Below are 922,746 nucleotides of genomic sequence, written 5' to 3'. Positions count from 1 at the left end.
TGCGAAGGCCTGTAGGTCCGGGTGACAAGGAGTACGGCATGATCCGCACCTATTTTGATGAAATGTACGATGCCGGCGGCCAGGTTCGCCCGCATTACCGGGAGTTCGCCCGCTGGCTTGCCGAAACGCCTGACGAGTTGCTGGCGCAACGGCGGCGCGAGGCCGACCTGCTGTTCCACCGGGCCGGGATCACCTTCACGCTCTATGGCGACGAGCAAGGCACCGAGCGCCTGATTCCGTTCGACACCATTCCGCGCAGCATTCCCGCCAGCGAGTGGCGGATCGTCGAGCGCGGCTGTATCCAGCGGGTCAAGGCGCTGAACATGTTCCTCGCCGACCTCTATCACGAGCAGCGCATCATCAAGGCCGGGATCATTCCCGCCGAACAGGTGCTGGCCAACGAGCAGTACCAGTTGGCGATGCAGGGCCTGGACCTGCACCGCGATATCTATTCGCATATTTCCGGCGTTGATCTGGTGCGCGACGGCGACGGCACCTACTACGTGCTCGAAGACAACCTGCGTACCCCGAGCGGCGTCAGCTACATGCTTGAAGACCGCAAGATGATGATGCGCCTGTTTCCGGAGCTGTTCGCCGCACAGCGCATCGCGCCCATCGATCACTACCCGAACCTGTTGCTCGACACCCTGAAAAGCTCCAGCCCGATCGACGACCCGAGCGTGGTGGTACTGACGCCGGGGCGCTTCAACAGTGCGTTCTTCGAACACGCCTTTCTGGCACGGGAAATGGGCGTCGAGCTGGTGGAGGGCGCGGATCTGTTCGTGCGTGACGACAAGGTCTTCATGCGCACCACCGACGGGCCGAAAGCGGTGGACGTGATTTACCGGCGTCTCGACGACGCTTTCCTCGACCCGCTGGCGTTCCGCCCGGACTCAATGCTCGGCGTACCGGGACTGCTGTCCTCCTATCGCTCGGGCAACGTGGTGCTGGCCAACGCTATAGGCACCGGCGTGGCGGACGACAAGTCGGTGTACCCGTTTGTCACCGACATGATCCGCTTTTACCTCGACGAAGAGCCGATCCTGAAGAACGTGCCGACCTGGCAGTGCCGCAATCCCTCGGAACTTTCCCATGTACTGGCCAATCTGCCGGATCTGGTGGTCAAGGAAACCCAAGGCTCCGGCGGTTACGGAATGCTGGTGGGGCCGGCGGCGACGGCGGCGGAAATCGATGCATTCCGCGAGCGGATCAAAGCCAAACCCCACGCGTACATCGCGCAGCCGACGTTGTCACTGTCGACCTGTCCGACCTTTGTCGAAAACGGCATTGCGCCGCGCCATATCGACCTGCGTCCGTTTGTACTGTCTGGCCGCGAAACCCGGGTCGTGCCCGGCGGTTTGACCCGTGTCGCCCTGCGTGAAGGCTCCCTGGTGGTGAATTCCTCCCAGGGTGGCGGAACCAAGGACACCTGGGTGGTCGAGGATTGAAGGAAGCTTGCCATGTTAAGTAGAACTGCCTCGGATCTGTACTGGATGTCGCGTTACCTGGAGCGGGCGGAAAACCTCGCGCGGATGCTCGATGTCAGTTATTCACTGTCGCTGATGCCGCAGGACGGTCGCGGCGACGGTCTGCACGAGCTGGCCATGCCGCTGCTGATTACCGGCACCCTCGACGATTACCTGGAGCGTCACGGCGAACTGCATGCCGAACGCCTGCTGCACTTTTTTGCCCTCGATGCGGCCAACCCGGCGAGCATCTACAGCTGTCTCGGCGCGGCGCGGGCCAGTGCGCACGCGGTGCGTGGACGAATCACCGCAGACATGTGGGAGAACATCAACGCCACTTGGCTGGAGATTCGCGGCATTGCCGAGCAGGGCCTCAGCCGTTACGGCATGAGCCGTTTCTGCGAGTGGATCAAGGAGCGCTCGCACCTGTTCCGGGGCGCGTCCTACGGCACGATCATGCGCAACGATGCGTTCCGCTTCATTCGCCTGGGCACCTTCATCGAGCGTGCAGACAACACGCTGCGCCTGCTCGATGCGCGCTACGAAATGGCTGGCGATCAGGCCGAGGCCGTCAGTGACGGCACCGCCCACGCTTACTATCAATGGAGTGCGCTGCTGCGGGCGCTGTCGTCTTTCGAGGCCTACACCGAGATCTACCGCGACGCCCCAGGCGCCCGGCATGTCGCCGAGTTGCTGCTGTTGCGCGCCGATGTCCCGCGTTCGTTGCGTGCCTGCACCGAGGAAATCGACCAGATTCTCGCCCAGTTGCCAGGGGCCAACGGCCGTCCGGCGCAACGTCTGGCCGCTGAGATGGACGCGCGTCTGCGCTACACCGGCATCAACGAAATCCTTGCCGAAGGCCTGCACGCCTGGCTCACCGAATTCATCCCGCTGGTGCGCCAGTTGGGCAACGCGATTCACAGTTCATACCTGGAGGCTGCATGAGACTTTCCATTAGCCACGAGACCACCTATCACTATGAAGATCAGGTGCGGGCGAGCATCCAGTATCTGCGCCTGACCCCGCACGACAGCGAGCGTCAGCACGTATTGAGCTGGCAGCTTGACCTGCCGCGACCGGTGCGCGCCCAACTCGATCCGTTCGGCAACATTCTGCATGTGCTGACCATGGATGAACCGCACGAAGCGATCATCATCGGCGCCCGCGGCCAGGTAGATATCGACGAGTTGCGCGAGGCCGAGCATGAGAGTCAGTCGGCGCTGCCGTTCCTGCGCTTCACTCGCCTGACCGAGGCGGACGAAGCGTTGCGTACGTTTGCCGAAAAATCCTGCAAGCAGCGACGTGACCGCACCGCCCTGATCGATCTGATGCACGGCTTGAATCAGCACATGACCTACACGCCGGGCTCCACCGAAGTCGACACCAGTGCCGCCGAAGCCTTCGCTGGGCGCGCCGGGGTTTGCCAGGACCACACTCATGCCTTTCTCGCCTGTGCACGCAGCCTGGGGATCCCGTCACGCTACGTTTCCGGCTATCTGTACAGCGAGGACGCCGAGCACCTGGCCAGCCATGCCTGGGCCGAAGCATGGCTGGATGACGCCTGGTACAGCTTTGACGTAACCAACCAATTGGCCCGCCCGGAGCGGCACCTGAAACTGGCGGTGGGCCTGGATTATCTGGATGCCTGCCCGGTGCGCGGCATGCGCCGGGGAGGGGGGAGCGAGCAGATGCATGCGAAGGTGTTGGTGTCGCCGACGCCAGTCATTTCCGTGCAGCAACAGTAGATCCGGGATACCGCTATCGCTGGCAAGCCAGCTCCCACAGGTTTTGCGCTGACTCTGAATCCGCGGTAATCCTGTGGGAGCTGGCTTGCCAGCGAAGAGGCCGGTGATATCACCGCAACGCTTATGGCTTGATCTTCCGCCCAGCCATGTGCTGCAAATAGCCGATCAGTAACTGCAAATCCCCCTCCGGCAACACCTGCGCCGAAAACCCCGGCATCTTCGCCTGTGGCCACTGGCGCAAACTCTGTGGATCACGAATGTAGCGCTTGAGGAAGTCCGCGCCGAAATACTCGGTCGGGTTGTACGGAATGTTCAGGTCCGGCCCGAACTGCGCATCGCCCGCACCGTTCAAGCGGTGGCAGGCCAGGCAGTTCTTCTGGAACAGCGCAAAACCCTGATTCACCGGGTCATTCGCTTTCAGCGCGGGATCCGGCAACAGGGCAGGGAAACGTTCGGCCACTGGCGCCATGCGCTTGATGCTTGCCACCTGGAACGGCCATTGTTCCGGGCTGATATTGCCGGCCTGCGGGTCGGTCCATACCAGATAGAACGGCCCTGCGCTGTGCTTGCCTTCGGACAGCGGCGGCCACGGCTGCGCCGGGTCTTCGATCGCCAGCCAGGCCCGTGCGCCTTTGGTATTGAGCAACGGTGCAGCGCTCAGCTCGGCGGCAAAGCCGTCCAGCGCCACCGCTTGCAGATGATCGTCCGGTTTGATGCCCGTGAGCAGTGCCGCGACCGGGACGGCGCGATAAGTCATGTCCTTCTTGTAAGACACATCATTTTTGATGGTCAGGGTTTGTACCTGAGGGTGCTTGAGCAATTCCTCGGTCTGCCAGGTGTGATGGGTTGCGCCCAGCTGCAGATCCAGCTGTGCGGCAGACAAGGGCATGCTCAGCAGCAAGGCCCAGAACATAATGAGCGTTTTCAAATGATCGCCGTCCATGTCGTAGGAGTGCGCAAAGGTTGGCACAGCCACGCTGGCCCGGGAAGCGGGCCAGTCACATTGTTGATGGCAATGAAATGCACCCGGCCGGCGAGTCAGCCGATGATCTTGGTCAGGTTCGGCAAAATCAGCAACAGCGTGGTGGCGAAAAGAATGAGCCCGGCTTGACGAACTTTCGGTTGTTTGAACATGGCTTGACCGCCTTTATTGTTATTTCCTGATGTTTGCCTGCATATCCATGACGGCAAACGCTGCACTTCCTGTAGAAGAACGTCGGCCCCGGCAAAACCCGACGACCCTGACGTACATGTACTACCTTAGAGCCCGCGTCACGCGCGGCTTAGATCCATTTCGTATGTATTTGCTGCTGCTGGCAATAAAAAAGACATGAGGCGTATTGCCAGCTTCTGTGCCGACCGCTTGCTAGACAACTCGCCGACCTGAACCGGTTCACCTGAGGGTGGATGACCGTCCGTCTGAGCGTGCGCGTCAACATCATTGAGCGCTGTGGTCATTGAATCCTCGACGGCGCGGGACAACAGTGAGACCACGAAATTCACTCACCGCACAGGTTCGAGGACGTCATGACCCAAGCTTTGATTTTCGATGCGCTACGTACGCCCCGTGGCAAAGGCAAGGCCGATGGCGCGCTGCACAGCGTCAAACCGGTGAATCTGGTCGCGGGGCTGTTGACCGCGCTGCAGAGCCGTACCGCGCTGGACACCAGCCAGGTCGATGACGTGGTACTCGGTTGCGTCACGCCGATTGGCGATCAAGGTTCCGATATCGCCAAAACCTCGGTGCAGGTGGCGGATTGGGACGTCAGCGTCGCCGGTGTGCAGATCAACCGCTTCTGCGCCTCCGGTCTGGAAGCGGTGAATCTCGGCGCGATGAAAGTCCGCTCCGGTTTCGAAGACCTGGTGGTGGTCGGTGGCGTCGAGTCGATGTCGCGGGTGCCGATGGGCAGCGACGGCGGCGCCTGGGCGCTGGATCCGCAGACCAACCTGCACAGCCACTTCACCCCGCAGGGCGTTGGCGCGGATCTGATCGCCACCCTTGAGGGCTTCAGCCGTGAGGATGTCGATGCCTATGCGTTGCACTCGCAGCAAAAAGCTGCACGTGCCCGGGCCGACGGTTCGTTCAACAAGTCGTTGGTGCCGGTGCAGGACCAGAACGGCATTATCCTGCTCGACCACGACGAATTCATTCGCGCCGAATCGACGATGGAAGGCCTGGGCAAACTCAAGCCAAGTTTCGAAATGATCGGCCAGATGGGCTTCGATGCCACCGCGCTGCGGGTTTACAGCCACGTCGAGCGAATCAACCACGTACACACGCCGGGCAACAGCTCCGGGATCGTCGACGGTGCGGCGCTGATGTTGATCGGTTCCGAAGCCAAGGGCCGTGCGCTGGGTTTGCAGCCTCGGGCGCGTATCGTCGCCACGGCGGTGACCAGTACTGACCCGACGATCATGCTCACCGGCCCGGCGCCGGCCACCCGCAAGGCACTGGCCAAGGCCGGTTTGCGCGTGGAAGACATCGACCTGTTCGAGGTCAACGAAGCGTTTGCCTCGGTGGTGCTCAAGTTCATCAAGGACATGGCGGTCGACCCGGACAAGGTCAACGTCAACGGCGGCTCGATCGCCATGGGCCATCCGCTGGGCGCAACCGGTTGCGCGATCCTCGGCACCTTGCTCGATGAGCTGGAAACCCGGGGTCTGCGTTACGGCCTGGCGACGCTGTGCGTCGGCGGCGGCATGGGCATTGCCACCATCATCGAACGCCTTTGAGCCCCGAATTCAAGGAATCTTGTTATGAGCGAAGCCATTCGTTACGAAAAAGGTCAGGACGCCATCGTCGTGCTGACCATCGACATGCCGGGCCAGAGCGCCAACACCATGAACGCCGTATACCGCCAGGCCATGGGCGCCTGCGTCGCGCGGCTGGTGGCGGAAAAGGACAGCATTGCCGGGGTCATCATCACCTCGGCGAAGAAAACCTTCTTTGCCGGCGGCGACCTCAATGAGCTGATCAAAGTCGGTAAACCCGAGGCCAAAGCGTTCTATGACATGGTGCTGAGCCTCAAGGGGCAATTGCGCACCCTGGAAACCCTCGGCAAACCGGTGGTCGCAGCGATCAACGGTGCCGCACTCGGCGGAGGCTGGGAAATCTGCCTGGCGTGCCATCACCGGGTGGCGCTGGACGATGCGGCGGTGCAACTCGGTCTGCCGGAAGTGACCCTCGGACTGTTGCCGGGCGGCGGCGGGGTGGTGCGTATGGTGCGTATGCTGGGGATCGAAAAGGCGCTGCCGTATCTGCTCGAAGGCAAGAAGATCCGCCCACAGCAGGCGTTGCAGGCCGGTCTGATCGATGAGCTGGCGGCGGATCGTGGCGAGTTGCTGGCCAAGGCGCGCGCCTGGATTGTCGCCAACCCGAGTGTGGTGCAGCGCTGGGATGTGAAGGGCTACCAGATTCCCGGCGGCACGCCGTCGAATCCGAAGGTCGCGCAGATGCTGGCGATAGCGCCGTCAATCCTGCGCAGCAAGACTCAGGGCACGCTGCCCGCGCCGGAGAAAATCCTCTGCGCGGCAGTGGAGGGCGCGCAGGTCGATTTCGACACCGCGCACCTGATCGAAACGCGTTACTTCACCGAACTGACCACCGGGCAGATTTCGAAAAACCTGATCGGCACCTTCTGGTTTCAGCTCAACGAAATCAATGCTGGCGGTTCGCGGCCGCAGGGCTTTGAGCCCTATGTCACGCGCAAGGTCGGTGTACTCGGTGCGGGCATGATGGGCGCCGGGATCGCCTTCGTCAGTGCCTCGGCTGGTATCGATGTGGTGCTCAAGGACATCAACCTGGCGGCGGCCGAGAAGGGCAAGGCCCACTCGGCGGCATTGCTGGACAAGAAAGTCGCCCGTGGGCAGATGACGGCTGAAAAACGCGAGGCGGTGCTGGCGCGGATCCAGGCCAGCGAGAGCGATGCCGATCTGGCGGGTTGTGATCTGATCATCGAGGCGGTGTTCGAAGACCGTGAACTGAAGGCCAACGTCTCCTCTGCAGCGCAAAAGATTGTCGGTCCTGACGCGGTGATTGCCTCCAACACGTCAACGTTGCCGATCACCGGGCTGGCGACGGCGGTACCCGATCAGAGCAAGTTCATCGGTCTGCATTTCTTCAGCCCGGTGGACAAAATGCCGCTGGTGGAAATCATCAAGGGTGCGCAGACCAGTGCTGAAACCCTGGCGCGCGGTTTCGACTTCGTCCTGCAGATCAAGAAAACCCCGATCGTGGTCAATGACAGTCGTGGCTTCTTTACCTCGCGGGTGTTTGGCACCTTCACCAACGAAGGCATCGCCATGCTCGGCGAGGGTGTGAGTGCGCCGATGATCGAGACCGAAGCGCGCAAGGCCGGGATGCCGGTCGGGCCGCTGGCGATCTCCGACGAAGTTTCCCTCAGCCTGATGAGCCATATCCGTCAGCAAACGGCCAAGGACCTGCAAGCGGAAGGGAAACCGCTGACAGAGCATCCGGCGTTCGCTGTGATTGACTTGCTGCTTAACGAATACAAGCGCCCGGGCAAAGCCGCCGGCGGGGGCTTCTACGATTACCCGGCGGGTGGTCAGAAGCATCTGTGGCCGCAGCTGAAGACGCGTTTCGAGAAGGCTGACGGGCAGATTTCGCCGAAGGATGTGCGTGATCGTCTGCTGTTCGTGCAGGCTCTGGAAACCGTGCGCTGCGTGGAGGAGGGTGTACTGACTTCGACGGCAGATGCCAACGTCGGCTCGATCTTCGGCATTGGATTTGCCCCGTGGACCGGCGGCGCATTGCAATTTATCAATCAGTACGGCGTGCAGGACTTCGTCGCACGCGCGCAGTATCTGGCCGAGCAGTACGGCGAGCGCTTTGCGCCACCGGCGTTGTTGCTGGAAAAAGCCGCGAAAGGCGAGTTGTTTTAAGTGATCGGCTGAGCGCTGCGGGGCTTGCCTTGCCGGGGTGTTTCAAGGCAGGCTCTGGGTGTTCATTATTCCCATCACGTGTCAGGTATTTTTTATGTCGCTACGCATCTGCATTCTGGAAACCGACATCCTGCGTCCGGAACTGGTCGATCAATATCAGGGTTACGGGCAGATGTTCCAGCGCCTGTTCTCGCAGCAACCGATTGCCGCCGAGTTCACCGTGTACAACGTGATGCAGGGTGAATACCCAAGCGACGACCTGACCTTTGACGCGTACCTGATCACTGGCAGCAAGGCCGATTCGTTCGGCACCGATCCGTGGATCCAGACTCTCAAGCAATACCTGCTGACTCGCTACGAGCGTGGCGACAAGCTGCTCGGCGTGTGCTTCGGCCATCAACTGCTGGCGCTGTTGCTCGGTGGCAAGAGTGAGCGCGCCACTCAGGGCTGGGGTGTCGGCACCCACAACTACAAACTGGCGGCCAAGGCGCCGTGGATGAGCCCGGTGCGGGAAGAGTTGACGTTGCTGATCAGCCACCAGGATCAGGTCACGGCGTTGCCGGAAAACGCCACGGTCATTGCCTCCAGCGATTTCTGCCCGTTTGCCGCGTATCACATCAACGATCAGGTGCTGTGCTTCCAGGGCCATCCGGAATTTATCCACGACTATTCGCGGGCGCTGCTGGATCTGCGCCAGGACGCGCTGGGGTCACAGATCTATTCCAAAGGCGTGGCTAGCCTGGAGCAGGAGCACCATGGCACCACGGTGGCGGAATGGATGATGCGGTTTGTGGCGCACAAGCCAGAAGCTGCTTGATAGCAGATCAAAAGATCGCAGCCTGCGGCAGCTCCTACAGGGTGTACACCATCCCAATGTAGGAGCTGCCGCAGGCTGCGATCTTTTGCTTTTGCTTTTGCTTCCCTACAACCACCCAGACCTCTTGAAACTCGCCCACAAACTCACACACCCCACGGTGATAAACCCCAGCACGGCGAAATAACCGTAATGCCAGCTCAGCTCCGGCATGTTCTGGAAGTTCATCCCGTAAATTCCCGCCACCGCCGTCGGGAACGCCAGAATCGCCGCCCACGCAGCAAATTTGCGTTGCACCACACTTTGCCGTGACGCCTCCAGCAACACGCCGATCTCGATGGTCTGGCTGGCAATGTCCGCCAGCGTCGTCAGGTCTTCCATCTGCCGCGTGACGTGAATCTGCACATCGCGGAAGTACGGGCGCATGTTCTTGTCGATGAACGGGAAACTCAGTTTCTGCAGCTCCTCGCCAATCTCCACCATCGGCGCTGCATAACGGCGCAGGCGCAACACATCGCGGCGCAGGCCGTGAAGTTTCTGGATGTCATGCTCGTTCAACGCACTGCACAGCACGTTGCGCTCCAGTTCATCTATCTCGGCATGAATTGCTTCGCCGACTGGCTGGTAGTTTTCGATCACGAAATCCAGCAGTGCATAGAGGACGAAATCTTCGCCGTGCTCGAGCAACAGCGGCCGCGCCTCACAGCGCTGGCGGACATGCGCATAGGACGCCGAGTGGCCGTTGCGGGCGGTGATGATGTAGCCCTTGCCGGCGAAGATATGCGTTTCGATGAACTGCAAAATCCCATGCTCGCGGATCGGCGAGTAGGTGACGATAAACAAGGCGTCACCAAAGGTTTCCAGCTTTGGCCGGCTGTGTTTTTCCAGGGCATCTTCGATGGCCAGTTCGTGCAGGTTGAACTGGCGTTGCAGATTGGCCAGCTCCTGAGCGTCCGGCTCTTCCAGGCCGATCCAGACAAAATGCCCGGTTTTTGCGGCCCAGGCGGCGCCTTCGTCAAGCGTGATATTGGTGACTTTCTTACCGGCGCTGTAAACCGCAGCAGCAACAACTCGACCCATGGTGGTGGTTCACTTCTTCTTGGCAGATGGCAGGGAATACAAGGCTTCAGCTTAGCCGTGTCGCTGCTTGAGAGTCAGTGAAATCTGCACAGTTCACCCGGCAAAAGAAAACCCGCACGAGGCGGGTTGGTTTTTCACGCAGCTTGCAGCTGCTGATCCATCGCGGCGATGCACTCGCGCATCTGTTCGCGGCATTGGGACATGAGCATGGGCATGTCATCCATGGTCAGCCCGGCTGTAGGAATCGCCGGCAGCGAGCGTATGAGAATTTTCCCGCTGCGCCAGCGGTTCAGGCGCATGTGCTTGATGTAGCTGCTGACGCACACCGGCACAATCGGCACACCGGCGGCGATCGCCATCTGGAACGCGCCTTTCTTGAATGGCAGCAGTTCTTCACCGAGGTTGCGCGTGCCTTCCGGGAACACCCAGATCGACGTGTCTTCGTGTTGCAAGGTGTGGGTGGTGGTGAGCATCGACTTGCGCGCCTTGTGCGCGTTCCCACGATCAATCAACACGTTGCCTGCCAGCCAGAACAGTTGCCCGAACAGCGGCACCCATTTCAGGCTTTTCTTGCCGATGCACACAGTCCGGCGGGGTACCACGTTGCCGAACACGAACAGGTCGTAGTTGGACTGATGGTTGGCCACGATCACGCAGCTGTCGGGCTTGTTCATCAACGGGCCGACTTCAGCCTTCACACGCAAACGCAAAATAAACATGGCCGGTAGCGCGTAGAGGCGGGCGCACAGTCGGCTGTTGTCCGGGTTGAACGGACGGCACAGCCCGAGGATCACGCCCAGCACGCCGGCCAGAATAAAGTGCAGGCCCATCAATAACATACGAAACACAAACAGCATTTTCAGGCCCCACCGGGACAAAAGGTGGCGCAGTGTACGGATGTGCACTGTTTTCGGCAATTGCTGCTATAGAGTGCGGAGATAGGCGATGTTTAAGCGCATGTTTCCGAGTTGATTGTCAGACCCGTGCTAGAGCAGTCGACGCTCGATCAACCGAACGCGCAAGAAAAAGCCCGACACGACGGTCGGGCTTTTCTTCGGCTCGGGAAGCGTGGGTTTAACCCAGATGCTCCTGATCCTGGATGATCGCGTTGTCGAGGGTTTCGAGCAGTGCCTTGCGCACTTTGAGCTTGGTGTTCTTGTGCGCGTTCATGTTGATCTTCTTCAACTGACGCGCTGCTGCCAGGGCTGCGCCTTGCAGCTCTTCGGCAGCCACCACCTTGTCGAGGAAACCGGCATCCACCGCGCTTTTCGGATCAAACATCTCACCGTTGATCACTGAACGGTGGAACGCCGAGCGACGCAGGCGATCACGGGCCAGCTCAATGCCGGCGTGGTGCATGGTCATGCCGATCTGCACTTCGTTCAGGCCGATGCTGAACGGGCCATCGACGCCGATGCGGTAATCGGCAGACAACAGCAGGAACGCGCCTTTGGCCACAGCGTGACCAGGGCAGGCGACAATCACCGGGAACGGATGAGAGAGCAGGCGACGGGCGAGTGTCGAACCCGCAGTCACCAGCGCCACGGCTTCTTTAGGCCCCGCGGTCATCACCTTCAAGTCGTAGCCGCCCGACAGAATTCCCGGCTGACCGGTAATGATCACGATGGCACGATCAGTTTTCGCCTGATCCAGCGCCGCGTTGAACGCCGCAATCAAGTCCGGGGAAATGGCATTGACCTTGCCGTTGTTCAAGGTCAGGGTCGCGATACCGTCTTCGAGGTGGTAGGCAATCAACTCACTCATGACGCTATTCCTTGTAAGAAAGATGGGCAGACGTTACCCACCGCCGCAGGCCAGGTAAAGCGCCGTGACTGACCCGCCAGTCACCGTTTCCGGCCGCGCTCGGCGTAGCACACCGTTCTGCTTCTATATAAAAGGGTGGCCGTCACCAGAGATTGTCCGGTTTGCCATCGTCCAGGGTGGGTCGAAACGCCTTTATGCCTTAAGCGCATGAAAATTCTGAAAAAAAGTTTGCCATCAGAAAAGCTTTCGACTACATTAGCGCGCCTCGACAGACAGAACATGTTTGAAGAGATACGGTGAAGTGTCCGAGTGGCTTAAGGAGCACGCCTGGAAAGTGTGTATACAGGAAACTGTATCGAGAGTTCGAATCTCTCCTTCACCGCCAAATTATGAAAACGCAAACCCCTGATTTTCCTAGAGAAAGTCGGGGGTTTGTGGTTTTTGGCATCTGAAAAAAGGCCATATGGGACTGATATGGGACTGGCGCACTGTTCTGGTGCGAGAAATAGTATGCGGCGAACGCTGCGTTTGTGATGATCCGACGGCCCTGGACTACGCTCTCCAGAACCCCCTCGCTCAAGGACGATCCCATGCCTAACCGTTCTGAATCCAACGTCGCCACCGCAGATGCTCTGACATTGCTCCTGCACAACCAACATGCTTTGGCTGCAGCAATCGAGGAGGTCACGAAATGGCTTTCAAACAATGGCGCGGGGGTTGTTGCAGAAAACGCTGTCGGGGCCATGGAAACCATAGACAGAAATGCTAACGCAATCACCGATGCGATTATGAGGTTACGTCAGGCGTAGAAAATAGCTGCCGAATCACTCGGAGCAAAAACTCTATTCTTTAACAGCGCCGCGACGTGTATCGCACGATTATTCTTTTGACTTAATTGTAGCGCAGCGCTGTACCAATCATTATTCTTTTACTTCTACATTGCTCGAGAAAACTCCCTGTCGTAGTAATCGAATGCCTCACTCGTTAGATAGGAGGCGGGATCATTTGCAAAAGTGCTAAGAGCAATGTTGACCAAAATTTGATTGTTTTTTAGCGTTGTTGAAGTTGACTTTGCGTACACGTGAGAAATCAGTAGAAGTGAAGCGTGTTCCCATAGGTGCCCCTGAATCACATTTTTAGGGGGGAGCCTTTTCGTCGTTTCGTAGACTTGGATCATTACATTGCAAACTGGGTTGACCAGAAATTTCCTTGATAGTCTGCTAAATTCATTCTTTGAGACTGGGAAATATCGCGACGGATCTATATTTATACCTTTTGAGTTTCCCTTGGACTCAAATAGACTCTTTCCGTTGCAGTGCGCTGCAGCATTTATGGAACTCAGTTTCGCCAAGCGCACACCCATTCGATTTAGTTTCTCTGAGTTGCGTTCGTCTCGATTTACGGCGGTAGCCGTCTCAAGTGTTTTTTGAATTAGTTCCTCTGTCCAGAAATCATTTTCCCAGCTATAGCCATGGGTTAGGATGAGGCATGGTGCTTGTTGTCTATAGAATAAAACGCCGTCATAGTCACGATCAACTATCACTAAAGAGTTTGGTATGTTCTGAGCTAATATTCTTTCATGGTAACCAAGCGCGTTCTTCTTGTTTCCAGTAAGTTTTATTTTTATTTTTTTTCCTTTAAGGAAGACAGAGCATAATGCAGAGTAGAATTTCGAGTCGGCTCGGCTCGGATCTTCTACTGACTCTTCACACTCGACTCTCCCTTCTACATAGATAGTGAGATTGGCACCAAAGAAACGGCCGAAATTTTTTAATCCGCTTGGTGTTCTAGTAAATATCATGCTAGCAAGCTTTCCATGTCTATTATTTTATCTGCATGTCCGCCAACAATATCCGGAGAGTGCGTGGCAAAGATAATTTGTGCATTTCTATTCAACTGGGAAATGGCTTTTGTAAGCTCTTCTTGCCAATAGACATGCAATGAAAGCTCCGGCTCGTCTGCAATGTAAACGCAAGCTTCAGTTTGCTGTAAAAGAGCCTCGCCAAGAATAATTAAAAGCTGTTTTTCACCTGAGGATAATTCCTCTAGCATAATGTTCTTTTTCTTTATTTCTTTTGATGAATTGAATCTTAGCTCAGTAGTAAATGTTATTTCGTTTTTTTCTGAGATGGAAATCTGTTTTTTTCCCTCGAATAAATTGTTTAGGATGTGGAGGAAAGAATCTCTGGGTTTAAATATTCTTGCTCTTTCCGCCTGCAATTCTTCATAGTCTGCAACAAGTGCGTGAACTTTCCACGCTCCATATAAAGTTGTGTAGTCATCCGCTCTTACAGGTTGGTCGTTGCTGCGTGCGAGGTCAATTGCTTTTGTTAGTTTGTCAAAGTGATTTTTTAATTTCTGATTGTAATGTTTCGAGTCGACGCCAAGTACTTGGAAAATTTCAGCCAATGTATTCTTTTCTTGGTCGAGATCCAGTTCCCTAGCAAAGCTAAATATCGATTCTTGTTTCTCTGGAGTTAGTACGGATAAGAAAATTTTTCTTTGAAATTCGAAAGTTTGATCAGAATATTCTTTGGATAGGCTGGAAAAATAACGTACTAAGTTATTGTTGAGATCTTTTAGTTTTTGATCAATTGCAGGGATAAACTTTCGCTCTTCAGGAGTTCTTCCCTCTTCAGTATGCCTATGCACAGACAGCCAGGACGTGTGCACCACCGATGAGAGTGTTTCTCTCAGGTCCGCAAATCTTTCTTTATACATCCGATCCCTAATAAGTCGAGAAGGAACGCCTCTGTAAAAACGTTCTTGCTCCAATGCATCCAGATCGAAGATAGTTGGTTTGTCTCGGGCGGAATCGCGAAAGACGTAATTAATATCAAAATAAGGGAGCCCGTCTTTTTGTTTTTTGTTTACTTCGATAGATGGGTTTTTCTTGCGTCGCCCTGCCTCCTTGAAAACAACGGTGACTTTTTCGAAATCGATCCGATCTAAGCGTTCAAAGTCGGCTGTAAGTACCGCCGCTAGTAAGTTTATTACGGTTGTTTTTCCCGTTCCGTTACGACCAATCAGAAAGTTAAATTGTTCATCAAGGTTTACGTGAATTATTGGGGCGGTTCCCCAAAGCTTTTCGATTGTAAAAGATTTAACGATATGCACGTGATAATCCTTCCCTGCGTTCGATGCAAAACGTAGTGATGCTATATTAATAGCACGACTCTCCGCTATAGGCCGTTTACGATCGCCCTACCAAGTGCCGTTTATGTTCAGAGGCCCCCGCATCTGTGCCAACTGCGGGGTTTTGAAGAACGTAGACATCAATTGATTCAGTGTAGGGCCGTGACCGGTGACAGCTTCAAGGCCATTTGCAGCATCCCTACCACGTCGGGTCCGTCTTCATTGATCCACGTCCCGTAGTGTTGACGGATCATGTTCCCGTTGGTGTGGCCCATCTGTTCGGCGATCCAGTCGATCGACGCCACACCTGTGGTCAGCAGCTGACTGGCGTACGTATGCCGGCACTGCCCTGGTCCACGATACCGCACCCCGGCCGCGAGCAAGTGCGCCTTGAAGAAGCGGTCGCGGACCACGAAGTCGTTGGCGTGCGGCAGACCGCTTTTGCTGTTCAGGAACACGAAATGCAGTTTGTGTTGGCGCACTGTCTTGTTGTCCCGCTCGACGACCTCCACGGTTTCCGCCCGGCGTCGGCGAGTCAGCGCATCAATCTTCTGCAGCGCTTCCCATGCCGGTGCCAGCAGGCGCACGCGGCGCATTGATCGGCGGGTTTTGGTCACGCGGTAGGCGCCGCGCACCTTGGATCGGCGAAAGGTCACGGTGCCTTGCGCCAGGTCGACATCCTCCCAAGCCAGGGCGATTGTCTCCGACACCCGAGGGCCGGCCCATAACATGAACTGCACCATCAATAGCTCGTGCGTACGGCTGGTCGGAGTGTCGAGGATCTGTTTGATCTCGGCCCGGGTGAATGGGTCCGGGGCCTCCGGATCGGGCAGGCGCACCATCAAGCCCTCGGTTGGGTCGTGCGCGACTTTCATACGCGTGCGGTACAGGCGAAACACTTGGCGCACGTTGCTGATGATGTCGCGGATGGTCTTGTTTTTCAGGGTTTTCGACAGCGTGCCCTGAATCCACTCTTGCAGGTCCAGGTGATCAATCTGGTTGATCTGTACCTTGCCCCAGCGCGGCCGCACATGCACCTCGGCCTTGTTGGCATAACCCCGGTAGCTGGAGGCGGCAACGCTGTTTGCTTTGATCTTTAGCCATAGGTCCAAGTAATGACCAAAGGTGTTTTCGACCAACCTTGAGGAGTTGGGAAAATGCCGGGCGTATTCAAAGGTGCCGGTCTGGATCTCATAATCGATGATGTCGATCAGGCGCCTGGCCTGGGCCACGGTGGCCGGTGTATTGCCCCCCGGGATGGCTTCGCGGCATTTCTCCCCGTTGTATTGAAAATAGATTCTCACGGAATTGCCGCGAGCTTCGACGCCACTCATGTAAACCCCTAACGCTGTACTCGTGTATCGACAGTCTGACGATCGGAAACAAAAAGGCCCGTTTCCGGGCCAAGTATCTGCAAGCGCATCTTCTAGTGGACGCGGTTATCGCTTGGGCGGGTGGTGGCGCCGGTGAGCATTGAGCAACTGGCGCTGGCGGCTGCATTTGGCGTGGTTGCCTTGAACCCGCCACTTGCCGCACAGGTCGCACACACTGGTGTGCGCCATGTTCCAGGGAAAGCGCCGTGTCGAGAATGCTGGGTCGTTAGACATGGCGTGAGTCTCCCCGTGTTGCGGGTGTTGCGAGCAGCCGAGTGACTACCGCCGCATCCGTTGCGCTCAACTCGCCTAGGGTGCGGGCCATCTGACTGAGGCTTTCCAGGCGCGTGCGTGATTCCGGGGTTTTGTGCACCAAGTAGCCGATGACGGCCGCGCCGATCAGCGCGGTGGCCACCAGGTGGCGCGCTGGTGTGGTAGCCTGCGTGCCGCTGCTGCTTAGGTTCTGTACTTGCATGTTTGAGTCCTCTGTAGTGGTCGGGTGTCGAGGAGCTGCAACTCCTCGACACTGTTTTTCAAAGGTCAGTCCTTGCGGGCCAGGTGAACCACCAAACCGTCAAAATCCGGCAGGTGTTCGACACAGGACTGCCATTCCAGAACCTTCAAAATCTGTTGCCGGCTGCAGTCGTCGACCAGGATTTCGCGCTGGCCACCGGCGGCGCGGACTTCCAGGATCTGCAGCAAACCTTCTTCGCCATAGGCACCGGCCTGGATGATCGGCGCGCTTTCGCCGACAAACTCCAGTCGATCCTGAACGGCCTGCAGTTTGTTGGTTTTGCCGTCGCCGGCATTGCCCATAAACACTTGAACTTGCATCGGTGTAGCCTCCTTTTACGCTTTGAAGATCCAGCACTTGACCGTCGTCGGACGGCCCGGCGCCAGTGGGGTTTTGGCGTTCAGCGCCGCACGTACCGCGCTGTGCACGGCCTTGTTGGCGTCCAGAAATTTGTGCGAGCGGGATTCTTTGAGCAGGTCGCGCAGGGTCGCCACGTCGGCCAGCTTCTGTTTATGTTCGGCGGCGCGTTCGCTGAATTCGTTGAGGTTGATCGCGATGACGTTCGGGTCGCTGCTGTGGTCGACCACCGGGTCTTCGCTGAGCGATTGCAGGTAGTCGTACACCTCCCAAAACTCGGCCACCGCCGGATGGTCGGAGCTGATCGAAGCCTGGCGCTCGATGGCCATGCGCACGATCTGGCGCTGAGTGGCGGCAACCTGGGGTTCGTCCAGTTTCAGGACCAGGCGCAGGGCATCGAGCAGCGACAGCAGCTGCGCATGGTTCTTGCTGATCCGCTCGACGCGGATGTACCCACGCAAGTCGTATCCACAGCTGCTGCAGTTGCCTTGTTCGTTGGGATACTCCGTACCGCAGGCAAAGCAGTGGGTGTGCAGGCGGCGCAGCCTGGCTTCGTGTTCGGGCATGCGTTGGGCGAACAGCTCGAGCACAGCTGATTCCTTACCGACGGCCCGAATCAGGAAGTGGCTCAGCGTGCCGCCGTCCAGGGCGTTCAGCTTGTCCGCTGCAGCGCGGCTTTGCGGCGTCACTGTCGGCCGGATGAAATGCAGCTTGACGATCCGGGTCATGATCGCCTCATGAGCGACCACGGCCGCGTTCTGGCTGATGGCGATCGTGCCGCGAAATGGTGGCTCGTAGGTTTCGTTGCCGGCGGTCTTCACGCCTTTGGTGGCCAGCGTGCCGCCGCCGTAGAAGTCTTTCAGCTCGTCCCATTCGAAGGTCTTGGCGTGCGATCGATCATCGCCATGCCGATCGGCTTCAAGGAACACCACCGGCATGCCCGACACCTGGCCCATCAACCGCGAGCGACCAGCTTTCGTCGACTTCATTGGGTCGAAGCCTTCGTAGCCTTCACGACCGAGCAGTTTCCACAGCAGATTGAGGAGGGTGGTCTTGCCGGCGCCAGCCTCGCCCGTGGCCTCCAGAAAGGGAAACGACTGGTAGCGGCTGCGGATCTGCTCACAGAAGAGCGAGCCGAAAAAGAACACCAGTGCCACCAGGCCCTGGGCACCGAAGCAGGTCCACAGCAGCGGCAGCCAGGCTTCATTGAAGTCCTTGCCATCTCGCTGTAGTTTGATTGGGACGCCTTTTTGCAGCGTCTTCAGACGCAGCTTGCCGAACTCGAAATAGTCCTCGCTGTTGACCTTGTAGGTCGTGCCGTCCTTGATCGCCAGGTCGCCGTAGACGTAGCAGCCGTATTCCTTGCTGTAGCCCACGTAGTCGATCGTCGACACGGTTTTGATGCCGAACAGTTGGTCCTTCATCAGCTTGTCCAACTGCTGACCGCTGCCGGTATACATGGCGCCGGCTGCCATCCCGAGCAGGCGTTTTTTGAATTCACTGGCCGCTGACAACTGCCCGCTGGTGAAGGTGTTCTTCACGCTTTCGGAGTCGTGCGGGAAATCGACGCGCAGGTAATACCAGGACTCGTCCGTCACTTCATTGCGCTGGAAATACAGGGCTTGCGGGTAGCAGTTGGCAATCTCGACCACGCTGCCCGATTGCTGCAGCGCTTTCTCGCGTTGTTGTGCTTGGTTGAGCAACTGGTCGTCGTGGTTCTCGCTGTCCTCGATGTCCTGCATCGCCCGGTTGAATTTCTCCATGTCCAACTTGAACCAGTACAGGCGACTGCCGAAGCCCAAGTGGAATTCACCACGCTTGTTCCAGTCGTACATCAGCAACGCTTTTTCGGCCGCGCTTTCGGCAAGCAGCAGGGCGCCCAGGTGACGCGCCTGTTTCAGATCAGCCGCGATCTGGTCGGCGCGTTGGCTCTCGTCTTCGATGAAACTCCAGCGCTGATGCAGATCGTTCCAGTCGGTCTTGCGGCCGTCACGCAGAGGGATCTGCGAGGCCTCACAGACGAACCCCAGCGCTCGCGCCTGCTTCGCCCAGCGTTTGGTGTAGGCGTGGGCGCCCGACTCGTTGTCGAGCGCCCAGACCAGCTTGGGCAACTTGCCGTCGCGGTCACGGGCGAGGGCTCGAAGTGATTCTTCAGGGAAGGCATTCGAGGACATGGCCGACACCGCGACAATGTCGTTGTGCACCAGGGCGATCGCGTCAAAGATGCCCTCGACAATCCAGACTTCTTTCGCTTCCAACAGGTCCACGCACGGCGGGCACCACCAGACGCCGCGATAGCTGTCCTTGGATTTGAACCGAGCTTTCATCTTGCCGAAGCGGTGCGGCCGATCGATCAGGCGTTCCCACCAGCCGCCTTTCGCCAGTGCAAAGCGCACGGTGGCGCTGCCGGCGTTGTGGTCCGGGGAGTAAAAGCTTTCCTGGGTGAACCAGCCCTGGATCAGCTCGATGCGAAAGCCTCGGGCGAATTCTAGGTAGGCACGAGCTGTTGCGTTGGGGTGTTGGTCAGTGGCCGGTGCGCGCTTGCTCCAGTCTTCGAATAGGTCTTCGTACAGCTCTTTCACGTGCAGAGTGTGCGCGCATTTTTCCGGTCTACCGCAGATCACCAACCACGGAGCATCGAAACGGGTGTACAGCGTTTTCTGGCGGCACTTGGGGCAGGTGCCGCCGCGCATGTAGTCAGAATTTGCCCGTTGCTTGAGCCCGTAATCGGTTTTCAGGCGTTCGATCACGTCGCTGCGCAGTTGCTCTTTCATGGTTACTTCGCTTTCTTGAGGCAGTAGGAGAGGGCGCCGATCAGGTGTTTCTGAGCAGCCATCACGGGGCAGTTGGCGAGAATTGACCCGTGGCGCAGACCATCGGGAATCAGGCGGAACTGATCTGCGTACCAGAGTTCGTTGAAGCTGAGACGGTACTGCTCGCGCAGGTTGGCCAAGAGCGCTTGAGCCTCTACAGGCGTCAGTTTTGCGTTGATGTTCAGGGCGTTTTCCATCGTCAAACCTCAATTTCGGGCGCAGCTCACCCAAACCCACGGCAATGGGGATCGGGGATTTGTTGGTTAGGTGTTAGGACGCGGTGATGCGAAAGCGCCCGTTATCGGGAGCAATGAGGATGCGTTCGTAGATCAGGCTTACCGGGATTGCCCAGGCGTTGCCGGTAGCTGTATCGAAAATCACGGTGTGCGTTGATGTGCTGTTGATGACATCCAGTCGCTGCCGATCGCTGACCGCTGACATTTCACTGTTAGCCAAATGCACCAGCCGTTCGGCGTGCTGCGGCGTGGCGTTGTAATCCGTCACAAGGTGCTGAACAGCCCGTTTGAACAGTTGCTGATCGTCGACCAGGTGTTCGCACTGATGACGTTCAAGAAACGCAAAAGCCGCGGTTTTGAGCATGTCCCGATATTCCTGTACGGCCGGCTGATTGTTCATTGGCTTTTCCCCGGTTTGGCACGGTACAGGTCGATAGCGGCCAGCACTTCGGCGTGCCGTGCGGCCATGTGGAGGTTGTGTGCGGCAAGGATGTGTTCGGCTTCTTCCACGCTGATAGAGCCGTCTTCCAGTGCTTGGGCTATCGCCTGGTCAACGCAACCGCGCTTTGCCGATACCTGCACCGATCGAGCATACAGTTCGACGTTGTCCAGTTTCTCCGGGTCGGCGACGGCTACAAACAAGCCGCCATACATCTGCGCCACGTAGTTCGGAAAGTGGTGGGTGCCGCTGGCTTGCTCCAGCATGTAAATCTGCAAATCCGTCAATGGACTGCAGCCGGCATTCTCGTAGGCGTGGTTGTCGAATTTTTTGACTTTCATTCCCAAGCGAGCTGCTGCGCCTTCGCGTCCCTCGGGAAAGCTGCGAATGATCTCGCGCATCGCTTCCTTGCGTGTCTCTAGAACAAGGCTTTTCATCTTCTACTGTTCCCTGTTGGTCCGTACCGTTACTGTTCGATTACGCCGTCTTTGATACCAAGTAATACGGCGGCGCGATGTGCCTCCCCCCGGCGACCTTTGATCCTTCCGTTCAAAAGGTCGCTGACTAAATTTTTGTTCAAGTCATGCTTGCGGCTGAATTCCGCGATGCTCATTCCTTTTCGATCCAACGCCTCTCGGGCTTGCTCGGGTGTAACGGTGGCGGGCATAGTGCGCACTCTGTTCAGTTGTGTTTACTTGTGTTTGTCTGTGGTGATTCTTGGTCAAAAAAATGATCAAGTCAATGGTGGTGAATAAAAAAATGATCATTGCTGATCGAGTAGGTGAACGCCTGCGGGAAGAGCGCGAGCGCCTAGGGCTAAATCAAACAGAGTTTGGAGTTCGTTTAGGCGTCAGTCGGGGGACGCAAAAAAACTATGAATTGGGAGCGAGTTCACTAGACCTTCGATACGTAAGCGCGCTTGAAGAGCAGGGAGCTGACGCGGCTTACATTTTGACTGGGCGGCGGTCGACGCCGATCGGTCAAATGTTGTCAGCGGCAGAAGAAGAATTGATTACCCAGTACAGAAGCATCACGTCATTTGACCAGGAAGCGATACGTCGTTTTCTTCAGGCGATGGCCGATGACGCTGCCCGTCAGAAGAATTAACTCGCAACAAAAGCTTGTACGACATTGGTCGCCCCTACGTTCTAAAGTCGGTCCTCATCCCGTCAATGCCGATTCAGCCATGCACTTTATGGAGTAGTCAGCATGTTGGATCGCATCAAAAAAGAACCTCTTTGCTTGGGATTTGCCGAGTTCGAATGGCACAACTTGAGCAAAGCGGAACGCCGCCTCATTGGCCTATACCGGTCATTGAGTGAAAAGGAGCAAGGTCAGCTTCGTCGGCTATCTGAAATTCTTGCCATCAATCCTGAAGAGTCAGCCAACAGCTGATGTCTTGATCGCCGACGTTTCGGTGTCGGCGATTGACCTGTCACGCAACTGCCTGCGCCCCGAGCTGCTCGAACAACTCCCGCTGTTTCGCCCTAGGCATTTCCCGAAGACGATCAAATAGCAATCGGTCGAAGGTTTGCGCTGATGGACTCAGCGTGTGGGAAAACGTCAAATGGGCCACCCATGTATGCCCGCACTGGACGTCCAGGCACTGGCAATAGAGCGTCACGAAATCTGGCGATTGCGGCTTGCTATCCCGGATTAATCCCTTGTTTCCACACTTGCATGTCACTCGCATATGTCCCTCCCCAGGGGCAGCTGATCGCCACCATATTGCCACATTTTGTAGTGGCATCCGCTATGGTTACTATTTTATGCAGTGACATCCACTGCTTCTGGGGCAGGTTTCCAGCCAAACCGCCTGTCATCGCGCAGCCGGTCGTTCAACTGATCGAACAACTGACAGATCGGTCGAATCTCGTTGCTGGTGTACACGCGGTCGATCTTTTCGATGTCGCCGAAACCACCGGTATTTTCCGGGATAATGCCGGCCAGTGCGGGGTTCATCCGCCAGGCCGCGATGACATCGTTTCGTGTGATGTTCTTCACTTTCTCCAGCTCGTCTTTCGCCTGGAAGTCACCCACCGGAATGATCTGAATTGCGTTCTCTTTGCCGTTGGGGATGTTGACGAACATCGATCGGAAGTTGCCCACGCCCTTGCTCGCGCTGATCTGGGCGCGCAGCTCGTCTTCGTCCTCTTCGGTCAGGTCGGGATCGTTTGTGTAGAAGATGTAGCCAGCGTGTGCGCCGTTGCTGTAGTAGCGCCGGCGGAAGAGGGTGGCGGCCTCATTCAGCAGCAACGCTTGCAGGCCGCCCAGGTAGTCCGGAATCCCGTAAATGTTCTGTTCCACGTCGTAGTCCAGGACGTGGGAGATTTCGTGCGCCTCGAACTCCATTTCCTTGTTGTCGGGCAGCAGCATCACGAAGCCTCCGTCGACCTTCACGCGCATGTTGATCGCCGGCAGGTGCTGCAGCTCCAGCACCTGGCCGAACGCGTTGGTGTCGTTGTAGAAGTACGCTTCGCCGAACACCATGTAGTCCAGCCCGGCACGGCCCATCGTCTCCGTACTGCAGCCGGCCGAGGCGATGAACTCACGCAGCAACAGGTTGCGCTTGAACTTCGGAATGGCGCCGTGGTGCGCGTTGGCGCGCAACAGCTTGGCCAGGCCTGCCCGAGACACCGGCGGTTTGTAGATCTTGCCGTCGTCGCTGGGAAACACACCCACGTACTCGCCGATGTTGCCGGACAGCACCTGCTCCGGCTCCCCGAACGTAAACGTGCGCATTGGCTGTTGCTGTGGTTGGGCTACGTGGTGCTTTCTGCGTTTGCGGTTGGCCATGGCTGCTCTGGGTACTCGTGACGTAGCGGCTACGGCGCCGCTTGTTGGTGTTCAAAGGTTCGTTGGATAGGGCGTGCATCACCGCCCAGGCAATGTCGGCGTGACCGGTGGCTTCGGTACGGGATGCGCTGTAGGTGATCTGGCCGCTGTTGGTGGCGCCGCGCTTGATGGTCAGGAATGCCTGGGCGATATCCGTCCAGCCGGCGTCCCACTCGATGCGACTTCCTTGGATCGTGTCCTGGGCTTTCAGTACCAAGGCGTTTTTCGCTTCCAGGCTGTAGTGAATCGGGGTCGCCTTGGCGTAAAAGTCGCGCACCAGGTCGAACACGCCGTAGCCCACGCCGGTGACATCGATGCCGATGTGCTGCACGTTGAAGCGCTCGGTCAGCTTCTTGACCTGCGCGGCCTGGTAGGTGAACGAATGGCCCCGCCAGCTGTGCTTCTCCAGGATCCGGAACTTCGCCCCGGGTTCGAGCGGCGGCGCGATGACCACACAGGTGGCGTCGTCGCGGGTGCGACTCGGGTCGTATCCCAGCCAGACCGGGCTGTTGCCGAACGGGCGATCCAGATCCGGGTTGTAGTCCTCCCACAACGACAGATCCGAGTAGCAGCGCTCCAGATCCTTGAGACTGAACGCGCTTTGGGTGCTGTCGATGAACTTGCAGTAGAACAACTGCTGAAACTTGTCCTCGTCGTACTCCAGCTGCAGCTGCTCCAGGTCGAACAAATCGCAGCCGCCGGCGATCGCATCGTCCAGGGTGATCGTTTTGCGCCACTGGCCGTCCGGACACAGCGCGCCCTGTGTGTAGGCCGTTTCGCTCGGCCACACACCGCCGGCCTTCTTGCCGCGCTTGCTGTTGCGGAACTCTTCGCCCGACCAGAACGGATACGCCTGGTGCGACACGGCGCTGGGTGTCGAGAAATAGGTTTTGCGCCACTTCTTGTGGGTGCCCATGGCGCTGGCCACGGTGCTGAGTTTTTCGAAGTCGCGAATCCAGAAATATTCGTCCACGTAGACGTGGCCGTGGTAGCCCTGGGCGGTGCTACTGTTGGTGCTGAGAAAGCGCAGCTCGGCGCCGTTGCTCAGGGTGATCGGGTTACCGGTCAGCTCAATATCAAACCATTGCTTGGCGAACTGGATGATGTAGCTGCGGAAGATCTCGGATTGCGATCGGCTGGCTGACAGAAACACCTGGTTGTCACCGCTCAACACGGCGTCCATGAACGCTTCGCCGGCGAAGTAGTAGGTCAGGCCGACTTGACGGCTTTTGAGGATGTTCCGGACGCGGCGGGTCAGCGGGTTCTGTTTCGCCTCGAACAGCTCTTTCTGGTAGCCGTACATTTTCGAGATGAACTTATCCAGGAAGTCCACTTCGGTCAGGCCGCTGATGTCGTTCTTTGTCTTCCTTTCGCGTTTCTTGCCGCCACCCTCGCCACGCTCGCGACGTTGACCTGGCTGACGTTCGCGAGGCTCTTCCGGATTATCTGACGGCGCTGCCGGCGCAGGTTTGGCCGCGAGCTTTTTCAGACGCTCAAGCAGACTCGTCAGCCGCTCCAGTTCGTCCAGTTCGGCTTTCGTCAGGGGATCGATCTTCTCCAGAATCAGGGTGATTCGTCGGTTGACGGCGCTCAACGGTTCTTCGTCCGTCAGCATCTCGTCCCAGCCGCCTTGGCGAATCCAGTAGTAGACGATGCGGATGTTAGGCAGCTTCAAATGCGCCTGGATTTCCTTCACCGAACAGCGGCGTAGGTAGAGGCGTTTTGCGGCTTCTTTGACTTCGGTCGGGTAGTTCATGGGCCGCAGTCTATGCGGCGAAAACGCCGGAAACGCGGGCTGAAATGCGGCGTTGTTCGTAGAGTTTTCTTCTACGAATCGGGCCGAAGCAAAGCGTTTGTTTGGGGGATTTCGGCTCCCTATCGTGGCGGCTCATTCAACGATTGAGCGCAGTCACCACTCATGCCCCGTTCCCTTGTCTCCTACTGGAAACGTGTTGCCACCAGCGGCCCGACCGTCGATGGCCGCGAGATCCTGCCCCAGGAACTGCGCGACATCGCCGAGACCTACACGCCGACCCTGTACACCGCCGTTATCTGGTGTGAACACGAACGGTGGTTCGGTTCATTCGGCACCGTGTTCGCTGTGCGTCTCGTCGAGGACGCGGAAGACCTGGAGCCTGGCCAAGTTGCCCTTGAGGCGCAATTGAAGCCCAACGACAAGTTGCTGCGCCTGAACGACGCTGGCGAAAAGCTGTTCACCAGCATTGAGATCAGGCCGAATTTCCGGGGCCGTGGCAAAGCCTACATGACCGGCATCGCGGTCACTGACGAACCCGCCAGTGTCGGAACCCAAGAGCTCTACTTTTCCAGCCGCACCAGCCGCGATTCGTACTACGCCGCTTCCCACGAGCTGGGCTCTTTGAGCGAAACCGAGCCGCAGGGCGAGTTTGGGCGCCTGGCCGCCATGTTTACCCGCCTGTTCAAGCGCTTCGGCATTGAAGACACGCCCACCGAAACCACTCCGCAAACCCCAACCGAGAGCAAACCCCCAATGGATGAAGCTACCGCAACGGCTTTGAAAGCCCTGCTGGCCCAACTGCTGGTCGTCGCTGCCGGCATTCAGGCCGTGATCGAGCCTGCCGCCGAAGACGCACCAGAACCCGATCAGACCCCGATCGATGACGTCAGCGCTGCAGTAGAAGAGATCGTCACGACTGCCGAGGAAGAGCGCGAATTCAAGCGCAACGGCGGCGGTAACAAGGCAGTGCTGGCGGCGCTTGGCAACCTGCAGAAGCAATTCTCCGCACTGCAGAACACCAGCACTGGACGTCAGTTGCCGCGCACCACTGGCGCAACTGACAAAACCAAAGCGCGGGTACTCTGACCATGGCCCGTTCCCTGAGCGCTTATGGCGCCAAGATGTACGCTGAAATGCAGCTGGCGATCGCCGAGACCTACGGTGTCGAGCTGGCCAGCAAGATGTTTTCCGTTGAGCCTTCGATTGCCCAGGAGCTGAACGACGCCATTACCGCCAAAGCGGACTTCCTGCAGCGCATCAACGTCATTCCGGTGACCGAGATCAAGGGCGAGAAGGTGTTTATTGGCGTGTCCGGCCCGGTGACTGGCCGCACCAACACCAAGACCACCGATCGCGTGGCGAAAGATGCTTCGGCACTGGAAAACAGCACCTACGAGCTTTCCTCGACCGAATCGGACGTGGGCCTGCCTTACGCGAAAATCGATGCCTGGGCCAAGTTCCCGGACTTCCATCAACGCTACTCGGCTGCGGTGCAGAAACAGATCGCGCTGGATCGCATCATGGTCGGTTTCCATGGTGTGAAAGCGGCTGCGCAGACCGACATCGAAGCCTATCCGATGCTGCAGGACGTGAACAAAGGCTGGCTGCAGCAGCTGCGTGAACAGGCGCCGCAGCAGGTACTCAAGGAAGGAAAAACACCCGGCAAGGTCACCATGGGGCCGGGCGGTGACTACGAGAACCTCGATGGCCTGGTGCATGACACCAAGCAAATGGTGGACGAGCGTCTGCGCGACGGCGGCGACCTGGTGGCGATCATCGGCACCGACCTGCTGGCTGCTGACAAGGCGAAGCTGTACGCCAAACAGGGCGACACCCCGACCGAAAAAGAGCGCATCGAGGACGCCCAGGTGATCGCGACCTACGGTGGTCTGCCGAGCTTTAGCGTGCCGTTCTTCCCGGTCAACGGCGTCCTGGTCACCAGTTGGGACAACCTGTCGATTTACTTCCAGGACTCCAGCTGGCGCAAGCAAACCGTGGATAACCCGAAGCGTTCCCGCGTTGAGGACTACAACAGCCGCAACGAGGGTTACGTGATCGAGCAGCTGGAAAAGATCGCGCTGACCGAGAACGTGGAGCTGGTGAAGTGAGCCTGGCTCTCGCACATAAGCGCCGCACCCTGGCTATGGGAACCGCTGCAGTGATCGCTGCTGCAGCGGCACCGCTGGCGTATTCGCCAGCGGAAGCCCTGAGCAGTCCGGCCAACGCGAAAAAGCACCTGCTGCTGATGGAAGCCTCGCTGGATGAAGACCTGAAGCGCTTGAGCGATTTGAAGAACTTGGCGAGCAAACAAACGCTTAAGCGAGCTGAGTTGCTGCCCAAGTACCAGGACTTCATCCAGCGCTACATGGATTCGGGCCTGGTGATGCCGAACCGCGTATTGGTGCAGGTAATGATCTGGCTGTTCGACACCGAGCAATTCGAAGACGGCCTGGAACTGGCGGACTTCGCGATCGAGCAGGGCCAGGAGATGCCGGAGCGCTTCAAGCGCGACGTGCAGACCTTTGTCGCGGATGCAGTGGTCGACTGGGCCTACGCCGAATACAACGCCCAGCGCAGCCCGGAACCTTACCTGTCCGATCTGCTGCCGCGTGTTGACGGTGAGTGGAATCTGCCCGAGCAGATTCCGAGCAAGTACCACAAGTTGATTGGCATGCGCGCCATGGAAGCCGAGCAGTGGGAAACCGCGCTCAAGCACCTGGAACGCTCCACCGCGCTTTACGCGAAAGCCGGCAACGAAACGCGCATTGCGAAGTGCCGAAAGGCGATCGCCAAACAACCACCCGCCGTCACCGGCGCCCAATAACTGACTACCCCCCCAGCGGGGAACTGTGGACGTGTGTCTGCCATTTATGGCCAGCCTCACGAAAAACAGTCTCCCCGCCCTAATTCGAGCGGTCAGCAATGAGCTTTTCCGGGAAACCCACCACCTTTGTGGAACAGATCATCGAGAACGACGGCTTCTGGCCGGATCTCTCCGTGTCCGAATTCCAGAAGGGTTACCGCCTGCCGGCGGAATTCCTGGGCGATCTGCTGACCGACGCGCTGAGCATCGCCATGGCCGAGGTCAACAGCGACTTGGCCAAGCTCAAATCCAGCTGGCTGGCGGCGGGCATTACCACCGTAGAAAAAGCCGATCCGATGTCGCTGCCGGAACGTGCCTGGAAAGCGAAGTTGTACAAGCGCGCCGTGTATTGCCGCGCCAAGGCCAGCGCCCTGCAGCAGTTCGCCACCGTGACCCGCCGTGAGAGCGCCGAGAACACCGGCAAGGAAGCGCCGGAGCGTGAAGACACGTTTCTGGCATTCAGTCAGCAGGCTGTGCGCGCCTTGCAGGGCCGTGGCCGCATCACGGCGAAGTTGCTATGACCAAGCTTCAGGCACTGACTGCCTACCTACTCGAACGCCGCGTGGTCGAGCCTGAACAGCTCGACAGCTGGACGGAGCAGGTCAAGCTTTCGCTGATCTGGAAACCCGACGTCGACGGCATGCACTTTGCTGACATGCACTATCGCGCCGTGATTGTCATGGAGCGCTTCGCCGATCATCCGGCCCGCATGATGGCCTTGGTCGGCAGTTGGCTGGAGAACCACGACGCTGATCGCGACCGCCACGAGCTGCCGGCGCCGGAATTCGCCGTGGAGCCGGTCGACGCCGATCTGTTCGACGTGGAAGTCACGCTGGAATTCGTCGAGCCGCAGTACCTCTCCGAAGATCCGGACGGCGAAGTCGAGGCCTTCGGCAAGACCTGGGCGTTCATCCCGTTTGACCTGTGGGTCGCTGAGCATGGCGAGGTGGCCACCAATGGCGGGGCGTAGCACGTTCGAACTCGACGTACTGGGTCGCCTGGGCGTGCGCGAGCAACTGGCATTGCTGGCCATGCCGCCCCAATTGCGCCGCCGGTTGTTGAACCAGGTCACCAAGCGCGTGCGGACGATGAGCCGCAAACGTCAGCGGGCCCAGCAGAACCTTGACGGCTCGGCGTTCGCTCCGCGCCAGGGCGACGGCAAGGGCAAAAAGAAGATGGAAGCCGGCCTGGCCAAGCTGATGGTGGTCACTCGACTGACCGCTGATGAAGCGGAACTGGGCTGGAAAAACGCCCTGACCCGATGGGTCGCCGCCCAGCAACACAACGGCGTCAGTGAACGCCGCACCGCTGCACAGATGCGCCGCTGGAACAAGACCCCGCCGGGACTTGCGGCCACCGAAAAGCAAGCCAAGCGCCTGCGTCGGCTGGGTTTTCGCGTGCGCCAGGCTGGCAAAAAGAGCCTGACCAGGCCGTCGGTGGCGTGGATTCAGGAGCATGTGAACTACGCCAAGGCGGGCTTGCTGATCCGCATCCTGGACGACCAGCGCAGCGAGTCTTCGGGCGCGCAGAGCTGGGAAATCACCCTGCCGAAGCGCCAGTTCATCGGCGTTAACTCCGATCGCGACACCAATCTGCTGATTAATCAGGTGTTGCAACAAATCCTTAATTCACCCCGCTAACGAGGCACTGCATGGCACTCGGTCAAGTCACCGTCGACAATCTCAATCTGGGCCAGGGGCCAGTGAGCGAGATTGAGCGTTACTTTCTATTCATCGGCCCTGCCGGCAAGAACGTCGGCCAGTTTCTGCCCCTGAACAACGACAGCGATCTGGACGCCGCCCTGGGCATTGCGGCCAGCGACCTGAAAACCCAAATCACCGCTGCTCGTCTCAACGGTGGCCAGCGCTGGGCATGCGTGGCCGCTCCGATCGGCGCCGAGGGCAATTGGACTGATGCGTTGGAGCAATCCCAGCAACTGGGCTACTCCGTCGAGGCTGTGGTCATCACCAAACCGGTGACCGCACCGGCAGAACTTTCGGCCATGAATGACGCTGCTATTTCGCTGAGCAATACCTATGGGCGTCGAATCTTCGTGATGGCGTGCACTGCCGGCATTACTGCCGACCAGACCTGGGCGAAGTACGTGGCCGAGCGAAAAACGCTGTTGGCCAACCTTGCAGCGCCGCGTGTGCTGGTTGTCCCGCAGTTGCACGGCAATGACTTGGGCGTGCTGGCTGGCCGCTTGGCCAACGCTTCCGTAAGCATCGCCGACAGTCCGATGCGCGTGGCCACCGGTGCTGTGCTGGGCCTCGGCCCGGTGCCGATTGATGGCGAAAAAATCTCTCTGCCCTCGGCTGTGCGCTCCGAACTGGATCGGGCGCGGTACTCGGTGTCGCAAACCTATCCGGACTATCCGGGCGTGTATTGGGGGGACGGCAACCTGCTGGATACCCCGGGCAGCGACTTCCAGGTCGTCGAATACCTGCGCATCACCGACAAAGCCGCTCGCCTGATTCGGGCGCTGCTGATCCGTCGCGTGGCCGATCGCCGCTTGAACAACACCCCAAACAGCATGGCCGTCAACACCAACCAGTTGATGGCTCCACTGCGAGCCATGGCCAAGTCCGTCACGTTCGCGGGCCAAGTCTTTCCCGGCGACATCGAGCCGCCGAAGGACGGCGACCTGGTGCTGACCTGGTTGAGCAAAACCAAGGTGGTCGCCTACTTCAAGCTCAAACCCCTCAACTGCCCGAAAGACCTGGCGGCGAACATCGCCTTGGATCTTTCCACCGATAAAACGGAGTAACGCGCCATGGCGAAGATTGGCGGCAAGAACTTTGACGTGAACCTGGGCGACATCGCGCTGCACGTCGAGAGCTGCACCCTGGACATTACCGACAACTCGGCGGTGGCCCAAACCCGTGGCGTTCCGGACGGCTACGTGGACGGCGATGTTGCCGCCGCCGGCGAACTGGAACTGGACAGTACCAATTTCAACCTGCTGGTGGACGCCGCCCGCTCGGCAGGCAGTTTTCGCGAGCTGAAACCCTTTGACTCGGTGTTCTTCGCCAAGGCCGGCGAGGACGAGGAAATGCGTGTGGAGGCATTCGGTTGCCGGTTGAAGGTGTCCAGCCTGCTGTCGATCGATCCCAAGGGCGGCGAAAAGAGCAAATACAAGGTGCCGTTTGACGTTACTAGCCCGGACTTTATCCGTATCAACGGCGTTCCCTACCTGGCCGCAGCTGAAACCGAGGGGCTGCGCTAATGGTGGACTGGTTCGACCGTGCCCAGGAGCTGGAGCAACGCCAACGTGACCAGGCGATCAAGGCGCAGCTGCAGACGCCTATGCCGGTCGGGCCAAGCCTGACCCATTGCCAGGACTGTGACAAAGAGATCCCGCCGGCACGCCAGGCGCTGGGCGGTATGACGCGGTGCGTTCCGTGCCAGACGGACGTCGAGAAGAGTAAACGCCGATGACTACTGAAACTTCGCGTCTGGGAACGCTGGAGCGGCAACTTGCCGTGATCGAGCACCGCATGAACGAGTTTGAAGGCCGTCACGAAACCGTGCCGACTCGTGTGACCAAGCTTGAGCAGCAATTCGAAAACATGACTGGCCAGCTCAAGGAACTGAACAAAGGACAGCAGGCGTTGACCCTTGCGGTAAACGTGATCGGCTCCAAAGTCGGGCGTTTGCTGACCATCCTGACGCTGGTTGGCGCTGTGCTGCAGATGGTCGTGCCGGCGCTGTTGCGTGTGTGGTTCCCATGAGCCTGCGCGGGCGGATAGCCGCCGGTTTGATCGCGCTGGCCAGCACGCCGCTGGTGATCTTCTTGGGCACCTGGGAAGGCAACGGCCAGAACACCGTTTACGCGGACAAATTGGCCGGCGGGCTGCCTACGGTGTGCAAAGGCATCACCCGGTTCACCAGCCCGTACCCGGTCGTGGTCGGCGACTACTGGTCGCCTGCCAAGTGCGCCGAGGTGGAGCAACTGGTGATCCGCAACACGCAGCTGCAGCTGGCCGAGTGCATCACCAACCCGAACGTGAACCAGAACACGTTCGACGCACTGACCAGTCACGGCCACAACTTCGGCGCGGCCAGCACTTGCGCCAGTCGAGCGGTCGCGCTGATTAACGCCGGTCACATTGCCGAAGGCTGCAAAGCCCTGGCTTGGGCGCCGGACGGCAAGACGCCGGTATGGGCCTTTGTGACGGACGCCAAGGGCCAGAAACGCTTTGTTCCCGGGCTGCATAACCGCCGGCTGGCCGAGGTGGGAGTCTGCCTGAAATGACCATTTCACCTTTCAAGGCCGCACTGTTCGGGATGCTCATTGCCACCCTGGTGCCCCTGTATTGGTTTATCCGGCTGGTGGATCAACGCGACGACGCACTGGAAGACCTGCGAGGCCTGAAGACTGAGGTGGTCGGCCTGCGCCAAGCGGTACGCATCAGCGGTGAAATGCTCGCCGAGCGGGATGCGATCGACCAACGAAACACCAAGGAATTGACCGATGCACGCACTGAAAACGAACGCCTGCGCCGTGCTGTCGGCGATGGCACTGGCCGGCTGTACGTCAGCGCTACCTACCCCGCCTCCGGATCTGTGTCCGCCACCACCGGCACCGCCCGCGTGGCTGATGCAGGACGCGCCGAACTCGCTGCAGACGCTCGACAGGATTATTTCACCCTCCGAGATCAACTCGCCCAAAGCCGGCAAATGATCGTCGGGCTGCAGCAATACGCCTTGGACGTTTGCCGGCGATCGTCGGCGCACCTGGGCAACCCCTTACCCAACCTCAATAAGTGAGTCATCCAATGAACGAACAGAACAAAGAAATCATCCTGGAAGTCGGCGAAAACGAATTCACCTTCAATCTGACGCCGGCGGACGTGACCAAGTATTTCAACGCTCTGACCCAAACCAACAAGGTCGCCCCGGGCAACAACCTGTTGATGAACACCGTCAAGCAGGAAGAAAAAGCCACGCTGAAATCGATACTGGCCAACCCGGTGATGGTGATGCAAATCGCCGGCGCGCTGCTGGAGGAATACGCACCCAATGTTGAGGTGATCGTAAAAAAGCGCTCGAGCACGCTGAGCGCCTGAGCGAAAACGGCCTGGGCCAGTTGATGGCCCTGACGCACCGCTGGCTACCTGGTGCCGAACCCACGCCCGAGGCGATGGGGATGGCCAAGTGGCTGGAGGACGAACACTGGAGACGCATGGAATTTGCCGTAGCTAACGGCATTGCCATTGCGCTGAACGGGTAACGACATTGGCAGACCGTAGCGCCAGCCTGGCTTTCATTCTCAGCTTGCAGGACAAGGTCACCGCGCCCCTGGGCAAGGTGAAAACGGGTTTTGCCGAGCTTTCCGATCAAAGCGAAAAGCACATAAAGACGATCGGCCTGGGCTTGGGCGGACTGACGGCGGGCGTGGTCGCCATTCGCGAATCCATGGAACCGGCGCTGGAGGTCAACCGCGCCCTGGGCGACGTGCGATCGCTCGGCGTGGCTGAGGATGCTCTGTCCGCGCTGAACAGCAAGTCGCTGGAGTTCGCGGTGAACTACGGCGAGAACGCCAAGGACTTTGTAGCGTCCGCGTACCTCATCGAGGGCGCCATCAAAGGCTTGGCCGGCAACCAGTTGGCCACCTTCACCAACACCAGCAACCTGCTGGCCAAGGCCACTAAAACCGACGCCGAAACCATGGGCGAATACGTCGGCACGCTTTACAACCTGCAGAAGTCCCAAGCCGATGTGATGGGGAAGGGCGCGTGGGTGGAAAAACTCGGCGGCCAAACGGCGCTGGCGGTTCAGCTGTTCCGCACCAGTGGCGCCGCCATGAAAGACGCGTTCAAGGAGGCCGGGGCGATCGCGACGACCTCTGGCGTCGACCTGGCTGAACAGATGGCAGTGATCGGCACGCTGAGCAGCACCATGGAAGGCGGCGACGCCGGCGGACGCTACAAGGCGTTTTTTGAAAACATCGGCGCCGCCTCGGAAAAACTGGGGATGAAGTTCACCGACCAGCAGGGAAAAATGCTGCCGATGATGACCATCCTGGACAAGCTCCAGGGCAAGTTCGGCGACCTGACCAGCGCGTCCGCCGGGGCCAAGCTGCTGGAGGCTTTCGGCGGCGAAGGTGCCCAGGTGATCGGCGCGCTGGCCAAGGACACCGATCGGCTGCGCAACGGCATCGAGCAGCTGGGCAAGGTGCGCGGGTTGGAGAACGCCGAGCAGATGGCGCGGGCGATGGTCGATCCCTGGCAGCAATGGGCGTCGCTGGTCGAGGTCATGCGAACCATGTTCGGCCAGGTGCTGATCCCGGTGCTGTCGCCGTTCATGACCAAGATGGTCGACATCGGCAAAACTCTGGTGCGCTGGTCGCAGCTGTTCCCGAACATCACCCGGGTTATCGGCATCACCGCGTTGTCGATCATGGGCATTGTTGCGGCCATGTCAGCGCTGACCATGGCGGTGGGCATCATGCGCATGACCTGGCTGGGCATGCTCACCGTGTGGAAAGTGTTCCAACTGATGGGGCTGCGCACCGTCGCAGTGTTCATTCTGCAGAAGGTTGTAATGCTGGCTTACGTGGCCGTGATCTACACGCTGAGCGCCGGCCTGGCCGTCATTCGCGGCAGCATGATGTTGTGGCAAGGCGCGATCTGGCTGGTCAACGCGGCGCTGTTGGCCAACCCGGTGGCGTGGATCGTGGTCGGGATCGTTGCCCTGGTCGCCGCGATCGCTGCAGCCGTCTACTACTGGGACGAATGGACGACGGCCCTGATGAATACTGCCGCGTTCCAGGCGGTGGCCGAGACGTTCCAGAATTTGTCCGACTGGTTCAATTCCATGGGCGGCTGGTCAGGCATGGCCAAGGCCGCGTGGGACAGCATCGTCGGCATTTTCACCAAGGCCGTTAACGGCGTGATCGAGCTGCTTAACAGCATCCCCGGCGTAAACATCGAAGCGCGCTTCGGCGGTATGCCCGAGGTGCCAGGCGTCGACGCCGCTGCCAGCGCTTCCGACACCGCCAACGCCGCGCAGAAAGCCCAACAGACCATCAATGCGGCCATTCCAAGCCTGTCACCGGTGCGTCCGTCTGCAGTGCCGCCGGGCGGGCTGCTGACCAGCATTCAGAACAACAACAGCAGCCAGAACAAGGGCACGCATGTGGAGAACGTGAACATTCACACCGGCAAGCAGATGACGCCGCTGGAAATGGAAAACATGGTCGCGATGGCGGTGGGGGGATGAGTGAGTACGTGGATCTGCTGATCGTCGGCAACGACCTGGCACTTGATCCGTCGCACCAGCCGCTGCTGGTCGACGACCGCGCCTGCATCGCCCAGGACATCGCGCACATGATCCGCGACAGCGGGCTGCTGGTGACGCTGGTGGCTGAGCGCGACCGCCTGCGTCAACGCGATTGCGTCCAGCAGATGGAATTGCTGGTGGAGGACGACGTGCGCCTGGTGCCCGGGACGGCACGCATCACCGAGCAGGCGCCTGGCGTGTACCTGGTCACCGCCAAAACCATCAAATTCGGATCGATTGAGGTCAGCCTGTGAGCATCGATTTTAAAAAGGTGATCGCCGATGCCGGCATCCCGACCACTGAGGCGGCATTGAAGGCCGAGTGGGAAAAGGAAGTTGAAGCCCAAGGCGCGAAAGTGGCCAACACCAGCAGCTATTCGCCTTTCTGGCGGGTGATGACCGCGCTGGTGACCAAACCCGTGCTGTGGCTGCTGGATTTTCTGTGCATGACCGTGCTGCCCAACTTCTTCGTGAAAACAGCGGTCGACGCTTGGCTGGACACACTGGCATGGGCGGTAAACGTCGAGCGTAAAGGCGCGACCAAGGCCCAGGGAAAACTGTTGTTTACCCGCGCCGTTCCGGACGGCGTGCTGCAGCTGGAAAAGGGCATTGTGGTGCAGTCTGCCGCGATCAACGGCAACGTCTATCAATTGGTGACCACGGCACCGGCGACGTTCCAGCAGGGCCAGCTCCAGCTGGACGTCCCGGTCGAGGCGATCGAGGCGGGCAGCGGTTTTAATCTGGCCCCGGGTTACTACGCGATCCTGCCGGTGCCGATCCCCGGCATTGTCCAGGTGGTGAACAAAGACGGTTGGCTGGCTTCGCCAGGTGCAGATCCGGAACCCAACGACCAGTTGCGTCTGCGCGTGCGTAACCAGTTCTCGGCGGTCAACCAGTGGCACACCGACGCGGTGTATCGCGCCATGATTTCCGCCTTCCCCGGCGTGCGTCCGGATGGCGTGTACTTCGAACACGGCGCGCCCCGTGGCCCGGGCAGCGCAAATGCCTACATTCTGTTTGATGCCGGTGTGCCGGCGGACACCTACCTGCAGCAAATCAACGCGCATATCCGCGACCAGGGCAACCACGGCCATGGCGACGATCTGCTGGCCATGGTTATGCCCGAAGTCCCGGCGACCGTGACGCTGTGGCTGTGGCCCAAGCCCAACTTGAGCGCCGAGCGAATCAGCGCCCTGGTGAAAGAGGTCGAGCTGTTCGTGCGGGCGGCGTTTCGCGAAAGCACCGCGACCGACTACCAGCCGACGCTGACTTATCCACAGTCGCGATTCAGCTATAGCCGCCTGAGTGAAGAACTCCACCAGCAGTTCGCCGATATCGCTTCCCTGCGCTTTCTACCGGGCCAGGACATCATCAGCGGGCTGAACATTCCGCGCCTGGGCCAGTTGAAGGTGACGGCGCAATGATCAAGTTGAAATTGCCTTTCTGGCTGGGCGGCACCGAGCTGGCGAAGTTGTTGGCCGCTGCACAGTCCTGGTGGGAAACCGTCTCCGGCTGGCTGCGCTGGCCCTATTCGCAGATCGATCCCGACACCTGCCACTTGAGCATCCTTGAGTTGTGGGCTTGGCAGCGTGACGTAACACGCTTCGCCGGCGAGCCGGAAAGTCTGTTCCGGTTGCGCGTGAAATACGCCTTCGTCAACTCGGTTGATGCCGGCAGCACCGCCGGCATGAAACGCATTTTTGAGCGCCTGGGCGTCGGCTACGTGGAGATCGAGGAGCGTCAGCCCGACCGGGATTGGGACGTCGTGCTGTTGAAGTTCAGCAACGCGCAACTGTCGCTGAACCCGGAGCTGCTGCGCGTGCTGATCCAGCAATACGGTCGGACGTGCCGGCGCTATGACTTCGTGACCATCACCCCCGTGGGCCTGCAAGTGGGCCTGATCGACTTCAACGACGACCAGCAGACGCTGGTCGCCAGCCTGTAGGAGCGCAAAGTGAGCGCCAGTATTACGTTGGCCGGCGAAGGCCAAATCGCCCTGAAACAAAGCCAGAAAAAGTCCCTGGTTATCACGAAATTCATTTTCGCCAACGTGCCCGGGCTGGCTACCGAAGCGCCGGTGGATCGTGCTGCCGGCAAGCCGCCGGCGGGCCAGATCGTGCACACCTACGAGATTCCCGAGGGAAACAGCGGTTTTGTGAACCCCAACCAGATCGTCTACAGCGCGCAGCTGGGGTCGGACATCGGCGATTGGGACTTCAACTGGGTCGGCCTCGAGGACGCGGACGGTTTGCTGTTCGCCGTGTCCTACGTGCCGCTGCAGCAGAAGCGCAGGAACATCCCGCCACTGCAGATCGGCAACAACGTCACCCGTAACTTTCTGGTGGCGTTCGACGGTGCCCAGGCGCTGACCGGCGTAAAAATCGATGCCAGCACCTGGCAGCATGACTTCACTGTGCGCCTGGCGGGCATTGATGAACGTCAGCGGCAGATCAATGGTGATGTCTATGGCCGAGCGTGCTTCTTTGGCGCCGGCTTCAAAATTGACTGGGTGAACGATTCGTTCCAGATGAACCCAGGTGGCGCCTATATCGCGGGGATTCGTGTCGTGCGATCGACCCCGTTGAAGATTGAGCCGCCGAGCTACCCCACAGTGGCCTGGCTTGATGTCGCCCTGAAGCGTGAACTCAACGATGTTGTGGCCAGCTACACGATCGTGTTCGGAGCCGATCGTACCGACTACACCGACAGCGCCGGCGTTGGCCACTACTGCGTTCCCCTCGCCGAGATCCCCAACGCTTCCATTGCGCTGGATAGGCGAGTGGTCGAGCCAATCGACGCTTCGCTGATTACCTACCTTGCGGCCAGGAACGGCGACTACCCGCGCTTGCGTGCTCGAGGGACAAAGAAAGAAGACGTCGGGCTGAGCAATGTTCCCAACGCAATCAGCGACGATCCGGGCACCAACAGCAGCCAGATCATTGCTTCGACCGCCGCGCTGAACAAGCTGCAGCAACAGGTCGGAGACTCGATGACCGGGATGGTTGCCGCATTCGATATGACCAGCGCGCCGCCTGGATGGTTGAAGTGCAACGGTGCCGCCATTTCGCGAACCACCTACGCCAAGCTGTTCGCGGTGATCGGCACCCGGTACGGCGCCGGCGATGGCGTGAATACCTTCAACTTACGTGACATGCGCGGCAAGTTCATTCGGGCCTGGAGCGACGGCGGCACTTTGGATGCCGGCCGGGCGCTGGGCAGTGACCAGGCTAACCAAAACCGCGCGCACGCTCACGCCGCGTCAACTGCCGGAGCAGGTGCCCACGGTCACGGCGGACATATCGACGCCGCCGGCTGGCATGGTCACTCGGCCTGGACAGCAGGCGCTGGTGAAGGAAACACCCAAATTCTGATGGGCAACCAAGGCATCAACGTCGGCGGCAACCTCGCCGGGTCGGTGATGGGTTCCAGCTCCGGCGGAGCCTTCTGGCGAGAGTTCGGAAGCGCCCACGCTGCACACACCCACGCCGTCGGCATCAATGGTGACGGTGTACACACCCACGGCCTGAACATCTACGCCGACGGCCACCACGTTCACGGTGTCACGGTTGCCGCAGACGGGGGCAATGAGTCCCGTCCGGACAACGTGGCATTTCTCGTCTGCATCAAATACTGAGCGCCTGTATGAACCGAAAAATCGTCTATCAAACCAATTCCTTCGGACGCTACGTCGGCACGACTGAGGCGGAGGCTTGCCAGCTGGAACCCGACGTCTTTCTGATTCCCGCAGGCTGCGTCGAAATCCCGCCTCCGGAAGAACCTGAACACAAGGCTGCGTGCTGGATTGATGGAAAGTGGCAACTGCTGGACTTTTTCCAGGGCGTAACCGCGTACAACATCAAGACCGGTGAGCCGCTGACGCTCGACGGCTTCGCGCCGATGCCCAGCGGCTACACGCTCATGCAGCCAGAGCCGCTTCAAGTCTGGAAAAACGACCACTGGGTTGACGACACCGCTGCGATTCTGGCTTCGCTAAATGAGCAGAAAAAGCAGGAAATCAACCAGGCGTGCACCAAGTACACCGAATCCGGGTTCGTTTCCCAGGCGCTGGGCTGGCCATTTCATTACGACAGTGAACTGGTCGATCAAATCAATTTGACCGGTTCCATCCTCTCGGGCCTGGCCGCCGATATCGCGTGTACCGACATGGAGCAGCACAAGGCCTTCAGAACCCACACCGCCGAACAATTGCGCGATGTTGGCCAAGATCTTTTCCGTTTCAAGCAGGCGGCGCAATTGCACGCCGAAAACCTGCGCCAAGCGCTGGCCAAGGCGTTCAACGAACAAGACAGCAAAGCGATGGACGCCATCAAATGGACGCCGCCAGCATGACCTGGTCACCGGTGACGATGCGCTGGCCAGAACAGGCCACGCAATGGATGGGGGGGCTGTCTGCCGCCAAGGATCTGGCCACCGGTGAGCTGGCCAGCACAGCCCAGCGGCTGGCTGGTCTGGAAGGTTTGGCCAGCACCAATCCGGGGCCGGTCGGTGATGCGGCGAAAAACGCCGTTGAAGCCGGACGTACCGCATTGGCCCAGCAGCTGGGCCAGGTGCCGTCGTGCCTGGTGGTGACGCCGTTTCAAAGCGGCATCGGCCAGGGCAAAGGCTATCAGCGCTACCTGTCGGCGCCGAATGTGCTGGAACACTTGGCCAAAAAACTGGAGGACGCCACCGATGCGGGCCGTCCGGTTGGGCCTCAATATGCCCTGTCGATTCTGTTCTTAGGCACACGCCTGGAACAGTTGGCCAGCGGTCTGTCGCGCTTCAATGCGTTGCTGCCGATCGGCGACCTGGTGCGAACCGAGCGGCGCGCCCAGCACCTGCTGAAACTTGAGAGCGACAAGTGGGAGATCCCCGGCGCCGGCCCGTTGCCGCGCTGGCAAGGACTGCCCCTGGAGCGATGCACGGTGGTCAAGGCTGCCAAGCAATCGATGGCCGGCCAATTGGCCGTGCTGGAAGGCTACGCCGCCGACAGTTCGCCGCTGGGCGATCTGGCTGCGCTGGCCGCTCGAAAAGCCGCCCAGCAACAGGGGCGCGATCAGCAATTGGCTGACCTGAAAAACCTGCTGGCTGGCGGGAACCCTGACGTCAGCATACGGGCGCGCCTGATTGGCCCGGGTAATCCCAGCGAGCTGCGCCAGGAACTGCTGAGCGGCGATGTCCCTGGGCATGAGTGGGTGCAATGCGCCGGCCTGCTGCTGGTGGGCACGCAAGAGGGGTTGAGTTTCGTACGGGAGCTGGTGGGCCTATGACGCTGTTGCTCGATGGGCAAAAAGTCCAGGGGAAGAACCTCAAGGTCACCGGCAATCTACGCATCGAAAGCGGCGACATGTCGGGGCAGACCAGCAACACCGACAAGGCGCACAAGGGCTTCAAGCCCAAAACGTTGGCCGTCTCGCTGATGATCCCCTTCGTTGATCGGGTGCAGCTGACTGACTTGATGCGTCTGGCCGAAGCCACGGCGAGCGGCGGGGAGTTGCATCTGTATCGCGTCGTGAACGACACCGCCGAAGCGTTCGGCGTGCGTCAGGTCGAATTCTCCGAAGGCGTCAGTGCCCGTGAGGCCGACAGCCTGAAAGCCTGGCTGGTGCAGTTCACACTGAGCGAGCGCGAATCGAACCCGGAAAAGGTCGAGGGGCGGCGTGCCGGCAACAAGGTCGACGCCCAGGGCGCCCCGGGCAGCACGGTCGGCGAAGGTGGTAGCAGTTCCGGTTCGGGGGACAACCCGGAACTGAGCGGCTTTGAAAAGGTGCTGGGCCGTGTGGATAAGTGGCTGGGCGGGAGTGAGCAGAAGTGAAGCTGCACAAGGTTCTGGCCATCAATGGCGCGCCTGTTCCCCTGGTCAAGGAAGACGTTCGGCTGGACGCCACCAGTCCCGGGCGGGCGAATTTCACCGTGCAGTCTGCCGAGCCGCTGAAAGGGTTGGTAACGCTGGACATCGGCTACAACGACCGCACGCTGCAGCGCCACTTCATCGGCTACGTCGAGCGTTGCACCGCCGCCAACGCCAAGGAGCAGGTGCTGTTCTGCCGTGAGCTGGCTGCCGTGCTGGCCAACCCGTTGCCGCTGAACCTGCGTCACGTCGATCTGCGCGCCGTGCTGGCTGCCATCAGCGAGCAGACGGGGCTGCGCTTTCGCGTTCCTGATCGGCCTTACGCCGGCGTGAAGGCACCTTACTTCTACAGCCTTGCCGCCGGATACCAGGCGATGGACAGCCTGGCCCGGGTGTTCAGTATTCCGGATTTCACCTGGCACCAGCTGAGCAACGGCGAAGTGTTCGCCGGCAGCTGGGCCGACGGCTTTTTTGGCGCCCGAGCGGCGCTGCAGATTCCCACGGAGCTGTTCGACGGCTACCAGGGAAACCAGAGCGCGATGGTCGCGGCCCTTCCTGGGCTGCGACCGGGTGCAACGATCAACGCCGGCGAGCGTGTCACCAGTGTGACGCTCGCCAATGACCAGATGGCCATCCGATGGAAGACGCAATCCGCCGCGCTGTAGAGCGCCAATTTCCAGAACTCACCGGTGGTTACCACCTACCGCGATTCGCTCAGGTCACCGCCGTGGCCGATGCGCCGGCGGACGCTGGATTGTGCGACGACTTCCGCCCGCGCTACGCCGTGGACATAGTCGTCCTCGGCCCCGACGACGCCCCAGATCCGGCCATGCCACCATTAACTGGCGTGCCGCTGCCACTGCCTACGGGTGGCGAGGAAATGGGCATTTACGCCTTTCCGGAGGAAGGCACGCGGGTGGTGGTGTGCTTCGCCTACGGCCTGCCGAACAAGCCTTACATTCAGTCGATCCTGCCGCACGGCCTGAGCATGCCCAAGGTGCCGAAGGGTGACCAGGTGTGGCAGCACAGCGGTACCGCCCAGCAGCGGGTCGACGCGGACGGCAACTGGTTACGCCAGACCGATGGCAAGATCCGGGATCAAGCGATCGAGCGCGAGATTGAAGCCCTGGACAATCGCGAGCAGTTCCAGAGCCACACGCGAGCGGTCGACGACCATTCAACCGAGACGGTGGGTGGTGTGAAAAAGATCGAGGCGCTGGGTGCCCTGAAATTGCTGTCGGGCGGATCTGCGAGTTTGGCGGCGGTGGACGATCTGCACCAGGCTACCGGGCGGGATCTGAACTTGGTTGTGGGTCAGAAGCATAACGCCGCGGTGGGTGGTGACATGCAGGAGCGGATCGAGGGTTTGCGCAAGAGTGTCGCCGGCGCAAGTCAGCAACTGCAGGCACCGAAAAGCTGGATCGGCTCCGGAAGCGTGAACCTCTTTCAAATCGTTTGCGAAACTCTCTCATTGCTGCAAGAGCTGAACACACAGCTTTCAACGCACACTCATTTACCTGGCCCAGCGCCGAGTCCGAGTGATGCAACGATCTTCATCGAGAGGGCTAAAAAAATCGCAGCGCTAAACTTAAAGTTGACCCCAATTACTCTATAAAAAGAGTAACGCCGCTGTTATCACTCATTATTTAGAGTGAAAACCAAGCAAGAATCCTTGCATGGCTCTGTGGATGAACGTGCCCGGGCAGAGCAACTATCGCCCGGGTATGAAGTATACTTCATACTCGCCTCGACCGTTCGTCGGGTCGTTGTACGCCTCTAGCGTAATACAACTCACATATTGACAGAGTCGGCTGTATTACATCGCATCTACAAACGCATTGCCGCCGGCCAGCGCAAACCCGCTAACTGTCGAGGTTTGGCCAATCTGTTATCACGCGCCCGGGCGAAAAGCGCCACTGCCCGGGCTGAGAATGCAGAAAGGCCGGGCGTGCGCCCGGCCTTTCTACGATAGCGACAAGTGGTTTCCAAGCCCCAATCCTGTGATAGATTGATCCCAGCACTCGACGCCCTACAGCTTTTGAAACTCGCAACTCGAAAGGTTAGGGCGTACCAATGTGGCAGTCAACCATACGGTTCATGATTTACCGTTAAAACTTGCGCTTAAAGGTCTATTAATTATAGTTAGAAGTTAATTAACTGTCCTTCGGTGTAATCGGTTACTGCATCGCTGAGTGCTAACAAAGCTGCTTTCTCGTGCTGAGAAAGTTTGAGATTGTACTTTCGAGGTTTATAAATATGCATCGATTGCTTGCTCGCTTCATTCCAGAAGAGTTAATCCGGATTCTGCAAACGGCTTATTGGTCAATCCGCTTGTATCGAATCTATCAACAGCTTGAATAATCATCGATTCGGCAGGGGCTTCGGCCCCTGTTTTGCTGTTGATTCTTCGGATTCACAGTGCTGATATTCATCCTTCACGGCACCACCAGGATTGCGCATAAGCGCATCCGTCGATTATCTCGATGCCAGAGATAACGAAACCCGTAACCGACATTCCTGCCAGCGAAGCGTCAACCAATGGTGGGAGCGGGTCGGGGTCTAGCGGCATGCCCATCTCGGCGCTTGCATGGTTAGACGCTCTGCCCATTACGTCACACATCGTTGAATTAACCATGACGTTGCACCTGATCGCGGGATACTGACGGCGCTCTTTCGGTGTGAGCGGTACACCGCGCAAACGCAACGGCGTGACCAGCATATGCATGTGGTGACCCCTATTCGTCTGTCTTGATGTCGTGCAGTGATTCGATGGCGAAGGCCAGCGCGGCGTCTGCTAGCTCCAGGAAGTCGCATAACTCGCCATCGTCTATGACCTGTTGCTGGTGCAACTGGTGGGCCTGCCTGAGCAGCGCCTTGTGATGCGTGCCCGGCTTACTCAGCAGTGCTTCTTTATCCAGCAACAGTCCATGCCAGTTGCCCATGAGCGATACCCGATCGGCAATGCCGCCCGCAAAATCTCGATTCATCGCACAACCCGTGCTTATTGGAACACTGTATGTGTATACAGCTTATCAAGCGAAGGTCTCTGCTGCAGCAGCTCGCGACTGACGGTCAGCAATTCAGCCCCGTCGGCCTCAGGTAGGTGGGGTTTGTTGGTGTGGGCGCAGCCCTGGAAAAACTTCTGGCACGAAGAAAAAATCTCGCGAGAAATCACTTATCCCCCTCCCGCCGGCGGGCTTTGTATCAATTATTTTTGCAAACCGGCGCGGGGTGTAACCCTCCTCCAGACAAGCGAACATGGCCGCTGCCCCCGTGAATCTGCGATTGCAAAGAGTGCAAGGTTTTGCAAGGAAATGAAGGTAATACGCATCGATGGAATGCTGTCATGAAAGCAGACGTGTTCCGGAAACCCCAGCCCCGCTGGGACAAAAAACGACAAACCTCGAATTTGCACCGTTTTTTTATTTTCTTTAGCGGCGCGAGCGTGCTTAGGGGGAGCGCTGTCACACAAGCGTTATCGACTGGAAGGCCCTTTTAGTAAGGGCTACAGCCGGATTGGGACAATCTACGTATTTCACTAGCGCACAGCGATCCAAGGTGATGGATAGCTTCGCGTGAAGAAGGGCGAGAAAGGGTGTCAGAGCTCTGATTAAGCTAGGGATCTGAAACCTTGAATCAACGTCGCAGTAGAGAGAACTAGACGCAATGGATTGTTTGATGACGGTAGGAACCCGAGTGCGTCCCTATAGAAATCCGCCACGGTGGAGTCTTTCGCATCAACGACAATGAAGGCTACGCCGGACTGTTTAGATATCTCGTACACGCGGCGAAAAAAATCACCCATCAGTCGTAGGCCAAGCCCTTGTCCCTGGACCATTTTGTCGACAGCCAACCGGCTTAGGAGAACTGCTGGCATAGGATAACGAGGCATCTTCTTTCTTTGCTCATCACTGAGTTCGCTCAATGCCAAAGAGGTATTCGCCAAGGTGTAGTACCCCAGCAATAATCCGTCTTCCACATATAAAAACGTGCGTGAGAGATTGCGCTTTTGGTCTTGCCCAGCGTGCTCAAAAATGTAGGTATTTAAAGCAGGATGCTTACCACAATCAAAAGCCGAGCGGTCAATCGACTTATCAAAATCGATGGTTATAAAATCCATTTAATGCCCTTAGCGGAGGGTAAGCAGACTGCGTAGTGCCTCGGTAGGCTCGGGCGGATTGTCAAGCAACTGATAAGCTTTCTCAGCTTTTAAGACTGTCATTTCTTCAGCATCAAAAGCTGTGGCATTGTCTTCATGCACGACAGATCGAACCGCAAGCGCAGCCACTACCTTCTTAAGCTCCGCCATATCACGCTCAAGATCTGACAGATGAGGCGCACGCATCAACCGCGCTCTAGCACCCGTTTTTTGACCGAGAATACTGCTAGAGAGGCTCTTGGTTGCATGCTTCTCCACGACACCGTCCGCGTGTACCAAAAGCGCCTTGACGCTGCCATCGCCGCTGTGAACCAGAACCGTTTCCATGTTACCTAATACGATCCGGGTATGTTTTTTCTGCTGAGCTACTTTTTCCACGTTAACCCCCTTTGTGCCTTTCCATACTACCTCATTTGTTCTTGACATCTAAGTGTCAGCCGTCTAGAGACATTCAAAGTCATGCTTCGTCCTGATGGACACTGGAGCGAGGTCAATCAATCAACCTATAGGCCTGAATCGGCACTATCAGCGAATTTTCCGTCCAATGGCCGTGCGATGCAGGGGAATTTCATCGCTGCGTATGTATACAGAACACCTTCCCAGCCCTTGGGATGCTCGCTGGCATACATCGAATACGTCACGCATCGAGCTTCCGGGTAAAGCGTCTTCTCTTGGCATTGGTACTGCTCCATTTTAAAGAAACCAGAATAGCAGCGAGAGTGCACCAGATTGGACCCGAAAGCGGTTGCTTGGGATTTGCCCTATGCATATTTTCAAACGTGGGGTGGGAAAAAGGTAATTTTGGTAAGCGAAGGGGTGAAAGTGGACTACAGCCCTTATGGTGCTTGGCTTTCATTCATTACCTCAAAGGGTAATTTTAGGTAATGGTGAGGGTAATATTTTCTGAAGTGCCTGATTTTACTGGGTTTTAGGGGTGTCAGCGATTACCCATGGGAAAGGTAATTTTCTAACCTCATACTTACTAAATTATTACCTCTGCGGAATTCTCTCAAGGCCGCGATTTTCAAGGCTTCCAAAGGTCGCCTCCTGCTGCATTACCAAAATTACCTTATTCCCATGGGTCAACATGAAGCGTCGAAATGGCCTTCTCGACCCTGTTCTGCAACCTGGTACGCAAAACCCATGGGACTGGCATGGGACTGAGATTCAAAATCTCGCTCCTCTGCAGCCCTTATAAACCGGGGGGGTACGCTCAGAAAACCGCAAACGGGTAGTTTCGAATCTCTCCTTCACCGCCAAATTCAATATACAAAACCCCTGATTTCGAAAGAGATCAGGGGTTTTGTGGTTTCTGGCGTCTGGATTTTAATCCGCCGCGCAAGTTGCGCTGGCAGTGCTCGGCCAGGATGGCCATAGCACATTACAATCGCCACTTTATCCGCTGAAAAAGGACGGTTCCCATGATCATCTCCACCACCCACGCCATCGAAGGCCGCCAGATCACCGCGTACCTGGACATTGTCAGCGCGGAGTCGGTGCAGGGCGTCAATGTGATTCGTGATCTGTTTGCCGGCATGCGCGACTTTTTCGGTGGGCGCTCGCAGACGCTGGAGCGTGCGTTGAAAGAGGCGCGGGTTCAGGCGACTGACGAGATCAAGGAGCGGGCTCGAGCGTTGCAGGCGGATGCGGTGGTCGGGCTGGATTTCGAGATCAGTATGCCGGCGGGCAAGGGCGGCATGGTCGTGGTGTTCGCGACCGGCACAGCGGTCAAGTTGCGTTGAGGTTTTGCAGGTCAGCGCCATGGCTTGGATCCCACAAGCTTCAGGGCGTCTTCGGGTAATGGGATGTTGAAGAGGTGTAGGCCATTCGTCGGGCATTGGTCGAACTGAACCGCAAGTCCAGTAATGACCGGCTAGTCTCAAAAGCCTTGGAGGTCGATATTTTTTCGGGCAAAAGGGCTTTGCCGGTGTCGATCTATTGCAAAGGGGAGAGGCTATGACTGATCCGTATATCGAAGACGATGGAGCCGAGTTTTCATTCAATAACTGTGTCCGTTGCGGCCAGACGGAGTATCAATCGGGCTTTGGCGAGGACCCGGTGCAGACCGGCAAGATCAAGTCCACCACGCCCAAGGGGCCGAAAGCCAAATTCCTTCCGAAGGTTTCGGCCCGGTCAAGAAAGTAAGGTGAGACCAAACAACCCCGTCTATGAACGGGGTTTTTTATGCCTGATGTTTATGAAAGGAAATCTCCTACAAGCGATCGGGCAGATTCGGTTTTTTTTCACAAACTTTTCACGTCCACGGACGTAGGGTGAAGCCATCCGTTAGAAAGCAAGTCTCCAGCCCGTCTCCCCAGCGGGCTTTTTTTTGCCTGCGATAAAACCTTTTGCCAAATCGCTGTCCAATCGGCGCCAAGTGCTCGGCGGCAGCTGATTTTTCTGGACTTCAGCGCGTCGGCAGCTTTCAATCTCGGCCCCTTTTGATCTCCCTATTTTTGAGGTTTTTGTCATGCGTCTAACATTGCCCGCTCTGGTTCTGGGGCTTCTGGTTGCTCAAGGTGCGGTGGCTGGTGAAGGCACTGCGGCACTCGGCGGCGGTCTGGGTGGTGCGCTGGGTAATGTGGTCGGCCAGAAAATGGGCGGCAGCACCGGCGCGGCGATTGGTGCCGGTGTTGCAGGCGCGGCCGGCAGTGCGATGGCCGCCGGCAAAGGCAGCCGCACCAAGGCGGCTATCGGCGGTGGTGTTGGCGCGGCCGGTGGTTCGGTAATCGGCAACAGCCTGGGCGGCCGAAATGGCGCGACCATTGGCGCCGGCCTGGGTGGCGCTGCCGGTGGTGCCGTCGGCGCCAACCTGTCCAAAGGTCACAAGCGTCACTGATTGCGAACGTTTGTCAGAAATAGCCCGGCTCGACGCCGGGCTTTTTCATGGCTGAACGTTTTTCCGAAAAATGTCTCCAATCTGACATAGGCCCTGTGGGCATTCCGTCCCGATTCGGGAACTGTGAGGTTCAAATGCGTTTGTCATTATCTGCACTGTTTTTCGGATTACTGGTCGCCCAAGGTGCGATGGCCGCCGGCGATGGTAGCGCCGCCGTCGGTGGCGGACTGGGCGGTGTGCTCGGTAACGTGGTCGGTGGCCAGCTCGGCGGCAGCACCGGTGCCGCAGTTGGCGCAGGCGTCGGTGGCGCGGCGGGCAGCGCGGTCGGAGCGAATAAACACAATCGCACCGAAGCCGCCATCGGCGGTGGTCTCGGCGCTGCCGGCGGCTCGGTGGTTGGTAATAGCCTGGGCGGCTCCACCGGCTCCGCCATCGGTGCCGGTTTAGGCGGCGCAGCGGGTGGTGCGGTGGGCAACAACCTGGGTGACGACGGCGGAAGCGGGCATTCCGGCGGGGGTCACAAGCACAACAAGTACAAACATAAAAACCGCCATCATTGATTGAATATTCGAAAGCAAACCCGGCCTGGTGCCGGGTTTTTCGTGTCTGGCGGTCGGACACTGGAACGATTGGCTGTAGGGCTTTTCGAACGTTATACAACCCACCAGACGTAGAGGTTTGCCATGACGCCCGAAACCGAAGGCAAGGAAGAAAAAGGCCCGAGCGGTCTGCCGTTTATCAATGATCCTGGGAACGAGGATCCGGGGTCGCTGATGGATGATGCGACGGTGCCGTTGAATGATGCGGATGAGGCTTTGGATGATTATGAAGAGGAGGAGGACGAGCAGTGATTGCTTGTCTGTCCGAAGCCCGGCTTCTCAGTCGCGCACTCAAAAAAAGTGCGCGGACTTTGCGGGGATCACGAGGTAAAAAAATCGGGAAATCAGGCGTTATCTGTAGGGCTTTTCGCTAAACATCAGCGAGTCATTCCACGGCTCGTAAACATTGCCCGTTGCTCAATCTCTGCTGGCCTCGCTATGCTGCTGAACCCATTAATCAGATCCAAGCAGCGGCGCCAGCTGGGCCGCCCGGGATGTTTTTGATAACGGATCCGATGATGAATGCACCGATAAAGACGTTTGGCCCGATCAAGGCCGTGATTTTCGACATGGACGGTTTGCTGCTGGACACCGAAGGCATCTACACCGAGGTCACCTCGCTCATTGCCGAGCGCTATGGGCGGACCTTCGACTGGAGCGTTAAACAGAACATCATCGGTCGCGGCGCCAATGACTTGGCGAACTACGTGGTGCAGGCGCTCGATCTGCCGATCAGCGCTGAAGAGTTTCTGGTGATCCGCGAGCCGCTGATGCGTGAACGCTTTCCCAAGGCCCAGGCGATGCCGGGCGCGGAGGAGCTGATTCGCCACCTCAAGGCACACAACATTCCGATCGCCGTGGGCACCAGTTCGTCGCGGCAGTCGTTCGGCCAGAAAACCACCTTGCACCGCGACTGGTTTGCGCTGTTCGACTTCATTGTCACGGCGGACGACCCGGAAGTCGGCGCAGCCAAGCCGGCGCCGGACATCTTCCTCACTGCGGCCCGGCGTCTGGGTGTCGCGCCTGAGGATTGCCTGGTGTTCGAGGATTCACCATTTGGCGTTACCGCGGCGAAAGCGGCGGGGATGACGGCCATCGCGATTCCCGACGCGGCCATGGCTGATGAAAAATACGCTCACGCCGACGGGATTCTGCGTACGCTCAAGGCGTTCACTCCGAGTGCCTGCGGTTTGCCAGCGCTGGAGTGGGCTTGATCTGCCAGTGAAGCGCTCATTAAAAACGCCGCTCTCTGTAACGAGGTGCGGCGTTTTTTGTACCCGGGATTCAGCGCAATCAGGCGCCAAAACCACCGTCGATGGTCAGGCTGGCACCGGTGATGTAACCGGCTTCCGGGCCCACCAGATAGGCGACGAAACCGGCGATTTCATCGGCAGTGCCGTAACGGCCCACCGCCATCAGCGGGATCAGGCTTTCAGCGAAATCACCGTGCGCGGGGTTCATGTCGGTGTCGACCGGGCCGGGCTGCACATTGTTGATGGTGATGCCGCGCGGGCCGAGATCACGGGCCAGGCCTTTGGTCAGGCCGACCAGCGCCGATTTGCTCATCGCGTACACCCCGCCACCGCCGAAGGGCATGCGGTCGGCGTTGGTGCTGCCGATGTTGACGATGCGTGAGCCTTCGCCCATGTGCTTGGCGGCTTCCTGAGACGCGATGAACACGCTGCGCACGTTGATCGCCAGGGTCTGGTCGAAGTCTTCCAGTTTGAAGTCTTCCAGCGGTGCGATGGCCAAGACGCCGGCGTTGTTCACCAGAATATCCAGGCGGCCAAAGGCTTCGACGGTGGCGCTGACAGCATTGCGGATTGCGGCTTCATCGGCGCTGTCGGCCTTGATCGCCAAGGCTTTGCCGCCGCTGGCGGTGATGCTGTTCTGCAACTCTTCGGCCTTGGCGGTGGAGCTGACGTAGGTGAAGGCGACAGCGGCGCCTTCGGCGGCCAGACGTTTGACGATGGCGGCGCCGATACCACGGGAACCGCCTTGAATCAGAGCGACTTTGCCGCTGAGGTGTTGAGTGGTCATGTTCGATCTCCAGAAAATTCAAGGCGGGGTGCCTTGTTGTTGGAGCCGAGTATCGGCCTCGCATCGACAACCGTGTAGACCATGATTGCTATAGTCTGTGTAAACCAGAAGTTTATAGTGGCGATCATGGAAACTTTCAGCAGTATCGAATGCTTCGTGCGCAGCGCCGAAGTCGGCAGCTTTGCCGAGGCCGCCCGGCGCTTGAGCCTGACCCCGGCCGCCGTCGGCAAGAGTGTGGCGAAGCTCGAGGTGCGGCTCGGTGTACGGCTGTTCCAGCGTAGTACACGCAGCCTGACCCTGACCGAGGCCGGCAAGCTGTTTTTGAGTCAGGTCAGTGGCAGTCTGACGACGATTCAGAATGCGGTGGCCAATCTGTCGAGTGTGGAAGGACTGCCGGCGGGGACGTTGAAAGTCAGCATGGGCACGGTATTCGGGCGTTTGTACATCGTGCCGTTGCTGCAAGAGTTTTTACGTCGGTTTCCGGCGATCAACCCTGACTGGCATTTTGATAACCGTCAGGTCGACTTGATCGGGCAGGGTTTCGATGCGGCGATTGGCGGGGGCTTTGAATTGCCCCAAGGCGTGGTCGCACGCAAGCTGGCACCTGCGCATCGTGTGTTGGTGGCGTCTGCAGACTACCTGCAAAACCACGAGGTGATTGCCGAGCCGGACGACCTGCAACGTCACGATGGCATCCTGATTCGTTCGCCGCAAACCGGTCGTGTGCGCTCCTGGCAGTTGATCAGTAGCGGCAGTCAGCTCTGTCAGCCCTTGACCCTGAAGACGCGAATGACCATGAGCGACTCCGAAGCCGCCTGCGCTACGGCAGCACAAGGGCTGGGCATCGCGCTGGTCAGCATGCCGTTTGCCGTGGGTTACCTCGAGGCGGGCACGTTGCAACGGGTGCTACCGGACTGGTACATCGATGACGGCAACATTTCGATCTACTACGCCGAGCACAAATTGTTGCCAGGCAAGACTCGGGCGTTTGTCGATTTTGTGATTGAGCAGTTTGCTCAGAAGGGGTTGGCGCTGCGGTTCAGTGCTGTCTGAGCAGGACTTTGGGACCGAGGTGTGGCCATCGCGGGCAAGCCACGCTCCCACAGGTTCTTCGTCGTTCACATGATGGTGATACAACGCGAAACCTGTGGGAGCGAGGCTTGCCCGCGAAGAACGATAACGCGGTCTACCGGGCAAACCGCTCCGCCCAGCCAATGATCTGTTTCGGCCGGGGTGTCGCATAGGTCCGCACCTTGGACGTCGACAACCCCAGTCGCACCAGCGATTCAGCAATGGTCACCGCCGCCGTCACGCCATCCACCACCGGCACCCCGGTACGGCGGCGGATCTGTTCGTCCAGCCCGGCCATGCCGCCGCAACCCAGGCAAATCACTTCGGCCTTGTCCTGGGTGACTGCCAGTTCCGCCTGTTGCACGATGGCTTCCAGCGCCCGTTGTGGCTCGTGCTCCAGTTCCAGAACCGCCAGACCGCTGGCCCGCACCGATGCACAGCGATCCCACAAGCCGGACAGTTTCAGCCGATCCTCGATCAGCGGCACAGTGCGATCCAGCGTCGTGACCACCGAATAGGCGTGGCCGAGAAACATCGCAGTGCTGGCGGCGGCGTCGGTGATGTCTACCACCGGCACGTTGAGCAGTTCCTGCAAACCTTCGCGACCGTGTTCGCCGTAACCCGCTTGAATCACCGCGTCGAAAGGCTGGTCGTAGGACATCACCCGATCCATCACGGCGATGGCCGCCAGATAACTTTCGAAATTGCCTTCCACCGAGTCGGCGCCGAAGAACGGCGTCAAGCCGATGATTTCCGTGCCGGGAGACGCGACCGTCTGCGCCGAGCGGGCGATGGCTTGGGTGATGGATTCGGTGGTGTTGACGTTGACCACAAGAATACGCATGAGAAGTCCTTATTGCGGGCAGTTCAGCGGCCCGAAGTCCGGGCCGCGAGGAAATTAATGGCTGACGTTATCGACGGCGATGGATTCGCCGCTGACGTCGGCGTAGTGCGGCTGACGCTTGGCGATGATCAGGTAGAGCAGGGCGGCGATGCCGGCACCCACCAGCCAGGAGAACGGCGAAATGCTGTGGAAACCCGGGACCAGCGCCAGGACGATGGCAATCAGCGCCGCAGGAATGAACGCCGCCACCGCGCGGAAATTCACCCCGCGGCTGTAGTAATAGGCACCGTCGGGATCTTCGCTGTACAACTGCGGGACGTGGATCCGGCCTTTGCGGATCAGCCAGTAGTCGACCATGATCACTCCGTACAACGGGCCGAGCAGGGCGCCGAGACCTGAGAGGAAATACACGATCACCAGCGGGCTGTTGTAGAGGTTCCACGGCAGGATCAGCACGGCGATGGTCGCGCTGATCAGCCCGGCGCGACGGAAGGTCAGGTATTTCGGCGCCAGGTTGCTCAGTACGAACGCCGGGGCGACGAAGTTGGCCATGATGTTCACCGCGACGGTGACGATCAGGAACGCCAGGCAACCGAGGACCAGAAAGAACGTGTTGGGGATCGAAGCGATGATTTCGGTCGGGCTTTCGATGATCCGCCCGTTGATCTGAAATTGCGCACCGCAGAGCAGGACGGTGATGGCAGCGAACACCAGAATATTCACCGGCAGGCCCCAGAAATTGCCGACCTTGATGGTCTTGCGGCATGGCGAGGAGCGGGCGAAGTCGCAGAAATTGAGGATCAGCGTGCCGTAGATCGCCAGCCACAGGGCGCCGCCGGCAAAGATATTGCGCCACATCTCGCCACCGGTCAGCGGGTCGCGGATCGACCAGGCAATGGTCGCGTTGGCCTGGGTGTACATCCACGCAGCGAGCGCCGCAACGGTCAGCAGAATCACCGGCCCGGCAAAGGCTTCGTAACGGCGGACCATTTCCATGCCATAGGCGAGGATCGCCAGTTGCACGAACCAGATCACCACGAAGCACACCCAGCCCAGCGTTGACAGGCCGAGGAACGAATTGTGGTCGTAGTCGGCGAAACCGGGGTGAATCGCCGTCAGCAGCACGCGAAATACCACCGACGCCAAATACGTCTGAATACCGAACCAGGCGATGGCGATCACCGCGCGAATCAACGCCGGAATCTGCGCGCCGTGGATGCCGAAACTGATCCGGCTGATCACCGGAAACGGCACCCCGGTTTTCTGCCCCATGTAGCCGGACAGGTTCATGAAGAAGTACACCAGCGCCGCACCGATCCCCAGCGACAGCAGAATCTGCCAGCCGCCCAGGCCCAACGCATACAGGCCGATGGCGAACGAGTAGTTGGCGATGTTGTGCACATCGTTGGTCCACAGGGCGAAGATGCTGTACTTGCCCCAACGCCGCCCTTCGGCCCGGGTCGGTGCGAGGTCGCTGTTGTGCAGGCGTGGGCTCAGTTGTAGCGGGGCGGCCAGACCCGCGTCGGGCGATGGTTGGTCGAGTGCAGAGGCAGGCAGATTCAACGCGATGTTGTTGGAGAGACTTGTACGCATTCCGGCAGGCTCCTGATGGGCGGGGCCGCGATGACTGTGCATGAGCTCAGGGCTCGACAAATCTTCGTCGCGGCCAGCAGACATCACTGGTTACGGGGCATCTGCAGCCTGTACGGGATAGGGCGCTTCAGGCTTGCGGATCGAAAGTGTGGATAGATGTTTTGCAGTTTTGTATACAAAACATGTATGCACCAAAGCCAGATCTGTGCCAGTTAGCGATCTATGGAGCGCTGCGCTCATTTCGAAAAGTTATCGATGAGCGCTAAGTGGTTGAAAATATTTGGTTATAAATTGACCGATTGAACAGCTATTTATTTTTTACGGGGGATTGTGCGGAGGTGGCAAGACAGAGGCGCTTTGCCAAGGGATGTAACTTTTCAGGGCGTGAAAACAAAAAGTGCACACATAAATGGCACCGATGGTGACATTCGTGTGTACACATTTTTTCATGGCACCACGAAGCAAATGTGGGAGCGAGCTTGCTCGCGAAGGCGTCTTTCCAGTCAACAAATCCGGTGACTGTCAGAACGCTTTCGCGAGCAAGCTCGCTCCCACAGGGGGCATCATTGAGGCAGAGATTTACGCCTTGCTGATGATATTCCCCGCATGCAGCCCGCACTCTTTCTGCGTGGCTTCTTCCCACCACCAGCGGCCTTCGCGTTCGTGCTGGTTCGGCAGGACCGGGCGGGTGCAGGGTTCGCAGCCGATGCTGATGAAGCCACGCTCATGCAGGCTGTTGTAGGGCAGCTCAAGCATGCGGATGTAGCCCCAGATCTCTTCGCTGGTCATTTGCGCCAGCGGGTTGAATTTGTACAGGGTGCGTTCCGGAGTGGAGAACGCGGTGTCGATTTCCAGCACCGCCACGGCGCTGCGGGTGCCCGGGCTCTGGTCGCGGCGCTGGCCGGTGGCCCAGGCTTTGACGCCAGACAGTTTGCGGCGCAGCGGCTCGATCTTGCGGATGCCGCAGCATTCGCCATGACCGTCCTTGTAGAAGCTGAACAGGCCTTTTTCCTTCACGAAAGGTTCGAGTTTGGTGTAGTCCGGCGACACCAGTTCGATGTCGATCTTGTAGTGCTCGCGCACCTGATCGATGAAGCGATAGGTTTCCGGATGCAGGCGGCCGGTGTCGAGGCTGAACACCTTGACGTTCTTGTTCAGCTTCCAGGCCATGTCCACCAGCACCACATCCTCGGCGCCGCTGAAAGAGATCCACAGTTCATCACCGAACTCGGCGAACGCGAGTTTCAGGATGTCCTGGGCGGATTTGTTGGCATAGGTCGTGGCGAGTTCCACGACATCGAACGTTGGGCTCATCAGGGCGGCTTCCTACAGGTCGGTGGCGCTGGGCGCTCTATATGGCGGCGATGTTAACAAAAAGCGGCGGAGTAGGGTGTGCCTGCTGCGTTGCGCGGTCGCGGGGGAGTCGCTAGAGTTCGGGCTCGCTCGACTCAATAATCACTACAAACGGGAGTGTCTTGTGGAAATTGCTTGCCTGGATCTTGAAGGGGTACTGGTACCGGAAATCTGGATCGCCTTCGCCGAAAAAACCGGAATCGAATCCCTCAAGGCCACGACCCGGGACATTCCCGATTACGACGTGCTGATGAAGCAGCGTCTGCGCATCCTCGACGAGCACGGCCTGAAACTCTCGGACATTCAGGAAGTGATCGCCACCCTCAAGCCGCTGGATGGCGCGGTGGAGTTCGTTGACTGGCTGCGCGAGCGCTTTCAGGTGGTGATTCTCTCGGACACCTTTTACGAGTTCTCCCAGCCGCTGATGCGCCAACTGGGCTTCCCGACCTTGCTCTGCCACCGCCTGATCACTGATGACAGTGGGCGGGTGACCAGCTATCAACTGCGTCAGAAAGACCCCAAGCGTCAGTCGGTGCTGGCATTCAAGAGCCTGTACTACCGAGTGATTGCGGCGGGCGATTCGTATAACGACACGAGCATGCTCGGCGAGGCGGACGCGGGGATTCTGTTCCATGCGCCGGACAACGTGATTCGCGAGTTCCCGCAGTTCCCGGCGGTGCATACGTTTGCCGAGTTGAAGCAGGAGTTCCTCAAGGCTTCGAACCGCGACCTGTCCCTGTAAACCAAATCCCTGTAGGAGCTGCCGCAGGCTGCGATCTTTTGATCCTGTTTTTTAAGATCAAGATCAAAAGATCGCAGCCTGCGGCAGCTCCTACAGGGTTTGCGTCATTCAGAGGTTTTGCAGGGTTTCGAGGAGGATTCGGACCTTGGTAATCGACTCCTGATACTCCGCCTGCCAATCCGAATCAGCCACGATCCCGCCACCCCCCCAGCAACATACCTGCCCATCCTTGACCAACAGACTGCGAATCGCGATGGAGCTGTCCATCTCGCCGCGTACGTCCAGGTACAGCAGCGAGCCGCAATACAACCCGCGTCGAGTCGGTTCCAGTTCGTCGATGATTTGCATCGCGCGGATCTTCGGTGCGCCGGTGATCGAGCCACCGGGGAAACTGCCGGCGATCAGGTCGAGTGCGTCGCGGTCATCCGCCAGTTCCCCGGTCACGCTGCTGACCAGGTGATGCACGTTGGGGTAGCTTTCCAGGCTGAACAGCTCCGGTACCCGCACCGAGCCGATGCGGCAGGTGCGGCCGAGATCATTGCGCAGCAGGTCGACGATCATCAGGTTTTCCGCGCGATCCTTGGGGCTGGCCAGCAGTTCGGCGGCGTTGGCCGCGTCTTCGGCAGGCGTCAGACCGCGCGGGCGAGTGCCTTTGATCGGGCGGGTTTCCACTTGGCGCTGGCTGACTTTGACGAAGCGCTCTGGCGACAGACTCAACACCGCGTCGCCGTCCGGCAGGCTCTGGAAACCGGAAAACGGTGTCGGGCAAGCCTCGCGCAACGCGCAGTAGGCCAGCCATGGATCGCCTTGGCAGGTTGCGCGGAAACGCTGGGCGAAGTTGACCTGATAGCAGTCGCCGGCCTGGATGTATTGATGAATGCGCTCCAGCGCCTGGCGATAGTCGTCCGGCGAAAGATCGGCAGTCATCGGCGTGTGCAACTTGAACGGCGTCAGCGGCGCTGAGGTCGGTTGGCTGAACAGCGCGATCAGCCGTTGCCGCTCGCTGTCGGCCAGTGACGGGTGAAACACCAATTGACTGGTGGCGGTCTGGTGATCGCTGATCAGCGCCCAGTCATACAGGCCGAACCGCGCGTCGGGCAGTTGCAGATCGTCCCGGGCCAGGCTCGGCAGATTCTCCAGATGTCGGCCGAAGTCGTAGCTCAGATAGCCGATCAGGCCACCGGCGAAAGGCAGGTCATATTCGGCAGGCAGTTGCGCTTCGCCCAGGCGAGTCAGATTATCCCGCAGGCGTTGCAGGAAAACGCCGCCGCTCTCATCGGGCAACACCGCCAGTTGTGCCAGCGGCCAGGCGCTGAGCAGGTCATAACGGCCACGGTCGGCACTCGGCCGGCCGCTGTCGAGCAGCACCGCACCGGGCGCATGGCGGATGGCCGCGAAGTAATCGGCGGGGTTGGCACGGTAGGGCAGCGGGTGTACGGAACAGGTCAACATGGGCGGGGCAGATCGGCCATCGAGGCGGGGTGGGGATTGTAGTCCTCTGCGGGAATTGCTCCTAGAGGGGATGTCGGGGATTGGCAGATCCGCAGCGGCTGACGAGCAACCTGTGGCGAGGGAGCTTGCTCCCGTTGGAGTGCGAAGCGCTCCCCAAAAATCTTACGACTGCTGCGCAGCCGAGCGGGAGCGAGCTCCCTCGCCACGGGGATCAGCCCTCGACCGCCGGAATATGCCCAAACATCTCCTGAGTAAACGCCACCCGCTCTTCAACCGACTCGGTCACACCACGCGCCTTCAGCTCCTCCAGGTGTGCCTCGACCGCATGCGTACGCTGAGTCAGCCCGCAGTCGTTGGCAATCTGGATATTCAGCCCCGGCCGCGCATTCAGTTCGAGAATCAGCGGGCCTTTCTCCTGGTCAAGCACCATGTCCACACCGATGTAGCCCAGGCCGCACAGTTCATAACAGCCGGCGGCGAGTTTCATGAAACCGTCCCAGTAGGGCAGTTGCACGCCATCCACCGCGTTGGTGGTGTCGGGGTGTTTGTTGATGATGTTGTTCAGCCAGGTACCGCGCAGGGTCAGGCCCGTGGCGAGATCGACACCGACGCCGATGGCGCCCTGGTGCAGGTTGGCCTTGCCGCCGGACTGACGGGTTGGCAGGCGCAGCATGGCCATCACTGGATAGCCCATCAACACGATGATGCGGATGTCCGGCACGCCTTCGTAGCTGATGCTCTTGAAGATCTGATCCGGGGTCACCCGGTATTCGATCAGTGCGCGGTCGCGGTGACCGCCCAGCGAATACAGGCCGGTGAGAATGCTCGAGATGTGGTGCTCGAGCTCTTCGTGGGCAAGGATCTTGCCCGAGACCGTGCGATAGCGGCCTTCGAAGCGGTCGGCGATGACGATGATGCCGTCACCGCCCGCACCTTGAGCCGGTTTGATCACGAAATCGTTGCGCCCGCCGATGATCGCGTCGAGCTTGTCGATTTCCTTCTCCGTGGAGATCACGCCATACAGCTCCGGCACATGAATGCCGGCCTCGATCGCGCGCTCCTTGGTGATGATTTTGTCATCGACGATCGGATACAGGCTGCGCTTGTTGTACTTGAGCACGTAGTCGGCGTTACGCCGATTGATGCCCATGATGCCCCGCGCCTCCAGCGCCTTCCAGGTCTTCCAGAAACCGAACATCAGGCGTCAGCCTTCTTCAGGAAAGCCTTGAAGCGCACCAGTTCGGTCAGGCGGTAACCGCGATAGCGACCCATCGCCAGCATGAAACCGACCAGAATCAGCAGGATCGCCGGGAAGGTAAACACGAAGTACACCAGCTCCGGCACGGTCATGATCAGGTGGGCCAGCGAGGCGGCGAACAGGGTGCCGATCGCCACTTTCATGGCATGGCTGGCGCCGCGTTCTTCCCAGGTGATCGACAGGCGTTCGATGGTCATGGTCAGAATCACCATCGGGAACAGCGCCACCGACAGGCCACGCTCCAGCCCCAGCTTGTGGCTGAACAGGCTGATGGCGGCAATCAGCACCACCACGAAGGTCAACACCACCGACAGGCGCGGCAGCATCTGCAGCTTCAAATGTTCCAGATACGAGCGTAAGGACAGGCCCAGCGCGGTGATCACGGTAAACAGCAGGATGCCGAAGCCCAGTTGCGTTTCGCGGAAGGCCAGGGCGATCAGCACCGGGGTAAAGGTGCCGAGGGTCTGCAGGCCGATCAGGTTGCGCAGGATCAGGATCACCAGCACGCCGATCGGGATCATCACCATGATCATGAACGTCTGCTGGGTCTGCAGCGGCAGGCCGTAGAGCGAGTATTCGAGGAAGTTGGCATCGGTGTTTTCGTCGGTCAGCTTGGCCAGACGAATCGCGTTCATCTCGCTGTTGTTCAGGCTGAAGGTCACGTTGGCTTTCTTCGCGCCGTCGACGGTGATCAGGTTTTCATCACCGGTCCACCACAGCAGACGGTCGGTCGGCAGGCCTTGCTCACCGGTTTCCGGATTGAAGTACAGCCAGTCGTTGCCATTGAAGCTGCGCAGCCACAGCTCCGGGGTTTGCGGTTGATCGGCAACGAGGCGGATGGTGTGGACTTTTTCTACCGGTACGTGGGCGATCGACAACAGCAGTTCGACGATCTTCGCCTTGTGCGGCGTCGACGGATCGCCGGCCAGCAGCAGTTTGACGTTGTCGTCGTTGACGTTGTTGACGCGTTTGATCGCTTCGCCGATGAAGGTCTCGACGTCGGCCGAGTGCTGGCGGATCGGTGCGAGCAGGGCTTCGGCGGCGATTTTTTCCGGGCCTTCGATGGCGATGCTGTCGCGGAAGGTCGGGCCTTTGATCTTGGATTTTTCTGCGGTATAGCGTTTGGTCAGCACCAGACGGTAATAAAGCGTCTGGTTGCCCTTGGCCCGGCGCGCGGACCAGGTGACCTTGCGGTTGCCGTCGACGCGGTTGACCGCCACGCCGTAATTATTGGAGATAAAGCTTTCGTTGAGGCTGACGTAATCGCGGCTCAGCGGCGGCACGAACATCTGGACTTTCACCGGATCCTTGGTGCTGGCGACGAACTCGACTTTGGCGTCGATGTTCCACAGGTCGTCGGTAGCGTCTTCGGTCACCGGGATGCCGAGCACGAAAATCTGATAGGCCGTAACCGAAACGCCCAGGAGCACCAGAATGGTGATCAGGATTTTCAGGTGGAAGGTTAGAGAACGCATGGAAATTACTCGGCGGTATGAGCGGCGATGGTGCAGGCGGGTTTGCCGGCAGCGTATTTAAGACTGGGGTCGACCAGCGCGTCGAAGCGTTTCAGCGCTTCGGAGCCGATCAAAAGCGGGTATTGGAACGCACTACGGTCGGTCAGGTTCACTTCGATGCTGCGCAGCGCCGTGCCCATGCAGATGTCCAGCTCGATCACCGGACGCGCGGTGTACTTCTTGCCTTCTTCCGGGTCGTAGTCGCCGGCACGGCGCTTGATCTTGCTGACCCGGGCCAGCGGCCGTTCGATCGGATGCGAATGCGCAGCGTCGATCGCCAGGTAGAAACGCACCCAGGACTCGCCGTTGCGTTTGAAGCGTTTGATGTCGCGGGCACTCAGTGAGGCGGTTTTGGCGCCGGTGTCGAGTTTGGCCGCGACTTGCAGATTGATGCCGTCAAGCGATGCATATTCGTTGAGGCCGTACACGGTTTTTTCCCCCGCCGCGGCGAGGCCGGGCAGGCAAAACAGCGCAAAAAATGTGGGGAAGGGCTTGAGTCTCATAAATCCTGGTGCGCAGCGTTCCGTTTTCGGTTCAGGTTCCTGGCAAAACTTGCGCAAGCGCCTGCGTGTGCCTATCAGCTTTTTATGACAAGCCGTACAAATGGCCAGCAAATGCGGGCGGCATTCTAGCACGGTGGTTTTATGGCGCCAGCGCTCGCGCCGGTCTATAAAAGATCAAAAGATCGCAGCCTGCGGCAGCTCCTACAAAGGATTCGCGTACATCCTGTAGGAGCTGCCGAAGGCTGCGATCTTTTCGGTTTATTAGACGATTGTCGACAATATCCATTTATCCTTTGACTGATGCCGGCTAATTGGCTAGTTTTTGCCGCATTGGATTTGAAGGTGTCGACAATCATGCTGGATCAACTCGATCCCCCGGTCATCAGCGGCGACGATTCCGAGACGCTCTCGGAAAACGTCTTCCGGCGCATCCAGGCGGCTATCGTCAAAGGTGAGATCGCCCCCGGCAGCAAGATCTCCGAGCCGGAGCTGGCGCGCACCTACGGCATCAGTCGCGGGCCGCTGCGCGAGGCCATTCATCGGCTCGAAGGCCAACGCCTGCTGGTGCGCGTACCGCATGTCGGCGCGCGGGTGGTGTCGCTCAGCCACGCCGAATTGCTCGAACTCTACGAAATCCGCGAATCCCTCGAAGGCATGGCCTGCCGTCTGGCGGCCGAGCGCATGAGCGTCGAAGACATCGACGAACTGCGCCGGGTGCTGGAAACCCACGAGCGCGACGCGGCGTTTCAGGCCGGCGTCGGCTATTACCAGCAGGAAGGCGATTTCGACTTCCACTATCGAATCATTCAGGGCAGCGGCAATCGCACCCTGACCCAGATGCTCTGCGGCGAGCTGTATCAACTGGTGCGCATGTACCGCATCCAGTTTTCCACCACGCCCAATCGGCCACGTCAGGCCTTTGCCGAACACCACCGGATTCTCGATGCCATCGCCGACCGTGACGGCGAACTCGCGGAATTGTTGATGCGCCGCCACATCGGCGCCTCGAAACGCAACATCGCCCGTCATTACCAGGACGGCGCCGACAATAAGACAGCCACTGAACGAGGTGAGTCATGAGTTCCAAGCAGAACACTCCAGGCCAGCGTTTCCGCGATGCGGTCGCCAGCGAGCATCCATTGCAGGTGGTCGGCGCGATCAACGCCAACCACGCGCTGCTGGCCAAGCGTGCCGGTTTCAAGGCGATCTACCTGTCCGGTGGCGGGGTGGCCGCAGGCTCGCTCGGCGTGCCGGACCTGGGCATCACCGGCCTGGATGACGTGCTGACCGACGTGCGGCGCATTACCGACGTCTGCGACTTGCCGCTGCTGGTGGACGTCGACACCGGTTTCGGCGCCTCGGCGTTCAACGTGGCGCGCACCGTGAAGTCGATGATCAAGTTCGGCGCGGCGGCGATTCACATCGAAGACCAGGTCGGCGCCAAACGCTGCGGTCACCGTCCGAACAAGGAAATCGTCACCCAGCAGGAAATGGTCGACCGCATCAAGGCAGCGGTCGATGCCCGTACCGATGACAGCTTCGTGATCATGGCCCGCACTGACGCGCTGGCGGTTGAAGGTCTGGAGTCGGCACTGGATCGCGCCGCCGCGTGCATCGAGGCCGGCGCTGACATGATCTTCCCGGAAGCCATCACCGAACTTGAGATGTACAAGCTGTTCGCCAACCGGGTGAAGGCACCGATCCTCGCCAACATCACCGAGTTTGGCTCGACACCGCTGTACACCACCGAGCAACTGGCTGGCGCCGATGTGTCGCTGGTGCTGTACCCGCTGTCGGCGTTCCGCGCGATGAACAAGGCAGCGGAAAACGTCTACACCGCGATCCGCCGCGACGGCACCCAGCAGAATGTCATCGACACCATGCAAACACGCATGGAGCTTTACGATCGCATCGACTACCACACCTTCGAGCAGAAGCTCGATGCGTTGTTTGCCGCTAAAAAATAAAGGCGAAGATCAAAAGATCGCAGCCTCGTTTCACTCGACAGCTCCTACAGGAACGCGGTCGATGTAGGAGCTGCCGAAGGCTGCGATCTTTTGCCAACAACACCGTAATTGCAGATTCCCTAACAAATTCAAGATTGGAGACAGCAATGGCCGAAGCAAAAGTACTCAGTGGCGCCGGGCTCCGGGGCCAGGTTGCCGGGCAAACCGCACTGTCCACCGTGGGCCAGGCCGGTGCCGGGCTGACCTATCGCGGCTACGACGTGCGTGATCTGGCAGCCGACGCGCAGTTCGAAGAAGTGGCGTACCTGCTGCTGTACGGCGAACTGCCGACCCGCGCACAACTCGACGCTTACCAGCAAAAGCTGAGCAAGCTGCGCGACCTGCCGCCAGCACTGAAAGAAGTGCTCGAACGCATCCCTGCCGACGCCCACCCGATGGACGTCATGCGCACCGGTTGCTCGTTCCTCGGCAACCTCGAACCGGAGAAAGACTTCTCCGAGCAGCGCGACAAGACCGACCGTCTGCTCGCCGCGTTCCCGGCGATCATGTGCTACTGGTATCGCTTCAGTCACGACGGCAAACGCATCAACTGCGTCAGTGATGAGCCATCGATTGGCGGCCACTTCCTGCACCTGTTGCACGACAAGAAACCGAGCGAACTGCACGTCAAAGTGATGAACGTGTCGCTGATTCTGTACGCCGAACACGAATTCAACGCCTCGACGTTTACCGCTCGCGTTTGCGCATCGACCCTGTCCGACCTGTATTCCTGCGTCACTGCGGCTATCGGTTCGTTGCGCGGCCCGCTGCACGGTGGCGCCAACGAAGCGGCGATGGAAATGATCGAGCGCTTCTCGTCGCCGGAAGAGGCGATCAAGGGCACCCTCGGCATGCTCGAGCGCAAGGACAAGATCATGGGCTTCGGCCATGCAATCTATAAGGACAGCGATCCGCGCAACGAGGTGATCAAGGGCTGGTCGAAAAAACTCGCTGACGAAGTCGGTGACAAGGTGTTGTTCGCGGTTTCCGAAGCCATCGACAAGACCATGTGGGAGCAGAAAAAACTATTCCCCAATGCCGACTTCTACCATGCCTCGGCGTACCACTTCATGGGCATCCCGACCAAGCTGTTCACGCCGATTTTCGTCTGCTCGCGCCTGACCGGCTGGGCCGCGCACGTGTTCGAACAGCGCGCCAACAACCGCATCATCCGTCCAAGCGCCGAGTACATCGGCGTCGAACAGCGCAAGTTCGTGCCAATCGAACGTCGCTGAATGGTGAGGACTGAACACTGATCCAGAGGTTTACCGAGGACCCTGTGGGAGCTGGCTTGCCAGCGATGACTGAGTCACATCCAACCTTGATGTCGACTGACCCACCGCTATCGCTGGCAAGCCAGCTCCCACAGGGTTTGGTGTGAACTTCAAGATCAGTGTCCAGCTCACCCTTTGAAACCACCGTGACCCGAGCCCTGACCCGATGAACACAGCATTCCGCAAAAACCTGCCCGGCAGTTCCCTGGATTATTTCGACGTCCGTGCGGCGGTCGAGGCGATTCAGCCCGGCAGTTACGACACCCTGCCGTACACCTCCCGCGTGCTGGCGGAAAACCTTGTGCGTCGCTGCGACCCGGCCACGCTCACCGATTCGCTGAAACAACTGATCGAACGCAAACGCGACCTCGACTTCCCGTGGTTCCCGGCGCGCGTGGTCTGCCACGACATTCTCGGCCAGACCGCGCTCGTGGACCTCGCCGGCCTGCGTGACGCGATTGCCCAGCAGGGTGGCGACCCGGCGCAGGTCAACCCGGTGGTGCCGACGCAACTGATCGTCGACCACTCGCTAGCGGTGGAGGCCGGCGGTTTCGACAAGCAGGCGTTCGAGAAGAACCGCGCCATCGAAGACCGGCGCAACGAAGACCGTTTTCACTTCATCAACTGGACCAAAAAGGCCTTCAAGAACGTCGACGTGATCCCGCCGGGCAACGGCATCATGCACCAGATCAACCTGGAGAAAATGTCTCCGGTGATTCAGGTGCGTGACGGCGTGGCGTTCCCCGACACCTGCGTCGGCACCGACAGCCACACCCCGCACGTCGATGCGCTGGGCGTGATCGCCATCGGCGTCGGTGGCCTCGAAGCCGAGAGCGTGATGCTCGGCCGCGCGTCGTGGATGCGCCTGCCGGAGAGCGTCGGCGTCGAACTGACCGGCAAGCTGCAACCGGGCATCACCGCCACCGACATGGTGCTGGCCCTGACCGAGTACCTTCGCAAACAGAAAGTCGTCGGCGCCTGGCTGGAGTTCTTCGGCGAAGGCGCGTCGGCACTGACCCTCGGCGACCGCGCGACCATCTCCAACATGGCCCCGGAGTACGGCGCCACCGCCGCGATGTTCTACATCGACCAGCAAACCATCGACTACCTGAAACTCACCGGTCGCGAAGACCAGCAAGTGCAGCTCGTCGAGCAGTACGCCAGACTCAACGGCTTGTGGGCCGACAGCCTGAAAGGCGCGCAATACGAGCGTGGCCTGAGTTTCGATCTGTCGTCGGTGGTGCGCAACATGGCCGGCCCGAGCAACCCGCACGCCCGTGTGGCGGTAGCGGATCTGGCGGCCAAAGGCATTTCCGGGCAGTGGGATGACGTGCCGGGGCAAATGCCCGATGGCGCGGTGATCATCGCGGCCATCACCAGCTGCACCAACACCAGCAACCCGCGCAACGTGATCGCCGCCGGCCTGCTGGCGCGCAACGCCAACAAGCTCGGCCTGACCCGCAAGCCGTGGGTCAAATCCTCGCTGGCGCCGGGTTCGAAAACCGTCGCGCTGTATCTCGATGAAGCGGGGCTGACCACGGAGCTGGAACAACTCGGTTTCGGCGTCGTCGCGTTTGCCTGCACCACCTGCAACGGCATGTCCGGCGCCCTCGATCCGGTGATCCAGCAAGAGATCATCGACCGCGATCTGTATGCGACGGCCGTGCTCTCCGGCAACCGCAACTTCGACGGTCGCATTCACCCGTACGCCAAGCAGGCATTCCTCGCGTCGCCGCCGCTGGTGGTGGCCTACGCGATTGCCGGCACCATCCGTTTCGACATCGAAAAAGACGTGCTCGGTGTGGTCGACGGCAAGGAAATCCGCCTGAAGGACATCTGGCCGAGCGACGAAGAAATCGACGCCGTGGTGAAGTCGTCGGTCAAGCCGGAGCAATTCCGTCAGGTCTACATCCCGATGTTCGCCATCCACGAAGACACCGGCCCGAAGGTCGCGCCGCTGTACGACTGGCGCGAGATGAGCACCTACATCCGTCGGCCGCCGTACTGGGAAGGCGCGCTGGCCGGGGCGCGTCCGCTGAAGGGCATGCGCCCGCTGGCGGTGCTGCCGGACAACATCACCACCGATCACCTGTCGCCCTCGAACGCGATCATGCTCGACAGCGCCGCCGGCGAATACCTGGCGAAAATGGGCCTGCCGGAAGAGGACTTCAACTCCTACGCCACGCACCGTGGCGACCACTTGACCGCGCAGCGTGCAACCTTCGCCAACCCGAAACTGTTCAACGAAATGGTTCAGGAAAATGGCAAGGTCAAGCAAGGCTCGCTGGCCCGCGTTGAGCCGGAAGGCAAGGTGATGCGCATGTGGGAAGCCATCGAAACCTACATGGAGCGCAAGCAGCCGTTGATCATCATTGCCGGCGCCGACTACGGCCAGGGCTCGTCCCGCGACTGGGCGGCGAAAGGCGTGCGTCTGGCAGGCGTGGAAGCGATCGTCGCCGAAGGCTTCGAGCGTATCCACCGCACCAACCTGGTGGGTATGGGCGTGTTGCCGCTGGAGTTCAAACCGGGCACCGACCGTCACACGCTGGCCATCGACGGCAGCGAAACCTACGACGTGATCGGCGCCCGCACCCCGCGTGCCGACCTGACGCTGGTGATCCATCGCAAGTCCGGCGAGCGCGTTGAAGTGCCGGTGACCTGCCGTCTGGATACCGCTGAAGAAGTGTCGATCTACGAGGCCGGCGGCGTGCTGCAGCGCTTCGCCCAGGACTTCCTCGAAGAGTCGGCGGTTGCCGTTTAAATCACGTAGTGCGAGCGCGGGTCGGTTGACCCGCGTTTGCGGATAAGGAGCACCATGGCTCACGCAGCTAAGTTCGCACCGCAGATCAAAATACCCGCCACCTACATGCGCGGCGGCACCAGCAAAGGCGTGTTTTTCAGCCTCAAGGATCTTCCCGAAGCCGCGCAGATTCCCGGCCCGGCCCGCGATGCCTTGCTGCTGCGGGTGATCGGCAGCCCCGACCCGTACGACAAGCAGATCGACGGCATGGGCGGCGCCACCTCGAGCACCAGCAAAACCGTGATCCTGTCGAAAAGCATCAAGGCTGATCACGACGTCGATTACCTGTTCGGTCAGGTCTCCATCGACAAACCGTTCGTGGACTGGAGCGGCAACTGCGGCAACCTCTCGGCAGCGGTCGGTTCGTTCGCCATCAGCAATGGTTTGGTGGAGGCCAGCCGCATTCCGCACAACGGCGTCGCGGTGGTGCGCGTGTGGCAGGCCAACATCGGCAAGACCATCATCGCCCATGTGCCGATCACCAACGGCGAAGTGCAGGAGACCGGTGATTTCGAACTCGACGGCGTGACCTTTCCGGCGGCCGAAGTGCAGGTCGAATTCATGGATCCGGCGGCGGAAGAAGAGGGCGGCGGCGGTTCGATGTTCCCCACCGGCAACCTGATCGATCAGCTGGAGGTGCCGGGTGTCGGTACGTTCCAGGCGACCATGATCAACGCCGGGATCCCGACGATTTTCGTCAACGCCGCAGACATCGGCTACACCGGCACCGAGCTGCAAGGCGCGATCAACAGCGACCCGAAAGCGCTGCAGATGTTCGAGACCATCCGCGCCTACGGTGCGTTGCGCATGGGCCTGATTTCGAGTCTGGATGAGGCGGCCAAGCGGCAGCACACGCCGAAAGTCGCGTTTGTCGCCAAGCCTGCGGATTACGTCGCGTCCAGCGGCAAATCGATTGCTGCCGCTGATGTCGATCTGCTGGTGCGTGCGTTGTCGATGGGCAAACTGCACCACGCGATGATGGGCACGGCAGCGGTGGCGATCGGGACGGCGGCGGCGATTTCCGGGACGCTGGTGAATCTCGCGGCGGGCGGTGTCGAGCGCAACGCTGTGCGCTTCGGCCATCCTTCCGGCACCCTGCGCGTGGGTGCCGAGGCCAGCCTGGAAAACGGTGAGTGGGTGGTAAAAAAGGCCATCATGAGCCGCAGTGCGCGGGTGCTGATGGAAGGCTTCGTCCGCATCCCCGGCGACTCCTTCTGAATCCAGCACCGAACAGAACTGTAGGAGCTGCCGCAGGCTGCGATCTTTTGATTTTGCTTTTCAAGATCAAAAGATCGCAGCCTGCGGCAGCTCCTACAGAGATTGCTTTTCAAAAATAAAAATCCATCGCCTGAACCGAGGTCCCATCAACGAACCACTGCAAGAGTGAATCGAACATGAGCGCCAACGTCGACCTGAACAACCGCCCCGACTACGACCGTGTCCTGCAGGACATCGCCGATTACGTCCTCACCTTCAACATCGAATCTGCCGAAGCCCTCGACACCGCCCGCAACTGCCTGATGGACACGTTGGGCTGTGGCCTGCTGGCGCTGCGGTTCCCTGAATGCACGAAACACCTCGGCCCCATTGTCGAGGGCACTGTCGTGCCATTCGGGGCGCGCGTGCCTGGCACTCCCTATCGCCTGGACCCGGTGAAAGCCGCGTGGGACATCGGCTGCATCGTGCGCTGGCTCGACTACAACGACACCTGGCTCGCGGCTGAATGGGGGCATCCGTCGGACAACCTCGGCGGGATTCTCGCGGTGGCTGATCACCTGTCGCAAAAACGTATCGCCAACGGCGAAGCGCCACTGACCGTGCGCGACGTGCTTGAAGCGATGATCATGGCCCACGAGATTCAAGGCGTGATCGCTCTGGAAAACTCGTTCAACCGCGTCGGCCTCGACCACGTTCTACTGGTGAAAGTCGCTTCGACCGCCGTCACCGCCAAACTGATGGGCGCCCGTCGCGAACAACTGCTGTCGGCGTTGTCCCATGCGTTTGCCGACGGTCAGGCGCTGCGCACTTATCGTCATGCGCCGAACGCCGGGTCGCGCAAGTCCTGGGCGGCGGGGGATGCGACCAGCCGCGGCGTGCGTCTGGCCGACATCGCGCTACGCGGCGAGATGGGCATTCCCGGGGTGTTGACGGCCAAACAGTGGGGCTTCTACGACGTATCGTTCAGCCACACCAACAACGATCTGGCGCTCAAGCAGGAAGGCAAACGCATCTTCAGCTTCTCGCGGCCCTACGGCAGTTACGTCATGGAAAACGTGCTGTTCAAGATCAGCTTCCCCGCCGAGTTCCATGCGCAAACGGCCTGCGAAGCGGCGGTGACCTTGCATCCGTTGGTGCGCAACCGCTTGCATGAAATCGACCGCATCGTCATCACCACCCATGAGTCAGCGATTCGCATCATCTCCAAGGTCGGGCCGCTGGCCAACGCCGCCGACCGCGATCACTGCCTGCAGTACATGACCGCCGTGCCGCTGGCGTTCGGCAATCTGCTGGCCGAACAGTACGAGGACGACTTCCACGCCGCGCACCCGATCATCGATGTACTGCGCGAGAAGATGGTCATCGTCGAAGATCCGCGTTTCACCCGCGAATACCTGGAGGCTGACAAGCGCTCGATTGCCAACGCGGTGCAGGTGTTTTTCAAGGACGGGACGAGCACCGAAAACGTGGTGGTCGAATACCCGATCGGTCACCGTCGCCGCCGCGCCGATGGCATCCCGTTGCTGGAGGACAAGTTCAAGGCCAACCTGGCGACGCGTTTCACCGCGCAGCGCAGCAACGAGATCTTCACCCTGTGCAAGGATCAGCAAGCGCTCGAAGCCACACCGGTCAATCGCTTCGTCGATCTGTTCGTGATCTAGACGCAGTGCCCGAGATGACGAGGGCTACAGGCTGCCCTCGACATCCTCCAGGCTGAAGGTTTCGGTGTGGTCGTCGTAGGAGAAAATTTCTGCGTAACGGCCCCAGGCGATCACCACTTCCAGGGTTTTCTCGACGAACGCTTCGGTCAGCGAATCCTGCAGTTCCTGCTCGAAACGCACCCGTGGCGCGCGGTGACCGTTGCGCTCCAGCAGTACCTGGCGGATGCGCGCGGCCAGCGGCACATGGCGGATCAGATGTTCGGCGAACAGGGTTTTGCGCTCTTGGGTGCCGTAGTCAGCGAACAGTTTGCCGGCCTCGGTCAGGGTGATGTCGGCGCCCTTGAGTTCGGCAAAACCGAGGTGTTCGATCATTTCGGCCACCGGAAACAGGTCATCGACCTCCAGCAAGCGCCGCTCGGCCACGGTGGGCAGGCCGGCATGGCCGTTGTAGGGTTCGGCGGCGATCGTTTCGATCAGGCCGGCCATCAGGTTGGTCGAGACCTCCGGCAGCGGGCTGCTCATTTTCAGCTCGGGCTTGCCGGCGCTGGCGTCGGCGCTGCGGCGGTCGGTCATCTGCGCGTAAATGTCATCGACCATCTGCCGGAAAGTCGGATCGAGACGATTGCGTGGGTGGGCGAACGGTACCTTGATTTCCGCCACTACACGTCCGGGGTTGGACGACAGCACCAGAATGCGGTCGCACATCAGCACCGCCTCCTCGATGTTGTGGGTGACGATCAGGATCGATTTGATTGGCAATTGCTTGCCGCTCCACAAGTCCAGCAGATCGGTCCTCAAGGTTTCGGCGGTCAGAACGTCCAGCGCCGAGAACGGTTCGTCCATCAGTAACAAAGTCGGGTTGACCACCAGGGCGCGGGCGAATCCGACGCGCTGGCGCATGCCACCGGACAGCTCGCGAGGGTAGGCGTTTTCGAAACCGTCGAGGCCGATCAGGTCGATGGCGGCCAGCGCGCGCTTGCGCGCAGCTTTGCGTTCGACCTGCAAGGCTTGCAGGCCGGCCTCGACGTTTTCCAGTACGGTCAGCCACGGGAACAATGCAAAAGTCTGGAACACCATGGCCACGCCTTCGGCCGGGCCGTGCAGCGGCTGGCCGTTGTACAGGACTGTGCCTGACGACGGTTCGATCAGTCCGGCAATAATCCGCAGCAACGTCGACTTGCCGGAGCCGGAGCGGCCGAGCATGCCGACGATCTCGCCTTCGCGCAGGGTCAGATCGACCCCGCTGAGCACTTGCAGTTCTTCCTTGCCCTTGCCAAACACCCGGTTCACGTCGTTGAGCGCATAGATTTCCGGGCTGGCGGCGGTTGGTTCGGTGTAGGTATTCATCGCAGCGAATCCCGTTAATTCAGTCGGAGTTTGTTTTCGGCGACGGCGTACATCGGTCGCCAGACCAAGCGATTGAAGGCCACGACGAAGATCGCCATCACCACCACGCCCAGAGTGATTTTCGGAAAGTCGCCGGCGGCGGTGGTCTGGGCGATGTAGGCGCCCAGACCGTGGGCGACGACCTTGTCCTGCCCCCAGGAAACGAATTCGGAAACGATGCTGGCGTTCCACGCACCGCCCGAAGCGGTGATGGCGCCGGTCACGTAGTACGGGAAGATCCCCGGCAGCATCACCTTGCGCCACCACAGCCAGCCGCGAATGCGGAAGTTGGTTGCGGCCTCCTTGTAATCATTGGGGAAGGCGCTGGCCCCGGCGATCACGTTGAACAGGATGTACCACTGAGTGCCGAGCACGATCAGCGGGCTGAGCCAGATGTCCGGGTTCAACTGGTAGCGCAGGATGACGATGACGAACACCGGAAACAGCAAGTTGGCCGGGAACGCGGCGAGAAACTGCGCCAGCGGCTGGATCTTCTCCGCCAGCGCCGGGCGCAGGCCGATCATCACGCCAAGTGGCACCCAGATCAGCGAGGCGATGAAAATCAGCCCCGCCACCCGAAGCAGGGTGAAGAACCCCAGCAGCAACACGTGACCGACTTCGGCGATCGTCACCTCGGTGCCGACATACAGCACGATGTGGTACAGCGCATAAGCGGTCAGCAGCGCGATCAGCGCGCCCCAGATCCAGTCGATTCTCCTGGATGTCGCCGGGTTGTCAGAGGTCATCGCCTGACGCGCCGCGCGTGGCAGGTTCAAGCGCATGTTGCCCAGCCGGCTGATGGCGCGGCTGAACGGGCGCAGCAGGCGTTGGATCAAGCGGGTGCGCTGGATCAGGTTCAGCACCCAGGACTCCGGTGCGGCGGTCTGTGAGGCGGTGTTCTCCATGCGGAACTTGTCGGCCCAGGACACCAGCGGGCGGAACAGGAACTGGTCGTAGATCAGGATCACTACGATCATCGTCAGGATCACGCAGCCCACCGCGTGCAGGTCTTTCTGCGCGATCGCCAACGCCAGATACGAGCCGATGCCTGGCAGGGTGATGGTCTGGTCACCGACGGTGATCGCTTCCGACGCCACCACGAAGAACCAGCCGCCGGACATGCTCATCATCATGTTCCAGATCAATCCGGGCATGGCGAACGGCACGTCGAGTTTCCAGAATCGCTGCCAGCCTGACAGTTGCAGGTTGGTCGACACCTCCACCAGATCCCGCGGCAGCATGCGCAGCGACTGGTAGAAGCTGAAGGTCATGTTCCATGCCTGGCTGGTGAAAATCGCAAAGATCGCGGCGAACTCTGCGCCGAGCACCCGGCCGGGAAACAACAGCAGAAAGAAGGTCACGGTGAACGAGATGTAGCCCAGCACCGGCACCGATTGCAGGATATCCAGCACCGGCACCAGCAGCTTTTCCGCGCGGCGGCTTTTCGCGGCCAAGGTGCCGTAAAGCAGGGTGAACACCAATGCCGCGACCATCGCCGCAAGCATGCGCAGGGTAGTGCGCATGGCGTATTCCGGCAGGTTGCCCGGGTCGAGGGAAATCACCTCGCTCTGCAAAGTGCCGATGGGCGCCCAGGTTTCCCGGGCGGTGATCGAGAAAAACAGCAGGAAACCGATCACCAGCGGCATGGCGATCAGGTCCCAGCGATTGGGCAGCAAGCGCCGGGCCGTGGCCGGGATGTAGTGACGGAACACTTTCTTCATACGCAGTGATTCCAGCAGTTTCCAAAGGGCGCGGCAGTCTGAGCGTAGCTTCTGTCTGCACGACCCACCGAGAATGAGCGGATGCTCGTTCTTCAGGTTCAAGTGGGAAGTGGATGTTGCGGACCTGGCGCATTCGACAGGCCGGAAGGGCAGGCATAGAGGGGTTTTCAGCCCGGATGCGCTGCTTGCGCGGATTGTATGTTTTGCGATGTTACAAAGACGTAAAGAACCTGTCGGTTTTGGGTGAAGAAATTTTCACGTGCAGGGTGCCGCGTCGCGAGCCGCCGGACCGGCAGCGGCTTGATCGAGTGGAATGCTGACCAGTGTGGGAGCGAGCGTGCTCGCGAAGGCGCCAGAGCAGGCACCGCAACGCTATTTGAAACGCCGCTCGACGCCTTTCTCCACCAGAATCTTCGCCGAAATCTCTTCCACCGAAAAATGCGTGGAGTTGATGTGCGGGATGTTCTCGCGGCGGAACAGGTTTTCCACTTCGCGCACTTCGAATTCGCATTGGGCGTAGCTCGAATAGCGGCTGTTGGGCTTGCGTTCGTTGCGAATCGCGGTGAGGCGGTCCGGGTCGATGGTCAGGCCGAACAGTTTGTGCTGATGGGCGCGCAGGGCGGTTGGCAGGGTCAGACGCTCCATGTCGTCTTCGGTCAACGGGTAGTTGGCCGCGCGGATGCCGAATTGCATCGCCATGTACAGGCACGTCGGCGTCTTACCACATCGCGACACGCCCACTAGTATCAGGTCGGCCTTGTCGTAATAGTGGGTGCGTGCGCCGTCATCGTTGTCGAGGGCGAAGTTCACCGCCTCGATACGCTCCATGTAATTGGAGTTGTGGCCGATCGAATGCGACTTGCCGACGGTGTAGGAGGAATGCTCGGTCAGCTCCTGTTCGAGCGGGGCGAGGAAGGTCGAGAAGATGTCGATCATGAAACCATTGGACGTTGCGAGAATCTCACGGATGTCCTGATTGACGATGGTGTCGAAGATGATCGGGCGGAAGCCGTCGGTTTCAGCGGCTTTGTTGATTTGTTGTACCATGGCCCGCGCTTTGTCCGCGTTGTCGATATACGGCCGCGTGAGCTTGGTGAAGGTAATGTTTTCGAACTGCGCCAGAAGGCTTTGACCCAGGGTTTCGGCGGTAATGCCGGTGCCATCGGAGATAAAGAAAGCAGATCGTTTCATTTGCACCTTGGGCCTTAAGCTAATGAGCATTCTTGGATATGATAGGCGCGATTTGCCGGCCGCCATTGGCCCGCATTCTCACTTATTTTCCAGGTCCAGGCCATACAGCCGGCCAACGCTCCCCCGAGCTGCCGGTTTCTGAGCTTTTCCAACACAGTTAGTGGAGAGATCACCTTGGTAGAGTACGTAGTTTCCCTCGATAAGCTCGGCAAACACGATGTTGAGCATGTGGGGGGCAAGAACGCATCCCTGGGCGAGATGATCAGCAACCTGGCGGGTGCCGGTGTGTCGGTCCCCGGCGGCTTTGCCACCACCGCGCAGGCCTATCGCGACTTTCTCGAACTGAGCGGCCTCAACGACCAGATCCACAAGGCTCTCGACGCCCTGGACGTCGATGACGTCAACGCGCTGGCCAAGACCGGTGCACAGATCCGTCAATGGATCATGGAAGCCGAATTCCCCGAAAAACTGAATACCGAGATCCGCACCGCGTTCGCTGTGCTGTCGGCCGGTAACCCTGACGTGGCCGTGGCCGTGCGCTCTTCCGCCACCGCCGAAGACTTGCCGGACGCCTCGTTCGCCGGTCAGCAGGAAACCTTCCTGAACATCCGTGGCGTGGAAAACGTTATCCGCGCCGCCAAAGAGGTGTTCGCTTCGCTGTTCAACGACCGCGCCATCTCCTACCGCGTGCACCAGGGCTTCGACCACAAACTGGTCGCCCTGTCGGCTGGCGTGCAGCGCATGGTGCGTTCGGAAACCGGCACCGCCGGTGTGATGTTCACCCTCGATACCGAATCCGGTTTCCGTGACGTGGTGTTCATCACCGGCGCCTACGGTCTGGGCGAAACCGTCGTCCAAGGCGCGGTCAACCCGGATGAGTTCTACGTGCACAAAGGCACGCTGGAGGCGGGTCGCCCGGCGATCCTGCGGCGCAACCTGGGCAGCAAAGCCATCAAGATGATCTATGGCGACGAGGCCAAGGCCGGTCGTTCGGTGAAGACCGTCGATGTCGACAAGGCTGAACGCGCACGTTTCTGCCTGACCGACGCTGAAGTCAGCGAGCTGGCCAAGCAGGCGATGATCATCGAGAAGCACTACGGCTGCCCGATGGACATCGAGTGGGCCAAGGACGGTGACGACGGCAAGCTGTACATCGTGCAGGCCCGTCCGGAAACCGTGAAGAGCCGCACCCAGGCCAACGTCATGGAACGTTACCTGCTGAAAGAAACCGGCACCGTGCTGGTTGAGGGGCGTGCCATTGGCCAGCGCATCGGCGCCGGCAAAGTGCGGATCATCAAGGACGTCTCGGAAATGGACAAAGTCCAGGCCGGCGACGTGCTGGTCTCCGACATGACCGACCCGGACTGGGAGCCGGTGATGAAACGCGCCAGCGCCATCGTCACCAACCGTGGCGGCCGTACCTGTCACGCGGCGATCATCGCCCGTGAACTGGGGATTCCGGCGGTGGTGGGTTGCGGCAACGCCACCCAACTGCTGAAGGATGGCCAGGGCGTGACCGTGTCCTGCGCCGAAGGCGACACCGGTTACATCTTCGAAGGCGAACTGGGCTTCGACGTCAAGAAGAACTCCGTGGACGCGATGCCGGAGCTGCCGTTCAAGATCATGATGAACGTCGGCAATCCGGACCGCGCCTTCGACTTCGCGCAGTTGCCGAACGCCGGTGTCGGCCTGGCCCGTCTGGAGTTCATCATCAATCGAATGATCGGTGTGCACCCGAAAGCGCTGTTGAATTACGACGGCCTGCCGCAGGAAATCAAGGACAGCGTCGACAAGCGCATCGCGGGTTACCACGATCCGGTCGGTTTCTACGTCGAAAAACTGGTGGAAGGCATCAGCACCCTCGCGGCCGCGTTCTGGCCGAAGAAGGTCATCGTGCGTCTGTCGGACTTCAAGTCCAACGAGTACGCCAACCTGATCGGCGGCAAGCTGTACGAGCCGGAAGAAGAAAACCCGATGCTCGGCTTCCGTGGTGCTTCGCGTTACATCAGCGAATCGTTCCGTGACTGCTTCGAACTCGAATGCCGCGCGCTGAAGCGTGTGCGCAATGAGATGGGCCTGACCAACGTCGAAATCATGGTGCCGTTCGTCCGTACCCTCGGCGAAGCCAGCCAGGTGGTCGATCTGCTCGCCGAAAACGGCTTGGCCCGTGGCGACAACGGCCTGCGCGTGATCATGATGTGCGAACTGCCATCCAACGCGATTCTCGCTGAAGAGTTCCTCGAATTCTTTGACGGTTTCTCCATCGGTTCCAACGACCTGACCCAGCTGACCCTGGGCCTGGACCGTGACTCCGGGATCATCGCGCACCTGTTTGACGAGCGTAATCCGGCGGTCAAGAAGCTGCTGGCCAACGCGATTGCCGCGTGCAACAAGGCCGGCAAGTACATCGGCATTTGCGGTCAGGGCCCTTCGGATCACCCGGACCTGGCCAAATGGCTGATGGAGCAGGGCATCGAAAGCGTGTCGCTGAACCCGGACTCCGTACTGGAAACCTGGTTCTTCCTCGCCGAAGGCCAAGCGCAGGCGTAATCAGGTGTGAACGGCCCGTTCCCCTTGTGGGAGCGAGCCTGCTCCGGGCGGCGTTCCGACGAAGACGTAGCAACATTCATCAGTGATGTTGGCTGACACTCCGCTTTCGCGAGCAGGCTGGCTCCCACGGGAGGCGGGTTTGAGATTTGAGTAGGGCGGGCTCCTGTAGATGCCGCCCTTTTTTGTGCAAGAGCATTATGCAAAGCAGCAGCAACCTGTTTCCTGTCGCCCTGATCAGCGCCGAACGTCGCGGTGATCTGAGCGAAGATGTCTATCGACTCAAACCCGGCAACAGTCCCGACTGGTCCGTGGAAATCGCCGTGACCCGCTTGGGCATGGCGGATGACACGGCGCCGCGCGGCGTGCCGGTGATTTTGCTGCATGGCAGTTTTTCCAACCGGCGCTTCTGGTTTTCCCCCAAAGGCCTGGGCCTGGGCGCTTACCTGACGCGTCTGGGCTTCGACGTGTGGATCCCGGAGATGCGCGGCCACGGCCTGTCGCAGCGCAACGAGGACTACCGGCGCAACCGCGTGGCTGACTACGCCCGTTACGATCTGCCGGCGATTGCCGCGTTCGTCCGTGAGCAAAGCGGGCAGGTCCCGCACTGGATCGGCCATTCGCTGGGTGGCATTACCCTGGCGGCGGCGCTCGGTGGCGAATACCTCGGCGAGCCGGCGGTGGCCTCGGCGGCGTTTTTCGGCACGCAGGTCAGCCGCACTTATTGGCCGTTGAAGATTCCGCCGGTGGAGTGGAGCGGGCGCTTCATTCTCAAGCGTTTCGCGCAATTGTCCGGCTCCCGGCTCAAGCGCGGCCCGGAAGACGAACCCATCGGTCTGGCGCTGGAAAGCATGCGCTGGTACGGCCTGTTCGGCCGTTTTGGCGACAAGGACAAGGATTGGTGGGCAGGGCTTGCCGAGGTTCAGGTGCCAGTGTTGGCCGTGACGGCAGCGGGGGATCACCAGGATCCGGCGTGGGCCTGTCGCAAACTGTTCGAGCAGATCGGCTCCGAGCACAAACAATTCGTCAATCTGGGGCGCGAGCAGGGCTTCAGCGACAACTTCGGGCATGTTGAGATGCTGGTGAGCAAAGCGGCGCAGGTCGAGGTCTGGCCACTGGTGGCGCGTTGGTTGAGCGATCAGCAGACGCCGTTGCTCGGCGACAAGCCGGATCTTGCTGCTGCGGTCTGAGCCGGGTGCTCTGAAAAGGGCATTTCGTTCAGGTTGGCTTGCGGCTAAGATATGACGCATTGTGCGGTTCTGGTCATATTTGGTGGCTGTTTAGCTATTACGTTTCAGCGTTTGTTCAGGTTCGTTCAGCGACCATTGCATGAACTAAGGTAAACAGCGACCGCCGGGACTCGTTTCAACAGAGTGCGACATCCTAGATCGTCTTCCTTTTTACAGGAGTTTTTCGATGAACCATTACCTTACGCCTGACCTGTGCGACGCCTATCCGGAGCTGGTGCAGGTGCTGGAACCGATGTTCAGCAATTTCGGCGGCCGTGATTCCTTCGGCGGCGAAATCGTGACCATCAAATGTTTCGAAGACAACTCGCTGGTCAAGGAACAGGCCGAACTCAAGGGCAACGGCAAGGTGCTGGTGGTCGATGGCGGCGGTTCGCTGCGCCGCGCGCTGCTGGGCGACATGATCGCCGAGAAAGCTGCGAAAAACGGCTGGGAAGGGATGGTCATCTACGGTTGCATCCGTGATGTCGATGTTATTGCCCAGACCGATCTCGGCGTTCAGGCGTTGGCCAGCCATCCGATGAAGACCGAAAAACGTGGCATCGGTGATCTCAATGTAGCGGTGACTTTCGCTGGCGTGACGTTCCATCCGGGCCATTACATCTATGCGGACAACAACGGCGTGATCGTTTCGCCGAGCCCGCTGCAGATGCCTGAATAAGTTTTTCGACAAAGGGATGCGGATGTTCGAGGAAGAAAACGCGCAGTGGGGGCTGGTGCACGCCCTGGTGCTGGACGGTAAAGGCGGTGCGCGTTCGATTGCCCGGACTGAACTCGACGATCTGCAGCTGCAGGCCCATGAGAGCCTGTGGCTGCATTGGGATCGCAGTCATCCGCAAACCCAGACCTGGCTGCGCAAATCCAGCGGCCTGAATGAATTCGCCTGCGACCTGCTGCTGGAAGAGAACACTCGGCCGCGCCTCCTGCCGTTGCCGGATGCCGAGTTGCTGCTGTTTCTGCGCGGGGTCAACCTCAACCCGGGGGCCGAGCCGGAAGACATGGTCTCGGTGCGGATTTTCGCCTCCGCCCAGCGCGTCATCTCGCTGCGTCTGCGCCCGTTGCGTGCCACCGATGAACTGCTGGCGCTGCTGAGCGAAGGCAAAGGCCCGAAAACCTCCTCTGAGCTGATCCTGTATCTGGCGCAATTCCTCACCCACAAGGTGCAGGATCTGGTCACGTGCCTGTCGGAACTGGTCGATGAAGAGGAAGAAAAGCTGGATGCCGACGAACGGTATACGCCCGAACATGGCTCGATTTTGCACATCCGGCGCAGGGCGGCCGGACTGAAGCGTTTTCTGGCGCCGCAGCGGGATATTTTCGGACAACTGACGCGGATAAAACTGCCGTGGTTTGTCGATGATGATGCTGACTACTGGAACGAATTGAACAACAGCCTGACCCGCTATCTCGAAGAGTTGGAACTGACCCGAGAGCGCATGGGGCTTGTGCTGGAGGCCGAAGACCGGCGTTTGAACGTGCGCATGAATCGCACGATGTACCGCTTCGGCATCATCACCTGCATCTTTTTGCCGATGAGTTTTCTCACCGGTCTATTGGGTATCAACGTGGGCGGCATTCCGTTCTCGAGCAGCCCTTATGGTTTCCTGATTGCCTGTCTGACAGTGCTGGCGATGGCCATCGGTCAATGGTGGTTATTCCGCCGTTTGCGCTGGGTGTGAATATGCAACATGTGACCCGACCAAATTTGCCCGCGTCTTTCACAGACATCACGAGAGGTGCGTATGCACGATCCGTTTGAACAGTCTTTGCGCGACATGCTCAACGCCTCGCCGTCCAGCCGCGACGACGATGCCTGCCTGGGTCGCGTACTCAAAACCGCCAACCGCCAGGTGGGCGCCGGTGATCTGTTCAGCCTGCTGGGCCGCTGGTTGCCCGCGCTGATGATCGCCCTGAATAACGGATCGGCCCACGTTTCGCCGGTTTCCCGTCTTCGTAAAACTACTGCACGCACTGCTGATAAGGCTGATTGAATATGGAACTTGATCTCTGGACTCAGAGCCTCGTCACTGCAATGACTGCGTTGTGGACCAAAGTCGCCAATTTCATCCCGAACCTGTTCGGCGCACTGGTGGTGCTGCTGTTGGGTTTCGTGGTGGCCAAGTTGCTCGATACCCTGCTGTCCAAGCTGCTGGCCAAGCTGGGCCTTGATCGCCTGATGGGCGGCACCGGTCTGACCAAATTGATGTCGCGAGCCGGCCTGCAAGTGCCGATCTCGACTTTGATTGGCAAGATCGTTTACTGGTTCGTTCTGCTGATTTTCCTGGTTTCTGCAGCAGAGTCCCTTGGACTTGAGCGAGTTTCAGCTACGCTGGACATGCTGGCGTTGTATTTGCCGAAAGTTTTCGGCGCCGCGCTGGTGTTGCTGGTGGGTGTTTTGCTCGCGCAATTGGCCAACGGCCTCGTGCGCGGGGCGGCAGAAGGTGTAGGGCTGGACTACGCTTCGGGTTTGGGCCGCATTGCCCAGGGGCTGGTGATCATCATCAGCATCTCGGTCGCGATCAGTCAGCTTGAGGTCAAGACCGACCTGCTGAACCATGTAATCGTCATCGTATTGATTACCGTTGGTCTGGCCGTAGCGCTGGCCATGGGGTTGGGAAGCCGGGAAATTGCCGGTCAGATTCTTGCGGGAATCTATGTGCGTGAGTTGTACCAGGTTGGGCAACAAGTGCGTGTTGGTGAGGTCGAAGGCCAGATCGAAGAGATCGGCACGGTTAAAACCACATTGCTGACCGATGAGGGTGAGCTAGTCTCACTTTCCAATCGGATCCTGCTGGAACAGCATGTGAGTAGCCGCTAACCCGGCAAACCCTGCTAATGTATGCCGCCGCAAAATGCCCTGAGAGGGGTGCGGCGGACATTGACCTGACTGTCGGCACGACTTGTTTTGAATAAAGCCCAAACGCTATCCACGCGCTATGACCCCCGTGAGCTCTCTGATGAGGAGCTGGTCGCGCGCTCGCATACCGAGCTGTTTCACGTGACGCGCGCCTATGAAGAGCTGATGCGGCGTTACCAGAGAACATTATTTAACGTTTGTGCGAGATATCTTGGGAACGATCGCGACGCAGACGATGTCTGTCAGGAAGTGATGCTTAAGGTGCTGTATGGCCTGAAGAACTTCGAGGGGAAATCGAAGTTCAAAACCTGGCTCTACAGCATTACGTATAACGAATGCATCACGCAGTATCGGAAGGAACGGCGAAAGCGTCGCTTGATGGACGCCTTGAGTCTGGACCCGCTGGAAGAAGCGTCGGAAGAAAAGGCGCCGAAACCCGAGGAGAAGGGCGGACTCGATCGCTGGCTGGTGTATGTGAACCCGATTGACCGTGAAATTCTGGTGCTACGATTTGTCGCAGAGCTGGAGTTTCAGGAGATCGCAGACATCATGCACATGGGTTTGAGTGCGACAAAAATGCGGTACAAACGTGCTCTAGACAAATTGCGTGAGAAATTTGCAGGCATTGCTGAAACTTAGTTCAGCGCAAATATCTCTTACGTGTAGGCAAGTTCTGATAGACTTGCCGCCGAGTTGTCCCCCGGTTTGCGGGACTGCTTCACAATCACCAGATGGGGATTTAACGGATGAAACTGAAAAACACCTTGGGCTTGGCCATTGGTTCTCTTATTGCCGCTACTTCGTTCGGCGCACTGGCACAAGGCCAAGGCGCAGTTGAAGGCGAGATCAACTACAAGAAGCAGTACAACGACAGCATTGATCATGTCGAAGACGGCTTCAACCCAGGCGCCAAAATCGGTTACTTCCTGACCGATGACGTCTCGATCAACTTCGGCTGGGATCGTAACAACCACACCCGTTCGAACGACGGTACCGGCAGCCAGAAACTGCGTGGTGACAACTTCGGTCTGACCGCTCAATACCACTTCAACAACGCTGGCGACGCTCTGCGTCCATACGTTGAAGGTGGCGTTAAGCACGGCAACCTGACCAACGTAGCTGCTGACGGCCACACCGGTCGCGACCAGTCGACTTTCCTGACTGCTGGCGCTGGCGTTAAGTACTACTTCGCCGAAAACTTCTTCGCCCGTGCTGGCGTAGAAGCTGACTACAAACTGGACAACGGCCGTTGGGACTACGCTCCATCGGTTGGTCTGGGTGTGAACTTCGGTGGCGGCGGCAAGCCAGCTGCTGCTCCAGTTCCAGCTCCGGCTGAAGTCTGCTCCGACAGCGACAACGACGGCGTTTGCGACAACGTTGACAAGTGCCCGGACACCCCAGCCAACGTAACTGTTGACGCTGATGGCTGCCCAGCAGTTGCTGAAGTTGTTCGTGTAGAGCTGGACGTGAAATTCGACTTCGACAAGTCGGTCGTCAAGCCAAACAGCTACGCTGACATCAAGAACCTGGCTGACTTCATGAAGCAGTACCCAGCCACTCACACCACTGTTGAAGGTCACACTGACTCCGTCGGTCCTGACGCTTACAACCAGAAACTGTCCGAGCGTCGTGCAAACGCCGTTAAGCAGGTTCTGACCCAGCAGTACGGTGTTGAGTCGTCCCGCGTTCAGTCGATCGGCTACGGCGAATCCCGCCCAGTTGCTGACAACAAAACTGAAGCTGGCCGTGCTGTTAACCGTCGCGTAGAAGCGCAGGTTGAAGCTCAAGCTAAGTAATTAGCTGCCGCTACGAGAAAAGCCCGGCTCAGGCCGGGCTTTTCTTTGCCTGCGATTTGGCTTTGAAGCTATAAAGATCGCAGCCTGCGGCAGCTCCTACACGGTATCCGCACACATCCTGTAGGAGCTGCCGAAGGCTGCGATCCTTTGATCTTCTGCAAAGGCAGCCACTGCACCAATGACCAGAATGGCCGGGCTCTTCAGTCCAAACCTGCAAGCGTCGTCACCCATGCTCATCAGATCACTGCGGCACTCGCGCTGCTCTGGCAGAGAGGCATTCTCGATCATCGCCACTGGCATATCCGCCGCCATCCCGCCCGCCAACAACTGATCGCGGATCTCGTCCAGTTTGGCCACCCCCATGTAGATCACCAGTGTCGTACCGCCTTGCGCCAGTGCCTGCCAGTTCAATTGGCTATCGTCCTGGGTATGCGCGGTGACCAGCGTCACCCCGCGCGCCACACCGCGCAACGTCAGCGGAATATCACACTGTGTCGCGCCAGCAAGGCCGGCGGTAATGCCGTTGACCAGCCCGACCTCAACCCCACGTTCGCGCAACCACTGCGCCTCCTCACCACCACGGCCGAAAATGCACGGGTCACCGCCCTTGAGCCGCACCACGCATAGGCCTTGGCGGGCATAACGCAGCATCAGCCGATGGATGAAGGCCTGCGGCGTCGAGCGACAGCCACCGCGCTTGCCCACGGCAATGATTCGCGCCGTAGGGCAATGCTCCAGCACGGCGTCATTGACCAGATCGTCAATCAATACCACCTTTGCTTCGCGCAACGCGCGTACCGCTTTGAGCGTCAGCAACTCGGGATCACCGGGGCCTGCGCCCACCAGCCAGACTTTTGCATTCATGGTGTTTTCCTTCAGATGACCGATACCGGCTGCAGATCAGCGGCCAGCAAACGCTTGATTTCAGGGACACACGAGCCGCATTGCGTGCCGCACCCCAGTTGTTGTTTGAGACCTTGCAGATCCAGGCCTTGGCGAATTCCGGCACACACCGCGCTGTGACTGACGTTTTTGCAGTTGCACAGGGTTTTGCCCGGATTGGCCTGAATGCCGGCATTGCCGGGTGGTGCACTCATCGGCGCCAGAAGCCAGCGGCGCAGTTGTTCATCGGCGCGACCCTCCAGCCACAAGCCTTGCAGCCAGTGCTGAGCCAGGGTTTCGCCCGCGAGGCGGATTGCGGTGATTCGGCCGTTTTCGATGCGTACCCGTTTGCCAATAGCGCGGCGCGGGTCGTCGTAGGCCAGCACTGGACCGTCGAGCAGCGCCAGGCACTGGTCGATATCGCGCAGCCGTTGCGGCTCTGGCGGCGTGACGCTGGCAGCGCGTATCAGCAGCGCGGGCCGCTCACGTCCGACAAGGCTGAGGCTTACGTAGGAAAACACCTCGCAGAGGGGGCGTAGCGTCTCGAAATGCCGTTGAACATCGCCCTCGATCAGGGCGAACAAGTGCCATGGCAGATTTACCGCTTCCAGACGCACGCCGCTGTGTTTGAGTTCGGGCTGCTTCGACAGAGGATCGAAGGCCGGCAAGGTCAGACTGTTGACCCCGCCCTTGAGAAACCGGTCGCCCCAATGCATCGGCAGAAATGCCTGACCGGGGCGCACGCCGTCATCGCTGTCGACCGCGACGATCACGGCACCGCGCCGACTCTTCAGGTTGACCAGATCCCCCGGCTGCAAGCGCTGCCGGCGTAACTCGTCCGGGTGCAGGCTTAACACGGCTTCGCTGACATGCCCGAACAATTGCGCTGCCGTGCCGGTGCGGCTCATGCCGTGCCATTGATCGCGCAGGCGGCCGGTGATCAGCGTCAGTGGGAACCGTGCATCGCGTTGTTCTTTGGCGGCGCGATAAGGATCGGCGACGAACTGCGCACGACCGTTAGCCGTGGGAAAAATTCCGTCGCCATACAAGCGTGCCGTGCCTTGCCGGGCGCCGGCCGGAAAGGGCCATTGCTGCGGTCCCAGTTCATCAATCAATTGATGGCTGAGGCCCGACAAGTCCAGATCCCGTCCACGGGTCAGTTGTTTGTATTCGTCGAACAACTGCGCCGGCTTCTCGAAAGCAAACAGGCTCGGCTGAAGTGGGCGCAGACGTTTCTCCAGCCGCTGTGCGAAATCCACGGTGATCGCCCAGTCCGGCCGTGCTTCGCCCGGTGGGAGAATGGCCTGCCGTACGTGGGAAATGCGCCGTTCGGAGTTGGTCACTGAGCCTTGCTTCTCGCCCCAACTGGCTGCGGGTACCAACAGGTCGGCGAAGGCGGCGGTCTCGGTGGTGCGGAAGGCTTCCTGCAACACCACGAACGGGCAGGCCTGCAGCGCCTCGCGCACCGCCTGTTGATCAGGCATGGACTGTGCGGGATTGGTGCAGGCAATCCACAGCGCCTTGATCTGCCCGCTGCGCATCCGCTCGAACAGCTCGATAGCGCTGAGGCCGCTGGTTTGAGGCAACTGATCGACACCCCAACAGGTTGCCACTTCGGCACGGTGTTCGGGGTTGGCTGCCTCCCGGTGGCCGGGCAGCAAATTCGACAGGCTGCCGGTTTCCCGCCCGCCCATGGCATTCGGCTGACCGGTCAGCGAGAAAGGTCCTGCACCCGGGCGGCCGATTTGCCCGGTGGCCAGGTGCAGATTGATCAGTGCGCTGTTTTTTGCGCTGCCAGCGGTGGACTGATTCAGGCCCATGCACCACAGCGACAGGAAACTTGGCGCGGTGCCCACCCATTCGGCGCACTGCTGCAATTGCTCGACACTGATCCCGCACAGTTGCGCAACCATTTGCGGGGTGTAGTCGCGCACCAGATTTTTCAGCTCAGGCAAACCGTCGGTGTGCGCCTTGATGAAGTCGCGGTCGATCCAGTCTTCCCACAGCAGCAGATGCAAAATCCCATGGAACAGCGCGACGTCGGTGCCGGGCAGAATCGCCAGATGCAAGTCGGCCAACTCACAGGTGTCGGTGCGCCGGGGATCAATGACAATGACTTTCATCTGCGGCCGGCGCGATTTTGCCTCTTCCAGGCGTCGGAAAAGAACTGGGTGGGCGTAGGCCATGTTACTGCCGGCGATCATCACGCAATCGCTCAGCTCCAGATCCTCGTAACTGCATGGCGGCGCATCGGCGCCGAGGCTGCGCTTGTAACCGACCACCGCCGACGACATGCACAGCCGGGAATTACTGTCGATGTTGTTGGTGCCGACCAGTGCTCGTGCCAATTTGTTGAAGGCGTAATAGTCCTCGGTCAGCAACTGCCCGGAGATGTAAAACGCCACGCTGTCCGGGCCGTGTTCGGCGATGGTTTGGGCAAAGACCTGAGTTGCGTGATCCAGCGCCGTGTCCCAGTCGCAACGGCTGCGCGCCAGGCCTTTGCCCAGGCGCAGCTCCGGGTACAGCGCCCGGGCAGCCAGATCGCCGGTCACGTGCAGGGACGAGCCTTTGCTGCACAGTTTGCCGAAGTTGGCCGGGTGCGCCGGATCGCCGCTGACGCCGAGGATGCGCTCGCCGTCATGCTCGATCAGCACGCCGCAGCCGACGCCGCAGTAGCAGCAGGTCGAGGCGGTCGTCTGGCGGTTCATCAGACCGCTTCCCGCAGGGCCAATTGCACGCGGCCGTTTTCGACCCGGGCCGGATGATGGTGCGCGCAGCCGATGTCCGGAGCCTGGGCCTCGCCGGTTTGCAGGTCGATCTGCCAGTTGTGCAGCGGGCAGGCCACGCGTTTGCCGTAGATCAAACCTTGTGACAGCGGCCCACCCTTGTGCGGGCAGCGGTCGTCAAGGGCGAAAACTTCGTCGTCGCTCGTCCGAAAAATTGCGATGTCACCTTTCGGCCCGGCAATGATTCGCGAACCGAGGGCATTGATCTCTTCCAGGGCACAGATATCGAGCCAGTTCATGCCGGCACCTCCAGGTTTTTCACGGGGATCACCTCGAATTCTTTCTTCAGTTGCGGCTGCGCGAGGCGCTCTTTCCACGGGTCTTGTTCGAACGACAGGGAGAACTGCAGGCGCTCATTCAGGGCCTTGCGGCGCTCGGGGTCTTCCAGCACGGCTTTCTTGATGTGCTCCATGCCGACCCGTTGCAGGTAGTGCACGGTGCGTTCGAGGTAGAAGGCTTCTTCGCGATAGAGCTGCAGAAACGCGCCGTTGTACTCGCGGACTTCCTCGGCGGTTTTTAGCTTGACGAAAAACTCGGCGACCTCAGTCTTGATCCCGCCGTTGCCGCCGATGTACATCTCCCAGCCGGAGTCGACGCCGATGATTCCTACGTCCTTGATCCCCGCTTCCGAGCAGTTGCGTGGGCATCCGGAGACAGCGAGTTTCACTTTGTGTGGCGACCACATGTTGAACAGGTCGTGCTCAAGCTCAATGCCCAACTGCGTGGAATTTTGCGTGCCGAAGCGGCAGAACTCGCTGCCGACGCAGGTTTTCACGGTACGGATGGATTTGCCGTAGGCGTGGCCGGAGGGCATGTCGAGGTCTTTCCAGACGCCCGGCAAGTCCTGTTTCTTGATCCCCAGCAGGTCAATGCGCTGACCGCCGGTGACCTTGACCATGGGTACGTTGTACTTGTCGGCCACGTCGGCGATGCGCCGCAATTCCGCAGGGTTGGTCACGCCGCCCCACATCCGTGGCACCACCGAATAGGTGCCGTCCTTCTGAATGTTGGCGTGGGCGCGTTCGTTGATCAGGCGCGATTGCGGATCGTCCTTGGCTTCGCCGGGCCAGGTGGAAATCAGGTAGTAGTTCAGCGCAGGACGGCAGGTGGCGCAGCCATTCGGGGTGCGCCAGTTGAGGTAGCTCATGGTGCCGGCGATGCTCAGCAGATGCTGTTCGCGGATCGCCTGGCGGATCTGCCCGTGGTTGAGGTCGCTGCAACCGCAGATGGCTTTTTCGCTTTTCGGTTTGACGTCCGCCGCGCCACCGACGGTGTTGATCAGGATTTGCTCGACCAGCCCGGCGCAGGAGCCGCAAGAGCTTGCAGCTTTGGTGTGCTTCTTGACGTCATCGACGCTGAACAGGCCGTGTTCCTGAATCGCCTTGACGATGGTGCCCTTGCTCACGCCGTTGCAGCCGCAGACTTCGGCGGTGTCGGCCATGGCCATGGCTTTGTCCTGGCCCTGATGTCCTACGTCGCCGATAGAATTTTCACCGAACATCAGGTGATCGCGGATCTCGCCGATGGCGTGATTCTCACGAATCTGTCGGAAATACCAACCGCCATCTGCCGTATCGCCGTACAGACAGGCGCCGACCAGCACGTCATCCTTGATCACCAGTTTTTTGTACACGCCGCCGATCGGGTCGGAGAGGGTGATGGTTTCGGTGCCTTCGCCGCCCATGAAATCGCCGGCGGAAAACAGGTCGATGCCGGTGACTTTCAATTTGGTCGAGGTCACCGAACCCTGATACCGGGCGAAACCCAGTTGCGCGAGGTGGTTGGCGCACACCTTGGCCTGTTCGAACAGCGGCGCCACCAGGCCATACGCGATGCCGCGATGGCTGGCGCACTCGCCAATGGCATAGATGCGCGGATCGTAGGTCTGCAGGGTGTCATTGACCAGAATCCCGCGATTGCACGGGATGCCGGCGCGCTCCGCGAGTTCGGTGTTGGGGCGGATGCCGGCAGCCATCACCACCAGATCGGCAGGGATGATCTCGCCGTTCTTGAACTGCACCGAGCCGACCCGGCCATTGCCCGCGTCGTGCAGGGCTTGGGTCTGCTCGCACAAGCGAAAGTGCAGGCCACGGGCTTCGAGGGCGCTTTGCAGCAGTTGCCCGCTGGTCTTGTCCAGTTGCCGCTCCAGCAGCCATTCGCCGATGTGCACCACCGTGACGTGCATGCCGCGCAGCATCAGGCCGTTGGCGGCTTCGAGGCCGAGCAGGCCGCCGCCGATGACCACCGCGTGCTTGTGGGTTCGGGCGGTGTCGATCATGGCCTGGGTGTCGGCGATGTCGCGGTAACCGATCACCCCCTGCAAGTCATTGCCGGGGATCGGCAGGATGAACGGTGTCGAACCGGTGGCGATCAGCAGGCGATCATATTCGGCCTCGGTGCCGTCTTCGGCAATCACCCGGCGTTTGACCCGGTCGATCTGTACCACCTTGCGGTTGAGCAGCAATTTGATTTGGTTTTCCAGGTACCAGTCGAGGTCGTTGAGGACGATCTCTTCGAAGGTCTGCTCACCGGCCAGCACCGGCGACAGCAGGATGCGGTTGTAGTTGGTGTGCGGTTCGGCACCGAAGACCGTGATGTCGTACAGCTCGTTGCTCAGCTTGAGCAGTTCTTCCAGGGTGCGAACCCCGGCCATGCCATTGCCGATCATCACCAGTTTGAGTTTTTTCATCAGGTTCTCCGGGGAGCGGTAGCTGGCCTCTTGTGGGCAGTCAGGCCGTGCTCGACAAAAGTTGCGCAAACAAAAAAAGGCGTCCCGCTAGTTGCCTAGCGAGGACGCCTTTGTCCTGGTCCCGTTCTCTCGGGAAGCGCAACCTTCGTCGTTGAAGGTTAGGCTTTATGTATGGTGAAACGGGTAATGCAGTGGTTGTGCCAAGTGGCAGGATGGCCGTCATTGCTGGGTTTTTTGACTGAATGGAGATGTCTCGCTGCACTTTCTGGAGGCGTGTTGCGCTTTTTTGGAGCGCCGGATCAAAAGATCGCAGCCTTCGGCAGCTCCTGCAGGTGAACGCAATTCCAGTAGGAGCTGCCGAAGGCTGCGATCTTTCAAGGGTGATGAAACAAAACCACCAGCAACACAAGATTTCCCAACAGCGCCAGCAATGCCACCGTCCGCCAGACCTTCAACGGCTCACGCTCCAGCAAAGGCCTGGGCCGCACACTCAAACTGCGTCGCTCGCCTTGCTCCAGCACCAGCAACCATTCTTCAGCCGTTTCAAAGCGCTGTTGCGGATCGGCAGCCACGCCTCGCTCCAGACTCTGCGCAAGCCATTCCGGCACGTCCGGGCGGTAGCGACCGGCACTCACCGGCACACCGAAGCGCGGCCGTTGAAAGGCTTCGATTTCGCCATAGGGAAAATGCCCAGTGAGCAGGAAATACAAGGTCACGCCCGCCGCGTACAGATCCTGTTGCGCACTCGGTGGCTCGCCGCGAAACGCTTCCGGGGCGATATAACTCGGGGTTCCCGGCAGCGTTGACGGTGCGTCTTCGGACAGACCGGGGCAATACGCCAGACCGAAATCCAGCAGGCGCAACTCGCCATCGTCGCCCAGGTGCAGATTCTCCGGTTTGATGTCGCGGTGCAGAATCTGCCGCCGATGCAGCAGACCCACCGCCCGCAGCAGACGCTCGGCGATGTCCTGCCACTGTGCCAACGGTAACGGGCTGCTGTGTTGAAACAGCCGCGCCAGGGTCATCCCGGAATATTCGCGCATCACATAGTACAAATGCTGACGCTGGGTACCGCTGTGGATTTCAGGAAAATGCCGCCCGGCGACACGCCTGAGGAACCATTCTTCCGACAACAGGGCTTGCCCGGCCTGAGGATCATCGGCCAGCCGTGGCGGCAGGGTTTTCAACAACCAGCTCCGACCTTGCCCGTCCAGCACGCGATACAGCAGCGATTGCTGGCTCTGAGCGACAACGTTCTGCACCTGCCAGCCTTCGAACATTTGCGCGGTTTTCAACGCTGGTGGCAGTGGCCATTGCTGCAAATGGATCAGCGCGTCGCCAATGCTCGCCTCGCCCAGCGCATCGACCCGCACCAGCAGTGCACTGGCGTTGTCCTGACTGCCGGCCAGATGCGCGGCGTTGACCAGCGTGTGTGCGGCGCTGTCGAGATTCGGTTGATCGCGCAGGATCGCTGCAATCGCGGTATCGCCCACAGTCGACCACACGCCGTCGCTGAGCAGCACGAAACATTCACCCTCGCGCAACTCGCCGTCGAGAAAATCCAGCACCAGATGCTGATCCAGCCCCAGCGCACGCTTGAGCACGTGCTGCATCCCCGGCTGCTCCCAGACATGATCCTGCGAAATCCGCTGCAAAGCGTCGGCGTGCCAGCGATAGACCCGGCAATCGCCGACGTGGGCCAGGGTGAAACGCTGGCCGCGCAGGATGAGCGCGCTGACGGTGGTGAGCAGTGGCTGTCCGCCGCCGTTGGCCTGTAACCAGCGGTTTTGTGCGAGCAGCAGGCGATCCAGTGCCTGGGCCACGCTCCAGGTTTGCGGCGTGGCGTAGTAGTCCAGCGCCAGTGCTTGCAGGGTCGAGCGTGCGGCCAGGCCGCCGTCGGCGCACTGGCTGACCCCATCGGCAATGGCGACCAGATAGCCTTTGCTCGCGGCCAGCGCCGGGGCGGGTGTCACCAGGCGCAGGGCGTCTTGGTTTTCCGCGCGCGGGCCGGTGGCGCTGGCCTGGGCGAAGCTCAGTTGCAGGGGCATTGCCGCCTCACACGCGCGCAGCAGTGACCGCCGCCGAACCCCAGGTGGTTCTCCAGCGCCGCTTGACCCCGTGCAGGCCGAACCACGCCAGCACGCCGAGGCTGGCGAACAACCACAGCGCCAGTTGATAGCTGCCGGTGCTTTGCTTGATCGCACCCATGCCGGCCGCCAGGGCAAAACCGCCGATGCCGCCGGCCATGCCGATCAGCCCGGTCATCACGCCGATCTCCAGACGGAAGCGTTGTGGCACCAACTGGAACACCGCGCCATTGCCGGCGCCGAGCCCGAGCATGGTGCAGACGAACAGCGCCAGGGCGGCGTAGGAACTGGGCAGGTTGAAACCGACGGCGGCGATGCAGATCGCCGCCACGGTGTACATCGCCAGCAAGGTGCGGATGCCGCCGAAACGATCCGCCAGCGCACCACCCAGCGGGCGCATCAGGCTGCCACCGAACACGCAGGCAGCGGTGTAGTAACCGGCGGTCACCGGGCTCAGCCCGTACTGATCGTTAAAGTAGCCGGGCAGGGCGCTGGCCAGGCCGATGAAGCCGCCGAAGGTGACGCTGTAGAAAAACATGAACCACCAACTGTCGCGGTCGCCGAGGGCCTTGAAGTAGTCGGCCATGGCTTTGGCCTTGGGCCGCTGCGGCGCGTTTTTCGCCAGCCAGGCGAACAGCACCAGCGTCAGGATCAACGGAATCAGGGCGAAACCGAACACGTTGCTCCAGCCGAACGACGCGGCCAGCACCGGGGCGATCAGCGCGGCGAACACGGTGCCGGAGTTACCGGCGCCAGCGATGCCCATCGCCTTGCCTTGATGTTGTGGCGGATACCATTGCGAGGCCAGCGGCAGGGCCACAGCAAACGAGGCACCGGCCATGCCGAGGAACAGCCCCAGCAGCAGCGCCTGTTCATAACTGTGGATGCCGAGTTTCCACGCGCCGAACAACGCGCAGATCACTATCACCTGACCGATCAGGCCAGCGGTTTTCGGCGACAGACGATCGGCCAGCATGCCCATCACAAATCGCAGCACCGCACCGGCGAGTATCGGCGTCGCCACCACCAGCCCGCGTTGTTGGGTGCTCAGGTGCAGGTCGGCGGCGATCTGCACCGCCAATGGGCCGAGCAGGTACCAGACCATGAAGCTCAGGTCGAAATACAGGAACGCTGCGAACAGGGTCGGGGTGTGGCCGGATTTCCAAAAGCTTGAATTCATCGCGCACCTCAGCTGAAAAGAGTCTCGAAAGGAGTCACAGCAGGTGGCGCGCCGCCACGGCCGCACCACCGGCCCCGGGCTGTGGGGCCAAAACGCAAAAACGCCGCTACCTGGTTCGCCGATGGGGCGAGCGGGGTGAGCGACGTCTTTGTCGTGGGTGGGGCAACCGCCGTTGGTTACCTGTGCTGAATGCTTAGCCAGATTTGTGCCAAGGATCAAAAGATCGCAGCCTTCGGCAGCTCCTACAGGAAATTGCGTGCCTTTGTAGGAGCTGCCGAAGGCTGCGATCTTTTGCTCTTCAATCAGCCGAGCAACTCACTCATGGCAATGATCTGCTCCGCCACCTGAATCAGTTTCTGCTGGCGACTCATGGCCTGGCGGCGCATCAGGGTGTAGGCCTCTTCTTCGTTGCAGTCCTTCATTTTCATCAGCAGCCCTTTGGCCAGCTCGATGCGTTTGCGCTCGGCCAGTTGCTGGTCGCGGGCCAGCAGTTGCGCGCGCAAGGCCTGATCGCTTTCAAAGCGGGCCATGGCCACATCGAGAATCGGCTGCAGGCGCTGGGCGTGGATGCCTTCGACGATGTAGGCGCTGACCCCGGACTTGATCGCCTGACGCATCACCCCCGGGTCGTGTTCGTCGGTGAACATCACGATCGGTCGGGGCTGGTCACGGCTGACCAGCACCACTTGCTCCATCACATCGCGGCCCGGTGACTCGGTATCGATCAGGATCACGTCCGGGCGCACCGTTTCGACGCGGGCCGGCAGGTCGATGATCAGGCCGGACTCATCGATGACCTCGAAACCCGCCTCGATCAGCGCGGCTTTCAGGCGCCCGACTTTTTTCGCGGTGTCGTTGATCAGCAGAATTCGCAGCATATTGGCGGTCTCCTGTCAGCGGCGGGCGAGCAGAGGAGCGGCGTCGCTCAGGGCGTGCAGCTTGAAACTGCGGGCGTATGCGGCCGGATCGCTGCCGTCCCAGACTTTGCCATCGAGCAACTGGCTGCTGCGCATCTCTTTGCCCCACGCGGCGACACCGACGGCGGTGGCGGCTTCGCGGTAGATGTCCAGTTGCTGAACCTGGCGGGCCACCGCGAGGTAGTCGGGATCCTCGCGCAACAGGCCCCAGCGACGGAATTGGGTCATGAACCACATGCCGTCGGACAGATACGGCAAATTCACCTCGCCGTTGCCGTGAAAACGCAAGGCGTGCGGGTCCTGCCAGCGGTTGCCGAGGCCATCGGCGTAATCCCCGAGAAAACGCGGTTCGATGCAGGACAGCGGGGCGTCGAGATATTCCGGGGCGCTCAGCAACTGCGCGGTGCTGCGGCGGTTTTCCGCGCTTTGTTCAATGAAGCGGCTGGCCTCGAGAATCGCCATTACCAGCGCCCGGGCGCTGTTGGGGTATTGTTCGACGAACGCGCGGGTGCAGCCGAGGACTTTCTCCGGATGATCGGGCCAGATGCTCTGGCTGGTCGCCAGGGTGAACCCCAGATCCTGCTGCACGGCGGCTGCCGCCCACGGCTCACCGACGCAGAAACCATCGATGCGCCCGGCTTGCAGGTGCGCGACCATTTGCGGCGGCGGCACCACCACGCTGTCGACGTCCTGCAACGGATGAATGCCCTGACTCGCCAGCCAGTAATACAGCCACATCGCGTGGGTACCGGTGGGAAAAGTCTGGGCGAAGGTCAGTTTTGCGCGGGTTTGGTGCGCGTGCCGATCCAGCGCTTCAGGACTGGTCACGCCCAGTTGCTGCAAACCGTGGGACAGGTTGAGGCTCTGGCCATTCTGGTTCAGCCCCATCAGCACCGCCATGTCACTCGGCACCACGCCGCCGATGCCCAGATGCACCGCGTAAATCAGCCCGTACAGGCTGTGGGCGACATCCAGTTCACCGCTGACCAGTTTGTCGCGCAACGTCGCCCAGGACGCCTGACGCTTGAGGTTGATTGTCAGGCCGTAGGGCTGGGCAAAGCCTTGCGTGGCGGCCACGACCACCGAGGCGCAGTCGCTCAAGGCCATGAAACCGAGATTGATCACGCTTTTTTCCGGGGCATCACTGCCGTTGACCCAGGCCAGTGGCCCGACGGACGAATCACTCATATAAAGCCACCCTCAAAAAAAACGCCGTCCCAGGTTTTGCTCAGGCAAAACCTGGGAACGACGCCATTGTCCGTGCCCGCACGCCGTCATTGGCCTGGGGGCTGATAACCCTGAAAGTGCAAGGCATATGCCAGTCAGGCTGATTTGCCTGTGCGCCTCGCGCCGGGGGGCGATGCCCGGCTATAATCGCCGCCTCTTTTCGCCGCCCGAGTCATCGCCGCCCATGTACACCCTGGCCCGTCAGCTGTTGTTCAAACTTTCCCCGGAAACCTCCCACGATCTGTCGCTGGATCTGATCGGCGCGGGTGGGCGTTTGGGCCTCAACGGCATGCTGTGCAAGAAGCCGGCGAATGTGCCGGTGACGGTCATGGGCCTGGACTTCCCGAACCCGGTGGGGCTGGCGGCCGGTCTGGACAAGAACGGCGCGGCCATCGACGGTTTCTCGCAACTGGGTTTCGGTTTTGTCGAAATCGGCACCGTGACCCCGCGTCCGCAGCCGGGCAACCCGAAACCACGGATCTTCCGCCTGCCGGAGGCCGAGGCGATCATCAATCGCATGGGCTTCAACAACCTCGGTGTGGATAACCTGCTGGCGCGGGTCGCTGCAGCCAAATACAAGGGCGTGCTGGGGATCAACATCGGCAAGAACTTCGACACTCCGGTCGAACGCGCCGTGGATGACTACCTGATTTGCCTGGACAAGGTGTATGCCCACGCCAGCTATGTCACGGTCAACGTCAGTTCGCCCAACACCCCGGGCCTGCGCAGCCTGCAGTTCGGTGATTCGCTCAAGCAGTTGCTGGCGGACTTGGCCACGCGCCGTGCCGAACTGGCCCTGCGTCACGGCAAACATGTACCGCTGGCGATCAAGATCGCTCCGGACATGACCGACGAAGAAACCGCGCAAGTGGCTCAGGCGCTGATCGAAACCGGAATGGACGCAGTGATCGCCACCAACACCACCCTGAGTCGCGTCGGTGTCGAAGGCATGGAGCACGGTGACGAGGCGGGCGGTTTGTCCGGCGCCCCGGTGCGCGACAAGAGCACGCATACCGTGAAGGTGTTGGCTGAGGAGCTGGGTGGTCGGTTGCCGATCATTGCGGCGGGTGGCATCACTGAAGGCAAGCATGCGGCCGAGAAAATCATGGCGGGTGCGAGCCTGGTGCAGATTTACTCGGGCTTCATCTACAAAGGCCCGGCCTTGATTCGTGAATCGGTCGACGCGATTGCCGCGCTGCGCTGAGGCTGTTGAGGACTCGTGATGAGGGGCTTTTGTGGCGAGGGGATTTATCCCCGATCGACTGCGCAGCAGTCGTAAAATTTGCATCCGCCGTTCGCCTGGCACACTCGGGTGGATGGATTCGGGGCCGCTTTGCAGCCCATCGGGGATGAATCCCCTCGCCACAGGGATCTGTATCGTCCGGGGCAAGCATAAAAAAGGGCTCCTCGAAGGAGCCCCTGGGCCGTAGCCCGCCGTCCGGGAAGGACGTGCATGGTAAGTCGCTAGAAATTCAGATTGTCGTGTTGCAATAAGTGCCCTGTGTCAGCCGACGGCGTGAAGTTCGTTGAGTCTGTGGATCCCCGCAGTGCCGGTCATACCGTCCCAGTTGTCGCCGCGTCCTTCTCGCCAGCCGTTGATCCAGGCTTGACGTACCGACGGTAGAGTAAATGGGCAAAGCTCGCGGGATTTGCCACCAACGCCATATTGATATCCGCGCAAAAATGCTCTTTCCAACGGATCACGCTTAAGTCTTCTCATAGGGTGTTTCCCTCACTTGTTGACTGTTTTCGTCGCGTTGACCTCAATCGAGGTCTGGCAGAAAAAACTCTGCCGTTGGGCGGCTCGCTGCCGGCGTGGCGAGCCAAGGTGTTGACGCCGTTGCGACGTCAACCTGTGGTCAGTTCTAACCAATGAGTCACACCGAGGGAATGATCGTTTTGTCATAAGGACGTAACGAAAGTAGTGCTACAGCCATAAGTAACGACGGGTTTCATGAAGGTTTCTGCAGCAAACCCCGGTATGATCAGCCGCGCGCTGGATGATGGGGTTAATCCTTTAGTGAGAATGACCCACGTTTACGCTTGGGTAATATGCGACGAAGGGTCACTTTAAGACTTTTTGTTTCATCAACTTTTTTATCTGTCCCGGCATCTAAGCTCTTTTAACCCGAGCAGCGGGGATGGAACGGCACACCTTCGTGCCACGCGGGCGTTCTTGTGGAAAAGCGCCTGATTGAAAACCGGATCGGCAATGCGTTGCCGGTTCACTAGCCAAAGGCTCTGGAAATACCATGTCCGATCGTTTCGAACTCTTCCTCACTTGCCCCAAAGGCCTTGAAGGCCTGCTCATCGAGGAAGCCGTCGGGCTTGGCCTTGAAGAGGCCCGCGAGCACACCTCCGCCGTGCGTGGCATGGCGACCATGGAAACCGCTTATCGCCTGTGCCTGTGGTCGCGTCTGGCCAACCGGGTGCTGCTGGTGCTCAAACGCTTCCCGATGAAAGACGCTGAAGACCTGTACCACGGCGTGCTTGACGTCGAGTGGCAGGATCACATGCTCGCCGACGGCACTCTGGCTGTTGAATTCAGCGGTCACGGCTCGGGCATCGACAACACCCACTTCGGCGCGCTGAAAGTCAAAGACGCCATCGTCGACAAACTGCGTACCCCGCAAGGCGACCGTCCGTCGATCGACAAGCTCAACCCGGATCTGCGCATTCACCTGCGCCTGGATCGCGGCGAAGCGATTCTGTCCCTCGACCTGTCCGGTCACAGCCTGCACCAGCGCGGCTACCGCCTGCAGCAGGGCGCGGCGCCGTTGAAGGAAAACCTCGCGGCAGCGATCCTGATCCGTTCCGGCTGGCCGCGCATTGCGGCCGAAGGCGGCGCGCTGGCTGACCCGATGTGCGGTGTCGGTACGTTCCTCGTCGAAGCCGGGATGATCGCCGCCGACATGGCGCCGAACCTGCGCCGTGAGCAGTGGGGCTTTACCGCCTGGCTGGGCCACGTTCCGGCGCTGTGGAAAAAACTCCATGAAGAAGCCGTCGAGCGTGCCGCTGCCGGTCTGGCCAAGCCGCCGCTGTGGATTCGCGGTTACGAAGCCGACCCGCGCCTGATTCAACCGGGTCGCAACAACGTCGAGCGTGCCGGTCTGAGCGAGTGGATCAAGATCTATCAGGGCGAAGTCGCGACCTTCGAGCCGCGTCCGGACCAGAACCAGAAAGGTCTGGTGATCTGCAACCCGCCGTACGGCGAGCGTCTGGGCGACGAAGCCAGCCTGCTTTACCTCTATCAGAACCTTGGCGAGCGCCTGCGTCAGGCCTGCCTGAACTGGGAAGCGGCGGTGTTCACCGGCGCGCCGGATCTGGGCAAGCGCATGGGCATTCGCAGCCACAAACAGTATTCGTTCTGGAACGGCGCGTTGCCGTGCAAACTGCTGTTGATCAAAGTGCTGCCGGATCAGTTCGTCACCGGCGAGCGGCGGACCCCGGAACAGCGTCAGGCCGAGCGTGAGCAAGCCGCTTACGATCAAACCCCGAACGAGCCGCAAGAGCGCAAGTTCAACAAGAACGGCAACCCGATCAAACCGACGCCAGCCCCGGCCCCGGTGATCGAGCAGCCGCGCCTGAGCGAAGGCGGGCAGATGTTTGCCAACCGCCTGCAGAAAAACCTCAAGGCGATGAGCAAGTGGGTCAAGCGCGAAGGCATCGACTGCTACCGCGTCTACGATGCCGACATGCCGGAATACGCCATGGCCATCGACCTGTATCACGACTGGGTGCACGTACAGGAATACGCCGCGCCGAAGTCGATCGATCCGGAAAAGGCCTCGGCACGCATGTTCGACGCCCTGGCCGCGATCCCGCAGGCGCTGAACGTCGACAAGAGCCGCGTGGTGGTCAAACGCCGCGAGCGCCAGAGCGGCACCAAGCAATACGAACGTCAGGCGGCGCAGGGCAAGTTCAATGAGGTCAGCGAAGGCGGCGTCAAGCTGCTGGTGAACCTCACTGACTACCTCGACACCGGGCTGTTCCTCGACCACCGGCCGATGCGCATGCGCATTCAGAAAGAGGCTGCCGGCAAGCGCTTCCTCAATCTGTTCTGCTACACCGCGACGGCCAGTGTGCACGCGGCCAAGGGCGGTGCGCGCAGCACCACCAGCGTCGACCTGTCGAAGACTTATCTGGACTGGGCGCGGCGCAACCTGTCGCTGAACGGCTTCTCCGACAAGAACCGTCTGGAGCAGGGCGACGTGATGGCGTGGCTGGAAAGCAGCCGCGACGAGTACGACCTGATCTTCATCGACCCGCCGACCTTCTCCAACTCCAAGCGCATGGAAGGCATCTTCGACGTGCAGCGTGACCAGGTGCAGTTGATCGACCTGGCCATGGCACGTCTGGCTCCGGGTGGCGTGCTGTACTTCTCCAACAACTTCCGCAAGTTCCAACTGGAGGATAACCTCGCCGAGCGTTACGCAGTCGAGGAAATCAGCGCGCAGACCATTGATCCGGATTTCGCCCGCAATACCAAGATTCACCGCGCCTGGAAAATCACGGCGCGTTGACACTTGCCGTGGTTGGATCCACAGAGCCTTGATTTTTAAAGGCTCTTGGATCCGATCAGCGCTAGCCAAATTAATGGCTAATAGCTATAACTCAACGCATGGCCAATGGGGTTTTCCCCCGAAACAATGGCGTCGTGAGTTGCCCCTATGTCGTTGCACCCCGTGCGCCCAAAGATTCTGGGTTTTATCAGTGAAGACGTCTCGGCCTGGCTGGTCGCGATACTGGTATTGCTCGCCGGCGGGATTCTCACGGGGCTGCTCGCCTGGGCCACCCTCAATCAGTTTCACCATCAACTGCGCCAACGCTTTCAGCTGCTGGCCAATGAGCGTTACAGCCGCATCGAAGAACGTTTCCAGGATCAGGAACAGCGTCTCGACGGCCTGCGCCGTTTCTTCGCCAACTCCGATTCGGTCTCACGCAGCGAATTCGACGGCTATGCCAAACCGCTTCTGTTACGCACCCAGGCCTATTCCTATGCGCCGCGGGTCAGCCGTGCCGAACGCCCGGCGGTCGAACAAGCGGTGCGTAGCGAAGGGTTCAGCACCTTCACCTTTCGCGAGCTGAATGCTGACGGCCAGTTGCAGACCGCCGGTGATCGTCCCGAATACGTTCCGGTGATTTACACCCAGAGCCAGAGCCGCTTGCCCACCCCGCTGGGCTATGACCTGTTGGCGCAGCCATTGCGCCGGGCGACGCTGGAGCGCGCCGACCGCAGCGGGCACATGGCGGTGTCGCAGCCGTTGCATCTGGTGGGGATTGATCCGGCCTATGCCCGGGGCGTCTTGCTGCTGGCGCCGGTCACTGAGGAGGGCGCGGCGAAAGGTTCTGCGCAAGGGTACGTGATGGCGGTGATCAGCATGCAGCAGTTGCTGGCCGACGGACTGCCGGAGGAAACCCAGGATTTCCTCACGGTGCGTATTCTCGACCTGTCCACCGACGATCAGCATGAAGTGCTCTACGAGTCCGCCAATAAGGCCGGGGCCAGCGACCTGTCCGCCACACGTTTGGTTCGCATGGCCGACCATGATTATCAAGTGGACATTCAGCCCAGCGAGGCATTTTTACAGGCCAACCATTCTTCCATCAGCAGCCTGGTGGTGCTGGGCGCGCTGCTGAGCCTGTTGCTCAGCGCGTTGCTGTATGTGCTGGTCAGTCAACGCCAGCGCGCCCTGCGCATGGTCCAACTGCGCACCCAGGAACTGCACGCCCGCGAACAGGAGTTGCGCGGCACCCACGGTCAGTTGCGCGGCGTGCTGAATGCCGCGACCCAGGTGGCGATCATTGCCACGGATCTGCGCGGGGTGATCAACACCTTCAACCCCGGCGCGGAACAGATGCTCGGCTACAGCAGCACCGATGTGGTCGGCCACATGACCCTGGAAAACCTGCATCTGCCGCGAGAGCTGGCCGCGCGTTCCGCGGAGTTGAGTGTGCGTTACGGCAAGAGCATTCCGACCTGCCACGCGATGTTGGTCGAGGGCGGTGAAGTGGGCGGTCACGAGGCGCGCGAGTGGACGCTGGTGCGCAGCGACGGCAGTTATCTGCCGGTGAACATGCTCGCCACCCCGGTACTGGATGAGCAGGGATTGTGGGTCGGACATCTCGCGATCTGCATCGACATCACCGAGCGCAAGCGCGTGCACGAAGCACTGGCGGCGCGCGATGTATTGCTGAAAAAACTCAGTGCTCATGTGCCCGGCGGCATCTACCAGTTCAAGATGGAGTTCGACGGGCGTTTCAGCGTGATTTATGCCAGCGACGGCATCCGCGAGATCTACGAGCTGGAGCCCGACGTGCTGCTGCTCAATGCCGAGGCGATTTTCACCCGCATTCATCCGCAGGACGTCTCGCGAGTGCGTAGCTCGATCCGCGCTTCGGCGGACAGCCTCAGCCCATGGCGCGAGGAATACCGCGTGCAGTTGCCCGAGCGTGGCCTGCGCTGGGTGCGCGGCGAGGCGACGCCGGAGGAACTGCCGGGCGGCGGCGTGCTGTGGCACGGCTACATCTCGGACATTTCCGACTTGAAACGGGTGGAAGAGGAACTGCGGGCGCTGTCGGTCACCGACTCGCTGACCGGCATCCACAACCGCCGCTACTTCCAGGAACGCCTGACCACCGAAATGGCCCGGGTCGAGCGCGGCGGCGGTGAGCTGTCGGTGATCATGCTCGACATCGACCACTTCAAACGCATCAATGACCAGTACGGTCATGCCGTCGGCGATCGGGTGCTGCAGGCGGTGTGCGAGCGCATCGGCCATCGCTTGCGGCGGACCGACGTGTTCTGTCGTCTCGGTGGCGAGGAATTCATGGTGCTGTGCCCGGACATCGACGGCGAACATGCGTACAAGCTGGCGGTGGAGTTGTGGCAAGGCCTGCGCAGCGCGCCGGTGGACGTGGTCGGGGTGGTGACGGCCAGTTTCGGCATCGCCAGCTGGCGTCCGGGGGAAGGCGCGGATGCGCTGCTGCTGCGGGCGGATTCCGGGGTGTATGCGGCGAAGCAGGGTGGGCGCGATCGGGTGGAGCAGATGAGCTGAGATTCAATACACCACAATCCTGTGGGAGCTGGCTTGCCAGCGATAGGGGCGTTTCAGTCAGCATCTTCGGTGGCTGACATTCCGCTATCGCTGGCAAGCCAGCTCCCACAGGGTTTGGTGGTGTTCGCAGTATCGTATTACAGCGCCGAAGCGGTCTGCGGCAAACGTGGCTGCTTGTACAGGTCCAGCAGCACCTGATCCAGCACCGACGACGCGCCGAACGGGGCTTTGTCGTTGAGGATCGCCACCACCGCCCAGGTATTGCCGTTGACGTCGCGACTGAAGCCGGCGATGGCGCGCACGGTGTTCAGGGTGCCGGTCTTGACGTGGGCCTCGCCGCGCATCGCGGTGGTCTTCAGGCGTTTGCGCATGGTGCCGTCGGTGCCGGCAATCGGCAGCGAGCTGATGTATTCGGCGGCGTACGGGCTGTGCCAGGCGGCTTGCAGCATGCTGGCCATCTCGCGGGCACTGACGCGTTCGGCGCGCGACAGCCCGGAGCCGTTTTCCATCACCAGGTGCGGCGCGGTGATGCCTTTTTTCGCCAGCCACTGGCGGACTACGCGCTGTGCGGCCTTGGCGTCGTCACCGTCGGCTTCGTTGCGGTACTTCTGACCGAGGCTCAGGAACAACTGCTGGGCCATGGTGTTGTTACTGTATTTGTTGATGTCGCGGATGATTTCCGCCAGATCCGGCGAGTAGGCGCGGGCCAGCAGCTTGGCGCTGCTCGGGGTCGCGGCGAGGCGATCCTTGCCCTGGATGCTGCCGCCCAGTTCTTTCCAGATCGCGCGCACGGCACCAGCGGTGTAGGTCGCGTGGTCGAGCAGCGACAGGTAAGTCTGCGAGCTGCAGCCATCGCCCAACTGGCCGGCGACGGTCACGGTCACGCTGCCATCAGGCTGGGTCACCGGGTTGTAGCGCACGCCACCGGTGCACTGCTTGGAGTTGAGCGCCTTGACCGTGTTTTCGATGCGCACGCTGGCAATCGGCGGTTCCACCGAGATCAGCACCCGGCCACCGTCATTGCGCGCGACGAAGCGCAGGGCCTTGAGGTTGACCAGCAGCGAGTCGGGTTTGACCAGGAACGGTTTGTTCTCGTCGTTGCCGTCGTCGTTGAATTCCGGCAGTTGTGGCTGGATGAAGAAGCTGCGGTCGAGGATCAGGTCGCCGGTGACCTGGGTCACGCCGTTGGCGCGCAGGTCGCGCATCAGCAGCCAGAGTTTTTCCATGTTCAGCTTCGGATCGCCGCCACCCTTGAGGTACAGGTTGCCGTTGAGAATGCCGCCGCTCAGATCGCCATCGGTGTAGAACTCGGTTTTCCATTGATGGTTAGGGCCGAGCATTTCCAGCGAGGCGTAAGTGGTGACCAGTTTCATGGTCGAGGCCGGGTTGACCGAGACGTCGGCGTTGTACACGGTCGGATTGCCCGGGCCGTCGAGCGGGATCATCACCAGCGACAGCGCGGTCGGCTGCAGTTTGCTGGCCTTTAGGGCTTTCTCGACGTTGGGGGTGAGGGCGGTATTGATAGTGGCAGCGGCAACCGGCAGGGCCAGGGGCAGAAGAAGGCCGGCAAGAAACAGAGGACGCAACGATTTGATCATATGAAATAAAACCCTGCAAAAGAGGGGAAAAATAACGAGGGCATGGATGAAAAAGCCCTCAGTGGTCATGAAAGTGTCGGCATTATGCCCCAAGGTGTAACAGCTTGTGCCTTGCCCGGGGCGGCCATTTCGTTATTTTTTTACAGGCGGTCGGCCATAGCGCCCAGAGAGTCGGGCAATTGACGGCTTAAACTGGTAAAGTGCCGGCCGTTATTACTTAAGAGGATTGTTCCAATGGCGACTAACCGTTCCCAGCGTCTGCGCAAAAAACTGTGCGTTGATGAATTTCAAGAGCTGGGTTTCGAACTGAACCTGGACTTCAAAGAAGACTTGTCCGAAGAAGCCATTGACGCTTTCCTCGAAGCATTCATCAAAGAAGCCATGGAAGCCAACGGTCTGGGTTATGTCGGCGGCGATGACTTCGGTCTGGTGTGCCTGCAGAAGCGTGGCTCGGTCAACGAAGAGCAGCGCGCTGCCGTTGAAGCCTGGCTGAAAAACCGTAGCGAACTGACCGGCATGACCGTCAGCCCGCTGCTGGACGTCTGGTATCCGGAAAAGCCGATCAACGCGGCCAAGTGATACTGAAAAAACGGCGACCTGAGGGTCGCCGTTTTTTTGCAAGATCAAAAGATCGCAGCCTTCGGCAGTTCCTGCACCGATCTCTGTAGGAGCTGCCGAAGGCTGCGATCTTTTGCTTTAAGCTTTACGCCAGTTGAGTATCAGCAAGGTCAGCACCCCCGCCACAATCCCCCAGAACGCCGAACCGATGGAAAACAGCGTCAACCCCGACGCCGTGACCATGAACGTGATCAGCGCCGCCTCGCGTTCTTTCACCTCGGTCATGGCAATGCTCAAACCGTTGATGATCGAACCGAACAGCGCCAATGCGGCAATCGACAGCACCAGTTCTTTCGGCAGCGCGGCAAACAACGCCGCCAACGTTGCGCCGAACACCCCGGCAATCCCGTAGAAAATCCCGCACCAGACCGCGGCGGTGTAGCGTTTGTTGCGATCTTCATGGGCGTGCGGCCCGGTGCAGATGGCTGCGCTGATCGCCGCGAGGTTGATGCCGTGGGAGCCGAACGGCGCCAGCAACAGCGAGGCGATGCCGGTGGTGGTGATCAGTGGCGAGGCCGGGACGTTGTAGCCGTCGGCGCGCAGCACGGCGATGCCGGGCATGTTCTGCGAGGTCATCGCCACCACGAACAGCGGAATGCCGATGCTGATGGTCGCGGCCAGCGAAAAGTGCGGCGTGGTCCAGACTGGCGTCGCCACTTCCAGATGAAAGCCGCTGAAATCCAGCAGCCCCATGAAGCCCGACAGCGCGGTGCCGATCAGCAATGCAGCGAGCACCGCGTAACGCGGCGACAGGCGCTTGACCAGCAGATAGGTGAAAAACATCCCCAGCACCAGCCCGGTACGGTGTTGTGCGGCGACGAAGATTTCGCTACCGATCTTGAACAGAATCCCCGCCAGCAACGCCGCCGCCAGCGATGCCGGGATTTTTTTCACCAAGCGTTCGAAGCTGCCGGTCAACCCGCAAATGGTCACCAGAGCTGCGCAAGTGATGTAGGCGCCGATGGCCTCACCGTAGCTGACGCCGCCCAGGCTGGTGATCAGCAGGGCTGCACCGGGGGTCGACCAGGCGATGGTGATCGGTGTGCGATAGCGCAGCGACAAGCCGATCGAGCACACCGCCATGCCGATCGAGATCGCCCAGATCCACGAGGAAATCTGTCCGCTGCTCAGGCCCGCCGCTTGCCCGGCCTGGAACATCAGCACCAGCGAACTGGTGTAGCCGGTCATCATCGCAATGAACCCGGCAACGATCGCTGAGGGCGAAGTGTCGGCGAGGGGGCGCAGGCGGGTGTAGGTGGCGTCGTTCATGACGGCGGTGTTCCTTATACAGATGAAGATCCCCGCAATTACGCTGAACCCTGTGTAGGAGCTGCCGAAGGCTGCGATCTTTTGATTTTGATTTTCAGAAGCAAGATCAAAAGATCGCAGCCTTCGGCAGCTCCTACATTAAGAGCCGTTGTGCGCAAAGGCGGATTCTGCGATCAAGCCTAAACTCAATCGTAACGGATCGTTGCAATACAGCCGTGGTCACAAACAGCCATACAGTCGTGTTGCCACCATCCATTGTGTACAATCGCGCTGTTTTTTACGCGATACTTGCCAGCGACCTACTGTGCCGTATTACAGTCACGGTCTATTCGCCGCAGTTCTCCCGACTCGAGTGCCCATGAACGAACAGTTGCAACCCCTCAAGAAACAACCGCGAGCAGGCAAAGCCGGCCGCAGCGGAACCCAGGACGATATTGTCTACGCGCACATTTTCGAGGCGATCCTCGAACAGCGTCTGGCGCCCGGTACAAAATTGAGCGAAGAAGCGCTGGGGGAAATCTTCGGGGTCAGCCGCACCATCATTCGCCGCGCGCTGTCGCGTCTGGCCCATGAAGGCGTGGTGCTGTTGCGGCCGAACCGTGGCGCCGTCGTCGCCAGCCCGAGCGTAGAAGAAGCGCGCCAGGTGTTCATGGCCCGCCGTCTGGTGGAGCGCGCGATCACCGAATTGGCCGTGCAGCACGCCACCGCCGAGCAGATCGCCGAACTGCGTCAGATGGTCAACGACGAGCGTGACAGCTTCTCCCGTGGCGATCGCGGCGCCGGTATCCGTCTGTCGGGCGAATTTCACCTGAAACTCGCCGAAGCGGCGAAAAATGCGCCATTGATCAGCTTCCAGCGCAGCCTGGTCTCGCAGACTTCGCTGATTATCGCCCAGTACGAAAGCGGCAACCGCTCGCATTGCTCCTACGACGAGCACACCCAGTTGATCGACGCCATCGAAGCGCGCAACGGTGAGCTGGCGGTGGACCTGATGATGCACCACATGGACCACATCGACAGCAAGCTCAACCTCGATGAGGAAAGTGCGTCGGATGATCTGCATGCGGTGTTCTCGCATCTGTTGCAGACCAAGAAGCCTGGGCGCCCGGCGGCCAAGCTTTGAGCTGACACCGAGTCGCCCCAATCGCTGGCAAGCCAGCTCCCACAGGGATTTGTGGTGTTCACCGAATCTGCGATACACCGGAAAACCTGTGGGAGCTGGCTTGCCAGCGATAGCAATCTGACAGGCAACAAAAATCCCCCAGGCTGAAAAGCGCTGGGGGATTTTTTATGCCTTGAAAAAACTCAGCGCTGATGCACCAAAGCTCCCGCCGCATACGTCTGCTGCACCGTGCGGTCATCCCCGAGCGTCATCAGCACAAACAACGTCTCGGCAATGTTGTTGGCCTGTTTCAGGCGATAGCTCAGCAGCGGCGTGGCGTTGTAGTCGAGTACCAGGAAGTCCGCATCAGAACCCGGTTGCAGGTTGCCGATCTTGTCTTCCAGGCGCAGTGCCCGCGCACCGCCCAGGGTCGCCAGGTACAGCGACTTGAACGGACTCAACCGCGCACCCTGCAATTGCATGACTTTGTAGGCTTCGTTCAGGGTTTGCAGCAGCGAGAAACTGGTACCGCCGCCGACGTCAGTGCCCAGACCGACGTTCAGTTTGTGCTTCTCGGCCATCGGCAGGTTGAACAGGCCGCTGCCGAGGAAGAAGTTCGAAGTCGGGCAGAACGAGATCGCCGAGCCGGTTTCCGCCAGCCGCGCGCATTCGTCGTCGCACAGGTGCACGCCGTGGGCGAATACCGAGCGCTCGCCGAGCAGCTGGTAGTGATCGTAGACGTCCAGATAGCCCTTGCGCTCCGGGAACAGTTCCTTGACCCACTCGATTTCCTTGAGGTTCTCGCTGATGTGGGTCTGCATGTACAGATCCGGGTATTCGGTCAGCAGTTGGCCGGCGAGGGTCAGTTGTTCCGGGGTGCTGGTCGGGGCGAAGCGCGGGGTAACCGCGTAATGCAGGCGGCCCTTGCCGTGCCAGCGCTCGATCAGCGCCTTGCTCTCGACGTAGCTCGATTCGGCGGTGTCGGTCAGATAGTCCGGCGCGTTGCGGTCCATCATCACCTTGCCGGCGATCATCCGCAGGTCGAGCTTCTCGGCGGCCTCGAAAAACGAATTCACCGACTGCGGATGCACGCTGCCGAACACCAGCGCAGTGGTGGTGCCGTTGCGCAGCAGCTCCTTGATGAAGATATCGGCCACGTCGTCGGCGTGGGCCTTGTCACCGAACTGGCTTTCGCACGGGAAGGTGTAAGTGTTGAGCCAGTCCAGCAGTTGTTCGCCGTAGGCCCCGACCATGCCGGTTTGCGGCAGGTGGATGTGGGTGTCGATGAAGCCCGGGGTAATCAGCGCGTCCTGATAGTGGGTGATCTCGATGTCCGCCGGCAGGGTCGGCAGCAGTTCGCTGGCGTGGCCGAGGGCGCTGATCTTGCCGCCATCGACCACCAGCAGGCCGTCCTCGAAATATTCGTAGGAGGCTTCGATCCCGACCTCGGCGGGGTCGGCGATGCTGTGCAAGATGGCGGCGCGGTAGGCTTTGCGAGTCAGAGGCATGAGGGTTCTCTAATCAGTTTGAGGCTTTGAGTGTGGCGGCCTGACTGCGCCGGGAAACCGGCAGCAGTTTGGCAATCGGTTCGGCGCTGGCGCTGTGCTGGCCGAAATTGGCGTTATAGGTGGCGATGATTTCGCCGGCGATGGAGATGGCGATTTCCACAGGCAGTTTGCCTTTGACTTCGCCGATGCCCATCGGGCAGCGCATGCGTTGCACGACGCCACTGTCGAAACCGCGATCACGCAGGCGATGTTCGAATTTGACGCGTTTGGTCTTCGAACCGATCAGGCCGAAGTAAGCGAAATCGTTGCGCTTGAGGATCGCGGCAGTGAGTTCCAGGTCGAGCTGATGGTTGTGGGTCATGACGATGCAATAGCTGCCGGCGGGCAAATCGTCGATTTCATCCACAGGCTCTTCGGCGACGATTTTACGCACGCCGTGGGGGATCTGTTCGGGGAATTCCTCATCCCGCGAATCGATCCAGCGTACCCGGCACGGCAGGCTGGCGAGTAACGGCACCAACGCGCGGCCAACATGCCCGGCGCCGAACACCGCGATCTGCGCCTGCACCTGGCCCATCGGTTCGAACAGCAACACGGTGGCGCCGCCGCAGCACTGGCCGAGGCTGGCACCAAGGCTGAAACGCTCCAGATGGGTGTCCTGCTTGCCGCTGGCGAGCATCTCGCGGGCGATCTGCATGGCTTTGTATTCCAGGTGCCCGCCACCGATGGTGTCGAAGGTCTGTTTCGCGCTGACGACCATTTTCGAGCCGGCATTGCGCGGGGTCGAGCCGAGTTCTTCGATGATCGTCACCAGAACACAGGGTTCGCCCTGGTTCTGCAGGTCGGCGAGGGCGTCGATCCAGTTGTACATATGTCACCCCTACAACATCGTTGTCTGTTCAGGCCTCATCGCTGGCAAGCCAGCTCCCACAGGTTTGTGGTGTACCGCAAATCCTGAAATCACCACAGATCACTGTGGGAGCTGGCTTGCCAGCGATTGGCCGCGCCTCGGTCTAGAGCGGAGCCAACTCGGTTTCAGCTTCGACCGCTTTCACAGTCTTGAGCTGGCGCATCTGCTCACAGCCCCACAAGACCCGCTCCGGGGTCGCCGGTGCGTCGATCTGCGGCTGATGCTTGTAATCACCGAGGCTCGCCACCGCGTCCTTGATCGCGCACCACGCGGCAATCCCGAGCATGAACGGCGGCTCACCCACAGCCTTGGAATGGAACACCGTGTCTTCCGGGTTCTTGCGGTTTTCCACCAGTTTCACCCGCAGGTCCAGCGGCATGTCCGCCACGGCCGGGATCTTGTAGCTGGCCGGGCCGTTGGTCATCAGCTTGCCCTTGTTGTTCCAGACCAGCTCTTCCATGGTCAGCCAGCCCATGCCCTGGATGAAACCGCCCTCGACCTGACCGATGTCGATGGCCGGGTTCAGCGAGGCGCCGACGTCGTGGAGGATGTCGGTACGCAGCATCTTGTACTCGCCGGTCAGGGTGTCGACGATCACTTCGCAGCACGCCGCGCCGAAGGCGAAGTAGTAGAACGGCCGGCCCCGGGCCTGGCTGCGGTCGTAGTAGATTTTCGGGGTCTTGTAGAAGCCGGTGCTCGACAGCGAGACCTGATTGAAATACGCCAGTTGAATCAGCGCCTCGAAGGTCATGATGTGGTCACGCACGCGCACATGGCCGTTGTGGAATTCCACGTCTTCTTCGCTGACCTTGTAGTGCCGTGCGGCGAATTCCACCAGCCGCTGCTTGATGATCTCGGCGGCATTCTGCGCGGCCTTGCCGTTGAGGTCGGCGCCGCTGGAGGCAGCGGTCGGCGAGGTGTTTGGCACTTTGTCGGTGTTGGTCGCGGTGATCTGCACCCGATCCATTTCCACCTGGAACACTTCGGCCACCACCTGCGCGACTTTGGTGTTGAGGCCCTGGCCCATTTCCGTGCCGCCGTGGTTCAGGTGGATGCTGCCGTCGGTGTAGACGTGGATCAGCGCACCGGCCTGGTTGAGGAAACTGGCGGTGAAGGAAATGCCGAATTTCACCGGGGTCAGCGCCAGGCCTTTTTTCAGGATCGGGCTGTTGGCGTTGTAGCGACGGATCGCTTCGCGGCGCTCGGCGTACTGGCTGCTTTCTTCCAGTTCGGCGGTCATCTCTTCGAGCATGTTGTGCTCGACGGTCTGGTAGTAGTGGGTGACGTTGCGCTCGGTCTTTCCGTAGTAGTTGGCCTTGCGCACCGCCAGCGGATCGAGGTTGAGATGGCGGGCAATCGCGTCCATCACTTCTTCGATGGCGACCATCCCTTGCGGGCCGCCGAAACCACGGTAAGCAGTGTTCGACGCGGTGTTGGTCTTGCAGCGGTGACCGTTGATGGTGGCGTCACCGAGGTAGTACGAGTTGTCCGAGTGGAACATTGCCCGGTCGACAATCGACGCCGACAGGTCCGGTGAGCAGCCGCAGTTGCCGGCCAGGTCCATGTTGATCCCGTGCAGACGTCCCGTGCTGTCGAAGCCGACGTCGTACTCGACGTAGAACGGGTGGCGCTTGCCGGTCATCAGCATGTCTTCGACCCGTGGCAGACGCATCTTGGTCGGCTGGCCGGTGAGGTGCGCGACCACCGCGCACAGGCACGCCGGGCTCGCAGCCTGGGTTTCCTTGCCGCCGAAACCACCACCCATGCGGCGCATGTCGACGACGATTTTGTTCATCGACACGTCGAGCACTTCGGCCACCAGCTTCTGCACTTCGGTGGGGTTCTGCGTCGAGCAGTAGACGATCATGCCGCCGTCTTCGGTGGGCATGACCGAGGAGATCTGCGTCTCCAGATAAAAGTGTTCCTGGCCGCCGATGTGCAGCGTGCCTTGAATGCGGTGTTCAGCGGTGGCCAATGCCGAAGCCGAATCGCCACGCTGATGGGTGTGGCTGTCGAGCACGAAGTGGCGTTTGCGCAGGGCCTCGACCACGTCCAGCACCGGCTCCAGATCTTCGTACTCGATGATCGCCGCCATGGCCGCTTTGCGTGCGGTTTCCAGGTCTTTCGCGGCCACGGCCAGTACCGGTTGCCCGACGAACTGCACGTCGTCAATCGCCAGCAGTGGATCGCCCGGCAGCAGCGGGCCGATGTCTTTCAGGCCCGGCACGTCTTCGTGGGTGATCGCAATGCGCACGCCTTCGAAGGCGTAGCAGGGCTTGGTGTCGATGCTGATGATTTTCGCGTGGGCGCGGTCCGACATCCGTGCATAAACATGCAACTGATTGGGAAATTCCAGGCGATCATCGATGTACTGCGCTTCACCGGACACGTGCTTGGGCGCGCTGTCGTGCTTGACGCTGCGGCCGACACCGGTGGTCAGGTCTCTGGCGAACAGTTCAGCCAGTTCAGCTTGAGTTTTCTCTACGCCGTGATGGTTAGACATAAGCGGTCACCCGAGTCTCGATGTGCGGTGTTTGCAGTTCGATGAAGTATTTGCGCAGCAGGTTCTGCGCGCTGAGCAGGCGATATTCCTTGCTGGCGCGGAAGTCCGAGAGCGGCGTGAAATCTTCGGCCAGAGCGGCGCAGGCGCGTTCGACCACGGCGCTGTTGAATGGCTGGCCGAGCAGCACGGCTTCGCAGTGAGCGGCGCGTTTCGGGATCGCGGCCATGCCGCCGAACGCCATGCGCGCGTCGGTGATTACGCCGTTTTCCACACGCAGGTTGAATGCGGCGCAGACGGCGGAGATGTCATCGTCCAGACGCTTGGAGACCTTGTAGGCGCGGAAGCGCTGCTCGGCCGTGGCGCGTGGGACGATGATTTTTTCGATGAATTCGCTTTCCTGACGGGCGGTGACCTTGTAGTCGATGAAGTAATCTTCCAGGTTCAGCGTGCGCCGGGTTTCACCTTTGCACAGCACCACCTGCGCGCCGAGGGCGATCAGCAGCGGTGGCGAATCACCAATCGGCGAGGCGTTGCCGATGTTGCCGCCGAGGGTGCCCTGGTTGCGGATCTGCAGCGAGGCGAAGCGGTGCAGCAGTTCGCCGAAGTCCGGGTATTCGGCAGTCAGCGCTTCGTAGCAGTCGGAGAGCGCGGTGGCGGCGCCGATTTCGAGGCGGTCATCGAAGCTTTCGATGCGCTTCATTTCGGCGACGTTGCCGACGTAGATCATCACCGGCAGGGTGCGGTGAAACTGGGTGACTTCCAGCGCCAGATCGGTGCCGCCGGCCAGCAGTCGCGCTTGTGGGTAAGCGTCATACAGATCGGCCAGATCGGCGACGGTCAGCGGCACCAGGCAGCGCTTGTCGCCACTGTTGAGTTCACCGATATCGGTCGGGGCGATGGCTTTGAGGCGGGCGATGGTCTCGGCTTCGCGGGCGTCGAACTGGTCCGGTTGCTTGCCACAGCACGATTGCTCGGCGGCGGCGAGAATCGGCCGGTAGCCGGTGCAGCGGCAGAGATTGCCGGCCAGCGCTTCGTGCGCCTTGGCCTGATCCGGTGCATCGCTGTTCTTTTGCAGGGCGAACAGCGACATGACGAAACCGGGGGTGCAGAAGCCGCACTGCGAGCCGTGGCACTCGACCATGGCTTTCTGCACGCTGTGCAGTTCGCCCTGGTGCTTGAGGTCTTCGACGCTGATCAGTTGTTTGCCATGCAGCGACGACACAAAGGTCAGGCACGAGTTGAGGCTGCGATAGCGAATGTATTCGCGGCCGGCGTCATCGGTTTGCAACTCGCCGACCACCACCGTGCAGGCGCCGCAGTCGCCGCTGGCGCAGCCTTCTTTGGTGCCGGATTTACCTACATGCTCACGCAGGTAATTGAGCACGGTCAGATTCGGGTCCAGGGCGTGCTCGCTACGGAGTTCCTGGTTAAGTAAAAACTGGATCACGGAAGGCCTCGCAGACTCATTATTGTTGTTAACCGACGTGAGCCGAATTTAGCAGGTCTGACTTTTCGGTCAATGGTTTTCTGACTTAAAGGTCAGGAAAATCGGTTTTGTCGATTAACGCGTGCTCTATTGAGTATTGACCCTGAGCGGAACCACTGCTTTTTTGCTTGAATCGTGCCAAAAAGCGCCGTGCGGGCACTCCGCCATGCACGTGCATTTGCGCTACACTGCGCCGCTTGTGCAGATCGAAGAGTTTGAAGGACAACCATGACGTTCAAGGCGCCGGACAGCCTCGCCGAGCAAATCGCTCACCACCTCGCCGAACGCATCATTCGCGGCGAAATGAAGCCGGGAGAGCGCATTCAGGAACAGAAGGTCACGCTGGCGCTGAACGTCAGCCGCGGATCGGTCCGCGAAGCCTTGCTGATCCTCGAACGCCGTCACCTGATCGCGATCCTGCCGCGACGTGGCGCCCATGTCACCGAACTCACCGCGCACAAGGTGCAGAGCCTGTGCACGCTGATGAGCGAGCTTTACATCCTGCTCGGCAATGCGGTTGCCAACGGCTGGCAGACCCAGGCCGACATGGCGCCGTTCGTGCAGATTCAGCAGCGCCTCACCGCCAGCTACGAGCGTCAGGACATCCGCACCTTCGTCGATGACAGCTTCGCCGTGATGCGCGCGGCGTACCCGTTTGCCAACAACCCGTACCTGCAAGAGACCGTCGAGAACCTGCAGCCGGCCATGAGCCGTGCGTATTTCCTCGCCCTCGAACAGCGCAAGGCCGAAATGAGCGAGTTCCTCGAACTGTTCGAACGCCTGCTGGCCGCTGTGCTCGCCCGTGATTTGCCGCAGATTCGCATCGTGCTGACGGCTTATGCCCAGCGCAGCAGCGATCTGGTGGTCTCCGCCCTGACGGTTGCCTGAGCGTGCGGCTAAAGTGCATCAAACTGGCGGGGTTCAAGTCCTTCGTCGACCCGACCACGGTGAACTTCCCCAGTAACATGGCGGCAGTCGTCGGGCCGAACGGTTGCGGCAAGTCGAACATCATCGACGCCGTACGCTGGGTGATGGGCGAGAGTTCGGCGAAGAACCTGCGTGGCGAGTCGATGACCGACGTCATCTTCAATGGCTCGACCAGCCGCAAACCGGTGAGTCAGGCGAGCATCGAACTGGTGTTCGACAACTCCGACGGCACCCTGGTCGGCGAATACGCGGCGTACGCCGAGATTTCCATTCGCCGCAAGGTCACCCGCGACAGCCAGAACAGCTATTTCCTCAACGGCGCCAAGTGCCGCCGTCGCGACATCACCGACATCTTCCTCGGCACCGGCCTCGGCCCGCGCAGCTACTCGATCATCGAGCAGGGGATGATCTCCAAGCTGATCGAAGCCAAGCCGGAAGACCTGCGTAACTTCATCGAAGAAGCGGCGGGCATCTCCAAGTACAAGGAGCGTCGGCGCGAAACCGAAAACCGCATCCGCCGCACCCACGAAAACCTGGCGCGTCTGACCGACCTGCGTGAAGAGCTGGAGCGCCAGCTCGAACGCCTGCACCGCCAGGCCGAGTCCGCCAAGAAGTATCAGGAATACAAAGCCGAAGAGCGCCAGCTCAAGGCGCAACTGTCGGCCCTGCGCTGGCAGGACCTGAACGATCAGGTCGGCCAGCGCGAATCGATCATCGGCAACCAGGAAGTCAGTTTCGAAGCGCTGGTCGCCGAGCAGCGCAATGCCGATGCCGCCATTGAGCGCCTGCGCGACGGGCACCATGAACTGTCCGAACGCTTCAATCTGGTGCAGGGACGCTTCTATTCGGTCGGCGGCGACATCGCCCGCGTCGAGCAGAGTATCCAGCACGGCCAGCAACGCTTGCGTCAGTTGCAGGACGACCTTAAGGAAGCCGAGCGCGCGCGTCTGGAAACCGAATCGCACCTGGGCCACGACCGCACGTTGCTGCTGACCCTCGGCGAAGAGCTGGACATGCTCATCCCCGAGCAGGAAGTCACCAGCGCCGCCGCCGAAGAAGCCGCCGCTGCGCTGGAAGATTCCGAAAGCGTCATGCACGGCTGGCAGGAACAGTGGGACACTTTCAACCTGACCGCTGCCGAACCCCGGCGCCAGGCCGAAGTGCAGCAGTCGCGGATCCAGCAGCTGGAAACCAGCATGGAGCGGCTGGCCGATCGGCAAAAGCGTCTCGCCGAAGAGCGCGATCTGCTTTCCGCCGATCCCGAAGACGCGGCGATCATGGCGCTCAACGAGCAGCTCGCCGAATCCGAAGCGACCCTCGAAGATTTGCAGACCAGCGAAGAAGCGCAGGTCGAAAAGCTTGAACAACTGCGTCAGGAATTGCAGCAGGCACTGACTGCGCAACAACAGGCGCAGGGCGATCTGCAGCGGCTCAACGGGCGACTGGCGTCGCTGGAAGCCTTGCAGCAAGCTGCGCTCGATCCGGGCACCGGCACCGCCGAATGGTTGAAGGAACACAACCTCGCCGAGCGCCCGCGTCTGGCCGAAGGCCTCAAGGTCGAGGCCGGTTGGGAGCTGGCGGTGGAAACCGTGCTCGGCGCCGACCTGCAAGCAGTGCTGGTGGATGACTTCAGCGGTTTCGATCTGTCCGGTTTCACCCAGGGCGATCTGCGCCTGCTCAGCCCCGCCAGCGATGGTGTGCGCGTGGCGGGCAGTCTGCTGGACAAGGTCGAGACGCAGATCGATCTGTCGCCATGGCTCGGCCAGGTCAAACCGGTCGACAGCCTTGAGCAAGCGCTGGCTTTGCGCGGCCAGTTGAGCGCCGGGCAGAGCCTGATCAGCCGCGACGGTTACTGGGTCGGTCGACACTTTTTGCGGGTGCGTCGTGCCAGTGAAGCCGAGAGCGGCATGCTCGCCCGGGGCCAGGAAATCGAAACGCTGCACGCCGAGCGCGAAGAGCGTGAAGCCACGGTCGAGGCCATGGAAACTCGCTTGCAGACTTTGCGTGCGCAACAGCGTCAGCAGGAAAACGGCCGCGAACATTTGCGTCGCTTGTTGCAGGACGAAGCGCGCCAGCAAGGTGAATTGAAAGCCCAGTTGTCCGCCGGCAAAGCCAAGGCCGAACAGCTGACATTGCGCCGCACGCGTCTCGATGAAGAACTGGTCGAACTCGGCGAACAGCGCGAGCTGGAGCACGAACAGGTCGGCGAAGCGCGCATGCAATTGCAGGAAGCGCTCGACGCCATGGCGCTGGACACCGAGCAGCGCGAATTGCTGCTGGCCCAGCGCGACAGCCTGCGCGAACGCCTCGATCGCGTCCGTCAGGAAGCGCGCCAGCACAAGGATCACGCTCACCAATTGGCGGTGCGTCTTGGTTCGCTGCGTGCGCAGCACGATTCCACGCGTCAGGCGCTGGAGCGTCTGGAGATGCAGGCCGAGCGCCTGACCGAAAAACGCGAACAGTTGAGTCTGAATCTGGAGGAGGGCGAGGCGCCGCTGGAAGAGCTGCGCCTGAAACTCGAAGAGCTGCTCGACAAACGCATGACCGTCGACGAAGAACTCAAGACCGCGCAGATTGCGCTGGAAGACGCCGACCGCGAACTGCGCGAGGCGGAAAAGCGCCGGACCCAGGCCGAGCAGCAATCGCAACTGATCCGTGGCCAGCTCGAACAGCAACGCATGGAGTGGCAAGCGCTGACCGTGCGGCGCAAGGCGTTGCAGGATCAACTGCTTGAAGACGGCTACGATCTCAATGGCGTGCTCGCGACATTGACGCCCGAAGCCAGTGAACGCGCCGCCGAAGAAGAACTCGAACGAATCAACGCGCGGATTCAGCGCCTGGGCGCGATCAACCTCGCGGCCATCGATGAATACACGCAACAATCGGAGCGTAAACGTTATCTGGACGCGCAGGACGCCGATCTGGTGGAAGCACTGGAGACTCTGGAAAACGTCATTCGCAAGATCGACAAGGAAACCCGTAACCGCTTCAAAGATACCTTTGATCAGATCAATGGCGGTTTACAGGCACTTTTCCCGAAAGTTTTCGGTGGTGGCAGCGCGTATTTGGAACTGACGGGCGAAGATCTACTCGATACAGGGGTGACGATCATGGCGCGGCCGCCAGGAAAGAAGAACAGCACCATCCATTTGCTCTCCGGCGGGGAAAAGGCCCTGACTGCGCTGGCATTGGTTTTTGCCATCTTCAAACTGAATCCGGCGCCGTTCTGCATGCTCGATGAAGTTGACGCGCCACTGGATGACGCTAACGTTGGACGCTACGCCCGCTTGGTCAAAGAGATGTCGCAGACCGTGCAGTTCATCTATATCACCCACAACAAGATCGCCATGGAAATGGCCGATCAACTGATGGGGGTGACGATGCACGAGCCGGGTTGCTCGCGACTGGTAGCCGTGGATGTCGAGGAGGCGATGGCGATGGTGGACGCCTGAGTCAGCGTGGTGTCGGAAGGGTATAAGTAGTCTGTAGGACTTTTTTACCGACTTCGACTTGCTGGCCAATCGACATATTCGCGCAAGCCAACGTGACAGACGGTGTAAAGTTGTCTTTGGTCGTGCTAGTTTAATGTCAATTTTTCGTATACGTGGGCAAAACGCCTGTCAGAACATAGAGTTGGCGCCACGTTTTAAAGCGGTTTGCACAATGTAAACCCCTTATTTTTCAGCATTTTTTATAGAGGCACGGGATTACATGGAAATCGGTCTGCGCGAGTGGCTGATCGTCATCGGCATCATTGTGATAGCCGGTATTCTTTTCGATGGCTGGCGCCGTATGCGCGGCGGCAAGGGAAAACTGAAATTCCGTCTTGACCGAAGTCTGTCCAACCTGCCGGACGAGGACACCAGCGCTGAGCTGTTGGGCCCGGCCCGCGTGCTGGATACGCATAAAGAGCCGCAACTGGACGAACACGACCTGCCGTCGGTGAGCATGCCGGCCCGCGAAGCACGCGAGCCTCGCGAATCCGGCTCCAAGCGTGGCAAGCGCGGCAGCAATGGTCCGGCCCAGGGCGACCTGAACCTCGACCTGGATCTGGACGGCGGCCCGAGCTTCAGCAGCCGTGATGATGACTTCGTCGAAGACAGCAAGCCGGCGCCGGCTGTGGCCGACAAGGATCAGCCGCAAGCCGAAGAAGTCCTGGTGATCAGCGTGATCTGCCGCGACGCCGCCGGCTTCAAAGGCCCGGCCCTGCTGCAGAACATTCTCGAAAGCGGTCTGCGTTTTGGCGAGATGGATATTTTCCACCGCCACGAAAGCATGGCCGGCAACGGTGAAGTGCTGTTCTCCATGGCCAACGCGGTCAAGCCGGGGATCTTTGATCTGGACGACATCGACCATTTCAGCACCCCGGCGGTGAGTTTCTTCCTCGGTCTGCCAGGCCCGCGTCATCCGAAGCAGGCCTTCGACGTGATGGTGGCGGCAGCGCGCAAGCTGTCCCAGGAGCTGAACGGCGAGCTGAAAGACGACCAGCGTAGCGTACTGACCGCGCAGACTATCGAGCACTACCGTCAGCGCATCGTCGAATTCGAACGCCGCGCCCTGACCCAGAAGCGCTAAGGCCGAGATCAAAAGATCGCAGCCTTCGGCAGCTCCTACAGAGGAACGCGATCCCTGTAGGAGCTGTCGAGTGCAACGAGGCTGCGATCTTTGAATGATGAAACTGGAGCAGCCTCGGCTGCTCTTTTGCTTTATGAGAGAACACCCATGACCGCCGCCAAAAACCGCATTCTAGAGCTGCGCGCTGAACTCGATCAGCACAACTACCGGTACCACGTCCTTGACGAGCCGAGCATTCCGGATGCCGAGTACGACCGGTTGTTCCACGAGCTCAAGGCGCTGGAGGCGGCCAATCCCGAACTGATCACCAGCGACTCGCCGACCCAGCGTGTCGGCAGCGTGGCGTTGACTGCCTTCACCCAGGTGCGTCACGAAGTGCCGATGCTCAGCCTCGGCAACGCCTTCGAAGAAACCGACATGCGCGAGTTCGACCGCCGGGTGACCGAAGGTCTGGATCTGCCGGCCGGTGATCTGTTCGGTGGCGGTGCGGCGGTGGAATACAGCTGCGAGCCGAAACTCGATGGCCTGGCGGTCAGCCTGCTGTATCAGGACGGTGTGCTGGTACGCGGCGCTACCCGTGGCGATGGCACCACCGGTGAAGACATCAGCGTCAACGTGCGCACGGTGCGCAACATTCCATTGAAGCTGCATGGCGAAGGCTGGCCGGCGACCCTCGAAGTGCGTGGTGAAGTATTTATGTCCAAGGCCGGTTTCGAGCGCCTCAACGCCTCGCAACTGGAAGTCGGCGGCAAGACCTTCGCCAACCCGCGCAACGCCGCGGCCGGCAGCCTGCGCCAGCTGGATTCGAAGATCACCGCCAACCGCCCGCTGGAATTCTGCTGCTACGGCATCGGTCAGGTCTCCCACGATATCTCCGATACCCACATCGGCAACCTCAAGCAGTTGCAGAAGTGGGGCCTGCCGATCAGCCACGAGCTGAAACTGGCCAAAGGCATCGGCGAGTGCCTGGATTACTACCGCGACATCGGCGAACGGCGTAACGCGCTGGCCTACGAAATCGACGGTGTGGTGTTCAAGGTCAACAGCATCGCCGATCAGCGCGAGCTGGGTTTCCGTGCCCGCGAGCCGCGCTGGGCGATTGCGCACAAGTTCCCGGCCATGGAAGAACTTACCGAACTGCTCGACGTGGAATTTCAGGTCGGCCGTACCGGCGCGGTCACCCCGGTGGCGCGGCTGAAACCGGTCAAGGTGGCGGGCGTCACCGTGGCCAACGCCACCTTGCACAACATGGATGAAGTGGCGCGCCTGGGCCTGATGATCGGCGACACCGTGATCATCCGCCGCGCCGGAGACGTCATCCCGCAGGTGGTGCAAGTGGTCACCGAACGTCGCCCCGAGAATGCGCGTCCTGTAGCGATTCCAGAGAGCTGCCCGGTCTGTGGCTCCCATGTCGAACGCACGCAATTGGTCAAACGCAGCAAGGGCAAGGAAACCATCAGCGAAGGCGCGGTGTACCGTTGCGTTGGCCGTCTGGCCTGTGGTGCGCAACTGAAGCAGGCGATCATTCACTTTGTCTCGCGTCGGGCGATGGACATCGAAGGCCTTGGCGACAAGAGCGTCGAGCAACTGGTCGACGAAGGTCTGGTCAATTCGCCGGCCGATCTGTATGCGCTGAAGTTCGACGACATTGTTGATCTGGAAGGCTTCGCTGAAGTCTCCAGCAACAAGCTGCTGGCGGCGATTGAAGACAGCAAGCAGCCGGGGCTGGCGCGTTTCATCTACGCCCTTGGCATTCCCGATGTCGGCGAAGAGACGGCCAAAGTCCTGGCGCGCTCGCTGGGTTCGCTGGAGCGCGTGCAACAGGCGCTGCCACAGGTGCTGACCTACCTGCCGGACATCGGTCTGGAAGTGGCGTACGAGATTCACAGCTTCTTTGAAGATGCGCACAACCAGCAGGTGATCACCGAGTTGCTGGGGCATGGCCTGCAAATTCAGGATCAGGGCGATCTGGGCGCCGAATTTGCCGCCAGCACCACCCTCGGCGGTCTGCTCGACAAGCTGCACATTCCCTTTGTCGGCCCGGGCGGCGCGCAGAAACTGGCAGACAAGTTCGGTTCGCTGGACGCGGTGATGAATGCCGACTGGCTGGACATGCGTCAGGCGCTGCCGGAGAAGCAGGCCAATTCGGTGCGCGAGTTTTTTGCTGTGCCCGAGCATCGGCAGATCGCCGAGGCCGCCGAGAAACAGCTGCGGGATTTCGGCATGCACTGGCTGAGCGAGAAGAAAGTCGTCGAAGGCTTGCCGCTGTCCGGCGAAACCTGGGTGTTGACCGGCAAGGTCGAGCTGATGAGCCGCGATGTGGCCAAGGAACATCTTGAAAGCCTTGGCGCCAAGGTCGCCGGCTCGGTATCGGCGAAAACTCATTGCGTGGTCGCAGGGCCCGGTGCCGGCTCGAAACTGACCAGGGCCAATGAGCTGGGCGTGAAGGTGATGGACGAAGAGGCGTTTATCGCTTTCCTGAAGGGACACGGCCTGTCCGTTTAAGAACAAAAGATCGCAGCCTGCGGCAGCTCCTACAGAATTAGTGTCTTGCCACATTGACCCCCTGTAGGAGCTGCCGAAGGCTGCGATCTTTTGCTTTTCCCCACACAAAGCGTGGGAACGATCAGCGCACGAGGATGATCTAGTCTTGGCAAGCCCCAGGGAGAGATCGCCATGTACCGCTTTTTCGAGCAGCTCAGTTCTCGCATCGTCGCGCCGTTCATGGGCGAATCTTCACGCAACAGCAAAATCTGGCCGTGCCGCTGCGGCCAGTCGCTGTTCTTTCGCAACAGCCAGTGCCTGGCTTGCAGCGCCATGCTCGGCTATCAGCCTGAAGCAAGTCGCCTGACCTCGCTGCAGCCCGGGCCGCAGGACGGTAGCTGGACACTCGATGCCGATCCCGACGCCGGATTGTTTCGTCGCTGCGCCAATCTCGACACCCCCGCCGCCTGCAATTGGCTGCTGCCGGATAACGGCCGCGACAGCCTGTGCGTCGCCTGCAGCCTCAATCGCACCATCCCCGACCTCTCGGTGCCGGAAAACCCTGAGCGCTGGCGCAAAGTCGAAATCGCTAAACGCCGGCTGGTGGCGCAACTGATCACCCTCGGGCTGCCGGTCATCCCGAAAACCGTGGATGAAGAGCGCGGCCTGGCCTTTGATTTCATCGGCGTCGACCTCGAAGGCAACGCGCCAATGACCGGCCACGCCAACGGCCTGATCACCCTCGACATCAAAGAAGCCGACGACGCCCACCGCGAGCAGGTGCGGGCGGCGATGCATGAACCTTATCGCACGCTGCTCGGGCATTTCCGGCATGAGGTCGGACATTATTACTGGGATCGTCTGATCGCCAACGGCCCGTGGCTCGAAGCCTTCCGCAACCTGTTCGGCGACGAGCGCGCCAGTTACGCCGAAGCGCTCGACCGTCACTACCAGCAAGGTGCACCGCTGGACTGGCCGCAACATTACGTCAGCGCCTACGCGACCATGCACCCGTGGGAAGACTGGGCCGAGACCTGGGCGCATTACCTGCACATGATGGACGCGGTGGACACTGCACTGGGTTTCGGCATGAGTGCGCGGGAAATGGACTTCGACTATCAGCCGTTTCCACCGAGCACGCTGTATGACCCGGAGCATCCCGGCGGCGCGGCGTTCCTGTCGTTCGTCAACGCCTGGATCGAGCTGGCGGGCATGCTCAACGAACTGTCGCGCAGCATGGGGCAGCCGGATTTCTACCCGTTCGTGCTGCCGGCGGCGGCGATTGCCAAGCTGCACTTCATCCATCTGGTGATCCAGCAGGCGGGCGGCAAGGCGGATGAGGTGCTGACCCTGTAGGAGCTGCCGCAGGCTGCGATCTTTTCAGGCTCAGCGCATGTCCTTGAACACGTTCATATTTTTTATCTGAAACCAACGGTTGTAACTTCATCTCAGATAGGTACAATGGCGCGGCTCGCCGACAGGTGAGTGTCGTTATGGTGACCCCATCGGTCCCCCCGCAACGATTACCCGTGAACCTGGTCAGATCCGGAAGGAAGCAGCCACAGCGGGAACATTGTGTGCCGGGGTGTGGCTGGTGGGGTTACCACCTTAACGAACAAAGAACGCTTCAACAGAACTGCAATGGGTTTCGCCCACTGCGGTTTTTTTATGCCTGCGATTTGAGCTATCACGCCAGCCCCCTGTAGGAGCGAGCCTGCTCGCGAAGGCAGCCGCCCCGATGCCTGTTCAGCCACCAAGGTTGAACAGTGGCATACTCCACCGTCTTGCTGCGCGCGTCGTTGACAAGTTCGCGCCCTGGCTACGAGGTTGTATGCACCCGGAACATTACGATTTATCCACCGCCGTTTATTTGCCCGTGACGGACGAGACCTGCGCGAACCTCTTGCGGCCCGATGGCGTGACAATCCTCGACACGCTGACAGATGCGCAGCTGGCCGCCGTGCTGGTCATCCATAATCTGGCCCAGGCCGCCAAGAAGGATCTCACTGCCGCTGCGGCGGAGAAGGTGCTGGCGCGACTGATTGCGTGGGCGGTCGATGGCCGGACAGGGCTGCTGTCCGAGGCGCAACGCCTGTTCGATCCGCGTCAGCTGTATTTCGGCCTGAACGCCATCAGGGGATTGAATCTGCGTTTGCTGTTGGCTGACGAGGTGTCGGCGCAGGATTACCTGCTGCCCGATGGCAAGTGGGATGATGAGTTCAAGACGCGCCACCACGCGGCCAACAATCCGTTCAGTCAGCAGATGATCAGCCCGGCACACCGCGAGCGCTGGCTCAGCGCCGCACAAGACAAACTGGTCAGAACCTTCCGCGCCAACCTCGATGAAGACCTGCACGTGCAAGGCTATGCCGGGATCGGCAAGAGCCACTTGGTCGGTGCCTTGACCGAGTGCCTGGACCCCGGGAAAACCCTGTTGCTGGCACGCACCCCGGAAAAACTTGCGACCCTGTGCCAGCGCATGGGCGTTACCGGTGATCGTAAACCCGGTATCACCTTTGAAGCGTTCGCGCGCGGGCTGATTTATGGGCGCAAGCCACAGCCGGCAAGCGCCGCTGGCCGAGTCGCGAGCAAACAGAGTCTGGCGCAGGCGCTGAACATCCTCGGCTTTCGCGAGCATGACGCGCAACGCACCCTGAACGTCTGCCTGGAAACCCTCGAGCGCTATTGCCATTCCCGGGACTACAGCCTGTCGGCGCATCATCTGCCGCATTTCAAGCTGTCGCTGTCCAGCCTTGAGTCCAAGGTGTTGCTGGAGTATTCGAGCCGCGTCTGGACTTACCTTGAGGCCAACCCGGCGTGGGGCCGGCAGAGCGGCTTCGAAGCCTTGTTGCTGATCAAGCGGGCAAGCCTCGCGGGTTGCGTGGTGCCGCCGCGGTATACCCACGTGCTGATCGACGAGAGCCAGGACATTCCTGCGTCGCTGCTGCAGATTATCGAGCGCGGCCGGCAGGTACTGATCACGCTGGGCGATGAGTATCAGCACGCCGAGCGTGATCTGGTGAAAAGAAAGCGTGAAGTGCGCCAGAGCGATATCACCTACTCGGTGCGTTCGGGGCGCAACGTCGAGCGTCTGGTCAATCCGCTGATTTCCCGGCACTCGGAAAAGAGCAAGGTGCCGTTCGAAGGCGCGCGTGAAGCTGACGTCGGCATCGAGTTTTATCCGCAGGGCTTTGTCCCGCCCGAAGGTTGCGTGGTGCTGACGGCGTCCCCTTGGGACACCATGAAGTGGGCGATGCAGCTGCACGATGCCAATTGCCCGTTCAGCTTTGCCGACATGAAAGCGCAGCGCGACCTCGAACACTTCATGACCAGCGCCATCGAGTTGTTCAAGGTCGATTACTACAGTTCCACGCACAGCGAGAAGGGCCCGCATCGCTATTTCAGCGACGTGCCGAAGTGGCAGCAGGTGCGCGAGGCCAACCAGTACGACGAGGCGTTTCTGTGGGTCGAGGCCGAGCTGGAGAAGGGCTTCAAGGTGGCTGACCTGACCCGGCTCAACCGAATGATCGGCAGCCCCGGCAAAAGCTGCCTGTTGATGCAGGCCCAGGAGGCGGGCGGCATGGAGTTCGACCGCGTTCTGCTGACGCCCGAGCTGCTGACCAACGTGCAGTTCAAGGACGCCTACGCGTTCGATCAGCGGATCTGCGCCGTGTACATCGCCATCTCCCGCGCCCGGCAGCAGCTTTATCTGCCGTACGATGTGGTCGAGTGGATCGAATTTCACGACTACCAGAAATTCCGCGAGTCGCACGGTTACTGAATAATTCTCTGTGGGAAATGTCCCCCCAAAAAAAGGAGTTACGGGGTGGTTTCCGAGGATCCGGTATACAACCGGATGATGTCATCAATTTCCCCCGACATTTTCATCCGCAGCAACGTGCGCAGGATCCGCTGCACCGGCACCTGCGGGTCATTCCTCACATAGCAGCCGACATGCTGTTCCTGCAGCACCGCCACCCCCTGCAGTTGCTGCGTGGGCAGCAGGCGCTGATTGAACCAGTCCAGTGTCCATTGATTGCTCACCGCATAGCGATAACGCCCGGCCAGGAGTTTTTCCAGCACTTGTTCCTGATTGCGCGCGTCGTCGCGTTGCAGGTGGTCGGCGTCGAACAGCGGCTGCAGAGTCGGGTAGGTGTAGCCGAGCACGGTGCCGATCGATTGCCGGGGAAGGCGGGCGGGATCGACGTGGAGCGGTTGATTGTCGCGGCTGATCAGCAGATCGCGCTGAAACAGCAGCGGGAGGCTCCAGATGTAGTCTCCGGACTGATTCGGCAACCATGATTGTGCGGCATAGCAGCGCACGTCGACTTCACCGTGTTCCATGGCGTTCTGCACCCGGGCGCGCGGCAGCACATGGAATTCGGCGGGTACGCCGACCTGTGTCGCCAGGCTGAGCATGATGTCGTGGAGGATGCCCTGGGTCGGGCGGCCATGGTCGATCTGCACCATGGGCATCGCCCAGCTGTCGGCCACGACGAAGCGCAGCGGCGGTTCGGCGGCGTTCACGCTCAGACTGATCCCCAACAAAGCTCCCAAGGCCCAACGCATAAATGCTCCGATGAGTCCCGACCACGAGCGAAATTTCCTCGCCAACAGCAGCTTAGCCAGATTAGACGAGCACACCGGATGCAATTTTGCCCTTGCTCCGCTAGCATTAGCTGCTTCAGCTTCCTTCGTTGCGACGGTTTTCGATGAGTTATCAGGTTCTTGCACGTAAATGGCGTCCGCGCTCGTTCCGCGAAATGGTCGGCCAGACCCATGTGCTCAAGGCTCTGATCAATGCCTTGGACAGCCAGCGGCTGCACCACGCGTACCTGTTCACCGGTACCCGCGGGGTCGGCAAGACCACCATTGCGCGGATCATTGCCAAATGCCTGAACTGTGAGACAGGTATCACTTCCAGCCCCTGCGGCGAGTGTTCGGTGTGCCGCGAGATCGATGAAGGGCGCTTCGTCGACCTGATCGAGATCGACGCCGCGAGCCGGACCAAGGTCGAGGACACCCGCGAGCTGCTCGATAATGTGCAGTACGCGCCGAGCCGTGGGCGCTTCAAGGTCTACCTGATCGACGAAGTGCACATGCTCTCCAGCCATTCCTTCAATGCGCTGCTGAAAACCCTTGAAGAGCCGCCGCCGTACGTCAAGTTCATCCTCGCGACCACGGACCCGCAGAAACTTCCGGCAACGATTTTGTCGCGTTGCCTGCAGTTCTCGCTGAAGAACATGACGCCCGAGCGCGTGGTCGAGCATCTGACCCACGTCCTGGGCGCCGAAAACGTGCCGTTCGAAGACGACGCGCTGTGGCTGCTGGGCCGCGCCGCTGACGGCTCGATGCGTGACGCCATGAGCCTGACCGACCAGGCCATCGCCTTCGGTGAAGGCAAGGTATTGGCCGCCGATGTGCGGGCGATGCTCGGCACGCTGGATCACGGTCAGGTCTTCGACGTGCTGCACGCACTGATCGAAGGCGACGCCAAGGCGTTGCTCGAAGCCGTGCGCCACCTGGCCGAGCAAGGCCCGGACTGGAATGGCGTGCTCTCGGAAATTCTCAACGTGCTGCACCGTGTCGCCATCGCCCAGGCCTTGCCTGAAGGTGTCGACAACGGCCATGGCGACCGTGACCGCGTATTGGCTTTGGCTCAAGCGCTGCCGGCAGAAGACGTGCAGTTCTATTACCAGATGGGCCTGATCGGCCGCCGCGACTTGCCACTGGCGCCGGATCCCCGTGGTGGCTTTGAAATGGTCCTGCTGCGGATGCTGGCCTTCCGGCCGGCGGATACGGCGGATGCCCCGAGGCAACCGCTAAAGCCAGTGGGGATCAGCCAGGCCACAGTTGATTCCACAAACTCCGTGGCTGCCGCGCCCAAGCCTGCGCCGGTAGTCGCTGCGGCCGTTGCGCCAACGCCAGCGGCGGTTGCTGCGCCGGTTCCGGAGGCAGCGCCTGTGGTGACCGCCGCGCCGGCACCTGCGCCGGAAGCAGAACCAGAGCCAGAGCCAGTCGCCGAAGCGGTGGTCGATCTGCCGTGGAACGATCCTGTCGAACCTGAGCCGGAACCCGCACCTGTGCAGCAACCGGCCGTCGAGCCGGTACTGGAAACCGCCAGCGAGCAGCCCGAATTGCCGCCGATGCCGCTGCCGACCCCGGACAGCGTGGTGCCGGACGCGCCGGAGTGGGCCGCTGCGCCGATTCCCGAACCGTCGGTCGCCGACGTCGATGCCGCCACGCCGGGCATGGACCTCGACGATGAGCCGCCGCTGGACGAAGACTACATCGAGCCGGACATGGATTCGGCCTACAGCTACCTCGACGACCTGGCCAGCGAGCACACCGCCGAGCCAGCCCCGGAACCCGAGCCGGAGCCTGCCGCCGCGCCAGCCACCGGTCTGGCGTTGCAATGGCTGGAGCTGTTCCCGCAACTGCCGATCTCCGGCATGACCGGCAGCATCGCCGCCAACTGCACGTTGATCGCGGTCGATGGCGACCATTGGCTGATGCACCTGGACCCGGCGCACAGCGCACTGTTCAACGCCACGCAACAGCGGCGCCTGAACGATGCGCTGAACCAATTCCACGGTCGCACGCTGACCCTGACCATCGAGCTGATCAAGCCCGAGCAGGAAACCCCGGCGCAGGCCGCGTCCCGTCGCCGGGCCAACCGTCAGCGCGAGGCGGAGGAATCGATCCACGGTGATCCGTTCATCCAGCAGATGGTCCAGCAGTTCGGTGCGGTCGTGCGACACGATACTATTGAACCTGTCGATGCCTTGGTCGCCCAAGGCTAATAACTGAGGGCGTTCGGCGTTAAGCGCCGGGCGCTGTTTTGATCCAAGTACTTTTGAGGTGATTCCCATGATGAAAGGTGGCATGGCCGGCCTGATGAAGCAGGCGCAGCAGATGCAGGAAAAAATGGCCAAGATGCAGGAAGAACTGGCCAACGCCGAAGTCACCGGCAAGGCCGGTGGCGATATGGTCACCGTGGTCATGACCGGTCGTCACGACGTGAAAAGTGTCAGCATCGACCCAAGCCTGGTTGAAGGCCTGAGCGAAGACGACAAGGAAATGCTCGAAGCCGTGGTCGCCGCCGCCGTCAACGACGCCGTGCGCAAGATCGAAGCCAACAGCCAGGAAAAAATGGGCAGCATGACCGCCGGCATGAACCTGCCAGCAGGTATGAAACTGCCATTCTGATTCGCCATCGCGATTTGGATGAGCTACACAAAATGCCAGGCATCGCGCCTGGCATTTTTGTTTCCGTTTCTGGGGCGTTCGGTATTCGTTTGTGGCGAGGGAGCTTGCTCCCGCTCGGCGACGAAGTCGTCGTAAACCCTGAAAACCCGGTATACCTGAAAGAAAGCAGGGGGAGCGCTTCGCACTCCAGCGGGAGCAAGCTCCCTCGCCACAGGCGTCTAGTAGAAACATCGAACGCTGTGATGCCACCAAGGTCTGCTCCCTATACCCTCGAATTCATCATTCACAGGAGACGCTGACATGTCCGACCCTCTGACTCTCAATCAACGCTTTGTCCTCGCCTCGCGCCCGGTCGGTGCGCCAACCCCGGAAAACTTCCGTCTGGAGCGCGAAGCGTTGCCGGATCTCGAAGACGGCCAGGTGCTGCTGAAAACCCTGTACCTGTCGCTGGACCCCTACATGCGCGGACGCATGAGTGACGCACCGTCCTACGCCGCGCCGGTACAAATCGGTGAAGTGATGACCGGTGGTGCTGTCAGCCGAGTCGAGGATTCGCGTCATCCGAAATTCCACCAAGGCGATCTGGTGGTCGGCCTCACCGGCTGGCAGAGCCACAGCATCAGCGATGGCCGCAATATCATGCCGATCCCGTCCGGCCTGCCGAGTCCGTCGATGGCGCTTGGCGTGTTGGGCATGCCGGGTATGACTGCGTACATGGGGCTGATCGACATCGGTCAGCCGAAAGAAGGTGAAACGCTTGTCGTGGCTGCTGCGTCCGGCGCCGTCGGCTCGGTGGTGGGTCAAGTGGCAAAGATCAAAGGCCTGCGCGCCGTGGGTGTGGCCGGTGGTGCCGACAAATGCAAATACGTGGTCGAGGAACTGGGTTTCGATGCCTGCATCGATCACAAGGTGCCGGACTTTGCCGAGCAACTGGCCAAAGCCTGCCCGAACGGCATCGATATCTATTATGAAAACGTGGGCGGGCATGTGTTCGATGCGGTGGTGCCGCTGCTCAATCCCAAGGCGCGCATTCCACTGTGCGGGCTGATTGCCGGTTACAACGCCACTGAAGCGCCGCAGGGCCCGGATCGTCTGCCAATGCTGCAGCGTACGTTGCTGACCAAGCGTGTGCGGATTCAGGGCTTCATCGTGTTTGATGACTATGGCGACCGTCAGCCGGAGTTCATCAGCCACATGGTGCCGTGGGTGCGCGACGGCAAGGTGAAATTCCGCGAAGACGTGGTGGAAGGTCTGGAGCAGGCACCCGAGGCGTTTATCGGTCTGCTGGAGGGGCGCAACTTCGGCAAACTGGTGGTAAAGGTCGCCCAGGACTGAACATTTGACGCTGGCCAGAGGCGCGGGTATAAACCGCGTCTCGTTGTTTTGTCGGACTTTTTACCCATGAGCTTCAGCCCTTTGATTCGCCAACTGATCGACGCCCTGCGCACCTTGCCCGGCGTGGGTCAGAAAACCGCCCAGCGCATGGCGTTGCAGTTGCTCGAACGTGACCGCAGCGGCGGCACGCGCCTGGCCCAGGCCTTGAGCCAGGCCATGGAAGGGGTGGGTCACTGCCGTCAGTGCCGCACGCTGACTGAAGACGATCTGTGCCCGCAATGCGCCGACACGCGCCGCGACGACACGCTGCTGTGCGTGGTGGAAGGGCCGATGGACGTGTATGCGGTGGAGCAGACCGGTTTCCGTGGACGCTACTTCGTGCTCAAGGGCCACCTGTCGCCGCTCGACGGTCTGGGGCCGGAAGCCATCGGTATTCCGCAGTTGATGGCGCGCATTGAAGAGGCCGGCACCTTTACCGAAGTCATCCTCGCCACCAACCCGACGGTGGAAGGTGAGGCGACCGCGCATTACATCGCCCAGCTTCTGGCCAACAAAGGGCTGATCGCCTCGCGGATTGCCCACGGTGTGCCGCTGGGTGGTGAGCTGGAGTTGGTGGATGGCGGGACGCTGGCGCATTCGTTTGCCGGGCGTAAACCGATTTCCCTCTGACAGGTGTATCGCCTGATCTGGCCCCATCGCTGGCAAGCCAGCTCCCACAGTGATTTCGGTCGTTCACAAATGTTGTGCACACTAAAGAAACCTGTGGGAGCTGGCTTGCCAGCGATGGGCGCACCTCGATTTGGCTGATTCACACAATTGTGTTGAAAACCAAGCAAGCGCTCGGTTAACGTCGGCCAACCCTTCGATGGAGTTCGCCGATGCCTGCTTTCCAGGATTACTTCGACCCCAGCCACCAAATGGTCCGCGACAGCGTCAGACGTTTCGTCGAGCGCGAGATCCTGCCGGACATCGACGCGTGGGAAGAAGCCGAAAGTTTTCCCCGTGAGCTGTACCTGAAGGCCGGGGCGGCGGGGATTCTTGGCATCGGTTATCCCGAAGCGCTGGGGGGCAGCCACGAAGGTGATCTGTTCGCCAAGGTCGCCGCCAGCGAAGAACTGATGCGCTGCGGTTCCGGTGGTCTGGTCGCCGGCCTCGGTTCGCTGGATATCGGCCTGCCACCGATCGTCAAATGGGCCCGGCCCGAGGTGCGCGAGCGCGTCGTGCCGCAAGTGCTCAGCGGCGAGAAAATCAGTGCGTTGGCGATTACCGAACCCGGCGGTGGTTCCGACGTCGCCAACCTGCAAACCCGCGCCGTGCGTGACGGCGACGTCTACCGGGTCAGCGGCAGCAAGACCTTCATTACCAGTGGCGTACGCGCCGACTTCTATACCGTCGCCGTGCGCACCGGAGCGCCGGGTTTCGGCGGCATCAGCCTGCTGTTGATCGAGAAGGACACCCCAGGCTTCACCGTAGGTCGCCAACTGAAGAAGATGGGCTGGTGGGCCTCGGACACCGCTGAGCTGTTCTTCGACGATTGCAGGGTGCCTGTGGGCAATCTGATCGGCGCCGAGAACATGGGTTTTGCCTGCATCATGGGCAATTTCCAGAGCGAACGGCTGGCGCTGGCGCTGATGGCCAACATGACCTCGCAGCTCGCCCTCGAAGAAGCGCTGAAATGGGCGCGCGAGCGTGAAGCATTCGGCAAGCCGATCGGCAAGTTTCAGGTGATCAAACATCGGTTGGCCGACATGGCCACGGCGCTGGAAGTATCGCGCGAGTTCACCTATCGGCAAGCGGCGAAAATGGCGGCGGGGCAGAGCGTGATCAAGGAGGTTTCCATGGCCAAGAACGTCGCCACGGACACCTCGGACCGGATCACCCGCGAAGCGGTGCAGATCCTCGGTGGCCTGGGTTACATGCGCGAGAGTCTGGTAGAGCGGTTGTATCGGGATAATCGCATTCTGTCGATCGGCGGCGGGACGCGGGAGGTGATGAACGAAATCATTAGCAAGCAGATGGGGCTTTAAAAGCAAAAGATCGCAGCCTTCGGCAGCTCCTACAGGGAAACGCACATCCCTTGTAGGAGCTGCCGAAGGCTGCGATCTTTTGATCTTTACTATTTATCGGTCAAAGCAAACTGCGTCAGGCAGAAGGTAGGGATGCCCATATCTTCCAGACGCTGCGAACCGCCCAGCTCCGGCAGATCGATAATCGCCGCTGCCTCATGCACCCGCGCACCCATGCGGCGGATCAGGTTGGCCGCTGCGATCAGCGTGCCACCGGTGGCAATCAGGTCATCGAACATCACCACCGAATCACCTTCGCACAGGCTGTCGGCGTGGACTTCGAGGAACGCTTCGCCGTATTCGGTCGCGTAACCTTCGGCCAACACGTCCGCCGGCAGTTTGCCCTGCTTGCGGAACAGCACCAGCGGTTTGTTCAACTGATAGGCCAGCACCGAACCGATCAGGAAGCCGCGCGCATCCATCGCGCCGATGTGGGTGAAGTCGGCTTCCACATAGCGGTGGGCGAAGCTGTCCATCACCAGGCGCAGGGCCTTGGGCGACTGGAACAGCGGAGTGATGTCGCGAAAGATCACACCCGGTTTCGGGAAGTCGATCACGGGGCGGATCAGGAATTTGATGTCGAAGGAGTCGAAGACCATCGTCGAGGTGTCCTGGCAGGGCTGCAAACGGCGCAGTATACCCGCGGCTGAAACGCTTCGCTCAACCGCGGATCGAGATCAGCCTTCGAGCGAGCCGCCGGCCAGGGCGCAGAGCTGGATCGGGTCGAGGATGTGGATCTCCTTGCCCTCGGCGGCGATCAGTTCGTTCTGCTGGAAGCGCGTGAACACCCGCGACACGGTTTCCACCGCCAGGCCCAGGTAATTGCCGATTTCGTTGCGCGACATGCTCAGGCGGAACTGGTTGGCCGAGAAACCCCGAGCGCGGAAGCGGGCCGACAGGTTGACCAGGAACGTGGCGATGCGCTCGTCGGCGGTTTTCTTCGACAGCAACAGCATCATTTGCTGGTCGTCACGGATCTCGCGGCTCATCACCCGCATCAGTTGCCGGCGCAGCTGCGGCAGTTGCAGGGCCAGTTCGTCGAGGCGTTCGAAAGGGATTTCACAGACCGAGGTGGTTTCCAGGGCCTGGGCCGACACCGGATGTTTCTCGGTGTCCATGCCGGACAGGCCGACCAGTTCGCTCGGCAGGTGGAAACCGGTGAGCTGTTCTTCGCCGGTGTCGCTCAGGCTGAAGGTCTTCAGGGCGCCGGAGCGTACTGCATAAACGGAATCGAAGGTGTCACCCTGGCGGAACAGGAACTCACCCTTTTTCAACGGGCGACCACGTTTAACGATTTCGTCCAGCGCATCCATGTCTTCCAGATTCAGAGAAAGTGGCAGGCAGAGAGGGGCCAGGCTGCAATCCTTGCAATGGGCCTGGTTGTGAGCGCGCAGTTTGACTGGCTCGGACATTTCTTAAATCCTTGTGGGAAAACACACATAAGCCGTAAGGGTAACCCACGGGAGGACATTCAGGCCAGTCTGGGGCGAGATTGCCCTGCGGGCATAAGGCCGCAGGGCAAACAAAGACACGGGGCATTCGCGATACATCGGTTTCATGAGCAGGACGTTTCAGATCACCCGCGAGAAGCGCTGGCGGTTCTGTTGTTCCAGGTACGCGTCGAACACCATGCACACCGAACGCACCAGCAGGCGTCCGGCCGGCAGCACTTCGATGCGCTCGCGTTCCAGCTTGATCAGCCCGTCGTTGGCCATGCCTTGCAGTTGCGGCCACAGCGCGCCGAAATAACCCTGAAAATCAATGTTGAACGCTTGCTCGATTTCGGCGAATTCCAGGCTGAAATTGCAGATCAGTTGCTGGATCACCGCGCGGCGCAGGCGATCGTCGGCATTGCACACCAAGCCCCGGCTGGTCGCCAGTTGCGCGGCGGCGAGGGTGTTCTGGTACTGGTTCAGATCGCTGTTGTTCTGGCAGTAGAGATCGCCGATCTGACTGATCGCCGACACCCCCAGACCAATCAAGTCGCAATGGCCGTGAGTGGTGTAGCCCTGGAAGTTGCGCTGCAGGGTCTGTTCTTCCTGGGCAATCGCCAACTCATCGTCGGGCAGGGCGAAGTGATCCATGCCGATGTAGCGATAACCGGCGGCGGTCAGTTGTTCGATGGTGCGCTGGAGCATTTGCAGTTTTTGCGCAGGGCTTGGCAGCTCCTGGCTGTTGATCCGCCGCTGTGGCATGAAGCGCTCCGGCAGGTGCGCATAGTTGAATACCGAGAGCCGGTCCGGTTGCAGGCTGATGACTTCCTCGACGGTACGCGCGAAATTCTCCGGAGTCTGCTTCGGCAGGCCGTAGATCAGGTCGATGTTGATCGAGCGAAATTGCAGGGTGCGCGCCGCGTCGATCACTGCACGGGTTTCTTCCAGGCTCTGCAGGCGATTGACCGCCCGTTGCACCGCCGGATCGAGGTCTTGCAGGCCGATGCTGACCCGGTTGAAACCCAGTTCACGCAGCAGGCCCATGGTCGACCAGTCGGCCTCGCGCGGGTCGATCTCGATGCCGTAGTCGCCGGAGTCATCATCCAGCAGATTGAAGTGTTTGCGCAGGTGCGCCATCAACTGCCGCAGCTCGTCATGGCTGAGGAAGGTCGGGGTGCCGCCGCCGAAGTGCAACTGCTCGACTTTCTGCGCCGGTTCCAGGTGACAGGCAATCAACTGGATTTCCTGTTCCAGGCGTTGCAGATACGGCTGTGCCCGCCCGCGATCCTTGGTGATGACCTTGTTGCAGGCGCAGTAGTAGCAAATATTCGCGCAGAACGGCACATGCACATACAGCGACAATGGGCGCAGCGCCTTGCGACTTTCGCGCAGGGCGTGAAACAGGTCGAAGGTGCCGACCTGGCTGTTGAATTGCACGGCGGTCGGATACGAGGTGTAGCGCGGCCCCGCCAGGTCGTAGCGGCGGATCAGATCAGTGTCCCAACGAATGGCGTCGAGCATGCGGGCATTCCCCCGGATAGGCTGGCAGTGTGGCGAGTCTATCGGGGTGCGGCGACGGGGCTCTTGATTTGCATCAACGGCGGATTGGTAGTGATTGCTTTGTGGTGAGGGGATTTATCCCCGATCGACTGCGAAGCAGTCGTAAACCTGTTTGCAATGTATGAATGGAAGAATGCAGGGGCGCTTCGCACACCATCGGGGATAAATCCCCTCACCACAATGGATCTTCTCAGGGCTTTGATCGGATCAGTGACCCATCAGCCAATGTTGGTGGGGGCCAGGAAGGGTCCAGATCCCGAACAGAATCACCAGCAAGCCACCGGCCACGCGCACACTGCGTTTACGCAGCAACGCCGTCACCCGCTCGGCAGCCAGTCCGGTGGCGAGCAGCACCGGCCATGTGCCCAGCCCGAACGCCAGCATCAACAGCCCACTGTCCAGCGCATTGCCCTGGCTCGCCGACCACAGCAGCGTGCTGTAAACCAGTCCGCACGGCAGCCAGCCCCACAGTGCGCCGAGCAGCAGGGCGCGGGGCAAACTCGACACCGGCAGCAAGCGGTTGGCCACCGGCTGAATGTAACGCCACAAGCCACGGCCGAGGCTTTCGATACGGGTCAGGCCGCTCCACCAGCCGGCCAGATACAGGCCCATGGCAATCAGCAGCAACCCGGCGAGAATACGCATGAACATCGCCGCCGGACTGTTCGCCACCGCCCAGCCAGCCAGCCCGATCAGCAAACCGGCCGTCGCGTAACTGAGGATCCGTCCGAGGTTGTACGCCAGCAGCAGACGAAAGCGTCGGCTGCGTTGTTCCTTGGGAATCGCCAGGGTCAGCGCGCCCATCAGGCCGCCGCACATGCCCAGGCAATGCCCGCCACCGAGCAGGCCAAGGATCAGCGCGGAAACCAGGAGAGGCGCCAGCTCAAGCATGGGGTGGCGCCTTGTCCTGCGGCTGGTCGGATTTGGCTTCGTCGACGGCGGCGGTGTGGTTCGGGTCCTGATCATCGAACAGGATGCTGTGGGCCGGGCCATCAAGGTCGTCGTACTGACCGCTGTCCACCGCCCAGAAGAAGATGTACACAGCGATGGCCACGATCAGCAGGGCGGCGGGGATCATCACGTAAAGAGCTGGCATCGGTACTCCAGGCCCGCACGGCTCAAGCCGGCAACGGGCGGGTTTCTGAACGGGTGCCGACAACCGGCGCGCTCGGCAGGCGAGTCAGGCGCAGGGCGTTGAGCACCACGGTCAACGAACTGATCGACATGCCGACGGCGGCCCACACCGGGGTGATCCAGCCGAGGGCGGCGAACGGCAACATGAGGCCATTGTACAGCGCCGCCCACAGCAGGTTCTCGATGATTACCCGACGGGTTCTGCGCGCTAACGTGAAGGCGTGCACCAGCGCATCGAGGCGGTTGGACAGCAGCACCGCGTCGGCACTGGTTTTCGCCAGATCGGTGGCCGAACCCATGGCCACGCTGATGTCGGCAGCGGCCAGCACCGGCACGTCGTTGACCCCGTCACCGAGCATCAACACCTTGCGTCCTTGTTGATGCAGCTGTTGCAGCACATGCAGTTTGTCATCCGGGCGTAGACCGCCACGGGCCTCGTCGATACCCAATTCGGTGGCAACGCTGGCGACCATCGGCGAGCTGTCGCCGGACAGCAGCAATGTGCGCCAGCCACGCGCCTTGCAGGCGGCGAGCAGGGCGGGCGCATCGTCGCGCAGGCGATCGTCGAGGACGAACCACGCCAGCGCTGCCGAGTCATCACCGAGCAGCAGCCACTGACCCGGCTCATCCGGCATCGCCGGCAGTGGCGAACCGCTGAGGGCGCAGACAAACTCCGCCTGACCAATGCGCAAGCGCTGTGTACCTACCCGTCCTTCGAGACCGAGTCCCGGCGTGCTGTGCACATCTTCAGCGGCCAGTGGCGCACGACCGAAGGCGCGGGCAATCGGGTGTTCCGAACGGTTTTCCAGGGCGGCGGCAAGGCTCAGGCACTGGTCGCTGCTGAGTGTGCCCAGCGGGCGAATCGAGCGCAGGACCAGGCGGCCTTCGGTGAGTGTGCCGGTCTTGTCGAAGATCACCGTGTCGATCTGGTTCAGGCCTTCCAGCACATGCCCGCGCGTCAGCAACAGGCCGAGTTTGTGCAGGGTGCCGGTGGCGGCGGTCAACGCCGTCGGGGTTGCCAGCGACAGCGCGCAAGGGCAGGTCGCGACCAGCATCGCCAGGACGATCCAGAACGCCCGCGACGCATCCAGTTCCCACCACAACAGGCCGATGGCCGCCGCCGCAATCAGCGACAACAGCAGGAACCACTGCGCCGCTCGGTCGGCGATTTCCGCCAGGCGCGGTTTTTCCGCCTGGGCGCGATCGAGCAGGCGGACGATGGCCGACAGGCGTGTGTCCTGACCCAGTGCCAGTACTTCGACGGTGAGCGCGCCTTCGACATTCAGCGTGCCCGCGGTGACCGCATCGCCCAGCGTGCGCGGTTGCGGCAGGTATTCGCCGGTCAGCAGCGATTCGTCGATGCTTGACTGGCCATCGAGAATCCTGCCATCCGCCGGCAGGATCGAACCCGGTTGCACCAGCACCCGGTCACCCAGGCGCAGTTCGCTGAGCAGGATGCGTTCGCTCTGGCCGTCGGTGTCGAGACGCAGACACGAGGCCGGCAGCAGGTTTACAAGCTGCGCAGTGGCAGCGGCGGTGCGTTCGCGGGCACGGCGTTCCAGATAACGCCCGGCGAGCAGGAACAGCGCAAACATCCCGACCGCATCGAAATACAGCTCACCGACGCCGGTGATCGAGGTCCAGATCCCGGCGATGTAGGCGCTACCGATGGCCAGCGACACCGAGACGTCCATGGTCAGGTGGCGGGTCCGCAGATCGCGCATCGCGCCCTTGAAGAACGGCGCGCAGCTGTAGAACACGATCGGTGTTGTGAGAAATAGCGCTACCCAGCGCAGGATCGTGTGCAATTCGGGGCTGAGGTCGATGTTGAATTCCGGCCAGGTGGCCATGGTCGCCATCATTGCCTGAAACCACAGCAATCCGGCGACGCCGAGCTGGCGCAACGCGAGGCGATTTTCGCTGGCCAGTTGCTCGCTGGCGCGGTCAGCCTGATACGGGTGGGCGACGTAACCGATGTGGCGCAGCTCGGCGAGGATCTGGCTCAGCGGCAATTGCGCGTCGGCCCATTGCACATGCAGGCGATGGTTGGACAGATTCAGTCGTGCCTCGGCCACTGCCGGCAGGCTGCGCAGCTGTTTCTCGATCAGCCAGCCGCAGGCGGCGCAACTGATGCCTTCCATCAACAGCGTGGTTTCGGCGAGTTCGCCTGTGTGACGGACGAAGGGTTTTTGCACGTCGGCGCGGTCGTACAGCGCCAGTTCATCGGTCAATTGCACCGGCAAGGCTTCGGGGTTGGCCGAGGCTTCGCTGCGATGCTGGTAATAGCTTTCGAGACCACCGGCGACGATGGCTTCGGCCACGGCCTGACAGCCGGGGCAGCAGAACTCGCGGGACTCCCCGAGCACGACGGCGGTGAAGCGACTGCCCGACGGAACGGGCAGGGCGCAGTGGTAGCAGGGGAGTGGGGTGGTCATCGAATATTCGCTAATACTGCTGAATCAACACCATCCTTGTAGGAGCTGCCGCAGGCTGCGATCTTTTGATTTTGTTTTTGAAAGCAAGATCAAAAGATCGCAGCCTGCGGCAGCTCCTACAGGGTTCGGTTTACTTCTTCTGGTCTTCAGCGCCCTGCAGCGGTTCGTCACCGAGCAGCAGATCCTTGTCATGGCTGACCTGTTCTTCTTCGAACATGCGCCACACGTGGTCGTCCTGAGTGCCCAGCAATTCGACAAAACGCCGACCTTCGACCTTGTCGCCCAACTGGCCGATGTAACGGCCGGCTTCGGTTTCGCTGCGGGTCAGGACAATCTTGCGATCCTTCTCCGGCTGGGTCGGCGAGATCAGGTTCAGTTCCAGGGTTTTCGGCTGGCTGTCACCGCTCAGGCGCAGGTCAACTTCGCCGGTGAGTTCATCCAGATGGACGTTGGCGCGCATCTTCAACTCCTGCGCCAACAGTTCACGGTCCAGCGAGCGGTTGATGCCTTTGCCGGCCTCGTAGTAGTTGTCGTTGACCAGGTTGTCCGGGTTGTTCACCGCAATGGTCACCATTGACAGGGTCAACGTCACCGAGCAGGCCAGGATACCGATGATGATCCATGGCCAGAGGTGCTTGTACCAAGGGCTTGCGGCGTTTGCGGCGGGCATGTTCAGTTCTCTCAACGGGTTTGTGGGCCGATGAATCGGCTCTTGGCTTCAACGTGGACGCTGTCGTCGTCGGCGTCCTTGAGGATGAATTTCACCTCGTTGGTGCTCGACGGCAATTGTTCCGGTGCGCTCGACAACTCCACCGGCATGCTGAAGATTTCGCCGGCCGGGACCTTGATCTCGCGTTTGCCTTGCAGGCGCAGATCCGGCAGGCCGACGGCCTCCAGCACGTAGGTGTGGTCGCGCTGATCCTTGTTCATGATCTTCAGGCTGTAGACGTTTTCGATCCGGCCTTCGGCGTTCTCGCGGTACAGCACGCGGTCCTTGCTGACGTCGAAACCGACCAGCGAGCGCATGAAGAATGCGGTCACCAGCAGGCTGATCATCGCCAGCAGCACCACCGCATAGCCGATCAGGCGTGGCCGCAGTTTATGGGTTTTCTGGCCCGAGAGGTTGTGTTCGGTGGTGTAACTGATGAGGCCGCGCGGGTAGTCCATCTTGTCCATGATCGCGTCGCAGGCGTCGATGCACGCGGCGCAACCGATGCACTCGATCTGCAGGCCGTCACGGATGTCGATACCGGTCGGGCACACCTGAACACACATGGTGCAATCGATGCAGTCGCCCAGGCCCATAGCCTTGTAGTCGACACCTTTCTTGCGCGGGCCACGGCTTTCGCCGCGACGCGGGTCGTAGGAAACGATCAGGGTGTCCTTGTCGAACATCACGCTCTGGAAACGTGCATAGGGGCACATGTAGATGCACACCTGCTCGCGCAGCCAGCCGGCGTTGCCGTAGGTGGCGAGGGTGAAGAAACCGACCCAGAAATACGACCAGCCATCGGCCTGGCCGGTGAAGAACTCGATCACCAGTTCGCGGATTGGCGAGAAGTAGCCGACGAAGGTCATGCCGGTGACGAAGCCGATCAGCAGCCACAATGAATGCTTGGCGAGCTTGCGCAGGAACTTGTTGCCGCTCATCGGCGCTTTATCGAGCTTGATCCGCTGGTTGCGGTCGCCTTCGGTGACTTTCTCGCACCACATGAAAATCCACGTCCACACGCTTTGCGGACAGGTGTAGCCGCACCAGACGCGGCCGGCGTAAACGGTGATGAAGAACAGACCGAACGCGGCAATGATCAGCAGGCCAGACAGCAGGATGAAGTCCTGCGGCCAGAAGGTCGCACCAAAGATGAAGAACTTGCGTTCCGGCAGGTTCCACCACACCGCCTGATGCCCGCCCCAGTTCAGCCACACCGTACCGAAATACAACAGAAACAGCGCAGCGCCGCCCATCATCCGCAGATTGCGGAACAGGCCAGTGAAAGCACGGGTGTAGATTTTTTCTCGAGAGGCGTAAAGGTCGACGCTGTTGTTCGCGTTTTTGCTCGGCGGTGTGACGTCGTGTACCGGAATCTGGTTGCTCATCATTGCATCCCACGGCAGTGGACAAATGCCTCGGTCGATACGTGCCGACCGCGGTCAGAAAGGGGTGTTGCAGTGGCGCAATGATACGCCTGTCGCTCTAATTCAAGGGTGCGACCTTTGGTCGCGTTGGGAAAAAAGCATTATTGGTGTAGCGAATGCAGCAAAGCCTGATGCAGATCAATTGACTTGTTGAGTATGGACGGTTTTGCAGTGGCAGCTAATTCATTGCTCCCATGGGTTGATCAGGGCGACGCCGCTCGAGCGGAAATCATCGACATTGCGCGTGACCACCGTGAGTCCATGCACCAGGGCCGTGGCAGCGATCAATGCATCGCTTTCATTGGCCTGGTCGGGCACATGCAGGCTGGCACAACGCAGCGCTACTGCAGCATCAACCGGCAGGATTCGGGCTTCGAATGCGGGCATGACGTGACGCGTCAGCCAACTGCGCAACAGCTTTCCTTGAGCAGGATCACGCCGTTCCATTCGCAGGACTCCGGTTTCCAGTTCTTTCAGAGTAATGGCGGAAATGTACAGACGCGGGGCGATGACGCCTTTGGCCCAACTGACCACATTGGCATCGGCTTGCGGCTTGCGAAGTTCGGAAATCACATTGGTGTCGAGTAAATACATCAGGACAGGTCCACGGGACGATGAATGATGACTGCGCGCTCGGTTTCGAAATCGATGTCGGCAGCCTCCGGCATGACCAACCAATCGACAATGCTTGTGTTTGCGCCGCTCAGTTTCTGATATTCCTCAATGCTCAAAAGGACATGAGAGGCCTTGCCACGGTCGGTGATGATCACTGGACCCAGACGCGCAGCCTTTTTGGCGCTGTTGGTGTCCTGATTGAATTCACGGCTGGAGATGGTGGTGATTGCCATCATGGTTGACCTCTCGCAATACAGATGTAGCAACGTTACTACTTCGCCTTGGGGGCGGCAATCGAGGAAGACAGGACTCAGCCGTCCGTTGGTCGGTCCGTGGCTGGCATTAGTCGAGCCAGCCCCGCACAAGGCGCAGGCCGGCTCTGGTTGATTCAGGCGTGGCTTCAAGAATCAGGGCAGCCTGCCGCCGCCCAGGCTATCGAGACTGCCGGTATTTCGATGGCGTTTTGTGGTGCTTTTGGAATCGGGTTGTGACGGACTGTCGAATGTCGCGGTAATGGTTTCCACGGTTTTTTCCGATGATTCGGTTGGAAGATCAGATTCAGTAAGAGGCTGATCAACCATGAGACAGGTTTTGTCGTCATTCAACATAGCGGCTTCATCCTTGAAGTGGCTCCGATGCGGGTCACCGGGCCTTTGGCAGACCCTACAGAGCAAGCTGAAACGAGTCCATCAGGCATGTGTCTCAAAGTATTAATTTCAACGGCTATGCCCATGCTGTAGAAATATAATTAGTTAATTGAAGACTTTTAATTTTTTATTGATTTCGAATAGCTTGGTGTCTGTTCTGCAGCATGCTAGTTGCATGTTCGTGTTTTGAAAGTTAATGGAATAATGGAGTGTTATGAAAATCAAGGAAGTTAAAAAGCTTTTCGCTTGTCTGTGCCTGTTATCGCTGAGTTCTCTTGCCAGTGCCAATGAAGGTGTTCCGCTGCACATGGTATTTGCCTCGGACCCGCAATACCCGTGGACGGAAAAATCGGACAGTGGTGAAGATGAGCCGAGCGCGGACTTTGAAAAACGCTCGAAATGGCTGGTCGAGAGCCAGTTTGCGAGTATTGCGCAGTTTCGCAACGAAATGGGCGGCCAGGCCGCCGTGCCGTTGATGATCAACGGCGACATCACTGCGTTCGGCCATGGCTGGCAGCGCTCCTTCATGAAGACGATGCTGAACAAACACTTTGGCGATCAATTTCTCTATGGGCTGGGTAATCATGATTACCAGAACAACGTGAATGACTGTTTCAGTGAGAGTTGCACGGCGGGCAGTATTGTCGATTATCGTGATCATCACGTGGATAAGGTCGATCAGTTCGATCTTGAAGTGAGTGGCAGCTTTTTGAATAAGCACTATCTCGGCAGTCTGGCGTATTCAAAGAATATCGGTGAAGTACATCTGGTGCAGTTGAACAATGAGCCGACTTACCAGGTGAAGATTTCCCATGCGCTGAATCCGACCTCGTTCGATATCAAACAGTCGCTGGACTGGCTGGAAAGTGATTTGCGAATAGCGCGAGCGCAGGGCTACGCGATCATTATCAATATGCACAAACCCTATGACTGGACAGGCAGTTGGGAGCAACAGAAGCGCTTTCGCGAAATGCTTGAAAAGTATCAGGTGACGGCGATATTTGCTGGTCATTACCATGGCGAGGGTGGCAGCCAGACCTACATGGGCAGTGTGCCGATGTTCCTCAGCGGTGCGGCCTCTCAACAGACGTACCTGACGGCCAGCTTTTCCAAAGACCGCAAACAACTTGAGGTGAGTCTGGTCGAGGGTAATCAGTGGCGCCATCGTCAACCGGTGGCCACAGTACCGGTGAAATCGATCTGGGCCAGTCGCCCATAAAAAAGCCCCCGCCAGAGCACTGGTGGGGGCTTTATTTTGCGTCAGCCGTTGGCCTTATTGGGCCTCGGCTTCAGCGGGTTTGTCACCGTGAGACAGGCTGTAAACATACGCTGCCAGCAAGTGCACCTTATCGTTGCCTTGCAGTTGTTCCTGCGCAGGCATCTGGCCCTGACGGCCGTAACGGATGGTCTGCTGCAGTTGGGCGAAGCTCGAACCGTAGATGAACGCGGCCGGGTGGGTCAGGTTCGGTGCGCCCATCGCCGGAGTGCCTTTGCCTTCCGGTCCGTGGCAGGCCACGCAGTTGGCGGCGAACAGTTTCTGGCCGTTGGCCGGGTCAGCCTTGGTGCCTTCCGGCAGTTTGCGGCCATCAAGTTGAGTGACCACGAAGGCTGCGACGTCGGCGACGCCTTGCTCGCCAATGACGTCGGCCCAGGCCGGCATCACCGCGTGACGACCGCCCATGATGGTGGTCTTGATGGTTTCCGGCTCGCCGCCCCAGCGCCAGTCGGCGTCGGTCAGGTTCGGGAAACCATAGGCGCCTTTGGCGTCGGAACCGTGGCACACCGAGCAGTTGGAGGCGAACAGACGGCCGCCCATCTTCAGTGCTTGTGGATCCTTGGCGACTTCCTCGATTGGCATCGCCGCGAACTTGGCGAAGATCGGACCGAACTTGGCGTCCGAGCGGGCCATTTCCTTTTCCCACTCGTGCACGCCGGTCCAGCCGGTCTGGCCGTTGGCGAACGCGGTCTGCTTGTCGTTATCGAGGTAGTTGTAGCCCGGCAACAAGCCTTTCCAGTTGCCCAGACCCGGGTACAGCACCAGATAACCGAGAGCGAACACGATGGTGCCCACGAACAGCATGAACCACCATTTCGGCAGTGGGTTGTCGTACTCCTCGATCCCGTCGAAAGAGTGGCCCACGGTCTCTTCCGTCTGCTCGCTGCGCTGGCCCTTGCGGGTCGACAGCAGCAGCCAGGTCAGGGAAAAGATCGTACCGAGACTGAGGACTGTGACGTACAGACTCCAGAATGTAGTCATTCTTTGTTACTCCTAGAAGCTTGCTCGACGTGCTTGATGGCTTCGGGATCATCCGCAAAAGGCAGCAAGGTTGCGTCTTCAAACTCCGACTTGCGCTTGGGGCTGAATACCCACAACGCCAAACCGATGAAGGCCACCATCACGACAACGGTGCCCAGGCCACGAATCATCCCGATATCCATGAAGAATCACCGTTTGCTTTTGATGATGGTGCCCAGGCCCTGAAGGTAGGCCACCAGCGCGTCCATTTCGGTTTTGCCCTTCACGGCCTCTTTTGCACCGGCGATGTCTTCGTCGGTGTAAGGGACGCCGAGTGTGCGCAACACTTCCATTTTCTTGGCCGTGTCTTTGCCGTCGAGCTTGTTTTCCACGAGGAACGGGTAAGCCGGCATTTTCGACTCAGGCACTACGTTGCGCGGGTTGTACAGGTGCGCACGCTGCCAGTCATCGGAGTAACGACCGCCGACACGGGCCAGATCCGGACCGGTACGTTTGGAACCCCACAGGAACGGGTGGTCCCAGACGCTTTCACCAGCGACCGAGTAGTGGCCGTAGCGTTCGGTTTCAGCGCGGAACGGACGGATCATCTGCGAGTGGCAGCCGACACAACCGTTGGCGATATAGACGTCGCGGCCTTCCAGTTCCAGTGCCGAGCGCGGCTTCATGCCTTCGACCGGCTTGTTGGTGACGTCCTGGAAGAACAGCGGAACGATCTGGGTCAGGCCGCCAATGCTGACGGCGATAACCATGAAGAAGGCCAGCAGGCCAATATTCTTCTCGACAGCTTCATGCTTCATCAGTGAGCTCCAACGACAGCGATCTGGGCGGCGGCTTCGGCTTCAACCGGGTTCGAGGCGCGCACGGTGCGCCAGACGTTGTAAGCCATCAGGAACATGCCGCTGGCGAAGAATGCACCGCCCAGGGCACGGACGATGTAGCCCGGGTGGCTGGCCTGCAGCGCTTCGACGAACGAGTAGGTGAGGGTGCCGTCATCGTTGATTGCACGCCACATCAGACCCTGAGTGATGCCGTTGACCCACATCGAGGCGATGTACAGCACGGTACCGATGGTCGCGAGCCAGAAGTGTGCGTTGATCAGGCCGACGCTGTGCATCTGCGCGCGGCCGAACAGTTTCGGGATCATGTGGTAGATCGCGCCGATCGAAATCATCGCCACCCAGCCCAGAGCGCCGGCGTGTACGTGGCCGATGGTCCAGTCGGTGTAGTGCGAGAGCGAGTTGACGGTTTTGATCGCCATCATCGGACCTTCGAAGGTCGACATGCCATAGAACGCCAGCGACACCACAAGGAAGCGCAGGATCGGGTCGGTGCGCAGCTTATGCCAGGCACCCGACAGGGTCATCATGCCGTTGATCATGCCGCCCCAGCTTGGCGCCAGCAGAATGATCGACATCGCCATGCCCAGCGATTGTGCCCAGTCCGGCAGTGCGGTGTAGTGCAGGTGGTGCGGGCCGGCCCAGATATACAGGGTGATCAGGGCCCAGAAGTGCACGATCGACAGGCGATAGGAGTAGATCGGGCGTTCGGCCTGTTTCGGCACGAAGTAGTACATCATCCCGAGGAAGCCGGTGGTCAGGAAGAAACCCACGGCGTTGTGGCCGTACCACCACTGGATCATCGCGTCGGTCGCGCCCGAGTAGGCGGAGTAGGACTTGAAGAAGCTGACCGGCAGGGAAGCGTGGTTGACGATGTGCAGCATCGCGGTCACGACGATGAACGCGCCGTAGAACCAGTTACCGACATAGATGTGCTTGGTCTTGCGCTTGGTGATGGTGCCGAAGAACACCAGCCCGTAGGAGACCCAGACAATGGCCAGCAGAATGGCGAGCGGCCATTCCAGTTCGGCGTATTCCTTGGTGGTGGTGTAGCCCAGCGGCAAGGTAATGATTGCGCCGACGATAACTGCCTGCCAGCCCCAGAAGGTGAAGGCGGCGAGGCTGTCGGAGATCAGTCGCGTCTGGCAGGTTCGCTGCACGACATAGTAGGAAGTGGCAAACAGTGCACAACCACCGAAGGCGAAAATCACCAGGTTTGTGTGCAACGGGCGCAGGCGTCCAAAGCTCGTCCACGGCAGACCGAAGTTCAACTCCGGCCAGACCAGTTGCGAGGCGATGAAGACACCAAGCCCCATGCCAAGGATCCCCCAGACCACCGTCATGATGGCGAACTGGCGGACTACCTTATAGTTATAAGCAGTCGGACTGATTGCTGTGCTCATTCTAAGGTTCCACGGTTTGGGTGTTTTATTAGGATTAAAATCGGCCGCAAGTATGCAGAGAGCAGGGGGTCATTGCAACGCGCCATGACCTGGGTCAATGCTTTCCAACGCTGATTCTGCGGCCTTTCCATACGCCGCGTAAGGACAAAATCGGCCTCGGACAAAATGTCGCAGCGGACGAAAAAAGCGAGGGGTTCAGGTCAGATGTAACGAGGTGTGTTCGAACGCAGTGATCGGGTGACGGACGGTCATCGACGCGACAGCCGGTATCTACCGGGCTTTGCGCCCTGTCAGTCAGGCGATTTGTCGAACACATCGCTCAAGGTCGACCTGGAACCGGCACGGGCCAGTCCGCATCGAGCAAGCGTAGACCCGAATCGGAGGATTCGAAAGGAGAGGGTGTGACGGGGTGCGACAATGCGTCGCAAAGGGGCGGGATGCTGCCGCATCGAGAACGATGCGGCAGAGGTGTGCGCAATATTTATTGCTTGTTGTCTTCGGTAATCAGTTTTTCTGTATTCAATCCGTGTGAAAGACTGTACACATAAGCGGCCAGCAATTGCACTTTATCGTTGCCCAGCAATTCGTTCTGCGCTGGCATATGGCCTTGGCGACCATGGCGAATGGTCTGCTCAAGCTGCGTCAGGCTGGTGCCGTAGATAAATCCGGCCGGGTGCGTCAGGTTCGGCGCACCCATGGCTTCAGTGCCTTGGCCGGTTGCCCCATGACAGGCTACGCAGGTGGTGCTGAACGCTTGCTGTCCGGCCTGCAGGTCAGCCTTGCTGTCGGCCGGCAGCGGCAGGCCGGCCAGTTCGTGACGCACATACGCCGCGACGTTCTTTACACCTGTCTCGCCGAGCACTTCGCCCCAGGCCGGCATCGCCGCCATCCGCCCACCCATGATGGTGGTCTTGATGGTCTCGGCACTGCCGCCCCAGCGCCAGTCCTTGTCCGCCAGGTTGGGGAAACCGAACGCGCCCTTGGCGTCGGAACCGTGGCACACCGAGCAGTTGGAGGCGAACAGTCGGCCACCCATTTTCAGCGCCTGCGGATCCTTCGCCACTTCTTCCACCGGCATGGCGGCGAACTTGGCGAAGATCGGCCCGAATTTGGCGTCGGCCTTGCTCATTTCCTTTTCCCATTCGTGGACGCCGGTCCAGCCGTCCTCGTAGCCGGGCAGAATGCCTTTCCAGTTGCCCAGGCCCGGATACAGGATCAGATAGCCCACGGAAAACACCAGCGTGCCGGCGAACAGCATGAACCACCACTGCGGCAGCGGGTTGTCGTACTCCTCGATGCCGTCGAAGCTGTGGCCCATGGTCTGGTCGACGCTGCCCTTGGTCTCGCCCCGGCGCGTGCCGATCAGCAGCCAGGTCAGGCCGATCAGGCTGCCGATGGTCAGTACGCAGATCCACGTACTCCAGAAGGTGGTCATGGCCGGGTACTCCTTGTTTCAGATGCGGGGGTAGTGTCGGGTTGCGGCTCGTCGGCGAACGGCAGCAGACGTGCTTCGGCAAACTCCGGGGTGCGCTTGCGATTGAATACCCACAAGGTCAGACCGACGAAGGCGACGAACACCACGACCGTGCCGAGACCACGTATGAGGCCTGTGCTCATTTCAATGACCATGGCTCACCTCTTGCTCTTGATCGCAGTGCCAAGCACTTGCAGGTAGGAGACGAGGGCGTCCATCTCGGTCTTGCCCTTGAGGCTGGCGACCGCGCCGCTGATATCGTCGTCGGTGTACGGCACGCCGAGGGTGCGCATGGTCTTGAGCTTGGTTTCGGTGTGGCTGCTGTCGACCGCTTGCGTGACCAGCCACGGGTAGGCAGGCATTTTCGACTCGGGTACCACGTTGCGCGGGTTGTACAAGTGCGCGCGGTGCCAGTCATCCGAGTAACGCGCGCCGACGCGGGCCAGGTCCGGCCCGGTACGTTTCGAACCCCACAGGAACGGGTGATCCCACACGCTTTCGCCGGCCACCGAGTAGTGCCCGTAGCGTTCGGTTTCAGCGCGGAACGGGCGGATCATCTGCGAGTGGCAACCGACGCAGCCTTCGCGGATGTAGATGTCGCGGCCTTCCAGTTGCAGCGCGGTGTAGGGCTTCATGCCTTCCACCGGTTTGTTGGTGACGTCCTGGAAGAACAGCGGGACGATCTGGGTCAGGCCGCCGATGCTCACGGCAAACACCATCAGCAGCATCAGCAGGCCGACGTTCTTTTCAATCGTTTCGTGTTTCATGGCGGACTCCTCAGGCCATCTGCGCGGCAGCAACGACGTCAGCAGGCTGCGAGGCCCGCACGGTGCGCCAGGTGTTGTAAGCCATCAGGAACATGCCGCTGAGGAAGATCGCCCCACCCACCAGACGCACGATGAAGCCTGGGTGGCTGGCCACCAGGGTTTCGACGAAGGAGTAGGTCAGCGTGCCGTCCTCGTTGACTGCGCGCCACATCAGGCCCTGGGCGATGCCGTTGACCCACATCGAAGCGATGTAGAGCACGGTGCCGATGGTCGCGAGCCAGAAGTGCGCGTTGATCAGGCCGATGCTGTGCATCTGCTCTTTGCCGAAGACTTTCGGGATCATGTGGTACAGCGCGCCGATGGAAATCATCGCTACCCAGCCGAGCGCGCCGGCGTGAACGTGGCCGATGGTCCAGTCGGTGTAGTGGGAGAGGGCGTTTACAGTCTTGATCGCCATCATCGGACCTTCGAAGGTCGACATGCCGTAGAACGCCAGCGACACCACGAGGAAGCGCAGGATCGGGTCGCTGCGCAACTTATGCCACGCGCCCGAGAGGGTCATCATGCCGTTGATCATGCCGCCCCAGCTCGGTGCCAGCAGAATCAGCGACATCACCATGCCCAGCGACTGCGCCCAGTCCGGCAGCGCGGTGTAGTGCAGATGGTGCGGGCCGGCCCAGATGTACAGGGTGATCAGCGCCCAGAAGTGCACGATCGACAGGCGATACGAATACACCGGACGTTCGGCCTGTTTCGGCACGAAGTAGTACATCATCCCGAGGAAACCGGCGGTGAGGAAAAAGCCTACGGCGTTGTGGCCGTACCACCATTGCACCATCGCGTCGGTCGCACCGGCGTACACCGAGTAGGACTTGGTGAAGCTCACCGGCAACTCGAGGTTGTTGACGATGTGCAGGATCGCCACGGTGATGATGAACGCGCCGAAGAACCAGTTGCCCACATAAATGTGCTTGGTCTTGCGCTGCATGATCGTGCCGAAGAACACGATGGCGTAGGCGACCCAGACGATGGTGATCAGGATGTCGATCGGCCATTCCAGCTCGGCGTATTCCTTGGAGCTGGTATAACCCAGCGGCAGGCTGATCGCCGCCAGCAGGATCACCAGTTGCCAGCCCCAGAAGCAGAACGCGGCGATTTTCGGCGCGAACAATTGCGTCTGGCAGGTGCGCTGCACCGAGTAGAACGAACTGGCGAACAGCGCACAGCCACCGAAGGCGAAGATCACCGCGTTGGTGTGCAGCGGGCGCAGACGGCCGAAACTGGTCCAGGGCAAATTGAAGTTGAGTTCCGGCCAGACCAATTGGGCCGCGAGAAAAACCCCGAGCCCCATGCCGACGATGCCCCACACCACCGTCATAATGGCGAATTGGCGGACCACCTTGTAGTTGTAGGCGGTACTGATAGAAGTGTTCATGGTTCCCCATCCACGGTTCAGCCGAAGTGAGCGCGCGCAGAAAACGCCGCGAATCCTTCGCCTGGAGTTATAGGCAGACTAAAAGCGAGGCAAGCATGGACAAACAGCACAAGGCCAGTATTGACGGGGATCAATGGGCGCAGTGCGTGCGGGATCATGGGTGGCTTTGGGATGCTGCGTCGGGCAAGGCTTCGGCAACATTGATCCTGGCCCATGGTGCGGGTGCGCCGATGGACAGTGACTGGATGACGGATATGGCTGGGCGCCTTGCTGGATTGGGCGTGAACGTGTTGCGGTTTGAGTTTCCTTATATGGCGCAGCGGCGGATTGATGGCAGTAAACGTCCACCGAATCCGGCGCCGAAACTGCTTGAGTGCTGGCGCGAAGTGTTCGCTGAAGTGCGACGTCATGTCGCTGGGGTTTTGGCGGTTGGCGGGAAGTCGATGGGGGGGCGAATGGCCAGTCTCTTGGCCGATGAGTTGGGGGCTGATGCGTTGGTTTGTCTGGGTTACCCGTTTTATGCGGTTGGGAAACCGGAGAAACCTCGGGTTGAGCATTTGGCTGCTTTGCGGACTCGGACGTTGATTGTTCAGGGCGAGCGGGATGCGCTAGGCAATCGGGACGCTGTCGAGGCTTACGATCTATCGCCGAGTATTGAGGTGTTTTGGTTGGCCTCTGGGGATCATGATTTGAAGCCGCTCAAGGTTTCCGGGTTTACGCATGAGCAGCATTTGGCTTCGGCTGCGGAGACGGTTGCCGGGTTTCTTCGGTGAGGCTTTGTTTGGGGGGCATATCCGTTGCTGCGGTCACGGCGGCTTAGGGTTTCGCCCTTACGGCGACTCACTTTTTTTACAAACGCCTAAAAAAAGTAAGCAAAAAAACGCTTGCTCCTACGTCCGGCCCGCTCGCTAAAGCTCGGGGTTCCTTCGCTGCGGGATCGATCCGGGGAGCAGCGCCTACGGTTTGCTTCGCTGCACCTCCTCTCGCTGTGTTTGGCTTCGCCAAACGGTCGCTGCGCTCCCACCCCCGGATCAATCCCTCCACTCAGCCTTCCGATGTCGCCCGTGGATCAAGATCAAAAGCGGTACTTGAGCTAACGCTCATCGTGTTGAGTGGTGAGGAGCAAGAGCGGTGCGGGTTCTGCTCTTGCTCTTGTGTGGGAGCTGGCTTGCCAGCGATGGCGGCCTGACAGCCGACCAGTTTCTAAACTGATGGCACCCGATTCCACTGTGGGAGCTGGCTTGCCAGCGATGGCGACCTGACAGCCGACCGATTTCTAAACTGATGGCACCCGATTCCACTGTGGGAGCTGGCTTGCCAGCGATGGCGGCCTGACAGCCGATCAATTTCTAACTGATGGCACCCGATTCCACTGTGGGAGCTGGCTTGCCAGCGATGGCGGCCTGACAGCCGACCGATTTCTAAACTGATGGCACCCGATTCCACTGTGGGAGCTGGCTTGCCAGCGATGGCGGCCTGACAGCCGACCAGTTTCTAAACTGATGGCACCCGATTCCACTGTGGGAGCTGGCTTGCCAGCGATGGCGACCTGACAGCCGACCGATTTCTAAACTGATGGCACCCGATTCCACTGTGGGAGCTGGCTTGCCAGCGATGGCGGCCTGACAGTCGACCAATCTCTAACTGATGAGACCTGATCCCACTGTGGGAGCATGCTTGCTCGCGAAAGCGGTCTGCCAGGCACCATGAGTTTCAGGCTGGCAATAAAAAGCCCGGACGCTTTCGCCATTCGGGCTTTAAAAGCCAAAAGATCGCAGCGTGTGGCAGCGCTTGCACGAAGTTATTCTTTCAAGGGACTTTGAGGTGGGCTTGCCCGGAATTGCAGTGAGCCGGCTTCAGTCGGTCTCACCCGGGTCATGGTGAAAGTCCCCTTGGGCTTCAGACGATAGCGATTACTTTTGAACAAGGCCTCGAATGATCCCGTAGCGATGTCCGTTTCAGGGTCATATTTGATGCTGAGGGTCGCCGAGTCGGCGTCTACCGTAGCCATTCCGATGAATCCCGGTGGCGCAGGGATCCAATGGCTGTGTACACATGTCAGCCCTTGGTCGAGGTGATAAACACCTGTGAGAGTCTTATCGGATTGGTAGGGCAGAGTCATGGAGAAAGCAAAATAGTTTTCATCGTCGAAATTCCCTGTTCCACCGCTTATGGCCCAATACAACTCCCCCAAAAACTCGCCTTGATAGAAGGAGCTGAATTCCGCTGTTTTCCGTTTGTCGCCCAATCTCCATTGAAACGTGTCATTGCGCACCGGTGGCGTTTTCGGGAGAAACATAACGTGAGTGGTCATTGTTAAACCTGCCTTTTCGAGTAAGAGGAGGTGTTACAACCGACTGCAATTACGGTTTCTCCTGATACTCGCTCGAACAGGTGGGCGTCTACTGTCAGATCTCACAGCTAGGCGGCCAGCCTTATATGTGCTGGTCAGCTAATAACGTTGCCGAGACTGGGGTGAATATCCGCTGCTGCGGTATCGGCCACTTAAGGTTTCGCCCTTGCGACGACTCACTTTTTTGACAAGCGCCTCAAAAAAGTCAGCAAAAAACGCTTGCTCCTGCGTTCGACCCGCTCGCTGGGGCTCGGGGTGCCTCCGCTCCGGGATCGGTCCGGGGGGCAGCGTCTACGGCTTGCTTCGCTGCGCCTCTTCTCGATCGTCGAGGCTTGCGAATCGCTGTCGTCGGCCAAAGCCAGGGCTGGCAATATCGCCAACTCAATCGGCGGCCCGGAGGGCAATCCGCTGCTGGCGCTGCAACAGCTGATCATGTTGAACGAGCTGTTGGTTAATCGATTGCTGGACAAACTGCGGTTGCCTCAATAATTCCGCTGGCCGTTATGGCCTCTTCGCGAGCAAGCTCGCTCCCACATTGGTTCTGCGTACAGAGGACTAAATGTGGGAGCGAGCCTGCTCGCGAATGCGGTCTGCCAGACATCACCAGTTTCAGACTGGCAACAAAAAGCCCGGACGCTTTCGCTGTCCGGGCTTTTAAGATTAAAAGATCGCAGCCTGCGGCAGCTCCTACAGGTGTTCGGTGTAGGAGCTGCCGCAGGCTGCGATCTTTTGCTTTTAGCGGTTAAACCGCTCCACCAACGAATACTGCGTGTTGGCAGTCTTGGTCAGCTCTTCACTCAGCAGCGCCGAGTTATGCGCCTGTTCCGAGGTCTGGTCCGCCAACTCCGAAATGTTGCTGATGTTGCGGCTGATTTCTTCAGCCACGGCACTTTGCTCTTCGGTCGCGGCGGCGATCTGGGTGGTCATGTCGGTGATGTTGGCCACTGCTTCGCTGATGCCGACCAGGGCCTGATCTGCTTCCAGTACCCGCGCCACACCTTCTTCCGCCTGGCGATGGCCGGCTTCCATGGTTTGTACGGCGCTGGAGGCGGTCTGTTGCAGCTTGGCGATCAGGGCGTGGATCTGGCCGGTGGATTCGCTGGTGCGTTGTGCCAGTTGGCGGACTTCGTCGGCGACCACGGCAAAACCACGGCCCATCTCGCCGGCACGTGCGGCTTCAATCGCAGCGTTGAGCGCGAGCAGGTTGGTCTGGTCGGCGATGCCTTTGATCACGTCGACCACGCCGCCGATTTCGTCGCTGTCCTTGGCCAGTTGCGTGACGGTCAGGCCGGTTTCCCCGACGACGACCGACAGGCGCTGGATGGCTTCGCGGGTTTCCCCGGCGATGTCGCGACCGCGACCGGTCAGGCGGTTGGCTTCTTGTGTCGCGTCAGCAGTGCGCTGTACGTGGCTGGCCACTTCCTGGGTGGTGGCGGCCATCTGGTTGACGGCGGTGGCGACCTGTTCGGTTTCCACGCGCTGACGTTCCAGACCGCTGGAGCTGTTGTGCGCCAGGGCGTCGGACTGTTTGGCCTGATCGGTCAGGTGCTCGGCGGTGTCCTGCAGACGGGTCAGGCAGGTTTTCAGGCGCGCTTCCTGGCTGAGGATCGACATTTCCAGACGCGCCTGCGCGCCACGGCTGTCGGTGTACATCTGCGCGATCAGCGGGTCGGAGGTGGTCTGTTCGGCCAGGCGCAGCAGGCGCTTGAGTCCGCGTTGCTGCCATTGCAGGCCCATCAGGCCCAGTGGTACCGACAAACCGGCCGCGAGGGCAAAGCCCCAGTGCGAGTTCAGCGTCGCGCCGATCACGAAGCTCAGCTGGCTGACCAGAATGAACGGCAACCAGTCCTGCAGCACCGGCAGCCATTTGTCGCTGGAAGGGATCGCCGACTTGCCCTGGTTGATGCGTTGGTAGAGCGCTTCGGCACGGCGGATCTGTTCGGCGGTGGGTTTGATTCGCACCGACTCGTAACCGACCACCTGATTGCCGTCGAACACCGGTGTCACGTAGGCGTTCACCCAGTAGTGGTCACCGGATTTGCAGCGGTTCTTGACAATGCCCATCCATGGCAAACCTTGTTTCAGTGTGCCCCACATGTGCGAAAACACCGCTGCCGGCACGTCAGGATGACGGACCAGGTTGTGCGGCGCACGGATCAGTTCTTCACGCGAAAACCCGCTGATTTCGACGAAAGCGTCGTTGCAGTAGGTGATCACGCCCTTGGCGTCGGTTGTGGAAATCAACCGCTGCTGAGCCGGGAAAGTCCGTTCGCGTTGTGTAATGGGCTGGTTGTTACGCATGGTTTTTCAATCCGCAAGGCTTTGAAAGGTTGTCGGCGCTGTCAGGAAATTATTGAAGTTTTTTTTCAGATATCAGCACGGCGTCGCAAAACCGCGCTTGCTTCAACCGGCCAGCATCGGATAGGTGAACAGCGCAAAATGCAGCAGGTTCAGCCAGAAATGCGTGGCGATCGCCGCCGCCAGCCCGCCGAAACGGTAGGCCAGACCATAGCCGACACCCGCCAGACCCGCCAGCAGCACCCAGTGCCAGCCGGCACCCACATGCGCCAGGGCAAAGATCAGCGACGCCAGCAGCAGAGCGAGGTTGTCGCCATGGGGCAGGTGCTTGAACAGCCGGCTCAAACCGCCCTGTATATAGCCACGAAACAGTGCTTCCTCGACCAGCGTCACCAATAGCAGATTGTTCAGCAGCCACATCCACGCCTGATCAGGCCACTTCGGTGCCCAGGCAATCATCCCGAATAACAGTGCGCCACCCAGGGCCAGGGTTGCGCTCAACATCAGGCCGAGGACGCTGGCGAATACCGTCAGACGCAGCGAGCGGGCGGCGACGATCCACGGGCAGGCCAAAAGCAGCCAGAAGCCGATCAGCGGTTTGTCCAGATTCAGGTACATCGCGAACGGCACGGCGTCATCGGTGAAACGCATCTTCGCGATGGCCCGACCGTTGTCGAACCCCGGCAACCAGTGCAGCGCCAGTGACAGGGCGAGGAAAACAAACACAGCGTGGCCCAGCAACCGCGCCACCGGCACCAGCTGTTGGCGCACGGCGAAACCGGCCACCAGCAACAGTCCGAAGGAGATCAGCGCAAGCCAGCCGAGTTGGCCAAAGCTCAATGCCAGTCCATAACCGAGGCTGAGAAGTGCCAGATAGGGCCATGGCAACGCCTTCATCGAAAGTCCTTGTGCAGAATGGGATGGAAGGGCTTTCTACACGGGTGAGGGCGTGGGGACAAGTAAAGGTGTGGCGGGAAACGGTGACACGCCGCAATCCGACCTGTAGGAGCTGCCGCAGGCTGCGATCTTTTGATCTTGAAAAGCCAAAGTCAAAAGATCGCAGCCTGCGGCAGCTCCTACAGGGTTTTGTGTGTGGCTGAGGATCAGCGCAGGTTGAGTTTCGCGGCGGCGCGTTCGGTGATCTCCGAGCGCAATTTCAGCGACGGCGTAGCCCGCAGGCGAGCCTCATCGACGATCGCGCTCGGTGCCGTATCAGGACTGCCCGAATTGAACGGCGGCGCCGGCGCATATTCCAGTTGCAACTGAATCAACTGCGCCGCCTCGGCCCCCACCAGTTCGGCGGCCAGCACCAGCGCAAAGTCGATGCCTGCGGTAATGCCGCCACCGGTAAACAGATTGCCGTCGCGCACCACCCGGTCCTGCACCGCAATCGCGCCGAGTTTCGGCAGCAGTTCGTGATAGGCCCAGTGGGTGGTCGCACGTTTGCCTTTCAGCAGTCCCGCCGCGCCCAGCACCAGCGAACCGGTGCACACCGACGTTACATACCTGGCCTGCGCCGCCTGACGCCTGATGAACTCCAACGTCTGCTCATCTTCCATCAGCGGCCCGACCCCGGCGCCGCCGGGTATGCAGATCACATCCAGATTCGGGCAGTCCTCGAAGGTGGTGGTCGGTTTCAACAGCAGGCCGGTGCTGGCGGTGATCGGCACCAGATCTTTCCAGATCAGATGCACCTGCACGTCCGGCAGCGAGGCCAGTACGTCATAGGGACCGGTCAGGTCGAGTTGCTGCACCTGCGGAAACAACAGAAAACCGATCTGCAACGTCATGGGGTTTTTCTCCATTTGAGGGGTGGACGGCTTCACTGTAGGCGCGTAGGTTCTGGCGCATACGCCAGTAAGCCCACGAATTACGCCAAATGCCCAAAGTCATCCACGTACTCGCGTTTGCCAACATGCAGATTCTCGATGTCACCGGCCCTCTGCAAGTATTCGCCTCGGCCAACGACATCGCCCGCCAACGCGGCTTGCCGGTGCCGTATGCGCCGTCGGTGATTGCTCGCGAGGGCGGAGCGGTGATGTCCTCGGCGGGGCTGGCGGTGCTCGCCGAACCGTTGCCGCAAGACGCCAGCGACACGCTGATTATCGCGGGTGGTTGGGGGATCTATCCGGCATCCGAAGATGAGTCGCTGGTGGATTGGGTACGCGAGCACGCAGCGAAATGTCGACGCGTCGCCTCGGTGTGTACGGGGGCATTTCTACTGGCGGCGAGCGGCTGGCTCGACGGGCGTCGCGTGGTCACCCACTGGACCCGTTGCGAACAACTGGCGCAGCAGCACCCGAAGTTGCAGGTCGAAGCCAACCCGATTTTCATCAACGATGGCCCGGTCTGGACCTCGGCCGGCGTTACCGCCGGCATCGATCTGGCGTTGGCGATGGTCGAGGAAGATCTGGGCCGCGACCTCGCCCTCGACGTCGCCCGGCATCTGGTGGTGTTCCTCAAACGCCCCGGCGGGCAATCGCAATTCAGCGTGACCCTGGCCCTGCAGAATCAGGGCAATCGCTTTGATGAGCTGCACGCCTGGATCGCCGAAAACCTCACCTGCGACCTCGGCGTCCCGACCCTGGCCGAACAGGCCGGCATGAGCGAACGCAGTTTCGTCCGCCACTACCGCGCCGACACCGGCCAGACCCCGGCCCGCGCCATCGAACTGATCCGCGTCGAAACCGCCCGGCGCCTGCTCAGCGACACCGGGCTGCCGGTGAAACGGGTGGCGGCCAACTGCGGGTTTGGCAGTGAGGAGACGTTGCGCCGCAGTTTCCTGCGGGCGATCGGGGTGACGCCGCAGGCGTATCGGGAGCGGTTTTCGGTCAGCGTTGCAATCGGATGAACGATGGTGGCATTTTGTTGGCGCGGCCATATCAATCGTTCACCCAGGAGCTTTTATGACTTTAGGGATCTCTTACGCGCTCAATCGGCGATTAGTGGTTATGGGCGACTTGCTGCTGTCGGGTGATGAGACTGAGCACGACGTCTCTATTCCTTCCGTGGGCAAAGTCACTGAAGTCTTTCCCAAGGGATCGGGGTATTCCATCGTCGGGCTGACCCAAAAGGTCATTGTCATCTGTGATGACATGGCCATCGCATGGGCAGGCCATGAAGTGGCGGCAAGATTGGTGATTCAAGAACTGCGAGCCATGGCGGGATCCGGGCTGACCCCGGCTGCCCTTCGAGCGTATCTGAAGCAACTGCCGGACGATCTGAATGGCTTGGATCTGCAACTGACGGGATATTTCGTCTATGAGAATGCGGCCTATCAAATCAACTTCGACGCCAGGACTTTCGACACTCCGAGCTGTACCGATCTGCACTTGATCGGCACAGGCGCGCCAGTGTTTGAAAGTCTGCTCGGACAATACCAGTGGGAGACCGGCACCGCCCTCGGTGTCGAAGCTGATCGTGCGACCTACCTGAGCACTACGATGGCATTTGCCGGCATGCTTCTGGAACTCGAATTGAAAAGCAAGGCGACTTCGCTGCACTGCTACTTCGGGGGAGGTTACGAAATAGTGTTCGGCGAGGATGGGGCTTTCCGAAAACTCGATGATGTGACGCATGTGTACTGGAACATTCACGTTAGCGGGAAAGAGGTTGGCATCAGCAAACCTTTCCATATTCAGAAGCAGTTTTATCGCAATGGTCACCTGATGATCATGCCTATTCGGTTTTCAGCTGCGGACGCCGAAGAACAAGGGGTCACCGCCACTGAGCTTCATGTGGTTGCAGAACCGGGAATCACAGTCAGTGCGAACGAACTCGGGATGGACGATTTACCATCCTTAAACTCTCGAAACACCTTGCACTATTTCATCCAAGGCGAGACGGAACAGGTATTTACCCGCTTTCAGTACCGCCCGAACCCGAAGGACAATGATCTGACCATTGTCGAAACCGAGACAGGACTGCAACTGAAAATCCGCAAGGAATTCTTCAAACACATAGCCGAGAAAGTCCGCAACGATCCGCGATGGCAGCCATAGGGTTGAGCGTCAGTCGGTTCGCAACAGATCTAGCAATGCCTTGATCGTTTCCTGCGGTGCTTCCTCGGGAATGTTGTGGCCCACGCCAGCGAGCAACCGCCGCTCATAGAATCCGCTGAAGTGTTCGGCGTCCTTATCCTCTTCCGGTGCGGGGCCAACCCCGTCATCGGCGCCGCACAGGGAAATGCTCGGCACGCTGATTGCCGGCTGCTTCGTCAGCGCATCTTCCATCCACTCGAGCGCGGGATCACCGGGCGCATACATGAAACGATGGCGATAGGAATGAATCACCACCTCGACGAAGTCCGGGTTATCGAACGTCGGCGCGCTCAGTGGGTATCGCTCGGCGTTGCGCGACCACGTAGGGGACCACAATTGCCACAGCAACTCACAGAACTCTCGCCGGTTTTGCCTCAGTCCCTCAACACCTCGCGGCGTGTGGAAATAGTACTGATACCAGAGCCGATGCTCCGTCTCGGGATCCAGCGGCGTGACTGAGTTGGCAATGTCCTGCAAGTTATAGCCATCGCCAGTGACCAACCCACGCACTCGCTCGGGGTACAACGCCGCAATAATGCACGCCGCGCGCCCACCCCAGTCGTACCCGCACAGCGTGGCTTGTCCGATACCCAGCCCATCCATCAGGTCGAGCAGATCCTGGGCGAGGGCAGCTTGTTGGCCTGAGCGCAACGTTTCGGCACTGTTGAACCGAGTCGGCCCGTAACCACGCAGGTACGGAACAATGACCCGATAGCCTTCGGCAGCCAGAGCTGGGGCGATTTCGTCGTAAGCACGGGGTGAGTAGGGGAAACCGTGGAGCAGAATGACTGAGGCTCCTGTATCCGGGCCGTGGTGTTCGTAGGCAATTTCGAGAGTAGCGGTTTTTGCTTGTTGTATTGGATAGCAGAGCATGGCAGTTCCAGAATGCGTTCGCATTCTGGAACACTAGACTATGACTAGTCTGATTTTGGATCACCCTTGCTTTTCATCTCTTCCTTTTTCTCGTTTCGGGCTGGCGAATCAACATCAAATGACTCGTACGAGATCAGTTTTATATCTTTTTTGTCAATTTGATACTTAATGTTTTTGATCATGATTAGAACGGTATCTTCTCCTTTCCAAAGTATCCACGATTTGGTCAGGGAGCAGGTTTTTGAAGTTAATGGTCTGACGTTTTTTTCATCATTTTTTTTGAAATAGTCACATAGCTCGTTCTTCAGAACTATTTCTTCGGCACGGAAACTCCCAAGGCCAAGTATATGCATCACTCCTTTGGGGATGGTGGCGAGACTTTGCGTAGCAATAAAAATCAAAAACAATAGCCCTAAGGCGCTCAATACGGTTTCAGTAATGCCTGTTTTCTTGAAAGATGCAAGGAATACATTGATAAAGAGGATTAGCATTAAGCTGAAGAAAACATACATGCGCGCAGTTGTTTCTTTCAATTCAGCGTCGACAATGCTTTCAACTCCGTGCAGAGCGATGTTAATGACCATCAATGCACAGAGACTCATAACAAGTGTGTTGAGTGCAAGTGCAATGGCGTTTTTTGGCAGTTCTTCCCCTTTCGCGAGCATGATCACGAACCACAGTAATCCACTGGCCAAAAAACCCATGAAACAATATTCGCGGTAGTCGCTGTATAGCATTGCACCAAGTGCCAAGTTTATGAGCAAAAATAATGCTATTCCCTGTCGGAGGAAGATATATTTGAAACGTTTTGGTTGTTCATCTGGCAGGTTCTTCTCCAGCAGATCTTTCCAAGCCAACGAAGGAAGTATAAAAAGCCCGGCAATTACCAATGAAAATCCAACGCCGATTATGAGTGCGGAAAACAGTAGAAGGATCGAGTCAGTTAGTGATATTCGTGGTGTGTAATTTATGTGAGAAAAGTATATGAAGAAAATCAATAGTCCGGTAAGGGTGCTTATTGCGTAATACGCCTTGCGTTTTTCTTCAGAGAATAGCGATTTCATGAATTCGCGCACGTGCTGTTTGACTGCGTCGAGTGAGTCCGCCGGTCTATCGTTATGATCCGGTGTCAATGCATTCATGGTCTAACTTCCTTGTATGGATTATTTGGGATTTATTTTGCTTTTCAATTCAATTTTTTGAGTGACCAAAAGATAAGGGAGCCGCCGTACTTCTTTCAGGTTTCAGCTTCCGCCACCTGATTGAAATACTTCGTCCGATCCGGGGTAAACGTCACCCGCATCTTCGTCCGCGAGCAGGTCATCGAGCGTTCTTCACTCAGATCAATATCCAGGTCTTCGCCACGCAATCCTTGCCACTGCGCCAGGTATTTCAGCGAGCCGTATTTTTCGTTTTTCTTCAGGCTGCGGCTGACGCCACCTTTCCAGCCGAGTACTGGCAGTTCACCGGCGAGGCATTGTTGCGCGAGGTCGGGGAAGCGGCTGGCGCGCTGGCGGCCGATTTCCCAGCATTTGATCAGGCCTTTGTCGGCGGCTTCCCACAGTTGGGTGCGGGTCAGGCCGGTGCGCAGGGGCGTGGCGATGGGACGGTGGACGTGCTGGGTCATTCTGGTTCCTTGAATTCGGGTTTTATTGGACAGCTCCGCTGTGCCCGTTGCGGTGGATGGTAGGGGGGGATGTAACAGCTGGCAACAGGGTATTTCAGGGTGTAAGTGCAGGTTGCGGGGGAGGGATTTGCTTGGGTTTTGTTTAGAAGAAGCAGGAACAAACTACCCAAACTGTGGCGAGGGGATTTATCCCCGATCGACTGCGCAGCAGTCGCAAAGCCATGCAATGCGGCACTGTTGAACAAATAAGCAGGCAAAGAGCGGGGCCGCTGCGCAGCCCATCGGGGATAAATCCCCTCACCCCAGGAGATCTGATTCTGTTTATTTCTGTGTAGGGGTTAGCCCAGCGAAGCGTGCTGATGCGGCATATTTCCTACAGATACTGGCGAAATTACGGCTGCCACTCACCCTTCTCCCCACTCAAACGCCGATCGAGAAAACTCGCCGCACTGATCAATGCCAGATGCGTCAGCGCCTGCGGGGTGTTGCCCAGGTGCCGGCCATGGCTGTCGAACTCTTCGGCGTATAACCCTAGCGGGTTCGCATAACGCAGCAATTGCTCGAATTCCAGATGGGCCTTTTCCACCTGACCGGCCCGGGCCAGGCATTCGACGTACCAGAACGAGCAGGCGGCAAATGCGCCTTCGGTGCCGGTCAAACCGTCGATGTTGGCGTCATCGTTGCGATAGCGATAAACCATGCCGTCGCGCACCAGCGTCTTTTCGATCGCTTCAAGGGTCGACAGCCAGCGCGGGTCCTTGGCGCTGACGAAGCGCACCAGCGGCATAAGCAGCATCGAACCGTCGAGCGCGGTGCCGCCCTTGTACTGGACGAAATGCCCGCGCTCCTCGTTCCAGAAGTTGTCCCAGATGTCGGCGTAGATCGCCTGGCGGGTCTGGTCCCACTGGGCGAACGGCGCCGGCAGCGAGCGTTTCGAAGCGAGCCGTATCGCCCGGTCCAGGGCCACCCAGCACATCAGTCGCGAGTGCAAGAAGTGATGCTGCTCACCGCGCATTTCCCAAATGCCTACATCCGTGGTCTGCCAGGTCTCACACACCTGATCAACCACTTCGCGCACGTGTTTCCAGCCTTGGTGGGAAATCGCGTCACCGTATTTATTGACCAGGTACACCGCGTCCATCAGTTCGCCAAAGATATCGAGCTGAATCTGATCGTACGCGCCATTGCCGATGCGCACCGGTTGCGCGTCGCCATGGCCGCAGAGATGCGAGAGTTCGGTTTCCGGCAGTTGCTGGCGACCGTCGATGGCATAGAGGATGTTGAGTTTGGTTGAATGCCCTTGGCAATCGCTGACCCGCCCGCGCAGCCAGCCCATGTAGGCGTTGGCCTCATCGACAAAGCCCAGACGCATGAACGCGTAGACGGTGAACGAGGCGTCGCGGATCCAGGTGTAGCGGTAGTCCCAGTTGCGCTCGCCGCCGGGGGTTTCCGGCAAGCCGAACGTGGCGGCGGCGAGAATCGCGCCGTGCTTGCGCGAGGTCAGCAGCTTCAGCGCCAGAGCCGAACGATTGACCATCTCCCGCCAGCGCCCACGGTAGTTGGACTGGCCGATCCAGTCACGCCAGAACTTCAGCGTGCGCTCCAGGCACATTTTCGCGCCGTCATCCTTGAAGCGCGGATCGTCGGCGCCACCGAGGACGAACTCGGCGTGTTGATTCTGTTGCAAACTGAAGGAAGCAACGGCCGATTCGCCTTCAATGCGCAACGCCTGATCCGCCACCAGCCGCAACGACGGCTGACCCTCGGCGCTGAAAATCACCGATTGTTGATCCATCTGCGCCCGGGTGTTGGCGCGCGCGTAGTCATGGCGCACCGCGCAGTGCATGTGAAAGGTCGCTTCACCGCTGACCACCCGCACCCGACGCATCAGCAGCGGCAGGTCATCGACACTGTCGCCGATCGGCAGCAGGTCGGTGATTTCCACCACCGCATACTCGCTGAGCCAGCGCGTCTGCAGCACGTTGGTGTCGGGCAGGTAGATCTGCTCGCGCCGGGCATCGGGCAAGTCCGGGGCGAGCTGGAAAATCCCTGCCTCGGGCGTGTCGAGCAGCGAACAGAAGATCGACGGGCTGTCGAATTCCGGCCAGCAGAAAAAATCCACGCTGCCCCTGTCGTTGACCAGCGCGGCACTGCGCAGGTCGCCGATGATGCCGTGGGCGTCAATCGGGCTTTGTCGTTCAGGATGATGCTCAGCCATTGCCGCGAAACTCCGGATAAAGACTCATGCCGCCGTCGATGAACAGGGTGGTGCCGACGATGTAGTCGGCGGCGTCGGAAGCGAGAAACACCACCGCGTTGGCGATGTCCTCGACGTCGCCGATGCGCCCGTACGGAATCAGCTCCAGCAGTTTTTCACCGGCAGCGCCTTCGGTGGCGTCCTGGTTGATCGCCGTGCGAATCGCTCCCGGCGCGATGCCGTTGATGCGAATGCGCTGCTGGCTGACTTCCTGGGCGAGGGTTTGCATCAACTGATCGACGCCGCCCTTGGACGCCGCATAGTTGACGTGCCCGGCCCACGGGATGCGCTGATGCACCGAACTCATGTGAATGATCTTGCCGGCGGCGCGGGACACGCCTTCACGCACGCCTTGGCGGTTGAAAATCCGCAGCGCGGCGCGGGCGCAGAGAAACTGGCCGGTGAGGTTGACGCCGATCACCGTGTTCCAGTCTTCCAGAGTCATGTCCACCGCCGCGGCATCCTTTTGCAGACCGGAATTAGCCACCAGAATGTCCAGCGCACCAAAGGCTTCGAGGGTCTCGGCGAACAGCCGTTCGACTTGGTCTTCCTTGGAGATATCGGCGCCGATGGTCAGTGCCTGACCGCCGTCGGCAATGATTTGCTGCGCCAGCGCTTCAGCAGGTTCGGCCTGACGGTGGTAATTGATGACGACGGCGGCGCCGGCAGCGGCCAGCGCTTTGGCGGCGGCATGGCCGATGCCGGAACTGGCGCCGGTGACCAGTGCTACTTGGCGGGCGAGGGAAATCTGCATGCTCGAAATGCCTGGGTTAAGGGCTCAGTCAGCTGACCCATGGCGAGCTGCGAGAGTTCATCCGCATGCATGAAAAGATCGACACGTTCAGACGTGATAGCGGCCACTGTGCCGGTGCCATTCAAGACTGCCGGAGACCCAGCTTTTTATGCCGGTCAGAAAACGCTGCAGCAGCGGCGATGCATCCGGCAGCACGGCTTGTTCCGCCGCTTCATACAGGTGCACGATTTCGTCATGAACGTGCGCGCACTTGATCATCGCTTGTCGGGGCGTGCAATTGTGTTCGCGAGCCAGTAACAGCGGCAGATTGAAATCGCCGATTGCGGCCTGATTTTCCTTGTGTGCGGAATACAGATCGTTGGCGACGATCGTGGCGCTGGCGGCCAGCGTGGTCACGCGCCGCACGGCAGGGGCGCTGTAGATGTGTGCTGGCAGTTCGTATCCGCCGATCACGTCGATCAATGACATGCAGGGTAAAAAACTGTTGGTCTGGCGTTGAGCGAGGTATTCCCAGATGGGTGGGGTCAATCCTTCCAGACGCCAGGCCGCTTCGGCAGTCATGGTGACAAACATGGCGATGATTTCGTGGCGTACCCTGGCCACTTGTACGGAAGATGCGAATGCCTGAACGCGGTCCATATAGGCGCGAAGCGCAACCAGTACCGGGTCACTGTTCAGTGCCTGATCAAGACCGCAATGAAAGCGAGAGGGCAGGTGCGCCGGCTCCAGTGCGGCCAGCGCCAGCGAAAGTCGGGGCCCTACCAGGCGCGGTTCGGAGCCGGTTCGCTCGTCATCACAGTAGTAATCATCCACGGCAAACAGGGCGGCGATGCACTGTGCCGAAAGCAGCAGGCGATCGGGATCGTGAGTGTCGGTATGGCAAAGCATGGCGAAGCGACCGAACCCCATGGCGCGGACCTTTTCGAGTTGTCCGGCAAATATGCCGACCTCCTTGATCCATGGCATGAGCCGATCCTCGACAGCCTCGGCCAGCGCCGTATCAACCCGAAACGGCGCCGGACAATACAACGGTGGGACGGCCCAGGGTGATCTTGCCTTCTTCCCAAAAGCATCAGGCATTGATCGTGCCGCTGACGCATCGCGGGCGGCCTCGAACCATTGCCTTACACCCCCTGTCCCGAACTGCTCGAACATCCGGCGAAACCAGATCGTGAACTGCTCGGGTGCCTGTTCGATCCGTTCGGTGATCTCCTCCAGCGACAGCCACTCCCAACTTTCGACTTCCTCGGGATTGGCTACCGGATCGAGCTGGCTGAGGCCGGCAAACACATGGTCAAATTCATGCTCGATCAGTTGATTGGACATTTGCTCGTAATAGAGCATCGAAGCGACTTTCTGCAGTTTGCACGTCGTGCCCATTTCCTCCTGCAGTCGACGCAGGGCAGCAGCGGCCGTGCGTTCGCCGGGGCGAGGATGCCCGCAGCACGTGTTGGTCCATAATCCGCCGGAATGATATTTGCCCAACGCGCGTTGCTGCATCAGCATCCGACCTTGTGAGTCAAAGAGCAGAATCGAAAATGCGCGATGGCGCAGTCCCTGGTGATGCACCTTCATCTTTGAGGCTACACCGGTCTGGCGATCCTTGGGCGATACCAGAATAAGCTGTTCTTCCATGGCAAGGCTCCTTGGCGCGTGCGCTATGGGATAGTGCTCAAGAGCAGTTGCCCGTTCATTCAGGAGCGGTACGCCATTGAGTCAAAGCCTCATGAGAACTGCAATCGCATGAAAAGGCACCTGTAAAACCTGACAGGTGTGCGCGATTTTCGACTATTGGTTATGTGATTCCAGACGTCGGCGGCAATGCCATTGGTCTTGGGAAGAGATCCTGGGAGAGTGCCTGGAATCGCAAGGTGTTGAGTTTCGCGCCTTCACATTCCACCAACAATTCCCCGCTTCCACGCTCATCAACCTTTATGGCAACTTGGCGGCCCCTGATGAGGCTGTACCCATGGCAAACCCCTACCGCGAATTATTCACCGCCCCCGGCGCCCGGGCTTTTGTTCTGGCCGGGATGATCGCGCGCATGCCGATTTCCATGACCGGCATCGGCGTGATCACCATGCTCTCGCAGCTCAAGGGCGGGTACGCGCTGGCCGGTGCGGTGGCGGCGACGTTTGCCCTGGCCACGGCGTTTTGTGCACCGCAGGTCTCGCGGCTGGTGGATCGTTACGGCCAGGGCAACGTGCTGCCGTTGTCGGCGTTGATCGGTGGCGGGGCGCTGTTGATGTTGCTGTTGTGCACGCGTTTGCAGGCGCCGACCTGGACGCTGTTCATCTTCGCCGCGCTGGCCGGGTGCATGCCGAGCATGTCAGCGATGGTGCGTGCGCGCTGGACCGAGATCTATCGTGGCCAGCCGCAATTGCAGACCGCCTATGCGCTGGAATCGGTGCTTGATGAAGTCTGTTTCATCGTCGGCCCGCCGCTGTCGGTGGGTTTGTGCGTGGTGGCGTTTCCCGAGGCCGGGCCGTTGGCCGCGCTGTTGGCGCTGGCGATCGGGGTGACGGCGTTTGTCGCCCAGCGCAGCACCGAGCCGGCGGTGCACCCGCAGGAATCACAACATCAGGGTTCGATCATTCGCTCGACCGACGTGCAATGGCTGCTGGCGTTGATGCTCGCCATGGGCGTCATCGTCGGTGTGGTCGATGTGGTCAGCGTCGCCTTCGCCCAGCAGCAGGGTCAGCCGGCGGCGGCGAGCATCGTGTTGTCGGTGTACGCCATCGGTTCGTGTCTGGCCGGTATCGCCTTCGGCGCGATGCGTTCGAAACTGCCGTTGCCGCGTCTGTTCCTGTATGGCGGCGTGGCGACGGCGGTGACCACGCTGCCGTTGTTGCTGGCGAGCAATATTGTCAGCTTGTCGCTGGCGGTGTTTGTCGCGGGATTGTTCTTCTCGCCGACGCTGATTGTGGCGATGGCGTTGATCGAGCGCATCGTGCCGCCGGCCAAGCTGACTGAAGGCCTGACCTGGCTGGTGACCGGATTGAGCATCGGCGTGGCGATTGGTGCCGCCGGCTCCGGCGCGCTGGTCGATGCCTTTGGCGCACGCAGCGGATTCTGGCTGGCGATTGCGGCGGGGGCGGTGGTATTGGCGTCGGCATTTCAGAGTTATCGGCACCTGAAATAACCCGGCATTGACGAGCGGTTGGGGTGAGGGGATTTATCCCCGATGGGCCGCGAAGCAGCCCCAAATCCAGCCAGCCCTTTCCTTCAGAAGTACCTTGCCGGGAGTTTGCGACCGCTGCGCAGTCGATCGGGGATAAATCCCCTCGCCACAGAGTTATCCACACCGACAGCGAATGGGTCACCAACCCCGGCCCGAATTCACCCAGAAATTCACCGACAGTGACGTCGACACCGACTCCACCTGATGGAACCAGCCCTCCGGCAAAAACAGCAGATCCCCGGCTTCCAGCGTCACGCGCAGGAACGTCACATCGCGTGCTGCAGGAAAGCGCTGGTAGTCCGGCGCGTCGGGGTTGAAGTCGCAGCCGTCCAGGCCACCCTTAGGCGCGGTCGACCAGGTACCCAGTGCTTCGCGGTGATGCGGGGCGGCGAGGGTGAACTGCTTCTGGCCCCAGACCTGCGCGAACAAATTATCGGTGTCGTCGCGGTGCAGCGGCGTCAGCGTGCCTTTGGGGCCGATCCAGATGCGTGGCGGGATGAACAGCGAGGCATCGAAGTAGGGCGGGTACTTGATCTGCTGCAGCAATTGCGCCGGCAGGATGTTGTTGCCCATGTAGGCCGGTGGTTCGCCGTCAGCCCTTTTGACTGCCGGTTGATCCAGCGAGGCAATGAACTCGGCCATCGACGTCGAGCGGAAATCACGTTCGGTGGAAAAGGTCTTCTTCACGTAATCTCCGTGGCGGGTGATGCCCTGCAGTTCGGCGAAATGCACCAGTGATTCCTCGCGACTGAGCTTGAACAGCGGCCAGTCCTGCAGGGCATTGCTGATCACCACCGGGATGCCGTTGGGCAAATACTTGCTTTTGAACTCGCTGACCGACAATTCATCGCGCGCATGGCGCTCGACGCGGGTCTGGACCGGCAGTCCGGCGGTGAGTCGTTCACTGAAGCGCGGCGGGGTCGGATAGCGCTTGTTCATGTCGACTTTTTGCGCCACGGCGCCACCGTGCATCGCGTGCTCGATGATCTGCGGCAGCAGCGTCGCCAGGCCCATGTTGCCGCCGATTTTCAGGCGACCGCTGGCGAACAGTTCTTCGACATTGACCCGGCCGCCCATGATCCCGAGAAAATCACCCTCGGCGACTTCAATGGTCACGTCGGGGCTGGGGTGGCGTCCGGGTGCGGTGCGACTGCTGGCCTTGACCTCCGACCAGTAGGCCTGCTGCGGGCCAAACACGAATTGGAAAACGCCTTCGATGCCGACGGCACCGGCGTTGGCGAACAACTTGCCCAGGATGCTCTGCAGGTCCACGGTGAATCCTCGTTATTGGTTTTGGCCTGAACAGTTAACGAGCGCCTGTTGATGCAATTTACCGGCGCGCGACTAATTTGCCGGGGGCGTAATCCGTTTATCTCTACAGACAAATTTTTTGAGGAAAGCCGGGTGAACAAGCTGACCCTGCTGTGCCTGCCGTACTCCGGCGCCAGCGCCATGGTCTATAGCCGCTGGCGGCCAAAACTGCCGCAATGGCTGCAACTGCAACCGGTGGAACTGCCGGGGCGCGGTGCACGTTTCGACGAGCCGCTGCACACGGATATGCGTGCGCTGGCGATGCAACTGGCCAAGGAATTGCGGCCGAATCTCAAAGCGCCGTATGCGGTGTTCGGCCATAGCCTGGGCGCGCTGCTGGCCTGCGAAATCGCTCACGCGCTGCGCGCATTGGGCTGTCCGGAACCGGTGGCGCTGTTTGCCTCGGGCACGGCGGCGCCGACGATGCGCGCCGATTACGATCGCGGTTTTGCCGAGCCGAAAACCGACGCCGAGCTGATCGATCAACTACGCACACTCAACGGCACCAGCGAAGAAGTGCTGGCCAATGCCGAACTGATGAGCCTGACGCTGCCGATCCTGCGCGCGGACTTTCTGCTTTGCGGCAAATTCGAGCCGTTGCAGCGGCCGTTGCTTAACTGCCCGGTGCACGTGCTGGGCGGCAAGGCGGATCGCGCGACCACCGAACAACTGATCGGCTGGAGCAAGGAAACCCGCGGCAGCTTTTCGGTGGACATGCTCGCCGGCGGGCACTTTTTCATTCATGAGCATGAGGCCAAAGTGCTCAAGGTGATCAAGGATCAGCTGGAGGGCCATCATCGTCGGCACAACCTGGCCATCACCGCCTGATCCGCTCCCTGTAGGGGCTGCGGCACGCTGCGATCTTTTGATCCTGATCTTTAAAATCAAAAGATCGCAGCGTGCCGCAGCTCCTACAGGATTGTGCGATACGACTGAAATTCCCCGCTCTACCTCCCGCCTGACAGTTGTTCTCATTCGCTAATTTTTCCGGTCTGCATTCGTTTTATAGGGACGACGTGCCTTTGTGCTTCCTGCCTACTGATCCGGATGCTGAGAAATGAATGCTGAAGACTCCTTGAAACTTGCTCGCCGGTTTATCGGGTTGCCCCTGGAAAAGCGCCAGATGTTCCTCGCGGCCCTGCACAAGGAGGGCGTGGATTTCGCGCGGTTCCCGATACCCGCCGGCATCGCAGCCGAGGATCGTCAGGCGCTGTCTTACGCGCAGCGACGCATGTGGTTCCTGTGGCAACTCGATCCGCAGAGCGGAGCCTACAACCTGCCCGGTGCAGTGCGACTCAATGGTCGACTGAACCAGTCGGCGCTGGAGCAAGCCTTCGCCAGTCTGGTGGAGCGTCACGAAACCCTGCGCACAGTGTTCCAGCGCCAGGCCGATGACAGCCTGCTGCAAGTGCCGGCCACCGCGCCGCTGCTGATTAACCGGGAAGACTTCAGCGCTCTGTCGGCCAGTGGGCGTGAACAGGCGGTGATCGATGCCGCCGAACAGCAGTCGCTGCTGCCATTCGATCTGGCGGTCGGCCCGTTGCTGCGGGTGACCTTGCTCAAGCTGGCCGAGCAGGAACACGTGCTGCTGCTGACCCTGCACCACATCGTGTCCGATGGCTGGTCGATGAACGTGTTGATCGACGAGTTCATCCGTTGCTACGACGCGTTCGACGCGGGTCAGACGCCGCAATTGCCGCCACTGCCGATCCAGTACAGCGACTATGCGCTGTGGCAACGCCGCTGGCTGGAGGCCGGTGAGCAGGCGCGCCAACTCGACTATTGGCAGGCACAACTGGGCGACGAACACCCGGTGCTGGAGTTGCCATTGGATCATTCGCGCCCGGCGATGCCGAGCTATCGCGGCACTCGTTACGAGTTTACGGTCGACGGCCAACTCGCCGAGCAGCTGCGCAGCACGGCGCAACAGCATCAGGTCACCGTGTTCATGTTACTGCTCGGCGCCTTCAATGCGCTGCTACACCGATACACCGGGCAGACCGACCTGCGTGTCGGCGTGCCGATCGCCAACCGCAATCGCGGCGAGATCGAAGGCCTGATCGGCTTCTTCGTCAACACCCAGGTGCTGCGCACGCAACTCGACGGCCAGACCCGGGTCGACGAGTTGCTGCGGGCGGTCAAGGAAACCGCGCTGGGTGCGCAGGCGCATCAGGATCTGCCGTTCGAGCAACTGGTCGAAGCGCTGAAGCTGGAACGCAGCCTCAGCCACACGCCGCTGTTCCAGGTGATGTACAACCACCAGCCGCACGTGGCCGATATCGCCACACTCCGCACCGCATCCGGCCTGCAACTCGACAGCCTCGACTGGCAGAGCCGCACCACCCAGTTCGACCTGACGCTGGACACCTGGGAGCAGGGCGGCAAGCTGCACGCCGCGCTGACCTACGCCAGCGACCTGTTCGATGCACCGACCATCGAACGCATGGCGCGGCACTGGCTGCACTTGCTGACGGCGATGGTCGCCGATCCGTCGCAGCGTATCGGTGAGTTGCCGCTGCTGGAGGCAGACGAGCAGCGCACGCTGGTGCACGACTGGAACAACGTCCACGCGCAGTACCCGAGCGACACGCCGATTCACCAACTGATCGAAGCGCAGGTCGCGCGTACGCCGCAGGCCCCGGCACTGCTGTTCGGCGAACAGACGCTGAGCTACGCCGAGCTGGATGCGCGGGCCAATCGTCTGGCGCATCTGCTGCGCGAACAGGGCGTGCAGGCGGACAGTCTGGTTGGCGTCTGCGCCCTGCGTTCGGTGGAAATGGTCGTCGCGCTGCTGGCGATTCTCAAGGCCGGCGGCGCTTACGTGCCGCTGGATCCGGAATACCCGCAGGAGCGTCTGGCCTACATGATCGAGGACAGCGGCATTACTTTGCTGCTGACGCAACAGGCGCTGCTGGCAGCGCTGCCGACTGACGGCGTAAACGTCATCACCCTGGATCAGCCGGGGCTGCTCGACCGTTACAGCGATAGCCGTCCGGAGGTCAGCGTCGATCCGCTGAACCTGGCGTACGTGATTTACACCTCGGGTTCCACCGGTAAACCGAAGGGCGCTGGCAACAGTCACGCGGCGCTGGTCAACCGTTTGTGCTGGATGCAGGAAGCCTATGCGCTGGATGCCAGTGATTCGGTGCTGCAGAAAACCCCGTTCAGTTTCGACGTGTCGGTGTGGGAGTTTTTCTGGCCGCTGCTGACCGGCGCGCGGCTGGTGGTAGCCGCGCCGGGTGCGCACCGTGATCCGCTGCAACTGATCGATAGCATCAACCGTCACGGCATCAGCACGCTGCACTTTGTGCCGTCGATGTTGCAGGCGTTCATCCACGAGGCGGGCGTGGAAAGCTGCAGCGGTCTCAAGCGGATTGTCTGCAGCGGTGAAGCGTTGCCGCTGGATGCGCAACTGCAAGTCTTCGCCAAACTGCCGAACGCGAGCCTCTACAACTTGTACGGCCCGACCGAAGCGGCCATCGACGTCACCCACTGGACCTGTGTCGATGAAGGCGCGGACAGCGTGCCGATCGGCCGGCCGATCGCCAACCTGCGCACCCATGTCCTCGATGCCGAATTGCTGCCGGTGCCGAGCGGTGTCGCCGGTGAACTGTATCTGGGTGGCGCCGGGCTGGCGCGCAGTTATCACCAGCGCCCGGCGCTGACGGCCGAACGTTTTGTGCCGTGCCCGTTCCATGACGGCGCGCGCCTGTACCGCACCGGCGACCGTGTGCGGCAGCGTGCCGACGGCGTGATCGAATACCTCGGGCGTCTCGACCACCAGGTAAAGTTGCGCGGTTTGCGCATTGAGTTGGGTGAAATCGAGACCCGCCTGATGCAGCACTCGCTGGTGCGTGAGGCGGTGGTGCTGGTGCAGGGCGGCAAGCATCTGGTGGCTTATCTGGTGCTGGAAAACCCGCAGGCAGACGAGCAATGGCAGCAAGAGGTCAAGGCGTGGCTGCTCGGCAGTCTGCCGGAGTTCATGGTGCCGACCTACCTGATCACCCTCGACAAATTGCCGGTCACCGCCAACGGCAAACTCGACCGCAAGGCCTTGCCGCAACCGGATGCCGCACCGCAACAGGCGTTCGTGGCGCCACAGGACGCCATGCAAAAAGCCCTCGCGGCGATCTGGGAGGCTGTGCTCGGCCTCGAACGCGTCGGCCTCGAAGACAATTTCTTCGAGCTAGGCGGCGATTCGATCATCTCGATTCAAGTGGTCAGCCGTGCGCGGCAGGCCGGGATCCGTATCAGCCCGCGTGACCTGTTCCAGTACCAGACCGTGCGCAGTCTGGCGCTGGTCGCGAGCCACGATCATCTGTCCTCGGTGGATCAGGGGCCGGTGACCGGCGACGCCGTGCTCGGGCCGATCCAGCAGGATTTCTTCAGCCGGGCGATGCCGGTGCGCGAGCACTGGAACCAGTCGTTGCTGCTGACCCCGCGTGAGGCATTGAACGCGCAATGGCTCGATGCGGCGCTGACCCACCTGATCAATCACCACGACGCCTTGCGCCTGCGTTTTGTTGAAGGCAGCGAAGGCTGGCAGCAAAGCCACGGCCCGCTGCTGAGCAGCGCTGAGCTGTGGCAACGCGATGCCGAATCTGCCGAACAGTTGCAGGTGTTGTGCAACGAAGCGCAGCGCAGCCTCGACCTGCAAAACGGCCCGTTGCTGCGGGCGTTGCTGGTGACCATGGCCGACGGCTCGCAACGACTGGCACTGATCATTCATCACCTCGCAGTCGATGGCGTTTCCTGGCGGGTGCTGCTGGAAGATCTGCAGCAGGCCTACGAGCAGCTCGCGGCGGGCGGCGGCATTCAGTTACCGGCGAAGACCAGCGCGTTCCAGAGTTGGACCGCGCGTCTGGCGCAGGGCGCATCGCGCTTCGATGACCAATTGAGCTATTGGAAAGCCCAGCATCAGGGTGCCAGGGATCTGCCTTGCGACCGCCCGGATGGCAGCCTGCACAATTTGCACGGCGAGAAAATCGAATGGCGCCTCGACGCCGAGCGCACCCGCCAGTTGCTGCAACAGGCGCCCGCCGCCTATCGCACCCAGGTCAACGATCTGTTGCTCACCGCACTGGCGCGCACCATCAGCCGCTGGAGGCAGCAGCCGGGCACGTTGATCGAACTGGAAGGGCATGGCCGCGAAGACCTGTTCGATGACATTGACCTGACCCGCACCGTGGGCTGGTTCACCAGCCTGTTCGCGGTCAACCTGACTGCGAGCGAGGATCTCGACGGTTCGATCAAGGCGATCAAGGAGCAACTGCGCGCGGTGCCGGACAAAGGTCTGGGTTACGGCGTGCTACGGCATCTGGCCGCGCCGTCGGTGCGTGCTGAATTGGCCGGGTTGCCGCAACCGCGCATCACCTTCAATTACCTGGGCCAGTTCGACCGTCAGTTCGACGAGGCGGCGCTGTTCGTGCCGTCGGTTGAAACCAGCGGCGTGGCGCAGGATCCGTCGGCGCCGCTGGGCAACTGGCTGACCGTGGAAGGTCAGGTGTATGGCGGCGAACTGTCGATGAGCTGGGGCTTCAGCCGCGAGATGTTCGACAGCGCCACGGTGCAGCACCTGGTCGATCAATACGCCAGCGAATTGCAGGCGCTGATCGAACACTGCTGCACACTGCCCACCGCGCAAGCGACGCCGTCGGACTTCCCGCTGGCTCGGGTGACCCAAGCGCAACTGGATGCGCTGCCGGTGCCGGCCGTTCAGCTCGATGATGTCTATCCGCTGTCGCCGATGCAGCAGGGTTTGCTGTTCCATACCCTTTACGAGCAAGCGGCGGGTGAGTACATCAACCAATTGCGCGTTGACGTGCAGGGCCTTGACCCTGAGCGTTTCCGCGCCGCGTGGCAGGCCACCGTCGCTGCGCAGGACATTCTGCGCAGCGGTTTCGTCTGGCAGGGCGAACTGGCGCAACCGCTACAGATCGTCCATAAGCAGGTGCAGTTGCCATTCAGCATCCTCGACTGGCGCCAGCGCGACGATCAGCCGGCAGCCCTCGTGGCGCTGGCCGATGCCGAGCGTCAGCAAGGATTCGATTTGAGCCATGCACCGTTGCTGCGTCTGGTGCTGGTGCAGACCGCTGCCGAGCAATGGCACCTGATCTACACCCATCACCACATCCTGATGGACGGCTGGAGCAACTCGCAGTTGCTCGGCGAAGTGTTGCAGCGCTACAGCGGTCGCACCCCGGCCCATGGCGGCGGACGGTATCGCGATTACATCGCCTGGCTGCAGCGTCAGGACGCGCAGCTGAGCCAGGACTTCTGGAGCGGCCAATTGGCCGCGCTGCAAGAGCCGACCCGACTGGCCCGCGCCACTACCGGCGGCGAGCGCGCCAGCGGCCACGGCGACCATTACCTGACGCTGGACGTGCCGCGCACCCAGGCGCTGGAAGCGTTTGCCCGGCAGCAGAAAGTCACCGTCAACACCCTCGTGCAAGCTGCGTGGCTGCTGTTGTTGCAGCGCTACACCGGTCATGAGGCGGTGGCGTTCGGTGCGACCGTGGCCGGGCGCCCGGCGGATTTGCCGGGCATCGAGCAGCAGGTCGGCCTGTTCATCAACACTCTGCCGGTGATCGGCGCGCCGCGTCCGGACCAAAACGTTGGCCAATGGCTGCAAGCGGTGCAGGCGCAAAACCTCAGCCTGCGCGACTTCGAACACACGCCGCTGGCGGACATCCAGCGCTGGGCCGGGCAGGGCGGTGAAGCGCTGTTCGACAACATTCTGGTGTTCGAAAACTACCCGGTCGCCCAGGCGCTGAGCCAGGCCGGGCAGGGCCTGACATTCGGTGATGTCGGTAACCTTGAACAGACCCACTACGCCCTGAGCGTGGCGGTCACTCTCGGTCAGCAACTGACGCTGCACTACAGTTTCGACCGCAGCCAGTTTGCCGGTGAAGTGATCGAAGGCATCAGTGCCCATCTGCTGCAATTGCTTGAACAGTTTGCGCTGTCGGCCGAGCGCAACCTTGGCGAAATCGCTCTGGCCAGCGCGCAAGAGCATGCCCGCCAGCAAGCCGAAAACCGGCCGCAGCCGTACCCGCTGGACATCGCTGTGCATCAGCGCATTGCTGTGCTGGCGGCCGAGCGTCCGCAGCGCACCGCGGTGATCTTCAACGGTCAGCACTTCAGTTATGGCGAGATCGAGCAGCGTGCCAATCAACTGGCTCACGCGCTGATCGCCCGTGGTGTCGGCGCCGAGACCCGGGTCGGCGTGGCCCTGCCACGCAGCGAGGCGGTGATCGTCGCGCTGCTGGCGGTGCTCAAGGCCGGCGGTGCCTATGTGCCGCTGGACACCAGTTACCCGCGTGAACGCCTGGCCTATCTGATCGAGGATTCAGGGCTGGCGCTGTTGCTCAGCGATTCGTCGGTGTCGGCGCAATTGCCGGTCGACGAGTCGGTGCCGTTGCTGGAACTGGATCGTCTCGACCTGCGCGAGTTGCCGAGCACGGCGCCTCAGGTGGCAGTCGATCCGCATAACCTCGCATACGTGATCTACACCTCCGGTTCCACCGGCAATCCGAAAGGCGTCAGCGTTGCCCACGGCCCACTGGCGATGCATTGCCAGGCCATCGGTCAGCGCTACGAAATGCGTGACAGCGACTGCGAATTCCACTTCATGTCGTTCGCCTTCGACGGCGCCCACGAACGCTGGCTGACCAGCCTGACCCACGGGGCTTCGCTGCTGATTCGCGACGACACGCTGTGGACGCCGGAGCAGACCTACAACGCGATGATCGAACACGGCGTGAGCGTGGTCGCGTTCCCGCCGGTGTACCTGCAACAACTGGCCGAACACGCCGAGCGTGTCGGCAACCCGCCGAAGGTGCGGATCTATTGCTTCGGCGGCGATGCGGTGCCAAACGCCAGTTTCGAGCGGGTCAAACGCGCCCTCGATCCGGACTACATCATCAACGGCTACGGCCCGACCGAAACCGTGGTCACGCCGTTGATCTGGAAGGCTGGCCGTGAAGAGCCATGCGGTGCCGCTTACGCGCCGATCGGCAGCCGGATCGGCGACCGCAGCGCCTACGTGCTCGACGCCGATCTGAACCTGCTGCCACAAGGCATGGCCGGTGAGCTGTACCTCGGTGGTACCGGGTTGGCGCGGGGTTATCTGAACCGTCCGGGGCTGACCGCCGAGCGTTTTGTCGCCGACCCGTTCAGCGCCCATGGCGGCTTGCTGTATCGCACCGGTGACTTGGTGCGCCAGCGCGTCGACGGCACGTTCGACTATCTGGATCGCATCGACAATCAGGTGAAGATTCGTGGGTTCCGTATCGAACTGGGCGAAGTCGAAGCGGCGCTGCAAGCCCTCGACGGCGTGCGCGAAGCAGTGGTCGTGGCGCAGGAAGGCAGCGCCGGCAGTGGCAAGCGTCTGGTGGCCTACGTGATCGGTGATTCGGCCCGTGCCGAGTTCACCGAAGACCTGCGCGCGCAGCTCAAGGCCAGCCTGCCGGCGCACATGGTGCCGGCGTATGTCCTGCGTCTTGAACGCATGCCGCTGACGCCGAACGGCAAGCTTGATCGCAAGAACCTGCCAAAACCGGACGTCAGCCAACTGCAACAGGCCTACCTCGCGCCACAGACGGCGCTGGAACAGCAACTGGCGGCGATCTGGCAAGACGTGCTCAAGCTTGAGCAAGTCGGTGTCAGCGACAACTTCTTCGAACTGGGCGGCGACTCGATCATCTCGATTCAGGTGGTCAGCCGGGCGCGGCAGGCCGGGATCCGCTTCAGTCCCAAAGACCTGTTCCAGCACCAGACCATTCAGGCCCTCGCTACAGTCGCGCAGACCGGCGAGGCGGTGCAGCCTATCGATCAGCATGCGCAAACCGGTGAAACCGCGCTGTTGCCGATTCATCAGGCATTCTTTGCCGAGGCGATTCCCGACCGTCACCACTGGAACCAGTCGGTGATGCTCAAGCCGACGCAGGCGTTGGATGCTCAGGTTCTGGAGCAGGCGCTGGATGCGTTGGTCGTTCAGCACGACAGTTTGCGTCTGGACTTTGTCGAGCAGGCCGCGGGCTGGTCGGCGCATTACCGTGACGTTGCCACGCAAGCGGGGGAAACCATCCTCTGGCAGGTTGAGGTCGCTGATCTCGCCGCCCTTGAGGCACTGGGCAACAAGGCCCAGCGCAGTCTGCAACTGAGCGGCGGTTCGCTGATCCGCGCGGTGCTGGCGAACCTGGCTGATGGCAGTCAGCGCCTGCTGCTGATCGTCCATCACCTGGTGGTCGATGGCGTGTCGTGGCGGATTCTGTTTGAAGACCTGCAAAACGCTTATCGCCAGCTCCTCGCAGGTAAGCCTGTGCAATTGCCGGCCAAGACCAGTGCAGTCAAAGCCTGGGCGGCAGCGTTGCAGGACTACGCCACAACGCCTGCGTTGCAGGCCGAACTGGGCTTCTGGCAGCAGCAGTTGCACGGCGCTTCGGCGGCTTTGCCTTACGACCGTCCGCAGGGTGGTCAGCAACACGATCAGGCGCTGACCCTGCGCCGCAAACTCGATCAGACCCTGACCCGTCAGTTGTTGCAGGAAGCCCCGGCGGCCTATCGCACCCAGGTCAACGACCTGTTGCTGACCGCGTTGGCGCGGGTGCTGGTGCGCTGGACCGGGGACGACAATGCCCTGGTATTGCTTGAGGGTCATGGTCGCGAAGACCTGTTCGAACACATTGATCTGACCCGCACCGTGGGCTGGTTCACCAGCGTATTCCCGGCACGCCTGGCACCGGCCGCCGAGCTCGGCGCGTCGCTCAAGCAGATCAAGGAACAACTGCGGGCGATCCCCTACAAGGGCATTGGCTTCGGCGCACTCGCACACCTCGGTGATGAGCCGACACGTACCGCCCTGCAAGCCTTGCCGGCGCCGCGCCTGACCTTCAACTATCTTGGCCAGTTCGATGGCAGCTTCGATGCCGCCAGCGATGCTCTGTTCGTGCCGACCAGCGAGTCCGGCGGCGCAGAGGTCAACCTGCAAGGGCCGCTGGGCAATCCGCTGGCGCTCAACAGCAAGGTGTTCGGCGGTGAGTTGGACCTGAGCTGGACTTACAGCGGCGCGATGTTCGACACCGCCGTCATTCAGCGTCTGGCCGACGACTATGTGCAGGAACTGACCGCGCTGATCGGCCACTGCTGCGACACTGCCAACCGTGGCGTGACGCCGTCGGACTTCCCGCTGGCGCAACTGTCGCAAGCGCAACTGGATGCGCTGGTGCTGGAGCCGCAAGGCATCGACGACATCTATCCGCTGTCGCCGATGCAGCAGGGCATGCTGTTCCACACCTTGCTCGAACACGGCAATGGCGACTACATCAACCAGATGCGCCTGGACGTCGACGGCGTCGATCCGCAACGCTTCCGCGCAGCGTGGCAGTCGGCGGTGGATGCGCATGACATCTTGCGCAGCGGTTTCTTCTGGCAAGGCGATCTGCCGCAACCGGTGCAAGTGGTGCAGCGTCAGGTCGAGGTGCCGTTCAGCGTGCTCGACTGGCACGACAGAACTGATCTGGAGGCAGCGCTGCAAACCCTCGCCGATGAGGAGCGCGCACTGGGTCTGGATCTGAGTTGCGCACCGCTGATGCGTCTGGTGCTGGTGCGCACTGCAGCCGAGCGTTATCACTTGATCTACACCAACCATCACATCCTGATGGACGGCTGGAGCAGCGCGCAGTTGCTCGGCGAAGTGTTGCAGCACTACAGCGGCGAAGCGGTCGCCCGTGGCGCAGGTCGCTACCGCGATTACATCGCCTGGCTGCAACGTCAGGATGGCGCGGCGGCGCAAGCCTACTGGCGGGCGACGCTGGGCAATCTGCAGGAACCGACGCGCCTGGCCAATGCCATCGCACGGCCGCACGCCGGTTTGCCGAGCGTGGGTTATGGCGATCATTACCAGGTGCTCGACGCTGAGCTGAGCCAGCGCCTGGGCGAGTTTGCCCGGGCCGCGAAAGTCACCGTCAACACCGTGGTGCAAGCGGCGTGGCTGCTGCTGTTGCAGCGCTACACCGGCAAGGATTGCGTGGCGTTCGGCGCCACCGTCGCCGGGCGCCCGGCGGACCTGCCGGGTGCCGAAGCGCAGATCGGCCTGTTCATCAACACGCTGCCGGTGATCGCTGCGCCGTCCGCGCAGCAGAGCGTGATCGCCTGGCTGCAAGCGGTGCAGGCGCAGAACCTCGCCTCGCGCGAGTTCGAACACACGCCGCTGGCGGATATTCAGCGCTGGGCCGGGCAGGGCGGTGACGCGCTGTTCGACAGCCTGATGGTGTTCGAGAACTACCCGATCGGCGAAGCGCTGGAACGCGGTGCGCCGCAGGGTCTGCGCTTCGGCGCGGTGGCCAATCAGGAGCAGACCAACTATCCGCTGACCCTGCTGGTGAACATGGGCGCGCAACTGTCGGTGCATTTCAGTTACCAGCGCGACAGCTTCGCGGCGGCCAGCGTGGCGCAGTTGGGCGCGCATCTGCAGCGTCTGCTGAGCCAGATGGCGGATGCTGGTGAGCGCACGCTCAGCGAGCTGAACCTGATCGAACACCGCCCGCCGGTGAACAGCGATTTCGTCACCGAGCAGTGCATCCATCAAGCCATCGCCCATCGAGTGGCGGCGACCCCGGATGCCTTGGCGGTGACCTTCGCCCATAAGCAACTGAGCTACGCCGAACTGGATGCCCAGGCCAATCGGCTGGCGCACAAACTGCTTGAGTTGGGCGTCGGCCCGGAAGTGCGCGTGGGCGTGGCCATGCCGCGTTCCGAGCAGTTGCTGATTGCCTTGCTGGCGGTGCTCAAGGCTGGCGGTGCGTATGTCCCGCTGGACCCGGACTACCCGGCCGATCGCGTGGCTTACATGCTCGAAGACAGTCGGGCGCGGGTGTTGCTCACCGAGCAGGCCGTTGCCGCGACTCTGAGTGTGCCGGTCGATACCCAAGTGCTGCTGTTGGATCAGTTGTCGCTGAGCGGCTATTCGACGGTTGCACCACAGACGGCGGTGCAGCCGGATAACCTCGCCTACGTGATCTACACCTCCGGTTCCACCGGCAAACCGAAAGGCGTGGCGATTGCCCATCGCAACGTCATGGCGCTGATCGACTGGTCGGCCAAGGTCTACAGCCGTAACGACATTCAAGGCGTACTGGCCTCGACTTCGGTGTGCTTCGACCTGTCGGTGTGGGAGCTGTTCGTCACGTTGGCCAACGGCGGCTCGCTGATCATCGCGCGTAATGCCTTGGAGCTGCCGCAACTGCCGGCCCGTGATCAGGTGCGCCTGATCAACACCGTGCCGTCGGCGATTGCTGCGCTACAGCGTGCCGGGCAGATTCCGCCAAGCGTGCGCATCATCAATCTGGCGGGTGAACCGCTGAAACAAGCGCTGGTGGAGGCGTTGTATCAGCAGTCGACGGTCGAGCACGTCTACGACCTGTACGGCCCGTCGGAAGACACCACCTATTCGACCTGGACCCGCCGCAGCGCTGGCGGTCAGGCGCGGATTGGGCGTGCGCTCGATTACAGCGCCAGTCATCTGCTGGATGCCGATCTGCACCCGGTGCCGCAGGGCGTTTCGGCGGAGCTGTACCTGTCCGGCGCCGGCATCACGCGCGGTTATCTGGGGCGAGCGGCAATGACCGCCGAGCGCTTCGTGCCGAATCCTTTCGGCGGCAACGGCGAGCGCCTGTACCGCACCGGCGACCTGATTCGTCAGCGCGAGGAGGGCGAGCTGGAGTACATGGGCCGGATCGACCATCAGGTGAAAATTCGTGGATTCCGCATCGAACTGGGGGAGATCGAGGCGCAATTGCTCGCCCAGCCGACGGTCAGCGAAGCGGCGATGCTGGCCGTCGACAGCGACAGCGGTGCGCAACTGGTGGCGTATGTGGTTGCCCCGCAATTGAACATGCACGACGGCGACGCGCAGCGGCAACTGCGCGAGGGACTAAAGACTGGCCTCAAGTCTTCGTTACCTGACTACATGATTCCCGCGCACCTGCTGTTCCTTGAGCAGTTGCCACTGACCCCCAACGGCAAACTCGACCGCAAGGCCCTGCCGGCGGTCGATGCCAGCCAGATGCAGGCCGCGTATGTCGCGCCGCACAGTGAGCTTGAGCAACAGGTCGCGGCGATCTGGCAGCAAGTGCTCGAAGTGCAACGCATCGGTCTGAACGATCACTTCTTCGAACTCGGCGGGCACTCGCTGCTGGCGGTCAACGTGGTATCGCGCATGGCCCTGGAACTGGGCCTGACGCTGACCCCGCAACTGTTATTCCAGCACCCCGTCCTGAGCGATTTTGTCGCTCGACTCGATACAGGAGGCGGGGCAATCAACGAACAGAAACTGAGCAAGCTGGAAGCCCTGCTTGACGATATGGAGGAAGTCTGATGGACAAGAGTGTTGCTTTGAGGGTAGCCAAGCGCTTTATCACTCTGCCGCTGGACAAACGTAAGCTGTACCTGGAAAAGATGCTCGAAGAGGGCGTCTCTCCGGCCAACCTGCCGATCCCGGAAACACGTTCCGGGTTTGCGGCGATTCCTCTGTCGTACGCTCAGGAACGTCAACTGTTCCTCTGGCAAATGGACCCGCACAGCACCGCGTATCACATCCCCAGCGCCCTGCGCCTCAAGGGCCGGCTGGATGTGGCAGCGCTGGAGCGCAGCTTCAACGCGGTGGCGGCGCGTCACGAAAGCTTGCGTACCACTTTCGCCGAACAGGGTGAAAGCTTTTGCCAGGTGATTCACCCGCAGCTGCCGCTGAGCATCAGCCTGACGCCATTGCCGGAGGGCCTCGACGCCGCCGGGGAAGACGCCGCGATCAAGGCCTTCGTCGAGAGCGAAACCGCACGCCCGTTCAATTTGCAGCAGGGCCCGCTGCTGCGGGTGGCGCTGCTGAAAGTGGCCGAAGACGACCATGTGCTGGTGCTGATCCAGCACCACATCATCGCCGATGGCTGGTCGATCAAAGTCCTGGTCAACGAGCTGATCGAGCATTACGCCGCCGACACCGCCGGGCAGCCGCTGAGCCTGCCGGAACTGGAAATACAGTACGCCGACTACGCGATCTGGCAGCGCCACTGGCTGGAAGCGGGCGAGCGTGAGCGCCAGTTGGCCTACTGGGTCAAGACCCTGGGCGGCGAGCAGCCGGTGCTGGAACTGCCGATCGATTTCCCGCGACCGGCCGTGCAAAGCCTGCGCGGTGCGCGGTTGGAACTGAACCTGCCGGCAGACCTCGGCGACGCCCTCAAACAGCTGGCGCAGCGCGAAGGTGCGAGCCTGTTCATGCTGCTGCTGGCGTCGTTCCAGGCGTTGCTGCATCGCTACAGCGGTCAGGCGCAGATTCGCGTCGGGGTGCCGACCGCCAACCGTAACCGGGTCGAGACTGAAGGCCTGATCGGCTTCTTCGTCAACACGCAGGTGCTGAATGCCGAAGTCAGCGGGCAATTGCCGTTCAACCAGTTGCTGGCTCAGGTCAAGCAGGCGGCGATGGATGCGCAGGCCCATCAGGATCTGCCGTTCGAGCAACTGATCGAAGCGCTGCAACCGGAGCGCAGCCTGAGCCACAGTCCGGTGTTCCAGGTGATGTTCAACCACCAGACCAGTCGCGATCAGGGCCGCAGCGCCGCGCAGTTACCGCAACTGAGTGTCGAGGACGTGCAGTGGGAAGGGCGCACCGCGCAGTTCGACCTGACGCTGAATACCTACGAGTCCAGCGACGGCTTTGCCGCCGAGCTGACCTACGCCACCGATCTGTTCAAAGCTGAAACCGTCGAGCGTCTGGCGCGTCACTGGCAGAACCTGCTGCGTGGCATCGTCGCCTCGCCGAGCCAGCGCGTCGGCGAATTGCCGTTGCTGGAAAGCGCCGAACACGGCGTGCTGTTGCAGGACTGGTTGCGCAGCGCCGACCGCACTGCGCTAGCCGAATGCGTGCAGCAGGATTTCTCCCGGCGTGCCCAGCAAACGCCGCAGGCCACTGCCCTGATCATCGGCGAACACGTGCTGAGCTACGCCGAGCTGGATGCCCGCTCCAATCAACTGGCGCACAAGCTGATCGAGGCCGGTGTCGGCCCGGATCAACTGGTCGGTATCGCCGTCGAGCGCAGCGTGGAAATGATTGTCGGCCTGCTGGCGATCCTCAAGGCCGGCGGCGCTTATGTGCCGCTGGACCCGGCGTATCCACAGGATCGCCTGGCCTACATGATTGAGGACAGCGGCCTGCAATTGCTGCTGACCCAAAGCCATTTGCAGACGCAGCTGCCGATCCCGCCGGGTGTGCAAACGCTGCTGCTGGATCAACCTCGCGAGTGGCTGGCGGCTTATCCACAGAGCGCGCCGGACGTTGCAGTCAATGGCGAGCATCTGGCCTACACGATCTACACCTCCGGTTCCACCGGCAAACCGAAAGGCGTGATGGTGCGCCACGCGGCGCTGAGCAACTTTGTCGCGAGCATGATCAAGCAGCCGGGCCTCTGTGCCGCCGATCGCATGCTGTCGCTGACCACCTTCTCGTTCGATATTTTCGGCCTGGAAATCTACGGCCCATTGCTGGCCGGCGCTTGTGTGGTGCTGACTGGCAAGGATGTGCATCAAGACCCGCAAGCGGTGCTCGAACTGATCGAGCGTCATGCCGTGACGGCGCTGCAAGCCACGCCTTCGACCTGGCGCATGCTGCTGGACAACGAACAGGCGCCCATCCTTTCGGGCCGCACGTTCCTCTGTGGCGGTGAGGCGCTGCCGCAGGAACTGGCGCAACGCATGCTGGCACTGACGCCGAGGGTGTGGAACCTCTACGGCCCGACCGAAACCACTATCTGGTCGGCGCAGCACGCCTTGAGTGCGGACAACAGCCGTCCATTCCTCGGCACGCCGATCGACAACACCGCGTTGTACATCCTCGGCAGCGACCTGGAGCTCAATCCGCTCGGCGCCCCGGGGGAATTGCTGATCGGCGGCGACGGCCTCGCTCGTGGTTACTTCCAGCGCCCGAGCCTGACTGCCGAACGCTTTGTCCCGGATCCCTTTTCGACAACCGGCGCGCGTCTGTACCGCACCGGCGACCTGACCCGTTACCGCGCCGAAGGCGTGATCGAGTACATCGGGCGGATCGACCATCAGGTGAAAATCCGTGGTTTCCGGATTGAACTCGGCGAGATCGAAGCGCGTTTGCTCGCCCTCGATAGCGTGCGCGAAACCGTCGTAGTCGCTCAGGACGGCCCGACCGGACCGCAACTGGTCGGCTATGTGGTGCCGACCGCCGACGCTTTTGATGAAGGCGGACTGCGCGCCGCATTGAAAGCCAGCCTCAAGGCCGAGCTGCCGGAATACATGGTGCCGGCGCATCTGTTGTTCCTCGCGCAACTGCCACTGACGCCGAACGGTAAAGTCGACCGCAAAGCCTTGCCGACACCCGACGCCAGCCAGCTGCAATCGACTTACATCGCCCCGCAAACCGCCACTCAGCACAGCGTTGCCGAAATCTGGCAGGCGGTGCTCAAGCTTGATCGCGTTGGCCTGAGTGACAACTTCTTCGAACTGGGCGGCCACTCGTTGCTGGTCACGCAAGTGGTCTCGCGCGTACGTCAGGCGCTGAACGTGCAGGTGCCGCTGCGCACGTTGTTCGAACACAGCACGCTGGAAGACTTCGTCGCCGCGCTGGGTGTCGATCAGGCGCATCGGGAGCCACCGATTGTTGCCTTGCCACGCCAGCAACCGCTGGCGCTGTCCTATGCCCAGGAGCGTCAATGGTTCCTCTGGCAACTGGAACCGACCAGCACCGCTTATCACGTGCCGGCGGCGTTGCGTCTGCGCGGTGAGCTGGATCTGCCGGCGTTGCAGCGCAGCTTCGACGCGTTGATCGAGCGCCACGAATCGCTGCGCACCTGCTTCGTCGAACAGCAGGGTCAGACCCTGCAAGTGATCCAGGCTCACGGCACGCTCGATCTGCAGGTGCAGGACGTGGCGGCGGAGCTCGACGAGGCGGCGCTGCAAGCGCTGGTCGCCGCCGAAACCCTGCACCTGTTCAATCTGCAGCAAGGCCCGTTGCTGCGGGTCAAACTGCTGCGGCTGGCCGCCGATGACCACGCGCTGGTCATCACCCTGCATCACATCGTCTCCGACGGCTGGTCGATGAATGTCATGGTCGATGAGCTGGTGGCGTTGTATGCCGCCTACAGCCAAGGCCAGAACGTGCAATTGCCGGCGCTGCCGGTGCAATACGCCGACTACGCCGCGTGGCAGAAACAGTGGATGGACGCCGGTGAACGCGAGCGGCAATTGAGCTACTGGACCGCACAACTCGGCGATGGCGATCAACCGCTGCTGGAGCTGCCGACCGACCGTCCGCGTCCAGCCGAGCAGAGCTATCGTGGCGCCCGTCGCGAGATCCCGCTGAGCCTCGAACTGGCCACCGCGCTCAAGCACCTGGCGCAGCGCGAGAACGTCACGCTGTTTGCGCTGTTGCTGGCGTCGTTCCAGACCTTGCTGCATCGCTACAGCGGTCAGGCCGATATCCGCGTCGGGGTGCCGGTGGCCAACCGCAACCGGGTCGAGACCGAAGGCCTGATCGGTTTCTTCGTCAACACCCAGGTACTCAAGGCCGAGTTCGACAGTCAGCAGACGTTCCGCAGCCTGCTGCAGCAAGTGAAAAACACCGTACTCGGCGCGCAGGCGCATCAGGATCTGCCGTTCGAGCAATTGGTCGACGCGCTGCAACCGGAGCGCAGCCTCAGCCACAGCCCGCTGTTCCAGGTGATGCACAACCACCAGAGCCAGGTGCGTCAGGCGCAGGGCGCCACGCGGCTGCCAAAACTGGCGATTGAAGGCTTGCCTTGGGCGTCCAGTACTGCGCAGTTCGACTTGACCCTGAACACTTTTGAATCGAGCGACAACGTCTGGGCCGAGCTGACCTATGCCACCGACCTGTTCGACGTCGAGACCATCGAGCGCCTGGCGCAACACTGGACCCGTCTGCTGCAAGGCATCGTCGCCGACAGCACTCAGCGCATCGCCGAACTGCCGCTGCATGACGCCGCCGAACGTGCGGCGACCTTGCAGCAGTGGAACCCGGCCATCCGCGATTTCCCGAGCGAGCAGTGCCTGCATCAACGGATCGAACAACAAGCCGCCCGCGCCCCGCAAGCGATTGCCGTGAGCTGTGCCGGGCAGTCCCTGAGCTACGGCGAGCTCAACAGTCGCGCCAACCAGTTGGCCCACAAGCTGATTGCCAGCGGTGTCGGCCCGGATGTGCGCGTCGGTCTGGCGGTGGAGCGCAGCCTCGACATGCTGGTCGGCCTGCTGGCGATTCTCAAGGCCGGCGGCGCCTATGTGCCGCTGGACCCGACGTATCCGGAAGAACGCCTGAGCTACATGATCGGCGACAGCGGCATCGCCTTGCTGCTGACCCAGAGTCATCTGCTGGGTCGTCTGCCGGTGCCGGATTCGCTGCGCAGCCTGATGCTCGATCAGGAACGTGACGGTCTGGAAGGCTACAGCGACAGCAATCCGCAGGTGCGCATGAGCCCGGACAACCTGGCTTACGTGATCTACACCTCCGGTTCTACCGGTCAGCCGAAGGGTACGTTGCTGGCCCATCGCAACGTGTTGCGCCTGTTCGAGGCCACTGTTGCGTGGTTCGATTTCGGTGCCGCGGATGTCTGGAGCCTGTTCCATTCCTACGCCTTCGATTTCTCGGTGTGGGAGATTTTCGGGGCACTGCTGTACGGCGGCAGACTGCTGGTGGTGCCTTACGAGGTCAGCCGCTCGCCGGAAGATTTCTTCGCCCTGCTTTGCCGCGAAGGCGTCACCGTGCTCAACCAAACGCCGTCGGCGTTCAAGCAATTGATGCAAGTGGCGTGCGCCCCGCAGCACGCGGCGCAAGCACTGGCGCTGCGTTACGTGGTGTTCGGCGGCGAGGCGCTGGAGGTCAAGAGCCTGCGTCCGTGGTTCGAGCGTTTCGGCGATCAGGCACCGCAACTGATCAACATGTACGGCATCACCGAAACCACCGTGCACGTGACCTACCGGCCGATTACGCTGGCCGACTTGCAGCGTGACGCCAGCAGCCCGATCGGCGAGCCGATCCCGGACCTGTCCTGGTACTTGCTCGACGGTGATCTGAATCCGGTCGCCAAAGGTTGTATCGGTGAGCTGTACGTCGGTCGCGCCGGCCTGGCTCGCGGTTACCTGAACCGCGCGGACCTGACCAGCCTGCGCTTCATTCCCGACCCGTTCGCCGCCGATGGCGGGCGTCTGTACCGTACCGGTGACCTGGCGCGCTACCGCGCCGACGGCGTGATCGAGTACATCGGGCGGATCGACCATCAGGTGAAAATCCGCGGTTTCCGTATCGAACTTGGCGAGATCGAAGCGCAGCTGCTGGAACAGGCTGCCGTGCGCCAGGCCGTGGTACTGGCGCAGCCGGGCCTCAGTGGTCAGCAACTGGTGGCGTATCTGGTGCCAGGCGACGCCGCGCTGCTCGACGCAAGCCCGGCCGAACAGGCGCTGTGGCGCGACAGCGTGCGCGCCGAACTCAAGGCCAATCTGCCTGATCACATGGTCCCGGCGCACCTGTTGCTGCTGGCGCAATTGCCGTTGACCGCCAACGGCAAACTCAACCGCAACGCCTTGCCGTCACCGGACGCCAGCCAGGCGCAGCAGACCTATCAGGCGCCGCAAAGCGCGATGGAGCAGGGGCTGGCGGCGATCTGGCAGGACGTGCTGAAGCTGCCGCAAGTCGGCATCCACGATAACTTCTTCGAATTGGGCGGCGACTCGATCATCTCGATCCAGGTGGTCAGCCGTGCCCGTCAGGCCGGCATTCGCCTCAATCCCAAAGACCTGTTCCAGCACCAGACCGTACAGCGTCTGGCGTTGGTCGCGCAGTGGGGTGGCGACGAATCGACCATTGATCAGCAAGCCGCGAGCGGTGCAGCGGTGCTGCTGCCGATCCAGCAGCAATTCTTCGCCGACGAGATTCCGCAGCGTCATCACTGGAACCAGTCGGTGCTGCTGCAACCGCGGCAGGCGCTGGACGCTGAAAAAGTCGAGCAAGTGTTGCGCGCACTGGTGGCTCATCACGATGCCTTACGCCTGAGCTTCACCCAGCGCGATGGCGTGTGGCAGGCCGAGCACCGCGCGGTCGAAGCGCTGCCGCAGAACCTGCTCTGGCAGGAGGACGTGGCCGATGCCGCCGCTCTTGAAACCTTGGGTAATCGCGCCCAGCGCAGCCTCGATCTGCAACACGGGCCGCTGCTGCGTGCGGTGCTGGCAACTCTGGCCGATGGCACGCAGCGTCTGCAGTTGGTGATTCATCACCTGGCGGTGGACGGCGTGTCGTGGCGGATTCTGCTGGAAGACCTGCAAAACGCTTATCAGCAATTGCTGAATGATCAGCCGTTGAGCCTGCCGTCCCGGACCAGCGCCTTCAAGGACTGGGGCGAGCATTTGCAACGTTACGCCAACAGCCCGGCGTTGCAGGCAGAGCTGGCTTGGTGGCAGGCCTGCCTGAGCGATGTGAGTACCGATCTGCCGTGCAAACGCGTTGACGCCAGCGAGGACAATCGTCTGGCCCAGACCGTACAAACCCGCCTCGGCGCCGAGCTGACACGGCAACTGCTGCAAGAGGCCCCGGCGGCATACCGCACTCAGGTCAACGACCTGTTGCTGACGGCGCTGGCGCGAGTCATTGGACGCTGGAGCGGGCAGGCGTCGACGCTGATCCAGCTCGAAGGCCACGGCCGCGAAGCACTGTTCGACGGTGTCGATCTGACCCGCACGGTGGGCTGGTTCACCAGCCTGTTCCCGGTGCGCCTGACGCCGGTAGAGACGCTTGGCGAGTCGATCAAGCAGATCAAGGAACAACTGCGCTCGATCCCCAACAAGGGCATCGGTTTCGGCGCCTTGCGTTACCTTGGTGATGCGCAGGCGCAGCAGAGCCTGCAGGCCTTGCCGAGCCCGCGCATCACCTTCAACTACCTTGGGCAGTTCGACGGCAGTTTCGCCGGCGACGAGGCTGCGCTGTTCGTGCCGTCGCCGGACAACGCCGGCCTCGATCAGAGCCCGGAGGCGCCGCTGGGCAACTGGTTGACCCTCAACGGTCAGGTGTATGGCGGCGAGCTGCGGGTGGGCTGGACGTTCAGTAGTGAGCGCTTCGACAGCGCGGTGATCGAAGCCCTGGCCGCAGATTACGCCGCAGAACTCGCGGCATTGATCGGCCATTGCCTGACCCCGGGCGTCGAAGGCCTGACCCCGTCGGACTTCCCGTTGGCCGGCCTGACGCAGGCGCAGCTTGATCAGTTCCCGCTGGCACCGCGCCAGGTCGCCGATGTGTATCCGCTGTCGGCGATGCAGCAGGGCATGTTGTTCCACAGCCTCTACGAGCAGGCCACCGACGATTACATCAACCAGGTCCGGCTCGATGTCGAAGGCCTCGATCCGCAACGCTTCCAGCAAGCCTGGCAAGCGGCGGTGGACAACCACGACATCCTGCGCAGCAGCTTTGTCTGGCAGGGTGAACTGGCGCGTCCGGTGCAGGTGGTGCACAAGCAACTGGACATGCCGTTCCGCGTCCTCGACTGGCGTGATCGTGACGATTGTCAGAGCGATCTGAATGCGCTGGCCGCAGCCGAACAGGCACAAGGTTTCGACCTGAGCCAAGGGCCGCTGTTGCGCATGGTCGTGGTGCGGCTGGACGAGCAGCGTTGCCATTTGATCTACACCAACCACCACATCCTGATGGACGGCTGGAGCAACTCGCAGTTGCTCGGCGAAGTCCTGCAACGCTACAGCGGGGTTGCCCAACCGCCACTGGCCGGGCGTTATCGCGATTACATCGAATGGCTGCAGCGCCAGGACGTGCAGGCCAGCGAACGTTACTGGACCGCGCAACTGGCTGACCTGCAAGCGCCGACCTTGCTCGCGCAAGCGTTGCAGGCGCAGCGCGGCGATGCACCGCGCGACGGCCATGGTGAACATTTCTGCGTACTCGACGCTGAGCAGACGCGGCGTCTGGGCGAGTTTGCGCGCCAGCAGAAAGTCACCCTCAACACGCTGATTCAAGCGGCATGGCTGCTGCTGTTGCAGCGCCTGACCGGCCAGCCGTGTGTGGCGTTCGGCGCCACGGTGGCGGGGCGTCCGGCCGAGCTCAAAGGGGTCGAGCAGCAGATCGGTCTGTTCATCAACACCTTGCCGGTCATCGCCAGTCCGCATTCGCCATCGAGCGTTGGCGAATGGTTGCAGAGCGTGCAGGCGCAGAACCTGGCCTTGCGCGAGCATGAGCACACCCCGCTGTTCGACATTCAGCGCTGGGCCGAGCGCAACGGTGAGGCGCTGTTCGACAACATTCTGGTGTTCGAGAACTACCCGGTGTCCGAGGCGCTGGCGCAGGGCGCACCGCAAGAATTGCGCTTCGGTGAAATCCACAATCATGAGCAGACCAACTATCCGCTGACGCTGCTGGTGCACTTGAGCGACGAGTTGTCGATGCACTTCAGCTACCAGTGCGAAAGCTTTGCCGCGCACAGCGTGGTGCAACTGGCCGGGTATCTGCAGCGCTTGCTCGGGCAGATGAGCGAGTCGGGGCAGCGTTCGCTCAGTGAGCTGAACCTGATCGAGCACAGCCCGCAGGCGAACACCGACTTCTCCACCGATCTATGCATCCATCAAGCCATCGCCCGTCAGGTGGCGGCGACCCCGGATGCCTTGGCGGTGACCTTCGCCCATACGCAACTGACCTACGCCGCACTGGACGCGCAGGCCAACCGTCTGGCGCACAAACTGCTTGAGTTGGGTGTTGGTCCGGAAGTGCGGGTGGGCGTGGCCATGCCGCGTTCCGAGCAGTTGCTGATTGCCTTGCTCGCGGTGCTCAAGGCCGGTGGCGCCTATGTGCCGCTGGACCCGGATTACCCGGCGGATCGCGTGGCTTACATGCTCGAAGACAGCCGCGCGCGGGTGTTGCTCACCGAGCAGGCCGTTGCCGCGACTCTGAGTGTGCCGGGCGATACGCAAGTGCTGCTGATGGATCAGCTTTCGTTGAGCGCTTTTCCGAGCAGCGCGCCGCAAACATCGGTCGCTCCGGACAACCTCGCCTACGTGATCTACACCTCCGGTTCCACCGGCAAACCAAAAGGCGTGGCGATTGCCCATCGCAACGTCATGGCGCTGATCGACTGGTCGGCCAAGGTCTATAGCCGCGAGGACATTCAAGGCGTGTTGGCTTCCACTTCGGTGTGCTTCGACCTGTCGGTGTGGGAACTGTTTGTCACCCTGGCCAACGGCGGCTCGCTGATCATCGCCCGTAATGCCTTGGAGCTGCCGCAACTGCCGGCCCGCGATCAGGTGCGCCTGATCAACACCGTGCCATCGGCGATCGCCGCGCTGCAGCGTTCCGGGCAGATTCCGTCGAGCGTGCGCATCATCAATCTGGCGGGTGAACCGCTGAAGCAAGCGCTGGTGGAGGCGCTGTATCAGCAGCCGACGGTCGAGCATGTTTACGACCTGTATGGCCCGTCGGAAGACACCACCTACTCGACCTGGACCCGCCGCAGTGCCGGTGGTCAGGCGCGGATCGGGCGTGCGCTCGAGCACAGCGCCAGCCATCTGCTGGATGCCGATCTGCACGCGGTGCCGCAGGGCGTTTCGGCGGAGCTGTACCTGTCCGGCGCCGGCATCACGCGCGGTTATCTGGGACGTGCGGCGATGACCGCCGAGCGCTTCGTGCCGAATCCTTTCGTCGACAACGGCGAGCGCATGTACCGCACCGGCGACCTGATTCGAGAGCGCGAGGAGGGCGAACTGGAGTACATGGGCCGGATCGACCATCAGGTGAAAATTCGCGGCTTGCGTATCGAGCTGGGCGAAATTGAAGCGCGTCTGCTGGCGCATGCCGCCGTGCGTGAAGCGGTGGTCGTCGCCAGCGAAGTGTCGGGCAGTCAGCAACTGATTGCCTATCTGGTGCCGAGCGATCCGGCGATCATCGACGCCAGCGCCGAGCAACAGGCCGCACTGCAGCAAACCCTCGGCAACTGGCTGGGCGCGACCCTGCCGGATTACATGGTGCCGAACCATCGCCTGTGGCTGGCGCAGCTGCCGCTGACCCCCAACGGCAAGATCGATCGCAAGCGCCTGCCGGCACTGGAGCTGAGTTCCGCGCAGTTGCATGTCGAACCGGCGAATGCCACCGAGCAGGCGCTGGTGGAGATCTGGAAGGAGGTATTGGGCCTTGAGCAGGTCAGCACCCATGACAGTTTCTTTGCCTTGGGCGGCGATTCGATCATCTCGATTCAGGTGGTCAGTCGCGCCCGTCAGCAAGGGCTGGAGCTGAGCCCGAAAGACCTGTTCCAGCAACCGACCATTCAGCAACTGGCCCTGTGCGTGCAAGCTGCCGAAGGGCGTGTGGCGCCGGAGCCGGCGCTGATCGACCTGCCGCTGCACGGCTTGAGCGAGGCGCAAGTGGCGCAACTGCCACTGCCGGCGGGGCAACTCGACGGGCTCTATCGCTTGTCGCCGATGCAGCAGGGCATGCTGTTCCTCGGCCTGAATTCGCCGGAATCGGACCTGTACGTCAACCAGTTGAGCGTTCCGGTGCAGGGCCTTGAGCCGCTGCGTCTGCAAGCTGCGTGGGAAAGCGTCAGCCGTCGCCACGACATTCTGCGCACCGGCTTCCTCTGGCAGGACATGGCCGAGCCGCTGCAATTCGTCCTCGCCGATCCGCAGTTGCCGTTCAGTCTGCTTGACTGGCGTGAGCAGGATCATTCGGCCGAGGCCTTGCAAGGCCTGGCGGATGCCGAGCGGGCCAAGGGCTTCGACCTTGACCGGCCACCGCTGCAACGGCTGACGCTGGTGCAAGTCAGCGAGCACAGCTATCAGCTGATCTGGACCTACCATCACATTCTGATCGACGGCTGGAGCAGTTCGCAGTTGATCGGTGAGGTGCTGAGCCAGTATTCCGGACGACCACTGGCCGACGCGGTGCCGTATCGCGGTTACATCAACTGGCTGCAACAGCAGGACGCGAACGCCAGCGAAGGTTTCTGGCGTCAGCACCTGAGCCGGCTCGACGAACCGACCTATCTGGCGGACGCAGTGACGCGTACCGGCAGCGGTCGCGGTCACCAGGCGCTGTACAGCCGTCTGGGCGAGGCCCGCACCGAACAGTTGAAAGCCTTTGCCCAGTCGCAGCAGGTCACCCTCAACACCTTGGTGCAGGGCGCGTGGCTGGTGCTGCTCAGCCGTTACAGTGGCCAGCGTTGCGTGGCGTTCGGCGCCACGGTGGCGGGGCGTCCGGCGAGTCTGCCGGCGTCGGAATCGATCCTCGGCCTGTTCATCAACACCTTGCCGGTGATCAAGGACGTGCCGGCCGAGCAGGCCGTGGGCGCCTGGTTGCGCGAGTTGCAGGACTTCAACCTGGAACTGCGCGAGCGCGAGTACACCCCGCTGACCGACGTCCAGCGTTGGGGCGGGCGTGCCGGGCAGTCGCTGTTCGACAGCATCATCGTGTTCGAGAACCACCCGATCGATCAGGCGCTGCGCGAGTGGCGCGATGATTCGCTGAAGTTTGGCGAGATCAATAACTCGGGCCTGACCAATTTCCCGATGGACCTGATGGTCACCCTCGAAGACGGGTTGGTGATCGAGTACATGTTCCTGCGCGAACATTTTGATCTGGCGACTGTGGAAGGCATCCGCAGCAACATGGAAGGCCTGCTCACGGCACTGGTTCAGGACGCCGGGCAGGCGCTGGGACGCATCGGTCTGCCGACCGGGCAAGTCGCGCCCGCACCGGACGTTGTCGCGCAAGCGCAGACTACGCTGGTGCACCAGCGCATTGCCGGTTGGGCCGCACAGCGTGCCGAACAAACCGCCGTGATCTTCAATGAGCAAGCCTTCAGCTACGGGCAGATCGACGCGCGGGCCAATCGTCTGGCACATGCGCTGATCGCCGAAGGTGTCGGTCCGGAAGTGCGGGTCGGTGTGGCCCTGCCACGCAGCGAAAACATGATCGTCGCGCTGTTGGCGGTGCTCAAGGCCGGGGGTGCCTACGTGCCGCTGGACGCAACCTATCCGCGCGAGCGCTTGAGTTATCTGATGCACGATTCGGGCATCGCCTTGCTGCTCAGCGATTCGAGTCTGCGTCAGGTGCTGCCGACCCAGGCCAACCTGCAGGTGCTGGAACTCGATCAGCTGGATCTGCGCGCTCGGCCGGATTCGGCGCCGCAGGTCGCGGTGCAGCCGGGCAACCTGGCCTACGTGATCTACACCTCCGGCTCCACTGGTCAGCCGAAAGGTGTCGGCGTGGCGCACGGACCGCTGGCGATGCACTGCCAGGCAATCGGCCAGCGTTACGAAATGAGCGCGGCCGATTGCGAATTGCACTTCATGTCGTTCGCCTTCGACGGCGCGCATGAGCGCTGGCTGACCACCCTGACTCACGGCGCGCGTTTGCTGATCCGTGACGACAGCCTGTGGACGGCCGAACAGACCTACGACGCCCTGCAACAGCATGGCGTGACCGTGGCCGCGTTCCCGCCGGTGTACCTGCAGCAACTGGCCGAACACGCCGAACAGCACGGCAATCCGCCGCCGGTACGAATCTACTGTTTCGGCGGGGATGCGGTGCCGGTGGCGAGTTTCGAACTGGCCAAACGCGCACTGCAACCGCAGTACATCATCAACGGCTATGGCCCGACTGAAACGGTGGTCACGCCGTTGATCTGGAAGGCCGCGGTCGACGATCAATGCGGCGCGGCCTATGCGCCAATCGGCAGCGTGGTCGGCGAGCGCAGCGGTTATGTGCTCGACAGCGACCTGAACCCGCTGCCGGCCGGCATTGCCGGTGAGTTGTACCTGGGTGGTGCGTTGGCGCGCGGTTATCTGGGGCGTGCCGGTGGCACCGCCGAACGTTTCGTTGCCAACCCGTTCAGCGCCGACGGCAGTCGCCTGTACCGCACCGGCGACCTGGTGCGCCAACGTGCCGACGGCACTGTCGACTATCTCGGGCGGATCGACCATCAGGTGAAAATCCGTGGTTTCCGCATCGAGCTGGGTGAAATCGAAGCGCGCCTCAAGCAGCAGCCGGGCGTGCGTGACGCTGCCGTGGTGGCCCGCGAGGGCGTCAGCGGCAAGCAACTGCTCGGCTATGTACTGGCCGCTGCCGAGACGCCAGCCGACGGCTTGGGCGAACGTCTGCGCGAGCAACTCAAGGCCAGCCTGCCGGATTACATGGTGCCGGCACACCTGATGGTGCTTGAGCGCATGCCGCTGACGCCGAACGGCAAACTCGACCGCAAGGCCCTGCCGAATCCGGACGCCGAACAGCGGCTGGCCTACGTCGAGCCGCGCACCGAGCTGGAAAAAGCCCTGGCGAAGATCTGGCAGGAAGTGCTGAAAATCGAACGGGTCGGGCTCACCGACAACTTCTTCGAACTGGGTGGCGACTCGATCCTCAGCCTGCAAGTGGTGGCCCGCAGCCGTGTGCTCAAGGCTCAGGGCCTGAGCCTGAAACTGCGCGATCTGATGCAGAAACCGAGCATCGGCGAACTGGTAGCGAGCGTTCAGGGCACGGCGGAAAAAGCCTCCGGGTTGCTGGCGATGAACGCCGAGGTCAGGGGCGTGGCGCCGCTGTTCTGCCTGCATGCCGGTTTCGGCACGGTGTTCGATTACGAGCCGCTGGCGCGGCGCTTGAGCGGTCAACGCCAGGTGTTGGCGATTCAGTCGCGGATGCTGCTGGATCCGGCGTTCAACGACACCTCGCTGCAGGAAATGGCCAGTGATTACCTGGCGCAGATTCGCCAGAAACAGCCGCAGGGGCCGTATCACCTGCTCGGCTGGTCGCTGGGCGGAACGCTGGCGATGTTGATTGCCGCGCAACTGGAACAGGCCGGGCAACAGGTCAAGTTTGTCGGGCTGGTCGACAGCTTCGTGCCGTCGGCGGCGGTTGACGCCGGGGCGGTCGATGACTGGCAAGCCGACCTGCGCGACTTCCTGCAGGTGACGCTGCCGGACGCCGCACCGGGCTTGTCCATCGACGGTGAAGAAACGCCGCACAATCTGCGTGCGCTGTTCCAGCGTGCGATGAGCGCCGAGCGCGGGGCGTCGACTTATGTGGCACTGGGTGCCGAAGAACTGGCGCAGGTGTTCAGCGTGGCGCGCCGGCTCAAGCAGTTGTCGCTCAAGCTTGAGCGTTGTGCGCCGTTGACCGTCAACCCGACGTGCTGGTGGACCTTGGGTCGCGAAGCCGAGGCATTGGAGCTGGCAGCGCAACTGGGACAGCCGGGCATGGGCGGCGAATGGCTGGATTGCGGGCACTTCCAGATCCCGCGCGATGAAACTTTCCTGTCCGAGGCTGAAGAAATGCTCGGCCAGATCGTTGAATCAGTAGTCATGTCCTGAACCCAGCTGTGAAACCCAAGTAAAACCGATCGGGCGCTGATGGCACCCGATCGCTTTGGAGATTTGAATGTCATTGAATCCTGATATCGCCGCATTTCTGCAACTGGTCGGCAACGGCCGGGCCAGTGGTAAACGCGTCGGCATGCATGAGCTGACCCCGAGCGAGGCCCGTGAACAGTTCGATCAGTCATCGTTGCTGATGGACGCCGGCGGTGAAGAACTGGCCGTGGTGGATGAGCTGCAATTGCCGGTGCGTGACGGCGCACTGTTGCACGCGCGGATCTACAGCAACCATCCGTTGCAGGCGGGCGCCGGTCGTCCGGCACTGCTGTATTTCCATGGCGGCGGCTATGTGGTCGGCAGCCTCGATTCGCATGATTCGCTGTGCCGCGCGCTGGCCTCGCTGGCTGATTGCGTGGTGCTGTCGGTGGCGTACCGACTGGCGCCGGAACATCGCTTTCCGACGGCGACCGATGATGCCCGCGATGCCTGGGACTGGCTGCTGGCGAGTGCGGCTGATCTGGGCATCGACACGGCGCGGCTGGCGATTGCCGGCGACAGCGTCGGTGGCAGCCTGGCCACGGTACTGGCTGCGCAACTGACGGATGCCGCTGTGCAGCCGCGCTTGCAGGTGCTGATTTATCCGGTCACCGATGCCAGTCGCAGCACGCCGTCGATCGAGCGTTTTGCCGAAGGTTATCTGCTGGAGAAGGCTTCGCTGCAGTGGTTCTACGCGCACTATCAGCGTGATGCCAGCGATCGTTTCGATCCGCGTTTCTCGCCGTTGCTCGGTGAAGTTCCGGCCGATGTCGCGCCGGTGTTGATGGTGTTGGCCGAGTGTGATCCGTTGCATGATGAGGGGGTGGCGTATGCCCGGCATTTGCAGGCGGCGGGGGTTGCTGTGGATTTGCAGGTTTACGCCGGCATGACCCATGACTTCATGCGGATGGGGGCGATTGTTGATGAGGCTGAAGAGGCGCTGGGGTTGATTGCTGGGCGGTTGGTAGAGGTGTTTGCTTTGGCTTGACCGGGGTGGGGGGGAATATCCGTTGCTGCGGTAACGGCCACCTAGGGTTCCGCCCTGACGGCGGGTCACTTTGGCAAACGCCCCAAAGTAACCAAAGGGCTTTACCCTGACGTTCGGCCCTCGCTCAGGCTCGGGTTCCTTCGCTGCGGGATTCATCCGGGGGGCAGCGCCTACGGTTTGCTTCGCTGCACCTCCTCTCGCTGTGTTTGGCTGCGCCAAACGGTCGCTGCGCTCCCACCCCCGGATAAATCCCTCCACTCAGCCTGCCGACGGGCCCTCAGATCAAAAGCGGTACTCGAGCTAACGCTCATCGTGTTGAGTGGGGCGGCTTCGCCGCATGGGGTGTGCACGAATAAAATTCTGGGAGCTGGCTTGCCAGCGATGGCGGCCTGACAGCCGACCAATTTCTAACTGAAAACACCCGATCCCACTGTGGGAGCTGGCTTGCCAGCGATGGCGGCCTGACAGCCGACCAATTTCTAACTGAAAACACTCAATCCCATGTAGGAACTGCCGAAGGCTGTGATCTTTTGATCTGGCTCTGGCTCTGGCTCTGGCTCTGGCTCTGGCTCTTGATCTGGCTTTTGATTTTTTGCCCCTTCGGCAGGCCGAGCGGAGGTGTCCATCCGGGGGTAGGCGCGCAGCGCTGTGCGGCGAAGCCGCATACATCGAGAGGAGGTGCAGCGAAGCAAACCGTAGGCGATGCCCCCGGATGGGCACCGTAGCGAGGGAACACTGAGCCTAAGCGAAGTGCCGTACGCCGGGGCAAAGCCTTTTGGGTTACCTTTCCGGCGTCTGGAAAAGGTGACTCGCTGTAAGAGCGAAACCGCCAGCAGCAACACCCGCAGCAACGGATATTCACCCAAATCCCCAAGAACCTGGTCGGCCCAAAGGCCGCCAAGCCCCAATCAGCCCGCAAAAAAAACGCCAGCAAATGCCGGCGTTTCAGTGAGCGCTAAACGTATTACCAGTTGTAGGTCACGTCAGCAGTCATGGTCCGGCCTTCGCCGTAGTAGCAATCGAGGGTACCGTTGCACGCGGCCACGTATTTCTCGTCGGTGAGGTTTTGCAGGTTGGCTTGCAGCTTCACGCCTTTGACGTGCAGCGGCGATTTCTCCAGGTCGTAAGAGACCATGGCGTCATACACGGTGTAGGACGGAATCTGGAACGAGTCCGACTCGTAATCCGAACCGTAGCTGCTGCGCACGTAGCGGGCGCCCAGGCCCATGCCGAAACCGGCGAGGGCGGTGGAGATGTCGAAGTCGTAGTTGACCCACGCGGAGGCGGTCAGTGGTGGACGCATGGCCAGGGTGCGACCTTCGCGACCGTCGTTGTCTTTCTCCCACTTGGTCTGGTTACGCGACACTGCCGCCAGCACGCGCAGGTTGCGGGTGACGTTGACCTTGCCTTCCAGCTCGATACCGCGCGAACGCACGGAGCCGCTCTGGGTGCTGAAGCCCGGGTTGTTGAGGTCGGTGGTGAGCATATTGTCCTGGTCGATCTGGTACGCCGACAGCTGAATGAAGCCGTCGATCGACTTCGGCTCGTACTTGACGCCGACTTCGTACTGCTTGCCGGTGGTCGGTTCGAAGGCGCTGCCGCTCATGTCGGTACCGGTTTGCGGCAGGAACGATTCGGCGTAGCTGACGTACGGTGTGATGCCGTTGTCGAACTCGTAGCCGAGGCCGGCACGACCGGTGAACTTCTCGTCCTTCTGGTTGCTGTGGCCGCCGCTCAGCGGTTGCTTGTTGTCGGTTTCGGCGAAGTCATAACGACCGCCGAGGGTCAGGAACCACTGGTTCCAGCGCAGTTGATCCTGAGCGTACAGGCCGGTCTGGGTGATGGTGTTGTCCCACTTGTACGGCTGGCGGAAATTGATCTGGCTGCCATACACCGGGTTGTACAGATCCAGACCCGGAGCGGTGCGGTCGTACAGGCCGAGGAATTTCGAATTGTAGTGGTAGTAGTCCACGCCCAGCAGCACGGTGTGCTCGACATCGGCGGTGTTGAACTTGGCCTGAGCGATGTTATCGATGCCGTAGACCTTGTTGTGCTGCGACCAGTCCACCGCATAACGGCTCTGGTAGCTGCCGTCGTTGAGGCCGGTGACCGGGTTGGTCGGGAACGAATAACCGTGCAGCGGCGCCACGTACTGGTCATTGATGTCGGCGTAACGCGCGTTCTGCTTCAGGGTCCAGACGTCGTTGAGTTCGTGGGCAATCTCGTAACCGACCACGAACTGCTCGCGGTGGTACTTGTTCACGTCCGGCTCGCCGAGGAACAGGCTGCGGCTGATGCGCCCGGCCTGGCTGCGATGCACGGTGCCGTTGGCCGGCAGGCCCTGGGCTTCCGGTACATCGTGGTCTTTCTGGTACTGACCGAACACAGTGATGGTGGTCTGATCGTTAGGCAGCCAGGTCAGGCTAGGCGCCAGCAGCATGCGGTTCTGGCTGGCGTAGTCGATGGCCGAGCCGCTGTCGTTGACCACGCCGGTCAGGCGATAGAGGAATTCGCCTTGATCGTCGATCGGGCCGCCGAGGTCGAAGGCGCCGTACTTGCGGTCATAGCTGCCGCCACCGATCTTCACTTCGTGCAGCGGGGTCGCGGTCGGACGCTTGCTGACCATGTTGACGATACCGCCAGGCTGGTTCTGGCCGTACAGCACCGAGGCCGGACCCTTGAGCACTTCGACGCGCTCCAGGGTGTACGGGTCGATCTGCAGCGAACCACCGGTGCTGCCGCCGCCGTAAGGCATGTGCAGGCCGTCGAGGTACAGCGGAGTAGGGGAGAAGCCACGGGACGTCGGTTCGTCGAAGATCTTCACCCGGTCCGAGAAACCGCCGCCGGTCATGCCTGGCGTGTATTGCAGGGCTTCGGTGACGGTCTTCGAGCCGCGCATCTTGATTTCGTCTTGAGTGACGACGTTGATGGTCTGCGGGATTTCCTTGAGCGACGAATCGGTCTTCGAACCGGTGGCGCTGCGCTTGGCGACGATCCCGTCGACCGGGCCCCAGGCCGATTCGGCGGTGGCGGAAATGCTGGTCGGGGCCAGATCGAGGCTGGCGCCACCGCTGCTGCGCGAACGCAGGGCGACGTTGTTGCCCTCGACACTGTAGGCGATGTTGGTGCCTTGCAGCAGTTGCGCGATGGCGGCGGTCGGTTCCAGGTTGCCACTGACGGCGCTGCTGCGCAGACCGCTGACTTCATCCGGGCTGTAAAGCACTTGGAGGTTGGTCTGGCGACCGAATTCCTGCAGGGCGCTCCCCAGCGACTGTGCAGGAATATTGATCGCCACGGCGGCGGCCTGGGCCTGGCCGGCCATCGGCACGGTCAGGGCCATGGCGCAGAACGCGGGCAAGGTGCAACGGAAGGAGCGGCGGATCAGCAGGGCCTTGGCGAGCGGGTGGAGTCCGTGCGGTGCGGGCATTGTTCTTCTACTCTTCAAAGTGTTGACTGAGAACTATTTCTATTAACTGTTAGTAAGACGTTGAGCCTTCCGAAAACCGGAAAGCTCAACGCCATTTTTTTTACAAAATTTTCACAGTCAGGCGAGTTGCAGCTCAGTGACCACTTTGCCGGCGCTCATGCGCACCAGTTGGTCGGCGACATCGAAGTAACGATCGTCGTGGGAAATGACGATGATGGTCTTGCCCAGACGCTTCAGGTCCGGCAGCAGCTCGGTGTAGAAAATCCGCCGGAAGGTCGGGTCCTGATCGGCGGCCCACTCGTCGAACACCAGCACCGGACGCTCCTCCAGCCAGGCGTTGATCAGGGCCAGACGCTTGCGCTGGCCGGTGGACAGGTCGGTGGTGGTGAATGAGCCGTCACGCACGCTGACCTTGTGTGCAATTTCCAGGCGCTCCAGGTATCGGTTGGCGTCTTCCGGGATATGCGTATCGCCCTGAACCACGTCGTCGAACAGGTAATAGTCGGCGAAGATCGTGGTGAACAACTGGCGGTAATCGTCGCGGTTGCTGGCGTCGACGAGCTGCTGATTGAGGCGGATTTCGCCTTGCTGTGGCGCGTACAGGCCCAGCAGCAACTTGATCAGCGTGGTCTTGCCGCAGCCGTTTTCGCCGACGATGAAAATGATCTCGCCCTGTTCGATTTTCAGGTTCACCGGCCCCAGCCGGAACGGCTTGGCGCCTTCTACCGTCGGGAAACTGTACGAGACATCGGTCAGTTCCAGGCTGTGCACCGGGGTCTTTTGGTGGCCCTGATCGCTGAGCAACAGGTGCGGTTCGGGCGAGGAAAACTGCTCGGAGAGATCGGCAATCCGGCGGAACGCAATCTGCGCGCGACTGACGATCGGCAAAGTGCCGATGATGTGTTCCAGCGGCCCTTTCATGTACAGCAGCACCAGCACGAAGCCGCTCATCACCGCTTTGTCGGCGCTCGGCCACAGCGATTGCAGGCCCAGCGCCAGGCCGATCACCACGAAGAACAGCATCGACCCCAAGGTCTTGGCGACCACGAAAATGTTCACCGAACGCACCTGCGTGTCGCAGATCTTGTCGGCCGTGCCTTCGATGCCCGAGACGAACATGCGATGCCGGCGCGGGCGGTGGATGCGCAGTTCCTTGGCGCCCTCGGCGACAGCGTGGTAGTGCTTCTGCAACTCGTCTTCGTAGTCGCGGGCCTTGAGGAAACCCTGCATGCCGCGCCCGCGTGCGATGTACTGAATGACCGTGCCGATCAGGATCGCCACCGCCATCATCAGGAACATCGGCCACGACAGCATCGCCAGGTAGCCCATGCAACCGAGGGTCACGGTCAGGGAAATCGCCAGCGGCGCAAAGGCGAAGGCGAAGTCGCTGATGGTGTCGACGTCGTGGGTCAGTACCGGAATCAGCCGATGGCTGCGATAGCGCTCGATCTGCTCGATCGGCGCCGAGAGGACTTTCTCGCCGAGCTCTTTGCGCAATGTTGCGATGATGTGCTGGCCGACGAAATTGGTGCCGATGTCGGAAAAGATCGAGCTGGTCAGCGCCAGCAGGCACAGGCCGGCGAACACCGCGACCATGGTGCTGGTCAGTGCGCCCTCGGTGTGCAGCACATTGTTGATGGTCGCCAGCAACGCGGTGACGCTCAGGCCACCGACCATGCCGAGCAGGATCGACACGCTGACGATCAGTCGAAAGGGTTTGAGCAGGGCGAACAATTCATTGATCACCCCGCGTGTTGGTTTGCTCATGGAGGTTCCCTGCTTGAAGGAGCGGCGAACACCGGCACTGCGCGTGGGGTTCGCCTGGATGACATAGAGGGCGGTGGGCGCACCATGGAGATCGCGCCCAGTTGTAGAACGACTGGCGGGATGGCTAATTTAGCCGGGCGATGGCCTTACAGATCGCGGGCGACCCGGAAGCCGATCCAGTCGCCACGGGTGTCGGTGTAGGTGGCGTTGCGGTTGCCCGAGCGCGAAAACACCGGTGCCTCGCCCCAGTCGTTGCCACGGATGCGCCGCACTTCGCACTTGCCGCTCAACCAGGCGCTGCCATCGCTAGGCGCGCCGACGTAGTTCTCGTTGTAGCAATCGGCGGTCCACTCATAAATATTGCCGTGCATGTCGTAGACGCCGAAGGCGTTGGCCGGGAAGCTGCCGGCCGGCGCGGTGAAGTTGTAGCCATCAGCGGCGCCGTAGGTGTTGGCGTGTTTGGCGATGCTGTATTCCTTGCCTTCGTCGAACGGGAAGGGGAAGGGCCCCGTGCTGCCGGCGCGGGCGGCGTATTCACGCAGCGATTCGCTGACCAGTCGATAGGGCTGGCCGGTCTTCTTCGACAGCCAGGCCACGTACGCTTCGGCCTCCGGGAAATCCATGCACACCGCCGGGTGCTTGTCGGTGTACTGCTTGCGCGGGTCGCTGCCCTGATAATCCGGGATCCCGGCCTTGCACGCGCGACCGGGGCGCGTGTCGCCGTCGGGCATCTTGTAGCCGCTGTCCTTGAGGTAGGCGTCCCACTCGCCGCGCAGAATCTGGAAACGGCTGATCGCCAGCGGTTTGGCAAACGTCACCGGGTGCATCGGCCCTTCATCCGGCTCGCGGCCGACCTCATCCTCCGGCGTGCCCATGGTAAACGTGCCGGTGGGCAGCACGACCATTTCCGGGCAGTCCTTGCAGTCCTTGAACACCTTGCCCGGCGCAGGCGGGGTGGCGGCCTGCGCGGCGCCCGGCAGCAGGCCGGCGGCGAGGGCGGTGAGCATCAGCGCCGGCAGCGCCTTCAAGGAAAATCGACGCAGTTCACTGTTCATTGTGAGTCTCGCTAAAAGGAAAAAGGGAGCGTCCGGGTCAAATGGCCTGATCGAGCACGGCCAGCAAGCGGTCGATTTGCTCTTCGTCGTTGAGCAGCCCCGGCGCGGTGCGAATCACCGGGCCGACGTCGCGGTGCACGGCATCGGCCACTACGCGGTTGGCCATCAGGTGCGCGGCGATCTTGTCGCTGTCCTTGCCCTTGACCCGGAAGAAGGTGAAACCGGCGGACAGCTCAGGGCTCAGCGGCGTGACCAGTTCGATCTGCGGACGTTGCTGCAGGCGTTGTTTCAGGTAGCTGTTGAGCGCGTGAATGCGCGCCTCGACCTCGGCCTTGCCCAGCTCAAGATGCAATTTGAACGCTTCGTCCAGCGCCCAGCGGTGTTCGAACGAGTGATAGCCGCCGGGCGTCATGGTGGTGGAAAACGCCGTGGCTTCGGAGAACGTCGGAATGATCGGGGTCACGTACCTGACTTCGGCGAAGCGGCTGCAGACGATGCCGGTGCCGCGCGGGCCGAACATCCACTTGTGGGTGCCGGCGATGAAGAAGTCGCAGTTCATTTGCGCGAAGTTCAGGTTGTCCACGCCGAAGCCATGCACCCCGTCAACCACGTAAACGATGCGGTCGGCGTCGCTGCGACCACGGTTGTGCCGGTCGACGATGGCGCCGATTTCACCAATGGGCAGTTTCATGCCGCTACCCGAATGCACCCAACACATGCCCAGCACCCGGGTTTCGGGGCGGATAGCGCCGTCGATGGCAGCAAGGATTTCTGCTTTGCTCGCGTTGTACGAATCCTTGAACAGGCGAATCTTGCGCACCCGGGTGCCGTCGCGTTCGGTGCGCAGGGCGAGGATGGTGTGGGTCGCGTAGTGCTCGTGTTCGGTGGTGAGGATTTCCTGATCGGGGCGCACGTGTACGCCGCCGTAGATCGTCGCCAGACCTTCGGTGGTGCTGCCGGTCAGGGCGATCTGTTTCGCATCGGCTTGCAGATAGCGACCGGCCCAGACCCGCACGTTCTCTTCGCGCTGTTCGATCACGCCGAGGTCCCAATCCATGGCCAGGCCGGGATTTTTGTCGAGGGCGGCGCGGTGCCGCTCAATCGCCTCGCGCACCGGTTTCGGGTGCGAGGTAATCAGGAAATTGGAGAAGTGCAGATACGCCGGATCCTGATCGAACAGCTGCTGCAACCGCGTCCACTTGTTGCCGGTCGCGGGCGCGGCGTTCGCGGCGCCGGCGACATTCGGCAGGCTCGCGCCCAGTGGCAACGCCGCCGCGAGAATCCCCGCCTGCTTCAAGAACTCACGACGATTGCTCATGGCTTGGCAGTTCCCGGCGCAGCGGCCAGTGCCGGTTTCGCGGCTTTCTCGACCTGATCCCAGACCCGCAGGAAGTTGCCGCCCCAGAGCTTGGCGATGTCCGCCTCGGAGTAACCGCGCGAGATCAGCTCGGCGGTGACGTTACGGATCTCGCCGACGTTCTCGAAACCTTTGACGCCACCACCTTCGTTGAAGTCGGAGCTGATGCCGACATGGTCGATGCCGATCTTGCGCACCGCGTAATCGATGGCATCGCCCAGATCCTTGAGGCTGGCTTTCGGTTCCTCTTCGAGGATCGCGTACAGGCGACTGGCGTACTGGCCGAACTTCTGCTCCGACCACGCGGCAATGATCGGGTCGCCCGGCATCAACGCCATCGCCAGGTTCGGCAGCGGCGGCAGGTCGAAGTCCTTGCGCATCGCGTTGAGCTTGTCCTGGGTTTGCTGGGTGAGCGGACGCAGGTACTGCGAAAACGCAACGATCTGCACCACGCCGCCGCTGTTTTTGATCAGCTGCATTTCCTTGTCGCTGAGGTTGCGCGGAATATCGACCATCGCACGCGGCGCCGAATGCGAGGCCACCAAAGGTGTGCGGCTCAGTTGCGCAACTTGTTCGAGGGCCTTGGTCGACATTTGCGAGACGTCGATGATCACGCCCAGATCGTTGAGGCGCTTGACCGCTTGCTTGCCCAGATCCGAGAGACCGTCGAGGGCGTCCGGCGAATCATTGAGAAATGGCAGCGGCCGCGACGAATCCGCCCAGTCGTTGTTGCCGATGTAGCTGAAACCGAACATGCGCATGCCACGCGCCGTCCAAAGGTCCAGCAGGTTGAGGTCGTGGCCCAGCGGATAGGCGTTGAGCATGCTGATGAAAATCGCGAACTTGCCTTCGCCGTGCAAGCGCCGGAAGTCGTCGGGGGTGTAGGCGATGGCGACCTGATTGGGGTAGTCGCGAACCATCCCGGAGATGATCTTGAAGCGGATTTCCTGCTGGTTGCGCGCCTCGTCGACGAAGCCGGGGGTCGGCTTGTGCGGAGCGTTCGGGCCGTTCCACATTTCCGGCCAGCCGAAGATGGTCAGCGCGGCGCCGGACAGGCGCCCACGGCTGGCCTTGGCGAGGTCGAACTGGCCGTCGCCGTCCTTGTCGGCCTCGTGGCCGTCGGTGCCGAAATTTTGCGTCAGGCTGACATGGCTGTCGAAAGACAGCATGCGTTCGTGCAGCTCATCGGCCTGCTTCATGACTTTGGCCGGGTAGCCGAGGTCGTCCTTGAACCAGTGATGCCACACGGCAAAGCCTGCGCCGGCACTGATCGCCAGGGCCAACGGCAGGCCGATGAATAGAGCCTTTTTCGAACGTGGTTTTGTCATTGCCATCTCAGTCAGGTTCGCCATCGAGGTGCAGGCGCGGAGGCCTTCGCTATCTGGGAAGAACGAGTGGTTGGCCGTGGAATTTAGGTTGCCAGGTTAAAAGATCGCAGCCTGCGGCAGCTCCTACATTGGAAAGCGATCACTGTAGGAGCTGCCGAAGGCTGCGATCTTTTCAGGTACCCCCATAAATTTGTGCATGGAGCAAACGTTCTAGCTTGGATAAAGCCTGCTTCATGGCTGACACAGGTAGGGCAATGAAGATTTCTCGACGATGGTTCATGGCGGGCCTGGCGCTGACCGGCGCTGCCGTGCCTGCGGCGTATTTCGGGCATCGTGAATGGACGAAGCCGGACCCGACGATCACCCCGGGCGAAGCGTCTTTCGATGTCGCGGACAGGGCCGGGCAGCGCCTGGCGAATGCGTTGCGCGGGGTGTGGGATATCCGTTTCGAAGGTGCCGATGCCGGCCTCGAAGGCTTGCCGCTCAAGGGCCTGCAAGTGTTTCTCGACATCGGCCAGAAGGGCCGTGGCGTGTGCGGTTTTCTCGACACGCCCGAGCGCCTGCGCTCCGCTGAAACACCGCGTTATCGAATTCTGGGCGACCTCGCGAAAGCCGATGCGGCGAAACTGAGCTGGCGCCTGATCGGCGCTGATAGCCAGATCAGCTATGAGCTGGAGATGATCCTCGATGAGGTGTGGGCCGACTTCGGCAATGCCGGCAGTGGCACCCTCAGCGGCAAGGCTATGCGCCTGGATCGAGCGCTGGCCTTGCCGGCGCAGGACAATCGCTTTGTCGCCGTCAAGCGGCTGTTTCCCGAAGCGCGCGAGCGCACGCCGCTCAACCCGACATTGCTGGCGTGGCTGATCTCGCCCGAGCATCGCCTGTTTCACCAGTTGTGGCATGCGACCCGGGACAAGTGGCACAAGCTGCCTGAGGACAAACGCGAAGCCTTGCGCGGCATCGGCTGGCAGCCCGGCCCGCGTGACAAGGAGCGCGATGCCCGTGGCCCGCGCAAGGACCGCAATGGCTCGGGCGTGGACTTTTTCTTCATGCACCGGCACATGCTCGGGACGGCGCGCTCGATGCAGGATCTGCCGTCGTGGGCGTTTTTCCCGCTGCCGCAGCCGGAGCTGATCCGCGACCGTGTCGGCTTCGCCCGCTATTTCGACAACCACGACGGCTCAGCCTTGCCGCCCACCTGGACGGCGGCGGGCGATGACGAATTCAGTCAGTGGGTCAGCGACATCAAGACCGCCGAGACCTACGAAAGCAACTTCCAGGTCTGGGAGTCGCAATACCGCGATCCGGCGTATCTGGCCCGGCTCACCCTCGGCCAGTTTGGCTCCGAAGTCGAACTGGGTCTGCATGACTGGCTGCACATGCGCTGGGCTTCTGTGCCGCGTGACCCGTCCAACGGTCAGCCGGTGCCGTTTGCCCGCGATCCGGCGGACTTCGCGGCCCGCTGGTACAACGCCGAAAACGACTTCCTCGGCGATCCGTTTTCTTCCCACGTCAACCCGACGTTCTGGCATTTCCATGGCTGGATCGATGATCGCATCGAGGACTGGTTCCGCGCTCACGAGCGTTTCCACCCGGGCGAAGTCGCGCGGCTGCAGGTCAATGGCGTGCCATGGTTTGCCCCGGGGCGCTGGGTGGAAGTCGATGATCCGTGGCTCGGACCGATCACCCATGGTTGCAGTACCACGCCGGGATTGCAGGTGGGCAAGTCGGTGGAGATGGATCCGGAAACCATGAAGCTGGCGCTGCGCATCACCTTTATCAGCGACGAGGAAAAACTCGCCGGTCTGTTCCGCCGCGTGCCGCAACGGCCATGGTATGCGCGCAATCTGAAGGCTAAAACCAGCCCGACTTGAGGGCTGCGTCATCGATCATTCGCGAGCAGGCTCGCTCCCACAGGTTCAGGTGTCAGGCCGAGAGAGCGGCAACATCGTCAATCAATGTGGGAGCTGGCTTGCCAGCGATAGCATCGGGTCAGGCAACGTTGATGTTGGGAGTGCTGGCCTCATCGCTGGCAAGCCAGCTCCCACAGGGTTGTTGTGTTGATTCGATTACAGCGTCTGCCACCCGCCACCAAGTGCCTTGTACAGCGCAATGCTCGCCTGCACTCGTGACAGCCGTAGTTGTGCATGCTGATCCTGGGCCGCGTACAGCGTGCGCTGGGTTTCCAACACGGTCAGCAAGTCTTCAGCGCCGGCCTGGTAACGGCTCTGCGCGATGTCGAATGCGGTCTGCGCCTGATTCAGTTCTTCGTTCTGCCACAACCGCTGCTCATCCAGGCGACGAATGCTATTGAGCGCTTTTTCCACATCGGCAAACCCGTTGATGATCGCCCCACGGTAGGTTTCCAGCAGCTCTTGCTGGCGCGCCATGGCCTTGTCGCGTTCAGCGCCGAGGCGACCGTTATTGAAAATCGGTGCGACCAGTCCGGCGGTCAGGTTGTAGAAAGGGCTGCGAATCAAATCGTCGAACTGATTGGCGCCTGAGCCGAGTTGGGCGGTCAGGGTCAGTGCCGGCAACATGGCCGCGCGAGCGACTTTGACGTCAGCTTCGGCGGCGGCCAGTTGGGCTTCGGCGCGTGCGATGTCCGGACGCTGGGTGAGCAACTCGCTGGGCACGCCAGCGGCGATGTCTGGCCATTGCAGGTGATCGAAGGGCTCTGTCGCCGACAGTTGCTGCACCGGTCGGCCGAGCAGGGCGGCGAGGCTGATCAGCGCGTCCTGGGCTTGCTGTTGCACGCGCGGCAGTTGCCATTGCTGGGCGGCGACCAGGCTCTTCTGCTGGGCCAGCTCCAGCGCGGTGGCGGAGCCTGAATCAAACCGCGTCTGCACCAGTTTCAGCACGCTTTGTGCGTTGGCCAGATTGAGTTCGGCGATGCGGCTCTGCTCGCGCAGCGACAAGGTTTGCGCATACGTGCTGGCAACGCCGCTGAGCACTGTCAGCTCGACCGTCGCCCGGTCGAATTCGCTGGCCCGCAGGGCGAACTGGGCACTGTCGCGCGACGCGCGCTTGCCGCCCCAGAAATCGATTTCGTAGGTGGCGCTCAGGTTGGTATCGAAATAGTCCACCGCCTTGTTGCTGCTGTTGGCATCGAGTTGGCTGTAGCCATTGCCGCGCAGCAGTTTCTGCCGATTGGCATTCAGTCCTGCCTTGACCTCCGGCAACTGAGAGCCGCCAGCGATGACGGTGCCTGCCTGCGCCTGACGCACGCGAGCAACGGCGGCCGCGAGGTCGAAACTGCCGACGCGAGCCTGTTCGATCAGGCGGTCCAGTTCCGGGCTGCCAAATTGCGTCCACCATTGCGGGTTGTTGCGGGCAACGCTGGCGCTATGGGGCGACTGCCAGGCAGCTGGCGTTTGCACGCCACTGTCCGGGCGCTGGACGGGACTGCCGCAGGCGCTGAGCAACAGGCACACGGTCAACAGGCTGAGACGCGGTTTCATAGATCGATCATTCACTGGTAAGGGCCGTGACCGGGTCGAGCCGGGCAGCTTTGCGGGCAGGCATGAAGCCGAAGACAACACCGGTGACCAGGGCGCAGCCGAACGCGCCGAGTACCGCCATCAAGGAAAAGGCCACGGCCACTTCGCTGAGAATCAGCACGCCGCCGACGATCAAGGCCAGGGCGATGCCGGCAATGCCGCCGACCACCGAGAGCATCACCGCTTCGGTGAGAAACTGGCGGAGGATGTCGCGCTGGCGGGCGCCGGTGGCCATGCGAATACCGATCTCGCGAGTCCGCTCACGCACGGTCATGAGCATGATGTTCATCACGCCGATGCCGCCGACCAGCAGCGAAATCGCGGCAATCGAGCCGAGCATCAGCGACAGGGTGTTCTGGGTGCGCGCCTCGGCCTGAATCATCGCGGCGTTGTTGGTCAGTTCGAAATCCTTCTTGCCGTTGTGCAGGCGCAGCATCAGTTGCTCGATGGCCTGCTCGGTGTCCTTGACCTTGCGCGCGTCGGCGGCGGCGATGGCCACGTATTCCGGATTGCGCGTGCCGAACAACCGGACGCTGGCCGCCGAATAAGGGATGGCGATGCGATTGTCGCTGTCGGAGTCGCCGGAGCTGGCGCCTTTTTCCGCGAGCACGCCGACCACCTGGAACGGCACATTCTCGATCAGGATGAATTGGCCGATCGGGTTCGGCACATCCTTGAGCAGTTTGCTGCGGACTTTGTGGCCGATCACCGCGACGGCTGCAGCGTTCTGCTCATCGGCCTCGGTGAAGTAATTGCCTTGCACCACCGGCCAGTTGAAGATCGCCGGGAAGTTGGTGTCGTTGCCGCCGACGTAACTCAGGTGGTCGGCGTTGCCGTACCGCACGCCGGCCTCGGCGCCGTTGACCGGCATGATCCGCTGCACTTGCGGCAGGCTGGCCAGCGCGTGCACCTCGTCGAGGGTGATGATCCCCGGCGGCGTGCGCGGGTTGGGCGCCGAGCCGCTCAGGTAAATGATGTTCGACCCGAAGGCGCCCATCTGCGCCATCACCTGGCGTTTGCTGCCTTCGCCGACCGCCAGCATCACCACCACCGACGCCACGCCGATGATGATCCCGAGCAGGGTCAGCGCGGTGCGAAAGCGGTTGATCCACATCACTCGCCACGCCGCGTGCAGGGCATCAACCAGTTCACCTTTCCAGGCGCCGGTGGCGTCCGCGCCCACGGCCAGACGCTGGCGCAGATCCACCGCTTGCAGGGCGCCGGGGTTGGCGCTGGTCTGGGCGTGGGGATTGTCGCGGGCGCTGTCGCTGATGATCAGGCCGTCGCGTATTTCGATGATGCGTTTGGCCCGGGCCGCAACTTCGCGGTCGTGGGTGATGAGGATCACCACGTGGCCTTGGCTCGCCAGCTCATCGAGCAGCGTCATCACTTCTTTGCCGCTGTGACTGTCGAGGGCGCCGGTGGGTTCGTCGGCGAGGATGATGTGGCCGCCGTTCATCAACGCCCGGGCAATCGACACCCGTTGCTGCTGACCACCGGACAACTGATGCGGACGGTTGCTGGTGCGTGAGGCCAGACCGAGTCGGTCGAGCAGGGCAGCGGCGCGGGCGTGACGCTCGGCGGCCGGGGTGCCGGCATAGATCGCCGGCATCTCGACGTTTTCCTGGGCCGAGCCGGACGGAATCAGGTGATAGCCCTGGAACACAAATCCAAAGGCTTCGCGGCGCAGCCAGGCCAGCTCGTCGCTGTCGAGGCCGGCGACGTTTTCTCCGGCGAAGCGGTACTCGCCGGAGGTCGGCCGGTCGAGGCAACCAAGGATATTCATCAGGGTCGATTTGCCGGAGCCGGATGCGCCGACAATCGCCACGAATTCACCGGCGTGAATCGACAGGTCGATGCCGCGCAACACGTGAACTTCAGGCGCGTCACCGCCGCCGTAGGATTTGCGAATGTCCTGCAGGTCGATCAGAGGCGTTTGCATTCAGCCTCCGCTGCCGTCGACCGGGCCGATCAACAGGTGATCACCTTCGTTGAGGCCGTCGACAATCTGCACCTTGAGCCGGTCGCTGATGCCGGTGCGTACCTCGCGTTGCTGAATGTCGCCGTTGGCCGCCACCACCTGCGCGGTTTGCAGGTTGGCCGTGGTGCTGCCCTGCAACGCGGCGACCGGCGCGGTGAGCACGCCTTTGGCCTGATTGGCGACGAAAAACACTTGGGTGGTCATCTCGGCCATCAACGCGTTGTCGGCGTTATCAACGTCAAGCAAAACCGTGTACAGCACAACGCGGGCGCTGCCGCTTTTGCTGGTGCTGGCCGGGCTGCCGCCGCCCTGGCTGGTCTGATCCAGCGGCTTGGGCGGCACCGGCAGAATCTGCCGCACGGTGCTGCTCCAGCGCCGCTGGCCGCCGCTTAGGGTGGTGAAGTAGGCGGTCATGCCCGGTTTGACGTGGCCGATGTCAGCCTCGGAAACCTCGGCCCACACGGTCATCGGTGACAGTTTGGCGATGCGCAGGATCAGCGGTGTCTGCTGTTGTGCGTTGAGGGTCTGGCCCTCGCGGGCGTCGAGGGCGACCACGGTGCCGGCCATCGGCGCGTAGATCCGCGTGTAGCCGAGTTCAGCCTGATCGCTGCGCAGGCTCGCTTCAGCCTGGCGGATCTGTGCCTGAAACATGTCGACGCGGGCCTGAGTGGCTTTCAGTTCGGCGCGGGCGGTCTGCACGTCTTCTTCACGGGTGGCGCCGCCGGCCGCGAGATGCTGCTGCCGCTGATACTTCTGCCGCGCCAGCTCATGCTGGGCGAGTTGCTCCTGCAATTGCGCCTTGAGGTTTTCGATCGAGAAGCGCCCGGCGTCGAGTTTGGCCTTCTGCGTGGACGGATCGATTTCCACCAGCAGTTGACCCTCCTTGACCACGTCACCGACTTCGACGTGGATTTTCTGGATCTGTCCGGAGGCTTGCGCGCCAACATCGACATAACGGCGCGGTTGCAGAGTGCCCAGCGCGGTGACGCTGCTTTCGATGTCGCCGCGGCTGACTTGCACGGTGGCGAAGCGCTCGCGGCCCGGCGGCATGATTTGCCACGCGGCGAAGGCAACAACGGGAATCAGACAGAGGGTTGCGAGCAGGGCGCGTCGGGCGGGGCGGGGACGTTTCATGCAGGGTTCCGGCCAGTGGAATTCGGCCCGTCGTCCGGCTGCGCGGCACAGCGCGCAGCCGCTGAACGCTGTCGCAGGGCACGACAGACACGGGGAGCTGTCCTGTAAACGATGAGTGCGGGGGGGAATTTAAGCGAAGACACAGGATGTTACAGGTATAGAACGGCACTATTTGGCGGGCAACGACAAACGCCACTTTAAATCTATATGAGAATTACTATAAATTACGCACCTCAAGTTGCCACTATCTTGCTACCCGTGTTTGCGGGGCCGTCGATCAGTGTGCTCAAGGATCGAATCCGCATCGAAGCGGCCGGGAGTCATGTTGGAAAACTACTATCGCGAGCTGGTGTGTTTCCTGAACGCCAAGCTCGGCAACCGTCAGGTCGCCGAAGATGTGGTGCATGACGCTTATGTGCGGGTTCTGGAACGCTCCAGCGATACGCCCATCGAGCAGCCCCGGGCCTTTCTCTATCGCACTGCACTGAATCTGGTGATCGACGATCATCGGCGCAACGCCTTGCGTCAGGTCGAGCCGCTGGAAGTGCTCGACAGCGAAGAGCGCTATTTCACCCCGTCGCCCCATGGCACCCTTGATCACGGCCAGCGTCTGGAGATGCTCCAGCGCGCCCTGGCAGAATTGCCGCCGCTGTGCCGCGACAGTTTTCTGCTGCGCAAGATCGAAGGCCTGTCGCACCCGCAGATCGCCGAACACCTGGGCATTTCCAAGGCACTGGTGGAAAAACACATTGTCAATGCGATGAAGCATTGCCGCCTGCGCATCAAGCAATGGGATGCCCATTGAGCCGCCGTCGCTAAATTTTATTTCCCTGTCCTCGTTCCTACTCAACAGACGACCTGCTGTCCTGCTCAAGGCCAGTCGGGTCACTTAGGCTCTCCTTTCCCCTTGTTGAGGGGTTCATCCAGAGGACACTGGAAATGACTCAGGCAATTGCATCGCCCATCGTTCACGACCTGATCGGCGTCGGTTTCGGCCCTTCGAACCTGGCGCTGGCCATCGCTCTGCAAGAGCGCGGCCCGACCCACGGCGAGCTGGATGTGCTGTTCCTCGACAAGCAGGCCAACTACAGCTGGCACGGCAACACCCTGTCGACCCAAAGCGAATTGCAGATTTCCTTCCTCAAGGATCTGGTGACCCTGCGCAACCCGACCAGCCCGTACTCGTTCGTCAATTACCTGAAGGCTCACGGCCGCCTGGTGGACTTCATCAACCTCGGCACCTTCTACCCGTGCCGCATGGAGTACAACGACTACCTGCGCTGGGTCGCCGGGCAGTTCACCGAGCAGAGCCGCTACGGCGAAGAAGTGCTGACCATCGAACCGGTGCTGCACAACCACCAGGTTGAAGCGTTGCGCGTGATCTCCCGCGACAGCGAAGGCCAGCAGTTCGTGCGCACCGCGCGTTCGGTGGTGGTCAGTGCCGGTGGCACGCCGCGTATTCCGGAGGCGTTCAAGGCGCTGAAGGGTGACAGCCGTGTCTTCCATCACTCGCAGTATCTGTCGCAGATGGCCAAGCAGCCTTGTGTGAACAATCAACCGATGAGCATCGCGATCATCGGCGGCGGGCAGAGCGCGGCGGAAGCCTTCATCGATCTGAACGATTCGTTCCCGTCGGTGCAGGTCGACATGATCCTGCGCGGCTCGGCGCTCAAGCCTGCGGACGACAGCCCGTTCGTCAACGAAGTGTTCTCGCCGGAGTTCACCGATCTGGTGTTCCAGCAAAACAGCGCCGAGCGTGAGCGGCTGGTCAACGAGTACCACAACACCAACTATTCGGTGGTGGACATCGACCTGATCGAACGCATCTACGGCATCTTCTATCGGCAGAAAGTCTCGGGCATCGCCCGTCATGCGTTCCGCACCCTGACCACTGTGGAAAGCGCCACCGCCACCGAGCGCGGCATCGAACTGGCGGTGCGCAACAACGCCACCGGTGAAGTCACCGTGCGCCTCTATGACGCCGTGGTCCTGGCCACCGGTTACGAGCGGCAGATGCACCGCAAATTACTGGCGCCACTGGAAGAGTACCTCGGTGATTTCGAGGTCGATCGCAACTACAAACTGATCACCGACGAACGCTGCAAGGCCGGCCTGTACATGCAGGGCTTCTGCCAGGCCAGCCATGGTCTGAGCGACACCTTGCTGTCGGTGTTGCCGGTGCGTGCCGACGAGATTGCCGGGTCGTTGTATGAGCATGGCAAGAACCGTGGGCATCGTTCGATGGCGGATCTGTTGTTGGCGACTGCCAGCTGAATCTGCTTTGCCTGATCCACCGCAATCGCTGGCAAGCCAGCTCCCACAGGATCTGTGTCGGATGCAAAACTTGTATTCACTGGAGATTCTTGTGGGAGCGGGCTTGCCCGCGATAGGGCCCTGGAGGCCAGCGAAAAATCTGAATCCTGAACCCTTCCTGAACACCCGCCACATTCCCCGACACACTTCCTTTTGCGGGTTTACTCTCCAATCATCGAGGCGTAAGCTTCGCGCGTTTTCATCAATAGCGGAGACCCACAGTGGGTACTTGTTCGAGTGACAGTTGTCGGCCGGTCTCGGTAACCGGCAGATTCTCGGCAAGATAACGCGCAGCCTTTCTCTGCCGTTGTCTCGCCGTAAAGCGAGCAGCGGCATCCCGATCATGGTCAGTTGAGACCATGTCCCGACGTCCTTCTCATCGACACTGAAAGTATGTGATTTCGACCGTGTGGTCGTGATCGCAAACCTATCGACACGCCTGTCTTTTCTGACCGGCGCGCCAAGCCTTGCCGTGCCGGATTTTCCGGTGAACGAGGCGTGGTCGTACCTGCTCGACGGTTTCCCGGCTGACCATAGGGGCAACAGCCATGAAACTTACGCTCAAGGAATTTTTCGCAGGCTTCCTGCGCACACGCCACATCGCCCGGCACTTCCGCCGTCTGGCGCTGCTGGAATCGATCAACGACACCACGGTCAGCCGTGAAGTCCCGCCCACGCTGGCCAACACCCTGGTCGATGCGGCCCATCGCGACAGCGGTGAACTGCTCTCGTCGCTGGGCACTCACACCGACGGCCTGACCGATTTTGAAGTCGACGCACTGCGCGCGCAGTACGGCCTCAACGAAGTCGAACACGAGCAGCCGCTGCCATGGTGGACTCACCTGTGGCACTGCTATAAAAACCCGTTCAACCTGCTGCTGACCCTGTTGGCGGTGATCTCCTGGCTGACCGAAGACCTGAAAGCCGCCACGGTGATTTTCTCCATGGTGGTGCTGTCGACGCTGCTGCGCTTCTGGCAGGAAAGCAAATCCAACCGGGCCGCCGACTCGCTCAAGGCGATGGTCAGCAACACCGCCACGGTGATGCGCCGCGACGAGCCACGCATCGAGCTGCCGATCAAGCAACTGGTCCCGGGCGACCTGATCGTGCTGTCGGCCGGCGACATGATTCCCGCTGACTGCCGGGTGCTCAGCGCCAAGGACCTGTTCGTCAGCCAGGCGGCGATGACCGGCGAATCGATGCCGGTGGAAAAGTTTGCCCGTCAGGCCGACCGCGACACGCGCAATCCGCTGGAGCTGGAGAACATTCTGTTCATGGGCACCAACGTGGTGTCCGGCACGGCGGTGGCGGTGATTCTCACCACGGGCAACAGCACCTATTTCGGCGCGTTGGCACAGCGTGTGGGCGCAACTGACCGCGCGGTGACCTCGTTCCAGCTGGGCGTGAACAAAGTCAGCTGGCTGCTGATCCGCTTCATGTTCGTCATGGCGCCGCTGGTGCTGTTCATCAACGGTTTCACCAAGGGCGACTGGACCGAAGCGCTGCTGTTCGCGCTGTCGATTGCCGTGGGCCTGACCCCGGAAATGCTGCCAATGATCGTCACCTCGACCCTGGCCAAAGGCGCGGTGTTCCTGTCGCGCAAGAAGGTCATCGTCAAGCGGCTGGATGCGATCCAGAACTTCGGCGCGATGGACGTGCTGTGCACCGACAAGACCGGCACCCTGACCCAGGACAAGATCTTTCTCGCGCGCAATGTCGACGTCTGGGGTGAAGACTCCGACGATGTGCTCGAAATGGCTTACCTCAACAGTTACTACCAGACCGGGCTGAAAAACCTGCTCGATGTGGCGGTGCTGGAGCACGTGGAAATCCATCGCGAATTGAAGGTTGGCACGGCGTTTCGCAAGGTCGACGAGATTCCGTTCGACTTCAATCGCCGGCGCATGTCGGTGGTGGTCGAAGGGCGTGGTCAGCCACATCAACTGATCTGCAAAGGTGCGGTGGAAGAAGTGTTGGCGGTGTGCACCCGTGTGCAGCACGGCGAAGTCGAAGAAGCCTTGAGCGATGAATTGCTGACCCGGATTCGTCAGGTCACCGCAGCATTCAACGCTGAAGGCTTGCGCGTGGTGGCGGTGGCTGCCCGTTCGATGCCGGAAGGTCGCGACACTTACAGCCTGGCGGATGAACAGGAACTGACGCTGATCGGTTACGTGGCGTTCCTTGATCCACCGAAGGAAAGCACTGCGCCAGCGCTCAAGGCGCTGGCCGAGCACGGCGTGGCGGTCAAAGTGCTGACCGGTGACAACGAACTGGTGACCGCGAAGATTTGCCGCGAAGTCGGCCTCGCGCAACAGGGCTTGCTGATGGGCAACGACATCGAGCGCATGAGCGATGCCGAACTGGCCGTGGCGGTAGAGAAAACCAACGTCTTCGCCAAGCTCACGCCGTCGCACAAGGAGCGCATCGTGCGCATCCTCAAAGGCAACGGCCATGTGGTCGGTTTCATGGGCGATGGCATCAACGATGCGCCGGCGCTGCGTACCGCCGACATCGGTATTTCGGTGGACAGTGCGGTGGACATCGCCAAGGAGGCCGCCGACATCATCCTCCTGGAAAAGAGCCTGATGGTGCTGGAGGAGGGCGTGCTCGAAGGGCGTCGGACCTTCGCCAACATGCTCAAGTACATCAAGATGACCGCCAGCTCCAACTTCGGCAACGTGTTCTCGGTGCTGGTCGCCAGTGCGTTCATTCCGTTCCTGCCGATGCTGCCGATGCACCTGCTGGTACAGAACCTGCTCTACGACATTTCGCAGATCGCCATTCCGTTCGACAACGTCGATGACGAGATGCTGAAAAAGCCACAGCGCTGGCAGCCGGCGGATGTCGGTCGCTTCATGCTGTTCTTCGGGCCGATCAGTTCGATCTTTGACATCACTACGTTCGCCTTGATGTGGTACGTGTTCGATGCCAACACCCCGGATCACCAGACGCTGTTCCAGTCCGGCTGGTTCGTGGTGGGCTTGCTGACCCAGACGCTGATCGTGCACATGATCCGCACGCCGAAGATTCCGTTCCTGCAAAGCCGTGCAGCCATGCCGCTGCTGGTGATGACCGGGATCATCATGGCGGTCGGGATCTTCCTGCCGATGGGGCCGCTGGCCAACTACTTCAAATTGCAGGCACTGCCGTCGCTGTACTTCGTGTTCCTGCCGATGATCCTGCTGGCATACATGGCGCTGACCCAGGCGGTGAAAGGTTTCTACATCCGCCGATTCGGCTGGCAATAACAGCAGGCTGCAATCTTCACCTGCCACCCTGTAGGAGCTGTCGCAGGCTGCGATCTGTCGATTGTGTTTTTAAAAGACAAGATCAACAGATCGCAGCCTGCGGCAGCTCCTACAGGGAACGGGTAGTTCAAGTGAATTGGCAGCAAGCCCAACAAAGGGACTGTGGACTATTCAAGGAGCTTCATCATGCAAGCCATCAACAACCTCAACCTCACCTCGCTGCTCGACACCCTCGTCAGCCTCAGCGCGGCGTTCATCCTCGGTGGCCTGATCGGTTTCGAGCGCCAGTACCGGCAACGCACCGCCGGCCTGCGCACCAACGTGCTGGTGGCGGTCGGTGCGGCGATTTTCGTCGACATGGCCAACCGTCTCGGCGGCGCTGAAGGCGCAGTGCGGGTAGTCGCGTACGTGGTTTCCGGCATTGGCTTTCTCGGCGCGGGCGTGATCATGCGCGAGGAAGGTCACGTCCGTGGCCTCAACACCGCCGCGACCTTGTGGACTTCCGCCGCCGTCGGCGCTTGCGCCGGGGCCGACCTGTTGGCCGAGGCGGTGCTCGGCACGCTGTTCATCCTCGCCGCCAACACCTTGCTGCGACCGATCGTCAACAACATCAACCGCCAGCCACTGGACGTGGTCTCGGCGGAAGTCACCAACATCGTTTACGTGATCGCCAGGCGCTCGCAGCAGAAAGCCGTGTTCGCCCTGCTCGAAGCCGAGCTGGAACGCAGCAATTACCCGGCCAGCGACGTCGATGTACACGCCTTCGGTGCCGACGAAATCGAGATCGAAGCCACGCTGGCGACCACCTCGGTCGACGGTGATGAACTCGATGCGCTGGTGGCGCGGATCTCGACGTCGGCGCTGGTGGTGCAGGCGTTCTGGAGTCCCAGCACCACCGAATAAGGCAACCACATTGCACCGCCATTGGGCGTGGCTCTCAGCGTTCACAGTCGCTGGTGCTGTCATGAACATCGCCGCATCGGCCAATGCCTGTGCGGCATCTTGTCGGCTTTCAAGAGATTTCCAGCTGTTTTCAGGACGTTTCCTACAGCGTTTCTGGTGAGTTCTGGATAGCGTGCTCAACACATTTTCTTACGCCGTCAAACTCTAAGTCCTACACGCTCTGCGATCCGGAATCGCCAGGGCCCTGGCACCGTGCTGGAACATCTCGATGGTTAAGCGACCACAGACGCTCCCTCGCGAGCTCCATTCTCATCCGTGCGTCACCCACAGCGATCCGACCCTCATGCCCAACCTGCCGCTTCGTATCCTGGTGCTTGAAGACCACGCTTTTCAGCGCTCCGTGGCGGTGAACCTCCTGCAAGGGCTGGGTTGTCAGCAGGTGCTGGAGGCCAGCGATGGTGCGCAGGCGCTGGCGTTGCTCGATGAAGTCGGCGCGGTGGACATCGCCCTGTGCGACTTGCAGATGGAGGGCATGGACGGGCTGGCGTTTCTGCAACGGGTCGGCGCCTCGGGGCAGGTCAGGTCGGTGATCATCTGCAGTGCGCTGTCGGCGGACCTGCGGCGGGCGGTGCGTCAGATGGTTGCACTGCTTGGGCTGGACCTGCTCGGTGATGTCGGCAAACCGCTGCACGTTGAGGGACTGGCCGAGTTACTCGACACATTCGTCAACCGGCAGATCAGCCCGCCGCAGCCGCTGCGCGCGATGACGCTGGCCAGTGAAACGACGGTCCGCCATGCGCTGGCCGAGGGCCAATTGCAGGCCTGGTATCAACCCAAGTTCGACCTGCAGAACGGCGAGGTCCGTGGTGTCGAAGTGCTGTGCCGCTGGCAGCACCCGACACGCGGGATGATTACGCCAGCGCTGTTCTTGCCGGTGCTCGAGCGTTGCGGGCTGCTCGACGAGATGCTGTTGGCGCAGATCGACGAGGCCTTGCAGATGCAGCGCAGCGCCCGGGCGCAAGGCTTTGTCCTGAACCTGGCGTTCAACCTGCAAACCGTGCAACTGGCCAATGCGCAACTGACGTCGACGTTGAAAAGCCTGTTGGCCGAACATACAAGCAGCGGCTCGAGCCTGACCTTCGAGCTGACCGAAAGCGGCCTGCTCGAGGCACCCGCCACCAGCCTGGAGACACTGGTGCGGTTGCGGATGATGGGCTGTCGCTTGTCGATCGATGACTTCGGCGCCGGATTCTCTTCGTTGCAACGCCTGTGTCAGTTGCCCTTCAACGAGATCAAGCTCGACGCCGATTTCATTCGCAACCTTGCGCATGAACCCCGTTGCCGCGCGGCCATCAGCAGCACCCTGGCGTTGGGCGAAGCCTTGGGCATGAGCGTGGTCATCGAAGGCATCGAAACCGCCGCGCAACGTCGTGAACTGCTGGCGCTGGGCTGCACGCAAGGGCAGGGCTACTGGTACGCACGGCCGATGGCCGGGGCCGATCTGTTGAACTGGCTACAACGGCGCAACCACGGCAAAGGAACAGACGAATGAGCGGATTTTTAGGAAAGGTCCTACAGAGCTGTTCCGGCGAGATGCGTAATCTCGGCGCGCCATCTCCGAACTTCGGGATATCGAGCATGATCAATAAAACCCTGCGCATCCTGATTGCCGATCCGCAGCATTTTCACCGAATGAAAATCGAGCGGCTGTTCAACCATCTCGAATACTTCCGCGTCGCTCCGGTGCAGAGTCTGCTGGAGTTGCTGACGCTGGTGGAATACGGCTGCGAACCCTTCGATGCCGTAGTCATCAATGCCGAACTGACGGCCGGGTCGCTGGACCTGTCGGACTTTTTCCTGAACAACCCGCATGTCCGTCATGTTCTGATCTACAACGAACCTTCGGCCCCGGTGCAGACCCCGGCAGGTTTTGCTCAGGAGAACATGCAGATCAGCCATGTCGCACTGCCCGACCTGGCAGCGATCAAGCACCTGATGGATCGGGTTGAGGGCCCGCCGCAGTGCGCAGCGAATGCCCGGAACCCGGCATCGGCCCTGCAGCGCCGGGCTTGAGCACGGTTTGGCGTTTGCTGCAACTGTCAGATCTGACAGGTAGATCCCGCAGGGTTCCCGTGTAACAGTCTTTGCACAGCGACGGCGTCCGCAGCATCCGACGTCGTGGCACCTTTGTCATGTGGTTGCACGGGGAGCCGTCATGAAGTCAGCGCTGATCGTCGACGATCATCCGGTGGTGCGCGCAGCCGTGAGACTCGTACTCCAGACCGAGCGATTCAAGGAGATTCACGAGGCCGCGAGCGCCAGCGAGGCCCTGGCCCTGAATCGTGAGCACAAACCCAAGCTGGTGATACTCGACCTCAAGTTACCGGGGATCGGTGGCCTGGAGGTGCTGGAACGGCTGAAGGCCATCGACCCCAAATGCAAGGTGCTGATCTTCACCTCTCAGGACCCGCAGTATTATCAGGACCGCTGCCTGCGTGCCGGTGCCTTGGGCTTCGTGGCCAAAACCAACCAGTTGCTGCAATTGCACAAGGCAATTCAGGCGTTGATGTCAGGCTATTCCTACTTTGCGGCGCCGTCTGACAAGGACTATACGTCGACCCCTTTGCACCGCAGCGAAAAGCAGATGATCGACGACCTGTCCAATCGTGAGCTGAATATCCTTGAGCAATTGGCCCAGGGCAAAGCTAACAAACTGATTGCCGAAGACATGCACCTGAGCCATAAAACCGTCAGCACCTACAAAACCCGTTTGATGAAAAAACTCGGAATCAACTCGACGGTGCACTTGCGCGAATTCGCCAAACGCAATCATTTGCTCTGAGTGACCTGATGAATCGGCAAGGCTGGTGCTGTGTCCTGTGGTTGAGCATCACGGCCACCTCTTGGGCCAGTGACCCGGCGCAGCACCTGCAACTGTTGCCCCAAGCCGAACTGGACAATGTCCATGTTGCGCTCGATGGGCGTGACCGTCAGTGGTTACGCCAGCATCCGGTCTTGCGCATGGGCATTTCCGGTGCGGACTATCCGCCGTTCGAAATCACCCGCAATCAACAAGAGCTGGAAGGGCTCACCGCCGATTACGCCGAGCTGCTGGCGCAACTGCTCGGGGTGCGCATCGATGTGCAGCGTTTCGCCAATCGCGAGCAAGTCATGGCTGCGCTGAAACATGGTGAACTCGACCTGCTCGGCACCTCCAACAGCTTTGAACTCGCCGACCCTGATTTCGTCCTGTCGCGACCCTACGCCGACGATCAGCCGATGCTGGTGACCCGGTTTGACGAAACGTTGTCGGTGGATCTGGCAGGCAAACGCATCGCCATGGTCGAGGATTATCTGCCGCTGGCCAGTGTGCAGGCGTTCTATCCCGAGGCGCAGGTGCTGCGCTATCCCTCGGCGATGGACGCACTGGGGGCGGTGGCTTTCGGTGTCGATGATGGCTATCTCGGCGATCTGATCAGCGCCAATTACCTGATCAACACCAATTATCGCAATGACCTGCAATTGGCCGGGCCGTCCGGGCTGGATGCCAACGCCTTCGGTTTCGCCCTGCGGCGCAGTGAAGTACGCCTCAAACGCATCATCGACAAGGCACTGGTGGCGATTCCCATGGAGCGTCGTCAGCTTATCGAGCAACGCTGGAGCGCAGGACGCGCGCAGATGGCCGCACAGTCGCGGGTACACCTGAGTGCCAGCGAGCAGGACTGGTTGGCGCAGCACCCGGTGGTGCGGGTGGGGGTGATCGAGGACTTCGCGCCACTGAGTTTTTTTGATGCCGAGGGCCGTTTCAGTGGTCTGTCGGCACAGCTGCTCAACCTGATCAGCCAGCGCACCGGTTTGCAATTCGACGTGGTTCGGGGGCGTTCGCTGGACCGCCAGATCGAACAGCTCAAGGCCGGTGAACTCGACGTGTTGCCGGTGGTGACGCCCAGCAGCGAGCGTGAAGCCGAGCTGCAGTTCACCCGCGCCTATCTGAACAACCCGTTTGTGCTGATCAGTGCGACAACGGCCGGCAGCCCGCGCAGCCTCGACGATTTACAGGACAAGCGCCTGGCGATTTATCGCGGGCATCCGTTGCGCGACTACCTGGTGCGGCGCGTGCCACGAGTCCGACTGGTGGAGGTGCGCAGTCCCGCCGAGGGCATGGAACTGATCGTCAAGGACCAGGCCGATGCGACCGTCAGTTCACTGCTGGTGGCGCGCTTTCTGCTTGCCCGCCAGTACCGCGAGCGTTTGCGCATCACCAACACCGTCGGCGATCAACCGGCACGCATTGCATTGGCGACTGCACCGCAAGCCACGGCGCTGCACACAATGCTGAACAAGGCACTGCTGAGCATCGCGCCGCAGCAGATGGACGAGTTGGTCGAGCGCTGGAGCCATGATGTGGTGGTGGAGGAGAGCTATTGGGTGCGCCACCGCCGCGAGATTGTCCTCGGGTTTGCCGCCGCGGCGGGGTTGCTGGTGCTGGCGCTGGCCTGGATCGGTTTTCAGCGCTGGCAGTTACGTCAGCGTCAGCAATGGTTGCATCAGTTGCAGCAGGCCAAGGAGGCGGCTGACGATGCCAACCGCGCCAAGACGACTTTCCTGGCGACCATGAGCCATGAAATCCGCACGCCGATGAACGCGTTGATCGGCATGCTCGAACTGGCGCTCAAGCGTGCCGAGGAGGGTGTCACTGACCGGTTGGCGATTCAGGTTGCGTCGGGCGCCGGTCAGCAACTGCTCGCGCTGATTGGCGATATTCTCGATATCGCGCGCATCGAATCCGGGCAGTTGTCCCTCGCGCCGCAGCGGGCCAACCTGCGTGAACTGGTGGCTTCGGTGTGCCGGGTATTCGAAGGGCTGGCGCGACAAAAGTGCCTGTCCTGGCACATCGAGCTGGGGGCGGGCAGTGACGTTGATGTGTTGATTGATCCGGTGCGCTTCAAGCAAGTGCTGTCGAACCTGTTGAGCAACGCGATCAAGTTCACCGAGCAAGGCGAGGTCAGCTTGCGGCTATCAGTGCACGCGATGCCGCTCGCAAGCGTGGGCGTGACGGTGGTGATCGAAGACAGTGGCATCGGCATCAGCGAGCATGACCGCCAGCGCCTGTTCAGCCCGTTTGTCCAGGCCGGCAACCCCGGGCAGTCCGCGCGCAGCGGCTCGGGGCTGGGGTTGGTGATCAGCCGTGAGCTCTGCGAAATGATGGGCGGTACGCTGCGCCTTGACAGCGAGCCGGGGCATGGAACAGAGGTCGAGGTCAGTCTGCAATTGCAATCGTTGGCCGCGCTTGCCACCGAGGCTGCAAGCACCGCGGTGGCCGACACGCCGGCGCGCTCACTGAGCGTGCTGGTGGTGGATGACCATCCGGTCAACCGGCTGCTGCTCTGTTGGCAGTTGAGTGAACTCGGCCACCGCACCGTTGATATGGAGGACGGGGAACAGGGGCTGCAACGCTGGCGGGCGCAAGCGTTTGACGTGCTGATCACCGACTGCAACATGCCCCGGCGCAACGGCTACGAACTCGCGCGGGCGATCCGTGGCGAAGAGGCGGCGAGCGGCCGGGCACGGTGTCTGATTCTCGGCTTTACCGCCAATGCGCAGATCGAGGAAAAGGCACGGTGTCTTGAGGCCGGTATGGATGATTGCCTGTTCAAACCGATCCGCCTGGCTGATCTGGCGCTGGCATTGCAGGGCGCCAGGCACAGCGAAAATGCGGGCGAGCCGAAGCAGCCACGGCCCTTGACCGAACTCGACCTGAGTGCGCTGGAGCAAATGGCCGGTGACGATCATGCGCTGATACAACGTTTGCGAGAGCAAATCTTGTGCAGTCTGCAGGACGACCTGCAACGGCTGGACGTCGCACGCCAGCCTCCCAATCCGAGTGAATTGTGCACGCTGGCGCATCACATCAAGGGCGGCGCGCAGATGGTCGGTGCCGCGCGAGTGGTGGCAGCCTGTGCGGATCTTGAGCAGGCCTGCCGAGACGCCGAAATCCAAGTGGTCGAGCGCTCGGTCGAGGTGCTGCGCCAGGCCATGCTCAGTCTCGCGCAGCGCCTTCAGAGCTGAACGATCAGTCCCACAGCGGAGCAATGCCTTCCGGGCTGGTCAGGCGCTGGCCACGTTCCAGTGTGGCGATCAACGCCATGTCGGCGTCGCTCAGGGTCAGCGCCGTAGCACCGAGGTTGCTCTGCAGATTGGCGCGTCGGGTCGACGATGGAATCACCGCGTAGCCCTGTTGCATTGCCCAGGCCAGAGTGACTTGCGCCGGGGTCGCTTGCAGGCGTGCGGCAATCTGCTGGATCAGCGGGTCCTTGAGCACTTCGCCATAGGCGAGGGTCATGTACGAGGTGATCTGGATGCCTTGGCTTTGCGCGAACTCGACCACTTTGCGGTTTTGCAGGTACGGGTGCAGTTCGATCTGGTTGGTGGCGATGTTTTCTGCGCCGACCGCTGCAATCGCCTGTTGCATCAGCTCGATGGTGAAGTTGGAAACGCCGATCTGCCGAGTCAGGCCCAGACGTTTGGCTTCGAGCAGCGCGCCCATGAACTCGGCGACGGGCACTTGATCTTCCGGCGATGGCCAGTGGATCAGCGTCAGGTCGAGGTAGTCGGTTTGCAGCTTGCGCAGGCTTTCCTTGAGGCTGTCGATCAAGCGATCCTTGGCGAAATTGGCGATCCAGATCTTGCTGGTGATGAACAGCTCTTGGCGAGCAATGCCGCTGGCGGCGATGGCTTGACCGACCTCGGCTTCGTTCTCGTAGATCTGCGCGGTGTCGATGACGCGGTAACCGAGATCCAGCGCATTACGCACCGAATCGATCACCACCTGGCCTTGCAGGCGAAACGTACCCAGACCAAAAGCGGGAACAGACATTGATGACTCCAGGGTTGCAGTGAGAATGGGCGGGAGTATCCGCGTCTGCGTTCTTGAGAAAAACCGCTGGTGGGGCAAAGCACTGTTGAGCAGAAGTCACGAATCTTGTAGGCGCTGCGGCACGCTGCGATCTTTTGATTTTAAACAACAAGATCAAAAGATCGCAGCGTGCCGCAGCTCCTACAGGGGGTTGTGAATTGCTCGCGAAAAGTGCACTACTGTCCTGCAGATGGAACACTTAAGCTGATTTTTGCCGTCTAGTCCTCCGGCCGTCATGGATTTAAGCTTAATCCATTGCGTCACCCACTTTTCTGGAGGCAACCATGAAAAACATCATCGGTATCTACACCAGCCCTCGCGGCCATTGGGTCGGCGATGGCTTCCCGGTTCGCACTCTGTTTTCCTACGACAATCTGGGCAAGCACATCAGCCCGTTCCTGCTGCTCGATCACGCAGGACCTGCGCAATTCACCCCGACCACCGAGCGCCGCGGTGTTGGCCAGCATCCGCATCGTGGTTTTGAAACCGTGACCATCGTCTACGACGGTGAGGTGCAGCACCGTGACTCCACCGGCAGCGGCGGCACCATCGGCCCGGGCGACGTGCAGTGGATGACGGCTGCGTCCGGGATCCTGCATGAAGAGTTTCATTCGGATGATTTCGCCAGAACCGGCGGCAAGCTCGAAATGGTGCAGCTGTGGGTCAACCTGCCGGCCAAGGACAAAATGGCCGCGCCCGGCTACCAGACCATACTCGACGGCGATATTCCGAATATCGCGCTGAAGGACGACGCCGGCAGCCTGCGGCTGATTGCCGGTGAGTTCGATGGGTACACAGGCCCATCGCGCACGTTCACGCCGATCGACGTCTGGGACCTGCGGCTCAATGCCGGCAAGTTGCTGAGCCTGGATCTGCACGAAGGGCGCAACACTGCGCTGGTGCTGTTGAAAGGGTCGGTCAAGATAAACGGTGTGGAAACTGCGGGTGCCGGGCAATTGGTGCTGTTCGAGCGCGACGGTCGTCAGTTGACCCTTGAGGCCGGTGAAGACGCGGTGGTGCTGTTGCTCAGCGGCGAGCCGATCGACGAACCGATTGTCGGCCATGGTCCGTTCGTGATGAACACCGAGCAGGAAATTCATCAGGCATTCGCCGACTTCCAGTCCGGGCGTTTTGGCCAGATGCACGGGTAAATTTCACCCCTGTGGGAGCGGGCTTGCTCGCGATAGCGGACTTACAGTCGATGCGTGTTTGACTGAGCCACCGCTTTCGCGAGCAAGCCCGCTTCTAATTTGGTTTCTGGTGTTTTTGCGCGGGCGTTCTGCCTCTGAAATCAATTGCTCCTACACTGAGCGAATCTGTGCGATCTTCTCGCGATTGGCCCGTATCGGAGTGGTTTGATGCTGTCTTTCTTGACCGAACATCCGTTGTTTTGCGCGTTGATCCTGATCCTGCTCGATCTGGGCCTGTGGCGCCTGATCAGTTCCCGTGGCAGCGCGTGGAAGCTGTTGGTGCGGGTGCTGATTTTCAGCCTGTTCAGCGCGGTGCTGTTCAACGAAGGCCTCAACCCGATGGAGCCTGCGCCGTGGGCGGACAACGTGCCGTTGCATCTGGCGGCGACCGGGTTGCAGATCGGTTGGTGGCTGTTTGGCGCACGCACCCTGACCGTGCTGATCGGCGCGGTGATGATGCAGCGCGTCGGGCACACCGGGCGGCTGTTGCAGGATCTGCTCGGTGCGGTGATTTTCCTGATCGCCATTATCGCCGCACTGGCCTACGTGCTGGACTTGCCGGTCAAAGGCGTGCTGGCAACATCCGGGGCCTTGGCGATCATTGTCGGTCTGGCGTTGCAGAGCACCCTCAGTGATGTGTTTTCCGGGATCGTGCTCAACACCACCAAGCCGTATCAGATCGATGACTGGATCTCCATCGACGGCACCGAAGGCCGGGTCATCGACATCGATTGGCGCGCTACGCGTCTGCAGACCAGCCAGGGCAGCATGGCGGTGATTCCCAACTCGCTGGCGGCCAAGGCCAAGATCATCAACTTCAGCCGGCCGAGCAACATGTTCGGCCTGGCCGTCAGTGTCCAGGTCAGCCCGCATGCCCGGCCCAATACGGTGATCGATGCGCTGGAACGGGCGATGCAGGGCTGCCGTCCGCTGCTGGACAATCCCGCGCCGAGCGTCGCACTGAAAAGCGCCAGCAGCACCGGTGTCGAATACGAAATCAGCGGCTTTGTGTCGTCGATGGACCAGAAACGTCCGGTGCGCAATCAGCTGTTCGATCTGGCTTACCGGCATCTGCAGGCGTCCGGGGTCAATCTGTTGTCGAGTGTCGAACCGATCGTCACCGGCAACCTTTCGCGGCCGCGGGCGCTGCTCGACAGCTCACCGATTTTCTCCACCCTGCGCCAGGAAGAGAAAGACACCTTCAGCCAGAACATGACCCTGCAAACCTTTCGTGCCGGCGAGACGATCCTCGAAGCCGGCGAGGTCAGCGACCATTTGTTCATCATCGAATCCGGCGTGGTCAGCGTGACGTTGACCCGCCATGGCAGCCCGTTCGAATCCGGGCGCATGGGGCCGGGCGAAGTGATTGGCGAGGCCGGGATTCTGTCTGATTCGTCGGTGCCGGCGACCTTCGCAGCAAAAACCTTTTGCGCGCTGTATCGCATCGAGAAGACCTACCTGAAGCCGTGCCTGGATGCCCGCCACGACATCAACGAGGCGATGAAAGCCTTGCTCGATTATCGCCTGCACAAGGCCCAGACCCTGACCCAGGACGTGCCGACCGTGGTGGCGAAAACCGGGTTCCTGCACTGGTTGCGTCAGCGCGTGTGACGCGGTGGTCTACTCGTCTTCCGGGAGATTGGCTATTTGTCCGGGGCAGTGGCGGGACTACCTTAGTCACACATTCACTGGCCCCCGGAAACTCCACCATGAAAGCTCGTACCGATTTCTACACCGCCTCCCCAGACGCCCTGAAAGCGATGATGGCCCTGGAAACCGCGGTCTCGAAACTGCCGCTGGAAAAGACCCTGATCGAACTGGTCAAGCTGCGCGCTTCGCAGATCAACGGCTGCGCATTCTGCATCGACATGCACACCGCTGACGCTATCAAGGGCGGTGAGACCCCGCGCCGGCTGTTCGCGGTGACCGCGTGGCGTGAGGCGCCATTCTTCACCGAGCGCGAACGTGCGGCGCTGCTGTGGACCGAGTCGCTGACTCAACTGAGCCTGACTCACGCGCCGGACGAAGACTATGACATCGTCGCTGCGCAATTCACGCCCAAGGAAATGGTCGACCTGAGCGTGGCGATCAGCACCATCAACAGCTGGAACCGTCTGGCCGTAGGCTTCCGCAAAACCCCGCAGCTCTAAGCCCTAACCCCTAACCCCTAACCCCTGTAGGAGCTGCCGCAGGCTGCGATCTTTTGACTTTGATTTTAAAAACAAGATCAAAAGATCGCAGCCTGCGGCAGCTCCTACAGGGGGAGGGGCGTTTCGGAAAGGGTGATCAATGCGCATCCGCACTCGGCGCAGATGGTGGTTGTACCTTGCGCATCAAGGGCACCATCGCCGTGGCGATGATGAAGCACAGCATGATCATCAAAAAGGTATCGCCGTAGGTCTGGGTCTGCGCCTCGCGGTAAGTCAGCAACCACAGTTGACGCAGGCCGGCGGTGGTCCCGACATCACCGCTCTGGCCCAATGTCGCCAGGTTGCCACCGACCTGCGACAACCACTGATTCAGCGCCTCGTTGCTGCTGTTCAAATGCTCGGCCAGGCGGGTGAAGTGCAGGTTGGTGCGGTCATTGAGAATGGTCGCGCAGGCGGCAATGCCGATGGCCCCGCCCAGATTGCGCATCAGGTTGAACAGCCCCGAAGCGTGCTTCAAGCGTGCCGGTGCCAAGCCTCCCAAGGTCAGCGTCACTGCCGGCGGTACCGCCAGTTGCTGGGCGATCCCGCGCAGCGCTTGCGGCAACATCAATTGGCCGGCGCCCCAGTCGTGGGTGATTGGACTGAACTCCCACATCGATACGGCAAACAAGCCCAACCCAAGCATCATGATCCAGCGCAAATCCATGCGATTGGCGAGAAAGGCGTACAACGGAATCGCCATGATCTGGAACACCCCGGTGGAAAAAACCGCCAGACCAATGTCCAGCGCGCTGTAGCCTCGCACCCGGCCGAGAAACAGCGGCGTCAGGTAAATCGTCGCGAACAGACCAATCCCGGTGACAAAGGAAAAGAAGCAGCCCAAGGCAAAGTTGCGATCCTTGAGTGCGCGCAGATCGACGATCGGATTGGCCACGTGCAAGGTGCGCCCGATAAAGGCCAGACCCGCCAGACCGCTGATCCACGCCGTGGTCAGAATCGTTTGATCGCTGAACCAGTTCCAGCGCGGGCCTTCTTCGAGGGTGTATTCCAGGCAACCGAGAAACAGCGCGAGAAACACCATGCTCAGGTAGTCCGCGCCCTTGAGCAGCGCCAGTTCCGGCTGGTCGATCTTTACCAGCATCGGCACGGCCACGGCCACGAAAATCCCCGGCACCAGGTTGATGTAGAACAGCCAGTGCCATGAGGAAATGTCGGTAATCCAGCCGCCGATTACCGGACCCAGGGTCGGCGCCAGTGACGCCACGGCGCCGATGGTTGCGGCGGCGATCACCCGTTGTTTGCCGGTGAAGAAAAAGAACGCGGTGGTGAACACCAGCGGAATCATCGAGCCGCCGAGAAAGCCCTGCAGCGCCCGAAAGGCGATCATGCTCTGGATGTTCCACGCCACACCGCAAAGCAAACTGGCCAGGGTGAAACCGACCGCCGAAGCACAGAACAGCCAGCGGGTGGAGAACACCCGCGACAGCCAGCCCGACAGCGGGATCACGATGATTTCGGCGATCAGGTAACTGGTCTGCACCCACGCGGTTTCGTCGGTGCCGGCCGAGAGTCCGCCGCCGATGTCGCGCAGCGAGGCCGAGACGATCTGGATGTCCAGCAGCGCAATGAACATGCCGATGCACATCGTGGCGAAGGCGAACACTTTGGTTGCGGTGGCCATGTCGGCGGCGTTGAACGGTTGCGCCGGGGCGGTGAGGGTGGTGCTCATGGTGCGACGGCCACGGCGCTGGATTCAGCGGGCGCGCGGGTGTCGACTTCAGCGGTGACCGACAAGCCTGGCCGCAGGTGCCCGAGCACGCCGTCGGCCGGATCGAGCAGAATTCGCACCGGCACCCGCTGGACGATTTTGGTGAAGTTGCCGGTGGCGTTCTCTGGCGGCAGCACGCTGAATTGCGAGCCGGTGGCGGGGGCGAGGCTGTCGAGGCGGCCGTGGAATTCCTGGCCGGAAAGCACGTCGGCGCGGATGCTCACCCGTTGCCCGGGTTTCATCCGCGCCAGTTGGTCCTCCTTGAAGTTGGCATCCACCCACAGACCGCTGGCCGGCACCACCGACAACTGTTGCGACCCCGCCTGGGCATAGGCGCCAACCCGTGCGCGGCGATTGCCGATCACGCCATCAACCGGCGCGCGCAGTTCGGTGTAGCCGAGGTTCAACTGCGCCAGATCACGCTCGGCCCGGGCTTGTTGCAGGGCGGCGCGGGCCTGTTGTTTCTGGGTGTCGATCACCGCCAGTTGGCGCTGAGCGGCGAGCAGTTCGGCCTGGGCACGGGCACTCAGGGCCTGGGCGGTCTTGAAGCTGGCGTCGGCGCGTTGGGCGCTTTCCACCGACACGGCATTGCTGCTGACCAGGCGTTTGTAGCGCGCGTTGTCGTCCCGCGAGCGGGCGGTTTCGGCGCCGGCGGCATCGATGCCGGCGCGGGCCTGGCCGATCACCGCTTGCTGCAGTTGTTCAGTGGCATCGAGGTTGGCCAGCAGCGCCTCTTCGGCGGCTACTGCGCCTTCGGCTTTGGCGAGGTTGGCGCGATAGTCGCGCGCGTCGAGGCGGATCAGCACCTCGCCGGCCTTCACCGATTGGTTGTCGCTGACCAGCACTTCTTCGATGTAGCCGGCAACCTTCGGCCCGATCACCGTGACGTCGCCACCGATGTAAGCATCGTCAGTCTCCTCGAGAAAACGCCCGGTGCTCCACCAATGACTGGCGTACACGCCGACCACGACCAGCGCGATCAGGCCGGCGCCGGTCAGCAGCAGGCGCTTGCGCAATGGCGGTTTGGCGGGAGTAACCGGGGATGACAGGCCGGGCTCGAGGGTGGACATGGCGGTCATGGCGTAATACCTGCGGGAACGAGTAGTTATTACAGTCGTAATATGACGCAAGTAATATTTTGTGGCAATTATGTTTTTGTGCCGGTCGTCAGTTGCTTACCCGGCCTCGGGGTTTGGAGCGGTTTCGATGAATGACAGCCCTGGTAATGCGGGGCAGGTCTTCGAGTACTCGATGAAAGCCCTCGGGGAAACCCTGATGGCCTAGCGTTGAACGCAGCAAAATCAAATGTTTAAGAAATGTAAGCGCTGTAGGAAGCGTCTTGCATTTGTGTAGGAAGGCTCTGACTATCACTCGCATTGATGAAGTGGCATTACGCCATTTCATGCTTGCAAGGATGTTGCGTGCCGTATTTGCTTCGCGCTGTTTCTCGTCGTCGCTTCACGCTTTGCCCGCTGTTGTCGGCCTTTGTGTTGAGTGTGTGTGCCTCCTCGATTCAAGCGGCTGACCCTGTTGCGCCGGGCCAGGAAGTGCTGCGCCAGCAGCAACAGCAACAGCGCGATCTGCAACAACTGCAGCTCGAGCAGCGCAAGCGCCAACTGGAGCGCGGTGCGTTCGGTCCGGCACCGGCCACGCCGGCCATCCCGCAAACCGTCACCCCCGATGAACGCTGCTGGCCACTGAGCGGCACGCGCATCGGCGGCGTTACGCTACTCGACAGCAACAAGCTCAACACGCGGATCAAACCGCTGCTGGCGCCGTGCATGGGCGTCGGCCAGATCAATCGTTTGCTGGCGACCATCACCGCGATCTATGTCGAGCAGGGCTACATCGCCAGCCGCCCGTACCTGTTGAGCGCGCCGGCGGCGGGGCAGTCGCTGGACATCATGGTGGACGAGGGCTACATCGAGTCCATCGAACTGGCCGATCAAAGCCTGCCCGTTTCGCTGGGCGGCGCGTTCCCGCACATGCTCGGCCAGCCGCTGAACCTGCGCGATCTGGAGCAAGGCCTCGATCAGTTGAACCGCCTGCGTTCGCTTGACCTGACCGCCGACATCGCCCCCGGCAGCCAGCCCGGCGCGTCGCGAATCATCCTGCGTTCGCGCACGGCCGGGCCGTCGCGCTGGGCGTTGGGGCTGGGCATGGACAACCTCGGCAGCGCCAGCACCGGGCGGGATCGCAACAGCGTCAGCCTGAGCGTCGACAGCCCGTTGCAACTTAACGACCTGCTGAGCCTCAGCGCCAGCGACACGTTGAATCAGGGCGACCGCTACAGTCGCAACGCCAGCCTGTATTACGCGATTCCCTACGGCTATTGGACCTACAGCGCATTCGCCAGCCATGCCGAATATCGCGCGCCGTTCAAACTGCCCAGCGCGACTTTGTACAGCACCGGCATCACCGATCAACTGAGCCTGCGCGCCGACCGCGTGTTGTGGCGCGACCAGAGCCGCCAGCTCAGCGCCAACCTGCAACTGGCACACAAGGACGTCGACAGCTATCTGGAAAATGTCCGTCTGGGCATTCAAAGCCCGACCCTGACCGTGGCCGAAGCCGGACTCAATCTGTTCTGGCTCGACCGTGCGGTGTGGAACCTCGACTTCACCTACTCGCAAGGCCTGCGCTGGCTGGGCGCCGATGACGACGCCAATCACGCGGTCAACAACCTGCCCAAAGCGCAATTTCACAAGTACCGCGCCGGCCTCAGCCAGTGGCGTAACGGCCAGTTCGGCGCGCAAGCGTGGCAGTGGCAAAGCCAGCTCAATTTGCAATACAGCCCCGACCCGTTGCCAGCCATCGAACAGTTGCTTGGCACCGACGATTCGGCAGTGCGCGGCTATCGGGTCAACAGCGCATCCGCTGCCAGCGGCGCGATCTGGCGCAACACCCTGCGTCTGCCCCTGCGCAACGACTGGCCGGTGCAGATCACCCCCCGCGTGGCGCTGGACAACGGCTGGCTCAAGGCCGACCACGGTGCCCAGAGCCAACGCCTGAGCGGCGCCAGCGTCGGGCTGAATCTGGGCTGGAAGAATCTGCAAGTGGACGTCGACTACCAGCGCGCCCTCAACACCCCCAACGGATTGCAGCACGAGCCAGAGACCTGGCTGATGCGCGTGGGGTTGCAGATATGAGCACCACCGAGACTTATCAAGCAGTGAACAAACAGCCGTCGGATCTGAGCGCGACAGCCACGGCCAATACTCAATCGCGCGCCGTGATGCCGTACTTACATGGAGACGTTTTTATGCCAGCACACACCTTTGCATTTCATCTTTCTCCTCGGGGCAAACTGCGCTGGGCGATCGCCAGCCTGTTCTTCGCCGTGCACCTGCCGACCGCTCTCGCCGGCGGTGTAGTGGTCGCACCCGGCCCCGGCGGCACCGCGCAATTGCAGACCCAGGGCGGCGTGCCCATCGTCAATATCGTCGCGCCCAACGGCTCGGGCCTGTCGCACAACCAGTTCCTCGACTACAACGTCGACCGTCAGGGGCTGGTGCTGAATAACGCCTTGCAGGCCGGGCAATCGCAGCTCGCCGGGCAACTGGCGGCCAACCCGCAACTTCAGGGGCAGGCGGCGAGCGTGATCCTCAACGAGGTGATCAGCCGTAACCCTTCGGCGATCAATGGCGCCCAGGAAATCTTCGGCCGCGCCGCCGATTACGTGCTGGCCAACCCCAACGGCATCTCGGTGAACGGCGGCAGTTTCATCAACACGCCGAACGCCAGTCTGCTGGTCGGTCGTCCTGAATTGAACGACGGCAAACTGCAAGCACTGAACACCCGCGACGCCAGCGGTCAGTTGCAGATTCAGAGTGGCGGCCTGCGTAATGCCGAGGGTTCGGTCAACCTGATCGCCCCGCGTATCGACAGCCAGGGCCGCATCGACGCCCGCGATCAACTGAACCTCACGGTCGGACGCAATCAGGTGGATTACGCCAGCGGTCAGGTAAAAACCGTGGACCCGGCGGGCAACACCACCGATCAACGCATCGACGCCAGCCTGTTCGGCGCGATGCAGGCCGGGCGCATCAACATCGTCAGCACCGCCGAAGGCGCGGGCGTGCGTGTGGGGGCGGTGCAAGTGGCCGGGCGTGACGGCGTGCAGATCCGTTCGGCTGGCGACCTGAGTGTCAGCGGTGAAACCGTCCCCAACAGCCTCGACGTGACCCGTGCCGGCATTCGCAGCAGTCAGGGCGATGTCGGCCTGCACAGCGGCAACGACCTGACATTGGCCGCCACCGATGTCAGTGCTCGCGACGTCAGCGTCAATGCCAAGCGCAACCTGACACTGAGCACCGTAGAAAGCCGCAAGCTTCAGGAAAAACGCGAGAACTGGAGCAACAGCACCATCGGCATCACTTGGGAAACCTACGACCGCACCCAGACCGACAGTGAAACTCGCCAGCACGGCAGCCAGATCGTCGCCAGCCGCGACGCCAGGCTGACCTCCGGCAAAGACACCGAACTCAAAGCTGCGAAAGTTGAAGCGGCGAAAAATCTCGATGTGCAGAGTGGCGGCGATCTGCGCCTGACTGCGGCCACCGAAAGCCACACTCAGACCGATCAGGGCAACCATCGCAAGCATTTGTGGAAGGCTGACTGGAACAACAGCAGCGAAGAGCAGCGCAGCATCAGCAGCCAGTTGAAGGGCGGCAATATCGCGCTGCAGACCGCCGCGTTGTTGCGCGCCGAAGGCGCCGAACTGAACAGCGCCGGCGATGTGAAACTGGCGGGCAAGCAAGTGGACGTCACCACCGCCACGCGCACCAGTCGCAGCAACAACAACAGTTACTCCGGCGACCTGGTGGGTGGCGGTTTCTTCGGCAAGACCGGTGACGCTGACAAGGGCCAGACCCGGCATCAGGGCAGCAAAATCAATGCGGCGGGCAAACTGATCGTCAAGGCTGACGACGTGCGCATCAGCGGCAGCCAGGTCCGTGGCGGCACCGAGGCCAGCGTGATCAGCGATCAGGGTTCGCTGCTGATCGACGGTGTGCAGGACACTTCGCACAGCAACAACCACGACAAGGACAGCAAATTCTTCGGCATCACCAAGGACGAGTCGCGGCAGAATTCCAGGGACAGCACCACGGTGCGCAGCGAGCTGGTTTCCGACAGCAACCTAAAGCTCAAAAGCGCCAAGGACATCGAAGTGGCCGGTTCCACGGTCAAGGCTGGCGGCGCGCTGACGGCGGACGCTGCCGGTGATGTGAACGTGCATTCCACGCAGAACAGCCACGACAGCAGTTCGACCACCGAGACCCGTGGCTTCGATGCCTACGCCAAAGAGCAAACGCCGGAGCAATACCGCGCCGGGGTGCACTACGAAGACAAGCAGCAGACCGTCACCCGCAACGACGTCAACCAGCAAGGTTCGAGCCTCAGCGGCGGCAGCGTGCAAGTGAAGGCCGGCGGCGATCTGACGATCAAGGGCGGTGAAGTCAAATCCACCGCTGGCGACACCACGCTGGGCGGCAAAAATGTGTCGTTGCTGGCCGAACAGGACAGCCACAAAACTTCGACCGACACCTCCAGCACCGGCGGCGGTTTCTACTACACCGGCGGCCTCGACCGTGCCGGCAGTGGCGTCGATTTTGCCCACAGCACCACGCAAGACAGCAGCAGCAAAACCACCGCGCAAACCACCAACGTGCAGAGCAGCGGCGGCTTGACCCTCAACGCCGACAAGCTGGTGACCGAAGGCGCGCAGGTCAAGGCTGGCAACAGTCTGAACGTCGCGGCCAACGAGATCGACAACCGCGCGGCAAGCAACACCGAAAACAGCAGCCATAACCAGAGCACCTGGTCGGCGGACATCGGCGCCAATGTCGAGTACAAGGACATCGCCCGCCCGATTGCCGGTGCGGTCAAGGATGTGCTCAACGGCAAGGTGCCGGACAAGGAAGGCCTGAGCAATCTTGGCCAGCCGAACGTCGGCCTCGACGTGGCGATCGGTCACGGCAGCGCCGACAAGACCGAGCAGAGCAGCAACGCGGTAGTCAGTCGTTTCGATGGCGGCAGTGTCGACGTGAAAAGCGCCGGCACCCTGCGTGACCAGGGCACTCAGTACAGCGCGAGCAACGGCAAGGTCAACATCAGCGCTGACACACTGGTTGCCGATGCCGCGAGCAACACTCACAGCAGCACCGATAACTCAGTGGACGCCAAGGTCGACGTGCGCGTCTACACCAAGACCGGCGAAGACGTAAACGTCGCCGGCAGCGGCGCGGGCGGCAACCGCTACAGCAGCAAGGACAGCAGCACGGCGGTGGTCGGCGGGTATGCCGGCAATCAGGGTGTGAACATCAACGTTGGCGGTGACGCGCAGTTCGCTGGCAGCCGTTTCGACGGCGCGCAGGGCGGTGTGAACATCAAGACTGGCGGCGATCTGGCGCTGAATCAGGCCAATGATCGCCAGAGCAGCAGCGACTCCAGCCTGCGCGGCAACGGCTCGCTGACGGTCGGCACCATGCCGGGCACCGACGGCACCAACGTCGACCTCGGCGCGGGCTTTCAGCTCGATCATACCGGCAAGCAGACCACTGACACTCAGGCTCATGTGGCGAGCATCAGCGGCAACGGCTCGGTGCAACTGAGCAGCGGCGGCAATCAGGTTCAGCAAGGCACGAAGATCGACAGCGCCGGCGCTATCGATCTGCACGCTGACGGCAAGCTTGATCTGCAAGCGGCCGTTGATACCCACACCGCGACCGGCAGCAATCTCGGCGGCGGTTTGAAGGGCGGCGGCAGCAAATCCAGCAGCGAGAAGAGTCGCGATCAGGGCGCTAATCTGAGCGGCAACTTCAACATCGGTCGGGTCAACGAACACTCGAAAACCCTGACCGGTGGTCAGCTCAGCAGCCAGAGTAACGTGGTGTTGAGCGGTGACGCGGTGCACCTGCAAGGCACGCAGGTAGGCGCGCCGAACGTCAGCATCGATGCGCAGAAGGGTGGCTTCGTTCAGGAGTCGGCGCAATCCACCGAGAGCCGCAACAACTGGAACGTCGCGCTGAATGCCGGCGGCAACCTGAGCAGCAAGACCCCGACCGCCGCCGATGAACAGGCCAGCAGCGACCACGGCTTCAACGCCGGGGCCAAGGTCGGCGTCGATTACCTGCAAGGCACCACCCAGCAGAACAGCCAGATCAAGGCTGACAGCGTGGTCCTCAACAGCGCAGGCGATGCACAACTGTCGGGCGCACGGATCGACGCGAACACTGTCAGTGGCAAGGTTGCCGGTGACCTGACCGCCGACAGCCGTCAGGACTCGAAGACGCAAGCCAGGGTCGATGTCGATCTGGGCCTTGCCGCGAAGAAGAACCCGCCGAGCGACAAGGAAAAACTCGCCGGCACCGACTACAAACCAACGCTGAAAGCGCAGGGCGAATACGCGCACAAGGACAGCGTGGCGCAGGCGTCCGGCATCGGTGGCAATCAGGGTGTGAACCTTGCGGTGGGCGGTGCGACACAGTTGACCGGCGCGCGGATTTCGGCGACTGAAGGCAAGGTGGACCTGGGCGGTTCGAAGGTCGGTAGCAGCGACTTGGTCAATCTTGAATACGGCGTGAAAGCCGGACTGGACCTGCCGCAGAAAACCGAGGAGAACGCACCGAAGGTGTCGTTCGATAACGACAATCTGAAAGTCGGTCCGGTGACCCTGAGCGGCCACCTGGACAGCCAGACCCTGCAGGCCGGAATCGACGAAAAAGGCTGAGTAGCACCGCTGTAAAAACTGTGGGAGCGGGCTTGCTCGCGAAGGCGTCAGTTCAGTCAGCGAGGCTGTTGACTGAACCAGCGCCTTCGCGAGCAAGCTCGCTCGTTTTGATCTGTGGTCATTGCCGCGCCGATAGTCGCTGCTAAACCGTTGCTGGCACACCGCAGGTTCAATATATATCGGCTATCTATCAAAGTTATAGCTAGGCGTTCTAAAAAACTGTCATTTCTAACAGTTGTGACGATGAACTTGAAAACTGAAGATCAGGTTCCGGTACTTCAAACCAGATTGGTTTTATCCCGGCCTTTATCAAGTCATTTCAAGGAGCTGCAAAAATGAGCGATATCACATTTCCGGATGCAAAAGACGGCGTCATCAATTGCCGTTCGAATCCAATGGGCGGTGTAAGGGTTAAAGTGAGGCTGTTGCCAGACACGCAGATCGGGGCCGTATTGAAACTGAACTGGCAGGGATATACCGATCAAGCGGGCAAGCAACCCATTGTCGGTACCGAGACTTCGCTCAAGCACGCTATCACTTCGGAGGACATCTCCGAGGGTGTTGTAATAACAGTTGGTGATTGGTCAACGCATATCAAGCCTATTAAAGATGGATCGGCCCGTGCTACCTATGCAATCAACGGTGGCGAGGTGGGGGATGCACTGGTCCAGGTAAGATTGTTAAATGCTGCAGGGCAGTCATGCGACGAAGTTTGAGGTGCAAAAAGGCTGATTTGCACAGTGGGCGGGATCTGTTGCGGGCGCAACGTCTTGAGGTCACTGAAGGATCCAGAGCCGTTGGGTCGCAACAGCTCCAGATCGCATAGCTCGGCCGCAATCGCCACAGTCCCAGTCAACGCGAGTTGACCGGGACTGCTTGCCGCAGAGGGTCAGTTCGACGCCTTCGCCTTACCCGCATTCATCAGCACGACCACCGCCAGCAGCGCCGACAGGATCGAACCCAGCAACACGCCGACCTTCACCGAATCGACCAGATGCGGCGCGCCCGGGAAGGCCAGTGCGCCAATGAACAGGCTCATGGTGAAGCCGATCCCGCAGAGCAGGGCGACGCCATACAGTTGCAGCCAGCTCGCGCCCTGCGGCAGTTGCGCCAGACCGCTGCGAATCGCCAAGGCGCCGAGGCCGAGGATGCCGATCTGCTTGCCGAACAACAGCCCCAGCGCCACGCCCAACGGCACCGGCTCAAGCAGGTTGCTCGGAGAAATGCCGGTCAGCGACACGCCCGCGTTGGCGAAGCCGAAAATCGGCACCACGGCGAACGCCACCCACGGATGCATTTTTTCTTCGAGGTAGAGCAGCGGCGAGTTGTGCTCGTCTTCCGGGTTACCCAGCGGAATGCACAGGGCCAGAATCACCCCGGCGAGGGTCGCGTGGATCCCCGATTGCAGCATGAAGAACCACAGCAGGGCGCCAGCGATCAGGTACGGCCACAGCTTTCTGACCCCGCAGCGGTTGAGGATCACCAGCAGTGCAATCACCGCCAGCGACGCCAGCAGCATGCTTATCGACAGGCCGCTGGTGTAGAAAATCGCGATGATCACCACCGCGCCCAGGTCATCGAGGATGGCCAGCGCCGAGAGGAAGATTTTCAACGAGACGGGCACCCGTTTGCCCAGCAGCGACAGCACGCCCAGGGCAAAAGCAATGTCGGTGGCAGCGGGGATCGCCCAACCGCTCAGGGTCTGTGGATTGCCCCAATTGATCGCAACGTAGATCAAGGCCGGGACCAGCATCCCGCCCAGTGCGGCAAAGCCCGGCAGCGCGCGCTGCCCCCAGGTCGACAACTGACCGGCGAGCATTTCGCGCTTGATCTCCAGGCCCACCAGCATGAAGAAGATCGCCATCAGGCCATCGTTCACCCAATGCTCGATCGACAGACCAGCGACTTTGATGTGCAGGGTCGAGAAGTAGGTGGCTGCCCAAGGCGAGTTGGCGACCAGCAGCGCGGCGAGGGCGGCGGCCATCAGGATCAGGCCACCGGCGGACTCGGCAGCGAAGAATCGGGTGAGAAAGGCCAAAGCAGACGGCGACTGCTGACGGGCAGCCTGCAGGCGTGACGGATCGTGGCTCATAGGCACGGGAACTCCGCGCGGCGGCCCGACCTGCGCTGAATTAAACCTGCCCTGCCGCGTTGTTGCGGTGGCACCCGGGCGGCATTTTACACAATAGGTGGGGGAAGGCGCGGTTTTACTGACGATTACCCTTGAAACGAGCGTTTCCAAGGAATGAATTGCCGGGCTTAATAGGAAGCATTACTATTCACGCCTCTTTCCCCCAGCACGCTGTCATGAACCCCATGCTGCCCCGCAGACCCGGCTTTTTCGAGCATTACGAAGAGTTGATCGGCACCTGGACCCGGCGCCTGCGCAATCGCGCGCAGGCCGAGGATCTGGCGCACGACACCTTTGTGCGGGTGCTCGAATCCGATTCGGCAGCGGTGCAGCAGCCACGGGCGTATCTGCACCAGACCGCACGCAACATCGCGGTCGACGGTTATCGGCGTGAGGATCGGCGGGAAGCCATGGAGTCGCAGGCGATCGATCACAGTGTGTCGTCCACCGGCGACCCGGAGCATTACATGCAGGCGATCCAGTTGGCCGACTCCATCGAACGGGCGCTGCAGGAACTGCCGCTCAATTGCCGGAGGATTTTCGTCTGGCAGAAGATCGAAGGGCTGACCCAGGCAGAGATCGCCGAACGCCTGGGACTGTCCAGGAACATGGTCGAAAAATATATGATTCGCACCCTGCGGCATCTGCGCGACCGTCTCGATGGCATGCAGTCATGAGCGGCCGCCGCTTTTCATCCCCAGCCCGACAGGACATTCCATGATGGATACCCGTGATTGCGCGTGCGGGCAAACAACGGTGCGCGATGAGGCGGCACGCTGGTTTGTGCGTTTGCAGGAACCGCTGATCAGTGCCGACGAACAGCAGCGCTTCGACGCCTGGCTGAACCAGCATCCGCAGCACCGTGATGAATTCCAGTTGCTGCAAGGTCTGTGGACCGCCGCCGATCTGTTACCGGCGCCACGCCTCAAAGCGCTTATTGAAACACCGTCAACCCGCCGCGAGCGACGTCCTTTACTGCGTTATGCCGTGGCCGCCAGCGTGTTGGCGGTGGCGCTCGGGCTCGGTCTGTTCAGTGGTTTGAATCATCCGGGCGGCTATCACGCCGAGTTCGCCACGGCGCTGGGCGAACGCAAGCACGTGGCGTTGCCGGACGGTTCAGTGATTGATCTGAACAGCCGCAGCCGTCTGCAGGTGCGTTTTGAGCAGGATCGACGACTGATCGAATTGAGTGAAGGCGAAGCGATGTTCAGCGTTCAGCACGACACCTCGCGCCCGTTCGTGGTTGAGGCTGGCAGCGGCAAGGTCACGGTCACCGGCACGCGTTTCGATGTGCGCCGCGATGCCACGCAAACCCGGGTTGCGGTGGAGCAGGGCACGGTCAAGGTGCAGGGGCGCAATGCACCGGACAATGCTTTCATCAACCTCACCGCAGGCCTCGGCACCCATGTCGACGCCGAGGGCAAAGTCGCTGCGGCCTATGCGGTCAACCCCGTCGAACTGACGGCCTGGCGCAGCGGCAAACTGGTGTTCAACAACGCCAGCCTCAGCGAAGTGGTGGCGGAGGTTTCGCGCTATCGCGACAAACCGCTGAAGGTCGCCAACGCGACGGTGGCCAACCTGCGCTTGACCAGTGTGTTCAAATCCGACAACACCGACGCCTTGCTCAAGGCCCTGCCAAACATCCTGCCGGTGGCCGTGCGCACCTTGGCCGACGGCAGTCAGGAAATAATTTCAAAATAGCATTCAGGTTTTTTTCGAGTTCATCGTCTTCCTGTTCAACTGCAACTGGTTTGCATTAACAGACGCACACTCTTGCGATCCACAGGACTACGTTCGACGTGAAAAACACCTCAGCCCACAACAAAAAATCCCCTTGGCTGCCGCTGGCTCTCGCGCTGGCGGTCAATGCCGCCGTGCCGCTGGCCTTCGCCGCTGAAGCCGTTCACATCCGCGCCCAGCCGCTGGGCCAGGCCCTGAGCGAACTCGGCCAGCAAACTTCGCTGCAGGTTTTCTTCAGCCCGGATCTGGTTGCTGGCAAACAGGCACCGGCGGTCGACGGCAACCTTTCCCCCGAGCAGGCGCTGCGTCAGTTGTTGCAGGGCAGCGGCCTGGAGTATCAGATCAACGAAGGCTCGGTGACCCTCGCACCGGCCGCGACCGCTGCCAACAATGGCCCGCTGGAACTGGGCGTGACCGACATCAAAGTGGTCGGCGACTGGCTCGGTGACGCTGATGCCGCGGTGGTGCAGAACCACCCGGGTGCGCGTACGGTTATCCGCCGCGAAGCCATGGTCGAGCAGGGCGCGATGAACGTCAGTGATGTGCTAAAGCGCGTGCCCGGCGTGCAGGTGCAGGACTCCAACGGCACCGGCGGCAGCGACATCGCGCTGAACGTTGGCGTGCGTGGCCTGACTTCACGACTGTCGCCACGCTCCACGGTGTTGATCGACGGCGTGCCGGCCGCGTTCGCACCGTACGGCCAGCCGCAACTGTCGATGGCGCCGATCTCTTCCGGCAACCTCGACAGCATCGATGTGGTGCGTGGCGCCGGTTCCGTGCGTTATGGGCCGCAGAACGTCGGCGGCGTGATCAACTTCGTCACCCGCGCCATCCCGGAAAAAGCCACCGGGGAAATCGGCACTACCCTGGAAACCTCCCGTTACGGCGGCTGGAAACACATCGACACGGCATTCCTCGGCGGCACCGCCGACAACGGCATGGGCGTGGCGTTGTTGTATTCCGGGGTCAACGGCAACGGTTACCGCGAGCGCAACAACGGTAACGACATCGACGATGTGCTGCTCAAGACGCACTGGGCGCCGACCGATCAGGACGATTTCAGCCTCAACTTCCATTACTACGACGCCAGCGCCGACATGCCGGGCGGTCTGACGCAGAAGCAGTACGACGACAAGCCGTACGACTCGGTGCGCGACTACGACAACTTCAGCGGTCGGCGCAAAGACGTGTCGTTCAAGTGGATTCGCCAGATCGACGAGCGCACTCAGGCAGAAATCCTCACCTACTACACCGACAGTTTTCGCGGCAGCACCATCGCCGCCCGCGACCAGAGAAGCCTCAGCTCGTACCCGCGTTCCTACTACACCCTCGGTGTCGAACCGCGGGTGTCGCGGGTGTTTGACGTCGGCCCGACCACGCAGGAAGTCAGCGTCGGTTATCGCTACCTGAAAGAGGCGATGCACGAACAGTCGAGCCGTCTGGCGCTGGTCAATAATCAGCCGGTGGTCACGCCGACGTCCGACGGCCATGTGTTCCAGGACCGCACCGGCGGCACCGAGGCTAACTCGGTGTATGTCGACAACAAGATCGACGTCGGCAACTGGACCATCACCCCGGGCATTCGCTTCGAACACATCAGCACCGACTGGCATGACCGCGCCGTGCTCGATACTTCGGGCAAACGCGTGCCGGAGAAAAACCGCAGCATCGAGAGCAATGAACCGCTGCCGGCGCTGAGCGTGATGTATCACCTGTCGGATGCATGGAAACTGTTCGCCAACTACGAAACCTCGTTCGGCAGCCTGCAGTATTTCCAGCTCGGCCAGGGCGGCTCGGGTGACCAGACCGCCAACGGCCTGGAGCCGGAAAAAGCCAAGACTTACGAGATCGGCACACGCTACAACGATGATGTGTGGGGCGGGGAAGTGACGCTGTTCTACATCGACTTCGATGACGAGCTGCAATACATCAGCAACGATGTCGGCTGGACCAACCTCGGCGCGACCAAGCATCAGGGCATCGAAGCGTCGGTGCATTACGACATGGCCGCGCTCGATCCACGCCTTGACGGGCTGACCGCCAACGCCGGTTTCACTTACACCCGCGCCACCTACGAAGGCGAAATCCCGGGCTTCAAGGGCCGTGATCTACCGTTCTATTCGCGGCAGGTGGCGACCGTAGGCTTGCGTTACGACGTCAATCGCTGGACCTACAACATCGATGGTTTCGCCCAATCGAAACAACGCTCGCCGGGCACCGGGGTCAACGCCGATGGCAGCTTCAACGGCAATTACATCACCGAAGGCACGGCCGATGGGCAGTACGGTGACATCCCGGGTTACGTGACCTGGAACGTACGCGGCGGGTATGACTTCGGGCCGCAGGTGTCGAACCTGAAGCTCGGCGCCGGGGTGAAAAACGTCTTCGACAAGCAGTACTTCACCCGCTCCAGCGACAACAATTCGGGGATGTATGTCGGCGCGCCGCGTACGTTCTTTGTGCAGGCCAGTGTAGGTTTCTAAGGCGCTATTGTGGCTGAACCGGTTTCACACGGTTCAGCCACAAAAAGCCTGGAGCTATTGAGGGATCAGAAACTCGATGGTCGGTCCGGGATTCCCGGCCAGGTCTGCGCCTTTGAGGCAGACGTTCTGTCGGCCATTGGCAATGGAAACATGGAACACGCCTGTGGAGGGTGATACGCGTTGAAATCCCTGCCCGTCATTGCAATTGATGCTTCCGGGCTGGCCGTACTTGTATTGAAATCGGGCGGGATCCAGATCCGGTGAAACCGGAAATACTCTGATGTCATATTCGTCGCCACCTACCCCTTCGATCTTATAGGCAGGCTTCAGCGGTGCGGGCGCTTCCATCAACCAGCGCCAGTAGACGCTGGGTGTCCTTCCGGCCCATTGCTTGGGCACGTCCGTAGGCCGCTGTTGGCCAATCAGGCAGAGAAAGTACAAGCCTGAGCCGTCTTTAAGTTCATGACTCAATTGATTATTGGCGTCCGGTGCAGCCGTTCGCACTTGGCTATAGCCATCAAGGTTCTGACATTCGTCCAGAGTGCGCGTAAAGCGATAGCGGTAGTAAGGCGCGGTTGTGGTGAACGTTTGCAGCCATCGCCAAGGCACGACTTGTCCATGTTCGTCGCGCTCGAGCTTGATGTAATCGCTGTTTTGCGACGAACCAGGAAACGACCAGTTCTCGCCCAGCGAACAACCGCCCAGACGTGGATTGAAATGTCCCTTGGCGAAACAGGCGTCCAGCCCATCGGTTGTGGAGGCGTAATTGGTATTGCTGCGTTTGTTGACCTGTCCCGCCACGACTTCGCAGGGCGCGCCCTTGTCGCAGCGATTGCGGTCACTCCCGCGAGTGGTGGTGCCGAGCACACCCACAATTTCATTGGTGTAACGCGCAAGCAGTGGCGAGCCTGACAGCCCGCTGACAACATCGAGACAACGGTTGCTCAGTTGTCCGACCCAACGCCATGGGCCTTCAATAATCGCCGCCGAGTGTTCTTGTTTGCAGGCCATGCGCTGAATGAAACCGTTCATGGGCGCGCCGGTGATCAGAATGTCGTCTTCGCTGTCCAACGGGGCCCGCGCCAGTTTCAACGGCTGGATACCGTCTCTGATCAACTGTTCCAGAGGCTGTTCAAGCTCAATGATAGAGAGGTCTTGACCGCGTAGCGTGCTCCAGCCGACGCGACTGACCGCGTAGGAACGGCTTTGCGGTTGTGTGTCGAAAAAATAATTGAACGTCACCCGACCCTTTGCAGGTTGATTGACGATGATCTCGTTATTGCCTATCTCCGGATGTGTGCAGTGTCCGGAGGTCAGCACATAGGCGGGTTGCGATACTGCTCCGGGTTCTCGAGTGTCAATCAGCGTGCCGGAGCAGGTCATGCCGCTTTCAACTTCAACACGGCCAATGGCTTGCCAATGCGCATAGTTTCCGCCGGCATTGGCCAGGCGCTCAGCGGGCGCAAAATTGGCAGTGCCTTCACCCCAGTCGTATCGATTGACGGAGGCACATCCCTGGAGAAGCGTGATTAGCGCGATAACCGATCCGGTTCCAATGTTCATGACAGATTTCCATTTCCGCTGAGCTGGAAATCAACATGATGCCTGGGGGCAATTCTTGTCTACTGTCAAAGCTGACAGGTATCGCACCCGTGTTCAGACTTTCAAGGTCTTGCCGCCGATAGCCACCGCCACCAGTAACACCGCCATCAAGCCAAAGGCAAAACTCAAACTGCTGGCATGTGCCACAAAGCCAATCACCGCCGGACCGGCCAGAATCCCTGCGTAACCGAGCGTGGTGATTGCCGGTACCGCGATGCTCTCCGGCATCACCGTCTGCTTGCCCACCGCCGTGTACAGCACAGGCACGATGTTCGAACAACCCGCACCCACCAGTGCGTAACCGACCAATGCCGCTTCCCAGCTCGGCGCGAATGTCGCCAGAAACAGACCAGCAGCTGCCAACAGACCACCAAACAGAATGATCCGCGTTGCACCGACAATCCGCACGATCCGGTCACCCATCAAACGTCCGGCCGTCATGGTCAATGCAAACGCCGCATAACCCAATCCCGCGTACGCCGTGTCGATCCCGCGCTCCTGCGCAAGAAACACCGCACTCCAGTCCAGCGCCGCGCCTTCGGTGAGGAACACGATGAAGCACATGCCGCCGATGAACAGCACAATGCCGTGGGGAATGGCGAAGGCGGGTCCCGAGCTTTCACTGCCGTACGGCAACATGTGCGGTACACACTTGAACAGCGCGCCGGCCAACACCGCCACCACTACCAGCATCGCTGCCAGCGGCGTCAGGCCGAGGCCGAGCAGGGCACTGACCCCCGCTGCACCGACAATCCCGCCTAGGCTGAACAGGCCATGAAAGCCCGACATCATGTGCTTGCCGCTGGCCCGTTCGACGATCACCGCTTGCAGGTTGACGGTCGAATCCACCGTGCCCAGACCGGCACCGAACATGAACAGCGTGGCGATCAGCGCCGGAATCGACGATACCGTCGCCAGCAACGGCAGCGCCGCGCAGATCAGCAGGGTGCCGCCGGTGGCGACTTTGCGGCAGCCGAATCGCGTGGCGAGAATCCCCGCCAGCGGCATTGCGAGAATCGAGCCGACGCCGAGGCACAACAGCAGGAGGCCCAACGTGCCTTCGTCGAGCCCGGCGCGAGCCTTGGCGTATGGCACCAATGGCGCCCACGCGGCAATGCCCAGGCCGGCGATGAAGAAAGCGATGCGCGTCGACATCTGCTGCAGGCGTCCGGGGACGAAGGTGTCTTGGGGGTTGAGGCTGGTCATATCGATCCTTGGCAAAAAACGTCGCGTCCCCCGAATGACAGTCATCGCGCGGCGAGGTTCGATCGCAGGTCTCGGGGCGGGGCAGCCGACATCCTAACCTGTGGGAGCGAGCTTGCTCGCGAATGCGGTATATCAGCCAATGAATATGGCGACTGATACGCAGCCTTCGCGAGCAAGCTCGCTCCCACATTGGATGACCGGTGTTCACAATTGCCCGTTCTGTGCAGAACCCTGTGGGAGCGGGCTTGCCCGCGATTGCGGTGGTTCAGGCAATGAATATGGCCGCTGACAAACCGCTTTCGCGAGCAGGCTCACTCCTACAAGGGATCGCGGTTTACAGTGATGGCTTCGACAAGGTGAGAGAGATCGGTGATGACGCAGTTCTACGATGCGCGAGGCAATATTTACGGGGTGATTTCGCCGCAGGCACTTCGTGAGGCGGGGATCGATTTGCCGATCGGTGCCGCGCAGTGTGCGGTGTCGAGACCGTCCTGGAGTCAGGCGGCCATTGCCCTGTGCTGCGACTGGCCCGAGGGCCAGCGTCCGGCGGGGAGCAAGGCGCATCGCAGTGACGGGCTGCTGATCGGTCCGTTCCAGTCAGCGCCGCCGTTCGACGTGCTGATCGTCAACACCGACGGCACCTTGGCCGAGCGCAGTGGCAATGGCTTGACGATTTTTTCCCAGTCGTTGCTGGAGCAAGGGCTGATGCCGGCGCAAGGGGCGTCGCTGCGAGTGCATCACGACAAGGGTGATGCCGTGGAAACCTCGGTGAAACCGGCCGTAGTCGAAGGCGTGAACGGTTTCTGGCTGGACCTTGGTCAACCGGGCTTCGGGCCTTCAGCGGTGGGTGCGCAGCAGGTTGAACAGCGCGGGTTCAATGGTCATGAGGTGAGCCACGTAGCGCCGTTGGCACAACTCGATTCCGCGTGGCAGCACAGTCAATTCGTGCGTATCGGCAATCCGCATTGCGTAACGTTGTTGACCGACATCGCCGAGTTGCCGAGCAACTCACAAATGCGCCAGTCGCCATGGGCCGAAGGCCTGACCCGAATCGCCTACGCGATGCCGACGGGCGCCGGCCAGCCATGCCCGGCGGGCGTCAATCTGCAATGGGCCGCGCTTGAGTCAGCGCAGCGCATCGTCGCTCGAGTGTTCGAGCGTGGTGAAGGACCGACGGCGTCTTCCGGTACCAGCGCCAGTGCAGTGGCCTGTGCCGCATGGGCGGTGGGTTGGGTGGCGAGTGGGGAGGTTCACGTCGTCATGCCGGGCGGGACGGCGCCGGTGTTGCTTGAAGAAGAGCGGGGCGAATTGATGCGGGTCAGGTTGTTTGGTACGGCTCGCTTGATCGGTTGAAGTGGTGATTGCCTTCGCTGGCAAGCCAGCTCCCACAGGGAAATGCATACCCATGCAGGATCGCGAGCATTCTGTAGGAGCTGCCGCAGGCTGCGATCTTTTGATCTTGTTTTTAGAATCAAAAACAAAGATCGCAGCCTGCGGCAGCTCCTACAGGAAATGGCGGTCAGTTAAGAGGGCTGCTGAACTCCACCACCGGCATCTGCCGCTTCATCAGCACCTTGCCGCCGCGAATCGAATACAGCGGCAGACCCTGGCTGCGGATCACTTCGTAATCGCTGTCCGCCGACAGAATCAGCAGGTTGGCCGGACGCCCCTGTTCCAGGCCGTAACGCTCGCCCAGGTGCATGGCCTTGGCGCTGTTGTCGGTGACCAGATCCAGCGCGTTCTGCAGGTTGCGATAGCCGAGCATATGGCAAATGTGCAACCCGGCCTCAAGCACGCGCAGGATGTTGCCGTTGCCCAGCGGGTACCACGGATCAACGATTGAATCCTGGCCAAAACACACGTTCATCCCGGCCTCCAGCAGCTCGTTGACCCGGGTCACGCCCCGACGTTTCGGGAAGTTATCGAAACGTCCCTGCAAGTGAATGCTTTCGGTCGGGCACGAGACGAAACTGATCCCGGAATGACCGAGCAAACGGAACAATTTCGCGCAGTAAGCGTTGTCGTAAGAGCCCATCGCCGTGGTGTGGCTGGCCGTGACCCGCGCGCCCATGTCGCGGCTGCGTGCCTCTTCGGCGAGTACCTCAAGAAAGCGCGAATGGGGGTCATCGGTTTCGTCGCAATGCACATCGACCAGGCAACCGGTGCGTTCGGCCAGGTCCATCAGAAACTTCACCGAACTGACGCCCTGATCGCGGGTGTATTCGAAATGCGGAATGCCGCCCACCACATCGGCGCCCATGCGAATCGCTTCTTCCATCAGCTCGCGACCGTTGCGGAACGACTCGATGCCTTCCTGTGGGAACGCGACGATTTGCAGGTCGATCAGATGGCGGGTTTCTTCGCGGACTTCGAGCATCGCCTTCAGCGCGGTGAGCTGCGGGTCGGTGACGTCGACGTGGGTGCGCACGTGCTGAATGCCGTGAGCGGCCAAGGCTTGAATGGTCTTCCTGGCGCGGGTTTTGGTGTCTTCTTCGGTGATGGTGACCTTGCGTTCGCCCCAGCACTCGATGCCCTCGAACAGCGTGCCGCTCATGTTCCAGCGCGGTTCGCCAGCAGTCAGCGTGGCGTCGAGGTGGATGTGCGGCTCGACGAAGGGCGGCACCACCAGATTGCCGCCGGCGTCGAGGTCGCCGGGGTTGAGGGTCGGGGCTTCGGTCTGGCGGCCGATGCTGCGGATCAGGCCGTCTTCCAGGTGCAATTCGTGCAAACCTTCCTGGTTGCGCAGTCGGGCGTTGATGATGTGCATCAGGCGAATCCTTCTTATAGGTCTGGTAGTGGCGCACTGGCGCGACGGGCGCCGAGCAGGCCGGTAACGATGACATACGTTAGCGCGGCGGCGGCAATCCCTACCAGCGGTGCGACCCACGGCGAGTGGAACGCGGCGAGCGTACCGACCGCGTAAGCCCCCAGCCCCGGCCAGTTGAACGCCGGCAGCCGTGTGTCGGCCAGACGCGGATAGCGCCCGCGCCAACGGAAGAAAAAGTCGGCCATGATCACCCCGCCAATCGGCGGAATCACCGTGCCCAGCAGAATCAGGTACGGCACCAGCATGTCGTACATGCCCAGCAGCGCGAGCAGGGTGCCGATTACCGCGCCGGCCAGGGTCACGGTTTTGCGTCGGCCGGTGCGCAGCAGGTTGCAGCCGGCGACGGCGAAGTTGTAGATGGTGTTGTCCTGGGTGCTCCAGATATTCAGCAACAGCATGGCCATCGCGGCCATGGCGAAGCCTTGCAGCAACAACACTTCAACCACGTCGGGCTGCTGATAAACGATTGCGCCGTAGGCACCGATCAGCACCATCAGGCCATTGCCGATGAAAAAACCGATCAGGCTCGCCAGCACGGCAACCCTTGCCGAGCGCGAGAAACGTGTCCAGTTGGTGGCCTGCGTCGCGCCGCTGACGAAGGTGCCGAACACCAGCGTGATCGCGGTCGACCAGTCCAGCGAACCGCTCGGCACCACCGCCAGCAAACCATCGAGGCCACCGACTTTTACGGTCGCAACCCACATCGACAGCATCAGCAGCAGCATCATCGCTGGCACCGCGATGTACGAGAGGATCTCCAGGCCGCGATAACCGACATACGCCGTGGCGCAGAACACCAGGCCGAACAGCACCATCAGGCCCAGCACCGTGCCTTGCTCCAGCGCGAAGTATTTGCCAATCACCACCGCGGCGGTTGCAGTGCCCCAGGCGTACCAGCCGATCTGGGTAAATCCCAGGATCAGGTCACTGAGTTTGCTGCCAACCTCACCAAAACAGAAACGCCCCATCAGCACCGAATTAAGCCCGCTCTTGAAGGCGATATAACCCAGCCCCGCCGCATACAGCCCGAGCAGCAGGTTACCGACGACGATCACCGCCATCATCTCGCCAAAACTGAAGGCCACGCCGAGCTTGCCGCCGGCAAACATGGTTGCGGTGAAAAATGTGAATCCCAGTAACACCATGGCGGTCGAGGCCAGGCCTTTTCGCGCATGCATCGGGACTTCGCTGAGGGGGTAGTCGTTGCCGGGATCGTTCTGCGTCATGGGGCGTTCCTTGCTGAAGAGGGGGGACGCGAAGCAGGTTGCAGTGGTCGTGCCAAATCCGGTTGGCGCGGGTTATGTATAGACGAGACACATGGATTGGCGCGAAAGCGGTGCAACCGAATGCACCCGAGCCCAAAGTGGGAGCGAGCCTGCTCGCGAAGGCGGCGAGTCAGGCGACATCTGCAATGGCTGATATTCCGCTTTCGCGAGCAGGCTCGCTCCCACCAGGAATGGGTGTTGGGTCAGAGGAATCTGAGCAGGGCGGCGACGATCGCTTCCGGGGCGTCCTCTTGGACGAGGTGTCCTCTTGGCGGGTTTGAGCCAAAAAGCATAGGCATAAAAAAACAGCCGTGAAGGCTGTTCTCTATTTCCCTGACAACACACCCTTCCCTGTAGGAGCTGCCGCAGGCTGCGATCTTTTGATCTTGTTTTTAAAGATCAAGGTCAAAAGATTGCAGCCTGCGGCAGCTCCTACAGGGGGATTGGTGTTCAATCACTCACCGCGATAAATGCAACCGCTGGTGCAGGTCTCGTGAATGCGGATCGCGCTGAGTTCCGGCAGCAGTGGCTTCATTTCATTCCAGATGAATTTGGCCAGCACTTCGCTGGTCGGGTTTTCCAGGCCGGGAATGTCGTTCAGGTAGTTGTGGTCCAGACGCTCGTACAACGGCTTGAAAATCGCCTTGATCTCGGAGAAATCACGGATCCAGCCGGTGTGCGGATCGAGGTCGCCGCTCAGGTGCAGCGCCACCTTGAACGAGTGACCGTGCAGGCGTCCGCACTTGTGGCCGTCCGGTACGTGCGGCAGGCGGTGGGCGGATTCGAAAGTAAATTCCTTGAAGATTTCCACAGTATTTTCGGCTCTGTTCAGGTGGCGTTCGCCGCAGCGATTCGGGCAGGCGGCGAGTTTACCAGCTTGTGTTTGGCGATGCGGGAAAACACTGACTAAAGGGTCAGCAAGCGCTCGGCGAGGCGACCGTTGGCGGTCAGTTCGAGAAACTCGTCGCCGAGACGGCGGCTTTCGTCCATCGCCGCGTGCCAGTATTTCTGCCGACTCGGCGCATCGCCCATGAAGCGCTTGAAGTCGTTACGGTCGGGCAGTTTGCCGTAGGGCAGGCGCGCCAGATATTCCTTCGATGGTGCGAGCAACAGCACGTCCTGCAAGCGCTCGACCGAGGCGCGGCGCCACGGCAGGGTCTTGTCGAACCAGCCGGGGATCACCCGATCGGTGAAGTGCGGATAGAGCACGATGCCGTCGCCGCTGTAGGGCAGGTCGAGGTGATAGTCGAGCAGGCCGCCGTCGCGGAACGTGCCGGCACCGGCGCCCGGCAGGTCGCGCACGCCTTCCATGACCATCGGGATCGAACCGGAGGCCAACAAAGCCTGGCGCAGGTTTCCCGCATTGAGGGCGACGAAGCGCGACGGGAAGTCATTCAGCGCATTCACCGGCGGGGCGAGGCGCGGGTCGTGAATGATCAGCCGTTCGAAGTGCCGCGACAGGCGCGCGCGACCGCGCAGGTTATCGGCGATTACCGAACCCAGCGCCAGACCGAGGCGGCCGCGATGGTCCTCGGCCAGGCGTCCGTGGCTTTTCACCACCATGATGTTCAGGCGGTAGTCGGCGTTGTTGAGGATGCTGGCGTCGCGGCCGTCGAGCAGGTCATTGAGCATGCGCTGCGAGCTCGCGCTGATCTCGGCCATGGTCACGCCTTTGTTGAAATTCTGCTCGGCGTACAACTGGCCGAGGCGGCGAATGCCTTCGGCAGCGTCCGGCAGGCAAGCGCTGGCGAAGCGCCAGGAACCGACCGAGGCACCGATCAGCGAGCGCTCACGCGGCGCGCTCGGCAGCCATTCGCCAAACAACGCCAGGTCCAGCCCCTGAATCCCCAACGCCTTCGGCCCTCCGGCCGCACCGGGCAGGGTGCCGACGTCGGCGGCGTTCAGGCCTTCGGCACGAATGCGCGCCATGGCCCGAGGGCCGGCCTTGAGGGTGAGGGCGGTAAACTTGATGTGGATGGCAGTCATACCGGTCTCGATCGTTAGCAAGCGAACAATTATAAGCACATGTTGCAAAACACTGTAGGAGCTGCCGCAGGCTGCGATCTTTTGATTTTTAAAGGCAAGATCAAAAGATCGCAGCCTGCGGCAGCTCCTACAGGGGCAATGATGGCAATTCAGTTTCAGTTAAGTTGATCCCGCTAAGGTGCCCACCGTAGCTGCACATAAAAATACGGAGACATCCATGAAAACCCTGACTGCCCTGTCCATTGCCGCGATCATCGGCCTGACCGCCAGCCTCGCCCATGCCCGCGATCTTGGCCCCGACGAAGCCCTGCGCCTGCGCGACGCTGGTACTATCGTCTCCTTCGAGAAGCTCAACGCCACGGCGCTGACCAGACATCCGGGGTCGACCATCACCGATACCGAGCTGGAAGAGCAGTACGGCAAGTACGTCTACCAGGTCGAAATGCGTGATCCGCAAGGGCTGGAGTGGGATCTGGAATTAGACGCGGTGACTGGGCAGGTTCTCAAGGATCATCAGGATACGTAATGAAGGTTAATGTTCGCGCCACCAGCCGCACGGCGTTGGCGCTTGTGATTGTTTGCTCGGCGGCGATGGCTCGCGATCTCGATCAGGACGAGGCGCTGCGGCTGCGGCAGCAGGGGGTGATCCTGCCGCTGGAGCAAGTGCTGCAACAGGCGCTGGATCGCTACCCCGGCGCGAAACTGCTGGAAGTCGAGCTGGAGGAAAAGCACGACGTCTACGTGTATGAAGTCGAGCTGCTGACCGTCGAAGGTGTCGCCCGGGAGCTGCACCTGAAGGCCGATACTGGCGAATTAGTTAAAGACAAGGAAGATTGACCGATGCGTTTGCTTCTGGTGGAAGACCACGTGCCGCTGGCTGACGAATTGATCGCCGGCCTGCAGCGCCAAGGCTACGCGGTGGACTGGCTGGCGGACGGACGCGATGCGGTGTATCAGGGCAGCAGCGAGCCGTATGACCTGATCATTCTCGACCTTGGTCTGCCTGGCGTTCCCGGGCTGGAGGTGCTGGCGCAATGGCGCGCCGGTGGCCTGTCGACGCCGGTGTTGATCCTTACCGCCCGCGATTCCTGGGCCGAGCGCATCGAAGGCCTGAAGGCCGGCGCCGACGATTACCTGACCAAACCGTTCCATCCTGAAGAGCTGCACCTGCGGGTGCAGTCGTTGCTGCGCCGCTCCAAGGGCCAGGCCAACCAGCCGACGCTCAAGGCCGCCGGCCTGCATCTGGACGAAGGTCGCCAGTGCGTGATTCGTGACGGCAGCGAGATTCAGCTGACCGCCGCCGAATTCCGCTTGCTGCGTTATTTCATGCTGCACCCGGAACAGATCCTGTCGAAAACCCACCTCGCCGAGCACCTCTATGACGGCGAGACCGAGCGTGACTCCAACGTCCTCGAAGTTCACGTCAACCACCTGCGGCGCAAGCTGGGTAAAGCGGTGATCGAAACCCGTCGCGGCCAGGGTTACCTGTTCGGCGGGCAAGCTTCGTGAGGTCGATCCAGCGCCGCTTGAGCCTGGGGTTGATCAGCGTGATGGTGATCGTCGGCCTGGTGTTGGCGCAAACCAGCCTGTGGTTGTTCGAAGTCGGGTTGCAGCGTTATCTCGAGGCCGGTCTGCGCAACGACAGCGAAAGTCTGCTGGTCGCGCTGGTGCGTGGCCCGCAAGGTTTGCAACTGGATGAGCGGCACCTGTCGCCGGCCTATCAGCGACCGTTTTCCGGGCATTACTTTCGCATCGATTTTGCCGACAGCCACTGGCGCTCGCGTTCGCTGTGGGATCAGGACTTGCCGCTGCTTGACCATCCTGGCCTGCACAGCAACCTGCAACTGGGCCCGGACGGTCAGCAGTTGCTGGTGTTGCGTTCGGATTATCGGCGTTTGGGGCAGTCAATCTCCATCAGCGTCGCCCAGGATTACACCCCGGTGCGCGAGAGTTTCCAGCGCATGCGCCAGATCGGCCTCGGTCTGGGCCTTGCCGGCTTGCTGCTGATTCTGCTGCTGCAACGGTTGACGGTACGTCGCGCGTTGAAGCCGCTGGAACGGGCGCGCGAGCAGATCGCCCAGTTGCAGCAGGGCCAGCGCTCGCAACTGGACGATCAGGTGCCGGTCGAGCTCGAGCCGCTGGTGGCGCAGATCAACCATCTGCTGGCGCACACCGAAGACAGCCTCAAGCGCTCGCGCAATGCGCTGGGCAATCTGGGACATGCGCTGAAGACGCCGTTGGCGGTGCTTTTGAGTCTTGCGTCGAGCGAAAAACTCGATGCCCATCCGGAGCTGCGCAAGATCCTCAAGGAGCAACTGGAGCAAGTGCAGCAGCGGCTCAATCGTGAACTCAATCGCGCGCGTTTATCCGGTGATGCACTGCCCGGCGCACTGTTTGATTGTGATGCGGAACTGCCGGGGCTGCTGGCGACGCTGAACATGATCCACGGCGAGCATCTGGCGTTGAGCTACATCGCGCCGCCGGGGCTGCAATTGCCGTGGGATCGCGAGGACTTGCTGGAGCTGCTCGGCAACCTGTTGGACAACGCCTGCAAATGGGCGGATGCCGAGGTGCGGCTGAGCGTGATCGAACGAACGGACGGCTTCGCCCTGAGCGTTGAAGATGACGGGCCGGGGATTCCCGAAGAGCAGCGCAGTCAGGTGTTCAGTCGCGGCGCGCGGCTGGATGAGCAGACCCACGGGCATGGCCTGGGGCTGGGGATTGTGCGCGATATCGTCGAGACGTGGGGCGGAGTGCTGGTGCTGGGCGAGAGTGAGTGGGGCGGGCTGAAGGTGGTGATCGAGTTGCCTAAACGCTGATCTCCCAAACACCACCAATCCCGTGTAGGAGCTGCCGCAGGCTGCGATCTTTTGATCTTGTTTTTAAAGATCAAGGTCAAAAGATCGCAGCCTGCGGCAGCTCCTACAGGCGAGGGTGATACAGTCAGACCCGGAACTGATCCATCAGGCTCTGCTGTTGATTCGCCAGGCTGTTCAGCGACTGGCTCACCCGCGCCGACTCATTGGCTTGTCCGGACAGCGATTCGGTGACGTCGCGAATGGTCGCCACGTTGTTGTTGATCTCCTCGGCCACCGCGCTCTGTTCTTCCGCCGCGCTGGCGATCTGCAGGTTCATGTCGCTGATCACTGTCACCGCATCGCCGATCTGGCGCAGTGCGGTCACCGCTTGCCCGACCTGTTCGACACTGCCCTGAGCCTGGCGATGGCTGTTGCCCATCGAACCGACCACGTCCTGGGTACCGGTCTGCAATTGCTCGATGACCTGACGGGTTTCTTCCACCGACTCTTGCGTGCGGCGGGCGAGGTTGCGCACTTCGTCGGCGACCACGGCGAAGCCGCGCCCGGCTTCGCCGGCACGCGCCGCTTCGATTGCCGCGTTGAGCGCCAGCAGGTTGGTCTGTTCGGCGATGGCGCGGATGGTTTCCAGCACCGTGCCGATCTTCTCGCTGTTGGCCGCCAGCCCTTCGACCTGAACCATCGCCGCGCTCATGTCGGCGGCCAGGGTGTCGATGCTCGCGGTGGTGCGGTCGATCACAGTCAGGCCCTGACGGGTGGCGCGGTCGGCGTCTTTGGCCGCTTCGGCGGCTTGCGCAGCACTGCGCGCAACATCCTGCGCGGTGGCGCTCATTTCGTGGGACGCGGTGGCGACCTGATCGACCTGGCGGTATTGCTGCTCCATGCCGGCGCTGGTCTGAGTCGCGATGGCCGAGGACTGGTCGGCGGTGTTGCGCGCGTCCTGCACCGAGCGTTTCACTTCGGCGATGATCGGTTGCAACTTGTCGAGGAACTTGTTGAACCAGCCGGCCAATTGGCCGAGTTCATCTTTCTTGTCGTAGGCCAGACGGCGGGTCAGATCGCCTTCGCCACTGGCGATGTCCTCGAGCATATTGGCCACGCCGAGGATCGGTTTGGTCACGCTGCGCGCCATCAGCCACACCAACAGCAGGCCGATCAGTGCCGCCAGCACGCCAAGGCTCAGTTCGATCAGGGTGCCGGATTGGTTGCTCGCATCCAGTTGCTGCTTGAGTGCTTCGGCGCGGCTGACCAGCACCTTTTCCGGCACATCGAGCAACACGCCCCACGCCGGGCCGCCGGGGATCGGCTGGAACGGCGACAGCACTTTCAACTGGCCGTTGCTGTGCAGGCTGCTGACGCTGCTGCTGGCGCCGAGTTGACGCAGCAGTTCGGCGCCGCTGACGGTGTCCACGGCATCCAGACGTTTGCTCAGCTTGCTGGCGTCCGGGCTGTAACCGGCGAGCAGGCCGGTGGGGCTGATGATGCTCACGGCGGTCTGGCCGTCGTAGAGTTTTTTGCTCGCGGCCTGGCTGATCGCCTGCAGGCTGTTGAGATTGATGTCCACCGACAGCGAGGCGATGACTTTGCCGTTGACCATCAGCGGAAAGACGATGCTGGTCATCAGCACGTTCTGGCCGTCGATCACATAAAAGTACGGTTCGATCACGCAGGGTTTGAGCGTGGTGCGCGGGCAGGTGAACCAGGCATTGGCCGCCTGACCGCTGGGGCCTGTGCTGGTGTCGGTCATGTCGCTTTCCGGCAGGGCCATCGAGGTGACTTTGCCCGGCGTCGGCTGCGACCAGTACAGGGCGAAGCGGCCCTTGTCATTGCTGCCCAGCTCGGCCTGACCGGCGAACAGTTCATCCTTGCCATCCAAGGCGTTGGCTTCGAACACCAGCGACAGACCGAGCAGCTCCGGGTTGGCCTGCAGCGCGGACTTGACCTGACGGGTCATGTCTTCGCGCAGGTCAAAAGCATCGAGGAAGCGCTTCTCGGCCTGCTCGCGCAGGAACAGCACCTGCCGCGAAAAACCGTGGCCGTATTGATAGGCGTCCATGAACTGCTGGCGAATCCCGGCAGCCTGCACTTCGCCTTGCGATTCAATGCGCGCCTGGGCCGACTCGGTCAGCATCTCCATGCTCGAAGCCTTCACCAGCTCGGAGCTGTGCTCCATGCGGTACAGCGAAAGACCCACCAGCAGGGTCACGATGCCCGCCAGGCACAGGCCGGCGAGCAGGGTGATTTTCCATTGAATGGAAAGTTGTCTGAGCGACATGGAGACGTCCTTATTCGATAAATATCTGAGACTTTGCACTGTAACGGCCGCGTTTCGGCTTTCTTTATTGTTCAAGCGCAATATGACCGATTGCCGCATGCAACCAATCCCCTGTAGGAGCTGCCGAAGGCTGCGATCTTTTGATTTTGATTTTTTAAAAACAAGATCAAAAGATCGCAGCCTTCGGCAGCTCCTACAGGGTGGTTCATCGGTTGTTACATTCGGTTGCTTTGACACCATCGCCACTCTGCGGCACAGTGCGCGCCCTTCTAATAAGACCCTCTTTGCCAATCCGCCGGTTAACCGTTGGCGGACTCATCCTGTCTGGCGGTGATATTTCATCGCAGTGTTTTTGAGGTAGTGAAATGAATGCAGTGATTGCTGCGGTCGGCATCATGCTGATCCTCAGCCTGTCCCGTGTGCACGTGGTGATCGCCCTGATCGTCGGTGCGCTGGTCGGTGGCCTGACCGGTGGTTTGGGCATCGACGCCACGCTCAAGGCGTTCAACAGCGGTCTGGGCGGCGGCGCAACCGTGGCCTTGTCCTACGCATTGCTGGGCGCGTTCGCCGTGGCGATTGCCAAGTCCGGCCTGGCCCATGCGCTGGCCGACAAGGCGCTGGCGATGGTCGATCGGCAGCACGCGACCGGGGGCGGCAGCGTCAAATGGCTGCTGATCGGCCTGCTCTGGGTGGTGGCGATTGCCTCGCAGAACATTCTGCCGATCCACATTGCGTTCATTCCGCTGCTGGTGCCGCCACTGTTATATGTGTTGACCAAGCTGCAACTCGATCGCCGGTTGATCGCCTGCGTCATGACGTTTGGCCTGATCACTCCGTACATGTTCCTGCCGGTGGGCTTCGGCAACATCTTCCTCAATGAAATCCTGCTGGCCAACGTCGCGCGCAGCGGCGTCGACATCAGTGGCATCAACGTCACCCACGCCATGGGCATTCCGGCGCTGGGCATGCTGTTCGGCCTGGCCATGGCGTTCATCAGCTACCGCAAGAAGCGCGTCTATGATCTGCAGAAAATCGAACAGGTCGAGCAAGTGGCCGTGCAGTACAACCCGCTGAGCCTGATGATCGCCGGTGTGGCGATTGCGGCGGCGTTCATTGTGCAACTGCTGTTGGACTCGATGATTATCGGGGCGCTGGTCGGTTTCCTGATCTTCTCGGTGTCCGGCATCGTCAAGTGGCGTGAGACCGATGACCTGTTCACCGAAGGCATGAAGATGATGGCGATGATCGGTTTCATCATGATTGCCGCGTCCGGATTCGCCGAAGTGATGAAGGCCACCGGGCAGGTGCAGACCCTGGTCGAATCGTCGGCCTCGTGGATCAATCACAGCAAGGGCATCGGCGCGCTGTTGATGTTGCTGGTGGGGCTGCTGGTGACCATGGGCATCGGTTCGTCGTTCTCCACCGTGCCGATTCTGGCGGCGATTTTCGTGCCGCTGTGCGTGCAACTGGGTTTCAGTCCGCTGGCGATCGTCTGCATCGTTGGCACTGCCGGAGCCCTGGGGGACGCCGGTTCGCCCGCTTCGGACTCGACGCTGGGCCCGACTTCCGGCCTGAACATCGACGGCCAGCATCACCACATCTGGGACACCGTGGTCCCGACCTTCCTGCACTACAACCTGCCGCTGCTGGCGTTTGGCTGGGTGGCGGCGATGGTCCTCTGATTAAAAGCTGAAGATCAAAAGATCGCAGCCTTCGGCAGCTCCTACAGAGATGGGTGTAGGAGCTGCCGAAGGCTGCGATCTTTTTTTGGGTTCAACTTTTGCTCGCGCGTGCCGTTAACGCCTTTAACCACGCCAATAAAACCAAAAGAGTGAGCCCCCCAATGCGCTTGAGTCTCAAGGCCAAAGTCCTGTCCCTTGCCGTCCTGCCGGTGCTGCTCTTTGCGCTGGTCATCAGCCTGACCACGCTGTTCATCCTCCAGCAGCAGGCGCACACCGAGGTCGAGCAGACCCGCGAACGCCTGCTCGCCGACGCCAAGGCCACGCTGCAAAGTTACGTCGCCGTGGCGATGACCACGATCAAACCGCTGTACGACGCGGCCGCCCCCGGTGATAACGCGGCGCGGGCGCAGGCGATCAAGCTGTTGTCGGGCATCCGCTACGGCAAGGACGGCTACTTCTTCGGCTACGACTCCGAGACCGTGCGCCTGTTCAAGGCCAACGACCCCGAAGGCGTGGGCAAAAGCTTCAAGGACAACCGCGATCCGAATGGCGTCTACGTCAACCTCGGCCTGGTGAAAGTAGCGAAGGACGGCACTCACTATCTGCAATACAGCTCGCCACTGCCGGGCAATGCCAACGTGCTGGTGCCGAAACTCGGCTACACCGAATACCTGGCGAAGTGGGACATGGCGGTGGGCACGTCGGTCAACCTCGACGGCATCGAGGCGCAAGTGGCGGTGGTCGAGGCGCAAGTGCAGGAGCGTATGCAAGGCGTGATCCTCAGCATCGTCGGCGTGGCCGTGCTGGTGCTGCTGGTGATCGCCGCAGCGGGCATGCTGTTGGCCAACACCATTTTGCGGCCGCTGAACCTGATGAAAGCCAACCTCGACGACATCGCCGCAGGCGAGGGCGATCTGACCCGCCGGCTGAACATCAGCAGCCAGGATGAGCTCGGCGAACTGGCCGGCTCGTTCAACCGCTTCGTCGACAAGATCCACGGCCTGGTGCGACAGATCACCGAGATGACCACGCAACTGACCGGCCTGGTGACCCAAGTGTCGGATCAGGCCCAGCGTTCCGATCAGGCGATGGAGCGTCAGCGCCATGAGACCGATCAGGTCGCCACGGCGATCAACGAAATGTCCGCCGCCGCCCAGGAAGTCGCCAAAAGCGCGCAGAACGCCGCGGTGGCCGCGCAGCAGACCGACGAGGAAGGCCAGAGCGCCAAGCGCGTGGTGGCCGGCAGCATCAAACAGATTCATGCGCTGGTGGATGACATTCGCAGCAGCGGCGTATCGCTCGACAGCCTGCAGCAGGACGTGTCGTCGATTGTCGGCGTGCTCGGAGTGATCCGCTCGATTGCCGAACAGACCAACCTGCTGGCGCTGAACGCGGCGATTGAAGCGGCGCGGGCCGGGGAGGCGGGGCGTGGCTTTGCGGTGGTGGCGGACGAAGTACGGGCGCTGGCCAGCCGCACGCAGATCAGCACCCAGGAAATTCAGGGCATGATCGATCGTTTGCAGGCGGGCACGCAGTCGGCGGTCGAGGCGATGCGCCGCTCCAGCGAGGCGGGCGATGGCACTTCGGCGCAGGCCAATCAGGCTGGCGCGTCGCTGGATGCGATGGCCGAGCTGATTGCGACCATCAATTCGATGAACGCGCAGATCGCCAGTGCGGCGGAAGAGCAGACGGCGGTGGCCGAAGAGATCAACCGCAGCGTGCATCAGATCGCCGTGGCGGTGGACAGCGTGGCGGATGAGACCCAATTGGGCGCGCAGACTTCGCGCAGTCTGGCGGAGCTGGGGCAGCGGTTGGGCAAGCTGGTGGGCCAGTTCCGAATTTAACGTTTACACAAACCTATGTAGGAGCTGCCGAAGGCTGCGATCTTTTGATCTTGCTTTAAAAGATCAAAGTCAAAAGATCGCAGCCTTCGGCAGCTCCTACACGGGGGGCGGTGTAAGGCTCAGGGTCTGTCCCAGTAGGGGACTTCGCCGAAACATTCGATGAAGAAGTCGATCACCGTACGCACCTTCACCGACAGTCGCCGGCTACCCGGCCACAGCACCGCAATCTGCTGCGGCTCCAGACTGTTGGACACCTGATACTCGCGCAACACCGGCACCAGCGTGCCTTCACGCACCGCTTCACCAATCAGCCACGACGGAAACATCACCAGCCCCAGGCCTTGTTCGGCGGCCTGGGTGAGGGTGTCGGCGTGGTTGCCAGTGATCGGGCCTTTGACCGAGTAAGGCGTCCAGTCGCCCTGACCTTGACGAAAGAACCAGCGCTGCTGACCGGTTGCGCCTTTGTAGGCCAGGCACTGGTGCTGCGCGAGATCTTCGGGGTGTTGCGGGATGCCGTGGCGCTGCAGATAGGTCGGGCTGGCGGCGACCTGAAAACTGTGCGGTGCCAGAATCCGCGCCTGCATGCTTGAATCGTGCAGCGGGCCGATGCGAAACAGCAGGTCGGCACCTTCCTGCAGCGGGTCGACGTAATGGTCGGTCTGCTGGATGTCGAGTTGCAGCTTCGGATAGCGCGCGCACAATTTTCCCAGCCACGGCGTCAGGTGACGCTGGCCGAACACCACCGGCGCATTGATGCGCACCAGCCCGGTGGGTTCGCTTTGCTGCTCCTGCAGCGCCTGTTCGGCTTCTTCCAGTTGCACCAGCACCAGCCGCGCATGGTGGCCGAGCATGCGCCCGGCCTCGGTCGGCGTCACGGCACGGGTGTGGCGGTAGAGCAATTGCTGGTTCAGCGCCTGCTCCATCAACTGGATCTGCCGCGAGATTGAAGAGGGCGCCACGCCCTCGCGACGGGCGACTTCAGAGAAACTGCCGTGGTCGAGTACCGCCACAAACAGCCTCAACGTCTTGAACCCCAGTTCGTTTAGCCCGTGCATGAATCTATCCTGTTGTGCGAGTTGCGCAAAAGTGTTGTCTGGATGCTCCCATTTATCGCACAGCGGCGCCAGCCGATAATCCGCACCATCGTTTACTTGCATGGGAATTTGAATATGCAAACGCTGGATGAAGTAAGTGGGGCGGCACCGGCTACCCGGTCGGGGCTGCGCTTGTTGTTATTGCCGTTGGTCATTCTGGCCGGCATGGGCCTGTCGGTGGAGGCCGGATTGCTTGGGCCATTGGGTGAGCAAGTCGGGCATCTGTGGGCGACCTTGAGCATCTTCGGCGTGGGTTCGGCGATTCTGTTTTTGCTGCTGTTGTTCGCCGGCCCCCAGAAAGGCCCAGCGCTGACCGAGCTGCCGCGCTGGCAGTTGATCGGAGGATTTCTGGGGCCGATGTACGTGGTGGTGTTGACCCTGGCGACGCCGCATATCGGGATTGCGATGACGATGATCGCGATTCTCTCGGGGCAGGTCGGCAAGAGTGTACTGATCGACCATTTCGGCTGGTTCGGCGCGACGCGCAAGAAGGTCAATGCCGAGCGCTGGCTGGCGTTGGTGTTGATTGTGGTGGCATTGATTCTGATTGCGCGAGGTTGAAGAGATGAGTCTGGTTATTTTGTTGGCAGTGGTGGTGTTGGCTGGCGCGGTGTTGAGTGTGCAGGCGGCGATCAATGGACGCCTGGGTGAAACGGTCGGGGTGTTGCGCAGTAGTCTGCTGACGTTTGTCGTGGGGGCTGTGACCACCGGATTGTTGATTCTGTTCTTTGAGCCGGCGCAGGCGGTCAGCCTCTTGGACGTGCCGAAGTGGCAGCTCACCGGGGCGCTGTTTGGTGTGGTTTACATGATGGTCATGGTCGGTGCTGTGCCTGTCGTGGGTACGGCGGTGGCGACTGTGGCGGTGATCGTCGGGCAACTGGGGATGGGGATGTTGATCGATAATTTTGGCTGGCTGGGGAATCCGGCGATCGAGCTTTCGTCTTCTCGGGTGTTGGCGATGGTTTGTCTGGGGTTGGCTTTGGTCTTTATGTATCGCAGCAGTGTTCGTCGTTCTGGTTGAGATTTGGGTGAATATCCGTTGGTGCGGTAACGGCCACCTAGGGTTCCGCCCTGACGGCGGGTCACTTTGGCAAACGCCCCAAAGTAACCAAAGGGCTTTACCCTGACGTTCGGCCCTCGCTTGGGCTCGGGTTCCTTCGCTACGGGATTCATCCGGGGGCAGCGCCTACGGTTTGCTTCGCTGCACCTCCTCTCGCTGTGTTTGGCTGCACCAAACGGTCGCTGCGCTCCCACCCCCGGATAAACCCCTCCACTCAGCCTGCCGACGGGCCCTCAGATCAAAAGCGGTACTCGAGCTAACGCTCATCGTGTTGAGTGGGGCGGCTTCGCCGCATGGGGTGTGCACGAATAAAATTGTGGGAGCTGGCTTGCCAGCGATGGCGGCCTGACAGCCGACCAATCTCTGACTGAAAACACCCAATCCCACTGTGGGAGCTGGCTTGCCAGTGATGGCGGCCTGACAGCCGACCAATCTCTAACTGATGACACCCGATCCCAGTGTGGGAGCTGGCTTGCCAGCGATGGCGGCCTGACAGCCGACCAATCTCTGACTGAAAACACCCAATCCCACTGTGGGAGCTGGCTTGCCAGTGATGGCGGCCTGACAGCCGACCAATCTCTAACTGAAAACACCCGATCCCACTGTGGGAGCTGGCTTGCCAGCGAAGGCGGCCTGACAGCCGACCAATTTCTAACTGAAAACACTCAATCCCATGTAGGAACTGCCGAAGGCTGTGATCGTTTGATCTGGCTTTGGCTTTGGCTTTGGCTCTTGATCTGGCTTTTGATCTTCAGCCCCTTCGGCAGGCCGAGCGGAGGTGTCCATCCGGGGGTAGGCGCGCAGCGCCATGCGGCGAAGCCGCATACATCGAGAGGAGGTGCAGCGAAGCAAACCGTAGGCGATGCCCCCGGATGGGCACCGTAGCGAGGGAACACTGAGCCTAAGCGAAGTGCCGTACGCAGGGGCAAAGCCTTTTGGGTTACCTTTTCGGCGTTTGGAAAAGGTGACTCGCTGTAAGAGCGAAACCGCCAGCGGCAGCACCCGAAGAAACGGATATTCACCCAATATCGCCAGCACGAACAGATATACACCCAATATCGCCAGCACGAACAGATATACACCCAATCCCGCAAAAAACACCAGATCAAAAGATCGCAGCCTTCGGCAGCTCCTACACTGCTATTTACGGCTTATCCCACAAGCCCAGACAACCACCCAAAAAGGAGTCTGCCCCCATGCCCGATAGAAAATGCGACTGCCCCAACTGCAAATGCACCATCAAGGAAGGCGAACACGCCTACGCCGTGCACGGCAAACACTATTGCTGCGAGGCTTGCGCGCACCACCACAAGGGCGGTGAAGAGTGTTCAAGCAAAGGCTGCCATTGCGCCCACCCCAAATAACCGCGCGCAAAAAAAGTGGAGCCTAATCAGGCTCCACTTGCAGTTTCAGGCTTTCATCATCCAGCCGTTCGGTATGGCGGACCGTGCCTTGCAGACGCCGACCGTCGACCCTGACCACCACGGTTTTCGCCTGGTCGAGGTCCTCCGGTAACGGCGCCGGTACGCGCAGGGCGAAACGATAGGGGTCGTCTTCGACAGCCTCAAGACCCACCTGACAGTCCACACTTCTGGTGATACGTCCGAAAAGGGTGTCCAGGCCATAATCCAGATGCGCCGGGCTGAAGATGCTGGTCATTGTGTACGCCCCCAAAGAGTCCCCATTGCTTGGCGAGAGTCTAGCTCGCCGGTCGCCATGTGACGTTTTCCACGCCGAATTTCTCCGCCATCGGTTTGCTGGTCTTTTGCACTTTTTCCCGGCCGAAACGCGGGATGCGACCCACGCCGGCATCACAGCTTGCCCAGTGCCACGCCTCGGCGTTGTCCATTTTGTCCGAGCGGATAATGAACGACTTGGGCGTGCCGTGAAGGGTGTAATCGATGACAAACAGTTTTGCGTTGTTCATAAAGCCCGTAATCCTCCCTGTGGTATTAGAAGGATCGCGGCGCGTCGCGAAAATTCATTCGGATTGTCCGACGGTATCTATCGTTGGCGGCGCTGTGACCGACTGGTTACCATGCGCCTTCCGCCAACCCCAATGAATACTCGCCATGGCCCTCGCCGCCCCCCCCGATCTCACGGATACCGATGTGCCGGTGCAACCGCTGGCGCGCACTTATCCGCGCGGGTTGTTCATCGAGCCGCACGAGCATGTCTGGGGGCAGTTGCTGTATGCGATGAGCGGGGTGATGTGGGTCGAGACCCCGCATGAGGCGCTGGTGGTGCCGCCGCAGCGGGCGGTGTGGTTGCCGCCTGGAGTGCCCCACGGGATTCGCGTGATGTCGGACTTGCAGATGCGCAATATCTACCTGCGCCCGGTGCTGGCGGCAACGCTGGATGCGACGGTACAGGTGATTGAGGTCGGTGGGCTGCTGCGTGAGTTGATCGTCGGTTTGGTGGAGCAGGGTCACAGCGGCGAGCCGGCTTATTACGACGCCTTGGTCGGGCTGGCGTTGCTGGAACTCAAGCGTGCCCGGCGTTCGCCATTGAAGATCCCGCTGCCAGACGATTCCGACCGGCGCCTGATGAATTTGTGCCAGGCGGTGATGGCGGCGCCGTCGCTGGACATTCCATTCGAGCAGCACGCGGAAAACGCCGGAGCCAGCGTGCGCACGCTGGCGCGGCTGTTCAAGGACAGCCTCGGCATGGGCTTCGCCGAATGGCGGCGGCAGGTGCAACTGGCGACGGCGGTGGCCGAATTGATTCAGGGCGTGCCGGTGAATGCGATCGCTCGGGAGTTGGGGTATTCACCGAGCAGTTTCAGTGACATGTTCCGGCGTGAACTGGGGGTGGCGCCTTCGCAATTCTCCACGGCCTGAACGCGACCCTGTAGGAGCTGCCGCAGGCTGCGATCTTTTGATCTTGTTTTCAAAATCAAAGTCAAAAGATCGCAGCCTGCGGTAGCTCCTACAGGGGGATGTCGGTCTTTTGGCCGAAATTCAGAAGTCCTTGGCCGACACCTCTGCCGATCCTTCCCTAGACTTTGCCCATTCCTTTCACGCGGCGGAGTTTTCCATGAACTACCTGATTTCGCTGGCCATCGGTCTGGGCGTCGGCCTGCTCTATGGCGCGCTGGATTTCCGTTCCCCGGCGCCACCGGCCATCGCGCTGGTGGGGCTGTTGGGCATGCTCGCGGGTGAGCAGCTGTGGCCAATGGGACGGCAACTGGTCGCCGGTTGGTTGTCCTGAATGTCCTTTTTTCCTTTGGTGGATGTCCTCATGAAAGCACTGCAATTCGATAAAACCGGCGATCTGTCCTCCCTGCGTTTCGTCGACGTACCGACCCCGGTGCCCGGCGCTGATGACGTGCTGGTCGAAATCAAGGCCGCCGGTCTGAACCCCAGCGATGTGAAGAACGTACTCGGGCGGTTTCCCTACACCACGTTGCCGCGAATTCCCGGGCGCGATTTTGCCGGCGTCGTGGTCGAAGGACCGCCGGCGTTGCTCGGTCAGGAAGTCTGGGGCACCGGGCGCGAACTGGGCTTTTTTGCCGATGGTTCGCACGCGCAATTCGTCAAATTGCCGGCCAATGGCGTGGCGCATAAACCGTCGCACTTGAGCTTCGCCCAGGCAGCCAGCCTCGGCGTGCCTTACACCACCGCTTGGGATGCACTGGAACGCAGCCTGGTGAGTGCTGAAACCCGTTTGCTGGTGATCGGCGGTGGTGCGGTGGCGACCGCGGCGTTGGCATTGGCCAAGGTGCGCGGCGCGCAGATCCTCGCGGCCGCGCGGCGGCCGGAGCAGGTCAAGGCGTTGCAGGCACAGGGCTATCCGACGATTCAGCTGGATAAGCCCGAAGACCTCGGCACGCAGGTCTGCGCGGTGTACAGCGGCGGCGCTGACGTGGTCTTCGATACCACCGGTTTCTGGCTGCCCGCCTCGGTGGCGGCACTGGCAGCGTTTGGCCGCATCGCGATCATCGCCGCGCCGGTCGACGGCCACGTGCAATTGCCGGCGCTGGCGTTGTACCGCAAGGGCGGTTCGGTGGTCGGGATCAACTCGCTGCTGTACGGCGTGCAAGCCTGTGCGGCGATGCTCGAGCAGTTCGGGCGGTTCTTCGATGAGGGGCTGTTACCGTTGCCGCAGGAGTGGGTGGAAGTGCCTCTGGCGGAGGGGTTGGACAGCTACGCGCAGGTGAATCAGGGCAGTGGCGACAAGATCATCCTGATTCCCTGATCTTCCAGACACCGCATAACCTGTGGGAGCTGGCAAGCCAACTCCCACAGGGTTCGTTTTGTGCTCAGGATTGCGGAACGCCGTTTTCCCACGCCGACCAGTTTTTCAGAATGTCCTGCACCAGCGGATTACCCGCGCGATAGAGGTTTTCCAGCGCCGGCACGAACCCGCCCTGATCGGCGTACTTCAGCAGATTGTCCACCTCGCTACCGCCCGGCGCCGGGCGGTCGAAGTCGGAACCGGCGCGCACCACCGCCAGACGCTGCACATCCACCAGACCTTCGCGACTGGCGCGCAACAAGGCTTCATAAGTGGAGTTGTCTTCCTGTTGCGTGGTGCAGTACTCGCCCTTGTTGTCGGTCAACAATTGGGTCCAGACCTCGGCGCGTTCGCTCAGGCGCGTACCGGAGAACCAGGTGTTGCCAGCCAGCGTGTCGCAGCGCGTAACCACTGGCGGCTGATTGGCCGGGGCCGAGGGGTATTTCAGGCGCCAGGCCGCCGATTCCTTGCTTTCACTCAGCTCGACCTTGTGGCTCAGGGCGAAGGCTTTGGCCTGCAGCTTCGGGTTGAGTTCGAAGACTTCGGTCTTGTAGTCCAGCGGCGGTTTTTCGTTGGGGCCCTTGGTGTTGATGCCCAGGTAGCCGGTCGGCCAGCTCGCCGGCGCATCGCGCGAATCCAGCTCCCATTGCGTACCGAACTCCACCAGGTAATGCGCCCACGCAGCGGTGCCGATGGTCCCGTGTTTCGGGCTGATGCCGGCGATCCCGGCGATCAGGAACCAGCTTTTGCGCAGGTCGAATTTCGGCGACAAGGCCAGTGCCAGGGTTGAAGCAGCGGCGTTGGTCTGACCCATGCCGGTGGTCAGCAGGCACACCTGTTGTGCGTTGCAGCGGATGGTCGGGTACTCGGCGGACAGGCCCGGCACGCGGATTTCCTGCTTGAGATCGAGGCGCTCGATCCAGTGCTGCGCCTCGGGGGCGAACATGGTGATCAACACCACTTTCGGCTGGATCGGCGCTTCAGCCGCCCAAGTGGTGGAAGAGAGCAGGGCCGCAGCGGCCAGGGTCAGACGCGTCATTGCTTGCATGAGAATCTCCTGATTTCAGAACTGATAGCCGATGCCGGCGTAGTAACCCCAACCGTTGGAGCGTGCGCGGAAATTGCCGTCGCCGAAGTTCAGCTCGCTGCCGTCCTCCCAGTTGCCGCCGTTGTGGAAATAACGGCCGACCAGGGTGAAGCGCAAGTGGGTGAACGAGTACAGCAACACGTTGGTCGCCACCGTGGCATTGGCGGTGCGCGCCGGGTTGTCCTTGTGGATGTCGGAGCCGAAATCGAAGTTGGTGAAGCCGATGTAGGTCAGCGACGCGCCATTGCTGAATTTGTCGATGGGCACGATGTACTTGAGTTGCGCGCGGTAGCCGTCCCACGAATATTCATTGCTCGCACCGTAGTTTTCCCACTGGTAGCGGCCGTACAGGTTGGCCGACAGATTGACCCGCGAGTGAGTATCGATGTCGGTGCCAAAGCCGCTGTACAGGGTGTTGGCGCGGTTCTCCTTGCGGCTGCCGTGATCGTAGATCCAGTCGAACGCCACGTACCATTCCTTGAACGGGCCGATGGCCAGGCTGCGGCCGGCGAGGTAGTCGATGGAGATGCGCGGTTCGTGTTCCATGAACACCGGCGAGCCGTGATCCCACACGCCTTTGTCGTGGCTGTTGCCGATGTTGAAGATTTTCGGAATGTCGACGTAGCCGTACAGCTCGAACGGCCCCTTGCGCCCGAAGTACTCGTATTCCAGATAAATGTCGTCGGCCGGTTGCGGGCCGAAGCTGATGTCCTTGCTGCCGATCAGCGTCAGGTCCTGGTTGTACCAGTCTGACAGATACGCGCCTTTTTTCGGCGGGGCAGCTTCCGGGCTGAGGGCTTCGCCCTGGGCCGATTCGTCGGGCAGCGCCGGTTGTGCCAACGCGCTGTGGCTGAGAACTCCGGTAACGCCGGTCAGTAGCAGGGAAACGGCAAACGTGCGCGCCAATGGGGCGCGGAGAGAGGAAGTAGCGAGCATTCAAAGTCCTTTTTTGCGGATCAAGGCCCGGATTCTGCGGGCCTGCACGGTTTTGTTACGAAAAAGCCGTTATAGGCAGGTCGCAAACGTTTGCACAACACGTACCAAGTCGCACTGTTCGCCCTTGCAGGCGCTGCGGCACGCTGCGATCTTTTGATTTTTTTTTTAAGGATCAAGATCAAAAGATCGCAGCGTGCCGCAGCGCCTACAGGGGGATGTCGTTTAGGCAGAGTCCAGTGTTTAGGGGCCGAAACCCGCGGTTTAGACGGCCCTAGTATTAAAGTATTAACACCATTTAATCAGTGCCCCATCGCGGGGCGTCTACTAGCTTGTCACCCATAACGCGGTTTTGTGATGACCGTCGCAGTCTTGATTCGCGTGTGGAATAAGCCCGACTTGCACGCCTTCAAGGAAGAATTTGGCCACGACAAGGAGTAGCCCGTGGAAGCAAGGTTTGGTGTCGCCCTCGTTTCGCGTTTTTCCCCTCTTTCCCTTGCCGTGCACTTGAGCGTTGCCGGACTTTTGTTCGGTGGAGTCAGCGAGCAGGCGCTCGCGACCTGCTCGGCGGCAGGTTCGACGATTACTTGTTCGGGCGTCCCGACGCTGCCGCTGTTTCTCAATGACTACAGCAGTGCCTCCAGTGGCCTGACGGTCAATGTCAGCTCCGGAGCGCAGATGAACGCGACGCTGGGCGGCAAGGTGATCAACCTGACCGGGGCCAATATCAACCTGAACAACTCCGGCACCCTCGACCCGGCGTTGCTGGGCCTGGTCTCGATCCTCAGTGGCGGTGCGTTCATCGGTACCGGCGCGACCAGCACGGTGAGCATTGTCAACAACACCACCGGGCTCATTCGCGGCACCGGCATGCTGCTCGGCCTTAACTTGACCAGCATCGACGGGCTGGGGATTGCGGTGAACAACTCGGTGTCGGGCACCACGACCATCACCAACGACGGCACCATCACTTCCACCGGGCTGTCGGTCGGCGGGATCACCCTGGCCGATACCCCGGTGGTCGGGGTGTATGGCGGTTCGCAAGTCAACATGACCAACAGCGCCAGCGGCACGATCAACGGCCGGGTGGCGTTCGAGACGTCAGTAGCAGGCAACACCTTCACCAACGCCGGCAACATCACCGGCGGTGTGTCGATGGGGGCGGGCAGCACCAACACCTTCTACGCGATCACCGGTTCCAGCGTGAACGTCGGCGACGGTGTACAAGTCTCCGTCGGCCTCGGGGGCCTGATCGGCATCAACCTGACCTTCGCCCCGACTGGCACGATCGATGGCGGCGCAGCGGGCACCAACACGCTGATCCTGCAAAACCCGATCGGCCTCGGCGGCGGCACCACCGGGACCGGCACGGCGTCCAGTGCGACCTACGTCAACTTCAACAACCTGACCCTCAACAGCGGCACCTGGACCTTGCAGGGGCCGTTGGTCAGCGGTGCGACCACGCTCAATGGCGGTGTCGCGCAGTTCAACGACAACGCGGCGTTCGGCAGCGGCGTGCTGACGTCCAACGGCGGGATCCTGCAGGCCAGCAATGCCGGTTTGACGCTGGCCAACCAGATCAACCTGGGCGCGAGCGGCTTGACCCTGCAGGGCATCAACGGCATGACCCTCAACGGGGTGATTTCCGGCACGGGCGGCCTGACCAAGATTGGCAGCGGCCAGATCAACCTCAACGGTATCAACACCTACTCCGGCAATACCGTGCTCAACGGCGGTGTGGTGCTGGTAGGCAACAATCAGGCGTTCAGTAACGGCGGCATCACCGTCGGCGGCTCTTCGAGCATTTCGGCGACGACGCCGATTTCGCTGGCGAACGCGATCACGCTCAACAGCACCCTGACCGCGACCGGCACCGGTGCGCTGACCTTGGGCGGGGTGATCAGCGGTGCCGCCAACCTGACCAAAACCGGCAGCGGCAGCCTGACCCTCAACGGCAGCAACACCTACACCGGGATCACCAGCCTCAGCGCCGGGACCCTACGCGTGGGCAACAACAACGCCTTGGGCACCGGGGTGCTCAACACCAGCAACGGCACCAGCCTCGACAGCACCGGCAACGTGACCCTGGCCAACAACGTAGGCATCACCGGCGCGTTGAACGTGCTCGGCAGCAATGCCCTGACCCTGGGCGGTATTGTGTCCGGCACCGGCGCGATCACCAAAAGCGGCAGTGCCAGCCTGACCCTGACCGGCAACAACACCAACAGCGGCACCACCGCGCTCAACGGCGGCAGCTTGCTCGTTGGCAGCAACACCGCCCTCGGCACGGGCGCCTTGAACGCGGCGGCGGGCACCACGCTGGATGCGACCACCGCGGTGACCCTGGCCAACGCTGTCGCGCTGGCGGCGGATCTGACCCTCGGCGGCACCCAGGCGCTGGGCCTGAGCGGCGTCATCAGCGGTGCCGGCAACCTGATCAAGAATGGCACCGCGAACCTGACCCTCAGCGGCAACAACACCTTCTCCGGCGGCACGGCGCTCAATGCCGGGACGCTGATCGTCGGCTCCAACACCGCACTGGGCACTGGCGCATTGACCACGGCGGCGGGCACTACCCTCGACGCCAGCACCACCGTGGCGCTGAGCAACGCGGTCGCCCTTGGCGGTAACCTGAACATCGCCGGTAACGCCAACCTGACCCTCGGTGGTGTGGTCAGTGGCAGCGGCGGGCTGACCAAGAACGGCGCGGCCAACCTGATTCTCAACGGCGCCAATACTTTCCTCGGTGCTGTTGCGTTGAACGCAGGCACCATCACGGCGGGTGCCAACGCTGCGCTCGGCAGCGGCGATATCACCGTCGGCGGCGCTGCGACCCTCGACAGCAATACAGCGGTGACGCTGAACAACAACGTCATTCTCAACAACAATCTGGGGATCGGCGGCAGCAACGGGCTGACCCTCGGTGGCGTGATCAGTGGCGCCAGCCAGTTGACCAAGAACGGCACCGCCAACCTGACCCTCAACGGCGCCAACACCTTCACCGGTGGCACCGCGCTCAACGCCGGCAGCCTGACCGTTGGCAACGGCGCGGCACTCGGCACCGGTACGCTGACCGTGGGCGGCGCGGGCGCAACGCTCAACAGCAGCACCAACGTGACGCTGAACAACGCGATTGCCCTGAACGCCAACCTGACTGCCGGCGGCGCCAACCCGCTGACCCTCGGCGGCGTGATCAGTGGTGGCAGCAACCTGATCAAGACCGGTTCTTCGACCCTGACCCTGACCGGCAACAACACCTACACCGGCGCTACGTCGCTGAACGCCGGGACACTGATCGTCGGTTCCAACACCGCCCTCGGCACCGGCGTGCTCAACGCCGGCAACAACACCACGCTGGATGCCAGCACCGCGACGAGCCTGGCCAACAACGTCAACCTCGGTGGCAACGTGACCGTCGGCGGCAGCAACGCGCTGACCCTCGCGGGCGTGGTTTCCGGCGTCGGTGGGTTGACCAAAAGCGGCCCCGCCGACCTGATTCTCAACGGCGCCAACACCTACTTCGGCAACACCGCACTCAACGTCGGCAAGCTGATTGTCGGCAGCAACACCGCGCTGGGCAGCGGCGCATTGAACGCAGCGGCGGGCACCACGCTGGACACCAACACCGCCGTCACCCTGGGCAATCAGGTCAACCTGGCCGGGGCGCTCAATGTGGGCGGCAGCGCGGATCTGACCCTCATCGGAACCGTCGCCGGGGCTGGCAGCCTGGTGAAAAACGGCGCGGCCAATCTGAGCCTCAACGGCACCAACACCTACGTCGGCGGCACCACACTGAATGCCGGTACGGTGACCGTCGGCAATAGCTCGGCCCTCGGCACCGGTGCCTTGACCGTCGGTGGCGCAGCAACCCTCGACAGCAGTTCGCCGCTGGCCAGCCTGGCCAACGCGGTCGTGCTCAATGCGGCCCTGAGCGTCGGCGGCACCCAGGACCTGACCCTCGGCGGCGTTACCAGCGGCACCGGCCAGTTGATCAAGAACGGCGCGGCCAACCTGACCCTCAACGGCACCAACACCTTCAGCGGCGGCACCACCCTCAATGCGGGTACGCTGACACTGGGCTCGGCCGCTGCATTGGGCAGTGGCGGCCTGACCGTCGGTGGCGCTTCTACGCTGGACACCAGCGCCGGCATGAGCATCGGCAACAACATCACCCTCAATGCCGGCCTGACCCTGGCCGGCAGCAACACCCTGAACCTGAGCGGCGTGATCGATGGCGCCGGCAGCCTGACCAAGGACGGCTTCGGCGACCTGACGCTCAGCGGCAACAACACCTTCACCGGTGCGCTGAACATCGCCTCCGGCAGCGTCACCACCGTGAGCAGCGGGGCGCTGGGCAACACTTCCGGCGCCAACATCAGCGCCGGTGCCAATCTCTATCTCAACAGCAGCGCCAGCCTCAACGGGCTGAGCGGCAGCGGCAGCGTGCAGGTCGCCGGCGGCAACACGCTGACCGTGGGCGGCGTGAGCAGCACCAGCACCTTCGACGGCGACCTCGGTGGCAGCGGTACCCTGACCAAAGTCGGTACCGGGACGCTGAACCTCACGGGCAGCAACGGCATCACCGGCAACACCGACGTCAACGGCGGCACGCTGAACCTTACCGGTTCGCTGGCCAGTACCCAGCTCAACGTCAACAACGGTGCGACCCTCACGGGGACCGGTTCGGCGCTTGGCGTCATCACTGTCAACAGCGGCGGTCATCTGGCGTTGTCCTCGGGCAATACCTTGTCGACCTCGTCGCTGATCCTCACGGCCAACAGCAATGTCGACGCGAGCCTCGCTACGCCCTCGACCTCCTCGCTGATGAACATCGGCGGCAACCTGACCCTCGACGGTAACCTCAACGTCACTGATGCCGGCGGCTTCGGCGTCGGTGTCTATCGCTTGTTCAACTACATTGGTGCACTGACCGACAACGGCCTGACCGTGGCCGGTGTGCCGGTGGGTTATGGCCTCGGCGACATCCTTGTGCAGACCCTTGGCAATCAGGTGAATCTGGTGGTGTCGGCGCCCAACACCAACCTGCGCTTCTGGGACGGCAGCCAGACCATCCCGAACGGTAATGTGGACGGCGGCAGCGGCACATGGACTGCCGGCGGCACCAACTGGACCAATTCCAACGGTACGCTGAACCAGACCTGGGCCGGCGACTTTGCGGTGTTTCAGGGCACGGCCGGTACGGTGTCGGTCAACGGCACGCAACTGTTCACCGGAATGCAATTCCTCACCGATGGCTACAACGTGGTCAACGGCACGTCGGGGCTACTGACTGCCGTCAATGGCAGCGGTGGCACCACCGCGATGCGGGTTGATCCGGGCGTGACTGCCACGGTCGGCGTGAACATCGACGGCAGCGGCATCCTCAACAAACTCGACGCCGGCACCCTGGTGCTCAACGGCGCCAACAGCTACACCGGCGGCACACAACTGGATGGCGGCACCCTGGTGGTCGGCAGCAACACCGCGCTGGGCAGCGGCGCGTTGATCGCCAACGCCGGCACGCAACTCGACAGCAATACCGCCGTGACCCTGGCCAACGCGGCCACCCTCAACGGCAACCTCACTGTGCTCGGCAGCAATGCGCTGACCCTCAACGGTGTCATTTCCGGCACCGGCGGCTTGATCAAGAACGGTTCGGCCAGCCTGACCCTCGGTGGCAACAACGCTTTCCTCGGGCCGGTGGCGCTGAATGCGGGAGGTTTGATTCTGGCGTCGAACAGCGCGCTGGGCTCGGCGACCCTGAACGCGGCGAACGGCACCACCCTGGATGCCGACGGCGCCTTCACGGCGGGTAACGCGATCAATCTGGCGGGCAACCTTGGTGTCGTCGGTAGCAACGACCTGACGCTGAGCGGCGCGATCAACGGCGCTGGCAGCCTGACCAAGAACGGCGCGGCCAACCTGATCCTGAGCGGGGCCAACAACTTCCTCGGCGGCGTCACCCTCAACGCCGGCACCCTGACCGCCGGCAGCAACGGCGCCCTCGGTCTGGGCAACCTGACCGTGGCCGGTGCCTCGGCGTTAGACAGTAACACCTCGGTGTCGTTGGGCAACAACGTGGTGCTCAACGCCAATCTGACCAACACCGGCAACAGCGACGTAGCGCTCAGCGGCGTGGTCAGCGGTACCGGCGGTCTGATCAAGAACGGCGCGTCCAACCTGACCCTCAACGGCATTAACACCTACAGCGGCGGCACCACACTGAACGCCGGCACCGTGACCCTCGGCACCTCGGCGGGCCTGGGCTCCGGCGCGGTGACCGTGGCGGGTGCGTCGACCCTCGACACCACGGCGCCGCTGGTACTGGCGAACAACGTCAACGTCAATGCCAACCTGAGCGTGGCCGGCAACAACAATCTGACCCTCGGCGGTGTGATCGCCGGGGCGGGCACCTTGACCAAAAATGGCCTGGCCGACCTGACGCTGTCGGGCAACAACACTTTCAGCGGCACCTTTGATGTGCAGTCCGGCAGCTTGACCACGCTGGGCAATTCGGCGCTGGGCAGTAACGTCGGAGTCAATCTCGGCGCTGCGGCGACGCTGAATCTCGGCGGCTCCGGCAGCCTCGCCAGCCTGACCGGCAGTGGCACCGCACTGATCGGCGGCGGCAACACCTTGAGCATCGGCGGCAACAACGCCAGCAGCCTTTTTACCGGTGTACTCACCGGTACTGGCGAATTGAACAAACTTGGCAGCGGAACGCTGACCCTGACCGGCCTCAACAGCCTGACCGGCAACACCACGGTCAACGCCGGTACCTTGAACGTCAGCGGCTCGCTGGACAGCGCCAGTGTGCTGGTCAACAGCGGCGGTACCCTGACTGGCGGCGGCTCACTGGGCGGTGCCGTGACCGTGGCCGATGGCGGTCACCTGGCCGGCGCCACCGGCAGCACCCTGTCGGTGAACTCGCTGGTGCTCAACGCCAATTCCAACTTCGATGTCGGCCTCGGTGTGCCGGTTTCCGGTGGCGGCAATGCGCTGGTCAACGTCGGTGGCAACCTGACCCTCGACGGCACCCTCAACGTCAGCGACATCGGCGGTTTTGGCAGCGGCGTGTACCGGTTGATCAACTACACCGGCGGCCTGACCGACAACGGCATGTTGATCGGCACGGTGCCGGGCAGCGTCACCCCGGGGGATCTGACCCTGCAAACCGCGCTGGCCAACCAGATCAATTTGCTGGTCACCGCACCGGGCGTCACCGTGCAGTTCTGGGACGGCAACCAACTCGTCGCCAACGGTTCGGTCGATGGCGGCAGCGGCACCTGGGGCACTGGCACCACCAACTGGACCGATGTCAACGGCACCACCAATCAGGCCTGGACCAATAATTTCGCAGTGTTCCAGGGCACAGCCGGCACGGTCACCGTCAACGGCGCACAAACCATCACCGGCCTGCAATTCGTCACCGATGGCTACACCCTGCAGAACGGCACGGCCGGTGCGCTGAACCTGGTCAACGGTTCGCTGGGTAACGCCACGGTGCGAGTCGATCCGAACGCCACCGCGACCGTTGGCGTAGCGCTCAACGGCAGCGGCACCCTCGGCAAATACGACAGCGGTACGCTGGTGCTCAATGCCGCCAACGGCTACACCGGTGGTACCGCGCTCAACGGCGGCAAGATTGTCGTCGGTAATAACGCGGCGCTGGGCACTGGCGTCTTGACTGCCGCGGACGGCACCGCACTGGACAGCAACGCGGCCGTCACGCTGGGCAACGATGTGGTGGTGAACGGTGGCCTGAGCGTCGCTGGCAGCAACGCCTTGACCCTCGACGGTGTGGTCAGCGGTGCAGGCAGCCTGATCAAGTCCGGCGCTTCGAGCCTGACCCTCAATGGCAGCAACACCTACAGCGGCGGCACGCAACTCGCTGGCGGCACGCTGGTGCTGGGCAACAACAGCGCCATCAGCAGCGGTTCATTGAGCGTGACCGGCAACGGCAGCCTCGACAGCACCTCGGCGCTGCAACTGGCCAATGCCGTCAACCTTGGTGGGCAACTGACCCTGGCCGGCAACCAGAACACCACGTTGCTCGGCGCCATCACCGGCACTGGCAGTCTGGTGAAAAACGGCAGCGGTGATCTCGTGCTCAGTGGTGCCAATACCTACAGCGGCGGCACCACGCTGAACGCTGGCACGACCACTGGCGACACCAGCAGCCTGCAAGGCGCCATCGTCAACAACGCGGCGCTGACTTTCGCGCAAAACGCCGACGGCAGCTACACCGGCAACCTCACCGGCAGCGGCACGCTGAACAAAACCGGTATCGGCCAGTTGCTCCTGACCGGCAACAACACCTTCACCGGCAACACCTCGGTGCAGGCCGGCGACCTGATCGTCAACGGCGTGCTCAACAGCGCCAACGTCAACGTCGCCAGCGGTGCGCAAATCGGTGGCAGCGGGCAACTGGGTGGCAACGTGCAACTGGCCAGCGGTGCAACGCTGAGCGGTGGCGGCTCGGCCACGCCGTTGTCGGTCGGTGCGCTGGCGCTGTCCTCGGGGACCAACCTGGACTTCAGCCTCGGCTCGGCCGCCAGTTCAACCACGGTGGTCAACGTCGCCGGCAACCTGACCCTCGACGGTACGCTGAATATCAGCAACGCCGGCGGCTTCGGCACCGGGGTCTATCAACTGTTCCGCTACGGTGGCAGCTTGACCGACAACGGTCTGGTCTACGGCAGCCTGCCGGTGTCGGCGGCCAACCTGACCCTGCAAACCGCGATCGCCAATCAGGTCAACCTGCTTGTGCAGGGCACTCCGGGTGAAGTGCAGTTCTGGAACGGCGGCACCACCAATCCTGACGGCAGCATCGGCGGCGGCAGTGGCGTGTGGGGCCCGGGCACCAACTGGACCGATCCGAGCGGCACGCAGGCGCTGGCGGCCAATGGTCAGTTCGCGGTGTTTGGCGGTCAGCCAGGTGTGGTCACCGTGCAGGGCAATCAGAATTTCACCGGCCTGCAATTCCTCGTCGGTGGCTACAGCCTGGTGCCGGATGCCGGTGACACGCTGACCCCGGTCAATGGCCCTGGCGGCACGCCCGCACCGATCCGCGTGAATGCCGGCGCCAGCGCCCAAATCGATGTGCCGCTGATCGGCACCGGCGGGATCGAAAAACTCGATTCCGGCACGCTGGTGCTGACCGGTGCCAATACTTACAGCGGCGGCACCACCGTCAGTGGCGGTACGCTGATCGGTAACACCACGAGTCTGCAAGGCAGCATCACCGACAACGCATCATTGGTGTTCCAGCAGAACACCAATGGCCAATTCAACGGCATCCTCAGCGGACTCGGGGCGATGGCCAAACGCGGCACCGGCACGTTGCTGCTGACCGGCAATCAACCGTTCAGTGGCACCGTCTCGGTCGATCAAGGCGTGCTGCAAGTCGGCAGTCGTGCGGCCCGGGCCTCGTTGGGTGGGCAGGTCACTGTCGCCAACGGCGCAGGCCTGAGCGGTAACGGCAGCGTCGGTTCGGTGGTCAACCACGGGATGGTGGCTTCCGGTGGCGCTGAAGGTACCTTGAGCGTGGCCGGCAACCTGACCAACGCCAGTGACGGTGTGTTGGCGCTGACGGTCAGTTCGCCAACCGCCACGCCGTTGGTGGTGGGGGGCACGGCAGCCCTGGGTGGTGGCCTGGTGGTCAACAGCCTCGCGCCGTTCACCGGTAATACCACTTACTCGCTGATCACTGCGGGCGGTGGTGTGAGCGGCACCTTCAGTGCCGCTGATCTGCCGCAGTACGCGTTCCTCAGCAGCTCGCTGGTCTACGGTGCAGATTCGGTCACCCTGGCCGTCAGCCGCAACGGCAACTCGTTCGCTGACGTCGCCGCCACGGGTAACCAGCGCGACACCGCCACGGCACTGTCCAATAACGGTGCGGCCGGCGCGGCGTTGCAGAACCAGATCGTCAACCTCAGCGTGGCCGGTGCGCGCAATGCATTCGACAGCCTCTCCGGCGAAATCCACGCCAGCACCGCCAGCGCCATGCTTGAAGACTCGCGCTTCATTCGCGAGGCGGTCAACGACCGCATGCGCCAGCCATCGTGCAGCGCTGCGGATGATCCGCGTCGTACCCTGGCACCGAGCGACACGCAACTGAGCAGTAACGGTTGCCACGGTGAAATGGTCGGCTGGATCCGGGCCATCGGTGCCTGGGGCGACATGGGTGGCGACAGCAACACAGCCAAAGTCGATCGCAACCTCGGCGGTTTCATGCTCGGCACCGACAAGGCGCTGGATGACAGCTGGCGTGCCGGGATGGCCGCCGGCTACACCCGCAGCAACATCAACGCGCATGATCGCAACTCGGACGCCAAGGTCGACAGCTACCACTTGGCCGGTTATCTGAACTCGCAATTCGATGCACTGGCGGTGCGCCTCGGCGCGGCTTACAGCTGGCACAGCATCGAGACCAAACGCGACGTCAGCGTCGGCAGCTACAACGATCGCCTGAAGGCCGATTACGACGCACGCAGTGCGCAGGTGTTCGGTGAAGTGGGTTACGCAATCAACGCGGCAGGCGTCGCCATCGAACCGTTTGCCGGGCTGGCCTACGTTAACTACGACAGCGACACCGGCAAGGAAAAAGGGGGAGTGGGGCGCCTGAAGGCCGACGCCGATCAGGACATCACCTACTCGACCCTCGGCGTGCGCGTCGGCAAGTTGGTGACCCTGGCCAACGGCAGCCAGCTGACACCACGCGCGGCCATCGGATGGCGGCACGCTTACGGCGACACCAAACCTGACGCCGACCTGACCTTCATCGACGGCGGCGCCTCGTTCAGCACCCAGGGCGTACCGATTGCCAAGGACAGCGCACTGCTCGAAGCCGGCATCGACTTCCAGGTCACCCCGACCGGCAAGCTGGGCATCGGCTACTCGGGCCAGGTGTCGAGCGACAACAACGACAGCGCGTTCAACATCAGCTTCAGTCAAAGCTTCTGAATCATGGTCGAAGTACTTTAGCCGCCCGAAAGGGCGGTTTTTTTTGCACAATCACAAGCCTTTGTGGCAAGTGAATTAGTCAATGAGGTAGGAACGAGATGGATCTGTCGAAGCATTTGCTAGATCTGGAAGACCGCCTGCTGTCGTGCGCTGTCCGCGGGGACCCTGCTGAACTGGCAAGACTGATCGCGGATGACTTTGTCGAATTCGGCGCCAGCGGCGGCATCTGGAATAAATCCGCTGTGCTGGAAGCGCTGCCGCAGCAAGCGTTTGCACGACGTACCATCAGTCAGTTCACGCTCAAGCCGTTGTCGGAAGATTCGGCGCTGGTGACATATCACTGCCATACCGTTGCTGGCGGCCAGCGGGTGCCGGCGGACAGTCTGCGCAGTTCGGTGTGGCGGCGGCAGGGTGAGCAGTGGCAGATGGTTTTTCATCAGGGCACCTTTTGTGCCCGGCCGTGAAACCGTGGAGACCCATCGATAGCTTTCGCGAGCAAGCTCGCTCCCACACGGATCTTCAGTGAACACAGGATTTGTGGATGACAGCGATCCACTGTGGGAGCGAGCTTGCTCGCGAAGGGGGCCGAACTTTCAGCGCAAAAATCTGCCGGCCCGCGCTCTGCTAGAATCGCCCCCATCAACTGCCAGAGACTCTCCCATGAGCGAGCCGATTCGCCTGACCCAATACAGCCACGGTGCCGGTTGTGGCTGCAAGATTTCCCCGCAGGTGCTGGAAGTGATTCTGGCCGGCAGCGGAGCGCAGAACCTTGACCCGAAACTGTGGGTCGGCAATGCCTCGCGTGATGACGCGGCGGTGTACGAGATTGATGCCGAGCGCGGGGTAGTATCGACCACTGACTTCTTCATGCCGATTGTCGACGACCCGTTCGACTTCGGCCGTATCGCCGCGACCAATGCGATCAGCGACATCTATGCCATGGGCGGCGATCCGCTGATGGCGATTGCGATCCTTGGCTGGCCGGTGAATGTGCTGGCGCCGGAGGTGGCGCGGGAAGTGATTCGCGGCGGGCGTGCGGTGTGCGACGCCGCCGGCATTCCGCTGGCCGGCGGGCATTCGATCGATGCGCCGGAGCCGATCTTCGGCCTGGCGGTGACCGGTCTGGTGGAAAAGCGCCACATGAAGCGCAACGACACCGCCACCGCCGGTTGCCTGCTGTATCTGACCAAGCCGCTGGGCATCGGCATCCTCACCACCGCCGAGAAAAAGGGCAAATTGCGCCCCGGCGACATTGGTGTGGCCCGTGACTGGATGTGCACCCTGAACAAGCCGGGCAGCCGCTTCGGCAAACTGGCCGGCGTCACCGCAATGACCGACGTCACCGGTTTCGGCCTGCTCGGGCACCTGGTGGAAATGGCCGATGGCAGCCACCTGACCGCTCGCATCCGCTACAACCACGTGCCGCGTCTGGACAGCATCGAGTACTACCTCGAACAAGGCTGCGTGCCCGGTGGCACCCTGCGTAACTTCGACAGCTATTCGAGCAAGCTCGGCCGTCTGCAGGAGTTGCACAAGCGCGTGCTGTGCGACCCGCAGACCAGCGGTGGTCTGTTGATTGCGGTGACCCCTGAAGGTAACGATGAGTTTCTCGCCGTGGCCGCCGAACTGGGCCTGGACCTGGCGCCGATTGGCGAGCTGGTTGAGCGACAGAGCCACGCAGTCGAGGTGATCTGATGTACCGCGACTGCACCGATTACCGCGACATTTTCCTCAACGACCGGCCGATGATGGACGCCCGCGCGCCGGTCGAGTTTGCCCACGGCGCATTTCCCGGCGTGGTCAACCTGCCGCTGATGAACGACCGCGAGCGCGAGCAAGTGGGCACGTGCTACAAGCAGCACGGACAACAAGCCGCCATCGCCCTGGGCGAGCGGCTGGTGTCTGCCGAGGTCCGTGAGCAGCGCATTCAGGGCTGGGTCGAGTTTGCCCGGGCACACCCCGACGGCTACCTGTATTGCTTTCGCGGCGGCTTGCGTTCGCAGATCGTCCAGCAATGGATCAAGGAGGAGGGAGGGATCGATTACCCGCGGGTCGGCGGTGGCTACAAGGCCATGCGCACGTTCCTGCTGGAGACGATCGATCAGGCCGTGGCCGAGTGCGATCTGGTGCTGCTGGGCGGCATGACCGGCACCGGCAAGACCGAACTGCTGGTGCAGTTGCGCAATGGTCTGGATCTGGAAGGCCACGCCAATCATCGGGGATCGAGTTTCGGCAAGCGCGCCACTGGGCAGCCGACCAATATCGATTTCGAAAACCGTCTGGCCGTTGATGTGTTGAAAAAACGCGCCGGCGGCGTCCAGCAGTTTGTGCTGGAAGACGAGAGCCGGGTAGTCGGCAGTTGTGCCTTGCCACTGCCGTTGTACCGAGGCATGCAAGTGGCGCCGATGGTCTGGCTGGAAGACAGCCTGGAACAGCGGGTCGAGCGGATTCTGCAGGACTATGTGATCAACCTGCACGCCGAGTTCGTCGCCGTGCACGGCGAGCAGGGCTTTGCGCTGTATGCCGAGCGGTTGATTGCTAGCTTGAACAATATCCAGCGCCGGCTGGGCGGCGAGCGCCATCAGCGGATGTTCCTGCAGATGGAAGAGGCCTTGGCCGAGCAGGCGCGCAGCGGATCGGTCGAGCAGTTCCGTGACTGGATCAGCGTGTTGCTGCGCGAATATTACGACCCGATGTATGCGTTCCAGCGGGAGAAGAAGGGCGGGCGGATCGAGTTTGCCGGGGAGCGCGGGGCGGTGCTGGAGTATCTGCGTGAGCGGCTGAATCAGCGGGTTTGAGGGTGGCCTTGCTGGCCCAATCGCTGGCAAGCCAGCTCCCACAGTGTTTTGTGAAAACCGTAAATATGGGCTTCACACAAACCCTGTGGGAGCTGGCTTGCCAGCGATGAGGAACCAACAGACAGCCAATCACTCAAGTCGGGCAAGTCACCTTGCCGTTATCCAGCCCCTGCTTGTAGCTGTGGCTCTGCAAACTGGCCTTGCCGTTGTGCCAGGTCAGGGTCAGCACGTACAGCGAATCGAAATCGCCCGCCGCCCAGTCGTCGGTGATGGTCTGCTTTTCGCCGACCGCGTTGCCCGCGACCTTGTTGATCAGCTCCGGCAGATAACCGTGGGACCACGCGGTATAGATCGTCGCGTTGTGGTACTTGTCTTCGGTCAGTTCCCGCGCCAGGTCACTGGTATCGTTGGCGGAGAACTCGATGTTCACCGGCAGGCCGAGCTTGATCGCGGCGGGGCTGATAGTCATCAGCGGGCGGATGTAGCTGTAGGAGTTGTCCCGTTCGCCTTCCTCGACATTGCGTGTCGGGTCGGCGGCGAACACGTAATCGGCCTTGCCGAATTTTTCCGGCAGCAGGGTCGACAGCTCGATCGCCCGGTTCAGGCCCTGGCAGTTGAGCTGGCCGAGACCGCCGGCGGGCTTTTCCGCGTGGCGCAGGAAAACCAGGGTCTGGGTGCCGTCCACTGGCTGGGCGCGAATCTGGCTCGATTCGAGCGACAAGGTCAGCGCACTGACCGCCAGCAGGGAGGGCAGGGCCACGCAGGCGCGATGTTTGAAGCGTTTGGCGAAACTCATGAGGTTCGTCATTGAATATAGGATTCTTCAGCAAATTCAGTGGGGGCTGACCAACCCTTGCACCACGGGCTCCCGGCACCGGGTGTTGTCCATGTCGTGTGTCGCGCTTCCGTTACGAAGGGCATAGCTCAGAGTCCTCTGAGGCCGGTTTGGTTCATGCACATTAGCCGCAGGATGTTACGGTTCGTGTAGCTCCTACATTATGATCAGTGCTTTCCATGTGACTGGATGTTTCCCATGACCGATCTGTCCGCGTTCCCGATCACCCAGAAATGGCCGGCGCAGTACCCCGACTGGATTCAGCTCTATTCCCTGCCGACCCCCAACGGCGTCAAGGTCTCGATCATGCTCGAAGAGATCGGCCTGCCGTACGAGCCGCACCGCGTTGGCTTCGACACCCAGGATCAGATGTCACCGGAATTCCTCTCGCTGAACCCCAACAACAAGATCCCGGCGATCCTCGACCCTCACGGCCCCGAGGACCAACCACTGGCGCTTTTCGAGTCCGGCGCGATCCTGATCTACCTCGCCGACAAGAGCGGCCAGTTGCTGGCCCAGGAAGGCGCGCTGCGTTACGAGACGATTCAGTGGCTGATGTTCCAGATGGGCGGTATCGGCCCGATGTTCGGCCAGCTCGGGTTCTTCAACAAATTCGCCGGCAAGGACTACGAGGACAAGCGTCCGCGTGACCGCTATGTCGAGGAGAGCAGACGCCTGCTCAACGTGCTCGACAAACGTCTGCAAGGGCGCGACTGGATCATGGGCGAGCGCTACACCATCGCCGACATCGCAACGTTCCCGTGGGTGCGTAACCTGATCGGTTTCTATGAGGCCGGGGATCTGGTGGGAATCAGCAATTTCCCGAATGTGACCCGGGTGCTGGAGCGTTTTCTGGCGCGGCCGGCGGTTGTTCGAGGCCTGACCATTCCCTCGTAATCAACACCAATCCCTGTAGGAGCTGCCGCAGGCTGCGATCTGTTGATCTGGTTTTCTAAAAACAAAGTCAAAAGATCGCAGCCTGCGGCAGCTCCTACAGGGGAATGTGGGTTGTCTGACGGATTATTGCACCCCCGGTAATGCTGTCTTGATTGATCCAGGTTTGTACCTGCGCCCAGCGAAGGCATAAGCTTCGCCCCCTACGACTTTCGTCTCATCTTCCGATTTCAGGAAAGCCCCATGTCCAGCCAGTTCCCCGAAGCACGTCCCCGCCGTCTGCGCCGCAATGCGAGCCTGCGCAGCCTGTTCCAGGAAACCGAGTTCAGCCTGAATGATCTGGTGCTGCCGATTTTCGTCGAAGAAGAGATCGACGACTTCGTGCCGATCAAGAGCATGCCGGGGGTTATGCGCATTCCCGAGCGCAAGCTGGCCAGTGAAATCGAGCGTTATGCCCGTGCCGGGATCAAGTCGGTGATGACCTTTGGCGTGTCCCATCACCTGGACGCCAACGGCAGCGACACCTGGCGCGAAGAGGGACTGGTTTCGCGCATGTCGCGGATTGCCAAGGACGCGGTGCCGGAAATGATCGTGATGTCCGACACCTGCTTCTGCGAATACACCGATCACGGCCACTGTGGCGTGATGCACAACCACGAAGTCGACAATGACCAGACCCTGATCAACCTCGGCAAGCAAGCCGTGGCCGCGGCGCGTGCCGGCGCTGACGTGATTGCTCCGTCGGCGGCGATGGACGGCCAGGTGCGGGCGATTCGCCAGGCGCTGGACGCCGCCGGTTTCACCCAGATTCCGATCATGGCCTACTCGACCAAATTCGCCTCAGCGCTGTACGGCCCGTTCCGTGAAGCCGGCGGCAGTGCGCTGAAGGGCGACCGCAAAAGCTATCAGATGAACCCGATGAACCGCCGCGAAGCCCTGCGCGAATCGCTGCTCGACGAGCAGGAAGGCGCCGATGCGCTGATGGTCAAACCGGCCGGTGCGTACCTCGACATCATCCGCGACATCCGTGAAGCCTCGAACCTGCCGCTGTCGGCGTATCAGGTCAGCGGCGAATACGCGATGATCAAGTTCGGCGCGCAGGCCGGTGCAATCGACGAGGACCGCGTGGTGCGCGAGAGCCTGGGCGCGATCAAGCGCGCAGGTGCGGACCTGATCTTCACCTACTTTGCGATGGATCTGGCGCTGGCCGGGATCTGACGAATACCGCAGAACCCTTGTGGGAGCTGGCTTGCCAGCGATTGCGTCGGCACAGTCAAAATCAATGTTGGCTGATCCATCGCTATCGCTGGCAAGCCAGCTCCCACAGGTATTCAGGGTGTTCTTGGGTCAGGGGCTGTTGAAGAACGGCCTTATCCCGTGATCGCGGAAATACCGCTCAATCACCTTCGGATCCGCGCTGTTATCGGCAATCGCCACATAAGTATCCGGGCGCAGCAGATAAAACCCGTTACGCCCCAACCCCGCCGTGTCAAACGCCGGCCGCCAGTCGAACACGTGCAGCGACAGATGGTGTTCATTGCACCAGGCGATCATCTCGTCGCTGGTGTCGCCATACACGTGCACCTGCCAGCAAGGCTGGCGCAGCGGCTCGAAATTATCCCCCTCACCATCATGCGCCCACGGCAAGCGGTCGCCGCCGTGGACGTGGCCGGCCGTGCCCTGGCTCAGCGGCATGCCGCGATAGTTGAGGGTGACTTGCGAAACGGTGCGAAAAAGGAATTCGCGGCTGGCCTCGAACGTGGCCATTTTCGGGATCAGAAACGGTGCCAGGCGCGTGCGCAGCAGATCGGCGATGCGCCCCTCGGCGGTGACGAAAGTGAACACCTTGTCGGTGGTCGACACCAGCCGCCGGGCGAAGGCGATGCGCTCGGTTTCGTAAGTGTCGAGCAGCTTCGCCGTGGCGCTGCCGTTGAGCACGGCGGCGAGTTTCCACGCCAGGTTGATTGCATCGCCAATCCCAGTGTTCATGCCCTGGCCGCCGGCGGGGCTGTGCACATGCGCGGCGTCGCCGAGGAGAAACGCCCGACCGCTGCGAAAGTGCTCGGCCACGCGGTGATGCACGCGGTAGGTGGAGAACCAGTTGACCTCGTCGATGTGTACGTTCAGGTGTTCGATGGCGCGGCGGCTGACGTCGGCGAATTGCAGGGTTTCGGCGCGATCGGCACGTTCATCGCGCACCGTGCCGATCAATCGCGCACGGCCTTCGCCGGCCAACGGGAAGACGGCGAGAAAATCCGCTTCGTCCAGATCCAGGTGCAAATCACCGTTAAGCGCCGGGCCGCTGGCCTGCACATCCGCGACGTAAAAAATCTGCTGATAGGTACCGCCCGGGAAACCGGTGTCGAGGGTTTTGCGCACCACCGAACGCGCGCCATCGCAGCCCGCGAGAAAGCACGCCTGACAAATTTCCTGTTGCCCGTCGGGCAAGCGCAGATGCGCGGTGAGGCCGTCGCCGAGTTCTTCAAAACTTTCGAGTTCGGTGTTGCGCTCAACCACCACGTCATAGTCTTCGAGGCGTTCGAGCAGCAGCCGTTCGTGCTGGTCCTGGGGAAAGATTTCGATGAACGAGTAGGGCGTCAGGCCTTCGCCGATGCGTTGCAGCGGCAACTGCGCAACCGGTTTGCCCTTGACCCAGAAATGCGCCGCCGCGACCTTGTGCCCGTTGCGCACCACGGTATCGGCCAGATCCAGTTGGCGATACAACTCCAGCGTGCGCGCCTGCACCGCCAGCGCCCGCGAGGTGGTGCCGGGCGCGGACGTCTTGTCGATGATGCGCACGCGCACGCCCAGTTTGCTCAGCCACAGAGCCAGCACCAGACCGGTCGGGCCGGCGCCGATGATCAGTACGTCGCTGCGGTGCATGAGCCTGTCCTCCGTTGGCTGTGCAGCAAGTATGGATCAGATGGAAAGGCTAGCCAGTGCCGGCCTCTTCGCGAGCAGGCTCGCTCCCACAGTAGAACGCATTCCGATGTGGGAGCGAGCCTGCTCGCGAAAAGGCCTTTTCAGGCACCCAAAAACCAAAAAGGCCCCACAGCGCTGAAGCTGCGGGGCCTTTTCAATTTGGCAGCGTTTTAGAAATCGATTGTCCCCGACAACTTCGCCACCCGCGGCTCTCCTTGAGTCAGATAACCACCCTGCGCCGATTCCCAATACTTCTTGTTGGCCAGGTTCTCGACGCCCAGGCGCAGGGTCACGTCTTTCTGCGCGACCTTGAAGGCGTAACGCGCACCGGCATCGAAGCGGTTCCAGGTTGGCAGGCTGAGGTTGTTGGCCGCATCGGCATATTGGCCGCCGGTGCGCAGCATCCGCGCATTCAGCGCCACGCCTTGCAGGCCCGGTACATCCCAGTCGGCGCCGGCGTTGAACTGGAAGCTCGGCACGCCAATGGCGCGGTTGCCGTCGTTGGCGCCGTTCTGGGTGTTGCGCAGTTCGGTGTCCATCAGGGTCAGGCCGCTGATCAGACGCAGGCCGTTGATCGGCTCGCCGAACACGTTCATCTCTACGCCTTTATTGATCTGCTCGCCTTCACGCACGTAGGTGCAGGTGGTGGCGCTGTTGATTTCACAGTAGCCATCGCTCGGCTGCTCGATGCGGTACACGCCCAGGCTCGCGCCGTAAGTGCCCATGTCGACCTTGACCCCGGCCTCGGTCTGTTTGGAACGCGCCGGTGCGTAGACTTCGTTGCCGTTGGTCACGCGCAAGCCGCCGGTGCTGGTCGGCGAAGTCGGGCCTTGCGCCAGACCTTCGATGTGGTTGGCGTAGAACGACACGTGCTCCCATGGTTTGAAGACGATGCCGTAGACCGGTGTGGTGATCGATTCGTCGTAGCTCGACTTGCGGCTGCCGCTGCCGTAACTGGCGTAGTTGTAGCCTTGCACCACCAGTTGCTGACGACGCAGGCCAGCGGTGATCAGCAGGCGATCGTCGAAGAAACCGAGGGTGTCGGAGAGCGCCAGGCTGCGGTTGAAGGTCTTGCCGACGATGCCCGGATCGCTGAGGTCGCCGCCGGAAAAGTTGCCGACCGGCGACGGGGTTTCCACCGGGTGGTAGATATTGTTGGCGTACTGGGTCAGGTCGAAATCGTAGGCGCTGCGCTGTTCGGCCCACAGACCGCTGAGGCCGAAATTGAGCTTGTGGCTGACCGCGCCGGTGTTGAACTTGCCGTTGAGACCGGCCATCAGGCTGGTGTTGTCCTCATCGTGGGGGATGAACGAGCCGGTGGTGTAGGAGGCGCCGTTGTTGCCCACCAGCGTGGTCGAGTTGTAGCGGCCGACTTCGCGGGTGTGCTTGGCGCCGCCGGCGACGTACGCGGTCCAGTTGTCGTTCAGGTCGTATTCGGCGCGGAGCATGCCGAAAGTGTCTTCGATGTCGGTGTAGCCCCACTTTGGCGCGTAGTTGGTGTCGGCCGACGGCGCGTCCGGAATGTGCGTGGCGGTGCCGAGGTTGACCGAGTTGCGGCCACCGTTGACGCGTTCTTTCTGGTAGGCGAAGTCACCGGAAATACGCAGCGCGTCACCGCGATAATCGAGGCCGATGGCGAACAGTTTCGAGCGCTGGTTTTCGTGATCGATGCCGGTGTCGCCTTCGCGCTGGGACAGGTTGACCCGCGCGCCAAAGCGGTTGTCTTCGCCGAAACGCTGGCCGATATCGAGGTGCTGACCGATCCGGCCTTCACTGTTGATGTCGGTGGTGTAGCGGCGCAGCGGCTCGTCGCCGGCACGCTTGGGCTGCAGGTTGACGCCACCGCCGATGCCGGAGCCGGTCGGGGTCACGCCATTGATGAAGGCGTTCGGCCCTTTGAACACTTCCACGCGCTCCAGGGCGTCGCTGGAAATGATCTGCCGGGGCAGCACGCCGTACAGGCCGTTATAGGAAATGTCGTCGCCGTTTAGCGGCAAGCCGCGAATCATGAACACCTGCGCCTGGTTGGAGAAGCCCGAGGCCTGACGCACCGAGGCATCGTTGAGCAGGACGTCGGCAACGTTTTCCGCTTGCTGGTCCTGAATCAGTTGCTCGGTGTACGACGCGGCGCTGAACGGCACGTCCATCATGTCCTGATTGCCGAGCACGCCGAGTTGACCACCACGGGCGACCTGACCGCCGGAGTAGACCGGGGGCAGGGCGTTGGGCGTCGGTGCCTGGGCGTTGACGTTGACATTGTCGAGCACCAGCGCCTTGCCGTTTTCATCGGCAGCGTGAGCGGTGACAGTCAGGGAGCACAGCAGGGCGAGAAGCGTCGGGCGGAACGGGACAGCGAGGCGAACTGAAGCGGGCATGTATTCGTACCTGGAGGCGCAGGGCCGGTAAGAAAATAGGGCGGCGCGGGGAACTCCTTGCGCAAATACGACTCCAGGTGCAAATGATAGGAGTTCGCAGTAACGTTTTGCAATCAGTTTGTCATCACCCCTGAAAACACATTCACCTGTAGGAGCTGCCGCAGGCTGCGATCTGTTGACTTGGTTTTAAAAGACAAATCAAAAGATCGCAGCCTGCGGCAGCTCCTACACGGATTGTGTATGGTGTTCGGGCTTATTGGACTGGATGGAGCAACATGCGATTACTCATTACCCTCGCTGCGCTGCTGGCGCTTGCCGGTTGCGCCGGCCAGCGCAGTCAGGAGCCGGCGCCGCGTGCGCCGGCTGAAGTGAAGGCTGAAATCGTCCGGCTGATGCCAGCCAAAGTGCCCGACCGTGAGGGCTGGGCCACCGACATCTACGCCGCGTTCGCCGCTCAGCACATCAGCCCGACCACACAAAATCTCTGTTCAGTGCTGGCCGTGGCCGAGCAGGAATCGACCTATCAGGTCGACCCGACGGTGCCGGGGCTGGGCAAGATCGCTCGCGACGAAATCGACCGTCGTGCCGCCAAAGTCCATATCCCGGGCCTGTTGGTCAGCGGTGCGCTGCAAGTGCGCTCCACCAACGGCAAGACCTACAGCGAACGCCTGAGCGCGGCGCGCAGTGAAAAAGAACTCAGCGCCATTTTTGACGACTTCATCGGCAGAGTGCCGATGGGCCGCACCTTGTTCGGCGGCTTCAACCCGGTGCACACCGCCGGACCGATGCAGGTCAGCATCGAATTCGCCGAGCAGCACGCCAAGGACTATCCATACCCGGTAGACGGCACAATCCGCCACGAAGTGTTCACCCGCCGAGGCGGCATGTACTTCGGCATCGCGCATTTGCTTGGCTACCCGGTGAGTTACCGCGAGCCGCTGTATCGCTTCGCCGACTTCAACGCCGGTTGGTACGCCAGCCGCAATGCCGCGTTCCAGAACGCCGTCAGCCGAGCCTCGGGCGTACCACTGGCGCTGGATGGCGACTTGATTCGCTACGACTCGATCATGCCCGGCAGCACCGAACTGGCGGTGCGCACCCTCGGCAAAGCGCTGGGCCTGCGCAACCCGACGATTCGCGATCAACTGGAAAAGGGCAAAACCCTGGAGTTCGAAGAGACCAGACTCTATCAGCGGGTGTTCGAACTGGCCGAGAAGGCTGAAGGCAAGACCTTGCCACGTGCCGTGTTGCCCGGGATCGTCCTGCAGAGCCCGAAAATCACCCGCAAACTGACCACAGCGTGGTTCGCCAAACGCGTGGATGAGCGCTACAAGCGCTGCATGGCCAAGGCCGGTTGACGCCGGTTCAAAGCACTTTGACGGCTCGGCCAATGGCTTGAATCGGCCCGGTCGGTTTACCGATCGGCGAGCCATTGGCGCCTTCCAGCGTCAGCTCGAACAGCTGATTCGGTTGCAGCGGCGGCAATTTATCCAGCGGCACCGAGAGCGTCTGCCCCGGTTTGACCAGCCCCAGCGACACCGGCCCTTGCCAGCCGTCAGCCTTGGTCCAGAACTCCAGCGCCTTGTCCGCCGGCACTTCGACCACGCCCAGCGGGATTAACTGAATTTCCCGTGGATTACTGGCCTGAATCACCCAGCCTGGCGCCTTGTCCTGCGGCGCGACCAGCACCACCAGATAATTCGGTTTCGGCGGGGTCTGGGTCAGCAGAATTGAACCCAGGACCAACGTCGCAGCCAGTCCGGCGGCGCTCAGCCCGCGCCACAGCGGCAGCAGATTCCACCACGAGGTGGTGGGCGTTTTATGCGTCAGTCGCTCGACGCTGCGCTCAATTCGCGGCCACAGGAGCGCCGACGGTTGCTGCGCTTCGGCATAGTCCGTCAGCTCCAGCAGCCGCCGTTCCCAGGCGTCCACCGCCGCGCGCAGATCCGGTTCATTCGGCAGACGTTTCTGCACCTCGATCCGTTGTTCAGCAGAGAGTGTACCGAGCACGTATTCGCCGGCCAGCTCATCACGTTCCTGCGCCGATTCAGTGGTCATCCCATGCACTCCCGCAAAGCGTTGAGGCTGCGTTTGATCCAGGCTTTGACCGTGCCCAGCGGCGTGTCCAGGCGCGCGGAAATCTGTGCATGACTATAGCCGTCGACATAGGCGTGGAGAATGCAGCTTCGCCGCTGCGGGTCGAGTTGTTCCAGACAACGATGGATCCGCGCCGAATGGCCCTGCACATCGAAGGCGTCCTCGTCAGGCTCGGCATCGTGTTCTTCGTTGAACGGCGTCTCCCGGCTTTGATCACGCAGCTGGTTCAACGCCAGATGTCGGGTCACGCTGAACATCCAGCCGCGCGCTGAACCGCGCGCCGGATCAAATTGCGCCGCACCGTTCCAGATCTTGATGAACGCCTCATGCACGATGTCTTCGGCCAGCGCCGTGTCACGTACCAGTCGCTTGGCCACGCCGAGCAGGCGCGGGCCTTCCTGCACGTACAAATCGCGCAGGGCCGACTGCTCGCCGCGGGCACAGGCAGCGAGACGGGCGTCGTAATCGAATTCAGATTCGGGTAAGGACATCTGGTGCAATCTAGTTCACATTCCGCAAACATCCAGAGAGTGCATTAGCTGTGTGGGAGCGAGCCTGCTCGCGAAGGCGTCGTATCAGTCAACTTATCCTTCATTGATATACCGCCTTCGCGAGCAGGCTCGCTCCCACCTTTGATTTCAGTGATCCAAAGATCAGTTCGCCGCCCAGAAAATGTAGTCGGCCTGATACTTCACCACTTCCTGCTTGCCCTTGTTCGCCGCCGTGCATTCGCTGCCTGGCGCCACGCCGCCCTTGAGCGCGACACGCTGGATATAACTCACGCCGCTCATCGCGCCTTTGCCTTCAGCCGGGTTGGCCTTGACCAGTTGATAGGGCAGGTTGCCCGGGCTCGACGGGGCGACGGCCAATTGCGTGCCGGTGACTTTCGAACCATCCTTGGCCTGCCAGGTGGCTGGCGGGCCGAAGTAGGTGCCGACCTGCTTGCCGCTGCGATCATTGAGCACCGCTTTCGGGCCGACGAAGGTCCATTCGGTCTGCCCGGCGGCATTGGGCTTGTCGCGGCATTCGTAAGTGATCTCGCCGACCCCGGTGGTTTCCATCGCGATCTTGTGGCCTTCCGGGACTTTGATTGCGTCGGGATAGTTGCTTTGGGCGAAGGTTGTCGAGGACAGGGCGAGCAAACCGGTGAGGCCAATCAGTTGAGTGATGTTCATCAGTGTTATCTCCGAAAGGGGTAGACCGCTGACAGCCGAAGAGGGCTGTTACAGGGACTACCCGTGGCGGAGGCGTTTGGATGCAGTGCCCGAAAAATATTCTCCAGGCCCCACCAATCCCCTGTAGGAGCTGCCGCAGGCTGCGATCTTTTGCTCTTGAAAAACAACATCAAAAGATCGCAGCCTGCTGCAGCTCCTACACAAGCTCGGCAGTTTTACGCGGGACGCTCAGGCCGGAGGCTTTCAGCAGTTCCTGGGTGTAGGGGTGGGTTGGCGCGGCAAAAATCTCCCGCGACGAACCCTGTTCCACCACCTGGCCATCCTTGATCACCAGCAAGTCATGAGCCAGCGCCTGCACCACCGCCAGGTCATGGCTGATGAACAGATAGGTCAGCCCATGCTTGATCTGCAGTTGCCGCAACAGCTCCACCACTTGTTTCTGCACCGTGCGATCCAGCGCCGAGGTCGGTTCGTCGAGCAGGATCAGCGCCGGCTCCAGCACCAATGCGCGGGCGATGGAGATGCGCTGGCGCTGGCCGCCGGAAAATTCGTGGGGGTAGCGATGGCGACTCTTCGGGTCGAGGCCGACTTCCTCCAGTACGCGAATCACCGCCGCCTCGCGCTCGGCCTCGGTGCCGATGCCGTGAGTCAGCAAGCCTTCGGCAATGATCTGCTGCACCGACATGCGCGGGCTCAGGCTGCCGAACGGGTCCTGGAACACCACCTGAATCTGCCGCCGCAACGGGCGCATCAAGCGCTGATTGAGCAGGCTCAGTTGCTTGTTGCCGAAGCGGATCTCGCCCTCGGATTCCACCAGCCGCAGGATCGCCTGGCCCAGCGTGGATTTGCCCGAACCGGATTCGCCGACAATCCCCAACGTTTTGCCGCGTTGCAGGCGGAAGCTGACGCCGTCCACCGCTTTGATGTACGCCTGCGAACGACTGAACAGCGCCTTGGGCAGTGGAAACCAGACCTTCAGATCATCGACCTCCAGCAGATTGTGTTGATACGCACTCGGCACCGGTACACCACTGGGTTCCGCTTCGATCAACAAGCGGCTGTAAGGATGTTGCGGGGTGCGAAACAGCGTCTCGCAGTCGGCCTGTTCGACGATTTCACCGTGACGCATCACGCACACCCGTTGCGCGATGCGCCGCACCAGATTCAGATCGTGACTGATCAGCAACAGTGACATGCCCAGGCGTTGTTGCAGTTCGATCAACAGCTCAAGAATCTTCTGCTGCACGGTCACGTCCAGCGCGGTGGTCGGTTCATCGGCGATCAGCAGTTCCGGCTCATTGGCCAGCGCCATGGCGATCATCACCCGTTGCCGTTGTCCGCCCGACAGCTGATGCGGATAGGCATTCAAACGCTGCAAAGGCTGGCGAATACCGACCAGTTCCAGCAGTTCCAGCGTCCGCTCACGTGCCGCGCGACCCTTCAGGCCTTTATGAATCTCCAGCACTTCACTGACTTGCTTTTCCACCGTGTGCAACGGGTTCAGCGAGGTCATCGGCTCCTGGAAAATCATCGCAATCCGGTTGCCGCGTAAACCGCGCAGGTGTTGCTCGCTGGCCTGCAGCAAGTTCACTCCGCTGTAAGTAATCGAACCGCTGCTGCTGACGCTTTTACCTGGCAATAAACGCAGGATCGAATGCGCCGTGACCGACTTGCCCGAGCCGGACTCGCCGACCAGCGCCAGACATTCACCACGGCGAATGTCGAGGTTCAAACCGTGCACCACGGCCTGCTCGCCAAAGGCCACGCGCAGGTCGCGAATCTCGATCAAATGGTTTTGCATGTCAGCTCCTCGGATCAAACGCGTCTCGGCAAGCCTCACCGATGAACACCAACAAAGACAGAATCAGCGCCAAGGCAAAAAACGCCGTCAGGCCCAGCCACGGCGCTTGCAGATTGCGCTTGGCCTGGCCAATCAGTTCGCCCAGTGAGGCGGTGCCCGCCGGCATGCCGAAGCCAAGAAAATCCAGCGCGGTGAGGGTGGCGATGGCGCCGGTCAGAATGAACGGCAAGTAGGTCAGGGTGGAGGTCATCGCGTTGGGCAGGATGTGCCGGCACATCAGCTCACTGTCGGTCAGCCCCAGCGCACGCGCGGCTTTGACGTATTCCAGATTGCGTCCACGCAGGAACTCGGCGCGCACCACATCCACCAGCGCCAGCCAGGAGAACAGCGCCATGATCCCCAGCAGCCACCAGAAACTCGGCGAGACGAACCCGGACAAAATGATCAGCAGATACAGCACCGGCAGCCCCGACCAGATCTCCAGCAGCCGTTGCCCGAGCAAATCCACCCAACCGCCGTAATAACCCTGCAACGCGCCGGCAACGATACCGACCAACGCACTGATGCCGGTGAGGATCAGCGCAAACAGAATCGAAATCCGTGTACCGAAAATCACCCGCGCCAATACGTCCCGCGCCTGATCGTCGGTGCCCAGCCAGTTGCTCGCCGAGGGTGGGCTGGGTGCCGGTTCAGTCAGGTCATAATTGACCGTGTCGTAGCTGAACGGAATCGGCGGAAACAGCATCCAGCCGCCCTGATCCTCGATCAGCGAGTGCACGTAAGCGCTGGCGTAATCCGGCTGGAACGGCAGCTCGCCGCCGAAATCGGTTTCCAGGTAATCGCTGAGGATCGGGAAGTACAAAGCGCCGTGGTAGCGGATCACCAAGGGTTTGTCGTTGGCAATCAGTTCGCCGCCAAGGCAGATCAGGCACAGGCCAATGAACAGCCACAGCGACCAGCGCCCACGGCGGTTGGCCTTGAACTGCGCGACCCGGCGCTGACCCAGAGGAGAGAGTGTGAACATCAGGCAGTCCTCGCCGAGAAGTCGATGCGCGGGTCGAGCAGGGTGTAGCAGAGGTCGCCGATCAGCTTGATCAACAGGCCGAACAGTGTGAACAGGAACAACGCGCCGAACACCACCGGATAGTCCCGCGACACCGCCGCTTCGTAACTCATGCGCCCGAGGCCATCGAGGTTGAAAAGGGTTTCGATCAGCAAGGAACCAGCGAAAAACACTTCGATCAGCGCCGACGGCACACCGGCCACCACCAGCAGCATGGCGTTGCGAAACACGTGGCCGTAAAGCACGCGGCGTTCGGTCAGACCCTTGGCCCGTGCGGTAATCACGTACTGGCGGCTGATCTCGTTGAGGAAGCTGTTTTTGGTGAGGATGGTCAGGGTGGCGAAGCCACCGATGACCAGCGCCGTGACCGGCAACACCAGGTGCCAGAGGTAGTCGCCGACCTTGCCCAACGTGCTGAGGTTGTCGAAGTTATCCGACACCAGCCCCTGCACCGGGAACCAGTTGACGTAGCTGCCGCCGGCGAACACCACGATCAGCAGAATCGCAAACAGAAACGCCGGCATCGCGTAGCCGATAATGATCGCGGTGCTGCTCCAGACATCGAATGCGCTGCCGTTGCTGATCGCTTTGCGGATGCCCAACGGGATCGAAATCAGGTAGGTGATCAGCGTCGCCCACAAGCCGAGCGACAACGACACCGGCAGTTTCTGCAGGATCAGATCGGTGACCTTGGCACCGCGAAAGAAACTGCTGCCCAGATCCAGCTGCGCGTAATTTTTCAGCATCAGCCACAGGCGTTCGTGCATCGACTTGTCGAAACCGTAGTGGTGTTTGATTTCCTCGATCAGCGCCGGGTCGAGGCCACGGCTGCTGCGCCCGGCACCGCCCGTCGCAGCGACTTCGCCACCACCGCCCATGCTGTGCCCGCCGAAACCTTGCAGACGCGCGATGGCTTGTTCCACCGGGCCGCCCGGCGCGGCCTGCACGATGAGGAAATTGACCACCAGGATGCACAGCAGCGTGGGGATGATCAGCAGCAAACGTCGACTCAGATAACGCAGCATGTCACTGGCCCCCCGCAAGCTGGGTGTGCATCTGTTGCGTGGTCAACGGCTTGGCCGAGACCTCCCACCAGGTGTTGAGGCCTTCGTCGTAAGCCGGTTGCACCGGCGGCATGCCGAAGCGGTTCTGATACACCGTCGGCGTGCCTTTGGAGTAGTAGTTGGGAATCATGTAGTAACCCCATTGCAGCACCCGGTCGAGGGCGCGGGCGTAATGCACCATGGCATCGCGGGTGTCGGCCTTGACCAGCCCGTCGATCAGTTGATCGACCGCCGGGTTGGCCAGCACCATCGAGTTCGAACTGCCGACTTGCGTGGCACTTTGCGAGGCGTACAGGCTGTACAGTTCGCGGCCGGGGGAGACGATCGGATCGCCACTGCGCGGGAAACTGGTGACGATCATGTCGTAGTCGCGGGCGTTGAGCCGATTGACGTATTGCGCCGAATCGATCCGGCGCAAATTCAGGGTGATGCCGATCTGCGCGAGGGTGCGTTTGAATGGCAACAGCATGCGGTCGAAGCCGCCCTGACCGTCGAGGAAGGTGAACGCCAGCGGCTCGCCATCGGCGTTGACCAGTCGGCTGTGTTGCGGCGTCCAGCCTGCCTCGGCGAGCAGTTTCAGCGCCTGCAACTGCTTGTCGCGTATATAGCCGCTGCCGTCGGTTTTCGGCGCCTGATAGACCTCGGTGAACACCTCGTCCGGGATCTGCCCGCGCAACGGTTCGAGGATCTTCAATTCCTCGGCGTCGGGCAGGGCGGTGGCGGCCATTTCACTCTTGGGCCAGAAGCTGTTCTGACGCACGTAGAAGCCGCGCATCATCTGCTTGTTGGTCCACTCGAAATCCCACAGCAGACTGATCGCCTGACGCACGCGGCGATCCTGAAAAATCGGGTTTTGCAGGTTGAACACGAAGCCTTGCGCCGCCGTGGGTTTTTCCGGGGCGAGAATCGCCTGTTGCAAACGCCCGTCACGCAATGCCGGGCTGTCGTAGCCGACCACGTAACCGGACGAAGAAAACTCGCGGTTGTAATCGAACGCACCGGCCTGCAGCAGTTGGCGAGCGACGTCGGTGTCGCCGTAGAAATTCACCGTGAGCGTGTCGAAGTTGTACATCCCGCGACTGACCGGCAGGTCCTTGCCCCACCAGTCCGGATCGCGCTGGAAACTGATGCTGCGCCCGGCGTCGACCTTGCTCACGCGATACGGACCGCTGCCCAGCGGCGGTTCGAAGCCGCCGCCGTTGGCGAAGTCGCGCGTCTTCCACCAGTGTTCGGGCACCACGCGCAGCGTCGCCAGGTCCAGCGCCAGGGTGCGGTTGAGGTTGTTCTTGAAGGTGAAGCGCACCTGCCGTGGGCCTTCGATCAGCACGTCCTGCACGTCGGCGTACTGCTGGCGATAACTGAGGCTGCCCTTGGTCATCAGCAGGTTGAAGGTGTAGCGCACGTCCTCGGCTGTGATCGGCGTGCCATCGGCGAAGCGGGCCTTGGGGTTGAGGGTGAAGCGCACCCAGAGCCCCTCGGGATCGCGTTCCATTTGTTGCGCGACCAGTGCGTAAACGGTGTAGGGCTCGTCGAGAGAACGGAACGCCAGTGGCGCATACACCCAGTCGTTGACCTGCACCACGGAAATGCCCTGATCGGTATACGGGGTGATGTAGTTGTACTGGCCGATTTCCATCGACGCGCGGCTGAGTGATCCACCCTTGGGCGCGTCGGGATTGACGAAATCGAAATGCTGGAAACCCGCCGGATACTTCGGCGCTTCGCCGTACACCGTCAGTGCATAGCTGGCGGCGGCCAGTGCCGGCACGGCAGCGCAGAGTAAAGCTCCGCCGAGCAGCAGGCCTGCCATGTTGCGCATGAATCTCATGAAGTTTTTCCTCTAAGCCCGAAAACTCACTGGCAACGCTGAAAACTGTGGGAGTGCCCTGTGGTGAGGGGATTTATCCCTGACCGGCTGCGAAGCAGTCGCAAACCCATTGCATGCGGTGATTCTGGTCATCCGCAGTTCAGGTTTTGGGGGCGCTTCGCACCCCATCGGGGATGAATCCCCTCACCACAAAAGCTCAGTCACACAAAGGATGTGTCCAGCCCTGGGGTCAGAAGTGATACGTCATGCGCGCAAACAGCGTGCGGCCCAGCGGGTCGGTGTAGCGCGGGTCATAGCCGCTCTGGAAGTTGTAGGCCTGGTTGGAGAACGGTGGGTTGCGGTCGAACATGTTCTTCATCCCGGCATCGACATCCAGCACCTTGTTGAAGGTGTAGCCGGCCGACAGGTCCCACACCGAATACGACGCCACGCGCGCATGGGTATCGCGGTCGTAGTCGTTGTAACCGGTGGTGAAACGGTTGGTCAGCGACGCCCTTGCGGCGCCGAAGGTCCAGCTGCCGGTGAGGTTGTGTTTCCAGCGCGCGATCACGCCGTCCCCTTCGAAATCGCCGACCTTGTCGGTGAACGGGCCTTTGATGGTGCTCTGGAAGTCGTAACTGTCGACGTAGGTGCCTTGCAGCCCCAGACCGAACTGACCGTACGGGGTGTTCGGGAAGCGGTAATCCAGCGACACATCGACACCGTTGGTTTCGACGATGCCGAGGTTGGCGTTGCCGGTGACGATGTAGTTGAGCGTGCCGTCGGCGTTGCGCACGAAGCGATCCGGGTAGCTGCCGGCCTGATCGAACACGGTGGATTCGGGGAACGGCTGGATCTGGTTGGAGATGTGAATCCACCAGAAATCCAGACCCACCGACAGGTTGCTGACCGGCTGATAGACGAAGCCCAGCGTCACGTTGCGCGCCTTCTCCGGAGCCAGATCTTCATTGCCGCCGATCTGATTGAGGAACTGCTGACCGCAATCGCGCCCGCCGTTGCCACCCGGTTGCACCACGCCGCCGGTGCACAGCACCGGATCGTTGTAGTAGCCCTGGGTGTAGGTGATGCTGCGCGGCGAGTACAGCTCGTACAGCGATGGCGCCCGGAACCCTTCGCTGTACGCGCCGCGCACCACCAGCTCTTTGAGCGGCTGATAACGGAACGAGTATTTCGGGTTGGTAGTGCTTCCGAAGTCGCTGTATTTGTCGTGACGCACAGCGGCGGACAGTTCGAGGCTGTCGAGCACCGGCACGTTGATTTCGGCGTACGCGGCTTTCACGCTGCGGTCGCCCTCGACGCTGCCGGCCGGGTCGATGCCGAGGCTCTGGATGTCACCGGCAAACTGTTCGAAGTCCTGGTGGAATTTCTCTTTGCGGTACTCGCCACCCAGCGCCAGACCGGCCGGCCCGGCACCGAACCAGTCACCGATCTCGCGACTGACCCGTCCGTCAAAACCGGCCACGCGGCCAACGGCGGTGGAGTAGGCGCCGTGGTACATCGCGGCGTCGATGTACTGCTGACCGGCGGCCGATTGCGGGCCGAACGGGTTGAGCAGGCCACTGGCCAGACCGTTGATCATCGCCTGATCGCTGACATAGCCGCTGGTGACGCTGGAGACGATTTTGTTCTGGTTGTACGAGGCGCCGACGTTGTAATCCCAGCCGCCGACCAGACCGTCGAAGCTCAGCAGAAAGCGCTGGCTGGTGTTTTGGTCTTTCGATTCGCGCGGGCCGGCGGCGGTTTCGCGCCAGTTGACGTCGACCGGTTGCGTCGGGTCGAGGGCGAAACCGGTCGGGCCGGGGGTGATGCCGTTGCCGGGGTAGTACGGCGACGAGGAATCCAGGCTCAGGCCGGTGAGCGGGGCCGGGCCGACCGCCGTGGCGTTGTTGTTGCGTGACCAGAAGTATTCGAGGTTGACGTTGTGATCGTCGCCGAGTTTGCCGGTGGTCTTGCCGAAGAACGAGGTCTTTTCGGTTTGCGGAATCAGGTCGATGTATTCGCGGGTGCTGAAGCGGCACAGGCCATCGCGCGCGACCAGGTTCGGCCCGTTGCAATTGCTGTTGGCCAACGGGTTGGTGGCGTTGCCGTTCTGGCTGTAGTTACCGGGGAACGCGGTGCCGGAGGTCTGATCGAGGCCACGACCAGGATCGTAGTCGCGGGCGAAGGAGCGGTCGTTGGCGTCGAGGTTCTGCTGCTTGTTGTAGTTGAACACGCCGAGCACGTTGAAGCGGTCCTCTTCCAGATCGCCATAGCCCCAACTGGCGCTCATGTCTTTGGTGGCACCGCCGCCGCTGTGGGTCGGGGTTTCGCCGCCAAGGGTGAGCTGGCCGTCGGTCAGGGATTTTTTGGTGATGAAGTTGATCACGCCGCCGATGGCGTCGGTGCCGTACAGGGCTGATGCGCCGTCGCGCAGAACCTCCACGCGCTCGATGGCGGCAAACGGGATCATGTTCAGATCCACCGCGCCACCGGCCGAGTTGGTGCCGGACAAGGCATTGTTGGCCAGGCGTCGACCGTTGAGCAGCACCAGGGTCTTGTTCGCGCCGATACCACGCATGTCGGCAAACGAAGCGCCACCGGTGGCGGCGCCGACCGAGCCTGCGCTGTTGTTGATCGACTGGCTGCCGGTGATCCGCTGCACCAGTTCGGCGGTGGTGGTCACGCCCTGTTTGCGCAGCTCATCGGCTTTCAGAATGGTGATCGGCACCGCCGTTTCCGCATCGACCCGGCGAATCGCCGAGCCGGTCACTTCCACCCGTTGCAGTTGCGTGGTCGGTGCCACCACTGCGGCTGCAGCGGGGACGGCGGCGTTGTCGTCCTCGGCGGCTTGCACGGTCCCGGCGCCCATCCCCATGGCCACCAGGTACAACGGAACAAAACGGTGACGAGAAATCGTTGCCACCAAAGGTTTGAGCGTGAAGCGTGGAGTGTTCATCAGCATGGTTGTTTCCGACTTGATCAGACGTTATCGAATTGGCCTTGTGAGCCCCTCATTGCTCCGCTTTCGGTGATACCGCATGCGGAAAGCCACTTTCTTCAAGCAAGCCGATCCCCTCCGAAGACGTCTGGCGTTTTTCGGTCGGCTGATTGCGACGGGAAGCGGTTCGCGGTGTCGGGCGCGTTTCTCAACGCGCGCCCGACACCGCACTCAGTGGGTGGTCATCACCGAAATCTTGCTGATGCCCGAGCGTTCGATGGACGCCATGGCCTTGGCCACCTGGCCGTAATTGACGTTGGCGTCGGCCTGCAGCTGCACGCGCACCTCGGCGTCCCTGGCCTTGACCTCCTTGAGGCTGGCCTCCAGAGATTCCGGTGCCAGTTCGGTTTTCGCCAGGTAGAACTTGCCGTCCTGATCGACGCTGACCACCACCGGGTCTTTCTTCTCGGCGGGGGCGACGGCGTCGGTTTTCGGCAGGTTGACCTTGATCGCGTTGGTCATCAGCGGTGCGGTGACGATAAACACCACCAGCAGCACGAGCATCACGTCCACCAGCGGCGTGACGTTCATTTCGCTGAGCACTTCATCGCTGTCTTGAGTGGAAAAGGACATCAGCTGGCCTCCCGCACGGCGGCAGTGGTTTTGCTGGCGATGGCCTGGCGGCTGATGGAAAACGCGCTGCGCGAGGCGAGGGCGTCGAAGTCGTGGGCGAAGTCATCCATGTCTGCCGAGGCCAGTTTCAGGCGACGCAGAAAGAAGTTGTAAATCAGCACCGCAGGGACCGCGACGGCGATCCCGACGCCGGTGGCGATCAGCGCGTGACCGATCGGCCCGGCGACCGCTTCAAGGCTCGCCGAACCGGTTTCGCCAATGCTTTGCAGGGCTTCCATGATCCCCCACACGGTGCCGAACAGACCAATGAACGGCGCGGTGCTGCCGATACTGGCGAGGATCGCCTGGCCGTTTTCCAGCGAGCGGCGTTCTTTCTGGATCTGCTGGCGCAGGTTGCGTTCCAGGCGATCGGAACGGTTGATGGTGTGCGCCAGTTGTTGCGTGGTCCGCGGCGATTCTTCCACCAGCAAGGCTTCGAAACCGCTGCTGGCGATGCGCGCCAGCGAGCCCGGATACTGGCTGGCATGTTCGGCGGCGGTCAGCAGATCCGGCGCGCCCCAGAAGGCTTTGCTGAATTGTTTGTTCTGGGCTTTCTGGCGCAGGTATTGCGCCGACTTGACCAGCAGGATCGCCCAGCTGACCACGGAAAACAGCACCAGGCCCCAGAGCACCCCGGGGACAATCATCGAAGACAGTGAATTGTTCATCGCTACACCTCGCTTGCATTAAGTCGGTTGTGAGTTCGTTGGGTTGTGCCGTTATTGCGGCAATTTGAAATCGATGGTCTGGGTGGCGAAGCCGTCAATCGGCGTGTCACCGCGTTTGGCCGGAATGAACTTCCAGTTCTTTACCGCCGCGACGGCGGCGTCATCCAGTTGCGGCTTGCCGCTGGACTTGGTCACTGTCACCGAGCCGGCGCGACCGTTGGCCAACACCTGAATGCGCAGCACCACGCTGCCTTCCCAGTTGCGCCGCAGCGCCAGTGACGGGTACTCCGGCGGCGGGTTGCCAAGGCTGGCAAGGCCGGAAATCGCGGCCGATTCCTTGACCGGGCCCGGCGCGGCGGCTGGGGCCGGTGGCGCACTCGGCGTGGTTGGCGCTGCCGGGGCGGCGGGTTGTGCCGGGGCAGGCGGAGCTTTTGGCGGCTCGACTTTCTTCACCGGTTTGGGCTTCTCGATCGGTTTCGGTTTTTCGATCGGCTTGGGTTTCTCCACCGGTTTGGGCGGTGGCTTGCCCGCGTCTTCGTCCTCCACCGGTTGTTCCGGCTCCGGAGGTGGAGGGGGCGGCGGTGGCGGTGGTGGTTCCGGTGTGGGCGGTGCCGGTGGCGTCGGGCTGGTCAGCTCGACGGTCATTTCCGGAATCTGCGGCGGCGTCGGCAGGGGCTCAGGCCGGGTCTGCTGGAAAAACCACCAGGCACCGCCGTGTATCAGTGCCGACACCGCCACCAGCAACAGCATCTGCTGCTTATTCAACCCGCCGGGCTGCGAAGTGTTGGCCGTGAAGGCCGGTCTGCCCGGTGGTGGCGGGACTGGCGCGTCCCGTAACGGCCCCGGCAGGGCTCTGTGCTTTACCGCATCGTTCATTAAAGCTCCCTCGGGTTGATGAAGGGCAATAAGGTGCCGTGCGAACATTTCGATGATGTTCGAGTGGGTGGGTGTAACTTTCTTTTGGGTGTACGCAAGCCGATAGTTGAACTATCTATTGAATAGGCTTGTGCAGGCTTACTGGTTTAACGCCAATGACTTCGTTTGTTCATTCGCCATTCCCTGGTGTTGTTCTGTATCGGTATGGATTGTTTCAATGGTCGTGATTCATTTTGCAACCGCTGTGCCAAATATTGCTGAAATGTAGAGCGGTTATTTCATGGCTGTTACCCATGTCGCATTTATATAAGTTTTACAGAATGTCCCGGTTTTCTTTAGTGCATGACTGTCCGCGGCCCCGAACGCCGGGGCTTTTTTGCAGGCGAGTCAGAACGGGCGCTGTATCGGCCGGATTAGCCAGATAGAGCCGCTGAGCTCGAGTCCTCCAGGGCGCTTGATGGTGCGCGACGGACTGATTTGGTGCGGGTCAATGTTTTAGCGGGTCACGGCGCATGTTCCTTGTTTTTGTTTAAATGAAATCAGTATTTCGGATCTGCGTTAGTTGCGTGCGCAGGAACGCTTTTGGTGCAATTAAAAAACCAGTTGAAGTTATTGTTCGACAATTTGGCAATCGCTGATGAACTCAGTGCTGGCTCAATAACTTCATGGGTCTTATTTAAAAAATAAATACCACGCTGTCGTGGGCGCATTATTCAGCGCCAGCAGAGTGGTCGGTTGTCAGGTTCAGGTAATGACGTAAATGCGCGGATGGCCGGTGCTGTTCAGGTGAACTCGACATTGCGCGGATGGATATAAACAGGCCGTGAAACGGCAGAACGATTGAAGATTCACGCAGTGACCTCCTTGTTGCCAGTTCGGATACGCGAACTTTTGGTCCGGTATCGCACCTTACAAGAACGCGGATAGCGTTCGATGATTGCTCTTGGTGCGGGATGGGCACCGCCAGCGCGGTTTTGCGGGGTTTGAATTCGCAAGTCGCGAATGCATGGGAAAAACGTGCCAAAGCCGATACACCCGCTATAAATAGGGCTACACAGATCCGTCGAGGTCGAGGAGGGGGCATGTATCAACTGTACGGACATCGCAATTCGGGTGCTGCAGCCATCGAAGCAGCGCTGGAGTTATGCCAGATCGCCTATCGCTTCATCGATATCGAAGCTTCGAGCGAGGCGGCCGAAGCCCTGGCGCGCCTCAATCCACTGAAACAGGTGCCGACCCTGCAGTTGCCCGATGGCAGTGCGATCACCGAGAGTGTGGCGATTCTGATTCACCTGGGCCTGCGCTTTCCCGGATTCGGCCTGTTGCCGGCCGAGGCCACTGATCGCGATCAGGCGATTCGCGGCATGGTCTACATCGCGAGCAATTGCTATGCGGCCATCGGCGTCATCGATTACCCCGAACGCTGGCTGGTGATGCCGGACGAAGCCTCACGACAGAATCTGATGGCCGGTGCCCGCGAGCGCTTGCACTGGAGTTGGGAAGTGTTTGCCGACCAGTTTTCCGCCGAGTTGTACCTGGACGACGAGACGCCCGGCGCCCTGGACGTGCTGGCAGCGGTGGTGACGCGCTGGTCGGGGAGTCGCGAGCACCTGCGTCAGACCCGCCCCGGGTTCTACGCGTGGTTGCAGCGCATTGACCGGCACCCGGTGCTGGCGCCGGTGTTTGCCCGGCATTGGCCGGTTTGACCACCACAAGATCCTGTAGTGAGGGGATTTATCCCCGATGTGGCACGAAGCACCCCCAAAAAAGCTGGCACCGCTACGCAGTCCATCGGGGATAAATCCCCTCACCACAGGGCTCACTCCTAAAGGAGGGAGGGACTTATTCCCCGCGAATGTACTGCTCCAGCTGCTTGATCAGCTCAGCCTGTTCGGCAATCGCCTCTTTCACCAGGTCGCCGATCGACAGCAAGCCGATCAGTTTGCCGTTCTCCACCACCGGCAAGTGGCGCAGGCGTCTGTCGGACATGATGCCCAGGCAGGTGTCGACGGTCTGATGGGTGTCCACGGTGATGACATCCTTGACCATGATGTCGCGCACCGGTGTACCGACCGAAGAGCGCCCGTGCAGTACCAGTTTGCGCGCGTAATCACGCTCACTGATGATGCCGACCACTTTTTCGTCCTCCACCACCAGCAAGGCCCCGACGTTTTTTTCGGCCATTTTCATCAGCGCTTCGAGCACCATGTGATCGGGTTTGATCTGATGCACTTCCTGATTTTTCTGATCTTTGAGCTTGAGCAGTTGGGCGACGGTCTTCATGGTGGTTACTCAGGTGTTGTCGTTGTTCTCCAAGCATCGTAGACGCTGGCGTGCAGGGCAAGGTGGCAAAGCGGCAGATAGCACGCAAAAAACGTCATTTGCCGAAAATACCTACCCCTGAGCCTGCGCGAAGGGAAACCTTGTGGTGAGGGGATTTAGCGAAACGTCGCACCGCCCCGATGGGCTGCGAAGTAGCCCCAAACTCATGAAGCCGGATTTTTCTGACATATATCACTGGATGGCTCTGGGCCCGCTACGCAGGCCATCGGGGCGGTGCGACGTTTCGCTAAATCCCCTCCCCACAGGAATGGGGTTATCCCGTGAATGGCAGCGTAGAATGCCCCTCTGATTCAATTCCTGAGGTTGCAGTGGTGGATTTACAGCAGGGCTTCGTCCTGACCCGGCATTGGCGCGACACCCCGGCCGGCACCGAAGTCGAGTTCTGGCTGGCGACCGACGCCGGACCGCGCCGTGTGCGTCTGGCGCCGCAGACGTCAGTGGCGTTTATCCCCGCTGCACAACGCGAAGCGGCCGAACGTCTGCTGCACGATGAAAAGAATGTCGAGCTGCGCCCGCTGGCCCTGCAGGATTTCGAGCATCGCCCGGTGCTGGGCCTGTATTGCCAGCAACACGGCCAGTTGATGCGCCTGGAAACTGCGCTCAACCGCGCCGGGGTCGACGTCTTTGAGGCCGACGTGCGTCCGCCGGAACGCTACCTGATGGAGCGCTTCATCACCGCGCCGGTGCTGTTCAGTGGCAGTGCCGATGACGACGGCGTCTTGCTCAATGCCCAACTGAAACCCGACCCCAACTACCGACCGCAACTGCGGCTGGTCTCGCTGGACATCGAAACCACCGAAACCGGCGAGCTGTATTCCATTGCCCTGGAAGGCTGCGGCCAGCGTCAGGTGTACATGCTCGGCGCACCGAACGGTGATGCGAGCATTGTCGACTTCGATCTCGAATACTGCGATTCGCGCACCGTTCTTCTCAAAAAGCTCAACGACTGGTTCGCCCGGCATGACCCCGACGCGATCATCGGCTGGAACGTCGTGCAGTTCGACCTGCGCGTCCTCCACGAACACGCGCGGCGCCTCGGAGTGCCGCTGAAAATCGGCCGTGGCGGTGAAGAGATGCAGTGGCGCGAACACGGCAGTCGCACGCACTACTTTGCCTCGGCAGCGGGGCGCTTGATCATCGATGGCATCGAATCGCTGCGTTCGGCGACCTGGAGTTTCCCTTCGTTCAGCCTGGAAAACGTCGCCCAGACCCTGCTTGGCGAGGGCAAGGCGATCGACAACCCGTACCAGCGCATGGACGAAATCAACCGCATGTTCGCCGAGGACAAACCGGCGCTGGCCAAGTACAACCTCAAGGACTGCGAACTGGTCACGCGGATTTTCGCCAAAACCGAACTGCTGACGTTTTTGCTCGAACGCGCCAGCGTCACTGGCCTGCCGGCAGACCGCAGCGGCGGTTCGGTGGCGGCGTTCACCCACTTGTATATGCCGCTGATGCATCGCCAGGGTTTCGTAGCGCCGAACCTGGGCACCAACCCGCCGCAGGCCAGCCCGGGCGGCTTCGTCATGGATTCACAGCCGGGGCTGTACGAGTCGGTGCTGGTGCTCGATTACAAGAGCCTGTACCCGTCGATCATCCGCACCTTTCTGATCGACCCGGTGGGCCTGATCGAGGGCCTGCAACACCCGGACGATGCCGATTCGGTGCCGGGGTTTCGCGGCGCCCGATTCTCGCGCACCCGGCATTGCCTGCCGTCGATTGTCGCGCGGGTCGCCGAGGGCCGCGAGACCGCCAAGCGCGAGCACAACGCGCCGTTGTCGCAAGCGCTGAAGATCATCATGAACGCCTTCTACGGCGTGCTCGGCTCCAGTGGTTGCCGATTTTTCGATACGCGCCTGGCATCGTCGATTACCTTGCGCGGCCACGAGATCATGCTGCGCACCCGTCAACTGATCGAAGCGCAGGGCCACGCGGTGATCTACGGCGACACCGACTCAACTTTCGTCTGGCTGCGTCGCGCGCACGGTCAGGAGGAGGCGGCGCAGATCGGCCAAGCGCTGGTCAAGCACGTCAACGACTGGTGGCGCGAGCACGTGCGGGAAGAATACGGCCTGCAAAGCGCCCTCGAATTGCAGTACGAAACCCACTACAAACGCTTTCTGATGCCGACCATTCGCGGCGCCGAGGAGGGCAGCAAGAAACGCTACGCCGGACTGGTGAGCCGCGCCGATGGCAGCGAAGACATGGTCTACAAGGGTCTGGAAACCGTGCGCACCGACTGGTCGCTGCTGGCCCGGCAATTTCAGCAGGAGCTTTACGAACGGATCTTCCAGCGCAAGCCGTATCAGGATTACGTGCGCGATTACGTGCGCAAGACTCTGGCCGGCGAGTTCGATGAACGACTGGTCTACCGCAAGCGCCTGCGCCGCACCCTTGATGACTACGAACGTAACGTGCCGCCGCATGTGCGGGCGGCGCGACTGGCCGATGATTACAACGCGCAGCACGGGCGCCCACGGCAGTACCAGAATGGCGGCTGGATCAGTTACGTCATCACCCTGGCCGGGCCGGAACCGCTGGAAGTGCGTCGCGCCGCGATCGACTACGACCATTACATCACCCGCCAGCTGCAGCCGGTGGCGGACGCGATTCTGCCGTTCGTCGATGACGATTTTTCAACCCTGATCGGGGGGCAACTGGGCCTGTTTTGAGTCCAGTAGCTGCAACGTCCATTCGTCGAGGATGCCGTGGAAGTAGCGCTCCAGTGCCTGAGCGAACGGGCAGTCGTCGGCGCTGAACTGCGCAAACAGGGTCATCGAGGAGTGGAATTTCAGGTCGTCGGGGTGGCCGAAAATCTCGGCTATCGAGCGCTGACGGATGTTCAGCACCAGTTGCGTGCAGGTGCGCAGCCGTGCGCCAAGCAGGTCGTGAGCCAGATAGGCCTGCGCCTCTTCGGCGGATTGAATGGCGTAACGCCGGGACATCTCGCTGCCACCCAGCCCGGCGAACTGCGGGAACACAAACCACATCCAGTGACTGCGTTTGCGCCCCTCATCGAGTTCGCGCTGAACCCGTTCGAACACTGGGTCCTGCGCCTGGACGAAACGCTGAAGATTGAACGGATCGTACTGATCAGTGCTTCTCATGACGAAGCCCTCGCCAACGGCCAGCGACTCAGACCATCGCCAGCCGTTGCTTGCGTTGTGGCGCTTTGAATACCTGATCCAGCGCCGCCAGATCCCCGGCATCCAGTTGCAACTGCGCCGCTTGTGCATTGAGTTGCACGTGTTCCGGTCGCACAGCCTTGGGAATCGCAATCACACCATCCTGACGCAGAATCCACGTCAGCGAAACCTGTGCCGGGGTCACGTTGTGACGGGCGGCAATCCTGTTCAGTACCGGTTCGGCCAACATCGCGCCGCCCTGACCGATCGGGCAGTACGCCATTAACGGCATACGCTGTTGTTGGCACCATGGCAGCAAGTCGAATTCGACGCCGCGCTCTTCCAGGTTGTACAGCACCTGATTGGTCGCGCAGGCCGGGTTGCCCAGTTCTTCGAGGTCATCGACGTCGAAATTCGACACGCCCCAACGGCCGATCTTGCCGTCCGAACGCAGGCGTTCGAAGGCTTCGACGGTTTCTTCCAGCGGATACTGGCCGCGCCAGTGCAGCAGATAGAGGTCGATGTAGTCGGTGTCGAGCCGGCGCAAACTGCGTTCGCAGGCTTGCGGAATGCCTGTGCGGCTGGCGTTGTGCGGGTAGACCTTGCTCACCAGAAACACTTGGTCGCGCAGGCCCGCGATGGCTTCGCCGACGACAGCTTCGGCGCCACCTTCGGCGTACATTTCTGCAGTGTCGATCAGAGTCATGCCGAGTTCGATGCCTTGGCGCAGCGCGGACACTTCACGCGAGTGCGCCGAGCGCTCTTCGCCCATGCGCCAGGTGCCCTGGCCGATCACTGGAACCTGCACGCCTGCCAGTTCGAGGGTACGCATTCAAACCTCCTGTGCTGATGGTCATACCTTAGTGGGCAGCAGGATAGCGCAGGGGTTCCAATGGAGGGCGATGAACCTGTGGCGAGGGGATTTATCCCCGATGGGCGCGTAGCGCCCCCAAGAAGCAGGGTTGCTGCGCAACCCATCGGGGATAAATCCCCTCACCACAAGGCCGGTGCTATTTAGCGGAGAACTTCAACACCACACTGTGGTTGTAAGTCTGCCCCGGATCGAGACGCGTACTTGGGAAGTCCGGCTGATTCGGCGCATCCGGATAGTGCTGCGTTTCCAGGGTAAACGCGCCCCAGTGCGGATAGACCTTGCCGCCCTTGCCTTTGACCGTGCCGTCGAGGAAGTTGCTGGTGTAGAACTGCACGCCCGGCTCGCTGGTGAACAGCTGCAGATGCCGTCCGGATTGCGGATCACTGACCTCGGCGGCAACTTTGCTCACATCACCTTTTGTGTCCAGCACCCAGTTGAAATCAAAGCCGCCCTGTTTCGGTTCGGCGAATTTCAGCTGCGGGTGATCAGCCTTGATGTGGGTGCCGATGGCAGTGGGCTGGGTGAAATCCATCGGCGTGCCGGCCACGGGCGCCAGTTCGCCGGTCGGGATCAGTTTGCCGGTGACCGGGGTGTAATGGCTGGCGTGCAAGGTGGCCACCTGCTTGAGGATGTCGCCATTGCCGGCACCGGCGAGGTTGAAGTAGCTGTGGTTGGTCAGGTTCAGCACCGTCGGTTTATCGGTGCTGGCCTTGTAGTCGATGCGCAACTCGTTGTTGTCGGTCAGGCGATAGGTCACTTCGGTGGTGAGATTGCCGGGGAAGCCCATTTCGCCGTCCGCCGACAGATAGGTGAGGGTCACGCCGACTGAATCCTTGTCCTTGGTTTCCTGCGCTTTCCAGACTTTCTTGTCGAAACCCTGGGTGCCACCATGCAGGGCGTTGGACTTGTCGTTCTGCGGCACTTGATAGCGCTTGCCGTCGAGTTCGAATGCACCCTCGGCCAGGCGATTGCCGAAACGGCCGATGGTTGCGCCGAAATACGCCGTGCCTTTCTGGTAACCCTGCACGTCGTCGAAACCGAGCACCACGTCAGCGGCTTTGCCGTGCTTGTCCGGTACTAGCAGCGATTGCAAGGTGGCGCCGTAGGTGATGACGGTCGCCTGCATGCCGTGGCTGTTGCGCAGGATGTATTGCTCGACGGGTGTGCCGTCATTGGTTTTGCCAAAGGCTTTGTGTTCGGCGGTCAGGCCGGCTGCGTTGGCGGAGAGGGTGGCGATCATCAGGGACAGTCCGAGGCCGGAGAGCAGGTGTCGGGATTGAAGCATGGTTGACCTTCCTTTTTGTTGTTGTTTTGAAAACACCACAATTCCCCTGTAGGAGCTGCCGCAGGCTCGGGCCGCGTTCGGACGATCTTTTGACTTTTGTTTTTCAGGATCAAGATCAAAAGATCGCAGCCTTCGGCAGCTCCTACACGGAATTAGTCAATCTATTTGCGCGTGTGGAAAAGATTTATAGCTGATTAATCGTGTATTTCAACAAAAAAGACTGACTAATTAGCTTGGCGCTCATTCGCCGCCAATCAACCGGGCAGATCCGCCACTGCACTTTTTTGCAATTGCCGGCTCTATCCTTGGCCAGGATGCGGCGACGCCCGCCGCGCAGGAATGTGCCTGTTCGAGAATTCATGCCGAGAGCTTTTCACCCGATCATCCGATTTGTTCGCCGCCCGTGTCTGCTGCTGGCCTGTCTGGCATCGCTGTTTGTCAGCGGTTGCACGCACCAGACCGGCAATGGATTCTTCGCCCAGATGCGTGACGGTCAACCGCAGGAATTCCTGCAGACCAGCGTCGACCGCATGGCCACATTAGCGATGCGCGACAACCTCAACAGTCTTTATCGGTTGATGGGCAAGCTGTATTTGCGCAACCCGGAAGAACTGCGCAAATCGGGGTTCCTCGACATCAACACCGCGGTGAAACAGGTGCGCCTGGCTGTCGAGCAGCAGCAACCGTTGCCGGTGCTGGGCGGGCGCAAGGATCTGGCGGCGCTCAGCTATGCGATGAGTCCGGAGTTTCTCGGGGATCGGGTCGGCGCCTTCATCTATGCCATCGGTAGCATGCTGGTCACCGCTCATGGCAACCGCGTCGAGTTCTACATGACCGATGCAATTAACCCGACCTTCGTCCACAACGCCGCGCGTAATATCGAGAAAGCCACGTGGATCCTGGCCCAGCGCCAGAACAAGGAAGGCCAGCCGCTGCTGTTCTCCAATGAAATCTCGGAGGAGGGCAGCAACCTGAGCTTCGCCACCGAATTCGGCAAGATCGTCGCGCGGCTCGACTTGCTGACGCAGATGCTCGACGAGCGTTACCGGCGTATTGGCCTGAATTACGCGCAGAGCCTGCTGTTCCTGAATTTCCTCCCGGTGCAGTGAACCCTGTAGGAGCTGCCGCAGGCTGCGATCTTTTGACCTGGATCTAAAAAAACAAAGTCAAAAGATCGCAGCCTGCGGCAGCTCCTACAGGGGTTGGTGGTGTAAGTTGTATACAGTTTCAAATAAAAATTAGCTCAAAAGGGAGCTGCACCTGTCATGACCGACTCCGCAAGCACCGACTTCAACCGCATCGACCGCGTCGCCCGTACAGAAAAACTGCCGTACGCCGCGTTACTGGCGTTCGCCATGACCGGCTTCATCGCCATCCTCACCGAAACTCTGCCGGCCGGGCTGCTGCCGCAGATCGGCGCCGGGCTCGGCGTCAGTGAAGTGCTCGCCGGGCAACTGGTGACGCTGTATGCGCTGGGTTCGATTGTCGCGGCGATTCCGTTGACCGTGGCCACCCGGGGCTGGCCACGGCGCCGGGTGCTGCTGATGACGGTCGGCGGTTTCCTGCTGTTCAACACCGTCACCACGTTCTCCAGCCATTTCGGCCTGACCCTCGCGTCGCGGTTTCTCGCCGGGATGGCCGCAGGACTGTCGTGGGGCATCATGGCCGGTTACGCCCGCGGGATCGTGCCGGTGCACCAGCAGGGGCGGGCGCTGGCAATCGCGATGCTGGGTACCCCGGTGGCGCTGTCGCTGGGTACCCCGGCGGGGACGTGGCTGGGTACCCTGATCGGCTGGCGCGCGTCGTTCGGGATCATGTCGGCGCTGGCATTGGTGCTGGCGGCGTGGATTGTGCTGGCGGTGCCGGATCGTCCGGGTCAGGCCAGCGCCGAACGCCTGCCGTTGCTGCAGTCATTGCGCCTGCCGGGCGTGCGGCCGGTGCTGTTCGTGGTGCTGACCTGGATGCTCGGGCACAACATTCTTTACACCTACATTGCGCCTTTCCTGATGCAGGCCGGGCTGGCCGAGCGTGTCGATCTGGTGCTGCTGGTGTTTGGTCTGTGTTCGCTGGTCGGAATCTGGATCATCGGCGTGCTGGTGGATCGCTGGCTGCGCTGGCTGACCCTGATCAGCCTCGCGGTGTTTGCCTTGACTGCACTGGTGCTGGCGTTGATGTCTGCGTCGCCGTGGCTGATCTACACCTGCATGGCGGTGTGGGGCCTGTCATTCGGCGGCTCGGCAACGTTGCTGCTGACGGCTGCGGCGGATTCGGCCGGCGAGCATGTGGACGTGGTACAGGCAATGCTCACCACGTCCTGGAACGTGGCAATTGCCGGCGGCGGCCTGTTTGGCGGGTTGCTGCTGGATCAAGCGGGGGCAATGTCGTTTCCGTGGGCGCTGTTGATCCTGTCGCTGATTGCGTTGGCGACGGTGTGGATCAACCGGCATCACAGTTTCAAACCGGGCCGGCGCCAGCACTGAACTACACCTCCACTGTAGGAGCTGCCGGAGGCTGCGATCTTTTGATTTTGTCTTTTAATCAAGATCAAAAGATCGCAGCCTCCGGCAGCTCCTACAGTGTTAGATGTAGGAATCGGGCATAACGATAGACCGCATCGATATATGTGGTTATATGAAAAATCGCTATGCTGCGGGCCAGATTTTTCCTGTCGTTTTTCTGGACGTCTTAATGGAATTGGCAAATTTCGGCCTGGTCATCGCCGGGCTGGTGGTGGGTTTTATTGTCGGCATGACCGGTGTCGGCGGCGGTTCGTTGATGACGCCGATCCTGCTGTGGTTCGGTATCAACCCGGCAACCGCGGTGGGCACTGACCTGTTGTACGCGGCCATCACCAAATCCAGTGGCGTGCTGGTTCACAAGAAGAACAACAACATCGATTGGGCGATCACCGGTTGGCTGACCCTTGGCAGCGTGCCGGCAGTCGCCCTGACCTTGTGGTTTCTCAGCAGTCTGCACACCGCGCCCGAGGCGATGAACGCGATCATCAAGCAAGCCTTGGGCTGGGTATTGTTCGCCACCGCGCTGGCGATTCTGTTCAAGAAGCGCCTGCTCGAATTCGCCCATAACCGTGCGGGCGGCAACTACAACCCGAGCGGCGCGCGCCTGAACGTAATGACGGTGATCACCGGTCTGATCCTCGGCACCATGGTCGCCCTGACCTCGATCGGCGCCGGCGCCCTCGGCACGGTCGCGTTGTTCATTCTCTATCCACTGCTGCCGACCCGGCGTCTGGTCGGCACCGAAATCGCCCACGCCGTGCCGCTGACCCTGGTTGCAGGTCTGGGCCATGCGAGCATGGGCAACATGGATTGGGGCGTGCTGGGTTTCCTGCTGATGGGTTCGCTGCCGGGCATCTGGCTGGGCAGCCACCTGACCGGGCGCATTTCCGATGAATTGCTGCGCCCGTGTCTGGCGACCATGTTGCTGTTGATCGGCTATAAACTGGCGTTCTGATGTAGGAGCTGCCGAAGGCTGCGATCTTTTGATCTTCGTTTTTACGATCAAGATCAAAAGATCGCAGCCTGCGGCAGCTCCTACGCTGCGGTATGAAGGATGTGGAATTTCATGACGGTCACCGGCAAATCCTCGTAGACCAGATCCTCGACCACCTCCCAACCCAACCCCGCATACAGCGATTGCGCAGCGTCGGTGTACAGATACAACTCAGTCACTCCCAGCGTCGCCGCCTCGGCGACGATCCTGTTGACCAGTTGCGAAGCAATTCCGCGTCCGCGATCTTCAGCCTTCACATAAACCCCCGCCAGCCAAGGCGTCAGCTCGGGACGGATCTTCATGTCGCTGTCGATCAGCAGCGCGCCACCGAGCAATCTTTCGTCTTCAATGGCCACCACCACGCTGGGAACCACACCCTTGCCGCAGGCGGCGCGCATCCGCTCGGTACGAGCCTCAAGGGTATCGCCGTCACGGAATTCGCCCCATTCGTTGAAATTGAGTTCGGCCAGTTCCTCAATCAAATGCGGGTGATCACACAGGTAGTCGATGTGCATGGGCTGAACTCCTTTTCATGGGCGGAACAGCCAGCCTAATGCGCTCATAAAAGGTAATCAAATCCGCGTCACGATTACGCCGATGCGGTTGCGCAATGACGCGGCTGACCTAAGCTTCTGACAAGGCGAAACATATTTGCCGGGCACGACCCCGGAACAATCGCCGCGATGCGCAATCATTAGAGCGTGGATATCAAAAGGAGATGCGCATGCTCATCAGGTCTCTGACCCTGACACTCTTGCTGGCGATTGCCGGTCCCTTGTTCGCCGCTGACAACGATTCGCCCATAGCCGGGGATATGGGACGGGCCCGACCGTTGATCGTGATCGCACAAAGCACCGTCGACCCCGTGTGGGTGGGGTTGAAAAAGTCGCTGGAAGATCCGGCGAACAAGAAAGGTGTGACTGACCGCAACATCAAGGTCTACACCATCCTCAATATGGCCGGTCAGCTCGACGGCAAGGACCTTGGCCAGCAGGACACCATGGCCCTGTTGCGCTCGCTGAAGCTGGGCGCCGGGGCGTACCCGAAAGTGTTCCTGTTGGGCAAGGACGGCGAGACCAAACTCTCGGCCTCGGGCGATGAAGCGAAATCGGTGGACCTGAAGAAAATCTTCGACACCGTTGATGCGCTGCCGGCCAGCGAAAAGGAAATCAGCGCACCGACGGTCGCTGAAACCAAGGCCACGGCCGCCGAACCGGCAGCCAAGAAAGGCGAGAAGGGCGCCAAGGCGAGCAAACCGGCGAAACCGAGCAAACCACCGGAAATGCCGGATGATTGATGGCATGGCCTGAATCAAAAAATGGGCGACCTCTACAGGTCGCCCATTTTTATTGCCCGTTTGTGGAGAGGGGATAAATCCCCTCTCCACCGTTTCAATGTCAGTCAGTCAGGGCGCTGAATATTTCGTGGGCAATCTTCACCCGTTCCGCGTTCGGGTAATTCTTGTTCGCCAGAATCACGATGCCGAGATCCTTCGACGGTACAAACGCCACATAGGCGCCGAAGCCTCCGGTCGCGCCGGTTTTGTTGTAAAGCACGTTGGCCGGTTCAGGCTGTGGCGAGGCCAGCCATTTGACCTTGTGCGCTTCCATGGCCATCGGCGTCGAGTTGCCGTTCTGCAATTTATCGAGGCTGATCGGGTAGGCATAACGCTCCCAGCCCAAGCCTTGGGTCATGTCGCCAACGGTGTAGTAACCGTTGTGGGTCGCAGCGATAGCTTTTTGCAGCGGCGCTTCAAGGCTGGCCGGTTTCAGGTTAGCCTCGACATACCGCAGCAGATCCGCAGCACTGGTTTTAATACCGTAGGCTTCGGAATCCAGTGCGCCTGGACTGACCCGTACCGGTTTGTCTTTCTTGTCATAACCTTGGGCGTAAAGCTTGGCTTCGGACGCGGGCACCTGGATGAAGGTGTGCTTGAGGCCGAGTTTCGGCAGCAGGGTTTCGCTCATCACCTGATCATATGGCTGACCGAGGGTCTTGGCGGCCAGATAACCGAACAGGCCCAGGCTGGGGTTGGAATACAGACGCTGGCTGCCAGCCGGGAAGCTCGGTTTCCATTGTTGGTAGTAGCCGAGCATCTTGTCCGACGAATCCCACGGGTCAGGGAATTGCAGCGGCAGGCCGCCGGCGCTGTAGGTGCCCAGTTGCAGTACGCTGATGTTGTCGAAAGCGCTGCCTTTCAGTTCCGGCCAGAGCTGGCTGGCCTTGGTCGACAGGTCCAGTTTGCCGGTCGCCTGCGCATAACCGGCCAGGGTCGCGGCGAAGGTTTTACTCACCGAACCGATTTCGAACAGGGTGTTTTCGCTGACTTTCTGTCCGGTGTCCTTGGCGGCGACGCCGTAATTAAAGTAATGCGGCTGGCCGTGGACGGTGACAGCCACGGCCAGGCCCGGAATCTGTTGCTGCTGCATCACCGGGGCGACGGCTTTATTTACCAGGGCTTGCAATTGCTCGTCGCTGGGTGTGGCGGCCATGCACGTGGTAGCAGCGAAAATAACACCAAATGCGCTGCAGATATTGACTTTGCTCGGGTTGATGAAGGACATGTGTGACCCACTCTCCATGAGTGTTGAGGGTGATATCCCGCTACACTGCGGGCGATCTTCTTGATGGGCGACTGATCAGCGCCGTCAATTTAGGCAGTCCGGCGATGATCGACAAACGATGAAATCTCGCATGAGCCATTAGAAAAATTTGGGAATGGGCATGATTCGACCTCAACTGCCGCTCAATGCATTGCGCGCGTTCGAAGCCTCGGCGCGGCATTTGAACTTCACCCGCGCCGCCGTGGAGTTATGCGTGACCCAGGCGGCGGTGAGCCATCAGGTCAAAAGCCTCGAAGCGCAACTCAGCGTCACCCTGTTCAAACGCCTGCCCCGCGGGCTGATGCTGACCAGTGAAGGGGAGACCCTGTTGCCGGTTCTGAGCACTTCGTTCGATCACATCGCGCAGATGCTTGAGCGGCTGGCCGGCGGTCAGTATCGGGAAATGCTGACCGTGGGTGCCGTCGGAACCTTTGCGGTCGGTTGGCTGCTGCCACGGCTGGCAGACTTCCAGGCGAAACATCCGCTCATAGATTTGCGACTATCGACTCACAACAACCGGGTCGATGTCGCCGCCGAAGGACTGGATTACGCGATTCGTTTCGGTGCCGGGGCGTGGCATGGCATCGAGGCCACGCGCTTGCTCGATGCGCCACTGTCGGTGTTGTGCGTGCCGGAAATTGCCCGGCAGTTGCAATCCCCGGGTGACCTGTTGCAGCAGCGTTTGCTGCGCTCGTATCGCACCGATGAATGGCCGCAGTGGTTTCACGCCGCCGGCCTGGCGACCCACGCCGCGCCGCCGCAGAGCATCGTGTTCGACTCGTCGCTGGCGATGATGGAGGCCGCGCTGCAGGGCAGCGGCGTAGCGCTGGCACCGCCGCTGATGTTCGCCCGGCAATTGGCGGCGGATGTGATTCGTCAGCCGTTTGCGATTGAAATCACCACCGGCAGTTATTGGCTGACGCGTTTGCAGTCACGGCCGGAGACGGCGGCGATGACGGCGTTCAAAAACTGGCTGCTGCAAATCACTGCCTGACACAAAACCCTTGTAGGAGCTGCCGCAGGCTGCGATCTTTTGACTTTGATTTTTGAAGATCAAGATCAAAAGATCGCAGCCTGCGGCAGCTCCTACAGGGGGAAGGCATCAGCGCACCAGGCACGGCCGCTTGTTATCGAACGTCCACCCCGGAAGCAAAAACTGCATCGCCACGCTGTCATCTCGCGCACCGAGGCCCATGCCTTTATACAGCTCATGAGCCTTGGCCACTTGGTCCATGTCCAGCTCCACGCCCAGCCCCGGTTTCTGCGGCACTTGCACGCAACCGTCGACAATTTGCAGCGGCGCCTTGGTCAGGCGCTGGCCGTCCTGCCAGATCCAGTGCGTGTCGATGGCGGTGATGTCGCCCGGTGCCGCGGCCGCGACATGGGTGAACATCGCCAAAGAGATATCGAAGTGGTTGTTGGAGTGTGAGCCCCAGGTCAGGCCCCACTCATGGCACAGCTGCGCGACACGTACCGAGCCTTGCATGGTCCAGAAGTGCGGGTCGGCCAGCGGGATGTCCACCGACTGCAGCTGAATGGCGTGGCCCATCTCGCGCCAGTCGGTGGCGATCATGTTGGTCGCCGTCTTCAGCCCGGTGGCGCGGCGAAATTCGGCCATGACTTCACGCCCGGAGTAACCGTTTTCCGCACCGCAAGGGTCTTCGGCATAAGCCAGCACGTGATGCTGATCGCGGCACAGGCGGATCGCTTCCTTCAGTGACCAGGCACCGTTCGGATCGAGGGTGATACGCGCCTCGGGAAAGCGTTCGGCCAGTGCCGTCACGGCTTCGATTTCCGCATCACCGCTGAGCACGCCGCCCTTGAGTTTGAAATCCTGGAAACCGTATTTGGCCTGGGCCGCTTCGGCCAGACGCACCACCGCTTCGGCGCTCATGGCCTTCTCGTGACGGACGCGGAACCAGTCGTTATCGGCGTCCGGTTCGCTGCGGTAGGCGAGGCTGGTTTCGCGCTGGTCACCGACGTAAAACAGATAACCGAGCATCTTCACTTGGTCGCGCTGCTGGCCTTCGCCGAGCAGCGCCGCGACCGGCACGTCGAGGTGTTGCCCGAGCAAGTCGAGCAGGGCGGCTTCGAGTCCGGTCACTGCGTGAATGGTGATGCGCAGGTCGAACGTCTGCAGGCCACGGCCGCCGGCGTCACGCTCGGCGAAGGTCTGGCGCACCTGATTGAGGATTTTCTGATAGTTGCCGATCGGGTTGCCGAGCACCAGGCTGCGAGCGTCCTCCAGCGTCTGGCGGATGCGCTCGCCACCGGGGACTTCACCGACGCCGGTGTGCCCGGCGTTGTCCTTGAGAATAACGATATTGCGGGTGAAAAACGGCCCGTGGGCGCCGCTCAGGTTGAGCAGCATGCCGTCGTGGCCGGCCACTGGAATCACCTGCATGTCGGTGATGATCGGCGCTTTGGCGGTGTCGTGTGCAGTCATGGTTTTGATCCTAATCAGACAGAATTCAGGCGTGCTTCGGCGCGGCTTCGGCCACGGCAAGGTGAGCAGCGGGTTTCGGTGTGGTGCGGGCCGCGAAGACGATGATCGCGGCGATGATCGAGGTCGCGGCCAGACCGTAGAGGCCGCCCTGAATCGAGCCGGTGTGTTGTTCCAGCAGGCCGAAGGTGGTGGGCGCGACGAAGCCGCCGAGGTTGCCCACCGAGTTGATCAGCGCAATCACCGCTGCGGCGATTCGCGCATCCAGATACGCCTGCGGAATCGGCCAGAACAACGAGGAGGCGGACTTGAAGCCGAGCGCGGCAAAACAGATCGCGACAAAGGCAAAAATCGGCCCGCCGGTGGTGGACATGAACATCCCCGCCGCGGCGATCAACAACGCGGTGGCGACCCAGGCCTGCTGATGCTTCCACTTGGCCGAGAAGGCAGCGAAGGCGTACATGCCGATGATCGACAGCAGCCACGGAATCGAGTTGAACAGCCCGACCTGGAAATCGCTCATCTCGCCCATTTTCTTGATGATGCTTGGCAACCAGAACGTCGCGGCGTAGATGGTCAGCTGAATGAAAAAGTAGATCAGGCAGAACAGGATGATTTGCCGGTCCTTGAGCAGTTTGCCCATCGATGGGCGGATCGGCGTCGCGGCTTCGCGGGCCTTCTGTTCATCATCGATGGCGTTGACCAGTGCGTCCTGTTCGGCGCGGGTCAGCCATTTCGCGTCGTGGGGTTTCGCGTCGAGCCAGAACCAGACGAACACGCACAGCCCGACCGAGAACATCCCCTCGATGAAATACATCCATTGCCAGCCGTGCATGCCCAGGCCGTTGATCTGCAACAGCAGGCCGGACAATGGGCCGGAGATCAACGAGGCCACCGCCGAACCACTGAGGAAAATCGCGATGGCCTTGCCGCGTTCGGCGCCGGGTAGCCAGCGAGTGAAGTAGTAGATCACCCCGGGAAAGAATCCGGCCTCGGCCACGCCAAGCAGAAAGCGCAGGATGTAAAAGTGCGTTTCGTTCTGGATGAATGCCATGCCGGCGGCGACCAGGCCCCAGGTGAGCATGATGCGGGTCAGCCAGATACGCGCGCCGACTTTTTGCAGGAGCATGTTGGACGGCACTTCGAACAGCGCGTAACCGATGAAAAACAGACCGGCGCCGAAGCCGTAGGCGGCCGCCCCGATGCCCAGGTCATGTTCCATGTGAGTGCGGACGAAACCGATGTTCACCCGGTCAATGTAATTGACGATGAACATGATCACGAAGAGCGGCAGGACGTGGCGTTTCACTTTCGAGATGGCGGACGCGAGTGTCGAATCGACGCCCTCGTTGATCCCGGAGACGGAGGTTTTCACTTGGTTTTCTCCCACTGATTATTTTTATGCGGGGTAGGGCTGGGTGCTGCGCTGTTGATAGACATCATACAACTTGATTTTTTTGTCCTACAAGTGGGGTGTGGCGATTAATTTTTTCTGGCAGGCAGGTTTTTTATTGCTTTTTTGTCAGTTGGTCCATGTTTGTTGGGGTTGTATGGAGGCATGGCTGGTTGTCAGTGTTAAGGAAACTGCTATCCGCCTTTGTTCCTGTGTCTGTCGGAAATCCCATATTTCCTGTTTTCTTGAGTGTTGTCATACAAGTAGGTGGCTGTTCCAGGACTAAAATCAATCTCGTCAGCCACCGCGCAGTGCTACGATCCGCAAGCCCCGATGACCGGAATTGATCATGCAAGAAGACCTTGACGCACCCGCGCCCAAACGTGCGCACAACCTCGCCCATGATCTGGTGGAGAAACTCACCCAGAGCATCCTGCTCGGCCAGTTGTCGCCCGGCGACAAGCTGCCGTCGGAGAACGCCATCGTTCAGGAGCACGGCGTCAGTCGCACGGTGGTGCGCGAAGCGATTTCCAAGTTGCAGGCGTCAGGGCTGGTGGAGACGCGGCACGGCATCGGCACTTTCGTCATCGAACGCGCTGCCGAGCAGGGCTTGCGCCTGAATGTCGACACTGCGCTCGGCGTGCGCAGCATTCTTGAATTGCGCATGGGCCTGGAAACTCAGGCCGCCGCATTGGCTGCGCAACGGCGCAGCGAACAGCAATTGCTGCACATGCGCCAGGCGCTGGATGACTATCAGCGTCTGCTGGACAGCAACGACAGTTGCGTCGAGGCGGATCGACGTTTTCATCTGCTGATCGCCGAAGCCACCGGCAACGTCTGCTTCAGCGAAATCATGCAGCATCTGGGCAGCGCGATGATTCCGCGTCAGCGGCTCAACGCGGCCGAGCGTGGGGCGGCGGATCTGAGCAAGCTGGGGCAGTTGGCGCATCTGGAGCACGAAGCGATCCTGAATGCGATCAAGCGCCAGGACCCGGACGCAGCGCGCGCGGCGATGTGGCTGCACCTGACCAACAGCCGCGACCGTTTCAGTGCGCAGGGCTGATTGCCGTTGGTCTGCTCGATGGCACGGCCTGCGCAGGCCTGCTTCCAAGCGGTATGGCCCGGGTTTTCCGGACCTCCTTGGTGAGGTGTGTCATGGCTAATGATTTGCTGTTTCAAGGTGGTGTGCTGCCGACCGATCCGACCCGTCCGGTGCCCGGTACGGATGAGCCGACACTGGCCGATCACGATGCGCCACCGGGCATGAGTCCCGGGCGCGATCCGTTGCGTGATGCCGATCGGCCGGAAGACTGGAAGGACCCGGCGGCAGACGATGATGTGCCGCCGGCGGATGAGCCGACGCCGTTGTCGGATGATCGCCGGTAGTGAAAAACCCGGCTCTGGTGCCGGGTTTTTTTTGGTCGTCAGTGGCGAGGTGTTTTGTTCATGCCGGCCTCTTCGCGGGCAAGCCCGCTCCCATAGTAGTTGTTGATGACATGGGATTTTGTGTTCAACACAACCCCTGTGGGAGCTGGCTTGCCAGCGATGGCGGCCGCAATGTCGCTGAAGATCAGTGACGCCTACAAGGTGTTGCGTGTCCTCATGCCGGATTGGCAGCTACATCCCGCATCAGCAGACCAAAGCGCAAATCCACCGCATCCGGAATCGGCAGGTACACCGTGTGCCCATCCCCCGGTGCCACCTCGATCGCTTCACCCTTGGCACTCTGCAACTGGTGCAGATCAAAGTGGAAATTGCCCTTGGGCGTCATCAGTTCCAGGTGGTCGCCCAGTGCAAACCGGTTTTTCACCTTGACCTCGGCCAACCGGTCACGGCGCTCACCGGTGAGTTCGCCGACGAATTGCTGACGTTCCGACACCGAGCTGCCGTTCTGATAATTCTGGTATTCGTCATGCACATGCCGGCGCAGGAAACCTTCGGTGTAGCCGCGCTGGGCCAGTGATTCGAGGTCGGTCATCAGGCTGCGATCGAACTCGCGCCCGGCTACGGCATCGTCGATTGCCCGGCGATAGACCTGGGTGGTGCGCGCGCAATAGAAGTGCGACTTGGTGCGACCCTCGATCTTCAGCGAATGCACGCCCATGCGCGTCAAGCGTTCGACGTGCTGCACCGCGCGCAGATCCTTGGCGTTCATGATGTAGGTGCCGTGCTCGTCTTCAAACGCCGGCATCAACTCATCGGGACGATTGGCTTCCTGCAGCAGGAACACCTGATCGGTCGGCGCGCCAATGCCCAGGGTCGGCTCGGGCTGGAAGGTCTGCACGATCTCGCCGAGCTGGTTTTCCGTGGCTTCCTGCGCAGAATATTTCCAGCGGCAGGCGTTGGTGCAGGTGCCTTGGTTGGCGTCGCGCTTGTTCATGTAGCCCGACAACAGGCAGCGCCCGGAGTAAGCCATGCACAGGGCGCCGTGGACGAACACTTCCAGTTCCATGCCCGGCACCTGTTCGCGGATTTCAGCGATTTCCTCCAGCGACAATTCCCGCGACAGGATGATCCGGCTCAGACCTCGTTGCTGCCAGAATTCGACGCTCGCCCAGTTCACCGTGTTGGCCTGCACCGAAAGGTGGATCGGCATCTGCGGAAAATGCCGGCGCACCAGCATGATCAGGCCCGGGTCGGACATGATCAGGGCATCCGGCGCCATCTCGATCACCGGCGCCAGGTCCTTGAGGAAGGTTTTCAGCTTGGCATTGTGCGGGGCGATGTTGACCACCACGTAGAAGCGCTTGCCCTGGGCCTGCGCTTCGCGAATGCCGAGGGCGAGGTTGGCGTGGTCGAACTCGTTGTTGCGCACCCGCAGGCTGTAACGCGGCTGGCCGGCGTAGACCGCATCGGCGCCGTAGGCGAAGGCATAACGCATGTTCTTCAGGGTGCCGGCGGGAGCCAGCAGCTCCGGGGCGGCGAGGGGGAGGTCAAGGATCATGGCGGCGTCGGTCGCAAAAGCGCGGCAGGGTAGTGCAGCGGCAAGTGCGGTTTATTGATCTGGATCTATCTTTGCGCGGGTGCCGCTGATCTGTGCCGCGCCGGCACCATGACAAGGTCCCGCTGCATCAGGTGCAGCGAGCTGCTTCTACCAGGCGATCTATGCTCCATGAACAAAGATGGCACTCGTGCGCGCCCCGGTGGACTAAGGTTCGAGGCGTGCGTGACGCCTGACTGACATGGATCGGACATGAACGAAAAAACGCTGCAATTCAAATCCCTCACCGTGCTGTTGCTGTTGGTGACGGTCGCCTTCATCTGGATTCTGCTGCCGTTCTACGGTGCGGTGTTCTGGGCGGTGATTCTCGGCATTCTGTTTGCGCCGATGCAGCGCAAGTTACAGCTCAAATTCGGCTGGCAGCGCAACCTGACCGCGCTTTGCACGCTGGGCATTTGTCTGGTGATCGCGATTCTTCCGGTGATCATTCTCAGCATCCTGTTGGTTCAGGAAGGCGCGACGGTGTACAACAACATCGAAAGCGGTCAACTGGACATCGGTGCCTACCTGGCACAGTTCAAACACAGCTTGCCCCCTTACTTTCAGCATTTGCTCGATCGCTTCGGCATGGGCGAACTCAACGGTCTGCGCGAGAAAATCGTCAAGGCGTCGATGCAGGGCAGTCAGGTGCTGGCCAGTCAGGCCTTCAGTTTCGGACAGGGCACATTCGAGTTTGTGGTCAGCTTCGGCATCATGCTGTACCTGCTGTTTTTCTTTCTGCGCGATGGCGCCGAACTGGTACGCAAGGTACGCACCGCAGTGCCGCTGGAAGAGACCCACAAACGCCGTTTGCAGTTGAAGTTCAACCGTGTGGTACGTGCGACGGTGAAGGGCAACCTGGTGGTGGCGGTCACTCAGGGCGCATTGGGCGGGGCGATTTTCTGGTTTCTCGACATCCCCAGCGCGTTGCTCTGGGCGGTGCTGATGGGCTTTCTGTCGCTGTTGCCGGCGGTGGGCGCGGGAATCGTCTGGGCGCCAGTGGCGGTGTACTTCCTGCTCAGCGGGATGATCTGGCAGGGCGTGGTATTGGGGCTGTTCGGGGTATTTGTGATCGGTCTGGTGGACAACGTGCTGCGCCCGATTCTGGTCGGCAAAGACACGCGCATGCCCGACTACATGATCCTGATCTCAACCCTCGGCGGCCTCGCAGTGTTCGGTCTCAACGGTTTCGTGATCGGGCCACTGATCGCGGCGCTCTTCATGTCGAGCTGGGCGCTGTTTATCGAGACCAAACCGAAAGTCCAGTTGCCTTAAGCGTGGAACGGCGCGCTGACGATTTTCTGCGACAGTGCCTGCGCTGCCGGGAGCGAAGTCAGCGGGCCGCTGATGGGCTCACCGTCGCGCACCAGATACCAGCAGGCGAGCAATCCCGACGCTCTGAGCGATGCGGGAACAGCGCTGCCGATGACCGACATGATTTGAACCTGAGCCATGACCAGTACCTCCATCTATCTGTGGAGCTACCTTAAGGATTCGCTGTGCTCAGGGACAATCAACGCTTTCGATAGTGGTCATTGATAACAGTGAGGACGGGTTCAGTCGACAACCTGGTCGAGCATGTGCACCACTTCGCGCTCGTTGAGCAGGCCCTTGTGCACCAGGTTCTCCGCCAGCAGCGAAAGGAACTTGGCGCAGCGGTGGCCTTCCAGGTGTTTGAGTTCGGTCAGCGCGCTGTACACCTTGCTTGAAGTGCACAGGCCGACGATGCGGTGCGGATTTTGAGTAGGCATGGTTCGTCCTTGTTGTTATCAACCTGTTGTTTACGGACGGATTCAGATTGCGGTTCCGTCATGACAAATCGATGACCGTTCTGTGTTTTGCCCCCAGCGGTCAAGTCCATCATGCCGACTTTAGCCGCTGGAACTGTCCTCACAGCGACCTTGGCAAGATTTTTTCAGACGTTGCCCGACCGACGGTCATAAAAAAGCCCCGCTATAAAGCAGGGCTGTTTGTTGGCGATTACCAGCGTGGGCCACCGTAGTAGCCATGTGGCCGGCCGTAATAGCCGCGTGGTGGGCCGTAGTAGACCGGGCCAGGCACGTAGATCGGTTGTTGCACATAGACCGGCGCCGGCTGGTAGTAGACCGGTGGCGGCGGTTGTTGCACATAAACCGGTGCCGGTTGAGCGTAAACAGGCTGTTGCACGTAGACCGGCCGATCCTGGTTGATCAGTGCCGAGCCGATGATGGCCGAGCCGACGATCGCACCAAACACGGCCGGACCCTGCCAGCCACCGCCGTGGGCTTCTGCCTGACCTGTGATCGCGAATGCACCAATCAACAAGGCCACGATGGGGAGTTTACGAATCATGATAATTCCTCGGTTCTTCGACCCGGCGTCCGGGCCTGCACCAGGCCCAAAGTTGTCGCGGGGATACTTCTATGACAGCGAAATTCTGAAAATCAGCACAGCCGCTGGGTAAATTTTGTGTAAGGTCTGTACCGGCTTCTTTACCGGTGGGTCAAAGGGGCACGCGGTCCGTTGCAGACAGGCGCTTATGATCGTCCAGAACCCGATGGAATGGCTAACTCCGTCCATCCGAAAGTCCGTTTTGAAGGAGAAGTTTCATGCAGATGAATCCCAACAAAGACACCCAGCTGTGCATGTCCCTGTCGGGGCGCCCGGGGAATTTCGGTCTGCGGTTTCATAACCATTTGTACGAGCAGTTGGGCCTGAACTTCTATTACAAGGCGTTCAGCAGTCAGGATTTGCCGGGGGCGGTCGGCGGCATTCGTGCCTTGGGGATTCGCGGTTGCGGCGTGTCGATGCCGTTCAAGGAAGCGTGCATCGCACTGGTCGATGAGCTGGATGCGTCGGCGGCGGCGATCCAGTCGATCAACACCATCGTCAACACCCACGGTCACCTCAAGGCCTATAACACTGATTACATCGCCATCGCGCAATTGCTGGAAACCCACGCAGTGCCGAAAGATTCGACGTTCGCCCTGCGTGGCAGCGGCGGCATGGCCAAAGCCGTGGCCAGCGCCCTGCGTGATGGTGGCTACAAGAATGGACTGATCGTTGCGCGTAACGAGCGCGCCGGGCAGGCATTGGCGGATTCGCTGGGTTACCGCTGGCGGGCCGAGTTGGGTGAAGAGCGTCCGCAGATGCTGATCAACGTCACCCCGGTGGGCATGGACGGCGGGCCCGAGGCGGGGCAACTGGCGTTTGAGCCTGAAGTAATCCAGGCAGCCGGGATCGTGTTCGATGTCGTGGCGATTCCGTCGGAAACGCCGCTGATCGTGCGCGGCCGGGCCGAGGGCAAGAAAGTGATTACCGGACTGGAGGTGATTGCGATCCAGGCGCTGGAGCAGTTTGTGCTGTACACGGGGGTGCGGCCGAGTGAAGAGCAGTTTGCGGCGGCGGTGAATTTCGCCCGCAGCTGATGTTCAGGATTATGTGTTGAATGAGTTGGCCCCATCGCTGGCAAGCCAGCTCCCACAGGTATCAGGTTGCAACACAACCAGGTGAGCAACCACAAATCTTGTGGGAGCCGGCTTGCCAGCGATGAATTCAACTCGGTTTATCAGGTTGCCTATACTGCGGCCTCAGCAAGCCAAGACTTGCCCCTCATAAAAACCTGATCGAGGCACCCCATGCATCCGCCCATCCTCAACCTGCACCAGGTCGAACTCGAACCCCTGCCTGAAGCCCTTGCCCCGGAAGGCGAAACCGCGGGTCGCTATCAGCAAAGCATGGCGCGCATCGGCCAGCAGCTCGGTGCGCAGAAACTCGGCTATCGGTTGTACGCCTTGCCGCCAGGCATGCGCGGCAGTCCGTTTCACAGCCACCGGGTCAATGAAGAGATGTTCTATGTGGTGGTCGGGGAGGGCGAGGTGCGCTTGGGGGCCGAACGCTTTCCGATTCGCGCGGGCGACGTGATCGCCTGCCCGCCGGGCGGCCCGGAGACGGCGCATCAAATCATCAATACCAGCGAAGCGGAACTGCGTTACCTGGCGGTCAGCACCCAGCAGCAACCGGATATCTGCGAATACCCGGACTCCAACAAATACGCAGTGATGGACAACTTCAAGGTTGATACCGAGGGCAATGCATCAGGTTTTGTCGCCGTGGCGCGGCAGGCGGATGGGGTGGATTATTGGGATGGTGAGTAAATAGAGACCTTCGGCTTGGTGCAGTCCCTGTGGGAGCGAGCTTGCTCGCGAATGCAATGTGTCATACATATCATTGCTAAATGACACGCCGTATTCGCGAGCAAGCTCGCTCCCACAGTAGGATTTTGCGGGTTATTCGAGGCGCGCCAGGCGCTCTTCCAGTGCGGCAATCCGTGCTTCCAGCTCTTCGATGCGCTCGACCGAAACGCCGCTGGTCGCGCGCTCCCCAGGATTCTGCCGCGCCGCCAGGATCGCCTCGATGTCCGCCGGATCGCCCAGTGCATGGGTGTAGCGGTCTTCGCGTTGCCCGGCCTGACGCGGGATCAACACCGCCAGCCCACGGGCGATCAGGCGTTCAAGTTGATGCACAACCTGCTCGGCATCTTCGAAATCGTGCATGCGCCCGCTGCGGGTCAGCAGTTCGTTGACGGTCTGCGGGCCACGCAAGAACATCAAACCGGTGAGAATCACCTGGGCCGGCACCAGTTCCAGCGCCTTGTCGAGCTTATGCTCCCAGCGATCAGCGCGACTGCCCATGACCAGTTTGGTGTAACCGTGGCTTTCCAGCGCCCGCAGACTTTGGCCGACCTGGCCCTGAGTCAGGTTCATCACCGGCTCGCGGCTGGTCTTCTGATTGCAGGCCAGCACCAATGCATTGAGGGTCAACGGATAGGTTTCCGGGCTGGTGGCCTGTTTTTCGATCAACGAACCCAGAATGCGGATTTCCGTGGCGTTGAGCCGTGGTTCGTTGGTGGTGGTTGCAAGTTCGGTGGTCATCGCGCGTTCCCTCAGCAGTCGAAGGCGCCTAGCCTAATCCTTGGCTAACAAAAGGCAAGCCGTGTGGTCATCAAGCATGGCTATAATCGCCTCCACGTTCCACCCAGCCACCACACGAGACTGCCATGACCATTTCCCTTTACGCCGCATCCGTCCCGGTTTTTCAACAAATGCTCAACGCCCTGAGCGATGTCCTGAAAAAGGCTGAAGCCCACGCCACCGAGAAAAACATCGACCCGAACGCATTCCTGCAAGCGCGCCTGTACCCGGACATGTTCCCGCTGGTGCGTCAGGTGCAGATCGCCGTCGACTTCGCCAAGGGCGTTTCCTCGCGTCTGGCCGAAGTCGAAATCCCGAAGTATGACGACACTGAAACCACGTTCGCCGAACTGCAGGCGCTGATCGCCAAGGTGCTGGCCTACATCGGCGAGATCAAGCCGGAGCAGATCAACGGCAAGGAAGGCATCGAGATCGTGACCCGTCCGGGCACGCCGAAAGAGAAGCGCTTCAGCGGTCAGGCTTACCTGCTGAGCTACGGTCTGCCGCAGTTCTTCTTCCACGTCACCACTGCCTATGCGCTGCTGCGCCACAACGGTGTTGAAGTGGGTAAACGCGATTACATGGGCGCGTACTAAAACACCCCGTAACAAAAAAGCCCGCCAAGGTTCACGCCTTGGCGGGCTCTTTATTGGATAAAGCAAAAGATCGCAGCCTGCGGCAGCTCCTACAGGGAAACGCATTCCTAATGTAGGAGCTGCCGCAGGCTGCGATCTTTTGATCTTTTGATCTTTTGATCTTTAGACTGAGCGCTGAACTTTCGCCTCTTCACCCAAGCAAGCCGCGGCAGTAAACAGCACATCAGTGGACGAATTCAGCGCAGTCTCCGCCGAGTCCTGCAGCACACCAATGATGAAACCCACCGCCACCACCTGCATGGCAATCTCGCTGGGAATGCCGAACAGGCTGCACGCCAGCGGAATCAGCAGCAGCGAGCCACCGGCCACGCCCGAGGCGCCACAGGCACAGATCGCCGCGACGACGCTGAGCAGGATCGCGGTCGGAATGTCCACGGCAATCCCCAGCGTGTGCACGGCAGCCAGGGTCAGCACGGTGATGGTGATCGCTGCGCCAGCCATGTTGATGGTCGCACCCAGCGGGATCGATACCGAGTAAGTGTCTTCATGCAGGCCCAGGCGCTTGCTCAGTTCCAGGTTGACCGGAATGTTCGCTGCCGAACTGCGGGTGAAGAAGGCGGTGATGCCGCTTTCGCGCAGGCACTTGAGGGTCAGCGGGTACGGGTTGCGGCGCAGCTTCCAGAACACAATCAGCGGGTTCATCACCAGTGCGACAAACAGCATGCAGCCCAGCAGCACGGCCAGCAGGTGCGCATAACCGATCAACGCGCCGAAGCCCGAGGTGGCGAGGGTAGACGCCACCAGACCGAAAATGCCCAGTGGGGCGAAACGAATCACTACGCGCACGATCACGGTCACGCCGTTGGACAGGTCGCCCAGCACCTCGCGTGTGGTGTCGCCGGCATGGCGAATCGCGACGCCCATGCCGATCGCCCAGGCCAGAATGCCGATGAAGTTGGCATTCATCAGCGCGCTGACCGGGTTGTCGACCACGCTCAACAGCAGGCTTTGCAGCACTTCGGCAATGCCGCCCGGCGCGGTGACTGACACATTGTCGGTGGACAGCACCAGATGCGAGGGAAACGCCATGCTGGCCACCACCGCGACCACGGCTGCGGCGAAAGTGCCGAGCAGATACAGGAACAGGATGGGTCTGATGTGGGTTTCCTGACCGTGCTTGTGGTTGGCGATCGACGCCATCACCAGCACGAACACCAGAATCGGCGCCACGGCTTTGAGCGCCGAGACAAATACTTTGCCGATGAACGCCGAGCCTTTTGCCGCTTCCGGGGCGAACAACGCCAGAGCGATACCGGCGATCAGGCCGATCAGGATCTGCGTGACCAGACTGAGGTTTTTCAGGCGTTGCATTAGAGAAGGGGATGAAGCGGTCATAACGGCATCTCTGATTTTTTATAGGGTGCAAGGTTGCGTGAAACCGGTGGTACATCAAGGGGGCAGGTCACCGGCACGAACCGAAAGGGCTGACGCGCGATCAACGCTGTTAAACGGGGCGCTGAACAGGGTGTACGTTTTTCAGGGCGCGGACTTTATCACAGCGTAGGCGTTATCCTTCAGGCCTGTGACGATCTGCCACCGGATTGATCGGCAAGTCGGCAGGTTTATGCAAGTCACTGCTGAAACTCTCTGTTAAGATTCGCCATCCTCATTTTAATCGTTGCCAGCGGGCCTTCCGGCCTTCGCTGGTGTCGTCGTTTTGCTGGAGTTGCTCATGCTGTTGCCCATTCTTCTGTTGTCCGCTGCCGGATTCACGGTGCTGACCACGGAATTCGTCATCGTCGGCCTGTTGCCGGCCATTGCCCGAGACCTGGCGGTAACCATTCCGCAGGCGGGTCTGCTGGTGACTCTATTCGCTTTCACGGTGGCGATGTTCGGCCCGTTTTTGACCGCCTATTTCGCCCGCTTCGAGCGGCGCAAGTTGTTCATCACCATCCTGATCATGTTCGGCCTGGCCAACACCGTTGCCGCGCTGGCGCCGAACATCTGGGTCATGGCCATTGCGCGCTTGATCCCGGCCCTCGGCCTGCCGGTGTTCTGGGCCTTGGCCAGCGAGACAGCGGTGGACATCGTCGGCCCGGATTACGCCGGCCGTGCGATTGCCAAGATCGGCTTCGGCATCGTCTGCGCCACGGTATTCGGCATCCCGGTGGGCACGTTGATTTCCGATGCGTTCGGCTGGCGCAGTGCATTCGCGATTCTGGCGGTGATCGCTTTTGCCAAGGCCTTGCTGCTGTTTGTTTACCTGCCGAAAACCAGTCTGCATCAGCACCAGGTCAGCTTCAGCTCGCAGTTCAAGATCCTGCGCAGCCCGCTGATGCTCGGCCATGTGCTGTTGTCGATCCTGGTATTCAGCGGCATGTTCACCGCCTACACCTATCTGGCCGACATCCTCGAGCGTCTGGCGGGTTTTAACGGCACCGTGGTTGGCTGGTGCCTGATGGGCTTCGGTGCGGTCGGGCTGATCGGCAACTCGCTGGGCGGGCGTGCAGTGGATCGTCATCCGTTGGGTGCGTCCGTGCTGTTCTGCGCGTTCATGATTGCCGGCATGGTCTCGCTGGTGCCGAATATCCACTCGACCATGGGCCTGGCGGTGGCCATGGGCATCTGGGGAATCACCCAGGCGGCGCTGTTTCTGGTCAGCCATGTGCGCCTGATGAAGGCCGCGCCGCAAGCGCCTGCGTTTGCCGCCTCGCTGAACATCGCCGGGGCCAACCTTGGGATTGGTCTGGGTGCGATGATCGGCGGTCGGGTGATCGACAGCGCTGGCCTGGGCTTTCTTGGCTTCGCCGCTGCCGGATTCATTCTGTTGTCGGTATTCCTCGCCATGGTCTTGATGACGCTCAAGCCGCGCGAAGAGTGCGCCCAGGCGTCATAACGCGGTAAACAGCTCGCGTCGGGCACCTTCGGTAATCGCCACGATGCCGGGGTGCTTGACCTTGCGTTCCACGGAAATGGCATAGAACGACTCGGTCACCGCGTCGGTCTGGCCAATCACCTCGACGCCGTACTGGCGTTTGACTTCATCGGCAATCACGCTCGGACCGATGAAAATCCCGCTGCCCGATTGGCCGAAGGCCTGCATCAGGGCGCTGTCATCGAATTCCCCAACGATTTGTGGCTGGATCTGCTGCTCGGCAAACCAGCGCTGCAGACGGCTGCGCACCACGGTTTCTGCGCCGGGAATCAGCAGCGGTGCGCCGTTGAGGCTGCGCGGAAAGTCTTGCCCGTATTGCGCCGCCAATTGCGCGGTGGCGAAAAAACTGATCCCGCATTCGCCGAGTTTCTGGCTGTAGCCCTTGATGTCGAGGTGCGACGGCATCGGGCTGTCGGAAATCACCAGGTCCAGACGCTGGATGGCCAGGTCCGCCAGCAGGCGTTCGAGTTTGTCTTCGCGGCAGGTGATGCGCAGCGGTTCGTGCAACTCCATGGTCGGCGCGATCAGTCGATAGACGATGGACTTGGGCACCACGTCGGCCACGCCGACGCGAAACAGGATCTGCTGTTCGTTGGGCTGGGCGCGCAGCATCAACTCCAGTTCGCCGCCTAACTGGAACATCTGCTCAGCGTAGGGCAGGGCCTGGCGTCCGGCCTCGGTCAGTTCCAGCTGGCGGCCGACCCGCTGAAACAGTTCGATGCCGTAGGTTTGTTCGAGCAGCGAAATCTGCCCGCTGATGGTTTGCGGTGTGAGGTTGAGTTGCTCGCAGGCACGCACGATGCTGCCGGTCTTGGCGACCACCCAGAAGTAATGCAGTTGTCGGTAATTGAGCACTCTAAGGTTCCCCCCCCCTGTAGGAGCTGCCGCAGGCTGCGATCTTTTGATCTTGCTTTAAAAAATCAAAAGATCGCAGCCTTCGGCAGCTCCTGCACTGATGGTCATAGTTCGTTAAAGCCGAAGTATAGCCGCTAAAAATACGAATTTTCCTGAAGTGTTTGTCTCCCTAGAATGCCCAGCCATCGACGGGTGGTCTGTGACCCTGTCTGTTCATTCGAAGGAAGTCTCATGAAATACACAATCCCTGCATTGATGTTTACGTCTTTACTGCTCATGGCCGGTTGCGATCAGGCCGAGAAAAGCGCCCAGCAGTTGATGGGCAAGGCTGCCGAAAGCGCCAAACAGGCGATCGACGATACGCACAAAGCTGCTGAACAAGCGCTCAGCGACGCCACCGGCGGCTTGATCGAGAAAAAAGAAGCGCCGGAAAAAGATGCGGAAAAATCCGAATCTTCCTCCAAGACCATCTAAACCGTCATACAAGAGTCAGGACTGACCCATGGAATATCTGTTAGAACTCGCCGCCAGCCCCGCCGCCTGGGTTGCTTTGGCCACACTGGTGGTGATGGAAATCGTGCTCGGCATCGATAACCTGATCTTTATTTCGATCCTGACCAACAAGTTGCCTGTGCAGCATCGGCAGAAGGCGCGCCGCATCGGTATCGGCATGGCGCTGATCCTGCGTCTGGCCCTGTTGAGCACCATCGCTTTCATCGTGCAGTTGACCGAACCTGTAATCGAAATCATGGGCCAGGCGTTCTCCTGGAAAGACATGATCCTGATTGCCGGTGGTCTGTTCCTGGTGTGGAAAGCCACGACCGAGATCCATCACAGCATGGACCCGGCCCCGGAAGATCCGAAAACTGCGACTTCGACCGTGACCCTGGGCTTCGCTGCCGCAATCGGTCAGATCCTGATGCTGGACATGGTGTTCTCCATCGACAGCATCATTACTGCGGTGGGCATGACTGAACACTTGCCGATCATGGTGATCGCGGTAGTGGTGTCGGTGATGGTGATGCTGTTCGCAGCTGAGCCGCTGGCCAAGTTCATCAACGACAACCCGACAGTGGTGATGCTGGCCCTGGGCTTCCTGATCATGATCGGCATGACGCTGATCGCCGAAGGCTTCGGTGCCCATGTACCGAAAGGTTATGTGTACGCGGCCATGGCCTTCTCGGCAGCGATTGAAGTGCTGAACATGATGTCGCGCCGGGCGAAGCAGAAGAAGCTGGCTCAGCAGGCTTAATCTGCAGCAAACCAAAAGGCCGGCTGGACTCGTCGAGTTCAGCCGGCCTTTTTGCTTGTGCCTCATGCCGTACGGCTTGTGCCTTATGCAGGAGCTGTCGAAGGCTGCGATCTTTTGATTTTTGAGAGCAAGATCAAAAAATAGCAGCCTTCGGCAGCTCCTGCAGAGGTTTTATATCAACTGACCTGTCAGTGCGCAGTCGCGTGGCGGTGCTTTTCTGGCTTGTGATTCGCAGTCGAATCGACCGGATGATGATGGCGTCGCGCAATGCGCAGCACGCCCCACAGCATGGCGCTGGCAACGGCCAGCCAGCCGGCTATCAACATTACGATGGTCATGGTCAGGCTCATCGGTGCCTCCTCTTTGCCCTGCGTCGGGCACACACTTTTTCAATTCGCTCTGTTTCAGTGACAGTCTAGACAATGGGGTGTTTCAGACTATTGACCAAAGATCGGTGATGACCAATCAGTTCGCTCTATGCAATCGATCGGTCTGCGGTTTAAGGCTATACCGCAGCCGTGCGTCGCCCTATGATCGCAGGCGTTGCCGGAACACGATGACCGGCGTCTGATCAGAGAGTGACAATGGTGCAGGTATTGACTCGATTGCGAGGGGCGTTGCTGGTGGCCGGTTGCGCGGCTGTATTGGCGGGTTGTGCGGGCACTGTCGCGCCGCAGGTCAAGCGCCTGCCGGAGCGGGTCGAACTCAGCGGTACGTTCTATCGCGGTGAAGCCAATCAGAGTGGTCCGCAAGTGCTGGCCAGCCTGTTGTCGCAGCAGGGCATCATGATCACGCCGGGGCTGCTGGAAAAACCGTTGCAGCTGCCGGGTGCACAGGATCAGTTGCAGCAGAATCTGCAAAACCTGGCCCGCGATTACGGCATGGTGGTCTATCCGCTGGACAAGAACCTGCCAGCCTTGCTCACCCAGGTCGCGGCCGGATATCCGGTGATGGTGCGCTTTAGCGAAGGCTCGGCGTTCTGGGCTGAACCGCGTTACGCCATTCTTTCCGGTTACGACCGCTTGAAACAGAAAGTGCTGTTGCGCGCCGGAATGAATCGCCGCGAACTGATGAGTTTCAGTTCCTTCGAGTCGGCGTTCGAAAAGTCGGGCGGTTGGGCCGTGCTGATCCAAAAGCCCTCGCAGATCCCCGCCGAGGTTGATCGTCAGCGCTGGCTAAAGGCGGCGGATGAGTTGGCGCAGGCCGGGCAGGAACGTGAAGCGGAGCAAGCCAAAAAGGCTCTGGCTGCACATTAAACCTCCGTTCGTCATTTGCCGGGCACCCTCACGCCCGGCACGCCTCTTAACGATAGAGCCCGAATGTGCGGGTGAATCAGGAGGCGAGCATGGCAGATTCCCCATCCCCGAAAGGCCCACACTCAAGCGAGCATTCGTCCGGTCATGATCTGGGTTTCGATCCGGACTCACCGGATCTCGACGATCCGCAGGTTGATCCGGTCGGCCCTGCCAAGGCGCCGAAGGACGTGGAGACCGGCGAAGACAGCAAGCGTCCGGCCAAGCCTTACGATCCGTTGGCTGACCTGAAACCCTGAGGGAGGTGCGTATGAGTACCGATTCCAGCTTTGACGATAAAAAACCGGACAGCGTGCCGACCACGCCTGAGGATGACGTGGATCCCGTGCTGGATCCGGACAGCCCGCTGCGTGATCCATTGGCCCGGCCTAATGTGCTGACCCCGGAGCATCATCGCGACCCGAGTGCCGGTGACGGCATTCCCGATGACGAACAGATGCCGCTGCCCAATGACTGAGACGCAGGCATTAAAAAGCCCCGAGATGTCGGGGCTTTTTATTGTTTCGCGAACTACTTGGAGGCTTCGACCACGCCGCTCTGGCGCGCCTTGAGGTTTTTCTCGGCCTTGTATTGTTGGGCCACTGCCGGAACGTTGGTGCTGCGACCGGTTTCCATCCAGCTGCGGATACGGCTGGCATCGGCGAAGTGTGTGTACTTGCCGAACGCATCGAGAATCACCAGGGCAACCGGGCGGTTGCTCATCCGCGTCACCAGCACCAGGCAATGACCCGCCGGGTTGGTGAAGCCGGTTTTAGTGATTTTGATGTCCCAGTCGGCCTTGTTCACCAAGTGATCGGTGTTGCGGAAACCCAGGGTGTAGTTGGGTTTGCGGAATGACACCGTTTTTTCCTTGGTGGTCGTCAGTTCAGTGAGGATCGGGTGCTTGCTCGCGGCCACCAACAGTTTGCTCAGATCGCGAGCGGTGGAAACGTTACGTTCCGACAAGCCGGTCGGTTCGACATAGTGGGTGTTGGTCATGCCCAGTGCCTTGGCCTTGGCATTCATCGCCGCGATGAAGGCTGCATAACCGCCCGGGTAGTGATGCGCAAGGCTGGCGGCTGCACGGTTTTCCGAGGACATCAGGGCAATCAGCAACATTTCCCGGCGCGGCAGTTCGCTCTTCAGCTTGACTCGGGAGAACACGCCTTTCATTTCCGGCGTGTGGCTGATGTCGACGTCGATCCATTCGTCCATGTTCTGGTGCGCTTCAACGACTACCAGCCCGGTCATCAGCTTACTGACCGAAGCGATGGGTACGATCACATCCGGGTTGCTCGAATAGATGACTTTATTGGTCTGCAAGTCCATGAGCAGGGCGCTGCCGGAGGCGATCTTCAGTTGCGAAGCATCGCGTGGCGCAGCAGTGGTTTCAGCGGCGTTGACAGTTGGCGTGACGAATGTGCCTGAAAAAGCAAAAACCAGGCTCAGGATCGAAAGACGAATTTTCACGCGGGCGAACTCATAAAGGTTGGATATTCCGTTAGTTTGTAACGGGTTATTTCTTCAAAGCGTCGCATTCTAGGAGTATGGCTGAAGATCTGTCGATGGTTGTTTGGATGACCTGAAAATCTCGTGAAAAGCCCTGTAAAAATAGAGGTTTCCGGCGAACGGTTAGTGTTTTTTCTCAGATACAAAAAACCCCGCACAAGGCGGGGTTCTTTTATTGCGAAAAAACCTCTCAGGCGTGCAGGGTTTCTGCCGCGTAGAGGGTGTTTTCCAGCAGGCAGGCGCGGGTCATCGGGCCAACACCGCCCGGCACCGGAGTGATCCAGCCGGCGCGGGGCAGAGCGGTTTCGTACACCACGTCACCGACCAGCTTGCCATCGTCCTGACGGTTGATGCCGACGTCGATCACGATCGCGCCTTCCTTGATCCACTCGCCCTTGACCAGGCCCGGCTTGCCGGCGGCGACCACCACCAGATCGGCGCGACCGACGTGGCCGGCCAGATCCTTGGTAAAGCGGTGGGTGACGGTCACGGTGCAACCGGCCAGCAGCAGTTCCATTGCCATCGGGCGGCCGACGATGTTCGACGCACCCACCACCACCGCATCCAGACCATAAAGGTCAACGCCGGTGCTTTCCAGCAAGGTCATGATGCCCTTTGGTGTGCACGGACGCAGCAGCGGAATGCGCTGGGCCAGGCGGCCGACGTTATAAGGATGAAAGCCATCGACGTCTTTGTCCGGGCGGATGCGCTCCAGCAATTTGGACGCGTCCAGATGCTCGGGCAGGGGCAGTTGCAGCAGCACGCCGTCAATGGCCGGGTCGTCGTTGAGGCGATCGATCAGATCGGTCAGCGCTTCTTGAGTGGTGTCGGAGGGCAGGTCGTAGGCTTGAGAGAGGAAGCCTACCTCTTCACAGTCTTTACGCTTGTGCGAGACATAAACCTGAGAGGCAGGATCGCTGCCGACCAGGATCACCGCGAGGCCGGGAGTGCGCAGGCCTTGCTGGCGACGCTCGGCAACTCGTTGGGCGATCTGCTGGCGCAGGCTGGCGGCGATCGATTTGCCGTCGATTAGTTGTGCAGTCATTGCGCGTGATTAACCATCGAGAGGGGAAAAAAAGAGAACGCATTCTCGCATGTCAGACGGTGAGGGCAAAGGCGCTTGGTCAGCAAATTCCCCTAACTCCTTTAATTAAATGAATTTTTTTCAAAAAGGATTTGACGACCTTGGGAGCGCTCTATACTATTCGTCGCACTTGTCGGGCACAGCCTAGCACTGGTTAAGAAGGTTGAGCGGAATTAGCGTTCTGCGAGGCTGGAAAGCATTTAGTTTGTAGTCCTCCAAGAGTACAGATTAATAAGGCGCCCGTAGCTCAGCTGGATAGAGCATCCGCCTTCTAAGCGGATGGTCGCAGGTTCGAGTCCTGCCGGGTGCGCCATTAGGCAGCTTTGGCACAAGTAGCGCGATATGGTGGGCGTAGCTCAGTTGGTAGAGCACGGGATTGTGACTCCCGTTGTCGTGGGTTCGATCCCCATCGTCCACCCCATATTTCGAAAGGCGCCAGATGTAACAGTCTGGCGCCTTTGCTTTAAAAGCTTCATCTGCGGATGTGGTGGAATTGGTAGACACACTGGATTTAGGTTCCAGCGCCGCGAGGCGTAAGAGTTCGAGTCTCTTCATCCGCACCAATTAAAGCTTCATTCTTGCCGCAGGCCTGGTGAAGTTCAGCAAAGAAGTTGAATGGCTTTTTTGTGACGCAATATGGTGGGCGTAGCTCAGTTGGTAGAGCACGGGATTGTGACTCCCGTTGTCGTGGGTTCGATCCCCATCGTCCACCCCATATTTCGAAAGGCGCCAGATTTAACAGTCTGGCGCCTTTTTTGTTTTACGGTTTGTGGTTTGTTGTGCTGGGTTTCAGGTCGAAGGGCAGGGCGTTTCGTCGTGTTTACGGGCTTGCAGCCTGCGTGTCGACCACCGGCCATGTTCGCTGGATCGGCCGTCAGGGAGATGGCTCGCAGTCTCTTCTATATATAGAAGCGGTTGAAGCAGAGCCCTGGCGTGATGGTCTTTATTCGTCTTCGGGGTGGAATGCATTGCTGCATTCACACCTATAAATGGCCTGCTGTTTTTTTACCCGTTTTCAGTAGGGTGACTTCTTGAGTTTGACCCACTAGAATGCATGCCCTTGATTCTGGGGTCGGAAACGGCCGGCTAACGTCTGTGCAACGAGGAATATCCATGCAAGTTTCTGTTGAAAATACTACTGCTCTTGAGCGCCGCATGAGCGTCACCGTGCCGGCTGAGCGCATTGAGAGCCAGGTCAACAAGCGTCTGCAGCAGACTGCCCAAAAGGCCAAGATTGCTGGCTTCCGTCCAGGCAAAGTGCCAATGAGCGAAATCAAGCGCCGTTTCGGTGCTGACGCTCGTCAGGAAGCTGTTGGTGATGTCATCCAGTCCTCCTTCTATGAAGCCGTGGTTGAGCAGAAGCTGAACCCTGCCGGTTCGCCTTCGATCGAGCCGAAGTCGCTGGAAGCTGGCAAGGACCTGGAATACGTTGCCGTATTCGAAGTGTTCCCTGAGTTCACTGTTGCCGGTTTCGACGGCATCACTGTCGAGCGCCTGAGCGCTGACGTGGCTGACGCTGATCTGGACAAGATGCTGGACATCCTGCGCAAGCAGAACACCCGTTTTGAAGTGGCCGACCGCGCTGCCCAGAACGAAGACCAGCTGAACATCGATTTCGTCGGCAAGGTTGACGGCGAAGCATTCGCCGGCGGCTCCGCCAAAGGTACTCAGCTGGTGCTGGGTTCCGGTCGCATGATTCCGGGCTTTGAAGAAGGCCTGGTTGGCGCCAAGGCAGGCGAAGAGCGCGTTCTGAACCTGACCTTCCCTGAGGACTATCAGAACCTGGACCTGGCTGGTAAAACCGCCGAGTTCACCGTGACCGTCAACACCGTTTCCGAGCCGAAACTGCCAGAGCTGAACGAAGAATTCTTCGCTCAATTCGGCATCAAGGAAACCGGTCTGGAAGGCTTCCGCACCGAAGTTCGCAAGAACATGGAGCGTGAGCTGCGTCAGGCCATCAAGTCCAAGGTGAAAAATCAGGTCATGGACGGTCTGCTGGCCACCAACCCGATCGAAGTGCCAAAGGCTCTGCTGTCCAACGAAGTTGACCGTCTGCGCGTGCAGGCTGTTCAGCAGTTCGGCGGCAACATCAAGCCTGATCAACTGCCGGCCGAGCTGTTCGAAGAGCAAGCCAAGCGCCGTGTAGTGCTGGGTCTGATCGTCGCTGAAGTGGTCAAGCAATTCGACCTGAAGCCTGACGAAGCCCGCGTTCGTGAAATGATTCAGGAAATGGCTTCGGCTTACCAGGAACCTGAGCAGGTCGTGTCTTGGTACTACAAGAACGAGCAGCAACTGAACGAAGTCCGTTCGGTTGTGCTGGAAGAACAAGTTGTGGATACTGTTCTGCAGAAAGCTAGCGTGACCGACAAATCGGTCTCTTACGAAGAAGCGGTCAAGCCGGTAGAAGCTCCAAAAGCCGACTGATTGTTTTTGCGTTAAGAAGTACACACATAAGCCAGCCTTCGAGCTGGCTTATGCGTATTCAAGACATAACTATTTGGGAGTGACTGCAGAGCATGTTCCGTAATTCGTATATTCAGCAGAACTCTGATATCCAGGCCGCCGGCGGCCTGGTCCCGATGGTTGTCGAGCAATCTGCTCGTGGCGAGCGCGCCTATGACATCTACTCGCGCCTTCTGAAGGAGCGCGTAATCTTTCTGGTGGGTCCTGTAGAGGACTACATGGCCAACCTGATCTGTGCGCAATTGCTGTTCCTTGAAGCGGAAAACCCGGACAAGGACATCCATCTCTATATCAACTCCCCGGGCGGTTCGGTGACAGCGGGCATGTCGATCTACGACACCATGCAGTTCATCAAGCCAAACGTATCGACGACGTGCATTGGTCAGGCGTGCAGCATGGGTGCATTCCTGCTGACGGCCGGTGCTCCAGGCAAGCGTTTCTGCCTGCCGAACTCGCGTGTGATGATTCACCAGCCGCTGGGCGGTTTCCAGGGCCAGGCCTCGGATATCGAAATCCATGCCAAGGAAATCCTCTTCATCCGCGAGCGTCTGAACACGCTGATGGCCAAGCACAGCGGTCGTACGCTTGAAGAAATCGAGCGTGATACCAACCGCGACAACTTCATGAGTGCAGAAGCTGCGAAGGAATACGGTCTGATCGACGAAGTCATCAACCAGCGTCCTGCGTAAAATAAGCAGCTCAAAATAAGGTGGGTCGGCAGGTCCGACCACCAGCGGGCTTGAAAAAGCCCGCAATAGCCTTCATCTTGTGTTGCAAGCCTATCGGATTTGGATCGAACGAATGACTGACACCCGCAACGGCGAGGACAACGGCAAGCTGCTCTATTGCTCCTTCTGTGGCAAAAGCCAGCATGAAGTACGCAAATTGATTGCCGGCCCCTCGGTCTTTATCTGCGACGAGTGCGTCGACTTGTGCAATGACATCATCCGCGAGGAGGTGCAGGAAGCACAGGCCGAAAGCAGCGCGCATAAATTGCCTTCGCCTAAAGAAATCAGCGGCATCCTTGACCAGTATGTAATCGGTCAGGAGCGTGCGAAAAAGGTTCTGGCCGTAGCGGTATACAACCACTACAAGCGTCTGAACCAGCGTGACAAGAAGGCTGACGACGTCGAACTCGGCAAGAGCAACATCCTGCTGATCGGCCCGACAGGCTCCGGTAAAACCCTGCTGGCCGAAACACTGGCCCGCCTGCTGAACGTTCCGTTCACCATCGCCGACGCCACCACCCTCACCGAGGCCGGTTACGTAGGTGAAGATGTCGAGAACATCATTCAGAAACTGCTGCAAAAGTGCGATTACGACGTGGAAAAGGCCCAGATGGGCATTGTCTACATCGACGAAATCGACAAGATTTCCCGCAAGTCCGACAACCCGTCGATCACCCGCGATGTTTCCGGTGAGGGCGTGCAACAGGCCTTGCTCAAGTTGATCGAAGGCACGGTCGCTTCCGTCCCGCCGCAAGGTGGCCGCAAGCATCCGCAGCAGGAGTTCCTGCAGGTCGACACCCGTAACATCCTGTTCATCTGCGGTGGTGCGTTCTCGGGTCTGGAAAAGGTTATTCAAAACCGTTCCACCAAGGGCGGCATCGGGTTCAACGCAGAAGTGCGCAGCAAGGAAGAGGGCAAAAAAGTCGGTGAATCCCTGCGTGAAGTCGAGCCTGACGATCTGGTCAAGTTCGGTCTGATCCCGGAATTCGTCGGTCGTTTGCCGGTTCTGGCGACGCTGGACGAGCTCGACGAGGCTGCGCTGATGCAGATCCTCACCGAGCCGAAAAATGCGCTGACCAAGCAGTATGCCAAGCTGTTCGAGATGGAAGGCGTGGATCTGGAATTCCGGACCGACGCACTGAAATCGGTTGCCAAGCGAGCTCTGGAGCGTAAAACCGGTGCCCGTGGCCTGCGGTCGATTCTTGAAGGTGTGCTGCTCGACACGATGTACGAAATCCCTTCGCAGTCTGAAGTGAGCAAGGTCGTCATCGATGAAAGTGTGATTGAAGGCAAGTCCAAGCCACTGTATATCTACGAAAACAGTGAGCCGACGGCCAAGGCAGCGCCGGACGCGTAAGTGTCCACACTGCCGGAACAAAGAAGGGGCCTTCGGGCCTCTTTTTTTTTATGTCGTTTTTTACATCCGCTTTGCGCTTGTTTTTTTTCAAGGCAGCCCCCATCTTGGTTTCAAGCTTAATTCCATCTGATTACGGCCATATGGCCGCCGTAGAGGCGAAATCATGAAGACAACCATCGAATTGCCTCTCCTGCCATTGCGTGATGTCGTGGTTTATCCGCACATGGTTATCCCGCTGTTCGTGGGGCGCGAGAAATCCATCGAAGCCCTCGAGGCCGCGATGACGGGCGACAAGCAGATCCTGCTGCTGGCCCAGAGAAACCCGGCTGACGATGATCCCGGTGAAGACGCTCTCTATCGCGTAGGTACGATTGCGACGGTGCTGCAACTGCTGAAGCTGCCGGACGGCACCGTCAAGGTTCTGGTCGAAGGTGAGCAGCGCGGCGCTGTAGAGCGCTTCAGCGAAGTCGACGGGCATTGCCGCGCCGAAGTCTCGCTGATCGACGAAGTCGATGCTGCCGAGCGCGAATCGGAAGTTTTCGTGCGCAGCCTGCTGTCGCAGTTCGAACAATATGTGCAGTTGGGCAAGAAAGTCCCGGCTGAAGTCCTGTCGTCGCTCAACAGCATTGATGAGCCTGGCCGCCTGGTTGACACCATGGCCGCGCACATGGCGCTGAAAATCGAGCAGAAGCAGGAAATCCTCGAAATCATCGATCTGTCGGCCCGCGTCGAGCACGTGCTCGCCTTGCTGGATGCCGAGATCGATCTGCTGCAAGTCGAAAAACGCATTCGCGGCCGCGTCAAAAAACAAATGGAACGCAGTCAGCGCGAGTACTACCTGAATGAGCAGATGAAGGCCATTCAGAAAGAGCTGGGTGACGGTGACGAAGGTCACAACGAAATCGAAGAGCTGAAAAAGCGCATCGATGCGGCCGGCCTGCCGAAAGATGCCCTGGCCAAGGCCACCGCCGAGCTGAACAAGCTCAAGCAAATGTCGCCGATGTCCGCTGAAGCCACCGTGGTGCGCTCCTACATCGACTGGCTGGTGCAGGTGCCGTGGAAGGCGCAGAGCAAGGTACGTCTGGACCTGGCGCGTGCGGAAGACATTCTCGATGCTGATCATTACGGCCTTGAAGAGGTCAAGGAACGCATCCTTGAATACCTCGCCGTGCAAAAACGTGTGAAGAAGATCCGTGGTCCGGTGTTGTGCCTGGTCGGTCCGCCTGGCGTGGGTAAAACTTCGCTGGCGGAGTCGATTGCTCACGCCACCAACCGCAAATTCGTGCGCATGGCCTTGGGTGGCGTGCGTGACGAGGCGGAAATTCGTGGTCACCGCCGGACTTACATCGGTTCGATGCCAGGAAGATTGATTCAAAAGATGACAAAAGTGGGCGTGCGCAACCCGCTGTTCCTGCTCGATGAAATCGACAAAATGGGCAGCGACATGCGTGGCGACCCGGCGTCGGCGTTGCTGGAAGTGCTCGATCCGGAGCAGAACCACAACTTCAACGATCACTATCTGGAAGTCGATTACGACCTGTCCGATGTGATGTTCCTGTGCACCTCGAACTCGATGAACATCCCGCCGGCATTGCTGGACCGGATGGAAGTCATTCGTCTGCCGGGCTACACCGAAGACGAAAAGATCAACATCGCCGTCAAGTACCTGTCGCCCAAGCAGATTGCCGCTAATGGTCTGAAGAAGGGCGAGCTGGAATTCGACGAGGAAGCGATCCGCGACATCATCCGTTACTACACCCGTGAAGCCGGTGTGCGTGGCCTCGAACGTCAGATCGCCAAGGTCTGCCGCAAGGCTGTGAAAGAACATGCGCTGGAAAAACGCTTCTCGGTAAAAGTGACAGCTGACCTGCTCGAACACTTCCTCGGTGTGCGTAAATTCCGCTACGGTCTGGCTGAGCAGCAGGATCAGATCGGTCAGGTGACTGGCCTGGCGTGGACGCAGGTGGGTGGCGAATTGCTGACCATCGAAGCGGCTGTGGTACCGGGCAAAGGTCAACTGATCAAGACCGGTTCGTTGGGCGATGTAATGGTCGAATCGATCACTGCAGCCCTGACCGTTGTGCGCAGCCGTGCCAAGAGCCTGGGCATTCCGCTGGACTTCCACGAGAAGCGCGACACCCACATTCACATGCCGGAAGGCGCGACGCCGAAAGACGGTCCAAGCGCCGGTGTAGGCATGTGCACGGCATTGGTATCGGCATTGACCGGGATTCCGGTGCGCGCCGATGTCGCCATGACGGGTGAAATCACCTTGCGTGGTCAAGTGCTGGCAATCGGTGGTCTGAAGGAAAAACTGCTCGCCGCCCACCGCGGTGGAATCAAGATTGTGATTATTCCGGAAGAGAACGTGCGCGATCTGAAGGAGATTCCTGACAATATCAAGCAGGATCTGCAGATTAAACCGGTTAAATGGATTGACGAGGTCCTGCAAATTGCGCTGCAATACGCGCCGGAGCCCTTGCCGGATGTGGCTCCGGAGATAGTTTCCAAGGACGAAAAACGTGAGTCTGATTCAAAGGAAAGAATTAGCACGCATTAATACGTTTTTGCCTGGGGGGCTTCCTTGACAGCTTTTTAGAGCCCTTGTTATAAAGCGGCTCTTAAGTGTCTGTAGGCCATTCAGCACTCGTTTTTGCTTTCACCAAAAAACTTAGAATCATCTCAAAATAGATATAAGGGGACTTAGAGTGAACAAGTCGGAACTGATTGATGCTATCGCTGCATCCGCTGATATCCCGAAAGCTGCTGCTGGCCGTGCGCTGGACGCTGTTATCGAATCCGTCACTGGCGCTCTGAAGGCCGGCGACTCTGTTGTTCTGGTTGGTTTCGGCACTTTCTCCGTGACTGATCGTCCAGCTCGCGTTGGTCGTAACCCACAGACCGGCAAGACGCTGCAAATCGCAGCTGCTAAAAAGCCAGGTTTCAAAGCCGGTAAAGCACTGAAAGAAGCTGTCAACTAAGTTAGTTTGTTTCAGGTTTTTACCCATCCGGGTCGGGGTCATGCCTGACTTGGCAGCGGAGCGGTAGAGCAGGTCGCTGGAACAGCTGCCTGTAACGCCGGGATCGAGGGTTCGAGCCCTGTCCGCTCCGCCAGTTACGAGAAGGCGCATCCTCGGATGCGCCTTTCTTCTATCCGGATTCTACCCACGCTCCACGGTTGCCAAATTTTTGAAGTTCAACCGTTTCTGGGGGACGCATGCTGCAGAATATCAGGGACAATTCACAAGGCTGGATTGCCAAGACCATTATCGGGGTCATCGTTGCACTGATGGCTCTGACCGGTTTCGACGCTATTTTCAAGGCCACGACGCACACCAACGATGCGGCCAAGGTCAATGGTGAAGAAATCAGCCAGAACGAGCTGAGCCAGGCCGTTGACATGCAACGCCGTCAGCTGATGCAACAGCTGGGCAAGGATTTCGATGCTTCCTTGCTTGACGAAAAAATGCTCCGCGAATCGGCCCTCAAGGGTCTGATCGATCGCAAGCTGCTGCTGCAAGGCGCAGAACAATCGAAATTCGCTTTCTCCGAAGGTGCATTGGATCAGGTGATCCTGCAGACCCCTGAATTCCAGGTGGACGGCAAGTTCAGTTCCGAGCGCTTTGATCAGGTGATTCGTCAACTGGGCTACACCCGCATGCAATTCCGCCAGATGCTGGCTCAGGAAATGCTGATCGGTCAGTTGCGCGCCGGTGTTGCCGGCAGCGGTTTCGTCACCGACGCTGAAGTGCTGGCATTCGCCCGTCTGGAAAAACAGACCCGCGATTTCGCTTCGCTGAACGTCAAGGCCGACCCGGCCGCGGTCAAGCTGACCGACGATGAGGTCAAGGCTTACTACGACGAGCACGCCAAGGAGTTCATGACCCCTGAGCAGGTGGTTGTCGATTACGTCGAGCTGAAGAAGTCTTCATTCTTCGACCAGGTTGCGGTCAAGGACGAAGACCTGCAGGCGGCGTATCAGAAAGAGATCGCCAACCTGTCGGAACAGCGCCGCGCCGCGCATATCCTGATCGAAGTCAACGACAAGACCACCGACGCTCAGGCCAAGGCCAAGATCGAAGAAGTCCAGGCGCGTCTGGCCAAGGGCGAGAAATTCGAAGCGCTGGCCAAGGAGTTCTCGCAGGATCCGGGCTCGGCCAACAATGGCGGTGACCTCGGTTTTGCCGGTCCTGGCGTCTATGATCCAGCTTTCGAAAAAGCCCTGTACTCGCTGAACAAGGACCAGGTGTCCGAGCCGGTGCGTACCGACTTCGGTTACCACCTGATCAAGCTGCTGGGTGTTGAAGCGCCGGAAGTTCCGACCCTTGCCAGCCTGAAAGACAAGCTGACCCGCGAGCTGAAGACTCAACAGGTCGAGCAGCGTTTTGTCGAGGCGACCAAGCAACTGGAAGACTCGGCGTTCGAAGCGTCTGACCTGGCCCAGCCAGCGGCAGATCTGAAACTGACTGTGCACACCTCCAAGCCGTTCGGCCGTGAAGGTGGTGAAGGCATTGCGGCCAACCGTGCTGTGGTGAGCGCTGCATTCAGCCAGGAAGTGCTGGAGGAAAATGCCAACAGCACCGGCATCGAACTGGACCCGGAAACCGTGGTCGTGCTGCGTGCCAAGGAACACCTGAAGCCTGAGCAGTTGCCTCTGGAAGCCGTCAACACGGCGATTCGCGCGCAGTTGACCAAGGAGCATGCCAGTGCTGCGGCCAAGACCAAGGCTGACCAGCTGATCGCCAGTCTGCGCGATGGCAAGACTCCGCTGGACAAGGCTGTCGAGGGTCAGAACTGGAAGGTTGTCACAGCGGCCACTCGCGCTCAGGAAGGGGTTGATCCGACTGTGCTGCAGGCGTTGTTCCGTATGCCGAAACCGGCGGCCAAGGGCAAGCCGACGTTCAGCAGCGTGACCTTGCAGGACGGTAGCCTGATGATCGTGCGCCTGGACGGTGTGAATGAAGCAGTAGCGCCGACTGATGAAGAGAAGGCGCAGTACCGTCGCTTCCTTGCTTCGCGTGAAGGTCAGCAGGATTTCGCGGCGTTCCGCAAGCAGTTGGAAAGTCAGGCGGATATCAAGCGCTATTGATGTTTGACTGAGCGGTAACAGCAAAGCCCCGATCTGATGGTCGGGGCTTTTTTATGCTTGGGATTTGGCTGTTTCCGTTGTTTTGGGTGTGGCGGCTGGCCGTTTCGCCCGTGCGGCGAGTGGCTGCGACTTTTTCCGGCAAACCATGGTCAATAGGGTTGTAACGGCTTTAAGACACAATCCATGCGCCGCAGGGCCAAGTTCTGTTGCACAATACGCCCCGGACTGTTTTCCCTCAGGATGTTCAATGTTGATTTCAACTCCCATGCGTGTCGTTGGGTTGGCGCTGTTGTTGACCGCTGTTGCTGGCTGCTCGAAGGACAAGCCGATCTATGAGCATGAGAACTTCGACGATTCCGGCACGTTCTCGCGCAATTATCCGGTGGCCGACACCGCGAGTTGCGAGGCGGCCCGTCGTGCGTTGCTTAGCCAGGGCTACATCATCACCAGCAGTGACCCGAAACTGATCAGTGGCCACAAAAGCTTCCAGCAAACCGGTGAAACCCACATGGAGATCAGCTTCAACGTGGTGTGTACCGAAGACGGCAGTTCCAAACACCATGCCACGGTGTTCGCCAATGCCTTGCAGGATCGCTACGCGTTGAAGAAGACCAACAACTCTGCCAGCCTCGGGGTCGGCGTGTTGGGTTCGGTGTCGATGCCGATCGGCTCGTCCGATGATTCGATGGTCAAGGTGGCCAGTGAGACCGTGACGTCGCAGAAGTTCTATGAGCGTTTCTTCACCCTGGTTGAGCTGTTCCTGCCAGCCGATGCGAAGAAAGCCGCGCACATCGAAGAAAAACCCAAGACTGATCTGGGGGTCCCGGAGCCGAAGCCTGCGGCTGTAGCGCCGACAACACCTGCCCCGGCAGTCGAGACAGCGCCAGCGCCACCGCCGGCCGGCATTGTCGAGCCAGCCCAGACCATGACGCCGGCCACTCCGGCGGTGACGCCTGCGCCGGCCACGGTTGCACCGACGCCAGCGGGTTCCGAACCCGTGGTGCCGCCTGCGGAATCCGCGCCGATCACCCCGGCACCGAGTGCAGATCCTGCACCGGCTGCCGAAACGATCACGCCGCCGCCCAACCCGACCAATATCCCGCCGCCATCGGAGCCGATTCCGGCGATGCAGTGAGCCGCGCGGGCTCTGCTGTGGGAGCGGGGGTGCTCGCTCCCACATTTGTTTTGTGGCGCACTCAAATCCCGTTACATTCCCCGGACAAAACTCCAGCGATAAATTCCTGACCACCTGCTACGTTTTATTCATGAAGGCGGGATGTCACGTTCCCTTCATACGGGCACGATAAGCTCGAGGCACTGGTCACTTGACCGGGCTGTATTTTCAACGGGCAGTAGGGGGATGAAACGATGGACGATTATCAAGAAGAACTGCTCGAATACCACGCGTATGAACTCGATCAGCCAGAACCGGCCGAAGACGCCACCGAGTTGTAAGGCGTCAGGCGGTTTTGCGGTGACTGCGGCGAAACTCGCCGGGGGTCTGGCCGCTCCAGCGTTTGAAGGCGCGTTGAAACGCCTCGGCTGAAGCAAAGCCCAGCAGATAGGCGATCTCGCCGAACGCCAGTTCGGTATCGCGGATGTAGGTCATTGCCAGGTCGCGGCGGGTGTCGTTGAGTATGGCGCGAAACTGTGTGCCTTCCTCGGCCAGTTTGCGCCGCAAGGTCCAGGTCGGCAGCTTCAGACGCGCCGCCACTTCTTCCAGGTCGGGTTCCCGGCCACCATTGAGCAACGGCCCCAACAACTGTGTGATGCGTTCGCGCAGGCTGCGGGTGCGGGTCAACTGCTCCAGTTCCCGTTCACACAACGCAAGCAAGTGTTTCCAGGTGCTCGGGCAGTGTTCCGGGTTGCGCAGAGCGAGGCTGGCAAGGCTCAAGCGCAGTTGATTGCGTTCGGCGCTGAACTGGATAGGGCAATCGCCCAGCACGCTATAGGCGTCGCGATAGTCCGGCGTGTCAAATTCGATGTCGATGCGCTCGGCGCGCAAAGGCTCGCGGCTGACGCTGGACAGCTGATGCAGCCAGCCGGCGATGATGGAATCCACCACAAAACGGTTATAGGCGTTGTACGGGCTGATCGAATAAAAGCGCAGCCACGCGCCATGGGCATCCTCGTGAAAGCTCGACTGCCCGCGATAGTTGGAACCGTACAGCGGCTCGAAACGGATCAGGCAGCGGGCCGCTTCGCGCACGGTCGGTGCCTGTGCAGCGGTGACCCCGGCGAGCCCGGCCTGACTCAAGCGGCTGAGTTGGCCCATGCTCAGGCCCAGCGCCGGATCGCCGGTCAACTGGATCGCGCTGTGCCCCAGCCGCATGTAACGCGGGATCGACAGTCGCGCGCCGGCTTCGGCCAATCGCGCGGCATCCAGTCCATATTGTTCGAGCAGCGGTTGCGGCTCGACGCCGTGGCTGCGCACGGCATCAGCCAGGCTGTGCACGAAGCCTACCGACAGATCCCCAAGGCGCATCGGCAGCGGTTTCATGGCTTACAACCAGATGTTCAGCAGACGCGCGCCACGGGCTTCGCCATCGGCGAATTGCTGGCCGTTGCTGCTGAGGAAGCTTTGCCCCGAGCCGGGCTTGTCCCAGAACTGGCCGCGCAGGAACACGCTCATGCCGGCGATCGCACGGCTGCTCGGCGGCTGTGCGGTGAGCGTCAGGCGATGCCAGGCCTGACCTTCACTGATTTCCCCGGGCTTGAGGCTGACCGAACCCGGTGTACTTGAGCCCTTATAACCGGCCCACGGCTGATTCCACGCACCGTGACCCACGACGAAGGCCGGCACCGCTACCAGTTGCGCGCCTTGCTCGTCGAGTTGGCGATAGTTGTCCGGGTACCAACTGTCGCTGCCGATCAGCACGCCCAGGCGTCCGGCCGGCGTGTCGACCACGTTGATCGCGTGGGCGTCTTCGCCCTCGATCACATCGCGCTGTTCGAAGATCGGGTGCATTTGCCGCTGGGGCTGGCCCAGCGGTACACCATCACGGCCAAACACCACGCTGCTGTTGAACAGCGCGCCGCTACCGGGCTTGAGCTGGCCATCACGAATGCTGGGTTCGGGCAGGACGATGGAGCCGGCCACCAGCGTCACGTGGAATTCCTTGGCCAGCCCACCAAACAGTGCCTGGTAATCCTTGGCCATGGCTTTGGACTTCATCCGCAGGTGGGCATCGTCGAGGCGATTGTCGCCCTTGGCAGTAAGCCAGGCGCGGGCGAACAGCAACGGATTGCTCGCCGCCAGCCAATTCATCGCTTCGACCAGGGTCGGCGCCTGGTACAGCTCGTCTTTCTCGCCGCTGATCATCAGCCAGGTACCGACATGCTCGGGCAGCACCACCACGGTTTTTTCATTCAGCAGCCCCTGATCCTGCGCTTGCTGCAGATAGGCCGCGAGTTTGCGGTGCAGGCGCTCCGGGCTTTGGTAGTCGGTGGGGAACAGTTCCGGCTGGATACCCAGCAAGTTGCCACGGTCGCCGGGCGTGCCCTGATCGACCGCCAGTTTGATGCGCAGGTCCGACAGGTAATGTCCCGCCGGCCGGTCCGCCGCCCACATGGCGTAGGTGGTCAGGGTGGCAACGATGGCCATGGAGAAAAACAGGTACAGAAGTTTGCGCATGAAAACCAACAACAACCGGGTACAGGGTGTGGCGACTAGGGTAGGGCGCATGCCTGCGCTTGCCAAGGGGCGCTGCGCATTTGGATCAATAACTTGTCAGTTTCGGTCATTGAGTGACAGCAGTGCGACTCTTAGTCTGTCGAACATGACTGACGGGGGACGCAGAGCTCCCGCAATTTCCGTGATCGCACGTTGTGGAGTTACCGATGACCGCCGCTCATTACCCGCACCTGTTGGCTCCGCTGGACCTGGGATTCACCACACTGCGCAACCGCACCCTGATGGGCTCGATGCACACTGGCCTTGAAGAGAAACCGGGTGGCTTCGAACGCATGGCGGCGTACTTCGCCGAACGTGCTCGTGGCGGCGTCGGCCTGATGGTCACCGGCGGTATCGGACCGAACGACGAGGGTGGCGTGTACTCCGGCGCGGCCAAGCTGACCACCGAGGAAGAAGCGCTCAAGCACCGCATCGTCACCCGCGCGGTGCACGAGGCGGGCGGCAAGATCTGCATGCAGATCCTTCACGCCGGGCGTTATGCCTACAGTCCGAAACAGGTGGCGCCGAGTGCGATCCAGGCGCCGATCAACCCGTTCAAGCCCAAAGAGCTGGACGAGGAAGGCATCGAGAAACAGATCAGCGATTTCGTCACCTGCTCGGTACTGGCGCAGACGGCCGAGTACGATGGCGTGGAAATCATGGGCTCGGAAGGTTACTTCATTAACCAGTTCCTCGCCGCCCACACCAACCACCGTACCGACCGCTGGGGCGGCAGCTACGAAAACCGTATGCGCCTGCCGGTGGAAATCGTCCGTCGAGTGCGTGAAGCGGTCGGCCCGAACTTCATCATCATTTTCCGTTTGTCGATGCTCGATCTGGTCGAGGGCGGCAGCAGTTGGGAAGAGATCGTGACCCTGGCCAAAGCCATCGAGCAGGCCGGTGCGACCCTCATCAACACCGGCATCGGCTGGCACGAAGCGCGGATCCCGACCATCGCCACCAAGGTGCCGCGCGCGGCGTTCAGCAAGGTCACTGCCAAGCTGCGCGGGTCGGTGAACATTCCGCTGATTACCACCAATCGCATCAACACCCCGGAAATCGCCGAGCAGATTCTCGCTGAAGGCGATGCCGACATGGTCTCGATGGCGCGGCCGTTCCTCGCCGATCCGGACTTCGTCAACAAGGCTGCAGAAGGCCGCGCCGACGAAATCAACACCTGCATCGGTTGCAACCAGGCGTGCCTCGATCACACCTTTGGCGGCAAGCTCACCAGTTGCCTGGTCAACCCGCGTGCCTGCCATGAAACCGAGCTCAACTATCTGCCGGTGCAGCAGATCAAGAAGATCGCTGTGGTCGGTGCTGGCCCTGCCGGCCTGTCCGCCGCGACCGTGGCCGCCGAGCGCGGACATCAGGTGACGTTGTTCGATTCGGCCAGCGAAATCGGCGGCCAGTTCAACATCGCCAAGCGGGTGCCGGGCAAGGAAGAGTTCTTCGAAACCCTGCGTTACTTCAAGCGCAAGTTGCAGACGACGAATGTCGAGGTGTGCCTGAACACCCGCGTCGACGTGGCGAAACTGGTTGAAGGCGGTTACGACGACATCATCCTCGCCACCGGCATCGCGCCGCGTGTGCCGGCAATTCCTGGCGTCGACAACGCCAAGGTGCTGAGTTACCTGGACGTGATCCTTGAGCGCAAGCCGGTGGGCAAGCGCGTGGCGGTGATCGGCGCGGGCGGCATCGGTTTCGATGTCTCGGAATTCCTTGTGCACCAAGGCGTGGCCACCAGTCTGGATCGCACCGCGTTCTGGAAGGAGTGGGGCATCGACACCCATCTGGAAGCGCGTGGTGGCGTGGCCGGGATCAAAGCTGCGCCGCACGCGCCGGCTCGCGAAGTGTTCCTGTTGCAGCGCAAGAAAACCAAGGTCGGTGATGGTCTGGGCAAGACCACCGGCTGGATTCACCGCACCGGTCTGAAGAACAAGCAGGTGCAGATGCTCAACAGCGTCGAATACTTGAAAATCGACGACGAAGGCTTGCACATCCGTATCGGCGAAACCGGCGAGCCGCAAGTGCTGGCGGTGGACAATATCGTGATTTGCGCCGGCCAGGATCCACTGCGGGACCTTCAGGAAGGTCTGGTCGCAGCGGGGCAGAACGTGCACCTGATCGGTGGTGCCGATGTGGCAGCGGAGCTGGATGCCAAGCGCGCGATCAATCAGGGGTCGCGTCTGGCCGCTGAGCTCTAAGCTACGCCGCTTAACCTGTGGGAGCGAGCTTGCTCGCGAAGGCGTGGTGTCAGTCGACATATATATTGGCTGACACTCCGCTTTCGCGAGCAAGCTCGCTCCCACAGTGTTTGTGTTGTTCACTGATTCGGTGAACAACATCGAACCAATGCAGGCGTGAGCCTGCTCGCGATGGCTGCTTATGAGCGACTAGAATGCCGGCTCTACTCAGAATGATCAGTCGCCCATGCTTCTTCCTCCCGCCCACTGGTTGCCCCAAGCTCCCCTCCAAATGCTCGAACTCGACTGGCTCACCCGCGCCGGAATCGAGGTCGCGATCCTGCGTCTGGACCAGATCGACCCGCTGATCAGCGGCAACAAATGGTTCAAACTCGTCGAGCATCTCAAGGCCGCCGACCGCGCTGGCGCGCAGGGCGTCATCAGCCTCGGTGGTGCGCATTCCAATCATCTGCATGCGCTCGCGGCGGCGGGCAAGCGTCTTGGCTTCGAAACGGTTGGCCTGTTGCGCGGCCATCCACAGCAAACGCCGACGGTCAGCGATCTGCAAGCCTTCGGCATGCAACTGCACTGGCTTGGTTACGGCGGCTATCGGGCGCGGCATGAACCGGGGTTCTGGGAGCCGTGGCGGGCGCAGTATCCAGATTTTCATGCGGTGCCGGAGGGCGGTGGCGGATTGGCGGGCGCATTGGGCTGCAAGGTGTTGAAGGAGCAGGTGATCGCGCAACTGGGCAACCTGGGCTGGAGCAATTATCACGGCTGGTGGCTGGCCTGCGGCACCGGGACGACGCTGGCAGGGCTGGTGCTCGCCGAGGCAGGTGCGCATCCGGTGTATGGCGCACTGGCGGTGCCCGAGGATCATGGGGTGGCGCCGCAGGTGGCGGCGATTATGCAGGAGGCAGGTGTCGCTGCTGCCGACTACGAGCTGCTCGACGCCAGTCGCGGTGGCTTCGCCAAGGTTGATGAGCAGTTGCTTGAATTCATCGAGATTACTGAACGCAGGAGCGGCATTGCGCTGGAGCCGCTGTACACCGGCAAGGCGTTGCTGGCGCTCAAGGAGCGGATCGAGGCGGGCGGATTCGAGTCAGGCACCCGGTTGATCTTCGTGCACACGGGTGGATTGCAAGGGCGACGAGGATTCACCACAGGATGAATGAGTAACCCTGTGGTGAGGGGATTTACCCCCGATGGGCTGCGCAGCGGCCCCTCATTGATCAGCTATTGAGTCTGATCCACTGCATGCACAGGTTTTGGGGCCGCTTCGCAGCCCATCGGGGATGAATCCCCTCGCTACAATGGTCAAAACCGGGCCTCAGCGTGGCGCGCGCTTGGGCATCATCCGCAACAAGGTGTTATCACCCACCACATAATGGTGATACAGCCCCGCCAGCGCATGCAGGCCGATCAGCCAATAGCCGATGTTGCCGATCAGTACGTGCCAGTGCTCCACCTGTTTGGCCAATGCCTTGTCTTCGTGGACCAGCAACGGCAGATCGAAGCCGTAGAACATCACCTGGTGCCCCTCGGCGCTGGTGATCAGCCAGCCGAGGATCGGCATGCTGATCATGAACAGGTACAACAGCCAGTGCATCACCCGCGCCAGCAGGGTTTGCCACTGCGGCGAGGCCGGGAAGATTTTCGGTGCCGGGCCGATGCTGCGGGCCACCAGGCGAAACCACACCAGCACGAACACGGTCAGGCCAAGCATGTAATGCACTTCGCGAATCAGCGAGCGGCCGCCGCTGCCCTTGGGAAAGATCCCGCGCAACTCCATGCTGGCATAGACCAGGATCAACAGGATCAGCATCAGCCAGTGCAGCAGCACGGACACGGTGCTGTAGCGCGATTCGGAACTTGTCCACGGCATACGGTGTTTCCTCACAGATCAGGTCGCCACATGCCGTTCTTGTGCGACGGCATGCTTTAACTGTAATCCGCTTTGGCGGATTTGCCTGAGGCTGATCGGAGTTTCAATGCGCTGACTCAAGGCTTCAGCCATAAAAAAAACGCCAGCGTCGCGAAGACCCTGGCGTTTTTGTTGTTTTGACAAAAGAAGCAATCAGCTCGATTGCGGCATTTCACCGTTGGCCAGACGCTTGTTGATGTCGGCAATCACTTCCGGCAGGTCGCTGATGGTGTCGATCATGTAGTGCGGACGGGAACCTGCGAACAATGCGTGGATGCGTTTGCGTTCGCTGGCCAGTTCGTCGCTGCCCAGCGCCCGGTAGCCGGCGTAATCCAGGCCCAGTGCGTTGCCCGAGCAGATCAGCGCCACGGTCCACATCCCGGCGCGACGGCCCTCGAGGATGCCCGGCACGGTGTCGTCGATCTTCACGCAGGCCGCGACATCATCGATGCCCAACGCAATCACGTTGGCCAGGGCCTGAGCCGGCCACGGGCGACCGTTCGGCACTTCGTCGGTGGCGACCACGTGGTCGGCAACGTAGCCGTTGGTGGCAGCCAGCGCCACGACCTTGTCCATCACCTGTTTCGGGTAGCCGGAGCAGGAACCGATCTTGATCCCTTGCTGACGCAGGTTGGCAATGGTTTCCAGCGCGCCGGGAATCAGCGCCGAGTGCTCGGCGATCTTCTCGATCTGCAGCGGCATGAAGCGGTTGTAGATCGCGGTCACGTCATCGTCGGTCGGGGTGCGGCCGAATGCTTTGCGATAGCGCTCGGCCACTTGCGGCTGATCGCACAGGGTGCGGATGTGGTCCCATTTGCCCATGCCCATCGGGCCACGGGCTTCGTCGATGGACACCTGAACGTCGAACTCGGCGAAGGCTTCGACGAAGATCTGCGTTGGCGCGAACGAGCCGAAATCGACCACGGTGCCGGCCCAGTCGAGGATCGCGGCTTGCAGCTTGCTTGGGTTTACGTAGTTCATGGCAATAAGAATCCTGTGTTGGCAATGCAATTCAAAAGGTTCGGCGATCCTGTGGGAGCGGGCTTGCCCGCGATGGGGCCCTTTCAGTCGATATCTATGCTGATGGTCAGACCGCTATCGCGGGCAAGCCCGCTCCCACAGGTATCGTGGTGATTCAGATCTCCAGCACTTCCATTTCGCGCAGCACTTCGCCCACTGCCGTCACGGCCTGGCGCATTTCATCCGGGCTGACGTGGCCGATGCAGCCGACGCGGAAGGTTTCCACCTGGGTCAGTTTGCCGGGGTAGAGGATGTAGCCCTTGGCCTTGACCCGTTCGTAGAAGTCCTTGAACTGGTAGCGCGGGTCTTGCGGGGCATGGAAGGTGGCGATGATCGGGGCCTGGATCGCCGCCGGCAGGAAGCTGCGCAGGCCGAGTTTGCCCATCTCGTCCATCAGTGCCTGACAGTTGGCGGCGTAGCGCGCATGGCGAGCGGGCAGGCCACCTTCTTCGTTGTATTGCAGCAACGCTTCGTGCAGCGCCGCGACCACGTGGGTCGGCGGGGTGAAGCGCCATTGACCGGTCTTCTGCATATAGGTGTGCTGGTCATACAGGTCCATCGCCAGCGAGTGCGAGTTGCCAGCGGCTGCGGCCAGCGATTCCTTGCGAGCGAAGACAAAACCCATCCCCGGCACGCCTTCCAGGCACTTGCCCGAGGCGGCGATCAGCGCATCGAACGGGACTTTTTGCGCATCCACCGGCAGCGCACCGAACGAGCTCATGGCGTCGATGATCAGGCGCTTGCCGTGCTGCTGCACGACGTCAGCGATTTCCGGCAGCGGGTTGAGGATGCCGGTGCTGGTTTCGCAGTGGATCAGCGCGACATGGGTGATGTCGCCATCGGCGCGCAGCAGGCGGTCGACGTCGGCGGCGGTGGTCGGTTCGTCTTCGGCGGTTTCGAAGGTGCTGAACGAGCGGCCGAGCACTTCGCAGATTTTCGCCAGACGCTTGCCGTAGGCGCCGTTGATCAGCACCAGTACCTTGCCGTCACGTGGCACCAGTGTGCCGATGGCGGCTTCGACGGCAAAGGTGCCGCTGCCCTGCAACGGCACGCAATGGTGAGTGGCGGCGCCGTTGAGGATCGCCAGCAATTGCTCGCAGAGGCTGGCGGTCAGTTGATTGAAGCGATCATCCCATGACCCCCAATCGACCAGCATTGCCTGGCGGGTGCGGGCCGAGGTGGTCAACGGGCCGGGAGTGAGCAGGATGGGTGCGGCAGTACTCATTCGTGTGTCCTCGCGATAGCGCTGTGGGATGAAGCTACGGGGCATACGTTGCAATTCGCCGAGTCATCAATCAAATTGTTTGTTGTTATGCCAGCCATCAGTGAGGGTTATCCATGAATCTGTTCCAGCTGCGCGCCTTCGACGCCGTGGCCCGGGAAGGCAGCTTCACACGCGCCGCCGCGCGCCTGTTCATCAGTCAGCCGGCGGTCACCGGACACATCAAGGCGCTGGAGGAGCACTACCAGATCACCCTGTTACGGCGCACCGCGCGTCGGGTCGAACTGACCGAGGAGGGCACCAAACTGGCGGCGATCACCCGCGCCATGTTCGGCCTGGCCGAAGAAGCGCAGACTCTGCTCGAAGCCAACCGCCAGTTGCTTACTGGGCGCCTCGAAGTGGCGGCGGACGGTCCGCACATGGTCATGCCGATGCTTGCCAGCCTGCGCGCGCGGTATCCGGGGATCACGGTGAATCTGCGTCTGGGCAATGCCCAGGAAACCCTCGCCGCGCTGTTATCGGAACACGCGGACGTGGCGGTGCTGACCGAGGTCGAACCGCGCAAGGGCCTGCATCTGCAAGCCTTGAGCGAATCGCGGATCTGCGCGCTGGTGCCCGCCGGGCATGCGTGGGCGCAGCGTAGCGGCGAGGTGCGGCTCAAGGAGCTGGATCAGGTGATCATGGTGTTGCGCGAGCCGAGTTCGATCACCCGCCGTACCTTTGATCAGGCGTGTGCGCAGGCGGCGGTCAATCCACGGGTGTTGCTGGAACTGGACAGTCGCGAAGCGGTGACCGAGGCGGTGGCGGCGGAACTGGGGGTGGGCGTGGTGTCATCGGTGGAAGTCAGCCATGACCCGCGGGTGGTGGCGCTGCCGATTGTCGGGGACGGGCTGGTGAACCGGCACATGATCGGCTGCATGGAGCGGCGGCGGGAGTTGCGCTTGATTCAGGCGTTCTTCGCTCTGGCGACAGCCTGATACATCGTAGACAAGTATTGCGCCATGCCCATATCCCCCTGTAGGAGCTGCCGCAGGCTGCGATCTTTTGATCTTGTTTTTTAAAAGCAAAATCAAAAGATCGCAGCCTGCGGCAGCTCCTACAGGTGGTGGGTCAGATCAGACTCTCGCGCACCATATCGAGAAACGTTGCCACCACCCGCCGCGAACTCTGCTCGCGCAAGCACACCAGGGTCTCGGTCAAACGCCGGGTGCAATCGGTAATCGGCAACGCACACACCCGCGAATCCGCGCCGAACTCCGCCGCCGAAACAACCCCCACACCAATTCCCACCACCACCGCCTCGCGCGCCGCTTCCCGGCCTTCGACCTGAATCGCCGGACGGATGCGAAACCCGGCGCCGGCCATTTCTTCTTCCAGGGTCTGCCGGGTCACCGAGCCGTGCTCGCGCAGCACCAGCGGCGTGTCATCCAGATCCGCCAGGCAGATCGACTCACGCTCGGCCCACGGATGATGGCGCGAAACGAACGCCACCATCGGGTCATTGCGCAGCGGCACGCACAGCAAACGTTCATCGCTGACATCACGCCCGAGCAGCGCCAGATCGGCCTGATAGTTGAACAGGCGAAACAGCGATTCATCGGTGTTGCCGGTCTCGATCTTCACGCTGATCCCCGGGTAGCGCTCGCAGAACCGCGCAATCAGCGGCAGCACGTGTACCGGGGCATCCACCGCCAGAATCAGGCTGCCGGTCTGCAGCGCCTGGGATTCCTGTAGCAGTTCCTGGGCTTCAGCCTCAATCACAAACAGCCGCTGGGTGATCGCCAGCAGGCGCTCGCCCAGATCGGTCAGGCGCACCGAACGCTTGTTGCGATGAAACAGCAACACACCGAAGCGCTCCTCCAGTTTGCGCACTTGGTCGGAAATCGCCGGTTGCGTGAGAAAAAGCCGTTCGGCCGCTTTAGTGAAGCTTCCGTGTACAGCCACGGCGTGAAAGGCTTTGAGCTGGGCGTGGGACACCGACATGTAGCCTCCATCAACAAGCTGAGCTTATGTGTGAAATACGATAAATCGATTTTATTTATTAAACAGTAATTGCTTTGATCCGCTCACGCCATCGCTGACTGCCCGCTCGGGCAGCAACGCTGGCGATGAGCCTGTGCGTGCAATAACAGGACTCATCTGACCGCTATCGCCATAGGGACGGGGCGCTGGCGCAGTGCTCAACAATAAAAAATACAGGCGTTTACTTAACGATTCTGCCGGCACACTCACACCCTGAGGTCAGAACCACAATGAACAAGCACATCGGCACCCTTGCGCGTTGGCGCATGCAGATTTTCGCTATCACCTGGCTCGCGTACGCCGCTTTCTACTTCACCCGCAAAGCGTTTTCCGTGGCCAAACTGGGCATCGCGGAAGACCCGACCTTCATGCTCGACAAGATGGCCATGGCCAACCTCGATGCGATCTATCTGGCGGCCTACGCCATCGGCCAATTCACCTGGGGCATGCTCGCCGACCGCTTCGGCCCAAGGGTCGTGGTGCTCGGCGGGCTGTTGATTTCCGCCGCAGCGGCGTTAGTGATGGGCAGTTTTGCCACGCTACCGATCTTCGCCACTTGCATGCTGATTCAGGGCCTGGCGCAGTCCACCGGCTGGTCGGGATTGTGCAAGAACCTCGGCAGTTTCTTCCCGGCGCAGCAGCGCGGGCGGGTGCTCGGATTGTGGAGCTCCTGCTATGCGTTCGGCGGTCTGGTAGCCTCGCCGTTCGCCGGCTGGTGGGCGTATACGCTGATCGGCACCTGGCACGCAGCGTTCATATCCAGCGCCGCGGTGGTCGCGGCGGTGGCGCTGTTGTTCTTCATTTTTCAGCGCAACAAACCGGAAGACGTCGGCCTGCCGGCCGTGGAGCCGGAGCCGGAACTCAGTGCAGAAGAAACCGAGGCCAACAGTAAGCTCAGCGTCTGGGAGCCGTTGAAGGAAATCCTGCGCAACCGCACGGTGCTGGTCTTGGGCCTGGCGTATTTCATGTTGAAACCGGCGCGTTACGCGATTCTGTTGTGGGGCCCGGTGATCGTCTTCGAGCAGATGCCGAGTGTCGGCAAGGTCGGCGCGGCAATCATTCCCACCTCGTTTGAACTGGCCGGTCTGCTCGGGCCGATCATGATCGGTCTGGCCTCGGACAAACTGTTCGGCGCCCGGCGCATGCCGGCCTGCGTCCTCAGCCTGCTGGCGCTGACCGTGACCCTGGCGCTGTTCATGGGCGCGTTGCACACCGGCAGCGTGATGCTGGTGGTGGCGCTGCTGTTCGTCATGGGCCTGACCCTGTACGGGCCGGATTCGATGATCAGCGGCGCGGCCGCCATTGACTTCGGCAAGGCCAAGGCCGGTGCCACGGCAGCCGGTTTCGTCAACGGTTGCGGCTCGGTCGGCGCGGTGCTCGGCGGATTGCTGCCGGGTTACTTCGATTCAGTGACGGTGTTCATCGTCTTCGCCGGCTGCGCATTGTTCTCGGCGCTGGTGCTGATTCCGCACTGGAACAGCCGCCCGGTCGGGGTGATGGAACCGCGTGCGGCCATTCCCAATTGCCCGCTGACCATCAAACCCCTGCGTAACTGAAAACCCTTGCCCTGCGGCCTGCTGCGGCACTCGCGGCAGGCTGTGTCGTGGCCATCTGACTGGAGAATCCCATGCGACCGTTTTGGCTAGAGCAAGCCTTGCAGGCCGACCCATCCGCGATGTGCTCGTCGCTGCAAGGCGAAGTACGCACCGACGTGTGCATCGTCGGCGGCGGCTACACCGGGTTGTGGACGGCGATCATGCTCAAGCAGCAGAACCCTGAGCTCGACGTGCTGATGATCGAAGCGGACATCTGCGGCGCTGGTGCCAGTGGGCGCAACGGTGGTTGCGCGTTGTCGTGGTCGGCCAAGTATTTCACCCTCGAGCGGCTGTTCGGCGTCGAGGAGGCGGTGCGCCTGGTCAAGGAATCCGAGCGCAGCATCCACGCCATCGGCGAGTTCTGCGAACAGTACGGCGTCGATGCCGATTACCGCCTCGACGGCACGCTGTACACCGCCACCAACAAGGCGCAGGTCGGTTCGACCGACGCCGTGATCGCGGCGCTGGAGCGTAACGGCATCAACTCGTTCACCCAGCGGCCGGTGGCCGACGTACAGCGTATGGCCGGTTCCAGCCAACATCTGGAAGGCTGGTTCTCGCCGGCAGCCGCCAGTGTGCAACCGGGCAAACTGGTGCGCGGCTTGCGCCGGGTGGCGTTGCAACTGGGCGTGAAGATCCACGAAAACACCGCGATGACCGGTCTGGAAGAGGGCCGCCCGGCGCGAATCCACACCGCCCATGGTTGCGTGATTGCCGACCGCGTGGTGCTGGCGATGAATGCGTGGATGGCCCGCGCGTTTCCGCAGTTCGAACGCAGCGTGGCGATTGTCTCCAGCGACATGCTGATCACCGAACCGCGCCCGGATCTGTTGCAGGAAATCGGTTTGACCAGTGGCGTTACTGTGCTCGACTCGCGGATTTTCGTGCACTACTACCACAACACCCCGGATGGCCGGATCATGCTTGGCAAGGGTGGCAACACGTTTGCGTTTGGCGGGCGGATTCTGCCGGTGTTCGATCAGCCATCGCCCTATGCGAATTTGCTCAAGCGCAGCCTTGGGGCGTTTTTTCCGGCGTTTGCCGAGGTCAAGGTGGATGCGACCTGGAATGGGCCGTCGGATCGTTCGGTGACCGGGTTGCCGTTTTTTGGGCAGATGAGTGCCAGTGGCAATGTGTTTTATGGCTTTGGTTATTCCGGCAGTGGCGTCGGGCCGTGTCACATGGGCGGGCAGATTCTTGCCTCGTTGGTGCAGGGGCTCGATAACCTCTGGACCCGTTCGCCCTTGGTGAACGGGCCGTTGGGGTATTTTCCGCCGGAGCCGATTCGGTATCTGGGGTCGTTGATGGTGCGTAATGCGATTCGGCGCAAAGAGCGGGCTGAGGATCATGGGCGGCGACCGCGGCATCTGGATGTGCGGTTGGCGAAGTTTGCGGCGGCGGCGGGGAAGGCTGACAAGGGGTGATTGGTGGCTTTGATTTATGGGGGCATATCCGTTGCTGCGGTAACGGCTGCTTAGGGTTCCGCCCTTACGGCGGGTCACTTTGGCAAACGCCGGAGTGCCGGCCCAGCCCAAAGTAACCAAAGGTCTTGGCCCCGGCGTACGGCCCTCGCCGTGGCTCGGGTTCCTTCGTTGCGGGGTTCATCCGGGGGCATCGCCTACGGTTTGCTTCGCTGCACCTCCTCTCGATGTGTTTGGCTGCGCCAAACGGTCGCTGCGCTCCCACCCCCGGATAAACCCCTCCACTCAGCCTGCCGATGGGGCCGGCACGGCAAGATCAAGAGCTGCAGCCGAGCTAACGCTCATCCTGTTGAGTGGTGAAAAGCATGCGGTCTGCATGGACTGCTTTGCTTTTTTGTGGGAGCGAGCTTGCTCGCGAAGGCAGCCTATGGGCCGACCAATTTCCAACAGACCGCACCCAATCCACCTGTGGGAGCTGGCTTGCCAGCGATGGCGGCCTGACAGCCGACCAATTTCCAACTGAACACACCCAATCCACCTGTGGGAGCGAGCCTGCTCGCGAAGGCGGCCTGACAGCCGACCTATCTCTAACTGAACCCACCCAATCCACCTGTGGGAGCTGGCTTGCCAGCGAAGGCGGCCTGACAGCCGACCAATCTCCAACAGACCGCGCCCATCCCCACTGTGGGAGCTGGCTTGCCAGCGATGGCGGCCTGACAGCCGACCTATCTCCAACTGAACCCACCCAATCCATCTGTGGGAGCTGGCTTGCCAGCGAAGGCGGCCTGACAGCCGACCTATCTCTAACTGAACACACCCAATCCACCTGTGGGAGCTGGCTTGCCAGCGTAGGCGGCCTGACAGCCGACCTATCTCCAACTGAACCCACCCAATCCATCTGTGGGAGCTGGCTTGCCAGCGAAGGCGGCCTGACAGCCGACCAATCTCCAACTGAACCCACCCAATCCACCTGTGGGAGCTGGCTTGCCAGCGATGGCGGCCTGACAGCCGACCAATCTCCCACTGCCCACACCCAATCCAACTGCAGGAGTTAGCCTGCTCGTGATAGCAACCTCCCGGCCAACCACTTTCCGGCAGCTGTACTCAATTCCAATGTCTGCGGTGCTTACGGATCGGCCCCGTGGAGCAGCCAGTCGAGCAACAGGCTGCCGTCGTGCGGCGGTGGCGTTTCGTTCGGTGGCGCCGGGGGTGGATGGGCGAGGCAGAGGATCGGTCGATCCGGGTCGCTGTCGAGGAAGCTCACCCACACCTCACTGCCGGCGCGGGGCAGTTGGTGGATGGCGAGCCGGCCGGCGCCGGTCAGCGCGATCGGCAACCACAGGCACGCAGGCTCAGGTGTCTGCGTCGGCCAGAGGCTGACGCCGATGCGCCCGCGATCATCCAGTGGCGCTGGCTGGCCAGGCGATCCCAGCACTCGTGCCAGGTGATAGCCGCCGATGTTCGGGCGCGGCTGCGCCAGGGGCGGGCGAAAGTCGCTCGACCAGGGCAGGGCGCTGAAGTCGTTTCGGTAATCATGCACCTCGGTTGTCGGATCAAGGATCGAAGGGTGCCGGCCTTGATGGTGCAGTTCGGTGATCAGCCATTGCTCGTTGAACGCATTGATCGGGTGTTCGCTGATCTGCAGCAGATGCCCGCTGCGCAACGCGCTGCAATCGCCGGATCCGCGAATCGTGCGCGACTGGCAGCGCTGGCGCTGCAGATGGCGTCGGCTGCGTTGTTCGGCGTGACGCTGCGCGCTCGACAGGTTCCGCGGTGTGAGCGCCGGCACAGGGTGGTTGGCCGCGTCGGCGCTGATGACTGCCTGGCCCCGATTGCGAATGCCGGGCGCGGCCATGACCGGTGTCGCGTCATGGCGCTGTAACAGCGTGCTGATGCGCGGTGAGGGCGTGTCGTCGGTCACGGCAAACGGCACTGCCAGCGGTTCCTGCGGCAGGCTCAGGTTGTCGTCGGCAAATACCACCACATGCCCGTCCGGGCGATGTTCGAAGTGATAGTGAATGCCTTCCTCCTCACACAGACGGTGAAGGAAGGCCAGGTCGCTTTCCTCGTATTGCAGGCAAAATTCCCGTGGTGGGTAATGGCCGACGCTCATTTCGATCCGGTAACTGTTGGCTGGCAGCTCATGCTCTTCGAGCAGTTGCGCAAGGATCGCCGGCACGCTCGCTTGCACGAAGACCCGACGCTGTGGCGACTGCGCCAGACGTTGCAGGTGCGGCACCAGCGTCAGTCGGTAGCCAATGCGGTGGCTGGCGCGATGCTCACAACTGACACTGTGGATCAGGCCGTGAATGCCGTGAGCGTCGCCCAGGCGCAGGAACGCCGGTTGTCGCAGTAGGCTGCCCGGCGCCAAGGCCGGGGCCAGGGCGATCACTTCAATCTCGAAAAAAAACGGCTGATTGAGTGCTTCCTTGCCACTGAAACGCAGGACCGGCAGGCACAGTGGGCCGTCGGTCAGGGTCAGGGTGAACGGGCTTTGCTGGTCATTGAGCATTCATACGGGCTCTGTGGGGCAATACGGACGGCAGAGGGTACGAAAACGCGAGCATTAATGGTCGTGGCTGGTGGGCTTTTCAGAATCGCCCTACAAGTCGTGGTGAAGATGTCGATTCAACAATGAATTTTTTTGGTCGATTGCCGACTTTAGGCCGTATAAACTTGGCGCCACGCGTCGGCCAATAGATGTCTCGGCGCCACAGATCAAGAGAGTGAGTAATGGGCGCACAGTGGAAGGTTAAACACAAAGAAGCGGCAGCCAACGCCAAGGGCAAGATCTTCGGCAAACTGGTGAAAGAAATCACCATCGCTGCCCGCAACGGTGCCGATACCGCCACCAACGCACACCTGCGTCTGGTGGTCGAACAGGCCAAGAAAGCCTCGATGCCCAAGGAAACCCTGGACCGCGCCATCAAGAAAGGCGCTGGCTTGCTGGGCGAAACCGTGCAATACCACCGTGTGACGTACGAAGGTTTCGCGCCGCACCAGGTTCCGTTGATCGTCGAGTGTGTGACCGACAACATCAACCGCACCGTCGCGGAAATCCGCGTGGCGTTCCGCAAGGGCCAACTGGGTGCATCCGGTTCGGTGGCCTGGGACTTCAACCACGTCGGCATGATCGAAGCCTCGCCGGACACCCCGGACGCCGACCCGGAAATGGCCGCGATCGAGGCCGGTGCCCAGGACTTCGAGCCGGGTGAAGAGGGTGCGACCCTGTTCCTGACCGATCCGACTGACCTCGATGCCGTTCAAAAAGCCCTGCCTGAGCAAGGTTTCACGGTGTTGTCGGCGAAACTCGGCTATCAGCCGAAGAACCCGGTCAGCGGCCTGAGTGCCGAGCAGATGGCTGAAGTTGAAGCGTTCCTGGAAGGCCTCGACAACCACGATGACGTGCAGGACATGTTTGTCGGCCTGGCGGGCTAAGATCAAAAGATCGCAGCCTGCGGCAGCTCCTACAGGTGTACACATAACCCTGTAGGAGCTGCCGCAGGCTGCGATCTTTTTGTCATTGTGTGTGCAATACCTGAATCACTTCGCCAAACCCCGGCCGCGCCAGCACATCCGGCTGACAGCAACGCTGTTCCAGCGCTTGCAGCACTTCGCGCCGCTCGGCACTCAGCCCTGAGTCGATGCGCGCCAGCAATTCCCCCAGCAGAACCCCGAACGCCCGCACTTCGATGCGTTGCAGCGCCCGGGTTTCCAGATTGTCAGTGGTGGCATGGAACGATGCCGCGCCAAAATCCCCCAGCAAGCAATCGCCCTGATCGTTCAACAGAATGTTGTGGCCGTAGAGGTCGCCGTGGGTGATGCCGTGTTGATGCAAGTGTTCGGCTGCCGAAGCGATGCCCTTGGCAATGTTCAGCGCCACTTCGGCACTGAAGCGGCAATCGTCGGCATACACATCCCGCGAGCAACTCGCCAGGCTCGGCAACGCCGCCAGATTGCGAAAGCTCGGGTCGATCAGTTGCATCACCAACCCGTGTTGCCCGTCAGGATGACCGTGAATACGGCCTTCCACGCGGATCAGGTTCGGGTGCAGGCCGGCGGTGATGCAGGCGTTCATTTCGTGCAGCGGCGAACCGTCGCTGGTCATCTCGCCTTTGTACAGCTTCACCGCGACCGGCACCGACGAGTCTGCGCTACGTTGCCACTGTGCCCGGGAAATCACCCCGGAAGCGCCTTCGCCCAAACGCTGTTGCAGACGCAGCGTCGACCAGTCGATCAGCGGCGTGGCCTCCAGCGCGGCGGCGTCGGCTTCGGTTTCCAGCGGATTGCCGGCATATGCCAGCCAGGTCAGGCTCGGCAGGGTCAGCAGCCACTGCGGCAGTTCACGCAACTGGTTGGCCGCGATGCGGATCAGCTCCAGACGGTGGCACTGGCTCATCGACGCCGGCAGCGCCTGCAGGCGATTGCCGGCCAGCAGCAGTTTTTGCAGGTACGGGCGCTCGCCCAGTTCGCTGGGCAGGGTGTCGATGCAGTTGTCGGTCAGGATCAACCAGCGCAGCAGCGGCGGCAATGCAGCGCCCGGCACGTGGCGGATGCGGTTGGCCTTGAAGCCGATCATCGTCAGCGCTGCACACTGGCCGACGCACTCCGGCACCTCGGTGAAGTGGTTGTCCGAGCAGAACAGAATGCGCATGCGGGTCAGCCGATGCAGGTCGTCCGGCAGGCTGCTCAAGGCGTTGCCGCTGAGGTTGAGCACCTCCAACGTATCGGCCAGATCGAAAATTTCCCGGGGGAACTCGGTCAGGCCGCAGGACAGGTCCAGCCGGGTAATGCCCGACAACTCGCCGGCGCGCAATTGAGCAAGGGTGTGCATGGGGATGTTCACTATCAAAGGAAAGAAGCGCCGGGCGCTCGGAATGGGCGACATGATAACGGCAAAGCCGGGATTTGCACTGAAGAACACTCTGATCCACTGTGGGAGCGAGCTTGCTCGCGAAGGCGTCCTGTCAGTCAGTGATTCGTCACTGACACTCCGCTTTCGCGAGCAAGCTCGCTCCCACAGTGGTAATCGGTGGTGATTAATGGGATCAGTGGATTTCCTGCAACTGCCCCAGACGGCTGCGGGTGCGGGCCAGATCGATGGCGTTGCCGCTCAGGGTCTCGCGCAGCGGCAAGCGGCTGAGCAGGGTCAGGTGTTTGTCCTGGTCGTAGAGCACGTCGATCAGGTTGATGAAGCGCTGTTGCGCGGCGATCGAGCGTTCGTCCAGTTCCGGCAGGTCGTCGATGATCCACAGGTCGAAACGCCGACACAGTTCCAGGTAATCCATCACCGCCGTCGGTTGCTCGCACAAATCGTTGAAGCTGAAAGCCACCCGGCGACCCTCGCACAGGCGCGCCTGAATGTGGCGGCTGCCCACCGGCAGAGCCATGGCTGGCGCACCCTCGGGCGGCAGATTCAGCGCCTGGCGCTGGGTCGCTGCGGCCGGCCACACATAATGACCTTGAGTGAAGACCTGGTGCGCATGATTGCTCGCCTGACTGCGGTAATCGTGGGGGCCGCCGACCTCCATCACGTGCATGCGTGCGTTGATCAAGTCGATCACCGGTTTGAAACGCGCGTGATAGAGCGGGTTAGGCAGCAAGCCCTCCGGCGGATAATTGGAGGTCACCAGCAACACAATGCCGCGCTGAAACAAGGCCTTGAACAGCCGGGTAATGAGCATGGCATCGCCGATGTCATGCACATGAAATTCGTCGAAACACAGCACCCGGCAGTCGTGTAACAGTTCATCGAGGGTGACGCCGAGGGCATCGTTCTGTTCGCGATGCTCGAACATGCCCTGATGCAATCGGGCGAAGAATTCATGGAAATGCACGCGCTGTTTCTGCGCGGTGGGCAGGGCCTGAAAAAAGCCTTCGAGCAGCCAGCTCTTGCCGCGTCCGACCGCACCATGCAGGTACAGACTCGGCGGCGTTTGCGGCCTGGCACCGAACAACAGGCTGGCCTGTTGTGCCATGCAATCGATCACCCGCTGCTGGCTGTGGCTGAGGGTGTAACCCTGGCTGTGAGCCTTGAGCCGGAAGTATTCCTGGATCGAGCGGGCAGTGGCGTCATGCCCGGCACTGGCTGGCCGGCCCTTGGCGAACCAGCGGCGCAGCGCCGACCAGCGTTGGGTCAGTGGCGATCGTTTGGGCGCTCGAGAGGGCACAGTGCAGTCACTCCGTAGTCATCAGGCCGGCGCCCGGGAGCGCGGCGCCGTAGTGTAACCAGAGGCGGCGTCAGGCTTCCATCGCGGCTCGTCGACTGTGGGCGATCACTGAACAGATTTGTGCGGGACGTACAGCTATTTTCAGCGATGTAATTCGTCGTGTTGCCAAACTTTCGAAACATATCCCGGCAGATCCATGGATCCAATCGACTGGCGGATTCGTCGTCCGTTGCTACCCTGAAACACAGTAACGTCATCCAGGATGTTCCCTCACAAGGAATGGGACAGTGATTGTACGTGTGGTGATGGGCCTGCTCGGGGTGCTTGGGGCCTCGGTGCATGCGGCGGATCTTCAGGTCGAAGTTCGCGTTGACGTGCAGCGTGGTTGCCAGTTGATCGGCCAGCAGCGCGAGGCAGGTATTGAACAGCTGGGCGTGCTGGATTTCGGCAGTGCTGCGCGTCTCGATGATCCGGCCGGGCCACTGGGTGCGGCGCTGACCAATCAGCGTCTGCCGCGCCTGGAGTGCAACCCCGACACGCCGTATCAACTGCGGGTCGACGGTGGCCTGCATGGCGGAGTTGGTGAGGTTCGCTACATGGCGGGGGCGGCGGGGAGCCAGCCGATTCCATATCGGCTGTATCAGGACGCGGCGCGCCGGGTGCCGCTGGTGGTGAACGTGCCAGTCAGCGGCCGGGTGCCGGACACCGGCACGGTGGAGTTGCCGCTTTACGCGCGGATCGAGCGTCTGGCGCAGGTGCCGCAGGTCAGCCGCTATTCGGATCTGGTGAAAGTCACCGTGACCTGGTGAGTGCAGGATTTCAGGCAATTCGCTGGAGGCGGGTCGCGCAGGGAAGGGGCGTTCAATGCTGAACGCAAGGTACGCAGGCATCCTGAAGGAGTAGGGACGGACGCAATGACAGGCAAGCACTGGATGGTCATCGCCACGGGTACGCTGCTGTTGCTCGCTGACGACGCACAGGCGGCGATCAGCGGGCAGATCAACGCGCGACTGATCCTGATCGCCGGGTGCGAAGTCACCAACAGCGCCACCCCGGCGATTCCGGTGAGCAATCTGGGCACCCTTGATTTCGGTCAGCAGGGGCCGACCTGGACTTCGCCCATCAAGGCCAGTCTCGACGGCGACAGCAGCGGCAAGCTGAATGTCGCCTGCAATCCCTCGGTCACCGGTTTCACGGTCACCATCGACGGCGGCACCCACGGCGACGGTACCACCCGCCGCCTGAGCAACGGACGCCAGACCCTGCCTTATCAACTGTTCCTGGATGCCTCCGGCAGCCAACGCTACAGCATCGGCCAACAACACAATTTCGCTGTCACCAGCGGTGCGCAGATACCGATTCCGGTCTTTGGCACGGTGGTGGCGAATACCCGCGCGGTACCGGCAGGTGTCTATACCGACACGCTGACGGTGACGCTCGACTGGTAACCCGTAGAGGACGGACACCATGCGCACGTTTGCATCAAGGATAGGTTTGTCGTTGCTCGGCCTGACGCTGGTTTCCAGTGCCCACGCCGCCACCACGGTCACCGGCCAGATCACCGCCAGCCTGACCCTGATCAGCAGTTGTCAGGTCAATGGCGCCGGCGGCTCCACCGGGCTGAACTTCGGTGCGCTGAACTTCGGCACTGCCAACAGCCTGTTTACCACCGCCAGCGGGCAAGTGTTGGGCGGTGGTGGCGGGGCGCTGTCGATTCTTTGCTCGAGCGGCACCACGCCGGTGGTCAAGGTGCGCGCCGGCGCCCACGACGGTCAATCGCCGGGCGGTGCACGTGCGTTGTACGACGGTGTCGCCAACTACGTGCCTTACGATTTCTACACCGATGCCGGGCATTCGCAGCTGCTGCCGATTGACGGCACGATCAACCTGGCGACCAGCACCGGCGTGGCACAGACGGTGAACATCTACGGTCAGGCGGTGGGCAAGGCCGGTTTGCCGGCGGGCACGTACACCGACACCGTCGCTGTCGAACTGACGTTCTGATGCCATGCGCCGTCAGGGCTGTGCCGCGCTGCTCCTGCTCTGTGCGGGCAGTGTGCCGCTGCCGCTGGGGGCCGCCACCAGCCAGAGCTTTCAGGTCAGCGCCACCATCACCCCGGGGTGCCTGGTGGTGGGCGGTGTCTCGAATTACGGTGGGCTGAATTTCGGTACCAGTTCGGCTCTGGGTACCGGCACGGTGCAAGTGGCGCTGACCGGTGGCGTGCAGTTGCAATGCACACCGGGCGTGACGCTGAACATGAGCGTCGATGGCGGCCAGTACAACAGCAGTGGTCGGCATATGCAGCTCAACAGCGGCAGTGCGCGGGTGGCGTACGCGCTGTTTCGCGATGCGGCTTACAGCCAGAGTCTGGGCATCAGTCAGAGCGTGGCGGTGGCTTACAGCGATGCGAACAACATCAGCCTGCCGATTTATGGGCAGGTGCAGTTGCCGGGCAATCAGCCTGGGGGGACGTACATCGACGTGTTGCAGGTGCAACTGTCGTGGTGAGGCGACGTTTGAATGGCCGACAAGGAGCAGGTTCATGGGGGCAGTGACTTCACGGCATTCGGTTGCGCAGCGCGTGATGCTGGCGCTGATGATGCTTGGGGCTGGCAATGCGCAGGCCGCCAGTTCGGTGCTGATCTGGCCGATCGATCCGGTGCTGGAGGCCGATCAACAGGCCAGTGCGTTGTGGCTGGAGAACCGCGGCACGGAAACCGCCAACCTGCAGATCCGAGTGTTCGGCTGGAGCCAGAGCGGCTTTGAAGAGCAATACCAGAACCAGCGTGACGTGATCGGGAGCCCGCCGGTGGCGAAGATCGAACCGGGCCAGAAACAACTGGTGCGCCTGACCCGAACCAAGGATGTGCCGCCGGGACAGGAACTGGCTTACCGGATCATCATCGACGAAATCCCTGGCGCTCAGCCACCGGCTGCCGAGGGCGGCAAAACGGCGGCGGCGATTCGCTTCCAGATGCGTTATTCAGTGCCGTTGTTTGCCTACGGCGCGGGGCTGTGGAGCAAAGAGGACAGCACGCGGCCGCGCGATCCCAAAGGCGTGGGGCTGCCGCAATTGAGCTGGCGCACGGTGGCGGTGGATGGCCGGCCGTATGTCGAAGTGCGCAATCAGGGCGCGGTGCATGCGCGGCTGACTGACGTGGCGATCAAACAAGGCGGGCAAAGCAAGCCGTTGGCCGAGGGCCTGTTGGGTTACGTGCTGCCGGGGGCGGTGATGCGCTGGCCGGCACCGGGCCCCTTGGCGAGCGAGTCGGCGCTGCAGGTGCGGGTCAATGGCGGGGCGCAGGTGCAGAGCATTGCGCCAGCGAAGTAATGGCCGGGCTGAGCAGTCCTGGTTAAGTGATTCTTTGGCGAGAGGGTTTTGCCTCCGTCCAACTGTGTAGCAGTTGTCGATATACGCCACTCAGACGCATGGGTAAAAGTGAGGGACGCTGCGCGCCCCATCGGGGATAAATCCCCTCACCACAATGAGTAGCAACCTGTCATTGAGGGCGGTGGCATCAGGAGGATTCAGTCCATTGACGGACGTAAAGCGTGTATGAGCTCAGGATGGGCTCGTCGTATTCAGCGTCCGTTGTGGCTAATGACTGGCGCGTGGTGCCTGATGGTCGTGCAACCCACCGGGGCCGGCGAATTGCCGCCGCCTCCCAGCGGCATGGAGGCCGTCAGTGATGCACAGTTGTTTCTGGAGTTGGTGGTCAATCAGATGAACACCGGGCGGGTAGTGGCGGTACAGCAGCGTGACGGGCATCTGTTTCTGCCGGCCAGCGCATTACGCGAAACCGGGATGAAACTGCCTGACGGTAGTGCTGACGAAGTCGATCTTGACGGCCTGCCGGGACTGCACAGCGAGTACGACAGTGTCGGTCAGCGCCTGCTGCTGGATGTTCCGCCGCAGTGGCTGCCGGACCAGTTCATCGGCAATCGCGAGAACTATCCGCGCACTCCGGCGCTGAGCAGCTTCGGTGCGCTGTTCAATTATGACCTGTACCTCAACGACACCGACGACGCCGGCACCTATCTGGCGGCCTGGAACGAGCTGCGGCTGTTCGACGGCTGGGGCACCCTGTCCAACACCGGTCAGTACCGGCGCACCTTGTCCGGCGATTCGCTCAGTACGCTGGACAACGGCTATCTGCGCTACGACACCACCTGGCGTTACTCGGATGACGAGCGAATGCTCACCTACGAAGGCGGCGACGTGATCAGCGGCGCCTTGCCCTGGAGCAACTCGGTGCGTCTGGGCGGTGTGCAGTTCTCGCGGGACTTTGCCGTGCGTCCGGATCTGGTGACCTATCCCTTGCCGCAGTTCGCCGGGGAAGCGGCGGTGCCGTCCTCGGTAGATCTGTTTATCAATGGCTACAAGTCCAGCAGCACCGACCTGCAACCGGGGCCGTATACCCTGACCAACATTCCGTTCATCAACGGCGCCGGGGAGGCGGTGGTGGTGACCACCGATGCGCTGGGGCGGCAAGTGTCGACGACGGTGCCGTTCTATGTCACCAGCAGTTTGCTGCAAAAAGGCCTGAGCGATTTTTCCGTGGCTGCCGGTACGTTGCGCCGCGATTACGGTTTGAAGGACTTCAGCTACGGCACCGGAGTCACCTCCGGCAGCCTGCGCTACGGCGTCAGTGACAGCTTTACTCTGGAAAGCCATGCCGAAGCGGCGGATTCGCTGACCCTCGGCGGCATCGGCGGCAACCTGCGTCTGGGCAATTTCGGCGTGCTCAACAGCGCCATCAGTCAGAGCCGTTTCGAAGGCGAGGGGGGCAACCAGTTCAGCCTCGGTTATCAGTACAGCAGCCAGCGCTACAGTTTTTCCTGGCAACGCTTGCAACGCCGCGACCAATACGCCGACCTGAGTGTGATCGACACGCCTTACATCAGCCTCAGCCGGCGCAGCGAGCAGGCGACCCTGAGTGTCAACCTCGACCGTTGGGGCAGCCTCGGTGCCGGTTATTTCGACGTGCGCGCGGCGGACGATTCGCGCACGCGTCTGCTCAACCTGAGCTGGAGCAAACCGCTGTGGCGCAACAGCAGCTTCTATCTGTCGGCCAACCGCGAGATCGGCGACAGCCACTGGGCAGTGCAGGCGCAACTGGTGATCCCGTTCGATCTGCGCGGCAGTCTGGCGATCAGCAGCGAGCGCAGCAAGACCGGGCAGAGTCAGCAGCGGGTCAATTACAGTCGTTCGGTGCCGACCGAGGGCGGGGTCGGTTTCAATCTGGGCTACGCCGAGGGTGATGGCCCCGATTATCGTCAGGCCGACCTGACCTGGCGTCTGCAATCGGTGCAATTGCAGGCCGGGGTCTACGGCACTTCAGACGCCGAAACCCGTTGGGCTGATGCCAGTGGCTCGCTGGTGTGGATGGATCGCCAGGTATTCGCGGCCAATCGTATCGACGATGCATTTGTGGTGGTCAGTACCGATGGCTTTGCCGACATTCCAGTGCGCTACGAAAACCAGCAGGTCGGTCAAACCGACAAGAACGGCCATCTGCTGGTGCCTTGGAGCAGCGCCTATTACCGTGGCAAATATGAAATCGATCCGCTGAACCTGCCGGCCAACGTGCGCAGCCCCAACGTCGAGCAGCGCATCGCCGTGCGCCGGGGCAGCGGTTATTTGCTGGAGTTTCCACTGAGTCGGGTGATCGCTGCGAGTATCGTGCTGGTGGACGCGCAGCAACGTGAACTGCCGTTGGGCGCGGGCGTGTTGCACGAGCAAAGCGGGGCGCGCACGGTGGTTGGCTGGGATGGCCTGGTCTACCTGGAAAACCTGCAGGCACAGAACTCGTTGTTGGTGACGCTGGCGGACGGCAAGACCTGCAAGTCGCAGTTCAATGTGGATATGCAACAAAGCCAGGTGCCGCTGATCGGCCCGTTGGTGTGTCAATGAGCGCGGCGCGGATTTGCCTGTGTCTGGCGCTGCTGCTGCCTGGGGCGGCACAGGCCTTGTGTTCGGTGGTCAGTACCACTGCGGCGGCGTTCGGTTCGATCAGTTCGATTGCCGTGCGCACCACGACGCAGCCCAGTTCCACGCTCAACGCCGGGTTGAGTTGTACGGGTTCGCTGCTGACCCTGCTGACCAGCAATGATCACTTTTACGCCACCATCACCTCGACCCAGAGCGGCTTGCTCGGGCCGACCGGCGATGTCATCGGCTACACGATCTACGCCAACAACAGCACCAGCTACCCGGTGACCCGTGGCACCGCCTTCGACTTCGCCCGCAATGGCATCATCGACGCTTTGGGGCTGCTCAACGGCACCACCCCGAAAACCGTGCCGCTGTACCTGAGTACGACCATTGGCAGCAACGTTGCCGCCGGGGTCTACACAGAAACCCTGAGTATTTTCTGGAACTGGAATTACTGCTCCGGGATCGGTGCCGGCAGTATTTGCCTGGGGCGCGACATCAACAGCGGTACGGCGACGTTGACAGTGAACCTGACCGTGTCCAACGACTGCACGATTACCGCGCCAAACATTGCCTTTGGCAGCGCGCCGGTGATCAGCGCCTTTATGCCGGTGACCGGGCAGACGATCAATCTGGCCTGCACCAAGGGCAGCGCCTACACCGTCGGTTTGAGCGATGGGCAGAACCCGGTCAGTGTCGGCGGTCGGCGGCGGATGATTTCCGGGAGCAATTATCTGGCCTACGACATCTTCAAAAGCGCCGGGACTACTCGTTGGGGCAGTGTCGGCAGTGCGCGCCGGTCGAGCACTGACGCCGAGGTCAATCCAGGAAATGGTCTGGGCACCGGGAGCCAGATCTTCAATTACAACGCGAAAATCTACACCGATCAGACCACGCCGCCGGCGGGGACTTACCTGGACAATGTGGTGCTGGACGTGGGTTTCTGACCCAACACAGTCCCCTGTAGGAGCTGCGGCACGCTGCGATCTTTTGATTTTTAACATCAAGGTCAAAAGATCGCAGCGTGCCGCAGCTCCTACAGTGGGGCTTTCAGAATTGCATTGATTGCTTCAACTGCTGCGCCGCCGGCGAGTCTGTTGGGCTGACCATCGCATAGTTGTACCCGCCGCCGGACCAGTAATCGGCCTGCAGATCGCCGTCGCTGCGGCTGCCGCGTGGCAGAAAGGTGTTTTTCGGCCCCGGTGGCCGCACGTAGAAACTGACCTTGTGACCGCTGCGATCCTCATACATCACCATCGCCGCCGGACCTTCGTCGGTGCTGAGCAGACGGCCACTGACCGGTTCGAAGCCGGCGGATTTCAGATCCGGCAGACGACTGGCCTGAGTGAAATACCGGTCGAGCCAATGCTGCATGTCGCCGTCACTGTCGACTTTATAGTCCGCCGGCAATATTCCCTGCTGTGCAATCAGTCGATAGGCCTGCAAGGCATCGGTCATTGGCAGCACAGAGGCGCGCGCGAGGGTCATTTCCCGCGCCTGCCAGCCACTGAAACCACCGAGGCCGACCGCGATCAGCAAAACTGCCGCGCTGGCCAGATGACGCCGTGATTGACGCTTGAGACGCTGGCGAATCTGCGCCGGATCCAACTGCGGATTCGTCGGTTGTTGCAACGCACCGCCCAGCGCAGCGCGCAATTGTTGGGCATCCTGCTGCCAGGCGCGAACCTGTGCGGCGGTGTCCGGATGATTGGCCAGCCAGGCGTCGAGGACGCGCCGATCGGCCTCGCTGAGTTGGTGGTCGACGTACGCGTGCAGGTCGCGTTCGCTGGGGGGCATGCTGATCATTTGAGTATCCGCAAGGAAGGGCTGCTGATTTCGCCGTCGCTGAGCTGGCGCAAGGCCTGACGAGCGCGGGACAGACGCGACATCACCGTGCCGCTGGGGACGTTAAGGATTTGCGCGACTTCCTTGTAGCTCAAGCCTTCCACCGAAACCATCAACAGCAGGGCTCGCTGTTCAGCAGGCAGGCGATCGAAGGCTTGCAGGGTCGATTGGGCGATCACCGTGCGCTCGGTCGAGGGCTCGGCGTCATCGCGACCGGTGAAGAATTCGAGCATCCGCGCATAACGACGGGAGCGCCGATGGGCGTCGAGAAACTGCCGATAGAGGATTGCGAACAGCCATGCACGCACGTCACCCTCGGCGCGTTTGCCGCTCCAGCCGGACAAGGCCCGTTCAAGGCTGGCCTGCACCAGATCGTCGGCGCTGGCGCCATTGTGCGTCAGAGACAGGGCGAAGCGCCTCAGACGGGGAATCAACTCACGCAGGTGTTCGTCGAGTGTGTTCATGGAAAGGGGCATGCCTGGGGTAGAAACGGCGGTATTGATTAGCAAGACGCCGCTTGATGCAGGTTATTCCATGAATCTGCGTGAAAGTTTTTTTTCTTAACTGGGTAGGAAAGTTCGTCGCGTTTTGTAGTCAGCGTAATAATGTTGCATGTCCCGGCTCAACGGGTTCGACATGCGCAGGCAGGCAACCTCGCCGAATGCGCTTTGTCGCCCGATGAGATCAAGGGGGACCTTTTTTATGCAAGCTTTCGCAATTTCCAACCAGCCGCAATCCCGTGCGGGAATTGATAGTTCATGGCAACGTTTTGGGTGTGGCCCGAAAGCCACACCGGCATTTTCTCTGATTCACCACGCCATTGAGGCGCAAGCGGTGCGCATGCCCGAGGGCATCGCGGCTCACTGTCGGGGCGAGACAATCACCTATGGCGAATTGAACCGGCAGGCCAATCGCCTCGCTAGGCATCTGCTTGAGCAAGGGGTGGCCGCTGGCGATCATGTCGCGCTGTTTGTCGAGCGCTCGATTCCTATGCTGGTGGGGATGCTGGCAACACTGAAAATCGGCGCTGCCTACATTCCTCAGCATGTGGGGATCACACCGACGCACCAGTTGCAGCACATCATGAAGGTCGCTCGCACGCGCATCGTACTGACGCTCTCGGAGCTGGCGTGCGCAATCCCGCTGACGACACTGCAGCACTGCATACACCTCGATACCTTTATCAAGACGCCGTCATCGCAAGCTGATGAGCGCAACCCCGCCGGTCAACAGATTTCGGCCGATTCGCTGTGCTTCGTGCTGTTCACCTCGGGCACGACCGGCGTACCCAATGGCGTACGTGTCACGCAACGTAATGTCTGCAATATTCTGCTGACCGCCCCGGGCAACCTCGGTATGCAGCCGGGATGCAAGGTCGGACAAATCCTCAACATTGCCTTCGACATGGCGGCTTGGGAGATTTTCGGGTGTCTGGCCCATGGCGCAACGTTGCTGATTCGCGGCAAGAACATCGCCGCGACAGCCGAGCAGTGTGATGTGCTGATCGCCACGCCGTCGATTCTTGCCACGCTGGAGCCGGAACGTTGCACCCGTGTGAGGGTGGTGGCGCTGGCGGGTGAGCCTTGTCCGCAACCCCTGGCAGATCGCTGGGCATCGTTTTGCCAGTTCTATAACGCCTGCGGGCCGACCGAAACCACCATCGTCAACACCATGCAGCGCTACCGGCAACCAGGCGCCTTGACCATTGGCAAGCCGACGCCGAACAACACCGTGTATGTGCTGGATGAGGCAGGGCAGTTATGCGCGCCCGGTGAGCCGGGCGAAATGTGGGCGGGCGGGGATTGTGTGACGGCAGGTTATCTGTGCAATCCGCAATTGACCGCTGAACGCTATCGCGCTGACCCCTTTCTCGGTGAGGGCCGCATGATGTTCCGCACCCGAGACCTGGGCCGCTGGACGCAGGACGGTGAGTTGGAGCACCTGGGACGGGTCGATGACCAGGTCAAGATTCGCGGTTTCCGTGTGGAACTTGACTCGGTTTCCACTGCGCTTGAGGCATCCCCGAGCTGCGAGCGGGCGGTTACGTTGAAACTCGACAATCGCAACCTGGTGGCGTTTGTCTATCCGCGCACCACGGACATCGTCGCTGCCCGCCATTGCTGCGAACAGCGCTTGGCCTATTACTGCGTGCCGACTCTCATTCTGGCGGTGGACAGCATTCCGCTCACTTCCCGAGGCAAAGTCGACAAGCGTCTGTTACTCGAATGGGCCATGGCGCATCAACGGCAGCAGAGCAACGCTCAGGAGACGGGGCAATGAGTCGGCTGGATGCGGGCCTGGTCTTGCCCCCCCGGCGGGCACTTTGGCGGCGGTTGGGCTCGCTGCCGGTGTTTTCCCACTACAACCGTTTGTTTGCGCTGGTGCTGATCGTCAATGTCGCAGCGTTGGGCCATGGTCTGACCGCTGGGCAATGGTGGACAGGCGACAGTCTCGCATTGCCGACGCTGTCTGGCTGGGTCACGGCGAATCTGTCATTGGCGATTCTGGTTCGCCAGCAGTACCTGATCAATCTGCTGTTCTGGCTCGCAACCCGCGTCCCCACTAGCTGGCCGCTGGCAATTCGGCGCTCGCTGGCCAAGGTTTATCATTTTGGTGGTCTGCACAGCGGTGGTGCGGTTGCCGCGATCGTCTGGTTTGCGCTGTTGTTGGCGGTGATGCTCCAGGATCGATTCGCGGGGCCGGGTACCGTCTCGATGACGCTGTTGGCTGTCAGTGGCAGCCTGCTCGGCGTGCTGTTGTTGATGGCGATCATGGCACTGCCGCGCATTCGCTCGACGTTCCATAACGCGTTTGAACGAACCCATCGTTTTGGCGGCTGGACGGCACTCGGGCTGTTTTGGGTGATGACACTGATCGCCGCCCGTGATCAGAACCCGAAGGCGAGCCTGCTGCAGATGCTTGGCGACTCGACCTCGTTCTGGATGCTGCTATTACTGACGTTCAGCATCGTCCTGCCGTGGCTGCGCCTGCGCAGGGTGCCGGTGACACAGGTAAAGCCGTCGTCGCATGTGCTGATTGCAGGGTTCGAGCATCTGACGCCGTTTGCCGGATCGTCCACGGCCATCAGCCTCAATCCGCTGTGGGAATGGCATTCATTTGCCAATATTCCTGCGCCGGGCCAGCCTGGTTTTCGCTTGATCATTTCCCGCGCGGGCGATTGGACGGGGCGCTTGATTGATCAGCCATCGACTCATGTCTGGGTCAAGGGCATCACTACCGCAGGTGTTGCCCACATTGAAACGCTGTTCAAGTCGGTGGTGTATGTCGCGACCGGCAGTGGCATCGGTCCGGTGTTGCCGCACCTGCTGGCACAACAAGTGCCGATCCACCTGATCTGGTCAACCCGCAGCCCGCGCAAGACCTATGGCGATGAACTGGTGGACGAAATTCTTCGGGCTCAACCCGGTGCGCATATCTGGGATACCGACCTATCGGGTAAGCCGGATCTGGTGGCGTTGGCCTACGCGGCCGTCCAGGCAACCGGTGCCGAGGCGGTGATCTGCATTTCCAATCAAACACTGACTGAACGTGTTGTCGAGGAAATGGAGGCGCGAGGCATTGCGGCCTACGGCGCCCTCTGGGACTCCTGACGACCGCGCCTGTGACTTACTGAAATTTTCCCTTGTTTGAAGAGATTGTCATGAACCTGTTGATTGAACGACATGGGCGGGTTGCCCTGATTCGACTGAACCGCCCCCAAGCCCGAAATGCGCTGAGCACGTCACTGATGCAAGAGTTGCTGGCGACGTTGCAGTCGCTGGACAGCGATCCGCAGGTGGGCTGTTTCGTCATCGCCGGGACGAAGGACTACTTCGCTGCGGGCGCGGATATTCGTGAAATGTACGACAAGAGTTGTGCTGACATGATCCGCGAAGACTATTTCGCCGGTTGGGAGGCCTTTTCGCGGCTACGCACACCGAAAGTCGCAGCGGTGAGCGGCTACGCATTCGGCGGTGGCTGCGAGCTTGCCATGATGTGTGATGTGATCATTGCGGCGGACACCGCGCAGTTCGGGTTGCCGGAAATCAGGCTTGGGGTCATGCCTGGAATGGGCGGCACCCAGCGTTTGACCCGCTTGATTGGTCGTGCCAAAGCCATGGACATGATTCTGACCGGACGCTCGCTTTGCGCCGCGCAAGCCGAGCAGGCCGGTCTGGTATCGCGGGTGACCGATTCCGCCGAGGTTTTGCCGCAAGCATTGGCCGTCGCGCAACAGATCAGTGGTTTTCCGCGCACGGCGGTGCGTGCGGCGCGGGAGGCCGTAGACCGCGTTGATGAATCGGGCTTGCGCGAGGGCATTGTGTTCGAGCGCCGTTCCTTCCATGGCTTGTTCGCGACGCCGGGGCAACGGGAAGGCATGCGGGCATTCCTGGAGAAGCGTGCGCCTCGATTTGAGCTGGACCGCTAGTGGTTTGAATACGTCGCTCGCGATCAGATGAAAGAAACTACAGTTCAAAGGGAATAACCCTGCGAGACGAACGTCTCATAGCACCTTTCCCTATGGCCGATGGCCCTGGAGTCTTTCATGGTTGATCGCACCTCACCCCCGGGCGGGCCGCAGCGTCCGCCCTTGAGTGGCGCAAGCCTGGTGCTGCGTCTTGGCGGCATCGCGATAGTTGTCGCGGCTGTCGCCGGGGCGTTTGCCTACGTCCACGGTAACCTTGACCCACAACGTCTGACGCCCAAGGCGCTGGTCGATGTGCTGGAGAAAAACAACGGCGTGCATCCCGGGTTCCGTCGCAACCACGCCAAAGGCGTGTGCGTGATCGGGCATTTTGAGAGCAGCGGCGAGGCGCGGGCGTTTTCTGTCGCGCAGGTGTTCAACGAGGCGCGGACTCCGGTGGTCGGGCGCTTCGCATTGCCGGCGGGCAATCCCTACGCCCCGGACAGCAGCGTACCGATTCGCAGTCTGGCGCTGCGTTTCAGTCAGGCCAACGGTCAGCAATGGCGCACCGGGATGAACAGCATGCCGGTGTTCCCGGTCGGCACGCCCGAAGCGTTCTATCAATTGCAGCAGGCGCAGTCGCCGGATCCGGTCACGGGCAAACCGGACCCGTCGAAGGTGCCGGCATTCTTCGCCGCGCACCCGGAAGCCGTGCCGTTCCTGACGTGGGTGAAGACCGCCAAACCCTCGGCCAGCTATGCCACCGAAACCTACAACAGCGTGAATGCGTTCTATCTGGTCAGCGCCAGTGGGCAGAAGCAGGCGGTGCGCTGGAGCGTCACGCCACTGGCGCGCGATGCCGCCGGAGCAACAGCGCCGGAGGGCGCGGATTTTCTGGAAAAGGATTTGGTGCAGCGACTGGCCGAAGGGCCGTTGCGCTGGCAGTTGAACATCACCTTGGCCAACCCCGGTGACCCGGTAAACGATGCAAGCAAAACCTGGCCCGACGGCCGCAAGGTGATCAACGCCGGCACGCTGGTACTGGAGAAGACCCAGCCGCAGCTCAGCGGTGAATGCCGAGACATCAATTACGATCCGCTGGTGCTGCCCGCCGGTATCGAAGGCTCCGACGACCCGTTGCTCGCTGCGCGTTCCGCCGGTTACGCCGATTCCTACCTGCGGCGTACCAGTGAAGTCAGCCAACTGCCCGCCGCCAGACAGGAGGCTCGCCCATGAGCACGCAACCGACTCATTTCGCGCTGTTGGCGCGGCTCCTGCACTGGCTGATGGCGGTCATGATCATCGCCATGTTGTTCATTGGCGCCGGCATGGTCACTTCGGTCTCACAGCGGCATGAATGGCTGATTCACCTGCATAAACCGCTGGGGATTGCGATTTTGCTGCTGGTGGTCGTGCGCCTGTTGGTACGGTTTTCTACCCGACAGCCGCCGCTACCGGCCGATCTGCCGGGCTGGCAGGTGATGGCGGCCAAGGCTTCGCATGTGTTGTTGTACGCATTGATGTTGGTGCTGCCGCTGCTCGGTTGGGCGATGATCAGTGCGTCGGGGGAGCCGGTGATGCTCAGTAATACCCTGCAATTGCCGTCGATCCTGCCGGCCGATGCGCAGGTGTTTGCCATGTTGCGCAAGGCGCACGGTTATCTGGCGTACCTGTTGTTTCTGACCGTGCTGTTACACCTGGCGGCGGCGCTGTTCCACGGTTGGGTGCGCCGCGACGAGGTGCTCGACAGCATGTTGCGCGGTCGCCAGCGCAATTAACCGGCCTGTGTGGCGCACCGCTGCGGTGCGCCACTTTTCAGGGTCAGCCACCAGTAACCCAGCGCCAGCGCATTGATAGCGGCGCCAAGCAGGCACACGCCGCTCCAGCCGGCCCACGCGTATGTCGCCGTGGAAAGGATTGAACCCACGGCGCTGCCAATCGAGTAGAACAGCATGTAGCCGGCAGTGAGGCGGCTTTGCGCTTCGGGGCGCACGCTGTAGATCATGCTCTGGCTGGTGACGTGTACGGCCTGCAGGCCCAGATCCAGAGTGATCACCCCCAGCAACAGCGCCCACAACGAGGATTGGGTGAGGGCGATTGGCAGCCACGAGGCGAGCATCAGCAGCAGCGACACACCACTGACCCATTGGCCCAGACCGCGATCGGCGAGATGTCCGGCGCGTGCTGCAGCCAGTGCCCCGGCGGCGCCGGCCAGTCCGAACAGGCCGATTTCGCTGTGCGACAACGACAGCGGCGGGGCGGCCAGCGGCAGTACCATCGGCGTCCACAGGACCATAGCGCTGGCGAAGGTCAGCAACGCGAGAATTGCCCGTTGGCGCAGCACCGGCTCTTGTTTGAACAGGCGGAACACCGAGACGATCAGCGCGCCGTAAGCGCTGGACCGTTGCGCGGACTCACGCCTGGGCAGGACGCGCAACAGTAGAAAGGCCATCAGCAGCGTCAGCCCCGCCGACAACAGATAAATCGCCCGCCAGCCGGCCAGATCAGCCATGGCACCGGCCACGGTACGGGCGAGCAGAATACCGACGACGATTCCGCTGGTGACCACGCCGACCACTCGACCGCGTTGCGCCGGGATGGCCAATGTCGCGGCGTAGGCCACCAGCACTTGCGTCACCACCGCGAGCAAACCGGTCAACGACATGCCGAGCAGCAGCCACAGACTGTTGGGTGCCAGCGCAATCATCAGCAGGGCGACTGCCGAGAGCAGGGTCTGGGTGACGATCAGTCGGCGTCGGTTGAGCAGATCGCCGAGGGGCACCAGCAATACCAGACCGATGCCGTAACCGATCTGCGTCAAGGTCATGACGATACCGATGCTTGCCGGTGACATGGCGAATGCGTCGGCCATGGCGTCCAGTAGCGGCTGCGCGTAATACACGTTGCCCACGGCCAGACCGCAGGCAATGGCGAACAGCAGCACCACGCTGCTTTTGAGTGGTTGAGGTTGCATGCCCTGATTCCTTTTTGGGTTTCAAATTAAAACCAGAATCAAAGTAAGCATTCTGGTTTTAATTTGCAACCTTGTCGGTCATGGCATTTGATCGCGCAAAAAAAAGATCGCAGACCATGCTGCGATCTTCGGGTGGAGCGGGGGGAGGAATCAGCGCAGGGTGTCGACCATGTCGGCGATGGTGGTCAGCACGTCTTTGCCCAACTGTTTCGAGCGTTTGCCCGACCAGCCCGTTTCTTTGTTCGGATGATCGTCGTGATCCTTGAACGGCATTTCCAGGGTCAGCGACAGGCAGTCGTATGTCTGACCGACCGCGTTGCAGGCCAGCGTCATGTTGGCCTGGCCCGGTTCGTCGCGGGTGTAGCCGAACTGGGTCTGGAAGTCCTTGGTGGTGTGCTTGAGGTGCGTGCGGAAATGCTCTTCGAGCTTCTCGATGCGCGGCGTGTAACCCGGATTGCCTTCACAACCGGCGGTGAACACGTGGGGGATTTCCTCGTCACCGTGTACGTCCAGGAACAGATCGACGCCATACTTTTCCATCTGCTGTTGTACGAAAAGTACCTCGGGGCTGACGTCCTGACTGGCGCTCTGCCAGGCGCGATTCAAATCCTGGCCCATGGCGTTGGTGCGCAGGTGACCGTGGAAGGCGCCGTCCGGGTTCATGTTCGGCACCAGATACAAATCGGCGCTGGCCAGCAGTCTGTTCAGCACCGGATCGTCGTGGCGTTCCAGGCGCTCGATCACGCCTTCCATGAACCATTCGGCCATGTGCTCGCCCGGGTGCTGTTGCGCGATGATCCAGATTTTGCGCTGGCTCTCGACACCGCTGCCCTTGCGCAGTAACTGAATGTCACGCCCTTCGACGCTCTTGCCGGTGGCCAGCAGTTCGGTGCCGGCCTTGGTCAGCGCCTGCTCGATCAACCAGTCATGACGACCGCGGCTGTAGGGTTCGAAGTAGGCGAACCAGGCGTGGGTTTGCTCGGCTTCAAGGCAAAAGCGCAGGCTGTCACCTTCGAAACTGGTGGGAATGCGGAACCAGTTGACGTGGTCGTAGGAAGCGACAGCCTGATAGCCGGTCCAGGCCTTGTTGTAGGAGGATTGACTGGCGTTGACCAGGCGGAACCAGTGTTCCTGATGAACATGCAGGCCGCTGGCCTTGAAGTGGAACCACTGAAAATGCGCGCTGCGGGTATCCGGGCGGATGGCCAGAACCGGGTTGAGCGGATTGGAGATGTCGATGACTTGGATGTTGCCGCTGTCGAAGTTGGCGCTGATGTCGAACGAAGATTTGGCCACGGTCATAATCGGTTCCTGAATATGATTTTTATGGCGGCTACTTTACACGCAAGACTGAGGTGAAACCGAGGGAAATTGCGGCTTGCGGTAGGGGGCGTCTTCCGTGACGCGCAAGCAGCTTAGAGACTGTGCGATTGATTCTCAAGTGCTAATTGTCATTGGTTTGCCCCAATCTGGCCGGGCCAAGCTTGCCAAGCGATATTCTTTTGATATTATCCGCGCCATCGAATTTGCAGCACCCACAGACTTCATTAGCCTGAAGCCATAAGCCCGAAAAACGGGCAAAAAAAGACCCGGCAAAAAGCCGGGTCAAAAACCGTGATTAGCCTGATGAGGAGATAGTCCAGAAGACCGACCTGAGGTCTCTGGTCCATCGACTGATCTCGCGATCAGCTGCTTGCAATAATAATCATTATCATTTGCAAGTCAAACGTTTTTATCTGCGCGATTGGAAAATTCTTTCCTGTCCGCTCACTTCCCGTGTTCGTCAGAGCTGCTCGCCATCAATCGAATGGTCGACCATCGCTCGCGCCATATCCACCATATGCACCACCGAAAAGGCCAGGTCACGGCTTGCGCCCTGCAGGTTTTCGGCTGCCTTGAAGGCGGTGGCCGCTGCGCAACGCAGCAGATCTGACGCATGCACCAGCGCTTCCTCGCCGCTCAGATGGCGTTTCACATCAAAAAAACGCTCATCGACCTCGGGTTCTGACACAGCTGGTTTCAAGTAATAGTCCAGCGCTCGCTGCGCTGCCGCGTTGCCTTGAGGGGAGGTAAACGTGGTGTCCATTTGCAGATCGGGCAAGTCTTTGCTGCTGATATTCATGGTGAAGGGTCACTCCTTGTTCGATTGGAAGTCCGTGCTTTCAGGATAGTACGATGCGTAGTTGTGACCAGAATTTAAATACTACAATATGTGTTTTGCCGGCCGAAGGCGGGGCAAGTAAGGTGCCGCACATGGATAAATGGATTGAGTTGGTCAAGGCCAAGATGAGTGAACTCAAAATCACTCAAACAGAGCTCGGAGAGCGCGTCGGCATGTCCCAGGGCGGCATCGGCCATTGGCTGAACAAACGCCGCGAACCGGGCATCACCCAAATGAACCGCGTGTTGCAGGCGCTGGGCATGGACTTCCTCGAAGTGGTGCTGGTGATCCGTGAACCGCAGGAAGCGGCGGATGACGAAATGCCATTGGCACAGAAGTACAACCCGTACTTCCGCTACCCGGTCAGTGACTGGTCCACCTCGTGCGAAATCCGCGAGAGTGCAGCCACAACCTATGCTCCGACGCAGGACAAGCAGCGCTTCGAACTGACGGATTATCACGCCCGTGGTGCGGCGTTCTGGCTGACGGTGGCGGGGGATTCCATGACCGCACCGACCGGCCAGAGCATTGCCGAGGGCATGCTGATTCTGGTTGACCCTGAGGTGGAAGCACTGCCCGGCAAACTGGTGATCGCCCAGTGGCAAGGCTGCGATGAAGCGATCTTTCGCAAGCTGGACGAAGAGGGCGGCCAGCGTTATCTGGTACCGCTCAATCCGACCTGGCCCAAAGCCTTGTTCACCGATGAGTGTCGAATCATTGGCGTAGTGGTTCAGGCCACAGCGCGTTTCTAGCCAGATCGATCCTCGTTCGGCTCAGGATCGATCCTCTGGCTACAAGGCTTCCAGTTCAACCAAAGCGCTGCCTTCGCTGACCATTTCGCCTTCCTGGCAATACAGCGCTTTGATCACTCCCGCATGGGGCGCGCGAATGCTGTGCTCCATCTTCATCGCCTCCAGCACCACCAGTTGCGCACCGGCCTCGACCGATTGCCCGGCCTCCACCAACACCCGCACGATGCTGCCGTTCATGGGCGCAGTCAGACCGCCCTGATGGCTGTGGCTGGCGTCGACGGCGCTGATCGGGTCGTAGGTCTGAATACGCCGTAACTCGCCGTCCCATTGCAGGTGCAGCGAATCGCCCTGGCGAATGGCGCGCAAGGTGCGGCGCACGCCGTCGCGCTCGACCACCAGCGTTTCACCGCAAAGTCGGGCGTGGCTGGTGATGCCCAGCGTCAACGCCCGGTCCTGGCCCTCGCAGCTCAAGTGCAGAGTGATTTCCGCCGGCAGGCCCGCGCGCAAACCTCGGTTCAAGGCCCACGGCGATCCCGGATCATCTTCCCGAACAGCGCTAGGCAAACCCTGTGCAAAAGCCTGTGCTGCGGTTTGCCAGAACTCATCGCTCAACTCCCTCGGAGCAGGCAGCAGCGTTTCCTGATAACGCGGAATGAACCCGGTATCCAGCTCCGCGGCGGCAAACGCTGGATGCGCGATGATCCGCCGCAGGAAGTTGATGTTGGTCTTCAAACCGCCGATCGCGAACTCATCGAGCATGCTCAACAGCCGCAGCCGCGCCTGCTCGCGATCCTCGCCCCAGGCGATCAGCTTGCCGAGCATCGGGTCGTAGAACGGCGAAATTTCATCACCTTGCTCAACACCGCTATCGACCCGACGCCCTGGTCCCGCAGCCGATTCACGATACAAATCCAGGCGGCCGGTAGCCGGCAGGAAATCATTCGACGGATCTTCGGCATACAGGCGCACTTCAATCGCATGGCCATTGAGCGGCACCTGATCCTGGGTGATCGGCAACGCTTCGCCGCGCGCCACACGAATCTGCCACGCCACCAGATCGAGTCCGGTGATCGCTTCGGTGACCGGGTGTTCGACCTGCAAGCGCGTGTTCATCTCCATGAAGAAGAATTCGCCGCGCGCATCCAGCAGGAACTCCACGGTCCCCGCGCCGACGTAACCAATCGCCTGCGCCGAACGCACAGCCGCTTCGCCCATGGCCCGGCGCAGCTCCGGAGTCAGGCCCGGGGCCGGGGCTTCTTCGACGACTTTCTGGTGCCGGCGCTGAATCGAACAATCACGCTCGTTGAGGTACAGGCAGTTGCCATGCTGATCGGCGAACACCTGAATTTCCACATGGCGTGGTTTGAGCAGGTATTTCTCCACCAGCATCCGCGAATCGCCGAATGACGACTGCGCCTCACGCTGCGCCGAGGCCAGGGCTTCGGCCAATTGGCTGACGTCCTCAACAACTTTCATGCCTTTGCCGCCGCCACCGGCCGTGGCCTTGAGCAGCACCGGATAGCCAATGCGTGCGCAGGCATCGCGGAAGGTATCGAGATCCTGCGCCTCGCCGTGATAGCCCGGCACCAGCGGCACGCCGGCGGTTTCCATCAACGCCTTGGCCGCCGATTTGCTGCCCATCGCGTCGATGGCCGAGGCGGGTGGACCAAGGAAAATCAGCCCGGCTTGTTCAATGGCGCGGGCGAAGCCGGCATTTTCCGACAGAAAGCCATAACCCGGATGAATCGCCTGCGCGCCGCTGGCCTTGGCCGCCGCGATCAGTTTGTCGATTTGCAAATAGCTGTCAGCGGCTTTGCTGCCACCGAGATCAACGCGGACATCCGCTTCCCGGCTGTGCCGCGCTTCGCGGTCGGTCGCGCTGTGCACGGCGACGGTGGTCAGGCCCAGCGCCTTGGCGGTACGCATGACCCGGCAAGCGATTTCGCCACGGTTGGCCACCAGCAGGGTGGTGAGGACAGGTGCGCTCATCAACGCGGCTCCTTGGGGGTGGTTGCAGCCTGCCAGCTTGGCGGACGTTTTTGCAGAAAGGCGCGCAAGCCTTCCTGACCTTCAGGGCTGACGCGGATGCGTGCGATGGCGTTTTCGGTGTAACGGCGCAGCGCCGGGGTCAGCGCGCCGTTACCGACTTCGCGCAGCAGATCCTTGCTGGCGCGCATCGCGGCGGGACTGTTGAGCAGCAGGTTGTCGATCCATTGTTCGACCGCTTGATCAAGCTCGGCGGCCGGGTAGCTCTCGGACAACAAACCGATTTCCCGCGCACGCTGCCCGCCGAAACGTTCAGCGGTCAGGGCGTAGCGACGCGCAGCCCGTTCGCCGATGGCCTGCACCACGAACGGACTGATCACCGCAGGTGCCAGGCCGATGCGCACTTCCGACAGACAGAACTGCGCGTCATCGCTGCCAATCGCCATGTCGCAGCAACTGATCAGCCCCAGCGCGCCGCCGAACGCCGCGCCCTGCACCACGGCCACGGTCGGGACTTTCAGCTTGGCGAGGTTGTACATCAGCTCCGCCAGTTCCCGGGCGTCGTCGAGGTTGGTGTGGTAATCGAGCTCGGCCGATTGCTGCATCCACGCCAGATCGGCGCCGGCGCTGAAGTGTTTGCCGCGTCCGCGCACCAGCAGGAAACGCAGGCTGGCATCGCTGGCCACCTTGTCCAGCGCCAGAATCAGTTCGCGGATCATTTCGGCGTTGAACGCGTTGTTCTTTTCTTCGCGGCTCAGCCACAGGGTCGCGAAACCCCGTGGATCGCTCTGCAATTCGAGGGTGTTGAAGTCGCTCATAGGGTTCTCCCGATCACATCCGGAACACGCCGAAGCGGCTCGGTTCGATAGGCGCGTTCAGCGACGCGGACAAGGCCAGAGCCAGCACGTCACGAGTCTGCGCCGGGTCGATGACGCCGTCGTCCCACAGTCGTGCGCTGGAATAGTAAGGGTGACCCTGCTCTTCGTATTGGTCGAGGATCGGTTGCTTGATCTCGGCTTCCTGCGCGGCGCTGAAGGCCTGCCCGCTGCGTTCGGCCTGCTCGCGCTTGACCTGCACCAACACGCCCGCAGCCTGCTCGGCGCCCATCACGCCGATGCGCGCATTCGGCCACATCCACAGGAAGCGCGGATCGTAAGCGCGCCCGCACATGCCGTAGTTACCGGCGCCGAAGCTGCCGCCGATGATCACGGTGAATTTCGGCACCTTGGCACAGGCCACCGCCGTCACCAGCTTCGCGCCGTGCTTGGCGATGCCGCCGGCCTCGTATTTCTGCCCGACCATGAAGCCGGTGATGTTCTGCAGGAACAGCAGCGGAATGCCGCGCTGGCAGGCCAGTTCGATGAAGTGCGCGCCTTTTTGCGCGGCTTCGGCAAAGAGGATGCCGTTGTTGGCGAGGATCGCGATCGGGTAACCGTGCAGGTGCGCAAAACCGCAGACCAGCGTGGTGCCGAACAGCGCCTTGAATTCATCGAACACCGAGCCGTCGACCAGCCGCGCAATCACTTCGCGCACGTCGAACGGCTGTTTGGCGTCGGCGGAAACCACACCGTACAACTCATCGCTGGCGTACAGCGGCGCAATCGGCGTGCGTTGTTGCACTTCACCGAGCTTGCGCCAGTTGAGGTTGGCAACGCTGCGGCGGGCGAGGGCGAGGGCGTGTTCGTCGCTCTCGGCGTAATGGTCGGCGACCCCGGAAATCTTGCAGTGCACATCGGCACCGCCGAGGTCTTCAGCGCTGACCACTTCTCCGGTCGCGGCTTTCACCAGCGGCGGGCCGGCGAGGAAGATGGTTGCCTGGTTGCGCACCATGATCGCTTCGTCCGCCATCGCCGGCACATAGGCGCCGCCAGCGGTGCACGAGCCCATGACCACGGCGATCTGCGGAATGCCCATCGCGCTCATGTTGGCCTGGTTGAAGAAGATCCGGCCGAAGTGTTCGCGATCCGGGAACACCTCGTCCTGACGCGGCAGGTTGGCGCCGCCCGAGTCCACCAGATAGATGCACGGCAATCGGTTCTGCTGGGCGATGGTCTGCGCGCGCAGGTGTTTTTTCACGGTCAGCGGGTAGTACGAGCCACCTTTCACCGTCGCGTCGTTGGCGACGATCATGCACTCGACGCCTTCGACCCGGCCGATCCCGGCAATCACGCCGGCGGCGGGAACGTCTTCGCCATACACCGCGTGCGCGGCGAGCTGGCTGATTTCCAGAAACGGCGAGCCCGGGTCCAGCAGGCGATTGATCCGCTCACGCGGCAGCAATTTACCGCGCGAGGTGTGCCTTTCCTGGGCTTTCGCGCCGCCACCTTGCGCCACGTGGGCGAGCAGGGTGTGCAGGGCGTCGACCTGTTCGAGCATCGCCGCGCTGTTGGCGGCGAACTCCGCTGAACGGGGGTTGAGCTGGGTATGCAGGATAGCCATGGACAGCTCCGTTTTAGCGGGTTTCGTTGAACAGTTCGCGGCCGATCAGCATGCGCCGGATCTCGCTGGTGCCGGCGCCGATTTCGTAGAGCTTGGCGTCACGCAGCAGGCGGCCGGCCGGGAATTCGTTGATGTAGCCGTTACCGCCGAGAATCTGGATCGCGTCGAGGGCCATTTGCGTCGCGCGTTCGGCGGTGTAGAGGATCACCCCGGCGGCGTCCTTGCGCGTGGTTTCGCCGCGCTCGCAGGCCTGGGCCACTGCATACAGGTAGGCGCGGCTGGCGTTGAGCTGGGTGTACATGTCGGCGACTTTGCCCTGGATCAGCTGGAACTCGCCGATGCTCTGGCCGAACTGCTTGCGGTCATGGATGTACGGCACGATCAGGTCCATGCACGACTGCATGATCCCGGTCGGGCCGCCGGACAGCACGACGCGCTCGTAATCGAGGCCACTCATCAGCACTTTGACGCCGCCGTTGAGCACGCCGAGGATGTTTTCTTCCGGCACTTCGACGTCATCGAAAAACAGCTCGCAAGTGTTGGAGCCGCGCATGCCGAGCTTGTCGAACTTGTTGCTGCGGCTGAAGCCTTTCCAGTCGCGTTCGACGATGAATGCAGTGATACCGTGCGGGCCTTTTTCCAGGTCGGTCTTGGCGTAAATCACGTAGGTGTTGGCGTCAGGGCCGTTGGTGATCCAGGTCTTGCTGCCGTTGAGCACGAAACGGTCGCCGCGCTTGTCGGCGCGCAATTTCATCGAGACCACGTCGGAACCGGCGTTTGGCTCGCTCATGGCGAGGGCGCCGACATGTTCGCCGCTGATCAGCTTGGGCAGGTATTTGCTTTTTTGTTTGTGGTTGCCGTTGCGGTTGATCTGGTTGACGCAAAGGTTGGAATGCGCGCCGTAGGACAGCGCCACCGAGGCCGAACCGCGGCTGATTTCTTCCATCGCCACCACGTGCGCCAGGTAACCCAGACCCGCACCGCCGTACTCTTCCGGCACGGTGATACCCAGCAGGCCCATGTCGCCGAACTTGCGCCACATATCGGCCGGAAACAGGTTGTCGTGGTCGATCTGCGCGGCGCGTGGGGCGATCTGATCGGCGACGAAGGACTGAACCTGATCGCGCAGCATGTCGATGGTTTCACCGAGGGCGAAGTTCAGGGATGGGTAGCTCATGGGTCACCTTTTGGCTTTTTTGTAGGGTGGGGAGGGCAGTCGAACGGCTCTCACCTTTACGTTAACGTAAGCCTGCGCTGGTTGGCTGTCAATCACCCTTTACGTTAACGTCAACATAGGCGAGAGTAGGACCAGTTCAGGATTGAAGCGGAGTGCTTTTGGTGGGGGCGGGCTTGTGTGGCGAGGGGATTCATCCCCGATGGTTGGCGAAGCCGACCCAAAACCTGTGAATGCGGTTCAGCAGGAAAAACTGAGGTGCGCTTCGCACACCATCGGGGATGAATCCCCTCACCACAAGGCCACCCGCAAAAAAGTGAGCTCCGGTAAACCCACTAATAAAGACAATAGGGGTCATCATGGATCAACCCAGTGCAAACCCGCAGCGCAGCTACACCCGTGGTTCCCAGAGCAAAGCCTTGCTGGCGATGACCATCGGGCAGAAGTTCGACGAGACCGTCGCGCAGTACCCGGACGGCGAGGCGCTGGTGGTGCGCCACCAGCAGCTGCGTTACACCTGGCAGCAACTGGCCGACGCGGTGAACGTGCATGCCAGAGCGCTGCTGGCGCTGGGTTTGCAGGCCGGTGACCGGCTCGGCATCTGGGCGCCGAACTGCGCGCAGTGGTGCATCACGCAAATCGCCACGGCGAAGATCGGCGTAATCCTGGTCAACATCAACCCGGCCTACCGCAGCTCCGAACTGGAATACGTGCTCAAGCAGTCCAGTTGCCAGTGGCTGGTGTGCGCCGGCGCTTTCAAGTCCTCCAACTACCACGCCATGCTGCAAGGGCTGGTACCGGAACTCGCAGAGCAATCCATCGGCCATTTGTGCAGCGAACGTCTGGCGGATTTGCGCGGGTTGATCAGCCTTGATGCACAGCCGCCTTCGGGTTTTCTCCCGTGGTCGCAACTGGCAGATCTGGCCGCCAGTGTCTCTGCCGAACAATTGCGTGAACGCAGCGACAGTCTGCACTTCGATCAACCGGTGAATATCCAGTACACCTCCGGCACCACCGGTTTCCCCAAGGGCGCGACCCTCAGTCACTACAACATCCTCAACAACGGTTACATGGTCGGCGAAAGCATCGGCCTGACCCCGAGCGACCGCCTGGTGATCCCCGTGCCGCTGTATCACTGCTTCGGCATGGTCATGGGCAACCTCGGCTGCATCACCCACGCCAGTACGATGATTTACCCCAATGACGCGTTCGATCCGCTACTGACCCTGCAAACCGTCGCTGAAGAGCAAGCCACCGGGTTGTACGGCGTGCCAACCATGTTCATCGCCATGCTCGATCAGCCGCAGCGGGCCGAGTTCGATCTGTCGAGCCTGCGCACCGGGATCATGGCCGGTGCCACCTGCCCGATCGAAGTGATGCGGCGGGTCATCAGTGAGATGCACATGAGCGAAGTGCAGATTGCCTACGGCATGACCGAAACCAGCCCGGTGTCACTGCAGACCGGGCCAAACGATGAGCTGGAGCTGCGCGTGACCACTGTCGGCCGAACTCAGCCACAGCTGGAAAGCAAGATCATCGACGAGGCCGGTAACCTGGTTCCGCGCGGCACCATCGGCGAACTCTGCACCCGTGGTTACAGCGTGATGCTTGGTTACTGGAGCAACCCGCAAGCCACCGCCGAAGCTATCGATGAGGCGGGCTGGATGCATACCGGCGACTTGGCGAGCATGAACGATGAGGGCTATGTGAATATCGCGGGGCGTAACAAGGACATGATCATTCGCGGCGGCGAGAACATTTACCCGCGTGAGCTGGAAGAGTTTTTCTTCACTCACCCGGCGGTGGCGGACGTACAGGTGATCGGCATTCCGTGCTCGCGTTACGGTGAGGAGATCGTCGCCTGGATCAAGTTCCACCCCGGCCACAATGCCACCGAACAAGAGCTGCAAGCGTGGTGCAAGGAACGCATCGCCCACTTCAAGACGCCGCGTCATTTCAAGTTCGTCGAGGAGTTTCCAATGACGGTGACGGGCAAGATCCAGAAATTCCGGATGCGCGAGATCAGTATCGAGGAGCTGAGGACAGTCGAGCGGTAAGCACAATCCCTGTGGGAGTGAGCTTGCTCGCGAATGCGGAGTGTCAGGCGACAAATTTGTATTTGATACACCGCCTTCGCGAGCAAGCTCGCTCCCACAGGGGATTTGTGGTGTTTCAGGAATCAGAGAAAGCACAAAGGGGAGCCGAAGCTCCCCTTTAATTTTGTCGTCGCGTGCTCTTTTTTATTATTGAGGGGCGGTCTGTTGTTGTTTTTGGCAACCGTGGCCCTTTACCGCTGTTTTTGGCGACCCCCATCCGGGGTCAAGAGCAAACGTATTTTTTTGAGCGCTGATCTGCTTTCTCGTCTAGCGATCCAACCGATTCGGGAGCTACCTGAAGGTAGTTTTATTGTTCTCTGCCCGGTTGCGGGTCACTCCTGAGAGCACCCTGAAAAGCACACCTTCTCCAAAAAAATCTGTTAGCTGCGTCTCTGCCGTGTTGTTTTTGTTATGTCAGAGTCGGTACGTCTTATTTTTATTGGTTTGCTGCTTTTTATTCTTGTTATGCCATAGAGATAGCAGAAGCCGTGCCAACTTTTTAAAACTCTTTTAAATCAATAGCTTGAGATTTTTGAAGGTTTTTTCCTTCAGGCAAAACCAGACAATTTGTTTCCGTGTTACTCGACTACGCCCACGTTTCAGACACCGCGGTAACACCTTCGCCCTCACTGGGCGTTACGGGCCTTGGCCACACGCGAACCACTCGGGCGACCGAGCACCGCACTGATCTGCTGACCCGCGGCGATCAAGGCGTCAAGATCGATACCTGTCTTGATACCCAGACCGTTGAGCAGGTACACCACGTCTTCGGTGGCGACGTTACCGCTCGCGCCTTTGGCATACGGGCAGCCGCCGAGACCGGCAATAGAGCTGTCGAACACCGCAATGCCTTCCAGCAGACTGGCATAGATGTTGGCCATCGCCTGGCCGTAGGTGTCGTGGAAGTGCCCCGCAAGCTTTTCCCGTGGGACTTGCGCCGACACCACTTCGAACAGCCGCCGCGTGGCGCCGGCAGTGCCGGTGCCAATGGTGTCGCCGAGGGACACTTCGTAGCAGCCCATCGCGTACAGTTCACGCGCAACCATCGCCACTTGTTCCGGCGCGACCTCGCCTTCATAAGGGCAACCCAGCACGCAGGAGACGTAACCGCGGACTGTAACGCCGTGCTGTTTCGCGGCTTCCATGATCGGTGCGAAGCGCGCCAGGCTTTCGCTGATCGAGCAATTGATGTTGCGCTGCGAGAACGCTTCGGACGCAGCGGCAAACACAGCGACTTCCTTGACCCCCGCAGCCAGTGCGTCTTCAAAGCCGCGCAGGTTCGGCGCCAGTGCGCCGTAGGTCACGCCGGGTTTGCGCTGGATCTGCGCGAACACTTCGGCGGAACCGGCCATCTGTGGCACCCATTTCGGTGAGACAAAACTGCCGACTTCGATGTAGCCAAGACCGGCGGCGCTCAGGGCGTCGACCAGTTGTACCTTGTCAGCCACGCTGATCGGTTGGGCTTCGTTCTGCAGACCATCGCGCGGGCCGACTTCGATCAGGCGTACTTGGGAGGGGAGGGACATGGGATTGACCTGTAGTTATCTAAAGACTGCGGATGCCCCCTTGTGGGAGCGAGCTTGCTCGCGAAAGCGGTGGATCAGTCGACGAAAGATTTGAGTCGGACCGTATTCGCGAGCGAGCTCGCTCCCACAGGGGATAGGTTTTTCCGTTAAATAGCCTGCTGACCCTTGAGCGTCTGTTCCAACGCCTGCACGCAGCGTTCTTCCGCGGTGTCGAGCTCCAGCTTCATCTGTTCGATGTCGAGCAGCTGCTGCTCGAGCTGTTCGCGGCGTTCGCTGATTTTCGCCAGCATGCTGTTGAGCTGTTTGGTGTTACCGCTGGACGGGTCGTAAAGTTCGATCAACTCGCGGCATTCGGCGAGCGAGAAACCAATGCGCTTGCCGCGCAGGATCAGCTTCAGGCTGACCTTGTCGCGGGGTGAATAGATGCGTTCCTGGCCACGGCGCTCAGGGCTGAGCAGGCCTTGCTCTTCATAAAAGCGGATCGCCCGGGTGGTGATGTCCAGCTCGCGGGCGAGGTCGGAAATGCTGTAGGTCTGGCTGCTCATGAAAGCGCTCGAAAAAAGGTCTTGGCGCTAAGCTAATGGCGAGTTGACGTTTACGTCAAGCAGGAAGGATCGTTGCTGTCAGTGCCGGCCTCTTCGCGAGCAAGCTCGCTCCCACAGGATCAGTGGCGTGCACAAGACCATGTGGGAGCGAGCTTGCTCGCGAAGAACGATAACGCGGTAGCCAGCCTTACACCTTATCGAGCTTCTTCTCCTGCGCCGCCACCTGCTGGCACAACTCGATGATCTGCTCGCGCATCCAGCGGTTGGCTGGGTCCTGGTCGGTGCTTTCATGCCAGTAAAGGTGAGTCTCCACCGGCGGCACGTCGTTGACTGGAAGGTTGAACGCATGCAAATCGTTGCGCCGGGCAAAACGCTCGGGCACGGTCATGACCATGTCGGTCTGCTGCATGACCTGGGACGCCATCAAGTAATGCTGCGAGCGCAGGGCGATCTTGCGCTGAATGCCCATTTTCCCCAGGGACAGATCGACATAGCCCAGACCGCTGCGGCGGCTGGAGATGTGGATATGCGTCAGCGACAGGTAATCGTCGAGGCTGAGTTTTTCCTTGCCCGCCAGCGGATGGCCCTTGCGCATCGCACAGACGTAACGGTCTTCCATCAGCTTGACGTGACGCACTTGCGGATCGGTATTGAGCGGCGCATCGACGGCGAAATCCAGACGTCCGGCCGCCAGTTCCTTGGTGGTTTCACGGCGTTTGGACAGAAAGCTTTCAATGATCACGGTGGGCGCCAGACGCCGCAAACGCTGGAACAGCGGCGGCAGAATCACCGCCTCCGTCAGGTCGGTCATGCTGATGCGGTAAGTCTTCACCGCCTGCGCCGGGTTGAAAATCCGGCTCTCTTGGACCGACACCCGCAGTAGCGACAGCGCGTTGCGCACCGGGCCGATGATGTTCTGCGCCATCGGCGTCGGCACCATGCCCTGAGCGGTGCGCACGAACAGCGGATCGTTGAAGGTCTCGCGCAACCGCGCCAGCGCGTTGGACACCGCCGGCTGGGTAATCCCGACAATCTGCCCGGCGCGGGTCAGGTTGGCTTCGGTGTAGATCGCGTCGAAGACGATGAAAAGGTTGAGGTCGACCTTACTCAGATTCATTACGCGGCTTCTCTTGTTCTAGGGGCTGACGATCAGCGGATCATATATCGGTGATGAATGTTTATACACGCCGAGAATAGGCTAGGTAAATTATCAGCGCTGTTCTAGCATCGATTGCATGATCTGAACAACCTCTGCCCATAGAAGGTAATTGCTCATGGATTTCGCTTATTCGCCCAAGGTGCAAGAACTGCGTGAGCGCGTGACCGCGTTCATGGACACTTACGTTTACCCGGCCGAAGCCGTGTTCGAACGCCAGGTTGCCGAGGGCGATCGCTGGCAGCCGACCGCGATCATGGAAGAACTCAAAGCCAAGGCCAAGGCTGAAGGTCTGTGGAACCTGTTCCTGCCGGAGTCGGAACTCGGCGCCGGGCTGACCAACCTGGAATATGCACCGCTGGCTGAGATCATGGGCCGTTCGCTGCTCGGGCCGGAGCCGTTCAACTGCTCGGCGCCGGACACCGGCAACATGGAAGTGCTGGTGCGCTACGCCAACGAAGAACAGAAACAGCGCTGGCTCGAACCGCTGCTGCGCGGCGAGATCCGCTCGGCGTTCGCCATGACCGAACCGGACGTGGCCTCGTCTGACGCCACCAACATGGCCGCCCGTGCCGTGCGTGATGGCGACGAGTGGGTGATCAACGGCAAGAAGTGGTGGACCTCCGGCGCTTGCGATCCGCGTTGCAAGATCCTGATCTTCATGGGCCTGAGCAACCCCGACGCACCGCGCCATGCCCAGCACTCGATGATCCTCGTACCGGTCGACACCCCCGGGGTAAAAATCGTCCGTCCGCTGCCGGTGTTCGGTTACGACGATGCACCGCACGGCCACGCCGAAGTGCTGTTCGACAACGTGCGCGTGCCGTACGAAAACGTGCTGCTCGGTGAGGGAAGAGGCTTCGAAATCGCTCAGGGTCGCCTTGGCCCGGGCCGCATTCACCACTGCATGCGTTCGATCGGCATGGCCGAGCGCGCACTGGAATTGATGTGCAAACGTTCGGTGAGCCGCACCGCGTTCGGCAAACCATTGGCGCGTCTGGGCGGCAACGTCGACAAGATCGCCGACTCGCGGATGGAAATCGACATGGCGCGCCTGCTGACCCTGAAAGCCGCGTACATGATGGACACCGTGGGCAACAAAGTGGCGAAGAGCGAGATCGCGCAGATCAAGGTCGTCGCGCCGAACGTCGCCCTGCGGGTGATCGACCGGGCGATCCAGATTCACGGCGGAGCCGGGGTCTCGAATGATTTCCCGCTGGCCTATATGTACGCCATGCAGCGCACCCTGCGCCTGGCCGACGGCCCTGACGAAGTGCACCGCGCGGCGATTGGCAAGTTCGAGATCGGCAAGTATGTGCCGAAGGAGATGCTGCGCACGGGTGGTTAATGAAATTGCGCCAGTACAGGGATGTAACTGGCGCAATGTTCTTGAGAGTCAAAAAAGCGCTGTCAGCGCTGTATGCCGTAGAGCACCGAGTTCGAAGGTGTTGAGGATTGCCCTGCGATGATGAAGCGCTCAGGTTGCATCACGATGTCGTAGGGAATTCCGGTAAGTCCCCTGGACCAGCCGTTATTGCCAAAACGGGTATCGAACGAACCGTCTTCATTCAGTCTTCCCCAAAACATTTGCAGCGGAGAACTTACGTCCCAACCCGCAGCAATGATTTTTCCGTCTTCAGGTTGTACGGCCACTGCGGATAACGTCCCATTGTAAGACGCGACTTCAATCAGAACTTCCTTGCCGCCATTAAATGTCGGGTCGGGACGACCGTCCGTTTCAAAACGCATTATCAATGCTTGGTAATTTCCGATGCGTCCTGCACACAGCAGTTTGCCGTCCGGGAGGGCGATAAGCTTTTTAAGGTCGTACGAACCGCCTTCAGGTCCTAGAGATACAAGTCCGTCATCACCGAAAGTCTTGTCCAGTTTGCCATTGCTCAAGTAACGCGTCAGGACGATACGTGAGCCCGCTGGCAGTTTCACGTAGTTGGCACCCACAACGATCTTGTCATCCGGTTGAATGGCGATACTCACCATGCGGTTGATGTCGTTTCCCCAGTTGATATTGATGTGGCCTTGGTCGCCAAAGCTTGTGTCGAGGCTGCCGTCTGCATGAAAACAGGTCAACTGACCCTTGTCGTGCATCAGGTTGTCCTTGGTTCGCTGGCTGAGGATCAGGATCCGTCCATCTTCAAGCACACCTCCATCGCTGGGGTCGCCGTTGGAGGATATGGCCGGGCGAGGTACCAGAACAGGTTGGAACACCAGATCCGGACTTCCGTTCTCGTTTAGCCGCTTGGCGGCAGGTGTTCCCTCGGCGCCTGTCAGTGCATCGCCGAAGATCGTTATTTTTTTGTCGCGCGCCACCAGACGAACGGGTTCGGAATTTTGATTCTCTTTGAACTGCCCGATGACCATGCCTTCGTTGCCGAAGGAGGTATCGGGCTGTCCGTCTGGGAATATTCGGTGGATGTGATAAGAATTCTGAGTGTGTACTGCGTAGACCAGATTTCCGTCGAGTTGATCGACTACGCAGTAGGTGACTGCGTTTGTCGGGCCAAAAATGATCCCGTTTGTACCGAAGCCTGTGTCCAGATCGCCAGGTTTTTTTGGCCTCGAGCTTTCAGTGTTCATGACTTATCCTTGAATATCACCCTTGGCACTGACGGCACCTGCTTGGCGGGTTTTAACAGGTCAGTAAGTGATGCCGATTTTAGGCACGAAGCAATCGCTCACACACCTGTCAACTCTGACAGTATGCGGGGGCCGTTGGACAGGTCTGAGGCCGTCAATAAACCCAAACCTCAACCCGCCGATTCTTGATCCTGCCTTCATCCGCACTGTTCGCCGCCACCGGCATCAGCGCGCCAAACCCACGCACCTCGCGTATCACCACGCCGTTCTTCACCAGTTCGCGACGCACCGCCATCGCCCGCAGTTTCGACAGCAGGTCGGCCCGTGCCGGGTCGTCTTTCTCGTCGCCAAACCCCACCAGCGTCACCGCGCGCTCGGTCTTGGCGTGGCGCTTTATATAGTCGAGCACCCGCGCCAGATCCTGCTGCGCCTTGTTGTCGAGGCTGGCGCTGCCTTCCTCGAAACGGAAATTCACCGTCAGACGCTGGGCATGGCGGCTGAGGGATTGATAACCCTCGGGCATCAGCGCATTCGGGGTGACGGTCATCGCGTGCACGGTCTGGCTGATGAAACCGTTGGCCGCGACAATCTTCTGGCCCTGTGGGCTTTGCGCAAACGCCACCAGCGCCGATGCCCACGGATTCTGGTTGCTGGGCGGCAAATAAAAGAACAGGCGCCGCGACAGCGGATAGTCCTCGGTGGCAATCAGGCTGTTGAGCGGCAACATCGACTGCGATGCGCCGTCAGCGATGGCCACGGCTTTGGCCTGGCGCACATACGGCAGGCCGATGAAACCGATGCCTTGCGGATCGTTGCTCACCGCATCGGACAATTGCTCGCTGGATTCGAAGCGTTTCGCAGTGGAACTCAGGTGTTTCCCACGACGAACCAGCACCAGTTCCTTGAACGTGTCGTAGGTACCGGACTGATCATCCCGCGCATATAAATGAATCGATCCGCCGTGCCCGCCGACGTCTTCCCAGGTTTTCACCTCACCGCTGAAGATCCGCGCCAGTTGCTCGGTGTCCAGTTGCTGCAGGGGGTTGCCGGGGTGAAGGATGATCGCCAAGCCGTCGATGGCGATCACTTGCTCGGCCTCAGCGCTTTTCAGGTCGCCGAGCGCTTCCAGGTTGAGCAGTTCGCTGTCCTTGATTGGGCGTGAGGAGGCGGCGAGGTCGGCGCTGGCGGTTTTCAGTGCGGTGAACCCGGTGCTGGAACCGTGGGCGGCGACGTCAATCACCACCCGTTGGCCTTGCGCAGTCTGAGCCACGATGTGTTGTTCGTTGGCGTTGTCGGGGTTTTCGCGGTGAATCTTCAGCAGACCCTGCTCTTGCAGAAAACCTTCGACCAGCGCCGGGCCGAGATCGGCGCCGATGGTGTTGGAACCCTGAATGCGCAATGCCGGGCCGTTTTCGGGGACGGGCAGGGTGGCGGCACTGACCGTCAGCCATGCACTCGACAGAAAAGCGAACAGAACACGCAGGGTCATGCCGGCACCGAATCAGGCCAAGGGGATTGCCGGGGAGATTAAGTCAGGTGCATGACCAAAACATGACAGATCAAAAGATCGCAGCCTGCGGCAGCTCCTACAGGAAAACGCGTTCCAATGTAGGAGCTGCCGCAGGCTGCGATCTTTTGATCTTGACCAATATCAGCTCAACTCAAGCCAGATTGGCGCATGATCCGACGGTTTTTCCATGCCGCGCAGTTCATAGTCCACGCCCGCATCCTTGACCCGTGGCAGCAAGCCATGGGAGGCGAGGATCACGTCGATGCGCAGCCCGCGCTTCGGTTCGTCTTCAAAACCACGGCTGCGATAGTCGAACCAGCTGAACATGTCGGTCACGTCCGGGTTCAGGTGCCGATAGCTGTCGGTCAGGCCCCAGTTTTTCAGGCGGGCCATCCATTCACGTTCTTCCGGCAGGAAGCTGCATTTGCCGGTTTTCAGCCAGCGCTTCATGTTGTCCGGGCCGATGCCGATGTCGCAGTCTTCCGGGGAAATGTTCACATCGCCCATCACCACCAGCGGCTGTTCGTTATGGAACTGGCTTTCCAGCAGGGTTTGCAGGTCGCTGTAGAAGCGCTGCTTGGCCGGGAACTTGGTTGGATGGTCGCGGCTTTCGCCCTGCGGGAAGTAGCCGTTCATGATGGTCACCGGCACGCCATTGGCGTCGGCGAAGGTGCCCCAGATGAAGCGCCGCTGGGCGTCTTCTTCATCGCTGGCGAAGCCTTTGTGAATCGCGATCGGCTCACTGCGCGAAAGCAGGGCAACGCCGTAATGGCCTTTCTGACCGTGGAAATAAACGTGATAACCCAGCGCACGCACTTCTTCCAACGGGAATTGGTCGTCGTGGACCTTGGTTTCCTGCAGGCCGATCACGTCCGGCTGATGCTTTTCGATCAGCGCTGCCAGCTGATGCGGACGGGCGCGCAGTCCGTTGATGTTGAAGGAAACAATCTTCATGGTCGGCAGTCCTGGCAAAAGGGCGATGCTAGCTGACATGTGGGATGGGGGCCAGTGTGGGGTAAGCAGATTCCCTGTGTTCTGTCAGATGAGTGTTGCCGGTATAGGCCTCATCGCTGGCAAGCCAGCTCCCACAGTGTCCATGTCGGACACATAATTCATGTACACCGGAAAAACCTGTGGGAGCTGGCTTGCCAGCGAAGAGGCCCGCCCGGTCGATGAAGCTCCCGGCTTGGTCTATACCTGTGGGGAACTGCGCCGCCCGCAAAAGGTTCGTAGCAACAAGAGCGCAGTCATTTGCGCTGCGCCCCGGGGGAGAATCACCGTCATGCCTGAAACCCAGACTGCCATCGCCGACATCCACATGCTCGACCGCGGTTACTCGCGCGAAGCCCGATCGTTGCTGTATCAGGCGTATCGCCACGAGCCGACCTTCGGTTACTTGTTCGAGGCCGAGCGGCCGGGCTACGAGCAGCGCGTACGGGCCACGGTGCGTGAGCTGGTCAAGCAGCATTTCCTGCAGGACCTGCCGGCCATCGGTCTGCTGGTCAACGACCGCCTGATCGGGATTGCCCTGATCGCACCGCCGCAACGGCGTCTGGGGATCACCGAGAGCTGGGCGTGGCGCCTGCGCATGGTGCTCAGCACCGGTTTCCGGTGCACCCGGCGTTATCTGGCCTATCACGATGCGGTGGCGGCGTGCGTGCCCAGCGACTCGGTGCACATGTTGCCGCTGCTGGGAATCCACCCGCAGTTTCAGGGCAAACACTTCGGTGAGCAGTTGCTGACGGCGGTGCACAACTGGTGCGCGGTGGACGAAACCTCGCAAGGCGTAGTGCTCGACACCGGCAACCCGCGTTACCTGGAATTCTATAAACGCCAGGGCTACGAAGAGATTGGCGAAGTGGCCGTCGGCCCGGTGCGCGAACATGTATTTTTCCACGCCAATCCGCAGGTGTTACAAACTGCAACAGCATAGCAATCGAACTTCTTCGGAAATTTCCTGTTCTATCACGCTCCCAAGCCCGTGATAGCATCCGCGCCTATGAAGTTTCCAGGAAGATTTACCAGTGGCGTGCTCCTGCTGTTAACCAGCTGCGCGGCGCTGGCGCAAAGTGAATTGGACGTGCGGATCAAACCGTCCAACGACGAACTCAAGGCCAATATAGAAGGCTATATCGGCAGCCTCGGCGATCGTGACGAACAAGCCTTGCTGCGCTTCAGTCGCGGGGCCGAGGAGCAGGCGCGCAAAGCCGCGCAGGCCTTGGGTTATTACCAGCCGCAGATCGACAGTGACGTGAAGGGCGGTGAAAAACCGCGCCTGGTGCTGAACATCGATCCCGGCGAGCCGATTCGTCTGCGCAACGTGACTATCCGCGTCGACGGGCCCGCGGCCTCCCTCAAATCCTTTCGTGTGCCGAGCAGTGACACGCTCAAGTCCGGCGCCGTGCTCAACCATGGGCGTTATGAAGACGCCAAACGCCTGATTCAGAACCAGGCCTCGCGTTTCGGCTTCTTCAGCGGCCATTTCACCAGCCAGAAACTCCTGGTCGACCCGCGTGCCGGGGTGGCCGACGTTGAATTGATCTACGACAGCGGCTCGCGTTATGCGCTGGGCAGCGTCAGTTTCGAGGGCGACACGCCGTTCGACGAAGACCTGCTGCAGCGCATGGTGCCGTTCAAGGCCGGCGACCCGTATGACTCCGAGCTGATCGCCGAACTCAATCGCGACCTGCAATCGAGCGGCTATTTCGAAGGCGTACGTGTCGATGCCGCACCGACGGCGGCGAAAAACGACGTGATCCCGGTCGACGTCAAACTCGACACACGCAAGCCGCGCACCATGGGCCTGGGCCTCGGTTATTCCACCGACGTCGGCCCTCGGATCAAGGCCAACTGGACGCGCCACTGGGTCAACCCGCAGGGCGACAGCTACGGTTGGGAGGCCGAACTGTCGGCGCCACGGCAAAACGTCGGGCTGTTCTACGACATCCCGCTCGACCCGCCGTTGACCGATAAATTGCGCTGGGCCGGTGGTTATCAATACGAAGACATCGACGGCTCCGACACCCTGAGCAAGCTGCTGACCTTCGGCCCGGAATGGCACAGCAAGTTGCCCAGCGGCTGGCAGCGGGTGATCTCGCTGAAATGGCAGCGCGAGGAATATCAGCTCGGCGACGACTCCGGCCTGAGCACCTTGTTGATGCCTGGCATCAGCTATTCGTACCTGAAAAGTGACAACCGCATCGACCCGCACAACGGCTATCGCCTGACCTTTGAAAGCAAAGTGGCGAAGGAAGGCCTCGGCTCCGACAACAACCTTTTATATGGCACGGCGTTGATCAAAGGCCTGACCACAGTGTTCGACAACCACCGCTTCCTCGGCCGGGTGCAGGTCGGTGGCAGCGCCACCAACGGTTATAACTCGGTACCGCCGTCGCTGCGTTTCTTCGCCGGTGGCGATCAGAGCGTGCGCGGTTACGACTACCAGAGCCTGTCCCCGGAAAACGCCAAGGGTGACCGCATCGGCGGGCGTTACATGGTCGCCGGCAGCGTCGAGTATCAATATTCGATTGCCGAGAAATGGCGGGTCGCGACCTTCGTCGACCAGGGCAACTCTTTCAACAAACTCGAACTGCCGAACCTCAAGACCGGGGTCGGTATCGGTGTGCGCTGGGTCTCGCCGGTGGGGCCGATCCGCCTCGACCTGGCCCACGCGCTGGACGACGATGGCGGCATCCGGCTGCACTTTTCCATGGGGCCTGAGCTGTGAAGCGTGGTTTGAAAATATCGGCACTGGCGCTGTTGTCGCTGGTGCTGTTGGTTGTAATGAGCATCAGCACGGTACTCGGGACGCAGGCCGGCAGCCGTTGGGCGCTGAGCCTGGTGCCGGGTTTGAGCGTGGAGAATTTCCAGGGCCGTCTCGGTGGCCAATGGAGCGCCGATCATCTGCTGTGGCAGCAGGACAGCAGTCGCGTCGAGCTGAACAAGGCAATCTTCGCCTGGTCGCCGCTGTGCCTGACGCGCATGACCCTGTGCATCGAACAGCTCAAGGCCGATCAGGTAATTCTGCAATTCCCGCCGAGTGAAGAAACCACTGAAAGCGGCCCGATCAAACTGCCGGATCTGCAACTGCCGGTGGCAATCGAACTCGGCGACGTACAAGTCGGCAGCCTGCTGTTCAACGGCAGCGAGCAGCTCAAGGGCCTGCAACTGGCGGCGCACTGGACCGCCCAGGGCCTGCAGATCGACAGCGTGAAATTGCAGCGCGACGACCTCAGCCTGAACCTTTCAGGCCTGCTGCAACCGACCGGCAACTGGCCGCTGAACATTGTTGGCGACTTGACCCTGCCGTCACCGGGCACCGGCCCCTGGACGCTGGCGCTGAAGGTTGACGGCGATCTGCTGAAAACCCTCAACCTGCACGCCGACAGCCACGGTTACCTCGACGGCCAGTTGAGCGGCGAACTGCAGCCGCTGGCGGAAAATCTGCCGGCCAAGGTGCGGATCACCAGCGATGCGTTCAAACCGAGCGCTGACCTGCCGGACACCCTGCAATTGAATCAACTGCTCTTGACCGGCGAAGGTGATCTGAAAAACGGTTACCAGCTCAATGGCAACGCCACGCTGCCCGCCGACAAGGGGCCGGTGGCGCTGCTGCTCAAAGGCAAAGTCGACGCCAGTGGCGCGCAGATTGCCGGCCTCGACCTGACGGCCAACGACAAACAAAGCCTCAAACTCACCGGCAGCGTTGACTGGAGCAAAGGCCTCAGCGCCCAAGCCAACATCAACTGGCAGGACTTTCCGTGGCATCGGCTCTATAACGAAATCGATGAACCCCAAGTCGCCTTGCGCACCTTCACTGGCGAAGTCTCCTACACCGACGGTCAGTACATCGGTAACTTCGCCGCCGCACTGGACGGTCCGGCGGGCGCATTCAGCCTCAGCAGTCCGTTCAGTGGCAGCCTGAAACAGATCGCCTTGCCACAATTGAAAATGGAAGCCGGGCAGGGCAAGGCTGAAGGCCATGTGAACGTGCAGTTTGCCGATGGCATCGCCTGGGACACCGCGCTGGATCTGTCAGCGCTGAACCCGGCGTACTGGGTTGCGGAGTTGCCGGGCACGTTGGCCGGGCCATTGCGCAGCAAAGGCGAAATGAAGAACGAACGCCTGAGCCTCTCCGCCGACCTCGACCTCAAAGGCAAATTGCGCGGGCAACCGGCGATCCTCCAGGCCAAGGCGGACGGTGCCGGTGAGCAATGGAACCTCAACGCCCTGCAAATCCGCCTCGGCGACAACAGCATCAGCGGCAAGGGCAGCCTGCAACAGAAGCTCACCGGGCAGATCGACATCAAGCTGACGCGCCTGGCCCAGCTCTGGCCGCAGTTGCGCGGGCAGGTCACGGGGCTGGTCAATGTCGCCGGTACGCTGAAGGCACCGCAAGGCAAGCTCGGCTTGCAAGGTTCGCAACTGGCGTTTCAGGACAATCGTCTGCAAAGCCTCAATCTCGATGCCACGCTCGACAGTGCGCAACGGGCAAAGATCGACCTCAAGGGCAGCGGCATTCAGGCCGGTGACACCAACCTCGGTGTGTTGACGGCCAGCGCCCAAGGCGACATCAAGCAGCAGAAACTCGACCTCGACCTGCTCGGGCCGAAGCTGAAACTGGCCCTCGGTCTGGACGGCAATCTGGATCAGGGCAACTGGCGCGGACGTTTGGCCAGTGGCGACATTCAGGCCGGCGGCCAGGATTGGAAACTGCAGAACCCGGCCAGACTCGAACGCCTCGCTGACGGCAAGATCAACTTCGGCGCGCATTGCTGGATGTCCGGCAATGCCAGCCTGTGCGGCGAAGATCAGCGCCTGCTGCCGGAGCCGAAACTGCGTTACCACCTCAAGCAGTTCCCGATCGAAAGCCTCGCGCAATGGTTGCCGAAAGACTTTGCCTGGCAGGGCAAGCTCAACGCCGATCTGCAACTGGACCTGCCAGCCAGCGGCCCGAACGGCGTGGTCAGCATCGACGCCAGCGGCGGCACCTTGCGCATGAAAGAAAAGGATCAGTGGCTGGACTTCCCGTACCAGACCCTGAAGCTCACCAGCAAACTCACACCCAAGCGCGTGGACACCGAACTCAACTTCGTCGGCGGCAAACTCGGCGAGTTGATGGTGCAGGCGCAGCTCAATCCGCTGCCGAAAAACAAACCGTTGAGCGGCTCTTTCCGCCTGAGCGGACTGGACCTGTCGGTGGCGCGGCCGTTTGTGCCGATGGTCGAAAAACTCACCGGGCGCCTGAACGGCAGCGGCACGATTTCCGGCGGGCTGCTGGCGCCGCTGGTCAACGGCACCGTCAAACTCAGTGACGGTGAAGTATCTGGCGCCGAGTTGCCGATGGAGTTGCAGAATCTGCAACTCACCGCGGTGATTGCCGGCGAATCGGTGCGCCTCGACGGTGGCTGGAAAAGCGGCAAGAGCGGGCAGGGCAGCCTGAACGGTAACGTCGCCTGGGGCCAGGCGCTGGTGGTGGATCTGGCGCTCAAGGGCACGCAATTGCCGGTCACCGTCGAGCCGTACGCCAAGCTGGAAGTGGCGCCGGACCTGAAGATTTCCATGGCCGGCGATGAGCTGAAAATTGCCGGCAAGGTTCAGGTGCCCCGAGGCGAAATCACCGTGCGTGAACTGCCGCCGTCAACGGTGAAGGTGTCCGACGACACGATCATCGTCGGGGCACAGACCGAAGAGGGCAAACCGCCGCTGGCGATGAAGATGGACATCGACGTGGTGGTCGGCGAAGACAAACTGAGCTTCGCCGGGTTCGGCCTGACCGCCAACCTGCAAGGTCACGTGCACATCGGCGACAACATGGACACCCGTGGCGAGCTGTGGCTCAACGACGGCCGTTACCGCGCCTACGGCCAGCGCCTGAACGTGCGTCGTGCGCGTCTGTTGTTTGCCGGCCCGATCGATCAGCCGTATCTGGACATCGAAGCGATCCGCCAGACCGACGACGTGATCGCCGGTATTCGCCTGAGCGGCAGTGCCGAGCAACCGACCACGCAGATCTTCTCCGAACCGGCCATGAGCCAGGAACAGGCGTTGTCCTACCTGGTACTGGGACGTCCGCTGAGCACCAACGGCGAAGACAACAACATGCTCGCGCAAGCGGCATTGGGTCTGGGCTTGATGGGCAGTTCCGGGGTCACCAGCAGTCTGGCCAAGGACCTGGGGATTCAGGACTTCCAGCTCGATACCCAAGGCAGCGGCAACACTACCAGCGTGGTCGCCAGCGGCAACATCTCCGAGAAACTCAGCCTGCGTTATGGCGTCGGCGTGTTCGAGCCAGCCAACACCATCGCGCTGCGTTACAAGCTGAGCAAGAAGGTATATGTCGAAGCCGCCAGCGGTGTCGCCAGTTCGCTGGATATCTTCTACAAGCGCGATTTCTGAGAACGTGGCCAATAGCCGGGTCGTGACGCTGCGATCCGGTTTTTCCAGGATGTATTAGACTCACCGAACCCTCAAAACCTTGCCGGTTCCGCCTATGGTCCGCTTGAGTATGGTCTTGCTCGGTAATGACTTTGTCCGCAAGCGTTGGTCAGCACTGGCGCTGACCGGCATTGTCTGGGGCGCGGCCGGGTGGCGATCTTCATCGATGCGCTGGATGGCGTTTTGTATTTCCCGCTGCATCTCTTCGGCTATCTGTTGTTGCTCGAAGCGCTGATCCTGCTGCTGGTGCCTGCACCGCAGACCGGGACCGCTGCGGCCCTGCGTAAAGCGCGAGGTCTGGCGTTTCTCTTGCTGGGGCTGCTGATCGTTGACCGGCAACATGCTGCCGGGCTGATTCTGGCGGTGCTGTTTGGCGGGGCTTTCATCGTTGATGGGGTCTTCAGGTTGGCGGCTGCGGTGGTGGTGCGCTTTGTCGGCTGGCAAGTGTCGCTGCTGGCGGGGTTGTTCGAACTCGGCTTTGGCGTGTTTATCCTTGAGCCGTATCCGACGCTGTACAAGGGCACGGTGCCGTTCTGCATCGGCATGAGCCTGCTTCTGTCGGGCTGCGCGTTGTTGCGCCAAGCCGTGCGCTTCAGGCACCTGCCGCCGCTGACTAACCCTGTTGCGCTCAGTGCGCCGGCCAGCAGCGACGCATTGGTCATTCATGTCTGGACCCCCAGCGGCACCGTCGATGACATTCTGGTGCGCAACCGTCTGCTCAACCGCTATATCGCCGCGGTCGACATCAACGGCGTGATCTCGGCTGGCCACGCGGCACTGGAATGTGGCCCGGAGATTTACATCAGCCATTACCCGCTGGACGACATCGATCGTTCGGCGGGGGATTTCGTGCGCTTGCTGCGGGCGACGCCGAACAACGATGTCGCCGGGCGGTTTCTGCCGGACTATGCGGGGGAGGTGGCGGACTGGTGCCCGTCTTCGGTTCAGGTCAGTTTTGCTCACTACGACGCCCGGCGGTTGCAGGCGTTCTGGAGCGAATATCGGCAGAACAGCACATACAACCTCACCAGCCGCAACTGCTCGAGTGCCGTCGCCCACAGCCTCGAAGCAGCCCTTGAAGGGGCGATGAATCGCGGGCATTCGAGCATGCTCGATTTCGCCAGAGTGATACTCAGCCCCGAGTTCAGGGTGGCGGCGCAGGTGCGTAAACGCGCCGAAGTGATGGCCTGGACGCCCGGTTTGCTGCTTGATTACGCCCGGGCGCTGCATGCCGCGATCGAGCCGGCACCGCCGGGCTGGCACAGCATGTATGCGGTGATCAAACGCGCTTGCGGTTATGCGCTGACGGCCTTGCGCGGGCGCGAAGTGCATCCCCTCCAGCCGCCGGCGGCTGCCCGTCCTTCCGATGAAGTCTGATCGGCTTTAAACCGGGTTGTCCCAATCGCTGGCAAGCCAGCTCCCACAGGGTCAGTGGTGAACTCAAAATTCACATACACCATAGAAACCTGTGGGAGCTGGCTTGCCAGCGATAGCGTCCGCCCGCCAAACACAAAACCCACTCCACTGGTCAACTAATTACAAAGCAACCTAACTATTACGTTGACATTCGCTGCCTAGGCAGTAACATCTCGACATACATTCACTGCCTAGGCAGTTATTAGGTGAGCACATGAAGCATTTCACCCCGGACGAATTCAAACATTGCCATCTCGGCCTGTTGCTGGGCCGTGCCGCGCTGCTCAAGGACCGGATCATCGACACCCACATGGAACCCCACGGCATCACCGCCGCGCAATTCAAGGTGTTGATCATCATGGCCCAGTTCGGCGTCGACACCCCGGCCGAGCTGTGCCGGCATTTGTCGCTGGACAGCGGTTCGATGACGCGCATGCTCGATCGTCTGGAGCAGAAAGGTTTCCTGGTTCGCCAACGCAGCGAAGGCGATCGCCGTCAGGTGCAGCTCAAGCTCACCGAGCAGGGCCAGCAACTGGCCGATCGCCTGCCCTGCATCGGCGCCGATGCGATGAATGAACTGGCCGGCGCCATCTCTCGTGAAGAGCTGAAAACCCTGGAATACATCCTCAAGAAAATCCTGCTGGCAGCCGGTGACCCGATCACGATCCAGCGCTTAGGTGAACATAATGAGCGGTAAAACCTTGCGCAGCAGCCTGACCCTGCTGCTGTCGGCGATGATCCTCGCCGGTTGCGCCAACTACAGCGGCCTCGACACTCAAGGCCAAAACCTCGATGCGAAAAGCCTCAACGCCAGCCAATCCCTCAGCGGCGTGACCCTGTCGCCGGCCGCCTGGCCGAAAAGCGACTGGTGGACCAGCCTCGGCGATCCGCAACTCGACGGGCTGATCCGCGAAGCGCTGCACGACAGCCCGGACATGCAGATCGCTGCAGCCCGCGCCCATCAGGCCAGCGCCGCCGCGTATGCCGCCGATGCCGAACGTTATCCGACCCTCGACGCCAGCGCCGGCATCAGCCGTTCGCGCCTGGCCAAGGATCAGGACCCGCGCGGGCAGGGCGATGCCTACGCCACCGTGCGTAACGTCAGCGCCGGCTTCAACTACAACTTCGACCTGTGGGGCGGCCAGCGTGATGCCTGGGAAGCTGCACTTGGTCAGGCTCGCGCTGCTGAAGTCGATCGTCAGGCCGCGCAATTGACCCTCGCCGCCGACGTGGCCCGCGCCTACAGCGATCTGGGGCAGGCGCACATCGTTTATGACCTGGCCAACGAAGACCTCAAACGCACCAAACAGATGCTCGATCTGAGCCAGCGCCGCTTGAGTGCCGGGATCGACAGCCAGTACCAGTTCCAGCAAACCCAAAGCCTTGAGGCCAGTTCCGAAGCCAGCCTGATCGACGCTGAAAAACGTCTGAACAGCGCGAAAATCGCTCTGGCCGTGCTGCTCGGCAAAGGCCCGGATCGCGGCAACGAAATTGCTCGACCGAAAGTTCTGCAAGCCAGCGCCGTGGCGGTGCCGTCGGTGTTGCCGGCAGAGCTGCTCGGTCGGCGTCCGGATCTGGTCGCTGCGCGCTGGCGCGTAGAGGCAGCGAGCAAAGACATCGACTCGGCGAAAACCCGCTTCTATCCCAACTTGAACCTCACGGCTTCGGCCGGTGCCGAATCCTTGTTGGGTGACGCGATGTTCGGGTCGGCCAGTCGCTTCTTCAGCATCGCCCCGACCATTTCGGTGCCGATCTTCGACGGCGGGCGCCTGCGCGCCAACCTCGATGCGCGTGACGCCGATTACGATCTGGCGGTGGCGCAGTACAACAAAAGCCTGGTGAAAGCCCTCGGTGATGTCAGCGACACGATCAACCAGTTGCGTGACATCGGCCGGCAGATCGGCGCGCAGCAACACGCCACCGAGATTGCTCAGGATTCTTACAACACCGTCGTCCAGCGTTACGGTTCCGGCATCGGCAACTACCTGGACGTGCTCAGCATCGAGCAGCAATTGCTGCAGGCCCAGCGTCAGCTGGCCAACCTCAATGCCGAGCAGATCGACCTGTCGATTCAACTGATGCAAGCGCTGGGCGGCGGCTTTCAGGGCGAAACCCTGACCGCAGCCAACGCCACCCCAGCCACGTCGCACAACTAATTCAGGTATTTGTCATGGCCACTGCCGAAAACACCCAAACTCAAGCCAACACTCCCGACACTGGCAATCCACGCAAGCGCAAATTCATGCTGCTGGTGCTGGCCGTCTTGGTCCTGCTCGCCGGGGCTGGCGTGTGGGCGTATCACGAATTCATCGGGCGCTTCAACGAAAGCACCGACGACGCCTACGTCAACGGCAACGTCGTCGAGATCACGCCGCTGGTCACTGGCACCGTGGTCAGCATTGGCGCTGACGATGGTGATCTGGTTCACGAAGGTCAGGTGCTGGTCAACTTCGACCCGAACGACGCCGAAGTCGGCCTGCAAAGTGCCCAGGCGAAACTGGCGCGCACCGTGCGTCAGGTGCGCGGCCTGTACAGCAACGTTGACGGCATGAAAGCCCAGGTCAACGCGCAACAGGCTGAAGTGCAGAAGGCTCAGGACAACTACAACCGGCGGAAAAACCTCGCTGCTGGCGGGGCGATTTCCCAGGAAGAACTGTCCCACGCCCGCGACGATCTGACCTCGGCGCAAAACGCCCTGGCCAACGCCAGGCAACAACTGAAAACTACCAGCGCGCTGGTCGATGACACCGTGGTTTCGTCGCACCCGGACGTGATGTCGGCCGCTGCCGATCTGCGTCAGGCGTACCTGACCAACGCCCGCAGCACCCTGATCGCGCCGGTTACCGGTTACGTCGCCAAGCGCACTGTGCAGCTCGGTCAGCGCGTACAGCCAGGCACCGCGCTGATGGCGGTGATTCCGCTGGATCAACTGTGGATCGACGCCAACTTCAAGGAAACCCAGCTGCGTGACATGCGCATTGGCCAACCGGTGGACATCGAGTCCGACATCTACGGCAGCAGCGTGAAGTACAGCGGCACCGTCGACAGCCTCGGCGCCGGTACCGGCAGCGCGTTCGCTCTGTTGCCAGCGCAGAACGCCACCGGCAACTGGATCAAGATCGTGCAGCGTGTGCCGGTGCGGATTCACATCAACGCCGAAGAACTGGCCAAGCATCCGTTGCGGGTCGGTCTGTCGACCAACGTTGAAGTGAACCTGCACGACCAGAGCGGCCCGGTGCTGGCCCAGCAACCGCCGCAAAAGGCCTCGTTCAGCACCAACGTCTACGACCGCCAACTGGCTGAAGCCGACGCGATGATTGCGCAGCTGATCCACGACAACAGCGCTGCGGTGAGCAAGACCGCGCAACGCTGATACGTTCCCTGTGGGAACAGGTTCTCAAGGTGATGAGATTTACTGTGGTGAGGGGATTTATCCCCGATGGACTGCGCAGCAGGCCCGGCTTTTCTGAATCAAAGGAGGGGCCGCTTCGCGGCCTATCGGGGATAAATCCCCTCGCCACAGTGTTTCCTTGCAACATTGATTTTTCCCCACAAGGGCTGCTGTGTCTGTAACAGACAGGGCGTCAACCTGGTTTCATAGGATTCACAATGAGCAATAACGCCTCTTTCACGCCGCCCAGCCTGTTGCTCAGCACCATCGGCCTGTCGCTGGCGACGTTCATGCAAGTGCTCGACACCACCATCGCCAACGTGGCGCTGCCGACGATCTCCGGCAACCTCGGGGTGAGTTCGGAGCAGGGCACCTGGGTGATCACCTCGTTTGCCGTAAGCAACGCCATCGCGCTGCCGCTGACCGGCTGGCTCAGTCGGCGTTTTGGCGAGGTGAAGCTGTTTTTGTGGGCCACCATTCTGTTCGTGCTGGCCTCGTTTCTCTGCGGTATCTCGACGTCGATGCCGGAACTGATCGGCTTTCGCGTGCTGCAAGGCCTGGTGGCCGGGCCGCTATACCCGATGACGCAGACGTTGTTGATTGCCGTGTATCCGCCCGCGAGGCGCGGCATGGCTCTGGCATTGCTGGCGATGGTCACGGTGGTCGCGCCGATTGCCGGGCCTATTCTCGGTGGCTGGATCACGGACAGCTACAGCTGGCCGTGGATCTTCTTCATCAACGTACCGATCGGCATCTTTGCGGTGATGGTGGTGCGCTCGCAACTGGCCAAGCGCCCGGTGGAGACCAGTCGGCAGCCGATGGACTACGTCGGTCTGATCACGCTGATCATCGGCGTCGGCGCGTTGCAGGTGATCCTCGACAAGGGCAATGACCTGGACTGGTTCGAGTCGAACTTCATCATCATCGGCGCGGCGATTTCGGTGATCGCCCTGGCGGTGTTCGTCATCTGGGAAATGACCGACCAGCACCCGGTGGTCAACCTGCGCCTGTTCGCCCATCGCAACTTCCGCATCGGTACGCTGGTGCTGGTGCTGGGTTACGCCGGGTTCTTCGGCATCAACCTGATCCTGCCGCAGTGGCTGCAAACCCAGATGGGTTACACCGCGACCTGGGCCGGTCTGGCGGTGGCGCCGATCGGGATTCTGCCGGTGCTGTTGTCGCCGTTTGTCGGCAAGTACGCGAACAAGTTCGACCTGCGCCTGCTGGCCGGTCTGGCGTTCCTCGCGATTGGCCTGAGCTGCTTCATGCGCGCCGAGTTCACCAACGAGGTGGACTTCCAGCACATCGCCCTGGTGCAGCTGTTCATGGGGATTGGCGTGGCGCTGTTCTTCATGCCGACCCTGAGCATCCTGATGTCCGACCTGCCACCTAGCCAGATCGCCGACGGCGCCGGTCTGGCGACTTTCCTGCGCACCTTGGGCGGCAGCTTTGCGGCATCGTTGACCACGTGGATCTGGATCCGCCGCGCCGATCAGCATCATGCGTACATGAGCGAAAGCATCAGTACTTTCGAGCCGGCGACCCGCGAGACGTTGAATCATTTAGGTGGCGCGAGCCAATCGGCGTACGCGCAGATGGATCAGATCCTCACCAGCCAGGCGTACATGCTCTCCACCGTGGATTACTTCACGTTGCTGGGCTGGGGGTTCATGGGGCTGATTCTGATTGTGTGGCTGGCGAAGCCACCGTTTGCGGCGAAGGCCGGGCCGGCTGCTTCCGGTCATTGATTGTGCGGTGATCGCTAAAAGATCGCAGCCTGCGGCAGCTCCTACATTGGAATGCGTTTCCTTGTAGGAGCTGCCGCAGGCTGCGATCTTTTGATCTTGGCTTTTAGATTGCGGGAGCGGGCAGGGCCGGCGGCGGGGCAAAGTCGAACGGCGCCAGGGCAAACCCGTTCTCATCCACCTGCAGCGCCCAACCCTGACGATCCCAATCCCCCAGCACAATCCGCTTCGCCGCCTGCTCGCCGAGCTGCAGCTTGTGGATCGCCGGGCGATGGGTATGGCCGTGAATCAGGGTTTTCACCCCGTATTGCTGCATGATCCGCGGAATTTCCTCCGGGGTGACATCGACAATGTCGTTGGCCTTCATCCGCGTCTGCGCACGGCTTTCGCTGCGCAGCTTGCGCGCCAGTTTGTGGCGGGTGCTCAGTGGCAGGTGGCGCAGGATGAACAGGGTGATCGGGTTACGCAGGTAGCGCCGTAGCTTCATGTAGGCTTCGTCGCGGGTGCACAGGCTGTCGCCGTGCATCAGCAGCACCGGCTCGCCGTAAAACTGCACGACACTCGGGTCCTTCAACAGCGTACAGCCGGCTGCTTTGCAGAAGGCCTTGCCGAGCAGGAAGTCGCGATTGCCGTGCATCAGAAAGATTGCCGTGCCGCTGTCGCTCAATTGGCGCAGGGCCTGGCAGATGGAACGCTGGAAGGGCGTCATGGCGTCGTCGCCAATCCACGCTTCGAAGAAGTCGCCGAGGATGTACAACGCACTCGCCGAGCGGGCGCGTCCGGCGAGCAAATCCAGAAACGCCCGGGTGATGTCCGGGCGCTCCTCTTCCAGATGCAAATCTGAAATCAGCAATATCACGCTTCGATGATCTCGGCTTTCTCGATGATCACGTCGTCTTTCGGCACGTCCTGGTGACCGGCCTTGGAAGTGGTGGCAACGCCTTCGATCTTGTCGACGACGTCGGTACCGGCAACCACTTTACCGAACACGGCATAACCCCAGCCCTGAGCGGTCTTGGCGGTGTGGTTGAGGAAGCTGTTGTTGGTGGCGTTGATGAAGAACTGCGCCGAGGCCGAATGCGGGTCCATGGTGCGGGCCATGGCAACGGTGTACTTCTCGTTCTTCAGACCGTTGTCAGCTTCGTTCTGAATGCTTGGGCTCTTGTCTTTCTTTTCCTGCATGCCAGGTTCGAAACCGCCGCCCTGGATCATGAAGCCCTTGATCACGCGGTGGAACACCACGTTCTCGTAGTGACCTTTCTTAACGTATTCGATGAAGTTGGCAGCGGTGATCGGCGCTTTTTCCGCGTCCAGTTCGATGACGATGTCGCCGTAGTTGGTGGTCAGTTTGACTTGAGTCATGATCGCTACTCTTTATAAGGAATTCGTGGTTCTGGGACATTCAGCCCCGCAACCGGTTCAGCCTGCATCGGCCAAGGTGCGCAGTTTAGCGTGACAGGCGCGAATTTCGAGGCTGTTTTTCCAAAACCCGTCGATTAAATGCACGCCTTTATAGGCCGCGCTCTGTCAGCCCCTTGACAGCATCGGCTATGATAGCGGCTTTGTTTTGTCTGGCCCCCTTTGCGGCCGCGCACATGTAAGTCAAGGATCCTATGAGCAAGCCCACTGTCGACCCTACCTCGAATGCCAAGTCCGGCCCTGCCGTGCCGGTCAATTTCCTGCGGCCGATCATCCAGGCAGACCTGGACTCGGGCAAGCACACCCAGATCGTCACCCGTTTTCCGCCTGAGCCCAACGGCTACCTGCACATCGGCCACGCCAAGTCGATCTGTGTGAACTTCGGCCTGGCCCAGGAGTTCGGCGGCGTCACGCACCTGCGTTTCGACGATACCAACCCGGCCAAGGAAGACCAGGAATACATCGACGCGATCGAATCCGACGTCAAGTGGCTGGGCTTTGAGTGGTCCGGCGAAGTGCGCTACGCCTCGCAGTATTTCGACCAGTTGCACGACTGGGCGGTCGAGCTGATCAAGGCCGGCAAGGCCTACGTCGACGACCTGACGCCGGAGCAGGCCAAGGAATACCGTGGCAGCCTGACCGAGCCGGGCAAGAACAGCCCGTTCCGCGACCGTTCGGTGGAAGAGAACCTCGACTGGTTTGCGCGCATGCGCGCCGGTGAGTTCCCGGACGGTGCCCGCGTGCTGCGCGCCAAGATCGACATGGCCTCGCCGAACATGAACCTGCGCGACCCGATCATGTACCGCATCCGCCACGCCCATCACCATCAGACCGGTGACAAGTGGTGCATCTACCCGAACTACGACTTCACCCACGGTCAGTCGGACGCCATCGAAGGCATCACCCACTCGATCTGCACCCTGGAATTCGAAAGCCATCGTCCGCTGTACGAGTGGTTCCTGGAAAACCTGCCGGTGCCGGCCAACCCGCGCCAGTACGAATTCAGCCGTCTGAACCTGAACTACACCATCACCAGCAAGCGCAAGCTCAAGCAACTGGTCGATGAAAAGCACGTCAATGGCTGGGACGACCCGCGCATGTCGACGCTGTCGGGCTTCCGTCGCCGTGGCTACACGCCGGCGTCGATCCGTAACTTCTGCGACATGATCGGCACCAACCGTTCCGATGGCGTGGTCGACTTCGGCATGCTCGAGTTCAGCATCCGTCAGGACCTGGACGCGAACGCGCCGCGTGCCATGTGCGTGCTGCGTCCGTTGAAAGTCGTGATCACCAACTACCCGGAAGGTCAGGTCGAAAACCTCGAACTGCCGCGTCATCCGCAGAAAGAAGAACTCGGCGTGCGCCAGCTGCCGTTCGCCCGTGAAATCTACATCGACCGCGATGATTTCATGGAAGAACCGCCAAAGGGCTACAAGCGCCTGGAGCCGAACGGCGAAGTGCGTCTGCGCGGCAGCTACGTGATCCGTGCCGACGAAGCGATCAAGGACGCCGACGGCAACATCGTCGAGCTGCGTTGCTCGTACGACCCGGACACCCTCGGCAAGAACCCTGAAGGCCGCAAGGTCAAAGGCGTGATCCACTGGGTGCCGGCCGCTGCCAGCATCGAGTGCGAAGTGCGCCTGTACGATCGCCTGTTCCGTTCCCCGAACCCGGAGAAGGCCGAAGACAGCGCGAGTTTCCTCGACAACATCAACCCTGACTCACTGCAAGTGCTGACCGGTTGTCGTGCTGAGCCATCGCTTGGCAATGCACAGCCGGAAGACCGTTTCCAGTTCGAGCGCGAAGGCTACTTCGTCGCCGACATCAAGGACTCGAAACCAGGTCAGCCGGTATTCAACCGTACCGTGACCCTGCGTGATTCGTGGGGCCAGTGATTTAGCGTCAAGGAAATATAAAGTGCTGACGATCTACAACACGCTCACCAAGAGCAAAGAAGTCTTCAAGCCGCTGGATGGCAACAAGGTGCGCATGTACGTGTGCGGCATGACCGTGTACGACTACTGCCACCTCGGCCACGGCCGCAGCATGGTCGCGTTCGACCTGGTGACCCGCTGGTTGCGGTTCAGCGGTTACGACCTGACCTACGTGCGCAACATCACCGACATCGACGACAAGATCATCAATCGTGCCCGCGAGAACGGTGAGTCGTTCGAAGCGCTGACCGAACGCATGATCGCCGCGATGCACGAAGACGAAGCGCGCCTGAACATCAAGAAGCCGGACATGGAGCCGCGCGCCACGGATCACATTCCGGGCATGCACGCGATGATCCAGACCCTGATCGACAAGGGCTTCGCTTATGCTCCGGGCAATGGCGACGTGTACTACCGCGTTGCCAAATTCATGGGCTACGGCAAGCTGTCGCGCAAGAAGATCGAAGACTTGCGCATCGGCGCGCGCATCGAAGTCGACGAGTCGAAAGAAGACCCGCTGGACTTCGTGCTGTGGAAGGCCGCCAAGCCGGGCGAGCCGAGCTGGGAATCGCCGTGGGGCGCCGGGCGTCCGGGCTGGCACATCGAGTGCTCGGTGATGTCCACCTGCTGCCTGGGTGAAACGTTCGACATTCATGGCGGCGGCAGCGACCTGGAGTTCCCGCACCACGAAAACGAAATCGCCCAGAGCGAAGCGGCCACCGGCAAGACCTACGCCAACGCGTGGATGCATTGCGGCATGATCCGTATCAATGGCGAGAAGATGTCCAAGTCCTTGAACAACTTCTTCACCATTCGCGACGTGCTCGACAAGTACCACCCGGAAGTCGTGCGTTACCTGCTGGTGTCGAGCCACTACCGCAGCGCGATCAACTACTCGGAAGACAACCTCAAGGACGCCAAGGGCGCACTCGAGCGTTTCTACCACGCGTTGAAAGGCTTGCCGAGCGTTGCTCCGGCTGGCGGCGAAGCCTTCGTCGAGCGTTTCACCACGGTGATGAACGACGACTTCGGCACGCCGGAAGCCTGCGCCGTGCTGTTCGAGATGGTGCGTGAGATCAACCGTCTGCGCGAGAACGATCTCGACGCAGCGGCCGGTCTGGCGGCACGTCTGAAAGAACTGGCGAGCGTGCTGGGTGTGTTGCAGCTGGAAGCCGATGATTTCCTGCAAGCGGGCGCCGAAGGGCGTGTCGATGCGGCTGAAGTCGACGCGCTGATTGCTGCACGTCTGGCGGCACGCGCCGGCAAGGACTGGGCCGAATCCGACCGCATCCGCGACCAGCTCACCGCCATGGGCGTGGTGCTGGAAGACGGCAAGGGCGGCACGACCTGGCGTCTGGCTGACTGATTGCCTGATCCGCGTTAAAACAAAACCCGCCTTGTGCGGGTTTTGTTTTTTGGGCTTTGGGTCTTGTGTTGACGCCATCGCTGGCAAGCCAGCTCCCACAAGTTGTTTGTTGTTCACGAGTGTTGCGTATAACCCGAAACCCTGTGGGAGCTGGCTTGCCAGCGATGGGGTCCGCCCAGGCAACCAGTCATTCGGCCTGCCGCAAACGCTTGTAGAGCGTATTTCGGCTCACCCCAAGCCTGCGCGCCAGATGCGAAATATTGCCCCCGGCGGCTTTCAACTCGCGGTTCAACGCCTCCACATCATTCAGATCCAGCCCCAGCGGCTGCACGCTCTCCACCGGCTCCATCTCCAGATCGACAAAAAAGTCATCCGGCAGATGCTCCGGCCGTACCGGTTGTTCCTCGGCCATGGCCAGCGCCACCTGCATCACGCTGCTGACCTGGCGCAGATTGCCTGGCCATGGATGACGACTGAACAACTCCAGCACTTCGCGGCTGAGCCCGGCCCATTGTGTCGGTTCACGATGCTGCTCCCACAGGCGTTTGAACAGCGCCTCCTTGTCACTGCGCTCTCTGAGCGGCGGCAGTTCCAGTGTCAAACCGCCAATTCGGTAGTACAAGTCCTCACGAAATCGGCCCAATTGCACTTGCTCGCGTAAAGAGCGGTTGGTCGCCGAGATGATCCGCAAGTCCACCGCGAACAACTCGCTGCTGCCCACCGGTTGCACGCAGCGCTCCTGCAACACCCGCAACAACCGCGCCTGAGTCGGCAACGGCATGTCGCCGATTTCGTCGAGGAAAAGGGTGCCTTTGTCGGCTTTGCGGATCAGGCCGATGCTGCCTTTCTGGTTGGCGCCGGTGAACGCGCCTTTTTCATAGCCGAACAGTTCTGATTCCACCAGTTCGGCGGGGATCGCCGCGCAGTTGACGGCGATGAATGCCTGTTTGCTGCGCGAACTGGCTTGGTGCAGCGCTTTGACGAAGACTTCCTTGCCGACCCCGGTTTCGCCGTGGATCAACAGTGGAATGTCTTTCTCCAGCAGGCGTTCGGCCTGGCGCACGGCTTTTTCTACGCGGCTGTCACCAAAATGCAGAGAGTTGAGGCTGATCACGCCCGGCGCTTTGATCGGCGCCGTTTTCGCTTCGGCAAATACCCGAGGCTGAATCGGCGCCTGTTGCGGTCGCTTCAACAGGCACTGGAAACGGTTGCGCCCTGAGGTCTGCAAGGCAAACGGCAAGCCGTCCGGCTGATTCAGCAGCTCCAGCAGCGACACGTTGAACAGGCTCTCGACACTGACCCGCGACAGGCGCACGCCAAGCAGATTGTCCGCGCGGCGATTTGCCGACAGCACTTGACCGCTCTCATCGAAAATCAGCAAACCGGCCCATTGACTGTCGAGGTTGTTCAACCCGGTGTTGAAGGTTAGCTGAAAGTGCTGACCGTGGAACAGGTTGAGGATCAGCCGGTTCTCCACGGTCTGGCTCATCATCTTGACCATGCCCAAGGTGTGCGAGGGCGGCAGGTAGCTGTCGCTGGACACGTCGAGCACGGCGATGACCTTGCGCTCGGCATCGAAAATCGGCGCGGCGGAACCGGTCATGAAACGGTTGGCTTTCAGAAAGTGTTCATCGTGCTCGATGTGCACCGCTTGCTCGCAGGCCAGCGCGGTGCCGATGGCATTGGTGCCGCTGCAGCGTTCCATCCAGCTCGCCCCGGCGCGAAAACCCCGGGCCAGGTTCGGCTCGATAAAGCGCTGGGTGCCCCAGGATGTCAGCACCTGGCCGTGGTGGTCAGCGAGCATGATCAGGCAATTGGAGTTGCTCAGAATGTTCTCGTAGTACGGCAGCACTTCCTGATGCGTGGTTTGCACCAGTGAGTGGTGACGGTCGAGCAATTGCGCAATGCCGGCGGCAGGCAGTTGGTCGAAGGCCGGGGCACTTTGATGGTCGAGGCCGAAGGCGCGGCAACGTTGCCAGGAGGTCTGGACAATCGCGTCGTGGGACAGCGGCGGAGCAGGTGCGGCCATGGTGGTGGGCCTCTGATGCAGCATTCTTATTATTTTTATGCGATCCCCTGTAGGAGCTGCCGAAGGCTGCGATCTTTTGACTTTGACTTTAAAAAACAAGATCAAAAGATCGCAGCCTTCGGCAGCTCCTACAGGAAGGTGAGCAGCCCGTAGAGTGTTGTTCACTATTGTTCATTGTCAATCGCCCAACTGTTCAAATGTGTTCAGCAATGAACGCCAGATCCCCGCGTTTTCAGCCCTTTTCACGACAAATCAACCACTTGCCATTTCTGGCACGAATGTCGCTCTGCTGCACAGGTCGCTTGACTCCAAATAATAAAAAAGGCCGAGCCATGTCACTCACCCTGGAGCACGTCAGCCGCACCGTCGAGGGCCAGACCTGGATCGACGATGCCTGCCTGACCTTCGAACCCGGATCCTTCAACGTTCTGCTCGGCCGCACGCTGTCCGGCAAGACCAGCCTGATGCGTTTGATGGCCGGCCTGGACAAGCCCGACAGCGGCCGCGTCCTGATGAACGGCGTCGACGTCACTCAGCGCCCAGTGCGCCTGCGCAACGTGTCGATGGTCTATCAGCAGTTCATCAATTACCCGACCATGACCGTGTTCGAGAACATCGCCTCGCCGCTGCGTCAGGCCGGTGTCGCCAAGGACATCATCCACAGCAAGGTGCAGGAAACCGCACGGATGCTGCGCATCGAGAAGTTTCTGCAGCGCTATCCGCTGGAGCTGTCCGGCGGTCAGCAGCAGCGCACGGCGATGGCCCGGGCGCTGGTCAAGGATGCCGAACTGATCCTGTTCGACGAGCCGCTGGTCAACCTCGACTACAAGCTGCGCGAAGAACTGCGCCAAGAGATGCGCGAGCTGTTCAAGGCCCGCCACACCATCGCGATCTACGCCACCACCGAGCCCAACGAAGCGTTGGCCTTGGGCGGCACCACGACCATTCTTCACGAAGGCCGGGTGATCCAGAGCGGCCCGTCGACTTCGGTGTATCACCAGCCGCAAACCGTGTTGGCGGCGGAGTTGTTCTCCGAGCCGCCGATCAACCTGATGCCCGGGCGCATTGCCGGCAACGAAGTCAGCTTTGCCAACTTCGTGCACTTCCCGTTGAACGTCGATCTACGGCCGGTGGGCGAGGGCGAATTCCGCTTCGGCGTGCGCCCCAGCCACATTTCGCTGGTGCCGAGCAACGATGACGATCTGGAACTGGCGGTCACCGTCGAGGTGGCCGAGATCAGCGGTTCGGAAACCTTCCTGCACGTGCGCAACGAACATTTCCTGCTGGTGCTGCACCTGCCCGGGGTTCACGAATACGACGTTGATGCACCGATCCGCATTTACATCCCGACCCACAAACTGTTCGTGTTCGATGCGCAGGGCCGTCTGGTGCAGGCACCGGGCCGGCGTGTCGCGAGGGTTGCCTGATGGCCGAAATTCGTTTGCAGCACCTGGCCCACAGCTACAGCAAGCAGCCGAGCGGGCCTGACGATTACGCGATCCGCGAAATGGACCATATTTGGGAGCAGGGCGGCGCCTATGCCTTGCTCGGCCCTTCGGGTTGCGGCAAGTCGACGTTGCTCAACATCATTTCCGGCCTGCTCAGCCCCTCGCAGGGGCATGTGCTGTTCGATGGCAAAGCGGTCAATGACCTGACCCCGGAGAAGCGCAACATCGCCCAGGTGTTCCAGTTCCCGGTGGTCTACGACACCATGACCGTGTTCGACAACCTGGCTTTTCCCCTGAGAAATCAGGGCATGGCCGAGGCGAAAGTGCACAGCAAAGTGCAGGAAATCGCCGAAGTCCTCGACCTGCAAAACCTGCTGAGCAAGAAGGCCCGCAACCTCACCGCTGACGAAAAGCAGAAAGTCTCCATGGGCCGTGGCCTGGTGCGTGACGATGTCTCGGCAATCCTCTTCGACGAACCGCTGACGGTGATCGACCCGCACCTGAAGTGGAAGCTGCGACGCAAGCTCAAGCAGATCCACGAGCAGTTCAACATCACCATGGTCTACGTCACCCACGATCAACTGGAGGCCTCGACCTTCGCCGACAAGATCGCGGTGATGTACGGCGGCCAGATCGTGCAGTTCGGCACCCCGCGGGAATTGTTCGAGCGGCCGAGCCACACCTTTGTCGGCTACTTCATCGGCAGCCCGGGGATGAACCTGATCGAGGTGCAGCCGCAGCCGGGCGGGGTCGGTTTCGCTTCGACGCACCTGCCACTGTCCGACGCCTTGCAGCGGCATATCGAACATGGTCAGTGGAAAAATCTGAAGGTCGGCATCCGCCCGGAGTTCATCCATGTCTGGGACGAGCCGTTTGACGAAGCGATGCAGGCGCGGGTGGTTCACGTCGAAGACCTGGGCACCTACAAGATCCTCACCCTCGACCTCGACGGCGCGCCGTTGAAGGTGCGTCTGGCCGAAGACAAACCGGTGCCGCAAGGCACCGCGTACATCAGCTTTCCGGCGCAGTGGCTGATGGTCTACGCCGACGAATTTCTTCTTGAAGACACCGACTCTACCGAGGTGCAGCCATGAACAAGGTGCAGAACAACAAGGCCTGGTGGCTGGTGTTGCCGGTGTTTCTGCTGGTGGCGTTCAGTGCGGTGATCCCGATGATGACCGTGGTCAACTATTCGGTGCAGGACATTTTCGACCAGTCCAGCCGCTACTTCGTCGGTGCCGACTGGTACAAGCAGGTGCTGCTCGATCCGCGTCTGCATGACTCGTTGCTGCGCCAGTTCATCTACTCGGCCTGCGTGCTGTTGATTGAAATTCCGCTGGGTATCGCCGTCGCCCTGACCATGCCGACCAAGGGGCGCTGGTCGTCAGTGGTGCTGATCATCCTGGCGATTCCGCTGCTGATCCCGTGGAACGTGGTCGGCACCATCTGGCAGATCTTCGGCCGCGCCGACATCGGTCTGCTCGGGTCGAGCCTGAATGCGCTGGGCATCAGCTACAACTACGCGGCCAACACCATGGACGCCTGGGTCACGGTGCTGGTGATGGACGTCTGGCACTGGACTTCGCTAGTGGCGCTGCTGTGTTTCTCCGGGTTGCGGGCGATTCCTGACGTGTATTACCAGGCGGCGCGCATCGACCGCGCCTCGGCCTGGGCGGTGTTCCGCCATATTCAGTTGCCCAAGCTGAAGAGCGTGCTGCTGATCGCGGTGATGCTGCGCTTCATGGACAGTTTCATGATTTACACCGAGCCGTTCGTGCTCACCGGTGGCGGGCCGGGTAATGCCACGACCTTCCTCAGTCAGACCTTGACGCAGATGGCGGTCGGCCAATTCGATCTGGGCCCGGCAGCGGCGTTTTCGCTGGTGTATTTCCTGATCATCCTGCTGGTCTCGTGGCTGTTCTACACCGCCATGACCCATTCCGACGCCAATCGCTGAGGGCCCGGCCATGCACAAAAGAAAGCTGATTCCGTTGCTGGTGTACATCCTGTTCCTGCTCGTGCCGATCTACTGGCTGCTGAACATGTCGTTCAAGAGCAACACCGAAATCCTCGGCGGGTTGACCCTGTTTCCGCAGGATTTCACCTGGCACAACTACAAGGTGATTTTCACCGACCCGAGCTGGTACACCGGTTATCTCAATTCGCTGTATTACGTCAGCCTCAACACGGTGATCTCGCTGAGTGTGGCGTTGCCGGCGGCGTACGCGTTTTCGCGCTATCGCTTCCTCGGCGACAAGCACTTGTTCTTTTGGTTGCTGACCAACCGCATGGCGCCGCCGGCGGTGTTTCTGTTGCCGTTCTTTCAGTTGTATTCGTCGATCGGGCTGTTCGATACGCACATCGCCGTGGCACTCGCGCACTGCCTGTTCAACGTGCCGCTGGCGGTTTGGATTCTTGAGGGGTTCATGTCCGGGGTGCCCAAGGAAATCGACGAAACCGCGTACATCGACGGCTACAGCTTCCCCAAGTTCTTCGTGAAGATTTTCATCCCGCTGATCGGCTCCGGGATCGGCGTCACGGCGTTCTTCTGCTTCATGTTTTCCTGGGTCGAACTGCTGCTGGCGCGCACGCTGACCTCGGTGAATGCCAAGCCGATTGCCGCGGTGATGACCCGCACCGTGTCGGCCTCGGGCATCGACTGGGGCGTGCTGGCCGCGGCGGGGGTGCTGACCATCCTGCCGGGCATGCTGGTGATCTGGTTTGTTCGCAACCACGTGGCCAAGGGCTTTGCCCTCGGTCGGGTCTGAGGAACGCATGATGGAATGGATGAGCTGGACCACCCCCACGGCGGGGTTCTTTATTGCCATCGGCCTGTTGCTGGTGGGCATGACCACCTGGGAACTGCGCTCGCCGAGCATCCTGCGACGCGGTTTTCTGCCGATTGCCACCACCCGTGGCGATCGCTTGTTCATCGGTCTTCTCGGCAGCGCCTACCTGCATCTGCTGGTAATCGGCGTCACCGACTGGAGCATCTGGGTGGCGTCCGCGCTGTCTCTGGTGTGGCTGTTGGTTGTGATGCGCTGGGGCTAGTCGAGTCGCTCGGCAATCGTGCTCCGAAACTCTAACTGGAGGTCTCTATGTTCGATAAAAACAATAAGCTGCGACATAGCATTTCATTGGCAGCCATGCTCGCACTCAGCGGTTTGAGCGCTTCGGCCTGGGCCGATGCCTACGAAGACGCTGCGAAAAAATGGATTGGCAGCGAGTTCAAGCCGTCGACCCTGACGGCCGATCAGCAGCTCGAAGAACTGAAGTGGTTCATCAAGGCCGCCGAGCCGTTTCGCGGCATGGAAATCAAAGTGGTTTCCGAGACCCTGACCACCCACGAATACGAGTCCAAGGTGCTGGCCAAGGCCTTCACCGAAATCACCGGGATCAAGCTCACCCACGACCTGCTGCAAGAAGGCGACGTGGTGGAAAAAATGCAGACGGTGATGCAGTCGGACAAGAACATCTACGACGGTTGGGTCAACGACTCGGATTTGATCGGTACGCACTTTCGCTACGGCAAGACCGAGTCGATCACTGACCTGATGGCCAACGAAGGCAAGAACTTCACTTCGCCGACCCTCGACATCAAGGATTTCATCGGCATCTCGTTCACCACCGCGCCGGACGGCAAGGTTTATCAACTGCCCGACCAGCAGTTCGCCAACCTGTACTGGTTCCGCGCCGACTGGTTCGAACGCGCCGACCTGAAAGCCAAGTTCAAGGAAAAGTACGGCTACGAACTCGGCGTGCCGGTGAACTGGTCGGCCTATGAAGACATCGCCAAATTCTTCAGCGAAGACGTCAAGGAAATCGACGGCAAACGCGTCTACGGCCACATGGACTACGGCAAGAAAGACCCGTCGCTGGGCTGGCGCTTCACCGATGCCTGGTTCTCCATGGCCGGTGGCGGCGACAAGGGCTTGCCCAACGGTCTGCCGGTGGACGAGTGGGGGATTCGCGTCGAGGACTGCCATCCGGTCGGTTCCAGCGTGACCCGTGGCGGCGACACCAACGGACCTGCGGCGGTGTTCGCCACGCAGAAATATGTCGATTGGCTCAAGGCTTACGCGCCACCGGAAGCGGCGGGCATGACCTTCTCCGAGTCCGGCCCGGTGCCATCGCAAGGCAACATCGCCCAGCAGATCTTCTGGTACACCGCGTTCACCGCCGACATGACCAAACCGGGCCTGCCGGTGGTCAACGCCGACGGCACGCCGAAATGGCGGATGGCGCCGTCGCCGCGCGGGCCGTATTGGGAAGAGGGCATGAAGCTCGGCTATCAGGACGTGGGTTCGTGGACGTTCATGAAGTCCACGCCTGAGAAACAGAAACTCGCGGCGTGGCTGTACGCGCAATTCGTCACCTCGAAAACCGTATCGCTGAAGAAAACCATCGTCGGCCTGACGCCGATCCGCGAGTCGGACATCAACTCGCAGGCGATGACCGATCTGGCGCCGAAGCTCGGTGGCCTGGTCGAGTTCTACCGCAGCCCGGCCCGCGTGCAATGGACCCCGACCGGGACCAACGTGCCGGACTATCCGCGTCTGGCGCAATTGTGGTGGAGCCACATCGCCGAAGCGGCCAGCGGCGAGAAGACTCCGCAGCAGGCGCTGGATGGCCTGGCCAAGGATCAGGACGCGATCATGACGCGTCTGGAACGCTCCAAGGCGCAAGCCACGTGCGCCCCGAAAATGAACCCGGAACGTGACGCGCAATACTGGTTCGACCAACCGGGCGCACCGAAACCGAAACTGGCCAACGAGAAGCCGAAGGGCGAGACCGTGAGCTACAACGAACTGCTGAAATCGTGGGCGGATGCGCGTAAGTGATGGTTGATGTGTGAAAGGCTAACGGCACCGTAAGGTGCCGTTTTTTTTGTTGCCTGATCTACCGTAATCGCTTGCAGGCAAGCTCCCACAGGTTTCAGTGGTGTCCACAACCCCCAAAAACACCCCGACACTCTGTAGGAGCTGCCGCAGGCTGCGATCTTTTGCTCCTGATCTTCAAAGGCCAAGGCAAAAGATCGCAGCCTGCGGCAGCTCCTACAGGACATCGGTCAATGCCAGCTTCATGCTGAATTTCTTCAAAGGTATCAAGCGTGGCGTCAGGCCCGGGTACACCGCGATTCACTGTGGGAGCTGGCTTGCCAGCGATAGCGGTGTGTCAAAAAAATAAGGATGTGACTGACCCGCCGTCATCGCTGGCAAGCCAGCTCCCACAAGTTTGCGTGTCGTCCAAAAAACTCAAAAACACCCCGATCCCTGTAGGAGCTGCCGCAGGCTGCGATCTTTTGATTCTGATCTTCAAAGGCTAAGGCAAAAGATCGCAGCCTGCGGCAGCTCCTACAGGACACCGGTCAATGCCAGCTTCATGCTTGGTATCGAGCATGGCGTCAGGCCCGGGTACACCGCAGATCACTGTGGGAGCTTGCCTGCAAGCGATGAGGCCATGTGTGTCGCCGCAGGAAAACCGAGGCGGAATACGGTCATGACGCCGGGCAAGCTCTTCACCTCCGCCACCCCCTGATGCAGGCTCATGATCGAGCGCACGATTGCCAGGCCCAGCCCGGTGCTGCCCTGCGAGCGCGAGCGGGCACTGTCGACGCGATAGAAGCGGTCGAACAGGTGCGGCAGGTGTTGCGCCTCGATGCCGACGCCGGGATTGCTCACCAGCAGTGAAGCCTGCGTTGCGCCTTGCTCGATCAGCAAGGTGATGGTTTTGCCGTTCGGGCAATGGCGCAGCGCGTTGGACAGCAGATTGGAAATCGCCCGCTGAATCATCAGTCGATCGCCCAACACCGAGGCGCTGCCGACAACATTCAAGTGAATCTGCTTGTCCTGCGCCGCCAGCGAAAACATCTCCGCGACCTTCGCCGCTTCTGCCTCCAGCGCCACCGCTTCAAATGGCGCCAGTGCCGACGGATGACTGACCTGCGCCAAAAACAGCATGTCCGAGACAATCCGCGCCACGCGCTCCAGCTCCTCGGTGCAGGACACCAGCACGTCCTTGTACTCCTCGGTCGTACGCTCGCGGGACAGCGTCACCTGGGCCTTGCCCATCAGGTTGTTGATCGGCGTGCGCAGCTCATGCGCCAGGTCATCGGAGAACTGTGACAACTGCTGCACCCCGGCATCGAGGCGATGCAGCATGAAGTTGATGCCCTGCGCCAGTTCGCTCAACTCCTGCGGCATGTTCACCACCGACAGCCGATGCTCCAGATCCTGCGTCGAGACCATCGCCGCCACTTTGCGAAACTCGCGCAGCGGCGCCAGTCCGCGCTGCACCGCGCCCCAGGCTGTGAGGCCGATGAACATCAACAGCAACGGCAACGCGATCAGCGTCGAGCGCAGATAAGCACTGAGCAGCGCTTGATCATGCGCGTTGTCCATCGACAGCAGCACCGGCACGCTGCTGCCGTCCTTGAGGCGAATCAGCTTCGATGCGGTGAGGAACCGCGCGCCTTCGGCATCGCTGCTGTCGCTGTAGGTCAGTTGATCGGTGGTCCCGCGAACCGCTCTGAGCTCCACCCGTGGGTCGGTGAGTCCCGAGCCGGATTTGAGCAGCGGCGAACGCAGGTTCGAATGGTCATAAATCGTCAGCGTCAGGTTGTCATGGCCCATGACCTGATCGAGCAGAATGTGCGGTTTGCCGCTGACTTCATTGGCGTCGACGTACAGCGACAGGCTGTGCTCCACCTGCGCCATCTTCTTTTGCAGGCTGTCGCGCGACAGCGCATTCAGCTCATGAGTCAGGGCGAAATAGGCAAGGATCGCCAGAAACACCACCAGCAGCGCGCCGAGAATACTCACCGTCAAACCGAGGCGCATCGACAGGCTGGCCGGCTTCATTCCCGCGCCTCCAGCACGTAGCCGACACCGCGCAGGGTGTGGATCAGCTTGTTGGCGAACGGGTCGTCGATCTTCGCCCGCAAACGGCGGATCGACACTTCGACCACGTTGGTGTCGCAGTCGAAATTCATGTCCCACACCAGCGAGATGATTTGCGTACGGGTCAGCACCTCGCCGGACTGGCGCATCAACAAGTGCAGCAGGGCGAATTCCTTGGTGGTCAGGTCGATGCGCTGCGCCCCCCGAAACGCCCGATGCCGGCCCGGATCCAGTTCCAGATCAGCGACTTTCAACACCTGCGGCACTGGTATGTTTTCGCTGCGGCGCATCAGGGTGCGCACCCGCGCCAGCAGTTCGGGAAACTCGAACGGCTTGACCAGATAGTCGTCGGCGCCCAGATCCAGACCGCGAATCTTGTCCGCCAGCCGCCCGCGCGCGGTGAGCATCATCACCCGTGTGGAGTGGGTGCGGCGCAGTTGTTCCAGGACGCCCCAGCCGTCCAGTTCCGGCAAGTTCACGTCGAGAATGATCAGGTCGTACGTCTGCTGTTGCGCCAGATGCAAGCCATCGGCACCGGTGGCGGCGTGGTCAACGATATAACCACTTTCGGTCAAACCCTGATGCAAGTATTCGGCAGCTTTAAGCTCGTCCTCGACGACAAGGATTCGCATGATCTTTCACCACTTTCATTTAATGGATGTTTAATTAAGGCGGTCGGGAAAGTTGTTGTTTTTGTAGGGCCTTGCGCACGTTTCAATAACTTGATGCCAAGCACGGTAAAGGCTGAAGTGGCTACAGGGTCAACGAGCGGAGCCTTTAAAACGGCGTTGCGCGACACCCTGTCGCAGTTTAAAAAGCAAATTTCCGCGACTTCGATTTCGGCAAGTGCTGTTTGGCAGATAACCCGTGCGTATGTGTTTCGATGTATTACGACAACGCCTTTTGCACTTCGCATCCTAGAACAAAACAACTTTGCTGAACCGTGGATAACGGATTTGTAATGTTCCAGTCACCTTGTCGATAAGTTCAAAACCCTAACGTGGCGGCATCGAAAAATCCTGAATTAAAGGAAGCCCTCCATTGCCCGGTTTAATTGAACTGACGGCGCGATCACGCCTGAACAAAACCGCCAGCGGCCTCTTGTTGCTGGCGTGCAGCAGCCTGACCAGCGCATCGGCCCTGACGCTGGATCAGGCGCTGCAAAGTGCCTTCGCCGGCAACCCCGATCTCGCCGCCGCGCAGTGGGAAATCGGCATTGCCGAGGGCGATCGGCAACAGGCCGGGCTGATCCCCAATCCCGAGGTGTCGTGGGAGGCCGAAGACACCCGACGCGGCTCGCGCACCACCACGGTGATGCTCAGTCAGCCGATTGAACTGGGCGGCAAACGCGGCGCGCGCATCGATGTCGCCAGCCGTGCGCAGGATGCCGCCGGTATCGAACTGGAGCGCAAGCGCAATGCCTTGCGCGCCGATGTGATCCAGGCGTTCAACAGCGCGCAAACCGCGCAGCAACGCTTGCAGCTGTCGCGTCAGTCACTGCAACTGGCCGAGCACGGTGTGCGCGTTGCTCAGGGGCGGATCGAGGCCGGCAAATCGTCGCCGGTCGAGGGCACGCGAGCACAGGTGCAGCTCTCGGAAGTGCGCCTGGAAGTGAGCCGCGCCGAGCGCGATCAGGCCAACGCCTATCAGCAACTGGCGCAAGTCATGGGCGCACCGTTGCCGACCTCGACCAATGTGCAAGCCGCGACGCAAAACCTCCCCACGCTGCCACCGCCCAGTCGTTTGCTCGAGCGTCTGAACCAGACTGCCGAGCTGCGTCTGGCGAAGCTGCAGATCGATCAGCGCGATGCATCGCTGGGCCTGGAAAAGTCCCAGCGCATTCCCGACCTGACCGTGAGCATCGGCAGCCAGTACAGCGAAACCGAGCGTGAGCGGGTCAACGTGGTCGGGCTGTCGATGCCGATTCCGCTGTTCAACCGCAATCAGGGCAACGTGCTCGCCGCCGCACGGCGCAGCGATCAGGCGCGGGATCTGCGCAACGCCACCGAGCTGCGTTTGCGCACCGAAGTCCAGACCAGCCTTGAGCAATGGCAGACCGCTAACGGCGAAGTCAAAGCCTTCAACCAGACCATCCTGCCCGCCGCGCAAAGTGCGGTGGACAGCGCCACCCGCGGTTTTGAAATGGGCAAGTTCGGCTTCCTCGACGTACTCGACGCCCAGCGCACCCTGATTGCCGCGCGCAGCCAATACATCCAGGCCGTCAGCGAGGCGACCGACGCCCGCGTGCGCCTCGAACGGATCTTCGGCGACCTGAGCGTCAGCCCTTGAATTTCACTTTTCAGACAACTGCGCGATGGCACGGCGCAGAGGAGTTTCCATGGATAAAAAACTGATGGTGGTCGCGGTCGCGACCTTGGCGTTGGGTATTGGCCTTGGTTCGATGTGGCCGGCCAATTCAACTATCGACGCGCATGCCGATGAGGCTTCCGAACATGCCGATCACGCCGAGGAGGGCGCTGCCGCCGAGGGCGAACATGCCGAAGAAGGCCACATCGAATTGAGCGCCGAGCAGATCGCCGCCGCAGGCATTCAACTGGCCGAGGCGCGGGCGCAAAGCATCAGTCTCGGCTTGTCGTTTCCCGGCGAAGTGCGCTTCGACGAGGACCGCACGGCGCACGTGGTGCCGCGCGTGCCGGGGGTGGTCGAATCGGTGGCGGTCAACCTCGGGCAAGCGGTGAAGAAGGGCCAGTTGCTGGCGGTGATCGCCAGTCAGCAGATTTCCGATCAGCGCAGTGAACAGGCCGCCGCACAACGGCGTCTGGCCTTGGCGCGCACCACTTACGAGCGCGAGAAGAAGCTCTGGCAGGACAAGATTTCCGCCGAACAGGATTTCCTCCAGGCAAAGCAGGCGTTGGAAGAGGCGGAAATCGCCATGAACAACGCCCGGCAAAAAATCAGCGTGCTCAGCGGCAGCGTGGTCGCCACCGGCGGCAATCGCTACGAACTGCGCGCGCCGTTCGACGGCGTGGTGGTGGAAAAACATCTGACGCCGGGGGAGGTGGTCGATGAGACCACCGCGGCTTTCACTCTCTCGGATCTGTCGCGGGTGTGGGTCACGTTCGGTGTCTCGCCCAAGGATCTGACGAAAGTGCAGGTCGGCAAAGCGGTCACCGTCAGCGCGCCGGAATTGAAAGCCGAAGTGACTGGCAGTGTGGCTTATGTCGGCAGTCTGCTCGGCGAACAGACCCGCACTGCGACCGTGCGCGTGACCCTGGAAAACCCGCAAGGCTCGTGGCGACCGGGGCTGTTCGTCAGCGCACGGGTCGCCACTGACAGCCGCGAAGCGAAAGTGGCCGTGCCGGAAACCGCGATCCAGACCGTCGAGGACAAACCCACGGTGTTCGTGCGTACCGACGACGGCTTCAAGGCGCAGGCGGTGGAACTGGGCAGCCGCGCCGCCGGCCACGTGGAAGTCACCCAAGGGCTGGTACCGGGCGTGCAAGTCGCCAGCGCCGGCAGCTTCGTCCTCAAGTCGGAGCTGGGCAAAGCCTCGGCCGAGCACAGTCATTAATTCTGGAAGGTCCCCATGTTCGAACGCCTGATCCAGTTTGCCATCGAGCAGCGCATCATCGTGCTGCTCGCCGTTCTGCTCATGGCCGGCCTCGGCATCGCCAGTTATCAGAAACTGCCGATCGACGCCGTGCCCGACATCACCAACGTCCAGGTGCAGATCAACACCGGCGCCGCCGGGTTCTCGCCGCTGGAAACCGAGCAGCGCATCACTTTCCCGATTGAAACCGCGATGGCCGGTTTGCCGGCGCTGGAGCAGACCCGTTCGCTGTCGCGCTCCGGGCTGTCGCAGGTCACGGTGATCTTCAAGGACGGCACCGACCTGTTCTTCGCCCGCCAACTGGTCAATGAGCGCCTGCAGATCGCCAGGGAGCAATTGCCCGAAGGCGCGGAAGCGCTGATGGGGCCGATTTCCACCGGCCTCGGCGAGATCTTTCTGTGGACGGTGGAGGCGAAGGAAGGCGCGTTGAAGGACGACGGCACAGCCTACACGCCGACCGATCTGCGGGTGATTCAGGACTGGATCATCAAACCGCAATTGCGCAACGTACCGGGGGTGGCGGAGATCAACACCATCGGTGGTTTTGCCAAGGAATACCAGATCGCGCCGGATCCGAAACGCCTTGCTGCGTACAAGCTCACCCTCACCGATCTGATCACCGCGCTGGAGCGCAACAATGCCAACGTTGGCGCCGGTTACATCGAGCGCAGCGGCGAGCAGTTGCTGATCCGCGCACCGGGGCAAGTGGCGAGCACCGAGGACATCGCCAACATCGTCATGGCCAATGTCGATGGCACGCCGATCCGGGTGAAGAACGTCGCCAGCGTGGAAATCGGCCGCGAACTGCGCAGCGGCGCAGCCACGGAAAACGGTCGTGAAGTGGTGCTCGGCACGGTGTTCATGTTGATCGGCGAGAACAGCCGCACCGTCTCGCAAGCGGTGGCCAGCAAGCTCGAACAGATCAATAAATCCCTGCCGCAAGGCGTGATTGCGGTGCCGGTGTACGACCGCACGCACCTGGTCGACAAAGCCATCGCCACGGTGAAAAAAAACCTGATCGAAGGCGCGATTCTGGTGATCGCGATTCTGTTCCTGTTCCTCGGCAACATTCGCGCTGCGCTGATTACCGCGATGGTGATTCCGCTGTCGATGCTGTTCACCTTCACCGGCATGTTCAGCAATAAGGTCAGCGCCAACCTGATGAGCCTCGGCGCGCTGGACTTCGGGATCATCGTCGATGGCGCGGTGGTGATCGTCGAAAATACCCTGCGCCGGTTGGCGCATGCGCAGCAACATCACGGGCGTTTGTTGAGCCGTCCCGAGCGTTTCAAGGAAGTGTTCGCCGCCGCGAAAGAGGCGCGGCGCCCACTGATTTTCGGTCAGTTGATCATCATGGTGGTGTACCTGCCGATCTTCGCCCTGAGTGGCGTCGAAGGGAAAATGTTCCACCCGATGGCGCTCACCGTGGTCATCGCTTTGCTCGGTGCCATGCTGCTGTCGGTGACCTTCGTCCCGGCGGCGATTGCGCTGTTCGTCACCGGCAAGGTCAAGGAAGAAGAGGGCGCGGTCATGCGCGGCGCACGTCGGGTGTATGCGCCGGCGCTGGCCTGGGTCATGGCCCATCGCACGGTTGCGGTGGGCGCGGCGTTGGGCGTGATCGTGCTCAGCGGCGTGCTCACCAGCCGCATGGGCAGCGAGTTTGTACCGAGTCTCAGTGAAGGCGATTTCGCTCTGCAAGCACTGCGCGTGCCGGGTACCAGCCTGACGCAATCGGTGGACATGCAGCAGCGCCTGGAAACCTTGATCCTGGCCAAAGTGCCGGAGGTTGAACGGGTGTTCGCCCGCACCGGCACGGCGGAAATCGCTTCCGACCCGATGCCGCCGAACATCTCTGACAGCTACGTGATGCTCAAACCGAAGGAGCAATGGCCAGACCCGAACAAGTCCCGCGACACCCTGATGGCCGAACTGCAAGCTGCAGCCGCGACACTGCCGGGCAGTAACTATGAACTGTCGCAGCCGATCCAGTTGCGCTTCAACGAACTGATTTCCGGCGTGCGCAGCGATGTCGCGGTCAAGGTGTTCGGCGATGACATGGACGTGCTCAACGCCACGGCAGCGAAGATCGCGGCGGCGATGCAGAAGGTCAATGGCGCGTCTGAAGTGAAGGTCGAGCAGACCACCGGGTTGCCGGTGCTGACTATCAACATTGACCGCGACAAGGCGGCGCGTTACGGGCTCAACGTCGGCGATGTGCAGGACACCATCGCCGTGGCCGTCGGCGGGCGTCAGGCCGGCACCTTGTATGAGGGCGATCGGCGCTTCGACATGGTGGTGCGCTTGTCCGATGCCATGCGCAAGGACATCGAGGGTTTGTCGGCGTTGCTGATTCCGGTGCCGGCACTGAGCGGTGCGGCGAACCAGATTGGTTTTATCGCGCTGAAAGACGTCGCCAGCCTCGACCTGGTGCTCGGGCCGAACCAGGTCAGCCGCGAAAACGGCAAGCGTCTGGTGATCGTCAGCGCCAACGTGCGCGGGCGCGATATCGGCTCGTTCGTCAGCGAAGCGAGTGCGGTGATCGAGCGCGAGGTGCAGGTCCCGGCCGGTTACTGGACCCGTTGGGGCGGGCAGTTCGAGCAACTGCAATCGGCAGCCAAGCGCTTGCAGATTGTGGTGCCGGTGGCGCTGCTGCTGGTGTTCGGCTTGTTGTTCATGATGTTCAACAACCTCAAGGACGGCTTGCTGGTGTTTACCGGGATTCCGTTTGCGTTGACCGGTGGGGTGATGGCGCTGTGGCTGCGGGATATTCCGTTGTCGATTTCGGCAGGCGTCGGGTTTATTGCGCTGTCCGGAGTGGCAGTGCTCAACGGGTTGGTGATGATCGCGTTCATTCGCAATTTGCGCGAGGAAGGGCGGTCGCTGGCCGAGGCGATCAATGTCGGTGCGCTCACGCGGTTGCGGCCGGTATTGATGACGGCGCTGGTGGCGTCGTTGGGTTTCATTCCGATGGCGCTGGCAACCGGCACCGGCGCTGAGGTGCAGCGGCCGCTGGCGACGGTGGTGATTGGCGGGATTCTGTCCTCGACCATTCTCACGCTGCTGATATTGCCGGCGCTGTACCAGATCGCCCATCGCCGGGATGAGGACGTAGTGCCCATCCGGTAGAACAGCACTACCTTTGTGGCGAGGGGATTTATCCCCGATGGGGCTGCGCAGCAAGCCCGCTTTTTTGGATAAAGAGCGGGGCCGCTGCGCGGCCCATCGGGGATAAATCCCCTCGCCACAAGGTATTTCTCAGGCCTGAGATTTTCTGTGTGGCTGCCGTACTTGCCACATTACGAATCTGTAATTCCCCCGCCACCGTCACGAAAGGTACGCCTTGTTACCTTGATCCCGTCAGTTACTTAAACGAGGAATCAAAAATGAAAATCGTACCAATGGGTGCTTTTGTGGTGGCGTTGGCGATGTCTTCCCTGGTCATGGCTGAAGGTGGCGGCGACCGCACGTTCGATCGGATGATGACCAACAATGATCGTTCCATGGAGCTGTTTGTGGCCAAGGAAAAAGCCGCCGGCAACCCGGTGGTGGTCAATGAAAAAGCCGTCGACAACAGCAAGAGCCTGTAAGCGACAGCACTTGATCAAGCCCGTCATCGCGCATCGATGCTGGGCTTTTTTATGCCTGGATGGGAAGGAAATGGATATGAAAATACGCAAGTTGATCGCGTTCGCCAGCGTCATGGCGATGTCTTCTCTGGTCATGGCCGAAGGCGGCGGTGACCGCACTTTCGAGCGTGCCTTCAGCGCCAACGCCAAAGCCATGGAGCAATACGCCGCCGAGCAGGGCAAAGCGCCGCCGGTGGTCAAGGAATACGAATACGGGATGAAGCTGGACGTGGTGAAAATCGTCAGCGTGGTGAAGCCGCAGCCGGCTTGCTCGGTAGTACCCACAGCCATGACCTACGAAGACTCGCAAGGGCAACTCAACACCCTCAAGTACAGCGTGGCCGGCGTGTGCCGCAACAGCGGTGGCTAATTAATCCCTATCCCTGTAGGAGCTGCCGCAGGCTGCGATCTTTTGATCTTGATCTTAAAATCAAAGTCAAAAGATCGCAGCCTGCGGCAGCTTCTGCACGGGGCACATTTTCAGTATCACGATCGGTATTTCAATTCGGGATGTTTAAGGTTGTGTGGGCAAAGCAGAACCTTCCCACAATGTTTTCAGGTTGTCGCTCGGACGTTCGCTCTCTAGCCTGTATGGGTCGCTGCCAAATCAGCGATCGGGATTGGAACCCCTCGGCTTAACTGAAGCAAATCGCACCGTTCATGACGTATGCTTGTGCACTTTCATGTGTGCACTCCGTTATGGCGGCTGTGCGCGGGAGACTTCGAGTCTGTCGGGTTTTGCTCAGTTGCCCGGGTTCCAACCTGCGTACAGCTGCCACCCTTTCGCGTGGAACCGAAAGGGTCAGCTCCACCGTCAAGCTGAGTAAAACATTATGAAAAAGCCAACACCGAATCCGCCCGAAACAGACACGCCTGCAGACCCCGATCCAACATCCCCCTACGCCGCCATCAATACCCACAAACTCCACGAAGCCGCCGACCGCGCCCTCGACTACTACCTCAAGCCCGCAGCGCCCATCATGGCCACGCCTTACACCGCCAACGCGCTGTTCCTGGTCAACCCCAATGCCGACACCGAATCCCTGCTGGCCAACGCTTGCGAATCCCTGGCCTCGGCCACGGTGATGCTCGGTAATTTCGCCGCGTTGCTGGAGGGCACGCATCGCAAGACGCTGCTCGGCATCGCGCAGGTGGTCATGCTTGGCGAATTGGCGGTGAACAAAGCGCTGGATAACGTCGAACCCATCGCCTGACCAATGTCTTCTGTAGGCGCTGCCGAAGGCTGCGATCTTTTGATCTTGATCTAAAAAACCAAAATCAAGGGATCGCAGCCTGCGGCAGCTCCTACAGGAGTGTGTTTCGGACGGGATAAAAAAGGCGCCCCGAAGGGCGCCAAAAAATTCACCTCTGACCAAAGGAGCAAGGAGCTTCTAAAGGTGAATGGTATTGCTCGGGGAAACTCAGAGAATCGCCAGCGGGTATTCGACGATCACGCGCACTTCGTCCAGGTCCGACTCGAAAGCCGTGGCGCGGGTAGTGGCCTGGCGCAGGCGCAGCGACAGGTCTTTCATCGAACCGCTCTGCACCACATATTTGACTTCCACATCACGCTCCCAGCGTTTCTGGTCGGTCAGCGGATTGCCGTCGGCATCGCGGCGCATGTACACGGCGTTGGCGTTGGAATAGTCGGCATCGGTGCCGCGCGCGTAACGGGTCATGAACGACAGACCGGGTATGCCGTAAGCGGTCATGTCGAGGTCGTAGCGCACCATCCACGAACGTTCTTTCGGCGAGTTGAAGTCGCTGTACTGGATCGAGTTGTCGAGGAAGATCGAGTCGGACTGGCGCAGGTAATCGAAGTCGTCGTTGCCGTTGTTGCGCTGGTGGGAGAGGGCGACGGAGTGCGCACCGAGTTTCACCCCGACGCGGCCGCTCCAGATGTTGTTGTCGAACTCGCCGAGCAGTTGCTTGCCTTCGTCGACCGCCTTGTAATAGTTCAGGCCGCCGAACAGCGACAGGTCGTCCGCCAGCGGATAGGTCCAGGCGGTGCCGGCGTAATACTGGTTCCAGGCGTCCTTGAGGCGGCTGGAGTACAGGCTGAAGCTGAGGTTCTTGTTCAGCACATAATCACCACCGCCGTAAGCGATCCACGGCGAGTTGACCGGACCGGCGTAAAACGTGGCGAAATTTTCGCGCATGTCGCTGGACACCGGCTGGCTCATCGCATGCAGCCGTCCGCCCTGAATCGACAGACCGTCGATGCTGGTGTTGGTCGCCGTCACCCCGCGAAAGCTTTCCGGCAGCAAGCGTGAGTCACCGGCCGCCACCACCGGGTTGGCCGGGAACACATCACCGACCTTGACCACGGTATCGAATGCCCGCACTTTGGCGGCGCCACCGATCTTGGTGTACTCATCCCGCGCCTGGCCGTCACGGTTGACCGGCAATACATCGAACGAACTGCGCCCGCCGTTGCGGCCATCACCGGTGTCGAGTTTCAAACCGATCATGGCAAACGCATCCACCCCGACCCCGACGGTCCCTTGGGTGAAACCGGATTCGAACTTGCTGATCACGGCATGCGACCAGGCTTCGGAATAACCGTTGCCGGTGGGGCTGGACTGGCCATTGCGATGATCACGATTGAAGTAGAAGTTGCGGTTGAGCACGGTCAGGCGGCTGCCTTCAACAAAGCCCTCGGGCTTGTCTTCTGCAAACACCATGGACGGCCCTGAGCCGACCACCACCGCTAAAGCGGCCATCGATATTTTTGTAGGGTTAACCATCAAACACTCCTTGGGTTCGGCAGAACGGGAACGTGCGTCGGCGTGGTTTTATTGTTCGGCGGGGCAGGGCCCGCCGGCATTGGTCGCCGGGTCACATCGTTGCAGGCTGCGGATAACGCCAAGGTGATGGGGGAATTACAATTTCGTCATGTGGTTATATGGATTGAGTGAACGCCACATAAACCTGTGGGAGCGAGCCTGCTCGCGAAAGCGGAGTGTCAGGCACTGAAGATGGGGATGTGCCGACGCCTTCGTCGGAACGCCGCCCGGATCAGGCTCGCTCCCACAGTGGGTTGAGTGAGTCTGATAGATCACATGAGAGCAGATGTGGCTTTTTATCGTTCGAAGGTATCCAGCAAACCGTGTGATAGAGAGGCATCAGTTTCGGCGGGAAGTATGAGTTTGCCCTTCGTGTCGCCGATCCGTTTTACACGCGTCTTCTTCAAGGTAATTTTGCCTTGGCTTTCTTCGGCTATCGCATCAAGGCCATCCATCAACTCTGAAAAAATATCCCGCTTCATGGTTCGTGGATCTCCACTTGATAGTTGATCCTCAAATTTAACCGCAATTACCTTCTGCAGAATGTCAGCCATTGCTCACCACTTTGCAGGCAAATTCCTAGAAAGGGGAGAGCGTTATAAGTCAAAAGATCGCAGCCTTCGGCAGCTCCTACAGACCGCATACCATCCCAATGTAGGAGCTGCCGAAGGCTGCGATCTTTTGATGTTGAATCCCACAAAAACAAAAACGGCACCCGAAGGTGCCGTTTCCGTTTCCAGCCAGCCGAATATCAGCCCGCCAGACCCGCCTGCTGAACCAGGGTCAGCAATGGCTGCGGGTACACACCCAGGAAGAATGCAACCACGGCGATGGCCAGCAGCATCACGCCGCCTGCCTTCTGTTCCCAGTGCAGCTGGGCGTCGTGGCGACGCAGGTTCGGTTCGATCAGGTACAGGGTGACCATCACACGCAGGTAGTAGAACACGCCGATGGCGCTGCCCAGTACCAGTGAGCCGACCAGCCACCATTGGTGCGACTCGACACCGGTGGCGATGATGTAGAACTTGCCGATGAAGCCCGCGGTCAGCGGAATACCGGCCAGGGACAGCATCATCACGGTCAGAACGGCGGTCAGGTACGGACGGCGCCAGAACAGGCCGCGGTACTCGTACAGCGCATCGGCGTCACGGCCGTTGTACGGCGAGGACATCAGGGTGATCACGCCGAACGCGCCGAGGCTGGTGATCACATAAGTCACCAGATACACGCCGATGGCTTCCACCGCCAGACCCTTGCTCGCCACCAGCGCGATCAGCAGGTAGCCGAAGTGTGCGATGGACGAGTAACCGAGCAGACGCTTGAGGTTGCTTTGGGTCAGGGCCAGCAGGTTACCGAACAGGATCGAGGCGATGGCGATGACGGTCAGTACGTCGCTCAGCACGCCACTGCTCGCGGCAGGGGAGATCTGGAACAGACGCACCATCACCGCGAACACGGCAACCTTCGACGCCGTGGCGAGGAACGCGGCGACCGGCGCCGGAGCACCTTCGTACACGTCCGGCGTCCACAGGTGGAACGGTACCAGCGACAGCTTGAACGCCAGACCGATCAGCATCATGCCCAGACCCAACTGAGCCAGCGAGCTCGGCAGGTTGGTGGTAGCCAGTGCCTGACCGATACCGTTGAAGCTCAGGGTGCCGGCATCAGCGTAGAGCAGGGCCATACCGAACAACAGGAACGCGGAACCCGCGGCCGACAGCACCATGTACTTGATGCCGGCTTCCAGCGAACGCTTGTTGAAGAAGGCGTAAGCCACCAGACCGTAGACCGGCACCGACAGCAGTTCCAGACCGATGAACAACCCGGCCAGATGCTGCGCGCTGACCAGAACCAGACCACCGGCGGCGGCCATCAGGATCAGCAGGTACAGTTCTTCACGGTTGCCCGGGTAACCCGAGCCGCCATCGCCGAGGTAGGCATGGGCGAGGGTTACACAGGCGAGGGTGGCGACCAGGATCAGCGCCATGTACAGACAGGCGAAGGTGTCGACTTGCAGCAATGGCGTCACGGCCAGAGGCGCGACTTTCAGGGCTGGCAGGATCGACAGCAAGGCCAGGTTCAGACCGGCGACCGAGATCAGGAAGGTCTGCGAGTGGTTGCGGCGCCAGGCGATTGCCAGCATCACCACGATAATGGTGAGGCTGGTGATCAACAGTGGCGCTAGCGCAATAAAGTGTTGAATCGTGAATTCCATAGCGCTCTTACCGGGCCGAAGCGAGTTGAGTGAAGGCGGTGCCGAGCCACTGCTGCACGCCATGCATCGTGGCGGCGGAAGTGTCGAGGAACGGTTGCGGGTAGACGCCGAGGTAAATCAGCAGCGCCGCAAGGCCCAGCACCATGGTCAGTTCGCGACCGTCCATGCCGTGCAGGATCGAATCCGATTTCGACGGACCGAAGTAGGCACGGTGGATCATGATCAGCGAGTAGACCGAACCGAACACCAGACCGGAGGTGGCAATCGCAGTGATCCATGGTGCACTGGCGAACGTACCGATCAGGATCAGGAACTCGCCGACGAAGTTACCGGTACCCGGCAGACCCAGAGAGGCGGCGGCGAAGAACAGGCTGATCGCCGGCAGGTAAGCGATACGCGACCACAGACCGCCCATCTCACGCATGTCACGAGTGTGCAGACGCTCGTACAGTTGACCGCTGAGGATAAACAGTGCTGCCGCCGACAGACCGTGCGCCAGCATCTGGATCACTGCGCCTTGCAGCGCCAGTTGGCTGCCGGAGTAGATGCCGATCAGCACGAAGCCCATGTGGGAAACGGACGAGAAGGCGATCAGACGCTTGATGTCGGTTTGCGCGAAAGCGAGGAATGCACCGTAGAAGATCCCGATCAGGCCGAGGGTCATGGCGATCGGCGCGAACTCGGCCGAGGCGTTCGGGAACAGCGGCAGGGCGAAACGCAGCAGGCCGTAGGCCGCGGTTTTCAGCAGGATACCGGCGAGGTCGACGGAACCGGCAGTCGGCGCCTGGGCGTGCGCATCAGGCAGCCAGGAGTGGAACGGTACGACTGGCAGCTTGACCGCGAAGGCGATGAAGAAGCCGAGCATCAGGATGTACTCGGTGGTCATCGACATCTTGGTCTTCAACAGGTCGGCGTAGTTGAAGGTAATCACGCCAGTGTTGTTGAAGTTGACCAGCACCAGACCGAGGATCGCCACCAGCATGATCAGGCCGGAAGCCTGAGTGAAGATGAAGAACTTGGTCGCGGCGTAGATCCGGGTTTTCTTGCCGTCCGAAGAACTGTGACCCCAGAGCGCGATGAGGAAGTACATCGGCACCAGCATCATTTCCCAGAAGAAGAAGAACATGAACAGGTCGAGGGCGAGGAACACGCCGACAACGCCGCCCAGGATCCACATCAGGTTCAGGTGGAAGAAGCCAACGTGACGTTGAATCTCTTTCCACGAGCAGAGTACCGAGAGGATACCCAGCAGACCGGTCAGCAGGATCATCAACAGCGACAGGCCGTCGAGGGCCAGGTGCACGTTGATGCCGAAGCGCTGGATCCAGACGTGCTTGAACTCAAGCGCCCAGGTCGGATCGGCGCCAGGCGCCGGTGCAAATGAGTAGTCACCGTGGGCCCACAGCCAGAGGCCGAGGGCGAGTTCCAGGGTCATGGTCAACAGCGCAATCCAGCGGGGGAGGGTAGCGCCGAAGCGCTCACCCATCCAGCACAGCAGGCCGCCGATGAAGGGGATCAGGATTAGCCAAGGCAGAATCATGACGGGCTCGTTTCCTTTCGCAAATTCGCAAGGTTCATATCAGACCGCTACCAGCACGATGGCGCCGATCACCAGCACGGCACCAGCAGCCATCGAGGCGGCATACCAACGCAGTTGACCGGTCTCGGTGCGGCTCAGGGCGGTGTGACCGCCTTTGGCCATACGCGGGATCAGACCGATAGTCTGGTCGAGCGGGTCTCTGCGCAGTACATGGCTGATCGCAAGGTACGGCTTGACGAACAGTTTGTCGTAGATCCAGTCGAAGCCCCAGGCAGCGAACCACCAGGCCGAAAGGAAACGGCCGATGCCGCTGTTGGCGATCGCGGTCACGAAGCGACGCTTGCCGAGGAACAGCAGGGCCGCCAGCAGGATACCGGCCAGAGCGATGGCGCCCGAGGCGATTTCCAGACTGTGCTTGGCTTCGCCACCGGCATGGCCGACGCTTTCAGGCAGTACGCCGTGCAGCGGCGGTACGATCATCGCGCCGACGAAAGTCGACAGCACGATCAGCACCGACAGCGGCAGCCAGTGAGCGATGCCGTGACCGGCGTGGGCTTCGGTCTTGGCTTCACCGTGGAACGTGATGAAGATCAGGCGGAAGGTGTACAGAGAGGTCATGAACGCGCCGACCAGACCGGCGTAAAGCAGACCGTGGTTACCGCTGGCGAACGCTTCCCAAAGGATTTCGTCCTTGGAGTAGAAGCCTGCGGTGACCAGTGGCAGGGCGGCCAGTGCAGCGCCACCGACGATGAAGCTGGCGTAGGCCAGTGGCAGTTTTTTCCACAGACCGCCCATCTTGAAGATGTTCTGCTCGTGGTGGCAGGCAACGATCACCGCACCGGAAGCAAGGAACAGCAGGGCCTTGAAGAAGGCGTGGGTCATCAGGTGGAAAATCGCGCCATCCCAGGCACCCACGCCCAGCGCCAGGAACATGTAGCCGATCTGGCTCATGGTCGAGTAGGCGAGGATACGTTTGATGTCGGTCTGTACCAGGGCGGCGAAGCCTGCGAGAACCAGGGTCACACCACCGACGATGCCAACCAGGTGCAGGATTTCCGGCGCCAGGGTGAACAGACCGTGGGTACGGGCGATCAGGTAGACACCGGCGGTCACCATGGTTGCAGCGTGGATCAGTGCCGATACCGGGGTCGGACCGGCCATCGCGTCCGCGAGCCAGGTTTGCAGCGGCAGTTGCGCCGATTTACCGACCGCACCACCCAGCAGCATCAGGGTCGCCAGGGTGATCCAGAAGTCGCCGGCCTGGAATTTCTGCGGTGCCAGCACCAGCAGTTCCTGGATGTTCAGCGTGCCCACTTGCTGGAACAGGATGAACAGGCCGATGGCCATGAACACGTCGCCGATCCGGGTCACGATGAAGGCCTTGAGTGCGGCGTTACCGTTGTTGCGGTTGCTGTAGTAGAAACCGATCAACAGGTACGAGCACAGGCCCACGCCTTCCCAGCCGAAGTACAGGAACAGCAGGTTATCGCCGAGGACCAGGAACAGCATGCTGGCGATAAACAGGTTGGTGTACGAGAAGAAGCGCGAGTAACCCGCTTCGCCGCGCATGTACCAGGACGCGAACAGGTGGATCAGGAAACCCACGCCCACCACCACGCCGAGCATGGTGATCGACAGGCCGTCGATGTAGAGGGCGAAGTCAGGCTTGAAGCCTTCGACCGCCATCCACTTCCACAGCACCAGCGTGTAGTGACCGCCCTCGGGGGGCGCGACGTTGAATTGCCAGATGACGTAGGCGGCGACAATCGCCGACAAGCCAATGGAACCCACGCCGATCAGCGCCGAGAGGTTTTCCGACCAGCGTCCACGGGAGAACGACAGCAGCAGGAAACCGATCAGAGGGAATACAAAAGTCAGAAAGATTAGGTTCATCCGCGCATCTCACTGGCAGCGTCGATATCGAGCGTGTGGAAGCGGCGATACAGTTGCAGCAGAATCGCCAGGCCAATACTGGCTTCGGCGGCTGCCAGGCTGATCACCAGGATGAACATGATCTGTCCATCCGGTTGCGCCCAGCGGGCGCCGGCGACGATGAAGGCCAGGGCAGAGGCGTTCATCATCACTTCCAGACTCATCAACACGAACAAAATGTTGCGGCGGACCATCAGGCCGACCAGACCAAGGCAGAACAGGATGCCGGCAACGGCCAATCCATGCTCGAGAGGGATAGCAGGCATGTCTTACTCCTTCGCCTCGTTACGGCCCAAATGGAACGCCGTGACGGCTGCGGCGAGCAGCAGCATCGAGGCGAGTTCGACCACCAGCAGATACGGGCCGAACAGGCTGACGCCCACGGCTTTTGCATCGACGGTGGTGTGGCCGATGGCCTGACCGCTCTGGTGAGCGAACAGCACATACAGCAGTTCGGCCAGCAGCAGGGCGGCGAGAATCACCGGGCCTGCCCAGATGCCGGGCTTGAGCCAGCTGCGTTCCTGCTGAACCGAGGCGGGACCCAGGTTCAGCATCATCACCACGAACACGAACAGCACCATGATGGCGCCGGCGTAGGCGATCACTTCCAGCACGCCGGCGAACGGTGCGCCGAGTGCGAAGAAGGTCATGGCCACGGCGATCAACGAGATGATCAGGTAGAGCAGGGCGTGCACAGGGTTGGTGTTGGTGACCACACGTAGCGTGGACACAACCGCGATACCCGATGCGAAATAGAAAGCGAATTCCATCGTTCTTCCTTAAGGCAGCAAGCTCTTCACGTTGATCGGTTCGGCTTCGTTCTGCGCGGAGCCTTTCGGCTTGCCAGCGATTGCCATACCTGCAACACGATAGAAGTTGTAATCAGGGTTTTTGCCGGGGCCGGAGATCAAAAGATCTTCTTTCTCGTACACCAGGTCCTGACGTTTGAACTCGGCCATCTCGAAATCCGGGGTCAACTGGATTGCGGTGGTCGGACAGGCTTCCTCGCAGAGACCGCAGAAAATGCAGCGCGAGAAGTTGATACGGAAGAAGTCCGGGTACCAGCGACCGTCTTCGGTTTCAGCTTTCTGCAGCGAGATGCAACCTACCGGGCAAGCCACGGCGCACAGGTTGCAGGCTACGCAACGTTCTTCGCCATCGGGGTCACGGGTCAGGACGATGCGACCACGGTAGCGTGGTGGCAGGTAGACCGGCTCTTCCGGGTATTGCAGAGTGTCGCGCTTGCGAAAGCCATGGCCGAAGACCATGACCAGGCTGCGCAACTGGGTACCGGTACCCTTAACGATGTCGCCAATATATTTGAACATGGGTCAAATCCTCACTGAACCGCAACCGCAGGTGTGTTCCACAACACAACCGCAGCGGTTATCAGCAAATTGATCAGGGTCAGTGGCAGGCAGAATTTCCAGCTGAAATCCATCACCTGGTCATAACGCGGACGCGGGATGGAAGCGCGCAGCAGGATGAACAGCATGATGAAGAACGCGGTCTTCAGTGCGAACCAGACGAAGGACAGTTGCGGCAGGATGCCGAACGGACCGTGCCAGCCACCGAAGAACAGGGTGACCAGCAGCGCCGAGATCAGGATGATGCCGATGTATTCACCGACGAAGAACATGCCCCATTTCATACCGGCGTATTCAATGTGGTAACCGTCGGCCAGTTCCTGTTCCGCTTCCGGCTGGTCGAACGGGTGACGGTGAGTCACGGCGACGCCAGCGATGAAGAAAGTACAGAAGCCGAAGAACTGCGGAATGATGAACCACAGGTTCTGCGCCTGGTACTCGACGATGTCGCGCATGTTGAACGAGCCGACCTGCACCACGATGCCCATCAGGGCCAGGCCCATGAACACTTCGTAGGACACGGTCTGCGCCGAGGCACGCAAGCTGCCGAGCAGGGCGAACTTGTTGTTGCTCGACCAGCCGGCGAACAGCACCGCGTAGACCGACAGACCGGCCATGGCGAAGAAGAACAGCAGGCCGATGTTCAGATCCGCCACGCCCCAGGTCGGGGTGATCGGGATGATCGCGAACGCGATCAGCAGGGCGGACATGGCCACCACCGGTGCCAGGGTGAAGATCACCTTGTCGGCAAACGGCGGGGTCCAGTCTTCCTTGAAGAACATCTTCAGCATGTCGGCGGCGATCTGGAACATGCCGAACGGGCCAACGCGGTTCGGACCGTAACGGTCCTGCCACCAGCCCAGCAGGCGACGTTCGACAAAGCTGAGCAACGCGCCTGCGACCACAACGGCCAGCAGAATCACGATGGCTTTGATGACCGTCAGGATCACATCGATCACTTCAGGGGTGAACCAGGTCATTGCGCTGCCTCCTGCAGACCGTCGACGGACAGGCCGGCGAATGCCGGTGGAATGCCGGCGATGCCCGCAGGCAAGGCCACCAGACCAGCGCCCAGTTCTTCATTGATGCGCAGCGGCAGACGCAGGGTCTGGCCGGCCACGTTCAGGCTCAGCAGAGCACCGTCGTTGACGCCCAGGCGATCCGCTTCGGATTTGGCCAGCGCCACGTACGGAGCCGGGATGCGTTCTTGTACCGGCGCGGCTTTCGACGAGTTTTCGTCACTGCCGAACAGGTGGTAGAACGGCACGGCTTGCCAGGTGCCCGGCGCCGGGTTGAATGCGCGCGGAGCAGCCGCGAACCAGTTCAGCGAATCACCGGTGCTTTCGATCAGGCGGGTGCCCGGGTCGCCAGCACGCAGGTGACCACCGACTTCGTCCTGGAACTTGTTCCAGGCTTGCGGCGAGTTCCAGCCAGGCGACCAGGCGAATGGCACCTGCTGACGCGGTTCGGCCGAGCCCGAGTAACCTTCCATGGAGAAGGCGAACGCGGTGTCTTTGTCTTGCGGGGTGCGCGGTTCGTGAACGCTGATGTCGGCGCGCATCGCGGTGCGACCGGAATAACGCAGCGGCTCACGCGCCAGTTTCAGACCCTTGATGCGGAACGCGGCAGACGGCGCGGCGTCGACGATACGCGCCAGTTGCTCGGTGCTCGACGCCACGGCAGCGGTGACGTGGTCGAGTTGCGTCCAGTCGATCGGCTGGTTCAGCAGGGTCGAGCGCAGGGCGTGCAGCCAGCGCCAGCCTTCGTGAACCAGGATGCTCGCATCCATGTATTGCGGATCGAAAACCTGGAAGAAGCGCTGGGCGCGGCCTTCCTGGCTGACCAGCGTACCGTCGCCTTCAGCGAAGCTCGCCGCTGGCAGCACCAGTTGCGCGCGCTCGGTGGTGGCGGTTTTCTGGTGGTCGGCAACGATCACCACTTTCGCAGCGTTCAGCGCGGCATCGACCTTGGCTTTCGAGGTGCGGGTGTACAGATCGTTTTCCAGCACGACGATGGCGTCGGCCTTGCCATCGATCACGGCTTGCAGCGCCGCGTCGACCGATTCGCCACCGAGCATGGCCAGGCCGAGGCTGTTGGCTTCCGGCACGATCAGGCTGATCGAACCGTTCTTCTCGCGCAGCTTCAGGGCTTTGGCGATGTTCGCCGCGGCTTCGATCAAGGCTTTGGAACCCAGCGAAGTACCGGCGATGATCAGCGGACGCTTGGCCGCGAGCAGGGCGTCGGCGATGCGCTTGGCCAGTTCAAGGGCTTCGGCGTCCAGACCTTCAACGGCAGGGGCGCTGGCGTCCAGCGCGTGGGCCACGGCGAAACCGAGGCGTGCCAGGTCATCCGGAGCAGCGTGAACGCATTCTTCGGCGATGTCGTCGAGCTTGGTTTCCGCCAGGCTGGCGATGAACAACGGGTTCAGTGCGTGCTGACCGATGTTCTTCACCGCAGCGTCGAGCCACGGCTGCACGCGCATGGCTTCGGCCATGTCTTCGGCCTTGCCCTTGACCGACTGACGCAAGGCCAGCGCCATACGGGCGGCGGTCTGGGTCAGGTCTTCACCAAGGACGAACACAGCGTCGTGGTCTTCGATGTCGCGCATGTTCGGCACGGGCAGCGGGCTGTCTTTGAGCACTTGCAGGACCAGACGGATGCGCTCCAGCTCGGAGGCTTCGATACCGGAGTAGAAGTGCTCGGCGCCCACAAGTTCGCGCAACGCGTAGTTGCTTTCGAGGCTGGCGCGTGGCGAACCGATACCGACGATGTTGCGCCCGCGCAGCAGGTCAGCGGCTTTATCCAGCGCAGCGTCGACGCTCAGTTTGGTGCCGTCGGCCAGCAGCGGCTGACGTGGACGGTCGGTGCGGTTGACGTAGCCATAACCGAAACGGCCACGGTCGCACAGGAAGTACTGGTTCACCGAACCGTTGAAGCGGTTTTCGATGCGACGCAGTTCGCCGTAACGCTCGCCCGGGGAGATGTTGCAACCGCTGGAGCAGCCATGGCAGATGCTCGGCGAGAACTGCATGTCCCATTTGCGGTTGTAGCGCTCGGAGTGCGTCTTGTCGGTGAACACACCGGTCGGGCAAACCTCGGTGAGGTTGCCGGAGAACTCGCTTTCCAGCGTGCCGTCTTCAACGCGACCGAAGTACACGTTGTCGTGGGCGCCGAACACACCGAGGTCGGTGCCGCCGGCGTAGTCCTTGTAGAAACGCACGCAGCGGTAGCAAGCGATGCAGCGGTTCATTTCGTGGGAAATGAACGGGCCCAGTTGCTGGTTCTGGTGGGTGCGTTTGGTGAAGCGATAACGGCGCTCGTTGTGGCCGGTCATCACCGTCATGTCTTGCAGGTGGCAGTGACCGCCTTCCTCGCACACAGGGCAGTCGTGCGGGTGGTTGGTCATCAGCCATTCGACAACGCTGGCGCGGAACGCCTTGGATTCTTCATCGTCGATGGAGATCCAGGTGTTGTCGGTGGCAGGCGTCATGCAGGACATGACGATGCGACCACGGGTGTCGTTCTCGTCGGTGTACTGCTTGACTGCGCACTGGCGGCAGGCCCCGACGCTACCAAGCGCGGGGTGCCAGCAGAAATAAGGGATGTCGAGGCCCAGCGACAGACATGCCTGTAACAGGTTGTCTGCCCCGTCGACTTCGAGCGCTTTGCCGTCTACGTGGATAGTGGCCATGGTTCAAAGGTCTTCGTTGGCCCGGTGTCAGCGGGCGTGGCTAATGGAATCTTGTTATCCGTCCGAATCCAGTCAGCCCCGAAAGGCGTCATCGGACGAAAGGCGAAGGGCACGGACCCTTCGCCTTTTTAAGCGTTTACGCGCCGATTACGATCGGCCTTGCCAGAGGCGGGACGGTGGCGCTTGCAGGCGCGATACCGGCTTCGAACTCTGGACGGAAGTATTTGATGGCACTGCCCAGCGGCTCCACGGCACCCGGTGCGTGAGCACAGAAGGTCTTGCCTGGGCCGAGGAAACCGACCAGACCCAACAGGGTCTCGATGTCGCCCGGCTGACCACGGCCTTCTTCGATGGCCATCAAGAGCTTGACGCTCCATGGCAGGCCATCACGGCACGGGGTGCAGAAGCCGCAGGATTCACGGGCGAAGAACTGCTCCATGTTGCGCAGCAGGGAAACCATGTTGACGCTGTCGTCCACCGCCATCGCCAGGCCGGTACCCATCCGGGTGCCCACTTTGGCGATGCCGCCGGCGTACATTTGTGCGTCGAGGTGTTCTGGCAACAGGAAACCGGTACCGGCGCCACCTGGCTGCCAGGCCTTGAGCTTGTAACCGTCGCGCATGCCGCCGGCGTAGTCTTCGAACAGCTCGCGGCCGGTAACGCCGAACGGCAGTTCCCACAGGCCAGGGTTCTTGACCTTGCCGGAGAAGCCCATGAGCTTGGTGCCCATGTCTTCACTGCCTTCGCGGGCCAACGATTTGTACCAGTCAACGCCGTCGGCAATGATCGCCGGCACGTTGCACAGGGTTTCGACGTTGTTCACGCAGGTCGGCTTGCCCCACACGCCGACAGCGGCAGGGAAGGGCGGCTTGGAGCGCGGGTTGGCACGGCGGCCTTCGAGGGAGTTGATCAGTGCGGTTTCTTCACCGCAGATATAACGCCCGGCGCCGGTGTGGACGAACAGTTCGAAATCGAAGCCGCTGCCCAGAATGTTCTTGCCCAGCAGGCCTGCAGCCTTGGCTTCTTCCACAGCACGGTTGAGGTGCTTGGCGGCGGTGGTGTACTCGCCACGCAGGAAGATGTAGCCACGGTAGGTTTTCAGTGCGCGGGCACTGATCAGCATGCCTTCGATCAGCAGATGGGGCAGTTGCTCCATCAGCATGCGGTCTTTCCAGGTGTTCGGCTCCATCTCGTCCGCGTTGCACAGCAGGTAGCGGATGTTGATGGATTCGTCCTTGGGCATCAGGCCCCACTTCACGCCAGTGGGGAAACCTGCACCGCCGCGACCTTTGAGGCCGGCGTCTTTCACGGTCTGGACGATGTCGTCCTGGGCCATGTCGGCGAAGGCTTTGCGCGCAGCGGCGTAGCCGTTCTTGGCCTGGTATTCGTCGAGCCACACGGCCTCGCCGTCATCACGCAGGCGCCAGGTCAGCGGGTGAGTCTCGGCCGAACGCTTGATGCGGTTGGCAGGACCGAAAGATGTCAGGGTCATACGTAGCCCTCGAGCAGTTTGGCCACGCCGGCAGGCTGCACGTCGCCAAAGGTGTCGTCGTCGATCATCAGCGCCGGAGCCTTGTCGCAGTTGCCGAGGCAGCAGACCGGCAGCAGGGTGAAACGACCGTCGGCGGTGGTCTGCCCCAGGCCGATGCCCAGATTGTTCTGGATCTCGCTGACCACCGACTCGTGGCCGCCGATGTAGCAGACCATGCTGTCGCAGACGCGAATGATGTGGCGGCCGACCGGCTGACGGAAGATCTGGCTGTAGAACGTCGCCACGCCTTCAACGTCGCTGGCCGGGATGCCGAGGATCTCGCCGATCGCGTACAGGGCGCCATCCGGCACCCAGCCGCGTTCCTTCTGAACGATCTTCAGGGCTTCGATCGACGCCGCGCGCGGGTCTTCGTAGTGATGCAGCTCGTGCTCGATGGCCGAGCGCTCGGTTTCACTCAAGGTGAAACGGTCTGTCTGGATAAGCGTGCTGTTCATGCTTAGCGGTCCACGTCGGCCATAACGAAGTCGATACTACCCAGGTACGCAATCAAGTCCGCGACCATGCTGCCTTTGATCACCGAAGGGATCTGTTGCAGATGCGCGAAGCTCGGAGTACGGATCCGGGTACGGTAGCTCATGGTGCCGCCGTCGCTCGTCAGGTAATAACTGTTGATGCCCTTGGTCGCTTCGATCATCTGGAAGGATTCGTTGGCCGGCATGACCGGGCCCCACGAAACCTGCAGGAAGTGCGTGATCAGGGTTTCGATGTGCTGCAGCGTGCGCTCTTTCGGCGGCGGCGTGGTCAGCGGGTGATCCGCCTTGTACGGGCCTTCCGGCATGTTGCGCAGGCACTGATCGATGATCTTGACGCTCTGACGCATCTCTTCGACGCGAACCATGCAGCGGTCGTAGGCATCGCCGTTGGCAGCCAGCGGCACTTCGAACTCGAAGTTCTCGTAGCCGGAGTATGGACGTGCTTTACGCAGGTCGAAGTCGCAACCGGTGGAACGCAGGCCGGCACCGGTGACGCCCCATTCCAGCGCCTCTTTGGTGTTGTACTGGGCAACGCCGATGGTACGACCCTTGAGAATGCTGTTCTGCAGGGCGGCCTTGGTGTATTCGTCGAGGCGCTTTGGCAGCCATTCAACGAAGTCTTTCACCAGTTTTTCCCAGCCGCGTGGCAGGTCGTGGGCGACGCCGCCGATGCGGTACCAGGCCGGGTGCAGACGGAAACCGGTGATGGCTTCGATCACCGTGTACGCCTTCTGGCGGTCGGTGAAGGTGAAGAACACCGGAGTCATCGCGCCGACGTCCTGGATGTAGGTACCGAGGAACAGCAGGTGGCTGGTGATCCGGAAGAACTCGGCCATCATGATGCGGATGACGTCGACCTTCTCTGGCACCTTGATGCCGGCCAGCTTCTCGACCGAGAGCACGTACGGCAGGTTGTTCATCACGCCGCCGAGGTAGTCGATACGGTCGGTGTACGGGATGAAACTGTGCCAGGACTGACGCTCGGCCATCTTCTCGGCGCCACGGTGGTGGTAACCGATGTCCGGCACGCAGTCGACGATCTCTTCACCGTCCAACTGCAGAATGATGCGGAACGCACCGTGCGCCGAAGGGTGGTTCGGACCCAGGTTGAGGAACATGTAGTCCTCGTTGGCCCCGGAACGCTTCATGCCCCAGTCTTCAGGACGGAAGCGCGCGGCTTCTTCCTCAAGCTGTTGCTTGGCGAGGTTGAGGCTGAACGGATCGAATTCGGTGGCGCGCGCCGGGAAGTCCTTGCGCAGCGGGTGACCTTCCCAGGTTGGCGGCATCATGATGCGCGACAGGTGCGGGTGGCCTTTGAAGTCGATGCCGTACATGTCCCAGACTTCACGCTCGTACCAGTTGGCGTTCGGCCAGATGCTGGTGACGGTCGGCAAGCTCAGGTCGCTTTCGGACAAGGCGACTTTGATCATCACGTCACTATTACGCTCAAGCGACATGAGGTGATAGAACACGGTGAAGTCGGCGCCCGATGGCAGCCCTTGACGCTTGGTGCGCAGACGCTCGTCCACGCCGTGCAGGTCATAGAGCATGACGTACGGCTTGGGCAGGTTGCGCAGGAAGGTCAGGACTTCGACGAGTCTGGCGCGCGCCACCCACAGCACCGGCATGCCGGTGCGGGTCGACTGAGCGGTGAACGCTTCGGCGCCAAAACGGTTGTTCAATTCGACGACCACATCCTGGTCGTCTGCCTTATAAGGCGGGATGTACAGAGCGCTGCCTGTAGTCATGGTTATTTTTTCGCTTTCGGTCAACGTAAAGAATGAAGCCAGCTTCTCGTTTCTTTGAAACAGACTGGATCAGACTTCGTCAGGGCTGCGCAGGTTGGTGACTGCGATTCGCTGTTCGCGGCGCTGTTCCTTTTGCGAAGGCATGTCGGCGCGATAAACGCCTTGGTCGCCAACGACCCAGGAAAGCGGACGACGCTCCTGTCCAATCGATTCCTGCAACAGCATCAAGCCTTGAAGGAATGCTTCTGGACGAGGCGGGCAGCCAGGTACGTAGACGTCCACGGGCAGGAACTTGTCCACCCCTTGAACCACGGAGTAGATGTCGTACATGCCACCGGAGTTGGCGCACGAACCCATGGAGATCACCCACTTCGGTTCGAGCATCTGCTCGTAGAGACGCTGAATGATCGGCGCCATCTTGATGAAGCAGGTACCGGCGATAACCATGAAGTCGGCCTGACGCGGTGATGCCCGGATAACTTCGGCGCCAAAGCGCGCGATGTCGTGGGGCGCCGTGAAGGCGGTGGTCATTTCCACGTAGCAGCACGAAAGGCCGAAGTTGTACGGCCACAGGGAGTTTTTACGCCCCCAGTTGACCGCGCCACTCAGCACGTCTTCGAGCTTGCCCATGAAAATGTTTTTGTGGACTTGATCCTCTAACGGATCGGAAACGGTTTCCCGTTCGCCAATCGGATACTGCTCGTTAGGAGCATCGGGGTCGATTCTGGTGAGATTGTATTGCATTGCCAAAGCCTCATTGTTTCAGCTTCGCCTGCCGCTTGCGACGAGCTTCCGGAGCCCAGTCAAGGGCGCCCACTCGGAACAGGTAGACAAGACCTGCCAACAGAATTGCTATGAAAACGAGAGCTTCGACGAATCCGGTCCAGCCGCTTTCGCGGACGGACACAGACCATGCAAAGAGAAAGAGGGCTTCGATATCGAAGATCACGAACAGCATCGCGACCAGATAGAATTTGGCTGAGAGCCGCAAGCGGGCGCCACCTGTAGGTAGCATGCCGGACTCGAACGGTTCGTTTTTGCTGCGGCCCCAGGCTTTTGACCCGAGGAGGCTGGAGACGCCAAGCATGAAGGCACACAGGCCGACGACACCCAGAAGGAAAATGGCAAAGCCCCAGTTGTGGGCCATGAGTCCTGTCGCTTCGGGCATGCTGGTAATCCTTAACAGAGAGCAAAGGTCTCTGAGCTTGATAAAGAAATAGGCAGTGACGATATGTCGCAGCAATCAATCGCGCTGATTTTATGGCTAAACACCCGGCAAGTAAAATTCCTATAGCGAAATTATTTATTGGAATAAGGACATAGCGTACCTCCAATGCCCTGCAGCCCGTGCGTTGCGGGCATTAGCCGGGATTCTGCCAATTATGTTTTGTAGGAAATGTAACGAACATAGTTGTCGCTAAATGATAATTAATATCGTTTGGGGTGGTTTTGTAACTGTTTAACGGGGCGCTAGTTGGGAAGTTGTCTTATATGCCCGTTACTGCAAGTAGCGGAGGCGCCAGTTTTACCCGTTTTTTCTGCCATTCGTACCGGTCTGGATCAATGTTTTGTCCCGTAGCTTTCCACCGGTCCTACAGGGGTTTTGTGGTGTTTGGGGGATCGGCGGGCAAAAAAAACGCCCCGAACCAGTCGGGGCGTCAGTCTTGCGGCTTTGCGGTTAGCTTTTTATACGATCCGCAAAGGCCGTTTGCTCAGCGAAGTCGAATCAGTGGAACTGTTCTTCTTCGGTCGAACCGGTCAGCGCGGTGACCGAGGACGTGCCGCCCTGGATTACGGTGGTCATGTCGTCGAAGTAGCCGGTGCCCACTTCCTGCTGGTGAGCCACGAAGGTGTAACCCTTGGCGGCGTCAGCGAATTCCTGCTCCTGCAGCTTCACGTAGGCAGTCATGTCGTTGCGGGCGTAGTCGTGCGCCAGGTTGAACATGCTGTGCCACATGTTGTGAATGCCGGCCAAGGTGATGAACTGGTGCTTGTAACCCATGGCGGACAGTTCGCGCTGGAACTTGGCGATGGTCGCGTCGTCCAGGTTTTTCTTCCAGTTGAAGGAAGGCGAGCAGTTGTACGACAGGATCTGGTCCGGGTATTCCTTTTTGATCGCTTCGGCGAAGCGACGGGCTTCTTCCAGGTCCGGCTTGGCGGTTTCGCACCAGATCAGGTCGGCGTACGGTGCGTAGGCCAGGCCACGGGCGATTGCCTGGTCCAGACCGGCGCGAACCTTATAGAAACCTTCCTGGGTACGGGTGCCAGTCACGAACGGCTGGTCGTACGGGTCGCAGTCCGAAGTCAGCAGGTCAGCGGCGTTGGCGTCGGTACGGGCCAGGATGATGGTCGGTACACCGGCAACGTCGGCAGCCAGACGAGCAGCGGTCAGCTTCTGTACGGCTTCCTGGGTTGGAACCAGCACCTTGCCGCCCATGTGGCCGCATTTTTTCACGGAAGCCAGCTGGTCTTCGAAGTGAACGCCGGCGGCGCCTGCTTCGATCATGCTCTTCATCAGCTCGTAGGCGTTCAGTACGCCGCCGAAACCGGCTTCAGCGTCAGCCACGATTGGCGCGAAGTAGTCGATGTAGCCTTCATCACCCGGGTTCTTGCCGGCTTTCCACTGGATCTGGTCGGCACGACGGAACGAGTTGTTGATGCGCTTGACCACGGTCGGCACCGAGTCCACCGGGTACAGCGACTGGTCCGGGTACATCGATTCTGCGGAGTTGTTGTCTGCAGCCACCTGCCAGCCCGACAGGTAGATCGCCTGGATACCGGCCTTGACCTGCTGAACAGCCTGGCCGCCGGTGAGAGCGCCCATGCAGTTGACGAAATCTTTCTCTGGGCGGAAGGACGGCTTGGCACCCTGGGTCACCAGGTTCCACAGCTTCTCGGCGCCCATTTTCGCAAAGGTGTGCTCAGGTTGAACCGAGCCACGCAGACGGACGACGTCAGCAGCGGAGTAAGTGCGAGTCACGCCTTTCCAGCGCGGGTTTTCAGCCCAGTCTTTTTCAAGGGCTGCAATTTGCTGTTCGCGTGTCAGTGCCATGGAGATAAACCTCGTCGCGTCTTTATGAAAAGTTGTTCTGCGGTGGAAAATTCCTGCGCTCGCTGACCAGAAGCTTAGGCGGTCAGGTCGGGTTCGGCGGGGTAGGCGACGGGATGAACGATGAGCTCGAGGGGAAGTGAGCAGGTAGTGGCGGACTGCGGGCGCATTCGGGCGTCGTGGGCCTTTATACGTTCTACAGCGTGAAGCCGGGTTACCTAATTACGCTTCCGTCCCTCGGGACAACTTCGTTCCAGTCGGCAACCTCGTCAAACACACCTTGTGGGCGGTACAGACACGAAGCGGTTCGCGGGGTAGGTGCGAACGTCGCTTCGAAGGCCCTTGCCAGGGCCTCTGATTAGCGGGAGCGAGGCCATCATGCCTTCGCTTTTTTGGCTCGTCAAACGTTTTGTAGTGCTTTTTTTCAAGCACTACATCTTTCGTCTAATACGACTAATCAGTCAGTTTTCGGTGCTTTAGTCCAGGGCGTCGACTTTGACCCGCAAGGTCATGTCATCCCGGCCTTGAGTCGAGTAGCTGCGGGTCAGCCCCTGTTTGTCGGCCTGAGTCTGGCGATTCACCCCGGCGAGAGTGATCCATTCGCCCAGGCGTCCGCTGACTGTTGTGTCGGTACTTTGCACGTTCACTACATCGGGACGTTCCTGGCTCATGCGGTCACGGTTAGTACTGATTGCCAGGTGAACGATGTCGCCGGTGACGCTCGCCGTCACGTAGAAACCCTGGGTGACGTTGCGGTATTGCGTCTGGCTGCTGTAATCGCCGTAGGAGTTGGTCTGGCTGCTGGTGATCGGCACACTTTGACCGACTTGAATCAGCGCCGGCATGCCGTCGGTGGCTTGCACCTGCTGCACGCCGCCATCACGGCTGGCGGTGCTGCGGCTGATGATGCGGGTCTGGTTCGGTTGGGCGCCGTTGACCGAGTAGCCTTCATCGCCACGGTCGTTGTTTTCATTGGTATCGACCGTGATCAGCAGGCGTTTGGGCGCAGTGTCGAGTTGACTGATCAGCGCCTTGAGTTCCTGGATCTTGTCCGGCTCGGCCTTGATGATCAGTTGATTGCCATAGGCGCTGACCTGACCGTCCTTGCCGATGAAGTCCTGCGCCATCGGCAGCATATCGGCACTGGTGCGGTAATTGAGGGGCACGATTTCTGTGGCTGCCATCACCGAAAAACTGCAGCCGAGCAGCAGGGTGGTGAGCAGTGTGCGTAGGGACATGTCCGTTATCTCCGCTTTCGAAAGGCTTGATATTGCCAGTTTGTCGGCCCGGGGTGGGGCAAGTTGAATCGTAGACAGCAAAACGCCCCGGCATCCGAAAATGGCGGGGCGTTTTGAGAGGGCGCTCAAGAGCCTTTGTAGTGAGGGGATTTATCCCCGATGGGGCGCGGAGCGGCCCCAAAAAACCTTGGGCCTGCTTCGCGGTCCATCGGGGATAAATCCCCTCACTACAGGATCTCCAAAGATCACAAGATTTCTGCCGCTCAGGCCGAATGGCGAACCATATCGACATGCGGAATCCCGGCTTCAAGGAATTCCTCACTGACCAGGCTGAAGCCCAGGCGCTCATAGAACGCCGTGGCCTGTACCTGGGCGCTGAGCATCTGCTGCTGCAGGCCGCGGGCTTCGGCTTCGGCGATGACTGCTTGCATCAGTGCATCGCCCACCTTCATCCCGCGCCAGTCCTTCAGTACCGACACCCGGCCAATGTGCCCGTCGGGCAGCAGGCGCGCGGTGCCGATCGGAAAGTCACCTTCGAACGCCAGAAAATGCACGGCGGTCGCGTCATCGGCGTCCCATTCAAGCTCGGGTGGCACCGATTGTTCGGCGATGAACACCGTTTCACGAATGCGCCGGATCTCGGCGTTGTCCTTTTGCCAGTCTGCGACACGTACGCGAATCTTATTCATCGGCAAATCCCAGGCTGCCCTGTTTGACCAGCTCACACAGCAGGCCGCGACCGTCTTCGTCGTTCAGCCACTCGCCGAGGTTGTCGACGTGCAGCGCATCGGCGGCGCAGATCATCTTCAACAGCTCGCGCAGCTTGCCCGGCAGGTAACGGCTCTGACCGCTGGCGAACAGCAGCAGATCGTCATCGACTTCCGACCAGGCCAGGCGCGCGCTCGGGTTGCGGATCAGCACCGCACCGTCTTGCAGGGCGTTGAGGAAGTCATCTTCTTCAACGTCTTCCGGGCCGACCACCAGTTCCGGGTAGCGCGGTTCGGTCATGTACTGGCCGAACCAGGTCAGCAGCAGGCGTTCGTCACTCATGTGTTCGGCGAGCAGGCTTTTCAGGCGGCCGAGTGCGTCGTGCTGGATCTGATGCGGATCATCGCTGACCGGTTTCGCATCGGCGTCGGTGTAGCGTTCTTCGTCAGTCAGGAACTGGCTGAGGAAGTCAGTGAAATGGGTCAGCACTTCAGAAGCGCTCGGCGCGCGGAAGCCGACTGAGTAGGTCATGCAGTTGTCCACGGCGACACCGCAGTGGGCCAGGCGCGGTGGCAGGTAGAGCATGTCGCCCGGTTCCAGCACCCACTCTTCGGTTTCGTGGAATTCGGCGAGGATGCGCAGATCCGCATGTTGCAGCAGCGGGCTTTCGGAGTCGCACATCTGGCCGATCTTCCAGTTGCGCTTGCCGTGGCCTTGCAGCAGGAACACGTCGTAGTTGTCGAAGTGCGGACCGACGCTGCCACCCGGGGCGGCGAAGCTGATCATCACGTCATCGACGCGCCAGCTCGGCAGGAAGCGGAAGTTTTCCAGCAGTTCGCTGACTTCCGGGACGAATTGATCAACGGCCTGAACGAGCAAAGTCCACTCTTTTTCCGGCAGCTTGCTGAATTCGTCTTCGGCGAACGGGCCGCGACGCAGCTCCCACGGGCGCTCGCCGTGCTCGATCACCAGGCGCGACTCGACCTCTTCTTCCAGGGCCAGGCCGGCCAGCTCGTCGGCGTCGATCGGGCTTTCGAAGTCAGGGATGGCCTGACGGATCAGCAGCGGCTTTTTCTGCCAGTAATCGCGCATGAATTCGCGCGCCGTAAGACCGCCCAGAAGTTGAAGAGGAGTATCAGGATTCATGTGTAACCTATTGAAAAAAAGCATTTTTCAGACGGGAATAAAAACGCCCGGCGCGGCCGGGCGTCTCAAACGGGTCAAGCGGTGAATCAGATGCGTCTGGCTTGCGCTGCAGCGTTACCGATGTAGTTGGCCGGGGTCAGCTGTTTCAGCTCGGCTTTCGCTTCGGCTGGCATGTCCAGGCCGTCGATGAAAGTCTGCAGCGCTTCCGGGCTGATGCCTTTGCCGCGGGTCAGTTCTTTCAGCTTCTCGTACGGGTTTTCGATGTTGTAGCGGCGCATCACGGTCTGGATCGGCTCGGCCAATACTTCCCAGCAAGCGTCCAGATCGGCAGCGATCTTGTCAGCGTTCAGCTCAAGCTTGCTGATGCCTTTGAGGCTGGCTTCGTAGGCGATCACGCTGTGAGCGAAGCCCACACCGAGGTTGCGCAGTACGGTGGAGTCGGTCAGGTCGCGCTGCCAGCGGGAGATTGGCAGTTTGCTCGCCAGGTGTTGGAACAGCGCGTTGGCGATGCCCAGGTTGCCTTCGGAGTTTTCGAAGTCGATCGGGTTGACCTTGTGCGGCATGGTCGACGAACCGATTTCACCAGCGATGGTGCGCTGCTTGAAGTAACCCAGGGAGATGTAGCCCCAGATGTCACGGTCAAAGTCGATCAGGATGGTGTTGAAGCGCGCAATGGCGTCGAACAGTTCGGCGATGTAGTCGTGCGGTTCGATCTGTGTGGTGTACGGGTTGAAGCCCAGACCCAGCTCGTCTTCGATGAAGGCGCGGGCGTTGGCTTCCCAGTCGATCTGCGGGTAGGCCGACAGGTGCGCGTTGTAGTTGCCTACGGCGCCGTTGATCTTGCCCAGCAGTGGCACGGCAGCGACTTGAGCGATCTGACGCTCGAGGCGGTAAACCACGTTCGCCAGCTCTTTGCCCAGAGTAGTCGGGGAGGCCGGTTGACCGTGGGTGCGCGACAGCATCGGCACGTCGGCGAAACGGATTGCCAGTTCGCGGATGGCGTTGGCAGTCTGGCGCATCAGCGGCAGCATCACGTCGTCACGGCCTTCGCGCAGCATCAGGGCGTGGGACAGGTTGTTGATGTCTTCACTGGTGCAGGCAAAGTGAATGAACTCGCTGACCTTGGCCAGCTCCGGCAGTTTGGCCGCCTGCTCCTTGAGCAGGTATTCGATCGCCTTGACGTCGTGGTTGGTGGTGCGCTCGATCTCTTTGACGCGCTCGGCGTGCTCCAGCGAGAAGTTTTCAGCCAGTTCATTGAGAACGGCGTTGGCCTCGGCGGAGAAGGCTGGCACTTCCGGGATACCGGCGTGGGCGGCCAGGCGCTGGAGCCAGCGCACTTCAACCAGGACGCGGGCACGGATCAGGCCGTACTCGCTGAAAATCGGGCGCAGGGCCTGGGTTTTGCCGGCGTAGCGGCCGTCAACAGGGGAAACCGCAGTGAGCGAAGAGAGCTGCATGGGGTGTTCTCGGACAGTCGGGCAACGAAATGGGGCGCGTATCATACATGAAAAAATCCGCCGGTCCGTTGCCAACTGACCGGCGTATTACGCGCTACAGACTACAAACCTTTTATCGCGCGACGATTTACTCGCTGCGCATCAACGGATACAGCTCTTTGAGCAGCTTGCGCCGGCTGATCACCAACTGCCAGCGATGGCCGCCGAGCTGGCGCCACAGGCGTGCCGAGCGAATGCCGGCCAGCAGCAGGGCGCGGATCTTCGAGGCGTTGCTCGGTTGCTGCAGGTTGCGCATGTCGCCGTGTACCTGAATCCGCTGGCGCAGGGTGCTCAGGGTGTCTTGATACAGCGCACCGCAAGCGGCGATCACGTTTTCGTGGGCCGGGCCGAAATGTTCGACCTGTGACTGGATCTGCGGCAAGCGCTTGCCGATGGTGTCGAGCATGTCGTCTCGTTTGGCCAATTGCCGCTCAAGGCCGAGCATCGACAGGGCGTAGCGCAGCGGCTCGCGCTGCAGGGTGCTCGGGTCGCGCTCGAGGGCGCCGATCAATGCCCGATAACCCTCGCGCAGATTGATATCGTCGCCGCCGTACACGTCCAGTGTGTCTTTCGGGTCGCGTACCAGCAGGCTGCCGAGCATGCAGCTCAGGCCGGCTTCGCTGGTCTGGCCGGTCTTGGCGATCCGGTCGACCAGCACTGCGGCGAGAAACACCCCGCCCAGCGCCGTCAGTTGCTCCTGAGTCGGGCTCATGCCTGGCCGCTCCACGGCTCGGCGACTTCGATCACGCCGCCCCCGAGGCAGATTTCACCGTCGTAGAACACCACGGACTGGCCCGGGGTGACAGCGCGTTGCGGTTCGTCGAACACAGCGCGGTAGCCGTTTTCGGTTTTTTCCAGGGTGCAAGCCTGATCGCTCTGGCGATAACGCACTTTGGCGGTGAGGCGCAGCGGCTGGCTCAGGTCGATCGGATTGACCCAGTAGATTTCCGAAGCGAGCAGGGCGCTGGAGAACAGCCACGGATGGTTGTTGCCTTGGCCGACGATCAGCTCGTTGGTGTCCAGATCCTTGCGCAGCACGTACCACGGTTCGTCGCCGGCATCTTTCAGGCCGCCGATACCCAGGCCCTGACGCTGACCGATGGTGTGGTACATCAAGCCGTGGTGACGGCCGATGACCTCGCCTTCGGTGGTCTTGATCTCGCCCGGTTGCGCCGGCAGGTATTGCTTGAGGAAATCGCTGAAGCGTCGTTCACCGATGAAGCAGATTCCGGTGGAATCCTTCTTCTTGGCGGTCGCCAGCTCGTATTTCTCGGCAATGGCGCGCACTTCGGGCTTTTCCAGTTCACCGACCGGGAACAGGGTCTTGGCGATCTGTTCGCCGCCGACGGCGTGCAGGAAATAGCTCTGATCCTTGTTCGGATCGAGGCCCTTGAGCAGTTCGGTGCGGCCATCGATGTCACGACGGCGCACGTAGTGGCCGGTGGCAATCAGGTCGGCACCAAGCATCATGGCGTAGTCGAGGAACGCCTTGAACTTGATCTCGCGGTTGCACAGGATGTCCGGGTTCGGCGTGCGGCCGGCCTTGTATTCGGCGAGGAAGTGCTCGAACACGTTGTCCCAGTACTCGGCGGCGAAGTTGGCGGTGTGCAGCTTTATGCCGATCTTGTCGCACACGGCCTGGGCATCCGCCAGGTCGTCCATGGCGGTGCAGTATTCCGTTCCGTCGTCTTCTTCCCAGTTCTTCATGAACAGGCCTTCCACTTCATAGCCCTGCTCGATCAGCAGGAGAGCGGAAACGGAAGAGTCCACGCCGCCGGACATGCCGACAATGACGCGCTTCTTGGATGTGTCAGAAGGGGCTGGATCACGCATAGGGATTCAATGAGTGTCTTGAAAAAGGACGCGATTCTAGCAGGCTCACGGCCTCAAGGCTAAAGAGAAGGGCGGATCAGTTCGAGACTGAAGTGATGGCCGGCCAGATAGTCGTCGATGCAGCGGATGATCAGCTCGCTGCGCCAGTTGTCGCGTTGAGCGATTAATTCGCTACGGGTCAACCACTTGGCGCCGACGATGCCGTCGTCGAGTTGATAGTCCGGGTGGTGTTTCACCGCTTTGGCGCTGAAGCACACGCGCTGGTAAGTCACGCCGTTGCTCGGTGCGGTGTACAGGTAAATCCCGATCACGCCAGTGGGTTCGACGTCCCAGCCGGTTTCCTCGAGGGTTTCGCGGATGGCGGCGTCGATCAGGGTTTCGTCCGGGTCGAGATGGCCGGCGGGCTGGTTGAGCACGTTACGCCCGGCCTTGTGCTCTTCGACCATCAGGAAGCGGCCATTGTCTTCGACGATGGTGGCGACGGTGATGTGGGGGAGCCATTCCATAAATCTTCCTCAAAATCCAGGTTAAACCGATTCACTGTGGGAGCTGGCTTGCCAGCGATGGCGGCTTATCATTCACCATTGAAGGTGCCTGATCCACCGCTATCGCTGGCAAGCCAGCTCCCACAGGGTTTCGTGTTGTGTTTGGAAACACAAACCCCGGCACAGGGCCGGGGTTTGTGATGTTCCCTCTACAACCTTAAACCAGCGCAGCAATCGCCGCGTTGAAGGTTGCGCTTGGGCGCATGGCCTTGCTGATCAGCTCGGCGTCGGCGTGGTAGTAACCACCGATGTCCACTGGCTTGCCCTGCACGGCGTTGAGCTCGGCAACGATGGTCGCCTCGTTCTCGGTCAGGGTTTTGGCCAGGGTCGCGAACTGCGCTTGCAGTGCAGCGTCTTCGGTCTGGGCGGCCAGGGCCTGAGCCCAGTACAGCGCCAGGTAGAAGTGGCTGCCGCGGTTGTCAATGTTGCCGACCTTGCGCGATGGCGACTTGTTGTTGTCGAGGAACTGGCCAGTGGCCTGATCCAGGGTCTTGGACAGAACCAGTGCTTTCGGGTTGTTGTAGTTCACACCCAAATGCTCGAGGGACGCTGCCAGCGCCAGGAATTCGCCCAGCGAATCCCAACGCAGGAAGTTCTCTTCGACCAGTTGCTGCACGTGCTTCGGCGCCGAACCGCCGGCGCCGGTTTCGAACAGGCCACCGCCGTTCATCAGCGGCACGATCGACAGCATCTTGGCGCTGGTGCCCAGTTCCATGATCGGGAACAGGTCGGTCAGGTAGTCGCGCAGTACGTTGCCGGTCACCGAAATGGTGTCCTTGCCTTCGCGGGTGCGCTGCAGGGTGTACTTCATGGCATCGACCGGCGCCATGATCTGGATGTCCAGACCGCTGGTGTCGTGATCCTTCAGGTACGCCTGAACCTTCTCGATAACCACGCCGTCGTGGGCGCGCATCGGGTCCAGCCAGAAGATCGCCGGGGTGCTGCTGGCGCGAGCGCGGTTGACGGCCAGTTTGACCCAGTCCTGAATCGGCGCGTCTTTGGTCTGGCACATGCGGAAGATGTCGCCGGCTTCAACAGCCTGTTCCATCAGCAGGTTGCCCTTGCTGTCGGTGACGCGAACCGCGCCGTCAGCCTTGATCTGGAACGTCTTGTCGTGCGAGCCGTACTCTTCGGCTTTCTTCGCCATCAGGCCAACGTTTGGCACGCTGCCCATGGTGGTCGGATCGAACGCACCGTTGGCTTTGCAATCTTCGATCACGGCCTGGTAAATGGTGGCGTAGCAACGATCCGGGATCACTGCCTTGGTGTCGTGCAGTTGACCGTCGGTGCCCCACATCTTGCCGGAGTCACGGATCATCGCCGGCATCGAGGCGTCGACGATAACGTCGCTCGGCACGTGCAGGTTGGTGATGCCCTTGTCGGAATTGACCATCGCCAGCGACGGACGCGCGGCGTAGACCGCTGCGATGTCCGCTTCGATCTGCGCTTGCTGCTCGGCCGGCAGAGCCTTGATGCGCGCGTACAGATCGCCAATGCCGTTGTTCAGGTTGAAGCCGATCTGGGCCAGCACGTCAGCGTGCTTGGTCAGGGCGTCTTTATAGAACTCGGCAACAATCTGGCCGAACATGATCGGGTCAGAGACCTTCATCATGGTCGCTTTCAGGTGCACCGAGAGCAGTACGCCTTGCGCCTTGGCGCTGTCGATTTCAGCAGCGATGAACGCACGCAGGGCGTTTTTGCTCATCACGGCGCAGTCGAGGATCTCGCCGGCCTGAACGCTGGTTTTCTCTTTCAGGACGGTCGCGGTGCCATCTTTGGCGATCAGTTCGATCTTCACAGCGTCAGCGGCGTCGATCAGGGCAGCTTTTTCGCTGCCGTAGAAATCGCCGGTGCTCATGTGAGCCACGTGGGACTTGGAGTCTTTGGCCCAGGCGCCCATTTTGTGCGGGTGCTTGCGCGCATAGTTCTTGACCGACAGCGGAGCGCGGCGGTCGGAGTTGCCTTCACGCAGAACCGGGTTCACGGCGCTGCCCTTGACCTTGTCGTAACGCGCCTTGGCTTCTTTTTCGGCGTCGTTGGTCACGGTTTCCGGGTAGTCCGGCAGGTTGTAGCCCTGGGCTTGCAGCTCTTTGATTGCCGCTTGCAGCTGAGGTACCGAAGCGCTGATGTTCGGCAGCTTGATGATGTTGGCTTCAGGCGTAACGGCCAGGGCGCCCAGTTCGGCGAGGTGGTCGGCTACGGCTTTGTCGCCCAGTTGCTCGGGGAAGCTGGCCAGGATGCGTGCTGCAAGAGAGATATCGCGGGTTTCCACGGCGATATCGGCCGAGGCGGTGTAAGCCTCGATGATCGGCAGCAGGGAATAGGTGGCGAGGGCTGGAGCTTCGTCGGTGAAGGTATAGATGATCTTCGAGCGGGTGGGCATATTCGGATTAACTCTCTCTTCTTTGCTAAAGCGTGCGCAGAAACTCGAGGGGCGCCGGGTAAGCGCGTTCGTTCAAAGTCATCCATGAACCGAATGTCGAGAATCTTCGCGGTGATGTTGGGTGCATCGTTGAGCGTCAAGCAGTCAGGCTGCGGTAACAACCCGACCAATCAGGCGGAAAGTCTCGTGCTAGAGAGGCCAGCCGTCGTGACCCTTTGGTCAGCGGGCGGCATTATACATAGGTAGCTGGCAATCTGCCGATGGTTCATATGCAACCGGTCTCGTCCATTGGTCTAAAGGTCGCAGGGCGGGGTGGGGCGTAGAGTCGCCGGGAATGCTTGAGTTTGGCGCTTTTCCCTTTGCTTTCAGGCTTGTACGAAACCAGATGTGCCCGCGTCGTGAACAGAGGGTTTGCGTGTTGATTTAACTGGGTTACGCTCGAACCAAGCCAGATGTTCAATCCAAACAATGGAGTTCAGCATGGGTTACAAGAAGATTCAGGTTCCAGCCGTCGGCGACAAAATCACCGTCAATGCAGACCATTCTCTCAATGTTCCTGATAACCCGATCATCCCCTTCATTGAAGGTGACGGCATTGGCGTCGACGTCAGCCCGGTGATGATCAAAGTGGTTGATGCTGCCGTGGCCAAGGCCTATGGGGGCAAGCGCAAGATTTCCTGGATGGAGGTTTATGCTGGCGAAAAAGCGACCCAGGTCTACGACCAGGACACCTGGCTGCCCCAGGAAACCCTGGACGCCGTCAAGGATTACGTGGTCTCCATCAAGGGCCCGCTGACCACCCCGGTCGGTGGTGGCATCCGCTCCCTCAACGTAGCCCTGCGCCAGCAACTCGATCTGTATGTGTGCCTGCGTCCCGTGGTGTGGTTCGAAGGTGTGCCAAGCCCGGTGAAAAAGCCTGGCGACGTCGACATGGTGATCTTCCGCGAGAACTCCGAAGACATTTATGCCGGTATCGAATGGAAGGCCGGCTCGCCTGAGGCCACCAAGGTCATCAAGTTTCTGAAAGAAGAAATGGGCGTCACCAAGATCCGTTTCGACCAGGATTGCGGTATCGGCATCAAGCCTGTTTCCAAGGAAGGCACCAAACGTCTGGTGCGCAAGGCCCTGCAATACGTGGTGGACAACGACCGCAAGTCGCTGACCATCGTGCACAAGGGCAACATCATGAAATTCACCGAAGGTGCCTTCAAGGACTGGGGCTACGAGGTGGCGAAGGAAGAATTCGGCGCCGAGCTGCTCGATGGCGGCCCATGGATGAAATTCAAGAACCCGAAAACCGGCCGCGAAGTTATCGTCAAGGATGCCATCGCCGACGCCATGCTTCAGCAGATCCTGCTGCGTCCGGCCGAATACGATGTGATCGCCACGCTGAACCTCAACGGTGACTACCTCTCCGATGCCCTGGCGGCTGAAGTGGGCGGTATCGGTATCGCGCCGGGCGCCAACCTGTCCGACACCGTGGCCATGTTCGAGGCGACCCACGGTACCGCGCCGAAGTACGCCGGCAAGGACCAGGTCAACCCGGGCTCGGTGATTCTGTCGGCGGAGATGATGTTGCGTCATCTGGGCTGGACCGAAGCGGCTGACCTGATCATCAAGGGCACCAATGGCGCCATCAAGGCCAAGACCGTGACTTACGACTTCGAACGTTTGATGGAAGGCGCCACGCTGGTGTCTTCTTCGGGCTTCGGTGAGGCGATCGTCAAGCACATGTAAGAACGGCGGTCGCAACAAAACCGCCCGGCTCGAGTGATCGAGCCGGGCGGTGTGTTTTCTGGCAGGTGTCCGGGTGGCTTCAGCTGGTCACTGATTGTTGTTGAGCGACAGCCGCAGCCGAGGCGGCATCTTTCGCGACCTCGACATTCTGAATATTTGTGGCGTGCAGGCCTTTGGGCCCTTGCACGATCTCGAATTTGACGGTTTGCCCGGCTTTGAGGGTTTTGTACCCGTCCATCTTGATGGCGGAGTAGTGGGCAAAGAAATCGATGTCCTTGCCGTCCTCGTCCTTCCCCTCGCGGGAGTCGGTGTTAATGAAACCGAACCCCTTGGCATTGTTGAACCATTTCACCTTGCCGACAGCCATGCTCAAATCCCTCTGCAACAGTCTCCATCGCTGGAGTATCATCCAATTCATCCGCAATCGAATCCGTTAAAAAGATTGACTCCGCGGATCTTTTTTACCCACTGTGGGCTCTATTGGTTGTAACACCGTTTTCCCGATAGTCAAGGTGACCGGGCAGTCGGAGTTGAAAAGGTGTACAGCCGCCCCCACCACTGTATTTGCACAACTGACGAACCTTTCTTTCCATGCATGCAATCAGCCAGATTCGACTAACATTCAATCAGGATCGCCCGCTTCTCCAAAAGGATCTTCCACAGGAGCACGACGACGATTCGGCAGGCGTTGCTGTTCAGGAAGCAAAGCCTGCGTTACAGGCGCCGCCGATGTACAAGGTGGTTTTGTTCAACGATGACTACACACCGATGGATTTCGTCGTCGAAGTGCTCGAGGTGTTTTTTAACCTGAATCGCGAGCTGGCGACCAAGGTCATGCTGGCCGTTCACACAGAAGGACGGGCAGTATGTGGAGTGTTTACCCGCGACATCGCCGAGACAAAGGCCATGCAGGTCAACCAGTACGCCAGGGAAAGCCAGCATCCGCTACTCTGTGAAATCGAGAAGGACGGTTAATCGCCGACCACTTGGGTATGAGGTGAAGCTATGTTAAACCGCGAGCTCGAAGTCACCCTCAATCTTGCCTTCAAGGAGGCTCGTTCGAAGCGTCATGAATTCATGACCGTCGAACACCTGCTGCTGGCCCTATTGGACAATGAGGCTGCCGCCACCGTATTGCGTGCCTGCGGCGCAAACCTCGACAAACTCAAGCACGACCTGCAGGAGTTCATCGACTCAACCACGCCATTGATCCCCGTCCATGACGAAGATCGCGAAACCCAGCCAACCCTGGGCTTCCAGCGTGTACTGCAACGTGCTGTTTTTCATGTACAGAGCTCGGGCAAACGCGAAGTGACTGGCGCCAACGTGCTGGTTGCAATCTTCAGTGAGCAAGAGAGTCAGGCCGTGTTCCTGCTGAAACAGCAGAGCGTTGCGCGCATTGATGTCGTCAACTATATCGCCCATGGCATCTCCAAGGTGCCGGGGCATGGCGATCACTCTGAAGGTGAACAAGATATGCAGGACGACGAGGGCGGTGAGTCTTCTTCTTCAGGCAATCCGCTGGATGCTTATGCCAGCAATCTCAACGAACTTGCGCGCCAGGGTCGAATCGATCCGCTGGTCGGTCGCGAAACGGAAGTCGAGCGTGTCGCGCAGATCCTCGCGCGTCGACGCAAGAACAATCCGCTGCTGGTCGGCGAGGCGGGCGTGGGTAAAACCGCGATTGCCGAAGGCCTGGCCAAGCGCATTGTCGACAACCAGGTGCCGGATCTGCTGGCCAACAGTGTCGTCTATTCGCTCGACCTCGGCGCTCTGCTTGCAGGCACCAAGTATCGCGGTGATTTCGAGAAGCGCTTCAAGGCGCTGCTCAATGAACTGAAAAAACGTCCGCAGGCGATCCTGTTCATCGACGAGATTCACACCATCATCGGTGCGGGCGCTGCGTCCGGTGGCGTAATGGATGCCTCGAACCTGCTCAAGCCGCTGCTGTCGTCTGGCGACATTCGCTGCATCGGCTCGACCACGTTCCAGGAATTTCGCGGCATCTTCGAGAAGGATCGTGCGCTGGCACGACGCTTCCAGAAAGTCGATGTCGTCGAGCCGTCGGTGGAAGACACCATCGGTATCCTGCGCGGCCTGAAGGGGCGTTTCGAGCAACACCACAACATCGAATACAGCGATGAGTCGTTGCGCGCCGCTGCTGAACTGGCATCGCGTTACATCAATGACCGGCACATGCCGGACAAGGCCATCGACGTGATCGACGAAGCGGGCGCCTACCAGCGTCTGCAGCCGGCCGACAAGCGCGTGAAGCGCATTGACGTGCCGCAGGTTGAAGACATCGTGGCGAAAATCGCGCGGATTCCGCCGAAACATGTCACCAGCTCCGACAAGGAACTGCTGCGCAATCTGGAGCGTGACCTGAAGCTGACGGTATTTGGTCAGGACGCGGCGATCGATTCGCTGTCGACCGCGATCAAGCTGTCCCGCGCCGGCCTCAAGTCGCCGGACAAGCCAGTGGGTTCGTTCCTGTTTGCCGGTCCAACCGGTGTCGGTAAAACCGAGGCTGCGCGGCAACTGGCCAAGGCGTTGGGGATCGAACTGGTGCGCTTCGACATGTCCGAGTACATGGAGCGCCACACCGTATCGCGTCTGATCGGTGCGCCTCCAGGCTATGTCGGCTTTGATCAGGGCGGTCTGTTGACCGAAGCGATCACCAAGCAGCCGCACTGCGTGTTGCTGCTCGATGAAATCGAGAAGGCGCATCCGGAAGTCTTCAACCTGCTGTTGCAGGTGATGGACCACGGTACGCTCACCGACAACAACGGGCGCAAGGCGGACTTCCGCAACGTGATCATCATCATGACCACCAACGCCGGCGCCGAGACGGCAGCGCGGGCTTCGATCGGCTTCACTCATCAGGACCACTCGTCCGATGCGATGGAAGTGATCAAGAAGAGCTTCACGCCGGAGTTCCGTAACCGTCTGGACACCATTATCCAGTTTGGTCGCCTCAGCCATGAGGTCATCAAAAGTGTGGTGGACAAGTTCCTTACCGAACTGCAGGCGCAGTTGGAAGACAAGCGTGTGTTGCTGGAGGTTACCGATGCGGCGCGCAGTTGGCTGGCGGCCGGTGGTTACGACTCGGCGATGGGCGCACGTCCGATGGCGCGTCTGATCCAGGACAAGATCAAGCGTCCGCTGGCGGAGGAGATTCTGTTTGGCGAGCTGGCCGAGCATGGCGGTGTGGTGCACATCGACATCAAGGATGGTGAGTTGACGTTTGACTTCGAGACTACGGCTGAGATGGCCTGACGGTTGTTGGTCTGTTGTAAAGCGAAAGGCGCCTTCGGGCGCCTTTTTGTTATTTGTCGTTTGGTTTTTTTGGGTGAATATCCGTTGCTGCGGTAACGGCTGCTTAGGGTTCCGCCCTTACGGCGGGTCACTTTGGCAAACGCCCCAAAGTAACCAAAGGGCTTTACCCTGACGTTCGGCCCTCGCTTAGGCTCGGGTTCCTTCGCTCCGGGATTCATCCGGGGGGCAGCGCCTACGGTTTGCTTCGCTGCACCTCCTCTCGCTGTGTTTGGCTGCGCCAAACGGTCGCTGCGCTCCCACCCCCGGGTAAATCCCTCCACTCAGCCTGCCGACGGGCCCTCAGATCAAAAGCGGTACTCGAGCTAACGCTCATCGTGTTGAGTGGGGCGGCTTCGCCGCATGGGGTGTGCACGAATAAAGTTGTGGGAGCTGGCTTGCCAGCGAAGGCGGCCTGATAGCCGACCAAACTCCAACTGAAAACACCCGATCCCACTGTGGGAGCTGGCTTGCCAGCGAAGGCGGCCTGATAGCCGACCAAACTCCAACTGAAAACATCCGATCCCACTGTGGGAGCTGGCTTGCCAGCGAAGGCGGCCTGATAGCCGACCAAACTCCAACTGAAAACATCCGATCCCACTGTGGGAGCTGGCTTGCCAGCGAAGGCGGCCTGACAGCCGACCAATCACCAACTGAAAACACCCAATCCCATGTAGGAGCTGCCGAAGGCTGCGATCTTTTGATCTGGCTCTTGCTCTTGATGTGGCTTTTGATCTTCAGCCCCTTCGGCAGGCCGAGCGGAGGTGTCCATCCGGGGGTAGGCGCGCAGCGCCGTGCGGCGAAGCCGCATACATCGAGAGGAGGTGCAGCGAAGCAAACCGTAGGCGACGCCCCCGGATGGACACCGTAGCGAGGGAACACTGAGCCTCAGCGAAGTGCCGTACGCCGGGGCAATGAAGGGATCAACCACATAGGTAACAGAAGAGTTCAGGCACATAGGTAACACCCGATCACTAATTTTTGATTGTCTTGAGCGTCAGATAACCATCCTTAGCGTCTCGTTCATCAACACGGCCCAGTAGAACAGGTCCAAAGATGATGTCCCAAACACCCTCGCTGATTCCCGCCAATCCGACCATCTGATGCTTCAGGACATAGCCGACATAGATTCTGAGTCGTCCCTTGTTCACCACCCCGTTTGAGTCCGTTCGGTACGTCTCAACATGGCTTGGATATTTCATCTCCGGTAGTTTTCCCGGAAAGGCCCGTGACGAGCTTGTGTAGCAAGAGCCCGGCGTTTTCTGCCCCAAAGCCTCATGAAGGCGCTCATGATTATAGTGCTGCATGAACAGATCAAAATGCTTCTGCTGGGCTCCCCATTCAATTTCCGGCGGTCTTGGCAGCGTGCTTTTAAGCGTGCGGTGCATGCGTTCATGGCGTCCGTTTTGCTCAGGTCGCCCAGGCTCAATCCTCTCATGAATGATGCCCAGGTGAGCCCACCAGATCGACAACTGCGACAGCCCAGCACACCCACCGCTGGCAAATGGGACACCGTTGTCAGTACGAATCCGCTCGGGCATTCCGTACATCTTGAATAGCCGCTCAAAGGTAGCTTTGGCATCTTTGAACGTCGTGCTCGGCATGCTTTCACAAGCCAATAGAAAGCGACTGGCGTGATCCATCACCGTCAAGGGGTAACACCAGACACCATCTCCTGTCAGGTACTGGCCTTTGTAATCGGCACTCCAGAGCTGATTGGGAAGCTCGGCTTTCTGAAGTGGCTTGGGATAGAGGGCGACACGTTGGCGCAAGCGCCGAGGCTCGACGAGCCCCGCCTTTTTAAGCACGTTATAGATCGTGGTTTTGGACGGCGGTGGCTGATCTGGAAATCGTCGACTCAGGGCTGTCTGAATCTTTTTCGGGCCCGGTATGGTTTGCCCCTGTTGGCGTAACTCAAGAATGGCCTCTTTGACCGCAAACGGTACAGCCTGAGCTTGAGAGTGCCGCTTGCGACTGCACTCAGCCAAACCATTAATGCTGTCCGCGTTGTAGCGGGCCACCCACTTGTATCCAGTCTTGCGACTGATGCTGTGAGCTGCACAGAGTTGACTGAAATTGAGACGACCAGACAGGTAGTCAGCAATGAACATCACTTTCAGGTCCATAGGTTTCAGCTCTTGCCACGGCATGGTCAGATCCTCGGAATCGACCCGTGCCAGTTAAAAACTGTTACCTATGTGCTTGAGCTGGTTTGTTACCTATGTGGGTGAGTCATACCGCAAAGCCTTTTGGGTTGCCTTTTCGGCGTTTGGAAAAGGTGACTCGCTGTAAGAGCGAAACCATAGGAGGCCGTTACCGCAGCAACGGATATACACACAAAACCAACAAATCCCAGACAAACAAAAACGCCCGGTATAAACCGGGCGTCTTGTATTGACTTGATTAGCGAGCGCGGTAAGTAATGCGCCCTTTGCTCAAGTCATAGGGCGTCAGCTCGACGCGCACTTTGTCACCGGTAAGAATACGAATGTAGTTCTTGCGCATCTTGCCGGAGATATGCGCGGTTACGACGTGCCCATTTTCCAACTCCACACGAAACATGGTGTTGGGCAGGGTGTCGACGACAGTGCCTTCCATTTCGAAGCTGTCTTCTTTCGACATGCAGTAAAGCCCTCGGTGTCCAATGAATGGCCCGGTGCAACTGCGCCAGGCAAAAGCGGCGTGCATTGTGCCCGAAAAAGGGGGTTCAAGCCAAGGGGTTTAGGGTTCGCGATTAGTTCAGGATTACCCAGCGCTGATTGATCAGCAATTCGATGGGGCGATATTGGGTCTTGTAGTTCATCTTTTTGCAGTTCTTGATCCAGTATCCGAGATACACCGCTTCCAGCCCCAGACGCTGGCTTTCGGCGATTTGCCACAGGATCGCGAAGCGTCCCAGGCTGCGGCGTTCCTCGTCAGGTTCGTAAAAGGTATAGACCGCCGACAAGCCGTTGGGCAACAGATCGGTTACAGCAACAGCGAGTAACCGTCCGTCGAGTCGAAATTCATAGAAGCGTGAGAAGGGCAGGTCGCGCACCAGAAAGGTCGAGAATTGGTCACGACTTGGCGGGTACATGTCGCCGTCGGCATGGCGCTGCTCGATGTAACGCTGGTACAGATCGAAATATTCTTCGCTGAAGTGCGGTTTTACCGGGCGTACCTGCAGATCGGCATTGCGTTTGAAAATGCGTTTCTGCTGGCGGTTGGGCAGGAACTGCGCCACCGGGATGCGTGCAGGCACGCACGCATTGCAATTCTGGCAATGGGGCCGATACAGATGATCGCCGCTGCGGCGAAACCCCATTTCCGACAGGTCTGCGTAGACGTGCACATCCATGGGCTGACTCGGGTCGAGAAACAGCGTCGTCGCCTGCTCCTCGGGCAGATAACTGCAGGAATGAGGCTGAGTGGCATAGAACTTCAAGCGCGCCAACTCGGTCATGATCAACCCTCGGGATAAGCTGGTGAATTAAGTGTAAGCCACGCGCGCAAAAGTCGCTCAGCAAACCCAAGTGGCACGACTGGGTTGATCCAGGTGGCGAGCCAGATAGTTGGCGAATTCGTGGCGGGGGATCGCCCGGGCGCCGAGGCTGTGCAGATGATCGGTCGGCATCTGGCAATCAATCAGAACGAATCCCGCTTCTTTCAGATGCTGCACCAGCGTGGCAAAGCCATATTTGGAGGCGTTGTCGGCGCGGCTGAACATCGATTCACCAAAAAACAGCTGACCCATCGCCAGGCCATACAGGCCGCCGACCAGTTGGCCCTGATCCCAGACCTCGACCGAGTGGGCGAAGCCGCGGCGGTGCAGTTCGAGGTAGGCGTCCTGCATCGCTTCGGTAATCCAGGTGCCATCGGCGTAGTCCCGAGGCGCGGCGCAGGCGCGAATCACGGCTGCGAAATCCCGATCGAAGGTCACCTGGTAGCGTTGCTTGCGCAGCAGCTTGCCGAGGCTGCGCGAGACATGCAGTTCGTCGGGAAACAGAACGGTGCGCGGATCCGGCGACCACCAGAGGATTGGCTGGCCCTCGGAAAACCATGGAAAACAGCCGTGCCGGTAAGCCTGCACCAGGCGATCGGCGGACAGGTCGCCACCGGCAGCCAGCAATCCATTGGGATCGCGCATGGCCTTTTCCAGGGGCGGGAAAGTCAGGGAATTGCGTTGTAACCAAGTCAGCATGGCGTCCAGGCTTGCAGAAGGGGAGGGCGGTGCGGGCGCGAGGCCCGCGATAAAGTGTGCCGTTAAATGACAGGAATGTCGTCCAGATACTTCTCCGCGTCCAGTGCCGCCATGCAACCGGCACCGGCCGAGGTCACGGCTTGACGGTAGACATGGTCGGCCACATCGCCAGCGGCGAAGACGCCGGGGATCTCGGTGGAGGTGGCGTCGCCGTCGCTGCCGCCCTTGACCAGCAGATAGCCGTCGCGCATTTGCAGCTGGCCCTGAAACAGGTCGGTGTTGGGTTTGTGGCCGATGGCGATGAACACGCCGGCCAGGGCCAGTTCGCGGGTCTGCCCGGTGTGGCTGTCACGCAGGCGCGCGCCGGTCACACCGCTGGCATCGCCCAGCACTTCGTCCAGATTCTGGTTCCAGTGCAGGTGAACGTTGCCGTTGGCGGCTTTTTCGAACAGTTTGTCCTGGAGAATTTTCTCCGAGCGCAACTTGTCGCGGCGATGGATCAAGTGCACCTCTCTGGCAATGTTCGACAGGTACAGGGCTTCCTCGACGGCAGTGTTGCCGCCGCCCACCACGGCGACCACCTGATTGCGATAGAAAAAGCCATCGCAGGTCGCGCAGGCAGAGACGCCTTTGCCGGCGAAGGCTTCTTCCGAGGGCAGTCCCAGATACTGCGCTGAAGCGCCGGTGGCGATGATCAGGGCGTCGCAGGTATAAGTGCCGCTGTCGCCGATGAGCTCAAAAGGGCGCTGCTGCAACTTGGCAGTGTGGATGTGGTCGTAAACGATCTCGGTGGCAAAGCGTTCGGCGTGTCTCTGCATGCGCTCCATCAGTACCGGGCCGGTGAGGCCTTCGACGTCGCCGGGCCAATTGTCGACTTCGACGGTGGTGGTGAGCTGGCCACCGGCCTGCAACCCGGTAATCACCACCGGTTTGAGGTTGGCGCGGGCGGCGTATACGGCGGCGCTGTAGCCGGCAGGACCGGAGCCAAGAATGATCAGGCGTGAATGCTTCGCTGCGTTCATCAAATACACCTCATAAGCCTTTGTCACAAAAGACAATGCATGCTCAAATTGAACCGCAGGATTTGTGCGGTTGGCTATGCTCAGCTAAGGGGTTTGAAGCATGGCATCAGCCGCGCAAACCCGTACAATGCCGGGCTGTTACAGAATATTTGTAGAGCGCTGTGTTTATAGCTGTGTTTATAAAAGCTGCGGCACAGTGTTAAAAGTAGTCTCAGATGCGCCGGTTCACTTTTTTACCTGCCTGGATTGGGCAGTTTTTTATCGTCATTCAATAGATGGACGCGCCTTGGGCGCAGGAAAAGAAGCGTTTTGAAGAAATCCACCGCAGCACCAAAAACAGTCGTTCCGCTCTGGCGCCAGCAATTGCACTACCGGCTCAAGGAAGGTGCATTGATCGCCATCGGTGCCTTGTGCCTGTTCCTGATGATGGCCCTGCTGACCTACGGCAAGGACGATCCGGGCTGGAGCCACAACAGCAAGATCGACGACGTGCAGAACTTCGGCGGCCCCGCCGGTTCCTACAGCGCTGACATCCTGTTCATGGTGCTGGGTTATTTCGCGTACATTTTCCCGTTGCTGCTGGCGATCAAGGCGTATCAAATCTTCCGTCAACGCCACGAACCCTGGCAGTGGAGTGGCTGGCTGTTCTCCTGGCGCCTGATCGGTCTGGTGTTTCTGGTGCTGTCCGGCGCTGCGCTGGCGCATATCCATTTTCATGCCGCCACCGGTCTGCCGGCGGGTGCGGGCGGGGCGCTGGGCGAAAGTCTCGGTGACCTGGCGCGCAACGCCCTGAATATCCAGGGCAGCACGCTGCTGTTCATCGCGTTGTTCCTGTTTGGCCTGACGGTGTTCACCGACCTGTCGTGGTTCAAAGTGATGGACGTCACCGGCAAGATCACCCTCGACCTGTTCGAACTGTTTCAGGGCGCGATCAACCGCTGGTGGTCGGCCCGTACCGAGCGCAAGCAACTGGTCGCGCAGTTGCGTGAGGTCGATGACCGCGTCCACGACGTGGTGGCGCCGACCGTTACCGACAAGCGTGAACAGGCCAAGGTCAAGGAGCGCCTGATCGAGCGCGAGCAGGCCTTGAGCAAGCACATGTCGGACCGCGAGAAGCAGGTGCCGCCGGTCATCGCCCCGGCCCCGGTCAAAGCTCCGGAACCAAGCAAGCGCGTGCAGAAAGAGAAACAGGTGCCGTTGTTCGTCGACAGCGCCGTGGAAGGTACTTTGCCACCGATCTCGATTCTCGATCCGGCGGAAAAGAAACAACTCAATTATTCGCCGGAATCTCTGGCTGCCGTTGGCCACTTGCTGGAGATCAAGCTCAAGGAGTTCGGCGTCGAAGTCACCGTGGATTCGATCCATCCGGGCCCGGTGATTACCCGTTACGAAATTCAGCCTGCAGCCGGCGTCAAAGTCAGCCGCATCGCCAACCTGGCGAAAGACCTTGCACGTTCGCTGGCCGTGACCAGCGTGCGCGTGGTCGAGGTGATTCCGGGCAAGACCACGGTCGGTATCGAAATTCCCAACGAAGACCGGCAGATCGTGCGTTTCTCCGAAGTGCTGTCGACCCCCGAGTACGACAACTTCAAGTCGCCGGTCACCTTGGCCCTGGGCCACGACATTGGCGGCAAACCGGTCATCACCGACCTGGCCAAGATGCCACACCTGCTGGTGGCCGGTACCACCGGTTCCGGTAAGTCGGTGGGCGTGAACGCGATGATCCTGTCGATCCTGTTCAAGTCCGGCCCGGATGACGCCAAACTGATCATGATCGACCCGAAAATGCTCGAGCTGTCGATCTACGAAGGCATTCCGCACCTGCTGTGCCCGGTAGTGACCGATATGAAGGACGCCGCCAACGCCCTGCGCTGGAGCGTTGCCGAAATGGAACGCCGCTACAAGCTGATGGCGAAGATGGGCGTGCGTAACCTGTCCGGCTTCAACGCCAAGGTCAAGGAAGCCCAGGACGCCGGCGAACCGTTGAGCGACCCGCTGTACAAGCGCGAAAGCATTCACGACGAAGCGCCGTTGCTGCAGAAGCTGCCGACCATCGTTGTGGTGGTCGACGAATTCGCCGACATGATGATGATCGTCGGCAAGAAGGTCGAAGAACTGATCGCCCGTATCGCGCAGAAGGCACGTGCCGCCGGTATCCACTTGATCCTCGCGACCCAGCGTCCTTCTGTGGACGTGATCACCGGTCTGATCAAAGCCAACATTCCGACCCGTATGGCGTTCCAGGTGTCGAGCAAGATCGACTCGCGGACCATCATCGATCAGGGCGGCGCCGAGCAACTGCTCGGTCACGGTGACATGCTCTACATGCCGCCGGGCACCAGCCTGCCGATCCGGGTACACGGCGCGTTCGTTTCCGATGATGAAGTTCACCGCGTGGTGGAAGCGTGGAAACTGCGTGGCGCACCGGAATACAACGATGACATCCTCAACGGTGTCGAAGAGGCGGGCAGCGGCTTTGAAGGCAGCAGCGGTGGTGGCGACGGTGATGATGCCGAGACCGACGCGCTGTACGACGAAGCCGTGCAGTTCGTGCTGGAAAGCCGCCGGGCGTCGATTTCTGCGGTACAGCGCAAGCTTAAGATCGGTTATAACCGCGCTGCGCGCATGATCGAAGCCATGGAAATGGCGGGGGTCGTGACCTCAATGAACACCAACGGTTCGCGTGAAGTTCTGGCCCCCGGCCCGGTTCGCGACTGATTGCCAAGCAAGAGGCGGGACAATGATGTGCCGCCGCTCTCCCAACGAGTATTCAAGAGGACTCCCATGCGTCTTATCCGCATGCTGTTGCCAGTACTGGCGCTGACCACGCTCACGGCCCACGCCGATGACAAGGACGTGGCGCGTCTGACTCAATTGCTGGAAACATCGAAAACCCTGACCGCGAACTTCTCCCAGCTGACCCTCGATGGTAGCGGCACCCAGTTGCAGGAAACTCGCGGTGATATGGTCCTGCAGCGTCCGGGCCTGTTCTACTGGCACACCGAAGCGCCAAACGAGCAGACCATGGTTTCCGACGGCAAGAAGGTCACCCTGTGGGATCCGGATCTGGAGCAGGCGACCATCAAGAAGCTCGACGAGCGCCTGACTCAAACCCCGGCGCTGCTGCTCTCCGGTGACGTGTCGAAGATCAGCCAGAGCTTTGAGATCAGTGCCAAAGAGGCGGGCGGCGTAATCGACTTCACCCTCAAGCCGAAGACCAAGGACACCCTGTTCGACAGTCTGCGTCTGTCGTTCCGCAACGGCCTGGTCAATGACATGCAACTGATCGACAGCGTCGGCCAGCGCACCAACATTCTGTTCACCGGGGTCAAGGCCAACGAAGCGGTGCCGGCGTCGAAGTTCAAGTTCGACATCCCGAAGGGTGCTGACGTTATCCAGGAATAAACCCCGGACCCCGGGTCGGGTTCTTGTGGCTTGGAGCTTTTGTGGCGAGGGGATTTATCCCCGATGGGCTGCAAAGCAGCCCCCAAAAAGGTGACTGCTGCGTAGTCCATCGGGGATAAATCCCCTCACCACAGGGTCACCAACAGGTGTCCACAGGTGTTCCAACAGGCTTAAGACAATCAGAGGTTTCAACGCTACGTGATGGATCTGTTTCGCAGTGCACCGATTGCCCAGCCGCTGGCCGCGCGTTTGCGCGCGACCAATCTGGATGAGTACGTCGGTCAGGAGCACGTGCTCGCTCGCGGCAAGCCTCTGCGTGAGGCGCTGGAGCAGGGTGCCCTGCATTCGATGATCTTCTGGGGACCGCCGGGTGTGGGCAAGACCACCTTGGCGCGCTTGCTCGCGGAAGTCTCGGACGCGCATTTCGAAACGGTCTCGGCAGTGCTCGCCGGGGTCAAGGAAATCCGTCAGGCGGTGGAAATCGCCAAGCAGCAGGCCGGCCAGTACGGCAAGCGCACGATTCTGTTCGTCGATGAAGTGCACCGCTTCAACAAATCGCAGCAGGATGCGTTCCTGCCCTACGTTGAAGACGGCACGCTGATTTTTATCGGCGCTACCACTGAAAACCCTTCGTTTGAATTGAACAACGCGCTGTTGTCGCGGGCCCGCGTCTATGTGCTGAAAAGCCTCGACGAGACGGCACTGCGCAAACTGGTGCACCGCGCGCTCACTGAAGAGCGTGGCCTGGGCAAGCGTAACCTGACCCTCAGCGATGAAGGCTTTCAGATGCTGTTGTCGGCGGCCGATGGCGATGGTCGGCGCCTGCTCAATCTGCTGGAGAACGCCTCGGACCTGGCCGAAGACAACAGCGAAATGGGCACCGAGCTGCTGCAAAGCCTGCTCGGCGACACTCGACGGCGCTTCGACAAGGGCGGCGAAGCGTTCTACGACCAGATCTCCGCGCTGCATAAATCGGTACGCGGTTCCAACCCTGATGGCGCGCTGTACTGGTTCGCGCGGATGATCGATGGCGGTTGCGATCCGTTGTACCTGGCGCGACGCGTGGTGCGCATGGCCAGCGAAGACATCGGTAACGCCGACCCGCGCGCTTTAAGTCTGTGCCTGGCAGCGTGGGAGGTGCAGGAGCGCCTTGGCAGCCCGGAAGGCGAACTGGCGGTGGCCCAGGCCATCACCTATCTGGCCTGTGCACCGAAAAGCAACGCGGTGTACATGGGCTTCAAGACCGCGCTGCGCGCGGCTGCCGAGTACGGTTCGCTGGAAGTGCCGCTGCACTTGCGCAATGCGCCGACCAAACTGATGAAGCAATTGGGCTATGGCGACGAATACCGCTACGCCCACGACGAACCGGACGCGTATGCCGCCGGCGAAGATTATTTCCCGGAAGAGCTCGAGCCCATTCCGTTCTATCAACCGGTGCCCCGTGGCCTGGAGTTGAAGATCGGCGAGAAGCTCAACCACCTCGCCCAACTCGACCGTTTAAGCCCAAGACAGCGGAGAAAATAGTGCTTCCATTGATTGTTGCGGTCTCCGTCGGCGGAATCGCCGGCACGCTGTTGCGCTTCGCCACCGCTAATTGGGTCAACGCCAATTGGCCGCGGCACTTCTATACCGCGACGCTGGCCGTTAATATCGTGGGCTGTCTGCTGATTGGCGTGCTGTACGGCCTGTTTTTGATACGCCCGGAGGTGCCGATCGAGGTGCGTGCCGGGTTGATGGTCGGCTTCCTCGGGGGGCTGACGACTTTTTCATCCTTTTCACTGGATACGGTGCGCCTGCTGGAAAGCGGGCAAGTGCCGCTGGCCCTGGGCTATGCGGCGATCAGCGTATTCGGCGGGCTGCTCGCGACGTGGGCCGGCCTGTCCCTGACCAAACTTTGATAACGAGAAACCGACATGCTCGATTCCAAACTGTTACGTAGCAACCTTCAGGACGTAGCGGACCGCCTGGCTTCCCGTGGCTTTGCCCTGGATACCGCGCGCATCGAAGCGCTGGAAGAACAGCGCAAGACCGTCCAGACCCGCACCGAAGCACTGCAGGCTGAGCGTAACGCGCGTTCCAAATCCATCGGTCAGGCCAAGCAGCGCGGCGAAGACATCGCGCCGCTGATGGCAGACGTCGAGCGCATGGCGGGCGAGCTGAGTGCCGGTAAAGTCGAGCTGGACGCGATCCAGACCGAGCTGGACTCGATTCTGCTGGGTATCCCCAACCTGCCGCACGAATCGGTACCGGTCGGTAAAGATGAAGACGACAACGTCGAAGTGCGTCGCTGGGGCACGCCGACCCAGTTCGATTTCGAGGTCAAGGACCACGTCGCGCTGGGTGAGAAGTTCGGCTGGCTGGACTTTGAAACCGCCGCCAAGCTCTCTGGCGCCCGTTTCGCCTTGCTGCGTGGCCCGATTGCTCGCCTGCATCGCGCTCTGGCGCAGTTCATGATCAACCTGCACGTCAACGAGCATGGCTACGAAGAGGCCTACACGCCTTATCTGGTTCAGGCCCCGGCGCTGCAAGGCACCGGTCAACTGCCGAAGTTCGAAGAAGACCTGTTCAAGATCGCTCGCGAAGGCGAAGCCGATCTGTACCTGATCCCGACTGCCGAAGTGTCGCTGACCAACATCGTGGCCGGTGAAATCGTCGATTCGAAACTGCTGCCGATCAAGTTCGTGGCGCACACCCCGTGCTTCCGCAGCGAAGCCGGCGCATCGGGTCGTGACACTCGCGGGATGATCCGTCAGCACCAGTTCGACAAAGTCGAGATGGTCCAGATCGTCGAGCCGTCGACCTCGATGGAAGCGCTGGAAGGCCTGACCGCCAACGCCGAAAAAGTCCTGCAACTGCTGGGTCTGCCTTATCGCACCCTGGCGCTGTGCACCGGCGACATGGGCTTCAGCGCCGTGAAGACCTACGACCTGGAAGTGTGGATTCCAAGCCAGGACAAGTACCGCGAAATTTCGTCGTGCTCCAACTGCGGCGACTTCCAGGCCCGCCGCATGCAAGCGCGTTTCCGCAACCCGGAAACCGGCAAGCCTGAGCTGGTACACACCCTGAATGGTTCCGGCCTGGCGGTCGGTCGTACGTTGGTGGCGGTGCTGGAAAACTACCAGCAGGCCGACGGTTCGATCCGCGTGCCGGACGTACTGAAACCGTACATGGGTGGCCTTGAGGTCATCGGCTAAATGAAATATCTGCCGCTGTTTCACAACCTGCGCGGCAGTCGTGTGTTGGTGGTCGGTGGGGGGGAAATTGCCTTGCGCAAATCCCGCCTGCTGGCCGATGCCGGTGCGCTGCTGCGGGTGGTCGCACCTGAAATCGAAGCGCAACTGCGCGAACTGGTCACTGCCAGCGGTGGTGAATGCCTGTTGCGTGGTTATGTGGAAGCGGATCTGGACGGTTGCGGGCTGATCATTGCCGCCACCGACGATGAAACGCTGAATGCGCAGGTCTCCAGCGATGCCCATCGGCGTTGCGTGCCGGTCAACGTGGTTGACGCGCCGCAGTTGTGCAGCGTGATCTTCCCGGCGATTGTCGATCGCTCGCCGCTGATCATCGCGGTGTCCAGCGGCGGCGATGCGCCAGTGCTGGCGCGGCTGATTCGCGCCAAGATCGAAACCTGGATTCCGTCGACTTACGGCCAGTTGGCCGGTCTTGCCGCACGTTTTCGCAATCAGGTGAAAAACCTGTTTCCCGATGTGCAGCAGCGTCGCGGGTTCTGGGAAGACGTGTTTCAAGGCCCGATTGCCGACCGGCAACTGGCCGGGCAGGGCGCCGAGGCCGAGCGTCTGTTGCAGGCCAAGATTGATGGCGAGGCGGACATCACCACCGGTGAGGTGTATCTGGTGGGCGCCGGGCCGGGTGATCCGGACCTGCTGACCTTCCGCGCCTTGCGTTTGATGCAGCAAGCCGACGTGGTGCTGTACGACCGCTTGGTCGCGCCGGCGATTCTTGAGCTGTGCCGTCGCGATGCCGAGCGTGTCTACGTCGGCAAGCGTCGCTCCGACCATGCGGTACCGCAGGACCAGATCAACCAGCAACTGGTGGACCTGGCCAAGGCCGGTAAGCGGGTGGTGCGCTTGAAGGGCGGTGACCCGTTCATCTTCGGTCGCGGCGGTGAAGAGATCGAAGAGCTGGCGGCCCACGGCATTCCGTTCCAGGTGGTGCCGGGGATCACGGCGGCCAGCGGTTGCGCGGCGTATGCCGGGATTCCGTTGACCCATCGCGATTACGCGCAGTCGGTGCGTTTCGTCACCGGTCACCTGAAGGACGGTTCCACCGATCTGCCGTGGGCCGACCTGGTTGCCCCGGCGCAGACGCTGGTGTTCTACATGGGCCTGGTGGGCTTGCCGGTGATTTGCGAGCAGTTGATCAAACACGGTCGCCGCGCGGACACCCCGGCAGCGTTGATCCAGCAGGGCACGACGGTCAATCAGCGAGTCTTCACCGGCACGCTGGCCGACCTGCCACGCCTGGTGGCGGAGCATGAAGTGCATGCGCCGACGCTGGTGATTGTGGGTGAAGTGGTGCAGCTGCGCGAGAAATTGGCGTGGTTTGAAGGGGCTCAGGCGCAAGTTTGAGTCAAAGTAAAAAGATCGCAGCCTGCGGCAGCTCCTACATGAGAATGCGTTCCCTGTAGGAGCTGCCGCAGGCTGCGATCTTTTGCTTTTGCTGTTAGCCCTTTAACCAAACCCCTTTCGCATTCAGGCGCTCCCGGTCATGCGCCACACTGAAATCCTGCTCTGGCCCCTTCGGCACAATCCCCGTGGGATTGATGGTCTTGTGGCTGCCGTAGTAGTGATTCTTGATGTGCTGAAAATCCACCGTCTCGCCAATCCCCGGCCACTGATACAGTTCACGCAGCCAGTTCGACAGGTTCGGGTAATCGGCAATCCGCCGCAGATTGCACTTGAAGTGCCCGTGGTACACCGCATCGAAGCGAATCAGCGTGGTGAACAGTCGCACATCGGCCTCGGTCAGGTATTCACCCGTCAGATAGCGATTGGCGCCCAGCACCCGTTCCAAGTGATCCAGCTCGGCAAACACCTCATCGAACGCCTCTTCATAAGCCTGTTGCGAGGTGGCGAACCCAGCGCGATACACGCCGTTGTTCACCGCCGGATAAATCCGCTCGTTCAGTGCATCGATCTCGCCACGTAACGGTGCCGGGTAGAAGTCCAGCCCGTTACCGGTCAGGCCATCGAAGGCGCTGTTGAACATGCGGATGATTTCCGCCGACTCATTGCTGACAATGCGCTTGAGTTTCTTGTCCCACAACACCGGCACCGTGACGCGCCCGGTGTAATCCGGGGTGTCGGCGGTGTAGCGCTGGTGCATGAAGGCGAAATTATCAAGTTTGTCGCCGGTCGAGCCCAAGGCCTTGTCGAAGGTCCAGCCGTTTTCCAGCATCAGCCAACTGACCACGGACACGTCGATCAGGCTTTCCAGACCTTTGAGCTTGCGCAGGATCAACGTGCGGTGCGCCCACGGGCAGGCGAGCGATACATAGAGGTGATAGCGCCCGGCTTCGGCGGCGAAACCGCCTTCACCGCTCGGCCCGGGCTGGCCGTCAGCGGTGACCCAGTGGCGACGTTGCGCCTGTTCGCGCTGGAACGCGCCGTCCTTGCTGCTTTCATACCACTTGTCCTGCCAGTGGCCATCGACGAGTAAACCCATGATCAAGACTCCTGAATCCAATAAGCGTTGGAGCCGAGTCTATTCCGATGAGTTCGAACAAAAAGCGCAAAGATCGGGCGTCTATGATCGGTTAAATCGATTTGTTGCGCGCCGCCCAGTATTGCTCGGCGGTTTCGAACGCTTGCTCGCGACTTTGACCGAGACCGCGCAGGGCCAAGGCCATGGTCGAGATCAGGGCCATTTGCGGATAGCTGTCGACCACCTCGCCACGCCACACCGCTTTCAGATGTTCAACGTCCAGCGTGGCCGGTTTGACGTGGCGCTGGCTCGACAGCTGCGGCCATTCCTCGTCCCAGCTCTCGCCGCCCTTCGTGCCGTACAGATGACTGTCGGCATCCGGATTGATCTCGATTTCGCCGCCGTCGCCCTTGACCACGATCGCCGTGTCGCCGAGCAGACCGCTGGCCTCGCGATGCACCGCTTGATAGCCCGGATGAAAAATACTTTGCAGGCCACAACGGGCGCGCAGCGGGTTGAGAATCCGTGCCAGTGAATGGATCGGCGAGCGCAGGCCCATGGTGTTGCGCAGGTCGATCATCTTCTGCAACTGCGGCGCCCAGTCCATCAGCGGCATGAATGCCAGGCCGCCGTTGTCCAGCGCGTTGCCGACCTGCTGCCACGTGCGGCACAGCGGGAGGTCCAGCTCGCCAAGCAGTTGTTCGGTGTACAGACGCCCGGCGGTATGCGCGCCGCCGCCGTGCATGAAAATCCGCACGCCGTTCTGCGCCAGGCACTTGGCCGCCAGCAGGTACCACGGCAGATGACGTTTCTTGCCGGCATAGGTCGGCCAGTCCAGATCGACGTGCAACGCTGGAGCCTGCAAGCGTTCACGCAAGGCTTCGGTGAAACCGGCCATTTCTTCGGCGCTTTCTTCCTTGTGCCGTAGCAGCATCAGAAAGGCCCCGAGCTGGGTGTCTTCGACTTTGTCGTCGAGCACCATGCCCATGGCTTCCCGGGCCTCTTCACGGGTCAGGTCGCGTGCGCCGCGTTTGCCCTTGCCGAGGATCCGTACGAACTGCGCGAACGGGTGCTCGGCGGGCGTTTCGAGGGTCAGCGCTGGAAAGTCGGTCATAGGCAATTCGTCGGTTTGGGCAGGCCCGCCAGTTTCGCGGCGAGTTTGGCAGGGGTGCCTTTGAACAGTCGGTTCAGGTGCAGGCTGTTGCCTTTGTCCGGGCCGAGTTTGAGTGCGGTGTATTTGATCAATGGACGGGTGGCCGGCGACAGCTGAAATTCCGCGTAGAAGCTGCGCAGCAGTTCGAGGACTTCCCAGTGTTCGGCAGTCAGTTCGATGTCCTCGGCAGCGGCAAGGGCGCTGGCGACGTCATGGGACCAGTCGTCGAGGTCGACCAGAAAACCGTCCTTGTCCAGTTCGATGGCGCGGGCGCCGACAGTCATCGAGTTCATAGCCAGCTGTTGACCTTGTCGTGGCGGATCGACAGTTCGACGAATGCCGGGTAATCGATGGCCTCTGCCCAGTCGGGAGCAACGATGGCGCGGGCCTGCAGGTCTTCAGCGAGGGCGAACAGCTTGACCCGGCGCTCGTTCAGCGTGGCGAATGGCGCGGTGCCGGGTTGCAGGGCATATACCGCGTCACCGGATAACAGCAGGGCGTCGGCAGCGCCGATCACGCGCAGGCAACTGTTCAGGCGCTCGTCGCCGAACGGGGAATGAGACAACACATGCAAAGTCGACATCAGAGGGTGATCACCTGGTCGTAACGGTCAATAAGGGCGCTGATTTCGCTGGCGCCGAGCGGCTGCGCTTCGTCCAGCGACAGCGTGCTCAGGCCACGGGCGCTGGCGCTGTCGGTGCAGTAGAACAGTTCTTCAACGCCGAACATCGGCAGCGCCTGCAGGTTGGCGCTCAGGTCTTTCTGTTGCAGGGCCTTGGCGTTCTGTCCGGCGGCCAATTGCAGTACGCCGTCATCGAGAAACAGCAGGCCGATCGGCAGATCGAACGCGCCGCCGGCCAGCACGATGTCCAGCGCCTCGCGGGCGCCGGGGCCGGACCATGGCGACTGGCGGCTGATGATCAACAGGGATTTGGCCATCTCACGCACCTCCGAAACAGATCAGTCGATCAGCGTCCTGCACCGCATCGTGCAACTGGCCGAGGCCGGACAACTCCCACGGTGCGCTGACCGCAACGGCATCACGCTGATAACGCCTGGCCTCTTCGTCATTCAGTACGCCACGACGCAGGGCGGCGGCGATGCATACCACGCCGTCCAGTTGTTGCTCGGTGATGAACGCACGCCACTGTTTGGGCAGGTCCAGTTCGTCCTGCGGGGTGACCACCGCGTCGGAGGCGTTGTAGACGCCGTCCTGATAAAAAAACAGCCGGACAATCTCATGCCCGCCGGCCAGCGCGGCCTGCGCAAACAGCAGGGCACGGCGCGAGGAGGGCGCATGGGCGGCGGAAAACAGCGCAATGGCGAACTTCATGACGGACTCGATCAGCAAAACTGCGGCCATGATAAAGCTTTATGAAGGCAGCCGCGAAACCCAAGTTGCACACACCGATTGCGCGGGAATAACTGTCCGCCTGCTGCTATCGGTCATAGTGCGAATCCATGTAGGAGCTGCGGCACGCTGCGATCTCTTGATCTTACAAGCAAGATCAAGAGATCGCAGCCTCGTTTCACTCGACAGCTCTTACAGGGGGGGGAGTGAGGTTTCGATCAGCGGGGCATATAGCCCAGTTGCCAACGCCGCGGAATGCTCAGCGACAGCACACCGAGCGCCGCCGCCAGCAAGCCGCTGGCGAACAGCGCCCGAAGCCCGAAATGATGTTCCAGTACCGCGCCGAGAATTGCGCCGATGAACATCCCGCTCCATGGCACCAGTTGCACCCGCCAGCCGTTACGGCGTTCGCCGAGCATCCAGCGGCCGAGTCCACGGCCGAAGCGCGATAGCGCGCCGGTCACGTAAGTCAGACCGACCGGCAGACCATTCACTTCCTCGACCGCCGCGTTAAGCATGCCCATCGCGATGATCGCCGCCAGCAGCGCCGGCAGTTGCGTGTCATACGGCCACGCGGCCGCGAAGCACAGCAGGGTGGCGATGCACAGCAGCAAGGGCAGTGTGCGCCGACCACTGAGGCGACCGATCACGATGCCCAAGGCATTACCGATCACGAACGTGACGACGAGGATGACCAGGCGCAGCGTCAGTCCGAGGTCGCCGTCACTGATCGCCACCGCCAGCCGCGTGGTGTTGCCGCTCATAAAGGACACGAAATCGCCACTGGCCATGAAGCCGATAGCATCGGTCATGCCTGCCAGCACGGACAGACTGGCCACCAGTGCCAGGCCGATACGGCCACGCCATTTCTGCCGATGCAAATGCCCGGACGTGGCGCGGTGAGTCGAAGTGGAGGGCAGCATCGGTGACGATATCCTTGAGCGGCGGTTAAGGTTCCAACCCGTACAGATCGCAGTAATCGGCCCAGCTCATGTGGGCCATTTCCGCCACTTCGCGGTGCACCTCCATGCGCTGAGCCTGGTACTCCTCGGGCGTTTGCGCCGTGAGCTGCAAGGTCAGTTCCCAAGCGAACAGGCCTTGATTCTCCGCCTCAGCCTCGAAGGCTTCGTGCAGGCGCTCCTCACGATACTGCGCCGGGGTTTCGCCCTTGGCCTGGGCCAGCAGCGGGTTGAGGTGATCGAGGGTTTCGCGCAATTCGGGGCGTGCGTCGAGAAACAGTTTCAGGGCTTGCTCATGTCGCTGGTCGGTGGGCGCCATGTGTATTCCTTGTCAGGCTGATGACCCTAGGGTGCCGGAGCGGCCGGCGCGTGTCGCGCTATAAATGCAGTAAAGCAGAACGATTTTGCCTGTTGCGATGATACAGTCCGCTTTTTTCTGAATGAGCGAATGCAATGCGAATTCTGATGGTAGCGCTGGCCGCGACCGTGCTGGCGGGCTGCGCGGGTTCGGTGATGGACGATTCTCGCACCAAAGCCCCTTACAAGGTTCTGACCTCGGACAAGCCAGAGAAAGTCGTGGCCCAGTGCGTGCAATTCGCCTGGCAGGACGAGGCGGTGTTTGGCGTGGACGCCGGCGCGTATCTGCAACCGGGCAAGAAGGGCGGCTCGACGGTGTATACCCGTTCGGCAGAGTCGTTTGTCGACGTGACCAGCGATGCGTCGGGGACGGTGCTCAATTACTACGTGCAGAAGGATGATTTTGTCGCCAAGCGGCGTTTGGCGGGGTTGGCGACCTGTCTTTGATATTGCGCTGAGCGGCTGCAGGCTTGCTCCCACTGTTTGAAATGCATTCCATTGTGGGAGCGAGCCTGCTCGCGAAGGGCTCTTGAGATTCAACCCTTCAGGCGCTTCTGGAAATAGTGCCTGCTATGCCCCGGCGGATAGTCGACGATCTCGCCAAACTGGCTGAATCCCAACTTCTTGTAAAACTCCGGCGCCTGAAAATCGAAGGTATCCAGCCAGATGCCCAGGCAGCGCTTCTCGTTGGCCAGCTCTTCGGCCATGGTCATCAGTCTCGAGCCAATACCCTGGCCGCGCCCCTGTTCCGGCACCGAAAGCAACTCGATGTACATCCACTGGAAAATCACCCGGCCATACAAGCCGCCGAGTATCGCGTCGTGTTCATCACGTACCAGCAGGGCGAACGGTTCCGACGTGGAGCCCCCGGTCTGGGCGTCGTTGTAGGCAATCAACGGCTCGAGGATAGCCTTGCGCTGTTCTTCCGTGGGGTTCTGTGACAGCTCGATTCGCAACGTCATACGCAACTTCCTTGTGAGGTGAACGCGCAGCCTATCCTGCCCGGCGGGCGCTTTCCAAGTCCTTGCTCATCCCTTTGGAACCGCCGCTGTTGCGTCGGGGTCTAGCTTCTACAGCGTCATTTCGAACGCGGTTGATGAGGACCCCCCATGAATATTTTCGAAGCCCTTCGCGAAAGCCACGACCGTCAGCGCAATTACGCCAAAGCACTGGTCGAAACCAGCGGCGACACCCCGGAGCGGGTCGAAGCCTACAAACAGCTCAAGGCCGAACTGCAGGCTCATGAGACCGCCGAAGAACGCCACTTCTACATTCCGCTGATGGAGTTCGACAACGGCGTCGATCTCAGTCGTCACGCGATCTCGGAACACCATGAAATGGACGAGATGATGGAAGAACTGGATGAGACCGAGATGTCCAGCCCGGCGTGGCTGGCTACCGCAAAAAAACTTTCCGACAAGGTTCATCACCATCTCAAGGAGGAAGAGCAGAAATTCTTCCAGATGGCCGGCAAGTTGCTCGACGACAAGCAAAAGGAACAGCTCGCCGGGCAATACGAGAAGGAATATCAGGCACAGTTGGAGTGAGTGATGAATGCGGGTTTTTGCTGTGTCGGCGTGTAGGCCTTTAGCCATGCGTCAGGTGGGCGTTGTCGCAATTGACTGTATATGCATCCAGTGTTTGCGGCGTTTTCCACTAGAGACGCCGATTACCTGCGACAAAACCGCCGATGGACAAAAAAACCACCTCCGTTAGCTTGAAGGCCTCTCCTCGGACAGGAGAGTTCTTAAATCAACGGAGTGAAAAACATGAATCAACCACAAGCTCAAACCCAACTGCGACACGGTCGCGTTACCTCTCCAGCCAGCCGCGGTGCGGTAGCCATCGAGCAAGGATTGCTCGGTGCCTGGCAGGTCAACGAAATGGAAGGCGGCAAGAACTTCCCCGCGCTGACGGCAGGACCTTTTCCTGCGCCCTATGGCAGTGACAGCGACAGCGTCACACCACCCGCCGACGGTTACATTCTCAGCGGTGGCAAGACCGATGCCCGTGACTGTGTGAACTTCACCGACGAGGAAATGAGCAAAAAGCTCAACCGTCCGTTCAACTGGCCGCTGCTCAGCGTCACCCCGGGCCAGACGCTGGAAGTGAAGTGGGAATACACCGCGCCACACACCACCCGTGGTTATCGCTGGCTGATCACCAAGGATGGCTGGGATCCGAAACAGCGTATTTCCCGTGCACAACTCGAAGCGCAGCCTTTCGCCGAAGACTTCTACACTCAGGTGCCGTATTACAGCTATCCGGGGGAATTGAAGGCCAAGGTCAATCATTCGGTGAAGTTGCCGGCCAGCAAAAAGGGTCGTCACGTCATCGTGTTGATGTGGATCGTCGCCAATACCGGTAACGCGTTCTATCAGGCGTTCGACGTCGACTTCAAATAACGGCGTAACGCTCAACCCACAGGTTCTGAAGGATTAGAACATGTCAAATATCGACTTTTCGTTAATGCACAGTCAGGCCGCCGACGCTGCCTCGCTGATGCCAAGCATCGCCGGCAAGAAAATTCTCATGGGTTTCTGGCACAACTGGCCGGCCGGTCCGAGTGACGGCTACCGCCAGGGCCGCTTTGCCGAGATCGCTCTGGAGGCGGTGCCCAAGGAGTACAACGTGGTTGCGGTGGCGTTCATGAAGGGCAGCGGGATTCCGACCTTCAAACCGTACAACGTCTCCGATGCCGAGTTCCGGCGCCAGGTCGGCGTGCTCAACAGCCAGGGGCGGGCGGTACTGGTCTCCCTGGGCGGCGCCGATGCGCACATCGAATTGCGTGCCGGTCAGGAACAGCCTCTAGCCAATGAAATCATCCGTCTGGTGGAAACCTATGGCTTTGACGGGCTGGACATCGATCTTGAACAGAGCGCGATTGATTTCGCTGCCAACAAGACCGTGTTGCCGGCCGCGCTGAAGCTGGTCAAGGATCACTACGCAGGCCAGGGCAAGCATTTCATCATCAGCATGGCCCCGGAGTTTCCGTACCTGACCACCAACGGCAAATACGTCGGTTACCTGCAGGCGCTGGAAGGCTATTACGACTTCATCGCACCGCAGTTCTACAACCAGGGCGGCGACGGGGTCTGGGTACCGGAAGCCAATAATGGCAATGGCGCGTGGATCGCGCAGAACAACGACGCGCTGAAAGAGGATTTCCTCTATTACCTGACCGAAAGTCTGGTGACCGGTACCCGGGGCTTCACCAGAATCCCGGCGGACAAATTCGTCATCGGCCTGCCGGCCAACGTCGATGCCGCTGCCACCGGTTATGTGATCGACAGCACCGTCGTGGGCAATGCGCTCAAGCGTCTGGCGATCAAGGGGCTGCCGATCAAGGGCCTGATGACCTGGTCGGTGAACTGGGACAACGGCGTCAGCAAGGATCGCCTGCCGTACAACTGGGAGTTCAGCCGGCGTTATGGACCGCTGATTCACAGCGCTCGAACAGCGGCGCAGGAAACGGATGATGCGTTGTCGCGCATCGCCCGTTAATCGCAAGTAAAGAAGCCCGGTAGCGCTGCCGGGCTTTTTTTGTGGGCGCGATTAATCGACTATGGGCGTTTTCCGATGACAAAGGATCAGGCGTCATGATCAAGACAGCCGAGCGGGTCAACATCGTCGACACTCAGGTGTTGTCCCACGACTGGTACCTGTTGAAGAAGATTACCTTTGACTACCTGCGCAACAACGGCGACTGGCAGCGGCAGACGCGCGAGGTCTACGACCGGGGCAATGGTGCGGCGATCCTGTTGTTCAACCGCGAACAGCGCACCGTGGTGCTGACACGCCAATTCCGTTTGCCGGTATTCGTCAACGGCCACGACGGCTTGTTGATCGAAGTGGCGGCAGGTCTGCTGGAAGGTGCGGCACCGGAGCAGCGGATCCGTCACGAAGCCGAAGAGGAAACCGGTTACCGCGTTCACGACGTGAAGAAGGTGTTCGAGGCTTACATGAGCCCCGGTTCGGTGACCGAGAAACTGCACTTTTTCATTGCCGAGTACGACGCGAAATCGAAGGTCAGTGAGGGCGGCGGCCTGGAAGAAGAAACCGAAGAGCTGGAAGTGCTCGAATGGGGCTTCGATGAAGCACTGGCTGCATTTCACCGTGGCGAGATCTGCGATGCCAAGACCATCATGCTGTTGCAGTATGCGGCGATGAATAACCTGTTTGTCCGATAAAGCAAAGATCGCAGCCTGCGGCAGCTCCTACAGGGAACGCATTCTCATGTAGGAGCTGCCGCAGGCTGCGATCTTTTGATCTTCTAAAACAAATCCCCAGTCCTGCCCACCGCCGACCAGTTACCACCCTCCAACACCAGCAACCGCTCTTTGGCCTCAAGCCCACCCGCAAATCCGGTCAACTTTCCCGATGCGCCAATCACCCGATGGCACGGCGCCACAATCGAAATCGGATTGCGCCCGTTCGCCGCTCCGACCGCACGCACGGCTGTCGGGTGACCGATCTGCTCGGCGATCTGGCTGTAGGTTCGGGTTTCGCCAAACGGAATGGTCAGCAACGCTGCCCAGACCTTTTTCTGAAAATCGGTGCCGACAAAATCCAGCGCCAGGTCGAAGCGATCACGCTTGCCGGCGAAGTATTCTTCAAGCTGCTGTGCGGTTCGTTGCAGCAGCGGATTGTCCGGTGCTGCGCTCATCGGACCAAGGCGTACCCGGCCCGGTTTGTCGTTTTCCCAGAGGATGGCCGCCAGTCGTGCGCCGTTCGCAACCAGCTTCAGTTCGCCGACCGGTGAGGGCAGGGTAATGAACGTGTAGGGCATGGGCAGAACTCCGGATCAGCGTGGCGAAGGCGTCCAGCATACTGGCTGATCGGGGAGGCGCAAATCGCAATAGCGACCATACTGCTTGGTGCTTTTGCAGCGTTCCCTTCTGCTCTGCACAGAACCCAAAAACAAAAAAGAGATCGACTCATGAAGTACGAACCTTTGGCCAAAACGCTGATCGCGACTTCACTGGCACTGAGCTGCCTGATGGCCCACGCCGCTTCCGTGGCCCCGGTTGCCGCCGAGAACGGCATGGTGGTCACCGCTCAACATCTGGCCTCCCATGTCGGCGTCGATGTGTTGAAAAGCGGCGGTAATGCGGTGGATGCGGCAGTCGCTGTGGGCTATGCGCTGGCGGTGGTGTATCCCGCGGCAGGCAACCTCGGCGGTGGCGGTTTCATGACCATTCAACTGGCGGACGGGCGCAAGACCTTCCTCGACTTCCGCGAAAAAGCCCCGCTGGCGGCGACCGCCAACATGTACCTGGACAAGGACGGCAACGTCGTCCCGGACCTGAGCACCCGCGGTCACCTCGCCGTGGCGGTGCCCGGCACCGTGTCGGGCATGGAGCTGGCGCTGAGCAAGTACGGGACCAAGCCGCGCAAGGACATGATCGCCCCGGCGATCAAACTGGCGGAAGACGGTTTCGAACTGGAGCAGGGCGACGTCGATTTGCTGGACTACGCCACCGATGTATTCAAGAAGGACATGCGTGATTCCGGCTCGATCTTCCTGCACAACGGCGAGCCAATGCAGGTCGGGCAGAAACTGGTGCAGAAGGATCTGGCGAAAACCCTGCGCACCATCTCGGAAAAAGGCGCTGACGGTTTCTATAAGGGCTGGGTAGCCGACGCCATTGTCACCTCCAGTCAGGCCAACAAGGGCATCATCACCCAGGCCGACCTCGACAAATACAAGACCCGCGAACTGGCCCCGGTGGAGTGCGATTACCGCGGCTACCACGTGGTTTCGGCGCCACCGCCAAGCTCCGGCGGGGTGGTGATCTGCGAGATCATGAACATTCTCGAAGGCTATCCGATGAAGGACCTGGGCTTCCATTCGGCCCAGGGCATGCACTACCAGATCGAAGCGATGCGCCATGCCTATGTTGATCGCAACAGCTATCTGGGCGACCCGGATTTTGTGAAGAACCCGATCGAGCATCTGCTGGACAAGAACTACGCGACCAAGCTACGCAACGCTATCCAGCCGCAGAAGGCCGGGATCTCCGCCGAACTGAAACCCGGCGTCGCGCCCCATGAAGGCAACAACACCACGCACTATTCGATCGTCGACAAGTGGGGCAACGCAGTGTCAGTGACCTACACCCTCAACGACTGGTTCGGCGCCGGGGTGATGGCGAGCAAGACCGGGGTGATCCTTAACGACGAAATGGACGACTTCACCTCCAAGGTCGGCGTGCCGAACATGTACGGTCTGGTGCAGGGCGAGGCCAATGCCATCGCTCCGGGCAAAACTCCGCTGTCGTCGATGAGCCCGACCATCGTCACCAAGGACGGCAAAGTGGTGATGGTGGTCGGTACGCCGGGTGGCAGCCGCATCATCACTGCGACCTTGCTGACCATGCTCAACGTCATCGACTATGGCATGGGCCTGCAGGAAGCGGTTGACGCGCCGCGTTTCCACCAGCAATGGATGCCTGAGGAAACCAACCTCGAAGACTTCGCGGCCAGCCCCGATACGAAGAAGCTCCTCGAGAGCTGGGGCCACAAGTTCGCCGGGCCGCAGGACGCCAACCACATCGCCGCGATCCTGGTCGGCGCGCCATCGCTGGGCGGTAAGCCAGTGGGCAAAAACCGCTTCTACGGGGCCAACGATCCACGACGCAATACCGGATTGTCACTAGGCTACTGACAGGGGTAAAAAGGGGGCGGGCGCTGCTCCGCCCCGGTTTCAACGTTCGATCAAGGAAGGCCCATCATGTCTAGCGCATTGCTGATCATCGACGTCCAACAGGCTCTCTGCTCGGGCCAATATCAGTGCTTCGACATTCGCCGCGTTATCGATGCCATCAACCAGCTCAGCACTCGCGCGCGCAAGGCCGGCGTGCCGGTGGTGCTGATTCAGCATGAAGAAAAGGACGGCTCGCAGGCCCATGGAGCCGAAGGCTGGCAACTCGCCGATGGCCTGCTGACGGCAGATCAAGACCTGCGCATACGCAAAACCACCCCGGATTCGTTCTACCAGACCGAGCTGGGCAAACTGCTGCCCGGCGAAGACTTCGAGCGCCTGATCATCTGCGGCCTGCAAACCGACTATTGCGTCAACGCCACCGTGCGCCAGGCCCATCAGTTGGGTTACGACGTCGTCCTCGTGGCAGACGCTCATTCCACTCTCGACAACGGCAACATGAGCGCCGAAGACATCATCGCCGAACACAACAAGGATCTGGCGCACCTGACGGGGGCTACTGGACGCATTGACGTCAAACCCGCAATCGAGGTCATTTTCTGAAGCCCGAAAATAGCTCTGTTGTTCCTACTGGCCTCATCGCTGGCAAGCCAGCTCCCATAGGGTTTGGCATGGATCACGAAGTCTTTGAACAACACAGATCATTTTGGGAGCTGGCTTGCCAGCGATGGCGATGGATCTGTTAATGAAGATGCAAGCTGTACCCACCCAATCGCCAGCAGGCTGGCTCCCACAGTGATTGATGGTGTTCACAGATTCCATGTACAGCAAAAAATCCCTGTGGGAGCGGGCGTGCTCGCGAAGACGGCAGTACTGACCACACTTCACAGGCATAATCCCGCGCCCCGAAGAATGGAATCTGTCGATGTTGTCTTTCAAACCTCGCCACGCCTTGCTGCTGACATCCCTGGTATTTTCCACTACCGCGCATGCCACCAGTTTCGATTGCACCGGCGCCACCAGCCCGGCTGAAAAAACCATTTGTTCTGATCCCTACATCTCCAACCTTGATGAAAAACTGAGCTCTCTGTGGCGTGTCACGTTGCCGAAAGTTGCGGATTCGAAAGCCTTGAAGGCCGATCAGCGAGGCTGGCTAAAGCAACGCAATCAATGTGCTGCGGATGTGGCCTGTTTGCGCCGGGAATACCTGATGCGCCTCAAAGCACTGGAATTCATGGCCAAACCCTTCAATTGGGATGCGACCTGGCAACTCATTCCATGGGGCGTATCATCGTCGGTCGAGGTTAAAACCAAGCGTATCGATGCCACTCATATCGCCTTTGATATTTCAGGCATGGCTGGCGCCAACTCCGGCGATATGGATGGCGTCGCCAACATTGTGGGCAGCGAAGCACACTATGCCCAAGATGACTGTTCGTTGAAGTTCAGCGCATTCAACGGTCTGTTGGACATTGACCAGGATGGTGCAGACCCTACCTGCGGCGGTGGAATGGGGGTTTACTACGGCGGTCGCTACGTGGCATCGGAACAGCCATTGGCGATTGATTACGACTTGCTTAGTCTGGGGGTGGCGCGGACTGAGCAGGAAAACGAGCTATTACACACTCTGCTCAAGGGCGATTATCAGACGTTGTTGCAAAACAGTGGATCGATGGTGACGGCTGATGCTTCCCGCGATGTGCCGGATGCTCAGGTCGATGAGTTCTGGTTGCGTGGGCTGGCCAACACCAATGCAGGCATTCTGATGCGCGCGCCGGACGCTCGGGTATGGCTGGTTTTATTGGTGTTCGATGAGCAGCGTAATTTGCGTGCCCGCTATTACACCAACGCGCTGCAATGGAAAAAACGTGTGCCCGAAGCATTGCTTGCCTGGCACAAGCGAATAGAGAACGGTGAGACGTTGCCGCTGGATTTCATGCCCTGATTCTCTGCGGCGAGGTTTTGGCGAAATGTCGACGGGGCTGACCAACAGCCCCGCTGCATTCAAGTCGCAAACAACCAGCCACGCGCACTTGCGACCGGTTCCGACACCACCCCCTCCAGCACCATCCGCGTAATCGTCTCCGCCGCCGTCCGATAATCCTCATCCTGCGGCACTGCGCGCCCGGTGATGCAGCCCATTTGCCAGCCAATGTTGGTGTAGGTGCGGGTCGCCGACCAGATGAACAGCATCAGATGCTCCGGGTCTACCGGGGCCAGCAGGCCGCGTTCGATCCAGCTGCGCAGGCAGTCGACGTTGCGCCGGGCTTCGGCGTGCAGCAGGTCGCGGCATTCGGTCGGTAGCTGGCGGCCCCCCAGCAGCAGCTCGCCGCTGAAAACCCTGGCAATCGCCGGGTGTTCACGGGCGATGCGGATGCGCGCGGCGACGTAGGCGCGCAGGCCGATCATCGGATCGTCGCTTTCACGTAACGCCGCCGAGGCTTCCAGCAGCGGTTCGACGAACCCCAGCAGAACCTTGGAGTAAAGGTTTTCTTTGGTCTGGAAGTAGTAATACAGATTGGCCTTGGGCACGCCGGCACGGGCGGCGATGTCGCGGGTCTGAGTGGCGTCGAAACCGTTGGCGGCAAATTCTTCGCTGGCGGCGGCGAGGATCAGTTGCTCGTTGCGTACGCGGATGGCGCTCATGGGAATGCGGTGTGTATGAATGGCATGGACGAATACTGGCAAATTTGGCTTCGTAATATACAAAACTATATAGCGATGAGGCCAGCTCACTCGTTTGAGAGCGCTATGCTGATTCGATCATCAAAAAGTCGGGGGAGGGAACATGGCCATCAACGTACTGCGCGCTACGGCGACTCATTTGGAGGCTGTGGCAAAACTGTTCGACGCCTATCGTGGCTTTTATCAGCAACCTTCGAACCTGACGCAATCGCGCGCCTTCATCGCTGAGCGCATGGCTGGCGAAGAGTCGGCGATTTTCCTCGCGCAGGATGAACAGGGCGATGCGCTCGGCTTTGTGCAGTTATACCCGACGTTTTCCTCGATCGACGCTCACCGCACCTGGTTGCTCAGTGATTTGTTCACCACGCCCGCAGCCCGTGGTCACGGTGTCGGGCGATTGCTGATGAACACGGCCCGCGACTTTGCCTTGCAGACCGGCGCCAAAGGTCTGGTGCTGGAAACCGCCACCGACAACTTGATGGCGCAGGGTTTGTACGAGTCGCTGGGTTATGTGCGTGATACCGGCTATTACACTTATATGCTCGATCTGCGTCAAGGTTGATCGAGTTCAACACTGCCGCGCCAGCAACCGCTCGATCTGCGCCAGCTCCCAGGTACTCAGCAGGTCGACTGGATTGGTGCCGTAACGCTGCCACGTTGCCAATGTCCCCTCGCGGCCATCCGGGGCGCGGGCCTGTTCACAGTGGTGCAAGCGTCCGCCTTCAAAGTCCAGCAGCAACTGCCAGCCTTCGATATCGACCGCAACCAGTCCGGCATCACCGGGTCTCTCGGATGTGTTGAACACCAGTACACCCAGCGCAGCCTCGCGCAAGCGCTGGCAAACGTCGCGGGCGGTCAGCCATGCAGTCATGGTCATACTCGGAGGAGGCACAAGCGCGTCAGGATAAATCGCACGGCTAACGGTGTCAGCGATCGCTGGCCCGATTCCGAACTATTCCGTAACATCCGCACCCCTCATTTTCGTGAACATCAGCGGCCGCGCTCGTCGGCCGCCAGTCGGGTAAGCCATGAAACCACAACGTCTGCGCGCCGATGTCCTGGCCGGACTCACCACCTCGTTTGCCTTGTTGCCCGAATGCATTGCGTTCGCGCTGGTGGCGCATCTCAATCCACTGATGGGCTTGTACGGCGCCTTTATCATTTGCACGTTGACCGCATTGTTCGGCGGCCGGCCGGGAATGGTCTCCGGTGCGGCGGGTTCGATGGCGGTGGTGATCGTCGCGCTGGTGGTGCAGCACGGCGTGCAATTCCTGCTGGCGACCGTGTTGCTCGGTGGCCTGATCATGATGGCGTTCGGCTTGTTGCGCCTGGGCAAACTGGTGCGCATGGTGCCGCATCCGGTGATGCTCGGTTTCGTCAATGGCCTGGCGATCATCATTGCCCTGGCGCAACTGGAGCATTTCAAGAGCGGTGAACACTGGCTCAGCGGCACGCCGCTGTACCTGATGACCGGGCTGGTGCTGCTGACCATGGCCATCGTCTACATTCTGCCGCGCCTGACCCGCGCGGTGCCGCCGGCATTGGTGGCGATCCTCGGTGTGGGCCTGCTGGTCTACCTGTTCGGCCTGCCGACGCGCACCCTCGGCGACATGGCGCACATCGCCGGCGGTCTGCCAACATTCGCCTTGCCGGACATCCCATGGAGCCTGGAGACCCTGCGCATCATTGCTCCGTACGCGATTCTGATGGCACTGGTCGGTCTGCTGGAAACCCTGCTGACCCTCAACCTCACTGACGAAATCACCGAAAGCCGAGGCTATCCGGATCGCGAGTGTGTAGCGCTGGGGGCGGCGAATATGGTCTCGGGCGCGTTCGGTGGCATGGGCGGTTGCGCGATGATCGGCCAGACCGTGATCAACCTCAGCTCCGGCGGCCGTGGGCGTTTGTCCGGGGTGGTCGCGGGTGTGTTGATTCTGCTGTTCATCCTGTTTCTGTCGCCGCTGATCGAGCGTATTCCGCTGGCGGCGCTGGTGGGCGTGATGTTCGTAGTGTCACAGCAGACTTTCGCCTGGGCCTCGTTGCGGGTGTTGAACAAAGTGCCGCTCAACGATGTGCTGGTGATCATCGCCGTGACCAGCATCACCGTGTTCACCGACCTGGCCACTGCCGTGCTCTGCGGGATCATCATCGCCGCGCTGAATTTTGCCTGGCAGCAGGCCCGCGAGCTGTACGCCGATGAACATCTGGAAGCCGACGGCAGCAAACTTTATCGCCTGCACGGCACACTGTTTTTCGCCTCGACCACGCCGTTTCTCAACCAGTTCGACCCGGCCAATGACCCGGCCCGGGTGACGCTGGATTGCCGGCATTTGAGCTTCGTTGACTATTCGGCGATTGCCGCACTGAAGACCTTGCGCGAGCGTTACGCCAAGGCCGGGAAGGAGTTGCAGGTGTTTCATCTGTCCGAGCGCTGCAAGAAACTGCTGAAACGCGCGGGCGTCGAACAGCACTGATCCCCCCTGCGGCAGCTCCTACAGAGGCGGTCGGGTTATCTGGCGAATTTCTTTGCGCCGGCTACGCAGAGGATGACGCCCAGCGTCACCGCCAGCATACCGACGCTGACCTGCTCATGCAGTAACGTCGCCGCCAGCGCCAGACCGAAAAACGGCTGCAGCAATTGCAGTTGACCGACCGCTGCGATCCCGCCCTGGGCCAGGCCGCGATACCAGAACACAAAGCCGATCAGCATGCTGAACAGCGCCACATAGGCCAGGCACAGCCAGGCCGACAGGCTGATGTGGCTGAACGAGGCGGGCGCCAGCCACAGGCTGAGCAAGGCCATCACCGGCAGCGACAACACCAGCGCCCAGCAGATCACCTGCCAGCCGCCGAGGACTCGCGAAAGTTTCGCGCCTTCGGCATAACCCAGACCGCAGGCCAGAATCGCCGCGAGCATCAGCAGATCACCGGTGGGCGAGGCGGTCAGCCCCTGTGACAGGGCGAAGCCGACGACCAACGCGCTGCCGAGAATCGAAAACACCCAGAACACCGGTCGCGGGTGCTCGCCGCCACGTAGCACGGCAAAAATCGCCGTCGCCAGGGGGAGCAGTCCTACAAACACAATCGAATGCGCCGACGTCACATGTTGCAGCGCCAATGCCGTCAGCAGTGGAAAACCCAGCACCACGCCCAAGGCCACAATCAATAACGACCACCACTGATCGCGTGTCGGGCGTCGTTCGTGAAACAGCCTCAACAGAATGACCGCCAACACGCCGGCAATGGCTGCGCGCGCGACGGTGAGGAACACCGGATCGAATTCCAGCACCGCCAGACGCGTGGCGGGTAGCGATCCGCTGAAGATCACCACGCCGATAAAGCCATTGATCCAGCCGCTGGTTTTTTCCAGGGCGGGATTAACCAGGTTCGAAGTCCGTTCCATACAGGTCACGCTCAAAAGGTGGGTTGCTTTCGAGCCATGCTGAGGCTGAGAATCAGCACAATCAAATAATTGTCATGGATACATCCAGCATGCCGCGTTCGCGCTACAAGACGCTCGTTGACGCCTACGCCGCAGACATTCGCGCGGGGCGTCTGGCGCCCGGAACCCGACTGCCCACCCACCGGGAACTGGCAGCGAGTGCGGGGTTGGCGCTGGTCACCGCGTCGCGGGTGTACGCCGAGCTTGAGGCGATGGGACTGGTCAGCGGCGAAACCGGGCGCGGGACGTTCGTGCGCGAAACCTCGTTGTCGCCGGGGCAGGGCATCGATCAGAAAGACGTGGCAGTCGGCATGATCGACTTGAATTTCAACTATCCGTCGCTGCCCGGCCAGGCCGATCTGTTGCGCACGGCGTTACGCCAACTGGCGCTGTCCGGTGATCTGGAAGCCTTGCTGCGTTATCAACCCCACGCCGGGCGCCAGCATGAGCGCGCTTCGGTTGCGCAGCATTTGCAGGCTCGCGGAGTGCAGGTCGATGCCGGGCAGGTGTTGATCGTCAACGGTGCCCAGCAAGGGTTGGCCGTGACACTGATGGCCTTGCTCAAACCCGGCGATGTGATTGCGGCCGATGCGCTGACCTATTCCGGTTTCAAGGTACTGGCCGAAGCGCTGCATCTGGAAGTGGTGGCGATTCCGCCCGGTGATCACGGGCCGGATCTGGCGGCGCTCGACAAGCTCTGTCGCAGCCGTTCGGTGCGGGCGATTTACAGCATGCCGACCTTGCACAATCCCTTGGGTTGGGTGACGCCGATCGAACAGCGCGAGCAATTGGTCGCGCTCGCCCGCCGCCATGATCTGACGATCATCGAAGACGCGGCCTACGCTTTTCTGGTGGAAAACCCACCGCGCACCCTGGTCGATCTGGCACCGGAACGCACGGTGTACGTGTCGGGGCTGTCGAAAAATATCGCCACCGGCCTGCGCGTCGGCTTCATTGCCGCGCCGCTGCACTCGGTGCCGGCGCTGGAGCGGATCATTCGCGCCACCACTTGGAACACCCCCGGCGTGATGACTGCAATGGCTTGCGGCTGGCTCGACGATGGCACCGTCACCCTGCTGGAACAACAAAAACGCGACGACGCCAAGGGCCGGCAAATGCTCGCCACTGAGTTACTGCAAGGGCTGACGTGCATCGGACATCCAGCTTCATACTTCTTGTGGCTGCCGCTGCCAGAAGACGTGCGCGCGGATCAGATTGTGGTGGAGTTGATGCACGAGCAGATTTCGGTGACGACTGCCGAGCCGTTCGCGGTGTCGGCGCATGTGCCGCATGCGATTCGGCTGGCGTTGGGGTCGGTGCCGATGGACGTCTTGCGCCAGGCATTGATCACCGTCAGAAAGGTCATCGGCGCTTATCTGTAAAAATACTGACTGTGAAATACATCTGTGGCGAGGGAGCTTGCTCCCGCTGGCCTGCAGCGCAGGCCCATATTGGGGTCGCTACGCAACCCAGCGGGAGCAAGTGCCCTCGCCACAAAATGTTAGCCTTGCCTCGACTGCATCACACCGTTCTGGATTGCTCGATGAAAAACACCGCTTCATTTCTTCTTGCCCTGGCCGCAACCGCCGTGCTGTTCAGCTCAACCGCCCGCGCCGGAGGCGATCCGGCAGCCGGCGAAAAGATCTTTCCACGTCTGTGCGGCGGCTGCCATCAGGTTGGCCCGGACGCGCGCCCCGGCTTCGGCCCGCAACTCAACGGCATCATTGGCCGACCGGCCGGGACGTCGGCCAATTACGTGTATTCCGAGGCGATGAAAAACTCCGGCAAGACCTGGGATCGCGACACGCTGACCGCGTATCTGAAAGATCCAAAAGGCGTGGTGCCGGGCACGCGAATGATTTTCTGGGGGCTGAGTGACGAGGAGAAGATCGATAATTTGCTGGCGTATCTGCAGCAGTTCGCCAACTAAAGAGTTTTCTCGACCTGCGCGGCAAACCACTGCATGACCACCGCGCACGCCGCATGCGAAGCCGCCGCCGGTTGCAGGCGTAACGCGTAAATTCCGCCCCTCTTCAGCAGAGGTCCGAACGGCACCACCAACACGCCCGATGCCAGCTCATCGAGGTTGTGTTCACCGTGGAGGAGCGGCCGTCGGCGATTGCGCGGTTGTTGACCAAGTTGAAGACCAATACCTGAGTTCGCTCGTTTGATCCGGATCAGGCACGCAAGCCTGACTCTCCAGCTCATACGGATTCAAGAAATGCAGGCGGCGGGCGATACGACTGTCACCCATGTTCTGGATCCTGCCTGATATGAAGAAGATTCTCGGTATTGTTTGTGCGCTGGCATTGCTCTCTGGTTGCGTGACCAAAAACCTCAGCACTGAAGACCGCCAGCAAATCAAGACCCTGAAGGTGTTGCCGGTGTTTGTTGCGGTCGACAATTTCCAGTACACCAGCATGACTCAGGCATGGGGTGCAGGCCTGGGCGCGGGTGCCGGCGCAGCAACCGGCATGGTGGCCGGTGCATCCTCTGCCGGTACAGCAGCACTGACCGGGGCAGGCTCCGTGGCCGGGACTAAAACGGGCGATGTGCTGACTGGCGATATTTCCCGAGCGATCCAGAACAATATGAAAGCCAACGGTATCGACCTGAGTCAGTTGATCCGCCAGAGTTTCGTCAAACGCATCCAGCAGGAACGAGTCTTCACTGTCGTGGGTGAGGGCGAGCAGGCTGACGCCGAAGTGGAAATCCTCGTGATGCAGTGGGGACTTTCCCTGAAGAACTACAGCACCGTGCTGTACCCGGTTATCGGCGCCAATGCGTCCATCAAGCGCAATGGCTCTGCGGTATGGCGTAACTTCGAAACCATTTCAGTGTTCAACGACGCCAACACCATCGCCTATACACCGGAGCAATATGCGACTGACCCCGAGGCATTGCGCACGGCGTTCACCCATGTTTCCGATCTGGTGATGAAAAAGCTTGTCGATGACTTGAAACCTTGATTTTTCGGCGAGGACAACTCGACTCCTTACACCTCGCTGATCAAACCACCTGATTACGGCCCGCCGCTTTCGCCTGATACAGCTGCTGATCGGCACGTTTGATCAGCATCGTGTGACTGTTGTCCGCCGGATCGGCCAGCGCGACGCCAATGCTTACCGTGACCTGTCCGATGTTGGGAAAGTGCGCCTGTGCCACGGCAACACGGATCTTTTCGGCTACCACCTCTGGCGTATCAGGCTGGGCAACTTCCGGCAGCAGTACGGCGAACTCCTCGCCGCCGTAACGGGCAACGAAATCGGTGGCGCGCACGCTGACCTGAATGAGTTGCGCCAATTGCTGCAGCACGTCGTCGCCAATCGCATGGCCGTAGGTGTCGTTGATGCGCTTGAAGTGGTCGGCATCAATCAGCAGCAGGGCAAACGGTCGCCCGGTGCGGCGGAAGAGCAGGCTGTACTCGCTGAGTTTTTCGTCGAAGCGACGGCGGTTGTAGACGCCGGTCAGGGCATCGTGGGTCGCCAGGTTCAACAGTTCGGCATTGGCCTGCATGAGTGCGGCGGTGCGCTGGGCGACGGTGGCTTCCAGGGAGGCGTTGGCTTCCTGCAGTTCGCGTTCCTTGGCCAGCAGCGACTGGGTCATGGCGTCAATCGACTGCCCCAGCTGGGCGATTTCCCGCACCGGGTGTTGCAGCGGGAAGTGTGCGCCGGGCTGCTGGTTCTGCACCTGTTTGGCCGAATGCGCGAGTTGCTCGATGGGCCGGCTCAGGTACTGCGCCAGGTAATACGCCACCAGCCCGAACGCGACGGCGGCGGCCACCCCCAGCAGCAGCAATTTATAGAGCAGCAGGCGTGCCGGTTCCAGCGCGGTGTCCAGTGGCTGGCGCACGGCAATCGACCATGACAGCGCGGTACTCGAAGGCGTCGGTACGGTGACCATGCTGGTCAGGTAACCGTTGCCGACCGACCAGCCCGGCGACTTCGAATCATTCACCGCCAGTTGCTGGCCCATCAGCGCTTCCGGGTACAGCACCTTGCCATCGTGATCAATGATCAGCGCTTCGATATCCGGCGAGGCATTTTTATGCGAGAACGCTGCCGATTCGACGATGCGCGTCACCCAGCTCCAGTGCGCGTGCGCGCCCAGTACGCCAATCACCTGGCCATCGGCGTTGCGGATCGGGGCGGCGAAATCGATGAAGCGCAGCGGTTCGCCGTTGGGTGTTCCCGGTAGCAGTTTGGCCAGCAACACCGCTTCGTGCGGGTCACCGGTGTACTCGCCCCGCAGACCCGCCTGAAACCATGGGCGTTGCTGCACCGATTGCCCGACCAGCAAATTATTGACCGCTTGATGCACATGGCCCTCGGCATCGGTCACGCCCATCCACGCATACTCGGCACGGGCCTGGGTGCGCAGTTGCATTGACTTGAGAATCGCCGGGTTGTCGAGATCGCCACGTTCCAGATGCGGCGCACGGCTGAGCAGGTAAACCTCCAGCTGGCGTTCGCGCAACTGGTCACCGAGCAGCGTCGCCGCCGAACGCGCGGTATTGAGCAGGGCACTGCCGCTGGCCTGTTTCATCTGTTCGGTGGCGATATGGCCGACATAGAAGCCGACGCTCACCAGGGTCAGTAAGGACAAACCGGCGAACCAGAGGGTCAGGTGGCTTCGCAGACTGGCTTTGAGCATGGGCAGGCAAATTCTGTTTGGACGTTGTGGCCGCATGGTATGCGCATTAAGCGTCGGGCTGCCAGTCGGTCGCTCCGGATAAGAGCCGTCGGAAGTTTCGCCGATGCTCTACAGGGCAAGATCCGTTCTGACGCTGATTGTTGAAAAGAACCACGCCTGCATACGACAAAATGAAAAAGCCCGGCTGATCAGGCCGGGCTTTCCTTGACTGCTTTAGAACTGGTGTTTCAGGCGTTACGGCTTTCGATCAGACGATCCGAACCACCTTCAGCCACGCGGCGTTCCAGCAGACGATCCGAACCACCTTCAGCCACACGGCGTTCCTGCAGACGATCCGAACCACCTTCGGCTACACGGCGCTCCAGCAGACGATCCGAACCACCTTCAGCCACACGGCGTTCCTGCAGACGATCCGAGCCACCCTCAGCCACGCGGCGTTCCTGCAGACGATCCGAACCACCTTCGGCTACACGGCGCTCCAGCAGACGATCCGAGCCACCTTCGGCTACACGGCGTTCCAGCAGACGATCAGAACCACCTTCAGCCAAACGGCTTTCAATCAACTTGTCCGAGCCGCCTTCAGCGACCAGGGTGTGAGCGGGTGTTGCTGCAAAAGCGTTAACTGCAAGAACCGAGAAAGCGATGCCGAGGATGGTTTGGCGTTTCATGATCGTGTGCTCCGGGGTGTATTGGGTTGGTATGGAGCTGATGTTACGCCGCGGATTTTTTATGAGAACTTCATTGACGTGATGGTGACTATCGACGCCAGCGATGTATGCCGGAACCCCTGATTTAAAGCTCCGGCGCCCGAATGCACAGCTCTCCGGTGGCACGGGTCAGGGCCAGATCATGCAGTGCGTCGTGGGTCAGACCCTGCCGAGCCTTGGCCAGCAACGCCTGGCAATTCGGCTCGCGGCGGTGCGGCGCGAAGTCGGCGTACTGGCGCAGCAGGCGGGTTTGCAACTCGTCCAGACGCGGACGAATCTGCTTCGCCAGATCCGGTCGCGGGGTGTCCGGCGCCGCCCCGGCCGCTTGCCATCGCGCGAGTAATCCGTACTGCACCAGTTTGTTCGCCTCCATCTGCGCGGCGATCAACTGAGCCACGTCTTCGGGGTCGAGCTGATGTTCGGTCGCCAGTGTGCGGGCATTGGCAATGACCTGCGCTTCGCGCGGGCTGTCCTGAATCGGCTTGCCGCTGTCCCATTTGGTCAGTGCCACCAGATCGCCGATGTTCAGGCGTTCGTTCAAGGTTGCCAGCAAGGGACGCAACGATTCGGTGGGAGCAGTGGCTTCGGCGGCGCCAGCCATGTGGCTGAAAACAACCAGCAGGGAACAGGTCAGGGCATTTCGCAACGGGGTCATGGGCGGGTGCGTTCCACGGAAAATAGTGCCGACATTTAAGCCTTGCGCAGAGGCGATGTCGACCGACTTTAACCTGCGCATCTAGCGTAATATCCATCGCATCTCCCACCCCGAGACGGACCCTCAATGCAAACCCCTGGCACCCGCAAACCACTCTGGCAAACCTACCTGTTGTTCCTCGCGCCGATGGTGCTGTCCAATTTTCTGCAATCGATGTCGGGCACGGTCAACAGCATTTACATCGGGCAAATGCTCGGGACTCAGGCGTTGGCAGCGGTGTCGGGGATGTTTCCGGTGATCTTTTTCTTCATTGCGCTGGTGATCGGTCTGGGCGCGGGTGCCGGGGTCTTGATCGGTCAGGCGTGGGGCGCGCGCGAGGCGCACATGGTCAAGGCGATCACCGGGGCGACGCTGCTGTTGGGGGTGTTGATCGGCTTGCTCGCCGCGGTACTGGGCAGTGTGTTTGCGCGGCAGGCGTTGCAGGGGCTGGGGACGCCGGCGGATGTGCTGGACGACGCGGTGGCGTATGCGCACGTGATGATGTGGATTCTGCCGTCGATGCTGGTGTTTGTGCTGTTCACGCAATTGCTGCGCGGGGTCAGCGACACCGTATCGCCATTGTTGGCGCTGATGGTATCGACCTCGGTCGGGCTGGCGCTGACCCCGGCGCTGATTCGTGGCTGGTTCGGTTTGCCCCAGTTGGGCATCCAGAGCGCGGCCTTCGCCGGTCTGGCTGGCAACCTGTCGGCCATGGCATGGCTGGCCTGGCGGTTGATTCGCAACAACCATCCGCTGGCGCCGGACCGTGAGTTCTTCGCGGCACTGCGGCTGGACAGGGCGATTCTGGGCAAAGTGCTGCGCATTGGCCTGCCGACCGGGGTGCAGATGATCGTGTTGTCGCTGTCGGAGCTGGTGATTCTGGCGCTGGTCAACCAGCACGGCTCGCAGGCGACGGCGGCGTATGGCGCGGTGACGCAGATCGTCAACTACGTGCAGTTTCCGGCGCTGTCGATTGCCATCACTGCCTCGATCCTTGGCGCCCAGGCCATCGGTGCCGGGCAACTGCAGCGCCTGGCCGCGATCCTGCGCACCGGGCTGTTGATCAACGTGTGCCTGACCGGTGGCTTGATCGTGCTCGGTTACCTGTTATCGCACTGGTTGCTGGGACTGTTCCTGACCGAAGAATCGACCCGGGCGATGGCTGAGCACTTGCTGCACATCATGTTGTGGAGCCTGCTGGTGTTTGGTTTCCAGGCGATCATCGGCGGCATCATGCGCGCCAGTGGCACGGTGCTGGTGCCGGTGGCAATCGCCATTGTCTGCGTGGTCGGCGTGCAGCTGCCGGCGGCTTACTGGCTGGACGGGCAGTACGGTTTGCAAGGCGTTTGGATGGCGTTTCCGGTGGCGTATCTGGGCATGCTGGTGTTGCAGACGCTGTATTACAAACTGGTCTGGCAGCATCAGAAGATCGAGCGGCTGGTCTGACGGGATTGAGAGAGGGCCATCCTTTGAGGGCGGCCCTTTTTTGTCTCGCTGGCATTGTCGATCAAAGCGTCGTAGCTTACCCGCCATAACGATAAGGACGCTTGAGGGTATCGATGGGAGCTTTTCGTCTGTTGCTGGCCGTTCTGGTCGCCGTTTCTCATATGGGCAAAACAGTTGCAGGGTTCAACCCGGGAGTGGTCGCGGTCATCTCCTTTTTGATCATCAGCGGTTTTGTCATGACCTCGCTGATCGAGCGCAACTATAGTGTCCCCGGGAAAATCGGCCTGTTCTACATGGACAGGGCCTTGCGGTTGTACCCGCAGTTCCTGTTCTACTTCGTCCTCTCTTGCACGGTGATCCATTTCCTTCTGCCCGGTACCCCTCAGGCGGCGGAACTGACGCTCAAGACGATCGTCAGCAGCGTGCTCATGCTGCCGCTCGGCTTCTACATGTTCGGGGTGGCGGGAACCGAAATCGTCCCCCCGGCCTGGTCGCTCGGCCTGGAGATGTGCTTCTACCTGGTGATCCCGTTTCTGCTGATTTTCAAGCTGCGGGGCGCTGCATTTGTACTTTCGGTCGGCATTTTCATGCTGGCGTGTCTGGGTTACCTCAACACCGATATCTACGGTTACCGGTTGCTGCCCGGTGTACTTTTTATCTTCCTGTGCGGCAGTTACCTGTACCGGCCTCAGGCCAAAGGCCTGGTGATCGCCGCCGGTACGGCGGTGCTGGCAGGGTTGCTCTTTGTCGCGATCATGGCAGGGCTGATCGAACGTCGTCCGTTCAACGCGGAGGTGAGCCTGGGTATCGCGTTGGGCATCCCTGCGGTGTATCTGCTGACCCGATTCAAATATCACCGGGTTGACGAGCTCCTCGGCAACATCAGTTACGGGGTGTTCCTCAATCACTTTGTGGTGATGTACTTCTTGCGCGGTTTCTGGCCGGTTGCCTACGACGCCCAGATCGTGGTGGCGGTGCTGGTGCTGGCCTTTGCGCTGAGCGGGGTTTCCTACTACTGCGTCGAACGCCCGGCTCTGAAGCTGCGCCATCGCCTGCGTCGCGGGCAGCGGCAGTGCGTTCAAACCCAGCGCGCCGAGACGACTGCCTGAGCCAATTCGGCGGACAGATGACATGGCACAACTGCCGGTTGTTTGCTTAAGTCAATCGAGGCCTCGAAGGTTTGCCCTGTCCGGAGAATCCCATGCGTGCCCGATTCACCGCTGCGGCACTGTTTACCGGCCTGTGCGTCATGACCTGCGTGCAGGCCGCTGAATACAATCGCGTCAACACCACCGCCAGCAAGATCAGCTTCATTTACAAGCAATTCGGCGACCAGGTTTATGGCACCTTCGGCAAGTTCGACGCGACGCTGCAGTTCGACAGCGACAACCTCGCCAACGCCCACACTACGTTGCACATCGACCTGGCCAGCATCGATGCCGGCAGCGACGACGCCAATACCGAGCTGGTGAAACCGGCGTGGTTCGATACCCAGCGCTTTCCTGAGGCGGTGTTCGTATCCAGCCGTTTTACCCGCGTGGCGAACAACCGCTATCTGGTCGCCGGTCTGCTCACCGTCAAAGGCATTACACGCGAGGTGCAGGTGCCGGTTGAGCTGAAGCCGGACAGCGCGATCGGCATTTTCGACGGCGAGCTGGTGCTCAAGCGCAGCGAATTCGGGCTCGGAGCGGGGGAGTTGGCGGATACCGTGGTGTCCAACGACATTGCGATCACTTTCAAGGTGGTGGCGCCACAGCAGTGACGCCAGCCGTTGCGGTCAGTAGGCGCGCCAGTGTCCCGGCACCCAGCGCCATTCATGGCCGCCCCAACGGTAATGCCCGGCGACCCAGTGATAGCCCGGCGCAGGCATCACCGGCACCACTTCCACTGGCGGCGGTGGCCGGTGCGGACGGACCGGTTCGACGACGCAACCGGATAGGGTGATAGCCACCAGTGCGGCGGCGAGCAAGGCTTTAATGCTTCTGGACATGGGTTGTTCCTTATAGAAGAGGTGTGCAGGTCGACGGCCAATCAGCGCACCCAACGCCCTTCAACCCAGAACCAGTTCGGCCCGCGTGCCTGCCAGTGCCCCGGTCGCCAGTGCGCACCGTGACGCACCGGTTGCCAATGGCCGGGCATCCACACGTAACCGCGTCCTTCCCAGCGCCAGTGGCCCTGATCCCAGATATACCCGGGACGCGCGCCGGGCATCACTTCCATGCGCATCGGCGGTGGGGCTTGCTGGACGATCACCACCTGCTGGGCAAACGCTGGCGCACTGGCCAGCGCCGCCAGCGTCATCGGCACCAGCAGCAGGGTTTTTCGCCATTTGAACAGTGAACGCAAAACGCTCATGACAACTCCTCAAGGCCTGCGTGAAAAAGTGAACGCAGCTGAAGAATTGGACGCCAAATCGGCGAAAAATCCGCTTCACGGAGGATGAAATTTTCTTCAGGTCAACCGCGAGCTTCCCTGTAGGAGCTGCCGCAGGCTGCGATCTTTTGATCTTGCTTCTATAAAGCCAAAAGATCGCAGCCTTCGGCAGCTCCTACACAGAGCAGGCGTCGGGACAGGGTATGATGGCGCGGTTTTTCGCCGGAGTTCACCCGTCATGTCACGTATCACCCACTACAAATCCCCATGCCCCGAGAGCGTCAACAGCCAGATTCTGCAACTGGTGGTCGATTACCTCACCGACATCAGCGCGGTCGGTCTCGGCCCGAGCAATCTGCTGTACAACGTCTATCAGTACGCGATCGGCTATGAGGTGCATCTGTATCTGGAGGCGCTGAACGGCGAGAAGGGCACCGAGGTGGAATTGCTGGTGGCGACCGCCGAGGACGATCCGGAGCAGGTCACCGGTTTCCTCTTGTACTTGCCGGTGCAGGGCGACTGGGAAGCGTGCAGCGTCGCCTACATGGCGGTGCGTGAAGGCTATCGGCGCCAGGGCGTGGCGCGGGCGATGATCGGCGAGATGGTCAGCCGTTACCCGCATGCCGAACTGACCTGCAGTGTCGGCAAGGTGCCGTATTTCGAAGCGCTGGGGTTCGAGGTGATCGGCGCTCGCGAAACCCAGGTGCTGATGAGCACCCGGCATTACCGCAGCAACGGCTTGCGCGGTTTTATCGACACCACACCGATCTACCGCTCGCTGGAAGTGCAGCAGATCCACACCTACCTGCTGCAGAAGAACGGCAAGCGCGCGATGCTCGATGCCGAGAAGCAGCGCGACCGGCATCTCGATCAGGTCACCCGGCACACTGAAGCGTTCGTGCGCCAGCGTTTGACGCTGCACTGAGTCAGCGGCAAAAAGCGGACAAAAAAAGAGCCTCAAGGCTCTTTGATGGGGAGAAGTAGAGCCCATGAGGCTCAAGCTGCGCATGAAACAGGGAACGGGCTTGATTTGGGGTTCAGAACACCCGATCCCTACACAGGCGCTCAGGAGTGAAGCGCCTGCGTACCTTCATCATGGGAACGCGCAGAGGCTGACTCAAGTACCGCTAGTCGCACGGGCGGCGGCCCGTTCCACCATCGCGATGATGGTGGCGAACAATTCGTCTTTCGCTTGCCCGGCACTGATTTCAGCACTGGCGGCAGCATTCGACAACGCCTCGGCGGCACCGAGCATCGCGCGCAAACCGGCCTGGGTGATTTCCCCGCCAGCAGCCAGCGGTTGCAGCACACTGCGGCACTTTTCGAGGAAGATCGTCTCGTAGTCACGCTTGATCTTTTCCAGCTCCGGCGTGCTGCCCAGCGCGGCAATCACTCCCGGAATTTCATTGCCCTGCAATAACACGCAATCGACGTATGCCGTGGCGATTACCGTCGCGGTGTCGATCAGCGTTGGCGGGCAATGGTCGATCGCTGCATCCATCACCGCAGTCTGGCGAGTATCGAAGTCGCGATACAGCGCCGCGAGCAAGCCCGAGCGAGTGGTGAAGTGGTCGTAGACCACCGGTTTGGTCACCCCGGCCTTGTCCGCCAGATAACCCAGGGTCAGCGCATCGGTGCCCTCGGCGCGAATGATCTGCCAAGCGACGTCGAGCAACTGGCGGTTGCGATCTTCGCGCGACAGGCGACGGCGCGGTTGGGCAGGGGAATCGGCTTCGGTGATTTCTGTGGTTGACATCGGTTATATACCAAACGTAACTTACTGTTCGTAACTTACCAAGAGTACATAGCCCTTGGTCAGCGCAAACTTACAGGAGAATGACCATGCACGCATTGATTGTTGTGGCGCATCACGAGCCGCGTTCGCTGACCTGCAGTGTGGCGACGCAGATTGCCGAGGGCCTGAACCGCGCCAACCCCGCCAATACCTGGGAAATCGCTGATCTGTACGCCGAGGGGTTTCAGCCGGTGTTCGGCGCAGCGGATTTCGCCGTGCATCACCGTGAGGCGCTGCCGCCATCCGACGTACTGGCGGAACAGGCACGGATTGACCGGGCCGACGCTCTGGTGCTGGTATTCCCGGTGTACTGGTGGTCGATGCCGGCGTTGCTCAAGGGTTGGATTGATCGGGTGTTCAGCAACGGCTGGGCGTTCGATTTCGCTGGCGACCTCAAGCACGTGAAGAAGCTGCAGCGCCTGCGCGTGCATCTGGTCGGCCTTGCAGGGGCCGATGAGCGCGCCTACGAACGCCACGGTTATGGCCCGGCGATGAAGGCGCAGATCGAACACGGGATTTTCGATTACAGCGGGGCGACAGTGGTCAGTTCGACGCTGATGGTGGAGTCGGAGGTGCGTGATCCGCAGGAGCATCTGCAGACGGCACGGCACATCGGCGCCCAGATGTTCACCTGATTCCCACCTCATGCGGGAGCTGCCGAAGGCTGCGATCTTTTGATTTTTTTAAAGCAAGATCAAAAGATCGCAGCGTGCCGCAGCTCCTACAGGTCAGCGGGCGCCGGGCCAGCCAGCCTTGGCGAGGGCGGCGAGCAGCGTTTCTGAGTCCAGCCCTTGCACCGCATGTCCATTGCCCTCAGTGCTCTCGCTGGCGAGCAGGGCGTTGATGATCGCTTCTTCGACCGCTTCGGTGGCGGCGAGGAACAGCTCGCTGATGTGGTCGTTGTTGACCATGCGCAAGCCGTCGCAGGTCGGCGCGCCTTTGCCCTCGTAGGCAGCAGGCGGCACCTGTTCGTTGCCGGTGGCGAAGGCGATGAAGATGTCGCCGCTGTGGTCTTCGTTGCCGCCGCCGCTGCGCGCCAGACCAAGGCTGGCGCGCTGTGCCAGACGCGTGCATTGATGCGGCAGCAGCGGTGCGTCGGTCGCCAGGCAGACCACGATCGAACCCATGCCCGGATGCGGCAGCGAGGCACGCAGGAACGGCGAATCCACTTGTTCCATATAACGGCCCACCGGATAACCGTCGACCCGCAACTCGCTGCGAATGCCGTGGTTGGCCTGCACGATCGCACCCACCGTCCAGCCGCCCTGAGCGCTGCTCAAACGCCGTGAGGCGCTGCCAATCCCACCCTTGAATTCATGGCAGATCATGCCGCTGCCGCCACCGACGGCGCCTTCTTCAACGGCACCGGCATGCGCGCAATTCAGTGCCTCGGCGACATGCTCGGGCTTGACGTGAAAACCGTTGATGTCGTTGAGCAAGCCATCGAAGGTTTCCAGCACCACCGGCATGTTCCAGTAGAGCCGACCGTCGTCCGGTTGCTGTTGGCGGTCCAGCGCAATCAGTGCATCGCGCACCACGCCGAGGCTATGGGTGTTGGTGAAGGCGATGGGACTGGTCAACAGCCCGGCCTCGCGAATCCACTCAAGGCCGGTGGCATCGCCGTTGCCGTTGAGCACATGCACCCCGGCAAAACAAGGTTGCTGGTTGCTTGAGCCACGGCGCGGTTCGATCACGGTGACGCCGGTGCAGATGTCGCGTCCGCTGTCGCTGCGGCCACGCACATTACTGTGGCCGACGCGCACGCCGGGGACATCGGTGATGGCGTTGAGCGGGCCGGGTTGCAGTTGGCCGATGCGGATGTTGAGGTCACGGGCACGAGGTTTCATGGGTTGTCTCTCTATAACAAGGCAGAAATGAATGAGTGGGGCTGAGCACAAAACCCTGTGGGAGCGTGGCTTGCCCGCGAAGGCGTCCGTCCAGCCAATGCATGTGTCGCCTGACACTCCGTCATCGCGGGCAAGCCACGCTCCCACAGGTTTTGTGTGGTTTGCAGGTGGGGTTACTGGCCGTTCTTGACCTTGCTCCACACCCGCGTGCGCACGCGTTCGGTGGCTTTGGGCAGTGGCTCCAGGGTGTACAACGTGGCCATCGCCGCCGCCGACGGATACACCGCCGGGTTATCCCGCGTGGCTGCGGCCACCAGCGGGGTCGCGGCGCGGTTGCCGTTGGGGTACGACAGGTGATCACTGACCGGCGCGATCACTTCCGGGCGCAGCAGGTAGTCGATGAACGCCAGGCCCTGAGCGCGGTTCGGCGCATCCTTGAGCAGCACCAGCGTGTCGAACCACACCGGCGCGCCTTCCTTGGGCAGGCTGTAGGCGATCTTCACACCGTTGTTGGCCTGCTCGGCGTTGGTTTTGGCTTCGAGCATCGCGCCGGACCAACCAACGGCCACGCAGATGTTGCCGTTGGACAGGTCACTGATGAATTTCGACGAGTTGAAGTAGGCAATGTGCGGGCGCAACTTGAGCAGCAGCGCTTCGGCTTTCTGATAGTCCTCGGGATTGGTGCTGTTGGGCGGCAAGCCCAAGTAGTGAAGGGCCACCGGGAGCATTTCCGACGGCGAATCGAGCATCGCCACCCCGCACTGGCCAAGCTTGGCGAGGTTCTCTTCCTTGAACACCAGGTCCCAGGAATCCAGCGGCGCCTTGTCGCCGAGGGCTGCGCGCACCTTGTCGACGTTGTAGCCGATGCCGTTGGTGCCCCACAGATAAGGCACGGCGTATTGATTGCCGGGATCGTTGTTGGCCAGTTTGCTCAGCAGATCGCTGTCCAGATTCTTCCAGCCCGGCAGTTGATCGCGCGGCAGCGGGGCGAGGGCGCCGGCCTTGATCAGCGTCGGCAGGCTGAAGTTGCTCGCCACCACCACGTCGTAACCGCTGCGGCTGGTCAGCAGTTTGCCTTCGAGCACTTCGGCGCTGTCGAAGGTGTCGTAAACCGGTTGAATGCCGCTGTCGCGCTTGAAATCAGCCAAGGTCGTGGGGCCGATGTAGTCGTACCAGTTGTAGACGTGCACGCTCGGTGCGTCGGCGGCACTGGCAGCGAATGTGGCGCCCAGACAGGCGAGCAGGCCAAGGTTGATGCCCCGGTTGATATAGCCACGACGACAACGCATGATGCGGCACTCCTGGCCTGCGGCAGGCCGGTAATTGACAGGAGTGCTCAGCCTATCGGGGCGGGCGCGCCTGACCCATTCCCATCATGGGTTACACAAAAGGGGTAGTGCGTGGACGCGTTGTTGCAGGAGTTGCCGGTGCATCAGAGTCTGGCGCGGGTGTTTGCCGCCGTCGGCCACGACGGGTTCTGGCGTTCGCTGGTCGACACGCTGCGGCTGCTGGTGCCGCTGGACAACGCATTGGTGGCGCTGATGAAGGCGGGGCAGGCGCCGCAGTTGCTGATCGACTTCGACAGCAAGGGCCGCGCCGACGAGCAGGAAGAGCTGGCCAGCTACAGCGCCGGGATGTACCTGCTTGATCCGTTTTATCAAACCGCCTCGACCGGCATCGCCGACGGCCTGCACAGCCTGGCCTCGGTGGCGCCCGACCAGTTTCTGCACAGCGAGTATTACCAGAGCTACTTTCGCTCGGTGGTCGGTGAGGACGAGTTGCAGTTCATGATCAACATCGACGGCGGTGTACTGGGCCTGTCGCTGGGGCGCTCGACGGCTTTCGATCTGGTCGAGCAGGGCTGTCTGTTGTGCGTGCGCGACTGGGTGCTGGCGGCGATGCGCCGTCACGTGCAGCTATTGCCGCCGCAAGGGACCGGCACCGAGCCGGTGGCGGGGGATCTGGCGACGCTGCTCGATCGCTTCGACGCGCGTCTGACACTGCGCGAAGTCGACACCGCGCGGCTGATTCTGCAAGGGTTTTCCAGCAAGGCCATCGCCCAGCAGATGGGGATTTCGCCGGAGACGGTGAAGGTCCATCGGCGCAATCTCTATCACAAGCTCAACGTGAACGGGCATGGTGAACTGTTTGCGCTGGTGTTGCGTCCACCCACTTCCTGACCCACCAAACCCCTGTGGGAGCTGGCTTGCCAGCGATGAGGGCGGCACAGCTGACATCCTCGTTACCAGAAACACCGCCATCGCTGGCAAGCCAGCTCCCACAGGGATCAGCGGTGTTGGCGGGGTGTCAGGTCAGTCGAAACGTTTGAACACCAGCGCCTTCAGGCCGCTCTCGGGATCGACATCCGGAAACTCCGGCGGATTCTCCAGCCGCTGCTCAAAGCGCAGACTCGGCGCCTCTTGAGTCACGCCATCAATCAAAAAGCCCGAACCCAACGACGGATCATTCATGCACGCCAGCACCGTGCCGTCTGCCGTGAGCAATTCCGGCAAACGACGCAGCACCCGCTGGTAATCCTTGGTCAGCAGGAAACTGCCTTTCTGGAATGATGGCGGGTCGATGATCACCAGGTCGTACGGGCCGCTGTTGATCACCTTGCCCCAGGACTTGAACAGGTCGTGGCCAAGGAAACTCACCTTGCTCAAGTCATGCCCGTTCAAGCGATGATTGTCGCGACCACGGCTCAGGGCCGCGCGGGACATGTCGAGGTTGACCACGTGGCGGGCGCCGCCTTCGATGGCCGCCACGGAAAACCCGCAGGTGTAGGCGAACAGGTTCAGCACGCGCTTGCCCTCGGCGTGCTCACGCACCCAGTCGCGTCCGTAGCGCATGTCGAGAAACAGCCCGGCGTTCTGCTTGCGGCCCAGATCGACGCGGTATTGCAAGCCGCCCTCGACGATGCTCATCTCGTCGATTGCATCCCCCAGCAACCATTCGGCGGTGCTTTGCGGCAAATAGCGATGTTGCAGCAGCAGGGTGTGGGCGCCGGACTGCTGCCACTCGGCCGAGGCGCTGAGGTCGAGCAGCACGTGCTTGAGCGCTTCGAGCTGTTCCGGTGCCGGTTCCTTGAACAGCGAGACCAGCACCACGCCTTGCAGCCAGTCCACCGTCAGTTGCTCCAGCCCCGGCCAGCAACGCCCGCGGCCATGGAACAGGCGACGGGTTTCGCTCGGTGCGGCCGCCAGTGCTGGTAACAAGTGGGCGCGGAGGGTGGTGAGGGCTTCAGGGTTCATCAGTCACGGTCGGCAAGCAAAAGGGCCGGCATTTTAACCACAAAAACCGCCTGACGAACGCCCGAAAGCCAAGACCACTGACCACTGTTAAGAAAAGACCTGTATCAAAAATGAATTTATGCAGGGCGCGCTGCTCATACCTGATAAGCAGCGGATTTGAGCCGCTAAGTCGTTAATGCAATTCAGGGAGTGCCAGTTCATGAGTCCAACACCGACGCCGAGCGCGCACCTTCCTGGCGGGTTGATTCTGGTGGTTGAGGACGACCCGTTGATTCTGGAATTTCTCTGCGAAATTCTTCAGGAGGAAGGTTTCAAGGTCGAGCCGCAAACCAGTGCGGATGCCGCCAAGCTGTATCTGGAGGCGCACGCGCCGGAAGTCGCGCTGCTGCTGACCGACATCACCATGCCCGGTGAAATCAACGGCGCGGGGCTGGCCAATCTGGTCGGCGAGCGCTGGCCGGACAAACCGGTGATGGTCATGTCCGGTTATGAAACGCCGGAGACTTCCGGAGTCAAGCATCCGGTGGCGTTCATCAAAAAGCCCTGGGCCATCGGCCAGTTGCTCGATTGTGTCGACAGCGCGTTCAAATCCAAGGCCGCGCGTCTGCACTGAGTCTTCGGGTCGAATTGCCGGGCAAAAATGCTACATTGCCCGGCCAATCCGCCCAGTTCTGTCAAAGGATGCGACCTTTTGTCTGCTCACGATAACGTCTTCGATCGCGCGTTCGGCGCGTTCCTGTTCGACATGGACGGCACCGTCCTCAATTCCATTGCTGCTGCCGAGCGCGTCTGGGCGGCGTGGGCCGAGCGCCACGGCGTGGATGTCGAAACGTTTCTGCCGACCATTCACGGTGCCCGCGCCATCGACACCATTCGCCGGCTGAACCTGCCGGGGGTTGATGCCGAGGCGCAAGCGGCGTTCATCGCGCAGGCGGAAATCGATGATGTCGAAGGGATTGTGCAGATTCCCGGGGCCGCGGCGTTTCTCGACAGCCTGCCTGCGCAGCGTTGGGCCATGGTGACGTCGGCGCCTCGGGATCTGGCGTTGCGCCGCATGGCGGCAGCGGGGATTGCCGAGCCAGCGGTGATGATTACGGCTGAGGATGTGACGGCCGGCAAGCCTGATCCGGCGGGTTATCGTCTGGCCGCGCAGCGTCTGGGGCTTGATCCCGCCGATTGCCTGATTTTCGAAGACGCCACCGTCGGCATCCAGGCTGCTGAAGCAGCCGGAGCGGCGCTGATGATCATCACCACAACCCACCAGCATCCGCTCGACACCCGCCACGCGACGATCGACAGTTATGAGTCGCTGAGCGTCACCGCCAACAGCCAAGGCCAACTGCACCTGCAAAAGACCTGACACAACACAATCTCTGTAGGAGCTGCCGAAGGCTGCGATCTTTTGCCTTTGATTTTCAAAAGCAAGGTCAAAAGATCGCAGCCTTCGGCAGCTCCTACAGGGTCAGTAGACGCCCGGTAACAAGCGCCAGCTACGTGCGCAATAGGCCTCGTACTCCGCACCAAACTGCCCGCGCAGCAACGCTTCTTCCGAGTGGATACGCGCGATCAACGGAATCAATGTCAGCGCCGCCAGAATCAACCCGACACTGGAACGAAACGCCAGCGCCCAGCCCACGGCATTGACCACCAAGCCCAGGTAGCTCGGGTTGCGCAGGCGCGTGTAAATGCCGTCGGTGACCAACCGATGCCCCGGCTGAATCGCCACCAACCCGCTGAACCGTCGGCCCAGCACAAACACCGGCCACAGTCGCAGCGCGCCACCAACGATAAACAGCAGCGCGCCGAGCCAGCGCACACCTTCAGCGCCGAAGGTCCAGAAGTCGATGCGATCGCAGTACGCCGGCAGAAAACCGCTGAGCAGACCGATGACGCCGAACGCCGGAATCACCCAGCGATTGGCCCGGTCCTCGCGCTCGCCCGAGCTCATGTTCACATCGGTGAACAGCGACGCCAGCACCATCAATACCGTGGCCAGCGCCACCAACACCAGCGCCCGATGCGAGAAGAACACCGCCGGCCCGCCGATGCCCCACACCGCCAGCCCCAGATAGGCAAGGGTGGCCAGCACCGCGACCACGGTCATTTGCGCAGACATTTTCATGGTGTTCTCTAAAAAGCAGCTGACCCTTTCAGTGTAGAACGCCGCTCAACCCGCGAAGGCGTCGGATCGTTCGCGACCGGTCTTTGGTCGGCCACGTCTTCATACGGCCGACATCGCGTCTACGCTGATCCATTCCTTCTATTCGTCCGTGTATTGCCTATCGAAGAGGTGAACCCATGAAAATCGACTTGAGTGGAAAACTGGCCATCGTCAGCGGCAGCACGGGTGGCATTGGTCTGGGCATCAGTCAGTCGCTGGCCGAAGCCGGCGCCACGGTGGTGGTCATCGGGCGTGAAGCGGCCAAGGTCGAGCAAGCGCTGGCGAGCATTCGGCAGCAGGTGCCGGGTGCGCAATTGCGGGGTCTGACGGCGGATCTGGGCACCGCCGAAGGCGCGGAAAAACTCTTCGCCGCTGAACCGCGTACAGACATTCTGGTGAACAACCTGGGGATCTTCGACGCCGTGGATTTCTTCGACACCCCGGACAGCGAGTGGACGCGCTTCTATGAGGTCAACGTGATTTCCGGCGTGCGCCTGTCGCGCCATTACGCGCCGGCGATGGTCGAGCAGGGTTGGGGGCGGATCATTTTCCTGTCTTCGGAATCCGGCGTGGCCATCCCGGCCGACATGCTCAACTATGGCGTGACCAAAAGCGCCAACCTCGCGGTATCCCATGGCTTGGCCAAGCGTCTGGCCGGCACTGGCGTGACGGTCAATGCGATCCTGCCGGGGCCGACCTTTACCGGCGGCGTGGAGCACATGCTCAAGGACGCCGCGGCCGAGTCCGGTCGCAACCTGCGCGACGAAGCCGACGCTTTCGTCCGCCGGGCGCGGCCGACCTCGATCATCCAGCGGGTGGCCGACGTTGCCGAGGTGGCGCATCTGGTCACGTATATCGCCTCGCCGTTTTCCTCCGCCACCACGGGCGCGGCCTTGCGCGTAGATGGCGGTGTAGTCGACAGTATGGCGATCTGAGTTCAACGGCCTCTATCAGGGTGGCCTTGAGGCGCTGCGGGCCAATTACCCGGCCTGATCATCCAACACAAAAAACGGTGGGAGCTGGCTTGCCAGCGATGGCGGTGTTTCAGTCGAATAGATATTGACTGGACCGCCGCCATCGCTGGCAAGCCAGCTCCCACAGGGGATGTATCAGTTTGAAAGATCGGGCGAATTCAGGACTGCGAAATCAAACTCTGCCGGCAATCCAGCACCAGTTTCGCGCCCCCCAATTCACTGCTGCCCACCTCAAGATTGAAGCCATGCAGGCTGACAATCGCCGCGACAATCGACAGGCCCAGGCCAAAGCCGCTTTGCGGTTGCCCGCCTTCGGCCCGATAGAAGCGCTGGAACACCGCCTCACGCTCGGCTTCGGGAATCCCCGGCCCGGAATCGTGGACTTCGATCCGCGTATGCCCGCCGTCATTCACACCACGCAAAATCACCGTGCCCCCCGCCGGAGTGAACTTGATCGAGTTGCTCAACAGATTGGCCAGCGCCTCGAACAACAACGCGCGGTCGCCATTGAGGGGCGGCAGGGTTTCCGGCATGTTCAGCACGAACAGCAGTTCGCCTTCTTCGGCCAGTGGCAGGTAAAACTCATGCAATTCTTCCAGCAATTGCACTGGATCGAGCTCGACAAATCCTGAGCGCCGTTGACGATCTTCCAGTTCGGAAATCCGCAGCAAGCCGCGAAACCGCGCCATCAGCGTATCGGCCTCGGCCAGCACCAGATCCAGTTGCGCCGCAGCTGGCGAACCTTCGCCGGCCTGTTGCTGCATGCGATACAACTGCGCGCGCAGGCGCGTCAGTGGCGTGCGCAAGTCATGGGCGATGTTGTCGCACACGCCTTTGACTTCGTGCATCAGCCGTTCGATGCGATCGAGCATGGCGTTGACGATGGCGGCGAGCATGTCCAGTTCGTCGCGGCGGTTGGACAGCGGCAAACGGTGAGTCAGGTCGCCGGCGACAATGGCCTGGGCGCTGTCCTGAATCGCGCGGATGCGCCGCAGCGGCCGACGGCGCAACAAATGCCAGCCGGCAATCCCCGGCAGGATCGTCAGTGACACACCCCAGAACAAGGCATGCAGAATGATCCGCGTCACGGCGAACAACGAACCGTTATCGCGCAGCAACACCAGCCAGCGGCCATCGCGGGTCTGAGTCGCCACCGCATCGCAGCTGTCGGCGGGCAGGGTCGGGTCGTCGGAATCGGCGCAGTCATCCAGGGTGTGGATCTTGCCATCCAGCGGCAGGCCTTCGGGCAGTTGCTGCAAGGCGCCACCGAGGTACACGCCCTGGGCGTCGAACAGGCCGTAAGCGTCGATGCCGCGGATGTCGAAGGTCATGCTGGCGGCGAGCGCTTCTTCCAGTTGTTCACCGCGAAAGTGCGAAAACAGATGCTGACGTTGCATCAGCGAATGCTTGGCAAGGTTATCGAGGTAGCTGGAGACTTCGAAGTACATGACCCCCATGAGGATCGCGCTCCAGGCCACGAACAGCGAACTGTACAGCGCCAGCAGACGACTGCTGGAGGAGCGCCAGCCGTCAGACGGGTTCGGCAATGACATAACCCGAGCCCCGTACCGTGCGAATCAGCGGAACATTGCCCGCCGCGTCGATCTTCTTGCGCAGACGACCGATGTGCACGTCGATCAGGTTGGTGCCCGGGTCGAAGTGATAACCCCAGACTTCTTCGAAAATCATCATCCGCGACAGGATCTGGCCGCTGTTGCGCATGAGGAATTCCAGCAACTTGTATTCGGTCGGCAGCAGCGTCAGCACCTGCTCGGCGCGGCGTGCTTCGTGGCTGATCAGATCCAGTTCGAGGTCGGCCACCTGCAATGTGGTGGCCTGGGTGGCGACGCTGTTCTGGCGGCGCAGCAGCACTTCCACGCGCGCGGCCATTTCGTCGGTGGCGAACGGCTTGGTCAGGTAATCATCGCCGCCAGCCCGCAAGCCGCGCACACGCTCGTCGACATCGGAGAGCGCGCTGATCATCAGAATCGGCGTGGCCACGCCCATGGTGCGCAGGGTGGTGACGATGGCCAGGCCATCGAGTTCCGGCAACATGCGGTCGAGGGTTATCAGGTCGTAGTTACCGCTGACGGCACGGTCCAGACCTTCGCGGCCATTGTCGACCCAATCCACTTCCAGGCCGTGGCTGCTGAGTTCGGCAACGATTTCACGGGCAGTCACGGCGTCGTCTTCGATGGTCAAAATACGAGTCATAGAGCAGGCCTTGATCGGTTCAAACGGGATGGCAGCATTTTGCCAAGTATTTTCCGTCGCGCTTTAAATTAACTTTCATGTATAGCCTGTCACAAACGCAGATTCGGGTGTCCGGCTGTTTTGCCGTCAATGCAGAAAACCCGCTGCTTTGCGTGCATTGTTGCAAATTGCAATGAATAGAGAAGTTCAGTCTTTTTAACTCGTTGAAAAATAAAGGTTTATTTAAAGTTGTCGACTGGCACGGTCGCTGCAATTCATCTGCTGACGAGTTGTAACACCATTTTTCATGCCTGGAGCACTACAACAATGAATAGATCCTCTGATGGGTTTTATCCGGCCTTCGAAGGAGAGTCGAGCAACGTGTCAGGCGTGTCCTGGGGCGCGATCTTCGCGGGCGCGGCGGCGGCTGCAGCACTGTCGATGATTCTGGTGCTGCTTGGCTTCGGTCTGGGATTCTCTGCCGTTTCACCTTGGGCCGGGGAGGGCGTCAGCGCCAAAAGCCTGGGGATTTCCACGATTGTCTGGCTGGCGGTGACGCAGATTATCGCCTCCGGCCTGGGTGGCTACATCGCCGGTCGCCTGCGGGTGAAGTGGGCCAACATGCACGGAGATGAAGTGTATTTCCGTGATACCGCCCATGGCTTCCTCGCCTGGTGTGTGGCGACGCTGGTCACCGCCGTGCTGGTCGTCGGCTCGGTGAGCAGTGTCATCAGTGGCGGCGTGCAGGCCGGTGCCAGTGTCGCCGGTGGCGCAGCCGCTGCCGCGACTCAGGCGGCCGGTACCGCTGCAGCAAACACCAGCAGCGATCAATACGGTTACTTCGTCGACAGCCTGTTTCGCGATGACCGTCCTGCGTCCGTCAGCGATGACGCCGCGCATGGTGCGGTGACCCGGATCTTCGCCCAGAGCCTGGCCAACGGCCAACTCAGTCCTGAAGACCGCACCTACCTCGCGCAACTGGTCGCACAGCGGACCAACCTGAGTCAGGCCGATGCCGAGAAACGTGTCGACGAGGTTTATGCGCGCACTCAAAAAGCCATTGCCGATGCCAAGGTCAAAGCCCAACAGGCGGCTGACACCGCTGCCAAAGTTGCTGCCTGGACGTCGCTGTGGATGTTCATTGCGCTGTTGGCCGGTGCGTTCTTCGCCAGCCTGGCAGCCACCTTCGGCGGCCGTCGTCGGGATGCAGTCGAGTACGTTGAAGTCGAGACTTACACCGCCACCACCACGCTGCCTCCAGTCCGTTAACAAGGAGAATCACCATGCGCTCTCTACTACTGTTTTTCCTCGGTGTGCCAATCCCGATCATTATCCTGATCGCCCTGTTCGTGCACTGATCCTGTTGCTCTATTGAGGCCTTTGCCTCAGCCGCTTTCACTTCACGGTGTAAGCGGCTTTTTGCTTTCTGCGACCACGCACGTTCCCGCAGGACTCATCGTTGTCGCTGAAACTCGGGGTTGAATAATATATGGATATCCGTATATTCGGTTTTCCATATGTTCGAGTCCGCCCCATGCTCACTCCCACCGAACTGTTCAAAAGCCTGGCCGACGAAACCCGCGTGCGCGCCACCTTGCTGATTGCCGAGCAGGGTGAGCTGTGCGTTTGCGAGCTGATGTGCGCCCTCGACGACAGCCAGCCGAAAATCAGCCGCCACCTCGCGCAATTGCGCAGCAATGGGGTGTTGCTTGATCGGCGTCAGGGCCAATGGGTCTATTACCGGCTCAACCCGGATCTGCCGGATTGGGTTCGGCAGATCCTCAAGGTCACGGCCATGGCCAACACCGATTGGCTCAAGGACAACGCCTGTCGCCTGCACAACATGGATGGCCGTCCTGCCCGCGAAACCGCGTGCTGCTGAACTTCAAATATCCCCGGGAGCTACCCATGCGTGTCCTGTTCATGTGCACGGCCAACAGTTGCCGCAGCATCCTTTCCGAAGCCATGTTCAATCATCTGGCGCGGGAGGGCTTCGAGGCGGTGAGTGCCGGCAGTTTTCCCAAGGGCCAGGTGCTGCCGCGCAGCCTGACGACGCTGCAACAGGCCGGTATCGCTATCGACGGTTTGTACAGCAAGGGCAACGACGCCTTTGAAGGCAACCCGCCGGACATCGTCATCACCGTTTGCGACAAGGCGGCGGGCGAAACCTGCCCGGTGTACTTCGGCCCGGCAATCAAGTGCCATTGGGGGCTGGAGGATCCCTCCGAGGTGACCGGTGATGAGGCGGCCGTGGACGCGGCGTTCCGTGCCACGCTGGCGATCATCGAGCGCCGTTGCGCAACCTTCCTCGGTCTTCCTTTCCAAACACTCAGCCGCGTTGAGCTTCAGCGTGAACTGGATCGCATCGGCTCCCTTTGAGCCGGAGGACATATGTCAAAGCACCTGCCCAATCTTGATCACACCCTGTTCGAAGGCCGCAACACGCCACCTTTGCACGGGCCCAAACCGCGCATCCTGCTGCTCTACGGCTCGACCCGCGAGCGCTCCTTCAGCCGTCTGCTGGTGGAGGAGGCCGCACGTTTGCTGGAGCATTTCGGCGCCGAAACGCGTGTCTTCAATCCGTCCGGTTTGCCGTTGCCGGACGATGCTCCGGTCGATCATCCCAAAGTGCAGGAACTGCGCGAACTGGTGCTGTGGTCGGAAGGCCAGGTGTGGTGTTCGCCGGAACGCCACGGCGCGATGTCGGCGGTGTTCAAGGCGCAGATCGACTGGATCCCGCTGGAGCTTGGCGCGGTGCGTCCGACCCAGGGCAAAACCCTCGCGGTGATGCAGGTCTGCGGCGGTTCGCAGTCGTTCAACGTGGTCAATCAGCTGCGTGTGCTGGGGCGCTGGATTCGTATGTTCACCATCCCCAATCAGTCTTCGGTGCCCAAGGCTTTTACCGAATTCGACGAGGCGGGGCGGATGAAACCTTCGCCGTTCTATGATCGCGTGGTCGATGTGATGGAGGAGTTGGTGAAGTTCACCGTGCTGCTGCGCGAGCGCCAGGATTTTCTGGTGGATCGCTATTCCGAACGCAAGGAAAGCGCCGAGCAACTGATGGCCCGGGTCAATCAGCGCTCGATCTGAAGCGCCGCGACACGCCTTCATCGGTCGGGCAGTGCACAAACGTTCTAGCCGTTCCGGGGCAATTGTGGATTACTGGCGCCAGCCCATTAGCGTATTCAAGCCATGAGTAACTGGATCGACCTTGCCCACGACCGGGAAACCGGCATCGAAACCCTGCACGCGCATTTCGCCGGGCATGCGCATGCCTACGATCCGCACTGGCATGAGACCTACCTGATCGGCTTCACCGAGCAAGGCGTGCAGCGCTTCAACAGTCGTCGGGCGCGGCACGACAGTACCCCGGGCAAAGTCTTCATGCTCGAACCCGGGGACATTCATGATGGCGACGCGCCGAGCCCGGACGGCTTCACTTATCGCATGCTGTACCTGCAACCGGCATGGCTGGAACAGGCGCTGGACGGTTTGCATCTGGGCAGTTATGGCAGCGGCTTGCCGGGCATCGGCAGTGTGCTCAACGATGATCCCGAGCTGGCCCGCGCCACCTTGTTTGCGTTCAATGCGCTGCATCAACAGGACGTGCGCATGGTGCGCGAGGTGGCGCTGGACGCGTTGCTCGAACGACTGGCGATTCATCTGTACCGGCGACCGCAACCGACCGCTGCCAATCGCGCGCCTTTGATCGCCCGTCAGGCGCGCGATTATCTGGTGGCCTTTCACGAACAGGACATCAGCCTGCAAACCCTGGCCGAGGTCTGCGGCACCGACCGCTTTCGCCTGACTCGAGCCTTCAAGGCAGCCTATGGGCTCGCGCCGCACGCGTGGCTGATCCAGTTGCGCCTCAGCCGGGGCCGGCAGATGCTCGCTGCCGGCATACAGCCTGTGGACGTCGCCAGTCGCCTCGGATTCGCCGACCAAAGCCATCTGGGCCGCTGGTTCGTACGCGCTTATGGCATCACGCCGGGCGCCTATCAGCAACGCGCCATCGGCGCCTCTCGACGCTGAACAAACGTTCAAGACCGCAGCCCTGCGCAGCCGTCAGAGTAGGCCCTGACTTTCTACAGGGCCGTGCCATGCTTGCGTTCATCCTCTTTGCCTTCGTGGCTTCGGTTACTCCGGGGCCGACCAATCTGATCGTGCTCAGCACCAGCGCCCGGCGCGGCTGGCGGCCGTGCCTGCCGATCATCCTCGGCGCGGGAGCGGGCGCTGCGTCGCTGGTGTGGGTGGCCGGTGCGGGTGCCAGCACCTTGATGCTGCCCGGCGTGCGCCCGGTGATCAGTGCGCTGGGAATGGGCTGGATGCTCTGGCTGGCGTGGCAGATCTTCAGCGCGCCGGCCACCGCCATCGACCCCGCCACCGGCGAAGAGAAACCCGAACTGGGGCTGGTTGGCGCCGCGTTGTTGCAATGGGTCAACCCCAAGTCGTGGATGATGGCGATTGCGGTGATCAGCGTGTTCACCGCGCAGGGGCAGGGGCTGAATGCGTTGTGCCTGGCGTTCTTTCTGGTGTCGTTGCCGTGTCTGGCGCTGTGGGCGTTGCTCGGTCGGGGCGCGGCGCGCTGGCTGAGCAATCCGGCGCAGTTGCAGTGGCTGAACCGGATCCTCGCGGTGCTGCTGGTCGTTTCATCCGCCGCGGCGTTGCTGCACACCTGAGCTGATCGGCACTGACAACGTTGCGCACAAGCCGCCCTCGGCCCGGTTGACTAACGTAATCCGTCCGCCCAGGCGCAACGCGATGGTGTTGACGATGGTCAGCCCCAGGCCTGCACCGTTGGCGTTGCCGCGACTGTAAAAGCGTTCGAACAACCGTGCCCGATCGGCCTCGTCGATGCCCGGGCCCTGATCTTCGACGCTCAAAAGGCACCAGCCATCGGCCTCGCTCAGCTTGACGGTGATCACCCCGTTCTCCGGGGAGAAGTTGGCGGCGTTGGTGATCAGGTTGCTCAGGGCGATGTCGATGGCGGCGGTGCTGGCCATGACGTGCAGCGCTTGTGCGCTGTCTTCGAAGGCCAGTTCGAGATGCTTGCTCAGCAGCCACGGCGTGAGTTGCACCAGGCTGTTGCGCACGGTTTCGCTGAGGTCGATGCGTTGCAGCGGCGGCGGGTTGGATTTCGGTTCCAGGCGCGCCATGGTCAGCAATTGATTGACCAGGCGACTGGCGCGATCAACCCCGGAAATCAGGAACTGCAACGACTCGCGGCGCTCCTGTTCGGTGCCGGCCTCCAGCAGGTTTTGCGCATGCACCCGCAGCACCGCCAGCGGCGTACGCATCTCGTGAGCGGCATCGGCGATGAAGCGCCGTTCACGGCCAAGCACTTCCTGGATCTGCGCGAGCATGCGGTTGAGCGCCGCCTGCATCGGTTCCAGTTCGCTGGGCAGGGGCGTCAGTTGCAACGGTTCCAGCGAGCCGCTGTGGCGGGCGCGCAGGGTCGCGGCCATGTTCGCCAGCGGCTTGAGGCCCCAGCCAATGGCCAGCCAGACCATCGCCGCGAGGATCAGACTGCCCAGCACGTTCGGCCACAGCGTATGGCGCACGATGCGGTCGACCAGATCGGCCCGCACATCGTCGCGTTCGCCAACCCAGATGCGCAGCCCGTTTTGCGGGTCTTCGAGCATGAAGGCGCGCCAGTGGCGACCGTTCAAGTCCACCACATCGCTGAAGCCCGGTTGCGTCGGCGGCGCGGTGAACGACGGGGCACTGGCGGTGTGCACCAGCACCTCGTTTTTCGGGTTCCACACCTGGAAGGCGATCTTGCTTTCGTAAGGGTGCCCGTCGACGCGTGGCTTGGCTTCGCTGAGCGCCTGATTGAACGCCTGATACAACTGCGAGTGATCCTGGCTCGCCAGCGGCATGCGCATCACGCCTTGCAGCAGGCGAGCGTTTTGCGCCAGTTGCGCGTCGTAGACTTCGGCGATTTCGTGGTTGCTGTCGTGCAGGTTGAACACGCTGAGCACCGCAAGACCCGCGAGCAACAGCCCGATGATCAGCGTCAGCGTGCGGCGACGAATCGAGGTCATCGACGCTCCTCCACCAGATACCCCACACCGCGAATGGTGCGGATCAGGTCAGTGGAGAATTTTTTGCGCAGGTGATGGATGTGCACTTCGAGGGTGTTGCTTTCCGCTTCCTCATTCCAGCCGTAAAGCAGCTGGATCAATTGATCGCGGGTCATCACCCGGCCGGGCGGCGAGAGCAATTCATGCAGCAACTGATACTCCTTGGGCGTCAGCGCCACGGGTTGGCCCTGATAGCTGACCTGCTGGGTGCCGGGGTTGAGGCTGATGCCGGCGTGCTCGATCAGCGCCTGAGCGCGGCCCGCACTGCGCCGCAACAGAGCGCGCAGGCGTGCCTTGAGTTCGGCGAGGTCGAACGGTTTGACCAGATAGTCGTCGGCGCCGGCATCCAGCCCGGCGATGCGGTCTTCGGTGGCATCGCGGGCGGTGAGAATCAGCACCGGCAGGTTCGAACCGCTGTTGCGCAGGCGCTGCAGCACTTCGAGGCCGTCCATGCGCGGCAGGCCCAGATCGAGCACCGCCACGTCAAAGGTTTCACTGAGCAGCGCATGCAACGCGCTGCTGCCATCCTTCAACCAATCGACGGTGTAGCCCTCACGGCCCAATGCCCGATGAATGCCTTCACCGAGGGCCACGTCATCCTCAATCAGTAATAAACGCACGCGGACTCCTGTCAGTCGAGTGTCGGGTTGCTGTCGGCCCGCAGGCGACGATCGTTTCAGCGCACGGGTCTGACTTCAGCGTAGCGCCTCTGACGGTAGAGGCGTTGCGCTCAGAAGTACAGGCTGTCCGGGTACGCAAAGAACAGTCTTTTCAGGGTTTTGGCGGCTCGCGATCAGGTTTTTCACTGAGGCGGCGGATCAGCGGCAACTGCTTGCGCAAACCGCGATCCACCAGGTGCGGCAGCAGGTTGTTCAGACGTACGAAGAAGCGCTCCGGCCAGCCCAGATACAAGTCGCGGCGGTCGCCGGCAATCGCGTAGATCACCGCCGAGGCGACGGTTTGCGGGTCATCGACGCTGGACTTGAGGGCATCGTTCAAGGCTTGCGCCGCCGCACTGTTCATCGACGTGCGCGTGGCGCGGGGCGCGACATACAGCACGTTGACCCGAGTGTCGGCCAGCTCGCGGCGCAGCGCTTCGGAAAATCCGCGCAGGGCGAACTTGGTCGCGCAATAACTGGCGTAGCCCGGGTAGCCGATCGAGCCGTAAGTGGAACCGACATTGACCACCATCGCGCTGTCGGCCTGTTTGAGCAGCGGCAGCAGCAATTTGGTCAGGCACATCGGCGCGCTGATGTTTACCGCGAGCATCGCGTTGATGTCGCTGTCGTCGAGCTGTTCGAGCATGGCGAAGTGATTGACCCCGGCCGCATTGATCAGCAGGTTGATGCCGCCGATGGCTTCGGCAGCGGCCAGCACTTTGCGCCGGTCACTGAGGAAGGTCAGGTCGGCGGCGACCCAGCACAGCGAATCTGGATAGCGCTCAAGCAACGGCGTCAGCGCCTGCTCATGCCGCGCCACCGCCAACACCTGGGCGCCGGCGGCGCACAAGGCCTCGGTAATCGCCAGGCCGATGCCGCCACTGGCACCGGTCAACACCACCCGCGCGTCACGCAGCTGCATGTTGAGTCTCCGCGTCGCGCGGCAGGCCACGGAACATGTCGGTGTACAGGCGATAGACGACTTTCGAGGCGTGAATTACGGCCGCTTGGTCTTCGGGATCTTCCAGTTGATTCATCAAGCGGCGATAGGTCTGCATGTGCTCGATGTCCAGCGAACCGTGCGAGCTGAGGTAGCTGAACGCGGTGTCCGGCAGCGCCAGACGCTCGCGAATGCTCCCCGCCGCATGCGTGGCCAGCGCAATGCTGGTGCCTTCGAGCACATTGACCATGCCGAACAGACCCACCGGATTGCCTCGGGCGATCAAGTCGTAGAGAAAACTCACCATCAGCTCGATCGGCAGCGAGGGCTGGCCGTCGCGGACCGCATCGCGGTCACCGCCACACGCGGCGATGTCGTTGAGGACCCAGTGTTCATGGCCGTATTCGTCTTCGATGTACTCGGCCACCGCTTTGCGCAGCCATTCCAGGCGTGTCGGCAGACGCGCGCCGCAGGCCATCATCAACGGCACGGTGTGACGCACGTGGTAGTACGCCTGGGCGAGAAACGCCCGATAGCTTTCCAGGCTGACCTTGCCTTGCAGGGCGTCGAGGATGATCGGCAGATTGAACAGCTCGTGGCGTTCCTGATGCGTGGCTTCTTGCAGGGTGTCGAAAAAACTCATGATGCGGACTCCTCGGAAACAGCGGATTCAGTCAATTGGGCGCGGTACAGCGCGGCAATCGCCTCGCGGCGTGGCCGACCATTGGCCGTGAGCAAGCCATTGGCGGCGGTGAACGGTTGCGGCAGGCGCGTCCAGCCATGCACCTGGGCGTAATCGGGCAAGGCTTCGTTGGCTTCGGCGACCGCGGCGGCCAGCTCCGCGTCGCTGCAATCGGCACGGTGCGGCCAGAGCAGGGCGTGGTTGCGCGGCAAGGCCTCGCCATAGACGAAGGCCTGGGCGATGTGGCGGCGCTGGGTCAGTTCCGACTCGACCCATTCCGGGTTGACGTTGCGCCCGAAACTGGTGACGAACTGGTGCTTCTTGCGACCCTTGAGGTAGAGAAAACCTTCGGGGTCGAACTCGCCCAGATCGCCACTGGGCCACCACTCATCGGCGTACGGCGCGTCCCCCAGATAACCGAGCAGGGTCGAGCCCTTGATCAGCACTTCGCCGTCTTCGGCCAGGCGCACTTCAACGTGCGGCAGCGGCTGGCCGACACTGCCCGGACGCCGCGCGCCGGGGCGATTGAGGCACACCACCGAGGCGCATTCGGACAAGCCGTAGCCCTCGAACACCGGCAGGCCGACACGCTGCGCGCGGTGCAGCAGATCCTCCGAGACCCGCGCACCGCCGACGGCGGCGAAGCGCAGTTTTTGTGGGTCGAAGGCTTTCTGCTCGGCAGCGCTGACCAACATCAGCAACAGTTGCGGCACCAGAATCAGACTCTCCGGCGCACGCCCGGCCAGGTAGCCCAGCAGGTAAGGTACATCGACGCCGCTGGCGCCCTGAATGCCCAGGGTTTTCTGGCTCGGCAGACTCAGCGTCGCACCGGCGTACAGGGCGGCGTAGCAGCCGAGGTTTTCCAGCAGAATCGCCAGTGGCAGCAACGCCAGATGATGCTGTGGATCGGTGGGTTTGCTCGCGTGATCCAGCTCCCGCGCCACACGCAGCAAGCTGTCGGCGCTCAGGCACACGCCTTTCGGTGTGCCGGTGGTGCCGGAGGTGAAGGTCAGTTTGGCGGTGCCGGCCGGCATCCGGCTCGGGCCGCTGAAGGTGCGGCACCAGAACTCGCCGCGCTGTTCATAGCCGGCGGCGAGCAGCTCGGCCGCCAGCTCAGGTTCGGCAATCACCCGTTCGGCCTGGCTCTGTTCCAGGCAATGCGCCCGTTGCGCAGGGCTGAAAAACGGCGGCAGCGTCACGCAGGTCAAGCCCTCGAACAGCACGGCCAGATCCCACAGCATCGCATCGACGCCGTTATCCAGTGCCAAGGCTATCACCTGCGCCTGTTCATCGCGCAGGCGTTCCTGGCGATACAGCACCTCGGCATACACCGTGGCGTAATCGAGTTTCAGCGTATCGCCCCACAGCGCGGTGGCGTTGTCATTGCGCCGGGCATGGTCGCGCAGGGTCTCTTGGAAGCGTTGCAGTTCAAGCGACATGGCAGGCTCCTTCAATCGAAGTCGGCAGGCCCAATCGAGTGAACAGGCCGATATTGCGCAAATGGACGAAGCCGGCGCGGATGTTGCCGACATGCACCCACGGCTTGCTTTCGTAATAACTGCCCCAGTGTTGACGCTCGTCACCCAGGCGCTCCGGGTCGGCGGCGCATAATGTCACTGGCTTCAGACCGAGCCGATGGAAGCTGTTGACCAGCCCGATGTTGCCGGTGAAGGTCACCCATTCCAGACCGCCCATGGCCAACAGATAGGTGATGGCGATGATGCTCAAGCGTGCGCTGCCGGTGTCGCTGGCAGCGAGGTTGCCGACTTCGACGATGGCGCTACGCTCAACCGGACGATCCGCCGCCGCACTGATCAAGGGTTCGATCGGTTCATCCAGATAGCGCTCGAGAAACAGCGGCTCTTGATGGGCACGACGCACCCCGGCCACCGCGCACAGTTCACCGTCGCCGTTGTGCATGCCGAACAGCTCGGGCATAAAGTGTCGAATGTCGGCGCCGTGGGCCTTGCGAAAACGCTGCTGGATGAAGGCTTCGAAAGTCTCTCGCAGCGCGTCGTCGGGCAGGGCGCCGGTCAACGTCATCTGCGGCGTTTCGGCCTGGCCGAAACGTAGAGGAAGGGGAATGTTCCAGTGGTAATCGGGCATGGGCAAAGCGCCTCCCTCAATGGTTTGAGCGCAGTATCGGAGGCATTTCTTAACGAAGTCTGAAGGTGAAAAAAGGTTAATCAACGGGCAATCTTCAGATTGTCTTAAGACTGCAAGGGCAGGGTGGCACCGTCGGTTCGCCCTGCAACCGGATCGAGACTGTCGAACGAATCGACCGTCGCTCACGACAATCACGAGGCGCATCTTATGACCCGCGACACCGCCGTCACCCGTTATGGAAAACTGTCAATTACGTTGCACTGGCTGATGCTGGCGCTGTTCGTCGGCGTCTATGCCTGCGTCGAAATCAAAGGCTTCATGCCCAAGGGCAGCGAAGCGCGCGGCCTGCTGATGGGCTTCCACGGCCTGTTCGGCACGAGCATCTTCATCCTCGTCTGGGTGCGCCTGCTCGGCCGCCTGACCCCACGCCCGCCCATCACCCCCAAGCCGCCAGCGTGGCAGACCGGCATCTCGCACCTGATGCACCTGGCGCTGTACGTGCTGATGATCGCCACGCCGATCTTCGCCTGGCTGATGCTCGCCGCCGCCGACAAACCGTTCCCGTACTTCGGCTTCCACGTCCCGGCACCGGTCGCCATCGACCCGGACTTCGCCAAACAACTCAAGTACTGGCATGAAACGCTGGGCAGCGCCGGCTACTGGCTGATCGGCTTGCACGCGGCGGCGGGGCTGTTTCACCACTACTGGGTGCGGGATAACACCCTGGTGCGGATGTTGCCGGGCCGCACCGAATAACCCCGACCTCCTTCAACCCCAATCCCTGTGGGAGCGAGCTTGCTCGCGAAGGCGTCGTGTCAGCCGGGATCATCGCTGACTGACACACTGCCTTCGCGAGCAAGCTCGCTCCCACAGGTTTTTGTGGCGTCTTGAAGAGCGCAGCAGTTGCCCGAATAACACTTCGCGTCCACGCTATGGCATGCCAACGCGCCGGGCGCGCATCACCTTGGCAACACCGACAATAAGTGGCAGGGCAGCCATGAACTTTACCCACCGGCCAGTGACGGCCGACGACGTCAAAACCCTGTGCGGCTTTCCGCAGGGCGTCCAAGAGTTGTACTTCATGTTCCCGAAAGCGCAGTACCCGCTGACGGAAGAGCAGATGCACACCGCGATCAGCCAGCGCTTCGACTCCACGGCGTTCTTGGCCAACGGCGAGTTCGTCGGTTTCGCCAATTTCTACCGTGCCGAACACGACGGCGTCTGCTGCATCGGCAACGTCATCGTCGCGCCTTACGCCCGTGGCCAGGGTGTCGCTCGCTACATTGTCGAAACCATGACCGCGGTCGGCTTCGAAAAGTATCAGGCCAGGGAAGTGCAGCTGTCCTGCTTCAATGAAAACACCGCAGGGTTGCTGCTCTACCCGAAACTCGGCTTCGTGCCGTTCTCCATCGAAGAGCGTGCTGCGCCGGGCGGCAGACGCGCAGCCCTGATCAACATGACCCGCCACCGACTATAGCCATCCCCCAATCCCTGTGGGAGCCGGGCTTGCCCGCGATGGGGTCCGCCCGGCCAAACGCCCTCCCGAGCCTTGCGCAGAACCTGTGGGAGCTAGCCTGCTAGCGAAGACGCCAGCCCAAACGACACCGTACTGCATCCATAAACACGATCATCCAGGCAACCAATGACTCAAACCTCCTCACCCCTGAGCTGAAGACTCATCAGATCGCAACTCGCCGACCACGACGTCAACCATGCAGGCATCTCCGGCGACTGCTCAGGCAACCCCAACGCCCTGACAAACTCACCCGGCGCCATCGTGCCTCTCGCCGACCGAAACAGCCCACGCATGACCACCACGCCGATCACCCGTCCCTTGCTCACGAAGCGATGCTCCATGAAGCTCCATTTGTCGTCCCAGCCAAGCATCCGGCTGTGAATTTCAAACGCTTCAAACAGCTTCAGCTCACGCCGAAATTTGCCCCAGGTATCGCCAACAATCGGCAACGCTTTAGCGCGCAACGCCACCCGAAACGCGCCACTGCGCAACACAAAATCCATGCGCCCGACGTCAGCCATAGTGAAGTAGCGACCATTGGTGACATGCCGATTCAAATCGAGATCCAGCGGCCACACGCGCATGCGGATCACGGTGGATTCCAGCGCATTGACCGGCTTGCGCCACGGTCGGCGAAAAAGCATGCAGAGCAGTCGAAACCACAGATTCATCAGTACGTCAGCCAGTTGAAAAGAGCGCTGCACTCTAGCGAGCCGAGTGATGGCGAGGTAGGTGCGTAAATGACTGTTTTGGGCTGAACAGTGCATTCCGATCATTGCCGGGTGGGTGCTGGATCGGTAGCCCGTTCAATCAACGGATAAACAGGAAATGATCATGGTGTTTACATGAAGCCTGCCGTTACCACCTACGCCCTACAACGCCTTGCGCCATCGCCTACGAGTACGCCAGAATCCGCCGGCTTGTGCGTCTGGCGCGCCCTCCGTACCTTGATTCCTGTCACTGCTCATCAGTGATCGGGTCTGCAAGCCCGCCGGAAAACCAGTCGCATAGCTACGCCAAATGGACGCTCGTTTGTGTCCACAAAATGGCAGCTTTGTGCGGGAGACCTTCGGGTCTGCCGGGTTCCTGGTTTCCCGGTCTTGCAGACCCGCGCACAGCTGCCACCCATCATCTGCAAGTGATGCTGGTAGCTCCTAATGAACAATCAGGAGTTTCACCATGATCAAACCAACACCCAATCCGCCAGAAACCGACCTCGCATCCCCCTACGAATCCCTCGATTCCAAAAAGCTCCACGAAGCCGCCGAACGCGCCCTCGACCACTATCTGTCCCCGGCCACCCAAATCATGGCCAGCCCGCACAAACCCGAACCCATGTACCTCGCCAACCCGAAGTGCGACACCGAATCCCTGCTCGCCAACGCCAGCGAAACCCTCGGCTCCGCCAGCGAAATGCTCAACAACTTCGCCGCCACACTCGACACCTCCCACCGCAAAACCGCACTGGGCATCGCCCAGGTCGTCATGCTCGGCGAACTCGCCGTAAACCAGGCCCTCGACAACGTCGAAATCGCCCACTGACCACCCCGGTGCGACGAGCCCAAACCCTCGTCGCACCCAGCAATTTCAATCGAGCTGGCACAGAGCCACGCCTTGCGCCCCCAAGCCTCGGCTGTCACCCTTCGGCCCGTTCTTCAAGGATCAGAACAAGGAATCAAGGATTGAGTGGCTACGTTCCCAACCCCCCGAAAAACTACCGCTACGAAGAAGCCAAACCCGTCGATATTCATGCCCAGCGTTGGGCAGAGTATGAGAAGCACGGGAAAGAGCCTGCGCGCGAGCCTGAAAAAATCGGCATTGCGTTGAGGATTGGGGTTTTCTTTGATGGTACTGGTAACAATGCGAATAACACGGCGGCAGGGTTGCTGTGTGGTGCGCAGCATCCGATTGCGCCGCAGGATATTCCTGCTAGCTGTCAGCCCTATATGAGGGATCCGGACAGTAGCTATGGTGCTGGCGCGACCAATATAAAAAAACTTGCCGACCTGTATTACGAAGCTCCGATTGCAGAAGGAGAGGGTTCGATAAAACAGGTCTCACGACCCGTTTATATTGAAGGCATTGGTACACGATCCAGCGAGAAGGACAGCGTCGTCAGCCAAGGCACTGGGCGGGGAGAGACGGGAGTCGTGGGGCGTGTTCAGACTTCGTTTACTTTCATCAAGCAAATCATCGAGGATGCCCTTCAGGAAAATCCGAACAGTGAAATTGCGTCAATCACCTTTGACACTTTCGGTTTCAGTCGAGGTGCAGCCGCCGCTCGGCATTTTGCAAATGAAATTGTAAGAGGCAAGCAGGGGCCGTTAAGGGATTCATTGACGACTTACGCCAACAACTTCAGTCGTACGTTCGTTGATCAGTACGGTAGTAGCATCAACATGGGGTTTATCGGCCTGTTCGATACGGTAGCGTCAATCGCTGGCTTCACGAACTTGGGCAGGGTGTCGAGCCCAATCGCTCCTGGCGTAAAACTGTACCTTGATCGACGTTTCTTCAAAGACGTCGTTCATTTGGTGGCCCGTGACGAATGTCGGGCTAACTTCGCACTCAGCAGAGTCAAACCTGACTATCCCGAATACACATGTCCTGGCGTCCACTCGGACATCGGAGGCAGCTACCTCGATGAGGTCGAAGAATGTGTTTTGATCAGCCCCATGCAAACACTTGATGTATGGAGCAACACGGACGTCAAAACGACTTCGATCTACCAAGATGCCGTTCAAGTAAAAAGTCAGTGGATAGCCAAGGGCTGGCCTGCACACATGCTGGAGGTCGTAACGCCAGCGGCGCTCGCATTGCCGCCCGACCCACAAGATCGGTTCGGACCCAAACAAAAACGCGTGTACGCGGGATTGCAACTCAAACGCCCGGTCAGCGGTAAACTTTCCACGGTTTATTTGAGAGTGATGTATCAGTTGGCGAAGGAGAAAGGCGTTCCCTTCACCGATATACCTGGGCGTACGGAGTATGCCGTTCCCCAAGAGCTGCAATCGATCTGTGACAGATTCGTCGCCGGCGACTACACCACCTCTCCCGATGACGAGCAATTGCTGAAACTGAAATACATCCACACCTCTGCCAACTGGAACCACCCCCAAGGCAGGCGGGACGGCAGCGGTTTGCGAGCTGTTTACATCAACGCACCCACGGAGGATGGCATTCGCGTGCAGCATCCTCACGTAGCTGATTGGAAGCTTTGGTAATGAGAATACTCGTAGCTCTGTTGAGCATTTTGGCCTTCACCGGATGTAACGCAACAAGCTCCAACTCCGGAGAAAACGATCCTAAGTACCCTTGGTGGGAACTGGCATTTATCAAACCCAACTTCATGAACGTGTGGGTTGAAGACAGCTCCGTGGAGGACATCGACGGTAAAACTTTCCTACGTGCCGGGGGAGGGAACGCGAGCGGTGCAGAACCGAATAATGACAAGGAGTCTGCACGCGGTTGGATTGGTGTCGGAGGTACAGGCAAACCGGTTATCGGGGCAGGGTTACCCAAGCGCATCTTCGTCCGCTGGCAATCGATACCGGAACAAAAAACCTACCGGGCTTGGGTAGATATTCCTGAGGAGGCCAGACAGGTGATGGTGACGTCTACCCATCAGCGTTGCCCGGAGACTCCCGAGAAAACGGCACGCTTCATGGCCTCGGTCTATTTGGGACTCGCACCGGGTGGGGTGGTGCAAGTGTGGGTAAGAGATCTTTGCCGACGCCCAGTTAAAGTCGCTCGCGCTCAGGCTGAGTTGGAGCCGCTGGGGCCTGAGTTGGGCAAGAACGGCGGTCAATATGCTTATCCTGTGAGCGAAAAGGCTAAGCGGTATATCGATAAGTACGGCATTCCGTACGGGAGTTGGTAACCGTCGTCCGATGAAAAGATTTCCAACGATACTTTTTGCCCTGTTGATTAGCGGCTGTGATTCGAGTGATCCGCTATCAGCCAAAAACGACCCCAAATCTCCTTGGTGGGAACTAGGCTTTACCGAGCCCAACTACATGAAAGTCTGGGTTGAGGACACTTCGGTCGAAGACATTAAAGGCAGAGTATTCCTGCGTACAGGAGGTGGATCCGCCTCCGGCGGGCAGCCAGAGGATGGAACAGCATCTGCTCAAGGTTGGCACGGCGTGGGAAGCAACGGAAAAGCTGTTGTAGGTGCTGATCTTCCCAAAAGGATCTATGTCCGTTGGCAGTCCATTGTTGAACCGCAAACGTACAAGGCCTGGGTAGATATCCCAGAGGAAGCCAGACAACTCATGCTTGAGTCCGTCAATCAGCGCTGCGCTAAAACACCTGAACAAAAGGGGCGCTATAACGCGTCTCTCTACTTGGGCCTGGCGCCCGGTGGTGTCGTGCAAGTCTGGGTTCGAGACTCATGCCACCATCCTGTCAAAGTCGCCGGAGCACAAGCAGAGGTTGAGCCACTAGGCCCTAGTCAAGGTAAGAACCAAGGGCGCTATGCGTATCCCGTCAGCGAAAAGTCCAAGCGGTATATCGAGAAATTCGGCATACCGTACGGGAGTTGGTAACCCGTCCACGAATGAAGCAATTTATATTAGTTTTGAGCGTTCTACTGGTAGCTGGATGCCAGACTACGGATCCACTTTCAGCCGAGAACGATCCGAGATCCGATTGGTGGGGGCTGGCTTTCACTGAACCTGATTACATGAAGGTCTGGGTAGAAGACAGCTCAGTCCTGGACATCAATAACAGGACTTTTTTCAAGGCAGGCGGAAGCACCGCCGCCGGAGGTGAACCAGAAGATGGCACGGAGTCAGCCCGTGGTTGGGGGACGGTCAGTGGTTCCGGTATTCCGGTAACCGGTGCCGATCTTCCAAAGCTCATCTTCGTTCGTTGGCAATCCATATCAGAGCAGAAAATCTACAAGGGTTTCATTGAAATTCCAGAGTCAGCGAGGCAATTGATGGTGGATTCAACGCACCAGCGTTGCCCGGAAACTCCTGAAAGGACCGCTCGATACATGGCTTCGCTTTACGTGGGGTTGGCCCCGGGTGGAGTACTTCAAGCATGGGTCAGAGATTCATGCCACCGACCGATCCGAGTCGCTCATGCCCAGGGCGAACTTGAACCGCTAGGCCCGGAGCAGGGGAAGCATGGCGGGCGCTATGCCTATCCGGTGAGTGAGAAGGCCAAGCGCTACATCGACAAGTACGGCATTCCGTACGGAAGTTGGTAGGAGGCAGCAAGAAGGCACCTCTTCTGCCTGTTCTTTTGTCGAGTCAATGCAGCCTACAAAGGACCGCTTTCGGCCAAAAGCAGCTAGTCATCTTTATCAATGACATCAAGGGAATATTCGATACAAAACAATGCTTTAGACGAGATAGTAATTAACAGGCACCAAGAAAAGGGAGAAAGGTAGTCTCAACCTTAGTGTGTACGGCTTGCACCGCTCCTACGCGGCTAGCGCCTCATCTACCCATGAGGTGATGAAAAATTCGCTACGTAGGTATGGAACGCGCCTTTGAGGGGCTACGTGGAGGTATATTGACTAACCTTTCAATCTGTAGGCTAGCACAGACGAAAATTAGAGAAAAGTCCTTGCTAACTCCAACTAGTACACCTGCCTCAGTTCTTTGCGCTCTAGAGCATTCAAGAGATCGACTTCTCTCCAGTTAATGAACCAATACTCGGAAGCATAACCAGAAATAAAATCACTTAGGTCTTGTTGATTGGGCTTTCTAATTTGCAGCGTTGTGCATAGTCTATTTATATATTTGACTTTTCTTTTTCTGTCGATATAAGGGCAAGTTAGGCTATCTAAAAATAGGCATGCTTGCTCTGTATTGGAAAGAATTTTTGACATATCTTGAAGCTTGATATCTAGATTTTTTAGCGTCTTCTCTTTTATTGTGGAGTAAAGACTATGATCTTTGATGTAAAAAAGACATGAAACAATATTAAAATATGAGCTATCCCCACCAAAAACCTTGTCTACGACATGTGGGGGAAGTAGGTAAGCGGCCCCAAAATCGCTTAAAGAAAGAATTACATTTAAAACCTCAAGTGATATGAAATTATCTACATCTGCTCGTTTGTGGAAAGTATCGCTATCCAGCAAGGATAGAGATAGATCAAATGCACGCTGTTTAATTGTGTGCCCATAATGCCCTAGATGTTGGTCAGCGAAACGACAAATCAGAATCAACGATGCGCAAAATTTATATGATGAGCTAACGGATGGAGCAACTGAATAAAAGAAGTGCATCACCTCTAAAAACACGATACAAGCGTCTTTATAATCATTAACTCCTGTCTCCCGACTGAAACCCTTGGGGACATTAATTAGCAACTTTGTTCTTTCGAACAAGGAAGATATTATGTACGAGGATACTTCGTCGTATTCCATACGTTCAGCAGAGCAAGTTGACTTGATAGCATCAATGAAGCTGCGGACAAGCCGATCTATTTTGAATATCTTTTTTGGCTTTAGTGACGTTCCTTCATCGACCTCCTCTAAAAATCTCTCGATAAATTCGTTTACGTAAAGATTTACCTCTCTTATAACCTTTGATTTTGGCGTAAAAAACGGGCGTTGATATATTTGGCTTTTAGAGGAGTTCACGTGAAGCTTATAACTCAATAGGCTGTCGGCATAAATCTCATAAATCTTGTTCGCCATCTCTGTTGATCTTGCAAATATAAATACATCATCAACATAGCGCTTTATTGAGTAGTCAACACCCAAAACCCAATTGAATTTCTCTGAGGCTAGCTTGGCTTCAACTTTGCAATCCACGTCCTGAAATATAATCTCCGAAAAAATTCGACTAACTTCAGGACCGATTACAATGCCATTTGTTTCGTTGTGATTCGCCATACGAATAACATCGTCGAAATTATTCCCAAAAATCGAAGCGGAATATCTACCATCTTTTACAAAACCTTTATCCTTAGTTGCCCAAGCAATCGAATGGGTATAAATACTATCGAAGCACTTAGAAACATCCAGCGTCTTTAGAATGGTAAAGTCTTTTTCAAGATCAAGAAAGGCTTTGGAATTAAACATCTTGTAAAGCCTTGTGTAACCTTTATACGAGTAAAAGGATGAACTGTGTTTAAGTCTTGTCTCTGAAGACGCATCATCAACCGTACCTCGCTTATATTGCCCGATATTTTCCCAAGAACTCTTATAGTAAAAGATGCTGGCAGTTTTGAATGGAGTGCGGATTGAGTAGTGGCCTAGAGTGCAGTAGTGGCAGATAAGGTGCTCATAACGCTCGTAAAATAACTTAATTTGCCACTGTGATAGAGGATGCAGAATCGAAAGACATCTAAAATCTGTGGTACTTTTCTTTATTTTATACTGGTAAGGAACAGTGCTCCACTTTCCATTTTTGCTTGCTATGAACAAGTTTGCAATTACATGGGCGAAACCTGTATTGGTCGTGAGGTTTTTTGCAATATTGTAGAATCCATCATTTGAAAATATAAGCGGGGTTTCATAAGGAGCTGTTTCGGTTACTAGAACTCTGCAAAAATCGCTCTTTACGATTCGCTCGGCTTTTTTATCGTCAGGCATATTCCCAGCACTCCCTGATAGCTTTGAGCTGTGAACGATTAAAGTGAAAATAACTACGCTCCAGGAAGCCGCGTTTAAAACTGAAAGTCAGTAGCCTGCGCCGCTGCGCAACAGTAGTGCTACAAAAAAATCGATCGAACACTTTGCCAAAACCACTCATGGTGGCCAGACGTAAGTACTCATCCAGAGCATCCAGTGCTACAGATCTATCTTTATCTATCCTATGATAGTTGTGATAGATTCCGGCAAGCCTATAACCGCCCCTATTAATATCTAAAACGCTAAAGTTTGAAGTGAGAAATTTCATGCGTATTTCAAGAAGCCCAAAATCCCTATTCTTGCAGTAATCGAGATAGGCTTTTGTCAATCTCGTTTTTATTTTTTTTACTTTAGAGTCAGCTATATCCAATATCACTTCTCGAGTGCCATTTTTTTCTGGTGGTTCGTAAACAGAGAAGCTATATCCCAAGTACTCAAACGAGAATAGTAGTGGCATTTCAGGCTGCTGACTTTTTTTGTACCCAGAAGAATCAGGAGCAGAACAAAGCTCTTGCTTTTTCCGATTTAACTGGAGCCCATACGGTAAAAGCTTGCTCACTTTCGAAATGAACTGTTTTGAGTGTTCTTGGCCGCTAGTTATAATGATAATGTCATCGACATATCGACTGTAAAAATAAACCCCCTGCATTGACTTTATAATGGAATCAAAGGAACTCATTACAATCTCCGACAATGTAGCACTTAGCGCCATACCTCTCGGAATTCCCACCCCACCGGCAGATGCGAAGTGCTCAATAATTTCCTTTATGTGGTTCTTTGTATGCGGACTTAGCCCTTTGATATTGTAGATAGTGCTCAGAACCAGAGAAGGTGTGAATGACTCATAAAAACTCTTTATATCTAGTCGATAAATTTTAAACTGTGCGCTTTCCGCTATTAAAACCCGGAGATTAGCAATTATTGTATCTCGAGAAGGAGTGAATATGGGTTTCGCTTTCCTCAAGTTTTTATCTATTTTTCGTAACAATAGCTCATGACTGAATGCGAGGACTCTATAAACGTTTTTTCCGCGAACACTCGAGCTATCTAGAAATGAATAAGATTCGAACCCACTGTCTGAGCGCTCCACCGCTGCTTCAATTTCAGCGTCCTTTGATAATGGATTTCTTAGCCACGGCTTAAGGTAGAAATCATTTTTCCTAAGAACTTTAGAGATTGAAATAAAATTAAATGACTGGTCGTACATACGGCATCCTTTGCAAGAAAAATGTTTTAGCAGGTTCTGCATCGCAGTCCAAGGAGCGAATCGGTAAGCCAGTAAAACCTGGATTGAGGTCGACCATCTCTACAAACACTTCCTGGAAACCTGACTTCACAAAAGAGTGGGCACACAAATGGAGGTTTCCCACGACCTAGGAGGGTTCCAGCATGACACAAGCTGTCAATTCACTCCGCCCCAGTTCGAGTTTCGGAAGGACCATTGTCTCGGTGTGGTACGTTCCTAGGAGGCGAATGAAACCACTCGATACGGCTGCAAGCCGTTGCACGATTGTGCAGCCTACTGGTGGATTAGGTAGGCAAATGGCGAGCGTTCGTCTCCCCTGGGCCAAAGCCATGCTCAACAAAAAAGCATCGGTATCGTATGTCTCGTATTCGTTTGAAAGCGACATTGCGGCTCATTCCCTGAATCGATGGGTAAATTGACCAGCATACTCGCGGGCGCGGCGTTATCTACACAACCAAGTAAATCCAGAGAAGGTCTAAGTGCACGCTGCTCGCCGGGTGCTACCTGCCACGAAGGGCTGACATCGACCCAAATCGGTCGGTCACGGGGCAAGGATAGATCATCCAGAGAGTCTTGAAAGGGAAGGCAGCAGCGCGTGGAATAGGCATGATCGACATGGAGAGAATGAGTAACAACATTAATTTTTCGCTAGGATTTGATAACCTCGATGACCCGGAAGCACTATGACCCCTCGTGCAACTAAATGAAATCGTTCTAACTTTGGCGCTACAATCTGAACAACAGCCACCTCGTCGTCAACTATCACTCTCCTGTAAAAATCTGCTCCTTTTGTTTTGAATCGACTGATAATTTTTTTGATTTTCGAATCTAGGGTGGTGGAGTCGTCGCTGACCGCCGTAAAATCAATTAATTTTGTTCCTCCTCTATATTGAAAAACTCCGCCCTCCAAATAAGCAGAAATATATTTTATTCCAGTAACAATCGAAGGTTTTCGGCGTCTCGGCGCGGGCCTGCCGATATGCCTGGAAATATGAAGATACTGCAAAGACTCCAGTATGGATCTTTCAATCGCATATTCTGAGCTAGTGGATGTTCCAGATCCGAAAAATCTTTCTCCGGTGGAGACTGCTTCGATGAAGGACATAAAAGATGGCACGCTGTCGTCAGTGGCTATATCGAAGATCTCAATTTTGACATTTTCTTGTCTGCTAATAGTATGTAGTATCCGTTGAATGCTTTCCGGCAGAGTCCATAGTCGAACTAATTTAACCGGCTCAGGGGGAGATTTGAAGATTGACTTAAGCAACGCTACGCCAATAGCGTCTCGCTCTATCAACTCTAGAATTCCATGCAGCGTCGCCTCGTTGATGTTCACGCCCGCAGCAGATCCGGAGTTTGAGCTGTACCTCATCAAACTGTAATTATTGATAGAAGCCAGCTCTTCAGCATGAGTTGCTTTATAACGAGGATGGATGAGGAATGCGGGGTAATCTATTTTTTCAAGATTTGAAATGTTCACAAATGGGAGTCTGGAGAAATACAACTCATCGTTTCTAACAATTTTTTCTAAGTATGGCGCCCCCTCGGATAGATATTTATCTGTTCCGTTTAGATCTACAATTTTAGGACTGCGGTCGTCCTCTTCATTGTAGGATAGGGTGTATGCATGCTCCAGAGCTTCAAAAATGGCCGAAGCCATGGATTGCCTGAAGATTCCTTTTCCACACCCATTCGTGCGATAACCATCCTTGCTCAATATTTCTAGGTGAGTTGTCGCAATGCCGTCGCCAAGACTTATTGAGTTAATTGAAAATCCTTTTTTTTCAAGGAATGATTTTGCTTTTACAATTGCTGACTCTACATCAATACATCTCTCAACGTCATGATGTGAATATAGCATTTTAATCTTTTCCTAGCTCCAAGATTGATATCAATTCGTCTACTTCCTTAATGTTGAAATTTAGTGTTATTTCCTTGCTTCCTGTAATAACGATCTTTATGTCTACAGGAGTGTTGTCTGATTTTCCTGCCTCGACAAACGCCTCATGTAATTGCCCAAGCATCGCCTCAGCCGAAAGTGCTTGCCCTTTCCCTCTGGTTTCAAAAAATAATTTGCCCATTTTCATCTCCGTCGCAAATATGCGGTGTAAAAAATTGTATTTTGGATTCAGTATGAATCCGCATTTTTTTGCAGATCTGAGTTTGTATCACTTTAGCCAATATAAGAATTCCTGCTTGCTTGCGCTTAGAAAATATTGCGATATAGCGTCTTCTATATTAGTGAGCGACCTGTTCGGTGCCGGAATCTGATGTGATGACAACAGCAAATTTACAACTGATTTTTACCAGGCCTGGAATGGCTCCTACTGGCTTTCATGCCATTTTCCAAGGGCGGCTCTTGGCCGAAAGCAGCCCCATCCGTAATTCCCTATCAGTCCGAGTCCCGCCAGATCAACGGAATCTATTTATCGGTATCAATCAGCAACGATGTCAAACGCAGCACTCCCCAAAACCTCCCCATTCACCAAAACCCTAACCCCATGCCGCCCCAAAAAATGCTTCCGCGTCGTAAAATCCCGAATCACCTGCCGCCTCCCCACAACCACCTCCCCAAACCCCGCCAACACCACCGTCTTCAACTTGAAAACCTTCCCCGAAACCCCGCCATTCGCCTTCACATAGTCAATCGCATAATCAATCACCAACCGCTGCTCACGCGCCACCGTCGACTTCACCGTAAACGACAACGTAATCGCCTCACCCAACCGAACCACCGCCGGCTCAACCCGCACATCCAGCAACTCCACCTCAGCCTTGGCCCCCGCACCAATCACCGTCAGCGCACGCAGATCTCCCTGTTTGATCAAACTGCGCAACGCATGCTTGGCAATCCACGCCGTGTGTTTGTTCTCCAGTGGCCAGCCTTCAATCGTGTCCAGCACCCATTCCGGATGCTCTTTGGTCACGTCGTTCAGATGGTTCGCCACGGACTTGCGTACGTACAAACTCTCATCGGCTTTCAACCGATCGAGGATGCCGGCGGTCAGTTGCGGGTTGGCTTGCACAGCTTCCAGGCGGAATGACCAGGGCAGGCGAGGGCGGGTGCCTTCGCTGGCGAGGCGGCGGATGTGGTGGTTTTGGTCTTGGGTCCAGTCGTGCATGAGTTCCAGCGAGCGTTCGAGGTCGCTGCGCAGGAAGTGGCGGATGGCGAATTCGGAGGAGCCGAAGGTGGTGAAGTATTTGAGTGCTTGCATGGAGGTATCGAAGGCGTGGCCGCCGTAGCTGGCGACGTAGTGCGGCAGGCACATGCTGACGAATCCGCTGTTGAGGCGGGGGGCGAGTTCGCGCAGGACTTCGAGGGAATCTTCGTAGTCCAGTGGCAGCACGGCGTGCAGGCTTTCGCTGACGCGGGCCATGCGTTGCATCACCGACAATTCCGCCAGCCCTTGGTTGGCGTGTTTGAGAAACGCCTTGGCCTTGAACGCCGGGTACACGGCGCTCATTTCGCTGGCGATGTGTTGCAGGCGTTCGGCGTTGAAGATTTCCTTTAACGCCGGGGCGGCGGTGTCGGTGGTGCTCATGGTCAGGTCATCGGGGTGCTGACGAACGCTTCGAGGGTTTCGGCGTACGCGGTGTATTGGGCGATGTGCGGGTAGCGGCGAGCGTCGATCTGGTCGGGGACGACGAGGTCGGTGAAGCTCCAGGCGACGGCGAGGCTGATGCCGGCCTGGGTCAGGGTGCCGTCGGTGGGCAGGCCGGTTTTTTCCAGTTCCTGTTCGAGGGCGGTGAAGGCGGCGGCGAGTTGGCCTTCGACGCGTTCGACCCACGGCTGGTATTGAATGTCGGCCGGGCGCAGGTTGCGTTCGTAGTAGAGCTGCACGGCTTTTTCGCAGGCGGCGAGGCTGAGGCTGATCAGGCGCAGGGCGTGGGCGCGTTGTTTGAGGTCGCTCGGCAACAGGCTTTTGCCGCTGGCGGCTTCGAGGTAGTCGAGAATGAGGGTGGAGTCCATCAGCACCACGCCGTCATCGAGGATCAGTGTGGGTGCCTTGACCACCGGGTTGATCTGCTGGAATTGCTCGAAGTGGCGGAACACCGAGACCGATTCATGTTCGAGGTCGATGCCGAGGCGTTTGGCGGAGATCGCCACGCGGCGCACGTAAGGGGAGTCCAGCATGCCGATCAGTTTCATGACGCGTTCCTTCAAGTCGAACCGGTGGGAAGGCATAACCTAGCCGAGCCTGAGGCAAATGTCAGTCGTCAAAACCAGCCTGCTCGTGAATCTCATCCACATTCAATTCCAGCCGATACGCCACCGCCACAAATAACGCCTGACACAAACACAACGTCGCACTCAGCGAACGGAACGCCAGTGCGCTGCCCTCATTGATCAGCAGCAGGCTGTTGGCGTTTTTGGCCAAGGGCGAGAGGTGGCTGTCGGTGAGGATCAGGGTGTTGGCCTGTTGTTGGCGGGCGTAGCGCAGGCAGTGCTGGGTTTCCTTGGCGTAGGGGGTGAAGCTGATGGCGATGACCAAATCACCGCTACGCACGCTGCGCATCTGTTCGCGATAGCTGCCGCCCAGCCCCGAAACCAGGTGAATGCGCTTGTGAGTGTGTTGCAAGTTGTAAACGAGGTAGTCGGCGACGGCGAAGGAGCGGCGCACGCCGACGACATAGATGTTGTCGGCGTTGACGATCAGGTCGACGGCTTTTTCAAACGCGACGTCGTCGAGTTCGCGGCCCAGGCGTTCGATGCCGGAGCGGGTGGCGTCGATGCATTCGCGGGCGAGGTCGCCGTCGCTGGCCTGCTGCGACTGGTTGGCGATCATGCTGCGGATGCGTTGCTGGTAGTTGTGCACCGGCGAGGCTTTGTGGGTGTAGGCGGTGCGGAACAGTGCCTGCATTTCGCTGAAGCCGCTGAAACCGAAGCGCTGCGAGAAGCGCACGATGGCGGACGGATGCACCTCGCATTCGCGGGCGATGTCGCTGATGCGATCGACCATGATCCGCTCGCTTTGCTGGCTCATGTAGCTGGCGATGCGTTTGAGTTGGCGTGGCAGGGTGTCGTATTCGTCGCTGATCAGTTGCAGCAGACGCTCGGCATTGATCGGGGGGCTGGCGAGGGGGCGCTCGTCGTTGGCCGGCAGATCGGGGCGGGGCATAAGTCTTCCTTCAGGCTGATCAAATCACTTTGTGGCTGATGGTAGGAGGGCTTTTGGGGTTCTGCCTGGCTGAAACGATGCACCGGGAGAAGAAAAATGCGCGATGCGGCGCCAGCGGTTAGCCGTTTGTCTTCTATATACAGCCGTTGGACTGAATTTCTTGCTATAAACGCACTCCGATGACCGCCATGACGCCTGTGTCAGAGCTGTTTACGGGGCTTGTCGGACAAATTCCCGGTATTTACAGTTGCTGAGGCCTCAAACGGGCCTTAGACTGCCGCCCCTTCGTAAATTGAGTGCCGGGTGGCGTTTGCAATAAACGATGCCTTTTCGTCGACCGGACACGGTTCGCCGGAACGCTCCCTATTTCGCCTTAATGCACGTTTTTTTTATAGAGATATCAATGACAAAGGACAAGTTGCTGGCCATGCCGGCAGATGACTACATGAATGCCGAGCAACACGCTTTCTTCACTGAGCTGTTGCAGAACATGAAAGTCGAAACCCATGAGCGCATTGAGCAAAACCGTATCGCCATCGAAAGCCTGGACACTCCGGCCGACCCGGCGGACGCGGCTTCGGTTGAAGAAGAGCGCACCTGGCTGGTGAACGCGATCGATCGCGACCAGCGCATGCTGCCGCAACTGGAACAAGCCCTTGAGCGCATCAAGGAAGACAGTTTTGGCTGGTGCGACGACAGCGGCGAGGCCATCGGCCTGAAACGCCTGCTGATCAGCCCGACCACCAAATACTGCATCGAAGCTCAAGAGCGTCACGAGCAGATCGACAAGCACCAGCGTCAGGCCTGATTCCATGGTTGCCCCCTGAATCGGGGGCGCCTGCAAAAGATCGCAGCCTTCGGCAGCTCCTACACGAGCTGACGGGGCTGCGATCTTTGCTTTTGCTCGTCTGCGATATCTCGCGCACCGTTCCATTGACCTGCTGCAGACTCCACGACTAACGGACCATGGATAATGGCGTTCTAGTGGCGTTTAATGCAGTCACAACAATGAGAACACGCGTGGGGTGTTGAAATGACGAGAGATGGATCTCTGGTTGGGGCTTTGCCCGCACCAGTGCTGTTGCCGAAAAACCGCTGGATCGCTCCGACCCTGCAAAGCATCGCCCTGATGCTGTTGCTTGCCGGCATGACGCTGGGTGGAGGGTCGCTGTACATCGGCCTGCCGCTGGCGGTGCTGATTGTCTGGCTGCCGCGCCTGCGCTCGCGTGCCATCCCCGATGTTGCCCCTGTCGATGCCGGCAGCGCGATTTCCGAACTCACTCGCGACCTTTCCTACACCACCAGTCATAACGCGCTGTCAGCCGCCGGTGTGGCGTTTTCCGTCAAGCAACTGGCGAGCAAACTGGAATCGCAACTCGACGCGGCGGCGCAGATTGTCAGCAACGCCGAAGTGATGATCGCCACCGAACACGCCACCTCGCAGCTCAGCCGTGAAGCGCTGGACGCCGCCAGTGAAGCGCATCACAGCAGCGCGGCGGGGCGCACCGAGCTGGTGGATTCGATTGCGCGCATGCATCAACTCAGTCAACGCGCCAACGCCAGCCGTGAGTTGATCGAAGCCTTGAGCCTGCGCAGCGACGACATTCAACGGGTGACGCTGGTGATTCAGTCCATCGCCAGCCAGACCAATCTGCTGGCGCTGAATGCGGCGATTGAAGCGGCGCGGGCCGGCGAGCATGGCCGGGGTTTTGCGGTGGTGGCGGATGAGGTGCGCGGTCTGGCAGCGCGGACTGCCTCGGCGACCGGCGAAGTCGGCGAGATGGTCGCCGACATTCAGCAGCGTACGGCGCAAGTGGTGGAGCAGATCCGCGAGCTGTCCAGTGATCTGCAGACCGGCGTCGAGCAGGTCGAGAACACCGGTCAGCATCTGGAAAACATCGCCCGGTTGGCCGCCGGGGTGGAAGGTCAGGTCGGCGAAATCGCCCGGGGTGCGGAAACCAATCGCGAGCAGCTCGACAGCCTGTTCAAGGCCATCGAACAGATGCGCAGCGATCTGGCGATCAGCGATCAACAGACCCGGCGCCTGGCCGAGGCCGCCGTGCAGATGGAAGGCCAGGCGGAAACCATCAGCGAGCGCCTGGCCGAAGTCGGTCTGGATGACTATCACCAGCGCGTCTATGACCTTGCGCGTGAGGGCGCGAGTCAGATTGCGGCGCGGTTCGAGGCGGATGTCGAGCAGGGGCGGATCAGCCTTGAGGATTTGTTCGACCGTCAATATCAGCCGATTCCCGGAACGCAACCGCCGAAGTTTCAGACCCGTTTCGACCGCTACACCGATCAGGTATTGCCGGCGATTCAGGAGCCGTTGCTGCCGCGTCATGAGGGGGTGGTGTTCGCCATCGCCTGCACGCAACAGGGCTATGTGCCGACGCACAACCTGGCGTTCAGTCAGCCGTTGACCGGTGACGCGCAGGTCGACGCGGTGGGCAACCGCACCAAGCGCAAGTTCGCTGACCGCACCGGGATTCGCTGCGGCAGTCATCAGCAAGCGGTGCTACTGCAGACGTACACCCGCGATACCGGCGAGCTGATGCATGACCTGTCGGTGCCGATCATGGTCAAGGGCCGGCATTGGGGTGGTCTGCGCCTGGGCTATAAACCGGAGAGTCCGCGCTGATCGATTGTTACCGCTCGCGCAATGAATCTGTGCACGGGCGTTGCTGTTTCCTCTGCGACGATGTCATTAACATGGCTATTAGTTAGGTAGCTAATGAAATCGAGAGGTCAATATGTGCAGAGTCGATGTCGCGGTGATGATTGGCAGTGGTGTGCCCGCCGGATTGCGCGCGATGGGCCAGAGTGTCTGCTGGGTGGTGCTGCTCAACGGTGAGCGGCGCGGCACTGCGTTCGCCAGTCGCGACGAGGCGGAGGAGTGCAAGGCTGCCTGGCTCGCGCAACTGATGGCCGAGCCTGGCGACAGCCTGCACTGACATTTATTAACGTCCGTCGTGCAGGCGTACGTTCAACTCATCGACCATCACCGCTTCTTCGCCGTCGGCGCGCAACCATTCTTTCAGAAGTTGCGCCTGTTGCGGTGTCCAGAACTCGGCATCAATCAACTTGGTGTTGGCGTCCAGCGGATGCGCTTCGATGAAATCGTCGATTGCCTCGTTTTCCGAAGGCAGGCCCAGTTGGTCGAACAGGGTTTTCAGATCATAGGCTGGCAGTTCCATCGTTTTACTCCTTTTGCGTTGGCCGGAATGGCGCTGTCGCTCGCTCTTTATCTGAGGCGGCCGTTGGACAAGAGTTCGATTCGTGATTCAAGCGAGCGGGCAAGGGCGCATGCTTCGTTATGATCTTCGCGGAAACCTCTTACACGACCGGTGGATGATTCTTTGATATGAAAGAACGCGTTGCCCGCCGGAACTACCTGAAATCGAGGTCTGTGATTGCCTGGTCCGTGCTCCGCCAGTTCAGCCAAATCGGTGCCTTGCAGTACGAATGGCGAGTCAATGCCAAGGTTGGAAGGCTGGGCAAAGTGAGTCAGAGTGCACATATGAAGTCCTTTTCATGAGATAGCCGACGGTTACAGGTCGGTTCGGGTAGTCGGAAGGAGCATTGCTGCTCTAGAATCGCCAGTGTCTGTTGGCGACAGGTGCCTATCTAAAGCAATTTTTTACCGGCGATATGTCGGAAAAGGGCTTTTTTTCGTCAGCTTTTTCCCTAAGGTTTGTAGTCCGTCTTCGTTGCGCTTCAATGAAGATTTTTCCTTCAAAGCCTGGCGAACGTCGAGGCAAGTTTCTCGCCTGACTTTCCAGTAGTCTTGCGAACTTGTGATGTATGGGCGCTCCGCTTGTTTCAGGTGTACTGAAGTCAATCGGTAACAGCATCGGCCTGGCCGTTTTTTTGCCGTGCGCGTTTTGCGCAGGTACTTTTCAGATGTGGGGATGTTTCCTTGGCAGTCAGTAATCTCGATATGCATGCTTTGTTCGTGTTGGGTGATTTGCGTGCAAAGCTGGTCAAGCTGTTTCAATCGCGTTTTGTTTACATCACCGAACAGAACGCCGAAGGTATTTACGTGGCCGAGATCGACACCGAAAGTGCATTGGTGGTCGATGACAAACCGGGGCTCAAGCTCAAGGTCGGCGATCATTTCAGCGCGGCGGTGCTGCCCAGCCGTGAAGGCGGCAAGATGGACATCCGCTTTCGCGAAATCAAACTGACGGTGTACGGCCTGGGCGATTATGCCTTTGTCGATACAGCGGAGGGTCACGCGATCCTGTTCAAGGAAGGCCACAGCGTGGTGACGGTGTTTGCCGCGCATCAGCAATTGCAGGAAGGCCTGACCAAAACCCTGAAAGCGGTCACCGGCAAAGCCGCGAAGTGGCGCAAGGGCGAGCTGGTCACGTTCAAGGCCAGTGAGTGACTGGCGATTTGAGTCGCGCTGACTTCCATTCCCGGCACCTCGACCGAGCACGTGAAGAGGCTTTGCGGCTGTTCAACGCCAAAGCCGGAATGCAAGGCGCGTGGCTGAACTGGGTGGCTGCGCAGATCTACACCTTGCGGCCTGCGGAATACGCCAGCATGGTCAGACGCGAGCTGCAAAGCTTGCAGGAAAAGTCTGAAACGTAACCTCGTCGGGGTAGGGTCCCGGAAAAAGCAGGAACCTCGGCTACAGTCAGTTGACTGAGTATTCAGAGGCTTGCGGTCTTCTGCCAGGCCATCCTGCTATTGCTGTGAACAGCACGAGGTGCAAAAGCATGAAAGGATTTCGACGGCTACTGGCCGCCAGCATGGTCACGTTTGGTGTGCTGACATCGGCACAACCGGTGACGGCGGCGCAAACGCCCATCCATTTTGCCGACCTGAATTGGGAAAGCGGCAGCCTGATCACCGATGTCCTGCGGATCATCGTCGAGAAAGGTTACGGCTTGCCGACGGATACGCTGCCGGGCACCACCATCACCCTGGAAACGGCGCTGGCCAACAATGACATTCAGGTCATTGGCGAGGAGTGGGCCGGACGCAGTCCGGTGTGGGTCAAGGCCGAGGCGGAGGGCAAGGTCGCCAGTCTCGGTGATACGGTCAAGGGCGCTACGGAAGGCTGGTGGGTCCCGGAGTACGTGATCAAGGGTGACCCGGCCAAGGGTATCAAGCCGCTGGCGCCAAATCTGCGCAGCGTCAGTGACCTGAAGCAATACAAGGACGTGTTCAAGGACCCGGAAAACCCGAGCAAGGGCCGTTTTCTCAACAGCCCGATTGGCTGGACCTCGGAAGTGGTGAACAAGCAGAAGCTGACCGCTTATGGCCTGCAGGATGACTACACCAACTTCCGCAGCGGGTCGGGTGCGGCGCTGGATGCCGAGATCAGTTCTTCGATCCGTCGGGGCAAACCGGTGCTGTTCTATTACTGGTCGCCGACGCCATTGCTGGGCAAATTCAAACTGGTGCAGCTGGAAGAGCCACCGTTCGATGCCGAGGCGTGGAAGACCCTGACCGATGCCGATAACCCCAATCCGAAACCGACCCGTTCGCTGGCATCGAAGCTGTCGATTGGCGTGTCTACGCCGTTCCAGAAGCAGTATCCGCAGATCGCGGCGTTCTTCAGCAAGGTGGATTTCCCGATCGACCCATTGAACAAGGCGTTGGCCGAGATGAGCGAGAAGCACACTGCGCCGCGCCAGGCGGCAGAAGCGTTCATGAAGGCGCATCCGGAGGTGTGGCAGGCGTGGGTGCCGAAGGATGTGGCGGAGAAGGTCTCCGCCAGTTTGTAATCGCTCTCTGTAGGAGCTGCCGCAGGCTGCGATCTTTTGATCTTGATCTTAAAATCAAAGTCAAAAGATCGTCCGATCGCGGCCCGAGCCTGCGGCAGCTCCTACAAGGCATCGGGTTAAGTTCAGAACCTGGTCTGCACCGCCAATTCAAAGGTGCGCGGCGTACCCAGATAGTAAGCCGGTGATACATGCGCAAACTCGGCGTACACCTCGTTGGTCAGGTTACGCACTCGCCCGGTAACGGTGGTGTGCGAGTCGACCTTGTAGCTGAGGAAGCTGCCGAACAGCGTGTACGACGGCACGGTCATGGTGTTCGCCGTGTCCGCATACACCGACGCCACATACCGCGCATCGATTCCTCCTTGCCAGTGCGGCGAAAAATCATAAGTCAGCCACAGATTGCCGACCCGGTCCGGGACGTTGGTTGGTGTGTTGCCCTTGCGCGACACCACCACACCGGCGGCATTCTTTTCGGTGAAGTCGTCGTACTGCGCATCGACCCAGGCGAAGTTACCTTCGGCCAACAGCTTGTCGGTGATCCGCAGGGAGCTGGCGATCTCGATGCCCTTCGAGGTTTGCTGACCGACCGGGATGCTGCTGGTCGGGTCCAGCGGGTCAGTTACAGCGAAGTCCTTGCGTTCGATGGTGTACGCGGCAACCGTCGCCGCGCCACGGCCATTCAGGTAGTCGAACTTGCTGCCGATTTCCCATTGTTTGCCGGTTGAAACATCGAAGTCCTGCGTGCCGTTCGGTTGTTCGGCGGCGGTGCTGTATTGCACGTAGACGTTGGCCGACGGGATGAACTGGTAGGTCAGGCCGACGCGCCCGGTGACCGGCTCCCAACTGCGTTTGAGGTGCTTGGGATTGGTGGCCGTCACCGTGCGATGGTTGGTCACGTCGAGGTCTATGTCGTCGTAGCGCAGGCCGGTGAGCAGCGCCAGTTTGTCGGTCAGGGCCAGACGGTTTTCCGCGAATAGCGCTTTGGTCGTGACTTCGTTGGTCTTGTCGCTGATCAGCGCCGGGTTGGTGCCGGGAATATCGTAGAAATGCCCCGGGCGGTAGTTGTTCGGATCGACGGAGCTCGCGCCTTTGATATTCAGCGGCGAGTTGGTGGTCTGGTTGACCTTGTACTCGAAACCACCGGACCACGTCGTGTCGAGACCGAAAAACCTGTTGTCGTGGCGCAGTTCGAACTGGTTGCCGTTCTGCTCACCCTGATGCCGCACTTGATACGCGGTGGAGCGGTTCACCGCCGTGTTGTCAGCGTTGTACTGATAGGTCTCGAGGTTGCGGTAGTCGCGCTGGCTGTCGAGGTGATACAGCGTGTTGCGCAGGGTGGTGCTGTCGTTGATCCGGTAATCGATGATCGAGCGCACCCAGATCGTGCGCTGTTCGTAGCGTCCGTCCTCGACGTTGTAGTTGTTGAAGCGGTTGTGTTTGTCGATCTTCAACTCGCCAGCCTTGGGGTTGAGCACCGGCGTGCCCCAGTACGGGCTGTCTTCGTGTTCGTCTTGATATTCCAGGGCCAGCGTGTGCGACAGATCCGGCGTAAGGTCGCTGAGCAACGAAAACGCCACGCTCCAGGCATCGCGTTCCTGGCGATCAATGTAGCCGTTGCTGGTGTTGTGGCTGACATCGAGGCGCGCGTAGTGCTGCACGTCGGCGTTCGGTTCGGTCAGCGCATGGTTGAGGCCGAACGCGGTTTCGGTGGTGTCGTAGCTGCCGTAACTGACGCGGCCTTCGACCGCTTGTTCTTCGCGGGTTGCCAGTTTGGTCACGTAGTTCAACGAGCCGCCGACCGAGCCTGCACCGTTGATCAGCGACGACGGGCCGCCCACCAGTTCGACTCGGTCATAGATCCATGAATCCACCGGTCGGGCGAGGCCGCCGGAGACGTTGATGCCATTGAACATCTGGGTGATTTGGCTGCTGGTGAAACCGCGGTAGGAGACGAATCCGCCAAAGCCAGGCGGCGCGCTGGCATTGACTCCGGGCAGGGTGTTGGCGGCGTCCTGGAAGTTCTGTGCGCCGTGGCGTTCGATGTCGTTGCGGTTGGCGACGGCCACTGACGCAGGTGTGTCGCGCACGCTCAAGCCGAGACGCGAAGCCATGCCGCTGGATTGATCGAGGCTCAGGCCCGGTTCGCTGGTGGATTCGCCGTCGATGGTGATCGGCGCCAGATCCACGGTGGATTGCGCCCAGGCGTTAAGGGACAGGCAGCCGCACAGGCTCGCCAGTAGAGGAATATGTTTCATCGTTGAATCCTGAATGCTTGTCTAGGAGTCAGCGCACAGGCAAACGCCGCGCGTTGGCGCAGTGGGCTGAACAATCAAAAAGGCAAAGACACTCAGGCGAGCGGCGGGGCGCGAGGGTTGGCCGAAGGCCAGGTGAAGCGGGCAGGGAGGTCGGCGCTGACAATGGGCGCCAGCGGCGGGCTGTGGTGCTCGGGCAGCACCGCGAGGGTCAGGCTGGAGTTGAACGCCGGGCCCATGCCGCCGCCGACCGAGCACAGCGGGCAGCCGAACGCCTTGGACAGGGTCGGCAGTTGTTCTTCGCTGGGATTGCTCGTCAGCGGCGCTTGAGTGGCCGGGTCGACCGTACAGAACTGCCCGCCGATGCCGTTGAGCTGCATCCCGACCATTTGTCCGTGACCGATGCTGCAGGCGAACACGTTGAACAGGACGCAGCAATAAAGCATCCAGGCCAGCAGTGAGCGATCGGAACGGGTGAATTTCATGGGGCGGCACTTTACCGTACCGCCGATCGGTCGTGCACTTCAAAAAATGCCGACTAGGATGTTTTGTTCAAATCCCCAGAAAGGATTCTCGACCATGACCTTTGTGTTGGCTCAATGGCTGGTGACGATATTTGCGGCAATCGCCCTGGTACACGTGTACTGGGCGCTGGGTGGGCAATGGGCGGCGGTGGCGGCGGTACCGCAAGTGCCGGTGCGAGGGCTGGTGGCGACGGTGCGACCGGCCTTCAAACCGTCTGGCTGGATCACGCTGTTGGTGGCGGCAGCGTTATTGGTGATCGCCGCGCTGGTGTGCATGCGGGTTGGCTGGGGCATGCCGCCGGTGCATCACAAGGCGCTGCAATGGGTGATCAGTGCGATTGCGTTATTGATGTTTGCCCGGGCGATCGGCGATTCGAATCTGGTGGGGTTTTTCAAGGAAGTGAAGGGGTCGCGATTTGCGCGGCTGGATACCTGGGTGTATTCACCGCTGTGCCTGTTGTTGGGGGCGGGGTTGCTGGCGGTGGCTTGGGTCTGACCCGGTTCATGTGTTGGCAGTACCGGCCTCTTCGCGGGCAAGCCCGCTCCCACAGGGTTTTGGATGGAATCCATTACTTGTGAACACCCACAATCACTGTGGGAGCGGGCTTGCCCGCGAAGAGGCCTGCCCAGACACCGCCGAATTAACTACCACTCTCGGTCCTGCGGCTGCTCACCTCAGCCGGCACATCATCCCCGGCCATGCGCTTGCGGAACAACGCCGCCCGCGCCAGCAGCAACGTGGTCACCGGCACAGTAATCGCCAGCAGAATCGGAATCAGCCAGGCATGCATCACCGGCCCGGACTTGAGTGCCGAAAAGCAGATGATCGACGCCAGCGCCACGCACCATGCGCCCAGCGTAGAGGCCAGCGCCGGTGGATGCATGCGCTGGAAGTAATCCTTCATACGCAGCAAGCCGGCCGCGCCAAGCAGCGCAAACACTCCGCTGAGCACCAGTAGAATGGCCACTGGAATCTCGACCCACAACGACAATTGCGCAGTCATTCGATCACCTCGCCACGCAGCAGGAATTTCGCCAGGGCAAATGAACCGACGAAGCCGAACAGCGCGATCAGCAGCGCTGCCTCGAAGTAAGTGTCACTGGAATAACGAATGCCCAGCGTCAGCATCATCAGCATGGCGACGATGTACAGGTAATCCAGCGCGAGTACCCGATCCTGTGCCGACGGCCCCTTGAACAGGCGAATCAAGGTCAGAACCATTGCCAGCGAGAACAGGAACAGCGTCAGCAGAATCGCGTTCGACAGCAGCGGGCTCATTCGAAAATCTCCATCAACGGCTGCTCGTAGGCAGTCTTGAAGTGGTGGATGAAGTGCGCCTCGTCATCCAGATCCCAGACGTGCAGCAGCAGAATGCTGCGATCCAGCGCCAGCTCCGACCACACGGTGCCCGGCACCACGGTGCAGATCATCGCCAGCGCGGCCAGACCGTTGGCGTCGCGCAGGTCCAGCGGCACTTTGACGAAGCGCGAGCGTGGCAGTCGGCGACCCGCGTTGAGCACGCCCCAGGCGACGATCAGGTTGGAGAGGATCACGTCACGACCGACCATCACGAACAGGCGCAAAATTGTCAGCGGGCGGCGAATGCGCACCTGTTTCGGGCGCAGCTTGCGCATCATCAACGGTGCGGCGAACCCGAGTATCGCGCCGAGCAGCAGGTTGCCCGGGCTGACGGAGAGGTTGAGTGTCAGCCACAAAACCCATAATGCCAGTGACAGCAGCGGAGCCGGGAACACGCGCTTCATGGCTGCACCTCCAGCATCGCGGCTTTGGCTTCAGGGCTGGGAACGGCGCGGGTGCCGAGCACGGCCATCACGTATTGCTGCGGGTTGTTCAGCGCGTCGGCGGTGGCCTGGGTATAGCGCAGCAGCGGTTCGGCCTTGAAGGTCAGCGCGATGCTCAGCCCCAGCAACAGGAAAACCGGCACACATTCGAGTTTGCGCAGCAGCGGTGAAGGGCGCTCTTCCGGCGTCCAGAAACGCTGGACACCCATGCGCGCGAACGCCATCAGAGAGGCCAGCCCGGAGAGGATCAGCAGCGCCAGCAACGCCCAGGACGCATTGGAAATCGGCGCTTCATCGCCCAGCCCCAGTGGATTGAGCAGCGCACCGATCAGACTGAGTTTGCCGATGAACCCGGACAGCGGCGGCATGCCGATGATCAGTAGTGCGCAGGCAATGAAGCTCAGGCCGAGAAACGCCATGGTCCACGGAATGACCTGGCCGACCACCGCTTTCTGCTCGTCATCGAGGTTGATGCCCTTGGGCGGTTGCAGGGATTCCTGCGGACGCGGCAGCAGTTCGCTTTCATCCTCCAGCGGGATTTCGTTGGCCGAACGCGACCGCTCGATCAACTCCGCCAGCAGGAACAGCGCACTCAGGGCCAGCGTCGAGCTGACCAGATAGAACAGCGCCGCGCCGATCAGGTTCGGCTGGGCGAAACCCACCGCCGACAGCAGAATCCCCGCTGACACCAGAATGCTCAGGCTGGCCATGCGCTCCAGGCGTTGCGCAGCCAGAATCGCCAGCGCGGCGCAGGCGATGGTCGCCATGCCACCGTAGATCAGCCAGTCACCACCGAAGAACGCCGATGCCCCGGCCTGGCCGGAGAACAGCAGCGTCCACAGGCGCAGCAGGGTGTAGACGCCGACCTTGGTCATGATCGCGAACATCGCCGCGACCGGTGCGCTGGCCGAGGAGTAGGCCGGCACCAGCCAGAAGTTCAGGGGCCACATGCCGGCCTTGGCCAGAAACGCCACCGCAAGAATCCCCGCGCCAGCATGCAGCAAGCCACGGTCGGCTTCCGGCACCAGCGGGATCTTCAGCGCCAGATCGGCCATGTTCAGGGTGCCGGTGACGCCGTAGATCAGCGCCGCGCCGATCAGAAACAGCGACGAGGCCAGGAGGTTGATCGAGATGTAATGCAGGCCCGACGATACCCGCGCCCGGCCCGAGCCGTGCAGCAACAGGCCATAAGAGGCCGCGAGCAGCACTTCGAAGAACACGAACAGGTTGAACAGGTCGGCGGTGAGGAACGCGCCGTACAGGCCCATCAGCTGAATCTGGAACAACGCGTGGAAGCTCGAGCCCGCGCCATCCCAGCGCGCCATGGCGAACAGCAGGGCGCTGACGCCGATGATCCCGGTCAGTACCAGCATCAATGCCGACAGGCGATCGACCACCAGCACGATGCCGAACGGCGCCTGCCAGTTGCCCGGCAGGTACACGCCAATGGAGCCGGGCACGCCGGTGGTTTGCGTCCATTGCAGCAGCATCACCGAAATGAACAGGCCGACGAGGCTGGAGAACAGGTTGATTTTCGCCTTTAGCGGCCGGTGTTTCTCGCCCAGCATCAACATCACGGCGGCGGTCAGCAGCGGCAGCAGGATCGGTGCGGCGATCAGGTGAGTCATCGCCATCATTCCTTGGGCTCCCGGCCGTCGACGTGGTCAGTGCCGGTCAGGCCCCGCGATGCCAGCAACACCACCAGGAACAGGGCGGTCATGGCAAAGCTGATGACGATTGCAGTCAGCACCAGTGCCTGTGGCAGCGGATCGGTGTAGTGCAGCAGGTCCTGGGTCACGCCGTCCTTGATCACCGGCTCTTTACCGATGAACAGGCTGCCCATGCTGAAGATGAACAGGTTGACCGCGTAGGACAACAGGCACAGGCCCATGACCACCTGGAACGTCCGTGGCCGTAGCACCAGCCACACGCCGGACGCGGCGAGGACGCCGATGGCGATTGCGATGACTTCTTCCATCAGACGGCTCCTTTGCTGGCGACGGACTTGGGCAGCGACGCGGTTTTGTGACCACGCACCGATTGGTGGGCGAGAGCGGTGAGGATCAGCAGCGTCGAGCCCACGACCACGGCGTACACGCCGATGTCAAAGAACAGCGCGCTGGCGATATGGATGTCGCCCAGCAGTGGCAAGGCGAAATGCCAGGTATGGGTGGTCAGGAACGGATAACCGACCGCCATCGCCCCGAGACCGGTGGCGGTTGCGAACAGCAGCCCGGTGCCCATCCAGCGCAATGGTCGCAGGCTCATTTGCGCCTCGACCCACTGCGTCCCGGCGACCATGTATTGCAGGATGAACGCCACCGACATCACCAGCCCGGCAACGAAACCGCCGCCCGGTTGGTTGTGGCCGCGCATGAACAGATAGCACGACACCACCAGCGCAATCGGCAGCAACAGGCGCACCAGCACCGCCGGCACCATCATGAAGCCGAGCGCGGTATCGCTGGCGCTGCGCGGGTTGACCAGATCGGTGACCACGTCCGGCGCGAGCAGGCGTTGCTGGGCCGGCAGTTGCAGGCTCTCTTTCGGCGGGCGGAAACGCCGGAGCAGGGCGAACACGGTCAGCGCCACGGCCACCAGCACGGTGATTTCACCCAGGGTATCGAAGCCACGGAAGTCCACCAGCATCACGTTGACCACGTTGCTGCCACCGCCCTCGGGCATGGCCCGGCTGAGGTAGAACGAGGAAATGTCGTTGGGCGTCTGCCGCGTCAGCATCGCGTAGGACAGCAGCGCCATGCCGGCGCCGACCGCAATCGACAACAGCAAGTCGCGCAGGCGCCGCACCCGGGCCTTGCGCAGGCTCGACGGCAGTGGCGAGACTTCTTCGATGCGTCGCGGCAACCAGCGCAGGCCGAGCAGGATCAGCACCGTGGTCACCACTTCCACCGCCAGTTGTGTCAGGGCCAGATCCGGCGCCGAGAACCAGACGAAGGTCACACAGGTCATCAGCCCGCAGACGCTGACCATGGTCAGGGCGGCGAGACGGTGATACTTGGCTTGCCATGCGGCGCCGAGGGCGCAGGCGATTGCCAGCAGCCACAGGGTCACGAACACGATGGAGCCCGGAATCTTCGGCCGGTCGCCCCAGCTCAGCTGGCTGTGCAGCATCGGGATCAGGCCGGCGAGCACTGCCGCCAATACCATCAGGAACAGTTGCATCTGCAGGCGGCGGGTGCCGAGTCGACGTTCTACCCGGCGGGCCATGCGCATCATCAGCACCAGACTGCGCTCGAACAGCCGCTTGCCGTTGAAGCGACCTACCAGCGGCGGATATTTGAAGCGGCCACGCTTGAGCTGATTGCGCAGCAACAGATAAACCACGATGCCACCGGACATGGCGATCAGGCTCATGATCATCGGCGCATTCAGACCGTGCCAGATGGCCAGGCTGTACTCGGGCAGCGTTCCACCCACTACCGGCAGAGCGGCAGCCGCGAGCAGCGGACCGACCACTTGCGCCGGGAAAATCCCGACGATCAGGCAGGTGAACACCAGCAGCTCGACCGGCGCACGCATCCAGCGCGGCGGTTCGTGCGGGGTGTGCGGCAGGTCGGTGGCGGTCGGGCCGAAGAATACGTCGACGGTAAAGCGCAGCGAGTAGGCGACGCTGAAGGTGCCGGCTATGGTTGCGACAATCGGCAGCGCCGCTTCGACCCACGCGGTGGCATTGATGAATACGGTTTCGGCGAAGAACATTTCTTTCGACAGGAAGCCGTTGAGCAGCGGTACGCCGGCCATCGACGCGCTGGCAACCATCGCCAGGGTCGCGGTGAACGGAATCAGTTTGATCAGGCCGCTGAGCTTGCGGATGTCTCGGGTGCCGCTCTCGTGGTCGATGATCCCGGCGGCCATGAACAGCGAGGCCTTGAAGGTCGCGTGGTTGAGAATGTGGAACACCGCCGCGACCGCCGCCAGCGGGCTGTTCAGGCCCAGCAGCAAGGTGATCAGGCCCAGATGGCTGATGGTCGAATAGGCCAGCAGACCCTTGAGGTCGTTCTGGAACATCGCGCAATACGCGCCGAGCAACAGCGTACACGCGCCGGCGCCGCTGACGATGTAGAACCATTCTTCACTGCCGGACAGCGACGGCCACAGGCGTGCGAGCAGGAACACCCCGGCCTTGACCATGGTCGCCGAGTGCAGATAAGCCGAAACCGGGGTGGGCGCCGCCATGGCGTGCGGCAGCCAGAAGTGGAAAGGGAACTGAGCGCTTTTGCTGAGGGCGCCGATAAGGATGAGGGGAAGCAGGATGGGGTAGAGGGCATGTGCGCGAATCTGATCGCCGGCGGCCAGGACCTTGTCCAGGTCATAGCTGCCGACGACATGGCCGAGGATCATGACCCCCGCCAGCAGGCACAGTCCCCCGGCGCCGGTGACCATCAGCGCCATATAGGCGCCACGCCGGGCATCGGAGCGGTGGTGCCAGTAGCCGATCAACAGGAATGAGAAGAGGCTGGTCAGCTCCCAGAAGAACACGATCTGGATCAGGTTGCCGGAAATCACCAGGCCGAGCATGGCGCCCATGAACGCCAGGAAGAAGGCGAAGAAACGTGGCACCGGGTCGTCCGGCGACATGTAATAACGCGCATATAAAGAGACGAGGGCGCCGATGCCCAGCACCAGCAGCGAGAACAACCAGGCGAAACCGTCCATGCGCAGGACGAAGTTCAAACCGAGGCTGGGCAGCCACATGAATTCTTCACGGATCACGCCGCCGTGGGCGATTTGCGGGTACAACAGCGCGACCTGCACGGTGCCGATCAGAGCGACCAGACCTGCCAACAGGGATTCGGTATTACGCGCATTGTGTGGCAGCACCGCTGCCAGACAGCTGCCAATGAATGGCAGAAGCAGTAGAACTATCAGGGACATAGGCTTCTAATCTGCGGAAGTTTGTGAAGCATCATACGTGCCAGCTCCCTGATTACCAAACGCCAGGATGTCTCAGAATCCTACAAAGTAGTCTGAAAAAATTGGTTTGGCTTTGTTTCAAGGGGAAAAAGATCGCAGCCTGCGGCAGCTCCTACAGGGATATGCATTCCGTGTAGGAGCTGCCGCAGGCTGCGATCTTTTGATCTTCGCTTTCAATTACCGCTGTCGTTCTCCAAGGCACCTTCAACTGCTTCGTCAACCTTACCCTTGGTCTTCAACTCACTGACAATCACCGCCGCGACAATCAACCCTGCACCCACCAAGGCAATCGCCGGCAAGCGCTCCCCGGCGATCCGCCCGACGATCCCGGCCCACACCGGCTCACCGGCATAGATCAACGTTGCCCGGGTCGGCGAAACGCTTTTCTGCGCCCAGTTCATCGCCACCTGAATCGCCGCACTCGCCGCGCCGAGTCCCAGTGCGGTCACCAGCAGCGTCCAGGAAAAATCCGGAAGTGCCTCACCGGTCGGCACCACCAGCAGGAATGACAGCACCGAGGTCGCTGCCAGTTGCACCACGGTCACCCGGCGTACATCGACCTGGCCGGCATAGGTGCTGATCAGAATGATCTCGGCGGCAATGGCAATGGCGCTGATCAGCGTGGCGATTTCGCCGGGGCTGAAATTCAGCGCAGCCCCGGACGGCCCGGACAACAGCATCAGACCGGTAAACGCCAGCATGATGCCAATGCTCGGCATTAGCCCCGGCCGACGGCCCAGCACCAGCCATTGCAGCAACGGCACGAAGGGCACGTACAACGCGGTGATGAATGCCGACTGGCTGCTCGGGATCGTTTGCAGGCCAACGGTTTGCAGGCCGTAACCGAGCATGATCGCCACGCCGATGAAGGTCCCGGCCTTGAGTTCGAACAGGGTCAGGTTGCGCAAGTGGCGCCAGGAAAACAGCGCGACAATGGCGGCCGCAGCGGCAAAGCGCAGGCCGACGAAGAACATCGGGCCGCTGACGGTCATGGCGTGTTGCACCAGCAGGAACGTACCGCCCCAGACCATGGTGATCAGCACCAGCACGCACTCGGCCTTGCTGAAGCGGGAGAAGCGAAGAGGGGTGGGGGAGCTGTTCACTGACGTCATGACCTTGCGCACTATAAAAGGCAGGACGCACAATGCGCCCAACGTTGCGCAGTATACTGCCCAACCCCACCGAGTGAGCAATATAGTGCACAAAGATTCCAGCCAACGGGCGTCCGTCCTGCAACACGTCAGCCACAACGTTCGGCGCCTGCGCCACGCCGCTGACATGAGCCAGACCGCGCTGGCCGAAAAGTCCGGGGTCAGTCGGCGCATGCTGGTGGCGATCGAGGCCGGGGAAAAGAATGTCAGCCTGACCACCCTCGACCGCGTCGCCGAAGCGCTCGATGTGGCCTTCAGCGACCTGATCCAGGCCCCCGACGCGCGCGATACCAGTCGCATCAACGAAGTGGCGTGGGCCGGGGTGATTCCCGGGAGCAAAGCGGTGCTGCTGTCCAAGGCCACCGCCACCCGTGAAGTCGAACAGTGGGAATGGTGCCTGCAACCGGGCGAGGTTTACCCGTCGCAACCCGACGCCGATGGCTGGAGTGAACAGATCTATGTGTTCGAAGGTTGCCTGACGTTAACGGTGGGTGAAGTAACCAATACCATTGCGACTGGCGAGTTTTTCATGTTCGCCAGCAACCAGCCGCACGGCTATCGCAACGACGGATCCGTCGCGGTGCGCTTTGTGCGCAATGTGGTGATTTGAATGGCCCGGAGCGCAGACATCCTGATCATCGGCGGTGGCCTCAGCGGCACGATGCTGGCCGTGCAATTGTTGCGACTGCCCGGCCAGCGGCGGATCCTGATCATCGAGTCGCGCGCCGAACTCGGCCGTGGCGAAGCCTACAGCGCCGTCGAACTGGGCCACACGCTCAACGGCAATGCGGCGCGCATGAGTGTCGACCCGGACAACCCTGATGACTTGACCCAATGGCTGACTGCGCACATTGCCGCTGGTGGCTGGCCGGAGTCTGCCGAGCAGAACGTACCGATCAGTGAACTGTTCCCGCCGCGCGGGCTGTTTGGCGTGTATGTGCAGCAGCGCCTGGCCGAGGCGCGAGTCGTTGGTGCGCGACACGGTTCGACCGTCGAGCACGTTCGCGCCGAAGTCGTCGATCTGCAAACCGATGCTGATTCGGTGCAACTGACCTTGAACGATGGGCAGCACCTGAACGGCGCCTGTGCCGTGCTCGCCACGGGCATGTTCCCCGCCGCGCGCACGCCACAGAAGGATTCCAGCGGCCTGAATGCCGCTGCGCTTGATCCGTGGGACGTCGCGGCCATGCGCCAGCTCGATCCGCAGTCAACCGTGCTGATCATCGGCTCCGGGCTGACCATGGTCGATGCCGTGGTTTCGCTGGAGCAGGCCGGGCATCGCGGGCCGATCGACGTGTTTTCCCGCCATGGACTATTGCCCCATGTGCGTCGACAACCGCCGGCGTGGGTGGATTTCCTTGCGCAAGATCCGGGCATTCGCACGCCGCGACAGTTGCTGCACGAACTGCGCAGGCATTGCCGTGACGCCATTGCCCAAGGCATCGACTGGCAGGCGCCGCTGGACACCGTGCGAGCGAATATCGGCCGGCTCTGGAGTCAGGCGACTGACGTGCAGCGAAGACAATTCGTACGCCATGTGCGGCCATGGTGGGAGAGTCATCACCACCGTTCGCCACCGTTGAGTGCGGCGTTGGTTGAGCGCTTGCACAACGAGGGACGGTTGCGGATTCAGGCAGCGTCGTTCAAGGGGCTTGAACCGAGTACGCAAAATGGTGTCAGCATTCGCATTCGGCCACGCGGTGAGTCTGAGACTCGCGTGGTACACGGCGCAGCGCTGATCAATTCCAGTGGCATCGAGTATGACTGGCGGCGCGTGGCGCGACCGTTGCCGCAGCAGTTGCTGGCGCGTGGGCTGGTGCGTCCGGGGCCGTTGGCGTTGGGGATTACGGCAGCGGTGGACGGCGCGGTGCTGGACGCTGAAGGGCAAGTCGCCAGCCGTCTGTTCGCCATGGGCCCACCGCTACGCGGAATGTGGTGGGAAAGTACGGCAGTGACGGATGTGGCGTTGCAGGCCAGGGCATTGGCGGCGCGGCTGGTGGATTGATGTTGTTCTTGCTGGCCCATCGCTGGCAAGCCAGCTCCCACAGGGTTTTGCATGGATCACAAATCTGTGAGCAACACAGAAAACTGGGGTAGCTGGCAAGCCAGCCCCAATAGGGTTTTGCATGGATCACAAAGTCTGTGAACAACACAAACCACTGTGGGAGCTGGCTTGCCAGCGATGGGGCCAGTTCAGCCAATGATTATCTCGGCAGTGCATTCATCAGCCAGCGCTGGCGGATCTGCTCCAGGCGCCCGTCGGCGCGCAAGATTTCCAGCGCCTGTTGCCAGCGTTTGACCTGACCCGGATCGGTCTGCAGCGAAAAGGCGATGTAGGTGTCCTGTTTCATCAGCGACATCTGATACCGCAAGCGTCCCGGCTCCATGCCCTGGGTGCGGGCCAGCGCGGCGGTGGACAGGGTGTCGGAGACCACGAAATCGGTCCGGCCCAAGCTGAACAGACGCATCATCTGTTCCGGGGTTTCGACACCGTCGAGGTTCTTCAGATTTTGCTGCTGAAGGTAGCTGTAGACCAGCCATTTGCGCGGCACGCTGATGTGCCCGGCCTGATCCGCCTGCTGCAGGGTTTTCACCGGCGGCTGGTTGTTGGCACGGGCGTAGAGCGCGGTTTCGACTTCGATCAGCGGCCCGACCCATTGATATCGATCATCGCGCTCGTCGGTACGCAGGACGGTGAATACGCCAGTGTTGGCTGTTTCGCTGGCCGTGCGCAAGGCTCGTAGCAAGGGGACTTGTTGCAGGGCGATCCGGTCACCGGTTTGCTCTGCCAGCGCGCGCACCACGTCGACGCCGTAACCCTCCAGGTGATCGCCTTGCTGAAAGTGCAGGGGGCGATGGTTGTCGGTGAGCAGTTGCAGATCTGCTGCATCGGCTGCCAGGGCCAGGAGTGACAGCAGACACGCGGCAATCCGTTTCATGAATCGTCCCTGAAAAATTGAGCGCGAAGCTTAGTACGGGCCGGGGGTGGCTGTCGTGCGGAATGTACGGGGCTTTTGCGTCAGAAACCAAGGCTGATTGGCAGAGCCGGCGCACGCAATGGCTGGCACACAACCTGTGGGAGCGAGCCTGCTCGCGAAAACGGTGGATCAGTCAACATCTGAAGTGGCTGACCTGGCCTATTCGCGAGCAGGCTCGCTCCCACTTTGGTTTTTGTTGTGCCTGCATGGGAGCGGGATGCGGTGGCCGGAAGAGTTACGCCACCACGCGATAGCACGGCACATACGCCGCGCCGCCCGGCAGTTTCATCCGGTGCTGGGCGACGAAGGCTTTGAGCAGCGCATCGAGCGGTTGCATGATCGCTGCGTCACCACGGATCTGGTACGGCCCGTGTTCCTCGATCAAGCGGATGCCCTTGTCCTTGACGTTGCCGGCGACGATCCCGGAGAACGCGCGGCGCAGGTTGGCGGCCAGTTCGTGGGGCGGCTGGTCGCGGTGCAGCTTGAGGTTGGCCATGTTCTCGTGGGTCGGATCGAACGGACGCTGGAAGCTTTCGTCGATCTTCAGCAGCCAGTTGAAGTGGAACGCGTCGTTGCGCTCGCGGCGGAACTGCTTCACCGCTTTGAGGCCAGCCGTCATCTGCCGGGCGACTTCGGCCGGGTCGTCGATGATGATCTCATAGTGCTGTTTGGCCGCATCGCCGAGGGTGGCGGTGACGAACGCATCGAGTTGCTCCAGATACGGCGCGGCATGTTTCGGCCCGGTCAGGATCACCGGGAACGGCAGGCCGGCGTTGTCCGGGTGCATCAGAATACCCAGCAGGTACAGGAACTCTTCGGCGGTGCCGGCGCCGCCCGGGAAGATGATGATGCCGTGGCCGACACGCACGAACGCTTCCAGACGTTTTTCGATGTCCGGCAGGATCACCAGCTCATTGACGATCGGGTTCGGCGCTTCAGCGGCGATGATGCCCGGCTCGGTCAGGCCAAGGTAACGCCCACCGTGGATGCGCTGCTTGGCGTGGGCGATGGTCGCGCCCTTCATCGGGCCTTTCATCACGCCGGGGCCGCAACCGGTGCAGATGTCGAGGCTGCGCAGGCCCAGTTCGTGGCCGACTTTCTTGGTGTATTTGTATTCTTCGGTGTTGATCGAGTGACCGCCCCAGCACACGACGATTTTCGGCTCGACACCCGGGCGCAAGGTGCGCGCGTTGCGCAGCAGGTGGAACACGTAGTCGCTGATGCCTTGCGAGGTGCTGAGGTCGATGCGTTGGCTGTCGAGTTCGTTTTCGGTGTAGACGATGTCACGCAGGGCGCTGAACAGCATCTCGCGGGTGCTGGCAATCATTTCGCCGTCGACGAACGCGTCTGCCGGGGCGTTCAGCAGTTCGAGGCGCACGCCGCGATCCTGCTGGTGAATGCGGATTTCGAAGTCCTTGTAGGCTTCGAGGATAGTCTTGGCGTTGTCGACATGCGCGCCGGTATTGAGGATAGCCAGGGCGCACTGGCGGAAGAGGGTGTAGGTGCTGCCGGATCCGGCTTCGCTCAGTTGCTGCACTTCACGTTGAGAAAGGGTTTCCAGGCTGCCTTTCGGGCTGACCGAGGCGTTGATTACGTGTCGTTGGGTCATGCAATGATCCTTAAAACGATGTCATTCCAATGGCAGGCAAATGGCATCCGAATAGTGTGTATCCATGAATGAAGATGGCACGATCTGCGCTGTACCGCCATGTCCCCGTTGGACGCTGAAAAGATGAAAAGGGCCCCCAGCATAGCTAAATCGTGCACAGAGGCGATAATGCGCAACGAGTTTTTTCCGTTGCCCTTTTTATCGTTCAAGGAAGTCATGCCTGATGTTCGAGATCCAGCCGATGGACCCAGCAACGTTTCGCCAGCAGACCCGTCGCAGCACGCTGATCATTGCCGTGCTGTTCCTGGTGTTGGCGATGGCGCTTTCGACGGCGGCGGTGGCGCTGTTCGGTGAACCCGGCGGCGATAATCTGCGTTTCAATGTCGGCGGAGTATTCGTCGCGTTTCTGCTGACGGCGGCGCTGATGCGCGGGCAGTTCTGGCAGCAGCCGTGGATGGCCCCGGCGGTCTATAGCTGGCGGCTCAAGCGCAGTCTGATGAGTGTGACCAACGTGATGCATCAGGTGACAGAGGCCGTTGAGCACAATGATCCGACGGCGATGAAGGTGCTGCGTTTCTATCATCTGGGTTTGACCCAGATGCACGAACTGGACGGTAACTCCAGCGATCACGCGCAGTTGCAGCGGGAGGTCGCAGCGCACCAGGAGCGGATGCAGGCGCTGGGTCTGGAGGTCGACCAGAAGCGCCTGGATCCGGCCTGGCTGCAAGCCTTGAAACCCGCCGCTCGTTAAAACGGAATACGGCTGGCGCGGCGCAGTTTCCACGCACGGGCCAGACGCCCGTAGACCAGCAGGTTGATCACCAGCACCACGCTGCCCAGTGCCAACTGGATCTGTGGCGTCAGACCTGCGGGGTAGATGATCGGCCACACGTAGTGCTCGATGAAGCCGCCGGCGTATTCGGTCTGCCCGGCGGCGTGGCGCATCAGGTTTTCCCAGTAGGTCAGCGGACAGGTCAGGTGCAACACCTCGACCGCCACGCCCCATGCAGCCGCCGGCAGATGCAGCCACATCAGGCGTGGCCACTTGAGCACCAGCAGCCCGCCGAACAGCACGAACAGAATGAATGACAGATGGAACAGCACCAGCCCGTCGGCTGCGATTCGGTACAGCATGTCGTCTCCCTGACACGGTTGTGAAGGCCTCCATGGTACGCCGACAGAGGCGCCGGGGCGCGGCGATTCAGCGCAAGTGCGCAAGATTGTTCAAGCCACGAAGGGGCATTTGCTGGCAGAGTCTGCGACCGTTTCCTCGGTTGAAGAGCGTTATGTCTGACTCACTTATGCCGCGCCGTGCGTTTCTTCGCGGCGCTGCGGCGATCATGCCGTTATCGTTGGCGACGGCGCCGTGGGGGCTGCTGGCCGGCTCCATGGCGATCGAAGCCAATCTCACACCGCTGCAGGGGCAGGGCCTGTCGAGCATTGTGTTCGCGGGCGCCGCGCAACTGGTGGCGATCGGCATGCTCAAGGGCGGTGCCGGGATTTTCTCGATTCTGCTGACCACACTGCTGCTGACCTCACAGCACCTGTTGTACGGAATGAGCATGCGCTCGGTGATCTCGCCGCTGCCCGGGCGCTGGCGCATCGGTCTGGGCTTTTTGCTCACCGATGAACTGTTTGCCCTGACCAGCCAGCATGACCGTCAGCAGTTCAATCGCTGGTATGCCTTGGGCGTCGGTCTGACGTTCTACATCGCGTGGAACCTGTTCACCCTGGCCGGCATCGTCCTGGGCAGCAGTATTCCGGGGCTTGAGCATCTGGGCCTGGACTTCTCGATTGCCGCCACTTTCATCGCATTGATCACCCCGGTGGTGCGTAACGTGCCGACCGTGGTTTGCGTGGCGGTGTCGCTGTTCTGCTCGGTGCTGTTCAGCTATTGGCAATGGGGCTCGGCGCTGGTGCTGTCGGGGCTGGCCGGGATGACCGCAGGATTTGTCTGCAACAAGCTGTATCGGGGGCGCACATGATGGTCTGGGCAGTGATTGTCGGTATGGGGATTCTGGTGTTCCTCAACCGCTACGTGTTTCTCGAACCGCGCCTGCCATTGCGTTTGAGCAGCAACGCGCGGCAGTTTCTCGGGTTTGCCGTACCGGGAATGTTGACGGCGATCTGCGGGCCAATCGTGTTCATGCCGGACAAACAGTTGAATGTGCAGTGGGATAATCCGTATTTGCTGAGTTCGCTGGTTGCGATCGGCTTGGTGCTGTACACCCGCAATACGTTGCTCAGCATGCTTTTAAGCATGGCGTTTTTCTTTTTGTTGCGCTGGTGGTTGTAAGTTGACGGGGAAAAACTGTTCTACGCTTATTGGATGATTATTGTCGACGAGGCGAAGTTCACATGACGACCGAGCAGAAGCGTCCGGATGAAAACCAGGCAGTAGACGACGAAGTGGACGAACCGAGCGAAGAGGAAATCGAGCGTGAGAAACGCAAGGAACAGACGTGGAAGCACGACGATGACAAGGAACTCACCGGGCCCGACGTGAAATTCTGACAGCCCCATGCAAAAAGCCCCGCAGCAGCGGGGCTTTTTGTTGTTTCACAGGTCTTCCAGGTGCGGGAAGTCCGGATGTGACGCCCGATAGCCCAAAGTCTTGTCGATCCACGCATTGAGCTCATTGACCATCACCGGTGGGTGGCCGGGATAGCCCTCGAGCGTGGTGCGCAGAATACGTTCGATGTCCGGCACTGAACGCAGGTTTCGGGTCTTGATGTAGTGGCCGATAAAACAGTCGAGTTGAAAGCGTTCTGTCATGGACAGATAGATACACTCCAGGCCGTTGGCCTGTTTGATTGCAAAATCGTCGCGCAACTTAGTTCTCTGCAAGGCTTGGTAAAAGTTGTAGGGGATTCCTGGTTTGTTGACTCTTTGGTCAACTGGTATGCCAATTGGAAATGCGGCGCGCATGCTATCCGTAGTGCATCTAAATGTATGTATGACGGTTGAAATGTCAGACAAGCGGTTAAGTCGCTCAAACGACTGTTTTTTTGAGGCTGTTTCAGCGATGAAACACCAGCTGTAAAGATCGAGTGTCACCTGTAATCACCTGTAGGAGCTGCCGCAGGCTGCGATCTTTTGATCTTGCTTTTAAAAAATTAAAAATCAAAAGATCGCAGCCTGCGGCAGCTCCTACAGGGTAAACGCGTGAGATCACGGATCTTTAAGCCACTTCTTCAATCAGCCCGGCGCCCTGATTGCGCGAATTGCCGACGGCTTTGCCAACCTTGTGCCAGGCAAATGCCTCGCTGGCTTCACCTTCGAACAGCAGCATCTGTTCGGCACGTTCCGCCGGTGTTGCCGGGTCGAGCCACTCGGCAGCCAGCTCCGGGCGAAAAACCACCGGTCGGCGATCGTGGATATCGAGCAGGCCGCCGACACTGTCGGCGGTGATGATCACGAAACCATCGTCGTCCCGGGCTTCGCCGCCGGGTGTCGGAAACTGGCCGATGGCCGCACAGAACACCGGCCCGTGATCGGCACGCCGGATCAGCCACGGCTGTCGGGTGTTATCCGGGCCGTCGACCCATTCGAACCAGTTGTCGACCGGCACGATCAACCGATGACGCCAGATCGCCCGGAAGAAGGGGCCATGGGCGACTTTTTCCACACGGGCGTTGATCGGCGCCGCGCGGTCCCTGGCCCAGTGCGGACGCCAGCCCCAGCGCAGATTGTCGGCATACAGGCGTTGATCATATTGATGAAGAATGGCGAGAGACGTGGTCGGCGCCGCGTTGTAGTGTTCCAGCGCGGCGTCGCCGACGTGATTGATCAGCGCATCGGGAATGCTCAGCACCGCGACAAAGTCGTGAATGCCACGGTACTGCGAGAGTCTTCCGCACATGCGCTGAATCTCCGGTTGCACGCTTTCAGCTTAGTTGGCTCTGGCCAATCAATCTTGCGCCGCCTGACCGGTGAACGTGTCGCGCCAGATCAGCCAGCGGCGTTCCAGCACTGCGAGCAAACCGTCGCTGAGTTTGCCGAGCACGGCGAGCACGATGATCGCTGCCAGCACGATGTCCGGTCGCGAGGTTTCGCGGCCGTCGCTGAGCAGATAACCCAGGCCTTTGGTCGCGGCGATCAGCTCGGCGGCCACCAGAAACATCCACGCCAGACTCATGCCGCTGCGCAGACCGGTGAACAGGCCGGGCAGGGCGGCCGGCAACAGAATCCGCCGTACCAGTTGCAGGCGGCTGAAGCCATAAATGCGCCCGACCTCGACCAGTTTGCGATCGATGTTGCGAATCGCCGCGACCACGTTGACGTACACCGGAAAGAACGCGCCGATGGCGATCAACACGATTTTCGAGGTTTCATCGATGCCCAGCCACAGCAGCAACAGCGGCACCCAGGCCAGACTCGGAATCGAACGCAGCGCGGCGAACATCGGTTCCAGATACGCCTCGGCCTCACGACTGAGGCCGACCCAGGCGGCGAACACCAGCGCCAGGCTGGCGCCAATTGCAAACCCGAGCAACACGCGGATCAGGCTGGCGCCGATGTGTTTCCACAGCGCGCCTTCGGCGAGGTCGGTGAGGGTCAGGGCGATCTCGCTGGGGGCCGGCATTTGGTAGGACGGCAGCCAGCCGAGACGCACGATGAACTCCAGGACGACTACGATCAGCAGCGGCAGGGCCAGACCTTTGAAGCGCCGTCGCCATGTCGGGTTGAGGGATGACGCTCGCGGCCTCGACAAGCGCCGAGGAGGTGCGGGCAGTTCGTTACTGCGAGTGGTCATACATGGGCTCCGCTCACAGCGAATCCGCAGCGGACGCGGATGGACTGTGAGTCTGGTCGGTTACTGGCGGGCGACGGCTTGCTGCACACCACTGTCGAGCAACTGATCGATGACTTGATCGACATTCACCCCACGCCGCACCAATTCCTCGGACACCAGAATCGGTGCCGCCGCCTTGGACGCCTGCACGTCGTTGGCGGTCAGTTGCGGGCTGCTCAAGTCGGTGCGCGACAACTGCAGTTTGGCCACGTCCAGCGGCAGGCCGGATTCCTTGGCGAGCAGGGCGGCGAACTCGTCCGGATTTTGCAGCGCCCATTGTCGCGCCTGCTCGTAGGCTTTGATCACCGTGTCGATGGTGTGCGGATGCTCCTTGGCGTACTGCTCGGTGACGCTGACCACGCCATAACTGTTGAACGCCGGGTTGCGGTACAGCAGACGCGAACCGGCCTGCACCTGACTGGCGGCCATGTGCGGATCGAGTCCGGCCCAGGCGTCCACATCACCTTTTTCCAGCGCGGTGCGACCATCCGGATGTTGCAGGTGCACCAGCTCAACGTCGTCTTTCTTCAGCCCGGCCTGTTGCAGGCTGCGCAGGGTGAACAGGTAAGGATCGGTACCTTTGGTGGCGGCGATTTTCTTGCCTTTGAGGTCGGCGACGCTCTGGTACGGCGAATCCTTGCGCACCACCAGCGCAGTCCATTCGGCGCGGCTGTAAACATAGACCGATTTGATCGGGCTGCCGTTGGCGCGGCTCAGCACTGCAGCAAGGCTGGCGCTGGAGGCGAAATCGACGCCGCCGCTGTTCAGATATTCCAGCGAACGGTTACTGCCCTGGCTGAGCACCCAACTGACTTTGGTCTGCGGCAGGGCTTTTTCGAGGAAGCCGAAATGCTTGAGCACCAGGCTGACCGGTGAGTAGTAGGCGTAGTCCAGATGAACTTCGGCGGGCGCCGTTTCGGTGGCGTGAGCCAGCGGCTGCAGGCTTAGCGCCATGGCGCTGGCAACCAGCAGCGTTTTGAGGCGAAAAAACGGGAAGAAGGATGTCATGGCGGCGCTCCGGCAAAGGCACTGTTTTTATGTCCAAAAATATCTTTTAAATGGCTGCTTCCTGCATGAATGGAATATTGCAGGCTCTGTGCCATGTGTGTATCAGCCAATGTTTACGGGGTTTTCGCCGGGTTTGACGGCTTTCAACTGTTGCTGGGGCAACACGCTGGTATCGCATTGTTGCGCAGCGAACAGTGAGCATTCGGTGTGCTGAGCTTATGCATTAATCGAATTTAAAAAGCGCCAATCAAGAGCGTTATCGTCTATGCAAATCCCATTGCAGGACCCGCCATGAAGCTCTCCAAATTCTTGCGTATCACACTGACTGCTGGACTGTTCAGCGCACCGCTTGCCTACTCCGCCGAGTCGTTGGTCCTGCACGTCGGTGATCAGAACTACTACAACATCCGTGCCTCGGTCGAAGCCTCCGGCGTGTTGAAAGACGCGCCTTACAGCGTCGACTGGAAGCACTTCCAGGCCGCCGCGCCACTGGCCGAGGCGTTGCAGACCGGCTCGCTGGATCTGGGCTTTCTCGGCGATTCGGGTTTTCTGTTTCTCGCCGCCAAACAGGCGCCGGTGAAGCTGATCGGGGTATCGCGGCAGAACCCGGACACCATCGCCTTGCTGGTGCCGAAAGATTCGCCGGTGAAAACCATCGCTGATCTGAAGGGTAAAAAAGTCGCCTACTGGCCTGGCGCGTGGAGCCAGCAACTGACCTTGCGCGCCCTGGAGCAGGGCGGTCTGCCGGAAAACTACGTCGACTTCGTCAAGCTGATGCCGATTGACGCCGCGGCGGCATTGCCACAGGGCAGCATCGACGCGTTCCCGGTGTGGGAACCGTACATCTCCCAGCAAATCGTATTCTCCGGTGCGCGGCCGATTCTCACGGCGAAAAACCTGATGCCGGGCCTCAGCGCGATTGCCGCGTCGGCGCCGTCGATCGACAGCAAGCGTGCGGCGATTGCCGATTTTCTCGGGCGTTTGAAACGGGCGCGGGCCTGGGTCGACAGCCACACCGATGAATATGCGGATCTGTGGGCGAAGAAGGCCAATCTCGATCAGCAGGTGTCGCGGCACTGGTTGCGCCAGGCGCACATGAGCGTCGGGCCGGTGGATCGACAGGCCGCCGCCGACCTGCAAAGCACCGCCGACTTCCTGTTCAAGGTCAAGGCCTTGCCGGCGCCGCTGGCCACTGCCGGCATCATCGACACCTCGTTTCAACAGGCATTGGCGGACTGAGCGAGCGCCGGAACCAAAGCCTGTGTACCCTATCCAACGCTGGCTCGAATAGCCGGGCGCAGGGATGGATCAGGGCGAGGGAGTTTTGCCGGACGACAACAGGACCGCAACGGTCAGGCGCAAGGCAAAACATGAAATACGCGTTCAATCTTCTCTGTGCAGCGGCCATCGCGTTCGGGCTGGCCGGCTGCATTGCCGCGCCGATCGAAATGACCGCGCAGACCGAAACCCGGCTCAAGGCCCAGGCGCCGGTACGGTTTCTGCTGACGTTCGATGACGGCCCCAGCGCTTCGAGCTTGTGGAACCCGTCGGCGACGGTGCTCGACAGCCTCAAGGACAACCCGGTGCAACCGGACATCAAAGCGGTGTTTTTCGTGCAGACCCGCGCGCCCCGCGCCGGCAACAGTGAGATTGGCCGCGGCATCATGCGACGCGAATACGCCGAAGGGCACATCCTCGGATTTCACACCGCCACCCATTGGCACACCAACCATCGCTCGCTCGACCCGCAAGAGCTGGAGCAGTCGCTGAGCAACGGCACGGCGGATATCGCCGCGATCACCGGCGCTGCGCCGATCCTGCTGCGTCCGCCCTTCTGGAATTACGACAAGCGCACCTTCGCCGCCTATCAGCAACACGGTCTGCATGTGTTGCTGACCGATTTGAGCGCCAATGACGGCAAGATCTGGGGCTTCAACGCCAGCCCCCGACGTCGGGCGAATATGCTGCGCCAGCTATCGGAAGTCCGCGAGCGCATTGCCCGCGGCGAATTACCAACCGTGGACGGCGTCATTCCGGTGGTGGTGACCTTTCATGACCTCAACCGTTACACCGCACGACATACTCGCGAATACCTGCAGATCCTCCTCGACAGCGCCGCCGCCACGGACGTGAGGCTGGCGGACAAAGCGTTCTACGATGATCACGCGGCACTGCAGAAAGCGGCGCTGGCGCGCACGGTTCAGCAGAGTTCGCAGCCGGTGCAGTTGCCGGGCATCTGGAACTGGATCTGGGATCACGACGCGCACTGAGGCGGGGTCAAATATGTGAGCGGGTTGGCAATTGCCGGGGCGGCAGGTTGCTGATGGCTCATCTATGCTCAACGGGTCGACCGACTCAACGCCTGCGAGGCGTGTACCCATGCTAGCCATTGCCGACATCTGCCGGATTGTCGAGTCCGGCTTTCCGTCGCTTGAATGCGAATGCACACAAGTGGAGCAGGGACTGCTGCGGATCAAGGTTTATGAGCCTGACTCCGGGCGAGTCGAGTTGTTGCTCAATGGGGTTTCGCCGGAGCATCTGGTGACGATCCGCGATCTTTCCAACTTCATCGGCGAATTGCGCACGGAAATCAGCGCCGGGCGCCGGGCGTTTGCCGGTTGAAACCTCACAAGCGTCGTTGAAATGCCTGCACGATGCGCAAGGTCGCGTCACTGGTGGGCAGATTCTGCACCGCGTCCAGCGGATGCCAGATGCATTCGATGATCTCGTTTTGCGGGCGCAACTGCTCAAGGTCGAGCACCGAAGCCTCGTAGACATGATGCTGGGTGCTGCCGCTGTGCAGTTCCATCAGATACAACATTTGCTCGGCATCCAGTGCCGTTTCTTCCTGCAGCTCGCGCGTCGCCGCCCCGGCTCTGGTTTCCCCAGGCTCGACTTTGCCGCCGGGCAATGTCCAGCGACAGCGGGGTTTGCGGACCAGGAGAACGTGTCGATCCTGCTCGCAAATGACGGTTGCGCGTACTTTCATCTGTTACCTGTTTGTTGCGTGTCACATAAATGAAATAAAACTGCAATATTCGAGCCGGGCCCGGATTCAAAGGTTCCGTCAAGGTTTGAGCGGGTGGCGAGGCGGAAAGTGCCAGACCTTTGGCACATGACTGTCGCGACACCCGGTCGGCACATCTGCGACAACAGGGTGTAAGGTAAAAAAGCTCAGCTGAAACCACCGTCAGCAAAAAGGAGGTACCCATGAGCATTCCTGTTCTGAACAAAATGCACATGAACGGCTACGACGTACTCAGCGTGAATAACGGCCCTTGGCGGGTTTGTACCCAAGGCGACCGGCTGGCATCGTTTGGTAGCAGAGAGGAAGCGCTGGCCTACGCCGCTGCGTTGCCGGGTTACAGACAACGCTCGGCGCGAGCGCGAAGTCACACTGCAAATTGAAGCAGATGTAACGAAAGAGCCCCGGTGATGACCGGGGCTTTTGTCGAGGGCAGGGGGATCAGTGAACCTTGATCCGGCTGATGGAGCGCGTCTTCACTTCCTTGGCATAGGACTGCAAGCGTTCTTCATCACTTTGCAGCACCTCACAAGACCTCAGAACCGCTTGGGCATCCGCTTCGTTGCCGCTCTTGCGAAGCTGTTCGGCGATGCGCTTGAGGTCGACCGCCGACCATCTCAGATCCGATGCAACGGCTTGCAGGTCGCGTTGAAGTTCGTGTTCGTATTCATTGAGCCGCATGATCACCTCCGGAACATTCTCGGTAAAACAGAGTAGCCGCATTTTTCAGCGATGATGCGCAGCTCGTCTGCCATCGGGCTGGATGCATGTAAATATTTGTCCAATCCCCCTTGTGGGCGAGGCGTCGCGCTGGATGTACATCCGGTTACACGTTACATTCGCTTTTTTTCAAAACAGGGAAACACCATGCGGATATGGATCGGGAGTTTGGCGTTGGCATTGCTGGCGGGTTGCTCATTGCCAGCATCGCTGGTTCCGGGCGAGCCGAATCTCAGCAAGACCACCACCAAGGCGCCTAAAGACTATGCCGCGTGCTTGTTGCCGTTGTGGCAGCAGGACATTCCGAAGACCACGCAGACCGCGATTTCCAATGGTTACCGGATCACGGCACCGAGCATTGTTACCGCCGACGAGATTCTTGACATCATCAAGTACAAGGACGGCAGCCGGGTTTCCCTGTATCAGGGGCCGCCTTGGGCCAAGTCCGGGTCGTTGCGCAAATCGGTGCGTGACTGCCTGTAAAGCACAGCCTCAGCTGCAGAACCCGCCGCCAGAAAAGCAGAAACCGGAGCAATGGTTTCTGCTTTTTTGCTTTGTGAATTTGCGAAATGCGTTGTGACAGATCGGCACGAGGCGTTTTCCAGTGTGCGCTAGGCTTTTGAGTGCTGCCCGGTAACCAGTGGGGCATGCCTTTCAAGGAGCCACGGATCATGGATGATCTGGTCAAAGAAGTTATTCCGTTGTTGCAGTATCTGATTCCCGGATTTGTCTCGACCTGGATTTTCTACACGCTCACTTCATTCAAGCGACCTGATACGTTTGGGCAGATTGTGCAGGCGTTGATTTTTACGTTTGTGATTCATGGGGTGGTAACAAGTATTGGCGAGATCCTTTTGTGGATGGGGATGAAGGGGGTTTCCGTAGGAATATGGGATGGCAAGGCGCAGACGTCTTGGGCATTCTTTTGTTCGCTGGTACTTGGATTGCTGTCCTGTTGTCTGGCGACCAATGACAAGCTACATGGTTGGTTGCGTAGCAGAAACGTAACGAAACAATCTTCTTACCCAAGCGAATGGTTCTGCGCATTCGCCCAACTTGATCGACTCATTACCCTGCATTTGCATGACGAAAGGCGCGTACTTGGTTGGCCGGCCGAGTGGCCGCCGGAATCAGCCAACGGTCAGTTCGTGATCCATAAGCCGCGTTGGCTGCATGAAGATGGCAATGTGGCGCCTTTTGGCGCCGAATATTTGTTGATAGATTCCGCGAAGGTTAAATGGGTTGAATTCAGCCCGGCATCAGAGGATTGATTATGAGCGCCCGCGCACCACAACCAATGCCAAAGAAATATGAACACCTGTTCTTTGGGCCAGACGGAAAACCGTTGGATAGTCCACTGTTGAAGGGGCCGAGTGCGCCTCCACCTTTAAAAAAGCACTGCTGCTGTTCACAGCGTATCCACCAACCAGTCTCTGAACGCTTTCAATGACGGTAACGCCTCATTGCGCGGCGGATACACCAGGTAATAGCTGCGCCGGCTGGTGATCGGCTCCCCCAGTTGCAGCAGTTCGCCGTTGAGCAATTCATCCTCCACCAGAATCCGCGGCACCAGCCCGACGCCAATATTCGCCCGCACCGCCTGAATCAGGTGTGAGGTCATTTCAAAGCTCGGGCCGATGCGCATGCTGCGGTGTGGCAAACCATGATGGGTGAACCATTCCGCCCACGCCTGGGCATTGCTGCTGACATTGAGCAGCAACTGCCCGGCGATGTGCTGTTCGGCGTCGTCGCGTTCGGCCGTCGACAACTGAGCGCTGGCGATCACCACCAGTTCCTCAGTGTGCAGCGGCAGGGCACTGAGGCCCGGCCATTCACCGCCGCCGACACAGATCGCGGCGTCGATTTCGCTGGTGTCGAAGTCGATTGCTTCAATGCGCGAATGCAAGTGCACGGTCATGCCCGGGTGCGCGGTGTAGAAGTCCTTGAGCCGTGGCAGCAGCCATTTCGAGCCGAAGGTCGGCAGCGTCGCCAGACGCAAACTGTGAATGCCCGAACCGAACGCCATGGCCTGCAACGTCGCGCTGCGGATCTGCCCGAGGGCTTCGGCCAGTTCGCGCTGATACATGCGCCCGACATCGGTCAAAACCACTTGCCGGCCTTCGCGGCTGAACAGGCGCATGCCGAGCATCTTTTCCAGAATCTGCACCTGCCGGCTGACCGCGCTTTGCGTCAGCGACAGTTCGTGGGCGGCGCGGGTGTAGCTTTCATGGCGTGCAGCGGCCTCGAAGGCCAGCAATAACGACATGGAAGGGGTGAGGGTTCGCGGATTCATTCGTTTTAGTCATGGATTGCGGGTCGATTTTACGTTTGTCCCGACGGCGCCAAGCAATGAACATAAGCACCATGAGATGGCGGGAGCGTGACGCAATCATTCATTGCGCACAACTGTTCACCGCCACACGGCCCGATTTTGACCGAGATTTCCTCACCGATGATTGCCCAGCTGTCGCCCGCCACCGCATTGACCACTGATTACCAACAGTTCCTCAAAGCCCTGAAAGCCAGTGGCTTTCGTGGTGAGATCAGTGCCGATTACGCCAGCCGAGTAGTGCTCGCCACCGACAATTCGATCTATCAGCGCCTGCCGCAAGCGGCGGTGTTTCCGATGGATGCCGAGGATGTGATGCGGGTCGCTCGGCTGATCGCCGAACCGGCTTATCAGCAAGTGGTGATCACTCCGCGCGGCGGTGGCACGGGCACCAACGGTCAGTCGCTGACCGATGGCATCGTCGTCGACCTGTCGCGGCACATGAACCGCATCTTGGAAATCAACGTCGAGCAGCGCTGGGTGCGGGTGCAGGCCGGGGTGGTCAAGGATCAGCTCAACGCCGCACTGAAATCTGCCGGGCTGTTTTTCGCCCCGGAACTGTCGACCTCCAACCGCGCCACCGTCGGCGGCATGATCAACACCGACGCCAGCGGCCAGGGCAGTTGCACCTACGGCAAGACCCGCGACCACGTGCTGGAACTCGACATGATTCTGCGCGGCGGTGAACGCCTGCACGGTGCAGCGCTGGCGGAGGACGACCTGACAGCGTTGTGTGCCCGTGAAGACCGGGTCGGTGAAGTCTATCGCTGTGCGCGGCAGATCATTGATGAGCAGGGCGAGCTGATCAAGCAACGCTTCCCTGATCTCAACCGCTGCCTGACCGGCTACGACTTGGCGCACCTGCGTGAGGCCGACAATCGTTTCAACCTCAACAGCGTGCTGTGCGGCGCCGAAGGCTCGCTGGGGTTTGTGGTCGAGGCGAAGCTCAACGTTCTGCCGATCCCCAAACACACGATGCTGGTGAACATTCGCTACGCCGGTTTCATGGATGCGTTGCGCGATGCCCGGGCGCTGATGGCGCTCAAGCCGCTGTCGATTGAAACCGTGGATTCCAAGGTGTTGCTGCTGGCGATGCAGGACATCGTCTGGCATGGCGTCGCCGAATATTTCCCGGAAAGCGCCGAGCGGCCGACACTGGGGATCAACCTGGTGGAATTCTGCGGCGACGACCCCGAGGATCTGCAACGCCGGGTCGAGGCCTTTCTCGAACACTTGAGCAGCGACACCACCGTCGAACGCCTCGGCCATACCCTGGCGGTCGGCCAAGCGGCGGTGAACAAGGTCTATGGCATGCGCAAGCGCGCCGTCGGCCTGCTCGGCAACGTTGCCGGCGAAGCGCGGCCGCAGCCGTTTGTCGAGGACACCGCAGTGCCACCGCAGCACTTGGCCGAATACATCGCTGAACTGCGCGAACTGCTCGACAGCCACGGTTTGCAGTACGGCATGTTTGGCCATGTCGATGCCGGCGTGCTGCATGTGCGGCCGATTCTCGACATGAAGGATCCACAGCAAGCGGCGTTGGTGCGTCCGGTGTCCGACGGTGTCGCTGCGCTGACCCAGCGCTACGGCGGCCTGTTGTGGGGTGAACATGGCAAGGGCCTGCGCTCGGAATACGCGCCGGCATTTTTCGGTGAGCTGTACCCGGCGTTGCAGGCACTCAAAGCCGCGTTCGACCCGTTCAATCAGTTCAACCCGGGAAAGATCGCCACGCCGGCCAACACGCACGCGCAGCTGTTGAAGATCGACGAAGTGACCCTGCGCGGCGAACTCGACCGGCAGATCGACGAAAAGGTCTGGCAAAGCTACGGCGCGGCCCTGCATTGCAACGGCAATGGCGCCTGCTACAACTTCGATCCCGACGACGCCATGTGCCCGTCGTGGAAGGCTACCCGTGAGCGTGCGCAATCGCCCAAGGGCCGCGCATCGCTGATCCGCGAATGGCTGCGCTTGCAGGGCGAGGCGGGGGTGGATGTGCTGTCCGATGCGATTCGTCGTCCGGCGTTTTTCCGCAACCTGTGGACCCGTTGGCGCAACAGCCGTGGGCAGAGTGCAGACTTTTCCCATGAAGTGTATGACGCCATGGCCGGCTGCCTGGCGTGCAAATCCTGCGCGGGGCAGTGCCCGGTCAAGGTCAATGTGCCGGAATTCCGTTCGCGGTTTCTGGAGCTGTATCACAGCCGTTATCTGCGCCCGGCGCGGGATTATCTGATTGCTTCGCTGGAGTACAGCATTCCGTACATGGCGCGGATTCCGGCGCTGTACAACGGTTTGATGGGCGCTGCGTTCGTGCGCCAACAGTTGGAGCGCCTTGGTGGCATGGTCGATGTGCCGTTGCTCAGCCGCTTTGATTTTCACGCTGCGCTGCGTCGCTGGAAGGTGCAGCCAGCGACGGTCTCGACACTGTCGGCGCTGACCCCGGCTCAGCGCGAGCGCTGTGTGGTGTTGGTGCAGGATGCCTTCACTCGTTACTTCGAGGCGCCGCTGCTGGCGGATCTGCTGGAGCTGATTTCGCGGCTGGGCTATCAGGTGTATCTGGCGCCGTTCAGTGCCAACGGCAAGCCGCTGCATGTGCAGGGCTTCCTGTCGGCGTTCAACCGTGCAGCATTGCGCAATGCCCGACAACTGCGTGAGCTGGCCGATATCGGCGTGCCGTTGTTGGGGCTGGATCCGGCCATGACGCTGGTCTATCGCCAGGAATACCAGAAAGTGCCCGGCATGCTGGAGTGCCCGGAAGTTGCACTGGTGCAGGAATGGTTGCTCAAGGTGATGCCGGAGCAGCCTGGTGCCGACGCGCCGCAGTCATTCCGGCTGCTGGCGCACTGCACCGAGAAAACCAACGCGCCAGCCGCCACTCGCCAGTGGGAGCAAGTGTTCGAACGGGCCGGGTTGAAACTGGCGACGCAGGCCACCGGTTGCTGCGGCATGTCCGGCACCTATGGCCATGAAGCGCGCAACCGTGAAACCTCGGCGGTGATCTATGAGCAATCGTGGGCGCGACAGGTCGAGGCACCGGCGGAGCAGGGCGAGGCACTGGCCACCGGTTATTCCTGCCGCAGTCAGGTCAAGCGCCAGTCGGATCAGGCGCTGCGCCATCCGTTGCAGGTACTGCTGGAGGTGGTACGTCGCTGAGCGGTTCGTCGTCCGGGGCGTTGTCCCAGATGAGCCGTGGGTCGAAACTCATCGCAGAGAGCATGGTGAACACCACCACCATGCCGAAAAACAGGATGCCCGGGCGTGGTTCGATATCGCCCAGCGCCTGGAACTTCACCAGCGCCGCGACCAGTGCGACCACCAGCACGTCGAGCATCGACCAGTAGCCGATCAGCTCGACGAAACGGTACAGCTTCGAACGTTCACGGCGCGCCCAGTCGCTGCCCCGCTGCACGGTGATCAGCAGCAGCGACAGGGCGACGAATTTGATCCCCGGCACCGCGATGCTGGCGATAAAAATGATCAGCGCGATGTCCCATGCGCCGCCCTCCCAGAACTCCAGCACGCCGCTCATGATCGTGCTGTCGGCGCCGTTGCCGAGCATCACCGTGTTCATCACCGGCAGCAGATTGGCCGGCACGTAAAACGCCAGCGCGGCAAACAGATAGGCCCAGGTGCGCGTCAGGGAATTGGTCTTGCGCCGATGCAGCGGTGCATCGCAGCGCGGGCATTCGTGCGGTTCGTCGGTCATGTCGCAGGCCAGCCCGCAGCTGTGGCACAGGCACAGATTCAATTCGCTGGCGGTCGCGGGTCGCTTCATAAAATGTCCCACAGATCACGAATGTCGCGGCCGGCAATGCGGATCATCATCAGGCTCAGCACCGCCAAGGCGAACAGGCCGATACCCGGCAACACGTCCAGCAGCCCGGCGAGTTTGAACACCGCCACCATCGCCCCCAGCAGACACACTTCGAGCATGCTCCACGGGCGCAGGGTTTCCAGCCAGCGCATGCACAGCTTGAAGCCCGGTGCCCGCCGTGAAGACAGTGCGTAACTCAACACCCAGATCAACAGCACCAGTTGAAAGGCCGGGGCGATGATGATCGAAATCGCCGCGACCATCGCCATGAACGTGATCGGTCCCTGACTCAAGGCCAGCACCGAATCCCACAGCGTCGCGCTGTTCTTCAGGCCTTTCATGCTGATGCTCATCACCGGGTAGAAATTGGCGAACAGCCACAGCATGGCGGCGGTGAACGTCAAGGCCAGCCGCTGTTCGACGGTCAAGCCGTTATAACGCTGCAGCACACCGCCACAGCGCACGCAGAGGGTTTTCTGGTGTTTGCCGAGCACGACTTTTTCATACACGCAATCGCAATGCTCGCAGATGATCAGGTGTTCGGTTGAGGTCATGGGCAACGCTCGACAGCTGGCGCAAAGGGCAGGGGGCGCCTGATCACTATAGAAGCCTGACGTGATTGGGCAAATGTCGATTGGCTTGGGAATCGACTTTTTATGTTATAGAGTAACGCAAATTTTTGCTGAGGCTCGCCGTTGCGACCCCTGATTCATTGACTCGATGGCGAAATGTCCATGACGATTACCTGTGCTCGTTCCAACCCGCCGCCGACCGGTCGCTTGCTGTCCATTGATGCCTTGAGAGGTCTGGTGATCCTGTTCATGTTGCTGGATCACGTGCGTGAGACGTTCCTGTTGCACCGTCAGGTGTCCGATCCGATGGACATCGCCAACACCGAGCCGGCGTTGTTTTTCAGTCGCACCCTGGCGCATCTGTGCGCACCGGTGTTCGTGTTGCTGACCGGGCTGTCTGCGTGGTTGTTCAGCGAAAAGTACGCGGGCAAGGCCGATGTCAGCGCCTTCCTGTTCAAGCGGGGGCTGTTTCTGGTGCTGCTGGAATTCACCTGGGTGAACTTCGCGTGGACGTTTCAGTTGCCGCCGAGCGTGATCTATCTGCAGGTGATCTGGGCGATTGGCCTGAGCATGATCGCGCTGTCGCTGCTGGTCTGGTTGCCGCGCTGGCTGTTGCTGACGCTGAGTCTGGCGATCATTGCCGGGCATAACCTGCTGGATGGGCTGCATTTTTCGCCGGAGTCGGCACTGCATGTGCCATGGGCGATTCTGCATGACCGGGGCTGGATCGAGGTCGGTGACAATCTGCGCTTGCGCACTTCGTACCCGCTGTTGCCGTGGATCGGCGTGATCGGTCTGGGTTATGCGCTGGGCCCGTGGTTCGCTCGCGGGGCTGATGCCTGGAGCCGTCAACAGGCTCTGTTGCTGGGCGGTATCGCCGGTCTGCTGGGCTTCGTCGGGCTGCGGCTGATCAACGCTTATGGCGAAAAGCCTTGGGCGGTTGAAGACACGACCGTGCAAACGCTGATGGCGTTTTTCAACATCACCAAGTACCCGCCATCGCTGCTGTTCATCACCCTGACGGTGAGCATCGGATTGCTGTTATTGGGGGTATTCGAACGGCGGCAGACGCGCCGCTGGATTCGCTGGCTGACGGTCTTCGGTTCGGCGCCGATGTTCTTCTATCTGCTGCACCTGTACGTGCTGAAGGTGCTTTACCTGATGGCGCTGGCGCTGTTCGGACTGAATCAGGGCAGCCATTTCGGATTCGACTCGGTGCCGGCAATCTGGCTGGTGTCGGTGCTGTTGGCGGTGGCACTGTACCCCGCGGTGCGTTGGTTTTCCGCGTTGAAGTCGCGGCGCCGCGACATCGCCTGGCTGAAATATCTGTAAGCCCTGGGGTCATTGCGCTCGCGCAATCAACGCACGACGTAAAACCCTGTAGGAGCTGTCGAGTGAAACGAGGCTGCGATCTTTTGATCTTGATCTGGAAAATCAAAATCAAGAGATCGCAGCGTGTCGCAGCTCCTACAGGGGGCGGTGTTATTTGCGATCCAGCCACACCGTCTGCGCGTTGCAGAACTCACGCACGCCGAAGTGCGACAGCTCGCGACCGAAACCGCTTTTCTTCACGCCGCCGAAGGTCACGCGTGGGTCGCTGGCGGAGTAGCCGTTGATGAACACGCCACCGGTATCCAGTTCGCTGGTCAGTTGCTGGGCCAGTTGCACGTTGGCGGTGTAGATCGTTGCGGTCAGGCCGAAGTCGCTGTCGTTGGCCAGGGCCACGGCGTGGGCGCAATCGCGGGCGGTGATGATCGACGCGACCGGGCCGAACAGCTCCTGTTTGAACGAGGTCATGCGGTCGGTGACATCGGCCAGCACGGTCGGCTCGTAGTAGTTGCCCGGGCCTTGGGCCTTGCCGCCGCCGAGCAGCAGGGTCGCGCCCTCTTCGAGGGTGTCGCGCACTTGCTGGTCGAGTTCATCACGCAGATCGAAACGCGCCATCGGCCCGATGTAGGTGTCGGCGGACAGCGGATCGCCGACTTTCAATTGACGCGTGGCCTCGACGAATTTGCGGGTGAACTCTTCGACCACGCCTTCTTCGATGATCAGGCGCTTGGCCGCGGCGCAGACCTGGCCGGAGTTCTGATAGCGCCCGATGACGGCAGCCTGCACGGCTTCATCAAGATCCGCATCATTGAGCACGATGAACGGGTCGGAACCACCCAGTTCCAGCACGCACTTCTTCAGCGCGGCACCGGCCTGAGCACCGATGGCCATGCCGGCGCGCACGCTGCCGGTCAGGGTTACAGCAGCGATACGCGGGTCGGCGATGGCGGTGGAAACGCCTTCCGGGGTGACGTTGATCACTTCAAATACGCCATCGGCGAAACCGGCGCGCTTGAACGCGTCGCGCAGCAGGTAGGCGCTGCCCATCACGTTCGGCGCATGCTTGAGCACGTAGGTGTTGCCGGCGATAAGCGCCGGAACGGCACCGCGCAACACTTGCCAGATCGGGAAGTTCCACGGCATCACCGCGAGGATCGGGCCCAGCGGACGGTACTCGATGCGCGCCTTGCCGCCTTCAACCTGAGTCGGTTCGGCGTCGAGCATGGCCGGACCGTTTTCGGCGTACCACTCACAGAGCTTGGCGCATTTTTCAATTTCGCCACGGGCCTGGGCGATCGGCTTGCCCATTTCCAGGGTGATCATGGTCGCCATGGCTTCGGCGCTGTCACGCAGGGCGCCGGCGAGGGCGGTCAGGGCGCGGGAGCGATCCTGCAGCGGCTTGCGTTTCCACTTCGAGAAACCGAATGCGGCGCGGGTCAGCGCAGCGTCGAGGGCCTCAGCGGATTCAAAGGCGTAGTGACCGATCTGTTCGCCGGTGGCGGGGTTGATCGAGATGGCGTGGGTCTGGCTGGAAATCTGGCTCATGGCTGGCTCCTGCGAGTTCAGTGGATGGGCCTAGAGTAGGGTGGCGTTTGTTTTCTGGAAACTGAATAATAAAGATCAATTCTTTCACGATTGGAGAATGACTGTGGATCTGGTGCAACTGGAAATCTTCAAAGCCGTTGCCGAGCACGGCAGCATCAGTGCGGCGGCGGCGCAGATACATCGCGTGCCGTCGAACCTGACCACGCGGATCAAACAGCTGGAGCAGGACCTGGGCGTCGACCTGTTCATTCGCGAGAAAAGCCGTCTGCGCCTGTCGCCGGCTGGCTGGAGTTTCCTCGAATACGCCCGGCGCATTCTCGATCTGGTGCAGGAGGCGCGGGCCACGGTCGCCGGTGAAGAGCCGCAGGGCGCATTTCCCCTCGGTTCGCTGGAAAGCACCGCCGCAGTGCGCATCCCCGAACTGCTCGCGGCGTACAACCAGTTGCATCCCAAGGTTGATCTGGACCTGTCCACCGGCCCGTCCGGAACGATGATCGATGGCGTGCTGGCCGGGCGCTTGGCGGCGGCGTTCGTCGATGGCCCGGTGCTGCACCCGGCGCTGGAAGGCGTGCCGGCGTTCGAAGAGGAAATGGTCATCATCGCACCGCTCAATCACGCCCCGGTGCAGCGTGCGGCGGACGTGAATGGCGAAAACATTTACGCGTTCCGCTCCAACTGTTCCTATCGTCACCACTTCGAAAAATGGTTCAGCACCGACGCCGCTGTGCCGGGCAAGATTTTCGAGATGGAGTCGTATCACGGCATGCTCGCCTGCGTCAGCGCCGGGGCCGGGCTGGCGCTGATGCCGCGCAAAATGCTGCAGAGCATGCCCGGCAGTGCGACGGTCAGCGTCTGGCCGCTGGCGGCAGATTTTCGCTACTTGACCACGTGGCTGGTGTGGCGCCGGGGTTCGGTGTCGCGCAGTTTGGGTATGTTCGTGCGTTTGCTGGAAGAGCGCGGTGTGGTGCGTGCAGAAGAGTAGCTGCGTCGACGACGTCACTCATGCCTCGACGCCGCAACGGTCATGCTTCACGGCGTACCGTTTCTGCCGTACAGGCGAAAGCCTTCGCGTTGACTCAGACGCTCGTAATACGCCCTGACGGCGACATAATCCGGATGCGCGAGCGGCGTTTCGAACCAGCGATTGACCGACAGCCCGATGGGGATATCGGCGAGGGAAAACTGCTCGCCACTGACGTACGCGCCAGTCTTCTGCAACTGCTGATCAAGGATGCCCATGGTCTTCGACCATTGATCGACGCCGTTGAGCAACGCGGCGCTGTCCTGATGATCCGGTGACTGACGCACCAGAGACATGAACGCATACGACCACGACCGGTTCAGCTCCGACGCCTGCCAGTCGATCCACTGATCGACCCGCACGCGGGTTCGCGGCTCGGTGGGGTAAAGGTCTGCGCCGCCATGGTCGCCCGCCAGATAACGAATGATCGTGTTCGATTCCCACAGCGTGAAATCGCCGTCCTGAATCACCGGCACCATGGCGCAGGGGTTGAGGGCGAGAAACTCCGGGGTGTCGGAGGGTTTGAAGCCCGAGCCCCAATCCTCACGCTCGAACGGGATCTGCAGTTCAGCGCAGGTCCACAGCACTTTGCGCACGTTGATCGATGACGCCTTGCCCAGAATTCGCAGCATGAGTTTTCCCTGTCTCGTGGGTGCCTGTCGGGGCATCAAGAAATACCACACCACAACGCAGAAGGCCCGCGCATGGCGGGCCTTCTTTTTACATCGAATCAATCTCAGTGACTGCCCACCAGTTTGCCGCCGGTCATCCGCCGCCGATAGGCGCTGTCACGACTGGCCAGCCAGAAGTACAGCGGCGAGGTCACCAGCAGCCCCACCAGCCATGACAGGTCGGCGCCGTTGATATGCGCCGACACCGGGCCGACGTACAGCGGGGTGTTCATGAACGGGATCTGCACCGCAATGCCGATTGCGTAGGCCAGCAGCGCTTGCGGGTTGTAGCGTCCGTAGATGCCGCCGTCGACCTGAAAGATCGACTGGATGTCGTACTTGCCCTTGTGGATGGCGTAGAAGTCGATCAGGTTGATCGCGGTCCACGGCACCAGGACCACCAGCAGCACCAGCACCATGTCGACGAAGTGACCGATGAAGTCCTTCGAGGCGCCGACGGCGGCGAAGCAGCAGGCCAGCAGCACGATGATCGAGATTACCGCACGGCTCTTGGCGGTCGGAATCCAGCGGTAGGCGAAAGTCTGCACCAGGGTAATCAGCGACAGCACCGCGCCGTACAGATTGAGGGCGTTGTGGCTGATCACGCTGAGCAGGAACAGCACCAGCATCAGCGGCCCGATCGAGCCGGTGGCAAGTTTGACCGCATCCATGGTGTCCATGCCCACGGGCGTTGCCAGCACGGCAACGGCACCGAAGATGAACGCCAGACTTGAACCGAGCGCCGAACCCAGATAGGTGGTCCAGAATGTCGACGAGACTTTCACGTCCGCCGGCAAGTAACGCGAATAGTCGGACACGTACGGGGCAAACGCGATCTGCCACAGCGCGGCGAGCGACACGGTGGCGAGCCAGCCGGAGAGGTTGAAGCTGCCGCGGGTGAGGAAGTCATCGGTTTGAATATGGGTGAAGATGTAGCCGAAACCGACGACGATGCCGATCCCCAGCACCCAGGTACCGATGCGGTTGAGCACGTGGATGAAGCGGTAACCGATGATGCCGATGATCCCCGAACCGAGGGCGCCGATGACGATGCCGACCGGCACCGGCACGCTGTCGACCACGCCGTGCAACGACTTGCCGGCCAGTACGATGTTGGAGGCGAAGAAGCCGATGTACATGACGCCGGCAATCAGCACCACCAGCAGCGCGCCGAGCGAGCCGAACTGCGCGCGGCTCTGGATCATCTGCGGAATGCCCATCTGCGGGCCTTGCGCCGAGTGCAGTGCCATCAGCACGCCGCCGACCAGGTGACCGACCAGAATCGCGACAATGCCCCAGACCAGATTCAAGTGGAACAACTGCACGCCCAGCGCGCCGGTGACGATGGGCAACGGCGCAATATTGCCGCCGAACCACAGCGTGAACAGATCCCTGACCTTTCCGTGGCGATCTTCGGGGGGCACGTATCCTATCGTGTGTTTTTCAATGAGCGGGGCGGACGTTGTTGCAGAGGTGGACATGACGAACTCCAAGGCAAGGATGAGTACGTGGACGTACTTCGGTAAGCGCCGACACGGACGGCGCATTTCTTGTTGAAGCGATCATGTGCAAAGGCCCGGGATAGATAAATTAGTAAGTTTGTTGCTTCAGACCTTAAAAAATATATGCCGCGTGTAATGCGTAGCTCCGGTATGTTCAGGCTTCACTCTGTTCTGGATTTACACAGTTTTGTGGTGAGGGGATTTATCCCCGATGGGCTGCGAAGCGGCCCCTCTTTTGACTTTAGAAACAGGGGCCGCTTCGCGCCCCATCGGGGATAAATCCCCTCACCACAGAACCCCCAAACCACAGATAAATGTCCTGACAACAGATAAATCCCCTCACCACAAAAGCGTCGTCTCACTTGCAGAGGTTTTATATGGCCGCCTACAACCTGCGCCAGCTCAAATACTTCGTCACCACCGCCGATTGCGGCAGCGTGGCCGAAGCCTCGCGCAAGCTCTATATCGCCCAGCCGTCGGTCTCCACGGCGATCAAGCATCTGGAAGAAAGCTTCGGCGTGCAGCTGTTCATCCGCCATCACGCCCAAGGCGTGTCGCTGACGCCCAGTGGCTCGCGGTTTTATCGCAAGGCGCTGGAGTTGCTGCGGGTGGCGCATGAGTTCGAGCAGAACGCGCTGGCGGACAACGACGTGGTCTCCGGGCAGATCGATATCGGCTGTTTCGAAACCGTCGCGCCGTTGTACCTGCCGCGCCTGATCGCCGGGTTCAAGCAGCGCTGGCCGGGGGTGGAAATCCGTATTCGCGACGGCGAACAGCAGGAACTGGTGCAGGCACTGACCGCCGGCAGCATCGATGTCGCGATGCTGTTCGAGCACGACCTCGACAGCACCATCGAAACCACCTCGCTGATGCCCCCGCAGCAGCCTTACGCCTTGCTGCCGGCCGACCACCGCTTTGCGCAACAGGCGAAAGTTTCGCTGCACGATCTGGTGCTGGAGCCGATGATCCTGCTCGACGTGGTGCCGAGCCGTACCTATTTCGTGAGCATCTTCGAAGAGCGCGGACTGGCCCCGCACATCGTTTTCAGCTCACCGTCGATCGAGATGGTGCGCGGCATGGTCGGGCGCGGTTTCGGCTTTTCGATTCTGGTAACCCGGCCGTTCGGCGAGTACACCTACGACGGACAGAAAGTGGTGTGCGTGCCGCTGGTGGAAACCGTGACCGGCTCGGGCCTGTCGGCGGCCTGGCTGCGCCGGGTGCAACTGACCAAACCGGTGCAGTTGTTCGTCGATCACTGTCGGGAGGAATTGGCTCGACTGTACGCCTGAACGTACGTCGAGCCGTGTTTCAAGCGTGGATAAAAGCCAGCAGCCGTTGCAGCATCGCATCACAGGCATCGAGTTGCGCGCGACTGACAAACTCGTCCGGTTTGTGCCCCTGATCCATGCTGCCGGGACCACAGACCACGGTGGGAATGCCCGCCGCATCGAACAGCCCGCCCTCGGTGCCGAACGCCACGGTGCCGAATTCCCGTGAACCGCAGAACGCGGCGATCAGCTCCGCCGCCTGACTTTGCGCATCGGTGGCCAGGCCGGGATAAGCCGACAGTTCACTGAAACGAATCGCGCTGTGTTCGCTGACCGCCCGCATGCGTGGCAGCACGTGCTGCTCGGCGTAGGCCTGCAACTGCTGCGCGACCTGGGTCGGATCCTGTGAGGGCAGGGCGCGGATTTCGAAGTCGAAACGGCAATCGGCGGGGACGATGTTCAAGGCCTTGCCGCCGCTGATCACTCCGGTCTGCACCGTGCTGTAGGGCGGATCGAAACGGCTGTCGTGCTGCTCGGGCGCCTTCAGTTGTTGGCCGATGCGTCCCAGTTCGCCGATCAGCTCGGCGGCGTACTCGATGGCGTTGACCCCCAGCGGCGCGTAGGCCGAATGGCACGGATGCCCGTGTACGTCGCAGCGCATCGCCAGTTTGCCTTTGTGGCCGAGCACCGGTTTCAGTTCGGTGGGTTCACCGATGATGCACAGCAAAGGTTTGACTGGACGTTGTTCCAGCTCGGCGAGCAACGAGCGCACGCCGAGGCAACCGACTTCTTCGTCGTAAGACAGGGCAATGTGCACCGGCCTGCGCAGCTCTGCAGCGACCAGCGACGGCACCAGCGCCAGCACGCAGGCGATGTAGCCCTTCATGTCGGCAGTGCCTCGCCCGAACAGCTTGCCGTCGTGTTCGCTGAGTTCGAACGGCGCTACTGTCCAGGGTTGACCATCGACCGGCACCACATCGGTGTGCCCCGAGAGCACGATGCCCGGGTGCTCGGCCGGGCCAATGGTCGCGAACAGATTGGCCTTGCTGCGCTCGGCGTTGTAGATCAGCTCGCACGGCACATCGAAGCCTGCGAGGTAATTACGCACGAACTCGATCAGCTGCAGGTTGGATTCGCGGCTGGTGGTGTCGAACCCCACCAGCGTCTTGAGCAACGCGACGCTGCTGCTCATCGATCGTCTCCGGCAACGCCATAGCCCGGTGCCTTGGCCGGGTCGAGCGCGCGATCGATGTAGTCCTGCAGCTGCGGCTGATAGGCGTCCCAGAGTGTTTGCAACTCGCCGATCGGATTTTCGTCGGCCCAGTCGACCCGTAGATTGACGATCGGCCAGGTCTGTTCGCCGACCACCACCACCGCTGCCGAATGCACTGGCCCGGCTTCGCCACCGAGGGCCTGGGCGGCGTGCAGGGCCTTGAGCAAACGGTCGGCCAATTGGCCTTCGCCGTCTTCAAAGGCGCTGACCATTGCTTCGATCACCGCGCGCCCGGCGAGCATGTTGCCGGCGGCCACGCATTGTTCGCCGCACACGGCGTTGTGCACGCCGAGGGTTTGTGCACCGCTGAAATGCGCGGTCTGGCCGAGGTGGTTGATCGCGGTGATCTGCCGGTACTGGCTATAGCCGTTGCGGGTCAGCACCTGGTCCAGCGCCGCATCGGGCGCGTGACCTTGTTCCATCAGCGCGAGGACTTCCGGGCCAAGGGACGGCAGGGTGATGTTCTGGCTCGACACCGCGCCAACCCCCGGCAGCAACCACGGGCAACGCGCACCGACGGCGATGCTGGAGGAACTGATGGCGACACCGAACTGGCCGGTTTCGGGGCAACGGGCTGCGATTGAAAAGGTCATGGTCTAACTCCTTTCGAGGAATTTGTTGTCCTTGCGGGCCTCATCGCTGGCAAGCCAGCTCCCACAGTTATTGGGTTGGTCACAAAATCTGTAAGCACCTCAAACCTGTGGGAGCTGGCTTGCCAGCGATGGCCGCGACGCGGTGCGTCTGATTACTCGGGAATCACCGCCACCACATCAATCTCCATCAGCCACTGCGGCTGCCCGAGTGCCGACACCACCAGCCCGGTGGAAATCGGGAACACACCTTTGAGCCACTTGCCGACTTCCTGGTACACCGGCTCGCGGTAGCGCGGGTCGATCAGGTAAGTCGTGGTCTTGACGATGTGGCTCATGTCGCTGCCGGCTTCTTCCAGCAGTTGCTTGACGTTGCGCATGGCCTGTTCGGCCTGCGCGCGCGGATCACCGAGGCCCACCAGATTGCCGTCGAAATCAGTGCCGACCTGACCCCGGACATACACGGTGTTGCCGGCACGCACGGCCTGGCAAAGGTCGTTGTCCAGGGTCTGGTTTGGGTAAGTGTCCTTGGTGTTGAACATACGGATGCGGGTGTGAGTTGGCTTGCTCATGTACAGCTCCAGACTGGGTATTCAGCGGCGCAGAAGCACCGCCGCGAAAGTAGGCAATCAAGCGTCGACGGTGTCGGCGGCTTTTGTGTGAGCGGTCGAATGCAGGGCGGCTTCACGCTGCTCGGCATCTTTGTAATCAAGGTATTTGCGCTGGGTGGCGATGTGGTCGGCCACGTGTTTGGCGTCATGCCAGACGCCCCAGATAAACGACGAACCGCGTCGCGACTGCCATGGCAAGCCGAGGAAATACACCCCCGGCTCGCTGGACACGCCGCGCTGGTGCTGCGGTTTGCCCTTGTCATCAAATGCCGCGACTTGCAGCCAGGAATAATCCACGGCGAAGCCGGTGGCCCAGATGATCGAGGTGATCCCGGCTTCGGCCAGATTCAGATCGAGCAGCGGATTTTTCACGCACTCCGGATCTGGATAGGTCTCTCGCGCTTCAGGTTCTAGTGGCAGGTCGAGGCCGTTGCGCTCGATGTAGGCATCGGCGGCATCCAGCAAGGCGAGGTAGTTGTCATCGCCACGTTTGAGGTTGTCGACCAGGTCCTGCTTGAAGGTCACCACGCCGTTATTGAACGACTCGGTCACGCCGACCAGGGTCATGCCGCGATGGGCCAGACTCCGGAAATCGATGGTGCGTCCGCCATGCGCGCCGCTGACCGCAATGGTCACGTGCTCACGGCCGGGTTTCATCGCCGCCTGATCCCACTCGCCGAGTACCCCCAGCCACCAGCAGAAATCACGGTTGCGATAGGCACGCGGCGGACGGTCGTGAGCGCCGACCGAAAGGTAAACCTGCTTGCCGGAACGCTGCAGCTCATCAGCGATCTGTACGCCGGACGAACCGGCACCCACCACCAGCACCGCGCCGTCGGGCAGTTGCTGCGGATTGCGATAGTCGGCGGAGTGGATCTGCAACAGACGTGGGTCGTGCGGTGCAATCGGCGGGATCACCGGGCGCTGGAAAGGACCGGTCGCCGCGACCACCCGGCTGGCCTCGATCACGCCCTCGGAGGTCTCGACGGTGAAGCCCGGACGCCCGACATTGCGCACCACGCTTTTGACCTCGACGCCGGTGCGGATCGGCGCGTTGAATTTCTTCGCGTAGGCTTCGAAGTAGTCCGCCACACGCTCCTTGGGGGCGAAACCATCGGGGTCGACATCATCGAATTCCAGCCCCGGAAAGCGGTCGTGCCACGCCGGACCGTTGGCCACCAACGAGTCCCAGCGCCCGCTGCGCCAGCGTTCGGCAATGCGGCTGCGCTCCAGCACCAGATGCGGCACACCGAGTTTGCTCAGGTGCTCGCTCATCGCCACACCCGCCTGTCCGGCGCCCACGACAAGCGTGTCTGTTTTTATTGTTTCAGTGCTCATTTGTACATCCTTCCTGGCAAGGCAAGTGGATTCGGATCGCTTCAGGCTTGTCCGTTTTGCTTGCGGTCAGACTAGGCAGGAGGGGGGTATCGGTAAAATATTATTAAGCTGGGATGTGAAGATAAAATTCTGATGCAACGCTCTGAGAGCCCCGTGGTTAAAGGGCTTCGGATCATCTGAGGTATTCAGAAGGTCAGTCTTGGGCCCAGGTAGGCGTTGGCGTTTTCGATATCATCTTCGCCCAGTGCGCCAACGTCGGCAGCGAGTCGCAGCCTGGCCAGCAAGTAGCGCAGCTTGGCTTCAAACAGGTCTCGGCGAGCAGTGAAGATCTGCTCCTGAGCATTGAGGATATCGATGTTGGTGCTACTGCCGGCGAGAAAGCCTTTCTTCGACGACATCAGCGAGCGTTCGCTGGACATGACGGCTTTTTCCAGCGCGTGGATTCGCGCTTCTCCACTTTGCACACTGCGAAATTCCCGGGTGGTGCCGGAGATGATTTCCTCGCGGGTTGCATTCAGATCCTCTTCTGCCTGATCCCGTGTGGCGATGCTCTGCCGGGCCCGGGCGCTGACATAACCGCCGCTGTACAACGGAATGTTCAACTCCACTCCAGCCGAGGTGTAGCGGTTGCGTTGATTCTGGGTGGACAGGGTTTCACTGTCGGCGGCGGTGTAACCCAGTACCAGATCGAGGGTCGGCCAGTGACCGGCCTTGGCCTTGGCGACTTCTTCATCAGCAGTATTAACGTTCAAGCGTCGGGCACGGATCGAAGGGTTGTCCGTTCCCGCGCGGATGATCCACTCCTGCAGAGTGTTGGGCTGCAGGGGTGGGGTGGGAAAGGTTTCCTGCAGTGTGGCGACCTGCTCGGGTGCTTCGCCAATGTATTCCTGCAGTTGACGTCTGGCGACGACGAGGCTGTCCTGAGCTTCGATCAGCTCAGCCTGAGCCAGGTCGCGCCTGGCCACGGCCTCATCGACATCGGTCACGGTACCGTCACCCAGCTCGCGGCGGCGTTGAGTGGACGCCACCTGCTCATGCAGCGCGTTGAGCTTGGCCGCCGCCAGCTTGGCGGTTTCATGAGCCAGCAGCACGTCGAAGTAGCGCCCGGCCAGGCGCACTGCCGAGTCCTGAGCCTTGCCATCGAACACTGCGTTACCGTATTCGGCCTGGTACTGGCCCTGGCGGTACTCGGCCATTTTCTGTTTGTTGAATAATGGCTGGCGCAATTGCAGCGTGGCACCGCGAGAGGCGTAGTTCAGATCGTTGGTGTGGTTGTTGCCGTAGAAATCAGGCTGCTTCTGCGTGCCATTGATGTGATTGTCGAACGCGGTGATACCGATTTTCGGCAGTAGTCCCGCCTTGCCGATCGCGCGGTTTTCCAGGGCCGCCTCTCTTTCGTGACCGGCGGAAAGGTAGGTCGGGCCCTGAAACTGCATCAGATTCCAGGACTCGCGAAGATCCAGTGCCAGCACTGGCTGCGCCAGGACCAACAGCACTGTCACGCCGATGATCCGCTGCACCTCATTGCTCCTTGAACGCGCTGTTGACGCGGTCGAGCAATGGTTTCAACAGATAGCTCAGCATGTTGCGCTCACCGGTCTTGATGGTCACTGAGGCGGGCATGCCCGCGCGTATGTGATTGCTGCCAAGCATCGTCATCCCGTCCTGGGTAACTTCAATCTGCGCCAGGTAATAGGGTTGTTTGTTGTCCTCACTCATCAGGCGGTCAGCCGAGATGGTCAGCACCTTCCCCGGGATGTTCGGCGTTTGCACATGGTTGAATGCGGGAAATGAAATGGTCACCGGCAGCCCCGGGTTCATGCGGTCGATCGCTTGCACCGGAATCATTGCGTCGATTTGCAGCGGCTCATGGGCGGGAACGATTTCCATGATTTTGAAACCGGGTGCAATCACGCCGCCGACAGTCGACACACCCAGCCCTTGCACCATGCCGTCGATGGGCGAACGGATTACGGTGTGTCGAACCTGATAGTCCAAGGCTTGCAAGCGATCGGTGAGGGTACTGTTTTCTTTCTGCACATCAGCCAACAGCGACTGCACTTCCTTGCGGTAGTCGTACTCGCGCTGAATGATCCGTAACTTGATGTCGGCGGCCTGGCCCCGGGCGCGGGCGATGTTGTTCAGATTGTCGGCCTGGGACGCGTTCAGATCGGATCCGCTACGCTCCAGCTCCAGCATCCGATTGCGCGGCACGTAGCCTTCGGCGGCGAGTTGGCGCACCCCAACCAGTTCCTGATTGAGAAAACCGATCTGTGAGGCGCGTGCGTTGTAGACGCGTTGCAGTCCCTTGATCTGCGCATCGGCGGAGTTAAGCGATTCACGCAGGATGTCGAGTTCGCCGGCCAGACTGGCGCGCCGCGTTTCGAACAGATGACGCTGCAAGCGGATGGCCTCCGCCAGGTGTTCGTTGGCGGCATAGCGCTTGAGCATGAGCGGATCGAATACGACGTCTGGCAAACCGTCGCGTTCAGCTTGCAGACGGTTCTCCATGGTTTTGGTAGCGATGAACTGGGCATTCACCACGCCTTGTTCCGAGAGCGCCTGAGTGGCGTCCAGCCGTACCAGTTCCTGATCCTTGCTGACGTTATCGCCTTCGCGCACCAGAATGGCTTCAATGGTGCCGCCAGTCTGGTGCTGAATGGCCTTGCGGTTACTGGTGACCTTGACCGTTGCGCTGGCAACGATCCCGGCGTCCAGCGGCGCCAGCCACGACCAGAGCAGGAAACTGCCAAAACCGACGATCACCAGCAGTACACCCCAGCGCGCCGGGCGCCGATCATCGACATCGATGTCGGCCATGGCGCGCATCAGCTCGCGGCCATGCGCATCCACACTCAACGTGCCCATTTATTCTCTCCCGCGCACGGCAGACAGGGTTGGCGAACCCACCGTTGGCAGCACGCTGGTCTGGCGCAGCGCGGCGAACACTTCTTCACGAGGGCCGAACAATTGAGTGCTGCCTTCACGCAACATCAGAACTTTATCGACGGTACCGAGAATGCTTGGTCGGTGGCTGATCAGCACAGTGGTGCAGCGCCGTTGTTTGAGATCCTCAAGTACTTCGATCAGGGCCTTTTCCCCGGCGTCGTCAAGGTTGGCGTTGGGTTCGTCAAGCACGATCACCGAGGGCTCGCCATACAGCGCGCGGGCCAGGCCAATGCGCTGGCGCTGGCCGCCGGACAACGGATTGCCGTCGACATCCAGCGTCGTGTCATAACCGTGAGCAAAGCGCAGGATCATGTCGTGGACGCCTGCTCGCTTGGCAGCGATGATGACCGCATCACTGTCGATGTCACCAAAACGCGCGATGTTGTCGGCGATGCTGCCTTCGAACAGTTCCACATCCTGAGGCAGATAGCCGATCCATGGGCCGAGTTCCTGCTTGTTCCACAGGTAGACGTCGGCGCCGTCCAGACGCACCTTGCCGCTGAGCGCCGGCCAGATGCCGACCAGCAAACGCGCCAGTGTTGATTTGCCCGAGGCGGAGGGACCGATGATGCCCAGTGATTCACCGGGTGAAAGATTGAAGTTGGGCCCGTGAATGATCGCCTGGGTCATTCCTGGAGCCCCGGCATGCAAATGCTCGACCGAGATCATGCCCAGCGGTCTTTGCAGCTTCATCGCATCGGCGCGCTGTGGAAAATCCTTCAGCAGGTTCTTTAGCCGTCCCCACGCACGACGACTGGTCAGCAATTGTTTCCAGGCGCCAATCAGTTGCTCCACCGGCGCCAGTGCACGGCCGCTGAGGATCGAACAGGCGATCATCATGCCCGGCGTGATCGAGCCTTCGATCGCCAGCAAGGCGCCGGTGCCGAGGATCAGTGATTGCAGGGTAATCCGCACGAACCGCCCAAGACCACTGATATAGGCGGCTCGATCCGAGGCCAGGGTCTGCATTTGCAGAATCTGCAGATGGTTGCCGAACCAGCGACCGGTGATCGCCGGCAACATGCCCATCGCTTCAATGACTTCAGCGTTGCGCAGATTGTTATTGGCGAAAGTTCCCGAGATCTGTGCAGCGATATTGGCTTCGCCCAACGGCTTTTTCGTGGCGATCTCGGTGAGCCATGTCAGCGCCACCAATACCAGCGAGCCACAGAGGGTGACGATGCCCAGCAAGGGATGAATCAGATAGGCGACAAACAGGTAAATCGGCGTCCAGGGCGCATCGAAAAACGCGAACAAGCCATTGCCGGTCAGAAACTGACGTACCTGTGCGAGGTCCTGCAGTGCCTGGGCAGGATTGCCGCCGGCGCGCTGCAAGTTACGCTCGAAAGCAGCGGTGAACACACGGCGGTTGAGGGCCATGTCGAGACGGTTGCCAACGCGGATCATCACCCGGGTACGCACCACTTCCAGCATGGCCAGCAAGGTGTACAGGCCGATCATCAGAATCGTCAGCATCAGTAGCGTGGTCAGGTTGCTGCTGACCAGCGCCCGGTCATAGACCTGCAGCATGTAAATGGCGGGAGAGAGCATCAGCACGTTGATCACACCACTGAATCCGGCCAGCGAATAAAACGTGCGGCGCAGCCGAAAAAACACGTCGGCCAACTCGGATCGCGAGTGATTTTTCTTGTTCATCGGGAAGGTTCCAATGCCGTAGCGTCATGTAGCTCAGCGTAGGAGAGTGACTGTTGGTCGGATAAAGGTGCGATCCGGCTTTTTTGCGAGCGGCATATTTTTGACTGTCAGTAGCGCTTTGCAAAACAACAGGTTGTTGTGGATTTTTTGAGTCTCTTGTTACGAAGAAAGCTTATTGACGGTTAAAAATCGCCCGACTTAAGTCTAATTTCCCCGCCGCGGACGCCGCCGGCACCCGGCATCGCTGCAGGTTTCCTGCTATTAATCACTGGGTGTCTGAATGCTCAGCCATTTCAGGAGTGCGTCATGAATCCTTTCATCCGCATCGGCATTGCCGATGATCATCCTCTGCTGCGTGAAGGTGTCGCCAATACCCTGCGAAAAAGGACCGACCTGCAGGTTGTGGAGCAGGGTGGCAGTGCTGATGACGCTCGTGATATCGCACAACGGATGAGGCCGGACGTGATGTTGATGGACGTCAACATGCCGGGCGATGTATTTGCCGCAGTCAAATACATCGCCACGCAACTGCCGGAGGTAAAGGTGCTGATGCTGACCGTCTCCGAATCTGAGGATGACGCCTATTCGGCACTGGAGGCCGGCGCGCGTGGGTATGTGTTGAAGGGCGTCAGCGGACCGGATCTGGTGCAGGCCATCCGTTCGATTGCCAGAGGCGAAACGTTTATCACCCCAGAATTTGCCAACAAACTGCTGAGCAATTTCAAGCGGCATGAAGCTGAGGTGCGCAAGATCGACCTCACGCACAGGGAGGAGCAGATCATCCGCGAGGTTTCAAAAGGCCTGACCAATAAGGAAGTGGCATCGAAGCTCTTCATCAGCGAAAAAACCGTCAAGTACTACATGACCTGTGTCATGCAGAAGTTGCATGCGCGCAACCGTGTTGAAGCGGTCACGGCGCTCAGGCGCCATTGGGAGCGTGAGGCTGTCGGTCGTTTGCATATCGGCTCGGTACCGTCACAGCTGGATGCCCACGGGGGTTCCTGATCAGTATTTGAGTTGTGCACTGACCGCGGTGCCGGTGTCTGGTGACGACTGGATCCTGAACACGCCGCCCAGCGACTCTACGCGATAACGCAGACCGGCCAGACCCAGCCGGTTTCTACCGTGGCCATCGACCAGCAATGCATCCGCGGCCATTCCGGGCCCGCCATCCTTGACGGTAACCAGCAACGTTCCGTCGATATGATGAGCGATGATCGCCTGGTCTTTGCCTTGCGCATGGCGATAGGCATTGTTGAGGGTTTCCTGAACAAACCGGTAGAGGCACAGCTTGACCGGTAGCGGTGCGGAGTCGGGCAGCGGCGAGACGTTCAGCTGCACCTTGCTGCCGGTGCGCTGCTCATGCCGCTGCGCCACCAGATGCAGTTCTTGCGTCAACGTCAGGTCGTTGATTTCCGGAAGGGCCAGACCTCGCGAAAGATCGCGCACTTCGCGCAGCGCATCAGTAGCGGCGCCGCGGATGGTTTCCAGCGATTCCTGATCGAGCGTGTCGCAGTGCTCGGCGAGATCGTCCAGGCGGATCAGAATCAGCGTCAGCAATTGCGCTGGACCATCGTGAAGGTCGGCGCCGATGCGACGCAGGGTCAATTCGTTGATGCGCGAGAATTCTTGGGTCGCGGTGTTGATCTTGCGATGCAGTGCCGCATTGCTGACGCGCAGTCGGGTTTGTTCCAGCAAACGTAATTGCAGTGACACTTGTTGGCGCTGGATGATCTGGTCGCCGCGTCGCACGAGGAAAAACAGCAGCGCCAGCATCGCCAGGGTGGCGGTACCGACCACCAGCCAGACCTGCTGGCGCACGCGGCTGATTTCCTGTTCCAGGCTTTCAGCCTTTTCATAGAACTCACCCACGGCAATCACTTTTCGGGTAGTGAACTCGCGCAATGGTGCATAAATTTCGTAGAGCGGAACGTTGAGTTTGCGCTCGAACTCGTTTTCTTCCTGATCCAGATCTTCGAGGTCGGTGACCACTTCGCCTTTGAGCGCATCGGCGATTTCATCCATCGGGAACTGCCGGTTGGTGATGGACTTGTCCGTGCTGTAAACCACGGTGCCATCGGCGCGCCAGATCTTTATCGAGACAATGTGGCGCTTCAGTGAACGGCTTTCCATCAGTCGATCCAGCGCCTTGATGCTGGCGGGTGACAGGCCGTTATCGCGACTCATCTCCTGCACGTAAGGCTCCAGAAACGCTTCCATGTAATGCGCGCCAGCCTCGGCGGCACTTTGCACGGCCGCCCGTTCTATGCGCGCACTCACCAGTTTGCCGACGAACAACATGGTCAGCCCGAGGATCAGCGCAGCGGCCATTACAAACTGGGTGGAGCGGCTCAAGTGACGTGTGCGCAGCTTGAAGCGCGAGCGCCAGGCGCCTCTGGAGACGGACCTTGACTCGACCAAAGTCTCAGTCTCGTCGGCGACAAAAGTCTCGTGTTTTGATTCGACTTTTGCATCTTTTGCCATCGCGTCGATTTCCTGATGATCGTGGTAAGTCGGTTGAAAAACCTTGCGAGCCAACGGATATCCGGAGTTTGCCATGTACCAGCTAAAGCGCTTTACCCTCAATGCCAACGATATTTCGTTCCTTGAACAGCAGGTGTCCTTTCCGACTATCCATATTGTTGGCTACGACAGCGCTGGCCAACCGTTGTATGGCTACGATGGCTCGGACGGCAACGTCCATGTGCTGGGTTTGCTTGGCAGCTTCAATCCGCTCGATACACCGCCCGGTGAAGCTGTCTGGTACAACGGCGCCCGCGATCCGATCGGGCTGCGCAACGTCTCCGGCCATTTCAATAACCTGACCCAGGACGGCCAGAGCTGGGGCAGCTTCGGGCAGAATTTCATTCGTCTGACGCATTCGGACTACAGTCACTACGTCCAGCAAAACCTGAGCAATGCTGCGTTGACCCTCGGCGCCGGTGTGCCTGCAGGCATCACGCCCATGTCTGACAGTAGTTCACTGTACAGCGATCCGACAGCGTCGCTGGTGGACTACACCCCCCGGATGATCAGCCAGACCATCGTCAGCGGTGGCGTCACTTTCGCAACCGACGCCAATGGTCATATTCAGCACACTGCCACCGGCGTGGCGATCGTCACTGACCCGGGCATTCTCGGCACCCTGGGTGAAATCGACACCAGTGCCCCGGATTCCGGCCAGTACTACATCCGTAACCAGAACACCGTGTCGGGTGACCCCTCGACCACTGGCTGGTTCACCCTGTTCGGGCAGTTCTTCGACCATGGTCTGGACTTCATCAACAAACCCAACCAGAACGCGACCATCACGATTCCGCTGGCGCCGGACGATCCGCTCTACGGCACGATCGGCCCGGATGGGCAACCGGTGTACTCGATCAAAGTCCACCGCGCCTCCGTGGCTGAAGTGGACGGGCAGGGGCAGGCGCAGTACGTCAACCTCGACTCGCCCTACATCGATCAGAATCAGACTTACGGCTCCAATGACGCAGTCACGCAGTTGCTGCGCCAGTGGGTGGCTGACCCTAATCATCCCGAGCAATTCATCGCCGGAGCGGCCCTGTTCGATGGTACGACCTTGAGTGATGAGGCGGCCTGGACGCTTAACGGCGTACTGACTCACCAGACCCTGCCCACCTTGAGCGAGTTACGCGCGCATGTGCTGGCCACCGGTCGTGACGACCTGACCTGGGACGATATCGCCAACTTTCGTGTGCGCGACGCCCAAGGCCATGTGCTTGATGCCGACCCCAACACAGCAGGCGTGCAGGCGGTTTACACCCGTGAAGCGCTGCTGCTGGACATGAATCCGCACTTCGATGATGCGCATATCGACCAGGCTCGCCTGATGTCGCTGGATTCGCACATCACCAGCATCACCTTCGATGCCAACAACCCTTACGGCATGGTCGTCAATTACGATAATGCCGGGCCGAAGAATCTGTTCAGCTTCGTCAACTTCGCTGATTTCACCATCAGTGCAGCGCCGGGCAGTGCCGATTACGCAGTGGCCAACGAACTGTTGCTGCAATCGGTGGGCGATCACTACATTGCCGGCGACGGACGGGTGAACGAAAACTTCGGCCTCACCGCGATTCATCACGTATTCCACGAAGACCATAACGTGCAGCTGATCAATCTGCAGAACGAAGTGCTGAGCCAGACTGACGTCAATGTACGGCACAACTGGCAGGTGCAGATCAGCAATGGCAATGGCAGTTTTTACACCGACGCCAATGGCAACTTCACCTTGGCTGACGGCGTCACGGTGTCCTGGGATCAGGACAAACTCTTCTACGCCGCCAAGCTGACCGTGGAGATGGAATACCAGCATGTGGCGATCGACCAATACGCCCGGTTGATCACCCCGGACCTGCCTGAGTTCGTCACCTACGACTCGGGCATCAACACCAATATTTCGCTGGAGTATGGGCAGGCAGCGTTCCGCTTCGGGCATTCGCAACTGCGTGAAACCATTGATGCTCTGGAAAAAAATGCCAGTGGCAGCTACGACCTGACCGGTGCGATCACCCACTACGCACTGGAGCAGGCTTTCCTCAATCCGGGTGGTTTTGCCGAAGTGGGCCCAACCGCTATCGCGCTGGGCATGACCCGGCAGATCAGCAACGAAATCGACGAGTTCGTCACTCCGGCATTGCAGCAGGGCTTGCTTGGTCAGCCGCTGGATCTGGCGACCATCAACCTTGCACGCGGTCGTGATTTGGGCTTGCCAACCCTGAATCAGGCGCGACAGCAGATCCACGATGCACTGGTTGCCGAACGGGCTTCACCGGCCGGCGCGCAACACCATACGAATCTGATCGTCGATGGGCTGACGCCCTATACCAGTTGGAGTGACTTCGCCAACAACATGATTCACCCCGAGTCACTGGTGAACTTCATTGCCGCCTATTCGTTTGACGGCGATGTCGCCCACGCGCAGGCAATCATCGATGCCGACGCCACCGGCCTGACCACTAACTACGCCGGTGGCAGCGTGACGGCAGAGCAAGCGGCCTATTTCCTTTCCGGCGCGGCAGATCCGAACGGTAACCACGTCGCCGGTTATGACGGCTACAACGCCATCGATCTGTGGATCGGCGGTCTGGCGGAAAAACACGTCTACACCGGACAACTGGGCACGACCTTCAATGCGATCTTCGAGGATCAGATGGAGCGGTTGATGGACGGTGACCGTTTCTACTACCTGTTCCGCCTCGACCTCGGCTTGCCGGCGATGACCAACCTCAACGAGCAGGTGGTCACCGAGCAGTTCAAGGACATCATCGAGCGCACCACCGACGCACGGCACTTGGCGGGTGATGTGTTTGGCTACGCCGACAGCTACGTCGAATTGAGCTACACCGACTCCGGTGCCAGTGCCACCGCGTACAAGAGCGAACACAAATACGGCACGCTGATCGAAGCCAACCACATGGGCGTCTATTCCACCGGTGGCGTCGGCGGGATTGGTGGCAACGGCTTGCTGGTGAGCTTGAGCAATCCGGAAACGCATACCTCGCAGACCTACATCCGCGACTATCGTCCGGATCAGGGCCAGAATCCCGATGGCACGGCGGCAGTGGGGTACAACTCTCACGAAGTGCTGGTCGGCACCGACTACAACGACTGGCTGGATGCCGGCGACGGTGACGATACGATCTACGGCGAGGGTGGCGATGACATTCTCGATGGCAAGGCCGGCGCCGACCATATCTACGGTGGCGACGGTAACGATGTGATCTACGGCGGAGATATCGAAGACTTCCTCGATGGCGGGGAAGGCGACGACACCATTTACGCCGGCACCAGTGCCGGTGCCCTCGACGTGGTGATCGGCGGTAATGGCAATGATCACCTCTACGGCGAAGCCGGTATCGATGAGCTGTACGGTGGTGCCGGTAATGATTACATCGATGCCGGTGGCGATACTGACCTGGTGCATGGCGGCGACGGCAATGATGAAATTTATGGCGGCGACGGCCCGGACATTCTGTTCGGTGAGGACGGCGACGACATCATTTCCGGCGGCTCGACCGGTGACCAGGAGTTCGGCGGTACCGGCGACGATATTCTTCTGCCGGGCCTCGGTGGTGCTCCAGGCCAAGGCGATGGCGACGAGGCCATTGGGGATGTCGGCTTCGACATTGCCGCGTTCAGCGATGTGAACATCGCGCTGGATGCGGCGGCGGATCTGAATAATCAGAACATCGTCGCCGCACCGGGTACTGGCGTGCTGTTCCAGCCGTTCAACGCCTTGCTGACCGACATTGAAGGGTTGATCGGTTCGCGCTTCAGTGACAGTCGGCCCAACACCGCCGCGCCAGCTAATCCGACGGCCGGCCTGATTGGCAATGCGACTGAGAACTGGCTGATTGGCGGCAGTGGTGACGATGTCGCCCAAGGCAACGGCGGCAATGATGTGATCGTCGGCGATTCGATCAAACTCGCCGACCTCAATCACCTGCTCGCCGGCCAAGGCTACGCCCAGCACTTTACCGGCCTGCAGGCCAGTCGCCCGGATTTCATTCTGGGAGACAACCATGCCGCACCCGGCACGGCTGATGGTGCAGCCGATACTGCGATCCTCAGTGGCAACTTCGCCGACTACAGCATCACCAAGTTCACCGACACCCGGCCGGGTGGTGAGTTGATCACTGCGTTCAAGGTTGTGGATCTGCGCGCGGGAGCCGCGAATGTCGACGGCACCGACATCGTTATCGGTGTCGAAAAGCTGCGCTTCGCCGATCGCACGGTCAACCTGAGCATCAACAACCACCTGCCGACCGGCAATGTCGCCGTGTCGGGATTTGCCACGGCGCCGACCACACCGAGCCGGCCAGTGCCGGCGCAGTACCGGCTGACTGCCAACACCTCGGCCATTCAGGATGCCGATGGTTTGCCCGGCCCCAGCGGTTTCTCCTATCAATGGCAGGCACTGGTGGGCGCCATGTGGCTGAACATCTCCGGCGCCAATGCTTCGACATTTGCTCCGACTTCGGCACAGTTCGGACAGCAGGTGCGAGTGCTGACCACCTACACCGACAACAGTGGCACGGTGGAGCAACTGACGTCGGATCCTACTGAAGCCGTCGGGCGTTTCATCGAAGGCACCAACTTCTTCAGCAATACGCTGAACGGCACCAACTATCAGGACATCCTGATGGGCTACTCGGGCAACGACGTACTCAATGGCGGTCTCGGCTCGGACCTGCTGGATGGCGGCAGTGGCAACGACACAATGCGGGGCAATGCCGGCAACGACATCTACGTGGTCGACGCCAATGGCGATGTGGTGCAGGAAAGCCTCAACGAGGGCACCGACACGGTGACGTCGTCAATCAGCTATACGCTGGGCGCCAACGTCGAGAACCTGACCTTGCTCGGCTCCAACAACATCAATGGCACCGGCAACAGTCTGGACAATGTCATCACCGGCAACAGTGGCAACAACCAGCTCACCGGCCTGGCCGGCAACGACACGTTGTTCGGTGGCGGTGGCAACGACACGATGCTGGCGTCGCTCAACGATGGCAACGACCACTACGACGGCGGAACCGGCACCGACGCTTATGATCTGTCTGCCACGTCGGCGGCGGCCACGGTGGATTTGCAGGCAGGCACCTCCACCAGCACCCAGACTGGTAGCGACACCTTGACCAGCATCGAAAATGTCAACGGCAGTTCCGGCAACGATCACATTCAGGGCGATGGTGCCAGCAACCTGATGCAAGGCCAGGGTGGCAACGACTGGCTGGATGGCGGCAGCGGTGGCGACACCCTGGTGGGTGGCCAAGGACTGGACAGCGTGTTCGGCGGACTGGGCAATGACACCTTGCGGGCGTCGGTCAACGACGGTAACGACAGCTACGATGGCGGCGGCGATGTCGACACCTATGACCTGTCAGCAACCTCCGCCAGCGCCACGGTTAACCTGGCGACAGGTCTGGCGAGCAGTTCGCAGACCGGTAGTGATACGTTGATCAATGTTGAAAACGTGATCGGTGGTAGCGGTGCCAACACCTTGACCGGCGATGGTGGCGACAACGTGCTGACCGGGCAGGGCGGCACGGACACACTCGCTGGTGGCAGCGGCAACGACACCCTCGAAGGGGGCGGCAATCGCGACATCTTGTCCGGCGGCGCGGGCAATGATCTGTTCGTTTTTTCCGCCACGGGCGACTCGGGCACGTCAACGTTGACGCGGGACGTCATCAATGACTTCACCCAAGGCCAGGATCACATCGATCTATCGTTGATCGATGCGCGAACTTCCGGAGCGGGTTCTGCCGGCAATCAGGACTTTACGTTCCTCGGCGAGTGGAATGGCGTGGGTACCGAGTTCAACAATCAAGCGCAGCTCAAGTATCACTTCGTGAACGTTGGCGGCGTGGATCACACTTACGTGGAGGGCAATGTCAATTCAGGATCGGGTGCAGATATTCAGATCGATCTGGTGGGGCATATCGCGTTGACAGCCAGTGACTTTGTCGGCGTGGTTTGATTCGGCAATCAGAGAAAAAGGCGCTCATTTCAGGATATGGGCGCCTTTATTGCTCAGCCTTCGATCCAGACTGTTTTACTGCACGAAAATCAGTTCAAGTGACTGGGCGCAATGCCCAGCAGCCCGGTCAGCGTATTCATGATTGCCTGCTGCCGCGCGCGATTGGCCTGGTGCTCGGCTTCGGCGGCGGCGACATCGGCGGCGCAGTGCGGACAGATCACCTCGTGCGGATAGATGTACTGCAAGCAACTGCGGCACAGGCTCAGTTGTGGGGCGATCCGGCCTTGTTCCGGCGATTGCTGGCCCTGATTGATCCATGCCAGTTTGATCACCTGACCGCTGTCGCTGACGCTGCTGACTTTTTCGCCGGTGTCGATGCGTTCGGTGATCAGGTCGAAGCGGCCGACCGCAAATGATTTCTGCGCCGCGTCCTCGACCTTGACGATGCGCTCGCGCAACCCGCGCTTGTGCAGCTCCAGCGTGCGGTAATGGCAATAGGGGTTGTTGCCGGGTTTGCCGAGCAGCGAATGCGAAGTCCAGGTGCAGCCGCCGCGACAGACGTCGTTGTAATAACAGCCACGGCAGTAACCCCACATGTCATCCACTGAGCGCAGGCGCCCGAAATGCATGCCTTCGCTGTAATGCCAGATGTCGTGCAGGCTCATGTTGCGCACATTGCCGCCGGAGAAACCCACGGTGGCCAGGGACGGGCAGCCTTTGACCGTACCGTCGGCCTCCAGCGCCAGAACGGTCTGGCCGGCGGCGCAACCGGTCCAGTGCACGCGCTCGTCGCCGAAGCCGCGCCACAGGTGTTCATACGGGCCGTAATAGCCGATGTTGTTGCCGACATTCATCAGCAAGCCACGGTCGACACCTTCGCGATACAGCCGCGCAAGCAGCGGCATCACTTCGAGCAATTGATAGGGTTGCAGCAGCAACTCCGGATGATCCACCGCGTTGCCCATGGCGACGGTGATCTGGATCTGCCAGTGGGTGGCGCCGAGTTCGATGATGGTGTCCATCAGCGCTGGCAAGTCGGGCAGGGTCGCGGCGCCGATCTGGGTGTTGACGCTCACCGCCAGCCGCGAGGCTTTGGCCCGGCGCAGGGTGTCCACGGCCTTGTCGAACGAGCCGGGAACGTTGCGCACCGCATCGTGCAACGGCGCAAGGCCATCGAGGGAAATGCCCACGCCGTCGAGCCCGGCATCCACCGCCGCCTGCATCTTCGCCGGGGTCAGGTTGCGCCCGCCGGTCTGGATTGCGCAGTACATGCCGTGGTCGTGAATGGCCTTGATCAGTTGTGTCCAGTCCTTGCGCAGATAGGCTTCACCGCCGATCAGGGTGATTTCGCGAGTGCCGAGCGCGGCCAGCGAGTCGATGACGTCCAGGCATTCGCGGGTGTTGAGTTCGTCAGGCCGGCGATGCCCTGCGCGGGAGCCGCAATGCAGGCATTTCAAGTCGCAGGCCAGGGTAATCTCCCAGACCACGTGCACCGGCACGTAGCGTTTGAGATCGGTGTCGCTGAGATAACGGGCAGGGCGCACGTCTGACATGGGAAATCCTTGCGCACCATCCTGTGCGCGCTACGAAGGCATTGACCGCCGTTGAACAAGCCCCGGGCGCGATCCTGTGCAATCGCGCCCGGGGCCGGTCGGTTAGCGTGTTTCCAGACGCGTGATTTCTGCTTTCAGATGCTCAAGCGCACTGCGCAAGGCGCCCTCATGAGCCACTTGTTGCTCGGCCTGTTGCACCACGGATCTGAGCTGCGCCAGATCGCCGCCGGCCTGCGCCTGCTGCACGGCCACGGCGTACAGGGGTTGCGGATGCGGCGTGGGGTGCGGTTGCTCGCTGGGTGCCGGATGCACCGCAACGTGCTTTACCTCGTGCCACTGGCCCTTTTCTTCATAGCGATAATCGACAAAACCGCTGGCCCAGTTGCCGCCCAGAATGCCTCTGAGGTGGAAGGTCTGGGCGATCTGGCTGAGCGGGCCGCTCGGACCGCCGTCAAGGGTCAGGATGATGTGGTTCTCGACGTTTGCAGTCAGTTTGGTTTCGGAAAAACTGCCCCAGACCTGAGTCCGGAAATTGACCGTCGGCCAGGTGGCCTGGAACACGCTGGCAATCCCGCTGACCCGTTTATGCGCGGTGTCGACCAGCAGATCAAGGGTCAGAACCGGTGCGCCAAGCAGTGAGTTGCTGATGTAGAGACGAGTGTGAAAAAGTCCAATCGACATGGTGCTACTCCCTGAAGTGAATGGTGAATCAAGTGGCCTGACTCAGCGGCTCTGCAGCCGGCTGACCTCTTTCTTCGCGGTGTCCAGTGCGTCGCGCAATTTGGGCAGTTGCTCCAGTTGCTGTTCGGCGAGTCGGGCGAGATTTTTCATCTGCGCCAGGTCACCGCTGGCAATGGCGCTCTGAATCGGCGCGGCATACAGCGGCAGGATCGGTGGGTGCGGGTTGATCACCGGGCCGGGATTGAACGGTGAAGGTATCGACTCCACCAGATGCGCCGGGGCGTTGTTGACCTCATGCCAGCGTTGGCCATCGAAGTAGCGATAGTTGGCGACACCTTCGCGCCAGTCAGTGCCCACCACCAGCCGCACCTCGAAGTTATCGAGGGAGTTGGCGCCTGGGCCGCCGTGATTGCCCTGGGCCGTCACGAGAATCTTGCTGACGCCGGGCGACATCACGGTGAGGTAGGTGTACTCGCCCCAGACGTCGGAATGCACGTCGAGCGGCGGATTGGTCGCCTGGGTGATCGCGGCGGTGCCGTTGACTTTCGTATCGGGTGTCGAGACCAGCAGGTGCAGCGCCAGCGACTGCGCACCGGGAGCGCCGGTGCCGATGCGATAGCTCACCGGGAACAGGCCGACATTTTCAGTGGATCCGGACATGTTGATTGCCTCCATTGCAATGTGATTGATGGCTTCAGGACTTTTCGTGCCTGGAAACTTCCCTGGCCAGTTTTTCGTACGCGTCTTTCAGGTCTTGCGCTTCGGGCTTGCTGGTGTCGCGTTGCTGCAACAGCGTCTTCATGTGCTGCACATCGCCTTGCTTGATCGCACTTTGAATGGCGACGCCGTAAGGCGGGATGTTGGCCGTTGAACGGGACATAGCGAGGGTTTCCTCATTGGTGCTGCAAAACCGCCCCCTGACGAGAAGGGGCGCCTTACCTGACAGACAGGCAGCCTCTGCCTTGTGGAGCACCGGCAGGCGAGCAACCTGATCCGTCGGGATCTGTTCAAGGGTGATGTCCGGGTGCACGGCGCAGGCGCCATGCGCCGAGGCCGCGCGTGTCCTCAGCCGAAACCGCCAGGCGGGACGTCGGGTGTTTCGCAAGTGGCCTGCCTCAGGGGCTGGCAAGGGGAAATGACCGGTACGTTGTTCATCTTTCTATCCTTGAGAGAACACAACGAAACGCAGGGATCAGTGGCGCGCCCGGTGGCGCGCAGAACAACCGCAAGCACAAAAACCATCCCTGATTTCTTTTCCAGTGCTGCTACGGGCGAGCGCGTGACCGCCGCTCGCGGGTCGCTGGCACATCGCCAGCCACGCAACCCTAGATGCGATTTGGCGGCCCTGCCAGCGAAAGCGCCGAACGGTCGCGGGCAGGAGTTTGACGCTCAGCAGGACGTATCCGCTCCAGACCTTCAAGGCTTTGAACGGACACGGTTATCGGGAGGGAAGAGAGGCGCGCGCAACGCATGGAATCATTGGCAATAAGCAATCCATCCAACGCGCATATTCGAGCAGCGCTACCCTGTGTTCGACGAATTAATTGCCGTCGGCAACCTTGCGCTCGATCGCATCGGTCTTGCGCTTGAGTGCCTCGGCCTCCTGTTCCTTGGTGCGGATCGAGGTCGGCGTCAGCACTTCGTCCACAGCCTTAGTGTCGTCGTCGCAGTCCTGCAGATCCCGGCGAACCACATCCACCGGTTTGCCCGCCGCATCCAGCGGTGGTGCGTTGTGAGGGGTAGCAGGCTTGCTGTCGTCGGTGCTTTTCATTTCTCATACCTCCATTGGCTTACAACGTTGGATACGACGACATGACACGAGTTCTAGAAATTTCACGGGTGACCGCCGCGGCCCTCGGCTGTGCGCTGCTGATCGCTGCCAATTCAGCACACGCCGCCAGTTTCGACTGTGCCAAGGCCAAAGCGGCAGACGAGAAAGCAGTCTGCGCCAACCGCTCGCTGAACGACCTGGACGTGACCATGGGCGAGCTGTTCAGCCTCGACAAACGCCTGCTGCCGATGGGCGGGCGCGATGCGCTGATCGGCGAACAGCAGGCTTTTCTGAAAAGCCGCAAGGCCTGTGGCGCGAAGGTCGGTTGCTTGACTGAGCTGTACCAGAAGCGGGTTGACGCGCTGCGCAACATCATCGAGACGCGGGTGATGACGCAGGGGCCGTTTTGACCCGCTGTTTGTTGCCGCTACGGGTCAGATCCTGCGGTCAGAGCAAACTCCACGACACCCCGACATAAACCCCGAGCCCTTCACCCGGCGTAGACCGCGCCGCATCCTGGCCCTTGTCGTCATACCCCGGCGTCACCGTCGCGGCGTAGTGCTTATTGGTCAGGTTGCGCAGGTCGAGCCAGGTTTGCCAGTCGTTTTTCGGCGCGTTGTAGCCGACGGTGGCACCGAACAGTGCGTAGGGATCGGCGTAGTAGCTGTTGGCGTAATCCACCGCGACCTTGGACACCAGTTGCGTGTTGACCGCCGCGAAGAAGCCTTGTGGCCAGTCGTGGCGCAGTTCGCCCTGGTAGTAATGCATCGGCAAACCCGGCAGGCGGTTGTCGCCAAAACGCTGATCGTCGCGGTAGTGGAAGTCGCTGAACGTGTAGGCCTGACGCAGGCTCAATTTACGTCCGTCGGCGGCTGACCACAGCGTGCTTTGCAAGCTGGCTTCGACACCCTGATGCACGGTGGGGCTGGCGTTGAGTTCGTACGGGGTGACGGCGTGGGCGTCCGGCAGCACCGACAGCAATTCGTGGCGCACCTGCGCGTAGTACCACGCCAGGCTCCACTGGCCGAGTGTGCTGTCGCCGCGACCGCCGAGTTCGAGGGTGGTCGCGGTCTGGTTCTGCAGTTTGATCGGATCGCTCTGGGTGCCGGTCGCCGCACCGTTGCCGGCCGGGAAGCGGATGTTCGAGCTGTAGATCAGCGACCACGGGTGCGGTGCTTCGACCGAACGGCTGAGGTTGCCGAACAACTGCAGGTCCGGCGTGACCTGATAGCGCAGGCCCAGACGCGGCGCGTAGTCCCAGTCGCCCAGGCTGGTTTTGCCGCCGTTTTGCGGGTAGGTGACGGCGCTTTCGCGGCGGGTGTAGAGGGCGGCGAGGCCGGTGGTCAGCCACAGGTCGTCGGCGATTTCCAGGTCGTTGCCGACGTGCAGAACGGTGTCCGAACCCTGATAGGTGAAGTTGCGCATGCGGGTGCCCGGCGCATACGCGGCGGTGTTGCCGGACGGGATGCGCACGAATTCACTGGCGCCGTCGTTGGGCAGGTGTTTGGTGGTGCGCAGGCCCACGGTGCTATGGCTTTCCATACCCAGAAAAGTGTCGCGGCGCTTGTAGTCGAAGGTGCCGCTGACGTCGGTGTAGGCGACTTTCAGACGGTTCGGGCCTTCGCGCAGGTCCATCGGGTAGTCGTGATAGACCAGGCCGGTCTGGATGCTCGAATCATCGTCGATGTAGTAGGTGGTCTTGTTGCCGATGAAGGTGCTGCCCGGTTGTTTGCGGCTGTCGTCGCGCGCCACGTAAGCCGGGTTGGCCGCCCGTGGCGTGTGCTCGATCGAATGCTTGGTCACACGGCCGGCGAGGTCGTTGTCGGTCTCGCGGTAACGGAAATAGAAGCGGGTCTCCAGGTTCGGGCTGAAGCGGTAGCCGAAGTTGGCGATCACGCCCTGGCTTTCGCTGGCGGTGTGATCCTGATAGCCGTCAGCGTTCGCGTCGGTCAGCGACACGTAGTAATCGAAGTCGCCCAGCACCTGCCCGGAACTCACCTGACGCTGCTGGTAACCATGGCTGCCGGTGGCATAGCGCACCTGCAATTTCGGCGCGTCGTAGCCGGTGTGGCTGACGTAATCGACGGCGCCGCCCAGCGCCAGCGCACCACGATCAAAGCCGTTGGCGCCGCGCAGCACCTCCACATGGTCGAGCCACAGCGGTTCGAGCAATTCGTAGGGCGTGCCGCCGGGGCCGGTCAGCGGCAGGCCGTCGAGCATCGTGTACAACCCCGAAGCGTGCGCGCCGGGTGCGCGGTTGATCCCCGAACCCCGGATCGAAATCTTCACCCCTTCGTTGCCCGCCGACTGCGCGTAGACCCCCGGCTGATACGCCAGGACGTCCTGATTGCTCGCCACCCGGCCCTGCAACGGCTGACGCATGTCGACCACATTGCTGCCGCCGGGCACTTGCGCCAGACGCGCTTCGGCCTCCGCCACGGAGGCATCGGTGCCACTTTGCTCGTCAGCGGAAATCAGCACCTGTCCCAACTCCATGCCTTTGGGTTCCTCGGCCATGACCGGGCAGGCGAGGGCCAGGCCCAGCAGGGCAGAGGGCAGGGATTTGGGCGACGGCATCGAGAAACTCCAGACAGACAGGGACGGGCAATGAACAGTGCGACGCCAGAAGGAACGATGGAAACACATGGCAATTTTGCTTTTTCGCCGGGGAGTCAGGGATGGAAGTGCTGGAGGTCAAGTCCGGAGGCGGCATCCATGGCCGCCAACGCAGACGACCGGCCGCTGGTGATCGCGGCCAGTCGTTCGGCGTGTGGAGGGATCAGGCAATCTTCAACGCCATGAGAATGTCCAGCGGTGTCTGGGCAAATACCCGGGCCTGCTCAGTCATCTCGGCAAGGTTTTCTTCGGCGGTGAGCAGCGGCTGGTCACCCCTGAGCAGCACTTCGCCCTGTTCACCGATGACGGCCCACGCCAGTTGCGCCCAGTCTTGCGGGTCAGTCATGCCTTGTTTGAGCGAAATCAGGAACAACTGCTGGACGCGGCTGACTGCCACGCCACCGCCGGTGACCGGGCTGGCCAGCACCTGAATATCGCTGTTGAACAGCGCCCGCTTGCACAGTTGCAGGTTGAGGGTGTCGCAACGTTCCTGCACCTGTCTTTCAGCGGCTTCGCTCTGGCACGGGGCGGCGACGCCCATGCCGATCAGCACGGTGACAGCCTGCACCAGGTCGTCGTAAGACACGGAGCCCACAGCCATCGACAACTGCTGCAGGGTCTTCGCGGCATAGGCATTGGCTGCGAGCGCTGCGAGCACCGGGCTGTAGATCTCCGCTTGCAGCGAAGCCGCACCGGCCGGACCCGTGACGGTGTCGGGAATGTTTTCAATGGCTTGCAACAGGACAAAACGGCTTCTCAGCAGGGCATCGCGCTGTTCGGCGGCAGACAACCGATTGGCACCGCGTACGTACAGATCCCGGCGGAAGTTCTGATTGATGAAGTAGTCGCGCGCCTGTTCGCGCATGACCGGATGCTCGATCCCCTGCAGAAAGTCCATGCCTTCTGCACTCAGATTCAGTGCAGCAACGGTATCCAACGGCACGGCCGTCGCGGCGTAGTCGAGTTTGGCCGCCGCCATGGCGTCGACCACGTCGGTGAAATACATGCAGTTCCAGTCGCGATTGAAGTACTCATGGGCCACGTACTGACGATTCTGGCCCTTGATGCTCTGCAACTGGGCACCGAGAGCCGGCGCCGTTCTGGCGTACTTCGGATTGGCCGCCAGCAGCGCTTCGGAAAATTGCATCGCGGCATCGATACGTTTGGCCGGGCTGGTGGAGGCATGGCTGGCAAAGCGGTTGTGCAGACTGAACAGATTGCGCAAGGGCGCCGAAGGCGACCAGCCCGGGAAACAGTTGTAGCTGACATACAACAGGCCGCCGGGTTTGAGGTGACGGCGGGCGAATTCGACGATCAGTTGCTGATTGTCGCGGCTGACCCAGGTCCAGATGCCATGCAGGCTGATACTGTTGAAGGCCGGCAGGTCATCCCGGGCCAGCAATTGCTCGAAACTGTCGTCATACAGGCGGGCCTGGCTGTTCCAGTCGCTCGCCAATGCAATGGCATGCGCGGCCTGGGATGGCATGAAATCGGTGCCGACGTAGTTTCCCGGGTTGGCGGCAGCGTGGATGTTGATCGACACACCCTGGCCGAAGCCCAGTTCGCAGTGGTAGCCAGCGGCACTCTCCAGCGTGGCAAAGCCGCGCAACAACAGGCAAAAACGCTGGAACACCGGATTGATTTCCCGGCTATACGAGTAGGTGTAGCCCTCGTCGGTGAAATACCCTTCGTTCCAGGCATTGCTCATGGTGAACCCTTTATTTCGAGAGAGAAGCCGCTCTTATAAAGGGTTGTCCTTGGGCACCACAAGCGGAAAAACAGCTCAGTGGCACTTACCCTTGCAAAGGTACGTACACGTCCGTCTGCCACTGCTCTTGCGGTGTCTCGGGATAGACGCTCAGGTAATGGAAAAACAGCGGATGATCGCGCAATTCCTCACCGCTGGTGGGCAGCCAGTCGCGATAGATCGGGTAGATCGTTTCACCGATGTGGTCAGGTGAACCGACGTGCCGCACCACCACACAACGGCCTCCGGGAATAACGAGTTCCTCCACGCCGAACGTATTCGGTGCTACCGGCTCTTCAATCTCGCCACAGATGGCGAAGCGAAAATCCTCCGCAGGCGTGGTGTCGGGGTTGTTGAAGGGAATGCCGAAGGTGCGACTGGACGCCACGGGCGACTGCCCGCTGTGCAGGCGCCAGGCGATGAATGTCTGCACACTTTGCTGAACTTCGCCCGGCGCGCCGCGGTGCTCAAGCGCGGCGACCCGCACGGTCGGGAAGTCGATGATTCTGGTTTGCATGATGACGCTCCTGGAAAAGTGAGGGATGGCGAATACCGCATTCCAGGTCTGCCAGTTCGGTTGCTTCCTGAAGGCACTGGGCGTCATGCCGAAGTCGCGCCGGAACGCCCGGCTGAACGCTTCCGGACTCTCGAACCCGGCGTCAGACGCGGCGTCGAGTATCGAGTGCTGCGGTTGCGCGGCCAGCCGATGGGCAGCCCGGCGCAAGCGCATCAGCTGCACGTAGCGCGAGACCGGCACGCCAACGAACGCGCTGAATTGCCGATGGAAGTGAAACACCGAAAAGTTCGCCAACTGACTCAACGTATTCACCGACAGGTCACCTTCGAGATGGGCATCGATGTAGGCGAGCACGCTGTTGAAGCGCCGGGTATAGGCGCGGTGGGTCGGCAGGTCGGACACTGGGTGGAGACTCCTGGAAGTGCGGTCGGCTATAGCCTCGTCGATTTTGGCGTAGGCGCGCCTAGCCGGGTTTGCTCAAGTATCGGTTCTGTAGGAGCTGCCGAAGGCTGCGATCTTTTGAGGTTGATTTTTGGCGTCCTCCATCAAGGTCAGAATCAAGAGATCGCAGCCTCGTTGCACTCGACAGCTCCTACAGGAGAGCGTGTGGAGTCAGCGGCCGTGCGCCGCGTCCGCCAGTTGCCCGGTATCGACCCGCACGAACACCGAATCACCCACCGCCGTCAGCACTTCCCCGGCGTACACCTCGCAGATCACCCGGGTTTTGCGCCCGACATCGCCTTCGACCCTGGCGCGCAAGGTCAGGGTGACGCCCATCGGCGTGGGTTTGATGAACTTGAGGCCAAGGTTGCCGGTGACGCAGTCGATGCGCGGCAGGCTGCCCGGGGCACGCTGTTCGGCGCGGTAGTGGTAAGCCATCGCGGTCCAGTTGGAATGGCAGTCGACCAGCATCGCCAGCAACCCGCCGTACACCAGGTCCGGCCAGCCGCAGTATTTGTCGTCCGGCAGGTGTTCGGCCATCACATGCACGCCGTCCTCGTGCCAGAAGCTTTTGACGTGCAGCCCATGCGGGTTGCGGCCGCCGCAGCCGTAGCAGATGCCTTCGGGGGCGGCGAGGTCTTGCAGGGGCGTTTCGGAACGGGTCATGGGGCTGGTCATCCTGAAGGGGTGATTCCGGTCAGGCGCAGGCGGTTGCGCCCACCGCGCTTGGATTCATAGAGCGCGGCGTCGCCTTGTTCGATCAATGCCGCGAGGCTGGCCGGTGGCTGGTTGAACAGGCTGGCGCCGATGCTTAACGTCACCGGCTCTGGTGTCGGAAATGCCTGGGCGGCGCTGCGGTGAAACTGATCGCGCAGGGCGTCGCCCAGTCTGACGACGTGATCACTGGGCGCGTTGCTCAGTAAAATCACGAACTCGTCGCCGCCCAAACGGGCGGCGAGCGCCTCATCGGAGGTCTCGGCGCGGATCATTTCGCTCAAAGCCACCAGCAAACGGTCGCCGGCGCTGTGGCCATACTGATCGTTGACCGATTTGAAGTTGTCGATATCGATCAGCAGCAGGGCACCCGGATGCGCCGGGGAGACGTCCTGCAGCAAGCGCGGCGCGCGCGCATCGAGGGCGCGGCGGTTGTAGAGAGCGGTCAGTGGATCACGGGCGGCCAGTCGGGCGATCTGTTCCTCGCGCCGGTAGCGTTCGGTGCCGGTCATCGACAGCGCAATCAGCATGATCGCCATTGCGCCTTCGACCAGCGAAATCTGAATGATTTCACCCCGGAACGCCGCCAGATCGATCAGCGTGCCCGGGATCATCACGGTCAGGGCCTTGGCCACATAGAACAGCCCGTGACCGAGCAACACGTAGCGCAGTTGCACCGCGCCGACGCTCAGCGAGCTGCCATGGGGCCGCAGCAGCAGACTGGCCTTGAGCGTCGAGGCGGCCACCAGCAGCGAGTTGGCGGCCAGCATGACTTTCGACCACAGCGGCCCGTCCGGCAACAACAGCATCACCAGCCAGCTGACGAAAATCAGGTACCAGGCCGGGGACAGACGGATCTGCGTGAAGCGCGCCACCCCCAGCAAAAACAGAAAGTGCGCGGTCACCAGCAAGCCGTTGGCGAACCAGATGCCGATCAGCAGAAAACCGTTGCTGCGCAGCAGGGCCAGGGTGGAACCGATGGTGATGGTGGCGAAACCGGCGCTCCAGAACAGCAGCGAAGGCTCACGAATGCTGCGCCACTCGACCGCCAGATACAGCGCGGCGGCGGCTGCGAGAGCGATCGAAATGGTCAGCATCGTCAGTGGGTCGAGCGGCATTTCCGGGGGAGCCTGTCAGAAGGTCGGTAGGGCCGGCGATTGTAAGCGTTCGGGGCCGTTTTGGCAGGCTCCGCACGCTGATGTCATGGCCGGGCGTTCGCCGTCATGACTGTGGCGCGAGCCAAGTGTCGACGACCCGCCGATCCAGTTCTTCCCAATAAGCCATGCCCAGCACTCGCGTGGTGTTCAGCCCGCGCAGATAGCCACGCAACTGATTGGCCGTATCGCGTTTGAGCTGCACATCGGTGATGTCCTTGTCCAGCAACACGTTTTCGTACTGCACCAGGTATTCCGCCACCCGCTCGCGAAAGTCCGGCAAAACCGCGTCGCGGATCAGGTCAAAGGTTCTCAAAGCGGCGTCCTCACTGTTGTTTTAGTCATTAGAGATGAGCATGGATCAAACGTTATCGTCGGTAACTATCGCTAGAAGTAATAGTGACCATCACGAAACGCAAGTTCAGCTTTGCAAGCAATAGGCGGAAAATTGCCTTCATTGAAAACGCAGCTCAAGGAAATTGCGCGATGAAGACCCTGACCCGACTGGCGCTGACCGCTCTGCTGATGAGCGGCATGGTAGCCACGGCACCGTCTTACGCAGACGACGCTTGTGCGTGTCATCTTCAGCCAATCGCCGGCAGCAGCGCGACATTGCAACATTCACAGACCGTGGGTGTGCTGTACAGCGAAAACACCCGGGAAAACCTGCAATACCTGACGCGCTACCACGACATGGCGTTGCACGGCGCCAAGGATGCGCTGGATTCGCGAATTCGTGCAGCCTTTGTCAGCAGCTCCGACCCGGAACTGGCCATCGATTGGTTGCTCAGCTCGCTGCAGCGTCATTTTTCGTCGGTGACGGTTTACGACAGCCTTGATGCGCTGATTCAGGCACACCCGGACATTGTGGTGAAACTCGACACCTTCAACCGCTTGCTGACCCAGCAAAACAGCCTGTACGAGGCGCATTTCATCGCGCGTTTCTACGATGCCGATCTGCAGTACATCGGCAAGGCCGAGGGCTCGGCTGAGAAACAGATTCCGTCGGTCTGGGTACACGACAAAGCGGCGCAGGAGATTGCCGCGCAGATCGAGCAGCAACGTGATCTGCAACTCAATGCCTTGAAGCAGTTCGATGCCTCGCTCAAGGCGCTGGTGGCTTCCAGCTGAACACTCAAAACCAAAAGGGCAGCGGCGGCGTGACGCTGAACCGTTGCCGGATGAACCGGACTTTTATTTTCAGGATTACACCGATGCGTACTTTTTTTGCCCCGACCCTGGCGGTTGCCTCCTTGCTGCTCGCCGGTTGCGCCTCCGCACCGAACGACCCGACGCTCACCTTGCAGACCCGCAAGACTCCGGCGCAATACGCCGATTGCGTGGTGCCCAAGCTGCAGAGCAGTGCGCTGAACCCGACCGTCTCGCAGACCCAGCGCAGCTACCGGATCGTGGTGCCAAGCAAGGTGTCGGCAGACAACGTGCTGGAGGCCTACAAGGCCGGCAACGGCGGCAAGGTGTTCATCTACGAGCGCCACTTGCTGGCTTCGAACTTCCTGCCTTCCAGTTTTGAACGCGCTGCCCAGGATTGCATCTGACCCGGCCGCGCACACCGTTCTGACCGAGCTCCTTTGGTTGGCCGCAACCAACCAATACTTTGCCCCGCACCTCATCCGGTTGCGGGGCTTTTTTTGCCTGTCGTTTGCTGCGGTGTTGATGTCGGCACGCTGACGCTTGCCCGGCGTGGTCGGCTGCTTGCGTCGGCGACAGGGGATATGGTTGTATAGTACAACTAAATTTCAGCGGTGATGTGTCATGAGTGTCCCTACAGCCTTGATCGAAGAAATCCGTACAGCGTCACGCACGATGGTGCGTGAGTTCGGTTTCCTGCGCGCCACCCTGGCGGCGACCGACTATTCAGCCTCCGGCGTGCACGCATTGCTGGAAATCGAAGCCGGGGACGGCGTCAGCGCTGCACAACTGGCGCAAAGCCTTGGTCTGGAAAAGTCCAGTGTCAGCCGCATGGTCGGCAAACTGATCAAGGCCGGGGAGATCGAGGAGCGCGCCGCCGAGGACGCCCGGGTCAAGCTGTTGCAGCTGACCGCGCAGGGCCGGCAGACCGTCGCCGACATTCATGCCTACGGCCGGGCGCAGGTCAGCAATGCACTGAACACGCTCAATCCGTCGCAACAACAGAGCGTGGCGCAGGGCCTTGCAACCTACGCCCATGCGCTCAAAAGCATCCGTCTGGGCGCTGACCGGCCACTCACGCCGAACCTGCACATCAGCGCCGGCTATCGCCCCGGCCTGATCGGCCGCGTGGCGCAAATGCATGCGGATTATTATTCGCGGCATTCCGGTTTCGGCGCGATCTTTGAAAGCCGCGTCGCCAGTGAAACGGCGGAGTTTGTCGGGCGCCTCGATCAGCCCTGCAACCAGATCTGGGTGGCGATGCTTGATGAGCGCATCGTCGGCTCGATCGCGATCGACGGCCAGGATCTGGGTAACAATCAGGCGCATCTGCGCTGGTTCATCCTCGACGACGGCTGCCGCGGCAGTGGCGTCGGCCGGCAACTGCTGAGCGCGGCGGTGGAGTTTTGCGATCAGCAGGGTTTTGACGCGATCCAGCTCTGGACCTTCAAGGGCCTCGACGCCGCGCGCCGACTGTACGAAGCCGCCGGGTTCGAATTGACCATGGAAGAGCAGGGCAGCCAGTGGGGCAGCGTGGTCACGGAACAGCAGTTCACCCGTGCCGCCTCACGTTGAAGGTTGATTCAGCGTCATCACGCAGGCGCTGAACACGTCCGCCAGTCAGGCTACCTGCGTCTTGGAGCTGGCAATCGAAAACGCCTTCGGCAGGCTGGCGCCATTCTTCGCGGCCAGGATCTCGGCCATCACGCTGACCGCGATCTCCGCCGGTGTCTTGCTGCCAATGTAGATGCCGATTGGCCCGTGCAGCCGTTCGAGTGATGCCTGGGTCTCACCAAAATGCTCGATCAGACGTTCGCGGCGCAGCTGACTGTTGCGCCGCGAGCCGATGGCGCCGATGTAAAACGCCGGGCTGTGCAGGGCCTCGAGCAGTGCCAGATCGTCGAGTCGCGGATCATGGCTCAAGGCGACGATGCAGGTGCGCAGATCGACCGCGAAGTCGCGTACCACGTCATCCGGCATGCCAATGATCCGCTCCACACCGTTCACCGCCCAGGTGTCGATGTATTCGGCACGCGGGTCGCACACCGCGACCTTGAAGCCGTTGAACAGCGCCATGGTCGCCAGATACTCGGCCAGTGCGCCGGCACCGATCATCAGCAGCCGATACCCCGGCCCGAGGGTATTGAGCATCTGTTGGCCGTCGAAACTGAATTGCTCCGGGGTGGCTGTGGCTTGCAGTGTGACGCGACCGTTATCCAGTGCCAGGCAGCGGCGCACCAGTTGCCCGGCATCCAGTTGCAGCAGCAGTTGGTCCAGCACCTGCCATGAGGGATTGAACTCAAAAATCAGCTCAAGCGTGCCGCCACAGGGCAAACCGAAACGATGCGCCTCGTCGGCGCTGACGCCGTAGCGCACCACCTCGGGCGCACTGTCCTTGAGGCCGCTGCCGCCCTGCGCGGTGGTGTAGCGCTGGATCAGGTCGTCCTCGATGCAGCCGCCGGACACGCTGCCGACCACGCGTCCGTCGTTACGCAAGGCCATCATCGACCCTGTCGGGCGCGGCGAAGAGCCCCATGTGCGCGCCACCGTGGCGAGCAACACTCGCTCGCCGGCGGCGAGCCAGTCCCGCGCGGTGCGCAGGACCAGCAAGTCGATGCTTTCCATCAAACGTTCCTCTAACGCATTTGCAGGATGATCGGGCTGCTGCTGGCCGGATCGGTACGTTCACGCAGCTTGTTGACCACCTGCGCTTCAATGGCACCGCCCTGATTGCCCCAGGTGCTGCGCATGAAGGTCAGCACTTCGGCGATCTCTTGATCCGACAACTGCTCACGGAAGGCCGGCATGCGATAGGCGTCCGGTACTCCGGCGGCCACCACCCGTTGCGAACCGTTGAGGGTGATGTTGATCGCCGAAGCACTTTCCTTGGCCAGTGCCGACGTGGCGCCGGCCAGCGGCGGCATCCATTCCGACTGGCCCTTGCCGTCCAAACCGTGGCACGAAGCACAGCGCGTGACGTAGGTATGGGCACCGGGCGCGTCCAGACGTTCCGTCGCCGAAACCGCTTGGTACTGCCATGGCTGGCCGTCGCGCTGACGGTCCCCGGGCAATGACTTGAGATAACGGGCAATCGCGGTCAGATCGTCATCGCTCATGAACTGCGTCGAGTTGTTGAACGCCTCGGTCATTGAGCCATAAACCACTGCATGTTTGTTACGCCCGGTCTTGAGGAACTGCACGATCTCCGGTTCGCTCCAGCGACCCAGGCCGGTGTTGTGATCATCACGCAGGCTCGGCGCGTACCAGCCATCGAGCAAGGCGCCGGCGAGGTACGGCGTGGCGGATTCATCCAGAGCCTTCTCGTTGAACGCAAGACCGCGCGGCGTATGGCAACTGCCGCAGTGTCCTGCGCCTTGAACGAGATAAGCGCCGCGATTCCACACGGCATCCTGCGACGGTTTGGCCACGTAAGGCTCGGTCTCGGCAAACACACCGTTCCACAGCGCAATCGGCCAGCGCAGGTTCAACGGGAAAGGAATCGCACTCGGGATATTCGCCTGCTTGACCGGTGCCACGCCTTTCATGAAAAACGCATACAGCGCGCGCACATCGTCGTCACTGAGCTTGGCGTAGGACGGGTAGGGCATCGCCGGGTACAGACGGCGGCTGTCGGGTGCCACGCCGTGGCGCACCGCACGGTCGAAATCCGCCAGGCTGTAGCGACCGATGCCGGTTTCCGGCTCCGGGGTGATGTTGGTCGCGTGGATCGCGCCCAGTGGCGTGGCCATTTCCAGGCCGCCAGCGAACGGCGCACCGCCCGGCACGCTGTGGCACGCCACGCAATCGCTGAGTCGGGCGACGTATTCGCCACGAGCGACCAGCGCCGGGTCGATGTCGGCCACGGCGGTGTGGTTGTTTTCAAGGCGCGAGACAGGCTCGCGGGTGACATACCAGGCCAGCAGGCCTGCCGCGACCAGGCACGGCACTGCCAGCCAGCCTGCGGTTCTTGCGAATCGGCGGTTATTCATGGACGCTCCGGCGCTGTTCAAGTGAAGGTGTGGCGGCTCATGGGCAGGCTGCGCACCCGTTGCCCGGTCAGCGTTGCCACCGCATTGGCGACGGCGGGCGCGACAGCGGGCAACGGTGGTTCGCCGATACCGCCCATTTTTTCCCCGCTCTCGACCACACGCACGTGGACCCGGGCCATCCGCGCAGGCGGCAGGATCGGATACAAGTCGTAGTTGCGCGCGCGCGGTTTGCCATCAATCCACACGGCTTCCTCCACCAGGGTCTGCGACAGTCCCAGCGCCACCGCGCCATTGACCTGCGCTTCGACAATCGCCGGGTTGACGATGCTGCCGGGGTCGATTGCCTGCCAGATGTCGTGCACCTTGACCTGACCGTGCTCGATGGAGACCTCGGCGATCACCGCCGTCTGGGTCCCGAACGGCGAAGCCATCGCCACGCCTCGCGCACGTTTGCTGCCGTCCGCCGCGGTAAACGGTCCACGCTTCCAGCCACCCGACAGCTCGCCCACTGCGTGCAGCAGCGTGGTCAGTCGCGGGTTGTCGCGCAGCAGATGCAGGCGCAGTTCGAACGGGTCCTTGCCGCCCTTGTCGGCCAGTTCGTCAAGGAACGACTCATAGAAGAAATCGTTGAGCGAATTGCCCACCGAACGCCAGTAACCGAGCATCGCCGGGCCTTTGGCGTAGATCTGCGCGATGCGCTTGTTGGGGATTGCATAGGACTTGCCCGACAAGCCTTCAAGCGCCGTCGGGTCGAGCTTCTCACCCTGTTTGCCGGCCAGCGCCTCGGTCGGGCCTTCGGTGGCGCTGATCGCTTCGATCGCCAGCGGCCAGCCTTCATTGTCCAGCGCGGCGCGGAAATTCACCGCGGCTACAGGACGCAGCACGTCGCGCAGGAACTCTTCCTCGCGGCTCCAGATCAGTTTGACCGGGCGGCCAACCGCCTTGGACAACTCAATCGCCTGAGGGTAGGGACTGGCGGCGTCGTAGAGGAAATGCCGACCGAAGAAGCCGCCCAGCAATGGCGAATGCAAGGTGATGCGCGACGGGTCCAGCCCCGTGCGTTTGGCGATGTCGGCACGGAACATGTCCGGCGCCTGATTCGGCAGCCAGACTTCCAGTGATCCGTCGGGATTGAAGCGGGCCAGCGCCGACGGCGGCTCCAGTTGTCCGTGGTTCAAGTACTGGTTGTGGTAAGTGGCGTCAATCCGGGTCTTGGCGCTGGCCAGAACTGCAGCCACGTCGCCCTCATTTTCATCATCCCTGGCCGGGCCTTTGTCGTCAGCCAGGCGTTTGAGCCAGGCATCACTGGAAAAGTCTGCGGGCATCGGCCGAACTTTGCTGTCGGCGGTTGGCTCTTGCCAGTCGACCTGTATTGCTTCCACTGCACGTTTGGCGTGCCACCAACGCTCGGCGACCACCGCCACGGCACCCGGCAGACGATGCACGGAATGCACGCCTTTCATCGCCTTGACCTGCTCTTCGTTGCGCAAATTGCCCACGGTCATGCCCAAACGCGGGGCATGCTGAACGGCGGCATGCAGCATGTCGTCGACCTTCAGGTCGATGCTGTACAGCGCCTTGCCCGTGGACTTGTCGTAGGCATCGACGCGTTTCACCGGTTTGCCGATCCAGCGGAACTGGCTCGGATCACGCAACTGCACCGAGGCCGGATCGGGAACCGGCAGATCCATGGCGTGTTCGGCCAGTTCGCCGTAGGCCAGCGAGCGGCCCGACCTGGCGTGCACGACTTTGCCGGGTTCGGTGCTCAGCTCGCTGACCGGCACCCCAAATTTCTGCGCACCGGCCTGCAGCAGCATGGCGCGGGCGAGGGCGCCGAGGCGGCGCATCACCGGGTAACTCATGCGCACCGACATGCTGCCGCCGGTGATGCGCATGCCGTTTTCCATCACGACATAGGCTTCGCCGGGTGGCGCGGCTTCGACCAGAAAAGTCGCCGGGTCGGCATCCAGTTCTTCACCGACGATCTGCGCCATCGCGGTGAACGTACCTTGTCCGCCTTCCATGAACGGGCAGAGCAGGCGCACGCGGTTGTCCGGGCGGATTTCCAGAAACGCCGGCACCTGCGTGCCGCGTTCGGCAGTGGCCGACGCCGCTGCCGCTGCCGCTTGCACGCGCGTCGTGCCCAGCGGCAGGCCGAAGCCGAGCACCAGTGCGCCGACGGCGGTGCCGGCCAGAAAGCGTCTGCGCGACACATTGATCGGTTCGTGCAGCGTCAGTGCTGAGGCTTCCTGAGCAGGATCGATACGCACGTTCATCAGGCGTCTCCCTTGCCGGCCAGCTCATGCACAGCGGCATGAATGGCGTTGTACGTGCCGCAGCGGCACAGGTTGACCATCGCCGCCTCGATCTGCGCATCACTGGGTTTGGGGTTCTGCTTGAGCAGCGCCGTGGCGGCCATTACCTGCCCGGACTGGCAGTAGCCACACTGGGCGACCTGCAGATCAACCCAGGTCGAGACCACCCGTTTGCCGACGTCATCGGCCTCGATCGCCTCAATCGTGGTGACCTCGCGGCCGACCACACCGGCCACCGGCGTGACGCACGAGCGCACCACGTTGCCGTCCACCAGCACGGAGCAGGCGCCGCACTGCGCCAATCCACAGCCGTACTTGGTGCCGGTCATGCCCAGGTCATCGCGGATCACCCACAGCAAGGGCGTATCGGCGTCGGCATCGACCTGATAGGTTTTCTGGTTGATTCGTAGTTCCATGGTTCACCCGCTCGATCATCGGTTGACGTGCATTTTTATAAGTGGTGAAACGCGGCGTGGCGCCTCACCGGTAACGCGTGTTCTTGCTCAACTGGCCGCGTTACCCAGCGCTTCTGCGGCGAAGGGTTCGCCACGCAGTAGCGCGATGTCCCGACTGGGTGCGGTGCCGTACAGGCGTGCGTATTCGCGGCTGAACTGCGAAGGACTTTCATAGCCGACCGCAAACGCCGCTCGCGAAACGTCCAGACGCTCCATCCACATCAATCGGCGCGCCTCGTTCAATCGCAGCCACTTCTGGTACTGCAGCGGGCTCATGCCGGTGAGTTGGCGGAAGTGGTGGTGAAAAGTCGGTGCGCTCATCTGCACCCGTGCCGCCAATTCATCGATGCGAAGCGCCTCGGTGTAGTTGACCTTGAGCCAGTCGATGGCTTTGGCGATGCGATAACCCTGGCCATCGACGGCCGTGATCTGCCGCAGCCGCGCGCCTTGATCGGTATGGAGCAGCCGATAGTGGATTTCCCGCAGCACCAGCGGCGCCAGTACCGGGATCGCTTCAGGCTCGTCGAGCAATGCCAGCAGGCGCTCAAGCGCGCCTTCCAGCGCGGACGACATGCTGCCAATGCCAGCGCCCGCGTTCATCGACGGCTGCCGTTTCGCAGGCAAGCCACCTTTGCTGAGGATTTCGGCGAGCATGCCGACATCCAGTTTCAGCACCAGCCCGACACAGGGCTGTTCGGGGCTGGCAAGCATCACTTCGGAATTGGCGGGCAGATCCAGTGAAGTGACCAGAAATCGCGAAGGGTCATAGCGGTAACCCTCACCGCCGACCCACAAGCGCTTTTCCCCACGGCCCACCAGAATCAGGCTCGGCTCGATCATGCACACGGCGGGAGGCGCCGGCTGATCGCGACGAAACAGCGACAGGCCGGGTATCGCCGTGGCGAAGTCACCCGGCACGCTCACGCGCGGGTCAATGTTCAACGCCAAAGGTGATGCGTGGCGCAGCGGGGTAGGGATCATGTCGGACAACTCCTGTTGATCGAACTCTAATCCGCTGCACAGGCGTTTCCTATACACCACCCCGCAACCTCAGAGGATCAGGCAAGCATTCAAGAGGAATGCACTAGGGCAGAGGTGAATCGACCGGGAGAATGTGTCAAACCATTACAGGAGAGCCACCATGCAAGTCTTCGCTTATGGCGCCCATGCGGGCGACAAACCGCTTGAACCTCTGCGCATCACCCGTCGCGATCCCGGCCCGGAAGACGTGCAGATCGAGATTGCCTATTGCGGTATCTGCCACTCCGACCTGCACCAGGTGCGGGCCGAATGGGAGGGCACACAATATCCTTGCGTGCCCGGTCACGAGATCGTCGGTCGGGTCACCGCCGTAGGCCAACAGGTCAGCGGCTTCGCTCCGGGTGATCTGGTCGGCGTCGGCTGCATTGTCGACAGCTGCAAACATTGCGAAGAGTGTGCCGAGGGTTTTGAGAATTACTGCGACGGCATGATCGGCACCTACAACTTCCCGACTGCAGATGCGCCCGGCTGGACCCTGGGCGGTTACTCGCAAGCGATCGTGGTGCACCAGCGCTACGCATTGCGGATTCGTCATCCTGAAACTCAACTGGCTGCGGTGGCGCCGCTGCTGTGCGCGGGCATCACCACCTGGTCGCCGCTGCGGCACTGGAACGCCGGCCCCGGCAAAAAAGTCGGCGTGGTCGGCATCGGTGGTCTGGGCCACATGGGGATCAAACTGGCGCACGCGTTGGGCGCGTACGTAGTGGCGTTCACCACGTCCGAATCGAAACGCGAGGCCGCGAAAAGCCTCGGCGCCGATGAGGTGGTGGTTTCAAGCGATGCGCAGCAAATGGCCGCGCACCTGAAAAGCTTCGACCTGATCATCAACACCGTGGCCGCCCCCCACGACCTCGACGCTTTGCTGGTGCTGCTCAAGCGTGACGGCGCGATGACGCTGGTGGGGGCACCGGCGTCGCCGCATCCTTCGCCGAACGTGTTCAACCTGATCATGAAGCGTCGCACCCTCGCGGGATCGATGATCGGCGGCATTCCGGAGACTCAGGAGATGCTCGATTTCTGTGCCGAACACGGCATCGTCTCGGACATCGAGCTGATCCGTGCCGAGCAGATCAATGAGGCGTACGAGCGCATGCTCAAAGGTGACGTCAAATACCGTTTCGTGATCGACAACGCGACGCTGGCACCGTGAAAAACAGTGCGTCCGGGCCATCGCCCGGACGCCTCTCGCCATACAGGTAGTTCCCATGACTTCCCTTTCTACAGAACAGCGCGGCTGGAGCGCGGTGCTGGCCATGTCTCTGGCCGCCTTCGCCCTGGTCGCTTCAGAATTCATGCCGGTCAGTCTGCTGACGCCGATTGCCGCCGAACTGCAGATCAGCGAAGGCCAGGCCGGGCAGGGGATTTCCGTGTCCGGTGCATTCGCCCTGGTGACCAGCCTGGTGATTGCAGCGGTTGCCGCTCGTGTCGAGCGCAAAACGCTGTTGCTGGGGCTGACCTTGCTGATGATCGTCTCGGGCACGGTGGTCGCGTTCGCGCCGGGCTATCCGTCGTTCATGTTCGGGCGGGCCTTGATCGGCATCGCGATCGGCGGTTTCTGGTCGTTGTCAGCGGCAACCGCGATGCGTCTGGTGCCGCCTGACCAAGTGTCCCGGGCACTGGCGATCGTCAACGGCGGCAACGCGCTGGCGACGGTAATTGCCGCTCCGGCGGGGAGTTTCCTCGGCGCGTTGATAGGCTGGCGCGGCGCATTTTTCTGCGTGGTTCCGGTCGCGGCGCTGGCGGCCATATGGCTGCTGATCAGTCTGCCGTCCTTCAAGCTCGAGCGTCAGGCCGGTCGCGGCAACGCCCTGCGGCTGATGAAGCAATGGCCAGTCGCTTTGGGGATGGTCGCTGTCAGCGTATTTTTCATGGGGCAATTCATGCTGTTCACCTACCTGCGGCCCTTTCTGGAGGAGGTCACCGGGGTCAGCGTCTCAACCCTGTCCTTGATGCTGCTGGGACTGGGGCTTGCAGGGTTCATCGGGACCTTTGTGATCGAAAGATTCCTCGGCACCGGCCTGTACCGCACGCTGACGGTTATCCCGCTGATGATGGCGGTCATCGCCCTGGCGCTGGTCAACTTCGGCGCATCACCGCTGCTGACTGCGGTGCTGCTCGGATTGTGGGGGCTGGTCGCCACGGCGGCGCCCGTGGGCTGGTGGACATGGCTGGCACAGACGCTCCCGGAGGATGCTGAGGCCGGCGGAGGCTTGCTTGTGGCCATCGTGCAACTGGCAATCGCCGGAGGGGCCATCGTCGGTGGCCTGGCGTTTGATCTGAGCGGTTATAAAGCCACCTTCGAGCTGAGCGCGGCGGTGTTGGTGATTGCGTCGATGCTCGCCTGGTTAGCGGGGCGCAGCGCTGCACAAGTGCATTTTGTCGAGTCGAACGCGACTGGTTGAGAGAAGTGCGAGAGTGATCGTGGAGTTGGCAGCTCTGCTCCAGCAACGGATTTGCCAATGACACTATGTGTCATATAGTCTTTGGCGCATCACTCATCCAGCCCCTCATCAAGGATTTCCAATGAACGTTCATTTCGTGGTTCACGAAGCATTCGAATCGCCCGGCGCCTATGAAACCTGGGTGTGCGAACGTGGCCATGAAGCGAGTTATTCGCGCGTGCATGCGTTTGAGGCCTTGCCCGCGAGCGTCGAGAACATCGACCTGCTGGTGGTGTTGGGCGGCCCGCAATCGCCGGCGACGAGCAAAGAGGAATGTCCGCATTTCGATGCGGCTGCCGAGTGCGACCTGATCGTTAGAGCGATCAACGCGAACAAGGCAGTGGTAGGCGTTTGCCTGGGGGCGCAATTGCTCGGCGAAGCGCTGGGTGCTGCGCATGGTCACAGCCCGGAAAAGGAAATCGGCAATTTTCCGATCACCTTGACCGAGGCGGGCAAGAACAACGCCAAGGTGGCGCACTTCGGCGATGCGCTCGACGTCGGTCATTGGCACAACGATATGCCGGGGCTGACGGCGCAGGCGAAGGTCCTCGCCGTCAGTGAGGGCTGTCCGCGCCAGATTGTCGAGTACGGCGATCTTGTCTACGGCTTCCAGTGCCACATGGAGTTCACCGCGGAGGTCGTGGAGCGTTTGATTGCCGCGTCCCCTGACGAGCTGGCGGCGGCGCTGGATTGTCGTTTCGTTCAGCAGCCGGCGGCGCTTCGCACCAACGCTTATGAGCAGATGAACCTTAAGCTGTTCGAGTTCCTCGACAAGCTGGTGGCGCAGTATCAACAGCAACGCAAGGGCTAGGAATAGCGGGCCAAACGCTCACGCCAGTTGCCACCGTGAGAACGCATGCACGCTTGCTCGGAGTCGAAACACACGTTGCGCTCTGATGCGGGCAGGTCGATATCGGCCTCCCTCAGCGCGGTGGCCGTCAGTTCGAAGATCCGTGCTTTGGCTTGTGTGAGGGCGAGATGTTTGTCGGCCTCAGTATCGAACACCCAGATCACTTTCAGGGTCGCCGCCAACGCGTTCAGGTCAGCGGTATGGGTCAGCCAGGTGAAGCCCTGGATTTCAGCTTTTGCGCTTTCACATGCGTCGGTGAGCGTGGCAATCAAGCGCCGCTCGATCCGCGCCAGTTCTCGTTTTCCAACAGGCATTGCAGATCCTTATACGACAGTGGTGGTGTGGTCTCACTGTAATTGCTGAGGTTCACAAATCCTCATGTCCAACCCGAATTCCCTGTGGGAGCGAGCTTGCTCGCGAAAGCGGTAGGTCTGTTATGTCAGTGTTGACTGACTTGGCGCCTTCGCGAGCAAACTCGCTCCCACAAAGGTTGCTGTGAACCGGGATGCCCCTGTCCAGCACAAATCTTTGTGGGAATGTGGCGTCAGTCCAGATCGCTGGCCTGATGCCGTTCAGCAACCTGGCTCGCCTCGTCACCCCAGGTGCGATTGACGCGCTGGCCACGCATCACCGCAGGGCGTTGGGCGATGTCTTCGGCCCAGCGCTGCACGTGTTTGTAGTCCTGAGCCGATAGAAATTCGGCCGCCGAATACACGTTATTGCGCACCAGTTGCCCGTACCACGGCCAGACCGCGATGTCCGCAATGGTGTAGCTGTCGCCCGCCAGATAGCGGCTCTCGCCAAGGCGCCGGTCAAGCACATCGAGCTGACGCTTGGCTTCCATGGTGAAGCGGTTGATCGGGTATTCGAGCTTCTCCGGCGCATACGCGTAGAAGTGCCCGAAGCCACCGCCCAGATAAGGTGCGGCGCCCATCTGCCAGAACAGCCAGTTCAGGGTTTCCGTGCGGCCAGCCGGATCTTTCGGCAGGAAGGCGCCGAATTTCTCTGCCAGATACAGCAGGATCGAACCGGATTCGAATACCCGAATCGGCGGCTGTACGCTGTGGTCGAGCAGCGCCGGAATCTTCGAGTTCGGATTGATCTCGACAAAACCGCTGGAGAACTGATCGCCCTCGTTGATGCGGATCAGCCAGGCGTCGTACTCGGCCTCGGTGTGCCCCAGTGCGAGCAATTCTTCCAGCAGGATGGTCACCTTGACGCCATTGGGCGTCGCCAGTGAATACAACTGCAGCGGGTGTTTGCCCACTGGCAGGGTCTTTTCATGCGTCGGCCCGGCAATCGGGCGGTTGATGCTAGCGAAATGGCCGCCGGACGGGGCTTCGTGTTTCCAGACTTTGGGCGGTACGTAGGGCGCTTTACTCATGAAATGGGCCTCATGGTGAACTTGCCGAGAATGACCTGACGGGTATCAGACCAGACAGCATAAACGCTCTAGCTCAAGACTGCGCAACCCCCGGAATGATCAAACACGCCGCCAGACCCATCAACGCGATCCCGATGACCTTGTCGAGGAGCCGCTGTTTTTCCAGCAGGCGCCGGCGCAACCGTTCGGTGGAGAAAAACAGCGCGACCAGGCTGAACCACAGCCAATGAATGACCGACATGAACAGGCCATAGGCGAAGTTCATCGTCAGCGAACTGTCTGGCTCCACCACCTGACTGTACGCCGCCACCACGAACAACATGGTTTTCGGATTCAGTGCATTGGTCAGAAAACCTGAGCAGAACACCTTCCAGGCACGGGGTGCGGAAGCGCTCGCATCGGTAAATGTCAGCACCGATTGATTGGTGAAGGATTTGATGCCCAGATAGACCAGGTAGCCGGCACCCAGCAGTTTCATCATCCAGAACAGCAGCGGCGATTGGGTGATGATCAGCGCCACCCCGAACACCGTGTAGAACACATGAACCTGCACGCCACAGGCGATGCCCAGCGCAGCCAGCAAACCACTGCGCCGCCCGTAGGCATAGCTGTTGCGAGTGACCATGGCAAAGTCCGGGCCGGGACTGATCACCGCCAGAACAGTGATGGCGATCATCAAAAACAATTCATTCATCCATACGCTCCATCGCGTTATTTGCGCTACTTGATTTCACAGATGCACAGTCCGCAGTCATTCTTTCAAACGCTTGGAAAGGTGCGGCAGGCTCCGAGTGGCGCCATGATGGGGAATTGTCACTGGCAAAAAAAACGATTTATAGTCGCGAAAATCTGTGAGAAATCATCGTCTATATGAACCTGCCTCCGCTGGCTGCCTTTCGCTTCTTCAACACCGCCGCCCAGACCCAGAGTTTCGTCAAGGCTGCCGAGCTGCTGCACGTCACCCACGGCGCAGTCAGCCGCCAGGTGCGTTTGCTGGAGGAGGCGATCGGGGTCGAGTTGTTCGAACGGCGTAATCGCGCGATCTTTCTCAATCACGCGGGACGTTTGCTGTTCAATGTCACCGCGCCGATGTTCGAACAGTTGCAGAGCACGGTTTATCGCCTGCAACGCGAAGTCCACGATGACGTGCTGGTGGTGTCCTGCGAGCCGACCATCGCCATGAAGTGGCTGATCCCGCGTTTGCCCGACTTCCACAGCGCGCATCCACAGTTGCAAGTGCAATTGCTGACGGCCGGCGGGCCGATCGACTTCGCTCGTTCAGGCGTGGATCTGGCGATCCGCCGCGACGATTTCCATTGGGACGAAACCGTGCACGGCGTGACCCTTTGTGAAGAGTGGATCGGCCCGGTCTGCGTGCCGTCCAGTCGACCTGACGGTGATCATTTGCGTGGTGCCTGCCTGCTGCACAGCAAGACGCGCCCGCAGGCGTGGGACAACTGGATACGACTGGCTGGCATGAACGCATCGGATGTCAGTCGGGTCGATTACGAGCATTTCTACCTGTGCATTCAGGCCGCGCTGGCCGGGCTGGGCGTCGGAATGGCGTCGTTTCTGATGGTGCAGGACGAACTCAAGTCCGGCCAGTTGATCGCGCCGTTCGGCTTCGTTCGCGACGGTTCGAGTTATTGCCTGCTGTCACCGCGACCCTTCGAACAGAGTGCCAATGCCATGCTTTTTCGCGAGTGGATTAGCCAGCAGATGAGCGCGTGCAGCCAATGGCTCGGGGGTGATCTGCAGCCTTGAAGACAGAGCGCTGCATTCATCAGCCAGGCATGATCAACGGGCTTGCATTGGCCAGCGCCTGTTCAGGTGCTCCGTCAAATAATCCATGAAGGCTCTGACCTTCGGCGTCATCGCCGCACGTTCCTGCACGCATGCATAGATGTCCATCGGTTCGACATGCCCGTGGGTTTCACCCGGAAGATCTTCGAACAGTTGCACCAGTTGACCGCTTTCAAGGTAGGGCGCGGCGACGAATTCGGCCAGACGCGTGACACCTGCGCCGTTGACTGCCATTTGCGCCAGGGCGTCGATGTCGTCGCTGATGGCGGTGGCGTTGATCGGAGCGTCGTAGTGTTGGCCGTTTCGGATGCAACCCCAGCGCAGAAAGCGCCCATCCAACGGGTAACGGAACGCCAGGCAGGCGTGGTGTTGCAGGTCTTGCGGTGATTGCGGCACGCCGGCGCGTGCAAGGTAGGCGGGTGCGGCGCAGAAGATGAAAGGCAGGGAAACGATTCGGCGTGCGACGATGCCGTCTTCCAGTTGTGGTTTGATCCGCAGGCTCAGATCAATGCCGTTCTGGATGTGATTGATCTTGCCATTGGTGGTCGACAGCTCGACCAGCAGGCGCGGATGCAGTGCGGAGAAACTGGCGAGTAACGGCGCCAATACGTGGCGACCGAATGCGCTGGTGGAGGCAATGCTCAAGCGGCCTTGCAGTTCGCCTTCGTCGCCGATGATCGCGCTTTGCGCCGACTCCAGGTCCGCCGCGATGCGTTTGACTTTCTCGTAATACAGCGCGCCATTTTCAGTGAGGGCCATGCGGCGGGTGGTGCGCTGCAGCAGGCGCACGCCGAGGTGCGTTTCCAGGCGATTGAGGGTCTGGCTGACCGCTGCCGCACTGACGCCCAAGGCCTTGGCGGCGCCGACGATTGAGCCGGCTTCAACCACTTTGATAAAACTGGCAATCGCCGCCAACAGATTCATCCGTGTCCCGCCGTGTGGGTTTGATTCGTAAGTTGTGCTTTATAAAGTACCTAAGGCAGGCCGTCTAGTTGAGGGCTGGGGGCTTTGCTAAGGTGCCGGCTCCCTGTCAATGGATGGAAAAGCCATATGAATCAAAGAACCACTACCGATGCCTTGTATTCGCTGCGTCGCAAGTTGTCGTCACGAGCGACGCCCTACGTGTTTGCGTTGTACATGGCGACGATCATGGCATTCCTGATGTCGCTGGTGATCACCGCCGCCAACTCCGGAATTGATAACGACTACCTGAGTAATGCGCTGCACGCCTACAAGCTGGCGATGCCGGTCGCGTTTTTGTGCATCCTCGTGGTGCGGCCGATCGTGATCAAACTGGTGGCGATGACGGTGCATCCGCATCGTTGATGATCCCCGTGCAGGAGCTGCCGAAGGCTGCGATCTTTTGATGTTGTTTTTGCATATCAAAAGATCGCAGCCTTCTGCAGCTCCTACAGGGAGCGGTTCGGCAAGGCTGTCGGATAAAAACAATCGAAACTTCGCGCGCTCCGAAACTGTCCAGACCCTTGTACCGCCCGGCGGATGTCTCGCCGGGCAGGCTTCATGTATCGGTGACAGGCGAGGAACGAAATGACGACGACAGTGGGCGATTTTCTGGTTGAGCGGCTCAGCCAATGGGGCGTCACGCGGATTTTTGGTTATCCGGGAGACGGCATCAATGGCGTGTTCGGCGCGCTCGCCCGAGCCAATGGCAAGATCGAATTCGTTCAGGCCCGTCACGAAGAAATGGCCGCCTTCATGGCCTCGGCCCACGCCAAGTTCACGGGCGAGCTGGGTGTTTGCATCGCTACTTCGGGGCCGGGTGCTTCGCACCTGATCACCGGGTTATACGACGCTCGGATGGATCACCAACCGGTGCTGGCAATTGTCGGCCAGCAGGCACGGACGGCGCTCGGCAGTCATTACCAGCAGGAGCTGGACCTGGTGTCGATGTTCAAGGATGTGGCCGGGGCGTTTGTGCAGCAGGCGTCGGCGCCGTCGCAAGTGCGGCATTTGCTTGATCGCGCCGTGCGTACGGCAGTTGGCGAGCGGCGGGTGACGGCGATCATTCTGCCCAATGATTTGCAGGATCTTGCGTACGAGCCACCGGCGCGGGCACACGGCACTGCGCATTCCGGCGTCGGATACACCAAGCCGAAAGTGCTGCCCTACGAGGCGGATCTGCAGCGCGCCGCCGACGTTTTGAACAGCGGTGAAAAAATCGCGATTCTGGTCGGCGCTGGCGCGTTGCAAGCGACGGATGAAGTGATCGCCATCGCGGAAAAACTCGGTGCTGGCGTCGCCAAGGCGTTACTCGGCAAGGCCGTGCTGCCGGACGATTTGCCGTGGGTCACCGGCAGTATCGGCCTGCTGGGCACCGAGCCGAGCTACAAGATGATGAGTGAATGCGACACCTTGTTGATGATCGGCTCGGGTTTTCCCTATGCCGAATTTCTGCCCAAGGAAGGTCAGGCGCGCGGCGTGCAGATTGACCTGCAGCCAGACATGCTCAGCCTGCGTTATCCGATGGAGGTCAATCTGGTCGGTGACTCCGCCGAAACCCTTGCCGCGCTGCTGCCGTTGCTCGAACAGAAGACCTCGCACAAGTGGCGCAAAAAGATCGAGGGCTGGCGCGGCAGTTGGGAGAAAACCCTGGAAAAGCGTGCGATGGCCAAAGCTGATCCGATCAATCCGCAGCGGGTGGTGTATGAACTGTCACCGCGCCTGCCGGAGCAGGCGATCATCACCAGCGACTCGGGCTCCTGCGCCAACTGGTACGCCCGTGATCTGAAGATTCGCCGCGGCATGCAGTGTTCGCTGTCTGGTGGCCTGGCCTCGATGGGCGCTGCCGTGCCGTATGCGATCGCGGCCAAGTTCGCGCACCCCGAGCGCGCGGTGATTGCGCTGGTGGGTGACGGTGCGATGCAGATGAACAACATGGCCGAACTGATCACCGTCGCCAAATACTGGCGCCAATGGAGCAGCCCGAAATGGATCTGCGCGGTGTTCAACAACGAGGATCTGAATCAGGTCACCTGGGAGCAGCGGGTGATGGAGGGCGATCCTAAGTTCGAAGCCTCGCAGAGCATTCCCGATGTGCCGTATCACCTGTTCGCCATTTCCATCGGCCTGAAAGGGATTTTCGTCGACCGCGAAGAAGACGTCGCCGCTGCCTGGGAGCAGGCACTGGCCTCGGACGTGCCGGTGCTGATCGAGTTCAAGACCGACCCCAACGTGCCGCCATTGCCGCCGCACATCAAACTCGAACAGGCGAAGAAATTTGCCACGACCCTGCTCAAGGGCGACCCGGACGAGGCGGGCGTGATCGTGCAAGCCGCCAAGCAGGTGCTGGCCAGCGTCCTGCCCGGCAAAAAATAATCGTGAAGGCACTTCGTCGTGCACCAAGGCTGTGAGCACCGCCGAAACCTGTGGGAGCGAGCTTGCTCGCGAAAGCGTTGTGTCAGGCACAGCGATTGTGGAGGTGTCGACGCCTTCGCTGGCAAGCCAGCTCCCACAGGTATTTCGTCGTGCCTGATATCTGTGAACGAGACCGTGGAGATTTTCATGGGTGAAGCAGCGAAGGGGCTTTTTTGATGTTCATCGGTTGCGCAGGCTGGAGTCTGGGGCGTGATTATTGGCCGGAGTTTCCGGCCGAGGGCACGCATCTGCAGCGTTACGCGGCGCGGTTCGACTGCGTGGAAATCAACAGCTCGTTTTATCGTCCGCATCGGCGTCAGACCTATGCGCGCTGGGCGGATTCGGTGCCGCCGGGCTTTCGCTTTTCAGTGAAGGTGCCAAAGCAGATCACTCATGAATGGCGTCTGCGGGACTGTGATCAAGCGCTGGACGAGTTTCTCGGGCAGTGCGCGGGGCTGGCCGATCGGCTGGGATGCTTGCTGGTGCAACTGCCACCGTCGCTGGCCTTTGAACCGACAAGCGCAGAGGCGTTTTTCGTGGCATTGCGCCAACGCTTCGCCGGTGCCGTGGTGCTTGAGCCACGGCATGAGTCATGGGTGGCGGCGGCGCCGATGCTGCAGGCGTATCGGATTGCCCAAGCCATGGTCGATCCGTCGCGGATCAGTACTGATGGTTCGGCGCAAGGCTGGACAGGTGTGTGTTATTGGCGATTGCACGGTTCGCCACGCATCTACCACAGCGCCTACAACGAGCGTTATCTGCAAGCGCTGGCAGAGCAGATGCAGGTCGCGGCAGCAGCGGGCGCCGCGGTGTGGTGCATCTTCGACAACACCGCCAGTGGTGCCGCGTTGGGTAATGCGTTGGCACTGGCAGCGTTGATGGCGGATTGAGCCAGGCGGACAAGTCGTCGCAGACGATTGTCGCGCTGATGATCGTCAGCGGTTGAGGAAGGCCAGCAGATCCTCATTCAGCGCCTGAGCGTGGGTCACGGCAAAACCATGGGGCGCGCCGGCGTAGACTTTCAGCTCGGCGCCCTTGATCTGCGCGGCGGCCTGCTTGCCGGTGGTTTCGAACGGCACGATCTGATCGCCGTCACCGTGGATCACCAGAGTCGGCACGTCGATCTTCGCCATGTCCGGGCGGAAGTCGGTTTGCGAAAACGCGGTGACGCAATCCACGGTCCCTTTGAGCGAGGCGAGCAGGGCGACGTTCAGGGTTTGCGTGAGCACGCCGTCGGAGACTTTTTGGCCCTGATTGGTGCCGTAGAACGGCGCAGCGAAATCAGCGATGAACTGCGCGCGATCCTTGAGCAGACCGGCCTTGATCCCATCGAACACCGAGGTGTCGACACCTTGCGGGTAGTCGGCTTTTTTGCCGAACAATGGCGTCACTGCACCGAGCAGCACCAGCCCGGCAACGCGCTCGCTGCCGTGACGGGCGATGTAGCGGCTGACGTCACCGCCGCCCATGGAGAAGCCGACCAGCGTCACGTCGCGCAGGTCGAGGTGGTTGATCAGTTGCGCGATGTCATCGGCAAAGGTGTCGTAGTCGTAGCCGGTCCATGGTTGATCGGAGCGGCCGAAACCACGGCGGTCGAAGGCAATTGTGCGGTAGCCGCGACTGCTCAGGTATTCCATCTGGTATTCCCACATGTCGGCATCCAGCGGCCAGCCATGGCTGAACAGCACGGGCTTGCCGCTGCCCCAGTCCTTGAAATAGATCTGTGTGCCGTCATCGGTAGTGAATGTGCTCATGGAAACTCCTTGCTTGAGTACGCGTTGGGGAGGGGCTGTAAAAGCAGGATTCACTATCCGCGCAATCGACCGTGGCCACTTGTATGCAGGTGCTGCGCTGTCGGCGTGGTTCTTTTTCGCGAACACAGTTGTAAGATGCAACCACACGCCGTTTTTGATGGAGAAACACCCTGTGAAGCGCAAAAGCCTGCACGGCAACGCCTGCCCGGTCGCCCGTACGCTGGACCTGATCGGCGACTGGTGGTCGCTGCTGATCATCCGCGATGCGCTGGAGGGCATTCGCCGCTTCAGTGATTTTCAGAAGAATCTGGACATCGCCAAGAACATGCTCAGCGCTCGGCTCAAGGCCTTGGTGGAGCAGGGGATCCTGCAAACCGTGCCGGCCGCCGATGGCGGTGCCTATAAGGAATACGTGCTGACCGAACGCGGCAAGGCCTTGCAGACAGTGATCGTCGCGCTGTCGCAGTGGGGCGGCGAGCACCTGTATGCGCCGGGTGAGCCGGGTTCGGTGATGGTCGATGCGCGGCAGCGTCAGCCGATCAGAAAGCTTGAGTTGCAGGCGGCTGACGGCCGTGTGCTGGGGGCTGGCGAGGTGTCGACGAAACTTGGCGTAGTGCACTGATTGAAGGTTTAAATGCAAACGCCCCGACACAGCGTTGGAGCGTTTGTTTGTTCGGTTTCAACCTGTAGGGGCCTTAGCGAAACGCCGGCACCACATGCTTGATGAACAATGCCAACGACTTCTTCTTCTCCGCATGCGGCAAGCTGTTGTCACACCAGAAACTGAACTCATCCACCCCCAGTTCCTGGTAATACTTGATCCGCGGAATGATCTCTTCCGGCGTACCGATCATCGCTGTCTTGTGCAAACTCTCCAGCTCAAACTCTGGACGCCCGGCAAACTTCTCTTCCGGGCTTGGGGCGAGGAAGCCGTTGACCGGTACTTCCTTGTTGCCAAACCACGCATCGAAGGTGCGGTAGAAACGTGAGATCGCCTTGGCGCCGACTTTCCAGCCGTCCGGATCGTCCGCCGAGTGCACGTGGGTGTGGCGCAGCACCATCAGTTGCGGACGCGGGACGTCGGGGTTGTTGTCCAGGGCGGTCTGGAACTTGTTCTTCAGGTCGACGACTTCTTCGTCGCCCTTCATCAATGGCGTGACCATCACGTTGCAACCGTTGGCCACGGCGAAGTTGTGTGAGTCCGGGTCGCGGGCGGCGATCCACATCGGTGGGTTAGGTTTCTGGATGGGCTTCGGCACGCTGGTCGAGATCGGGAATTTCCAGATGTCGCCGTCGTGGGCGTAGTCGCCTTGCCACAGGGCGCGGACCACCGGGACCATTTCGCGCAGGGCCTGGCCGCCGCTGGAGGCGGGCATGCCGCCGGCCATGCGATCGAATTCGACCTGATAGGCGCCGCGCGCCAGGCCGACTTCCATGCGCCCGTTGCTGATGACGTCGAGCAGGGCGCATTCACCGGCCACCCGCAGCGGGTGCCAGAACGGCGCGATGATGGTGCCGGCGCCGAGGTGAATGGTGGTGGTTTTGGCGGCGAGGTAGGCCAGCAGCGGCATCGGGCTGGGCGAGATGGTGTATTCCATCGCGTGGTGTTCGCCGATCCACACGGTGCTGAAACCACCGGCCTCGGCCATCAGGGTCAGTTCGGTCAGGTCTTCGAACAGTTGCCGGTGGCTGACGCTTTCGTCCCAGCGTTCCATGTGGATGAACAGGGAAAATTTCATGACGCTTCCTCGGATCTTTTATTGTTGAGGCTACAAAGCTGTGTGGGAGGGCTGAAATCTTGATCAGGCCAGAGCGGGCAGGGCGCCCATCTTGCCGTGGCAATACACCAGCGGCCCGGTGTGCTGTTCCGGGACGATCAGGTTCTTCACCGCGCCGACCATGATCGCGTGGTCACCGCCTTCGTATTCGCGCCACAACTCACACTCGATGATAGCCGTCGCGTTGGCCAGGATCGGGTTGCCCAACTCGCTCAATGTCCACTCGATGCCTTGCGCTTTGTCCTTGCCTTTACGGGCGAAGGCGTAGGCTTCGCTCTGTTGGCCGCCGGACAGGACGTGGATCGCGAAGCGCTTGTTCTTGATCAGCACAGGGTAGGAGTCGGAGCTGTAGTTGGGGCAGAACAGCACCAGCGCCGGGTCCATCGACAGTGAACTGAAGGCGCTGGCGGTGAGGCCGACGATCTGGCCGTCATCGTCCAGCGTGGTGATGACAGTGACGCCGGACGGAAACGAGCCCATGACTTGTTTGTAGATGGCAGCATCGATCATTGGACGATCCTCGGGTGTTGTGACGCGATTTTTATGTATTTGTTGGTCTGATGGTATACCAGTATTTTTTCTTTGCAAGGGCTTTTAGGCTGAACCGATAAACGTGGTGCTTTCGTCGGAAACTCAGCGTTTATTGGGCCCTCGGCTGGCCTGCAGGCCGCAGAATCAGTGAGGATAACGGATCAGATAGCGCCTTGAACTACGGATCAGTCTTGTGAAATGTTTGGAATACCATAATATGGTCTGCATCTGAGGGGCGGCCGCAGAGTCCCCCCGGTTTGGCTTCATACAAAGATAAGAACAGACAAACTCGAGTTCATGCATATGTCCCAGATGTCCCGGCAAGATCCGTTGATCGAGAATCACACGGTCGACTACGTCCCACTCGCGGAACGCCACGGGAAGGCCCGCGACCTTTTTACCCTTTGGTTCAGCACCAACATCGCGCCACTGCCCATCGTTACCGGCGCCATGGTGGTTCAGGTGTTCCATCTCGATTTGCTCTGGGGCCTGCTGGCGATTGCGCTGGGGCACCTGATCGGCGGGGTGGTGATCGCCCTGGCGTCGGCGCAAGGCCCGCGCATGGGCATTCCGCAAATGGTCCAGAGTCGTGGTCAGTTCGGGCGTTACGGCGCACTGCTGATCGTGTTTTTTGCGGCGCTGATCTACATCGGCTTCTTCATTTCCAACATCGTGCTTGCCGGTAAATCGATTGTCGGCATTGCGCCGTCGGTACCGGCGCCGTTGAGCATTCTGATCGGTGCACTGGCGGCCACCGCGATTGGCGTGATCGGCTACAACTTCATTCACACACTCAACCGCATCGGCACCTGGGTGATGGGCAGCGCGCTGCTCGCCGGCTTCCTCTACATCTTCGCCCACGATTTGCCGGCGGACTTCCTGACGCGCGGCAGCTTCAACCTGTCGGGCTGGCTGGCAACGGTGTCGCTGGGGATCATCTGGCAGATTAGTTTCTCGCCGTACGTGTCCGATTATTCGCGTTATCTGCCGGCGGATATCGGCATCGCCAAACCGTTCTGGGCCACGTATATGGGCGCGACACTGGGCACGATTCTGTCGTTCAGTTTCGGCGCCGTGGCAGTGCTGGCGACGCCGGAAGGCACCGAGGCGATGGCGGCGGTCAAGCAGTCGACCGGTTGGCTGGGGCCGATTCTGATGGTGTTGTTCCTGCTCAACATCATCAGCCACAACGCGCTGAATCTGTACGGCGCAGTGTTGTCGATCATCACCTCGATCCAGACCTTCGCCAGTCAGTGGACGCCGAGCATCAAGGTGCGTGTGGTGTTGTCGAGCGTGGTGCTGGCGGGTTGCTGCGTGGTAGCGCTGAGTGCCTCGGCGGATTTCATTTCGCAGTTCATCGGGCTGATTCTGGCGTTGCTGTTGGTGCTGGTGCCGTGGGCGTCGATCAATCTGATCGACTTCTACCTGATCAAGCGCGGCGCGTATGACATCAGCTCGATTTTCCGCGCGGACGGCGGCATTTACGGGCGCTTCAATCTGCACGCGATCATTGCCTATTTCATCGGGATCATTGTGCAACTGCCGTTCGCCAATACGTCGCTGTACGTCGGGCCGTACGCCAATCTGGTCGATGGCGCCGACCTGTCGTGGCTGTTCGGCCTGGTGGTGACGGTGCCGTTGTATTACTGCCTCGCCACACGCGGGCAGACGCAGAAGCAACGTGGCGAGGGGATTTATCCCCGATCGGCTGCGAAGCAGTCATGAAATCAGCGAGTGCGGCCCCCCTTTGAGATACAAAGGGGGCCGCTTCGCGTTCCATCGGGGATAAATCCCCTCACCACAAGTGATGTTTCCTTGGACCTTGTGCATTCCAGCGGTCATTCAAATTGGCCATTTCGATCCCCTTTTGGCCCATCACCCACTGTGCCGCGACCCCGCGGTCGGCAAGAATCAAAGCCACAACAAAACGCTGGACTTTACTTGCCCTTGGCTACCTTTACAGCCGCTGCCGTGTACAGAACATAAAAACCATCGATCTCACGTCGCATTTCGGGGAAACAACCATGGTCACGATGAAACGCATTCTGGGTGCCACCGTGTGTGGGCTGACGCTGCTGGCCAGTGCGGTACACGCCGAGCAGCGCGAGCTGCGGGTCTACAACTGGGCGGATTACATCCTGCCGTCGGTGCCCAAGGATTTCGCCGCAAAGACCGGCATCAAAGTGACCTGGGACACCTTCGACACCAATGAATCGCTGGAAGCCAAGTTGCTCACCGGCAACTCCGGCTACGATCTGGTGGTGCCGTCGAACCAGTTCATCGACACCCAGATCAAGGCCGGGGTGTTCCAGAAACTCGACAAGTCGAAACTGCCGAACTGGAGTCACCAGGATCCGGCGCTGCTCAAGTTGCTGGATGCCAACGACCCCGGCAACCAGTACGGCGTGCCCTACATGTATGGCACGGTGCTGATCGGCTTCAACCCGGCCAAGGTCAAGGCCGCGCTTGGCGACAACGCGCCAGTCGACAGCTGGGATCTGGTGTTCAAGCCGGAAAACATGGAGAAGCTCAAATCCTGCGGCGTGGCGATGCTCGATTCGCCGTCGGAAATTCTGCCGCTGGCCCTGCATTACCTCGGCCTCGACCCGAACAGCCAGAACCCGGCCGACTATGAAAAGGCCAAGGACCTGATGCTGAAGATTCGTCCGTACGTGACCTACTTCAACTCGGCCAAGTACATGACCGACATCGCCAACGGCGATATCTGCGTGGCCATCGGTTACTCCGGCAGCTTCTATCAGTTCGGCAACCGTGCGAAAGAGGCGGGCAACGGTGTGGTGGTCGACTGGCGTTTGCCGAAGGAGGGTGCGCCGATCTGGTTTGATACCTTCGCCATTCCGAAAAGCGCGAAGAATGTCGAAGAGGCCCACGAATTCCTCAACACCTTGCTCGATCCAAAAGTCATTGCGCCGATCAGCGACTTCCTCGGCTACCCGAACGTCAACAAGGACTCGATGCCGCTGGTGAACAAAGACATCACCGCCAACCCGAACCTGACGCCAACGCCTGAAGCCCTGAAAACCCTCTACGTCGTCCAGCCCCTGCCGCAAAAACTCGAACGCGTACGCACCCGGGTGTGGACCAGCATCAAGTCCGACAAGTAACCGCCTCCTCCCTGTAGGAGCTGCCGCAGGCTGCGATCTTTTGATTTTGCTTTAAAAAAGATCGCAGCCTGCGGCAGCGCCTACAGGGATTGAGTTTCGTCTTCCTTGCGGGTGACGATCAGGCTCAACACCACTGACCCCAGAATCACCCCGCCGACCACCGCCAGCGACCATTCCACCGGCATGTGAAACCACGGCATCAGCGTCATCTTGCCGCCGATGAACACCAGCACGATCGCCAGTCCGTACTTGAGCAGATGAAAGCGGTCGGCCATGTCTGCCAGCAGGAAATACAACGCCCGCAGGCCCATGATCGCGAAGATGTTCGAGGTGAACACAATAAACGGGTCGGTGGTGACTGCGAAAATCGCCGGGATGCTATCGACCGCAAACATCAGGTCGCTGGCCTCGATCAGCACCAGTACCAGAAACATCGGCGTGGCCCAGCGTACGCCGTTCTGCAGCACGAAAAAGCGCTCGCCGTGAAAGCCCTGCGTGATTCGCATGTGCCCGCGCACCCAGCGCAGTAGCGGGTTTTTGTCGAGATCCGGTTGCTGCTCGGCGAACATCAGCATCTTGATCCCGGTGATGATCAGGAACACCCCGAAGGCATACAGCAGCCACTCGAACTGCGACACCAGCCACACCCCGGCAAAGATCATCGCCGCGCGCATCACGATCGCCCCGAGCACGCCATACAGCAGCACCCGGCGTTGCAATTCCGGCGGCACCGCGAAGTAGCTGAAGATCATCACGAAGACGAACATGTTGTCGATCGACAGTGACTGCTCGATCAGATAACCGGTGAGGAATTCCAGCGTCTTGCGCTGGGCGATCTCGGCGCCGAACTCGCCGTGCAAATACCACCAGAGCAACCCGGCGAAAGCCATGGCCAGTGCGCACCAGGCGATCACCCAACAGGACGCTTCCCGCACTGAAACGCGGTGCGCCTTGCGTCCGCCGAAGACGAACAGGTCCAGTGCAAGCATGGCGAGGACGAAGACGATAAACGCGCCCCACATCCATGGTTCGCCAATGTTGATATTGTCAGTTGGCATGGCGGGCTCCTTGGCTTTATGTCGTTGGAGATAGACCGGGACATGCTAGCGAGGAGTGAGTGCCAAGGAAAAATCGTATATTCCTGAGATAAAGTTCGATAAAAACGAAGTGTCTGGCGTTTTTTTGCAGCAGGCGTCTTTGCAATGGCAAGCGGCATTGATGCGTGACTGCGAGAGAAATTTCAACGTGAGTTAATTTGAAAGGTGGAGCTGCCAAACACTGCGGGCAGGCACTTGCCCGTTTGGCATTGATGTGTGTTTGCAACAAGCTTTCCTATTGCTGAAAGTTTTAAAGAGGGCCCGTCGCCAGTAGTTCTAATGTGCCCTTTACTTTGTAGGATTTTTCGCCGGACTCTATTTCAAAATTAAAATCTGCGAATATTGATTCTTTTATGTTGTCTCGCAGAAGTTTGATTTCGCCGTTGCCACCATGAAGCCACCCTCCAGCGGAAATGACGCTGGCAAGTACGTGGCTTCCTTCACCTTTCTTAATCGGATATGTGCCGCTTTGGAGTTTGCGACCAAAGATAATGGCTATTTGGTAGAAATCGTCTTGTGTATGATATCGCCCAATGGCACTGACTGATTCGTCGGTCAGGGAAGCATAAATAAACACGTTCGGCTCGAACCTCGGAATGGGCGGAAAATTAGGGGTGAATGTCGCCTTGTAGTATTTGTCAAGCGGCTGTTGTTTTACTTTGATAGGTAATGGCTTCAAGTTTTCATCGACGCCAAGTTGTTTAAATAGATTGGCATTGCTCATGGTCTGCGTTCCTTTAGTGATAAGCGATTTCGCGGATTTTCTAAATGGAAGGTCCATCGAGCGAGAACGTTACTCGCGGCCCTGTTTGACCGCTACTGTCAGAACTGTCAGTTGTCAGGCACGGGAGGGTATGTTGAAGGGGTATTGACGCAGAGATGAGCGACAGGCCATTGCAGCCGAGAGCGGATTGAGACCCTTTCGAGCCTCAATCCAACCCTCCTTGTTACTTGCCGGTAGTCAGCGCCGGAGTGCGCGGCGGCACCTGACGCTTGGAGCCGGTCGCCTCAAACGCCGAAGCCATGCGCAGCAGGTTCGAGTCATCGTAGGCGCGCCCGGCGAAGGTCAGGCCGACCGGCATGCCGATGTCGGCCATGATCCCCATTGGCACAGTGACGGTCGGCACGCCGAGGTGACGGATCGCCAGGTTGCCGTTGGCGACCCAGATGCCGTTGCTCCAGGCGATGTCCGCCGATTCCGGATTGATATCGGCATCTGCCGGGCCGACGTCGGCGTTGGTCGGGAACAGCACCGCGTCGAGTTTCAGTGTGTCCATCCAGTCTTCCAGATCGAGCTTGCGGGTCTTTTCCAGGCCGCGCAGGCCGTCCGGCAGGGTCGGGATCTGGTCCCACGGGGTAATGCCGCGCTCGGCCATGCGCACGTATTCGTCCATGCCGGCAGCCAGATCGCCTTCACGGTTGGGCAGGGTGCCCGGGTCGTGCGGGAAGATCTTCGGCCCGTCGACATCGGCCAGACGGTTGAGCTTCGGATCGCCGTTGGCGCGCAGGAAATCGTCGAAGGCCCAGGCCGACAGGTCCCACAGTTCGTGGTGCAGGAACTCCTTGGAGACGATGCCGCGATTGAACACGGTCGGCGCGCCCGGACGGTCGCCTTCGCAGTTGGAGACCAGCGGGAAATCCACTTCGATGACTTCGGCGCCGGCCGCTTCCAGAGCCGTGCGGGCCTGTTTCCACAAGTCGATCACCGAAGCGCGGGTGTTGATGCGTTGCCCGGTCGGGCCGCCGATGCCCGGCGCTTCGCTGGTGCCGGCTTCAGGGTCGGCATTGATGTACATCTTCGGCACACCGAGGCGTTTGCCGGCCAGTGCCGCGGGTTTCACTGCCAGTTCGGCGTAGGACGCCGGACGCACCGAGGCGACGCTCGGGATCGGCACCCACGGCTGCAGGCGCCACAGGTCGCCACGGGTGTCGGGGTCTTCCGCGACGACCACGTCGAGCACTTCAAGCAGATCGGCCATGGTCCGTGCGTACGGCACCACCACGTCCATGGTCGGCGTCAGCGGCCAGTTGCCGCGTACCGAAATCACTCCGCGCGACGGCGTGTAGGCGCACAAACCGTTGTTCGACGCCGGGCCGCGACCGCTCGACCAGGTTTCTTCCGCCAGGCCGAAGGCCGAGAAACTCGCGGCGGTGGCGGTGCCGGCGCCGTTGGACGAGCCAGAGGCAAACGGCGCGGTCAGGTAGGCGGCGTTGTACGGGCTCTCGGCCCGGCCATAGACGCCACGCTGCATGCCGCCATTGGCCATCGGCGGCATATTGGTCTTGCCCAGGCAGATCGCCCCGGCGGCGCGCAGGCGTTCGATGGTGAAGGCGTCGCGATGCGCCACCAGATCGGCGAATGCCGGGCTGCCGGAAGCCGCGGTCAGACCCTTGACCAGATAGCTGTCCTTGGCGGTGTAGGGGATGCCGTCGAGCGGGCCGAGGGTTTCGCCCTTGGCCCGGCGCGCATCGGATGCCTGGGCTTCGGCCAGTGCTTGGGGATTGCGCACCACCACGGCATTCAGTGCGGTGGCGGTGTTCGGGCCGTCGTAGGCGTCGATCCGGGCCAGATAGGCCTGCACCAGTTCAACCGCGGTGGTTTGGCCGGCTTCTAGCGCCGCGCGTAATTGAGCAATGGAGACTTCAGTGACTTCGATCATGCTGTTACCGCCGACAGGTTCGCTAAAGGGTTGGGTCATTAGGGTTATCGTCGAAATGCGTGAAGAATTTCGTATGGGCGAAACTCTACCCTGAACTTTGCCGAATGGCATGTGCTAATTCGATAAATATCGACAAAACTCAGCGAAAAAATTCCCCCGGTGTCTCGCCAAACTGTTGGCGGAAGGCTGCGATGAACGCCGAGGTCGAGTCATAACCGCAGGCCAGCGCCACGTCGGTGACCCGTTCGCCGCGTTCCAGCGGGGTCAGCGCGCCCAACAGACGCAAGCGCTGACGCCAGGCACGGAAGGTCAGGCCGGTGTCGCGTAAAAACAGTCGGCTGAGGGTTTTCTCGGTGACACCGAATTTTTCGCTCCAATGGTTCAGTGTGGTCTGCTGTTCCGGATGTTGCTCCAGACTTTGATAGATCTGCCGCAGACGGCTGTCCTGCGGCAGTGGCAGCATCAGGTCGATCTGCGGCGCCTCGGCCAGTTGATCGAGGATCACCTGGGCCAACCGGCCATGGGCGCCGCTCTCGTCGTATTCCACCGGCACCAGACTGAAGGCGCGAATCAGCTCGCGCAGCAGGTCGCTGACGCCCAGCACATGACAGCGCTCAAGCGCCCAGCCGGCCACGCTGCAATCGATATACAGGCTACGCATTTCGGTGTGCGGCGAGCTGAACACTCGGTGCGGCACGCCCGCCGGAATCCACACCGCACGCTCTGGCGGCGCGACGAAACGCCCGACGCTGGTCTGCACTTCAAGCACGCCCTGAATCGCGTATGACAATTGCACCCACGGGTGACTGTGATGTCGGGTCAGCGCGCGGTTGGGCAGCGATTCGGTGCGCCCGTACAGCGCACGCGGTAGGCTCGGCAGCCCGGGAATGCTGCGCCGGAAGCTTTTCTCGTGTCCTTTAGGCGGCATCTGTTGGCTCTTCGGCGTTAGTCGGTAATTTCTGCTCACGTTAGAGTCGCAGTCACGTACTGGCAACCCCCGGATGAACAGACCCATGACCCGACCAAGATTCCTGCCCGACAACTTCACCCTGACCCTGATCGGCGTTGTGCTGCTGGCCAGTTTCCTGCCGGCCAGCGGTCAGGTCGCGGTCGGGTTCGGCTGGCTGACCAACATCGCCATCGCGCTGCTGTTTTTCCTGCATGGCGCCAAGCTCTCGCGTGAGTCGATCATCGCCGGTGCCGGCCACTGGCGCCTGCACCTGTTGGTGTTCGGCCTGACCTTTGTGCTGTTCCCGATCCTCGGCCTGGCGCTAAAACCACTGCTGTCGCCACTGATTGGCGACAAGCTGTACATGGGCATGCTGTATCTCTGCGCGTTGCCGGCCACCGTGCAGTCGGCAATTGCCTTCACCTCGCTGGCCCGGGGCAATATTCCGGCGGCGATCTGCAGTGCGGCGGCATCGAGCCTGTTCGGGATCTTTCTCACGCCATTGCTGGTGACGCTGCTGCTGAACGTGCACGGTGACGGCGGTTCGACCGTCGATGCGATTCTGAAGATCAGCGTGCAACTGCTGCTGCCGTTCATTGCCGGGCAGATCGCTCGGCGCTGGATCGGCGCGTGGGTCGGCCGCAACAAAAACTGGCTGAAGTTTGTCGATCAGGGTTCGATTCTACTGGTGGTGTACGGCGCGTTCAGCGAGGCGGTCAACGAAGGTATCTGGCATCAGATTCCGCTGGTCGATCTGTTGGGGCTGGTGGTGGTTTGCTGCATCTTGCTGGCGCTGGTTTTGCTGGCGTCGACCTTGCTGGGCAAGGCGTTCGGTTTCAGCCAGGAAGACCGTATCACCATTCTGTTCTGCGGTTCGAAGAAGAGTCTGGCCACCGGCGTGCCGATGGCGCAGGTGTTGTTTGCCGGCAGCACGATTGGCGTGTTGATCCTGCCGCTGATGCTGTTCCATCAGATTCAATTGATGGTCTGTGCAGTGTTGGCGCAGCGTTACGCGAAACGGCCGGAATCGGTGCCGGAGTTGATGGCGCAGGTTGATCCGTAAACGCTGCATTCCCTGTAGGAGCTGCCGCAGGCTGCGATCTTTTGATCTTGAAAGTTAAAAGATCGCAGCCTGCGGCAGCTCCTACTGGGGATTGTGTTGTATCAATCCTGCGTAACGTGTTTCGGGCCGGCCAGTGCCCAGGCAATCAGGCCAAACAAGGGCAGGAACACGATGGCGATAATCCACACGCCTTTATTGCTGCCTTTGCCTGCGCTCTTGCGCACCCTGTTGATCGCCCACAGTTCAATGATCACAAGAACGACGGCGAGTACGATCCAGACGGGTTCAATTTGCATGGGCTACCTCCTGATGGTCTTTCAGTTAGGTGAGCCCAAGCGCGCAGGGTTCATTTAAATTGCGCCACTGCCTCCCGAATACTTCACCGCAGCGGCTGCCCGCGACGGCACATTGAGCGTGCGCAACAACGACGACACATGGATGCGCACGGTGAACGGCGAGATATCCAGCTCCCGGGCGATTTCCTTGTTGGTCTTGCCTTGGGCGATCAACCGCAACACATCCTGCTGACGCGGGGTGAGGGCGGTGCCGGTCTCCAGTGGCAGCAACCCGGAAGGGGCGAACCTGACCAACACTTCGCCTTCGCGGATCGCCAGAATCGCCTGGCCGATCTCATCCGGGGCGATGTTCTTGCCGATGAAGCCGTCGATGCCGGCCGCCATCACCTCACCGATCAATGTCTCGTCGTCGACCATCGACACTACGATCAATGTGGTGCGTGGCAGTTTTTGGCGCAGCTCGGCGAGTTGGCTGATGCAGGTCAGGCCGGGGAAACGCAGGTCGAGAATCAGCGTGTCCGGCTCGTTGCCGGCGGGCAGCAAGGCCAGCACGGCGTCGAGATCGCCGGCCTCCTCGATAGTCGCCTCGGGCAGCAGGCGCTGCACGGTGCGCCGCATGGCTTCGCGAAACAACGGGTGATCGTCGGCTATGATGATTCGGCCGGTCATGGCGTGACCCTCCCTGGATCAGGCGTGGTTTACGGCATGCACCTTAGCACCGCAGACGCGGATTGCCTGCTGGCCGGTGCTGATTCTGACGACTGTCGCACAAGGACGTTGCCCATGAAGTTCGAAAAAAACACCGAGCTGGATCAGGCCAATCTGCGCATCATCATCGCCAGCATTGCCATGGTTTACATTGGCGTGCTCGGTGTCTTGCCGGGTCAGCGCTTCGCTACCTATCTGCCGGTGGTGGTCTACATCGCGCTGTTTCTGCTGGCGTCGATTGGCTTGCGCCAGGCCATTGCGCGCTGGCCCGGGCATTACCCGCCGCGGCGGATTTTCGGCATGGTCCACGATTACACCGGCACCTGTTTCGGCCTGGTGCTTGGGGGGGAAGCGGCGTTGCCGCTGTACGCGGTGATCATCTGGGTCAACCTGGGCAACGGCATGCGCTATGGCTCGCGCTACCTGGCGATTGCCACCGGGTTGGCGCTGCTGGCGTTGCTGGCGGTTTATCGCTTGACGCCGGTGTGGCAGGCGCAACCGTACATGGTGCTGATGTTGATGCTCACCAGCACGGTGATTCCGTTCTACGCGCACTTGCTGCTGGAGCGCACGCGCAAGGCCTCTGAAGAAGCCGTCGCAGCCAATCTGGAAAAGTCGCGGTTTCTCGCCCAGGCCAGCCACGATCTGCGCCAGCCGATTCACTCCATCGGTCTGTTCACGGCGTGTCTGCGTGAATCGCGGCTGGGTGAGCAGGAGCGGCAACTGGTCGACAACATTGACCGATCGCTGCTCAACGTCTCGCAGTTATTCCGTTCGATTCTTGACCTCTACACCCTCGACAACGGGCGCGTCCTGCCCAGGTTGCAGGTGTTCAATCTGGGCGAGTGGCTGGCCGACCTGGTCCGCCAGAACGCCGAAGCCGCGCGCTGGGCCGGTGTGGAATTGCGCCTGCGCCCGTGCCGACACTGGGTGCGGAGCGATCCGGCGCTGCTTGCGACCATGGTGCAGAACGTGCTTTCCAACTGCTTCAAATACGGCGCGCAACGCCCGGTGCTGATCGGCGTGCGCAAACGCGGCGCCGGGCTGGCCATCGTGATTCATGACCGCGGCAACGGCATTGCCGAGGAGCATCTGCCGAAAGTGTTTGAGGAGTTTTATCGGGTGCGTCAGGTGCGTGACAAGGACGTGGAAGGCGTCGGCCTCGGGCTGTCGATCGTCAAGCGTCTGGGGCAGTTGATCGGCGTCGATGTGGCGCTGCGCTCGCAGCTTGGGCGCGGCACGGCGGTCACGCTGTATGGCTTGCCGGTGGCCGTGGCGCCACAGTTGCCGGCCATGCGTGACGATGTGCGGCAGGCCGGCCTGTTGACCGGGCTGAAGGTGTGTCTGGTAGAGGACGATCGCAACGTGTTGCTGGCGACGTCGGCGCTGCTTGAGCGCTGGGGCTGTGTGGTGCAGGGCGAGTTGAGCGGGCAGGGTCTGGTCACCGATTGCGACGTCATCGTCGCCGATTACGATCTGGGTACGCATTCGACCGGGATCGAGTGCATCGACGAGGTGCGGCGCCAGCGTGGTTTTGCGGTGCCAGCGATGATCATCACCGGGCATGACATCGAGAAAATACAGGCGGCCTTGCACGACCGCCAAATTGCCATCCTGTCCAAACCGGTACGCCCGGCCGAGCTGCGCGCGACCTTGCGAGCCCTGCGCGACCGGCAAACCGAACCGGTCGAACAGGTCTGACTCAACGCTTGCAGAGGTAGTCCTGAGTGATGGTGGTTTGCAGGCAGTTGTACTGGCCCATGGTGCGGCAGATGTTTTTCTCCGAACCGGTCACCTCGGCGTTCTTGTAACCCCAGGTCTTGCAGCGCTCCATCGCGACAGTCAGACCTTGCGCGGCGTTGGTCTGGCCGCTTTCGAACTGGCCCAGTTCGTAGGAAACCTGAACCACGCCGTCGTTCTTGCTGCCGCCGGTGGCTTCCCACTGTTTGGGCGTGGCGCAGCCGGTCAGGGCGAGGGCGGTGAGGGTGAGAGTAGCGATCAGGATTTTCATGATGAACGTCGTCCTTTACCGGAGAAATCAATTACTGAACGGGGATCGGTGAGGCACCTTTGGGCAGGCAAGACAGCGGCGGAGTCATGATGCCCATGCTCGCCACCGCGATAATCGCGCCGCTGGGCAACTCACAGTTGTACTCGCCGGCCGAGGTATACGCGGTGTAGTAGGTGAGGGTGCTGTCGCTGCGGATGTTGTCGATTTTCGACACCGGTTTGCCGATGACGGTCTGGGCCCGTTCTTTCATGCTGGCTTCGGTGGGTTTAGCAGTCTGGCAACCGCTGGCGCCCAGCATCAGGGCGCCGACAATGGCCACTTTGCACAGATTGGAATGCAGTTTCATGGTGCTTCTTCCTTGGTGTTGTTCTGATTTCCAGGCACAACGATCCCGCGCACTGCACAGTGGCAATGTTGGGGAACATCGGGGGTTGCGAGGGAATATAGCGCCGGGGGGCGGGGCGGTCGATTAGCACAAATGTGCTAGTGAGCCGTGAAGCCGATAGTCTTTTCGCTTCCTTGCAAAGGGGCGCAGAAAGGAAATCAGTCTAAAAACACTCACCCATCAGCCGATAGCGTTTGCTAGCCTCAAAGGTGTAGGCGAAGACGCAGACTGATGCGCAAGCGGATAGCAAGGGGACGTGGGGCGCGTTCCGAAGGGTACACGGTTAGAAAGATCTCCGCGCTGAGATCCAGCCCTTATGCCGTGTGAGGCAGCAAAGCACCGTTCTTTTTCCATGGTTGCTTTTGTACTGTGAGAGGCCCGATAAACCTTGTAAGCCAGAGACCAGCACTGGCCGCCTACTCGAATAACCAAAGCCCGCATCACTGCGGGCTTTGCCGTTGTTGCAGGATCAGATTTTCGTCAGCGCGTACGCCAGATCGGCGCGCAGGTCTTCGAGGTCTTCGACGCCCACCGACAGACGCACCAGGCCATCGCCGATGCCCAGTCTGGCGCGGGTTTCAGCAGGAATGGTCGCGTGGGTCATGATCGCCGGGTGCTCGATCAGGCTTTCCACGCCGCCCAGGCTTTCGGCCAGGGCAAAGATCTTCACGTTTTCCAGAAAGCGTCGGGCGCCCTCCAGATCACTGTTCAGATCCACCGAAATCATCCCGCCAAAACCATGCATCTGCCGTTTGGCCAACTCATGCTGCGGGTGCGACGGCAGGCCTGGGTAGTAAACGCGTTTGACCTGCGGCTGCTGCTCCAGCCACTTGGCCAGTTCCAGTGCGTTGCTGCAATGACGTTCCATGCGCAGCGCCAGGGTTTTCACCCCGCGCAACGTCAGGAATGCATCGAACGGCCCGGAAATCGCGCCGACCGCGTTCTGCAGGAAGCCGAGTTTGTCCGCCAGTTCGGCATTCTGCCCAACCACCGCGATACCACCGATCACGTCGGAGTGACCGTTCAGGTACTTGGTGGTCGAGTGCAGCACGATGTCGAAACCCAGCTCCAGCGGGCGCTGGATATACGGGCTGGCGAAGGTGTTGTCGGCAACGCTGATGATCCCGCGTGCGCGGCAGATGCGTGCAATCGCGGCCAGATCCGACAGGCTCAGCAGCGGGTTGGTCGGCGACTCGACAATTACCAGGCGGGTGTCGTCCTGCAGCGCCGCTTCGAACGCCGCCAGGTCAGTCAGATCGACGTAGCTGAAACGGTGTCCGGCACTGCGCTGGCGTACCTTGTCGAACAGGCGGAACGTGCCGCCGTACAGGTCATTGCCGGAGATCACGTGCGAACCGGCATCGATCAGTTCGAGCACGGTGGAAATCGTCGCCAGCCCGGACGCGAACGCGAACGCGCGGGTACCGCCTTCCAGATCCGCCACGCAACGCTCCAGCGCAAAACGCGTCGGGTTGTGCGAGCGCCCGTAGTCGAAGCCCTTGTGCACGCCGGGGCTGTCTTGCAGGTACGTCGAGTTGGCGTAGATCGGCGGCATCAGCGCACCGGTGGTCGGGTCAGGCGTTTGCCCGGCGTGGATCACCCGGGTCGCGAAGCCTTGGGATTTATCGTCGTGCTGACTCATGCGAGGGATCTCCGTAATTGGTTGAGCATGTCGGTGCGGGTAATCAGACCATGGAAGCCCGAAGCGTCGGCAATGATCGCCACGAGGCCACGACTGAGCACCGCTTCCAGCTCGGTGAGATGGGCGCCAGGTGCGAGGGTTTGCAGTTTGTCGGTCATTACGCTGGACACCGATTGACTGAAGCGCGCGGCGTCTTCGTGCACCGCGAGCAAGATGTCGGATTCGTCGATCACGCCGACCAGTTGTTTGCCTTCAACCAGCACCGGCAGTTGTGAGACATCCGCCAGGCGCATGCGCTGGAACGCGGTCAGCAGGGTGTCGTCGGGGCCGACGCTGATCACGCGGCCGTCTTCGAAACGTCGGGCGATCAGATCGCGCAGGTCGCCATAGCGTTTGCGCTGCAACAGGCCCTGATCGGTCATCCACTGGTCGTTGTAGACCTTCGACAGATAGCGCGTGCCGGTGTCGCAGACGAAGCTGACCACACGTTTCGGCTCGGTCTGTTCGCGGCAATAACGCAGCGCGGCAGCCAGCAAGGTGCCGGTGGACGACCCCCCGAGAATGCCTTCGGCCTTGAGCAACTGACGGGCATGATCGAAGCTTTCTTCGTCGCTGATCGAGTAAGCGTGGCGCACGCTGCTGAGGTCGGTGATCGACGGAATGAAGTCTTCGCCGATACCTTCCACCGCCCACGAACCGGGCGTCGGCATCGTGCCGTCGCGGCTGTATTGCGCCATCACCGAACCCACCGGATCGGCGAGGACCATTTCCAGATCCGGCTGCACGCGTTTGAAGAAGCGACTCAGCCCGGTCAGGGTGCCGGCAGACCCGACGCCGACCACGATCGCGTCCAGATCATGCTCGGTCTGCGCCCAGATCTCCGGTGCGGTGCTGCACTCGTGTGCCAGCGGGTTGGCAGGGTTGTTGAACTGGTCGGCGAAGAACGCGCCGGGAATGTCTTTCGCCAGGCGGGCGGCGACGTCCTGGTAATACTCGGGGTGGCCCTTGCCGACGTCCGAGCGGGTGATGTGCACTTCGGCGCCCATGGCTTTCAAGTGCAGGACTTTCTCGGTGGACATCTTGTCCGGCACCACCAGCACCACGCGGTAGCCCTTGGCCCGGCCGACCAGTGCCAGGCCCAGACCGGTATTGCCGGCGGTGGCCTCGACAATGGTGCCACCTGGTTGCAGGCGCCCATCGCGTTCAGCGGCGTCGATCATCGCCAGACCGATGCGGTCCTTGATCGAGCCGCCGGGGTTTTGTGATTCCAGTTTGAGAAACAGTGTGCAGAGGCCGGTATCGAAGCGGGTAACTTGTACCAGCGGCGTATTGCCGATCAGCCCAAGTACGGCAGGGCGTGAATCCTTTGACATTTCTTCACCTCTTGTAGTGGTGTTGATCGCGTTCCATTCGCGGGGAAAAGCTCGCGTGCAACATAGGCGCAGACAGGATCTGTCGCAACCATTAGTCAGCCGCAGATACGGCCATTTCGATCTAACCATAGAACAGAATCGAAGCCTGCAACGGCGCGGTTTCAGAGGGTTTACATCAAGGCGCCATTGAGTATTCAAAGGGCGTCGTGACCGCGCTCGCCAGCTTGATTCGCGGATGAATATCCTGCAGGGCAAAACATGTTTTCAGCGGGCATACAGGTGACGTTCGATCATGAGGGAAACTTGTGATCATCAAGATTAAAATGAGTTTGTCTCACCAGTACCTGATCCCGACAATGGCCGCCATCAACAAGACATTGGAGTTGTTTGTCATGGCACTGGCCCATTCCCTCGGATTTCCGCGCATCGGTCGCGACCGCGAACTGAAAAAAGCGCAAGAGGCGTTCTGGAAAGGAGAGCTGAACGAGGCCGGCCTGCGTGAAGTGGGTCGTGAACTGCGCAAGGCCCACTGGGACCTGCAGAAAAACGCCGGCATCGAGCTGCTGCCGGTGGGCGATTTCGCCTGGTACGACCAGGTGCTGACTCACTCGCTGATGTTCGGGGTGATCCCCGAGCGTTTCCGTCCGCACGACGGCAAAGCCACGCTGCAGACCCTGTTCGGCATGGCCCGTGGTGTCAGCGACAGCTGCTGCGGCGGTGCACACGCTCAGGAAATGACCAAGTGGTTCGACACCAACTACCACTATCTGGTCCCGGAATTCAGCGCCGATCAACAGTTCCAGCTCGGTTGGGAACAGTTGTTCGAAGAAGTCGAAGAGGCACGTGCCCTCGGCCATAACGTCAAACCGGTGATTATCGGCCCACTGACTTATCTATGGCTGGGCAAGGCCAAAGGCGCCGCATTCGACAAGCTGGAATTGCTCGACCGCCTGCTGCCGCTGTACGGGCAGATCTTCGCGCGCCTCGCCGCACTCGGTGTGGAATGGGTGCAGATCGACGAGCCGATTCTGGTGCTCGACCTGCCGCAGGAATGGAAGAACGCTTTCGAGCGTGCGTACAACCAGATCCAGCGCGATCCGTTGAAAAAGCTGCTCGCCACTTACTTCGGTGGTCTGGAAGAGAACCTCGGCCTGGCCGCCAATCTGCCGGTCGATGGGTTGCACATCGATCTTGTGCGTGCAGCGGAACAGTATCCGACCATTCTTGATCGCCTGCCGGCCTACAAAGTGTTGTCGCTGGGCCTGGTCAATGGCCGTAATGTCTGGCGCTGCGATCTGGAACATGCGCTGGCGACTTTGCAGCATGCGCATGAGCGATTGGGTGATCGGTTGTGGGTCGCGCCGTCCTGTTCGCTGTTGCACAGTCCGGTGGACCTGAGCCGCGAAGACCAGCTCGATGCCGAGCTGAAAAGCTGGCTGGCGTTTGCCGTGCAGAAGTGCGAAGAAGTCGCCGTGCTGGCTCAGGCCGTCAACGAGCCTGAGTCACCAAAAGTGCTCCGTGCCTTGACCCAAAGCCGCTCGGTACAGACCAGTCGCGCCGCCTCGCCACGTATTCACAAACCGGCGGTGCAGGCCCGTGTGGCGGCCATTACAGTGCAGGACAGCCAGCGCCAATCGCCGTTTACCCAGCGCATCGCCAAGCAGCGCGCCGGCCTCGACCTGCCGCTGTTCCCGACCACCACCATCGGTTCGTTTCCGCAGACCGCCTCGATTCGTCTGGCGCGTCAGTCGTTCAAGCAAGGCAAGCTCAGCGAAGCCGAATACACCGAAGCCATGTACAGCGAAATTCGTCACGCTGTGGAGATCCAGGAGCAACTGGGCCTCGATGTACTGGTGCACGGAGAAGCCGAGCGCAACGACATGGTGGAGTACTTCGCCGAGCAACTCGACGGCTACGTGTTCAGCCGTTTTGGCTGGGTGCAGAGCTACGGTTCACGTTGTGTGAAACCGGCAGTGATCTTCGGTGATCTGAGCCGTCCGCAAGCCATGACCGTCGACTGGATCCGCTATGCTCAGGGCCTCACCGGCAAGGTCATGAAAGGTATGCTGACCGGCCCGGTGACCATGCTGATGTGGTCGTTCCCCCGTGAAGACGTGTCCCGTGAAGTGCAGGCGCGGCAACTGGCGCTGGCGATCCGTGACGAAGTGGTGGATCTGGAAGCCGCCGGAATCAAGATCGTGCAGATCGACGAAGCCGCCTTCCGCGAAGGTCTGCCGCTACGCCGCGCGCAGTGGCAGCATTATCTGGACTGGGCCACTGAAGTGTTCCGCCTGTGTGCCTCCGGTGTACGCGACGAAACGCAGATCCACACGCACATGTGCTACAGCGAGTTCAATGATGTGATCGAGTCCATCGCGGCGATGGATGCCGACGTGATCACCATCGAAACCTCGCGTTCGGACATGGAGTTGCTCGACGCTTTCGAAGCCTTCGCCTATCCGAACGAGATCGGCCCGGGTGTCTACGACATCCACTCGCCACGCGTTCCCGATGCTTCGGAGATGGCTAACTTGCTGCGCAAGGCAGCGCAGCGGATTCCGGCCGAGCGGTTGTGGGTCAACCCGGATTGCGGTCTGAAAACCCGTGGCTGGCCGGAGACTGAAGCGGCGCTGGTGCATATGGTTGCCGCTGCCCGGCAACTGCGCAAAGAACTGGCCTGAAGCCTGAATACAAACCCTGTGGGAGCGAGCTTGCTCGCGAAAGCGGAGTGTCAGCTGAATAATTCTCGACTGACACTCCGCCTTCGCGAGCAAGCCCGCTCCCACACTGGAGTGTGTAGGGTATCAGTGCCGGCTCATCAAACCATGCAGCACACCCAGGCGCAGCCCCGGTTCCGACGGCACCATCTGTGAAATCCCGAATGCCTTGAACGCCGCCAGCATCAATACCAATCCGCCGGGCAAAATGCTCTGGCGATGCGGCTGCAAACCTGCCAGCTTCAACTGCTGAACATTCTTCACCTTCAGCAGCAACAGCGACAAACGCAACAACCCACCATAGGTAATGCCATCCTGGCCGAAGTCGTTCAAGCGATTGGCCTTGAGCACTTTCGCCAGCATCCGCGCCGTGCCGGACGAGCCAATGGTCTGCTGCCAGCCCTGTGCGCGGTAGCGGCGGGCGACTTTCTCGAATTGCAGGATCGCCACGCGTTCGGCTTCCTGCAGCGCACCGGGCGCGATGCGCCCGTCAGGGAAATAGCGTGCGCCCAGCGTGCCGCTGCCGATGGCGATGCTTTCGGTGAGCAGCGGCTGCGACCCCTGGCCGAGAATCAGCTCGGTGGAACCACCGCCGATATCGACCACCAGCCGCATGTCTTCTGCATCCGGCAGGGAATGGGCGACGCCGGCATAGACCAGTTGCGCCTCTTCATGGCCGGAAATGACATCGATGCGAAAACCCAGATGACGTTCGGCGCTGTGCAGAAACAACTGCGCATTGTCGGCCTCGCGCACCGCGCTGGTCGCCACGGCCCGCACCTTGCCGGCCTCGAACCCGCGCAGTTTCTTGCCGAACCGCGCCAACGCCTGCCAGCCCCGATCCAGCGCCAGTGCGTCCAGAGCACCGCCTTCGAAACCTTCGGCCAGTCGCACCGGCTCACGCAGGGTTTTGACCTCCTGAATCATCAAGCCCTGTCGACTGCGTACCGACTGGCCGATCATCAGGCGAAACGCATTCGAACCCAGGTCGATGGCGGCAAACAGCGAGGCGTCTTGTTTCATGGGAATCCCTGCAAAGCATCCGTCGAAGGCTCAAGACGGTTTGCGAGGATTTTGCGGTGCGGTTGATGACATCCTGATGACGGGGCAGGGGCGCTTCAGTGAAGGGTTGGCTGTCATGACTCTGTCATTATCCGGCTACTATCCTGACCCCAATACATCGCGTGTTCTTAAAGTTTTTGCTGCCTCTTTGGGCAGCTTTTTTTTGCCTGAAATTCCACACGTTTCCCCCAAAAACCAACACAAAATCCCTGTAGGAGCTGCCGCAGGCTGCGATCTTTTGACTTTTTTTTTAGATCAAAAGATCGCAGCCTGCGGCAGCTCCTACACGTTTATGTCAGTAGGTTTGCGGAGTGTATTGCAATTTTCCATGAGGCTTGGATAGTATACGATCCATATACACTTCGTATTGGATTTGGATATGGGCATCGTAAAGATTTCTGAAGACATGCACGAGAACCTGCGCATCTCCAGCACCGCGCTCAGCCGCTCGATCAACGCGCAGGCCGAGCACTGGATGCGCATCGGCATGCTTGCCGAACTGCACCCCAACCTCGACCACAGCGCCATTTGCCGCTTGCTGATCCGCGCCGAACAGAACGGCGGGCTGGATCTGCACCAACTGACTCAGGAAGCCGTCAGCGCATGAGAAACCAGATCAAGATCAACACCCCCGCCGAAATCGCTCAGTCACGCGCTGCCGGCAAGCTGGCCGCCGAGGTGCTGGCGATGCTGGTACCGCATGTGAAGGCGGGCGTGACCACCGATGAACTGGATCGCCTGTGCAACGACTACATCGTCAACGTGCAGAAAGCGATTCCGGCCAACGTCGGTTATCACGGCTTCCCGAAAACCGTCTGCGCCTCGGTCAACGACGTGGTGTGCCACGGCATCCCGTCGGGCACGCCGCTGAAGGATGGCGACATCGTCAACCTCGACATCGCGGTAATCAAGGATGGCTGGTTCGGCGACACCAGCCGCATGTACGTGGTCGGCGAGGCGACGCCTGAGGCGCAGCACCTGATCAAAACCACCTACGACGCCATGTGCGCCGGCATTCGCAGGGTGCGTCCCGGAGCGACACTGGGCGACATCGGCCATGCGATTCAGAGTCTGGCGGAGAAAGAAGGCTTCAGCGTGGTGCGCGAGTATTGCGGGCATGGCATTGGCAAGGTCTACCACGATGAACCGCAGATCCTGCATTACGGGTTCCCCAATCAGGGCATGAAGCTCAAGGCGGGGATGATCTTCACCGTCGAGCCGATGCTCAATGCCGGCAAGCGCCATGTGAAGAACATGCCGGACGGCTGGACGGTGCTGACCAAGGATGGCTCCTTGTCGGCGCAGTGGGAGCATATGGTGGCGGTGACCGACACCGGCTTCGAGATCCTCACGGCGTGGCCGGACGAAATTGAAGGTTTCACCCCGATCGCCTGAACACTGAGATTCCTGTGGGAGCGGGCTTGCCCGCGAAGACGTCAGCACATTCAACATTGATATTGAATGTACCGGCCTCTTCGCGGGCAAGCCCGCTCCCACAGGGAGGTGTATTGCGTGGGGTATATCAGTGGGAGCCGGCGGCTTTGTTGAGGTCGCTTTCAGCCCATTCGCTGTAGACACAGGCATCCGCCGTCGCCCAGCGCACTCGCACCGGGTCGCCAGCCTTGAGCGGCATGCCGGCGGCGGACAAGGCTTTCACCGTCATCGAAGTACCGCCCGCGGTGAGCACGCTGCACGTCTGGCTCTCACCAAGAAACAACACCTCCACAACCTGCGCCGACACCTCGTTCCAACCCGCTGCCAGCGGCTCTGCGCTTGCCTGCTGCACGCTCAGCGCCACAGCCTTTTCCGGACGCACCATCAGCAGCACATCCTGATCGGTGTGCAACCCGGCGGTCAGTCGAATCGACAATGACTGTCCTTCAAACGAAGCCGCCGCATTGCCTTGGGCCTTGAGCTTGAGGAAGTTCGAGTTGCCGAGGAACGACGCGACAAACGCGTTCGGCGGATTCTGGTACAGGTCATAACCGCTGCCCAGGCCGACAATCTTGCCGTGACTGAAGATCGCGATGCGCTGCGACAGGCGCATGGCTTCTTCCTGATCGTGGGTCACGTAGACGATGGTGATGCCCAGGCGCCGATGCAACTGGCGCAGTTCATCCTGCAGGTCTTCACGCAGTTTTTTATCCAGCGCTCCGAGGGGTTCGTCCATCAACAGAATGCGTGGCTCGTAGACCAGCGCGCGGGCGATGGCGACGCGTTGCTGTTGCCCGCCAGAGAGTTGCGAAGGGCGGCGATGAGCGAATTGTTCCAGTTGCACCAGCTTCAACATCGCATCGACACGCTTGTCACGTTCGGCAGCGGCGAGTTTGCGGATCGCCAGCGGGAAGGCGATGTTGTCGCGCACCGACAGATGCGGGAACAGCGAATAGCGCTGGAACACCATGCCGATGTCGCGCTTGTGCGGCGGCACGTTGACCAACGACTGACCGTTGACCAGGATCTCGCCGCTGCTTGGGGTTTCGAAGCCGGCGAGCATCGACAGCGTGGTGCTTTTGCCCGAGCCGCTGGAGCCGAGGAAGGTCAGGAACTCGCCGTCCTTGATGTCCAACGAGATGTTGTCGACGGCGGCAAAGTCGCCGTAGTGCTTGTTCAGGTTGCGCAGGCTGACCAGAGGTTTGTCGCTCTGCTGGGAGGCGTCTTTGATCACGGCACTCATGTCGTACTCCTGGGCGCTCAGGCGCTGATTTCGTTGCGCCGGCGCAGCGCGGCGGCGATGACCATGACCAAAACCGACAAGCCGATCAGCAGCGTCGAAGCGACGGCGATCACCGGGGTCAGGTCCTGGCGCAGGGTGGTCCACATTTTCACGGGAAGGGTTTGCAGGGTCGGGCTGGCCATCATCACGCTGAGCACCACTTCGTCCCACGAAACCAGAAAGGCGAAGAGGGCGCCGGCGACCATGCCCGGACGAATCGCCGGAAAGGTCACCTTGAACACCGCTTGCAGGCGTGAGGCGCCGCAGATTACCGCCGCGTCTTCAATCGACTGATCGAACAGCTTCAGCGAGTTGATGATCGAGATGATGGTGAACGGCAGCGCGACGATCACATGGCTGACCACGAAGGCGAACATGGTCCCGGTGTAACCGAGCTTGAGAAACAGCGCGTACACCGCCACCGCGATGATCACCAGCGGCACGATCATCGGCAGGGTGAACAGGCCGTAGAGCATTTCCCGACCGGGGAAGCGCCCGCGCACCAGAGCAAACGCGGTTGGCAGACCGAGGGCCACGGCGCAAATCGTGGTCAGCACGGCAACCTTGAGGCTGGCCGCCGCGGCGTTCATCCAGTCGGCGTTGGAGAAGAACTGGCCGTACCATTTCAGCGTCCAGCCCGGCGGCGGGAACACCAGCCACTGCGACGAGCCGAACGACAGCAGGACGATGAACACGATCGGCAACAGCAGGAACAGACCGATCAACCCGGTGGTGGCGTACAAGCCGAAACGCATCCGCCGGCTCATGGCATTGGGAGTCAGGAGCATCTCGGTTTACCTCGCGTTGCTGGCGCCAACCGGGGATTCCGGCTGAAGCTTCAGGTAGAAGTAGAACAGCACCAGCGTGATCGCGATCAGCAACGCGGCGCCGGCACTGGCCAGGCCCCAGTTGAGGAACGATTGCACCTGCTGAATGATGAACTCCGGCAGCATCATGTTCTGCGCCCCGCCGAGCAGCGCCGGGGTGACGTAGTAACCGAGCGACATCACGAACACCATCAACCCGCCGGACGCCAGCCCCGGCCGGCACAGCGGCAGGAACACCCGGAAGAAGTTGGTCCAGGGACTGGCGCCACAGATCGAGCCGGCCTGCAGGATCATCGGGTCGATGGCCTGCATGGTTGCCTGCAACGGCAGGACGATGAACGGGATCATGATGTAACTCATGCCGATCACCACGCCGGTGAGGTTGTGCACCATTTCCAGTGGCTGATCGATGATGCCCAGCGCCATCAGCGCCTTGTTGATCACCCCCGAGGCCTGCAGCAATACCAGCCACGAATAGGTGCGGGCGAGCAGGCTGGTCCACATCGACAGCAGCACGATGTTGAGGATCCAGCGGCCCCAGCCGCGCGGCACCAGAGTGATCGCCCACGCCAGTGGAAAGCCCAGCAACAGGCTGAAAATCGTCACCAGCCCGGCCACCGAAAAGGTGTTGAGCAGCACCCGCGCATACGCCGAGTTGGCGAACAGTTGTTCGTAGTTGCCAAGGCCGGGGGTCGGTTCGAGCACGCCGCGCAACAGCAGGCCAATCAACGGCGCGAGAAAGAACAAACCGAGGAACAGCAGTGCCGGGACCAGGTTGCCGGCACCTTTCCAGCGTTGTCTGAAGGTGGGGGACGAGCCGGCAGCGCCAGTGGCGATCCCGGTCACCGTTGCAGGACGGGGCGCAGTGGCCGCCATTTTCATTTGACCAGCCATTCGTTCCACCGTGTCGCGATGGCTTGACCGTTCTTGGCCCAGTACGCGAAATCAAGCGTGATTTGATCCTTGGCGTAAGCCGTCGGCAGGTTCGGGGCCAGCACCGAGTCCAGGCGCGCCACGCTGTCGACGTTGACCGGGGCGTAGGCGGTCAGGTTGGAGAAGTCGGCCTGGCCTTTGGCACTGCTGGCGTTGGCCAGGAACTTCATCGCCGCGTCCTTGTTTTTCGAACCCTTTGGAATCACCAGGATGTCGGCCATGACCAGGTTCTGTTTCCAGCTCACACCGACGGGTGCGCCGTCTTCCTGCAGGGCGTGAATCCGGCCGTTCCAGAACTGGCCCATGCTCGCTTCACCGGAGGCCAGCAGTTGTTGCGACTGCGCGCCGCCGCCCCACCAGACGATGTCTTTCTTGATGGTGTCGAGTTTCTTGAAGGCGCGATCCAGATCCAGCGGGTAGAGCTTGTCAGCCGCTACGCCGTCGGCCAGCAGGGCCAGTTCGAGCACGCCGGGGCTTGGCCATTTATAGAGCGCGCGTTTGCCGGGATAGGTCTTGGTGTCGAACAGGGCGCTCCAGTCTTGCGGCTTGGCAGCGCCGAGCTTGCCCTCGTTGTAGCCGAGGACGAAGGAGAAGAAGAACGAGCCGACGCCGTAGTCGCTGACGAAACGCGGGTCGATCTTGTCGCGCTGGATGACGTTGAAATCGAGGGGTTCGAGCAGGCCTTCGGAAGCGGCGCGCAGGGCAAAGTCGGCTTCGACATCGACCACGTCCCATTGCACGTTGCCGCTCTCGACCATGGCCTTGAGTTTGCCGTAGTCGGTCGGGCCGTCCTGCACGACGGTGATGCCGCTGGCCTTGCTGAACGGATCGGCCCAGGCCTGTTTCTGCGCATCCTGGGTGCTACCGCCCCAGCTGACAAAGTTCACACTCTCGGCGGCCATTGCAGCCTGGCCGGTCACGCTCAGCAGTCCCGCAAAAAGGATTGCGGTTGCAGCTTTGTTCAACACCATTTTTACGCCCTCATTGTTGTGTTTTTGAGCGGGCTTGCGTTGTTGCCCGCCTGTCGGGAGCAGTAGCTGGACGGTTTTTCAGGTCGTCCGGTCTATGGAATATCATATTATGGTATTCCAAACTTTGTGCAAGCACTTTGCCTTACCGGTTATCTGCTCGCGTGTTGTTTATTGTCAGGGAAATGGGTGAACCGCGTTTTGTGGCGAGGGGATTTATCCCCGATGGGCCGCGAAGCGGCCCCTGAAATCAGCGATTGCGATGTGTCAGGTTGATCGCAATATCTGGTTTTACGACTGCTGCGCAGCCGATCGGGGCGGTGCGACGTTTCGCTAAATCCCCTCGCCACAGGGGATCTCCAGATCTGAGCGTTATTCGGTAAACGGAATGCTCTCCACCACCTCCAGGTCATACCCGGTCAGCCCCGCATACTTCAGCGGCGGCCCAAGATGGCGCAGTTTGCCGACACCGAGGTTCTGCAGAATCTGCGCCCCGGTGCCGACCTCCGAGTAAATCCGCGATTGCGAACGACTGAACTGCCGTGGCGGCTGAGTCAGTTGCGGTACGCGCTCAAGCAATGCCTGTGACGATTCATGATTGGCCAGCACCACCACAACGCCATGCCCCTCGGCCGCAACCCGTTGCAGCGCTGCCCACAACGTCCAGTTCGATGGCCCGCTGTACTCGGCGCCGACCAGATCACGCAGCGGATCGATCACATGCACGCGCACCAGCGTCGGCTCTTCGCGGCGCAATTCGCCCATGACCATTGCCATGTGCACGCCGCCCTCGATGCGGTCTTCGAAGGTGATCAAACGGAACGTGCCATGCACCGTCGGCAATTCCCGCTCGCCGATGCGCTCGATGGTGTGTTCGGTGCTCAGGCGGTAGTGGATCAGGTCGGCAATGGTGCCGATCTTGATCCCGTGCTTGCGCGCGAATACTTCCAGATCCGGACGCCGGGCCATGGTGCCGTCGTCGTTCATCACCTCGACGATCACCGAGGCCGCGGTAAAACCGGCGAGGCGCGCCAGATCGCAACCGGCCTCGGTGTGGCCGGCACGGGTCAGTACCCCACCTTCCTTGGCGCGTAGCGGGAAGATGTGCCCAGGCTGCACCAGGTCTTCAGCGCGGGCGTCTTTGGCCACAGCGGCCGCGACTGTGCGCGCGCGATCAGCCGCAGAAATGCCAGTGGTGACGCCGACCGCTGCTTCAATCGACACGGTGAACGCGGTGCTGAACACGCTGCCATTGCTCGGGACCATCTGCTCAAGGCCCAGGCGCTGGCAGTGCTCGTCGGTCAACGTCAGGCAGATCAACCCGCGTGCTTCACGGGCCATGAAGCTGATCGCCTCGGGCGTGCAGCAGTCGGCGGCCAGCAGCAGGTCGCCTTCGTTTTCCCGATCTTCGTCATCGACCAGCAGGACCATTTTGCCGAGGCGATAATCTTCGAGGATTTCTTCGATGCTGTTGAAGGCCATGCTGGACTCTCAGGGTTGGTTGCAAATAATATTGGTATACCATAATACAGAATCAGCAAAGAGGTCACTATGAAGGCGTACTGGATTGCTCACGTGGATGTCGACGATGCCGAGCACTACAGCCAATACACCCAGCGCGCACCGAAGGCGTTCGCCGAATTCGGCGCGAAGTTTTTAGCGCGTGGCGGGCGCAGCGAAGCACTGGAGGGCAGGGCTACTCCTCAGCGTAGCGTGGTGATCGAGTTCGAGAGCTATGAGAAGGCCGTGGCGTGCTACCACTCGGCGGCGTATCAGGAGGCGAAACGTTATCGCGAGGAATGGGCGCGGGCGGAGATCGTTATCGTCGAAGGTCTGGCGCCGTAGCCATTGTAGGAGCTGCCGCAGGCTGCGATCTTTTGATCTTGTTTTTTAAAATCAAAGTCAAAAGATCGCAGCCTGCGGCAGCTCCTACAGGGGTGAGGTATCAGCGGATAAAGTGGATCTTGCCGCTGTCATCATTGCCCATGTAGATCCCATACACCCCGGCCTGACGCTCCTCGATATAGCGCTCGAGGATCTGCCGGATCGCCGGGTAGTAGATCTGCTCCCACGGAATGTCTTCAGGGGCAAAGAACTTGTAGTCGAGAGTCTCGGGTCCGTACTGCCCGGTGATCTCCAGCGCGATCGCGCGGAAGATGATGTATACCTCGCTGATTTTCGGCACGCTGAAGATCGAATACGGCGAGACGATTTCCGCACGTACGCCGCTTTCTTCCCAGACTTCGCGCAGCGCCGCCTGCTCGGTGGTTTCGCCGCTTTCCATGAAGCCGGCGGGCAGCGTCCAGGTGCCGGGGCGCGGCGGGATCGCCCTTTGGCACAATAGGTATTTGCCGTCCTGCTCGATGATGCAGCCGGCGATGATTTTCGGGTTCACATAGTGGATGTAGCCGCAGCCGCGGCACATCAGGCGCTCGTGCGTATCGCCCGGCGGTACCTGCTGACCGAGGTCAGGGCCACCGCATTTCGGGCAAAAGCTCGGGCTGAACATGTCAGTGACCTATGCGCGGTTCTTTCAGCGCGATGGGCAGGGTGATCGTTGGCGTGGCGCCGGTCTCTTCCTGTTTGCGCTTCAGATAATCGAGGGCCACGGCAGCCGCCGCACGCACGTGATCGACGCAGGCCTGATGCGCCGCCAGCGGATCACCGCTCTTGATCGCCTCGACCATTTTTTCCATTTCGTGATTACTCGCGCCGCGCCGGTTTTCCTGGGACACCGAGGTCGCCCGCAGGTAGCTGATGCGCGCCTGCAACTGGCGCAGCTGCGTGGCCGCGACATGGTTGCCCGAGCCTTCGAGCAGCACGTCGTAGAAGCCCTGCACCGAGTCGATCACCTGTTGCAGTTCGCCGTCCTTGAGTGCCTTGCGGTTCTCGTCGAGGGCTTTTTCCAGGGCCTTGATGTCCTTGGCCTTGGCGCGCAGGGTGAACAGCTGGACGATCAGGCCTTCGAGCACGCAGCGCAGTTCATAGATGTCGACTGCATCGGCGAGGGTGATGATCGCTACGCGCGGGCCTTTGGCATCGGCGAATTCGACCAGGCCTTCGGACTCCAGGTGACGCAAGGCTTCGCGCACCGACGTGCGACTGACACCGAGGCGATCGCACAGATCGCGCTCAACCAGACGATCGCCGGGCATGAGCTGGAAATTCATGATCGCGCTACGCAGTTTGTCCAGCACGATTTCGCGCAGGGTAACGGGGTTGCGATTGACCTTGAAGCTGTCGTCGAGTGGCTGGCGTTTCATGGGGTCCGCTCTTTAAGTTGGCTGTCCATGCCAGACGGGCATCTAAACAGCCGAGGGGTTAACTGGAGGCCTCGGCGTCGGCTTCGGCGAAGGCTTCACGGGCGAGCCGGAAACTGTCCACGGCTGCCGGGACGCCGCAATAAATACCGACCTGAAGCAGAATTTCGCGTATTTGCTCACGACTCAGGCCGTTACGCAAGGCGCCGCGCACATGCAGCTTGAGTTCGTGCGGACGGTTGAGCGCCGAGATCATCGCCAGGTTGATCATGCTGCGCTCCTTGAGCGACAAACCCTCACGGCCCCAGACATGACCCCAGCAGTATTCGGTGACCATTTCCTGCAGCGGGCGGGTGAAGTCGTCGGCGTTCTCGATCGAGCGCTGCACGTAGGCTTCGCCCAGTACCTGGGTGCGGATTTTCAGGCCCTTTTCGTATTTTTCGTTACTCATCATTCCTCCTCGCACCACATATCCCTTTGCTGGAATGAACCCTGTGGTGAGGGGATTTATCCCCGATCGGCTGCGGAGCAGTCGTAAACCATTGCACGCGGTGTTTCTGGAAAAACGCGGGTGCAGGTTGTGGGGGCGCTTCGCACCCCATCGGGGATAAATCCCCTCACCACAATGGGCAGTTCCAAAGTGGGACCTATGTATCCATCAGGCCAGGGTCGGCAACGGCCCGAGCTTGCCTTTGTGATAAATCATCGGCGTCACCGGTTGCGCGGGCAGGATCAGGTTCTTCACCGCGCCGACAATGATCGCGTGATCACCACCGTCGTATTCACGCCACAACTCGCACTCAATGATCGCCGTGGCCTTGGCGAGGATCGGGTTACCCAGTTCGCTCAAATGCCACTGGATGTCTTTGGCCTTGTCCTTGCCTTTACCGGCGAAGGCGTAGGCTTCAGCGGTCTGCTCGGCGGACAGCAAATGGATCGCGAATTTCTGGCTGTCGCGCAGCACCGGGTAGGTGTCAGAGGCGTAGTTGGGGCAGAACAGCACCAGCGCCGGGTCAATCGACAGCGCACTGAAGGCGCTGGCGGTGATGCCGACGATGGCGCCCTCCGGGTCGAGGGTGGTGACCACCGTGACCCCGGACGGAAACGAGCTCATGACGTCTTTGTAAATGCCGGGTTCGATCATGTCGCAGGACTCCTAGCGCATCACAAACGGGTCAGGCATCGGGGCCTGAGAGAGATTGATCCACACCGTTTTCAGTTCGGTGTAGGCCAGCACCGAATCGATGCCGCTTTCGCGTCCATAGCCACTGTTCTTGAAGCCGCCAATAGGCGCCATCGCCGATACCGCGCGGTAGGTGTTGACCCAGATGATCCCTGAGCGCACGTCCCGGGCCAGACGATGGGCGCGGCCCAGATCACGGGTCCAGATGCCGGCGGCGAGGCCGAACTGCGAGTCGTTGGCGATTGCCAGCGCCTCGGCTTCATCTTTGAAGCGAATCACCGATGCCACCGGGCCGAAGACTTCTTCCTGCATGATCTTCATCGAGTTGCGGCCGCACTCGAACAGCGTCGGCTCGTAGAACCAGCCGTCACCGAGGCCGGCCGGACGCTTGCCGCCGGTGCGCAACCGCGCGCCTTCAGCAATAGCGTCAGCCACCAGACCTTCGACCACTGCCAATTGCTGCGCGGTGGCCATCGGGCCCATTTCGCTGTGGTCTTCCTGCGGGTTGCCGATGCGGATGCGCCGGGCGCGTTCCACCAGGCGGTTGACGAACTCGTCATAGATTTCGTCCTGCACCAGCAGGCGCGAACCGGAAACGCAGCTCTGGCCCGAGGCGGCGTAGATCCCGGCGATGGCGCCGTTGATCGCGCTGTCCAGATCGGCGTCGGCGAAGATGATGTTCGGCGATTTGCCACCCAGTTCCAGCGACAGCTTGGCGAAGTTCTCGGCGCTGCTGCGCACCACGTGTCGGGCCGTGGCCGCGCCGCCGGTGAAGGCGATCTTGCGGATCAGCGGATGGCGGGTGAGGGCGGCGCCGGTGCTCGGGCCGTAACCGGTGACAACGTTGACCACGCCCGGTGGAATTCCGGCTTCCAGCGCCAGTCGCGCCAGCTCAAGGATGGTTGCCGAAGCGTGCTCGGACGGCTTGATCACAATCGTGTTGCCGGCGGCGAGGGCCGGCGCCAGTTTGATCGCGGTCAGGTACAGCGGGCTGTTCCAGGGAATGATCGCGGCGACCACGCCCATCGCTTCGTGCACGGTGTAGGCAAACAGGTCGGGCTTGTCCAGCGGCAGGGTGCCGCCTTCGAGCTTGTCGGCCAGACCTGCGGTGTAGTGGAAGAACTCCGGCAGATAACCGACCTGACCACGGGTTTCGCGGATCAGTTTGCCATTGTCGCGGCTTTCCAGCTGCGCCAGTTGTTCCTTGTTTTCCGCGATCAGGTCACCGAGACGCCGCAGCAGTTTGCCGCGTGCGGTGGCGGTGAGGCCGCGCCAGGCCGGGCTGTCGAAGGCAGTCTGCGCCGCTTGCACGGCGCGTTCGACATCGGCTTCATCGGCGTCAGGCAGTTCGGCCCAGGCTTGCGCGCTGGCCGGGTTGAGGCTTTCGAAAGTCTTGCCGGAGAGGGCGTCGACCCATTCTCCGCCGATGCACATCTGGAAGCGTTGGAGTGTCATGCAACGATCCCCTTTATAGGGTTTTGTCGGGCGTGTGCGTAGTCGAGAAATTCCAGCAACGTCTGGTTGACCAGGCGCGGCGACTCTACCGGCATCATATGCCGTTGCTCGGGCAGTACCGCAACCTTCGCACCGGGGATGCGCCGGGCCAGTTGCTCGGCCATTTCCGGGGTGGAACCGGGGTCCAATTCGCCGGTGGCGATCAGCGTCGGCGCCTGAATACTGCCGAGGTCGTCGGCGCGGTACATGTCCTGAGTGGCGAACAATTCATAGGTAGTCAGATAACCCTGCGGGTCGTTGCCGGCCAGGGTCTGACGAATGGCCGCGATCTGCGCCGGGTTCGCCGCCTGATATTCGCGGCTGAACCAGCGCGACAGCGCCGCTTCGGCATTGGCGTCCGGCCCGTGTTCGGCGGCCTGCGCGGTGCGGGCGATGACCCCGGCGCGTTGTTCTTCGCTGCGGTTGAACACGCTGTTGAGCACCACCAGGCTTTGCAGGCGCTCCGGGTAATGCAGGGCAAACGCCCGCGCCACCAGGCCACCCATGGAGAAACCGATCACCGCTGCCTGGGGCAGATTCAAGTGATCGAGCAGTTCCAGCAACTGATCGGCATAACCGAGCAGGCCGGTGCCGCTGGCCGGGCGCGGGCTGGCGCCATGGCCGAGCATGTCGTAGGCGATCACCTGGTATTGGGCAGACAGGCCAACGATCTGGCCGCCCCACATTTCTTTATTCAGGCCCACGCCGTGGATCAAGACCACGGGCTGGCCTTGGCCGGTCGCCAGGTAACTGGTGCCAGCCGGGGTGAGTTCAGCGGTGAGCCGAATCATGGAGCGCTCCTGCAATGCCTTTTTATTGTGATTACTGGGCTTTTTCGGCGGCCAGTTCTTCCAGATCGATGTAGCGGTTGCCGATGCGCGGGTGCAGGCGACCACCGTCGGCGCAACCGAGCACCACCACGATTTCGTCGGCACGCGGCGCGTCTTCGATCTGCATTTCCAGGGTGATGTAGTGCGAGCGCAGACCTTCGTCGTCCTTGTGCATCATCGGGATCTGGATCGACGTGCCCGGGCCGCCGCGCTTGTTGGTGAAGCTCAGGTAGCTCTTGGCCTTGACCGCTTCGCGGTAGTGGTTGCCGAAGCGCAGGGTGTGGATCACCGCCGAGGCGTGTTCGATTTCGCCGTCGGCGCCGACCACTGCGGCTTTACCGTAAGCCTCGATCTTCTCGGCACCGCCGATGATGCCCACCAGACGCTCGACCATCATTGCGCCGAGGTCGGAGCAGTTGGCGCGGATTTGCGGTTTCAGGTCCTCGACGAAGCCGTTGCCGACCCACGGGTTCTTCATCACCACGGCCAGGCCAACCATGGTCACTGGCTTGTCAGTGGTCTTGCCGCCTTCGATGAAGGTTTCTTCGACATAGCTGACGATCTTGCGAATTTCGAAACTCATGAGCTGCTCCGTAGGGGAATTGAGAGTGTCTGTGCGTCTGATGGTATACCATAATACCGATCGTGCAAGTCCCCCACGCAAGATTTGCCGCATCGATCCGGCGAATGGCGGTGTATTCGCCTGCCATCCTCATCAATCCGCCACGACGCGATATCGATGTAGGAGCTGCGGCACGCTGCGATCTTTTGATCTTGTTTTTAAAAAACCGGATCAAAAGATCGCAGCGTGCCGCAGCTCCTACAGGGGGTTGTGTCGGGTCATTTGGTTAACAAAAGATAACGTGGCGCCGATTGTCAGACGTTTCCAAAGCCCGATAGGATGAGCCAGCTTCCCAAGGCGCTCTGGACTGCGGGTTTCACGGCTATGCTTGTGACCCATCAGTCACCACGAGCACCCTTGCGGCGCCCTAAGGCCCAATGGCCTAACAATAATAAATAGGGGAAGGTCTATGAGTCGTTGCCGCCCGCCGGCGTTACGCAACACCGCGTTGCTGGCCACAGCACTCACACTGCTGGGCTGTGCTGCCTTGTCGGCACCCGTTCTGGCCGCCGAAGCGCCCGCCGACGGGGTGTATGCCACCGAATCGGCCAAAGCCGCCAAAAGCCTGATACTCGATGTTGTCCACGCCGGCACCCGGTTGGTGGCGGTGGGTGATCGCGGGCACATTCTCTATTCCGATGACCAGGGCAAGACCTGGACCCAGGCCAAGGTGCCGACCCGGCAACTGCTGACGGCGGTGTACTTCGTCGACGACAAGCACGGCTGGGCGGTCGGCCACGACGCGCAGATCCTCGCCAGCGCTGACGGCGGCCTGACCTGGAGCAAACAGTTCGAAGACCTCAAGCGCGAAGCACCGCTGCTCGACGTCTGGTTCCAGGAAGTCAACCACGGCGTCGCCGTAGGCGCCTACGGTGCCTTGCTGGAAACCACCGACGGCGGCAAGAACTGGCAGGACGTCAGTGACCGCCTCGACAACCAGGACCAGTTCCACCTCAACGCCATCGCGGCGGTCAAGGACGCCGGGCTGTTCATCGTCGGCGAGCAGGGCAGCATGTTCCGCTCCCCGGACTGGGGCCAGACCTGGGAAAAACTCCAGGGCCCATATCAAGGCTCGCTGTTCGGCGTGATCGGCACCGCCCAGGCGCAGACCTTGTTGGCCTACGGCCTGCGCGGCAACCTCTATCGTTCCAGCGATTTCGGCAGCACCTGGCAGCAGGTCGAACTCAAAGCCGCGCGTGGTGCGCTGGAGTTCGGCCTGTCCGGCGCCACGCTGCTCGCGGATGGCTCGATCGTGATCGTCGGCAACGGCGGCTCGGTGATCAGCAGCAGCGACAACGGCGAAACCTTCAGCGTGTTCAACCGCCCGGACCGCATTTCGCTGTCCTCGGTGACAGCGGCCGGCGACGGCAATCTGATTCTGACCGGGCAGGGCGGCGTGCACACCACGCAGCCCAACGGCGCCGAAATCAATAATAAGAAGGCGGGGCTATGACTTCCTTGAGCACTCATCATCAGGACAAGGCGACGTTCCTCGAACGTCTGATTTTCAACAACCGCCCGGCCGTGATCCTGATCTGCCTGGTGGTCAGCATTTTCCTGTTCTGGCAGGCCACGCTGATCCGGCCGTCCACCAGTTTCGAAAAAATGATCCCGCTCAAGCATCCGTTCATCGAGAAGATGATGGAGCACCGCAACGATCTGGCGAACCTGGGCAACACCGTACGGATTTCGGTGGAAGCCAAAGACGGCGACATCTTCTCCAAGGAGTACATGGAGACCCTGCGCCAGATCAACGACGAGGTGTTCTACATCTCCGGCGTCGACCGCTCCGGCCTCAAGTCGCTGTGGAGTCCGAGCGTACGCTGGACCGAAGTCACCGAAGAAGGCTTTGCCGGCGGCGAAGTGATCCCGCAGAGCTACGACGGCTCGCCGGACAGCCTCGACATGCTGCGCAACAACGTCCTCAAATCCGGGCAGGTCGGGCGCCTGGTGGCCAACGACTTCAAATCGAGCATCGTCGACATCCCGCTGCTGGAGTCCTACCCGGACCCGCAGGATCAGGGCAAGCTGCTGGCGCTGGACTACCGCCAGTTCTCCCATGAGCTCGAAGACAAGATCCGCAACAAGTTCGAAGCACAGAACCCCAACGTCAAGATCCACATCGTCGGTTTCGCCAAGAAGGTCGGTGACCTGATCGACGGTCTGGTGATGGTGGTGATGTTCTTCGGCATCGCGTTCGTCATCACCCTGATTCTGCTGCTGTGGTTCACCAACTGCCTGCGCAGCACCATTGCGGTATTGAGCACCACGCTGGTGGCGGTGGTCTGGCAACTCGGGCTGATGCACTTCTTCGGTTTCGGGCTGGATCCGTATTCGATGCTGGTGCCGTTCCTGATCTTCGCCATCGGCATTTCCCACGGCGTGCAGAAGATCAACGGCATCGCCCTGCAGTCGAGTGAGGCGGACAACGCCCTGACTGCCGCGCGGCGCACGTTCCGGCAACTGTTCCTGCCGGGGATGATCGCGATTCTCGCGGATGCGGTGGGCTTCATCACCCTGCTGATCATCGACATCGGAGTGATCCGCGAGCTGGCGATCGGCGCGTCCATCGGCGTGGCGGTCATCGTGTTCACCAACCTGATCCTGCTGCCGGTGGCGATTTCCTATGTCGGCATCAGCAAGCGTGCGATTGCCAAGAGCAAGAAGGACGCGAATCGCGAACATCCGTTCTGGCGCCTGCTGTCGAATTTCGCCAGCCCGAAAGTCGCCCCGGTTTCGATTGCTCTGGCGCTGCTCGCCTTCGGCGGCGGCCTCTGGTACAGCCAGAACCTGAAGATCGGCGACCTCGACCAGGGCGCGCCGGAGCTGCGTCCGGACTCGCGCTACAACAAGGATAACAACTTCATCATCAACAACTATTCCACCAGTTCCGACGTGCTGGTGGTGATGGTCAAGACCGCCACCGAGGGCTGCTCGCGCTACGAAGCGATGGCGCCGATCGACGAACTGATGTGGAAGATGCAGAACACCGAGGGCGTGCAGTCGGCGATCTCGCTGGTGACCGTGTCCAAACAGATGATCAAGGGCATGAACGAGGGCAACCTGAAATGGGAAACCCTGTCGCGCAACCCGGACGTGCTGAACAACTCGATCGCCCGTGCCGACGGCCTGTACAACAACAGCTGTTCGCTGGCGCCGGTGCTGATCTTCCTCAACGACCACAAGGCCGAAACCCTCGACCGTGCGGTGCATGCGGTGCAGGAATTCGCCAAGGCCAACAACAAGGACGGCCTGGAATTCATCCTCGCCGCCGGTAACGCCGGGATCGAAGCGGCCACCAACGAGGTGATCAAACAGGCCGAACTGACCATCCTGATCCTGGTGTACATCTGCGTGGCGGTGATGTGCATGATCACCTTCCGTTCATGGGCGGCGACCCTGTGCATCGTCCTGCCGCTGGTGCTGACCTCGGTGCTGGGCAACGCGCTGATGGCGTTCATGGGAATCGGCGTCAAAGTCGCGACCCTGCCGGTGGTGGCACTGGGCGTGGGGATTGGCGTGGACTACGGCATCTACATCTACAGCCGTCTGGAGAGTTTCCTGCGCGCCGGTCTGCCCTTGCAGGAAGCCTATTACCAGACCCTGAAATCCACCGGTAAAGCGGTGCTGTTCACCGGCCTGTGCCTGGCCATCGGCGTGTGCACCTGGATCTTCTCGGCAATCAAGTTCCAGGCCGACATGGGCCTGATGCTGACCTTCATGTTGCTGTGGAACATGTTCGGTGCGCTGTGGCTGTTGCCGGCCCTGGCCAAGTTCCTGATCAAGCCGGAGAAACTGGCGGGGCAGAAGGGCAATTCGCTGTTTGCTCACTGATCCGGACGCCTGAAACGACAAAGCCGCAACCTCAGGGTTGCGGCTTTTTTGTAGGTCAAGATCAAAAGATCGCAGCCTTCGGCAGCTCCTGCAATGGGCACAAGTACACTCGACATTCACCAGTGCACACGATCCCTGTAGGAGCTGCCGAAGGCTGCGATCTTTTGACTTTGCTTCAGGAAAGCTCGGTACCCAGCACAACACTCAACGCACTGCGCGCATCATCCAGTTGAACCAGCGTCGCGTGGCGGGCGCCAAGGGCATCACGGTTCTCGATCGCGGTGAGAATCGCCTTGTGCCGCGGCAACGCCAGTTCATGCAGATTCGGCCGCTGGTTGGAATGCTTCAACGCCTCGGCAATCGCCACCGAAAGCATGTTGCACAGGTTCGCCAGCAAATCGTTGTGCGTCGCATCGGCAATCCGGCTATGGAAGTCCAGGTCCGGTTGCAGCAAGGCCTCCGGCGTCGGCGCGGCTTCCATGCGTTGATAGGCCTCGCCGATGGCGGCGATGTCGGCCTCGGTCGCGTGCTGGGCGGCGAGGGCGGCAGCGGCCGGTTCGATGATGCTGCGCACGCTGGTCAGCACATTGAAGAATTCATTCTGCGGACTGCTTTGCATCAGCCAGTGCAGCACGTCCGGGTCGAGCATGTGCCATTCGCGACGGGCCTTGACCACCGTGCCGACGCGTGGTTTGGAGTACACCAGCCCCTTGGCCACCAGCACTCGCGTGGCTTCGCGCAACACCGGGCGGCTGACCGCGTATTCCTCGCACAGCAGTGCTTCGGCGGGCAGTTTGTCGTCGGGCAAAAAGCGTCCGGAGACGATCTGCATGCCCAGTTCCTGGACAATGCGCGAGTGCATGCTTTTACGGTCGGAGGGTTTGCGGTAATCCATGGGGAACGGCGCGATCCTGAGCGATGGAGATGCCGCGCATCATAGCAGGCACGGGCGGTGGGCGATCCAGCCCTTGAAAAGATCGCAGCCTGCGGCAGCTCCTACAGGGAAATGCATTCCAAGGTAGGAGCTGCCGCAGGCTGCGATCTTTTGATCTTAATGAGAATGGCGCGGCACTTCGGCCCCTCGGCAACCCACCAGGAAGTCAAAGTCACAACCCTGATCCGCCTGCAGCACATGGTCGATGTACAGCTGACGATAGCCGCCGACCAGTAGCTGCTGCGGTGGCTGCAGATCGGCCATGCGCGCTGCCAGTTCGGCATCCGGAATGTCCAGGTGCAAACGCCCGCTGGCGCAATCGAGCTCGATCCAGTCGCCTTCCTGCACCACCGCCAACGGCCCACCGGCAGCGGCTTCCGGGGCAACGTGCAAAACCACGGTGCCGTACGCCGTGCCGCTCATCCGTGCATCCGAGATGCGCACCATATCGGTCACGCCCTGGGCCAGCAGCTTGGCCGGCAAGCCCATGTTGCCCACCTCGGCCATGCCCGGATAACCCTTCGGCCCGCAGTTTTTCATCACCAGAATCGAGTCTTTATCGACATCCAGCTCCGGGTCGTTGATCCGCGCCTTGTACATGTCGAAGTTCTCGAAGACCACCGCACGACCGCGATGCTGCATCAATTCCGGGGTCGCGGCGGACGGCTTGAGTACCGCTCCCAGCGGCGCCAGGTTGCCGCGCAGCACGCAGATACCGCCGTCAGCGCGGATCGGATTGTCGAGGGTGCGGATCACTTCGTCCTCGCCGTAGATCGGCGCGTCCTTGGTGTTCTCGCCCAGCGATTTACCGTTGACGGTGAGGGCATCCGGATTGGGGATCAGATTGGCCTCGCCGAGACGGCGCAGCACCGCCGGCAAGCCTCCGGCGTAATAAAACTCTTCCATCAGGAAACGCCCGGACGGTTGCAGATCGACGATGGTCGGCATGCCACGGCCGATGCGGGTCCAGTCGTCCAGATCCAGTTCGACGCCGATGCGACCGGCGATGGCTTTCAAGTGGATCACCGCGTTGGTCGAACCACCGATCGCCGCGTTGACCCGAATGGCGTTTTCAAAGGCTTCCTTGGTCAGGATCTTCGACAGGCGCAAATCTTCGCGCACCATCTCCACTGCGCGCATGCCGGACATGTGCGCCAGCACATAACGCCGCGCATCGACTGCCGGAATCGCCGCGTTGTGCGGCAACGACGTGCCCAGTGCTTCGGCCATGCAAGCCATGGTCGACGCGGTGCCCATGGTGTTGCAGGTGCCCGCCGAGCGCGACATGCCGCCCTCGGCGGCGAGGAAATCGTCAATGGTGATGGTGCCGGCCTTGACCTGCTCGCTGAGCTGCCACACCACCGTGCCGGAACCGATGTCCTTGCCCTTGTGCTTGCCGTTGAGCATCGGCCCGCCGGTGACGACGATCGCCGGCACATCGCAACTGGCCGCGCCCATCAGCAGCGCCGGGGTGGTCTTGTCGCAGCCGGTCAGCAGCACCACGCCGTCAATCGGGTTGCCGCGAATCGCTTCTTCGACGTCCATGCTCGCCAGGTTGCGGGTGAGCATGGCGGTGGGGCGCAGGTTCGACTCGCCATTGGAGAACACCGGGAATTCCACCGGAAAGCCACCGGCCTCGATCACGCCGCGTTTGACGTGCTCGGCAATCTGGCGGAAATGCGCGTTGCACGGGGTCAGTTCCGACCAGGTATTGCAGATGCCGATGATCGGCTTGCCGTGGAACTGGTGGTCGGCGATGCCCTGATTCTTCATCCAGCTGCGGTACATGAAGCCGTTCTTGTCGGCCGTGCCAAACCATTGGGCGGAGCGCAGGGTGGGTTTCTTCTCAGACATGATCGATTCTCTTATTGTAAGACTATTGATTGCGAGTCGTGACTAAACATAAGCGTAAAATCACCGCTTTGGAAGTGTTGTTGGGTAATTAGTATTACTATATAGTCGTTTTCGACGAAGGGATTGGCCCTGGCGATTTTTCGCGAGAGGCGTCCCCCGAGGTTCTATAAAAACAACAATCGGAGACCGATCCCATGAGCCAGGAATTGCGGCTTATCCGCCGCATCACGCTGAAACTGATTCCCTTCCTGATCCTGCTGTACCTGATCGCCTATGTGGATCGCTCCGCCGTCGGCTTCGCCAAGCTGCACATGGGCGCTGACATCGGCATCGGTGATGCGGCCTACGGTCTCGGTGCCGGGCTGTTTTTCATTGGCTACTTTCTTCTCGAAATTCCCAGCAACCTGATGCTCGAACGCTTCGGTGCGCGGCGCTGGTTCGCGCGGATCATGATCACCTGGGGCGCGATCACCATCGGCATGGCGTTCGTCCAGGGCCCGCACAGTTTCTACGTGATGCGCTTTCTGCTCGGCGCGGCGGAGGCGGGGTTCTTTCCCGGTGTTCTGTACTACATCACCCAATGGTTCCCGGTGCGCCATCGCGGCAAGATCCTCGGCCTGTTCATCCTCTCCCAACCGATCGCGATGATGGTCACCGGCCCGGTGTCCGGTGGTTTGCTCGGTATGGACGGCATCCTCGGTCTGCACGGCTGGCAGTGGCTGTTCATCGTCATCGGCACCCCGGCGATCCTGCTGACCTGGCCGGTACTGCGCTGGCTACCCGATGGCCCGCAAAACGTGAAGTGGATGGATCAGGCCGAGAAAGACTGGCTGACCGGCGAGCTGAAAAAGGACTTGCAGGAATACGGACAGACCCGTCACGGCAACCCGCTGCATGCACTCAAGGACAAACGCGTGTTGCTGCTGGCGCTGTTTTACCTGCCGGTGACCCTGAGCATTTATGGCCTTGGCCTGTGGCTGCCGACGCTGATCAAACAGTTTGGCGGCAGCGATCTGGTGACCGGTTTCGTCTCGTCGGTGCCCTACATCTTCGGCATCGTCGGTCTGCTGATCGTGCCACGCAGCTCCGACCGCATGAACGATCGCTACGGTCATCTCGCGGTGCTTTATGTGCTGGGTGCACTGGGCCTGTTTTTCAGCGCCTGGCTGACCCTGCCGGTGGCGCAACTGGCGGCGTTGTGTCTGGTGGCGTTCGCGCTGTTTTCCTGCACGGCGGTGTTCTGGACCTTGCCCGGACGGTTCTTTGCCGGCGCGAGTGCGGCGGCGGGGATCGCCTTGATCAACTCGGTGGGCAACCTCGGCGGCTACATCGGGCCGTTCGTGATTGGGGCGCTGAAGGAATACACCGGGAATCTGGGTTCGGGGTTGTATTTCCTCAGTGCAGTGATGGTGTTCGGTTTGATTTTGACCGGCGTGGTTTACCGCGTGCTTGAGCGCAAACACGTCCTGCCAACCGAGCAATTCGCCGCCAGCGCACGCAGCGCCACCCGAACCTGATATCAAACGAACCATCACCGCAAACCCTGTGGGAGCTGGCTTGCCAGCGATGGCGGCGGCACATCCAACATAGCGGTATCTGACAGATTGCTATCGCTGGCAAGCCAGCTCCCACAGGGTTTTGCAGTGTTTCGAAGTTTTGTTTACAGGAGAAATTTATGCATCTGGTTCAATTCGAATTGATCAACGGCGAGCGCCGCGTCGGTGTGGTCGACAACGGTCTGATCCGCGAAGTGCAGGACGCCCGCAGCGTACGCGATCTCGCGCTGGCCGCGATTGAGGCCGGCGGCACTCTGGAGCAGCAAGTACAAACCCACGGCCTGGGCATCAGTCATGACTATGCGCAGTTGCTCAAAGACCGGCGCATCCTGCCGCCGCTGGATCACCCGGACCCGGCGCACTTGCTGGTCAGCGGTACCGGCCTCACGCATTTGGGCAGCGCCTCGGCGCGGGACAAGATGCACCAGCAGGCCGGCGACGAAGCGCAAATGACCGACACCATGCGCATCTTCAAATGGGGCGTGGAGGGCGGTAAACCAGCGGCGGGGCAGGCGGGCGTGCAGCCGGAATGGTTCTACAAGGGCGACGGCAGCATCGTCGTGCGTCCGGGCGAAGCCTTCCCGCTGCCGCCGTTCGCCGAAGACGCCGGCGAGGAACCGGAGATGGCCGGCCTTTACGTCATTGGCCACGACGGCAAACCGTATCGCCTCGGTTTCGCCGTGGGTAACGAGTTCTCCGATCACGTCATGGAGCGCAAGAATTACCTGTACCTGGCCCACTCGAAACTGCGCAGTTGCAGCTACGGCCCGGAACTGCGCACCGGTGAATTGCCGCAGCATCTGGCTGGCACCAGCCGCATCCTGCGTAACGGCGAAGTGCTGTGGCAGAACGAATTCCTCAGCGGCGAGGCCAACATGTGTCACAGCCTCGCCAACCTCGAATACCACCACTTCAAATATCGCCAGTTTCTGCGTCCGGGCGACGTGCACATTCACTTCTTCGGCACTGCGACCCTGTCGTTCGCCGATGGCGTTCGCACCCAACCCGGCGACCAGTTTGAAATCAGCCAGGCCGAATTCGGCGCACCGCTGGTCAACGGCATCGCCCCGGCAGCAGCGGCTTTTCAACCGGACAGCATCGGCACCCTTTAAGGAGCTCCCATGACTCAGATTCTTGGCCACAACTTCATTGGCGGACAGCGCAGCGCAGCGGGCGACGTGACACTGCACAGCGTCGACGCAACCACCGGCGAACACCTGCCGTACGCATTCATTCAAGCGACTGAAGCCGAAGTCGATGCCGCCGCCAAAGCCGCCGCCGCAGCGTACCCGGCCTATCGCAGCCTCAGCGCCGAACGCCGCGCGCAATTTCTCGACGCGATTGCCGACGAACTGGATGCGCTGGGTGATGATTTCGTCGCGCTGGTCTGCCGTGAAACCGCGCTGCCCGCCGGACGCATTCAGGGCGAGCGCGGGCGCACCAGCGGGCAGATGCGCCTGTTTGCCAAAGTCCTGCGGCGCGGTGATTTCTACGGTGCGCGAATCGATTTGCCGTTGCCCGATCGCCAGCCGTTGCCACGCCCGGATCTGCGCCAATACCGCATTGGCCTCGGCCCGGTGGCGGTGTTTGGCGCGAGCAACTTTCCGTTGGCGTTTTCCACTGCGGGCGGCGATACCGCTGCCGCGCTGGCCGCCGGTTGCCCGGTGGTGTTCAAGGCGCATTCAGGTCACATGGCAACCGCTGAACGTGTGGCCCAGGCCCTGATTCGCGCGGCGGAAAAAACCGCGATGCCGGCAGGCGTGTTCAACATGATTTACGGCGCTGGTGTTGGCGAATGGCTGGTCAAGCATCCGGCGATTCAGGCGGTCGGGTTCACCGGTTCGCTGAAGGGCGGTCGCGCACTGTGCGACATGGCCGCGGCACGGCCGCAACCGATCCCGGTGTTCGCCGAAATGTCGAGCATCAACCCGGTGATCGTTCTGCCGCAAGCCTTGGCTGAGCGCTCGGAAACCATCGCCCGCGACCTGACCGCTTCGGTGGTGCAGGGCTGCGGTCAGTTCTGTACCAACCCGGGTTTGGTCATTGGGATTCGCTCGCCGCAGTTCAGCGCCTTCGTCCAGCAAGTCGCCGGGCTGATTGGCGACCAACCGGCGCAAACCATGCTCAACGCCGGCACCCTTGGCAGTTACGGCAAAGGTCTGCAAAAGTTACTGGCACATTCCGGCATCGAGCATCTGGCGGGTAATCCGCAACAGGGCAATCAGGCGCAGCCACAACTGTTCAAGGCCGATGTCAGCCTGTTGATCAACGGCGATGAAGTGCTGCAGGAAGAAGTGTTCGGCCCGACCACGGTGATCGTCGAAGTGGCGGACAAGGCCGAGCTCAGCGCGGCGCTGCAGGGGCTGCACGGCCAACTGACGGCGACGATGATCGGCGAACAGGCCGACTTCGAACGCTTCCCGGAACTGACGCCGCTGCTCGAACAGAAAGTCGGACGGATCCTGCTCAATGGTTATCCAACGGGTGTGGAGGTGTGTGACTCAATGGTGCACGGCGGGCCGTATCCGGCGACTTCCGATGCGCGCGGTACCTCGGTGGGGACGCTGGCGATCGATCGGTTCCTGCGCCCGGTATGCTTCCAGAACTACCCCGATAGCTTGCTGCCGGAACCGCTGAAAAACGCCAACCCGTTGCGCATTCAGCGGCTGGTGGATGGCAAGCCGTCACGCGACGCGTTGTAACGGTCCGCCAATTTCCCTGTGGGAGCTGGCTTGCCAGCGATGAGGACGGCACATTCAACATTGATGTGTCTGACAAATTGCTATCGCTGGCAAGCCAGCTCCCACAGGGTCCTGCGTCAACAATGAGCTATCATTGCCGGTTTCCCCCCTGAAAGACTTGATTGCCATGACTGCCCAAACCCTTCTCAACGCCCTCGAACACTGCGGCATGGTCGAAATCGACGGCCTGCACGCCTTCGAATTCGCCCTCGACGAAGACGACAACCTGCACATCGAATGCATGGATGGCAAAAAATCCCTGCACTTCGAATTCACTCCGGCTGAAGTTGAGGCAGCAACGTTTGACGAAGACCTGCAGAGCTGGCTGATCATTGGCTACGCCAGCGACACCAAGACCACCGGCGAACACCGTCTGGTCTGCCTCGGTGATGTGGTCAGCAGCAGCGACGACGAGGATGACAATTAATGAACATGCGTAAATTCTGGCCATTGCTGATGGCTGGCAGCGTCGGTGCGATGGGCCTGTCCAGTGCCAGCGCCGAGAGCTATCAATTGCTGGTCGGCTCCTACACCGCCGGCACCAGCCAGGGCATCTATCGAATGAATTTCGACAGCGCCACAGGCCAGATCGCCGCCAAGCCGCTGCAAGTGGTGAAGAGCGAAAACCCGTCATGGCTGACCTTGTCCAAAGACCAGAAGCAGCTGTTCGTGGTCAATGAAAACGGTCCCGGCCAGAAAGACCCGGTCGGCCGCGTCAGCAGCTACTCGATCGATCCCAAGACCCACGTCCTGACGCTGATCAATCAAGTGCAGAGCCTGGGCAACGAGCCGACCCATTCGAGCCTCAGCGGCGATGCCAGCCATCTGTTCGTCAGCAACTATTCGGTGGTCGAAGATCCGGGCGGCACCCTCGCGGTGTTGCCGGTCAGTGCCGATGGCAAACTCAAACCGGTGGTGCAGATGAGCGCGCACCCGGCGAGCCGGGTCAACCCCGAGCGTCAGGCCTCGAACCACGTGCACTCGACGGTGTCCTCGCCGGATGGCCGCTACGTGTTCTCCAACGATCTGGGGGCGGACAAGGTCTTCATCTACCAGTTCGACCCGAAAGCCAACCCAGAGCTGCCGTTGACCCCGGCGAAAACTGCTTCGGTGAGCCTGCCGGCCGGCAGCGGCCCGCGTCACTTGCTGTTCAGCGCGGACGGTAAACATGCCTGGCTGACCATGGAAATGAGCGCACAGGTCGCAGTGTTCGACTATCACGACGGCGTGTTGACCCAGACGCAACTGGTCGATCTGGCTGCCGGTCAACCGACCTCGGACAAAGCCGCCGCCGCGCTGCATGCCTCGGCCGATGGCAAGTTCCTCTACGTCAGCAACCGTGGTACCGCCAATCAGCTACTGGTTTTCAGCATCGATCCGGCAACCGGCCAGCTCAAGGAGCTGCAAAAACGTTCGGTGGAGGGCGATCACCCGCGCGAATTCAGCCTCGATCCAAGTGGCAAATTCCTGCTGATCGCCAACCAGAAGAGCAACGAAATTGTCGTCGTCGAGCGTGACGCCAAGACCGGTCTGCTCGGCAAAACCGTGCAGAAACTGCCGATGGACGCGCCCAGCGACCTGAAGTTTATCGTGCGACAATGAGCCACAGGCCCCGGTTTACGGGGCCTGTCTCTTTGTATTAATCGCGCTGATATCCGGTAATGCTACAAAGCATTTCAAGCGATCAACCCTCGAGCGTTAAGTTTGCTTCACGGCCCAACCGGGCAAAGCAAGCCAACCGAACACGAGGGTTACCGCCATGAACTTCAATCTCTTCTCCGTCATCGCCGCTTCCGCCATCTCCGCCACCGTTGCATTGCCAGCCAGTGCCAACGTTGAAATCGCCAGCAAAAAATCCCACACCCAGAGCTACACCCAGAAATACCTGCAACAGAGCGCCAACTTCTACGCCGCACTGGATCACAAAGCCCAACACTGAACTCTGCAGCTGTCTCCAAAACGGAGATCTTCGGACGCATATCGCACCCCTGTAGGAGCTGCCGAAGGCTGCGATCTTTTGACGTTTAAGATCAAAAGATCGCAGCCTTCGGCAGCTCCTACACGTATGCGTGATCAAAAAATCTCCGCTCGATAGGTTTTCTCCAACGCTGAGATAGAAGGCCTAAATAATCAACGAAGCTGATGTTTACTATGGCAAACCCTGAGTGGTTACCACGGCTTTTTTGATTGATCCTGACGGCACTGAAACATGCCCACGGAGCACATGATGGCCAGTTCAATCATCACCTCAGCCAAGCGCGGCGCCTACCTGGCCATCGGTCTTTACCTGGCCCTGGTGCTGTTCGTCAGCATCGCTGCGCAAACCCAACACAGCTTCGACGCACCGATCGAAGTCGCACACCCCGGCATCCAGTTCGAACACCGCGCAGACGTGCTGGTTGATCGTGCTGAAATCACAGGAGTGAGCGGCGCATGAAAGGCTACAGACTCTGGGTCATCGCCGGTCTGGCATTGATGACCAATGGCGCGGCGTTACTCGGTTTTGGTCAAGGCTCGGTCGGTGCGCTGGCCCGGGCCATAGAGGCCAATCACAGCATTGCGCACAATATCGAACGGGCCAACTCGCAGGGGTTGCTGGCCGGTAATCCGCCGATCAAGGCTGAGGTCGATTTTCTTGGGCCGTTTGAAGTGGATTGCATGGCACTGGGCATGTGCAACGTACTGGCTTAGACAACCCGATCATTGTGGTGAGGGGATTTATCCCCGATGGGTCGCGAAGCAGCCCCAGACCCGGCAAACCAGATTATTTTGATACACCAAGGTGTCTGATTTCAGGGCAGCTTCGCCGCCCATCGGGGATAAATCCCCTCGCCACAGGGATTCCCTGGGGTTATTTCTTCATGATGGAGGTGAAGAGGTTGGATTCGAGGAAGCGCTGTAGCCACGCCTGCAAGCGAACATAGGGCGTCTGCGCAAACCACTCGCGATCCACATGCGCAAACTGCCGAACGAACGGCAGCAGGGCGATATCCGCCAGGCTGGGATGCTCGGTCAGCAAGTAATCGCGATCAGCCAGCAACTCTTCCAGCCGCTGTAAAAACACCGCGCCCTCAGCCCGATAAACCTCCATCGGCTGCTCCGGATAGCGTTCGGCGTATTTATAGCGGTTCAAATGCACCTTGAACCCCTGATCATTGGCCTCGATCAACCCGGCAATCCGTGAATCGCCATCGAGCAGCCAATCATCCGGATCGTGCTGCGCCAACGCCCAGCGCATGATCTCCAGGCTCTCATCGATCACCCGGCCATCGGCCTCCAGCACCGGCACCGTGCCTTTGGGTGAGATCGCGAGCATCTCGGCCGGTTTGGCCTTGAGGCTGACTTCGACGATCTCCACCGGTACCCCCGAATAGCGCAGGGCCATTCGCGCGCGCATCGCGTAGGGGCAGCGGCGGAAAGAATACAGCGTGTTCATTTCACCTCCAGCGTGCTCAAGCCGTTGCCCTGGCGCTGTACCTGAATCTGCACCGGAATCCGCTCGTGCATTTCCTGCACGTGGGAAATCACCGCGACCTTGCGCCCCTGCGCTTGCAAGCCGTCGAGGGCATCCATGGCCAGTTGCAGGGATTCCGGATCGAGGCTGCCGAAGCCTTCGTCGATGAACAGCGATTCGATTTTCAGCGTGCTCGACGCCATCGAGGCCAGCCCCAGTGCCAGAGCCAGCGACACCAGAAAGGTCTCGCCGCCGGACAGCGAATGGACCGAGCGCAATTCGTCGCCCATCTCGGTGTCCAGCACCAGCAGGCCGAGCATGCTGCCGCCACGTTTGAGGCGATAGCGTTTGACCAGTTGGCGCAACTGCACGTTGGCATGATGCACCAGCAGGTCGAGGTTGTAGGCCTGGGCGATCTTGCGGAAGGTGTCGCCGGTGGCTGAGCCGATCAACGCGTTCAGGCGCGCCCAGCGCTGGTACTCGGCGTAAGCCTCGGCGATCTGCTGCGCCAATGCCTGATTGGCGTTCTGGCGGCGCTGATCTTCGGCTTGTTCGGCGCGCAGTTCGGCACACTGTTGCTCGCTGAGGTTGAACTGGTTCTGCAGCTGGGCGAGGGCGCTGGCGAGTTGCTCGGCATCGAGATTGCCGTTGTGCTGCGCCTGATGATCGGCCAGGCGCTGATCGCGCTCTTGCAGCAGCACCTTGGCCTGTTCGACGGCTTTTTCGTTGTGCTGCAAGCGCTGGCGCAGTTCGCTGAGCTGTGTGTCATCGACGCGCAACAGGTCTTCGAGGCCGCCGTCATCCAGTTCAGGATGGCGTGCGCGCCAGTCGGCAATCTTCTGCGTCAGTTCGCTGTCTTCGCTTTGCAGTGCCTGTAAGCGTTCTTGTTGTGCCTTGAGTTCGGCGCCAATTTGCACAAGTTGCGTACGCACGCTCTGCAGTTCCGCAGCGGTGCTGGTTTCGGCGTTGCGCGCCTGTTCCACGGCCTGTTCCAGCTGCTGCTGCCAGTGCTCGGCGCTGCTGTGTTCGCCCAGCAGGCGCGCGAGTTTTTCCTGACTAGCCTGTTGCTGCTCGGCCAGGGCGCTGAACTGCTGCTCGGCGCTTTGCAGCTGTTGTACGCGACTGTGTTGGCGGTCCTGTTCTTTCTCCAGCGTTTGCTGGCGTTGTTGCTGTTCGGCCAACTCTTCATTCTGCTGCTCAACCTGCCCCAGACGCTCGGCAATCTGCCGATCCAGTTGCATGAAGGTTGCCGCCGGTTCAACGCGCAGGGCTTCGAGGGTGTCGGCTGGCAGCAGGCTTGCGAACGCGCTGAGCTCTTCGTCGAGGCGCTGACGGTCGCTGCTCAGTTCGCGTTGTTGGTTGCTCAGGTGCTGCGCCGCTTGCTGATGTGCGGTTTCGGCATTGCGCAGTTGCTGGGTCAGGCGCGCCGCGTCCTGTTGCAGGGTGAGCAGGGCGCTCTGGCGTTGTTCGTCCTGAGTGATGCTCTGGTTCAGTTGCTCGTTTTGCCGGGGCAGCCAGGCGTCGCGCTTGTCGGCGTCCTGATTGAGCAACTGAGGCGCCAGCGGATGCGCCTCCAGACTCGGCGCCAGTGCCTGCAGCTGGGCGCTCAATTGTTCCTGCTGTTGCAGCAGCTCTTTCTGCCGGGCGATCACGCCACCGACTTCAGCGCGCAACTCGGTGAGTTTTTCCTTGAGCTGATCCACCGCGTGCTGCGCGCTGGCCTGCTCGGATTCATCGTGCCGGCCGAGGCTTTGCAGCAGCGCTTCCGGCTGATGATACGGATGCTCGTGGCTGCCGCAGACCGGGCAGGGCTGGTCGTCCTGCAACTGCGCGCGCAGCTCTTCGACACTGGCGCTGCGGGCCAGACGCTGGCGTTCGAGCAGTTCACGGGTGACATTGAGGGTTTGCTCAGCGACAGTCAGTTCGGCCTTGGTTTTCACCCCGTCCTGGGTCAGGCGCTCGCGTTCCTGCTGTGCAACGAGCAGGCGCTGTTGCACCTCGGCGCTGCGTTTTTCCAGCTCCTGCTGACTGGCCCAGAGCCGCGTCAGGTCTTCGATAGCGCGCAGTTGTTTGCGATTGTCCTGCAGCAGATTGCCAAGGATGCCGATCTGTTCGGCGACGGCATCCGGCTCGGCGCCGGCCTCCTTGAACAGCACTTCCAGTTGTTGTTTTTGCGCGGCCAGCGTCTCGGCGCTGAGCGCCGCGTTCTGTTCGAGGGACGCCAGTTCGGCCTGGCCCTTGTTCAGGCGATTGCCGATCAGCATCAGCTGTTGCAGGCGATCGCGGTAGGCATTCCATGCATCGCTGAGCGGCGCCAGACCCGCACTCTGCTCCAGCCCGGCGGCGATTTTCTGCAGGCGTTCAGCGACTTCTACCTGTTTCGTCTGCAAGGCCTGAATTGCGCGCTGGCCTTCGCTGCAGGCCAGCTCGGCGGCTTGCCGGGTTTCGGCGCTAAGGGCTGTTTCCTTGGCGAGGCGGGCGAGGGTGCTTTGCTCGTCGAAGGCCTGACGCAGCAGCAAGGCACTTTCGCTGTGCCGCTGCTGCGCTTCGCTCAGGGCGATGTTTGCCGCATTGAGCGCCTGTTCCAGTTGCGTCTGGCGCTCGTTGAGCTCGCCGTGTTGCCGGGTATGCGCGGCAATCTGTGCCACCAGCGGCGTCAGTTGCGCATCGAGTTCAGTCTTGCGCGCGAACTGGTGGCGTTGCGGCGCGAGTTGCTCCAGGCGCGTCAGCTTCAGGCGCTCGCCAGCCAGACCTTCCCACTGCTGCTGTGCACTCTGCAGTTGTTCGGCGGCCGATTGTTGCGCGTCCTGCAATTGACGCAAATCCTTGAGCCAGCTGTGCTGTTGTTCCAGTTGCTTGAGCTGGGCCTGCTGCAACTTCAACTGTTGCTGGGCGGCGTTGAAGCGTTCGTCCAGCTCGGCCCGCGCTTCGGGCGTCAGCGGAGTCACGCCGGTGGCCTGATCCTGCAACAGCTTGTGCGCTTCGCGGGCCTCTTTGGTCTTGTCGAACGCGCGGCGGCCGAGGCGAGTGTAGAGCGCGGTGTCGGTGAGTTTCTCCAGCAGTTCGCTGCGGTCGTTGTCGTCGGCCTTGAGAAACGCGCTGAACTCGCTCTGGGCCAGCAGCACGGCACGGGTGAATTGTTCGAAGTTCAGGCCCAGCGCAGCTTCGAGTTGGGTCTTGTATTCGCCTTTCTGGCTGGCGAGCAGTTGATCCTGATCGATGTCGCGCAGGCTCTGGCGACTGGCCTGCAACTTGCCGCCGGCCTTTTCCCGGGCGCGGTTGGCTTCCCAGCGCGCGCGATAACGCCGGCCATCGACGCCGACAAAATCCACTTCCGCGTAACCTTCACCGGTACCACGGCGCAGCAAGGTACGCGGGTCGCCGGTGGCGATTTCGCCGTCGGCATCCGGCACCTTGGCGTCACGACCGGTGTTGTTAAGCCGTGGCACGGCGCCAAACAGCGCCAGGCACAAGGCGTCGAGCAAGGTACTTTTACCGGCGCCGGTCGGCCCGGTGATCGCGAACAGGCCGGCACTGGCCAGCGGTTCGGCGGTGAAATCAATCTCGAACGGCCCGGCCAGCGAGGCGAGGTTCTTCAAGCGAATGGCGAGAATCTTCATGGCTGCTCGCCCTCCATCTGTACGTCCTGCAGCAGTTCGGCGAAGTCCTTGAGGGTCTGCTCATCGACCTCGTTGCCATAGTTGTCGAGCCAGGCGCGACTGAACAGCTCCTGCGGAGTGAGTTGATCCAGCTCGACCAGCGCGCTGGCGTCGTCGCTGCCCTCAGCGCCTCGGTTGCCGGCGTACTCGGCGGCGATCCGCACCAGGCGCACGGCTTTGCCTTGCAAGGCGTTTTCCACCTGATGGCGCAGATCCGGCTGCGGCTCGTCGAGGGTGACGCGCACTTCCAGCCATGGCTGACGCTGGGTTTCAGCGAGCAGATCGATATTCGGCAGGTCAGACAGTTGCAGCAGAATCTCCGCCAGCGGCGCCGGGCCGATGCGTTGCAGGTTGACCGAGCGCGGGATCAGTTTCGGCTCGACGCTGACCAGGGTTTCGCCGTCGAGGGTGATGTCGAGAATCTGGTGTTGATAGCCGATCTCTGAAAACGACAGCGGAATCGGCGAGCCGCTGTAGCGAATGCGTTCTTCACCGTTGACCTTCTGCGGCTTGTGCAAATGGCCGAGGGCAACGTAGCTGATGCTCGGCCCGAACAGGCTGGCGGGCAGCGCCTCGGCGTTACCGATGATCAGGCTGCGCTCCGAGTCTTCCGAGACCGAGCCGCCGGCCATGTGCGCGTGGCTGATGGCGACCAGTGCCTGACCCGGCTGGCGCTTGGCATTCGCCGCTTCGATCAGCCACTCATGCACCTGACCGATACCGCGCAGGTAGTCGTCGCCCAGATGCGCACCGGTCACCTCGGCTGGACGCAGGAACGGCAGCGCCAGACACCACGCGGCGATCTCGCCTTGGGCATCGGGCAGTGGCAGCAGCAGACGTTCGGCGTCGAGCTGACCGTCATCCAGCCACAACACCCGCCCCAGCGCATGGGTGCGCAAACGGCGCATCAACGGCGCTGGCAGCTCGATGCGCGAGCCGGAATCGTGGTTGCCGGCGATCATCACGATGGTCAGCAACGGTTGCTGCTCGTGAGCGCTGACGATGAAATCGTAGAGGCGTTCCTGGGCTTTGACCGGCGGGTTGACCGTGTCAAAGATGTCCCCGGCAATCAGCAGCACATCCGGCTGTGCCAGTTGCAGTTGGCGCAGCAGCCATTCGAGAAAGCACGCATGCTCGAAATCGCGCTCCTGGCCATGCAGGTTTTGCCCAAGGTGCCAGTCGGAGGTGTGAAACAGACGCAAGGTGGACTCCGCTACAGAAAGAGGTGATGGCCGCGGGGGAAATGATGGGCGGCAAAGAGGGGGGAGTTTACTGGCAAACGGGCGGGCTTGCCCAAAGGCTTGCAAGATCAAGAGGCCGTTGCCGCTGCCGTCTGTCGCTACTGTCAGATCTGACAGTAGCGACAGACGGCAGCGGGTGATGGGATATCGCAGTCGCCAAGGCGTCAGGCCGGGGCTTTCTGTCATCTGAGGAGCTGCTTGCATGAAAACGCAATTACCATCGGCCTCTACGTCTTCTGATCCAGGCGTGAGCGCACTCAAGCCCATAAACATCACCAAGCTCAGGACTCCCGTGCAGGGCTATGACGGTGGGTTGCCGGTGGCCGCTGTGGAGGGAGGCGTCGAGTTTCTGGTGCCTCCCTGGCTGGCAATGAAGGTGGGTGATCTGCTTGAGGTGTTCTGGGGCGACCTGCAGACGCCGGTCTGGAGCAAAAAAATGGAGCCGGAAGATGTAAACGAATTCATCAAAGGGACGATCGATGAGGGGCATATTCGCAGGGGGGAGGCCTATCCGGTTTTTTATCGCGTGACCCGGTGGACTCAGGTGCCTGAGTCAACTCCGCCGGAGAGGTTCTTCGTCAAACTGGATCGCCCCGGCGGTTTCGATGACGACCAGTCGACGCCCGGTAACCAGAACCTGCGTTACCAAATTCCCCAGAGCATCATCGACAACGGCGTCGGCCCCGAGGAGGCCGCGGCGGGTGTACCAATCACGATCCTGCCGTACCTCTTCATGCGCATCAACGACCGTGTAAAAGTGGCATGGGGCAGCGAAGAGAAAGCCGTCTTTGTCGAGCAAAAACATATTGACGACCCTGACAATAACCCGCTGGTCGCGACCATCGATAAGTCACAAATCGAGAAGGCGGGCGACAACGCCAGGACGATCGTGACGTACCAGGTGATCGATGAGTGCGGCAATTATCCCGATCTGCGTTCACCGTGGTCGGCGGAAACCCGCGTCGTGGTTGATCTGAAAGAAAATCGCCTCGATGCACCTATCGTGCTGGAGGCCGATCCGCAGACTGACGAAATCGACCTCGACGAATTGAACGAGGACGATGTGAACGTTCTGGTCAATACCCCCGCCGGCAACTTCCAGGAACAGGATGTCGTCGCATTGACTTGGCTGGGAACCAACGCCCAGGGCGCACCGATCAACCATGGCCCGGTAGAGCTGACGGTGACGCGAGTCGGTCTTGCGCTGTCTTTCACCGTCCCGAACGACAAGGTACGGGCCATTGCCAAAGGCCGGGCCAGTGTCTCCTACATCCTCAAGCGAGCGGGCGAGGCTGATCGACCGTCCAAGACCGTCGGTATCTCGGTGACGGGGGAGATCTTCCGACTGCCGTCTCCAACGGTGGACGAAGCCCCTGCCGGTACGCTGAACCCGGACGAACGCTGGGCAACCGTGCGCATTCCTTGGTTTGCGGGGCGTGCCGCCAGTGACCTGTTGACGCTGATCTGGCAGGCCACGCGTCCCGGCGGCGGCATCGTCTATTACGAAGATCCGCGCCCGGTTGGTGATGTGCCGGATGACGAGCCGGTTTTGCGCAACGTCTCGAATGTGGTGATCCAGCGTTTCGACGGGTTGAAGGTCTCGGTGTTCTATTCCGTCGCCAATGATGACGAGGCGACACTCAACGTGCGCGAGTCGTTGCCGTTCGAGATGCAGGTGGGCGAGGTGCAACCGCTTTTCGTGACGCCGCGTGTGGAAGAGGCAGTGCCTGGCACGTCGTTGATCGATCCGGAAGCCGTACCGCCGCTGGGCTGTAAATTGATTGTGCCGTATCTGCAGACGCTGCCCGAAGACGTGGTGAATTATCGCTGGCGCGGCTCGGCCACCAGCGGCAGTACCAGCGGCTCGCTGCACCTGACATCGCAAACCGCCGGCAAGGAGGTGCCGTTCACCGTGCCTAAACAGTTTGTGACCAACAACCTCAATCGGCGGATCGTCATCGACTACTTTATCGTGCGCAACGGCAAGACCCTGGGTTACTCCTTTCCGCTGACCCTGCGGGTCGGCAATGCCCTGCTGGATTTCGATCCGCCCTCAATCGATGGCGCACGCGGCGACCAGATCGATGCGAGCGCGGTACCTGCGGTGGGTGCCACCGTGCGCCTTGCCGCGACGTATGGCCTGAAGGTTGGCGACCGCGGCGAGATCCGCTGGATCGGCATTGCCGGAGAGGGCACGGCGATGGTGCCATTTCGCGTGGAAAGCGGAGAAGCGGGACGCGACAAACTGATCAGCGTGCCGCAGTCGGTGGTGTTGGCCAACGTCGGGCAGGAGATCTCGCTGGATTGCACCGTGCTGCGTCAGGCCGGTGGTCAACAGTACTCGCGCGTGGCGGTTTATGACGTGCGTGCTTCGCTGGGGACAGGCCGCTTGCTGGTAATGGGCGCGCGCTCGCGGGGCAATTATCAGATTTATGGCGGCGGGACTGCGTGGCTGACCGCGCTGGATGCAACCGACCGGCAGCCGGTCAAGGCCTGGTGGCGTTATAACGGCGAGGAGGGCGAGGTCAGTGGTATGACGTTTCGTGACACCCGCCCGGACCGACTGCTGCATGTGCGGATCAGTGATGATCAAGTGACGATCAATCCGCTGAATTTGTGTGGGAACGGGAATTTTAATTCCGGCCCCGAAGCAAACAACGCAGCCTTTGCGGCACGGACTGAACGTGGTGCCCTGGTGGCTTGGGGCAAGCCTGGTCGTGGTGGAGATTTGGGGGATTCGTTACCGGCCATTTCTGATGCCCTATCGCTGAGTGCTTGCGGTTATGCGTTTGCGGCGCGTCAGGCCAGTGGGGGGGTGGTGGCTTGGGGGCGTAAAGAAGACGGAGGCGAGATACCCGAACCCATCAGTCTTTTGCGGGACATCGTAGCGGTAAGCGGCAACGGTTATGTGTTTGTTGCGTTACGTCGCGACGGGAGTCTGGTGGCGTGGGGAAGCCTGGGTTATGGGGCAACACTTCCACAGCCAATCCCTGCATTGAGAGATGTCGTCAGAGTGATTGGCAACCTCTACGCCTTTGCTGCGTTACGGGCCAATGGTTCGGTCGTGGCGTGGGGGCACCAAATCAATGGAGGTAATTTGCCTGAGGCCGTCGCGGTATTGACTGACATTGTTGATGTAGTCGCTAACGCTTATGCCTTCGCAGCCCTGCGTTCCAATGGTTCAGTGGTGGCTTGGGGAGCCTCCTCCTATGGGGGGGCGGTGCCTGGCAACATTGGGGTACTGACAGACATTGTGGAGCTGATCGGAACCGAATACGCCTTTACCGCGCGACGCAGCAATGGCAGCGTTGCTGCCTGGGGGAGCGGCGGGTATGGCGCAAACGTTCCTGAGCCGATCGCCTTATTGACAGACATCCGCACGGTAACGGGTAACTATGGATCATTCGTCGCACTGCTGAGCAGCGGACGTATAGTGGGTTGGGGAGCCCAGGCAATTCCGGCGCCAGTTGCATTACTGACTGACGTTGTACAGGTGGTTTGCGGGCGCGTTGCGTTTGCCGCATTGCGGGCCAACGGCACCGTTGTAGCCTGGGGGTTTTCTGATCGAGGTGGCGAAATTCCGGATGCCATTGCCGCCAGACTGGTCAACGTCCGCGCCATTTATGGAAACACCCATGCCTTCGCCGCGCTAACCTCCAGCGGCGACGTCGTGACCTGGGGGCGTGGCCCCGCCGGAGGAGATAGCGATGCCGTCGCCGATCAGCTCAATGGCAAAATCTTCTACGAAGCTACAGCGCTGTCCCGTGGTTTGGGAATGCGTGAGACGCGATTGCTTGAAGCGGCAGAAAGTCAACAAACCTCATAACACCGCCAACGCCTGAACGATCGCAGCCTGCGGCAGCGCCTACATGTGATCCCTGTAGGCGCTGCCGCAGGCTGCGATCTTTGCTTTTACTTCGGGTAGAGCGGCGGCAACCCGCTGTCACCCACCGGATCCTGCACCCGCTCCGCCGCCGGAATGGTACGAATCGCCCGCCACAAATCCTCGCCTTGCCAATGCTGCCCGGTCTCGCTGTACAGCGCGCCATTGAGCCCGTCCAGCGCGTCGGACAACGGCACAAACCGCGCCGCCATATCCGCCAGTGTCTCCGGCTGCTGCCGCGCCCAGGCATCGAGTGCCTGCCGCGTCGCTTGCGGATCATTCGCCTGGCACGCCCGTTTGATGTCGTCCAGCAAGGTGCGCGGGCTTGGGCCGGTCTGGGCGGCGCGATGCACCGCCGGTTGCCAGCGTGCACGCCACCACAGGCCGAAGCCGAGCAGGGTAGTGCAGGCGAGGATCAGCGTGCTGAGTTTCCACCACCACAGGGTGTCGCTGTCGACAATGGCCGATTGCAGGGTGCCCGCCGGGGTGTCGACTTGCAGGCTCGGGTTGTTCGCCACCTGCAGGGTGCGCGCCGGCAGGCTGGTGTGTTCCAGATGATCTTCGAAGGTGTTCCACCAGATCACGTCGACGGTCGGCAGTTCGATGCTGCCGCTACGGCTGGGCACCAGCGCTTCGCGTTCTTCACGGCTGCCGATCAGGCCGCGCTCGCCGCTCTGGTTGCTCAGCACCGGTTGATCCGGGTAACGGCGCAGGCCATTGGCTTCGGTGCCGGGCAGGGCCGGCAACTGCGAGCTGGCCAGGCCTTCGGCTTTCAGTGTCAGGCTGCGGGTCAGCGAGTCACCGACCTGAATGTGCTCAGGCTCCGGGTTCCAGCTTTCGCTCAGGCTCAGGCTGCGCGCCGGCAGCCACGGCGCATCGGCCGGATAGGTCAGCGGTTTCGGTTTGACCGTCAGGGCGATCTCGGCGGAGTTGACCCGCAGCAATTTGCCCGGTTTCGGTCCTTGCGCGGTGGCGTCCTGGCTGGGCTGGGTGTCGACCAGCGTGGCGCTGAACGTCTGCGGGGCGATGAGCAGCAAACCACTGTGCTGCGGGTAGATCGCATAGCGCATCTCGATCACGCCATGGCGCACGCCGTTGATGTCTTTCTCATAGGTCCGCATGTCGCCCAGCTGTTCGATACGCGCATCGGCGATTTGCAGCGGGGTCAGGCTGCTGTCGTCGTACAGCGACACTGAATGGTAGATGCGCAGGGTCAGGATCGCCTGGGCTTGCACGTAAACGCTGGACTGATCGAGGCTGACCTCGATGAACACCGGGTTCGGGTTGTTTTTTTCTTCGCGAGTGTCGCTCTCGACCACTTGTACGGTGATCGGCTGGCTCTGCACGTCACCCAGTTGCAGCGGTGGAATGACCACGCTGCCGTTCTCTTTCGGCAGCAGGGTGATGATCCAGCGCGTGGTGGCGCGGTTGTCGCCATTAAGCGTGTTCAACTGGTTGACCTGACGCGTGCCGCGCACCTCGAACAACGGTTCCAGCGGGGTCAGGTCGGGTTTGCCGAACTGGGTGACATCGCTGGTTTCGAGGGTGAGCTCGACCGTCTCGCCGGAGTTCAGGCGACTGCGATCCACGCTGGCCGTCAACTCGGCCGCCTGAGCGGTGGCCGTGCAGAGCAGCAGGGGTAGCAAGAGGGCGCTGAAGCGGGTCATCGAGTTTTTTCCTGATCCTGATGTTGTTGCTGTTCGTACCAGAATTTGCGTCGCAGCAGTTCGCCCGGGTCGTCCGGGATCTTGCCCAGCCATTGTTCCAGCGCCTGACGTTGCTCGCCTTCGAGGTTGTCCTCGCTCGGGCGCAGCGTCGGCACGGTGTCCGTTTCTTCCGTCTCGTCGATGCCCGGCACCTCGTTGGGGCCCGGTTGCGGCGGGGTGGTCGGCGGCGGTTCGCTGGCCGACTCGCCGGGCTGAGCCTCGCTCGGGGTCTCGTTTTTGACCGTCGGTGGCGGCGCGGTCGCTGGCGGTGGTTCATCGCCGGGCACGTTCGGCTGGGCCGTTTGCGGCTGTGGTTCGGCCGGTGGCGGGGTGTTCTTCTGCTTGAGTAGGTTTTCCACCAGGGCCTTGTTGGTCAGCGCCGGGCGCAAATCCGGTTGCAGTTCCAGCGCTTGCTCGTAGGCATCAATCGCCGCTTCCAGCTCACCACTTTTCGCCAGCGCGTTGCCTCGATTGTAGTGGGCGCGGGCGTCGCTGCCTTCGGCGAAACGCTGAGCGGCGCCACTGTAATCGCCGGCCTCATACAACGCCAGCCCTTGCCACTGGTGATCTTCAAAGTGTTCGGCAGCCTCGGCCGGGCGCTTCTGCTTGAGCAAGTGCAAGCCCTGCTGGTCAGGACGCAGCCACAGGTCTTCGAAGTCGAAAGCGTAGCTCGGCTGCGGCAGGCACAGCAGCAGCGGCAGGCAGAATAACCAGCCACGCCGTCCGGCACACGCGGCGAGCAGCAACAGCGGCAACAACAGCCAGTAGCCCTGATCGGCCCAGGTGTCCAGACGCACGGTCTGACCATCGTTGCGCAGGCTGCGCGGGCCATCGAGCAGGCCGAGGGCGCGCAAGTCGGACTCGTCCAGACGCGCGCTGTGGTATTCACCGCCGACGCTGGCGAGGAACGCGCCGAGGCCCGGGCTGTCGAGTTGCGGTACGCGAATCGCGCCTTGTTCATCCTTGAGGAAACTGCCGTCCTCCTGAGCGATGGGCGCGCCTTCAGCGGTGCCGATGCCGAGCATCAATAGTTGCGCCGATTGCTCGCCGAGGGCACGGCGGATGCCTTGGCGTTCCTCCTCGGTCAGCGAGGAGCCGATCAGCAGGATGCGTCCCTGGCCCAGAGCGCCTTGCTTGAGCAAGGCCAATGCTTTGCTCACACCGAGATCAGCGCGATGGCCGCTTTCCGGCATCAACGAGGGCTTGAGGGCGTCGAGCAGATTGTGGCTGGTCGCCAGGTCATCCGACAGCGGCACCAGCGTGTGCGCGCTGCCGGCGTAGACGACGATCGCGGTCTGCGCATCGCTGCGTGCCTGCAACAGGTCGAACAGCTTGCGCCGGGCCTGTTCCAGTCGCGTTGGCGGCGAGTCGGTGGCGAGCATTTCCGGGGTCAGCTCCAGCACCACCACCAACGGATCGGCGGGTTTCTGGCTGGTCTGTTCGACGCGCTCCCAGCTCGGCCCGAGCAGCGCGACGAGGGTCAGCAGCCACGCCACGCCGAGGGCAACCCACGGTAGCTTGCTGTCGCGTCCACCGCCACCGCTGAGCAACGTCGAGTGAAACGCTGGCGGCAGAATCATCTGCCAGCGTCCGGCACGTTTCTGTCGGTGCCAGAGTTGCCAGATCAGCCAGCCGAGCAGCGGCAGAAGCAGCAGCCACCAGGGGCGGAACCAGTGCGGCCAGAGCGCGATCATCGGCGCCTCCGCAAACGCAGGCGCTTGAGACGCTCACGCCAGTCAGGCAACGGACTTTGCAGATACAGCTCCTTGGTAAACAGGCGTTGCAGCGGGTTGTCCGGCCACAATTCGCGGACGACCAGCAACAGGCTCAGCAGCAGGGCCAACGCCAGCGGCCAGTGATACAAGGCTTGCGCCGGACGCGCCTGGGTCGGTTGCTGGGTGACCGGTTCGAGTTGATCGAGGGTGTCCCTGATCGCTTGCAGCTCTTTGCCGTCGCGGGCGCGGAAGTACTGACCGCCGGTGACTGCGGCAATCGCCTTGAGCGCCGGTTCGTCAAGATCCAGGCTCGGATTGACCCCGAGCAGGCCGGTGCTGCCACTGTCTTCCGGGTCCGCACCAATGCCGATCGGGTAGATTTTCACCCCTTCGCTGGCGGCCAGTTTTGCTGCGGTCAGTGGATCGATTTCGCCACCGTTGTTGGCACCGTCGGTGACCAGAATCAACACTCGGCTTTGCGCCGGACGCAGGCGCAGGCGCTTCAGCGCCAGACCGATCGCATCGCCGATGGCGGTGTTCTTGCCGGCAATGCCGATGCGCGCCTCATCGAGCCAGACGCGCACGGTGTGGCGGTCAAACGTCAGCGGTGCCTGCAGATACGCCTGACTGCCGAACAGGATCAGACCGACGCGGTCGCCATCCCGGCTTTCGAGGAAATCCCCTAGCAGATGCTGGACCAGCGACAAGCGGCTGACGTCTTCGTCCTGCCACTGCATGTCGGGGAAATCCATCGAACCGGACACGTCGACCGCCACCAGCAGATCACGGCCGCTGGCGGCAATCGGGAGCGGTTCGCCGAGCCATTGCGGGCGCGCCGCGGCGCTCAGCAGTAGCAGCCACAGCAACAGAAACGGCGCCTGCTGACGCCACGCCGGCAGGTTGGCGCGGGCCCGGCGACGGGCGAGGCCTTCGAGGTCCGAGAGAAAACTGACGCGCAACGCCGGCTCGCCACTGTCGGCCACCGGCAGCACCAGACGCATCAGCCACGGCAGCGGCAGCAGCACGAAGATCCACGGCCAGGCGAACTCAAACATGCTTGCGAATCCAGGTTTCGACGGCTTGGGTCAGGCCGGCGATGGCTTTGTCGTCAAGTTTGCATTCCGGTTTGTAGGCGCCTTCGACCAGCACCATCCAGCGCGTCAGACCGGCCGCCGGGCAACGGTTGTCGAGAAATGCCAGCCATTTGCGGCCATTGAGCGTGTGGCTCTGGCTGTAAGGGTAGTGGTTGCGGCACAGTCGTTTGAGCAGGCCGTTGAGCTGCTGCAGCCACGCCCCGGCCGGTGCACCATCGTAGGGTTTGGGCATTTGTGCCAGTTCGGCCAGCGCGGCGATGCGTACCGGGTCGAGCGGCTGTTCGGCGCGCACGATAGGGCGTTTCTTGAGCGGAATGAACCGGCGCAAACGCCACACGGCGAAGCCCAGCAGCGGCAGCAATAACAGCAGCAGCCACCAGCCCGGTGCTGGCGGCCAAAAGTCGATCGGTGGCGGGGAAATCAGCGGTTGCAGTTGCTCGAGGCCGTTCATCGACTGCTCCCCGGGCGCTGCGGATTGAGGAACTCGCGCATCTGCTCGACCATTTCGCTTTGCGTGCTCAACGGCATCAGCAGCACCCGCAGCTTTTGCGCGAGCAATTCCCAGCGGGCGATACGGGCTTCGGCTTGGGCGCGATAGGTCTGGCGCAGCTCGAAATTGAGGGTGTCGAGTTCCAGTTGTGCACCTCTTTCCGCGAACCGCAACAGCCCGGCGGCGGGCAGGGCGTGGTCCAGTGGATCGGACAGCGGCAACAGCAACAGATCGCAATGCCGCGCCAGCAGGCTCAGTTGCTGCTCGGCGCTGTCGGACAGCGCGCGCTCGTCACAGATGACGATCACCAGACTGCCCGGGCGCAACACTTCACGCGCCCGGCGCAAAGCCACGCCGAGGGCGTCGCGGTCCGGCTCGCGTTCGCTGTGCAGCGACTGATTGACCTTGACCAGACGGTTGAGCAATTGCAGCAGGCTCTGCTTGCTGCGGCGCGGTTTGATTTCGTAGTGCTCGTTGTCGCCGAACACCAGCCCGCCGACTCGATCATTGTGCCCCAGCGCGGCCCAGCCGATCAGCGCCGCCGCTTGCGCCGCCAGCACCGACTTGAACATCAGCCCGGAGCCGAAAAACAGCCGCGTGCTTTGCTCGACCATGATAAAAATCGGTCGTTCGCGCTCCTCGTGGAACAGCTTGGTGTGCGGCTCCTGGGTGCGCGCGGTCACGCGCCAGTCGATGGTGCGCACGTCGTCGCCGGCCTGATACACCCGCACCTGATCGAAGTCGACCCCGCGTCCGCGAAATTTCGAGTGATGCAGGCCGATCAGCGGGCTGCGCTGACTTGGCGTGGAAAACAGCTGCACTTCGCGCACACGGTGACGCATCTCGATCAGGTCGGTGAGGCTGATGCGGATGCCCGGTTCGGACGGCAGGGGGACGTTCATGGGGGTCAAGCGACGGCTACGACGTCGAGAATCCGCTGCACCACCCGATCCTGATCGATGCCGGCGGCTTCGGCTTCAAACGACAGAATGATGCGGTGACGCAACACGTCGAACAGCACCGCCTGAATGTCTTCGGGGCTGACGAAATCGCGACCCGCCAGCCAGGCGTGAGCCCGGGCGCAACGGTCGAGGGCAATAGAGCCGCGCGGGCTGGCGCCGTAGGCGATCCACTCGGCCATCTCCGGGTCGAACTTGGCCGGGGTGCGCGTGGCCATGACCAGTTGCACCAGGTATTCCTCTACGGCGTCCGCCATGTACAGACCGAGGATTTCCTTGCGCGCGGCGAAGATCGCTTGTTGGCTGACCCGGCGTTCAGGCTTGGTTTCGCCGTTGAGCGCTTCGCCACGGGCCTGCTGCAGGATCCGGCGTTCGACGGCGGCGTCCGGGAAACCGATTTTGACGTGCATCAGGAAGCGGTCGAGCTGGGCTTCCGGCAGCGGGTAGGTGCCTTCCTGCTCGATCGGGTTTTGCGTGGCCATCACCAGAAACAGCGGCGACAGCTCGTAAGTGCTGCGCCCGACGCTGACTTGACGTTCGGCCATGGCTTCGAGCAGCGCCGATTGCACCTTGGCCGGGGCCCGGTTGATTTCGTCCGCCAGCACCAGGTTGTGGAAGATCGGGCCTTGCTGGAACACGAAACTGCCGGTTTCCGGGCGATAGATCTCGGTGCCGGTGATGTCGGCCGGCAGCAGGTCCGGGGTGAACTGGATGCGATGGAACTGGGCTTCGATGCCCTCGGCGAGTTCTTTGATCGCTTTGGTCTTGGCCAGACCCGGAGCGCCCTCGACCAGCATGTGGCCGTCGGCGAGCAGGGCGATGAGCAAACGCTCGATGAGTTTTTCCTGGCCGAGAATCTGCGTTGAAAGAAAGGTTCGCAGCGCCAGCAGCGCTTCACGATGTTCCATCGGTGACTGTTCCTGGAAAGGGTGGCCGCAGGCGTTCGGATAACGCCGGGGCTGGGGGCGTTACTTTAATCCATCGAGGGGGGTGGCGACTAACGGCATTTTGCGCAAAGTGCGGGAAATGACCGGGGGATTTGTTGGAATTTTGTAGTGGGGGAGTGGTGAGGTGGCAGTTCTGGCCCCATCGCTGGCAAGCCAGCTCCCACAGGTATCAGCGGTGCGAATGCGATTTATGCAACACATCGCTCTCTGTGGGAGCTGGCTTGCCAGCGATGAGGGCAGCCCAGACGACATCAAATTTCGCTAATGAAGGTCCCAGTGCCATCCAGAATGTTCTTGAGGGTTTCTTCAACTTCAGGCAGATCAACCATATCCGGGTTGAAAGTGATCTCCAGCACATCATCGCCATTCAGTGCATCGGCATCCGCCGCCGCGATCTCGATCTTCAGCAGCGTCTTGCCCAGGGTGACTTTCACCCCGTCGAGGGTCGAAGGCTCGCCATCCAGGGTGATTTCCAGCTCATCCTCATCGGGATAACGGCTCATCAGAAACATCTCGCCCTTGTCGCTATGGCAGCAGAGCATGGCCATGTTGTCTTCTTCGTCGTCACACGGGTTGACGATGAGTAGGGCGGTGGTCATTTGCATGGTCAATTCCTGCCTCAAGGGGCGTGTCGGTCGCTAATGGAAGCGATTCTGCCAGTCCTCGGGAATTTCTGCATGTGAGAGTGTCAGAGGATGTGTCGTGAACGCGACACAGGTCAATGGTCACTTCTGGCACAGATGTACCGTAAATACGGGCATTCAGGCCGGCGTTTTGCGCCATGAATGCTAGTGTTTATCGGTGCCGAACCCCTTGTTTACGTGCCAATGACCGAATATGTCGCAGCACCGCAAGCAGACACATTGTCGCACCCATTAAGCTGCGCAACGGATGAGCACCCGTAAAGACATTGTCGGCAGCCTCGACAGTCGTTTTTGCAGATGCCCATTCAATGGAAGGTGAATGTGACCTGAGTGTCTCGTCCAGCTTCACCCACCTGTCCCCCTGTTTCCTCTGCCCGAGAATCAGGAACAGGGCGACACAAGCCCCGCAAGGGGTGTTGCACGCGACGCTTTCCATCAATAACAAGCTTAAGCGGAGTACCACAGATGGCGTTCTTCACCGCAGCCAGCAAAGCCGACTTCCAGCACCAACTGCAAGCGGCACTGGCGCAGCACATCAGTGAACAGGCACTGCCACAAGTGGCGCTGTTCGCTGAACAATTCTTCGGCATCATTTCCCTGGACGAGCTGACTCAACGTCGCCTCTCCGACCTCGCTGGCTGTACTCTTTCCGCGTGGCGCCTGCTTGAGCGCTTCGATCACGCGCAACCGCAAGTGCGCGTCTACAACCCCGATTACGAGCGTCATGGCTGGCAGTCGACCCACACCGCGGTCGAAGTGCTGCACCACGACCTGCCGTTTCTGGTCGACTCGGTGCGCACCGAGCTGAACCGCCGCGGCTACAGCATCCACACCCTGCAGACCACCGTGCTCAGCGTACGCCGTGGCAGCAAGGGCGAGCTGCTGGAAATCCTGCCCAAGGGCAGCACCGGCGAAGGCGTGCTGCACGAGTCGCTGATGTACCTGGAAATCGACCGCTGCGCCAACGCGGCCGAACTGAATGTGCTGAGCAAAGAGCTGGAGCAGGTGCTCGGTGAAGTGCGCGTCGCGGTCGCTGATTTCGAGCCGATGAAGGCCAAGGTGCAGGAGATCCTCACCAAGCTCGATCACAGCGCATTCGCCGTCGATGCCGACGAAAAGAGCGAAATCAAAAGCTTCCTGGAATGGCTGGTGGGCAACCACTTCACCTTCCTCGGCTACGAAGAGTTCACCGTTGTCGATCAGGCCGATGGCGGCCATATCGAATACGACCAGAATTCCTTCCTCGGTCTGACCAAGCTGCTGCGCACCGGCCTGACCAACGAAGACCGGCACATCGAAGACTACGCGGTGAACTACCTGCGCGAACCGACCCTGCTGTCGTTCGCCAAGGCTGCACACCCGAGCCGTGTCCACCGTCCGGCCTACCCGGACTACGTGTCGATCCGCGAGATCGACGCTGACGGCAATGTCATCAAGGAACACCGCTTCATGGGCCTTTACACCTCCTCGGTGTATGGCGAGAGCGTGCGGGTCATCCCGTTCATCCGCCGCAAGGTCGAAGAAATCGAACGCCGTTCCGGCTTCCAGTCCAAGGCTCACCTGGGCAAGGAACTGGCGCAGGTGCTCGAAGTGCTGCCGCGTGACGACCTGTTCCAGACCCCGGTCGACGAACTGTTCAGCACCGTGATGTCGATCGTGCAGATCCAGGAACGCAACAAGATCCGCGTGTTCCTGCGCAAAGACCCGTACGGTCGCTTCTGCTACTGCCTGGCCTACGTGCCGCGCGACATCTATTCCACCGAAGTGCGCCAGAAGATCCAGCAAGTCCTGATGGAGCGCCTGAAGGCTACCGACTGCGAGTTCTGGACCTTCTTCTCCGAGTCCGTGCTGGCTCGCGTGCAGCTGATCCTGCGCGTTGATCCGAAGAACCGCATCGACATCGACCCGCTGCTGCTGGAAAAAGAAGTCGTGCAGGCCTGCCGCAGCTGGCAGGACGACTACGCCGCACTGACCGTCGAAAGCTTCGGCGAAGCCCACGGCACCAACGTGCTGGCGGATTTCCCGAAAGGCTTCCCGGCAGGTTACCGCGAGCGTTTCGCGGCGCACTCGGCCGTGGTCGACATGCAGCACCTGCTGAGCCTGAACGAAAAAAATCCGCTGGTGATGAGCTTCTATCAGCCGTTGGGCCAGGTGTCTGGTCAGCGCGAGCTGCATTGCAAGCTGTACCACGCCGACACCCCGCTGGCGCTGTCCGACGTGTTGCCGATTCTGGAAAACCTCGGCCTGCGCGTGCTGGGTGAGTTCCCGTACCGTCTGCGTCACACCAACGGCCGCGAGTTCTGGATTCACGACTTCGCGTTCACTGCCGCCGAAGGTCTGGAGCTGGATATCCAGCAACTCAACGACACCCTGCAGGACGCGTTTGTCCACATCGTCCGTGGCGATGCCGAGAACGATGCGTTCAACCGTCTGGTGCTGACCGCCGGTCTGCCATGGCGCGATGTGGCGCTGCTGCGCGCCTACGCCCGTTACCTGAAGCAGATCCGTCTGGGCTTCGACCTGGGTTACATCGCCAGCACCCTGAACAACCACACCGACATCGCTCGCGAGCTGACCCGGTTGTTCAAGACCCGTTTCTACCTGGCGCGCAAGCTGGGCAGTGATGATCTGGAAGACAAGCAACAGCGTCTGGAACAGGCGATTCTGACCGCACTGGACGATGTTCAGGTGCTCAACGAAGACCGCATCCTGCGTCGTTACCTGGACCTGATCAAAGCCACCCTGCGTACCAACTTCTATCAGACTGATGCCAACGGCCAGAACAAGTCGTACTTCAGCTTCAAGTTCAACCCGCACGCGATCCCTGAGCTGCCGAAGCCGGTACCGAAGTTCGAAATCTTCGTGTACTCGCCACGCGTCGAAGGCGTGCACCTGCGCTTCGGCAACGTTGCGCGCGGTGGTCTGCGCTGGTCCGACCGTGAAGAAGACTTCCGTACCGAAGTCCTCGGCCTGGTAAAAGCCCAGCAAGTGAAGAACTCGGTCATCGTGCCGGTGGGTGCGAAGGGCGGCTTCCTGCCGCGTCGTCTGCCATTGGGCGGCAGCCGTGACGAGATCGCGGCCGAAGGCATTGCCTGCTACCGCATCTTCATTTCGGGTCTGCTGGACATCACCGACAACCTGAAAGACGGCGCACTGGTGCCGCCGGCCAACGTCGTGCGGCATGACGACGATGACCCGTACCTGGTGGTGGCTGCGGACAAGGGCACTGCAACCTTCTCCGACATCGCCAACGGCATCGCCATCGACTACGGCTTCTGGCTGGGCGACGCGTTCGCCTCCGGTGGTTCCGCCGGTTACGACCACAAGAAAATGGGCATCACCGCCAAGGGCGCATGGGTCGGCGTACAGCGCCACTTCCGCGAGCGCGGCATCAATGTTCAGGAAGACAGCATCACTGTGGTCGGCGTCGGTGACATGGCCGGTGACGTGTTCGGTAACGGCCTGTTGATGTCCGACAAGCTGCAACTGGTCGCTGCGTTCAACCACATGCACATCTTCATCGATCCGAACCCGAACCCGGCGACCAGCTTCGTCGAGCGTCAGCGCATGTTCGACCTGCCGCGTTCGGCCTGGACCGACTATGACACCAGCATCATGTCCGAAGGTGGCGGCATCTTCTCGCGCAGCGCGAAGAGCATCGCCATCTCGCCGCAGATGAAAGAACGCTTCGACATCAAGGCCGACAAGCTGACCCCGACCGAACTGCTGAACGCCTTGCTCAAGGCGCCGGTGGATCTGCTGTGGAACGGCGGTATCGGCACTTACGTCAAGGCCAGCAGCGAAAGCCATGCCGACGTCGGCGACAAGGCCAACGATGCACTGCGCGTGAACGGCAACGAGCTGCGCTGCAAAGTGGTGGGCGAGGGCGGTAACCTCGGCATGACCCAGCTGGGCCGTGTGGAATTCGGTCTGAATGGCGGCGGTTCCAACACCGACTTCATCGACAACGCCGGTGGCGTGGACTGCTCCGACCACGAAGTGAACATCAAGATCCTGCTGAACGAAGTGGTTCAGGCCGGCGACATGACCGACAAGCAACGCAACCAGTTGCTGGCGAGCATGACCGACGAAGTCGGTGGTCTGGTGCTGGGCAACAACTACAAGCAGACCCAGGCCCTGTCCCTGGCGGCGCGTCGTGCCTACGAGCGCATTGCCGAGTACAAGCGTCTGATGAGCGATCTGGAAGGCCGTGGCAAGCTGGACCGTGCCATCGAGTTCCTGCCGACCGAAGAGCAGATCAACGAGCGCGTTGCGGCAGGCCATGGCCTGACCCGTCCCGAGCTGTCGGTGCTGATCTCGTACAGCAAGATCGACCTCAAGGAACAGCTGCTGAACTCGCTGGTGCCGGACGACGACTACCTGACCCGCGACATGGAAACGGCGTTCCCGCCGACCCTGGTCAGCAAGTTCTCCGAAGCCATGCGTCGTCACCGTCTGAAGCGCGAGATCGTCAGCACCCAGATCGCCAACGATCTGGTCAACCACATGGGCATCACCTTCGTGCAGCGACTCAAAGAGTCGACCGGCATGAGCCCGGCGAACGTGGCCGGTGCCTACGTGATCGTGCGTGACATCTTCCACCTCCCGCACTGGTTCCGTCAGATCGAAGCGCTCGACTATCAGGTTTCCGCTGACGTGCAGCTGGAGCTGATGGACGAGTTGATGCGTCTGGGCCGCCGTGCTACCCGCTGGTTCCTGCGTGCCCGTCGCAACGAGCAGAACGCTGCCCGTGACGTCGCGCACTTCGGTCCGCACCTCAAGGAGCTGGGCCTGAAGCTCGACGAACTGCTGAGCGGCGAAATCCGTGAAAACTGGCAGGCGCGTTATCAGGCTTACGTCGCGGCCGGTGTGCCGGAGTTGCTGGCGCGTATGGTGGCGGGTACCTCGCACCTGTACACCCTGCTGCCGATCATCGAAGCGTCCGACGTCACTGGCCAGGATCCGGCCGAAGTGGCCAAGGCCTACTTCGCCGTAGGCAGTGCGCTGGACATCACCTGGTACCTGCAACAGATCAGCGCACTGCCGGTTGAAAACAACTGGCAGGCCCTGGCCCGTGAAGCGTTCCGTGACGATGTGGACTGGCAGCAACGTGCGATCACCATCTCTGTCCTGCAACAGGGCGACGGCACTCAGGACGTGGAAGCACGCCTGGCGCTGTGGATGGCACAGCACGAAAGCATGATCGAGCGCTGGCGCGCCATGCTGGTGGAAATCCGTGCTGCGAGCGGCACTGACTACGCCATGTATGCCGTGGCCAACCGTGAGCTGCTGGACCTCGCGTTGAGCGGGCAAGCGGTGGTGCCTGCGGCTGCTGCGAATGCCGAGCTTGAACCGGCCTGAGTAGTGGTTGAATGAGAAAGCCCCGGTGTCGTGGATGCCGGGGCTTTTTTATGCTCGCTGATGCGCTCCCTGTAGGAGCTGCCGAAGGGTTTGAGTGTCACCACAAATCCTGTGGGAGCTGGCTTGCCAGCGATGAGGGCCTTACTTTCAATACAAGTCAGGTGCTTGTTTGTTATCCAGCATCGACACTTTATCTGTCGGTCTGGTCAATAAATTACTCAGCGACTGATCAAACTTCTGCAGCGCCCGAACTTGCACATCCTGCTGTTGATTAATATCCGCGACGATCTCTTCCGAACGTTTGAAGTCGGCCCACACCGGCGTCAGTTCCTTCGCTTCAGAACCTTTCGCCGTCCCGATGTAGTTCAACTTCGCATCATAAAAATCCGCACTCACATCGGCCTTGATGTCGGAGCTGCGCGAGGTGATCAACTGGCTGTGGGTGTCGATGATCGCCACCACGTCTGAATGCGCTGCACGCAAACTCTGCATGTCCGGGTACACCGTTACTGAACCGAACTGCCGTTGCAGCGAGGCCTTGACCCAATCCACCGCCATGTCCGGTTTCGAGGTGTTGACGTAGGCGTCATGGATCGGCTGCACCAGCAGGCTCTGGCCGAAACCGGTGCCGGCGTTGGCTTGATAGTTACGCAGGTATTCGCGGTTGGTCAGGGTGCTGGGGCTGTAGACCACGCCCAGTGACACGCCGGGGCCGCTTTGCACCTGGGCGGCGCTGCTGCGGCCAACCGGTTGGGTGAACAGCGTATCGAGGGACGAAACCGCTTTCGGCGCGGTGGGTACGGAACAGGCGGACAAGGCTAAAACCGATATCGCCAGGGTACTGGCAAAGGCAAGTTTCATGGTGAGTCTCCCGTGAAGCAACTTCAGTCGGAACGTCAGAGTTGTCGCGGCTGTTTGTTACGGGCGCACGACAGTTGATTCAGACTAAACCCGCCAACCTGTAAATAAGCTGACAATTTTCCCTGTTGTGGCAATACATTAGTTTTATTGGCTTTAAGGCAAATCGGTTAATTTCGTCGGGACATAAAAAGGCGCAAAACAGTGTTTTGCGCCTTTTTATTTATGGCTGTGCCAACAACCATCAGTTTTTCAAAGGGATCAGCACTTGTTCGTCCGGCGCCAATACCATGAACACCAGCAACTTCGCCGGTTTGCTTTTGCTGGCGTTTTTCGACACCAGATGTTCGGAGCCGGCCGGTTCGTACCAGAACTGGCCTTTCTTGTAGGTGATCGGCTGTTCGCCCTTGACCTGGGAAATCACTTCGCCTTCGAGCACATAGGCCATGGCGGTGCCGTCGTGTTTGTGGGCGATCGAGGACTGGCCGGGTTTGTAGTCGACTTCAATCATCATGGCTTTCTTGCCGGGGGCGTTTTTCAGCATCTGGTCTTGTAGGACCGTGACTTTTTCGGACGGGTCGTGGGCCAGCGCGGCAGCGGACATGGACAGGGCGAGAATGGCGGTGAAGAGGTGCAGGGCTTTCATGGCGGATCACCTGTGGGAGGAGGGAGTGGTGACCACAGTAGTCTGCGCGGTGGGGCATGCAAACGGCCAATATTCGGGAAGATCGGGTGACCAATCGGCTGCCGCCAAAAAGCAAAAGATCGCAGCCTTCGGCAGCTCCTACAGGGATAGTGTAGGAGCTGCCGAAGGCTGCGATCTTTTGATCTTGCTTCTAAACGATGGGGAAGCTGTTGAAATCCACACTATTGGCCAGACGGCTATCGATCAGGTCAATAAACCCCTGCGCCTCGGGCCGGTTGAAGTGCGCCTGCATCGCCGCTTCCGACTGCCAGCGTGCGCTCACTGTCCAGCGTTGGCTGTCCTCGGGGCAGCGGTCGACCATATAGGCGTCGCAGCCCGGGGTCTGGCGCAGGGTGTCTACGATCTTCTGCAACTGCCGGCCGAGCTCTTCCGAACGGCCGGCGGCGGCGCGCACCTGGACGGTGTTGATCACTTCGTTGGACATTGCTCACTCTCCTGAATCAGGCCGGACGAATCCTGCTCATTGAGGGATAACGCCCATGCAGAATAGGCCCGCACCGGTTGATCACCAATAACCAATCGGCGGTTAATCGCGCAGACCAATCATTCACGCCACTTGTTGCAGAATGTCGCGCAGGCGATCCAGAGCGGTGTCGATGTCGAGGGTTTCGATGGCGCCGAAGCCGAAATACAGGCCGCTCCTCACCGGCTGTTGATAATAGAAAATGTCGATGGGATACAACCCGACCTCGACCTTTCTCGCCAGCTCGATCACCAGCGCCAGATCGACCGGCACCTTGCACAGCACTGCCATGTGGAACCCGGCACTGGGCGCTATCGCCTCCAGCCACGGCGACAGATCCGTGGCCATGCGCGCCAGAATCCGCTCGCGGCGCTGGGCGTAAATCGCGTGACAGCGGCGGATATGCTTGAGCAGGCAACCTTCGGCAATGAACTTGGCCAGCGCCCATTGCGGCAAGGTTGAAGCGTGCTGGTCAGTGAGCTTTTTCGCGCGGATCACCGCTTCGAGGATCGCCGGCGGCAGAATCGCGTAACCCAGGCGCAGCTCCGGCAGCAGGGTCTTGGAGAAGGTGCCGACGTAGGCCACGATGCCGCGCTGATCGAGGCTGAACAGAGAGTCCGTAGGCCGGCCTTCATAGCGGAACTCGCTGTCATAGTCGTCCTCAATGATGATCGCGCCCAGTTCATACGCCCGGGCGAGTAACGCCTCGCGGCGTGCCTGGCTCATCGGCATGCCCAGCGGAAACTGGTGCGACGGGGTGACGTAAATCAGCCGCGTACCCTCGGGAATCTGTTCGACCACAATGCCTTCGGCATCCACCGGAACTCCACTGACTGCGGCGCCGTGGCTGCCGAACAGCAGGCGGGCCGGCGGATACCCCGGGTCTTCCATCGCCACTTGGCTGCCGGGGCTGATCAGCACGCGGGTGATCAGATCCAGCGCCTGCTGCGCGCCGTTACACACCACGATGTCCTCGTCCTGAGCATTGATCCCGCGCGAAAACGCGATGTGCCGGGCAATCGCATTGCGCAGTGCCGGCAAGCCTTCGGGAACGCTGTAGAAACCTTTGGAGCCGGCCATCTGGCGCATCGCATGCGAGACGCAACGGCGCCAGTCGTCATGCGGGAACTGGCCCTTGCTGGTGGCGCCGCCGATAAAATCGTAACGCAGCGAGCCTTCCAGCGTCGGGTGCTGCAGGAACATCGGCAGGTTGCGCCAGCGCTCGATCTGTTCGGCGCTGGCCAGTTCGGTGTGGCTTTGCTTGCGCTGAACCTGCGCCGGACGGGCGTTGACGTAGGTGCCTTTGCCGATGACGCCGGTAAGGAAGTTTTCGTAGGTCAGTTGCGCGTAGGTGTCGGAAATAGTCTTGCGCGAGATCCCCAGTTGCTCGGCCAGCAAGCGGCTGGGCGGCAACTGCGTGCCGGCGGCCAGACGCCCGGACTCGATGGCGCCGCGCAGCTGGTTGTACAGCTGGCCGGCCAGGTCCTTGCGGCCATTGATCACGACGTGAAGTTCCATACCGACGCGGCTCCGGGGGGCGATTGGGGTGTCGGCCAGATTACCGCTGTTGCGTGATGGGCAGTAGTTGCGCAGCACAAAAACCCGAAATTGGTCACCATCCCTGTAGGAGCTGCCGCAGGCTGCGATCTTTTGACTTTGATTTTTTATAAGCAAAAGCAAGATCAAAAGATCGCAGCCTGCGGCAGCTCCTACAGGGGAAATGTGTGGGGCCGGGATTTCAGTGGTGTGGCGGTTTTTCGTGGAATTGGGGCTGTAACGCTGGCGCATCAGCGCCTACCGTAAAACCACTATCCCGCATTCCGAGACCTGCCTATGTCCCCGCGTCTGGACTACTACAACGCCTCACCCAAGGCGATGAAAGCCATGCTCGCCATGGAAGCGCTGACCCGCGACCTGAGCATCGAGGCGCCACTGTTGCAACTGATCCGGATCCGCGCCTCGCAGCTCAACGGCTGCGCGTTTTGCACCGACATGCATTCAGTGGATGCGCGGCGCGCCGGGGAGAGTGAACGGCGTTTGTATGCGATTGCGGTGTGGCGCGACAGCGGCTTTTTCAATCCCCGCGAGCGCGCCGCGTTGGCCTGGGCCGAGGCAGTGACTTTGTTGGCTGAAAGTCATGTGCCGGATGATGTTTACCAGTTGGCCAAAGCGCAATTCAGTGAGGCCGAACTGGTGGATCTGACCATGGCAGTGACCACGATCAACAGCTGGAATCGCCTGGCGGTAAGTTTCCGCCAGATCCCAAGCGACTGACGTACACACCCTGTGATTGAGGTGTTTCTTGTGGTGAGGGGATTCATCCCCGATGGCCTGCGCAGCAGGCTCAAAACTATCCGACGCGGGTCCCGTCAGATAAACCGAGTCAGCGGGATTGACGACTGCTGCGCAGCCGATCGGGGATAAATCCCCTCGCCACAGGTGTGTTTCCCCTTCCTCTAGGTGTGTGAGTTTCTTAGCCTCAGGTGTTTGATTCATTTATTGGTTAATGGGGATGGTCCGCTATTGGCGGGTGGGCGCTGTGGTTTGACTGACGTCCCGAACGTATTGCCCATCCGCGTACTGGTCGCCGCCGGGGTCGCCAGCCCAACCTGATTCGGCGGCCGTTTGTTCACCGGCACATTCAGCGCTTCCTGATTCTTCTGCGCGGCGGCGGCACCCTCGGGATTGTTGCCCATCTGCTGGCTCAGGCAGTCGTAATTCGGTGCCTTGTAGCCGCCCACCGTTACCTCCACACAACCCAACGGCTGTTCGGCGTGGGCGCTGGCGAAGACGTTCAGCAGCAGCCCGCCGAGGGCGATTTTCCACAGTGATTTCATGCAAGCCTCCTGGCCGGCCCGAAGCGGCCGTTGTCTGCTTGCAGTCTAGTGCAAGCCTTGGGCGAATCCCGTGATGGTTTTTTTGCACCGCCCGTCATACCAGATTCATAAACAGCTATCAGGATGACGGTTTTCAGGGGTACGTCAGCCGTGCAGCGAGGCAGTTCCAGGGACGGTCTTCAGCGTTCAGCGACTCTCGTGCGCCGGGTGAGTCTGGGGCTGCTGCTTGGCTGGTTCAGCGGTGCGGCGACCGCCGAACCGCTGCCGGCGGATTTGCGCATGACCCTGCACATTCCGGCGCAGGACCTGGCCCGGGCGCTGGATCAGTACAGCCACGCCACGGGTGTTGCGGTGCTGGTCGACAGCCAGTTGAGTCGCGGTCGGCGCTCATTGGCGGTCGATGGCGAATACACCGCTGCAGACGCCTTGCGCCGTTTGCTCGGCGGCAGCGGCCTGATGGCGCGTTACGCCCGCGCCGATGCGTTCACCTTGCAGGTGGCGCAGGTCGAGGACGTGCCATCGGCGCTGGACAAAACCACCTCGGCCAGTGTCGCTGTCAGTCGCAGCTACGCCACCGCGGTGCAAGCGGCGATCGAGCGCAACCTGTGCCGTTCGCCGCTGACCCGTCCGGGCAGTTATCGCGCGGTGTTGCAGGTCTGGGTCGGGCGTAACGGCGTGGTGCAGCACAACCGGTTGGTCACTTCGACCGGTGATGAACGGCGCGATACCGCGCTGGTGGAGAGCTTTCGCAATTTCAGGATCGACCGGCCGACGCCCAGCGCGTTGCGTCAGCCGGTCACGTTGCTGTTGTTACCGGAGTCGTCAGGGAAACGCATGGAATGCACCAAATGGGAAGGAGTTTCCGGGGGATGAAAGACACCGGACAAGGTTCGATGGTCCAGCTGTTCCTGACGTCCTACGAGGACTTTCGGGTGCGCTTGCGCAGGCGTCTCGGCTCGGAAGATCTGGCCAACGATGTGTTGCACGAAACCTACCTGCGGGTCGACCGCATGGAAACGCCGCCCAACCTGCTGCGGCCCAACGCTTACCTCTATCGCATGGCCCTGAACATCGCCGCCGACCGCCGTCAGGCCGACGCGCGCCTGCTCACCGGCGAGGAAGTCGAAGAGCTGTTGCAGATCGGCGACGAGGCGCTGGATCCGGCGCGGGTGGTCGGTGGGCAAAAAGAAATTCAGTCGCTGCTCAGCGCCCTTTACGAGCTGCCAGCGCGGCGTCGCAGAATCTTTATCGCGGCGCGGCTGGAGGAGGCGCCGCACCTGGAAATCTCCCAGCGCTTTGGCATCTCTACGCGCATGGTCGAGAAGGAAATCAAAGCCGCGTTGGGCTTCTGCGCGGCGAAACTGGAAAGAAAAGTGTTTCAGCGGTTCGGTCGCGGGGCCGGAAAACCGTCTTCTGAATAGTGCCCGATCATTTCGTTGAGAATCTGCGCGTTTGAACATCTTTCGACTGACACCTGCCAAGCCATCGGCGGCCGACAATCTGCACAGCGAAGCCCACGACTGGTTGGTCCTGCTGACCTCCGGCCGCGCCACCGTGGCCGACGCCCGGGCGTTGCGCCAGTGGTGCGCGCAGAGCCCGGAACATGCACGCGCTTTCGAAGACGCCAAGGTGTTGTGGCACAACCTGCAGCCTGCCGCTGAAAGGGTGCAGTCGCCTCGGCGCTTCGGTCGCCGGGCGTTTCTCGGTGGCGCTATCGCGGCATCAGCAGCGTTTTTGCTGGTGCGAGGCACGATTCCCGGTGGCTTTGAAGGGCTCGGCGCCGATTACATCACCGAAGTCGGCCAGCAGAAGCGTTTCGAACCGGCCGATGGCGTGAGCCTGGAACTCAACACCCAGACCCGCATTAACCAGCGCGCCGGCGATGACGATGTGCAGGGATTCGAACTGGTCAGCGGCGAGGTTGAAGTGCAGACCGGGCGGTTGCCATTGGCGATGCAGGCTGGAGGAGGGTGGTTGCGCGCCCGTCAGGCGCGGTTCAACCTGCGCAACACCGATCAGCAAGTGTGCGTGACGTGCCTCGATGGTTCGGTGGACGTCAATGTCGATGGCCACAGCCTGCGCCTGCAGCCCGGTGAACAACTGACCTACGACTCGCAACGAGTGGGCGCAGTGCAAAGCGTCGACACCGCCGCAGTGATGAACTGGCGCCAACAAGTGCTGGTATTCAACGGCGCGACCCTCAGCCAAATGATCGACGAGATCAACCGCTACCGCCCCGGCATGTTGTTGCTGCTCAACCGTGAACTCGGCCAACGCCGCGTCCAGGCCCGCTTCAGCCTCGACCAACTCGCCGGCGTCGCCCTGCTGATTCGCGACGCCTACGGCGTCAAATGCACCGAACTGCCCGGCGGCGTCGTCGTCCTCAGCTAACAATCCCGCCAACACCACCAATCCCAATGTAGGAGCTGCCGAAGGCTGCGATCTTTTGTTTTTGAAGATCAAAAGATCGCAGCCTTCGGCAGCTCCTACAGAAATCTCCGATATGCAGTGATATCGACATAACCTGCATGCATCACTCAAACGGCCCCATCACCTGCCGATACCGCTCCACCCCCTGCGCCGTCTCCCGCGTCAACCGCACCTCCAACCCCAACGGGTTCTCCCGCCGATTGCCACTCAACTGCCGCCAACCCTTATCCACCTCCCAAACCCGCACCTGCACATCACTCACCCCCTGCAACACCGCTACTCCATTTCCAGGCGCCGGTAACGGATACCGACTGCTCGCCTCAGCCACCGCCCGATACAACGTATCCCCCTTGACCCACCAACGCACCCGCTGCAACGCCCCCGGCTGATCCGCCGCACGGCGAATAATGTCCAGCCGAAACCCCTTGCTGTCACTGCTTCGCACCGTCAGCGCAGGCGGCGCACTCGGCGGTTCATCGTCCACGCCAGCCTTCTTCGGCTCGGTCAATTCAACCCCAGCGCGCATCTCCACATCACGCTGCAACTGATTCAACGCCCGCAACAAACTGTCGCTCTGCTCACTGCTCGCCTGCAAATGACTGTCCGCCCGCGTCACACTGTCCAGCCCACGCCACGCAATCAAACTGACCACCGCCATCAGCAGAATCGCGACCATCACCTCGATCAGGGTAAAGCCCCGTTGATCGTTCATTGCACACTGATCCTGCCACTGGCATCACGCAGCACACTCAGCCGATTGAGCCCATCAGACAGGGTCAATTGCAGCGGCGGATTGATCCACTCGGCATTGAGCACCACCTTCTGCTTCGGCTCTACCCGCACCTCCAGCTTCGGACTCTGCCAGGTGCGCGGCCGCAACTGCGGATCATCCTTGAAATGCTCGAACCCACGACCACTGTCACTGCGCCGACTGAACCGAAAGCCCTTGCCATCGCTCAGCCACACAATCGGCCGGCCATCGGCGCGGGCCTCCGCCTGCGCCACCTGCAGCAACTGCGCCACACGCTCGGCGTCCTTGCGCAGCAACTGCAGCGGATCCGGCTTGATACTCAGGCTGATCGCCGCACTGGCGATCCCGATGATCACCAGCACCACCATCAGTTCGATCAGCGTAAAGCCCTGTTGCCTGCCCACCTTCATTGGTTGCGCGCTCCGTTGCGTCCAGCCCCGTCCAAAAAAACATCCTGCACGGACAACATGTAAGCCGTGTGAAATAAAACCGTGAGAATTGCCGCGTAGCCTGTCAGCAGGGACAAAAGGAGATTCAGCCCATGATGCTCACCACCCGCATATCCCCCCCGCAAACCGTCCAGGCCCTCGCACTGCTCGCCGCCCTGGTCGGCGTCGCGACCTGGTCGTCACTGCTCCTGACCTCCGCCGAATCCCACACCCCACCAGCCCCCCCACAAATGCTCGCGGCACGCAGTGATAGCCCGGCGTTGCAGTGGTTTTCCAACCAGACGGCGCCGATGGACATCAAGGTGAGCGGGGTGATGGCGGGGAGTCGCGGGGCGGTGGCGATTTTGAGTTTGAACGATGGCCCGCCGCGGAGTTTTTTGCAGGGAGAGCGGGTGGGGCCTGGGGTGAAGTTGGTGACGGTGGAGGGGGATGGGGTGGTGATTGAGCAGAGTGGCGAGAGGGTGAGGTTGGAAGTGGAAAGGTTGGCGGAGGGGCCGCCGTTGTCGCCGCTCATCCGGCCTGAGTAGAGCCTGTTCTTCCGCTTCCAGGAAATGACCATTCGTCATAAAGCCCCACTCACCTGTCAGATGTGACAGGTGACAGCCGCTCTGCATCAAGCCTTCAATCATCCCGTATCTGCATGGCTGAACAGAAGTGTTCGCCATGCATAACTAATGATTGCCTGACAGTGAACCGGGTTATTCCAGGGCCTGTTCGAAGCTTGAGATCAAGGCGGAGCATCATGAAAATCGAATGGACGCGGGTTAAGGCGTGGCTACTGGCATTGCTACTGTTCAATAGCCTGGGGGAAGCCGCAACCGGCCCGGAAATCGCACAGTTGCTCAACAAGCGCTATCAAAACGTGCAAACAGAGTGTGCAGGGGGTAATCCGGCGTATTTTTGCAGCGGCGTCATGTTGCATGGCAGCGCTCCGATGATCGAATTCTGGAAACACGATGATGTAGCCGCGCAATTGGGGGCGGAAAGTTTTGTCTATCTGCGCGCCGATTTGGGTACCCAGACATTGTCGTCAGCCAATGGCGTGGTGTTCAGTGATTCGTTCACGGCTATTGGCAAGGATCAGCCACTGGATGTCCTGTGCGCCTATCCTTTCGCGTTTGTCCCTGTTGGGAGCCATGCGGGTTTCGGTTGCGGCCTGTCAAGTGCAAGTCGACAGGCCGCCGACGCGAGCTCTTGCGCAAGCGAGGGCGTAAGTGATTCAGCGAGTTGGTTGGCGCACTTCGAGCAACAAGGCCGACAACCGACAAAGCAATGCTCGTTGAACAGCCTCAATCCCACGTTATTCAAGGCCAGCCTGCTGGCGCATCAAGGCATCGACAGCGATTGGTCGGCCCGACCTACCCAGTTGCAGATAAGAAACTGGGACGAAACCGCACCCAAAAAAATTCCGATCCAGGCGCTTTTTTACGATACGAATCAATCAGGTTCGTTGCTCGGGGCGCAGAAAGATCAGTATGACTACTTTGCAACTACCGGGGATTGGCTGCCAATTCTGCGAATGGATTTGGCTCAGGCAGAGCGTGCGGTATTCGGATTCAATCAGCAGGATCAGTTGTACATCGGTTATCAAGTGGCCGATAAGCTGAATGCAAGGTATGCCGACACAGCGCCTGCCTGTCGCGGCAACTCGCCAGCCTACGAGTGCAATGGCGTGTTGATCAGAGTGACAAGTGCTTCACCGGACTACCATGCTTGGAACCCAAGCCCTGGATCAGTACAGCGAAACGGCGTGTCATTTTCCTATATTCGAGAAGATGTCGGCACCGAGGGCTTTTTGTATGCGAAAAGCCAAGGTTTGATTCTCAAGGAAATGGCGGCACCCGCAGGTTTTCCCCTTACCGTGCGCTGCGCCTATCCGTTAGATGCTGCAACCGAACACCGAAGCGACAGTTGCAACGAGTACGGGGAGTTATCCATTAGCAAGCCCTGTGTGGAGCAAGGTGTTATCGATATCGCAACATGGCGCGTTTATTACGATGAGTTGCAGGGGCTTTATAGGCACCATTGTAGTTTCGGTGCAAATCAATCCGAATTTGCGATGAGTGTTGATGTTAGATCTCACCTTCCTGATCCGAATATGCGCAGGCTTCATAACGAGGTCATCATCGCCGCGTGGCCCCAGAACATTGCGACGCAGCTCCCCATTCAAGCCTTTTTCCATACAAGTGAAACGGCGTTAACGAGCGCGCGCTTTTTTCAGCGCGATTACTTTCAGGAGACGGGGCAGTTCATGCCTATTGTCCGGGTGGACTTGAGTGGCTCTGATGGCCGCACCTTTGTTTATGAGCCTCAGGACCAAAACGCTCAAGTTCCCATACTGCAAGTGCCACACGCGTCAGATGTCGGGGCAAGTGTGACCCTGGCCGCTGTTGATGCCAAATCAGGTTTACGGGTCAGCGTTGCCTACCCTGGTATGAATAAGGACCAAAGCATTCAGTTGATAATGTCCGGCACGCCGGGAGCCGGCTCCCCGACAATTCCACCCATGCAGGGTGCGGAGAGTGGGAGTGCGGAGTTTTCGATTGATTCTGAGGCCATTGCTGCCAACGTCGGCAACGCCGCTAAAAGCTTCATGCTCAAGTACGAAGTCACGGAGGGCGACAGTAAAACCTCGTCGGGCACGCTGACTGTAAACGTCCTGCCGTTACCTGCCGCAGAGCTGGATAAACTCAGCATCGTGCAGGCTGAGGGCGATGAGCTGGATCTGAGCAAAGTCACGGAAGGCGGTACTCTCCGAGCGGGAGCCTGGGCATTCATGCAGGCTGGTCAGCCTGTTTGGCTGGAATTGAAAGGCATGACTGCCACGGGTGCAGAGCACAATCGTCAGGTGTGGAACGTCCCGGGCGCGTCGGTGAATCAGAACTGGATAAATACCGGGCAATATCTTCAGACAGTGCCATACAGCTATTTTCAAGAGCTGGGAAACGATAGCTTGCTGGAGCTGCATTACAAGGTGGCTTTGACTATGAGCAAAGTAAAAGCGGACGCTATTGACGGGCCAGTGAAACGGTACAGGATCAAAGCGGTGGATCTTGCGAAACCTTCTGTTAACCGGGCGAAGGGCTCTTTGACAATGCCCGGTAATGTGTTGCAGCAACCATGAGCATTACTTTCGACTCGGTTGTTCATGAGCATGGACTTGAAATATCCGGCTGATGTAGACGTGGGCTTAAAGGAAATAGCTCAGTTCATATGGCCAAAGTCGTCAGTTACACCTGATAACCTCGGCCATTTGAGGGGGGCGCAGGAGGATTTCGCCACCTCTTCGTTCAGCCGCGATGGCTGACGGCTCCATTTCTCAAGACTCCACGAAGCCGCCGACCGCGCGCTCGACCATTACCTCTGTCCGCTCGGTTCCACACCACCCACACGTAAAACCCGTGGGATGTATGCCGTGACGGCGGACAACAAAACTGAAGAGCTGCTGGTCGATGCCAGTGAAACGCTCGCTTCAGCCAACACCCTCGCGCAGAACGTCGCCAGCTTGTTGCCGGTGTCGCAGCGTCATGCGCTGGCGGGGATTGCGCAGTTGATCATGCTCGGGGAGTTGGCGGTGAGTCGGGCGTTGGATAATTTGCAGTTGCAGGGGTGATGTAGGTGTCGGGGACACTTGGTGATTGATTGGGTGTTCGTTCTGGCGCCTTCGCGAGCAGGCTCGCTCCCACCGGGTTTGTGGTGGATGCGTAATTTGCGGACACCCAAAACCTGTAGACGCTGCTGTGAACTTGCCCACAAGGTTATGGGTTGGGCACGGACATTCGTGTTCGGCTAAATGAGGGAGGTGGTCGACCATCACCCTCGCGAGTGATGGTTTGAAGCACTACAAGTGTTAGATATTCGGGGAGTAGGAGAAGCCTTGCGAAGCTTCGGTATCGGTGAACGGCGTCACACGCGTTTTCTTGTTGAACAGGCCGTTTACGACTGAGCCAGGGAACATTTCGATGGAGTTGTTGAACAGTTCGACGTTGCGGTTGTAGATGGTGATGGCAGCGCCGACGTTTTCTTGTTGTTCGGCAATTTCACGCATCATGTTGTTCGCGGCTTCGGATGCTTTCAGGTCAGGGTAGGCCTCAAAAGCAATGCGCAAGCCACCCATCAGTTCCCGCGAGGCGGTTTCAACTTTCGTGAGGGCATTGCCGTCTGCTCCAGCAGGAAGGGCGTGGACCGCGCTGCGAAGGCCGGCGATTTTTTCGAGGAGGCTGGCTTCAAAGACCATGAAATCTGCGAGCACCTTTTGCAGCTGATCGAGAACTTTGGTCTTCTGGCGTTCATAAACGAGGACGTCCGACCAGGCACGTTGTACTCGGTTGTGTCCCCCAATAATGCCGTTGTAGATGCTGAAACCCGCGATGATTATGACTACAGCGATCACAGCGGAGAGGATGAGGGTAATGTCCATTGCTTACTTCTCTTGGCGGTTTGTTGGGAGCGAGGAGGTAAAGTTGTCATCGTGCAGCTCACTGAGTGCATGGCTCCATTGGAGCGCAGACATCAGGCGCGGCAGATCGACACCCGCAGATATTTCTGAGTAAAACCTTTTGGGTGTAGCCAGCGAATACTCAGTACCGAACGCGAATAGGTCGCTGCTCGCGAAGCTGAGGCAAAGCTTTCCACTTTCCGCGAACTCCAGGTTCGGACGATCGAGAATGTCGAATAGCTTCAGCAAGTGCAGCACCGTCGAAGGCTTGATAAATTTCGCACAGAGCATCTCGCTGCGACCGGTCAAACGGAACGCTTTATTGAAATCCGGCGAAGCCGTGTCCATGGGGTGCGAATAGTCGTTCTCTGACTGGTAATCAGATCTGACCGATATTCCGGTGACCCAAGGAAAGTCGATGACCAAACTGTACCGGTCATAGTGGTCGTACACCACTCGAGTCTCCGTTTTGGTATTGCCCTTCTCGTCGGTAACCGTGGTGCTCACCTCTCGTTTGTTGACATAGTGCAGTTGGCGGTACGTGTAAGGCAGGTTGCGCATCGTGCCGGTAAATACACCCCGTACCGACTCGACCAACTCGCGGCTGTAGTCGCCCCGGCGATAATCACCAAATTCCGTGTCCAGTTTCTTGAGGGTCGTGGCCGAGTCTTCACTCAGGAAGGTCAGTCCGTTGTCGAAGTAGGATGACAGTCGAGCAATTCTTTTACTGAGCGACGGCAACCGATCAGATGTGGTTTTCATCCATGCCAGACTCCAGACGGCAATCACGATGCCAAAAAAACCAGTGCCCATACCGAACGAGTCGGGATCAATTTCCAACCGGTAAAAGAACAAAGCGACGCTATAGATGCTCCCAAGCCAATAAAGAGCCACAGCGCTCGCGAGCAAGAACAGGCCAGTGCCGAAAAACCACCATGCGCGTGTGCGATCGAATTCGAGCGGGCCATCGTAAGAGACGAACTGATGGATCACCTTCAATAAGTCGGTGTTGGACTTAGCCCTGTCAATACTGGCTTCGCACATGCCCAGCAACTCATTTAATCTCGCGTTTTGCGATGTGTTTGCCATGTCAGGTATCCATGGATTCAGGGATGCCTGGTGCCGGAGCAACGGCCCGGATTGAGAGTTTGACTCTATTCATAATCTGTCAGAAACAATGAAAAGGAGTGGACAATACCATTGTCATGCGCTGACTGCTTCCGGCCGATACCATCCTCTGGAAATGATCGGACATTCGACAGGCAATCATCGTTAAGGCATTGCGCATTGAAGAAAAAGTAAATCCGCTCCCCGATGTTACGTCGGCCATTCTGGCGCCTTCGCGGGCAAGCCCGCTACCACAGGGTTATAAGTTGATCGCGGATATCGTATAAGAGGCTGAAACTTTTGGAGCTGGGCGGGTAGCGGTGGTTATGGCTGATGCGCTGTCTGTTGCCTGAGATATCTATGTAGGAGCTGCCGGAGGCTGCGATCTTTTGATTTTGATTTTAAAAAACAAGATCAAAAAATCGTCCGATCGCGGCCCGAGCCTTCGGCAGTTCCTACAGGGGGCGATTCGATAGGGTTTCCAGGCGGGCCAGGGGCGGGGCATCCTGGTTGCGGTCGAAGACCTGGATGCCGACCTTGAGCAATCGGCCATTTTCAGCCGCTGCGATTACCTGCTCACACCGCAACAACAACCGTCCCTGATCACAATCAACCGCTTTCACACCGGTCGGCAATCGGCCTTCAAGTTGCAACTCCGCCATGCGTGTCTGCGCCGCAATCATCGCCACCGACCGATCCCGTAAAACCCCGCTGCTCTGCGTCATCAACCCGGCCACGCGCACAGCCGCGGACATCGCCACGGCAATGATCGCCAGTGCCACCAGCACTTCAATCAGGGTGAATCCGTTTTCTCGGGAGCGCGTAGGCATAAATGGCCCAAAGCCAAAACACAGCCCTCGACCCTAACCCGCGTCCTTGACGGCTTGACGACGAAAGCTCCCGAGGATTTTCAACATCCCTGACATATCTTCTTGCAACACTGCGCGTCGAATCGAATCAAGCCAAGGGAATGTCGAGATGGATATCGCGCAGTTCAAACAGCCCGGACGACCGAGCCGGATGCCGCGTGGGCAGCAGGGTTTTACCCTGATCGAGATCATGGTGGTGGTGGTGATTCTCGGGATTCTGGCGGCGATGGTGGTGCCCAAGGTGCTGGATCGGCCGGATCAGGCGCGGGCCACGGCGGCGAAGCAGGATATTGGCGGTTTGATGCAGGCGCTGAAGTTGTATCGCCTCGATCACGGCACTTATCCAAGCATGACCCAGGGTCTGAAAGTGCTGGTGGAGCGGCCGGCGGATGCGAAGAACAGCAACTGGCGTTCGTACCTGGAGCGTCTGCCGAATGATCCGTGGGGTCGTCCTTATCAGTACCTCAACCCCGGCGCGAATGGTGAGATCGATATCTTTTCCCTCGGTGCCGACGGTCAGCCTGACGGCGACGGCGTGAATGCCGACATCGGTTCCTGGCAGCTGTAAGGCCGGCGATGAACAGCCAATCGAGCCAGCAGGGGATGGCGATCATCAGTGCGCTGTTGATTGCGGCAGTGGTCGCGGTGATTGCGGCGGGGATGTTGACCCGGCAGAGCGTTTCGACCCGCGCACTGGAGGCGGATCAGCATCGGGTGCAGGGGCGCTGGGTGTTGCACGGTGGTCTGGAGATCAGCCGGCAATTGCTCTGGGATGCGCGGCAGCGTGATCCGCTGACCCGGCTCGATCAGCCGTGGGCGCAGCGTTTGAATGCGCAAGGTTTCGAGGGGCGGCTGGAGGATGAGCAGGGTAAGTTCAACCTGCGCAATCTGGTGGCCAACGAGCGTATCGATGAGGCGCAGGTGCAGGCGTTTCAGCGGCTGTGCGCGTTGATCGGCATCAGCGCCGGGTTGAGTCAGCGCATCAGTCAGCGGGTGATCGGCTCTTATCCGTACCTGTTGAACCCGCAGATTGCCGAAAACACTACGAGCAAAAACGCCTTTGACAGTGGCCGCGCCACGTCGCCGAATGCGTCGCGCAAGCCACAGCATCCGAAGTTGCCGATGCTGCGCAGTGTCGATGATCTGCGCAGCGTCGAGGGTGTGAATGACGTGGTCATTGGCAAACTGGCGCCATACCTGACGGTGATCCCCGCGACCACCTGGCTCAATGGCAATACCGCCACCGCGCCAGTGTTGGCCGCGTATGTGCCGGGGTTGTCGCTGGAGCGGGCGCAGGCGCTGATCAATGAGCGCGACGCCGGGCGCTGGTTCATCAACCGTGGCGATTTCGTCAACCGCTTGCGCATGCCGAATCTGGAGCTGACCAGCGTCAAGGTCGGCATCACCAGTGACTGGTTTCGTCTGCGTGGCGAGGCACGGCGTGATCAGCGTCGGGTCAGTCTCGATGCGTTGCTGCACCGCAGCGAGGATCGTCTGCCGCAAGTGATCTGGTCGCGGGTGGGCGCATGAGCCAGTTGCGTGTGAGTTTGCCGCCACTGGCGCAGTTAAGTCTCGACAGTGAGATGGACTGCGCGTGGCTGGACCGTCAGGGGCAGGTCATTCGTGAACAGCGCCAGACCTTTAGCCAACTGGGGCAGTCACCCAAGCAGCCACCGCTCAGCGCTTATCTGCACCCGGCGGACAGCCTGTTGGCGAGCATCGACCTGCCACCGCTACCGGCGAACAAGACCGCAGCGGCGGTGCAATGCGCGGCGCAGGCCTTGATGCTCGGCGACTGCAATGACATGCACATCGCTCACAGTTCGCGGGATGAAGCGGGGCAGGTGCAGATTGCCTGGGCGCCGCGTCAGCGTTTGCAGCATCTGGGGGAATTGCTGAAGCAGTCCGGTCTGAATCTGCGCGGCTTGTACTCGGCGGCGTACCGCTTGCCGGTGCTGCCGGGCACGGTGGCTTGTCGGCAGGATGGCTATTTGTTACTGCGCGAAAGCGTGCAGGTGGCGCGGGTGCAGCCGCTGTTCGACGAGGCGATTGGCGATTGGCTGCTGACCTGCGGTACGCCGCTGCACTGGATCGGTTCCACGCCACCGCCGGATGCGCAATTGCCGATGGCCGAGGCGCAACGCTGGACCGGGCCGTTACCCGGTTGGGGCCTGCACGGCGCGGTGCAACAGCAGCGTAGCGAGCATCGCGGTTGGGGCCGGGCGCTGGGGCTGTGCGCCTTGGCGGTGGCGGTGTGGGTGATCGGCTTGAACCTGTATGCCGCTCGCGAAGCCAGTCAGGGCCAGCAGCTCAAGGCGCAGATGGCGCAGCGGGTGAAGCAGGCCTTTCCCGAGTTGCCGGTGATCCTCAATCCGCTGCAGCAGGCGCGTCAGCAATTGGCGGCGCGGCAGAAGGGCGCGGCGGAGGACCCGGCGCAGCCGTTCAATCGGCTGGTGTTGCAGGCCGGCAGCGGCATGCCGTTCATGGCCGGTACGGTCGAGCGCCTGACGTTTGTCGACGGCACCTTGCAGTTGAGTCTGCTGGCCGATGCCCGGCGCAGCGCCAATGACAAGGACAAGGATTGGCAAGCCACATTGGCCCAGGTCGGGATCAGTGCGACGGCTGACGATGAAGGCTGGCTGCTGCGCCCGAGCGACGAAGTCACCACCCCCGACGACAGCGCTGACGACAGCGGAGCAGAAGATGAATAAGGCATCGCTCGCGGTTTATCGCGCCCGTTGGCAGCGTTTCAGCGCGCAACTTCAGGCGCGTTGGCAAGCGCTGGCCCTGCGCGAAAAACGCATGGTCGGCGGCATGGCGGTGGTGCTGCTGTCGCTGTTGGTGTGGGTCGCATTGATTCAGCCGCCGCTGAAAAAAATCACTTACTGGCAAAGCGAAACGCCGAAGTTGCGTGCGCAGGCCGAAGCCCTTGAAGTGCTGCTGCGCGAGGTCAGCGTGCGCCCCGAAGGGCAAAGCTTGGCGCAGTCTCTTGAGCAAACGCTGCAGGCCAGCGGCCTGGCCGGGCACTATCAATTGCAGGCCGGGGAGACTGGCGCGTGGCAGTTGACGTTCGACGCGGCGCCAGCCGATGCGCTGCTCGACTGGCTGCTGAGCACTCCGGCACAACTTTCTCTGCAAGTGGTCGAGGCCCGTCTGCAACGCGCCGACAACGCTTCGACCGAAGTCACTGCCGGCACATTGTCAGGCACCGTTCGCATGGATCAGGCGCTGGGCGCTAAGGAAGCTTCATGAAGGGGTCAGGATCCAAACCGGCACGTCTGGCGTTGCCGATGCTGCTGATGGCGTTGAGCGCGTGCAGCAACACCACCACGCCGCCGAATCAGCCGCCGTTGCTGGTGGACAGCGAACTTGGCCGCCCATTGGCCAACACCCAACGCAGCGGTGATGCGCTGCTCGATCGGCAACGCGCCCAGGCTCAAACCGCGCCGCAACCCCGGCAACTGCACAACATCACCGAACGCGCACGCAGTGGCGGCGCCCCACGCGGCAGCACACTGCCGAGCAATCCGCTGGGCGATCAACCGGTGACGCTGAATTTTGTCGACGCCGATATTCAGGCGGTGGTGCGCGCGTTATCGCGTTCCACCGGTCAGCAGTTTCTGGTCGACCCTCGGGTCAAGGGCAGCCTGACGCTGGTCTCGGAAGGTCAGGTGCCGGCACGCCAGGCCTACGACATGCTGCTCGCGGCGTTGCGCATGCAGGGTTTCAGCGTGGTCGATGTCGGCGGCGTCGCCCAGGTGGTGCCGGAGGCCGATGCGAAACTGCTCGGCGGCCCGATCTACAGTGCCGACAAACCCGCCGGCAACGGCATGCTCACCCGCACCTTTCGCCTGCAATACGAGAACGCGGTGAACCTGATTCCGGTGCTGCGCCCGATCGTCTCGCCGAACAATCCGATCAATGCCTACCCAGGCAACAACACCATCGTCGTCACCGATTACGCCGAGAACCTCACGCGCGTCGCCCAGTTGATCCAGACCATCGACACCCCGAGCGCGATCGACACCGACGTGGTGCAGATCCAGAACGGCATCGCTGCCGACATCGCGCCGATGGTCGCCGATCTGCTCGACGCGCCGGGCAACGACCCGACGCAGAAAATCGCGGTGATCGGCGACCCGCGTTCCAACACCATCATCATCCGCGCCGGCAGCCCCGAGCGCACCGAGCTGGCGCGCAACCTGATCTACAAACTCGACAACGCGCAGAGCAATCCGAGCAATCTGCATGTGGTGTATCTGCGTAACGCGCAAGCGGCGAAACTGGCGCAGGCCTTGCGCGGGCTGCTGACTGGCGAGAGCGACAGCGGCACCAGCGACAGTGCGCGCTCGGTGCTCAGTGCCATGGGTAGCAATGGCAACAACAATGGCGGATCGGGTGCGCAGAGCGGCACGCAAACCAGTGGCAACACCTCGACCACGTCGAGCACTGGCAGCACAGGTGGCAGTTATGCGCAGGGCAGCAGTTCGACCGGCAGCGGCGGCAATCAGGCCAGCGAGCAGAACGTTGCGTTCAGCGCTGGCGGGGTGACGATTCAGGCTGACGCCACCACCAATACGTTGCTGATTTCCGCGCCGGAGCCGTTGTATCGCAACCTGCGCGAGGTCATCGATTTGCTCGACCAGCGCCGTGCGCAAGTGGTGATCGAGAGCCTGATTGTTGAGGTCGGCGAGGACGATGCCAGCGAATTCGGTGTGCAGTGGCAGACCGGCAATCTCGGCGGTAAAGGTGTGATTGGCGGGGCGAATCTTGGTGGTTCGGGGATCAACCTCAACGGCAAGACCAGCCTCGATGTGCTGCCGCAGGGTTTGAACCTCGGCTACGTCAACGGCACGGTCGATATCCCCGGCATCGGCAAGATTCTCGACCTGAAAGTGCTGGCCCGGGCGCTGAAGAGCAAGGGCGGCACCAACGTGCTGTCGACGCCGAATCTGCTGACCCTCGATAACGAGGCGGCGAGTATTTTTGTCGGCCAGACCATTCCGTTTGTCAGCGGCAGTTACGTCACTGGCGGCGGGGGCACCAGCAACAATCCGTTCCAGACCGTGACCCGTGAAGAGGTGGGCTTGAAGCTGAATGTGCGGCCGCAAATTTCCGAGGGCGGCACGGTCAAGCTCGATATCTATCAGGAAGTCAGCAGCATCGACGAACGTGCTTCAGTCAGCGCGCGAGCGGCGGGGATCGTCACCAACAAGCGCGCAATCGACACCAGTATCCTGCTCGACGACGGCCAGATCATGGTCCTCGGCGGCTTGCTGCAGGACGGCTACAGCCAGAGCAATGAAGCGGTGCCTTGGCTGGGAACATTGCCGGGAATCGGTGCGCTGTTTCGCAACGAGCGCCGGGCGATCAGCAAGACCAACCTGATGGTGTTCCTGCGCCCGTACATCATTCGCGACAGCGAAGCGGGTCGCAGCATCACCCTCAACCGCTACGACTTCATGCGCCGCGCCCAGGGCGGCCTGCAACCGGAACGCAGCTGGGCAATGCCGGACATGCAGGCGCCGCAGTTGCCGACGGCGGCGCAGGGTGTTCCGGCGGTGGTGCCGGGGACGGGGCCGAGGGCGACGATCAAGGCTGTGCCGATTGAAGGGAGCACACGCTTTTGAACAGAGTCCTCAATATGAGAAGTAACCCTGTAGTGAGGGGATTTATCCCCGATGGGCAGCGAAGCGGCCCCAAAACCTATGCACGCGGTCAATCAGATGGATTCGGATGTCAGGTTTCGGGGCTGCTGCGATGCCCATCGGGGATAAATCCCCTCACCACAAGAATTCCCCTCACCATAGAGAGCCGGGGCGACGCTGGACCTGTAGGAGCTGCCGCAGGCTGCGATCTTTTGATCTTTAAACGCAAAAGATCGCAGCCTGCGGCAGCTCCTACACGGGATTGTATTGTCATGGGGGGAGGGTGTAGATGAGTGCATTGCCCTACGCCTGGGCCAAGGCCCAGCGCATTCTGTTGTGCGACGGCGTGCTGACCGTTTGCCCATCGACGCCGGGCTGGTCGATCAACGAGGTGCGGCGCCAGTTCGGTGAAACCTCGCTCAGGCGCGTGCGCGACGACGAACTCGACGGTCTGCTCGCCTCCGCCTATGCCGACACCGGCAGCGCCGCCGCTGTGGTCGGTGCGGCAGAAAACGAAGTCGACCTCGACCGCCTGATGCAGGACATGCCGGAAATCACCGACCTGCTCGACACTCAGGACGGCGCGCCGGTGATCCGCATGATCAACGCCTTGCTCACTCAAGCCGCGCGCGATGAGGCCAGCGACATTCATATCGAACCGTTCGAAACCCATTCGGTGGTGCGCTATCGGGTCGATGGCACCCTGCGCGACGTGGTCTCGCCGCGCAAGGCATTGCACGGTGCGCTGGTGTCGCGGATCAAGATCATGGCCCAGCTCGACATCGCCGAAAAACGCTTGCCGCAGGACGGCCGTATCGCGCTGCGGGTGGCCGGGCGGCCGATTGATATTCGCGTTTCCACGGTGCCCACCGGGCATGGCGAGCGCGTGGTGATGCGCTTGCTCGACAAACAGGCCGGGCGCCTGCATCTGGAAACCCTCGGCATGGACGCGCAGGTGCTGGCCAAACTCGATCAGCTGATCCGCCAGCCCCACGGCATCGTGCTGGTCACCGGCCCCACCGGCAGCGGCAAGACCACCAGCCTCTACGCCGCGCTGGCGCGACTGGACGCCAGCACCAGCAACATCCTCACCGTCGAAGACCCGGTGGAATACGACCTGCCGGGGATCAGCCAGATTCAGGTCAACGCCAAGATCGACATGACCTTCGCCCTGGCGCTGCGGGCAATCCTGCGGCAAGACCCGGACATCATCATGATCGGCGAGATCCGCGACCTGGAAACTGCCCAAATCGCCGTGCAGGCCTCGCTCACCGGGCACCTGGTGCTGGCGACCTTGCACACCAACGATGCGGTGTCGGCGGTCAACCGCTTGATCGACATGGGCGTCGAGCCGTTTCTGCTGGCCTCGTCGATGCTCGGTGTACTGGCGCAACGCTTGGTGCGACGGCTGTGCAATCAGTGCAAGCAGGAAGACCCGGCGGCACCGGGCACGTGGCGGCCAGTGGGCTGCGCCGCCTGCAACCACACCGGCTACAGCGGACGCACCGGCATCCACGAATTGTTCTGCATCGACGACGACATCCGCACCCTGATTCATCAAGGGGCAGGGGAGCAGGCCTTGCGCGCGGCAGCGGCCAAGGCCGGGATGTTCAGCCTGCGCGAGGACGGCGAGCGCTGGATTCGCAGCGGCGCCACCGCTCCTGAAGAAATCCTCCGTGTGACCCGAGACGCCTGATGAATCGCTATCGTTTTGAAGCCGCCGACTCTACCGGCAAGATCGAGTCCGGGCACCTGGAGGCGGACAGCCAGGGCGCGGCATTCGGCGTGTTGCGCAGTCGTGGATTGACCGCGTTGTCGGTGCACAAGGAAAGCAACGTCGCCCAGCATGGCGGCGGCAGTGGCTTGTTCAGTGCGCGGATGTCGGACAACGACCTGGCCTGGGCCACCCGGCAACTGGCGAGCCTGCTCGGTGCCAGCCTGCCGCTGGAGGCGGCGCTCAGCGCGACGGTGGAGCAGGCCGAGAAAAAACACATCGCCCACACGCTCAGCGCGGTGCGCGCCGACGTGCGCAGCGGCATGCGTCTGGCCGAGTCATTGGCCGCGCGGCCACGCGACTTTCCAGAGATCTACCGCGCGTTGATCGCTGCGGGGGAGGAGTCTGGCGATCTGGCGCAGGTCATGGAGCGGTTGGCGGATTACATCGAAGAACGCAACAACCTGCGCGGCAAGATTCTCACCGCGTTTATCTATCCCGGTGTGGTCGGGCTGGTGTCGATCGGCATCGTGATCTTTCTGCTGAGTTACGTGGTGCCGCAGGTGGTCAGTGCGTTTTCCCAGGCGCGGCAGGACTTGCCGGGGCTGACCTTGGCGATGCTCTCCGCCAGTGATTTCATTCGCGCATGGGGCTGGTTGTGTGCGGCGCTGATCGCGGGGGCATTCTGGAGCTGGCGCCTGTACCTGCGCAATCCGGCGGCGCGCTTGAGTTGGCATCATCGGGTGTTGAAACTGCCGCTGATCGGACGGTTCGTGTTGGGCCTGAACACCGCACGGTTCGCCTCGACCCTGGCGATTCTCGGCGGTGCCGGGGTGCCGTTGTTGCGGGCGCTGGAGGCGGCGCGGCAGACGCTATCCAATGATCGGCTCAGCCTGAGTGTCAGCGACGCCACGGCCAAGGTTCGCGAAGGGGTCAACCTGGCGGCGGCGTTGCGGGTGGAAAACGTGTTTCCGCCGGTGCTGATTCACCTGATCGCCAGCGGCGAGAAAACCGGCGCGCTGCCGCCGATGCTCGAACGTGCGGCGCAGACCCTGTCGCGCGATATCGAACGGCGGGCAATGGGCATGACCGCGTTGCTCGAACCGCTGATGATTGTGGTGATGGGTGGGGTAGTGCTGGTGATTGTGATGGCAGTGTTGTTGCCGATCATCGAGATCAACCAGTTGGTGCAATAACCCCCTGTAGGAGCTGCCGAAGGCTGCGATCTTTTGATCTTGATCTTGATCTTGAAAAGCAGAAGCAAAATCAAAAGATCGCAGCCTTCGGCAGCTCCTACAGAGAATGGAGTAAGCACCATCCACCTGTGGGAGCTGGCTTGCCTGCGATAGGGCCATGCAGAACAACAAATAACTCAGACTTTTTTACCAGGACTTCAGCATCACCCGAGCCTCAAAAGAACCATCCTCGGGTTCTCCTTTCTGTCATCTGCAACCACCCCGCAACGGCTGCAGCCAGTTTCAGCCAAACCCACGATCCAGACGCCGCGCAATCCCCCGCAAACACCCGAGAAAACCCCCTGAAATACCCCGCGCAGCTCCCGAGGTTTTTTCCTTTATCTGTCACCGGAAACTGCGAATTTCTCACTGCGACTTAACCCCGGGCCCGCTTGCAAAGGTCAGCGGTGAGTCTTCCCAGTGTCATGCAAGTCCCCTGAAAACCTGTGTTCACAACCATCGTTGAAAAGGAGATTCTTCATGTTCAAGCGCACTCTGATCGCCGCTTCCCTGACCGTCGCCGCCCTGGCTTCCGCCCAGGCCATGGCCGTTACCGGTGGCGGCGCCACGCTGCCAGCCGCTCTGTACAAAGGTTCGGCCGACAGCATCCTGCCTGCCAACTTCAGCTACGCCGCCGTGGGTAGCGGTGCCGGCAAGACCGCTTTCCTGACCAACAACCCGGCCGGCTTCAGCACCACCGGCACCGTGCATTTCGCCGGTAGCGACTCGATCCTCAGCGCTTCGGAAATCAGCACCTACAACACCACGTACGGCGCTTCGTACGGCCCGCTGATTCAACTGCCGTCGGTGGCCACTTCGGTTGCCATCCCGTACAAAAAAGCCGGCCAGACCGCGCTGAACCTGACCAGCGTTCAACTGTGCGATGCGTTCTCCGGTGCCAAAACCACTTGGGGCCAGTTGCTCGGCACCACTGACACCACACCGATTCGCGTTGTTTACCGCAACGTTTCCAGCGGCACTTCGGAAATCCTCAGCCGTCACTTGAACTCGGTCTGCCCGACTCAGTTCGCCACCAACTCCACCTTCACCAACGCGCGTCTGCCAGCCGGTTCGGCACTGCCGTCGAACTGGGTCGGCGTCGCCAACACTGCCGATGTCGCCACCGCCGTGAACGCGGTTGACGGTTCGATCGGTTATGTCGGTCCGGACGGTGTCGACGCTACCAGCAACGCTGTTGTTGCTCGCGTCAACGGCGTTCAGCCAACGTCGCTCAACGTCACCCTGGCACTGTCGTCGGTGTCGGCTCCTTCGACCCCGGCCCAGGCTGCAAACCCTGCCAACTGGTCGCCCGTGGTGGCTAACCCGGCTTCGGGTTACAAACTGGCTGCCTACACCAACTTCATCTTCGGTCAGTGCTACAAGGATGCAACCGTGGCCGCGGCCGTCAAAGCCTTCCTGACTCAGCACTACAGCAACCCGGGCAACAACACTGCGACTCAGGCCCACAAGTTCGTCGCCGTGCCTAACGCCTGGAAAACCGCGGTCACCGCCAACTTCATCACCAACACTTCGGGCAACAACCTGGACATCAACAACGCCAGCGTCTGCAACGCTATCGGTCGTCCTTTGTAAGCTCGCGCGGTCGTAACGCCGATGACGGCAACCTTGGGGTTGCCGTCATTTTTTTTGGCTCGAATACACGCCGAACATGAAGTTTGTGTGACATCCGTTCGGTCGCGCCCTCCGCCAACGGCCTATGTCGTAACAGCAGGTTTTTGCAGGCCTGCGGCATCTTTGGCAACCAAAGTGTGGCAATCAAAAAGGATCTCGTAGTGATGCTCGCTCGCCCATCCCGTCGTCGTACCCACGTTCAGTCCTTCCAGCGTGATGCCGTGGAGCCGGCGCTGTGGCTGCTCAAGCCGTTGGCGCACGCGGTGGCGTTGTGTCTGGTGGCGGGCAGTGCGCAGGCGCAGACGGCGTTCAGTTCGAGCTGGTTTGCCGCCAAGGGTGCAGCGCAGCAGGCCGCAGCGGCGCGTCCGAGCGTGGGTGGCTTGCCGGGGATGACACCGCCATTGGCCCAACAGCAAAAAGCCAATGCGCAGTTGCAGCGTTCGATTCAGACCTTGAATAACACGGTTGCCGCGATTGCTGCGCAACAGGCGGCACAGGCGGCCGGACGCACGGCGGCGTTGGGCACGGTACAGTTTGTACCGGACGGTCTGGGCGAGGGCGGTTTGAAAGTCGATAACAGCCTGACCCAGGGTTGGCAGAACGCCAAGGGCCCGCAACAGACCCGGGCCGACGGCAAGACAACGGTGAAGATCGAGCAGACCGCCGACAAGGCGATCCTCAACTGGGAAACCTTCAACGTCGGCCGCAACACCACCGTTGAATTCGCCCAGCAGTCGAACTGGGCGGTGCTCAACCGGGTCAACGATCCGAATGCCCGGGCCAGCCAGATTCAGGGCCAGATCAAGGCCGACGGCACGGTGATGCTGATCAACCGCAACGGCATCGTCTTCAGCGGCGGCAGTCAGATCAACGTGCGCAACCTGGTGGCAGCAGCGGCGAATATCACCGATATCCAGTTCCGCGATCGGGGTCTGTATTTCGACAGCAGCGCCACCCAGCCGACCTTCACCGATGCCGCCGGCAAAGTGTCGGTGGAACGCGGTGCCTCCATCGACACCCATAAGCCGGCATCGTCTACCGCTGCCGGGGGTTATGCCTTGCTGCTCGGCAGCGACGTACAGAACGACGGCAGCATCAGCACCACCAAGGGCCAGACCGTGCTCGCCGCTGGTGATCGTTTCTACATCCGCAAGGGCTCGGGCACCGAAGGCAATGCGCTGTCGACCACCTTCGGCAGCGAAGTCATTCCGGGCTTCAAGACCGGTGCCGTTGCGGGCAAAGTCACTAACAACGGACTGATCCAGTCTGCCACGGGCGACATCACTCTGACCGGTCACGAGGTGGTGCAAAATGGCGTATTGCTCGCCAGCACGTCAGTGGCGACGCGGGGCACTATTCACCTGACCAACCCGAACAGCGACAGCAGCGGCAGCGTCACGCTGGGGCAGGGCAGCGCCACGGCCGTCATGCTCGACAGCAGTGACCTGACGGCCCTCGACAGCCAACGTCAGGCCGCGCTGACGGGCGTCACGGCCAATAACCGGATCCGTGGCGATCAGTCACGCGTCGAGATTCAGAGCGGCGGCAGTGTCGAGTTCCAGAGCGGTTCGATCACCCTGGCCACCGGCGGCCAGGTTGCGGTCAATGCACAACGCCGCAGCCTGGTGCGCGACGGTGCAATGATCGATGTGTCCGGTGCCCTCGGCGTCAAAGTGGCGATGGAAAACAACAGCATCAAGATCAACGTGCAAGGCAACGAGCAGCGCGATGCCTCGGTCAACCGCGAGAAAGGCGCGCTCAACAGCAATGACATCTGGGTCGATGTGCGCGAGCTGGTGTATGTGCCGGCCGGCACCAACGGCTACGCCACGGATCGCTGGTACACGGCGGGCGGTTTGCTCGAAGTCGGTGGTTATCTCGGCACTCAGGGCCACAGCGTCGGCGAATGGATGGCTCAGGGCGGCACGGTGAGTTTTGCCGGCAACGACGTGGTGACTGAAAAGGGTTCGCTGATCAACCTGTCCGGCGGCACCCTGGATGTGCAGAGCGGCGAGATCCGCCAGAGCTGGCTGCGTGGCGCCGACGGCAAGTTGTATGAAGTGTCGCGCGCGCCGGGGGACTTGCTCTACACCGGCCTGTACAAAGGTTATGAAGACAGCAGCCAACGCTGGGGCCAGACCAGTTATTACTACAGCCCGCTGATTGCCCCGCGCTTGCGTTTCGAGTCGGGCTACACCGTCGGTCGTGACGCCGGACAACTGGTGATCGCCACGGCCAACGCCGTGCTCGACGGGCAAATGATCGGCGAGGTGTATCAGGGCGAACGGCAGAGCCAGGCGCCGAAACCGCTGCTCGACGGCTATCAGCAGAGTCAGACCGCGTTGGCCCGGCGTGCGCAGTTGATCGTCGGCAGTTACGACCCGACCTTCGTCGCGGCGTCGAATGGCCTGCTCTACACCCTCAATCCATTGCTCGATCAGGTGCAGATCGGTGGCGCGCCTCCGGTTGCCGGCAACGATCTGGACTTGACCGGCGTAGTGCCCGGTGCCCGCAAGGGCAAGCTGTATCTCGATAACGATCAGCTCAACGGATTCCGTCTCGGTGCACTGAAGGTATCTGCCAAGGATCAGATCGCCGTCGACGATGCGCTCACGGTCGATAACGGTGGCGACATCACCCTGTACGCCCCGGATGTGCAGGTCGGCGCCGACCTGACCGCGCGTGGCGGCAGCCTGCGTCTGGGCAATGTGCTCAATCAGTTTCTCAGTAGCGATACCGCTGATACTCGGCTCACGGCGAAGGTCGGCAAGGCGACGCAAGTCACTGTGGCCGAAGGCGTGCAACTCGATACCCGTGGTGTATGGAGCAACCTGCGCAGCAACCCGGACGACGGTGCGAGCCTGGCGTCTCTCAATGGTGGCCTGATATCGATCCGCAGCAGCGGCGATATCGACCTTGGCGCGGGCAGCCTGCTCGATGTGTCCTCCGGCGGCGCTGTGCTGGCCAACGGCAAGACCCGGGGTGGCAAGGGCGGGGACCTGACGCTGGAATCCAGTGCGATTTCGGCGCCCGGTGAAACCCACCTGAACCTTGCGGGCGGTCTGCGGGGCTACGGTGTCACGGGCGGCGGCACGCTGACGGTGCAGGCCAACAAGATTCTCATCGGTCAGACCGACAAGGCGCTGGCCGACAATACCCTGCAGCTGTCTGCCGATCTGTTGCGCAAGGGCTTTTCCGCCTACAACCTGATTGGCCTGAATGGGCTGGACGTTGCTGAAGGTACGGCGATCGATGTGCTCATGCCGGTGTACCGTTTCGCCGATGCCGCGCCGAATCAGGTCAGTGGTGTTGATCCGCAAACGGCGCTGGAGCTGTGGACACCGACGCTGTTCCAGGAAAACCCGACCAAGGGCGTACTGACTCAACGCGCCGGCGCCAGCCTGACACTGCAAGGTGGCGCGACGCTGGTCGGGCTGATAGACGCCGCCAACAGCACCTTGACCCTGGGCCGCGGTTCGCGGATCAGCGTCGATCCGGGGCAGAGCATCAAACTGCGCGGTGCCGGGCAGATCACCGTGGAAGGTGAACTGAATGCCTGGGGTGGTGCGATTGATATCCGTCAGCAACAGTTTGGTTCGAACAAACCGGCGACCGCCATTGTCGTGGCCGATCCGAGCGCACATGACCGCTCCATCTGGATCGGTGAACAGGCTGTGCTGGATGTCTCCGGACGCGCCACTACGGCAGTCGATGCGCTGGGCCGCACTTACGGGCAGGTCGGCAAGGGCGGCAGCATCATCATCGGCGGTGAAATCGATGCGAAACTGGCTACAGCCACGGCCGCCGATGCCTATGTGATCGTGCGTCAGGGCGCCCGGCTGGACGCTTCCGGCAGCGAGGCCGTTGTGGATATCGCCGGCCAGGGACCGACCCGCGTTGCGACGGATGGCGGGCGGATCAGCCTGAGTTCCTACAACGGCCTGTTTGTTGAGGGCAACCTGCGTGCAGCGGCGGGCGGTGTCGGGGCTGCCGGCGGTCGTCTGGACATTGCGCTTGAAACACCGCTGTACGTTGACTCGGCAAGCAATGCCGTGCGGGCGCCGCGAGAGATGATCATTGGCCAGGCGCCGACGGACAAACCGCTCGCGCCGGATCTGCGTCCGGGCGAGGGCGCCGCTGACCTGCGCTACGGTCAGACGCGCTTGAGCGCAGACAGCCTGATGGCGGGCGGCTTCGATAACCTGAGTCTGTTGAGCAACGGTTTGCTGTCGTTTGACGGCGACGTCAATCTGCACATGAACCAGAGCCTGACGCTGTACGCCGGAGCGCTGTCGCTGGCCGAAACTTCCGCAAATACGACTCGCGTCGATTTGAGCGCGCCGTACCTGCGTCTGTCCGGCGTCGGCACTTATCACGCCGGCTTCGGCCTGATACGGCCGCGATTGACCAATAATCCGACGACACAGCTGTCGGACGCGACCTTCAGCGCGTCAGCGGACTTGCTGGACGTGAGCAATGGCCTGTCGTTCGGTACACAGGGTTCGATCCTGCAACTTGGCGCGCCCGCGGTTGCGTATGGCCGACGGGCATTTGGTCAGGTGAGCCTCGACAGTCGTGGCGATCTGCGTTTCCTCGCGCCCAATGACGGTGCCGAAAAAACCCGGCTGTGGACGCCGGGTGACTTGAACCTCGGTGCTGCACAAATCTATCCCGCCAGTGACGTCCAGGCTGAAGTGCGCGTTGGCTATCAGGGTGCCGTTGCGGCGTCCGACCATACGCTGCGGATCAGCAGCCACGGTGCGGCACCCGCTGAGGTGCCGTACTCGGTCTTCGGCAATCTGAGTTTTTCCGCGGCGTACATCGAGCAGGGCGGGGTGGTGCGGGCCCCGCTGGGCAAGATTGTTCTGGGTGACGATTTGCAGACCACCAGTCATGAGGTTCGACTGCTGTCGGGCAGCACCACGTCGGTCAGCGGCGCCGGTCTGGTCATGCCATACGGTGGCACTACGGACGGCATCGATTATCTCTACAACGGTAAATCCGTGGTGTTGAACGGCATCACGGGCGATAAAAACGGCGTGGCGATCGGTGGGCAATACATCGAAGTGCAGAACGGTGCGCTGATCGATCTGTCCGGCGGTGGCGATCTTCGCGGCGCCGGTTTCATTTCCGGGCGCGGCGGCTCTACCGATGCGCGCTTCAATCCGCTGGTGCGCAATGCCACCGATGGCACCTTCAGTCTGCCGGGGCTGGTGAGTAATCCGGTCTACGCCATCGTGCCGGGCAATCAGAGCCGTTACGCGCCGATCCTGGCCGAAGCCGGAGCGGTCGATCCGCGCATCGGCCAGCAGGTCACTATTGGCGCCGGCGTGCCGGGGCTGGCGGCGGGGACATACACGCTGCTGCCGTCCACCTTTGCCTTGTTGCCGGGCGCATTCCGGGTCGAGGTCAACGGTCAGGCGACGCCAGCTGCGACGACGGCAGCGTTGCAGCTACGCAACGGTTCGTGGACCGGCAGCGGGCAGATGTCGATTGCCAATACCGGACTGCGCGACAGTCTGGCCAGTCAGGTGATCCTGACGTCGGCTGACGTGCTGCGCCGTTACTCGCAGTACAACGAAACCTCGTTCACCCAGTTCATCCGCAGCGATGCCGCCCGGCGTGGCGTGCCCCGTGCGTTGGCGCCAATGGACGGCAAGGTGCTCGATCTGCGCCTGAGCACGGGTGGCAAGCAAGAGACTGCGTTGCAGTTCGATGGGCGAGCGCTGTTTGATGCCGCCGAGGGTGGGCTGATCGGCACGGCGGCGCTACGCGGCGGTTACGCCGGCGCCGAGTTTGAGGTGCTCGGTACGGGGCGTGCGCCGACGCCGGGTTTCAGTGGCGTGTCGGTGTACGCCGACACGCTGAACAACTTCAATGCCGGACGTCTGACGCTCGGTGCGCTGACGGAGGTGATTTACAACACGACCGGCAACATCATCAAGTTCGTGGGGACCTCCAGCAACATCACGCTGCGCGAAGGGGCCATCCTGTCAGCGCCGGAAGTCGTGCTGCGCACCACCTCGACCAACGGTGGCATCACGGTCGAAGCGGGCGCCGGGATCAACACCCTGGGGCGTGGCAATGTGGCCTTCGATTCAACGTCCGGCTACCTCTACCAGCCTGAAGCCTCGAGCCTGTTGGTCGTATCCAACGGCTGGACCCATGTGCTGGCGCCGGCAGCGGCCAGCGGCATCAGCGGCGCGGGCAGCATCCGGATTGGCGTGTGTGCCTCGTCACCCTGCAACGATCCGGCGCTGCTCTATTCGAACGGCAGTATTACGGCGGCGACGGACAATCAGTTCGAACTGGGTGAAGCAGTACGTTTCGGCACGCGCCGACTGGCACTGGCAGTGGGCTCGGTCAACGCCGGCAGCGCCGATGCGCTGGCGGCGGCCGGCGGTCGCGTACCGGCCGGTCTGACCCTTAACCAGAACGTGCTCGACCGCCTGCTGCGCGGCGACACCCAATATGGCGCGCCGGCTCTGGAAACCCTGAGCCTGACCACTCGCGACACCTTCAATTTCTTCGGCAGCGTCAGCCTCGACACGATCGATCCACAGACCGGCCAGAGCAAACTGCAGAATCTGGTGCTGGTCACTCCGGCGATCTACGGTCTGGGCGATGCCAACGATGTGGCGAGTATCCGCACCGCCAACTTGGTCTGGAACGGCGCGACGCAAAGTGCTGGCAGCGTCATCACCGGTGGCGCCGGTACGGGCAGCGGCACACTGGACATTCAGGCCCAGCGGATCGAGCTGGGTTACGGCCCGATGCCTCAGGCCAGCGGGCTGGATCAGAACAATCGTCTGGCGCTGGGTTTTGCCAACGTCAACCTCAGCGCCAGCGAGCGCATCACCGCCAATCACAAGGGCAGCCTGGCGGTTTATCAGGAGCAGGGCGCTTACGATCCGCTCAAGGGTTACAGCTACAGCGGCGGCAATCTGAACCTGCGCACGCCGTTGCTCACCGGTGAAGCAGCTTCGGTCAGCCTGCTGAAGGCCGGCAACAGCCTGACGCTCAGCGGCGGCGGAACTGCCGGGTTGGCGAATGCCTTGGGTGCGGAGTTGAATCTTGAAGCCCGCGACATCGTGCTGGACAGCCGTATTGCCTTGGCCAGCGGCAAGTTGACCGTCAAGTCCGAGGGCGATTTGACGCTGGGCACTCGTGCCGTGCTGGACATGGCCGGGCGGACCTTGCCGTTCAACGATGTCAGCAAATACAGCTGGGGCGGCGACGTCTCGCTGTACAGCGCCAACGGCAATATCCGTCAGGCTGCGGGCTCGCGGATCGACCTGTCGGCGAAGAACAATCAGGCCGGTAATCTCAGCGTCGTCGCACTGGCCGATGCGGCCGGGACGGTCGATCTGCAAGGCGAGATTGCCGGCGGCAGCAGCGGTTATTACGACGCCGGCGGCACGTTGGTGCCGTACAAGGCCGGTGGCGTGGACATTCGCGCGCAGCGCCTGGGTGGTGACGCCACCGAGCAGTTCGCCGCATTCAATCAGCGCTTGAATGCCGGGCAGGTTTACGGCAGCCGCAGCCTGCAGCTCAAACAAGGCAACCTGATGATCGGCGACGGTCTCAAGGCCGGTGAAGTCAATGTCTCGGTGGACAATGGCAGCCTGACGGTGGCCGGTCTGATCGATGCCAGTGGCGAGCGTGTCGGCAGCATTCGCCTGTCGGCGAAAAATGGCCTGACCCTGGCGGGCAGCAGCGTGCTCGATGCCCATGGTCGCGTGCTGCGCGTCGACAGCTACGGCAAGATCATCGATGCGCCGAACCGCGCCACGGTCGAACTGAATTCCGGCGATGGCTTGCTCACGCTGGGCAGCGGCGCGCGCATCGACCTGCGCCACGGCACCGATGCCGTGCCCGGTTTCCTCGCCGGGCAACACGATGGAGTGCTGCGCGGTACGCTGGAGCTGAACGCGCCGCGACTGGGCAGCAATGACATCGCCATCGACGCCAGCGGTGCGTTGACCATTCAGGGGGCTCGCTCCATCGGGCTCAATGGTTTGCGCCGCTATACCGATGCCCGCGATGGCGTCGATCCGGCGGTCAGTGGCCGACCATATCAGGTGATTGATCAGGCCATGCTCGAACGCATTCACGGCGACAGCAATGATTTTATCAACGGCGCACTGGGCAACAACGATCTGTTGCAACGCAAACTCGCCGGGCTGAATAACGCCACTTACGCCGACGCCTTCCATCTGCGCCCGGGCGTGGAAATCGCCAGCAAGACTGCCGACGGTGATCTGGTGGTGGAGGGCGATCTGGACCTTTCGGGTTATCGCTATGCCAGTCTCAATTCGCACACGCAGCTGAACCCCGCCGTATATGGTTCCGGGGAAGCAGGCAGCCTGGTGATTCGTGCCGGTGGCAACCTCGATATTTACGGCAGCATCAATGACGGCTTCGCGCCGCCACCGGAAACCCAGGATGACGCCGGGTGGAAACTGATTGCCGGTGTGCAGCCGTTCGGTGGCGATCTGATCGTGCCGGGCAGTGGTGTTTCGCTGGCTGAAGGGACACAGTTCCCGATCGGCGTCACGCTCAATTATGACGTGACCCTTCAGGGCGCGGTGTTGGCCAGCGGCACGTTGCTGCCGACTCAGGCAGTGTTGGCTGAGGCGTATACCTTCAGCGCCGGCACCGTGCTGGCGGGGGCGATTCACGACAGCAACGGTCATCTGCTGTACGCCGCCGGTACGCTGCTCAGCGACAGCGTGACGTTGCCTGCCGACACTCGCCTGGGTGCCGGGATCCGTTTGAACAAGGCCACCGCCCTGCAAGCGATGAACTGGCCCAAGGGTGTGCCGTTGCCCAGCGTTTACGATGCAGACCTGACTACGTTCTCCGGGGTGAAATTAAAGGGCGAAGTGGCCTTGTTGCGCGGTTCGCTGATTCCGTCGATGACCGATGTGAAGCTCGCCGAAGGCACTTCGCTGATCGAGTTGCGCCCGTTCAACGGCACACAACAGGGCAAGAACTGGGCGCTGGCCAGCATGCTGCCGTCGGGCAGTGCTTCCTGGTCGATGCGCGTGGTGGCGGGTGCAGATCTTGCTGCGGCCGACAGCCGTGCGGTCAAACCGCTGACCCCTGAAGGCAATCTGCGGCTGGCGGACAGTCATTACGGCGTCAACATCACCACGGCGGCGGGCAAGCTGGTCTGGGCTCCGGATAATCCCTTCTTTACTCCCTACGAGCCGGTCCCTGATGACATGCTCGAGTACTGCCAGCAAATTGCCGATTTGTGCGTACCCATGGCCCGGTGGGTCTGGGCGCCAGGCAGCGGAATGGGGCCGGACTACGAACCGGTTCCCGAGGAGGCTCAATTCATTTGTGATCTGCAGCCAGAGCTGTGCATCGGCAACAATCCCGGGAAAACGGCCAAGGCCCATATGCAGATGTTCAGTGTTCTGCGCACCGGCACGGGTGATCTCGACCTGATCGCCGCAGGCAATCTGAGCATGGATTCGCCGTTCGGCGTGTACACCGCCGGCACCCAGTCAGCGAATATCGACCCGCTCTATAACCAACCGCGCGGGCATCTTTCGGATAACAATTCGGTGATGGGCACGGCCGGTGCCGCTTATGAAAAATGGGTCGACGGCGGTAGCGACAGCCTCTATCAGGCCTGGTATCCGCAGATGGGGGGCAACCTGACAATCAATGCCGGCGGGTCGGTTTCGGGTGACTCGGTAGGCACGAAAGCGCAATCGACAGCGGCTGGGTTCCGCGAACAGATCGCCAGTGCGTCAGTGGGCAACTGGTTGTGGCGCCAAGGCACGGGCAACCCGGATGTGCCCACAGCGTGGTGGATCAACTTTGGCAGTTACGCTACTCGGTTGATGACGCCTGACGCCAATACCGAACCGTACCTGGTGGGCTTCACCGGATTCGGCACCCTGGGCGGCGGCAACATCAGCCTGCGTGCCGGTGGCGACGCCGGGATGCTCAGACCGTTGGGCGATGCGGTCAATTATCCGCGCAGCCAAGGGCTGATCGTTGCCGTGGGCAGCACCGGGCGTGTCGCCGACGATGGCAGCGTGCAGATGACCGGCGGTGGCGATATGGACATTCGCATCGGCGGCGCATTCAACCCATCGCTGCAAGCGCGGGCCGGGGATAACGGGACTCAGCCGCCGAGGCACGACCTGCAAGGCGCACTGATCAACTTGCGCGGTGCGGCGCAATTGACGGGTGGGGCGCTGGGCGGCATCAATCTGCAATACGGTGCCAGCTCGCAGTTGCATGATGTCCGTGAAACCCGACCGCTGGATCCGTTCACCTCGACGACCAGCAACGCCTCCGGTGGCCTGGTGCTGATTCCCGGAGACGCCGGCATGAGTCTCAGCACCCGTGGTGATCTGGTATTGGGCGGGGCGGCCGATCCCGGTCGTGTGAGCCAATTCAACGCCACGCCACTGCTCGATAGCGACGCTAATATCCTTACCGGCGGCACCCTGAGCGGCTTCTCACTGTGGACCGATCACACCGCCATCGATCTGTTTTCCGCCGGCGGCAATCTCACGCCCAGCACTCAGTTGGCGCAGGTCGATGGGAGTCTGTCTCCCGTGAGCGGCACCAATACCTCGCCCACCGATGGTCGTTTTGTCTACCCGGCGATTCTTCGGGCCGTTGCCGCTCAAGGTTCGATTTATGCGGGGCCATCAGCGGCTTACGGGGTCGGCAATGCTGCGCCGAAAACCGCGTACTCCCTGCTTTTGGCGCCTTCTCCATCCGGACAACTCGAACTGTTGGCGGGCGATTCCATCTATGCCGGCGGCTACGCAATCAATCAGTCCGGTGCCAGCCCGCTGGCCATCGCCACCCCGTTCAGGCCGTCATTCCTCGCCTTTTCCAGCAATAACCCCAACAAGCCACTCAACAGCAACTACGGCAGTGACGGTGTTAAACCGGATGGTAATTCGCGTTACCCATTGTTCGCTTTTGGTCCCGACAGCTATTCCGGTTTGAGTGATGTGCAGGGGCCCGCACGGTTCTATGCCCTGACCGGCGATCTGGTAGGGATACGCAGTGGCGAGACGTTGAGTTTCGATACCTCGAAACGCACTTGGTACGAAGCAGCAGGCCCTGTCTGGATGATTGCCGGACGTGACATCGTGGCATCCGGAACCCACCTGGGCCAACCGACAGCCGTGCAGCCCGAGGAAATGGGCGTCGGTCAGGAGGGCATTACCTCGACCGGCAACCTGTTCGTTCATAACAATCCGCGAGATATATCGCGGGTGTCGGCGGGTCGCGACATTCTCTACAGCAGCTTCGATATCGCCGGCCCTGGCACGCTGGATATCAATGCCGGGCGCAACATCCTGATGGAAAATCGCGCCAGCATTACCAGTCTTGGCGCGATAGTGGCCGGGGATAAGCGACCCGGTGCCAGCGTGGTATTGCAGGCGGGCACGGGCGCACAGGGGCCGGATTACACAAGGTTCATCGCGCGTTACCTGAACCCGCAGAATCTTGCCAATCCGAATGCCACTCTCAACGGTCAGCCGGGCAAAGTGGTCAAGACCTACCTCGACGAGTTGCGGAGCTGGCTGACCCTCGGCTACGGCTTCAGCGGCAACGCAGAGCAGGCACAGGCGTTCTACGCCGCGCTACCAAGTGCCGAGCAGGCGATCTTCGCTCGCCAGGTGTACTTCGCCGAACTGCGCGCCGGCGGCCTGGAATACAACGACGCCGACGGCCCGCGCAAGGGCAGTTATCTGCGCGGTCGCAACGCCATCGCCGCACTGTTCCCGAGCACCGATGTGGCGGGCAATCCGCTCCGTTACGACGGTGACATCACGCTGTATGGCGGCGCCGGGGTCAAAACCCTGTTCGGCGGCGATATCCAGATGCTCACGCCGGGCGGCGCTCAGGTGTTCGGCATCGAAGGCGCAGCACCACCGTCCACCGCCGGGATCATCACCCAGGGCTCGGGCAACATTCAGCTGTATTCGCAGGGCGGCATTCTGCTGGGGCAGAGCCGGATCATGACCACCTTCGGCGGCTCAATCCTCGGTTGGTCGGCCGAGGGCGACATCAACGCCGGTCGTGGCTCGAAAACCACCGTGGTCTACACCCCGCCGAAACGGGTTTACGACACTTGGGGCAACGTGACCCTGTCGCCTTCGGTGCCGAGCACCGGTGCGGGTATCGCCACCCTTAACCCGATTGCCGAAGTGGCACCTGGCGACATCGACCTGATCGCGCCGCTGGGCACCATCGACGCCGGGGAGGCGGGGATTCGTGTCTCGGGCAACGTCAACATCGCCGCGCTGACGGTGGTCAACGCTGCCAACATCTCGGTGCAGGGCAAGGCGACGGGTGTGCCAGTTGTGTCGGCGGTGAACACCGGGGCGATCACCTCGGCAAGCTCCGCTGCCTCTTCAGCCACCCAGGCCGCTGAAGACGTGGCCCGTCAGCAGCAGGCAGCAGCGCGGCAGAATCAGGCGTCGGTGTTCACCGTGCAGGTGCTGAGTTTCGGTAACGAGCAACTGGCGCCGACCCGCGATGGCGCCAGTCGTGCGCCGGCCAGCGGATACAACCCGAACAGCCCGGTGCAGGTGCTGGGCGCCGGGGTGCTGGATGAACAGGCGAAACAGCAGCTGACCGAGGAGGAACGGGGGCAGCTGACGTTGTAAAGGACTCTCGTGTAGTACTTTGGGCGACCGGTTGGTCGCCCTTTTTTTGTGTAGGTGGGAAGGTTCAGGGATACCCTTGTCGAGCATGCAATACGTTTAGGATTTCGATCCGCTCGGTCACCCGATAAACCACGACATAGTTGGGATGGACAACGATTTCCCGGGTGCCGGCGACCTTGCCGAAGCGATAAAGGTAGGGGTGAAGTGGGAGGGCGGAGGTAGCCGCTTCGATGGCGGCGTTCAGTTGACTGGCCGCAACGGCGTTACGGTCAGCGATGTAGTTCAGGGTTTGCCAGAGTTGAGTGCGAGCTTCAGGTCGCCAGTCAACCCGCACTGTTTTTGTTGAGTTTCGATTCGATGAGGGCGCGCATCTCGGCCATCACCTGCTCGTGGGGGATGTTGGGCCGCGGATCATCCATCGAGGCCTGTACCTGTGCCCTGAACCAGCGATCATAGCTGGCGGCCTGCTCTGGGGTTTCGAAGTCTGAAACGATAAGGGAAAGTTCGGCGCTCATAGTGACCTCCATGATCAATGTGAAGCAGTCTAAGGGGGATGTGGCTCGCTGTCGTCACTGGCAAGACGAAGTGCCAAGTATCCCCAAGCGCTGGCGGGAAAGATGTCAGACGTTTCCCTTGCCCATAAGGGAAAATCGACGCACGTTGTCATCGGATTCCTCCACAACACCGCCGTCTGTGTAGGAGCTGCCGCAGGCTGCGATCTTTTGATCTGGCTTGTGAAAACCAACGTCAAAAGATCGCAGCCTGCGGCAGCTCCTGCAGGTCGAGGTCAGAAGGCATAGGGGATGCTGACCTTGGCCCAGAGCATGTCGCCTTCCGGCCGGTTCTCCACGTCAAACTCCTTGGCCCAGCGAATCTCCGCGCTGGCGTACTTGAGAAAGGTGAAGTGCAGCGCCGGGCCAATCGCGAAGACCTTGCCGCGCACGCCGTCGTCCACATCCTGCCCGGCGAACTGCACGGTATGGCCGTACTGTTTGTCGTCGGTGGTCTGCTTGAGGTAGTAGCCGTTGATACCGAACATCACATCGTCGGTGATCTTGTAACTGGCCGAATAATCGAAGTGGAAAATCTGTCCGGACTTGTAGTCGGTGTCCTTGTTCTTTTCGTTGAAGCTGTAGGTGGTCTTGAGTGACACCTCGGTCTTGTCGGTCGGCAGCCAGGTGAACGAGAACAGCGGCTTGTAGGTGTAGAAATTGTTGCTGGTATTGGCCAGCCGATCGACGCTGTATTCACCGGTGGGCACCGTGATTTCCAGGGCGGCGCCGAGGGTCAGGTTCTTGCCCATGTCCCACAGGATGATCGGTGCAATCGTGGTGTCGCCCATGCCTTCGCGGGTATCGCTGAGACCGAATACCGACACTTCCTGCTTCAACCAGGGCTGGGCGATGTAGCCGGCCAGGCGTCCGCCGAACACGCGTACCGGGCTCAGGTAATCGATGCGCGGAATGACCGCCGTGGATTCGATGTCGACATTCGGCACCTTGCCCCCCAACGAACTGATGTTGAGCTTCGTCGACTTGTAATGGTTGTAGTAAAGGTTGAACGCGACCATGTTCTCCGGAAGGCTGTCGACTTCCAGCGGCAGCATGAAGAACCCGTCGGTGCCGGGGCCGATGTTGTCGACGCCGGCTTCGGTGGCCAGAGCCGACAGGGACGCGGTGCAACCGAGCAAAGTCAGTGCCAGACGCAAGGGGAAGGTGGCGCGGTTCGGGCTCATGGCTGTCCTCATTATTATTGTGGTGGGACGTGGCGCCGGTACGCGGAACGTCCGGCACCATAGAAATAAGCGCTAGAGGCCCGACGGGGCAGGGTATTGGCGGACAGTTAGGGGGACTTCTGCGGACAGTCGGCCAACCCTGTGCTAACTTCCTTCGACATAACCGGTTACAAAAATAACAATCAAGCGTGATCCGGAATGTCAGCCCCCATGAACGTAAAAGTCCAAGACCCCACTTTCGAATTGGCGCTGGTCTCGCCCTTTCTCCTGCAAACCCTCGCCGAAGTCGTGCACAACAAAGGCATCGACCCCGAAAGCCTGTGCCGCGGCCTGGGCTTCACCCTCGAAGATCTGCAGGATCCGGCGCAACGGATTTCCTATCGCCAGGCCGTAGCGATGATTCAACGGGCGCTCAAAGTGTTGCCCAATCAGGGTTTGGGGCTGTGGGTCGGCGCGCAGAATGTGTTGGGTACGCTGGGCTTGCTCGGGCATGTGCTGTCGCTGTGCAAGACCTTGCGCGATGCCTTTGCCCTCGGTATCCGCCACCAACACACCTCCGGCGGGATCGTGGTGTCCAGCGTCGATGTGGTGGGTGATCAGGTGCACCTCGACGCCGAGTGCCGCTTGCCGTTCGCCGACGTTCAGGTGTTTGCCGTCGAAGAGTTTTTCGCCAGCCTGCTGGTGTATGGCCGGGCCTTGGCCGGCAGTGAATTCAAGCCGATTGCCGTGGAGTTTGTGCATGCCGCACCGGATTACCTGAGCGAATACCACCGCTTGCTCGGGCCCGATGTGCGCTTCGGTTGTCTGCACAATCGTATGTTGATCGATGTTCAGTGGCTGGACGTCAACTTGCCCAATCATCATTCGCTGGCGCTGCGCCAAGCGGTTGCATTGCTGGAGCTGGAAGCGGCGCAGGTGCACCAGAAACTCGATTTGATTCAAGCCGTGGAGCGGGCGATTGCCCGGGACTTGAGCCGGGGCAGTCATATCGAAAAAATCGCCGGCGACCTGAACATGAGCAGCCGCACTTTGCGTCGGCGCCTCACCGAGCACGCACTGACCTTCGAAGCGCTGCTGGAACAGGTGCGGCAGGCGCGGACCCTGAGTCTGCTGGCGAATCCGGACATGCCGATTGAACGCATCACCGAAGAGGTCGGCTATAGCGACGTGCGCAGCTTCCGTCGGGCGTTCAAGCGCTGGACCGGGATGAGCCCGAGTGCGTGGCGTACCGAGAGCACGGCTACCATTTAGAAGATCAAAAGATCGCAGCCTTCGGCAGCTCCTACAGGGATCGGTGTAGGAGCTGCCGAAGGCTGCGATCTTTTGACTTTCATAGGCCCCACAAACCCTCCGGCTACAGGTAAACTCCCGCGCACTTTCCCAAGGAGTTCACATGAGTTACTACCAGCCGGGCATTCTCGCCACCCCCGTTCCTGCACAAGCGCGCCACCTGTTTTTCGCCCTGGCGTCGGTTGAAGCACTGCCGCAGGCGATCGACAACCTGCTGAGCCTGGTGGAGGGCAAGTCGGCGGTGGTCGGTTTCGGTGAATCCCTGACCAAGGCGCTGAACGTACAGATTGATGGTCTGCGCAGCTTCCCGGCCATAACCGGCGTCGGCGTGGAAAACCCCTCGACCCAGCACGCGCTGTGGGTCTGGCTGCACGGTGACGACCGTGGCGAACTGCTCAACCGCTGCAACGCCGTCGAGGCCGCACTGGCCCCGGCGCTGCGCCTGGTCGACAGGCAGGAAGCCTTCCGCCACAAGGACGGCCATGACCTGACCGGCTACGAAGACGGCACCGAAAACCCGCACGACGAAGCCGCCATCGCTGCAGCCTTGTTGGGCGAGGGCGCAGAAGGTCTGGTCGGCGGCAGCTTCGCCGCGATCCAGCAGTGGCAGCACGACCTCAAGGGTTTTCATCAATTGTCCGGCGAAGACAAGGACAACATCATGGGCCGTCGCCTGAGCGACAACGAAGAGATCGACGATGCGCCAGTCTCTGCCCACGTCAAACGCACCGCCCAGGAAAGCTTCGCCCCCGAAGCCTTCGTCGTGCGCCGTTCGATGCCATGGATTGAAGGTGACCGGGCCGGTCTGATGTTCCTCGCCTTCGGGTTCTCGCTGGACGCCTTCGAGGCGCAACTGCGGCGCATGAGCGGTCTGGAAGACGGTATCGCTGATGGTCTGTACCGCATCAGCCGACCGATTACCGGCGGCTATTACTGGTGCCCGCCCATCAAGGACGGCCACCTCGATCTGCGCGCGCTGCGCCTGGGCTGAGGTTTTGCAAGCACGGAGGGTTTGACCATGGACGTGGTGCGTTGGGGCATGATCGGCTGCGGCAGTGTCGCCGAGCGCAAGAGCGGGCCGGCCTTCTACAAGGCCCCGGGTTCGGCGCTGGTGGCGGTGATGGGCCGGCGCCTCGAAGCGGTGAGCGATTACGCCGCACGTCATGGCATCGCCCGGGTCTACACCGATGTTGACGCACTGATCAACAACCCCGAGGTGGACGCGGTGTACATCGCCACGCCACCCGATAGCCACCACGCCTACAGCATGAAAGTCGCCGCCGCCGGCAAGCATTGTTGCGTCGAGAAACCGATGGCGCTCAACGCCGGGCAAAGCCGCGAGATGCAGCAGGCGTTTGCCGACGCCGGTCTGCACCTGTTCGTTTCCTACTACCGCCGTTCGTTGCCGCGTTTTGCTCAAGTGCGGCAATGGCTGGCGCAGGGCCGCATCGGTGAGGTACGACACCTGAGCTGGACGCTGACCAAAGCCCCCTCGGCGGCCGATCTGGACGGCAGCGCCAATTGGCGAACCGACCCGAGCGTCGCCGGTGGCGGCTACTTTGCCGATCTGGCCAGCCATGGTTTTGACCTGTTCCAGTACCTGCTCGGCGACATCGTTGAAGTCGCCGGTTTCACCGCCCGGCAAGCCGGGTTGTATGCGGCGGAAGACGCGGTCAGTGCCAGTTGGCGCTTCGCCTCCGGAGCACTGGGCATGGGCTGTTGGAGTTTTGTCGCGGATCGGCGCGAGGACCGGGTGGAAATAATCGGCAGTCAGGGACGCATCGCGTTCTCCGTGTTTGACGAACATCCGGTGCAGCTGTTCGCCGATGAGCAGATCAGCCTGGAGATCGCGCATCACGAGCACATTCAGTGGCACCACGTGCTGGGCATGAATGCGCATATTCGGGGCGATTCGCAGCATCCGGCCGTCGCCGAGCAAGCCGTCAAGACCGACTGGGTGATGGACCAGATCCTTAAACGGCACTGAATTTTCTCTGTAAACAGAACCCCTGTGGTGAGGGGATTTATCCCCGATCGGCTGCGCAGCAGTCGTAAAACCATGCGCCTCGATCCGCCAGGTAGATTGCATCAGCCGGGTCAGGGCCGCTTCGCAACCCATCGGGGATAAATCCCCTCGCCACAAAAGTCCCGGTCAACCTGTGTCTAAGGTTATGCCCAAACAATATTTCTCAAGCTTGTCATAACGTCTCTAAGATCACGTCATAACTCGTTATAACAAGTGATCCCGTGATGACCGATAACGTACTGTCCCTGGCAAGTGTCCCGTTGCACACGCAATTGCGCGACGTGCTGCGCGCCCGCATTCTTGACGGCGAATATCCGCAAGACAGCCAAATGCCTTCCGAAAGCGAGCTCGGCGCGCTGTTCAAAGTCAGCCGCATCACCGTTCGTCAGGCACTGGGCGATCTGCAGAAAGAAGGGCTGATCTTCAAGATCCACGGTAAAGGCACGTTCGTCGCCAAGCCGAAAACCTTCCAGAACGTCAGCAGCCTGCAAGGCCTCGCCGAGTCCATGACCGGGCGCGGTTACGAGGTGATCAACCGCCTGCGCAGCTTCAAATTCATCCCTGCCGACAAACGCGTGGCCGAGCGCCTGCAGGTCGCGGAAGGCGAGACCGTGGCGCAGATCAAACGCGTCCGCCTGATCAACCGCGAACCGATCTCGCTGGAAATCACCTACCTGCCCAAAGCCATCGGCGAACGCCTGGAGAAGGCGGATCTGGTGACGCGCGACATCTTCCTGATTCTGGAAAACGACTGTGGCATTGCCCTCGGCCACGCGGATCTGGCGATCGACGCGGTACTGGCCGACAGCGATTTGACCCAGGCGCTGAACGTCGAAGCCGGCTCGCCCATCATGCGCATTGAGCGCCTGACCCACAACGCCGACGGCCAGCCGCTGGACTTCGAGCACCTTTACTACCGTGGCGATGCCTTCCAGTACCGCCTGCGGATCGACCGGCAAAAAGGGGAGCAGGCATGACGCGCAACACGTTGGAACAGGAGTACGACATCGTCGTGATCGGCGGCGGCACTGCCGGGCCGATGGCCGCGATCAAGGCCAAAGAAAAGAACCGTGATTTGCGCGTGTTGCTGGTGGACAAGGCCAACGTCAAACGCAGCGGTGCGATCAGCATGGGCATGGACGGCCTGAACAACGCGATCATCCCCGGGCATTCGACGCCGGAGCAGTACACCAAGGAAATCACCATCGCCAATGACGGCATCGTCAATCAGGCCGCGGTGTACGCGTACGCCACTCACAGCTTTGAAACCATCGAGCAACTGGATCGCTGGGGCGTGAAGTTCGAGAAGGACGAGACCGGCGATTACGCGGTGAAAAAAGTCCACCACATGGGCGCCTACGTGCTGCCGATGCCGGAAGGGCACGACATCAAAAAAGTCCTTTACCGCCAGTTGAAACGGGCGCGGGTGAGCATCACCAATCGCCTCGTTTGCACCCGTTTGCTGACCGACGAGGAGGGCGCAGTCAACGGGGTGATGGGCTTCGATTGCCGCACCGCCGACTTCCATGTGATCAAGGCCAAAGCGGTGATTCTCGCCTGTGGCGCGGCCGGTCGCTTGGGCTTGCCGTCCTCGGGTTACCTGATGGGTACCTACGAAAATCCGACCAATGCCGGCGACGGCTACGCGATGGCGTATCACGCCGGGGCCGAGCTGGCGAACCTGGAATGCTTCCAGATCAACCCGTTGATCAAGGACTACAACGGCCCGGCCTGCGCCTACGTCACCGGCCCGCTCGGCGGCTACACCGCCAACAACAAGGGCGAACGCTTCATCGAGTGCGACTACTGGAGCGGGCAGATGATGTGGGAGTTCCACCAAGAACTGGAAAGCGGCAACGGCCCGGTGTTTCTCAAACTCGATCACCTGGCCGAGGAAACCATCCAGAACATCGAAGAGATCCTGCACAGCAACGAACGCCCGAGTCGCGGCCAGTTTCACGCCAATCGCGGCACCGATTACCGCACGCAGATGGTCGAGATGCACATCTCCGAGATTGGTTTTTGCAGCGGCCATTCGGCGTCCGGGGTGTGGGTCAACGAGCGGGCCGAGACCTCGGTGAAAGGCTTGTACTCGGCGGGTGACATGGCCGCTGTGCCGCACAACTACATGCTCGGCGCGTTCACCTACGGCTGGTTTGCCGGGCACAACGCGGCGGATTTTGTCGCCGGGCGCGAGTTCTCGACGCTGGATGCCGCGCAGATCGAAACAGAGAAAGCCCGGGTCTACGCGCCGCTGGATCGTGAACACGGTCTGCCACCGGCGCAGGTCGAGTACAAGCTGCGACGCTTCGTCAACGACTACCTGCAACCGCCGAAAGTGACCAAAAAAATGCTGATCGGCTTGCAGCGCTTCAGCGACATCGAACGCGACCTTGAGCAGATGAAGGCCAACAACGCCCACGAATTGATGCGCGCCATGGAAACCAGCGTGATCCGCGACTGCGCCGAAATGGCCGCGCGCGCCTCACTGTTCCGCGCCGAGAGTCGCTGGGGCCTGTACCACTATCGCGTCGATCATCCGCAACGTAATGACAGTGAATGGTTCTGCCACTGTCACCTGAAAAAGGGCGAGGACGGCCGGATGACCAGTTTCAAGAAACCCGTCGAGCCTTACATCATCGCGCTCGATGCCGAAGACATGCAGGCTTACGACCGCTTGCGAGTGGGCGCTTTTGCCGCTTGATGCATCACCAGAGAGAGTCCGAACCATGGCCTATCAAGCCCAGGAAATCTTCTTCCGCTCCAACGCCCCGGTCACCGTGGACGAGGACAAATGCATCGCCGACAAGGGCTGCACCGTGTGCGTCGACGTCTGTCCGATGGACCTGCTGGCGATCAACCCGGCCACGCAAAAGGCTTACATGGCGTTCGATGAATGCTGGTACTGCATGCCCTGTGAAAAGGATTGCCCGACTGGCGCGGTGAAAGTCGAAATCCCCTATCTCCTGCGGTGACTGGGCGGACGCCATCGCTGGCAAGCCAGCTCCCACAGGGATTTGTAGTGAGACACGGACTTTGCAATCACAGAGAAATCTGTGGGAGCTGGCTTGCCAGCGATGAGGCCCGCCTGGACAACACAAAAGCCATCCGGCATACCCCGGACGCTGGAATAACCGAAACCCCTCGTTTCCCACCGCGCCCTGATCGCGGCGGAGACGAACATCCTATAAATGATTCGAGGGGAAACACACCATGTTGCGTGCAGCACTCGCCGGTCTGGTACTGGCCTCATTCACCCTGTCGGCCTCGGCCGAGACCATCCGCATTGCCATCGGTACTCAGGACACCACCATCAACTGCGCCGCTGGCGGGCTGTTGATTCGTGAACTCGGTCTGCTCGACAAATACCTGCCGCACGACGGCGCCTACAAAGACGCGAAATACGATGTGCAGTGGAAAAACTTCACCAGCGGTGCGCCGCTGACCAACGAGATGGTCGCCGGCAAACTCGATTTCGGCGCCATGGCCGATTTCCCCGGGGCGTTCAACGGGGTGGCGTTCGAAACCGCCGGCAAGCACAGCCTGTTCATCAGCGTCCTGTCGGGCAGCATCAAGGGCAGCGGCAACGGCATCGTGGTGCCGAGTGCCTCTGGGGTGCAGGCGCTGAGCGAACTCAAGGGCAAGACCATCTCCGTGCCATTCGCGTCGACCGCCCACGGTATGTTGCTGCGCGCGGTGGCGGAGCAGGGCTGGGATCCGCTCAAGGACGTGAACATCATCGCCCAGCCACCGGAAGTCGCCGGCTCCGCGTTGCAGGCCGGCAAGATCGACGCCCACGCCGACTTCGTGCCGTTCGCCGAACTGTTCCCCAGCCGTGGTTTCGCCCGCAAAATCTACGACGGCGCCCAGGCCAATGCGCCGACGTTCCACGGCGCGCTGGTCGATCAGGCTTACGCGAAAAAATACCCGGAAATCGTCGTCGCCTACCTGCGGGCGAGCATCGAGGCCAATCAGTTGCTGGCTGCTGAGCCTGAGAAGTACAGCGAGCTGATCGCCAAGGTCACCGGCGTCGATGCCGAGGTCAACTACCTGTTCCACGGCCCGCTGGGCGTGCAGACCCGCGATCTGAGCTGGAAGCCGGAATACCGCCAGGCGGTGGGCACGGCGATCGACACCCTGAAACTGTTGAAAAAGGCCGATCGCGGCCTCGACCTCAACACCTTCATTGACGATCAGTACATCCGCGCCGCCTTCAAGGCGTCGAACCTGGACTACACCGCGCAACTCGCCAACTACGCGCAGATTCCGTTGAAAGCCGTGGATGCGGCGACTGGCAAAGCCATCAAGGACTTTAGCCACGTCGCCGAAATCTGGGTGCGCGGCGAAGACAAAGTACGCCAGTACACCTCCGCCGAATCCGCTTTCACTGCGCTGGCCGCATTGAAACAGGAAGGCAAAAACATCCGCGCGGTGTATGCCCAGGCCAGTGACAGCGGGATCAAGTTGCTCGCCGATCAGGCGTGGTTTGCCAGTGATGCCAAGGGCCGCCTGAGTGCGTTCCTGCTCAAGGGCCAAGCGCAGCAATATGCGGCGGCGCAGGGCGGCAAGGTTTTCGACTTTACCGATGCCACAACCCAAGCCGTAGCCAGCCGCTAACCCGAAGAACACCGCGCCTCTCTGTAGGAGCTGCCGAAGGCTGCGATCTTTTGATCTTGCTTTTTAAAATCAAAGTCAAAAGATCGCAGCCTTCGGCAGCTCCTCCAGGGGATCTCGGTTGAGAGGAAGAATTGTGTACCGATCCTATTTACGCTGGGCTCCAAGGGCCGCCTCTTTGCTGCTCTGCCTGCTGTTCTGGCAACTCGCCGCCAGCCACCACTGGAATCTCGGTCTGGTCACTTTCGCCAACGTGCCAACCCCATTGGCGGTGATCGAAGCGGCGCTGGGCCTGGGCGATTCCGGCAAGCTGCTGCAGCACCTGAGCGCCAGCCTCAGCCGCGTGTTCTCCGGTTACCTCGCGGCACTTTTCATCGGCATCGCTCTGGGCCTGGCCATCGGTCGTTCGAAATGGGCCGAGGACCTGTTGCTGCCACCGCTGGAAGTGCTGCGCCCGATCCCGGCGGTGGCGTGGATTCCGTTGGCGATCCTGATGTTCCCGTCGTCGGAGCTGTCGATGGTGTTCATCACCTTCACTGGCGCGCTGTTCCCGATCCTGCTCAACACCGTGCACGGCGTCGAAGGCGTCGACCGGCGGTTGATCGCTTCGGCAAAAAGCCTCGGGGCAGGGCGCCGGGCGATCCTGCTTGAAGTGGTTTTGCCCGGCGCTGCACCGAGCATCATCACCGGCCTTGCGATCGGCATGGGCACCTCGTGGTTCTGCCTGGTGACGGCGGAGATGATCTCCGGCCAGTTCGGTATCGGCTACTACACCTGGGAGTCCTACACCATCCAGAACTACGCCGACATCGTCGTCGGCATGCTGCTGATCGGTGTGCTGGGCATGGGCAGCAGTCTGCTGATCAAGCGCCTGGGCGGGCTGTTCACGCCTTGGCACCGACCACGAGGAAAAGCCTGATGAGCGCGATGCAAACCCCGGAAGGGCGAATCGATATTCGCCAGTTGTCGATCGTGCTCGGCGAAGGCCAACACGCTTTTGAAGCCGTGCACGGTCTGGACTGCCAGATCGAACCGGGCCAGTTCGTGTGCATTCTCGGCCCGTCCGGTTGCGGCAAATCCACCTTGCTCGGTGCACTGGCCGGGCACCTGCACGCCCACTCTGGCGGCCTTAAAGTCGATGGCAGCGAGGTGTCCGGGCCGTCGCCGCAGCGCGGCATGGTGTTCCAGCATCACACGCTGTTTCCGTGGCGCACCGTGCGTGACAACGTCGCTTTTGGCCTGAAAATGCGCGGCATCGGCAAAACCGAGCGCCATCGCGCTGCCGATGAAATGCTCAAACTGGTGGGCCTCGACGGCTTCGCCGAGCGCTGGCCCGATCAGCTCTCCGGCGGTATGCAGCAACGGGTGGAAATCGCCCGGGTGCTGGTCAACCGTCCACGGCTGCTGCTGATGGATGAGCCGTTCGGCGCGCTGGATGCCTTGACCCGCCTGAACATGCAAGAGCTGCTGCTGGATATCTGGACACAGATTCGCACCACCGTGGTGTTTGTCACTCACGACATCGATGAGGCGCTGTTCCTCGCCGATCGACTGTTGGTGATGAGCGCACGTCCGGGGCGAATCATCGAAGACCTGCGCCTGGACTTCCCGCGTCCGCGTACCTCTGAGCTGGTCACCAGCACCGAATTCTCCTGCCTCAAGCGCCATTGTCTCGACCTGCTGCGCCACGACAACGACCGACCGCTGCCGCGCCTCAATCCGCTCGGCCTGCCGCCCGAACACCCCTTGCCGCGATTTGCCTTATGACCTCATTTTTTGCTGTGACCGATAACGACAACATCCTCGCCCTGCAACCGCGTTTGACCGCTGACGATGCCGGTGTGCGGCGCATTGCCCTGATCGAGCTGGCAGATCTGGAAGAACCGGACGGCCTGCTGTGGCTGGTCGAAAGGCTGACCGATGATCCGGCTGAAGACGTCCGCGCCGAAGCCGCGCGGCTGCTGGAAGCGTGGGAAGACGAACCGGTGGTGGCTGCGCTGTGCCAGGCGCTGACCGATCCGTCTGCGGCAGTGCAGGCAGCCGCCGCGCAAAGTCTGAGCCTGCTCAAGAGCGAGGCGGCAGGCCGGGTGATTCTGCCGTGGACCGAGCATGCCGAGGTCAGTGTGCGGATCGCCGCGTTCCGTGCCTTGCGCGAACTGCGTTTCGCCGCTGCGGCGCCTGCTGCTGTCGCGGCACTTGATGATGCCGATGCCAACGTACGCCGCGAAGCTGTCGGCGTGCTCGGCTGGCTAAAGCAGCTCGACGCACTGCCGGCATTGGCGCGACTGGCCAGTGCCGACCCGGACACCGAAGTGCGCCGCGCCGCCACCGGGGCTTTGGGATTGGCCTCCTGCGCCGAAGTTCTGCCGGCCCTGCGTCAGGCATTGCAGGACGCTGCCTGGCAAGTGCGCGAAGAAGCGGCGACAACCCTGGGCAAAGTCGGCCACAGCGACGCCGGCCCGGCATTGATCGCAGCCCTGAGCGATGACTATTGGCAAGTGCGCCTGCGCGCCACCCGCAGCCTCGGTCGCCTGCGTTTTGCGCCAGCGCTGGACGCCTTGATTGAGACCCTCGGCCATCGCATCAGCAACCTGCGCAAGGAAGCCGCGCTGGCCCTCGGTGAGTTGCATGATCGCGGCGCGGTGGCGGCGTTGCAGGCGGCGCAGGATGACGGTGATCCGGAAGTGCGCAAAGCGGTGCGGATTGCCTTGAGTCAGCTGCAATGAATCCGCTGTCGGTGAGCAACTCGCAAAGCGAACGGACACTGCGCCTGAGCTGGCCGGACGGCCGCGAGTCGCTGTTCAATCACGCCGAACTGCGCCGCCAGTGCCCGTGCTCGCAGTGCCGCGCGTTTCGCCTGAAAGGTGTGACTCCGCTGGTGGATGAGCGTGTTCGCCTGATTGAGATCAACCCGCAGGGCTACGGCGTGCAACTGGTGTTCAGCGACGGCCATCAACGCGGGATCTACCCGTGGGATTACCTGGCACAGCTCAGTTCTTGAGAACACTGCTTTCCCTGTGGGAGCTGGCTTGCCAGCGATGAGGCCGGCATATCAGGCATCTATGTGACTGACAGACCGCCATCGCTGGCAAGCCAGCTCCCACAGGGTTTTGTGCAATATCTGGATTACTGCGCAGCCGTCATGGCTGGCCGGCACCCGTGAAACACATCCAGCCCCGGCTGATACAGCGCGGTTTTCACCTCGAACAACCCCAGCACCGAATGGAACAGGTTGTCATGGCTCAGATCCGGCTGCCCGGTCTTGCCTTGCAGGCAATCGCGATCAATCCCCAGTTGCGCCAGCGTGTTGTTGCCAAACCACATCACCATCGGCACATGAGTCTGCGCCTCGGGCGCCAATGCATACGGCGCCGCATGCAGGTACAGGCCGTTTTCGCCCAGGGATTCGCCGTGGTCGGAGACGTACAGCATCGAGGTATCCAGGGTGTCCTGATTGCGCTTGAGCAACTCGATCACCTTGGCGAGGAAGTGGTCGGTGTAGAGGATGGTGTTGTCGTACACGTTGACCAGTTCATCGCGGCTGCAACTGCCCAACTGGTTGGTGTGGCAGATCGGGGTGAAGCGCTCCATGCTTTTCGGGTAGCGCTCGTAGTATTCCGGGCCGTGGCTGCCGTCGGCGTGCAGGACGATGATCGCGTGGCCCTTGAGGCTGTCGATGTAGCCTTGCAGGTCGGCCAGCAGCGCTTCGTCGAGGCAGTTGTTGCCATCGCAGAACGTTCCGGGCTGGTTCTTCGCGATGTCGCGGTGCGGCACACGCAGGCAGGTGCCCTTGCAGTCGCTGTTGTTGTCCAGCCACAGCACCTGCACGCCGGCCCGTTGCAGAATGTCGAGCAGGCCTTCGTAGGTTTTGCCTTTCTTGTCGCTGTAGTCCTCACGGGGGAACATCGAGAACATGCACGGCACCGACACCGCCGTGGACGTGCCGCAGGAATGCACTTGGGTGAAGTTGAGGATGTCCAGTTTGCTCAGCTCGGGATTGGTCTCGCGCGCATAGCCGTTCAGCGAGAAATGATCGGCGCGGGCGGTTTCGCCGACCACAAACACCATCAGCGACTTTTTCTCGCGGCTGGCGGCTTTGGTGCTCATCACCGCGTCTTCACCGATAGCCTGCACCACAAAGTGCTTTTTGATGCCCAGGCGTTGCTTGGTGTATTTGCTGATGGCGTAAATGTAGTTGGTCGGGTTGATGAAATGGGTGAGCTTGTCTTCTTCGCGGAAGATCGGCGCGTAGGTCGAATAGAACGCGCCTACCGATGCGCCGATCACCAGCACGCAAGCGGCAATCACCAGCAGCTTGTTGAGCACGCCGCGAAAGAACGGTCGATAACGCACCGGCCAGCGCCAGATCAACGCCGCCGGCAGCACGCCGAGCAGCAACACGTAGGCCAGCAGCTTGCCGTTGAACAGCGCCGCAGCCTCGGCCGGGTTGGTTTCGAACACATTCTGGATCATCACCGTGTCGATGGTGATCCCGTATTCGTTCATGAAATACGCCGCGCAGGCCGAGAGCAGAGCGACCACGGTCAGCGCCGGTTTCAGCGTCCAGCGAAACGAAACGAGGGTCAGCAGCAGGGTGATCGCCGCCCACAGGAACAGCCCGAACGAGGCGAAAAACGCCAGTTTGTGCGCGCCTTGCAAGGTGATCAGATTCCCCAGCGCCTTCCAGGTTGCCAGGTTGTACAGCGTCACCAGTGCCAGGGAAAACAGCAGCACCAGACGGGTGGAAGTGATGGACGGTAAACGCAGTCCTTTGCCCAAAGCCATTACAGACATTCCTCTAGCAGAATAGAAAACACGCGCGGTAACGCGCGTAACTGTAGAAGAACATTGGTAAAAATTTTGTAAACATCCTGTAACAACTACTCCGTTTCCCCGTAGGAGCTGCCGCAGGCTGCGATCTTTTGATCTTGCTTTCAGAATCAAAAGATCGCAGCCTGCGGCAGCTCCTACACAAGGCGGGGTGTCAGAAAGATTTGCTCACGCTTGCCACCACCGTCGCCGTGCACACATCCTTGAATCCCCAGTTGCTCAGGCACTGGCTTTGCGATAGATCGGTATCGATGTAGCTCAGGCCCAACACCACGCCGGCCAGGTTGTGCGTCAGCTTGACCTCCCATTCGCGGTAGCTGTCCTCGGTATGCCCGGACGCCGAGTACAGGTGTGGATCCTTGAAATCCATGTTGCCGTAACGCAGTTTCAACCCGGAATCGAACGGCAGCTCGGTTTCATAACCGACATAGGTGTAGAGCGAGCTCTGCTTGCTGTCGATCCCCGGTGCATCGCTGGAGTAATACGCCGCCAGCTTCACCCCGTAGACGCCGAGAATGCCGTACACCTCGCTCTGGTTGAACTGGCTTTCTTTGGGATAGGCGTACTTGATGTAGCCCAGGTCGAGGCTGACATCCTCGGTGGCCTGCCACAGCCAGCCGGCGTAGTAATCGACTTCCTGACGGGTTTTCAGGCCGCCGCCAAAATCGACGTTGGAGCTCCAGGCCCCCACGTACAAGCCGCTGCTGTGGGCCAGGGTCAGACCGGCCTGCACGGCCGGGTCATTCTGGGTTTGCGATATGCCGCGGGTGCGGTAGTCGCTGGCCAGGGTCAGGTCGACCAGCACGGCGAAGTCGTCGTCCAAGGGAATCGCCTGGCTGCTCAGGGGCAACAGACTCAAGGAACTCAGGGCGAGCAAGGGCAAGGCTTTCATGTGAAGTCCCGGTGTTGTGATTGTTTTAGGGGCTGGACGCAAAACCTGTAGGAGCTGCCGAAGGCTGCGATCTTTTGATCCTGATCGTAAAAAACAAGATCAAAAGATCGCAGCCTTCGGCAGCTCCTACACGGGGAACGAATTGTTATGGGGTGGCGGTGTAGACCTGACGCCCGCCAAACCAGGTTTGCAGGACCTGGGTGTCATGCAGGGCTTTTTCGTCGACGCTGAACACGTCGCGGTCGACCACGATGAAATCAGCCTGCTTGCCCGGTGTCAGCGAACCGATCTGCTGATCCAGGCCTATGGTCCGCGCCGCGTTGGCGGTATAGGCGTAAAACATGGTTTCGCGATCCAGACGCTCGTCGGCATTCAGCACGCCCATCGGCCCGACGCGGGTGATGGCCTGGGCCATGGCATTGAACGGGTTTGGTGACGACACCGGCCAGTCGCTGGCACCGGCAATCGTCGCGCCCTGTTTCAGCAGTGAGTGCGCCGGATACTGATAACGGAAGGCGAGGGCGCTGACGTAGGGCTTGATCATGTCGGTGGTGTAATCGTCGGCGCTGGCCCACAGCAGTTGCATCGAGGCGATCACGTTCAATGGCTTGAAGCGCGCGAACTCTTTCGGATTGACCATTTGCAGGTGGGTGATCGAATGGGTGATGCCGCTCTGCCGATCCTTGCGCGCGCGTTCGATGCCGTTCAGCGATTCACGCACCGCGCGGTCGCCAATGGCGTGGATGTGCACCAGCCAGCCGCGCTGGTCGATGGCGCTGACCAGCTCGCCGAAATGCTGCGGATCGATCAACAGTTCGCCCTGTTTGTGCGAATTGCGGTACGGATCGATCATCGCCGCGCTCTGCGCCGGGTACTCGATCACGCCGTCAGCGAAGATCTTGACCCCGGGCAGGGTCAGGTTGGGGATGCCCTGAAACTGTTGGCGCACTTTATCCAGCGTGTCGAGGTCGGCCGGCAGGCTTTTCGGGTTGGCGACCAGCAACGCTGCGACGTGCACGCTCATGTCGCCGCTTGCCGACAGCGCTTTGTAGGCCGGCAGCACGCCGACGGTTTTCTCGGTGGGTTTGAGCGCGAACACGGCCTCGCCCGGGGCGGCGTTGGCGGCGGGATCCATCCACGCGGTGATGCCGAGGCTGTTGTTGAAGCGCACCGCGGATTTGGCTGCGCTGAGCATATCGGCCGGGCTCGGCACCGGCATTTTGGCTGCGACCCGGTCCCAGCCGGCATCGACCAGAAAACCGTTGGGTTCACCGTTCGCCAGTGTGCCGATCGTGTCTTTTTCCGCAGCGGGCAGGGTTTTGAGCAATGCCGCGTCGATGCCGGCGCGCTTGAGCATCACGTTGTTGGCCCACGCGGTGTGGTGGTCACTGCCGGTGAACACCACCGGCACGTCGGCCCATTCGCCCTGGTTGAACGTCTTGCCCAGCGCTTCGGCCTGCGCCCAGTACGCCGAACTCATGCCGGCGATGCTCAGCACGTCGCCGTGTTTCGCCTTGCCGTCATCACGCCAGGCGCGCAGACGCTTTTGCAATTCATCGAGGGCGACGACTTCGTCCTCCATGTTGGCCGAGACCATTTCCAGACCGCCGAAAATCGCGTGGGAATGGCTGTCGATCAAGCCTGGCATCAGGGTCTTGCCGCCGAGGTCGATCACCTGCGTTCCGGGTTCGATCAGCGCCTTGATCTGCGCATTGGTGCCGACTTTCAGCACTTTGCCGTTCTCCACGGCCAGCGCCTGAACCTTTGGTTGTGCACGGTCGGCGGTGAAAATCTTGCCGTTGACCAGCACCAGATCGGTGGCGGCCATGGCTTCCATCGAGGCAAAACTTACAGCGCCAACCAACAGGCTCGGGATGAATCTTTTCATTGAAGATTTCCTTGTTATTGCGTCTGATGGCCAGATTAGTGGCTGACACTGGCCGACAGAACGCCTTCCTCACGAAAAACGTTTTTGCCTGAATGGAAAAAGCATGGACAAGTTGGGTGCACTGAAAATGTTCGTGGTCACCGCGCAACTCGGTAGTTTCAGCCGCGCGGCCGAGCAACTGGGCAAGACCCCGTCGGCCCTGACCAAAGCGGTCAATCACCTGGAGGCGGAACTCGGTGCGCGCCTGTTCGAGCGCAGCACGCGGCGGATCCTGCTGACCGAAATCGGCCGGGTCTACCTGGAAACCGCACGGCTGGTGCTGCAGCGGCTGGAGGAGGCCGGCGAAGAGATCGAGCAGTTGCAGCACGGTCTGCGCGGCAACCTGAAAATCACCGCGCCACTGGCTTATGGGCGGGCGTTTCTTGATCAGGTGTGCGACGGCTTCTTGCAGCAATACCCGCAGATCAGCCTGCAAGTGGATCTGTGCGACGCGTTCGTCAATCTGCTGGAAAGCGGCTACGACCTGGCCTTGCGCGAGGGCCATGACGACTTGCCGGGGCTGATTGCCCGGGTAGTCGGCAGCAATCGACTGGCCTTGTGCGGCAGCCCGGAGTATCTGGCGCGCAAGGGCTTGCCGGTGAATCCGCAAACCCTCGAGCAGCATGAATGGCTGCTGTATCAGCACCCATTGCTCAGTCGCGAATTCTGGTGGGCCGAGCGCGACGGCCAGCGCCTGAGCCTGCCACAGCCGACGGCGCCGCGGTTGCGCAGTGACAATTACGACCTGCTGCTGGCCGGCGCCCTGGCCGGACGCGGCTTGCTGCACACGCCGTTGTGGAGCGCCGCACCGTACATCGCCGACGGGCGTCTGGTACGGGTCATGGCTGACTACGAAATCGACCCGGACAGCTTCGGCCCGCACATTCTTGCGGTGTACCCGAGCCATCGACGAGCCACGGCCAAGGTCGTCGCGTTCATCGATTACATCGCCGCCTTCCTCGCCGAACGTGGCCTCAACTGACGCCCCGTTCCCCGTAGGATCTGCCGCAGGCTGCGATCTTTTGATCTTGCTTTTTAAAATCACAAGATCGCAGCCTGCGGCAGCTCCTACACAGTCCCCGAGTCGCCTCTTTTGTAGGAGTTGTCGAGTGAAACGAGGCTGCGATCTTTTGATTTTTGTGGATCGCCAGCTCAGGCCGACTGGCGGTGCTTGTCAGTAAAATCCCACAGGAGTACAAATGTACTCCATGACCAATCTTACTCCCCGCCGTACCGCCATCCTGACCTTTATCCGCGAACGCATCGCCGAACACGGTCAGCCCCCAAGCCTCGCTGAAATCAGCGAGGCTTTTGGTTTTGCCTCGCGCAGCGTGGCGCGCAAGCATGTGCTGGCGCTCACCGAAGCCGGGTTTATCGAGGTCAACCCGCATCAGGCCCGGGGCATTCGCCTGCTCGGGCAACCCGCGCGGCCGGAGCTACTGGACATTCCGGTGCTCGGCCGGGTGGCTGCCGGTGCGCCGATCGGTGCCGATGCCGACATCCATAACCGCTTGATGCTTGATCCCGCGCTGTTCTCCCGTGCGCCCGACTACATGCTCCGAGTGCAGGGCGATTCGATGATCGAGGACGGCATTCTTGACGGCGATCTGGTGGGGGTGAAGCGCAATCCCGAGGCGCTCAACGGCCAGATCGTGGTGGCGCGCCTCGACGGTGAAGTGACAATCAAACGCTTCGAGCGCGTAGGCGATGAGATTCGGCTGCTGCCGCGCAACCCGGTGTACCAGCCGATTGTCGTGCGCGACGATCAGGACCTGGCCATCGAAGGAGTGTTCTGCGGTCTGGTGAGGCAAGGCTGATGGGCGCCGTCGTTGCACTCGATACGCTGTTCAATGGTGGCCAGGTCTGGAAGGGCCGGCCTGCGCCGCCGGCGGCCAGCCCGCAACCCACCGGGCATGCAGCCCTCGATGCGGCATTGCCCAGCGGCGGCTGGCCGGAAGCGGCGCTGAGTGAAATCCTCCTGGCCGGCCCCGGTGTCGGCGAACTGCAACTGGTGTGGCCGACGCTCGCGCGGTTGTCGGCAGCGGGCGAGCGCATCGTGCTGGTGGCGCCACCGTTCGTGCCGTACCCGCAGGCGTGGGCGAACGCCGGGGTCGATCTGCGCCAGTTGTCGGTGATTCAGGCCAGCGAACGCGATGCCTTGTGGGCGGCGGAACAATGCCTGCGTTCGGGCAGTTGCGGCGCGGTGCTGTGCTGGCCGCACAAGGCCGATGATCGTGCGTTGCGGCGCTTGCAGGTGGCGGCGGAAACCGGCCAGACCCTGGCGTTTGCCTGGCGTGCGCTGAGCGAGGCGGTCAACCCGTCGCCGGCCGCGCTACGGATTGCCATTGATGCCAGACCGTCCCAGTTGCGCGTGCTCAAATGCCGGGGCGGACTGGCGCGCACGGCACCGATTGCGTTTGCCGTGGGACACTGAGGTCGTCATGCGCTGGGTGTGTATTCTGTTCCCGCAATTGGCCCTCGACTCGGTGTTGCGTCAGCGTGCCGATCCCGATGAACCGTTGGTGCTGCTCAGCGGCCCGGCCCAGCGCCGGGTGCTGCAAGCGGTCAATCCAGCGGCGCGCCAGCTCGGGCTGCGTGCCGGCCAGTCGATGACCGCCGCACAAGCCTTGTGCAAAGGCTTTGCCACGGCCGATTACGACCTGGCCGAGGTCGAGCACTGGCAGCAATTTCTCGCGGCGTGGGCTTATCGGTTCAGCGCCCAGGTCAGCGTGCATTACCCGCGTACCGTGGTGTTCGAGATCGAATCCAGTCTGGGCCTGTTCGGTTCCTGGACGCAGTTCGAAGCACGGTTGCGCAAGGAGCTGACCGAGCTGGGTTTCCGCCATCGCATCGTCGCCGCACCGAATCCGGTGGCGGCGCGGGTGCTGGCCAACGCCTACGACGGTCTCGTCGTACCGGACGGCGAAGCCCTGCAACATCACCTCGGGCAGTTGCCCGTCGACCGTGTCGGGCTGGAGCCGCAAGTCGCCACGGCGCTGACGCGCATGGGCCTGCGCCACCTGAACCAGCTGCAAAGCCTGCCACGTCAGGCCCTGGCCCGGCGTTTCGAAGCGTCAATGCTCAAACACCTCGACACCTTGTTTGGCGCGCGTCCGCTGGCCTTGGCGTTCTATCTGCCGCCGGATCGTTTCGATGTGCGCATTGAACTCAATTTCGACGTGCAGTCGCATCAGGCGCTGCTGTTCCCGTTACGCCGCTTGACCGCTGACCTGTCGGCGTTCCTCTGCGGACGTGACAGCGGCGTGCAGCGTTTCGACCTGCATCTGGAGCACGCCGGGCTGCCGGACACGCTGATCAAGGTCGGCCTGCTCAGCGCCGAGCGCGATCCGGCGATGCTCTTCGAACTGGCCCGCGGGCGACTGGAGCAAGTCCAGGTCGAGGCCCCGGTGCGCGGTTTTCGTCTGCGCGCCGAAGACCTGCCGAGTTTCGTGCCGCAGTTTCAGGAACTGTTCGATGACCGTCCGCAACAGACCTTGCCCTGGGAGCAGTTGCGCGAACGCCTGCGCGCACGGCTCGGCGATGACGCGGTGCAGGGCCTGCGCTTTCAGGCCGACCACCGCCCCGAATGTGCGTGGCAGAACGCTGTCGACAAACAGCGTTGCAGCGGTTTGCCGAGCGTGCAGCGTCCGGGCTGGTTGCTCGGCGAACCGCAAAGCGTGCCCGAAGGTTCGGCGCGAATCCTCATGGGGCCGGAGCGCATCGAATCCGGCTGGTGGGACGGTGACGATGTGCGCCGCGATTACTACCTGATCCAGAACCGCGCCGGTCAGCAGGGCTGGGCCTATCGGGCGGTGGGCGAGGGCGGTCCGTTGTGGCTGCAGGGCTGGTTTGCATGAGCGATGGTTATGCCGAACTGCATTGCCTGTCGAACTTCAGTTTCCAGCGCGGTGCCTCCAGCGCCCTTGAGCTGTTCCATCGGGCAAAAAAACACGGTTATCAGGCGCTGGCGATCACTGACGAATGCACGCTGGCCGGGATCGTCCGCGCCTGGCAAGCGGCGAAATCAGTGGAGCTGCCGCTGGTCATCGGCAGTGAAGTCCGTATCGATAACGGTCCGAAACTGATACTGCTGGTGGAGAATCTGGCGGGCTATCAAACCTTGTGCGGCTTGATTACCCAGGCTCGGCGGCGCACGCAGAAGGGCCAGTACCAGGTGTTGCGCGAGGATTTCAGCGAGGCGCTGCCGGGATTGTTCATCGTGTGGGTGCCGGACAGCGTCGATGACGTGCAAGAGGGGCGCTGGCTGAAACAGGCTTTCGGCGCGCGCCTGTATCTGGCGGTGCAGTTGCATCGCGGTCAGGACGATCAGCGCCGGCTGGCGGCGCTGCGGAGTCTGGCCGAGCAGCTGCAGATTGCCGCTGTCGCCAGCGGTGATGTGCACATGCACGCCCGTGGCCGGCGCGCTTTGCAGGACACCATGACTGCGATCCGCCATCACGTCCCGGTGGCCGAGGCCGGGTTGCGCCTGCACCCCAACGGCGAGCGCCATCTGCGCAGCCTCGACGTGTTGCGCGAGTTGTATCCGCAAGCGTTGCTCGACGCCTCGGTGCAACTGGCGCGGCGCTGCACCTTCGATCTTGGCGAGTTGCGCTATGAGTACCCGAAAGAGCTGGTGCCGCAGGGGCATACCGGCAGCTCCTGGTTGCGCCAACTGACCGAAGACGGCATTGCCTGGCGCTGGCCAAAAGGGCCGCAGGCCAAAGTGCTCAAGCAAATCGACGATGAACTGAAACTGATCGCCGAACTCGGCTACGAAAGCTACTTCCTCACCGTGCACGACGTGGTGCGTTTCGCCCGCGATCAGCAGATTCTCTGTCAGGGCCGCGGTTCGGCGGCTAACTCGGCGGTGTGTTTTGCCTTGGGTATCACCGAGATCGACCCGGACCGCACCACGCTGCTGTTCGAGCGTTTCATGTCGAAAGAACGCAACGAGCCGCCGGACATCGACGTCGATTTCGAGCACGAACGCCGCGAAGAAGTCCTGCAATACGTGTTTCGCCGCTATGGCCGGCGGCGTGCGGCGTTGACGGCGGTGGTCAGCACTTACCACGCTGCCGGTGCGGTGCGCGACGTAGCCAAGGCCCTTGGGCTACCGCCGGATCAGATCAATGCACTGGCCGATTGCTGCGGCCACTGGAGCGACGAAACACCGCCGCTGGCGCGGTTGCTCGAAGGCGGCTTCGATCCCGACAGCCCGGTACTGCGCCGGGTGCTGAGCCTGACCGGGCAACTGATCGGCTTCCCCCGGCACCTGTCGCAACACCCCGGCGGTTTCGTGATTTCCGAACAGCCACTGGACACCCTGGTGCCGGTGGAAAACGCGGCCATGGCCGAGCGCACGATCATTCAGTGGGACAAGGACGACCTCGACGCGGTCGGGCTGCTCAAGGTCGATATCCTCGCCCTCGGCATGCTCAGTGCGATCCGTCGCTGTTTCGACTTGCTGCGTCGGCATCGGCATCTGGATCTGAGCCTGGCGACGATTCCTGCTGAAGACAAACCGACCTACGAGATGATCAGCCGCGCCGACACCATCGGCGTGTTCCAGATCGAATCGCGGGCGCAGATGTCGATGCTGCCGCGGCTGAAGCCGGCGAAGTTCTACGACCTGGTGATTGAGGTCGCCATCGTCCGCCCCGGGCCGATTCAGGGCGGTATGGTTCATCCGTACCTGCGTCGCCGCAACAAGGAAGAGCCGGAAACCTATCCCTCGCCGGAGCTGGAAGTGGTGCTCAAGCGCACCCTCGGCGTGCCGCTGTTTCAGGAACAGGTGATGCAGATCGCCATCGTCGCCGCCGACTACAGCCCCGGTGAGGCCGATCAGTTACGTCGCTCGATGGCCGCGTGGAAACGCCACGGCGGGCTGGAGCCGCACAAGGCGCGACTGGCTGCCGGCATGAAGAAAAACGGCTACACCGAGGAATTCGCCGCGCAGATCTTCGAGCAGATCAAGGGGTTTGGCAGTTACGGGTTTCCCGAATCCCACGCTGCCAGTTTCGCCTTGCTGACCTACGCCAGTTGCTGGCTCAAGTGCCACGAACCGGCGGCGTTCGCCTGTGCGCTGATCAATAGCTGGCCGATGGGTTTCTACAGCCCGGATCAGATCCTTCAGGACGCGCGCCGCCATCAATTGCAGATCCGTCCGGTGGACGTGCGTGCCAGCGACTGGGATTGCAGCCTGGAACCGATCAGCGGCGCGCAACCGGCGATCCGCATGGGCCTGCGGATGATCAAGGGCTTTCGCGAGGACGATGCGCGGCGCATTGAGGCGGCGCGGGCGCGGGGAGCGTTTGCCGATGTCGCCGACCTGGGCGAACGGGCCGCGCTCGACAGTCGGGCCCAGGCGTTGCTCGCCGATGCCGGGGCGTTGCGCGGGGTGGCCGGGCATCGGCATCGCGCGCGCTGGGAAGTGGCCGGGGTGCAGAAACAGCTGGGTCTGTTTGCCGGCTTGCCGAGCCAGGAAGAGCCCGATGTGCTGCTGCCCAAACCGAGTGTCGGCGAGGACTTGCAGGCCGATTACGCGACGCTTGGCACCACCTTGGGGCCGCATCCGTTGGCGTTGCTGCGTGGCGAACTCAAGGCCCGGCGTTGCCGCAGTTCACAGGAGTTGCTGGACGTGGAACACGGTCGGCCAGTGAGCATCGCCGGGCTGGTCACCGGGCGTCAGCGACCGGGCACTGCCAGCGGCGTTACGTTCGTCACCCTCGAAGACGAGTTCGGCAACGTCAACGTGGTGGTCTGGCGCGATCTGGCCGAGCGTCAGCGTCAGGTGCTGGTCGGCTCGCAACTGCTCAAGGTTGACGGCCGCTGGGAGCGTGAGGGCGAAGTGCGGCACCTGATCGCCGGGCGACTGAGCGATCTGAGTCCTCTGCTCGACGGCATCCGCGTGCAGAGCCGCGACTTCCATTAACACCGATCCCCCTGTAGGAGCTGCCGCAGGCTGCGATCTTTTGATCTTGTTTTTAAAAAGCCAAGTCAAAAGATCGCAGCCTGCGGCAGCTCCTACACGGGGTATTTGTGTCGTTCAGATCAGCCAATTCATTGGCGTCAAAAAAATCTGTCGCGAATGATGGCACTTTGTCATAATGTCGCCCCTTTTCCTGCTCCCCACCGCTTTGCCGTGCCGGGGCACACCGTTTTTTCAGAAGGAATGCACAGTGAGAATGATCTCCCGGATGTTGGTCTCAGGCGTTGCGATTGCCGTGCTCGGCACCCTTGCCAGCTCCCTTGCCGGATGCGCCACCGAAAGCTCCCGCGCACTGCCGGTGGCCAAGGTCGAGAGCGCCACGCAAGTCTGGACCGGCGTTCGCGTACCGATGGCGGTGGGCAAGTTCGATAACCGCTCCAGCTACATGCGCGGGATCTTCTCCGACGGCGTCGATCGTCTCGGCGGCCAGGCCAAGACCATCCTGATCACGCACTTGCAGCAGACCAACCGTTTCTCGGTACTGGACCGCGACAACATGGGCGAGATCCAGCAGGAAGCCGCGATCAAGGGCCAGGCCCAGCGCCTCAAGGGTGCCGATTACGTGGTCACCGGTGACGTCACCGAGTTCGGCCGCAAGGAAACCGGCGACCACCAACTGTTCGGCATTCTTGGCCGTGGCAAGACCCAGGTCGCCTACGCCAAGGTCAACCTGAACATCGTCAACATCAGCACCTCCGAAGTGGTGTATTCGACGCAGGGCGCCGGCGAGTACGCCTTGTCTAACCGCGAAATCATCGGTTTTGGCGGCACCGCCGCGTACGACTCCACCCTCAACGGCAAAGTCCTCGATCTGGCCATGCGCGAGGCGATCAATCGTCTGGTCGATGGCATGAACGCCGGTGCCTGGAAACCGGCTAACTGATCGTTATTCATTGCAAGGAGCAACACCCCATGAATCTGACTTTGTCGCGGTCGCTGCTGGCCCTGACGCTGGCCGCCAGCGCCTTGCTGGCCGGTTGCAGCAGCCCGAAAACCCTGTACCAGTGGGAAGACTATCAACCGCAGGTCTACGAATACTTCAAAGGCGAAGAGCCGAAGGAAGCGCAGGCCGAAGTGCTGGAGCGCGATCTGCAAAAGATCCGTTCCACCGGCAAGGCTGTGCCGCCGGGCTACCACGCGCATCTCGGGCTGCTGTACCTGAGCATGGGCAAGGACGATCAGATGGTGCAGCAGTTCCGCACCGAAAAAGCGCTGTTCCCCGAGTCCGGCCCGTACATGGATTTTCTGCTTAAAAACGCCAAGACCGGAGACGCCAAATGATCTCGCGCACCCTGAAACTGCTGGCCGCCGGTTTGGCCCTGACCGTACTCGGTGGCTGTGTTGCGCCGAAAACCGTCGACTATTCGGCGTACAAGCAGGCACGGCCGAAGACCATTCTGGTGCTGCCGCCGCTGAACACCTCGCCGGACGTGAAAGCCTCGTACAGCCTGTTGTCGCAAGTGACGTTTCCACTGGCTGAAGCCGGTTACTACGTACTGCCGATCGCGCTGGTGGACGAAACCTTCCGGCAGAACGGTCTGACTACGCCGGATGATATCCATCAGGCTCCGGCGAACAAACTGAAGGAAATCTTCGGCGCCGACGCTGCGTTGTACATCACCGTGACCGAGTACGGTACGCGTTACATGGTCATCAGCAGCGAAACCGCGGTGACCGCCACCGCCAAACTGGTGGACCTGAAGTCCGGCACCACGCTGTGGACCGGTTCGGCGCGGGCGTCGAGCGAAGAGGGCGGCAACAACAGCGGTGGCGGTCTGGTCGGCATGCTGATTACCGCCGCAGTGAAACAGGTGATCAACAGTTCGACCGACGCCGGGTATCCGATTGCCGGTGTGGCGAGCAATCGTCTGTTGTCGGCCGGTCAGCACGCCGGTCTGTTGTACGGTCCGCGTTCGCCGAAATACGGTACCGACTGAAGATCAAAAGATCGCAGCCTGCGCCAGCTCCTGCAGGGAAACGCATCCCAAATGCAGGAGCTGCCGCAGGCTGCGATCTTTTTGCATCATGACGGCCTCCCGCTCACTTGACCCCTCCTGACTTGCGATTCATCCCCTGCATCTCGCCACCAAAGGCGATATCCTGCGCCACACTTATCGAAGCAAACAGCGCAAAACTCTGGAACACCGTGTTTGCCTGAGGCTAAAGGAGTGTTCGAATGACCGAGAAGAAACTGGAAACCACGGTCGACCGCGTCTACCAAGGGGTTTACCAGGCGATCAGCAAGCGTTCGCTGCGTCCGGGGATGAAGCTGGGCGAGGCCTCGCTGGCCGAACTGTTCAATGTCAGCCGTACGTCGGTGCGCGCTGCGCTCAAGCAACTGGAGGCTGATGGCCTGGTCACCACCGAGCCCAATAAGGGTGCGTCGGTGTCTTTGCCCAGCGATGAAGAGATCCGCTCGCTGTTCGAAACCCGGCGGCTGATCGAGATCGGCATCGTCACCGAGCTGTGCCGCCGCAAGGACACCGCGGCGATGCAAGACCTGCGCAAACACCTGTTGCTGGAAGATGAAGCCCACGCCGCCGGCGATCATGAACGACTGATCCACCTGCTCGGCGAGTTCCATATCAAACTGGCGCGCAGCCTCAATAATCCGGTGCTGCTGGACTGGTTCCAGAAGCTGATTTCCCGTGCCTCGCTGTACGTTGCCGCACTGGATGACGACAGCCACGAAGCCTGCCGCGACAACGAACATCTGCGCCTGATCGAATACATCGAGGCAGGCGACCAGAACGCCGCCATCGAGCTGACCTGCCTGCACCTCAATGGCGTCGAAAAGGCGATTCTCGACGTCGCTGCGAAGATGAAAACTGGCTACCATCCGCTCAAACACCTGATCGGGGTCTGAACCCGGGGCGCCGCGAGAAATCGGCTATACCTTCAATGAAACCAATGCGACCGACGGCGCTCGAAACACAGGGGCGCTGCGTTCGTTCAGCGTTGCGATATATCGGGCAAACACCACAGGACACCGAGTCAATCGATGCAGTTTTTATCCGATAGCCACGGTTGTGACGGCTGGAAAGGCGAGATGGCCGAACGCATTTGCGCGTTCGACTGGCGCCACACCGAACTCGGCCCGCTCGACACCTGGCCTGCCAGCCTGTGCAGCACCGTGCAATTGATGCTGGCTTCGCCCTTGCCGATGGTCATGCTCTGGGGCCACGCCGGGTACATGATCTACAACGACGCGTACTCGCAGTTTGCCGGTGGTCGCCACCCGTATCTGCTGGGTGCACCCGTGGAACTGGGGTGGCCGGAAGTCGCCGAGTTCAACCGGCACGTGGTCGACACCTGTCTGGCGGGCGGCACCTTGTCCTACCGCAACAAGGAACTGGTGCTGTTGCGCGATGGCGTGCCTGAAGATGTCTGGATGGATCTGTATTACAGCCCGGTGGCCAACGACGACGGCGTGCCTTCTGGGGTGATGGCGATGGTGGTCGAGACCACCGAGCTAGTGCGCTCCGAACAACTGCGTCAGGCCGCTGAAGACGCCTATCGCGCCGATAACGAACGGGTGCGTCTGGCACTGAATGCCGGGGCGTTGCTCGGCTCGTTTGTCTGGGATGTGAAGAACAATGTGTTGTCGGCGGACGAGCGTTTCGCTCGCACGTTTTCGTATCCGCCGGAGCAGGATCTGAGCAACCTGCCGCAATCCTTGACTGAATCGCGGATTCACCCGGATGACCTGGCGTGGGTGCAGGACCGGGTCAATCATTCACTGCACACCGGCGAGCCATACAACGCCGAGTACCGCGTGTTACGGGCCGACGGCAGCTATCTGTGGGTGCTTGCCAGTGGCGCCTGCGAGTTTGACGAGCAAGGCACGCCGCTCCGTTTCCCCGGGGTGTTGATCGACATCCATGAACGCAAGATCGCCGAAGAATCCCTGCTCAAATTCACGCGCAACCTGGAGCAGCGGGTGGCCAGTGAAGTGGATGCCCGGCTGGCGGCGGAAGAGCAATTGCGCCAGTCGCAAAAACTTGAAGCCATCGGCGGACTTACCGGTGGCGTGGCCCACGATTTCAACAACCTGCTGCAAGTGATTGCCGGCAACCTGCATTTGCTGGCGCGGCATGAGCCGGACAATGCCAACGTGCAACGCCGGGTCAGCGCCTCGCTGGCAGCGGTGGAACGCGGTGCGAAACTGTCGTCGCAATTGCTCGCTTTTGCCCGGCGCCAACCGTTGTCGCCGGCGGTGTGCGATCCGCGGCAGATCTTCGACGGCGTCGGCGAATTGCTCCAGCGTGCGCTGGGCGAAACCATTCAGATCGACGTGCAATTGCCGCAGGAACCGTGGCACATCAACGTCGACCGCAATCAGCTGGAAAACGCCATTCTCAATCTGGCGATCAACGCCCGGGACGCGATGAAAGGCGAGGGCACGATTGTCCTCAGCGCCATCAATACGCGGCTGGACAGCACTTTTTGCGCAGGCAAAGGCATCGTCGCCGGCGATTTTGTAAGGGTGATGGTCAGCGATAGCGGCGTCGGCATTGCGCCTCAAATGCTTGAGCAGGTATTCGAGCCGTTCTTCACCACCAAGGCTGACGGCCAGGGCACCGGGCTCGGTTTGAGCATGGTGTTCGGTTTCGTCAAACAAAGTGGTGGCCATGTCGAGATCGACAGCACCGTGGGCGAAGGCACGCGGGTGCAACTGTACTTTCCGCGCAGCCTGCGTCCGGTCCTTGATGAGACGCCGAGTATCGACAAGCAACAGGGCGGCGGCCACGAGACCATCCTGGTGGTCGAAGACAACGACGCGGTGCGCGCCTCGGCCGTGGAATTGCTGCGCGAAGAGGGTTATCGCGTGTTGACCGCCGGTAATGGCGACGTGGCGATGCAGAGGCTGCTGGAAGGTATCGAAGTGGATCTGATTTTCACCGACGTGGTGATGCCGGGGCTGATCAAAAGCTCCGATCTGGCGGCATGGGCCAAGGTGCAGGTACCGCCGGTGTCGGTGCTGTTCACCTCTGGCCACACCCGCGACATCATTTCGCGCAACCACCAGTTGAGTCCGGACACGCACTTGCTGAGCAAACCGTATGGCCCGGAGTCACTGTTGCAGATGATTCGATCGGTGCTCAGTGCCTAGCTGGCCAATTCCCGATTCCCTGTGGCGAGGGGATTCATCCCCGATGGAGTGCGCAGCACTCCCCTGCATTTTTCCAGCTATATGGCATTTGCAGTGACTGCGCCGGCTGCGCCGCCGATCGGGGATAAATCCCCTCACCACAGGGTTCAGCTTCGCCCCTAATTTTTTCTGCAGGGACAGCCAATGACTTCCAAGCGTAATTCCAAAGCACCTACCGGCATGGTCCGGGTGCGTGGCGCCCGTGAGCACAACCTGAAGAACGTCGACGTCGACATTCCCCGCGATGCGCTGGTGGTGTTTACTGGCGTTTCCGGTTCGGGCAAGTCGTCGCTGGCCTTTTCGACCTTGTACGCCGAAGCCCAACGGCGCTATTTCGAATCGGTGGCGCCGTACGCGCGGCGCCTGATCGATCAAGTCGGAGTGCCGGATGTCGATTCCATCGAAGGCTTGCCGCCTGCCGTGGCTTTGCAACAGCAGCGCGGTACGCCGAGTACGCGGTCGTCGGTGGGCAGCGTGACCACGTTGTCCAGCCTGATCCGCATGCTGTATTCCCGCGCCGGCAGTTATCCGTCGGGGCAACCGATGCTCTATGCCGAGGATTTTTCACCGAACACGCCGCAGGGCGCCTGTCCAGAGTGCCACGGCCTTGGCCGGGTCTACGAAGTGACCGAGGCGCTGATGGTGCCCGATCCGAACCTGACCATCCGCCAGCGCGCCGTGGCGTCCTGGCCGCTGGCGTGGCAAGGGCAGAACCTGCGCGACATTCTTGTGACCATGGGCATCGACGTCGACATTCCGTGGAAGAAGCTGCCGAAAAAACAGCGCGACTGGATTCTGTTCACCGAAGAAACGCCCACCGTGCCGGTGTACGCCGGGCTGACCCCGGAGGAAACCCGGGTCGCGCTCAAACGCAAGATGGAACCGAGTTATCAGGGCACCTTCACCGGCGCCCGCCGTTACATCCTGCACACCTTCACCCACTCGCAAAGTGCGCTGATGAAGAAGCGCGTTGCGCGATTCATGCTCGGCAGCCCGTGCCCGTTGTGTGACGGCAAGCGCCTCAAGCGTGAAGCGTTGTCGGTGACCTTCGCCGGTTACGACATTGGCGAGTTGTCGCAGATGCCGTTGCTGCAAGTCGCCGAAGTATTGAAGCCCGTGGCTGCGGCGACGTATCTGGAACAGGCCGAGGAAAGCGGTGAAACCCTCAGCCAAGCGCAAACCCGCGAGGCGCGTCAGCAACGCGTCGCCCACGGTGCCAGCGGCCACGCCAGCGCGCCGGACGTACGCCACACGCCGAACCTGTCGCTGGAAAAGCGTCTGGCAGCGCAGCGCATTGCCGAGGACTTGCTGGAACGGGTGAGCACCCTGACCGATCTGGGCCTTGGTTACCTGGCGCTGGAGCGAAGCACGCCGACCTTGTCGTCCGGCGAGCTGCAGCGCCTGCGTCTGGCGACACAATTGGGCTCGCAACTGTTCGGCGTGATCTACGTGCTCGACGAGCCGTCCGCCGGCCTGCACCCAGCCGATGGCGAGGCGCTGTTCGAAGCCTTGCAGCGCTTGAAGGCTGACGGCAATACGCTGTTTGTGGTCGAGCACGATCTGGAAACCATGCGCCGCGCCGACTGGCTGATCGATGTCGGCCCGGCGGCGGGCGAGAAGGGCGGGCAGGTGTTGTACAGCGGCCCGCCAGCAGGCTTGGCCGAGATCGACGAATCGCAGACCCGCGCCTATCTGTTTGCCGAGAGCCAGCGGCAGACCCGCACCGCGCGCAAGCCGAGCGGGTGGCTGAAACTCGATGGCATCAGCCGCAATAACCTGCACAACCTCAGCGCTGAATTTCCGCTGGGCTGTTTCACCTCGGTGACCGGGGTATCGGGTTCGGGCAAGTCAAGTCTGGTCAGTCAGGCGTTGCTCGAACTGGTCGGTGCGCAACTCGGGCGGCCGGTGATTGAAGAGGCGCCGGAAGAACTCAGTCTCGAAGACGACGCGCCGCAGGCCAGCAGCGGTCAGGTGACGGCGGGGCTGGAGTCGATCAAGCGTCTGGTGCAGGTCGATCAAAAGCCCATCGGCCGCACGCCACGTTCGAATCTGGCGACCTACACCGGGCTGTTCGACAACGTGCGCAAACTGTTCGCCGCCACCCCCGAGGCGCGGGCGGCGGGGTACGACGCCGGGCAGTTCTCCTTCAACGTCGCCAAGGGCCGTTGCCCGACCTGCGAGGGTGAGGGGTTTGTCAGCGTTGAGTTGCTGTTCATGCCGAGCGTGTACGCACCGTGTCCGACCTGTCATGGCGCGCGCTACAACCCACAGACGTTGATGATTCAGTGGCAAGGCCTGAGCATTGCGCAGGTGCTGCAACTGACCGTGGATGAAGCGGTCGAGGTGTTCGGCGAACAGCCGACAATTCGCCGTTCGCTGGAAGTGCTGCGAGACATCGGCCTCGGTTATCTGCGGCTCGGGCAGCCGGCCACCGAGCTGTCCGGTGGCGAGGCGCAGCGGATCAAACTGGCAACCGAACTGCAGCGCAATCAGCGCGGCGCGACCCTGTATGTGCTGGATGAACCGACCACCGGTTTGCATCCGCGGGATGTCGATCGGCTGCTGGAACAACTGGACAACCTGGTGACGGCAGGGCACACGGTCATCGTGGTCGAGCATGAAATGCGCGTGGTGGCGCAGAGTGACTGGGTGATCGACATCGGCCCGGGGGCCGGGGATCAGGGCGGCCGGATTGTCGTGGCCGGCACACCGCAGAAAGTCGCAGCGAGCAAGAAGAGCCGGACGGCGCCGTTTCTGGCGCGGGCCTTGAGCCGATAGCCCAACGGTTCTGCGGTGTGCACAAGGCTGTTGATCAACATAAAACCTTGTGGGAGCTGGCTTGCCAGCGAAAGCGGAATGTCAGGCAATGAGAGGCTGAATGTGCCGACGCCATCGCGGGCAAGCCCGCTCCCACAGGTTATCGGGTGTACATAACCCTTTTGGGAGCCAGCAGGCTGGCGATGGCGTTGTGTCAGGCACCATCAAGCGTGCGACGAACCTTGTCCAGCAGTTCGCTGATCTGGAACGGCTTGACCAGCATTTCCATGCCGCTGCCCAGGAATACCTGACGATTGATCGCGGTCTCGGCATAACCGGTCATGAACAGGATCGGCAGGCTTTCACGCCAGCCCCGCGCCACGTCCGCCAGTTCCCGGCCGCTCATGCGCGGCAGGCCGACGTCGCTCAGCAGCAGGTCGATCGTCGGGTCATTCTGCAAGCGCTCCAGCGCGGTTTCGATATCCGCCGCCTGCGTGCAGCGATAACCTGCATCCTCCAGCACTTCGGTGACGAACATGCGCACCGCCGGCATGTCCTCGACGATCAGGACATGCTCGCCGGCACCCTGCGGATCCACCTTCGGCGCCGGGATGTCGGCGCCGGTCGGGTCGTTGGTCGCCGGCAGCATGAGGGTCACTTCGGTGCCGCGCCGTGCCACGCTGCGGATGTGCGCATCGCCACCGGATTGGCGGGCAAAACCGTAAATGGTCGACAGCCCCAACCCGGTACCCTGGCCCAGCGGTTTGGTGGTGAAGAACGGGTCGAACACCTTGTCGATCACACTGTGCTCGATACCGGTGCCGTCATCGCGCACCGACAGCGCGACATACGCACCATCGGCCAGATTCGGGTCGCCATGGGAATACGCCGCATAGGTGTTGACCCAGATATTGCCGCCTCGGGGCAGCGCATCCCGGGCGTTGATGACCAGATTCAGCACCGCGCTTTCCAGTTGCACCGGATCGACCAGGGCAATCGCCGGTTTGTTGGTCAGCTCCAGTTTGAGCGTGATGCGTTCACCGATGGTGCGCATCAGCAACTCTTCCAGCGAGCGCACTTGCTCATTGATGTCTACCGGTCGGGTATCCAATGGCTGTTGGCGAGCGAAGGCCAGCAGGCGATGAGTGAGTGACGCGGCGCTCATCGCTGAATTCAGTGCGGCTTCGGCGTAGAACTGCACCTTGTCCGGACGCGCATCGGCCACGCGTTTCTGGATCAGTTCCAGGCTGGTGATGATCCCGGTCAGCAGATTGTTGAAGTCGTGGGCAATGCCTCCGGTGAGCTTGCCCAGCGCGTCCATTTTCTGCACTTGCAGCAGCTGCGATTCGGCACGCACGCGCTCGGCGACTTCCTTGGCCAGTTGTGTGGTGGTGTCGTCCAGCTGTGCCAGGTGCGAGCGTTCGCGGTGGCGATGCTCGGTGACGTCTTCGACGAATACCAGGCTGAGCTGCGGCGTGCGGTACGGCGAAATCTGCCACTCGGTTTCGCGAATCTCGCCCTGTACGCGCATGTTCAACGTGCCTTTCCAGCGCTCGCCATCGACCAGTCGCAGGCGCAACTCGTTGAGGATCGCGCCCTGGTCATCGTCGAAGCATTCGCTGAGGGTGTGCGGGTTGCGGTTGTCCTGAATCATTTGCGTGAAGGCGTGGTTGCATTCATGCACTTTCAGGTTGGCGTCGAGCACGGCAATCGGCGCCGAGACATTGACGAAAATCTCGCGAAACCGGGCCTCGCTCTCGCGCAGCGCGTTTTCGGTATCACGCACTCGCAGCAAAGTGCGCAGGGTCGCCAACAGCACGTCCGGGTCCACCGGGTGAATCAGGTAGGCATCGGCCCCGGCGTCCAGCCCGGTGATGATGTCGCCGGTCTGGATCGACGCCGCAGACACGTGGATCACCGGCAGCAGCGCGGTGTGTGCATCGGCCCGCAGGATGCGCACGATATCGAAACCGCTCATGTCCGGCAGATTGACGTCGAGGATCAGGGCATCGAGCGCTTCGCTGGCGATCAGCGTCAGGCCCTCGCTGCCGGTACCGGCCTCCAGCACCTCATAGCCATGCCGCTCCAGACGCCGGCGCAAGGCGTAGCGAGTGGCGACGTTGTCGTCGACGATCAACAGACGGATGTCACGTTTCATCGACATTCTCCAGGGCGAGCGCCAGTGGAATGATCACGAAAAAGGTCGAGCCGACACCCGGTGTGCTGTCCATCCCGACCTCGCCGCCGAGCAGGGCGGCGAAGCGCTTGCACAGCGACAAGCCGAGACCGGTGCCGCGCAGGCGTTTCTGCAATGGCGAGTCGACCTGAGAAAAGTCCTCGAACAATGCACCATGCAGCTCCGGCGCGATACCGATGCCGGTGTCGCTGACGGCAAAACGTACTCTGTCCGCACCTTCCAGGCGCGCCGAGACCCGGACTTCGCCACGGGTGGTGAATTTCAGCGAGTTGGAAATGAAATTGCGCAAGATCTGCGCGAGTTTCTTGTCGTCGGTGTACAGGCGCGGCAATCCGACCGGCTCTTCGAAAATCAGATCAACCGCCGACGCATCGACGATCGGCCGGAACATGCCACGCAACGCGCTGAACAGATCGAACATGTCGAACCACGCCGGAGAAATACTGATTCGTCCGGCTTCGATTTTCGCCAGATCGAGCAGGTCATCGACCATGTCGCTCAGTTCCCGGGCGGCGCTGCTGACGAACGCCACTTGTTTGTGCTGCTCGGGGCTGAGCGGACCGTCGAGCTCGTCGGCGAGCAAACTGTTGACGCTCAGGATCGAACCCAGCGGCGTGCGGAACTCGTGGCTCATGTACGACAGGAAACGGCTTTTCAGATCCGAAGCCTGGCGCAGTTGTTCGGCCTGGGTGTCGAGCTCGGCGTAAAGCGCAAGCACGCCCTGGTTGGTTTCGTCGAGTTCGTCGCGCAGGGCGGCGGTCTCGCTTTGCAACTGGGCGATCAGCGCAGCCTGCTCCGCCGCGTTCAGGGTGGGCGACTCAGCCATGGGCGGCCTCCAGGGCAACGACCAGCACCGTTACGTCGTCGCGTCCGCGACAGAAGTCGCGGTGCAGGACGCTGGCTATCACGGCGGGATGGCGGTGCACCAGACCGGGGTAGTCTTGAAGATTCCAACGGGACTGCAGGCCGTCGCTGTACATGATCAATAGATGTCCGTTCACGTGAGCATAGTCAAAGGGCTGGGCTTTCCGGTATTGGCCGCCGACGATCCCCGGATGCGAGGCCAGCCCGCGCGACTTGTCGGCGCTGATCAGGCTGGCGCCGATGTTGCCAACGCCGGTAAAGGTCAGGCCGTCGCGGGCGGCATTGAACTGCGCGAACGCGGCAGCACCACCGCGGCTGCCGATCATGTCGCGGTGCATGTCCTCCATCAGCAGCACCGGGCTGGCGAACGGGCTCTGGGCGAACACCTGTTCGCCGGCCTTCGCCGCCCGTTCGGCGTCTTCACCGTGGCCGAGGCCGTCGATGATCAGCGCACTGACGTTGGCACCGTTGTACGCCAGGTGCCAGGCGTCGCCGCACGCCGGATCGTTGTGCAGTGAGTGCTGGCTGACGCCGTAACGCAGGTCGGGCTGACGGTCTGCGCGTGGATACAAACGCGCCAGCAGCACCGCGCCACGGGTGTCGGCATAAACGTCAAACACGTCGGTCTGGCGCGCCACGGCGCCCAGCCCGATGCCCTGGGTGCCGCCGGTGGAAAAGCCATCGGTCAGGCACGCGTCCAGGTCAAAGCCTTGAGCGCGATCGACCGCAAGCATTTCGATGCCGAAGCCGCCGGTTCGCGGTAGCAGCCGCAGATGAAACTCGCCACGGCTGGCATGCTTGAGCACATTACTGGCCAGTTCGGTGGCGACCAGCGCCACACGTCCGGCTTCGGTCGCATCGAAGCCATGTTGCTCGGCGAGCCGTTGCGCGGTGCGCCGGGCGTGGCCGATCTGGCTGCTGTCTTCGATCAGCAGCACCTGGGTCAGCGACCCAGCGATATTCATGTCCATCGGGTGATCGTTATTCGAGTGCCCTTGCCGGGCTCGGTGTCCAGTTCGAATTCATCGACCAGCCGTTTCGCGCCCGTAAGCCCCAGGCCCAGACCGCTGCCGGAGGTCCAGCCATCGGTCATCGCCAGTTTGATGTCGGGAATGCCCGGGCCTTCATCGCGGAAGGTCAGGCGCAGGCCGACACGAGCGTTTTCGTCGAGGATCTGCCAGTCCATGTCGCCGCCACCGCCATAGACCATGGTGTTGCGCGCCAGCTCTGAGACGGCCGTCACCAGTTTGGTCAGGTCGATCAGCCGCATGCCGCATTCGGTGGCCAGTTTGCGCGCCGTCTGCCGGGCGAGCACCACGTCCTGCTCGATGCTGATCGGTTGAGTACCGCTGCTGCGCACGGTCATTGTTGGCGTACTCGTTCCTGCAGCAGTTTCATTCCGCGCTCGACGTTCAGCGCGGTGCTGACGCCGGGCAGGGTCAGGCCGAGCTCGACCAGAGTAATTGCCACGGCGGGTTGCATGCCCACCAGCATGGTTTCGGCATCCATGATTTTTGACAGGCCGGAGATGGTGCCGATCATCCGCCCGATGAACGAGTCGACCATGTCCAGCGCCGAGATGTCGATCAACACACCGCGCGCCGACGTCCTGCTGATGCGCTCGGACAGGTCGTCCTGCAGGGTCAGGGCCAGTTGGTCATGCATGTCGACCTGGATGGTGACGAGCAGAAAGTCGCCCATTTGAAGAATCGGAATACGCTCCATCGGCTCAGACCGCTTTGCCGAGGCTGATGCCCAGGCGGGTGAGCGCGAGTTTCAATGCATCGGCCAGATTGGCCTTGGTGACCACGCCTTGCAGGTCCAGGCCCAGGTGCACGATGGTCTGGGCGATCTGCGGACGCACGCCGCTGATGATGCAGTCGGCGCCCATCAGGCGAATCGCGGTCACGGTTTTCAGCAGGTGTTGCGCGACCAGGGTGTCCACGGTGGGGACGCCAGTGATATCGATGATGGCGATTTCCGAACCGGTGTCGACGATGCGTTGTAGCAGGGACTCCATCACCACCTGGGTGCGTTGCGAATCCAGGGTACCGATCATCGGCAGCGCCAGCACGCCATCCCACAGCTTGACCACTGGCGTGGAGAGCTCCAGCAGTTCTTCCTGTTGACGTTTGATCACCGCTTCGCGGGACTTCTGGAAGGTACGGATGGTGTGCATGCCGAAGGCGTCGAACAGTTCGGAAATCTCCCAGAGTTGTTCGGCCAGCAGTGCCGGTTGTTCGCGATAGTGACTTTGCAGCAAGGCAAACAGCGGGCCTTTGAGCGCGAAAATGAAGCTGGCGGTCTGTTGCGAATCCTGACCGAGCAGGGCGCGGCTATGGGACAGCTTTTCGAGGAACTGGCGCGTGGCTTCCCAACCCGGCGCATTGATGTTGGTGCCGTTGTCATCCTGCAGGCCATTGATGACCAGTTGCAGGAAGTCGCTGGTCTGTTGTTGCAGGTCATGGTCCTTGAGATTGCGGGTGGCGCCGCTGGCTTCCAGGCCGTTGATCCATTCGCTCAGCAGTTGGGGTTGCTTGTTTTTCATCGCATCGAATGTGCTGTTCTGCAGTGCTGCCATGTGCCTGTTGCTCCGTAGCGTATGGGGGCCGGTTCTGTAAAAAATGACCGGTGCGAAGTCAGTGACCTTTGCCGTTCAAAATAGTTGTTCCATTGCGCAAGGATATTTTTGATCTGGCGCAAGAAAGGCCCCGGTAACTCTAGTCGGGATGGCCGCATCTGGCGGTTTTTTGCGCGCCGGGCGTGCGCAGGGCGCGGGTCGCAGAATGAAAAAAGCCGCATCGGCAGGATGCGGCTTTGTGGGGCAGGCGCGCGGATTACTTGCTTGGGTGCTTGGCCTGCAGCTCTTTGGCGGCCGTCAGGTGTTTTTCCAGCGCCGGCAACATCTTCTGCGCGAAGGCTTTCAATTCCGTGGCGCCCTTGACCTTGTCGTCGGTCACCGTGTTCGCTTCTTTCTTGAACAATTCGATGGTTTCTTCGTGGGCTTTGACCTGATTGTTGGCGTAGGCGGCGTCGAAGGACTCATCGCGCATGTCGAGGATCTTCTCCTTGGCCTGCTTGACCAGGGTGGTGCTGTCCGGCACCTCGATGTCATTGGCCTTGGCGATGCTCGCCAGTTCATCGTTGGCCTTGCCGTGGTCGGTGATCATCATGTTGGCGAAGGCCTTGATGTCGGCCGACTGGCTTTTTTCCAGGGCCAGACGGCTGGTCTCGATCTCCGCAATGCCGCCGGCTGCGGCATTGTCGACGAAGCTGTTGGAAGTGGCGGCAAAGGCACTGCCCATGCCGCTGCTCAACGCGACAGCCAGAACGAGATGACGCAGGTTGAATCCGTCCATTGGTATTTCTCCACACAGGTTTTTGTTGACGTTATGCAATGGAGGCAATGGCGCGGGCAAAGGTTTGATCGCGTTTACGACAGGGCGACGAACGGCCACCGCTGGTCTGACAGGTGGTCGACAGAACCCCTCAACCGAGGCCATTCTGATACAGGCTGACGCCATCGGTCGCGTTGGCTGCCGATCAACTGACGGAGGTGTTCCATGCCGGTGACTCATGACCTGTATCAGGATTTGAAGCTAACGAAGGAAGAGGTCCAGCAAAAACGCTCCGAGGATCCATTTCTGGATGCACTGATCAACAAGTATTCCGAGGCGGACGCCGACGTCGTCAAGGCCGAGACGGCAACCTCGGATGCGCCCAGCGATGACACATTGAAAAAACTCAAAGAAAAACGCCTGCAGGTCAAAGACAAGATCGTCGCCCAGTTGCAGGCTCGACCCTGACCGTCAGTCGCTTCACCGCTGCGCGATGGTGAAATGACTGAACGCCGCCCCCGACCGGCACCTCGAATGTACAGAGTCTTCACTTAGCGACTCTTTGCGAGGTGCCTCATGAACACACCCAGATTTCCCAGTGAAGAGCAGGGCGCTTTCGACCCGGTGCCCACGCATCCGGAACCCGATAGTCCGGCGCACACCACAAGCCATCCTGAAGAACCGGATGAGGGTCTTCCTGAAGACGAAGATCCGGACACGTTCGACCGATTCGGCAATTGACAGGCCCCAAGCGCTGGCAAGCCGGTTGTCGCAGGGGATGTGTGGTTTGGTGGAGTCGGGACATTTGCCACTTGGCAGCACAAGCGTGCCGCTCGGGCGTTTCGCGGCTACAATGCGCGCCTTGACCGTGACCGCCTGACTAAAAAAACTATGTCCTTGCCCAAGCATCACCTGGAACTGCTCAGCCCCGCCCGTGACGTGGCCATCGCCCGTGAAGCCATCCTGCACGGCGCCGACGCCGTGTACATCGGTGGCCCAAGCTTCGGCGCGCGCCACAACGCCTGCAACGAAGTGAGCGAAATCGCCGAGCTGGTGGAATTTGCCCGCCGTTATCACGCGCGCATTTTCACCACCATCAATACCATTCTGCACGACAACGAACTGGAGCCGGCCCGCAAGCTGATCCACCAGTTGTACGACGCCGGCGTCGACGCGCTGATCGTTCAGGATCTGGGCGTAATGGAGCTGGACATCCCGCCGATCGAGCTGCATGCCAGTACCCAGACCGACATCCGCACCCTGGAGCGGGCGAAGTTCCTCGATCAGGCCGGTTTCTCGCAACTGGTGCTGGCCCGTGAGCTGAACCTGAAAGAAATCCGCGCCATCGCCGATGAAACCGATGCCGCCATCGAGTTCTTCATCCACGGCGCGCTATGCGTGGCGTTCTCCGGGCAGTGCAATATTTCTCACGCGCAGACCGGGCGCAGCGCCAACCGTGGCGACTGCTCCCAGGCCTGCCGTCTGCCGTACACCCTCAAAGACGAAAAGGGTGGCGTGATCGCCTACGAAAAACACCTGCTGTCGATGAAGGACAACAACCAGAGCGCCAACATCCGCGCGCTGGTCGAGGCCGGTGTGCGCTCGTTCAAGATCGAAGGTCGTTACAAGGACATGGGCTACGTGAAGAACATCACGGCCTATTACCGCCAGCGCCTCGACGATGTGCTCGAAGACCGTCCGGATCTGGCCCGTGCTTCCAGCGGCCGCACCGCGCATTTCTTCCTGCCGGACCCGGAAAAGACCTTCCACCGTGGCAGCACCGACTACTTCGTCACCGATCGCAAGATCGACATCGGCGCGTTCGACTCGCCGACCTTCACCGGCCTGCCCGTGGGCACCGTCGAGAAAGTCGGCAAGCGTGACATGCAGGTGGTGACGCAGGAGCCGCTGTCCAACGGCGATGGCCTCAACGTGCTGGTCAAGCGTGAAGTGGTGGGTTTCCGCGCCAACATCGCCGAGCCGAAGGGCGAGTTCGAAGAAGACGGCGAGAAGCGCTACCGCTACCGCGTCGAGCCGAACGAAATGCCCGAAGGCCTGTACAAGCTGCGCCCGAACCATCCGCTGAACCGCAACCTCGACCACAACTGGCAACAGGCACTGCTGAAGACCTCCGCCGAACGCCGCGTGGCCCTGAGCTGGGTGGCGCGCCTGCGTGAAGAGCAGCTGGAACTGACTGCCACCAGTGAGGAGGGCATCAGCGCCAGCGTGACCTTGAACGGCCCGTTCGGTGTGGCCAACAAGCCGGAGCAGGCGCTGGAGCAATTGCAGGATCTGCTCGGTCAGCTCGGTACCACTCAGTACCACGCCACCGACATCAAGCTCGACGCGCCGCAGGCGTTTTTCATTCCGAACTCGCAGCTCAAGGCCTTGCGCCGTGAAGTCATCGAAGCGCTGACCGCTGCTCGCGTCGCCGCGCATCCGCGTGGCAGCCGCAAGGCCGAAACCACGCCGCCGCCGGTGTACCCGGAGTCGCACCTGTCGTTCCTGGCCAACGTCTACAACCAGAAGGCCCGCGACTTCTATCACCGTCACGGCGTGAAGCTGATCGATGCGGCCTACGAGGCGCACGAAGAGGCCGGTGAAGTGCCGGTAATGATCACCAAGCACTGCCTGCGTTTCTCGTTCAACCTGTGCCCGAAACAGGCCAAGGGCGTGACCGGCGTGCGCACCAAAGTCGCGCCGATGCAGCTGATTCACGGCGACGAAGTTCTGACCCTGAAGTTCGACTGCAAGCCGTGCGAGATGCACATCATCGGCAAGATGAAAGGCCACATCCTCAACATGCCGCAACCGGGCAGCGTGGTGGGCCACATCAGCCCGGAAGACCTGCTGAAAACCATCCCGCGCGCGCCACACTGAGTGACGGGCGGGCGTGGCGCTACGGTGTCACGCCTGCTCGGGCTCGGGCTCGCGCTCCGCGAGGTCTTCGAGCAAGTTGGCTGACGGCACGAAAAAAAAACCTCCGGTGACTGCCGTGCTGAAGTCCAGCAAACGGTCGTAGTTGCCGACGGGTTTGCCGACAAACATGTTCTCCAGCATCTGCTCGATCGGTTCCGGCGAGCGCGCGTAACCGATGAAATAAGTGCCGAACTCGCCAGCCCCCGGGCGACCGAACGGCATGTTGTCGCGCAGGATCTTCTGCTCCTGGCCGTCCTTGGTGATGGTGGTGAGGGCGCTGTGGGAGTTGCTCGGCTTGACCGCCTCACCGAGTTCGATGTCAGCCAGCTTGGTGCGGCCGATCACCTTCTCCTGAGCCTCGACGCTCAACGCATTCCAGGCCTGCATCTTGTGCAGGTACTTCTGCACCAGCACATAGCTGCCGGATTCGAACGCCGGATCTTCGTTGCCGATCAGCGTGAAGTGATCGGCCTTGCGGCCCACCGGGTTCTCGGTGCCATCAACGAAACCGATGATGCTGCGCATGTCGAAGTAGCGGAAACCCTGCACCTCATCGACGACCGTGATTGCGCCGTTGAGTGCGCTGCACAGCTGCGTGGCCAGTTCGAAACACAGGTCCATCTGCTCGGCACGGATGTGCAGCAGAATGTCCCCCGGCGTCGCCACCGCACGGCGGCCCTCGACGCCGAACTCACGAAACGGATGCAGCGAGGCAGGGCGAGGGCTGCCGAACAGGGCGTCCCAGGCGTTGGCGCTGAACCCGCAGACACACGACAAGTTACCGCTGGGCACGCGTTTGCCAACCGAACGGGTGAGGGCGGCGATGTCGCCGCACCAGCCGCGCACCTGACTGGCGGCGTCGTTCCCGGGCAGCAACGTGGCGACGATGAAAATCGCGCTGCTGGTGATGGGGTTGCAGATCGCTTGCGGCTCGGGGGTATCCATTGCTGAGGTCATCGTCGGTTCCATATGCGCGGGGCCAAGGTCGGCGCTCAGTATGAAACCAAAAACGTTTCATCGGTATCTCAGAAACGCTCCAGTCGATAGGCCTCCTGTGCCGGCAAGCCAGCGTTTGCCGAAGGGGATACCAGCTGCGCGACCATCTGAGCCGTCACCGCCGCCTGCGTCAGCCCCAGATGCTGATGACCGAAGGCGAGCAGCACCTTGCCGTCGCAAACCTGGTCGATGATCGGCAGCGAGTCCGGCAGCGACGGACGAAAGCCCATCCACGGCGTCGCGTCCTCCGCGCTCAAATCATGACGGAACAAACCTTTGCTCAAACGGTGCAACTGCCAGGCGCGCTGCATGAACGCCGGGCGCTGCAGGCCGGCGAACTCCACCGTACCGGCCAGGCGCAGACCGCCGGTCATTGGCGTCATGATGAACTTGCGCTCCAGTGACGTCACCGCAAACGGCAGGCGCCCGTGCTCGTGCGGCAACATCAGGTGATAGCCGCGCTCGGTGTCCAGCGGCACCTGCTTGCCGGTCAGCGCGGCGGTGAGCTTTGCCGAATGCGCACCACAGGCGATCAGCACCTGCCGCGCGCTGAAACGCCCCTGATCGGTAAGCAACGACACGCCATGCGCCTGCAACTGGCCACCCCGAACCTCCTGCTGGAGAAACTGCACGCCGGCCGTTTTGGCCGCACTCACCAGTTCACACACCACCTGATACGGATCGAGAAAATGCCCGGTGCGCGGGTAGAACAATCCGCCCTGAATCTGTTCGCTGAGCTGCGGCGCACTTTCTCGCACGGCGCTGGCCGACCAGAATTCCACCGGCACCTGTTGCTGACGCATGCGCGCCTGCAAGGCGTCGACGGCTTGTCGCGATTCGGCGCGCTCGAAGACCAGCAGCGAGCCGTCCTCCTTGAGCAGGTCGGGGCGGGCGATGCTGTGCAGCAAGCGCTTCCAGGCGTCGAGGGCGCTTTCGTTGAGCGCGCGCAAGCCGGCTACGGTGCGCTGAAACGGCGCCGGGCGCAGGTTCAGCAACAGACGGGTGAACCACGGCACGGCGCACGGCAGGTACTTCCAGTCCAGGCGCAGCGGCCCCATCGGGTCCATCAGCATCGCCGGCAGGCGCTTGAGGATCGACGCATCGGCAATCGGAAACACCTGCTCTGTCGCCAGATGCCCGGCGTTGCCAAACGAGGCGCCATGACCGGGCGGCTGCTTGTCGATGACCACCACCCGTTTACCCTGACGTGCCAGTTGCAGGGCGCAGGCGACACCGATGATGCCGGCGCCGATCACCGTGATATCGGCGTTGTCCGCTGTGAGGTTGTCGGGCATGTTCAGGCTTCCCTCTGGCCGTCGAGCAAGCGCCGCAAGTGCAGCGGATTTGCCTGTTGCAACGGTAGCGGCAGCAAACCGTCAGGGAAGTCCTGATAGCACACCGGGCGCAGGAAACGCAGAATCGCCGCGGTGCCAACCGAGGTGCTACGCGCGTCCGACGTGGCCGGAAACGGCCCGCCATGCACCATCGCGTCACACACCTCGACCCCGGTCGGCCAGCCGTTGACCAGCAGACGTCCAGCCTTGCGTTCCAGTGTCGGCAACAAGGCCCGGGCGTGATCCAGATCGGCGTCATCCAGGTGCAGCGTGGCGGTCAATTGGCCTTCGAGGTGTTCGCAGACCTGACGGATTTCATCGTCGTTGGCGCACTGTACGATCAGCGACGCGGCGCCGAAGATTTCATCTTGCAGGCGTGCGTCGGCGAGGAAGTCCTGCGCGTGGGTCACGAACAATTGCGCCTGACACTGGTTCGGCCCTTCAGTCGCGAGACCGCTCGCTACGTGTTGCGCCTGCGGATGTTCGGCCAACGCGGCGACTGCGCTCGAATAGGCGCGGAAGATCCCCGGCGTAAGCATGGTCTGCGCCGGGCTGCGCTGGACCCCTTCGGCGGCGGTGGCGATGAAACTGTCCAGCGCCGGCCCTTGGTGAGCGATGACCAGCCCGGGATTGGTACAGAACTGCCCGGCGCCCTGAGTCAGCGAGGCGACAAAATCCTGCGCCAACGCCTCAGGGCGAGCTGCAAGCGCTGCGGGAAACAGCAGCACCGGATTGATCGAACTCATTTCCGCGTACACCGGAATCGGCTCGGACCGTGCCTGCGCCGCTTGGCTCAGGGCGACGCCGCCACGGCGCGACCCGGTGAAACCCACGGCCTTGATGCGCCAGTCGCTGACCAGCGCGATGCCGACTTCATTGCCGGAACCGAACAGCAGGGAGAACACACCCTCGGGCAACGCGCACTTTTTCACCGCGCTCGTCAGCGCCTGGCCGACCAGTTCGCTTGTGCCGGGATGCGCGCTGTGCGCCTTGACGATCACCGGGCAACCGGCGGCCAGCGCCGAAGCGGTGTCGCCGCCCGCCACGGAGAACGCCAGCGGAAAATTACTTGCACCAAACACGGCCACCGGCCCCAGCGCAATCTGCCGCTGGCGCAAATCAGAACGGGGCAGTGGCTGGCGTTGTGGTTGTGACTGATCGACGCGAACGTCCAGCCATTCGCCGGCACGGACGGTACGGGCAAAAGTGCGCAATTGCCCGCAGGTGCGTCCGCGTTCGCCTTGAATCCGTGCGCGCGGCAGGCCGGTTTCGGCCACGGCGCGGTCAATCAGCGCATCACCGAGGGCTTCGATCTCATCGGCGATGGTTTCGAGAAATTCGGCGCGAGCACTGAGGGATGTCTCGCGATATTGATCAAACGCTTGCCACGCCAGTGTGCAGGCCTGGTCGACATGCTCGCTGCTGCCCCCGGCGTACGCGGGTTCCAGCACCGCATCGGTGGCGGGATTGATCGCACGGATCGCTTCACGGCTGCCGGCAATGGCTTGGCCGCCGATCAACATATGGCCTGTCAGAGTCATGGCGCTTCCTTGATAAAAGAGGTGAAGCCCCGATATCGCACCGGGGCAGGGACTGCGGTCAGGCGAGGTTCTGTTCGGCGGACCAGTTTTTGTACCACTGACGGAACAGCGCGTACTGGGTCTCGGCGTAACGACGCTGGGCATCGCTCAAGGCGTCGGTTTCGTTGAAGTGCAGGGCGTATCCGCGCTCGCCGTTGAGCACCATCAGATGCTTGTAATACAGCACCAGATCGCAGCCTTCATCGAACGACGACAGCACCGCCAGCGCTGCTTCCAGTTCGCGCGCCAGACGCCGGGCCTTGGCATCGCCCTTGGCCGCTTGCTTGCTCAGCGCTACCAGTTGCAGCACTTCGCGGGGCAGGGCGTTGCCGATGCCGGTGATCGCGCCGGTGGCGTTGCAGTTGACGAAACCGTGCACCACTTGGGTATCGACACCGACCATCAGGGTCACGGCATCGTCCTGCGAGGTGATGTTTTCAGCGGCGTAGCGCAAGTCGGCGCCACCGCCGAACTCCTTGAAGCCGATCAGGTTCGGGTACTCGCGGCGCAGTTCGAAGAACAGCTCGGCGCGGGTAGCGAAGCCGTAGTAAGGGCTGTTGTAGATCACCGCCGGCAGGTTCGGTGCGGCCTTGAGGATGGCGGCGAAGTGGGCTTTTTGCGCAGTCGCCGAAGCACCACGGGACAGCACGCGTGGAATCACCATCAGGCCATGGGCGCCGACTTTTGCAGCGTGGGCGGCGTGGGACACCGCTTCACGGCTGTTGACCGCGCCAGTGCCAACGATGGTTGGCACCCCGGCGGCCACCAGGCGCGCCACGCCTTCCTGACGTTCGGCTTCGGTCAGCAACGGCCAGTCGCCCATCGAGCCGCAGTAAACCACTGCGCTCATGCCGATATCGATCAGTTCGCGACCTTTGGCGACCAAGGCGTCGAAGTCCGGTTTGCGTTCGGCGGTGCACGGGGTCATCAGCGCGGGAATGCAGCCAGTGAAGATGTTATCGCTCATTGTTGTAGCTCCTCGGGAGATTCATTCAGATCGGTAAAAAAGCGGGGCAGGTCAGATGCCCCACGCGAAAGGGTCCTGCTCGTCGATCAGCAGGGTGGCGTCGGCGGTCATGTAGGCGCGACCGGTAATGAACGGGCGCACGCGTTCGCCATGCCATTCGAAGCGCCCTTCGAACTGGCTGCCGGTGATGCTCGCTTGCGTCCAGACCTGGCCTTCGGCGAGCTTGCCGTCGGCGGCGAGGCAGGCGAGTTTGGCGCTGGTGCCGGTGCCGCAGGGCGAGCGGTCGTAGGCTTTGCCCGGGCACATGACAAAGTTGCGGCTGTCGGCGTGGGCGTCGTCGGCGAACAATTCGACGTGGTCGATCAGCTCGCCGTTCTCGCCGTGGATGCCTTGGGCTTCGAGGGCCTTGAGCATCGCCCAGGTGTACTCGGTGAGGGCTTCGACGTTGCTCATCTGCAGGTCCTGGCCGTGTTCGGAAACCAGGAAAAACCAATTGCCACCCCAGGCAATATCGCCGAACACGCGGCCGTGGCCGGGCACGTCCACCGGCACCTGTTTGCGATAGCGGTACGCCGGGACGTTGCCCAGGGTTACCGCGCCGTCCTCGTGCAGGGTGGCGCTGACCGGCCCGACCGGGGTGTCGATCTGGTGCACGCCCGGTTCGATGCGGCCCAGATAATGCAGCGAGTTGACCAGGCCGATGGTGCCGTGGCCGCACATGCCGAGGTAACCGGCGTTGTTGAAGAAAATCACCCCGCAGGTGGCGTCCGGCGAGACCGGCGCGCAGTACAGCGCGCCGACCAGCACGTCGTTGCCGCGCGGTTCCAGCAGGCAGGCGCGGCGCCATTGGTCGTGGCCTTCGCGCAAGGCATCGCGCTGCTCGGCGATGCTGTTGCCGGGCAAGTCGGGGAAGCCCTTCATCACCAGGCGTGTGGGTTCGCCGCCGGTGTGGGAGTCGATGATGTGCAGTCGTTTCATGAACGCGTCCCTTCAGTGAATATCAGGCGTGCGCCGGGCGTTGGCCCGTTGCCGAATGGGTGGAGGATTCAGCGGCTTCACTTTCGTCGTCTTCGGTTTCCAGACGAATCAGGTGTGCCGGTACGCCGGTGGCCGCGCCCCAGTAGTAGATGCTCAGTGCGCAGACCGCGACGATCACGGTGTCGAACGGATGACTGAGCACGCCGATACCGCCGAAACTGCCGAGTTTGGAGAGGAGGATGGTCAGCGCGTAGAAGCCGATCAGCCACGCCGATGAGCGCACTTGCTGGCCCAGATTCAGGTGCGCGGTCGGCACCAGGCGACCACACAGCAGGTAGATCACGAACATCAGGATTTGCAGGCCGAGCAACCACGACACGGTGCCCCAACCCGACCAGTAGACGATCAGCGCGGCGATGATGAACGACACTGGCCCGAGCACATTCATGCCCTTGACCCGGAACGGACGCGGCATGCCCGGCGCGCTGCGGCGCAGGGCGGCCACCGACACCGGGGCCACGGCGTAGCTCAATACCAGCGCGGCGGAGACTACGTTGATCAGCGCTTCCCACGACGGGAACGGCAGGGTCCAGAACACCGACAGGCCAAAGGTCAGCCACAGCGCGGGGCGCGGAATGCCGGACTTCTCGTCGATGCGGGTGAAGATCTTGAAGAAGGTCCCGGTCTGCGCCCAGCCGTAGATCACCCGTGGCGTGGCGTTCATGTAGATGTTGCCGCAACCGCTGGGCGAGATCACCGCATCGGCCACCACCAGATACGCCAGCCAGCCGACGCCCAGTGCCAACGCGATGTCGCGATACGGCAGGGCCAGTTCCTTGGCGACACCGGCCCAGCCATTGGCGAGCATTTCGGTCGGGATGCCGCCGAGGAACGCGGTCTGCAGCAGCACGTAGATCGCGGTGGAGAGCAGTACCGATAGGATCAGCGCAATCGGAATCGTGCGTTGCGGATTCTTCACTTCACTGGCCACCGAAATGATCGGTGTCAGGCCCAGATACGCGAAGATCACCCCGCCGGCCGACACGGCCATTTCGATGCCGGACAGGCCGAACGGCGCAAAGCCGTGCACGTCGAAATTCGCCGGTTTGAAGAAGCTGAACAACACGCCGATCACCAGCAGCGGCACGATGAACTTGAACACGCTGACCAGATTGTTGGCCATGGCGAAGGTCTTCACGCTGCGGTAATTGAGCAGGAAAAACAGGCACAACAGCCCGAACTGTACGAACCAGCCAAGCACGGTCGGGTCGCTGGAGCCGACCTTGGTCAACTCGGGAAACCATGCTGCCGCATATTGCCGCGAGGCGACCACTTCGATCGCCACCAGACTGGAAAACGCAATCAGCGTAATGAAGCCCATCAGATAACCGAGCAGCGGGCCGTGGGAGTAAACCGGGTAACGCACCACGCCGCCGGCACGGGGCAGCGCAGCGCCCAGTTCGCAGTAGACGATGCCCAGCAGCAACACGGCGAAACCGCCGAGCAGCCAGGAAAAGATCCCCGCCGGGCCGGCGATGGCGGACACGTGACTGGCGGCGAACAACCAGCCCGAACCGAAGATTGCCCCCAGCCCGATGAACGTGAGGTCTATTAATGAAAGTTGTTTCTTGAACTTGCCTTGGCCTGTCATAGCGTCGCCTTCTTGTTGGTTGTTGGAGGGGCGTGCAGTGGCGCTACAGTGAACTTGTCAGGCGCTGCGCGATTGATGTTTTTTGCCGGTGTCGATGACGAAATCAGCACAATGGCCCACGGCAAGGCCCCGGCTCGACAGGCCGCCATCCATGGGGCAATCTGCGCGCAAGCCAATGCGCACCGTGGGGAGTGACAGTCATGACGCAGAACGCGTTTGCGATCCTGAGCCAGCAGAACCAAGCGAGCCGACCGCAATGCCTCGACGATCTGCTCGCCAGCATGGCGCTGCTGTTGCCCATGCTGGATGTGATTCCCAACGCGGCAATCTTCATCAAGGATCCGCAGGCGCGCTACGTCATGGCTAACCAGACACTGGTGCAACGCTGCGGTTTGAAAGACCTGCGACCGTTATTGGGCAAGACCAGCGCCGAGGTGTTTCCGGCGCAATTGGGCCCGGGCTACACCGAGCAGGATCGGCGCGTGCTGGAAGAGGGATTGGTGCTGGAGGATCAGCTGGAGCTGCACCTGTACGGCAGCCGCGAACCCGGCTGGTGCCTGACCCACAAACGTCCGCTGTACGATCGTGATAACCGGATCATTGGCCTGGCGGGCATTTCCGTCGACCTGCAAACCGCCAGCGAAACTCATCCGGCGTATCAGCGACTGGCGGCGGTGGATGAGTACATTCGGGCGAACTTCAATCAGCGCGTCAGCCTGAGCGAACTGACACGCATCGCCGGAATTTCAGTGGCGCAACTGGAGCGTTACTGCAAACGGGTGTTCCACCTGACGCCTCGGCAGATGATCCAGAAAGTCCGTCTTGAGCACGCGCATCGGCTGTTGCACGGCGAGTTGCCGATCACCGAGGTGGCGCTGCAGTGCGGCTATACCGACCACAGCGCGTTCACCCGGCAGTTCAAGGCCTCGACCGGATTCACCCCGCGCCAGTATCGGTTGGCGACGGCGCAGTGAGGCTTGCCTGTCAGGCCTTGACCCAGCGCTGCCGGCTCCAGGCACTCAGCGAATCCACGCCCAGCACCAGAATCAGCATCGCCAGAATCACCGTACTGGCCTGCGCTTCCTGAAACAGGCTGAGGCTGACATACAGCATCTGCCCCAAACCACCGGCCCCGACGAAGCCCAGCACGCTGGCCATGCGGATGTTGTTTTCCCAGCGATACAGGCAATAGGCGAGCAATTGCGGGGCGAGGTTGGGCAGGGTGCCGTAGCAGAAGGCAAGCACGGGATTGCCGCCCTGCAAGCGGATCGCTTCGGCCGGTTCTGGCGGGGTATTCTCCAGCGCTTCGGCGAACAGTCGACCGAGCACGCCGGTGGTGTGCAGGGCCAGCGCCAGGGTGCCGGCGTTCGGGCCGAGGCCGGCGGCGAGCACCATCAGCGCCGCCCACACCAGTTCCGGAATCGCCCGCAAACCGTTAAGCAACAGGCGCGAGGCGCTTTGCAGCGGCCAGCCGAAACGCCCGGCCGCGGGCAGCGCGAGGAGAATGCCGAACACGGCCGCGAGCAGGGTGCCAAGGGCCGACATGGCGAGGGTTTCCAGCGCGCCCTTGAGGATCGCCTGCAAGTGCGTGGCGCTCAGGTCCGGGCTGAGAAAGCGCTGCGCGTAGGCCCCCATCTGCTTGAGGCTGGTGGCGCTGCCCAGTTCGCCGAGGTCGAGTTCGAGGTAGCCGAACGAGGCGATGACTGCGACGCCGATGCCGACCACCAGCAACAGATTGATCAGGCGATTCATGTCAGCCTCCAGCGCAGCAGGCGGCTGAGTTGGTCGGCACCGAGCACCAGAATCAGGAAGGTCAGCAACATGCTCGCCACTTCACCGCTGGCGAACATGCGCAGCGACAGGTCGATCTGCTGGCCGAGGCCACCAGCGCCAACAAACCCCATCACCACCGAGGCACGAATCGCGCACTCCCAGCGATACACCGTGTACGACAGCAGCTCCGCCGCGACATTCGGCAGAATCCCGTAGGCGAATGCCGCGAGTCGTCCGCTGCCGGCCTGCATCAAGGCGTGCGCCGGGCGTTGGTCGGTGGATTCGAAAATTTCCGCGTAGACCTTGCCGAGCATGCCGCTGTAGGTGATTGCGATCGCCAGTACACCCGCCGCCGGGCCGAGGCCGACAGCGCGCACAAACAGCAGCGCCCAGACGATCTCCGGCACGCTGCGCAAGAAGATCAGCAGGCCGCGTACCGGCCAGCGCAACAAGCGCCCGAGCCGACTGGGAATGCCGCTCCGGGATGCCGCAGACAACGACAGCGCGCGGCTGGCTATCAGGCTGGCCGGCACCGCCAGCAGCAACGCCAACGCCATGCCGGCGGTGGCGATGGCCAGGGTTTGCAGGGTGGCCTTGAGCAGTAACTGGAGAAAATCGTGGTCATGCGCCGGTGGCCAGAACCCGGAGATAAAGCGGCCCATTTCGGTCTGGCTGTCGCTGTGCAGCAGCACGCCAAGGTCCAGTTCGCTGAGCTGGATGCCCGGCCATAGCAGGGCAATCGCCAGCAGGGTCAGCAGCAGTCGCGGCGCGGCGGCCGGATCGCGGGAATCAGCCGTCAGCATCGCGGGATCTGCACAATCAGCGGCGCACTGGGCGTCGTCGGGCTTTGCAATTGCTCATTGGCGTACAGCGTGTCGAGCATTTCGCGGCTGACCTGCTCGGCAGGGCTGTCAAACAGGATCTGGCCGTCGCGCAAGCCGATGATGCGCGGAAAGTGCGCCAGCGCCAGCTCCACCGCATGCAGGCTCGCCACCAGCGTGACGTTATGCGCCCGCGCGTGCTGGGAGAGGATCGACAGGGTGTGCCCGGCGAGCACCGGGTCCATCGCCGACACCGGTTCGTCCGCCAGCAGAATCTCCGGTGCCTGATACAGCACCCGCGCAATGCCCACGCGCTGCAATTGGCCGCCGGACAATTGCTGGCAGTAAGCGAAGAGTTTGTCGCCCAGATCCAGGCGGGCGAGGGCGGCACGGGCACCGGGAATATCCGTCGGATGCAGCAGATTGAGCAGGCTCTTGCCCAGACTCCACTGCCCGAGTTTGCCGGCCAGTACCGCCGTCACCACACGCTGGCGCGGCGGCAGCGGTGGGGCCTGATGCACAAGGCCAATTCGTGCGCGCAGACGTTGCCGTTGGCGGGCGGAAAGGTGCCAGGGGCGTTCACCCAGCACCTCGATTTCACCGCTGCTGGGGCGCAACGCGGTGGCGAGCAGGTTCAACAGGCTGGATTTACCGGCCCCGGACGGACCGATGATCGCCACCTGTTCACCCGCCGCAATCTGCAGATCGACTCCACGTAGTGCGTCGACCCCATTGGCGTGGTGCAGGCGGCCTTGATTGAGGCTCAGGGTCATTTCAACAGATCGGCGGCGCGAGCAGCTTCCTCGATGCCCTTGTAGTTCTCGGGCTTGGTGTCGATGAAACGGCTGGCCGCCTGCAGATCAAGAATCTTCTTCTGCTCCGGGTTGGCCGGGTCGAGGTCGAGGAAGGCTTTCTTGATCTTCGCTGCCAGCGCCGGGTCGAGGGTGCCGCGCACGGTCCAGTTGTAATCGAAGTAGGCCGGGGTCGTGGCGAACACGTGCACCTTGCTGGTATCAACTTTGCCGGCGTCCACCAGTTTCTGCCAGACGCTGGCGTTGAGCACACCGGCATCGACCTTGCCGGCCTGGACCCAGGCGACGGTGGCGTCGTGCGCACCGGAGTAGGCGACACGGCTGAAATAGGCTTCAGGCTTGATGTTGTCGTTCTTCAGCATGAAGTAACGCGGCATCAGACTGCCGGAGGTGGACGATACCGAGCCGAAGGCAAAGGTCTTGCCCTTGAGGTCGGCCAGACTTTTCACGTTCGGGTCGGCGGTGATGAATTTGCTGGTGAACTGCGCATCCTGCTCGCGCTGCACCAGCGGAATCACCGGGGTGGTGGCGTCGGTCTTCAGGCGTGCCTGAACGAAGGTGAAACCGCCCAGCCAGGCCATGTCGAGGCGATCGGTCGCCAGCGCTTCCACCACTGCCGGGTAGTCGGCCACCGGAACGAACTGCACTTTCATGCCCAGTTGCTGCTCCAGATAGGCCCCCAGCGGTTCGAATTTGCGCAGCAATTCGGTCGGGGCTTCATCGGGAATTGCACTGACCCGCAACACATCGGCGGCATGCGCCACCAAAGCAGAAAAAGACAGGGCCAGACCAGCAGTCAGTGCCAGGGTTCGTTTGAGCATGGAAATCTCCGTTTCATGAGCGTCGCATTCTAAGCGCCACCGGGCGCGGTGTCGCGCGCGGGCGCTCAATCAGGTTAGACGAAACGGCCAGGTTATACGCAGCCGCGCCGTGAAAGGCCAGCGCGCTTGTCCGGTGATGTTTTGCTCCACATTTCCTGCAGCCCACTGCCGCTGTCACCACGAAAACACCTGTAGGAGCTGTCGAGTGAAACGAGGCTGCGATCTTTACATTTCGATTGAAGATCAAAAGATCGCAGCGTGCCGCAGCTCCTACACGGGGATTCTGGCAATCACCTTGATCTCGAACTGAAACCCGGCCAGCCAGGTCACGCCGACCGCAGTGATCGTCGGATACGGCGCGCTGCCCCAGAACTCCGGCACCACTTCCCAGATGGTTTCGAAAGTCGATTGTGGATCGATCATGAACACCGTGACGTCTACCGCATCGGCGAAGCTGCAACCGGCGGCATTGAGGATCGCATTGAGGTTGTTGAACGCCAGGCGCACCTGATCCTGCAGATCCGGCTCGGGCGAACCGTCTTCACGGCTGCCGACTTGCCCGGAGACGAACAGAAAGCCATTGGAACGAATGGCCGGTGAATAGCGATGACGCTCATAAAGTGCATGGCGGGCAGGCGGGAAAACGACGTCGCGTCGGGTCATGGGTGTCTCCATCATTGTTTGGTGGTTGTTGATGGAGTGACTTTAGGGGCTTGCGCAAGGGGGATAAACGCGCAACCTTGGCGTTCACTGTTTGTATTTTCCAAACAATCAGAGGGCGCGAAGTGGACCGTTTCGATGCAATGCAGGCGTTCGCCCGGGTGGTCGAGGCAGGCAGTTTCACCAAGGCTGCCGAGACCTTGCACATGAGCAAGACCACGGTGACGCAACTGGTGCAGCAGTTGGAGGCACGGCTGCGGGTCAAGTTGCTCAACCGCACCACGCGCAAGGTCAACGTCACGGCCGATGGCGCAATCTATTACGAGCGGGTCATCAAGCTGTTGGCCGATATGGAAGACGCCGAGACCACGTTGTCCGGCGCCGGCGCATTGCCCAGTGGGCGTCTGCGAGTCGATGTGCCGAGTCCGCTGGCGCGCTTGATCCTGATGCCGGCATTGCCTGAGTTTCACGCGCGTTATCCCGATATTCAGATCGACATGGGGGTCAGTGACCGCATCGTCGACATCATCGATGAGAACGTCGATTGCGTGGTGCGCGGCGGTGAATTGCTCGATCAGTCACTGATGGCCCGGCGGGTGGCCGACCTGCAGCTCGGGGTCTTCGCCGCGCCAACTTACCTGGCCCGCGCCGGCACGCCGCAGCATCCCCGCGAGCTGGAAGACTCCCATCATCGGGTGGTTGGATTTCTCTGGGCGCGCACCGGCAAACCCGTGCCTTACGCCTTGCGCAATGGCAGCGAACACCTGCAGATCAAGGGTCGCCACGTACTCGCCGTCGATGACGGTAACGCCTACCTTGCGGCAGGGCTGGCCGGCATGGGCGTGCTGTGGTTGCCCCGGTACATGTCGCACGCGCATCAGGCTCGGGGTGAGTTGGTACCGCTGTTCGAGGACTGGCAACTCGAGCCGATGCCGCTCTATGTGGCGTACCCGCCGAACCGGCATATCAGCCAAAAGCTAAGGGTATTTATCGATTGGATCGTGGAATTGATGGCGCACCATGGCAATGGCCCGGAACTTGCTGAGCCGCGCTCCGGGACTGTCAAATAACTAACGAATAACGCCAACCATGACAGTCGCTTGCTCTGGATGCACCGCTATTCACTCAAGGAGCGTCACCCGTCATGAATATGTATATCGATATTGTCGGTGCGTGCAATTTGAGCTGCCCCTCCTGCCCGATGGGTAACTCGGAAAACGTCAACTTCAAGAAAGCCATGCAAGTTGACATGTTTCGCAAGATCGTCGAGAAGGCCCGGAACGAAGGGGTCGAGACGATCTTTCTGTATAACTGGACCGAGCCGTTGATCCACCCGCGAATCGGTGAGTTTGTCGAGATCATCAATGCCGCCGGTTTGCAGAGCGGTATCAGTTCCAACTTGAACCTGGCCAAGAACATGCAAACCGCCATGCTGGCCAATCCATGGTTCTTCCGTATTTCGTTGTCCGGGTTTTATCAGGAGACTTACCAACAGGGGCACGTGGGCGGCGACATTGAAGTGGTCAAGGCCAATATGATCAAACTGCATGAACTCAAACAGCAACATGGTTTGAGTACGCGGATCGAGGTGTACTACCACCGTTATCTGGACAACATGGAAGAAGAAGGGCTGATGCGCGAATTCGCCCAGCGTCTGGGTTTCGAGTTCTCGACCGGATATTCAGTGATGATGCCGCTTGAGAAAACGCTGGCGCTGATCGAACGCGATCCTTCGGTGACAGATACCGATCATGAAACCCTGAAAAGGCTGGCGCTGCCGCCCTTCGACGATCTGGTCAATCTGGTCCGCCAGTATCCCAAGCAGGCGTGCTCGCTCAAGGATGACTGGCTGGTTCTCGACTGCAACGGCAATACCGTTTTGTGCTGTTCGGTTTTCAATCAGACCGAATACCAGGTCGGCAAGTATCTGGACATGCCTCTGGCGCACCTGACCGGCCTCAAGTCCACCCAGAAAAATTGCATCGACATGTGCAATCGTTGCGCAAAAAACGGCTTGCACATCTACTCGACCCAATCCAATCGGGGGCCGCTGGAAAGTCACGCCGTCAACCGCATTATCGACTTCCAGCGGCGCACGATCATGGGGCTGCCGGTCGAAAGCGAAAAGCTTGGGCGAGCCGGCGAAGTCAGTGCGGAGAACTTCGACGAAGCGCAATACCTGCAGATGAACCAGGACGTCAAAAACGCGATTTCCACCGGCGCGTTCACCAGTGGATATCAGCATTACGTGCTGTTCGGTCGTCTGGAAGGCCGGCTCGGTGCGGGCTATCTCACCGTGGTCTGACCGTGATCAGGTCCCGCCAGTTGGCTTGAAAGCCATTCACTGAAGCATCGCGCCATCGGGTCATTCTCGCTGTCGCGATGGGTCAGCAGCGCCCAGTTCGGGCCGCGAATGGTTTGCTCCACCAGGGGCAGCAACAGTCCGTTGTGCTGCGCCTGTTGGCTGAGCAACTGACTGACCAGCGCGATCCCCAACCCCGCCGCAGCAGCATCGAGCAACAAGCCCGGATCGGAAAAATTCAGCCCCTGATCCTGCTGCCCGACATCGACCCCGGCTTCCACTGCCCAATGGCTCCAGTCCATTTCCCGCTCACCGTGCAGGGTGGTGCGCTGCGCGGCGGGCTGCGCCAAAACGCTTGGATGACACGCCGGAAACAGGCGGTCGGCATGCAGCACCTTGAAGCTGCATTCAGCCTGCGAGCTGATGTCGTCGCGCACTGCCAGATCGATGGTTTGCGTGGTCATGTCCGGCACTTCATCGGTGCTGAAAATCCACAGATCGACCTGCGGATGCTGGCGCCGAAAATCCGCCAGACGCGGCAACAACCAATGTCGGGCGAAGGCTGGCGTGGTGTTGAGCACCAGTTGATTGGGCTTCTGATATTGCCCCAGACGCCGGATGCCGACCGCCAGTTGCTGCAACATCGCCTGAGTGGTGCTGAGCAAATCGTGGCCGGCATCGGTCAGCGCGACGCTGCGACCGTTGCGAAAAAACAGCGGCTGTTCGAGGTACGCCTCAAGGCTGCGGATCTGCTGGCTGATTGCCGATTGGGTGAGGTGCAACTCATCGGCCGCCTTGTGAAAACTGCCGAGGCGAGCCGCCGCTTCGAAGCCGCGCAGGGAGCTGAGCGGTGGCCAGTGTTTGAGCATATCGATAAGTTCCTCTAATTATTTCTGCGCAAAATCCATCGTTTGTTTGCCTGTTTACGCGTCCGTAGCATGGTCGGCGTGAACACATTGGCTTAACTTACGAGGCTTATCATGCAGCACAATGACAATAAAAACAGCGCTTGGATGATGCCGGCGGAGTGGGCCACCCACGCTGCCACCTGGATGGTCTGGCCGCACAACCAGGCGCTGTGGGAATCGGGATGGCGTGTGACTTTGCCGTGGGTGCAAGAGGATTTCGCCCGAGTCGCGAATGCCATTGCCCGTTTCGAGCCGGTGAAAATGGTCGTCGATCCGTCGGCGCTGGCGAGTGCCAAAGCGCTGTGCGGGCCGAACATCGAGCTGATCCCGCTGGCGGTCAACGACAGCTGGTGCCGCGACTCTGGCCCGAGCTTTGTCTGCCACCCACAGCAAGGGCTGGCCGGTGTCAGCTGGCGCTTCAACGCCTGGGGCGGCAAGTCGGCGCACGAGCTGGACGAAAGCCTGGCACGCCGCGCACTCAATCATCTGGGGCTGGAATGCTTCGGCACGCCGCTGAGCAACGAAGGCGGGGCGATTCACGTTGACGGCGAGGGGACGCTGATCACCACCGAGTCGGTGCTGCTCAACCCCAATCGCAACCCGGACATCGGCAAGGCTGAAATGGAAGAAATCTTCAGTCGCTTGCTCGGCGTGAAGAAAACCATCTGGCTGCCGGGCGATCCTGATTACGTCACCGGCGACATGACTGATGGCCACGTCGATGGCGTCTGCGCCTTCGCCCGTCCCGGCGTGTTGCTGGTGGATGCGACCCACGACCAACGCTCGGTGTACGCCGAAGTGGTGCGCGAAAACCGCCGCGCACTGGAGCTGGCGACCGACGCTCAGGGGCGCAAGTTCGAGCTGATCGAACTCTACGAAGCCAGCGAAGCCGTGGATACCGAAGCCGAAGTGTTCTGCGCCTCTTACACCAATTTCTACATCGCCAACGGCGCGATCATCATGCCGGCTTACGGCATCGAGGCCGACGAGGCGGCGGCGAAAGTGCTGGCGCAGGCCTTCCCCGGACGCGAAGTGGTGCCGGTGCGCATCAATCATCTGGCCCATGGCGGCGGCGGGGTGCATTGCATCACCCAGCAGCAACCCGCCTGGCCAGTGGAGGGTTGAGCGATGAGCCATCTGACCATCGCCACCACTCAGATGCCGTGCACCTGGGACCTGCCGCGCAACCTCGATCAGGCCGAGCAGCTGGTGCGTGAGGCCGCCGCGAAGGGCGCGCAGGTGATCCTGTTGCAGGAGCTGTTCGCCACCCCGTATTTCTGCATCGAACAGAGCCACAAACATCTGGCGCTGGCCGAGGAGTATCGCGACAGCCGCGTGCTGCAGCGTTTCGCCGCGCTGGCCAAAGAGCTGGGCGTGGTGCTGCCGCTGAGCTGGTTCGAAAAGGCTGGCAATGCCTACTTCAATTCGCTGAGCGTGGCCGATGCCGACGGGCGTCTGTCGGGGGTGTATCGCAAGACCCACATCCCCAACGCCATCGGCTATCAGGAGAAGGAATATTTCAGCCCCGGCGACAGCGGCTTCAAAGTCTGGGACACCGCGTTCGGCCGCCTCGGCGTGGGCATCTGCTGGGATCAATGGTTTCCCGAGACCGCGCGTTGTCTGGCGCTGTTGGGCGCTGAAGTGTTGCTGTTTCCGACGGCTATCGGCTCCGAGCCGGGTTGCGCGGCGCTGGACTCTCGCGACCATTGGCAGATGACCATGCGCGGCCATGCCGCCGCCAATCTGCTGCCGGTGGTGGCGGCCAACCGGGTCGGGCGAGAAGTGGCGAGCACCGATCAGGCGCTGCAGATGAACTTCTACGGTTCGTCGTTCATCAGCGATCACAAGGGCAAGTTGCTGGCTGAAGCCGACCGCGACAGCACTGGCGTGCTGGTGCACAGCCTCGATCTCGACGCGATGCGCGAAGAGCGCCTGAGCTGGGGCATTTACCGCGACCGGCGCCCGGACATGTATGGCGCGCTGCTCAGTCAGGACGGCCACCACCTCCACGCACGCTGGACCACTCAAGGGGTTTGAACATGGCTTCGCACCACCAACGACTGCTCGGTGTTCTGGGCTTGACATTGATTTGCGTGATCCCGTCGCTGCATGCCGAGGACAAAACCCTGCGGCTGTACAACTGGGCCGATTATTTTGCCGAAGACACCCTGAGCCGCTTCGCCGCCGAAACCGGGATCAAGGTGATCTACGACGTCATGGACGGCAGTGAAACCCTCGAAGCGAAGATGCTTTCAGGTGGCAGCGGCTATGACCTGATTTTCCCCGGCGACACCGTGGCCGAGCGCCTGATGCGTGCCGGCAGCCTGATGCCGCTGGATCAATCGAAGCTGACAGCGCTGGCCGACATCGAGCCCGGTCTGCAGAAACTGCGCAGCCATTACCAACATTCCAGCCAGGCCACCGTGCCCTACACCTGGGGCACCATCGGCCTGACTTACAACGCAGCGCAGATCAAACAGCGCATGGCCGATGCACCCGTCAATAGTCTGGACATGCTGTTCAAACCGGAGCTGGCGGCGAAGTTTGCCGACTGTGGCATTTCGTTGATCGACTCGCCGGACGAAGTGCTGGCAGTGGTGCTCAATTATCTGGGCCGCGATCCGCGCAGCGCGAAACCGGCGGATCTGGCGGCGGCCAGTGAGGTGCTGATGAAGCTGCGGCCGTACGTGCGCAAGTTTCAGTCGCAACCGGTGACCGATCTGGTCAACGGCAACCTGTGCCTGTCGCTGGGTTACAGCGGCGACATGACCCAGGCCCAGCGCACCTCGGACAGCGCTGGCAAGAGCACCCGCTTCGAGTACCGCATCCCGCGCGAAGGCACCACGGTGTGGATGGACACCATGGCGATTCCGGTCGATGCCCGGCATCCGGAATACGCCTACGCCTTCATCAATTTCGTGATGCGCCCGGAGAACATGGCGGCGATCAGTAATTTCACCGGTTACCCGACTTCCAACGCCAAGGCACGGGACAGCGTCGACGCCGCGATGCGCAATAACCCGGACATCTACCTCGACGAGGCGACCTATGCTCGATTGATCCCGGGCAAGGACATTCCTCAGGCTGATATGCGCGCCCGCATGCGCACCTGGACCAAATTCAAAACCGCCACCCACCCATGATTCATCGGCCGGCGCCCGGTCGCCGGCCCCCTTTCAGGAAAGCCCGTTATGTCGACGCGTCGTGAGTTCATCAAACAGGTATCGGTCGCTGCAGGTGTCAGCGCCGCGGTCATGGGCCTTGGCCTGGCACCCGGCAAACTGCTGGCGGCCAGCGCGGGGGATTGGTTCATGCCCGACGAGGGCGACGCGCACGAGCGCGCCTTCATCGCGTTCGGCGCGCAGGATGCAATCTGGGAGGATTTCACCGCGGATGTGCAAGCCGCGCTGGGCCGCATCGCCCGCACCATTGCCCGTTATGAGCCAGTTACGGTGTTATGTCGCAGTGGCGAACGCAGCCTCGCCGAAGAGTATTGCGGCACCGGCAACGTCACCTACGTGACCGCCGCGCTCGACGATATCTGGATGCGTGACATCGGCGCCAATTTCGTCATCGACGACAAGGGCGGGCTTGGCGCCGTGGACTTCAATTTCAACGGTTGGGGCAACAAGCAGCGGCACAGCAAGGACGCGAAAATCGCCGCGCGAGTGGCCGCCGATGCACAGGCGACCTACCTGCGCAGCGAGCTGGTGGGCGAGGGTGGCGGCATCGAAGTCGACGGCCACGGCACCGGGATCATGACCGAAAGCAGCTGGATCAACAGCAACCGCAATCCCGGCTGGAGCAAGGCCGATGTCGAGGCTGAATTGAAGGAGCGCCTGGGCCTGCGCAAAATCATCTGGCTGCCGGGGATCAAGGGCAAGGACATCACCGACGCCCACGTTGATTTCTATGCGCGGTTCGTCAGGCCCGGCGTGGTGATCGTCAACCTCGACACCGACCCGCAGTCCTACGATCACCAGGTCACGCTGGCGCACCTGGAAATTCTCAAGAAAGCCACCGACGCTGACAGTCGCCCGCTGCAGATCCACACGATTTCGCCGCCGCTCAAGCCGCGCAAGAGCAAGTTCAACCAGAACAACCCGGATTTCGCCGCCGGTTACATCAACTACTTCGTGATCAACGGCGCGATCATCGCCCCGGAATTCGGCGACAAGGCAGCCGATCAGAAGGCTTACGACTTGCTGTCGAAGCTGTACCCGGAGCGCAAAGTCGAGCTGCTGAACATCGATGCGATCGCTGCCGGTGGCGGCGGGATTCACTGCGTGACCAGTCATCAGCCGCAAGCGTGATTGACTCTTTGGCCCATCAAGCCAACTATCGGCGCATAACAACATGACCGATGGGCCAGACCTTGATCGAACGACGTCAATTCAGCGGAGGCATGAAGGGCAAAAACCTCCGCTATCTGAATGAGCAAGCCGCCGAGACCCGCATCACCCGCACCGGTTTCCTGTTGCTGGAGCACTTTTCACTGCCGGCCTTCACCCAGGCGCTGGACACCATCATCACCGCCAACCTGTTGCGCGCCGGACTGTTCAGCTCGCGCACGTTCGGGCTGGGCGAGGGTGAGGTGATCAGCGACCTGGGGCTGGTGATTCGCCCGGATGCGCGGATTGACGCCGCCAGCCTTGCGGATCTGGATCTGCTGGTGGTGTGCGGCGGCTACCGCACTGAGCTGAAGGCCAGTGAAGAGTTGATCAGCCTGCTGCGCTCGGCGGCGGAGCGCGGTGTCAGTCTGGCCGGTTTGTGGAACGGTGCGTGGTTTCTCGGCCGCGCCGGACTGCTCGATGGTTATCGTTGCGCGATCCACCCGGAACACCGTCCGGCACTCACGGAAATTGCCAAGGCCACCCAGGTCAGCAGTGAACCTTATGTGATCGATCGCGACCGGCTCACCGCGTCGAGTCCGTCCGGGGCTTTCCATATGGCGCTGGACTGGATCAAGGGCCTGCACGGCAAGGCGCTGGTCGAAGGTATCGAGGACATTCTGGCGTTCGAGGAGTCGCGGTATCGGCGGATCAAACCGGATGAAAACCTTTGCGTCAGTGCACCGTTGCGCGAGGTGGTCAAGCTGATGGACGCCAACCTCGAAGAGCCGCTGGAGCTGGAGCAACTGGCGGTGTACGCCGGGCGCTCGCGGCGACAGCTGGAGCGTTTGTTCAAGGAGCAGCTCGGCACCACGCCGCAGCGCTATTACCTGGAATTGCGCATCACCGAAGCCCGGCGCCTGTTGCAGCACACCGAGCTGTCGCAGATGGAAGTCCTGGTGGCCTGCGGTTTCGTTTCGCCGAGCCATTTCAGCAAGTGCTACAGCGCGTTTTTTGGTTATCGCCCGTCCAGGGAAAAACGCCTGGTCAAATAGACCGAGGCGTTTTCTGCCTTCGACCTCAGAGGTGATCGGCGTCGATCACTGCCTGAGCAAACGCCTGCGGATCTTCCTGCGGCAGGTTGTGGCCGATGCCGCCGTTGATCAAGCGGAACTGGTACTTGCCGGTGAACCGCTTGGCGTAATCCTCGGGCGCCGGGTGCGGCGCGCCGTTGGCATCGCCCTCGAGGGTGATGGTCGGCACGCTGATGGTTGGGGCGCTGGCGAGTTTCTGTTCCAGCGCCGCGTATTGCGGTTCGCCCTGCACCAGGCCCAGACGCCAGCGGTAGTTGAACACGGTGATCGCGACGTGATCGGGGTTCTCCAGCGCTTTGGCGCTACGGTCGAACGTGGCGTCATCGAACGCCCACTTCGGCGAGGCGAGCTGCCAGATCAGTCTGGCGAAGTCGTGAGTGTTTTTCCGGTAGCCGTCACGACCACGTTCAGTGGCGAAGTAGAACTGATACCACCATTGCAATTCGGCCTTGGGCGGCAATGGATTCTGCCCGGCAGCCTGATTGCCGATCAGGTAGCCGCTGACCGAGACCAATGCCTTGACCCGCTCCGGCCACAACGCCGAAACGATGTCCGCCGAACGCGCGCCCCAGTCGTAACCACCGAGCACCGCTTGCTTGATGTTCAGGGCATCCATGAAGTCGATCACGTCGCTGGCCAGCGCCGCAGGCTGCCCGTTGCGCAGTGTCTGATCGGAGAGGAAATGCGTGTCGCCATAACCGCGCGCATATGGCATCAACACCCGATAACCCTTGGCGGCCAGCAACGGCGCGACTTCGTCGTAACTGTGAATGTCGTACGGCCAACCGTGCAGCAGAATCACCACCGGCCCCTGCGCCGGACCGGTTTCGGCGTAGGCTACATCCAGCAGGCCGGCCTGCACATGCTTGAGCGGGCCGAACGGCGAGGGCGCGGCATAGCTGACGCCGGGGTTAGCGGGAGCCGGCTGCGCGGCGGCGGCCACTGGCATTTGCGTCGCCGCCAGCGCGCCGAACAGCGCCACGGCGAGGATGTTCATACGGTTGAGTGCTGCGTTTTTCATGTTGAAGTCTCCTTGGCAAACCTGTCGGGGGCAGGTGCGGGCTGAGCCCGGCAAACCTTGCAGGCATTGGAACGCCGGGACGTATCTGGCCCATGTCGAAAAAACGCGGTGATTCAAGTTCATGTATCGCCGGGGCGTCTGTACACACTGTGATACACAGCCGGTGTGTTTTGTATGGCCGTGTATTCAGCGGTGCGCACGATACACGGCGAGACCAAACCCGGGTTTTTCGACACATCGGCGCTACACCCGGCGCTCACAGTGCAGGCCTTCACACCATGACTGTCGAGAGGGCAATTGCATGCAACGCACACTGATTCTGGCCACTGTGGCCGCACTGGTTTCATTCACCGGTCTGGCGCAGGCGGCGGACGCTCAGGCCATGAGCTGGCAACAGGGCCTGAGCCGTACCGAGCTGATTCGTCAGGACCTGGGTGACGCGGATCGCGAGTTGATACAGGCACGTATCGATTTCGAGCCGGGTGTCACCGCGCCGCGGCATGCGCATCCCGGCGTCGAGGTGGCGCACGTGCTCAGCGGCACGCTGGAGTATCAACTGGAGGGGCGGCCAGCGGTCACGCTAAAAGCCGGGGACTCGCTGTTCATCCCGGCAGGTGTTGCTCATGTGGCGAAGAACGTCGGTCAAGACCAAGGCGTTGAACTGGCGACCTATGTGGTGAAAAAGGGCCAGCCGCTGCTGGAGCTGAAACCGTGATCGGGCTTATCTGGCGCGCAGCAACTTGCGGTAATCCACCGGCGAAATCCCGCGAGCCTGACGGAAGGAATGGCTGAAAGAACTGGCCTGCGAGTAACCCAGCATCAGGGCGATGTTCATGATGCTGGTCTCGGTGCGGCGCAGGTAATGGTCAGCCAGTTCCATGCGCATGGTTTCCAGCACCTGATTGAAGTTTTCCCCTTCCGCCGCCAGTTTGCGTTGCAAGGTGCGCGGCGAAATCGCCAGCTGCCGGGCCAGGCTTTTCAAGCTGAAATCGCCGGTCGGCAACTGTTCGGTGAGCAAGGCACGCAAGCGGTCGGTCACGGAAAATGCCGGGTACGACAGACACAGCTGCCAGTCGGCCTCCAGCAGCATGCTGCGATGCATGCGCGGGTCGGCGCCCTGGATGCGTGACGAGAGGGTCGACTCGGCGAACACCAGCGCATTGCTCCCGGCTTCGAACTGCACCGGACAACCAAAAAACGCTTCGTAGAGTGCCGGCTCGCCGAGCGCCGGATGCCTCATTCTGACCTCCAGCATCGGCGAGTTGCTGGCGATCAACCAGCGGCCGAACGCCGCCCAGCCGGCCATTAACGTTTCCTGATGCAGGGCGCAGTAAGGCTCCAGTTCATTGATGCGCTGATCTTCGAGGGTCACGCGGCCGTCGCCGATGACGATCCGGGTCTGGCTGGACGGGCTGTCGTAAACGATCTTGCCGAACCGCAGAATCATGTTCAGCGACTCGCCGAGCGTCGCACTGGTCATCAGCACGTAACCCAGTACGCCGTAGGTGCCGGGGCGCACGGCGGCGCCGACCAGCAGACCGAAATGCGGCAGGTTGCTGCTGCGCGCCGCCAGTTCCAGCAAGGTCCGCAGTTGGCGCATGGGAATGCGCACAATCGAATCGGACAACTGCTCGCGTGAGAGTCCGGTCTGCTGCAACAGCCAGTCGCCATCGCAGCCGTGTTGCTCGGCGACATCAAGGACGTGGTTCACGAAAGCAGCGCTGGAAGTGGCGGGTCGCATGGGGGGAGGGGAAGTCCGGTCATCCGGTGATCTTGCTTTTCCGAAAGGTGAAGAAAGCGACGTCGCCAAGGCGCGCGGCGTCAGTAGACCCTACATGCGCCCGATCACCGGAATGCCGGTGCCGGTGACCGCAGACGCCTGTTCCGAAATCAGAAACAGAATGACCGCCGCCAGCTGCGCGGGTGTCACCCAGCGCTGGTGCTCGGCGTCGGGCATGGCCTCACGGTTTTGCGGGGTGTCGAGCACGCTCGGTAGCACGGCATTGACCGTGATGCTCATGTCCTTGAGCTCTTCGGCGAGGCTTTCGGTCAGGCGCAGTACGCTGGATTTCGACGCAGCGTAAGCGCCCATCCCCAGTCCGGCCCTGGCCGCCATGCTCGCGCCGATATTGACGATGCGCCCCGCCGAGGATTGCAGCAGCAACGGCAGCAGGGCTTTGCTGGCATTCAAGGCGGTTCGCAGATTCAGCGAGTAGAGCCGATCCCAAGCCTCTATCGCACCACCGAGCAATGGCTCCCACGCGTAACCGCCAGCGCCGTTTACCAATGCATCGAGGCGCCCGAAGTAGCGATTGATCTGGTGGGCGACTTCCTGGCAATCGGCAAAGGAAGTCAGATCGATGCCGGACAGGACCAGTCGGTTATGGGAACTGGGCAGCGTAATCGTCGCCTGATCGATCAGCACCAGATCCGCGCCCCGGGCGGCGGCCATGTCCGCCAGGGTCTCGCCGAGATTCCCCAGGGCGCCGGTAATCGCCACAACGCGCCGTGAGAGTGACTGAGTCATCAAGAGTCCTTTCCTTTTTAAGGGCGCATACTCTAATGATATCGGTCGCCCGTAGCATGCTTTTGGATGTCAACTTGTTGTGCAAAAGTGCCAATTTTTTTTGCTCGGCGAATCTTCGGGCAAGGGTCGTGAAACAGGCGTCAGAAAGTTGGCTTCTGCCGCGCTTCACCCGTCCAATCCTGAAAGCCTGGCGATGGTTTGGTCTGGCATGCTTGTCATCGTTTCCCCAGGCGCGATGGCTTTTCTGAAGTCTGCGGCGTGTTTTTTTGCGCCACCTATTCTGTTGCTGCAGCAAGTCCGTGCGACTTGTATCCTTGCCCGCGACAAGGACAAGCGGCTGTAGTCCTCGAGTCGGTCGACCCGCCGCAGGAACGGAAACCGGATTTTCCCAAAGGTAGTGATGTGAAGCGTGATACCCGCCTGGTAGTGCTGTTGTTGTTGGTGATCGGCTGTTCCCTCGCGTCGCTGACGGTATGGAAAGTGTTGGCCTCTCGCGAGCGTGCGCTGGAGGAAGTCAACGTTCATGGCTTGAACCTGACTCAGGCGCTGGCGACGTATTCCGAAGGGATCGTGCGCCAGAGTTCGTTGCTGCTGCTCGGACTCGTCGAACGTCTGGAAACCGAAGGCAGTGGCCCCGCGCAGATCCAGCGTCTGAGCGCACTGGTCAACCGTCAGGAACCGCTGATGCCACAGCTCAGCGGCATCACCATCTACGACAATCAGGGCCGCTGGCTGATGTCGTCCAACCGACCGATTCCAGCCGGGGCCAACAGCCGTGATCGCGCCTACTTCATCCATCATCGCGACGATCCGAGCCGCGAGACCTTTATCGGTCCGCCGATCCAGAGCCGCTCCAATCAGGAGTGGGTGATTACCGTCAGCCGCCGTTTCAACGATGCGCACGGCGAGTTTGCCGGGGTGGTGGCGGTGACGCTGGGGGTCGAAAACTTTCTGCGCCTGTTCGGCAAGATCGATGTGGGGCAGGAGGGCGCCATTGGCTTGTCCTACACCGACGGTACGTTGCTGGTGCGCTATCCCTTCCGCGAGCAGGACATGGGGCGCAACTTTTCCAAGTCGCCGATCTATGCGAAGTATCTGGTCGATCGATCCGTCGGCACCGCGTCGTTTACCTCCAGCCTGGACGGCGTCGAGCGGCTTTACGCCTTCCGCAAGAGCGACCGGCTGCCGCTGATCACCACCGTTGCTCTCGGCAAGCGCGAGGCGCTCGCGGCGTGGCGCATGGAAGCCTGGTTGTCGGCTGTGGTGGTCACGGGATTGCTGGGGCTTACCGGGCTGATCGGCTGGTGCCTGATGCTGGATATCCGCCGGCGTACCAAGGCTGAAGATCAATTGCGTGGCACGCAGCAGCAGTTGCTCTCATCCAATCGCCAGCTTGAGTTGCTGGCGATGAAAGACGCTCTGACCGGCCTGGCCAACCGGCGCTGCTTCGATGAGAGCCTCGCCATGGAAGCCCGGCGCGGGCAACGTGACGGCACGACGCTGGCGTTGCTGATGATCGATATCGATTACTTCAAGCTGTTCAACGATTCATTCGGGCATGTCGCCGGCGATGCTTGCCTGCAGAGGGTCGGCAGAATCCTCGAGGGTTGCGTAAGGCGCCCGTCGGATCTGCTGGCGCGTTATGGCGGAGAAGAAATGGCGGTGATCATGCCGGACACCGACCGTGCCGGTGCGACGGTCGTCGCACAATTGATCCTTGATCGTCTGGCGCAAGCGCATATTGCGCACCCCTCCAGCCCGGTCGGGCGTGTGACCGTGAGCATCGGGATTGCGGCGGCGTCGGGGGCACGACTGGATCACCTGCCAGGTTTGATCGAGGTGGCCGACCAGGCGCTGTATAACGCCAAGACGGCGGGACGTAACCGGTTTGTACCGGCCGAGTGGTGACGGGGGCGAACAGGACGTTGTCAATCAGTGGCGTCGGGCGTATCCCGCAGAGTCTTTGGGCGTCATTCGATGACCGGAGGTTTCAAGGAGGAGGGCGCGACCACTGAGTCGTTAGACATGGAGCAACACAAGCTGTACCTCATCGAGCACGGCGAAGACCTTCCCGAAGTACGCAACTGGCAATGGACACCCCGCCAGACGCCATGAGCGGCTATTTGTGCTTCCAGTATTTCTGCATTTCCAGAAACAGAAACGACGCGGTCCAGGTTATGAGGACAAGGCCGGTCAAGGCCTCAAGCCCGGTCAGGTACTTGAGGTGGCCAACCGGCGAAATATCGCCGAAACCGATGGTCGTGTACGTCGTGAAGGAGAAGTACACGCAATCCATCAAAGAACCGTCGAAGTTGCCGGTCAGCTGTCCCCATTCGCCCGCGCGGGACATCAGGAAGTAAACCACGGCGAACGCCCAGACCTCGATGGCATGGGCCAACAGACTGCCCAACACACCGACAACGATTCTGAACCGGCTCCAGATTTTCAGGCGCGGCATCCAGTCATTCAGGCGCAGCAGGCACTCATAGTGGATCACTACCGCGATGATCACGACCAGGCTGTTGATCAGCGTGACGGCAAGCATTGGCCTGGCTCCAGGAAGACGAGCGTGTCACGCCAGCAGCAGATGGTCTTCGACCCTGCCGACGTCGGGCACTGACCAGGCCGCGCGCTCGGCATCGATTTCCGGCTGAAACTCGAGTTCTTCGAGAATATTTTTGCGCAGGTTCAAGTCGCTCATGACGGTGTCCTCTTCCGGGCAGGTGTCGATCGGTCAAACGTGCCTGTTGTTGTTTTTCTACACCGCAGCGACGCGCGCGCATTGAGGTATATCAACAATGCCGGCCTCGCCCTCGCATTGGCTGATGGCGTCTGCAAGTCGGTGATTGTTTGACAAAGATCAGAGTGGTGACCGGATAACGCCAGATACTCGAATCATTACCTTTGCCGTCGTGAGCAATCGAGGGAACAACCATGAACAAGCGCTTGCCGATTGTCGTGCTGAGTGCGTTGTAGCTGGCAACAATCCCGAAGCAGCCATGAATCGGCGTATGGCTGAAGGCGTCGGCGTTCTCATCCACATTCAGGAGACGGCCATGCGAATCACTTTTCTGGGGGCGGCTGGCACCGTCACCGGCAGCAAATACCTGTTGGATCACCGCGACCGGCATGTGCTGATCGACTGCGGGCTGTTTCAGGGTTACAAGCAATTGCGCCTGCACAACTGGGATCCTTTCCAACTGCCCGTGCGGGATCTCGACGCGATCGTGCTGACTCACGCTCATCTGGATCACAGTGGCTACCTGCCGGTGCTGGTGCGCAACGGCTACCGTGGCCCGATCTATGCCACCGCAGCAACCTGTGAACTGGTGAAAATCCTGTTGCTCGACAGTGGGCGCCTGCAGGAAGAAGAGGCCGGATTCGCCAACCGCCATGGTTTTTCCAGGCATGCGCCGGCGTTGCCGCTGTACACCGAGCAGGACGCCGAGCAGGCATTGAAACTCTTGCAACCGGTGGAGCTGCATCATCGGGTCGAGATTGTTCCTGGCCTGAGCATCCTGCTGCGCGGTGCCGGACATATTCTGGGCGCAGCCACGGTCGAGGTGGTTGCCGACGGTGTCACGCTGGTCTGTTCCGGCGATCTGGGGCGGCCCAACGACCCGTTGATGCTTGCCCCCGAAACCATCGAACACACGGATTACCTGTTGATCGAGTCGACCTATGGTGACCGCCAGCACCCTGACGACGACCCCGAGCAACAACTGACCGACGTGATCAACCGCACGGCGTTGCGCCACGGCATTACCCTGGTACCGTCATTTGCGGTCGGTCGGGCGCAACTGCTGATGTATCACTTGTATCGCTTGAAGCAGAAACACGCGATTCCGGATCTGCCGATCTACCTCAACAGCCCGATGGCGACGGATGTCACGCGTCTGTATCAGCGTTTTCGCAGTGAGCACCGGTTGTCGCTGCAAGAATGCGAGGGAATGTGCCAAGGCACGCGTTTCATTCGTTCGACCCAGGAGTCGATCGATCTCGATCATCAGCGCATTCCGGCCGTGATCATTGCCGCCAGCGGCATGGCCACCGGCGGACGGGTGCTGCACCACCTCAAGGCATTGGCGCCGAGCCCGGCCAACTCGCTGCTGATGCCCGGTTTCCAGGCCGGCGGCACGCGGGGCGCACAGATCGTTGCCGGTGCGCCGTCAGTGCGTATCCACGGTCAGGAGGTGCCGATCCGCGCCGAAGTGGTACCGATGCAAACCCTGTCCGCGCATGCCGATGCCGATGAAATCATCCAGTGGCTGCGCGGTTTCAAACGTGCACCGAAACACACCTACGTGGTGCATGGCGAACCCAACGCCTCGGATGTTTTGCGGCGGCGTATCAGCCTGGAACTGGGCTGGTCGGTGTCTGTGCCGGAGTACCGGGACAGCGCGGATCTCACATGCCAGAAATGAAACAGCCCTGAATATTCAGGGCTGTTTTTTAGTTATTCGAAAATACTTCATCCGTTCTTGCTGTAGCCGCTGCCGACGTCCGTCAGATTCGAATAAAAGATGCAGCCGATCAGCCTCGCGAACAGGCCTAACGTATCCGCCAGATCCGGGTCGTCGAATATGACCGCCCTGGAGTCCAAGGCACACAGCGCACCCCACAGTTGTCCATCGGGAAGAAAAATGGGCGCGCCGGCGTAGCTTTCAATCAAGTATTGCTTCACCACGGGACGCGTGGAAAACCTGCCATCGCGACTGATTTGTGGCACGAACAGCACTTGAGGGTCTCTGCGAAACTCACTGCACAGCGTGGTTTCCAGTTCCAGCGTGTCACCGGTGTGGATTCCAAGCTCGATCGGATCGTACGCGGAACAGACGATCCATTCCGTGTCGGTGAATTTAGCGATCGCCGCAAAGCGCGTCCCGGTCATGCGTGTGACCAGTTGCAGAATATTGGTAGTGGCTTCAATTTCAGCGATAGAGGAACGTTCCTCTGCGCTTAGCAACGCTCTGTGAATGGTGTCACTGAGAGGCATGCAGTGTTCTCCGGTCATGAATGTTCGAGCTGGCAACGGCTAAACGCGTTTGAAACTTCGCGTTGGATTCCCGGAAAAACGGATTCGTTCACTTGAAGGGTTCTGATGGCTACCATAATGAAGGATCGTTTGCGTGTGGCTTGAGGCGCCGTTTTCGGCGGCGTAGCCTTGAACACACATTTGTTCGATGTCGCATTGAAGGCAAGGTGAGGAAGTGGAAGGCGTAGTGTTGAGCGAAAAGATGCAGCGTGAAGCTGATCGGCTGCTGGCGCAGATTGTCCGGGCAGATTCGATGATCATTGCGGTGAAGGCGGGGGCGCGTGCGGATGGCTTCGTGCTTGGGCTGGAAACCAGTGAGGTTTTGCGTGCAGGCGATGCTGAAAAGCTGTACGTCATTTTTGAAGCGGCTTTGGTGGAGCGTCTGAAAACGCTTTCACGGTCTTGAGCGGCTTGTCAGGCTTCACCTGTATTTTGCAGGCAGGTCAAGACCGGTGAGCCAAGCACCGCTGTCTGTCGAATCCAGTTGATTAGTGTTTGCGGTTTGTCTTGGTTAGTATCAAGCGCGAAGCCGCCGCACCGCGAATGATTCTCTCCCGTCACCCCATTGAGGCATCCAATGCAGGCCAGTCGTGCCAATCTTGCCGATTTCGTTTATTTCCTGGCCATTGCTCGCCACCAGAGTTTCAGTCGCGCCGGGAAGGAAGTCGGTATCAGTGCTTCGGCGTTGAGCCATGCGATCAAGGGGCTTGAGTCGCGGTTGGGGGTCCGTCTGCTGAACCGAACGACGCGCAGTGTCACCTTGACCGCTGCGGGCGAGGAGCTGCACAGCGTCATCAGCAAACCCATGGATGAAATCGGTTTGGCGACGGAAGCGCTTAATCGCTTTCGCGATGAACCGATCGGACGTATTCGTCTGAATACCTTAAGCGATGCTGCCGACTTGTTATTGGGGCCCGTATTGCCGGTGCTCAATGATCGGTATCCGGAAATCCAGGTCGATCTGACGGTCACCAATCTCATCGTCGATGTGATCGGCGGCGGCCATGATGCCGGGATCCGCTATGGCGGAACGGTACCGGAAGACATGATCGCTCAGCGCTTGTCACCGGATATCCGCTGGGTGGTCGCGGGTAGCGCGGACTATCTTGAACGCTTCGGCGTTCCCCAACATCCGAACGACTTGATGCACCACCGTTGCCTGCGGATTCGGCTGGGCAATGGCGCCATGTACGATTGGGAGTTCGAGAAAGAAGGACAGCAGCTCTCCATTGCTGTCCCGGGGTGCATCACCATCGATGAAACTCGCGTCGGACTTTCACTGGCTCGTCAAGGCGCGGGCCTCATGTACGCCCCTGAGCCGGCGATGATGCCGCTGCTCGAAAGTGGTGAGGTGATCAGGGTGCTCGACGACTGGTCCAGCACAGGTTCCGGGTTTCACATGTACTATCCCAGTCACCGTCAATTGCCGGTAGGGCTGCGTCTGTTGATTGACTTGATCCGTGAACTTCAGCCCATCGGCGATTACCAGGCGTAAGCCCGTGACGCGTTGCCTGCTTCCGGCCTGATACCCGCGAGGTGTCGCGGCGGGCATCGATGCGCCCACGCCTGAGCTCGGCGCAACGTTTCAGTGTTGTGTGCCAAGCAATGCCTGGTACTGCGCGTCGGTCACCGGTTCCAGCCACTCGACGTTCTTGCCGTCCCGAGCTTCCTGAATGGCAATGTGGGTCATGCCGTTCGTGGATGTGGCGCCGTGCCAGTGCTTCACGCCCGGTGGTGTCCAGACCACATCACCCGGTTTGATGACGATCTTCTCGCCCCCGGCTTGTTGTATCCAGCCTGTGCCTGAGGTGACCACCAGCGTCTGGCCCAGAGGATGGGTATGCCAGACCGAGCGTGCGCCGGGCTGAAACGTCACTGCGCCTGCCGAAACAGTCGAGGGTGCCCGCGCTGCAAACAGTGGATCGATGCGCGCGTTGCCAACGAAGTTGCCGGGCGCCCCGGTGATGGATGCTTGTTCGCCATTTCTGACCACGCTCATAGTCTCGTCGGCAGGCAGTTCGGCAGCATGGCTTGCGAACGCAGGCATCAAGGTCATTGCCAGCATGGGTAAGGCGACACGTGTTTTCATCGGCAGATTCCTGTTGATTGAAGAAATGCGCCTCCACGCTAGTGCACCAACTTCCGCGCGACTACCGGGAAAAACCTGCATGAAACGATGAGCAGCGCTCACTAATCGTCTGTTTCATCGCACTCGGTGTTTTGTCACGGCGATCTCGCCTTTCTTCACGATTGATGAGTATTGCTCATCGGAACATCCCACTCAGGGCCGGTATTCAGCTCTCCGAGCGTCGATTACCTTGGTTACATCAAACAATGTCTGCTCAGTGCGTTATGAGGCTATTGCTCATAAACATTCTGCGCAGCTGCAAAGTGAGGAACATTCGATGAGTTTTTCGTTCGAGAACAAGGTCGCCCTGGTGACCGGCGCGGCTTCCGGTATCGGTCTGGCCACCGCGCAGGCGTTCGCACGGGCCGGCGCTGCCGTAGCGTTGGCGGATATCGATGACGGCGCTGCACAGGCAGCGGCGCAGGCCTTGATAGCTGCAGGACATCGCGCTATCGGCATTCGCTGCGACGTGGCGGACGTCGGTCAGGTTCAAGCCATGATCAAGGAAACGGTCGCGACATTCGGTCGTCTGGACGCTGCGTTCAACAACGCCGGTATTCAGAACCTGTTAGCTGAGACAGCCGACGCCACGGTCGAGGATTACGATCGGGTCATGTCGGTCAATTTGCGCGGCGTCTGGGCGTGTATGAAATTCGAACTCGAACATATGCGCCGCCAGGGCGGCGGAACGATCGTCAACTGCTCGTCTTTGGGCGGTCTGATCGGAGGTGCCGAGCGGGGCAACTATCACGCGGCCAAGCACGGTGTCCTCGGCCTGACCAAAAGCGCAGCGCTGGAGTATGCCGCACGCAACATCCGCGTCAATGCGGTGTGCCCTGGCTTGATCTGGACGCCGATGGCCGAGCGGATGGTCGAAGCGGGGCAGGGGGAAGCGCTGGCAGGCATGACCAAGGCTATCCCCATGGGACGTCACGGCAAGCCGGAAGAAATCGCTGACGCTGTGCTTTGGCTGAGCAGCTCGACCTCAAGCTACGTCACGGGGCAGTCCATCTCGGTGGATGGTGGTTTTGTCATGCGCTGAGGCGCGTCCACCGAAGTATCGGTAGGTCGAAACATACGGCCTGACGATCGGCCAACCGCAGGCTCTGTCGGTAATCACTTAAAGGAGTAAGCCATGCCGCCATCGAACACTTCCCGGTTAACCGCCACGCTGCTGATTGTCCTTTGCTCCTTTATCCTGCTCATCGGACTTTCGCTGCTAGCGGGTGGTTTTTATCTCGTTGCGCTGGGCGGCTCGTGGTACTTCGCCCTGGCAGGTGCAGGATTGGCCATCAGTGGTGTGTTGATGCTGCGTCGACGTCGATCCGGAGCACTGGCGTACCTGCTGGTGTTCGCCGGCTCTGTCTGCTGGTCGGTTCTGGATGTGGGGTTGACGTTCTGGCCGCTGTTTTCGCGCCTCTTCGCGCTGGCTGTCATCAGCGTACCGGTGCTGGTGGCGATCCCGTATTTGCGCAGTCGCCAGCGTGGCACACTGGCGCGGCTGGCTTGCGTGGCGGCTGCGGGCATGGTCGTGGGGCTGTGCGCAACGCTCTACGCAGCCTTGCAACCGCAACCCATTCTGACCGCCGAGAGGATGCCGGCGCCTGTACCGGGGAAAGCGGTCGGCACAGTCGAACCCACGACCGACTGGCGTTATTTCGGTCATACACCTTCAGGAACACGACATGCCGTGAGCGATCAGATAACGCCGCAGAACGTGTCGAATCTGACGCTTGCCTGGACATATCGCACAGGTGAAATACCCAAAGGTGCGCAAGGGCATGTGGTGACCCCCCTTCACGTCAATGGCGTGCTCTACGGTTGTACGCAGTCGAGCCAGTTGTTCGCCCTGGACGCGGATACCGGCAAAGAGATTTGGCATCACGACCCCAAAACCCAGGCAAACAATGTTTACCCGCGTTGCCGAGGCGTGGGCTATTACGAAGAAGCCCACGAGCTGGCCGCCTCAAACAACGCTGTTGCAGCGCAGCCCTGTTTGCGGCGAATCATCGCGACCACGGTTGACGCACGGTTGATTGCAGTAGACGCGCAGACTGGCCAGGCGTGCAGCGATTTTGGTCAGCATGGCAGCGTAAGCCTGCGTATCGGCGTGGGCGATACAGATCAGGATTTGTACTTTCCGACGGCCGCACCGACGGTTGTGCGTGATCTGGTAGTGGTCGGTGGGCTGGTGTGGGACAACCAGAAAACAGGTGAACCGTCTGGCGTGGTCCGCGCCTTCAATGTGCGCTCGGGGGCATTGGTGTGGGCCTGGGATCTGGGCAATCCGGCGATTACCCGCGAGCCTCCCGAGGGGCAGACTTACACCGCAGGTACGCCGAATGTCTGGTCGACACCGGCCTTTGACGATGCGCTTGGACTCATCTACTTGCCCACCGGCAATGCCACTCCGGATTTTTGGGGCGGTCATCGCTCCGAGGCCGATGATCGCTACTCGTCTTCCGTCGTCGCACTCGACATCGCGACTGGCCTCGAGCGCTGGCGCTTCCAGACGGTTCACCACGATCTCTGGGATTACGATGTACCTTCGCAACCAGCGCTTTACGATGTTCCTGATGGCCATGGAGGAACGCTCCCGGCACTGATTCAGACCACCAAGCGTGGCCAGATCTTCATGCTTGACCGGCGTAACGGAAAGCCAATTGCGACAGTCGAAGAACACCCTGTTCCTCAAGGTGGTGTGGCGGATGAGCGAATTTCTGCGACTCAACCCTATTCGACCGGAATGCCCGCCATCGGTACTGAGCCGCTCAGCGAAAAGCGCATGTGGGGGCTTACGCCGCTGGACCAATTGATATGCCGGATCGACTTTCGCAAGGCTAGATATGAAGGTGAGTTCACGCCGCCGAGCGAGCACCTGACGCTCCAGTACCCAAGCTGGTTGGGCGGCATGAACTGGGGATCGGTGTCCATTGCGGAAAACCTCGGCTACATGATCGTCAATGACACCCGGGTAGCCATCTGGAACCGAATGATCCCCCGTGCCGCTTATGACGCGAAAACCCTTAGTGGCGGCGGCCATGAAGGGAACGCTCCGCAGGCGGGGACACCGTGGGGTATCGAGCAAGGCCGCTTCCTGTCGCCGTTGGGTATTCCGTGCCAGGAGCCGCCTTTCGGCACCATCAGTGCAATCGACCTGGCGACTCGAAAGGTGGCTTGGTCGATGCCCCTGGGGACCACCGAGCAAACGGGTCCGCTGGGCATTGCCACGCATTTGCCGATGCCGATTGGCATGCCCACTCGGGGCGGTCCGGTGACTACATCAAGCGGCCTGGTGTTCATGGCCGGCACTCAGGACTTTTACCTCCGTGCCCTTGATGTTCGCACCGGCAAAGAACTGTGGAAGGGCCGTCTGCCTGTCGGAGCCGAAGCGACTCCAATGACTTATGTTTCCCCATACACCGGCAGACAATTTTTGGTCATCAGTGCCGGCGGTAACTCGGCGACGACGCAAAAGGGGGACTATGTGATGGCCTTTGCGTTACCTGAGCACGGCGTGCAGTAACTCCGCATGCCTGCTTACGGAAAGCACAAGCACGACTCAATTGATGAAAGGCGCGCCACTGACTGGCCTGCGCGTGAGGGGATTGACAGATCTTCCGATCAGAAATGATTGATGCAGCCACCGGAAGTTGTGTCTGCTGCGCGGACTCACTGTGGTACGACACGCAGAAAAAAGCCCGCGAGAGAGGCGGGCTTCAAGGGGGCTTCAGAGGCAGTCGGACTTGCCTATCTGAAAATTGACGATCGGTGAACTGGTTGAATCTTTGTAGAGGAGGTCAATGGAAAGACCCGATTTCACGAACTGTCCCAAACCTTTTTCATTACAGAATGCAGAAGCTGCAATCGCTCTTGCATCCTTGGTGAATTCTTCAGAATCGATTTCGTCTTTGGTAACTTTTGTGAGTGTGTAGGAAATACGCATGACCTCATCGCTGTAGGTCACAGAATCGACGCGAGTTGAGTCATCAGATACTTTTCCGGACTGCACACTCATGATGAGCGCGAGCCCTTTGAGTTGGCGCTCCCGCTCCTGCTTTTTCTCTTCCTGGCCAGATTTTGCGTGCCATACCTGTACCAGGATAAAGAGCAAAGTCATAGCCGAAAAAAATAGGATGATTCCGCGATTCTGTTTCAATTGAGAGTACCGTAGCAAAAGGCCATTGCTCATTTGAACATGCCGATCGCACCATCTCAAGTTGGAGAGGTTTCTCATTGACGACCCACAGATCTCGACGGCATCGATCCGCTGCACTGACTGTCTGGGCGTTGAAGAAATCGCACTCGGGTCAGTCGGAGAGGAATGGCGCCGGACTATCCGTACGATTCGTCATGTGTCGGTGCGGTGCCTACACGAGCGAACAACGAGTTGCATAATGCTTATCGTGCAGTTTTGCTGCTCGGACGAACCGGCTATTTGGCGATTTGGGTAGGCGTATGGTCGTCTCAAACTTCAGAGCTGCAGAGAGACTGCGCTAGGTCAGTCGTGACAGGCAGGAAACGGCCAGAAGCGGACGCCCAAGGCTAACTTTTCTCAACCCAAAGCGGTCATCATCATGTTCCAGTATTATTGCGCAGATGCTCGGACTGCTCATAGGTAGGTTGATGTATGGCCAGAAGCGTTAGGCTTCAACAGAAACTTCATTCAAAGTATCTCGTTGAGGTAGCGGGAGAGGTGGTGCTTGATGACTGTCTTGTTGAAAAGCTATGGGCGCTCAACAGAGGTGACAGGTTTGAGTTGAATTCGCGCTCTTTCAGTTTTGGGCCTGTTCAAAAATACCGCTTGGAATACGTGATAACGAGAGGACCGATTTCTGGGCATTGGCTTTACAAAGAATTTGACCCAAAGGAACTGACATTATTTTTTACGGCTAAAGACTTTGCCGGCATCTGCCATGGCTGGACCTTGTTTGACGAGTGACCACTCAGCGTTAGCTTTCTAGGAGGCAGCCTCTGGCCGATTTCAGCCTTTCGCGACCGGCTGAAACCGAACCGAAACAATCAACTTTGATGGTTGGAGACGAGCAGAGGATTGGGGTCGGAAAAAATGCTGGTTGCCGGCATTCTACCAGCAAAAAAACCTTCGAAAACCAGCTGCATTCTTTCACGTAGATCGTAAACCTCCTTCCTTTTGAGGTTTTCAATCTTGAAACTGTCTCGACGATCTAAGTGGCAGCCGAATAACAGAAAGGTGTAACTGAATATGCGGAAAATCCGCCTAGAGAGCTCTTGGGAGGGGCTTTTGCCGATCGCGAGTTGATATAGCGCCCACTCCAGCATCCAGTAGTCATCGTGAGCCCAGATTGATTCTTCGTGTAATCGCCCTATAAACGAATAGTCGTCGTATTCCTCGCAGTCAGAAGAATTTCTAGCGATTACAGAATGAGCATCCATCGAGGTAAGTCCCTTCTCATATGTCTTGGCAGCTTCGCAGGGCAGCGAGAGTGCTCTCTAACAGCGAATAGCCTACACTACCTTCTACTATTTTCTGGCACTAAAGAAGCGTTCTCAGCGATAGCTTTTGGCCGAAACCCGCCTGTCACGAAGGGCAACCACCGACCCAACTCTGCCGGTCATAACAGGCTTCTATCGACTCATAGCTACCGGTCGCCCAAAGTGATTATCACCATCGCAGCGTTTCAATACGCCACTCCTGCGAGCCAGTTACAGCTTTTTCTCAATAGCTTCGATGGCTGCCACATACGCATCATTGCCGATCCCGACTTGGCCCCACACCTCACGTTCTTCTCCGCGTTGACGGTCATATTGTTCATCAGCATCCCAAAGCGTGAGTATTTGGTTCGGAAAGCAGTACTCGTAACGGTCGAACTCATGGGGGCCAGAATCGTCCGAGGCAGCCATCAGTGAGAACAACTCAGCCGCAGAGATAGCAAAAACATCAACCCCTTTAAACGTGAAGTTGAGTTGAGAGCTCCAGGAAACGCCTATGAACTGGACTTCATCGCTAGGGCCGTACTCAAGCTGGATTGAAGATTCGCAGAAATAATCGACGCGGCCATTGGAGCACTCCAGCTGGAATCCACTCACAGACATTGCTTCCCTTGCTGCGGTACGTGAAGCGCCAAGCCGTGCGGGGCCGATTGCTTCCAGCGGCAAAATCTCAAAAACAGGCATTCACAAATGCTTCCTGAAAATGAACAACCTAATCATTAACCTGGTGCGATTTCAACATGTTAAAGCGTCGTTCCCAAAGACCGCTTCTGGCCGATAGCTGTCACTCCTGACGCTCCACATTCGGCCAGAATCCGACATCGCCGGCGCAACCCTACATGTCTATGAAAAGGGCAGTGGGGCAGCCATTCGTCAGCAGGACGAAAAGCCCCTCCTTGACAGGCAAGTTATCTGGGCAAATACTCGCCGCAATATTCATATAGATGACTAGATAACAAGGTGAATAAAGTCGATGAATTCTTTATCCAGTGATGCCCGACTGCCGCTGTATCAACGCCTGCGTGACCAACTGGCTGAGCAGATCGCCAATAATCGCTGGCGTCCGGGGGAGGCGATCCCTACTGAAGCGGCGCTGTCTGCGGAATACCAACTGTCCACCGGCACGGTGCGCAAAGCGATTGATGCGTTGGTCAGTGAGGGCATTCTGGAGCGTCAGCAAGGGCGAGGGACGTTCATTCGCCGGGCGCAGTTTCAATCCTCATTGTTCCGTTTCTTCCGATTCCAGACTGTTTCCGGTGAGCGCCAGGTCCCGGAGAGTCGCATCCTCTCGATCGAGCCCGTTGCCGCACCTTCGGCCGTAGCGCAAGCACTGGGGTTGCCCGCCGATGCGCCGGTCATTCGTATTGTCCGTGTGCGTCTGCTTGATGTTAAGCCGGTGCTCGCCGAAGAAATCTGGTTGCCCCGCCAGCGGTTTCAGGCGCTGCTGGAGATCGACCTCAGTCGTGAAGGGCCGCTGCTGTATCCGATCTACGAAGAAGTGTGCGGACAGGTTGTTGCATCGGCCGAAGAGACGCTGACCGCTGAATCGGTGAATGACGTGAATGCCCGATTGCTCCAGGTAGCGGTCAACAGTCCGGTGATCGTGATCGAGCGTCTGGCCCGCGACTACGCGGGTAGCCCGCTGGAATGGCGTCGCTCGCGCGGCCACGCGGAGCACTTCCGCTACAGCGTGGATATTCGCTGACGCTTGCCTGCGTAGCGGAGCGTTCTGCGGCGGCTAGATCGCCGCCCGATTTCTGTTTGTTTGCCAAAGCTGACCCTGTCGCGGTGCGGTTGGCTGTCGGCTGCCTTGCGTAACACCTATAAGGATAAGAATCATGTTCAGCTGGTATCGCCAAGTCACTCCTCGGGAGCGCAAAACGTTTTGGGCCTGCTTCGGCGGTTGGTCGCTCGACGCGTTGGAAGTACAAATGTTCGGTTTGGCGATTCCGGCGCTGATTGCCGCTTTCGCGCTGACAAAGGGCGATGCCGGATTGATCAGCGGCGTTACCCTCGTTACCTCGGCACTCGGTGGCTGGGTGGGTGGGACGTTGTCTGACCGCTATGGCCGTGTGCGTACGTTGCAGTTGATGATTGTGTGGTTCTCATTCTTCACCTTTCTCTCGGCCTTCGTCACGGGCTTCAATCAGCTGTTGGTGGTCAAGGCGCTGCAGGGTTTCGGGATTGGCGGGGAGTGGGCGGCCGGCGCGGTGCTGATGGCCGAGACGATCAATCCGCACTATCGCGGCAAGGTCATGGGCACTGTGCAAAGTGCCTGGGCGGTGGGTTGGGGCCTGGCGGTCGGGGTGTTCACGCTGATCTATACCTGGGTGCCACAGGACATGGCCTGGCGTGTGATGTTTCTTGTCGGGTTGCTGCCGTCGTTCCTGATCATCTGGGTACGTCGTAACGTTGAGGAGCCGGACAGCTTCCAGCGTCTGCAAAAAGCCAACGCCATCCCACAGAGTTTCTTCAAGTCGCTCGCCGGCATTTTTCGCCCGGAACTGATTCGCGTGACCCTGTTTGGCGGGCTGCTGGGATTGGGCGCGCACGGTGGCTATCACGCGGTAATGACCTGGTTGCCGACCTTCCTCAAGACCGAGCGCAATCTCTCTGTGCTGAACTCGGGCGCGTATCTGGCGGTGATCATCTTCGCCTTCTGGTGTGGTTGTGTGGCCAGCGGCTATTTGATCGATCGCATTGGCCGTCGTAAAAACATTGTGCTGTTTGCCTTGTGCTGCGTGGTCACGGTGCAGTGCTACGTATTTTTGCCGCTGACCAATACGCAGATGCTGTTCCTGGGGTTCCCGTTGGGGTTCTTCGCCGCCGGTATTCCGGCCAGTCTGGGAGCGCTCTTCAACGAACTTTACCCTGCCGATGTACGCGGTGCCGGCGTTGGCTTTTGCTACAACTTTGGCCGAGTGCTGTCCGCTGTATTTCCATTCCTGGTCGGGCACATGAGTGACTCCATGTCGCTGGGTTCGGCGATTGGTATTGATGCCGGGATCGCCTACGGCGTGGCGGTGCTTGCCGCACTGTGCCTGCCTGAAACCCGGGGCAGGAACCTTGAAGCCAATGCCACCTCCGTTTCGGCCGGTATCAACGGCAATCAACGCGCTCGGGCGTGACAATCCTAACCTTCAGTAGATAAAACCCATGTCAGATACCCGCCCCAAGTCGATCACCGGCATCGACTCCCATGCCCATGTGTTCGACCGTGATCTGCATCTGATCGGTGCACGGCGCTACACCCCTGAGTACGACGCCACGCTTGGCCAGTACCTTGAGCATTTGCAAACGCATGGTCTGAGTCACGGTGTATTGGTGCAACCCAGTTTCCTTGGCACCGACAATAGCTACCTGTTGGCGGCGTTGAAGCACGCGCCGCAGCAGTTGCGCGGTGTGGTGGTGCTGGAGCCAAGCGTCAGTCGTTCTACTTTGAATGACATGGCTGGACTGGGCGTGGTCGGCGTGCGCTTGAACCTGATCGGCAAGGCGTTACCTGATTTTCGTGACTGTGCCTGGCAAGGGTTTTTCAGCGATATCGCTGATCTCGACTGGCATGTCGAGCTGCACCGGGAAGTCAAGGATTTGCCAGGCCTGATCCAGCAATTGACGCCGTTCGGCGTGAAGTTGGTGATCGATCACTTTGGGCGGCCGGACGCGAATGCGGGTCTCGATCAGCCCGGGTTTGGCGAGTTGCTTGAGGCCGGATCTAAAAGTCCGATCTGGATCAAGGTATCGGGAATCTATCGTTTGGGAGGTACGCCACAACAGAACATTGATTTCGCTCGAAGGGCATTACCGTTGCTGGAACAAAGCTTCGGCCTGCATCAGTTGGTATGGGGCAGTGACTGGCCGCATACGCAGCATGAGCAAAGCATCGGTTTCGCCACCGTCGTCGACCAGTTGCAAGCCTTGGAACTTTCGGCGCAAGCCAGCGACTCGCTGCTGGTGCAAGCGCCTCGAAGGTTATTCGGTTTTTAGAAAGTCGAACGCTGAAACTCAGCCGTTGCAGATGCCATTCATCTCACCCACTTACAAGAATTTGGGCACCAGCCCAACCGAGAACCTTTCATGACTCCCTTAGATATAGATCTGTTACTGACCGCATTGATCAGCGTCCTGGTGCTGGTAGCGCTGATCGTCTCGCGCCTCAAAATGCACCCGCTGCTGGCTTTGCTGGTAGTTTCCGTCGGCGTAGGCTTTGCAACCGGTATGGAGCCAGATGGCATCGTCTCCCACTTGGTCACCGGCGCCGGCAAGACATTGGGGGCAGTGGGGGTGGTCATCGCGCTGGGGGCGATGCTCGGCAAAATTCTTGCTGACGCCGGCGTCACCGAGCAGATTGCTGCGGTCATCCTCAAGCGCACAACGGATCGGATGATTCCGTGGGCGATGATGATGGTCGCGTTTGTGATTGGCATTCCGATGTTTTTCGAGGTCGGCCTGGTGATCATGCTGCCGCTGATCTTCAGCGTGGCGCGCAAGCTGGAAGGTCAGGCGCGCTTCAAGGGTTCAGCGTATGTCTATGTGGGCGTTCCGGTGATTGCCGCACTGGCCGCCATGCACGGCATGGTTCCGCCGCACCCTGGCCCGTTGACGGCCATCGCCGCGCTGAAAACCTCGGTCGGGCCGACCATGCTCTATGGTTTCCTGGCGGCTATCCCGGCCATGATTTTAGGCGGCCCATTGTATGGCGCATTCATTTCCCCGCGCATGAGCACTCGGCCCGATCAGGTGTTGCTGGATCAGTTCACCCTGGCTGAAAAAACCGACGATAAACCAAGCCCCAGCGTATACCTTGGCGTGCTGGCAGCCTTGCTGCCGGCGATCCTGATGCTGATCCATGCCGTCGCCGAGATGGTATTGGCCAAGGACAATGCGCTGCTGAAAATGGCCGGTTTCCTCGGCAATCCGCTGATAGCGATGTTGCTGGGCGTGCTGTTCGCCGGGGCCAGTCTGGTACTCGCGCGCGGCGGCGATGCGGGGCAATTGCGAGAGTCGCTGGGCAAGAGCCTCAAGCCAATCGCCTCGATCATCATGATCATCGCCGGCGGCGGTGCCTTTCAGGAACTGCTGACCAGCGCCAAGGTGGGCGATGCGATTGTGCACCTGACTCAGCAGTCGGCGTTCCCTCCGCTGATCCTCGGTTGGTTGATCGCCATGTTGCTTTCGGTGTCGACCGGTTCCGCCACGGTAGGTATCGTGGGGGCTGCCGGTTTGCTCGCGCCGCTGGCCGGTGCTGATCCCAGCCTCAACCTGCCGCTGCTGGCCTTGTCCATTGGTTGCGGCTCGTTGTTCTTCAACTACGCCAACCATGCAGGTTTCTGGATGGTGAAGGAATCCTTCGGCATGACGATGGGCGAAGCCACCAAGACTATTTCGGTGGTGCAATCGATCGTCGCCGTGGTCGGTTTGATTGTGGTGTTGCTGTTGAACGTAGTCGTGTGATGACCTGAGGCGGCGTCCAATCAGGACGCCGCCATCTGTGAAACTCCTTATTGGCCGTCGATCAGGCGCGGCAGTTGCAGCGGATTGGACTCGCCCAGTGCCTCACCGACCGGTTGAATCCACAGTCGAAAGTTGCCTGTCGAAGACAGCCACATCTCCCATCATTTCAAGGTCGAACAAGTGATGTCGGAAGACGACGGGCGAGCGGTGGACGTTCCGGCCTTCGAGGATCTTCGCGGCCACCAATATCAACCAGGCCTCAACCTTGCGGCGGATGAAGCGCTTCACGCCGCCACCTGCGTCGGCTGTTCTTGGCGCAGCGCTTGGTCACTGCGACGAACTCCAGACCTGACTGCCGAGCAGTACTCCTTGCGCGCCTGGGTGAGCTTTCTGTGTAAGGACTCATAGGCATACATGGCGAGCCGAAAGTTTGGGATCGCGACTGGAAGGAGGTGTGGAATTTCCTGCGTGAAGCTATTTCAGAAGTGGATGTTCAGGCGTTAAAGCCTGTGTGGCAGGTCGTCTTTGATGAAAATTCTGAAGATGCGGCATAAAGGTATTTCTATGTTGGGATTTGTAAGGTAGTTTTCCCATGGTGCACAAGTAACGCGAAACGCACATAGACATTCAAGCCCGGCCAATCGCCGGTTTTTTTGCTGAGGTGATATGGATACTGCCGGCCACGAGCTCGACCAAATCTACTTCGTGACACTTTACCTTCCCGGTTTCTTTTCGTTTGTATTAGTCATCGCCTTAGCAGTGCTTCGGAGGCAGTTTCTCGTCATACCGCAATGGAAAGCTTTTGCGCTTTTTACGATAGGGTTGCTGATGATCGGCGGTGCGTTACCAGTATGGCGGGCACTCTTTCCTGAGCCATGCCTCTACTATCCTTTTAAGCCATTGAGCCCTTGTTGGATGGAGCCATCTGCAGCATTTCAGATGGGACTATTTGGCGGGGTTGTCGGTGCGCTAATAGCGCTGGTAGTACTCAAGGTTTCGCGAGTAGCCGCCAGGAAAATAAGTAGTGCCAGGTAACAGAAAGCCCGCCCACTGCGGTTTTTTTTATGCCTCGAATTCACCTGTAGCCAGGGCAGCACTCGGGAATGGCTGGACGTCGATAGCCGGATAGTGCGACGTACGGAATCAACACCGGCAGCCCGCGTACCCTGACCTCAAACTTGCTTTCGGGGTGGGGCGAGATTTAAAGCTGGAGACGCTGAGCATGAATCCTGCTCGGCGCCTCCTAGATCATTTTTGGATCAGAGTGCCGAATTGGTATCGAGCATTGCCTTTTTCGCAGCCTCGAAGTTTTCTGAAGAGAACTTGACGACGTCGCCGCCCTCAATCACTACGGTTGCTGGGCCGCCGAGGATTGCATTAGCCAAGAAGGCTTTTCCTTTTTCAGTCTCCGGAGACAGAACTCTTTTCCCACCGAGGCAGGCTTGAACGAACTTCACATTGGTTCCGTTTATTTGAAAAGGGCCTGCGGGTCTAGGATTAGAGTTTTCCCCTTTTTCACAAAATGCCCCCGACAAGTCCACCAAATTCATGACCACGTGTTCGCCTTCAAACAAGCTTGCCATCGCAAGCAACGGTTGCTCTCCGGCCGGGTCGAGAACGTACATCGTTGAGGTGAACTGCCGCCACTCGTTTGCTTGGGCGGTAAAAGACAGGGCAGATGCAAGTGCAAAGGCGAAGAGCTTGCGCATTTATAACTCCATTCTTGAAAGCATTGGTTGTTTCCGGCGCTTTCCAAAGCGCTCGATCAGCAGTGGGCTGATGGCGACGTAATATTACACATGCTCTGCAGATTGGTCTTAAGTTAAGTCGTCCGAGTGAAGGCAGGCCAAAGACTGCTATAAATTTCAGTTGATTTTCGATTTTTTCGTGCAAAGACTGTCGCGAAGACGAGTTTTTCGTGTTAAGGAAGTCAACGAGCCTCGGCATTTGCCGGGGCTTTTTCGTTTCCGGCTCCCCACACCCATTTTTCCGAGCTAGCCTATGTGCGTGAAATTTCTCAGTAACGCTGCTCATTTTTGCATTCGCGGCGGCACACTCCTATTTTTTATAGGGGCTACCATGAAAATCCTGTGGGCATGCGTTCTGGCGTTGTTGGTCACCGGCTGTTCTAACCATCATCCGATAGGCTTAATCAGGTCGGGGCCTTGATTCCGGACGTTCCCCACGGCCTGGTCAACCTTGAACCACTCGAACGCCTCTGTCGGTTCACCTTGGTGCAGCGCCATCTGTTCGGCGCGTTCTTTCCGCGTGGCCGGGTCCAACCACTCCCGGGCGAGTTTTCGTTGATCTTGAAGAGCAGGGAAGGGAGAAGGTCGGAGTTGGGCATTTTGGTTTCCTTGGCAGCCAAGGGATCAGCGTAGCACCGTGTTACATGAAGAGTGTTTTAACGATTGGCAGGACGCCGGAGAGGGGAGAAATCGGTCGGAGTTATGGAACGCGCCCACAAAAGCTATGGAACACATATCGAAAGGCAGAAACTTTCGTAAACGCCAGAAACGACAAAGCCCTGAATAATCAGGGCTTTGTCGTATCAAATATGGCGGAGGCGATGGGATTCGAACTCATGGACCTGTTACAGTCGACGGTTTTCAAGACCGTTGCCTTAAACCACTCGGCCACACCTCCGTTTGCGTTGCGGGCGCCATAATACCTGAATGAAACACACTGTCAAACTCTGTGCATGGCTTGTTACAGAGCGTCTGTTATGATCTTTGCCACTGAACGTTTCAAACCAACAGGAGTGTCGCCATGCGCGAACAGGATTACGCAGTTCACAACAGCGTGCAGGCTGAGCAGCTAGAGGTTAGCCGCGTCCTGCGCAACACATACGGCTTGCTGGCGCTCACCCTCGCATTCAGCGGTGTGATGGCTTTCGTGGCGCAGCAGATGCGTGTCGGCTACCCGAACATTTTCGTGGTGCTGATCGGCTTCTACGGGCTGTTCTTCCTCACCAACAAACTCCGTGATTCGGCATCGGGCCTGGTGTCCGCCTTTGCGCTGACCGGTTTCATGGGTTTCCTGCTCGGCCCGATCCTCAACCGTTACCTGGGCATGCAGGGCGGCGCTGAAGTGGTCAGTTCGGCATTCGCGATGACCGCACTGGTGTTCGGTGGTCTGTCGGCCTATGTACTGATCACCCGCAAGGACATGAGCTTCCTCGGTGGTTTCATCACCGCCGGTTTCTTCGTTCTGCTGGGAGCGACGCTGGCAAGCATGTTCTTCCAGATCAGCGGCCTGCAACTGGCGATCAGCGCCGGTTTCGTACTGTTCTCGTCGGTCTGCATTCTGTTCCAGACCAGCGCGATCATCCACGGTGGCGAGCGTAACTACATCATGGCGACCATCAGCCTGTATGTATCGATCTACAACCTGTTCATCAGCTTGTTGCAGATCTTCGGCATCATGAGCCGCGACGACTGATCGCCGGCCTGAAACAACAAAAAACCCGCATCGGCGGGTTTTTTGTTGTTTGCGAAAAGCAGATCAGTTGATCACGATGCTGCCATCAGCCTGTTGCTTGTAAATGGTGTAGGGCAGCAGAAATGTATCCAGCACACCCGAAACCGCGGCATCTACCACCAGGCCAAGAGAGGCATTGTTGTAATTGAACGCGTCGACGTCATCCGGTTTTTCGGCGTGCAGCATGCAAAAGTCGTAGGTCGCACCGCTGTAAATGCGCGGAACGGCGCCGCAATAGGTTTTCTTGGTTTTCAACTGATCTACGGAAGCCTTGTCACTGAGCACAAGGGTCTGCACTGTCCCGCACCCGGTGAGCATCAACACCGTCAGCATCACTGCCTGAATTCTCATTACCGCCAATCCTTCGCCGGAAAAATCTCAATCTACGCCGAACACGCGCAAAAAGCACTCACGCCATCGGCGGTAACCGGCGCTTGACTGGCGTCTTCTTGACGATCGCAGTGTTGGTTTCGGCCAGTGTGTTGAGGCGGTCGAGCAGGGTGTCGAGCTGTTCCATCGAGCGCACGTGCAGGCGGGCGATGAAGCAATCCTCCCCGGTGACCTTGTCGCACTCGGTGAATTCCGGAATCGACAGGATCTGTCGTTCCACTTCCTGCAATTGCCCCGGTAACGGTCGCACCCGAACGATGGCCTGCAGTTGATAGCCGAAGCATTTCGGGTCGATCTCAACCGTATAGCCCTTGAGCACGCCGCGCTCCTCCAGTCGGCGCAGGCGCTCGGCCACGCTGGGCGACGACAGGCCGCTGATCTGCGCCAGTGCCTTGAGCGAGCGGCGTGAGTCTTCCATCAGGGCGCTGATGAGAGTCTGGTCGATATCGTCGGTCATGGCGCAACTCCGGCATAAGGCATTTACGGGAAACCACCCGCGATAAAAAAGGTAGAAACCGAGTTTAGCCTGCTTTTTGCGCTGGAGGCGCAGGGAGCCTGCTTGGCATACTTTGGCCACGCTTTCGTCAAACGTTTAGGGAGATCGATGATGGACAACTCAATCCGCCGTGGCTCATTGGAAATGACCGCCGCCATGCTGATTTCCGGGACCATTGGCTGGTTCGTGCTGGTCTCCGGGCAGCCGGTGCTGGACGTGGTGTTCTGGCGCTGCGTGTTCGGCGCCGGCACCTTGCTGCTGATCTGTGCCGCGTTCGGCTTCCTGCGTCCGGGCATTCTGACCCGCACCACGTTCCTGCTCGCGGTGCTCAGCGGGGTGGCGATTGTCGGCAACTGGGTGTTGTTGTTCGGCTCGTATTCCCGTGCCTCTATCGCCATCGGCACGGCGGTCTACAACGTACAACCGTTCATGCTGGTTGGCCTGGCGGCACTGTTTCTCGGCGAGAAAATCACCTTGCAGAAGCTGTTCTGGCTAGCGATTTCCTTTCTCGGCATGCTGGCGATCGTCAGCGCCCACGGCGGGCAGGGCGAGAGCGGTCACGAATATCTGCTGGGGATTGTGCTGGCGCTGGGCGCGGCGTTGCTCTACGCGATCGCGGCGCTGATCATCAAGCGTCTGACCGGCACGCCGCCGCATCTGATCGCGCTGATCCAGGTCTGCACCGGAGTGCTGTTGCTCGCGCCGTTCGCGCACTTCAACGGTCTGCCGCAGACCGGCGGAGCCTGGGCCAGCCTGGTGACGTTGGGCATCGTTCACACTGGCCTGATGTACGTGTTGCTGTATGGCGCGATCCAGAAACTGCCGACCGCCCTGACCGGTGCGCTGTCGTTCATCTACCCGATTGCGGCGATCTTCGTCGACTGGTTTGCCTTCGGCCATCGCCTGCAAATCCTGCAATGGGTCGGCGTGGCGGCGATTCTGCTGGCCGCCGCCGGAATGCAACAGGGCTGGGGCTTGAAAGCCCGGCGCCAGCTCAGATCGGTTTGATCACATCGCGGAACAGTCCTTTCAACTGCTGATTGCCGGCATCCACCAGATGGTTGTCGTCAAAGTACAGCGGGACGCCGTCCATGGAGCCCATGCAGTGGCCATCGGGGCACAGGTACGGCGTCGGGTCGATCACCGTCGCGTTGCAGCGGCTGGCAGCAGCTTCGATGGTGCTGATGGCGATGCGATTGCGTTTCTCATAGGCCTGCAACGGTAAGGAAATGTCTGTGTTTTGCCGGAACAACCGCTGATTCAGATTCAAACCCTTGTAGACGCTGAAAGGCATTTCCGGGATCGGTTTGACGATATACACCGGATGGTTTTCAGCGATCGAGCAGACCGTGCTGACGTACTCTTCGGTATAGGCTTCGGCAAACGTAGCCTGGCGCTCGGGAAAGGAAATCCGGTAGCTGTTTTCCCGGCCCGAATCCGCATACAGCGCCGCACGGCTGAACAGCACCACCGGCACGCCGGCGTACGCGGTTTTCAGTTGTTGCAGCTTTTCCTGATTGAAGCCTCGACATTGGCTTTCGACGGTTTTGTCGTGCATGGCGAAGTGCGCCAGGGTCGGGCAACCGCCCCGTGACCAGGACAGCGCTGCGTTAGGGTTGTCCATCTGCACCGCCGCTGCGGTGGATTGCGCATGACTGTCGCCGTACAAAATCACCGACACATCCCCCGTGCCCAGTTTGCAATCCGCCGCCGCATAGGCATTCGGGTAGCACTCCTGCGGATACAGCTTGCTGGTGTATTCCGGCTGACCAAATTCGACCAGTGCCGGGCGCCAGTCGGGATGCTGCTTTACCAGCGACGACGTGACTGCCGACACGGCAACCACACCCACCGTCAGCGACGCGAACTTGATTACTGTGCGTGTGGCGGTCGTACCTTTCTTCACCTTCGACTCAACCATGTAGAAGGACAGGGTGCCAAGCGTGAACGAGGCTATGATCGCGCCGATCACATGTGGCCAACTGGTCAACAGCCCGCACAAGTACAGCAGCACCACCAGCGGCCAATGCCACAGGTACACCGAGTAGGAAATGCTCCCGACAAATTGCAGCGCAGGATTGCTGCTGAACACCGACCGGGTATTGCCGTGAATCACCAACATCGTCCCCAGCACCGGCACCAGTGCCAGGTAGCCCGGCCACAGATCCGCCGCCGAAAAAACCAGCACGCTGACGGCAATCGCCAGCAGGCCGAATCCTTCGCAAATCGTGCCGCCGCGCTGGCTCAATCGTAGGGGAAACAGAAAAACCAGCCCGCCAGCGATCATTTCCCAGGCGCGGGTGGGCAGCATGTAGAAGGCGAACGTCGGGTTGACGGGGGTCACGACGATGGACGCCAGCAGCGAAATCAGCGCCACGACCAGCAAGGCAAAGCGGGTTTTATCGGTGCCGAAGAACCGGTGCAGCCCCATGATCAGCACGGGATAAAGCAGGTAGAACTGCCATTCGACCGACAGCGACCAGGTATGCAGCAACCAGTTTTCATGCAGCGGCGCCGCGAAGTAATTGCCGCTTTGGGCAAAGCTGAAGTTCGAGCTGAACAGCAGACTGCTCTTGATCGTACGGATGGTTTCGCGCAAGTCATCCAGCGGCAGATAAAAGTAGCCGAAGATCAGCAGCGCAACGCACAGGACCAGCAGGGCAGGAATAATGCGGCGAGCGCGGGAGGCGTAGAAACCGAGGAGGGAAAAGTTCTGCTGCTGCACGCCATTGACGATGATGCCGGTCATCAGGAAGCCGGAGATGACGAAGAATACGTCTACGCCGACGAACCCGCCCTCGAACCCTGGCACCTTGAAATGAAACAGCACGACCGACAGCACGGCCAGTGCCCGCAGGGCGTTGATACTCTTCCTGAATTGCATTTATGCGTCCATGTCACATCTGTTGTGCGGCGCATTGTAGTGATGATGTCGGCTTTGTTACATGGATTTTTCCGCTGATTCAGATGTTCCAGCGCGGCGCCGTCATCGCCAGGCGTTGGCGCAGCTCGCCAATGTTCGCGGCCAGTTGTCGGGTCAGTAACCGGTAACCGTCCAGCGTGCTGTAGACCGGCGTGTCGAGACTGGCGTCCGGTAATTCCAGCGGTCGCTGCAGGCGTTGCGTGGCGCCGGACTTCAGGGCCCGTGCCATGCCGATCAGTTGCACGCGGATCACCCGGTGCTCGGCCCGCAGCGCTGACTGCAGGTGCGCCATGGCGTCGGGGTCGTTGGCATCCGGGCGGGTGTTGCCGAGGATCTCCAGCGTGCTGACGCACATCCGCAGGTTGCGTTGAATTGCGTCCAGCTCGGTCATGGAGATTTTCACTTCCTTGGACACCGAAGGCATCAGCGAGCGCAATTGCACCATCACTGTGGTCACCCGGCCCATCAGCTTCAGATGTTCATCGGCGCTGACCGGTTGACCGCTGATGATTCGCCCGTACAACGTGGCGCAATCGCGCAGGGCATCGGCCAGGTTGTAGCGCCACGAATACACCGCGTACAGCGGCAGGGCGAAGGAAAAGGCGAGGGCCAGGGCGATGCCGATCAGGATGTCGACCCCGCGCCACAAGCCGTCGGTGATCGGGTTGTCGCCATGTCCGGCAACGATGAAGACGGTAATCGCCGAAAGCAGGGCGGTGTAACCGCCCTTGCCGATGGCGTGATAGGAGAAGAATCCGCAGACCACCGCCATGGCAAAGTACGTCAGCCATGGCAGGCCCAGCCATGCCTGTTGCGCCACCAGCACCAGTCCGACGCCGGCACCGATCAGGGTGCCGGTGGCGCGTTCGGCGGCTTTCTTGCCGATGTTGCCGTGGTGCTGCAGGCCGCCGATCACCACCAGCATGGTCACCGACGCCCACTCGCCGTGGGGCAGGTTGATGCCGGTGGTCAGCAGGATGGTTGCCAGCAGACCCAGCGCTACCCGCACCGCGTGAATCAGTCGGGCGTGCTGGTAGCGGCGATACGGGTCCAGCAACGGACGCAGGATTCGCCGCAACAGCGGTGGCAGTCGGTGGGTGCTGAAGGTGCTCAGTGCAAGGTCCTCGTCAGAAGATGTAGTCGGTGGTCAGGAAGCTCGAATCGCGGCCGCGAATGATTTCGCTGATCAGGTCCTTGTTGCTGTCCTGGAACTTGGTCGCCACCAGTGTGCGGATCGAAAACACCCGCAGTGCATCGTGTACCGACAGCGTGCCTTCGGCGGAGTTCTTGCGCCCGTTGAACGGGTAGGTGTCCGGGCCGCGCTGGCACTGGGCGTTGAGGTTGATCCGCCCGACCTGGTTGGCGAAGGTGTCGACCAGTCGGCCGATCGCCACCGGGTTGGTGCCGAACAGGCTCAGTTGCTGACCGAAGTCCGACTCCAGCACGTAATCGATCACGGTATCGAGGTGGCGGTACGGCACGATCGGCACCACCGGACCGAATTGTTCTTCGTTGTACACGCGCATCTGCGGCGTCACCGGGTACAGCACGGCGGGGTAGAAGAACGACTCGCGACTGGCGCCGCCATTGGGGTTGACCACTTGTGCGCCCTTGCTCTGCGCGTCAGCCACCAGACCGTGCAGGTAGTCGACCTTGCCCGACTCCGGCAGCGGCGTCAGTGCCACGCCGCTGTCCCACGGCATGCCTGGCTTGAGCGTAGCGAGTTTGGCGTTGAATTTTTCGATGAAGGCGTCGACCACGTCCTCATGCACAAACAGGATCTTCAATGCAGTGCAGCGCTGGCCGTTGAACGACAGCGAACCGGTGACCGCTTCGCTGACTGCGTTGTCCAGATCGACTTCGGGCAGGACGATGCCCGGGTTCTTCGCATCCAGACCCAGCGCGGCGCGCAAACGGTGTGGTTTCGGGTGCAGTTTTTTCAGGTCGCTGGCGGCCTTGTTGGTGCCGATGAAGGCGAAGATATCGATCTTGCCGCTGGCCATCAGCGCGCTGACGGTCTCGCGGCCGCTGCCGTAGATCACGTTGATCACGCCGGTGGGGAAGCTGTCGCGGAACGCTTCAAGCAACGGGCGGATCAGCAGCACGCCGAGCTTGGCCGGTTTGAACACCACGGTGTTGCCCATGATCAGCGCCGGGATCAGCGTGGTGAAGGTTTCGTTCAGCGGATAGTTGTAAGGGCCCATGCACAGCGCGACACCGAGCGGCACGCGACGAATCTGGCCGAGAGTGTCCTGTTCCAGTTCGAACCGGCTGGAGCGGCGGTCGAGTTCTTTGAGCGCGTTGATGGTGTCGACGATGTAATCGCAGGTGCGGTCGAACTCTTTTTCCGAGTCCTTGAGGTTCTTGCCGATCTCCCACATCAGCAATTTGACCACGGCTTCGCGCTGCTGGCGCATACGCCCGAGGAACGCTTCGACGTGCTGAATGCGTTCGGCCACGCGCATGGTCGGCCACAGGCCCTGACCGCGATCGTAGGCACGCACGGCGGCATCAAGGGCGGTGAGGGCGGTGTCGGCATCCAGCAGCGGGGTGCTGCCGAGAATCACTTGTTCATCGCCATTCTCGCCGTGCAGGTACACAGGGCTGCGCACCGTGGCGAGCGGGCCGTCCCAGCGCCGCAGTTGGCCATCGACGAGGTATTCGCGTTGCTCGACCTGACCGTCGAGGCGGTATTTTTCCGGGATGTCGCTGACAGATGGGAACAGGTTGCCAAGGATGTTTGCTGTGGTCATGTCGCTACCCCGTATTGATGTCCGTATGCAGATCAAAAAGTCTTTACAGGTTATACGCCTGAATACGCGGGAATTTAAACCCGTGAATGTCACGCGAATGTCACGCAGAGAGGCGGAACAGAGCGGGATGCTCACCCCAATCTCTGTAGGAGCTGCCGCAGGCTGCGATCTTTTGACTTTGCTTTTGAAGGTCAAGATCAAAAGATCGCAGCCTGCGGCAGCTCCTACAGAGGGCATCGGTGTGGCCCCGGATGCCCCCCTCGTTGTCCCGCAATGCCCTCAACCCGCTGCCGTGCCTGCCTTAAGGTGTGATCACAACAAAAAGCGCTACCCAGGCGAGGATCGTTATGCGGGTAATCCCACTCACTTTATTGCTGGCGCTGTCTGTCGCCCTGTGCGGCTGCGGCGAAAAAGCTGCACCGCCGGCGACCACTCACAACGCCACGCCCTCCGATCCGACACTGGCGCAGATCTACGCCAACAGCTGCCAGCTGTGCCACGCTAACCCGGCCGCCAACGCGCCGCTGACCGGCGACCGCAAGGCCTGGGAACCGCGCCTGCGGCAGGGCGCCGACACCCTGCTTGATCACGCCATCAACGGTTACAACGGCATGCCGCCGATGGGCCAGTGCGTCGAGTGTTCGGAAGAACAATTCCTGCAGCTGATCGGCTTCATGGCCGACCAGCCCCTCCCACAATAAGGGCGCGCGCATGAGCATGGATCTGACACGCCGTCAGTTGTTGCAACGGGCAAGTATCGTCGGCGCGTTCAGTGCGCTGGCTTCCAATCCGGCGCTGGGCCAGTTGATGCGCGCGCCACGGCTGATTCCCTGGCGCAACTGGTCGGGCGGGCAGAGTTGCCTGCCTGCGGCGCGGATAGCACCAAAGAATCTGGACGAATTGACCGCAGTCATCCAACAGGCACCGGGCAAGATTCGTCCCGTCGGTTCGGCGCATTCCTTCAGTGCGCTGGTGCCCACCGACGGCACGTTGCTGTCACTGAGCTACTTCAACGGTCTGCTCGATCACGACCCGAAAACCCTGCAAGCCGAATTCGCCGCCGGCACGCCGATGTCGCGTATGGGCAAGCCGCTCAAGGACATCGGCCAGGCCCTGCAAAACATGGCCGACATCGATTACCAGACCCTCGCCGGCGCCATTTCAACCTCGACTCACGGTACCGGCAAAAACTTTCAGTCTTATTCGGCGCACGTCTGCGGGATGCAGCTGGTGACCGCCAGTGGCGAGGTATTGGACTGCGACAGCCAGCGTCATCCGGACGTATTCAACGCTGCCCGGGTATCCCTTGGTGCGTTGGGTGTTGCCACTAAAGTCCGCTTGCAAAACCGTCCGGCGTATCGTCTGCGGGAAACCCAGTGGATCGCCAGGACCGAAGAGCTGCTTGAAGATCTGGACAAGAACACCCGCGAAAACCAGCACTGGGAGATGCTCGTGGTCACCCATTCCGACTACGCCTTGTCCATCGCCCTCAACGAAACCGGCGACCCGGCCACACCGCCGATCCCGCCCGAGGAGGAGGGTGGCAACGAGTTCGTGACCCTGATCGAGAAGATCGACAAGTACGGCAGTGACTTCCCCGGTCTGCGCACCTCGTTGCTCAACAGCTTGCGGCATCTGGCGAGTTTCGATGATCGGGTCGGTGACTCGTTCGACATCTACGCCAACGTGCGCACCGTGCGCTTCAACGAGATGGAGTACTCGGTGCCCGCCGAATACGGCCCGGCCTGCCTGCGCGAAATCCTCAAGCTGATTCAGGACAAGGACCTGCGCACCTGGTTTCCCATCGAGTACCGCTACGTCAAGGCCGACGACATTCCACTGAGCATGTTCGAGGGCCGCGACAGCTGTTCGATCTCGGTGCACCAGCATTATCAGATGGACCATCACAACTTCTTCGCCGCGGTCGAACCGATTTTCTGGAAGTACAACGGTCGGCCGCACTGGGGCAAATTGCACACGCTCAATGCGCGCACCCTGCAACCGCTGTACCCGCGCTGGCGCGAGTTTGTCGACGTACGCCAGGCACTGGACCCGCGCGGACGTTTTCTCAACGCGCATCTGTCGTCAATTCTGGGAGTGAACTGATGGCGGTCAATCGACGCAATTTCATGCTGGGCACCGTGGGCGTTGGCGCCTTCTTGCTGGGAGTCGGTGCCTGGTTGCGACCGGGCGATCACGGCGGCCCGTACAGCGAGTATTTCCGCGCCCTGAATAAAGAGTTGAAAGACCACGGCCCAATGCGTCCGGTGCTTTTGATCGATCTGGATCGGCTCGACCACAACATCGACGTGGTCATGCAGTCGGTGCGACGCGGCGGCAAGCAATTGCGATTGGTGGAGAAATCTCTACCGTCACCGGGACTGTTGAGCTACATCGCGCAACGGGCCGGGACGCAAAAGCTCATGTCGTTTCACCAGCCGTTCCTCAATCACGACGCTGTCACGTTTCCCCAGTCCGACATCCTGCTCGGCAAGCCGCTGCCGGTGTGTTCGGCACAGCTGTTCTATCAAACCCACAAAGGCCCGTTCGACCCGACGAAGCAACTGCAATGGCTGATCGACAACCCCGAACGTCTGCAGCAATACCTGGCGCTGGCGCAGGGATTGGGCACACGGATGCGGATCAACATCGAGCTGGATGTCGGCCTGCATCGCGGCGGGGTCAGTGATGTAAGTGCGTTGGGGCAGATGCTCGCGCTGATCAGCGCCAACCCGCAGCACCTGGTGTTCGCCGGGTTCATGGGTTACGACCCGTTTGTGGGCATGGGCGTGCCCGGGATACTCGGTTCGCCCGAGGAACTGTTCGCCAAGGTGATGGTGATTTATCAGCGCTGCGTGGATTTCACTCGCCAGCAGTTTCCGGCGTTATGGAATGACCACTTGTGCCTGAACACCGCCGGCAGCCCGAGCTACCGCATCCACGAAAACGAGACACTGAGCACCGAGGTGTCGGTGGGTACGGCGATGCTCAAACCGACGCATTACGACCTGCCCTCGCTGGTTGACCATGTGCCGGCGACCTACATCGCCACCCCGGTGTTGAAGAGCACCGGCGCGGTGAACATCCCGGCGCTGGATGACCAGTCGAAGCTGCTGTCGTGGTGGGATGTCAATCAGCGCCAGACCTTTTTCATTTACGGCGGCAACTGGATGGCCGAGTTCGAATCACCGACCGGACTACAGAGCAACGGCGTGTATGGCCGCAGTTCGAATCAGGAAATGGTCAACGGTTCTGACGCGGTCGGCCTGACCGTCGAAGATCAAGTGTTCCTGCGCCCGACCCAGACTGAAGCGGTGTTATTGCAGTTTGGTGATTTATTGGCGGTGCGTAAGGGCAAGATCATCACCAATTGGCCTGTTTATTCCTGACATCGATTTCGATAATTGCAGGTGATTTAATGGCTTGCGCGATTATTGACAGTGATTGGAAGACTGAAAGTTTTTATTTGAGGTTTTCTGATCGTAGTCAGCATTTTGATGCGGTGGCTTTCACTGCTGAAAGCTCGGATAACTCTCCGGACTATTTGTATAAAGGCAAGTGTGACTGGGATGGCGCAGACATATTTATTGCCCTGTCGTCAAAAAGGTGGTTGGAATGTTTGATCTGGGTATGAAGCAGATAAAATCGGGCTGGGGACGGAAGTAGTCACTGTGCATGGATGGTTTGATCTTTCATGTTGCTTGCGATCTCTATTTTCACATTTAAAATATTTTCCTTGTCAACTGTCAGATTTGACAGTTGAAGAAAATTTACCCTCTGTGATAAATAACCTCGACCGCATGATTTTAAAAAAGTTGTGCCGTTGAATAGTTTATCAATGAAGGTGAATAGCTATGAAAAGCGATTATAAAGAGCGCATTGAAGCCAAATCAGATGCAGCGGGTACATTTGAAGTAGACGTGGAAGGATCCGGACATATCGAGCAACGTGATCTCTATCTTCGGGATATGGGCATTGGTTTCGAGATCGGAATCGCGGACGATCCTCCGGGACACATGCCGCCGACAAGGTTCCTTTTTCTGGAATTCCCTGATAAACCTGTTTTTAAACAATACGACGTCAGACAACTGAAGCGTGTCACGTACCACGACTATTCTGAATGGCACAGTTATGAGTTTATCGCCGAGAGCGGTACTGTCACGTTGGCGTATCAGGACTCACCTCGCCGAACATTGGGCCGGGTTGACATTGCGGGGCGTTTAATAGGAAATCCGCTCCCCATACCAGGCCCGGAAATTGTCAAAATTACCGGATGGTTTTATTTGAAGGCGATATAGCGCTGTCGTTGAAAGTTACTGCCTTCGGTAATATTAAAAATTCAGGCTGTGAAAGTTATCGGTGTCATCTCGGTTGGTTGTCATTTAGATGGCACCGTTTTAAATGGCAATATTCTTAAACCAAATGCTCAACATTACGGTGTGTCAGCCGATGCAGACCGCTTTCTGAGCAGGCTCGCTCCAGCACTTTGATTTACTTACACCTGAGCCCTCCCACCAGCAAAACTCCAATAATGAAGCTTTCATGACAAAAGTTCGGTAGCACATAGCCAGTCCGGTCATGCCTATGTAACGCGCTTGAGGGGCCCAACGGGGCGCTTTTCACAAGCCGAGGCGGGACGCCGGGAGTGAGGCAATGGGGACTATGGAACGCTACTCGAAAGTGGGCATGCAGGAGCTCGATCAGCGCCTGTCGAAGATCGTCGAAGCGGCGCGCAAGAAACCGGTGTCGGTGTATCGCTACGGCGCGCCGTGGGTCTGGATCGTCTCACAGGATGACTGGCAGGGCGCCTTGAAAGAGGTCTCCAGCTACATTCCGCCAGGCCATTCGCTGGTGTTGCTGCGCCCGCAAATCGACGACTTGCTCGACGCTCACCAAGGCCTGCTGCACGAACTCAATGCCGAGCCCGGCATGCTCATCCCCGCGCAAACCGTCATGCACATCCTGCTCCTGCAACTCCTGTATTCGGTGCCCAGCGAGCAGCAACTGTATGAACAACTCAATTACAACCTGCTGTTCCGTTGGTTCGTCGGTCTTGGCCTGAATCAGAAAGTCTGGAGTTTCAACGTCCTCAGTCGCGACATCGCCACGCTGCTCAACGAGCCGCGTGCGGTGCTGCTCATTCAAAAAATCATTGGCGAAGTGTTCTGCGGTGCCTTGCTGCAAATGCCCGAGTTCTCCTTGAACTTCGCGCTGTTGCACACCTGGCTCGGCAAGCACAGCGGTGCCTCGACAGTCAGCAACTGACGCAACACACAAGGCGCGCAACAGCGCCAACAGGTCATCGCGAATTCAGGGGGTAGTGTGGATCAGATTTTCACGTCACGGCTGGCGCTGTGGTCCTGGCTGCTGGTGACGGCCGGCGCGCAACCGGCATTCGCCGAAGAGGCTGCCCAAGGCGCCGCGCCGCAGCGTCTGGTGGACGTCAACGAATACTTCGTGCGCGGCAACACCGTGCTCGACGCACGGGCGATTGAAGAAGCGGTGTACCCGTTTCTCGGCCCGCAAAAAGCCATGACTGACATCGAGGGCGCCCGCGATGCCTTGCAGAAGGCGTATCAGCAGCGCGGCTACCAATCGGTGTTCGTCGAGTTGCCGGAGCAAGCGGTGGCCGACGGCATCGTCTATCTGCAAGTCAGCGAAACCAAGGTTGGCCGCGTGCGTGTGGTCGGCGCCAAACACTATTCGCCGCTGGACATCCGCGACAACGTCCCGGCCCTGAAAGAAGGCGAGGTGCCGGACTTCGCCAAGGTCCAGGGCGAACTGGCGCAGCTCAATAAAACCCCGGGGCGCCAGGTCATGCCGCTGGTGCGCGAAGGCCAGCGCCCTGGGACCATGGACGTCGACTTGCAGGTCGAAGACCAGAACCCGTGGAGCGCCAGCGTCGGCCTCAACAACGATTACAGCGCCGACACCGAAAAGCTGCGCGCCGTGACCAGCCTCGGCTACAACAACCTCTGGCAACTCGGCCACAGCATCAACCTGACGTACTTCACCGCGCCGCAGGACACCGACAACGCCAAGGTCTGGTCGGGCTCCTACACCGCGCCATTGAGCGAGCGCTGGAGCGTGCAGTTCTCCGGTTATCAGTCCGACAGCAACGTCGCAACCATCGGCGGCAGTAACGTATTGGGCAAGGGGCACTCCTACGGGGTGTCGGCGATCTACACGCTGCCATCCAGCGGCAGTTGGTCGAACTCGCTGTCGGCTGGTATCGACTTCAAGGATTTCGACGAACGCCTGACCCTGTCCGGCGAGAGCGACAAGGTGCCGCTGAAATACGCGCCGTTCACCTTCGCCTACAACGGTTTCCGCTACACCGAAAAGAGCCAGCTAGGCCTCGGCCTGAGTCTGGTCGCGGCCACCCGCAGCATCTTCGGCTACGGCAGTTCCGACGAAGACTTCGACTACAAACGCTACCGCGCCAACCCGAGTTTCGCGGTGGTCAAGGGCGACAGCACCTTCACCTGGACCTTCGACAACGACTGGCAGAGCGCGAGCAAAGGCGCGTTCCAGCTGGCGTCGGGGCCACTGGTCTCCAACGAACAATTCTCCGCCGGCGGCGCTACTTCGGTGCGCGGCTATCTGGCGGCGGAACGTACCGGCGATGACGGCGTGCTGCTCAGTCAGGAACTGCGTACCCCGTCGCTGGCGAAATACGCCGGCAGCTGGATGCAGGAATGGCGCTTCTACGCCTTTGCTGAAGGCGCGCAACTGTATCTGCGCGACGAGTTGCCGGATCAGGACGCCAGTTACGCCCTGGCCAGCGTCGGCCTCGGCACCCGCGCCAGCCTGAGCAAATGGCTGTCCGGCAGCCTCGATTGGGGCTACCCGCTACTCGAAGGGCCGAACACCTCGAAGCAGGCGTCGCGCCTGCACTTCAACCTTCAAGCCACGTTCTAAAGGAGCACGTTCATGCAGCGCCTCATTCTTTCGTTGTTGATCTGCCTGGGCTTCGTGCTCCCGGCCACGGCGCAGGCCTGGTGGCAGGACGACTGGCATTACCGCAAACAGATCGCCGTCGACACCACGCCGCAGGGCGCCGGAATCAATCAGGCCCTGGGCCGCACTGCGCTGCTGGTGCGCCTGCACACCGGCAATTTCACCTTCGACGGGGTCAAGGAAGACGGCGCGGATCTGCGCTTCGTTGCCGCCGATGACAAGACAGTCCTCAACCACCAGATCGAAAGCTTCGATGCGCTGATGGGCATGGCGCTGATCTGGATCGATGTGCCGAATGTCGAGGGCAGCCAGCGTCAGGACATCTGGATGTACTACGGCAACCAGAAGGCTCCGGCCACCGGCAACGGCCAGTTGACCTTCGATCCGAATTACACCGCGCTGTATCACTTCGACGGTGCCACCGGCACCCCGGCCAAAGACACCACCGCCTACGGCAACACTGCACAAAGCGCCACTGGCGCGGCGATTGACGGTGTGGTCGGTCGCGCCTTGCAGTTCAGCAGTCAGCCATTGCTGCTGCCGGCCAGTCCGTCGTTGCAGCACAGCGCTGGCAGCGCGTTCACCTTCAGTGCCTGGTTGCGGCTGGATCAGGCCAATGGCGAGCAACTGATTCTGGCCCGTCGCGAAGGCGCTAACAGTCTGCTGGTCGGGGTCAATCAAGGCGTGCCGTTCGTGGAGATCGACGGCCAGCGCGCGGTGGCCTCTCAGGCGCTGAATCCCGGCCAATGGCAGCACGTCGCGCTGACCGCCGAAGGTTCGAAAGTCAGCCTGTACATCAACGGTCGTGAGGGCGCGACCCTCGCACAAGCGATGCCGGCGTTCAATTCAGTGATGGCGGTTGGCGGCGATCTGGCCGCAGGCCCATACCAGCCGTTCGTGGGCGCCATCGACGAACTGCGCCTGTCGAAAGTCGCGCGTCCGGCCCCATTGCTGCTGGCTGATGCGACCTCCCAAGGTGCCGAGTCGAAACTGGTGACTTACGGCGTTGACGAAGAACAGTCCGGTTTCGGCTTCGGCAGCCTCGGATTCCTGCTCAACGCGGTACCGGTGGACGCCTGGGTGATCATCGCCGTGCTGGTGCTGATGATGTTCCAGTCGTGGATCATCATGCTGCGCAAGAACCGCACCCTCAGCCGCGTGAGCAAGGCCAACGAGGATTTCCGCGAGCAGTTCGCCAAGGTCGGTACGCGCCTGGAGATGTTCGCCGACGACGCGCAACTGGCCCAGCGTCTGCAGCACTCGCCGCTGTGGCGCCTGTACTCGGTGGCGGTCAAGGAAATCCGTACTCGCCGCGAGCAGGGCGCCGATACCTCTTCGGTGTCTGCCGCGACCATCGAAGCCATTCGCTGCTCGATGGACGGCGTGCGCACCCGCGAGAACCAGGCCCTCAGTTCGAAACTCTCGACCCTGTCCAACGCCATCGCTGGCGGTCCGTACATCGGCCTGCTCGGCACCGTGTTGGGGATCATGGTGGTGTTCCTCGGCACCGCCATGGCCGGCGACGTCAACATCAATGCCATCGCCCCAGGCATGGCGGCGGCGTTGCTCGCCACAGCCATGGGCCTGTTTGTCGCGATCCCGGCGCTGTTTGGCTACAACCGCCTGATCACCCGTAACAAGGAAGTCAGCGCCGACATGCGCGTGTTCGTCGACGAGTTCATTACCCGTCTGGCGGAGATGCACGGTGAAGGTCAGTCCAGTGAAGCGGCGCATCAGCGCAGCCATCACGCCAACCACTCCGTACCGGCCTGAGGAGCATTGCCATGGCGTCCGTAAATGCCTCCCACGACGATGACGAAGATGCAGCGGTGGACAGCATCAACATCACGCCACTGGTGGACGTGCTGATGGTGGTGCTGGTGATGTTCATCCTCACCGCCACGGCGCAGGTCTCCGGGATCCAGATCAACCTGCCCAAAGCCAGCGCTTCAGTGTCGCTGTCGGAGGCCAAGACCAAGGCGATTTCGGTCAACGACGGCGGCCAGGTGTTCCTCGACGCCTACCCGGTGACCCTCGCCGAGTTGGAGGAGCGCCTGCGCATCGAGAAGGCGCAGAACCCGGACTTCCCGGTGATCGTGCGCGGCGACGCCACGGTGCAGTACCAGAAGGTTATCGAAGTGCTGGATCTGTTGCGCCGGCTCGAACTGTCTCAGGTCGGTCTGGTGACCGGCAAACCGACGCAGGGCTGAGTGATGACCGCACAACTCCCGATTGAGCCACTGCCGGTGAAGCGCTCGCCGTTGCGTTACCTGAAGTGGGGCGCCGGGCTGCTGCTCGGCGCGCTCGCCGCGTGGTGCCTGTGGCAGTGGGCCAATGACATGAGCGGCATCCGCCGTGAAGCGCCGAAGGTGCCGACGATCATTCCATTGCCGCCACCGCCACCTCCGCCGCCAGAAAAACCGCCGGAACCGGAAACCCCGGTGGAAGAAAAAATCGTCGAGCCCGAGCCAACGCCCGAGCCGCAAGAGGTCAAGCCCGAGGAGGAGGCGCCGCCTTCACCGGCGGACGATCTGGCCAACCCGATGCAAATCGACGGCGCCGCCCAGAGCGGCAATGACGCTTTCAACATCGGCGCCGGCAAGGGCGGCGGCATGGCCGGAGCGGGTGGCGGACGCTTGGGTACCGGCACCTACAGCCAGTTCCTCGCGTTCACCTTCCAGCGTTTGCTGCGCGAGAACCCGGACCTGCGCAACCTCGCGTTTTCGCTGCAGGCCGATGTCTGGCTGAGCAGCGTCGGCGAAATCACCCGGGTCGAGCTGGTCAAGTCCAGCGGCAAGCCCGAGATCGACACTCAGGTGCTGGCCGCATTGCGTAACGCGCCCCATCTGAGCGAACGGCCACCGGCCTCCATCACCTTGCCTGTGCGCCTGTCCCTGCAAGGGCGGCGTCCGGGTTAACCGAATTCATAAAGCTGTATGAAAAGGAGTTGTGTGCAGATGATTTCCAACGTGAATCGATTGTCCCTGGCGGTCGGCATGGTCATCGCGACCCTGGTCGGTCAGGCCGCGGCAGCGCCTGCGCCCTCGGAGAACGCCACGATCAATCTGATCCGCTTGCTGGTCGAGCAGGGCATTCTGAAACAGGACAAGGCCGATGCGCTGATCGCCCAGGCGCAGAACGAAGCCGCTCAGGCCAAACAGGCAGCGGCTTCGACAGCGGTCGCAGCCGGTCCGGTGGCGGCACCGGGCGATGTGCGCGTGCAGTATGTGCCGGCCGCGGTACGCGACCAGATCCGCGATCAGGTCAAGGCCGAAGTCATGGCCACCGCCAAGCAGGAAAACTGGGCCGCGCCCAACACCTTCCCGGACTGGGCATCGCGCATCAGCTTCGACGGCGACATTCGTCTGCGTGACGAATCGCGCTACTACTCGGGCAGCAACAGCAACGAAATTGTCGACTTCGCCAAACTCAACAATAACGGCCCGTACGACGTGAACCCCAACAGCAGCACCAACCTGCCGCCGTTGCTCAACACCCGTGAAGACCGCACCAACCTGTTCCGGCTGCGCGCGCGGCTAGGGATGAAAGCGGTGATCTCGCCAGAATGGACCGCCGGCATCCGCATCGGCACCGGCTCAGACAACAACCCAGTGTCGACCACGCAGAACCTCGGCGGCGGTTTCGCCAAGAAAGACATCTGGCTCGATCAGGGTTACCTGAACTGGAAACCGACCGATGAGCTGACCCTGACCGGCGGGCGTTTCGCCAACCCGTTCATGTCCACCGACATGCTGTACTCCAACGACCTCAACTTCGACGGTGTGGCGGCGATTTTCGACCACAAGCTCAACCGCGACTGGGGTGTGTTCGGCACCGTCGGTGCGTTCCCGGTGGATTACACCAACGACACCAGCACCAGCAATGGCTTCGACAAGGAAGAAAGCGACAACAAGTGGCTGTACGGCGCGCAGCTCGGCGCCCAGTGGGCAATCAACAGCAACAACCGCCTCAAGGGCGCGTTGGCTTACTACCGTTTCGACGATATTCAGGGCCAGCGCTCCAGCCCTTGCGCACCGTGGGCCGGCGCTCCGGGCTGCGACACCGACGGCACTCGAGCGGCGTTCATGCAGAAGGGCAACAGCGTGTTCCTGCTGCGCGACATCACGCCGAACCCGGCCAACCCGACCACCACGCCGCAGCCGCAATTCGTTGGTCTTGCTTCGGAATTCAACCTGCTGGACCTGAACCTGGTATGGGACGCCGATCTGCCACAAGACTTCAAATTGCGCAGCCAGGGCAACTACATCCACAACCTCGGTTACGACGAAGGCGACATGCGCAAACGCTCGGAAGGGCAGATCGTCAACAACCTCAACAGCAACGGCGAGATCCAAAGCGGCGCCAATGCGTGGATGGTCCAGTTCACCCTCGGCAACGCGCTGGACCTGAAGAAGCAGGGCGACTGGAACCTGTTCGCCGGCTACAAGTACATCCAGCCGGACGCCTTGCCTGATGGCTTCAACGACTCGTCATTCCACCTCGGCGGCACCAACGCCAAGGGCTATATCCTCGGCGGCAACTACGGTCTGGCGAAGAACGTCTACGCCACCGGCCGCTGGATGAGCACCGAAGCCGTGTACGGTGCGCCGTTCGACATCGACGTCTTGCAGCTTGAGATCAACACGCGCTTCTAAGGCGCCGGGAGTACGGTCATGCACGCACGAGTTTTACTGTTGGGGCTGAGTTTTTTCATCGCACACGGCGCGCATGCCGAAGGTATGGAAGAGCGTCTGCGCACCCAGTTGCGCAGCACCACCCAGCAATTGCAGGCCCTGCAGAGCCAGCAGGCCCAGGCCAGCGCCGCGCAACTGGCGGCGCAGAATGAGGCCAAGGCCGCGCAGGCGCAGATCAAGCAATTGACCGCTGAACTGGCCAAGGCCAGAGGCGTGGCCGAACAGTTGGCCGGCCAGCAGCAGAATCTGCACAGTCAGGCGCAAGCGCAAGTCGCCGCCAGTAACGAACAGGTCGGCAAGTTCAAGAAGGCCTACGACGAGTTGCTGGTCATGGCCCGTGCCAAAGAGGCAGAACGGTCTAAGCTTCAAGCGCAATTGGCTGAACGTGACACACAAGTGCAGCAATGTTCAGTCAAGAATCAGCAGATGTACGGCGTCGCCAAACAGATCCTCAGCGCCTACGAAAACATCGATGTCGCCGAGGTGATGAAGATCCGCCAGCCCTTCGCGGGCAGCGCCCGGGTCAAGTTCGATGAACTGGCCCAGGGGTTCGGTGACGAGCTCTACAAGACTCAATTCGACGCGCCGCGAGCCGCGCTCGCGCATTGATTAACAAACAAGGAAGAAGTCATGACTCAATTGATCAGCCATGTGTCCCCGCAATCCCTGACCGAAGTCCTGCAAGCGGCCGGTTATCGCGTCAACCAGACCGAACAGAACGGCATCGTGCAGTTGCTCAGCGCCAGTCAGGGCATCGGTTATGCCGTGCGTTTCGGCAACCCGGCGGTGGAGGAGGGCAGCTACGTCGATTTCACCTTCAGTTGCGCGCTGCGGGTGCAAGGTGAGTTGCCACAAGGTGTGGCCGAGCAGTGGAACGCCACCCGGCGTTTTGCCCGGTTGTCATTGCAGGGCGAATTTCTGGTGATGGAAATGGACGTGGTGGTCGCGGCGGGTGTGAGCATCGATCACCTGCGTGGCAGCCTGGAGCTGTGGGACCGTTTGCTGCAGGAATTCATCGTCTATCTGCGTGATTTCACCCAGGCCGCGCAAGCCTCGACAGCCAAAGTCGCGGTCGCCGAACAAGAGGAAGTCGCGCTGTGAAAAAGCCTGCCATGGTGATCGGCGCCGGGGCAGTGGCGCTGTTGATGGTAGCCGTGGCACTGGTGCTGCGACCGGGCACTGACCCGGTTGCCGCCCAGCAATCGTCGCCCTTGGCGGCGGTTGCTACGGGGCCGGCCGTGGCGCGGCTGGGCAATCAGCAGGTGACGCCACAGGAGTTGCAGGCATTGCTGGCGACATTGCCACCGGCAAGTGCCGAGCAACTGCGCGGCAACCGTGAAGCACTGGAGCGCTGGATTCGTACCCGTCTGGCGGAGAAAGCCGTGCTGGAGCAGGCCGACGCTCAGGGCTGGGCGCAGCGTCCGGACGTGGTGCGGCAAACCCGCGCGGCCACTGAGCAGATCGTGTTTCGCGATTACCTGCGCTCGGTCAGCACGGTGCCGGCGGACTATCCGAGTACGGCCGAGTTGCAGCAGGCGTATGACGCTGGCAAGGGCAACTGGCAGACTCCGGCGTTGTATCGGGTGAGCCAGATTTTCCTCGCGGTGCCGGATGCCCAGAGCGCAGATACCGTGCGCAAGCAGGCCACCGAGCTAAGCAAGAAAGCCCAGGGCACGCCGGGGGATTTTGCCGCGCTGGCGACTCAGTATTCGCAGGATCGCCTGACCGCCGAACGCGGCGGCGACACCGGGCTGCAACCGTTGCAGCAACTGGTGCCGGAAGTACGGGGTGCGGTGGCGAAATTGAAGGTCGGTGCGGTGTCCGAGCCGGTGCAGAGTGCAGCCGGTTTCCATGTGATCAAACTCACCGAACAGCAACCGGCACGTACTGCGACCCTCGACGAACTGCGCGATCAGTTGACTCAAGCCTTGCGTGCGCAACGCCAGGAGCAGATTGCCCAGGCGTATCTGGACGGGATGCTCAATACCGCGACGCTGAGTATCGACGGGGCCGAGCTGAACAAGGTCCTCGAAACCCACCAATAACCCTGTTGGAGCTGGCTTGCCAGCGATGGCGGAGTGTCAGGCAACACAGGGGCTGGATGTGAGTCCCCCATCGCTGGCAAGCCAGCTCCCACAGGATCTTCACCGGTTCAGACGTTCCATGCCGCGCCGGAAGCATCAACAACAAAGATCGACAGGGAGTCATCGATGTCATTCACCGAACCCGCAGGACGACAGGGTAGCCCCGACTATCGCTGGGCGCAGGGCGAGCGCGAGCCGTGGCTGGCGCAAGCCGCGACCATCGATGCCGAGGTCGCGCAATATTTTCTGGTCAGTGCTCGCTGCGGTTGCTTCATGCAGGCGGCGCGCAGCCTCAACGTGCGCTCGACCTTGCTGCGCAAACAATTGGCGCAGCTTGAGCAAACGCTGCAGCACGCGCTGTTCAGCTTTCAAGGCAGCGCCTTGAGCCTGACCCGTGAAGGTCAGCAGTTGCAGGCGCAACTGGTTGCGCTGGCCCACGAACGCAAACTGCCGGTGGTAGAGCAGCCGCTGGTGCGTTTGGCCGTCGCCGAGTCGATTCTGCATGACATCCTTGGTCGTGACCTGATCGCACTGCTGCGGCGCAATGCCAGCGTGCGTCTGGAGATCATTGCGCTGGACAGCGAACTGGCGCTGCGCGCGGTCAGTGCCGATGTGGTGTTGTGGCTGGCCCACGGCGAAGCCCCGAGTCCCGGCCCGACCTTTGCCACCAGCCAGCCACAGGCGCTGGCGCGGCTTGACTACCTGCCGCACATCGCCAAACGCTATTCCCGCGTCACCGCGCGCCCGGCGAGTGCCGACGACCTCAGCGATTTCATGCTGGTGCAATGGCAGCACGACCGGCAGATCGACAGTTTTCGGCCGTGGAATGAGCTGGTTGAACAGCGTCTGGCCGGTGTGGTGCAGATGCAGTCTTACGAGCTGATGCTGGAAATGATCCGCTGCAGCGCGTGCATCGGTCTGCTGCCGGCGTACATGAGCCGCTTCGATCGCGGGTTGATCGCGCTGCCAGGGCTGTTTGACGAGCCGATGCAGTTGCAGGCATGGCTGGCGGTCAACGTTGAATCCCAGGCGATAGAAGAAGTCCGCACGCTGGTCGAACTCATCCACCACACCTTCAACGAACGCCAGGAATGGTTTCAGACCTGACCCAATCCCCCGACACACCATTCCCTGTAGGAGCTGTCGCAGGCTGCGATCTTTTGATCTTGCTTTTAAACGACAAGATCAAAAGATCGCAGCCTGCGGCAGCTCCTACAGTTTGTATGTGTTTGAACAAGCAGTTTAGAGTAATCGGCTACCCATCGATCCAGGAAGGATCCGCCATGCCCGAGCACGCTCCCGCCATCAAAATCGAACGCTTCAATGAGTCGCACCTTGAGGGCATCACCGCGCTGTACAACGATCCGGTCGTGACCCGGCAGGTGTTGCAGATGCCGTTTCAGTCCACTGAGGTTTGGCGCAAACGCCTTGCGCCAGACAACGAACGGGTGGTGCAACTGGTGGCGCTGCATGAGGGTGTGGTCATTGGCAATCTTGGCCTGGAAAACTATTCACGAATCCGCCGCGCCCACGCCGGCAGTGTCGGCATGGCGGTCGCCGTGGCGTGGCAAGGCAAAGGGGTCGGTTCGACACTGCTGGCGGCGGCGCTGGACGTCGCCGACAACTGGATGAACCTGCATCGGGTCGAACTCTCGGTGTACGCCGACAACGAGGCGGCCATCGGTCTGTACCGCAAATTCGGCTTCGAGAACGAAGGCCTGTTCCGTGACTACGCGGTGCGCGACGGGCAATGGGTCGACACGCTGAGCATGGCCCGCCTGCGCCGTCGATAAGCCAAAAAATCCTGTGGGGTCAGTCACCCAGCGCGAACGTCACCGCCGCCTGCGCATGCAGCTCGGTGGTGTCGAGCAGGGGCAGGGCGCTGTGTTCGGGTTTGACCAGCAGGCCGATTTCCGTGCAGCCGAGGATGATCGCCTGGGCACCGCGCGCGGTCAGCGTTTCGATCACTCGTTGATAGATTTTGCGTGATTCGTCACTGATCACCCCGACGCACAATTCGTCGTAGATGATCCGGTGCACGTCCTTGCGCTCGGCGTCGTCCGGCACCAGTACCGTCAGACCCTGAGCAATCAGCCGCTGCTTGAGAAAATCCTGCTGCATGGTGAACGCCGTGCCGAGCAGACCGACCGTGTGCGCATCAATATTCAGCGCGGCCTGCGCCGCCGGTTCGGCAATGTGCAGGAACGGAATGCTGATCGCTGCCTGAATCTGCGCCGCGACCTTGTGCATGGTGTTGGTACACAGCACCACGCATTCGGCGCCGCCGGCCTCGAGCCTGCGTGCGGCATCCACCAGAATCGCCGCCGCATCGTCCCAGCGCCCAGCGTGCTGGGCCTGTTCGACCGGGCCGAAGTCGACGCTGTACATCAGGATTTGCGCCGAGCGCAGCGGGCCGAGGCGGTCGCGGACCTGTTGATTGATGAGTCGATAATATTCAGCGCTGGATTCCCAGCTCATGCCGCCGATCAAGCCGATGGTACGCATTGAAATTCCTCGTTCAATGGCCCGTATTGGAAAAGTCGGGCTCCGGCCGAGTGTCCATCGGTTGCACGACGGATGCCAGTACAAAGCAACTGTACCGTTGATCCATTTGCCAAGTGTCACGGTGTCGACGTTCGAGGTTAAACGTACGCCGGTACGCCGATCTGTCACTATCGACTCTCGCAGGCTCTCTCCGAGGAACGTACCGATGAACGACGTACAACAACTGGGCGAAATGCTTCGTCACTATGCCGAGAGTGAAGCGCACAAGAAGCAACTGTTCCAAACCCAGTCGCAGGCTTGGGCCAGCCGCATCACCGAACTGTTCGGCCAGATCCAGCAATGGCTGGAACCGGTGCAGGCACCGAACCTGCTGGAGGTGAGCCGCGAAGCTTACGTCGCATTCGGGCCGAGCACGCCGGTGGAAACCTCGACCTTCAACACCGAAAAACTGAGCATCGTGATTGCCGGCAAAATGGTGGAATTCGTGCCGGACGTGATGGGCAGCGCCGGGCAGATTTCTCTGGCGGTGATGGGCCTGACCGCGGCGCGCTATGGCAGCATTTCGCTGGTGGGATTACCGAGCGGCGAGTGGCAGTGGCGCAAAACCAATGGCCTGAAGGATCCGGACACCTTTGTGTTTGATGCGGATTTTCTTGCACAGCAGTTGCAGAGCCTGATTCCCCGCGACCGCGCCTGACCCGCCACAAACCCTGTAGGAGCTGCCGAAGGCTGCGATCTTTTGATCTTGTTTTTAGAAAATCAAAATCAAAAGATCGCAGCCTTCGGCAGCTCCTACACGGGGCGGGGGATTACATGTCGAGGTTGATCCAGCCCGGTTTCGCCTCTTCCGGCGCCACCGCTTTCACGGTTTTGCCGGTGGCCAGTTCCACCCGCCGTGCCACCTCCGGATCATCGGCAAACGGCACCATGCTCGCATCGTCGAGGCTCTCTGAAGTCTGATGGCGCAGGCAGTACTCCACCGCCAGCCACAGAAACACCACGCCCAGCACATTCAAGAAAATATCCATCCTCTTCAGCTCCCTGCCTCAGGCGATCTGCGCCTGACTGCGCGCCAGCGCCACGTCGGCGACCCGCACCGTGCGCCAGACGTTGTAGGCCATCAGTAGCATGCCGCTGAGGAAGAACACCCCGCCAGCAAAGCGCACGATGAAGCCCGGGTGACTGGCCTGCAGCGCTTCGACGAACGAATAGGTCAGCGTGCCGTCCTCGTTGATCGCCCGCCACATCAGGCCCTGGGTGATGCCGTTGACCCACATTGAGGCGATGTACAGCACCGTACCAATGGTCGCCAGCCAGAAGTGCAGGTTGATCAGCGGCGTGCTGTACATCTGCTCGCGGCCAAAGACTTTCGGCACCATGTGATACGTCGCGCCGAAGGTGATCATCGCCACCCAGCCCAAAGCCCCGGCGTGAACGTGGCCGATGGTCCAGTCGGTGTAGTGGGAGAGGGCGTTGACGGTTTTGATCGCCATCATCGGCCCTTCGAACGTCGACATGCCGTAGAACGCCAGCGACAGGACGAGGAAGCGCAAAATCGGATCGGTGCGCAACTTATGCCAGGCGCCCGACAAGGTCATCATGCCGTTGATCATCCCGCCCCAGCTCGGCGCCAGCAGGATCAGTGACATTGCCATACCGAGGGACTGCGCCCAGTCCGGCAGCGCGGTGTAGTGCAAGTGGTGCGGGCCGGCCCAGATGTACAGGGTGATCAGCGCCCAGAAATGCACGATCGACAACCGGTACGAATACACCGGGCGATTAACCTGTTTCGGCACGAAGTAATACATCATTCCGAGAAAGCCCGTGGTCAGGAAGAACCCCACCGCGTTATGCCCGTACCACCACTGCACCATGGCATCGGTGGCCCCGGAATACACCGGATAGGATTTGAACCAGTCCACCGGAATCGACAGGTGATTGACCACGTGCAGCATGGCGATCACCAGAATGAACGCGCCAAAGAACCAGTTGCCGACGTAGATATGTTTGGTCTTGCGCTGCACCACAGTGGTGAAAAACACGATGGCATACGCCACCCAGACCACCGCCATCCACACCGCGCCGGAGAATTCGATCTCGGCGTATTCCTTGGTGGTGGTGTAGCCCAGCGGCAGGGTGATCAGCATGATCACGATCACCGATTGCCAGCCCCAGAACGTGAAGGCGGCGAGCTTGTCCGAATACAGGCGCACCTGGCAGGTACGCTGCACCGCGTAGTAACTGGCGGCGAATTGCGCGCTGCCGGCGAAACCGAAAATCACCAGGCTGGTGTGCAATGGCCGCAAGCGGCCGAAGGTGGTCCAGGGCAGGTCGAGGTTCATCTCCGGCCACACCAGTTGCGAGGCGATCCATACCCCCATCGCCATGCCGACGACACCCCAGAACACCGTCGCGATAACGAATTGGCGGACGACCTTGTAGTTATAAGCCTGTCCGATTGTTGCTGTGCTCATGGTCAGTTCTTCCACGGTTGCAAAGTCTTGCCAGGCCACCCTGGTCTGGCACGAGCTGCACTGTAGGAATACCGCCAGAAACAAAACAGGCTCAGGAATCTTTCATTTGTACGGATCAGATTGGAGTGCTGACTGCGGCGTTCTGCCGCGCCCTGATACGGTTTTTATCGTTTCAGGTGAATCTGTTGTGTGCTGCGCTGCTCGTCCATAGTGCCTTTACGAAAACTGTGGGAGCGAGCCTGGTCGCGAATGCGGTGTGTCAGCCAACAATGCAGTTGCCTGACACACCGCATTCGCGACCAGGCTCGCTCCCACAGAACTAATTGATGAGGTGGGGCAGGCACATGTATCAATACGACGATTACGACCGCGCACTGGTGTTCGAGCGCGTTGCGCAGTTTCGCGATCAGGTCGAGCGCTTCATGGCCGGTGAATTGAGCGATGAGGAGTTCCTGCCGCTGCGCCTGCAAAACGGCCTGTACCTGCAAAAGCACGCGTACATGCTGCGGGTGGCGATCCCCTACGGCACCCTGAGTGCCGAACAGATGCGCACACTGGCAAGCATCGCCGCCGATTACGATCGCGGTTACGGCCACTTCACCACGCGGCAGAACCTGCAGTTCAACTGGATCGAACTGGCGCAGGTGCCGGACATCCTTGAACGTCTGGCGCAGGTCAACATGCATGCGATCCAGACCTCCGGCAACTGCGTGCGCAACATCACCACCGAAGCCTTCGCCGGGGTCGCGGCGGACGAGCTGATCGATCCGCGCCCGCTGGCAGAAATCCTCCGGCAATGGTCGACGATCAACCCGGAATTTCTCTTCCTGCCACGCAAGTTCAAGATCGCCATTTGCTCGGCGAAGCAGGATCGCGCGGCGATCATGATGCATGACATCGGCCTGTATCTTTACCCGGGGCGCGACGGGCAAATGCTGCTGCGGGTGATCGTCGGTGGCGGGTTGGGGCGCACGCCGATTCTCGGTGTGCAGATTCGTGAAGGTTTGCCGTGGCAGCACCTGTTGTCGTACGTCGAGGCGATCCTGCGGGTCTACAACCGCCATGGCCGGCGCGACAACAAGTACAAGGCGCGGATCAAGATTCTGGTCAAGGCGCTGGGCATCGAGGCGTTCGCCAAAGAGGTCGAGGAAGAATGGCAACACCTCAAGGACGGCCCGGCGCAGTTGACCGAGGCCGAGTATGAGCGGGTCGCCCGGGCATTCGTGCCGCCGATCTATCACACCCTGGCTGACACCGATCTGGACTTCGGCACGCGTCTGGCCGAAAGCCCGGCGTTCGCCCGCTGGGTCGCGCGCAACGTGCAGCCGCACAAGAAACCGGGTTACACCAGCGTAGTGCTGTCGACCAAACCCGGTTTGAGCGCACCGCCGGGTGATGTCACCGGGTTGCAGATGCTGGCGGTGGCCGACTGGGCGGAGCGTTTCGGTTTCGGCGAGATTCGAATCGCTCACGAGCAGAACATCGTCCTGCCCGATGTGCAGAAGTCTGACCTGTATGCGCTCTGGCAACTGGCCTGCGAGCACAATCTGGGCAGCGCCAACGTCGGCCTGCTGACCGACATCATCGCCTGCCCGGGCGGCGATTTCTGCGCGTTGGCCAACGCCAAGTCGATCCCGATTGCCCAGGCGATACAGGCGCGTTTCGCCAACCTCGATTACCTGCACGATCTGGGCGACATCAGCCTGAACATCTCCGGTTGCATGAATGCCTGCGGCCATCACCACATCGGCAATATCGGCATCCTCGGCGTCGATAAGAACGGCAGCGAGTGGTACCAGATCACCCTCGGCGGCGCGCAGGGCAAACACAGCGCACTGGGCAAAGTCATCGGCCCGTCCTTCAGCGCGGCTGAGGTGCCGCAGGTGATCGAGCGGATCATCGGTACGTTTGTGCGTTACCGCGAAAGCGAGGAGTTGTTTGTCGACACCATGGCGCGCATCGGCCTGGAGCCGTTCAAGGAGCGGATCTATCCGAAAGTGTTGGAGGTGTCGGCATGAACAATCTGCTGCGGCTGGAGCAGGGTGTTGCGCGGTTGATCGAGGACGACCCATGGACGCTGGTCCGCGAGCCGGAGCAGGGCAGGTCGCAAGGATTGCTGATCCTGCCGCTGGCACACTGGCTGCAATCGCCCTCGACCCACGCGGTGTGGCTGGGGCCGGACGATGAAGTTGAAAGCGTGGTGCCGTGGCTGGCCTCGCTGCCGCTGATTGCCCTGGATTTCCCGAGCTTTCGCGATGGTCGCGCCTACAGTCAGGCCTATCTGCTGCGCAGCCGGTTTGGCTGGAGCGGTGAGTTGCGGGCGATTGGCGATGTATTGCGTGATCAGCTCAGCCATATGCGTCAGTGCGGATTCGACAGTTTTGCGGTGCGCGAGGACAAGTCGGCCGAAGATGCCCTGAAAGGACTGGCCGGCATGAGCGTGCTGTACGGCCGCTCGGTGATCGAGCCGCGCCCGCTATTCCGCAGACGCTGAATATCCATTGCTTGATAGATACTTTGTGGTGAGGGGATTTATCCCCGATGGGCTGCGAAGCAGACCTAAAATCTGCCGAAGCATTTCTTCAGCTAAAACCTGTTGGCTGGTTCTGCGGCCGCTGCGCAGCCGGTCGGGGATAAATCCCCTCACCACAATTGTCTAGCGGCCCCTTCTATACAGGGGAAACCCTTACATCCCGCACCATTCCCGGATTTGCCCTTGGGTCGATGCTGGCCTTTTGGTAGAGTCGCCGTCGCCAGCGGGTTTTCGGCTGGACGACGGAACGAAGAAGGGAGTCTGGGTAGTGAGTGCGGGCAAAAAGATTTTGGGCCTCACGGCGTTGCTGTTGATGCTGACGCTGTGGGCCAGTTACTTCTATGTGTTCAAGGAAAACCGCGACGGCCAGTTGGGCGGCGCCGGTGAAAGCACCGCGTGGTGCGGCACGCCGCCGTCCACCGAAGCGGCGCTGTTGGGCAAGGATCAACTGACCTTGCGCGTCACCAACAACCTGCGCGGCGAGTTCATGCTCAGTGGCTCGCTGGTGGTCTCCGAACGCACCTTCAACCGCTACGATCTGGGCCGCAACGAACTGCGTCTGCGTCTCGAACCGTTGCAGTGGTCGTATGTCGTCACGCCGATCTTCCTCGAACAGGTCAAGGTCCAGCCGCTGAGCCGCAACCTCGCCTCACCGACCAAAAGCGCCTACGCCGAGCTTGAGCCACGGCCAATCGGTGTGCAGGGTCAGGTCACCGACTTTCCGTTCGACACCTATCGTTACGGCTACAAACCGGTGCTGTATTACCTCAAGGGCAGCGAGCGCATCGACCTGCGCTTCAAGAACATCACCACCCTGATGGACCTGTCCAACACCTTCACCCCGATTCAGAAATACAACCGCGTCGAGTACATCAACGAGAAAAATTCGATGATCCGCGACGAGGACTACAAGGCCTACGGCCCGCACGAATGCGCCTTCAGCGTCGAGCGCAAAGGCTCGTTCAAGGTTGTGGTGCTGTTGTTGCTGCTGGTGCTGTGCCTGCCGCTGCTGCACGTGTTCTATCGCGACGAACCGGGGATCGACTTCCTCGCTACGCTGGTAGCCATTGCCGTGGTGCGCGTGCTGCTGGTGGGACCGGTGCAGGACTTCCAGCTGTACAACATCGACTTTCTGTTCGGCGCGGCGATTCTGCTGGTGGGCTCGGTGTCGCTGATCAAGGCGATGCGCGCCAACAGTCGGCGTGAGATGGCGTTGAAGAGCGGGGCGACATCTTCCTGGTAATGCGGCCCTGAACATGACCCTGTAGGAGCTGCCGCAGGCTGCGATCTTTTGATCTTGTTTTTTAAAAGCAACATCATAAGATCGCAGCCTGCGGCAGCTCCTACAGGGTCGGGTTATTTCAGCGCCGGATCGCCCATGTTCATCTTCTTCCACCCCTGCAACAGCACCTGGGCCTTCGGCTCCTGGCCGTTCTCCAGGTAGTACTGGATCAGCGACAGCCGGGCATTGCGGTTCGCCGGCTGAACTTTGAGCAGACGCTCCAGCTCGTCACACGCCTCGGTCACCTTGCCACTGTCGTGCAACGCCACCGCCAGCACGTAACCGTACTGCGGGTTCTGCGGCTCCAGTTGCGCGGCTTTGTGCAGCGCGGTCATGGCTTCGGCAGGCTTGCCGGCGCGGATCAATGACAGGCCACGGGTGTGCTGCAGCAATGCAGCGTCGGGGTGCGCCTTGAGGCTGTCGTCCAGCAAGGTCTGCGCTTCCTGACCCCGACCATTGGCCTCCAGCCATTGCACCAGCGTCACCAGCGCCGGGTAGAAATCCGGATCGCGTTTGAGTGCGGTGCGCAGCAACCCTTCGACCTCGGCAGCACGGCCACTGGCCTGATACAGCATCGCCAGGTTCAGGTTGGCCTCGGCCCGTTCCGCGAGACTGTTCTGCACCGCCTCATATTCGGCAATCGCCGCATCCCAATGGATCTGTGCGGCGCCGAGGCCGTTGTTGCGCGCCACGCTGAGCAGGTCCCGCGCCGCGACGATGCGCACGGCTTTCACCGGATCGCCGAGCAGCGGTGTCAGCAACGGGGCGCGCTCGGCGGGCGGCAGGAAGGCGCTGATGGCGCGCACCGCGCTTTCGCGAACCTGCGGCGCTGGACTTTTCAGATTCTGAGTCGCCAGTTTCAAAGCCTGATCACTCGGATACAGCGGCAGTTCGGCCAGCAACGTTGCCCGCTGAATCGCCGGCAGATCGCTGCGCTGCAATTGCTCATACAGAGCGTTTGCGGCGCCGGGCTGGCCGTTGCGAATCAGCCACAGGCTCTCGTCATAGCGCGGTGCCTGGGGCGTCGCCGCGGAGGCGTTCCACACCTTGAATTGCGCGGTGACCTTGTCACCGGCCTTGCCTTGGTGGCAGCTCAGACACGCATCGGGCGTACCGAGTTTTTGCGCGCGTTCCGGGTTGGGGATGCTGAAGCTGTGGTCATGGCGCCAGTCGTTGCCCATGTAGAACTTGCCGGGCATGTGGCAATCCACGCACTGCGAGCCGGGCTGGCCCGGGGTGTGGCGGGTGTGTTCGATGGAGTCGTAGTTCTTCGCCTGCAGGCCCTTGCCATCGACACCTTCGACCGAGGTCTTGCCCGCCGTGTTGTGACATTGCAGACACACCGCGTTGCCCGGCGCCTTGAGTTCGCTGCTGTGCGGGTTGTGGCAGTTGCTGCAGCGCACCCCTTTGTCGAACATTTTGCTCTGCAGAAACGAGCCGTGCTCGAACACCTCATCCTTGATCTTGCCGTCCAGCGCATACAATTCGCGGGTCAGGGTGCTGGGCAGGTAGTCGTCCATCAAGCGCTTGCCGACGGTGTAGCCATCACCCAACGGCGCACGGCGCGCATGGCAGCGGGCACAGGTTTCGATTTCGACGGTAGCATTCTTGTCCTTGAGGTCGACGGCAAAACCCTTGTGGATCAGATCATCTTTTTTCTGCGTCCACTCCAGGTGATTCGAGGCCGGGCCGTGGCAGGCCTGACAGCCGACCCCGAGGCTGTTCCACTGGCTGTTGAACGTGTTGCTGGCCGCATCGAAATTGCGCTTGAAGCCAGTGGTGTGGCATTCGACGCACATGAAATTGGCGTTCTGGCTGGGCTTGCTCCAGTGCAGCGGATTCTTGAAATTCACGCCCTGACCGGGATAGAGGTGAAACCAGCGGTGTTTCTCGGTATCCCACGCCACACCGAGCGCCTGCAAACGGCCTTCGCCGACGTCGATCAGGTATTGCTGCAACGGTGCAATGCCGAAGGTGAAGGCGACTTTGAAGTCAGCGTTCTTGCCATCGATACCCGGCGTATTGACCTGGAACTGGTCGTCTTTGCGGGAGAACCGGGTGGTCTCGTTTTCGGCCCTGAAGGTGACGTTGTTGAAGTCGCCAAGCACGGTGTCGGCATTCGCTGGCTGCATCGCCAATTGGTGATGCGAGCCTTGCCAGTCCTTGACCTGCTCGGTGTGGCAGCCCTGGCATTGTTGCTCATCGACCATGCTGGCGGGCTTCTGTGCCACTGGTTGCGGTCTGGCGACGACAGGCGCCGCCGCGCTGATCGGCGGGGCCGTGTATGGCGCGGGCGCAGTGCTGAACAGAAACCAGCCAATGCCCGCCACAGCGGCCAGCAGCACGCCAATGGTGAGAGGGAACAGATAACGTGAAAGGGACGGTCGGGACGAATCAGGTTCAGGCGGTACGACTTTATTTTTATGCTTGGGCATTACGACTTCCGTGGTCAGATGCATTGGCCTGCTGGCATGCGTTCAAGCTTGATGCAGCTTTGCCGGATGCCCGGCGTCTGTCAAACGTCAGTTGTGACGCGGCGCCCGGTGTTGTGTGAATTTTCTGGTTTTCAGCGCAATTGCCGCGGTTTTAGCTATACCTGTAACTCCCCCCAACGCAATACATTCAGGCCTTCTGACAGGAGTTACAGCATGAAGCTAGCAGTAATGATGGGCACCCTCTGCATTGCCACCCTTGGCGTGGTGGGTTGCTCCAGCAAAACCGTCGCTCCCGATGAGTATTCCGGCTTTCTCAAGGACTACAGCCAGCTCAAGGAGGCCAAATCGCCGTCCGGTGCCGAGGTGATGCGCTGGATCGATCCGAAGGTGGATATCAGCAAATTCACCAGCGTGTACATCGAGCCGACCCAGCTCTATCCAAAGCCGCAACCGACCGCGAAGATTTCCCAACAGACCCTCAACGGCATCACCTCCTATTACGATCAGGCGCTCAAGCGTGAAATCAGCAAGGATCTGCCGCTGGCCAACGGCCCTGGCCCAGGCGTGATTGTGGTGCGTGCGGCCATCACTGCTGTGAGCAGCAAGACCGAAGGCCTGCACGCTTATGAAGTGATCCCGGTGGCGTTGGTGGCAGCAGCCGTCAGCACTGCCAGCGGTATCCGCGATCAGGAAACCACGCTGGCCACCGAAGCGGTGTTCCTCGACGGTGCGAGCAACAAAGTCGTGGCACAGGTGGTGCGCAAAGGCACCGGAAAACCGTTGGAAAACGACACGCAAGCCATGAAGGCCACTGACGTCAAACCGGTGATTGATGGCTGGGCCAATGACATGCATCAGATGTATCTGAAGCTCAAGGCCAGTAAATAACCCGGGACCCCATGTAGGAGCTGCCGCAGGCTGCGATCTTTTGACTTTGATTTTTTAAAAACAAGATCAAAAGATCGCAGCCTTCGGCAGCTCCTACAGGGGGCAGCGTTACTGCCCGGTAAACCAGCTGAAGTACGGGTTGCCGCCATCCCCGCGCATCACCTCACGCATATCTCGTCCCCACGCATCCCGATCCCCGTCATACGCATGCAGGCTGGCGCGGTAGAACTGCATCAGGCGCTGACGGTGTGTCTCCAGTCGCTCAGTGAACCCGGCATCGGCATTCACCAGTGGTGGTGGCTGATACAAGTCCAGCAGTGCCGGCAACACCCGAGTGATTTCCTTGCTGCGCACCCACGGCGCGTATTCGATCCGGGGCTGATCGTCCGTGACCGCCGGAGCATTGGCTGCGAAACGTTCAAGGCCTGCGCGGTCGGTGACCCAGGTCGCGAGTAACGCCGCCGCCGAGCCAATCCCGACATCCTGCAAAGTGCTGCGCACGCTGGCCTGCTGGAAGCGCTCGGTGATTTTCGCTGCGTCCAGTTGCATCGGCTGCAGTGAACCGACCAGCAGCATCTCGTGGAACTCGCTGGTCCACAGCGAGGCATACGGGAACACGTCGAGGAAGCTGCGTACCAGTGCGCGCGAGTCGTCGATGTTCTGGGTCGGCAACGGTAACCACTGCGCGACGATGCCGTGTTGCTCCAGCCGACTGGCCGCCAACTGATAGAAGTCTCGCGAGTACAGATTGACCACTCCGGCTGCCGACGGCGGTGGCGGTTCGAGGGTGATCAGGTCGTAGGTCTGCGGGCTGCGCAGCAGTTCCTGGCGACCGTCGCGAAGGCGCACATCGACGCCCGGATCGCTGGCGGCGTTGAAGTTGCCGTTGAACAGGGGCGCCGCCTTGACCACCGACGGTAACAACTCGGCAACCACCCGATGTTCCAGGCCCGGATAGCGCAGCAGGGCGCCGGCGGTGATCCCGGTGCCGAAACCGATCACCAGTGTCGAACGTGGCTCGCCGTTGTGGATCAGCAACGGCAGCAGGGCCTGGATGCGCATGTAGCGCAGTGACGGCATGGCATCGCCGGTGTTCGACACGCCCTGAATGTACAGGCGGTGGAAGCTGTTCTCACCACGGCCCTGAGCGACCACCGCTACGGTGCCGCCTCGGCCTTCCTCGTAGAACGCCAGCGTGCCGTTGCGCGCACCGGGCAGCAGACGGGCAAGTTTGTCCACCGGAGTCAGCACGGCGAGTGCTATCGACACGAGCCCCAGCGCGACTACCGCTTGACGCCGGCCTTTTTTGACGTGGTGACCCTTGCGTACGGCCACGTAGCCGATGCCGGCCGCGATGATTGCCAGCAGGCCTAGCGTACGCACCAGCCCCAGCAGCGGAATCAGCAGAAAACCGCAGAGCATCACGCCGACGATCCCGCCCAGCGTATTGAACGCGACCACGGCACCGACATCGCGCCCGACGCGTTCACGTCCCACGCTCAAGCGCAGTGCCAGCGGAAACGCCGCGCCGAGCAACAGCGTCGGGACGAACACGATGCTCAGTGCCGCCACTGCAAAACGTGCGCTCATGCCGGCCAGTTCGCTCGCGCCGAACGTCAGCACCCAGTACTCGGCCTGACTTTGCGCCAACACCAGCCAACGCCCGAGCACAGCAATTTCCAGCAAAGCGATGAGGCCGGCACCGGCTATCAGCAGACCGAACACGCCCCACGGATCGCGAATGCGCTCGACGCGACGAGCGAGCAGAGTGCTGCCGATGAACAGTCCGGTCAGGTATGTGGCGAGCACCACGGCAAACGCGTAGGTGCGAGTGCTCATGAACTGCACGATCGACTGCGACCAGACCACTTCATACCCCAGCGCCACGCCGCCAGCGATGGCGTATAACCACAGGGCGGTGCGGTCTGCGGCTTTCCCGGTGTGAGCTTTGACGGGGGCTGCAACTGGCGTCGGACGCTGACGTTGCAGCCACACCGCAGCGGTTGCGGCCAGCAGATTGAGCATTGCGGCAAACAGCGCACTGCCGCGCACGCCGAGGGTGGCGATCAGCACGAACGCGGCGAGCAGGGTGCCGACAATTGCGCCGAGGGTGTTGGCCGCATACAGCTGACCGCCGGCCTTGCCCGGGTCAGCCGCCAGCGAGCGCACCAATACCGGAAGCGTGCCGCCCATCAACACCGCCGGAATCCCCACTAGCGCGAATGGCAATAGCCAGGCCAGCAGGCCGACATGGCTTTGCAACCAGGCAAACGGGCTCGCCGCCAGGCTCATCGCAACCGTGGCGCCAACGCCAAGAATCGCCACCAGCACTTCCAGTCCGGCATAGAGCAGCACCGGTTGCTGCAAGCGATCAGCCCAGCGTCCGAACAGCCAGCCGCCGATGGCCAGCCCGGCGAAAAAGGCGCTGATGCCGGTGGTGATGGCGTAGACCTCGACCCCGACCACCAGCGACAACTGCTTGATCCATAGCACCTGATACACCAGCGCGGCGGCGCCGGAGGTGCATAACAGCAGGGCAGGGATCAGCAGCGCCGGGGTGGCGGCTTGCGTGGTGGGTATGGCCGACGGCTTGCTGGCGATACGTGAGGACATGCGGGGGGGGCCTTGTTCAAATCACACAATATCTGTGACGGTGCGGGCCTCATCGCTGGCAAGCCAGCTCCCACAGGGATCTTCAGTGAACACTCATGTTGTGGTCGACAGAAATACCTGTGGGAGCTGGCTTGCCAGCGATTGGGGCCGGCACGGTCTCAGGTGAAAATCAGGGCCGCCCGCCGATGAGGGCGGGCGGCAGTTCAACGGTCTTACTGTGCAGCCGGAGCCGCTTTGATTTTTTCAGCGATCTTGGCGTCAACTGCAGCACGGATCTGGTCGATGCTGAAGCTGGCCGGTTTCTGGCTTGGCGGGTACTCGATGAAGGTCTGCAGGAACTTCGCAGACTTGGTCACCGCTACGCCGGCCAGATAGACGTTCTTGGTGTTCCAGTCATAGAACTGGTCAGACACCACATCCGCCCGCTCATACGGATCCATCCGCAGGTTGAGGATTTTCGGCACGCGCAGGCACACGAACGGCTCGCTCCAGACCCGGAAACCGCCCGGCTGGCGCTGTTCGCAGAACACCACTTTCCAGTTGTCGAAGCGCATCGAGACCAGCATGCCGTCGTCGTTGAAGTAGTAGAACTCGTTGCGCTCGCCTTTGGGCTGCTGGCCGGTCAGGTAGGGCAACTGGTTGTAGCCGTCCAGATGCACTTTGAAGCTGGTACCACCGGAAGTCGGCGCCCAGCCCTTGAGCAGTTTGTCTTTCACGTCGGCATCGCCGGCAGCAGCGAGCAGGGTCGGGAACCAGTCCATCCCCGAGAACATCTCGTTGGAGACTTCGCCGGCCTTGATCTTGCCGGGCCAGCGGACAATCGCCGGCACCCGGTACGCGCCTTCCCAGTTGGAGTTCTTCTCGTTGCGGAACGGCGTGGTCGCCGCGTCCGGCCAGGAGAACTGGTTCGGGCCGTTGTCGGTGGTGTAGACCACGATCGTGTTGTCGGCGATTTTCAGGTCATCGATGGTTTTCAGCAGTTTGCCGACATCGGCATCGTGCTCGAGCATGCCGTCCGCATATTCGTTGCCGGGCATGCCGCTCTGGCCCTTCATCGAATCACGTACATGGGTGAACACGTGCATGCGCGTGGTGTTCATCCAGACGAAGAACGGCTTGTCGGCCTTGGCCTGTTTCTCGATGAACGCTTGCGCGGCGGCAGTGGTTTCGTCGTCGATGGTTTCCATGCGCTTGGTGGTCAAGGCGCCGGTATCTTCGATCTTGCCGTCGGCGAAGCTGTGGATCACCCCTCGCGGGGTATTGGCCTTGACGAATTCGGCATCGTCCTTGGGCCAGTACGGACGCTCTGGCTCTTCTTCAGCGTTGAGGTGGTACAGGTTACCGAAGAACTCGTCGAAACCGTGGTTGGTCGGCAGGTACTCATCGCGGTCACCCAGGTGGTTCTTGCCGAACTGCCCGGTGGCATAACCCAGACCCTTCAGCGCCTGGGCGATGGTGATGTCGCGTTTTTGCAGGCCGACCGGAGCGCCGGGAATCCCGACCTTCGACAGACCTGTACGCAGTGGCGTCTGGCCGGTGATGAACGACGATCGTCCGGCGGTGCAGCTGTTCTCCGCGTAGTAGTCGGTGAACATCATGCCTTCTTTGGCAATCCGGTCGATGTTCGGGGTCTTGTAGCCAACCACGCCCATGGAATAGGCGCTGATATTGGTCTGGCCGATATCGTCGCCGAAGATCACCAGAATGTTGGGTTTCTCAGCCGCTGTGGCGGTTGCCGACAGCGCCATCACCGAGGTTGCCACCAGGGCGAGTTTCGGTAGCCACTTGCGTATGCGAGTCATCTGACTTGCTCCTTTTGCGCGGGGGTGTCGCTTGCTGCGACTTACGTTTACTGCAGTCCTGCGTCACGCTTTTTCTTATTGCACCTGCTCGTTTGCCGGTGGATCGTACGGGTAGATCCGGCGCCATTCGGTCGCCATGTCGACCACGGTCCAGCCACGGGAATTTGCTTCGTCGAGGGCTTTGTCGAGCCGCCCGATATCGGATTTTCGGTCATAGGCCCACTCGCGTCTGGCGTCGGTGTGGTGCACCAGGCCCATGAAGCGTTTGCCGGGCCCGGCAGCCGTCCACTGCAGCATCTGCAGGTCGCCGTCGGAGTTGCCGAACGCGAGGATCGGGCGTTTGCCGATCACCGCATCAATGCTCTCCGGTTTGCCCGGGCCGTCGTCGTTGTGCGCCAGTTTTGGCGTGCGCAGGATCGAGGCCTGGCCGTCCTTGAACTGGAACGCGGTGACGAACGTGGTGCCGATCACCTGTTCCGGCGGAATGCCGTAGACCTTCTCGGCGAAGGCGCGCATGAACCCTGTGTCGCCGCCGGAAACGATGTAGGTCTTGAAGTCCTGGCTGCGCAGGTAGTCGAGCATTTCCAGCATCGGCTGGAAGATCATTTCGGTGTAGGGCTTGCCGGTCTTCGGATGCCGCGCCTGACTCAGCCAGGTCTTGGCGTAATCGTCGAAAGCCTCGGTGGTCATGCCGGTGTGGGTGGCGGCGAAGATCTTGAGGATGCCGTCCATGCCAGCGGCGGCGAGTGCCTTGTGGTCATTTTCCAGCACCGCTTTGAATGGCTGAGTGGTTTTCCATTCCGGATGCTGGGGCGCATTGCGCTTGACCTCGTCGAGGGCGAACAGCAACTCGAAATACATCGGCTGCTCGCTCCACAGGGTGCCATCGTTGTCGAACACCGCGATACGCTCGGCGGGTTTGACGAAGTCCTTGCTGCTCTGGTCGGTAACCGCTTGCACGAACGCAATGATGTTGTTTTTCGCAGGTCCGTCATTCCATGACGGCAAAGGTTCGCTGGCCTGGGCCAGCAATGGCAATGCCAGCGCAAACAACAATGCCAGGCTGAAACGTTGACGCTGCGGCGGCGGGGTGGTCATGGGAATTCCCTTTCCTGAACAGGGTTGAGTGGGCGCAGGGCCGACGCCGGTTTGTGCGGCTGTTGTTCGACCTGACTGTGAAGCGTAGTCAACGATTGGCGCAGTTGAACAAGTGTTTGTTCAGTCTGCGGATCACGCCCGTAAAGTCCCCGCAACAGGCCCTGCAAGCGCGGGCCGGCATTCACCAGTCGCAGCCCGAGGCGACGGCGGCGCAGCCACACATACACCGCGCTCAATTGCGCCGGCCGAGCCTGCAGTTGCGGGTTGATCTGCTGCCAGGCGAAGTCCGCCGATTGCTCCCGGGCCAATTGCCGCGCGTGCTTGCGTGCCAGCCATTGGCGCCGGGCGCGCAGCACAACAGGGTGCAGCCAATAACCAGCACTGACGAAGACACTGAGGAGCGCCAGCCACAGCAGCCAGCGTGCGGAGACGTGCACATTGTCGCGGCCAAGCTGCCTGAGATCATCGGTGATCGAAAACACCGGCTGGTAGTGGCTGTTGACGGCGGCTTCGAAGGTCATGGCCGGCACTTGCGCAGTCCGGCTCTGCCGGGTTTTGACGTCCCACCATTTCACGGCGATGGCTGGCAGGGTGTAGGCGCCAGCCTTGTCGATGCGGTAGGTGACAGCGTCGATCCGCTGACCACCGAGCACGTTGCCGCGGCCGTCATCCAGACGGCTGACTCGTGGGGTCTGCGGATAACGACTCAGACCGTCTACCTCAGCCAGTGGCGGAATCGGCAGTGCCATCGCCAGTGCGCCATCGGCCTGCAGGGTCAGTTGGCGGGTCACGCTGTCGCCGGTTTTCAACGGGGTTGCCGAGTTGATCAGGCTTTGGCTCAGGCGCACATCGCTGGCCACCAACGGCGTTTCTCCGGGTTTGAAGCCTGGCGGCTGGGCGGCACTGAAGTGCAAGGGTTGGCTGTGTGCATAGATTGCAGTGCTGGCCTGACCCGGTGTCGCGGAGACCGTCAACGGCGGGATGTCGAAGCGGCGGGCGACATTCGGGGTGATCAGGTAGCTGTAGCGCAAGCCGCTGAAGGATTGTCCGTCGATCGTCTGATTCAGGTGTTGGGCCCGGCCATCGGGCGGCGTCACCAGGGCGCCGTCGAGTTTCAGTTCGGGCAGGCTCGCGGCGCTGGTGAACCAGGTGTCGGTGAGCACGTCGACTTGCAGCTCCACCAGACCGCCGACCATGGCGCCTTCGGCGGGTTGCAGGTGGGCGTGGATTTTCAGTTGGGGTTCGGCGGCAGAGGCATTCAGGCTGAGTAAGCTGGTTATGAGCAAGGTGCAGATTTTTTTGCTGGCAGATCTGGCCTCATCGCTGGCAAGCCAGCTCCCACAGGGGGGGCTTGTGTTATCGCCAATCGAGTTAACAGCGCAAAACCTTGTGGGTGCTGGCTTGCCAGCGATGAAGCCAACCCGGTTCATGGCCTGGCCCCCGACTGATCCTGCAAACTGAACTTCTGCCTGAGAAACTTCGCCGGCGAGGTGTTCAGGTTCTGCAGCCACAACGCGTCGGACGCTGCCTGTTCGGTCTCGACCTTTTTGCTCTGACCCTTGCCCGGCGCCTTGTCGAATTTCACTTCATCCGGTTTGGTCTCGGGGGCATTTTTTTCGGCGCTGTCGGTGTCCTTGAGCAACGCCTGCGCCAGCGCCAGATTGGCCGTGGCCTCGGGAAATTGCGGTTGTCTTTGCAGGGCCTGGGTGTAAGCGGCAATCGCCTGATCGAACTTGAAACGCCGCACGTAAATGTTGCCCAGATAAAACCAAGCTTGCGCTGTGTCCAGGCGGGCAAAGGTTGCCAGCGCGAGGTCGTAGTCCGCCGCGTGATAGGCCGCCACGCCTTTCCAGTACGGATCGACAAACAGCGCCGCCGCTTGCGGCCAATGCTCATGCTCGGCGGCCCAGCGCCCTTGTTGATCGCGGGTGAAAAATGCGTCGGTCAGTGCACTGGCCTGGGCGGGTGCGGCAGGCCAGCTCAGGCTTGTGGCCAACAGCAGCGCCGGTACCCAGTTGACGCTCCAGCCCTTGCGCACACCGAGCAGCGCCAACAATAGAAGAGGCCAGCACAGCCAGTAACCGGCATCCTTCCAGTGCAATTGCTGCTGTTCGGCGCTGGCACTCTGGAAGTGTTGTTGCGCGTGCAGCTCGATCCAGTCCAGATCATCGTCGTCGAGGGTGAGGCTGCCCAGCGGCGCGTCAAGGGCGGCGGCCAGTTGCTTGAGCGCCGCCATATCGAAGCGGCCGACTACCGGGCGCCCGTTGCTGTCGACTTTCGGCTGTCCGCCGGCTCCCTGAATCATGCCGCCGTCCTCATTGCCGACCGCAAGTACCAGCACCTGCAACTGGCTGTCATCGAGTTGTCTGTCGAGGCCATCGAATTGCGCGGTGTCGGCACCGTCGGTGATCAGCAGCAGGCTGCCCGGGGTTTTCTCGGCACGGAGCAGGCGTTTGGCCTGCTCGATGACCGCGCTGACGTCCTTGCCGGGTTTGTCGATGAGGCCAGTGCCCAGCGCCTGAATGAAGGTGTCGAGCAACGCCGGATCGTCGGTCGGCGGCAACACCAGATGCGCGCTGCCGGCATAGGCGATCAGCGCGGTGCGGGCGCCGGCGCGACGCTGAATGAGGTCGTGCAGTTTGTGCTTGGCCGCTTCCAGCCGCGTCGGCTGAACGTCGTTGGCGTCCATCGACGGCGACAGGTCCATGGCGACGATCAGCGGCGCACGATTCTCCAGAAAGTCCGGGCGATCCTGCTCCCAGGTCGGCCCGGCGGCGGCGATGGCGCCGATGAGCAGCATCGCGCATAGCCAGTGCACCGGGCGCAGGTGCTGCTGATCCTTTGGCGTGACCAGCAGGTGCGGCAGCAAATGTTCGGCGATGTTGTTGCGCAGCCGGCGCTGCAGGTCGCGGCTGCGGCGCCAGAGCAGCGGCAGCAGCGCGGCGAACAGCGCGAGCAGCAACCACAGCGGGCGCAGGAAGTGGAAATCACCGAGATTGATCTCCATTCAGGCCTCCTGCCGCTGGCGGGCAAGCGCCAGGCGCGGGCGTAGCAGGGCACCGAGGTGATACAGCGCCAACAACCCCAGTGCCGCGCCCAACGGCCATTGGAACAGCTCACGTTGCGGCTGATGGCTGAGGGTTTTCACCTGATGTGGCGTGAGGCGGTCGAGGGTGGTGTAGACCTGATCCAGTGCTGCGCGGTCTTCGGCGCGGAAAAACTGCCCGCCTGTGGTCTGGGCGATCTGTTGCAGCCCGCGCAGATTGACCTGCGCCTCGCCGGAAGCCGTCGGGTCGCCGATGCCGATGGTATGAATGACCACTCCTTTGTTGGCGGCCATTTCGGCGGCGTGATCAGGAGTGATCGCACTGCTGGTGTCGTTGCCGTCGGTGAGCAGGATCAGCACTTTCTGCTGCTCGTGGGCCTGGTCGAGCAGTTTCAGACTCAAGCCGATGGCGTCACCGATGGCAGTGTTCGGCCCGGCCATGCCGATGCCGGTATCGGCCAGCAACAGCGACAGGCTGGCGTGATCAAGGGTCAGCGGCGCCTGCGGATAGGCGCCGCTGCCGAACACGATCAGGCCGGTGCGGTCGTCCTTGCGCTTGTCGATGAACCCTTGCACCACCTGTTTGACGGCGGCGAGGCGATTGATTTTCTGGCCGCTTGCGTTGGTGAAGTCTGCGGTTTCCATCGATTGTGAAATGTCGATGGCGAGCATCAGGTCGCGCACCGGTTGCTGGCGTTCGATGGGCTTTTCGACGAGCACCGGGCGGGCGGCAGCGAGCAGCACCAACGCCCACACCAGCAGGTTCAGCAGCAGCTGCCAGTGGTTGCGGCGATTGCCGACCCGGCTCGGCGCTTCCCCGACGGCGCGGCTCATGGCGCCGAAAAACGGCACGCGCACGGCGCTGCGGGCTTCCTGATACACCGGCAGGTATCGGTAGGCCAGCCACGGCAGCGGCAGCAGAAGCAGCAACCACGGGTAATCAAGCTGCCACATGATGATGCTCCACCCAGTACTGGCAGGCGTCGAACAACGCCTGGCGCTGCTCGGCGGGGAGGGCGCGCAGGGTGGCGTCGGGGGCGTAGGCGAGTTGGCCGAGTTGGGCGCTGAAATCGCCGGGCAGTTTCTTTTTACTGTGCTGCTGCAAAAAGGCCTGCCACTCCGATCTCCCCAACGCCGCCACCCCTGTAGGAGCTGCCGAAGGCTGCGATCTTTTGATCTTGTTGTTTAAAGGCAACGTCAAAAGATCGCAGCCTTCGGCAGCTCCTACAGGGCGGTGTTTCAGGGGCATCGAGAGCGCCACGCGCTTGAGCAGCTCGGGCAGTTCGCGCAGGGCATTGAGGTCATCGCTGCGCCCGCGCAATTGCGCCAATCGCACCAACGCCTCGCGCCGGTACTGATCCCGTCGCCATTGCACATAACGCCGCACGCCAACCACCAGTGCCAGCACAACCAACAGCGCCAGTAACAGCCACCAGCCCCAGGTCTGCGGCGCATAACTCACCGGCGCCGGCAGGCTCAGCTCCTTGAGCTGGCTGATGTCAGGAATAGTCGGGTTCATCGCCGTGGGCCGGCAGACTTGCCAAGCTCGGCGCGCAATTGCGCGTGGGCCTCTTCGGCGGTGCTGAACATCATCAACGGCACCTGACTGCGGCGCAGCAGCGTGGCGACATCCTTGAGCCGGCCACCGAGGTAGTCGCCCAATGGCTGATGCACGCTGCGTTTCTCGACAGCCAGTTCCACCTGCAATTGGCCCTGCGTGATCAGCAGCCGGCCATCGCTCGGCAACTTCAGAGCCAGCGGGTCGTAGACTTGCAGGGCGATCACGTCGTTATGCGCGCGCAGTTGCCGCATCAATTGCAAGGTACGTTCACCCGCCCCGGCGAAGTCGCTGACGATGCAGATCAAATGGTCGTGACCGGCCAGCGCCAGGCAACGCTGCAAGGCCTTGTCCAGTTGGTCTTCGTCTTCGGCGTCGGGATTGGCCGCGTTCAGCGCCTGATTCTGTTGCACCACGCGGCTGAGCAAGGCTTCGACCCGTTTGCGGCTGCGTAGCGGTGCAATGCTGTCGATGCGTTGATCGTTGAACACCAGACCACCGACCCGGTCACCAGCGTTGAACACCATCCATGCCGCCAGTGCGCCGAGTTCAGCGGCGAGGGCAGATTTGAAACTGCGTTGCGAGCCGAAGAACATCGACATGCGCTGATCGACCACGATCAACGCCGGGCGATCGCGCTCTTCAGTAAAAGTGCGGACCACCGGTTTGCCGGTGCGCAGCGAAGCGCGCCAGTCGAGGTGACGTAAATCATCACCGGGCTGGTAGCGGCGCAGCTCATCGAAGTTCAAGCCACGGCCGCGCAAGCGCGAAGCGTGGTTGCCAGCAAGAATGCTGCCCTGGGGCTGGCGCGCGAGAAAACTCAGGTCACGGGCCTTGAATTCCAGCGCCATCAATTGCGCCAGAGAGACGTAGACCAGGCCCTCCGTGTTCATGCTGGAATCGCCACTTTATCCAGCAAACGGTCGAGCACCTGATCGGCCGTCACGCCCTCCGCGACTGCGTCGTAGCTCAATTGCAGGCGATGGCGCAGCACCGGATGCACCACCGCGCGCACGTTGTCCGGCGAGACGAAATCCTGGCCCTGCAACCACGCGTCGGCCCGCGCGCAACGATCCAGGCCGATGCCGCCACGGGGACTGGCACCGATGCTGATCCAGCGTCCGAGGTCTTCGTCGTAATCGGCCGGGTGGCGAGTGGCGTTGATCAGGTCGATCAGATAGCGGTCGATGGCCGGCGACACATGCACTGCGCTGACCTCCTTGCGCGCGGCGAGAATCACTTCCTGTGACAGGCTGAAGCCCTTGCTCGGCGCGGTGTTCGCGCCTTGGGCAAACTCCTCGGCGCGCAACAGGCGCAGCACCTGGCTTTCATTGTCGGCGCTGGGGTAATCCAGCAGCACCTTCATCAGGAACCGGTCCATCTGCGCTTCCGGCAGCGGATAAGTGCCTTCCTGTTCGATCGGGTTCTGTGTGGCGACCACAATGAACAACTCCGGCAGCACATGACTGGTGCCGGCCACGGTAATCTGCCGTTCTTCCATGGCTTCCAGCAGCGCCGCCTGGACCTTGGCCGGGGCACGGTTGATCTCGTCGGCGAGGATCAGATTGCCGAACAGCGGGCCTGGCTGGAAGCGGATCTCGGTTTGCCCGGCGACCTGATGCAGCACTTCGGCGCCGGTGATGTCCGAGGGGAGCAAGTCGGGGGTGAACTGGATGCGGCTCATCTTCGCGTCCAGATGCGTGGCCAGCGCCTTGACCGTGCGCGTCTTGGCCAGCCCCGGCAGGCTTTCCAGCAGCAAATGCCCGTTGGCCAGCAGGCCAAGGAGGATCTGCCGAATGACCTGATCCTGGCCGAGTACGGCTTCAGCGATGCTTGCTTGCAGGGCGTTGAGGTCGGTGAGTGCGGTCATGGGACAGTCCTTGGTGGCCGGTCTAGAAAAACGCCAGGGTCATGTTGACGGCAATGCCGTTGCCTTCGGGTCGATTCTTGGTGTCGAACTCCGGCACCCAGCGCGCACTGATGTTGGCTTGGGCATCGGCGAATTTGCCGCTCCAGGCGACCACCGGCCCGGCGCCGACGGAGCGGCCACGGAAGCCATTCAGGCTGTCGGCGGTCTGGCCCTTGTCGTCGGTGACTTGCTGGATATAACCGGCCGCGAGACCTGCGCTCCAGCCACTGCCGAAGCCGTGAGTCCACAAGGCATCGAGGGTGAAGATGTTGCCGTTGCGGTAATCGGTGGCGGTGTTTTCGGTGTAGAACTCCAGGCCACTGGACAGGGTGAACTCGCCCCCCTTGCCGTCCAGATGGGTGAAGGCCACGGTGGGCATGAACGTGTAATTGTTCTGCCCCGGGTTGGCCAGGCGATTGTCGTTGTAGGCGCCGGTCGGCACGTAGATCGGCAGGGAGAACGCGATGTGATTCAGTTCGTCGAAGTGGTAGCCGGCGGCAATCGGGGTGACCAGCGCGTCGGCGAACTGGGTGCCGGAATCGCTGGTACCGAGGGTGCGCCCGCGCGGGCCGGTGATGGCCGCGTCGATGTCGGTGTACTGCAGCGGAACACCGATGGCCGAGGCGAAGTTCCAGGGACCTTTGCCGGTGTCCCAGATGTGGGTCAGGTTGGTCATGGTGTAGGAGACTTTCATGTCGATCCCGGCACTGACTTCACCGGAAATCGGCGCACCGCGGCTGCCCTTGAGCGAGCCGTCGTACCAGATGCTGGTGACCGAGACCACCCAGCCCGGTTCGGGCGGGATGATCCCGGCGTTGGAAAACACCTGTTGCCCGGTGATCGGCCGGCCTACACCACCTTCGGCTGCATAGAGTTGAGGACTGCCGATCATGCACAGCGCCAGCAGCGGACGCACAACGTAAGGCTTGACCATCACTGGCTCCGTTTATTGTTTTGAGTTGACCGGGTCGAGCTGCGGCATCTTCCATTCGCCGCTGGCCACTTCCGGTTTCGGCAGGTACAGGCGCAACACGCCGTAGAACGGCCCGTTCGGTGCCGGCAGCCAGTTGGCCTGCTTGTCCTTGCCGGGATTGGCGTGCTGCACGTAAAGGGTCAATCCGCCGTCGGCATCGAGCTTCAAGTCGGGCAGCATCCGCGAATTGATCAGGTAGCGATTGAGCGGGTTGGCCACCAGCAATTTGCTCTTGCCGTCGTACATGGTCAGCGACCAAAAGGCGTCGGCCGGGGGCAGGGCGCCCTTGTCGAAATGCAGGGTGTAGTCGTGTTTCGCTGCGTCGGCCGGCTGGCCGTCCTTGTCGACGAAATAGCCTATGTAGTTCGCCTCTTCGGCAGAGTTGCCGAAGATGCCCATGTTGGCGCCGGCGTAGCGATACAGGTAATTGCCCTTGAGGTGATCACGGGTGCCAAACAAGTCACCGCTGCTGAGTTCGTGCGTGTCGACCTTGTCTTTCTTGAACGCGGCGAATTCAGCCTTGGCGTCACTGATGCCGTCTTCGAGAGCCTTGCGTTGCTCGGCGCTGAGCTTTTTCAGGTCGAATGGCTGACCGGCACCGATGCCGATTTTGGCGAAGCGTGCGAGCAGGTCTTTTTCAACGTCCTGCGGCGGGGTGAAGGCGAGCATGAAGTTCAGGTAGCGGAACAGCTCCGGGGTTTCGCTCATGGTAGGCGTCGGTTTCGGCCAGCTGATTTTCGGTGCCGGCGCCGGGGCTTTCTGTTTTACGTAGTGGCTCAGCGGTTCGACCGCGTAGCCTTTTTGGATCTGCTTGACCTTGCCCAGATCTTTTTCGTCGAACAGCTGCGTGCGGTACAGCGCGTAGGCGATGTTGCTTTCGCTGCGCACCAGGCGGTCGATGTTGATCGGTTGCTGACCCTGCCAGTCAGGCCCGGCGATCATGAAATGACCACCGTTATTGCCGGTGCTGCGGGTGCCCAGGTAAGCGAAGTTCTGCGTATAGGCGTCGATCAGTTGCACCGAGTAGTAACGGTGCTCTTCGATCGGCGGCAAGGTCAGGATCAATGGCTCGCTACGCAGGTCCATCCAGACAAACGAGTAGGGCGTGTCGGCGTTCGGTGTGACGAACGCGGTGTCCTTGGCGGTGAAGGCCTTGGCGGTGTTGCCGATCTGGTTGAACGGTGCCTTGAAGTTCGGGCTCTTGCGGTCCACGGCCTGGGTGTACAGGGTCTTGTACATTTCCACTACCGGGAAGCCATACAAGTAGGCGTCCTTGGCGATGCCTCGGGCTTCTTCGGGGCTGGCGCTGAAATCGGCCCAGGCGCTGCTGCTCAGGGCGAGGGTCAGACCGGTCAGCCATAGATTGCGTGTGTTCATGCGGCGTCCTTATTCATTGCACGACTGTGATGTCGTCGAGTTTCCAGCTCTTGTCGAAATAGGCTTCGGTCGGTGCGTACAGGCGGAAGTAGCTGAACCAGTGCTTGCCGGGCACTGTTTGCACCCAGTTGTTTTCGAAGCCTTTGGGCGCGCTCGGGCCGAAGTACAGGTCCACCGAGCCGTCGGCGTTTTTCTTCAGATCCTGGCGTGAGGACAGGTCGGCCTTGCGCTGCGGATTGTCGATCAGGCAACGGCTGTCGATGTCGTACACGGTCATCGACCAGAACTGCTTGGCCGGCGGGTTGGCGCCAACGTGCAGGCGGTAGGTCTTGCCGCCGTCGAGCCAGTCACCCTTGGCATCCGTGTAGGCACCGAGGTAAGTCTGGCCGAGGCCCGGGGTTTTGGAGACCATGCCCTTGGTGTTAGTGACGGCCTCGTAGAACCAGGCGCTGCGTTCCCACAACTGGTCGTAATAGGCCACGCGTTGCGACGGTTCGGCGATGTTCAGCACCGTGTCCCAATGCCGGTCGGGCCAGTACTGCGCGTCAGGAAAGCGCTTGGCAAACGTGTTGGCCTTGGCGATCAGCTCACCGACCTGCGCGCCGGACTCCAGAGCCTGACGCTGCTGAGTGTTGGGGTTGAAGGGTTTGTCCTTCTCGATGCCGAGACTGGCGAGCATCGCCATGTAGAAGCGATCACGTTCATTGACCGGTTCTTTCTGGATGATCTGGTGCAGCCGCTGCCAGTAAGCGATGCCGCGTGGCTGGGTACCCGACCACTTTTTACCGTCAGGCGACAGCAGGCGGGTCTTGCTCGGCTCGGCACGTTTGGCGTACGGGTACATCTTGAATTTTTCTACCAGCGCCTTGCCCTTGGCCGGATCCGGATCCAGCACCCGGAAGCCCACGAGCACGTTCATGGTTTCCGATTTGGCCAGGTAATACTTGTCGGCATCGGCGGGTGGTTCCGCGCCCGGTGGCAGCACCAGGTATTGGCCACCCTGGCCTTTGTCCGGGCCGGTCTGGCCCATGTCGATGATTGCCCGCTGCCAGAAATCGCCAATGCCGCCGGCGGTCGGTCCCGGTGGCAGTTCAATCACCAGCGGCCCGGTTTCGCTGAGGTCGACGAAGCCGAGAATGTACGGCGTGGTGGCGTTGGCGGTGATCACGCCGAGTTTGTCTTCGTAGCTGTTGAGCACCATCAGATCGCCGCTGCGTGCGCCAAGCTTGTCGCGAAATTCTTCCTGCCACTGCGCGTAGGACACCAGTGGCAAGGCCCACAGGTAACTCTGGGTGGCCTGCTGAAAATCCAGCTCGGCGTAGAGTTTGGCAATCGACTCAGGTGCCGGCAGTTCGCCCTCCATGGCAATTTTGCCGATACGGGTATCCAGATCCTGAGCACCGACGCCGCAGCTGGCGAACAGGGTCATCAGGCTGAAACCGGCGGCGCGTAAGGCGATGTGCATGGCGATGTCCTTATTTTCCGAATGTCACGTTGATTCCGGCAAACAGAGTGAACTGCGGCAGACCATCGCCCTTGCGTTCGACGGTCCATTGCGGTTCGAGAAAGGCGTTGAGAATGTTGCTGCCGGACTTCCAGACCTTGCCTGCACCCAGGCCGATCGGGATGTAGTGAGTGTTGTTCTTCAGGTCGAACGTCCAGGTGCCGGTAGAGCGCAGGTACCAGCCCTTGTTGAGGTTATGAATGATGAACGGCTGCAGGGTTGCGCTTTCGACATGCGCGCGGTCGTGGTCGCCGGCAAACGAGCTCTGGTACTGCACCAGCGCACCGAGCAAGCCGCGCGGAGATGAGTCAATCGCCACTGCAGCAAGACCGGCTTGCCATTTACCGGTGCCCAGTTCGTCCTCGGCCGCGGTCGGCGCGGTGATCTGCGGGCCGATGCCCAACTGCACGCCGTCGGTCTTGAGCAGGAAGATGTCGAACAGATTGAGATCGCCGATGCCGGTGCTGTAGCCGCCGTGCGGATCGGGGCGGGTGCTGATCGGCATCGTTGCGCGCAGCAGTTGCGGTACGCCGATGAAATCGTTGGGCGCAATCGGCAAAGTGCCGCGCAGCAGCGCGTCGTTGGTGTGCAGGTTGCTGTTGAACAGCTTCGGCGTGTAGTAATCCTGCAGGTTGGCGCCGGGCGCCAGGTTCAGCGGATTGTTGCTTTTGTTGGCCTCTTCGGCGTTATTCGCCAAGGCACAAACCGCAGGCGCCAGCGAACTCGCCAGCAGCAAGGCGTGAATCCCCAATTTTTTTGACATGGTCCCCGTTTCCCTGGTGGCTACTGCATGGACGTCCCGGCGCCTCTCGGCCGTTGGACGTATTTCCTTTTTTATCAAGCCTGTAGGACACGTCTGAATGACGCTAGCAGCTAATCGGGAGTTAGCCAGTCGAAGGGATTAATTCTTTGGTTTTGTCTACAGAGTCACACTAAAGGCGGGCGCTAAATTTTTACGACCCTGTAGGAGCTGCCGCAGGCTGCGATCTTTTGACTTTGATTTTTTAAAAGCCAGATCAAAAGATCGCAGCCTGCGGCAGCTCCTACAGGGGGCGGGGATTACAGATTTTTCTTGGCTTGCTCGCGAACGCGTTCTTCCTGCGCCCGTGCCTCAGGCGTGAACTCGGCACCGAAATCCTCTGCCGAGAAGATCTGGCGGATCTCGATGTCAGAGTCGCCGGGCATCGGGTTCGGACAGCGCTTGACCCACTCGATAGCTTCTTCTTTCGACTTCACTTCCCAGATCCAGTACCCGGCCACCAACTCCTTGGTCTCGATGAACGGACCGTCGATGATGGTGCGCTTGTCGCCGGAGAAATGCACGCGGGTGCCTTTGCTGCTCGGGTGCAGGCCATTGCCGTCGATGAGAACGCCGGCCTTGACCAGTTCTTCGTTGAAGTTGCCCATGGCGGTGATCAGCTCTTCACTGGGCATGATGCCGGCTTCGGAGTCGGCGCTGGCTTTGACAAGGATCATGAATCGCATGGTGGTTTCTCCAGGGAATGGGGTTGATTCACTGCTTAGTCGAACGGGAGGGGCGTGAATCGACAGGTCTCTGAATAAAAGATGCAGTCCGGCGTTTTAACAAACGCAATCCGACACGCTGCACTGCCAAGGTAGGAGCTGCCGCAGGCTGCGATCTTTTGATCTTGTCGTTAAAAACCAGCATCAAAAGATCGCAGCCTGCGGCAGCTCCCCGTGCGTATTTCAATTCAGGATGTTTAAACGTTGTTTCGATTTTGCGGAACGTTCCCACAAGGTTTTCAGGTTGTCCGTCGGACGTCGGGTCTCTAGCCTGTGTTCGTCGCTGCCAATTCAGCGACCGGGACTGGAAACCCCGATGGGTATTAGTGGCGCGTACACGCCTTTCATAACGTATCCTTGCGCACTTCGAATGTGTGCACTCCGTTATGGCGGCTGTGCGCGGGGGACCTTCGGGTCGTCCGGGTCGCCGCTGCCCGGGTTTCCAACCTGCGTACAGCTGCCACCTCTTCGTCCGGAAACCGAAGGGGGCAGCTCCGACTATTCAGTGGAGTTACACCATGAAAAAACCAACACCCAACCCCCCCAGAGTCAGGCGCCGACACCACAACCCCTTACGCCTCAGTCGACAGTAAAAAACTCCACGAAGCCGCCGACCGCGCCCTCGACTACTACCTCAATCCCGCCGCCCGTATCATGTCCAGCGCCAACGAGCCTGAGTCCATGTACCTCGCCAATCCCAGGTACAACACCGAATCTCTTCTAGCCAACGCCAGCGAAACACTCGGCTCGGCCAGCGAGATGCTCATCAACTTCGCTGCCTCGCTGGAAACCTCCCAGCGCAAAACAGCACTGGGTATTGCTCAGGTCGTCATGCTGGGCGAGTTAGCGATAAATCAAGCACTGGATCACGTAGAACTTAAAGACTGATTGATCATGATCCTTCCCGCGCGCAGCAAAGCAATGCAGCCCTTGACGCTCTGCGTCAGATTCGTGAGTTGGCGCGCGGAGCTCTCTTGTTACATTCCTTTACCGCGCGTTGGAACGGTCAACGACCAACCAAAAAAGACTCTAGCCGGTCGTATTTTCTATCCAGCTCGCAGGTGACATGGATACCCTGTTTTCCAAAACAAGATCGGGTAACATCCGCAGGTCGTGATATTCAATGGAGAGAAACGATGGCAGGAAAGCCAGTCGCAAGGCTCGGAGATCCAGGTAGTCATGGTGGAAATATCAGCACTGGATCAAGTCCTATTTTTGTTAACTCGACTCCCGTAGCTTTGGTAGGAGATATCTATTCCTGCCCGATTCACGGCAGTAATCCCATAACAACGGGCACCCCCATGTTTTTGGGTTGGGAAAGGACGTTGCCCATGTCGGTTCCCAAACGGCATGTGGAGCGACGATTACTGCTGGATCACCCGACACCTTCGTCGGTGATTCTGGTAGTGCTCCCGCCAGCTTCTTCTCGCAGTTTCTGAAAGAAAAGACTTTCGTCGAGTTTCAGTTGCTTAATGAAAGAGATGAACCTGTAGCCAACGAGGCGTATGAATTGACGCTTCCCGATGGAACCTTGATGACTGGCGTCCTCGACGAAAATGGCTTTGTGCATGTTGCAAATATTCCCAGGGGGAGTTGCAGCATAAAGTTTCCGAAACTTGAAGATACGGAACATCTTTAATGGTTCAGTCTACTAAAACTACCAGCACAACCCAGGCAGCAAAAAATACAGGCGCATCAGGGAAAACCACGAAAACCAATCAGGTGGTCGTATCCGGTGCGTATATGGAAGTGCTGGTGGGTGGCCCCTACACCCGCGATAAAGAAGAGCATCCTTTCGGGCACGCGGCTTTACACGTGGTGGTCGGTAGCAAAGACATTACTTATGACTTTGGTCGCTATGGAAAAACCTGGGGCACGTTCGATAGCGAGGGCGAAGGCGCGTTGAACGTCTGGACGTCCTTCAAAGCGTATATCTCTGGTGAAAACAGTTTGGGGCGTACAACAACAGGTTTTGTTTATTTTTTGGAAAATGCAAACGCCGAGGCTGTGATCGCTCATTTCGACGGTATTGTCGCCAAGCAAAAAGAACAGCGAAAAAAGACTGCCTCATCAGCTCGGTATGTCTTGCCATCGAACTATCATCCGACTACGAATAACTGCACAACCGTGACAATTGCAGGAGCAAAGGTTTCGGGAAAGTCAATTGTGCAGAACCCGGCGAGATTCAATGAGATGCGAGGTCTTTCTTTCATCGAAAGACAGGCAGCGCGTACGCAAAGTAGTCCGAAGGACGGTATTTTCATGCCTGCGGATTTACAAGCCATGCTCGAAGCGAATACCGAGGCCCCCTATGATAAGAAAAATGTTTACAAATAGACGTCTTGGCCTATGGCTGGTGGCAGTTTTATCCGTCAATGCGATTTTTTTGGCTTTTCTGATTTTTGGCGATATTACGAAGGGGCACAATATGAAAATGATCAAAACTAAAGAACCGTTGCTGATTGAAGGGCCAAATGGCGACGAGAATTACTATGTCCTGCCTTTGGGTACTACCCTTTATCACGATAAAAGCTTTCCTGAAGGGCACGACCGTTATGTAGTGTATCTCAATCATAAAGGTGCAATTGCACACGAAGAAGTACCCATGAAGCCTGAGTATGGTGGTTCATTTATAGATCCGCTCTGGCTGGCCAATGTTGATGAGGAAACCTTGAAAGAAATTTTCAAACGGTTTCCGCTCTCCAAAACCGATATTGCCGCTGCGATCAAGGCCAATGAAATAACCAAGGATGATCTAGCCGACATCATCCGATCCATGCCCGACTGACCAATTCTTTTAGCTGTCGGTGAAACGAAGCTGCGATCTTTTGATCTTGATGAAAAGATAAAGTCAAAAGATCGCAGCCTTCGGCAGCTCCTACAGGGGGGCGGGGTTGTATACAATTTTTTGCGCGGCCCCCTGACAATTTTCTGTCAGGGCATAGGTCGTCGGACAATTTCGTGGTTAACTTCGGCCTCTTGCATGCTCAATCACCACGTTAAGAAGGACTAAAGTCATGGCTCAAGTCACCCTCAAAGGCAACCCGGTTCAAGTCAACGGCCAGTTGCCACAAGCCGGTTCCAAGGCGCCAGCCTTTTCCCTGGTTGCCGGCAATCTGTCCGACGTTACCCTGAAAGACTTTGCCGGCAAGCGCAAAGTGCTGAACATCTTCCCAAGCGTCGACACCCCGACCTGCGCGACTTCGGTACGCAAGTTCAACGCTCAGGCCAACGAACTGAACAACACCGTGGTGCTGTGCATTTCGGCTGACCTGCCATTCGCCCAGGCCCGTTTCTGCGGCGCCGAAGGCCTGGAAAACGTGCAGAACCTGTCGACCCTGCGCGGTGCCGAGTTCATCGAAAACTACGGCGTAGCCATCGCTGACGGCCCGCTCAAAGGCCTGACCGCCCGTGCCGTGGTGGTGCTGGACGAGAACGACAACGTGCTGCACAGCGAGCTGGTCAAGGAAATCGCTGAAGAGCCGAACTACGACGCAGCACTCGCCGTTCTGAAATAAGCGCTTTTACAATTGTTAACGGCCTGGCCCTGTCCAGGCCGTTTTCATTTGTGTATCAGTGTTTTGCCTCACACCTTGAAACGTAAGTTGAAGGTAAATTGCCGGTAAAGCTGCTTTGCTTAAATCCCATCAGTGCTTATCGTTCAGCCTCCCGTAAAAGAAGCCCACGCGCCCAATGGTTAATCAATCCATGCAATCGTCCCCTCGCAACGCCCGTCGCTGGCTGATCAGCCTGCTCGTCCTGTTGGTCATCGCCGTCCTGTGCTGGAAATTCTGGCCCGCCGGTTCGGCCCACAAGGAGGGCGCCGACAAGGCGGCGAGCGGTCATGCCGGGCGTTCGGGGATGATGCGGCCGGGCTTCGGCGGCGCGGCCGGGCCGATTCCGGTGCGGGTGGCCCCGGCGGTCACGGGCGACTTCCCGCTGTATTACAAGGCGCTGGGCACGGTGACCGCGCTCAACACCATCAACGTGCGCAGCCGGGTCGGCGGCGAGTTGGTGAAGATCAATTTCGAAGAAGGACAGATGGTCAAGGCCGGCGACTTGCTGGCAGAGATCGATCCGCGTCCGTACCAGAACGCCTTGCTCCAGGCTGAAGGCACCTTGCTGCAGAACCAGGCGCAGTTGAAAAATGCGCAGGTCGACGTCGAGCGTTATCGCGGCCTGTACAAGGAAGACAGCATTGCCAAGCAAACCCTGGACACCGCCGAAGCACTGGTCGGCCAGTACCTGGGCACGGTCAAGACCAATCAGGCGGCGGTCAACGACGCCAAGCTGAATCTCGAATTCACCAAGATCCGCGCACCGATTGCCGGCCGCGTCGGTCTGCGTCAGGTCGACGTCGGCAACCTCGTTGCGGCCAACGACACCACGTTCCTTGCAGTGATCACTCAGACCCAGCCGATCAGCGTGGTCTTCACCCTGCCGGAAAACAGCCTCGAAACCGTATTGGCGCGCTACCACAGCGGCGCCAGGCTGCCGGCCGAGGCATGGGATCGCGGCGATACCAAAATCCAGGCCAGCGGCGTGCTGCAAAGTCTCGACAACCAGATCGACGTCGCCACTGGCACCCTGAAATTCAAGGCCCGTTACGATAACCGCGACCAGTCGCTGTTCCCCAATCAGTTCGTCAATGTGCACCTGCTGGCCGACACCCTCAAAGGCGTGGTGCTGGCACCGTCGGCCGCGATTCAGTTCGGCACCAACGGCACCTTCGTCTACGCGCTGGACGGCGACAAGAAAGTCACCATCCGCCAATTGAAGATCGGCGCCAGCGACGGCACCAACACCGTGGTCACCGAAGGCCTCGCCGCGGGCGATCGCGTGGTGCTGGAAGGCACCGACCGCCTGAAGGAAGGCAGCGAAGTGGAAGTGGTCAACGACAGCAATGACGTGCCGACCACCCCGACCGGGCACCTACAGGGCAAACCCGCCGCCAGTGCACCGGACGCCGCCACAGCTGACAAGGCCAAGAAGGGCGCATGAACATTTCGCGGCTGTTCATCCTCCGTCCGGTAGCCACCACCCTGAGCATGCTGGCCATTGTTCTGGCCGGCCTGATTGCCTATCGCTTGCTGCCAGTCTCGGCGTTGCCGCAGGTCGATTACCCGACCATTCGCGTCATGACCTTGTACCCCGGCGCCAGTCCCGACGTGATGACCAGCGCCGTGACCGCGCCGCTCGAACGCCAGTTCGGGCAGATGCCGGGGCTGACGCAAATGGCCTCGACCAGTTCCGGCGGCGCGTCGGTGCTGACCCTGCGTTTCAGCCTCGACATCAACATGGACGTCGCCGAACAGCAGGTGCAGGCCGCGATCAACGCCGCGACCAACCTGCTGCCGACAGACTTGCCGGCACCGCCGGTGTACAACAAGGTCAACCCGGCGGACACCCCGGTGCTGACCCTGGCGATCACTTCGAAAACCATGCTGCTGCCCAAGCTCAATGACCTGGTCGACACGCGCATGGCGCAGAAGATCGCCCAGATCAGCGGCGTCGGCATGGTCAGTATTGCCGGCGGTCAGCGTCAGGCGGTGCGGATCAAGGTCAACCCGGAAGCATTGGCGGCGAACAGCCTGAACCTGGAAGACGTGCGCACCCTGATCGGTGCGTCCAACGTCAACCAGCCCAAAGGTAACTTCGACGGCCCGACCCGGGTCTCGATGCTCGATGCCAACGACCAGCTGACGTCGCCCAAGGACTACGCCAACCTGATCCTCGCCTACAAGAATGGCGCGCCGCTGCGCCTGAAGGATGTGGCGGAAATCGTCGACGGCGCCGAGAACGAACGTCTCGCCGCGTGGGCCAACCAGAATCAGGCGGTGCTGCTGAACATCCAGCGTCAGCCGGGCGCCAACGTGATCGAGGTGGTCGACCGGATCAAGGCCTTGCTGCCGAGCATCACCGACAACCTGCCGGCTGGCCTCGACGTCACCGTGCTCACCGACCGCACCCAGACCATCCGCGCCTCGGTCACCGACGTGCAGCACGAACTGCTGATCGCCATCGCGTTGGTGGTGATGGTGACGTTCCTGTTTCTGCGGCGTGCCAGTGCGACGATCATCCCTTCGGTGGCGGTGCCGCTGTCGCTGATCGGTACGTTTGGCGTGATGTACCTGGCCGGCTTCTCGGTCAACAACCTGACCTTGATGGCGCTGACCATCGCGACCGGTTTCGTGGTCGACGACGCGATCGTGATGCTGGAAAACATCGCGCGCTTCATCGAGGAGGGCGACAGCCCGATGCAGGCGGCACTCAAAGGCGCCAAGCAGATCGGTTTCACCCTGATTTCCCTGACCTTGTCGCTGATCGCGGTACTGATTCCGTTGTTGTTCATGGCTGACGTGGTCGGGCGGCTGTTCCGCGAGTTCGCCATCACCCTGGCGGTGGCGATCCTGATTTCGCTGGTGGTTTCGCTGACGTTGACGCCGATGATGTGCGCACGCCTGCTCAAGCGAGAGCCAGAAGCCCACGAGCAGGGCCGTTTCTACCGGGCCAGCGGCGGCTTCATCGACTGGATGATCGCCGCCTACGGGCGCAGGTTGCAGTGGGTGCTCAAACACCAGCCGCTGACCCTGTTGGTGGCCATCGGAACGCTGGCACTGACCGTGTTTCTGTACATGGTAGTGCCCAAGGGCTTCTTCCCGGTGCAGGATACCGGGGTGATCCAGGGTATTTCCGAAGCACCGCAGTCGATTTCCTTCGCTGCGATGGGCGAGCGTCAGCAGGCGCTGGCCAAGGTGATTCTTGAAGATCCGGCGGTGGAGAGTCTGTCGTCCTACATCGGTGTCGACGGCGACAACGCCACGCTCAACAGCGGTCGTCTGCTGATCAACCTCAAGCCTCACGGCCAGCGTGACCTGAGCGCCACCGAGGTGATCGCGCGCCTGCAGCCGCAACTGGACAAACTGGTCGGCATCCGTCTGTTCATGCAACCGGTGCAGGATTTGACCATCGAGGATCGGGTCAGCCGTACCCAGTACCAGTTCAGCATGTCCTCACCGGACGCCGAATTGCTCAGCCAGTGGAGCGGGCGTCTGGTCGAAGCCTTGGCGCAGCAACCGGAATTGACCGACGTTGCCAGCGACTTGCAGGACAAAGGCTTGCAAGTCTATCTGGTGATCGACCGTGACGCGGCTTCACGCCTCGGCGTTTCGGTGCAGAACATCACCGATGCGCTGTACGACGCCTTCGGCCAGCGGCAGATTTCGACCATTTACACCCAGGCCAGCCAGTACCGCGTGGTGCTGCAGGCACAGGCCGGGGAGAAAATCGGGCCGGCGGCGCTGGACCAGATTCACGTCAAGACCACTGACGGTGCGCAGGTGCGCCTGTCGAGTCTGGCCCATGTCGAGGAGCGTCAGGCGCAACTGGCGATCACCCACATCGGCCAGTTCCCGGCGGTGATGATGTCGTTCAACCTGGCGCCCGGCGTGGCGCTGGGGCATGCGGTGGACATCATCGAACAGGTGCAGAAGGACATCGGCATGCCGATTGGCGTGCAGACCCAGTTTCAGGGCGCGGCCGAAGCGTTCCAGGCGTCGCTTTCGAGCACCTTGCTGCTGATTCTGGCGGCGGTGGTGACCATGTACATCGTGCTCGGCGTGCTTTACGAAAGTTACATCCACCCGATCACCATCCTCTCGACCCTGCCGTCGGCGGCAGTGGGTGCCTTGCTCGCGTTGCTGCTCAGCGGCAACGATCTGGGGATGATCGCGATCATCGGCATCATCCTGCTGATCGGTATCGTCAAGAAAAACGCGATCATGATGATCGACTTCGCCCTCGACGCCGAACGCAACCAGGGCATGGCGCCGGAGCAGGCGATCTATCAGGCGGCGCTGCTGCGCTTCCGGCCGATTCTGATGACCACTCTGGCAGCGTTGTTCGGCGCCGTGCCGTTGATGCTCGCCACCGGCTCCGGGGCTGAGTTGCGTCAGCCATTGGGTCTGGTGATGGTCGGCGGCTTGTTGGTGAGCCAGGTGCTGACCCTGTTCACCACGCCGGTGATCTACCTGTACTTCGATCGCCTCGGTCGGCGCTTTGGCAAGACCAATGCCGACCGTGATGAGGTGGTTGTATGAATTTGCAGCACCAAATGACCTGTGGAAGCGAGCTTGCTCGCGAAAGCGGTAAGTCAGTCACTGACGATGTTGGATGTGCCGGCCTCTTCGCGAGCAAGCTCGCTCCCACAGGGGTTGGTGGTTGGAGCTGGCCTGAATGAACCTCTCCGGTCCTTTCATCAAGCGCCCGGTCGCGACCATGCTCCTGAGCCTGGCGATCATGTTGCTGGGCGGTGTCAGTTTCGGTCTGTTGCCGGTATCGCCGCTGCCGCAAATGGATTTCCCGGTGATCGTGGTCCAGGCCAGTCTGCCCGGTGCCAGTCCCGAAGTGATGGCGTCCACGGTGGCGACGCCGCTGGAACGCTCGTTCGGCGCGATTGCCGGCGTCAACACCATGAGCAGCCGTTCCAGCCAGGGGTCGACCCGGGTCATTCTGCAATTTGACCTTGACCGCGACATCAACGGCGCAGCGCGCGAGGTGCAGGCAGCCATCAACGCTTCGCGCAACCTGTTGCCGAGCGGGATGCGCAGCATGCCGACCTACAAGAAGGTCAACCCGTCGCAGGCGCCGATCATGGTGCTGTCGCTGACCTCGGACGTGTTGGAAAAAGGCCAGCTCTACGACCTGGCCTCGACCATCCTGTCGCAGAGCCTGTCCCAGGTGCAGGGCGTGGGTGAGGTGCAGATCGGTGGCAGTTCGCTGCCGGCGGTGCGTATCGAACTCGAACCGCAGGCGCTGAACCAGTACGGCGTGGCGCTCGACGATGTACGCAAGACCATCGCCGCGGCCAACGTACGCCGGCCCAAGGGCTCGGTCGAAGACGGCGAGCGCCTGTGGCAGATCCAGGCCAACGACCAGTTGGAGAAAGCCAAGGATTACGAGTCGCTGATCATCCATTACAAGGACGGCGCGGCTCTGCGTCTGAAGGACGTGGCCAAGGTCAGCGACGGCGTCGAAGACCGTTACAACAGCGGTTTCTTCAACGATGATGCGGCGGTGCTGCTGGTGATCAACCGCCAGGCCGGCGCCAACATCATCGAGACGGTCAACGAGATCAAGGCGCAGTTGCCGGCGTTGCAAGCGGTGCTGCCGGCCAGCGTGAAGCTGAATCTGGCGATGGACCGCTCGCCGGTGATCAAGGCCACCCTCCACGAAGCGGAAATGACCTTGCTGATCGCTGTGGCGCTGGTGATTCTGGTGGTGTTCCTGTTCCTGGGTAATTTCCGCGCCTCACTGATTCCGACGCTGGCGGTGCCGGTGTCGCTGGTCGGCACGTTCGCGGTGATGTACCTCTACGGTTTTTCGCTGAATAACCTGTCGCTGATGGCGTTGATTCTGGCCACCGGGCTGGTGGTGGACGATGCCATCGTGGTGCTGGAAAACATTTCCCGGCACATCGACGAAGGCGTCAAACCGATGAAGGCCGCGTACCTCGGGGCCAAGGAAGTCGGTTTTACCTTGTTGTCGATGAACGTGTCGCTGGTGGCGGTGTTCCTGTCGATCCTGTTCATGGGCGGCATTGTCGAGAGCCTGTTCCGCGAGTTTTCCATTACCCTGGCGGCGGCGATCGTGGTGTCGCTGGTGGTCTCGCTGACGTTGACGCCGATGCTCTGCGCGCGCTGGCTTAAGCCGCACACGCCGGGCCAGGAAAACCGTTTGCAACGCTGGAGCCGCAAGACCAACGACTGGATGGTCGGCAAATATGCGACCAGCCTCGACTGGGTGTTGCGCCACCGCCGCCTGACCCTGCTCAGTCTGATCATCACGGTCGGGGTCAACGTCGCGCTGTACGTGGTGGTGCCGAAGACGTTCATGCCGCAGCAGGACACCGGCCAGTTGATCGGTTTCGTGCGGGGCGACGACGGCCTGTCGTTCAGCGTGATGCAGCCGAAAATGGAAACCTTCCGCCGCGCCGTGCTCAAGGACGAAGCGGTCGAGAGCGTGGCCGGTTTCATCGGTGGCACCAACGGCACCAATAACGCGTTCATGCTGGTGCGCCTGAAGCCAATCAAGGAACGCAACCTGTCGGCGCAGAAAGTCATCGAACGCCTGCGCAAGGAGATGCCCAAGGTCCCCGGCGCCCAGTTGATGCTGATGGCGGATCAGGACCTGCAGTTCGGCGGCGGCCGCGAACAGACCACCTCGCAATACAGCTACATCCTGCAAAGCGGAGACCTGGGCGCCCTGCGCGAGTGGTACCCGAAAGTGGTGACCGCGCTGCGCGCACTGCCGGAGCTGACTGCGATTGATGCCCGCGAAGGACGCGGTGCGCAGCAGGTAACGCTGATCGTCGACCGCGATCAGGCCAAGCGCCTCGGGGTCGACATGAACATGGTCACGGCGGTGCTGAACAACGCCTACAGCCAGCGGCAGATTTCGACCATCTACGACAGCCTCAACCAGTATCAGGTGGTGATGGAGGTCAATCAGAAGTACGCGCAGGATCCGGTCACCCTCAATCAGGTGCAGGTGATTACCGCTGACGGTGCGCGGATTCCGTTGTCGACCATTGCCCATTACGAAAACAGCCTGGAGGACGACCGCGTCAGCCACGAAGGCCAGTTCGCCTCCGAAAGCATTGCCTTCGACATGGCCGAAGGGGTGACTGTGGAGCAGGGCAGTGCCGCCATCGAGCGGGCGATTGCCAAGGTCGGTCTGCCGGAAGACGTGATTGCGAAAATGGCCGGCACCGCTGATGCGTTTGCCGCGACCCAGAAAAGTCAGCCGTTCATGATCCTCGGTGCGCTGCTGGCGGTGTATCTGGTGCTCGGTGTGCTGTATGAAAGCTACATTCACCCGCTGACGATCCTCTCGACCTTGCCGTCGGCCGGGGTCGGCGCGTTGCTCTCGATCTACGCGCTGGGCGGCGAGTTCAGCCTGATTTCACTGCTCGGATTGTTCCTGCTGATCGGGGTGGTGAAGAAAAACGCCATTCTGATGATCGACCTGGCGCTGCAACTGGAACGCCATCAGGGCCTGTCGCCGCTGGAGTCGATCCGCAGCGCCTGCCTGCAACGGCTGCGGCCGATTCTGATGACCACCCTGGCGGCAATCCTCGGTGCCTTGCCGCTGTTGCTCAGCCGTGCGGAAGGCGCGGAAATGCGCCAGCCCCTGGGTCTGACCATTATCGGCGGCCTGATCTTCAGTCAGGTCCTGACCCTTTACACCACGCCCGTGGTTTACCTCTATCTCGACAAGCTGCGCCACCGCTTCAACAAGTGGCGTGGCGTGCGTACTGACGCTGCTCTGGAAACTCCGCTATGACCGACCGTTCGCTTCTCAATCTGGCCACTGCGCGCGGTTCGCGCCTGTTGAGCCTGTCGCTGTGCGTGGCGATGCTCAGCGCCTGCGCCGTCGGCCCGGACTATCAGCGCCCGCAGACTGCCGAGGTTGCACAGTACAAAGAGGCCGAGGGCTGGCGCCAGGCCAATCCGAGTGACGCGCTGGCGCGTGGTGCCTGGTGGGAGCTGTATGGCGATCAGCAGCTCAATGGCCTGATCGAGAAACTCAACAGCTCCAACCAGACCGTGGCGCAATCCGAAGCGCAGTACCGTCAGGCCCAGGCCTTGGTGCGCAGTGCCCGTGGGGCGTTTTACCCCAATGTCGACCTGAGCGTGGGCAAGACCCGCTCCAGTCAGGGCACCGGCAGCAGCAGTTCGAGCCTGAGCAGTTCTTCCAGCGGGATTCGCGATACCTACAATGCGCAGTTGGGCGTGAGTTGGGAAGCGGATATCTGGGGCAAATTGCGCCGAGGCCTGGAGGCCAACGAGGCCAGCGCCCAGGCGAGCTTCGCCGATCTGGCCGCGATGCGCCTGAGCCAGCAGTCGGAGCTGGTGCAGAATTACTTGCAACTGCGGGTGATCGATCAACAGAAACGCTTGCTTGAAGCCACGGTCGCGGCCTACGAAAAATCGTTGCAAATGACCCAGAACCAGTACCGCGCCGGGATCTCCGGGCGCGATGCGGTGGCGCAGGCACAGACCCAGTTGAAAACCACCCAGGCCGATCTGGTGGACCTGATCTGGCAACGGGCGCAATTCGAAAATGCAATCGCCGTACTGACCGGACAGGCGCCGGCCGAGTTCAGCATCGCCGAGACCCAGAACATCCCGAACCTGCCGCAGATTCCTCTGAGCCTGCCGTCGCAGTTGCTGGAACGGCGCCCGGACATTGCCTCGGCGGAGCGCTCGGTGATCGCTGCCAACGCCAATATCGGTGTGGCCAAAGCCGCGTATTACCCGGATCTGACGTTGAGCATGAGCGGCGGCTACAGCAGCAGTACCTCGAAAAATCTTTTGACCATACCCAACCGTTTCTGGTCGGTCGGGCCGAAACTGGACTTGCCGATCTTCGACGGTGGCATCCGTTCGGCCGAGGTTGACCGTACCGAGGCGGTGTACGACCAGACCGTCGCCAAGTACCGCCAGACGGTGCTCGACGGCTTCCGTGAAGTGGAAAACTATCTGGTGCAACTGAAAGTGTATGAAGACGAGGCGGCGGTGCGTCAGGAAGCACTGGATGCGGCGCGCGACTCGCTGCGCCTGACCCAGAACCAGTACAAGGCCGGGTTGATTGCCTACATCGATGTGGTTGTGGTGCAAGCCACGGCGCTGAGCAACGAGCGCACTGTGCTCAATATCCTGCAGAATCGCCTGATTGCCAGCGTGCAATTGATTGCCGCGCTGGGGGGCGGGTGGGACGGTCAACTGGCCACCGAATAAATCGTGTAGGAGCTGTGGCACGCTGCGATCTTTTGATCTTAAAAAACAAGGTCAAAAGATCGCAGCGTGCCGCAGCTCCTACAGGTTGTGATGGTTGCTCCAGAGCCTTGCAAAACCATCAAACAAGCGTTTCATCGGGTTGATGGCAAAATGATTACTTTGTCAGTGCGTTCTTCCGCGCAATCAGTACAATCGCCGCATTTGCCCGGCCGAGAATGGACGCAGTACGGCGCGGGTGGTCGCGAGAATCTTCATGCTCATCGGTAATTATTCCTTCACCCTGGTTTTCATTTCTTTGTGTGTGGCGATCCTCGCGTCCTACACCGCGCTCGATCTGACCGGGCGCATTGCCAGTGCCCGTGGGCGCGCGGTGCATTTCTGGACGGCGGGCGGCGCACTGGCAATGGGGGTTGGCGTCTGGTCGATGCATTTTATCGGCATGCTGGCGTTCAAGTTGCCGATCGAACTGGGCTACGACATTCCGGTGACCGCGCTGTCGCTGCTGATTGCCGTTCTGTCGTGCGGGTTTGCCCTGTGGTTGGTCAGCCAGCCGAAACTGCCGATTCTGCAGTTGGGTTTTGGTGCCTTGATCATGGGCGCCGGCATCAGCGCCATGCATTACACCGGCATGGCGGCACTGCGCATGACGCCGGGCATCGACTACGACCCGACCCTGTTCGGCGCCTCATTGCTGATTGCGGTCGGTGCTTCGGCGGCGGCGTTGTGGATCGCCTTTCGCCTGCGCCAGCAGTCGCCTTATGTGCGCCTGATTCGCGGCGGTGCGGCGGTGATCATGGGCATCGCGATTGTCGGCATGCACTACACGGGCATGGCCGCCGCGCGGTTTCCTAATGGCAGTTTCTGCGGCGCGACGCTCGACGGTCTCAAGGGTAACGGCCTCGACAATCTGGTGCTGATCACCACGCTGGCGGTGCTGTCGATCGCCTTGCTGACCTCGATTCTCGATGCTCGCCTCGAAGCACGCACCGCCGATCTGGCGCATTCGCTGACCCTGGCCAACCGTGAGCTGACGCAACTGGCGTTGCACGATACCCTGACGGGCCTGCCGAACCGCATGCTGCTGGACGACCGGATCAATCAGGCGATGAAGAAGGTCGAGGAGCAGGGCGGCTGTTTTGCGTTGATGTTCATCGATCTGGACGGTTTCAAACCAGTCAATGATGCCTTTGGCCACCACATGGGGGACCAGTTGCTGCGCGAAGTCGGGGTGCGGCTGCGTGAGGATTTGCGCAGTCAGGACACGCTGGCGCGAATTGGCGGCGACGAGTTCGTGCTGCTGGTGCGTCTGACCGAGCCCAACGATGCCCTGAGCCTGGCAGCGCGCCAGGTCGGCCTGATCGGCCAGTCATTTCGCGTGGCCGAGCATGAGTTGCAGATTTCCGCCAGCGTCGGCATTGCCCTGTACCCGGGTAATGGCCAGAGCGCTCAGGAACTGCTGATGAACGCCGATGCGGCGATGTATCACGCCAAGGGCGGCGGCAAAAACGGCTACAGCTTCTTCGATGCCTCGATGAACAGCAACGCACGCAAGCAGCTGCAGTTGCTGCAAGATCTGCGCGCCGCGCTGGAGCACCGGCAGTTCAGCCTGTATTTCCAGCCCAAATTCGACGCCGCCAGTGGTCGTCCGGTGGGGGCCGAAGCGTTGCTGCGCTGGCAGCATCCGACCCAGGGCATGTTGCTGCCGGACAAGTTCATCGATCTGGCAGAGAAGACTGGCCTGATCATCGCCATCGGCGACTGGGTGCTCAACGAGGCCTGCCGGCAGATGCGCGAATGGTATGTGCTCGGTTACACCGACTGGCGCATTGCAGTGAACCTCTCGGCATTACAGTTCTGCCACGCGGGGCTGGTACAGAGCGTGGCCCGGGCGCTGGCTACGCATCATTTGCCGGCCAACAGCCTGACGCTGGAAATCACTGAAACCACGGCCATGAGTGACGCCGATGCCAGCATGACGGTTTTGCAGGAGTTGTCGGACATGGGCGTCGACCTGTCGATCGACGACTTTGGCACCGGCTATTCGAGCCTGATGTACCTCAAGCGTTTGCCGGCCAACGAACTGAAGATCGACCGAGGGTTTGTCCGCGATCTGGAGCACGACAGCGATGACGCGGCCATCGTCTCGGCGATTGTGGCGCTGGGGCAGGCACTCGGTTTGCGCATTGTTGCCGAGGGCGTGGAGACTGGCGTACAGCAGGACTTCCTCACGCAGTTGGGCTGTGATTCGTTGCAGGGCTATCTGTTGGGCCATCCGATGCCGGCTGACGCGTTCATGCAGAACCTCACCCGTGGAAAGGCTCAGGCGGCTGTCTGACTGCAAACGGTGGCGAGGGAGCAAGCTCCCTCGCCACAAAAAACATCTCAGTCTCATGCAGGGTTTTGTCTTGGACAGAGCCCATGCAAAACCGCCCAATGACGGTTATTCTTCACCCCGACTGTTACGTGTGCATCGGGGGAAGGGCCAGCATGGATAAAGTCATGGTAATCACCGGTGGCGGGCGCGGAATCGGCGCCGCTACGGCGTTGTTGGCTGCCGGGCAGGGCTATCGGATCTGCATCAACTATCAGTCGGATGAACAGGCCGCGCAAAGCGTGCTGGAGCAAGTGCGGGCGCTGGGGGCGCAGGCCATTGCGGTGCGCGCCGATGTCAGCATCGAAGACGAAGTCATCGCACTGTTTCACCGGGTCGACACCGAGCTGGGACGGGTCACCGCACTGGTGAACAATGCCGGCACCGTCGGCCATAAGTCGCGGGTCGATGAAATGTCCGAATTCCGCATTCTCAAAATCATGAAAACCAACGTCCTGGCGCCGATCCTCTGCGCCAAGCACGCGATCCTGCGCATGTCGCCCAAGCACGGCGGGCAGGGCGGCAGCATCGTCAACGTCTCCTCGGTCGCCGCACGCCTGGGCTCGCCCAACGAATACGTCGACTATGCCGCGTCCAAAGGTGCGCTCGACACCTTCACCATCGGTCTGTCCAAGGAAGTGGCGGGCGAGGGTATTCGCGTCAACGCGGTGCGTCCGGGCTACATCTACACCGACTTCCATGCGCTGAGCGGCGATCCGGATCGGGTCAGCAAGCTTGAGTCGGCGATTCCGATGGCTCGGGGCGGGCGCCCGGATGAGGTGGCGGAGGCGATTGTCTGGTTGCTGTCCGACAAGGCTTCTTATGCGACGGGGACGTTTGTTGATCTGGGGGGCGGACGTTAGAGCCAATGTTCTGACGCAATTGTGTTTTGTATCGTTGTCAACTGTCAGTTTTGACAGTTTGATCTGTTTGCTGCTGCGCCTAGAGTAGACGTGACGGACATTGGCAAATCGACTCCCGAATTGCGCTGTTCGCCGTGGCTAAACGGGAGTAGCGAAATGTACACGATTTCAGGTGGGAACTTCGAACCAACGGCGCCCCTGTCAGTGCCGCGGGCGTTGCACAGTGCGACATTGCTGACGAGCGGGGAAGTGTTGGTAGCCGGAGGGCTCAATACGGTGGGGGCAACTCTCACCCCCCTCACGTCCGTGCGTTTTGATGCGCTGTTTCCTGGCGGCATGCAATTTGACTTGCACTCGGTGACATCAAGCGTTGAGCGCTATGACCCGACTCGGCAAATGTGGTTATCGGCGGCCCCCCTTCGTATTCCACGTGGGTCTCACACTGCGCTGATTCTTCATTCCGGCTTGGTCATGGTCGTAGGCGGGAGCAATGGAACTACACTGCGCAGTGTCGAGTTATATGACGCCAACAGCAATCGATGGAGCGCCGCTGCTGACGTGAAGACGCCGCGTTTTGCTCACACCGCCACGTTATTGCGTTCCGGAGAGGTGTTAGTGACAGGTGGCAACAATCTGCAGCCCAGCGGCGGTGAAGTCCTCGATAGTGTCGAGCTGTTTGACCCGTCAATGGGCCAATGGGTGGATGTACCCAGTCTGCCTGTCGCAAGAATGAATCACACCGCGACATTGCTCGACTCAGGGCAGGTGCTGGTTGCTGGCGGCTACTCGGCAATTGAAAATGCTGCACTTCGTAGCGCTTTTGTTTTTGATCCGCAGCGTCGAACCTGGAAAGAAGTCGAAGCATTGCCTGCGCCGCGAATGCAGCAAACAGCGACACTGCTCAAAGATGGACGCGTTCTGCTGGCCGGGGGCGCTGGCGAACCATTTGGGGCTGCGTTGCGCAGTGGCGTCCTCTATTGCCCGAATGATGGCACTTGGCAAGGGACGGCTGAGTTGATGGTTGCTCGCAATCGGCACACAGCGACCAGGCTGGCGAGTGGCGAGGTGCTTGTGACAGGTGGGAGCGGGGTATTCGATGTAAATGATCCATGGTCCGCCGAAATCTACCAATCTGCGAAAGATGAGTGGATCCGTGTCGGTGACTTGAGCGACGGCCGTCATTCCCACAGTGCGACATTACTTGGCTCAGGTGCAGTCCTGATCACCGCAGGACAGCTTCCAACACCTGACCCGGGTTACACAAACAGCGCTGAATTGTTCACCAGTGCGCTTTGATCGGCTTTTTGAAGCGAACGTATATTGGTGCGTCCGATGGTCTGGAACGTTTGTTGATTTGGGGGGGAGGGCTGATTTTTGACATTTGTGTTGGGCGATCTTACCTCATCGCTGGCAACATCTGACTGTCAGAACGACCGCACAATCCGCCCCAGCGTCTCCATTGCCTTCTCCGAATCCTCGGTCCACGGGCTGCCGTAATTCAAGCGAATACAATTCCTGAAGCGCTGGGTTGGCGAGAAGATCGGCCCTGGCGCGATGCTGATGCCCTGCGCCAATGCCATCTGAAACAACTTCAAGGAATCCATCTGCGGCGGCAATTCCAGCCACAAAAAGTAGCCACCCGCCGGCTGGCTGACCCGGGTCTGCGCCGGGAAGTAGCGGGCAATCGCCGCGAGCATCGCGCTTTGCTGTTCTTCCAGGGCATAGCGCAGTTTGCGCAGATGGCGATCGTAGCCGCCGTGTTGCAGGTAGTCGGCAATCGCCGCTTGCGCCGGCATTGAAGCACAGAGCGAGGTCATCAGTTTCAGCCGTTCGATTTTCTGCGCGTAGCGCCCGGCAGCGACCCAGCCGATGCGGTAGCCAGGGGCCAGACTCTTGGCGAACGAACCGCAGTGCATCACCAGCCCTTCGGTGTCGAACGCCTTGGCCGGTTTCGGCGCTTGCTGGCCGTAATAGAGTTCGGCATAGACGTCGTCCTCGATCAGCGGCACCTGATGCCGGCGCAGCAGTTCCACCAGTTCCTGTTTCTTCGCCTCGGGCATGGTCGCGCCCATCGGGTTCTGGAAACTGGTCATGCACCAGCAAGCCTTGATCGGATGGCGTTCCAGGGTCTGGGCGAGCACGCCGAGGTCGATACCGTCGCGCGGGTGCACGGGGATTTCCACGGCCTTGAGTTTCAGGCGCTCCAGCACTTGCAGGCTGGCGTAGAACGCCGGGGCTTCGATGGCCACCAGATCGCCCGGTTCGGTCACTGCTTGCAGGCACAGGTTCAGCGCTTCGAGGGCGCCGTTGGTGATCAGCAGTTCTTCCATGGGCAGCATCAGCCCGCCGACCATGTAGCGCAGGGCAATCTGCCGACGCAGTTGCGGGTTGCCCGGCGACATGTCGGTGACCACCATGCGCGGGTCCATCTCCCGCGCGGCACTGGCCAGCGAGCGCGACAGACGCTGCAATGGGAACAGGGTCGGGCTGGGGAACGCCGAGCCGAAGGGCACGGTGCTCGGGTCCTTGATCGATTCGAGCACCGAGAACACCAGTTCGCTGACGTCGACTTCGGTGGAGTCGTTGACGTGGCTACTGATCACCGGCTCGGAAAACGGACTCGGCGCGTGGGTGTTGACGAAGTAGCCGGAGCGCGGCCGCGCGCGAATCAGTCCGCGACGTTCCAGCAGGTAATAGGCCTGGAACACCGTGGACGGGCTGACCCCGTAGGTCTGGCTGGCGTAGCGCACCGATGGCACTCGCTGCCCGGGGCCGAGGACGCCGGAGCGGATCAGTTCAGCGATGTCGTCGGCGAATTTTTCGTAGCGTTTCATCGGTTGCCCGGTTAGTAATTGATTTGAGTGCATGTATTTGTGGTGAGGGGATTTATCCCCGATGGGCTGCGGAGCAGTCCTGAAACCATACGATGCGGTGTATCAGACATGGCCGGTTGCTAAATTTGGGGTTGCTCCGCGTCCATCGGGGATAAATCCCCTCACCACAGGGATCGCATTGTGAAAAAGAGAGCTGCATCTTAAAGGTTCAGCGATTCATCGGCGCCACAAACCTGCTTTTCGCCACGCTATAAATCTGCGGCTCGTCGCTGTCGGCGATCTTGAAGCTCAAGGTCTGCGAGCTGCTGGCCGGGCGTTCGGTGGTCATCGCCACCGATACCGGCACATCGACAATCTCACCCGGCGCCAGGCTCAGTTCGGTCTTGCCCTGTAACTGGAAGCCGTCGCCATCCACCAGGCTCAGGGTGTAGTCCTGGCGCTGTTGGGTCTTGTTGATCACCTTCAGGGTGTAGATGTTTTCGATCTGGCCCTGACCGTTCTCGCGGAACAACCCACGATCCTTGGTCACGTCGAGCGAGACCATGGGCCGTTCGACCAAAGCCAGTGCCAGTGCGCCGATCATCACCAGCAGCACCGCGACGTAGCCGATCAGCCTTGGCCGCAGCAGGTGGGTCTTGCCACCCTGCAATTCGCGCTCGGAACTGTAGCGGATCAAGCCGCGCGGGTAATTCATTTTGTCCATGATCGAATCGCAGGCGTCGATGCACGCCGCGCAGCCGATGCATTCCATCTGCAGACCGTCGCGGATGTCGATGCCGGTCGGGCAGACCTGCACGCACAACTGGCAATCGATGCAATCGCCGAGACCGGCTTCGGCGGGCTTCACGTCGCGTTTGCGCGGGCCACGGTTTTCGCCACGGGCCGCGTCATAGGAAATCGCCAGGGTGTCCTTGTCGAACATCACGCTCTGGAATCGCGCATACGGGCACATGTGCATGCACACCGCTTCGCGCAGCCAACCGGCGTTGATGTAAGTGGCGGCGGTGAAGAACAGTACCCAGAACAGACTGACCCCACCGATCTGCAGGGTGAACAGCTCTTCGGCCAGCGGGCGAATCGGTGTGAAGTAGCCGACGAAGGTCAGCCCGGTCATCACGCTGATCGCCAGCCACAAGGTGTGCTTGGCGGCCCTCCGCGCCAGTTTGTTCAGGCCCCACGGCGCTGCTTGCAGTTTGATGCGCTGGTTGCGCTCGCCTTCGGTGACTTTCTCGCACCACATGAAAATCCATGTCCACGAGCTCTGCGGGCAGGTGTAACCGCACCAGACCCGACCAGCGAACACGGTAATGGCGAACAGACCGAACGCAGCAATGATCAGCAGCGCCGAGAGCAAGATGAAATCCTGTGGCCAGAAGGTTGCGCCGAAGATGTGGAATTTGCTTTCGGCGAGGTCCCACAGTACGGCCTGACGACCGCCCCAGTTCAACCACACGGTGCCGAAAAACAGCAAAAACAGAAAACCTGCGCCGCTGATGCGCAGGCGGCGGAACAGCCCGGTGAAACTGCGCGTGTGGATCTGCTTGTCGGTAGAGCCGGCCTTCGCCTTCATTGGGCGACCTGGCACATTTTTAATGGTGGGGCTTGCTTCTATGGTTCGGACGGGGATTTGTTCGCTCATGGTCATTCGCTCATCAGCCTCCATCAGGCGAACGAACTATGAGCGCCGATCTGTTTGCATAACAGACTCAGCTATTTGAATAAAAAGCGGATCAGATGGCGTCTGAGCGACGCCCTGCGACAACTTGAAGCAGCCCGCAGGCGCAGGCGCAAACGCCTATCGCAGGCGTCTGCGCCGGATGTTGATCCGGGTCAGTCAAATCACCGAATCACTCTCATCGGCCTTCAGGTGCTTGCGGCCGTCTTTCGCGCCGGCGACGGTCAAGGCATCGGCCTCTGCTTCAGTGATGTAAACGCGCCGGCTTTCAATTTCCACGAACGACATGGCTTTTTCGCTATCCGTTTTGACTTCCAGGGTGTCGCAGATACGAATTTCTTCGCCATTTTCGACGGTGAAAAAACACACTTTTGATTCGGGGTTGGATTCATCGATTCGAACGGGCATGAGGCTGTCCTTTTTTCATGGGTACCTGAGAGGTTAGGGCGCGCGCGTGGCCGATCGTTCTGCGCAACTGATTAATGGTCGCTGCTGTCCATCCATTAACGACAATTAAAAAGGACGGAGCGATGAACGCTTGGTGGCATGAAGTGTGGGTAACGCTGCAAGCGGAGTTCGCCGATGTCGGCGACGCTTCGCAACTGACGCGCATCACCGTGCGCCTGCTGATGGCGGCGGTGCTCGGCGGGATTCTTGGTTTCGAACGTGAGCACAAAGGCAAGGCCGCCGGGGTGCGCACGCACATGCTGGTGGCACTCGGCGCTGCGCTGTTTGTGCTGGTGCCGCAAACCAGCGGGGCGGAGTCCGATGCCATGAGCCGGGTGTTGCAGGGCGTGATCGCCGGGATCGGTTTTCTTGGCGCCGGAACCATCCTGAAAAACAAGGAAGGCGATGAGGGCCATGTCAAAGGGCTGACCACTGCAGCCGGGTTGTGGATGACGGCGGCGATCGGCGTGGCGGCGGGGTTGGGCAGGGAAGCGACTGCACTGCTCAGCACGTTGTTGGCGTTGGGGATTTTCAGCGTAATGCCGCGGGTGGTCAGGTTGTTCGAGAAAGAAGACGAGAAAAACCAGCATCTGTGAACACCGCGAACAACCTGTAGGAGCTGCCGCAGGCTGCGATCTTTTGACTTTGATTTTTAAAAACAAGATCAAAAGATCGCAGCCTTCGGCAGCTCCTACAGGGGGGGACGTGTTGCTCAGACGATGACGGGTGGCATCGTCGTCGGCGGTTCTTCCTTCGGCGGTGGCGTGGTGCCTGGGGGTTCCTGTTCGGGAATCGGCTGCGGTTCGGTCTCGGGCAGGGTGGGTTTGTCGATGTTCGGATCAGGCGTTTCTGCCGGGATCGGGATGTTCATCTGTAGACCTCCGTGTGGCACATGGCGTGAGAAGTGCTTAAGTGGATTGACCACCTGCTGGCGAATTCGATCCGCTTTTTTGCCCAGGCAAATCCCTGTGAACTTTTCCCCGCGCCGGTCGCTCGGAACCTAAGTGAGTTCATGTCGGGGCCGGTGCCTCCTTGTGGACACGGATCCGGCACAAGAGCGTCCTTGGGGCGTAAAGGAGAGAGGCTCGATGTCCGCTGAAAAACCTTCAGAGCAGAGCTACAACCCGCACATGCCGCTGTCGCAGGCGTTGCTGCTGCCGCGCATCGTGATCGAAAACACCATGCCGACCCTCGATGGCGGGCAGTTTGCCGTCAAGTCGATCGTCGAGCGTGACGTGATCGTCACCAGCAAGGTCTTTGCCGACGGCCACGACAAGCTGGCGGTGCGCATCCGCTGGCGTGCGGAGGGCGAAGAGAGCTGGCACAGCGAGGTGATGAACGAGCTGGGCAATAACAGTTGGCAGGGGCAGTTTCGTCCCGAACGCCAGGGTCGCTACCTGTATTGCATCGAAGCGTGGATCGATCACTTCGCCAGTTTCCAGTACGAACTGGAGAAAAAGCACAACGCCGCCGTCCCGGTGTCGCTCGAACTGCAGGAAGGCCGCACCATGGTGCAGCAGGCCGCCGAGCGCAGCGACGGTCAGCTCAGCGAACAACTCGCCGCACTGCATCATGAATTGTCCGGCCTGCTCGAAACCGAGCAGGTGGCGCTGTTCCTGCACTCGCGCAGTGCGCAATTGATGGCGCAGGCCGATCACCGTGCCTATCTGAGCTTGAGTGCCGAATTCCCGGTGGATGTTGAACGGGAACTGGCCGAGTTTGCCAGTTGGTATGAGCTGTTTCCGCGCTCGATCACCGACGATCCCAACCGTCACGGCACGTTCAACGACGTGCACGCGCGTCTGCCGATGATTCAGGACATGGGTTTTGACGTGTTGTATTTCACGCCGATCCACCCCATCGGCCGCGCCCATCGCAAGGGTCGCAACAATTCCCTGACCGCAGGTCCCGAGGATCCCGGTAGCCCATACGCGATCGGGAGCGAGGAGGGTGGGCACGAAGCGATTCACTCGCAGCTCGGCACCCGCGAAGACTTCCGCCGGTTGGTTGCCGCCGCCGCTGAGCATGGTCTGGAGATCGCCCTCGATTTCGCCATCCAGTGTTCCCAGGATCACCCGTGGCTCAAGCAGCATCCGGGCTGGTTCAACTGGCGCCCGGACGGCACGATCAAATACGCGGAAAACCCGCCGAAGAAATACCAGGACATCGTCAACGTCGACTTCTATGCGCCGGACGCGATCCCCAGTCTGTGGGTCGAGCTGCGCGATATCGTGGTCGGTTGGGTCAACGAAGGCGTGAAGATCTTTCGCGTCGACAATCCGCACACCAAGCCGCTGCCGTTCTGGCAATGGCTGATTGCCGATGTGCGGGCGCTGCACCCGGAAGTGATCTTCCTCGCCGAGGCGTTCACCACGCCGGCGATGATGGCGCGGCTGGGCAAGGTCGGTTACAGCCAGAGCTACACCTATTTCACCTGGCGTAACACCAAGTCCGAGTTGGCGACCTACTTCACTGAGCTCAACGAGTCGCCATGGCGCGAATGCTACCGGCCGAATTTCTTCGTCAACACGCCGGACATCAACCCGGCGTTCCTGCATGAGTCGGGGCGTCCGGGCTTTCTCATTCGCGCGGCGCTGGCGACCATGGGGTCGGGCCTGTGGGGCATGTATTCCGGTTATGAACTGTGCGAGTCGGCGCCGGTGCCCGGCAAGGAGGAATACCTCGATTCGGAGAAGTACGAGATCCGCGTCCGCGACTTCAATGCACCCGGCAACATCATTGCCGAAATTGCCCAGCTCAATCGCATCCGCCGACAGAACCCGGCGCTGCACACGCACCTGGGCCTGAAAATCTACAACGCCTGGAACGACAACATTCTGTACTTCGGCAAGCGCAGCTTTGACGGCAGCAATTTCATTCTGGTGGCGGTGAGCCTCGATCCGCACAACGTGCAGGAAGCCAATTTCGAATTGCCGCTGTGGGAGATGGGCCTGCCCGACGACGCAACCACCCACGGTGAAGACTTGATGAACGGGCATCGCTGGGACTGGCACGGCAAGTATCAGTTCATGCGCATCGATCCGGCGTACCAGCCGTTCGGGATTTGGCGGATTACTGCCGCGTAAGACCTTGCTCAAAAACTTGTGGTGAGGGGATTTATACCCGACTGGCTGCGCAGCAGCCACAAAAAACAACCGCGTAAAACTGAATAAAAGCAGGGCCGCTTCGCAGCCCATCGGGGATGAATCCCCTCACCACAGAGCCCCTCATCACAGGGCAACCGTGTGGTCTGACAGAACTGAACAGGAGTTTCACATGGCGAAGAAACCCAAGGCAGCCACCTTCATCAAAGACCCGCTCTGGTACAAGGATGCGGTGATCTATCAAGTTCACGTCAAATCGTTTTTCGACTCCAACAACGACGGAATCGGCGACTTTCCCGGCCTGATCGCCAAACTCGATTACATCGCCGAACTCGGCGTCAACACCATCTGGCTGTTGCCGTTCTACCCGTCGCCACGCCGCGATGACGGTTACGACATCGCCGAATACCGCGGCGTGCACAGCGACTACGGGACCATGGCCGACGCCAAGCGCTTTATCGCCGAGGCGCACAAACGTGGCTTGCGGGTGATCACCGAGCTGGTCATCAACCACACCTCCGATCAGCACCCGTGGTTCCAGCGGGCGCGCAAGGCCAAACCCGGCTCGGCGGCGCGGGACTTCTATGTGTGGACGGATGACGATCAGAAGTACGACGGCACCCGAATCATCTTTCTCGACACCGAAAAGTCCAACTGGACCTGGGACCCGGTCGCCGGCCAGTACTTCTGGCACCGTTTCTATTCGCACCAGCCCGACCTGAATTTCGACAATCCGCAAGTGATGAAAGCCGTGCTGTCGGTGATGCGCTACTGGCTGGACATGGGCATCGACGGTCTGCGTCTCGACGCGATTCCGTACCTGATCGAGCGCGACGGCACCAACAACGAAAACCTGCCCGAGACCCACGACGTCCTCAAGCAGATCCGTGCCGAGATCGATGCCAATTACCCGGACCGCATGCTGCTGGCTGAGGCCAACCAATGGCCGGAAGACACTCAGCTGTACTTCGGCGACACCGATGCCGAGGGCGTCAACGGTGACGAATGCCACATGGCCTTTCACTTCCCGCTGATGCCGCGCATGTACATGGCGCTGGCCCAGGAAGATCGCTTCCCGATCACCGACATTCTGCGGCAAACCCCGGAAATTCCTGCCAATTGCCAGTGGGCGATTTTCTTGCGCAATCACGATGAGCTGACGCTGGAAATGGTCACCGACAAGGAGCGCGATTACCTGTGGAACTACTACGCCGCTGACCGTCGCGCGCGGATCAACCTTGGCATTCGTCGGCGTCTGGCACCATTGATGGAGCGAGACCGCCGCCGCGTAGAACTGCTCAATAGCCTGCTGCTGTCGATGCCCGGCACGCCGACCCTGTATTACGGCGACGAAATCGGCATGGGCGACAACATCTACCTCGGCGACCGCGACGGCGTGCGCACGCCGATGCAATGGTCGATCGACCGCAACGGCGGTTTCTCCCGCGCCGATCCGGCGAGCCTGGTGCTGCCACCGATCATGGACCCGCAATACGGTTACCTGTCGGTGAACGTCGAAACCCAGGCCGGTGATCCGCATTCGCTGCTCAACTGGACGCGGCGCATGCTCGCCGTGCGCAAGCAGTCCAAGGCCTTCGGGCGCGGCACGCTGAAGATGCTCTCGCCGAGCAACCGACGCATCCTGGCCTACACCCGCGAGTTCACCGACGCTGACGGCAAGCACGAAATCATTCTTTGCGTGGCCAACGTCTCGCGCAGCGCGCAAGCGGCGGAGCTGGATCTTTCTGCGTACGTCGGCATGGTCCCGGTGGAGATGCTTGGCGGTAACGCGTTCCCGCCCATCGGCCAGTTGAACTTCCTGCTGACCTTGGCGCCGTATGGCTTCTATTGGTTCGCCCTCGCGGCGGAAAACCAGATGCCGAGCTGGCACGTCGAACCGGCGCAGAGCCTGCCCGACTTCACCACGCTGGTGCTGAAAAAACGCATGGAAGAACTGCTTGAAGCGCCGACCCGCAACACTCTGGAGCAGAGCGTCTTGCCGAGCTGGCTGCAGAACCGCCGCTGGTTCGCCGGCAAGGACGCGGCCATCGAGCAGGTCAATCTGGCCTACGGTGTGCGTTTTGGCGATGCGCAGCATCCGGTGCTGCTCAGTGAGATCGAAGTCACCAGCGCCGGGCAGACCAGCCGTTATCAACTGCCGTTCGGGTTTATTTCGGAAGACCAGGTCGGGGCGGCGTTGCCGCAGCAATTGGCCTTGTCCCGGGTACGCCGCGGACGTCAGGTGGGGCTGATCACTGATGCGTTCAGCCTCGAAACGTTTGTGCACGCCGTGCTGCACGGCATGCAGAGCAGCACCGTGCTTAACTCCGAACAGGGCGAGATTCGTTTCACGCCGACCGCGCAGCTGGAAAAACTTGGCCTCGGCGCTGAATCCGAGGTGCGTTATCTGTCGGCCGAGCAGTCGAACAGTTCGGTGGTGATCGGCAATAGTCTGGTGCTGAAACTGATCCGCAAAGTCGCCTCGGGGGTGCACCCGGAGCTGGAAATGAGCGCCTACCTGACCGAGGCCGGGTTCGAGAACATCTCGCCGCTGCTGGGTTCGGTGATTCGCCGTGATGCCCGAGGCGAAGACAATCTGCTGATGATCGCCCAAGGCTATCTGAGCAATCAGGGCGATGCCTGGGAATGGACGCAGAACAACCTCGAACGGGCGCTGCGCGATGAACTGGCCGACGCCATGTCCGAGCAGGAACAGCATTACAACGCCCTCGGCGAGCTCAAGGACTTTGCCGGCATGCTCGGCCAGCGTCTGGGCGAAATGCATCAAGTGCTCGCGGCGCCGAGCGACAATCCCGATTTCGCCCCGCAAACCACCAGCGCCAAAGACGCCCAAGCCACCGGCAAGGACGTTGCCGCGCAGGTCGAGCATGCGTTGAAGCTGCTCAAGCAACATCAAAGTCATCTGAGCGCGGCGGATCAGAAAATGGTCGCGCGGCTGCTGGACAACAAAAAAATCATCCTCGGCCATGTGCAGGAGCTCGCGCAAAAAGCCGTGGGCGGCCTGCGCATTCGGGTCCACGGTGACCTGCATCTGGGCCAAGTGCTGGTGATCAAGGGCGATGCCTATCTGATCGACTTCGAAGGTGAACCGGCGCGGCCGCTGCACGAACGGCGCGGCAAACACAGTCCGTACAAGGACGTCAGCGGCGTGCTGCGGTCCTTCGATTACGCGGCGGCGATGACCATCAACGTGCATAACGTCGATCACAGTGCGGAGTCGGAAGCGGCCCGGCATCGGGTTGCCGAGCGCTACCTGCGTGAGGCACGCGAGGCATTTGTTCAGGCATATCGCCAAGCGGCGGCTAGTCTTGATCATGCCTGGCAGGATCCTGCGGGTGCCGACGCAGCGCTCGCGCTGTTCGGCCTGGAGAAGGCGGCCTATGAAGTGGCCTATGAAGCCGAAAATCGCCCCACGTGGCTGCCCGTGCCGTTGCACGGTTTGTATGGGTTATTGACGGGGCTTAAACCCTTTTCCGATCTTGGTGGAGAGTAGTCATGAGTGTCTCGAACAAGGAACAGGGTCACGCTAAAGAAGCGTTATTGCCGACGGCGCAAGACATCGACGCGTTGGTACGTGCGGAACATCACGACCCGTTTTCCATTCTCGGCCCGCACGGTGATGGTGCCGGCGGGCAGTTCATCCGCGCCTATTTGCCGGGTGCGTTGAAAGTCGAAGTGCTGGACAAGGACAGCGGTGAAGAACGTGGCGAACTGGCCGCCACCGAAACCCCGGGGCTGTTTGTCGGGCACTTCGCCCAGGCCCGGCCCTATCTGCTGCGCACGCGCTGGGCCGGCGGCGAGCAAGTGGCGGAAGATCCCTACAGCTTCGGTCAGTTGCTCGGCGAAATGGATTTGTATCTGTTCGCTGAAGGCAATCACCGCGACCTCAGCAGTTGCCTCGGCGCGCAACTGACCACGGTCGATGGCGTCGACGGTGTGCGTTTTGCCGTGTGGGCGCCGAATGCTCGCCGAGTGTCGGTGGTCGGTGATTTCAACGTGTGGGACGGTCGCCGGCATCCGATGCGCCTGCGCCATCCGTCCGGGGTCTGGGAGTTGTTCATTCCGCGCCTGCAAGCAGGGGAGTTGTACAAGTACGAAATACTCGGCACCCACGGCATCCTGCCGCTGAAGGCTGACCCGATGGCGCTGGCCACCAGTCTGCCGCCGGACACCGCGTCGAAAGTCGCCGCGCCGCTGCAAATCAACTGGCAGGATCAGGACTGGATGAACGGCCGCCGCGAGCGGCAGAAACATTCAGCGCCGCTGTCGATCTACGAATTGCATGCCGGCTC

783 protein-coding genes, 6 tRNA genes, 1 other RNA gene and 9 pseudogenes (1 of these 799 cut by a window edge) are annotated in these 922,746 nt (G+C 60.7%); 397 read left to right on the top strand and 402 right to left on the bottom strand.

The window, feature by feature from the left end; genetic code table 11:
- The first annotated feature begins 38 nt into the window (after window positions 1-38).
- The 3 genes from AB1J88_RS11935 to AB1J88_RS11925 are packed head-to-tail and all read left to right on the top strand — an operon-like array spanning window position 39 to window position 3,211.
- Window positions 39-1,448 carry a circularly permuted type 2 ATP-grasp protein gene (locus AB1J88_RS11935; protein WP_430291153.1) on the top strand — a complete coding sequence of 470 codons (1,410 nt, stop codon included), beginning with the start codon at window positions 39-41 and terminating at the stop codon, window positions 1,446-1,448.
- A 12-nt stretch (window positions 1,449-1,460) separates the two neighbouring features.
- Window positions 1,461-2,411 carry an alpha-E domain-containing protein gene (locus AB1J88_RS11930; RefSeq protein WP_007960702.1) on the top strand — a complete coding sequence of 317 codons (951 nt, stop codon included), beginning with the start codon at window positions 1,461-1,463 and terminating at the stop codon, window positions 2,409-2,411.
- Complete coding sequence (locus AB1J88_RS11925; protein WP_047292964.1) at window positions 2,408-3,211, top strand: transglutaminase family protein; 804 nt, start codon at window positions 2,408-2,410, stop codon at window positions 3,209-3,211. Before AB1J88_RS11930 ends, AB1J88_RS11925 begins: the two co-directional genes overlap by 4 nt.
- 121 nt (window positions 3,212-3,332) lie before the next feature.
- On the opposite strand, the gene AB1J88_RS11920 is transcribed toward AB1J88_RS11925, so the two are convergent.
- Entirely contained in the window at window positions 3,333-4,154 is an 822-nt protein-coding gene (locus tag AB1J88_RS11920) for a c-type cytochrome (protein WP_430292688.1), read from the bottom strand.
- Between the two features lie 584 nt (window positions 4,155-4,738).
- Here AB1J88_RS11920 and AB1J88_RS11915 point away from each other — a divergent pair.
- The 3 genes from AB1J88_RS11915 (at window position 4,739) to AB1J88_RS11905 (ending at window position 8,930) form a co-directional block, all read left to right on the top strand.
- Window positions 4,739-5,944, top strand: coding sequence for an acetyl-CoA C-acetyltransferase (locus tag AB1J88_RS11915; RefSeq protein WP_108182137.1), 1,206 nt, complete (start codon window positions 4,739-4,741; stop codon window positions 5,942-5,944).
- 24 nt (window positions 5,945-5,968) lie between these two features.
- Window positions 5,969-8,113 carry a 3-hydroxyacyl-CoA dehydrogenase NAD-binding domain-containing protein gene (locus AB1J88_RS11910; RefSeq protein WP_430291152.1) on the top strand — a complete coding sequence of 715 codons (2,145 nt, stop codon included), beginning with the start codon at window positions 5,969-5,971 and terminating at the stop codon, window positions 8,111-8,113.
- Window positions 8,114-8,207: 94 nt separating this feature from the next.
- The gene (locus AB1J88_RS11905; protein ID WP_041068915.1) at window positions 8,208-8,930 is read left to right on the top strand and encodes an amidotransferase; all 723 of its coding nucleotides are present in this window, start codon (window positions 8,208-8,210) and stop codon (window positions 8,928-8,930) included.
- A 105-nt stretch (window positions 8,931-9,035) separates the two neighbouring features.
- Here AB1J88_RS11905 and AB1J88_RS11900 read toward each other — a convergent pair whose 3' ends face one another.
- From AB1J88_RS11900 to AB1J88_RS11890, 3 genes are all read right to left on the bottom strand, one after another.
- The gene (locus tag AB1J88_RS11900) at window positions 9,036-10,007 is read right to left on the bottom strand and encodes a magnesium and cobalt transport protein CorA (protein WP_027613314.1); all 972 of its coding nucleotides are present in this window, start codon (window positions 10,005-10,007) and stop codon (window positions 9,036-9,038) included.
- 134 nt (window positions 10,008-10,141) lie between these two features.
- A complete protein-coding gene (locus AB1J88_RS11895) occupies window positions 10,142-10,864 on the bottom strand; it encodes a 1-acylglycerol-3-phosphate O-acyltransferase (protein WP_222015488.1) in 723 nt (240 codons plus the stop codon).
- 217 nt (window positions 10,865-11,081) lie between these two features.
- Window positions 11,082-11,771 carry a crotonase/enoyl-CoA hydratase family protein gene (locus AB1J88_RS11890; protein WP_430291151.1) on the bottom strand — a complete coding sequence of 230 codons (690 nt, stop codon included), beginning with the start codon at window positions 11,769-11,771 and terminating at the stop codon, window positions 11,082-11,084.
- A 295-nt stretch (window positions 11,772-12,066) separates the two neighbouring features.
- On the opposite strand from AB1J88_RS11890, the gene AB1J88_RS11885 reads away from it, so the two are divergent.
- Window positions 12,067-12,156, top strand: a tRNA-Ser gene (locus AB1J88_RS11885).
- A gap of 205 nt (window positions 12,157-12,361) precedes the next feature.
- Window positions 12,362-12,580, top strand: a complete 219-nt coding sequence (locus tag AB1J88_RS11880; protein ID WP_430291150.1) for a hypothetical protein — start codon at window positions 12,362-12,364, stop codon at window positions 12,578-12,580.
- Window positions 12,581-12,705: 125 nt separating this feature from the next.
- Here AB1J88_RS11880 and AB1J88_RS11875 read toward each other — a convergent pair whose 3' ends face one another.
- From AB1J88_RS11875 to AB1J88_RS11825, 11 genes are all read right to left on the bottom strand, one after another.
- Window positions 12,706-13,572 (bottom strand): hypothetical protein, encoded by an 867-nt coding sequence (locus tag AB1J88_RS11875; RefSeq protein ID WP_430291149.1) that lies wholly within the window; start codon window positions 13,570-13,572, stop codon window positions 12,706-12,708.
- Window positions 13,569-14,888 carry an AAA family ATPase gene (locus AB1J88_RS11870; RefSeq protein WP_430291148.1) on the bottom strand — a complete coding sequence of 440 codons (1,320 nt, stop codon included), beginning with the start codon at window positions 14,886-14,888 and terminating at the stop codon, window positions 13,569-13,571. The genes AB1J88_RS11875 and AB1J88_RS11870 overlap by 4 nt, the downstream gene beginning before the upstream one ends.
- Window positions 14,889-15,055: 167 nt before the next feature.
- Entirely contained in the window at window positions 15,056-16,240 is a 1,185-nt protein-coding gene (locus AB1J88_RS11865; protein ID WP_430291147.1) for an Arm DNA-binding domain-containing protein, read from the bottom strand.
- A gap of 105 nt (window positions 16,241-16,345) precedes the next feature.
- Window positions 16,346-16,513 (bottom strand): hypothetical protein, encoded by a 168-nt coding sequence (locus AB1J88_RS11860; protein WP_430291146.1) that lies wholly within the window; start codon window positions 16,511-16,513, stop codon window positions 16,346-16,348.
- The gene (locus tag AB1J88_RS11855) at window positions 16,506-16,754 is read right to left on the bottom strand and encodes a hypothetical protein (RefSeq protein ID WP_430291145.1); all 249 of its coding nucleotides are present in this window, start codon (window positions 16,752-16,754) and stop codon (window positions 16,506-16,508) included. Before AB1J88_RS11855 ends, AB1J88_RS11860 begins: the two co-directional genes overlap by 8 nt.
- 65 nt (window positions 16,755-16,819) lie before the next feature.
- The gene (locus AB1J88_RS11850; protein ID WP_258679109.1) at window positions 16,820-17,113 is read right to left on the bottom strand and encodes a hypothetical protein; all 294 of its coding nucleotides are present in this window, start codon (window positions 17,111-17,113) and stop codon (window positions 16,820-16,822) included.
- A gap of 15 nt (window positions 17,114-17,128) precedes the next feature.
- Complete coding sequence (locus AB1J88_RS11845; protein ID WP_430291144.1) at window positions 17,129-19,924, bottom strand: toprim domain-containing protein; 2,796 nt, start codon at window positions 19,922-19,924, stop codon at window positions 17,129-17,131.
- A 2-nt stretch (window positions 19,925-19,926) separates the two neighbouring features.
- The gene (locus AB1J88_RS11840; RefSeq protein ID WP_430291143.1) at window positions 19,927-20,160 is read right to left on the bottom strand and encodes a hypothetical protein; all 234 of its coding nucleotides are present in this window, start codon (window positions 20,158-20,160) and stop codon (window positions 19,927-19,929) included.
- A 73-nt stretch (window positions 20,161-20,233) separates the two neighbouring features.
- Entirely contained in the window at window positions 20,234-20,599 is a 366-nt protein-coding gene (locus tag AB1J88_RS11835; protein ID WP_430291142.1) for a hypothetical protein, read from the bottom strand.
- Entirely contained in the window at window positions 20,596-21,075 is a 480-nt protein-coding gene (locus tag AB1J88_RS11830) for a YmfL family putative regulatory protein (protein WP_086794759.1), read from the bottom strand. Before AB1J88_RS11830 ends, AB1J88_RS11835 begins: the two co-directional genes overlap by 4 nt.
- Window positions 21,076-21,104: 29 nt before the next feature.
- A complete protein-coding gene (locus AB1J88_RS11825; protein WP_273537091.1) occupies window positions 21,105-21,305 on the bottom strand; it encodes a DNA-binding protein in 201 nt (66 codons plus the stop codon).
- 92 nt (window positions 21,306-21,397) lie between these two features.
- On the opposite strand from AB1J88_RS11825, the gene AB1J88_RS11820 reads away from it, so the two are divergent.
- The gene (locus AB1J88_RS11820) at window positions 21,398-21,745 is read left to right on the top strand and encodes a helix-turn-helix domain-containing protein (protein WP_258679840.1); all 348 of its coding nucleotides are present in this window, start codon (window positions 21,398-21,400) and stop codon (window positions 21,743-21,745) included.
- 102 nt (window positions 21,746-21,847) lie between these two features.
- Window positions 21,848-22,033 (top strand): hypothetical protein, encoded by a 186-nt coding sequence (locus AB1J88_RS11815; protein ID WP_025111113.1) that lies wholly within the window; start codon window positions 21,848-21,850, stop codon window positions 22,031-22,033.
- Between the two features lie 40 nt (window positions 22,034-22,073).
- Here the strand turns inward: AB1J88_RS11815 and AB1J88_RS11810 are convergent, their stop codons facing one another.
- The 3 genes from AB1J88_RS11810 to AB1J88_RS11800 form a co-directional block, all read right to left on the bottom strand.
- Complete coding sequence (locus AB1J88_RS11810) at window positions 22,074-22,331, bottom strand: ogr/Delta-like zinc finger family protein (RefSeq protein ID WP_081794887.1); 258 nt, start codon at window positions 22,329-22,331, stop codon at window positions 22,074-22,076.
- Between the two features lie 74 nt (window positions 22,332-22,405).
- Window positions 22,406-23,275 (bottom strand): phage portal protein, encoded by an 870-nt coding sequence (locus AB1J88_RS11805; protein WP_430292687.1) that lies wholly within the window; start codon window positions 23,273-23,275, stop codon window positions 22,406-22,408.
- Entirely contained in the window at window positions 23,187-25,229 is a 2,043-nt protein-coding gene (locus AB1J88_RS11800) for a terminase large subunit domain-containing protein (RefSeq protein WP_430291141.1), read from the bottom strand. The genes AB1J88_RS11805 and AB1J88_RS11800 overlap by 89 nt, the downstream gene beginning before the upstream one ends.
- A gap of 162 nt (window positions 25,230-25,391) precedes the next feature.
- Here AB1J88_RS11800 and AB1J88_RS11795 point away from each other — a divergent pair, with 162 nt between their 5' ends.
- The 24 genes from AB1J88_RS11795 to AB1J88_RS11680 all read left to right on the top strand — a co-directional run bounded on the left by AB1J88_RS11795 (window position 25,392) and on the right by AB1J88_RS11680 (window position 42,841).
- Window positions 25,392-26,315: a GPO family capsid scaffolding protein gene (locus AB1J88_RS11795; RefSeq protein WP_430291140.1), complete on the top strand. Its 924-nt coding sequence runs from the start codon at window positions 25,392-25,394 to the stop codon at window positions 26,313-26,315.
- 2 nt (window positions 26,316-26,317) lie between these two features.
- Window positions 26,318-27,337 (top strand): phage major capsid protein, P2 family, encoded by a 1,020-nt coding sequence (locus AB1J88_RS11790; protein ID WP_169840861.1) that lies wholly within the window; start codon window positions 26,318-26,320, stop codon window positions 27,335-27,337.
- Complete coding sequence (gene gpM / locus AB1J88_RS11785; RefSeq protein ID WP_430291139.1) at window positions 27,334-28,053, top strand: phage terminase small subunit; 720 nt, start codon at window positions 27,334-27,336, stop codon at window positions 28,051-28,053. Before AB1J88_RS11790 ends, gpM begins: the two co-directional genes overlap by 4 nt.
- Before the next feature lie 98 nt (window positions 28,054-28,151).
- Entirely contained in the window at window positions 28,152-28,613 is a 462-nt protein-coding gene (locus AB1J88_RS11780; RefSeq protein ID WP_430291138.1) for a head completion/stabilization protein, read from the top strand.
- Window positions 28,610-29,062, top strand: a complete 453-nt coding sequence (locus AB1J88_RS11775; RefSeq protein WP_430291137.1) for a phage tail protein — start codon at window positions 28,610-28,612, stop codon at window positions 29,060-29,062. Before AB1J88_RS11780 ends, AB1J88_RS11775 begins: the two co-directional genes overlap by 4 nt.
- A complete protein-coding gene (locus AB1J88_RS11770) occupies window positions 29,049-29,732 on the top strand; it encodes a virion morphogenesis protein (protein ID WP_239777746.1) in 684 nt (227 codons plus the stop codon). Before AB1J88_RS11775 ends, AB1J88_RS11770 begins: the two co-directional genes overlap by 14 nt.
- An 11-nt stretch (window positions 29,733-29,743) precedes the next feature.
- On the top strand, window positions 29,744-30,859 hold the full coding sequence (locus tag AB1J88_RS11765; RefSeq protein WP_430291136.1) for a DUF2586 domain-containing protein: 1,116 nt from the start codon (window positions 29,744-29,746) through the stop codon (window positions 30,857-30,859).
- Window positions 30,860-30,865: 6 nt separating this feature from the next.
- On the top strand, window positions 30,866-31,318 hold the full coding sequence (locus tag AB1J88_RS11760) for a phage protein (RefSeq protein WP_041074596.1): 453 nt from the start codon (window positions 30,866-30,868) through the stop codon (window positions 31,316-31,318).
- On the top strand, window positions 31,318-31,530 hold the full coding sequence (locus AB1J88_RS11755) for a TraR/DksA family transcriptional regulator (RefSeq protein ID WP_041074594.1): 213 nt from the start codon (window positions 31,318-31,320) through the stop codon (window positions 31,528-31,530). Before AB1J88_RS11760 ends, AB1J88_RS11755 begins: the two co-directional genes overlap by 1 nt.
- Window positions 31,527-31,823: a hypothetical protein gene (locus AB1J88_RS11750; protein WP_041074592.1), complete on the top strand. Its 297-nt coding sequence runs from the start codon at window positions 31,527-31,529 to the stop codon at window positions 31,821-31,823. Before AB1J88_RS11755 ends, AB1J88_RS11750 begins: the two co-directional genes overlap by 4 nt.
- Window positions 31,820-32,347 carry a lysozyme gene (locus AB1J88_RS11745; protein ID WP_430291135.1) on the top strand — a complete coding sequence of 176 codons (528 nt, stop codon included), beginning with the start codon at window positions 31,820-31,822 and terminating at the stop codon, window positions 32,345-32,347. The genes AB1J88_RS11750 and AB1J88_RS11745 overlap by 4 nt, the downstream gene beginning before the upstream one ends.
- Complete coding sequence (locus AB1J88_RS11740) at window positions 32,344-32,862, top strand: lysis protein (RefSeq protein ID WP_430291134.1); 519 nt, start codon at window positions 32,344-32,346, stop codon at window positions 32,860-32,862. Before AB1J88_RS11745 ends, AB1J88_RS11740 begins: the two co-directional genes overlap by 4 nt.
- 8 nt (window positions 32,863-32,870) lie before the next feature.
- Window positions 32,871-33,161, top strand: coding sequence for a putative phage tail assembly chaperone (locus AB1J88_RS11735; protein ID WP_430291133.1), 291 nt, complete (start codon window positions 32,871-32,873; stop codon window positions 33,159-33,161).
- Window positions 33,162-33,184: 23 nt separating this feature from the next.
- Window positions 33,185-33,325, top strand: coding sequence for a DUF6890 family protein (locus AB1J88_RS11730; RefSeq protein ID WP_169840848.1), 141 nt, complete (start codon window positions 33,185-33,187; stop codon window positions 33,323-33,325).
- 5 nt (window positions 33,326-33,330) lie between these two features.
- Complete coding sequence (locus tag AB1J88_RS11725) at window positions 33,331-35,316, top strand: phage tail tape measure protein (RefSeq protein ID WP_430291132.1); 1,986 nt, start codon at window positions 33,331-33,333, stop codon at window positions 35,314-35,316.
- Entirely contained in the window at window positions 35,313-35,630 is a 318-nt protein-coding gene (locus tag AB1J88_RS11720) for a DUF2590 family protein (RefSeq protein ID WP_041074583.1), read from the top strand. Before AB1J88_RS11725 ends, AB1J88_RS11720 begins: the two co-directional genes overlap by 4 nt.
- A complete protein-coding gene (locus tag AB1J88_RS11715; RefSeq protein WP_430291131.1) occupies window positions 35,627-36,799 on the top strand; it encodes a baseplate J/gp47 family protein in 1,173 nt (390 codons plus the stop codon). The genes AB1J88_RS11720 and AB1J88_RS11715 overlap by 4 nt, the downstream gene beginning before the upstream one ends.
- Window positions 36,796-37,320, top strand: a complete 525-nt coding sequence (locus tag AB1J88_RS11710; RefSeq protein WP_041074579.1) for a phage tail protein — start codon at window positions 36,796-36,798, stop codon at window positions 37,318-37,320. The genes AB1J88_RS11715 and AB1J88_RS11710 overlap by 4 nt, the downstream gene beginning before the upstream one ends.
- Before the next feature lie 9 nt (window positions 37,321-37,329).
- On the top strand, window positions 37,330-39,009 hold the full coding sequence (locus AB1J88_RS11705) for a phage tail protein (protein WP_430291130.1): 1,680 nt from the start codon (window positions 37,330-37,332) through the stop codon (window positions 39,007-39,009).
- Between the two features lie 8 nt (window positions 39,010-39,017).
- The gene (locus tag AB1J88_RS11700; protein WP_430291129.1) at window positions 39,018-39,725 is read left to right on the top strand and encodes a hypothetical protein; all 708 of its coding nucleotides are present in this window, start codon (window positions 39,018-39,020) and stop codon (window positions 39,723-39,725) included.
- The gene (locus AB1J88_RS11695; RefSeq protein WP_430292686.1) at window positions 39,722-40,645 is read left to right on the top strand and encodes a hypothetical protein; all 924 of its coding nucleotides are present in this window, start codon (window positions 39,722-39,724) and stop codon (window positions 40,643-40,645) included. Before AB1J88_RS11700 ends, AB1J88_RS11695 begins: the two co-directional genes overlap by 4 nt.
- A complete protein-coding gene (locus tag AB1J88_RS11690; RefSeq protein ID WP_430291128.1) occupies window positions 40,642-41,190 on the top strand; it encodes a DNA-binding protein in 549 nt (182 codons plus the stop codon). Before AB1J88_RS11695 ends, AB1J88_RS11690 begins: the two co-directional genes overlap by 4 nt.
- Entirely contained in the window at window positions 41,187-41,891 is a 705-nt protein-coding gene (locus AB1J88_RS11685) for a hypothetical protein (RefSeq protein WP_430291127.1), read from the top strand. Before AB1J88_RS11690 ends, AB1J88_RS11685 begins: the two co-directional genes overlap by 4 nt.
- Window positions 41,864-42,841 carry a hypothetical protein gene (locus AB1J88_RS11680; RefSeq protein ID WP_430291126.1) on the top strand — a complete coding sequence of 326 codons (978 nt, stop codon included), beginning with the start codon at window positions 41,864-41,866 and terminating at the stop codon, window positions 42,839-42,841. Before AB1J88_RS11685 ends, AB1J88_RS11680 begins: the two co-directional genes overlap by 28 nt.
- A 1,120-nt stretch (window positions 42,842-43,961) precedes the next feature.
- On the opposite strand, the gene AB1J88_RS11675 is transcribed toward AB1J88_RS11680, so the two are convergent.
- The 3 genes from AB1J88_RS11675 to AB1J88_RS11665 form a co-directional block, all read right to left on the bottom strand.
- Window positions 43,962-44,213 (bottom strand): hypothetical protein, encoded by a 252-nt coding sequence (locus tag AB1J88_RS11675; RefSeq protein ID WP_430291125.1) that lies wholly within the window; start codon window positions 44,211-44,213, stop codon window positions 43,962-43,964.
- Window positions 44,214-44,836: 623 nt separating this feature from the next.
- Window positions 44,837-45,346 (bottom strand): GNAT family N-acetyltransferase, encoded by a 510-nt coding sequence (locus tag AB1J88_RS11670; protein WP_430291124.1) that lies wholly within the window; start codon window positions 45,344-45,346, stop codon window positions 44,837-44,839.
- A gap of 9 nt (window positions 45,347-45,355) precedes the next feature.
- Window positions 45,356-45,763: a hypothetical protein gene (locus tag AB1J88_RS11665; RefSeq protein WP_430291123.1), complete on the bottom strand. Its 408-nt coding sequence runs from the start codon at window positions 45,761-45,763 to the stop codon at window positions 45,356-45,358.
- Between the two features lie 1,043 nt (window positions 45,764-46,806).
- On the opposite strand from AB1J88_RS11665, the gene AB1J88_RS11660 reads away from it, so the two are divergent.
- The 6 genes from AB1J88_RS11660 (at window position 46,807) to AB1J88_RS11635 (ending at window position 50,037) form a co-directional block, all read left to right on the top strand.
- Complete coding sequence (locus AB1J88_RS11660; RefSeq protein ID WP_007960724.1) at window positions 46,807-47,127, top strand: YbjQ family protein; 321 nt, start codon at window positions 46,807-46,809, stop codon at window positions 47,125-47,127.
- A gap of 214 nt (window positions 47,128-47,341) precedes the next feature.
- Window positions 47,342-47,530 (top strand): hypothetical protein, encoded by a 189-nt coding sequence (locus AB1J88_RS11655; protein ID WP_041067596.1) that lies wholly within the window; start codon window positions 47,342-47,344, stop codon window positions 47,528-47,530.
- Window positions 47,531-47,855: 325 nt separating this feature from the next.
- Window positions 47,856-48,224 (top strand): glycine zipper domain-containing protein, encoded by a 369-nt coding sequence (locus AB1J88_RS11650; protein ID WP_007960728.1) that lies wholly within the window; start codon window positions 47,856-47,858, stop codon window positions 48,222-48,224.
- Between the two features lie 134 nt (window positions 48,225-48,358).
- Entirely contained in the window at window positions 48,359-48,784 is a 426-nt protein-coding gene (locus AB1J88_RS11645; RefSeq protein ID WP_041067599.1) for a YMGG-like glycine zipper-containing protein, read from the top strand.
- A gap of 123 nt (window positions 48,785-48,907) precedes the next feature.
- Complete coding sequence (locus tag AB1J88_RS11640) at window positions 48,908-49,075, top strand: hypothetical protein (RefSeq protein ID WP_174377150.1); 168 nt, start codon at window positions 48,908-48,910, stop codon at window positions 49,073-49,075.
- Window positions 49,076-49,341: 266 nt separating this feature from the next.
- A complete protein-coding gene (locus AB1J88_RS11635) occupies window positions 49,342-50,037 on the top strand; it encodes an HAD-IA family hydrolase (protein ID WP_430291122.1) in 696 nt (231 codons plus the stop codon).
- 79 nt (window positions 50,038-50,116) lie between these two features.
- Here AB1J88_RS11635 and AB1J88_RS11630 read toward each other — a convergent pair whose 3' ends face one another.
- On the bottom strand, window positions 50,117-50,863 hold the full coding sequence (locus tag AB1J88_RS11630; RefSeq protein ID WP_027613305.1) for a 3-oxoacyl-ACP reductase family protein: 747 nt from the start codon (window positions 50,861-50,863) through the stop codon (window positions 50,117-50,119).
- Between the two features lie 126 nt (window positions 50,864-50,989).
- Between AB1J88_RS11630 and AB1J88_RS11625 the strand changes: the two genes are divergently transcribed.
- On the top strand, window positions 50,990-51,916 hold the full coding sequence (locus AB1J88_RS11625) for a LysR family transcriptional regulator (RefSeq protein WP_430291121.1): 927 nt from the start codon (window positions 50,990-50,992) through the stop codon (window positions 51,914-51,916).
- A gap of 133 nt (window positions 51,917-52,049) precedes the next feature.
- Here AB1J88_RS11625 and AB1J88_RS11620 read toward each other — a convergent pair whose 3' ends face one another.
- From AB1J88_RS11620 to AB1J88_RS11610, 3 genes are all read right to left on the bottom strand, one after another.
- Complete coding sequence (locus tag AB1J88_RS11620) at window positions 52,050-52,778, bottom strand: aspartate/glutamate racemase family protein (protein ID WP_430291120.1); 729 nt, start codon at window positions 52,776-52,778, stop codon at window positions 52,050-52,052.
- Window positions 52,779-52,832: 54 nt separating this feature from the next.
- Window positions 52,833-54,371, bottom strand: coding sequence for an NCS1 family nucleobase:cation symporter-1 (locus AB1J88_RS11615; protein ID WP_430291119.1), 1,539 nt, complete (start codon window positions 54,369-54,371; stop codon window positions 52,833-52,835).
- Between the two features lie 579 nt (window positions 54,372-54,950).
- Window positions 54,951-55,685, bottom strand: coding sequence for a phosphoadenylyl-sulfate reductase (locus AB1J88_RS11610; RefSeq protein WP_003223260.1), 735 nt, complete (start codon window positions 55,683-55,685; stop codon window positions 54,951-54,953).
- A gap of 163 nt (window positions 55,686-55,848) precedes the next feature.
- On the opposite strand from AB1J88_RS11610, the gene thrH reads away from it, so the two are divergent.
- The gene (gene thrH, locus AB1J88_RS11605) at window positions 55,849-56,466 is read left to right on the top strand and encodes a bifunctional phosphoserine phosphatase/homoserine phosphotransferase ThrH (RefSeq protein ID WP_041067615.1); all 618 of its coding nucleotides are present in this window, start codon (window positions 55,849-55,851) and stop codon (window positions 56,464-56,466) included.
- A 108-nt stretch (window positions 56,467-56,574) separates the two neighbouring features.
- Here thrH and pabB read toward each other — a convergent pair whose 3' ends face one another.
- The 4 genes from pabB to AB1J88_RS11585 all read right to left on the bottom strand — a co-directional run bounded on the left by pabB (window position 56,575) and on the right by AB1J88_RS11585 (window position 61,193).
- The gene (gene pabB / locus AB1J88_RS11600; RefSeq protein WP_430291118.1) at window positions 56,575-57,918 is read right to left on the bottom strand and encodes an aminodeoxychorismate synthase component I; all 1,344 of its coding nucleotides are present in this window, start codon (window positions 57,916-57,918) and stop codon (window positions 56,575-56,577) included.
- A 211-nt stretch (window positions 57,919-58,129) separates the two neighbouring features.
- A complete protein-coding gene (locus tag AB1J88_RS11595) occupies window positions 58,130-59,116 on the bottom strand; it encodes an alpha-L-glutamate ligase-like protein (RefSeq protein ID WP_041067621.1) in 987 nt (328 codons plus the stop codon).
- Window positions 59,116-60,651, bottom strand: coding sequence for an inactive transglutaminase family protein (locus AB1J88_RS11590; RefSeq protein WP_041067624.1), 1,536 nt, complete (start codon window positions 60,649-60,651; stop codon window positions 59,116-59,118). Before AB1J88_RS11590 ends, AB1J88_RS11595 begins: the two co-directional genes overlap by 1 nt.
- A 5-nt stretch (window positions 60,652-60,656) precedes the next feature.
- A complete protein-coding gene (locus AB1J88_RS11585; protein WP_025110318.1) occupies window positions 60,657-61,193 on the bottom strand; it encodes an ATP-dependent zinc protease family protein in 537 nt (178 codons plus the stop codon).
- A 357-nt stretch (window positions 61,194-61,550) separates the two neighbouring features.
- Here AB1J88_RS11585 and AB1J88_RS11580 point away from each other — a divergent pair, with 357 nt between their 5' ends.
- The 6 genes from AB1J88_RS11580 to prpD all read left to right on the top strand — a co-directional run bounded on the left by AB1J88_RS11580 (window position 61,551) and on the right by prpD (window position 70,152).
- Entirely contained in the window at window positions 61,551-62,273 is a 723-nt protein-coding gene (locus AB1J88_RS11580; protein WP_174377155.1) for a GntR family transcriptional regulator, read from the top strand.
- Entirely contained in the window at window positions 62,270-63,160 is an 891-nt protein-coding gene (gene prpB, locus AB1J88_RS11575) for a methylisocitrate lyase (RefSeq protein ID WP_041067638.1), read from the top strand. Before AB1J88_RS11580 ends, prpB begins: the two co-directional genes overlap by 4 nt.
- A 146-nt stretch (window positions 63,161-63,306) precedes the next feature.
- Window positions 63,307-64,434 (top strand): bifunctional 2-methylcitrate synthase/citrate synthase, encoded by a 1,128-nt coding sequence (gene prpC / locus AB1J88_RS11570; RefSeq protein WP_430291117.1) that lies wholly within the window; start codon window positions 63,307-63,309, stop codon window positions 64,432-64,434.
- A gap of 205 nt (window positions 64,435-64,639) precedes the next feature.
- Window positions 64,640-67,234 (top strand): Fe/S-dependent 2-methylisocitrate dehydratase AcnD, encoded by a 2,595-nt coding sequence (gene acnD, locus AB1J88_RS11565; protein ID WP_430291116.1) that lies wholly within the window; start codon window positions 64,640-64,642, stop codon window positions 67,232-67,234.
- 54 nt (window positions 67,235-67,288) lie between these two features.
- On the top strand, window positions 67,289-68,491 hold the full coding sequence (prpF, locus tag AB1J88_RS11560; RefSeq protein WP_108182149.1) for a 2-methylaconitate cis-trans isomerase PrpF: 1,203 nt from the start codon (window positions 67,289-67,291) through the stop codon (window positions 68,489-68,491).
- Window positions 68,492-68,667: 176 nt separating this feature from the next.
- On the top strand, window positions 68,668-70,152 hold the full coding sequence (gene prpD, locus AB1J88_RS11555) for a 2-methylcitrate dehydratase (RefSeq protein WP_430291115.1): 1,485 nt from the start codon (window positions 68,668-68,670) through the stop codon (window positions 70,150-70,152).
- 24 nt (window positions 70,153-70,176) lie between these two features.
- On the opposite strand, the gene AB1J88_RS11550 is transcribed toward prpD, so the two are convergent.
- The 3 genes from AB1J88_RS11550 to ppsR all read right to left on the bottom strand — a co-directional run bounded on the left by AB1J88_RS11550 (window position 70,177) and on the right by ppsR (window position 74,450).
- Complete coding sequence (locus AB1J88_RS11550; RefSeq protein WP_041067653.1) at window positions 70,177-71,499, bottom strand: AAA-associated domain-containing protein; 1,323 nt, start codon at window positions 71,497-71,499, stop codon at window positions 70,177-70,179.
- A gap of 14 nt (window positions 71,500-71,513) precedes the next feature.
- Window positions 71,514-73,259, bottom strand: a complete 1,746-nt coding sequence (locus tag AB1J88_RS11545; RefSeq protein ID WP_430291114.1) for an ABC transporter permease — start codon at window positions 73,257-73,259, stop codon at window positions 71,514-71,516.
- A gap of 372 nt (window positions 73,260-73,631) precedes the next feature.
- A complete protein-coding gene (ppsR, locus tag AB1J88_RS11540; RefSeq protein ID WP_007960912.1) occupies window positions 73,632-74,450 on the bottom strand; it encodes a posphoenolpyruvate synthetase regulatory kinase/phosphorylase PpsR in 819 nt (272 codons plus the stop codon).
- Between the two features lie 174 nt (window positions 74,451-74,624).
- Here ppsR and ppsA point away from each other — a divergent pair, with 174 nt between their 5' ends.
- The 8 genes from ppsA to AB1J88_RS11500 all read left to right on the top strand — a co-directional run bounded on the left by ppsA (window position 74,625) and on the right by AB1J88_RS11500 (window position 82,897).
- Window positions 74,625-77,000, top strand: a complete 2,376-nt coding sequence (ppsA, locus tag AB1J88_RS11535) for a phosphoenolpyruvate synthase (RefSeq protein WP_198759659.1) — start codon at window positions 74,625-74,627, stop codon at window positions 76,998-77,000.
- A gap of 197 nt (window positions 77,001-77,197) precedes the next feature.
- On the top strand, window positions 77,198-78,187 hold the full coding sequence (locus AB1J88_RS11530) for an alpha/beta fold hydrolase (protein WP_430291113.1): 990 nt from the start codon (window positions 77,198-77,200) through the stop codon (window positions 78,185-78,187).
- A 226-nt stretch (window positions 78,188-78,413) separates the two neighbouring features.
- A complete protein-coding gene (gene rraA / locus AB1J88_RS11525) occupies window positions 78,414-78,905 on the top strand; it encodes a ribonuclease E activity regulator RraA (RefSeq protein WP_041067666.1) in 492 nt (163 codons plus the stop codon).
- Window positions 78,906-78,927: 22 nt separating this feature from the next.
- Window positions 78,928-79,923: a zinc transporter ZntB gene (locus AB1J88_RS11520; RefSeq protein ID WP_041067669.1), complete on the top strand. Its 996-nt coding sequence runs from the start codon at window positions 78,928-78,930 to the stop codon at window positions 79,921-79,923.
- Between the two features lie 63 nt (window positions 79,924-79,986).
- Window positions 79,987-80,235, top strand: a complete 249-nt coding sequence (locus AB1J88_RS11515; RefSeq protein ID WP_003223293.1) for a hypothetical protein — start codon at window positions 79,987-79,989, stop codon at window positions 80,233-80,235.
- A gap of 2 nt (window positions 80,236-80,237) precedes the next feature.
- On the top strand, window positions 80,238-81,062 hold the full coding sequence (locus AB1J88_RS11510) for a mechanosensitive ion channel family protein (protein ID WP_007916401.1): 825 nt from the start codon (window positions 80,238-80,240) through the stop codon (window positions 81,060-81,062).
- An 87-nt stretch (window positions 81,063-81,149) separates the two neighbouring features.
- Complete coding sequence (sigX, locus tag AB1J88_RS11505) at window positions 81,150-81,740, top strand: RNA polymerase sigma factor SigX (RefSeq protein WP_011333251.1); 591 nt, start codon at window positions 81,150-81,152, stop codon at window positions 81,738-81,740.
- Window positions 81,741-81,847: 107 nt separating this feature from the next.
- A complete protein-coding gene (locus tag AB1J88_RS11500; protein WP_027613290.1) occupies window positions 81,848-82,897 on the top strand; it encodes an OmpA family protein in 1,050 nt (349 codons plus the stop codon).
- Window positions 82,898-82,993: 96 nt separating this feature from the next.
- Here the strand turns inward: AB1J88_RS11500 and cobA are convergent, their stop codons facing one another.
- The 8 genes from cobA to AB1J88_RS11460 all read right to left on the bottom strand — a co-directional run bounded on the left by cobA (window position 82,994) and on the right by AB1J88_RS11460 (window position 94,626).
- Entirely contained in the window at window positions 82,994-83,761 is a 768-nt protein-coding gene (gene cobA / locus AB1J88_RS11495; RefSeq protein ID WP_430291112.1) for a uroporphyrinogen-III C-methyltransferase, read from the bottom strand.
- A gap of 11 nt (window positions 83,762-83,772) precedes the next feature.
- Window positions 83,773-86,487 carry a molybdopterin-dependent oxidoreductase gene (locus tag AB1J88_RS11490; RefSeq protein ID WP_430291111.1) on the bottom strand — a complete coding sequence of 905 codons (2,715 nt, stop codon included), beginning with the start codon at window positions 86,485-86,487 and terminating at the stop codon, window positions 83,773-83,775.
- The gene (gene nirD, locus AB1J88_RS11485; RefSeq protein ID WP_041067740.1) at window positions 86,487-86,804 is read right to left on the bottom strand and encodes a nitrite reductase small subunit NirD; all 318 of its coding nucleotides are present in this window, start codon (window positions 86,802-86,804) and stop codon (window positions 86,487-86,489) included. The genes AB1J88_RS11490 and nirD overlap by 1 nt, the downstream gene beginning before the upstream one ends.
- Entirely contained in the window at window positions 86,801-89,254 is a 2,454-nt protein-coding gene (nirB, locus tag AB1J88_RS11480) for a nitrite reductase large subunit NirB (RefSeq protein ID WP_430291110.1), read from the bottom strand. The genes nirD and nirB overlap by 4 nt, the downstream gene beginning before the upstream one ends.
- Before the next feature lie 374 nt (window positions 89,255-89,628).
- On the bottom strand, window positions 89,629-91,302 hold the full coding sequence (locus AB1J88_RS11475) for a protein kinase domain-containing protein (protein WP_430291109.1): 1,674 nt from the start codon (window positions 91,300-91,302) through the stop codon (window positions 89,629-89,631).
- 7 nt (window positions 91,303-91,309) lie between these two features.
- Window positions 91,310-92,521: a nitrate/nitrite transporter gene (locus AB1J88_RS11470; protein WP_041067749.1), complete on the bottom strand. Its 1,212-nt coding sequence runs from the start codon at window positions 92,519-92,521 to the stop codon at window positions 91,310-91,312.
- Between the two features lie 302 nt (window positions 92,522-92,823).
- Window positions 92,824-93,399 carry an ANTAR domain-containing response regulator gene (locus tag AB1J88_RS11465; protein ID WP_086794916.1) on the bottom strand — a complete coding sequence of 192 codons (576 nt, stop codon included), beginning with the start codon at window positions 93,397-93,399 and terminating at the stop codon, window positions 92,824-92,826.
- Between the two features lie 15 nt (window positions 93,400-93,414).
- Window positions 93,415-94,626, bottom strand: a complete 1,212-nt coding sequence (locus tag AB1J88_RS11460) for a CmpA/NrtA family ABC transporter substrate-binding protein (RefSeq protein WP_430291108.1) — start codon at window positions 94,624-94,626, stop codon at window positions 93,415-93,417.
- A 223-nt stretch (window positions 94,627-94,849) separates the two neighbouring features.
- Here AB1J88_RS11460 and AB1J88_RS11455 point away from each other — a divergent pair, with 223 nt between their 5' ends.
- Complete coding sequence (locus AB1J88_RS11455) at window positions 94,850-95,869, top strand: quinone-dependent dihydroorotate dehydrogenase (RefSeq protein WP_430291107.1); 1,020 nt, start codon at window positions 94,850-94,852, stop codon at window positions 95,867-95,869.
- Between the two features lie 300 nt (window positions 95,870-96,169).
- Here the strand turns inward: AB1J88_RS11455 and rmf are convergent, their stop codons facing one another.
- Window positions 96,170-96,385, bottom strand: a complete 216-nt coding sequence (gene rmf, locus AB1J88_RS11450; protein ID WP_003223300.1) for a ribosome modulation factor — start codon at window positions 96,383-96,385, stop codon at window positions 96,170-96,172.
- 532 nt (window positions 96,386-96,917) lie between these two features.
- Between rmf and rlmKL the strand changes: the two genes are divergently transcribed.
- Both rlmKL and AB1J88_RS11440 read left to right on the top strand, forming a co-directional pair.
- Window positions 96,918-99,188, top strand: a complete 2,271-nt coding sequence (gene rlmKL, locus AB1J88_RS11445) for a bifunctional 23S rRNA (guanine(2069)-N(7))-methyltransferase RlmK/23S rRNA (guanine(2445)-N(2))-methyltransferase RlmL (protein WP_430291106.1) — start codon at window positions 96,918-96,920, stop codon at window positions 99,186-99,188.
- Window positions 99,189-99,335: 147 nt separating this feature from the next.
- Window positions 99,336-101,723, top strand: a complete 2,388-nt coding sequence (locus tag AB1J88_RS11440; protein WP_430291105.1) for a sensor domain-containing diguanylate cyclase — start codon at window positions 99,336-99,338, stop codon at window positions 101,721-101,723.
- A 137-nt stretch (window positions 101,724-101,860) separates the two neighbouring features.
- Here the strand turns inward: AB1J88_RS11440 and dacB are convergent, their stop codons facing one another.
- Window positions 101,861-103,321, bottom strand: coding sequence for a D-alanyl-D-alanine carboxypeptidase/D-alanyl-D-alanine endopeptidase (dacB, locus tag AB1J88_RS11435; RefSeq protein ID WP_430291104.1), 1,461 nt, complete (start codon window positions 103,319-103,321; stop codon window positions 101,861-101,863).
- 234 nt (window positions 103,322-103,555) lie between these two features.
- Here dacB and AB1J88_RS11430 point away from each other — a divergent pair, with 234 nt between their 5' ends.
- On the top strand, window positions 103,556-103,900 hold the full coding sequence (locus AB1J88_RS11430) for a YggL family protein (protein ID WP_003223308.1): 345 nt from the start codon (window positions 103,556-103,558) through the stop codon (window positions 103,898-103,900).
- 117 nt (window positions 103,901-104,017) lie between these two features.
- Here the strand turns inward: AB1J88_RS11430 and AB1J88_RS11425 are convergent, their stop codons facing one another.
- Window positions 104,018-105,208, bottom strand: coding sequence for a benzoate/H(+) symporter BenE family transporter (locus AB1J88_RS11425; RefSeq protein ID WP_430291103.1), 1,191 nt, complete (start codon window positions 105,206-105,208; stop codon window positions 104,018-104,020).
- A gap of 358 nt (window positions 105,209-105,566) precedes the next feature.
- Between AB1J88_RS11425 and AB1J88_RS11420 the strand changes: the two genes are divergently transcribed.
- Entirely contained in the window at window positions 105,567-106,331 is a 765-nt protein-coding gene (locus AB1J88_RS11420) for a GntR family transcriptional regulator (protein ID WP_007961054.1), read from the top strand.
- Window positions 106,332-106,513: 182 nt separating this feature from the next.
- On the opposite strand, the gene guaD is transcribed toward AB1J88_RS11420, so the two are convergent.
- From guaD to xdhA, 4 genes are all read right to left on the bottom strand, one after another.
- Complete coding sequence (gene guaD / locus AB1J88_RS11415; protein WP_041067772.1) at window positions 106,514-107,818, bottom strand: guanine deaminase; 1,305 nt, start codon at window positions 107,816-107,818, stop codon at window positions 106,514-106,516.
- Window positions 107,819-107,831: 13 nt separating this feature from the next.
- Window positions 107,832-108,689: a xanthine dehydrogenase accessory protein XdhC gene (xdhC, locus tag AB1J88_RS11410; protein WP_430291102.1), complete on the bottom strand. Its 858-nt coding sequence runs from the start codon at window positions 108,687-108,689 to the stop codon at window positions 107,832-107,834.
- Between the two features lie 142 nt (window positions 108,690-108,831).
- Window positions 108,832-111,231: a xanthine dehydrogenase molybdopterin binding subunit gene (xdhB, locus tag AB1J88_RS11405; RefSeq protein ID WP_430291101.1), complete on the bottom strand. Its 2,400-nt coding sequence runs from the start codon at window positions 111,229-111,231 to the stop codon at window positions 108,832-108,834.
- Window positions 111,224-112,678 carry a xanthine dehydrogenase small subunit gene (xdhA, locus tag AB1J88_RS11400; protein ID WP_430291100.1) on the bottom strand — a complete coding sequence of 485 codons (1,455 nt, stop codon included), beginning with the start codon at window positions 112,676-112,678 and terminating at the stop codon, window positions 111,224-111,226. Before xdhA ends, xdhB begins: the two co-directional genes overlap by 8 nt.
- 267 nt (window positions 112,679-112,945) lie before the next feature.
- Here xdhA and AB1J88_RS11395 point away from each other — a divergent pair, with 267 nt between their 5' ends.
- The 7 genes from AB1J88_RS11395 (at window position 112,946) to AB1J88_RS11365 (ending at window position 124,484) form a co-directional block, all read left to right on the top strand.
- Window positions 112,946-113,605, top strand: coding sequence for a GntR family transcriptional regulator (locus tag AB1J88_RS11395; protein WP_041067784.1), 660 nt, complete (start codon window positions 112,946-112,948; stop codon window positions 113,603-113,605).
- Window positions 113,606-113,607: 2 nt separating this feature from the next.
- Complete coding sequence (gene smc / locus AB1J88_RS11390) at window positions 113,608-117,096, top strand: chromosome segregation protein SMC (RefSeq protein WP_430291099.1); 3,489 nt, start codon at window positions 113,608-113,610, stop codon at window positions 117,094-117,096.
- A 259-nt stretch (window positions 117,097-117,355) separates the two neighbouring features.
- Window positions 117,356-118,219 (top strand): cell division protein ZipA, encoded by an 864-nt coding sequence (gene zipA, locus AB1J88_RS11385; protein WP_047293036.1) that lies wholly within the window; start codon window positions 117,356-117,358, stop codon window positions 118,217-118,219.
- A 147-nt stretch (window positions 118,220-118,366) separates the two neighbouring features.
- Complete coding sequence (gene ligA / locus AB1J88_RS11380; RefSeq protein WP_430291098.1) at window positions 118,367-120,724, top strand: NAD-dependent DNA ligase LigA; 2,358 nt, start codon at window positions 118,367-118,369, stop codon at window positions 120,722-120,724.
- A 171-nt stretch (window positions 120,725-120,895) separates the two neighbouring features.
- Entirely contained in the window at window positions 120,896-122,059 is a 1,164-nt protein-coding gene (locus AB1J88_RS11375; protein ID WP_047293062.1) for a zinc-binding metallopeptidase family protein, read from the top strand.
- A 147-nt stretch (window positions 122,060-122,206) separates the two neighbouring features.
- Window positions 122,207-122,303: signal recognition particle sRNA small type (gene ffs / locus AB1J88_RS11370), an RNA gene on the top strand.
- A 231-nt stretch (window positions 122,304-122,534) separates the two neighbouring features.
- Window positions 122,535-124,484 carry a hypothetical protein gene (locus tag AB1J88_RS11365; RefSeq protein WP_430291097.1) on the top strand — a complete coding sequence of 650 codons (1,950 nt, stop codon included), beginning with the start codon at window positions 122,535-122,537 and terminating at the stop codon, window positions 124,482-124,484.
- A gap of 38 nt (window positions 124,485-124,522) precedes the next feature.
- On the opposite strand, the gene AB1J88_RS11360 is transcribed toward AB1J88_RS11365, so the two are convergent.
- Complete coding sequence (locus tag AB1J88_RS11360; RefSeq protein ID WP_198759855.1) at window positions 124,523-125,272, bottom strand: substrate-binding periplasmic protein; 750 nt, start codon at window positions 125,270-125,272, stop codon at window positions 124,523-124,525.
- A gap of 143 nt (window positions 125,273-125,415) precedes the next feature.
- Here AB1J88_RS11360 and dnaX point away from each other — a divergent pair, with 143 nt between their 5' ends.
- The 5 genes from dnaX (at window position 125,416) to AB1J88_RS11335 (ending at window position 131,274) form a co-directional block, all read left to right on the top strand.
- Window positions 125,416-127,506, top strand: a complete 2,091-nt coding sequence (gene dnaX, locus AB1J88_RS11355) for a DNA polymerase III subunit gamma/tau (RefSeq protein ID WP_430291096.1) — start codon at window positions 125,416-125,418, stop codon at window positions 127,504-127,506.
- A gap of 67 nt (window positions 127,507-127,573) precedes the next feature.
- Window positions 127,574-127,912 carry a YbaB/EbfC family nucleoid-associated protein gene (locus AB1J88_RS11350; RefSeq protein ID WP_003223337.1) on the top strand — a complete coding sequence of 113 codons (339 nt, stop codon included), beginning with the start codon at window positions 127,574-127,576 and terminating at the stop codon, window positions 127,910-127,912.
- Between the two features lie 300 nt (window positions 127,913-128,212).
- Window positions 128,213-129,247 carry an NADP-dependent oxidoreductase gene (locus tag AB1J88_RS11345; RefSeq protein ID WP_430291095.1) on the top strand — a complete coding sequence of 345 codons (1,035 nt, stop codon included), beginning with the start codon at window positions 128,213-128,215 and terminating at the stop codon, window positions 129,245-129,247.
- A gap of 66 nt (window positions 129,248-129,313) precedes the next feature.
- Window positions 129,314-129,916, top strand: coding sequence for a recombination mediator RecR (gene recR / locus AB1J88_RS11340; RefSeq protein WP_007965550.1), 603 nt, complete (start codon window positions 129,314-129,316; stop codon window positions 129,914-129,916).
- Between the two features lie 209 nt (window positions 129,917-130,125).
- Window positions 130,126-131,274, top strand: a complete 1,149-nt coding sequence (locus AB1J88_RS11335) for an acyl-CoA dehydrogenase family protein (RefSeq protein ID WP_430291094.1) — start codon at window positions 130,126-130,128, stop codon at window positions 131,272-131,274.
- A gap of 89 nt (window positions 131,275-131,363) precedes the next feature.
- On the opposite strand, the gene AB1J88_RS11330 is transcribed toward AB1J88_RS11335, so the two are convergent.
- The 11 genes from AB1J88_RS11330 to AB1J88_RS11280 all read right to left on the bottom strand — a co-directional run bounded on the left by AB1J88_RS11330 (window position 131,364) and on the right by AB1J88_RS11280 (window position 141,234).
- The gene (locus AB1J88_RS11330; protein ID WP_430291093.1) at window positions 131,364-131,912 is read right to left on the bottom strand and encodes an adenine phosphoribosyltransferase; all 549 of its coding nucleotides are present in this window, start codon (window positions 131,910-131,912) and stop codon (window positions 131,364-131,366) included.
- Window positions 131,913-131,990: 78 nt separating this feature from the next.
- Window positions 131,991-132,725: a fumarate/nitrate reduction transcriptional regulator Fnr gene (fnr, locus tag AB1J88_RS11325; RefSeq protein WP_025110355.1), complete on the bottom strand. Its 735-nt coding sequence runs from the start codon at window positions 132,723-132,725 to the stop codon at window positions 131,991-131,993.
- A gap of 159 nt (window positions 132,726-132,884) precedes the next feature.
- Complete coding sequence (gene hemN / locus AB1J88_RS11320) at window positions 132,885-134,267, bottom strand: oxygen-independent coproporphyrinogen III oxidase (protein WP_047293078.1); 1,383 nt, start codon at window positions 134,265-134,267, stop codon at window positions 132,885-132,887.
- Between the two features lie 246 nt (window positions 134,268-134,513).
- On the bottom strand, window positions 134,514-135,197 hold the full coding sequence (locus AB1J88_RS11315; RefSeq protein WP_041067819.1) for a sulfite exporter TauE/SafE family protein: 684 nt from the start codon (window positions 135,195-135,197) through the stop codon (window positions 134,514-134,516).
- Window positions 135,190-135,402 carry a cbb3-type cytochrome oxidase assembly protein CcoS gene (ccoS, locus tag AB1J88_RS11310; protein ID WP_041067822.1) on the bottom strand — a complete coding sequence of 71 codons (213 nt, stop codon included), beginning with the start codon at window positions 135,400-135,402 and terminating at the stop codon, window positions 135,190-135,192. The genes AB1J88_RS11315 and ccoS overlap by 8 nt, the downstream gene beginning before the upstream one ends.
- 22 nt (window positions 135,403-135,424) lie before the next feature.
- The gene (locus tag AB1J88_RS11305) at window positions 135,425-137,875 is read right to left on the bottom strand and encodes a heavy metal translocating P-type ATPase (protein WP_430291092.1); all 2,451 of its coding nucleotides are present in this window, start codon (window positions 137,873-137,875) and stop codon (window positions 135,425-135,427) included.
- 130 nt (window positions 137,876-138,005) lie between these two features.
- Window positions 138,006-138,545: a FixH family protein gene (locus tag AB1J88_RS11300; protein WP_108182177.1), complete on the bottom strand. Its 540-nt coding sequence runs from the start codon at window positions 138,543-138,545 to the stop codon at window positions 138,006-138,008.
- Between the two features lie 11 nt (window positions 138,546-138,556).
- Window positions 138,557-139,972: a cytochrome c oxidase accessory protein CcoG gene (gene ccoG, locus AB1J88_RS11295; RefSeq protein ID WP_222015430.1), complete on the bottom strand. Its 1,416-nt coding sequence runs from the start codon at window positions 139,970-139,972 to the stop codon at window positions 138,557-138,559.
- Between the two features lie 222 nt (window positions 139,973-140,194).
- A complete protein-coding gene (locus AB1J88_RS11290; RefSeq protein ID WP_041067833.1) occupies window positions 140,195-140,605 on the bottom strand; it encodes a type II toxin-antitoxin system VapC family toxin in 411 nt (136 codons plus the stop codon).
- Window positions 140,605-140,859, bottom strand: a complete 255-nt coding sequence (locus AB1J88_RS11285) for a type II toxin-antitoxin system Phd/YefM family antitoxin (protein WP_430292685.1) — start codon at window positions 140,857-140,859, stop codon at window positions 140,605-140,607. Before AB1J88_RS11285 ends, AB1J88_RS11290 begins: the two co-directional genes overlap by 1 nt.
- Window positions 140,860-141,033: 174 nt before the next feature.
- Window positions 141,034-141,234, bottom strand: coding sequence for a hypothetical protein (locus AB1J88_RS11280; RefSeq protein WP_430291091.1), 201 nt, complete (start codon window positions 141,232-141,234; stop codon window positions 141,034-141,036).
- A 253-nt stretch (window positions 141,235-141,487) separates the two neighbouring features.
- On the opposite strand from AB1J88_RS11280, the gene AB1J88_RS11275 reads away from it, so the two are divergent.
- A complete protein-coding gene (locus tag AB1J88_RS11275) occupies window positions 141,488-142,492 on the top strand; it encodes a metallophosphoesterase family protein (protein WP_430291090.1) in 1,005 nt (334 codons plus the stop codon).
- Window positions 142,493-142,546: 54 nt separating this feature from the next.
- Here the strand turns inward: AB1J88_RS11275 and ccoP (AB1J88_RS11270) are convergent, their stop codons facing one another.
- The 8 genes from ccoP (AB1J88_RS11270) to ccoN (AB1J88_RS11235) form a co-directional block, all read right to left on the bottom strand.
- Complete coding sequence (gene ccoP / locus AB1J88_RS11270; RefSeq protein ID WP_041067842.1) at window positions 142,547-143,530, bottom strand: cytochrome-c oxidase, cbb3-type subunit III; 984 nt, start codon at window positions 143,528-143,530, stop codon at window positions 142,547-142,549.
- Window positions 143,527-143,712: a CcoQ/FixQ family Cbb3-type cytochrome c oxidase assembly chaperone gene (locus tag AB1J88_RS11265; protein WP_003175465.1), complete on the bottom strand. Its 186-nt coding sequence runs from the start codon at window positions 143,710-143,712 to the stop codon at window positions 143,527-143,529. Before AB1J88_RS11265 ends, ccoP (AB1J88_RS11270) begins: the two co-directional genes overlap by 4 nt.
- A gap of 6 nt (window positions 143,713-143,718) precedes the next feature.
- The gene (ccoO, locus tag AB1J88_RS11260; RefSeq protein ID WP_198760195.1) at window positions 143,719-144,327 is read right to left on the bottom strand and encodes a cytochrome-c oxidase, cbb3-type subunit II; all 609 of its coding nucleotides are present in this window, start codon (window positions 144,325-144,327) and stop codon (window positions 143,719-143,721) included.
- A complete protein-coding gene (gene ccoN / locus AB1J88_RS11255) occupies window positions 144,327-145,769 on the bottom strand; it encodes a cytochrome-c oxidase, cbb3-type subunit I (RefSeq protein WP_047293093.1) in 1,443 nt (480 codons plus the stop codon). The genes ccoO (AB1J88_RS11260) and ccoN (AB1J88_RS11255) overlap by 1 nt, the downstream gene beginning before the upstream one ends.
- Before the next feature lie 481 nt (window positions 145,770-146,250).
- Window positions 146,251-147,204: a cytochrome-c oxidase, cbb3-type subunit III gene (ccoP, locus tag AB1J88_RS11250; protein WP_041067872.1), complete on the bottom strand. Its 954-nt coding sequence runs from the start codon at window positions 147,202-147,204 to the stop codon at window positions 146,251-146,253.
- On the bottom strand, window positions 147,201-147,398 hold the full coding sequence (locus AB1J88_RS11245) for a cbb3-type cytochrome oxidase subunit 3 (protein ID WP_041067875.1): 198 nt from the start codon (window positions 147,396-147,398) through the stop codon (window positions 147,201-147,203). Before AB1J88_RS11245 ends, ccoP (AB1J88_RS11250) begins: the two co-directional genes overlap by 4 nt.
- A gap of 3 nt (window positions 147,399-147,401) precedes the next feature.
- Entirely contained in the window at window positions 147,402-148,010 is a 609-nt protein-coding gene (gene ccoO, locus AB1J88_RS11240) for a cytochrome-c oxidase, cbb3-type subunit II (RefSeq protein WP_003223389.1), read from the bottom strand.
- A 10-nt stretch (window positions 148,011-148,020) separates the two neighbouring features.
- Complete coding sequence (gene ccoN, locus AB1J88_RS11235; RefSeq protein ID WP_041067879.1) at window positions 148,021-149,445, bottom strand: cytochrome-c oxidase, cbb3-type subunit I; 1,425 nt, start codon at window positions 149,443-149,445, stop codon at window positions 148,021-148,023.
- A 95-nt stretch (window positions 149,446-149,540) separates the two neighbouring features.
- Between ccoN (AB1J88_RS11235) and AB1J88_RS11230 the strand changes: the two genes are divergently transcribed.
- Complete coding sequence (locus AB1J88_RS11230; protein WP_430291089.1) at window positions 149,541-150,218, top strand: alpha/beta family hydrolase; 678 nt, start codon at window positions 149,541-149,543, stop codon at window positions 150,216-150,218.
- Between the two features lie 1,028 nt (window positions 150,219-151,246).
- Here AB1J88_RS11230 and AB1J88_RS11225 read toward each other — a convergent pair.
- A complete protein-coding gene (locus AB1J88_RS11225; protein WP_430291088.1) occupies window positions 151,247-151,759 on the bottom strand; it encodes a hypothetical protein in 513 nt (170 codons plus the stop codon).
- 258 nt (window positions 151,760-152,017) lie between these two features.
- Between AB1J88_RS11225 and AB1J88_RS11220 the strand changes: the two genes are divergently transcribed.
- Window positions 152,018-152,287 (top strand): DUF6124 family protein, encoded by a 270-nt coding sequence (locus tag AB1J88_RS11220; protein WP_430291087.1) that lies wholly within the window; start codon window positions 152,018-152,020, stop codon window positions 152,285-152,287.
- A gap of 246 nt (window positions 152,288-152,533) precedes the next feature.
- Here AB1J88_RS11220 and AB1J88_RS11215 read toward each other — a convergent pair whose 3' ends face one another.
- From AB1J88_RS11215 to inhA, 3 genes are all read right to left on the bottom strand, one after another.
- Complete coding sequence (locus AB1J88_RS11215) at window positions 152,534-154,099, bottom strand: methyl-accepting chemotaxis protein (RefSeq protein WP_003223402.1); 1,566 nt, start codon at window positions 154,097-154,099, stop codon at window positions 152,534-152,536.
- A 102-nt stretch (window positions 154,100-154,201) separates the two neighbouring features.
- On the bottom strand, window positions 154,202-154,993 hold the full coding sequence (locus AB1J88_RS11210) for a CPBP family intramembrane glutamic endopeptidase (protein WP_430291086.1): 792 nt from the start codon (window positions 154,991-154,993) through the stop codon (window positions 154,202-154,204).
- Window positions 154,994-155,199: 206 nt separating this feature from the next.
- Complete coding sequence (gene inhA / locus AB1J88_RS11205; protein WP_430291085.1) at window positions 155,200-155,886, bottom strand: isonitrile hydratase; 687 nt, start codon at window positions 155,884-155,886, stop codon at window positions 155,200-155,202.
- An 89-nt stretch (window positions 155,887-155,975) separates the two neighbouring features.
- Here inhA and AB1J88_RS11200 point away from each other — a divergent pair, with 89 nt between their 5' ends.
- Together AB1J88_RS11200 and AB1J88_RS11195 are read left to right on the top strand one after the other, a co-directional pair.
- A complete protein-coding gene (locus AB1J88_RS11200; protein ID WP_430291084.1) occupies window positions 155,976-156,947 on the top strand; it encodes a GlxA family transcriptional regulator in 972 nt (323 codons plus the stop codon).
- Window positions 156,948-157,002: 55 nt separating this feature from the next.
- Window positions 157,003-158,097 carry a hypothetical protein gene (locus tag AB1J88_RS11195; RefSeq protein WP_430291083.1) on the top strand — a complete coding sequence of 365 codons (1,095 nt, stop codon included), beginning with the start codon at window positions 157,003-157,005 and terminating at the stop codon, window positions 158,095-158,097.
- Window positions 158,098-158,106: 9 nt separating this feature from the next.
- Here AB1J88_RS11195 and AB1J88_RS11190 read toward each other — a convergent pair whose 3' ends face one another.
- The 6 genes from AB1J88_RS11190 to AB1J88_RS11165 form a co-directional block, all read right to left on the bottom strand.
- Complete coding sequence (locus AB1J88_RS11190) at window positions 158,107-159,009, bottom strand: alpha/beta fold hydrolase (RefSeq protein WP_222015412.1); 903 nt, start codon at window positions 159,007-159,009, stop codon at window positions 158,107-158,109.
- A 44-nt stretch (window positions 159,010-159,053) separates the two neighbouring features.
- The gene (locus tag AB1J88_RS11185; RefSeq protein ID WP_430291082.1) at window positions 159,054-160,151 is read right to left on the bottom strand and encodes a hypothetical protein; all 1,098 of its coding nucleotides are present in this window, start codon (window positions 160,149-160,151) and stop codon (window positions 159,054-159,056) included.
- Between the two features lie 95 nt (window positions 160,152-160,246).
- Complete coding sequence (locus tag AB1J88_RS11180) at window positions 160,247-160,636, bottom strand: hypothetical protein (RefSeq protein ID WP_430291081.1); 390 nt, start codon at window positions 160,634-160,636, stop codon at window positions 160,247-160,249.
- Between the two features lie 391 nt (window positions 160,637-161,027).
- The gene (locus tag AB1J88_RS11175) at window positions 161,028-162,854 is read right to left on the bottom strand and encodes a glycoside hydrolase family 15 protein (protein WP_430291080.1); all 1,827 of its coding nucleotides are present in this window, start codon (window positions 162,852-162,854) and stop codon (window positions 161,028-161,030) included.
- Window positions 162,847-163,647, bottom strand: a complete 801-nt coding sequence (locus tag AB1J88_RS11170) for an SDR family oxidoreductase (protein WP_430291079.1) — start codon at window positions 163,645-163,647, stop codon at window positions 162,847-162,849. Before AB1J88_RS11170 ends, AB1J88_RS11175 begins: the two co-directional genes overlap by 8 nt.
- An 87-nt stretch (window positions 163,648-163,734) precedes the next feature.
- A complete protein-coding gene (locus tag AB1J88_RS11165) occupies window positions 163,735-165,282 on the bottom strand; it encodes a family 2 encapsulin nanocompartment cargo protein terpene cyclase (RefSeq protein WP_430291078.1) in 1,548 nt (515 codons plus the stop codon).
- Window positions 165,283-165,616: 334 nt separating this feature from the next.
- Here AB1J88_RS11165 and AB1J88_RS11160 point away from each other — a divergent pair, with 334 nt between their 5' ends.
- On the top strand, window positions 165,617-166,789 hold the full coding sequence (locus AB1J88_RS11160) for an MFS transporter (RefSeq protein ID WP_086794924.1): 1,173 nt from the start codon (window positions 165,617-165,619) through the stop codon (window positions 166,787-166,789).
- Window positions 166,790-166,966: 177 nt separating this feature from the next.
- Here AB1J88_RS11160 and AB1J88_RS11155 read toward each other — a convergent pair whose 3' ends face one another.
- Window positions 166,967-168,100 (bottom strand): cupin-like domain-containing protein, encoded by a 1,134-nt coding sequence (locus AB1J88_RS11155; protein WP_430291077.1) that lies wholly within the window; start codon window positions 168,098-168,100, stop codon window positions 166,967-166,969.
- Between the two features lie 132 nt (window positions 168,101-168,232).
- Between AB1J88_RS11155 and AB1J88_RS11150 the strand changes: the two genes are divergently transcribed.
- From AB1J88_RS11150 to AB1J88_RS11135, 4 genes are all read left to right on the top strand, one after another.
- On the top strand, window positions 168,233-168,967 hold the full coding sequence (locus AB1J88_RS11150; protein ID WP_142579799.1) for a thioesterase II family protein: 735 nt from the start codon (window positions 168,233-168,235) through the stop codon (window positions 168,965-168,967).
- Between the two features lie 229 nt (window positions 168,968-169,196).
- A complete protein-coding gene (locus tag AB1J88_RS11145; protein ID WP_430291076.1) occupies window positions 169,197-181,517 on the top strand; it encodes a non-ribosomal peptide synthase/polyketide synthase in 12,321 nt (4,106 codons plus the stop codon).
- Entirely contained in the window at window positions 181,517-196,513 is a 14,997-nt protein-coding gene (locus AB1J88_RS11140; protein ID WP_430291075.1) for a non-ribosomal peptide synthase/polyketide synthase, read from the top strand. Before AB1J88_RS11145 ends, AB1J88_RS11140 begins: the two co-directional genes overlap by 1 nt.
- Window positions 196,514-196,580: 67 nt before the next feature.
- A complete protein-coding gene (locus AB1J88_RS11135; RefSeq protein ID WP_430291074.1) occupies window positions 196,581-197,540 on the top strand; it encodes an alpha/beta hydrolase in 960 nt (319 codons plus the stop codon).
- 964 nt (window positions 197,541-198,504) lie between these two features.
- Here AB1J88_RS11135 and AB1J88_RS11130 read toward each other — a convergent pair.
- The 5 genes from AB1J88_RS11130 to pvdM all read right to left on the bottom strand — a co-directional run bounded on the left by AB1J88_RS11130 (window position 198,505) and on the right by pvdM (window position 206,474).
- A complete protein-coding gene (locus AB1J88_RS11130) occupies window positions 198,505-200,967 on the bottom strand; it encodes a TonB-dependent siderophore receptor (protein ID WP_430291073.1) in 2,463 nt (820 codons plus the stop codon).
- A 117-nt stretch (window positions 200,968-201,084) separates the two neighbouring features.
- Window positions 201,085-202,734, bottom strand: a complete 1,650-nt coding sequence (locus tag AB1J88_RS11125; RefSeq protein WP_430291072.1) for a cyclic peptide export ABC transporter — start codon at window positions 202,732-202,734, stop codon at window positions 201,085-201,087.
- 146 nt (window positions 202,735-202,880) lie between these two features.
- The gene (locus AB1J88_RS11120) at window positions 202,881-203,789 is read right to left on the bottom strand and encodes a formylglycine-generating enzyme family protein (RefSeq protein WP_430291071.1); all 909 of its coding nucleotides are present in this window, start codon (window positions 203,787-203,789) and stop codon (window positions 202,881-202,883) included.
- Between the two features lie 37 nt (window positions 203,790-203,826).
- Window positions 203,827-205,107: an aminotransferase class V-fold PLP-dependent enzyme gene (locus AB1J88_RS11115; protein WP_430291070.1), complete on the bottom strand. Its 1,281-nt coding sequence runs from the start codon at window positions 205,105-205,107 to the stop codon at window positions 203,827-203,829.
- On the bottom strand, window positions 205,104-206,474 hold the full coding sequence (pvdM, locus tag AB1J88_RS11110) for a pyoverdine-tailoring dipeptidase-like protein PvdM (RefSeq protein WP_047295198.1): 1,371 nt from the start codon (window positions 206,472-206,474) through the stop codon (window positions 205,104-205,106). Before pvdM ends, AB1J88_RS11115 begins: the two co-directional genes overlap by 4 nt.
- A gap of 254 nt (window positions 206,475-206,728) precedes the next feature.
- Between pvdM and AB1J88_RS11105 the strand changes: the two genes are divergently transcribed.
- Complete coding sequence (locus AB1J88_RS11105) at window positions 206,729-208,348, top strand: PvdJ/PvdD/PvdP-like protein (RefSeq protein ID WP_430291069.1); 1,620 nt, start codon at window positions 206,729-206,731, stop codon at window positions 208,346-208,348.
- Between the two features lie 195 nt (window positions 208,349-208,543).
- On the opposite strand, the gene AB1J88_RS11100 is transcribed toward AB1J88_RS11105, so the two are convergent.
- The 3 genes from AB1J88_RS11100 to AB1J88_RS11090 are packed head-to-tail and all read right to left on the bottom strand — an operon-like array spanning window position 208,544 to window position 213,089.
- A complete protein-coding gene (locus tag AB1J88_RS11100) occupies window positions 208,544-209,935 on the bottom strand; it encodes an efflux transporter outer membrane subunit (RefSeq protein WP_430291068.1) in 1,392 nt (463 codons plus the stop codon).
- A gap of 7 nt (window positions 209,936-209,942) precedes the next feature.
- Window positions 209,943-211,916 carry a MacB family efflux pump subunit gene (locus AB1J88_RS11095; protein ID WP_430291067.1) on the bottom strand — a complete coding sequence of 658 codons (1,974 nt, stop codon included), beginning with the start codon at window positions 211,914-211,916 and terminating at the stop codon, window positions 209,943-209,945.
- Window positions 211,917-213,089: an efflux RND transporter periplasmic adaptor subunit gene (locus AB1J88_RS11090; RefSeq protein ID WP_430291066.1), complete on the bottom strand. Its 1,173-nt coding sequence runs from the start codon at window positions 213,087-213,089 to the stop codon at window positions 211,917-211,919.
- Window positions 213,090-213,411: 322 nt separating this feature from the next.
- On the opposite strand from AB1J88_RS11090, the gene AB1J88_RS11085 reads away from it, so the two are divergent.
- The 8 genes from AB1J88_RS11085 (at window position 213,412) to AB1J88_RS11050 (ending at window position 225,622) form a co-directional block, all read left to right on the top strand.
- Window positions 213,412-213,894: a sigma-70 family RNA polymerase sigma factor gene (locus tag AB1J88_RS11085; protein ID WP_041070768.1), complete on the top strand. Its 483-nt coding sequence runs from the start codon at window positions 213,412-213,414 to the stop codon at window positions 213,892-213,894.
- A 134-nt stretch (window positions 213,895-214,028) separates the two neighbouring features.
- Window positions 214,029-215,363, top strand: coding sequence for a lysine N(6)-hydroxylase/L-ornithine N(5)-oxygenase family protein (locus tag AB1J88_RS11080; RefSeq protein WP_222015366.1), 1,335 nt, complete (start codon window positions 214,029-214,031; stop codon window positions 215,361-215,363).
- 587 nt (window positions 215,364-215,950) lie between these two features.
- Window positions 215,951-218,650, top strand: coding sequence for a magnesium-translocating P-type ATPase (gene mgtA, locus AB1J88_RS11075; RefSeq protein WP_041070774.1), 2,700 nt, complete (start codon window positions 215,951-215,953; stop codon window positions 218,648-218,650).
- A 186-nt stretch (window positions 218,651-218,836) separates the two neighbouring features.
- Window positions 218,837-219,553, top strand: coding sequence for an MgtC/SapB family protein (locus AB1J88_RS11070; RefSeq protein WP_430291065.1), 717 nt, complete (start codon window positions 218,837-218,839; stop codon window positions 219,551-219,553).
- Between the two features lie 343 nt (window positions 219,554-219,896).
- Complete coding sequence (locus tag AB1J88_RS11065; protein WP_430291064.1) at window positions 219,897-221,105, top strand: EAL domain-containing response regulator; 1,209 nt, start codon at window positions 219,897-219,899, stop codon at window positions 221,103-221,105.
- A gap of 86 nt (window positions 221,106-221,191) precedes the next feature.
- Window positions 221,192-221,626, top strand: a complete 435-nt coding sequence (locus AB1J88_RS11060; protein ID WP_086794850.1) for a chemotaxis protein CheY — start codon at window positions 221,192-221,194, stop codon at window positions 221,624-221,626.
- Window positions 221,627-221,768: 142 nt separating this feature from the next.
- Window positions 221,769-222,395, top strand: coding sequence for a response regulator (locus AB1J88_RS11055; RefSeq protein WP_430291063.1), 627 nt, complete (start codon window positions 221,769-221,771; stop codon window positions 222,393-222,395).
- An 8-nt stretch (window positions 222,396-222,403) separates the two neighbouring features.
- A complete protein-coding gene (locus AB1J88_RS11050; RefSeq protein ID WP_430291062.1) occupies window positions 222,404-225,622 on the top strand; it encodes a transporter substrate-binding domain-containing protein in 3,219 nt (1,072 codons plus the stop codon).
- Between the two features lie 4 nt (window positions 225,623-225,626).
- On the opposite strand, the gene dkgB is transcribed toward AB1J88_RS11050, so the two are convergent.
- Window positions 225,627-226,430 (bottom strand): 2,5-didehydrogluconate reductase DkgB, encoded by an 804-nt coding sequence (dkgB, locus tag AB1J88_RS11045; RefSeq protein WP_430291061.1) that lies wholly within the window; start codon window positions 226,428-226,430, stop codon window positions 225,627-225,629.
- 323 nt (window positions 226,431-226,753) lie between these two features.
- Between dkgB and AB1J88_RS11040 the strand changes: the two genes are divergently transcribed.
- From AB1J88_RS11040 to AB1J88_RS11030, 3 genes are all read left to right on the top strand, one after another.
- Complete coding sequence (locus AB1J88_RS11040; RefSeq protein ID WP_430291060.1) at window positions 226,754-227,620, top strand: pirin family protein; 867 nt, start codon at window positions 226,754-226,756, stop codon at window positions 227,618-227,620.
- Window positions 227,621-227,827: 207 nt separating this feature from the next.
- On the top strand, window positions 227,828-229,270 hold the full coding sequence (locus tag AB1J88_RS11035) for a mechanosensitive ion channel domain-containing protein (protein WP_041070791.1): 1,443 nt from the start codon (window positions 227,828-227,830) through the stop codon (window positions 229,268-229,270).
- Between the two features lie 98 nt (window positions 229,271-229,368).
- The gene (locus tag AB1J88_RS11030) at window positions 229,369-229,809 is read left to right on the top strand and encodes a carboxymuconolactone decarboxylase family protein (RefSeq protein ID WP_086794853.1); all 441 of its coding nucleotides are present in this window, start codon (window positions 229,369-229,371) and stop codon (window positions 229,807-229,809) included.
- A 136-nt stretch (window positions 229,810-229,945) separates the two neighbouring features.
- Here the strand turns inward: AB1J88_RS11030 and AB1J88_RS11025 are convergent, their stop codons facing one another.
- Together AB1J88_RS11025 and AB1J88_RS11020 are read right to left on the bottom strand one after the other, a co-directional pair.
- Window positions 229,946-231,538 (bottom strand): DHA2 family efflux MFS transporter permease subunit, encoded by a 1,593-nt coding sequence (locus AB1J88_RS11025; protein WP_430291059.1) that lies wholly within the window; start codon window positions 231,536-231,538, stop codon window positions 229,946-229,948.
- Complete coding sequence (locus AB1J88_RS11020) at window positions 231,535-232,656, bottom strand: HlyD family secretion protein (protein WP_430291058.1); 1,122 nt, start codon at window positions 232,654-232,656, stop codon at window positions 231,535-231,537. The genes AB1J88_RS11025 and AB1J88_RS11020 overlap by 4 nt, the downstream gene beginning before the upstream one ends.
- A gap of 342 nt (window positions 232,657-232,998) precedes the next feature.
- Between AB1J88_RS11020 and AB1J88_RS11015 the strand changes: the two genes are divergently transcribed.
- From AB1J88_RS11015 to AB1J88_RS11005, 3 genes are all read left to right on the top strand, one after another.
- Window positions 232,999-234,726: a ShlB/FhaC/HecB family hemolysin secretion/activation protein gene (locus tag AB1J88_RS11015; RefSeq protein WP_430291057.1), complete on the top strand. Its 1,728-nt coding sequence runs from the start codon at window positions 232,999-233,001 to the stop codon at window positions 234,724-234,726.
- 113 nt (window positions 234,727-234,839) lie between these two features.
- Window positions 234,840-239,309: a hemagglutinin repeat-containing protein gene (locus AB1J88_RS11010; protein ID WP_430291056.1), complete on the top strand. Its 4,470-nt coding sequence runs from the start codon at window positions 234,840-234,842 to the stop codon at window positions 239,307-239,309.
- Window positions 239,310-239,644: 335 nt separating this feature from the next.
- A complete protein-coding gene (locus AB1J88_RS11005) occupies window positions 239,645-240,025 on the top strand; it encodes a hypothetical protein (RefSeq protein WP_430291055.1) in 381 nt (126 codons plus the stop codon).
- 173 nt (window positions 240,026-240,198) lie between these two features.
- Here AB1J88_RS11005 and nhaA read toward each other — a convergent pair whose 3' ends face one another.
- A complete protein-coding gene (gene nhaA / locus AB1J88_RS11000; RefSeq protein ID WP_222015344.1) occupies window positions 240,199-241,401 on the bottom strand; it encodes a Na+/H+ antiporter NhaA in 1,203 nt (400 codons plus the stop codon).
- Window positions 241,402-241,616: 215 nt separating this feature from the next.
- Between nhaA and AB1J88_RS10995 the strand changes: the two genes are divergently transcribed.
- From AB1J88_RS10995 to AB1J88_RS10985, 3 genes are all read left to right on the top strand, one after another.
- The gene (locus tag AB1J88_RS10995) at window positions 241,617-242,117 is read left to right on the top strand and encodes a sigma-70 family RNA polymerase sigma factor (protein ID WP_047295156.1); all 501 of its coding nucleotides are present in this window, start codon (window positions 241,617-241,619) and stop codon (window positions 242,115-242,117) included.
- 40 nt (window positions 242,118-242,157) lie between these two features.
- Window positions 242,158-243,141, top strand: coding sequence for a FecR family protein (locus AB1J88_RS10990; protein WP_430291054.1), 984 nt, complete (start codon window positions 242,158-242,160; stop codon window positions 243,139-243,141).
- Window positions 243,142-243,239: 98 nt separating this feature from the next.
- On the top strand, window positions 243,240-245,663 hold the full coding sequence (locus tag AB1J88_RS10985) for a TonB-dependent siderophore receptor (protein ID WP_430291053.1): 2,424 nt from the start codon (window positions 243,240-243,242) through the stop codon (window positions 245,661-245,663).
- Window positions 245,664-245,717: 54 nt separating this feature from the next.
- On the opposite strand, the gene AB1J88_RS10980 is transcribed toward AB1J88_RS10985, so the two are convergent.
- Window positions 245,718-247,226, bottom strand: coding sequence for a trypsin-like serine peptidase (locus AB1J88_RS10980; protein WP_430291052.1), 1,509 nt, complete (start codon window positions 247,224-247,226; stop codon window positions 245,718-245,720).
- 93 nt (window positions 247,227-247,319) lie between these two features.
- Complete coding sequence (locus AB1J88_RS10975) at window positions 247,320-248,471, bottom strand: MFS transporter (RefSeq protein ID WP_198760031.1); 1,152 nt, start codon at window positions 248,469-248,471, stop codon at window positions 247,320-247,322.
- 372 nt (window positions 248,472-248,843) lie between these two features.
- On the opposite strand from AB1J88_RS10975, the gene AB1J88_RS10970 reads away from it, so the two are divergent.
- Window positions 248,844-249,824, top strand: a complete 981-nt coding sequence (locus tag AB1J88_RS10970) for a diaminopimelate epimerase (RefSeq protein WP_430291051.1) — start codon at window positions 248,844-248,846, stop codon at window positions 249,822-249,824.
- A 166-nt stretch (window positions 249,825-249,990) separates the two neighbouring features.
- On the opposite strand, the gene codA is transcribed toward AB1J88_RS10970, so the two are convergent.
- The 4 genes from codA to AB1J88_RS10950 all read right to left on the bottom strand — a co-directional run bounded on the left by codA (window position 249,991) and on the right by AB1J88_RS10950 (window position 254,549).
- Window positions 249,991-251,238, bottom strand: coding sequence for a cytosine deaminase (codA, locus tag AB1J88_RS10965; RefSeq protein WP_222015332.1), 1,248 nt, complete (start codon window positions 251,236-251,238; stop codon window positions 249,991-249,993).
- 14 nt (window positions 251,239-251,252) lie between these two features.
- Window positions 251,253-252,524 (bottom strand): cytosine permease, encoded by a 1,272-nt coding sequence (codB, locus tag AB1J88_RS10960; RefSeq protein WP_430291050.1) that lies wholly within the window; start codon window positions 252,522-252,524, stop codon window positions 251,253-251,255.
- A 493-nt stretch (window positions 252,525-253,017) separates the two neighbouring features.
- Entirely contained in the window at window positions 253,018-253,374 is a 357-nt protein-coding gene (gene queD / locus AB1J88_RS10955) for a 6-carboxytetrahydropterin synthase QueD (protein ID WP_007915588.1), read from the bottom strand.
- A 95-nt stretch (window positions 253,375-253,469) separates the two neighbouring features.
- Window positions 253,470-254,549: a patatin-like phospholipase family protein gene (locus tag AB1J88_RS10950; protein WP_430291049.1), complete on the bottom strand. Its 1,080-nt coding sequence runs from the start codon at window positions 254,547-254,549 to the stop codon at window positions 253,470-253,472.
- A gap of 217 nt (window positions 254,550-254,766) precedes the next feature.
- On the opposite strand from AB1J88_RS10950, the gene AB1J88_RS10945 reads away from it, so the two are divergent.
- The 4 genes from AB1J88_RS10945 to AB1J88_RS10930 are packed head-to-tail and all read left to right on the top strand — an operon-like array spanning window position 254,767 to window position 257,368.
- Complete coding sequence (locus tag AB1J88_RS10945; RefSeq protein ID WP_041070839.1) at window positions 254,767-255,075, top strand: PepSY domain-containing protein; 309 nt, start codon at window positions 254,767-254,769, stop codon at window positions 255,073-255,075.
- Window positions 255,075-255,386 (top strand): PepSY domain-containing protein, encoded by a 312-nt coding sequence (locus AB1J88_RS10940; protein WP_041070842.1) that lies wholly within the window; start codon window positions 255,075-255,077, stop codon window positions 255,384-255,386. Before AB1J88_RS10945 ends, AB1J88_RS10940 begins: the two co-directional genes overlap by 1 nt.
- 3 nt (window positions 255,387-255,389) lie before the next feature.
- A complete protein-coding gene (locus AB1J88_RS10935; RefSeq protein WP_003223514.1) occupies window positions 255,390-256,058 on the top strand; it encodes a response regulator transcription factor in 669 nt (222 codons plus the stop codon).
- On the top strand, window positions 256,055-257,368 hold the full coding sequence (locus AB1J88_RS10930) for a sensor histidine kinase (RefSeq protein ID WP_430291048.1): 1,314 nt from the start codon (window positions 256,055-256,057) through the stop codon (window positions 257,366-257,368). The genes AB1J88_RS10935 and AB1J88_RS10930 overlap by 4 nt, the downstream gene beginning before the upstream one ends.
- 124 nt (window positions 257,369-257,492) lie before the next feature.
- Here AB1J88_RS10930 and AB1J88_RS10925 read toward each other — a convergent pair.
- Window positions 257,493-258,086, bottom strand: a pseudogene (locus AB1J88_RS10925) (methyl-accepting chemotaxis protein); the annotation flags it as partial.
- A 264-nt stretch (window positions 258,087-258,350) separates the two neighbouring features.
- Window positions 258,351-259,319, bottom strand: a pseudogene (locus tag AB1J88_RS10920) (PDC sensor domain-containing protein); the annotation flags it as partial.
- A 686-nt stretch (window positions 259,320-260,005) separates the two neighbouring features.
- Here AB1J88_RS10920 and AB1J88_RS10915 point away from each other — a divergent pair.
- The 3 genes and pseudogenes from AB1J88_RS10915 (at window position 260,006) to AB1J88_RS10905 (ending at window position 263,166) form a co-directional block, all read left to right on the top strand.
- Window positions 260,006-261,322: a Na+/H+ antiporter family protein gene (locus AB1J88_RS10915; RefSeq protein WP_041070854.1), complete on the top strand. Its 1,317-nt coding sequence runs from the start codon at window positions 260,006-260,008 to the stop codon at window positions 261,320-261,322.
- Window positions 261,323-261,483: 161 nt separating this feature from the next.
- Window positions 261,484-262,308 (top strand): annotated as a pseudogene (locus AB1J88_RS10910) (cache domain-containing protein); the annotation flags it as partial.
- 36 nt (window positions 262,309-262,344) lie between these two features.
- A complete protein-coding gene (locus tag AB1J88_RS10905) occupies window positions 262,345-263,166 on the top strand; it encodes a methyl-accepting chemotaxis protein (RefSeq protein WP_373292980.1) in 822 nt (273 codons plus the stop codon).
- A 119-nt stretch (window positions 263,167-263,285) separates the two neighbouring features.
- On the opposite strand, the gene AB1J88_RS10900 is transcribed toward AB1J88_RS10905, so the two are convergent.
- Complete coding sequence (locus AB1J88_RS10900) at window positions 263,286-264,221, bottom strand: LysR family transcriptional regulator (protein WP_086794868.1); 936 nt, start codon at window positions 264,219-264,221, stop codon at window positions 263,286-263,288.
- Window positions 264,222-264,335: 114 nt separating this feature from the next.
- On the opposite strand from AB1J88_RS10900, the gene AB1J88_RS10895 reads away from it, so the two are divergent.
- The 3 genes from AB1J88_RS10895 to AB1J88_RS10885 all read left to right on the top strand — a co-directional run bounded on the left by AB1J88_RS10895 (window position 264,336) and on the right by AB1J88_RS10885 (window position 266,684).
- The gene (locus AB1J88_RS10895) at window positions 264,336-264,821 is read left to right on the top strand and encodes a DMT family transporter (protein WP_108182234.1); all 486 of its coding nucleotides are present in this window, start codon (window positions 264,336-264,338) and stop codon (window positions 264,819-264,821) included.
- Between the two features lie 4 nt (window positions 264,822-264,825).
- Window positions 264,826-265,281 (top strand): DMT family transporter, encoded by a 456-nt coding sequence (locus AB1J88_RS10890; protein WP_222015322.1) that lies wholly within the window; start codon window positions 264,826-264,828, stop codon window positions 265,279-265,281.
- Between the two features lie 1,235 nt (window positions 265,282-266,516).
- Window positions 266,517-266,684, top strand: coding sequence for a metallothionein (locus AB1J88_RS10885; protein ID WP_080963240.1), 168 nt, complete (start codon window positions 266,517-266,519; stop codon window positions 266,682-266,684).
- Between the two features lie 22 nt (window positions 266,685-266,706).
- Here AB1J88_RS10885 and AB1J88_RS10880 read toward each other — a convergent pair whose 3' ends face one another.
- Both AB1J88_RS10880 and AB1J88_RS10875 read right to left on the bottom strand, forming a co-directional pair.
- Complete coding sequence (locus tag AB1J88_RS10880) at window positions 266,707-266,979, bottom strand: hypothetical protein (RefSeq protein ID WP_131670089.1); 273 nt, start codon at window positions 266,977-266,979, stop codon at window positions 266,707-266,709.
- Between the two features lie 40 nt (window positions 266,980-267,019).
- On the bottom strand, window positions 267,020-267,247 hold the full coding sequence (locus AB1J88_RS10875; RefSeq protein ID WP_003223528.1) for a DUF6555 family protein: 228 nt from the start codon (window positions 267,245-267,247) through the stop codon (window positions 267,020-267,022).
- A 145-nt stretch (window positions 267,248-267,392) separates the two neighbouring features.
- Between AB1J88_RS10875 and AB1J88_RS10870 the strand changes: the two genes are divergently transcribed.
- From AB1J88_RS10870 to AB1J88_RS10860, 3 genes are all read left to right on the top strand, one after another.
- Window positions 267,393-268,160, top strand: coding sequence for an AraC family transcriptional regulator (locus tag AB1J88_RS10870; protein WP_430291047.1), 768 nt, complete (start codon window positions 267,393-267,395; stop codon window positions 268,158-268,160).
- Window positions 268,161-268,356: 196 nt separating this feature from the next.
- Entirely contained in the window at window positions 268,357-268,530 is a 174-nt protein-coding gene (locus AB1J88_RS10865; RefSeq protein WP_007969534.1) for a DUF1427 family protein, read from the top strand.
- A gap of 30 nt (window positions 268,531-268,560) precedes the next feature.
- Window positions 268,561-269,517: a quinone oxidoreductase family protein gene (locus tag AB1J88_RS10860; RefSeq protein WP_430291046.1), complete on the top strand. Its 957-nt coding sequence runs from the start codon at window positions 268,561-268,563 to the stop codon at window positions 269,515-269,517.
- A gap of 64 nt (window positions 269,518-269,581) precedes the next feature.
- On the opposite strand, the gene AB1J88_RS10855 is transcribed toward AB1J88_RS10860, so the two are convergent.
- On the bottom strand, window positions 269,582-270,604 hold the full coding sequence (locus AB1J88_RS10855; protein WP_430291045.1) for a purine-nucleoside phosphorylase: 1,023 nt from the start codon (window positions 270,602-270,604) through the stop codon (window positions 269,582-269,584).
- Window positions 270,605-270,619: 15 nt separating this feature from the next.
- A complete protein-coding gene (locus AB1J88_RS10850) occupies window positions 270,620-271,579 on the bottom strand; it encodes a nucleoside-specific channel-forming protein Tsx (RefSeq protein ID WP_430291044.1) in 960 nt (319 codons plus the stop codon).
- Window positions 271,580-272,020: 441 nt separating this feature from the next.
- Here AB1J88_RS10850 and AB1J88_RS10845 point away from each other — a divergent pair, with 441 nt between their 5' ends.
- The 4 genes from AB1J88_RS10845 (at window position 272,021) to mnmH (ending at window position 285,339) form a co-directional block, all read left to right on the top strand.
- A complete protein-coding gene (locus AB1J88_RS10845; protein ID WP_430291043.1) occupies window positions 272,021-282,541 on the top strand; it encodes an autotransporter-associated beta strand repeat-containing protein in 10,521 nt (3,506 codons plus the stop codon).
- Window positions 282,542-282,639: 98 nt separating this feature from the next.
- Entirely contained in the window at window positions 282,640-283,005 is a 366-nt protein-coding gene (locus tag AB1J88_RS10840) for a DUF4440 domain-containing protein (RefSeq protein ID WP_041074187.1), read from the top strand.
- Between the two features lie 196 nt (window positions 283,006-283,201).
- Window positions 283,202-284,236 carry a selenide, water dikinase SelD gene (gene selD, locus AB1J88_RS10835; protein WP_430291042.1) on the top strand — a complete coding sequence of 345 codons (1,035 nt, stop codon included), beginning with the start codon at window positions 283,202-283,204 and terminating at the stop codon, window positions 284,234-284,236.
- On the top strand, window positions 284,236-285,339 hold the full coding sequence (mnmH, locus tag AB1J88_RS10830) for a tRNA 2-selenouridine(34) synthase MnmH (RefSeq protein WP_430291041.1): 1,104 nt from the start codon (window positions 284,236-284,238) through the stop codon (window positions 285,337-285,339). Before selD ends, mnmH begins: the two co-directional genes overlap by 1 nt.
- Window positions 285,340-285,472: 133 nt before the next feature.
- On the opposite strand, the gene AB1J88_RS10825 is transcribed toward mnmH, so the two are convergent.
- On the bottom strand, window positions 285,473-286,147 hold the full coding sequence (locus tag AB1J88_RS10825; RefSeq protein WP_430291040.1) for a histidine phosphatase family protein: 675 nt from the start codon (window positions 286,145-286,147) through the stop codon (window positions 285,473-285,475).
- Between the two features lie 225 nt (window positions 286,148-286,372).
- Here AB1J88_RS10825 and AB1J88_RS10820 point away from each other — a divergent pair, with 225 nt between their 5' ends.
- Together AB1J88_RS10820 and hemB are read left to right on the top strand one after the other, a co-directional pair.
- Window positions 286,373-287,071, top strand: a complete 699-nt coding sequence (locus AB1J88_RS10820) for a glutathione S-transferase family protein (protein WP_047291489.1) — start codon at window positions 286,373-286,375, stop codon at window positions 287,069-287,071.
- Window positions 287,072-287,311: 240 nt separating this feature from the next.
- Window positions 287,312-288,286 (top strand): porphobilinogen synthase, encoded by a 975-nt coding sequence (hemB, locus tag AB1J88_RS10815; RefSeq protein ID WP_027613860.1) that lies wholly within the window; start codon window positions 287,312-287,314, stop codon window positions 288,284-288,286.
- A 129-nt stretch (window positions 288,287-288,415) separates the two neighbouring features.
- Here hemB and AB1J88_RS10810 read toward each other — a convergent pair whose 3' ends face one another.
- Together AB1J88_RS10810 and AB1J88_RS10805 are read right to left on the bottom strand one after the other, a co-directional pair.
- On the bottom strand, window positions 288,416-289,951 hold the full coding sequence (locus AB1J88_RS10810; protein ID WP_430291039.1) for an FAD-dependent oxidoreductase: 1,536 nt from the start codon (window positions 289,949-289,951) through the stop codon (window positions 288,416-288,418).
- Window positions 289,952-290,160: 209 nt separating this feature from the next.
- Window positions 290,161-292,365 carry a TonB-dependent receptor gene (locus AB1J88_RS10805; protein ID WP_430291038.1) on the bottom strand — a complete coding sequence of 735 codons (2,205 nt, stop codon included), beginning with the start codon at window positions 292,363-292,365 and terminating at the stop codon, window positions 290,161-290,163.
- Between the two features lie 275 nt (window positions 292,366-292,640).
- Between AB1J88_RS10805 and AB1J88_RS10800 the strand changes: the two genes are divergently transcribed.
- Window positions 292,641-293,723: a DUF1615 domain-containing protein gene (locus tag AB1J88_RS10800; protein WP_430291037.1), complete on the top strand. Its 1,083-nt coding sequence runs from the start codon at window positions 292,641-292,643 to the stop codon at window positions 293,721-293,723.
- A 7-nt stretch (window positions 293,724-293,730) separates the two neighbouring features.
- Here AB1J88_RS10800 and AB1J88_RS10795 read toward each other — a convergent pair whose 3' ends face one another.
- From AB1J88_RS10795 to AB1J88_RS10745, 11 genes are all read right to left on the bottom strand, one after another.
- The gene (locus AB1J88_RS10795; protein WP_430291036.1) at window positions 293,731-294,423 is read right to left on the bottom strand and encodes an anti-sigma factor; all 693 of its coding nucleotides are present in this window, start codon (window positions 294,421-294,423) and stop codon (window positions 293,731-293,733) included.
- Window positions 294,420-294,953 carry a sigma-70 family RNA polymerase sigma factor gene (locus AB1J88_RS10790; protein WP_145596476.1) on the bottom strand — a complete coding sequence of 178 codons (534 nt, stop codon included), beginning with the start codon at window positions 294,951-294,953 and terminating at the stop codon, window positions 294,420-294,422. The genes AB1J88_RS10795 and AB1J88_RS10790 overlap by 4 nt, the downstream gene beginning before the upstream one ends.
- 162 nt (window positions 294,954-295,115) lie before the next feature.
- Entirely contained in the window at window positions 295,116-295,637 is a 522-nt protein-coding gene (locus tag AB1J88_RS10785; RefSeq protein ID WP_225138259.1) for a DUF3455 domain-containing protein, read from the bottom strand.
- Between the two features lie 196 nt (window positions 295,638-295,833).
- A complete protein-coding gene (locus AB1J88_RS10780) occupies window positions 295,834-297,438 on the bottom strand; it encodes an ABC transporter ATP-binding protein (RefSeq protein ID WP_430291035.1) in 1,605 nt (534 codons plus the stop codon).
- Between the two features lies 1 nt (window position 297,439).
- Window positions 297,440-298,462, bottom strand: coding sequence for an ABC transporter permease (locus AB1J88_RS10775; RefSeq protein WP_041074044.1), 1,023 nt, complete (start codon window positions 298,460-298,462; stop codon window positions 297,440-297,442).
- The gene (locus AB1J88_RS10770) at window positions 298,462-299,526 is read right to left on the bottom strand and encodes a microcin C ABC transporter permease YejB (protein ID WP_430291034.1); all 1,065 of its coding nucleotides are present in this window, start codon (window positions 299,524-299,526) and stop codon (window positions 298,462-298,464) included. The genes AB1J88_RS10775 and AB1J88_RS10770 overlap by 1 nt, the downstream gene beginning before the upstream one ends.
- A 1-nt stretch (window position 299,527) precedes the next feature.
- The gene (locus AB1J88_RS10765) at window positions 299,528-301,393 is read right to left on the bottom strand and encodes an extracellular solute-binding protein (RefSeq protein WP_430291033.1); all 1,866 of its coding nucleotides are present in this window, start codon (window positions 301,391-301,393) and stop codon (window positions 299,528-299,530) included.
- 229 nt (window positions 301,394-301,622) lie between these two features.
- On the bottom strand, window positions 301,623-304,334 hold the full coding sequence (locus tag AB1J88_RS10760; protein WP_430291032.1) for a TonB-dependent receptor: 2,712 nt from the start codon (window positions 304,332-304,334) through the stop codon (window positions 301,623-301,625).
- A gap of 207 nt (window positions 304,335-304,541) precedes the next feature.
- The gene (locus AB1J88_RS10755) at window positions 304,542-304,943 is read right to left on the bottom strand and encodes an ExbD/TolR family protein (protein WP_430291031.1); all 402 of its coding nucleotides are present in this window, start codon (window positions 304,941-304,943) and stop codon (window positions 304,542-304,544) included.
- On the bottom strand, window positions 304,943-305,650 hold the full coding sequence (locus AB1J88_RS10750) for a MotA/TolQ/ExbB proton channel family protein (RefSeq protein WP_007966644.1): 708 nt from the start codon (window positions 305,648-305,650) through the stop codon (window positions 304,943-304,945). The genes AB1J88_RS10755 and AB1J88_RS10750 overlap by 1 nt, the downstream gene beginning before the upstream one ends.
- Before the next feature lie 51 nt (window positions 305,651-305,701).
- Window positions 305,702-306,526, bottom strand: coding sequence for an energy transducer TonB (locus tag AB1J88_RS10745; RefSeq protein WP_430291030.1), 825 nt, complete (start codon window positions 306,524-306,526; stop codon window positions 305,702-305,704).
- 1,082 nt (window positions 306,527-307,608) lie between these two features.
- Here AB1J88_RS10745 and AB1J88_RS10740 point away from each other — a divergent pair.
- Window positions 307,609-308,232: a glutathione S-transferase N-terminal domain-containing protein gene (locus tag AB1J88_RS10740; RefSeq protein WP_041074054.1), complete on the top strand. Its 624-nt coding sequence runs from the start codon at window positions 307,609-307,611 to the stop codon at window positions 308,230-308,232.
- 136 nt (window positions 308,233-308,368) lie between these two features.
- Here the strand turns inward: AB1J88_RS10740 and AB1J88_RS10735 are convergent, their stop codons facing one another.
- Window positions 308,369-308,809: a CBS domain-containing protein gene (locus AB1J88_RS10735; RefSeq protein WP_041074056.1), complete on the bottom strand. Its 441-nt coding sequence runs from the start codon at window positions 308,807-308,809 to the stop codon at window positions 308,369-308,371.
- Between the two features lie 371 nt (window positions 308,810-309,180).
- On the opposite strand from AB1J88_RS10735, the gene AB1J88_RS10730 reads away from it, so the two are divergent.
- Window positions 309,181-311,541 (top strand): DNA polymerase II, encoded by a 2,361-nt coding sequence (locus tag AB1J88_RS10730; protein WP_430291029.1) that lies wholly within the window; start codon window positions 309,181-309,183, stop codon window positions 311,539-311,541.
- On the opposite strand, the gene AB1J88_RS10725 is transcribed toward AB1J88_RS10730, so the two are convergent.
- The 3 genes from AB1J88_RS10725 to AB1J88_RS10715 form a co-directional block, all read right to left on the bottom strand.
- Window positions 311,506-311,976 (bottom strand): DUF1810 domain-containing protein, encoded by a 471-nt coding sequence (locus tag AB1J88_RS10725; protein ID WP_095667002.1) that lies wholly within the window; start codon window positions 311,974-311,976, stop codon window positions 311,506-311,508. The genes AB1J88_RS10730 and AB1J88_RS10725 overlap by 36 nt on opposite strands.
- 28 nt (window positions 311,977-312,004) lie before the next feature.
- Window positions 312,005-312,826, bottom strand: a complete 822-nt coding sequence (locus tag AB1J88_RS10720) for an aldo/keto reductase (RefSeq protein ID WP_430291028.1) — start codon at window positions 312,824-312,826, stop codon at window positions 312,005-312,007.
- Window positions 312,827-313,004: 178 nt separating this feature from the next.
- Window positions 313,005-314,153 (bottom strand): aldose epimerase family protein, encoded by a 1,149-nt coding sequence (locus tag AB1J88_RS10715; RefSeq protein ID WP_430291027.1) that lies wholly within the window; start codon window positions 314,151-314,153, stop codon window positions 313,005-313,007.
- A gap of 359 nt (window positions 314,154-314,512) precedes the next feature.
- Between AB1J88_RS10715 and AB1J88_RS10710 the strand changes: the two genes are divergently transcribed.
- The 3 genes from AB1J88_RS10710 (at window position 314,513) to AB1J88_RS10700 (ending at window position 317,627) form a co-directional block, all read left to right on the top strand.
- The gene (locus AB1J88_RS10710; protein WP_041074065.1) at window positions 314,513-315,262 is read left to right on the top strand and encodes a hypothetical protein; all 750 of its coding nucleotides are present in this window, start codon (window positions 314,513-314,515) and stop codon (window positions 315,260-315,262) included.
- 156 nt (window positions 315,263-315,418) lie between these two features.
- Window positions 315,419-316,633, top strand: coding sequence for an MFS transporter (locus tag AB1J88_RS10705; RefSeq protein ID WP_430291026.1), 1,215 nt, complete (start codon window positions 315,419-315,421; stop codon window positions 316,631-316,633).
- 208 nt (window positions 316,634-316,841) lie between these two features.
- On the top strand, window positions 316,842-317,627 hold the full coding sequence (locus AB1J88_RS10700; RefSeq protein WP_041074069.1) for a sulfite exporter TauE/SafE family protein: 786 nt from the start codon (window positions 316,842-316,844) through the stop codon (window positions 317,625-317,627).
- An 80-nt stretch (window positions 317,628-317,707) separates the two neighbouring features.
- Here AB1J88_RS10700 and AB1J88_RS10695 read toward each other — a convergent pair whose 3' ends face one another.
- A complete protein-coding gene (locus tag AB1J88_RS10695; RefSeq protein WP_430291025.1) occupies window positions 317,708-318,181 on the bottom strand; it encodes a GNAT family N-acetyltransferase in 474 nt (157 codons plus the stop codon).
- A gap of 209 nt (window positions 318,182-318,390) precedes the next feature.
- On the opposite strand from AB1J88_RS10695, the gene AB1J88_RS10690 reads away from it, so the two are divergent.
- On the top strand, window positions 318,391-318,963 hold the full coding sequence (locus AB1J88_RS10690; RefSeq protein WP_047291537.1) for a DUF4174 domain-containing protein: 573 nt from the start codon (window positions 318,391-318,393) through the stop codon (window positions 318,961-318,963).
- A gap of 100 nt (window positions 318,964-319,063) precedes the next feature.
- Here AB1J88_RS10690 and ampC read toward each other — a convergent pair whose 3' ends face one another.
- On the bottom strand, window positions 319,064-320,230 hold the full coding sequence (gene ampC / locus AB1J88_RS10685) for a class C beta-lactamase (protein ID WP_430291024.1): 1,167 nt from the start codon (window positions 320,228-320,230) through the stop codon (window positions 319,064-319,066).
- 160 nt (window positions 320,231-320,390) lie between these two features.
- Between ampC and AB1J88_RS10680 the strand changes: the two genes are divergently transcribed.
- A complete protein-coding gene (locus AB1J88_RS10680; protein WP_430291023.1) occupies window positions 320,391-321,263 on the top strand; it encodes a LysR family transcriptional regulator in 873 nt (290 codons plus the stop codon).
- A 108-nt stretch (window positions 321,264-321,371) separates the two neighbouring features.
- Here AB1J88_RS10680 and gudD read toward each other — a convergent pair whose 3' ends face one another.
- Together gudD and AB1J88_RS10670 are read right to left on the bottom strand one after the other, a co-directional pair.
- Window positions 321,372-322,715 (bottom strand): glucarate dehydratase, encoded by a 1,344-nt coding sequence (gene gudD / locus AB1J88_RS10675; RefSeq protein WP_430291022.1) that lies wholly within the window; start codon window positions 322,713-322,715, stop codon window positions 321,372-321,374.
- Between the two features lie 25 nt (window positions 322,716-322,740).
- Complete coding sequence (locus tag AB1J88_RS10670) at window positions 322,741-324,087, bottom strand: MFS transporter (protein WP_430291021.1); 1,347 nt, start codon at window positions 324,085-324,087, stop codon at window positions 322,741-322,743.
- A gap of 367 nt (window positions 324,088-324,454) precedes the next feature.
- Between AB1J88_RS10670 and AB1J88_RS10665 the strand changes: the two genes are divergently transcribed.
- Both AB1J88_RS10665 and AB1J88_RS10660 read left to right on the top strand, forming a co-directional pair.
- Window positions 324,455-325,168: a FadR/GntR family transcriptional regulator gene (locus tag AB1J88_RS10665; protein ID WP_430291020.1), complete on the top strand. Its 714-nt coding sequence runs from the start codon at window positions 324,455-324,457 to the stop codon at window positions 325,166-325,168.
- A 92-nt stretch (window positions 325,169-325,260) separates the two neighbouring features.
- A complete protein-coding gene (locus AB1J88_RS10660; protein ID WP_430291019.1) occupies window positions 325,261-325,491 on the top strand; it encodes a hypothetical protein in 231 nt (76 codons plus the stop codon).
- 214 nt (window positions 325,492-325,705) lie between these two features.
- Here the strand turns inward: AB1J88_RS10660 and yegQ are convergent, their stop codons facing one another.
- Window positions 325,706-327,049, bottom strand: coding sequence for a tRNA 5-hydroxyuridine modification protein YegQ (gene yegQ / locus AB1J88_RS10655; protein WP_430291018.1), 1,344 nt, complete (start codon window positions 327,047-327,049; stop codon window positions 325,706-325,708).
- 249 nt (window positions 327,050-327,298) lie between these two features.
- Here yegQ and AB1J88_RS10650 point away from each other — a divergent pair, with 249 nt between their 5' ends.
- Window positions 327,299-328,360 carry an AI-2E family transporter gene (locus tag AB1J88_RS10650; protein WP_041074089.1) on the top strand — a complete coding sequence of 354 codons (1,062 nt, stop codon included), beginning with the start codon at window positions 327,299-327,301 and terminating at the stop codon, window positions 328,358-328,360.
- Here AB1J88_RS10650 and AB1J88_RS10645 read toward each other — a convergent pair.
- From AB1J88_RS10645 to AB1J88_RS10635, 3 genes are all read right to left on the bottom strand, one after another.
- Window positions 328,357-328,539 carry a hypothetical protein gene (locus AB1J88_RS10645; protein WP_041074091.1) on the bottom strand — a complete coding sequence of 61 codons (183 nt, stop codon included), beginning with the start codon at window positions 328,537-328,539 and terminating at the stop codon, window positions 328,357-328,359. The two genes, AB1J88_RS10650 and AB1J88_RS10645, sit on opposite strands and share 4 nt — an antisense overlap.
- Before the next feature lie 102 nt (window positions 328,540-328,641).
- Window positions 328,642-328,836, bottom strand: a complete 195-nt coding sequence (locus AB1J88_RS10640) for a hypothetical protein (protein ID WP_025108897.1) — start codon at window positions 328,834-328,836, stop codon at window positions 328,642-328,644.
- Between the two features lie 229 nt (window positions 328,837-329,065).
- The gene (locus AB1J88_RS10635) at window positions 329,066-329,416 is read right to left on the bottom strand and encodes a hypothetical protein (protein ID WP_430291017.1); all 351 of its coding nucleotides are present in this window, start codon (window positions 329,414-329,416) and stop codon (window positions 329,066-329,068) included.
- A gap of 257 nt (window positions 329,417-329,673) precedes the next feature.
- Between AB1J88_RS10635 and AB1J88_RS10630 the strand changes: the two genes are divergently transcribed.
- Both AB1J88_RS10630 and AB1J88_RS10625 read left to right on the top strand, forming a co-directional pair.
- A complete protein-coding gene (locus AB1J88_RS10630) occupies window positions 329,674-330,492 on the top strand; it encodes a shikimate 5-dehydrogenase (protein WP_222015274.1) in 819 nt (272 codons plus the stop codon).
- 210 nt (window positions 330,493-330,702) lie between these two features.
- The gene (locus AB1J88_RS10625; RefSeq protein WP_222015273.1) at window positions 330,703-331,221 is read left to right on the top strand and encodes a cupin domain-containing protein; all 519 of its coding nucleotides are present in this window, start codon (window positions 330,703-330,705) and stop codon (window positions 331,219-331,221) included.
- 132 nt (window positions 331,222-331,353) lie between these two features.
- Here the strand turns inward: AB1J88_RS10625 and AB1J88_RS10620 are convergent, their stop codons facing one another.
- Window positions 331,354-331,998 carry a YceH family protein gene (locus tag AB1J88_RS10620; protein ID WP_041074096.1) on the bottom strand — a complete coding sequence of 215 codons (645 nt, stop codon included), beginning with the start codon at window positions 331,996-331,998 and terminating at the stop codon, window positions 331,354-331,356.
- Window positions 331,999-332,123: 125 nt separating this feature from the next.
- Between AB1J88_RS10620 and AB1J88_RS10615 the strand changes: the two genes are divergently transcribed.
- On the top strand, window positions 332,124-332,633 hold the full coding sequence (locus AB1J88_RS10615; protein WP_047291564.1) for a DUF1993 domain-containing protein: 510 nt from the start codon (window positions 332,124-332,126) through the stop codon (window positions 332,631-332,633).
- A 162-nt stretch (window positions 332,634-332,795) separates the two neighbouring features.
- On the opposite strand, the gene sstT is transcribed toward AB1J88_RS10615, so the two are convergent.
- On the bottom strand, window positions 332,796-334,028 hold the full coding sequence (gene sstT, locus AB1J88_RS10610; protein WP_430291016.1) for a serine/threonine transporter SstT: 1,233 nt from the start codon (window positions 334,026-334,028) through the stop codon (window positions 332,796-332,798).
- A gap of 337 nt (window positions 334,029-334,365) precedes the next feature.
- Here sstT and AB1J88_RS10605 point away from each other — a divergent pair, with 337 nt between their 5' ends.
- Window positions 334,366-335,529 carry an MFS transporter gene (locus AB1J88_RS10605; RefSeq protein ID WP_430291015.1) on the top strand — a complete coding sequence of 388 codons (1,164 nt, stop codon included), beginning with the start codon at window positions 334,366-334,368 and terminating at the stop codon, window positions 335,527-335,529.
- On the opposite strand, the gene nhaR is transcribed toward AB1J88_RS10605, so the two are convergent.
- Window positions 335,524-336,423 carry a transcriptional activator NhaR gene (gene nhaR / locus AB1J88_RS10600; RefSeq protein ID WP_145596531.1) on the bottom strand — a complete coding sequence of 300 codons (900 nt, stop codon included), beginning with the start codon at window positions 336,421-336,423 and terminating at the stop codon, window positions 335,524-335,526. The two genes, AB1J88_RS10605 and nhaR, sit on opposite strands and share 6 nt — an antisense overlap.
- A 231-nt stretch (window positions 336,424-336,654) precedes the next feature.
- Here nhaR and AB1J88_RS10595 point away from each other — a divergent pair, with 231 nt between their 5' ends.
- On the top strand, window positions 336,655-336,897 hold the full coding sequence (locus AB1J88_RS10595; protein ID WP_025108906.1) for a hypothetical protein: 243 nt from the start codon (window positions 336,655-336,657) through the stop codon (window positions 336,895-336,897).
- 28 nt (window positions 336,898-336,925) lie between these two features.
- Window positions 336,926-337,675 carry a TerC family protein gene (locus AB1J88_RS10590; protein ID WP_041074106.1) on the top strand — a complete coding sequence of 250 codons (750 nt, stop codon included), beginning with the start codon at window positions 336,926-336,928 and terminating at the stop codon, window positions 337,673-337,675.
- A gap of 188 nt (window positions 337,676-337,863) precedes the next feature.
- On the opposite strand, the gene AB1J88_RS10585 is transcribed toward AB1J88_RS10590, so the two are convergent.
- Window positions 337,864-338,025 (bottom strand): hypothetical protein, encoded by a 162-nt coding sequence (locus AB1J88_RS10585; protein ID WP_430291014.1) that lies wholly within the window; start codon window positions 338,023-338,025, stop codon window positions 337,864-337,866.
- A 234-nt stretch (window positions 338,026-338,259) separates the two neighbouring features.
- Here AB1J88_RS10585 and AB1J88_RS10580 point away from each other — a divergent pair, with 234 nt between their 5' ends.
- From AB1J88_RS10580 to AB1J88_RS10570, 3 genes are all read left to right on the top strand, one after another.
- The gene (locus tag AB1J88_RS10580) at window positions 338,260-338,931 is read left to right on the top strand and encodes a lipoprotein (protein ID WP_041074108.1); all 672 of its coding nucleotides are present in this window, start codon (window positions 338,260-338,262) and stop codon (window positions 338,929-338,931) included.
- Window positions 338,932-339,020: 89 nt separating this feature from the next.
- Window positions 339,021-339,227 carry a DUF6021 family protein gene (locus AB1J88_RS10575; protein ID WP_041074110.1) on the top strand — a complete coding sequence of 69 codons (207 nt, stop codon included), beginning with the start codon at window positions 339,021-339,023 and terminating at the stop codon, window positions 339,225-339,227.
- A gap of 11 nt (window positions 339,228-339,238) precedes the next feature.
- Window positions 339,239-339,445, top strand: coding sequence for a hypothetical protein (locus AB1J88_RS10570; protein ID WP_027613905.1), 207 nt, complete (start codon window positions 339,239-339,241; stop codon window positions 339,443-339,445).
- Between the two features lie 53 nt (window positions 339,446-339,498).
- On the opposite strand, the gene pbpG is transcribed toward AB1J88_RS10570, so the two are convergent.
- Both pbpG and folD read right to left on the bottom strand, forming a co-directional pair.
- The gene (gene pbpG / locus AB1J88_RS10565) at window positions 339,499-340,437 is read right to left on the bottom strand and encodes a D-alanyl-D-alanine endopeptidase (RefSeq protein ID WP_041074112.1); all 939 of its coding nucleotides are present in this window, start codon (window positions 340,435-340,437) and stop codon (window positions 339,499-339,501) included.
- Window positions 340,438-340,666: 229 nt separating this feature from the next.
- Window positions 340,667-341,521 (bottom strand): bifunctional methylenetetrahydrofolate dehydrogenase/methenyltetrahydrofolate cyclohydrolase FolD, encoded by an 855-nt coding sequence (folD, locus tag AB1J88_RS10560; RefSeq protein WP_041074114.1) that lies wholly within the window; start codon window positions 341,519-341,521, stop codon window positions 340,667-340,669.
- A 275-nt stretch (window positions 341,522-341,796) separates the two neighbouring features.
- Between folD and AB1J88_RS10555 the strand changes: the two genes are divergently transcribed.
- From AB1J88_RS10555 to AB1J88_RS10505, 11 genes are all read left to right on the top strand, one after another.
- Window positions 341,797-341,873, top strand: a tRNA-Arg gene (locus AB1J88_RS10555).
- A gap of 32 nt (window positions 341,874-341,905) precedes the next feature.
- Window positions 341,906-341,981, top strand: a tRNA-His gene (locus AB1J88_RS10550).
- 57 nt (window positions 341,982-342,038) lie between these two features.
- Window positions 342,039-342,123: transfer RNA gene (locus AB1J88_RS10545), tRNA-Leu, on the top strand.
- Between the two features lie 76 nt (window positions 342,124-342,199).
- Window positions 342,200-342,275 (top strand) — tRNA-His (locus AB1J88_RS10540).
- Between the two features lie 398 nt (window positions 342,276-342,673).
- Window positions 342,674-343,984: a trigger factor gene (tig, locus tag AB1J88_RS10535; protein WP_041073914.1), complete on the top strand. Its 1,311-nt coding sequence runs from the start codon at window positions 342,674-342,676 to the stop codon at window positions 343,982-343,984.
- 92 nt (window positions 343,985-344,076) lie between these two features.
- A complete protein-coding gene (clpP, locus tag AB1J88_RS10530) occupies window positions 344,077-344,712 on the top strand; it encodes an ATP-dependent Clp endopeptidase proteolytic subunit ClpP (RefSeq protein ID WP_007951559.1) in 636 nt (211 codons plus the stop codon).
- 112 nt (window positions 344,713-344,824) lie between these two features.
- Window positions 344,825-346,108: an ATP-dependent Clp protease ATP-binding subunit ClpX gene (gene clpX, locus AB1J88_RS10525; protein ID WP_003223632.1), complete on the top strand. Its 1,284-nt coding sequence runs from the start codon at window positions 344,825-344,827 to the stop codon at window positions 346,106-346,108.
- Between the two features lie 163 nt (window positions 346,109-346,271).
- Entirely contained in the window at window positions 346,272-348,668 is a 2,397-nt protein-coding gene (gene lon / locus AB1J88_RS10520; RefSeq protein ID WP_003223634.1) for an endopeptidase La, read from the top strand.
- A 148-nt stretch (window positions 348,669-348,816) separates the two neighbouring features.
- Window positions 348,817-349,089 carry an HU family DNA-binding protein gene (locus tag AB1J88_RS10515; protein WP_008077714.1) on the top strand — a complete coding sequence of 91 codons (273 nt, stop codon included), beginning with the start codon at window positions 348,817-348,819 and terminating at the stop codon, window positions 349,087-349,089.
- Between the two features lie 236 nt (window positions 349,090-349,325).
- Window positions 349,326-351,197, top strand: a complete 1,872-nt coding sequence (locus AB1J88_RS10510; RefSeq protein ID WP_041073909.1) for a SurA N-terminal domain-containing protein — start codon at window positions 349,326-349,328, stop codon at window positions 351,195-351,197.
- 247 nt (window positions 351,198-351,444) lie between these two features.
- Window positions 351,445-352,332, top strand: a complete 888-nt coding sequence (locus AB1J88_RS10505) for a DUF2242 domain-containing protein (protein WP_430291013.1) — start codon at window positions 351,445-351,447, stop codon at window positions 352,330-352,332.
- 324 nt (window positions 352,333-352,656) lie between these two features.
- Here AB1J88_RS10505 and AB1J88_RS10500 read toward each other — a convergent pair whose 3' ends face one another.
- Window positions 352,657-353,697, bottom strand: a complete 1,041-nt coding sequence (locus AB1J88_RS10500) for an AraC family transcriptional regulator (protein WP_430291012.1) — start codon at window positions 353,695-353,697, stop codon at window positions 352,657-352,659.
- A 3-nt stretch (window positions 353,698-353,700) separates the two neighbouring features.
- On the bottom strand, window positions 353,701-354,831 hold the full coding sequence (locus AB1J88_RS10495; protein WP_108182275.1) for a nitrilase-related carbon-nitrogen hydrolase: 1,131 nt from the start codon (window positions 354,829-354,831) through the stop codon (window positions 353,701-353,703).
- A gap of 206 nt (window positions 354,832-355,037) precedes the next feature.
- Here AB1J88_RS10495 and AB1J88_RS10490 point away from each other — a divergent pair, with 206 nt between their 5' ends.
- Together AB1J88_RS10490 and AB1J88_RS10485 are read left to right on the top strand one after the other, a co-directional pair.
- Entirely contained in the window at window positions 355,038-357,077 is a 2,040-nt protein-coding gene (locus AB1J88_RS10490) for an FAD-dependent oxidoreductase (RefSeq protein WP_430291011.1), read from the top strand.
- Window positions 357,078-357,303: 226 nt separating this feature from the next.
- Window positions 357,304-358,227, top strand: a complete 924-nt coding sequence (locus AB1J88_RS10485; RefSeq protein ID WP_430291010.1) for a 1-aminocyclopropane-1-carboxylate deaminase/D-cysteine desulfhydrase — start codon at window positions 357,304-357,306, stop codon at window positions 358,225-358,227.
- A gap of 159 nt (window positions 358,228-358,386) precedes the next feature.
- Here the strand turns inward: AB1J88_RS10485 and AB1J88_RS10480 are convergent, their stop codons facing one another.
- From AB1J88_RS10480 to AB1J88_RS10470, 3 genes are all read right to left on the bottom strand, one after another.
- A complete protein-coding gene (locus tag AB1J88_RS10480; RefSeq protein ID WP_108182278.1) occupies window positions 358,387-358,941 on the bottom strand; it encodes a cytochrome b in 555 nt (184 codons plus the stop codon).
- 192 nt (window positions 358,942-359,133) lie between these two features.
- On the bottom strand, window positions 359,134-359,961 hold the full coding sequence (phnX, locus tag AB1J88_RS10475) for a phosphonoacetaldehyde hydrolase (protein ID WP_108182279.1): 828 nt from the start codon (window positions 359,959-359,961) through the stop codon (window positions 359,134-359,136).
- A gap of 154 nt (window positions 359,962-360,115) precedes the next feature.
- Window positions 360,116-361,225, bottom strand: coding sequence for a 2-aminoethylphosphonate--pyruvate transaminase (locus tag AB1J88_RS10470; protein WP_430291009.1), 1,110 nt, complete (start codon window positions 361,223-361,225; stop codon window positions 360,116-360,118).
- Between the two features lie 113 nt (window positions 361,226-361,338).
- Between AB1J88_RS10470 and AB1J88_RS10465 the strand changes: the two genes are divergently transcribed.
- Window positions 361,339-362,199 (top strand): LysR substrate-binding domain-containing protein, encoded by an 861-nt coding sequence (locus tag AB1J88_RS10465; RefSeq protein WP_430291008.1) that lies wholly within the window; start codon window positions 361,339-361,341, stop codon window positions 362,197-362,199.
- 133 nt (window positions 362,200-362,332) lie between these two features.
- Here the strand turns inward: AB1J88_RS10465 and AB1J88_RS10460 are convergent, their stop codons facing one another.
- Window positions 362,333-363,205: a LysR family transcriptional regulator gene (locus AB1J88_RS10460; RefSeq protein ID WP_198760179.1), complete on the bottom strand. Its 873-nt coding sequence runs from the start codon at window positions 363,203-363,205 to the stop codon at window positions 362,333-362,335.
- 269 nt (window positions 363,206-363,474) lie between these two features.
- On the opposite strand from AB1J88_RS10460, the gene AB1J88_RS10455 reads away from it, so the two are divergent.
- Window positions 363,475-364,800 carry an MFS transporter gene (locus AB1J88_RS10455; RefSeq protein ID WP_041073891.1) on the top strand — a complete coding sequence of 442 codons (1,326 nt, stop codon included), beginning with the start codon at window positions 363,475-363,477 and terminating at the stop codon, window positions 364,798-364,800.
- A 71-nt stretch (window positions 364,801-364,871) separates the two neighbouring features.
- Window positions 364,872-366,263: an FAD-dependent oxidoreductase gene (locus AB1J88_RS10450; RefSeq protein WP_430291007.1), complete on the top strand. Its 1,392-nt coding sequence runs from the start codon at window positions 364,872-364,874 to the stop codon at window positions 366,261-366,263.
- Between the two features lie 1,123 nt (window positions 366,264-367,386).
- On the opposite strand, the gene AB1J88_RS10445 is transcribed toward AB1J88_RS10450, so the two are convergent.
- Window positions 367,387-368,772 carry a type VI secretion system Vgr family protein gene (locus AB1J88_RS10445; RefSeq protein WP_430291006.1) on the bottom strand — a complete coding sequence of 462 codons (1,386 nt, stop codon included), beginning with the start codon at window positions 368,770-368,772 and terminating at the stop codon, window positions 367,387-367,389.
- Between the two features lie 221 nt (window positions 368,773-368,993).
- On the opposite strand from AB1J88_RS10445, the gene AB1J88_RS10440 reads away from it, so the two are divergent.
- Entirely contained in the window at window positions 368,994-369,698 is a 705-nt protein-coding gene (locus AB1J88_RS10440; protein WP_027614601.1) for a YebC/PmpR family DNA-binding transcriptional regulator, read from the top strand.
- A gap of 82 nt (window positions 369,699-369,780) precedes the next feature.
- On the opposite strand, the gene AB1J88_RS10435 is transcribed toward AB1J88_RS10440, so the two are convergent.
- The gene (locus AB1J88_RS10435) at window positions 369,781-371,094 is read right to left on the bottom strand and encodes a leucine-rich repeat-containing protein kinase family protein (RefSeq protein ID WP_430291005.1); all 1,314 of its coding nucleotides are present in this window, start codon (window positions 371,092-371,094) and stop codon (window positions 369,781-369,783) included.
- A gap of 214 nt (window positions 371,095-371,308) precedes the next feature.
- Window positions 371,309-372,430: a cell division protein ZapE gene (gene zapE / locus AB1J88_RS10430; protein ID WP_430291004.1), complete on the bottom strand. Its 1,122-nt coding sequence runs from the start codon at window positions 372,428-372,430 to the stop codon at window positions 371,309-371,311.
- Between the two features lie 287 nt (window positions 372,431-372,717).
- On the opposite strand from zapE, the gene AB1J88_RS10425 reads away from it, so the two are divergent.
- The 7 genes from AB1J88_RS10425 (at window position 372,718) to AB1J88_RS10395 (ending at window position 379,313) form a co-directional block, all read left to right on the top strand.
- Window positions 372,718-373,239, top strand: coding sequence for a Csu type fimbrial protein (locus AB1J88_RS10425; RefSeq protein WP_086794651.1), 522 nt, complete (start codon window positions 372,718-372,720; stop codon window positions 373,237-373,239).
- 105 nt (window positions 373,240-373,344) lie between these two features.
- On the top strand, window positions 373,345-373,878 hold the full coding sequence (locus tag AB1J88_RS10420; RefSeq protein WP_041068745.1) for a Csu type fimbrial protein: 534 nt from the start codon (window positions 373,345-373,347) through the stop codon (window positions 373,876-373,878).
- Window positions 373,879-373,897: 19 nt separating this feature from the next.
- On the top strand, window positions 373,898-374,434 hold the full coding sequence (locus tag AB1J88_RS10415) for a Csu type fimbrial protein (protein WP_007961145.1): 537 nt from the start codon (window positions 373,898-373,900) through the stop codon (window positions 374,432-374,434).
- Window positions 374,435-374,438: 4 nt separating this feature from the next.
- Window positions 374,439-374,939: a Csu type fimbrial protein gene (locus tag AB1J88_RS10410; RefSeq protein ID WP_430291003.1), complete on the top strand. Its 501-nt coding sequence runs from the start codon at window positions 374,439-374,441 to the stop codon at window positions 374,937-374,939.
- A 34-nt stretch (window positions 374,940-374,973) separates the two neighbouring features.
- Window positions 374,974-375,762 (top strand): fimbrial biogenesis chaperone, encoded by a 789-nt coding sequence (locus AB1J88_RS10405; protein WP_222015241.1) that lies wholly within the window; start codon window positions 374,974-374,976, stop codon window positions 375,760-375,762.
- Between the two features lie 225 nt (window positions 375,763-375,987).
- Window positions 375,988-378,345: a fimbria/pilus outer membrane usher protein gene (locus AB1J88_RS10400; protein ID WP_430291002.1), complete on the top strand. Its 2,358-nt coding sequence runs from the start codon at window positions 375,988-375,990 to the stop codon at window positions 378,343-378,345.
- Window positions 378,342-379,313, top strand: coding sequence for a Csu type fimbrial protein (locus AB1J88_RS10395; RefSeq protein WP_430291001.1), 972 nt, complete (start codon window positions 378,342-378,344; stop codon window positions 379,311-379,313). Before AB1J88_RS10400 ends, AB1J88_RS10395 begins: the two co-directional genes overlap by 4 nt.
- Window positions 379,314-379,416: 103 nt before the next feature.
- On the opposite strand, the gene AB1J88_RS10390 is transcribed toward AB1J88_RS10395, so the two are convergent.
- Together AB1J88_RS10390 and AB1J88_RS10385 are read right to left on the bottom strand one after the other, a co-directional pair.
- On the bottom strand, window positions 379,417-380,172 hold the full coding sequence (locus AB1J88_RS10390) for an anti-sigma factor family protein (protein WP_041068759.1): 756 nt from the start codon (window positions 380,170-380,172) through the stop codon (window positions 379,417-379,419).
- Entirely contained in the window at window positions 380,169-380,675 is a 507-nt protein-coding gene (locus AB1J88_RS10385; protein WP_222015237.1) for an RNA polymerase sigma factor, read from the bottom strand. The genes AB1J88_RS10390 and AB1J88_RS10385 overlap by 4 nt, the downstream gene beginning before the upstream one ends.
- Window positions 380,676-380,913: 238 nt before the next feature.
- Here AB1J88_RS10385 and AB1J88_RS10380 point away from each other — a divergent pair, with 238 nt between their 5' ends.
- The 5 genes from AB1J88_RS10380 to AB1J88_RS10360 all read left to right on the top strand — a co-directional run bounded on the left by AB1J88_RS10380 (window position 380,914) and on the right by AB1J88_RS10360 (window position 386,394).
- The gene (locus AB1J88_RS10380; protein ID WP_430292684.1) at window positions 380,914-382,491 is read left to right on the top strand and encodes an amino acid adenylation domain-containing protein; all 1,578 of its coding nucleotides are present in this window, start codon (window positions 380,914-380,916) and stop codon (window positions 382,489-382,491) included.
- Entirely contained in the window at window positions 382,488-383,822 is a 1,335-nt protein-coding gene (locus AB1J88_RS10375; protein WP_222015235.1) for a hypothetical protein, read from the top strand. Before AB1J88_RS10380 ends, AB1J88_RS10375 begins: the two co-directional genes overlap by 4 nt.
- Before the next feature lie 50 nt (window positions 383,823-383,872).
- A complete protein-coding gene (locus AB1J88_RS10370) occupies window positions 383,873-384,640 on the top strand; it encodes an enoyl-CoA hydratase-related protein (protein ID WP_430292683.1) in 768 nt (255 codons plus the stop codon).
- A 117-nt stretch (window positions 384,641-384,757) separates the two neighbouring features.
- Window positions 384,758-385,852, top strand: a complete 1,095-nt coding sequence (locus AB1J88_RS10365; protein WP_430291000.1) for a catalase family peroxidase — start codon at window positions 384,758-384,760, stop codon at window positions 385,850-385,852.
- Entirely contained in the window at window positions 385,849-386,394 is a 546-nt protein-coding gene (locus tag AB1J88_RS10360; RefSeq protein WP_430290999.1) for a cytochrome b, read from the top strand. Before AB1J88_RS10365 ends, AB1J88_RS10360 begins: the two co-directional genes overlap by 4 nt.
- Here the strand turns inward: AB1J88_RS10360 and AB1J88_RS10355 are convergent.
- The 3 genes from AB1J88_RS10355 to AB1J88_RS10345 all read right to left on the bottom strand — a co-directional run bounded on the left by AB1J88_RS10355 (window position 386,391) and on the right by AB1J88_RS10345 (window position 389,712).
- Window positions 386,391-387,590 (bottom strand): MFS transporter, encoded by a 1,200-nt coding sequence (locus AB1J88_RS10355; RefSeq protein ID WP_430290998.1) that lies wholly within the window; start codon window positions 387,588-387,590, stop codon window positions 386,391-386,393. The two genes, AB1J88_RS10360 and AB1J88_RS10355, sit on opposite strands and share 4 nt — an antisense overlap.
- A 150-nt stretch (window positions 387,591-387,740) precedes the next feature.
- On the bottom strand, window positions 387,741-388,892 hold the full coding sequence (locus AB1J88_RS10350; protein ID WP_430290997.1) for a M14 family metallopeptidase: 1,152 nt from the start codon (window positions 388,890-388,892) through the stop codon (window positions 387,741-387,743).
- 481 nt (window positions 388,893-389,373) lie between these two features.
- Entirely contained in the window at window positions 389,374-389,712 is a 339-nt protein-coding gene (locus tag AB1J88_RS10345) for a DUF6124 family protein (protein WP_003223691.1), read from the bottom strand.
- Between the two features lie 131 nt (window positions 389,713-389,843).
- Here AB1J88_RS10345 and AB1J88_RS10340 point away from each other — a divergent pair, with 131 nt between their 5' ends.
- Window positions 389,844-390,503, top strand: coding sequence for a LexA family protein (locus tag AB1J88_RS10340; protein ID WP_086794635.1), 660 nt, complete (start codon window positions 389,844-389,846; stop codon window positions 390,501-390,503).
- A gap of 39 nt (window positions 390,504-390,542) precedes the next feature.
- Here the strand turns inward: AB1J88_RS10340 and AB1J88_RS10335 are convergent, their stop codons facing one another.
- The 4 genes from AB1J88_RS10335 to AB1J88_RS10320 are packed head-to-tail and all read right to left on the bottom strand — an operon-like array spanning window position 390,543 to window position 396,105.
- Window positions 390,543-392,492 (bottom strand): acetyl/propionyl/methylcrotonyl-CoA carboxylase subunit alpha, encoded by a 1,950-nt coding sequence (locus AB1J88_RS10335; RefSeq protein WP_430290996.1) that lies wholly within the window; start codon window positions 392,490-392,492, stop codon window positions 390,543-390,545.
- Window positions 392,492-393,307: a gamma-carboxygeranoyl-CoA hydratase gene (locus AB1J88_RS10330; protein WP_198759125.1), complete on the bottom strand. Its 816-nt coding sequence runs from the start codon at window positions 393,305-393,307 to the stop codon at window positions 392,492-392,494. Before AB1J88_RS10330 ends, AB1J88_RS10335 begins: the two co-directional genes overlap by 1 nt.
- Window positions 393,308-393,320: 13 nt before the next feature.
- Entirely contained in the window at window positions 393,321-394,928 is a 1,608-nt protein-coding gene (locus tag AB1J88_RS10325) for a carboxyl transferase domain-containing protein (protein ID WP_041068786.1), read from the bottom strand.
- 13 nt (window positions 394,929-394,941) lie between these two features.
- Window positions 394,942-396,105 (bottom strand): isovaleryl-CoA dehydrogenase, encoded by a 1,164-nt coding sequence (locus AB1J88_RS10320; RefSeq protein WP_430290995.1) that lies wholly within the window; start codon window positions 396,103-396,105, stop codon window positions 394,942-394,944.
- 356 nt (window positions 396,106-396,461) lie between these two features.
- Here AB1J88_RS10320 and AB1J88_RS10315 point away from each other — a divergent pair, with 356 nt between their 5' ends.
- Window positions 396,462-398,159, top strand: a complete 1,698-nt coding sequence (locus AB1J88_RS10315) for an AMP-binding protein (protein ID WP_430290994.1) — start codon at window positions 396,462-396,464, stop codon at window positions 398,157-398,159.
- Between the two features lie 665 nt (window positions 398,160-398,824).
- Here AB1J88_RS10315 and AB1J88_RS10310 read toward each other — a convergent pair.
- The 3 genes from AB1J88_RS10310 to AB1J88_RS10300 all read right to left on the bottom strand — a co-directional run bounded on the left by AB1J88_RS10310 (window position 398,825) and on the right by AB1J88_RS10300 (window position 401,386).
- Window positions 398,825-399,724 carry a hydroxymethylglutaryl-CoA lyase gene (locus AB1J88_RS10310; RefSeq protein WP_401065246.1) on the bottom strand — a complete coding sequence of 300 codons (900 nt, stop codon included), beginning with the start codon at window positions 399,722-399,724 and terminating at the stop codon, window positions 398,825-398,827.
- 146 nt (window positions 399,725-399,870) lie between these two features.
- Window positions 399,871-400,269, bottom strand: coding sequence for a MerR family transcriptional regulator (locus AB1J88_RS10305; RefSeq protein ID WP_041075047.1), 399 nt, complete (start codon window positions 400,267-400,269; stop codon window positions 399,871-399,873).
- Window positions 400,270-400,456: 187 nt separating this feature from the next.
- Entirely contained in the window at window positions 400,457-401,386 is a 930-nt protein-coding gene (locus tag AB1J88_RS10300) for a LysR family transcriptional regulator (RefSeq protein ID WP_041075049.1), read from the bottom strand.
- A gap of 157 nt (window positions 401,387-401,543) precedes the next feature.
- On the opposite strand from AB1J88_RS10300, the gene AB1J88_RS10295 reads away from it, so the two are divergent.
- Window positions 401,544-402,773 carry an acyl-CoA dehydrogenase gene (locus AB1J88_RS10295; RefSeq protein WP_430290993.1) on the top strand — a complete coding sequence of 410 codons (1,230 nt, stop codon included), beginning with the start codon at window positions 401,544-401,546 and terminating at the stop codon, window positions 402,771-402,773.
- A 62-nt stretch (window positions 402,774-402,835) separates the two neighbouring features.
- Here the strand turns inward: AB1J88_RS10295 and AB1J88_RS10290 are convergent, their stop codons facing one another.
- The 3 genes from AB1J88_RS10290 to xthA all read right to left on the bottom strand — a co-directional run bounded on the left by AB1J88_RS10290 (window position 402,836) and on the right by xthA (window position 406,484).
- Window positions 402,836-404,020, bottom strand: coding sequence for a delta-60 repeat domain-containing protein (locus AB1J88_RS10290; protein ID WP_430290992.1), 1,185 nt, complete (start codon window positions 404,018-404,020; stop codon window positions 402,836-402,838).
- A 154-nt stretch (window positions 404,021-404,174) separates the two neighbouring features.
- Window positions 404,175-405,509 carry a substrate-binding domain-containing protein gene (locus tag AB1J88_RS10285; RefSeq protein ID WP_430290991.1) on the bottom strand — a complete coding sequence of 445 codons (1,335 nt, stop codon included), beginning with the start codon at window positions 405,507-405,509 and terminating at the stop codon, window positions 404,175-404,177.
- Between the two features lie 162 nt (window positions 405,510-405,671).
- On the bottom strand, window positions 405,672-406,484 hold the full coding sequence (xthA, locus tag AB1J88_RS10280) for an exodeoxyribonuclease III (RefSeq protein WP_108182305.1): 813 nt from the start codon (window positions 406,482-406,484) through the stop codon (window positions 405,672-405,674).
- Window positions 406,485-406,812: 328 nt separating this feature from the next.
- Here xthA and AB1J88_RS10275 point away from each other — a divergent pair, with 328 nt between their 5' ends.
- The 8 genes from AB1J88_RS10275 to AB1J88_RS10240 all read left to right on the top strand — a co-directional run bounded on the left by AB1J88_RS10275 (window position 406,813) and on the right by AB1J88_RS10240 (window position 419,522).
- Window positions 406,813-407,463, top strand: coding sequence for a GNAT family N-acetyltransferase (locus AB1J88_RS10275; RefSeq protein WP_086794616.1), 651 nt, complete (start codon window positions 406,813-406,815; stop codon window positions 407,461-407,463).
- A 66-nt stretch (window positions 407,464-407,529) separates the two neighbouring features.
- Window positions 407,530-409,257 (top strand): autotransporter assembly complex protein TamA, encoded by a 1,728-nt coding sequence (locus AB1J88_RS10270; protein WP_430290990.1) that lies wholly within the window; start codon window positions 407,530-407,532, stop codon window positions 409,255-409,257.
- Window positions 409,254-412,928 (top strand): translocation/assembly module TamB domain-containing protein, encoded by a 3,675-nt coding sequence (locus AB1J88_RS10265; protein ID WP_430290989.1) that lies wholly within the window; start codon window positions 409,254-409,256, stop codon window positions 412,926-412,928. Before AB1J88_RS10270 ends, AB1J88_RS10265 begins: the two co-directional genes overlap by 4 nt.
- A gap of 189 nt (window positions 412,929-413,117) precedes the next feature.
- Window positions 413,118-414,344 (top strand): HdeD family acid-resistance protein, encoded by a 1,227-nt coding sequence (locus AB1J88_RS10260; RefSeq protein ID WP_430290988.1) that lies wholly within the window; start codon window positions 413,118-413,120, stop codon window positions 414,342-414,344.
- A 253-nt stretch (window positions 414,345-414,597) separates the two neighbouring features.
- A complete protein-coding gene (locus AB1J88_RS10255; protein ID WP_430290987.1) occupies window positions 414,598-415,080 on the top strand; it encodes a MarR family winged helix-turn-helix transcriptional regulator in 483 nt (160 codons plus the stop codon).
- Window positions 415,070-416,539, top strand: a complete 1,470-nt coding sequence (locus AB1J88_RS10250) for an efflux transporter outer membrane subunit (RefSeq protein WP_430290986.1) — start codon at window positions 415,070-415,072, stop codon at window positions 416,537-416,539. The genes AB1J88_RS10255 and AB1J88_RS10250 overlap by 11 nt, the downstream gene beginning before the upstream one ends.
- Window positions 416,540-416,553: 14 nt before the next feature.
- Complete coding sequence (locus tag AB1J88_RS10245; RefSeq protein ID WP_430290985.1) at window positions 416,554-417,756, top strand: efflux RND transporter periplasmic adaptor subunit; 1,203 nt, start codon at window positions 416,554-416,556, stop codon at window positions 417,754-417,756.
- Window positions 417,757-417,992: 236 nt separating this feature from the next.
- Window positions 417,993-419,522, top strand: coding sequence for a DHA2 family efflux MFS transporter permease subunit (locus AB1J88_RS10240; protein ID WP_027614637.1), 1,530 nt, complete (start codon window positions 417,993-417,995; stop codon window positions 419,520-419,522).
- Window positions 419,523-419,625: 103 nt separating this feature from the next.
- On the opposite strand, the gene lpxH is transcribed toward AB1J88_RS10240, so the two are convergent.
- Both lpxH and AB1J88_RS10230 read right to left on the bottom strand, forming a co-directional pair.
- Entirely contained in the window at window positions 419,626-420,378 is a 753-nt protein-coding gene (gene lpxH / locus AB1J88_RS10235) for a UDP-2,3-diacylglucosamine diphosphatase (protein WP_262949223.1), read from the bottom strand.
- Window positions 420,375-420,881 carry a peptidylprolyl isomerase gene (locus AB1J88_RS10230; protein WP_027614639.1) on the bottom strand — a complete coding sequence of 169 codons (507 nt, stop codon included), beginning with the start codon at window positions 420,879-420,881 and terminating at the stop codon, window positions 420,375-420,377. Before AB1J88_RS10230 ends, lpxH begins: the two co-directional genes overlap by 4 nt.
- A 251-nt stretch (window positions 420,882-421,132) precedes the next feature.
- Here AB1J88_RS10230 and AB1J88_RS10225 point away from each other — a divergent pair, with 251 nt between their 5' ends.
- Both AB1J88_RS10225 and cysS read left to right on the top strand, forming a co-directional pair.
- On the top strand, window positions 421,133-422,833 hold the full coding sequence (locus tag AB1J88_RS10225; RefSeq protein WP_047291683.1) for a glutamine--tRNA ligase/YqeY domain fusion protein: 1,701 nt from the start codon (window positions 421,133-421,135) through the stop codon (window positions 422,831-422,833).
- A 22-nt stretch (window positions 422,834-422,855) separates the two neighbouring features.
- The gene (gene cysS, locus AB1J88_RS10220) at window positions 422,856-424,238 is read left to right on the top strand and encodes a cysteine--tRNA ligase (protein ID WP_041073270.1); all 1,383 of its coding nucleotides are present in this window, start codon (window positions 422,856-422,858) and stop codon (window positions 424,236-424,238) included.
- A gap of 187 nt (window positions 424,239-424,425) precedes the next feature.
- On the opposite strand, the gene AB1J88_RS10215 is transcribed toward cysS, so the two are convergent.
- The gene (locus AB1J88_RS10215) at window positions 424,426-426,267 is read right to left on the bottom strand and encodes a sigma-54-dependent Fis family transcriptional regulator (protein ID WP_430290984.1); all 1,842 of its coding nucleotides are present in this window, start codon (window positions 426,265-426,267) and stop codon (window positions 424,426-424,428) included.
- Window positions 426,268-426,599: 332 nt separating this feature from the next.
- Between AB1J88_RS10215 and AB1J88_RS10210 the strand changes: the two genes are divergently transcribed.
- The 6 genes from AB1J88_RS10210 to AB1J88_RS10185 are packed head-to-tail and all read left to right on the top strand — an operon-like array spanning window position 426,600 to window position 432,556.
- Window positions 426,600-427,694: an ABC transporter ATP-binding protein gene (locus AB1J88_RS10210; RefSeq protein ID WP_047291688.1), complete on the top strand. Its 1,095-nt coding sequence runs from the start codon at window positions 426,600-426,602 to the stop codon at window positions 427,692-427,694.
- Window positions 427,694-428,809, top strand: coding sequence for an ABC transporter ATP-binding protein (locus AB1J88_RS10205; protein ID WP_041073275.1), 1,116 nt, complete (start codon window positions 427,694-427,696; stop codon window positions 428,807-428,809). Before AB1J88_RS10210 ends, AB1J88_RS10205 begins: the two co-directional genes overlap by 1 nt.
- Complete coding sequence (locus AB1J88_RS10200; protein ID WP_007961995.1) at window positions 428,806-429,672, top strand: carbohydrate ABC transporter permease; 867 nt, start codon at window positions 428,806-428,808, stop codon at window positions 429,670-429,672. The genes AB1J88_RS10205 and AB1J88_RS10200 overlap by 4 nt, the downstream gene beginning before the upstream one ends.
- Window positions 429,673-429,682: 10 nt before the next feature.
- Window positions 429,683-430,483, top strand: coding sequence for a carbohydrate ABC transporter permease (locus AB1J88_RS10195; RefSeq protein WP_041073277.1), 801 nt, complete (start codon window positions 429,683-429,685; stop codon window positions 430,481-430,483).
- 10 nt (window positions 430,484-430,493) lie between these two features.
- Window positions 430,494-430,766, top strand: coding sequence for a DUF2160 domain-containing protein (locus tag AB1J88_RS10190; RefSeq protein ID WP_027614647.1), 273 nt, complete (start codon window positions 430,494-430,496; stop codon window positions 430,764-430,766).
- 47 nt (window positions 430,767-430,813) lie between these two features.
- Window positions 430,814-432,556 (top strand): carbohydrate ABC transporter substrate-binding protein, encoded by a 1,743-nt coding sequence (locus AB1J88_RS10185; protein ID WP_430290983.1) that lies wholly within the window; start codon window positions 430,814-430,816, stop codon window positions 432,554-432,556.
- Between the two features lie 585 nt (window positions 432,557-433,141).
- On the opposite strand, the gene AB1J88_RS10180 is transcribed toward AB1J88_RS10185, so the two are convergent.
- Together AB1J88_RS10180 and AB1J88_RS10175 are read right to left on the bottom strand one after the other, a co-directional pair.
- Window positions 433,142-434,575: a heavy metal sensor histidine kinase gene (locus AB1J88_RS10180; protein ID WP_430290982.1), complete on the bottom strand. Its 1,434-nt coding sequence runs from the start codon at window positions 434,573-434,575 to the stop codon at window positions 433,142-433,144.
- A complete protein-coding gene (locus AB1J88_RS10175) occupies window positions 434,572-435,246 on the bottom strand; it encodes a heavy metal response regulator transcription factor (RefSeq protein ID WP_095666954.1) in 675 nt (224 codons plus the stop codon). The genes AB1J88_RS10180 and AB1J88_RS10175 overlap by 4 nt, the downstream gene beginning before the upstream one ends.
- Before the next feature lie 409 nt (window positions 435,247-435,655).
- On the opposite strand from AB1J88_RS10175, the gene AB1J88_RS10170 reads away from it, so the two are divergent.
- From AB1J88_RS10170 to AB1J88_RS10145, 6 genes are all read left to right on the top strand, one after another.
- Window positions 435,656-436,903, top strand: coding sequence for a TolC family protein (locus AB1J88_RS10170; RefSeq protein WP_430290981.1), 1,248 nt, complete (start codon window positions 435,656-435,658; stop codon window positions 436,901-436,903).
- Window positions 436,904-436,952: 49 nt separating this feature from the next.
- The gene (locus AB1J88_RS10165; protein ID WP_430290980.1) at window positions 436,953-438,146 is read left to right on the top strand and encodes an efflux RND transporter periplasmic adaptor subunit; all 1,194 of its coding nucleotides are present in this window, start codon (window positions 436,953-436,955) and stop codon (window positions 438,144-438,146) included.
- Window positions 438,147-438,161: 15 nt separating this feature from the next.
- Complete coding sequence (locus AB1J88_RS10160) at window positions 438,162-441,311, top strand: CusA/CzcA family heavy metal efflux RND transporter (RefSeq protein WP_430290979.1); 3,150 nt, start codon at window positions 438,162-438,164, stop codon at window positions 441,309-441,311.
- Window positions 441,312-441,568: 257 nt separating this feature from the next.
- Window positions 441,569-441,772 (top strand): co-regulatory protein PtrA N-terminal domain-containing protein, encoded by a 204-nt coding sequence (locus AB1J88_RS10155; RefSeq protein WP_430290978.1) that lies wholly within the window; start codon window positions 441,569-441,571, stop codon window positions 441,770-441,772.
- 76 nt (window positions 441,773-441,848) lie between these two features.
- Window positions 441,849-442,181: a DUF2790 domain-containing protein gene (locus tag AB1J88_RS10150; protein ID WP_041073199.1), complete on the top strand. Its 333-nt coding sequence runs from the start codon at window positions 441,849-441,851 to the stop codon at window positions 442,179-442,181.
- A 463-nt stretch (window positions 442,182-442,644) separates the two neighbouring features.
- A complete protein-coding gene (locus AB1J88_RS10145; RefSeq protein ID WP_430290977.1) occupies window positions 442,645-443,025 on the top strand; it encodes a DUF6124 family protein in 381 nt (126 codons plus the stop codon).
- A gap of 207 nt (window positions 443,026-443,232) precedes the next feature.
- On the opposite strand, the gene AB1J88_RS10140 is transcribed toward AB1J88_RS10145, so the two are convergent.
- The 24 genes from AB1J88_RS10140 to AB1J88_RS10025 form a co-directional block, all read right to left on the bottom strand.
- Window positions 443,233-444,558 (bottom strand): OprD family porin, encoded by a 1,326-nt coding sequence (locus AB1J88_RS10140; RefSeq protein WP_430290976.1) that lies wholly within the window; start codon window positions 444,556-444,558, stop codon window positions 443,233-443,235.
- Window positions 444,559-444,893: 335 nt separating this feature from the next.
- Window positions 444,894-445,151 carry a hypothetical protein gene (locus AB1J88_RS10135; protein ID WP_430290975.1) on the bottom strand — a complete coding sequence of 86 codons (258 nt, stop codon included), beginning with the start codon at window positions 445,149-445,151 and terminating at the stop codon, window positions 444,894-444,896.
- A gap of 197 nt (window positions 445,152-445,348) precedes the next feature.
- A complete protein-coding gene (gene nuoN, locus AB1J88_RS10130) occupies window positions 445,349-446,812 on the bottom strand; it encodes an NADH-quinone oxidoreductase subunit NuoN (RefSeq protein WP_095666947.1) in 1,464 nt (487 codons plus the stop codon).
- Window positions 446,813-446,819: 7 nt separating this feature from the next.
- Window positions 446,820-448,352 carry an NADH-quinone oxidoreductase subunit M gene (gene nuoM, locus AB1J88_RS10125; protein WP_027614661.1) on the bottom strand — a complete coding sequence of 511 codons (1,533 nt, stop codon included), beginning with the start codon at window positions 448,350-448,352 and terminating at the stop codon, window positions 446,820-446,822.
- Window positions 448,353-448,391: 39 nt separating this feature from the next.
- On the bottom strand, window positions 448,392-450,245 hold the full coding sequence (gene nuoL / locus AB1J88_RS10120) for an NADH-quinone oxidoreductase subunit L (protein WP_095666946.1): 1,854 nt from the start codon (window positions 450,243-450,245) through the stop codon (window positions 448,392-448,394).
- The gene (gene nuoK, locus AB1J88_RS10115) at window positions 450,242-450,550 is read right to left on the bottom strand and encodes an NADH-quinone oxidoreductase subunit NuoK (protein ID WP_003180046.1); all 309 of its coding nucleotides are present in this window, start codon (window positions 450,548-450,550) and stop codon (window positions 450,242-450,244) included. The genes nuoL and nuoK overlap by 4 nt, the downstream gene beginning before the upstream one ends.
- Before the next feature lie 3 nt (window positions 450,551-450,553).
- A complete protein-coding gene (gene nuoJ / locus AB1J88_RS10110; protein WP_041073216.1) occupies window positions 450,554-451,054 on the bottom strand; it encodes an NADH-quinone oxidoreductase subunit J in 501 nt (166 codons plus the stop codon).
- A gap of 9 nt (window positions 451,055-451,063) precedes the next feature.
- On the bottom strand, window positions 451,064-451,612 hold the full coding sequence (nuoI, locus tag AB1J88_RS10105) for an NADH-quinone oxidoreductase subunit NuoI (RefSeq protein ID WP_003223795.1): 549 nt from the start codon (window positions 451,610-451,612) through the stop codon (window positions 451,064-451,066).
- A gap of 11 nt (window positions 451,613-451,623) precedes the next feature.
- Window positions 451,624-452,631 (bottom strand): NADH-quinone oxidoreductase subunit NuoH, encoded by a 1,008-nt coding sequence (gene nuoH, locus AB1J88_RS10100; RefSeq protein ID WP_007964859.1) that lies wholly within the window; start codon window positions 452,629-452,631, stop codon window positions 451,624-451,626.
- Window positions 452,628-455,342, bottom strand: a complete 2,715-nt coding sequence (gene nuoG, locus AB1J88_RS10095; protein WP_430290974.1) for an NADH-quinone oxidoreductase subunit NuoG — start codon at window positions 455,340-455,342, stop codon at window positions 452,628-452,630. Before nuoG ends, nuoH begins: the two co-directional genes overlap by 4 nt.
- A gap of 136 nt (window positions 455,343-455,478) precedes the next feature.
- On the bottom strand, window positions 455,479-456,834 hold the full coding sequence (gene nuoF, locus AB1J88_RS10090) for an NADH-quinone oxidoreductase subunit NuoF (RefSeq protein ID WP_430290973.1): 1,356 nt from the start codon (window positions 456,832-456,834) through the stop codon (window positions 455,479-455,481).
- Window positions 456,831-457,328 (bottom strand): NADH-quinone oxidoreductase subunit NuoE, encoded by a 498-nt coding sequence (gene nuoE / locus AB1J88_RS10085; protein WP_003223804.1) that lies wholly within the window; start codon window positions 457,326-457,328, stop codon window positions 456,831-456,833. Before nuoE ends, nuoF begins: the two co-directional genes overlap by 4 nt.
- A gap of 2 nt (window positions 457,329-457,330) precedes the next feature.
- Complete coding sequence (nuoC, locus tag AB1J88_RS10080) at window positions 457,331-459,115, bottom strand: NADH-quinone oxidoreductase subunit C/D (RefSeq protein WP_041073225.1); 1,785 nt, start codon at window positions 459,113-459,115, stop codon at window positions 457,331-457,333.
- Window positions 459,116-459,184: 69 nt separating this feature from the next.
- Window positions 459,185-459,859, bottom strand: a complete 675-nt coding sequence (locus tag AB1J88_RS10075) for a NuoB/complex I 20 kDa subunit family protein (RefSeq protein WP_003223809.1) — start codon at window positions 459,857-459,859, stop codon at window positions 459,185-459,187.
- 10 nt (window positions 459,860-459,869) lie between these two features.
- Window positions 459,870-460,283 carry an NADH-quinone oxidoreductase subunit A gene (locus tag AB1J88_RS10070; RefSeq protein WP_003223812.1) on the bottom strand — a complete coding sequence of 138 codons (414 nt, stop codon included), beginning with the start codon at window positions 460,281-460,283 and terminating at the stop codon, window positions 459,870-459,872.
- Between the two features lie 558 nt (window positions 460,284-460,841).
- Window positions 460,842-462,167 carry an isocitrate lyase gene (gene aceA / locus AB1J88_RS10065; protein WP_041073228.1) on the bottom strand — a complete coding sequence of 442 codons (1,326 nt, stop codon included), beginning with the start codon at window positions 462,165-462,167 and terminating at the stop codon, window positions 460,842-460,844.
- A gap of 473 nt (window positions 462,168-462,640) precedes the next feature.
- Window positions 462,641-463,402, bottom strand: coding sequence for a secretin N-terminal domain-containing protein (locus tag AB1J88_RS10060; RefSeq protein ID WP_430290972.1), 762 nt, complete (start codon window positions 463,400-463,402; stop codon window positions 462,641-462,643).
- Between the two features lie 263 nt (window positions 463,403-463,665).
- Window positions 463,666-464,091: a GNAT family N-acetyltransferase gene (locus AB1J88_RS10055; RefSeq protein ID WP_003223818.1), complete on the bottom strand. Its 426-nt coding sequence runs from the start codon at window positions 464,089-464,091 to the stop codon at window positions 463,666-463,668.
- Entirely contained in the window at window positions 464,084-465,256 is a 1,173-nt protein-coding gene (locus AB1J88_RS10050; RefSeq protein ID WP_041073232.1) for a cupin domain-containing protein, read from the bottom strand. The genes AB1J88_RS10055 and AB1J88_RS10050 overlap by 8 nt, the downstream gene beginning before the upstream one ends.
- 86 nt (window positions 465,257-465,342) lie before the next feature.
- Complete coding sequence (purB, locus tag AB1J88_RS10045; RefSeq protein WP_430290971.1) at window positions 465,343-466,713, bottom strand: adenylosuccinate lyase; 1,371 nt, start codon at window positions 466,711-466,713, stop codon at window positions 465,343-465,345.
- Between the two features lie 127 nt (window positions 466,714-466,840).
- Window positions 466,841-467,464, bottom strand: a complete 624-nt coding sequence (hflD, locus tag AB1J88_RS10040) for a high frequency lysogenization protein HflD (RefSeq protein ID WP_041073234.1) — start codon at window positions 467,462-467,464, stop codon at window positions 466,841-466,843.
- Entirely contained in the window at window positions 467,461-468,585 is a 1,125-nt protein-coding gene (gene mnmA / locus AB1J88_RS10035; RefSeq protein WP_027614667.1) for a tRNA 2-thiouridine(34) synthase MnmA, read from the bottom strand. The genes hflD and mnmA overlap by 4 nt, the downstream gene beginning before the upstream one ends.
- A gap of 59 nt (window positions 468,586-468,644) precedes the next feature.
- Window positions 468,645-469,091, bottom strand: a complete 447-nt coding sequence (locus AB1J88_RS10030; RefSeq protein ID WP_041073236.1) for an NUDIX hydrolase — start codon at window positions 469,089-469,091, stop codon at window positions 468,645-468,647.
- Between the two features lie 196 nt (window positions 469,092-469,287).
- Window positions 469,288-471,513, bottom strand: a complete 2,226-nt coding sequence (locus tag AB1J88_RS10025; RefSeq protein ID WP_430290970.1) for an NADP-dependent isocitrate dehydrogenase — start codon at window positions 471,511-471,513, stop codon at window positions 469,288-469,290.
- Window positions 471,514-471,993: 480 nt separating this feature from the next.
- On the opposite strand from AB1J88_RS10025, the gene icd reads away from it, so the two are divergent.
- Complete coding sequence (gene icd / locus AB1J88_RS10020) at window positions 471,994-473,250, top strand: NADP-dependent isocitrate dehydrogenase (protein ID WP_041073239.1); 1,257 nt, start codon at window positions 471,994-471,996, stop codon at window positions 473,248-473,250.
- A gap of 79 nt (window positions 473,251-473,329) precedes the next feature.
- Here icd and AB1J88_RS10015 read toward each other — a convergent pair whose 3' ends face one another.
- Window positions 473,330-473,617, bottom strand: a complete 288-nt coding sequence (locus AB1J88_RS10015; protein ID WP_430290969.1) for a cold shock domain-containing protein — start codon at window positions 473,615-473,617, stop codon at window positions 473,330-473,332.
- Window positions 473,618-473,841: 224 nt separating this feature from the next.
- On the opposite strand from AB1J88_RS10015, the gene clpS reads away from it, so the two are divergent.
- Both clpS and clpA read left to right on the top strand, forming a co-directional pair.
- Complete coding sequence (gene clpS, locus AB1J88_RS10010; protein WP_011334948.1) at window positions 473,842-474,225, top strand: ATP-dependent Clp protease adapter ClpS; 384 nt, start codon at window positions 473,842-473,844, stop codon at window positions 474,223-474,225.
- Window positions 474,226-474,255: 30 nt separating this feature from the next.
- Entirely contained in the window at window positions 474,256-476,526 is a 2,271-nt protein-coding gene (gene clpA / locus AB1J88_RS10005) for an ATP-dependent Clp protease ATP-binding subunit ClpA (RefSeq protein WP_041073244.1), read from the top strand.
- 1,010 nt (window positions 476,527-477,536) lie between these two features.
- Here clpA and AB1J88_RS10000 read toward each other — a convergent pair.
- From AB1J88_RS10000 to trxB, 5 genes are all read right to left on the bottom strand, one after another.
- Complete coding sequence (locus AB1J88_RS10000) at window positions 477,537-478,712, bottom strand: integrase core domain-containing protein (protein ID WP_430290968.1); 1,176 nt, start codon at window positions 478,710-478,712, stop codon at window positions 477,537-477,539.
- Between the two features lie 253 nt (window positions 478,713-478,965).
- Entirely contained in the window at window positions 478,966-479,184 is a 219-nt protein-coding gene (infA, locus tag AB1J88_RS09995) for a translation initiation factor IF-1 (RefSeq protein WP_002553999.1), read from the bottom strand.
- 112 nt (window positions 479,185-479,296) lie between these two features.
- A complete protein-coding gene (locus tag AB1J88_RS09990; RefSeq protein ID WP_222015176.1) occupies window positions 479,297-480,004 on the bottom strand; it encodes an arginyltransferase in 708 nt (235 codons plus the stop codon).
- A 57-nt stretch (window positions 480,005-480,061) separates the two neighbouring features.
- Window positions 480,062-480,742 carry a leucyl/phenylalanyl-tRNA--protein transferase gene (gene aat, locus AB1J88_RS09985; protein ID WP_430290967.1) on the bottom strand — a complete coding sequence of 227 codons (681 nt, stop codon included), beginning with the start codon at window positions 480,740-480,742 and terminating at the stop codon, window positions 480,062-480,064.
- Window positions 480,743-480,804: 62 nt separating this feature from the next.
- A complete protein-coding gene (gene trxB / locus AB1J88_RS09980) occupies window positions 480,805-481,764 on the bottom strand; it encodes a thioredoxin-disulfide reductase (protein WP_222015173.1) in 960 nt (319 codons plus the stop codon).
- Window positions 481,765-482,073: 309 nt separating this feature from the next.
- Here trxB and AB1J88_RS09975 point away from each other — a divergent pair, with 309 nt between their 5' ends.
- The 6 genes from AB1J88_RS09975 (at window position 482,074) to cysG (ending at window position 489,758) form a co-directional block, all read left to right on the top strand.
- Complete coding sequence (locus tag AB1J88_RS09975; protein ID WP_084234290.1) at window positions 482,074-484,482, top strand: DNA translocase FtsK; 2,409 nt, start codon at window positions 482,074-482,076, stop codon at window positions 484,480-484,482.
- Between the two features lie 66 nt (window positions 484,483-484,548).
- Window positions 484,549-485,169, top strand: coding sequence for an outer membrane lipoprotein chaperone LolA (lolA, locus tag AB1J88_RS09970; RefSeq protein WP_041074219.1), 621 nt, complete (start codon window positions 484,549-484,551; stop codon window positions 485,167-485,169).
- A 201-nt stretch (window positions 485,170-485,370) separates the two neighbouring features.
- The gene (locus AB1J88_RS09965; protein WP_003223849.1) at window positions 485,371-486,693 is read left to right on the top strand and encodes a replication-associated recombination protein A; all 1,323 of its coding nucleotides are present in this window, start codon (window positions 485,371-485,373) and stop codon (window positions 486,691-486,693) included.
- A complete protein-coding gene (crcB, locus tag AB1J88_RS09960) occupies window positions 486,693-487,067 on the top strand; it encodes a fluoride efflux transporter CrcB (protein WP_041074221.1) in 375 nt (124 codons plus the stop codon). Before AB1J88_RS09965 ends, crcB begins: the two co-directional genes overlap by 1 nt.
- Window positions 487,068-487,082: 15 nt before the next feature.
- Window positions 487,083-488,363 carry a serine--tRNA ligase gene (gene serS, locus AB1J88_RS09955; RefSeq protein ID WP_003223852.1) on the top strand — a complete coding sequence of 427 codons (1,281 nt, stop codon included), beginning with the start codon at window positions 487,083-487,085 and terminating at the stop codon, window positions 488,361-488,363.
- Window positions 488,364-489,758, top strand: coding sequence for a siroheme synthase CysG (gene cysG / locus AB1J88_RS09950; RefSeq protein WP_047295105.1), 1,395 nt, complete (start codon window positions 488,364-488,366; stop codon window positions 489,756-489,758). It abuts the gene before it with no gap.
- A gap of 94 nt (window positions 489,759-489,852) precedes the next feature.
- Here the strand turns inward: cysG and AB1J88_RS09945 are convergent, their stop codons facing one another.
- The 8 genes from AB1J88_RS09945 to AB1J88_RS09910 form a co-directional block, all read right to left on the bottom strand.
- Window positions 489,853-490,854: a glutathione S-transferase family protein gene (locus AB1J88_RS09945; protein WP_430290966.1), complete on the bottom strand. Its 1,002-nt coding sequence runs from the start codon at window positions 490,852-490,854 to the stop codon at window positions 489,853-489,855.
- Window positions 490,855-490,945: 91 nt separating this feature from the next.
- Complete coding sequence (locus tag AB1J88_RS09940; protein WP_430290965.1) at window positions 490,946-491,947, bottom strand: glycosyl transferase family protein; 1,002 nt, start codon at window positions 491,945-491,947, stop codon at window positions 490,946-490,948.
- Complete coding sequence (locus AB1J88_RS09935) at window positions 491,944-492,279, bottom strand: TusE/DsrC/DsvC family sulfur relay protein (RefSeq protein WP_003223861.1); 336 nt, start codon at window positions 492,277-492,279, stop codon at window positions 491,944-491,946. Before AB1J88_RS09935 ends, AB1J88_RS09940 begins: the two co-directional genes overlap by 4 nt.
- Entirely contained in the window at window positions 492,276-492,569 is a 294-nt protein-coding gene (gene tusB, locus AB1J88_RS09930) for a sulfurtransferase complex subunit TusB (protein WP_121184803.1), read from the bottom strand. The genes AB1J88_RS09935 and tusB overlap by 4 nt, the downstream gene beginning before the upstream one ends.
- On the bottom strand, window positions 492,569-492,925 hold the full coding sequence (gene tusC, locus AB1J88_RS09925) for a sulfurtransferase complex subunit TusC (RefSeq protein ID WP_041074231.1): 357 nt from the start codon (window positions 492,923-492,925) through the stop codon (window positions 492,569-492,571). The genes tusB and tusC overlap by 1 nt, the downstream gene beginning before the upstream one ends.
- Before the next feature lies 1 nt (window position 492,926).
- Window positions 492,927-493,319, bottom strand: a complete 393-nt coding sequence (gene tusD / locus AB1J88_RS09920; RefSeq protein ID WP_041074269.1) for a sulfurtransferase complex subunit TusD — start codon at window positions 493,317-493,319, stop codon at window positions 492,927-492,929.
- A gap of 236 nt (window positions 493,320-493,555) precedes the next feature.
- A complete protein-coding gene (locus AB1J88_RS09915; protein WP_041074232.1) occupies window positions 493,556-494,260 on the bottom strand; it encodes a YoaK family protein in 705 nt (234 codons plus the stop codon).
- A 25-nt stretch (window positions 494,261-494,285) separates the two neighbouring features.
- A complete protein-coding gene (locus tag AB1J88_RS09910) occupies window positions 494,286-494,615 on the bottom strand; it encodes a DUF6388 family protein (protein WP_108182343.1) in 330 nt (109 codons plus the stop codon).
- Between the two features lie 134 nt (window positions 494,616-494,749).
- Between AB1J88_RS09910 and AB1J88_RS09905 the strand changes: the two genes are divergently transcribed.
- Window positions 494,750-495,100 carry a hypothetical protein gene (locus AB1J88_RS09905; protein ID WP_041074236.1) on the top strand — a complete coding sequence of 117 codons (351 nt, stop codon included), beginning with the start codon at window positions 494,750-494,752 and terminating at the stop codon, window positions 495,098-495,100.
- A gap of 89 nt (window positions 495,101-495,189) precedes the next feature.
- On the opposite strand, the gene AB1J88_RS09900 is transcribed toward AB1J88_RS09905, so the two are convergent.
- A complete protein-coding gene (locus AB1J88_RS09900) occupies window positions 495,190-495,615 on the bottom strand; it encodes a GNAT family N-acetyltransferase (protein ID WP_041074238.1) in 426 nt (141 codons plus the stop codon).
- Between the two features lie 147 nt (window positions 495,616-495,762).
- Between AB1J88_RS09900 and AB1J88_RS09895 the strand changes: the two genes are divergently transcribed.
- From AB1J88_RS09895 to AB1J88_RS09880, 4 genes and pseudogenes are all read left to right on the top strand, one after another.
- Window positions 495,763-496,200 carry a hemerythrin domain-containing protein gene (locus tag AB1J88_RS09895; protein ID WP_041074240.1) on the top strand — a complete coding sequence of 146 codons (438 nt, stop codon included), beginning with the start codon at window positions 495,763-495,765 and terminating at the stop codon, window positions 496,198-496,200.
- Window positions 496,201-496,422: 222 nt separating this feature from the next.
- Complete coding sequence (locus tag AB1J88_RS09890; protein ID WP_108182344.1) at window positions 496,423-497,058, top strand: lytic polysaccharide monooxygenase auxiliary activity family 9 protein; 636 nt, start codon at window positions 496,423-496,425, stop codon at window positions 497,056-497,058.
- Window positions 497,059-497,098: 40 nt separating this feature from the next.
- A pseudogene (locus tag AB1J88_RS09885) lies at window positions 497,099-498,121 on the top strand (chitinase); the annotation flags it as partial.
- A 131-nt stretch (window positions 498,122-498,252) separates the two neighbouring features.
- Window positions 498,253-498,843, top strand: coding sequence for an NUDIX domain-containing protein (locus tag AB1J88_RS09880; RefSeq protein WP_430290964.1), 591 nt, complete (start codon window positions 498,253-498,255; stop codon window positions 498,841-498,843).
- An 83-nt stretch (window positions 498,844-498,926) separates the two neighbouring features.
- Here AB1J88_RS09880 and AB1J88_RS09875 read toward each other — a convergent pair whose 3' ends face one another.
- Window positions 498,927-499,442 (bottom strand): methylated-DNA--[protein]-cysteine S-methyltransferase, encoded by a 516-nt coding sequence (locus AB1J88_RS09875; protein WP_198758139.1) that lies wholly within the window; start codon window positions 499,440-499,442, stop codon window positions 498,927-498,929.
- Window positions 499,443-499,592: 150 nt separating this feature from the next.
- Here AB1J88_RS09875 and ggt point away from each other — a divergent pair, with 150 nt between their 5' ends.
- The 3 genes from ggt to AB1J88_RS09860 all read left to right on the top strand — a co-directional run bounded on the left by ggt (window position 499,593) and on the right by AB1J88_RS09860 (window position 503,262).
- On the top strand, window positions 499,593-501,320 hold the full coding sequence (ggt, locus tag AB1J88_RS09870) for a gamma-glutamyltransferase (protein WP_182404288.1): 1,728 nt from the start codon (window positions 499,593-499,595) through the stop codon (window positions 501,318-501,320).
- Window positions 501,321-501,386: 66 nt separating this feature from the next.
- On the top strand, window positions 501,387-501,920 hold the full coding sequence (locus AB1J88_RS09865; protein ID WP_430290963.1) for a cysteine hydrolase family protein: 534 nt from the start codon (window positions 501,387-501,389) through the stop codon (window positions 501,918-501,920).
- A gap of 322 nt (window positions 501,921-502,242) precedes the next feature.
- The gene (locus tag AB1J88_RS09860; protein ID WP_430290962.1) at window positions 502,243-503,262 is read left to right on the top strand and encodes a lysozyme inhibitor LprI family protein; all 1,020 of its coding nucleotides are present in this window, start codon (window positions 502,243-502,245) and stop codon (window positions 503,260-503,262) included.
- Window positions 503,263-503,321: 59 nt separating this feature from the next.
- Here the strand turns inward: AB1J88_RS09860 and AB1J88_RS09855 are convergent, their stop codons facing one another.
- On the bottom strand, window positions 503,322-503,963 hold the full coding sequence (locus AB1J88_RS09855; RefSeq protein WP_430290961.1) for a TetR/AcrR family transcriptional regulator: 642 nt from the start codon (window positions 503,961-503,963) through the stop codon (window positions 503,322-503,324).
- A gap of 142 nt (window positions 503,964-504,105) precedes the next feature.
- Here AB1J88_RS09855 and AB1J88_RS09850 point away from each other — a divergent pair, with 142 nt between their 5' ends.
- Window positions 504,106-504,564, top strand: a complete 459-nt coding sequence (locus tag AB1J88_RS09850) for a GNAT family N-acetyltransferase (RefSeq protein WP_430290960.1) — start codon at window positions 504,106-504,108, stop codon at window positions 504,562-504,564.
- A 6-nt stretch (window positions 504,565-504,570) separates the two neighbouring features.
- Here the strand turns inward: AB1J88_RS09850 and AB1J88_RS09845 are convergent, their stop codons facing one another.
- Window positions 504,571-504,873: a DUF7693 family protein gene (locus tag AB1J88_RS09845; RefSeq protein ID WP_430290959.1), complete on the bottom strand. Its 303-nt coding sequence runs from the start codon at window positions 504,871-504,873 to the stop codon at window positions 504,571-504,573.
- A gap of 157 nt (window positions 504,874-505,030) precedes the next feature.
- Between AB1J88_RS09845 and AB1J88_RS09840 the strand changes: the two genes are divergently transcribed.
- Window positions 505,031-506,476 (top strand): SulP family inorganic anion transporter, encoded by a 1,446-nt coding sequence (locus AB1J88_RS09840; protein WP_430290958.1) that lies wholly within the window; start codon window positions 505,031-505,033, stop codon window positions 506,474-506,476.
- A gap of 35 nt (window positions 506,477-506,511) precedes the next feature.
- Here the strand turns inward: AB1J88_RS09840 and AB1J88_RS09835 are convergent, their stop codons facing one another.
- Window positions 506,512-507,405 carry a DMT family transporter gene (locus AB1J88_RS09835; RefSeq protein ID WP_430290957.1) on the bottom strand — a complete coding sequence of 298 codons (894 nt, stop codon included), beginning with the start codon at window positions 507,403-507,405 and terminating at the stop codon, window positions 506,512-506,514.
- An 89-nt stretch (window positions 507,406-507,494) separates the two neighbouring features.
- Between AB1J88_RS09835 and AB1J88_RS09830 the strand changes: the two genes are divergently transcribed.
- The 3 genes from AB1J88_RS09830 (at window position 507,495) to AB1J88_RS09820 (ending at window position 510,413) form a co-directional block, all read left to right on the top strand.
- A complete protein-coding gene (locus tag AB1J88_RS09830) occupies window positions 507,495-508,826 on the top strand; it encodes a PLP-dependent aminotransferase family protein (RefSeq protein WP_430290956.1) in 1,332 nt (443 codons plus the stop codon).
- Window positions 508,827-508,987: 161 nt separating this feature from the next.
- Entirely contained in the window at window positions 508,988-509,374 is a 387-nt protein-coding gene (locus AB1J88_RS09825; protein ID WP_430290955.1) for a c-type cytochrome, read from the top strand.
- Between the two features lie 343 nt (window positions 509,375-509,717).
- Window positions 509,718-510,413 (top strand): hypothetical protein, encoded by a 696-nt coding sequence (locus AB1J88_RS09820; RefSeq protein ID WP_041074271.1) that lies wholly within the window; start codon window positions 509,718-509,720, stop codon window positions 510,411-510,413.
- Window positions 510,414-510,453: 40 nt separating this feature from the next.
- On the opposite strand, the gene AB1J88_RS09815 is transcribed toward AB1J88_RS09820, so the two are convergent.
- The 3 genes from AB1J88_RS09815 to AB1J88_RS09805 form a co-directional block, all read right to left on the bottom strand.
- Complete coding sequence (locus tag AB1J88_RS09815) at window positions 510,454-512,097, bottom strand: sensor domain-containing diguanylate cyclase (RefSeq protein ID WP_430290954.1); 1,644 nt, start codon at window positions 512,095-512,097, stop codon at window positions 510,454-510,456.
- A gap of 227 nt (window positions 512,098-512,324) precedes the next feature.
- Window positions 512,325-512,765 carry a phage infection protein gene (locus tag AB1J88_RS09810; protein WP_430290953.1) on the bottom strand — a complete coding sequence of 147 codons (441 nt, stop codon included), beginning with the start codon at window positions 512,763-512,765 and terminating at the stop codon, window positions 512,325-512,327.
- A 124-nt stretch (window positions 512,766-512,889) separates the two neighbouring features.
- Window positions 512,890-513,459 (bottom strand): chorismate mutase, encoded by a 570-nt coding sequence (locus tag AB1J88_RS09805; protein WP_430290952.1) that lies wholly within the window; start codon window positions 513,457-513,459, stop codon window positions 512,890-512,892.
- Window positions 513,460-513,585: 126 nt separating this feature from the next.
- Here AB1J88_RS09805 and AB1J88_RS09800 point away from each other — a divergent pair, with 126 nt between their 5' ends.
- The 3 genes from AB1J88_RS09800 (at window position 513,586) to AB1J88_RS09790 (ending at window position 516,706) form a co-directional block, all read left to right on the top strand.
- Window positions 513,586-514,944 carry an MATE family efflux transporter gene (locus AB1J88_RS09800; RefSeq protein ID WP_430290951.1) on the top strand — a complete coding sequence of 453 codons (1,359 nt, stop codon included), beginning with the start codon at window positions 513,586-513,588 and terminating at the stop codon, window positions 514,942-514,944.
- A 113-nt stretch (window positions 514,945-515,057) separates the two neighbouring features.
- A complete protein-coding gene (locus AB1J88_RS09795) occupies window positions 515,058-516,053 on the top strand; it encodes an acyltransferase family protein (protein ID WP_430290950.1) in 996 nt (331 codons plus the stop codon).
- 92 nt (window positions 516,054-516,145) lie between these two features.
- On the top strand, window positions 516,146-516,706 hold the full coding sequence (locus AB1J88_RS09790) for a YceI family protein (protein ID WP_430290949.1): 561 nt from the start codon (window positions 516,146-516,148) through the stop codon (window positions 516,704-516,706).
- Between the two features lie 15 nt (window positions 516,707-516,721).
- Here AB1J88_RS09790 and AB1J88_RS09785 read toward each other — a convergent pair whose 3' ends face one another.
- Window positions 516,722-516,934 carry a YXWGXW repeat-containing protein gene (locus AB1J88_RS09785; RefSeq protein ID WP_095666916.1) on the bottom strand — a complete coding sequence of 71 codons (213 nt, stop codon included), beginning with the start codon at window positions 516,932-516,934 and terminating at the stop codon, window positions 516,722-516,724.
- 41 nt (window positions 516,935-516,975) lie between these two features.
- The gene (locus tag AB1J88_RS09780) at window positions 516,976-517,299 is read right to left on the bottom strand and encodes a YXWGXW repeat-containing protein (protein ID WP_430290948.1); all 324 of its coding nucleotides are present in this window, start codon (window positions 517,297-517,299) and stop codon (window positions 516,976-516,978) included.
- A 256-nt stretch (window positions 517,300-517,555) separates the two neighbouring features.
- On the opposite strand from AB1J88_RS09780, the gene AB1J88_RS09775 reads away from it, so the two are divergent.
- Window positions 517,556-518,242 carry a GNAT family N-acetyltransferase gene (locus AB1J88_RS09775; protein ID WP_222015124.1) on the top strand — a complete coding sequence of 229 codons (687 nt, stop codon included), beginning with the start codon at window positions 517,556-517,558 and terminating at the stop codon, window positions 518,240-518,242.
- Window positions 518,243-518,434: 192 nt separating this feature from the next.
- On the opposite strand, the gene AB1J88_RS09770 is transcribed toward AB1J88_RS09775, so the two are convergent.
- Window positions 518,435-519,073 carry a TetR/AcrR family transcriptional regulator gene (locus tag AB1J88_RS09770; protein WP_430290947.1) on the bottom strand — a complete coding sequence of 213 codons (639 nt, stop codon included), beginning with the start codon at window positions 519,071-519,073 and terminating at the stop codon, window positions 518,435-518,437.
- An 86-nt stretch (window positions 519,074-519,159) separates the two neighbouring features.
- Here AB1J88_RS09770 and AB1J88_RS09765 point away from each other — a divergent pair, with 86 nt between their 5' ends.
- Entirely contained in the window at window positions 519,160-519,747 is a 588-nt protein-coding gene (locus AB1J88_RS09765; RefSeq protein WP_430290946.1) for an NAD(P)H-dependent oxidoreductase, read from the top strand.
- A gap of 93 nt (window positions 519,748-519,840) precedes the next feature.
- On the opposite strand, the gene AB1J88_RS09760 is transcribed toward AB1J88_RS09765, so the two are convergent.
- Together AB1J88_RS09760 and AB1J88_RS09755 are read right to left on the bottom strand one after the other, a co-directional pair.
- The gene (locus AB1J88_RS09760; RefSeq protein WP_430290945.1) at window positions 519,841-520,959 is read right to left on the bottom strand and encodes a P1 family peptidase; all 1,119 of its coding nucleotides are present in this window, start codon (window positions 520,957-520,959) and stop codon (window positions 519,841-519,843) included.
- A gap of 173 nt (window positions 520,960-521,132) precedes the next feature.
- Window positions 521,133-522,248, bottom strand: a complete 1,116-nt coding sequence (locus tag AB1J88_RS09755; protein WP_430290944.1) for a polyamine ABC transporter substrate-binding protein — start codon at window positions 522,246-522,248, stop codon at window positions 521,133-521,135.
- Between the two features lie 111 nt (window positions 522,249-522,359).
- On the opposite strand from AB1J88_RS09755, the gene AB1J88_RS09750 reads away from it, so the two are divergent.
- Window positions 522,360-523,139 (top strand): helix-turn-helix transcriptional regulator, encoded by a 780-nt coding sequence (locus AB1J88_RS09750; RefSeq protein ID WP_430290943.1) that lies wholly within the window; start codon window positions 522,360-522,362, stop codon window positions 523,137-523,139.
- A gap of 132 nt (window positions 523,140-523,271) precedes the next feature.
- Here AB1J88_RS09750 and AB1J88_RS09745 read toward each other — a convergent pair whose 3' ends face one another.
- The gene (locus AB1J88_RS09745) at window positions 523,272-524,213 is read right to left on the bottom strand and encodes a class I SAM-dependent methyltransferase (RefSeq protein ID WP_430290942.1); all 942 of its coding nucleotides are present in this window, start codon (window positions 524,211-524,213) and stop codon (window positions 523,272-523,274) included.
- A 199-nt stretch (window positions 524,214-524,412) separates the two neighbouring features.
- On the opposite strand from AB1J88_RS09745, the gene AB1J88_RS09740 reads away from it, so the two are divergent.
- Both AB1J88_RS09740 and AB1J88_RS09735 read left to right on the top strand, forming a co-directional pair.
- Window positions 524,413-524,826: a response regulator gene (locus AB1J88_RS09740; RefSeq protein ID WP_041062997.1), complete on the top strand. Its 414-nt coding sequence runs from the start codon at window positions 524,413-524,415 to the stop codon at window positions 524,824-524,826.
- A 78-nt stretch (window positions 524,827-524,904) separates the two neighbouring features.
- Window positions 524,905-525,573, top strand: a complete 669-nt coding sequence (locus AB1J88_RS09735; protein WP_047295035.1) for an HAD-IA family hydrolase — start codon at window positions 524,905-524,907, stop codon at window positions 525,571-525,573.
- A gap of 102 nt (window positions 525,574-525,675) precedes the next feature.
- On the opposite strand, the gene AB1J88_RS09730 is transcribed toward AB1J88_RS09735, so the two are convergent.
- Window positions 525,676-526,335 carry a methyltransferase family protein gene (locus tag AB1J88_RS09730; RefSeq protein WP_108182367.1) on the bottom strand — a complete coding sequence of 220 codons (660 nt, stop codon included), beginning with the start codon at window positions 526,333-526,335 and terminating at the stop codon, window positions 525,676-525,678.
- A 176-nt stretch (window positions 526,336-526,511) separates the two neighbouring features.
- Between AB1J88_RS09730 and AB1J88_RS09725 the strand changes: the two genes are divergently transcribed.
- Entirely contained in the window at window positions 526,512-527,309 is a 798-nt protein-coding gene (locus tag AB1J88_RS09725) for an SDR family NAD(P)-dependent oxidoreductase (protein WP_430290941.1), read from the top strand.
- 197 nt (window positions 527,310-527,506) lie between these two features.
- On the opposite strand, the gene AB1J88_RS09720 is transcribed toward AB1J88_RS09725, so the two are convergent.
- Window positions 527,507-528,901, bottom strand: coding sequence for a sensor histidine kinase (locus AB1J88_RS09720; RefSeq protein WP_086790850.1), 1,395 nt, complete (start codon window positions 528,899-528,901; stop codon window positions 527,507-527,509).
- A complete protein-coding gene (locus tag AB1J88_RS09715; RefSeq protein ID WP_003223938.1) occupies window positions 528,879-529,562 on the bottom strand; it encodes a response regulator transcription factor in 684 nt (227 codons plus the stop codon). The genes AB1J88_RS09720 and AB1J88_RS09715 overlap by 23 nt, the downstream gene beginning before the upstream one ends.
- A 306-nt stretch (window positions 529,563-529,868) precedes the next feature.
- On the opposite strand from AB1J88_RS09715, the gene AB1J88_RS09710 reads away from it, so the two are divergent.
- From AB1J88_RS09710 to AB1J88_RS09685, 6 genes are all read left to right on the top strand, one after another.
- Window positions 529,869-530,810, top strand: a complete 942-nt coding sequence (locus AB1J88_RS09710) for a hypothetical protein (RefSeq protein ID WP_430290940.1) — start codon at window positions 529,869-529,871, stop codon at window positions 530,808-530,810.
- Between the two features lie 265 nt (window positions 530,811-531,075).
- On the top strand, window positions 531,076-531,423 hold the full coding sequence (locus AB1J88_RS09705) for a metalloregulator ArsR/SmtB family transcription factor (protein ID WP_430290939.1): 348 nt from the start codon (window positions 531,076-531,078) through the stop codon (window positions 531,421-531,423).
- A 26-nt stretch (window positions 531,424-531,449) separates the two neighbouring features.
- Entirely contained in the window at window positions 531,450-531,920 is a 471-nt protein-coding gene (locus AB1J88_RS09700; protein ID WP_041062974.1) for an arsenate reductase ArsC, read from the top strand.
- A gap of 12 nt (window positions 531,921-531,932) precedes the next feature.
- On the top strand, window positions 531,933-532,631 hold the full coding sequence (arsH, locus tag AB1J88_RS09695) for an arsenical resistance protein ArsH (RefSeq protein ID WP_430290938.1): 699 nt from the start codon (window positions 531,933-531,935) through the stop codon (window positions 532,629-532,631).
- A 102-nt stretch (window positions 532,632-532,733) separates the two neighbouring features.
- Window positions 532,734-533,573: an AraC family transcriptional regulator gene (locus tag AB1J88_RS09690; protein WP_430290937.1), complete on the top strand. Its 840-nt coding sequence runs from the start codon at window positions 532,734-532,736 to the stop codon at window positions 533,571-533,573.
- Window positions 533,574-533,641: 68 nt separating this feature from the next.
- Window positions 533,642-534,220 (top strand): LysE family translocator, encoded by a 579-nt coding sequence (locus AB1J88_RS09685; protein WP_430290936.1) that lies wholly within the window; start codon window positions 533,642-533,644, stop codon window positions 534,218-534,220.
- Here the strand turns inward: AB1J88_RS09685 and AB1J88_RS09680 are convergent.
- The 6 genes from AB1J88_RS09680 to AB1J88_RS09655 form a co-directional block, all read right to left on the bottom strand.
- Complete coding sequence (locus AB1J88_RS09680) at window positions 534,191-535,585, bottom strand: ATP-binding protein (RefSeq protein ID WP_430290935.1); 1,395 nt, start codon at window positions 535,583-535,585, stop codon at window positions 534,191-534,193. The genes AB1J88_RS09685 and AB1J88_RS09680 overlap by 30 nt on opposite strands.
- Window positions 535,582-536,244, bottom strand: coding sequence for a response regulator (locus AB1J88_RS09675; protein ID WP_430290934.1), 663 nt, complete (start codon window positions 536,242-536,244; stop codon window positions 535,582-535,584). Before AB1J88_RS09675 ends, AB1J88_RS09680 begins: the two co-directional genes overlap by 4 nt.
- A gap of 151 nt (window positions 536,245-536,395) precedes the next feature.
- Window positions 536,396-537,205 (bottom strand): SDR family oxidoreductase, encoded by an 810-nt coding sequence (locus tag AB1J88_RS09670; RefSeq protein WP_430290933.1) that lies wholly within the window; start codon window positions 537,203-537,205, stop codon window positions 536,396-536,398.
- A complete protein-coding gene (locus tag AB1J88_RS09665) occupies window positions 537,192-537,866 on the bottom strand; it encodes a TenA family transcriptional regulator (RefSeq protein ID WP_047295011.1) in 675 nt (224 codons plus the stop codon). Before AB1J88_RS09665 ends, AB1J88_RS09670 begins: the two co-directional genes overlap by 14 nt.
- Entirely contained in the window at window positions 537,863-539,344 is a 1,482-nt protein-coding gene (locus AB1J88_RS09660) for an AMP-binding protein (protein ID WP_430290932.1), read from the bottom strand. The genes AB1J88_RS09665 and AB1J88_RS09660 overlap by 4 nt, the downstream gene beginning before the upstream one ends.
- On the bottom strand, window positions 539,334-540,011 hold the full coding sequence (locus tag AB1J88_RS09655; protein WP_430290931.1) for a thermostable hemolysin: 678 nt from the start codon (window positions 540,009-540,011) through the stop codon (window positions 539,334-539,336). Before AB1J88_RS09655 ends, AB1J88_RS09660 begins: the two co-directional genes overlap by 11 nt.
- Before the next feature lie 207 nt (window positions 540,012-540,218).
- Here AB1J88_RS09655 and AB1J88_RS09650 point away from each other — a divergent pair, with 207 nt between their 5' ends.
- The gene (locus AB1J88_RS09650; protein WP_108182376.1) at window positions 540,219-540,767 is read left to right on the top strand and encodes a cytochrome b; all 549 of its coding nucleotides are present in this window, start codon (window positions 540,219-540,221) and stop codon (window positions 540,765-540,767) included.
- A 241-nt stretch (window positions 540,768-541,008) separates the two neighbouring features.
- Window positions 541,009-541,488, top strand: a complete 480-nt coding sequence (locus tag AB1J88_RS09645; RefSeq protein WP_430290930.1) for a GNAT family N-acetyltransferase — start codon at window positions 541,009-541,011, stop codon at window positions 541,486-541,488.
- A 170-nt stretch (window positions 541,489-541,658) separates the two neighbouring features.
- Here the strand turns inward: AB1J88_RS09645 and AB1J88_RS09640 are convergent, their stop codons facing one another.
- Complete coding sequence (locus tag AB1J88_RS09640) at window positions 541,659-542,198, bottom strand: thioesterase family protein (RefSeq protein WP_108184378.1); 540 nt, start codon at window positions 542,196-542,198, stop codon at window positions 541,659-541,661.
- Between the two features lie 508 nt (window positions 542,199-542,706).
- On the opposite strand from AB1J88_RS09640, the gene AB1J88_RS09635 reads away from it, so the two are divergent.
- The 5 genes from AB1J88_RS09635 (at window position 542,707) to AB1J88_RS09615 (ending at window position 546,742) form a co-directional block, all read left to right on the top strand.
- A complete protein-coding gene (locus AB1J88_RS09635) occupies window positions 542,707-543,069 on the top strand; it encodes a DUF6124 family protein (protein WP_003226001.1) in 363 nt (120 codons plus the stop codon).
- A 140-nt stretch (window positions 543,070-543,209) separates the two neighbouring features.
- Complete coding sequence (locus AB1J88_RS09630; protein ID WP_103368880.1) at window positions 543,210-544,751, top strand: T6SS phospholipase effector Tle1-like catalytic domain-containing protein; 1,542 nt, start codon at window positions 543,210-543,212, stop codon at window positions 544,749-544,751.
- Window positions 544,751-545,407 (top strand): DUF2931 family protein, encoded by a 657-nt coding sequence (locus tag AB1J88_RS09625; protein ID WP_131670188.1) that lies wholly within the window; start codon window positions 544,751-544,753, stop codon window positions 545,405-545,407. Before AB1J88_RS09630 ends, AB1J88_RS09625 begins: the two co-directional genes overlap by 1 nt.
- Before the next feature lie 10 nt (window positions 545,408-545,417).
- A complete protein-coding gene (locus tag AB1J88_RS09620) occupies window positions 545,418-546,074 on the top strand; it encodes a DUF2931 family protein (protein WP_430290929.1) in 657 nt (218 codons plus the stop codon).
- Between the two features lie 11 nt (window positions 546,075-546,085).
- Window positions 546,086-546,742: a DUF2931 family protein gene (locus tag AB1J88_RS09615; protein WP_430290928.1), complete on the top strand. Its 657-nt coding sequence runs from the start codon at window positions 546,086-546,088 to the stop codon at window positions 546,740-546,742.
- Between the two features lie 375 nt (window positions 546,743-547,117).
- On the opposite strand, the gene drt3b is transcribed toward AB1J88_RS09615, so the two are convergent.
- The 7 genes from drt3b to AB1J88_RS09580 form a co-directional block, all read right to left on the bottom strand.
- A complete protein-coding gene (drt3b, locus tag AB1J88_RS09610; protein ID WP_430290927.1) occupies window positions 547,118-549,085 on the bottom strand; it encodes an antiviral reverse transcriptase Drt3b in 1,968 nt (655 codons plus the stop codon).
- Window positions 549,078-550,331, bottom strand: coding sequence for an antiviral reverse transcriptase Drt3a (gene drt3a / locus AB1J88_RS09605; protein WP_159974161.1), 1,254 nt, complete (start codon window positions 550,329-550,331; stop codon window positions 549,078-549,080). Before drt3a ends, drt3b begins: the two co-directional genes overlap by 8 nt.
- Before the next feature lie 676 nt (window positions 550,332-551,007).
- Window positions 551,008-552,231, bottom strand: coding sequence for a YcaO-like family protein (locus tag AB1J88_RS09600; protein ID WP_430290926.1), 1,224 nt, complete (start codon window positions 552,229-552,231; stop codon window positions 551,008-551,010).
- Window position 552,232: 1 nt separating this feature from the next.
- Window positions 552,233-552,451, bottom strand: coding sequence for a hypothetical protein (locus AB1J88_RS09595; RefSeq protein WP_095136499.1), 219 nt, complete (start codon window positions 552,449-552,451; stop codon window positions 552,233-552,235).
- A 354-nt stretch (window positions 552,452-552,805) separates the two neighbouring features.
- Window positions 552,806-553,912: a DNA alkylation repair protein gene (locus AB1J88_RS09590; protein WP_430290925.1), complete on the bottom strand. Its 1,107-nt coding sequence runs from the start codon at window positions 553,910-553,912 to the stop codon at window positions 552,806-552,808.
- Window positions 553,913-553,914: 2 nt separating this feature from the next.
- Window positions 553,915-554,520 (bottom strand): glutathione S-transferase, encoded by a 606-nt coding sequence (locus tag AB1J88_RS09585; protein ID WP_430290924.1) that lies wholly within the window; start codon window positions 554,518-554,520, stop codon window positions 553,915-553,917.
- Window positions 554,521-554,581: 61 nt separating this feature from the next.
- Window positions 554,582-555,490, bottom strand: a complete 909-nt coding sequence (locus AB1J88_RS09580; protein WP_430290923.1) for a MurR/RpiR family transcriptional regulator — start codon at window positions 555,488-555,490, stop codon at window positions 554,582-554,584.
- Between the two features lie 403 nt (window positions 555,491-555,893).
- Here AB1J88_RS09580 and AB1J88_RS09575 point away from each other — a divergent pair, with 403 nt between their 5' ends.
- The 3 genes from AB1J88_RS09575 (at window position 555,894) to AB1J88_RS09565 (ending at window position 558,441) form a co-directional block, all read left to right on the top strand.
- Window positions 555,894-556,298: a TraR/DksA family transcriptional regulator gene (locus tag AB1J88_RS09575; RefSeq protein WP_003225981.1), complete on the top strand. Its 405-nt coding sequence runs from the start codon at window positions 555,894-555,896 to the stop codon at window positions 556,296-556,298.
- Between the two features lie 225 nt (window positions 556,299-556,523).
- Window positions 556,524-558,128 (top strand): methyl-accepting chemotaxis protein, encoded by a 1,605-nt coding sequence (locus AB1J88_RS09570; RefSeq protein WP_430290922.1) that lies wholly within the window; start codon window positions 556,524-556,526, stop codon window positions 558,126-558,128.
- A gap of 112 nt (window positions 558,129-558,240) precedes the next feature.
- Window positions 558,241-558,441 (top strand): hypothetical protein, encoded by a 201-nt coding sequence (locus tag AB1J88_RS09565; protein ID WP_007966907.1) that lies wholly within the window; start codon window positions 558,241-558,243, stop codon window positions 558,439-558,441.
- Between the two features lie 6 nt (window positions 558,442-558,447).
- On the opposite strand, the gene AB1J88_RS09560 is transcribed toward AB1J88_RS09565, so the two are convergent.
- The gene (locus tag AB1J88_RS09560) at window positions 558,448-558,684 is read right to left on the bottom strand and encodes a DUF2789 family protein (protein ID WP_041062897.1); all 237 of its coding nucleotides are present in this window, start codon (window positions 558,682-558,684) and stop codon (window positions 558,448-558,450) included.
- 47 nt (window positions 558,685-558,731) lie between these two features.
- Window positions 558,732-559,007 carry a hypothetical protein gene (locus tag AB1J88_RS09555; RefSeq protein WP_084234098.1) on the bottom strand — a complete coding sequence of 92 codons (276 nt, stop codon included), beginning with the start codon at window positions 559,005-559,007 and terminating at the stop codon, window positions 558,732-558,734.
- Between the two features lie 399 nt (window positions 559,008-559,406).
- Between AB1J88_RS09555 and AB1J88_RS09550 the strand changes: the two genes are divergently transcribed.
- The 3 genes from AB1J88_RS09550 to AB1J88_RS09540 all read left to right on the top strand — a co-directional run bounded on the left by AB1J88_RS09550 (window position 559,407) and on the right by AB1J88_RS09540 (window position 561,225).
- Window positions 559,407-559,877, top strand: a complete 471-nt coding sequence (locus AB1J88_RS09550) for a hypothetical protein (RefSeq protein ID WP_047294976.1) — start codon at window positions 559,407-559,409, stop codon at window positions 559,875-559,877.
- Between the two features lie 8 nt (window positions 559,878-559,885).
- The gene (locus tag AB1J88_RS09545) at window positions 559,886-560,083 is read left to right on the top strand and encodes a hypothetical protein (RefSeq protein ID WP_041063058.1); all 198 of its coding nucleotides are present in this window, start codon (window positions 559,886-559,888) and stop codon (window positions 560,081-560,083) included.
- Between the two features lie 128 nt (window positions 560,084-560,211).
- A complete protein-coding gene (locus AB1J88_RS09540; protein ID WP_430290921.1) occupies window positions 560,212-561,225 on the top strand; it encodes an ABC transporter substrate-binding protein in 1,014 nt (337 codons plus the stop codon).
- A gap of 122 nt (window positions 561,226-561,347) precedes the next feature.
- Here AB1J88_RS09540 and AB1J88_RS09535 read toward each other — a convergent pair whose 3' ends face one another.
- Together AB1J88_RS09535 and AB1J88_RS09530 are read right to left on the bottom strand one after the other, a co-directional pair.
- Window positions 561,348-563,480, bottom strand: a complete 2,133-nt coding sequence (locus AB1J88_RS09535) for a TonB-dependent receptor (RefSeq protein ID WP_430290920.1) — start codon at window positions 563,478-563,480, stop codon at window positions 561,348-561,350.
- Window positions 563,481-563,572: 92 nt separating this feature from the next.
- Entirely contained in the window at window positions 563,573-563,962 is a 390-nt protein-coding gene (locus tag AB1J88_RS09530; RefSeq protein WP_430290919.1) for a DUF2946 domain-containing protein, read from the bottom strand.
- Between the two features lie 94 nt (window positions 563,963-564,056).
- Here AB1J88_RS09530 and AB1J88_RS09525 point away from each other — a divergent pair, with 94 nt between their 5' ends.
- Entirely contained in the window at window positions 564,057-564,497 is a 441-nt protein-coding gene (locus AB1J88_RS09525) for a DUF3995 domain-containing protein (protein ID WP_041062882.1), read from the top strand.
- A gap of 145 nt (window positions 564,498-564,642) precedes the next feature.
- On the opposite strand, the gene AB1J88_RS09520 is transcribed toward AB1J88_RS09525, so the two are convergent.
- The 7 genes from AB1J88_RS09520 to AB1J88_RS09490 all read right to left on the bottom strand — a co-directional run bounded on the left by AB1J88_RS09520 (window position 564,643) and on the right by AB1J88_RS09490 (window position 571,851).
- Window positions 564,643-565,005: a Na+/H+ antiporter subunit G gene (locus AB1J88_RS09520; protein WP_047294967.1), complete on the bottom strand. Its 363-nt coding sequence runs from the start codon at window positions 565,003-565,005 to the stop codon at window positions 564,643-564,645.
- Window positions 565,002-565,280, bottom strand: a complete 279-nt coding sequence (locus AB1J88_RS09515; RefSeq protein WP_003225959.1) for a K+/H+ antiporter subunit F — start codon at window positions 565,278-565,280, stop codon at window positions 565,002-565,004. The genes AB1J88_RS09520 and AB1J88_RS09515 overlap by 4 nt, the downstream gene beginning before the upstream one ends.
- A complete protein-coding gene (locus AB1J88_RS09510) occupies window positions 565,277-565,765 on the bottom strand; it encodes a Na+/H+ antiporter subunit E (protein WP_430290918.1) in 489 nt (162 codons plus the stop codon). Before AB1J88_RS09510 ends, AB1J88_RS09515 begins: the two co-directional genes overlap by 4 nt.
- Window positions 565,762-567,441 (bottom strand): monovalent cation/H+ antiporter subunit D, encoded by a 1,680-nt coding sequence (locus tag AB1J88_RS09505; protein WP_041062873.1) that lies wholly within the window; start codon window positions 567,439-567,441, stop codon window positions 565,762-565,764. Before AB1J88_RS09505 ends, AB1J88_RS09510 begins: the two co-directional genes overlap by 4 nt.
- Complete coding sequence (locus AB1J88_RS09500) at window positions 567,438-567,782, bottom strand: Na+/H+ antiporter subunit C (protein WP_003225953.1); 345 nt, start codon at window positions 567,780-567,782, stop codon at window positions 567,438-567,440. Before AB1J88_RS09500 ends, AB1J88_RS09505 begins: the two co-directional genes overlap by 4 nt.
- Window positions 567,782-570,700 carry a monovalent cation/H+ antiporter subunit A gene (locus AB1J88_RS09495; RefSeq protein WP_047294961.1) on the bottom strand — a complete coding sequence of 973 codons (2,919 nt, stop codon included), beginning with the start codon at window positions 570,698-570,700 and terminating at the stop codon, window positions 567,782-567,784. Before AB1J88_RS09495 ends, AB1J88_RS09500 begins: the two co-directional genes overlap by 1 nt.
- 212 nt (window positions 570,701-570,912) lie before the next feature.
- Window positions 570,913-571,851, bottom strand: a complete 939-nt coding sequence (locus AB1J88_RS09490; protein ID WP_086790876.1) for a DMT family transporter — start codon at window positions 571,849-571,851, stop codon at window positions 570,913-570,915.
- 85 nt (window positions 571,852-571,936) lie between these two features.
- Between AB1J88_RS09490 and AB1J88_RS09485 the strand changes: the two genes are divergently transcribed.
- Together AB1J88_RS09485 and AB1J88_RS09480 are read left to right on the top strand one after the other, a co-directional pair.
- Window positions 571,937-572,500 carry a helix-turn-helix domain-containing protein gene (locus tag AB1J88_RS09485; protein WP_041062862.1) on the top strand — a complete coding sequence of 188 codons (564 nt, stop codon included), beginning with the start codon at window positions 571,937-571,939 and terminating at the stop codon, window positions 572,498-572,500.
- A complete protein-coding gene (locus AB1J88_RS09480) occupies window positions 572,501-573,895 on the top strand; it encodes an FAD/NAD(P)-binding protein (protein WP_430290917.1) in 1,395 nt (464 codons plus the stop codon). It abuts the gene before it with no gap.
- Between the two features lie 199 nt (window positions 573,896-574,094).
- Here AB1J88_RS09480 and AB1J88_RS09475 read toward each other — a convergent pair whose 3' ends face one another.
- Both AB1J88_RS09475 and ppnN read right to left on the bottom strand, forming a co-directional pair.
- Window positions 574,095-574,829, bottom strand: coding sequence for a substrate-binding periplasmic protein (locus tag AB1J88_RS09475; RefSeq protein ID WP_430290916.1), 735 nt, complete (start codon window positions 574,827-574,829; stop codon window positions 574,095-574,097).
- Window positions 574,830-575,103: 274 nt separating this feature from the next.
- On the bottom strand, window positions 575,104-576,477 hold the full coding sequence (ppnN, locus tag AB1J88_RS09470) for a nucleotide 5'-monophosphate nucleosidase PpnN (protein WP_027612974.1): 1,374 nt from the start codon (window positions 576,475-576,477) through the stop codon (window positions 575,104-575,106).
- Between the two features lie 223 nt (window positions 576,478-576,700).
- On the opposite strand from ppnN, the gene AB1J88_RS09465 reads away from it, so the two are divergent.
- The gene (locus AB1J88_RS09465; RefSeq protein ID WP_430290915.1) at window positions 576,701-577,228 is read left to right on the top strand and encodes a DUF3087 domain-containing protein; all 528 of its coding nucleotides are present in this window, start codon (window positions 576,701-576,703) and stop codon (window positions 577,226-577,228) included.
- On the opposite strand, the gene AB1J88_RS09460 is transcribed toward AB1J88_RS09465, so the two are convergent.
- A complete protein-coding gene (locus AB1J88_RS09460; RefSeq protein ID WP_095666869.1) occupies window positions 577,225-577,611 on the bottom strand; it encodes a DUF2784 domain-containing protein in 387 nt (128 codons plus the stop codon). The genes AB1J88_RS09465 and AB1J88_RS09460 overlap by 4 nt on opposite strands.
- A gap of 152 nt (window positions 577,612-577,763) precedes the next feature.
- On the opposite strand from AB1J88_RS09460, the gene AB1J88_RS09455 reads away from it, so the two are divergent.
- From AB1J88_RS09455 to AB1J88_RS09445, 3 genes are all read left to right on the top strand, one after another.
- Entirely contained in the window at window positions 577,764-578,462 is a 699-nt protein-coding gene (locus tag AB1J88_RS09455) for an AzlC family ABC transporter permease (protein ID WP_027612977.1), read from the top strand.
- Window positions 578,462-578,773, top strand: a complete 312-nt coding sequence (locus AB1J88_RS09450; protein ID WP_177327894.1) for an AzlD domain-containing protein — start codon at window positions 578,462-578,464, stop codon at window positions 578,771-578,773. Before AB1J88_RS09455 ends, AB1J88_RS09450 begins: the two co-directional genes overlap by 1 nt.
- A gap of 62 nt (window positions 578,774-578,835) precedes the next feature.
- Entirely contained in the window at window positions 578,836-578,991 is a 156-nt protein-coding gene (locus tag AB1J88_RS09445; protein ID WP_174376867.1) for a hypothetical protein, read from the top strand.
- A gap of 45 nt (window positions 578,992-579,036) precedes the next feature.
- Here AB1J88_RS09445 and AB1J88_RS09440 read toward each other — a convergent pair whose 3' ends face one another.
- The 4 genes from AB1J88_RS09440 to AB1J88_RS09425 form a co-directional block, all read right to left on the bottom strand.
- Window positions 579,037-579,309 (bottom strand): hypothetical protein, encoded by a 273-nt coding sequence (locus AB1J88_RS09440; RefSeq protein WP_047294946.1) that lies wholly within the window; start codon window positions 579,307-579,309, stop codon window positions 579,037-579,039.
- A gap of 349 nt (window positions 579,310-579,658) precedes the next feature.
- Window positions 579,659-580,339, bottom strand: a complete 681-nt coding sequence (locus AB1J88_RS09435; protein ID WP_430290914.1) for an SOS response-associated peptidase — start codon at window positions 580,337-580,339, stop codon at window positions 579,659-579,661.
- Between the two features lie 48 nt (window positions 580,340-580,387).
- A complete protein-coding gene (locus tag AB1J88_RS09430) occupies window positions 580,388-581,233 on the bottom strand; it encodes an ABC transporter permease (RefSeq protein WP_430290913.1) in 846 nt (281 codons plus the stop codon).
- 60 nt (window positions 581,234-581,293) lie between these two features.
- Window positions 581,294-582,280, bottom strand: coding sequence for an aliphatic sulfonate ABC transporter substrate-binding protein (locus AB1J88_RS09425; RefSeq protein WP_239777537.1), 987 nt, complete (start codon window positions 582,278-582,280; stop codon window positions 581,294-581,296).
- A gap of 291 nt (window positions 582,281-582,571) precedes the next feature.
- On the opposite strand from AB1J88_RS09425, the gene AB1J88_RS09420 reads away from it, so the two are divergent.
- The 3 genes from AB1J88_RS09420 (at window position 582,572) to AB1J88_RS09410 (ending at window position 584,902) form a co-directional block, all read left to right on the top strand.
- Window positions 582,572-583,519, top strand: coding sequence for an ABC transporter substrate-binding protein (locus AB1J88_RS09420; protein WP_430290912.1), 948 nt, complete (start codon window positions 582,572-582,574; stop codon window positions 583,517-583,519).
- A 131-nt stretch (window positions 583,520-583,650) separates the two neighbouring features.
- Window positions 583,651-584,550: a polysaccharide deacetylase family protein gene (locus AB1J88_RS09415; protein WP_430290911.1), complete on the top strand. Its 900-nt coding sequence runs from the start codon at window positions 583,651-583,653 to the stop codon at window positions 584,548-584,550.
- Window positions 584,551-584,659: 109 nt separating this feature from the next.
- Window positions 584,660-584,902, top strand: a complete 243-nt coding sequence (locus tag AB1J88_RS09410) for a DUF1652 domain-containing protein (protein WP_041062828.1) — start codon at window positions 584,660-584,662, stop codon at window positions 584,900-584,902.
- A gap of 4 nt (window positions 584,903-584,906) precedes the next feature.
- On the opposite strand, the gene AB1J88_RS09405 is transcribed toward AB1J88_RS09410, so the two are convergent.
- Window positions 584,907-585,269, bottom strand: a complete 363-nt coding sequence (locus AB1J88_RS09405) for an NUDIX hydrolase (RefSeq protein WP_041062825.1) — start codon at window positions 585,267-585,269, stop codon at window positions 584,907-584,909.
- Between the two features lie 221 nt (window positions 585,270-585,490).
- Here AB1J88_RS09405 and AB1J88_RS09400 point away from each other — a divergent pair, with 221 nt between their 5' ends.
- Window positions 585,491-585,688, top strand: a complete 198-nt coding sequence (locus AB1J88_RS09400; RefSeq protein WP_041062822.1) for a hypothetical protein — start codon at window positions 585,491-585,493, stop codon at window positions 585,686-585,688.
- A gap of 58 nt (window positions 585,689-585,746) precedes the next feature.
- Here AB1J88_RS09400 and AB1J88_RS09395 read toward each other — a convergent pair whose 3' ends face one another.
- A complete protein-coding gene (locus tag AB1J88_RS09395; RefSeq protein WP_041062819.1) occupies window positions 585,747-585,986 on the bottom strand; it encodes a hypothetical protein in 240 nt (79 codons plus the stop codon).
- Window positions 585,987-586,172: 186 nt separating this feature from the next.
- On the opposite strand from AB1J88_RS09395, the gene AB1J88_RS09390 reads away from it, so the two are divergent.
- The gene (locus AB1J88_RS09390; protein WP_041062809.1) at window positions 586,173-586,508 is read left to right on the top strand and encodes a hypothetical protein; all 336 of its coding nucleotides are present in this window, start codon (window positions 586,173-586,175) and stop codon (window positions 586,506-586,508) included.
- 188 nt (window positions 586,509-586,696) lie between these two features.
- Window positions 586,697-587,296 (top strand): DUF6338 family protein, encoded by a 600-nt coding sequence (locus AB1J88_RS09385; protein WP_430290910.1) that lies wholly within the window; start codon window positions 586,697-586,699, stop codon window positions 587,294-587,296.
- 137 nt (window positions 587,297-587,433) lie between these two features.
- Here AB1J88_RS09385 and AB1J88_RS09380 read toward each other — a convergent pair whose 3' ends face one another.
- On the bottom strand, window positions 587,434-588,318 hold the full coding sequence (locus AB1J88_RS09380) for a LysR substrate-binding domain-containing protein (protein WP_041062806.1): 885 nt from the start codon (window positions 588,316-588,318) through the stop codon (window positions 587,434-587,436).
- 159 nt (window positions 588,319-588,477) lie between these two features.
- Here AB1J88_RS09380 and ydiJ point away from each other — a divergent pair, with 159 nt between their 5' ends.
- The gene (gene ydiJ / locus AB1J88_RS09375; protein WP_430292682.1) at window positions 588,478-591,504 is read left to right on the top strand and encodes a D-2-hydroxyglutarate dehydrogenase YdiJ; all 3,027 of its coding nucleotides are present in this window, start codon (window positions 588,478-588,480) and stop codon (window positions 591,502-591,504) included.
- On the opposite strand, the gene AB1J88_RS09370 is transcribed toward ydiJ, so the two are convergent.
- Window positions 591,437-592,126 carry a paraquat-inducible protein A gene (locus tag AB1J88_RS09370; RefSeq protein ID WP_430290909.1) on the bottom strand — a complete coding sequence of 230 codons (690 nt, stop codon included), beginning with the start codon at window positions 592,124-592,126 and terminating at the stop codon, window positions 591,437-591,439. The two genes, ydiJ and AB1J88_RS09370, sit on opposite strands and share 68 nt — an antisense overlap.
- Entirely contained in the window at window positions 592,123-592,719 is a 597-nt protein-coding gene (locus AB1J88_RS09365; RefSeq protein ID WP_041062800.1) for a paraquat-inducible protein A, read from the bottom strand. Before AB1J88_RS09365 ends, AB1J88_RS09370 begins: the two co-directional genes overlap by 4 nt.
- Before the next feature lie 180 nt (window positions 592,720-592,899).
- Here AB1J88_RS09365 and AB1J88_RS09360 point away from each other — a divergent pair, with 180 nt between their 5' ends.
- Window positions 592,900-594,069 (top strand): DUF1624 domain-containing protein, encoded by a 1,170-nt coding sequence (locus AB1J88_RS09360; RefSeq protein ID WP_430290908.1) that lies wholly within the window; start codon window positions 592,900-592,902, stop codon window positions 594,067-594,069.
- A gap of 150 nt (window positions 594,070-594,219) precedes the next feature.
- On the opposite strand, the gene AB1J88_RS09355 is transcribed toward AB1J88_RS09360, so the two are convergent.
- On the bottom strand, window positions 594,220-595,611 hold the full coding sequence (locus tag AB1J88_RS09355; RefSeq protein WP_430290907.1) for an aldehyde dehydrogenase family protein: 1,392 nt from the start codon (window positions 595,609-595,611) through the stop codon (window positions 594,220-594,222).
- A gap of 103 nt (window positions 595,612-595,714) precedes the next feature.
- On the opposite strand from AB1J88_RS09355, the gene ptrR reads away from it, so the two are divergent.
- A complete protein-coding gene (gene ptrR / locus AB1J88_RS09350; protein ID WP_430292681.1) occupies window positions 595,715-596,593 on the top strand; it encodes a putrescine utilization regulator PtrR in 879 nt (292 codons plus the stop codon).
- Window positions 596,594-596,640: 47 nt separating this feature from the next.
- Here ptrR and AB1J88_RS09345 read toward each other — a convergent pair whose 3' ends face one another.
- The gene (locus tag AB1J88_RS09345) at window positions 596,641-597,264 is read right to left on the bottom strand and encodes a glutathione S-transferase family protein (protein ID WP_430290906.1); all 624 of its coding nucleotides are present in this window, start codon (window positions 597,262-597,264) and stop codon (window positions 596,641-596,643) included.
- Window positions 597,265-597,368: 104 nt separating this feature from the next.
- On the bottom strand, window positions 597,369-598,784 hold the full coding sequence (locus AB1J88_RS09340) for a purine-cytosine permease family protein (RefSeq protein ID WP_430290905.1): 1,416 nt from the start codon (window positions 598,782-598,784) through the stop codon (window positions 597,369-597,371).
- Window positions 598,785-599,182: 398 nt separating this feature from the next.
- On the opposite strand from AB1J88_RS09340, the gene AB1J88_RS09335 reads away from it, so the two are divergent.
- Window positions 599,183-600,094 (top strand): LysR family transcriptional regulator, encoded by a 912-nt coding sequence (locus tag AB1J88_RS09335; protein ID WP_222015035.1) that lies wholly within the window; start codon window positions 599,183-599,185, stop codon window positions 600,092-600,094.
- Between the two features lie 19 nt (window positions 600,095-600,113).
- Here the strand turns inward: AB1J88_RS09335 and argE are convergent, their stop codons facing one another.
- The 7 genes from argE to AB1J88_RS09300 form a co-directional block, all read right to left on the bottom strand.
- The gene (gene argE / locus AB1J88_RS09330) at window positions 600,114-601,265 is read right to left on the bottom strand and encodes an acetylornithine deacetylase (RefSeq protein WP_430290904.1); all 1,152 of its coding nucleotides are present in this window, start codon (window positions 601,263-601,265) and stop codon (window positions 600,114-600,116) included.
- On the bottom strand, window positions 601,262-601,939 hold the full coding sequence (locus AB1J88_RS09325; RefSeq protein WP_086790894.1) for a DUF1028 domain-containing protein: 678 nt from the start codon (window positions 601,937-601,939) through the stop codon (window positions 601,262-601,264). The genes argE and AB1J88_RS09325 overlap by 4 nt, the downstream gene beginning before the upstream one ends.
- 152 nt (window positions 601,940-602,091) lie before the next feature.
- Window positions 602,092-602,508: a RidA family protein gene (locus tag AB1J88_RS09320; protein ID WP_003225869.1), complete on the bottom strand. Its 417-nt coding sequence runs from the start codon at window positions 602,506-602,508 to the stop codon at window positions 602,092-602,094.
- A gap of 57 nt (window positions 602,509-602,565) precedes the next feature.
- A complete protein-coding gene (locus tag AB1J88_RS09315) occupies window positions 602,566-603,885 on the bottom strand; it encodes a flavin-containing monooxygenase (RefSeq protein ID WP_430290903.1) in 1,320 nt (439 codons plus the stop codon).
- 185 nt (window positions 603,886-604,070) lie between these two features.
- Entirely contained in the window at window positions 604,071-605,405 is a 1,335-nt protein-coding gene (locus tag AB1J88_RS09310) for a TolC family outer membrane protein (RefSeq protein ID WP_430290902.1), read from the bottom strand.
- A 1-nt stretch (window position 605,406) separates the two neighbouring features.
- Window positions 605,407-606,753 (bottom strand): HlyD family type I secretion periplasmic adaptor subunit, encoded by a 1,347-nt coding sequence (locus AB1J88_RS09305; protein WP_052510567.1) that lies wholly within the window; start codon window positions 606,751-606,753, stop codon window positions 605,407-605,409.
- Window positions 606,754-608,490, bottom strand: a complete 1,737-nt coding sequence (locus AB1J88_RS09300) for a type I secretion system permease/ATPase (protein WP_430290901.1) — start codon at window positions 608,488-608,490, stop codon at window positions 606,754-606,756.
- 306 nt (window positions 608,491-608,796) lie between these two features.
- On the opposite strand from AB1J88_RS09300, the gene AB1J88_RS09295 reads away from it, so the two are divergent.
- A complete protein-coding gene (locus AB1J88_RS09295; RefSeq protein WP_041062767.1) occupies window positions 608,797-609,495 on the top strand; it encodes a response regulator in 699 nt (232 codons plus the stop codon).
- On the opposite strand, the gene AB1J88_RS09290 is transcribed toward AB1J88_RS09295, so the two are convergent.
- Window positions 609,496-610,974: a sensor histidine kinase gene (locus AB1J88_RS09290; protein ID WP_430290900.1), complete on the bottom strand. Its 1,479-nt coding sequence runs from the start codon at window positions 610,972-610,974 to the stop codon at window positions 609,496-609,498.
- Between the two features lie 73 nt (window positions 610,975-611,047).
- On the opposite strand from AB1J88_RS09290, the gene AB1J88_RS09285 reads away from it, so the two are divergent.
- Window positions 611,048-616,996, top strand: a complete 5,949-nt coding sequence (locus AB1J88_RS09285) for a peroxidase family protein (RefSeq protein WP_430290899.1) — start codon at window positions 611,048-611,050, stop codon at window positions 616,994-616,996.
- 89 nt (window positions 616,997-617,085) lie between these two features.
- On the opposite strand, the gene AB1J88_RS09280 is transcribed toward AB1J88_RS09285, so the two are convergent.
- From AB1J88_RS09280 to AB1J88_RS09260, 5 genes are all read right to left on the bottom strand, one after another.
- Window positions 617,086-618,549: a GDL motif peptide-associated radical SAM/SPASM maturase gene (locus AB1J88_RS09280; protein ID WP_430290898.1), complete on the bottom strand. Its 1,464-nt coding sequence runs from the start codon at window positions 618,547-618,549 to the stop codon at window positions 617,086-617,088.
- Window positions 618,550-618,651: 102 nt separating this feature from the next.
- Window positions 618,652-619,230 (bottom strand): DUF1842 domain-containing protein, encoded by a 579-nt coding sequence (locus AB1J88_RS09275; protein ID WP_430290897.1) that lies wholly within the window; start codon window positions 619,228-619,230, stop codon window positions 618,652-618,654.
- A 42-nt stretch (window positions 619,231-619,272) separates the two neighbouring features.
- The gene (locus AB1J88_RS09270; protein ID WP_108182413.1) at window positions 619,273-619,890 is read right to left on the bottom strand and encodes a DUF1842 domain-containing protein; all 618 of its coding nucleotides are present in this window, start codon (window positions 619,888-619,890) and stop codon (window positions 619,273-619,275) included.
- A 34-nt stretch (window positions 619,891-619,924) separates the two neighbouring features.
- Window positions 619,925-620,110: a DUF1843 domain-containing protein gene (locus AB1J88_RS09265; RefSeq protein WP_041062751.1), complete on the bottom strand. Its 186-nt coding sequence runs from the start codon at window positions 620,108-620,110 to the stop codon at window positions 619,925-619,927.
- 660 nt (window positions 620,111-620,770) lie between these two features.
- Window positions 620,771-621,001 (bottom strand): hypothetical protein, encoded by a 231-nt coding sequence (locus AB1J88_RS09260; protein ID WP_198759328.1) that lies wholly within the window; start codon window positions 620,999-621,001, stop codon window positions 620,771-620,773.
- A gap of 41 nt (window positions 621,002-621,042) precedes the next feature.
- Here AB1J88_RS09260 and AB1J88_RS09255 point away from each other — a divergent pair, with 41 nt between their 5' ends.
- Window positions 621,043-621,411 carry a lysozyme inhibitor LprI family protein gene (locus AB1J88_RS09255; protein WP_108182415.1) on the top strand — a complete coding sequence of 123 codons (369 nt, stop codon included), beginning with the start codon at window positions 621,043-621,045 and terminating at the stop codon, window positions 621,409-621,411.
- A 37-nt stretch (window positions 621,412-621,448) separates the two neighbouring features.
- On the opposite strand, the gene AB1J88_RS09250 is transcribed toward AB1J88_RS09255, so the two are convergent.
- The 6 genes from AB1J88_RS09250 to AB1J88_RS09225 all read right to left on the bottom strand — a co-directional run bounded on the left by AB1J88_RS09250 (window position 621,449) and on the right by AB1J88_RS09225 (window position 628,506).
- Window positions 621,449-623,578, bottom strand: a complete 2,130-nt coding sequence (locus AB1J88_RS09250; protein WP_430290896.1) for a TonB-dependent receptor family protein — start codon at window positions 623,576-623,578, stop codon at window positions 621,449-621,451.
- 202 nt (window positions 623,579-623,780) lie between these two features.
- Window positions 623,781-625,325 carry a class I SAM-dependent methyltransferase gene (locus tag AB1J88_RS09245; protein WP_430290895.1) on the bottom strand — a complete coding sequence of 515 codons (1,545 nt, stop codon included), beginning with the start codon at window positions 625,323-625,325 and terminating at the stop codon, window positions 623,781-623,783.
- Window positions 625,326-625,410: 85 nt separating this feature from the next.
- Window positions 625,411-626,283, bottom strand: a complete 873-nt coding sequence (locus AB1J88_RS09240; RefSeq protein WP_430290894.1) for an AraC family transcriptional regulator — start codon at window positions 626,281-626,283, stop codon at window positions 625,411-625,413.
- Window positions 626,284-626,493: 210 nt separating this feature from the next.
- The gene (locus tag AB1J88_RS09235) at window positions 626,494-626,988 is read right to left on the bottom strand and encodes a PaaI family thioesterase (protein WP_086790903.1); all 495 of its coding nucleotides are present in this window, start codon (window positions 626,986-626,988) and stop codon (window positions 626,494-626,496) included.
- A gap of 8 nt (window positions 626,989-626,996) precedes the next feature.
- Window positions 626,997-628,154: a GGDEF domain-containing protein gene (locus tag AB1J88_RS09230; protein ID WP_430290893.1), complete on the bottom strand. Its 1,158-nt coding sequence runs from the start codon at window positions 628,152-628,154 to the stop codon at window positions 626,997-626,999.
- A gap of 103 nt (window positions 628,155-628,257) precedes the next feature.
- On the bottom strand, window positions 628,258-628,506 hold the full coding sequence (locus AB1J88_RS09225) for a hypothetical protein (protein ID WP_047294879.1): 249 nt from the start codon (window positions 628,504-628,506) through the stop codon (window positions 628,258-628,260).
- A 170-nt stretch (window positions 628,507-628,676) separates the two neighbouring features.
- Between AB1J88_RS09225 and AB1J88_RS09220 the strand changes: the two genes are divergently transcribed.
- The 3 genes from AB1J88_RS09220 to AB1J88_RS09210 all read left to right on the top strand — a co-directional run bounded on the left by AB1J88_RS09220 (window position 628,677) and on the right by AB1J88_RS09210 (window position 630,914).
- Window positions 628,677-629,321 (top strand): ATPase, encoded by a 645-nt coding sequence (locus AB1J88_RS09220; RefSeq protein ID WP_430290892.1) that lies wholly within the window; start codon window positions 628,677-628,679, stop codon window positions 629,319-629,321.
- Window positions 629,322-629,404: 83 nt separating this feature from the next.
- The gene (locus tag AB1J88_RS09215) at window positions 629,405-629,746 is read left to right on the top strand and encodes a hypothetical protein (RefSeq protein ID WP_041062700.1); all 342 of its coding nucleotides are present in this window, start codon (window positions 629,405-629,407) and stop codon (window positions 629,744-629,746) included.
- A gap of 217 nt (window positions 629,747-629,963) precedes the next feature.
- Window positions 629,964-630,914 (top strand): bifunctional helix-turn-helix transcriptional regulator/GNAT family N-acetyltransferase, encoded by a 951-nt coding sequence (locus AB1J88_RS09210; RefSeq protein ID WP_430290891.1) that lies wholly within the window; start codon window positions 629,964-629,966, stop codon window positions 630,912-630,914.
- A 45-nt stretch (window positions 630,915-630,959) separates the two neighbouring features.
- Here the strand turns inward: AB1J88_RS09210 and AB1J88_RS09205 are convergent, their stop codons facing one another.
- The 5 genes from AB1J88_RS09205 to AB1J88_RS09185 all read right to left on the bottom strand — a co-directional run bounded on the left by AB1J88_RS09205 (window position 630,960) and on the right by AB1J88_RS09185 (window position 637,079).
- Window positions 630,960-631,964, bottom strand: a complete 1,005-nt coding sequence (locus AB1J88_RS09205) for an XdhC family protein (RefSeq protein ID WP_430290890.1) — start codon at window positions 631,962-631,964, stop codon at window positions 630,960-630,962.
- 11 nt (window positions 631,965-631,975) lie between these two features.
- Window positions 631,976-633,328, bottom strand: coding sequence for a c-type cytochrome (locus AB1J88_RS09200; protein ID WP_430290889.1), 1,353 nt, complete (start codon window positions 633,326-633,328; stop codon window positions 631,976-631,978).
- Between the two features lie 17 nt (window positions 633,329-633,345).
- Window positions 633,346-635,604: a molybdopterin cofactor-binding domain-containing protein gene (locus tag AB1J88_RS09195; RefSeq protein ID WP_430290888.1), complete on the bottom strand. Its 2,259-nt coding sequence runs from the start codon at window positions 635,602-635,604 to the stop codon at window positions 633,346-633,348.
- Entirely contained in the window at window positions 635,604-636,059 is a 456-nt protein-coding gene (locus tag AB1J88_RS09190) for a (2Fe-2S)-binding protein (protein WP_027613020.1), read from the bottom strand. The genes AB1J88_RS09195 and AB1J88_RS09190 overlap by 1 nt, the downstream gene beginning before the upstream one ends.
- A gap of 87 nt (window positions 636,060-636,146) precedes the next feature.
- Window positions 636,147-637,079 (bottom strand): AraC family transcriptional regulator N-terminal domain-containing protein, encoded by a 933-nt coding sequence (locus tag AB1J88_RS09185; RefSeq protein WP_430290887.1) that lies wholly within the window; start codon window positions 637,077-637,079, stop codon window positions 636,147-636,149.
- Between the two features lie 160 nt (window positions 637,080-637,239).
- On the opposite strand from AB1J88_RS09185, the gene AB1J88_RS09180 reads away from it, so the two are divergent.
- From AB1J88_RS09180 to AB1J88_RS09170, 3 genes are all read left to right on the top strand, one after another.
- Window positions 637,240-638,289 carry an NAD(P)-dependent alcohol dehydrogenase gene (locus tag AB1J88_RS09180; protein WP_430290886.1) on the top strand — a complete coding sequence of 350 codons (1,050 nt, stop codon included), beginning with the start codon at window positions 637,240-637,242 and terminating at the stop codon, window positions 638,287-638,289.
- A gap of 55 nt (window positions 638,290-638,344) precedes the next feature.
- Window positions 638,345-639,541 carry an MFS transporter gene (locus AB1J88_RS09175; RefSeq protein ID WP_430290885.1) on the top strand — a complete coding sequence of 399 codons (1,197 nt, stop codon included), beginning with the start codon at window positions 638,345-638,347 and terminating at the stop codon, window positions 639,539-639,541.
- 121 nt (window positions 639,542-639,662) lie between these two features.
- Window positions 639,663-640,391: a type 1 glutamine amidotransferase gene (locus AB1J88_RS09170; RefSeq protein WP_430290884.1), complete on the top strand. Its 729-nt coding sequence runs from the start codon at window positions 639,663-639,665 to the stop codon at window positions 640,389-640,391.
- On the opposite strand, the gene AB1J88_RS09165 is transcribed toward AB1J88_RS09170, so the two are convergent.
- From AB1J88_RS09165 to AB1J88_RS09155, 3 genes are all read right to left on the bottom strand, one after another.
- Complete coding sequence (locus AB1J88_RS09165) at window positions 640,388-640,744, bottom strand: hypothetical protein (RefSeq protein ID WP_430290883.1); 357 nt, start codon at window positions 640,742-640,744, stop codon at window positions 640,388-640,390. The genes AB1J88_RS09170 and AB1J88_RS09165 overlap by 4 nt on opposite strands.
- 230 nt (window positions 640,745-640,974) lie before the next feature.
- Window positions 640,975-641,814: a glutathione-dependent disulfide-bond oxidoreductase gene (gene yghU, locus AB1J88_RS09160; RefSeq protein WP_430290882.1), complete on the bottom strand. Its 840-nt coding sequence runs from the start codon at window positions 641,812-641,814 to the stop codon at window positions 640,975-640,977.
- 73 nt (window positions 641,815-641,887) lie between these two features.
- The gene (locus AB1J88_RS09155) at window positions 641,888-642,508 is read right to left on the bottom strand and encodes a LysE family translocator (RefSeq protein WP_430290881.1); all 621 of its coding nucleotides are present in this window, start codon (window positions 642,506-642,508) and stop codon (window positions 641,888-641,890) included.
- 176 nt (window positions 642,509-642,684) lie between these two features.
- Here AB1J88_RS09155 and AB1J88_RS09150 point away from each other — a divergent pair, with 176 nt between their 5' ends.
- Entirely contained in the window at window positions 642,685-643,578 is an 894-nt protein-coding gene (locus tag AB1J88_RS09150) for a LysR substrate-binding domain-containing protein (protein ID WP_430290880.1), read from the top strand.
- 33 nt (window positions 643,579-643,611) lie between these two features.
- Here AB1J88_RS09150 and AB1J88_RS09145 read toward each other — a convergent pair whose 3' ends face one another.
- Complete coding sequence (locus AB1J88_RS09145; protein ID WP_430290879.1) at window positions 643,612-644,541, bottom strand: LysR family transcriptional regulator; 930 nt, start codon at window positions 644,539-644,541, stop codon at window positions 643,612-643,614.
- Window positions 644,542-644,667: 126 nt separating this feature from the next.
- Between AB1J88_RS09145 and AB1J88_RS09140 the strand changes: the two genes are divergently transcribed.
- The 3 genes from AB1J88_RS09140 to AB1J88_RS09130 all read left to right on the top strand — a co-directional run bounded on the left by AB1J88_RS09140 (window position 644,668) and on the right by AB1J88_RS09130 (window position 647,882).
- Window positions 644,668-644,943 (top strand): DUF2798 domain-containing protein, encoded by a 276-nt coding sequence (locus AB1J88_RS09140; protein ID WP_430290878.1) that lies wholly within the window; start codon window positions 644,668-644,670, stop codon window positions 644,941-644,943.
- Window positions 644,944-645,165: 222 nt separating this feature from the next.
- Window positions 645,166-646,953 (top strand): thiamine pyrophosphate-requiring protein, encoded by a 1,788-nt coding sequence (locus AB1J88_RS09135; protein ID WP_430290877.1) that lies wholly within the window; start codon window positions 645,166-645,168, stop codon window positions 646,951-646,953.
- Between the two features lie 215 nt (window positions 646,954-647,168).
- A complete protein-coding gene (locus AB1J88_RS09130) occupies window positions 647,169-647,882 on the top strand; it encodes a DUF72 domain-containing protein (RefSeq protein WP_430290876.1) in 714 nt (237 codons plus the stop codon).
- A gap of 45 nt (window positions 647,883-647,927) precedes the next feature.
- Here AB1J88_RS09130 and AB1J88_RS09125 read toward each other — a convergent pair whose 3' ends face one another.
- Complete coding sequence (locus tag AB1J88_RS09125) at window positions 647,928-648,746, bottom strand: alpha/beta fold hydrolase (protein ID WP_108182444.1); 819 nt, start codon at window positions 648,744-648,746, stop codon at window positions 647,928-647,930.
- A gap of 172 nt (window positions 648,747-648,918) precedes the next feature.
- On the opposite strand from AB1J88_RS09125, the gene AB1J88_RS09120 reads away from it, so the two are divergent.
- On the top strand, window positions 648,919-649,368 hold the full coding sequence (locus AB1J88_RS09120) for a winged helix-turn-helix transcriptional regulator (protein ID WP_430290875.1): 450 nt from the start codon (window positions 648,919-648,921) through the stop codon (window positions 649,366-649,368).
- Between the two features lie 73 nt (window positions 649,369-649,441).
- Here AB1J88_RS09120 and AB1J88_RS09115 read toward each other — a convergent pair whose 3' ends face one another.
- Window positions 649,442-650,485 (bottom strand): LLM class flavin-dependent oxidoreductase, encoded by a 1,044-nt coding sequence (locus AB1J88_RS09115; protein WP_430290874.1) that lies wholly within the window; start codon window positions 650,483-650,485, stop codon window positions 649,442-649,444.
- Window positions 650,486-650,548: 63 nt separating this feature from the next.
- Window positions 650,549-651,034, bottom strand: a complete 486-nt coding sequence (locus tag AB1J88_RS09110) for a flavin reductase family protein (protein WP_430290873.1) — start codon at window positions 651,032-651,034, stop codon at window positions 650,549-650,551.
- Between the two features lie 324 nt (window positions 651,035-651,358).
- Between AB1J88_RS09110 and AB1J88_RS09105 the strand changes: the two genes are divergently transcribed.
- On the top strand, window positions 651,359-652,780 hold the full coding sequence (locus AB1J88_RS09105) for a purine-cytosine permease family protein (RefSeq protein ID WP_430290872.1): 1,422 nt from the start codon (window positions 651,359-651,361) through the stop codon (window positions 652,778-652,780).
- A gap of 299 nt (window positions 652,781-653,079) precedes the next feature.
- Complete coding sequence (locus AB1J88_RS09100; protein WP_007960451.1) at window positions 653,080-654,180, top strand: polyamine ABC transporter substrate-binding protein; 1,101 nt, start codon at window positions 653,080-653,082, stop codon at window positions 654,178-654,180.
- Between the two features lie 80 nt (window positions 654,181-654,260).
- Here AB1J88_RS09100 and AB1J88_RS09095 read toward each other — a convergent pair whose 3' ends face one another.
- From AB1J88_RS09095 to AB1J88_RS09080, 4 genes are all read right to left on the bottom strand, one after another.
- Window positions 654,261-655,238: a TerC family protein gene (locus tag AB1J88_RS09095; RefSeq protein ID WP_430290871.1), complete on the bottom strand. Its 978-nt coding sequence runs from the start codon at window positions 655,236-655,238 to the stop codon at window positions 654,261-654,263.
- Window positions 655,239-655,527: 289 nt separating this feature from the next.
- Window positions 655,528-656,001, bottom strand: coding sequence for a hypothetical protein (locus AB1J88_RS09090; protein ID WP_430290870.1), 474 nt, complete (start codon window positions 655,999-656,001; stop codon window positions 655,528-655,530).
- 223 nt (window positions 656,002-656,224) lie between these two features.
- Window positions 656,225-657,937: an amidase gene (locus AB1J88_RS09085; RefSeq protein ID WP_430292680.1), complete on the bottom strand. Its 1,713-nt coding sequence runs from the start codon at window positions 657,935-657,937 to the stop codon at window positions 656,225-656,227.
- Between the two features lie 139 nt (window positions 657,938-658,076).
- On the bottom strand, window positions 658,077-658,865 hold the full coding sequence (locus AB1J88_RS09080; RefSeq protein ID WP_430290869.1) for an AraC family transcriptional regulator: 789 nt from the start codon (window positions 658,863-658,865) through the stop codon (window positions 658,077-658,079).
- Window positions 658,866-658,950: 85 nt separating this feature from the next.
- On the opposite strand from AB1J88_RS09080, the gene AB1J88_RS09075 reads away from it, so the two are divergent.
- On the top strand, window positions 658,951-659,949 hold the full coding sequence (locus AB1J88_RS09075; protein WP_430290868.1) for a bile acid:sodium symporter family protein: 999 nt from the start codon (window positions 658,951-658,953) through the stop codon (window positions 659,947-659,949).
- A gap of 101 nt (window positions 659,950-660,050) precedes the next feature.
- Here the strand turns inward: AB1J88_RS09075 and AB1J88_RS09070 are convergent, their stop codons facing one another.
- A complete protein-coding gene (locus AB1J88_RS09070) occupies window positions 660,051-660,245 on the bottom strand; it encodes a PLDc N-terminal domain-containing protein (RefSeq protein ID WP_041062599.1) in 195 nt (64 codons plus the stop codon).
- Window positions 660,246-660,299: 54 nt separating this feature from the next.
- Window positions 660,300-660,914, bottom strand: coding sequence for a LuxR C-terminal-related transcriptional regulator (locus AB1J88_RS09065; RefSeq protein ID WP_430290867.1), 615 nt, complete (start codon window positions 660,912-660,914; stop codon window positions 660,300-660,302).
- A 114-nt stretch (window positions 660,915-661,028) separates the two neighbouring features.
- On the opposite strand from AB1J88_RS09065, the gene AB1J88_RS09060 reads away from it, so the two are divergent.
- Window positions 661,029-662,654, top strand: a complete 1,626-nt coding sequence (locus AB1J88_RS09060) for an ATP-binding response regulator (RefSeq protein WP_430290866.1) — start codon at window positions 661,029-661,031, stop codon at window positions 662,652-662,654.
- Between the two features lies 1 nt (window position 662,655).
- Here the strand turns inward: AB1J88_RS09060 and yecR are convergent, their stop codons facing one another.
- The 4 genes from yecR to AB1J88_RS09040 form a co-directional block, all read right to left on the bottom strand.
- A complete protein-coding gene (gene yecR / locus AB1J88_RS09055) occupies window positions 662,656-662,964 on the bottom strand; it encodes a YecR family lipoprotein (RefSeq protein WP_041062589.1) in 309 nt (102 codons plus the stop codon).
- A 31-nt stretch (window positions 662,965-662,995) separates the two neighbouring features.
- Window positions 662,996-663,310 carry a hypothetical protein gene (locus AB1J88_RS09050; protein WP_041062586.1) on the bottom strand — a complete coding sequence of 105 codons (315 nt, stop codon included), beginning with the start codon at window positions 663,308-663,310 and terminating at the stop codon, window positions 662,996-662,998.
- Between the two features lie 508 nt (window positions 663,311-663,818).
- Window positions 663,819-664,991 (bottom strand): cystathionine gamma-synthase, encoded by a 1,173-nt coding sequence (locus AB1J88_RS09045; RefSeq protein WP_430290865.1) that lies wholly within the window; start codon window positions 664,989-664,991, stop codon window positions 663,819-663,821.
- Window positions 664,988-666,364: a pyridoxal-phosphate dependent enzyme gene (locus AB1J88_RS09040; RefSeq protein ID WP_108182454.1), complete on the bottom strand. Its 1,377-nt coding sequence runs from the start codon at window positions 666,362-666,364 to the stop codon at window positions 664,988-664,990. Before AB1J88_RS09040 ends, AB1J88_RS09045 begins: the two co-directional genes overlap by 4 nt.
- Before the next feature lie 392 nt (window positions 666,365-666,756).
- On the opposite strand from AB1J88_RS09040, the gene metE reads away from it, so the two are divergent.
- Window positions 666,757-669,045: a 5-methyltetrahydropteroyltriglutamate--homocysteine S-methyltransferase gene (gene metE / locus AB1J88_RS09035; protein ID WP_430292679.1), complete on the top strand. Its 2,289-nt coding sequence runs from the start codon at window positions 666,757-666,759 to the stop codon at window positions 669,043-669,045.
- Between the two features lie 123 nt (window positions 669,046-669,168).
- On the opposite strand, the gene AB1J88_RS09030 is transcribed toward metE, so the two are convergent.
- Window positions 669,169-670,104 (bottom strand): Ppx/GppA family phosphatase, encoded by a 936-nt coding sequence (locus tag AB1J88_RS09030; RefSeq protein WP_108182455.1) that lies wholly within the window; start codon window positions 670,102-670,104, stop codon window positions 669,169-669,171.
- On the opposite strand from AB1J88_RS09030, the gene AB1J88_RS09025 reads away from it, so the two are divergent.
- The 3 genes from AB1J88_RS09025 to map are packed head-to-tail and all read left to right on the top strand — an operon-like array spanning window position 670,103 to window position 671,538.
- Window positions 670,103-670,486, top strand: coding sequence for a hypothetical protein (locus AB1J88_RS09025; protein ID WP_430290864.1), 384 nt, complete (start codon window positions 670,103-670,105; stop codon window positions 670,484-670,486). The genes AB1J88_RS09030 and AB1J88_RS09025 overlap by 2 nt on opposite strands.
- Window positions 670,487-670,522: 36 nt before the next feature.
- The gene (locus AB1J88_RS09020) at window positions 670,523-670,750 is read left to right on the top strand and encodes a ParD-like family protein (protein WP_025111624.1); all 228 of its coding nucleotides are present in this window, start codon (window positions 670,523-670,525) and stop codon (window positions 670,748-670,750) included.
- Complete coding sequence (gene map, locus AB1J88_RS09015; RefSeq protein ID WP_222014938.1) at window positions 670,747-671,538, top strand: type I methionyl aminopeptidase; 792 nt, start codon at window positions 670,747-670,749, stop codon at window positions 671,536-671,538. The genes AB1J88_RS09020 and map overlap by 4 nt, the downstream gene beginning before the upstream one ends.
- Before the next feature lie 127 nt (window positions 671,539-671,665).
- On the opposite strand, the gene AB1J88_RS09010 is transcribed toward map, so the two are convergent.
- The 5 genes from AB1J88_RS09010 to ribBA form a co-directional block, all read right to left on the bottom strand.
- Window positions 671,666-672,820, bottom strand: a complete 1,155-nt coding sequence (locus AB1J88_RS09010; RefSeq protein ID WP_430290863.1) for an ABC transporter ATP-binding protein — start codon at window positions 672,818-672,820, stop codon at window positions 671,666-671,668.
- 17 nt (window positions 672,821-672,837) lie between these two features.
- Window positions 672,838-673,647 carry an ABC transporter permease gene (locus AB1J88_RS09005; RefSeq protein WP_025111627.1) on the bottom strand — a complete coding sequence of 270 codons (810 nt, stop codon included), beginning with the start codon at window positions 673,645-673,647 and terminating at the stop codon, window positions 672,838-672,840.
- Window positions 673,648-673,653: 6 nt separating this feature from the next.
- Entirely contained in the window at window positions 673,654-674,568 is a 915-nt protein-coding gene (locus AB1J88_RS09000; protein ID WP_430292678.1) for an ABC transporter permease, read from the bottom strand.
- A complete protein-coding gene (locus tag AB1J88_RS08995) occupies window positions 674,565-675,590 on the bottom strand; it encodes an ABC transporter substrate-binding protein (RefSeq protein WP_108182459.1) in 1,026 nt (341 codons plus the stop codon). The genes AB1J88_RS09000 and AB1J88_RS08995 overlap by 4 nt, the downstream gene beginning before the upstream one ends.
- A 369-nt stretch (window positions 675,591-675,959) precedes the next feature.
- Window positions 675,960-677,069, bottom strand: coding sequence for a bifunctional 3,4-dihydroxy-2-butanone-4-phosphate synthase/GTP cyclohydrolase II (gene ribBA / locus AB1J88_RS08990; protein ID WP_430290862.1), 1,110 nt, complete (start codon window positions 677,067-677,069; stop codon window positions 675,960-675,962).
- A gap of 69 nt (window positions 677,070-677,138) precedes the next feature.
- On the opposite strand from ribBA, the gene AB1J88_RS08985 reads away from it, so the two are divergent.
- Window positions 677,139-677,432 (top strand): DUF1330 domain-containing protein, encoded by a 294-nt coding sequence (locus AB1J88_RS08985; RefSeq protein WP_430290861.1) that lies wholly within the window; start codon window positions 677,139-677,141, stop codon window positions 677,430-677,432.
- A gap of 100 nt (window positions 677,433-677,532) precedes the next feature.
- Here the strand turns inward: AB1J88_RS08985 and AB1J88_RS08980 are convergent, their stop codons facing one another.
- The 7 genes from AB1J88_RS08980 to AB1J88_RS08950 all read right to left on the bottom strand — a co-directional run bounded on the left by AB1J88_RS08980 (window position 677,533) and on the right by AB1J88_RS08950 (window position 682,937).
- Window positions 677,533-678,096, bottom strand: coding sequence for an NUDIX hydrolase (locus tag AB1J88_RS08980; protein ID WP_041062549.1), 564 nt, complete (start codon window positions 678,094-678,096; stop codon window positions 677,533-677,535).
- Between the two features lies 1 nt (window position 678,097).
- Window positions 678,098-678,850, bottom strand: coding sequence for a GntR family transcriptional regulator (locus AB1J88_RS08975; protein WP_108182462.1), 753 nt, complete (start codon window positions 678,848-678,850; stop codon window positions 678,098-678,100).
- Between the two features lie 58 nt (window positions 678,851-678,908).
- Window positions 678,909-679,298 (bottom strand): carboxymuconolactone decarboxylase family protein, encoded by a 390-nt coding sequence (locus AB1J88_RS08970; RefSeq protein WP_007968634.1) that lies wholly within the window; start codon window positions 679,296-679,298, stop codon window positions 678,909-678,911.
- Window positions 679,299-679,505: 207 nt separating this feature from the next.
- On the bottom strand, window positions 679,506-679,991 hold the full coding sequence (locus AB1J88_RS08965; RefSeq protein WP_430290860.1) for a flavin reductase family protein: 486 nt from the start codon (window positions 679,989-679,991) through the stop codon (window positions 679,506-679,508).
- 12 nt (window positions 679,992-680,003) lie between these two features.
- Window positions 680,004-681,485, bottom strand: coding sequence for an aldehyde dehydrogenase (locus tag AB1J88_RS08960; RefSeq protein ID WP_430290859.1), 1,482 nt, complete (start codon window positions 681,483-681,485; stop codon window positions 680,004-680,006).
- The gene (locus AB1J88_RS08955; protein ID WP_041062533.1) at window positions 681,482-682,315 is read right to left on the bottom strand and encodes an alpha/beta fold hydrolase; all 834 of its coding nucleotides are present in this window, start codon (window positions 682,313-682,315) and stop codon (window positions 681,482-681,484) included. Before AB1J88_RS08955 ends, AB1J88_RS08960 begins: the two co-directional genes overlap by 4 nt.
- Before the next feature lie 31 nt (window positions 682,316-682,346).
- Entirely contained in the window at window positions 682,347-682,937 is a 591-nt protein-coding gene (locus AB1J88_RS08950) for an amino acid synthesis family protein (RefSeq protein WP_430290858.1), read from the bottom strand.
- Between the two features lie 448 nt (window positions 682,938-683,385).
- Here AB1J88_RS08950 and AB1J88_RS08945 point away from each other — a divergent pair, with 448 nt between their 5' ends.
- A complete protein-coding gene (locus AB1J88_RS08945) occupies window positions 683,386-684,429 on the top strand; it encodes a WD40/YVTN/BNR-like repeat-containing protein (RefSeq protein ID WP_430290857.1) in 1,044 nt (347 codons plus the stop codon).
- Window positions 684,426-686,810: an efflux RND transporter permease subunit gene (locus AB1J88_RS08940; protein ID WP_086790937.1), complete on the top strand. Its 2,385-nt coding sequence runs from the start codon at window positions 684,426-684,428 to the stop codon at window positions 686,808-686,810. Before AB1J88_RS08945 ends, AB1J88_RS08940 begins: the two co-directional genes overlap by 4 nt.
- Window positions 686,811-686,985: 175 nt before the next feature.
- Here the strand turns inward: AB1J88_RS08940 and AB1J88_RS08935 are convergent, their stop codons facing one another.
- Both AB1J88_RS08935 and AB1J88_RS08930 read right to left on the bottom strand, forming a co-directional pair.
- Window positions 686,986-687,705 carry a FadR/GntR family transcriptional regulator gene (locus AB1J88_RS08935; protein WP_007917986.1) on the bottom strand — a complete coding sequence of 240 codons (720 nt, stop codon included), beginning with the start codon at window positions 687,703-687,705 and terminating at the stop codon, window positions 686,986-686,988.
- Window positions 687,706-687,861: 156 nt separating this feature from the next.
- Window positions 687,862-689,598, bottom strand: a complete 1,737-nt coding sequence (locus AB1J88_RS08930; protein ID WP_115984925.1) for an IlvD/Edd family dehydratase — start codon at window positions 689,596-689,598, stop codon at window positions 687,862-687,864.
- A 194-nt stretch (window positions 689,599-689,792) separates the two neighbouring features.
- Between AB1J88_RS08930 and AB1J88_RS08925 the strand changes: the two genes are divergently transcribed.
- From AB1J88_RS08925 to AB1J88_RS08890, 8 genes are all read left to right on the top strand, one after another.
- A complete protein-coding gene (locus AB1J88_RS08925; protein ID WP_430290856.1) occupies window positions 689,793-691,115 on the top strand; it encodes an MFS transporter in 1,323 nt (440 codons plus the stop codon).
- 158 nt (window positions 691,116-691,273) lie between these two features.
- Entirely contained in the window at window positions 691,274-692,266 is a 993-nt protein-coding gene (gene araD1 / locus AB1J88_RS08920) for an AraD1 family protein (protein ID WP_430290855.1), read from the top strand.
- A gap of 9 nt (window positions 692,267-692,275) precedes the next feature.
- Window positions 692,276-693,856 carry an aldehyde dehydrogenase (NADP(+)) gene (locus AB1J88_RS08915; RefSeq protein WP_430290854.1) on the top strand — a complete coding sequence of 527 codons (1,581 nt, stop codon included), beginning with the start codon at window positions 692,276-692,278 and terminating at the stop codon, window positions 693,854-693,856.
- Between the two features lie 166 nt (window positions 693,857-694,022).
- Window positions 694,023-694,322, top strand: a complete 300-nt coding sequence (locus tag AB1J88_RS08910) for a DUF5629 family protein (protein ID WP_430290853.1) — start codon at window positions 694,023-694,025, stop codon at window positions 694,320-694,322.
- Window positions 694,322-695,497, top strand: coding sequence for a lactonase family protein (locus tag AB1J88_RS08905; RefSeq protein ID WP_430290852.1), 1,176 nt, complete (start codon window positions 694,322-694,324; stop codon window positions 695,495-695,497). The genes AB1J88_RS08910 and AB1J88_RS08905 overlap by 1 nt, the downstream gene beginning before the upstream one ends.
- A 157-nt stretch (window positions 695,498-695,654) precedes the next feature.
- A complete protein-coding gene (locus AB1J88_RS08900; RefSeq protein WP_041062495.1) occupies window positions 695,655-695,834 on the top strand; it encodes a hypothetical protein in 180 nt (59 codons plus the stop codon).
- 288 nt (window positions 695,835-696,122) lie between these two features.
- Window positions 696,123-696,332: a hypothetical protein gene (locus AB1J88_RS08895; protein ID WP_430290851.1), complete on the top strand. Its 210-nt coding sequence runs from the start codon at window positions 696,123-696,125 to the stop codon at window positions 696,330-696,332.
- On the top strand, window positions 696,329-696,586 hold the full coding sequence (locus AB1J88_RS08890) for a hypothetical protein (RefSeq protein ID WP_430290850.1): 258 nt from the start codon (window positions 696,329-696,331) through the stop codon (window positions 696,584-696,586). The genes AB1J88_RS08895 and AB1J88_RS08890 overlap by 4 nt, the downstream gene beginning before the upstream one ends.
- A gap of 160 nt (window positions 696,587-696,746) precedes the next feature.
- Here the strand turns inward: AB1J88_RS08890 and AB1J88_RS08885 are convergent, their stop codons facing one another.
- From AB1J88_RS08885 to AB1J88_RS08875, 3 genes are read right to left on the bottom strand one after another with little or no spacing between them, the layout of a single operon-like run.
- On the bottom strand, window positions 696,747-697,331 hold the full coding sequence (locus AB1J88_RS08885; protein WP_430290849.1) for a glutathione S-transferase: 585 nt from the start codon (window positions 697,329-697,331) through the stop codon (window positions 696,747-696,749).
- Entirely contained in the window at window positions 697,328-700,969 is a 3,642-nt protein-coding gene (locus AB1J88_RS08880) for an AAA family ATPase (RefSeq protein ID WP_430290848.1), read from the bottom strand. Before AB1J88_RS08880 ends, AB1J88_RS08885 begins: the two co-directional genes overlap by 4 nt.
- Window positions 700,966-702,210 carry an exonuclease SbcCD subunit D C-terminal domain-containing protein gene (locus AB1J88_RS08875; RefSeq protein ID WP_430290847.1) on the bottom strand — a complete coding sequence of 415 codons (1,245 nt, stop codon included), beginning with the start codon at window positions 702,208-702,210 and terminating at the stop codon, window positions 700,966-700,968. Before AB1J88_RS08875 ends, AB1J88_RS08880 begins: the two co-directional genes overlap by 4 nt.
- Window positions 702,211-702,451: 241 nt before the next feature.
- Between AB1J88_RS08875 and AB1J88_RS08870 the strand changes: the two genes are divergently transcribed.
- A complete protein-coding gene (locus tag AB1J88_RS08870) occupies window positions 702,452-706,075 on the top strand; it encodes an RCC1 domain-containing protein (protein ID WP_430290846.1) in 3,624 nt (1,207 codons plus the stop codon).
- 86 nt (window positions 706,076-706,161) lie between these two features.
- On the opposite strand, the gene AB1J88_RS08865 is transcribed toward AB1J88_RS08870, so the two are convergent.
- The 7 genes from AB1J88_RS08865 to AB1J88_RS08835 all read right to left on the bottom strand — a co-directional run bounded on the left by AB1J88_RS08865 (window position 706,162) and on the right by AB1J88_RS08835 (window position 713,648).
- Window positions 706,162-707,799, bottom strand: coding sequence for a BatD family protein (locus tag AB1J88_RS08865; RefSeq protein ID WP_430290844.1), 1,638 nt, complete (start codon window positions 707,797-707,799; stop codon window positions 706,162-706,164).
- Window positions 707,796-709,532 (bottom strand): tetratricopeptide repeat protein, encoded by a 1,737-nt coding sequence (locus tag AB1J88_RS08860; RefSeq protein ID WP_430290842.1) that lies wholly within the window; start codon window positions 709,530-709,532, stop codon window positions 707,796-707,798. The genes AB1J88_RS08865 and AB1J88_RS08860 overlap by 4 nt, the downstream gene beginning before the upstream one ends.
- On the bottom strand, window positions 709,529-710,608 hold the full coding sequence (locus AB1J88_RS08855; protein ID WP_222014891.1) for a vWA domain-containing protein: 1,080 nt from the start codon (window positions 710,606-710,608) through the stop codon (window positions 709,529-709,531). The genes AB1J88_RS08860 and AB1J88_RS08855 overlap by 4 nt, the downstream gene beginning before the upstream one ends.
- Complete coding sequence (locus AB1J88_RS08850) at window positions 710,601-711,098, bottom strand: DUF4381 domain-containing protein (protein WP_222014882.1); 498 nt, start codon at window positions 711,096-711,098, stop codon at window positions 710,601-710,603. The genes AB1J88_RS08855 and AB1J88_RS08850 overlap by 8 nt, the downstream gene beginning before the upstream one ends.
- A complete protein-coding gene (locus tag AB1J88_RS08845) occupies window positions 711,095-712,039 on the bottom strand; it encodes a DUF58 domain-containing protein (RefSeq protein WP_430290840.1) in 945 nt (314 codons plus the stop codon). Before AB1J88_RS08845 ends, AB1J88_RS08850 begins: the two co-directional genes overlap by 4 nt.
- Window positions 712,040-712,044: 5 nt before the next feature.
- Window positions 712,045-713,004, bottom strand: a complete 960-nt coding sequence (locus AB1J88_RS08840) for an AAA family ATPase (RefSeq protein WP_003218556.1) — start codon at window positions 713,002-713,004, stop codon at window positions 712,045-712,047.
- 290 nt (window positions 713,005-713,294) lie between these two features.
- A complete protein-coding gene (locus AB1J88_RS08835) occupies window positions 713,295-713,648 on the bottom strand; it encodes a hypothetical protein (protein WP_430290837.1) in 354 nt (117 codons plus the stop codon).
- 504 nt (window positions 713,649-714,152) lie between these two features.
- Here AB1J88_RS08835 and AB1J88_RS08830 point away from each other — a divergent pair.
- Entirely contained in the window at window positions 714,153-719,048 is a 4,896-nt protein-coding gene (locus tag AB1J88_RS08830; RefSeq protein ID WP_222014880.1) for an NAD-glutamate dehydrogenase, read from the top strand.
- A 147-nt stretch (window positions 719,049-719,195) separates the two neighbouring features.
- Here AB1J88_RS08830 and AB1J88_RS08825 read toward each other — a convergent pair whose 3' ends face one another.
- From AB1J88_RS08825 to AB1J88_RS08810, 4 genes are all read right to left on the bottom strand, one after another.
- Entirely contained in the window at window positions 719,196-719,909 is a 714-nt protein-coding gene (locus tag AB1J88_RS08825; protein ID WP_430290835.1) for an ATPase, read from the bottom strand.
- Between the two features lie 241 nt (window positions 719,910-720,150).
- Window positions 720,151-720,552, bottom strand: coding sequence for a cupin domain-containing protein (locus AB1J88_RS08820; protein WP_121185061.1), 402 nt, complete (start codon window positions 720,550-720,552; stop codon window positions 720,151-720,153).
- A gap of 190 nt (window positions 720,553-720,742) precedes the next feature.
- Window positions 720,743-721,036 (bottom strand): putative quinol monooxygenase, encoded by a 294-nt coding sequence (locus AB1J88_RS08815; RefSeq protein WP_003225668.1) that lies wholly within the window; start codon window positions 721,034-721,036, stop codon window positions 720,743-720,745.
- Window positions 721,037-721,159: 123 nt separating this feature from the next.
- Window positions 721,160-722,593 carry a PLP-dependent aminotransferase family protein gene (locus tag AB1J88_RS08810; RefSeq protein ID WP_430290832.1) on the bottom strand — a complete coding sequence of 478 codons (1,434 nt, stop codon included), beginning with the start codon at window positions 722,591-722,593 and terminating at the stop codon, window positions 721,160-721,162.
- A gap of 315 nt (window positions 722,594-722,908) precedes the next feature.
- Between AB1J88_RS08810 and AB1J88_RS08805 the strand changes: the two genes are divergently transcribed.
- Window positions 722,909-723,349, top strand: a complete 441-nt coding sequence (locus AB1J88_RS08805; RefSeq protein WP_041062432.1) for a carboxymuconolactone decarboxylase family protein — start codon at window positions 722,909-722,911, stop codon at window positions 723,347-723,349.
- A 218-nt stretch (window positions 723,350-723,567) separates the two neighbouring features.
- On the opposite strand, the gene AB1J88_RS08800 is transcribed toward AB1J88_RS08805, so the two are convergent.
- Window positions 723,568-723,912 carry a hypothetical protein gene (locus tag AB1J88_RS08800; protein WP_430290830.1) on the bottom strand — a complete coding sequence of 115 codons (345 nt, stop codon included), beginning with the start codon at window positions 723,910-723,912 and terminating at the stop codon, window positions 723,568-723,570.
- 207 nt (window positions 723,913-724,119) lie between these two features.
- Between AB1J88_RS08800 and AB1J88_RS08795 the strand changes: the two genes are divergently transcribed.
- Genes AB1J88_RS08795 through AB1J88_RS08785 form a run of 3 tightly spaced genes read left to right on the top strand, consistent with a single transcriptional unit; the run spans window position 724,120 to window position 726,303 of the window.
- On the top strand, window positions 724,120-724,785 hold the full coding sequence (locus tag AB1J88_RS08795; RefSeq protein ID WP_430290829.1) for a secretin and TonB N-terminal domain-containing protein: 666 nt from the start codon (window positions 724,120-724,122) through the stop codon (window positions 724,783-724,785).
- Window positions 724,782-725,333 carry an RNA polymerase sigma factor gene (locus AB1J88_RS08790; protein ID WP_027613107.1) on the top strand — a complete coding sequence of 184 codons (552 nt, stop codon included), beginning with the start codon at window positions 724,782-724,784 and terminating at the stop codon, window positions 725,331-725,333. Before AB1J88_RS08795 ends, AB1J88_RS08790 begins: the two co-directional genes overlap by 4 nt.
- Before the next feature lie 31 nt (window positions 725,334-725,364).
- Complete coding sequence (locus AB1J88_RS08785; RefSeq protein WP_430290827.1) at window positions 725,365-726,303, top strand: FecR family protein; 939 nt, start codon at window positions 725,365-725,367, stop codon at window positions 726,301-726,303.
- A gap of 142 nt (window positions 726,304-726,445) precedes the next feature.
- Here the strand turns inward: AB1J88_RS08785 and AB1J88_RS08780 are convergent, their stop codons facing one another.
- Window positions 726,446-727,054 carry a prepilin-type N-terminal cleavage/methylation domain-containing protein gene (locus AB1J88_RS08780; protein ID WP_430290826.1) on the bottom strand — a complete coding sequence of 203 codons (609 nt, stop codon included), beginning with the start codon at window positions 727,052-727,054 and terminating at the stop codon, window positions 726,446-726,448.
- The gene (gene gspH, locus AB1J88_RS08775) at window positions 727,051-727,503 is read right to left on the bottom strand and encodes a type II secretion system minor pseudopilin GspH (protein ID WP_430290824.1); all 453 of its coding nucleotides are present in this window, start codon (window positions 727,501-727,503) and stop codon (window positions 727,051-727,053) included. Before gspH ends, AB1J88_RS08780 begins: the two co-directional genes overlap by 4 nt.
- Before the next feature lie 131 nt (window positions 727,504-727,634).
- On the opposite strand from gspH, the gene AB1J88_RS08770 reads away from it, so the two are divergent.
- From AB1J88_RS08770 to AB1J88_RS08760, 3 genes and pseudogenes are all read left to right on the top strand, one after another.
- A complete protein-coding gene (locus AB1J88_RS08770) occupies window positions 727,635-728,069 on the top strand; it encodes a type II secretion system protein N (protein ID WP_430290822.1) in 435 nt (144 codons plus the stop codon).
- Window positions 728,070-728,284: 215 nt separating this feature from the next.
- Complete coding sequence (locus AB1J88_RS08765) at window positions 728,285-730,666, top strand: hypothetical protein (protein ID WP_430290820.1); 2,382 nt, start codon at window positions 728,285-728,287, stop codon at window positions 730,664-730,666.
- 198 nt (window positions 730,667-730,864) lie between these two features.
- Window positions 730,865-731,155 (top strand): annotated as a pseudogene (locus tag AB1J88_RS08760) (DUF6124 family protein); the annotation flags it as partial.
- A 237-nt stretch (window positions 731,156-731,392) separates the two neighbouring features.
- Here the strand turns inward: AB1J88_RS08760 and AB1J88_RS08755 are convergent.
- The 3 genes from AB1J88_RS08755 to gspI form a co-directional block, all read right to left on the bottom strand.
- Complete coding sequence (locus AB1J88_RS08755) at window positions 731,393-731,962, bottom strand: LemA family protein (RefSeq protein ID WP_430290818.1); 570 nt, start codon at window positions 731,960-731,962, stop codon at window positions 731,393-731,395.
- A 3-nt stretch (window positions 731,963-731,965) separates the two neighbouring features.
- Window positions 731,966-733,069 (bottom strand): hypothetical protein, encoded by a 1,104-nt coding sequence (locus tag AB1J88_RS08750; RefSeq protein ID WP_430290816.1) that lies wholly within the window; start codon window positions 733,067-733,069, stop codon window positions 731,966-731,968.
- A gap of 473 nt (window positions 733,070-733,542) precedes the next feature.
- Window positions 733,543-733,917, bottom strand: a complete 375-nt coding sequence (gspI, locus tag AB1J88_RS08745) for a type II secretion system minor pseudopilin GspI (RefSeq protein WP_430290815.1) — start codon at window positions 733,915-733,917, stop codon at window positions 733,543-733,545.
- Between the two features lie 148 nt (window positions 733,918-734,065).
- On the opposite strand from gspI, the gene gspG reads away from it, so the two are divergent.
- The 9 genes from gspG (at window position 734,066) to AB1J88_RS08700 (ending at window position 756,844) form a co-directional block, all read left to right on the top strand.
- The gene (gspG, locus tag AB1J88_RS08740) at window positions 734,066-734,524 is read left to right on the top strand and encodes a type II secretion system major pseudopilin GspG (RefSeq protein WP_041062388.1); all 459 of its coding nucleotides are present in this window, start codon (window positions 734,066-734,068) and stop codon (window positions 734,522-734,524) included.
- A gap of 8 nt (window positions 734,525-734,532) precedes the next feature.
- Entirely contained in the window at window positions 734,533-735,486 is a 954-nt protein-coding gene (gene gspK, locus AB1J88_RS08735) for a type II secretion system minor pseudopilin GspK (RefSeq protein ID WP_430290813.1), read from the top strand.
- Complete coding sequence (gspL, locus tag AB1J88_RS08730; protein WP_430290811.1) at window positions 735,483-736,667, top strand: type II secretion system protein GspL; 1,185 nt, start codon at window positions 735,483-735,485, stop codon at window positions 736,665-736,667. The genes gspK and gspL overlap by 4 nt, the downstream gene beginning before the upstream one ends.
- Window positions 736,660-737,208, top strand: a complete 549-nt coding sequence (gspM, locus tag AB1J88_RS08725; protein WP_430290809.1) for a type II secretion system protein GspM — start codon at window positions 736,660-736,662, stop codon at window positions 737,206-737,208. Before gspL ends, gspM begins: the two co-directional genes overlap by 8 nt.
- Complete coding sequence (gene gspD, locus AB1J88_RS08720) at window positions 737,205-739,586, top strand: type II secretion system secretin GspD (protein WP_430290807.1); 2,382 nt, start codon at window positions 737,205-737,207, stop codon at window positions 739,584-739,586. The genes gspM and gspD overlap by 4 nt, the downstream gene beginning before the upstream one ends.
- A 307-nt stretch (window positions 739,587-739,893) precedes the next feature.
- On the top strand, window positions 739,894-741,300 hold the full coding sequence (gene gspE, locus AB1J88_RS08715; protein WP_222014841.1) for a type II secretion system ATPase GspE: 1,407 nt from the start codon (window positions 739,894-739,896) through the stop codon (window positions 741,298-741,300).
- Window positions 741,300-742,514 carry a type II secretion system inner membrane protein GspF gene (gene gspF, locus AB1J88_RS08710; RefSeq protein WP_430290805.1) on the top strand — a complete coding sequence of 405 codons (1,215 nt, stop codon included), beginning with the start codon at window positions 741,300-741,302 and terminating at the stop codon, window positions 742,512-742,514. The genes gspE and gspF overlap by 1 nt, the downstream gene beginning before the upstream one ends.
- A 519-nt stretch (window positions 742,515-743,033) precedes the next feature.
- Complete coding sequence (locus tag AB1J88_RS08705; protein WP_430290803.1) at window positions 743,034-744,146, top strand: substrate-binding domain-containing protein; 1,113 nt, start codon at window positions 743,034-743,036, stop codon at window positions 744,144-744,146.
- Between the two features lie 203 nt (window positions 744,147-744,349).
- Window positions 744,350-756,844 (top strand): filamentous haemagglutinin family protein, encoded by a 12,495-nt coding sequence (locus AB1J88_RS08700; RefSeq protein WP_430290801.1) that lies wholly within the window; start codon window positions 744,350-744,352, stop codon window positions 756,842-756,844.
- A 64-nt stretch (window positions 756,845-756,908) separates the two neighbouring features.
- Here the strand turns inward: AB1J88_RS08700 and AB1J88_RS08695 are convergent, their stop codons facing one another.
- The 3 genes from AB1J88_RS08695 to AB1J88_RS08685 all read right to left on the bottom strand — a co-directional run bounded on the left by AB1J88_RS08695 (window position 756,909) and on the right by AB1J88_RS08685 (window position 758,579).
- A complete protein-coding gene (locus tag AB1J88_RS08695; protein ID WP_084234091.1) occupies window positions 756,909-757,178 on the bottom strand; it encodes a type II toxin-antitoxin system RelE/ParE family toxin in 270 nt (89 codons plus the stop codon).
- Window positions 757,168-757,359 (bottom strand): type II toxin-antitoxin system RelB family antitoxin, encoded by a 192-nt coding sequence (relB, locus tag AB1J88_RS08690; RefSeq protein ID WP_003225628.1) that lies wholly within the window; start codon window positions 757,357-757,359, stop codon window positions 757,168-757,170. Before relB ends, AB1J88_RS08695 begins: the two co-directional genes overlap by 11 nt.
- Before the next feature lie 272 nt (window positions 757,360-757,631).
- Entirely contained in the window at window positions 757,632-758,579 is a 948-nt protein-coding gene (locus tag AB1J88_RS08685) for a SphA family protein (RefSeq protein WP_145597067.1), read from the bottom strand.
- Window positions 758,580-758,789: 210 nt separating this feature from the next.
- Between AB1J88_RS08685 and AB1J88_RS08680 the strand changes: the two genes are divergently transcribed.
- From AB1J88_RS08680 to AB1J88_RS08630, 11 genes are all read left to right on the top strand, one after another.
- Complete coding sequence (locus AB1J88_RS08680; protein WP_430290800.1) at window positions 758,790-759,830, top strand: AraC family transcriptional regulator; 1,041 nt, start codon at window positions 758,790-758,792, stop codon at window positions 759,828-759,830.
- Window positions 759,831-759,972: 142 nt separating this feature from the next.
- Window positions 759,973-760,860, top strand: a complete 888-nt coding sequence (locus AB1J88_RS08675) for a Dyp-type peroxidase (RefSeq protein WP_430290799.1) — start codon at window positions 759,973-759,975, stop codon at window positions 760,858-760,860.
- 27 nt (window positions 760,861-760,887) lie between these two features.
- Window positions 760,888-761,856: a Gfo/Idh/MocA family protein gene (locus tag AB1J88_RS08670; RefSeq protein WP_430290797.1), complete on the top strand. Its 969-nt coding sequence runs from the start codon at window positions 760,888-760,890 to the stop codon at window positions 761,854-761,856.
- A gap of 263 nt (window positions 761,857-762,119) precedes the next feature.
- On the top strand, window positions 762,120-762,872 hold the full coding sequence (locus AB1J88_RS08665) for a GntR family transcriptional regulator (RefSeq protein ID WP_222014829.1): 753 nt from the start codon (window positions 762,120-762,122) through the stop codon (window positions 762,870-762,872).
- Window positions 762,869-764,599 (top strand): fumarate reductase/succinate dehydrogenase flavoprotein subunit, encoded by a 1,731-nt coding sequence (locus AB1J88_RS08660; protein ID WP_430290796.1) that lies wholly within the window; start codon window positions 762,869-762,871, stop codon window positions 764,597-764,599. Before AB1J88_RS08665 ends, AB1J88_RS08660 begins: the two co-directional genes overlap by 4 nt.
- Before the next feature lie 25 nt (window positions 764,600-764,624).
- Window positions 764,625-764,870 carry a 4Fe-4S dicluster domain-containing protein gene (locus AB1J88_RS08655; RefSeq protein WP_041062341.1) on the top strand — a complete coding sequence of 82 codons (246 nt, stop codon included), beginning with the start codon at window positions 764,625-764,627 and terminating at the stop codon, window positions 764,868-764,870.
- Between the two features lie 238 nt (window positions 764,871-765,108).
- Window positions 765,109-766,512, top strand: a complete 1,404-nt coding sequence (locus AB1J88_RS08650; RefSeq protein ID WP_086790980.1) for an ABC transporter substrate-binding protein — start codon at window positions 765,109-765,111, stop codon at window positions 766,510-766,512.
- A 133-nt stretch (window positions 766,513-766,645) separates the two neighbouring features.
- Complete coding sequence (locus AB1J88_RS08645) at window positions 766,646-767,428, top strand: ABC transporter permease (protein WP_430290795.1); 783 nt, start codon at window positions 766,646-766,648, stop codon at window positions 767,426-767,428.
- Window positions 767,428-768,276 carry an ABC transporter ATP-binding protein gene (locus tag AB1J88_RS08640; protein WP_222014823.1) on the top strand — a complete coding sequence of 283 codons (849 nt, stop codon included), beginning with the start codon at window positions 767,428-767,430 and terminating at the stop codon, window positions 768,274-768,276. Before AB1J88_RS08645 ends, AB1J88_RS08640 begins: the two co-directional genes overlap by 1 nt.
- On the top strand, window positions 768,273-769,235 hold the full coding sequence (locus tag AB1J88_RS08635; RefSeq protein WP_430290794.1) for a HEAT repeat domain-containing protein: 963 nt from the start codon (window positions 768,273-768,275) through the stop codon (window positions 769,233-769,235). Before AB1J88_RS08640 ends, AB1J88_RS08635 begins: the two co-directional genes overlap by 4 nt.
- On the top strand, window positions 769,232-769,510 hold the full coding sequence (locus AB1J88_RS08630; protein WP_086790984.1) for a DUF971 domain-containing protein: 279 nt from the start codon (window positions 769,232-769,234) through the stop codon (window positions 769,508-769,510). Before AB1J88_RS08635 ends, AB1J88_RS08630 begins: the two co-directional genes overlap by 4 nt.
- A gap of 125 nt (window positions 769,511-769,635) precedes the next feature.
- Here AB1J88_RS08630 and AB1J88_RS08625 read toward each other — a convergent pair whose 3' ends face one another.
- The 3 genes from AB1J88_RS08625 to AB1J88_RS08615 all read right to left on the bottom strand — a co-directional run bounded on the left by AB1J88_RS08625 (window position 769,636) and on the right by AB1J88_RS08615 (window position 774,119).
- Window positions 769,636-771,294 (bottom strand): phosphoethanolamine transferase, encoded by a 1,659-nt coding sequence (locus AB1J88_RS08625; RefSeq protein ID WP_430290792.1) that lies wholly within the window; start codon window positions 771,292-771,294, stop codon window positions 769,636-769,638.
- 199 nt (window positions 771,295-771,493) lie between these two features.
- Window positions 771,494-772,231, bottom strand: coding sequence for a TorF family putative porin (locus AB1J88_RS08620; RefSeq protein ID WP_430290791.1), 738 nt, complete (start codon window positions 772,229-772,231; stop codon window positions 771,494-771,496).
- A gap of 145 nt (window positions 772,232-772,376) precedes the next feature.
- On the bottom strand, window positions 772,377-774,119 hold the full coding sequence (locus AB1J88_RS08615) for an amidohydrolase (protein WP_430290790.1): 1,743 nt from the start codon (window positions 774,117-774,119) through the stop codon (window positions 772,377-772,379).
- 103 nt (window positions 774,120-774,222) lie between these two features.
- Here AB1J88_RS08615 and AB1J88_RS08610 point away from each other — a divergent pair, with 103 nt between their 5' ends.
- The 8 genes from AB1J88_RS08610 to AB1J88_RS08575 all read left to right on the top strand — a co-directional run bounded on the left by AB1J88_RS08610 (window position 774,223) and on the right by AB1J88_RS08575 (window position 783,083).
- On the top strand, window positions 774,223-775,140 hold the full coding sequence (locus AB1J88_RS08610; protein WP_121185129.1) for a LysR family transcriptional regulator: 918 nt from the start codon (window positions 774,223-774,225) through the stop codon (window positions 775,138-775,140).
- 217 nt (window positions 775,141-775,357) lie between these two features.
- The gene (lexA, locus tag AB1J88_RS08605; RefSeq protein ID WP_430290788.1) at window positions 775,358-775,975 is read left to right on the top strand and encodes a transcriptional repressor LexA; all 618 of its coding nucleotides are present in this window, start codon (window positions 775,358-775,360) and stop codon (window positions 775,973-775,975) included.
- Window positions 775,975-776,592, top strand: a complete 618-nt coding sequence (gene imuA, locus AB1J88_RS08600) for a translesion DNA synthesis-associated protein ImuA (protein ID WP_430290787.1) — start codon at window positions 775,975-775,977, stop codon at window positions 776,590-776,592. Before lexA ends, imuA begins: the two co-directional genes overlap by 1 nt.
- Window positions 776,593-776,599: 7 nt before the next feature.
- Window positions 776,600-778,015 carry a Y-family DNA polymerase gene (locus tag AB1J88_RS08595; protein WP_430290786.1) on the top strand — a complete coding sequence of 472 codons (1,416 nt, stop codon included), beginning with the start codon at window positions 776,600-776,602 and terminating at the stop codon, window positions 778,013-778,015.
- On the top strand, window positions 778,012-781,089 hold the full coding sequence (locus AB1J88_RS08590) for an error-prone DNA polymerase (RefSeq protein ID WP_430290785.1): 3,078 nt from the start codon (window positions 778,012-778,014) through the stop codon (window positions 781,087-781,089). The genes AB1J88_RS08595 and AB1J88_RS08590 overlap by 4 nt, the downstream gene beginning before the upstream one ends.
- 253 nt (window positions 781,090-781,342) lie before the next feature.
- Complete coding sequence (locus AB1J88_RS08585) at window positions 781,343-782,029, top strand: CsgG/HfaB family protein (RefSeq protein WP_186448497.1); 687 nt, start codon at window positions 781,343-781,345, stop codon at window positions 782,027-782,029.
- Between the two features lie 29 nt (window positions 782,030-782,058).
- On the top strand, window positions 782,059-782,427 hold the full coding sequence (locus tag AB1J88_RS08580) for a DUF4810 domain-containing protein (RefSeq protein WP_003225593.1): 369 nt from the start codon (window positions 782,059-782,061) through the stop codon (window positions 782,425-782,427).
- Window positions 782,424-783,083 carry a DUF799 domain-containing protein gene (locus AB1J88_RS08575; RefSeq protein ID WP_108590425.1) on the top strand — a complete coding sequence of 220 codons (660 nt, stop codon included), beginning with the start codon at window positions 782,424-782,426 and terminating at the stop codon, window positions 783,081-783,083. The genes AB1J88_RS08580 and AB1J88_RS08575 overlap by 4 nt, the downstream gene beginning before the upstream one ends.
- Window positions 783,084-783,204: 121 nt before the next feature.
- Here AB1J88_RS08575 and AB1J88_RS08570 read toward each other — a convergent pair.
- Window positions 783,205-783,303 (bottom strand): annotated as a pseudogene (locus AB1J88_RS08570) (hypothetical protein); the annotation flags it as partial.
- A gap of 19 nt (window positions 783,304-783,322) precedes the next feature.
- Here AB1J88_RS08570 and AB1J88_RS08565 point away from each other — a divergent pair.
- The 3 genes from AB1J88_RS08565 (at window position 783,323) to AB1J88_RS08555 (ending at window position 789,076) form a co-directional block, all read left to right on the top strand.
- Entirely contained in the window at window positions 783,323-784,012 is a 690-nt protein-coding gene (locus tag AB1J88_RS08565) for a GntR family transcriptional regulator (protein WP_041073761.1), read from the top strand.
- A gap of 135 nt (window positions 784,013-784,147) precedes the next feature.
- On the top strand, window positions 784,148-786,259 hold the full coding sequence (locus AB1J88_RS08560) for an ATP-binding protein (protein ID WP_430290784.1): 2,112 nt from the start codon (window positions 784,148-784,150) through the stop codon (window positions 786,257-786,259).
- Window positions 786,260-786,442: 183 nt separating this feature from the next.
- Complete coding sequence (locus AB1J88_RS08555; RefSeq protein WP_430290783.1) at window positions 786,443-789,076, top strand: excinuclease ABC subunit A; 2,634 nt, start codon at window positions 786,443-786,445, stop codon at window positions 789,074-789,076.
- A 193-nt stretch (window positions 789,077-789,269) separates the two neighbouring features.
- Here AB1J88_RS08555 and AB1J88_RS08550 read toward each other — a convergent pair whose 3' ends face one another.
- From AB1J88_RS08550 to AB1J88_RS08520, 7 genes are all read right to left on the bottom strand, one after another.
- A complete protein-coding gene (locus tag AB1J88_RS08550; protein WP_430290782.1) occupies window positions 789,270-791,213 on the bottom strand; it encodes a response regulator in 1,944 nt (647 codons plus the stop codon).
- Complete coding sequence (locus AB1J88_RS08545; protein ID WP_041072519.1) at window positions 791,203-792,078, bottom strand: sensor histidine kinase; 876 nt, start codon at window positions 792,076-792,078, stop codon at window positions 791,203-791,205. Before AB1J88_RS08545 ends, AB1J88_RS08550 begins: the two co-directional genes overlap by 11 nt.
- Window positions 792,071-793,081, bottom strand: a complete 1,011-nt coding sequence (locus tag AB1J88_RS08540; protein ID WP_430292677.1) for an ATP-binding protein — start codon at window positions 793,079-793,081, stop codon at window positions 792,071-792,073. Before AB1J88_RS08540 ends, AB1J88_RS08545 begins: the two co-directional genes overlap by 8 nt.
- Window positions 793,078-793,482 carry an anti-sigma regulatory factor gene (locus AB1J88_RS08535; RefSeq protein WP_041072521.1) on the bottom strand — a complete coding sequence of 135 codons (405 nt, stop codon included), beginning with the start codon at window positions 793,480-793,482 and terminating at the stop codon, window positions 793,078-793,080. Before AB1J88_RS08535 ends, AB1J88_RS08540 begins: the two co-directional genes overlap by 4 nt.
- On the bottom strand, window positions 793,479-793,841 hold the full coding sequence (locus AB1J88_RS08530) for an STAS domain-containing protein (RefSeq protein ID WP_041072523.1): 363 nt from the start codon (window positions 793,839-793,841) through the stop codon (window positions 793,479-793,481). The genes AB1J88_RS08535 and AB1J88_RS08530 overlap by 4 nt, the downstream gene beginning before the upstream one ends.
- Before the next feature lie 4 nt (window positions 793,842-793,845).
- Window positions 793,846-794,697: an STAS domain-containing protein gene (locus AB1J88_RS08525; protein ID WP_041072525.1), complete on the bottom strand. Its 852-nt coding sequence runs from the start codon at window positions 794,695-794,697 to the stop codon at window positions 793,846-793,848.
- A gap of 256 nt (window positions 794,698-794,953) precedes the next feature.
- Window positions 794,954-795,475 (bottom strand): DUF4142 domain-containing protein, encoded by a 522-nt coding sequence (locus tag AB1J88_RS08520; protein WP_041072527.1) that lies wholly within the window; start codon window positions 795,473-795,475, stop codon window positions 794,954-794,956.
- 204 nt (window positions 795,476-795,679) lie between these two features.
- Between AB1J88_RS08520 and AB1J88_RS08515 the strand changes: the two genes are divergently transcribed.
- The 3 genes from AB1J88_RS08515 to AB1J88_RS08505 all read left to right on the top strand — a co-directional run bounded on the left by AB1J88_RS08515 (window position 795,680) and on the right by AB1J88_RS08505 (window position 798,334).
- On the top strand, window positions 795,680-795,922 hold the full coding sequence (locus AB1J88_RS08515) for a DUF465 domain-containing protein (RefSeq protein ID WP_430290781.1): 243 nt from the start codon (window positions 795,680-795,682) through the stop codon (window positions 795,920-795,922).
- A gap of 108 nt (window positions 795,923-796,030) precedes the next feature.
- Window positions 796,031-796,195 carry a hypothetical protein gene (locus AB1J88_RS08510; protein WP_430290780.1) on the top strand — a complete coding sequence of 55 codons (165 nt, stop codon included), beginning with the start codon at window positions 796,031-796,033 and terminating at the stop codon, window positions 796,193-796,195.
- Window positions 796,196-796,345: 150 nt separating this feature from the next.
- Window positions 796,346-798,334: a peptidase U32 family protein gene (locus AB1J88_RS08505; RefSeq protein WP_086790993.1), complete on the top strand. Its 1,989-nt coding sequence runs from the start codon at window positions 796,346-796,348 to the stop codon at window positions 798,332-798,334.
- Between the two features lie 27 nt (window positions 798,335-798,361).
- Here AB1J88_RS08505 and AB1J88_RS08500 read toward each other — a convergent pair whose 3' ends face one another.
- From AB1J88_RS08500 to AB1J88_RS08475, 6 genes are all read right to left on the bottom strand, one after another.
- Window positions 798,362-799,330: a Dyp-type peroxidase gene (locus AB1J88_RS08500; RefSeq protein ID WP_430290779.1), complete on the bottom strand. Its 969-nt coding sequence runs from the start codon at window positions 799,328-799,330 to the stop codon at window positions 798,362-798,364.
- A 68-nt stretch (window positions 799,331-799,398) separates the two neighbouring features.
- Window positions 799,399-800,664 carry an NAD(P)/FAD-dependent oxidoreductase gene (locus AB1J88_RS08495; protein ID WP_430290777.1) on the bottom strand — a complete coding sequence of 422 codons (1,266 nt, stop codon included), beginning with the start codon at window positions 800,662-800,664 and terminating at the stop codon, window positions 799,399-799,401.
- Window positions 800,665-800,666: 2 nt separating this feature from the next.
- Entirely contained in the window at window positions 800,667-802,244 is a 1,578-nt protein-coding gene (locus AB1J88_RS08490; RefSeq protein ID WP_430290776.1) for an aldehyde dehydrogenase (NADP(+)), read from the bottom strand.
- Window positions 802,245-802,302: 58 nt separating this feature from the next.
- Window positions 802,303-803,250: a dihydrodipicolinate synthase family protein gene (locus AB1J88_RS08485; RefSeq protein WP_430290775.1), complete on the bottom strand. Its 948-nt coding sequence runs from the start codon at window positions 803,248-803,250 to the stop codon at window positions 802,303-802,305.
- Window positions 803,251-803,301: 51 nt separating this feature from the next.
- Window positions 803,302-804,228 (bottom strand): 4-hydroxyproline epimerase, encoded by a 927-nt coding sequence (locus tag AB1J88_RS08480; RefSeq protein ID WP_430290774.1) that lies wholly within the window; start codon window positions 804,226-804,228, stop codon window positions 803,302-803,304.
- Window positions 804,229-804,250: 22 nt separating this feature from the next.
- Entirely contained in the window at window positions 804,251-805,879 is a 1,629-nt protein-coding gene (locus AB1J88_RS08475; RefSeq protein WP_430290773.1) for an APC family permease, read from the bottom strand.
- Between the two features lie 200 nt (window positions 805,880-806,079).
- Between AB1J88_RS08475 and AB1J88_RS08470 the strand changes: the two genes are divergently transcribed.
- Window positions 806,080-806,853 (top strand): helix-turn-helix domain-containing protein, encoded by a 774-nt coding sequence (locus AB1J88_RS08470; protein WP_430290772.1) that lies wholly within the window; start codon window positions 806,080-806,082, stop codon window positions 806,851-806,853.
- Window positions 806,854-806,863: 10 nt separating this feature from the next.
- On the opposite strand, the gene phnE is transcribed toward AB1J88_RS08470, so the two are convergent.
- The 5 genes from phnE to AB1J88_RS08445 form a co-directional block, all read right to left on the bottom strand.
- Window positions 806,864-807,631, bottom strand: coding sequence for a phosphonate ABC transporter, permease protein PhnE (phnE, locus tag AB1J88_RS08465; RefSeq protein WP_123588076.1), 768 nt, complete (start codon window positions 807,629-807,631; stop codon window positions 806,864-806,866).
- Window positions 807,628-808,455, bottom strand: coding sequence for a PhnE/PtxC family ABC transporter permease (locus tag AB1J88_RS08460; RefSeq protein WP_108182539.1), 828 nt, complete (start codon window positions 808,453-808,455; stop codon window positions 807,628-807,630). The genes phnE and AB1J88_RS08460 overlap by 4 nt, the downstream gene beginning before the upstream one ends.
- Window positions 808,449-809,246, bottom strand: a complete 798-nt coding sequence (locus AB1J88_RS08455) for a phosphonate ABC transporter ATP-binding protein (RefSeq protein WP_222014755.1) — start codon at window positions 809,244-809,246, stop codon at window positions 808,449-808,451. Before AB1J88_RS08455 ends, AB1J88_RS08460 begins: the two co-directional genes overlap by 7 nt.
- Window positions 809,243-810,106, bottom strand: coding sequence for a putative selenate ABC transporter substrate-binding protein (locus tag AB1J88_RS08450; RefSeq protein ID WP_041072554.1), 864 nt, complete (start codon window positions 810,104-810,106; stop codon window positions 809,243-809,245). Before AB1J88_RS08450 ends, AB1J88_RS08455 begins: the two co-directional genes overlap by 4 nt.
- 270 nt (window positions 810,107-810,376) lie before the next feature.
- Window positions 810,377-810,769, bottom strand: a complete 393-nt coding sequence (locus AB1J88_RS08445) for a RidA family protein (protein WP_430290771.1) — start codon at window positions 810,767-810,769, stop codon at window positions 810,377-810,379.
- 122 nt (window positions 810,770-810,891) lie between these two features.
- Between AB1J88_RS08445 and AB1J88_RS08440 the strand changes: the two genes are divergently transcribed.
- On the top strand, window positions 810,892-811,836 hold the full coding sequence (locus AB1J88_RS08440; RefSeq protein ID WP_430290770.1) for a LysR substrate-binding domain-containing protein: 945 nt from the start codon (window positions 810,892-810,894) through the stop codon (window positions 811,834-811,836).
- A 74-nt stretch (window positions 811,837-811,910) separates the two neighbouring features.
- Window positions 811,911-813,071 carry a radical SAM protein gene (locus AB1J88_RS08435; protein WP_222014754.1) on the top strand — a complete coding sequence of 387 codons (1,161 nt, stop codon included), beginning with the start codon at window positions 811,911-811,913 and terminating at the stop codon, window positions 813,069-813,071.
- Here AB1J88_RS08435 and AB1J88_RS08430 read toward each other — a convergent pair.
- Window positions 813,053-813,937: a LysR substrate-binding domain-containing protein gene (locus AB1J88_RS08430; protein WP_430290769.1), complete on the bottom strand. Its 885-nt coding sequence runs from the start codon at window positions 813,935-813,937 to the stop codon at window positions 813,053-813,055. The two genes, AB1J88_RS08435 and AB1J88_RS08430, sit on opposite strands and share 19 nt — an antisense overlap.
- 111 nt (window positions 813,938-814,048) lie before the next feature.
- On the opposite strand from AB1J88_RS08430, the gene AB1J88_RS08425 reads away from it, so the two are divergent.
- From AB1J88_RS08425 to AB1J88_RS08405, 5 genes are read left to right on the top strand one after another with little or no spacing between them, the layout of a single operon-like run.
- A complete protein-coding gene (locus AB1J88_RS08425; protein WP_430290767.1) occupies window positions 814,049-815,101 on the top strand; it encodes an agmatine deiminase family protein in 1,053 nt (350 codons plus the stop codon).
- A gap of 3 nt (window positions 815,102-815,104) precedes the next feature.
- Window positions 815,105-816,013: an N-carbamoylputrescine amidase gene (aguB, locus tag AB1J88_RS08420; RefSeq protein WP_430290765.1), complete on the top strand. Its 909-nt coding sequence runs from the start codon at window positions 815,105-815,107 to the stop codon at window positions 816,011-816,013.
- A gap of 2 nt (window positions 816,014-816,015) precedes the next feature.
- On the top strand, window positions 816,016-817,119 hold the full coding sequence (locus tag AB1J88_RS08415; RefSeq protein WP_430290764.1) for an extracellular solute-binding protein: 1,104 nt from the start codon (window positions 816,016-816,018) through the stop codon (window positions 817,117-817,119).
- A 48-nt stretch (window positions 817,120-817,167) separates the two neighbouring features.
- Window positions 817,168-818,289: an agmatine deiminase family protein gene (locus AB1J88_RS08410; RefSeq protein WP_430290763.1), complete on the top strand. Its 1,122-nt coding sequence runs from the start codon at window positions 817,168-817,170 to the stop codon at window positions 818,287-818,289.
- 50 nt (window positions 818,290-818,339) lie between these two features.
- Window positions 818,340-819,362: a GlxA family transcriptional regulator gene (locus AB1J88_RS08405; protein ID WP_430290761.1), complete on the top strand. Its 1,023-nt coding sequence runs from the start codon at window positions 818,340-818,342 to the stop codon at window positions 819,360-819,362.
- A gap of 25 nt (window positions 819,363-819,387) precedes the next feature.
- On the opposite strand, the gene AB1J88_RS08400 is transcribed toward AB1J88_RS08405, so the two are convergent.
- Complete coding sequence (locus tag AB1J88_RS08400; RefSeq protein WP_430290759.1) at window positions 819,388-820,422, bottom strand: alpha/beta fold hydrolase; 1,035 nt, start codon at window positions 820,420-820,422, stop codon at window positions 819,388-819,390.
- A gap of 301 nt (window positions 820,423-820,723) precedes the next feature.
- On the opposite strand from AB1J88_RS08400, the gene AB1J88_RS08395 reads away from it, so the two are divergent.
- Window positions 820,724-821,137 carry a cupin domain-containing protein gene (locus tag AB1J88_RS08395; protein WP_086791008.1) on the top strand — a complete coding sequence of 138 codons (414 nt, stop codon included), beginning with the start codon at window positions 820,724-820,726 and terminating at the stop codon, window positions 821,135-821,137.
- Between the two features lie 6 nt (window positions 821,138-821,143).
- Here AB1J88_RS08395 and AB1J88_RS08390 read toward each other — a convergent pair whose 3' ends face one another.
- On the bottom strand, window positions 821,144-822,133 hold the full coding sequence (locus tag AB1J88_RS08390) for an AraC family transcriptional regulator (RefSeq protein ID WP_256198928.1): 990 nt from the start codon (window positions 822,131-822,133) through the stop codon (window positions 821,144-821,146).
- A 120-nt stretch (window positions 822,134-822,253) separates the two neighbouring features.
- Entirely contained in the window at window positions 822,254-822,949 is a 696-nt protein-coding gene (locus AB1J88_RS08385) for an SDR family NAD(P)-dependent oxidoreductase (RefSeq protein WP_041072581.1), read from the bottom strand.
- A gap of 402 nt (window positions 822,950-823,351) precedes the next feature.
- On the opposite strand from AB1J88_RS08385, the gene AB1J88_RS08380 reads away from it, so the two are divergent.
- The gene (locus AB1J88_RS08380) at window positions 823,352-824,857 is read left to right on the top strand and encodes a sensor domain-containing diguanylate cyclase (protein WP_430290758.1); all 1,506 of its coding nucleotides are present in this window, start codon (window positions 823,352-823,354) and stop codon (window positions 824,855-824,857) included.
- 211 nt (window positions 824,858-825,068) lie between these two features.
- On the opposite strand, the gene AB1J88_RS08375 is transcribed toward AB1J88_RS08380, so the two are convergent.
- Window positions 825,069-825,494, bottom strand: a complete 426-nt coding sequence (locus AB1J88_RS08375) for a potassium channel family protein (RefSeq protein ID WP_041072585.1) — start codon at window positions 825,492-825,494, stop codon at window positions 825,069-825,071.
- A gap of 27 nt (window positions 825,495-825,521) precedes the next feature.
- Complete coding sequence (locus AB1J88_RS08370; protein WP_256198929.1) at window positions 825,522-825,650, bottom strand: hypothetical protein; 129 nt, start codon at window positions 825,648-825,650, stop codon at window positions 825,522-825,524.
- A 355-nt stretch (window positions 825,651-826,005) separates the two neighbouring features.
- On the opposite strand from AB1J88_RS08370, the gene AB1J88_RS08365 reads away from it, so the two are divergent.
- Entirely contained in the window at window positions 826,006-827,373 is a 1,368-nt protein-coding gene (locus AB1J88_RS08365; protein ID WP_430290756.1) for an MBL fold metallo-hydrolase RNA specificity domain-containing protein, read from the top strand.
- Between the two features lie 47 nt (window positions 827,374-827,420).
- Here the strand turns inward: AB1J88_RS08365 and AB1J88_RS08360 are convergent, their stop codons facing one another.
- A complete protein-coding gene (locus AB1J88_RS08360; RefSeq protein ID WP_047294079.1) occupies window positions 827,421-827,945 on the bottom strand; it encodes a GAF domain-containing protein in 525 nt (174 codons plus the stop codon).
- A gap of 214 nt (window positions 827,946-828,159) precedes the next feature.
- Here AB1J88_RS08360 and AB1J88_RS08355 point away from each other — a divergent pair, with 214 nt between their 5' ends.
- On the top strand, window positions 828,160-828,390 hold the full coding sequence (locus AB1J88_RS08355) for a hypothetical protein (protein WP_027613841.1): 231 nt from the start codon (window positions 828,160-828,162) through the stop codon (window positions 828,388-828,390).
- A gap of 171 nt (window positions 828,391-828,561) precedes the next feature.
- On the top strand, window positions 828,562-829,479 hold the full coding sequence (locus AB1J88_RS08350; RefSeq protein WP_086791012.1) for a LysR family transcriptional regulator: 918 nt from the start codon (window positions 828,562-828,564) through the stop codon (window positions 829,477-829,479).
- Between the two features lie 90 nt (window positions 829,480-829,569).
- Here AB1J88_RS08350 and AB1J88_RS08345 read toward each other — a convergent pair whose 3' ends face one another.
- Window positions 829,570-830,031 carry a (R)-mandelonitrile lyase gene (locus AB1J88_RS08345; RefSeq protein WP_373557820.1) on the bottom strand — a complete coding sequence of 154 codons (462 nt, stop codon included), beginning with the start codon at window positions 830,029-830,031 and terminating at the stop codon, window positions 829,570-829,572.
- Window positions 830,032-830,389: 358 nt separating this feature from the next.
- On the opposite strand from AB1J88_RS08345, the gene AB1J88_RS08340 reads away from it, so the two are divergent.
- Together AB1J88_RS08340 and AB1J88_RS08335 are read left to right on the top strand one after the other, a co-directional pair.
- Window positions 830,390-831,154, top strand: coding sequence for a glucose 1-dehydrogenase (locus AB1J88_RS08340; RefSeq protein WP_430290754.1), 765 nt, complete (start codon window positions 830,390-830,392; stop codon window positions 831,152-831,154).
- Between the two features lie 93 nt (window positions 831,155-831,247).
- Window positions 831,248-833,638 carry a membrane-bound PQQ-dependent dehydrogenase, glucose/quinate/shikimate family gene (locus AB1J88_RS08335; protein ID WP_430290753.1) on the top strand — a complete coding sequence of 797 codons (2,391 nt, stop codon included), beginning with the start codon at window positions 831,248-831,250 and terminating at the stop codon, window positions 833,636-833,638.
- Between the two features lie 204 nt (window positions 833,639-833,842).
- Here the strand turns inward: AB1J88_RS08335 and AB1J88_RS08330 are convergent, their stop codons facing one another.
- Complete coding sequence (locus AB1J88_RS08330) at window positions 833,843-834,271, bottom strand: hypothetical protein (RefSeq protein WP_430290752.1); 429 nt, start codon at window positions 834,269-834,271, stop codon at window positions 833,843-833,845.
- A 471-nt stretch (window positions 834,272-834,742) separates the two neighbouring features.
- Here AB1J88_RS08330 and AB1J88_RS08325 point away from each other — a divergent pair, with 471 nt between their 5' ends.
- The gene (locus tag AB1J88_RS08325) at window positions 834,743-835,054 is read left to right on the top strand and encodes a hypothetical protein (RefSeq protein WP_045122409.1); all 312 of its coding nucleotides are present in this window, start codon (window positions 834,743-834,745) and stop codon (window positions 835,052-835,054) included.
- Between the two features lie 80 nt (window positions 835,055-835,134).
- On the opposite strand, the gene AB1J88_RS08320 is transcribed toward AB1J88_RS08325, so the two are convergent.
- Complete coding sequence (locus AB1J88_RS08320; RefSeq protein WP_145593480.1) at window positions 835,135-835,527, bottom strand: Imm41 family immunity protein; 393 nt, start codon at window positions 835,525-835,527, stop codon at window positions 835,135-835,137.
- A 270-nt stretch (window positions 835,528-835,797) separates the two neighbouring features.
- Window positions 835,798-836,268: a hypothetical protein gene (locus tag AB1J88_RS08315; RefSeq protein ID WP_085654133.1), complete on the bottom strand. Its 471-nt coding sequence runs from the start codon at window positions 836,266-836,268 to the stop codon at window positions 835,798-835,800.
- A 289-nt stretch (window positions 836,269-836,557) separates the two neighbouring features.
- On the opposite strand from AB1J88_RS08315, the gene AB1J88_RS08310 reads away from it, so the two are divergent.
- From AB1J88_RS08310 to AB1J88_RS08295, 4 genes are all read left to right on the top strand, one after another.
- Window positions 836,558-837,289: a GntR family transcriptional regulator gene (locus AB1J88_RS08310; protein WP_150708456.1), complete on the top strand. Its 732-nt coding sequence runs from the start codon at window positions 836,558-836,560 to the stop codon at window positions 837,287-837,289.
- 133 nt (window positions 837,290-837,422) lie between these two features.
- Window positions 837,423-838,712 carry an MFS transporter gene (locus AB1J88_RS08305; RefSeq protein WP_430290751.1) on the top strand — a complete coding sequence of 430 codons (1,290 nt, stop codon included), beginning with the start codon at window positions 837,423-837,425 and terminating at the stop codon, window positions 838,710-838,712.
- Between the two features lie 28 nt (window positions 838,713-838,740).
- Complete coding sequence (locus AB1J88_RS08300; RefSeq protein ID WP_430290749.1) at window positions 838,741-839,571, top strand: amidohydrolase family protein; 831 nt, start codon at window positions 838,741-838,743, stop codon at window positions 839,569-839,571.
- A 90-nt stretch (window positions 839,572-839,661) separates the two neighbouring features.
- Window positions 839,662-841,038, top strand: a complete 1,377-nt coding sequence (locus AB1J88_RS08295) for a GntP family permease (RefSeq protein ID WP_108182563.1) — start codon at window positions 839,662-839,664, stop codon at window positions 841,036-841,038.
- Window positions 841,039-841,140: 102 nt separating this feature from the next.
- Here AB1J88_RS08295 and AB1J88_RS08290 read toward each other — a convergent pair whose 3' ends face one another.
- The 4 genes and pseudogenes from AB1J88_RS08290 to AB1J88_RS08275 all read right to left on the bottom strand — a co-directional run bounded on the left by AB1J88_RS08290 (window position 841,141) and on the right by AB1J88_RS08275 (window position 843,684).
- Window positions 841,141-841,326, bottom strand: a complete 186-nt coding sequence (locus AB1J88_RS08290; protein WP_222019472.1) for a hypothetical protein — start codon at window positions 841,324-841,326, stop codon at window positions 841,141-841,143.
- Between the two features lie 971 nt (window positions 841,327-842,297).
- Entirely contained in the window at window positions 842,298-842,747 is a 450-nt protein-coding gene (locus AB1J88_RS08285) for a hypothetical protein (RefSeq protein WP_041072612.1), read from the bottom strand.
- A gap of 426 nt (window positions 842,748-843,173) precedes the next feature.
- Window positions 843,174-843,338: pseudogene (locus AB1J88_RS08280) on the bottom strand (DUF159 family protein); the annotation flags it as partial.
- Window positions 843,339-843,596: 258 nt separating this feature from the next.
- Window positions 843,597-843,684, bottom strand: a tRNA-Ser gene (locus AB1J88_RS08275).
- A 123-nt stretch (window positions 843,685-843,807) separates the two neighbouring features.
- Here AB1J88_RS08275 and AB1J88_RS08270 point away from each other — a divergent pair.
- Complete coding sequence (locus AB1J88_RS08270; protein WP_430290748.1) at window positions 843,808-844,479, top strand: Bax inhibitor-1/YccA family protein; 672 nt, start codon at window positions 843,808-843,810, stop codon at window positions 844,477-844,479.
- Between the two features lie 63 nt (window positions 844,480-844,542).
- Here the strand turns inward: AB1J88_RS08270 and AB1J88_RS08265 are convergent, their stop codons facing one another.
- Together AB1J88_RS08265 and AB1J88_RS08260 are read right to left on the bottom strand one after the other, a co-directional pair.
- A complete protein-coding gene (locus AB1J88_RS08265; RefSeq protein ID WP_430290747.1) occupies window positions 844,543-844,869 on the bottom strand; it encodes a YceK/YidQ family lipoprotein in 327 nt (108 codons plus the stop codon).
- A 58-nt stretch (window positions 844,870-844,927) separates the two neighbouring features.
- The gene (locus tag AB1J88_RS08260; protein WP_145597868.1) at window positions 844,928-845,365 is read right to left on the bottom strand and encodes an Lrp/AsnC family transcriptional regulator; all 438 of its coding nucleotides are present in this window, start codon (window positions 845,363-845,365) and stop codon (window positions 844,928-844,930) included.
- Window positions 845,366-845,515: 150 nt separating this feature from the next.
- Between AB1J88_RS08260 and AB1J88_RS08255 the strand changes: the two genes are divergently transcribed.
- Window positions 845,516-846,412: a DMT family transporter gene (locus tag AB1J88_RS08255; RefSeq protein WP_430290745.1), complete on the top strand. Its 897-nt coding sequence runs from the start codon at window positions 845,516-845,518 to the stop codon at window positions 846,410-846,412.
- Here AB1J88_RS08255 and AB1J88_RS08250 read toward each other — a convergent pair.
- The 3 genes from AB1J88_RS08250 to AB1J88_RS08240 form a co-directional block, all read right to left on the bottom strand.
- On the bottom strand, window positions 846,399-848,288 hold the full coding sequence (locus AB1J88_RS08250; protein WP_430290744.1) for an acyltransferase family protein: 1,890 nt from the start codon (window positions 848,286-848,288) through the stop codon (window positions 846,399-846,401). The genes AB1J88_RS08255 and AB1J88_RS08250 overlap by 14 nt on opposite strands.
- Window positions 848,289-848,367: 79 nt before the next feature.
- On the bottom strand, window positions 848,368-849,408 hold the full coding sequence (locus AB1J88_RS08245; protein WP_222019390.1) for an FUSC family protein: 1,041 nt from the start codon (window positions 849,406-849,408) through the stop codon (window positions 848,368-848,370).
- 46 nt (window positions 849,409-849,454) lie between these two features.
- A complete protein-coding gene (locus tag AB1J88_RS08240; protein WP_041072629.1) occupies window positions 849,455-851,080 on the bottom strand; it encodes an NADP-dependent glyceraldehyde-3-phosphate dehydrogenase in 1,626 nt (541 codons plus the stop codon).
- A 347-nt stretch (window positions 851,081-851,427) separates the two neighbouring features.
- Here AB1J88_RS08240 and AB1J88_RS08235 point away from each other — a divergent pair, with 347 nt between their 5' ends.
- The 15 genes from AB1J88_RS08235 to AB1J88_RS08165 all read left to right on the top strand — a co-directional run bounded on the left by AB1J88_RS08235 (window position 851,428) and on the right by AB1J88_RS08165 (window position 866,611).
- Window positions 851,428-851,781 (top strand): c-type cytochrome, encoded by a 354-nt coding sequence (locus AB1J88_RS08235; protein WP_430290743.1) that lies wholly within the window; start codon window positions 851,428-851,430, stop codon window positions 851,779-851,781.
- Window positions 851,782-851,857: 76 nt separating this feature from the next.
- Window positions 851,858-853,186: a D-arabinono-1,4-lactone oxidase gene (locus AB1J88_RS08230; RefSeq protein WP_430292676.1), complete on the top strand. Its 1,329-nt coding sequence runs from the start codon at window positions 851,858-851,860 to the stop codon at window positions 853,184-853,186.
- 74 nt (window positions 853,187-853,260) lie between these two features.
- On the top strand, window positions 853,261-854,469 hold the full coding sequence (locus tag AB1J88_RS08225; protein ID WP_430292675.1) for a DSD1 family PLP-dependent enzyme: 1,209 nt from the start codon (window positions 853,261-853,263) through the stop codon (window positions 854,467-854,469).
- A gap of 465 nt (window positions 854,470-854,934) precedes the next feature.
- Window positions 854,935-855,378, top strand: coding sequence for a hypothetical protein (locus tag AB1J88_RS08220; RefSeq protein WP_430290741.1), 444 nt, complete (start codon window positions 854,935-854,937; stop codon window positions 855,376-855,378).
- A gap of 355 nt (window positions 855,379-855,733) precedes the next feature.
- A complete protein-coding gene (locus AB1J88_RS08215; RefSeq protein ID WP_430290739.1) occupies window positions 855,734-856,345 on the top strand; it encodes a transposase in 612 nt (203 codons plus the stop codon).
- A 57-nt stretch (window positions 856,346-856,402) separates the two neighbouring features.
- Window positions 856,403-858,001, top strand: a complete 1,599-nt coding sequence (locus AB1J88_RS08210; RefSeq protein WP_430290738.1) for a ShlB/FhaC/HecB family hemolysin secretion/activation protein — start codon at window positions 856,403-856,405, stop codon at window positions 857,999-858,001.
- 12 nt (window positions 858,002-858,013) lie between these two features.
- A complete protein-coding gene (locus AB1J88_RS08205; RefSeq protein WP_430290737.1) occupies window positions 858,014-859,813 on the top strand; it encodes a DUF2341 domain-containing protein in 1,800 nt (599 codons plus the stop codon).
- A gap of 11 nt (window positions 859,814-859,824) precedes the next feature.
- On the top strand, window positions 859,825-860,250 hold the full coding sequence (locus AB1J88_RS08200) for an ExbD/TolR family protein (RefSeq protein ID WP_127646955.1): 426 nt from the start codon (window positions 859,825-859,827) through the stop codon (window positions 860,248-860,250).
- 3 nt (window positions 860,251-860,253) lie between these two features.
- Window positions 860,254-860,958, top strand: coding sequence for an energy transducer TonB family protein (locus tag AB1J88_RS08195; RefSeq protein WP_430290736.1), 705 nt, complete (start codon window positions 860,254-860,256; stop codon window positions 860,956-860,958).
- A gap of 39 nt (window positions 860,959-860,997) precedes the next feature.
- Entirely contained in the window at window positions 860,998-862,695 is a 1,698-nt protein-coding gene (locus AB1J88_RS08190) for a putative porin (RefSeq protein ID WP_430290735.1), read from the top strand.
- 18 nt (window positions 862,696-862,713) lie between these two features.
- Window positions 862,714-863,343, top strand: coding sequence for a DNA repair protein (locus tag AB1J88_RS08185; protein WP_430290734.1), 630 nt, complete (start codon window positions 862,714-862,716; stop codon window positions 863,341-863,343).
- A gap of 21 nt (window positions 863,344-863,364) precedes the next feature.
- Window positions 863,365-863,835 (top strand): YbjN domain-containing protein, encoded by a 471-nt coding sequence (locus AB1J88_RS08180; protein ID WP_430290733.1) that lies wholly within the window; start codon window positions 863,365-863,367, stop codon window positions 863,833-863,835.
- Window positions 863,832-864,779: a peptidylprolyl isomerase gene (locus AB1J88_RS08175; RefSeq protein WP_430290732.1), complete on the top strand. Its 948-nt coding sequence runs from the start codon at window positions 863,832-863,834 to the stop codon at window positions 864,777-864,779. Before AB1J88_RS08180 ends, AB1J88_RS08175 begins: the two co-directional genes overlap by 4 nt.
- A gap of 165 nt (window positions 864,780-864,944) precedes the next feature.
- Window positions 864,945-865,925: a LysR family transcriptional regulator gene (locus tag AB1J88_RS08170; RefSeq protein WP_430290731.1), complete on the top strand. Its 981-nt coding sequence runs from the start codon at window positions 864,945-864,947 to the stop codon at window positions 865,923-865,925.
- A 176-nt stretch (window positions 865,926-866,101) separates the two neighbouring features.
- Window positions 866,102-866,611, top strand: coding sequence for a GNAT family N-acetyltransferase (locus tag AB1J88_RS08165; protein ID WP_430290730.1), 510 nt, complete (start codon window positions 866,102-866,104; stop codon window positions 866,609-866,611).
- Between the two features lie 19 nt (window positions 866,612-866,630).
- Here AB1J88_RS08165 and AB1J88_RS08160 read toward each other — a convergent pair whose 3' ends face one another.
- Window positions 866,631-867,323 (bottom strand): aspartate/glutamate racemase family protein, encoded by a 693-nt coding sequence (locus tag AB1J88_RS08160; protein ID WP_430290729.1) that lies wholly within the window; start codon window positions 867,321-867,323, stop codon window positions 866,631-866,633.
- A 205-nt stretch (window positions 867,324-867,528) separates the two neighbouring features.
- On the opposite strand from AB1J88_RS08160, the gene AB1J88_RS08155 reads away from it, so the two are divergent.
- Entirely contained in the window at window positions 867,529-868,020 is a 492-nt protein-coding gene (locus AB1J88_RS08155) for a hypothetical protein (RefSeq protein WP_041072660.1), read from the top strand.
- A 112-nt stretch (window positions 868,021-868,132) separates the two neighbouring features.
- Here AB1J88_RS08155 and AB1J88_RS08150 read toward each other — a convergent pair whose 3' ends face one another.
- Both AB1J88_RS08150 and ccoN (AB1J88_RS08145) read right to left on the bottom strand, forming a co-directional pair.
- Complete coding sequence (locus AB1J88_RS08150) at window positions 868,133-868,351, bottom strand: CcoQ/FixQ family Cbb3-type cytochrome c oxidase assembly chaperone (RefSeq protein WP_096797626.1); 219 nt, start codon at window positions 868,349-868,351, stop codon at window positions 868,133-868,135.
- 18 nt (window positions 868,352-868,369) lie between these two features.
- A complete protein-coding gene (gene ccoN / locus AB1J88_RS08145; RefSeq protein ID WP_086791044.1) occupies window positions 868,370-869,797 on the bottom strand; it encodes a cytochrome-c oxidase, cbb3-type subunit I in 1,428 nt (475 codons plus the stop codon).
- A 344-nt stretch (window positions 869,798-870,141) separates the two neighbouring features.
- On the opposite strand from ccoN (AB1J88_RS08145), the gene AB1J88_RS08140 reads away from it, so the two are divergent.
- From AB1J88_RS08140 to AB1J88_RS08130, 3 genes are all read left to right on the top strand, one after another.
- Window positions 870,142-871,815 (top strand): nitrite/sulfite reductase, encoded by a 1,674-nt coding sequence (locus tag AB1J88_RS08140; RefSeq protein WP_430290728.1) that lies wholly within the window; start codon window positions 870,142-870,144, stop codon window positions 871,813-871,815.
- Window positions 871,812-872,291, top strand: coding sequence for a DUF934 domain-containing protein (locus AB1J88_RS08135; protein ID WP_430290727.1), 480 nt, complete (start codon window positions 871,812-871,814; stop codon window positions 872,289-872,291). The genes AB1J88_RS08140 and AB1J88_RS08135 overlap by 4 nt, the downstream gene beginning before the upstream one ends.
- Before the next feature lie 307 nt (window positions 872,292-872,598).
- Complete coding sequence (locus AB1J88_RS08130; RefSeq protein WP_430290725.1) at window positions 872,599-873,573, top strand: hypothetical protein; 975 nt, start codon at window positions 872,599-872,601, stop codon at window positions 873,571-873,573.
- A 113-nt stretch (window positions 873,574-873,686) separates the two neighbouring features.
- Here the strand turns inward: AB1J88_RS08130 and AB1J88_RS08125 are convergent, their stop codons facing one another.
- Window positions 873,687-876,047, bottom strand: coding sequence for a tetratricopeptide repeat protein (locus AB1J88_RS08125; protein WP_430290724.1), 2,361 nt, complete (start codon window positions 876,045-876,047; stop codon window positions 873,687-873,689).
- A gap of 213 nt (window positions 876,048-876,260) precedes the next feature.
- On the opposite strand from AB1J88_RS08125, the gene AB1J88_RS08120 reads away from it, so the two are divergent.
- On the top strand, window positions 876,261-876,935 hold the full coding sequence (locus tag AB1J88_RS08120) for a DUF3313 domain-containing protein (protein ID WP_041066938.1): 675 nt from the start codon (window positions 876,261-876,263) through the stop codon (window positions 876,933-876,935).
- A 108-nt stretch (window positions 876,936-877,043) separates the two neighbouring features.
- Here the strand turns inward: AB1J88_RS08120 and AB1J88_RS08115 are convergent, their stop codons facing one another.
- From AB1J88_RS08115 to AB1J88_RS08050, 14 genes are all read right to left on the bottom strand, one after another.
- Window positions 877,044-879,548: a fused MFS/spermidine synthase gene (locus AB1J88_RS08115; protein WP_430290723.1), complete on the bottom strand. Its 2,505-nt coding sequence runs from the start codon at window positions 879,546-879,548 to the stop codon at window positions 877,044-877,046.
- Window positions 879,549-879,760: 212 nt separating this feature from the next.
- Complete coding sequence (locus tag AB1J88_RS08110) at window positions 879,761-881,350, bottom strand: arylsulfatase (protein WP_041066944.1); 1,590 nt, start codon at window positions 881,348-881,350, stop codon at window positions 879,761-879,763.
- 75 nt (window positions 881,351-881,425) lie between these two features.
- Window positions 881,426-882,448 carry an HAD family hydrolase gene (locus tag AB1J88_RS08105; RefSeq protein ID WP_430290722.1) on the bottom strand — a complete coding sequence of 341 codons (1,023 nt, stop codon included), beginning with the start codon at window positions 882,446-882,448 and terminating at the stop codon, window positions 881,426-881,428.
- Window positions 882,445-883,878, bottom strand: a complete 1,434-nt coding sequence (locus AB1J88_RS08100) for a hypothetical protein (RefSeq protein ID WP_430290721.1) — start codon at window positions 883,876-883,878, stop codon at window positions 882,445-882,447. The genes AB1J88_RS08105 and AB1J88_RS08100 overlap by 4 nt, the downstream gene beginning before the upstream one ends.
- On the bottom strand, window positions 883,875-885,455 hold the full coding sequence (locus tag AB1J88_RS08095) for a VWA domain-containing protein (RefSeq protein ID WP_430290720.1): 1,581 nt from the start codon (window positions 885,453-885,455) through the stop codon (window positions 883,875-883,877). Before AB1J88_RS08095 ends, AB1J88_RS08100 begins: the two co-directional genes overlap by 4 nt.
- Entirely contained in the window at window positions 885,456-886,448 is a 993-nt protein-coding gene (locus tag AB1J88_RS08090; protein WP_430290719.1) for a vWA domain-containing protein, read from the bottom strand. It lies immediately after the preceding gene.
- Window positions 886,435-887,013, bottom strand: coding sequence for a DUF4381 domain-containing protein (locus tag AB1J88_RS08085; protein ID WP_430290718.1), 579 nt, complete (start codon window positions 887,011-887,013; stop codon window positions 886,435-886,437). The genes AB1J88_RS08090 and AB1J88_RS08085 overlap by 14 nt, the downstream gene beginning before the upstream one ends.
- A complete protein-coding gene (locus AB1J88_RS08080) occupies window positions 887,010-887,945 on the bottom strand; it encodes a DUF58 domain-containing protein (RefSeq protein ID WP_430290717.1) in 936 nt (311 codons plus the stop codon). The genes AB1J88_RS08085 and AB1J88_RS08080 overlap by 4 nt, the downstream gene beginning before the upstream one ends.
- Window positions 887,942-888,922, bottom strand: coding sequence for an AAA family ATPase (locus tag AB1J88_RS08075; protein WP_430290716.1), 981 nt, complete (start codon window positions 888,920-888,922; stop codon window positions 887,942-887,944). Before AB1J88_RS08075 ends, AB1J88_RS08080 begins: the two co-directional genes overlap by 4 nt.
- Window positions 888,923-888,944: 22 nt before the next feature.
- Complete coding sequence (locus AB1J88_RS08070) at window positions 888,945-889,895, bottom strand: SphA family protein (protein ID WP_262948357.1); 951 nt, start codon at window positions 889,893-889,895, stop codon at window positions 888,945-888,947.
- Between the two features lie 12 nt (window positions 889,896-889,907).
- Window positions 889,908-891,311 carry a DUF1254 domain-containing protein gene (locus AB1J88_RS08065; protein ID WP_430290715.1) on the bottom strand — a complete coding sequence of 468 codons (1,404 nt, stop codon included), beginning with the start codon at window positions 891,309-891,311 and terminating at the stop codon, window positions 889,908-889,910.
- Between the two features lie 13 nt (window positions 891,312-891,324).
- A complete protein-coding gene (locus AB1J88_RS08060; protein ID WP_041066970.1) occupies window positions 891,325-892,776 on the bottom strand; it encodes a DUF1254 domain-containing protein in 1,452 nt (483 codons plus the stop codon).
- 10 nt (window positions 892,777-892,786) lie between these two features.
- Window positions 892,787-893,578 (bottom strand): hypothetical protein, encoded by a 792-nt coding sequence (locus AB1J88_RS08055; RefSeq protein ID WP_430290714.1) that lies wholly within the window; start codon window positions 893,576-893,578, stop codon window positions 892,787-892,789.
- Between the two features lie 296 nt (window positions 893,579-893,874).
- The gene (locus AB1J88_RS08050; protein ID WP_430290713.1) at window positions 893,875-894,300 is read right to left on the bottom strand and encodes a YciI family protein; all 426 of its coding nucleotides are present in this window, start codon (window positions 894,298-894,300) and stop codon (window positions 893,875-893,877) included.
- A 557-nt stretch (window positions 894,301-894,857) separates the two neighbouring features.
- Here AB1J88_RS08050 and AB1J88_RS08045 point away from each other — a divergent pair.
- The 13 genes and pseudogenes from AB1J88_RS08045 to AB1J88_RS07985 all read left to right on the top strand — a co-directional run bounded on the left by AB1J88_RS08045 (window position 894,858) and on the right by AB1J88_RS07985 (window position 911,669).
- A pseudogene (locus AB1J88_RS08045) lies at window positions 894,858-895,227 on the top strand (DUF6124 family protein).
- A 248-nt stretch (window positions 895,228-895,475) separates the two neighbouring features.
- Window positions 895,476-895,634 (top strand): annotated as a pseudogene (locus AB1J88_RS08040) (PAAR domain-containing protein); the annotation flags it as partial.
- A gap of 17 nt (window positions 895,635-895,651) precedes the next feature.
- Window positions 895,652-895,978 (top strand): hypothetical protein, encoded by a 327-nt coding sequence (locus tag AB1J88_RS08035; protein ID WP_430292725.1) that lies wholly within the window; start codon window positions 895,652-895,654, stop codon window positions 895,976-895,978.
- Entirely contained in the window at window positions 895,978-896,676 is a 699-nt protein-coding gene (locus AB1J88_RS08030; protein WP_430290712.1) for a hypothetical protein, read from the top strand. Before AB1J88_RS08035 ends, AB1J88_RS08030 begins: the two co-directional genes overlap by 1 nt.
- 91 nt (window positions 896,677-896,767) lie before the next feature.
- Complete coding sequence (locus AB1J88_RS08025) at window positions 896,768-897,127, top strand: hypothetical protein (RefSeq protein ID WP_243753581.1); 360 nt, start codon at window positions 896,768-896,770, stop codon at window positions 897,125-897,127.
- A 229-nt stretch (window positions 897,128-897,356) separates the two neighbouring features.
- Window positions 897,357-897,857, top strand: coding sequence for a thiol peroxidase (gene tpx, locus AB1J88_RS08020; RefSeq protein WP_041066982.1), 501 nt, complete (start codon window positions 897,357-897,359; stop codon window positions 897,855-897,857).
- A gap of 175 nt (window positions 897,858-898,032) precedes the next feature.
- The gene (locus AB1J88_RS08015; RefSeq protein WP_108182599.1) at window positions 898,033-899,340 is read left to right on the top strand and encodes an MdtA/MuxA family multidrug efflux RND transporter periplasmic adaptor subunit; all 1,308 of its coding nucleotides are present in this window, start codon (window positions 898,033-898,035) and stop codon (window positions 899,338-899,340) included.
- Window positions 899,337-902,438, top strand: coding sequence for an MdtB/MuxB family multidrug efflux RND transporter permease subunit (locus tag AB1J88_RS08010; protein ID WP_430290711.1), 3,102 nt, complete (start codon window positions 899,337-899,339; stop codon window positions 902,436-902,438). The genes AB1J88_RS08015 and AB1J88_RS08010 overlap by 4 nt, the downstream gene beginning before the upstream one ends.
- Window positions 902,439-902,574: 136 nt before the next feature.
- Window positions 902,575-905,682 carry an efflux RND transporter permease subunit gene (locus tag AB1J88_RS08005; RefSeq protein WP_131670346.1) on the top strand — a complete coding sequence of 1,036 codons (3,108 nt, stop codon included), beginning with the start codon at window positions 902,575-902,577 and terminating at the stop codon, window positions 905,680-905,682.
- Window positions 905,679-907,139: an efflux transporter outer membrane subunit gene (locus AB1J88_RS08000; protein WP_131670347.1), complete on the top strand. Its 1,461-nt coding sequence runs from the start codon at window positions 905,679-905,681 to the stop codon at window positions 907,137-907,139. The genes AB1J88_RS08005 and AB1J88_RS08000 overlap by 4 nt, the downstream gene beginning before the upstream one ends.
- A gap of 253 nt (window positions 907,140-907,392) precedes the next feature.
- Complete coding sequence (locus AB1J88_RS07995) at window positions 907,393-909,474, top strand: putative bifunctional diguanylate cyclase/phosphodiesterase (RefSeq protein ID WP_430290709.1); 2,082 nt, start codon at window positions 907,393-907,395, stop codon at window positions 909,472-909,474.
- A 152-nt stretch (window positions 909,475-909,626) separates the two neighbouring features.
- On the top strand, window positions 909,627-910,373 hold the full coding sequence (locus AB1J88_RS07990; protein WP_047294160.1) for an SDR family oxidoreductase: 747 nt from the start codon (window positions 909,627-909,629) through the stop codon (window positions 910,371-910,373).
- Window positions 910,374-910,529: 156 nt separating this feature from the next.
- Complete coding sequence (locus AB1J88_RS07985; protein ID WP_430290708.1) at window positions 910,530-911,669, top strand: Kelch repeat-containing protein; 1,140 nt, start codon at window positions 910,530-910,532, stop codon at window positions 911,667-911,669.
- Window positions 911,670-911,797: 128 nt separating this feature from the next.
- Here the strand turns inward: AB1J88_RS07985 and mapR are convergent, their stop codons facing one another.
- The 3 genes from mapR to AB1J88_RS07970 form a co-directional block, all read right to left on the bottom strand.
- Window positions 911,798-913,207 (bottom strand): GntR family transcriptional regulator MpaR, encoded by a 1,410-nt coding sequence (mapR, locus tag AB1J88_RS07980; RefSeq protein ID WP_008087199.1) that lies wholly within the window; start codon window positions 913,205-913,207, stop codon window positions 911,798-911,800.
- A 208-nt stretch (window positions 913,208-913,415) separates the two neighbouring features.
- Window positions 913,416-914,846, bottom strand: coding sequence for a cytochrome c oxidase accessory protein CcoG (ccoG, locus tag AB1J88_RS07975; RefSeq protein WP_430290707.1), 1,431 nt, complete (start codon window positions 914,844-914,846; stop codon window positions 913,416-913,418).
- Between the two features lie 195 nt (window positions 914,847-915,041).
- On the bottom strand, window positions 915,042-915,290 hold the full coding sequence (locus tag AB1J88_RS07970) for a DUF3203 family protein (RefSeq protein ID WP_041067006.1): 249 nt from the start codon (window positions 915,288-915,290) through the stop codon (window positions 915,042-915,044).
- Between the two features lie 122 nt (window positions 915,291-915,412).
- Between AB1J88_RS07970 and AB1J88_RS07965 the strand changes: the two genes are divergently transcribed.
- Window positions 915,413-915,925 carry an MgtC/SapB family protein gene (locus AB1J88_RS07965; protein WP_086791075.1) on the top strand — a complete coding sequence of 171 codons (513 nt, stop codon included), beginning with the start codon at window positions 915,413-915,415 and terminating at the stop codon, window positions 915,923-915,925.
- Window positions 915,926-916,041: 116 nt separating this feature from the next.
- Here the strand turns inward: AB1J88_RS07965 and AB1J88_RS07960 are convergent, their stop codons facing one another.
- A complete protein-coding gene (locus tag AB1J88_RS07960; protein WP_003224520.1) occupies window positions 916,042-916,200 on the bottom strand; it encodes a hypothetical protein in 159 nt (52 codons plus the stop codon).
- Window positions 916,201-916,417: 217 nt separating this feature from the next.
- On the opposite strand from AB1J88_RS07960, the gene AB1J88_RS07955 reads away from it, so the two are divergent.
- The 3 genes from AB1J88_RS07955 to glgB all read left to right on the top strand — a co-directional run.
- Window positions 916,418-918,415 (top strand): alpha-1,4-glucan--maltose-1-phosphate maltosyltransferase, encoded by a 1,998-nt coding sequence (locus AB1J88_RS07955; RefSeq protein WP_430290706.1) that lies wholly within the window; start codon window positions 916,418-916,420, stop codon window positions 918,413-918,415.
- A gap of 190 nt (window positions 918,416-918,605) precedes the next feature.
- On the top strand, window positions 918,606-921,947 hold the full coding sequence (treS, locus tag AB1J88_RS07950; RefSeq protein ID WP_430290705.1) for a maltose alpha-D-glucosyltransferase: 3,342 nt from the start codon (window positions 918,606-918,608) through the stop codon (window positions 921,945-921,947).
- A gap of 2 nt (window positions 921,948-921,949) precedes the next feature.
- Window positions 921,950-922,746, top strand: the 5' portion of a protein-coding gene (glgB, locus tag AB1J88_RS07945) for a 1,4-alpha-glucan branching protein GlgB (protein ID WP_430290704.1). 1,435 nt of this gene lie beyond the right edge of the window; 797 of the gene's 2,232 nt are visible here — the first part of the coding sequence; its start codon is at window positions 921,950-921,952; its stop codon lies off the right edge, out of view.

The organism is Pseudomonas sp. S8 (genome assembly GCF_050473925.1).
GTDB lineage: Bacteria > Pseudomonadota > Gammaproteobacteria > Pseudomonadales > Pseudomonadaceae > Aquipseudomonas > Aquipseudomonas parakoreensis.
Note: the sequence above shows the minus strand (reverse complement) of the source record. Positions and strands in the feature narration are given on the sequence as shown.

Excerpts from the sequence above, each read along its gene's own strand:
- AB1J88_RS11935 (WP_430291153.1), top strand. The coding sequence starts at position 39 with ATGATCCGCACCTATTTTGATGAAATGTACGATGCCGGCGGCCAGGTT.
- AB1J88_RS11930 (WP_007960702.1), top strand. The coding sequence starts at position 1,461 with ATGTTAAGTAGAACTGCCTCGGATCTGTACTGGATGTCGCGTTACCTG.
- AB1J88_RS11925 (WP_047292964.1), top strand. The coding sequence starts at position 2,408 with ATGAGACTTTCCATTAGCCACGAGACCACCTATCACTATGAAGATCAG.
- AB1J88_RS11920 (WP_430292688.1), bottom strand. The coding sequence starts at position 4,154 with ATGGACGGCGATCATTTGAAAACGCTCATTATGTTCTGGGCCTTGCTG.
- AB1J88_RS11915 (WP_108182137.1), top strand. The coding sequence starts at position 4,739 with ATGACCCAAGCTTTGATTTTCGATGCGCTACGTACGCCCCGTGGCAAA.
- AB1J88_RS11910 (WP_430291152.1), top strand. The coding sequence starts at position 5,969 with ATGAGCGAAGCCATTCGTTACGAAAAAGGTCAGGACGCCATCGTCGTG.
- AB1J88_RS11905 (WP_041068915.1), top strand. The coding sequence starts at position 8,208 with ATGTCGCTACGCATCTGCATTCTGGAAACCGACATCCTGCGTCCGGAA.
- AB1J88_RS11900 (WP_027613314.1), bottom strand. The coding sequence starts at position 10,007 with ATGGGTCGAGTTGTTGCTGCTGCGGTTTACAGCGCCGGTAAGAAAGTC.
- AB1J88_RS11895 (WP_222015488.1), bottom strand. The coding sequence starts at position 10,864 with ATGCTGTTTGTGTTTCGTATGTTATTGATGGGCCTGCACTTTATTCTG.
- AB1J88_RS11890 (WP_430291151.1), bottom strand. The coding sequence starts at position 11,771 with ATGAGTGAGTTGATTGCCTACCACCTCGAAGACGGTATCGCGACCCTG.
- AB1J88_RS11880 (WP_430291150.1), top strand. The coding sequence starts at position 12,362 with ATGCCTAACCGTTCTGAATCCAACGTCGCCACCGCAGATGCTCTGACA.
- AB1J88_RS11875 (WP_430291149.1), bottom strand. The coding sequence starts at position 13,572 with ATGATATTTACTAGAACACCAAGCGGATTAAAAAATTTCGGCCGTTTC.
- AB1J88_RS11865 (WP_430291147.1), bottom strand. The coding sequence starts at position 16,240 with ATGAGTGGCGTCGAAGCTCGCGGCAATTCCGTGAGAATCTATTTTCAA.
- AB1J88_RS11860 (WP_430291146.1), bottom strand. The coding sequence starts at position 16,513 with ATGTCTAACGACCCAGCATTCTCGACACGGCGCTTTCCCTGGAACATG.
- AB1J88_RS11855 (WP_430291145.1), bottom strand. The coding sequence starts at position 16,754 with ATGCAAGTACAGAACCTAAGCAGCAGCGGCACGCAGGCTACCACACCA.
- AB1J88_RS11850 (WP_258679109.1), bottom strand. The coding sequence starts at position 17,113 with ATGCAAGTTCAAGTGTTTATGGGCAATGCCGGCGACGGCAAAACCAAC.
- AB1J88_RS11845 (WP_430291144.1), bottom strand. The coding sequence starts at position 19,924 with ATGAAAGAGCAACTGCGCAGCGACGTGATCGAACGCCTGAAAACCGAT.
- AB1J88_RS11840 (WP_430291143.1), bottom strand. The coding sequence starts at position 20,160 with ATGGAAAACGCCCTGAACATCAACGCAAAACTGACGCCTGTAGAGGCT.
- AB1J88_RS11835 (WP_430291142.1), bottom strand. The coding sequence starts at position 20,599 with ATGAACAATCAGCCGGCCGTACAGGAATATCGGGACATGCTCAAAACC.
- AB1J88_RS11830 (WP_086794759.1), bottom strand. The coding sequence starts at position 21,075 with ATGAAAAGCCTTGTTCTAGAGACACGCAAGGAAGCGATGCGCGAGATC.
- AB1J88_RS11825 (WP_273537091.1), bottom strand. The coding sequence starts at position 21,305 with ATGCCCGCCACCGTTACACCCGAGCAAGCCCGAGAGGCGTTGGATCGA.
- AB1J88_RS11820 (WP_258679840.1), top strand. The coding sequence starts at position 21,398 with ATGATCATTGCTGATCGAGTAGGTGAACGCCTGCGGGAAGAGCGCGAG.
- AB1J88_RS11815 (WP_025111113.1), top strand. The coding sequence starts at position 21,848 with ATGTTGGATCGCATCAAAAAAGAACCTCTTTGCTTGGGATTTGCCGAG.
- AB1J88_RS11810 (WP_081794887.1), bottom strand. The coding sequence starts at position 22,331 with ATGCGAGTGACATGCAAGTGTGGAAACAAGGGATTAATCCGGGATAGC.
- AB1J88_RS11800 (WP_430291141.1), bottom strand. The coding sequence starts at position 25,229 with ATGAACTACCCGACCGAAGTCAAAGAAGCCGCAAAACGCCTCTACCTA.
- AB1J88_RS11795 (WP_430291140.1), top strand. The coding sequence starts at position 25,392 with ATGCCCCGTTCCCTTGTCTCCTACTGGAAACGTGTTGCCACCAGCGGC.
- AB1J88_RS11790 (WP_169840861.1), top strand. The coding sequence starts at position 26,318 with ATGGCCCGTTCCCTGAGCGCTTATGGCGCCAAGATGTACGCTGAAATG.
- AB1J88_RS11780 (WP_430291138.1), top strand. The coding sequence starts at position 28,152 with ATGAGCTTTTCCGGGAAACCCACCACCTTTGTGGAACAGATCATCGAG.
- AB1J88_RS11775 (WP_430291137.1), top strand. The coding sequence starts at position 28,610 with ATGACCAAGCTTCAGGCACTGACTGCCTACCTACTCGAACGCCGCGTG.
- AB1J88_RS11770 (WP_239777746.1), top strand. The coding sequence starts at position 29,049 with ATGGCGGGGCGTAGCACGTTCGAACTCGACGTACTGGGTCGCCTGGGC.
- AB1J88_RS11765 (WP_430291136.1), top strand. The coding sequence starts at position 29,744 with ATGGCACTCGGTCAAGTCACCGTCGACAATCTCAATCTGGGCCAGGGG.
- AB1J88_RS11760 (WP_041074596.1), top strand. The coding sequence starts at position 30,866 with ATGGCGAAGATTGGCGGCAAGAACTTTGACGTGAACCTGGGCGACATC.
- AB1J88_RS11755 (WP_041074594.1), top strand. The coding sequence starts at position 31,318 with ATGGTGGACTGGTTCGACCGTGCCCAGGAGCTGGAGCAACGCCAACGT.
- AB1J88_RS11750 (WP_041074592.1), top strand. The coding sequence starts at position 31,527 with ATGACTACTGAAACTTCGCGTCTGGGAACGCTGGAGCGGCAACTTGCC.
- AB1J88_RS11745 (WP_430291135.1), top strand. The coding sequence starts at position 31,820 with ATGAGCCTGCGCGGGCGGATAGCCGCCGGTTTGATCGCGCTGGCCAGC.
- AB1J88_RS11740 (WP_430291134.1), top strand. The coding sequence starts at position 32,344 with ATGACCATTTCACCTTTCAAGGCCGCACTGTTCGGGATGCTCATTGCC.
- AB1J88_RS11735 (WP_430291133.1), top strand. The coding sequence starts at position 32,871 with ATGAACGAACAGAACAAAGAAATCATCCTGGAAGTCGGCGAAAACGAA.
- AB1J88_RS11730 (WP_169840848.1), top strand. The coding sequence starts at position 33,185 with ATGGCCCTGACGCACCGCTGGCTACCTGGTGCCGAACCCACGCCCGAG.
- AB1J88_RS11720 (WP_041074583.1), top strand. The coding sequence starts at position 35,313 with ATGAGTGAGTACGTGGATCTGCTGATCGTCGGCAACGACCTGGCACTT.
- AB1J88_RS11710 (WP_041074579.1), top strand. The coding sequence starts at position 36,796 with ATGATCAAGTTGAAATTGCCTTTCTGGCTGGGCGGCACCGAGCTGGCG.
- AB1J88_RS11700 (WP_430291129.1), top strand. The coding sequence starts at position 39,018 with ATGAACCGAAAAATCGTCTATCAAACCAATTCCTTCGGACGCTACGTC.
- AB1J88_RS11695 (WP_430292686.1), top strand. The coding sequence starts at position 39,722 with ATGACCTGGTCACCGGTGACGATGCGCTGGCCAGAACAGGCCACGCAA.
- AB1J88_RS11690 (WP_430291128.1), top strand. The coding sequence starts at position 40,642 with ATGACGCTGTTGCTCGATGGGCAAAAAGTCCAGGGGAAGAACCTCAAG.
- AB1J88_RS11680 (WP_430291126.1), top strand. The coding sequence starts at position 41,864 with ATGGAAGACGCAATCCGCCGCGCTGTAGAGCGCCAATTTCCAGAACTC.
- AB1J88_RS11675 (WP_430291125.1), bottom strand. The coding sequence starts at position 44,213 with ATGAATCGAGATTTTGCGGGCGGCATTGCCGATCGGGTATCGCTCATG.
- AB1J88_RS11670 (WP_430291124.1), bottom strand. The coding sequence starts at position 45,346 with ATGGATTTTATAACCATCGATTTTGATAAGTCGATTGACCGCTCGGCT.
- AB1J88_RS11660 (WP_007960724.1), top strand. The coding sequence starts at position 46,807 with ATGATCATCTCCACCACCCACGCCATCGAAGGCCGCCAGATCACCGCG.
- AB1J88_RS11655 (WP_041067596.1), top strand. The coding sequence starts at position 47,342 with ATGACTGATCCGTATATCGAAGACGATGGAGCCGAGTTTTCATTCAAT.
- AB1J88_RS11650 (WP_007960728.1), top strand. The coding sequence starts at position 47,856 with ATGCGTCTAACATTGCCCGCTCTGGTTCTGGGGCTTCTGGTTGCTCAA.
- AB1J88_RS11645 (WP_041067599.1), top strand. The coding sequence starts at position 48,359 with ATGCGTTTGTCATTATCTGCACTGTTTTTCGGATTACTGGTCGCCCAA.
- AB1J88_RS11640 (WP_174377150.1), top strand. The coding sequence starts at position 48,908 with ATGACGCCCGAAACCGAAGGCAAGGAAGAAAAAGGCCCGAGCGGTCTG.
- AB1J88_RS11635 (WP_430291122.1), top strand. The coding sequence starts at position 49,342 with ATGAATGCACCGATAAAGACGTTTGGCCCGATCAAGGCCGTGATTTTC.
- AB1J88_RS11630 (WP_027613305.1), bottom strand. The coding sequence starts at position 50,863 with ATGACCACTCAACACCTCAGCGGCAAAGTCGCTCTGATTCAAGGCGGT.
- AB1J88_RS11625 (WP_430291121.1), top strand. The coding sequence starts at position 50,990 with ATGGAAACTTTCAGCAGTATCGAATGCTTCGTGCGCAGCGCCGAAGTC.
- AB1J88_RS11620 (WP_430291120.1), bottom strand. The coding sequence starts at position 52,778 with ATGCGTATTCTTGTGGTCAACGTCAACACCACCGAATCCATCACCCAA.
- AB1J88_RS11615 (WP_430291119.1), bottom strand. The coding sequence starts at position 54,371 with ATGCGTACAAGTCTCTCCAACAACATCGCGTTGAATCTGCCTGCCTCT.
- AB1J88_RS11610 (WP_003223260.1), bottom strand. The coding sequence starts at position 55,685 with ATGAGCCCAACGTTCGATGTCGTGGAACTCGCCACGACCTATGCCAAC.
- pabB (WP_430291118.1), bottom strand. The coding sequence starts at position 57,918 with ATGTTGACCTGTTCCGTACACCCGCTGCCCTACCGTGCCAACCCCGCC.
- AB1J88_RS11595 (WP_041067621.1), bottom strand. The coding sequence starts at position 59,116 with ATGTTCGGTTTCTGGAAGACCTGGAAGGCGCTGGAGGCGCGGGGCATC.
- AB1J88_RS11590 (WP_041067624.1), bottom strand. The coding sequence starts at position 60,651 with ATGCGTTCTCTAACCTTCCACCTGAAAATCCTGATCACCATTCTGGTG.
- AB1J88_RS11585 (WP_025110318.1), bottom strand. The coding sequence starts at position 61,193 with ATGAGACTCAAGCCCTTCCCCACATTTTTTGCGCTGTTTTGCCTGCCC.
- prpB (WP_041067638.1), top strand. The coding sequence starts at position 62,270 with ATGAGTTCCAAGCAGAACACTCCAGGCCAGCGTTTCCGCGATGCGGTC.
- prpC (WP_430291117.1), top strand. The coding sequence starts at position 63,307 with ATGGCCGAAGCAAAAGTACTCAGTGGCGCCGGGCTCCGGGGCCAGGTT.
- acnD (WP_430291116.1), top strand. The coding sequence starts at position 64,640 with ATGAACACAGCATTCCGCAAAAACCTGCCCGGCAGTTCCCTGGATTAT.
- prpF (WP_108182149.1), top strand. The coding sequence starts at position 67,289 with ATGGCTCACGCAGCTAAGTTCGCACCGCAGATCAAAATACCCGCCACC.
- prpD (WP_430291115.1), top strand. The coding sequence starts at position 68,668 with ATGAGCGCCAACGTCGACCTGAACAACCGCCCCGACTACGACCGTGTC.
- AB1J88_RS11550 (WP_041067653.1), bottom strand. The coding sequence starts at position 71,499 with ATGAATACCTACACCGAACCAACCGCCGCCAGCCCGGAAATCTATGCG.
- AB1J88_RS11545 (WP_430291114.1), bottom strand. The coding sequence starts at position 73,259 with ATGAAGAAAGTGTTCCGTCACTACATCCCGGCCACGGCCCGGCGCTTG.
- ppsR (WP_007960912.1), bottom strand. The coding sequence starts at position 74,450 with ATGAAACGATCTGCTTTCTTTATCTCCGATGGCACCGGCATTACCGCC.
- AB1J88_RS11530 (WP_430291113.1), top strand. The coding sequence starts at position 77,198 with ATGCAAAGCAGCAGCAACCTGTTTCCTGTCGCCCTGATCAGCGCCGAA.
- rraA (WP_041067666.1), top strand. The coding sequence starts at position 78,414 with ATGAACCATTACCTTACGCCTGACCTGTGCGACGCCTATCCGGAGCTG.
- AB1J88_RS11520 (WP_041067669.1), top strand. The coding sequence starts at position 78,928 with ATGTTCGAGGAAGAAAACGCGCAGTGGGGGCTGGTGCACGCCCTGGTG.
- AB1J88_RS11515 (WP_003223293.1), top strand. The coding sequence starts at position 79,987 with ATGCACGATCCGTTTGAACAGTCTTTGCGCGACATGCTCAACGCCTCG.
- AB1J88_RS11510 (WP_007916401.1), top strand. The coding sequence starts at position 80,238 with ATGGAACTTGATCTCTGGACTCAGAGCCTCGTCACTGCAATGACTGCG.
- AB1J88_RS11500 (WP_027613290.1), top strand. The coding sequence starts at position 81,848 with ATGAAACTGAAAAACACCTTGGGCTTGGCCATTGGTTCTCTTATTGCC.
- cobA (WP_430291112.1), bottom strand. The coding sequence starts at position 83,761 with ATGAATGCAAAAGTCTGGCTGGTGGGCGCAGGCCCCGGTGATCCCGAG.
- AB1J88_RS11490 (WP_430291111.1), bottom strand. The coding sequence starts at position 86,487 with ATGAACCGCCAGACGACCGCCTCGACCTGCTGCTACTGCGGCGTCGGC.
- nirD (WP_041067740.1), bottom strand. The coding sequence starts at position 86,804 with ATGAACTGGCTCGATATCTGTGCCCTGGAAGAGATCAATGCCCTCGGT.
- nirB (WP_430291110.1), bottom strand. The coding sequence starts at position 89,254 with ATGAAAAAACTCAAACTGGTGATGATCGGCAATGGCATGGCCGGGGTT.
- AB1J88_RS11475 (WP_430291109.1), bottom strand. The coding sequence starts at position 91,302 with ATGCCCCTGCAACTGAGCTTCGCCCAGGCCAGCGCCACCGGCCCGCGC.
- AB1J88_RS11470 (WP_041067749.1), bottom strand. The coding sequence starts at position 92,521 with ATGAATTCAAGCTTTTGGAAATCCGGCCACACCCCGACCCTGTTCGCA.
- AB1J88_RS11465 (WP_086794916.1), bottom strand. The coding sequence starts at position 93,399 with ATGCTGCGAATTCTGCTGATCAACGACACCGCGAAAAAAGTCGGGCGC.
- AB1J88_RS11460 (WP_430291108.1), bottom strand. The coding sequence starts at position 94,626 with ATGAGTGATTCGTCCGTCGGGCCACTGGCCTGGGTCAACGGCAGTGAT.
- AB1J88_RS11455 (WP_430291107.1), top strand. The coding sequence starts at position 94,850 with ATGTACACCCTGGCCCGTCAGCTGTTGTTCAAACTTTCCCCGGAAACC.
- rmf (WP_003223300.1), bottom strand. The coding sequence starts at position 96,385 with ATGAGAAGACTTAAGCGTGATCCGTTGGAAAGAGCATTTTTGCGCGGA.
- rlmKL (WP_430291106.1), top strand. The coding sequence starts at position 96,918 with ATGTCCGATCGTTTCGAACTCTTCCTCACTTGCCCCAAAGGCCTTGAA.
- AB1J88_RS11440 (WP_430291105.1), top strand. The coding sequence starts at position 99,336 with ATGTCGTTGCACCCCGTGCGCCCAAAGATTCTGGGTTTTATCAGTGAA.
- dacB (WP_430291104.1), bottom strand. The coding sequence starts at position 103,321 with ATGATCAAATCGTTGCGTCCTCTGTTTCTTGCCGGCCTTCTTCTGCCC.
- AB1J88_RS11430 (WP_003223308.1), top strand. The coding sequence starts at position 103,556 with ATGGCGACTAACCGTTCCCAGCGTCTGCGCAAAAAACTGTGCGTTGAT.
- AB1J88_RS11425 (WP_430291103.1), bottom strand. The coding sequence starts at position 105,208 with ATGAACGACGCCACCTACACCCGCCTGCGCCCCCTCGCCGACACTTCG.
- AB1J88_RS11420 (WP_007961054.1), top strand. The coding sequence starts at position 105,567 with ATGAACGAACAGTTGCAACCCCTCAAGAAACAACCGCGAGCAGGCAAA.
- guaD (WP_041067772.1), bottom strand. The coding sequence starts at position 107,818 with ATGCCTCTGACTCGCAAAGCCTACCGCGCCGCCATCTTGCACAGCATC.
- xdhC (WP_430291102.1), bottom strand. The coding sequence starts at position 108,689 with ATGTACAACTGGATCGACGCCCTCGCCGACCTGCAGAACCAGGGCGAA.
- xdhB (WP_430291101.1), bottom strand. The coding sequence starts at position 111,231 with ATGTCTAACCATCACGGCGTAGAGAAAACTCAAGCTGAACTGGCTGAA.
- AB1J88_RS11395 (WP_041067784.1), top strand. The coding sequence starts at position 112,946 with ATGACGTTCAAGGCGCCGGACAGCCTCGCCGAGCAAATCGCTCACCAC.
- zipA (WP_047293036.1), top strand. The coding sequence starts at position 117,356 with ATGGAAATCGGTCTGCGCGAGTGGCTGATCGTCATCGGCATCATTGTG.
- ligA (WP_430291098.1), top strand. The coding sequence starts at position 118,367 with ATGACCGCCGCCAAAAACCGCATTCTAGAGCTGCGCGCTGAACTCGAT.
- AB1J88_RS11375 (WP_047293062.1), top strand. The coding sequence starts at position 120,896 with ATGTACCGCTTTTTCGAGCAGCTCAGTTCTCGCATCGTCGCGCCGTTC.
- AB1J88_RS11365 (WP_430291097.1), top strand. The coding sequence starts at position 122,535 with ATGCACCCGGAACATTACGATTTATCCACCGCCGTTTATTTGCCCGTG.
- AB1J88_RS11360 (WP_198759855.1), bottom strand. The coding sequence starts at position 125,272 with ATGCGTTGGGCCTTGGGAGCTTTGTTGGGGATCAGTCTGAGCGTGAAC.
- dnaX (WP_430291096.1), top strand. The coding sequence starts at position 125,416 with ATGAGTTATCAGGTTCTTGCACGTAAATGGCGTCCGCGCTCGTTCCGC.
- AB1J88_RS11350 (WP_003223337.1), top strand. The coding sequence starts at position 127,574 with ATGATGAAAGGTGGCATGGCCGGCCTGATGAAGCAGGCGCAGCAGATG.
- AB1J88_RS11345 (WP_430291095.1), top strand. The coding sequence starts at position 128,213 with ATGTCCGACCCTCTGACTCTCAATCAACGCTTTGTCCTCGCCTCGCGC.
- recR (WP_007965550.1), top strand. The coding sequence starts at position 129,314 with ATGAGCTTCAGCCCTTTGATTCGCCAACTGATCGACGCCCTGCGCACC.
- AB1J88_RS11335 (WP_430291094.1), top strand. The coding sequence starts at position 130,126 with ATGCCTGCTTTCCAGGATTACTTCGACCCCAGCCACCAAATGGTCCGC.
- AB1J88_RS11330 (WP_430291093.1), bottom strand. The coding sequence starts at position 131,912 with ATGGTCTTCGACTCCTTCGACATCAAATTCCTGATCCGCCCCGTGATC.
- fnr (WP_025110355.1), bottom strand. The coding sequence starts at position 132,725 with ATGTCCGAGCCAGTCAAACTGCGCGCTCACAACCAGGCCCATTGCAAG.
- hemN (WP_047293078.1), bottom strand. The coding sequence starts at position 134,267 with ATGCTCGACGCCATTCGTTGGGACACTGATCTGATCCGCCGCTACGAC.
- AB1J88_RS11315 (WP_041067819.1), bottom strand. The coding sequence starts at position 135,197 with ATGCTTGAGCTGGCGCCTCTCCTGGTTTCCGCGCTGATCCTTGGCCTG.
- ccoS (WP_041067822.1), bottom strand. The coding sequence starts at position 135,402 with ATGCCAGCTCTTTACGTGATGATCCCCGCCGCCCTGCTGATCGTGGCC.
- AB1J88_RS11305 (WP_430291092.1), bottom strand. The coding sequence starts at position 137,875 with ATGACCACCCCACTCCCCTGCTACCACTGCGCCCTGCCCGTTCCGTCG.
- AB1J88_RS11300 (WP_108182177.1), bottom strand. The coding sequence starts at position 138,545 with ATGCCCGCCGCAAACGCCGCAAGCCCTTGGTACAAGCACCTCTGGCCA.
- ccoG (WP_222015430.1), bottom strand. The coding sequence starts at position 139,972 with ATGAGCAACCAGATTCCGGTACACGACGTCACACCGCCGAGCAAAAAC.
- AB1J88_RS11290 (WP_041067833.1), bottom strand. The coding sequence starts at position 140,605 with ATGTATTTACTCGACACCAATGTGATTTCCGAACTTCGCAAGCCGCAA.
- AB1J88_RS11285 (WP_430292685.1), bottom strand. The coding sequence starts at position 140,859 with ATGGCAATCACCACCATCTCCAGCCGTGAATTCAATCAGGACACCAAC.
- AB1J88_RS11280 (WP_430291091.1), bottom strand. The coding sequence starts at position 141,234 with ATGTTGAATGACGACAAAACCTGTCTCATGGTTGATCAGCCTCTTACT.
- AB1J88_RS11275 (WP_430291090.1), top strand. The coding sequence starts at position 141,488 with ATGAAAATCAAGGAAGTTAAAAAGCTTTTCGCTTGTCTGTGCCTGTTA.
- ccoP (WP_041067842.1), bottom strand. The coding sequence starts at position 143,530 with ATGACTACATTCTGGAGTCTGTACGTCACAGTCCTCAGTCTCGGTACG.
- AB1J88_RS11265 (WP_003175465.1), bottom strand. The coding sequence starts at position 143,712 with ATGGATATCGGGATGATTCGTGGCCTGGGCACCGTTGTCGTGATGGTG.
- ccoO (WP_198760195.1), bottom strand. The coding sequence starts at position 144,327 with ATGAAGCATGAAGCTGTCGAGAAGAATATTGGCCTGCTGGCCTTCTTC.
- ccoN (WP_047293093.1), bottom strand. The coding sequence starts at position 145,769 with ATGAGCACAGCAATCAGTCCGACTGCTTATAACTATAAGGTAGTCCGC.
- ccoP (WP_041067872.1), bottom strand. The coding sequence starts at position 147,204 with ATGACCACCTTCTGGAGTACGTGGATCTGCGTACTGACCATCGGCAGC.
- AB1J88_RS11245 (WP_041067875.1), bottom strand. The coding sequence starts at position 147,398 with ATGGTCATTGAAATGAGCACAGGCCTCATACGTGGTCTCGGCACGGTC.
- ccoO (WP_003223389.1), bottom strand. The coding sequence starts at position 148,010 with ATGAAACACGAAACGATTGAAAAGAACGTCGGCCTGCTGATGCTGCTG.
- ccoN (WP_041067879.1), bottom strand. The coding sequence starts at position 149,445 with ATGAACACTTCTATCAGTACCGCCTACAACTACAAGGTGGTCCGCCAA.
- AB1J88_RS11230 (WP_430291089.1), top strand. The coding sequence starts at position 149,541 with ATGGACAAACAGCACAAGGCCAGTATTGACGGGGATCAATGGGCGCAG.
- AB1J88_RS11225 (WP_430291088.1), bottom strand. The coding sequence starts at position 151,759 with ATGACCACTCACGTTATGTTTCTCCCGAAAACGCCACCGGTGCGCAAT.
- AB1J88_RS11215 (WP_003223402.1), bottom strand. The coding sequence starts at position 154,099 with ATGCGTAACAACCAGCCCATTACACAACGCGAACGGACTTTCCCGGCT.
- AB1J88_RS11210 (WP_430291086.1), bottom strand. The coding sequence starts at position 154,993 with ATGAAGGCGTTGCCATGGCCCTATCTGGCACTTCTCAGCCTCGGTTAT.
- inhA (WP_430291085.1), bottom strand. The coding sequence starts at position 155,886 with ATGACGTTGCAGATCGGTTTTCTGTTGTTTCCGCAGGTGCAGCAACTC.
- AB1J88_RS11200 (WP_430291084.1), top strand. The coding sequence starts at position 155,976 with ATGCCCAAAGTCATCCACGTACTCGCGTTTGCCAACATGCAGATTCTC.
- AB1J88_RS11195 (WP_430291083.1), top strand. The coding sequence starts at position 157,003 with ATGACTTTAGGGATCTCTTACGCGCTCAATCGGCGATTAGTGGTTATG.
- AB1J88_RS11190 (WP_222015412.1), bottom strand. The coding sequence starts at position 159,009 with ATGCTCTGCTATCCAATACAACAAGCAAAAACCGCTACTCTCGAAATT.
- AB1J88_RS11185 (WP_430291082.1), bottom strand. The coding sequence starts at position 160,151 with ATGAATGCATTGACACCGGATCATAACGATAGACCGGCGGACTCACTC.
- AB1J88_RS11180 (WP_430291081.1), bottom strand. The coding sequence starts at position 160,636 with ATGACCCAGCACGTCCACCGTCCCATCGCCACGCCCCTGCGCACCGGC.
- AB1J88_RS11175 (WP_430291080.1), bottom strand. The coding sequence starts at position 162,854 with ATGGCTGAGCATCATCCTGAACGACAAAGCCCGATTGACGCCCACGGC.
- AB1J88_RS11170 (WP_430291079.1), bottom strand. The coding sequence starts at position 163,647 with ATGCAGATTTCCCTCGCCCGCCAAGTAGCACTGGTCACCGGCGCCAGT.
- AB1J88_RS11165 (WP_430291078.1), bottom strand. The coding sequence starts at position 165,282 with ATGGAAGAACAGCTTATTCTGGTATCGCCCAAGGATCGCCAGACCGGT.
- AB1J88_RS11160 (WP_086794924.1), top strand. The coding sequence starts at position 165,617 with ATGGCAAACCCCTACCGCGAATTATTCACCGCCCCCGGCGCCCGGGCT.
- AB1J88_RS11145 (WP_430291076.1), top strand. The coding sequence starts at position 169,197 with ATGAATGCTGAAGACTCCTTGAAACTTGCTCGCCGGTTTATCGGGTTG.
- AB1J88_RS11140 (WP_430291075.1), top strand. The coding sequence starts at position 181,517 with ATGGACAAGAGTGTTGCTTTGAGGGTAGCCAAGCGCTTTATCACTCTG.
- AB1J88_RS11135 (WP_430291074.1), top strand. The coding sequence starts at position 196,581 with ATGTCATTGAATCCTGATATCGCCGCATTTCTGCAACTGGTCGGCAAC.
- AB1J88_RS11130 (WP_430291073.1), bottom strand. The coding sequence starts at position 200,967 with ATGCCCGCACCGCACGGACTCCACCCGCTCGCCAAGGCCCTGCTGATC.
- AB1J88_RS11125 (WP_430291072.1), bottom strand. The coding sequence starts at position 202,734 with ATGAGCAAACCAACACGCGGGGTGATCAATGAATTGTTCGCCCTGCTC.
- AB1J88_RS11120 (WP_430291071.1), bottom strand. The coding sequence starts at position 203,789 with ATGAACAGTGAACTGCGTCGATTTTCCTTGAAGGCGCTGCCGGCGCTG.
- AB1J88_RS11115 (WP_430291070.1), bottom strand. The coding sequence starts at position 205,107 with ATGAGCAATCGTCGTGAGTTCTTGAAGCAGGCGGGGATTCTCGCGGCG.
- pvdM (WP_047295198.1), bottom strand. The coding sequence starts at position 206,474 with ATGACAAAACCACGTTCGAAAAAGGCTCTATTCATCGGCCTGCCGTTG.
- AB1J88_RS11105 (WP_430291069.1), top strand. The coding sequence starts at position 206,729 with ATGAAGATTTCTCGACGATGGTTCATGGCGGGCCTGGCGCTGACCGGC.
- AB1J88_RS11100 (WP_430291068.1), bottom strand. The coding sequence starts at position 209,935 with ATGAAACCGCGTCTCAGCCTGTTGACCGTGTGCCTGTTGCTCAGCGCC.
- AB1J88_RS11095 (WP_430291067.1), bottom strand. The coding sequence starts at position 211,916 with ATGCAAACGCCTCTGATCGACCTGCAGGACATTCGCAAATCCTACGGC.
- AB1J88_RS11090 (WP_430291066.1), bottom strand. The coding sequence starts at position 213,089 with ATGAAACGTCCCCGCCCCGCCCGACGCGCCCTGCTCGCAACCCTCTGT.
- AB1J88_RS11085 (WP_041070768.1), top strand. The coding sequence starts at position 213,412 with ATGTTGGAAAACTACTATCGCGAGCTGGTGTGTTTCCTGAACGCCAAG.
- AB1J88_RS11080 (WP_222015366.1), top strand. The coding sequence starts at position 214,029 with ATGACTCAGGCAATTGCATCGCCCATCGTTCACGACCTGATCGGCGTC.
- mgtA (WP_041070774.1), top strand. The coding sequence starts at position 215,951 with ATGAAACTTACGCTCAAGGAATTTTTCGCAGGCTTCCTGCGCACACGC.
- AB1J88_RS11070 (WP_430291065.1), top strand. The coding sequence starts at position 218,837 with ATGCAAGCCATCAACAACCTCAACCTCACCTCGCTGCTCGACACCCTC.
- AB1J88_RS11065 (WP_430291064.1), top strand. The coding sequence starts at position 219,897 with ATGCCCAACCTGCCGCTTCGTATCCTGGTGCTTGAAGACCACGCTTTT.
- AB1J88_RS11060 (WP_086794850.1), top strand. The coding sequence starts at position 221,192 with ATGATCAATAAAACCCTGCGCATCCTGATTGCCGATCCGCAGCATTTT.
- AB1J88_RS11055 (WP_430291063.1), top strand. The coding sequence starts at position 221,769 with ATGAAGTCAGCGCTGATCGTCGACGATCATCCGGTGGTGCGCGCAGCC.
- AB1J88_RS11050 (WP_430291062.1), top strand. The coding sequence starts at position 222,404 with ATGAATCGGCAAGGCTGGTGCTGTGTCCTGTGGTTGAGCATCACGGCC.
- dkgB (WP_430291061.1), bottom strand. The coding sequence starts at position 226,430 with ATGTCTGTTCCCGCTTTTGGTCTGGGTACGTTTCGCCTGCAAGGCCAG.
- AB1J88_RS11040 (WP_430291060.1), top strand. The coding sequence starts at position 226,754 with ATGAAAAACATCATCGGTATCTACACCAGCCCTCGCGGCCATTGGGTC.
- AB1J88_RS11035 (WP_041070791.1), top strand. The coding sequence starts at position 227,828 with ATGCTGTCTTTCTTGACCGAACATCCGTTGTTTTGCGCGTTGATCCTG.
- AB1J88_RS11030 (WP_086794853.1), top strand. The coding sequence starts at position 229,369 with ATGAAAGCTCGTACCGATTTCTACACCGCCTCCCCAGACGCCCTGAAA.
- AB1J88_RS11025 (WP_430291059.1), bottom strand. The coding sequence starts at position 231,538 with ATGAGCACCACCCTCACCGCCCCGGCGCAACCGTTCAACGCCGCCGAC.
- AB1J88_RS11020 (WP_430291058.1), bottom strand. The coding sequence starts at position 232,656 with ATGACCGCCATGTCCACCCTCGAGCCCGGCCTGTCATCCCCGGTTACT.
- AB1J88_RS11010 (WP_430291056.1), top strand. The coding sequence starts at position 234,840 with ATGCCAGCACACACCTTTGCATTTCATCTTTCTCCTCGGGGCAAACTG.
- AB1J88_RS11005 (WP_430291055.1), top strand. The coding sequence starts at position 239,645 with ATGAGCGATATCACATTTCCGGATGCAAAAGACGGCGTCATCAATTGC.
- nhaA (WP_222015344.1), bottom strand. The coding sequence starts at position 241,401 with ATGAGCCACGATCCGTCACGCCTGCAGGCTGCCCGTCAGCAGTCGCCG.
- AB1J88_RS10995 (WP_047295156.1), top strand. The coding sequence starts at position 241,617 with ATGAACCCCATGCTGCCCCGCAGACCCGGCTTTTTCGAGCATTACGAA.
- AB1J88_RS10990 (WP_430291054.1), top strand. The coding sequence starts at position 242,158 with ATGATGGATACCCGTGATTGCGCGTGCGGGCAAACAACGGTGCGCGAT.
- AB1J88_RS10980 (WP_430291052.1), bottom strand. The coding sequence starts at position 247,226 with ATGAACATTGGAACCGGATCGGTTATCGCGCTAATCACGCTTCTCCAG.
- AB1J88_RS10975 (WP_198760031.1), bottom strand. The coding sequence starts at position 248,471 with ATGACCAGCCTCAACCCCCAAGACACCTTCGTCCCCGGACGCCTGCAG.
- AB1J88_RS10970 (WP_430291051.1), top strand. The coding sequence starts at position 248,844 with ATGACGCAGTTCTACGATGCGCGAGGCAATATTTACGGGGTGATTTCG.
- codA (WP_222015332.1), bottom strand. The coding sequence starts at position 251,238 with ATGCACATCATCAACGCCCGACTGCGCAACCAGGAAGGTTTGCACGAA.
- codB (WP_430291050.1), bottom strand. The coding sequence starts at position 252,524 with ATGACGCAGAACGATCCCGGCAACGACTACCCCCTCAGCGAAGTCCCG.
- AB1J88_RS10950 (WP_430291049.1), bottom strand. The coding sequence starts at position 254,549 with ATGACTGCCATCCACATCAAGTTTACCGCCCTCACCCTCAAGGCCGGC.
- AB1J88_RS10945 (WP_041070839.1), top strand. The coding sequence starts at position 254,767 with ATGAAAACCCTGACTGCCCTGTCCATTGCCGCGATCATCGGCCTGACC.
- AB1J88_RS10940 (WP_041070842.1), top strand. The coding sequence starts at position 255,075 with ATGAAGGTTAATGTTCGCGCCACCAGCCGCACGGCGTTGGCGCTTGTG.
- AB1J88_RS10935 (WP_003223514.1), top strand. The coding sequence starts at position 255,390 with ATGCGTTTGCTTCTGGTGGAAGACCACGTGCCGCTGGCTGACGAATTG.
- AB1J88_RS10915 (WP_041070854.1), top strand. The coding sequence starts at position 260,006 with ATGAATGCAGTGATTGCTGCGGTCGGCATCATGCTGATCCTCAGCCTG.
- AB1J88_RS10905 (WP_373292980.1), top strand. The coding sequence starts at position 262,345 with ATGACCACGCAACTGACCGGCCTGGTGACCCAAGTGTCGGATCAGGCC.
- AB1J88_RS10900 (WP_086794868.1), bottom strand. The coding sequence starts at position 264,221 with ATGCACGGGCTAAACGAACTGGGGTTCAAGACGTTGAGGCTGTTTGTG.
- AB1J88_RS10895 (WP_108182234.1), top strand. The coding sequence starts at position 264,336 with ATGCAAACGCTGGATGAAGTAAGTGGGGCGGCACCGGCTACCCGGTCG.
- AB1J88_RS10890 (WP_222015322.1), top strand. The coding sequence starts at position 264,826 with ATGAGTCTGGTTATTTTGTTGGCAGTGGTGGTGTTGGCTGGCGCGGTG.
- AB1J88_RS10885 (WP_080963240.1), top strand. The coding sequence starts at position 266,517 with ATGCCCGATAGAAAATGCGACTGCCCCAACTGCAAATGCACCATCAAG.
- AB1J88_RS10880 (WP_131670089.1), bottom strand. The coding sequence starts at position 266,979 with ATGACCAGCATCTTCAGCCCGGCGCATCTGGATTATGGCCTGGACACC.
- AB1J88_RS10875 (WP_003223528.1), bottom strand. The coding sequence starts at position 267,247 with ATGAACAACGCAAAACTGTTTGTCATCGATTACACCCTTCACGGCACG.
- AB1J88_RS10870 (WP_430291047.1), top strand. The coding sequence starts at position 267,393 with ATGGCCCTCGCCGCCCCCCCCGATCTCACGGATACCGATGTGCCGGTG.
- AB1J88_RS10865 (WP_007969534.1), top strand. The coding sequence starts at position 268,357 with ATGAACTACCTGATTTCGCTGGCCATCGGTCTGGGCGTCGGCCTGCTC.
- AB1J88_RS10860 (WP_430291046.1), top strand. The coding sequence starts at position 268,561 with ATGAAAGCACTGCAATTCGATAAAACCGGCGATCTGTCCTCCCTGCGT.
- AB1J88_RS10855 (WP_430291045.1), bottom strand. The coding sequence starts at position 270,604 with ATGCAAGCAATGACGCGTCTGACCCTGGCCGCTGCGGCCCTGCTCTCT.
- AB1J88_RS10850 (WP_430291044.1), bottom strand. The coding sequence starts at position 271,579 with ATGCTCGCTACTTCCTCTCTCCGCGCCCCATTGGCGCGCACGTTTGCC.
- AB1J88_RS10840 (WP_041074187.1), top strand. The coding sequence starts at position 282,640 with ATGGATCTGTCGAAGCATTTGCTAGATCTGGAAGACCGCCTGCTGTCG.
- selD (WP_430291042.1), top strand. The coding sequence starts at position 283,202 with ATGAGCGAGCCGATTCGCCTGACCCAATACAGCCACGGTGCCGGTTGT.
- mnmH (WP_430291041.1), top strand. The coding sequence starts at position 284,236 with ATGTACCGCGACTGCACCGATTACCGCGACATTTTCCTCAACGACCGG.
- AB1J88_RS10825 (WP_430291040.1), bottom strand. The coding sequence starts at position 286,147 with ATGACGAACCTCATGAGTTTCGCCAAACGCTTCAAACATCGCGCCTGC.
- AB1J88_RS10820 (WP_047291489.1), top strand. The coding sequence starts at position 286,373 with ATGACCGATCTGTCCGCGTTCCCGATCACCCAGAAATGGCCGGCGCAG.
- hemB (WP_027613860.1), top strand. The coding sequence starts at position 287,312 with ATGTCCAGCCAGTTCCCCGAAGCACGTCCCCGCCGTCTGCGCCGCAAT.
- AB1J88_RS10810 (WP_430291039.1), bottom strand. The coding sequence starts at position 289,951 with ATGCACCGCAGCGACGTACTGATCATCGGCGCCGGCCCGACCGGTCTG.
- AB1J88_RS10805 (WP_430291038.1), bottom strand. The coding sequence starts at position 292,365 with ATGCCCGCTTCAGTTCGCCTCGCTGTCCCGTTCCGCCCGACGCTTCTC.
- AB1J88_RS10800 (WP_430291037.1), top strand. The coding sequence starts at position 292,641 with ATGCGATTACTCATTACCCTCGCTGCGCTGCTGGCGCTTGCCGGTTGC.
- AB1J88_RS10795 (WP_430291036.1), bottom strand. The coding sequence starts at position 294,423 with ATGACCACTGAATCGGCGCAGGAACGTGATGAGCTGGCCGGCGAATAC.
- AB1J88_RS10790 (WP_145596476.1), bottom strand. The coding sequence starts at position 294,953 with ATGTCCTTACCCGAATCTGAATTCGATTACGACGCCCGTCTCGCTGCC.
- AB1J88_RS10785 (WP_225138259.1), bottom strand. The coding sequence starts at position 295,637 with ATGAACATCACTCAACTGATTGGCCTCACCGGTTTGCTCGCCCTGTCC.
- AB1J88_RS10780 (WP_430291035.1), bottom strand. The coding sequence starts at position 297,438 with ATGCAAAACCATTTGATCGAGATTCGCGACCTGCGCGTGGCCTTTGGC.
- AB1J88_RS10775 (WP_041074044.1), bottom strand. The coding sequence starts at position 298,462 with ATGTTCACACTCTCTCCTCTGGGTCAGCGCCGGGTCGCGCAGTTCAAG.
- AB1J88_RS10770 (WP_430291034.1), bottom strand. The coding sequence starts at position 299,526 with ATGCTGCGTTATCTGAGTCGACGTTTGCTGCTGATCATCCCCACGCTG.
- AB1J88_RS10765 (WP_430291033.1), bottom strand. The coding sequence starts at position 301,393 with ATGAGATTCATGCGCAACATGGCAGGCCTGCTGCTCGGCGGAGCTTTA.
- AB1J88_RS10760 (WP_430291032.1), bottom strand. The coding sequence starts at position 304,334 with ATGCTGATGAACACTCCACGCTTCACGCTCAAACCTTTGGTGGCAACG.
- AB1J88_RS10755 (WP_430291031.1), bottom strand. The coding sequence starts at position 304,943 with ATGTCCTTTTCCACTCAAGACAGCGATGAAGTGCTCAGCGAAATGAAC.
- AB1J88_RS10750 (WP_007966644.1), bottom strand. The coding sequence starts at position 305,650 with ATGAACAATTCACTGTCTTCGATGATTGTCCCCGGGGTGCTCTGGGGC.
- AB1J88_RS10745 (WP_430291030.1), bottom strand. The coding sequence starts at position 306,526 with ATGAACGATGCGGTAAAGCACAGAGCCCTGCCGGGGCCGTTACGGGAC.
- AB1J88_RS10740 (WP_041074054.1), top strand. The coding sequence starts at position 307,609 with ATGTATCAACTGTACGGACATCGCAATTCGGGTGCTGCAGCCATCGAA.
- AB1J88_RS10735 (WP_041074056.1), bottom strand. The coding sequence starts at position 308,809 with ATGAAGACCGTCGCCCAACTGCTCAAGCTCAAAGATCAGAAAAATCAG.
- AB1J88_RS10725 (WP_095667002.1), bottom strand. The coding sequence starts at position 311,976 with ATGAGAAGCACTGATCAGTACGATCCGTTCAATCTTCAGCGTTTCGTC.
- AB1J88_RS10720 (WP_430291028.1), bottom strand. The coding sequence starts at position 312,826 with ATGCGTACCCTCGAACTGGCAGGCGTGCAGGTTCCAGTGATCGGCCAG.
- AB1J88_RS10715 (WP_430291027.1), bottom strand. The coding sequence starts at position 314,153 with ATGCTTCAATCCCGACACCTGCTCTCCGGCCTCGGACTGTCCCTGATG.
- AB1J88_RS10710 (WP_041074065.1), top strand. The coding sequence starts at position 314,513 with ATGCCGAGAGCTTTTCACCCGATCATCCGATTTGTTCGCCGCCCGTGT.
- AB1J88_RS10705 (WP_430291026.1), top strand. The coding sequence starts at position 315,419 with ATGACCGACTCCGCAAGCACCGACTTCAACCGCATCGACCGCGTCGCC.
- AB1J88_RS10700 (WP_041074069.1), top strand. The coding sequence starts at position 316,842 with ATGGAATTGGCAAATTTCGGCCTGGTCATCGCCGGGCTGGTGGTGGGT.
- AB1J88_RS10695 (WP_430291025.1), bottom strand. The coding sequence starts at position 318,181 with ATGCACATCGACTACCTGTGTGATCACCCGCATTTGATTGAGGAACTG.
- AB1J88_RS10690 (WP_047291537.1), top strand. The coding sequence starts at position 318,391 with ATGCTCATCAGGTCTCTGACCCTGACACTCTTGCTGGCGATTGCCGGT.
- ampC (WP_430291024.1), bottom strand. The coding sequence starts at position 320,230 with ATGTCCTTCATCAACCCGAGCAAAGTCAATATCTGCAGCGCATTTGGT.
- AB1J88_RS10680 (WP_430291023.1), top strand. The coding sequence starts at position 320,391 with ATGATTCGACCTCAACTGCCGCTCAATGCATTGCGCGCGTTCGAAGCC.
- gudD (WP_430291022.1), bottom strand. The coding sequence starts at position 322,715 with ATGACTGCACACGACACCGCCAAAGCGCCGATCATCACCGACATGCAG.
- AB1J88_RS10665 (WP_430291020.1), top strand. The coding sequence starts at position 324,455 with ATGCAAGAAGACCTTGACGCACCCGCGCCCAAACGTGCGCACAACCTC.
- AB1J88_RS10660 (WP_430291019.1), top strand. The coding sequence starts at position 325,261 with ATGGCTAATGATTTGCTGTTTCAAGGTGGTGTGCTGCCGACCGATCCG.
- yegQ (WP_430291018.1), bottom strand. The coding sequence starts at position 327,049 with ATGATCCTTGACCTCCCCCTCGCCGCCCCGGAGCTGCTGGCTCCCGCC.
- AB1J88_RS10650 (WP_041074089.1), top strand. The coding sequence starts at position 327,299 with ATGAACGAAAAAACGCTGCAATTCAAATCCCTCACCGTGCTGTTGCTG.
- AB1J88_RS10645 (WP_041074091.1), bottom strand. The coding sequence starts at position 328,539 with ATGGCTCAGGTTCAAATCATGTCGGTCATCGGCAGCGCTGTTCCCGCA.
- AB1J88_RS10640 (WP_025108897.1), bottom strand. The coding sequence starts at position 328,836 with ATGCCTACTCAAAATCCGCACCGCATCGTCGGCCTGTGCACTTCAAGC.
- AB1J88_RS10635 (WP_430291017.1), bottom strand. The coding sequence starts at position 329,416 with ATGATTCGTAAACTCCCCATCGTGGCCTTGTTGATTGGTGCATTCGCG.
- AB1J88_RS10630 (WP_222015274.1), top strand. The coding sequence starts at position 329,674 with ATGCAGATGAATCCCAACAAAGACACCCAGCTGTGCATGTCCCTGTCG.
- AB1J88_RS10625 (WP_222015273.1), top strand. The coding sequence starts at position 330,703 with ATGCATCCGCCCATCCTCAACCTGCACCAGGTCGAACTCGAACCCCTG.
- AB1J88_RS10620 (WP_041074096.1), bottom strand. The coding sequence starts at position 331,998 with ATGACCACCGAACTTGCAACCACCACCAACGAACCACGGCTCAACGCC.
- AB1J88_RS10615 (WP_047291564.1), top strand. The coding sequence starts at position 332,124 with ATGACCATTTCCCTTTACGCCGCATCCGTCCCGGTTTTTCAACAAATG.
- sstT (WP_430291016.1), bottom strand. The coding sequence starts at position 334,028 with ATGACCGCTTCATCCCCTTCTCTAATGCAACGCCTGAAAAACCTCAGT.
- AB1J88_RS10605 (WP_430291015.1), top strand. The coding sequence starts at position 334,366 with ATGCTGTTGCCCATTCTTCTGTTGTCCGCTGCCGGATTCACGGTGCTG.
- AB1J88_RS10595 (WP_025108906.1), top strand. The coding sequence starts at position 336,655 with ATGAAATACACAATCCCTGCATTGATGTTTACGTCTTTACTGCTCATG.
- AB1J88_RS10590 (WP_041074106.1), top strand. The coding sequence starts at position 336,926 with ATGGAATATCTGTTAGAACTCGCCGCCAGCCCCGCCGCCTGGGTTGCT.
- AB1J88_RS10585 (WP_430291014.1), bottom strand. The coding sequence starts at position 338,025 with ATGAGCCTGACCATGACCATCGTAATGTTGATAGCCGGCTGGCTGGCC.
- AB1J88_RS10580 (WP_041074108.1), top strand. The coding sequence starts at position 338,260 with ATGGTGCAGGTATTGACTCGATTGCGAGGGGCGTTGCTGGTGGCCGGT.
- AB1J88_RS10575 (WP_041074110.1), top strand. The coding sequence starts at position 339,021 with ATGGCAGATTCCCCATCCCCGAAAGGCCCACACTCAAGCGAGCATTCG.
- AB1J88_RS10570 (WP_027613905.1), top strand. The coding sequence starts at position 339,239 with ATGAGTACCGATTCCAGCTTTGACGATAAAAAACCGGACAGCGTGCCG.
- folD (WP_041074114.1), bottom strand. The coding sequence starts at position 341,521 with ATGACTGCACAACTAATCGACGGCAAATCGATCGCCGCCAGCCTGCGC.
- tig (WP_041073914.1), top strand. The coding sequence starts at position 342,674 with ATGCAAGTTTCTGTTGAAAATACTACTGCTCTTGAGCGCCGCATGAGC.
- clpP (WP_007951559.1), top strand. The coding sequence starts at position 344,077 with ATGTTCCGTAATTCGTATATTCAGCAGAACTCTGATATCCAGGCCGCC.
- clpX (WP_003223632.1), top strand. The coding sequence starts at position 344,825 with ATGACTGACACCCGCAACGGCGAGGACAACGGCAAGCTGCTCTATTGC.
- lon (WP_003223634.1), top strand. The coding sequence starts at position 346,272 with ATGAAGACAACCATCGAATTGCCTCTCCTGCCATTGCGTGATGTCGTG.
- AB1J88_RS10510 (WP_041073909.1), top strand. The coding sequence starts at position 349,326 with ATGCTGCAGAATATCAGGGACAATTCACAAGGCTGGATTGCCAAGACC.
- AB1J88_RS10505 (WP_430291013.1), top strand. The coding sequence starts at position 351,445 with ATGTTGATTTCAACTCCCATGCGTGTCGTTGGGTTGGCGCTGTTGTTG.
- AB1J88_RS10500 (WP_430291012.1), bottom strand. The coding sequence starts at position 353,697 with ATGAAACCGCTGCCGATGCGCCTTGGGGATCTGTCGGTAGGCTTCGTG.
- AB1J88_RS10495 (WP_108182275.1), bottom strand. The coding sequence starts at position 354,831 with ATGCGCAAACTTCTGTACCTGTTTTTCTCCATGGCCATCGTTGCCACC.
- AB1J88_RS10490 (WP_430291011.1), top strand. The coding sequence starts at position 355,038 with ATGACCGCCGCTCATTACCCGCACCTGTTGGCTCCGCTGGACCTGGGA.
- AB1J88_RS10485 (WP_430291010.1), top strand. The coding sequence starts at position 357,304 with ATGCTTCTTCCTCCCGCCCACTGGTTGCCCCAAGCTCCCCTCCAAATG.
- AB1J88_RS10480 (WP_108182278.1), bottom strand. The coding sequence starts at position 358,941 with ATGCCGTGGACAAGTTCCGAATCGCGCTACAGCACCGTGTCCGTGCTG.
- phnX (WP_108182279.1), bottom strand. The coding sequence starts at position 359,961 with ATGAACTACGTAAACCCAAGCAAGCTGCAAGCCGCGATCCTCGACTGG.
- AB1J88_RS10470 (WP_430291009.1), bottom strand. The coding sequence starts at position 361,225 with ATGAGTACTGCCGCACCCATCCTGCTCACTCCCGGCCCGTTGACCACC.
- AB1J88_RS10465 (WP_430291008.1), top strand. The coding sequence starts at position 361,339 with ATGAATCTGTTCCAGCTGCGCGCCTTCGACGCCGTGGCCCGGGAAGGC.
- AB1J88_RS10460 (WP_198760179.1), bottom strand. The coding sequence starts at position 363,205 with ATGTCGGTGTCCCACGCCCAGCTCAAAGCCTTTCACGCCGTGGCTGTA.
- AB1J88_RS10455 (WP_041073891.1), top strand. The coding sequence starts at position 363,475 with ATGAACAAGCACATCGGCACCCTTGCGCGTTGGCGCATGCAGATTTTC.
- AB1J88_RS10450 (WP_430291007.1), top strand. The coding sequence starts at position 364,872 with ATGCGACCGTTTTGGCTAGAGCAAGCCTTGCAGGCCGACCCATCCGCG.
- AB1J88_RS10445 (WP_430291006.1), bottom strand. The coding sequence starts at position 368,772 with ATGCTCAATGACCAGCAAAGCCCGTTCACCCTGACCCTGACCGACGGC.
- AB1J88_RS10440 (WP_027614601.1), top strand. The coding sequence starts at position 368,994 with ATGGGCGCACAGTGGAAGGTTAAACACAAAGAAGCGGCAGCCAACGCC.
- AB1J88_RS10435 (WP_430291005.1), bottom strand. The coding sequence starts at position 371,094 with ATGCACACCCTTGCTCAATTGCGCGCCGGCGAGTTGTCGGGCATTACC.
- AB1J88_RS10420 (WP_041068745.1), top strand. The coding sequence starts at position 373,345 with ATGACAGGCAAGCACTGGATGGTCATCGCCACGGGTACGCTGCTGTTG.
- AB1J88_RS10415 (WP_007961145.1), top strand. The coding sequence starts at position 373,898 with ATGCGCACGTTTGCATCAAGGATAGGTTTGTCGTTGCTCGGCCTGACG.
- AB1J88_RS10410 (WP_430291003.1), top strand. The coding sequence starts at position 374,439 with ATGCGCCGTCAGGGCTGTGCCGCGCTGCTCCTGCTCTGTGCGGGCAGT.
- AB1J88_RS10405 (WP_222015241.1), top strand. The coding sequence starts at position 374,974 with ATGGGGGCAGTGACTTCACGGCATTCGGTTGCGCAGCGCGTGATGCTG.
- AB1J88_RS10400 (WP_430291002.1), top strand. The coding sequence starts at position 375,988 with ATGAGCTCAGGATGGGCTCGTCGTATTCAGCGTCCGTTGTGGCTAATG.
- AB1J88_RS10395 (WP_430291001.1), top strand. The coding sequence starts at position 378,342 with ATGAGCGCGGCGCGGATTTGCCTGTGTCTGGCGCTGCTGCTGCCTGGG.
- AB1J88_RS10390 (WP_041068759.1), bottom strand. The coding sequence starts at position 380,172 with ATGATCAGCATGCCCCCCAGCGAACGCGACCTGCACGCGTACGTCGAC.
- AB1J88_RS10385 (WP_222015237.1), bottom strand. The coding sequence starts at position 380,675 with ATGAACACACTCGACGAACACCTGCGTGAGTTGATTCCCCGTCTGAGG.
- AB1J88_RS10380 (WP_430292684.1), top strand. The coding sequence starts at position 380,914 with ATGCAAGCTTTCGCAATTTCCAACCAGCCGCAATCCCGTGCGGGAATT.
- AB1J88_RS10375 (WP_222015235.1), top strand. The coding sequence starts at position 382,488 with ATGAGTCGGCTGGATGCGGGCCTGGTCTTGCCCCCCCGGCGGGCACTT.
- AB1J88_RS10370 (WP_430292683.1), top strand. The coding sequence starts at position 383,873 with ATGAACCTGTTGATTGAACGACATGGGCGGGTTGCCCTGATTCGACTG.
- AB1J88_RS10365 (WP_430291000.1), top strand. The coding sequence starts at position 384,758 with ATGGTTGATCGCACCTCACCCCCGGGCGGGCCGCAGCGTCCGCCCTTG.
- AB1J88_RS10360 (WP_430290999.1), top strand. The coding sequence starts at position 385,849 with ATGAGCACGCAACCGACTCATTTCGCGCTGTTGGCGCGGCTCCTGCAC.
- AB1J88_RS10355 (WP_430290998.1), bottom strand. The coding sequence starts at position 387,590 with ATGCAACCTCAACCACTCAAAAGCAGCGTGGTGCTGCTGTTCGCCATT.
- AB1J88_RS10350 (WP_430290997.1), bottom strand. The coding sequence starts at position 388,892 with ATGACCGTGGCCAAATCTTCGTTCGACATCAGCGCCAACTTCGACAGC.
- AB1J88_RS10345 (WP_003223691.1), bottom strand. The coding sequence starts at position 389,712 with ATGAATATCAGCAGCAAAGACTTGCCCGATCTGCAAATGGACACCACG.
- AB1J88_RS10340 (WP_086794635.1), top strand. The coding sequence starts at position 389,844 with ATGGATAAATGGATTGAGTTGGTCAAGGCCAAGATGAGTGAACTCAAA.
- AB1J88_RS10335 (WP_430290996.1), bottom strand. The coding sequence starts at position 392,492 with ATGAGCGCACCTGTCCTCACCACCCTGCTGGTGGCCAACCGTGGCGAA.
- AB1J88_RS10330 (WP_198759125.1), bottom strand. The coding sequence starts at position 393,307 with ATGAGCGACTTCAACACCCTCGAATTGCAGAGCGATCCACGGGGTTTC.
- AB1J88_RS10325 (WP_041068786.1), bottom strand. The coding sequence starts at position 394,928 with ATGGCTATCCTGCATACCCAGCTCAACCCCCGTTCAGCGGAGTTCGCC.
- AB1J88_RS10320 (WP_430290995.1), bottom strand. The coding sequence starts at position 396,105 with ATGAGCTACCCATCCCTGAACTTCGCCCTCGGTGAAACCATCGACATG.
- AB1J88_RS10315 (WP_430290994.1), top strand. The coding sequence starts at position 396,462 with ATGGATCAACCCAGTGCAAACCCGCAGCGCAGCTACACCCGTGGTTCC.
- AB1J88_RS10310 (WP_401065246.1), bottom strand. The coding sequence starts at position 399,724 with ATGTCCCTCCCCTCCCAAGTACGCCTGATCGAAGTCGGCCCGCGCGAT.
- AB1J88_RS10305 (WP_041075047.1), bottom strand. The coding sequence starts at position 400,269 with ATGAGCAGCCAGACCTACAGCATTTCCGACCTCGCCCGCGAGCTGGAC.
- AB1J88_RS10300 (WP_041075049.1), bottom strand. The coding sequence starts at position 401,386 with ATGAATCTGAGTAAGGTCGACCTCAACCTTTTCATCGTCTTCGACGCG.
- AB1J88_RS10295 (WP_430290993.1), top strand. The coding sequence starts at position 401,544 with ATGGATTTCGCTTATTCGCCCAAGGTGCAAGAACTGCGTGAGCGCGTG.
- AB1J88_RS10290 (WP_430290992.1), bottom strand. The coding sequence starts at position 404,020 with ATGAACACTGAAAGCTCGAGGCCAAAAAAACCTGGCGATCTGGACACA.
- AB1J88_RS10285 (WP_430290991.1), bottom strand. The coding sequence starts at position 405,509 with ATGACCCTGCGTGTTCTGTTCGCTTTTCTGTCGAGTGCATGGCTGACG.
- xthA (WP_108182305.1), bottom strand. The coding sequence starts at position 406,484 with ATGAAGATTGTTTCCTTCAACATCAACGGACTGCGCGCCCGTCCGCAT.
- AB1J88_RS10275 (WP_086794616.1), top strand. The coding sequence starts at position 406,813 with ATGCCTGAAACCCAGACTGCCATCGCCGACATCCACATGCTCGACCGC.
- AB1J88_RS10270 (WP_430290990.1), top strand. The coding sequence starts at position 407,530 with ATGAAGTTTCCAGGAAGATTTACCAGTGGCGTGCTCCTGCTGTTAACC.
- AB1J88_RS10255 (WP_430290987.1), top strand. The coding sequence starts at position 414,598 with ATGAAGCATTTCACCCCGGACGAATTCAAACATTGCCATCTCGGCCTG.
- AB1J88_RS10250 (WP_430290986.1), top strand. The coding sequence starts at position 415,070 with ATGAGCGGTAAAACCTTGCGCAGCAGCCTGACCCTGCTGCTGTCGGCG.
- AB1J88_RS10245 (WP_430290985.1), top strand. The coding sequence starts at position 416,554 with ATGGCCACTGCCGAAAACACCCAAACTCAAGCCAACACTCCCGACACT.
- AB1J88_RS10240 (WP_027614637.1), top strand. The coding sequence starts at position 417,993 with ATGAGCAATAACGCCTCTTTCACGCCGCCCAGCCTGTTGCTCAGCACC.
- AB1J88_RS10230 (WP_027614639.1), bottom strand. The coding sequence starts at position 420,881 with ATGACTCAAGTCAAACTGACCACCAACTACGGCGACATCGTCATCGAA.
- AB1J88_RS10225 (WP_047291683.1), top strand. The coding sequence starts at position 421,133 with ATGAGCAAGCCCACTGTCGACCCTACCTCGAATGCCAAGTCCGGCCCT.
- AB1J88_RS10215 (WP_430290984.1), bottom strand. The coding sequence starts at position 426,267 with ATGGCCGCACCTGCTCCGCCGCTGTCCCACGACGCGATTGTCCAGACC.
- AB1J88_RS10210 (WP_047291688.1), top strand. The coding sequence starts at position 426,600 with ATGTCACTCACCCTGGAGCACGTCAGCCGCACCGTCGAGGGCCAGACC.
- AB1J88_RS10205 (WP_041073275.1), top strand. The coding sequence starts at position 427,694 with ATGGCCGAAATTCGTTTGCAGCACCTGGCCCACAGCTACAGCAAGCAG.
- AB1J88_RS10200 (WP_007961995.1), top strand. The coding sequence starts at position 428,806 with ATGAACAAGGTGCAGAACAACAAGGCCTGGTGGCTGGTGTTGCCGGTG.
- AB1J88_RS10195 (WP_041073277.1), top strand. The coding sequence starts at position 429,683 with ATGCACAAAAGAAAGCTGATTCCGTTGCTGGTGTACATCCTGTTCCTG.
- AB1J88_RS10190 (WP_027614647.1), top strand. The coding sequence starts at position 430,494 with ATGGAATGGATGAGCTGGACCACCCCCACGGCGGGGTTCTTTATTGCC.
- AB1J88_RS10185 (WP_430290983.1), top strand. The coding sequence starts at position 430,814 with ATGTTCGATAAAAACAATAAGCTGCGACATAGCATTTCATTGGCAGCC.
- AB1J88_RS10180 (WP_430290982.1), bottom strand. The coding sequence starts at position 434,575 with ATGAAGCCGGCCAGCCTGTCGATGCGCCTCGGTTTGACGGTGAGTATT.
- AB1J88_RS10175 (WP_095666954.1), bottom strand. The coding sequence starts at position 435,246 with ATGCGAATCCTTGTCGTCGAGGACGAGCTTAAAGCTGCCGAATACTTG.
- AB1J88_RS10165 (WP_430290980.1), top strand. The coding sequence starts at position 436,953 with ATGGATAAAAAACTGATGGTGGTCGCGGTCGCGACCTTGGCGTTGGGT.
- AB1J88_RS10160 (WP_430290979.1), top strand. The coding sequence starts at position 438,162 with ATGTTCGAACGCCTGATCCAGTTTGCCATCGAGCAGCGCATCATCGTG.
- AB1J88_RS10155 (WP_430290978.1), top strand. The coding sequence starts at position 441,569 with ATGAAAATCGTACCAATGGGTGCTTTTGTGGTGGCGTTGGCGATGTCT.
- AB1J88_RS10150 (WP_041073199.1), top strand. The coding sequence starts at position 441,849 with ATGAAAATACGCAAGTTGATCGCGTTCGCCAGCGTCATGGCGATGTCT.
- AB1J88_RS10145 (WP_430290977.1), top strand. The coding sequence starts at position 442,645 with ATGAAAAAGCCAACACCGAATCCGCCCGAAACAGACACGCCTGCAGAC.
- AB1J88_RS10140 (WP_430290976.1), bottom strand. The coding sequence starts at position 444,558 with ATGGTTAACCCTACAAAAATATCGATGGCCGCTTTAGCGGTGGTGGTC.
- AB1J88_RS10135 (WP_430290975.1), bottom strand. The coding sequence starts at position 445,151 with ATGGCTGACATTCTGCAGAAGGTAATTGCGGTTAAATTTGAGGATCAA.
- nuoN (WP_095666947.1), bottom strand. The coding sequence starts at position 446,812 with ATGGAATTCACGATTCAACACTTTATTGCGCTAGCGCCACTGTTGATC.
- nuoM (WP_027614661.1), bottom strand. The coding sequence starts at position 448,352 with ATGATTCTGCCTTGGCTAATCCTGATCCCCTTCATCGGCGGCCTGCTG.
- nuoL (WP_095666946.1), bottom strand. The coding sequence starts at position 450,245 with ATGAACCTAATCTTTCTGACTTTTGTATTCCCTCTGATCGGTTTCCTG.
- nuoK (WP_003180046.1), bottom strand. The coding sequence starts at position 450,550 with ATGCCTGCTATCCCTCTCGAGCATGGATTGGCCGTTGCCGGCATCCTG.
- nuoJ (WP_041073216.1), bottom strand. The coding sequence starts at position 451,054 with ATGGAATTCGCTTTCTATTTCGCATCGGGTATCGCGGTTGTGTCCACG.
- nuoI (WP_003223795.1), bottom strand. The coding sequence starts at position 451,612 with ATGTTCAAATATATTGGCGACATCGTTAAGGGTACCGGTACCCAGTTG.
- nuoH (WP_007964859.1), bottom strand. The coding sequence starts at position 452,631 with ATGACCTGGTTCACCCCTGAAGTGATCGATGTGATCCTGACGGTCATC.
- nuoG (WP_430290974.1), bottom strand. The coding sequence starts at position 455,342 with ATGGCCACTATCCACGTAGACGGCAAAGCGCTCGAAGTCGACGGGGCA.
- nuoF (WP_430290973.1), bottom strand. The coding sequence starts at position 456,834 with ATGACCCTGACATCTTTCGGTCCTGCCAACCGCATCAAGCGTTCGGCC.
- nuoE (WP_003223804.1), bottom strand. The coding sequence starts at position 457,328 with ATGAACAGCACGCTTATCCAGACAGACCGTTTCACCTTGAGTGAAACC.
- nuoC (WP_041073225.1), bottom strand. The coding sequence starts at position 459,115 with ATGACTACAGGCAGCGCTCTGTACATCCCGCCTTATAAGGCAGACGAC.
- AB1J88_RS10075 (WP_003223809.1), bottom strand. The coding sequence starts at position 459,859 with ATGCAATACAATCTCACCAGAATCGACCCCGATGCTCCTAACGAGCAG.
- AB1J88_RS10070 (WP_003223812.1), bottom strand. The coding sequence starts at position 460,283 with ATGCCCGAAGCGACAGGACTCATGGCCCACAACTGGGGCTTTGCCATT.
- aceA (WP_041073228.1), bottom strand. The coding sequence starts at position 462,167 with ATGGCACTGACACGCGAACAGCAAATTGCAGCCCTTGAAAAAGACTGG.
- AB1J88_RS10060 (WP_430290972.1), bottom strand. The coding sequence starts at position 463,402 with ATGTCCCTACGCACACTGCTCACCACCCTGCTGCTCGGCTGCAGTTTT.
- AB1J88_RS10055 (WP_003223818.1), bottom strand. The coding sequence starts at position 464,091 with ATGAATAAGATTCGCGTACGTGTCGCAGACTGGCAAAAGGACAACGCC.
- AB1J88_RS10050 (WP_041073232.1), bottom strand. The coding sequence starts at position 465,256 with ATGAATCCTGATACTCCTCTTCAACTTCTGGGCGGTCTTACGGCGCGC.
- purB (WP_430290971.1), bottom strand. The coding sequence starts at position 466,713 with ATGCAGCTCTCTTCGCTCACTGCGGTTTCCCCTGTTGACGGCCGCTAC.
- hflD (WP_041073234.1), bottom strand. The coding sequence starts at position 467,464 with ATGAGCCCGACTCAGGAGCAACTGACGGCGCTGGGCGGGGTGTTTCTC.
- mnmA (WP_027614667.1), bottom strand. The coding sequence starts at position 468,585 with ATGCGTGATCCAGCCCCTTCTGACACATCCAAGAAGCGCGTCATTGTC.
- AB1J88_RS10030 (WP_041073236.1), bottom strand. The coding sequence starts at position 469,091 with ATGGAATGGCTCCCCCACATCACCGTCGCCACCATCGTCGAAGACAAT.
- AB1J88_RS10025 (WP_430290970.1), bottom strand. The coding sequence starts at position 471,513 with ATGCCCACCCGCTCGAAGATCATCTATACCTTCACCGACGAAGCTCCA.
- icd (WP_041073239.1), top strand. The coding sequence starts at position 471,994 with ATGGGTTACAAGAAGATTCAGGTTCCAGCCGTCGGCGACAAAATCACC.
- AB1J88_RS10015 (WP_430290969.1), bottom strand. The coding sequence starts at position 473,617 with ATGGCTGTCGGCAAGGTGAAATGGTTCAACAATGCCAAGGGGTTCGGT.
- clpS (WP_011334948.1), top strand. The coding sequence starts at position 473,842 with ATGCATGCAATCAGCCAGATTCGACTAACATTCAATCAGGATCGCCCG.
- clpA (WP_041073244.1), top strand. The coding sequence starts at position 474,256 with ATGTTAAACCGCGAGCTCGAAGTCACCCTCAATCTTGCCTTCAAGGAG.
- AB1J88_RS10000 (WP_430290968.1), bottom strand. The coding sequence starts at position 478,712 with ATGCCGTGGCAAGAGCTGAAACCTATGGACCTGAAAGTGATGTTCATT.
- infA (WP_002553999.1), bottom strand. The coding sequence starts at position 479,184 with ATGTCGAAAGAAGACAGCTTCGAAATGGAAGGCACTGTCGTCGACACC.
- AB1J88_RS09990 (WP_222015176.1), bottom strand. The coding sequence starts at position 480,004 with ATGACCGAGTTGGCGCGCTTGAAGTTCTATGCCACTCAGCCTCATTCC.
- aat (WP_430290967.1), bottom strand. The coding sequence starts at position 480,742 with ATGCTGACTTGGTTACAACGCAATTCCCTGACTTTCCCGCCCCTGGAA.
- trxB (WP_222015173.1), bottom strand. The coding sequence starts at position 481,764 with ATGAACGCAGCGAAGCATTCACGCCTGATCATTCTTGGCTCCGGTCCT.
- lolA (WP_041074219.1), top strand. The coding sequence starts at position 484,549 with ATGCGTCTTATCCGCATGCTGTTGCCAGTACTGGCGCTGACCACGCTC.
- AB1J88_RS09965 (WP_003223849.1), top strand. The coding sequence starts at position 485,371 with ATGGATCTGTTTCGCAGTGCACCGATTGCCCAGCCGCTGGCCGCGCGT.
- serS (WP_003223852.1), top strand. The coding sequence starts at position 487,083 with ATGCTCGATTCCAAACTGTTACGTAGCAACCTTCAGGACGTAGCGGAC.
- cysG (WP_047295105.1), top strand. The coding sequence starts at position 488,364 with ATGAAATATCTGCCGCTGTTTCACAACCTGCGCGGCAGTCGTGTGTTG.
- AB1J88_RS09945 (WP_430290966.1), bottom strand. The coding sequence starts at position 490,854 with ATGGGTTTACTCGTCGATGGCCACTGGCAGGACAAGTGGTATGAAAGC.
- AB1J88_RS09940 (WP_430290965.1), bottom strand. The coding sequence starts at position 491,947 with ATGACCGACTTTCCAGCGCTGACCCTCGAAACGCCCGCCGAGCACCCG.
- AB1J88_RS09935 (WP_003223861.1), bottom strand. The coding sequence starts at position 492,279 with ATGAACTCGATGACTGTCGGCGCCCGCGCCATCGAACTGGACAAGGAC.
- tusB (WP_121184803.1), bottom strand. The coding sequence starts at position 492,569 with ATGTCGACTTTGCATGTGTTGTCTCATTCCCCGTTCGGCGACGAGCGC.
- tusC (WP_041074231.1), bottom strand. The coding sequence starts at position 492,925 with ATGGCCAAATCCCTGTTGATCATCAGCCGCCAGTCGCCATGGTCCGGC.
- tusD (WP_041074269.1), bottom strand. The coding sequence starts at position 493,319 with ATGAAGTTCGCCATTGCGCTGTTTTCCGCCGCCCATGCGCCCTCCTCG.
- AB1J88_RS09915 (WP_041074232.1), bottom strand. The coding sequence starts at position 494,260 with ATGCTGCCCTCCACTTCGACTCACCGCGCCACGTCCGGGCATTTGCAT.
- AB1J88_RS09910 (WP_108182343.1), bottom strand. The coding sequence starts at position 494,615 with ATGGCGCCCACCGACCAGCGACATGAGCAAGCCCTGAAACTGTTTCTC.
- AB1J88_RS09905 (WP_041074236.1), top strand. The coding sequence starts at position 494,750 with ATGCGAATTCTGATGGTAGCGCTGGCCGCGACCGTGCTGGCGGGCTGC.
- AB1J88_RS09900 (WP_041074238.1), bottom strand. The coding sequence starts at position 495,615 with ATGACGTTGCGAATCGAGCTGTCACAGAACCCCACGGAAGAACAGCGC.
- AB1J88_RS09895 (WP_041074240.1), top strand. The coding sequence starts at position 495,763 with ATGAATATTTTCGAAGCCCTTCGCGAAAGCCACGACCGTCAGCGCAAT.
- AB1J88_RS09890 (WP_108182344.1), top strand. The coding sequence starts at position 496,423 with ATGAATCAACCACAAGCTCAAACCCAACTGCGACACGGTCGCGTTACC.
- AB1J88_RS09880 (WP_430290964.1), top strand. The coding sequence starts at position 498,253 with ATGATCAAGACAGCCGAGCGGGTCAACATCGTCGACACTCAGGTGTTG.
- AB1J88_RS09875 (WP_198758139.1), bottom strand. The coding sequence starts at position 499,442 with ATGCCCTACACGTTCATTACCCTGCCCTCACCGGTCGGCGAACTGAAG.
- ggt (WP_182404288.1), top strand. The coding sequence starts at position 499,593 with ATGAAGTACGAACCTTTGGCCAAAACGCTGATCGCGACTTCACTGGCA.
- AB1J88_RS09865 (WP_430290963.1), top strand. The coding sequence starts at position 501,387 with ATGTCTAGCGCATTGCTGATCATCGACGTCCAACAGGCTCTCTGCTCG.
- AB1J88_RS09860 (WP_430290962.1), top strand. The coding sequence starts at position 502,243 with ATGTTGTCTTTCAAACCTCGCCACGCCTTGCTGCTGACATCCCTGGTA.
- AB1J88_RS09855 (WP_430290961.1), bottom strand. The coding sequence starts at position 503,963 with ATGAGCGCCATCCGCGTACGCAACGAGCAACTGATCCTCGCCGCCGCC.
- AB1J88_RS09850 (WP_430290960.1), top strand. The coding sequence starts at position 504,106 with ATGGCCATCAACGTACTGCGCGCTACGGCGACTCATTTGGAGGCTGTG.
- AB1J88_RS09845 (WP_430290959.1), bottom strand. The coding sequence starts at position 504,873 with ATGACTGCATGGCTGACCGCCCGCGACGTTTGCCAGCGCTTGCGCGAG.
- AB1J88_RS09840 (WP_430290958.1), top strand. The coding sequence starts at position 505,031 with ATGAAACCACAACGTCTGCGCGCCGATGTCCTGGCCGGACTCACCACC.
- AB1J88_RS09835 (WP_430290957.1), bottom strand. The coding sequence starts at position 507,405 with ATGGAACGGACTTCGAACCTGGTTAATCCCGCCCTGGAAAAAACCAGC.
- AB1J88_RS09830 (WP_430290956.1), top strand. The coding sequence starts at position 507,495 with ATGCCGCGTTCGCGCTACAAGACGCTCGTTGACGCCTACGCCGCAGAC.
- AB1J88_RS09825 (WP_430290955.1), top strand. The coding sequence starts at position 508,988 with ATGAAAAACACCGCTTCATTTCTTCTTGCCCTGGCCGCAACCGCCGTG.
- AB1J88_RS09820 (WP_041074271.1), top strand. The coding sequence starts at position 509,718 with ATGAAGAAGATTCTCGGTATTGTTTGTGCGCTGGCATTGCTCTCTGGT.
- AB1J88_RS09815 (WP_430290954.1), bottom strand. The coding sequence starts at position 512,097 with ATGCTCAAAGCCAGTCTGCGAAGCCACCTGACCCTCTGGTTCGCCGGT.
- AB1J88_RS09810 (WP_430290953.1), bottom strand. The coding sequence starts at position 512,765 with ATGAAACGCCAAACCATCCTCGGCATCGCTTTCTCGGTTCTTGCAGTT.
- AB1J88_RS09805 (WP_430290952.1), bottom strand. The coding sequence starts at position 513,459 with ATGACCCCGTTGCGAAATGCCCTGACCTGTTCCCTGCTGGTTGTTTTC.
- AB1J88_RS09800 (WP_430290951.1), top strand. The coding sequence starts at position 513,586 with ATGCAAACCCCTGGCACCCGCAAACCACTCTGGCAAACCTACCTGTTG.
- AB1J88_RS09795 (WP_430290950.1), top strand. The coding sequence starts at position 515,058 with ATGGGAGCTTTTCGTCTGTTGCTGGCCGTTCTGGTCGCCGTTTCTCAT.
- AB1J88_RS09790 (WP_430290949.1), top strand. The coding sequence starts at position 516,146 with ATGCGTGCCCGATTCACCGCTGCGGCACTGTTTACCGGCCTGTGCGTC.
- AB1J88_RS09785 (WP_095666916.1), bottom strand. The coding sequence starts at position 516,934 with ATGTCCAGAAGCATTAAAGCCTTGCTCGCCGCCGCACTGGTGGCTATC.
- AB1J88_RS09780 (WP_430290948.1), bottom strand. The coding sequence starts at position 517,299 with ATGAGCGTTTTGCGTTCACTGTTCAAATGGCGAAAAACCCTGCTGCTG.
- AB1J88_RS09775 (WP_222015124.1), top strand. The coding sequence starts at position 517,556 with ATGTCACGTATCACCCACTACAAATCCCCATGCCCCGAGAGCGTCAAC.
- AB1J88_RS09770 (WP_430290947.1), bottom strand. The coding sequence starts at position 519,073 with ATGTCAACCACAGAAATCACCGAAGCCGATTCCCCTGCCCAACCGCGC.
- AB1J88_RS09765 (WP_430290946.1), top strand. The coding sequence starts at position 519,160 with ATGCACGCATTGATTGTTGTGGCGCATCACGAGCCGCGTTCGCTGACC.
- AB1J88_RS09760 (WP_430290945.1), bottom strand. The coding sequence starts at position 520,959 with ATGAAACCTCGTGCCCGTGACCTCAACATCCGCATCGGCCAACTGCAA.
- AB1J88_RS09755 (WP_430290944.1), bottom strand. The coding sequence starts at position 522,248 with ATGCGTTGTCGTCGTGGCTATATCAACCGGGGCATCAACCTTGGCCTG.
- AB1J88_RS09745 (WP_430290942.1), bottom strand. The coding sequence starts at position 524,213 with ATGAACCCTGAAGCCCTCACCACCCTCCGCGCCCACTTGTTACCAGCA.
- AB1J88_RS09740 (WP_041062997.1), top strand. The coding sequence starts at position 524,413 with ATGAGTCCAACACCGACGCCGAGCGCGCACCTTCCTGGCGGGTTGATT.
- AB1J88_RS09730 (WP_108182367.1), bottom strand. The coding sequence starts at position 526,335 with ATGAAAATGTCTGCGCAAATGACCGTGGTCGCGGTGCTGGCCACCCTT.
- AB1J88_RS09725 (WP_430290941.1), top strand. The coding sequence starts at position 526,512 with ATGAAAATCGACTTGAGTGGAAAACTGGCCATCGTCAGCGGCAGCACG.
- AB1J88_RS09720 (WP_086790850.1), bottom strand. The coding sequence starts at position 528,901 with ATGTCATTGCCGAACCCGTCTGACGGCTGGCGCTCCTCCAGCAGTCGT.
- AB1J88_RS09715 (WP_003223938.1), bottom strand. The coding sequence starts at position 529,562 with ATGACTCGTATTTTGACCATCGAAGACGACGCCGTGACTGCCCGTGAA.
- AB1J88_RS09710 (WP_430290940.1), top strand. The coding sequence starts at position 529,869 with ATGAATAGATCCTCTGATGGGTTTTATCCGGCCTTCGAAGGAGAGTCG.
- AB1J88_RS09705 (WP_430290939.1), top strand. The coding sequence starts at position 531,076 with ATGCTCACTCCCACCGAACTGTTCAAAAGCCTGGCCGACGAAACCCGC.
- AB1J88_RS09700 (WP_041062974.1), top strand. The coding sequence starts at position 531,450 with ATGCGTGTCCTGTTCATGTGCACGGCCAACAGTTGCCGCAGCATCCTT.
- arsH (WP_430290938.1), top strand. The coding sequence starts at position 531,933 with ATGTCAAAGCACCTGCCCAATCTTGATCACACCCTGTTCGAAGGCCGC.
- AB1J88_RS09690 (WP_430290937.1), top strand. The coding sequence starts at position 532,734 with ATGAGTAACTGGATCGACCTTGCCCACGACCGGGAAACCGGCATCGAA.
- AB1J88_RS09685 (WP_430290936.1), top strand. The coding sequence starts at position 533,642 with ATGCTTGCGTTCATCCTCTTTGCCTTCGTGGCTTCGGTTACTCCGGGG.
- AB1J88_RS09680 (WP_430290935.1), bottom strand. The coding sequence starts at position 535,585 with ATGACCTCGATTCGTCGCCGCACGCTGACGCTGATCATCGGGCTGTTG.
- AB1J88_RS09670 (WP_430290933.1), bottom strand. The coding sequence starts at position 537,205 with ATGCAGCTGCGTGACGCGCGGGTGGTGTTGACCGGTGCCAGTGGCGGC.
- AB1J88_RS09665 (WP_047295011.1), bottom strand. The coding sequence starts at position 537,866 with ATGAGTTTTTTCGACACCCTGCAAGAAGCCACGCATCAGGAACGCCAC.
- AB1J88_RS09660 (WP_430290932.1), bottom strand. The coding sequence starts at position 539,344 with ATGTCGCTTGAACTGCAACGCTTCCAAGAGACCCTGCGCGACCATGCC.
- AB1J88_RS09655 (WP_430290931.1), bottom strand. The coding sequence starts at position 540,011 with ATGCCCGATTACCACTGGAACATTCCCCTTCCTCTACGTTTCGGCCAG.
- AB1J88_RS09650 (WP_108182376.1), top strand. The coding sequence starts at position 540,219 with ATGACCCGCGACACCGCCGTCACCCGTTATGGAAAACTGTCAATTACG.
- AB1J88_RS09645 (WP_430290930.1), top strand. The coding sequence starts at position 541,009 with ATGAACTTTACCCACCGGCCAGTGACGGCCGACGACGTCAAAACCCTG.
- AB1J88_RS09640 (WP_108184378.1), bottom strand. The coding sequence starts at position 542,198 with ATGAATCTGTGGTTTCGACTGCTCTGCATGCTTTTTCGCCGACCGTGG.
- AB1J88_RS09635 (WP_003226001.1), top strand. The coding sequence starts at position 542,707 with ATGATCAAACCAACACCCAATCCGCCAGAAACCGACCTCGCATCCCCC.
- AB1J88_RS09625 (WP_131670188.1), top strand. The coding sequence starts at position 544,751 with ATGAGAATACTCGTAGCTCTGTTGAGCATTTTGGCCTTCACCGGATGT.
- AB1J88_RS09620 (WP_430290929.1), top strand. The coding sequence starts at position 545,418 with ATGAAAAGATTTCCAACGATACTTTTTGCCCTGTTGATTAGCGGCTGT.
- AB1J88_RS09615 (WP_430290928.1), top strand. The coding sequence starts at position 546,086 with ATGAAGCAATTTATATTAGTTTTGAGCGTTCTACTGGTAGCTGGATGC.
- drt3b (WP_430290927.1), bottom strand. The coding sequence starts at position 549,085 with ATGCCTGACGATAAAAAAGCCGAGCGAATCGTAAAGAGCGATTTTTGC.
- drt3a (WP_159974161.1), bottom strand. The coding sequence starts at position 550,331 with ATGTACGACCAGTCATTTAATTTTATTTCAATCTCTAAAGTTCTTAGG.
- AB1J88_RS09600 (WP_430290926.1), bottom strand. The coding sequence starts at position 552,231 with ATGCTATATTCACATCATGACGTTGAGAGATGTATTGATGTAGAGTCA.
- AB1J88_RS09595 (WP_095136499.1), bottom strand. The coding sequence starts at position 552,451 with ATGGGCAAATTATTTTTTGAAACCAGAGGGAAAGGGCAAGCACTTTCG.
- AB1J88_RS09590 (WP_430290925.1), bottom strand. The coding sequence starts at position 553,912 with ATGAGCACCACCGACACCGCCGCCCCGGCGTTAAAGGAAATCTTCAAC.
- AB1J88_RS09585 (WP_430290924.1), bottom strand. The coding sequence starts at position 554,520 with ATGAAACTGATCGGCATGCTGGACTCCCCTTACGTGCGCCGCGTGGCG.
- AB1J88_RS09580 (WP_430290923.1), bottom strand. The coding sequence starts at position 555,490 with ATGCCCCGCCCCGATCTGCCGGCCAACGACGAGCGCCCCCTCGCCAGC.
- AB1J88_RS09575 (WP_003225981.1), top strand. The coding sequence starts at position 555,894 with ATGACAAAGGACAAGTTGCTGGCCATGCCGGCAGATGACTACATGAAT.
- AB1J88_RS09570 (WP_430290922.1), top strand. The coding sequence starts at position 556,524 with ATGACGAGAGATGGATCTCTGGTTGGGGCTTTGCCCGCACCAGTGCTG.
- AB1J88_RS09565 (WP_007966907.1), top strand. The coding sequence starts at position 558,241 with ATGTGCAGAGTCGATGTCGCGGTGATGATTGGCAGTGGTGTGCCCGCC.
- AB1J88_RS09560 (WP_041062897.1), bottom strand. The coding sequence starts at position 558,684 with ATGGAACTGCCAGCCTATGATCTGAAAACCCTGTTCGACCAACTGGGC.
- AB1J88_RS09555 (WP_084234098.1), bottom strand. The coding sequence starts at position 559,007 with ATGTGCACTCTGACTCACTTTGCCCAGCCTTCCAACCTTGGCATTGAC.
- AB1J88_RS09540 (WP_430290921.1), top strand. The coding sequence starts at position 560,212 with ATGAAAGGATTTCGACGGCTACTGGCCGCCAGCATGGTCACGTTTGGT.
- AB1J88_RS09535 (WP_430290920.1), bottom strand. The coding sequence starts at position 563,480 with ATGAAACATATTCCTCTACTGGCGAGCCTGTGCGGCTGCCTGTCCCTT.
- AB1J88_RS09530 (WP_430290919.1), bottom strand. The coding sequence starts at position 563,962 with ATGAAATTCACCCGTTCCGATCGCTCACTGCTGGCCTGGATGCTTTAT.
- AB1J88_RS09525 (WP_041062882.1), top strand. The coding sequence starts at position 564,057 with ATGACCTTTGTGTTGGCTCAATGGCTGGTGACGATATTTGCGGCAATC.
- AB1J88_RS09520 (WP_047294967.1), bottom strand. The coding sequence starts at position 565,005 with ATGACTGCGCAATTGTCGTTGTGGGTCGAGATTCCAGTGGCCATTCTA.
- AB1J88_RS09515 (WP_003225959.1), bottom strand. The coding sequence starts at position 565,280 with ATGAGCCCGCTGCTGTCGAACGCGATTCTGCTGACGCTGTTCCTGTTC.
- AB1J88_RS09510 (WP_430290918.1), bottom strand. The coding sequence starts at position 565,765 with ATGAAGCGCGTGTTCCCGGCTCCGCTGCTGTCACTGGCATTATGGGTT.
- AB1J88_RS09505 (WP_041062873.1), bottom strand. The coding sequence starts at position 567,441 with ATGATGGCGATGACTCACCTGATCGCCGCACCGATCCTGCTGCCGCTG.
- AB1J88_RS09500 (WP_003225953.1), bottom strand. The coding sequence starts at position 567,782 with ATGGAAGAAGTCATCGCAATCGCCATCGGCGTCCTCGCCGCGTCCGGC.
- AB1J88_RS09495 (WP_047294961.1), bottom strand. The coding sequence starts at position 570,700 with ATGTCCCTGATAGTTCTACTGCTTCTGCCATTCATTGGCAGCTGTCTG.
- AB1J88_RS09490 (WP_086790876.1), bottom strand. The coding sequence starts at position 571,851 with ATGACGTCAGTGAACAGCTCCCCCACCCCTCTTCGCTTCTCCCGCTTC.
- AB1J88_RS09480 (WP_430290917.1), top strand. The coding sequence starts at position 572,501 with ATGGCCCGGAGCGCAGACATCCTGATCATCGGCGGTGGCCTCAGCGGC.
- AB1J88_RS09475 (WP_430290916.1), bottom strand. The coding sequence starts at position 574,829 with ATGAAACGGATTGCCGCGTGTCTGCTGTCACTCCTGGCCCTGGCAGCC.
- ppnN (WP_027612974.1), bottom strand. The coding sequence starts at position 576,477 with ATGACCCAACGACACGTAATCAACGCCTCGGTCAGCCCGAAAGGCAGC.
- AB1J88_RS09465 (WP_430290915.1), top strand. The coding sequence starts at position 576,701 with ATGTTCGAGATCCAGCCGATGGACCCAGCAACGTTTCGCCAGCAGACC.
- AB1J88_RS09460 (WP_095666869.1), bottom strand. The coding sequence starts at position 577,611 with ATGCTGTACCGAATCGCAGCCGACGGGCTGGTGCTGTTCCATCTGTCA.
- AB1J88_RS09455 (WP_027612977.1), top strand. The coding sequence starts at position 577,764 with ATGTCTGACTCACTTATGCCGCGCCGTGCGTTTCTTCGCGGCGCTGCG.
- AB1J88_RS09450 (WP_177327894.1), top strand. The coding sequence starts at position 578,462 with ATGGTCTGGGCAGTGATTGTCGGTATGGGGATTCTGGTGTTCCTCAAC.
- AB1J88_RS09445 (WP_174376867.1), top strand. The coding sequence starts at position 578,836 with ATGACGACCGAGCAGAAGCGTCCGGATGAAAACCAGGCAGTAGACGAC.
- AB1J88_RS09435 (WP_430290914.1), bottom strand. The coding sequence starts at position 580,339 with ATGTGCGGAAGACTCTCGCAGTACCGTGGCATTCACGACTTTGTCGCG.
- AB1J88_RS09430 (WP_430290913.1), bottom strand. The coding sequence starts at position 581,233 with ATGACCACTCGCAGTAACGAACTGCCCGCACCTCCTCGGCGCTTGTCG.
- AB1J88_RS09425 (WP_239777537.1), bottom strand. The coding sequence starts at position 582,280 with ATGACATCCTTCTTCCCGTTTTTTCGCCTCAAAACGCTGCTGGTTGCC.
- AB1J88_RS09420 (WP_430290912.1), top strand. The coding sequence starts at position 582,572 with ATGAAGCTCTCCAAATTCTTGCGTATCACACTGACTGCTGGACTGTTC.
- AB1J88_RS09415 (WP_430290911.1), top strand. The coding sequence starts at position 583,651 with ATGAAATACGCGTTCAATCTTCTCTGTGCAGCGGCCATCGCGTTCGGG.
- AB1J88_RS09410 (WP_041062828.1), top strand. The coding sequence starts at position 584,660 with ATGCTAGCCATTGCCGACATCTGCCGGATTGTCGAGTCCGGCTTTCCG.
- AB1J88_RS09405 (WP_041062825.1), bottom strand. The coding sequence starts at position 585,269 with ATGAAAGTACGCGCAACCGTCATTTGCGAGCAGGATCGACACGTTCTC.
- AB1J88_RS09400 (WP_041062822.1), top strand. The coding sequence starts at position 585,491 with ATGAGCATTCCTGTTCTGAACAAAATGCACATGAACGGCTACGACGTA.
- AB1J88_RS09395 (WP_041062819.1), bottom strand. The coding sequence starts at position 585,986 with ATGCGGCTCAATGAATACGAACACGAACTTCAACGCGACCTGCAAGCC.
- AB1J88_RS09390 (WP_041062809.1), top strand. The coding sequence starts at position 586,173 with ATGCGGATATGGATCGGGAGTTTGGCGTTGGCATTGCTGGCGGGTTGC.
- AB1J88_RS09385 (WP_430290910.1), top strand. The coding sequence starts at position 586,697 with ATGGATGATCTGGTCAAAGAAGTTATTCCGTTGTTGCAGTATCTGATT.
- AB1J88_RS09380 (WP_041062806.1), bottom strand. The coding sequence starts at position 588,318 with ATGAATCCGCGAACCCTCACCCCTTCCATGTCGTTATTGCTGGCCTTC.
- ydiJ (WP_430292682.1), top strand. The coding sequence starts at position 588,478 with ATGATTGCCCAGCTGTCGCCCGCCACCGCATTGACCACTGATTACCAA.
- AB1J88_RS09370 (WP_430290909.1), bottom strand. The coding sequence starts at position 592,126 with ATGAAGCGACCCGCGACCGCCAGCGAATTGAATCTGTGCCTGTGCCAC.
- AB1J88_RS09365 (WP_041062800.1), bottom strand. The coding sequence starts at position 592,719 with ATGACCTCAACCGAACACCTGATCATCTGCGAGCATTGCGATTGCGTG.
- AB1J88_RS09360 (WP_430290908.1), top strand. The coding sequence starts at position 592,900 with ATGACGATTACCTGTGCTCGTTCCAACCCGCCGCCGACCGGTCGCTTG.
- AB1J88_RS09355 (WP_430290907.1), bottom strand. The coding sequence starts at position 595,611 with ATGAGCCAGATTTCCAGCCAGACCCACGCCATCTCGATCAACCCCGCC.
- AB1J88_RS09345 (WP_430290906.1), bottom strand. The coding sequence starts at position 597,264 with ATGCTGCGAATTCTGGGCAAGGCGTCATCGATCAACGTGCGCAAAGTG.
- AB1J88_RS09340 (WP_430290905.1), bottom strand. The coding sequence starts at position 598,784 with ATGTCCACCTCTGCAACAACGTCCGCCCCGCTCATTGAAAAACACACG.
- AB1J88_RS09335 (WP_222015035.1), top strand. The coding sequence starts at position 599,183 with ATGGCCGCCTACAACCTGCGCCAGCTCAAATACTTCGTCACCACCGCC.
- argE (WP_430290904.1), bottom strand. The coding sequence starts at position 601,265 with ATGAGCAGCAGCGTCGCGTTGCTCAAGACGCTGGTGGGGTTCGACACC.
- AB1J88_RS09325 (WP_086790894.1), bottom strand. The coding sequence starts at position 601,939 with ATGACCTTTTCAATCGCAGCCCGTTGCCCCGAAACCGGCCAGTTCGGT.
- AB1J88_RS09320 (WP_003225869.1), bottom strand. The coding sequence starts at position 602,508 with ATGAGCAAGCCAACTCACACCCGCATCCGTATGTTCAACACCAAGGAC.
- AB1J88_RS09315 (WP_430290903.1), bottom strand. The coding sequence starts at position 603,885 with ATGAGCACTGAAACAATAAAAACAGACACGCTTGTCGTGGGCGCCGGA.
- AB1J88_RS09305 (WP_052510567.1), bottom strand. The coding sequence starts at position 606,753 with ATGGGCACGTTGAGTGTGGATGCGCATGGCCGCGAGCTGATGCGCGCC.
- AB1J88_RS09300 (WP_430290901.1), bottom strand. The coding sequence starts at position 608,490 with ATGAACAAGAAAAATCACTCGCGATCCGAGTTGGCCGACGTGTTTTTT.
- AB1J88_RS09295 (WP_041062767.1), top strand. The coding sequence starts at position 608,797 with ATGAATCCTTTCATCCGCATCGGCATTGCCGATGATCATCCTCTGCTG.
- AB1J88_RS09290 (WP_430290900.1), bottom strand. The coding sequence starts at position 610,974 with ATGGCAAAAGATGCAAAAGTCGAATCAAAACACGAGACTTTTGTCGCC.
- AB1J88_RS09285 (WP_430290899.1), top strand. The coding sequence starts at position 611,048 with ATGTACCAGCTAAAGCGCTTTACCCTCAATGCCAACGATATTTCGTTC.
- AB1J88_RS09280 (WP_430290898.1), bottom strand. The coding sequence starts at position 618,549 with ATGTCAGACGTGCGCCCTGCCCGTTATCTCAGCGACACCGATCTCAAA.
- AB1J88_RS09275 (WP_430290897.1), bottom strand. The coding sequence starts at position 619,230 with ATGTCGATTGGACTTTTTCACACTCGTCTCTACATCAGCAACTCACTG.
- AB1J88_RS09270 (WP_108182413.1), bottom strand. The coding sequence starts at position 619,890 with ATGTCCGGATCCACTGAAAATGTCGGCCTGTTCCCGGTGAGCTATCGC.
- AB1J88_RS09265 (WP_041062751.1), bottom strand. The coding sequence starts at position 620,110 with ATGTCCCGTTCAACGGCCAACATCCCGCCTTACGGCGTCGCCATTCAA.
- AB1J88_RS09260 (WP_198759328.1), bottom strand. The coding sequence starts at position 621,001 with ATGAAAAGCACCGACGACAGCAAGCCTGCTACCCCTCACAACGCACCA.
- AB1J88_RS09255 (WP_108182415.1), top strand. The coding sequence starts at position 621,043 with ATGACACGAGTTCTAGAAATTTCACGGGTGACCGCCGCGGCCCTCGGC.
- AB1J88_RS09250 (WP_430290896.1), bottom strand. The coding sequence starts at position 623,578 with ATGCCGTCGCCCAAATCCCTGCCCTCTGCCCTGCTGGGCCTGGCCCTC.
- AB1J88_RS09245 (WP_430290895.1), bottom strand. The coding sequence starts at position 625,325 with ATGAGCAATGCCTGGAACGAAGGGTATTTCACCGACGAGGGCTACACC.
- AB1J88_RS09235 (WP_086790903.1), bottom strand. The coding sequence starts at position 626,988 with ATGACCCGTTCCGAAACGCCCCTGCAAGACCTCGCCGCCCCCGAAGGC.
- AB1J88_RS09230 (WP_430290893.1), bottom strand. The coding sequence starts at position 628,154 with ATGCCGCTCGACCCACTGACGATGCTGACCATTTCGATCGCTCTCGCA.
- AB1J88_RS09220 (WP_430290892.1), top strand. The coding sequence starts at position 628,677 with ATGAAGACCCTGACCCGACTGGCGCTGACCGCTCTGCTGATGAGCGGC.
- AB1J88_RS09215 (WP_041062700.1), top strand. The coding sequence starts at position 629,405 with ATGCGTACTTTTTTTGCCCCGACCCTGGCGGTTGCCTCCTTGCTGCTC.
- AB1J88_RS09210 (WP_430290891.1), top strand. The coding sequence starts at position 629,964 with ATGAGTGTCCCTACAGCCTTGATCGAAGAAATCCGTACAGCGTCACGC.
- AB1J88_RS09205 (WP_430290890.1), bottom strand. The coding sequence starts at position 631,964 with ATGGAAAGCATCGACTTGCTGGTCCTGCGCACCGCGCGGGACTGGCTC.
- AB1J88_RS09200 (WP_430290889.1), bottom strand. The coding sequence starts at position 633,328 with ATGAATAACCGCCGATTCGCAAGAACCGCAGGCTGGCTGGCAGTGCCG.
- AB1J88_RS09195 (WP_430290888.1), bottom strand. The coding sequence starts at position 635,604 with ATGAACGTGCGTATCGATCCTGCTCAGGAAGCCTCAGCACTGACGCTG.
- AB1J88_RS09190 (WP_027613020.1), bottom strand. The coding sequence starts at position 636,059 with ATGGAACTACGAATCAACCAGAAAACCTATCAGGTCGATGCCGACGCC.
- AB1J88_RS09185 (WP_430290887.1), bottom strand. The coding sequence starts at position 637,079 with ATGATCCCTACCCCGCTGCGCCACGCATCACCTTTGGCGTTGAACATT.
- AB1J88_RS09180 (WP_430290886.1), top strand. The coding sequence starts at position 637,240 with ATGCAAGTCTTCGCTTATGGCGCCCATGCGGGCGACAAACCGCTTGAA.
- AB1J88_RS09175 (WP_430290885.1), top strand. The coding sequence starts at position 638,345 with ATGACTTCCCTTTCTACAGAACAGCGCGGCTGGAGCGCGGTGCTGGCC.
- AB1J88_RS09170 (WP_430290884.1), top strand. The coding sequence starts at position 639,663 with ATGAACGTTCATTTCGTGGTTCACGAAGCATTCGAATCGCCCGGCGCC.
- AB1J88_RS09165 (WP_430290883.1), bottom strand. The coding sequence starts at position 640,744 with ATGCCTGTTGGAAAACGAGAACTGGCGCGGATCGAGCGGCGCTTGATT.
- yghU (WP_430290882.1), bottom strand. The coding sequence starts at position 641,814 with ATGAGTAAAGCGCCCTACGTACCGCCCAAAGTCTGGAAACACGAAGCC.
- AB1J88_RS09155 (WP_430290881.1), bottom strand. The coding sequence starts at position 642,508 with ATGAATGAATTGTTTTTGATGATCGCCATCACTGTTCTGGCGGTGATC.
- AB1J88_RS09150 (WP_430290880.1), top strand. The coding sequence starts at position 642,685 with ATGAACCTGCCTCCGCTGGCTGCCTTTCGCTTCTTCAACACCGCCGCC.
- AB1J88_RS09145 (WP_430290879.1), bottom strand. The coding sequence starts at position 644,541 with ATGAATCTGTTGGCGGCGATTGCCAGTTTTATCAAAGTGGTTGAAGCC.
- AB1J88_RS09140 (WP_430290878.1), top strand. The coding sequence starts at position 644,668 with ATGAATCAAAGAACCACTACCGATGCCTTGTATTCGCTGCGTCGCAAG.
- AB1J88_RS09135 (WP_430290877.1), top strand. The coding sequence starts at position 645,166 with ATGACGACGACAGTGGGCGATTTTCTGGTTGAGCGGCTCAGCCAATGG.
- AB1J88_RS09130 (WP_430290876.1), top strand. The coding sequence starts at position 647,169 with ATGTTCATCGGTTGCGCAGGCTGGAGTCTGGGGCGTGATTATTGGCCG.
- AB1J88_RS09125 (WP_108182444.1), bottom strand. The coding sequence starts at position 648,746 with ATGAGCACATTCACTACCGATGACGGCACACAGATCTATTTCAAGGAC.
- AB1J88_RS09115 (WP_430290874.1), bottom strand. The coding sequence starts at position 650,485 with ATGAAATTTTCCCTGTTCATCCACATGGAACGCTGGGACGAAAGCGTC.
- AB1J88_RS09110 (WP_430290873.1), bottom strand. The coding sequence starts at position 651,034 with ATGATCGATGCTGCCATCTACAAACAAGTCATGGGCTCGTTTCCGTCC.
- AB1J88_RS09105 (WP_430290872.1), top strand. The coding sequence starts at position 651,359 with ATGTCCCAGATGTCCCGGCAAGATCCGTTGATCGAGAATCACACGGTC.
- AB1J88_RS09100 (WP_007960451.1), top strand. The coding sequence starts at position 653,080 with ATGGTCACGATGAAACGCATTCTGGGTGCCACCGTGTGTGGGCTGACG.
- AB1J88_RS09095 (WP_430290871.1), bottom strand. The coding sequence starts at position 655,238 with ATGCCAACTGACAATATCAACATTGGCGAACCATGGATGTGGGGCGCG.
- AB1J88_RS09090 (WP_430290870.1), bottom strand. The coding sequence starts at position 656,001 with ATGAGCAATGCCAATCTATTTAAACAACTTGGCGTCGATGAAAACTTG.
- AB1J88_RS09085 (WP_430292680.1), bottom strand. The coding sequence starts at position 657,937 with ATGATCGAAGTCACTGAAGTCTCCATTGCTCAATTACGCGCGGCGCTA.
- AB1J88_RS09080 (WP_430290869.1), bottom strand. The coding sequence starts at position 658,865 with ATGCCGCCTAAAGGACACGAGAAAAGCTTCCGGCGCAGCATTCCCGGG.
- AB1J88_RS09075 (WP_430290868.1), top strand. The coding sequence starts at position 658,951 with ATGACCCGACCAAGATTCCTGCCCGACAACTTCACCCTGACCCTGATC.
- AB1J88_RS09070 (WP_041062599.1), bottom strand. The coding sequence starts at position 660,245 with ATGCAAATTGAACCCGTCTGGATCGTACTCGCCGTCGTTCTTGTGATC.
- AB1J88_RS09065 (WP_430290867.1), bottom strand. The coding sequence starts at position 660,914 with ATGACCGGCCGAATCATCATAGCCGACGATCACCCGTTGTTTCGCGAA.
- AB1J88_RS09060 (WP_430290866.1), top strand. The coding sequence starts at position 661,029 with ATGAAGTTCGAAAAAAACACCGAGCTGGATCAGGCCAATCTGCGCATC.
- yecR (WP_041062589.1), bottom strand. The coding sequence starts at position 662,964 with ATGAAAATCCTGATCGCTACTCTCACCCTCACCGCCCTCGCCCTGACC.
- AB1J88_RS09050 (WP_041062586.1), bottom strand. The coding sequence starts at position 663,310 with ATGAAACTGCATTCCAATCTGTGCAAAGTGGCCATTGTCGGCGCCCTG.
- AB1J88_RS09045 (WP_430290865.1), bottom strand. The coding sequence starts at position 664,991 with ATGAGTCAGCACGACGATAAATCCCAAGGCTTCGCGACCCGGGTGATC.
- AB1J88_RS09040 (WP_108182454.1), bottom strand. The coding sequence starts at position 666,364 with ATGTCAAAGGATTCACGCCCTGCCGTACTTGGGCTGATCGGCAATACG.
- metE (WP_430292679.1), top strand. The coding sequence starts at position 666,757 with ATGGCACTGGCCCATTCCCTCGGATTTCCGCGCATCGGTCGCGACCGC.
- AB1J88_RS09025 (WP_430290864.1), top strand. The coding sequence starts at position 670,103 with ATGGGAATCCCTGCAAAGCATCCGTCGAAGGCTCAAGACGGTTTGCGA.
- AB1J88_RS09030 (WP_108182455.1), bottom strand. The coding sequence starts at position 670,104 with ATGAAACAAGACGCCTCGCTGTTTGCCGCCATCGACCTGGGTTCGAAT.
- AB1J88_RS09020 (WP_025111624.1), top strand. The coding sequence starts at position 670,523 with ATGGGCATCGTAAAGATTTCTGAAGACATGCACGAGAACCTGCGCATC.
- map (WP_222014938.1), top strand. The coding sequence starts at position 670,747 with ATGAGAAACCAGATCAAGATCAACACCCCCGCCGAAATCGCTCAGTCA.
- AB1J88_RS09010 (WP_430290863.1), bottom strand. The coding sequence starts at position 672,820 with ATGAGTGCCGTGATCAAAGACGCCTCCCAGCAGAGCGACAAACCTCTG.
- AB1J88_RS09005 (WP_025111627.1), bottom strand. The coding sequence starts at position 673,647 with ATGCTCCTGACTCCCAATGCCATGAGCCGGCGGATGCGTTTCGGCTTG.
- AB1J88_RS09000 (WP_430292678.1), bottom strand. The coding sequence starts at position 674,568 with ATGAAAATGGCGGCCACTGCGCCCCGTCCTGCAACGGTGACCGGGATC.
- AB1J88_RS08995 (WP_108182459.1), bottom strand. The coding sequence starts at position 675,590 with ATGGTGTTGAACAAAGCTGCAACCGCAATCCTTTTTGCGGGACTGCTG.
- ribBA (WP_430290862.1), bottom strand. The coding sequence starts at position 677,069 with ATGGCCTTCAACAGCATCGAAGAAATCCTCGAAGATTATCGCCTCGGC.
- AB1J88_RS08985 (WP_430290861.1), top strand. The coding sequence starts at position 677,139 with ATGAAGGCGTACTGGATTGCTCACGTGGATGTCGACGATGCCGAGCAC.
- AB1J88_RS08980 (WP_041062549.1), bottom strand. The coding sequence starts at position 678,096 with ATGTTCAGCCCGAGCTTTTGCCCGAAATGCGGTGGCCCTGACCTCGGT.
- AB1J88_RS08975 (WP_108182462.1), bottom strand. The coding sequence starts at position 678,850 with ATGAAACGCCAGCCACTCGACGACAGCTTCAAGGTCAATCGCAACCCC.
- AB1J88_RS08970 (WP_007968634.1), bottom strand. The coding sequence starts at position 679,298 with ATGAGTAACGAAAAATACGAAAAGGGCCTGAAAATCCGCACCCAGGTA.
- AB1J88_RS08965 (WP_430290860.1), bottom strand. The coding sequence starts at position 679,991 with ATGATCGAACCCGGCATTTACAAAGACGTCATGAGCTCGTTTCCGTCC.
- AB1J88_RS08960 (WP_430290859.1), bottom strand. The coding sequence starts at position 681,485 with ATGACACTCCAACGCTTCCAGATGTGCATCGGCGGAGAATGGGTCGAC.
- AB1J88_RS08955 (WP_041062533.1), bottom strand. The coding sequence starts at position 682,315 with ATGATTCGGCTCACCGCTGAACTCACCCCGGCTGGCACCAGTTACCTG.
- AB1J88_RS08950 (WP_430290858.1), bottom strand. The coding sequence starts at position 682,937 with ATGAGTTTCGAAATTCGCAAGATCGTCAGCTATGTCGAAGAAACCTTC.
- AB1J88_RS08945 (WP_430290857.1), top strand. The coding sequence starts at position 683,386 with ATGAGTCGTTGCCGCCCGCCGGCGTTACGCAACACCGCGTTGCTGGCC.
- AB1J88_RS08940 (WP_086790937.1), top strand. The coding sequence starts at position 684,426 with ATGACTTCCTTGAGCACTCATCATCAGGACAAGGCGACGTTCCTCGAA.
- AB1J88_RS08935 (WP_007917986.1), bottom strand. The coding sequence starts at position 687,705 with ATGGATTACCGCAAACCCTCCGACCGTAAAAGCATGCACTCGCGCATT.
- AB1J88_RS08930 (WP_115984925.1), bottom strand. The coding sequence starts at position 689,598 with ATGTCTGAGAAGAAACCCACCCTGCGCTCCGCCCAATGGTTTGGCACG.
- AB1J88_RS08925 (WP_430290856.1), top strand. The coding sequence starts at position 689,793 with ATGAGCCAGGAATTGCGGCTTATCCGCCGCATCACGCTGAAACTGATT.
- araD1 (WP_430290855.1), top strand. The coding sequence starts at position 691,274 with ATGCATCTGGTTCAATTCGAATTGATCAACGGCGAGCGCCGCGTCGGT.
- AB1J88_RS08915 (WP_430290854.1), top strand. The coding sequence starts at position 692,276 with ATGACTCAGATTCTTGGCCACAACTTCATTGGCGGACAGCGCAGCGCA.
- AB1J88_RS08910 (WP_430290853.1), top strand. The coding sequence starts at position 694,023 with ATGACTGCCCAAACCCTTCTCAACGCCCTCGAACACTGCGGCATGGTC.
- AB1J88_RS08905 (WP_430290852.1), top strand. The coding sequence starts at position 694,322 with ATGAACATGCGTAAATTCTGGCCATTGCTGATGGCTGGCAGCGTCGGT.
- AB1J88_RS08900 (WP_041062495.1), top strand. The coding sequence starts at position 695,655 with ATGAACTTCAATCTCTTCTCCGTCATCGCCGCTTCCGCCATCTCCGCC.
- AB1J88_RS08895 (WP_430290851.1), top strand. The coding sequence starts at position 696,123 with ATGGCCAGTTCAATCATCACCTCAGCCAAGCGCGGCGCCTACCTGGCC.
- AB1J88_RS08890 (WP_430290850.1), top strand. The coding sequence starts at position 696,329 with ATGAAAGGCTACAGACTCTGGGTCATCGCCGGTCTGGCATTGATGACC.
- AB1J88_RS08885 (WP_430290849.1), bottom strand. The coding sequence starts at position 697,331 with ATGAACACGCTGTATTCTTTCCGCCGCTGCCCCTACGCGATGCGCGCG.
- AB1J88_RS08880 (WP_430290848.1), bottom strand. The coding sequence starts at position 700,969 with ATGAAGATTCTCGCCATTCGCTTGAAGAACCTCGCCTCGCTGGCCGGG.
- AB1J88_RS08870 (WP_430290846.1), top strand. The coding sequence starts at position 702,452 with ATGAAAACGCAATTACCATCGGCCTCTACGTCTTCTGATCCAGGCGTG.
- AB1J88_RS08865 (WP_430290844.1), bottom strand. The coding sequence starts at position 707,799 with ATGACCCGCTTCAGCGCCCTCTTGCTACCCCTGCTGCTCTGCACGGCC.
- AB1J88_RS08860 (WP_430290842.1), bottom strand. The coding sequence starts at position 709,532 with ATGATCGCGCTCTGGCCGCACTGGTTCCGCCCCTGGTGGCTGCTGCTT.
- AB1J88_RS08855 (WP_222014891.1), bottom strand. The coding sequence starts at position 710,608 with ATGTTTGAGTTCGCCTGGCCGTGGATCTTCGTGCTGCTGCCGCTGCCG.
- AB1J88_RS08850 (WP_222014882.1), bottom strand. The coding sequence starts at position 711,098 with ATGAACGGCCTCGAGCAACTGCAACCGCTGATTTCCCCGCCACCGATC.
- AB1J88_RS08845 (WP_430290840.1), bottom strand. The coding sequence starts at position 712,039 with ATGAACGTCCCCCTGCCGTCCGAACCGGGCATCCGCATCAGCCTCACC.
- AB1J88_RS08840 (WP_003218556.1), bottom strand. The coding sequence starts at position 713,004 with ATGGAACATCGTGAAGCGCTGCTGGCGCTGCGAACCTTTCTTTCAACG.
- AB1J88_RS08835 (WP_430290837.1), bottom strand. The coding sequence starts at position 713,648 with ATGCAAATGACCACCGCCCTACTCATCGTCAACCCGTGTGACGACGAA.
- AB1J88_RS08830 (WP_222014880.1), top strand. The coding sequence starts at position 714,153 with ATGGCGTTCTTCACCGCAGCCAGCAAAGCCGACTTCCAGCACCAACTG.
- AB1J88_RS08825 (WP_430290835.1), bottom strand. The coding sequence starts at position 719,909 with ATGAAACTTGCCTTTGCCAGTACCCTGGCGATATCGGTTTTAGCCTTG.
- AB1J88_RS08820 (WP_121185061.1), bottom strand. The coding sequence starts at position 720,552 with ATGAAAGCCCTGCACCTCTTCACCGCCATTCTCGCCCTGTCCATGTCC.
- AB1J88_RS08815 (WP_003225668.1), bottom strand. The coding sequence starts at position 721,036 with ATGTCCAACGAAGTGATCAACACCGTCCAGGTGCGCGCCGCCGCCGGC.
- AB1J88_RS08810 (WP_430290832.1), bottom strand. The coding sequence starts at position 722,593 with ATGGAACTTCACGTCGTGATCAATGGCCGCAAGGACCTGGCCGGCCAG.
- AB1J88_RS08805 (WP_041062432.1), top strand. The coding sequence starts at position 722,909 with ATGTCCCCGCGTCTGGACTACTACAACGCCTCACCCAAGGCGATGAAA.
- AB1J88_RS08800 (WP_430290830.1), bottom strand. The coding sequence starts at position 723,912 with ATGAAATCACTGTGGAAAATCGCCCTCGGCGGGCTGCTGCTGAACGTC.
- AB1J88_RS08790 (WP_027613107.1), top strand. The coding sequence starts at position 724,782 with ATGAAAGACACCGGACAAGGTTCGATGGTCCAGCTGTTCCTGACGTCC.
- AB1J88_RS08780 (WP_430290826.1), bottom strand. The coding sequence starts at position 727,054 with ATGAACGATCAACGGGGCTTTACCCTGATCGAGGTGATGGTCGCGATT.
- gspH (WP_430290824.1), bottom strand. The coding sequence starts at position 727,503 with ATGAAGGTGGGCAGGCAACAGGGCTTTACGCTGATCGAACTGATGGTG.
- AB1J88_RS08770 (WP_430290822.1), top strand. The coding sequence starts at position 727,635 with ATGATGCTCACCACCCGCATATCCCCCCCGCAAACCGTCCAGGCCCTC.
- AB1J88_RS08765 (WP_430290820.1), top strand. The coding sequence starts at position 728,285 with ATGAAAATCGAATGGACGCGGGTTAAGGCGTGGCTACTGGCATTGCTA.
- AB1J88_RS08755 (WP_430290818.1), bottom strand. The coding sequence starts at position 731,962 with ATGGACATTACCCTCATCCTCTCCGCTGTGATCGCTGTAGTCATAATC.
- AB1J88_RS08750 (WP_430290816.1), bottom strand. The coding sequence starts at position 733,069 with ATGGCAAACACATCGCAAAACGCGAGATTAAATGAGTTGCTGGGCATG.
- gspI (WP_430290815.1), bottom strand. The coding sequence starts at position 733,917 with ATGCCTACGCGCTCCCGAGAAAACGGATTCACCCTGATTGAAGTGCTG.
- gspG (WP_041062388.1), top strand. The coding sequence starts at position 734,066 with ATGGATATCGCGCAGTTCAAACAGCCCGGACGACCGAGCCGGATGCCG.
- gspK (WP_430290813.1), top strand. The coding sequence starts at position 734,533 with ATGAACAGCCAATCGAGCCAGCAGGGGATGGCGATCATCAGTGCGCTG.
- gspL (WP_430290811.1), top strand. The coding sequence starts at position 735,483 with ATGAGCCAGTTGCGTGTGAGTTTGCCGCCACTGGCGCAGTTAAGTCTC.
- gspM (WP_430290809.1), top strand. The coding sequence starts at position 736,660 with ATGAATAAGGCATCGCTCGCGGTTTATCGCGCCCGTTGGCAGCGTTTC.
- gspD (WP_430290807.1), top strand. The coding sequence starts at position 737,205 with ATGAAGGGGTCAGGATCCAAACCGGCACGTCTGGCGTTGCCGATGCTG.
- gspE (WP_222014841.1), top strand. The coding sequence starts at position 739,894 with ATGAGTGCATTGCCCTACGCCTGGGCCAAGGCCCAGCGCATTCTGTTG.
- gspF (WP_430290805.1), top strand. The coding sequence starts at position 741,300 with ATGAATCGCTATCGTTTTGAAGCCGCCGACTCTACCGGCAAGATCGAG.
- AB1J88_RS08705 (WP_430290803.1), top strand. The coding sequence starts at position 743,034 with ATGTTCAAGCGCACTCTGATCGCCGCTTCCCTGACCGTCGCCGCCCTG.
- AB1J88_RS08700 (WP_430290801.1), top strand. The coding sequence starts at position 744,350 with ATGCTCGCTCGCCCATCCCGTCGTCGTACCCACGTTCAGTCCTTCCAG.
- relB (WP_003225628.1), bottom strand. The coding sequence starts at position 757,359 with ATGAGCGCCGAACTTTCCCTTATCGTTTCAGACTTCGAAACCCCAGAG.
- AB1J88_RS08685 (WP_145597067.1), bottom strand. The coding sequence starts at position 758,579 with ATGAGCCCGAACCGCGCCACCTTCCCCTTGCGTCTGGCACTGACTTTG.
- AB1J88_RS08680 (WP_430290800.1), top strand. The coding sequence starts at position 758,790 with ATGAACGTAAAAGTCCAAGACCCCACTTTCGAATTGGCGCTGGTCTCG.
- AB1J88_RS08675 (WP_430290799.1), top strand. The coding sequence starts at position 759,973 with ATGAGTTACTACCAGCCGGGCATTCTCGCCACCCCCGTTCCTGCACAA.
- AB1J88_RS08670 (WP_430290797.1), top strand. The coding sequence starts at position 760,888 with ATGGACGTGGTGCGTTGGGGCATGATCGGCTGCGGCAGTGTCGCCGAG.
- AB1J88_RS08665 (WP_222014829.1), top strand. The coding sequence starts at position 762,120 with ATGACCGATAACGTACTGTCCCTGGCAAGTGTCCCGTTGCACACGCAA.
- AB1J88_RS08660 (WP_430290796.1), top strand. The coding sequence starts at position 762,869 with ATGACGCGCAACACGTTGGAACAGGAGTACGACATCGTCGTGATCGGC.
- AB1J88_RS08655 (WP_041062341.1), top strand. The coding sequence starts at position 764,625 with ATGGCCTATCAAGCCCAGGAAATCTTCTTCCGCTCCAACGCCCCGGTC.
- AB1J88_RS08650 (WP_086790980.1), top strand. The coding sequence starts at position 765,109 with ATGTTGCGTGCAGCACTCGCCGGTCTGGTACTGGCCTCATTCACCCTG.
- AB1J88_RS08640 (WP_222014823.1), top strand. The coding sequence starts at position 767,428 with ATGAGCGCGATGCAAACCCCGGAAGGGCGAATCGATATTCGCCAGTTG.
- AB1J88_RS08635 (WP_430290794.1), top strand. The coding sequence starts at position 768,273 with ATGACCTCATTTTTTGCTGTGACCGATAACGACAACATCCTCGCCCTG.
- AB1J88_RS08630 (WP_086790984.1), top strand. The coding sequence starts at position 769,232 with ATGAATCCGCTGTCGGTGAGCAACTCGCAAAGCGAACGGACACTGCGC.
- AB1J88_RS08625 (WP_430290792.1), bottom strand. The coding sequence starts at position 771,294 with ATGGCTTTGGGCAAAGGACTGCGTTTACCGTCCATCACTTCCACCCGT.
- AB1J88_RS08620 (WP_430290791.1), bottom strand. The coding sequence starts at position 772,231 with ATGAAAGCCTTGCCCTTGCTCGCCCTGAGTTCCTTGAGTCTGTTGCCC.
- AB1J88_RS08615 (WP_430290790.1), bottom strand. The coding sequence starts at position 774,119 with ATGAAAAGATTCATCCCGAGCCTGTTGGTTGGCGCTGTAAGTTTTGCC.
- AB1J88_RS08610 (WP_121185129.1), top strand. The coding sequence starts at position 774,223 with ATGGACAAGTTGGGTGCACTGAAAATGTTCGTGGTCACCGCGCAACTC.
- lexA (WP_430290788.1), top strand. The coding sequence starts at position 775,358 with ATGTACTCCATGACCAATCTTACTCCCCGCCGTACCGCCATCCTGACC.
- imuA (WP_430290787.1), top strand. The coding sequence starts at position 775,975 with ATGGGCGCCGTCGTTGCACTCGATACGCTGTTCAATGGTGGCCAGGTC.
- AB1J88_RS08595 (WP_430290786.1), top strand. The coding sequence starts at position 776,600 with ATGCGCTGGGTGTGTATTCTGTTCCCGCAATTGGCCCTCGACTCGGTG.
- AB1J88_RS08590 (WP_430290785.1), top strand. The coding sequence starts at position 778,012 with ATGAGCGATGGTTATGCCGAACTGCATTGCCTGTCGAACTTCAGTTTC.
- AB1J88_RS08585 (WP_186448497.1), top strand. The coding sequence starts at position 781,343 with ATGATCTCCCGGATGTTGGTCTCAGGCGTTGCGATTGCCGTGCTCGGC.
- AB1J88_RS08580 (WP_003225593.1), top strand. The coding sequence starts at position 782,059 with ATGAATCTGACTTTGTCGCGGTCGCTGCTGGCCCTGACGCTGGCCGCC.
- AB1J88_RS08575 (WP_108590425.1), top strand. The coding sequence starts at position 782,424 with ATGATCTCGCGCACCCTGAAACTGCTGGCCGCCGGTTTGGCCCTGACC.
- AB1J88_RS08565 (WP_041073761.1), top strand. The coding sequence starts at position 783,323 with ATGACCGAGAAGAAACTGGAAACCACGGTCGACCGCGTCTACCAAGGG.
- AB1J88_RS08560 (WP_430290784.1), top strand. The coding sequence starts at position 784,148 with ATGCAGTTTTTATCCGATAGCCACGGTTGTGACGGCTGGAAAGGCGAG.
- AB1J88_RS08555 (WP_430290783.1), top strand. The coding sequence starts at position 786,443 with ATGACTTCCAAGCGTAATTCCAAAGCACCTACCGGCATGGTCCGGGTG.
- AB1J88_RS08550 (WP_430290782.1), bottom strand. The coding sequence starts at position 791,213 with ATGAAACGTGACATCCGTCTGTTGATCGTCGACGACAACGTCGCCACT.
- AB1J88_RS08545 (WP_041072519.1), bottom strand. The coding sequence starts at position 792,078 with ATGGCTGAGTCGCCCACCCTGAACGCGGCGGAGCAGGCTGCGCTGATC.
- AB1J88_RS08540 (WP_430292677.1), bottom strand. The coding sequence starts at position 793,081 with ATGAATATCGCTGGGTCGCTGACCCAGGTGCTGCTGATCGAAGACAGC.
- AB1J88_RS08535 (WP_041072521.1), bottom strand. The coding sequence starts at position 793,482 with ATGACCGTGCGCAGCAGCGGTACTCAACCGATCAGCATCGAGCAGGAC.
- AB1J88_RS08530 (WP_041072523.1), bottom strand. The coding sequence starts at position 793,841 with ATGGAGCGTATTCCGATTCTTCAAATGGGCGACTTTCTGCTCGTCACC.
- AB1J88_RS08525 (WP_041072525.1), bottom strand. The coding sequence starts at position 794,697 with ATGGCAGCACTGCAGAACAGCACATTCGATGCGATGAAAAACAAGCAA.
- AB1J88_RS08520 (WP_041072527.1), bottom strand. The coding sequence starts at position 795,475 with ATGGACGGATTCAACCTGCGTCATCTCGTTCTGGCTGTCGCGTTGAGC.
- AB1J88_RS08515 (WP_430290781.1), top strand. The coding sequence starts at position 795,680 with ATGCCGGTGACTCATGACCTGTATCAGGATTTGAAGCTAACGAAGGAA.
- AB1J88_RS08510 (WP_430290780.1), top strand. The coding sequence starts at position 796,031 with ATGAACACACCCAGATTTCCCAGTGAAGAGCAGGGCGCTTTCGACCCG.
- AB1J88_RS08505 (WP_086790993.1), top strand. The coding sequence starts at position 796,346 with ATGTCCTTGCCCAAGCATCACCTGGAACTGCTCAGCCCCGCCCGTGAC.
- AB1J88_RS08500 (WP_430290779.1), bottom strand. The coding sequence starts at position 799,330 with ATGACCTCAGCAATGGATACCCCCGAGCCGCAAGCGATCTGCAACCCC.
- AB1J88_RS08495 (WP_430290777.1), bottom strand. The coding sequence starts at position 800,664 with ATGCCCGACAACCTCACAGCGGACAACGCCGATATCACGGTGATCGGC.
- AB1J88_RS08490 (WP_430290776.1), bottom strand. The coding sequence starts at position 802,244 with ATGACTCTGACAGGCCATATGTTGATCGGCGGCCAAGCCATTGCCGGC.
- AB1J88_RS08485 (WP_430290775.1), bottom strand. The coding sequence starts at position 803,250 with ATGAGCGATAACATCTTCACTGGCTGCATTCCCGCGCTGATGACCCCG.
- AB1J88_RS08480 (WP_430290774.1), bottom strand. The coding sequence starts at position 804,228 with ATGAAACGACTGCACATCATCGACTCCCACACCGGCGGCGAACCCACA.
- AB1J88_RS08475 (WP_430290773.1), bottom strand. The coding sequence starts at position 805,879 with ATGACAGGCCAAGGCAAGTTCAAGAAACAACTTTCATTAATAGACCTC.
- AB1J88_RS08470 (WP_430290772.1), top strand. The coding sequence starts at position 806,080 with ATGACGCAGAACGCGTTTGCGATCCTGAGCCAGCAGAACCAAGCGAGC.
- phnE (WP_123588076.1), bottom strand. The coding sequence starts at position 807,631 with ATGAATCGCCTGATCAATCTGTTGCTGGTGGTCGGCATCGGCGTCGCA.
- AB1J88_RS08460 (WP_108182539.1), bottom strand. The coding sequence starts at position 808,455 with ATGCTGACGGCTGATTCCCGCGATCCGGCCGCCGCGCCGCGACTGCTG.
- AB1J88_RS08455 (WP_222014755.1), bottom strand. The coding sequence starts at position 809,246 with ATGACCCTGAGCCTCAATCAAGGCCGCCTGCACCACGCCAATGGGGTC.
- AB1J88_RS08450 (WP_041072554.1), bottom strand. The coding sequence starts at position 810,106 with ATGCTCAAACGAACCCTGGCACTGACTGCTGGTCTGGCCCTGTCTTTT.
- AB1J88_RS08445 (WP_430290771.1), bottom strand. The coding sequence starts at position 810,769 with ATGACCCGACGCGACGTCGTTTTCCCGCCTGCCCGCCATGCACTTTAT.
- AB1J88_RS08435 (WP_222014754.1), top strand. The coding sequence starts at position 811,911 with ATGAATATGTATATCGATATTGTCGGTGCGTGCAATTTGAGCTGCCCC.
- AB1J88_RS08430 (WP_430290769.1), bottom strand. The coding sequence starts at position 813,937 with ATGCTCAAACACTGGCCACCGCTCAGCTCCCTGCGCGGCTTCGAAGCG.
- AB1J88_RS08425 (WP_430290767.1), top strand. The coding sequence starts at position 814,049 with ATGCAGCACAATGACAATAAAAACAGCGCTTGGATGATGCCGGCGGAG.
- aguB (WP_430290765.1), top strand. The coding sequence starts at position 815,105 with ATGAGCCATCTGACCATCGCCACCACTCAGATGCCGTGCACCTGGGAC.
- AB1J88_RS08415 (WP_430290764.1), top strand. The coding sequence starts at position 816,016 with ATGGCTTCGCACCACCAACGACTGCTCGGTGTTCTGGGCTTGACATTG.
- AB1J88_RS08410 (WP_430290763.1), top strand. The coding sequence starts at position 817,168 with ATGTCGACGCGTCGTGAGTTCATCAAACAGGTATCGGTCGCTGCAGGT.
- AB1J88_RS08405 (WP_430290761.1), top strand. The coding sequence starts at position 818,340 with ATGGGCCAGACCTTGATCGAACGACGTCAATTCAGCGGAGGCATGAAG.
- AB1J88_RS08400 (WP_430290759.1), bottom strand. The coding sequence starts at position 820,422 with ATGAAAAACGCAGCACTCAACCGTATGAACATCCTCGCCGTGGCGCTG.
- AB1J88_RS08395 (WP_086791008.1), top strand. The coding sequence starts at position 820,724 with ATGCAACGCACACTGATTCTGGCCACTGTGGCCGCACTGGTTTCATTC.
- AB1J88_RS08385 (WP_041072581.1), bottom strand. The coding sequence starts at position 822,949 with ATGACTCAGTCACTCTCACGGCGCGTTGTGGCGATTACCGGCGCCCTG.
- AB1J88_RS08375 (WP_041072585.1), bottom strand. The coding sequence starts at position 825,494 with ATGCTTGCCGTCACGCTGATCAACAGCCTGGTCGTGATCATCGCGGTA.
- AB1J88_RS08370 (WP_256198929.1), bottom strand. The coding sequence starts at position 825,650 with ATGAGCGACTTGAACCTGCGCAAAAATATTCTCGAAGAACTCGAGTTT.
- AB1J88_RS08365 (WP_430290756.1), top strand. The coding sequence starts at position 826,006 with ATGCGAATCACTTTTCTGGGGGCGGCTGGCACCGTCACCGGCAGCAAA.
- AB1J88_RS08360 (WP_047294079.1), bottom strand. The coding sequence starts at position 827,945 with ATGCCTCTCAGTGACACCATTCACAGAGCGTTGCTAAGCGCAGAGGAA.
- AB1J88_RS08350 (WP_086791012.1), top strand. The coding sequence starts at position 828,562 with ATGCAGGCCAGTCGTGCCAATCTTGCCGATTTCGTTTATTTCCTGGCC.
- AB1J88_RS08345 (WP_373557820.1), bottom strand. The coding sequence starts at position 830,031 with ATGCCTGCGTTCGCAAGCCATGCTGCCGAACTGCCTGCCGACGAGACT.
- AB1J88_RS08340 (WP_430290754.1), top strand. The coding sequence starts at position 830,390 with ATGAGTTTTTCGTTCGAGAACAAGGTCGCCCTGGTGACCGGCGCGGCT.
- AB1J88_RS08335 (WP_430290753.1), top strand. The coding sequence starts at position 831,248 with ATGCCGCCATCGAACACTTCCCGGTTAACCGCCACGCTGCTGATTGTC.
- AB1J88_RS08325 (WP_045122409.1), top strand. The coding sequence starts at position 834,743 with ATGGCCAGAAGCGTTAGGCTTCAACAGAAACTTCATTCAAAGTATCTC.
- AB1J88_RS08320 (WP_145593480.1), bottom strand. The coding sequence starts at position 835,527 with ATGGATGCTCATTCTGTAATCGCTAGAAATTCTTCTGACTGCGAGGAA.
- AB1J88_RS08315 (WP_085654133.1), bottom strand. The coding sequence starts at position 836,268 with ATGCCTGTTTTTGAGATTTTGCCGCTGGAAGCAATCGGCCCCGCACGG.
- AB1J88_RS08310 (WP_150708456.1), top strand. The coding sequence starts at position 836,558 with ATGAATTCTTTATCCAGTGATGCCCGACTGCCGCTGTATCAACGCCTG.
- AB1J88_RS08305 (WP_430290751.1), top strand. The coding sequence starts at position 837,423 with ATGTTCAGCTGGTATCGCCAAGTCACTCCTCGGGAGCGCAAAACGTTT.
- AB1J88_RS08300 (WP_430290749.1), top strand. The coding sequence starts at position 838,741 with ATGTCAGATACCCGCCCCAAGTCGATCACCGGCATCGACTCCCATGCC.
- AB1J88_RS08295 (WP_108182563.1), top strand. The coding sequence starts at position 839,662 with ATGACTCCCTTAGATATAGATCTGTTACTGACCGCATTGATCAGCGTC.
- AB1J88_RS08285 (WP_041072612.1), bottom strand. The coding sequence starts at position 842,747 with ATGCGCAAGCTCTTCGCCTTTGCACTTGCATCTGCCCTGTCTTTTACC.
- AB1J88_RS08270 (WP_430290748.1), top strand. The coding sequence starts at position 843,808 with ATGCGCGAACAGGATTACGCAGTTCACAACAGCGTGCAGGCTGAGCAG.
- AB1J88_RS08265 (WP_430290747.1), bottom strand. The coding sequence starts at position 844,869 with ATGAGAATTCAGGCAGTGATGCTGACGGTGTTGATGCTCACCGGGTGC.
- AB1J88_RS08260 (WP_145597868.1), bottom strand. The coding sequence starts at position 845,365 with ATGACCGACGATATCGACCAGACTCTCATCAGCGCCCTGATGGAAGAC.
- AB1J88_RS08255 (WP_430290745.1), top strand. The coding sequence starts at position 845,516 with ATGGACAACTCAATCCGCCGTGGCTCATTGGAAATGACCGCCGCCATG.
- AB1J88_RS08250 (WP_430290744.1), bottom strand. The coding sequence starts at position 848,288 with ATGCAATTCAGGAAGAGTATCAACGCCCTGCGGGCACTGGCCGTGCTG.
- AB1J88_RS08240 (WP_041072629.1), bottom strand. The coding sequence starts at position 851,080 with ATGACCACAGCAAACATCCTTGGCAACCTGTTCCCATCTGTCAGCGAC.
- AB1J88_RS08235 (WP_430290743.1), top strand. The coding sequence starts at position 851,428 with ATGCGGGTAATCCCACTCACTTTATTGCTGGCGCTGTCTGTCGCCCTG.
- AB1J88_RS08220 (WP_430290741.1), top strand. The coding sequence starts at position 854,935 with ATGAAAAGCGATTATAAAGAGCGCATTGAAGCCAAATCAGATGCAGCG.
- AB1J88_RS08215 (WP_430290739.1), top strand. The coding sequence starts at position 855,734 with ATGGGGACTATGGAACGCTACTCGAAAGTGGGCATGCAGGAGCTCGAT.
- AB1J88_RS08205 (WP_430290737.1), top strand. The coding sequence starts at position 858,014 with ATGCAGCGCCTCATTCTTTCGTTGTTGATCTGCCTGGGCTTCGTGCTC.
- AB1J88_RS08200 (WP_127646955.1), top strand. The coding sequence starts at position 859,825 with ATGGCGTCCGTAAATGCCTCCCACGACGATGACGAAGATGCAGCGGTG.
- AB1J88_RS08195 (WP_430290736.1), top strand. The coding sequence starts at position 860,254 with ATGACCGCACAACTCCCGATTGAGCCACTGCCGGTGAAGCGCTCGCCG.
- AB1J88_RS08190 (WP_430290735.1), top strand. The coding sequence starts at position 860,998 with ATGATTTCCAACGTGAATCGATTGTCCCTGGCGGTCGGCATGGTCATC.
- AB1J88_RS08185 (WP_430290734.1), top strand. The coding sequence starts at position 862,714 with ATGCACGCACGAGTTTTACTGTTGGGGCTGAGTTTTTTCATCGCACAC.
- AB1J88_RS08180 (WP_430290733.1), top strand. The coding sequence starts at position 863,365 with ATGACTCAATTGATCAGCCATGTGTCCCCGCAATCCCTGACCGAAGTC.
- AB1J88_RS08170 (WP_430290731.1), top strand. The coding sequence starts at position 864,945 with ATGTCATTCACCGAACCCGCAGGACGACAGGGTAGCCCCGACTATCGC.
- AB1J88_RS08165 (WP_430290730.1), top strand. The coding sequence starts at position 866,102 with ATGCCCGAGCACGCTCCCGCCATCAAAATCGAACGCTTCAATGAGTCG.
- AB1J88_RS08160 (WP_430290729.1), bottom strand. The coding sequence starts at position 867,323 with ATGCGTACCATCGGCTTGATCGGCGGCATGAGCTGGGAATCCAGCGCT.
- AB1J88_RS08155 (WP_041072660.1), top strand. The coding sequence starts at position 867,529 with ATGAACGACGTACAACAACTGGGCGAAATGCTTCGTCACTATGCCGAG.
- AB1J88_RS08150 (WP_096797626.1), bottom strand. The coding sequence starts at position 868,351 with ATGGATATTTTCTTGAATGTGCTGGGCGTGGTGTTTCTGTGGCTGGCG.
- ccoN (WP_086791044.1), bottom strand. The coding sequence starts at position 869,797 with ATGAGCACAGCAACAATCGGACAGGCTTATAACTACAAGGTCGTCCGC.
- AB1J88_RS08140 (WP_430290728.1), top strand. The coding sequence starts at position 870,142 with ATGTATCAATACGACGATTACGACCGCGCACTGGTGTTCGAGCGCGTT.
- AB1J88_RS08135 (WP_430290727.1), top strand. The coding sequence starts at position 871,812 with ATGAACAATCTGCTGCGGCTGGAGCAGGGTGTTGCGCGGTTGATCGAG.
- AB1J88_RS08125 (WP_430290724.1), bottom strand. The coding sequence starts at position 876,047 with ATGCCCAAGCATAAAAATAAAGTCGTACCGCCTGAACCTGATTCGTCC.
- AB1J88_RS08120 (WP_041066938.1), top strand. The coding sequence starts at position 876,261 with ATGAAGCTAGCAGTAATGATGGGCACCCTCTGCATTGCCACCCTTGGC.
- AB1J88_RS08115 (WP_430290723.1), bottom strand. The coding sequence starts at position 879,548 with ATGTCCTCACGTATCGCCAGCAAGCCGTCGGCCATACCCACCACGCAA.
- AB1J88_RS08110 (WP_041066944.1), bottom strand. The coding sequence starts at position 881,350 with ATGACTCGCATACGCAAGTGGCTACCGAAACTCGCCCTGGTGGCAACC.
- AB1J88_RS08105 (WP_430290722.1), bottom strand. The coding sequence starts at position 882,448 with ATGACCACCCCGCCGCCGCAGCGTCAACGTTTCAGCCTGGCATTGTTG.
- AB1J88_RS08100 (WP_430290721.1), bottom strand. The coding sequence starts at position 883,878 with ATGAACCGGGTTGGCTTCATCGCTGGCAAGCCAGCACCCACAAGGTTT.
- AB1J88_RS08095 (WP_430290720.1), bottom strand. The coding sequence starts at position 885,455 with ATGGAGATCAATCTCGGTGATTTCCACTTCCTGCGCCCGCTGTGGTTG.
- AB1J88_RS08090 (WP_430290719.1), bottom strand. The coding sequence starts at position 886,448 with ATGTGGCAGCTTGATTACCCGTGGTTGCTGCTTCTGCTGCCGCTGCCG.
- AB1J88_RS08085 (WP_430290718.1), bottom strand. The coding sequence starts at position 887,013 with ATGAACCCGACTATTCCTGACATCAGCCAGCTCAAGGAGCTGAGCCTG.
- AB1J88_RS08080 (WP_430290717.1), bottom strand. The coding sequence starts at position 887,945 with ATGAACACGGAGGGCCTGGTCTACGTCTCTCTGGCGCAATTGATGGCG.
- AB1J88_RS08075 (WP_430290716.1), bottom strand. The coding sequence starts at position 888,922 with ATGACCGCACTCACCGACCTCAACGCCCTGCAAGCAAGCATCGCTGAA.
- AB1J88_RS08070 (WP_262948357.1), bottom strand. The coding sequence starts at position 889,895 with ATGGTCAAGCCTTACGTTGTGCGTCCGCTGCTGGCGCTGTGCATGATC.
- AB1J88_RS08065 (WP_430290715.1), bottom strand. The coding sequence starts at position 891,311 with ATGAACACACGCAATCTATGGCTGACCGGTCTGACCCTCGCCCTGAGC.
- AB1J88_RS08060 (WP_041066970.1), bottom strand. The coding sequence starts at position 892,776 with ATGCACATCGCCTTACGCGCCGCCGGTTTCAGCCTGATGACCCTGTTC.
- AB1J88_RS08055 (WP_430290714.1), bottom strand. The coding sequence starts at position 893,578 with ATGTCAAAAAAATTGGGGATTCACGCCTTGCTGCTGGCGAGTTCGCTG.
- AB1J88_RS08050 (WP_430290713.1), bottom strand. The coding sequence starts at position 894,300 with ATGCGATTCATGATCCTTGTCAAAGCCAGCGCCGACTCCGAAGCCGGC.
- AB1J88_RS08030 (WP_430290712.1), top strand. The coding sequence starts at position 895,978 with ATGGTTCAGTCTACTAAAACTACCAGCACAACCCAGGCAGCAAAAAAT.
- AB1J88_RS08025 (WP_243753581.1), top strand. The coding sequence starts at position 896,768 with ATGAAAATGATCAAAACTAAAGAACCGTTGCTGATTGAAGGGCCAAAT.
- tpx (WP_041066982.1), top strand. The coding sequence starts at position 897,357 with ATGGCTCAAGTCACCCTCAAAGGCAACCCGGTTCAAGTCAACGGCCAG.
- AB1J88_RS08015 (WP_108182599.1), top strand. The coding sequence starts at position 898,033 with ATGGTTAATCAATCCATGCAATCGTCCCCTCGCAACGCCCGTCGCTGG.
- AB1J88_RS08010 (WP_430290711.1), top strand. The coding sequence starts at position 899,337 with ATGAACATTTCGCGGCTGTTCATCCTCCGTCCGGTAGCCACCACCCTG.
- AB1J88_RS08005 (WP_131670346.1), top strand. The coding sequence starts at position 902,575 with ATGAACCTCTCCGGTCCTTTCATCAAGCGCCCGGTCGCGACCATGCTC.
- AB1J88_RS08000 (WP_131670347.1), top strand. The coding sequence starts at position 905,679 with ATGACCGACCGTTCGCTTCTCAATCTGGCCACTGCGCGCGGTTCGCGC.
- AB1J88_RS07995 (WP_430290709.1), top strand. The coding sequence starts at position 907,393 with ATGCTCATCGGTAATTATTCCTTCACCCTGGTTTTCATTTCTTTGTGT.
- AB1J88_RS07990 (WP_047294160.1), top strand. The coding sequence starts at position 909,627 with ATGGATAAAGTCATGGTAATCACCGGTGGCGGGCGCGGAATCGGCGCC.
- AB1J88_RS07985 (WP_430290708.1), top strand. The coding sequence starts at position 910,530 with ATGTACACGATTTCAGGTGGGAACTTCGAACCAACGGCGCCCCTGTCA.
- mapR (WP_008087199.1), bottom strand. The coding sequence starts at position 913,207 with ATGAAACGCTACGAAAAATTCGCCGACGACATCGCTGAACTGATCCGC.
- ccoG (WP_430290707.1), bottom strand. The coding sequence starts at position 914,846 with ATGAGCGAACAAATCCCCGTCCGAACCATAGAAGCAAGCCCCACCATT.
- AB1J88_RS07970 (WP_041067006.1), bottom strand. The coding sequence starts at position 915,290 with ATGCCCGTTCGAATCGATGAATCCAACCCCGAATCAAAAGTGTGTTTT.
- AB1J88_RS07965 (WP_086791075.1), top strand. The coding sequence starts at position 915,413 with ATGAACGCTTGGTGGCATGAAGTGTGGGTAACGCTGCAAGCGGAGTTC.
- AB1J88_RS07960 (WP_003224520.1), bottom strand. The coding sequence starts at position 916,200 with ATGAACATCCCGATCCCGGCAGAAACGCCTGATCCGAACATCGACAAA.
- AB1J88_RS07955 (WP_430290706.1), top strand. The coding sequence starts at position 916,418 with ATGTCCGCTGAAAAACCTTCAGAGCAGAGCTACAACCCGCACATGCCG.
- treS (WP_430290705.1), top strand. The coding sequence starts at position 918,606 with ATGGCGAAGAAACCCAAGGCAGCCACCTTCATCAAAGACCCGCTCTGG.